The following is a 703390-nucleotide window of genomic DNA, read 5'->3' on the forward strand; positions in this document are numbered from 1 at the left end:
GTACCCCGAAGGGCCTTTCCGCTCGACTTGCATGTGTTAAGCACGCCGCCAGCGTTCGTCCTGAGCCAGGATCAAACTCTCCAACAAAAACTTGTCGAACAGTCATCCCGGCAACAAAAAGTGTTGCCAAAGGAATCCAAGACCAACAAACCTGTAAAGGTTCACCAGTCCGGGGTATAAACAATTTGGCACTGGCTTATCAAGCACCCTGTTGAGTTCTCAAAGAACAACCACACACCGCCCAGAAACCCCACACCGTGGAGCCCCCGACCCGGGGCATTTCGTTCACCATCCCCGCCGCTCTCGCGCCAGGCACTTTTACTACGCTACCCACCGATTTCCGCCGTGTCAAACCGCTCTGCAGCGATCCGCACCACTTCAACCCATTTGCGGGCGCCAAGCGGCAGCGGCTTCCGCCGCTCTCCACAAGGCTTCCGGTAGACCGGCCGCCGCAGTCTCCCGCGAACTCGCCCGGCTCCCTACCAGCGATGAACCATACCCGGTCGGTTCCGCCTCGCCAAATCCGCCTCGCAGCGAATCCGGGGCACCGCCCGGCCCGGAAACCGATGAGCACAACCGCTCCCGGCCCGAAGTCCGTCCGCCGCGCCCGGCCTCCCGGAGCAATCGCCCCGTTCGTCCCTTCCGCGCTGGCAGAGAGAAAGTTACGCCCCCGGCTGATCGGTCGTCAAATCCGCCGGGGGCGTCCCGCGTCACACGGGTTCGTACGCTCAGCCGCGCAGCTCGACCCCGGCGAACGACCGCTTGCCGCGGCGCAGCACCAGGTAGCGGCCGTGCAGCAGATCGTCACGGCCCACCGTGGCGTCGGTCTCGGTGATCCGGGTGTTGTTCACGTAGGCGCCGCCCTCGGCGATCACCCGACGCGCCTCCTTCAGGCTCGGCACCAGCCCGGAGTCGCGCAGCAGCCCTGCGACGTCGGGCAGCTCGTCGACGTGCACGAGACCGGCCTCGCTCAGCGCGGCCCGCAGCGTCGCCGGCGCGAGCTCGTCCAGCGAGCCCCGGCCAAAGAGCGCCTGGCTGGCGGCGACGACCTGCGCCATCTCCCGCTCGCCGTGCACCAGCGTGGTCAGCTCCTCGGCGAGCGCCCGCTGCGCCGCCCGGGCCGCCGGCCGCTCGACGGTCTCCTGCTCCAACGCCTCCAGCTCCTCGCGCGAGCGGAAGCTGAAGTACCGCAGGTAGCGGCCCACGTCCCGGTCGTCGACGTTGACCCAGAACTGGTAGAACGCGTACGGGCTGGTCATCTCGGGGTCCAGCCAGATCGCGCCGCCCTCGGTCTTGCCGAACTTCGTGCCGTCGGACTTGGTCACCAGGGGCGTGGTGAACGCCTGCACCGGGCCGGCGCCGCGGCGACGGATGTAGTCGACGCCGGCGGTGATGTTGCCCCACTGGTCCGAGCCGCCGAACTGGAGCTGGCAGCCGTGGCGGCGGTGCAGCTCGAAGAAGTCGTTCGCCTGGAGCAGCTGGTAGCTGAACTCGGTGAAGCTGATGCCGGTCTCCAGCCGCGCCTTCACCACCTCGCGAGCCAGCATCTTGTTGACCGGGAAGTGCTTGCCGACGTCGCGGAGGAACTCGACCACCGACATCTCGCCGGTCCAGTCCAGGTTGTTGACCAACTGCGCGGCGTTCTCCCCCTCGTACGAGACGAAGGGCGCGAGCTGGTCGCGGATGCGGGCCACCCAGCCGGCGACCACCTCGGGTGAGTTGAGGGTCCGCTCGGCGCTCTCCTTCGGGTCGCCGATCTGCCCGGTGGCGCCGCCGACGAGCAGCACCGGCCGGTGTCCGGCGAGCTGGAGACGACGTGCCGTGGCGACCTGCACGAGGTGGCCGACGTGCAGGCTCGGCGCCGTCGGGTCGAAGCCCACATAGTAGGCGGCGGTTTCGCCGTCGAGCAGCGCGCGCAGCTCGTCGAGGCCGGTGGAGTCCTGGATCAGGCCCCGCCATCGCAGGTCGTCGGTCAGGGAGTACCGCCCGGGCGGCGGGAGGCTGCTGTCGGTCACGGTCACCGATTCTCCCCCATGACCGGGGAAGGACCGTACCGGGTTTGTCGCCTGGTCGGACGCGTAGGCTGGCCGCGCCCTGATCAAGGAGGAGAACGCCGTGGAGATGCCGGATCTGACGGGCGGCTTCGTCGCCCTGCTCGGGCTCAAGCTCGACGAGGTGGGCGAGGACCGGGTGGTCATCCGGTGGCAGGTCCGCCCCGAGCTGCACCAACCGTTCGGGATCCAGCACGGCGGCGTGTACTGCTCGGTGGTCGAGACGGCCGCCAGCATCGGCGGGTCGCTCTGGCTGGCCGGGCGGGGACGCGTCGTGGGCGTGTCGAACCAGACCGACTTCCTCCGCGCGGTACGCGACGGCGAACTGACCGCCGTGGGGACGCCCGTGCACCGGGGGCGCAGTCAGCAGCTCTGGCAGGTCGAGATCACGGACGCCGACGCCCGGCTCGTGGCCCGCGGCCAGGTGCGGTTGCAGAACCTCTACTCGGACTGACGGCCGGCCGGGCGAGGACGGCGACGGGCAGCGCGTTCAGCTCCGGGCCTCGTCCAGCACGGCCTCGGCGTCGTCGGTCTCCGACTCGGCCCGCCGGCGCAGCCGGACCCCGGCGATGGCGCGGTGGGCGATGCGGGTCACCTCGAGCTCCCAGCCGTCCACGACGACGCTCTCGCCCGCCACGGTGGGGATGTGACCGAGGGAGGCGAGCACGAGGCCCGCGATGGTGGTGTAGTCGCCGCCGGGTCGGCCGGGCAGCTCGACGCCGAGGTCGGTGAGGTCGTGCACGGGGAAGGTGCCGGGCAGCAGCAGGGTGCCGTCCGGCTCGGTGCGTACGGAGAGCACGTCCCGGTCGGTCTCGTCGTAGATCTCCCCGACGATCTCCTCGAGGATGTCCTCCAGGGTGACGATCCCGTCGACCGCGCCCCGCTCGTCCACCACCAGGGCGATGTGCTGGCGTTCGGCCTTGAACTGCCGCAGCGCGTCCACCACCGGCAGCGAGTCCGGCAGCAGCATCGGCGGGCGGGCGCACTCGTCGACCGGTCGGTCGTCGGGCACCCCGACGAGGTCACGCAGGTGGATCACGCCGACCGCGTCGTCGAGCCCCCCGTGCCGGACCACCGGCGCCCGGGAGTGGCCGGTCGCGGCCAGCAGCAGCCGCGCGGCCTCCGCCGTGGTGCCGCTGTCGAGCGTGAAGACCTGCAACCGGGGTACGAGCACCGCCCGCAGCTGCCGGTCGGCGATCTCGACGGCGCCCGCGATGATCGTCCGCTGTTCCTTGGTGAAGCCGTGGTTGCCGGAGACGATGTCCCGCAGCTCGTCGGGGCCGATCTCGTCGGGCTCGTGCTTCGGGTTCAGCCCGACGAGGCGTACCACCAGGTCGCTGGTGGCGCCGAGGGCCCAGACGGCCGGTCGGGTCACGGAGGCCAGCAGGTCGAGCGGGCGGGCCACCAGCAGCGCCCACCGTTCCGCGGCCTGCATGGCGATCCGTTTCGGGGCCAGTTCGCCGAAGACCAGGGTGACGAAGGTCAACGCGAGGGTGACCACCACGATCGCGACGGTCTCGGCGGCACCGCCGAGCGGGCTGAGCAGCGGCACGAGCGGCTTGGCCAGCGACACCGCCGCCGCGGCCGAGGCCAGGAAGCCGGCGAGGGTGATCCCGATCTGGATGGTGGCCAGGAAACGGTTCGGGTCCTTGGCGAGACGGGCCAGCACCCGACCGGCCCGGCTGGTGCGTTCCAGCCGCTGGATCTGGCTGTCCCGCAGCGAGACCAGTGCCATCTCGCTGCCGGCGAAGACCGCGTTGAGGATGACCAGGACACCGACCAGGGCCAGTTGGGTCCAGATGCTCTGCACGCCCGGCTCTCCTCACACGGGACAGGTGCCCGCCGGCACGACGGGCACCGCCGGCCGAAGGCTGCGGCCGGCGTAGGCCAGTCTGTGCCCACCGGACCGGCCGGCGAATCCTCAATCGGACCGGGTTGTGATCAGGCCTGCCCGGCGGGCGAGGCGGGCACCTGCCGTAGTACTACGTGGCGACCGGCGAAGCGGGCAGGTCGAGGACGTACGAACGGCCCTCGGGGCGGAAGCCGAGCCGGTGGTAGTACGGGGCGACCATGCCGGGCGGGGTGATCACCCGGCGGAAGCCCCGGTCGGTGAAGAGCGTGCTGCGCCGGTAGACGAACTCACCCGGCGTGAAGTCGCGGAAGCGCCGGGTGACGTAGTCGAGGTCGACCTGCGCCACGCCGTCCGCCTCGGCGTGCGACAGCACCACGCCGACCACCTCGTCGGCGCGGACGACCAGGAACGCGGAGCGTTCGGCAGCGGTGCCGGGGGGCCAGCGGAAGCCGGGGTTGAACCGGGCGATGTCGGCGGCGTGCACATTCAGCGTGTGGGCCAGGAACTGGTCGTCGACCCCGACCTCGACCACCTGGTAGGTGGCCTCGTCGTGGCGGGTGGCGAGCATGGACCGCAGGTACCAGACGTTGATCACGGCGAGCACGACGTTCAGCCCGACCATGGGCCAGACCTGGACGGCCGCGTTGTATCCGATCAGGATCAGGCAGCCGACCAGGTTCAGGGCACGCAGCCGGAGGATGCGCGTCTGCAGCAGCGACCAGACCAGCAGCGCCGAGCCTGTCCAGCCGATCAGTTCCAGCCAGTTCACGCCGCGAGAGTAGTGGTCGCCCGGACGCGACGCCCCGGCGGGCGGCGGCGGTCAGTCTCCGGCGAGCTCCAGCACCCACTCCTCCACCTCGGTGCCCCGGCCGTCGGCGTACCCCTTGTCCTCGCCGGTGACGACGAAGCCGCACTTGCGCAGCACGGCGAGCGAGGCCTTGTTGTCCTTGGCCGCGCGGGCGTGCAGGGGCCGCCGGGGCAGCTCGCGCATCAGCGCGGCGAGCGCCGCGGTGGCGTAGCCCCGGCCCCAGCGTCGCGGGTCCATCCAGTAGCTGACCTCGGTGCGGTCGTCGACGGGGAAGGCGACGACGTGGCCGACGACCTCGCCGTCGACGACCACCGTGCGGGCGACGATGCGCTCGTCGGCGCGCACCCGGCGCCAGTGCGCGTCGAAGCGCTCGCGGTCGGTCGGATCCTTTGGCCCGAAGGCGGCCATCCAGTTGGCCTCCGCGTCCTGCTCGTGGGCGAAGAAGTGGGGCAGGTCGTCGTCGCGCACGGCACGCAGGCGCAGGTCGGCGTTCATGGCCCGAGGATAGGGGCGAGCACCGACAGGTCCGGGTCCCGGGCGGTACGCGAAGTCCCGGGCCGGCGAGCCGTGGTGCGCGGACAATGGCCGGATGGGACGAGACGTACGCATGGCGCGGGTGGCCGGGGCGAGCGCCACCGGCGCGGTGGCGACGGGCGCGCGGGCGGCGGGCGCGGCGTCGATCGGGGCGCTGGCGGTGGGCGCGCTGGCCTGCGGTGCCGTCGCCGTCGGGGCGCTGGCGATCGGGCGGCTGGCGATCCGCCGGGCCGTGATCCGGGAGCTGCGCATCGGCAGGCTGGAGGTCGACGAACTGGTGGTGCGCGGCCGGCCGATCGGCGCCGGCTGACGGCCGGCGTCCACGCGGTCAGCCGGCGGGCGGAGCGGCCACCGGGTAGCCGTAGAGGTCGAGCAGCCGGCCCCGGGCCGCGTGCAGCCGGTCCACCACCACGCTCATGAAGCGGGTGGTGAGCTGCCGGCCGAGCGCGTCGTCGGACTCCATCAGCCGGCGTACGCCCTCGGCGCTGAACTCCACCGCCGTGGTGCGCTGCGCGGCCACCGCCCCGAACTGCCAGCGGTACGGCGGGAACAGCCACGACCAGCCCAGCACCCCGCCCGGGCCGATCGTCTCGATCTCCACGTCGCCCCGGCCCGGCACCGCGAAGTCGAGCGCCACCCGGCCGGTACGCACCAGCCAGAAGCGCTCGGCCGGCCGGTCGGCCCGGAACAGCCGGTACCCGGGATGCCAGACCACCGGCCGGGCGTGACCGGCGAGCCGGGGCAGCCACGGCTCGGGCAGCCCGGCGAGGAACGGATGCGCGCGCAGCACGTCCAGGGTGGTCATGCGGTGCCCCTTTCGTCGGGTCGGGCCGGCGGTGACCGGGTGCCTGCGACGGGTCGTCCCGGCTCCCATCACACCGCACCTCGGGGCGTGGGCGGCAGGGCCGTTGGTCCCTGGTGTCGCGGGCGGAACTGCCCTGGCGGGTGTCCCCGGGTGGGACGAGGGTGGCATCGGGACGTACGCGGCGACGGCGCCACGGCAGGGCGGAGGGTGATGTGGGACGGTCCGCAGAACGGCCACGGGGGCGTACCGGTGTCCACTGACGTCTCGACCAGGCCCCCGGCGGGGCTCCGTTCGGCGGAGGCCGCGGCCCGGTTACGCGCGGACGGGCCGAACGCGGCGGTCGCGCCGGCCCGCCGCCACCTGGGCGGCCGGATCCTGCATCAGCTCACCGACCCGCTGGTGGCGTTGCTGCTGGCCGCCGCCGTGGTCACCGCCGTGCTGCGCGACTACCCGGACACCGCCGTGATCGTGCTGGTGGTGCTGGTGAACACCGCCATCGGCGTGGTGCAGGAGGTCCGTGCCGACCGGGCGATCGCCGCGTTGGACCAGCTCGCCGCGCCCACGGCCCGGGTCGTGCGGGACGGCCGGGACGTCGTCCTGCCCGCCGCCGACCTCGTCCGCGGTGACCTGGTGCGGGTCGAGGCCGGCGACGTGGTCCCCGCCGACCTGCTGCTGGCCGAGACGGCCAGGCTGAGCGTCGACGAGTCGGCGTTGACCGGCGAGTCGGTGCCGGTGGCGAGGGCGGTGGGCGAGGAGGCCAGCGCGGGGACGGTGGTCACCACCGGGCGGGCCACCGGCACCGTGGTACGCACGGGTGCCGCGAGCGCGCTCGGCCGGATCACCGCCCTGGTGGCGGCCACCCGGCCCGCCGCCACCCCGTTGCAGCGCCGCCTCGCCGGGCTCGGCCGGATGCTCGGTTTCGCCGCCGTGGTGCTCTCGGGGTTGGTCTTCGTCATCGGCGTCGTCGGCGGGCGGCCGGTGGTCGACATGGCGGTCACCGCGGTGAGTCTCGTGGTGGCGGCCGTGCCCGAGTCGCTGCCGGCGGTCGTCACCCTCGCCCTCGCCCTGGGTGCCCGGCGGATGGCCGGGGCGCGGGCCATCCCCCGCCGGCTGCACGCGGTGGAGACCCTCGGCTCCGTGACCGTCATCGCCTCGGACAAGACCGGCACGCTGACCGAGGGCCGGATGGCGGTGCAGCACGCCGTCACCGGCGACGGTTCCCGCTACGGCGTCACCGGCAGCGGCTACGCCCCGCACGGCGCGGTGCACCGGCAGGGCGAGCCGGTGGCCGTACCGGAGGAGCTGCGCCGCCTGGCGCGGGCCGGGCTGCTCTGCAACGACGCGGCCCTGGCGCCGCCCACCGGCGAGCGGCCGGAGTGGGGGGCGGTCGGCGACCCGCTGGAGGCGGCGCTGGTGGCCTTCGCCGCGCGGTGCGGGCTCGATCCGGAACGCACCCGCGTGGCGTGGCCGCGGGTCGCGGAGCACCCGTTCGACCAGGAGCTGCGCCGGATGACCACGGTGCACCGCTCCTGCGACCGGCGCTACCTGGTGGTGTGCAAGGGCGCGCCGGAGAGCGTGCTGGCCGCGCCGCTGCTCGACGCCTCCCCTGAGGAGGTCGCGGAGTTGACCGCCGCCGCGCACCGGCTGGCCGGCGAGGGGCTGCGGGTGCTGGCGGTCGCGTCCGCCGTGGTGGACGCCCCGCCGGCCGATCCCGCCCGGCCGGTCGGGCTGCGGCCCGTGGGGCTGGTCGCCGTCGGCGACCCGCTGCGCCCGGGCGCGGCCGACATCGCGGGCAGCTTCGACGACGCCGGGGTCCGGCTGGTGCTGGTCACCGGCGACCACCCCGCGACCGCCGCGTCGATCGGCGGCCAGCTGGGGATCTGGCGCGAGGGCGACCCGGTGGTACGCGGGGACGACGGCGATCCGGCGCGGGCGCATCCGCGGGCGCGGGTGTTCGCGCGTACCCAGCCGGAGCAGAAGCTCGACATCATCGCCGGTCTCCAGTCGCGGGGGCACGTGGTGGCGATGACCGGCGACGGCGTGAACGACGCTCCGGCGCTGCGCCGGGCCGACATCGGGGTGGCGATGGGCGGCGGCACGGAGGTCGCCCGGCAGGCGGCGGACCTGGTGCTCGTCGACGACGACCTGTCCACGGTGGCCGCGGCGATCGGTGAGGGCCGGCGCATCTACGACAACATCCGGCGCTTCCTGCGCTACGCGCTCTCGGGCGGGGCGGCCGAGATCGCCGTGATGCTGCTCGGTCCGCTGTTCGGGCTGGCCGTGCCGCTGCTGCCGGCGCAGATCCTCTGGGTGAACCTGCTCACCCACGGCGTGCCGGGGGTGGCGCTGGGCGCGGAGCCGGCGGAGCCGGGCACGCTGCGTCGGGCGCCCCGTTCCCCGTCCGAGTCGGTGCTCGGGGCCGGCCTGGGCCGGGACGTACTGGTCACCGGCACGTTGATCGCCGCCGTGGTGCTCGGCGCCGGGGTGCTCGCCGCGCACTGGGACCGGCCCTGGCAGTCGGTGGTCTTCGTGGTGCTCGGCCTCGCCCAGCTCGGGGTGGCGCTCGCGGTCCGCGCGCCGCGACCGCCCGGCGCCCGGCGCGGCAACCTGGCGCTGCCGGTCGCGGTGGCGGTCTCCGCGCTGCTCCAGGTCGCCGGGGTGCTGCTGCCCCCGCTGCGGGAGCTGCTCGGCACGGAGCCGCTCGGCGTGGTGGAGCTGCTGGCCTGCGCCGCCGTCAGCGTGCTGCCCGGGCTGGTGCTGCGGTTGGCCCGCCGGCCCGCCCGGCACGAGGCGGGAAGCGCCGGCCCGGCCGGTGACCCGCAGGTCGGCGAGCCGGGACGAAGGTCCCGATGATCAGGACGACCGCCTCTGACCGGTAGCGTTCCGAAGGAGCAGGCTGGAGACGGACAGAAGGAGGATTCGATGGCCATCAACACCGGTGCCCCCGTCGTGGTAGGAGTGGACGGTTCGGCCGCCGCGCTCGACGCGGTCCGGGAGGCGGCGCGGGAGGCGGCCGAGCGGCAGCGCCCGCTGCGGATCGTGCACGCCTTCATCTGGCCCCTGACACGCGCCCCGCTCGGCGCCGCCGAGGGCGCACCGGCCGGCGCCGGCCTGCGCAACCAGGCCGAGCGGTACGTCGCCGAGGCGATCGCCGAGGCCACCAAGATCGCCCCGGACGTGCCGGTGACCGGCGTGGTGGTCGACGGCGCCGCCACCCCCGTCCTGCTCGCGCAGTCCCGGGACGCCGCCCTGCTGGTGCTGGGCCACCGGGGCCTGGGCGGCTTCGCCGGGCTGCTGCTCGGCTCCGTCACCGTGCAGGTCTCCGCCCACGCGCAGGTGCCCGTCCTCGTGGTGCGCGGCGAGCAGCGCGCCGACGGCCCGATCGTGGTGGGCGTCGACGGCTCGGAGTGTTCCCGCGAGGCCGTCGCGTTCGCGTTCGAGGAGGCCAGCCGTCGGGGCGCCCCGCTGGTCGCGGTGCAGGCCTGGCTCTTCCCCGCCCCGGTCGGTCCGGGCGACATCCTGCCCCTGGTGTACGACCTGGACGCGTTCGCCGCCGAGGAGGAGCGTGTCCTGGCGGAGTCCGTCGCCGGCTTCGCCGAGCGCTATCCCGACGTGCCGGTGCAGCACCGGCTGGTCCGGGGCTCGCCCGGCGGGGTGCTGGTCGAGGAGTCGAAGAAGGCCCAGCTGGTGGTCGTGGGGGCGCGCGGTCGGGGCGCGCTCGGCGGGCTGCTGCTCGGCTCGGTCAGCCACGCGGTACTGCACCACGCGCACTGCCCGCTGGTGATCGTGCGGCAGCCGAAGCGGGACGACGCGTCCTGACCCGGTCACCGCACCGCGACGCCGTCGCGCCGGTCGCTCCCCCGACCGACGCGACGGCGTCCGTGTAAATGCCGGCCGGTGGCCGGTGCCGCCTCGACAATGACCGGATCGACGTGAGGGAGGGCTGATGAACCGACCCGTGGTGGTGGGGGTGGACGGATCACCGGCGAGCCTGCTGGCGGCGGAGCACGCCGCCCGGGCCGCCCTGCTGCGATCCCGTCCCCTGCACCTCGTGCACGGCTACCTGCACCCGCTCGGTTACGGCGTGCCGATCAACCCGTACGACCTGGGACTGCCGGCGCCGACCGAGGAGGCGCAGAAGATGTTGGAACGCACGGCCGCCGACCTCGCCGGGCGCTGCCCGGGGCTGACCGTCGAGGCGCGTCAGGTGGCCGGCGGGCCCGGTGCGACGCTGGTCGAGGAGTCCCGGCGGGCCGAGCTGGTGGTGGTGGGCAGCCGGGGGCTGGGCGGCTTCGCCGGGCTGCTGCTCGGCTCGGTCGGCACGCAGGTGGCCGCCCACGCGCACTGCCCGGTCCTGGTGGTGCGTCCCGTCGAGGAGCCGATCCCGGTCGCCGGGCCGGTGCTGGTCGGGGTGGACGGCTCGGAGACCGCCGAACTGGCGGTCGGGTACGCGGCCGACGAGGCGGCCCGTCGCGGCGACGGGCTGGTGCTGGTGCACGTCCAGCCGCCGGACGGGGACGGCACCGCGGCGGGCGAGGTGAACCGGGAGCAGGCCGCCGTGGACGCGGAGTCCGCCGAGCTGCTCGCCACCGCCGCGGCGGCCGTGCGGGGCAGCCACCCGGGGTTGGCCGTCGAGGAGCGGTTGCTCCGGGCGCCGAAGGCCGAGCAGGCGCTCGTCGAGGCCAGCGGGGGCGCGGCGCTGGTGGTGGTCGGCTCCCGGGGCCGGGGCGGGTTCACCGGGCTGCTGCTCGGCTCGGTCAGCCAGACCCTCGTGCAGCACGCGCACTGCCCGGTGCTGGTGGCCCGCCCGTACGGTCACGCCCGCTGACGTGCCCTCGACCCGCCGGCCCCGGAGCGGGGTCGGCGGGTCGGCGGCGCTCAGCGGTCCCGGCCGCCGAGCAGTTCGTCGAAGCTGGTGGTGAGGGCGAACGGGTCGGCGGGGCCGGTGGACGCCGGCCGCCGGTGGATCTGCTCGGCCAGCTCGCGGCCGGCGCGGACGATCCGCGCCCGCAGCGCGCCGTCGGCGGCCCCGGCGGCCCAGTCCTCCGGGGCGGCGAAGACGGCGGTGGGCACCACGATCGACCGCAGGTGGGCGAACATCGGCCGGACGGCGTGTTCCAGCGCCAGCGAGTGCCGTGCCGTTCCGCCGGTGGCGCCGGCCAGCACCGGCCGGTCCGCCAGCGCGCCGGGTTCGACCAGGTCGAAGAACGACTTGAACAGCCCGTTGTACGAGGCGTGGAAGATCGGCGTGACGGCGATCAGCCCGTCCGCGCCGGTGACCGTGTCGAGCACCTCCCGCAGGGCGGGCGACGGGAAGCCGGTCAGCAGGTGGTTGACGACGTCGTGGGCGTGCTCGCGCAGCTCGACGGTGCGTACGTCGACGTCGTCGCCGCGCCGGGCCAGCTCGTCGCGGGTGGCCACGGCGAGCTGGTCGGCGAGCAGCCGGGTCGACGAGGGCTGCCCCAGCCCGGCCGACACCACGGCGAGCGTGCGGCGGGTCATCGGCCCGTCTCCGTCCCGGCCCGGTCCCCGGCGTCCCGGCCGGCGTCCGGGCGTGCGGCGTCGCGCAGGGACGCGTGGGTGGGCGCGGCGGGCACGTGCGCCGGACGCAGCGACTCGAACTCCTTGCGCAGCACGGGCACGACCTCCTCGCCGAGCAGGTCGAGCTGCTCCAGCACGGTCTTCAGCGGCAGGCCGGCGTGGTCCATCAGGAACAGCTGGCGCTGGTAGTCGCCGACGTACTCGCGGAAGCCCAGCGTGCGGTCGATAACCTGCTGCGGGCTGCCCACGGTCAGCGGGGTCTGCGCGGTGAACTCCTCCAGCGACGGGCCGTGCCCGTAGACGGGCGCGTTGTCGAAGTAGGGCCGGAACTCGCGCACCGCGTCCTGCGAGTTGCGCCGCATGAACACCTGCCCGCCGAGGCCCACGATGGCCTGGTCGGCGGAGCCGTGGCCGTAGTGGGCGAAGCGCTGCCGGTAGAGCCCCACCATCCGCTGGGTGTGCTCCTTCGGCCAGAAGATGTGGTTGGCGAAGAAGCCGTCGCCGTAGTAGGCCGCCTGCTCGGCGATCTCGGGGCTGCGGATCGAGCCGTGCCAGACGAACGGCGGCACGCCGTCGAGCGGGCGCGGCGTCGAGGTGAACGACTGCAACGGGGTGCGGAAACGCCCCTTCCAGTCGACGACGTCCTCGCGCCAGAGCCGGTGCAGCAGGTCGTAGTTCTCGATGGCCAGGGGGATGCCGTTGCGGATGTCCTGGCCGAACCACGGGTAGACCGGCCCGGTGTTGCCGCGCCCCATCATCAGGTCCACCCGGCCGTCGGCGAGATGCTGGAGCATCGCGTAGTCCTCGGCGATCTTCACCGGGTCGTTGGTGGTGATCAGCGTGGTGGAGGTGGAGAGCAGCAGGCGCTCGGTACGGGCCGCGATGAAGCCCAGCATGGTGGTGGGCGACGACGGCACGAACGGCGGGTTGTGGTGCTCGCCGGTGGCGAAGACGTCCAGGCCGACCTCCTCGGCCTTCAGCGCGATGGCGACCATCGCCTTGATCCGCTCATGCTCGGTCGGCTCGCGACCGGTGGTCGGGTCGACCGTGACGTCGCCGACGGTGAAGACTCCGAACTGCATGACCAGCTCCTCGCGTTCGTCCCTGGCCGGGGCCGCTGCGGCGCCCGGACGCACGGCACAACATATTTGACGAGTCAACTATTCCGCCATCCGCGGCACCCCCGGTGGCCGCCGTCACGCCGCCCGCGTCGCCCCACGGCGGTCGCCGCCGGGCAGGTCAGCGGCTGCGGGGCACGTGCCGGCGGTAGGCGCTGACCGTCGGCTCGTCGGCGATCCAGAACCGCCACGGCACGTCGTGCGCGCCGGTCACACCGACCCGGGGCCCGGCCACGACCGCCTGTTCGGGCACCGGCACGTCCGCCGGGCGCAGCCGGACCGGACCGTCGCCGAGCAGCCAGCGGCCGTAGGCGCTCCTGTCGATGCCCAGGGCCGCGCAGAGCCGGGCGGGCCCGCGCGCGAGATCGACGTCCCGGCGTACGGCGGGGCGCCTCGCCCGGGCCGTCTCGACGCCGTCGACCACCTCGCCGGCACGCAGCAGCACCGCCGAGGCCTCCCCGTCGACGCCCGTGACCACGTTCATGCACCAGTGCATGCCGTAGGTGAAGTAGACGTAGGCGTGCCCGGCCGGGCCGAACATGACGGCGTTGCGCGGGGTGCGGCCCCGGTGCGCGTGCGACGCGGGGTCGCCGGCCGTCCCGGCGTACGCCTCGACCTCGGTGATCCGGACCGTCACGTCGCCGGCGGTCAGCCGGCAGCCGAGCAGGCCCCGGGCGGCCGGCACCACCGGGCCGGCGAGCAGGTCGGCCAGCCCCGCGAGATCGGCGGGGCGGCGCGGGGAGTACGCCACCACGGCACCGACCCTATCCGCCCCGGACGGCCGACGCCCGTCAGCCCATCAACGTTTCGTTGACAACATATCGTTGATGTGTTGGAGTGGCGGCATGACGGACTCCTTCACCGCCCCCGACGCCGGGGCGTCCCGGGCGCACCGCACCTACGCGGCCCTGCGTCGGATCGCCGACCGGCACGCCGACACCGAGGCCCGCCGTCGCCGGCACACCAACCCCTACCTGCCGGACACGTACGAGGCGGTCGCGCTGGTCACCGCCCTGGCCGCCGGCGGGGCCGAGGTCGAGCCCGGCGAGGAACCCGCCGACGACGCGGACCTCGTCGCGGCGCTCACCCTCGTCCCGCACCTGCGGGCCGAGGTCGACACGATGGAGGCGGGACTGCTGACGCTGGCCCGCGCCCGTGGACTGACCTGGCAGCAGATCGCGTACGGGCTGGGGCTGGGCAGCGCGCAGGCCGCCAAGCAGCGCTACGAACGACTCTCCGCCCGCACCGCCACCACCGACTGACGCCGCCGATGGTCCAGACTGGGCCCGAAAGCGGTGCCGAGGAGGACGCGATGACGCGCGAGGAGATGCTGGCGTACTGCCTGGGGAAGCCGGGCGCCCGGCTGGACCAGCCGTGGGAGGGCGACGAGGTGGTGAAGGTCGGCAGCCGGATCTTCGCCTTCCTGGGCTCCTCCGGCGCCGACGACCCGACGGTCGGCGTGAAGTGCGGGCCGACCCGGGAGATCGCCGACGAGTGGCTGCACCGGCACCCGGGCGACGCGCGGGCATCGCCGTACATCGGGCGCTCCGGCTGGAACACGCTGCGCCTGGCCGGCGGGATCGACGACGAGGAGCTGATCGAGGCGGTCGACGCCTCGTACGACGCGGTGGTGGCCAAGCTGCCGAAGCGGGAGCGCCCGACGGGCTGAACCCCGCGCGGCCTCCGTGGCGGCCGCGCGGGGTCGGCGACTCAGCGGGGAACGACCCGCTCGGCGGCCCACTCCCGCCAGCCGGCGAGCTTGTCGGCGGCGGTGGCGAGCTGGTCGGCGACCGGCCCCGGGCCGGTCGAGCCGGGCGTGGTGCGGGCGGCGAGCGCCGAGCGGACCGAGAGCACGTCACGCACCGACGGGTCGAGATGCTCGCTGACCGCCGCGAGGTCGTCGTCGCTGACCTCGTCGAGGGCGCAGTCGCGGGCCACGCAGAGCGCCACCAGCCGCCCGGTGATCTCGTGGGCGTCGCGGAACGGCACGTTGCGCCGGACCAGCCAGTCGGCGACCTCGGTGGCGAGCGAGAACCCGACCGGGGCGGCGGCCACGAGGCGGTCGGCGCGTACGGTCATCGTGGAGATCATCCCCGCGAGCGCCGGCAGCAGCAGCTCCAGGGTGTCGACCGCGTCGAAGGCCGGCTCCTTGTCCTCCTGCATGTCCCGGTCGTACGTCATCGGCAGGCCCTTGAGCATGGTCAGCACGCTCATCAGCCCGCCGACGAGCCGGCCGGACTTGCCCCGGGCCAGCTCGGCGATGTCCGCGTTCTTCTTCTGCGGCATGATCGACGAGCCGGTGGCGAACGCGTCGTCCAGCTCCACCCAGCCGAACTCCTGCGACGTCCAGAGCACCACCTCCTCGCCGAGGCGGGACAGGTGCACCCCGGTCATCGCGGTGACGAAGAGGAACTCGGCGACGAAGTCCCGGTCGGCGACGGCGTCCATCGAGTTGGCGAAGGACGTGCGGAAGCCCAGCTCCTTCGAGACGGCCACCGGGTCCAGCGGCAGGCCGGAGCCGGCCAGCGCGCCCGCGCCGAGCGGGCTGACCGCCGCCCGGTCGTCCCAGTCACGCAGCCGCTCCAGGTCGCGCAGCAGCGGCTGCACGTGGGCCAGCAGCCAGTGCCCGAAGGTGACCGGCTGGGCGTGCTGCAGGTGCGTCATGCCGGGCGCGGCGGTCTCCACGTGCCGTTCGGCCTGCTCGACGAGGGCCTCGGCCAGCTCGACCAGCCGGCCGGCCACGCCCCGGGCGTGGTCGCGCAGGTAGAGTCGCAGGTCGGTGGCGACCTGGTCGTTGCGCGACCGGCCGGCGCGCAGCTTGCCGCCGAGGCTGCCGAGCCGCTCCAGCAGCCCCCGTTCCAGGGCGGTGTGCACGTCCTCGTCGTCGACCGTGGGACGGAACTGCCCGGAGGCGCAGGCCGCCTCCAGGTCGTCCAGGGCTGCGAGGATGCGGCCCAGTTCGTCCGGGTCGAGCAGGCCGGCCACGGCGAGCACCCGGGCGTGGGCCCGGGACGCCGCGATGTCGTACGGGGCCAGCCGCCAGTCGAACTGCACGCTCACCGACAGCCGGGCCAGTGCCTCGGCGGGGCCGCCGGCGAACCGGCCACCCCACAGGCTGGTGCGGTTGGTCGCGGCGCTGTTCTCGGTCAGGCTCTTGTCGTCCACGTCGCCCATTCTGGTCGTCACGGTCCTCAGCCTCCCAACCGGGCGTCCCGGGCGGCGGCCATCTTGCTGGGCAGGCCCCATAGCTGCACGAAGCCCTTCGCCAGGGACTGGTCGAAGGTGTCGCCGGTGTCGTAGGTGGCCATGCCGAAGTCGTAGAGGCTGGCCTCGGAGCGCCGCCCGGTGACGGTGGCCCGGCCGCCGTGCAGGCTCAGCCGTACCTCGCCGGTGACGTGCCGCTGCGCGTCGTCGATGAACGCGTCCAGCGCGTTCTTCAGCGGGGAGAACCAGAGTCCGTCGTAGACCAGCTCGCCCCAACGTTGGTCGACGCCGCGCTTGAACCGGGCCAGGTCCCGCTCCACGGTCACCGCCTCCAACTCCTGGTGGGCGGTGATCAGCGCGATGGCGCCGGGCGCCTCGTACACCTCGCGGCTCTTGATGCCGACGAGGCGGTCCTCGACCATGTCGAGCCGGCCCACGCCCTGCGCGCCCGCGCGCCGGTTGAGCTCCAGGATCGCCTGGTACGGGGTGACGGTCTCGCCGTCGACCGCCACGGGCACGCCGGCGTCGAAGGTGATGGTGACCTCGTCGGCGTCGCGCTCCTGCGCCGGGTCGGCGGTGTACGAGTAGAGGTCCTCGACGGGGGCGTTCCAGATGTCCTCCAGGAAGCCCGTCTCGACGGCGCGCCCGAACAGGTTCTGGTCGACGGAGTACGGCGACTTCGCCGACACGTCGATCGGCAGCCCCTTCTCCTCGGCGAAGGCGATCGCCTTGTCCCGGGTCCAGGCGTAGTCCCGGGCCGGCGCGACGATCTTCAGGTCGGGCGCGAGCGCGCCCAGGCCGACCTCGAAGCGGACCTGGTCGTTGCCCTTGCCGGTGCAGCCGTGCGACACGATGGTGCCGCCGTGCTTGCGGGCCGCGGCCACCAGGTGCTTGACGATCAGCGGCCGGGACAGCGCGGAGACCAGCGGGTAGCGGTCCATGTAGAGCGCGTTCGCGCGGATGGCCGGCAGGCAGTACCCGGCGGCGAACTCGTCGCGCGCGTCGACCACCTCCGACTCGACCGCGCCGCAGTCCAGGGCGCGCCGCCGGATCGCGTCGAGGTTCTCGCCGCCCTGCCCGACGTCGACCGCCACCGCGATCACCTCGGCGCCGGTCTGCTCGGCCAGGTACGGGATGGCGACGGAGGTGTCGAGCCCTCCGGAGTAGGCGAGTACGACCCGCTCGGTCATGGTGTGGTGTTCCCTTCAGCGTTCTCTTCCCGGCGGGCCCAGGCGGTGAGTTTGTCGCCGAACGCGGCCCCGCCGACGGCCTCGCGGGTCACGACGAGGATGGTGTCGTCGCCGGCGATGGTGCCGACGACCTCGGGCAGACCCGCTCGGTCCAACGCGCTGGCCAGGTAGTGGGCCGCGCCCGGCGGGGTACGCAACACGGCGATGTTGCCGCTGGCGTCGACCCCGTTGAGCAGCTCGCGCAGCAGGCGGATCAGTCGGGCCGGGGCCGTCTCGGCGTCGCGCAGCGGCCGGTGCCCGTCCTCGGGGATCAGGTAGCAGGCCCGCCCGTCGCCGCCGCGCGCCGTGACCGCGCCCAACTCCTTGAGGTCGCGGGAGAGGGTGGCCTGGGTGACCTGGATGCCGTCGCCGGAGAGCAGGTCGGCCAGCTCGGTCTGCGAATGGATCGCCCTGTCGCGGATCAGTTCGACGATGCGGGCGTGCCGGGCGGCGCGGGTCAGCGGGGCGGTCATCATGTCTCCCTGGTCGCGGCGACGCCCGGCGCCGCCGCGTCCGGGACGGCGGGTGCGGCCCCGAGGAGGAACGTCAGCAGCGCCTTCTGGGCGTGCAGCCGATTCTCCGCCTGGTCGAACACGACGCTCTGCGGGCCGTCGAGCACCTCGTCGGTGATCTCCTCGCCCCGGTGCGCGGGCAGGCAGTGCAGCACGACGGCGTCGGGCGCGGCGTGGCCGAGCAGCGCGGCGTTGACCTGGTACGGCAGGAACGGGGTGATCCGGTCCAGCCCGTCCTCCTCGTGCCCCATCGAGGTCCAGGTGTCCGTGGCGACCACGTCGGCGCCGGCCACCGCCGCCACCGGGTCGGTCAACGCCTGCACCGAGCCCCCGGTACCTGCGGCGATCTTGGCGGCCCGGGCGACCACCTCCGGGTCGGGGCCGAAGCCGGCCGGCCCGGCGACCCGTACGTGCAGGCCGGCGGTCGCCCCGGCGAGCAGGTACGAGTGCGCCATGTTGTTCGCGGCGTCGCCGACGTACGCCAGCGTCCGGCCGGCGGTGCCGCCGCAGTGCTCGCGGACGGTGAGCAGGTCGGCCAGGAGCTGGCAGGGGTGGAAGCCGTCGGTGAGCGCGTTGACCACCGGCACGGAGGCGCCGTCGACGACCTCGGCGAGCCGGTCGTCGCCGTGGGTACGCAGCACGATCGCCGCGACGTAGCGGGACAGCACCCGGCCGGCGTCGGCGAGGGTCTCGCCCCGCCCGAAGTGGGTGACCTGGGTGTCCACCACGAGGGGGTGCCCACCCAACTCGGCGATGCCGACGTCGAACGAGAAGCGCGTACGCAGGCTCTGCTTGTCGAACAGCACCGCCACGGACCGGGGTCCGGCCAGCGGCCGGTGGCCGAACCGGTCGGCCTTCATCCGCGCCGCGAGGTCGAGCACGGCCGACTGCTCGGCGGGGGTCAGGTCGTCGTCGCGCAGGAAGTGCCGGATCACGCGCTCGCCTCCGTAACACTCGGCAACGCCCCGCTGGACGCGGACGCGGCGTCCACGGCGGGCGACGTGGAGATCTTGGTAGGTTCCGGCCCCTCCAAGGGCCGTTTCGTACCAGGATCCGGCGCGGCACCGGCGGCACCGGCGGCGGCCGGGGACGTCGCGTCGAGGGCGGCCGAGAGAGCGGCCACGAAGTCGTCGGCCTGGGCGGCGGTGAGGATCAGCGGCGGGGCGAGCCGCACCACGCCCGGCTGCACCGGGTTGACCAGGAAACCGGCCTCCCGCAGCGCCTCGGCGAGGACCTTCGAGACGGGCGCGGCGAGCACCACGCCGAGCAGCAGGCCCGCGCCGCGTACGCCGTCGACCAGCGGATGGCCGAGCCCCTCGATCCCCCGGCGCAGCCGCTCCCCGATCCGCTTGACGTGGTCGAGCAGCCCCTCGCTGGCGATGGTGGACACCACGGCGAGGGCGGCGGCGCAGCTCACCGGGTTGCCGCCGAAGGTGGTGCCGTGCGAACCCGGGGCGAGCAACTCGGCGGCCCGCCCGAAGGCCAGGCAGGCGCCGACGGGCAGCCCACCGCCCAGCCCCTTGGCCAGGGTCACCACATCGGGCTCGACCCCCTCGGCCTGGTGGGCGAACCAGTGCCCGGTACGCCCGACGCCCGTCTGCACCTCGTCGAGCACCAGCAGCGCGCCGTGCCGGGCGGTGATCCGGCGCGCGGCGGCCAGGTAGCCGGCCGGCGGGACCACCACGCCGTTCTCGCCCTGGATCGGCTCGATGATCACCATCGCGGTGGCGTCGGTGACCGCCGCCTCCAGCGCGGCCACGTCGCCGTAGTCGACGTGGGTCACCTCGCCGGGCAGCGGGCGGAACGGATCGGCCTTGGCCGGCTGACCGGTGAGGGCGAGCGCGCCCATCGTGCGCCCGTGGAAGCCGCCCCGGGTGGCGACCACGTGCGTACGGCCGGTGAGCCGGGAGAGCTTGAACGCGGCCTCGTTGGCCTCTGCGCCCGAGTTGGCGAAGAAGACCCGTCCCGGCCGCCCGGCCAGGGCCAGCAGCAGCTCGGCCAGGGCCACCGGGGGTTCGGCGACGTAGAGGTTGGAGACGTGCCCGAGGGTGGCGACCTGCTTCGACACGGCGGCCACCACGGCCGGGTGGGCGTGACCGAGGGCGTTGACGGCGATGCCGCCGACGAAGTCGACGTACTCCCGGCCGGCCTCGTCGACCACGACGGCACCGGAGCCGGAGACGAGAGCGAGCGGCGGCGTGCCGTAATTGTCCATCATGGACTGGGACCAGCGCTCGACGAGCGTACTCATCCGGCGACCGTGCCTTCCTGGTTGACGACTGCGGGGCTCGTGGAGGGGGTTCTCGTGGGGATGACCATGGTGCCGAATCCTTCCGACGTGAAGACCTCCAGCAGCGTGGAGTGGGCGACCCGGCCGTCCACGACGTGCGCGGCCGGCACCCCCTGGCGCACCGCCCGCAGGCAGGCCTCCATCTTGGGCACCATGCCGCTCTCCAGCGACGGCAGCAGCTCCGCCAGCTCGTCGGCGGTGATCTCGCTGACCAGGCTGCTCGTGTCCGGCCAGTCGGCGTACAGGCCCGGCACGTCGGTGAGGACGACCAGCTTGCGGGCGTCGAGGGCGACGGCGAGCGCGGCGGCGGCGGTGTCGGCGTTCAGGTTGTGCAGCACCCCGTCGGCGTCGGGCGCCACGGTGGAGATGACCGGGATGCGGCCGGCCGCGATCAGGTCGGTGACCGCCGAGACGTCGACCGACTCGACGTCGCCGACCTGCCCGACGTCGACCGGCTCCCCGTCCACGTACGCGGGCCGCCGCACGGCGGTGAACAGCCCACCGTCCTCGCCGGACAGGCCCACCGCGAACGGCCCGTGAGCGTTGATCAGGCCGACGAGTTCCCGCCCCACCTGGCCGACCAGGACCATCCGGACCACGTCCATCGCCTCCGGGGTGGTGACCCGCAGGCCGCCCCGGAACTCGCTGGCGATGCCCAGCCGGCCGAGCATGGCGGAGATCTGCGGCCCGCCGCCGTGCACCACGACCGGCTTCAGTCCGGCGTACCGCAGGAAGACCATGTCGGCGGCGAAGGCCCGCTGGAGCTTGGGGTCGACCATGGCGTTGCCGCCGTACTTGACCACGACGGTCGAGCCGGAGAAGCGGGCCAGCCAGGGCAGCGCCTCGATCAGCGTGGCCGCCTTGGCCTGGGCGCGGGCGAGATCGGTGGAGAGGCTCATGTCGAGTAGGCCGAGTTCTCGTGCACGTACGCGTGGGAAAGGTCGTTGGTCCAGACGGTGGCCTCGGCGGCGCCGGCGTGCAGGTCGATCCGGATGGTGACGTCCCGTCCCGTCAGGTCGACCTTCGACCGGTCCTCGGCGGCGGCGCCGGAGCGGCACACCCAGACCCCGTTGACCGCGACGTCGACCCCGTCGGGCTCGAACGCGGCGGCGGTGGTGCCGACGGCGGCGAGGATCCGCCCCCAGTTCGGGTCGTTGCCGAACAGCGCGGTCTTGACCAGGTTGTTGCGGGCCACCGACCGGCCCACCTCGACCGCGTCGTCCTCGCTGGCCGCGCCGACCACGTCGATGGCGATCTGCTTGGTGGCGCCCTCGGCGTCGGCGATGAGCTGCTGGGCCAGGTCGTGGGCGGCGGCGGTGACGGCGGCCGTCAGCTCGGCGGCGGTCGGCGCGATGCCGCTCGCACCGCTGGCCAGCAGCAGCACGGTGTCGTTGGTCGACATGCAGCCGTCGGAGTCGATCCGGTCGAAGGTGACCCGGCACGCCTCCCGCAGGGCGGCGTCGAGCTCCTCCGGCCCGGCCACCGCGTCGGTGGTCAGCACGCAGAGCATGGTGGCCATCGCCGGGGCGAGCATGCCCGCGCCCTTGGCCATGCCGCCGACGGTCCAGCCGCTGCCCCGGGCCACCGTGGTCTTGGGCCGGGTGTCCGTGGTCATGATGGCCTCGGCGGCGGCCGGGCCACCGTCGCGCGACAGCTGACGGATCGCCGACCGTACGCCCGGAAGCAGCTTCTCCATCGGCAGCCGCTCGCCGATCAGGCCGGTCGAGCAGACCGCCACGTCGGCGGCGCCGAGCATCAACCGCGCGCTGGCCGAGCTGAGCGCGGCGGCGGTGTGCTCGGCGGTCGCGTGGGTGTCCTGGAAACCGGCCGGCCCCGTGCACGCGTTGGCGCCACCCGAGTTGAGTACGACGGCGCGGGCGACGCCGGCGCGCACCACCTGCTGGGTCCAGAGCACCGGCGCGGCCTTGACCCGGTTGGCGGTGAACACGCCGGCGACCCCGGCGTCCGGGCCGTCGTTGACGACCAGCGCGACGTCGCTCGCGCCGCTGGCCTTGAGCCCGGCGGCCACCCCGGCCGCCCGGAACCCCCGCGGAGTCGTGACAGTCATGGTGCTACCCCCCAGACGGACAGGCCCGTCGTCTCCGGCAGGCCACACATGATGTTGGCGTTCTGCACGGCCTGGCCGGCGGCGCCCTTGCCGAGGTTGTCCAGTGCGCTGAGCACGATCATCCGCCGGGAGTCGACGTCGACCGTCGCCTGGAGATGACACGAGTTGGAGCCGAGGGTGGCGGCGGTGTGCGGCCAGGCCCCCTCGGGCAGGACGTGCACGAAGGGCGCGTGGGCGTACGCCTCGGCGAGCACCGCGCGCGGGTCCACGCCCCGGGCCGGCACGGCCGTCACGGTGGCGAGGATGCCCCGGGGCATCGGCGCGAGCACCGGCGTGAGCGACAGGCCGGTCGCGCCGGTGGCCTGCTTGATCTCCGGTACGTGCTGGTGGGTGCCGACGCGGTAGGACGACAGGTCGCCCATCACCTCGCTGCCGAGCAGGTGCGCCTTGGCCGCCTTGCCGGCGCCGGAGGTGCCGGACGCGGCGACGACCACCACGTCGGCCGGGGAGGCGGCGCCGGCGGCGACCAGCGGGGCGAGGGCCAGGATGATCGCGGCGGCGTAGCAGCCCGTGTTGGCGACCCGCGTGGCACCGGCGATCAGCTCCCGCTGGCCCGGCAGCTCGGGCAGCCCGTAGGTCCACGGCCCGGCGTGCGTGCCGCCGTAGTAGTTGGCCCAGGCGTACGGGTCGGCGAGGCGGTGGTCCGCGCCGAGGTCGACCACGCGCACCTCGGGCGGCAGCTGGGCGGCCAGGGCCGCCGACTGGCCGTGCGGCAGGGCCAGGAAGACCAGGTCCGCGTCGGCCAGCGTCGCCGCGTCCGTCTCGCCGAGCACCATGTCCAGGCCGGCGAGCTGCGGGTGTACGACGTCGAGGCGGTGCCCGGCCTGGCTGTGTGCGGTGGCGGCGACGAGGTCGAACTCCGGGTGCCCGGCGACCAGGCGGATCAACTCACCCCCCGCGTAGCCGCTCGCACCGGCGACCGCAACCCGGATACTCATTCCCACCTCCGCATGACTATGCAGGGAGCCTAGCAACGATCGACTTCCCTCTGCAAGTTCATGCAGTCGACCGCATGGCGATGAGAGACGTGACCCACGTCACGCGAAGGCCCGCGCCGCAGCACCGCGACACGGGCCTCGAACCGGCGGCAACCGCTCAGAGGCGGCCCTCCTCGACCGCGCGGGTCACCCACGGGATCACCTCGTCGAGCATCTCGTCCAGCGAGGTGCTCGCCGTGAAGCCCAGCACCTCACGGGACTTGGTCACGTCCGGCACCCGCTTCTGCACGTCGTACTGGTAGGGCTCGTCGGAGACGTACCGGAACGGCACGTCCGCGCCCTTGATCTTGCGCCAGATCAGCTCGGCCAGCTCCAGGACCGTGGTCGACTCGGCGGTGGAGAGGTTGAAGTCCTCGTTGTGCGCCGCCGGGTGCTCCATCGCCGTGGCGATGCCCCGGGCCAGGTCGCCGCCGTAGGTGTAGTGGCGCACCTGGTTGCCCTCGCCGAGGATGTGCAGCGGATCCTGCCCCTTCACGATCTTCTGCACCAGGTCGGGCACGACGTGTGACATGGCCAGCTTGACATTGCCGGAGAGCACCTCGGCCTGCCCCAGCGCCCGCCCCTCCCCCACGCCGACGCAGTTGAACGGCCGCACGATCGTGTACGGCAGCTGGTACTGCTCCCAGGCGGCCCGGGCGTAGTACTCCACGGCCAGCTTCTGGAACCCGTACGACGACAGCGGCGGCGGGATGCGGCGCTCGTCGCCCTCCCGGCTGGGCCAGTGCTCGGTGGACTCGAAGACCATCGAGGAGGAGAGGTAGGTGACCTTCGCCAGTCGGCCGTCACGGTGGGCGCGGATCGCCGCGTCGCAGGTGGCCGCCATGATCCGCTCGTTCGTGGCGAGCAGGTCGTAGGCGTACGCGTGGAAGTAGGAGATGCCGCCGATCATCGCCGCACCGGCGACCAGGTGGTCGCAGCCGTCGAGCAGCCCGGTGAGCAGGTCCACGTCCCGGGCGTCGCCCTCGACGAACCGGAACCGGGGGTGCTGGTCGTAGCTGTGGGTGACCGGGCCGTACTTGGAGAAGTCGTCCACACCGACGACCTCGTGGCCCCGGTCCAACAACTCGGAGACGAGGTAGCCGCCGATGAAGCCGGCCGAGCCAGTTACCAGGACCTTCGCCACGTGCGCTCCTATGCGGTCTGTTCGAACTCGGTGCTGTCCTGCGGGTCGCGCTGGGCGGGCACGACCACGGTCGGGGTGCTACGCCCGGCCAGTTTCTCCCGTGCCAGCCGTCGACCGTATGCGAAGAAGTACCAGCGCAGGTAGCCGGGGAGGAAGCGACCCAGGTCGAAGTGGGACTCCCCCAGCGGCCGGTCCAGCCAGATGGTCGGGATCTCGGCCACGGGCAGCCGCAGCCGGGTCGCCTTGGCGGTCAGCTCCAGCCCGATCTCGAAGCCCGTCCGCGACTCGATCCCCACCTCGCGGACGAACTCGGTGTCGTACGCCTTGAAGCTGTTCGTGGCGTCGCGGGTGCCGACGCGGGCGAAGGTGTAGAGGCTACGCCCCGCCCAGCGCGACATCAGCCGCTTCAGCCGGGGCCCGCCGACCTGCTGGCCCCCGGGCATGTAGCGGGAGGCGGCGGCGACCACCACCCCCCGGTCGACCAGCCGGGCCAGCTCGTCGATCTGGCGGGGATCGTCACAGCCGTCGGCCATGGTCACGACCGTGACCGGGGCGAGCGCCGTGTCGATGCCGAACCGGATCGCGTTGGCCGGACCGCGACCGTAGGTGTTGAGCACCGCCCGCACCCGCGGGTCCGTCCGGGCGACCTGCTCGACGTACGGCACGGTGGTGTCCTCGGGCATGTCGTGCACGACCAGCACCTCGGCGGGCAGCAGCATCTCGCGCAGCATCCGCTCCAGGCAGCGCAGGATCGCCTCGCCCTCGTTGTAGACCGGCACGATCACCGAGACCCGGGGCTTCACACCCGCACCCCCTGCCCGGTCAGGCCCCACATGTCGATGACCGGCTTGTCGGTCTCCAGGCGGGCGTACTGCTCGTGCGGGGCGGCGATGACCAGCAGGTCGGCCCGGCGCAGCACCTCGTCGAGGTCGACGAACCGCTCGTCGGTCACGTGGGGATCCGTGCAGAGCGTCTCGCGGGTCTTCAGCGCCAGGATCTTGCGCAGCTTGTACGCCAGGCTCTCCCGGGGGTCGTCGCTGCCGCCCTTGAAGGCCATGCCGAGGATGCCCACGGTCAACTCGGACAGGTCGAAGCGGTCCTCCAGGCGCGACACCAGGTAGAGCGGCAGCCCTTCGTTGATCAACATAGCGGAGTGGCCGAGCACGAAGTTGTTCCGGTTGAACGCCGCCAGCTGCATGGTGTCCTTGAACAGGCACGGCCCGGCCGCGAACCCGGGCATCGGCAGGTCCGCCGCGCGCGGGTAGTCGTACGCCACCGCGTGCCGGATCCGGGCGAAGTCCAGGCCGAAGTCGTTGGCCATCATCCAGAACTGGTTGGCCGTGGCGAACTTGATGTAACGCCACGTGTTGGTGAACAGCTTCGCCAGCTCGGCCTCCTCGGGTTCGAGGGGCACGATCTGCGTGGTGAGGTGCCGGAACAACTTCTCGGCCCGGGCCAGCGCCCCCGGCGTACGGGCGGCGACGATCTGCGGCAGCGTGAACAGCTCCGTCATCGCCCGCCCCTCGGCGATGCGCTCCGGGCAGAACGCCACGTCGGCGCGGATGCCCTTGCCGGCGAGCAGCTTCTCGGTCAGCGCGGTGACCCCGGGGTAGACGGTGCTGCGCAGCACGACGAGCTGTCCGTCGCGCAGGTGCTCGGCGCAGCGTTCCAGGGCCCGGGGCACCGCGCCCAGGTCCGGGTTGAGGTGCTCGTCGACCGGGGTGCCGACGACCACGACGAGATGCTCGGAGGCACTGACGCTGGCCGGGTCGGTGCTGGCCCGCAGCCGGCCGGCGGCCACCGCCTCCGCGAGCGCGTCGGCCGCGCCGGGCTCGGCGAAGGGCAGGGTGGCCGCGTTGACCGTGTCGACCGCGTCGGCGTTGATGTCGTACAGCACGACGGAGAGGCCGCGCGAGGCGAAGGCGATGCCCAGCGGCAGCCCCACCCGCCCGCAGCCGCCCACGATGCAGACATCGACGGTGGTGAACGGCGGATCCTCGGACATGACTCGACTCCCGTGGGGGTGGCGGGGGTGTGACTCCGGCTACACGTGGAATCAAAGCAGGTTAACCGCTCGGATGTGACTGGCGGGTAGCCAAAAATTCCGAGGCCACTGACCTTTCAGCCGATACGTCACGCCCAGTAATACCGGCCCTGCACATTGCATCGACTGGCATAATTGTCTGCGCGCGATGGTGTGGGGCTGGGAAACCTAGCCACGGGGGACACACGGCGGAGGTCGCCATGGAGCTGACGTTCCGGATCCTCGGGCCGGTACGGGTCTGCGGCGACGGCAGGCCGCTGCGCCTGCCCCCCGGGCGGCCCACCGCCATGCTGGTCACCCTCTTGCTGCACGCCGGCGTGGCGGTGCCGGTCGAGCGGCTGCGCGAGGAACTCTGGGCCGGCCCCGCTCCCGTGTCGGCGGTGGCGAACCTGCGCAGCCACGCCAGCCAGCTGCGCCGTCTGCTCACCGCGCCCGGCGAGCCGCCCCGACTGCACGCCCAGCACGGCGGCTACCGGCTCCGGGTCGGGCCCGGCGAACTGGACGCGGCCGAGTTCGAACGGCTGGCCGCCGAGGGGCTCGCCGCCCGCGCCGACGGGGAGCCACGGGTCGCCGCACCGCTGCTGGAGCGGGCGCTGGCGCTCTGGTCGGTGACGGATCCGCCCCCGGCGTACGGGCCGGCGACCGCCGCGGCGTTCGACCGGCTGCGCGAGCGCCGGGCCGGCGTGCGGGAGGCGTACGCCGCCTGCCGGCTCGACCTCGGCGACCGGGGCAGCCCCGAACTGCTGGCCCTGCTGCGCGCCCACCTGACGGAGAACCCGCTGCGGGAGCCCGCCTGGGCGCTGCTGATGACCGCCCAGTGCCGGGCCGGCGACCAGGCCGCCGCCCTGGAGACGTACCGCGCCGCGTGCCGGGCCCTCGCCGGCGAGCTGGGAATCGCCCCGGGCCCTGAGCTGACCGAGTTGTACCGCGCGGTCCGGCGACGCTGGCAGCGCCCGCCGCCGATCGCGGCCCGGCCACCCTCGCGCGACGGGGAGCGTGCCGCCGAGGCCCGACCCGTGCTGGTGCCGCACGAACTCCCCTGCGCCGCCGCGCCCTTCGTCGGGCGGCACGCCGAGCTGGCCCGGCTGCGTACCGCGCTGACGTCCGCCCGGGAGCACCCGGTCACCGTGACCGTGCACGGCACGGCCGGCGTCGGCAAGTCGGCGCTCGGGCTGCGCGCCGCCGTCGCGGCGCTGGAGTCGTTCCCGGACGGCCAGCTCCACCTCGACCTGGGCGGTTCCGTGGCCGGGACCCCGCTGCCCCCGGTCGAGGTGGCCGCCCGGGTGCTCCGGTCGTTCCAGGGCGCCACGGGCGAGCCGGAGCCCACCGGTCTCGCCGAGACGAGGGCCCGCGTCCGGTCGCTGCTGTTCGGCCGGCGGGTGCTGCTGGTGCTCGACAACGCCGCCGATCCGGCGCAGGTCGACGGCCTGCTGCCGGCGCGCGGCGGCTGCGCGCTGCTGGTCACCAGCCGCTGCCCGATGCCCGACGGCGACGTCCGCCCGCTGCGGCTGGACCCGCTGCCGACCGGCGTCGCGCTGGCCCTGTTGCGGGCCGTCGCCGGGGACCGCCGGGTGGACGACGAGCCGGAGGCGGCCCGGGCGGTCGTCGCGCTCTGCGAGGGACTGCCGCTGGCGCTGCGCACCGTCGCCCGCCGGCTGGCCGAGGGGCCGCACTGGTCGATGGCCCGGCTGGCGCGGCTGCTGCGCGACGAGCGGCACCGGCTCGCGGAGACCGGGCTGGGGCCCCGGCTGACCGCGAGCTACCGCCGGCTCGGCTCCGCCGCGCAGGTGTTCCGCCGGCTGGGCGGGACCCGGACGGGACCGCTGACCACGGAGACGGCCGCCGCGCTGACCGGCCTGCCACCGGAGGACGCCGTACGCGCACTGGACCGGCTGGTGACGGCGCAGCTCGCCGAGCCGGCCGGGCCGGGCCGCTACCGGGTGGGCGAGTTGGTCCGGCTCTACGCCGCCGAACTGGCCGCCGTCGAGCAGCCGTCGGGTCACACCGACGAGGAGGCCTCCTCCCGGTAGCCACGGGCCTGGAGGTTGAAGAGCCGGGCGTAGCCGCCACCGGCGGCGAGCAACTCGTCGTGCCGGCCATGCTCGGCGATCCTGCCGTCGGACAGCACCACGATGACGTCCGCGTCCCGCACGGCGTTGAGCCGGTGCGAGATGAGCAGGCTGGTGCGTCCCCGGCGCAGCTCGCGCAGCCGGGTGTGCAGGTCGTGCTCGGCCTCGGCGTCCAGGCCGGAGCTGGGCTCGTCGAGGATCAGCAGGTCGCGGTCGGCGCGCAGGAAGCCGCGGGCCAGCGCCACCCGCTGCCACTGGCCGCCGGAGAGGACCACCCCCGCCTGCGGGTCGTCCCGGTCCGGGCCGTCGAAGAAGATCCGGGTGAGCAGGGTGTCGTAGCCCCGGGGCAGCGCGGTCAGCGCCTCGTCGATGCCCGCCTGCCGCGCGGCGGTACGCAGGCGCTCCGGCTCGTCGCGGGCGCGCAGGTCCCCGACGGCGATGTTCTCCGCCGCCGAGAGGTCGTACGGCATGAAGTCCTGGAAGACCGCGCCCAGCCGCTCCCGCAGCGCCGCCGGGTCGAACTCGCGCAGGTCCACCCCGTCCCACCGGATGCTGCCGCGCTCCGGGTCGTAGAACCGGCACAGCAGCTTGACCAGGGTGCTCTTGCCCGCGCCGTTCAACCCGACCAGCGCGGTCGTCGACCCGGCCGGCAGGAACAGGTCCACCCCGCACAGCACCCACGGATGCCGGGGCGAGTACCGGAACCACACGTCGCGCAACTCGATGCCCTCGCGCAGCGGCGGCGCCGGCCGGGCGTCGGCCGCCACCGGCAGGTCAGGCTCGGCGCGGACGACCTGGTCGTAGTGGTCGAACAGCAGCAGCGCCTGGTGGATCGCGCCGAGCTGGCCGACCAGCCCGCCCAGCGCACCCTGCACCCCGGGCACCGCCACCAGGTAGAGCGCCACGTCGCCGACGGTGAGCCGACCACCGGCGGCAGCCGCGACCGTGTAGACCACGCCCGCCCCCGCCACCGTGGCGCCGAGGAGTCCGAGCAGGCCCTGGGCCCGCAACTCGCGGCGGTCCAGCCGCTGCTCCACCCGGTGCATGCCGTGCAGCTCGCCGAGCATCCGGTCGCCGAAGAACCGGCCGAGGCCGAAGAGCCGCACCTCCTTGGCGGCCGGCACGCCCACCAGCAGCTGGGCGAAGAACAGGTCGCGCCGCTGGAAGTGCTCCAGGTGCAGCACCATCGCCACCCGCGCCCGGTTGAGGCGCAGCTGCATCCAGAGCGTGGGCAGCGCCGCCACCAGCACCAGGAGACCGATCGCCGGGCTGAGCGCCAGCAGCACGCCCAGGAAACCCGTGACGGCGAGCACGCTCTGCACCGCACCGAGCGCGTTCCCGGTGAGCTGGGTCGGTCCCAGGTGACCGGTCTGCTGGGCGGCCTGCAACCGGTCCTGGAACTCCGGGTCCTCCAGCCGGACCAGGCCGACCAGGCGCAGCACGGCGGCGTGCAACCTCCGGCGCACCAGCCGGGACACCGACCGGATGCGCTCCTTCTCCACGTACGTGCGCAGGTGGGGCAGGACGACGCCGGCCGCGGCGGCGACCGCGAGCCCGACGCCGAGCAGGGCCAGCGACGCGTCCGCGGCACGCCCGCCGGCCAGCCGGTCCAGGACGAGCTTGGTCAGTGCGGCGACGAGCACCGGCGTCACCCCGGCGAGGATCGCCAGCAGCAGGTCGACGGCGGTGCCCCCGGGGGCCGCCCGCCAGGTGAGCCCCAGGGCCGCCCGGGCGTGCCGGACGGCCCGCCGGGGCGCCAGCCGGGGCCCGGTCACCGCGCCACCGGCAGGTCCAACCGGGCGATGCCGAAGGCGGACGACGCGACGAGGCCACGCTCGTCGAGCAGGCCGAACGCCGGGTATCCCTTGACGCCGAACGCGAGCGGCAGCGGGCCGCTGCCCGGCTCGATGAAGACCGTCGCGAGTCCGGCGAACTGTGCCGCGTACGCCTCGGTCTCCCCGCCCTTGCCGACCACCACCACCCAGACGTGCTCCGCCCCGCCGGGCATCATCCGCGCCCGGTCGATGAGCAGCGGGACCTGCTCGGCGCAGTGCTCGCAGCTCGGCGTCAGGAACGCCACCAGCGTCATCGGCGGCAGGTCGGCCCGGGTACGCAGCCGACCGTCCACGGTGGTGGAGGCGAAGTCGCCGGGGGCGGCGCCCGCCTCCAGCATCACCGCCGGCGGCTGGGACTGCCGGTCGTTGAGCAGCTCGGTGTGCTCGCGCAGCCGGCGGACCACGCCGAGCGTCAGCACCAGGTTGAGCAGGCCGAGCACGGCGACGAGGACGACGGCGACGGTCAACAGCGCCACGGGAACTCCTTCGGGTTGCCGGGAGGGGTCAGGAGCGGCCGGCCGGACGGGTCGGCCGGGACGACGGGTGCGGGGCGAAGAGGGCGACCAGGTCGTCGAGGCGGACCACCACGGCGGCCAGCGGGACGGCCGCCCCGGCGACGAGCAGCATGGTGGCCGGCGACGGCGGTGCACCGGCGGCGGCCCCGCCGAGCAGGCCGAGCAGCGCCACCCCGGCGAGGGCCAGGTTGCGCGCCACGTGTCGCGGACCGATCGGGGCGTCGGCGGCGCCGAAGCAGCGGCACGCCGGGCGGACGCCGCGCCGCAACGCGGCGGCGATCGCGACGGTGAGCACGCCGAGCAGCCCGGCGGCGAGCAGCAGCCCGGCGGGGACGGTCGCCGGCACGGCGAGCAGCACGACCACGGCCGCCTCGGTGGCGACGGCGACCCGGGCGACCGGGCCGACCCACCTCGCCGGCACGCCGAACTGCCCGACCGACGCCACGAACTCGTCGAAACCCGCCCGGGTGCGCAGCTTGCCGAGCACCGCGGCGAGGAACACCAGGGCCAGCAGGATCCGCGCACCCAGTTCCACCGCTCGCATCCGTCGGCACCTCCTCGTCAGCCGGGGGCCCACGCTAGGAGTGACGGATACATCGCCGATACACCCGTCGCTTACCGGTGGCGGCGCCGGCTGTAGGTCCGGTGTACCGGGCGGCCGTAGCGTGCCCGCAGCTGTCGATCCTGATGAGAGGAGGTGATCGGATGATGCGTCGACTGGAGCGCCTCGGCGAGCGGATGCTCGGCGTGTTCGTCCCGAAGGTGACGGCCGCCGCCGCCTGTCCGCCGGACCCGTGGTGTGCGGCGTGTGGCACCTGCCATCTCAAGCGGTGCAGTTACACCCCCAGCTGCGGCACGACGTGCGGCTCGTGCGGGTACTACTGCAGCGCGGGAGCGGGCACGATGACCGCTCTGTGCTGAGTTCCGGCACCGGCGTGCCGCGCGGCCCCGGGCCGCGCGGCACGCCACCCGCGGGTCACGCGGAGGGCAGCCTCGGCCGGACGACCACCCCGAGCAGGTCCGCCTCGGGTACGTAGCCGCACTCGCGGGAGTCGTAGCTGAACGGCGGGTTGTCGCCGAGCAGCACCAGCTGCCCCGGCGGCACCACCCGCTCCGGACGCTGGCGCAGCAGCGGCACCCGGTCGACGGGCACGGGCTCGCCGGGCACCGCGTACGCCCGCTTGATCATCAGACCCGGGCCGGCCCCGCCCGGCTGGGCCGGGTGGCGGGCGGTCATCGCCGCCGGGGCCGTCACCACGACCACGTCGCCGGGGCGCACGCGGGACAGCGGCACCCGCCGGGCCAGCACCCGGTCGCCGGGACGCAGCGTCGGCTCCATGCTGCGGCCCACGACGGAGACCAGCAGCAGGTGCCGACGGGCCCAGAGCAGGCCGGCGGTGGCCGACGCGAGCACGCCGGCCACCACCAACCATCCGAGCATCGCCGCCGCCTCAGGCGCCGCGCAGGGTGGCGCCGAAGCGTTCCGCGGCGCGGGCGACCGCCGCGTCCCGGGCGGCCACCGCCTCCTCCACGGTCAACGTCCGGTCCGGGGCCCGGAAGGTGAGCTTGTACGCCAGCGACCTGCGGCCCGCCCCGAGCTGCTCCGAGGTGTACACGTCGAACAGACGCACCCCCTCCAGCAGCGCGCCGGCACCCTCGACGAGGGCCTGACGCACCTGCGCCGCCGGTACGGAGGAGTCGACGACCAGCGCCACGTCGATCAGCGCCGGAGGGAAGCCCGACACGACCGGCGCGGACGCCACCGGAGCGGCCGGCAGCGCGTCCAGGTCGAGTTCCATCGCGCTGGTACGCCGGGGCAGCTCCAGCGCCGCCACGACCGCCGGGTGCAGTTCCCCGGCGTGCCCGACCACCGTGCCGTCGACCAGCAGCTCGGCGCAGCGGCCGGGATGCCAGGGGGCGTACTCGGCGGCCCGGACCTCGATCCGCTCGGCGGGGATCTCGGCGGCGGCCAGCACGTCCCGGCCGGCCTCGACGGCGTCCGCCCAGCCGGCCGGGCGACCGGCGCCCCACCAGCCGGCCGGCTCGACGTCGCCGGTCAGCACGACCGCGACGTGCCGGGGCTGGTCGGGCACCACCGCGTCGGCGGCGGCGAACTCCTCGTCGGTGGGTCGCCGGTCCACGCCCATCGCCGGCGGGCGGCCGGCGCCGGGACGCGGGTGGAACACCGCGCCGATCTCGTAGAGGGCCAGGTCGCGCTGGCCCCGGCCGAGGTTGCGCTTGACGATGCCGAGCAGCGGGCCGAGCAGCGTGGTGCGCAGCAGCGGCTCCTCCTCCGACAGCGGGTTGGCCAGCCGTACCGCCCGTCGACGCGGGTCGTCGATGGGCAGGGCGAGCTGGTCGGCCAGGCCGGGGGCGACGAACGGGTGCGCGAGCACCTCCACGTACCCCCGCTCGGCGAGCGACCGGGCCACGGCCCGGCGGCGCCGCTGCTGCCAGGTCAGGCCACGGCCGGGCGGCGCGGTCGGCAGCACCGACGGCACCCGGTCGTACCCGTCGAGGCGGACCACCTCCTCGACCAGGTCGGCCGGGTCGGTCAGGTCGGGTCGCCAGGTCGGCGGGACGACGCTGAACGTGTCGGCCGCGCCGACGGTGACACCGACCTCGCCCGGGTCCTCGGCCAGCCGGTCGGCGCCCCGGGTCACCGTGCAGCCGACCTGCTCCAACACGGTGGCCACCCGCGCCGGCGGGTAGTCCACGCCGACCCGCCGGCCGGGCAGGTCGGCCGGCAGCACGACCGGGGTACGCGGCCGGACGTGGTCGACGTCGAGGATCTCGTCCCCGGCCGTGCCGCCGGCGTGCTCGGTGAGCAGCCGCACGGCGCGCTCGAGGGCGACCAGCGGCAGGGCCGGGTCGACGCCCCGCTCCCACCGCTTCGCCGCCTCACTGAACAGCTTGTGCCGGCGGGCGGTGCGCCCGACCATCACCGGGTCCCAGTGGGCGGCCTCGAGGAGCACGTTGGTGGTCCCGGCGACGACCTCGCTGGTCTCGCCGCCCATCACGGCCGCCAGCGAGATCGGGACGCCGGCGCCCTCGCCCGCGAGGGCGTTCGGCAGCCCGGCGTCGCAGATCACCATGTCCTCGGGCGCGAGGACGCGGCTGACCCCGTCCAGGGTGGTGAGCTTCTCCCCCGCCTCGGCCCGGCGGACCACCAGCGGCCCGGCGATCCGGTCGAGGTCGAAGGCGTGCATCGGCTGGCCCAGCTCGAGCATCACGTAGTTGGTGATGTCGACCGGCAGCGAGATGCTGCGGATGCCGGCGACGGTGAGCCGCCGCTGCATCCAGCCGGGGCTCGGCGCCGTCGGGTCGACGCCGCGCACGACGCGGGCGGCGAACCGGTCGCAGCCGACGGTGTCGCGCACCTCGACCGGGTACGCGGGCGTGCCGGTGCCGCCGGGCGCGGGCGCCAGGCCGGGGTCGCGGAACGGCACCCCGAGGGCGTGCGACAGCTCCCGGGCCAGGCCACGGACGCTCATCGCGTACCCCCGGTCGGGGGTGATCTCCACCTCGACCACGACGTCGTCGAGCCCCACGACGGGGCGCGCGTCGTCGCCCGGCTTGGCGGGGGTGTCCCCCGGCAGCACGACGATGCCGTCGTGGTCGTCGCCCAGGCCCAGCTCCCTCGCCGAGCAGATCATGCCGTTGGAGTTGCGCCCGTACGTCTTGCGGGCGCCGATGGCGAAGCCGCCGGGCAGCACGCCGCCGGGGAGGATCACCACGACCCGGTCGCCGGGGGCGAAGTTGCGCGCCCCGCACACGATCTCCTGCGGATCGCCGGTGCCGTTGGCGTCGCCGACGTCGACCCGGCAGAACCGGATCGGCTTCTTGAAGCCGGTCAGCTCCTCGATCTCGAGCACCTCACCGACGACCAGCGCGCCGGTGACGGTCTCCCGCAGGTCCACCACGGACTCGACCTCGATGCCGAGGCCGACCAGGGCCTGCTCCAGGTCGCCCGTGGACAGGTCGGCGGGGAGGTCGACGTACTCCCGCAGCCAACTGACAGAAACTCGCATGACTCAGACCACCGTCTCCGTGACTCGTACCCGCATCGCCTACGCCCCGACCCCGAACGCGCGGGTGAACCGCACGTCGCCCTCGGCCATGTCCCGCATGTCGCTGACCCCGTGCCGGAACATCACCGTCCGGTCGATGCCCATGCCGAACGCGAATCCCGAGTAGACCTCGGGGTCGATGCCGCAGGCGCGCAGCACCCGCGGGTTGACCATGCCGCAGCCGCCCCACTCGACCCAGCGGGGGCCGTCGCGGTGCTCCGGGAACCACACGTCGAACTCGGCGGACGGCTCGGTGAACGGGAAGTAGTGCGGCCGGAAGCGGGTCCTGGCGCCCTCGCCGAACATCGCCCGGGCGAAGTGGTCCAGGGTGCCGCGCAGGTGCGCCATGGTGATGCCCCTGTCGACCACGAGGCCCTCCACCTGGTGGAAGACCGGCGCGTGGGTGGCGTCCAGCTCGTCGGTGCGGTAGACCCGGCCCGGCACGATCACGTAGATCGGCGGCTTGCGGGTCAGCATGGTGCGCGCCTGCACCGGCGAGGTGTGCGTACGCAGGACCAGGCCGGAGCCCTCCGCGCCCTCCGGCGGCGCGACGTGGAAGGTGTCCATCAGGCCGCGCGCCGGGTGGTCGGCGGGGATGTTGAGGGCGTCGAAGTTGGTCCACTCCAGCTCGACCTCGGGCCCCTCGGCCACCTCGTAGCCCATGCCGACGAACAGGTCGCTGATCTGCTCCATCAGGGTGCTGATCGGGTGCCGGGCGCCCCGGGGCCGCCGGTCGTGGGGCAGCGTCACGTCGACGCGCTCCTCCACCAGCACCCGCTGCGCCTGCTCCCGGTCGAGAATCTCCTGGCGGGCGGCGTACGCGGCCTCCACGGCGCGGCGGGCCTCGTTGACCCGCTTGCCGGCGTCGGACTTCGCGGCCGGCGGCAGCGCACCGATCTCGCGGCGGGCCAGCGAGATCGGGGACCGGTCGCCGAGGTGCGCCGGGCGCAGCGCGGTCAGCGCGTCCGGGTCACCGGCCTCGGCGAACGCCTTCTCGGCGGCGGCGACGGCCTCGGCCAGGGCGGCCGGATCGAGCAGGGCGACCTGCTTCGGGTCGTACGGATCGTTGCGGTAGCTCATGGCGTACGGGCACTCCCTCACGGCGGTGCCGGCCCTCACGGGCGGCGAAGCGAGTCTACGGACGCGCGGCTGTGCCGCAGCCCGCCGGTGGGAGTTGTGCGGAGAGCAGGTCAGGCCCGCCGCCCGCCGACACCGGCGGGCTGGCTAAACGAACGCCGTGGCGCGTTCATGGGCGGACGCTCTCCTCTGTTGGACGGCTGGCGGGACCGGCGCCGGTCACCGCTGCGCTCTCGCTGAAGCGTACAGGCAGACGGCGGCAGCCGCAGCCAGGTTGAGGCTCTCCGCGCGCCCGTGCAGGGGCACCCGGACCCGGGCGTCGGCGGCGGCGGTGAGCGCCTCGGGCAGGCCGTGCGCCTCCGAGCCGAAGAGCCAGGCGGTGGGGGCGGCCAGCCGCCCGGCGTCGGCGAGGTCGTCGAGGTCGTCCTCGCCGTAGCCGGTGGTGGCGAGCACGGTGAGCCCGGCCGCGCGCAGCGCCGCGACGACGTCCACCGGGTCGGGCGCGCGGACCACGTCGACGTGGAAGAGACTGCCGGCGGACGCCCGCACGCACTTGCCGTTGTACGGGTCGACGGCCTCGCCGGCGAAGACCACCGCGCCGGCGCCCGCGGCGTCGGCGGTGCGCAGCACGGTGCCGGCGTTGCCCGGGTCGCGGATCCCGGCGAGCACGGCCACCAGGCGGGGCCCGCCGGCCAGGGCCCGCTCCAGGGGCACGTCGAGGTGTCGGCAGACGGCGACGAGGCCCTGCGGGGCGACGGTCTCGGCCAGCGCGGCGAGCGCCTCGTCGGTCGCCTCGGAGACGGGCACGTCGGCGCGGGCCGCGGCGGCGGCCAGCTCGGCGTACCGGTCCAGGGCGGTGGGCGTACCGAAGAGTTCGGTGACCACCCCGGGGCGGGCCAGGGCCTCGCGGACCGCCTGCGGTCCCTCGGCCAGGAAGCGGCCGGCGGCCTCGCGGTCCCGGCGGCGCTGCAACCGGCGGGCGGCGACCACCCTGGGGGTACGCGGGGTAAACGGGCCGGAGACAGCGTCGAGGCGTCTCCCGCGCGATGGTGACTGCATGGGAGACGCCTCGATCTGCTGGTGCGTGCGGGTCAGGCGGCCTGGGCCGCCGCGCCACCGGTGCCCTCGGCCGCGACCGCGGCCCGGGCCAGCTCGACGATCGCCGCGAAGGCGGCGGCGTCGTTGACGGCCAGGTCGGCCAGGATCTTGCGGTCGACCTCGATGCCGGCCAGGCGCAGGCCCTGGATCAGGCGGTTGTAGGTCATCCCGTTGGCGCGGGCGCCCGCGTTGATCCGCTGGATCCACAGCTGCCGGAAGTCGCCCTTGCGGTCGCGACGGTCCCGGTAGGCGTACTGCATCGAGTGCAGCACCTGCTCCTTGGCCTTGCGGTAGAGGCGGGAGCGCTGACCGCGGTAGCCGCTCGCGGTCTCCAGCAGGGTACGGCGCTTCTTCTGGGCGTTCACAGCCCGCTTGACGCGTGCCATCTCAACTCCTAATTACGTAAAGGTGGCGCGCGTCAGCGGCCGAGCAGCTTCTTGATGCGCTTGACATCGGCCTTGGCCAGCACCACGGTGCCGGTCAGCCGACGGGTCTGGGTGGAGGGCTTCTTCTCCAGGTTGTGCCGGAGGCCGGCCTGCTGGGCAACGATCTTGCCCTTGCCGGTCACCTTGACCCGCTTGCCCATCCCCGTGTGGCTCTTCATCTTCGGCATGTGGAACGTCTCTCCCCTGTTACTCGCCGCTGTTGTCGGCGACGGTGCCGGTGTCACCGGCCGCTGCGGGCTCGCCGGCCGGGGCGCCCTCGGCGTCCCGCTCTTTCGGCCCGCCCCGGGTGGCCGTGGCGGCGACCGCGGCGGCCTTGGTGGCGCGGTGCGGCGCGAGCACCATGATCATGTTTCGACCGTCCTGCTTGGGAGCGGCCTCGACGTACCCCAGCTCCGAGATCTCCGACTCGAGCCGGCGCAGGAGCCGGTAACCCAGCTCCGGGCGGCTCTGCTCGCGACCGCGGAACATGATCGTCACCTTGACCTTGTCGCCGGCCTTCAGGAACCGCACCACGTGACCCTTCTTGGTCTCGTAGTCGTGCGGGTCGATCTTCGGCCGGAGCTTCATCTCCTTGATGACGGTCTGCTGCTGGTTACGCCGCGCTTCGCGCGCCTTGAGTGCGCTCTCGTACTTGAACTTGCCGAAGTCCATGAGCTTGCACACCGGCGGGCGCGCCATCGGCGCAACCTCGACCAGGTCCAGGTCGACGTCCGCGGCCAGCTGAAGGGCGCGCTCCAGCGGGACGATGCCCACCTGCTCGCCCTCGGGGCCGACCAGTCGGACCTCACGTGCCCGGATCTGCTCGTTCACGCGTGGTTCGACGCTGATGGGGCCTCCTCGAGTCAGGATCTCTGCGTGGCCGACCCCGCGGCTCCCGGGTGGGAGCCGACCCGGAAAGCAGAAGGCCCCGGCGCATGCCAGGGCCCGCTCGACCGGTCGGCACGATCACATGATCGCGCATCCGGCGCCGGGACGTGCCCGGAACCGGTGACCGGACCCGGCCACCGTGATGGCGACTCGGGTGGGAGCAGGCGCTCCTCTTTCAAGGCTGCGTGCACGGGCGCGACTGCGCACACGCAAGACAGCCTGGTCGACTCGGTAACACTACACCCTCGCCCGGACGCCCACCCAACCGGGCACCCGGTCAACGGCCGGCGGCGCCCTCGGCGAGCCGCGCCTGGTGGGCCTGGTGCAGCCGGCGCAGGGCGCGGACCCCCTCGACGGCCCGCTCCTTGTCGGCGGCCTGGAGGGCGACCATCGGCAGCAGGTCGTCGTCGTGCAGCTCCAGGCTGGCCCAGGGCGCGCCCCGGTCGAAGCGGACCCCCCGGACGACCTCCCACGGCAGCTCGTACGAACCGACGACGTTGCGTACGCGCACGCCCCGCGCGTTCGCGTCGACCCGGGGCCGGGTGAAGATCAGCAAGGCGAGCGCGCCGAGGACGCCGAGCCCGACCATCGCGATCTGGTCGCCCCGCTGGAAGCTGCCGTAGCCGTTGCCGGTCGCGCCGCTCAACGTGGTCGCCAGCAGGCTGAACACCACGAACAGCACGGCGGCGCAGACCCAGCAGACCAACCGGACACGGTGCGGGCGCAGGTGCACGGACTCGGTTTCGCTCACCCCACCAGTCTGCCACCCGCGCCCGGCCGTTCCCGCGCCACCACACGTTCCACAGGTGCGACGGCCTCCCTGGGACCACGACGGCCGGTCCCCCAGCCGTGACCAGGGCACCCGCTTTAGCCCTCCTCGGCCTCCAACTCGCCCGTCCGCCGCAGGCGGGGAAGATCGCGGACGGTGATCCGGCGGTAGTCCGTGTCGACCAGGCCCTCCGTGCGCAGTTCCCGCAAGGCCTTCTGGATGGAGGTCTCGGCGGCGCCGCAGATGCTGGCGAGCTCGGGCTGCGTGAGCCGCACGTCGATGACGACACCCTCGCGCCCCTGTCTGCCGTGGGTGCGGCAGAGTTCGGCGACGACCCGGGCGACCCTGATCTTCACCGGGTACGAGGTGAAGTCGATGCGTCGCCGGTTGGACCAGCGCAGCTTGTCCGACACCATCGCCGCCAGTTCCAAGGCGGCGTCCGGGTGCTCCTTGAGGAACGCCTTGAACCGGTCGGGCTGGATGACCCGGTAGGTCGCCGGCCCGCAGGTGGTGACGCTCGCCGAGCGGGGCTGGCCGTTGAGTGCCGACATCTCGCCGACGAGGTCGCCGCCGACGCGCAGGGCCAGCAGCGCGGCCCGCCCGTCCGGAAGGCTCGCGGTGACCTTCGTCAGCCCCTCCTCGAGCAGCACCAGGTGCGACTCCCGTACGCCCTCGTGGATGACGATCTGCCCGGGCAGCACCCGCCGGCGCACACCCAGCTCCAGCAGGGCGACACGAACCGGGGAGCCGAGCCGTTGCAGGAACGTGCCGTACGGCCAGGTGGCGGCGAGCGGTTCGGCTGGTCGTCGCATCAGCGCTCTCATCCTCCTCGGCCACAGACAGCCGTCGAAGCGTAGCCGTCCCTGCGCGTTCCGCGACGCCCGCAGACGCAGGGCGGCGACGGCGAGCTGGACGACCACCAACGCCAGCAGGACGCCCGGTGGCCAATCGACCGCGAGCAGTAGCTCCAACAGACTGGTCCTCATGTGACCAGGACACCGGCCCACCACGCGCCGGACACCCGCACAGGAGGGGATGACGCCCCTACGACAGTTTCCGGCGATGCCGTACTTCTACGGGGTTCCGCGGTGCCGACCCCGGTTCGATGTCCCCTGCGGTGCCCGCCTGTGGGGCGGGTCGGGCGAGGAAGGGCGGCACGACGATGCGACATCCCGAACGGCGACTGTTGATCTCCGTGGACATGGAGCGGTACAGCCGGCGCACGAATCTTCAACAGTACGAGGCGCAGAAGGACTTCCGGGACCTGCTGCACGAGGCCGCCCGCGACGTCGGGCTGGACCGGATCGCCTGGACGACCCAGCAGGCCGGCGACGGCGAACTGGCGATCCTTCCCCGGGACGTGGCCGAGTCCCGCGTCATCGGCCGGTTCGTACCGGAGCTGAACCGGCGGCTGCGCGCCTACAACAGCAGCCGGCTGCCCGCCGCCCGGATCCGTCTGCGGGTCGCCGTTCACCAGGGACTCGTCCACCTCGACGGGGCCAACGGCTTCCCCGGCAACGCCGTCGTCTTCGTCTGCCGGCTGTGCGAGGCGGAGCCCGTCAAGCGCGCCCTGGCGGCCTTTCCCGACGCCGGGGTGGCGCTGGTCGTGTCGGCGGAGATCTACCGCGACGTCGTCACCGAGTACCCGGAGGAGATGCGCCCGGAGCGGTTCCGGCGGGTCGAGGTCGTCCATCCCGACAAGGGGTTCCAGGAGGACGCGTGGCTCTGCGTCGTGGACGAGGACATGTCCGCCCCGTCGGCGGCGCAGACCTCGACGCCGCCGCCCGCACCGCGCAGCGTGGGAGCCGCCGCGGAGCACCGGCGGAAGCCGTCGGACTCCCCGACGACCCGGACGCCACCGGACACGGGCGGCATCCGGACGGGCGACGTGCGGGTCGACGGCCAGAACGCGATCGGGCCCGGCGCCACGGCGATCGGCTCCGTCGGGCGCGATGTGACCTTCGGCGGCGGGCGGGAAGGCCGGGCCCGGTGACCGCCCCCGACTTCCCGTACCCGCACGACGACGCCGGCGACCCGAACGGGACCCGGGACGCCTCCGGCGACGAGAGGTACGAGCGCCTCGGGGAGGACCCGGCGGCGGGTCCGGAGCACGGCCCACCGGACGGGCCCGCGGACCCGGTCGAGTCGTCGGACGGCGGCGAGGCGGACGAGCCGGAGGAACCGCTCGACTCCGGCGACGTGCTCCGCCGGCTGGCCGGCCTGCTCGGCGGCCCCACGATCGGCCTCGGCGACGTACGCGTACGGGGGCAGAACGCGACCGGTCACGGCGCCGTGGCGATCGGCACCGTCAACGTGACCACCTCGGGAACCGACGGCACGGGACGGATCTGGTACGAGCGGATGAGCGAGACCGACGTCCGCGAACTGGCGCACGGATACGCGCCGACGTCGAGCGACCAGCAACTCGACCGTCACCTCAAGCGCCGCCACCTGGTGTGCCTGTCCGGCCCGTCCTCGAGCGGCCGGTTCACCTCCGCCGTCCTCGCCGCCGCACGCAGGCACGGACTGGACCGCGCCTGCGTGCTGGGCGCGGAACAGCCCGACGACCTGCTCGGGCCGAGCGAACGGTTGCCCGGCGGCCACGGGTACGTGCTCCGGCTCACGGACACCGCGGCGAACGCCGTCGACGGGTTCACCCTGGTGGCGCTCGCGGCTCGGGCCGAGTCGACCGGCATGACGCTGATCCTGGTGGGCGACTTCTCCCGCCGCGGGCAGGATCTCGCCGGGCACGTGGTGGAGCACCGGGTCCCGCCGGCGGTGGAGGTGTTCAGGGCGCGGCTGCGCCAGCAGTTGACGGGACGGTGCGTCGGCTGGTGCCCGGACGGATGCGACGGCGGCTGTGTGGAGCGGTACCTCGACGACGACTGCGTCACCCATCCGCTGCTCTCGGCGTACCTCGCCGGCGAGCCCCGTCCTGGCGAGGTCGTGCCTGTGGTGGAGCTGATCGCCCGGTCGGTACCGCACGGCCCCGCCCTGACCGAGAGGCTGGAGCAGTTGCTCCCCCGCCAGTTGCGGGAGCGCGCCACGCAGATCCTCGACGTCAACCGGCACGACGGCCCCGACGGGTTCGACGGCTGGGCTGCCGACCAGGCCCGCGCGTTCCGGCTGGCCTGCGCCGTACTCGCCGGGCAGTCGGTGGCGGAGATCCGTCAGGCGGCCCAGCGGCTGGCCGGGGGAGACCTCACCGGGATCGCGTCCACCGGTTCCCGGCTGCGCGCCCCGGACCTCGACACGCTTCTCGGGTCGACGCTGCGCCAGGCCGTCGTCGTGGTCACCGACGAACGCGCCACGGGTGGCCAGCGGATCGAGTTCGGCGCCGGCAGCGAGCAGCTCCGTTCGACGTTGCTGGAGGTCGCCTGGACGGACTGGTGGCTGCCCGGGCAACTGCTCGGTTGGCTGACGGACCTGGCCCGGTCCGACGTGCCGGGTGTCCGGCAGGCCGCCGCGGGAGCCGTCGGCTGGGCGGCCGGGCGGGACGTGCGGGCAGCCCTGGAGACGGTCGGCGACCTGGCCCGGGAACGACGTGCGGGCGTCCGGCAGGCCGCCGCCATCGGGCTGGTCGCGATGGCGATGCAGCCCGGCCTGCGGCAGCGCGTACGAACCGAACTCGACCGGTGGGCGGCCGGGCCGGCGGCGCACCTGCGGGACACGGTCGCCCGGGCGTACGGCCTCGGCCTGGCCCGCCTCTGGCCCGACGCCGCCCTGATGCAACTGCGCCTGGTGGCCCAGGCTCGCATGCAGCGACGGAACAACTCCGTGGTCCGGGGCCTGGTCGAGGTCTACCGGGACGGCCACGCGGCCACCCTCGTGCCGGAGCTGGTCGACTGGACCGAGTCCGAGGACCCGGAGGTACGGCTGCACGCGGCGCGGACGCTGCGCGTCCTCGCCGACCGCTGGGCGGAGCCACCCAGGGAGCACTGGCCGGAGCTGCTTGATCTCGTCCGGCGACGGATCGTCGAGCCGGCCCACGTCGCCGCGCTCTGGGCCGTGGCACTGGGTATGCCGCAGACGGCCTACCGCTCGTGGCGGACGCTCGGCTTCTGGTTGAACCGGGCGGACGGCGACCCCGAGGTCGCGTCCCACTGCCTGGCCCTGATCCGACACGTGATCGCGGGTCGGCCGCCGCTGCGCCACCGCCTCGACCACCAGATCCGCCACGTCTGGCGGCCCATCATGCCGCGCAACGACCTGCTCGACGCCGTACACGCACTCATCGACGAGGACCTGCCATGACCACTCACCCCACCGGGCCTTCCACCACGGGCACGTCCGTGCCGACCCAGCCGGAGCGCCGCCGCTGGTGGCACACCTTCTTCCCGCCGGGCGGGCCGGTCCCCCTCCTCCCGCCTCCGCCGCCGCCGGTCCCCAGCACGGTGACGTTCCGGCACGACGTGCCGCACCCGATCCTGGTCCCGGCGAGGGGCGACGCCTTCGACTTCCGCCTGCACGCCGTCTACACCTGGACCGCGCAGAACATGGCCTACGAGGAGCTGCGGCTGCGAGCCGAGCGGTATCTCACCTGGGCGGCCGGCATCGTCCGGGAGCGGGCGGTGGACCTGGCCCGACAGTACGAGCCGCACCGTTCGCACGACCTGGAGCGGGCGCTGAACGATCGGCTGGCCGGGCAGCGCTGGCCCCGGGAGGGTTCCCAGCCGTACTTCTGGGTGCAGGTGGGGGTCAGCCCGGACGAGCGGGTGCGGGAGCGGCTGCGGCCGTACTGGGAGGCACGGATCAAGCTCGAGTGCGACCACGAGCTGCAGAAGATCAGGGCCCAGCAGGCGGACGAGTTGACGCGCCGGTGGTGCGCCGTGCTGCAGAGTTTGGAGGACGATCCGGTGACCGCACACGCCGCCCGGCTGACCGGAGAGCAGTTCGCCGAGGTCTTCCACCGCTACGTGCAGGAGCGCCGGGAGACGGTGCCGGACCTGCTGGAGCTGCTGCGCGAGGCCGTACGTGGACACGGCGACCTCGGCATGGGGCCGTCGGAGTACACCGAGGCGTGGGACGCGGCCATCCGGACGTACGAGCGACGACACGGGCTCGCCGAGCGGGTGAACTGACCGCCGGACCGACCCCCGTACCGCCGGATCACCGGCGCCTATCCCGGCGTCGCTGATCCGGCGGTCGCGGCGGAAGCCGTCGGAACGCCGGCGGTGGGCGGCACGACGTCGCGCGGGCCACGACGGCCGGTCCCCCAGCCGGCGACCAGGGCCGCCGCCAGGGTGAGCAGCGCCCCGACGAGCACCGGCAGCCGCAGGCCGGGGCCGCCCGGCAGCAGCGCGTCCAGCAACAGGGCGCCGCCCAGCTGTCCGGCGACCAGGGCGAGACCGGTCCGCAGCACCCCGACCGCCGGGACCCCGACCAGCAGGGTCGCCACGATGACGACGCCGAGCAGGCCGCCGGTGTAGAGGTACCAGTCGCCCGGCCAGGTCGGGCCCGGCCCGGTGAGGGCCCCGGCCAGCGCCGCGACCAGGAGCACGACGGGCGTGGCCGTGGCGAAGTTGACCACCATGCCGGCGGCGGCCGAGCTGGCGGCGGAGATCCGCGCGTTCAGCGCGGACTGGAGCGCGACCCCCAGCCCGCCCGCCACGGCCAGCAGGACCAGGCCGAGGGCGAGGTCGCCGACGGGCTGGCCGAGCTGCGCCAGGGTCACGGCGGCCACCCCGAGCAGCGCCCCCGCCACGCGTGGCGGGGTGAGCGCCAGCCGCCCCACCGGAGCCAGCCCGGCCCGGTCGACGGCCAGCCCGCCGAGGCTGCCCCCGGCGACCTGGGCGATGGTGAAGATCGCCACCCCGAGCACCGGCACGATGTACGCGCCGGCCAGCACGATGCCCGCGCCACCGAGCCCGCCCAGGTACGCCCACCAGGGCAGCCGGGCCCGGCGCAGCGCGACCAGACCGGTCCGCGCCGACGGCAGCGCCAGGGCCCCGACGCCGACCAGCAGCGCCCCGCCGAGGTTGTTGACCACCGCCCCCAGGGTCGCGTTGCCGGCCCGCTCGCCCAGCTCGGCGTTGACCGTGCCCTGGGCCGCGGAGGCCACGCCGGCGAGGGCGACCAGGGTCAACGCCGCCCACGGCGGCAGGACCCGCGACGCCGGGGACGGCGCCGGGGCACCGGCCGCCGTGGGCGGGCGGCTCACAGCCGGCAGGCGTGGATGTTGGTGACCAGGATCGCGCGGGCGCCGAGCTCGTACAGCTCGTCCATGATCCGGTGTACGTCGTCACGGAGCACCATCGCCTGCACCGCCACCCAGCCCTCGCGGTGCAGCGGCGAGACGGTCGGCGACTCGATGCCCGGGGTCAGCGAGCTGGCCCGCTCGAGCAGGCCGGCCGGCACGTCGTAGGCGAGCATCACGTAGCGGCGGGCGACCAGCACCCCGTGCAGCCGGCGCAGCAGCTGGGCGGACTGCGGGTGGGCCGGGGCGTCGACGCGGCGGACCAGCACCGCCGACGAGCGCAACAACGGCTCGCCGAAGACCACCAGGCCGGCCTGGCGCAGCGTGGTGCCGGTCTCGACCACGTCGGCGACCACGTCGGCGACGCCGAGCCGGATGGCGTTCTCCACCGCGCCGTCGAGGCGGGTCACCTCGGCCTTGACGCCCAGCTCCGCGAGGTGCCGCTCGACGAGCCCCGGGTACGCGGTGGCGATCCGGTGCCCGCCCAGCTCCCGCACGTCGTCGACGTCCTCCGGGCGGGCGGCGAAGCGGAAGGTGGCCCGGCCGAAGTCGAGATCCATGACCTCCTCGGCCGGCGCGCCGGAGTCGATCAGCAGGTCCCGGCCGGTGATCCCGACGTCGAGGTCGCCGGAGCCGACGTAGGTGGCGATGTCCTTCGGGCGCAGGTAGAAGAATTCGACGTCGTTGGCCTCGTCCCGGCAGACCAGGTCCTTCGGGTCGGTGCGCTGGCGGTAGCCCGCCTCGCGCAGCATCTGGGCGGCCGGCTCGGCCAGGTTGCCCTTGTTCGGAATGGCGACACGCAGCATGACGGAGTGCTCCTTCGATCGAAACTGATCAACGACGGGGCGCACTCACAGATGTCGGTACACGTCCTTGAGGTCGAGACCGCTGGCGAGCATCAGCACCTGGACCTGGTAGAGCAGCTGGGAGATCTCCTCGGCGGTACGTTCCGGCCCCTCGTGCTCGGCGGCCATCCACGACTCGGCCGCCTCCTCGACGACCTTCTTGCCGATGAAGTGCACGCCCCTCTCGAGCGCGGCGACCGTGCCCGAGCCGGGGGTGCCCGCGGCGGCCTTGGCCTGCAGCTCGGCGAACAACTCCTCGAACGTCTTCACGCCGCGATTCTTCCAGCCACCCCGGCGGCCCCGGTGCGCCGGGTCGGGCCCGCTCACCGACCGGGAACGCCGCGCGGCGGCGGTGCGTCCCCGGTCGGCAGCCGCCTGCCTCTCCTGGCCAGCCCGGCCGGACGCACGGCTCGGCCGGGTCCGGCGGGTTCCCCGAGGTGCGGCGGGGGTCAGCCGCCGAAGCCGACCCGGTGGCCGTCGCCGGCGAGGTTGCGGATCGTCAGCGCGGCGTCGAGCGCCGCGACGGTGGCCGACCAGCCCTTGTCCTCCGCCGAGCCGGGCAGCCCGGCCCGGTCCCGGGCCTGCGCGAGGGTGTCGACGGTGAGGACGCCGTGCGCGACCGGCTTGCCCTCGTCCAGCGCCACCCGGGTCAGCCCGTCCGTCACCGACCGGCAGACGTAGTCGAAGTGGGCCGTGGCGCCCCGGACCACGACGCCGAGCGCGACCACCACGTCGCAGCGCCGCGCGAGGGCCTGGGCCACCACCGGCAGCTCGACCGAACCGGCCACCCGGGCGGTGACCGCACGGGCCCCGCACGCCTCGGCGGCGGCGACCGCCCGGTCGAGCATGTGGTCGGTCAGCTCGCCGTGCCAGCGCGCGGCGACCACGCCGACGGTCATCCCGGCGGCGTCGACCGCCGTGACGCCCGGTTCACCGAAACCCGCCATGCCTACGCTCCGATCTCGTCGCCGAGGACCGGGCGACCCATCGGGGCCTCGGTCACCTCGTCCAGCTCGTCCAGCAGGTGTCCCATCCGGTCCCGCTTGGTGCGCAGGTAGCGCACGTTCTCCGGGTGCGGGCGCACCGGCAGCCCTTCACGGCCGGTGACGGTCAGCCCGTAGCCCTCCAGGCCGGCGCGCTTGGCCGGGTTGTTGGTGAGCAGCCGCATCGAGCGCACCCCGATGTCGTAGAGGATCTGCGCGCCGGTGCCGTAGTCGCGGGCGTCGGCCGGCAGGCCCAGGTCGAGGTTGGCGTCGACCGTGTCCCGGCCCTGGTCCTGCAACTGGTACGCCTGGAGCTTGTGCAGCAGCCCGATGCCACGGCCCTCGTGGCCGCGTACGTAGAGCACCACCCCCCGGCCCTCGCGGGCGACCCGGTCCAGCGCGGCGTCGAGCTGCGGGCCGCAGTCGCAGCGCACCGAGCCGAACACGTCACCGGTGAGGCACTCGGAGTGCACCCGCACCAGCACGTCCCGCCCGTCGCCGATCTCGCCCATGACCAGGGCGACGTGCTCGGCCGAGTCGTGCTCGCTGCGGTAGCCCAGGGCCCGGAACACGCCGTGCCGGGTGGGCATCCGGGCGTCGGCGACCCGCTCGACCTGCTTCTCCGTCCGCCGCCGGTACGCGACCAGGTCGGCGATGGTGACGAGGGTCAGCGCGTGCTCGGCGCAGAACTTCTCCAGGTCCGGCACCCGCATCATGGTGCCGTCGTCGTTGACCAGCTCGCAGAGCACGCCGGCGGGGCGCAGCCCGGCCAGCCGGGTCAGGTCGACGGCGGCCTCGGTGTGGCCGGGCCGGCGCAGCACGCCGCCCTCGCGGGCCCGCAGCGGCACCACGTGCCCGGGGCGGGCCAGGTCGGCCGGGCCGGTGCCGGGGTCGGCGAGCAGCCGGATGGTGTGCGCCCGGTCGGCGGCGGAGATGCCGGTGCTGACGCCCTCGCGGGCGTCGACGGTCACCGTGTAGGCGGTGCCCCGCCGGTCCTGGTTGGTGTGGTGCTGCGGCGGCAGGTCCAGCCGGTCGCACTCGCTCTCGGTCAGCGGCGCGCAGATGTAGCCGGACGTGTGGCGCACCATGAACGCGAGCAGCTCCGGCGTCGCCAGCTCGGCGGCGAAGATCAGGTCGCCCTCGTTCTCCCGGTCGGCGTCGTCGACCACGACGACGGGCCGGCCGGCGGCGATGTCCGCCACCGCCTGCTCGATCCTGCCAAAGGTGGTCATGCCGGCACTCCGCTTCGCTCCGTGCCGCCATGAGGCACCACCGCACTGAGCCTGATGATTCGCTCGCTCCGCTCGCTCATGCCGGCACTCCGCTTCGCTCCGTGCCGCCATGAGGCACTACCGCACTGAGCCTGATGATTCGCTCGCTCCGCTCGCTCATGCCACGGCCTCCGAGTAGGTCGACGGGATCGGGGCGGGCGCCGGGCGGGCGACCCGCGAGGTGCGCCACCAGGAGACCAGGCCCCAGGCGCAGAAGGCGCCGTAGACGAGGTACATGGCGGCCGAGGGATAGAACCCGCCGCGCAGCAGCAGCGGCACGCCGACCGCGTCGACGGCGATCCAGATGAGCCAGAAGTCCACCCAGCCGCGCGCCATGCCGTAGGTGGCGAGGAGGCTGCCGGTGAGGATCCAGGCGTCCGGCAGCGGCCCCCAGGAGCCGAGGGCGGCGAGCACCGGGTACGCCGCGGCGGTGCCGATCCCGGCCGCGAGCAGCAGGCCCAGCCGTTCCCGGCCGGTGGCCCAGCGGGGCGCCACCGCCGTCCCGTCGCCGTCGACGCCCCGACGGCGGTGGCGCGACCAGCGCCACCAGCCGTAGACGCTGACCGAGAAGAAGAAGACCTGCCGGCCGGCCTGCCCGTAGAGGTCGTGCGCCTGCGGGGTGGCGAAGACGCCGCCCAGGAAGACGGTGAGCAGCAGCGCGTTGCCGATCATGCCGACGGGCCAGGCCCAGACCAGGCGGCGGAGGCCGAACAGGGCCGATGCCAGCCCGAAGCCGTTGCCGACGATCTCCCGGACCAGCACGGGCGAGCCGGCGATGTCGACCTGCGCGTCGAGCAGCCAGCCGAACGGGCCCATCAGGCCACCTCACCGGCGCCGTTGCGGCCCGCGGCGCCGGGCCGGAGCCCGCCCAGGCCCGCCGCGTCGAGGCCCGCCGCGTCGAGGCCCACGCCGCCGACCGGCCCTCCACCCGGCGGGCCGTCGACGGGGTCGGTCAGCCGGGCGCCGAGCAGCCGCTCGACGTACTTGGCGAGGACGTCCACCTCGAGGTTGACCGGGTCGCCGACGCGGCGGGCGCCGAGCGTGGTCAGCTTCAGCGTGGTCGGGATCAGCCCCACCGAGAACCAGTCCGCACCGACGTCGGCAACGGTCAGCGAGACGCCGTCGACGGTGATCGAGCCCTTCTCCACCACGTACCGGGTCAGGGCGGCCGGCAGCCGGAACCGGACCGTCTCCCACTGCGCGGCCGGCTCCCGGGCGAGCACCTCGCCGACGCCGTCGACGTGCCCCTGCACGAGGTGCCCGCCGAGGCGGCTGCCCAGCGCGGCGGCCCGCTCCAGGTTGACGGTGTCGCCGGCGCGCAGCGCGCCCAGCGCGGAGCGGCGCAGGGTCTCCCCCATGACGTCCGCGGTGAAGATCCCGTCGGAGACGTCGACCACGGTCAGGCAGACGCCGTTGACCGCGATCGAGTCGCCGTGCCGGGCGTCCGAGGTGACCAGCGGGCCGCGCAGCGCGACCAGCGCCGAGTCACCCGCCGTCGGAGTGACCCGGACGACCTCACCCAACTCCTCGACGATGCCGGTGAACATGTCAGCCCTCCCTCTTGCGGGGCAGCGCGGTGATCCGCAGGTCGGGTCCGACCTGCGTGACGTCGACGTACTCCAGGTCGATGGCCTCGGCGATGGTGGTCACCCCGGCGTCGACCAGGGCGGTCGGGCCGGCGCCGAGCAGCCGGGGCGCGACGTAGCCGACGATCTTGTCGACCAGGCCGGCGGCCAGGAAGGCGCCGGCCAGCTTCGGGCCGCCCTCCAGCAGCGCGGCGCGGACCCCGCGCCCGTGCAGCGCGGCGAGCAGCGCCGGCAGGTCGACCCGGCCGTCGGGCCCGGTCCCGACCTCCGCCGCGGTGGCGATCCACGTGCGGGCCGCGGCGTCGCGGACGCGGGCGTCGGCCGGCGTACGTCCCTCGGTGTCCACCACCACCCGCAGCGGCTGCCGGATGGCGAGCGTGCCGTCGCGCAGGTTGCGGGCGGTGAGCCGGGGGTCGTCGGCGAGGACCGTGCCCACCCCGGCGATGACCGCGTCGACCGTGCCGCGCAGCGCGTGCACGTCCATCCGGGCGGCCTCGGAGGTGATCCACATGCTGGTGCCGTCGGCCGCCGCCGACCGGCCGTCCAGCGTCGCGGCGAACTTCCAGATGACGTACGGCCAGCCCCGGCGCATCGAGGTGAGCCAGGCGATGTTGCCGGCCTCGGCCTCGTGGGCGCGTACCCCCGTGTCGACCTGGAGCCCGGCGGCGCGCAGCGTGGCGGCGCCCCCGGTGGCGAGCGGGTTGGGATCGGGCACGGCGATGACGACCCGGGCGACGCCGGCGCGCACGAGCGCGGTGCTGCAGGGGCCGGTGCGGCCGGTGTGGTCGCAGGGTTCCAGGGTGACCACGGCGGTGCCGCCGCGGGCCCGCTCACCCGCCTGGGCGAGCGCGACGATCTCGGCGTGCGGCCCGCCGGCGTAGGCGTGGAACCCCTCGCCGACCACCTGCCCGGCCGCGTCGAGCAGCACGCAGCCCACCACCGGATTGGGGCTGGTGGTGCCGAGACCCCGCGCGGCGAGTTCCACCGCGCGACGCATCGCCTCGTCGACGGAGACGCCGGCCATGCCCTGCCCTCTCACTCGCCGGTCACGCGCGGGCGGTCACGGGAGGCAACGGCATGGGGCCGCAAGCGTGCGGCGGCGGATTCCGGGTACGGCGCGGCCGCCCCGGGGGGCGCGCACGGCACGCTGAACTCAGCGGCCGGGCAGGGCCCGTCCGTCCCGCGCGCTGTCTCCCATCCGGACTGTCTGGGGGCGGGGGTTGCCCGCTCCCAACCGTCGGCCCCGGATTCTCACCAGGTCCACCGGGCGGCACGAGGCCGACCGGGTCGCGGGCTTATCACGGTCACACCGTGGATCACCGCCGGTTCGGAATTACACCGAGTCCCGCCAGCGCGTGGTGGGTACACGGGCAGTCTTACACGCCGGACGGGGGGTCGCGCCACCCGGGCGGCACACTTCACAGCAACAGCGCACGAATCAGGTAACGCCGCGCCGCCGGTCCACCGCCACGTACGAGCCGGGCTGACTCTTGGCCACCGTCTTCATCTCGGAGGCGACCGCGATCGCCTCCAGCGGGTCGGTGAAGCGCTTGCCGGAGTCGGAGAGGCTCACGCCGATCGAGAGGGTGACCAGGGCGGCCCGCCGGATGTTGCCCCGGCGGTCCTTCAGCTCCACGTAACCGCGCGCGGCGTCGACCGGGTCGTAGAGCGAGTCGGCGGCCTTCTCGAAGTCGGCGGAGACCCGGGAGGTGAGCGGCCGGACCTGCTCGGGGGCGCAGACGATCACGAAGTCGTCCCCGCCGACGTGACCCAGGAAGGCCGGGGGCAGCCCCACCGAGACCACCGCCCGGTGCAGGCTGCGGGCCAGGGCGGAGATGAAGTCGTCACCGCGGACGAAGCCGTACCTGTCGTTGACGCTCTTGAACCGGTCGATGTCGATGTAGCCGACGGCGTAGTCGACCCCGCTGCGGACCCGGTCGGAGATCTCCCGGCGGATCCGGCTGTTGCCGGGCAGCCCGGTCAGCGGCGAGACCTCGCGGAACTCCTTGTTGCGGCGCAGCGTGGAGCTGACCCGGGCGACCAGCTCGGCCGTGTCGAAGGGCTTGACCAGGTAGTCGTCGGCGCCGGCGCTGAGCCCGTGCACCTTGTCCACCGTCATGCCCTTGGCGGTCAGCATGATCACCGGCAGGGCCGAGGTCATCGGGTCGGCCCGCAGCCGCCGGGTCAGTTCCAACCCGTCGATGCGGGGCATCATCAGGTCGACCACCGCCAGGTCGGGGCGCTGGCGCTCGATGACCTCGAGCGCCTCCTGCCCGTCGCTGGCGTGGATCACCTCGAAGCCGTGCAGGCGGAGGTTGAACTCGACGAAACGCGCGATGTCCTCGTCGTCGTCGACGACGAGGATCACGTCCTGGCGGTCGCCGGCCGGTTCCACGTCAGGCCCCGGGCGCGGCGCGTTCCGCGAGTGCCCGCAGCTTCCGCACGGCCTCGGCGGGGTCGTCGGCGCCGTAGACGGCCGTGCCGGCGACGAACGCGTCGGCACCCGCCTCGGACGCCTGGGCGATGGTGTCGGCGGCGATGCCACCGTCGACCTCGATGCGCAGTTCGAGGTGCCCGGCGTCGACGTGCCGACGGGCCGTACGGACCTTGTCCAGCAACTGCGGGATGAACCGCTGCCCGCCGAAGCCGGCCTTGATGGTCATGATCAGCAGCGTGTCGAAGCTCGGCAGCAGCTCCAGGTAGGGCTCGATCGGGGTGTCCCGGTCGATCGCCAGCCCGGCCTTGGCCCCCGCCGAGCGCAGGTCCTTGGCCAGGGCCACCGGGTCGTCGCACGCCTCGGCGTGGAACGTGACGTTGTACGCCCCGGCGTCGGCGTACCCGGGCGCCCACCGGCGCGGATCCTCGATCATCAGGTGCACGTCGAAGGGCAGCTCGGTGGCGGCCCGCAGGCTCTGCACCACGGGCAGTCCGATGGTCAGGTTGGGCACGAAGTGGTTGTCCATGACATCCACGTGCAGCCAGTCCGCGGCGTTCTCGACGGCGCGGACCTCTTCGGCGAGACGGGCGAAATCGGCGGCGAGGATGCTGGGCGCGACGATCAGCGGCGGTACGGTCACGGGGCCAGTGTACGAATGCGCCCGACGGTCACCCGCAGCGCGCCACCCGTCGGGACACCCACCGGGACACCTGGTGACCCGGCGGTGACCAGTGGTGCAGAATTGGCCTCCCGGCGCGGTGGAACCGGACGAAGCGCCATCCGGGACTGGCCGAACGACGGAAACGCGGCGAGACTCCATCAGGGACGGTGACGTGCCCCGTACGCCCCGCGCGGTGCCCGGCGGCGGTCGACGCGTCAGCTCCTCCGGAAAGGGCGGACGATGCGACGGTGGCTCGCGGCGCTGGCGCTGGCCGGCACGCTGACGGTCCTGCTGTCCGGCTGCGTACGACCCGGCGGGGCCGACGGTGACCTCACCGACGACTGGCCGGCGCTGCGGGCGCCGCAGTTGTTCGTGCCGGCCACGGACGCCTGCCTGCCCCGGATCGCCGCCGTCGTGCAGGCCCGCACCTACGAGGCGGTGGACTGCTCCCGCAACCACCTGGCCGAGACCGTGCACGTCGGCAGGTTCACCGGCCCCGCCGCCGCCGGCGAGCGACCCGAACCGGGCTCGGCAGCCCTGCGGCCGGCCCGCGCCGAGTGCGACCAGCGCGCCCGCGAGGTGCTCGGCGGCGACTGGCACGCCGGCCGCGTCACCCTCACCATCGCGCTGCCCGCCACCGCGGCGTGGCGCGGCGGCGCCCGCTGGTTCCGCTGCGACCTGAGCGAGACCGGCAGCATCGACAACACGCGGCCGGTGAACCGCACGGGCAGCCTGCGGGGCGCGCTGGTCGGCGACTCCCCGCTGCTGCACCGCTGCTTCGACCCGAAACTGATCGGCGACAACCTGAACTACATGGCGCCGGTGCTGTGCACCGAGCCGCACCGCGCCGAGTTCGTCGGCGTCTACGTGGAGCGGGACATGACCTGGACCGAGTTCGGCCGCTCCCACCGGCAGGCGCACACGCGCTGCATGGCGCTCATCGCCTCCTTCGCCGAGCTGCCCAACAACGCCGACCTGCCGTACCGGGCCGGTTCGATCTTCTATCCCCCGTCGCAGCGGGAGTGGCAGGAGGGCGACCGGGGGGTGCGGTGTTTCCTGTGGAGCGACGACCGGAAGCTGACCCGGTCGATGCGGGGCGCCGGGCCGCGAGGGTTGCCCGCGAGCTGAGCGAGGGTGCCGTATGCTGCCGCACCGTGGCGTGTCCGGCGGCGTCCGCGCGGCCGGGACCGCCGCGCCGGCCGCCGTCGGGTGCGGTCCACGAACGGCGGGAGGTCGGGATGCGACGGTGGTGGACGGCGGCCACGGTGGGCGCGGTGGCGGTCCTGGCGCTCACCGGTTGCGCCGCACCGGCCGGCACCGACCGTGACCTGACCGACGACTGGCCGGCGCCCGCCGCGCCGCAGATGTTCGTTCCCGCTGCCGGGGTCTGCCACTCCGGCGTGCAGGACGTCGGCTACCTCACCGCCTACCACCCCGTCGACTGCGCGCTGTCGCACCGCACGGAGACCGTGCACGTCGGCACGCTGACCGGTGCGGCCGCCGACCGGACCACGCCCCCGCCGGCCGGTTCGGCGGGCATGCGCGCCGCCCGCGCCGAGTGCGACGGGAAGGCCGAGGAGGTGCTCGGCGGCGACTGGCGCTCCGGCCGGCTCGGGCTCAACGTGGTGCTGCCGTCGCCGCAGGCGTGGGGCGGTGGCGCCCGCTGGTTCCGCTGCGACCTGAGCGAGCAGACCAGCCTCGACGAGGCCGGCGTGCAGGACCGGACGGGCAGCCTGCGCGGCGCGCTGACCGGCGCCGCCCCGCTCGCCCACCGCTGCTTCAACCCGACGGTACGGGCCGACGACGTGCGGGAGATGGTGCCGGTGGCCTGCACCAGCAAGCACCGCGCCGAGTTCGTCGGCATCTGGCAGGCCCCCGACACCAGCTACGACGCCTTCACCCGCGACACCCGCAAGGTGCACCGGGCGTGCCGGACGCTGATCGCCAGGTACGCCCGGGTGCCGGACAACGGCGACATGCAGTACCGGGCCGGCACGATCTACTACCACCCCTTCGAGCGGGAGTGGCGCAACGGCAACCGGGGCGTGCAGTGCTTCCTGTGGGTCAGCGACCGCAACCTCACCCGGTCGGTGAAGGGCGCCGGCACGAAGGGCCTGCCGGTCACCTGAGGGGCCGGTCACCTGAGGGGCCGGTCACCTGACAGCCCGGACCGCCTGGAACGCGGGCGCACCGCCCGGCACGACGCGAGTGGGGCGGCCACCGAGGTGACCGCCCCGACCCCTGCCGCCGCTAGCTGGCCTGCAGCGTCACGTCGTCGATGACGAAGCTGGTCTGCAACGAGACGTCCTCGGTGCCGGTGAACTTCAGCGTGACGGTCTGGCCCGCGTAGCCCGCCACGTTGAACGACCGCTGCGTGTATCCGGCCGCCGCGTTCAGGTTCGAGTACGTCGCCAGCGTGGCCGTGCCCACCTGCACCACCAACCGGTCGTACGCGGTGCTCGTCGTCGTCTCGGCCGTGTCGATGTGCAGCCAGAACGACAGCGTGTAGGTCGTGCAGCCCGCCGGGATCGTCACCGACTGCGACAGCGTCTCCGTCCGCGTCGAGCCGTAGCCCAGCAGCCACGCCTTGTACGTACCGGAACGCGCCGGCTGGGCGGCGTCGTTCGTGATCACGCCGGACGACGCCGTCCACGGCGACGACCCGCTCTCGAACCCGCCGTTGCCGATCAGCTGCCCGCCCGCGCAGCTGCCGCCCCCACCGACGGTCAGCGTGTAGCTGGCGGAGCGCGTGGCGCCGGAGCCCGTGCCGGTGACCGTGACGGTGAAGGTGCCGACCGTGGCCGAGGCCGACGCGCTGAGCGTCAGCGTGGCGGAGCCGCCGGAGGTGACCGACGACGGGCTGAACGACGCGGTGACGCCCGTCGGCAGGCCGGTCGCCGACAGGGCGACCGTCTGGGCCGTACCGGCGGTGGTCGCCGTGGAGACCGTCGCCGTGGTCGACGCGCCCCGCTGCACCGAGCCCGACGTCGGGCTCACCGCGACGGAGAAGTCGTTGGTCGCCGAGCCCACGGCGGTCTGCCAGATGGCGTACGCGATCCCGTCGGCGCTGCGGTTGAGCACCGTGGCGCTGACGTTCGAGGTGGTGTCGCAGGAGCGGTGGTAGCACGGGTCGTACGCCGAGCCGGACGTGCCGCCCCACTTGGTGGCCTGCGCCGCGGTCTTGCGGGCGCTGGCGCCCGCGGCGTACCCGGAGGTCTGGATGCCGGCCTGCGCGAACGGGTAGTCGTCGGAACGGCCCTGGCCCTCGACGTTCTCCTCCGGCTGGAGGTTCAGCGAGTCCCAGTACGCCTTCAGCGGCGCGGCGGTGGCGGAGGTGATCCGGTTGATGAAGTAGCCGCCGTTGGTGGAGCCGATCATGTCGAAGTTGTAGTAGCCCTTGATGTAGCCCCGCTGGGTGGCGGTCAGCGAACGGACGTAGAAGTCCGAGCCGTTGAGGCCCTGCTCCTCGTCGGTCCACCAGGCGAACCGGACCCGCTTGGTCATCGGCGGGTTCTGCTGGGCCAGCACCAGCGCGTTCTCCAGCAGCGCCGACGAGCCGGTGGCGTTGTCGTTGATGCCGGGGCCGGCGGAGACGCCGTCGAGGTGCGAGCCGAACATGACGACCTGGTCGGCGGGGCCGCCCGGCCACTCGGCGATCAGGTTGTTCGACCGGTACGTGCAGTCGGTGCAGACCTGCTCGGTGACCGTGTACCCGGCGGCCTGGAGCTTCGCCTTCACGTACGCGACGGAGGCCGTGTAGCCGGCGCTGCCGGCCCGCCGGTTGCCACCGTTCTGGGTGGCGATGGTCTGGAACTGCGTGAGGTGGGCCTGGACGTTGGCCACCGCGATGTCCGGCGCGGCCAGGGCCTGCGCGGCGGGCGCGAGCAGACCTGCGGCCGGGGAGGCCGACGCCGGCCCGACGGCCGGCGCCACCGCGCCGGCGGCGAAGACGGCGAGTGCGGCGCCAACGGTCAGGATTCTTCGTTTCATGGACACTCCTCGATAGGTGACGACTGATGATGTCACCTCGGAGCGTGTTTGGGGAGACAGTGGACGGACGACGGCGCCCGGGCCGCCGGGCGCGGTGCGCCGCTACGGACCCGGGCGTCGCCAAGCCGGCCCGATCAGGGCCGGTACGTCCCGTACGCCCCGCTCAGGTGCGGCGGAGCATCGCGAGGAACATCGCGTCGGTGCCGTGCCGGTGCGGCCACAGCTGCACCGTCGGCCCGTCGCCGAGGCCGGGCATCCCCGCCGGCAGCAACGGCCGGGCGTCGACGAAGTCGACCGGCACCCCCGAGCGGCGGGCCGCCTCGGTCACCGTCACGTGCGTCTCCACGGTGTGCGGGGAGCACGTCACGTAGGCGACCAGCCCGCCCGGCCGGACGGCGCGCAGCGCCGCCGCCAGCAGTTCGCGCTGCAACCGGGTCAGCGGCGGCAGGTCCGAGGGCTGGCGCCGCCAGCGCGACTCCGGCCGGCGGCGCAACGACCCCAGCCCCGTACAGGGCGCGTCGACGAGCACCCGGTCGAAGTGCGCCTCCGGCAGCTTCGGGTCCGCGCCGACGCTGCGGCCGTCGGTGTGCAGCACGGTCACCGGCAGACCCCGGGTGGCCTGCTCGACCAGCCGGGCCCGGTGCTCGGCGACCTCGACCGCCGTCAGCCGCGCGTCCCGCTGGGCGGCCAGGGCGCCCAGCAGGCCGGACTTGCCGCCCGGGCCGGCGCACAGGTCCAGCCAGCGCCCGTCCGGGCCGTCGAGCGGCGCCGCCGCCAGGGCGTTGGCCACCAACTGGGAGCCCTCGTCCTGCACGTGGGCCCGCCCCTGGGCGAGCGCCGGCAGATCGCCGGGCGCCCCGCCGGAGAGATAGACGGCGTACGGGGAGAAGGCCCCCGGTGCGCCACCGACCTCGTCGGCCAGCTCCGCCGGGTCGGCCAGCCCCGGCCGGGCGCACAGGTGCACCGGCGGGCGCTCGTTGTCCTCGATGAGCAGCCGGGTGGTCTCGCCGAGGTCGCCGCCGAGCGCCTCGGCGAAGGCCCGCACGATCCACTGCGGATGGCTGTACGCCAGAGCGAGGTGCCCGATCGGGTCGCTCTCGGCCGACGGGGCCAGCTTGGCCACCCAGGCGTCGGCGTCCCGGCCGGCCACCTCGCGCAGCACCGCGTTGGCGAAGCCCGTCGCGCCGGCGCCCACCGACCTGACCAGGTCGACGGTCGACGAGACCGCGGCGTGCGCCGGCACCCGCGTGTGCAGGAGCTGGTACGCCCCGAGCCGCAGCGCGTCGCGTACCGGCGGGTCGATGCGCTGCACGTCCCGCCCGGCGGCGTCGCTGAGGATCGCGTCGAGGGTGCCGAGGTGGCGCAGCGTGCCGTAGGTCAGCTCGGTGGCGAAGGCGGCGTCCCGGCCGACCAGCCCCGCGTCGCGCAGGAGCGACGGAAGTGCCAGGTTCGCGTACGCGTCGTCGCGGTGCACCGCCGCGACCGCCTCGTAGGCCACCTGGCGGGGCAGGTCCACCGCCGGGCGGGCCGGACGCCGGGCACCGTCGCGGCGGTCACCGCCGGCCCGCGCGCCCCACTGCCCGCCGCGCGCCGGCCGCTCGCCGCGCTGGCCGCCCGAGGGGCGCTCGAAGCGCCCGCCGGAACGCTCGCCGCGTCGTTCCCCGTCGAAGCGCCCGCCGCGTCGTTCACCCTCGGGGCGCCCACCGCGTCGCTCACCGTCGAAGCGCTCGTCGCGCCGTTCCCCTTCGGGGCGCTCGCCGCGTGGCTCGGCGGAGAAGCGGTCGCCCGAGGGCCGTTCCGATGGGCCCGTCACGCGAGTTCCTCCCCCGCGGAGACCCGGACGCCCCGCGCCCAGTCGGTCGCCGGCATCGCCCGCTTGCCCGCCGCCCGGACCTCGCCGAGCCGTACCGGCGTGGTGGCGGTGCCGGCCAGCACCCGGGACTTCTCCACCAGCAGCTCACCCGGCTTCAACTCCGGACCGTCGGGCACCGGCGTGACCGGGCCCAGCTTGACGCGCTCCCCCCGGAACGTCGTCCACGGGCCGGGCGCCGGGGTGCAGGCCCGGATCCGGCGGTCGACGGCGAAGGCGGGATCGGACCAGCGCACCCGGGCGTCCTCCACGGTCAGCTTCGGCGCCAGCGACACCCCGTCGGCGGGCTGCGGCTCGGCCCGGGCGGTGCCGTCGTCGATCGCGTCGAGAACGGCCACCAGCAGGCCGGCGCCGGAGTGGGCCAGCCGCTCCAGCAGGTCGCCGGACGTGTCGGTGGGGCGGATCTCGTCGGTCAGCGTGCCGTAGACCGGGCCGGTGTCCAGCCCTTCCTCCAGCTGGAACACGCTCGCCCCGGTCAGCTCGTCGCCGTGCAGCACGGCGTGCTGCACGGGCGCGGCACCGCGCCAGGCGGGCAGCAGCGAGAAGTGCAGGTTGATCCACCCGTGCCGGGGGATCTCCAGGGCGGCCGGCGGCACCAGCGCGCCGTAGGCCACCACGGGTACGCAGTCGGGAGCCAGTTCGCGCAGCCGCTCCTGGAACTCCGGCTCGCGCGGCCGGGCGGGGGTGAGCACCTCGATCCCGTGCTCGTCGGCCCACGCCCCGACGGGGGAACGGGCCAGCCCGCGCCCGCGCCCCGCCGGAGCGTCCGGCCGGGTGACCACGGCGAGCAGTTCGTGGCGGGAGGCCGCAACGGCGGCCAGGGCGGGTACGGCGACGGCCGGCGTACCGGCGAAGATCACGCGCACGGGCTCACCGCCCCAGACCGAAGGGGCTGCCGGCCGCGTGCGGGCTGAGCTTCACCGTCGGTGGGGCGCCCGCGTCGTACCACTCCGCCTGGCGGATCGCCTTCATCGCCGCCTTGCGCCCGGCCGGGTCCAGCCGGTCCACGAAGAGCACCCCGTCGAGGTGGTCGGTCTCGTGCTGCACGCAGCGCGCCATCAGCCCCGTGCCGACGATCTGCATCGGGTCGCCGTAGCTGTTGAAGCCCTTGGCGATCACGTTCTGCCGGCGCTTGGTGTCGAAGTAGAGCCCGGGGATGGACAGGCAGCCCTCGGGGCCGTCCTGTTCCTCGGCGTCGGGAAACTCCAGCACCGGGTTGACCAGGTGGCCGACCACGTCGTCGACGTCGAAGGTGAACACCCGCAGGCCCACACCGAGCTGCGGCGCGGCGAGGCCGGCGCCGTTCTGCTCACGCATCGTGTCGGTCAGGTCGGCGACGAGCTTGCGCAGCTCGACGTCGAAGTCGACCACCGGATCGGCCGGCGTGCGCAGCACCGGATCCCCGAACAGACGGATGGGCTGGACGGTCACTCGGCATGGCTCCTTCGGCGGGCGGGCTGGGCCGTACCAGTCTACGGAGTGCCGCCGGCCGCCCCGGCCGGCGTACCGGGACGCGGCGCGGGTGGTGGGGTGTCGATGATCACCGGGAGGCTCTCGAAGCCCCGCAGGACCAGCCGGGACCGGTGCCGCGGCGGGGCGGCCACGGCCAGCCCCGGCAGCCGGCGCAGCAGCAGCGGGAAGGCGACCTGCGCCTCCAGCCGGGCGAGGCCGGCGCCCAGGCAGTAGTGCGGGCCGGCGCCGAAGGACAGCGGATGGCTCTGGGCCCGCCACGGGTCGAAGCGCTCCGGCTCGGGGAAGCGCCGGGGGTCCCGGTTGGCGGCGGCGAGCAGGACCAGCACCCAGGCGTCGGCGGGCATCTCGACGCCGGCCACGGTGACCGGCGCCTCGGTCACCCGGGTGGTGAGCTGCACCGGCGGGTCGTAGCGGAGCAGCTCCTCGACGTACGCCGGGGCGAGCTCCGGGTGCCCGCGCAACGCGTCGGCCGCGCGCGGGTGCGCCAGCAGCACGGCGAGGCCGTTGCCGAGCAGGTTGGTGGTCGTCTCGAAGCCGGCGACCAGCAGCACGATCAGGTTGGCCAGCAGTTCGTCGCCGGAGAGCCGCTCGCCGTCGGTGTCGTGCACCCGCACCAGCGCGCTGGTCAGGTCGTCGCCCGGCGCGCGCCGGCGGGCCGCGACCAGCTCGGCGAAGTAGTCGCGCAGCTCGACCGCGCCCCGGTCGGCCACGGCCAGCTCCTGCGGCGTGATCTCCGGCTCCAGCACCCCGGTCAGGTCGGCCGCCCAGCGCCGGAACAGCGGCCGGTCCGCCGCCGGCACGCCGAGCAGCGCGCAGATCACCCCGACCGGCAGCGGGTACGCGAACTCGGCCAGGAAGTCGACGGGCTCGCCGCCGGCGCCCCGCCGCGCCATGGCGTCGATCAGCTCTTCGGCCTGGGTCGCCACCACCTCGCGCATGGCGGCGATCCGGCGCGGGGTGAAGGCGCCCGCCGCGAGTCGGCGCATCCGGCTGTGGTCGGGCGGGTTGGTGCGCAGCATCGACCGGGAGATCGACGCGATGGCGGGGCTCTCCCGCCAGCCCGGCAGGAACCGGTCCCGCAGCCCGTCGTCGAGCACCCCGACCCGGGGGTCGCGGAGCAGCTCGTCGGCCTCGGCGTAACCGGTCACCACGTACATCGCCGGGCCGGTCTGCACCACCGGCCCGAGGGCGCGCAGCCGCTCGTAGGTCGGGTAGGGGTCGATCCGGCCCTGCGGCGACATGAGCAGCGCGACCGCGTCGGCGGCGTCCATGGGCGGCCTCCCGTCCGTTGCCGGAAGACCCATCATGCCCCCGACGACGGCATCCGGCTGCCCCGCGCGGGCGCGGGCGGGCGGCTCAGACGCCGCTGCCCGGCTCCCCGGCCAGGACCGCGTCGCCGCCGAGCAGGGCGTGCTCGGGCAGCGGCAGCTCGATGGAGTGGGCGGCCTCCCAGTCGTGGATCAGGCCGGGTCGCGCCTGGGCGGCGAAGTAGTCCACCGCGCTCATCCCGCCGACCACCGGCTCGTCCACCTCGGCGACGAGCCGCGCCGGCACCAGGCGGAAGCCGCTCTGCAGGGCGGCGCTGAGGCGGCGGTGCCCGTCGACGACGAAGAAGTACTCGCCGGTGTAGCCGATCCGCAGCGGCTCCAGCGCCTCGTCCCCGGCGGCGGCCACCTCGCCGACGAACTCCGAGTCCCACAGGTCGCGCAGGTGGCTGACGTCCTCGGTCGGGTAGACCCGGGCCGGGTCGAGCAGCAGCAGCGGCGGGGCGTCGCGCAGCACGTCCGCGCAGAGCCGGCCCTCGTACGCGTCGATGATGTGCTCGATGACCTCGGCGGCCGAGGCGCGGGTGGTGTCGCAGATCAGGTCGTAGTTGCGCAGCCGGGCCTTGTCCACCCCGTAGCGGACGATGAACCGGCCCCGCTCGCTCTCGCTGCGCTCCCGCAGCTTGACCTTGGCCTCCTCCATGGAGGCGTAGCTCTCCGCCGGGCCGGAGGGGCGGGCCAGCACCCGGCGGGCCGCCTCGCCCGGCTCGGTGATCATGTGCACCTTGAGCGCGTCGGTGAAGAAGTGCCAGGCCAGCCGGGAGTCCATGACCAGCCGCTCGCCCGAGGCCGCGATGTCGCGCTGGAGCTGGTCGACGTAGCCGTCGACGGCCTGGTCCAGCTCCGCGTGCAGGTTGAGCTGGAGCGCGGTCATCTGCCGCTCCTGCGCCATCTGCCGGTAGAGGTCACCGACGCTGACCCGGCGCAGGCCGAGCCGCTCGGCGATCTCCACGGAGACGGTGCTCTTGCCGCTGCCGAGGTCACCATTGAAGACGATCGACTGACGAATGGTCACGACTGGTCCACCCCTGATCACCGGCTGTTTGACATCATCGACATCGCGCCGAACCGACGCGCTCCCGCCATCGTCTCGCGATCCTGCGGCAACTCCAGCTCGGCGTGTCTGACGCCACGCCGTGACCTGGAGCCGTCGTACGCCCGGGCATGACGGGCGATGCTATCACCCGTCCACCGAGGCCCCACCGGACACGGCGTGCGACGGCGGCCCAGGTCGGACGCGCGGGGCAGCGGGCCCGCCGGTCAGAAGAGGGCCAGCGGGTCGACCTGGAGGCGGACCGGATCGGCGGCCTTGCGGGCGGTCCGCACCCCGGCCGCCGAGTGCAGCGCGCCGGCCAGCGCGGCGGCCCGGGCCCGCGGCACCCGCACCAGCATCCGTTCCCGTTCCCCGTCGGCCGGCACCGGCCCGAGCAACTCGGCCTCCGCCGGCAGCCGGGCCTCGGCCAGCAGGTCCGCCACCGCGGCCGGCAGCCCGGTCACGCTGGCCATCCGTACCGCGGGCGGGAAGCCCAACTCCCGCCGCTCGGCCAGCTCCCGCGCGGCGAACCAGCCGGCGTCCCAGCGCAGCAGCGCCTGCACGGGCGCCAGCGCCCCGTCGGCGACCACCACCACCCGGCCGCCGGCCGAGGCGGGGCGGGCCAGCGCGGCGGCCGCCAGCCAGCGGCGCAGCGCCTCCTCCCCCGCCCGCAGGTCGGCCCGGGTGAGCAGGGCCCACGAGTCGAGCAGCAGCACCGCCCCGAAACCCCCCTCGGCGACCGGCTCGGCGCCGGGGGTGGCGATGACCAGGCCGGCGCCGCCCGGCACCGTGGCCAGCACCTCCTCCCGCCCAGAGGTGCGCACCGGCACGCCCGGGAAGGCCCGGCCCAGCTCCTCGGCGGTACGCCGGGCGCCGGTCACGGAGGCGCGCAGCCGCCGCCCGCCGCACTCCGGGCAGGCGTACGCGGCGGCGGCCCGCCCGCACCAGCGGCAGGCGGGGCTGCCCTCGGCCGACGGCAGCGCGAGCGGCCCGGCGCAGTGCGGGCAGCGGGCCGGGGTGCGGCAACCGGCGCAGGCCACCGAGGGCAGGTAGCCGCGGCGGGGCACCTGGACCAGCACCGGCAGGTCGGCCCGCAGCGCCTCCCGGGCGGTGGTCCAGGCGAGGCTGGGCAGCCGGGCGGTGGCCGCCCCCGGGTCGCGGGCCAACTGCGGGTCGTCGCCGGTGGGCGCGATCGCCGGCATCCGCGCCCGCACCGTCGCCCGGTCGGCCACCACCTCGCGGGCCCACCCGGTCTCCACCAGCAGCTGCGCCTCGGCGGTGCGGGTGTACCCGCCCACCAGGGCGCCGGCGTCGTCGAGCTGGGCGCGGGTGAGCAGCACCTCGCGGGCGTGCGGATAGGGAGCGCGGGGCTCGGCGTGCAGGTCGTCGCCGTCGTCCCAGATCGCCACCAGCCCGAGGCGGGCGACCGGGGCGAACATCGCGGCCCTGGTGCCGACGACCACTGCCACGTCGCCGCGCCGGGCGGCGAGGAAGGCGCGGTAGCGCCGGGCGGGGCCGAGCGCGGCGGAGAGGCAGACGTGCCGGCCCGGTCCCAGGGCGTCGCGCAGGGCCGCGTCGAGACGGTCCAGGTCGCGGTTGTCGGCGACGACCACGACCGCGCCCCGGCCGCCGGCCACGGTGGCGGCGACGGCCTCGGCGTAGCGGGCGGGCCAGTCCTCCCCCGGCAGCGCCGACCAGACCGCCCGGGGGGCCCGCCCGTCGGCGAGCGCCCGGAGCAGGGCCGGCCCGGCCGGGTAGTCCCGCCAGGCGTCGGACGCCGGACCGGCCGGCACGGCGGGCTCTCCGCCCAGGGCTGTTCCCGGCGCGGCGGGCTCGCCCGGGTCCGCTGCCGATGCGGCGGGATCACCCGGGTCCGCTCCCGGCGCTGCCGGTCCTTCGTCCGAGGCGGCCGGCGCCGAGCCGGGGGAAGCCAGGCCTTCGGCCGGGCCCGCCGGAGCTGGGCCGGGGTCGGCGGCGCGGGCGCGGACGTCCTTCTCCACCCGGGCGTGCCGGGGCGGGACGGCGAGGCGGAGCACGTCGGCGAGGCCGCCGGCGTAGCGGTCCGCGACCGCCCGGGCCAGCCGGGCGACCTCCGGCGCGAGCACCGGCTCGGGCGAGACGACCTTCTCCAGGTACGCCAGCCGGCCGGTGTGCCCCGAGTCGTCGGCCCGCTCCAGCAGCCAGCCGTCGACGAGCTGCCCCGCGAAGCGGACCTTCACGCGGACGCCGGGGACGGCGTCGGCGTCCAGCTCGGCCGGGACGAGGTAGTCGAACGGGCGGTCCAGGTGGGCCAGGGGAACGTCGACGCAGACACGAGCGACCGGCGACCCGTCCGCGGGTCGCCGGTCGCTGCGCCTGGTGCCGGTCAGGCTCCCGCGGCCGACTTGAGGTCGGCGGCCCGGTCGGTGCTCTCCCAGGTCAGCTCCGGCAGCTCCCGGCCGAAGTGGCCGTAGGCGGCGGTCTGCTGGTAGATCGGGCGGAGCAGGTTGAGGTCCCGGATGATGGCGGCCGGGCGCAGGTCGAAGACCTCCGAGACGGCCTTCTCGATCGAGGCCACCGGCACCGTCTCGGTGCCGAACGTCTCGACGAAGAGGCTGACCGGGTGGGCCTTGCCGATCGCGTACGCGACCTGGACCTCGCACCGCTCGGCCAGGCCGGCGGCGACCACGTTCTTGGCCACCCAACGCGTCGCGTACGCCGCCGAGCGGTCGACCTTCGACGGGTCCTTGCCGGAGAAGGCGCCACCGCCGTGCCGGGCGTAACCGCCGTAGGTGTCCACGATGATCTTGCGGCCGGTCAGGCCCGCGTCACCCATCGGGCCACCGATCTCGAACCGGCCGGTCGGGTTGACCAGCAGCCGGTAGCCGTCGGTGTCGAGGCCGAGGCTCTCCAGCTCCGGGGCGATGACGTGCTCGCGCACGTCCGGGGTGAGCAGCGAGTCCAGCGAGATGTCCGCGGCGTGCTGGCTGGAGACGACCACGGTGTTGAGCCGGACGGGGCGCAGCCCCTCGTACTCGATCGTGACCTGGGTCTTGCCGTCGGGACGCAGGTACGGGATGGTGCCGTCCTTGCGGACCTGCGACAGCCGCCGGGCCAGCCGGTGCGCCAGGGCGATCGGCAGCGGCATCAGCTCCGGGGTCTCGGAGCAGGCGAAGCCGAACATCATGCCCTGGTCGCCGGCGCCCTGCGCGTCCAGTGCGCTCTCCGACGCCCCGGTACGCAGCTCGAAGGCGTTGTCGACGCCCTGCGCGATGTCCTCGGACTGGGCGCCGATGGAGACACTGACACCGCACGAGGCCCCGTCGAAGCCCTTCTTCGACGAGTCGTAGCCGATGTCGAGGATGGTCCGGCGGACGATGGTCGGAATGTCGGCGTACGCCTTGGTGGTCACCTCCCCCGCGATGTGCACCTGGCCGGTGGTGATCAGGGTTTCCACGGCGACGCGGCTGCGCGGGTCCTCGGCGAGCAGGGCGTCGAGGATTCCGTCGCTGATCTGGTCAGCGATCTTGTCCGGATGACCTTCCGTGACCGATTCGGAAGTGAAGAGGCGGCGTGTCACGGCACTCCTAAAGTGTGGAAGTCGTTCCGCGGCAGTGTAGTCATCCGCGGCATGTCCCGGCCCCTTCGGTCGTGCCCGGTTCCAGCCGTCAGGAACGGTTGGGCAACCGGGCCACCACGAGGTCCCAGACGCCGTCGGCGAGGTCCTCCTTGGACCGCTCGGGCATCCGGCTGACCGAGCCGTCCGCGCCGATGACCGTCGCCGCGTTGGTCTCGGCGCCGAAGACCTTGTCGGGCCCGACCTCGTTGATCACGATGAGGTCGGCCCGCTTGCGGGCGAGCTTGGCCCGGCCGTTGGCCTCGGCGTCGCCCGTCTCCGCGGCGAACACCACCAGCACCTGCTCCGGGCGACGGCGCCGGCCCAGCTCGGCCGCGATGTCCGGGTTGGTGACGAGCTCGATGGTGGGCGCACTGCCGTCGTCCGACTTCTTGATTTTGCCAGGCGCGTAGGTCGCCGGACGGAAATCGGCCGGAGCCGCCGCCATCACCACCGCGTCGGCCTCGGCCGCCGCCGCCAGCGTCGCCTCGCGCAGCTCGCCGGTGGTGCCGACGCGGACCAGGTCGACGCCGGCGGGATCGGGCAGCGAGACGTTGGCCGAGATCAGCGTGACCCGGGCGCCCCGGGCCACCGCGCAGCGGGCGAAGGCGTAGCCCTGCTTGCCCGAGGAGCGGTTGCCCAGGAAGCGGACCGGGTCGAGGGGCTCGCGGGTCCCGCCGGCGGTCACCACCACGTGCCGCCCGGCCAGGTCGGCGGGGGCCGCGACGCCCCGGCCCAGCGCCCGGCGGGCGACCGCGAAGATCTCCGCCGGGTCGGGCAGCCGGCCCTTGCCCGTGTCGGCCCCGGTGAGCCGGCCGACGGCGGGCTCGATGACGCGCACGCCCCGCGCGCGCAGCGTCGCGACGTTGGCGACGGTGGCGGGGTGCTCCCACATCTCGGTGTGCATGGCGGGGGCCAGCAGCACGGGGCAGCGGGCGGTCAACAGCGTGTTGGTGAGCAGGTCGTCGGCGAGGCCGTGGGCAGCCTTGGCCAGCAGGTCGGCGGTGGCCGGGGCGACGACCACCAGGTCGGCCTGCTGCCCGAGGCGGACGTGCGGCACCTCGTGCACGTCCGACCAGACGTCGTCGGCGACGGGCTGGCCGGAGAGCGCGGCCCAGGTCGGGGCCCCGACGAAGCGCAACGCCGACGCGGTCGGCACGACCCGGACCTGGTGGCCCGACTCGGTGAAGAGCCGCAGCAGCTCACACGCCTTGTAGGCGGCGATGCCACCGCCGACCCCGAGGACGATCCGGGGGGACATCGGCGCGCGGCGGGTTACGGCTGGTCGGTCGGCTCAGCGGTGAGCAGGCCCGCGTTGATCTCGCGCATGGCGATGGAGAGCGGCTTCTCCTGCGGCGTGGTCTCGACCAGCGGGCCGACGTATTCCAGCAGCCCCTCGCCGAGCTGGCTGTAGTAGGCGTTGACCTGGCGGGCACGCTTGGCGGCGAAGATCACCAGCGCGTACTTCGAGGTCGTCTTCTCGAGAAGCTCGTCGATCGGCGGGTTGGTGATGCCTTCGGGGTTTGCGATGGATCCCACGAATTAACCTCTGCGTCTATCGCACCACGCGCGGCGGTGCTGGCGCTCAACCGCGCGGGGGCGGTGGCGCCGGAGCCAGGAAAGAAGAACCGGACAAGCCTACCAGCTCGTCTACGACGGGCCCGGTGAGGTCGTGCGCGAGGGTGTGTTCGAAGGCGGCCAGCGTGACCTGGCGGGGAACGATCCCCGGCGGGTGCAGCAGCACCAGCCGGGCGTCGGGCAGGACCGCCCGGACCAGCAGCGCCCCGGCGATGTCGAGGCCGATCAGCACCGGCTGACCGGCGGCGAGGCGGGACCGCAGGGGCGCGAGGGGGGTGCCGCGCCGGTGGGGCCCGATCCGGCTCCACTCCAGCAGTTCCCCGGCGGTGACCATCCGGTCGAACTCGGCGGGGGCCAGGAAGAGCCGGTCGACCCCGTCCAGCTCGCGCTCCCGACGGGGGCGCGTGGTGGCCGGTACCGGCACCCAGACGGACGGAGAACGCGCCCGGACGCGCTCGACGACACTCTCCGTGCCGGAGCCCGAAGGCCCCGTCAGGACAGTGAGCCGAGCCGCCGGGCGCGCCTCGTCATCCGTGCTCACTGCTTGTTTCTACACGCAGCCAGGCTCAGTTGGCGGCGAACTCTCCAAGCAGTGCCTTGCGCTGCTGCTCGCCGAGGCCACGCAGGCGACGGCTGTCGGCGATCTTGAGCTTCTCCATGATCTGGGTGGCCCGGATCTTGCCGATACCCGGCATCGCCTGCAGCACGGCGGAGACCTTGAGCTTGCCGACGACGTCGTCGGACTCGGCACGCTCGAGGACGGCTCCGAGGGTGGTCTTGCCCTGCTTGAGCTGCTCCTTCAGCTCAGCACGGGCCTTGCGGATCTCCGCGGCCTTCTCCAGCGCGGCAGCGCGCTGTTCGGGGGTCAGTGACGGGAGCGGCACCAGTTCTCCTCAGGTCCCTATCGCGACGGGCGGGACGCACCGCCGCATCTGTGAAACGTGGTGTCGCTGTGAACCAAGGGGTCCGTGGTTCCCAGCGCGGGGAAAACTAGCGTTAGACGGCGCATTCGGCAACGTGGGCGCGCGATGATCTTCACAAAGTGACCGAGCTGTCAGTCAGTCACCAGCGACGAGGGCGGCCCGGCAGTCGGTCAGCGCACGGTCGGCGGCGGCCCGCAGCGCGTCCGGATCCGGGCCCGCGCCCAGCACCTCACGGGAGTACGAGGGCAGCACCGCCGGCAGCGCGGAGCCGAAGACGACCCGCAGATCCGCCGCGGTGGCGCCCTGCGCCCCGAGCCCCGGGGCGAGCAGCGGACCGTTCACCGCCGAAAGATCGTGACCTGTGTCACCGATGGTCGCGCCGACCACGAGACCGACGCTGCCGAGCGGCTCCGCACCCGCGTTGAGCTGGGAAATCTCGTCGATCACGGTCTGCGCCACGGTCCGGCCGTCGGCGGTGCGGGCACGCTGGACGGCGGCACCCTCGGGGTTGGAGGTCAGCGCCAGCACGAAGACCCCGCCGCCGTGCTCGGCGGCCAGCTCGAACATCGGGGCGAGCGCGCCGACACCGAGGTACGGGCTCGCGGTCACCGCATCCACATGGACCGGGCTGGATGGATCGAGGTACGCCGAGGCGTACGCGGCGACGGTCGAACCGATGTCACCGCGCTTGACGTCCAGCAGAACGAGCGAGCCGGCCTCCCGCAACTGTCGGATAGTTGACTCAAGAATTTGCATACCTTTGGAGCCGAACCGCTCGAAGAAGGCCGACTGCGGCTTCACCACCGCGACCCGGTCACCGAGGGCTTCCGTGACCGTACGGGCGAAGCGGTCGAGCCCCCGGACGTCGTCGTCGAGCCCCCAGCGGGCCAGCAGCCCCGGGTGCGGATCGATGCCGACGCAGAGCGGTCCCCGCTCGCTCACGGCCCGGTGCAGGCGGGCGCCGAAGCTCTCCATCCGGTTCTCTCCCTCTCCTCGGTGCCCGGGGCGTCCGCCGCCGGGGCAAGCTCCTGCCGCGGGCGGCGCGCGCCGCCCGCGTACGACCGCCGGAGCGTGACCGGCGGATCAGCCGGCCCGCACCGCGGCGGCGACCCCGGCGGCGATCCGGGCCAGGTCGGCGTCGTCGGTGACGTACGGCGGCATGGTGTAGACCAGGTCGCGGAACGGCCGCAGCCAGACCCCCTCGGCCACGGCGGCGGCGGTGGCGGCGGGCAGGTCCACCTCGTGGTCGAGCTGCACCACGCCGATCGCGCCGAGCACCCGCACGTCGGCCACCCCCGGCGCCTGGCGCAACGGCTCCAGGCCGGCCCGCAGGCCCGCCTGCACCCTCGCCACCCGCGCCGCCCAGTCCCCCGCCCGCAGCAGCCCGAGGGAGGCGTTGGCGACCGCACAGGCCAACGGGTTGCCCATGAACGTCGGCCCGTGCGCCAGCACGCCCCCGACGGAGATGCCCCGGGCCACCTGAGCCGTGCAGAGCGTGGCGGCCAGCGTCAGGTACCCGCCGGTGAGCGCCTTGCCCACGCACATCACGTCGGGCGCCACCCCGGCGTGCTCGGCGGCGAACATGGCGCCCGTCCGGCCGAAGCCGGTGGCGATCTCGTCGAAGATCAGCAACACCCCGTGCGCCCGGGTCACCTCGCGCAGCACCCGCAGGTAGTGCGGGTGGTGGAAGCGCATCCCCCCGGCGCCCTGCACCACCGGCTCCACGATTACCGCGGCCAGCTCGTGGGCGTGCCGCTCGACCGCCTCCACCAGGGCCGCCTCGTAGGCCGGGTCGGGCGGGGTGTCGAAGCCGCCGGGCGGCACGGGGGCGAAGACCTGCCGGGGCAGCACGTCGCCCCAGAGGTGGTGCATGCCGCCCTCGGGGTCGCAGACGCTCATCGGGTGGAACGTGTCGCCGTGGTAGCCGCCCCGCCAGGTACCCAGCCGGCGACGCTCGGGCCGGCCCGTGGCCCGCTGGTACTGGAGGCACATCTTGATGGCGACCTCGACGCCGACCGAGCCGGAGTCGGCCAGGAAGACGTGCTCCAGCCCGTCCGGCGCCAGCTCCACCAGGGTGGTCGCCAGGCGCACCGCCGGCTCGTGCGTGAGGCCGCCGAACATCACGTGGCTCATCCGGCCGAGCTGGTCGGTCACCGCCGCGTCGAGCACCGGGTGCCGGTAGCCGTGGATCGCCGCCCACCACGACGACATCCCGTCGACCAGCTCCCGGCCGTCGGCCAACCGCAGCCGTACGCCCTCGGCGCCCCGCACCACGTAGGGCGCGCTGGCCGGCGGCAGGGGCGCGTACGGGTGCCAGACGTGCGCCCGGTCCGCGGCCAGGATCTCCTCGGGTGTCACCCGCCGCCCCCGGTGGCGCGCACGGCGGCACGCACCAGGGCCGGGCCCCGGTAGATGAAGCCGGTGTAGAGCTGCACCAGGGCGGCGCCCGCGTCGAACATCCGGGCGGCGGCGTCGGGGTCGACGATGCCGCCGACGCCGATGATCGGTAGCCGTCCGCCGGTCTCCCGGTGCACGAAGGCGACCACCTCGCGGGCCCGGTCGGCGAGCGGGCGCCCCGACAGCCCGCCGGTCTCCGCGCCGCGCGCCCGGTCGGCCGGGGCGAGACCGTCGCGCGCCAGGGTGGTGTTGGTGGCGATCACCCCCGCGGCGCCCCGGGCGACGCAGACCTCCAGCAGCTCGGCGATCGCCGCGTCGGTGAGGTCCGGGGCGATCTTCACCAGCACCGGCTTCTCCCCCACCAGCGCGGCCAGCAGGGCGTCCAGGTGCGCCCGGTCCTGCAGGGCGCGCAGGCCGGGGGTGTTCGGCGAGGAGACGTTGACCGCGAAGTAGTCGCCGTGACCGCGCAGCGCCCGGTAGGAGGCGAGGTAGTCCGCCACCGCGTCCTCCAGCGGAGTCACCTTGGACTTGCCGAGCGAGATGCCCAGCGGCACCCCGAGCGGGCGCGGCAGCGCCGCCAGCCGGGCCGCCAGGGCCTCGGCGCCGGCGTTGTTGAACCCCATCCGGTTCACCACGGCCTCGCTGTCGGGCAGCCGGAACAGCCGGGGGCGGGGATTGCCCGGCTGCGGATGCGCGGTGACCGTGCCGACCTCGACGAAACCGAACCCCAGCGCCGGCCAGGCGGGCAGCGCCGCGCCGTCCTTGTCCATCCCGGCGGCGAGCCCCACCGGATTGGGGAACTCGACGCCGAACACCGTGCGCGGCGCCCGGACGGCGTACCGGGCCCGCAGCACGGCCAGCGCCGCCGGCCGGCGGGACAACTCCGCCAGCCGACGCAGCGTCCACTCGTGCGCCGCCTCGGCGTCCCCGCCCCCGACCCGGAAGAGCACCGGTCGAACGGCCCGCTCGAACATCACGACCGACCACCCCCGTTGATCATGAAGTTGTCGCCACGACACGCCGTGCCGGCCGACGACAACTTCATGATCAACGCGTACGGGCGAGGGTGGGGGCCGGGGCGGTGGGGGCTCCGGGGGGTCATTCGGCGGCTCGGAGGGCGGCGTGCAGCTCCTGGAGCGGGCGGACCTGCATGTCGCCCCGGATCCGCGCCTCGATGCCCATCACCGCCGCCGCCGCGCCCGGCACCGTGGTGATGCACGGGATGTCCGCCGTGACGGCGGCGCTGCGGATCTCGTAGCCGTCCGAGCGGGCGCTCGCGCCCGAGCCCTGCGGAGTGTTGATCACCAGCGCCACGTCGCCGCCGAGGATCAGCGACACCGCGTCCTCGCCCCCGCCGGACTCGTAGTGCTTGCGGATCTGCTCGCAGGCGATGCCGTGCCGGCGCAGCACCTCCGCCGTGCCGGTGGTGGCGACGATCTCGAAGCCGAGGTCTGCCAGGCGCTTGATCGGGAAGATCATGCCGCGCTTGTCCCGGTTGGCGACCGAGACGAAGATCTTCCCGGCCGTCGGCAGCGAGCCGTACGCGGCCGACTGCGACTTGGCGAAGGCGTGCCCGAAGGCGGTGTCGATGCCCATCACCTCGCCCGTGGACTTCATCTCCGGACCGAGCAGCGAGTCCACGCCCTTGCCGGTGGGGGTGCGGAACCGCTTGAACGGCAGCACCGCCTCCTTGACCGCGATCGGGGCGCCGGCCGGCAGCGAACCGCCGTCCCCGGTCGCCGGGAGCAGCCCCTCGGCGCGCAGCTCGGCGATGGTGGCGCCCAGCGCGATCCGGGCCGCCGCCTTCGCCAGCGGCACCGCCGTGGCCTTGGATACGAAGGGCACCGTCCGGGACGCGCGCGGGTTCGCCTCCAGCACGTAGAGCATGTCGTCCTTGAGCGCGTACTGCACGTTGAGCAGGCCGCGCACGCCGATGCCCCGGGCGATCGCCTCGGTGTAGCGGCGCACCTGGGCCACGTGCGAGCCCGCCAGGGTGATCGGCGGCAGCGCGCAGGACGAGTCGCCGGAGTGGATACCGGCCTCCTCGATGTGCTCCATCACGCCGCCGAGGTAGACCTCACCGTCGGCGTCGCACAGCGCGTCCACGTCGATCTCGATGGCGTCGTCGAGGAAGCGGTCGACCAGCACCGGGTGGTCCGGGGAGATCTCGGTGGCCCGCCCGATGTAGTCGTGCAGCGTGGCGTCGTCGTAGACGATCTCCATGCCCCGCCCGCCCAGCACGTACGACGGCCGGACCAGCACCGGGTAGCCGATCTCGTCGGCGATCGCCTTCGCCTCGTCGTACGAGGTCGCCATGCCGTGCGCCGGGGCGCGCAGCCCGGCCCGGTCCAGTACCGCCCCGAACGCGCCCCGCTCCTCGGCCAGGTGGATCGACTCCGGGGAGGTGCCGACGATCGGCACGCCCGCGTCCTTCAGCCGCTGCGCCAGGCCCAGCGGCGTCTGCCCGCCGAGCTGCACGATCACCCCGACCACGCCCGGCCCGCCGGCCGCCCGGCCGGAGGAGTCCTCGGCGTGCCAGACCTCCAGCACGTCCTCGAAGGTGAGCGGCTCGAAGTAGAGCCGGTCGGCGGTGTCGTAGTCGGTGGAGACGGTCTCCGGGTTGCAGTTGACCATCACGGTCTCGAACCCGGTGCCCGCGGCACCGGCCCCGGACGCGGACGCGGCGGCTGCGGCGGTCGGCGCGCCGCGCAGCGCCTGGACCGCGTGGACACAGGAGTAGTCGAACTCGATGCCCTGGCCGATCCGGTTCGGCCCGGAACCCAGGATCATCACCTTCGGCCGGGCCGACGCCGCGACCTCGGTCTCCTGGTCGTACGTCGAGTAGTGGTAGGGCGTGGTCGCCTCGAACTCGGCGGCACAGGTGTCCACCGTCTTGTAGACCGGCCGGACGTCGAGGCGGTGCCGCAGCGTCCGGATGCCGTCCTCGGCGGCCAGCTCCGGGCGCAGCGCGGCCAGCTGCCGGTCCGACAGACCCGCCCGCTTGGCCCGGCGCAGCAGCTCGGCGTCGAGCACCGGGGCGTCCACGATCTCGGCGCGCAACTCGACCAGGGCGGCGATCTGGTCCAGGAACCAGGGGTCGATCCCGCCGGACGCGGCGGAGACCTCGGCGATCGACGCGCCGAGGCGCAGCGCCCGCTCGACGGTGTAGAGCCGGCCGTCGTGCGGCATCCGCAGCGCGGCGAGGGTGCTCTCCTTCGTCACGCCGACCGGATCCGGCACGGTCCAGAATCCGGCGGCCTTCGTCTCCAGCGAGCGCATCGCCTTGTTCAGCGCCTCGCTGAAGTTACGGCCCAGGCTCATCGCCTCGCCCACGGACTTCATCGTGGTCGTCAGCTCCGGGTCGGCGCCCGGGAACTTCTCGAACGCGAACCGGGGGATCTTCACCACCACGTAGTCCAGGGTCGGCTCGAACGCCGCCGGGGTCTTCAGCGTGATGTCGTTGGGGATCTCGTCGAGGGTGTAGCCGATGGCCAGCTTCGCGGCGATCTTCGCGATCGGGAAGCCGGTGGCCTTGGACGCCAGCGCCGACGACCGCGACACCCGGGGGTTCATCTCGATGACCACGATCCGGCCGTCGGCCGGGTTGACGGCGAACTGGATGTTGCAGCCGCCGGTGTCCACGCCGACCTCGCGCAGCACCGCGATGCCCAGGTCGCGCAGCCGCTGGTACTCGCGGTCGGTGAGCGTCATGGCCGGGGCGACGGTGACGCTGTCACCGGTGTGCACGCCCATCGGGTCGACGTTCTCGATCGAGCAGACCACCACGACGTTGTCGTTGCGGTCGCGCATCAGCTCGAGCTCGTACTCCTTCCAGCCGAGCACGCTCTCCTCGATGAGCACCTCGTGCACGGGGCTGGCGGCCAGCCCGTCGCCGGCGATGCGGGCCAGGTCCTCCGGGGTGTGCGCCATGCCGGAGCCGAGGCCACCCATGGTGAACGACGGCCGGATCACCACCGGCAGACCCAGCTCGCCGACGGTCGCCTCGACCTCCGCCATCGAGTGGCAGACCCGGGAGCGGGGCACCAGGCCCGCCGGGTCGTCGATCCCCAGACGTACGCCGGCCTTCGCGACGATGTCCTTGAACAGCTGCCGGTCCTCGCCGCGGTTGATCGCCTCGATGTTGGCGCCGATCAGCTCCACGCCGTACTTCTCCAGCACGCCCGCCTCGTGCAGGGCGACGGCGGTGTTCAGCGCCGTCTGCCCGCCGAGGGTGGGCAGGATCGCGTCGGGGCGCTCCTTGGCGATCACCAGCTCGACGAACTCCGGGGTGATCGGCTCGACGTACGTGGCGTCGGCGAACTCGGGGTCCGTCATGATCGTCGCCGGGTTCGAGTTGACCAGGCTGACCCGGATCCCCTCGCTGCGCAGCACCCGGCAGGCCTGGGTGCCCGAGTAGTCGAACTCGCAGGCCTGCCCGATCACGATCGGCCCGGAGCCGATCACCAGGATGTGCTTGAGATCGGTCCGCTTAGGCATGTGTGCGCCCCTCGCTCTGCATCCGGCCCTCGATGAGTTCGGCGAAACGGTCGAAGAGGTAGTCCGCGTCGTGCGGGCCGGCCGCCGCCTCCGGGTGGTACTGGACGGTGAAGGCGGGCACGTCCTTGGCCCGCAGCCCCTCGACCACGTTGTCATTGAGGCAGACGTGTGACACCTGGACGCCACCGAACTCGGTCTCGATCACCTGGTCGGGGACGACCGCCCCCGCCACGGCGCCCGGCACCCGCACCGCGAAGCCGTGGTTGTGGCTGGTCACCTCGACCTTGCCGGTGACCCGGTCGAGCACCGGCTGGTTGATCCCCCGGTGGCCGTAGCCGAGCTTGTACGTGCCGAAGCCCAACGCCCGGCCGAGGATCTGGCTGCCGAAGCAGATGCCGAACAGCGGGATCCGGCGGCTGAGCACCTCCCGGGCCAGGGCGACCGGCGCGTCCGCGGTGGCCGGGTCGCCCGGGCCAGGCGAGAAGAAGACCGCGTCCGCGCCGGTGGCGAGCAGTTCCTCGATGGTTGAGCCGGCCGGCAGCACGTGGGTGGTGACCCCGCGGGCGGCGAGCCGGCGCGGCACGTTGCGCTTGATGCCCAGATCCAGCGCGGCGACCGTGAACCGGTGCTCGCCCTCGGCCGCCACCACGTACGGCTCGGCGGTGCTGACCTCGGCGGACAGGTCCGCGCCGACCATCTCCGGCGCCTGCCGCACCCGGGCCAGCAGCGCCCGGGGGTCGGTCTCGACGCTGGAGATGCCGACCCGCATCGCGCCGCGCTCGCGCAGGTGCCGGGTCAGCGCCCGGGTGTCCACGCCGCTGATGCCGACCACGCCCTCGGCGGCCAGCCGGTCCTCCAGCCCGCCGGTGGCGCGCCAGTTCGACCCGATCCGGGCCGGGTCGCGCACCACGTAGCCGGCGACCCAGATGCGGCCCGACTCGTCGTCCTCGCCGTTGACACCGGTGTTGCCGATGTGCGGGGCGGTCTGCACCACCACCTGACGGTGGTAGGAGGGGTCGGTCAGCGTCTCCTGGTAGCCGGTCATGCCGGTGTTGAAGACCGCCTCGCCGAAGGTCTCCCCGACGCTGCCGTACGCCTCGCCGTGGAACGTGCGCCCGTCCTCGAGGACGAGGATCGCGGGCCTCCGCTTGGTCATGTTGCGTTCCCTTCGATCCGGACTGCGGGACTCCGCTCCGCTGCATTCCTCGCTCGGATCAGGGCTTCCCCTTCGATCCGGACTGCGGGACTCCGCTCCGCTGCATTCCTCGCTCGGATCACCTGACTGCCTTTCCGTCCAGGACCGTCGGCTCGCCGCGCAGGAAGGTCGCCACGATGCGACCCGGCAGCGTCATCCGGGCGTACGGGGTGTTGCGACTACGGCTGGCCAGCTCCGCCGGCTCGATGGTGCGGCGCGCGGCCGGATCCACCAGGGTCAGGTTCGCCGGCACGCCGGGCGCCGGGTCGAGGCCGTGCCCCTCCAGCCCGGCGATGCGGGCCGGGGCGCGCGACATCCGCTCGGCGATCAGGTCCCACCGCGGGCCGAGCACGTCGAGGACGATCGACAGCGCCGTCTCCAGGCCGAGCATGCCCGGCCGGGCGTACGCCCACTCGCACTCCTTGTCCTCCACGGCGTGCGGGGCGTGGTCCGTGGCGACGATGTCGATCACGCCGTCGGCCAGGGCCGCCCGCAGCGCGGCGATGTCGGTCGCGGTGCGCAGCGGCGGGTTGACCTTGTAGACCGGGTCGTACGTCTCGGCCCGGGAGTCGGTGAGCAGCAGGTGGTGCGGGGTGACCTCCGCGGTGACCCGGATGCCGCGCGCCTTGGCCTGGCGCAGCACCTCGACGCTGCCGGCCGTGGAGACGTGGCACACGTGCAGGCGGCTGCCCACGTGCTCGGTGAGCAGCACGTCCCGGGCGATGATCGCCTCCTCGGCGACCGCCGGCCAGCCGGTCAGGCCGAGGCGGGCCGAGACCTCGCCCTCGTGCATCTGCGCGCCCTCGGTGAGCCGGGGCTCCTCGGCGTGCTGGGCGATGATCCCGTCGAACGCCTTCACGTACTCCAGCGCCCGGCGCATCAGCCTCGGGTCGGCGACGCAGTGCCCGTCGTCGGAGAAGATCCGCACCCGCGCCGCCGAGTCGGCCATCGCGCCCAGCTCGGCGAGGTGCTCGCCGGCCAGACCGACGGTGACCGCGCCGATCGGCTGCACGTCCACCAGCCCGGCCTCCCGGCCGAGCCGCCAGACCTGCTCGACCACGCCGGCGGTGTCGGCCACCGGCGAGGTGTTGGCCATCGCGCAGACCGCAGTGTAGCCGCCGAGGGCCGCAGCCCGGGACCCGGACTCGACGGTCTCGGCGTCCTCCCGGCCGGGCTCGCGCAGGTGGGTGTGCAGGTCGACCAGGCCCGGCAGGGCGACCAGCCCGGTGCCGTCGAGCACGGTCGCGTCCGGCGCGGTCAGCCCGGCGCCGACGGCCGCGACGACGCCGTCGCGGATCAACAGGTCGGTCGGCGCGGCGCCGACGACGCTGACGTTGGAGATCAGGTACGAGCTCACCGGTTGTTCCCCCCGAGCAGCAGGTAGAGGACGGCCATCCGCACGGAGACCCCGTTGGCGACCTGTTCGACGATGGTGGAGCGGGGCGAGTCGGCGACCTCGGGCGTGATCTCCATCCCCCGGTTCATCGGTCCGGGGTGCATGACGATCGCGTGCTCGGGCAGCCGGCGCATCCGCGGGCCGTCCAGGCCGTAGCGGCGGGCGTACTCGCGGGCGGACGGGAAGTAGGAGTCGTTCATCCGCTCCCGCTGCACCCGCAGCATCATCACCACGTCCGACTGCGGCAGCACCGCGTCCAGGTCGTAGGAGACGTCGGTGCCGGGCGCGAGCGCCTGCGCGATGTCGACCGGGATCAGCGTCGGCGGCCCGACCAGCGTCACCTTGGCGCCGAGCGTGGACAGCAGCAGGACGTTGGAGCGGGCCACCCGGCTGTGCAGGACGTCCCCGACCACCGCGACCGACAGGCCGGCCAGCCGTCCCAGCCGGGAACGCATCGTGTACGCGTCGAGCAGCGCCTGGGTGGGGTGCTCGTGGGTGCCGTCGCCGGCGTTGACCACCGAGCCGTCGACCCAGTCGGCGAGCCGGTGCGGGGCGCCCGAGGCGGGGTGCCGGACGACCACGGCGTCCGCGCCCATCGCCTGCAGGGTCAGCGCCGTGTCCTTCAGGCTCTCGCCCTTGGTCACGCTGGAGCCCTTGGCCGAGAAATTGATCACGTCGGCGCTGAGCCGCTTCGCCGCCGCCTCGAACGAGATCCGGGTCCGGGTGGAGTCCTCGTAGAAGAGGTTCACCACGGTGCGCCCGCGCAGCGCGGGCAGCTTCTTGACCTCCCGGCCGGCGACGGTGGCCATCTCGGCGGCCGTGTCCAGGATCTCGGTGGCGGTGGCGGCGTCCAGGTCGGCGCCCGAGAGCAGGTGCCGGATCATGAGTTGGTCACACCCCCGTACAACTTGACCTCGTCTGTGCCGTCTGTCTCCGCGAGGGTGACCTTCACGCTCTCCGTGAGGGCGGTCGGGATGTTCTTGCCGACGTAGTCGGCGCGGATCGGCAGCTCGCGGTGGCCGCGGTCGACCAGGACGGCGAGCTGGACGGACGCCGGCCGCCCGACGTCGTTGAGCGCGTCGAGCGCGGCCCGCACCGTACGGCCGGAGAAGAGCACGTCGTCGACGAGGATGACGCGCCTGCCGTCGATGCCGCCGGGCGGCACCTGGGTCGGCCCGACCGCGCGGGTGGCGTGCCGGCGCAGGTCGTCGCGGTAGAGGGTGATGTCGAGCACGCCGACCGGGATGGTCACGTCCTCGAAGGTGCTGATCCGGGCGGCGAGCCGCTTCGCGAGCGGGGCGCCCCGGGTGGGGATGCCGAGCAGCACCGTGTTCTCGGCGCCCTGGGTCTTCTCCAGGATCTGGTGGGCGATGCGGTCGACCACGCGCTGGACGTCGGCGCTGGCGAGGATCACCTTCACCGAGGGTTGCCGGGACGGCGACGATCGGGCAGCCGGTGGGTAGGCCACGGCGGACCTCCTTCCCCGCCTCACGGGACGGGTCGTTAAAGGACGTCGGATGCCGGCACCGGGACGCGAGCGGCCCGGACCGGGGCTTCACGCCACGTTACCAGTGGTCACCGCGTTGACCCTCGCCGGCCACTGACCCCCTGGTCAGCCCGGCGAAAAACGGACAACTCCCCCAGTGATCCCAACGGTAAGGTCACGACCACTTGACCAGTTGTGCCAATCCCCGTACCGTCACGCTCCGTAGCGATCGCTGGGAGAACCCCGAGCAGCACTGGGAGTGTTTAATGCCCTCTGAATACGCCAAGTCTCTGGGCGCCCGCCTGCGCTCCATCCGCCAGCAGCAGGGCTTGTCCCTGCAGGGTGTGGAGGAGAAGTCGAACGGGCGGTGGAAGGCGGTGGTGGTCGGCTCCTACGAGCGCGGCGACCGCGCCGTCACGGTGTCGCGCCTGGCGGAGCTGGCAGACTTCTACCGCGTTCCCGTCTCGGAGCTCCTGCCCGACGGCAGCGGTGTCCGCCACGAGCCCACCAGCAAGATCGTCCTCGATCTCGAGCGGCTCTACGACGACGCCTCGGAGGACCTGGCCTACGTCGCCCGCTACGCGCGTGCCATCCAGCAGCAGCGCGGCGACTACAACGGCCGCGTGCTGTCCATCCGCGCCGACGACCTGCGCGCGCTCGCGATCGTCTACGACGCCTCGCCGTCCGGCCTGATCGAGCGGCTCACCGAGCACGGTGTGCTGGTCGCGGACCCGCGGGCGTTCTTCGCCAGCTGACCCGCGCCGCGCGAAACGGGGCCCGTGCCGTCCGGCACGGGCCCCGTTTCGTCGTTCGTGTCGCGTCCCCGCCACGGCTCCCGCCGGGTGTGACGCACGCCGGGTGTGACGTGCGCCGCGTCAGCGCGTGGCGTACTCGGCGATGCGGCCGAGGATGCCGTTGAGGAAGCGCGGCGAGTCGTCGGTCGACATCTGCCGGGCCAGCTCGACGGCCTCGCTGATGGCCACCGCGTCGTCGATCTCGTCGACGTAGAGCAGCTCGTAGACCGCGATGCGGGCGAGGTTGCGGTCGACCGTCGGCATCCGGTCCAGCGTCCACCCCTCGGCGTAGCTGGCGATCACCTCGTCGATCCGGTCGAGGTGGGCGGCGACGCCCTCGACGAGGCTCACCGCGTATCCCAGGTGCTCGGGTCGGGGCTTCTCGATCCGCTCGATGTAGCCGGCGAGCACGTCGACCGGCGGACGGTCCCGCAGGTCGGCCTCGAAGAGCACGTCCAGCGCCCGCTTGCGCGCCTTGCGGCGCGCCGGCATCTGCTGCTTGGGCCCCTCGGCCATCAGGCGCGGCCGAGGTAACGGCCGTCGCGGGTGTCGACCTTGATCTTCTCGCCGGTGGTGATGAAGAGCGGCACCTGCACGGTCGCGCCGGTCTCGACGGTGGCCGGCTTGTTGCCGCCGGTCGACCGGTCGCCCTGCAGACCCGGCTCCGTGTAGGTGATCTCCAGCACGACGCTTGTCGGCAGCTCGATGTAGAGCGGGACGCTCTCGTGGGTCGCCACGGTCGCCTCGGCCTCGGGCAGCAGGTAGTTCGCCGCCTCGCCGACCGTGGCGCCCGGCACGGTGATCTGGTCGAACGTCTCCAGATCCATGAAGACGTAGTCCTCGCCGTCGGCATAGAGGTATTGCATGGTGCGCTTGTCCACGGTCGCGGTCTCGACCTTGGTGCCCGCGTTGAAGGTCTTGTCGACCACCTTGCCGGACAGCACGTTCTTCAGCGTGGTACGCACGAACGCACCACCCTTACCGGGCTTGACGTGCTGGAACTCCACGACGGCCCAGAGCTCGCCGTCGAGGTTGAGTACCAGGCCGTTCTTCAGGTCGTTGGTGGTGGCCATTTCCTGCCTTGATCATCAATTGGCGGACAGACCTGGCAAGTCTACAAGTTGGGTCGAGCGCCGCTGTCCGCCGCCGCCCGCGCACCGCGTGCTGCCCCGTGCGCCGGCAGGCGGGACGGCACGTCAGCCGCCGCGAACGGGGGCGGGACGTCAGCCGCTGTACGCGGGGACGGGGTGTCAGCCGGTGCGGGCGGCCAGGTGGTGCAGGGCCAGGCGGTAGCCGTCGACGCCGAGGCCGCAGATCACCCCGGTCGCCACCGCCGACACCACGGAGTGGTGCCGGAACTCCTCGCGGGCGTGGATGTTGGAGATGTGCACCTCGACCAGGGGCCCGCGCAGCATGGCGCAGGCGTCCCGGACCGCGTACGAGTAGTGCGACCAGGCGGCGGGGTTGAGCACCACGGCGGCGCCCTCGTCGGCGGCGGTGTGCAGCCAGCCCAGCAGCTCGTGCTCGGCGTCGGTCTGCCGGACCGTCACGTCCAGGCCGAGTTCCCGCCCGGTCGCCTCGCAGAGCGCCACCAGGTCCGCGTAGCTGGTGGCGCCGTAGACGTCCGGCTGGCGGCTGCCGAGGCGGCCGAGGTTCGGGCCGTTGAGCACGTACACCCTCACGCGGCCACCTGCCGGTACGCCGCCGCCAGCAGTTCCTCGTCCGGGCCCTCCAGGATCGCGGGCCGGGCCAGCCCGTCCAGCACCACGAAACGCAGCTGGCTGCCCCGGGCCTTCTTGTCCACCCGCATCGTGGCCAGCAGCCCCGGCCAGGCCTCGGCCGGATAGCTGGTGGGCAGGCCGAGCGCCGCCATGGCCGTGCGGTGCCGCTCGGCGGTGGGGGCGTCCAGCCGGCCGGCCAGCCGGGCCAGCTCGCCGGCGTACACGATGCCGACCGAGACCGCGTGGCCGTGCCGCCAGCGGTAGTCCTCGGCCTTCTCGATCGCGTGGGCCAGGGTGTGGCCGTAGTTGAGCACCTCGCGCACGCCCGACTCCCGCAGGTCGCCCGAGACCACGTCGGACTTCACCCGGATCGCCCGTTCGATCAGCTCCCGGGTCACCGGCCCCGCCGGATCGGTGGCCGCGTCCCGGTCCCGTTCCACCAGGTCGAGGATCACCGGGTCGGCGATGAAGCCGCACTTGACGACCTCGGCCAGGCCGGCGGCGAGGTCGGCCCGGGGCAGGCTGTCCAGCGTCGCCAGGTCGGCGAGGACGCCGACCGGCGGGTGGAACGCCCCGACCAGGTTCTTGCCGGCGGCGGTGTTGATCCCGGTCTTGCCGCCCACCGCCGCGTCGACCATGCCCAGCAGCGAGGTCGCCACCGGCACCCAGCGCACGCCGCGCAGCCAGCAGGCCGCGACGAAGCCGGCCAGGTCGGTCACCGCGCCGCCGCCGACGCCCACCACCGCGTCGGTACGGGTGAAACCGGCCTCGCCCAGCCGGTCCCAGCAGGTCGCCGCGACGTCGATGCGCTTGCCCGCCTCGGCGTCCGGCACCTCGATCAGCAACGGCGCGACGCCGGCGGCGCCCAGCCTGTCGCCGATCGCCCGGGCCAGGTGCCTGAGCGGATGCGCGTGCAGCACCGCCACCCGGGTCGCGTCCGGCAACAGCCCGGGCAGCGCGTCGAGCAGGTCGCGTCCCACCAGCACGTCGTACGGGCGCTCGCCGCCGACCGGGATCCGGGTCACCTCGTCCATCGCCGGCAGCCTAGTCCAGCCGCCCCGCGCGGGGCGGGAACTGTCCACTTCGTGGCCGGGGCGAGGCGGCGACTCAGCGCCCGAGGAGCGCGGCGATCTCGGCGGCGATCTCCGCCGGGGCCCGCCCGTCGGTCACGACCGTGTCGGTGGCCACCTCGGCGTAGAGCGGGCGACGCTGGTCCAGCAGGTACTTCAGCGTCGCCCGGGGGTTGATCGCCAGCAGCGGCCGGCCCACGCCGAGCCCGACCCGCTTCACCGCGTCGGACAGCTCGACCGAGAGGTACATCACCCGGTGCCCGATCAGGGCGGCGCGGTTCTCCTCGGCGAGGACCGCGCCGCCGCCGAGGGCCAGCACGCCCCCGCACGAGGCCAGCCCCGCCGCCACCGCCGCCCGTTCGAGGGTACGGAAGTGGTCCTCGCCGTCGTCGATGAAGATCTCGGGGATCGGCTTGCCGGCCAGCCGCACGATGTCGAGGTCGGTGTCGCGGAACTCCACGCCGAGCAGCTCCGCCAGGGCCAGCCCGACGGTGGTCTTGCCCGAGCCGGGCGCCCCGACCAGCACGCAGACCGGCGCCATCAGCGGCACCGCCGGGCCGGCGTACGCCGCGGCGCGCTCACCGGATCACCAGCGCGTCGAGGTAGCCGGCGAGGTTGCGGCGGATCTCGGCGACCGAGTCGCCGCCGAACTTCTCGGTGGTGGCCTCGGCGAGCACCAGCGCCACCATCGCCTCGGCGACGACGGCGGCGGCGGGCACGGCGCAGACGTCCGAGCGCTGGTTGATCGCGGTGGCCGGCTCGCCGGTGGTGACGTCCACCGTCGCCAGGGCTCGGTTCAGCGACGAGATCGGCTTCATCGCGGCCTTCACCCGCAGCGGCTCACCGGTGGTGATGCCGCCCTCCAGCCCGCCGGCGCGGTCGGTGACCCGGCGTACGCCGGTGGCGCTGGGGATGATCTCGTCGTGCGCCTCGGAGCCCCGCGAGCGCGCCTGCTGCCAACCGTCGCCGATCTCCACGCCCTTGATCGCCTGGATCGACATCAGAGCCGTGGCGAGCCGGGCGTCGAGCTTGCGGTCCCACTGCACGTGGCTGCCCAGGCCCGGCGGCACCCCGTACGCCAGCACCTCGACCACGCCACCCAGGGTGTCGGCGGCCTTCTTCGCGGCGTCGACCTCGGCGACCATCCGGGCACTGGCCTCGGGGTCGAGGCAGCGCAGCGGGTCGGCGTCGATGCGCTCGGCGTCGGCGGGCGTCGGGCGCAGCCCCGGCTTGGCCGCGACCGGGCCCAGCTCCACCACGTGGGAGACGATCTCGATGCCGAGGGCCTGCCGGACCAGTGCCTTGGCGACCGTGCCGACGGCGACCCGGGCGGCGGTCTCCCGCGCGCTGGCCCGTTCCAGGATCGGCCGGGCGTCGGTGTGGCCGTACTTCTGCATGCCGGCAAGGTCGGCATGGCCGGGACGGGGGCGGGTGAGCGGCGCGTTGCGGGCCTGGCTGGCCAGCTCCTCCTCGTCGACCGGATCGGCGGCCATGACGGTGCGCCACTTGGGCCACTCGGAGTTGCCGACGCGGATCGCGACCGGGCTGCCGAGGGTCACCCCGTGCCGGAGCCCGCCGATGATCTCGACCTCGTCCTGCTCGAACGACATCCGCGCGCCCCGGCCGTAGCCGAGCCGGCGCCGGGCCAACTCGCCGGCGATCTCCCCGGTGGTCACCTCGATGCCGGCGGGTACGCCCTCCAGCATCGCCACGAGGGCGGGACCGTGCGATTCTCCTGCAGTCAACCAGCGCAACACAGCGGTCAGTCTGTCACGCCCGGTGGCCGGCGGCGTGCGGTGCCCGCCGCGTCCCGCCCTACGGACACGGCAGGCGAACCCCGCCGCCACCCCGGCGCTCGCCCCTCGGCGACAAGCCGGCCCTGATCGACCCGGTCGGCCCGATCAGGGGTTGCGGATCGCGATGACCGACTTGGTCAGGCCCAGCAGGCGCTCGTTGCGGATGACGGCGTCCGGGAACAGGTACCGCAGCTCGGCGCGGCCGATGAGCTCGGTCGTCAGGACCTGCCGCATGGCCGCCTCGTAGGACTTGCCCGGGGTGTAGGCGAGCGGCCACTTGCGGGCCACCGCCACCCGCGCCGCGACCGGCAGGAACTGCATTCCCGGCGCCACCCAGTGCGGCTCGATCGGGAAGTACCGGTACGGCGTCTGCACCCAGTACGCGCGCCCCAGCTCGCGGACCGCCTCCGCCATCCGCTGGCGACGCTCGTGGCCGCCCACGTGCTCCAGCACGCTGTTGCTGAAGACCAGGTCGTAGCGGCGGCTGAGGATGCTCTTCGGCAGCTCGCAGGCGTCGGCGTGATCGGCCTCGGCCCAGTCCGGCAGCTCCGTGGGCAGCGGCTCCAGGTTGACCACGTGCACGTGCGCCGGCCGGACGGGGACCCGGGCCCAGCTCTCCACCCGTCCGCCCAGGTCGAGAACGCTCATCTCCGCCAGGTCCGGGAACGTCTCCGACAGCCAGGCCGCCCGCCGCGCCCGCCGTTTGGCGCCGAGCGAGGTCGGCGAGTCGACGAGGCGGAACCTGAGGGAGTGCAGCGCCATGGAGGGGATCCTTCGATCGTTGATGGTGTGGTCGTCGGGGTGGGTGGTGCCGACGTGCTCAGATGCCCCGGCCGCGCTTGTGCAGGGTGCGCAGCACCGCGTCGGCGCGGACCACCCGCCCGGCCACGGCGAGGGCCAGGTACGCCCGTGGCTCCCTCGGGTTGCGCCGGATGGTGTGCCGGGCCCAGCGCATCGCGCCCCGCCGGTCGCCGGAGGCGGCACGGGCGAAGGCGATCTGCCCGGTGACCCGCGCCTCGCCGGCCGGCTGGGTGCCGAACTCGGGGTAGCGCTCCAGCAGCCACTGCAACGCCTCGGAGATGGTGTCCCAGCGCTGCGCGAAGTAGGACCGCTTGTGCCAGCGCACCAGCACGTACGGCGTGCGGAGGTTGACCAGCGGCGCGCTGCGGGCGGCCCGGAGCAGGAACTCGTAGTCCTCCGCGTAGCTGCCCGGGATCTCCTCGTCGACCAGCCCGAAGCCGTCGCGCAGCGCGGCGGCGCGGATCAGGAACGTCGACGGGTGCAGCTCCGTCATCCGGTCGCGCAGCAGGTCGGCCAGGGTGACCGAGTCCTTCGGCAGCACCCGCTCGACGGTGTGCCCGTCGTAGTTGACCCGGATGCCGCAGCTGACGAACTCCGCGTCGGGGTGGGCGGCGAGCGCCTCGACCTGGGCCCGCAGCTTGCCGGGCAGCCACTCGTCGTCGTCGTCGCAGAACGCGACGAGTTCGCCGGTGGCGGCCAGGACACCGCTGTTGCGGGCGCCGGCCAACCCGGGGGCCCGCTCGTTGCGGACGACCCGGACCAGCCGGTCCGGGCGGGACAGCTCGGCCAGCGAGGCGTCCGGTTCGGACTGGTCGTAGACCACCACCACCTCGATCGGGCCGGGGTGGTCCTGGTCGAGGATGGCGCGCACGGCGGCCCGGAGCAACTCCGGGCGGTCCCGGGTGGGCACCACCGCGCTCACGCTCGGGTGTTCGGTCATCGCCGCTCTCCGTTCCGGCCCGGCCGTGCCCACGGCCGCCACCTCGTCCGCTGCCGTCCGGTGGACGCGGCCACCAGGTCCTCCACGATCCGTCCCACCTGCTCGATCGCCGCGCGGCGGGCCTCGGACGCGTCGGGGTCGGCCGCGACGGCGAACCGGGACGGGTCGGCGAGGCCGGCGGCGAGCGCCTCGAACAGCGCCTCCCGGGTCTCGGCCAGCGCCACCATGCCGGCGGCGCCCAGGCGACGGGCGAACAACTGCTGGTGATCGTCGACATGCTCGCCCCGGGTCGGGTCGCGGGGGACGACGATCGGCAGGTGACCGTGCCGGCGGGCCTCCAGGATGGTGGCCGGGCCGCCGTGGCAGACGACGAGGTCCGCCTCGGCCATCGCGGTCTGTAGCTCGTCGTGGCCGAGGAAGGGCGCCGCGCCGGGCAGCCCGGGGGCCCTGGTGTGGCCGTGCTGGACGGTCAGCCCGACGTCCGCGGCGACGGCGGGGTGCCACTCCTCCAGCCAGCCGACCAGGCGGTCGAACGGGTGCTTGTCGGTGCCCACGGCGACCAGCAGCCGGGCCTGGGCGAGGTCGCCGGAGTCGCGCGGGCGGGGCACGCGGCTGGCGGGGGTCGGCCGGGGCCGGCCCGGGGCGACCCGGTGGGCGGGGGCGGGGGCGGTGCTCTCGGCGCTCACAGCAGGGTCCCCACGACGGTCGCCTCCGGGTACTGCCGGCGCTGCTCGTCCCACTGCACGAGCATCGCGGAGAGGAACGGCCGGCAGAGCCGGGCGGTCAGGGTCGGGGTGTCGATGCGGTCGTACACCTCGATGTAGATGGTCGGTACGCGCCGCAGCCGGGCGAGCACCACGAACGGGACGGCCACCCCGGCGCCGGTGGTCACCACGGCGGCGACCCGGCGCGAGCGCAGCACCCGCCAGGCGAGTACGGCGTTGCGCAGCAGGTTCGGCACGTTGCGGGTGGTCGGGTGGTGCGCCGGGACCAGGTCCTCGCCGGCGAGCAGCGAGATCGCCTCGGGTGTGTCGAAGGTGACCCAGCACCGCCGCCAGCGCTCGTACCACGGGCGCAGGGCGAGCAGCTGGGCCAGGTGGCCGCCGCTGGAGCCCACCAGGAGCAGGACTCCGGGCTCGCCGGCATCCTCGGTTGTCGGTTCCACGCGACTCCCCACAAGTTCGCTTGGACGTTCACTGGTCGCCAGGCGACAGCAGATCACACGCCCACCGGCTGGTGAAATAGGGCGACCGGGCGACATGTCGATCTCCGCGGACGACGGGCCGGACGCGCCGCACCGATCGCCGGCATCGACGATCGTCACGACCTGGAGTTTCTTAGTCACCGTCCGGAGTCGACTGCGAACCCGGCACCGGTGATTTCGGCGGATCAGCCGCTATGTCGTTTCTCGATGACGTCCAGCAGGGCGGGATGCAGCGCGGCGTTCCAACCGGCGCCGGCGTCGGCGAGCCGCCAGGTACGCAGCCACATCTCCATTAGATAGGCGTCGGCGACCAACCGCCGGTCCGCCGGCCCGAGCCCCAGCCCGGCGCCGTGGCCGTCGAGCTGGGCGTCGACGGCCCGCGCCGCCGCCGCAGCCGGCTCGCCCCGCAGCACGAGGGCCCGCTGGAACGCGTCGTGCGCCAGGTCGAAGCCGAGGGGCACGTCCGGCCCGCTGTGCTCCCAGTCCCACGCGACGAGGCCGCCGGGGTGCACGCCGAGGTTCCAGGGCACCCAGTCGCCGTGCCAGTGCCCGAACTCGACGGCCGTGCCGCCGTGCCGGTGGCGCAGGGCGGCCACGGCGGCGACCGCCCGGGCCCCGTCCGGCGTACCGGCGGCGGCGCGGTCCGCCTCGGCGGCGAGCCGGGCCAGGAACGCCGACCCGGCCAGCGGGCGCGGTGACGCCGGCGGGCGGCCCCGGCGGGCCACCGCCAGCAGCGCCGCGAGCCGTGGCGGATCGTCGGCCGGCACCCCCCGGACGGCCGGCGGCAGCGGCTCGACCAGCGCCACCACCTGCCCCTCGGCCGCTGTCTCGGCGAGCAGCCGGGGCACCGCCGGATGCTCGGGCGCGCCGGTCACCGTGGGCAGTTCACGCAGGGCCGCCGCCTCGGTGGTCACCAGCGCCCGGGTGGCCCCGTTCCAGCCGATCTTCGCGTAGCCGAGGGCCCGGCCGTCCGGGGCGAACAGTTGCAGGGTGGGCTTGTGGTTCGGATCCGGCGGGCGGACCCCGCAGGCCGCGTACACCGACGGCTCGCCGAGCGCCGCGCCCAGCCGCCCGGCCAGCAGCGCCTCGTCGGCCGCGACGCCCTCGGGCAGCGACACCGTCAGCCGGGGAAACGGCGCCAGGTCGACCACGCCGACCCGCGCCAGCGTGCCGAGCGCGGCCCGCACCGCCCGCACCTTCGGCGGCCGCAACGCGTTGTACGCCAGCAGCGAGGCCGCCGTGGCCCGGGGCGCGCCCAGCGGCAGCAGGAACCGGGCCCGGGCGAGCGACGGGACGACCGCGTACCGGGCGACGACGCGGTGCCCCGGCGGTGGCGCCGCGCCGACGGTCAGGGCGGTCCGCTCGTCGCCGAACACCGCCCGGGTGACCCACCCGAGCCCGTCGGTACGCGAGCGGGGATCGGCGGCGAGCGCGGCCCGCGCCGTCACGGGGCCTGGTCCGGCCAGTCGAGCTCCAACCCCAGCCGCTGCCGCAACGCGTCGTTGTACGGGCGGTAGTACGCGGTCAGCTCGGCGCGTACCGCCGGCTCCAGGGGCGCCGAACGGCGGTCGTTGTAGACCTTGAAGTCGGGCAGGTCGTGCGGGGGCAGCCCCAGGAAGTCCAGTGTCCGGCGGTAGGTCGACCGCGCGTCGCGGTAGAGGTCCTCGCTGGGCAGGAAGAGGATCTGCTCCCGGTCGAAGCGCTCCAGCCACGGCTCGAGGTGCTCCAGGTAGCGGCCCCGGGCCCGGTAGGTGTACCAGTCGTACGGCTCGCTGAAGTACTCCGGCTCGGCGATCAGCCGTTCCCGCTCCCCCGCCGTACGCTCCTGCTCGGCGGCGAGCGCGGCGGCGAAGTCGAGCGGCTCGATGCCGTGCGTGCGCCGCTCCTTCCAGTGCGAGTACGCCCGCTCCACCGGGTCGCGCAGCAGCACGATGAGCCGCACCGACGGCATCAGCCCGGCGACCCGCTGCGCGGCGAGCGGGTGGAACATGTAGAGCGGCGCCGCCTCGCCGACCCGCACCGGCCCGCCGTGCCGCTTCTCCAGCGCCTCCCGCTGGCGCTGCGTCGGGAAGTGCGAGCGGTACCAGGCCTCGCCGCGGTGCCAGTGCTCCTCGAAGTAGTGCGAGGACTTGGTGTTCCACGCCGGGAAGAGCCTCGGCACCAACGGGTGCTGGATGAGGTAGTTCCACAGCGAGGTGGTCCCACCCCGCTTGGTGCCGATGATGAGGAAGTCCGGCAGCGGTCGCCGGTCGCTGGTGCGCACCCCGTACTCGACGAGGGACTCCCTCAGCCGCGCGGTCACCTGGGCCGGCACGAGCTGCTTCACCCGATCACGCAACGCCGACACGGCGGACCTCACCTGCCCTTCTTCTGCGGTCGGACGGACCCGGCGGGAGCCGGGGCCGCCTCCTCCCGCGCACGAATCTGCTTCATGCTCACCCGGACGCGGCGTCGCACCCGGGGCAACGTCAACAAGCCGACGCAGCCGGCGGCCAGCACGGCCACCGCCACCAGCAGGCCGGCGATGCCCCGGCCGCCCACCAGCACGCCGAGCAGGGCGGCGGCGCCCACACCCGCGACGGTGGCGGCCGCGGCCCGCAGCATCGCCGCGTCGACCATCGGCTGGCCCACCACGAACCGGGCGAACGTCACGGCCAGCACGTTCTCCGTGACGATCCCGGCGGACCACGCCACGGCCGCGCCCGTGGCCCCGTGGCCGGGGATCAGCACCAACCCGAGGGACACGGTGACCAGCAGTCCGGCGATGGTGGCGACCAGGTGCAGCCCGCTGCGCCCGCCCATCAGCAGCAGGCTCTGCACGTTGCCCACCCCGGTGCTGACGAGCATGGCCAGGGCGAGCACGGTCATCGCGGTGGCCCCGGCGGTGAAGCCGGACCCGAACAGTTCGAGGAAGGCCAGCCCGAAGACGGCGAGCAGCAGGTACACCGGCCACGACAGCGCGAGACCCCACGCGGCCAACTGCCTGTGCACGGCGGCCGCCGCGTCCGGCCGGCCCTGCCCGAGCAGCCGGGACAGCTGGGGCGACACCGCCACGCGCAGCCCCTGAACGGCGAGCTGGCCGGCGAGGATGTACCGGCCGACGGCGCCGAACACACCGGCCTCGGACTGCCCGGCGAGCACCGAGGTGAGCAGCACCCCGACCCACACGGCACCGGCGTCGATCGCCGCCGACGCGGCACGCGGCAACGCGAACCGCCAGAAGGTCGACCAGTCGTCCCGCCGCGGGCGCAGGGCCGCCGGCCGGCCGAGACCGAGCGGGCCGGCCGCCAGCACCAGGGTGAGCAGCACGGCCACCACGGCCGGCACCAGCCAGCCCGTCAGGCCCGCCAGCAGGCCCCCACCGGCCAGCACCGCGGCGCCGACCAGCACCGGCCGCGCCACGGGCAGCAGGACGGACTGCACCGCCACGTACGCCCGGATCGACCGTACGCAGCGCAGGACCGCGAGCAGCAGCGTCATCGCCACGACGACCGGCACCGCGGCGAAGCTGACCGAGAGCAGGGCCGTGGCGTCGGTCTCCGGCCCGTCCAGCAGCCGGGGCGCGAGCGCGCCGGCGGCGAGCAGGCCACCGACGGCGACGGCGAGCGCGGCGGCCATCGGAGGGACCAGTGCCACCGGGAGGATCCGGGCGGCGTCCCCGTCGGGTCCGAGGCGGCGCCGGGGCAGCGCCCAGATCAGTCCCGTCTCGGCCCCCAGCACGCAGCTGGCGGCGGCAACCGTGACCACGCCGATCGCCGCGAAGAACGCCCCGGAGCCCTCGGTGCCGTAGCTGCGGGTGATCACGACCACCAGCAGGAAGCCGAAGAGCCCGTTGACCGCCGCACCGAGCAGCCCGGCGATCCCACTGCGTACGCCACGCCGGGACTCCGCCGCCGTGGTGGACCCGCCGTGGCCCGGCCCGGTGGGCGACGGTTCCTCCGGCGCGCCGGCCAGCGGGCGGGTGGAGGCGCTCATCCGGCCACCGCCTCGGGATCGGCGGTCCGGCAGGGCGCGGCCGGTGGCGGCGCGGCGGTCTCGCGCTCCACGAGCGCCATCGTGAAGGCGACCGCGAAGAACGCGACGGCGATGTTCGGGCTGGCCATGCCGTAGAACGGAATCTGCACGAAGCACACCACCGGCACCACCGCGAGCCACTGCCCCGCCGCCGAGCGTGCCCTCGCGCACACCACGGCCGCGACCCCGAACCAGGCCAGGAAGAACACCAGCGCGGGCACGCCGTGGCTGAACAGGACCATCCACAGCTGCCCCTGGGTGCCGACCGGCGCCTGGGCGGTGAGGGTGTCCGCGCTGACCGGGGCGCCGTAGCCGAGCCACGGCGACTCCCCGATCCGGCGGATGACCTCCGCGTAGAGCGAGAGCCGGTCGCTGTTCGTGTCGCTGGCCTCGACGCGGTTGCCGATGAGTTCGGCGATCGGGATGAAGAGGGTGGCGAGGCCCCCGATGAGCAGCACCCCGACGACGGAGGCGCCCACCCGGACGTTCCCCCGCCGGGCGGCCCGCACGCCGAGCACCAGCAGTCCGGCCCCGAGGCTCGCGAACATCACCCGGTTCAGGGTGAGGAACGCCGGCGGCAGCGACAGCGGCAGCGACACCAGCACCGCCCAGCGCAGCAGCCCGCGCCGGCGCAGCATGGTGAACGCGACCACGCACGGCAGGGTCATCGCGTAGGCGCTGCCGTAGTTGTTGGTGTACGGGAAGGGCGCCGCCGGCCGGTAGATCGGGTTGAGGGACCGGGCGCTGAACTCGGCGGCGGTGACGTGCACCAGGTCCTGGATGTAGGAGTTGCCCGCGATCCCGCCCGGGAGCAGCATCTCCACCGGGGTCGTCAGCGCGAACCTCGGCACCAGCACACCCAGCCAGCCCAGCGCCACCAGACCGAACCAGAACAGGCAGAGCGGCGCCAGTACGGCGGCCAGGTCGCCGCCGCGCTCCCGCGCGACGACGTACACGTAGGCCCCGACCACCAGGGCGGTCACGTAGTAGCCCAACCGCAGGCCGAACATGAGCAGCGAGCCCAGCGCCGGCAACTGGGTGGCGCTGAGCAGGACCAGGGCGAGGAAGAGCAGCCACACGCCGGTGCCCGGCGGCAGCGGCACCCGGCCCCGTACGAGCAGCAGCGCCAGCAGCACCGCCCCCAGCAGCGACCAGCCCAGGTAGAACGCGCCGGCCGCCCACCAGAGCGGCACCAGTCCGAACATCACCGCCAGCGGCCAGACCGGCAGCCGGGGAGGCGGCGGAGAGGGGGGTGGCGGCGGCCCGATCGCCGGGACCTCGTCGGACGGGTCGGTGACGGACGGGGCCCGGGTGAGGGGCACCGTCACCCCCGCCCACTACGGGTCAGGACGAAGCCCAGCGTGGTCACCCCTGCCGCGCGCAGGCGCTCCGCGAGGCGGCGGAGGTCGTCCTGCCGGGTCCGGTCCTGTTCGACCACCACGACCGCGGTGCCCTGGCGGGCCGCCGCGACGCCGCGCTCGTCGGCCTCGGCCGGCGGCGCGTTGAACAGCACGAGCCCCTTCGCCGCACGCTGCCGCCAGGTGCCGAAGCGGACCCCGCCGGCGCCCACCACCACCTCGTCGGTGGTCTCCTTGACGGTGCTCTTCCCGCTGGCGGCGAGAGCGCCGGATCCCAACCGCGGCAGGGTCAGGGTGGCGTCCGCGTCGGGCGTCGGGCGGGGCGTGGTGGGGTACGGGGAGGGGCGGCGGACGTTGATCTGCTGGGTGATGTCGTCGACGGAGGGCACGGAGCCGCCCGGCCGGGGCTTCGGGACGGCCGGGCGGGCGGGGTTCGCCGCCGCCGGCAGCCGGTCCCGGTCGGCCAGCACCGCGGCCTGCAACCGGTCGAGGCGGCCGCTGTCGTCCGCGACGTAGACGTCCCGGCCGGTCGCGGCGAGGGCCACCGCCAGACCGGCGGCGATCGCCGTCTGGTCCTCCCGGGTCGTCAGCAGCGACACCCGGGCGGGTTCGCGCACCCGCTCGGCGATCGCCATCGCGACGTACCGGATGTCGGCGTCCACGGCCTGGCCCCGGCCCCGGAAGCGCCGGCCCCGCACCGTGCCGAGCAGGGGAAGACCGGTGGCGTCCCGGCCGTCGTCCACGGAGCGGATCCGCCGGTCCATCGACTCCCAGGCGTACGCCAGCACCACGCCGAGCAGGATGCCGCCGAGCAGACCGGCGAGCACGTAGAGCAGGCCCTTGCCTCCGCTGGTGACCAGCGCCCGCTCCGCGGACTGGGTGACCCAGCCCGGGTTGACGTCCACCGCCGCGATCTCCGTACGCGCCGAGTTCAGCTGCGTCAGCTGGTTGTTGACCCCGGCGAGTTCCGCCAGCGCGGCGTCGAGCGCGCCCTCCCGGGCGTTGGCCACCCGCCGTTGCAGCCCCGTGCGCTGCTCGGCGACCTTCTTGATGCTCTCGTCGTACGAGCGCAGCATCTCCTCCCGCTGCTTCTCGTACATCGCCCGCCGCACGTCGAGGTAGGCCTGGGCGGCGAAGTTGACGCTCCACACCGCGTCGTCGGCGGAGCGCGCGGTGTAGGAGAAGCGCAGGATCTGCCCGCCGGCGGGCACCTCCACGTCGAGGGCGTCGCGGATGTCGCGTTGGTCCTGCCCGCTGGCCTGGGCGAGCCGCTGCACGACGTCGGTGCCGGCGGCGATGCCGCTCTCCACGTTCATGTTCACGGCCCGGTCGGCCGCGGCGCCGCTGGGCGTGAAGGCGTCGGTGACCACCGGGCGGACCGCCACCACGGCGCTCGCGGTGACCGTGCCGGGGACGAGGAGGACGTACCCGAGCGCGGCGACCAGGCCGAGCGCGGCGACCCCCGCCACCAGCCGGATCCGGTGCAACGGCACCCGCATCAGATCCGTCAGGGTGACGGTGCGGGCCGGTGTGCCCCCACCACCGGACGCGTCGGCGGGCCAGGAGGCGGGAGGTGCATCAGTCATCGAGCTTCACCGTCTGTCAGGTTCCTGCTACGGGGCGTCGCGGGCGCCGGACACGGACGGGCCCTCTCGACGTCGCGGGCCGGCGACGAGAGATCGCCGCCGGCCCGACGTGGACAATCTACCGACTGCCCTTACGAACGGTAAACCGTCACTGCACGGAAAAGAAGGTACGCGGCGTCGACCAGGCGAGCCCGGGGCTGGCGGGCGCGATCACCGTGCTCCCCGTGCCGTTGACCGCCGGGGCGGCCGTCGGGTCGAAGGGCACGCTGCGCAGCGTACCGTCGGTGCCGCCGTACACCACCTTGCCGCCCACCCAGGCCATGCCGCGCACCGTCGACCACGTGACGCCGGTGGTGGGCAGGGTGAACTCGGTGGCGCCGAGGTAGTTGCCGTCGATCTCGAAGTACCGGTAGTAGAGCGCGTTGGCGCCGCTACGGGTGTAGTAGAGCCGGCCGTCGAGGAAGAAGGCGCCCGTCATCGCGTTGGCGTTGAACCAGTCGTTGTAGCCGGACGACTCCCAGGGCACGCCGATGGTGCCGCCGTTGAACATCGAGATGTCGAGCCGGCTGCCGGTGGGGGTGCCGGCGACGGTGTGCGCCCAGTAGATCCGGTCGCTCACCCGCCAGGTCGCGCCGGCGGCGGTGTAGTTCGGCTGGCTGACCGTGGTCGGAGCGCCGACGCTCGCGCCGTCGAACGGCACCTTCGCCAGCTGCCCCTCGCCCGTGCCGAGGTAGAGGTTCCCGGTGGTCTGCGTCGGCGGGTTCTTCGGCGTGATCGTACGCCCGCCGGCCAGCGGGAACATGCCCAGGCGGCCGTGGTACTCGCCGCCCATCCCGTCGGAGTTGTGCCCGAAGTAGAGGCCGTCGCTGCCCCGCCACAGCACCGGCACCTGTGAGCCCCACGTGCTGGTGCCGGCCGGCATGGACGCGCTGCCCCGGCGACCCGGGTTCCAGGCCACCGGCATGCCGTTGGCCGGGCTGACGGCGGCGATGCCGAGCCGGTCGACCGCCCCGGGGCCAGCCGCGTCGCTGGCGTTGGGGTTGTTCAGCCAGCGGAAGTGCCCGCCGAGGTAGATGACGTTGTCGGCGACCTCGACGGAGGTGATGGTGTCGTTGCCGGTGTAGTCGACCCACGTGCCGAGCTGTCCGGTGCCACGGGCCGCGGTCTCGAACCGCACGAGCGCGTCGCAGTACGCGGCCGGCCAGCCCGCGCCGCCGTTGGTGCCGACGACGAACCAGCTGCCGTCGGCGCCGAACCGGACGTCCTGCACGTAGTGGACGAAGGTCGCCGGCGCCGCGCACGGCGCGACGAACTTGTCGCTGCTCCAGTCGATCACGCTCGGGGTGCCGGTGAGGTCGACCAGCGCCATCTGGTTGCGGGACAGGCCGTTGACCAGCGTGAAGTTGCCGCCGGCGACGAGGGTGTTCCCGTCCGGGGTGACGTCGATGGTCCACGCGTACGAGTTGGTGCCGTGCCGCCCGACCGTGGCGTTGACGTTGAAGGTCGGGTCGATCGCGCCGGTGCTGGCGTTGAGCCGCGCGAGCCCGGAGTGGGCGGCGCCGTTGACCCAGTTGAACGCGCCGGCCAGGTAGAGCCAGTTGTCGTGCAGCACCATGTCGCGGATCATGCCGCCGTCGGAGCGGCCGACCCAGCTGTCGACGATCGCGCCCGTGGTGGGGTTGAGCGCCACCAGGTTCTTGCGCGAGACGCCGTTGACGTTCTTGAAGGCGCCGCCGACGATCAGCGTGCCGCCCGGCCCGGCGAGCAGCGAGTTGACCGCGCCGTCCAGGTCCGGCAGGAAGCTGGTCGAGATCGTGCCGGTGGTGCGGTCGTACGCGAAGAGGTAGCTCTGGGTGGTCCACGCCGCGCTGGCGGTCTGCCGGATCTGGGTGAAGCTGCCGCCGACGTACACCATCGACCCGACCTGCGCGAAGGCCCGGGTCTCGCCGTCCCTGGCGTGCGGTGTGTTGTCGGCCGGGTTGGTCGACACCAGGGTCGCCGGTTCGGGAGCCGGCACCACGGCGGCGGAAGTCCCGGTGGGGACGGCCAGCACGGCGGCGGCGGTCACGAGTGCGACCACCCCCGCCCGGGTGCGGAATCCGGCTGATCGCCGAGAGAGCGGGATGTCGGGCACGCTACGCCTCCATGTCGGGAGAGAACCCGCGTAGCCTGCCTGCTACCCCACGCTCGGCGATATCCGCCGATTGGGCGGTCACTGCATCAGCAACATGACAGCGCGCACAATCAGTCGGATGTACGACTCACCGCGCCACCGTGCGTAGAGATGTGGACGCCGGACGTCACCGGGCGCCCCCGGTGGGTTGCCGCAGGTAGCTGTCGCGCCCGGCCTGGGCGAACCCGGCCACCGACGGGGCGTCGTGGTTCATGGTCATGTCGCAGGTGCTCGACCGGCGGGTGACTCCCGGCGAGTTGAAGTAGATGGCGGCCTTGATCTTCGGGTGCGCCTTCAGCGCCGCCGGGAACTCCTCGAACCAGCGCCGCTTGGCGTCCGGGTCGGCCGCGTCGAAGTTGGTGCCGAACTCCGCGAGCATCCGCGGCTTGCCGGCCCCGAGGCGGTTCTCGTCCAGCCAGCGGTAGAAGCCGCCGATCGTGGTGGCCGGGCTCTTCCAGACCTTGCCGCCCGTGCAGACGTGGAAGTTGTACGGGTCGTAGCCCACCCAGTCGACGTACCGGTCGCCGGGATAGAGCCCGACGTACCGGTCGTAGTGGCCCGACCAGCCCATCATCGTCCACACCCAGACCGCGTTGTGGGCGCCCGCCGCCGCGAAGCGGTCGTGCACGTGCCGCCAGGCGCGTACGAAGTCGGCGTCACTGCCCTTGGCCGGTTCGTCCTCCGGCTCGTGGTCGAAGCCCATGAACACCGGCACGCCGGTGTCGCGGATCCGGCCGGCGACCGCGTCGATCGTGGCGTCGTACCGGCCACTGTAGACGTCCTGCCAGGTCAGCACCGTCCCGGAGGAGAAGATCCGCGACTCCCAGGCGAAGAACATCAGCCGCCCCTCGCGCATCTGCTGCCGCTGGTAGACGTCGGGGAAGGCGCCGTTGCTGCCGGCGTTGGAGAAGTCGTGGTAGCGGTGCACGACGTCGAACTTCCGCCCGACCTGCGCCTCCACCTCGGCGACCGCGGCGCCGTGGTCCCAGCCGTCGCTGGCGCTGGTCGGGGAGTACATCCCCCACCAGGCACCGCAGGAGGGCACCAGCCGGCTCGACACCTCGCCACACCGCTGGGCCCCGGACGAGGCGCTCGCCGTCGGGCTCGGGGTGGCGCGGGTGGGGCTCGGCGTCGGGCTCGGCGACGGACTCGGCGCGACCGTCCGGCTCGGCGACGGCGCGGCGCTGGTCACCACCGGCGTGGGCCGGGCGCCGACGTCGTAGCTGATCTCCAGACGCGGACGCAGGTCGGGGTTGCGGTTCTCCGTCGACGCCCAGTAGATCCTGCTTTCCAGGCCCGCCTGCGCCAGCGAGACCGTCCAGGTGCCGTTGCCCTTCACCAGGGCCGACACGTCCCACTCGTTGAAGCCCTTCGTCACCGTGGAGACGGTGTCCAGCGCCGCGTCCGGAAGCGCCGGCGTCGGGCGGGCCGCGCGGGCGTCCACCGGGGAGGCGTGCGCCGTCACCGTCGCCGGGAACTCCTGCCACGCGTGCATCCGCAGCGTGGCCCGTACGTTGACCGCCGTCGCCGGCAGGGTGGTCACGGCGAACTGCACGATCGCCTCCCGCCCGCCCAGGGGGTTGCCGTCGCAGCGGGCCGCGCAGGTCGCCAGCGTCGTCTTCGCCCCGTTGTCCCCGTCCTGCGGCACCAGGGTCGCCGTGGTGTCGGCGGTCGCCGGGATCGACAGGTCGTCGGCGGCCAGCAGCGGCATCGTGCCGGCCACGATGCCGGCCACCACCGTGGCGGCTGCCACGCCGAGGACGACGGCCTTGCGTCGCGGGCCGGGGTGCCGGGGGATGCGGTGCAGTCCGTGCCGAGCCAAGGTGAACTCCCTGTGTGTCGGGCGGTGACGGTCAGCAGCGTAACCACGGCCATGGCGTGACGTGGGGACGACAGTCGGACCTAAGCGCGTCTTAACCGTCGCCTAAGGATGCACCGGACGACCACAGGGGACGGTCTTCATCCCGTCTGAGCGCTCAGGCGGCACGGGCGGCGGCCAGCGCGGCGGCCATCGCGGCCCGGGGCGCGGCGACGCCCGTGAAGTGCTCGAACTGGCCCACCGCCTGGGCCAGCAGCAGGTCGAGCCCGGAGACGATCCGGCAGCCGGCGGCCTGGGCCGACGCGGCCAGCGGCGTCGGCCAAGGGTCGTAGAGCGCGTCGAAGAGCACCGTCTCCGGCCGCCAGGCCACCGCGCCGGCGAGCGGGTCGGCGACCCCCTTCGGCACGGTCGAGACCACCACGTCGGCCCGGCACCGCTCGGCCGCGTCGTCCCAGGCCGCGCCGGTCATCTCCACGCCGACCGCGCGCGCCACCGGGCGCAGCTGGTCGACCGCCGTCGGCCGGCGGGCCACCACGGTCACCTCCCGGGCGTCGAGCCGGCCCGCCGCTGCCACCGCCGCGCGCGCGGTGCCGCCCGCACCCAGCACGGTCACCGTCGCGCCGGGGCGCACTCCGGCCTCGGTGAGCACCTCGACCATGCCGACCACGTCGGTGTTGTCGGCGTACCAGGAGCCGTCCGGACGGCGTACCAGCGTGTTCGCGGCGCCGACGGCGGCGGCGACCGGCGATACCTCGGCGGCCACCGCGAGCGCCGCCTCCTTGCCCGGCATCGTCACCGACAGCCCGGCCCACTCCGGGCCCAGGCCGGCGACCACGTCCGGCAGCTCCGCCGCCGCGCACTCGATCCGGGTGTACGACCACCCGGTGAGCCCCGCCGCCGCGTAGCCGGCGTGGTGGATCACCGGGGAGAGGGAGTGCGCGATCGGCGTGCCGAGCACCCCCGCCCGCCGTGCGGTCGTCATCAGATGATGCCGTTCTCCCGGGCCTTCGCCATGTTCTTCTCGTGCTGCTGGTAGGTCTCGGCGAACTCGGAGTGCCCCTCCTTGTCGATCGCCACGAAGAAGAGCCACTTGCCGTCCGGCGGGTCCATGGCGCCCTCCATGGCCCGCTTGCCCGGGTTGTTGATCGGGGTGGGCACCAGGCCACGCAGCTTGCGGTTGTACGGGTTCTTCGGGTCGTCCAGTTCCGCCGTGGTCATGTCCGCGGAGCGCTTGGTCTGCTTCCCGATCGACTCCAGGTAGTAGTTGACCGTGACGTCCATCTCCAGGCAGTTGCACGGGAAATCGCCGAAGACGCGGTTGTACGCCACCCGGGCGACCTTGCCCAGGTCGTCGGGGTTGCCCGCTTCGGCCTGCGCCAGCGACGCCACGATCAACGCCTCGTACGGGCTGATCTTGCGCTCCTTCTGCACCCGGTCGGCGAACTGCATCTCGCCGGCCACGGTGAGGAAGTTCTCGACCATCAGCTCGATGATCGTCTCGGCGGTCGCCTTCGGCGGGATCTCGTAGGTGTCCGGGTAGAGGAAGCCCTCGATCGACGGCTTGACCTTCTTGCCATCGGTGCGCTTGAACCACCAGTCCGGCACGCCCCGCGCCAGCGGGTCCTTCGCCGCCGCCTCGAAGTCCTTCACCGGGATGTCGGTCTTCTCCGAGAGCAGCTTGTAGACGTTCTTCGCCGTCCGGCCCTCCGGGATGGTGACCCCGTTGACGATCCGGTTCTTCAGGTCGAGCATCGCCGTGACGGCGTGCTCGCCGCTCATCTGCTTGCGCAGCCTGTAGGTGCCCGGCTGGATGTTCTTGCTGCGGGCGTTGTCCTCGGCCGCCTCGATGAACGCCTTGGCGCTCTTCACCACGCCGGCGGTGACGAGCGCGTTGGCCATGTCGGCGAGCAGCGCGCCCTGCTTGATCTCGACCGTCACCTCGCCGGTGCCCGCGCCGTCGTAGTCCGGGGTCATGAAGTAGCTCTGGACGCGGTCGAAGCCGTAGAAGGCGCCGCCGCCGATCCCGCCCAGCAGCACCAGGGTGAGCAGCAGCGCCAGGACGGTCTTGCCCCGCCCGCCCCCGGAACCGCCCTTGCGCTTGCGCACCGCGCCGCGCCGGTGCTTGCCCTTCTCCCCCCGGTCCTGTTCGTCAAAACCGAGGTCAAGATCGTCCATCATCGCGTCCGCCTCCGCTGCGCGTCCAGCCAGCTCTGCAGAATCTCCACCGCGGCAGCCTGGTCGACCACCGCCCGTTGTCGTCTCCCCCGGACACCACGCTCGGCAAGCCTACGAGACGCCACGACCGTGGACATCCTCTCGTCGGTGAGCGCCACCGGAACGGGCGCTATTACATCAGCCAGTCGGTCAGCGTACGCCTTCACGTGTAGGGCGGCGGGACCGTGCCTGCCGGCGAGATTGACCGGTAGGCCGACGACGACCTCCACCGCCTCGTGCTCGGCCACCAGTGCGGCGAGCGCGGCGACGTCGGACGGCACCGCGTCCGGGGCCGCGGCGAGGTCGCGGGCGAGGGTCACCAGCGGGGTGGCCAGCACGCCGTGCGGGTCCGAGCGGGAAACCCCCACCCGGGCCTGCCCGACGTCGACCCCGAGCCGGACACCCCGGGACAGTTCACTCACGGTCGGTAACTCCCCTGAAACGGCGAACCAGGGCGGACCGCGCGGGTCCGCCCTGGCCGCTGCGAGCACGTGTCACGCCTCGGTGATCGCCTTCTCGACCGTCAGCAGCAGCTTCGGCGCCTCTCCGGCCGGCAGGCCGCCGCCCTGGGCCAGCTCGGGGCTGCCCCCGCCGCGCCCGGAGAAGGCCGCCTTGACCAGGTCGGCGGCGGACAGGCCCTGGCTGCGGGCGGCCGGGTTCACCGCGACCACCAGCGACGCCTTGCCGCCAGCCCGGGCCGCCACCGCGACGACCGCCGGGCGCGCCGGGTCGATCCGGCCCCGGATCTCCTGGGCGAGGGTCCGCACGTCATTGCCGGCCGCGCCCTCCGGCGCCTCGGTGCCGACGTACGCGACCCCGCGCACGTCCTTCGCCTGCGCGGCGAGCGCCGCCGCGCCACCGAGCACCAGCTGGGCCCGCAGCTTCTCCAGCTCCTTCTCGGCGTCGCGCAGCTGCGTCACGGTCTGCTCGACCCGGTCGGCGACCTGGTCGTTGGGCACCCGGTACAGCTCGGCGAGGCGGGACACGAGCAGGTGCTCCCGGGCCAGGAAGTTGAACGCGTCCATGCCGACCAGGGCCTCGACCCGGCGTACCCCCGAGCCGATCGACGACTCGGAAAGGATCTTCACCAGGCCGAGCTGGCCGGAACGGGCGACGTGCGTGCCGCCGCACAGTTCCCGCGCGTAGTCGCCGACCTCGACGACCCGCACCTCCTCGCCGTACTTCTCGCCGAACAGCGCCATCGCGCCGATCCGCCGTGCCTCCTCCAGCGAGGTGATGAAGGCGTGCACCTCCAGGTCGGCCAGGAGCACCTCGTTGACCTGCTGCTCGACGTCGCGCAGCACGCTCGGCGCCACGCCCGTCGGGGTGTTGAAGTCGAAGCGCAGCCGCCCCGGGGCGTTCAGCGAGCCGGCCTGGGTGGCGGACTCGCCGAGGAAGTTGCGCATCGTCTGGTGCACGAGGTGCGTCGCGGTGTGCGACCGGGAGATGGCCCGGCGGCGGGTCGTGTCGATCTCGGCGTAGCCGGTCTCCCCCGCCCGCACCTCGCCCCGCACGACCCGGGCACGGTGCACGATCAGGCCGGGCACCGGCTGCTGCACGTCGAGCACCTCGACCTGGCCGCCGCCCACCGTGATCATGCCCAGGTCGGGCTGCTGCCCACCGCCCTCGGCGTAGAACGGGGTGGCGTCGAGCACCAGCTCGATCGTGTCGCCCTCGACCGCCGCCTGGCGGGGGCCGTCGGCGCCGAGCACCGCCCGCACCGTCGACTCCCGGGACACCTCGCTGTAGCCCGTGAACGTCACCGGCCCGCCCGAGTCGAGCACCGACCGGTACGCCGACAGGTCGGTGTGCCCGGTCTTGCGCGCCTGCGCGTCGGCCTTGGCACGGGCCCGCTGGTCGGCCATCAGCCGGCGGAAGCCCTCGGCGTCGACCGCCAGCCCCTGCTCGGCCGCGATCTCCAGGGTGAGGTCGATCGGGAAGCCGTACGTGTCGTGCAGCTGGAACGCCTTCTCACCCGACAGCGCCTTCTTGCCTGCGGTACGGGTCTCCGCGATCGCCGTGTCCAGGATCGTGGTGCCGGCGCGCAGGGTCGACAGGAAGGCGTCCTCCTCCGCGTACGCGTAGTCGGCGATCCGGTCGAAGTCGGTGGCCAGCTCCGGGTACGACGGGGACATGCAGTCGCGGGCCACCGGCAGCAGCTCGGGCAGCGCCCGCTCCTGCCAGCCCAGCAGCCGCACCGCCCGGATCGCCCGGCGCATGATGCGGCGCAGCACGTAGCCGCGCCCCTCGTTGCTCGGCGTGACGCCGTCGCCGATCAGCATCAGCGCGGTACGCACGTGGTCGGCGATCACCCGCAGCCGCACGTCGTCCGGGTGCGACTCGCTGGCGACCTGGCCGGAGTGCGCGCCGTAGCGCTTGCCGGTCAGCTCGGCGGCCCTGGCGAGGATCGGCCGGACCTCGTCGATCTCGTAGAGGTTGTCGACGCCCTGGAGGATGGACGCCATCCGCTCCAGGCCCATGCCGGTGTCGATGTTCTTGGCCGGCAGTTCGCCGAGGATCGGGTAGTCCTCCTTGCCGGCGCCCGGACCGCGCTCGAACTGCATGAAGACGAGGTTCCAGAACTCCATGTAGCGGTCCTCGTCGACCGCCGGGCCGCCCTCGCGGCCGTACTCGGGGCCACGGTCGTAGAACAGCTCGGAGCACGGGCCGCACGGGCCGGGGATGCCCATCGACCAGAAGTTGTCCGCCTTGCCCCGGCGCACGATCCGCTCGGCCGGCACCCCCACGGAACGCCAGATCTCGTACGCCTCGTCGTCGTCGAGGTAGACCGTCGGCCAGATCCGCTCCGGGTCGAGACCGAAACCGCCCTGCTCCTGGGACTTGGTGACCAGGTCCCAGGCGAGCGGGATCGCCCCGTCCTTGAAGTAGTCGCCGAAGGAGAAGTTGCCGTTCATCTGGAAGAACGTGCCGTGCCGGCTGGTCTTGCCGACCTCGTCGATGTCAGGCGTGCGGATGCACTTCTGCACGCTGACCGCCCGCCGGTACGGCGGCGTCTGCTGCCCCAGGAAGTAGGGGACGAACTGCACCATGCCGGCGTTGACGAACAGCAGGTTCGGATCGCTGATGGCGGGCAGCGGAGCGGACGGCACCACGGTGTGCCCGTTCGCCTCGAAGTGGGCGAGGTACCGCCGCTTGATCTCCGCCGTCTTCATCGCTGGTGTTCCTCCGGAAAGATTGCTCGGTCGCCGATGCGCGGGTCCTCCCGCAGCTCGGCGAACTGGTCGTCGAACGCCTCGCCCTGGGCGAACGCCTCGTGGATCTCCTGCTCGCGTTCGGCCATCGCGATCCGGACGTCCTCCACGAAGCTACGCAGCGACTCCGCCAGCCCGCCAGCGGATTCGGTCACCGTGCTGGCGATGCCGGCCGGGGTGTACGCGTGTGCGGTGCGGGTGGCCTTGCGGACCACCACCACACCGACGGCCAGCCCGATGCCGAGCCAGAACAACCGCCTCATCTCCGACTTCCTCCTGGTCGTACGGGATCAGCGGTTGCCGCGCTTGGCGGCCCGCCGCTGCTGCTTGATGGTGTCGCGCACCTCGCGCTCGGTCTCGGCGTGCCGCCGCGCGGACGCGGCCTTGCGGACGCCGTAACCGAAGGCGGCCACCTTGACCAGCGGATTCGCCGCGGCGGCGGAGACGACGGTCGCGAGGTTCGCGACGTTGGCGGTGACGTTCTGCGCGTGGCTGGTCATGGTGTCGACCTTGGCGAGCTGGAGGTTGACCCCGTCCAGGGAGGTCTGCACCTGCTCCAGGGCGGTGTTGACGTTCTTGACGGTGGTGTTCACGTCACCGAGCAGCGGCGCCGTCCGGTCGTTGAGGTCGTTGATCATGCGGGTGGTGGCGTCCACCGTGTGCCGCAGCCGCAGGATGGGCAGCGTCAGGATCAACACCAGCATCGCGAACGCGATCGCCGCGATCAGCGCCGCGACCTCGAAAAAGCCCACGCCTGTCCTCCTCAAGCAGAGTTCCGGGAACCCGACGTCCCCGGCCGCGCGACCGTCCTGCCCACACCGCCGCGCGGCGACCGCTGGGGGTCGGGCGGGGGCTGGCGGGTCCGCCAGCCCCAGACCCTACCGTCCGTGATGGAAACTGGCTCAGGACGGTGAGGGTGTCGGCGTCGCGAGCGGATCGTCGGTGAGCGTCGGGAAGGGATCCTCGCCGGTGAGCGACGGGTCGGTGCTGGGCTGGGGCCGGATCCGCTCGTCGTCGATCGCGTTGCGGACCTTCACCGACACCAACGAGCCGGAGCACTCCTGCGCCGCGGTCGCCGGGTCGGGCGACGGCACGACGGCCGGCTCCCCGTCCACCGGCGGCGGCACGCAGGCGGGCTCACGTACCCACAGGTCGAGGGTCAGCTCGTCCCGCCGCCAGCACGTGTAGCTCCCCTTCGCCGGTTGCTCGGGGCAGCGGCTCACCTTCCACGGCCGCCAGCCGTCGGCGGCCAGCGCCCGCTCGTAGACCTGGGCCGTCTCCTGGGGCGACCGCTCGGACGTGGCCGTGCGTTCGCGCAGCCGGCAGTCGAGCAGGCACCACCGGCTGCCACTGACGTCGTCGACGATCCGCACGGCCGCCCAGCGCGGCACGTCCAGCTCGTCGAGGGTGTCGAAGACCGGGTCGCGGCTGAGCGTACGGATGCCGAAATAGAGCGGGATCGCGCCGAGCAGCAGCACGCTGACCAGGGCGAGGATGCCCGTTCGCAGCCGCCGCCGCTCGCGCATCTGGCGGCGCAGCTCGGACCGCGCGCCGCGCAGCCCGCCGGGGCCGGTCGCGGCGTCGTCCGACGACTCCGGCTCCGCGGGGCGGCGCAGCGCCGCCGGTTCGGCCGGCTCGGCCGGCGGTACGACCGCCGCGGCGCGCGCCACCACCGGTTCGTCCGCGTCCCTTGGCCCCGGCACCGGCGCCACGCCCGACGGCTCCGGCCGCCCCGGCTCGCGATGGGGCGGGACGGCCCGCCCGGCGGCGCGGTCCTCGGGCCCGGGGCGGGGCACCGGTGCGCCCGCGCGGACCACCCCGGGCGGGCCGACGGGGCCCGGCCGGGGACCCGCGCCGGACGTCGGCTCAGGCTGGTCACGGCCGGCGACCGGTGGCCGGACAGGGCCGGGACCCGCGTCGGTCCGGGCCGGCGGCGGCACGGCGGCGGTGCCGGGTGGTGGCGCGAGGGGCCGCGCGACCCCCTCCGGGCCGGCGTCGGGACGCGCCGCGCCCCGCGCGGGGCCTGCCGGTGCGGCACCGGGGCGCGCCGCACCCCGCACAGGGCCGGCCGGACCGGTGTCGGGACGCGCGGGACCTGGGGCGGCGTCCGGGCGGGCGGCGCCACGCGCGGGACCCGCAGGACCGGCGTCAGGTCGGGCGGCACCCCGCGCGGGACCAGCCGGGGGGACGTCCGGGCGGGCGGCACCCCGCACGGGACCCGCAGGTCCGGACTCCGGACGGGCGGCGCCACGCGCGGGACCCGCAGGACCGGCCTCGGGACGGGCCGCGCCACGCGCGGGACCAGCCGGGGCGGCGCCGGGGTGTGCCCGGCCGGCCGGGTCCGGGGCACCGGTCGACGGTGGCGGACCCGCCGGCGTGGGGCGGGCGGCACCCCTGGCCGGCGCGCCGGGACGGGACGGGTCGGCGGGACGGGGCGGCTCGGCGCCGGGCCACGCCCGGCCGGCCTCGGTGGGGTCGGCGGGTCGCGGCGGCTGTGCGCCGGGCCGCGCCCGGCCCGCGGGGGCGCCGCCGGTCTCGGCCACGCGCTGTTCCGGCCCCGGCGGCACGGGCGACGGTCCACCCGCGACGGGCGGCGCTGCCCGCTTGATCGTCGGCAGCGCATCGGTGTGGTGGGCACGACCGGCCTGCCGCAGCCAGTCGGCTGGGCGCTCCGGTCGGCCGGCGCTGGTGTCGCCGGGCCCGCCCGTCGTGGCGCGTCCGGCCCGTCCGCCAGCCTCGTCGTCGCCGGCCGCACGTCGGCCCCGACCCGCGGCCTCGACGTCGTCGGTCGCGGCGCGTCGGCCCCGGGGGGCGGGACCGGGAGGCGGGGGCGTCCCGACACCGGGGGGCGCGGCGGGCGCACCGGGAACCGGCGGGGCGTTGCCCGAGCGCGGCACCGGTGGGGCGTTACCGGAACGCGGCGGGACCTCCTCCTCGGCGGCGCGGCGTCGGCCCGTCGAGGCGCCGGAGCGCCGGCCGTGGTCGGTCCCGTCGCCACCGGGCGCCGGTGGGGCGGCTGCGGGCACGGGTCCGGTGCCGTCCGTCGGCACGGGTGCGCCGGCGTCGACCGGGCCCCGCCGCATCCGGCCGGACCGGGGGTCACGTCCGTCGGTCGGTGCCGCGCGCAGCTCACCCGTCGGCGGGCCGGCCGGCGGGCGCGGGGCGCCGGGCGGCGGGACGCTCGCCCGCGCGGCGCCCACGGCACCGCCGGGCCGTCCCGCGGCTCCGGGTGGCGGCGGGCCGGCCGGCGCCCGACCGTCGGCTCGCTGCCCGGCCGCCGACCCTGGCGGCTGCGGCGCGTCCGGCACGGCGGGGTGCGGGTGCGCCGGCGCGCCCGGACGCGGTCCGGTCGGCGCGGCGGCCTGCGCGCGGGGAGGCGTCCCGGGCTGCGACCCGGCGCGGGAGCCGGCGGCCGGCCCGGGCTGCGGGCCGGTCCGGAAGGCGGCCTGCGGGTCAGTGGGGAAACCGGCCGGCGGGTTGGGCGGCGGACCCACCGGCGGACCGGCCGGAGGGGCCGCCTGCGGACCCGTCGCGGTGCCGGCCCGCGGGCCTGCCGGAGTGCCGGGACGCGGGCGCGTCTCCACACCGTCCGGACCGGGCTGCGGTCGCCCGGCCGCCGGAGGACGGCGGGCCGGCTGGTGCGGCGGGACGGGGGCGGCGGCCGCGGGGCCGGCCGGCCGGGGCGGTTCCGGCGCGCCGGGCCAGGGCCCGTCCACCGGTCGGGGGCGCGGGGGTTCGGCCTCGCCCCGGCGCACGGGAGGCGCGGCGGCCGGGCCGGGGCCGCGGTGCGGCGGTGGCCCGGCGGGGCCCGGAGGCGGCGTCGGGTCACCCGGGCGCGGCCCGGGAGGCGAGGCGGCCTCCGCCCCGCCCGGCCCCAGCTCGGTCCGCTGCTGCTTGGCCGACCGCAGATCGTCGATCCAGCCGAACTCCTCGCCGCTGATCGGCTCCTCGGGCTCGGCCTCGGCCTTGCCCCGCCCCCAGCGGCGTCCCTTGGCACGGGAGTCGCGCCGCTCGTCGGGGCCGTCCTCCGGTCGCTCCGAACCACGCGATCTCACTGGTGACCCTCCCCGGCGGCGTCGCTGCCGCCCTCTCGCGCCGCCTCGGCGCCGCCCGTGTCCGTCTGCCGGCGGCCGTTGCCCACCGGTCCGCTCCCGACCCTCACCGGCACCTCCGCGGACGCAGCCGGCGCTGATGCCGGTGCCGGTGCCGGTGCCGGTAGCCCCCGGACGATACGGCGCAGCAGCGGCAGCCGCGTGGCGACCGAGCGTTCGGCCCCGTGTTGGCTGGGCCGGTAGTAGTCGGTGCCGGCGAGGTCGTCGGGGGCGTACTGCTGGGTGACCACGCCGCGCTGGTCGTCGTGGGGGTAGCGGTAGCCGGTCCCGTGCCCCAGCCCCTTGGCGCCCGCGTAGTGCGCGTCCCGCAGCCCACGCGGCACCGGCCCGCCCCGACCGGCCCGTACGTCGGCGATGGCCGCGCCGATCGCGGTGGTCGCCGAGTTGGACTTCGGGGCGGTGGCCAGGTGGATGACCGCCTGGGCGAGGTTGAGCTGCACCTCGGGCAGGCCGACGTACTCCACGGCGTGGGCGGCGGCCGTGGCCACACTGAGCGCCGTCGGGTCGGCCATGCCGACGTCCTCGCTGGCGAAGATGACCAGGCGGCGGGCGATGAACCGGGCGTCCTCGCCGGCGACCAGCATCCGGGCCAGCCAGTGCAGCGCGGCGTCCACGTCCGAGCCGCGCATGCTCTTGATGAAGGCGCTGGTGACGTCGTAGTGCGCGTCGCCGGCCCGGTCGTAGCGCACGGCGGCCACGTCCACCGCCTGCTCGGCGGTGGCGAGGTCGATCCGCCCGGCGCCGAGGGCCGTGGCGGAGGCCGCCGCCGCCTCCAGCGCCGTCAGCGCCTTGCGTACGTCACCGCCGGCGAGGCGTACGAGATGGTCCTCGGCCTCGGTCTCCAGGGTGAGCGCGCCGCCGAGGCCGCGCTCGTCGGCCACCGCGCGGCGCAGCAGGCCACGCACCGCCGCGTCGTCGAGCGGCTGGAGGGTGAGCAGCACGCACCGCGACAGCAGGGGCGAGATCACCGAGAAGTACGGGTTCTCGGTGGTCGCCGCGAGCAGCGTGACCGTGCGGTCCTCGACGGCGGCGAGCAGCGAATCCTGCTGGGTCTTGCTGAACCGGTGCACCTCGTCGATGAAGAGCACGGTCTGCGGGCCGCCGGAGCGGCGCTGGCGGCGGGCGGTGTCGATCACCGCGCGCACGTCCTTGACCCCCGCGGTGAGGGCGGACATGGCGACGAACCGGCGGTCCGTGGCCCGGGCCACGAGGTGCGCGATGGTCGTCTTGCCGCTGCCGGGCGGGCCCCAGAGGATGACCGACATCGGCGCGGTGGCCGAGACGAGTTGACGCAGCGGGGCACCGGGCGCGAGCAGGTGATCCTGCCCGACCAGCTCGTCGATGCTGCGCGGGCGCATCCGGACGGGCAGCGGCGAATCCTCCCCCACCGCCGTGAACCCGTCCACCCCGACGGAACCCGCGGGCGCGGGAGGCGCTCCGGCGGGCTGGCCGAGGGAGAAGAGGGCGTCGGACTCCATCACGGGAACAGTACCGGGCCCGGCCGACAGCGCCCGAAGCGCCGTCGGGCCGGGCCCGCGATGATCGCTTACGGTCAGCCGCGGCCCGGACGCCGGCCCCGGTACCAGCGGCCGCCGCCCCCGCCACGCGGACCGCTGCCGACGCCGGCCAGGTAGAGGGAGAGCAACAGGAGGCCGATGAGCACGAGGGTGTTCCAGTTGAACAGGTCCGGCGCACCGAAGTTGGTGTTCAGCAGGTCGATCAGCAGGGCGAATCCGAAAACGATCGCCGCGAGAATGGCGAGCATGTCGTTCCTCCGGTGGGGGTTACCAGTAGGTCGGCGCGGGATGTACCCAATCGGTCCGCTCGCCAATCCCCACAAGGGAGCAGGCCGGGCCGCCCCGGGTGACTCCCGGCGGGCGTCAGGTGCCGGGCATCCCGGCGGTCGCGGGCGTCGCCCCGTCGTGCGACCGCCCGTCCGCCGGCCCGTCGACCGAGCCGTCCCCGCAGCCGCCGAGCGTCGCGACGCGGCGACCTGCCCGCCAGGCGGGCAGGTAGAGCGGGGCGGCGACGGCCAGCACCACGGCTCCCACGAACAGTCCAAGACTGACGCTCGTGCGTTCGGCCAGTGCGGTCAGGACGACGGCGCCGAGCGCTCCGGCTCCTCCGGCCATCATCGAGTTAAGCGAGATGACACTGGTCCGGTAGGGGCCGTCGACCTGACGGTGCAGCAGCCCCATGTGCAGCGGGTTCGACGCGCCGTGCACGGCGTAGCAGGCCAGGTAGGCGATCAGCACCCCGACCGGACCGGCGAAGAGGCCCATTCCGACGACCGTGACGCCCTGCAGGACCCGCAGCAGCGCGGCGCTCGGCGCGGCGCCCAGGTGGCGCAGCATCAGCGGGGTCAGCGCGGCGCCGGCCGCGTTCGCCAGCCACGCCACCGAGGTGGCCGGGCCGAGCAGCGCCGCCGCCCGGTCGGCGTCGCCGACGACCTCCGCGAGCCGGACCGGCAGCAGCCCTTCGAAGGCGACCATGCCGAAGCCCCAGAAAAGCTCCACGGCCACCAGCGCCAACAGCACCCGGGAGCGGCGCAGCAGCCCGAACGCCTGCCCCACCATCCGGGGCGCCTCGGTGATCGAGGCGCGCAGCGCGCCGGCGCCCTTGGCGGAACGGGTCTCCACCAGCAGGATCAGCAGCGCGACCAGCGCCACCGTCTGAAGGGCGATGGCGGCGAGCACCGGCAGGGTCAGCGCGCTCACCGGCCCGATCGGGCCGAGTGCGACCAGGCCGCCGCTGAGCAGCGCACCGGCACCGATGGCGACACCGATCACGGTGCCGGCGTAGCCGAGGCCGCGCTCGTACTCGGCCTCCGGGTCGGCGGCGAGGGTGGCGTCGACGTACCAGGACTCCAGCGGGCCGCTGTCCAGTGCCCGGTAGACGCCCTGCAGCCCCCAGCACAGGACGAAGAGCCAGAACGAGTCGGCCACCACGAAGACGACGAGCGAGATCACGCAGGTCACCCAGGCGGCGACGAGCACGGGTTTGCGGCCGAGCGCGTCGGCGAACCCGCCGGTCGGCAGTTCCAGCGCGAGAACGATCAGACCCTGTGCGGTGACGACAAGACCGATCTGGGAGAGCGACAGGCCGCGTTCCTGCATCAGCAGGATCATCACGGGAATGAGCAGGCCGGCGGGCAGCCAGCGCAGGGCGTAGAGCACGAGGTAGCGACGCCGGATCTGGCGTACGGACAGGGCGCTCACCGGTCCTCCCCCGGCAGCGGGTCCGCGAGCCGCATGTCCGCCAGCATCGGGAAGGCCGCGAGGTAGATCTGCACCTGCTCCGCACCCGGCTCGGCCGGGTCGGCCTCGCTGTGGAACCGCTCCAGGACCCGCCACAGCTCGGCCTTGAGCGCCTCGAGCCGGGCGGGCGGGACGGTCATGAAGATGTCGCCCATGCCGAGGGCGTCACGCCAGGCCGGCGAGTATTTGTGGCGGACGGCGAACCACTGCTCGGCGTGCTCGACGAAGAACCGGACCTGGTCCCCTTCGATCCACTCGATGGCCGCCCGGGCGTCCGGGTCGTCGTCGAAGTCGCTGGGCTCCCAGTTCGTGACGTCGTGTGCCGCACGCCAGAACCGCTGCCGCCCGGTGCCGAGGTCCGGATCCTCCACGACGAGGCCGACCTCGGCGAGCTGCCGCAGGTGGTAGCTGGTGGCCCCGGTGTTGGTGCCGAGCAGCTCGGCGAGGCGGGTGGCGGTCGACGGCCCCTTGATCCGTAGCGCGCCGAGCAGGCGCATCCGCAGCGGGTGCGCCAGCACCCGCACCTGCCGGTGATCGATCCGCACCTCGCGGGACGGCCCACGGGCCGCTGAGGGGTTCTCCATTCCTGCACAATATCTGTGCACACTTTCTCTGCACAAGAGTTGTGCAGAGAAAGTGTGCACCTTCGCCACGGCTACCGGGCCTGCCAGCGAAGTGAGCAGCTCACGCCCCGCGCGGTCAGCGGGGTGAGCAATTGACGCACGTGGTTGGCGAGTGACCAGTTGACGCACGTGGTTGGCGAGTGAGCAGTTCGCGCACGCGGTCAGCGGGGTGAGCAGTTCGCGCCCCAGCGGCACCGGCGACATCGGACCGCGCGGGGAGGAAGGCGCGCTCACCGACGCGCAGGAGTCAGCGGTTGAGCAGTTCGCGCACCCCGCGCAGGCGGGTGCCGAGCAGCCGGGCGGCGCGGGTGGAGTCGAGGCGCACGTCGGTCGGGCGGAGCACGCCGGCGGCGGCGCCGGTGGTGGTCTTCATGCCGGCCGGGTCGATGCCGCTCTGCGCGGCGACCAGCAGACCCAGCTCCGCGCGGCTGACCGCGTCGGGGCCGGCCACGTTGAGCGGGCCGGCGTAGTCCGTGCCGAGGAGTTCCAGCACGGCGGCGGCCAGATCGGTGACGTCGATCGGGCAGCGGAGTTCGTCGGTGAACAGGCTCGCCCGGCCGGCGAGTGCGTCGCGGCAGAGCTGGATCTGCTTGCTCCCCTCCCCGACGATCAGCGAGGTACGCACCAGCGCCGCGCCCGGGTCCAGGACGCGCACCGCCGTCTCGGCCGCCGCCTTGGCCGCCCCGTACGGGAACACGGGGCTGGGCGGCTCGTCGTCGCCGTACGGCTCGGGGCGGCCGGCGTGCAGCGCGTCGCTGGAGATGTGCACCAGCCGGGTTCCCGCCTCGGCGGCGGCGTACGCGACGTGCGCCGCACCGTCGGCGGTGACCGCCCAGTCGCCGTACCGGTAGGGGGTGCCGACGACCGCGTCCGGGCGCACCTCGGCGACCAGCGCGCGGACCGCGTCGCGGTCGGTCACGTCCAGCCGCCGCGCCGCCACCCCCGGCGTCCCGATCGCCCCCGAGTGGTACGTCCCGACCACGCTCCACCCGGCACTGACCGCCTGCCGGCACACCTCCGACCCCAGAAACCCGCTACCCCCCACCACGAGCAGCCTCATCCCACCCACCCCACCCCTAGCGTTGATCATGAAGTTATCGCGTTGCCACCCGGCGTGTCACGACAACAACTTCATGATCAACCGCGAGGACGGGGTGGGTGGGGTGGGGCTACGGGTGGGTCAGGTGGGGTCCGCGACCGGGGCGGCCGGGCCGGCCGTGCCGGTGTGCGGGGCGGCCGCCGGCTTGGGCTTGGCGTCGATGCCGGCCTCGGTGCGCTGCTGGGCGGTGATCGGCGTCGGCGCGCCGGTCAGCGGGTCGAAGCCGCCCCGGGTCTTCGGGAAGGCGATGACCTCGCGGATCGAGTCCGCGCCGGCGAGCAGCATGCAGACCCGGTCCCAGCCGAAGGCGATGCCGCCGTGCGGCGGGGCGCCGTACTTGAACGCCTCCAGCAGGAAGCCGAACTTGTCCTGCGCCTCCTCGGGCGTGATGCCGAGCAGGTCGAAGACCCGCTTCTGCACGTCGCCCCGGTGGATACGGATGGAGCCGCCGCCGATCTCGTTGCCGTTGCAGACGATGTCGTACGCGTAGGCCAGCGCGCGGTCCGGCGCTTCCTCGAACCGGTCGACCCACTCGGCGTTCGGCGAGGTGAACGGGTGGTGCACGGCCGTCCAGCCGCCCTCGTCGGTCTTCTCGAACATCGGCGCGTCGACCACCCAGCAGAACGCCCAGGCGCTCTCGTCGACCAGCCCGGCCCGCTTGGCGATCTCGATGCGCGCCGCGCCGAGCAGCTCCTGCGCCTCGCGGGTGTTCGCGCTCGCGGCGAAGAAGACCGCGTCGCCCGGCTTGGCGCCGACCGCGTCGGCGAGCCCGCCCAGGTGCTCGGCGGAGAGGTTCTTCGCCACCGGCCCGCGCGCCTCGCCGGTCTCGGCGTCGAGCACCACGTACGCCAGGCCACGCGCGCCACGCGCCTTGGCCCAGTCCTGCCAGCCGTCGAGTTCCTTGCGGCTCTGCGAGGCGCCGCCCGGCATGACGACCGCGCCGACGTAACCGCCCGCGTCGATCGCGCCGGCGAAGACCCGGAACTCGGTGCCACGCAGGTAGTCGGTCAGCTCGGTCAGCTCGACGCCGTAGCGCAGGTCGGGCTTGTCGGAGCCGTACCGGGCCATCGCGTCGTGCCAGGTGATGCGCGGGATCGGCCGGGCGATCTCGTGGCCGGCCAGGTCCTTCCACAGCGCCGAGACGATCGCCTCGCCGAGGTCGATCACGTCGTCCTCGGTGACGAAGGACATCTCGATGTCGAGCTGGGTGAACTCCGGCTGCCGGTCGGCGCGGAAGTCCTCGTCGCGGTAGCAGCGGGCGATCTGGTAGTACCGCTCCATGCCGCCGACCATCAGCAGCTGCTTGAACAGCTGCGGCGACTGCGGCAGCGCGTACCAGCTGCCGGGCTGGAGGCGTACCGGCACCAGGAAGTCGCGGGCACCCTCCGGGGTGGACCGGGTCAGCGTCGGGGTCTCGATCTCGAGGAAGTCCCGCTCGTGCAGCACCGTGCGGGCGAGCTGGTTGGCCCGCGAGCGCAGCCGCATCGCCTTGGCCGGGCCGCTGCGACGCAGGTCGAGGTAGCGGTAGCGCAACCGGATGTCGTCGCCGGCCTCGACCTGGTCGTCCACCGGCAGGGGCAGCGGCGCCGCCTCGGAGAGCACCTCCAGCTCGGCGGCGGTCACCTCGATCTCGCCGGTCGGCAGCTCCGGGTTCTCGTTGCCCTCGGGGCGGCGGGTCACCTCGCCGGTCACCCGGACGCAGAACTCGTTGCGCAGCGCGTGCGCGTCCTCCTCGCGGAACACCACCTGGACCACGCCGGAGCCGTCGCGCAGGTCGACGAAGATCACGCCGCCGTGGTCGCGCCGGCGGGCCACCCACCCGGCGAGCGTCACCGTGGTGCCGGCGTCCGTCGCGCGCAGGCTGCCGGCGTCATGGGTACGGATCACGACTTGCGTCTCCTCATCTGCGGTACACCGTTACCCCTGGCATTCTGTCAGCCTTCCCCCGCCACCGGTTGCGGGGTGAGGGAGGCGGGGCTCCGGCCGCCGACGCGGATCCGCTCCCGCCCTACAGCGGGATGTCCCAGGCGCGCGCGGTCAGCACCACCGTCCCGTCGTCGTTGACGTCGCTGACCTGCACCAGAGCCATCTTCCAGGTGTCGCCGCGCTCCCGGGTCCGGGCACGCGAACGGGCCGCCGGGATGACCCGGCGGCCCGCTGAGGTGCGATCGATCAGAAGATGCTGACGCCGTAGCGGCTCAGCGCCTCACCGACCGGCTGGAAGAAGGTCGTGCCGCCGAAGCTGCAGTTGCCGCTGCCGCCCGAGGTCAGACCCAGGGCGATGGTGCCGCTGAACAGCGAGCCGCCGCTGTCGCCCGGCTCGGCGCAGACGTTGGTGCGGATCAGGCCGGAGACCGAGCCCTCGGCGTAGTTCACCGTGGCGTTGAGCGCGGTCACCGAGCCGCTGCGCAGGCCGGTGGTGCTGCCGGAGCGCTGCACCGACTGGCCGACGTAGGCGTTGCCGGCGGCGGTGATGTCCCGGAAGGTGCCGTTGTAGAGGGAGACGTTGCCGGCCGCGTTGGCGGAGTTGCTGTGCCGCACGATGCCGTAGTCGTTGCCCGGGAAGCTGGTGCCGGTACGGGTGCCCAGCAGGCTGGTCTGGCCGGAGTTGCTGTACCAGCTGGAGGCGATGTTGGTGCAGTGCCCGGCGGTCAGGAAGTAGTAGGTGCTGCCGCTGCGGACGTTGAAGCCGAGCGAGCAGCGACCGCCGCCGCCGGCGTAGATGGCCTGGCCGCCGGAGATCCGGGTGCTGAGCACGCCCGAGTCGGCCTCGATCCGGATCGCGCCGTTCATCCGCTCGGCGGCGGCCTTGACGCGCTCCAGCTTGGCGCCGGTGACGGTGCTGTCGACGGAGACGACGACCTGGTTGGTGGCCGGGTCGGTCCACCACGCGGTGCCCGGGATCTTGGCGGAGCGGTCCAGCTCCGAGGTGGCCCGGGCCAGCTCGCTGGCGCCGCGCTTGACGATCTTCGGGACGGCGCCGGCGGCGCTGACCTGCCGGGCGGCGAGCGCGTCGGTCACGGTGACGACCATCTTGCCGTTGGCGTCGGCGTACGTGCCGGCGGACCGGTCGCCGAGGCGCTCGGCCAGGCCGGCGGCGGCGTCGGGCGAGGCGAACGAGGGTGCGGCCTGGGCGGGCGCGCCGATCAGCGAACCGGCGACCATGGCGCCGGCCGCGGCGATGACGGCGGCACGACGGAGCGAGGACCTCGTGGGTCGCATACAACAACCTCCAGGGAGGGGGCGACAGGCCCTCGCCGGGGCGACAAGGGCCAGGACCAGCCCGGCCGATCTGGGGGTACCGGCCGAGCTCACTGAAGTATTCACATACTTAAGTTCGTATGCAAGACCCGGCTTTGTCCTTTTCGCCCCGGCTGCGGCGGCCACCACCCGGAAATGACGTTGATATCGACGCATGGCCATGCGTTGATCGGCGGACGCACTCGGTCGGCGCGGCGGCGCACTCAGTCGGCGCGGCGGCGCGCACCGGGCCCCGGACGCGGCACCACGTCACGCGGCCGGGCGACGTCGTGCCCGCGCTCGCAGCGCAGCGCGACGCGGACCTCGCCGCCGCAGTCGCGGTGCGCGACCGTCAACGACGAGCCCTCCGGGTCGGCCAGGTGGCGGTCCCCCCAGCCGAGGACGGCGACCAGCACCGGCCACAGGTCGAGCCCCATGTCGGTCAGCCGGTACTCGTGGCGTTCCCGGCTGCCGGGCTCCCGGTAGGGCTCGCGCCGCAGGACGCCGCGCTCCACCAGCATCGTCAGCCGGTTGGTGAGCACCTGCCGGGGCACGCCGGTGCGTACCCGCATGTCGTCGAAGCGACGGACGCCATTGAAGACCTCGCGCAGGACGACGAGGGTCCACCGCTCGCCCAGCACCTCCATCGCCCGGGCGATGGTGCAGTTCTCCACCGACCAGTCCAGTGCCGTGGGTCTCATGCGCTCCAGGCTAGGTTCGATTGACAGACTCAGCAACGTACTGCGAGGCTGGGTCCATGACGCAGACGCAGGATCCGGTGCGCAGCCGTACCTTCTCGTGGTCCGACCCGGGGGTCAACGCCGCGCACGTCGGCCGGCGCGACGGCCTGGACCTGCTCCGCGCGATGATCGCCGGCGAGCTGGCGGCGCCGCCCATCATGCACCTGGTCGACATGTCCCGGATGGAGGCCGACAAGGGCTGGGTGGCCGTCGAACTGGTTCCCCAGGAGTTCCACTACAACCCGCTCGGCACCGTGCACGGCGGGGTCATCGCCACCCTGCTGGACACCGCCGCGGCGTGCGCGGTACACACCACCCTGCCGGCCGGGGTCGGCTACACCTCGCTGGACCTGAACGTGAAGTACCTCCGCGCGGTCACCGTCGCGAGCGGCACGCTGCGCTGCGAGGGCACCGTGCTGCAGAGCGGGCGCCGTACCGCCCTCGCCGAGGCCAAGCTGCTCGACGCGAAGTCGCGGCTGGTGGCCCACGCCACCTCGACCTGCCTCCTCTTCCCCCTCGAACACAGCGCCTGACCCGGGGGAAAGAACGCTCCGGGCGCGGCTGTCGTCAGAGAGAGCCAGCGCCAGCCGCGCCCGGAGTCCGGGGCCGCCAGCGGCCGGAGCATCACAGCCGGTATAGGCCGCAGCATCGGAGCCCGCCAGCGGTCGCAGCATCGGAGCCGCCAGCGGCCGCGACAATCGGGGCCGGTGGCGGCCGGAAGCTCAGCGGGCGGCCAGGCGGGCGGCGCGGGCGTCCCGCTTCTCCTCGAAGCGCGACGCGGCGCGCTCCAGGTCGTCGAGGTGCGCGGCGATGGCGTCGCGGGCGGCCTCGCCGTCGGCGTCGAGGCCGGTCACGTTGAAGACGTCCCACTGGCGCAGCACCGGCGCCACCACCTCGTCACGGTGCTGGCGCAGGTCGTAGATGCCGGCGAGGGCGATCGCCACCGACTTGCGGGCGAAGCCCTCGATGCCGTTGCCGGGCATCTGGAAGTCGGCCACCACGTCGGCGACGGCCCGCATCGCCTGGCTCGGCGCCAACTCGAAGGCCCCGGCCAGCAGGTTGCGGTAGAAGACCATGTGCAGGTTCTCGTCCGCCGCGACGCGGGCCAGCAGGGCCTCGCACGCCGGGTCGCCGGTGACCCGCCCGGTGTTGCGGTGCGAGATCCGGGTGGCCAACTCCTGGAACGAGACGTACGCCAGGGAGTGCAGCACCTCGTCGTCGTGCACGTTGGCGTACCCGGCGGACATGTGCGTCATCCGCGCCCGCTCCAGGGCCACCGGGTCCACCGCCCGGGTGACGGTGAGGTAGTCGCGGATGGCGGTGCCGTGCCGCCCCTCCTCGGCGGTCCACCGGTGCACCCACGTGCCCCAGGCGCCGTCCCGACCGAACAGGGTGGCGATCTCGTGGTGGTACGAGGGCAGGTTGTCCTCGGTCAGCAGGTTGACGATCAGGGCGGTGCGGGCCACGTCGGGGATGGTCGAGTCGCCCTCCGACCACGCCTCGCCGCCCAGCGGCCCGTCGAAGGTGCGCCCCTCGCTCCACGGCACGTACTCGTGCGGGAACCACTCCTTGGCGATGGCGAGGTGCCGGTCGAGGTTCTTCTCGACGACGGGTTCCAGCTCGCGGAGCAGGGCGGTCTGGCTGAGTACGGTCACGACGATCTCCCTACGGTGACGTAACTTACGCCACCGTAGGTCCGATCGTCCGTACGCGCCAGTAACGTCTCAGCTGACCAGCGGCCTGAGGTCGGCCCGGGGCGGCGTCCACTCCCCCGCCGCCGCGGCCACCTGCTCACCCGAGCGGATGTCCTTCACCTCGTCGGCGGCGCCGTCGACCCCGGGGAACCAGACGTACGGGATGCCCCGCCGCTCGGCGTACCGGATCTGCTTGCCGAACTTCGCCGCGCTCGGCGACACCTCGGTCGGCACGCCCCGGCTGCGCAGCGCCTCGGCCACCCGGTTGCTCGCCGGCCGCTGCTCCTCGCTGGTCACCGCGACCAGGACACAGGTCGGCACGTCCCGCGACACCGACAGCGCTCCGGCGCCGAAGAGCAGCCCGAGCAGCCGGGTCACCCCGATCGAGATGCCCACCCCCGGGAAGCGGGCGGCGCCGGAGCTGGCCAGGTTGTCGTACCGGCCGCCGGAGCAGATCGAGCCGAACCGCTCGTAGCCGATCATCTGCGTCTCGTAGACGGTGCCGGTGTAGTAGTCCAGGCCACGGGCGATGCGCAGGTCGGCCACGCAGAGCCCCGGCGAGTGCGCGGCGGCGGTCTCGACCACCCGGACCAACTCCTCGACGCCCTCGTCGAGCAGCGGGTCGGTGACGCCCAGGGCGCGTACCGCGTCGGCGAAGGAGGCGTCCGGCGCGGAGATCTCGGCCAGCGCCAGGACGGCCTTGGCCTGCGCCTCGCTCGCCCCGGCGGTCTGCGCCAGCAGCTCGGTCACCTTCGCCGGGCCGATCTTGTCGAGCTTGTCCACCGCGCGCAGGGCCGCCTCGGGGTCGGACAGCCCGATGCCCCGGTAGAAGCCCTCGCAGATCTTGCGGTTGTTGACCTGGATCCGCACCGGCGGGATCGGCAGCGAACGCAGCGCGTCGCCGATGACCAGCGGCATCTCCGCCTCGTGGTGCGGGGCCAGGGTGTCGCGGTCGACGATGTCGATGTCGGCCTGGAGGAACTCGCGGTAGCGCCCCTCCTGCGGCCGCTCGCCCCGCCACACCTTCTGGATCTGGTAGCGGCGGAACGGGAACTGCAACTTGCCGGCGTTCTCGAGCACGTAGCGGGCGAACGGCACGGTCAGGTCGAAGTGCAGACCGAGCGCGTCGTCGCCGGCCGGCCCGTCGGTGTCGGCCTGCAGGCGCCGGATCAGGTAGACCTCCTTGGAGGTCTCGCCCTTGCGCAGCAGCTGGTCCAGCGGCTCCACCGCGCGGGTCTCCAGCGGGGCGAAGCCGTACAGCTCGAAGGTGTCCCGGATCCGCTCCAGGACGTACTGCTCGATCATCCGCTGCGCGGGCGTCCACTCCGGGAAGCCGGAGATGGGCGTGGGCTTGCTCATGATGCTCCGTTCGGCGTCCGCGCGTCGCGCGGGAAAGGTCGTCGGTGCGGCCGTCGGGGCCGGCGCGGGCCGGTCAGAGGCCGCGGGCGGGGGCCGCCGGTCGCGCGCCGCCACCCGCCACCTCGACGAGGTACGGGTTGGTCGCGCGCTCGCGGCCGATGGTGGTCGCGGGGCCGTGGCCGGGCAGTACGACGGTGTCGTCGGCCAGCGGGAGGATCTTGTCCCGGAGGCTGTTGACCATCCTCGTCATGCTGCCGCCCGGCAGGTCGGTGCGGCCGATCGAGCCGGCGAACAGGACGTCACCGGAGAGGCAGAGCTGATCCGCCTCCCACGGCGAGCCGGCGGCCGGCAGCCGGAACAGCACCGACCCGCCGGTATGGCCCGGAGCATGGTCGACGGTGATCTCCAGCCCGGCGAGGGCGAGCGTGGCGCCGTCGGTCAGCTCGGCCACGTCCTCCGGCTCGGTGTACGGCAGCCGCCCGCCGAAGAGCGCGCTGAGGTCCGCCGACAGCCCCTTGGCCGGGTCGGCGAGCATCTCCCGGTCGCCGGGGTGCACGTACGCGGTGATGCCGCGCGCGCCGCAGACCGGCGCGACCGAGAACGTGTGGTCGAGGTGGCCGTGGGTGAGCAGGACGGCGGCCGGGTGCAGCCGGTGCTCGGCCAGCAGGGCGTCGAGCCGGTCGAGCACCCCGATGCCGGGGTCGACCACCACGCACTGCTCCCCCGGCGCGGCGGCGACCACGTAGCAGTTGGTGCCGAAGGCGTCCGCGGGAAAGCCGGCCACGAGCACGTCCGCTCCCCTTCCGTCGATCCTGTCCTCTGTCGCCAGCCTATCGGGCGGCGCGACCCGGTTCCGCGCGTCCGTCCCAGCCGTCCCACGAGGCACACCGCCCGCGCCCCGGCCGGCCCCGGCGCGGGCACAGTGACTCGTTCCGATAACACAGCCCGGACCTCGTACACCACTTTCCCAGCCGGTAGCCGTACACTCTGGCGGGCGTGTGGCGTGGCGCACCGCCATCGAACGGGCGCGGGACGCCCGACCACCGGTGACGACCAGGGTAGAGGAAGGGGAGCACGGGTGGCTTCCAGCAGGGACCGGCAGCGCAAACTGGCGCGCGCCAAGCTCGACCGGCAGCTCGCCCGCCGGGCCGCCGCCGCCAGACGTCGTCGGCAGATCCAGGCCGGCGTCGGCGTCGCCGTCGTCCTCATGCTGATCGTGGCCGGCTCGGCGTGGGCGCTCGGTGCCTTCGACGACGAGCCGAAGGAGAACACGGCCGCCGAGGACGTCTGCCTGTGGACGCCCCAGGACGCCACCGCGAACACCAACCTCAAGGACGTCGGCACCCCGGCCACCAAGGACCTGCCGACCGACGGCGTACGCCCGATGACGATCACCACCAACCAGGGTGCGCCGATCACCGTCGAGCTGGACCTGGCCGGCGCCCCCTGCGCGGCGGCGAGCATCGCCCACCTCGCCAGCCGGTCGTTCTACGACAACACCAAGTGCCACGAGATCACCGCCGAGGGCGCGGTGCGCTGCGGCGACCCGAGCGGCACCGGGCTCGGCGGCCCCACCTACTCGTTCTACGACGAGAACGTCCCCACGGCGCCGTCACCGTCGGCCAGCCCCGCGGCCGGGCAGCCCGCGACCTACCCGAAGGGCACGGTCGCGATGATCGCCAACCCGCCGGGCGTCAACGGCAGCCAGTTCCTGATGTTCTTCAAGGACTTCACCACGGCCGACCCGAAGTACCCGGTCATCGGCCGGGTCACCGGCGGGATCGACGTGGTGGCGAAGATCGGTGCCACGCCGACCGTGGACAATGGGACGGGGGCCAAGGTCAAGCCCAAGGACGACGCCGTGGTCGTGCAGAGCCTGACCGTCGGTGAGCCCGTGGCGCAGGCGACCCCGGCGCCCGCGCCGTCCGCTTCGGGCACTCCGGCGGCCAGCCCGAGCGCCGGCTGACCCGGCCGCCCCACCCACCTCAGCGGCACCGACCGCGCACAGACAGCCCAGGAGGATCCAGGCGTGACGTCCACCAGAGAGCGGCAGCGCGCGGCGGCGCGCGCCCGGCTCGAGAAGGAGATGGCCGAGCGCGCGGCCAGGGCCCGCAAGCGCCGGCAGACCCAGACGATCGTGGGGGCCGCTTCCGTCCTGGTCCTCGTCGTCGCCGGCACGGTCTGGCTCGTCACCACCCTCGGCGGCGACGACGACAAGACCGACACCGCCGGCCCGGGCGCCGGCAACGTGCAGTGCGCCTGGACCGAGATCCCCACCGACCAGCGGACCAAGCAGATCAAGGACGTCGGGCTGCCGGCCGTGCAGCAGTCGGCCACGGGCACCCAGACGATGACGATCGACACCAACCTGGGCCCGATCACCGCCACGATCGACCGGTCGGCGGTGCCCTGCACCGCGGGCAGCTTCACCCACCTGGCGGAGAAGAAGTTCTTCGACAACAGCAAGTGCCACCGGCTGGTGACCGAGGGCATCAAGGTGCTCCAGTGCGGTGACCCGAGCGCGACCGGCAAGGGCTGGCGGGAGACCGACGGCACCGGCGGCCCGAGCTACCGGCTCGCCGAGGAGAACCTGCCCACCGACAAGCGGCCCCCGTACCCGGAGGGCGTCATCGCGATGGCCAAGTCGAGCGAGCCGGGCAGCACGGGCAGCCAGTTCTTCATCGTCTACGGCGACTCGCCGCTGGACCCGAACTACACCGTCCTGGGCACCATCACCGGCGGCATGGACCTCGTGAAGCAGGTCGCGGCGGCGGGCGACGACAAGGCGTTCGCGCAGCAGGCCGGCGGTGGCCACCCGAAGAAGGAAGTCACGATCAAGACGCTCACCATGAGCGCCCCCCAGGGCTGACCCACACCCTGTCGTACGACGAGCGCCCGCCGGCCCCGCCGGCGGGCGCTCCCCTGTCCCACCCCGGCCCACCCACCCCGGCCCGCCCCTCCGGCCCCGCTCTCGGCGATCATGAGGTTGGCGGCGATTTCGATCTACCTGGCTGCCGCCAACCCCATGATCGCCGGGACGACGAGGGTGGGTTGGTGGGTGTAGGGCGGTAGGTGCAGGGTGGCGGGGCGGGGCTCGTGGGAGGGCGGCATGGGCGGCAGAGCGGTGCGCCCCGGCTCGGTCGGTGCCGGGCCGGGGCGAACCGTTGGGCGAAGGATCGGGCGGGGTCAGGCGAGCGCCAAGGGCAAGGGCTACCGCGAGACCGACGGCACCGGCGGCCCATCGTATAGGTAACGCCAACGAGTACCTGCCAACCGACGACCGACCGGCGTACCCGGCCGGCGTGGTCGCGTTAGCCGACAGCGGCCCGGACACCAACGGCAGCCAGTTCTTCCTCATCTACCAGGACGTCCAGCTCGAACCGAACTACACGGTCCTCGGCAAGATGGACGACGCGAGCATCGAGGTCGTGAAGAAGGCCACCGAGGCTGGCCACGACGGCGCGTTCGGTCCGAACCCTGGTGGGGCCACCCGAAGAACGACATCGAGATCAAGGATCTGACGGTGTCTTCCTCCTGAGACAAGCAACTCCAGCATCGGGGCGGCCGTTCGGTGCGCCCCGATGCTGCCTGTACCTAGACGACGACCAATCCAAAGGAAACACAAGAAACCCTGAACTGCCGCTACGGCGTTCAGGGCTTCTTGCGCGGGTATCGCTGAATCTCGTTTGGAGCGGCTTCAGCTACCGGCGTGGTCGCTGGAAACCCGTCTCATTGACGAGCCGGCGAATCATGTCTGACTAAAAAATCGAGACAGACCGGGAATTCTTCCCGGGAAGCGGCCACTGTGCAGTTTGACCCGGCATGAGAAGCGTAGCAGACCCGTCCGCGAACTGCACCGAAGCATCGTTGGCCCCGGATTTGAACACTACGACGTTGGTGGTGAAGGTAGTAGTCCCGAGGCCCGAGAAGCATGTGGTGATGTTGAGAGCGTTGGTGATTTGCACGGTCGAACTAGTGCACGGCACAGCCGAGATGGCGAATGCCGGCGTGCTGGGCAGAGCCAGTGTGGTGAGCCCCATCGCAACTGAAGCAACGAGAGCTCGCTTGACTCCTCTTCGCATTGAATCACCTTTCTCGCGCAGACTGGATTTCGCAGGGTCCAGCGCCCCCGCTCTGAGGATCACTCCCCGAAATCAAGCTATCACGGATTGGCATATGCCGATACCGCTGATCGCGATCTCGCTACGGTGGCCACGATTGCGCAAGGGGTTGCCGTGGTAGGGCGCCGTCGACCACGACCGGCCGCCCGAAATCACCTTCAACCCCGCGGCAACCATCGATGCAACAGAACCAAGGTTCAGGCGCCGGAGGTGACGCGGTAGGCGTCGAAGACGCCGTCGACCTTGCGTACCGCCGCCAGCAGGTGGCCCAGGTGCTTCGGGTCGGCCATCTCGAAGCTGAACCGGCTCACCGCCACCCGGTCGCGGGTGGTGGTGACCGTCGCGGAGAGGATGTTCACCCGCTCCTCGGAGAGCACCCGCGTCACGTCGGCGAGCAGCTTGTGCCGGTCCAGCGCCTCGACCTGGATGGCGACCAGGAACGTCGACGCCGAGGTGAGCTTCCAACTCACCTCGACCACCCGCTCGGCCTGCGCCCGCAGGTCCTCGGCGTTGGCGCAGTCGTCGCGGTGCACGCTGACCCCGCCGGAACGCGTGACGAAGCCGAAGACCGAGTCCGGCGGCACCGGCGTGCAGCAGCGGGCCAGCTTGATCCACACGTCGCTGACCCCGCGTACGACCACGCCGGGGTCGGCGCTGCTCTGCCGGCTGCGCGGGGGCCGGGTGGCGACGGCGGTCTCGGCGATGTCCTCCGCCGCGCCCTCCTCGCCGCCGTACGCGGCCATCAGCTTCTGCACCACCGACTGGGCGGAGACCTGGCTGTCGCCGACGGCGGCGTAGAGGGAGGCCACGTCGGCCAGGTGCAGGTCCCGGGCGATCGCCATCAGCGCGTCGGAGGTGAGCATCCGCTGCAACGGCATGCCCTGCTTGCGCATCGCCTTGACGATCGCGTCCTTGCCGGCCTCGATCGCCTCCTCGCGCCGCTCCTTGTTGAAGTACTGCCGGATCTTCGTCCGCGCCCGCGGGCTCTTGACGAAGCCCAGCCAGTCCTGCGTCGGCCCGGCCGTGTCGGACTTCGAGGTGAAGATCTCGATCACGTCGCCGTTGGACAGCGTCGATTCGAGGGGCACCAGCTTGCCGTTGACCCGCGCCCCGATGCACTTGTGCCCGACCTCGGTGTGCACCGCGTACGCGAAGTCCACCGGCGTCGACCCCGTCGGCAGTGGGATGACGTCACCCTTCGGGGTGAAGACGTACACCTCCTGGCTGGACAGGTCGAAGCGCAGCGCGTCGAGGAACTCGCTCGGGTCGGCCGCCTCCCGCTGCCAGTCCAGCAGCTGACGCAGCCAGGTCATCTCGTCGATGTGCGCGGGCGGGCCGACGATCTGGGTGCCCTTGTGCTCCTTGTACTTCCAGTGCGCGGCGATGCCGAACTCGGCGGTGCGGTGCATGGCGTACGTGCGGATCTGCATCTCCACCGGCTTGCCGGTGGGCCCGATGACCGTCGTGTGCAACGACTGGTACATGTTGAACTTGGGCATCGCGATGTAGTCCTTGAACCGGCCCGGCACCGGCTGCCAGTTGGCGTGGATGACGCCCAGCGCCGCGTAGCAGTCCCGCACCGTGTCGACCAGGATCCGCACCCCGACCAGGTCGTAGATGTCGTTGAAGTCGCGGCCTCGGACGATCATCTTCTGGTAGATCGAGTAGAGGTGCTTCGGCCGCCCGGTGGTCTCCGCCTTGATCTTGGCGGCCTTCAGGTCGGTCTGCACCTTCTGCGTCACCTGGCGCAGCAGCGCCTCCCGCTGCGGCTGGTGCTCCCCGATGAGGCGGTTGATCTCCTCGTAGCGCTTCGGGAAGAGCGTGCCGAAGGCCAGGTCCTCCAGCTCCCACTTGATCGTGTTCATACCCAGCCGGTGGGCCAGCGGGGCCAGGATCTCCAGCGTCTCCTTCGCCTTCTGCTCCTGCTTGGGGCGGGGCAGGAAGGTGAGGGTACGCATGTTGTGCAGCCGGTCGGCCAGCTTGATCACCAGCACCCGCGGGTCCTTGGCCATCGCGACGACCATCTTGCGGATCGTCTCGGCCTTGGCCGCGTCGCCCAGCTTGACCTTGTCGAGCTTGGTCACCCCGTCGACCAGCAGCGCCACCTCGCCGCCGAAGTCGGCGCGCATCTGGTCGAGGGTGTATTCGGTGTCCTCGATGGTGTCGTGCAGCAGCGCGGCGATCAGGGTGGTGGTGTCCATGCCCAGGTTGGCCAGGATCGTGGCCACCGCGAGCGGGTGGGTGATGTAGGGGTCGCCGGACTTGCGGTACTGCCCGGAGTGCCAGCGGGCCGCCGTGTCGAAGGCGCGCTGCAACAGCCGCGCGTCCGCCTTGGGGTGGGCGTCCCGGTGGGTCGAGATCAGCGGCTCCAGCACCTCGCTGACCTGCGAGGACTGCCACGGTGCGTTGAACCGCGCCAGCCGCGCCCGGACCCTGCGGCCGGTGGGCGCGGTGGAGAGCGCGAAACCGGCGCTCGGGACGGGGTCGCCGACGCCGTCGGACGGGAACGGAAGCACGACCCCCTCGGCCGTCGTGGCCGGCGTGTCGGGGCGTACGGACTCGGCCGTGCCGGTCGCGCCGGGGCCCGTCTCCGGGGCCTGTGCGTCACCTGGTGCGGTCACCGAGCCGTCCGCGTCGCCTGTCGGGTACACCGTGCCCTCCACCGGAGGGGCGACATCGTGGGACACCGGCCTCCTCACCGCTCGCCGGGAAAACACCGACCGTGCGCCGGCCGGCCTGGTCTCGCGCCGCCCGGACGGGTCCCGCCCGGTCAGCAAAGGGCAATGCTACCCGCACGCACGGTGCCCCGCCGCTCCGCCGGACGGTCCGCACCGGGTCCGCCCGACGGTCGGCCGGGTCAAACGGTCAGCAGGGCATGCACCGGGCGCGGGGCCAGCCGCTCCCGGCCGCCGAGGAACGCGAGCTCCAGCAGGACTGTGAAGCCGGCCACGCTGCCGCCGGCCCGCTCCACCAGGCCCAGCGTCGCCTCGGCGGTGCCGCCGGTGGCCAGCACGTCGTCGACCACCAGCACCCGACGCCCGGCCGTGAAGGCGTCCTCGTGCACCTCCAGCGTGGCCTCGCCGTACTCCAGCGCGTAGGAGGCCGAGTGGGCCGCTCGGGGCAGCTTGCCGGCCTTGCGCACCGGCACCACGCCGACCCCGGTCGCGTACGCGATGGCCGCCGCGACCACGAACCCGCGCGCCTCGATGCCGACGACCACGTCGAACGAGCCCCGCCCGTGGTACGCGACGATCCCGTCGATCACCTCGCGGAAGACGTCGCCGTCGGCGAACAGCGGCATCAGGTCCTTGAACAGGACACCGGGCTTCGGGAAGTCGGGCACGTCGAGCACCCGGCTCGCGACCAGCGCGGCGGTGTCCGGGCCGCTGTCTCCCCGTGCCACGGTGCTGTGGGTCTCCGTCACGGCAGTTCCGCTTCCCTTCACGACGACGGCGTCCTGCATGCTGCTCGCACAGCATGAAGGACGCCGTCGGATCGGTTCCTACCGGGTCTGCCCGGCCCGGCTCAGCGCCGCTTGCCGCCACCCGGCCGGTTGCCACCGCCGCCGGCCGGTCGGCCGCCCCGGGCCCCGGTCGGCCGCTTTCCGGCCGGTCGGGCACCCACCCGGGGCGCGGCGCCGGCCAGCGCGGCCGACTCCGCGTCGACCGGCTCGTCGTCGGACTCGTCGCTCCGGGGAGCGGCGCCCTTCGGGGTGACCTCGCCCCGGGCGACAGCGCCCCGGCGGGCCAGCACGCGCTTGTTGTGCGCCTGGATGCGCGGCTCGTAGTTCTTGAGCAGCACCAGCAGCGGCGTGGCCAGCAGGATCGAGGTCAGGAACGCCACCGCCATACCGACGAAGAGCACCAGGCCGAGGTCCTTCAGCGTGCCCGCGCCGAGCAGGCCGGCGCCGATGAAGAGCAGACCACCGACCGGCAGCAGCGCGACCACCGACGTGTTCAGCGACCGCATGAGGCTCTGGTTGATCGCCAGGTTGGCCGCCTCGCCGTACGTCTGGTTGTTGTTCGCGGTGATGCCGCGGGTGTTCTCCTGCACCTTGTCGAAGACCACCACCACGTCGTAGAGCGCGAAGCCCAGGATGGTGAGGAAGCCGATGACCGTCGACGGGGTGACCTCGAAGCCGACCAGCGAGTAGATGCCGGCGGTGAGGATCAGGTTCATGATCAGCGAGGAGACGGCCGCGACCGCCATCCGCCACTCGAAGCGCAGAACCAGGTAGATCATCACCACCGCGATGAAGATGACCAGACCGAGCAGCGCCCGGGACGTGACCTGGCTGCCCCACGCCTCGCTGACCTGGTTGCCGCTGATGGTGGCCGCGTCGATGCCGAACTCCTCGGCGATCTCGGCCTTGACGGCGTTGGCCTGCTCGGTGTCGAGCTGGGTGGTGCGCACCTCGTAGAAGTCGCCGCCGGTGCCGCCGACCTTCTGCGTGGTGACCACGTGGGCACCGTCGCCGGCCGTGCCGAGCGCCTCTTCCACCTTCGCCTCGGTCTGCTCCAGCGTGCCGACGCTGGCCGGGATCTGGAACGAGTTGCCGCCGGCGAACTCGATGCCGAGGCTGAAGCCGCGCAGCCCGAAGCTGAGCACCGCCAGCAGGATCAGCCCGAGCGCGACGCCGAACCAGAGCTTGCGCCGGCCGACGATGTCGAGGCCGGCCTCACCGCGGTAGAGGCGGCTCGCGAGACCACTCTTGGCAGCCATCTCAGGCCTCCTTGGCGCGCGGGTTGCGGGACGTGGTCGACTCGACCGTCCGGGGTGGCAGCGCCCGGCCGAGACCGCTGACCCGTGGGGACAGGAACGCGGAGGTGCGGGCGAACATCGTCATGATCGGGTGTCGGAAGAGGAAGACCACGACGAGGTCCAGCACCGTGGCCAGGCCGAGGGCGAAGGCGAAGCCCTTCACCGCGCCGACCGAGACCACGTAGAGCACCACGGCCGACATCAGCGTGATCGCGTTGGCCGAGATGATCGTGCGGCGAGCCCGGATCCAGGCGCGCGGCACGGCGCTGCGCGGGCTGCGTCCCTCGCGGATCTCGTCCTTGAGCCGCTCGAAGTAGATGACGAACGAGTCCGCCGCCACACCGAGTGAGACGATCATGCCGGCGATGCCGGCGAGGGTGAGGGTGAAGCCGATCTGCCGGCCGAGCACCACCAGCGCGCCGAAGACCAACAGCGCCGAGAGGATCAGGCTCAGGAAGATGACGGAGCCGAGCAGGCGGTAGTAGAAGAACGAGTAGATGATGACCAGCGCCATGCCGATGCCCGCCGCGAGCAGACCCGCCCGCAGGTGGCTGGCACCCAGGGTGGCGGTGACGTTCTGCTGCTCCTGCGCCTCGAAGGTCACCGGCAGCGCGCCGTAGCGCAGCTGACCGGCCAGCGTGCTGGCGTCCTTCTGGGTGAAGTTGCCCGTGATCTGCGAGTTGCCCGTCAGCACGCCCTGGATCTCGGGCGAGGAGACGATCTCGTTGTCCAGCACGACGGCGACGCGGCACTTGCCGTCCTGGCCGAGCGCGCTGGCGTCGCAGGCCTGGCCCTCGTTGTTGAACGCCTCGCGGGTCAGGTTGGTCCACTTGGTCTGGCCGTCGCCCGTGAAGTCGAGGCTCACGACCCACTGGCTGGTCTGGTCCAGCACCGCGCTGGCGCCCTTGACGTCGGTGCCCAGCACCTTCGCCTGGTCGAGCAGGTACTTCGCGACGCCGTCCTCACAGGCCACCACCTGCTGGTCGGCGGCCGAGATCGAGGCCGGCGGGCGCTTGTCGAGCTGGGCGCAGCTGATCTGCGGCACGTTGAACTGCATCGCCGCCGGCAGCACCGCGACCTCACGCGCGTCCAGGGCGGCGAACGGCTTCAGCTTCTCGGCCAGCGACGGGTCGGCGGTCAGGTCGGCCGGGGCCTGCAGGCCGCTCGCGGCGGCCCAGGAGGCGGCGCCGACCTTCTGCTCGACGGCCTTGCGCTGCTCCTCGATGCTCTGCGGGGCGGGCTCGCCGCTGGCGCTCGGCGACGGCGCCGCGGCGCTGGGCGAGGCGGACGCGCTGGGCGAGGCCGACGCGCTCGGGGTCGGGGCCGATCCACCCTGACCGCCGCTCGGCGACGGGGTCGCCTTCGCCGCGGCGCTGCCCGACGGGGCGGCGCTGCCGGAGGGCTTCGCGCTGCCCGACGGGGCCGGGGTCGCGCTGCCGGACGGGGCCGGGGTCGCGGTGGGCGCCGGGGCGGCGGTCGCACCGCTGCCGTCGGCGGCCTTGAGCACCTTGCGGAAGCGCAGCTCGGCGGCGCTGCCCACCTCGGTCAGGTCGCGGTTCTCACCGGGCAGGGAGATCACGATGTTGCGGTTGCCCTCGGTGACCACCTCGGCCTCGGCGACGCCGAAGGCGTTGACCCGGCTCTCGATGATCTGGCGGGCCTCTTCGAGGTTCTCCGCCGTCGGGGCCTGGCCGCCGATGCTGTTGGTCGCCTCGAGCGTCAGCCGGGTGCCGCCGACGAGGTCCAGGCCGAGTTTGGGCTCGAGCCGGTCCTTCCACCCGCCGCTGGCGCCGCCCGCGAAGAACACCAAAAGATAGAGGACGACGAAAATGAGCCCGAGCACGGCCAGTTGCCGTCCGGGGCGCATCTGTCCCTGAGGTGGTGCCACGGCTGTCCTGTCTCCCTGTACGGTCGCGCCGCTGGTGGCGGCGGGTGTCGGCCGGTCCGGCCGGCGGTTCCGACGGGCCGGCGTCGGAGGCCGACATCCCGGCTCCGGGACCCGGCGCGGGAGCGTCGAGCGGAACGGGACAAGCCGGCTTCCGGCGTCGGGCCCAACTATCCAGTTTTCACGTCGTCTCCGCTGCCCCGTCGGGCGAAGTCGTCACCGGCGAGCCGGCGACCAGACCCGGGCGGGACGGGAGCGATCGTCACTCCTTGACGACGTCCGCGTCCTCGGTGACCGGCTCGTCGGCCGGGCGCTCCGCCTGGCTGACCACCCGGGCGATGGCCGGACGGGCGTACCGGGTCTGCACACCGGGCGCGACCTCGAGCAGGACGGTGTCGTCGTCCACTCCGGTGACCGTGCCGTAGAGCCCGCCGATCGTGACCACCTCGTCGCCGGGGGCGAGGGCGGACTGCATGGCTTCCGCCTCACGGCGGCGCTTCTGCTGGGGGCGGATCATCATGAAGTACATGACGCCGAAGAGCAGAGCGATCATGAGGATCGGCGTCAGGCTGCCGGCACCCCCGCCGCCCTCTGCTGCGTAAAGCACGGTGAAAGACCTTCCCATTGGCCTCCGGCCCGACGCGGGCGCGCCGGAGCGGAGGCGGATTCTCACGTCCTGTACAGACCGGCGCGAGTCTAATCCCTGCACCTGGGAACGCCGAATGCGGCACAGATCACGTTCACATCACGGATGATCTACATCCGTCGAGAACAGATCGGGCACCGCAGGAGCATTCGCGCCAAATGTACCATTTGGCGGCGTGCGGCCCAGGTGCCGCCAGGCGGCCTCGGTGGCGACCCGGCCGCGCGGCGTACGGGCCAGCAGGCCGGCCCGCACCAGGAACGGCTCGCACACCTCCTCGACCGTGTCCGGCTGCTCGCCCACCGCGACGGCCAGCGTCGACAGGCCGACCGGCCCGCCCCGGAAGGAGTCGACCAGCGCGGTCAGCACCGCCCGGTCCAGCCGGTCCAGCCCCAGCGCGTCGACGTCGTACACCGTCAGGGCGGCCCGGGCCGTCTCCAGGGTGACCACGCCGTCGGCCCGGACCTCGGCGAAGTCGCGGACCCGGCGCAGCAGGCGGTTGGCGATCCGGGGCGTGCCCCGGGACCGGCCGGCCACCTCGGCGGCGCCGTCGTCGGTGATCGGCACCCCGAGGATGCGGGCCGAGCGGCGCAGCAGCACCTCCAGGTCGGCCGGGGAGTAGAAGTCGAGGTGCGCCACGAAGCCGAACCGGTCGCGCATCGGCCCGGTGAGCAGGCCGGCACGGGTGGTCGCGCCGACCAGGGTGAACGGCTCGACGTCCAGCGGGATCGCCGTCGCGCCCGGCCCCTTGCCGACGATCACGTCGACCCGGAAGTCCTCCATCGCGCTGTAGAGCAGCTCCTCGGCCGGCTTGGCGATCCGGTGGATCTCGTCGATGAAGAGCACGTCACCCTCGGCGAGGCTGGTCAGGATCGCCGCCAGGTCGCCCGAGCGCTCGATCGCCGGGCCGCTGGTCACCCGGATGCCCGAGCCCAGCTCGGCGGCGACGATGTTGGCCAGGGTCGTGTTATGGACGACGAGGTCGTTCACGGTGAAGGTGTGGTCGCCATCGACCGTCAGGCATCGGCATTCATGCAGGCCCGCCGGCTCCACGGAAGCGACGCGGTCGGCGGCGAGCTGCTCCTCGAAGCGGTCACGTCGAGGGGCCCACTCCGCGAGCCTCAAGCCCCGCTCGCCGATCACCGTGACGCGTTGCACGAACCTCGCGACGTCGTCCTGACTCGTGATGCTCAGCCGCCACGACTCGTGCGGTCTGCCCTGGTAGCGGCCCCGCTTGAGTTTCAGACGTGACTGGACACCGATGCGCAGCAGCAGGTGCTGGACATCCGCGAGCAGGTCCCGCGAGACGCTGTAGTATTCGACGACCAGGTCGTAGCGGTCGCGGCCGCGTCGGCTGACCGTTCCGTCGCAGGCGAAGTAGGCGCCGAGGAACGCCGCCACCTGCCACGCGTCACCGCGGTAGACGAACTCAGGCACGCGCTTCTGCCAGGCGTTCTTGTCCAACAGACCGTGCTCGGTCAACCAGGGCCGGAGGCCCGAGATACGGATGACCGAGCTCCGGGCGCTGTTGGGCCTGGTGCGGTGGCCCAGGCCCAGCCGCTCACAGGTCGAGCGGAAATCGGCGAGGACATCCTCGTCACCGCCGGTGAAGGTGACCTGGTTGGTCGTGCAGCCGTCCCCGACGAGGTAGCCCGCGAGCTTGTACTCGCTGGTGTCCTCGGCCCCGTCGGCGACCAGGTCGGGACGAAGCACGTTGGCGAGATAGTCGTTCTCGGTGAGGTCGCCGGCCTTCGTCCACCCTTCGGTGGTCCAGAACGGGTGATCCGGCGCGGCGACGACCTCCCGGCCGCTGGTCGTCCGGATCCGGACCGAGTCCAACTGACCCTGCTCGTGGACGGCGGTCACCGTCGCGCCCTCGCCGGTACGGGTGATGACCCGGTCACCGACGACGATGTCGCCCAGACGGCGTCGAGAACCATCCTCCAGCAGCACCAAGGCGTCGACGGACACGGGTTTACCCAGGCCCGGGGGGCCCGAGAGGAGGATGTGGTCGGGCGGGGCGCCGCGCCGCATCGCGCCCTGCAGCAGCAGGTCGAGCTGGTCGCGCACCCGGTGCTGGGCGATGAACTCCTCCAGCCGCTTCGGCCGGACGGTGGCCTCCGCGTCCAGGTCGGCGTCGTGCACGTAGGCGGAGACGAGCCCGCCGTCGGGCCCCGTCACCGGGTGCGGCCCAGCAGCCGGATGGCCTGCTTGAGCAGGACCGGCACCGGCGGAACCTCACCGTCGACGGTCTCCGCCACGGCGGCCACCGCCTGGTCGGCCTGCCCGGCCGTCCAGCCGAGCCCGACCAGCGCCTGCCGGACCTGCTCGGGCCAGGCCCCGCCGGTGACCCCGGCCGCGCCGTCGGCGCCGACCGGCACCGGGCCGACGCGGTCGCGCAACTCCAGGACCAGGCGCTCCGCGCCCTTCTTGCCGATGCCGGGCACCCGGGTCAGCGCGGCCGTGTCGGCGTTGGCGATCGCCTTGCGTACGGCGTCGGGGGTGTGCACTGCCAGCACGGCCTGGGCCAGCCGGGGGCCCACGCCGCTGGCGGTCTGGAGCAGCTCGAACAGCTGCTTGGCGTCGTCGTCGGCGAAGCCGTAGAGGGTGAGCGAGTCCTCGCGCACGACCAGGCTGGTGGCCAGCCGGGCGGGCTGACCGACCCGCAGGTCGGCGAGGGTGCCCGGGGCGCACTGCACCGCCAGCCCCACCCCGCCGACCTCCACCACGGCGTGGTCCGGACCGGTCGCGGTCACCACCCCGCGCACGCTGGCGATCATCTGGCTCCTCCTCGTCGTACCCGGTCGGCCGCGGCGGCCAGCTTGGAGCGCGTCCCGCCGCGCCACACGTGACAGATGGCCAGGGCGAGGGCGTCGGCCGCGTCGGCCGGCCGCGGCGGCTCGGCCAGCCGCAGCAGCCGGGTGACCATGGCGGTCATCTGCGCCTTGTCGGCCTGACCGGAACCGGTCACGGCCGCCTTCACCTCGCTGGGCGTGTAGGTCTGCACGGGCAGCCCGGCGCGGGCGCCGGCGAGCACGGCGATCCCGCTGGCCTGGGCGGTGCCCATCACCGTACGGACGTTGTGCTGGCTGAACACCCGCTCGACGGCGACGCTGTCGGGCCGGTGTTCGGCCACCAGGTCGGTGAGCGAACGGTCCAGGTGCAGCAGGCGCTGCGGCAGCTCGTCGGCCGGGTCCGTGTAGACGACGTAGTAGGCGACCAGCGTGCAGGGCCGCCCCGGCACGCCCTCGACCACGCCGACCCCGCACCGGGTAAGCCCCGGGTCGACGCCCAGCACCCGCACGCCGCCTCCTCCCCCAGCCGCCAGCAGTACGTGTGTTCGACACCCTACCGAGCCGGGCGACACCCCGCCGCCGGGGACACGCCGGGCGCGCCGACACGCCGGCCGGGGCGCGCGGCGGCCACACACCGCGACCGTCGAGTATGTGTCGCCGCCCCATGTGCGCCCGCACACACAGCTCGTAACTTCATGCGCCATGACGGCAGAACCCGTGGCGGTCCCCCACGTCGTACACGTCGACCTCACCGGTCGTACCGCCCTGGTGACCGGGGGCGGCAGCGGCATCGGCCGGGCCTGTGCGCTGCGGCTGGGCGCCGCCGGCGCCCAGGTCCTGGTGGTGGACCGCAACATCGAGGCGGCCATGGCGGTGGCGGCGGAGGCCGGCGGTCGGGCCGAGGGCGTGGACCTGGCCGACCCGGACGCGGTGGACCGGCTCGACGCCGGCGTGGACATCGTGGTGAACAACGCGGGCCTGCAACACGTCGCGCCGGTGCAGGACTTCCCGGCGGAGCGCTTCTCCTACCTGCACCGCGTGATGGTGGAGGCGCCGTTCCTGATCATCCGTCGCGCGCTGCCGCACATGTACGCCCGGGGCTGGGGGCGGATCGTGAACATCTCCTCGGTGCACGGGCTGCGCGCCTCGCCGTACAAGTCGGCGTACGTCTCCGCCAAGCACGCCCTGGAGGGGCTGTCGAAGGTGGTCGCGCTGGAGGGCGCCCCGCACGGCGTCACCGCCAACTGCGTCAACCCGGCGTACGTGCGCACGCCGCTGGTGGAGAGCCAGATCGCCGACCAGGCGGCCAGCCACGGCATCCCGGAGACCGAGGTGATCGAGAAGATCATGCTGGCGCGGGCGGCCATCAAGCGGCTGATCGAGCCGGAGGAGGTGTCCGAGCTGGTGGCCTACCTCTGCTCGCCGCCGGCGGCGTTCATCACGGGCGCGTCCATCGCCCTCGACGGGGGCTGGACGGCGAACTAGTGGCAAGCCGCACAATGTCGGTCATGTCATCACCGGTGGATTTCCTGGAGCTGCTCGCCCGCGAGGCCGCCGCGGTGGAGTTCGAGGGGCCGCTCGTCGCCGCGCGCGCCGCCGGGGTGCCGCCCGAGCGGCTCGCGGAGCTGGAGCAGGCCAGGACGGTGGCGCTGCGGGTCCGCGCGCTGCTGGAGCGCCGCCGCCGCCGGGAGGTCGAGCTCTCCGGGCTGTACGACACGGTCAGCGACCTGGCCGGGCTGCGCGACCTGGACGACGTGCTGCGCGCGATCGTGCACCGGGCACGCAACCTGCTCGGCGCGGACGTGGCCTACATGACCCTCGACGACGAGGAACGCGGCGACACGTACATGCGGGTCACCGACGGCTCGGTCTCCGCCCGCTTCCAGCAGTTGCGGCTGCCCATGGGCGCCGGCCTCGGCGGGCTGGTGGCCCAGTCGGGCGCCCCGTACGTCACCGCCAACTACCCGGAGGACGACCGCTTCCACCACACCGGCGAGATCGACGCCGGCGTACGCGAGGAGGGCCTGGTGGCGATCCTCGGGGTGCCGCTGCGGCTCGGCTCGACGTCGATCGGGGTGCTCTACGCGGCCAACCGCTCGGCCAGACCGTTCGTCCGGGAGGAGGTGGCACTGCTGGTGTCCCTCGCCGCGCACGCGGCGGTGGCGATCGACACCGCACGGCTGCTCGCGGAGACGCGGGCGGCGCTGGACGAGCTGTCGGCGGCGAACACCACCATCCGCGCGCACAGCAGCTCGGTGGAGCGGGCCGCGGCCGCGCACGACCGGATGACCGCGCTGGTGCTGCGCGGCGGCGGGGTGGAGGACGTCGCCTCGGCGGTCACGGACGTGCTCGGCGGGGCGCTGCTGGCGCTCGACGCGGAGGGCCGGCTGCTGGCCCGGGTCGGCGAGATCGAGGAGCCGGACCGGGCGGACATGGTGGAGGCGGTGGCCGCGTCGCGTACGGAGGGCCGCAGCGTGCGCCGGGGGCCGCTCTGGTACGCCGCCGTGGTGGCCGGGGCGGAGAACATGGGCGCGCTGGTGCTGCGCCCCGACGGCGAGATCGTCGACGCCGACCAGCGGATCCTGGAGCGGGCGTCGCTGGTGACGGCCCTGCTGCTGCTGTTCCGGCGTACCGTCGCCGAGGCGGAGGGGCGGGTCCGGGGCGAGCTGCTCGACGACCTGATCGCCCGGCCGCTGCGGGACACGGACGCGCTGCGCAGCCGGGCCCGCCGCCTCGGCGTGGACCTGGACGCGCCGCACGTGCTGGTGGCGGTCGGCGACGACGCGATCGCCACGACCGGCTCGGCCCGGCAGCGGGTGCTCTCCTGGGCCACCACGTACGCCTCGACGCGGGGCGGGCTGGCGGCGGCCCGCGACGGGCGGGTGGTGCTGATGCTGCCCGGACGGGACGCGGGCGGCAGCGCCCGGGCGGTCGCCCGGGACCTGTCACGGGTCACCGGCCGACCGGTGACCGCCGGGGCGAGCGGTCCGTCGACGGGGCCGGCGTCGCTGGCCGCGACGTTCGCCGAGGCGGAGCGGTGCCTGACGGCGCTGGGCGCGCTGGGCCGGTCGGGGCAGGGCGCGAGCACCGCCGAGCTGGGTTTCGTCGGGCTGCTGCTGGGCGCGGTCGGCGACGGTGGCGACAAGGACGTGGACCGGTTCCTGACCGCCACCGTCGGACCCGTGGTCGACTACGACGCCCGGCGGGGTACGGCGTTGGTGAAGACCCTGGAGGCGTACTTCGGGGTCGGCGGCAGCCTGGCGCGGGCCGCCGAGCTGCTGCACGTGCACGTCAACACGGTCACCCAGCGGCTGGAGCGGGTCGGGCAACTGCTCGGCACGGACTGGCAGAAGCCGGAGCGGGCGTTGGAGGTGCAGCTGGCCCTGCGCCTGCACCGCCTGCGTACGCCCACCGCCTGACCGCCCGCCGGCGGCGCCCGGCCACCGGCCGCCCCGCGCCGGACCGCCTATCTGGCTGACCGCCGGCGTGCCCGCATCGCCGCGCGGCGGGTCCGTCAGCGGGTGCGGATGCCGTCCAGGACGCCGTCGACGATGCACCTGGGCAGGGTCTTCTCGTCGAGGTCGGGGTGCCAGCGCAGGATTCGCTGCACCAGCATCGGGCCGGTCAGCATCGCCATGACCGTCTCGATGTCGAGATCCGCGCGGAGTTCGCCGGAGCGTACGCCGCGCCGCAGCACCTCGCGCATCATCTCCCGCCGGGGCTCGATGATGTTCTGGTAGAGCTCGTACTGCTCGGGGCTGCGGTTGACCTCCGGCACCAGGCAGGGCATGATCCGCGCCGCCCGCGGGTCGATGTGGTGACCGACCGCGCCGACCAGCAGGATCAGGTCGTCGCGCACCGAGTGGCCGGCGGGCTCGGGCGGGGTGCCCTTGAGTCTGCGCAGGGCGTCGCGCAGCAGCGCCTCCTTGCCCGGCCAGCGGCGGTAGATGGTGGCCTTGCCGACCCCGGCGCGGGCGGCGATCGCCTCGATCGAGATCGCCTCGATCGTGCTGCCCTCGGCGAGCAGGTCGAGGGCAGCCTCGACGATCGCCTCGTCCGCGCGGACGCTCCTCGGCCGCCCGGGCGGCCGAGGAGCGTCCGCGCTGGAAGTCATGTCGGACATTGTCCCCGAAGCTATGCGGTCCCGGCCAACTCGGGTTCGCCCACCGGCGCCGGCTGCCCCGCCCGGCTGGCGGAACGGCCGGGCATCCAGCGCAGCACCACGAGGATGCCGAGCGCGGCGATCGCCGCGGCGAGCCCCGCCGCCCAGTGCATCGCGGTCACGAAGGCGTCGTCGGCTACCGCGATCAGGCCCGGCGCCGCCGGCCCGAGCTGGCTCGCCGCGGCGTACGCACCGGAGATCGACTCGCCAGCGGTGTCGCGCGCCCCGGCGGGCAGGTCCCGCAGGGCGGACTCGATGTCGGCGCGGTAGACCGCCGAGAGCACCGAGCCGATCACCGCCACGCCGAGGGCGCCGGCCACCTGCCGGACCGTGTTGCTGACCGCCGATCCGACGCCGGCCTTCTCCCGGGGCAGCGCCGACATGATGGACTCCGTGGCCGGCGGCATGATGTTGGCCATCCCGGTGCCCTGGAGGAAAAAGACCACCAGGACCACCCAGATCGGAGTGGCGGCATCGATCAAGGCGAACGCACCGAGCGCGACCACGGACAGCCCCAGCCCGACGACCGCGACCGCTCTGCCGCCGTACCGGCGGACCATCGCCGCGCTGCCCGGCGCGAAGACGAGCTGGGCCGCCGCGAGGGGCAGGAAGAGCAGGCCGGTCTCCAGCGGGCTGTAACCGCGTACCAGTTGCAGGTAGAACGAGGTGAAGAACATGACGCCCATGGCGGCGAAGAAGCAGAGCCCGACGATGGCCACCGGCGCGGCGAAGCGGGGCACCCGGAACAACCGCACGTCCAGCGACGGGTGGTTGCTGCGCCGCTCGTGCGCCACGAACCAGGCCAGCACCGCGATGCCCCCGACGATCGCCACCCAGACCAGCGGGCGGCCGAAGCCGTGCTCGCCGCCGTCGATGATGCCGTACGTCAGCGCGACCAGCCCGACCACCGACAGCAGCACCCCGACGACGTCGACGTGCCCCGGGTCCGGGTCCCGCGACTCGGGCACCAGCAGCGCCACCAGGATCACGCCGAACGCCACCACCGGCACGTTGATCAGGAAGACCGAACCCCACCAGTAGTGCTCCAGCAGCGCGCCGCCGAGGATCGGGCCGATCGCCACCGCCAGCCCGACCGCGCTGGCCCAGACGCCGATCGCCCGGCCCCGCTCCCTGGGGTCGAAGACGTTGGCGATGATCGCGAGCGTGACCGGCATGATCGCCGCGCCGCCCACGCCCATCAGCGCGCGGGCCGCGACGAGCTGCGCCGGGCTCTGCGCGTACGCCGACAGCAGCGACGCCAGCCCGAACAGCACCAGGCCGACCAGCAGGAAGCGCTTGCGCCCGACGCGGTCACCGAGCACGCCGAAGGTGAACAGCAGCCCGGCGAAGACCAGGGTGTAGGAGTTGATGGACCACTCCAGCTCGCCCTGACTCGCGCCGAGGCCGTGCACGGGATCGGCGAGTGTCCGCAGCGCGACGTTGAGGATCGTGTTGTCCAGGACGACCACGAGCAGGCTGATCACCAGCACCCCGAGGATCGCCCACCTCCTCGGGTGTCCCGTGTTCTCGTGCGGTGGCATCTCCGCGTTCTCCCCCAGTCCCCGTTTCGATACGGGTGAGACTCGTAAATCAGGTGTGAGCGTAGGCGGGTGATTATCGATACGGAACCGGTTCGTATCTTATGTGACGGCGGTCACTTCCGCCTCTCCGTGGGTGCGACTTTCGCTTGTCCCTTTCGGCTGGTGGCGCTGCGCCGGTCGGTTTCTGGGCACCCTGGCGTGGCCCGCCGTGCCCGGCTCCGGGCGGTCAGGCCTGATCCCTGCGCCGGGTACGGCGAGCCACACCCCGTCGGTGCCCACTGCTGCGTCCGCCCGCGGCGACTCTCGGTCCCGGTCCGGCCGAGTTCTTGGTCTGGCGAGATCTTGGTAGGAATGCGCCCCTCCAGGGGGCCGTTTTCTACCAAGATCTCGGCGGGCCATCATCTCGGCCCAGATACGTCGACTGTCCAGGTCCGTGGCGAGTGTCGGGTCGGAGTTGGTCGGTTATGTGCCGCCCTGGGTCTGCGCGGGCGGGGATGTCCGGTTCGGGGGTGTGACCGGCCGCATCGTGGGGGCGGAATCGTGGCCGGGGCGGGGTCGTTACACCATGCGTACGACCGAGCAGGGCCAACCCGCTCCGTGCGGGCAGGGGCCATCCGCCTGAGGGAACGAGGCCACCACACCGCCTCGATTCGAGGTGGCGGGCGGGGATCCCCGGGAATGGTGGCGGGCCGGTCGTGGTTACACATGGTCACGGTCGACGAGAGGGCATCCCCCCGCCCCGCGAGACAGCCCGGTTCCGTGGCTGGCGTGACCGATCTGATCTTCCTCCAGTCTCTTGCTGGAGTTTCCCCTGGAGAGTTCGTTGGGCGCCTGACGGTGCTTGCACCCGCGTGTAGCCGATCCCCCTCGGTGCGTGGGTGTCGACCCCCGAATGGAGCATCTGTGATGAACACGATTCTGCGTAAGAGCGTTCTTGGTGTTGCGGGTCTGGCGTTTGCCGGTGGCGTGTTCGCCGGTCCGGCTGCCGCGCATGCCGCGCCGGTGGTGGAGTCGGTGCCGGTGGCGGTGCAGGCTGACAAGCCGTCGGTCGACAAGGGCAAGCTGGTGCCGCATGGTGTGCAGGGCGCGCAGTCGCGGGTCGACCTGTCCGACGAGCAGGTGGCCAATGTGAAGGCGATCATCGCGGCGACGAAGAAGGCCGGTATGGACGAGCGTGCGGCCGTGGTGTCGATCGCGACCGCGTTGCAGGAGTCGAAGCTGGAGAACCTGGGTCACCTGGGTGACCGCAACGACCACGACTCGCAGGGCCTGTTCCAGCAGCGCCCGTCCAGCGGGTGGGGCACGGTCGAGCAGATCACCGACCCCGAGTACTCCACCACCGCGTTCCTGAAGGGCCTCAAGCAGGTCGACGGATGGCAGGACATGCCCCTGACCAAGGCCGCCCAGACCGTGCAGGTGTCGGCGTACCCGGACCACTACGCCCAGTGGGAGCAGATGGCCGCCGACCTGGTCGCCGAGCACTGGAACAGCTGACACAGACCTTCCACCACAAGGGGGATCGCTGGCCGGCACCCGAACCCGGGGTGCCGGCCAGCGGCACATCCACCGCCGGCCGCCGGGAGAGGGCTCGACGTCAGGTTCCTGGCCGGACGGCGACCGAAGCCACGACGGACCGGTGGCAGCCGGAGCCGACGCCCTGGCCGTTCGTCAGGGGGCGGACGGCTGGCTGAGTCCGTAGATCTGGTTGAGGTCGAGTACGTGGTGCCCGGCCACCGATGCCGTCCGAAGATCGAGCACGAGCACCAGGAACACGTTCGGGGTGTCGCAGGCGATGAGGACGTGCTGATGCGCCCTGTCCGGCATCTGCCACACGTGGGTGACTTCCTCGTCGCTGAAGTCGTGGCCTCCGAGGTCCTCACGGGGAATGGCGTCGAAGTAGGACCAGAAGTCGAACGGGGCAGACTCGTCGACGTTCACCGGCGCCGGTGGTGTGCCGATCGTGGCGGTGAACTCCTCGGCGGTAAGTAGTCGCACGGGCTCATGGTGCCTGGTCCGCTGGCGGGGACGTGGTGTCGCCCCCACGTCCCCGTCAGGGCAGGCAGGAGCGGCGCAGCGCAGGCGGTGACGGCGGCGCGGCGCAGGCGGTGACGGCGGCGGGCAGCGTGGACAGTCGGGTCGCCGGTGCCGCGAGCGGCTCGATCCAACCCGGGCCGGCGCCGTACACCTGGATCGTCGGGAAGTCGCGGGCGAACCGCACCAGGCGGTACGCGCGCCCGGTGACCGGCGTCTGGGCCCAGACCACGACGATGCGCGGGCGGACGCGGCGGGTGGCGCTGGCGAGCGCCGTCCACGGCAGCGCCGGGCCGAGCAGCAGACTGCCCCGCGACCGTTCGCGCAGCGCGGCGGCGAGCGCGTGCAGGCCGAGGCAGTGCGTCTCCTGCTCGGCCCCGGCCAGCAGTACGCCGCCGGTGGGCAGCGGCCGGCCCGGTACGCGCCGGAACACGTCCAGGCCGACGCGCACCCCCTCGGCGAGGGCATGCTCGACGGCGACCTCGATCGCGGTACGCCCGGGCAGTTCGGCCAGCATCGGCACGCAGACCTGCTCCCACAGCGCCGCCGCGCCCCACTCCCCGGCGACCTCGACGACGAGCGCGGCGACCCGGTTGGCGTCGAGGTCCTCGGCGGCCAGCGAGAGCTGCTTGCGTGCGGTCTCGACGGCCTCGACCGGCATGGGTTCTGTCGGCATCAGACGTACCCCCGGGTAGACGTTCACTACCAGGGGGTTCGTCGGGAGGGCCGCGGATGGATGCGCCCGGTCGCAACTACCGGTACCGCGACGCCCCACCTGCGCCGCGCCTTGACGGGTGCCCCTATGGTGATGGGCCCCTCCCGCGAAAGGTGCCGAGCGCATGCCCTTCGGCTTCACTGTTGCGATCATCTTCGCCGTCGGTCTGGTGATCTCCGGCCTGCTCGCCCTGACCGCTCGGAACAGATCGACCAAGCAGACCGCCACCCTGGCGGCGCTCGCCTCCCTCGTTGGCGCGGTCGTGTTCATCGTCGGTTCCAGCGCCCACTCCGTGCCGATCCGCTCGGTCGGCATCGTCACCAGCTTCAACAAGCCGACGGGCAAGGTCACCGGCTCCGGCCTCAAGTGGGTCGCCCCCTGGCACAAGGTCGGCGAGTGGGACGCGGGCCGGCAGAAGTACGACCACATCGGCGGCGACCACTGCGTGCGGGTCCGCACCGGCACCCTCGCCGACGCCTGCGTCGAGGTGCTCGTCGAGTGGCAGGTCAAGCCGGAGAACGCGCCGAAGCAGTTCATGGACTACAAGGGCGACTTCGACAGCTTCCGGGGCCAGCGGGTGGGCGTTCAGCTCGACAGCGCCGTCAACGACGCCTTCGCCACGTACAACCCGCTGGAGAAGATCGACTCGGACACCGGCAGCTTGAACGTGGACCTGAAGCCCTTCGCCGAGAGCATCAAGACCAGCGCGGAGACGCGGCTCGCCAACGACGTCGACATCCTGTCGGTCACGATCACCCGGGTCAACCACGACGACAAGACCGAGGGCAACATCAAGGCGTTCCAGGACAAGCTCGCGCAGACCCGCAACCTGGAGCAGGACCGCAAGAACGCCGCCATCCAGAAGCAGATCACCGAGACGAACGCGAAGGTCGACAAGGTGTCTCGGTGCCTGGAGATCGCCGAGCGCAACGGCAGCAACCCCGGTCTCTGCATCAACCCTGGCATCGTCACCGGCGCCAAGTAATCCCGAGCGGCGCTGCCCTCGCCCGAGGACGCGCCCCGGTTCAGCCGGTGAGCGCGTCCAGGGCGAGGTCGACGTCCGCCTCGGTGGAGTAGATGTGGAAGGAGGCCCGCACCCGGCCGGCACGGACCGCCGCCCGTACGCCGGCCCGCTCCAGTCGCTGCGCCGCGTCGGGCACCTCCACGGCGACGATGGCGCTCTCCCCCGGCGGACGGCCCAGCCCGGCGAGGAACCGGTTGGCCAGCGCGACGTCGTGCGCGTACACCGCCGGCACGCCGATCTCGGCGACCAGTTCCAGGGCCGGGGCCGTGCCGATCCAGCTGAACCAGGCCGGTGAGATGTCGAACCGGCGGGCGTCGGCGGCCAGGCGCAGCGGCGGGCCGTAGTAGGAGGCTTGCGGGTCCTCCGCCGCGTACCAGCCGGCGGCGTCGGGGCGCATCCGCTCACGCAGCGCGGGCGCCAGGTAGGCGAAGGCGGAGCCGCGCGGCGACATCAGCCACTTGTACGCCCCGACCGCGACCGCGTCGGCGAGGCCCGCGTCGAACGGCAGCCAGCCGCACGCCTGGGTGGCGTCTACCGCGACGAGGGCGCCGTGCGCCCGGGCCGCCGCGACGATCTCGGCGTACGGGGCGATCGTGCCGTCGGCCGACTGCACCAGGCTGAACGCGACCAGGTCGGTCTCGTCGTCGATCGCGTCGACGAGCCCGGCCAGCGGCACCGTACGCACCCGCACGCCCCGCTCCTCCTGCACGAGCCACGGGAAGAGGTTGGAGGTGAACTCGACCTCCGGCACCACGACGCTCGCGCCCGCGGGCAGGGCGGCGGCGACCGGGGCCAGCAACTGGGAGACCGTGCTGCCGACCGCGACGTCGGCGGTCGGTACCCCGACCAGTCCGGCGAAGGCGGCCCGCGACCGGTCGGTGGCCCTGCCCCAGTCCTCCCACGACGTGCGCCCGACCCGCCAGTCGGCCAGCGCCTCCTGCACCGCGTCCCACGCCGGATCGGGCGGAAGCCCATAAGTGGCGGTGTTCAGCCAGCCCGGCTGCGGCTGCCACAGCTTCTGTGCCTGTGTGATCTCCACGCATCCGACGCTAGCCACCCGCGCCGCGTACCGGGACGGCCAATCCGGCGCGCGCGGCCTCGACACCGGTCCCGCCGGCGTCAGCTGACGTTGGCGGGGCCCAGGACGCTCTTCAGGTCGCCCATCAGCGCGGTGGTGGCCGCCACCCGGAACGGGCCCAGCCGCAGGGTGGTGGTCCGGCCGCCGTTGAGCAGCTTGACGTGCACCTCGGTGTCGCCCGGGTGCAGCACCAGGGTCTCCTTGAGCCGCTCCACCAGCGGTGGGGTGCACCGGTGCACCGGGATGGTCAGGGTGACCGGCTTGTTCGCCGGGTTGCTGCTGACGTCCGGCATGGACATGTCCATCGCCATGATCCGGGGGGTGTCGTCGCGCCGGTCCACCCGCCCCTTGACCACCACGATGGCGTCCTCGGCGATGTACTGCCCGATCACCTCGTAGGTGTTGGGGAAGAAGAGTGCCTCCACGCCGCCGGCGAGGTCCTCCAGGGTGGCCGACGCCCAGGCCCGGCCCTGCTTGGTGACCCGGCGCTGCACCCCGGAGAGGATGCCGGCGAGGGTGACCACGGCGCCGTCCGGGACGGTGCCCTCCTCGGACAGGGAGGCGATGGTGCAGTCCGCCGCCGCGCCGAGGACGTGCTCCAGACCGAAGAGCGGGTGGTCGGAGACGTAGAGGCCGAGCATCTCGCGTTCGAAGGCGAGCTTGTCGCGCTTGTCCCACTCCCCCTCGCCGATCACCGGCATCACCGTGGTGCTGCTGGTGTCGGCGTCGCCGAAGCCGGCGCCGAAGAGGTCGTACTGGCCGACGGCCTCCTTGCGCTTGACGTCGGCGTACGCGTCGATCGCCTCCGCGTGCACCGCGAGCAGCGCCTTGCGGGGGTGCCCGAGCACGTCGAACGCCCCGGCCTTGATCAGCGATTCGATGGTCTTCTTGTTGCAGACGACCGCGTCGACCTTCGACAGGAAGTCGTAGAAGTCGGCGTACTCGCCCTTCTCCTCGCGGCACCGCATGATCGCGGCGACCACGTTCGCGCCGACGTTGCGCACCGCGCCGAGGCCGAACCGGATCTCCTTGCCGACCGGGGTGAACGGCCCGGCGGAGGTGTTCACGTCCGGCGGCAGCACCTGGATGCGCATCCGGCGGCACTCCGAGAGGTAGAGCGCCATCTTGTCCTTGTCGTCGCCGACGGAGGTGAGCAGCGCCGCCATGTACTCGGCCGGGTAGTGCGCCTTGAGGTACGCCGTCCAGTACGACACCAGCCCGTACGCCGCCGAGTGCGCCTTGTTGAAGGCGTAGCCGGCGAAGGGGACCAGCACGTCCCAGACCTTCTGGATCGCCTCGTCGGAGTAGCCCCGCTCCCGGCAGCCGTCGCGGAACGGGATGAACTCCTTGTCGAGGATCTCCTTCTTCTTCTTGCCCATCGCCCGGCGCAGCAGGTCGGCCTGGCCGAGGGTGTAGCCGGCGAGGATCTGCGCGGCGCGCTGCACCTGCTCCTGGTAGACGATCAGGCCGTAGGTGGGCGCGAGGATCTCGCGCAGCGGCTCCTCCAGCTCCGGGTGGATCGGGGTGATCTCCTGGAGGTTGTTCTTGCGCAGCGCGTAGTTGGTGTGCGAGTCGACGCCCATCGGGCCGGGCCGGTAGAGCGCGAGGACGGCGGAGATGTCCTCGAAGTTGTCCGGCTTCATCAACCGCAGCAGCGAGCGCATCGGACCGCCGTCGAGCTGGAACACGCCCAGGGTGTCGCCCCGGGCCAGCAGCTCGTACGCGGGCTTGTCGTCCAGCGGCAACGCCAGCAGGTCCAGCTCCTTGCCGTGGTTGAGCTGGATGTTCTTCACCGCGTCGTCGATAATCGTCAGGTTGCGCAGGCCGAGGAAGTCCATCTTCAACAGCCCGAGCGACTCGCACGTCGGGTAGTCGAACTGGGTGATGATGACCCCGTCGGAGTCCCGGCGCATCAGCGGGATGTGGTCGATGATCGGCTCGGCGGACATGATGACGCCGGCGGCGTGCACGCCGGTCTGCCGGATCAGCCCCTCGATGCCGCGGGCGGTGTCGATGACCTTCTTGACGTCCGCCTCGGCCTCGTACATTCCCCGGATCTCGCCGGCCTCGGCGTACCGGGGGTGCTTGGGGTCGAAGATGCCCTCCAGCGGGATGTCCTTGCCCATCACCGCCGGGGGCATCGCCTTGGTGATCCGGTCGCCCACCGCGTACGGGTAGCCGAGCACCCGAGCCGAGTCCTTGATCGCGGCCTTCGCCTTGATGGTGCCGAAGGTGGCGATCTGGGCGACCTTGTCCTCGCCCCACTTGTCGGTGACGTACTTGATGACCTCGCCGCGCCGACGCTCGTCGAAGTCGATGTCGACATCGGGCATCGAGACGCGCTCGGGGTTGAGGAACCGCTCGAAGATCAGGCCGTGCGGGATCGGGTCGAGGTCGGTGATGCCCAGCGCGTACGCCACGAGCGAGCCGGCGGCCGAGCCACGGCCCGGGCCCACGGCGATGCCCTGGTTCTTGGCCCACTGGATGAAGTCGGCGACCACGAGGAAGTACGACGGGAAGCCCATCTGGATGATGACGCCCAGCTCGTACTCGGCCTGCTTGACGTGCCCCTCGGGGATCCCGTTCGGGTAGCGCCGGGCCAGCCCGGCGAAGGTCTCCTTGCGGAACCAGGATTCCTCGGTCTCCCCCTCGGGGACCGGGAAGCGCGGCATCAGGTTGTGGAACTCGAACATCCCGGCGGGGTCGACCTTCTCGGCCACCAGCAGGGTGTTGCGGCAGCCCTCCAGCCAGAGGTCGGAGTTGTCGACGGCCCGCATCTCGTCGGCGGACTTGATGTAGTAGCCGCTGCCGTCGAACCGGAACCGGTTCGGGTCGGCGACGTTCGCCGCCGTCTGCACGCAGAGCAGCACGTCGTGCGCCTCGGCCTGCGCCTCGTGGGTGTAGTGCGAGTCGTTGGTGACCACCGGCGGGATGTCCAGCTTGCGGGAGATGTCGTGCAGCTCCTGGCGGACCCGGCGCTCGATGCTGATGCCGTGGTCCATGATCTCCAGGAAGTAGTTCTCCTTGCCGAAGATCTCCTGGTATCGCGCGGCGGCCTTGAGCGCCTCGTCGTACTGGCCCAGGCGCAGCCGGGTCTGCACCTCACCGGAGGGGCAGCCGGTGGTGGCCATCAGCCCCTCGGAGTTGTCGGCGAGCAGCTCCGCGTCCATCCGCGGCCACTTGACGAAGAACCCCTCGGTGTACGACCGGCTGGTCAGCTTGAAGAGGTTGTGCAGGCCGGTCTTGTTCTTGGCCCAGATCGTCATGTGGGTGTAGCCACCGCTGCCGGAGACGTCGTCGCTCTTCTGCTCCGGCCGGCCCCAGCGCACCCGCTGCTTGTGGAAGCGCGACTCGGGCGCCACGTACGCCTCGATGCCGAGGATCGGGGTGACGCCGGCGGCCATCGCCTGCTTGTAGAAGTCGTTCGCGCCGTGCATGTTGCCGTGGTCGGTCATCGCCACCGCCGGCATACCCTGCCGCTTGACCTCGGCGAAGAGGTCCTTCAGCCGGGCCGCCCCGTCGAGCATCGAGTATTCCGTGTGCACGTGCAGATGCGCGAACGAATCGCCCATGCGTGGCCCCCCGGGTCGGATCTTGGGACGGTCGAGCTCGGACGGCCTACCCTATCGCCGCCGCGACAGGGCCCTGAAGATGCCGCGCCCGGCGGAGCGGACCGGGTGGCGTGGATCTCTCCGGGCCGCCCGGCGGCGGCCTCCGACAGTCGGCTCGCGGACTCGTGGCACCCCGCCCGCCGGCGGTAGTCGTAGCCTTGACGGACGGTATCCGGCGAGCATTGGACGACCTGATGCCCCTCCCGGACGGTGTCGAGGAGCTGGCCGAGTCGGCGGCGCGCGGCGATCCCGCGGCGCTCGACGCGCTGCTGGTCGCGGTCCGCCCCGAGGTGCTCCGCCTCTGCGCCCGCCTGCTGCCCCACCGGGAGGATGCCGAGGAGGCGTGCCAGGACACGCTGCTCGCGCTGGCCCGGGGCATCGGCCGGTTCGAGGGCCGCTCGTCGTTCCACACCTGGCTGCATCGGCTGGCGGCCAACCGGGCCCGCTCGACGTACCGGGTGCTGCGCCGGCGGTGGCTGGTGGAGGCAGACGGCGTGCCGCTGCCGGACCAGGCGGACCCGCGCCGCACGAGCGTGGTCGCCGGCACCCGGCTGGACCTGCTCGACGCGCTCGACGCGCTCCGCCCCGAACTCGCCGAGGCGGTAGCCCTGCGCGACGTCCTCGGGCTGGGCTACCGGGAGATCGCCGGCCTGCTCGGCGTGCCCGAGGGCACCGTCAAGTCACGCATCCACGAGGCCCGCCGGCAGCTGCGGCACCGGCTCTCCGGCGAACCCGTGACCGGCGAGGGACGGCGGTGACCGTGGCACACCGCCGGCGGGGGACGGCCGGGTCGCGGCTCGCCGTGGCCGTGGTCGCCGTGGCCGTCGCGGGGTGCGGCGGCGGTGACGAGCCCGTCTCCCCCCTGCCCGTGCAGCCGCCGGCCGCGTCCGCCTCCCGTTCCCCGGGCCCGCCGTCGGGCACCCCGCCGTCCGCCCCGCCGTCCGGGCCCGGCACGCCCGGCACGGCGGCCGTCGTCCCCCCGGCCCGCCGGCCCCCGCCGGCTGCTCCCTCGACGAGCACCGCCGGGCGTACGCCGACCGCCACGCCGTCGTCGAGCGGGCCGCCCGGCACCTGCTTCGGGGCGGTACGCCACGACGTGGTGCTGGCCGAGACCGAACTGGCGCTGCTCCCCTCGCTCTGCTTCGCCACCGGCGGGGTGCTGCGGATCATCGGCATCGGGCCGGGCGAGGTGACGGTGGACCGGGAGGACCTGGTGGCCCGCAGCTACGAGGCGGGCGTGGTCGACATCCGGTTCGTCCGCCCCGGCACGGTGGCCGTGCTGATCCCGCAGGGCGGCACGACGCACACGATCACGGTGGTGGTGCGGTAGGCAGCGGCCCGAGGGGCGGCCGTCCCGGGACGCGCGGCTAGCGTTCGAGTCGTCGGACGAGCAGCCTGTCCAGTGCCTCGCCGTACGGGGTCGGGTCGATGTCGCCCTCGAACACGATGGCCAGCTCGCCCGGCTCGAGATCCGGGGACACGCAGTAGTTGACCATGCCGCCGTTGGACGCGACCAGCAGCAGCCGCGTCGAGGCGATCTCCTGCTCCTCGTCCCAGTCGGCGAGGCCGTCGGGCTCGCCGGCCTGCTCGGCGACGGTCTGCATGTGCCGCGGGTGCACCGGCCCGAACGCCGTGTAGCCGCCGGAGGTGAAGCCGGCGTGGACCTCCCGCAGGAACGTCCGCAGCGGCTCGGGAAAGTGTCCCCAGAACTGCGGTTCCACGAAGCCCGCGGGGTCCAGCCCTGTCCAGGACAGCAGGTGGCCGTCGGGGTGCAGGGCCAGATAGAGCAGTGCGGGCTCGCCGTCGGCGAGGCACGGCCGAGCGTCGACGAAGCGCTCGCGCAGCCCCGCCGCGAACCGCGGCAGGGCGTCAAGCAGCGCCGGGTTCCACAGGTTGAGTGCCATCGCGAGTCGGGTCTCCGGGTCGGCCGCCGCGGCGATCGGCCGCCACTGCCCCGGAAGGCGCCCCAGGTCGGCCGAGCCCTCCTCGACGAGCGTCAGGTCCGCGTGCGGCATGGTGCCGGCGATGGCGGTGAGGTCCGGCTGTGACACCACTCGTTCCCCTCACGCCTGGCTACGGAGCAGCTTGTTGATCGTATCCTGCAACACCTTGTAGACGTCGTCCTCGAGCTGCATCTGGGCCGTCCGCCACTGCGGATCGGCACTGCTCATGCCCGCCACACTGCGGGAGGACTTCGACCAGTTGGACTTGAACGACAGCCATTGCAGGTTCACCCGCGCGTTGACCACCTGGTACATGTTCTGCGGGCTCAGTTTCACGAAGCCGGGCATCTGGATGATGCGGGCGAGCGGGATGATGTGGTCGGGCGAGACCGCCGACAGGCCTTCGGCGTTCCTGCCGATGGTGTATCCGGTCGACGGCGGGTACGCGAGGTCGCGGGAGCCGGCCACGGGGCGGGGATCACCGCGCAGGGGGACGTTGCGGAACGTCGGCGGGCTGACCTCGCGCAGCACGTCGTAGAGCGGGCGGACGGGCGAGTTGGGGTCGACGCGCCAGTTCTTGCCGCGCGGCGGCGGGGGCGGCGGGCTCCAGTTCGCCGGCACCCGGTCTGCCGCCGCCTTGATGTCCCTCAGGTCCGCCGGCCTGGGCGGGGTGAGCGCGGGAGAGCCGACCCGGGTGTCCTCGAGCGTCCGCATCGCCTCGACGCAGGCGTTGAGCCGGGTCCGCGCCAGCGTGCGCTCGGCGTTCAACTGCTGGGCCTCGAGGTTGTACGCGTGGTAGGCGGCCTGTTGTCGCGGCAGGACGAACGTGTGCGGCCTCGCGTTGTGCGCCTTGATCTTCGCCTGGACCGCCAGCGCTGTGGCGAGTTGCTCGGCGCACAGGTTGACGCCGCTCGCGTGTGCCGCGGTGCCCGGCACCGCCAGGAACACGGCGGCGAGGAGGATGACGACGAGGCGCGCCCATCGACGTGTCGATGTCGGTCTGAACATCGGCCCGAACCTTCTGTAGGGATTGCGCTACGATACGTATCCGAATATATAGAACAATCGCTAGGTCAGCGTACAGCGACTGACAGTTGATGTCGTTCGGTCGTCGCCGGGTTCCGGGCCTGCCTGGGCGGCGGTGCGTCAAGGGGGTCGCAGGTGCCAGACGAGCCAACCCAGCCGCCGCACCCCGAATCCTCCGCAGCCGGGGGGCCCGCCGACCAGCCGTCGCCACCGCCGCAGACCCCGCCACCGCCGCAGGCTCCGCCGCCGCCGCAGGCCCCGCCGTCGCCACCGGCACAGCCCTGGCCACAGGTGCAGGCACCACCGTCGCCAGCAGCGCAGGCCCAGCCGTCGCCGCAGGGCCAGGCGCCAGTGCAGCCGTCGCCGGAAGCTCCAGCGCAGCCCTGGCCGCAGGCGCAGGCGCCGCAGAACGTCGGGCCGCCCGGCTTCGGGGCGCCCCCGGGCGGAGCCGCCTCCGCGCCCACCGCCGGCACGCCGAAGGCGGTCTGGATCGCCGTCGCGGTGGCCGTCGGCCTGCTGATCCTCGCCGCCTGCGGTGCCGGCCTGTACGCGGTGGCGCGCCTCACCGGCGCGTGGGGGCCGTCCTCGGCCAGTGACGAGACCCGGATCCGCACGCTGGTCGAGGAGTTCGCTGTGGCGGTGGACCGCGACGACCAGCCGGCCATCCTCAACCTGCTCTGCGCCGAGGAGGCCGAGGAGCTCATGGCGGACGACGACTTCGATCCGTCCCAGGCACCCCCGGCCGACGTGCCGTCGCCCAGGCCGGTGACCGTCACCGACATCCGCGTCGACGGCAGCACCGCGAGCGCCACCGTCACCCGCACGTCGCAGCCGGGCGTCACCCTGCACTTCCGCAAGGAGAACGACACCTGGAAGGTCTGCGCCCCCGCGGGTGACACCCCCGAACCGAGCGTCTCCGCCTCCCCGACCAACTGACCTGGGCGACCTGGCCCCGGCGTCCGGAGAACGTCGCGGGCCGGCTCGCCCCGACCAGAACGGCTCACCGACGGTACGGCGGACTGACCCGTACCCCGGCCAGCAGGGTGTCGACGAAGTCGGCCCGACTGTCGACCGGGGGCGTGACCTGCACGTAGATCAGTCCGGCGCCGTCGGGTGCCAGCCCGGCCGCCTCGACGATCTCGGGCCGGCCCCGCTCGCAGGTGAACCGGGCCACCACCCAGTCCACGCCCGCCTGACGGGTGCGCCGTACCGGCGCGGCGACACAGGCCGCGTGCGGACGCTCGGCGACGAATCCTGCCGGGGTGCTCCGCGCGGCGATGCCGGCCGACAACCCGACGAAGGCCCCCGGCACGTTCGGGTCGGCCGCCCACCGGCGCGGGTCGGGTGACATGACCAGGGCCGGTTCGAGCCGGCCGTCGTCGCCGTACCGTCCGGCCCAGCCGGTGCCGGTGGCCCGCCATCCGGGCGGCAGCCGCACCGTCACCGGCCCGCTCGTCCAGCTCTCGGCGTCCCGCCCCTGCGTCGCGCCGTCCCCGGCCGTGGATCCGACCCCGACGAGGGCCAGTACGCCCAGCGCCAACACGCCGAGCCGCCGCCGGGCGACCGGCCGAACCCGTGCGCGCACCCGCCGGAGGGGCGCACCGACCGGACCGGCGGGCCGGTAGGCGGGCGGGCCAGCAGAACGGTTGGCGGGCAGGTCGGCCGGCCGGTCGGGAGACAGGTCGGCGGGCGCGGTGACCGCGTCCCGCAGCGCGGCACGGAAGGCGGCGGCGTCCGGGTACCGGTCGGCGGGTCGGTGCGCGGTGGCCCGACGCAGGACCGCGAGCACCCCGGGCGGCACGCCCCGGCCCGTCCCGGCCTCCGTCTCGCCGTCGACAGCGAAGGCGGGAGCGGCGGCACCGGCAGCACGGTCGACGGCTGCGGCACCGGAGTCAGCGGCACCGGAGCCGGACTCGGTGGCACCGGAGGCAGGGCCGGCGATGGCGGCGGAGCCGGCGACCGGGGCGAGGAGCCGCAGGCCGAGCCGGCCCAGGCCGTACACGTCGGCGCGGGTGTCGACGACGGCGAGCGGGTCGCCCTGCTCCGGGGCCATGTAGCCGGGGGTGCCCGCCCGGGCGGTGAGGCCGGAGGCGGCGGCGAGCGCCTTGGCCAGCCCGAGATCGGCGATCAGCGCCCGCTCACCGTCCGGGCCGGAGCGGAACAGGACGTTGCCCGGGGTCAGGTCGCGGTGCACGACGCCGTGGCGGTGCAGGACGGCGACCCCGGCGGCGATCTCGGCCAGCAGCTCCAGGGCGGCGGGCGCCGGCATCGGGCCGGCCGCCAGGCGATCGCGCAGACTGCCGCCGTCGGCCCAGGCCATGACCGAGTACGGCCGGCCGTCGGGCAGCTCGCCGGCGGCGTGGACCCGGATCAGCCGCTCGTCGTCAAGGCGGCGCAGCAGGCGGGCCTCGTCGAGGAACCGTTCCCGCACCAGCAGGTCGTGGTGCCAGTTCTCGGCCAGCACCTTGATTGCCACCCGGGAGTCGAGCACCGGGTCGTAACCCAGCCAGACCGTCGCGAACGAGCCCACGCCCAGCAGCCGCTCGATCCGGTAGGGCCCGATCTGCTCCGGACCGGTCACCGCACCACCCCCGACACCGGCTGGTCGTCGTAGCCGCCGACGGCGGCGACCAGCGCCGCCGGCCGGCGATGAGCTGGGCCGGCCGCGATGAGGCAGGTCGACGGCGATGAGGCAGGTCGGCCGCCTCGCCGTTCCGCCTCGACAGTAGACGGCGCGTGGCGTCGGCGGCACCCTCCGCGAGGGCCACCGTCCCGTCCGGGCCGCAGTCGTCGGCCGCGCGGCCGGACCGGAGCAGGCCGGAGCAGGCCGGGCCGGAGCGCATCGGTCGGGAACCCGACGAACCGATCCGGTGGGCGGGGAGACCAACAGGACAAGGACACCCGCACTGCCGAGGAGGAGATTCCCGTGCACCGTCTCTCGTACACCGTCGTCACCGCCCTGCTGGCCACGGCCGGGCTCGTGCCGATCGCCCTGGTGGCCCCGGCCGCCGCCGCACCCCCGCCGTCCGTCGCCGCCGGGCAACCGACCGGCGACCCTGGCACGGCGGCACAGGTCGCCGCCGAGCGCGACGAGGTCCGGATCATCAGCGTCCGGGGCGCCGGGCCGTTCCGGATCGGGGCCGACCTGGCGGACCTCACGGCGGCCGGGCTCATCTCCTGGGTCGCCCCCCACTGCGACGGCACGGTCCGCACCGGCGTGACCGGGGCCTGGGCAGGCAAGCTCCTGCTGGCCTTCCGCGACGGGCGGCTCGTGGAGGTCGGCACCGCCACCGCGCCGCCGCGTACGCCCAGGGGTGGGGGTGTGGGCATGTCCTTCGACGCTCTGGAGGAGATCTACGGCCCGCGCGGCTCGATGATCCGCAACGACGCGGGCGACGCCTCGGCGTACCTGGTGCGCGTCGGCTCCCGGGTGGAGCTGTTCACCGGGCATCCGATCCGGCCCGGGGTCGGCTACCTCCAGGTCGGGCCGGCCTCCTTCGTCGAGCGCGGCTTCCGGGAGGGCGGGGCCTGCTGAGCGACGTCCACGGCGGCGGACTCCTCCGAGGGGTCCGCCGCCCCTTTTCGCCCGAACACACTGATGTTGACACACACGATGTTATGCCGCTGGACGATAGTGTGTGCCACACAGTATGGTGTGACACATGGTTAGCGATGAGATCCTGCGAACGCACCTCCAGGAGTTGCGCCGGGGCACCGTGGTGGTGGCGAGCCTCGTCGCGCTGCGCCGGCCCGACTACGGTTACGCGTTGCTGCAACGCCTCTCCGGCCATGGCTTTCCGGTCGACGCCAACACGCTCTACCCGCTGCTGCGGCGGCTGGAGGAGCAGGGGCTGCTGACCAGCGAGTGGAACACCGAGGAGAGCCGGCCACGCAAGTTCTACCGGACCAGCGAGGAGGGCGAGTCGGTGCTGGGCCGACTCCTCGCCGACCTGGCCACAGTGCAGACCTCCCTGAACGGGCTGATCGAAGGAGCCGACCGATGACCACCCTGACCGACCGATACCTCGCCGCGACCCTGCGCTCGGTGCCGGTCGCGCGCCGCGCGGAGATCTCCACCGAGCTGCGCGCCTCGATCGAGGACATGGTCGAGGGCCGTACGGCCGGCGGGCAGGACGCCGCCACCGCCGAGCGGGAGGTGCTCACGGAGCTGGGCGACCCGGACAAGCTCGCCGCCCGCTACGCCGACCGGCGGTTGCAGCTCATCGGCCCGGCCTACTACCTGGCCTGGTCGCGGCTCATGAAGCTGCTGCTCAGCTTCATCCCGGCCCTGGTCGGCGTACTGGCCGGCCTGCTCAAGGTCGCCGACGGCGGCAACGCGGGCGAGGGGATCGGCACGGGCATCTCCACCGCCTTCCAGGTGGCCGTCCAGATCGCCTTCTGGGTGACCGTGGTCTTCGCGGTGCTGGAGCGCACCAAGACGCCCCTGCACCTGCCCGCGTGGAGCGTCGACCAGCTCCCGGAGGACACGACCGACCGGCAGATCACCCTGACCGACATCGCCGCCTCGGTCACCTTCCTGGCGCTGGTCATCGCCTACCTGCCGCTACAGCACTTCCGCTCGTTCGTGCCCACCGACGGCGACGAGAACCTGCCGATCCTCGATCCGGCGCTGTGGAGCTTCTGGCTGCCGTTCCTGATCGCGGTGCTGGTGGCCACCATCGGCCTGGAGTTCGCCAAGTACCGGGTCGGACACTGGACCTGGCCGCTGGTCGTGGTCAACGCGGTGCTCAACCTGGCGTTCGCGGTGCCGGTGGTCTGGCTGATGTCGACCGACCGGCTGCTCAACCCCGATTTCGTGGCCCGCTTCGAGTGGCTCGGCGAGGGCGACAACCTGAACATGGTGGCGACTGCCGTGATCGCCGGCACCGTGCTCGTGACGCTCTGGGACATCCTCGACAGCGCCGTCAAGACGTACCGCAACCGCACCTGATCCACCCCCGCCACGGCCCGGCCCGCCATCGCGAGCCGGGCCGTGGCACGTGTCTGCGTCGGCTACCCGGCGGGACGCAGCGCGCCGGTGGTGGCCGCGGCGAGGAAGCCGGTCCAGGCCGCGGGGCCGAAGGCCAGCACCGCTCCCCCACGGTCCTTGCTGTCGCGTACGCCCACCACGCCGGCCAGGTTCGTCGCCACCTCGACGCAGGTGGACCCGCCGTTGTCGCTGCGGGTGGACTTCCGCCAGAGCGCGCCGGTCAGCTCCATGACTCCGCCACCTCCGCGAGAAGTTCGCGGGACGCCTTGCGGGGCAGTGCCTCGCCCCGCAGGTTCTCCCATCTGCGTTGGAGGCTATCAATGTCCTCCGAGCGATCGCTCACGTGCGCGCGCAGCGGGGTGTCCAGGTGCGCCACCTCGCCGCCCTCGGGTGTTCGGACCACGATGAACGCGCCGGCCAGCCCAGCATGCATGCCGGCGTCGGCGGGCACCACGTGGATGTCGACCTGGGGCAGCTCGGTGACGTGCAGCAGGTGGGCGAACTGCTCGGCCATCACCGCCCGGCTGCCGATGCGGCGACGCAGCACCGCCTCGTCGACGACGAACACCACCTCCGGCGGGGAGTCCCGGGTCAGCACCGCCTGGCGGGCCAGGCGGGAGGTCACCCGCTGCTCGATCTCCGCCTCCCGCAGCATGCCGCCGCCGGCGAGCACCGCCCGGGCGTACGCCTCGGTCTGGAGCAGGCCGGCATGATCGCGTACCCCGGAAGGCTCGGTGCGGCGGCCCGGGCCGGGTGCCGGACCCGCGGCGACCGGCGGGATGAGATCCTGACCTGGATGGACAGCAGCACGGACGAGAACTGGCGGCGGCCGGGGCCCACCCCGGAGCAGCGCCGGCTCGACGTCTACACCGGGGTGGCCACCACCGCCCTGGCGCTGTTCAGCCTGACCCTGGCCCGCAGCACCGGCGCCTTCGTGCTGGGGCCGCCGCCGTCCTGGCCGGAGCAGATCTTCTGGGCCGTCGCGGTGACCCTGCCGCTGGTCCTGCGCCGCCGGCACCCCGTCGCCGTCACGCTGGTGATCTCGATCGCGTTCATCGCCGGGCAGGTACGCTCCGCTCCCGAGGCGCAGATCAGCTCGGGGGCGCTGTTCGCTGCCCTCTACACGCTGGGCGCGTGGGGCCGGAACCGGCGGCTGTCCCGGCGGCTGCGGATCGGCGTCATCGCCACCATGTTCCTGTGGCTCGGGATCTCCTACGCCACCAGTGTCGCCAACATCCCGGCCGACGCGTTCGCCGGCGCGGTCGGACCGGTGCCCCCGATCCTCGCGGCGCTGGTCAACGGGGTCCTGGTCAACGGCCTGTTCTTCGGCTTCGCGTACTTCTTCGGGGAGACCGCGTGGCTGGCCGCCCGGCGTCAGCACGAGGTGCAGGCGCGGGCCGAGGAGCTGCGCCGCTCGCAGGCCGAGATCCGCGAGCACGCCGTGGTCGGCGAGCGGGTCCGCATCGCCCGGGAACTGCACGACGTGGTCGCCCACCACGTGTCGGTGATGGGGGTGCAGGCGTCCGCTGCCCGCCGGGTGTTCGACAAGGACCCGGTGAAGGCCCGCGCCGCGTTGAGCGCCATCGAGGAGACCGCCCGCACCGCCGTCGACGAGCTGCGCCGGATGCTCGGCCTGCTGCGCGCCCGCGACGGCGGCCCGGACCGCGCCGACCAGTCGGGACCCGCCGGGATCGACCAGGTCACGGCCGTGGTCGAGCGCGCCCGCGAGGCCGGGCTGCGGGCCACCGTCGGGACGTACGGGGACCCGGTGCCGCTGCCGGACTCGGTCTCCCAGGCCGCGTACCGGGTGGTGCAGGAGGCCGTGACGAACACGCTCAAACACGCCGTCGGCGCGACCACGCTCGACGTGCGGATCCGATACCTGGCACAGGAGGTGGAGGTCGACGTGACCGACGACGGACACGCCGCCCGCCCGGCGAACGCCGACGGGCTCGGCCTGGTCGGGATGCGCGAGCGGGTCGCCACCCACGGCGGCGCGCTGGAGGTCGGCCCACGGGTCGGTGGCGGCTGGCGGGTGCGGGCGCGGTTCCCGTTGCCGCTGCCGGTGGGGCGGCCCGCGTGAGCGCCTGCCACGAGGCGCCCGGGACCGGCCGACCGATCCGGGTACTACTCGCCGACGACCAGCATCTCGTGCGTACCGGGTTCCGGGTCATCCTTGAGGTGGAGGACGACATCGAGGTCGTCGGCGAGGCCGCCGACGGGGAGCGGGCCGCCGGCATGGCCCGGGCACTGCGCCCGGACGTGGTGCTGATGGACGTGGAGATGCCCGGCGTCGACGGGCTGGAGGCCACCCGCCGGATCACCGCCGAACAGGACGGGCCGGGCGGACCAGCCGTGCTGATCCTCACCACCTTCGACCGGGACGACTACCTGTTCGCCGCGCTGCGCGCCGGGGCCAGCGGCTTCCTGCTCAAGAACGGCACCCCGGAGGCCCTGATCGAGGCGATCCGGGTGCTCGCCCGGGGCGACGGCCTGCTCGCCCCGGAACTCACCCGACGGGTGATCGCGACCTTCGCCCGGCCGGGCGAGCCCGCCAGGCCGGACGGCCGGCAGTCGGCCCCCGAGGCGGCGCTGCGGGACCTCACCCCCCGCGAGCGCGAGGTCCTGGTCCTGGTCGCCGGCGGCGCCAGCAACATCGAGATCGCCACCGAGCTGCACCTGGGCGAGGCGACCGTGAAGACCCACGTCAGCCGGGTGCTGGCCAAGCTGGGACTGCGCGACCGCGTGCAGGCGGTGGTCTTCGCGTACGAGCACGGGGTGGTGCGCCCCGGCGGCTGACCGGCCTCCGCCACGAGGGGGACGTCCCGCTCGGTCCCGGGGCGGACTGCGTACGGCGCCCGCCGATCTAGCGTGGACGCGTGACCAGTGTGCTCCGCCTCGACGGCGTCGACCGCAGCTTCGGCGACCGGCGGGTGCTCCAGAACGTGTCCTTCGACGTGGCCGCCGGCCGGATGACCGGCTTCGTGGGCGGCAACGGCGCCGGCAAGACCACCACCATGCGGATCGTCCTCGGGGTGCTCGCCCCGGACGCCGGCGAGATCACGTGGCAGGGGGCGCCGCTGACCCGCGAGGCCCGCCAGCGCTTCGGCTACATGCCGGAGGAGCGGGGCCTCTACCCGAAGATGAGCGTCCGGGAGCAGGTGGCGTACCTGGGCCGGCTGCACGGCATGACCGCCGCCGCGGCGGGCCGCAGCACCGACGCCCTGCTGGAGCGCGTCGGCCTCGCCGAACGCGGCGACGACCTGCTGGAGACGCTGTCGCTGGGCAACCAGCAGCGCGCGCAGATCGCCGCCGCCCTGGTGCACGACCCCGAGGTGCTGGTGCTCGACGAACCGTTCTCCGGCCTCGACCCGCTGGCCGTCGACACGGTCGTGGCCGTCCTGCGGGAGCGGGCCGCCACGGGCGTGCCGGTGCTCTTCTCCAGCCACCAACTCGACGTCGTCGAGCGGCTCTGCGACGACCTGGTGATCATCGCCGGTGGCGTGATCCGGGCCGCCGGCAGCCGGCAGGAGCTGCGCGCGACGTACACCGTGCCCCGGTACGAGCTGGTGGTGCAGAACGACGCCGGCTGGCTGCGGGACGAGCCCGGGGTGACCCTCGTCGACCTGGACGGCGCGCGCGCCGTGTTCGACCTCGCGCCCGGCGCGGACGAGCAGCCGGTGCTGCACGCGGCGCTGGCCCGCGGGCCGGTACGCGCGTTCCGCCCGGTCAGCCCGTCCCTCACCGAGATCTTCCGAGAGGTCACCCGATGAACACGACCCAGGCCACCCGGCTGGTCGCCGCCCGGGAGATCCGGGTCAAGCTACGCGACCGCACCTTCCTGTTCACCACCCTGTTCTTCCTGCTGATCGCCGCCGCCTCGACCATCCTGCCGCCGTTGCTCTCCGGTGGCCCGTCGAGCGTCGCGGCGACCGCGGCGGCGGCCGGCCCGCTGCGCGAGGCGGGCCTCGAGGTGCGTACGGTCCCCGACGACCGCGCCGCCGAGCGGGCCGTACGCGACGGCGACGTCGACGCGGCGGTGGTCTCCGGGCCTGCGGTGCTGGCCATGGACGAGGCCCCCGACGACGTGGTGACGGCGCTGAGCACCCGGCCCGAGGTGCGGCTGCTGGACCCCGACGCGGTGGACCCGGTGGTGGCCTTCCTGGTGCCGTTCGCCTTCGGGTTCGTCTTCTTCCTCACCTCGCAGACCTTCGGCGTGCAGATCGCGCAGAGCATCGTCGAGGAGAAGCAGACCCGGATCGTGGAGATCCTGGTCGCCGCCGTCCCGGTGCGGGCGTTGCTGGCCGGCAAGATGATCGCCGGCACGGTCCTGGCGCTCGGGCAGATCGCCCTGATCGCCCTGGTCACCCTCGTCGGGGTGCAGTTCGGCGGCAGCGGCGGGCTGCTCTCGCTGCTGGCCCCGGCGATCGGCTGGTTCCTGCCGTTCTTCCTGCTCGGCTTCGTGCTGGTGGCGGCCATGTGGGCGGCGGCCGGGGCCCTGGTCAACCGCCAGGAGGACATCGTCGGCGTGTCGACGCCGGTGCAGCTCGCGATCATGCTGCCGTTCTTCGCGGTGGTCTTCCTGAACGACAATGCGACGGCCATGCGGGTGCTGTCCTACCTGCCGTTCTCCGCGCCGACGGCCATGCCGCTGCGGCTGTTCGACGGGGACGCGGCCGGCTGGGAGCCGCTGGTGTCCCTGGCCCTGCTGCTGGTCGCGGCCGCCGCGTTCGTGGCCGCCGGCGCCCGGGTGTACGAGGGCTCGCTGCTGCGTACCAACGGCCGCACCTCGGTGCGTACGGCCTGGCGCTCGCGCGAGACGGTGGGCTGACCGCGCCGCCCGGCCCCCTCGGGACGGGCCCGCCGGAGGGCCCGAGCACTGGCAGGATGTCGCGTGTGGACCTCGACTCCGGCGCCGGGCTGCTGCACCGGCTGACGTCGTACGTGCCGAACCGCGAGTGGGACGTGCCCGTGGACGACCCACGGGTCCGCCACGACCTCGTCCCCAACGACCCCGCGACCATGCCCCCGCAGTTCAAGGGCTACCCGGACGACCTGCCCGTCCTCGCCCTGCCGCGCGACCTGCCCGACCCGGGCGTGCCCGCGACGGCCGTGCTCGCGGGCGTCGCGGGCGCGGCCCGGCCCCTCGACGCGGCGCAGCTCGGCCGGGTGCTCTTCCTCGGCGCCGGCGTCGTACGCAGCGCCGAACGCCAGGGCCGGCCGTTCCTCTACCGCGCCGCCGGGTCGGCCGGGGCGCGGTTCCCGCTGGAGGTCTACGCGAGCACCCGCGGCGTCGCGGGCGTCCCGGACGGCGTGCACTGGTACGACCCGGCCCGGCACGCGCTCGTCCGCGTCGCTCCCGCCGCCGCCGGGGCGGCCACGACGCTGGTGGTCACGGGCGTGCCGTGGCGGACGGGATGGCGCTACGCCGAGCGCGGGTGGCGGCACCTCTACTGGGACGCGGGGACGCTGCTGTCCCAGCTGTCGGCGGCGGCCGCGAGCGCCGGCCTCGGGCCGCGGCTGCGCACGCTGTTCCCCGACGCCACGGTGCGCGCCCTCGTCGGCGCGGACGGGGTGCACGAGTACCCGCTGGCCCTGCTGACCCTCGGCGACGGCGAGCCCGCCATCGGCCCCACCGGTCCCGCCGCCCCGGGTGAGCTGCCGCCGGTCGAGCTGCCGCTGTGCACCGCCGCGCAGCGCGCGGGCGAACGGGACGCGCTCGGGCAGCCCTGGCCCGACGCGCCGGCGTTGGACGGGTTCCCGCCCTCCGCCACGCTGGACGAGGTGGTGCTCCGGCGCGGTTCGCAGCGCCGGATGGACCGCTCCCGCACGCTGCCGCGCGCCCTGCTGGAGTGGCCGCTGGCCGCGGCCCTCCGGGGCGTACGGGTGCCGCACTGGGTGGCCGTGCACGGCGTCGACGACACCGCGCCCGGCATCTACCGGTGGCCCGACCTGTCGGCGCCGCTGCGGGCGGCGGAGCTGCGCGGCGAGCTGCTGCGGATCTGCCTCGACCAGGCGCTCGCCGGCGACGCGGCGTACGTCGTCGTCGCGGCCACGCCGCTGTCGGCGCTCGACGACCGGGGTTACCGGGACGCCCAGCTCGCCGCCGGGCTGGTCGAGGGCCGCCTGCACCTGGCGGCGTACGCCCTGGGGGCCGGCGCCTCCGGGATGACCTTCATCGACTCCGAGGTTCCCGACCTGCTCGGCGAGCCCGCCGAACTCGCGGCGCTGCTGTTCACCTGCGTCGGCGTCCCCGAGTACGCGTCCCGCGCGGGCGGCCGGCCGGGCAGCCCGGTGGCGGTCCGGCCCGTCCTGCCCCGCCTCGGCGGCGCGTGACGGGGCACCCGGGCCACGGGCGGGCCGGGCGGCGGGGTCAGCGGGACGGCGGGACGGTGTCCCAGCCGGGCGGCAGGGCCGGGGTCGGCCAGCCGGGGTCGGGGCGCCAGGCCGACCACGCCTCGTCCCACCAGCGCTCCCCCGCGTCCAGCAGGGCGGCGATCCGGTCGCCCTCGGCCCGGATGGCGTCGGCCGTCCCCGGGTAGCGCCCCTCCTCGATGCGCTGGGCGAACAGCTCCACGTCCTTCCAGACGTAGCGGTCGTCGCCGGCGCCCCACCAGAGGTCCAGCTCGTGGTCGAGGGTGTCCACCCCGACCGGCGTACGCCGCAGCGGATCCTGGAGGTTGAAGTACCACCCGGCGAACGCCCTCTCCGGGCCGTTCCAGAACACGTCCACGGAGTGTGCCTCACCGGGGCGGTGCAGCATCAGCTTGCCGTGCCCGGTCCACGCCCGGTGCCCGGCGACCTGCCACGGGTGCCGCCCACAGGGAAAGCTGCCGGTCTCGGGGAAGCCGAACCGCGCGCCCGGCGGCAGGTAGAGCGCGAGCAGGTCGGGCGAGTCCTCGACGCAGATCGTCGGGCAGCCGAACCACACCTCGCCGTGCAGGATCTCGCGCCGTACGACGACGTCGCCGGGTGCGAACCGGCCCCCGTCGTACGCCGCACCGCCGCGCTGCGCACGGCCCGGATTGTCCATGCCCGCAGCCTAGCGGTGACCAGCCGCCCGCCATCGGTCTCCGGTGGGGGATCGACGGCGGGCGCGGCGGCGCCGGCTCGCGTACGGGGGCGTCGGGGTCAGCCGACGGCCTCCATCACCTCGTCGCTGACGTCGAAGTTCGCGAAGACGTTCTGCACGTCGTCGCAGTCCTCCAGGACGTCGATCAGCTTGAAGATCTTGCGGGCGCCCTCCTCGTCGAGGGGGACGTTGACGCTCGGGATCAGCGACGACTCGGCCGACTCGTACTCGATGCCGGCGTCCTGGAGCGCGGTGCGGACAGCGATCAGGTCGGTCGGCTCGCAGACCACCTCGAACGCCTCACCCAGGTCGTTGACCTCCTCGGCGCCGGCGTCGAGGACCGCCATCATCACGTCGTCCTCGGTCGTGCCCGCCTTGGGGACGATCACCACGCCCTTGCGGGAGAACATGTACGACACCGAGCCCGCGTCGGCGAGCGAGCCGCCGTTGCGGGTCAGCGCGGTGCGCACCTCGGTGGCGGCGCGGTTGCGGTTGTCGGTGAGGCACTCGATCAGCATCGCCACGCCGTTGGGGCCGTAGCCCTCGTACATGATGGTCTGCCAGTCGGCGCCGCCGGCCTCCAGACCCGACCCGCGCTTGACGGCGCGGTCGATGTTGTCGTTGGGAACCGAGTTCTTCTTCGCCTTCTGGATGGCGTCGTAGAGCGTCGGGTTGCCGGCCGGGTCACCGCCGCCGGTCCGCGCGGCGACCTCGACGTTCTTGATCAGCTTGGCGAACATCTTGCCGCGCTTGGCGTCGATGACCGCCTTCTTGTGCTTGGTCGTCGCCCACTTTGAGTGGCCGGACATCTGCTACCTCCGTTGCTACCCGCCGTCTGCATCGACCGACCGCGCACGCCCCGCCCCCGCCGGCGCACGCGGTGGTGCCGGTCAGCCCTGCGGGAAAGCCGTGACGGGCAGCTGGCCCCGCCGAATCTCGGCAATCCTACCGACGTACGGCGGGGGGATGTCACGCGCGGCACGACGCCGACCCGGCCCACCCGGCTGGAGCTGGGACGACAGGCGGCCTGCGGAGGGCGACGCTCAGCGGGCCGCGCGGACCATCTCGACGAAGTACGCGTGCACCCGCGCGTCGCCGGTCAGCTCCGGATGGAACGAGGTGGCCAGCAGGTTGCCCTGCCGTACCGCCACGATCCGGCCGGCGGCGGGACCCTCGGTCACCGTGCCGAGCACCTCGACGCCGTCGCCGACCCGCTCGACCCACGGTGCCCGGATGAACACCGCGTGGAACGGCCCGCCCTCGACGCCGGTGATCCCCACGGGCGCCTCGAACGAGTCGACCTGCCGGCCGAACGCGTTGCGCCGCACGGTCATCTCGATGCCGGCGAAGCCGCGCTGGTCGGGGCGGCCGTCGAGGACCTCGGTGGCCAGCATGATCATGCCGGCGCAGGAGCCGTAGACCGGCAGCCCGTCGGCGATGCGCTTGTCGATCGGCTCGCGCATCTCGAAGATGTCGGCGAGCTTGCTGATCGTGGTGGACTCGCCGCCGGGGACGACCAGCCCGTCGACCTCGTCCAACTCCCGCGCCCGGCGCACCGGGCGGGCGTCCGCGCCGGCCTCGGCGAGGGCGGCGACGTGCTCGCGTACGTCGCCCTGGAGGGCGAGCACGCCGATGACGGGTGCGTCGCTCATGCCACCGTTCCTCTCCTCAGATGTCGGGAAGGGCACCCGCGGTGCCTCGAAGGGTGCCCTTCCCACCCCTCACCAGCCGCGCTCGGCCAGCCGGTGCGGCTGCGGGATGTCGTCGACGTTGATGCCGACCATCGCCTCGCCCAGGCCCCGGGAGACCTTCGCCAGCACGTCCGGGTCGTCGTGGAAGGTGGTGGCCTTGACGATCGCGGCGGCGCGCTGCGCCGGGTTGCCGGACTTGAAGATGCCGGAGCCGACGAAGACGCCCTCGGCGCCGAGCTGCATCATCATCGCGGCGTCGGCCGGGGTGGCGATCCCACCGGCGGTAAACAGCACCACCGGCAGCTTGCCGCTCTCGGCGACCTCCTTGACCAGCTCGTACGGCGCCTGGAGCTCCTTGGCGGCCACGTACAGCTCGTCGGCCGGCAGCGAGCTCAGCCGGCGGATCTCCTGGCGGATCTTGCGCATGTGGGTGGTGGCGTTGGAGACGTCACCGGTGCCGGCCTCGCCCTTCGAGCGGATCATGGCCGCGCCCTCGGTGATCCGGCGCAGGGCCTCGCCGAGGTTGGTCGCCCCGCAGACGAAGGGCACCGTGAAGGCCCACTTGTCGATGTGGTTGGCGTAGTCGGCGGGGGTCAGCACCTCGGACTCGTCGACGTAGTCCACGCCGAGCGACTGGAGGATCTGGGCCTCCACGAAGTGGCCGATCCGGGCCTTGGCCATGACCGGGATGGAGACCGCGTTGATGATGCCGTCGATCATGTCGGGGTCGCTCATCCGGGACACGCCGCCCTGGGCGCGGATGTCGGCGGGTACCCGCTCGAGCGCCATCACCGCGACGGCACCGGCGTCCTCGGCGATCTTGGCCTGCTCGGCGTTGACCACGTCCATGATCACGCCGCCCTTGAGCATCTCGGCCATGCCGCGCTTGACGCGGGCGGTGCCGGTGACGGGGCTGGCGCTAGCGTTCTGGGCAGTGGTTTCGGGCACGGGTCATCGCTCCTCGGACGTGCTCGGGGGGTGGCTGCGGAAATGCTACGACGGTCCCAACACCGATCCGACAGCCAATCAGGCCCACGGTGGACTGCACTGTGGCAGCCGTCACCGGCCGTCCGGTGGTTCCCACCAGGCCCGCCCCCGCCGTCACCGATGCACGCTTCGTGCCCGGTCGCGCCCGGCGTCCGGTTCCTCCCGCTCAGCCCGCGGGCACGTCGGCCGGGGCCGTGAGCGTGGGGTCGTCGATGTCGAAGTAGCGCGGCCAGGGACGGCGACGCCCCATCCGCAACAGGCGTACCAGCGGGCGGCCACGCGCCGCGCGGGCGTCGCGGACCAGGTCGGTGTGCACCTGGCGGGCCAGGGCGAGCCGTCGGCTGGCGGCGATCACCGCCTCGCAGTCGGGATCCGCCGGGTCCAGCTGCACCGCCCGCAGCTGGCGGGTGAGGTCGTTCTCGGCGGCCTCCCGCTCGTCCGGCTCGGCGTCGAGCGCGATCCGCGCCGCCGCGTACAGCTCGACGCCGTAGCGGCGCTCCGCGAGGACCGCGGCGGCCGCCGCCCGGCGCAGCAGGTGGGCCTCCAGCGCGCGGGCCGCCAGCTCCGCCCGCGCGTGCAACCGGCCGACCCGGCCGGCGGTCCAGACGAGGTACGCCACCACCAGCCCGACGACCAGGGCCGCGAGCACCCACCCGAAGCGCGACATCGTCAGTCCAGCCCCACCCATTCGGTGTCCATGACCCGCCCGTCGGTGGCCTCGATCGCCGCCGCGTACACCTCCAGCACCCGCCGGGCGACCACCGGCCAGTCGAAGGTGGCCACCACCTGGTCGCCGCAGGCGGTCAGCGCGCCCCGGGCGCCCGGATCGTCGAGCAGGTCGGCCAGGACGGTACGCAGCGCCGCCGGGTCCCCGGTCGGGAAGAGCCGGCCGGCCCGCCCGCCGTCGAGCACCCGGCGGAACGCGTCGAGGTCGCTGGCGACGACGGTCGTGCCCGCCGCGAGCGCCTCGGTGAGGATCATGCCGAACGACTCACCGCCGGTGTTCGGCGCCACATAGAGGTGCACGCTGCGCAGCATCCGCGCCTTGTCCTCCTCGGAGACCAGCCCGAGGAAGGTCACCCGATCCCGCAGGTCGGCCGGGAACCGCCCGAACAGGTCGTCGGCGTCACCGGGCCCGGCCACCAGCAGCCGCAGGCCGGGACGCTGCCGGGCCAGCTCCACGAAGGCGTCCCGCAGGATCGGGAAGCCCTTGCGGGCCTCGGTGAACCGGCCGAGGAACCCGATCGCGCCGTCGCGGCCCGGCGGGCACTCCCCCGGCCAGCCCGGCAGCGGCTGGGCGTGGCTGAACTTCGCGACGGCCACCCCGTTGGGGATCTCGACCGCGCCGCCGTCCATGTGCTCGACCTGCACCTTGCGGGCCAGGGCGCTCACCGCGATCCGGGCCGTGATCCGCTCCAGCACGATCTGGAGCACGCCCTGCGCGGCGGCCAGCGCCCGCGACCGGGTCATCGCGGTGTGGAAGGTCGCCACCACCGGGCCACGCGCGGAGAGCACGGCCAGCAACGACAGGCTCAGGGTCAACGGCTCGTGCACGTGCAGCACGTCGAAGTCGCCCCGGGTGATCCAGCGTCGCACCCGCGCGGTGGAGACCGGACCGAAGGCGATCCGGGCCACCGAGCCGTTGTACGGCAGCGGCACGGCCCGCCCCGCCGGCACCACGTACGGCGGCAGCGGGGAGTCCTCGTCGGCCGGGGCGAGCACGCTCACCTCGTGGCCGAGCCCGAGCAGCGCCTCGGCCAGGTCCATGACGTGGTTCTGCACCCCACCGGGCACGTCGAAGGAGTACGGGCACACGATGCCGATACGCACGCGTAGAAGCCTCCCTCACGCCTGTCCGGCGGCCGGGGAGGGCAGGGTCGTGCCGTCACCCGTGCCGTGCTGGTCCAGCCACATCCGCTGCAACATGTGCCAGTCTTCCGGATGCCGGGCGATGCCCGCCGCCAGACCGTCGGCGATCCGCTGGGTCAGCGACCGGACCCGCTGGTCGAGCGGGCCCTCCTCGGGGCCGGGCAGCGGCAGCGGACCCGCGATCGACGCGCACGCCGCGTCCGCTTCGTACCACATCGAGGCGACGTAGAGGGGCGCTCCCGTACGCAACGCGAGCAGGGCCGGGCCCGGGGGCATCCGGGTGCGGTGGCCGAAGAACTCGACCTCCACGCCCCGCGCGGAGAGGTCACGGTCGGCCAGCAGGGGCACCACCGTGCCGGTGCGGACCCGGTCGACCAGCACGTCGAACGCGGGCCGCTCGCCGCCGTGGGTGGGCAGGATCTCCATGCCCAGGCTCCGCCGGAAGGCGAGGAACCGCTGGTAGACGCCCTCGGGTTTGAGCCGCTCCGCGACCGTGGTGATCGGCCAGCCGGTCGCCGCCACCCAGGCGCCGGCGGCGTCCCAGTTGCCGGCGTGCGGCAGCGCCACCACCGCGCCCCGGCCGGCGGCCACGTCGGCGGCGAGCAGCTCCTCGCCGTCGAGGCGGAAGCCGGCCAGGATGTCCGCCCGGCTGAGTGACGGCAGCCGGAACGCCTCCATCCAGTAGCGGGCGTACGAGCGCAGGCCGCGACGGACCAGCTCGTCGAGCTCGGCCTCCGGCAGGTCGGGGCCGACCACCCGGCGCAGGTTCGCGCGCAGTCGGGCCGTACCCCCGCCGCCGCGACGGTGGGCGCGGTCGGCGCCCGCCCGGAACGCCGCCGCCGCGACGGACCGGGGCAGCGCGCGGATCACGCGCCACCCGGCGACGTAGCCGAGCTCGGTGAGGTTCACCGGCGCCAGCCCCCCGGCCACGGCCGACCGGCGGGTGTGGCGCTCATCCCTGCCCGCCCGGGGTGTGCACCCGTTGGGCCTGGCGGTACACGTGCGCCATCCGCTGGCCCACGGTGAAGATCGACACGGCGGCGAGCAGCCACAGCGCGATCTCCAGCGCGGGCTTGACGTTGAAGCCGGTGAGCAGCCCGCCGACACCGACGATGAGCAGCCGCTCGGTGCGCTCGGCGATGCCCACGTTGCAGGTCATGCCGAGGCCCTCGGCGCGGGCCTTCACGTAGGAGACCAGCCCGCCGGCGGCCAGGCAGAGCAGCGCGGCGGCGACACCGGAATAGTTGTGCTGGGTCGCCAGCCAGTACGCGACCGCGCCGAAGACGGCGCTGTCGGCGACGCGGTCCATGCTCGAGTCGAGGAACGCCCCGAACTTCGTGGAGCCCCCGCTCATCCGGGCCATCGTCCCGTCGAGCAGGTCGGTGAGCGCGAAGAAGGTGACTATCAGGGCCCCGGCGACCAGATGACCGCGGGCACCGAAGCCGAGCGCGCCGACGAGCACCCCGAGGGTGCCCGCCACGGTGACCGCGTTGGGAGTTACGCCCGCACGGAGCAGGCGGCGTGCGACCGGCTCGACGACACGGGTCATCCCCGCGCGGGCCGACACTTGGAAGATCTTCGCCATGGCGGTCCCACGATAACGGTCCGCGTAGCGGCAGCGGTACGGCCGGTCAGGCGACCCGCGGGAACGGAGCCTTGTGCCGGCTCCGGATCGGGTGTGAGATCGAGCCAGGGACGTGAGCCAGCTCACCCACCCGCCCGTTGATTACCCGCGATCCTGCACCGCACCGGAGGATGTCGCCGCGGAACCCGACCGGGCCGCTTCCCCGTCGCGCGCGGCGGTCGCCACCAACCACGGCTGAGGGAGGTGCGCCGCATGGCGCAGAAGAGTCAGGAGAAGGGGGCCGCCGGTGGCGCGCCGGTGGTGACCGAGCCCGGCAGGATCCGCAACGTGGTGCTCGTCGGGCACTCGGGAGCGGGCAAGACGACGCTGGTCGAGGCGCTGCTCGCCGCCAGCGGCACCATCGACCGGGCCGGTGCCGTCGCCGACGGCACCACCGTCTGCGACCACGACCCGGCGGCCGTACGCCAGCAGCGCTCGGTGAGCCTGGCCTGCGCGCCGCTGCTGCACGACGGCATCAAGGTCAACCTGCTCGACACCCCCGGCTACGCCGACTTCGTCGGCGAGTTGCGGGCGGGGCTGCGGGCCGCCGACGCGGCGCTGTTCGTGGTCTCCGCCGTCGACGGGATGGACGCCGCCACCGCCGCCCTCTGGGAGGAGTGCGCGGCGGTCGACATGCCCCGGGCGGTGGCCGTGGCCCGGCTGGACCACCCGCGCGCCGACTTCGACGAGGCCGTGGCACTGTGCCAGCGGGTCTTCGGCGACAACGTGCTGCCGCTCTACCTGCCGATGCTCGGCGACGACGGGGTCTCCACCGTCGGCCTGCTCGGCCTGATCACCCGCCGGGTCTTCGACTACACCGCCGGCCTGCCCGCCGACGTACGCGAGCCGGATCCGGAGCACCTGCCCGCCATCGTCGAGTCCCGCAACGAGCTGATCGAGGGGATCATCGCCGAGAGCGAGGACGAGTCCCTGATGGACCGCTACCTCGACGGGGAGGAGATTGGCACCGACGTGCTGGTCGACGACCTGGAGAAGGCGGTCGCCCGCGGCCACTTCTACCCGGTGGTGCCGGTCTGCGCCGAGACCGGCGTGGGGCTGGACGTGCTGCTGGAGGTGCTCACCGCCGGCTTCCCCTCGCCGCTGGAGCACGAGCTGCCCGCCGTCGCGGGGGTGGACGGCTCCCCCCGGCCGCCGCTGACCTGCGACCCGGACGGCCCGCTGGTCGCCGAGGTGGTCAAGACGACCGTGGACCGGCACGTCGGGCGGGTCTCCCTGGTACGCGTCTTCTCCGGCACGCTGCGTCCCGAGCAGACCGTGCACGTCTCCGGGCACGGGATGGCCGAACGGGGCCACCCCGACCACGACGCCGACGAACGGGTCGGCCACATCTACACGCCGCTCGGCGCGGCCCTGCGCGAGGTGGGGGTGTGCGTGGCCGGCGACATCTGCGCGCTCACCAAGTCGGGCAGCGCGGAGACCGGCGACACCATCTCCGCCAAGGACGACCCGCTGCTGATCGCCCCCTGGGAGATGCCCGAGCCGCTGCTGCCGGTGGCCGTCGCCGCCCACAGCCGCGCCGACGAGGACGCCCTCGCGCGCAACCTGGCCCGCCTGGTCGCCGGCGACCCCACGATGCGGCTGGAGCGCAACCCGGAGACCCGCCAGCTGGTGCTCTGGTGCATGGGCGAGGCACACGCCGACGTGGTGCTGGAGCGCCTGCGCGCCGGCGGCGTGCAGCTGGACACCGAGCCGGTCCGGGTCGCGCTGCGCGAGACGCTGACCGTGCCCGCGAAGGGGCACGGCCGGCACGTGAAGCAGTCCGGCGGCCACGGCCAGTACGCCGTCTGCGACATCGAGGTCGAGCCGCTGCCGCCCGGCGCCGGTTTCGAGTTTGCCGACCGGGTGGTCGGCGGGGCGGTGCCGCACAACTACATCCCCTCCGTCGAGAAGGGCGTACGCGCCCAGATGGAGCGCGGCCTGGTCGCCGGCCACCCGGTGGTGGACCTGCGGGTGACCCTCGTCGACGGCAAGGCGCACAGCGTCGACTCCTCCGACGCGGCCTTCCAGACCGCCGGCGCCCTGGCCCTGCGCGACGCCGCCGAGAAGGGCCAGCCGGCGTTGCTGGAGCCGGTGGACGAGGTGGTGATCCGGGTGCCCGACTCCTCCGTGGGCGCGGTGATGGGCGACCTGTCCGGCCGGCGGGGCCGGGTGCTCGGCACCGAGGCCGACCCCGAGGCCGAGGGACGCAGCGTCGTCCGCGCCGAGGTGCCCGCCACGGAACTGCTGCGCTACGCCGTCGAGCTGCGCTCGATGACCTCGGGCACGGGCACGTTCCGCCGCCATTTCGTCCGCTACGACCCGATGCCCACCCACCTGGCCGACCAACTCCGCAATCCCCCGGCCTCCCACCCCTGACCCCACTCCCCCACCCCTGACCCCGTTCCCCGCCCGCCCTCGCCCTGCCCCTCCGCCCCGCCCCCTCCGACCCCGTCGATCATGCAGCTGTGGTGCCCCGCGAAAGGTGCAGGTCAGGGCACATCGGCCACCACAACCGCTTGATCGACCCCTGCGGGGAGGGCGGGCAGGGTGGGAGGGCGGGAGAGGGGGCAGGCGGGCTGGGTGGGTGGGGTGTGGGGCCGGAGGGGCGGCGTCAGGGGCCGGGTCAGGGGCGGGCGGTGGGAGGGCCGGGGGTCGGCCAGTGGGGGCGGTCCGCGTCGCGCAGGGCGGCCGACCGCAGCGCCGCCAACTGGCGTTCCACCTCGGCGAACTGGTCGGCCGACAGCGGGCCCAGGCGCAGCGCGCCGGCGTTCTCCGTCACCTGGGCCACCGTGCGGCAGCCGGGAATCGGGACCGTACGCTCGCTGCGCGCCCAGAGCCACCCCAGCGCGCCCTGCGCGAGGGTACGCCCGTCGGCGGTCAACGCCGCCCGTACGGCGGCGACCCGGCGCAGCCACTCCGGCGCCGGCCGGCCGCCCCGGAACCACTCCAGCCAGCCGGGGGCGACCCCGCGTACGTCGTCGCGGGGCAGCGTGGAGCCGGCCGTGTACTTGCCGGAGAGCAGCCCCATCCCCAGCGGCCCCCGGTTGACGCTGGCCAGGTCGTACTTGTCGCAGACGGCGAGCAGCTCGGGGGCGTCCCGGAGCACCGACAGCGTGTGCTGCACGGCGGTGGCGTGCCGGGCCCCCAGGCCGAACGCGGCGGCCCGGTCGGGGCGGTCGGTGCTCCAGCCGTACGCCCGGATCAGCCCCTCGTCGACCAGCTCCTCCAGGGTGCCCACGAGCGCCTCGGCCCGGGGCACCGGCAGGTCCGCCAGGTGCAGCTGGTAGAGGTCGATCCGGTCGGTGCCCAGCCGGCGCAGCGAGTGCACGACGGCCTGCCGCAGGTACGCCGGGGAGGCGTCCTCGCCGGTGGCCTGGCGGGCGGCCTCGTCGAAGGTGTAGCCCCACTTGGTGGCGATCACGGCCTCGTCGCGCCGGCCGGCGAGGGCCCGCCCGAGGACCCGCTCGCCGTGCCCGGCCCCGTACGTGTCGGCGGTGTCGAAGAGCGTCACCCCGAGGTCGAGCGCGTGCCGGATCGCGCGGACCGACTCGTCGTCGTCGACCGCGCCCCAGCCCAGCGGCTGGCTGCCCTCGGCCCAGGGGCCGCCGATCGCCCAGCACCCCATGCCGAGGGCGCTGACCTCGATGCCGCTGCGGCCCAACGTCCGCGTGGTCACTGCCATCGACAGATCGTGTCACCTCGCGCCCGGAACCGGGCGTGAAGTTCACCGCTGACACGACCGCCCGCACCGCCGATCGCCCCGGGAGCCGGAAGCGGGAGGTCCGGAGGCGGAACCCGGGAGGCGGAGCGGGCGGAGGCGGAAGCCGGAGCGGGCGGGAGGCGGAAGCCGGAGCGGGCGGGAGGCGGAAGCCGGAGCGGGCGGGAGGCGGAAGCCGAAGCGGGCGGGAGGCGGGAGCGGCCCGGTGCGTCAGGTCGGCCAGGCCCGGGTGAACAGGTCACGGGTGTCGGTGAGCAGTTGCGGCAGGACCTTCGTCCGCCCGATCACGGGCATGAAGTTGGCGTCCCCGCCCCAGCGGGGCACCACGTGCTGGTGCAGGTGCGCGGCGATCCCCGCGCCGGCCACGCCGCCCTGGTTCATGCCCAGGTTGAACCCGTGGGCGTTGCTCACCTTGCGCACCACCCGCATGGCGGTCTGGGTGAACGCCGCCAGCTCGGTGGTCTCGGCCAGGTCCAGCTCGGTGTAGTCGGCCACGTGCCGGTAGGGGCAGACCAGCAGGTGACCGGGGTTGTAGGGATAGAGGTTGAGCACCGCGAACACGTGCTCGCCCCGGGCCACCATCAGGCTCCGCTCCGGCGGCAGCCCCGGCGCCTGGCAGAACGGGCAGCCGGCGGGCCGCTCGTAGCCGCCCTCGGGCCGGTCCTCCCCGGAGATGTAGGTCATCCGGTGCGGTGTCCAGAGCCGCTCCAGGCCGTCGGCCATGCCGCTGTCCGCGTGCCGTTCCACCCCTGTCACGCCACCGATCCTACGTTCCCGGCGGATGCGGCTCCCCGACGCCGTACGCCGGCCCGCTCCCGACCCCTGTCGGCCTGCGGGGCATGGCCGGCATTGAGGGGGATAAATAGGGGGTGAAAGTTCTTGACGAAGTCATAGCCACGAATGAAGAATCCATCCAAATATCATCACCCGTCGATGGGAGCCACTGTGAGAACTGCATTCCGTCGGATCGGCCGGGCGCTGGCCGCCTGTACCCTCGCCGCAGTCACCGCCCTCGTCGGGGTGACGGCGACGAGCAGCCCGGCGTACGCCGACGGCTGCTACACCTGGGGACGCGCCCTGACACAGGGAATGACGGGCGAGGACGTCCGGCAGTTGCAGATCCGGCTCGCCGGCTACCCGGGATACGGCGGGATCCTCGCCATCGACGGGTCGTTCGGTCCGGCCACCCGCTCGGCCCTCATCCGCTTCCAGCAGGCGTACGGCCTGAGCGCCGACGGCGCCGCCGGCCCGCAGACCTTCAGCAAGCTGTACGCGCTGCAGGACGACGACTGCACCCCGGTCAACTTCAGCTACGCGGAGCTGAACCGGTGCAACAGCACCTGGTCCGGCGGCGCGGTCTCCGCGAGCACCGCCAAGTTCAACGCGCTGGTGTCCATGTGGAAGCTCCAGGCCATGCGCAAGGCCCTCGGCAGCGTGTCGATCAACATCAGCAGCGGCTTCCGCAGCTACTCCTGCAACAGCGCGGTCGGTGGCGCCTCCAACAGCCGCCACCTCTACGGTGACGGCGTCGACCTGGTCGGGTCGCCCTCGTTCTGCCGGCTCGCCCAGCAGGCCCGCTACCACGGCTTCGGCAACATCCTCGGCCCCGGCTACCCGGGTCACAACGACCACACCCACGTCGGGGCGACCGGCGGCTGGTCCGCGCCGACCTGCGGGATCTGACACCCGACGACCTGTCGACGAAGGCCCCCCGCGTCGCGGGGGGCCTTCGGTGCGTAACGGGTCAGGCGGCGGACGGGCCGGCATTCGTCCGGGAGCGGACCACGTCGAGCACGTGGGCCACGGCGTCGGCGACCGGCACCCCGTTGCGCTGCGAGCCGTCCCGGTAGCGGAACGAGACGGTGCCGGCGGCCACGTCGTCGTCGCCGGCGATCACCATGAACGGGACCTTCTGCTGCTGGGCGGTGCGGATCTTCTTCTGCATCCGGTCGTCGCCCGCGTCGACCTGGGCACGCACACCCTCGGCCCGCAGGGCGGCCACGAAGTCGTGCAGGTAGTCGGTGTGGTCCTCGCGGATCGGGATGCCGACGACCTGCACCGGGGCCAGCCAAGCCGGGAACGCGCCCGCGTAGTGCTCGGTGAGCACGCCCACGAAGCGCTCGATCGAGCCGAACTTCGCGCAGTGGATCATGACCGGCTGCTGCCGGGTGCCGTCGGCCGCCTGGTACTCCAGCCCGAAGCCCTTCGGCTGGTTGAAGTCGTACTGGATGGTGGACATCTGCCAGGTACGGCCGATCGCGTCCTTCGCCTGCACGGAGATCTTCGGGCCGTAGAAGGCCGCGCCGCCCGGGTCCGGCACGAGGTCCAGCCCGGTCTCCCGGGCGCACTCCTCCAGCACGGCGGTCGCCGTCGCCCAGTCCTCCTCCGTGCCGACGAACTTCTCCGGCTTGGACTCGTCGCGGGTCGACAGCTCCAGGTAGAAGTCGTCGATGCCGAAGTCCTTCAGCAGGCCGAGCACGAAGTTCAGCAGGTGCTTCACCTCACCCGGCGCCTGCTCCTTCGTGCAGTACGAGTGCGAGTCGTCCTGCGTGAAGCCGCGAACCCGGGTCAGCCCGTGGATGACGCCGGACTTCTCGTACCGGTACACCGACCCGAACTCGAACAGCCGCATCGGCAGCTCCCGGTAGGAGCGCCCGCGCGAGCGGAAGATCAGGTTGTGCATCGGGCAGTTCATCGCCTTGAGGTAGTAGTCCGCGCCCTCGAACTCGATGGGCGGGAACATCCCGTCGGCGTAGTACGGCAGGTGACCCGAGGTGTGGAAGAGACCTTCCTTCGAGATGTGTGGGGTCCCGACGTACTGGAAGCCCTCCTCGATGTGGCGGGCCCGGACGTAGTCCTCCATCTCCCGCTTGATCACGCCACCCTTGGGGTGGAAGACCGGCAGGCCCGAGCCGATCTCGTCGGGGAAGCTGAACAGGTCCAGGTCCGCGCCGAGCTTGCGGTGGTCGCGCCGGGCGGCCTCCTCCAGCAGCTTCAGGTACGCCTTCAGCTCGTCGCGGGTCGGCCAGGCGGTGCCGTAGACCCGCTGGAGCTGCGGGTTCTTCTCCGAGCCCCGCCAGTACGCGGCGGCCGAACGCATCAGCTTGAACGCGCCGATGAGCCGGGTGTTCGGCAGGTGCGGGCCCCGGCACAGGTCCGACCAGCAGACCTTGTCCTCGTTGGCGGCGAGGTTGTCGTAGATGGTCAGCTCGCCGCCGCCCACCTCCATCACCTCGGAGGTGTCCAGCCCCTCGCCCTTGACGTCGATGAGCTCCAGCTTGAACGGCTCGGCGGCCAGCTCGGCCTTCGCCTCGTCGAGGCTGCCGAAGCGCCGGCGACGGAACCGCTGACCGGACTTGACGATCTCCTGCATCCGCTTCTCGAGCTTGCCGAGGTCGTCGGGCTGGAACGGCTTGTCGACGGCGAAGTCGTAGTAGAAGCCGTTCTCGATGGGCGGGCCGATGCCGAGCTTGGCGTCGGGGAAGACGTCCTGCACGGCCTGGGCGAGCACGTGTGCGGTGGAGTGCCGCAGCACGTCGAGCCCGTCCGGCGAGTCGAGACTGACGGGCTCGACCTCGGTGTCGACCTGCGGGGCCCAGTCCAGGTCGCGCAGCTGGCCCTGCGGGTCGCGGACCACCACGATCGCCTTCGGGCCGGACGCGGGCAGACCGGCTGCGGCCACCGCGTCGGCCGCCGTCGTCCCGGCGGCGACGACGACGGGGTCGGCCACGGCGGGGGTACGGGGTGCGGACACGGTGACTCCTCCAGCAGACGACACGGATGACGCCGAAAGTTCGGCTCCTGCGATGCTATCGGTCGCCGCCGCCGGCACGGTCGCCGACGCCACCGCCCCCGGATCCGTGGGACGGGCCTCGGGCGCGGTTGCGCTGGCCGCCGCGTTGAACCTTTGCGTCGTCGCATCCGAACTACCGGTTGTATGGCCGGAACCGTGCCGGCCCCGTGGAGACGGATGGGACCGACGATGGCGACGATGCACGGTGTGCGCTCCCGGCGCCGGGCCGGGGCGGTGGCCGTCCTGGTGGCGGCCGGGGTGCTGACCTGGCCCGCCCCCGCGTACGCGGCCGACGTGACGACCAGCCCGACGCAGGCACGCCAGGGCGGTGCGGTGAAGCTGGAGTTCGTGGTGCCCGACGAGCTGCCGGGCGCCCGCGCCGAGCGGATCGAGATCCGGCTGCCGACCGACACCCCGATCGCCGAGGTCTATCCGATGTCGGTGACCGGCTGGGCGCCCCGGATCACCTCCCGCGCGCTCGACCAGCCGCTCACCGGCATCCACTCCTCGCGGGTCGACCAGGTCACCAGCGCGGTGACCTGGATCCGGATGCCCGGGACACCCCCCGGCCCGGCCCGGCTCACCCTCTCCATGGGCCCACTGCCACAGGCCGACCGGCTCACCTTCGAGGTGCTGCGGACGTACGCCGACGGCACAATCGTGCGCTGGGCCGGCCCGACCGGAGCCCGCCGGGCCCCCACACTCACCCTGCTGCCAGCGGTCCCCGACGCGGCGGCCGGGCACGCCGGCCACGCCGTACCGGGCGGGGCGGCCGGGCATGCCGGGGTACCGGGCGGGGCGGCCGGTGCGTCGTCGGACGGGGCCGGGCCCGCCGCGGGGCCCCTGACCACGGGCGGCGCAGTCGACGGCGGGAACGCCGACGGGATGCTGGCCGCCGGGCTGCTCGCCGGGCTCGGCGGGGGCGCGGCGATCGGCTGGCTGGTCAGCCGCTGGCGCCGCCGCGACCCGACCGGGCCGGTCGACGGGGTCGCGGGTCAGCCGGCCCAGTCCGGCAGGGGCTCGCGGGCGGCCAGCCAGTCGGTCGGCACCCCGCCCGGGGTGCCGACGCCGGTGTGCGCGGCCACCACCGACCCGACGATCGCGGCGGTGGTGTCGACGTCGCCGCCGGCCGCCACGCAGGCACGGACCGCCGCCGGGTAGTCGTCCAGGTGCACGGCGGCCACCCAGCAGGTGAAGGCGACGGTGTCCTGCGCCGTGACCCGGGAGCCGTTGCCGAGCACCTCGGCGGCCTCGCGGACCGGCCGGTCGAGCAGGCGGGCCGCCCGGCGTACGCCCTGGTGCACCTCGGTGGTCGGGTCCAGCGCGGCGGTCACACCGGCCAGCAGCCGGTCCGGGGCGGGCCGGTGGCCGTCGAGGCGGGCGCGGGCGGCCAGCGAGGCGGCCACCGCCACCGCCACCGCGCCGGCGATGCCCTCCGGGTGCGCGTGGGTCACCTCGGCCGACGCCCTGGCCTGCGCCGCCGCCCGCCCGGTGGAGTCGGCGAACCACGCGCCCAGCGGGCCGACCCGCATCGCCGCGCCGTTGCCGCAGGAGCCCTGCCCGTCGAAGGCCGAGGCGGCCGCCACCGGCCACGGCGTGCCGGTGCGGATCAGCCGCAGGATCGTCACGGCCCCCGGCCCGTACCCCCGGTAGGGCTCGCAGCGCTCGGCGAAGGCCGCGGCGAGGGCGTCCCGCTCGATCCGGCCGGTCTCGGCGAGGGCCGCGACCACCGAACAGGCCATCTCGGTGTCGTCGGTCCACTGCCACGGCGGTGGGGGCAGCTTCCCGGCGGCCAGGTCGGCCGGGTGCCGGCCGGGTACGAAGAACTGCGAACCGAGCGCGTCGCCGACCGACAGGCCGGCGAGCGAGTCCCGGGCCAAGGCGAGACGGGTGTCGGGAAAGAGCGTGAAGGACATCGTTGTGCCAGCTTGCCCTGTTGCCGCGAGTGCCGCAAACGCGATCAACTTGCCACCGCGAGTACGGTCTTGCTGTGGCCACCGTGCTCCTGGTCGAAGACGATCACGTCGTACGCGGCGCGATGCTGCGATCCCTCGCCGACCGGGGGCACGCCGTACACGCCGTCGGTACGGCGCTGGACGCGCTGCGCCGGGTGGCGGCCGAGACCCCCGATCTCGTGGTGCTCGACCTCGGGCTGCCCGACCTCGACGGCTCCGACGCGCTGCGGATGCTGCGCGGCATCACCGACGTGCCGATCATCATCGCCACCGCCCGCGACGACGAGCAGTCCGTGGTGCGGCTGCTGCGCGCCGGCGCCGACGACTACATGGTCAAGCCGTTCACCGGCGCGCACCTCGACGCGCGGATCACCACGGTGCTGCGACGGGCCGGGCGGGCCAGCCGGACCGTGCAGCCGGCCGTGCACAGCGTCGGCGGGCTGCGGGTGGACGTCGGCGAGCGCAGCGCCCACCTCGACGGCGAACCGCTGGCGCTGACCCGCAAGGAATTCGACCTGCTGGCCTATCTCGCCGCGCGGCCGGGCCGGGTAGTGTCCCGCCGGGAACTTCTGGAGGAGGTATGGCGGCAGCCATCGGTCGGCGAGGACCAGACCATCGACGTTCACCTTTACTGGCTGCGCCGCAAAATGGGCGAGTCCGCGGCGAAGCCGCGCTACCTGCGCACCGTGCGGGGGGTCGGCTTCCGGTTGGTGGCGCCGGACTGAGGCCGACGCTGGCCCTGCTCACGGCCGGCATGTGCGCCCTCGTCGCGCTCGCGTTCCTCGTCCCGCTCGCCCTCGGTCTGGCGGACCGGGCGCGCGAGAAGGCCATCGCCGACGCGGCCCGGCGCAGCGCGCTGGTGACCGGCGCGCTCGCCGTCAGCACCGACCCCGCCGTGGTGCAGCGTGCCGTGGCGGCCAGCGGCGACGACCCGGTCACCCGGCCGGTCGTGCACGGGCTGGGCGTGGACGGGTCGGCGGGCCGGGCCGACGCCGGGAGCCTGGAGCGGGCGCGCTCCGAGCGGCGCTCCGTGGTCGTCGACGTCGAGGGCGGCGTGCTCCGGCTCGACCCGGTGGTGCTCGGCGACACCACGGCCGTGGTCGAGGTCTTCGTACCGGACTCGGAACTGGGCGGCAACAGCCGGTGGCCGCTGCTGCTCGGGGTGGCCGCCGCCCTGGTGGGCGCGGCGGTGCTGGTGGTGGACCGGGTCGCCGCCCGCGCGGTCGACTCGGCCCGGGGCCTGGTCCGGGCGGCGCTCGCGATCGGCGACGGCGACCAGGGCGTACGCGTCGATCCGAGCGGCCCGCGCGAACTGGCCGAGGCCGGGTACGCCTTCAACCGGATGGCCGACCGCCTGGACGCCGCCCGGACCGACGAGCGGGAACTGGTCGCCGACCTGTCGCACCGGCTGCGTACCCCGCTGACGGTGCTGCGGCTGGACGCCGAGGCGCTGGAGTCCGACGACACCAGCGTGGGCTCGTTCAGCGAGGCGGAGCTGGACCGCCGCCGTGGCATCCGACGGATCCGGCAGGCGATCGTCACCCTCGAGGGCGAGATCGACGTGCTGATCAAGACCACCCGCAAGGCCGTGGCGCACGAGGCGGGGCCGGCGATGTGCGACGTCAGCGAGGTGGTCCGGGACCGGATGGTGTTCTGGGCCGCCCTGGCCGGCGACCAGAACCGCCCGCACCGGGTGAGCGGCGCGCAGCTGCGCATTCCCGCACCGGTGCCCCGGGCCGAGCTGGCCGCCGCCCTGGACGCGGTCATCGGCAACGTCTTCCGGTACACCCCGCAGGGCACCGCGTTCGAGGTGGCGGTCTCCCGCCGCGACGGGTACGTGGCCATCCGGATCGACGACGCCGGCCCGGGGATCGCCAACCCGGACCGGGCCCTGCGCCGGGGCGCCAGCGACCAGGGCTCGACCGGGCTCGGGCTGGACATCGCCAGGCGGGTGGCGTTGCAGGCGAACGGCTCGGTGAGCATCGACCGGGCCCGGCTGGGCGGGGCGAGCGTGGTGATGCTGCTCGCCGATCCGGAGGCGACGCCCCGGCAGGTCAGCCGCTTCGGCCTGGTCGGCCGGATGGCCCGGGAGCAGAAGACCGGCGGCCGGAAGTGGCCCCGCCAGCGGCCCGTCGACGACTGACCCGCCCGACCCGGCCCCAGCCTGACGCCGCGCGGCACCGCCCGGATCGGCGGCCGGTTGTGCGGTGGCGCAAGTCTTCCTTAGATCGGGATTAACCGCGGTGCCGGAGCGGGCCCACGCTGACAGGATCGGATCCGAACCCATCAGTTCCACCGGTCAATGCCTCGGGGCACCCCACCGGCCGGTGGAGCCGGGCGCGCGGCGGGAGACTCTGGTCCCCCCACACCTCCTCCCGCCGCGCGCCGCTCCTCCTCCGCTCAGCGGGTGGCGGCGGCCAGATGGGCGTCGATCTCGGCGATGATCCGCCGCTTGCCCGCCAGATCCAGGAACGAAGCGGTCACCGCGTCGCGCGCCAGCGCGGCCAGCTCCTGCGGGCCCGCGTCGAGCAGCCGGGCCGCGACGGCGTACTCGTCGTTGAGGGTGGTGCCGAACATCGGCGGGTCGTCGGAGTTGATGGTGACCAGCAGGCCGGCCTCGACCAGTTGCCGCAGCGGGTGCTCCTCGATGCTGGCGACCGCCCGGGTACGCACGTTGGAGGTGGGGCACACCTCCAGGCAGATCCGGTGCTCGGCGAGGTGGGCCAGCAGCTGCGGGTCCCGCGCGGCGGAGATGCCGTGGCCGATCCGCTCCGCGCCGAGGTCGCGCAGCGCGTCCCAGACGGTCTCGGGGCCGGTGGTCTCGCCGGCGTGCGGCACCGAGCGCAGCCCCGCCGCCCGGGCCCGGTCGAAGTACGGCTTGAACTGCGGCCGGGGCACCCCGATCTCGGGCCCGCCCAGGCCGAAGCTGATCAGCCCGTCGGGGCGCTCCTCCAGCGAGATGCGCAGCGTCTCCTCGGCCGCCGCCAGGCCGGCCTCGCCAGGGATGTCGAAGCACCAGCGCAGCTCGATGCCGAAGTCCGCCTCCGCCCGCTTGCGGGCGTCCTCGATGGCCTCGCAGAAGGCGGGCGCGGGGATCCCCCGGTGCACGTGCGAGTAGGGCGTGACGGTCAGCTCGGCGTAGCGGACCTGCTGGCGGGCCAGCTCGCGGGCGACCTCGTGGGTGAGCAGCCAGACGTCCTCCTGGTCGCGGATCAGGTCCACGACGCTCAGGTAGACCTCGATGAAGTGCGCGAAGTCGCGGAAGGCGAAGTAGTCGGCGAGGGCGGCCGGATCCGCGGGCACGGGGCTGCGGCCCTCGTGGCGGGCGGCCAGCTCGGCGACGATGCGGGGCGAGGCGGAGCCGACGTGGTGCACGTGCAGCTCCACCTTGGGCAGTCCGGCGATGAAGGTTTGCAGGTCGGTCAAAGGTTCTCCTCTGCACGGGCGCCGGTACGGGCGACGAAGAAGACGCGGCGGAACGGGAAGTGCACCTGAGCGTGCCGCACCGGGTACGCCTCGGCGAGGCGTACGCCCAGCTCGGCGCGGAAGCCGGACCAGCGATCGGCGTCCAGGGCCGCGCGGACCGGCCGGAGCGCGGTGCCCTCCAGCCAGCTCAGCACGGGATGGTCCGCCTCGGCGCGGGCCGGCAGCAGATGCACGTAGGTAGTCTCCCAGGCGTCCACCACGCAGCCGGCACCGGTCAGCAGCTCGGCGTAACCGACGGCGGTGTCGTCGGCCGGGGGTCGACGCAGCAGCGGGGCGACGTCGGCGCGCCACGCCGGCCGGTCGGCGACCTCACGCAGCGCCCGGTGCGACGGCGCGTCGAAGTTCCCCGGCACCTGCACGGCCAGCCAGGCCCCGGCGGGCAGCTCCCGGGCCCAGCGGGTGAGCAGCTCCCGGTGACCGGGCACCCACTGGAGCACGGCGTTGCTGACCACGACGTCGGTGTCGGGTCCCGGCCGCCAGTGCCGGACGTCGCCGACGGCGAAGGTGACCCCGCGGACGGTGGCGGCCTGCGCGATCATCTCCGGTGAGGAGTCGAGGCCGGCGATCCGGCTGCCCGGCCACCGCGCGGCGAGGGTCGCGGTCAGGTTGCCGGGGCCGCAGCCGAGGTCGACGACGGTACGCGGTCGCTCGGCGGGGACCCGGGCGAGCAGCTCGTGGAAGGGCCGGGAGCGCTCGTCGCCGTAGCGCAGGTACGTCGTCGGATCCCACATCACTGCCTCCCAAACCGTACGTCCGTCTTGTTGACCGTACGGCCCGTCGCGTGACCGGACAAGCCCGATCACTAGGCTCGGTCCCATGCAACAGCGCACCCTCCCGGGCGGAGGTCCACGACCGGCCGGTCCGCCCGGGGGCGTACGACCGGCGGCGACCCGGGCTGCCGGGACGGGAATCGACGGAGGGGGATCGCGATGAAGGGCTGGCTGTCGCTGACCCTCGGCCTGCTAGCCGTGGTCGGCGGTGCGGTGTGGACGGTGCAGGGCCTCGGCTACGTCCAGGGCAGCGTGATGACCGACCGGCGGATCTGGGCCGTGCTGGGGCCCGTCGTCCTCCTGGTCGGGCTGGTCGTGCTCTGGTCCGGGCTGCGCGCCCGCAGGCGCCGCTGACGGCGCGTCCGGAAACGCGGAAAGCCCCGCATCCCGGGCGGGATACGGGGCTTCGCTGTGACCCGGGCGCCGGATCACAGCAGTGGCCGGCGGCTGCCGACCGGCACTGCTCAGATGGGGCGGACCTGCTCGGCCTGCGGACCCTTCTGACCCTGGGCGATCTCGAACTCCACCCGCTGGTTCTCCTCCAGCGTGCGGTAGCCGCTGGTCTGGATGGCCGAGAAGTGGACGAACACGTCAGCACCCCCGCCGTCGACGGTGATGAAGCCGAAGCCCTTGTCTGCGTTGAACCACTTCACGGTTCCCTGCGCCATGTGTATCTCCTTCTAAAACTGGCGGCCGAGCACGCCGTGCGGCCGATTGGCCGTTTTCGAGCAGCGGTGCCTGAGGCGGCCCCCCACGAAGGAGACTTCACTCAACCCACGCCATCTCTCAACAGCGTGGAACAGCAAACCACGTAGCGAAAACTCTGCACAGCCTACCGGACGAATTTCTTCGACATGTGACCTGACGGATGCCGAAGATCCGCTGGGTGGGCCCTTGCCCCCGTGCGAAAAGCCCCCCGCGCCATCGCGGCGGCGCGGGGGGCTTTTCGTCGTCGTCGGCTCAGTCCGGCCAGCTTCCGGTGAACCGGCGTACGCCCACCGCGCCACCCCGGTCGACGGCGGCCCGGACGACCGCGAAGATGGCGCCCTGCAACGCCGCCGCCGCCAGGATCTCGCCCCAGCCGCGGTCCTCGTCGGTGGCGCTGGGCGCCTCGCCGTCGCCCGCCGTCACCTTCCACACCTGCCGGAAGATCGCGCCCGCGACCGCACCGGCGGCGATGCCCATCAGCACGCCCACCGGCTTGTACGCGGCCTTACCGATGCCCCTGCTCACCGCTGCCTCCCCCGAACGATCATCATCACGATCACGGCGGCCACCGCGCCGGCCGCCAGGGCGACGAACGGCGTCGGGTTACGCCGTACGACCGCGCCCTTCTCCTGCGCCTGGCCCCGCGCGAGCTGCGCCCTCTGCGCCGCCTGCCCACGCACCCGGGCCACGGTCTGCGCCGCCTGGTCCCGCATCCGCTCCTTCGCCTGGTCGGCGGAGGACCTCAACCGCGCCTTGACGTCGGCCTTGGCCGCCAACGCCTCCATCGTCTCGCCCAACTCGACCCGGGTCCGCCGGATCTCCTCCCGCAGCGCCTCGGTGTCGCCGCTGCCCCGGCCGTTGCCCGTCGTCATGCCCGTCCCCTGTCCTTCACGGCGGCGGTGACCGTGTCCACGTCCGCCCGGACGCTACGGACCGCGGCCTGCGGCACCGGTGGGACCGCCTGGCTGACCTGCTTCTTGCCCACCAGGGCCAGGACGCCGGCCATCGCGAAGAGCACCACCGCGACGATCAGGGCCGCGGCCCAGGCCGGGAGCACCAGGTCGAGCAGCAGGATCGCAGTGGCGACCAGGGCGCCCAGACCGTAGAGCGCCAGCGCCCCGCCACCGCCGAAGAGGCCGATGCCGATGCCGGCGTGCTTGCCCTTCTGGGTCAGCTCCGCCCGGGCCAGGGCCAGTTCGTCACGGACCAGACGGGAGACCTGCTCCGTGGCCCGCTGCACCAGCTCGGCGGTGGACGGCTCGCTCCCGTTGCGGGATGTGCGGGCGTTCGCCACGTCAGCCATGCTGTCCTCCTTTCATCATCACCGCGCTGTATGCCCGGAGTCGCCGCCCGTCAATCCTTCGCCCAGCGGTCGGTACGCCCGGACCGCCGGGTCCCCGAGCCGCCGCACGGCGCGGAAGAAGGTACAGAAGCGTCGCGCAGCAGGTCCCCACGAAACGCCCGGTCAAACTTCCCGAGCCACCGCACACCGCCCGCCCGCCCCACGCGCCCCACCCTTCCCCGCGGTGCTGGTCTGCGCCCGGGTCGGCCGGTGCGGGTCTCCACCTCTCCCTCCCACCCCTCCAACGCCCCCACCCCTCCCAGGTCACGACCCCACCCCGCGCCCCCACCCCGCCCCGCCCCCACCCCCGCTGGGTCATCATGCAGTTGCGGTGGGCGCTATACGAGCAATGCCCCTTTTGCTGGGCACCGCAACTGCGTGATCGACGCCGGCGTTGAGCGCGGGCTCCGTAGCGCGGGAGTGGGGTGGTTCGGAGACGGTGAAGCCCTCCGGACGCGTAGGACCGGAGGGCTCCACGGGGGGCGTGGGACGCCGGGACGCCTGGGCGCGGGACGCCGGGGCGCTGGGGGCGGGCGCGGGACGCCGGGACGCCGAGGGCGGGGCGCCGGGACGCGGGACGCTGGGGCGTGGGCGCGGGGCGCCGGGGCGCGGGAGGTGGGTGGGTCAGCGGCGGGAGTCGGCGGGCTCGTCGGGGCCGACGAAGGCCTCGCTGCGGGCGTCGCCGTCGTCGCTGCCGCCGAAGACCCGGGCGTCGTCGGGCACCTCGGCGTCGGTGAGCCGACGCACCGGCCGGCGCGGGCGTACCCACTGCCATGCCAGGTTGCTCTCCGCGTCGCCGATCTCGGTACGCATCCGGGGCATCGCCATCGGCCGGTGGTCCCGGATCCAGGCGACCAGGTGCTCACGGACCAGGCAACGCAGATCCCACAGGCTGCCGGCGTCGGCGGCGCTGACCAGGGCGCGCACCTTGATCGTCCCGCCGGTCGCGTCGGTCACCTGGAGTACGCAGACCCGGCCGTCCCACAGCTCGGTGCCCTCGACGAGCCGGCGCAGCTCCTCGCGCATGGCCTGCACCGGGACCGCCCAGTCGACGTCGAACTCGGCGGTACCCAGCACCGCCGCCTCCGTGCGGGTCCAGTTCTGGAACGGCTTGCTGGTGAAGTACGAGGTGGGCAGGATCAGCCGCCGGTCGTCCCAGATCTGCACGACCACGTAGCTGAGCGTCAACTCCTCGATGCGGCCCCACTCCCCCTCGACCACCACCACGTCGTCGAGGCGGACCGCGTCGCTGAACGCGAGTTGGAGGCCGGCGAACACGTTGCCCAGCAGGCTCTGCGCGGCCAGCGCGGCGACCACACCGACCACACCGGCACTGGTCAGCACCCCGGCGCCGATGCCGCGTACGGCCGGGAAGGTCATCAGCATCACGCCGACCGCCAGCACGACGATCACCGCGATCGTCAACCGGCGCAGCATGACCACCTGGGTCCGTACCCGCCGCGCGTGCCGGTTGTCCGGCACGTCCACCCGGAACCGGGCCAGCGCGGTGTCCTCCGCCACCACGAGCAGCGAGGCGACCAGCCAGGCGACGCTGGCGATCACGCCGAGCACCAGCAGGTGCAGCAGCACCTGGCGCCACTGCTCGCCGACCGCGTAGCCGGTGCTGAACCGCACGGCGAACTGGACGGCGACGACGGTGGCGGCGACCTGGATCGACCGGTGCGCGTGATCGGTGAGCTCGGTCAACAGCAGTGAGCGCCGGCCGACCCGCCGGATCAGGCGGTGCGCGACCTCGACCGCGAACAGGGCGATCGCCGCCGCGGCGAGCGCGGCGACGATCGTCCCGAGGTAGCTCTGCACAGGCTCTTTCCTCCTTGGCGCCGGGCACGTGCTTCGGACAAAGGCCCAATGGTGCCCGGCGACGCCGAAATCGACCAGGCTCAGACCTTGCGATACCGGGACTGGAGGAAGCAGAACAGGCCGAAGGCGGCGATACCGAGCGCCACCAGGGTGAGCAGGATCTGGCCGTACGCCTGGTCGCGCAGCGTCCGCAGCGCCGCGTCCAGGCCGCGGGCCTTCTCCGGGTCGTAGTTGACGGCGGCCAGGATGATCAGCAGGCCGGAGATGCCGTACGCGACGCCCTTGGAGATGTAGCCGGCCATGCCGAGCCGGCGGGTGAGCTGCCGCGTCTTGGCGTCCATCTCGCCGGTCTTGAGGTGCTTCTCGAAGCGCTTGATCAGCCCGTAGATCACCAGGCCGACGCCGATCGCGGCGAGGCCGAGCCCGGCGAGGCCGACCAGCCAGCGGCCGCCGGAGGACTCCATGAGCTTGCCGGTCAGCGCCTCCTGCTGGTCGGCGCTGTTGGAGCCGGCGTCCCTGAAGACCTTGACGGCCGTCCAGGCGAAGTAGAGGTAGACGACGGTGCGTCCCACCGAGGCGATCCGCTCCCAGACGCGCTCCTTGCCACGCTCGGCGCGGTGCCCGACGGCCGCCTCCAGCGCCTGCCAGATCGCCATGGCGAACAGGCCGATCGCGATGGTGATGACGAGGAACTTGCCCAGCGGCTGCTGGGCGAGGGTACGCAGCGCGCCGGACTGGTCGCCGTCGTCGCCGGGCTTGCCGAACGCGATCTGCAACGCCAGCCAGGCGAAGAGGAGGTGGACGATGCCGTAGCCGATGAAACCGACTCTTGCCAACAGTTCGAGCCACCTGCTGTTCGCCGTACGGGAGGCGGTGGCTTCAGCGTTCCGGGTGAGTGACATGGCGCCACAATCACCGAATACGAAGATTTCCAAACGTCGGCCACGGGCCCTGCGGGGCACCACACCCGCGCCACGCCCCGCCACCCCCGGCGCAAGCACGATCGTCGACGGTTGACCTGCTCGATCAGCGGCGTGTCGAGCAGCTCAACCGCCAACGTCGGGCGGGGCGGGCGGGGCGGGCGGGCGCGGGAGGGGCGGGGGGGGTGGGTCAGTTGCCGGGGTTGCGGGAGACGCGGATCTTGACCTCCTGGTTGGTGACGCTGTCCAGGGTCACCGCGAAGCCGCCGACCTCGGTGGCCTGCTGGCCCGTCGTCAGCGACAGCTGCTCGCCGGCGATCTCGACGGTCACCTGGTCGTCCTGCGCGCCGATGAGCTTGGCCTCCACGCCGAGGATGTTGGCGCTGGCGTTCACGCCCCGGTCGAAGGTGACCGTGCAGGCGTCCAGGCCGCAGTCGGTGCTGGCGCCCTCGGAGCTGCAACCGGCGAGCACGGCGACGCCGAGCGCCAGGCCGGCCAGCAGGCCGGCGGCCCGGCGGGTGGGGGTCAGCGGGAAGGCAACACGTCGATTCGTCACCCCGCCAAGGGTACGAGACGCCGACCACCGCGGCAGGACGTGAACATCCGCACAGGTGAGCGCCCACAGCGCAGGACTAGGGTCCCGGGCATGCCGTTCGACATCGCCCGCATCCGGGCCGCGTACCCCGCCCTCGCCGAGGGCTTCGTCCACCTCGACGGTGCCGGGGGCACCCAGACCGCCGGCCCGGTCGTCGACGCGACCGCCGCCGCCATGCGCGCGGCGATGGGCAACCGCAGCGCCGCCTTCGCGCCCGGCCGGCGGTCGCTGGAACTGGTGGCCGCCGCCCGCTCGGCCGTGGCGGACCTGCTCGGCGCCGAGGCTGACGGGGTGGTGCTGGGCCCGAGCGCCACGGCGCTGACGTACACCCTGGCCCGGACCCTGGGTGCGCGGTGGCGCCCCGGGGACGAGGTCGTGGTCTCGCGGCTCGACCACGACGCGAACGTACGCCCGTGGGTGCAGGCGGCCGAGGCGGCCGGCGCGACGGTGCGCTGGGCCGAGTTCGACCGGGACACCGCGGAGCTGCCGGCGGAGCGCTACGCGCAGCTGGTCGGCGAGCGGACCCGCGTCGTCGCGGTGACCGCGGGCAGCAACGCCACCGGCACCGTCCCGGACGTGCCGGCGATCGCCGCCATCGCGCACGCCGCCGGGGCGCTGGTCTGCGTCGACGGGGTGCACTCGGTGCCGCACGGCCCCACCGACGTCGCCGCGCTGGGCGCCGACTTCCTGGTCACCAGCGCCTACAAGTGGTCGGGGCCGCACCTGGGCGCGATGGTGGCCGCGCCCGCGACGTGGGAGCGGCTGCGCCCGGCGAAGCTGCTGCCCTCCTCCGACGCGGTGCCGGAACGCTTCGAGTACGGCACCCCGAGCTTCCCCCTGCTGGCCGGGGTGGCCGCCGCCGTAGAGCACCTGGCCGGGCTGGACCCGACGGCCACCGGCAGCCGGCGCGAACGGCTGGTCGCCGGGTTGAGCGCCGCGCGGGCGTACGAGGAGACGCTGTTGGAGCGGCTGCTCGCGGGGCTGGCCGTACTGCCCGGGGTCACGGTGCTCGGCTCCCCCGCCCGGCGCTGCCCGACGGTGTCCTTCCGGCTGGCCGGGCTCTCGCCGCAGCGGACCCAGGAGGAGCTGGGCGCGGCCGGGCTCTGCCTCTCCGCCGGCGACTACTACGCGTACGAGTACTTCCAGGCGATGGGGCTGCGCGACAGCGGCGGGGCGGTGCGCGCCAGCCTCTACCACTACAACACGGTCGAGGAGGTGGACCGGTTGCTCGGCGAACTGGACCGGCTCGCCGCCGGCGGAGGCAGAATGGCCGGGTGAGCACCCTGGTCGAGGACAACCCCGCCAAGCGCCGGTTCGAGATCCTGGTCGACGACGCGCTGGCCGGATTCACCGCGTACCTGCCGCGCGGCGAGGTGCTGGTCTTCACCCACACCGAAGTCGACCCGAAGTTCCAGAACATGGGCGTCGGCGCGGCCCTGGTCCGGGGCACCCTCGACCAGCTCCGCGAGCGGGGCGCGACGGTGGTGCCGCGCTGCCCGTTCATGGCGGCCTTCATCGACCGCCACCTCGAGTACGCCGATCTGGTCACCCCCGAGCCGTGACCCGGGGGCGCCGGGCACTCCGGCGGCCCCCGCGTGGAGATGTCACGGGCAGCCCGGGGGTGGTCAGCGGCCTGCCAGCAGCCCGGCGGCGGCGTGGGCGGCGGCCCGGGTGGCGCCGTGGGTGGCGACGTGGACCGCCCCGGTGACCAGTTCGGGCACGCCCAGCTCGACCACGACCGCGTCCGGCCGGGCGGCCAGCGCGCGGGCCACCGCCGCCCGCATCCAGTCGTGCCGGTGCAGGTCGCGTACCACGAGCACGACACGACGCCCGGCCGCCCCGGCGGTCGGGTCGGCGGGCACGTCGGCCTCGGCGTAGCGGACGCCGGTGGTGCCGGCGAGCACGTCGGCGAGCGGCGCGGCGAGCCCCCACGGGGTCTCCGGACCGATCGCGATGTTGCGGGGCGGCTCGAACTCGACCACGTGCGCGGGGCCGGTCAGCGGCAGCGCGTCGAGTCCGGCGGGCGCTGTGGTGACCCGCAGCGCCCGGCGGGCGGCGGCTAGCCCGACGGCGGAGCCGGCGGCGCTGGGGCGGGGGCGCGGCGGCTGCTCCGCCCGGGCGGCCACCGTCCAGGCGGCGAGCTGGCCCACCCGCTTGGCCGCCTCGGTGAGGCGTTCCTCCGGCAGGTCACCGGCGACGACCGCGGCGACGATGGCGTCGCGCAGCAGCCGGGCCGAGTCCTCGTCGGCGCGTTCCCCGCCGACGCAGATCGCGTCGGCGCCGGCGGCGAGGGCGCGCACCGCCGTGGCGGCGAATCCGTACCGGTCGGCGACCGCCCGCATCTCCACCGCGTCGGTGACGACGACGCCGGAGAAGCCCAGCTCGTCGCGGAGCAGCCCGCCGAGGATCCGACTGCTGAGGGTGGCCGGCAGCGCCGGATCCAGCGCCGGGACCAGCAGGTGGCCGGTCATCACCGCCTGCACGCCGGCCGCGACGGCGGCCCGGAACGGGGCCAGTTCCACGGCGTCGAGGCGGGCCCGGTCGGCGGTGATCAGGGGCAGGTCGTGGTGCGAGTCGACCTTGGTGTCGCCGTGCCCGGGGAAGTGCTTGGCGCAGGCGGCGACCCCGCCGGCCTGGAGGCCGCGTACCCACGCGGCGGTGTGCCGGGCGACCAGCGCCGGTTCGGCGCCGAAGGCGCGTACGCCGATCACGGGGTTGCCCGGGTTGGAGTTGACGTCGGCGTCGGGGGCGTAGTTGAGGGTGACGCCCAGGGCGGCGAGGTCGGCGCCGAGGTCGCGGGCGACCTCCTCGGTCAGCGCCGGGTCGTCGACGGCGCCGAGCGCGAAGTTGCCCGGCCGGGAACTGCCCCGGGCGGACTCGATCCGGGTCACGTCGCCGGCCTCCTCGTCGATGGCGACGACGACGTCGGGGCGCTCGGCGCGCAGGGTGGCGGTGAGGGCGGCCACCTGCTCCGGGTGGACCACGTTGCGGGCGAAGAGCACCACGGAGCCGAGCCCCTCGCCGAGCCACCGGCAGACCCAGGGCGGCGGCGTGGTGCCGACGAATCCCGGCTGCAGAACGGCGGCGGCGAGGGCCGCGAGGCTCCCCCCGGGGGCGCTCATGCCGGCCCGCCCGCGTGGTGGCTGATGTGTCGCTGGCTCATGCGGTCGTCGTACCCCCGTCTTCTCCGCGCCCCGAGGCCCCGCCACCGGCGGCGGTGCTGCCATGGTCACACCGCGCGCTTAAATAGTCAATAAACCTTACAGTTGCCGACCCGCGCGGCACTGGGGACAGTTCGGGGATGGATCACCTGCTGCTGGCCGACGCCACGAGCCCCGCCGACATCCCCGGCGTACGCCTGCTCGGCCTGGTCGTCGGCGCCCTGCTGCTGCTCGCCGCGATCCGCGCGATGTTCCGGCGCTGACCGCGCGCACCGGCCCCCACGGTTCGACGGCGTCCCCCGGGGTACCGCCTGCCTCGTTGCACCCGGTAGGACACCGCGAGGGGGAACGATGAGGATCGGCTACTTTCTGTCCACGGAGGAGTACGCGCCGGCCGAGCTGCTGGAACAGGCGCGCGGCGCGGAGCGGGCCGGCTTCGAGGCGCTCTGGATCTCCGACCACTACCACCCGTGGACGGACGCGCAGGGGCAGAGCCCCTTCGTCTGGTCGGTGATCGGCGCGCTCAGCCAGGTCTGCCGGCTGCCGGTCACCACCGCCGTCACCTGCCCGACCGTACGCATCCACCCGGCCGTCGTGGCGCAGGCGGCGGCCACCAGCGCGGTCCTGCACTCCGGGCGGTTCGTGCTCGGGGTGGGCAGCGGCGAGGCGCTCAACGAGCACATCCTCGGCGACGCCTGGCCGCAGACCGACGTCCGGCTGGAGATGCTCGAAGAGGCCGTCGAGGTGATGCGCGAGCTGTGGCGGGGTGGCTTCGTCAACCACCACGGCCGGCACTACACCGTCGAGCACGCCCGGATCTACACGCTGCCCGACACTCCCCCGCCGGTCTACGTCTCGGGCTTCGGCCCGAAGGCCGTCGACCTGGCCGCGCGCATCGGCGACGGCTTCGTCAACACCTCGCCGGACGCCGAGCTGGTCCGGCGGTTCCGGGAGAACGGCGGCGGCGACAAGCCGTGCCAGGCCGGCTTCAAGGCGGCGTACGCGCAGACCGAGGAGGAGGGGATGCGGATCGCGTACGAGCGCTGGCCGAACGCCGGGGTGCCGGGCGAGCTGTCCCAGGTGCTGCCCTCGCCACGGCACTTCGAGCAGGCCGCCCAGCTGGTCCGGCCGGAGATGATGAAGGACGCCTTCGTCTGCGGGCGGGACGCCGACGCGCACCTGGCGAAGCTCGACGAGTACGCCAAGGCCGGTTTCGACGAGGTCTACGTGGCCAACACCGGCCCGAACTGGCAGGGCCTGCTCGACCTCTACCAGCGCGAGGTGTTCCCCCGCGTCCGCTGAGTCCCGGCCACGGGCATCCGCGCCGTGGGGCGCGGGTGCCCTCGCCCACACCCGCCCGCCCTCTGCCGGGCGCCACGGGCGGGCCCCGGAAGCCCCGCACGCCGGACTCGCCCACGTCAGCCGCCGGTTTCGCCGCTGATCGCCGGGGGTACCTCCGGCCCTCGATGAAACTGTCCACGCACTCGACGACACTGCGCCGCGCGGCCAAGAGCCTCTTCGGCTGGACCGCACTACGGCCCCACCAGTTGGCCGCCATGCGGGCGGTCATGAAGCGCCGCGACGCCCTGGTGGTGCTGCCCACCGGCGCCGGCAAGTCGGCGATCTACCAGATTCCGGCCAGCCTGATCCCCGGCCCGACGGTGGTGATCTCCCCGCTGCTCGCCCTCCAGCAGGACCAGATCGCGGCGCTCAACGAACGCCAGCGGCCGGAGCTGCGCGCGGTGCGGATCAGCTCGAACGAGTCGGCCGCCCAGCAGGCGGAGGCGATCGCCGAGATCCGCGACGGGCGCGCGGAGTTCCTCTTCATCACCCCGGAGCAGCTCGCCAACCCCGACCGGATGGCCGAGGTGAGGTCGCTGAAGCCGGCGCTGGTGGCGATCGACGAGGCGCACTGCATCTCCGCCTGGGGGCACGACTTCCGCCCCGACTACCTGGCGCTGGGTCACCTGATCGACGGCATCGGCCGGCCCCCGGTGGTGGCGCTGACCGCCACGGCCTCCCCGCCCGTACGCGACGACATCATCGCCCGGCTGCGGCTGACCGAGCCCGAGGTGGTGGTCTCCGGGCTGGACCGGCCGAACCTGTTCCTCGAGGTGGCGCACTGCCCCACCGAGGACTACCGGTGGCGGCGGCTGATCGCCCTGCTGAGCGACGACACCCGGCCCGGCATCATCTACGTGCCCACCCGGCGCTCCGCCGAGGAGCTGGCCGCGCGGCTCACCGACGCCGGCTTCCCGGCCCAGTACTACCACGGCGGGATGCCGGCCGGCGCCCGCGCCGAGCTGCACGAGGCGTTCCTCGCCGACCAGGTGCCGATCATGGTGGCCACCTCGGCGTTCGGCATGGGCATCGACAAGCCGAACATCGCGTGGGTGGTCCACATGGCGTTGCCGGACTCGCCCGACAGCTACTTCCAGGAGATCGGGCGGGCCGGCCGCGACGGCGCCCCGGCCCGCGTACTGCTGCTGTGGCAGGCCGAGGACGTCGGGCTGCAACGCTTCTTCAGCGGCGGCCTGCCGGACCCCGACGAGCTGCGCGACCTGTCGGCGCTGCTGCGCAAGAAGGCGCGGGGGAAGAAGGAGCTACGCGAGCTCACCGGCCTGGGCCCACGCAAGCTGGGCCAGTACCTCGCCCTGCTGGAGCAGGTGGGCGCGGCCGAGCCGAGGGCGAAGCAGCGCATCGGCGCGCCCCGCTACTCCCCCGCGCCCGTGGATGCCGCCGCGGCGGCCCTGGCGGAGGCCGAGCGGCAGCAGACCGTCACCCGGTCGCGTACGGACATGATGCGGGCCTTCGCCGAGACCACCGCATGTCGGGGGCAGACGCTGCTGGCCTACTTCGGCGAGCAGATGACCGAGGTCTGCGGGCACTGCGACAACTGCCACGCCGGCACCAGCACCCCCGACCACGGCGCCGTCGGGCCCTTCCCCGTGCACAGCCGCGTCCGGCACCCGGAGTGGGGTCCCGGCATGGTGCTGAGCTACGAGGAGGGACGGATGACGGTTCTCTTCGACGAGGTGGGGTACAAGACGCTGTCCGTCAGCGTGGTGTCCGAACAGCAACTGCTGACCCTCGACTAGCCTGAGCCGGGCACCGCTGGCGGGGCCCGGGACGACGAGCGACATCAGTGCGGAAAGGGGCGTTGCCGTGATCGAGCAGCCGGCGTACACCGGATTCGGTTTCTCCGACGAGGAGTGGGGGCTGCTGGTCGGCCTGCCGCAGTCGGTGCTGACCGCGGCCAGCGCCGCCGAGTCCGACGGCACCCGGCGCACCATGGCGGAGAACGCGGCCGGGCTGGAGACCATCGCCGCCGGCCGGGAGTCGGCCAGCCCGCTGGTCGCGGCCGTGGCCGGCGAGATCATCTCGCGGGTGGGCGACCCGGAGGCCGGCGAGGAGCTGCCGGTCATCGCGCCGTCCGACCCACGCGGCTACCTCGAGGACGTGCTGGGCCGGGCCAAGGAGGCGGCGGCGCTGCTGGCCGCCCGGACCGACGAGGGCGAGGCCGGCGCGTACAAGCACTGGCTGGTGGACATCGCCGAGCAGGTGGTGGGCGCGGCGTCCAGCGGCGGCATCCTGGGCCTCGGCGGCGACGTGGTCAGCGACTCGGAGCGGCGCTTCCGCGACCGGCTCGCCCAGGTGCTCAACGACTGACGCGACGACGACGGCGGCACCGGAAGTCGTCCGGTGCCGCCGTCGCGTGTGCCGGCGGAGGTGGGCGCGCCGTTGTTCCCACCGCCCGGCGGGCGGAACAGCGCCGGTGGGACCGGTGGCCAGCTCTCCGGCGGCGCCGCGATCGGGGCGGGCGCGGCCGGGACGGTGCGGTCAGGCCACGCGGCGGCGGAACAGCACGGCGGTCAGCGGCACCGAGACCGCCAGGATGCCCAGGCACCAGGCCACGGCCAGGGTCGGGGCCGTGCCCGTGGGGGTGCCGAGCAGCAGGGCCCGCAGCGTCTCGATGACGGGCGTGACGGGCTGGTGGTCGGCGAAGCCGTGGATCCAGCTCGGCATCGTCTCCACCGGCACGAACGCGCTGCTCGGGTAGGGCAGGAACATCGCCAGGAAGGTGAAGCCGCTGGCGGCCTCCGGGGTGCGGGCCAGCAGGCCGAACGCCGCCGACAGCCAGGACACGGCGAGCAGGAAGAGCAGCAGCACCCCGAACGCGGCCAGCCAGCGCAGCGGGTCCACGGCCGGGCGGAAGCCGATGCCGACGGCGATGGCCAGCACCAGCACCGTGGAGACGGTGTTGCGGGCGATGCTGGCGGCGACGTGCCCGCCGAGGATCGCGGTGGCGCTGACGTCCATCGTGCGGAACCGCTCGATGACCCCGTTGGTCAGGTCGGTGGTCACGCTGACGGCGGTGGTCGCCGCGCCGAAGCTGGCGCAGAGCAGCAGGACGCCCGGTACGACGTAGGTGACGTACCGGGTGCCGGTGTCGATCGCGCCGCCGAACAGGTAGACGAAGAGCAGCATCAGCAGCACCGGCAGCAGCAGCGACGTGAGCAGCGCGTCGACGTTGCGGCGGGACAGCCGCAGGCAGCGCGCCACCATCACGAGCGCCTCACCGGCGCGGGTCGGGCGCAGGGTCAGCTCAGACATGGGAAACCTCCCGGTGGGCGGCCACCGGGTCGCCGGTGAGGGTGAGGAAGACGTCGTCCAGGGTCGCCTCGCGGACGACGAAGCGGGCGAGGCCCCGCCGGTCGGGGTCGGCCCGGTCGAGCAGGTGGCGGATCTCCGCCGCGTCGCCGCCGGTGGCCACGGCCAGCTCGAGCCGGTCCGGCTCGCGGTGCGTGACCCGGTCGCCGAGGCGCCGCTTCGCCTCGGCGAAGCTCCGCGCGTCGTGCAACGTCAGTTCCAGCCGGTGGGCGCCGAAGCGGCGCTTGAGCTCGCCCGCGCTGCCCTCGGCGGCCAGCCGGCCGCCGTGCAGCACGGCGATCCGGTCGGCGAGCCGGTCGGCCTCCTCCAGGTACTGCGTGGTGAGCAGCACGGTCACCCCTGCGCCGGCCAGCTCGGCGACCACCTCCCACAGGCCCTGCCGGCTGCGCGGGTCGAGGCCGGTCGTCGGCTCGTCGAGGAAGATCACGGAAGGTTCGCCGAGCAGGCTGGCCGCGAGGTCGAGCCGGCGGCGCATCCCGCCGGAGTAGGTCACCACCCGCCGACTGCCCGCGGCCACCAGGTCGAAGCGCTCCAGGAGGTCGGCGCTGCGCCGCCGGGCGGCGGCCGGGGACAGCCCGATCAGCCGGGCCATCATGCGCAGGTTCTCCGCGCCGGTCTGCTGGTCGTCGAGCGCCGCGTGCTGGCCGGCGAGGCTGATCGCCCGCCGTACCCGACGCCGGTCGCGGACGACGTCGTGACCGTCCACCCGGGCCGCGCCCCCGTCGGGCAGGGCGAGCGTGGCCAGGATCCGTACGGTCGTGGTCTTGCCGGCCCCGTTGGGGCCGAGCAGGGCGTACACGCTGCCCCGGGCCACCCGCATGGTCAGTCCGTCGAGCACCGCCACCCCGCCGTAGCGCTTGCACAGGCCGACGGTCTCCACCGCTGCTGTCTCCATCACCCCTCACCCTCTGTCTTCTGCGTATTACATACGCCGTTCTGCGTAGACCATACGCAGAAGTTAGGATGGCCGTCAAGGACACGTACCGGGGGTGGGGATGAGCGACGCCGACGTCGAGCTGCCGGAGAGCATCGAGCTCGCCTGGGGCCTGCGGGAACGCCCCGGCAAGGGCCCCCGGCGCAGCCTCACCATCGAGCAGGTGGTGGCCGCCGGCATCCGGGTGGCCGAGGCCGACGGGCTGGCAGCGGTGTCGATGAGCCGGGTCGCCGGGGAGCTGGGCATGGCCACCATGTCGCTCTACCGCTACGTCTCGGCCAAGAACGACCTGCTGGAACTCATGTCCGACACGGCGTACGGGGAGCCACCCGCGCCACGCGGCCCGGACGAGGGCTGGCGGCCGGCCATCGCCCGCTGGGCGTACGGCACCGTGACGGCGATCCGCCGCCACCCGTGGATCCGGCAGGTGCCGGTCGGCGGCCCGCCGATGGGCCCCAACGGGGTCCGCTGGATGGAGCAGGGGCTCGCCGCCCTGCGCGGCACCGGCCTGCGCGGCACCGAACGGCTCTCGACCATCCTGCTGGTCAACGGGTACGCCCGGTACTGGGCCACGCTCACCGCCGACATGACCGAGGCGGCGGCACGCGAGCAGCTCAGCCCGGACGACGTCGGCGCGCGGTACTGGCAGCAGCTCGCCCGGCTGACCCGGCACGGCCCCTACCCCGCCATCCGCGAGCTGCTGACGGACGCCGAGATCGAGTCGGAGGAGGAGTTCGACGAGGAGTGGCGGTTCGGCCTCGACCGGATCCTCGACGGCGTCGAGGTGCTGATCCGCAGCCGGACGGCCACGGACTGAGCCGCCGGTGGCCACGATGGACAATGGCCACCGGACCGGCGCGAGGACGGGGGGAGCGGATGCTTCGGCGGACCACGGTGGACACCGAGCAGGTGCCGGCGGCCGAACGCTTCGAGATGTGGCTCGACCTGGTGGCGCGTGCGGCGTCGCCGCTGCGGATCAGCACCGAGCACGCGCACGACTTCGCCGCCCGGGCGGAGATCGTCGAACTCGACCCGCTCCGGGTGATCAACTACCGGTATCCGTCCCTGGAGGCAGTGGGTAGCTCCCGGCTGACGCGCGAGTCCGCCCCCGAGATCTACACGCTGGCGCTCACCGTCAACGGTGACGGGGCGGTCAGCCAGGCCGGTCAGCGCAGCGTGCTGGGGCCCCGCGAGTTCATCTTCTACGACGGGTCGCGACCGCACGAGGTGCGGCACCTCGGCGACGACGGCGGCCGCGACCCGGCCCGGTCCATCGTGGTGGTCATCCCGCACGCCGCGCTGCCGCTGTCACCGGACCGGCTGGCGCCGCTGCTCGGCGGCCGGATGTCGGGCACCGAGGGGATCGGCGCGCTGCTGGCCCAGTTCCTCCTCCAGATCGCCCACCATCCCGAGCAGTACCACGCCGCCGACGCCGCCCGCCTCGGCACCGTCGGGCTCGACCTGGTGTCCACGATGCTCGGTCGGCACCTGGTGGCCGAGGACGCGGTGCCGACCGAGGTCCGCCGGCGCGCCCTCGTCACCCAGATGCGGGCGTACATCCAGCGGCATCTCGGGGACGCGACGCTGAGCCCGCAGGTCGTGGCGGACGCGCACCACGTCTCGCTGCGTACCCTGCACCGGCTCTTCGAGGCCGAGGAGTCGACGGTCGCGTCGTACATCCGCGAGCTGCGGCTGGCGCGGTGCCGCCACGACCTCGCCGACCCCGGCCTGCGCGGCCAGCCGATCCAGGCGATCGGGGCCCGCTGGGGCTTCCCCGACAAGGCGCACTTCAGCCGGGTCTTCCGCAAGGCGCACGGCGTCGGGCCGCAGGTCTGGCGAGCCGGCCAGGCGGAGTAGGACGGCACGAAGAGTCAACCCGGCGGCGTCCACGGTCAACCCGGTCGGGGCAGACTGACGGCGGTGGCCGATCCCTCCCCTCCACGGCGGGGGTCGGACCGCCGACGGGGGCCGTGGCGCGCCGCCCGCCGCCACGGGGGAGGCGGGCGGCCGTCCGGTCCCGGCACCCCCGCTGAGCACGGCGCCGGGCCGCCTCAGGCGTCCTCCAGCAGTTCGAGCACGATCAGCTCGGCCTTCTCGCGCGGCGTCGCGGGGTCGACCGGGGCGACCACGCCGTCGTGGAAGAGGTCGACCACGCGCGGGTCGACGTAGGACGTGCGGGCCACGGTGGGGGTGTTGCCGAGCAGCTCCGCGACGTCACGCATCACCGCCGCCACCGCCCGCCTGCCGGCGGTGGCCGAGCGCGGCGGCCCCACCGTCGCCAGCTCGGTCGCCGCCAGCACCGTGGCGTGCCAGGTGCGGAAGTCCTTCGCCGTCATCTCGCCGCCGCTGGCGTCACGCAGGTACTCGTTGACCTCGTCGCTGCGCACGTCGCGCCAGTCCCCGCCGTCGCGGTAGCCGAAGAGCCGGTCCGCCGACCGCCGCCGGCGACGCAGGTTGATCAGCACCCGGCACAGCTCCGGGTCCTCGATGCGACGCACCTGCTCGACGCCGCCCTTCGCGGGGAACTCGAACACCACACAGCCGCCCCGGGAGCGGGCGTGCTCGGGGCGCAGGGTCGCCACGCCGAACGTCGGGTCGTCGCCGGCCGCGTACTGGTCGCTGCCGACGCGGAACGTCCCCATGTCCAGCAGCCGGGTCACCGTCGCCAGCACCCGGTCGCGGTGCAGCCCCCGGCCGGCCAGGTCCCGCCCGACCCGCTCGCGCAGCACCGGCAGCCGGCGGGCCACCTCCAGCACGTGGTCGAACTTCGCCTCGTCGCGCTTCTCGCGCCACGTCGGGTGGTAGAGGTACTGCTTGCGTCCGGCCGCGTCGATGCCGGTGGCCTGGATGTGCCCGTTCGGGTACGGGCAGATCCAGACGTCCCGCCAGGCGGGCGGGATCACCAGCTCGCGCAGCCGGCCCAGCTGGTCGCCCTCGCGCACCGGCTGCCCCGACGGGTCGAGGAAGAGCCAGCCCCGACCGCGCCGGCGCCGCCCGTACCCCGGTCTGCCCGGGTCGCTACGCCGCAACCGCACCGGAGACCCGCACCGCCCGTTCCACCTCGTCCACGGCGGCCACCACCTCGTCGACCCCGATGGCCGCCAACGTCGGATGGCTTCCTACCCCCTCCCACCTGGGCGAACCCTCCACGCCCGCCCAGAGCGCCCGGTGCCGGTCCCGCTCCGGCGGCGGCCCCCACAACGCCGGGGAGACCGGCCCGAAGAGCACCACCGAGGCGGTGCGGTAGCCGGTCGCCAGGTGCGCCACGCCCGTGTCCCCACTGACCACCAACCGGGCGTACGCGACCAGCGCGGCCAGCCGGCCCAGGTCCGTACGGCCGGCCAGCACCGCGTCGGCGGGCAGTCCGGCCGCCTGCGCGATCCGCTGCGCCGTCGCCCGCTCGGCGGGGCTGCCGGTGAGCACCACCCGGTGCCCCCGGGCGGCCAGGGTCCGGGCCAGCGCGGCGAACCGCCCGGGCGGCCAGCGCTTCGCCGGGATCTTGGAACCCGGGTGCAGCACGGTCACCCCGGTCGGGACGTCGCCGGCGGCCGGGCGCCGCAGGTCCAGGTCCGTACGGTCGGCGGGGATGCCGTACCAGTCGAGCAACCGGCACCAGCGGTCGACTTCGTGTTCGTCGGCGCGCCAGGCGGGGCCGTCGTGGTGACCGGCCTCCGGGCTGGCGTACGCGAGCAGCCGGCCGGGGCGGGTGCCGGCGAGCATCCGGTGCGACTCGGGGCCCCGACCGTGCAGGTTGACGGCGGCGTACGGCGACCGCAGGGCCGCGTCGGGGCGGCCGAGCCCGTCGGTGGGCACCAGCCGGTCGACGCCGCCGACCAGGTCGACCAGCGGCGCCAGCCAGCCGGGCGCGGCGAGGACGAGTTCCCGGTCCGGATGGGCGGCGCGCAGGGCGCGCAGGACCGGGGCGGCGGTGGCGAGGTCGCCGACGCCGAGCGCGCGCAGGGCGAGGATCACGGGTAGGAGGTCTCCTGGTCGGCGCAGACGACCATCTCGCGCACGGCGCAGCCGGCGGGTTGCGACAGCGCGAACATGATGGCGGCGGCGGTGTCGGCGGGATCGTTCAGCACGGCGTCGGGCCCGGGCTTGTACGCGGCGTCGCGCTCGTCGAAGAAGGCCGTGCGCATCCCGCCGGGGACGAGCAGGGTGACCCCCACCCTGCCGGCCAGTTCGGCGGCGAGCGCCCGGGTGAAGCCGACGACCCCGAACTTCGCCGCGCAGTACGCGGTCGCGTCGGCGACGGCCTTCACCCCCAGCGTGGAGGCGACGGTGACGATGCTGCCCCGGGATGCCTCCAGGAAGGGCAGCGCGGCCCGTACCACGGCCGCCGTGGCGAGCAGGTCCACGGCCACGATCCGGTCCCAGGTCTCGCCGGGCACGTCCGCCAGCTTCCCCGGCACGTCCATCCCCGCCGCGGTGACCACCGCGTCCAGCCCGCCCGAGCGCTCGGCCAGCTGCCGCGTGGCGGCCTCCGCGGCGCGGGTGTCGGCCAGGTCGCACTCCACCCACGGCACCCCGTCGGCGGGCGCCTGCCGGTCCAGCACCAGCGGCCGTCCGCCGTCCCGGGCCACGGCCGCGACCACGGCGGCGCCCAGGCCGCTCGATCCGCCCGTGACCAGCACGGTGCGCCCCACGCCGGGCGACCCGCCGCTCACCGGTCGCCCTCCGCCGGCGTCGGCCTGGCGAGGCTGGCCCGCGCCCGTCCGGGCTCACCGCCGGGCCTGCCCGACGCGCCGCCGGGGGCGGGGCCGGCCGGCGGCACGGTGTCGGTGAGCGGCGGCCCGCCATCCGGTCCGACGACGCCGGTGGAGCGGGCGGCGGCGATCAGCCCGGTGGTGGAGCGGCCGTCCAGGTACGGCACCACCACCGCGTTCCCGCCCCACCGGCGCAGCACCTCCGCCTCGGGCAGGGCCGGCTCTCCGCCGTCGCCGGCGTAGTCGCCGCCCTTCACCCACACGTCCGGCCGCAGCCACGACAGCGCCGCGTGCGGGGTGGACTCGTCGAAGATCATGACCGCGTCGACGCAGCCCAGCGCCGCGAGCAGCCGGGCCCGGTCGCCCTGCGGGGTCACCGGCCGGTCCGGGCCCTTCAGCCCCGCCACGCTGGCGTCGGAGTTGAGGCAGACCACCAGGCAGTCGCCGAGCTGCCGGGCCGCCTGCAACGTCGCCACGTGCCCGGCGTGCAGCAGGTCGAAGCAGCCACCGGTGGCCACCACCGTGCCGCCGGCCGCGCGTACCGCCGACACCACGCCGGCCGCCGCGGCCACGCCGACGCGCTCGCCGCCCGGGCTGGAGACCGCCGGCGGGAGCGGACGCGCCGGCCTCGGCAGCGCCGTCGCCACTCCCCCACCGGCCACGTACGCCGACGCCTCGGCCACCGCCTCCTGCACCGCCTCGGAGACCAGCGCCCCCCGCGCCAGGGCCAGGCTGGCGGTGGCCGCGAACCGGTCGCCTGCGCCGCAGGTGTCCCCCTCGGCGGTGATCGGGGCGGGCACCACCATCGGCGTCGCGCCCGCGTGGCAGAGCAGCGCGCCGTCCCCGCCCAGGGTCACCGCGACCGCGCCGGCGTGCCAGCGTTGACGCAACCCCTGCGCGCCCCGTGCCGCCGTCGCCAGCCGGCTCGCGCCCGGCGCGACCGTGACCAGCTCCCGCACCTCGGACTCGTTGGGGGTCACGAGGTGCACGCCCGCGACGGCCGCCGGCCCCCGCGGGTGCGGGTCCCAGACCACCGGCGCCCGGGTGGCGGCCAACGCCGCCCGCAGCGCGGGCTGCCGGGCGACGCCCCGCCCGTAGTCGCTGACCAGCACGGCGGAGGCCCGCGCGATCATCCGCAGCACCGCCTCCGACGGCTCGCCCGGTGTGCCGTCCGCGCCGCCCCGGTCGTGGCGCAGCAGCACCCGGCCCCGGGCCCGCAGCCGGACCTTCTCGGGCGTGCCGCCACTGAGCCCGAGGGGATACACCTGCACGCCGGCGTCGGTGAGCAACGAGCTGAGCCGGGCCCCGCCCGCGTCGTCCGCCAGCGCGGTCACCAGCACCACGTCGGCGCCCTGCGCGGCGGCGAAGACGGCGGCGAGCCCGGCGCCGCCGGGCCGGTCGACGTGCGCGGTCTCGTCCAGCACCGGCACCGGCGAGTCCGGGCAGAGCCGGTTCACCACCCCCTCGACGTCCCGGTCCAGCAGGGTGTCACCGACCACCACGACGGGTCCCCTCACGCTTCCCTCCTCATCACGCCCCGGGCCTGCCGACCCGCTCCGCCGTCGAGCACCACCTCGACCCCGGTCCGTACGGGCGCCACCGGCAGCGCCCGCTCGACGTACTCGCAGAGGAGGTGGCTGGTCACGAGGTGGAGTTCCTGGACGACCTGGCTGTCGGGCGAGCCGACGGCGAGGACGTCGTGGCACAGCTCCGCCAGGGGGTTGGGGGTGGGGCCGGTCAGGGCCCAGCAGGTGAGTCCGCCGTCGCGGCCGGCGCGGGCGGCGGCGAGCAGGTTGGCGCTGGCGCCGCTGGTCGACAGCAGCAGCAGGACGTCGCCGGCGCGGCCGTGGGCGCGCACCTGGCGGGCGAAGACCTCGTCGTAGCCGTAGTCGTTGCCGATGGCGGTCATCGCCGAGGTCTCGGCGTGCAGCGCGATGGCGGACAGGGGCTGGCGGTCGTCGTGGAGCTTGCCGACGAGTTCGGCGGTGAGGTGCTGCGCCTCGGCGGCGCTGCCCCCGTTGCCGGCCACCAGCAGCCGGGCGCCGTCGACCAGCCGGCCCGCGAGCTCCGCGCCCCACCGGGCCAGCAGCGTCTCGTGCCGCCGGAAGGGCACCAGCGCCGCCGCCAGGTTGGTCAGGTGCGCGTCCAGCGGGGTGGCCTCCGTCATCCGGCCACCACCCCGGTCGGCCGGCGGACGGATGCGACGTCACCGTAGACCTCCACGAGCCGCTCTGCCGTGGCCGCCCAGGAGTACCGCCGCCGGGCCCGCTCCCGCGCCGCCGTCGCGTACGCGAAGCGGCGGATCCGGTCGTCGAGCAGCCCCTGGATCGCGGCGCCCAGCGCGCGGGGGTCCCGGGCCGGCACCAGGTCGCCGGTGACGCCCTCGACCACGGTGTCCTTGATCCCGCCGACGGCCGTACCGACCACGGGCACGCCGCAGGCCATCGCCTCCAGCGGGGTGAGCCCGAACGGCTCGTACCAGGGCGCGGCCACCAGGACGTCCGCCGAGCGGTACCAGCGGCCCATCTCCTCGCGGGGCACCGCCCCGACCAGCCGCACCCGGTCTGCCACCCCGCAACTGACCGCGAGGGCGCGCAGCCGGCGGGCGTACGGGTCGGTCTCCAGCAGCCCGGCGGGCGGCCCGCCGACCACCACGCACTCGGCCTCCGGCACGTACGCCATGGCCCGCACGACGGTCTGGAAGCCCTTGCGCTCGACCAGCCGGCCCACGGTCAGGATCCGCGGCCGGCCGTCCTGCCGTTCGGCGGTCGGCCCGAGCGGGGCGAACGTGCCCAGGTTGACGCCGGACGGCACGACCGTCATCCGGGACCGGGGCACGCCCATCCGGACCAGTTCGCCGACCTCGTCGCGGCACTGGGCGATGACCCGGTCGACGGCCCGGCCCAGCTCCCGCTCGTAGCCGATCCGGCGGGCCGGGCTGGTGTCCTGCACGCCCTGGTACCGCCGCTTGACCACCCCCAGGGCGTGGTACGTCTGCACGACCGGCACCCCGGTCTGCCGGCCGGCGGCCAGGGCGGCGAGGCCGCTCATCCAGAAGTGCGCGTGGATCACCTCGGGCACCCAGTCGGTGCCCCGCCACCGCTCGACCAGCCAGCGGCTGAACTCCTTCATGTGCGGCAGCAGGGCGTCCTTGGCGACCGGCTCGGCCGGCCCCGCCGGGACGTGCACCACGTCGTAGCCGTCGGGGCTGCGTACCGTGACCGGCAGGTCGACGGCGTCGCGGCGGGTGTAGACCCGCACGTCATGTCCGGCGGCCGCGAGGGCGGCGGAGAGCTCGGCGACATGCGTGTTCTGACCGCCGGCGTCCTCGCCGCCCAGGATGGCGAGCGGGCTGGCGTGCTCCGAGATCATCGCGATGCGCATACTTCCTCCTCCAGCAGCCGGTCCCAGTCGGCGAGGAAACGGTCGAGGCCGTAGCGGTTGCGGGCGGCGGTGCGGGCCTGCTCGCCCGCCCGGCGTGCCGCCGCCGGGTCGTCGACGAACCGGCGGGCGGCGTCGAGCAGGGTGTCGAGCCGGGTGGACAGCGCTCCCGCCCCGGGCGGCACCGCCATCGCCGCCTCGGTGGCGGCGAGCGCGACCACCGGCATCCCGATGGACATCGCCTCGATGAGGCTCAGCCCCAGCGACGTCCACCGGCACAGGTGCAGGTACGCCCGCCGCCGCCCCAACTCGGCGTGCATCCGGTGCTGGGGGATGTCGTCGTGGCTGGCGATCCGGTCGGCCGGCAGGCCCAGGTGCTCGGCCAGCCCGGCGACCTTCATGCCGAAGACGTCCAGCGGGGCGATCTCGGCGAAGCGGGGCAGCAGGTCGGTGCCGGTGACCCGCCAGCGGCGTACCGGTTCGTTGATCACCACGGCGAGCCGGTCGAGTTCACCCGTGTACTCGGCGGCAGGGGTGACGATCCCGTGGTCGACCACTGTGGTACGGGTGGCGCCCGTGTCCCAGAAGAGCTGGTTGAAGCCGGTCACGTGGGCGATGAGCAGGTCGTCGCGGTCGGCCATCGGGTGGCGGCTGTTGGGCACGTCGCCGTCCTTGGGCGTGTTGTGCTCGACGTAGACGGCGGGAACGTCGCGGCCGGGCCGCCGGCCGAGCCACCGCTCGGCGAGGTCGATCTCCTCGGGGCGTTGCAGGACGACCAGGTCCACGTCGGCGGTGCGCAGCTGCTCGGGGGTCACCTCGACGGCCGTGTCGGGCCACGGGTAGGTGCGCGCGCGGCCGAGGCCGTAGGGGCCCCGGTCCGGGGTGACGGGCACCAGGTACCGGTGCTTGCCGTGCACGAACGACGTGGTCCAGGAGCCGTGCACGTGCCAGAGCAGCAGGTTCATCAGCCGCTCCCGCCGGTGTCGGCTGCCGCCAGCGCGCCGGCTTCCCGGCCGCCGGGCGACGCCGGCCGCCCCGCCGGGGTGGGCGGTGGGCGCACCCCGAGCAGCCGCAGCGCGTCGAGGACCTGACCGGGTTCGACGCCGCTGAGGCAGGGGTGTCCGGGCACCGGGCAGCGGGCCGCCCGGGTGTCCCGGCAGGGCGCTTCCGCGTCGCCGAGGCGTACCGTGGGCACCCGCCACGGCCCCCACTGCCCGAACGGGACGGTGGGGGCGAAGAGGCTGACCACCGGCACGCCGTGGGCGGCGGCGAGGTGGGCGGGGCCGGTGTTGCCGACCACGACCGCGCCGGCGCCGGCGATCGTCGCGGCCAGCCCGGCGAGGCCGGTCCGCCCGCCCAGGTCGACGGCGACGTCGCCGGCCACCCGGGCGGTCAGTTCCCGCTCGTCGGGGCCGCCGGTGACCACCACCCGGTGGCCGGCGGCGGTCAGGGCGAGGGCGATCCGCGCCGCCAGCTCGGGTGGGCAGCCCCGGGCCTGCGCCGCCGAGCCGGGGTGCAGCACCACGTATCCCGGCGCGCCGGCCTCCGGCGGCGGGGCCGGCACCGGCCCCAGGCGCAGGGCGGGTCCGTCGTGGTCGGCGAGGGGGAATCCGGCGGCGGCGGCGAGCGACAGCGCGCGTTCCGCTTCGGGTACGCCGGCCGGCACGCGGTGCCGTACGTCGAGCAGGCTGCCCGGGTAGTCGTCGCTGATGGCGCTGACCCGGCGGATGCCGGCCAGGCGCAGCAGCAGCGCCAGGGGCAGGGGCGACTGGTGGAAGCTGGTGAAGACGACGGCCTCGTCGGCGTCCACGGCGGCGAGTCGGTCGACGAGCTGACGCATGTCGGCGGGGTCGACCTGCTCGGGCTCGGGGTCGATCCAGGGCAGCCGGTGCTCGACGATCTCGGCGACGCCGGGCAGGAGTTCCGCCGCGGCGCGTCCCCGTGGCCCGCACAGCAGTACCACCCGCTCGGCGCCGGCGGCGACGGCCCGGATGCCGGGCCCGGTGACCAGCACGTCCCCCGCCGAGTCGGCGCGTACCACCAGCACCGTCCCCGCCCGCCGCCCGCCGCCCGGGTCGACCGCCGCCTGCCGGCGCAGGATCTCCGCCACCGCCGCCGGCAGGTCGGGCGCCACCTGCGGCGCGGCGGCCACCTCCTGCGGTCGGGTCACCGGCGTGGGCACCAGGATCGCGGACGCGCCTGCGGCCGACGCGGCGGTCATGTCCCGCCCGATGTCCCCCACCAGCACGCACCGCGACGGCACCGTGCCCAACTGCCGTGCCGCCGCGTGCACCAGCCCCGGCGCCGGCTTGCGGCACCCGCAACCGTCACCGTCGTCGTGCGGACACACCGCCCAGGCGTCGAACGGCCCCAGCAGCTGCTCGACCCGGGCGTGCACCGCCCGCATCTGCGCCTCGGTGAACAGGCCCCGGGCCAGGCCCGACTGGTTCGTCACCACCGCCAGCCGCAGGCCCGCCGCCCGCAACCGGTCCAGGGCGGCCCGTGCCCCCGGCATCGGCCGTACCTTCTCGGGATCGCCGTTGTACGGCACGTCCTCGATCAGCGTGCCGTCGCGGTCCAGCAGCACCGCGTCGAACAGGACGGGCCCGGACCCCGCCACGCCAGCGCCGGCAAAAACCCGGGCTGACCTGCGCTGATCCGGCTCCACCTGGTCCTGTCGCACAGCCGGCGGGTTCCCTGCGCCCCGGGGAGTAAACGTGCCGATACCCGTCGCCGGGGAGAAGCTAACCCACCGGCGCCGTTAGCCTCGGCCACGCCCGGGGTATGGGAGCTTAGTGGCGATTGTGGAGAAAGTGATCGACGCTTCCCCGCAGCAGGTCTGGGCGGTGCTCGCGGACGGCTGGACGTACAGCGACTGGGTCGTGGGCACGGTGCACGTGCGCGACGTGGACGACGCCTGGCCCCGGGTGGGCAGCCAGCTGCACCACAAGGCCGGGCCGTGGCCGTTCTCGCTGCACGACTCGTCCACGGTGCTGACCTGCGAGCCGCCGCACCGGTTGGTGCTGCGCGCCGGCCTCTGGCCCGCCGGGGAGGCCGTCGTCGTGTTCACCCTCGAGGCGGTGGGCACGGGCGCGACGCGCGTACGCATCGGCGAGGACTTCGCCGCCGGCCCGCTGCGGTGGGTGCGCAACAAGGTCAACGACCTGGTGCTGCACCAGCGCAACAAGGAGACCCTGAGGCGGCTGGCCGACATCGCGATGCGGCAGAAGGGGGACGGGTGACGCAGCGCCGGCCGTCTCCGGCGTCGCGCTGGCCGGGTTGACGGTGGCCCTCACCGCGCTGGTCCGGCGCCTCTGCTGACCCGGATCCGTCCTCGTCGGGGGCGGAAGACGGGGCGGTAGGGGTGGCCTTTTCGACCCGGATGTGGCAACTGGCTACGCTCTCAGGGAGCCCTGTCCGCCGACCGAGGATGTCCGACATGATCGAACCCGTGCAGTTGCCCGTGCCGTGGCGGGACGCACGCCTGACCGTCGTGGTTCCCACCTACAACGAGGCGGGCAACCTCCCGGTGCTGGTCGAGCGACTGCTGGCCCTGCCACTGCCGGGCCTGAAGATCCTGGTCGCCGACGACAACTCGCCGGACGGCACGGGCGAGGTGGCCGACAAGCTGGCCATCGAGCACCCCGACCGGGTCGAGGTCGTGCACCGGGCGGGCAAGGAGGGCCTGGGCCGGGCGTACGTGGACGGCATGGGGCGCGCCCTCGACGGCGGCGCCGAGTACGTGGCGCAGATGGACGCCGACCTGTCGCACCCGCCGGAGGCGCTGCCGGGCATGCTCGGCGCGCTGCTCTCCACCCAGGCCGGCGTGGTGATCGGCTCCCGGTACGTGCCCGGCGGCGAACTGGACGAGAACTGGCCGCTCTACCGGCGGGCGCTCAGCGGCTGGGCCAACCTGTACGTGCACACGCTGCTGCGGGTCCGGATCCGCGACCTCACCGCCGGCTTCAAGATCTGGCGGGCGGACGCGCTGCGCGACATCGGCCTGGAGCGGGTGCAGTCCAACGGCTACAGCTTCCAGGTGGAGATGCACTACCTGGCCACCAAGCTGGGGCACACCATCCTGGAGGTGCCGATCCGCTTCGAGGAGCGGCGCGACGGCGCGTCCAAGATGACCACCGCGACCAAGATCGAGAGCGCGCTGATGCCGTTCAAGCTGCGCAGCAAGCACCGCAACATCGAACGCTGACGCGTCGGGTCCGCCCGGCCTCTCGATCCCCCACCCTCCGCCCTGCCTTCTGCCCGCCGTCGCCGCCCACCCGGGCACTGCCGCCCCACCGCCTTGCCATGCCTCCTGCCGGACCCCGGCGGGTGGGTCGGACGAGCCAACGGCCCGCCCGACTGGCGAGGCGGCAGGCAGCGCAGTCGGGGAACGGCGGGCAGCGCAGTGGAGGACGGCGGGCAAGGCAGCGCGACAGCGGGCGAGGCGGCAGGGCTTGGGCGGGCATGGCGGGGCGGGGCGAGGCGGATCGGCGTAGCCCGGCCTGGCCCCAGCAGGTGGGCGGCTGGCGGGCGCCTGAGAGACCCTCACCCGCCGAGCCGTCCGATCACCGCGCCCCACGACTACCAACCGTCACCTCACTTTGAGTGACCCTCGCGTGAAGGCACCCCAACCTCCCCGTCGGCCCTTTGCTCTGCAGCCACGGACGCACCAGCTCACCGAGCTGGACTTTTGCGATCGGCGACACGGGCGCGGCAGCCAGCAGAGGTCACCTTCAGTAACCGTTGCGTATATGGCTGCAGAGCAAAGGGCGAAGCAATGATCCCCCTCCACCCACAGTGGCCTCACTCTGCGTAACCCAGTCCGGTCCAAGCGTCGCCCGCGTCGGGCCAGGAAGTCGCGCAGGTAGGCCAGGGCTTCCCGGGATCGGGCGGCTGTGTCAGAACCCGGATGCAGTCAGCAGGTCGGGCCAACGGCGGCGGGCACCGGGGGCGGTCAGCGGCACCAGCGGCGGACACCGGCACCAGGGGCGGGCACCGGCACCAGCGGAGGGCACCGACACCAGGGGCAGTCAGCGGCACCAGCGGCGGACACCGACACCAGGGGCAGTCAGCGGCACCAGCGGCGGTCAGCGGCACCAGGGGCGGTCAGCGGTAGACCGCCCGGTGCGCGGCGTCGATTCCGGCCGCGTACAACGGGCCGGTGAGGGCGCGGTCGCGGGCCAGCGCGGCGCGGGCGGCGTTCGCGCCCGGGGCGCCGTGCACGCCGCCGCCCGGGTGCGCCGACGCGCTGGCCAGGAAGAGCCGGTCCACCGGTGTGTCCGCGCGGCCCAGGCCGGGGATCGGGCGCAGGAACAGCTGCTGGTACGCGGCAGCCGTGCCACCGCCCAGCGCGCCGCCGACCAGGCTGGGGTCGCCCGCCTCCAGGTCGGCCGGGCCGGCCACGTGCCGCCCGACGATGAGGCTCCGGAAGCCCGGGGCCGCCTCCTCCAGCACCTGTTCCATCCGCTCGACGTGCGCGGCGATGTCCTCGGCGCGCCAGTGCCGGCGAAACGGCAGGTGGGTGTACGACCACAGCGACTCGGTGCCCGGCGGCGAGTGGCTCGGGTCGGCCACCGTCATCTGTCCCAGCAGCAGGAACGGGTCGCGCGGGATCTCCTTGCGGGCCAGCGCGGCGGCGTAGCTGGTGAGCCCGTCCAGGTCCGCGCCGAGGTGCACCGTGCCGGCGGTGGCGACCGCCCGGTTGGTCCACGGCACCGGAGCCGACAGCGCCCAGTCCACCTTGAGCGTCGAGCCGTCCCAGCGGAAGTGGGCCAGGTCCTCCACCAGCCGGGGCGGCAGCGCCGCCGCGCCGACCAGGTCAAGGTAGAGGGCGGGGGCGGGGACGTCGGCGAGCACCGCGCGGCGGGCCTGCCAGAGGGTGCCGCCGACGGTACGCACGCCCATCGCCCGGCCGCGGGCCGTCAGCACCCGGTCGACGTGTGCGCCGTAGAGGATCCGGCCGCCGCGCTCGGTCAACCGGGCCACCAGCGCGTCGGTGATCTTCTGCGCGCCGCCGTCGGGGACCGGCCAGCCGACCTGCTGACCGAGCATGGCGAGCAGCCAGCCGTACACGCCCGAGCCGGCCTCCTCAGGTGAGAGGTCGGTGTGCAGGGCGCAACCGGCCAGCAACGCCGGGCCGCCCTCGCCATCGAAGAGTTCGTCGCCGAGCTTGCGCACCGGCACCACCAGCCGTCGGGCCAGTCGCAGCGCCCCGGCCACCCGCAGCCGGCGCAGCAGGGTCAGGCCCCCGCGTACCGGCGGGAAGGGCGTGGTGATGGTCTCCAGCATCGGCTCGGCCACCTGACGCCAGTCGTCGTACGCGTGCAGCCAGCGCTTGCCGTCGCCCGGCGCGAACGCCTCCAGCGACGCCGCCGTGGCCTCCGGGTCGCGGTTGAGCACCGCCGCCCGTCCGTCGGGCAGCAGGTGGGCCAGCACGTCCGGGGAGTGCCGCCAGCGCAGCCCGTACCGGTCCAGCCCCAGCCCACGCAGCACGGGCGAGGCGTAGCCGAGCGGGTAGAAGGAGCTGTAGAGGTCGCTCAGGTAGCCGGGGGCGGTCACCTCGGCGGAACGCACGGCACCGCCGGGGGCCGCGGTGGCCTCCAACACGAGAACGTCCCAGCCCGCGTCGGCCATCAGGTTGGCGGCGACCAGGCCGTTGTGGCCGGCTCCGACGACGACGGCGTCCGCGCTCTCCGCGCCGGGGGAACTCATCAGATCCGCCTACCCGGCCGACAACCGGGCGAAACGCGTTTGCCGGGCCGGGGCCGGGGCATGCACTGCCATGTACACGGTTGCGCAGCTCATAGGCGGAGTGTGGGGCGCGGGCGGCGAGGGTGGCGAGTTGGTCGTACACGATCCGGCCGACGGCTCCCCGGTCAGCTCGGCGCCGGTGGCGACGGCCGACGAGGTCGGCAAGGCGGTGGAGGCGACGCGCGGCGTCGCGGCGGAGTGGGCGGCGACCGCCCCGGCGGAACGGGCGGCAGCCCTGCACCGGGCCGCGGACGCCGTGGCGGCGGCGGCCGACGACCTGGCCCGGGCGACGACAGCGGAGATGGGCAAGCCGCTGTCGGACGCGCGGGGCGGCGTGGAGGCGGGGATCGGCACGCTGCGACAGTACGCGGAGCTGGCCCCGGTGCGCGGCGGGCGGACCCTGCACGGCGGCACCCACGCCCTCGACTTCATGGTGCCGCAGCCGCGCGGGGTGGTCGCCGCGATCACGCCGTGGAACGACCCGGTGGCGGTCTCCTGCGGGCTGCTCGGCGCGGCCCTGGTCACCGGCAACGTGGTGGTGCACAAGCCGAGCGAGCGTGCCCCGGCGACCGGGTGGCTGCTGGCGAAGGCGCTGGACTCCGCGCTGCCGCCCGGGGTGTTGTCGCTGCTGACCGGCGGCCCGGAGGTCGGCGCGGCGCTGGCCGCGCAGGAGGTCGACGTCGTCGCCCACGTCGGCTCCACCGCCACCGGGCGGGCCATCGCGGCCGCGGCGGCGCGCACCGGCGCGAAGGTGCTGCTGGAGAACGGCGGCAGCGACCCGCTCGTCGTGGACGGCGACGTCGATCCGGTCTGGGCGGCCGGGCAGGCGGCTGTCGGCGCGTTCGCCAACGCGGGGCAGATCTGCGTCGCGGTGGAGCGGATCTACGTGCACCGGGACGTCGCGGAGGACTTCACGCAGGCGCTGGTGGAGCGGGCCGAACAGTTGCGGACAGGGCCGGGCGGTGACCCGCGTACGGAGCTGGGGCCGCTGGTGGACCGGCGGCACCGCGACCACGTGCACGGGCAGGTGACCGCGGCGGTGGCTCAGGGCGCGCGGATCCGCTGCGGGGGCGTACTGCCCGACGGGCCGGGGGCGTTCTACCCGGCGACCGTGCTGAGCGACTGCCGCCACGACATGACGGTGGTGCGGGAGGAGACGTTCGGGCCGGTCGCGGCGATCGTCGCCGTCGACTCGTACTCCGAGGGGCTGCGGTGCGCCGCCGACTCCCCGTACGGGCTGGCCGCGACGGTGCTGACCGGGTCGATGAGCCACGCCCAGCGCGCCTGGCGGGAGCTGCCCGTCGGCACGGTGAAGGTCAACGCGGTGTTCGGCGGGGCCCCCGGCGGCGCCGCGCACCCGCGTCGGGGCAGCGGCCACGGCTTCGGCTACGGGCCGGAGCTGCTGGACGAGTTCACCGCGACGAAGGCGGTCCACATCGAGGCGCCCGGCGGCGGCCACTGGTGAACCACGGGCAGGCTGTCCCGGGTCGTGGGCCACGGCTGTCCCGAGCCCGACGCAGAGGCTGTCCGCGTGCGGACAGCCTCTGCGTCGCGTACCCGGATGGCGTGCTCAGCGACCGCGGGCCTTGGCGGTCTGGCGGTTGTTCGCCTTCTCGATGGCCTTGACCAGTTCCGGCTTCGTCATCGACGAGCGGCCGGGCACGTCGAGCTTGCGGGCCACCTTCATCAGGTGGTCCTTGGTGGCGTTGGCGTCCACCCCGCCGGCGGTGGGCGCGCGGCGCTCCGGTCCGCCGCCGGCCGCCTGGCGGTCGCTCGGACCCTTGCGGCCCTTGGGCTCCCAGTGGTCGCCCACCTTCTCGAACTCGTGCTTGACGGCGGCGAAGGCGGTGCGGTGCGCCCGCTCCCCCTCGCCGTACGTCTCCACGGCCGAGTCGTGCGTCTTCTCCCAGGTGCGCTGCGCCTTCTTGGGGGAGCGTCGCAGCGTGCTGGGCAGTACCTCGCGCCCGGGCATCTCGTCCTCCTCCGCGTTCGCTGGGTTTCCGTGTTGACCGTTCCCCCACGCCCGGCCGGCAAACGGGTCGGGTTTGTCGATTTCCGGGCGAGGGTACCGGCGGGCCAGGCGACGCCGGAGGCACCGGGTCATCCGGGCCGGGGGCACAGGGAGCGGGCATGACGACGACGGAACCCGGCGCGGCGCTCACCGGGCAGCGGCCACGGCGGCTCCCCCGCCGGGTACGCCAGTTGAGCTGGCGGACGTGGCGCGGGGTACTCGTACGCAGCGGGCGCAACTTCGTGAAGGACAACTGCGCGGACTGGGCCGCCGCGCTGACCTACTACGGGGTGCTCGCGCTCTTCCCGTCCACGATCGTGGTGGTCGCCCTGGTCGGGCTGGTGTCCAACGGCGAGCAGACCGTCGACACCGTGCTGGACCTGGCCCGGGACGTGGGCGCCGGCTCGGTGGTGGCGAACGAGGGCTTCGTCAGCGTGGTCCGGGGCGTGGTCGACCAGAGCGACTCGGCCAGCGTGCTGCTGAGTTTCGGCCTGCTCGGCGCCCTCTGGTCGGCCTCCGGTTTCATCGGGGCGTTCACCCGGGCCTCGAACGCCGTCTACGGGGTCGAGGAGGGGCGCCCGATCTGGAAGCTGCGGCCGATGCAGATCGGGCTGGCGGCGGTCACGCTGGTGCTGCTGGCGGTCGTCGCGACCGGGCTGATCGTCAGCGGTCCCGTCACCGACGCGGTGGGTGACCTGGTCAACGCCGGTGGACTGGCCCGTACGGCGTGGAGCGTCGCCAAGTGGCCCGTGCTCACACTGATCATGATGGTGCTGCTGAGCCTGCTGTTCTGGATCGCGCCCAACGTCCGGCAGCCCCGGTTCCGCTGGCTGACCCCGGGCGGCGCGGTCGCCCTGTTCGCCTGGTTCCTCGCCTCCTTCGGTTTCGGCCTGTACGTCGCCAACTTCGGTTCGTACGACGCCACCTACGGCAGCCTCGGGGCGGTCATCGCGTTCCTGGTCTGGCTCTACCTGTCCAACTCGGCGCTGATGCTCGGTGTGCAGATCAACGCCGAACTCCAGCGCGGCCGGGTGCTCCAGGCCGGCGAGCCGGACGCCGAGGAGCCGGTCCTGCCCCCGAAGACGCCCGCCGGCTGACCCCGCGCGGGTCCACCGGCCGCTGCGCCGGCGCTGCGCGCGCCGCCCGCGCCACGGAGCCGCCCGCGCCACATGGCCGCCCGCGCCCAGGGAGCTGCCCGGACCAGGCCGCCGCCCGCGCCACGGAGCCGCGCCGGTCCGTTTACCGCCTGCGCCACCGGGTAGCGCAGAAGACATGGAACGTGGCAGCAGCAAGCACGGACCGAGGGTCGACGAGCAGATGAGCCGGGAGGTCAGCGGCCTCGTGCAGGGGCCGGGGACCGGCGGCTCGCGGGTCGACGAGGCCCGGGTGCCGGAGCCGGCAGGCGAGGACCAGCCGGAGGCGACCACGGCCCCGGCCGGCGACCTGCGTACGGGGGCGCCCAAGGGAATGAGTTCCGAGGACGTCGAGCGGCGCAGCCGGCTCGGGCGGTTCATCACGATGGCCGCCCTGCCCGGTGACCGGGAGGCGCTGATCGCCAACGCGCGCGACAACGAGGCGCCGGCGGACATCCTCGCCGCCCTGGAGCGGCTGCCCGAGGGCACCAGCTACCAGACGGTCTCCGAGGTCTGGGCGGCGCTCGGCCACAAGAACGAGACGACCCGCTGGTGACCGGATCCCCGCACGATCCGGCCCGTCACCGGCGGACGAAGGAGGATTCCTGATGAGTGGCGTTACCGAACATGTCGACGTCTCCGTCCCGGTGCGCACCGCGTACGACCAGTGGACCCAGTTCGAGGACTTCCCCCACTTCATGGAGGGGGTGCAGGAGGTCCGGCAGCTGACGGACACGATGACCCACTGGACGGTGGAGATCGCCGGGGTGAAGCGCGAGTTCGACGCGGAGATCACCGAGCAGCTCCCCGACGAGCGGGTCGCCTGGCGCTCGACGGGTGGCACGCAGCAGGCCGGTGTGGTGACCTTCCACCGGCTGGACCCGGACACCACCCGGGTCACGCTCCAGCTCGAGTTCGAGCCGCACGGCGTGGTTGAGCAGGCCGGGGACAAGCTCGGCGTCGTCGACCGGCGCGCGAAGGGCGACCTGGAGCGGTTCAAGCAGTTCATCGAGCGGCGCGGTCAGGAGACCGGCGCCTGGCGCGGCAAGGTCGACCGTCCGCAGCCCTGATCCCCCGCCCCCGGGTGACGAACCACCGATGGCCGCCGGCTCCCCCGGCGGCCATCGTCGTTTGCCGACACCCGGTCGGGGTACCGCGATGGACATGACGGACGACGACAAGGTGTGGCGGGACGAGGAACGGACCCCACTGCGGGAACTGGACCGGGCCGTGGCGCGGTCGACGCTGGACGGCCAGAGCGACGACGTGACGGCGAACGACGCCGGCGAGGAGGCGGCCTTCGGGCACGGACCGGAGGCGGCGGACCGCGGCGGGCAGGCCGCCGGGGCGGGGCGGGAGCCGACCGATCCGGAGCGCGCGTACCGGCCCTCGACGACGGGGCGGACCGGGCCCGACACGATGTGAGCCGCGCCGCGCGGGCGGGTCCCCGCCGGGTCCGCCCGCCGCGCGTCCGGTCACCTGACCGCCGCGCCCGGCGGCGCCGTCCGCCCTCCTTCTGAAGGGCAAGGATTACGGTACGGAGGGGCGGGAAAACGGACAGCTCATCCAGAATCGGCCGTTCGGCTGACGGCAAGCCCCCGGTGGCGCGCAAGACTTTCGGGATGCATCAGGGTTCCGGCTTCCTCTCCACGCGTCAACGCCGCCTGGCATGGCTCGGCTTTCTCCTCGCCGCGCTCCAGGCTCCCGTCTCCGCCAAGCTGGCCTCGGACGACTCCTGGTTGTTCAGCCTCTGCGTCGCGCTGATGGTGGCGACCGTGATCATCGCCGACGACGCGGCCCGGCGCCGCCCGGCCGACGCCCGCCCGACCGAGTGACGCGCCCGCCCACGCGCTGACCGTTCAACCCTCGGTACCGCCGGGCCGTGCCTCGTGACCGGGGCGGCCCCGGCTGCGCCGCCGCTCCTTCATCTCCGCCTCGTAGAGATGCCGGCGACCGCCGACCAGCTCCTCGCGGGCCGCCCGGTCCAGGTCGCGGAAGAGGGCGTAGTAGCCGTCGTCGAAGTCCTCGACGATCTGGAACGTCCACCGTCCGGCGATGACGTTGCGGCCCAGCAGGTCGGTGTCGATGCGGTCGGCGATCCGGTCGTGCCCGGCGGCGCGGAACATCGCCACGGCGTCGTCGAGCATCAGGTCGGCGTGCCCCACGAGCTGGTGCAGCGAGTAGAGGTGACCCCGTACCCGCTCGACGCACTCCAGCGCCTCGCTGAGCTTGCCGAGCGCCGCCACCGTCTCGTCGCTGACCCCGGCGGGCCTGCGGTGCCGCTCGTCCGGTCCGTCCTCGTGTCGTCCCATCGAATCCTCCGGGTGTCGGCCGTGCCCGTACGGGCGGTTCTCCTCCTGCCCCGCCCGCGTCGGATCAATCCCCACGCGGCCCGCTGACCGTTCGGGGGAGGGCGAAAAACCCGCGAGTGGCCGAGGTCGACCCCGGTACCGGCCGGATAGCCTCGGTCACCATGCGCGTGCCGTTCAACCAGGTCGAGGCCCGTTCCGTCGTCAGTTCGGCGCGAGCCACCCTCGCCGTCCTGTCGACCTCCGTCGGGGCGGAGGGGCTGGCCGCCGCCGCCGAGCGGCCGAGCCTGCTCGCCCTCGTCGACCAGCACGCCGCGGCGGTACGGGAGAGCCTCGACGGCGACCGCCGGCCGCTGAGCGCCGCCGCGCTCGCCGGCTACGCGGAGGGCGTCCGCGCCGCCGCGCTGGAGCACGGCTGGCAGCCGCCGACCGCGCCGGTGGACTGGTCCGCGCCGGACTGGCTGCTCACCCGGCTGCTCGCGGTCTGCGCGCTGACCCGCACGCTCGGTGCCCCGGCGCCCGCCGCGCTCCCGCAGGTCTGAGCGGCGGCGCGGGCACGCCGGAGGGGCGCCCGCTGGTCCACGGACACCCCTCCCTGTCGCGCCGCACGGCCTGTCAGCGGCGGAACTGCTGGGTCTCGTCGCCCACGTTCCCCGACTGGTACGTGCCGCGCCCGCCAGCCGTCGCGGACTCCTGCCCGCGCGGCATGACCTCGGTGCGCTCGGCCGCCGTCCGGTCGGCCATCTGCCGCCCGACGTCGGTCTGTCCGGCCTCGCGGGCCCGGCGGTGCTCCTGCACCGCCCGCGACTCCTCGGCCATCCGGTTCAGCCAGCTGTCCCAGCGGTTCTGCATCGGTCGCACCAGACCACCGCCGACACCGACGATCAGGATGCCGGCCACCGTGGCGAGCACCGCGATCAGCACCGGCGTCGTCACCGTCGTGGCGATGCCCACCTGGTTCAGCGCGGCGATCACACCCAGCGCGAGGATGAAGACCGCCGTCAGGTCGGCCAGGATCTTGCCGTACGCGAGCCCGCCCAGCGCCCCGGTGACCAGGTCCCGGACGGCGTTGGCGATCGCGGCGGCCACGACGATGATGATGATCGCCACGAAGGCGCGCGGCAGCCAGGCGACCACACCGCCGATCAGGTCACTGATCGCGTTGGGTCCCCACACCCCGAAGGCGAACTGCAGGGTGAACAGCAGCACGGCGTAGTACGCCAGCTTCGCCAGGATGTCGCTGGCGTCGTACTTGGTGCGTTCCAGCGCGCGCTTGATGCCGCCCCGTTCCACCGCCCTGTCGAAGCCGACCCGTTCCAGCGCCGCGTCGACGATCTTGAGGACGGCCCTGGCGATGAGCCATCCGACCACGAGGATCGCGATGAACGCGATGGCCCGCGGTATGAACAGCAGCACCGACCTCCACATGTCGGCCACGGCGTTGCCGATGTCGACCTGCCTGACCGCGAGGCTTTCCGGCATGATGTCCCTCCTGTCGCATGGACTGCGTCGCGCGCTTACCCCGTCGCCGACGCGGCACGCCGTACCGGTCCCCGAGTTTTTCCCGACATGTCACCGCACAACGGTCCTGACCTGCCGTAACGTCCGACCCCGCCGACGCGCGGGGCATGATCGGGAACAGCTGCCGATGCCTCCGGTTAGGCTGCGGGCATGCCAGGAACGGTCGGACGGGTCCCGCACCCACCAGCCCCGGTCTCGGGAACGCCCGCCGCGTCGGGCACGACGGCCACCGTCCTGCGGCACGACTGGGCGGCCACCCCGCTCGGCCCGTGGCGGGCGTGGGACGCGGCCGTCCGCGCCGCCGCCGAACTGCTCCTCGCCTCCCCCGTGCCGATGGCCCTGACCCTGGGCGACGACCACCTGCTCGTCTACAACGACGCGTACGCGGAGCTGATCGGCGACCGGCACCCCGACGCGGTGGGGCGGCCGGCGGCCGAGGTGTTCGCGGAGTCCTGGCCGCTGCCCGGCGTGGGCGACGCCATCGAGCACACCTACCGCTCCGGGCAGCCGTTCCTGGAGAAGGAGACCACCCTCCCGCTGCACCGCCGTCCCGGCCTGGTCGAGCAGTCGGTCTTCACCCGGGGCTACTCCCCCGTGCGCGACAGCGCCGGGCGGATCGTCGGCGTGCTGACGGTGGCCGCGGAGACCACCCAGGTCACCCAGCAGTTGCAGAGCCTCAGCGACTTCGCCGCGGCGCTCGCCGGCACGCTCACCCTGGACGACGTGGCCCGGGTGGCGCTGCGCCACGCGATCGCCGCGTTCGACGCCGACCGGGTCACGTTCGCCGTCGACGAGGGCGGCGGCGGCTGGCGGATGGTCCGGCGCATCCGGGGCGAGCTGATGGACGAGGCCGACGAGCGCCTCCCTCCGCTGTGGCGGCGCATCCCGCCGGACGGGCAGGGGCCGGTGGCGACGGCCGCCCGCAGCGGCAAGCCGCACTTCATCGACGACGGCCAGCCGCTGCGGGACATCGCGGCGGACCGGCACGACCAGAAGGTCCGCTCGCTCGCGGCGGTGCCACTGCGGGGCTCGGTGGTGCGCGGCGCGCTGACGGTCGGCTACCAGGCCCCGCACGTCTGGTCGGCCGCGCGGCGTGCGCTGCTGGCCGCGTCGGCCGAGCTGGTCGGGCAGGCCGCCGAGCGGGCCCGCCGGTTCGAGACCCAGCACGGCACCGCCCAGCTGCTGCAACGCAGCATGCTGCCGGAGCACCTGCCCGACCTGCCCCGGATGCGGATCGCCGCCCGCTACGACCCGGGCGTCGACGGCAACGCCGCCGGCGGGGACTTCTACGACGCCTTTTTGCTGCCCGACGGCGGCCTGGGCATCGTGCTCGGCGACGTCGCCGGCCACGACGTGCAGGCCGCGGCCCGGATGGGGCAGGTCCGCGCGGCGCTGCGGGCGCTGGCGCTGACCGACCCCCGCCCGGACGCCGTGCTGGCCGGGCTCGACCGGCTGGTCACCAGCCTGGGCGCCGAGGGCGACACGCACGAGCTCTTCGTGACGGTGGTCTTCGGGGTCGTCGACGCCGACCGGCAGCGGCTGACCCTGGCCAGCGCCGGCCACCCCGCCCCGCTGATCCGCCGGTGCGCCCCGGACGGCGCGCCGGTCGCCGAGTACCTCGACCTGCCCGCGGGCGCCCCGCTCGGCCTGGGCTGCCGCCCGCCCACCGTCACGGTGCCCTTCGCCCCCGGCGACACCCTGCTGCTGTTCAGCGACGGCGTGGTGGAGCGGCGCTGGCAGGACCTGTCGGCCGGCCTGGAGACCCTCGCCGTCGCCGTGGCCGGCGCGGGCAGCGGCGACCCGCGCGCGCTGTGCGCGGTGGCCACCGCGGCGGTGCCCGGCGCGACCGAGGACGACGTCGCCGTGCTGGCGGTGGAGCACGCGCTGCGCCCGTCCCGGTCGACGAGCATGGAGGTGCCGGCCGAACCGACCGCGCCGAGCCGGGTACGGCACTGGATGACCGGGCAGCTCACGGAGTGGCGGGTGCCCGAGTCGATCATCGGCGCGGCGGTGCTCTGCACCAGCGAGCTGACCACCAACGCCCTGCTGCACGCCGGCACCGCGGCCCGGGTGGAGATCGACCTCAGCCCGGAGCGGCTGCTGGTGTCGGTCGCCGACTCGGGCACCCGGGGCACGGTGACCCGCGCGCAGACCGACACGCTCAGCAGCCGGGGGCGGGGACTCGGTCTGATCGAGGAGCTGAGCGACGCGTGGGGGACGGATCCGACCGTACGCGGCTCGACGGTCTGGTTCGAGATCCTGATCCCGCCCGCGTGAGCGGCGTCAGCCCCGGCCGGAGGGGGTAGGAGGACACCCATGGCCACCGACAAGCCCACCGGCGTCCTCTTCGACGTGGACGGCACCCTGGTCGACACCACCTACCTGCACACCGTGAGCTGGTGGGAGGCGCTGCGCCAGATCGACCGGCCCACGCCCATGGCGACGATCCACCGCGCCATCGGGATGGGCTCGGACAAGCTGCTCGACCACCTGCTCGGCCCGGAGCGCGACCGGAGCGCCGACCAGAAGCTGCGCGACGCGCACGACACCCTCTTCGCCGAGTACTGGGAGCGGCTCGTCCCGCTGCCCGGGGCCGCCGACCTGCTGCGCGCCTGCGCCGAGCGGGGACTACGCGTGGTGCTGGCCACCTCCGCCGCCGAGCACGAGGTGGTCGCGCTGCGTCGGGCACTGGCCGCCGACGACGTGGTCCACACCGTCACGTGCTCGGCGGACGCGCGGGAGAGCAAGCCGGCCCCGGACATCCTGGTCGCCGCGCTGGAGCAGTCCGGGCTCGCGGCCGAACACGTGGTCTTCGTCGGCGACTCGGTGTGGGACGTCGCCGCGGCCGGCGAGCTGGACATCCCCTGCGTCGGGCTGACCTGCGGCGGCACCAGTCGTGGCGAGCTGGCCGGGGCCGGCGCGGTGGCCGTCTACGACGATCCCGCCGCGCTGCTCGCCGCCCTCGACGACTCGCCGGTGTCCCGGGTGCGGTGACCGGTCCCGGTTTCGTGACCGGGAACAGGAATACGAGAAGTCTTCCGGGGGCAAGGACTTGCACCACCTGCCCGCACGCCGTGGGCGAGGCGGAGAGGTGGGGTCGTGGAGCCGGTAGACGTGGCGTTCGCGGTGGTCGGGCTGGGCGCGCTGCTGGCGGGCATTCTGCCCCGGGTGCTCGAACGCCGGCCGCTGTCCATGCCGATCGCCTTCCTCGGGCTGGGCATGCTGGTCTTCCTCCTGCCCGTGGGGTTGCCGGACCCTGATCCGCTCGCGTACCCGGACGTCGCCACCCACCTCACCGAGATCGGTGTCATCGTGGCGCTGATGGGCGCCGGTCTGAAGATCGACCGGCCGTGGAGCTGGGCACGGTGGTCGTCGACCTGGCGGCTGCTGGCCATCGCCATGCCGCTGTGCATCGCGGCGGTGGCGCTGCTCGGCTGGTGGTGGGCCGGCCTGGTGCCGGCCGCCGCGCTGCTGCTGGCGGCGGCCCTCGCCCCGACCGATCCCGTGCTCGCCGCCGACGTGCAGGTCGGCGAGCCCACCGACGTCGAGGACTCCGAGGACGAGGTCCGCTTCGCCCTGACCTCCGAGGCCGGGCTGAACGACGGGTTGGCCTTCCCCTTCGTGTACGCGGCCATCGCCATCGCCACCACCAGCCTGGCGCCCGGCGACTGGCTGGGCCACTGGCTCGGCGTGGACGTGCTCTGGAAGCTGGCGGCCGGGGTGGCGGGCGGATGGTTGATCGGCTGGCTGCTCGGCAAGCTCTTCTTCCGGGCCCCGAGCAAGCTGCGGCTGGCCCGGCACTCCGAGGGCTTCCTCGCGCTGGCCGCGACGTTCCTGGCGTACGGGCTGGTGGAGGTCGTCAGCGGCTACGGCTTCCTGGCGGTCTTCGTGGCCGCGCGGGCGATCCGGGCGGCCGAGCGCACCCACGAGTTCCACTCTGTGCTGCACGACTTCGCCGAGCAGGTCGAGCGGCTGCTCACCGTGCTGCTCCTGCTGCTCTTCGGCGGCGCCGTGGTGGGCGGCCTGCTGGCCCCGCTGACCTGGCCGGCCGCGGCGGTCGGGGTGGCGCTGCTCTTCGTGGTCCGCCCGCTGGTCGGCTGGCTGGCGCTGCGGGGCGCACCCGGCCGGCCGGCCGAGCACTGGGTGATCGCCCTGTTCGGCATCCGGGGCGTCGGCTCGTTCTTCTACGTCGCGTACGCGACGGCGAAGACCAACTTCCCGCAGGCGGACGTGATCTGGGCGACCGTCGGTCTCGTGGTGATCGTGTCGGTGGTGCTGCACGGCATCGCGGCGACCCCGGTGATGCAGTTGCTGGACCGGGCGGGCGAACGCACCGCCGACCCGTCGGAACGCGGGCGCGCCGGCCAGCCCGTTCCCGCCGGCGGCTGACCGCCCAGCGGTACGCGCGGGACTCCCTCAGACGCCGCGTAGGCGGGTGACGAGGGCGCGGCCGAGGTCGCGGCCGGAGCGCCAGGCGCTCTGCACCCGGGGCTTGCCGAAGACGTCGCCGGCCAGCCCGATGCCGTCGGCGTCGAGGTGGTACGCCCCGCCCGGTCCGGCGGTCGGCGTCGCGTACGTCCAGCGGTGCACGTGCACGTGCTCGGCCGGTTCGGGCAGTCCCAGCAGGTCGCGGACGGCCTCCTCGATCGCCGGCCCGGCCCCGGTGGGCTGGGCGAGGTGGCCGGCGGCGAACCCGGGCGTGGTGTGGGCGACCAGCACCGGCGCGCCGTCGCCGCGGCGGTCGCCGTCGTCGCAGACGACGCTCAGCAGCGGGTGGTCGTTGACGAAGGCGCCCCGGAAGGTGGCCCAGTGGCGGGTCGGGAAACGCAGCACCCCGGCCAGCGACGGCGACCAGCGTTGGACCTGGGTGGCCCGGGTGGCGGCGGCGAGGGCCGGGTCGAGCAGCAGGCCCGCCTGCGGCCCGGGCATGGCGAGCACCGCCGCCTCGCAGGGCCGCCCGTCCACGACCGGCCCCGGCTCGACGCCGAGCACGAGCCGGTTCACGGTCACCGGCAGTTCCCGGGCCAGGTGCTCCACCAGCGACCGCAGCCCTCGCGGCGCCGCCCAGCGCATCGGGCCGGGCACCTCGCGCCGGCCGTCGGCGCCGTACGCGACGAAGGTGTCGGTCCACTCGCGGGCCAGGCCGGCCGCGCGCCAACCCGCGACCACCTCGGCGAAGTCCGGATCGTCGACGGTGAAGTACGCGGCGCCGGTGTCGGCCGGCCGGTCGTCGAAGCGGCGGCTGGCCATCCGGCCGCCGACCACCCGGGCGCGTTCCCGGATCTCCACCGGGATGCCGGCGCGGACCAGTTCCGTCGCGCACGCCACGCCGGCGATGCCCGCGCCGACCACCACCACACCCGCCCGGTCCTCCGCAGTCACCCGGAGATCGTATGTGCGCGGGGGTCGCCCGGAGGCCGGGTGGAGGCCGCGACGCGCCCGGCCGGACGACGCGCCGGAGGGCGGCATGGATGGGCGCCGCGCGGGGTATTGGCACGTCTGTTCGAAGGAAGGTGGAGAGCATGACGGACCGCACCCACAGCCAGGCCAACCCGCAGGGCGCCATCAAGGACCCGGACGAGTGGGTCACCGGCGAGGAACCGCCGACCGCCGCCCAGGAGTCCTACCTGGCGACCCTCGCCCGGGAGGCCGGCGAGGAGCCGCCGGAGGGTCTGACCAAGGCCGAGGCCTCGAAGCGGATCGACCAGCTCCAGGAGGAGACCGGCCGCGGTCAGTGACCGGGCGGGTGGCGCGGTGGCAGGCGGTGCAGTTCGACCTCGTCGAGCCGTCCCGCCGCCACCCGCGCCGTCAGGTAGGTGGCGTGGGGCTGGGCGCGGCGGTCGGTGGGCGAGCCGGGGTTGAGCAGCCGCAGGCCGCTCGGGGCGACGGTGTCCCAGGGGATGTGCGAGTGGCCGAAGACCAGCACGTCGGTGTCGGGGAACCGGGCGGCGCAGCGGCGTTCCCGCCCGCCCTTCGGGCCGGTCTCGTGCACGACGGCGATCCGCAGCCCGTCGAGTTCGACCCGGGCGACCTCCGGCAGCCGGGCGCGCAGCGCCGGCCCGTCGTTGTTGCCGTACACCGCGACGAGGCGGCGGGCCCGGGCGCCCAGGGCGTCGAGCAGCGCCTCGTCGACCCAGTCCCCCGCGTGCAGCACCACGTCGGCGGCGTCGACCGCCGTCCAGAGCGGTTCCGGCAGGTCCCTGGCCCGCTTCGGCACGTGGGTGTCGGCGGTGATCACCAGGCGCATCCCGCCATTGTCCCCCACCCGGGCCCGCCGCACGCCGACCGCACCGCTCGAATGAGTCGCCGTTCGTGGCGTCGAACCCCTTCCCATCGCCGTCGTCGGCACGTAGTTTGACGGCGACGCGTGGGAGCGCTTCCAGTGGTGCTCCTCGATGGAAAGGGGAGATTCCGTGAGAAGCAGACCCGCACTGGCCGCGGCGGGCGCCGCCGCGGCGCTCGCCGTCGCCGCGACCGTCGCCGTCGGCGCCGTCCGCGTACCCGCCGCCGTCGCCGCCGACTCGACGTTCTACGTCGACCCGGCCACGGGCGCCGCGACCTGGGTCGCCGCCAACCCCGGCGACCCCCGGGCCGCCGTGATCGCCGACCGGATCGCGGGCGTGCCCCAGGGCCGCTGGTTCACCCGGACCAACACCTCGACCGTACGCGCCGAGGTCGACGCCTTCGTCGGGGCGGCGGCAGCCGCCGGCAAGGTACCGATCCTGGTCGTCTACAACATTCCGAACCGGGACTGCAGCGGCGCGAGCGGCGGCGGGGCCCCCGACCACGCCACCTACCGGCAGTGGGTCGACCAGGTGGCGGCCGGCCTGGCCGGGCGACCGGCGAGCATCGTCCTGGAACCGGACGTGCTGCCGCTGATGACCAGCTGCCAGAACGCGGCCCAGCAGGCCGAGACCAGGGCCTCCATGGCGTACGCCGGCAAGCGGCTCAAGGCGGGCTCGGCCACCGCGCGGGTCTACTTCGACATCGGGCACTCCGCGTGGCTCTCCCCCGGCGAGGCGGCCTCCCGGCTGCTCGGCGCTGACATCGCCAACAGCGCGGACGGCATCTCGCTCAACGTCTCCAACTACCGGCACACCGCCGACGAGGTCGCCTACGCCAAGTCCGTGATCGCGGCGACCGGGGTGTCCCGCCTCAAGGCGGTCGTCGACACCAGCCGCAACGGCAACGGTCCGGCCGGCTCCGAGTGGTGCGACCCGGCCGGGCGGGCCATCGGCACCCCGAGCACCACCGCCACCGGCGACCCGGCGATCGACGCCTACCTGTGGGTGAAGCTGCCCGGCGAGTCCGACGGCTGCATCGCGCCGGCCGGCCAGTTCGTGCCCCAGCGGGCGTACGACCTGGCCATGGCCGCCGGCCCGGTCCCGACCACCGCCCCGCCGACCACCGCGCCGCCCACGACGCCCCCGCCCACCACCGCGCCGCCCACGACGCCGCCGCCCACCACCGCCCCGCCGCCCGGTGGCTGCGCGGTGTCGTACACCCCGAACTCGTGGTCCGGCGGCTTCACGGCGGAACTGCGGGTGACCAACCACGGCGCCCCGCTGACCGGCTGGACGCTCACGTTCGCCCCCGGCGCCGGGGTCCGCCTGACGAACGGCTGGAACGGCGACTGGACCCAGTCGGGCGACCGGATCACCGTCCGCAACGCCACCTGGAACGCCGGGCTGCCGAGCGGCGGCACGGTCTCGGTCGGCTTCCAGGGCACCTGGCCGGGCGGCACCCTGCCCACCCCGACCGGGTTCACCCTCAACGGCACCGCCTGCGCCTGACCCACCGCGCCTCGCCCGCCCTGACGGGGCGGGCGAGGCACGCGCACGCACCCGCCGGGCGGGCCGTGGGCACACGGTTCATCTCCCGCGAGCCACCCGCCGCCTGGCGGCGTACGGCAGCACGAACAGGTACAGACCGCTGAACATGAGCAGGGCGAGGGGAAGCAGCGGCAGGTAGGACACCCAGACCACGGGGTCCTGCTGTGCCAGGGCGACGAAGGCGGCGACGACGGTCACCGTGAAGGCGATGGACAGCCAGCGGTGGACCTGCCGAATCCACTTGTTCCAGCGCAAAGGGACCTCCTCAGGAGACGACCGGACCCGGGCCCCAGGCGGGTGGGATGCCCGTGGCGGCCACGCTAGTTGCGCCCCGACCACCGGAGCTTCTCGATTCCTGACCGGTCTGGACCGTGCCCGCGCGGCGGCGACCACCGCGGCCACCTGCGCCCCCGCACGCCGCCAACCGCGACGCACCGCCCTTGCGGGTATCCGGTCCGGCGGTGGCGTTACCCCGCGACGGCGGCGGGAACGCGGACGGTCGACGAAGGAGGAGCTCATGACCACACCATCGGGTCCCACCTCGGCATGGCGGCCCGGGATGCCGGGCGCCGACACCCTCCCGTCCGGTCCCGCCGGCCGGCCGAGCGCCCCCGGCCACGACGGGCACGGCCCGGAGACCGGCCCACCGACCGTGAGCATCGGGTCGTACCCGGACTATCCGTCCGCCCAGCGGGTCGTCGACTACCTGGCGGACAACCGGTTCCCGGTCGAGCACACCGCCATCGTCGGGACGAACCTCACCCTGGTCGAGACCGTGCTCGGGCGGATGACCACCGGGCGGGCGGCCCTGCTGGGCGCCGGTACGGGCGCCTGGTTCGGACTCTTCATCGGGCTGCTGTTCGGCATCTTCACGACCGGCAACTGGATCGCGGTGATCCTCGTCGGGCTGCTCGTCGGCGCGCTCTGGGGGGCGGCGTTCGGCGCGATCGCGCACGCGATGACCGGCGGGCGGCGCGACTTCACCTCGGCCAGCTCGCTGCGCGCCGGCCAGTACGCCGTCATCGTCGACGCGCAGTTCGCCGAGCAGGCCCGTCAGCTCCTCGGCCGGATCCACATGGCGGCACCCGCCCGCTGAGGAGGTCCGCCGGCAAGCGCCCCGGCCCCGGGCCGGACGCGGCCCGCGAGGCGCCCCGCGCCCGCGGGCCGCAGCGCGTTCAGCCCCGCGGGCTCCGCCGAGCTCTCCGCGTTCCGCCCCGGCCCCGCCCGCGTTCCGCGCCGGCAGTTCAAAGCTGTAGAACGTCTCCCGCGTTGCCAGGTGATCGCAGTCACGAGCACTAGTTAAATTTTGAAATAATGCTACTGTCGGGGCGTGACCGAGAGCCTGGACAGTGCCCGCCTCGCCGCCTGGCGCGCCTACATCGAGGCCAGCCAGCGGCTCTACACCCGGCTGGAGGACGACCTGCGGGCCGACAGCGCGCTCAGCTTCGCCGACTACCACGTGCTCGTCCTGCTCTCCGAGGCGCCGGGCCAGCGGCTGCGGATGGGTGAGCTGGCGAGCCGCCTGGTCTTCTCACCGAGCCGGTTGACGTACCAGATCACCACGATGCAGCGGCGCGGCCTGGTGGCCCGGGAATCCTGTCCGGACGACCGGCGCGGCAGCGAGGCCGTGCTCACCGCCGCCGGGCTGCTGGCCCTGCGCGAGGCCGCCCCGCACCACCTGCGGTCGGTGCGCGCCCACCTCATGGACGACCTCGACGACGCCGAGGTCGCCTGCCTCACCCGGATCTTCGAGCGGCTCGGCCGGCGCCTGCGCGCGGACCGCGACGCGTCGACCGCCCACCCCCACAGCTGAGGAGTACCCCGATGCCCGCCATCACCGTCGACAACGTGCTCGTCCTGCCCCGCCTGCCCCGGCTCGGCGAGTCCACCGCGTTCCGCCCGGTCCGCCGGCTGACCACCGCGCCCAGCGGCTACGAGGGCGAGGGCTTCCCGGTTCGCCGGGCGTTCGCCGGCGTGCCGGTCGGCGAACTGGACCCGTTCATCCACCTGGACCAGATGGGCGAGGTGGACTACGCCCCCGGTCAGCCGAAGGGCACGGCCTGGCATCCGCACCGTGGCTTCGAGACGGTGACCTACATGATCGACGGGATCATGGACCACCAGGACTCGCAGGGCGGCGGCGGCACGATCACCAACGGCGACACCCAGTGGATGACCGCCGCGAGCGGGCTGCTGCACATCGAGGCGCCGCCGGAGCACCTCGTCATGAGCGGCGGGCTGTTCCACGGCACCCAGCTCTGGGTCAACCTGCCCCGGGCCGCGAAGATGAACCCGCCCCGCTACCAGGACATCCGCGGCCGGGAGGCGGCCCTGCTGACCACCCCCGACGGCGGCGCGTTGATCCGGGTGATCGCCGGCGAGATCGCCGGACACCGGGGGCCGGGCTCCACCCACACCCCGATCACCATCAGCCACGTGACCGTGGAGCCGGGCGCCCGCGTCGACCTGCCGTGGCGGACCGACTTCAACGCGCTGGTCTACGTGCTGGGTGGGCGGGGCACGGTGGGCACCGACGGGCGGCCCGTGCACACGGGTCAGCTCGCCGTGCACGGCCCCGGCGACGCGCTGACCTTCACGGCGGACGCCAGCCAGGACGGCCACACGCCGACGCTGGATCTCTACATCATGGGCGGCGAGCCGATCCGGGAGCCCGTGGCGCACTACGGCCCGTTCGTCATGAACACCCGCGACGAGTTGATCCAGGCGTTCGAGGACTTCAAGGCCGGCCGGCTCGGTGTCGTGCCCGCCGAGCGGCTGCCGCACGCCGACGGCCCGGCCCCCAGGTCCTGAGCCACACCGCAGCCGGTGGGCGCCCCGTTCCGGGGGCGCCCACCGGCGGGACGCGGCGTCAGGAGACGGCGAAGATGCCCGCCACGCCGAGGATCACCATGAGCAACACGGTGACCAGCGCCCCCCGCTCGCACTCGACCGCCTGCTCGCGGTACTCGGTCACGGGGTTCGTCGTCTCGCCGGGCATGGTGTGGCCTCCTCGGTGTTCGCGTCGTGATCGGGGCGGGTGTCGGGGATGTCAGACCGGATCACCGGGGCGCCGGTCGGGATGCGCACCCGCGACACGGGTCCTACCGTGAGGACGTTGTCGACCTCGGAGGGCTGGAACGGTGGCACCACGCAACTGGTTCCTGAGCGCAGCCGAACGCGCCAACCCGGTCTCGGAGTTACCCGTTTGGAGCGATGGAAACCTCGCCGAGCCGCTGATTCACGGTGCCGCGTACTTCGACCGGCTGGTCGACGAGGTCACGGCCCTGGAGCCCGGCGACCACCTCTTCTTCACCGACTGGCGGGGCGACCCGGACCAGCGGTTGCGCCCGGACGGACCGACCGTGGCGCAACTGTTCGCGGGCGCCGCCCAGCGGGGCGTGCTGGTCAAGGGCCTGATCTGGCGTTCCCACCTCGACGTCCTGGCCTACAGCGAGGCGGAGAACCGCAACCTGAGCGAGACGGTCTCCGCCGCCGGCGGTGAGGTGCTGCTCGACCAGCGCGTACGCCGGGGCGGCTCGCACCACCAGAAGCTGGTGGTGCTGCGGCATCTCCGGGCGCCGGAGCGGGACATCGCCTTCGCCGGCGGGATCGACCTGTGCCACAGCCGACGCGACGACGCCGCGCACCGGGGCGACCCGCAGGCGGTGCTGATGTCCGCCCGCTACGGCGAGCATCCGCCGTGGCACGACGTGCAGCTCGCGGTGCGGGGGCCGGTGGTGGGCGCGCTGGACACCACCTTCCGGCAGCGGTGGACCGACCCGATGCCGCTGGACTCGGAGAACCCCCTCGCCTTCCTGCGCGACCGGCTGCGCGGGGCGGACCTGCGGCCCGATCCGCTGCCGCCGCAGCCGCCCGATCCGCCGCCCTGCGGCCCGCACCACGTCCAGGTGCTGCGCACCTACCCGGCGGTCCGGCCCCGCTACTCCTTCGCCCCGGACGGCGAGCGCACGGTGGCCCGCGGCTACACCAAGGCGGTCCGGCGGGCCCGGCGACTGATCTACCTGGAGGACCAGTACCTGTGGTCCACGGAGGTCGCCGACCTGTTCGCCCGGGCGCTGCGGGACAACCCGGACCTGCACCTGGTGGCCGTGGTCCCCCGCTTTCCGGACGTGGACGGCCGGCTGGCGCTGCCGCCGAACACGGTCGGCCGCGAGCAGGCGCTGTCGCTCTGCGCACGGGCGGCCCCGGACCGGGTGCACGTCTTCGACGTGGAGAACCACGCCGGCACCCCCGTGTACGTGCACGCGAAGGTCTGCGTGGTCGACGACGTGTGGGCCAGCGTGGGCAGCGACAACTTCAACCGCCGGTCCTGGACGCACGACAGCGAGTTGTCCTGTGCGGTGCTGGACGGGACCCGCGACGAACGGGCGCCGACCGACCCGGCCGGCCTCGGCGACGGCGCCCGGGTCTTCGCCCGGGAACTGCGGCTGCGGCTGTGGCGCGAGCACCTGGACCGCGACCCCGACGGCGGCGAGGACGCCGACCTGGTCGACCCCGCCGACGCCGTGGCGGCGATCACCGCCTCCGCCGACGCGCTGCGACGGTGGTACGACGCCGGGCGGGCCGGGCCCCGGCCGCCCGGCCGGCTGCTGCCCCACCGGGCCGAACGGCTGCCCTGGTACACGCGGATGTGGGCGCTGCCGGCGTACCGGCTCGTCTACGACCCCGACGGCCGGCCGCTGCGGGCCCGGTGGGCCGGCACGTGGTGAGCCGGGTGCGGCCTCAGGCGGGTACGGAGAGCGCGTCGACCCGGCCGTGGGCGGGCCCGGACTCGACGGTGCCGGTGTCCCCCACGTGGGTCGTCAGTCCGCCCGGGTAGGCGAACGAGGCGCGCGGGGAGTAGAAGCCGAACCCGATCGTCAGCGGGTTCTCCGGGCGCAGCGCGTAGATCGGGTGCGTCGGCTCCAGGAACTCCACGGACTCGACCACGAACAGGTCGACCGGTTCGGCGACGAACGGGTACACGGAGCTGAGCAACTGCCCGTCGCGAGCCGTGAAGTAGCGGTGGTGGCCGCTGCTGACCGTCCCGCCCGTCTCGCCGACCTGGCAGCGGGCCCGGATCACCGGCACCCCGTCGATCTCCGTCTCGGCGATGATCTCCCCGCCGTGGCGCTCGATGCGGGTGCGGCCGGCGACTGCGGGCGCGCCCCGCGCCGCCGCGTAGGTGCGGACCCGTTCGCTACAGGTCACGTAATGCGTCCACCAGCCGCCGGCGTGCATCCCGCCCGGCGCGTCCACCCCGGCCAGCGACACGCCGAGGTAGGCCAGCGAGTACGCGCCGAAGCCGGAGGTCTGGCAGGCGTCGTCGACCACGTACTGGTTGAGGAAGACCAACCGGTCGGGGGACGGCCGCAGCCCGAGCGGGACCAGCGCCGCGACCGCGTCCGGGTCCGCCGGCAGCCAGCCGAAGTAGAGCGTGCGGCTGTTGACGACGAGTTGGGGAGCGGCGGGGTCGAGCACGGCACCTCCGGCAGCGGGCTGGTAACCGCACGCTACGGCCCGTCCTGTCGACGGGACAACGACGGAAAGCCGACATTCGACGCCGGTCATCCGGGGCGACGGTGACCGCTCGGCCGGGCGGCCGGGGCCACCCGGATAAGAAACCGTCGATGTCCGGCCGGACCCGTCGGCCGTATGCCCGAGGTTGACAGGCTCACCGCCGGCATCAACTTCGCCCGATTGACCCGGATCCTGGTGATACATCACCTAAGTACATCGTACTTTCGGCTAGATTTCCTCGGACCGATCGGGCTAAGGTGACTTCCGAACGGACATCTGAAGTTAAACCTAAGCGTCACGTCTTTCATCCGCGGACGAGGTGCAGGGAGGACCACCCATGACCGCGCCAACGATCACCGAACAGGCGACGACAACAGCGCCGAGCACCACCCCGAAGCTCGATCCGCGTGCGCTCACCGACAGCGCCGCCGATCTGCTCAACGCGATGGCCGCGCTGCCGGCCAACCACCCGTCCCGCGCCGCACTGCGCGACAAGGCGATCGAGGCCTGGCTGCCGCTCGCCAACCACCTCGCCCACCGCTACAGCGGCCGGGGCGAGCCCACCGACGACCTGGCCCAGACGGCGGCGGTCGGTCTGATCAAGGCGATCGACAAGTTCGACCCGTCCCGTGGCGTCGACTTCGCCGGCTACGCGATCCCCACCATCATCGGCGAGCTCAAGCGGCACTTCCGCGACCGCACCTGGGACATCCGGGTCCCCCGCCGTCTCCAGGAGCTGCGGCTGGCCATCTCCGACGCCAACAGCTCGCTGCTGCAGACCCTCGGCCGTTCGCCGACGGTCGCCGACATCGCCGCCCACCTCAAGCTCACCGAGGAAGAGGTGCTGGAGGGCCTGGAGGGCGCCCGCGCCTACAACGCGGTCTCGCTCTCCACCCCCACCGGCGACGGCGACCGCGCGACGGAGCTGGGCGACATGCTCGGCGGCGAGGACAGCGAGTTCGAGCTGGCCGAGCTGCGCGTCGCCCTCGGCCCGGCGCTCGCCACGCTCGACGAGCGCGAGCAGAAGATCCTCACGCTGCGCTTCTATGGCAACCTGACGCAGTCGCAGATCGCCGAGCAGATCGGCGTCTCGCAGATGCACGTCTCCCGGCTGCTGGCCCGCGCGCTGACCAAGCTGCGGGGGCAGCTCGACGGCACGTACTGACGGTGGGTGGGTGATGGCCGGGTCGGCGGACCCGGCCATCACCGTGTCCGGCGCGCACCGGACGCCGCCCGGGCCGCCTCCCGGCGTCCGCCTGACACGCCGTCGGCACCGACATCGACGGGGTACGCCCCGGCCGGGTGACGCCCGGGGCGGTGCGAGACTGGGCCGTGCTCTCGGACGTGCCCCTCGACCTGCCCGTACGGCCGGTGCTGCCGGAGCTGGTCGCGGCGCTGCGCGGGACCGGCGCCGGGGTGCTGGTCGCCCCGCCGGGGACCGGCAAGACGACCCTCGCCCCACTGGCCGTCGCCGACGAGGTCTCCGGACGCGTGCTGGTCGCCCAGCCACGCCGGGTGGCCGCCCGTGCGGCGGCGCGCCGGATGGCCGCGCTGCTCGGCGAGCCGCTCGGCGAACGGATCGGCTACGCCGTACGCGGCGAGCGCCGTAGCGGGCCCCGGACCCGCGTCGAGGTGGTCACCACCGGGCTCCTGGTACGGCGGCTGCACCGCGATCCCGAGCTGGCCGGCACCGGCGCCGTGCTGCTCGACGAGTGCCACGAGCGGCAGCTCGACGCCGACCTGGCGCTGGCGTTCACCGTGGAGGCCCGGGCCGCGCTGCGTCCCGACCTGTGGCTGCTGGCGATGTCGGCCACCCCGGAGGCGGACCGGTTCGCCGCGCTGCTCGGCGGCGGGGGCGCTCCCGCGCCGATCGTGCGGGCGTCGGCGGCACTGCACCCGGTGACCCGGATCTGGACGCCGCCGTCCCGGCCGGTACCCGCCCCCGGGGCCGGCCCGGTCGACCGGGGCCTGCTCGACCACGTGGCGGCCACGGTGCGCCGGGCGCTGCGCGAGCGCGACGGCGACGTGCTGGTCTTCCTGCCCGGGGCCGGCGAGATCGCCGCCGTCGCCCGCCGGCTGGCCGAGCTGCGCGACACGGTCGCCGTGCTGCCGCTGCACGGCCGGCAGCGCGGCGCCGACCAGGACGCGGCGCTGCGCCCGGCCGACCGGCGACGGGTGGTGCTGGCCACGGCGGTGGCGGAGAGCAGCCTGACGGTGCCGGGCGTCCGCGTGGTGGTGGACGCCGGGCTGTCCCGGGTCGCCCGGATGGACCTGGCCCGCGGCCTGGGCGCGTTGGTCACCGTCACGGTGTCCCGGGCGGCGGCCACGCAGCGGGCCGGCCGCGCCGGCCGGGAGGCGCCCGGACACGTCTACCGCTGCTGGTCGGCGGCCACCCACGAACGGCTGGCCGCGCAACCGGAGCCGGAGATCGCCACCGCCGACCTGACCGGCTTCGCCCTGGAGCTGGCCGCCTGGGGGTCACCGGACGGCACCGGGCTGGCCCTGCCCGACCCGCCCCCGGCGGCGTCGATGGCCGTCGCCCGCGACACCCTCACCACCCTCGGCGCGCTCGACACCGACGGCCGGATCACCGACCGGGGGCGGGCGATCGCCGCCGTCGGGGCACACCCCCGGCTGGCCCGGGCACTGCTCGACGGGGCCGCACGGGTGGGCGCGGACCGGGCGGCGGAGGTCGTGGCGCTGCTCGCCGAGGACACCGTCGCCGGGCCGGGCGACGACCTGACCGCCGCCTGGCGCCGGCTACGCGCGGGCGCGGACCCGGGTGCCACCGCCCGCTGGCGTGCGGAGGTACGCCGGCTGCGCGCCGCCCTGCCCGACGTGCCGACGGGAGGGCCTGACCGCGCCCGCCCGCCCCTCACGTCCGACGCGACGCAGGGCACCGGCCCGGCGGCACGGCCTGACCAGGGCCGCCCGCCCCTCGGTTCCGACGCGGCGGCGGGAGGCACCGGCCGGGCGCGGTCGGCCGGCGACCCCGCGCGGGCCGGCGACGCGGGCCGGGGCCGGTTGACCGACGACCTGGCCGCCGGGCTGCTGGTCGGGCTGGCCCACCCCGAGCGGCTGGCCCGGGTGCGGCGGGCGGGCGGCTCGGCGTACCTGATGAGTGGCGGGACCGCGGCGGAGCTGACGCCCGGGTCGGGGCTGGCCGGAACCGACTGGCTGGCGGTCGCGGTGGCGGACCGCTCCCCCGGCGCGCCGACCGCCCGGGTGCGGCTGGCCACCCCGCTCGACGAGGCGACCGCCCGGGAGGCGGGCGGGCCGCTGCTGCGTACCGGGCAGGAGGTCGGCTGGGCCGGCGAGGACGTGGTGGCCAGGGAGGTGGTGCGGCTGGGCGCGATCGAACTCGTCGAGCGGCCGTTGGTCCGGCCCGACCCGGAGTTGGTGGCGCAGGCCCTGCTGACCGGCCTGCGGCGTACCGGCCTCGGGTTGCTGCCCTGGACCCCGGCGGCGCGGGCCCTGCGCGAACGGCTGGCGTTCTGCCGGCACGCGCTCGGCGGCGACTGGCCCGACGTGGGCGACGAGGCGCTGCTCGCCGACGCGCCCGGCTGGCTGGGCCCGGAGCTGGCCCGCGCGCGCCGCCGCGCCGACCTGGCCAGGGTCGACGTGGCCGGGGCGCTGCGCCGGCTGCTGCCGTGGGCGCTGGCGGCCCGGCTGGACGAGGTGGCGCCGGAGCGGATCACGGTGCCGAGCGGGTCCCGGATCCGGCTCGACTACGCCGACCCGGCGGCGCCGGTGCTCGCGGTCAAGCTCCAGGAGACCTTCGGCTGGCGGGACGCGCCGCGCATCGCCGACGGCCGGGTGCCGGTGCTGCTGCACCTGCTCTCGCCGGCCGGGCGGCCGGTGGCCGTCACCGCCGACCTGGCGTCGTTCTGGCGGACCGGCTATCCGCAGGTACGGGGGGAGCTGCGCGGTCGCTACCCGCGCCACCCCTGGCCGGAGGACCCGACCACCGCCCCGCCGACCCGGCACGCCACGCCACGCCGCCGCTGAGCGGGCCCGCTGCGTCGCTCCCGACGGCGACCGACGGCCGCCCCTGGGACGCCCCGCTCACTCCTCCAGGACGTCGGCGACGACCACCGTGACGTTGTCCGGCCCGCCGGCGCGCAGCGCCAGGTCGATCAGCCGGCGGGCGCAGTCGGCGCGGTCGGGGTGCTCGGCGAGCACCTCGGCGAGGGTGTCCGGGCGGACCACGTTGGACAGCCCGTCGCTGCACAGCAGCCAGCGGTCGCCGGGCCACGGCACCATCGTCGCGTATGCCGGGGAGACCTCCTCGCCCTGCAACGCCTGGGTCACCACCGCCCGGCGGGGGTGGCTGCTGGCCTGGTCGGGGGTGATCACCCCCTGGTCGACGAGCAGCTGCACGAACGTGTCGTCGCGGGTGATCTGCTTGAGCACGCCTTCGCGGAACAGGTAGGCGCGGGAATCGCCGACGTGGGCGAGGGCCAGGCAGCTGCCCGTACGGGCGAAGAGCAGGGCGGTCAGGGTGGTGCCCATGCCCTGCCGCTCCGGATCCTCGGTGACCGCCTGGCGGATCCGCGCGGTGGCCAGCTCGATGCCGCTCTGCAGTGCGGCCACCAGCGCGTGCTCCGGTGTCTCCACGTCCAGCGGAGCGACCGCCTCGATGGCGATCGCGCTGGCCAGGTCGCCGGCCGCCATCCCGCCCATGCCGTCGGCGACGGCGACGAGCCAGGTGCCGGCGTGCACGGCGTCCTGGTTGCCACTGCGGATCAGCCCACGGTCGCTCGTTCCCACGGAACGCAGCTTCAGGGTCATGGGTGGCAGCCTGCCAGGCGAAGGGCTCGGTTGTCTCTAGTTGATCGACACCTCGGCGAGTCGCGCGGTGAATCTCACTGTCCCCCGGGTCCGTACGGCGGCGCGAAACCATCCAGCCGGATCGATTGACACGGTGCCGGGGGCACTGGAACCATCGACACGGTCTGGGAGCGCTCCCAGATGTGTCGACCTTCCCGTCCCCCGCACGTCGTCCGGAAGGAACACCCGTGACGCCATCCCGCCGTCGCCTCGCGCTGCTCGCGACCGCGACCACCCTCGCCCTGACCGCCACCGCCGCCGGCGCGGCCCACGCCGAACCGCCCCCCGACGCCCCGGAACAGATCGACAACGGCGACTTCAGCGCCGGCGTGTCCCCCTGGTTCTCCTACGGCACCGGCCCGCTCGGGGTCACCGACGGCCGGCTCTGCACCACCGTGCCCGGCGGCCTGGCCAACCCGTGGGACGCCGGCATCGGCCAGGACGGCGTGCCGCTGGTCGCCGGGGCCGAGTACACCCTCGGCTTCGACGTCTCCGCCACCCCCGGCACCGCCGTCAAGGCCGTCCTGCAACTCGGCACCGCCCCCTACACCACGTACGCCAGCGTCGACGCCAGCGCCGGCGGCACCGCCCAGCGCTTCGAGAAGACGTTCACGGTCGCCGAGGGCAACCCGGCCGCCCAACTGATCTTCCAGGTGGGCGGCAGCGCGGCCGAGCAGACCGTCTGCCTCGACGACGTCTCGCTGCGCGGCGGCGACCCGCCCGAGCCGTACGTGCCCGACACCGGGCCACGGGTGCGGGTCAACCAGGTCGGCTACCTGCCCGGCGGGCCGAAGAACGCCACCGTGGTGACGACGGCGACCGAGGCCCTGCCCTGGCAGCTCAAGTCGGCCGCCGGCGCGGTCCTGGCCAGCGGCACCACCACCCCGCGCGGCGTCGACGCCGCCTCCGGGCAGAACGTGCAGACCCTCGACTTCTCGACGTACCGGACGCCGGGAGCGGGGCTCACCCTGACCGTCGACGGGGAGACCAGCCACCCGTTCGACATCTCGGGCACCCTCTACGACCGGCTGCGCGCCGACGCCCTCCAGTTCTTCTACGCCCAGCGCAGCGGCATCGCCATCGACGGCGACCTGATCGGCGCGGAGTACGCCCGCCCGGCCGGGCACCTCGACGTGGCGCCCAACCAGGGCGACACCTCCGTGCCCTGCCAGCCGGGGGTCTGCGACTACTCCCTCGACGTGCGCGGCGGCTGGTACGACGCCGGCGACCACGGCAAGTACGTCGTCAACGGCGGCATCGCCACCTACCAGCTGCTGAACACCTTCGAGCGCACCAGGACCGCCGCCACGGCCGGGCACGGCGCGGCCCTCGGCGACAGCACGCTGCGGGTGCCCGAGCGCGGCAACGGCGTGCCGGACGTCCTCGACGAGGCCCGCTGGGAGCTGGAGTTCCTGCTGCGCATGCAGGTGCCGGCCGGCAAGCCGCTCGCCGGGATGGCCCACCACAAGATCCACGACCGGAACTGGACCGGGCTGCCGCTCGCCCCGCACGACGACCCCGAGCTGCGCGAGCTGCACCCGCCGTCCACCGCCGCCACGCTCAACCTGGCCGCCGTCGCCGCCCAGTGCGCGCGGCTGTTCGCCCCCTACGACGCGGCCTTCGCGAAGCGCTGCGGCACGGCGGCGAAGACAGCCTACGCCGCCGCGAAGGCCAACCCGACGCGGTACGCCAGCCCCGCCGACAGCACCGGCGGCGGCGCGTACGACGACACGAACGTCACCGACGAGTTCTACTGGGCCGCCGCCGAGCTCTACCTGAGCACCGGGGAGCAGCCGTACCTGGCGGACCTGACCGCCTCGCCGCACCACACCGGCAACGTGTTCGACCCGCGCGGCTTCGGCTGGCAGGGCGTCGCCGCCCTGGGCCGGCTCGACCTGGCCACCGTGCCGAACGGGCTGCCGGCCGCCGACCTGGCCCGCGTCCGCGCCTCGGTCACCGCCGCCGCCGACGCCCACCTCGCCGAGGCGGCCCGGCAGGCGTACGGGCTGCCGATGCCCGGCGACCCGGACAGCTACTTCTGGGGCGGCAACAGCAACATCATCAACAACGCGGTCGTACTGGCCACCGCCTTCGACCTGACCCGGGACGCGAAGTACCGCGACGGCGCGGTGCGGGCGATGGACTACATCCTCGGGCGCAACGCGCTGAACATCTCGTACGTGACCGGGTGGGGCGAGCACGCCGCCGAGAACCAGCACAGCCGGATCTTCGGCCACCAGCTCGACCCGGACCTGCCGAAGCCGCCCGCCGGCTCGCTGGCCGGCGGCCCGAACGCCGCCCTCCAGGACCCGTTCGCCGCCAAGCTGCTCGCCGGCTGCAAGCCGATGTTCTGCTACGTCGACGACATCAACTCGTACGCGACCAACGAGGTGGCCATCAACTGGAACTCGGCGCTGGCCTGGCTCGCCTCGTTCCTGGCCGACCAGGGTGACTCGGCGGCCGTACCGGCGCCGACCTGCGCGGCCACGTACACCAACTACGGCGCCTGGCAGGGCGGCGCCGGGTTCACCGCCCAGGTGACCATCCGCAACACCGGCGCCAGCGCCGTCGACGGCTGGACGGCCCGCTTCGCCTTCACCGGTGACCAGAAGGTACGCGAGGCGTGGCTGGCCAAGGTGACCCAGGCGGGGGCCACGGTCACCGCGAAGAACGAGTCGTACAACGCCCGGATCGCCCCCGGCGGCACGGTCACGTTCGGCCTCAACGCGCTGACCGGTGGCGGCGCCAACCCGGCACCCGGTCTGATCACCGTCAACGGCGCGGCCTGCACGCTCTCCTGACCGCGACAGCCGCGATACGCCGGGACGTGGTGGCCTCCGCACCAGGGAGGCCACCACGCCGGACGGCGGGGCGCGCGCTGCTGATCGCATCGCGCTCGCCGGGAGCCGGGCGCTGGCCTGAGCACGCCTGGACCGGCTGGCTGCCTGGCGGAGCCCGCCTACCATCACCACCATGGATGCGACGGGGTGGATCCCGGTCGGGATCGTGGTGGCGGCCGTCGCCGTCACCCTGGTCGTGCTGCCGCTGCGGAGGCGGCGGACGTCGCCGCCCGACGGGCGGGACGCGGCGTTGAGGGCGGCGCGCAAGGCCATCCGGGAGTCCCGCCGGGACGGCCGGCGCCGTGGGCGGGGCAGCATCCGCGGCGAGGGGTACGGCGGGGATGCCAGCACGATGGGCACCGCGAGCTCCGGCGACTCGGGCGGGGGGCCGTGACGTCCTGGCGCGGCTGGCGCCCGGAGCGGTGAGTCGTCCACGACATCAGCTCGACAGCACGAGCACGGAGGAGCGCCCTCTGGCTGGGCGGCGTCGAGGGGCCGACGTCCGGTCCGGCCTGCTCGCGCAGGCGTGCGTCGCTGTAGCAGCATGTCCGTCATGACCGACCAGCGAAGCCCGGGTCTGCGTCCCGGGGACCCCACCGACGCGCCCGCCGTGCTGCGGCTGCTCGACGACGCCACCGCCTGGCTGGTGGCGCGGGGGCGCACCGGCCAGTGGGGCACCGGACCGGCCTCGACCGACCCGCGACGGATCGCGCAGGCGGAGGCCTGGGCGACCGGCGGCGGGCTGTGGTTGGCGACGCTCGCCGAGCGTCCCGTCGGCGCGCTGGTGGTGGGGGCGGCCACCGAGTACGTGCCGCCCGCCACCGAACCCGAGCTGTACGTGAACCTGCTGGTCACCGACCGGGCGCACGCCGGCGCGGGCATCGGTGGCCGGCTGCTGGCACACGCGGCGGAGCTGGCCCGGGAGCGCGGGCTCGGTCTGCTGCGGGTGGACTGCTACGCGGGCGGCGACGGCGCGCTGGTCCGGTGGTACGAGCGGCAGGGCTTCACGGCCACCGACCCGTTCACGGTCGAACGCCCGGGGCGCGACCCGTGGCCCGGGCAGGTGCTCGTGCGCCGCCTGCCCTGAGCCGGGTCGCTCCGATCCAGGCCGGGACCGCTCAGCCGGCGCTGCGCAGCTTCGGCAGCACCTCGGCGCCGAACGTGTCGATGAAGTCCCGCTGCTCCTGCCCGACGTGGTGCAGGGCGATCTGGTCGAAGCCCAGCTCCAGGTACTCCTCCAGCCAGCCGACGTGCCGGCCGAGATCGGCGGAGACGTTGACGACCTCGTGGACCTTCTCCATCGGCACGTCCTGCGAGACGACGTCGAAGTGCTCCGGGGTCTCCAGGTCCCAGCAGACCGGCGGGGCGAAGACGTTGCTGCGCCACTGTTCGTACGCGAGCCGCTCGGCCTCGGCCTGCTCCGGCGCCCAGCTCACGTGCACCTGGAGGTGCAGCGGCCCGCGCCCGCCGGCGTCCCGGTACGCGTCGATCATCTGCCGCAGGTGCGCGGTCGGGGCGTTCACGGTGATCAGGCCGTCCGCCCACTCGGCGCACCAGCGGGCGGTCGCCACGCTGACCGCCGCCCCGATCAGCGCCGGCGGCTGCTCCGGCCGGGTCCACAGCTTCGCCCGGTCCACCCGCACCAGGCCGTCGTGGCTGACCTCCTCGCCGGCCAGCAGCGCGCGGATGACGTCCACGCACTCGCGCAGCCGGGCGGCGCGGACGTCCTTGCGCGGCCAGGCGTCGCCGGTGATGTGCTCGTTGCTCGCCTCGCCGGTGCCCAGCGCGGCCCAGAACCGGCCGGGGTACATCGCCCCCAGGGTGCCGATCGCCTGGGCGATGATCGCCGGGTGGTAGCGCTGCCCGGGGGCGTTGACCACCCCGAACGGCAGGTTGGTCGCCTGGAGCGCGGCCCCCAGCCAGGACCAGGCGAAACCGGACTGGCCCTGCCGCTCGCTCCAGGGCGCGAAGTGGTCCGAGGACATGGCGGCGTCGAAGCCGGCCCGCTCGGCGTGGATCACCGCCTCCAGCAGGGCGCGGGGATGGATCTGCTCGTGGGACGCGTGGAAGCCGAACACCGTCATGGCGTCACTCCGTACCCAGCGCGGGCTCCGGCTACGCCGACGGCCCGGACGCGGGGCTACTCGGCGTGCGCCCCGGCCCCGGCCGACGCGGCCCCGTCGCCCACCCAGACGGTCTTGGTGTTGCAGAACTCCCGCATGCCGAGCGCGGACAGTTCGCGGCCGTAGCCGGAGTTCTTCACCCCGCCGAAGGGCAGTTCGGGGTACGACGTGGTCATCCCGTTGACGAAGACGTTCCCGGCGTCCAGGTCGGTGGCGAAGCGCTCCTGCTCCTGGGGGTCACGGGTCCAGGCGTTGGAGCCCAGGCCGAAGGAGGTGCCGTTGGCCACCTCGATCGCCTCCTCGTACGACGACACCCGGTAGAGGCCCGCGACGGGCCCGAAGACCTCCTCGGACCACATCCGCATCTCCGGCCTCAGATCGGTCACCACGGTCGGTGGGTAGAACCAGCCGGGGCCACCGGGCGACTCGCCGCCGCAGAGCACGGTGGCGCCCCGGTCGACGGCATCGCGTACCTGGGCGTGGATCTCGTCGCGCCCGCCCTCGCTGGCCAGCGGGCCGACGTCGGTGTCGGGGTCCATCGGGTCGCCGACCCGCAGGGCCGACATCCGCGCGGCGAACTTCTCGGCGAAGGCGTCGAAGGCGTCGGCGTGCACGATGAACCGCTTGGCGGCGATGCAGGACTGGCCGTTGTTCTGGCAGCGGGCCGTGGTGGCGACCTCGGCGGCCCGGTCCAGGTCCGCCGACGGCATCACCACGAACGGGTCGCTGCCGCCGAGTTCCAGCACGGTCTTCTTCAGCTCCCGGCCGGCGATCTGGGCGATCGAGCGGCCGGCGCGCTCGCTGCCGGTCAGCGTCGCCGCGCGTACCCGGGGGTCGCTGAGCACCCGGTCGACCTCGGCGGAGCCGACGAGCAGGGTGGTGAACGCCCCCTCCGGGAAACCGGCGCGCCGGAACAGGTCCTCCAGCAGCAGCGCGGTCTGCGGCACGTTGGAGGCGTGCTTGAGCAGTCCGGTGTTGCCGGCCATCAGGGCCGGCGCGGCGAAGCGCAGCACCTGCCACAGGGGGAAGTTCCACGGCATCACGGCGAGCACGGGCCCGATCGGCTGGTAGCGGATGAAGGCCCGGGTGGCGTTGACCGCCTGCGCGTCGGCGGGCTCGTCGGCGAGGAAGTCGGCCGCCTTCGCCGCGTAGAAGCGGCAGGCGGCGGCGCACTTGGTGACCTCCGCTCTGGCCGAGGCGTACGTCTTGCCCATCTCGGTGGTCATCAGCCGGGCGGTGTCGTCGCGCTCGGCCTCCAGCAGGTCCGCCACCGCGTTCAGCCAGCGTCCGCGCTGCTCGACGGTGGTGCCGCGCAGCTGGCGGTACGCCAGGTCGGCCCGCTCGATCGCGGCGTCGATCTGCTCCGGCGACATCGGATCGTAGGTCTTGAGCGTCTGTCCCGTGGCGGGATTGGTGGTCGCGATGGGCATCTCGTACTCCTGTCACTCGAAGAGTGAGTGGCGGGCTCCCGGCTCCTCCCGGCGGCGGGCGGCGCGGCGGCGCTGGATGATGATCAGGTCGACCACGGCGATCACCGCGAAGACCACGCAGAGGACACCCAGCCACACCAGGTCGGCGTTGAACGCCAGCACGGCGAAGACGGTCATGGTCACCAGGCCGAACCCGGCGAGCAGGAGCCGCAGGTTGAGCGCGCTGTACGCGTGGCCGACCGTGCCACGGGCACGCCGGGGCTGCGATCTCGTCATTGCACCGACCTACCCCCGATCGTCCCGCTTAACCCGCCCCGGTCCGGGGCGCGCGGGCCGCTGGCCCGCTAGCACGCCGACTCGCGTCGCAGAAGCGCTCTGCCGCATTGCCGACAGCGGCGCGCAGCCCAGCCGCGACCGCGCCTAGAGTTACCGCGCTGTCGCTCTCCGCTGCGGGACTGGGGATGATATGCCTCGACGCTGGGTCACCGTGGCCGCCTGCCTGCTGGCGCTGGTCGCACTCGCCTGCGAGGGCAGCGGGGAGACCGGTTCCCGCCCGCCCCGGGAGACGCCGTCGCCCGGCGCGCCCGGCGGCATCGCGGCTCTCGGCGACTCGATCAGCACCGGCTTCGGCTCCTGCCTGGCGCTCGTCTCGTGCGAGCGCAACTCGTGGTCCACCGGCGACGGGCTGCGCGTCGACAGCTTCTACCGGCGGCTGCTGGATCGGAAGCCGGCGATCCGGGGCCGGGCGTACAACCACGCCAGCCCCGGGGCCCGCGCGGCGGCGCTGGAGGGGCAGGCCCAGCGGGCGGTACGCGACCGCGTCGACCACGTCACCGTGCTGATCGGCGCCAACGACGTGTGCCGGGGCGGCATCGAGGCGATGACCCCGGTCAAGCAGTTCCGCGCCGAGGTGGACCGCGGACTGCGGGTGCTGCGGCAGGGCCGGCCGAAGGCCCGGGTGCTGGTGGTGAGCGTGCCGAACCTGCACCGGCTCTGGGAGGTCGGGCACACCGACGCGCGGGCCGTACGGGCCTGGCGGCGCGGTGTCTGCCCGGCGCTGCTGGCCAACCCCACCTCGACGGATCCGCTGGACCGGGCCCGCCGGGCGGCCGTACGGGAGCGGATCGCCGACTACAACGCCCAACTCGCCGCCGCGTGCAGGGCGTACGGCTCACGCTGCCGGTACGACGGCGGGGCGGTGCACCGGGTGCGGTTCGACCTGGAGCTGGTCAACCCGCTGGACTGGTTCCATCCCAACGCCGCGGGGCAGGACCGCCTGGCCGAGGTGGCGTGGCGCGCCTCGGGCCTCGGTTCCTGACCGCGGCCGGCCGCACCGGCCCTTGACGGACCGGGCGGCGGGGTCGGCGTCCGGTGGCGCGGGTCAGGGCCGGCGGGGTGCGGGGAGGGCGGGCCCGGCCTGCTGGCGGTAGAGGGCGCGGGAACGCACGGCGAGGTCCTTGGTGGCCGACGAGTTGGCCCAGGTGCCGAGGACGATCGCCGCGCCGGGCACCACCTTGGCGAAGATCCGCTTGGCCGCGCGCACCCCGGCCATCTGGGCCAGTCGTACGCCGAGGCGCAGCATCACCCTGCCCAGCGGGTTCTGCCCGCCGCTGCCGAAGAGGGCCCCGGCGCGCTCCCGGCCGGCGGCCACCCCGAGCGCGAGCCGCGCGCTCTCGGCGACCTTGTGCACCTTCTGCAACACCAGCAGGTCGGTGGCCCGGTCGCCGTGCAGCGGGTCGACGCCGTACGCGGCGGCGATGTGCAGCACCATCCGGGCCTGGGTCCAGGCCAGCACGCCGACGTCGATCACGGCTCCGGGCAGCCCGGCGGCGCCCGAGACCGCCCCGGAGAGCCGGGCGTGGTTGACGAACTTGCGTACGGCCTGCTCCGCCAGTGCGTCGGCGGAGGCCCCGGGCTGCTCGGCCCGGACCCGCGCCGCCCACTGCGCCGCCTCCGGCCCCAGCCGGCGTACGGCCTCCAGGGCGAGGTGCTCCGGGGCGTACTGCGGGTCCTCCCGCATCCGGTCCCAGAGCTTCAGCGGCGGCGCCTCGGGGGCGTCCTGCGTGGGTGCCGGAACCACGGCCGGCGGCTGCGGTCCTCCGGCGACGGACTGGTCGTCGGCGGGCGCGGGGTCGGTCACTGGGTCTCCTGGGGGTCGGAGAGGATCGTCGGTGACGGGTCAGCGGCGGTTCTGGAGCTTGGCGGCGAGGCCGCGCAGCTTCTGCTGGGTGCCGGGCTTGGCCAGCTCGCGCCGGCCGCGGTCGATCAGCTGCTGACCCTTGGGCGAACGCAGGAAGGTGCTGATCCGCTGCATCAGAGACATGTCGTCCTCCAGTCGGTGTGCCTGTTCCATGTGTACCTGGAAGTGACAACACCTGTACCCCTGTTGCCCGGACCGCAACCGTCCATTGTGGCCGGAGGCAGCCTACTGCCCGGCCTCCGGGACCCCACGACGACCCGAGTCGTGGTCCCACCCGCGCAGGCGTGCTCGCTGCCTCGGGAGGCCGAGGGCCCCTCGCTGATTGCCATCTTCCGTGGTCCGACGGTGGGCTTGCGGGCATACGCCCGATTACCGGTCATGTGCCGACCCGCGGCGGGGTGCGGCGAGGAATGCACGAGGATGGCGGGTACGTTCCTCGAACCGGGTGCCGCTTCCGCGCGGCGACCCGTACGCACGACCAGGGAGGTCCGCACCGGTGCTCGACCCACACGAGCTCTACGAGCTCACCGACGATCTGCCCGACCTCGGTCAGCCGGTCCTGATCCAGACCCTCACCGGCTTCGTCGACGCCGGAAGCGCCACCCGTCTGGCCAGGGAGCAGCTGCTCACCTCCCTCGACGCCCGCCCGATCGCCCGGTTCGACGTCGACCAGCTGTTCGACTACCGCTCCCGCCGCCCGGTGATGACCTTCGTCGAGGACCACTGGGAGTCGTACGACGCCCCGGCGCTGGAGCTGCACCTGCTCCGCGACGACGACGAGACGCCCTTCCTGCTGCTCACCGGCCCGGAGCCGGACCTGCAGTGGGAGCGCTTCGTGGCCGCGGTCGCCGGGATCTCGACGCGGCTGGACGTCCGGCTCACCGTCGGGCTCAACTCGATCCCGATGGCCGTGCCGCACACCCGGCCCGCCGGGGTGACCGCGCACGCCACCCGCCGCGACCTGATCGCCGGCTACGAGCCGTGGTTGCAGCGGGTGCAGGTGCCGGGCAGCGTCGGGCACCTGCTGGAGTACCGCCTCGGCGAGCTGGGCCGCGACGCCCTCGGCTTCGCCGCCCACGTGCCGCACTACGTGGCGCAGACGGAGTATCCGGCCGCCGCCGAGGTGCTGCTCGCCTCCGTGTCGCGCAGCACCGGGCTGCTGCTGCCCCGCGACGGCCTGCGCTCGGCGGCCGAGGTGGTCCGGGTGGAGATCGACCGGCAGGTCGCCCAGACCGACGACGCGGCCCAGCTGGTGCAGGCCCTGGAGGAGCAGTACGACGCGTTCGCGCGCGGCCGGGGCGAGAAGAACCTGCTCGCCGCCGAGGCCGGGCCGCTGCCCACCGCCGACGAACTGGGCGCCGAGCTGGAGCGGTTCCTGGCCGAGCAGACCCGCCCGGGCGACACCCCGGGCAGCTGACCCGGCGACGCGTGGGGGGATGGGGCAGGCTGGTCACATGCGTCTGGCGACCTGGAACGTGAACTCGGTGAAGGCCCGCCTGCCCCGGCTGCTGGACTGGTTGGCCGGCACCGGGCCGGACGTCGTCTGCCTCCAGGAGACGAAGTGCCCCGACGGCGCCTTTCCCGTGGCCGAGGTGGGCGAGCTGGGCTACACGGTCGCCAGCCACAGCGACGGCCGGTGGAACGGGGTGGCCATCCTGTCGCGGGTCGGCCTGGCCGACGTGACGGTCGGGTTCACCGGCGAGCCGGGCTTCCCCGAGCCCGAGGCCCGCGCCATCTCGGCGACCTGCGACGGGGTCCGGGTCTGGTCGGTGTACGTGCCGAACGGCCGGGCCCCCGACGATCCGCACTACACGTACAAGCTGGACTGGTTCGCGGCGCTGCGCGACGCACTGGAGACGGAGCTGACCGGCGGCCTGCCGCTGGCGGTCTGCGGCGACTTCAACGTGGCGCCCACCGACGCCGACGTCTGGGACCCGGCGGTGTTCGCCTACTCCACGCACGTCACCCCGGCGGAGCGGGCGGCCCTCGCGGCGCTGCGCGACCTCGGGCTCTCCGACGTGGTGCCCACGCCCATGAAGGGCCCGCACCCGTTCACGTACTGGGACTACCGGGCGGGCATGTTCCACCAGAACAAGGGCATGCGGATCGACCTCGTGTACGCCTCGGCGCCGTTCGTCCGGGCGGTGCGCTCCGCGTACGTGGACCGGGAGGCGCGCAAGGGCAAGGGCCCCTCCGACCACGCGCCGATCGTGGTCGACGTCGACCTGGTTCCGGCGGTCGAGTCCTTCTGAGACCCCGGCGTCGTGGCTAGGCTGGAGCCATGGCAGTCGTGAAGATCAACGCGATCGACGTCCCGCCCGGCGCCGGCGAGGAGTTGGAGAAGCGGTTCGCCGCCCGGGCCGGGGCGGTGGAGAACTCCCCCGGCTTCCTCGGCTTCGAGCTGCTGCGCCCGGTCGCCGGGGAGAGCCGTTACTTCGTCTACACCCGCTGGGAGACCGAGGAGGCCTATCAGGCATGGGCCGCCGGCCCTTCCCGCGCCGCCCACGCCGGGACGGGCGAGAAGCGTCCCCCGGTCGCCTCCGGCGCCACCCTCCTGGAGTTCGAGGTCGTCCAGCAGGTCCCACCCCGCCCCTGACCGGTCGCGGCAGGCGGCCCGGTTGCAGGCGGCCCACAAACCAGAACATGCCCCCGGCATTCGCCGGGGGCATGTTCGTGCCCCCACAGTCAGCCGACCGGGCCGATCTCCTTCGCCAATGTCACGAAACCGCGCCACGCGTCTCGGCCGAAAATGAGGGTTGCGCCATCGCGATCCTTCGTGTCGCGAACCAGCACGTGATCGCAAAGGTTGTCCGCGACCTCGACGCACGATCCGCCGTTGTTTCCGCTCTTCGTGCTCTTACGCCACTGCGCGCCGGCCAGATCCATGATGCTCTGCTGCTTTCGTGATGAGGTCTAGTGACTGCGCCCGCGAGAGGGCTTCGCCCCGAATTCGTTCCCACCGGACAACGAGCTTAGCAACGTCCACGCTCTCGGAAATGACCTCTGCTCGCGCCTGGCTGTCGACATGGGCGACCTGTTCGCCCTCGGGCAGCTCGGCGAGAATCAGCGGCCCACCGAGACCCGGATACATCCCCACGGACGAAGGAACCACAAATACCTGCACGGAAGGCAGCCGTGCGCACGCTGCGAGGTGTTCGCACTGTTCGCGCATCAGTTCCCGATCGCCGTCGACGGGTCGCCAGAGAATCGCTTCGTCCATGACTGCGATCAGCAGCGGTGGCCGCTCGCGGTGCAGCACGGCTTGCCGACTCAGACGCGCCTCGACCAGCTCATCCAGTTCGCCGGTGGACAAGGGCTCACCGGCCAACGTCGCTTGCGCGTACGCCTTGGTCTGGAACAGACCCGGCACCCAGGCCAGCTCGAACCACTTCAGCGCGACCGCTGCGCGTTCCCAGTCCACCCACTGCCGGAGCCACACCGGTTCCCGCCGCTTCAAGACGCCTGGCCAGAGATCCAGCACTTCGCGGCCGAGAAGATTAGCGACCTTCGCCCGGTGACGAGACTGCGGAATATGTCCCGGGTTTGCCCACCGGGCCGCCGTCTTCGGATCAACGCCTATCTCGGCTGCGAGGTTGTCGGCTGTGAGGCCCGCCGCAGTCATCGCCTCGATCACCGCATAGTTCATCCAGCGCCCTCTCCGGACATTCCGCTGCACCCTCGCTTCATCCTGCTACACACCGTGATGAGCCGACAACTGCCTGACGGGTGTGTCCGGGCCGAATGGGCACCCGGTCCGGCAGCGAGCGCGAGTGGGAGCCTGCGCTCAGGGGTTGCGGGAGGAGAGCAGGGTGGCGAAGGCGATGATGTTGTCGGCGTAGCCCGTCCGGCCGCCCAGCCAGTCGCCGCCGCAGGTGATCAGGCGCAGGCCCGGCGGCCCCTCGTCGCCGTAGACGCGCTCCGCCGGCAACCGCTCCTTGGGGAAGTGCTCCACGGAGTCGACCCGGAACACCACGACCGAGCCGTCGGCCCGGGTGACGTCGACGGTGTCGCCCGGGCGCAGTTTGTGCAGGTCGTAGAAGACCGCCGGGCCCCGCTTGGTGTCCACGTGCCCGACGATGACCGACGGGCCGGGCTCGCCCGGGGTGGGGCCGCGGTCGTACCAGCCGGTCTCGTCCGCGCGCTCCAGCGGCGGGACCGCGATCGACCCGTCCCGGGCCTGGCCCACGGGAGCGACCGGGGCGGACACCTCGATGGCGGGGACCGACAGGCGCACCGGCCGGCTGGCCGACAGTGCCCCGCTCTCGCTGCGTGCCGGTCGGTCCTGCCCGCCGCCGGCGGCCCAGTCGAACGGCCCGGCCGTACGCCCCAGCCCCGCGCCGGTGGCGAAGACCCCGGCCAGCACCAGCACCACGGCCAGCGGGATCGACCAGGGACGGCGGCCGGGATCCCGGGCCGCTGCGGCGGCCGGCTTCGGGGCGGGCGTGGGGGCCATGACCGGGCTCAGCGTCGGGCGACGCCACGGGCGGTACGCGGGCGGCGGGCCGCCCGCACCGCGAGCACGATGCCGGTCACGGTCAGGGCGAGGCCGCCCGGAAGCAGCAGGCCGCCGGTGAAGCCACCGCCACCGCCACCGAACCCCGTCGCCGGGCCACGGCTGGGCTTCACGGTCTTGACGACCTGGAGCATGGTCGAGGCGGTCTCGCCGTCGCGGCACTCCAGCTTGATCCGGTAGTTGCCGGGGCGGGTGCGCTCGCGCACCATCGGGGCGGCCGTCAACGTGCCGCCCTGTGGCTGCACCTGCACCCGGCCGAAGGCGTCCGAGACCACGGTGGCGGGGACGAAGTTGTCCCGGCAGCTGGCCCGGATCCCCACCAGGAACCCCGGCTCGACCGTGCTCGGGCTGACCTCGACGAAGACGTTCGGCCCCGGCGGCCCCGGCTGGGGCGCCCCGGCCAGGGCCAGCGGGGCGACGCCGGGCGGCAGGGCCACGCTGGGCGGCACAGCGGCGGCGGCTCGCGGGGCGGCCAAAGCCGGCGTGGCCGCGAGCAGAGGGCCGACCAGCACGGTCGCGACCGCCAGCGCCACACCGCCGCGGTGCACCGACATGACGCCCCCTCCCGGCCTGTTCGGGGTAGTGCCGGGCACCACCAGACGCCCGGTTTGCCGTACGGGATGGATCCTCTCATCCCCGGGCGAACATCACATCCGATTCGGCGCGGTCGTCGCGTACGCTCGGGTCGCTGTGACCCACATCGACTCCCCCGCCGCCGTCGCGCCGCCCGCCGCCCGACCGATCCGGACCTTCCATCCGCGCCGAGGCCGGATGAGCAGCCGCCAGACGGAGGCCCTGGAGCGGCTCTGGCCGGTCCTCGGCCTGGACGTGCCGCAGCGGCCCGGCACGCCGGTGGACCTGGCCGCCCTGTTCGGCCGCCGGGCCCCGCTGGTGCTGGAGATCGGTTCCGGGATGGGCGACACCACGGCCGCGATGGCCGCCGCCGACCCCGACCGGGACTACCTGGCGGTCGAGGTGCACACGCCCGGCATCGCCAACCTGCTGGACCTGGTGGACCGGCACGGCCTGCGCAACGTACGGGTGGCGCAGGGCGACGCCCTGGACCTGGTCGCGGGCCTGCCGGAGGCCTCGCTGGACGCCGTGCACGTCTTCTTCCCCGATCCCTGGCCCAAGTCCCGGCACCACAAGCGGCGGATCATCCAGCCGGCCCACGTCGCGCTGCTGCGCTCCCGGCTGGCGCCGGGCGGAACCCTGCACTGCGCCACCGACTGGGCCGAGTACGCCGAGGCGATGCGCCAGACGCTGGACGCCGACCCGGGGCTGGCCGACGTTTTCGACGGCTTCGCTCCCCGCCCGGCCCACCGCCCGGTCACCAAGTTCGAACGCCGGGCCCTGCGGGCGGGTCGCCCGATCTTCGACCTGATCCACCGCCGGTCGTGAAGGTGCTGCTCCACGGGCGGCCGTGCGGGCGCTGATCCCCCGCCGGGAATGAGGGCCCCACCGCACCGGCGGTCGTGAGGGTCGGGATCCTCCGGCGACGGGTTCCGCCGCCGGAGCGGCCCTCGCCCGCCGGGCCGGTTGGCGCTGGAGGGCATGATCCAGGCACCATGGAGGCGCTATGACGCTCACCGCCGCGCTGCCGACAAGCGCCGACCCCGACACCCTCTTCGACGCGTTCGCCGGCTGGGCGAAGGAGCGCGGCCTCGACCTCTACCCCCACCAGGAGGAGGCGGTCATCGAGATCGTCTCCGGCGCCAACGTGATCATGAATACGCCGACCGGCTCCGGCAAGAGCCTGGTCGCCATCGCGGCGCACTTCGCGGCCCTGGCCGACGACCGGACGACGTTCTACACCGCCCCGATCAAGGCGCTGGTGTCGGAGAAGTTCTTCGCCCTCTGCGAGGTCTTCGGCGCCGACAACGTCGGCATGCTGACCGGCGACGCCAGCGTCAACGCCGACGCGCCGATCATCTGCTGCACCGCCGAGATCCTGGCCAACCTGGCGCTGCGCGAGGGCGACCGCGCCGACGTCGGCCAAGTGATCATGGACGAGTTCCACTTCTACGCCGAGCCCGACCGGGGCTGGGCGTGGCAGGTGCCGCTCATCGAGCTGCCGCAGGCGCAGTTCGTCCTGATGTCCGCCACGCTGGGCGACACCACCCGCTTCGTCGACGACCTCACCCGGCGTACCGGCCGGCCCACCGCCGTCGTCCGCTCGGCCGAGCGGCCGGTCCCGCTGATCTTCTCGTACGCGATGACGCCGCTGCACGAGACGCTCGAAGAGCTGCTGGAGACGAAGCAGGCGCCCGTCTACGTCGTGCACTTCACCCAGGCCGCCGCCCTGGAGCGCGCCCAGGCCCTGATGAGCGTCAACGTCTGCACCCGCGCCGAGAAGGACATGATCGCCACCGCGATCGGGAACTTCCGGTTCACCTCCGGATTCGGCAAGACGCTGTCCCGGCTGGTCCGGCACGGCATCGGCGTGCACCACGCCGGGTTGCTGCCCAAGTACCGCCGGCTCGTCGAAACCCTGGCCCAGGCCGGTCTGCTCAAGGTCATCTGCGGCACCGACACCCTCGGCGTCGGGATCAACGTGCCGATCCGCACCGTGCTGTTCACCGGCCTGTCCAAGTACGACGGGGTGCGCACCCGGCTGCTCAAGGCGCGCGAGTTCCACCAGATCGCCGGCCGGGCCGGGCGGGCCGGGTTCGACACCGTCGGCCGGGTCGTCGTGCAGGCCCCCGAGCACGTGATCGACAACGAGAAGGCGCTGGCCAAGGCCGGCGACGACCCGAAGAAGCGGCGCAAGGTGGTGCGCAAGAAGCCGCCGGAGGGGTCCATCGGCTGGGGCCGGCCCACCTTCGACCGCCTGGTCGAGGCGGAGCCGGAGCCGCTCACCTCCAGCTTCCACGTCAGCCACTCGATGCTGCTCAACGTCATCGGCCGCCCCGGCGACGCGTTCGCCGCGATGCGGCACCTGCTCACCGACAACCACGAGGACCGCGCCGCCCAGCGCCGGCACATCCGCCGCGCCATCGCCATCTACCGGGCGCTGCGCGCGGGCGGGGTCGTCGAGCAGCTCGACGAGCCCGACGAGACCGGGCGACGGGTCCGCCTCACCGTCGACCTCCAGCTCGACTTCGCCCTCAACCAGCCGCTCTCCCCGCTGGCGCTGGCCACGATCGAGCTGCTCGACGTCGAGTCCCCCGCGTACGCCCTCGACGTGCTCTCGGTGATCGAGTCGATCCTGGACGACCCGCGCCAGGTGCTCTCCGCGCAGCAGTTCAAGGCCCGCGGCGAGGCGGTCGCCGCGATGAAGGCCGAGGGCATCGAGTACGAGGCCCGCCTCGAACTGCTCGACGGGGTGACCTGGCCGAAGCCCCTGGCGGAGCTGCTGGACTCGGCTTACGAGATGTACCGGCAGGGGCACCCGTGGGTGGCCGACCACCAGCTCTCCCCCAAGTCCGTCGTGCGGGACATGTACGAGCGGGCGATGACCTTCGCCGAGTACGTGCAGTTCTACGGTCTGACCCGGTCGGAGGGCCTGGTCCTGCGCTACCTCGCCGACGCGTACAAGACGCTGCGGCAGACGGTGCCCGAGGACGCCAAGACCGAGGAGCTGGTCGACCTCATCGAGTGGCTCGGCGAGCTGGTCCGCCAGGTCGACTCCAGCCTCATCGACGAGTGGGAGCGGCTGCGCAACCCCACCGACGCCGCCGAGGCCGCCGAGGCGCTGGACGACCGTGTGCCGGCGGTCACCCGCAACGCCCGGGCCTTCCGGGTGCTGGTGCGCAACGCCCTGTTCCGCCGGGTCGAGCTGGCCGCCCTGCGCCGCTGGTACGACCTCGGCGAGCTGGACGCCGCGTCGGGCTGGGACGCGGACGCCTGGGCCGACGCGCTGGAGCCGTACTTCGAGGCGTACGACTCGATCGGGGTGGGCCCGGACGCCCGCGGCCCGGCGCTGCTCATGATCGAGCAGGGCCGGGAACGGTGGACGGTCCGGCAGATCCTCGACGACCCCGAGGGCGACCACGACTGGGGGATCAGCGCGGAGGTCGACCTCGCGGCCTCCGACGAGGCGGGCGCGGCGGTCGTCCGGGTCACCTCGGTCGGCCAGCTCTGAGCGCGCCCGGCGGCGGTCACGTGGTGAGCACGACGAGCTGCTGGGTCGCCCGGGTCATCGCGACGTAGCGGTCGACGGCTCCCTCGACGCCCTCGCCGAACGCCTCCGGGTCGACGAGGACGACCAGGTCGAACTCGAGCCCTTTCGCCAGCTCCGGGGTCAGCGACCGGACCCGGGACGTCGCCGCGAAGGTGGGATCGCCGATGACGCAGGCGGTCCCCTCGGCGTGCGCGGCGAGCCAGGCGTCGAGGATCGCGTCCAGTTCGGCGGCACAGCCGCGGGCGACGGGTACGCCGCCGGTGCGGATGGAGGTCGGCACGTTGGCGTCCGGGAGCACCGCCCGGATGACCGGCTCGGCCTCCGCCATGATCTCCTTCGGCGTCCGGTAGTTGACGGTCAGCGAGGCCAGGGTGACCCGGTCGAGCCCGATGCGGGCGAGCCGTTCGCGCCACGACTCCGTGAAGCCGTGCCGGGCCTGGGCGCGGTCTCCGACGATGGTGAAGCTCCCCGACGGGCAGCGCAGCAGCAGCATCTGCCACTCGGCGTCGGTCAGTTCCTGCGCCTCGTCCACGACGATGTGGGCGAACGGGCCGGCGAGCAGGTCCGGCTCGACGTCGGGCAGGACGGCCTCGTCGACCAGGGCGTCCTGGAGGTCCAGTTGGCGCAGGCTCGACAGCACACCCTCGCCGTCGTCGTAGACGTGGGCCGCGATGAGGTCGTCCACGACGGTCGCCATGCGCGCGCGTTCGACGGCGACGACGGCCTCGTTCCGACGCCTGCGCCCGGACGCCTCCCGGTCGCCGAGGCGCTGCCGCGCCGCGTCGAGGAAGGGCAGGTCGGACACCGTCCAGGCCCGGGCGTCGGGGCGCTGGAGCTTGCGGACCTCGTCGGGGCTGAGCCACGGGGCGCACCTGCGCAGGTAGGCGGGCACCGACCACAGGTCGCCGACGAGGTCGGTCGCCTCGAGCAGCGGCCAGGCCCGGCTGAACGCCGTACGCAGCTCCCGGTTGCGCAGCAGCGCCGCGCGTACCAGGTCGTCCGGCTCGTCGCCGTCGTACTTCTCCGTCAGGATCGTGAGCAGCTCCTCCCAGACCTCGTCGCGCGCCTCGTTGTGCGGCGTGCCGGGGCCCGCCGCCTCGAACGCCTCGGCCCAGTCGTCGGCGCTCACCCGGATGTCGGCCTCGTCGGTCGTGACCGTCATCGGTGCGGTCGGCGGCTCCTCGTAGAACCTGACGGCCGCCTCGATCGCCTTCACCAGGTCGGCGGACGACTTGAGCCGGGCCACCTCCGGGTCGGTCTCGACGCCCGCCGTGGCGCCCTCGGGCACGAGGTCGCGCAGGGTGCAGGTCTGCACGTCGTCCTCCCCGAGACTGGGCAGGACGTCGGCCACGTACGCGAGGTAGGGCTGGTGCGGGCCGACGAACAGCACGCCGCCCCGGCGATGACCGAGGCGCGGGTCGGCGTAGAGGAGGTACGCGGTGCGGTGCAGCGCGACGACGGTCTTGCCCGTGCCGGGGCCGCCGTCGACGACGAGCGCGCCGCTCGATCCCGCGCGGATGATGGCGTCCTGGTCGGCCTGGATCGTGCCGAGCACGTCGCGCATCCGCGCCGACCTGCTGGCGCCCAGGCTGGCGATGAAGGCGGACTGGTCGTCGAGCGCGGCGGCGTGCCCCTCGAACCCGTCGGGGGTGAACACCTCGTCCCAGTAGTCGGTGACCCGGCCGCGGGTCCAGCGGTACCTGCGGCGGCTCGCCAGCCCCATCGGGTTGGCATGGGTCGCCGCGAAGAACGGTTCGGCCGCGGGCGAGCGCCAGTCGACCAGCAGCCGGCCACCCGCGCCGGCCGTGAGGCCGCGTCGTCCGACGTACACGGGCTCGGAGCCGTCCGCGCCCACCATGTGCCCCAGGCACAGGTCCACCCCGTAGCGGTGCAGCGTACGCAGGCGGGCGGTCAGCCGGCGGACCTCCTCGTCGCGGTCCACCGCCTGCCGGCCCTTGCCACCGGGCGCCCGGCGTTCGGCGTCGAGGCGCTCGGAGAGTTCGGCGGTCGACTGCGCGATGCTCTCGGCGATGGCCGCGAAGTGCCGTTCGTCGCCGGCGATCAGCGCCGGGTCGGCCTTGGCGGCGAGGTGCCCGGGAAGGTCGAACGCACTCGTGCCCACAGGATTCACAGAATCAGCTCCGCTCTCGTTCAGGGCCCGGCTCGCGATACCGCGGCGCGCGCGGATCCTGGCCGCCCTTTTCCGGCCGACGATGTGACCCGCGCGTCGACGACACACGGCATTTCGTGAGTCTTGTTTTCGCGGGTCACGGCCTCGGCCGGTGATTCTGCGGCATGCACCGGGTCTTGCCGCAAGCCCCCGGGTGCGCTATATGTTGAGAAGGGAAAGGAGTTGGCTCCTTTCCCTTCATTCTTTCCCGGGCGGAATCGCGTTCTCCGCTTTTCCTCGACAACGCCGGCCCGGACGAGGCACCCCGGCCCGGACGTCCCGCCGGGGCCGTCGCCCGCCACCCGTGCGCGACGCCGGGCAGCGAGGCTGCGCGGGAACCAGCCGAGGCGGCCGCCGGCGCCGCCTCAGTCGGAGCCCTGCCGACCGGAGGTTCCCCGCCGCATCCCGCGTGCACGGGGTGCCCGCACCCCGCGTGAACGGGTGCCCCGAATCCCTGGGAGATGTCACACCGGTCGATTAGAATGTATGTACTAATCGAGGTCCTGACCTGGGAGGACGCCCGTGACCACGCCCGCCTCCGCCCCGCCCACCCCCTACGCCACCCTGCTCGGCTTCACCCGCTACGTCGACCGCACCGGCCCGACGAAGGCCACCTTCGTCGGGGGCCTGCGCAAGCAGCGGGCCAGCCGCTCCGGCTTCAACCCGCACGGCCAGTTCGTCAAGGCGCTCAAGGCCGACATCGCCTTCCACACCGGCGGCACCCACCTCGACCAGGTGGCCGACGTGGTCAAGCCGCGCTGGCGTCCGCTCTACGAGGCCCTCGTCCCGGGCGCGAAGACCTGGCTGTGCTCCCTCGGCGAGCCGAGGACGCTGGACCTCGCCCAGACCCGCGACGCGCTCGCGATGCTCGGCGACCTGCCCGTCAAGGTCAACCCCCAGTTCGGCGTACGCCACGCCGACGGCCGCGTCGAGGCGGTGCGGCTGCACTTCGACGAGGCACCGCCGAGCGAGGAGGCGACGCTCGCCACCCTGCACCTGATGGCCCGGCACATGGACGCGGTGCTGCCGCACGCCGAGCCGGTCCTGGTCGACGTCCGTCGGGGTGTGGCCCACCGCATGCCCGCCGACGCCCGTCCGGAGCAGATCGAACGCTGGCTGGCCGGCGAGGCGGCGGCCTTCCGGGCCATCTGGTCCAGCGCCGCCTGATCCCGCCACCACAGACCCACCGACCGATCCCGCACCCGAGACCCGCTCACGACCCGCCCACCGGCAGCCATCCCGGCCCGGCCGACATTCGGCCGGGCCGGGGCCCGTCACGGCCGCGCTCTCGGAGTGCGTGCCGGCAGCGGCACGGTGAGCGGGCGGTCCCCGTCGACACGACGCGCCCGCGGCCCGTCCTCCGGGCGCAAGTCAGGGGGTCGGCACAGTCCGTAGCCGTACGGTGGATCGACACGATGATTGACATCGTGAATCCTCTATCTTCATGACCACCGGGTCCATGGACGCTCAACCGTCCGCCCAGACCGTCGACCACGAGGACGACCAGGCATCGGTCGTCCGCAGCCCTGGCACCGCCAACCGGTGGCGGTGGCTGTGGCACGAATGGACGCTGGCGGTGCTCGGCGGGCTGCTGCTGGCGGTGGTGCTGACCTGGCCCACGTTGCGGCACCCGGCGAGCACGATCCCCGGCGACATCGGCGACCCCACCCTGCAGACGTGGCAGATGGCCTGGGCCGGGCACGCCCTGCTGACCAACCCCGCCGGCCTGTGGCACTCGAACACGTTCTTCCCCGAGACCTACACGTACGCCTACAGCGACACGCTGCTCGGCTACGCCCCGCTCGGGATGCTCGGCTCGGGCTTCGAGGCCGCCCTGATCCGCTACAACGTGACGTACGTGCTGGTGCACGCGCTGGCCTTCGTCGGGGCGTACGCGCTGGTGCGGCAGCTCGGGGCGGGCCGCCTGGGCGGGGCGGTCGCCGGGGTCGCGTGGGCGTACGCGCCCTGGCGGCTGGCGCACGCCGGGCACCTGAACATCCTGTCCAGCGGCGGGATCGCGCTGTGCCTGGCGATGCTGGCGCGCGGCCACGGCTGGTCGCTGCGGCACGGGTACCGGCCGGAACGGCGGCGACCGGGCTGGGCCCTGGCGGGGTGGCTCGTCGCCGCCTGGCAGATCAGCCTGGGCTTCGGCATCGGGCTGCCGCTGGTGTACTTCCTGCTGGCCGCGGTGCTGGTCGGGGCCGGCGGCTACGGCTGGTCGTGGTGGCGGCGCGGCCGACGGCCCGCGTTCGGCCGGCGGCTGCTGGTGGCCGACCTGGCCGGCGGGGCCGTCTTCGGCACGGTGACGCTGCTGCTGGGCCTGGTCTACCTGCGGGTCGTCGACCTCAACCCGCAGGCCGAACGGTCGCTGGCCTGGACGGAGATGTTCTCGCCGCCGCTGATCGGCCTGGTCACCGCCCCGGCGGACTCGTGGTGGTGGGGCGAGCGGCACGCGGCGGCCCGCGAACAGCTGTCCTGGCCGCCGGAGATGGCGTTGCTGCCCGGGATGGTCCTGCTCGCGTTGGCCGGCGCGGGGTTGTTCCTCTCGGTGTACCCGGCCCGGCACCGGGTCGCCCTGGGGCTCGGGGTGCTCGCCACCGTGCTGCTGGGTCTGGGCGCCACCCTCGGCGGCGACGGCGATCCGGGCTACCTGACGTTGTCGAAGCACCTGCCGGGCTGGGACGCGTTGCGCACGCCGGGCCGGATGATGCACTGGACCAGCCTGCTGCTGGCGGTGCTGGCGGCGGGCACGGTGACGGTGTTCGCCGCCGCGGTACGACGGTGGTCGTCCCGGGGCCGGGCGAGGTTCCTGGCGCCGGTGCTGCTGCTGGTGCCGCTGGCCCTCGTCGGGCTGGAGGGGGTCAACCGGACGGCGCATCCGGAGGTGCCGCCGCCACCGGCCGCGATGCGTACGGCGGCGGAGCCGACGCTGGTGCTGCCCGCTGGCGGCGCGCTCGACCTGATCTTCATGTCGTGGACGACGGACGGGTTCCCCCGGGTGACCAACGGGCTCGCCGGGTTCGAGCCGGTCACCCAGGCGCAGACCAAGGCCGCGACGGCCGCCTTCCCCGACGCGGGCAGTGTGGCGTACCTGCGGGGCATCGGGGTGCGTTCCGTGGTGGCCCTGCCGGGCTGGGCCGGCGGCACGCCGTGGGAGGGCATCGCGGACCGGCCGATCGACGGGCTGGGCATCACCCGGGAGGAGATCGACGGTGTGCTGGTCTACCGCCTCTGAGAGGGCCGGCGCGCGGCGGCGCGGCGCGGGCCGGGCACCCTCGGGCACGGGCCGGGCGTGCTCGGGGACAGGCCGGGCGCCCTCGGGCACGGGCCGGGCGGGGTGACGGACGTGCTCCTGTCGGTGGTGGTGCCCTGCTTCAACGAGGAAGCCTCGGTGGAGCGGCTGCACACGGCGGTGACCGCCGCGGTCGCGGAGCTGTCCGACGTCGAGATCGAGGTGGTGTACATCGACGACGGCAGCTCCGACAACACCCTCGTGGCGCTGCGCCGACTCGCCGCCGCCGATCCCCGCGTGCGGTACACGTCGCTGAGCCGCAACTTCGGCAAGGAGGCGGCGATGCTGGCCGGGCTGGAGCGGGCCACCGGGGACGCCGTGGTGATCATGGACGCCGACCTCCAGCACCCGCCCAGGTTGCTGCCCGAGATGGTGGCGCTGTACCAGCAGGGTTTCGACCAGGTGATCGCCCGCCGGGACCGGCGCGGTGACCGGTTCGTACGGATGCTGGCCTCGCGGTCCTTCTACCGGATCGTGAACTGGTGGATCGACGTGCGGCTGCTGGACGGGGCGGGCGACTTCCGGCTGCTGTCGCGGCTGGCGGTGGACGCGGTGCTCGCGATGCCCGAGTACAACCGCTTCTCGAAGGGGCTGTTCTCGTGGATCGGTTTCCGGACGGTGGTGGTCGCGCACGGCAACCAGACCCGGCAGGCGGGCCGGAGCAGGTGGACGTTCGGCAAGCTGTTCAACTACGCGTTCGACGGGCTGCTGTCGTTCAACAACCGGCCGCTGCGGCTGGCGATCTACGGCGGCCTGTTCCTCACCCTGATCGCGGTGGTCTACATGGCCTGGGTGGTCGCGGACGCCGTCAGCAAGGGCATCGACGTTCCCGGCTACACCACCATCATCGTCAGCGTGATCGGGCTCGGCGGCATCCAGATGACGATCCTGGGCGTCATCGGTGAGTACATCGGCCGGATCTACTACGAGACCAAGCGCCGGCCGCACTACCTGGTCCAGGAGACCGAGCACCTGGTCACGGAGCGCGGGGAGGCGCCCCGGGTGCCGGACCAGCCGGCGGCGAGGCCGGGTGAGCGGGCCCGGCGGGGCGGGCCGGCCCGCGAGGATCTCCCCCGGTACCGCTCGCTGCGGCGCGCCGCCGGCGACTCCGTGACGGGCGACGCGCGGCAGCCGTAGCGGCTGCCGCGCGCGTGCCGGTCAGGCGGTGAGGTACTTCTCCAGGTCGTCGAGGATCTTGTTGGCGGCGCCGATGCCGATGCCGGTCATCCAGATCTCGTCGGAGACGACGTGCGCCTTGCCCGCCTTGACCGCCGACAGCCCCTTCCAGAGCGTCCCGCCGGTGACCTTGGCCTGCTCGGCGGCGGCCTTCTCGCCGTACGCGGTCACGAAGATGACGTCGCCGTCGGCCTCGCCGATGCGCTCCGGGCTGACCCGGTCCATCCGCCGGTCCTCCTTGCCGGTGAGCTGCTGCCGCTCGGGGCGGCCCAGCCCGGTGTCGCCGATGACGATGCCGGAGAAGGAGTCCGGCCCGTACACCCGGATCTCGGTCGGCATGAAGCGGACGATGGAGACCTCGCGGGTGGCGGCGTCGCCGAGCTTGTCGCCGAACTCCCCGGCCCGCTTCTCGTACGCGGCCAGCAGGTCCTTGGCCTGCTGCTCCTTGCCGAGCGCCGCGCCGTCGAAGAGGAAGTTCTCCTTCCAGGTGATGCCGACCTTCTCGGTGAAGACGGTCGGCGCGATCGCGGCCAGCTCGTCGTAGAACTTCTCCTGGCGGAACTTGCTGCCCAGGATCAGGTCCGGCTTGAGGGCGTTGATGGCCTCCAGGTCGGGCTCGGTGAGCACCCCGACCTCCTTGATGCCGGCGAGCTTCTCCTCGCCGAAGTAGGTCGGCCAGCTCCGCGCCTCGCCGGCGGTGGCGGCGCCGACCGGTGTGACGCCGAGTGTCAGGGCTGTGTCGATCTTGTCTGTGTCGAGCACGACGACCCGCTTGGGCTCCACCGGCACCTTGGTGGTGCCCATGGCGTGGGTGATCTCCCGGGTCTGTCCGGTGGTGGTGTCGGCGACCGGGTCGCTCTCACCGCAGGCGGTGAGGCCGACGCCGAGGGCCAGGGCCGCGGTGAGGGTGGCGGCGAGACGACGCATCAGATTCCTTTCGAGGGGTACGAGCCGGTCGGCGGCGTCGCCGCGTCCCCGGCCGAGGGGCGAGTCAGGGTGGGGCTGGTGAGCGCGGGCACCACCAGGGGCGCCCCGGTCACCGGGCAGGGCACGACCACGCAGTCGAGCCCGAAGACGTCGCGGACCAGGTCGGCGGTGAGGATCTCCCGGGGCGGCCCGGCGGCCACCACGGCCCCGGCGCGCATCGCGATCAGGTGGTCGGCGTACCGGGCGGCCTGGTTGAGGTCGTGCAGCACGGCGACGACCGTGCGGCCACGCTCGACGCGCAGCCGGTGCAGCAGGTCCAGCACCTCCACCTGGTGGGCGAGGTCGAGGAAGGTGGTGGGCTCGTCCAGCAGCAGCGCCTCGGTGTCCTGGGCGAGGGCCATGGCGATCCAGACGCGCTGGCGCTGACCGCCGGAGAGGGTGTCCACCGGCCGGTCGGCCAGCCCGGTCACGTCGGCGAGCGCCATGGCCCGGTCGACGGCGAGGCCGTCGGACTCCGACCACTGCCGCCACCACCGCTGGTACGGCTGCCGGCCCCGGCCGACCAGGTCGGCCACGGTGACGCCCTCCGGCACCAGCGGGCTCTGCGGCAGCACGCCGAGGCGGCGGGCGACCTCGCGGGTCGGCAGGTCACGGATGGCGGTGCCGTCCAGCAGCACGGCGCCGCGCCGGGGCGTGAGCAGGCGGGCCATTGTGCGCAGTAGCGTCGACTTGCCGCAGGCGTTCGGGCCGACGATCACCGTGAACGCGTCGCCGGACAGCTCCAGGTCGAGCCCGTCCAGCACGGTCCGCTCGTCGTAGCCGGCGACCAGGTCGCGGGTGGAGAGCATCACGCCTCCTTGCCAGGGTGGGACATCACGAGGACCGTCGCCGGCCGCGGAGCAGCAGGAAGATCAGGTACGGGCCGCCGATGGCGGCGGTCAGCACGCCGGCGGGCAGCTGGGTGGGGGCGAACAACCGCCGGCCACCCAGGTCGGCCAGGACCAGCAGCAGCGCGCCGAGCAACGCGGCGCCGACCAGGGGCGGTCGCTCGGCGCGGACCAGCCGGCGGGCCAGCTGCGGGGCGACCAGGGCGACGAAGTCCACCGCGCCCACCTGGGCGGTGACCATCGCGGCGGCCAGCACGCCGGTGCCGGCGAGGCCGACCCGGCGGGCCACCGGGCGCAGGCCGATCCCCCGGGCGGTGTCGTCGTCCAGGGCGGTGCTGTTCAGCGCCCAGCCGGCCCAGGCCAGCACCGGCAGGAGCGCGGCCAGGGTGAGGGCGATCCACAGGCTCTCGGTCCAGCCCTTGCCGGCGAGCGTGCCGATCAGCCAGATCTGCGCGCGCAGCCCGTCGATCGGGTCGGCGGTGAGCATGACCACCTCGGTCAGGGCCCGCAGCGCGAAGGCGACCGCCACGCCGGCGAGCACGAACCGCTGGGCGGCCAGGCCGTGCCGGGCGCCGAGGGCGAACAGCAGCGCGGCGGCGACCAGCCCGCCGACCAGCGCGGCCGGCGCCACGAGCACGGCGGCGACGCCGCCGGTCAGGGCCACCGTCGCGGCGAGACCGGCGCCCTGGGTGATGCCGACGACGTCGGGGCTGGCGAGCGGGTTGCGCGCCACGCTCTGGATCAGCGTGCCGGCCACCCCGAAGGCCGCGCCGGCCACCGCGGCCAGCACCAGCCGGGGCAGCCGCAGGTCGAGGACCACCAGGTCGTACGGGGTGCCGGCGCCGGAGAGGGCGCGCAGCACGTCGGCCGGGGCGACGTACGGGGTGCCCAGCGAGAGGCTGAGCACTCCTGCGGCGAGCAGCAGCACGACCAGCACGGCGGCGACCAGCACCGAGCGGCGGCGGACCTGCACGTTGAGCGGACCGATCCGCACCAGCGAACGCCCGGGCAGCGCGGTGACGCCCACCCGCCGACGGCCCACCGGCCGCCCTGCCGCCGGGGCGGTGGGGGCGCTCACGCCGTCACGACCTTCGCGCGGCGTACCAGGAAGGCCAGCAGCGGGGCGCCGACCAGTGCGGTGACGATGCCCGCGGGCACCTCCCCGGGCGGCGCGACGAGCCGGCCGACGACGTCGGCGCCCAGCAGCAGCGCGGGCCCGAGCAGGGCGGAGACCGCGAGGGTCCAGCGGTGGTCGGTACCGACCAGGGCGCGGGCCAGGTGCGGCACCGCGAGCCCGACGAAGGCGATCGGCCCGGCGGCGGCGACGGCCGCCCCGGTGAGCAGGACGGCGGCGACGCCGCCGCCGACGCGGACCAGCCCGATGCGGTGCCCGAGGCCCCGGGCCACGTCGTCGCCGAGGGCCAGCGCGTCCAGGCCCCGGGCGACCAGCGCCGCCAGGAACAGCCCGGCGAGCACGAACGGCAGCACCTGGGCGGCCACCGTGACGTCCCGGCCGGTCAGCCCGCCGACCACCCAGAAGCGGTACTCCTCGAAGGTGCGGGCGTCCATGCTGAGCAGCGCGTACACCACGGAGGCGAGGCTGGCGTCGAGGGCCGCGCCGACCAGCGCGAGGGTGACCGGGCTGGCGCCGTCGCGGGCCTTCGCGGCGACGGCGAAGACCAGCACGCCGGCGCCGAGCGCGCCGCCGATGCCGAACCAGACGTACCCGGCCAGCGTGCCCACCCCGAAGACGGAGATGGCCAGCACCACGCCGAACGAGGCGCCGGCGCTGATGCCGAGGATGCGGGGTTCGGCCAACGGGTTGCGGGTGAGGGCCTGGAAGAGGACCCCGGCGACGGCGAGCGCCAGCCCGACGACGAGGCCCAGCGCGGTACGCGGCATCCGCAGCTCCCGCACGATGGTGCTGGCCTCGCCGCCGTCGGGGGCGATCAGCGCCCGCCACACCTCGTCGACGGCCAGCGCCCGGCTGCCGAGCGCGAAGCTCGCCAGCACGGCCAGCAGCAGCACCGACGCGGCGGCGACGAGGACCGCGAGGCGGCGACCGCCACGCGCCCTGGGCCGGGTGCGGGCCGGCGCCGGCCGGGTGGCGAGGGTGGTCACGAAACTCCTGCACGTTTGAGCTTAGGGTCGCCTTACCTTAGCGGAGCACCCTGGCCGCACCTAACTGGCCGTCGTCGATCCGGGCGGCGCTGACCAGGGCGGACAGCTGCGGATCCGGGCGGACGGCGGCCCTGGCCGCCCTAGGGTGTGGGGCATGCGATTCGACCAGCACACCGTGGTGCTCCTGAGCCGGCCGTCGGACGCGCCGCAGCTGCCGCTGGACGCGGCCGACCGGTTGCGGGACGCCCACCTGGCCCACCACGCGGGGTTGGTGGAGCAGGGGCTCGTCCTGGCCGCGGGCCCGTTCGTCGACACCGACGACGAGCGACTGCGCGGGTTCGTGGTGCTGTCCATCTCGCCGGAGGAGGCCCGTGAGCTGTACCACAACGACCCGGCCGTGCGGGCGGGGCGACTGCGCGTACGGGTGATGAGCTGGATGGTGCCGGAGGGCATCCTGCGCTTCGAGAGCGTGCCGTTGCCCCGGTCGATCCTGGAGGCCGCCGCCGGCGACTGACGGCGCGGCGGGCATCGGTCGGCGCCGTCGGCGGGTCGGGGCGCCGCCCGCCGGTGGCGCGCTGGCCGTAGCGGTGCCCGAGGCGCGTCAGTCGGCCGGGCGGGGCGCGGGGAGCGGGCCGGTCGGCCCGTCGAGCTGCTGGTCGGCCCAGACGTACGTCTCGGGCAGCAGCTCGGCGACGTGCACCACGCGCAGCGCGTCCATCGGCCCGACGATGACGCGAACGGTCGGGAAGTAGTCGCGCAGCACCTGGCGGCAGCGCCCGCAGGGCGGGATCACCCCGCGCCCCCGGTCGCCCACCGCGACGATCGTCTCCAGCTCGGTGACGCCCTGGGTGGCGGCGGCGCCGACCGCCACCACCTCGGCGCAGGGCCCACCGGTGAAGTGGTAGACGTTGACCCCGGTGAAGACCCGGCCGTCGGTGGTCCGCGCGGCGGCGGCGACCGTGTGGTTGTCGCTGCGGCAGCGCAGCTTGGCGACCGCCGTGGCGGCCTGCACCAGGGCCCGGTCGGTGTCGCGCATCGTCATCCCCATCCCCCGTGGCCAAGGTCGGTCGGCGCCCCACTCTAGACCGGCGGAGCGCCCCCGCGCGCCCCTCGCCGGACGCCGCCGACGGGCGTGACCACGGGCGGGCGGTGCGGCGGTGCGGCGGTAACCCGGGGGCGGTCCGGCCGGCGGCTGCCTATCCTTGGCGACGACATGCAGAATCCAGCCGCACCCGCCGCGACCGACCCCGTCCGCGAGCTGCACCGCCGCCTCCGTCCGCTGATGTTCCGCGACCAGCGCCGCCTGCAACGGCGCCTGGACGGGGTACGCCGGCTGCGCGACCCGCAGCGCCGGGAGTCGGCACTCGACGAGATCGCCGCCGACGTGGCGCGGGCCGAGGCGGTGCTCGAGCACCGGCGGGCCGCCGTACCGGTGATCACCTATCCGGCCCAGCTGCCGGTCAGCGAGCGCAGGGACGACATCGCCGCCGCGATCCGCGACCACCAGGTGGTGATCGTGGCCGGCGAGACCGGCTCCGGCAAGACCACCCAGCTGCCGAAGATCTGCCTGGAGCTGGGGCGCGGCGTCACCGGCCTGATCGGGCACACCCAGCCGCGCCGGCTGGCCGCGCGTACGGTGGCGGACCGGATCGCCGAGGAGCTCGGCACCGAACTGGGCGACGTGGTCGGCTACAAGGTGCGCTTCGCCGACCAGGTGAGCGACCGCAGCCTGGTGAAGCTGATGACCGACGGCATCCTGCTCGCCGAGTTGCAGACCGACCGGATGCTGCGCCAGTACGACACGCTGATCATCGACGAGGCGCACGAGCGCAGCCTCAACATCGACTTCATCCTCGGTTACCTCCGGCAGCTGCTGCCCCGCCGACCCGACCTGAAGGTCATCATCACCTCGGCGACCATCGAGACCGAGCGCTTCGCCCGGCACTTCGCGGGGCCGCCCACCGCAGACGAGCCGGACGGCGTACCGGCGCCGGTGGTCGAGGTCTCCGGGCGCACGTACCCGGTCGAGGTGCGCTACCGGCCGCTGGTCGAGGTGGCCGAGGGCGACGACGACGGGGAGGACGAGGAGAACGTCCGCGACCAGATCCAGGCCATCGGCGACGCCGTCGAGGAACTGGCCGCCGAGGGGCCCGGCGACATCCTGGTCTTCCTCAGCGGCGAGCGGGAGATCCGCGACACCGCGGACGCGCTGGGCAAGCTGGTGGAGAAGAAGCCGGCGCTGCGCGGCACCGAGATCCTGCCGCTGTACGCCCGGCTCTCCACCGCCGAGCAGCACCGGGTCTTCGCCCCGCACGCCGGGCGCCGGGTGGTGCTGGCGACCAACGTCGCGGAGACCTCGCTCACCGTGCCCGGCATCAAGTACGTGGTGGACCCGGGCACGGCCCGCATCTCCCGCTACAGCAGCCGGCTCAAGGTGCAGCGGCTGCCGATCGAGCCGGTCTCCCAGGCGTCGGCCAACCAGCGCAAGGGCCGCTGCGGGCGCACCTCGGACGGCATCTGCGTCCGCCTCTACGACGAGCAGGACTTCCTGTCCCGGCCCGAGTTCACCGACCCGGAGATCCTGCGTACCAACCTCGCCTCGGTCATCCTCCAGATGACCTCCATCGGGCTGGGCGACGTCGCCGCGTTCCCGTTCATCGACCCGCCGGACCGGCGCAACATCGCCGACGGCGTCAACCTGCTGCACGAGCTGGGCGCGCTGGACCCGGCCGAGACCGACCCGGCGAAGCGGCTCACCGCGCTGGGCCGGCGGTTGGCCCAGCTCCCCGTCGACCCACGGCTGGCCCGGATGGTCGTCGAGGGCGAGCGCAACGGCTGCGCCACCGAGGTGATGGTGATCGCCGCCGCGCTGTCCATCCAGGACCCGCGCGAGCGGCCCGCCGACAGGCAGGCCCAGGCCGACCAGGCGCACGCCCGGTTCACCGACCGGGAGTCGGACTTCGTGTCGCTGCTCAACCTGTGGCGGCACCTGCGCGAGCAGCAGCGCGAACTCTCCTCCAGCGCCTTCCGCCGGATGTGCAGGGCCGAATTCCTCAACTACCTGCGGGTGCGCGAGTGGCAGGACATCGTCAGCCAGCTGCGTCAGGTACTGCGTACCTCCGAGCAGGGTGGCGGGCGACCGGCGCGCAACGCCGACGGCGGACGCCGGGGCGGCGCGGACCTGCCGGAGGAGATCGACACCCCGAAGGTGCACCAGTCGCTGCTGGCCGGCCTGCTGTCGCACGTCGGGCTGAAGGACGCGCAAAAACACGAGTACCTGGGCGCCCGGGGCGCGAAGTTCGCCCTCTTCCCCGGCTCGGCGCTGTTCAAGAAGCCGCCGCGCTGGGTGATGGCCGCCGAGCTGGTGGAGACCTCCCGCCTCTGGGGCCGGGTGGCCGGCCGGGTCGAGCCCGAGTGGGTCGAGCCGCTCGCGCAGCACCTGGTCAAGCGCAGCTACAGCGAGCCGCACTGGGAGAAGAAGCAGGCGGCCGTGATGGCGTACGAGAAGGTGACCCTCTACGGCATCCCGCTGGTCACCTCCCGGAAGGTCAACTTCGGCCGGATCGACCCGGCGCTGTCCCGGGAGCTGTTCATCCGGCACGCCCTCGTCGAGGGCGACTGGCAGACCCACCACCACTTCTGGCGGGACAACCAGCGGCTGCTGGCGGAGATCGAGGAGCTGGAGAACCGGGCCCGCCGCCGCGACATCCTCGTCGACGACCAGAGCGTCTTCGAGTTCTACGACGCGCGGATCCCCGCCGACGTGGTCTCCGGGCGGCACTTCGACGCCTGGTGGAAGAAGACCCGCCGGGAGCAGCCCGACCTGCTCACCTTCACCCGGGAACTGCTGGTCAACGCCGGCCGCACCGGCGTGGACGAGACCGACTACCCCGACGAGTGGTCCGCCGACGGGGTGAGCCTGCCGCTGACCTACCGGTTCGAGCCGGGCACCCCCACCGACGGCGTGACCGTCGACATCCCGCTGCCCCTGCTCAACCAGGTGCCGGCGGAGAGCTTCGACTGGCAGGTCCCCGGGCTGCGCGAGGAGCTGGTGATCGCGCTGATCCGCTCGCTGCCCAAGGCCGTGCGCCGCAACTTCGTCCCGGTGCCGGACTACGCGCGCGCGGCGCTGGCCGCGATGCCCGCCGGGGAGGAGCCGCTGCTGGACGCGCTGACCCGGCAACTGCGCCGGATGACCGGCGTCACCGTGCCCCGCGACGCCTGGGACACCGAGCGGCTCCCCGCGCACCTGCGGGTCAGCTTCCGGGTGCTCGACGAGGAGAACAAGCCGGTCGCCGAGGGCAAGGACCTGCCGGCCCTGCAACGCCAGCTCAAGGCGGAGGTACGCCAGGTGGTGGCTGCCGCCGCCCCGGACGTGGCCCGCACCGGGCTGCGCGAGTGGAGCGTCGGCGCGCTGCCGCGCACCATCGAGCAGGTGCGCGCCGGGTACGCCGTGACCGCGTACCCGGCCCTGGTCGACGAGGGCGACACGGTCGGCGTGAAGGTCTTCGACTCGCCGGCCGAGCAGGAGGCCGCGCACTGGGCGGGCACGCGGCGGCTGCTGCGGCTGACCGTGCCGTCGCCGGCGAAGTTCCTCCAGGGGCGGCTGAGCAACGAGGCGAAGCTCGCCCTGAGCCGCAACCCGCACGGCGGCGTGCAGGAGCTGATCTCCGACGCGGCCGGGGCGGCGATCGACAAGCTGATCGGCGACGCCGGCGGCCCGGCCTGGGACACCGAGGGCTTCGCCGCCCTGCGGGAGAGGGCCCGGGCCGACCTGGTGGACACCGTGGTCGAGGTCATGGATCGGGTGCGCCGGGTGCTCGCCGCCGCGTACGCGGTCGAGCAGCGCCTCGGCGCCACGAGGAACCTGGCGGTGGTGGCCGCGCTGGCCGACATCCGGGCCCAGCTGAACGGCCTGGTGCACAAGGGTTTCGTCACCGAGACCGGGTACGCGCGCCTGCCCGACCTGCTGCGCTACCTGACCGCGATCGAGCGGCGGCTGGACCGGCTGCCGGGCAACCCGCAGCGCGACAAGCAGCAGCAGGACCGGATCGCGGTGGTGCAGAAGGAGTACCAGGACATGCTCGCCGCGCTGCCGCCGAGCCGCCGGCAGTCGACGGCGGTCCGGCAGATCCGCTGGATGATCGAGGAGCTGCGGGTGAACGTGTTCGCCCAGGCGCTGGGCACCCCGTACCCGGTGTCGGAGCAGCGGATCTACCGGGCGATGGACGAGGCCGAGGGCAGGTAGGGCGGCACGCCCGCCCCCGTCGGGCGGCGCGTCGGCGTCGGCACGGTCAGGGCGCGGACGCCGGTGCCCCACGCAGCACCCGCAGCAGCACCGGCGGCGAGAGCAGCCGCGTCGGCGGGTCGACGAGGTTCACCACCCGCAGGAACGCCGCGCCCAGCGCCGGGTCCCGGGTCGCCGCCGCGTGCAGCCGGCCCACGTACGCGTTGACCAGGCGTACCCGCGGCGAGCGCCGGCCGGGCACCTCGGGGAAGCGCAGGTCGGTGCCGACCGCGATGGACCAGGGCCCGTCGATCAGCCGGGCCGCGCCCCGGAAGAACCGCCGGGCGAGCCGTTCGGGCGAGCGGCGCAGCAGCCGGCGCAGCAGCAGGGCCTCCAGCGCCGCCACCGTCATGCCCTGCCCGTAGACCGGGTTGAAGCTGCACACGGCGTCGGCCACCACCAGGTAGCCGGCCGGGAAGCGGCGCAGCCGCTCGTAGCGCCGCCGCACGCTGGCCGGGAACTTCATCGTCGCCGGCGGGCTCTCCGGCTGCGCCGTACGCAGCAGGTCGGCGATCTGCGGGGCGGCGAGGGTCTCGGCGAAGGCGGTCATGCCCTCGTCGTCGGCCGGCGGTTCCTCGCCGAGCATGCCGCTGAGCGCCACGGCGAACCGGCCGTGCTCCTGCACGGCCACGATGCCGCCCCGGGGCTGGCCGGGCACGGCGTTGGTGAGCGCGCCGAGCAGCCCCTCCAGGTGGTGCGGCTCCCGCCGGTAGGTGCGGGTGAGGTAGGTGACGCCGACCTTGACGCGTTCCTCCGGCGCCGGCCGGTAGCCCAGCTCGGCCAGCCACACGGGGCTGCGGGTGCCCCGGCCGCCGGCGTCGACGACGAGGTCGGCCGCGAGGGTGCTCGGCTGCCCGTCGCGGGGGCGCAGCCGTACGCCGGTGACCCGCCCCCGGTCGGCGCTGGTGGTGAGCCCCGCCACCTCGCAGCCCGGCACGATCCGCACCCCGGGCAGGGCGGCCACCCGCTCCCGGACGACCTGTTCCAGCAGCGGCCGGCTGACCCCGATGGCGAACAGCGGGGACGGCGCGCGCCGCATCCGGTGGCCGTTGTTGTACCAGTGGACCTGCTCGTGCAAATCGACAGTGGGTACGCCGCGCGCCGTCAGCTCCGCCGAGATCCCGGGCAGCAGTTCCTCGAGCGCCTGCCGGCCCCGGGTCAGCAGGACGTGCAACTGCCGCCCCTGCGGTACGCCCCGGCGGCTGTCCGCGCCCTCGGGCAGCACGTCCCGGTCCACGAGGGTGACCCGCTCGTACGCCTCGGTGAGTGCGCGGGCGGTCAGCAGTCCGCCCATGCTGGCGCCGATCACCACGGCGCTGCCCGTTGCCATGCGGGCAGCGTAGGCAGGCGGGCGGGGGCCGGTCGTCTTCCGTCGTGCGCAACCTGGCGCGGGCGGGCGGGGACGCCGACCGGGCCCGCGCCGGCGGCCTCAGAGCGGCTCGAAGCCCGGCGGCAGGTCCCCGTCGGCGGTGGCGTCGCGCACGTACTCCAGCAGTATCCGGCGCAGCTCCCGGCCGGCGTGGGTGGGCACCACGTCGCGGCGCCGGGCGACCGCGATGGTCCGCCGGACGCCGGGCGGGGCCAGCCGGGTGACGCGTACGCCCGGCCGGCGGACCACCACGATGCCGGGGACCAGCGCGACGCCCAGCCCGGCCTCGACGAAGCTCAGCACCGCGTCCATCTCGCCGCCGTCGACGGCGATGGTCGGGTCGAAGCCGGCCTCCCGGCAGGCCTGGAGGGTGGCGTCGCGCAGGTCGTAGCCCTCCCGGAACATCACCATCGGCTGGTCACGCAGGTCGGTGACGCGCAGCTGGTCGCTGCCCGGCGCCACCGGCAGTTCCTCGACGGAGGCGACCACCAGGCTCTCCCGCAGGATGGGGTCGGCGCGCAGGCCGGGGTCGATGCCCTGCGCCGGCATGATGATCAGTGCGAGGTCGAGGTCGCCGCGGAGCAGGCCGCGGACGAGGTCCTGCGAGCCGCTCTCCTCGACCCGCAGGTCGATGGTGGGGTGGGCGTCGCGGAAGCGGCGCAGCACCGGCGGGGCGAGCGAGGTGACGAGGCTGGGGGTGGCTCCGAGCCGGACCCGGCCGCGGCGTAGGCCGACGAGTTCCTGCACCTCGCGGGTCGCGGTGTCCACGTCGGCCAGGATCCGCTTGGCCAGCGGCAGCAGCACCTCACCGGCCGCGGTGAGCGCGATGTTGCCCCTTACCCGCTCGAACAGGGGGGCGCCGAGGCCCTCCTCCAGGGCGTGAATTTGCTTACTCAAGGAGGGCTGGGTGATGCCGACGATGTCGGCGGCTTGGGTGAAATGTCGCACTTCCGCCACCGCCACGAAGTACTTCAGCTGATGGAGCTGCATCTACATAGCTTATAGCTATCAAGACTGCGAGTTCGATGCATTGGACGACTGAATCAAGTACTCCTAGCGTCGATCGCGTGGTAGTCACGAGAACCCGGTCGCCCATCCGCTCCAGCGTCGGCCTGAAGGCCGTCATGGCGGTGACGGGCATCATCCTGGTGTCATTCCTGATCGCGCACATGCTCGGCAACCTGAAGATCTTCACGGGGGCGGCCTCGTTCGACCACTACGCGCACTGGCTGCGCGAGATCGGCACCCCGCTGCTGCCGGGCGTGTGGTTCCTGTGGATCATGCGGATCGGCCTGGTGGTGGCGGCGGTCGGCCACATCTGGGCCGCGACCGCCCTCGCCGTACGCGCCCGCGCCGCCCGCCCGGTGCGGTACGCGCACCGCAAGAAGGTGCAGGGCAGCTACGCGGCCCGCACGATGCGCTGGGGCGGGGTGATCATCCTGCTCTTCGTGGTCTACCACATCCTGGACCTCACCACCGGCACGCTGAACCCGGTCGGCGACCCGAACCGGCCCTCCGCCAACGTGGTGGCCGACTTCGCCCCGGAACGCTGGTACGTGACGCTCTTCTACACCCTGGCGGTGGTCGCCCTCGGCTTCCACCTGCGCCACGGCCTGTTCAGCGCGCTGCGCAGCCTCGGCCAGCAGACCCCGAGCGGCGAGCGGCGGGCCCGGGCGGTGGCCCTCGGCTTCTCCGTGGCGCTCTGCGCCGGCTACCTGGCGGTCCCGTTCGCCGTACTCACCGGATTGGTGTCCTGACATGGATCTCTACCGCGAGGGCGACCCGATCGCCGACACCAAGGCTCCCGACGGCCCGATCGAGACCCGCTGGGAACGCCGCCGCTTCGAGGCCAAGCTGGTCAACCCGGCCAACCGCCGCAAGCTGACCGTGATCGTGGTCGGCACCGGCCTGGCCGGCGGCTCGGCCGCCGCCACGCTCGGCGAGCAGGGCTACCGGGTCAAGACCTACTGCTACCAGGACAGCCCGCGCCGGGCACACTCCATCGCGGCGCAGGGCGGCATCAACGCCGCCAAGAACTACCGCAACGACGGCGACTCGGTGCACCGCCTCTTCTACGACACCGTCAAGGGCGGCGACTTCCGCTCCCGGGAGTCGAACGTGCACCGGCTGGCCGAGGTCTCGGTCAACATCATCGACCAGTGCGTCGCCCAGGGCGTCCCGTTCGCCCGCGAGTACGGCGGCCTGCTGGACACCCGCTCCTTCGGCGGCGCGCAGGTGCAGCGCACCTTCTACGCCCGGGGCCAGACTGGCCAGCAGCTGCTGCTCGGCGCGTACCAGGCGCTGGAGCGGCAGATCGGCCTCGGCAACGTGGAGATGAACACCCGCCACGAGATGCTGGAGCTGATCGTCGTCGACGGCAGGGCCCGGGGCATCGTGGTGCGGGACATGGTCACCGGCGAGATCACCACGGAGTTCGCGGACGCCGTCGTGCTCGCCTCCGGCGGCTACGGCAACGTCTTCTACCTCTCCACCAACGCCAAGGGCTGCAACGTCACCGCCACCTGGCGGGCACACCGCAAGGGCGCGTACTTCGCCAACCCCTGCTACACGCAGATCCACCCGACCTGCATCCCCGTCTCCGGCGACCACCAGTCGAAGCTGACGCTGATGAGCGAGTCGCTGCGCAACGACGGCCGGGTCTGGGTGCCCAAGGCCAAGGGCGACACCCGCAGCCCGCGGGACATCCCCGAGGACGAGCGGGACTACTACCTGGAGCGGATCTACCCCTCCTTCGGCAACCTGGTCCCGCGCGACATCGCCTCCCGGGCCGCGAAGAACGTCTGCGACGAGGGACGCGGCGTCGGCCAGACGGGGCTCGGCGTCTACCTCGACTTCTCCGACGCGATCGACCGGCTCGGCCGCAAGGCCATCGAGGCCAAGTACGGCAACCTCTTCGAGATGTACGAGCGGATCACCGGCGAGGACCCGTACGAGGTGCCGATGCGGATCTACCCCGCCGTGCACTACACGATGGGCGGCCTCTGGGTCGACTACGACCTCCAGTCGTCCATCCCGGGCCTGTTCGTGATCGGCGAGGCGAACTTCTCCGACCACGGCGCGAACCGACTCGGCGCCTCGGCGCTGATGCAGGGTCTGGCCGACGGCTACTTCGTGCTGCCGAACACCGTCGCCCATTACCTGGCGTCCGGCCCGTTCGAGAAGGTCGACGCCACGCACCCGGCGGCCGTGCAGGCGCGCGCCGACGTCGAGGACCGGATCCAGCGGCTGCTGGCCGTCGACGGCGACCGGACAGTGGACTCGTTCCACCGCGAGCTGGGCCAGATCATGTGGGAGCACTGCGGCATGGAGCGCAGCGAGGCCGGGCTGCGCAAGGCGATCGACGAGATCCGCGCCCTGCGCGAGCAGTTCTGGCAGCGGGTCCGGGTGCCGGGCACCGGCGAGGGGCTCAACCAGTCGCTGGAGAAGGCCGGCCGGGTGGCCGACTTCTTCGAGCTGGCGGAGTTGATGTGCATCGACGCCCTGCACCGCGAGGAGTCCTGCGGCGGTCACTTCCGGGCCGAGCACCAGACGCCCGACGGTGAGGCGGAGCGCGACGACGACCGCTTCGCGTACGTGGCGGCGTGGGAGTTCACCGCCACCGGCGAGCCCTCGGTGCTGCACAAGGAAGACCTGAACTTCGAATACGTCCACCCCACGCAGCGGAGCTACAAGTGAACCTGACCCTGCGCATCTGGCGCCAGTCCGGCCCCGAGGACAAGGGTCGGATGGTGACCTACAAGGTCGACGACGTCTCCCCGGACATGTCCTTCCTGGAGATGCTCGACGTCCTCAACGAGCGGCTGATCCTCGCCGGCGAGGAGCCGGTGGCGTTCGACCACGACTGCCGCGAGGGCATCTGCGGCATGTGCGGCCTGATGATCAACGGCGACGCGCACGGGCCGCAGCGCGGCACCACCGCCTGCCAGCTGCACATGCGGCAGTTCTCCGACGGCGACACGATCGACATCGAGCCGTGGCGGGCCCGGGCCTTCCCGGTCATCAAGGACCTGGTGGTCAACCGGGGCGCCTTCGACCGGATCATCGCGGCCGGCGGCTACATCACCGCGCCGACCGGCAGCGCCCCCGAGGCCCACTCGACCCCCGTCGCCAAGGCCAACGCCGACGCCGCCTTCGAGGCCGCCGAGTGCATCGGCTGCGGCGCGTGCGTCGCGGCCTGCCCGAACGGCTCCGGCATGCTCTTCACGGCGGCGAAGGTCACCCAGCTCTCGCTGCTGCCGCAGGGCCAGCCGGAGCGCTTCACCCGGGTGATCGGCATGGTCGACGCACATGACGAGGCCGGCTTCGGCGGCTGCACCAACGCCGGCGAGTGCACCGTGGTGTGCCCCAAGGGCATCCCGCTGAACACCATCGGCCGGCTCAACCGCGACTACCTGATGGCCACCTCGAAGCGGGGCGACAACACCCCCGGCTCCTGACCCTCCGCACGTCCCGCCGGCGACGCCGGTGCAGGGCCGCCGCGATCCTTCGAACGCGGCGGCCCTTGCCGTACCACCTGCCCGGCCGCCGGCCCGCCGTCGCACTCCCCTGCCGCGACGCGCGCGCCCCGACTCCGACCGGCCCCGCCGGGGACGAGCCGCTGGTCCGCGCCCGACTCCGACCAGAGTCGCCCCCGCCGGGATTCGGCCCGCTCCCCGCGCCGGCCGGATACGCCTGCTCGCGCCCTGTCGAGCTGAATCGTCTGCGACATCAGCTGAGTCGTCTGTGCCATCAGCTCGACAGGCGTCGACCGGCACTGACCGGACCGCCGGACCGGGACCGCCAGACCCGGACCGCCGGACCGGGACTGCCAGACGGGACCGCCGGGCCGGGGACCGCCGGACCGGAGCCGCTCCGGTGCCGGTTCAAGTCGTCGGGGGCGGGTAGCAACCCCGGGGACGGCACGAGGAGGGACGGCGGAACATGAAGGCACTGACCTGGCAGGGCAAGCGGGACGTACGGGTGGAGGAGGTGCCCGATCCGCGGATCGAGGAGCCGACCGACGCCGTCGTCCGGATCACCTCGACCGCCATCTGCGGCTCCGACCTGCACCTGTACGAGGTGCTCGGGCCGTACCTGAAGCCCGGCGACGTCCTCGGCCACGAGCCGATGGGCATCGTCGAGGAGGTCGGCCCGGGGGTGACCCGGCTCCGGCCGGGCGACCGGGTGGTGATCCCCTTCAACATCTCCTGCGGCTCCTGCTGGATGTGCGACCGGCAGCTGTACGCGCAGTGCGAGACCACCCAGGTCACCGCCGAGGGCAAGGGGGCGGCGCTCTTCGGCTACACCTCGCTGTACGGCTCGGTGCCCGGCGGGCAGGCGGAGTACCTGCGGGTGCCGCACGCCCAGTTCGGCCCGGTCAAGGTGCCCGACACCGGGCCCGACGAGCGCTGGCTCTACCTGTCCGACATCCTGCCGACCGCCTGGCAGGCCGTGAAGTACGCCGACACCCCGCCCGGCGGCACCCTCGCCGTCTTCGGGCTCGGGCCGGTGGGCCAGCTCTGCGCCCGCATCGGCCGGCACCTCGGCGCGGAACGGGTCATCGGGCTGGACCTGGTGCCGGAGCGGTTGGCGATGGCCCGCCGGCACGGCATCGAGGTGCTCGACGTCAGCCAGCTGGACGACGTGCCCGACGCGCTGATCGACCTCGTCGACGGGCGTGGCCCCGACGCGGTCATCGACGCCGTGGGCATGGAGGCGCACGGCGCGCCCCTCGGCAAGCTCGCCCAGACCGCCGCCGGGCTGCTGCCCGACAAGCTCGCGCAGACCATGACCGACAAGGCGGGGGTGGACCGGCTGGTCGTACTCAAGGCCGCGCTCAAGGCCGTCCGGCGGGGCGGCACCGTCTCCATCTCGGGCGTCTACGGCGGCGAGGTCGACCCGCTGCCCCTGATGGAGATGTTCGACCGGGGCGTCCAGCTGCGGATGGGGCAGTGCCACGTACGACGGTGGACCGACGAGATCATCCCGCTGCTCTCGGGCGACGACGACCCGCTGGGCGTGGAGGACCTGCGTACCCACCGGGTGCCGCTGGCGCGGGCGCCGCAGGCGTACGAGATGTTCCAGAAGAAGGAGGACGGCTGCGTCAAGGTCGTGCTGGCGCCATGACCCGTACGGTGGTCGTGACCGGCGCGACCAGCGGGATCGGCCGCGCGGCGGCCCGGTCCTTCGCGGATCGGGGCGACCACCTCGTGCTCGCCGCCCGTTCCCCCGTCACCCTCGCCGCCGTCGGTGACGAGTGTCGGGCCGCGGGCGCGCAGGCCCTGGAGGTGCCCACCGACGTCACCGCCGCCGGCGCGCCCGCGGCGCTCGCCGAGGCGGCCCTGGACCGCTTCGGCGGCCTCGACGTCTGGGTGCACACGGCGGCGGTGATGGCGTACGGCCGGTTCGACGAGACCCCGGAGCGGGTCTTCGAGCAGGTGGTGCGCACCGACCTGCTGGCCGCCGCCGCGGTGGCCCGGGTGGCGCTGCGCCACTTCCGGGTCGACGGCGCGGGGACGCTGATCCTCACCGGGTCGGTGCTCGGGCACATCACGGCGCCCTACATGAGCGGCTACGTGGCGAGCAAGTGGGGGTTGCAGGGGCTGGCCCGCACGTTGCAGCAGGAGGTCCGGGAGACCCCGGGTGTGCACGTCTGCATCGTCAACCCCGGCAGCGTAGACACCCCGGTCTACCAGCGGGCCGCGAACCATCTCGGTCTGATCGGCCGGCCCCCGCCGCCCGTCACCACGCCGGAGCGGGTGGCGCGGGCCATCGTGGAGTGCGCCGACCGGCCCCGCCGGGAGGTGTCGGTGGGCCGGGCCAACGTGGTCATGCGGGTCGGCTTCACCGTGCTGCCGGGCGTCTACGACGCCCTGGTCGGGCCGTTGATGCGGCTGGCCGGGCTGACCGACCGCCCGGTCGCGCCGCACGACGGCGTGTTGTTCGCGCCGGATCCGGCCGCCGCGTCGGTGCGCGGCGGCTGGCTGCCCGACCTCGGGCGGGTGGCGCGGGCCGTGGGCGAACTGCCCGGCCCGGTCGTCGCGGCCGTCCGGCGCCGGCTGCGGTGAGCGCCTCGCGGGGTCACCGGTATCGATCGTTTCGCCTAGGGTGGTGGGTCGACCGACCACGACGGGAGAGACGATTGACTATCCGGCTGAACCGCAGGACCGCGCTGGGTCTGGGCACGGTGGCCACGGCCGGGACGGTGCTCGGCACCGCCGTGCCGGCGTCCGCCGCCCCCGAGGTCACCGAACCGGCCCCGGCGACGCCGCAGCAGGCCGCCCGCCGGGTGGCCGCGAGCTACGAGCGGCAGACGGTGGCGGCGGGCGGCAACTGGCAGGCGTACGTCAGCGTCGCCGACCCGGCGGGCGCGCCCGTGGTGGCGGTGTCCGCCGAGCCGGACCGGCGCATCGAGGCGTACAGCGTCAACAAGGTCGCGGTGGCCGTGGCGGTGCTCGACAAGGTCGACCGGGGGCTGCTGACGCTCGACCAGCGGGTCGAGGTGACGGCGGCGATCGTGGTGCCCGGCGGGGACGGCATGTTCAGCCTCGACGGCGCGTACCCGAGCTTCGTGACGCTGGGACACGCGCTGGCCAACCTGCTGACCGTCTCCGACGACACGGCGGTACGGCTGTGCGGCCTGGTCTGCCCGGCCGCCGAGCTCAACGAGATCCTGCGCGGCAAGGGCTTCCCCAACACGCAGGTGCAGCCGGTGGCCAACCCCAACCGGTTCTTCCTCGGCACCAGCACCCCGCGCGAGACCCACGACCTGCTGCGCGCGCTGGTGGCCGGCACGCTGCTCTCGCCGGCCAGCACGGCGTTCGTGCTGCGGCAGCTGCGCGCCCCCGTGGCGTACACCGACGGGATCCGCCGGGTCATGTCCTCGACCGAGCGGGCCCGGGTCGCCACGAAGGCCGGCTGGTTCGCCGACGCCCGGCACGAGGCGGGGGTCATCTTCGACGCGGCCGGTGCGCCCGTGCTGACGTACGCCCTCTTCGCCGACGGGCAGGCCGGGGCGGACGACTACGGCGCGACGCACCCCGCCGTCGAGGCGCGGGCCCGGATGGGCCGGCGCTTCCTCGCCGCCGTCGACCGTCTGGCCGGCACCGGCATCACCCACCGGCCGAGCGCGCAGCGGCCCAGCAACGGCGGCTGAGCGCCTCTCCACGCACGGGGCCCGCCGGCGCGGCGGGCCCCGCCGACCTTCCGGCGGTCCCCCGGCCGCCGGGCTACCGTGGGACGCGGGACACGGCGGAGGGACGACGATGGGCGCACCAGCGCAACGTGCGGGACTCGACGGCACGCTCGGGCGGCGGCTACGCGGGGCGGCCGGGCTGGCCGCGCTGGCCGGGCTCGCGTGGGTGGCCCGGGACGTGCCGGCGGCGCTCGGCGGCCGGCTGACCGGCGCCCGCGCGGAGCGGGCCGCCCGCTCCCCCCGGTTCCGCGACGGCACCTTCCACAACCCGGGCGGCTCCCGCTCGATGCCCGGCGTTCCCGACCGGCACCTCGTCCGTGAGCTGATCTTCGGCAAGCAGAAGCGCCGGCCGAGCGCCGCCGTGCCGCTGCTGCGCCCGGACGCCGCCCCGGCCGCCGACGCCGGGCGTGAGCTCAACGTCGTCTGGTACGGCCACGCCTCCGCGCTGATCGAGATCGAGGGCCACCGGGTGCTGCTCGACCCGGTGTGGAGCGACCGCTGCTCGCCGTCGACTCTGGTCGGTCCGCGCCGCCTGCACGCCCCGCCGGTACGCCTCGACGAACTGCCCCCGGTGGACGCGATCCTGATCTCGCACGACCACTACGACCACCTCGACATGGCGACCGTGCAGGCGCTGCTGGGCAGCCAGTCGGCGCCGTTCCTGGTGCCGCTGGGGGTGGGCGCGCACCTCGACCGCTGGGGCGTACCGGCGCAGCGCATCGTCGAGCTGGACTGGGAGGAGAGCCACCGGGTGGCGGGGCTGGAGATCACCGCCACCGCCGCCCAGCACTTCTCCGGCCGGGGGTTGCGCCGCGACGGGACGCTCTGGAGCTCCTGGGTGGTCGCTGGCGCGCACCGGAAGGTCTTCTACACCGGCGACTCCGGCTACTTCGACGGCTACGCCGAGATCGGCGAGCGGCACGGGCCGTTCCACGTGACCCTGATGCAGATCGGGGCGTACGACCGGGCCTGGCCGAGCATCCACATGTTCCCCGAGGAGGCCGTCGCCGCCCACCTCGACCTGCGCGGCGGGCTGCTCGTACCCGTGCACTGGGCGACGTTCAACCTCGCCCTGCACGACTGGTCCGAGCCGGTGGACCGGATCTGGGCCGAGACGAAGGCCCGGGACGTGCGGCTGGCGGTGCCCCGCCCCGGGGAGCGGGTGGTGGTGGACGATCCGCCGGCCGTCGACGGCTGGTGGCAGGCCGTCGCCTGAACGGCCTCAGAGGACGAAGGCGTCGGTCCAGAGCGCCCCGGAGCGGCCCGACAGGGCGTCCAGCATGGCGACCGCCTGGCCGTCGGTGAGCTGGGCGACGAAGTCGACGATCGCCCGGCCGCGGGCCTTGCCGATCCGGTCCGGCGTACGCGGGTGCAGCTCCGCCTCGGCCAGCTCCACCAGGTCGTGCAGGCGGCGCGGCAGCCGGGACTCCTCCTCGGGGTCGAGCAGCCACTCCAGCAGCGCCTCCACCAGGGTGCCCAGCAGCCGGGCCTGCCCGCGCTGGTGCAGGGCCAGGTCCGGCCGGGCCAGCACGAACCGGTGGTGGACGAACTTGAGCACCTGCACCTCGTGCCACTGCGCCGGCGGGAGCAGCACGTGCCCGGAGCGCACCGCCGGGTGCGCGACCACGGTGATCGCGTCGACGAAGCGGGTCGTCCAGCGGGCGGAGAACCGGGCCACGTACTGCTCCGCCTCGATGGAGCCGTCGAAGGGCATCGCCAGCAGCCCCTCCACCAGTTCCTCGCGGACGTGCTCGACGGCGGCGGCGAACGCGTCGTCGTCGGCGACCCAGGCGTCCTTGCGGTGCAGTTGCCGGCGCAGCCGCTCGATCGCCGAGCCGGGTCGGCGGGCGGCGGCGGCCAGCGCCGCGTCGGTGATGGCCCGGAAGTGCCCGCTCTCGCGCTGCCAGGCCATCAGCTCGGCGGCCACCGCGCCCTGCTGGAGCACCCCGACCCGGTAGAAGTCCTCCACGTCGTGGATCGCGTACGCGATGTCGTCGGCCGTGTCCATGATCGACGCCTCGGCGGTCTGCTGCCAGTCCGGGATGCGGCCCGCGAACGGTTCCCGGGCCTGCCGCAGGTCGTCGACCTCGGTCCGGTACGCCCCGAACTTCGACGAGCCGCTGCCCGGGTCGTCGGGTGGCGGGGTGGCGCCGCGCGGCGGCGGGTCCAGCAGCCGGGGGTGCGGGTCGGGGTGGTCCAGCCGCGTCCACGGGTACTTCAGCAGGGCCGCCCGCACCGCCGCCGTGAGGTCCAGGCCGGTGGTCGCCGCGCCGCGGATCTCGGTGCTGGTGACGATCCGGTACGACTGGGCGTTGCCCTCGAAGCCGTCGGTCAGCCCGAGCCGCTGCCGGGCCAGCCGGTCCAGCACCCGCTCCCCCAGGTGCCCGAACGGCGGGTGGCCGAGGTCGTGCGCGAGCGCGGCGGCCTCCACCACGTCCGGGTCGCAACCGCCCAGCTTCTCCAGCAGGTCGCGGTACGCCTCGTCGGCGGTGAGCCGTTCGGCGATGGCGCGCGCCACCTGCGCCACCTTGAGGCTGTGGGTCAGCCGGTTGTGCACGAGCAGGCCGGACCCGCCAGGGCTGACCACCTGGGTCACGCCGTTGAGCCGGGCGAAGAACGGCGAGGCGACGATGCGGTCCCGGTCGGCCCGGAACGGGCTGGCGGCGAGGTCGCCGAGTGCCCGGGCGCTGCCGCCGAAGAGCCGCCGGGCGCGCGGGTCCACGGGAGTTTCCATGATCGCCACGCTAGCGCAGCGCGGGCCGCGACGGCGTACGCACGCCGGTCCGGTAGGCGGCGGCACACCGGGGCGGGGGTCGCGACGGCCGTCGGTGGGGGCCGGCAGAATGCACGGCGGAACCCACACCGAAGGCGGATCGAGATCGTGACCCTCTCTGTTCATCAGCGGATCGCCGAGGAGCTCGGCGTCGCCGAGCGTCAGGTAAGTGCGGCCGTGGAGCTGCTCGACGGCGGCGCGACCGTGCCGTTCATCGCCCGCTACCGCAAGGAGGCCACCGGCCTGCTCGACGACACCCAGCTGCGCACCCTGGAGGAGCGGCTGCGCTACCTGCGCGAGCTGGACGAGCGGCGCGCGGCGGTGCTGGAGTCGATCCGTGGCCAGGGCAAGCTCGACGAGGCCCTGGAAGCGCAGATCATGGCGGCCGACTCGAAGTCCCGCCTGGAGGACATCTACCTGCCCTACAAGCCCAAGCGTCGGACCCGGGCGCAGATCGCCCGCGAGGCGGGGCTGGAGCCGCTCGCCGAGTCGCTGCTGACCGACCCGGGCCAGGATCCGCGCCAGGTCGCCGCCGGCTACGTCGACGCGGACAAGGGCGTGGCCGGTGCTGCCGCCGCGCTGGAGGGCGCCCGCGCCATCCTCATCGAGCGCTTCGCCGAGGACGCCGACCTGATCGGCACGCTGCGCGAGCAGATGTGGTCGCGGGGCCGGCTGGTCTCCCGCGTACGCGACGGGCAGGAGTCGGCCGGCGCGAAGTTCGCCGACTACTTCGACTTCGCCGAGCCGTACCCGAAGCTGCCCTCGCACCGGATCCTGGCCATGTTCCGGGGCGAGAAGGAGGGCGTGCTCGACCTGACCATGGAGCCCGAGGAGGCCGGCGACGCCGACGCGGTGGTCACCGGGCCGAGCCGCTACGAGGCGGCGATCGCCGGGCGCTTCGGCGTCACCGACAAGGGCCGGCCCGCGGACCGCTGGCTGGCCGACACGGTGCGCTGGGCCTGGCGTACGCGGATCCTCATCCACCTGGGGGCGGACCTGCGGATGCGCCTGTGGCAGGCGGCCGAGGAGGAGGCGGTGCGGGTCTTCGCCACGAACCTGCGCGACCTGCTGCTCGCCGCGCCGGCCGGCACCCGGCCCACCATGGGGCTGGACCCGGGCCTGCGTACGGGGGTGAAGGTCGCCGTCGTCGACGCCACCGGCAAGGTGGTCGCCACCGACACGATCTACCCGCACGAGCCGCGCCGGCAGTGGGACGCCTCGATCGAGACCCTCGCCCGGCTGGCCGGGGCGCACGGCGTCGAGCTGGTCGCCATCGGCAACGGCACCGCCAGCCGCGAGACCGACAAGCTCGCGGGCGAGCTGATCAAGCGTTACCCGCAGCTCAACCTGACCAAGGTGGTGGTCTCCGAGGCCGGGGCGTCGGTCTACTCCGCCTCCGCGTACGCCTCCCAGGAGCTGCCCGGGCTGGACGTCTCGTTGCGCGGGGCGGTCTCCATCGCCCGGCGGCTCCAGGACCCGCTCGCCGAGCTGGTCAAGATCGACCCCCGCTCGATCGGGGTCGGCCAGTACCAGCACGACCTGTCGGAGGTGAAGCTCTCCCGGTCGCTGGACGCGGTGGTCGAGGACTGCGTCAACGCGGTGGGCGTCGACGTCAACACCGCGTCCGCGCCGCTGCTGACCCGGGTCTCGGGCATCGGCGCCGGGCTGGCGGAGAACATCGTGCTGCACCGCGACGCCAACGGGCCGTTCCGCACCCGCGCGGAGCTGAAGAAGGTGCCCCGGCTCGGGCCGAAGGCCTTCGAGCAGTGCGCCGGCTTCCTGCGTATCCCCGGCGGTGACGACCCGCTGGACTCCTCCAGCGTGCACCCCGAGGCGTACCCGGTGGTGCGTCGGATCCTGTCCACCACGGGGCAGGACCTGCGGTCGCTGATCGGCAGGAGCGCGATCCTGCGGGGGCTGCGGGCCACCGACTTCGTCGACGACACGTTCGGCCTGCCCACCGTCACCGACATCCTCGCCGAGTTGGAGAAGCCGGGTCGCGACCCGCGGCCGGAGTTCCGCACCGCGACCTTCGTCGAGGGGGTCGAGAAGATCAGCGACCTGGTCCCGGGCATGGTGCTGGAGGGCGTGGTGACCAACGTGGCCGCGTTCGGCGCCTTCGTGGACGTCGGCGTGCACCAGGACGGGCTCGTGCACGTCTCGGCCATGTCCCGGACGTTCGTCAAGGACCCGCGCGAGGTGGTCAAGTCCGGCGACGTGGTACGGGTGAAGGTGCTCGACGTCGACGTGCCCCGCAAGCGGATCTCGCTCACCCTCCGGTTGGAGGACGACGCGGAGGCGGGCGCCGGGCGCGGTGGCCCGGACGGCGGGCGCCGCGAGCGCGGCGCACAGGGCGGCCCGCGCGGCGACCGGGGCGCCTCGCGGGGCGCTCCGGGCGGCCAGTCGGGCCAGGGCGGCGGTGCACGCGGTGACCGGGGCGGTCAGGGCGGCGGCGGGCGCGGCGGCCAGGGCGGCGGCCAGGGCGGCGGGCGCGGCGGCGCGCAGCGGCCGGGCCGCGGCGGCTCGGGGCCCGCGCCGACGAACGACGCCATGGCGGAGGCGCTGCGCCGGGCCGGGCTGGCCTGACCGGCGGCGCAGGAGCGCCGTCACGACGGGTCCGCGGGGCGGTGGGCGGCCTCGCGGGCCAACTCCCGGAGCGCGGGGCGGTGGGCCGCCTCGCGGGCCAGCTCCCGGAGCGCGAGGCGGTGGGCGGCCTCGCGGGCCAGCTCCCGGAGCGCGAGGCGGTCGACGGCGCCCGGCGCTGACGCACGTCCAGGGCCGGGCGCAGCGTCGTGGAGACCGCCCAGGCTGGGCACCGACGGGCACCCAGTCCGGGGTCGCACCGACGGGCGCACGCTCGGGCGCCGGGGCGCAGCCGCACGTTCGCGGATGCTCGCGCCTGAGCGGCCGGAAGCAAGCCTCCGCCGGGCCCGGAAGACACCTGCGGGACGCTGTCGAGCTGATGTCGTAGCCGATTCAGGCGACGACGATCCGGGCGACGCCTGATGTCGCAGACGACTCAGCTCGACAGCGACCAGCTAGGCCATCGGCGCCGCTGACGCCGCCCGCCACGACCAGGACGTGCGCCGGGCGCGAGTGGCGACGGCGTCGCGGGCGAGGGCGTCGGTCGCCCGCAGCTCGCCCCGCACGCGTGGACCCGGCAAGTGACCGGCCGTGCCTGCGGGTGGCGACGGGGGTCGGGCGCTGACCGGTGCGGACGGGGGACGACGGATCGCGGTGGGCGGCGGGCGGCGGGGGACGGCGGGCACGGCGGGCGTGGCGGGCGGCGGGCGGCGGGCGGCGGGCGGCGGGCGTACCGTCGCTGTCGTGGATGGGGGCGACGGCCTGGAGTGGCGGGAGCGGCAGCGGCGGGCGGTGCGGGCGCACGCGGCGGCCGACGAGCGCCGGCGGGCGGCGGAGGGTGCCGAGGCGGCGCAGCTCGTCGCCTGGTTCGTCGCCGAGGCGCTCCGGCGCGGGCTGCCCACGGAACGGCTCACGGCCCGGGGCCTGGACGGGCGCGGCAGCTACCGGACGGGTCTGCGCGGCTGGTACGTCGACCGGGCCCGCACCCGGGCCGTCGACGTCGACGGGCGGTTCCACCTGCTGACCGTGGCCGGCGGCCCGCGCGCCCTGCTGTTCGGGGCCGAGCCGCAGCCCAGCCCGCCGCCGCTCGTGGTCGGCGCGGGTGGCCGCGACGGTGAGTCGATCCCCCTGCGCACGCTGCTGGCCCGCCGCCTCGAGGCGGGCGACGAGACGCCCTGAGCGGGCGGCGGCGCCGTGAACCCCGAGGCCCGCTGAGCGGCGAGCCGGCGCCCGTCGACCGGGTGCCGCTGCTGCGTCAGTCGGCGGCCAGCGCCGCCCTCATGCCACCATCCGGACCGCCATCGCGCAGGTCGGGAGGCACCTCTTCGGCAGCGGGCCGCGTCCTGACGGGCCGTTGGGCGGTTGACCTGTCGGGATCAGCGTCGAGTGTCGCGATTTCACGGCGACAGCACGTTCATCCCTGTTAGAACGGGTTTGTTCTGTGGCGCCTGACTCTGCCTGGAGGTCGAGACCTTGCCTGGTTCCGTGAAGACACCGGAGAGCCTCGCGCAACGACCGGAGGCGCTCAAGCGGGCGATCGACGTCCTGGCGGCGGCGGTGCTGCTCGTACTGGCCGCGCCGCTTCTCCTCGTCGTGGCCGTGCTGGTCGCGGCGGGACTCGGCCGGCCGGTGCTGTTCCGGCAGCCGCGCGCGGGACGGCACGGCCGGGTGTTCGAGCTGGTCAAGTTCCGCACCATGCTTCCGCCCGACCCCCGACGGGGACGGGTGCACGACGGGGACCGGCTGACGCCGCTAGGGCGGTTCCTGCGCTCCACCAGCCTGGACGAGCTGCCGACCCTGTGGAACGTGCTGCGCGGCGACATGAGCCTGGTCGGCCCCCGACCCCTGCTCACCGAGTACCTGCCGCGCTACTCCCCCACCCAGGCCCGCCGTCACGAGGTCCGGCCGGGCGTCACCGGGCTGGCGCAGGTGCGTGGCCGCAACAGCCTGGGCTGGGAGGAGAAGCTGGACCTGGACGTCTGGTACGTCGACCACCGCAGCCTGCGGCTGGACCTGTCGATCCTCGCCGCGACCGTCCGCACCGTGCTGCGCCGCGAGGGGATCTCCGCGGCGGGCTCGGCCACGGCGCCCGAGTTCCTCGGCACACCCGCGCGTGTGCCCGCCACACCGGGACCCGCGCCCGCCGCCCCCGGACTCGTGCCCGCCACACCGGGACTCGTGCCCGCCACACCGGGACCGGACGCCGCCCTGACCGTCTCCGCCGGGGGTGGCCGGTGAGTGGAACTATCCACCTGTCCCCGCCCGACGTCGGCCCGCTGGAGGAGTCGTACGTCGTCGCGGCCCTGCGGTCCGGATGGGTCGCGCCTGTCGGGCCGGATCTCGACGCCTTCGAGCGCGAGGTCGCCGCGCGGGTGGGCACCCGGGGGGCCGTCGCCGTGAGTTCCGGCACGGCCGCGCTGCACCTGGCCCTGCTCGGGGTGGGGGTCGGGCCGGGGGACGTGGTCGTCGTGCCGACGCTGACGTTCGTGGCGACCGCGAACGCGGTCCGCTACGTCGGCGCCCGCCCGGTCTTCGTCGACTGCGACCCGCACTCCGGAAACGTGGACGTGGGCCTCGTGGACGAGCTGATCCGGACCCTGACCCTGCGGGGGCAGCGCGTCGGGGCGGTGGTGCCCGTCGACCTCTTCGGCAGCTGCGCCGACCACACCGCGCTGGCCCCGGTCTGCGCGGCGGCGGGCGTACCGGTCGTCGAGGACGCCGCGGAGGCCCTCGGCGCGACCCATCACGGCCGGCCGGCCGGCTCGTTCGGGCAGGTCGGCATCCTCTCCTTCAACGGCAACAAGATCATGACCACGTCGGGCGGCGGGATGCTGGTCTCCGACGACACGGCGCTGCTCGCCCGGGCCCGGTTCCTGTCGACGCAGGCCCGCGAGCCGACGCCGCACTACGAGCACCGCGAGACGGGCTACAACTACCGGCTGAGCAACCTGCTCGCCGCGCTGGGCCGCGCCCAGCTCGTCCGGTTGGACGGGATGATCGCCCGGCGCCGGCGCCTGCGCGACCAGTACGCCAAGCTCTTCGCCCCGATCCCGGGTGTGCGACTGCTCGGCATGGACGATCCGGGCTCCAACTGCTGGCTGACCACCATCGCGGTCGACCCGGAGCGGGCCGGCTGGCGGGCCGCCGACCTGGGCGCCCACCTGGCCGCGCGGGAGATCGAGACCCGTCCGGTCTGGAAGCCGATGCACCTGCAACCGGCGTACGCCGACGCCGAGCACCTCGTCACCGGGGTGGCCGAGCGGCTCTTCGCCGACGGGCTGGCCCTGCCCAGCGGCAGCGCCCTGAACGAGCGCCAGGTCGGCCACGTCCTCACCGCCGTCGACGAGTTCCTGACGGCCCGTACGGGAGCGTCGACGGCGTGACGGTCCCCCTGGTGGTCGTCGGCTGCGGCGGGCACGGCCGGGAGGTGCTCACGATCGCCCGGGCGATGGACGCCGCCGGCAGGCCCCGCTGGCACCTGCTCGGGTTCGTCGACGACCGGCCCGCCGAGGAGAACCTGAAGCGGGTGCAGCGACTGGAGGTGCCCTACCTCGGCGGGGTCGCCTGGCTGCGCGACGCCCCGCCGGAGACGCACCACGTCATCGGCATCGGCGATCCGCGCGTCCGGCGGGCCGTCGCCGCCCGGGTCGACGCGTACGGCACGCCGGCGGCGAGCCTCGTGCATCCGGCGGCGACGATCGGGCCGGACACGGTGCACGGGCCGGGCTTCGTCGCCTTCGCGGGGGCCCGGGTCACCACCAACGTCACGCTCGGCCGGCACGTGCACCTCAACCAGAACGCCACGGTCGGGCACGACTGCGCCCTCGCCGACTTCGTGTCGGTGAACCCGCTGGCCGCCGTGTCCGGCGACTGCCGCCTGGCGGAGGGGGTGCTCGTCGGGACGACGGCGGCGGTGTTGCAGGGCCTGCGGGTCGGCCGCGACGCCACCGTCGGGGCGGGCGCCTGCGTCGTACGGGACGTGCCGGACGGTGTCGTGGTCAAGGGCGTACCCGCCCGTTGACCCGACGAGCCCTCGGCCCCATGGGCGAAAATTCGGTCATCGAACCCGAAAGACGCCAAAAATCATGTTCGGGCATGTATCAACCTAAAGAGCCCTAAAGCTCCTTTCGCCCTGCGCGAAAGCCCTCGGAGACGGACAGGGAGCACAGATGCCGCCCGAAACAGAGGCCACCCGACTCGGTGAACAGAGTTCACACCGGGCCAGGGCGCGTCGCCGCACCATCGGATTCCTCGCCACCGACAGCACCGCCTGGGTCGGCGGATTCGTCGCCGCGGTCTGGTTCCGCTACGAACTCGACCTGGCATCGGACCAGCTCGCGCGCGCCGCCGCCTGCGGCGCCCTCGCCGCCGTCGTGCACGTGGCCGTCGCGGCGGTCCGCCGGATCTACTCCGGACGCCACCCCCTGGGCAGCCTCCAGGAGGTGCAGGGAGTCGCCGGCACGGCGGCCACCACGGCCGGGATCATGCTGATCGGTCTGCTGCCCGCCGGCGTACGGCCGGTGCCGGCGAGCACGCCGCTGGTGGGCGGCGCCCTGGCGCTGCTGTTCATGCTGACCGCCCGGTTCACCTACCGGCACCGTCGAGACCTCGCGATGCGGCCGGACGCCCGCTCCTCCAACCCCGTGCTGCTCTTCGGGCTCGGCGACGCCGGGCAGGGGCTGCTGCGCGCGATGCTCGGCGATCCACGGGGGCGTTACCGGCCCGTGGGCGCCCTCGACGACGACCCCGACAAGCGGGACCTGCGCATCGGCGGGGTACGCGTGCTCGGCGGCCGGCAGGACGTGGCGGCGGCCGTACGACGTACCGGGGCGACGACGGTGATCTTCTCCGTCGCCAACGCCGACGCCGCGCTGATCCGGCAGATCCGCGAGGCCACCCTCCAGACCGGGGCGGCGTTCAAGGTGCTGCCGCCTGTCCGGGACCTCGTCGACCACCGGATCACGGTCACCGACGTACGCGACGTGCAGATCGACGACCTGCTCGGCCGCCGGCAGGTCGTGGCCGACATGGCGCTGAGCGGCGACGGGCTCAGCGGCCGACGGATCCTGGTCACCGGCGCCGGCGGCTCCATCGGCTCCGAGCTGTGCCGGCAGCTGATGAAGACGGACCCGGGCGAGTTGATGATGCTCGACCGCGACGAGTCGGCCCTGCACAGCCTGCAGATGTCGCTGACCGGCCGGGCCATGCTGGACGGTCCCGAGCTGATCCTCGCCGATCTCCGCGACGACGAGGGTGTCCGGCGCATCATCCGGGAGCGCCGGCCGGACGTCATCTTCCACGCCGCCGCCCTCAAGCACCTCACGCTGCTGGAGCGGCACCCCGGCGAGGCGGTGAAGACGAACGTCTGGGGCACCCTCGCCGTGCTCGACGCCTGCCGTGACGTGGCCCGGTTCGTCAACATCAGCACGGACAAGGCGGCCGACCCGATCAGCGTCCTCGGCTACTCGAAGCGGATCACCGAACGGCTGACCGCGCACGCCGCCTCCCGGTTCCCGGGCACCTTCCTCAGCGTCCGCTTCGGCAACGTGCTGAGCAGCCGCGGGTCGGTGCTGACGGCGTTCCAGCGGCAGATCGAGCTGGGCCACCCGCTCACCGTCACCCACCCGGAGGTGACGCGCTACCTGATGACGGTGCAGGAGGCGGTGCACCTGGTGTTGCAGGCCGCCGAGATCGGCCGCGACGGCGAGGCGCTGGTGCTGGACATGGGTGAGCCGGTACGCATCGCCGACCTGGCCCGGCAGATGGCCGAACAGGCCGACAGCAACGTGCCGATCGTCTACACCGGACTACGCCCCGGCGAGAAGCTGCACGAGGACCTGTTCGGCACGGGCGAGACCGACGCCCGGCCGCTGCACCCGCTGGTCTCGCACGTCGCGGTGCCCGCCCTGGACCCGATGGAGGTCAGCGGCCTCGACCCGTACGACGAGCCGGCGAAGATCATCGCGCAGCTCGCCCAACTCTGCGCCCACCCGGTCGGGCCGGTCCCCCGCCCCTCGGTGCAGGTGCCGCTGTCGCGCTGACCCTGCCGCTGCTCTCGGTACGCCGCCGACCCGTCGGGTCGGCGGCGTCCGTGTCGGTGGTGGATTCTGGGAGACCCGGCATCGGGCTGCTGGGCGTCCGACCGCCCTGGCCGTGGGGCCTGGTCACGACCAGCTTCCGGTCGTCGGCCCGGCCGGACGGCCGCACGCGGCGAGGGCCGGCGACCGGAAGCTCCGGTCGCCGGCCCTGGTGGTCGGCGTGACCTGCGGCGCGCGGGATGACGGGCCGATCGGTCCGGCTCAGCGGCGGATGCCCGCCCAGTCGTGGTGCCGGCGGACGGTGGAGAGGATGAAGTCGACCACGCGGCGGGAGGTGTCCGGGACCTGGTAGTCAACGGGGCAGGGCACACCCTGGGCGGCGACCTGGGCCACCGTGACCTCGACCGCCTCGACGACGCCCTGCGGGTCGAGCCCGGTCATGATGATCCCGCCGGCGTCCAGCGCCTCGGGCCGCTCGATCGACTCGCGCAACGTCACGGCGGGGAAGCCGAGGATCGCGGCCTCCTCGCTGATCGTGCCGCTGTCGGAGAGCGTGCAGAAGGCCCGGGTCTGCAGGTGCACGTAGTCGAAGAGGCCGAACGGCTCGTGGAACGCGATGCCGTCGAGGGCGCTCGCGTCCGGCGCCAGCGCCTCCAGCCGCTTGCGGGTACGCGGGTGCGTGGAGACCAGCACCGGGTGCCCCCACCGGTTCCGGACGGCCGTGAGGCAGTCCAGCAGACGCTGGAGGCGGGCCGGCTGGTCCACGTTCTCCTCGCGGTGCGCGCTGACCACGAAGTACCGGCCGGGCGTCAGGTCGAGCTGGCGCAGGACGCCCGACGCCGTGATGTCGGGCCGGTAGTGCTCCAGCACCTCCCGCATGGGCGAGCCGGTGTGCAGGATCCGGCGCGGGTGCAGCCCCTCGGCCAGCAGGTTGCGCCGGGCGTGCTCGGTGTAGACCAGGTTGAAGTCGGCGACGTGGTCGACCAGCCGCCGGTTGGTCTCCTCGGGCACGTTGAGGTCGAAACAGCGGTTGCCGGCCTCCATGTGGTAGACCGGCACCCGCATCCGTCGGGCCATCAGTGCGGCGATGCAGCTGTTGGTATCGCCGAGCACGAGCAGCGCGTCGGGTCGCGTCTCGGCGATCGCCGCCTCCATGCCGACCAGCACCCCGCCCAGCACCCGGCCGAGCGACGACGTGTCCACCCGGAGGAACCGGTCCGGATCGCGCAGCCGCAGCTCCTTGAAGAAGACGTCGGAGAGCGTGCTGTCCCAGTTCTGTCCGGTGTGCACCAGCAGGTGGTCCACCGTGTCGTCGAGCCGGGCGATCACCCGGGACAGTCGGATGATCTCCGGTCGGGTGCCGACCACCGTCATGATCCGGGTCATGCCCGTCCTCTCTCTGCTGCCAGCTTGGTCATGATGTCCTCGAACTGGTCCACGCCCACCCGCAGCGACATGCGCTCCTGGTAGACCCGTCGGGCCCGCCGGCCGAGTTCCGCCCGTACGTCCGCGGACTCGGCCGCCGCGACGGAGAAGCGTGCGGCGAGCGCGCGCCAGTCCCCCGGCGGGCAGACCAGGCCGACCCCGGCCGAGCGGACCAGCGCCGCGGCGTCGCCGCCCAGGGACGCGATCACCGGGCTGCCGCAGGCCAGCGCGGCCTGCAACTTCGACGGGACGCTGCCGCGCAGCGCCGGCAGGTCGCGCAGGCAGATCAGCTGCCAGTCGGCGGCCGCGTACAGCACGGCCATCCGGTCGGCGGGCTGCCGGCCGACGAACCGCACGTTGTCGGCGCCGAGGTCGGCGGCGAGCCGGCGGGCGGCCTCCTCGCCGGCCCCCGAGCCCACGATGACCAGGTCGATCCGGTCGCGCACGGCGGCCGCCGCCCGGATCGCGGTCCCGATCCCCTGCAACAGGCCGATGTTGCCGGCGAACATCACGGTGCAGCGCCCCCGGTGGCCGAGGACCGCGCGGGCCTCGTCGGTGGCCGGCACCGGCCGGAACAGCGCGTCGTCGGTCCAGTTCCACACCACCCGGACCCGGTCCGGGTCCGCGCCCCGGGCCACGACCAGCTCGGCCATCGCCGGCGAGATCACCACGACGGCGCCGGCCAGGCGGTACGTCGCGCGCATCAGCGCGCCGACGCCGCGTTCCAGGGCCCGACCAGCCCGGCCGACGGGCGCCATGCCCGAACCGAGCACCGACTCCGGCCACAGGTCCTGCACGTGCAGGACGATCGGCGTACGCCGGGCCAGGCGGGCGAGCGCCGCCGCGGCGACGGAGGTGGGTGGCGGGTGGTAGACGTAGGTGACGTCGACGCCCGCCAACCAGCCGACGCCGCCCAGCGCGCTGCTGGCCCCGAAGGACAGGTGGCTCAGCGCGCGCCGGGCGGCGGACGTGTCGTGGCTCGGGTAGGCGGGCACCCGCCGCACGGCGACCGGCCCGTCCGTCTCGGTGTGTCGCCAGCGCTGCCGCCAGCCGGGGAAGATCCGGCCGTGCGGATAGCTCGGGAAGGTGGTGAGCACCCGCACGTCGTGGCCCCGTCCGGCCAGTTGACGCGCCAGGTTGCCGGGGACGAACACCCCTTCGGGCGGGTACCACTGGCTGACCAGGCCGATCCTCACGCGGCGGTCACCGCGCGCTCCGGTCGGGCCGGCTCCACCGGCTCGGGCCAGGTGTCCGGCCGGCCCGGGTCGAACAGCTCGTTGGTCCAGAACATGGTGACCAGTTCGTCCGGGCCGGTGTTGACCAGCTTGTGCGCCCACATCGTGGGCATGTCGACGAGCACCGGCTCGTCGCCGGAGACTCCGAAGCGCACCACGTCGGTGTGGCCGACCCTGCGCAGGCTGATCTCCGCCGAACCCCGCAGCACGACGAAGCGCTCCACCTTCGCCAGGTGGAAGTGTTCCCCCCGGGTGATGCCGGGACGGGTCGTGGAGCAGAACGTCTGGCCGCCGCCCCCGTACACCTTCACCGTCTCGACCAGTTCGCCCCGGGCGTCCGCCCGGCGCGGCAGCGCCAGCGGGTAGTGCGCCGGGAAGCAGTGCGAGCGGTAGGTGTTGAACAGCCGTACGTCGTGCCGGTCCAGCAGGGCCGGGAGCTCGCCCGTCCGGTAGGTGGCGGCGACGTGGGCGAGCCGGTCGGCCAGCGCCCGTACGCCGGTCCGCAGCGCCGGCATGGCGGGGTCCCACGAGCCACCGGCCGGGACGCCGACGAGCCGGGACGCCGCGTCGGTGACGTGCACGAGGCTCAGCTCGCGGTCGCCGTGCACCTCCGGCTGCCCGCCCTCGGCGAGCAGCCGGCAGAACGTCGCGACCGCGGAGTTGTAGAACGGTTGGCCGTGTTCGCCGTACAGGTTGGGCAGCAGGACGTCGTCGACGGGCAGGCCCGTGTCGGCCAGGATGCCGGCGGCGGCGGCCTTGGCGTCGCCGTACGGGGTGCCGTTGCCGGCCTGCACCGAGTTGGCGTAGACCACCGCGCCGGGTGGCGTCGGGCAGTGCTTGAGGCCCTGCGCGAGCTGGGCGGCGAGCTGCACGTTGCCGGCGGCCACGTCGGCCGGCTCGCCCCGGTTCACCCCGGCCAGGTGCAGCACCCGGTCGACGCCGTCGAGCTTCGTCGCGACCCGTTCCGGGTCGGTCAGGTCGGCCCGGGTGACGACGACCGGCTCCGGCCAGCCGAGGACGCGCAGCAGCACCCGCGCGTGCCAGCCGAGGAAGCCGCCGGCGCCGGTGACGGCCAGCCTCAGCACGCCAGCACCGGGTCCCGCAGGGCCAGCTCCGCGCGGATCTCCGGCAGCGTCCTCAGCAGCTCGACGATCTCCGGTACGCCCAGCCGGGGCGCGTTGGCGGAGTTGAAGTCCTCCGGCGGCCCCTGGTCGACCTCTCCCTCGGAGACGTAGAGCGCGTAGTTGAGGTCGCGGGCGTCCAGCGGCACCCGGAGGAAGTCGCCGAAGTCGTCCGCCTGGGCCAGTTCCTCACGGCTGGCCAGCGTCTCGTCCTGCTTCTCGCCGTGCCGTACGCCGATCACGTCGAGCTTCGCGGGCGCGTCGAAGAGTTGGCAGACCGCCTCGGCCAGGTCGCCGATGGTGCAGGCGGCGGCCTTGCGGATGAAGATGTCGCCGGGCCGGGCGTGCTGGAAGGCGTGCTCGACCAGCTCGACCGAGTCGGCCAGCGACATCAGGAAGCGGGTCATCCCCGGGTCCGTCACCGTCGGCGCCCGGCCCGCCTTGATCTGCTCGATGAACAGCGGGATCACCGAGCCGCGCGAGTACATGACGTTGCCGTACCGGACGCAGGAGACCGTGGTCGCGCTGTGCGGGTTGTTCCGGGCGTGCGCCTGGGCGACCTTCTCCATCATGGCTTTGCTCATCCCCATCGCGTTGACGGGATGCACGGCCTTGTCGGTGCTCAGTACGACCACGGAGGCGACCCCGTTGCGCTCCGCCGCCTCGACGACGTTGGCGCTGCCCAGGACGTTGGTCCGCACCGCCTCCAGCGGGAAGAACTCGCACGAGGGCACCTGCTTGAGGGCCGCCGCGTGGAAGACGTAGTCGATGCCCCGGCTGGCCCGCAGCACCGAGTCGTAGTCGCGCACGTCCCCGACGTGGTAGCGGACCCGGTCGTCGCCGAGCATGCGGCGCATGTCGTCCTGTTTGGCCTCGTCCCGGCTGAGCACCCGGACCTCGCCGATGCCGTGGTCGAGGAGCCGGCGCACCATCGTCTTGCCGAAGGAACCCGTGCCGCCGGTGATGAGCACCCGCTGGCCGTTGAAATTTCTGGTCACTCCCGCTCCCATGTCGGATCCGACGTGCCCGCCCCCGTCCACCTGGCGGGTTCGTTGTGAGGAACGACCACTCCCGTCCCAGAGAAACGCCTTTCACCTGACAATCACTACGAATGCCCGTTTAGTTTCGATATGGGTGAGATACTGACGGAGCAGTCAATATCCCGCCTGGTCACCGACCCGAAGGGCTTCAGCGTGGGCGACGTACATCCAGGCCTCCTGTCCGGATCCGCCCGTCCGCTCGGTACGCACCGGCGGCGGGCACCCCGGCGCTACGCCACCCTGGCCAGCGTCGCGCTCGTCAGCGGCGTCGCCTTCCTGGCGTGCTGGTCGGTGGACCAGACCTATCTGGGTCCCGCCCTGCTGCTCGCCGTCGTCCTCAGTGGGCGGATGCCCCGCCCGGGACCGGTCGACGTGCTCGCCGTGCTGTTCGGCGCGTGGGTGGTCGCCAGCCTCGGTTGGACGGTCGACACGTCGGCGACCCGCAGCGCCGTCTACCTGTACGGCACCTGCGTACTGCTGCTGATCGCCGTACGGCACGTCGTGACGACCACCCGGGACCTGCTCGCGGTCGGCGGCGCGTTCCTCGCCGGGTGCCTCCTCCGCGCGGTCGAGCTGATCCGGGAGCCCTCGCTCACCGGTCCTACCGGCCGGGCGGGCGCCTTCGACCTCACCATCCGGTACGGCATCGAGGGATTCAACATCAACCTGACCGCCTACACGATGGTCGCCGGGATCCTGCTGGCGCTGTTGATGGGAGCCGTCGGCGGGCTGCCCCGCGCGGCCCGCGTCGTGCTCTACGCGAGCGTGCCGCTGCTGGGCTACGCGGTGCTGCTCAGCGGCACGCGAGGCGCGCTGGCCGCGCTGGTGCTCGGGGCCGCGTACCTGCTGTGCAGCCGGGCGGCGCCCCGCACGTGCTGGCGGGTGGCCGCGTTCGTCGTCCCGGCGGCCCTGATCCTGATACCGCTCGGCATGGGCGAGGCGACGCTGCTGCGCCTCGACGGCCTCGTCGCCGACCGGGCGACCGGTGACCTCGCCGGCCGGATGCTGGTCTGGCCCGAGGCCGTCGCTGTCTGGTGGCAGTCCCCGCTCGCCGGGATCGGGGCGGGCGCGTTCACGGCGGTCAGTTCCTGGGGAATCGGCGCCCACAGCCTGCTGCTCACCCTCGGCGCCGACCTCGGGCTCATCGGCGTGCTGTGCTACGCGGCCGTCCTGACCGCCGCCGTACGGCCCGTCGGGAACGCCTCCCGGCCCGGCGCGCGGCTGGCCGGGCTGTTCCTGGTGACGTTCCTGCCGATCTGGCTCACCGGCCACTGGGAGTCCGCCATGGCCGCCTGGCTGCCGCTGGCGTTGGTCTCGCTCGTGCCCGCCCTCACGGCCAACCCGACGGGCGCCGGTGGCCGGCACCGCCGGGCCGACCGGTCAGGACCGGACGCGGTGCCTCCCCGGCTCGGCGGCCGGCGGTCGGAGGTTCCGCTGGCGGGTCCCGCCCACCCGGCGCCACAGGTCGGCGTACTGGCGCAGCACGCTCTGTAGCCGGTAGAGCCGGTGCACCCGGGCCCGGGCCCGGTCGGTCAGCTCGGCACGACGCACCGGATCGGTCATCAGCCTCCGCAGCGCCGCGGCGAGGCCGGCGGGATCCGAGGGCGCGACGACCACCCCGCTGCCGTCGCCGAGGATCTCGGCGATCGCTCCCACGTCGGTGGCGACGACCGGGCAGCCGAGCGCCATCGCCTCGACCACGACGTTGGGGAACCCCTCGGTGTGGCTGGGCAGGACGAACAGGTCGCAGCGGCCCATCATGGCGAGGACGTCCGCGTGCGGCAGCTCGCCCAGGAAGGACACCGACGCCGGCGGCCGGTGCCGTTCGGTCACCGATCGCAGGTAGGCCGGGTCGACGGGGCCGACGAAGAGCAGCCGCCAGCGCGGTTGCGCCGCCGTCCGCCACGCGGCCAGCAGATCCTCGACGCCCTTGGCGGGCAGGACCCATCCGACGAACAGCACCGTGCGTTCCGCCGGCCCGGGGTCCCGGCGTGGTGCCGGGAGCCGGTCGAGGTCCACACCGTTCGGCAACCGCTGCGCCCACGCCGTGGGGACCCGGCTGCGGACGATGGCCTCGGACGCCCCGTCGAGCACCACGACGGCCGTCGCCAGACGCATCGCCGTGGCCAGCAACCGCCACTCCCGGCTGTCGCGCCCGGCGATCTCGGGAATCCGCCCGAAGTGCAGGTGGTAGATCGCCGGTCGCCGGTACGCCCGGGCGATGGACAGCAGCGCCAGGTCCCGGAGCACGCCGGGGCCACCGGCCGAGTTGAGGTGCACGACGTCGGCCCGGCCGGCGGCCAGAGTGCGGCGCAGCGCCACGGCACCGGCCGTGACCTGGCGCATCCCCGCGACCAGGCGCCGGCCCGGCGTCAACTCGTGCACGCCACGCCAGCGCTGGGCGATATCGATCACCTCGATCCGGAACAGCGGATCGTCACGGAACCGGCTGGCCAGCAACGCCACCCCACGGGCGATGCCCCCCATCGGTGGCGGCAGCGGCCCGACCACGCACACCCGCATCCGCTCCGGCATCTCAGCGTCCCCCGTGTCCGGCGCCCGACGTCTCCCGTACGGTGTCGAGCAGGCGCGCCAGCGGCTGTGCGTACACCCGGACGTCGAAGGAGTCCAGCGCCTGCTCCCGGGCGGCCTTACGGATCAGCAGCCGTTCCTCGGCGGTCAGCCGCACCGCCCGGTGCAGCGTCGCCGCCAGCGCGTTCACGGAGTGGTCGGCGCAGACCAGGGCGTTGACGCCGTCCTCCAGGTAGCGGCCCAGATCGCTGGTCAGGTTGCAGATCACCGGGGTGCCGTTCGCCATCGACTCGCAGACCTTCGTGGGGAATCCGGCGTTGGCGTACCGTGCCGGCGGCCGGAGCAGGACGGTGAAGTCGGCCTCGCGCAGCAGTTGCGGCACAGTCCACTGCGGTACCCGGCCGACGACCTCCACCATCTCCGGCGGCTCGGCGCCGAGCAGGTCCCGCAGCTGTCGGCGGGACGGCCCCACCACCCGCAGTCGCAGCCGCGCGCCGGAGCGCGCCACCGCCTCGACCGCCTGGACGACGGTGCCGAGCAGATCCTTGCGCCCGGGGGTGCCGGCGTAGACCAGGGTGAGCTCGTCGCGCTCGGTGGGCGGGAGCTGTGGTGCGACCGCCAACTGCCGCACGTCGAGGGTCGGCGGCACCCGCACCACCGGGCAGCCCCGCCGCCGGAAGTGCTCCTCGAGCAGGGTGCTGATGGCGATGACGCCGGAGCAGCGCGGATAGTGGTGGCGCAGGGCGAGCTTCGCCGACAGGTGCAGGGGACCCAGCGCCCCGCCGGCCAGCTGCCGGGGGCTGTACCACTCGACCACGTCGACCACCAGCGGCACCCCGTGGCGCCGGCACCACCGGCGCAGGTGGACCATGTACGGCGTCCCGCCCCCGTAGACCACGACGTGCGAGGGCCGGGTCGGTTGCGCCGCCAGCCACGCGACCGTCCTCGCCCCCCAGCGGAGCAGCACCTGGGTCGCCCTGGCCGCCGGGCTCGCCCCGGCGGGCGGCAGCTCGCCCACTCCGACGTGGGTTATCGTGCCCGGCCCCGCCGCGACCTCGACGGGTCGAGGCTCGGCCGGGGTGTGCTCACCGCCGACCACCACCACGTGCCGGCCGGCCAGGGCCAGCGACCGGGCGATCCCGTCGACCCGCCGGGAGCAGGCCTCGCCCCACGGGTAGCGGAACGGTCCCACGTAGGCCACCCAGTCGGATGAATCAGTCACCGCGCCGTCCTTTCCGACACCGGGCCGGGTACGGCCACGGCGGAGACCTCCGTCAGGCGGGCGGCGAAGGCCCGGGCCACCTGACCCCTGCTGTGATGGCGCCGCGCCCAGTCGTGCCCGGCACGGGCCAGTCGGCCGCGCAGGGCACCGTCGCGGCACAGCCGTTCGAGGGCCTGCCGCAGCTGTCTCCGGTCCTCGACGTCCACCCCCACGGCGGCCCCGGCGGCATCGAGGTGCCGCATGGAGGCGAGCTCTCCCGGCCCGTACGCCAGGACGGGTCGCCCGGCGGCCAGGTACTGGGGGATCTTGGTGGAGAGCGAGAAACGGGTGTAGCGCCGCAGCTCCGGCCGGAACGACTCCACATGCACCAGGACGTCCGCCCCGGCCAACGCGCGGGTGACCTCCGCGCCACGCAGGGGCGCGCCGAGCTGGACCTGCGGGCAGTCGGCGAACCGGTCCCGGTAGCGGGCCAGGTCCGCCTCGGGCGCGTGCACCGTCAACCGCGGTGGAGGCAGGTCGCCGGGCAGGTCGCCGAGGGCGAGGCCGACCTGACGCAGCGCCGCCCAGCGGTCGAGGTGCAGGCCCCCCACGTAGCTCAGGCGCAGCGCCCCGGGCTGCGCCGAGCCGTCCACCGGTTCGACGAAGGCGCTCTCGTCGACGCAGTTGGCGAACGCCGCGAACGACCGGTCGTACCGCCGCTCGTACTCGCTGGCCATCGCGTCGCTGATGCACAGGCCGCCGACGCAGCGGTCCATGACCCGGTCCAGGTGGCGCCGGACCGAGCGCTGCCCGTAGCCGAGCAGCTCGCCGGAGGCGTAGAGGGTCGCCGGCCAGTCGTCCATGAAGTGGGGCACCAGGGGTGCGCCACCGCACCGGGCCAGCCGGTCGGCCAGCCGCATGATCCGGACGCTGCCCAGCATCGAATAGATCACGTCGGGTCGGAACGCCCGGACCCACCCGGCCAACCGGCCGGCCACCCGCAGCGGGCTCAGATCGGCCAGGGCCCGCAGTTCGGCGTGCAGCCGGGCCGACGAGGGCGCCCCCGCCGACACCGGTATCGCCCCGATCGCCGGATCGTCCCGCTCCCACAGCCCGCCACCGCGGCCGAGCAGGCGCCGTCCGTAGTGGTCGACGGGGCTGCTGCGCGGGTCGACCCGATGGAACCGGGAGCAGACCTCGGTGGAGGGCTCCACGGCGGCGGTGTAGACCTGCGCGAGCCGGTCCCGGGGCCACCCCTCGAAGAGGTTGGCCAGCGTGACGCCGCTGCCCGTGGTGGCCTGGAAGGGCTCCGCCCCGACGACGAGGACGCGGGGCAGGTCCGGCTGCCCGCTCATACCGTGACCCGCTGCCCGTACGCCGCCGGTCGGGCCCGGCCCACGGCCTGGCGGTAACCCAGCAGCGCCGCCGGGACCACCGTCACCAGCCCGACGGCCGCGCCCAGCCACGGCACCGTGGCCAGCCCCAGCGCCCCGGCGCCCCACCACTTCAGCGGCACCGCCATGACGAGGTGCGCCGTCCAGCCGGCGAGCTGCGGGCGGACCACCCCGGCGGCGTTCTGCACCATGAACCAGGGCGAGGCCACCGCGAGCACCGTCCACCAGGCGCCGAGGCCGGCGAGCAGCCACCGGTCCGGCGCGTGTGCCATCCCCATCAGCGCGGCCAGCGGTTGCCCGCCGACGAGCACCACCACGACGCTGGGCAGCCCGACGGCTGCCGCGGCGGCGAGGGTCATCCGGCCGGTGAGGCGGCGGACCCACGCCACCCGCCCGTGGGCCAGCGCCTCGGCGTGCGCCGGCCACAACGCCGTGGTCGCCATCGACATGAGCAGCCCGAGCTGGGTGAACAGGCGGGCGGCCACGGCGAACACGGCCACGTCGGCCAGGCCGTGGGTCTGGGCGACGATCAGCGGGTCGGTGTTGGTCGCGACCGTCAGCACCGCCGTGAGCAGCAGGAACATCCCGCCCAGCCGGAGCAGCGCCCGGGCTGCGGAGGCCTCCACGCACCGCGGCGACGGGGCCAGCTCCGGCATCCGTCGGGTGTAGAGCCACAGGCTGTTCACCGCGTTGCCCAGCAGCGGACCGCTCACCGCCGCGGCCACCACGGTCACCGGCGCGGCGTCGAGCGCCACGGCGACCAGGGTCAGCGGCAGGCAGAGCAGGGAACCGGCCAGCTGCCACGAGTTGGCCCGGGCGACCTGCTGGACGCCGTACTGCACCCGCACGACCAGCGACATCGGCACGTTGAGGATGAAGACGGTCAGGCAGACCAGCGTCATGGCGCGGGCCGTCGGCACCAGCTCCGCGTCGGGCAGGTTGAACACGGCGGCCCACGGAACGGCGAGCGCTCCGATCCAGAGGGCGGCGCAGGCCGCACCCGCCGCGCCGGCCAGGGTCAGGTAGGCGGTGGAGACGTAGCGTCTGGCCTGCGTGACGTCGCCCCGGGCGTGGGCGTCCGCCAGCTTGGTCATCAGCCCGTTCCCGAGGCCGAGATCGGCGAAGGCCGCCATCGCGGTGAGTGCCGTCACCGCCTGCCACAGGCCGAACAGCTCCGTGCCGAGGTACCGCTGGGTGAGCGGAAGCAGCAGCAGCGGTACGGCGGCGCCGACCGCCCGGCTGCCGACCGACGTCGCGATGCCGGCAACCAGCCTCCGGTCGCGGACCCGGTCGGCCGACGCGGGGTCGACCGCCACGGGATCGGCTGACGCGGGATCAGCCGCCCCGGGATCGACCGGCGCGGGACGAGCGTCGGCCGGCTCCGTGACGGCGCGGTGCATCGTTCCGGCCGCCCTAGACGCGGCTCAGCGCGCGAGCAGCCGCCTGCCACTCGACGGTGGCCCGCAGACCGGTGCGCAGCGAGCGCGGCCGGACGGCGGGGAACAGTTCCCGCAGCCGGGCGCAGTCGGCCTGCGAGTCACGGACGTCGCCCGGCTGCGGCGGGCCGTGCTCCAGCTCGAGCGGCCGGCCGAACACGACCTCCAGCTCGGCGGCCAGTTCGAGCAGCGACGTGCGGGTGCCGAACGCCAGGTTGACCACGTCGGCCGCGCCGACCCGGCGCACCACGGCGTCGGCGATGACGTCGGTGACGTCGGCGACGTAGGTGAAGTCGCGGGTCTGCCGGCCGTCGCCGTGCAGCGTCAGGGGCCGGCCGTCGAGTGCGGCGGCGATGAACCTCGGCACCACGGCGGCGTAGGCGTGCCCGGGATCCTGCCGGGGCCCGTACACGTTGAAGAAGCGGAACGGGAGCACCTGGATGCCGAAGCAGGCAGCGTAGGCGAGGGTGTAGGTCTCGGTGGCGAGCTTGGACACCGCGTAGGGGCTCACCGGCATGGGCCGCAGCGCTTCGTGCCGGGGCAGGCCCGGAGCCGACCCGTACACCGAGGAGGAGGAGGCCACCACCACGTGTGGCACGCCGTGGCGGCGTACCGCCTCCAGCACGCTCACCGTCCCCGTGGCGTTGGCGTGGTGGCTGCGCAGCGGATCCTCGATCGAGGTGGGCACCGACCCGAGGCCGCCGAGGTGCACGACGCTGGCGGCGCCCGGCAGCGCGTCGTCGAGCACGTCCGGGTCGCAGACCGAGCCGGTGAGGACGCGGGCGGGCGCGTCCAGCAGGTTGTCCAGCGAACCGGTCGACAGGTCGTCGACCACCACGAGCTCGCTGATCCGCGGCTGCTCGGCGAGCGCGCGGACCAGGTTCGAGCCGATGAAGCCGGCTCCGCCGGTGACCACGATCTTCAACTGTCTCCCCCGATGTCGCGTGCTGCCCGCCGTACCGGCGCCGGCAGGGTGAAATGCCCGTTTTGCGCTCGCAAACCGGTCAACGACGGGCAGCCCGCGAAGGTCACGGCCGCATGTCAGGGCAGGTGGGTCGCGCGTGGACACCACCTCGGATCAACTTCCTCGTTGACCCTCCCGAGACGGACACGCCCACTCCGGTCGGCCGACGCCGCGTCGTACCGCCGGGCGGCGATCGGTCGGACGGCGGGCGACGACCGGACGCGGCCCCGCGAAGGAGGAGATCCGTGAGCCGACGGAACGGCGCGGGCACGGCCGTGCGGGACCGGTCGGCGACGCGGGCGCCCGGCAGCCGGATGCCCCGCAGCCGCGTGCCCGCACAACGCACGGCCGGCCCCGCACACGCCGCGCCCGCGCCGCCGCGCTGGGGGTTGACCTGGCTCGGCGTGCTGCCGATCGGCCTCGCCGCCGCGCTCGCGCCCGCCGACCCCGCCCCGGTGTACGCGTCAGGGCTGTGGCTGGCCGGGCTCGCGCTGCTCGGCAGTGGACGGGTTCCCCGGCTCGGGCCGGTGGACTACCTGGGGCTGTTGCTCTGCGGCTGGATCACCGCGACCCTGATCTGGACCCGCGACCCGACCGCCAGTCAGACGGCGGTGCGGTCCTGGTGGACGGTCACGCTCCTGCTGATCGCCGCCCGGCACGTGCTGACGACCCGGGGACGGCTGCTGGCCGTGGCCGCCGCCCTGCTCAGCGGTACGACCTGGACGGCGGTCCAGGTCGTTCTCGCGGGCGAGAGCGAAGAACCGGTGCTGCGCGTCGGTCTCGACAACGTGGGGGTCAACTACACCGCCTACGCGTTGACCAGCGGCGCACTCGTCTGCGTCATGCTGCTGGTGGCCCGCGCCGGAAACCGGCTCGTCCGCGCCGTGCTCTGGGCGCTCCTTCCGTTGCTCGTGCACGCGATCGCGCTGACCGGCACCCGGGCCAGCCTCGTCGCGCTCGCCGCCGTCGCCGGCTACCTGCTCCTGGCCCTCTTCCACCGCGACGCCTGGGCCTGGTCGGCGGCGGTGTCGGCCCTCCTGCTGGCGGTCGTGCCCTTCGGCCACCTTGGCCGCCACCGTCCCGAGTTGCTGGACGCCCTCTTCAGCAGACCGTTGGACGACCTCTCCGGGCGGCTGCTCGTCTGGCCGATCGCCGAGGCCACCTTCTGGGAGTCGCCGCTCGTGGGCATCGGCGTCGGCGCCTTCCCGAGCGTGAACCCCTACTTCGGCATCGGTGCGCATTCGTTGCTGCTCACGCTCGGCAACGACGTCGGCCTGGTGGGGATCGTCATCTTCATCGCGCTGATCGCGGGTGTGCTCGCGGGCGCCGCGCCAGGGTCCGGGCGCCGCAACGCGATGCTGGCCGGGGCCCTGATCGTCGGGTGGACCCCCATCTGGCTCAGCGGGCACTGGGAGATCTCGCCGGTCGCCTGGCTGGTGCTCGGCCTCTGGTCCCGGCTGCCCGTGGCACTGGCGACGCCGCGCCGTGGCCGCCGCCGACGTCGGCGGTCCGACGCCTTCCTGCCGGGGCGGCTCCCGACGTACCGGACGGGGCACGCGACGACCCGACGGAGCTGACCGTCGAGCGACGTGGGCAATCGGCTCGGCCCACTGCGGCCACCGAGAGGATCACCGCCGGCAGGGGGCCGGTGGCGTCAGCGCCGACGGGTCAGCGTGCGGCGGCGCGGCGGCGTCCGCCTCGCCTGGACCGGCAGGTCGACCTGCACGGCGGCGGACAGCCCGGCGAGGAAGTCGCGCATGCGCCGGCCCTGCGCCGACGGCCCGCGGGTCTCGCGTACGAAGGCGGCGCCGCCGTGGGCGATCCGGGCGTGTTCCGCCGGGCCGAGTCGCAGCGCCCGGTCCACCGCCTCGCGCAGCCCGTCGGCCGTGTCAGTCTCGGCGAACAGCAACCACGGCCGGTACTCGTCGGGTATGCCCGGCAGGGCGGTCGTCACCACCGGCACGCCGGCGGACAGGTACTCGATGAGTTTCGACGGGAAGGACCAGCGGACGAAGTCCTGGTCGACCGGGCGCGGGTTGACCAGCACGGCGGCCCTGGCCAGCCGGGGCAGCAACGCCTCCCGGGGCAGCAGCTCGGGCGGTGCCACGCGCGGGTCGGCCGCCGCCTGGTCGCGGAGCCAGCCGTCGAGTTCGCCCCGGCCGTACACCCGCAAGCGCAGGTCGGTGCCGGGCAGCGCCCGGAACGCCTCGACCAGCCGGTCGACGCCGTACGCCCGGCTCAGCCCACCGGCGTAGACCACCTCCCGGGTGCCGGTCGCGGTCGGCCGTCCCGTCGCCGCGACGGCGGGGTCCGCCGGGTTGAAGATGCCCTCCATGACGAGCCGGGGCAGGTCGGGAGCGAAGTCCTCGCCCAGCGCGTCGGTCAGCGTGACGGCCCCGGAGCAGCGGGCCAGCGCGGCGCGGACCAGCGCCCGGTCCAGCCGGCGCAGCCGCCGGACCAGCCAGCCGTCCGTGGGCAGGTCGACGCTCGGCGGGTCGGTCAGCACCGGCACCACCCGTACGCCCAGGCGACGCCCGCACAGCGCGGCGAACCAGAGGAAGGGCGAGTGCACCCCGTGCACCAGCAGGACGTCCGCCTTCCCGCCCCGCAGCATCCGCCGTCCGGTCCGCCACACGGACAGGAACCGGGTCAGGTGCTTCAGTCCGAGCAGGTTGACGAAGCCGAGCAGCCGCCCGTCGACGCCCTCCTGCCGGAACGTGCCGGAGCGGAACCGGAGCTGGCGGTTGCCCGGCCAGTTGGAGACCGGAGCCGCCGAGAGCAGCGACACGGGACAGCCTGCGGCGCGCAGACTGCGGACCAGCCCCCAGGCGAAGGTGTGGGTCTGCACCGCCATGATCGTGTCCCGGGCCATGACCTCGGCGAACAGGTCGTCCGGCACGGTGAAGCCGAGCAGGACCACCCGGACGGGGCCGCTCTCCGGCGCGGTCACCGGCGCAGCATCCGCTGGTAGACGCCGTCGAGAGCCCGGAGCATCACGTCGAGGCTGTAGCTCTCGCCGGCCACCTTGTGGCCCAGCTGCCCCAGGTGGCGCCGCTCCCCCGGCTCGTCGAGCAGCCCCGCCAGGGCCGCCGCCAGGGCGTCCGGGTCGCCCGCCGGCACCAGCCGGCCGCCGCCGGAGCGCAGCACCTCGAGGTTGCCGCCCACCGCCGACGCGACCACCGGCAGGCCGTGCGCCATCGCCTCCAGCAACGCGTTGGACATGTTCTCGTGCAGCGTCGGGAAGACGAAGACGTCGGCCGCGGCGAGCAGGTCCGGCACGTCCAGCCGGTTGCCCAGCAGCCGCACCTCGGTGCCGTCCGCGCCGGAGAGCGCCGCGGCGATCCCGGCCCGGTCCGGACCGTCGCCGGCGACGAGCAGCACCCGCCGGGCGCCGCCGACCGGCAGCCGGCGCAGGGCGTCGGCGAGGACGCCGTACCCCTTGTCCCAGGTGAGCCGGGACACCGCGATCATCGCGACGTCACCGGGGCGCAGGTCGAGCTGGGCGCGCATCCGCTCCCGGGCCGCCGTCGGGTCGCGCGGCACCGGGACACCGTTGGGGATCACACCCACGAACTTCCGGGCGTACGGGCGGAGGAAGTCCCGCCCGGCGGCGTACTCGCAGACGGTGGCGACGTGGCTGGCCATCCGCAGCGTGGCCGGCTCCGCGCCGTGCGTCAGCAGCCGCCGTCGCCAACTCCGCCCGTCGTGTCGCAGGTCGCGCACGGTGCCGTGCACGGTGACCAGGATCCGGGGACAGCCGGCCAGCCGGGCGGCGAGTACGCCGTGGAACCCCTCGTTCTGGAGTCCGCGTACGTGCACCAGGTCCGGACGCGTCCGGCGCAGCAGCCGCACCCACTCGCGCAGCAGGGACGCGTCGACGCCCCCGTTGCCGGCGTCCTGGTGCATGCGGACGAACTCGTACCGCTCGGCGAGCGGCGAGGCGAGCACCCGCTGGACGGCGGTCAGCGGCCCGTTGGCTCCGGGGCGACCGGCCGAGTGCTGCACGACGACCGGTCGGGACCGGCCGCCCGGTGGGGGCGCCCGGTCCGGACCGGGCGGCGGGGCGGACAACTCCACGGGCACTCCACTTCGACCTGGGCGGCACCGTCTGACTGCGTGATCGTTGGTGACAGTGGGAGCACGTAAAGTAACACGGACAAGTGATTACAATACGGATGACACTCCACAAAAGCGGATGGATGATATGGGAACACAGGAACCGCCTCACCCCTCAGTGCGGCCACGGGGAGATCGGAGCGACGGCACACCGAAGCTGCTGGTGGTCGGGGCGTACCGGTTCCCGCACGGGGACGCCATGTCGAACCGGCTGCTGCACCTGGCGCGCTCCGCCACTCCCGACGGCGCCACCACGGTGGTCGTCAACGACTGGCCGGCCGACGGCAGCCGTCCCGATCCCGCACCGGACCTGCCCCCCGACGTACGACTCGTCACGCTGGTCGGCGGCGGCGGTGGCCGGCTCGGTCGCTGGCTGCGTCAGCGCACCCGCCCGCTGCGGGTACTGGCCGCGCTGCGGCGGGCGGGGATACGCACCGACCAACTCGTCGGGTGTTACCTGCCACTGGGGCTGTGGACCCTCACCACCTGGGCCGTCCTGCGGGTGGCGCTGCGCTGTCCCCTGACCGTCGACGTGGTGGAGCGGCACGACCCGGAGCAGTTTCCGCACGGCCGGCTGGCTCCGTACTTCATCCGGCACCGGTGGTCCGCCCTCGTCGCCGGCCGCACGGCCGACCGGGTCATCGTCATCTCCGAGACGCTGGAGCGACACTTCCTCCGGCACGGCCGGCAGACCATGGTGGTCCCGCCGCAGGTCGACTGCGCCGGCTACGACAACCCCGCACCCCCGCCGCCACGCGACGGCCTGCGACTCCTCTACGCCGGCTCCGCCGGCCCCAAGGACCTGCTGGGTGTCGTACTCGCGGGGATCCGCCTGCTGCCCCCCGCCGATCGCGCCCGGGTCCGGCTGGTGATCGCCGGCATCAGCCGCGACCAGGCCACCGTCGCCTCCGACCTGGACGAACCCGCCCTGGCCGAACTCGGTGACCAGGTCACTTTCCTGGGCCGGCTGCCACGCCAGCGGGTGCTCGAGGAGCTGGCCCGCGCGCACTTCTCGGTGCTGGTACGACCGACCGCCGGATACGCCCGGGCGGGGTTCCCCTCGAAGGTGCCGGAGAGCCTGGCGGCCGGCTGTCCCGTCCTGCTCAACCACACCAGCGACCTGGCCCGGCACATCGTCGACGGCCGGGAGGGCATCGTCCTGGCCGGCCCCCACGCCGAGGACGTCCGGGACGGGCTGACCCGGGCACTCGCCCTCGACGAGACCCGGTGGTGGCGGATGAGCCAGCACGCCCGGGAGCGGGCCCGGTCCTTCGACTACCGGTCGTGGCGGCCGGCGGTGAGTGGATTCGTCACCGACGCCGGACGTGGGGCCGGGGCCGTGAACTCCGCCAACGCGGCCAGGTCGGCAGCCCGCAGGCGCTGATCCGGCGGATACAACTCCCGCTCGTGCGAGATGATCGTCTCGACCGGCCAGCGGAGTCGGATCACCCGCGCCGGGTTCCCGGCGACGATCGCGTACGGCGGCACCGAACGGGTGACCACGGCTCCCGCGCCGATCACCGCGCCACGACCCACGGTGACACCGTGCAGGATGATCGCCCGCGTACCCACCCAGACGTCGTCGCCGATCGTGACGCCCCGGTCGAGGTCCTCGTCCCCCGGCTGCTTACGCACCGCGATCATCGGCACGCCCACCCGGTCGATGCGGTGGTTGCCACCCCGGATGGTGACCTCCGGCCCGAACATGACGTTGCTGCCGATCCGGATGCGGCTGCGGGCGGCCATCAGCACGGGCCGGTAACCCAGGTCCACGTCCGAGCCGAGCTCGATCGTCCCGTAGGTGTAGACGCCGTCCGGGTCGAACGTCACCCGGTCCCCCCGAGCGGCGAAGCGTCGGGCCGTGGCCCACCCACGCACCGCGCGGCGCAGCCGGGTGCCAGCCGTGAGCAGGCCGTCCGCCATCCCCGCGAGGCGCCCGGCGAGCGGGCCCGGCCGACGGGTGTCGACACGCATACGCCTCACCCCTCCTTACGCGCCGCAGCGCTGTTCACGGCCGGAACGCCCTGGTCAGCGGGTTCCGACACCGTAGATCTCCCGGATCGCGGCTGCCTTCTCCTGGGCCGGCAGATGCCCCACGCGCAGCGACTTCGCCCGCATCGCCGCCAGGTACTCGTCGGTGGTGCGGATGACCCGGGCCGGCACCCCCGCGGCGACGCTGTTGTCGGGAATGTCGCGGGTGACCACGGAGCCGGCACCGATGATGCAGCGGTCGCCGATCCGTACCCCCGGCATGACGATGGTCCGGACGCCGATGTAGACGTCGTCGCCGACGCTGATCGGCGCGGTCCACTCCAGATCGGGGTGCTCCTTGCGCAGGATCAGCGTCCCCCCGTCGTGGGTGACGAACTGGACCCCGGCCGTGACGTAGACGTTGTCGCCCAGGGTCACCAGCCAGGGCTCCGAGCCGAACATGCCCCGGTCGATGCCGTAGAAGCGCACCCGCCCGCGCAGGTCGACCCCGAGCGAACGGGCGAACCCCTCCGGGTCACGGGCCGCCGCTCGCCGGTCCCGCAGGGCGGTGACGATGCCGCGCACTGTACTGAACACTCTGTTCCACCTCGGGATCGTGCGGAATGGGATCGGAAACGACGGTCAGGGCCCGGCGGTAGCCGACGAGGGCCGCCGGCAGGACGGTGGCCGCGTAGGCCACGGCAGCGGCGACGGCCACACCGGTCAGCCCCACCCGGTCGGCCAGCACGACCTTGAGCGGCACGGTGACCGCCAGACACGCCGCCCAGCCGAGGAACTGCGGCCGGAGCAGACCGATGCTGTTCTGCACCATGAACAGCGGAGCCGCCACGGCGACCAGCACCGACCAGACGGCGAGAGCGACGAGCAGCGCCCCCGGCACCGGTGCGAGTTCGGCGGAGCGCACCCAGAGGCGGAGCACCTCGTCGCCGAGGAGGACGAGACCCAGCCCGGGCAGCAGCACGACACCCGCCGACAGCAACACCATCCGCCGCGTACTGCGCCGCACCCAGCTCACGTCGCCACGGGCCAGCGCGTCGCCGTTGGCCGGCCAGAGCGGCAGGTTCACCAGGGTGACGAAGAGCGCGAGCAGGCCGAACATCCGCAGGACGACCGCGTAGTTCGCCGCCGCCTCCAGGCCGATCACCCGCCCGACGAGGAAACCGTCGATGTTGAGCACGACGGAACTCAGCACGGAGAGCGCGAAGAACCTGACCCCGAGCCGCAGCAGGCCGTGTGCCGCCGCCCGGCGTACGTGCCGTGGGCGGGGCCGCAGGGGGCGGTTCTGCCACCCGAAGTAGCAGATCGAGTTGCCCAGGTTCACCAGCGGCACGGCGAGCACGGCGGCACCGACCACCAGCACGGGAGCGGCGTCGGCGGCCACGGCCGCGAAGACCAGCCCGACCGAGACGACACTGCCCCCCGCCTGCCACAGGTTGCTCTGCGCGACCTGCTGGTGCGCGTACTGGACGCGCTGGATCAGACCCAGCGGGATGTTGGCCAGGAACGCGCCGAAGCAGAGCAGCACCACCGCCCGGGTGTCCCGGGCGACCGCCGGATCGGTGACGTTCAACAGCGTGGGCCACGGCACCGCCCGTACGGTGGCCACCAGGACCGCCAGCAGGCCGACGGCCAGCGCGCCGAGCATGGCGTAGGCGCTGGCGATCTCGCGGGCCGCCGCCTGCCGGTCGCCGGTGGCGTGCAGCCGGGCGAGCCGGGTGAGCAGCCCGTTGCCCAGCCCGAAGTCGGCGAAGAGCGCCATGCCGGTCAGCGAGGTGACCGCCATCCACAGGCCGTACCGCTGCGCGCCGAGATCATTGAAGGCGACCGGCGTGATCAGCAGCGGCGCCACGAGGCCCACCGCCTTGCCCCCGAGCGACGACGCGATGCCCGTCACCAGTGCGCGGCTGCGGGACCGGCCGGCTTCCCGGTGCGGGTCGGCGTGGCGCGGCTCCGCCGGTGCGGCGTCCTGTCGCGGTGCCGCACCCGTGGCGGCGTCGACCAGGGCCGCCGGAGCCCGGCTGGCGACCGGTGGCCGGTCGGCCATCAGACCGGCTGCTCCGCGTGCGCCTCGTACCAGCGCACCGTCTCCCGCAGCGCCTCGGCACGCGGCGCCGGCGTCACGTCGGGGAAGAGCCCGCGCAGCACCTCGTTGTCGGCGTCGGAGTGGCGGACGTCGCCGGCGCGGGGCGGGCCGTGCACCACCTCGAGGCGGCGGCCGAGCACCTCCTCCAGTTCCGCGATCAGCTCCAGCAGCGAAATCCGCGCGCCGAAGGCGAGATTCACCACGTCCGGCGCGCAGACGCGGCGCAGGACCGCGTCGACGATGACATCCGTGACGCTGCCGACGTAGGTGAAGTCGCGGGTCTGGGTGCCGTCGCCGTGCACCTGGAGCGGCCGGCCCGCCAGCGCCGCCGAGACGAACCTCGGCACCACGGCGGCGTACGCGTGGTTGGCGGCCTGGCGGGGCCCGTAGACGTTGAAGAAGCGGAACGGCAGCACCCCGATGCCGTAACAGGAGGCGTACGCGAGCGTGTAGGCCTCCGTGGCGAGCTTGGAGACCGCGTACGGGCTGACCGGCATCGGTCGCAGCGACTCCTGCCGGGGCAGGACGGGGTTGGCGCCGTAGACGGAGGACGACGAGGCGACCACGACGTGGGGGACCCGGTGGCGGCGTACGGCCTCCAGCACGCTGAGGGTGCCGGTGGCGTTGGCGTGGTGGCTGCGCAGCGGATCGTCGATGGAGCGGGGCACCGACCCGAGGGCGCCGAGGTGGACGACGCTGGCCGCCCCGCGCACCGCCTCGTCAAGCAGGTCGGGGTCGAGGATCGTCCCGGTGAACAGCCGGACCGGCAGGTCGATCAGGTTGTCCAGCGACCCGGTGGAGAGGTCGTCCACCGCGACGATGTCGGTGACGGCCGGCGCGTCGGCCAGGGCGCGTACCAGGTTGGCGCCGATGAACCCGGCACCACCGGTAACGACGATCTTCAAGATCGGTCCTCCTCGTAGGTCCCGCCCGGTGCGCCACCTGCGCGCGGGCACGGCACGTCGGCCCCTTCGGCCCGCGCCCGCCTCAACCAACGACCGGCGCACCGGCGCGTCACGCACGGTGGCACGGGCGTGACGCGGTGGTGTCTCACGCGCCCACTCCCCGCCCCGCGGTACGCCCGTGCGGAGGCCCCCGGATGTGGTGAGCTGTAGGCATGGACCGGAGCCGGCTCGGGCTGGTGCTGCATCCCACCCGGGACGTCTCCGCGGTGGTCGGCACCATCGTGACCTGGGCCGCCCGGCACCACATCGACCTGGCCGTACGCACGGAGGACCGGGACCGGGTGCCGGCCACGGTCGAGCCGCTGCCGGCGGACGAGGTGGCGGCCGGTTCCGACGCGCTGATCGCCATCGGCGGGGACGGCACGATGCTCGGGGCGCTGCGTTCGGCGGTCCGGGATCCGAAGCCGGTGCTCGGCGTGCACGTCGGCAAGCTCGGTTTCCTGGTCGAGGTGGAGCCGCAGGACCTCTCCACGGCGCTGGACCGGCTGGTCGCGCAGGACTTCACGGTGGAGAGCCACAGCTGCCTGGCCTGCGACGTCTGCGGCGACGACCTCGTCGCGTTCAACGACGTCGCGCTGATCCGCCAACCCGGTGCGGGCTTCGTCAGCGCCTCCCTCGCGGTCGACGGGCAGCAGTACGGCTACTACCGCTGCGACGCGCTGGTGGTCAGCACCCCGACCGGCTCGACCGCCTACAGCTACGCCGCGGGCGGCCCGCTCGTCTCGCCGGCCACCGAGGCGGTGGTGGTGACGCCGTCCGCCCCGATGGCCGGGATCTCCCGTGCACTGGTGCTCTCCCCCCACGAGACGGTCCGCCTGCAACTGCGCGAGGGGTCCGGGCCGGTGGCGGTGGAGGTGGACGGCATCGTCATCCGCGACGCCGCGACCGACGGCGTGGTGCAGATCCGCTACCGGCCCGACGCCGGCCTGGTGGTCCGCCTGGACCCGCGCCGCTACCAGGAACGCAACCAGCTGAAGCTGAGCCTGCTGGACCTGCCGCTGCTTCCCGAGCAGCTCCGCGAACTGCTGCCGGAGAGCCTGCGGGAGCGGCTGAACCGCCGCGAGCTGCCCCCGCCCCGCTGACCGGGCGGGGTGGGGGCGCGACCGGGCTCAGCTGCGCTCGAGCACCTCGGTGACGAGGTCCTTCGCCTCCTGCTGGATCCGGGCCAGGTGCTCCGGGCCCTGGAACGACTCGGCGTAGATCTTGTAGACGTCCTCGGTGCCCGACGGCCGGGCGGCGAACCAGCCGGACTCCGTGGTCACCTTGAGCCCGCCGATGGGCGCGTCGTTGCCCGGGGCGGTGGTGAGGGTCGCGGTGATCGGTTCGCCGGCCAGCTCGGTGGCGGTCACCTGCTCGGGCGAGAGCTTGCCGAGCACAGCCTTCTCCTCCCGGGTCGCGGGCGCGTCGATGCGGGCGTACGCGGGCGCGCCGAAGCGCTCGGCCAACTCCGTCCAGTGCTGGCTGGGGGTGCGGCCGGTGGTGGCGATGATCTCGGCGGCGAGCAGGCAGAGCAGGATGCCGTCCTTGTCGGTGGTCCAGGTGCTCCCGTCGCGGCGCAGGAAGGACGCCCCGGCGCTCTCCTCGCCGCCGAAGCCCACCGCGCCGTCGAGCAGCCCCGGCACGAACCACTTGAAGCCGACCGGCACCTCCAGCAGCGGGCGGCCCAGGTCGGCGGCGACCCGGTCGATCATCGAGGAGGAGACCAGCGTCTTGCCGACCGCCGCGGCCGGTCCCCACTGCGTCCGGGTGCGGAACAGGTGGGCGATCGCCACCGCGAGGTAGTGGTTGGGGTTCATCAGGCCGCCGTCGGGGGTGACGATGCCGTGCCGGTCGGCGTCGGCGTCGTTGCCGGTGGAGACCTGGTAGTCGGCGCGGGCGGCGATCAGGGAGGCCATCGCGTTCGGCGAGGAGCAGTCCATCCGGATCTTGCCGTCGCCGTCCAGCGTCATGAACCGCCAGGTCGGGTCGACCGTCGGGTTGACCACGGTCAGGTCCAGCCGGTGCCGCTCGGCGATCTCGCCCCAGTAGGCCACGCTCGCCCCGCCGAGCGGGTCGGCGCCGATGCGCACCCCGGCGTCGCGGATCGCGTCGACGTCGATCGCCGCCGGCAGGTCGTCGACGTAGCGGGCCAGGAAGTCGTACGACCCGGTGGTGTCGGCGGCGCGGGCCCGGGCGTACGGGACGCGCCGGACCTCCTTCAGGCCGTCGGCGAGGATGGCGTTGGCGCGGTCCTGGATCCACTTCGTGACGTCGGTGTCGGCCGGACCGCCGTGGGTGGGGTTGTACTTGAAGCCGCCGTCGTCGGGCGGGTTGTGCGACGGGGTGATGACGATGCCGTCGGCGAGCCCGCTGGTGCGCCCCCGGTTGTGGGCGAGGATGGCGTGCGACACCGCCGGGGTGGGCGTGTAGCCGTCGCGGCTGTCCAGCAGCACGCTGACCTCGTTGGCGGCGAGCACCTCGAGCGCGTCCACGGCGGCCGGGGCGGAGAGCGCGTGGGTGTCGCGGCCGAGGAAGAGCGGCCCGTCCAGGCCCCGCTCCCGCCGGTAGTCGCAGAGCGCCTGGGTGACCGCGAGGATGTGGTCGGAGTTGAACGCGTGGCGCAGGCTCGACCCCCGGTGCCCGGACGTGCCGAAGGAGACCTGCTGCGCCGGGTCCTGCGGGTCCGGGTGTTCCGCGTAGTAGGCGGTCACCAGTCGCGGCACGTCGACCAGGTCGGCGGGCTGGGCGGGCTTACCGGCCCGGGGGTGACTGCTCACGGTTCCACCTTCTGTCCCTTGCCGATCACCACGATGCCGTTGTCGGAGACGGTGTAGCGCTGCCGGTCCTTCTCCAGGTCGACGCCGATCTCGGCGCCCTCGGGCACGATCACGTTCTTGTCGAGGATGGCCCGACGGACGACCGCGTGCCGGCCGATGTCGACCCCCTCCATGAGCACCGCGCCGTCCACGTGCGCCCAGGAGTGCACCTTCACCTTGGGCGAGACGATCGAGTTCTCCACCAGCGAGCCGGAGATCACCGCGCCGGGCGAGACCATCGAGGCGACCGCCCGGCCGACCCGCTCGCCCCACTGGTGCACGAACTTGGCGGGTGGGTAGGTCAGCTGCCCGGTGTAGATGGGCCAGTCGAAGTTGTAGAGGTTGAACACCGGGTGCACGTTGATCAGGTCCATGTGGGCGTCGTAGAAGGAGTCGAGCGTCCCCACGTCGCGCCAGTAGCCGCGGTCCCGGTCCGTGCTGCCGGGCACCTCGTTGTCGCGGAAGTCGTAGACGTTGGCCTCGCCGCGCTCGACCAGCATCGGGATGATGCTGCCGCCCATGTCGTGCTTGCTGGTCTTGTCCTCCGCGTCGCGTTCGACCGCCTCGCACAGGGCCTTGGTGCTGAACACGTAGTTGCCCATCGAGGCGTAGATCTGGTCGGGCGCGTCGGGCAGGCCCACGGCGTCGGTGGGCTTCTCGCGGAACGCCCGGATCCGCCGGCCGTCCTCACCGACCTCGATGACGCCGAACTGGTCGGCTGTCGACAGCGGCTGGCGGATGCCGGCCACGGTGACGCTGGCGCCGGAGGCGATGTGGTCCTCCACCATCTGCCGGGGGTCCATCCGGTAGATGTGGTCGGCGCCGAAGACGATCACGTGGTCGGGCTGTTCGTCGTGGATGAGGTTGAAGCTCTGGTAGATCGCGTCGGCGGAGCCGGCGAACCACCACGGGCCACGGCGCTGCTGTGCCGGCACGGGGGTGACGTAGTTGCCGAGCAGGGTCGACATCCGCCAGGTCTTGGTGATGTGCCGGTCCAGCGAGTGGGACTTGTACTGGGTCAGCACGACGATCTTGAGATATCCGGCGTTCGCCAGGTTGGACAGGACGAAGTCGACCATGCGGTACATCCCGCCGAACGGGACGGCCGGCTTGGCCCGGTCCGCGGTGAGCGGCATCAGGCGCTTACCTTCTCCGCCGGCCAGGACGATCGCGAGCACCTTGGCAGCCATGTCCAGACGCTATCCATCCCCGTGGGACTTCACCACTCGTACGGGCACACTCCTGCACTAGGGTGCAGGGGATGACGGCATCCGCACCGCTTCGCGTCGATCTGCTGACCCGGGAGTACCCGCCGGAGGTGTACGGCGGCGCCGGCGTGCACGTGGAGTACCTGGCCCGTGAACTGCGTCGACTCGCCGACGTGCGGGTGCACTGCTTCGGCGCGCCGCGCACCGGGCCGGGAGTCACCGCGTACGCCGAACCGGCGGGCCTGACCGGCGCGAACGCCGCGCTGCGGACGATGGGCGTGGACCTGGAGATGGCGGCGGCGTGTGCCGGCGCCGACGTGGTGCACAGCCACACCTGGTACGCCAACTTCGCCGGGCACACCGCGAAGCTGCTGCACGGCGTGCCGCACGTGGTGACCGCGCACAGCCTGGAGCCCCTGCGGCCGTGGAAGGCCGAGCAGCTCGGCGGCGGCTACGCGCTCTCCTCCTGGTGCGAGCGCACGGCGTTCGAGGCCGCCGACGCGGTCATCGCGGTCAGCGAGGGGATGCGCCGCGACGTGCTGGCCGCCTACCCGGCGGTCGACCCGGACCGGGTCCGGGTGGTGCACAACGGCATCGACACGGCCCAGTACGCCCCGGACCACGGCACGGACGTGGTGGACCGGCTCGGCATCGACCCGGCCCGCCCCAGCGTGGTGTACGTGGGGCGGATCACCCGGCAGAAGGGCCTGCCCTACCTGCTGCGCGCGGCGCGCGACCTGCCGGCGGACACCCAGCTGGTGCTGCTCGCCGGGGCCCCCGACACCCCGGACATCGCCGCCGAGGTGGAGGGCCTGGTCGCCGAGCTGCGGGCGAACCGCTCGGGCGTGGTGTGGGTGGCCGAGATGCTGCCCAAGCACGAGGTGATCCAGGTGCTCACCCACGCCACGGTCTTCGTCTGCCCCTCGGTCTACGAGCCGATGGGCATCGTGAACCTGGAGGCGATGGCGTGCGAGACGGCGGTGGTGGCCACCGCCACCGGCGGCATCCCCGAGGTGGTCGCCGACGGCGAGACCGGGCTGCTGGTGCCCATCGCGCAGGCCACCGACGGCAGCGGCCGGCCGCTGGACCCGGACCGCTTCGTGGCCGACCTGGCGGCGGCGATGAACGAGGTGCTGGCCGACCCGGCCCGCACCGCCGACCTCGGCCGGGCCGGGCGCAAGCGCGCCGTCGCCCACTTCTCCTGGGACGCCATCGCCGCCCGCACCCTCGACCTCTACCGCTCGCTGCTGGCGTAACGCCGACCACCGGAGACCCGTGGTGGGTGACGCGGCCACCGTGCTCTACGACCCCGCCGACCCCACCGGGATCGTGCGCGACGTACGCATCGGCGACGACACCGTCATGGCGTGGCTCGGCGTCATCCTCGCTGTGGCGTGGGGTGTGGGCGGCGGCGTCTTCCTGTGGCGTACCTGGTCGATGTGGCGCGAGAACGCCGAGGACTGGCGCTCCGGACGCCACTTCGCCTGACGGCCAACGGGGCTCAGGTGACGCCGAAGGTGGTTCGTGCAGGGCGTCGGCCGGCGGGCCGCGCGGCCTCAGCCCGTCGGGGTGATCAGATCGAGCCTCGGGAAATAGGTGCGGTAACGGGCGCCGTCGCGGGTGAGCAGCCGGTACCCACACACCGCGGCGTGCGCCCCGAGGTAGAAGTCGGCGATCGGCGATCGCTTGGCCCCTCCCTGGGACCGATATCTGGCGTAGGCCTTCCCGGCCAGGAACCCGGCCGGGTAGGGCAGTTCCTCGCGGAGGAAGTCCGCTGCGGGAAGCGCCTCGTCGAACTCCTCGATGGTGTCGAACCGCACGGAGACCTCGGCGTAGACGATCGGATTGATCACCAGGGCGCCGGTGTCCCGAGCAGCGGCGAGGGCGTCACTCGACCAGCCCGCCCAGTTCGGGTCGTCGGTGAAGATGTCGAGCAACACGTTCGTGTCCACCAGCGTCGTGGCGGAGTCGGCGGGCCGCGGTGCCAGCGCGCGGAGACGCTCACTCCCCACGTAGCAGCTCCATCAGCTCGTCGGTGGACATACCGCTGGTCTGCTTCGCACCGCCGCGCCCGCGCATGTGCCGGACCAGGCGCTGGCCCCTGGTCTCCGCGCCACTCACCCGGACGATCCGCAGCGCACCCCCCTCCTCCACGACGTCGACCTCGTCGCCCTCGTGCAGCCCGTGTCGGGCCCGCAACGCGGCCGGGATCGTGACCTGGCCCTTGCTGTTGAGTTTCATGACGCCCCCCTCTACCACGTAATACAAACGATACGTGTCGGAGGTGGATTCGGGCAGGCTGCGAGACGGGCTCAGGTGACGTGCAGGGCGGCTGCGAGACGGGCCAGGCCGGCGGGAGCGGCGGCGTACCGGGCCACGGTGGCGACGAGGTCGCGCGCCGCCGGCCGGTCGTGCACCTCGCTGTGCGCGGTGCGTTCGGCGTCCAGCAGCGCCCGCCCCGCCCGGACCATGTCGCCGGCGAGCGCGTGTACGCGGGCCACGTCCAGCAGGTACGCCGCCCGGTGCTCGGGCGGCAGCCACCGCCACTGCTCACCGGAGACGAGGCGTTCGTGCCGTACCGTCGCCGTCCGCACGTCACCGACGGCGGCCTCGGCCACCACCCGCGCCGCCTCGACCGACGCCCGGCCGGAGCCGCCGCCGACTACTGCCGCCGCCTCGGCCTGGTCCAGCAGGGCGGCCACCCGGCGCTCGTCTCCCCGGCCGGCAGCGGCGAGGGCCGCCTGGAGCAGCAACGTCACGCGCAGCGACGGGACACCGTCACCGCCCGGCGGGAGGGCACCCTCGGCCGACCCACGCGGCGGCGGTTCACCATCGACCGACCCAGGCGAGGGCAGGGCACGCTCGGACGGCTCGGACGGGGGCAGGGCCGGCTCGGTCGACTCGGTCGGCTCGGGCGGCGGGAGACGGCGGGCGGCCACGAGCGCCGTCTCCATCGCGGAGCGCCGCCGGCCGACGGCCCGCAGCGCCTGACTCAGCGGTACGGTGGCGACGGCGGCCAGCAGCGCATCGTCCGTGGCCAGCGCCACGGCCGTCCCCCGGTCGGCGGCCAGCCACGCCAACTCCCCCTGGCCGACCTTGACCAGCACCAGAGCGACGAGCCCGTACACGGACACCAGCAGCTCGTCGGCGACCCGACCGGGGCGGGCGACCCGCGCCTCGCGGGCGGCGTCGAGCAACCCGGGCAGCAGGCCGAGCAGCATCGGGTACCGGGCGTGCCGGTAGCTCTGCCCGGCATGGTCGAGACGGGCCCGCACCTGCGCGACGTCGGGCGGCCGGGACGACGCCTCGACGTGGTAGCGGGCCAGGGCGGCCCGGACCCGCGCCACACCGGCGACGGCGACGTCCGGTTGCCCGATCCGCTCCGCGAGCAGGACCTCCATGTCGATCCGCAGCGCCTCGGCGACCTCCCGCAGGTTGGACATCCGTTCCAGCGGGCGTACCCCGCGCTCGACCTTGTCCACCCAGCTCTTCGACTTGCCGAGGCGGTCGGCGAACTGCTGCTGGGTCATGTTGCGCCGCACCCGCCACTGGGCGACCCGCCGGCCCACCGGCAGGCCGGTCACCGTCGGCCCGTCCCGCTCACCGCAGGATCCCGACCGCGACGAGCACGAGTACGAGCAACGCGACCGTGAGGCCGTAGGCGTACTGGCGACGGGTGAGCGGCGCGCGCCGCGGGCGGGGCGGACAGGGCACCTGATCCCCGTCGGGGTGTCGAGGGCGGGCACCCGGGACGGGGTGCGCCGCCGGCAGCGGCCCGTCAGGCGGACGCTCCTGCATGGTGAGCCTCCTCGCTGGTGAGTGAGGGTCCAGTTCAGGGCGGGGCAGCACGGGGACCACCCCGCCCTGCGGAAGAGGCGCTCCGCTGCTGACGAGAGGACCTCTGGGTCAACTTAGAGTGCAGTGAGTACAGAGTCAACTCTGAGTGCACTGAGTGTCATGTTGGGTGGCATGCTCGATGGGCTGACGAGAGGCGGCCCGCCATGCCCCGACAACCCTTGTACGAGCAGGTCATCGACGACGTGATCCGCTCGATCCGATCCGGCACCCTGCAACCCGGAGACAAGCTGCCGTCCATCGCGGAACTGTGCGAGCAGTACCGCGCCAGCCCGACGCCGATCAGGCTCGCCCTCCGAATCCTCGATGAGCGGGGCTGGATCGAGGTGCACCAGGGCAAGGGCTCGTTCGTGGCGCCCGAACCGCCCGCCTGAACTCCACTCTCCCACCCCCTGGGCATAGCGTTCCGAGTCTCGGGACAGTGGTAGATCTTGGTAGGAAACGGCCCTTGGAGGGGCCATTTCGTACCAAGGTCCAGAGCGGTCGCCACGCCCAATCACCGGGCACCGGCAGTTCGGGTGGAGGGAGCGCGCCGCCTCCCGTACCCGCTTGAGGAAGTCGCCGCCCTCGTTGGCGGCGCAGGGATCGGGGTTGAGCGCCTCCCGCGCGGTCGCCACTCGCGTCGACCCGCAGTCGCGCCGCGGCGGCGATGGCCGTGACATCCGCCCCACCGCCCCCGACCCGCACGCGGCACCTCGCGGACGCCGGCGCCGCACTCCTCGATGGCGCCTGGAGTTGCGCGAGCCAGTCCTTCGCGTCATCGCCCATGTCCTCGTTGCCGGGGTCCGGCCACCACCGGCCGAGGATCCCGGTCGAGGGTCATGACCTGCGGAGAGACCCCGGGAGCGATTATTGACGCTTCCCGCCATAAATGATTCACTGGTCGCATGGTCTCGCCCACCCCTCCCGCGCGCCGACGTGGCCGTCCGACCGTGCTCGACCCCGAAGCCGTCGGCATCGCGGCCCTGCGGCTGTGGGCGGAGCACGGCTACGACGCCACCGGCTGGGACGACATCTCCGCGGCCACCGGCATCAGCGCCCGCACCCTGATGCGGCACTTCCCCTCCAAGGCCGCGCTCGCCTGGGTGGGTGTGCCCGCCGCCACCCGGCGACTCACCGAGGCGTTCCGGGCGCTGCCCCTCGACGCCGGGCTGTCGGACGCCCTGCGCACCGCCGTGGTCGCCTCCGTCTCCGACGATGTGCCCGTGCTCAGCGCCGGCGGGTACTGGATGCGGATCGTCGCGGAGGAAGCCGAGCTGGCCGAAGCTTCCGTGCGAGCCTATGCGCCCTGGACCGAGGCCCTCGCCCGCGAGATCGCCCGGCGCCGGCCGGGCGCACCGGAGGCGATCTACCAGGCCATCGCCACCGCCTACCGCGAGGCGGCCCAGGCGGCGCTGTACGACTGGGCCCGCAACGGCGCTGCCGGTTCACCCGCCCGCGCCGTCGACACGGCGCTGCGATGGCTAGACATCCACATCACCGCACCCGAGGACATCCCGTGACGATCCCGGCCCCTGCCCCTGACCCGCTCGCCCCTGCCACGCTCGGCCCGGTGCGCCTGCGCAACCGCGTCATCAAGTCCGCCACCTTCGAGGGTGCGACACCGGACGCCCTGGTCACCGACCGGCTGATCGAATACCACACCGCCGTCGGCCGGGGCGGCGTCGGCATGACGACGGTCGCCTACATCGCCGTCGCGCCCGAGGGACGCACCGAACGCGGGCAGCTCCACTGGCGGCCCGAGGCGCTACCCGGGCTACGCCGGCTCACCGAAGCCGTGCACGCCACCGGGGCCAAGGTCAGCGCCCAGATCGGGCACGCCGGGCCGGTGGCGAACTCCCGCTCGAACGGGCTGCCGTCGCTCGCGTCGTCGGCACGGTTCAACCCGCTGGCGATGGGCTTCGACCGCGCCGCGACCCACGACGACATCCGCCGCATCGTGCACGCCCACGGTTGGGCTGCCGCGTCCGCCCGCGACGTCGGCTTCGACGCCGTCGAGGTGCACCTGGGCCACACCTACCTGGCGGGGTCCTTCCTGTCGCCGAAGCTCAACCGCCGCCGCGACGAGTTCGGGGGTTCGCTACGTAACCGCGCCGACTTCCCGCGCCGGATCCTGGCCGCCGTCAGGGAGTCCGTGGGCGACGACGTCGCCGTCATCGCGAAGATGAACATGGCCGACGGCGTACGCGGGGGGTTCGACCTCGACGAGTCGATCCCGTTCGCCCAGATGTTGCAGGCCGACGGGCACCTGGACGCCCTCGAACTCACCGGCGGGTCCTCGCTGCTCAACCCGATGTACCTGTTCCGGGGCGACGTTCCGCTCTCCGCGATGGCCGCGGCCCAGCCGCCGCTGCTGCGGCTCGGCATGAAGCTGTTCGGCCGGTTCCTCTTCCACGACTACCCCTTCGAGCCGCTCTACTTCCGCGACCTCGCGCTCCAGTTCCGCCGTGAGCTGTCGATGCCGCTGATCCTCCTTGGCGGCGTGACCGACCTCGACGGGATGCGGACCGCCATGGATGACGGCTTCGAGTACGTCGCGATGGCCCGCGCGCTGCTGCGGGAGCCCGACCTGATCAACAAGATCCAGCGCGACGGCACCGCCCGATCACAATGCACCCACTGCAACCTCTGCGCCGCCAGCATCTTCACCGGCACCCACTGCCCCCTGGACATCGAGGGCAGCACGACGCTCGTCAACGCCGGCACTCGGCCCGTCGCCCAGTAGGAGGACGTCCCCATGTCCGTACCCCGGCAACCCCGGTCGACGACCGTCGACCTCATCGTGATCGGCTCCGGCACCGGCCTGGCCGCCGCGCTCAGCGCCCACGAGGCCGGCCTCTCCGTCGTGGTCGTGGAGAAGTCGCGCTGGGTCGGCGGCTCCACCGCACGCTCCGGCGGCGCCTTCTGGATCCCCGCCAACCCGGTGCTGGCCGCCGAAGGCTCCGGCGACACGCCTGAGCGCGGCGCCGCGTACCTCGAGGCCGTGGTGGGCGGCTCCGCGCCCGAGGAGCGCTGGCGCAGCTTTCTCGACCATGGCACCGCCACGATCGAGATGCTCACGCGCACCACCCCGATGCGGTTCCTCTGGGCCCGGGGCTACGCCGACTACCACCCGGAACTGCCCGGCGGCACCGCCGTCGGGCGCAGCTGCGAGTGCCGCCCACTCGACCTGAAGATCCTCGGCGCCGACCGCGCCCGCCTGCGTCCCGCCGTCCTCTCCGCGCCCGTGCCCATGCCGGTCACCGGCGCGGACTACAAGTGGCTCAACCTGATGGCGAAGACACCCGGCCGCGCGCTTCCCCGCATCATGACCCGCGTCGCCCAGGGAGTCGGGGGCCTGCTGTTGGGACGCGAGTACGCCGCCGGTGGGCAGGCGATCGCCGCGGGCCTGTTCGCCGGGGTCCGCCGCGCCGGCATCCCGGTCTGGACGGAGACGGCGTTGGAGCGTCTCCTGGTCGAGGGGAACCGGGTCGTCGGGGCCGAGCTGCGCCACGGAGAGACGACCTGCACCGTGCGCGCCAGTCGGGGGGTCGTGCTCGCCACCGGCGGCTTCGACCACGACCTGCCGCTGCGGCACGCCCACCACCACCCCGAGCTGCGGGACTGGAGCCTCGGCGCGGACAGCAACACGGGCGACGGGCTACGCGCCGCCCAGCAGGCGGGTGCCGCCACCGACCTGATGGAGCAGGCCTGGTGGTTCCCCGCCGTCGCGCCGGTGGGCGACGGCACGCCGCAGGTGCTCCTCGCCGAACGGTCCCTGCCCGGCTCGCTCATGGTGGACGGCACTGGCCGCCGGTTCGTCAACGAGTCCAGCGACTACATGACCTTCGGCCAGACGGTGCTCGGCATCGCGCGCGACGGCGGGTCGCTACCGACCATGTGGCTGCTCTTCGACCAGCGGTACCGCAACAGCTACGTGTTCGCCGGGGCGCACTTCCCACGGGCCCCGCTGCCGAAGTCCTGGTACGACGCGGGCGTCGCGCACCGCGCCGACAACCCCGGTGACCTCGCCCGGTCGATGGGCGTCGACGCCGACGCGCTGCGCGCCACCCTGGCGCGGTTCAACCAGCTGGCAGCCGCCGGCATCGACGACGACTTCCAGCGCGGGACCAGCGCCTACGACCGCTACTACGGCGACCCGACGGTGACGCCCAACCCCAACCTGAGGCCCTTGTCCGGCACCCTCCACGCCGTCGAGGTCGTCCTGTCCGACCTGGGCACCTGCGGCGGCATCCGGGCCGACGGCTTCGGCCGGGCGCTGTCCGACGCGGGAACCCCCGTGCCCGGCCTGTACGCGATCGGCAACGCCGCCGCCAACGCCTTCGGCCGCACCTACCCCGGGGCCGGCGCCACCATCGGCCAGGGCCTCGTCTACGGCTACATCGCCGGGCGGCACGCGGCAGGCAAGCTTCCCGCCGCCAACACTCGACCGACCAGCTAGCAATTCGTCGCGATCGTCGAGCCCGGGGGCCACGTCGTGTCAGCATCCGACGAGACGGAGCAGCCAGGTCCCACCGGCCGATGGCGAAGTGGAAGGGAACGACATGGGTACGTACGCGGTGACGGGCGCCGCCTCGGGCATGGGCAGGGCCTCGGCCGATCGGCTGCGCGCCGACGGCCACACCGTCATCGGCGTGGACCTGCGCGACGTCGAGGTCGTCGCCGACCTGTCCACCCCGCAGGGACGCGCGGCGGCGGCGGCCGACGTCCTGGAGCGCGCCGGCGGCCGGCTCGACGGCGCGGTCTGCGCCGCCGGGCTCGGCGGCATCCCGGGACGCGACGGCCTCGTGCAGCAGGTCAACTACTTCGGCGTCGTGGACCTGCTGGAGGCGTGGCGGCCCGCGCTGGCCCTCGCCGGCAACAGCAAGGTCGTGGTCTTCGGGTCGAACTCCACCACCCTCACCCCGATGGTCCCCGAAAGCGCTGTGCGAGCCCTGCTCGCCCGCGACGCCGCCAAGGCGCTGCGCGTGGTGGGCCGCTTCCGCAGCCGCTCCGCGCCCTTCGCGTACGCCAGCTCGAAGATGGCCGTGACGCGGTGGGCGCGGCGCAGCGCGATCTCATCGCAGTGGGCCGGCGCCGGCATCCGGGTCAACGTCCTCGCCCCCGGCATCATCGCCACCCCGCTACTCGATGAGCAGATCGCCCGCGGCGAGAAGGACGCCGTCGAAGGGCTGGCGGTGCCGATCGGCGGACGCGGCAACCCGAAAGACGTCGGCGACTGGGTGGCATTCATGCTCTCGCCGGCCGCAGACTTCCTCTGCGGCTCGGTGATCTTCCTCGACGGCGGATCCGACGCCTGGTTCCGCACCGACGACTGGCCCGCCTCCACCGGCCCCGCCGGAGTGCTCCGCTACCTGCGGCGGGCCAAGGAATGGCGCAACCGGCGCTGACCCGGCCACCCACCGGCTCACGTGGGAATCAGGCGACGCACCGCCGGCCGGGACGGCGGTGGACCGGGTCGTCAGGGTGATGGGGTGCTTGGCCGCGCGCGAAAGGATCTCGCGCAGTAGGTTGAATCGGTGACTGGACGGTTTCCGATCGAAGACGTCTCCCCCGTCGTCTCCTGCGGTCGCTACCCGGCCAAGGCGGTGGTCGACGAGCCGGTGCCGGTGTCCGCCCGCGCCTACCGGGAGGGGCACGACGCCCTCGGCTGCAACGTCGCCTGGCGCGGTCCCGACGGGCAGGACCGGCCGTTCACCCGGATGCGTCCCGGCGAACCCGGGCAGGACCGTTGGCACGCCGTGATCCGCCCCGACGCGATCGGCGAGTGGGTCTTCGCCGTCGAGGCGTTCCAGGATCCGTACCTGACCTGGCAGAACGCGGTCACCAAGAAGATCGCCGCCGGGCAGGGGCCGGAGGACCTGGCCAACGATCTCGCCGAGGGCGTACGCGTGCTGAGCGCGGCCGTGGAGCTGGTGCCGGCCGGCGACGCGGGTCGGGTCCGCGCGGCGGTGGCGGCGCTGGGCGATGCCGGCAAGGAGCTGCCCCGGCGGGTCGCCCCGGCGCTCGCGCTGGCCGACCTGCTCTGGGAGCACCCCGTCCGCGAACTGGTCACCACGGGCGACGAGCGCCGCATCTGGGTGGACCGCAAGCGCGCGCTCTTCTCCGCCTGGTACGAGTTCTTCCCCCGCTCCGAGGGCGCCGTCCCGGCCACCGTCGACGCCCCGGCGCGCTCCGGCACGTTCGCGACCGCCGTCGAGCGCCTGCCGGGCGTCGCCGCGATGGGCTTCGACGTGCTCTACCTGCCGCCGATCCACCCGATCGGCCGGGTCAACCGCAAGGGCCGCAACAACTCGCTCACCGCCGGGCCGGACGACGTCGGCTCACCGTGGGCGATCGGCGCCGCCGAGGGCGGCCACGACGCCATCCACCCCGACCTGGGTACGCCGGAGGACTTCCGGGACTTCGTCGGCGCCGCCGCCGAGCAGGGCATCGAGGTGGCGATGGACCTGGCGTTGCAGTGCGCGCCGGACCACCCGTGGGTGACCGAGCACCCGGAGTGGTTCACCACCCAGGCCGACGGCAGCATCGCGTACGCGGAGAATCCGCCGAAGAAGTACCAGGACATCTACCCGCTGAACTTCGACAACGACCCCGACGGCATCCGGGCGGAGATCCTGCGGGTGGTGCTGCACTGGGTCGGCGAGGGCATCCGGATCTTCCGGGTGGACAACCCGCACACCAAGCCGTTCGACTTCTGGCACTGGCTGATCGCCGAGGTGAAGAAGGTCGACCCGGACGTGCTCTTCCTCGCCGAGGCGTTCACCCGGCCGGCGATCATGCACGGGCTCGGCAAGATCGGGTTCACCCAGTCGTACACGTACTTCACCTGGCGCACCTCGGCCGCCGAGATGCGGGCGTACTGCGAGGAGCTGGTGGCGGCGGCCGACTACATGCGGCCGAACTTCTGGCCCAACACGCCGGACATCCTGCATGAGTCGTTGCAGCACGGCGGCCCGCCGATGTTCAAGATCCGGGCGGTGCTGGCCGCGCTGCTCTCCCCCTCGTGGGGCATGTACGCCGGCTACGAGCTGTTCGAGCACACCGCCCGCCCCGGCGCGGAGGAGTACCTCGACAACGAGAAGTACGAGCTGCGCCCCCGCGCCTGGGCCGACGCGCAGGCGCAGGGCCGTTCCCTCGCCCCGTTCATCGCCGTGCTCAACCGCGTACGCCGGGAGAACCCGGCGCTGCACCACCTGCGCAACCTGCGCTTCCACGACATCGACAACCCGGCGCTGCTCTGCTGGTCCAAGCACGACCCGGAGACGGGCAACACGGTGCTCGTGGTCTGCTCGTTCGACCCGCAGGCCGTGCAGTGGGGCAACACCACGCTCGACATGCCCGCGCTCGGGCTCGACTGGCACGACCGGTTCACGGTGCACGACGAGCTGACCGGCACCAGCTACGACTGGGGCCAGCGCAACGCCGTACGCCTCGACCCGTACCTGCAACCGGCGCACGTGCTGACGGTGCGCCGCCCGGCCGCCGATCCCGACGCCGGCCCGGCAGCGGCGACCGGGGCGCCGGACCTGACCGTCGCCGACGTCCCCGACGATCTCTCGGGCGGCACCGCCCCCACCGCTCCCGCCCAGGAGGACGACGCCCGATGGACCAGCTGATCGCCGGCGCCACGCACGACCCGCACGCCATCCTCGGCGCGCATCCGGCCGACGGGCGGACGGTCGTCCGGACGCTGCGCCGGGGCGCCGCCGACGTCGCCGTCGTGGTGGACGGCGTACGGCAGCCCATGCGGCGGGTGCACGACGTCGGGGTGTTCGAGGCGGAGGTGCCGGGCGAGGTGCTCGACTACCGCGTCGAGGTCGACGGCCGCCTCCACGACGACCCGTACCGCTACCCGCCCACCGTGGGCGAGCTGGACCTGCACCTGATCGGCGAGGGCCGCCACGAGCGGCTCTGGGAGGCCCTCGGCGCCCGGGTCTTCGACGAGGGCGTGGCGTTCACCGTCTGGGCGCCGAACGCGCGCGGGGTCCGGGTGATCGGCGACTTCGCGGGCTGGGCGCCCGACGACGGCTGGCCGATGCGCTCGCTCGGCGGCAGCGGGGTGTGGGAGCTGTTCGTGCCGGGCGTCGGCGCCGGCGACCGCTACAAGTACCGCGTCCTGGGCGCCGACGGGCAGTGGCGGGACAAGGCCGACCCCATGGCGGCGTACGCGGAGGTGCCGCCGGCGACCGCGTCGGTGGTGCACCGCTCGACGTACGAGTGGGGCGACGCCGACTGGCTGGAGCGGCGTGGCCGTCGGCAGCCGCACCAGGAGCCGATGAGCGTCTACGAGGTGCACCTCGGCTCGTGGCGCCCCGGCCTGAGCTACCGGGAGTTGGCCGAGCAGCTGACCGCGTACGTGACGGGGCTGGGCTTCACCCACGTGGAGTTCCTGCCCGTCATGGAGCACCCGTTCGGTGGATCCTGGGGCTACCAGGTCACCGGCTACTACGCGCCGACGTCCCGCTTCGGCGACCCCGACGAGTTCCGCCACCTCGTCGACGCCCTGCACGCCGCCGGGATCGGCGTCATCCTGGACTGGGTGCCCGCGCACTTCCCCAAGGACGAGTGGGCGCTGGCGCGCTTCGACGGCACCGCCCTCTACGAGCACCCCGACCCGCGCCGGGGCGAGCACCCCGACTGGGGCACGTACGTCTTCGACTTCGGTCGCCCCGAGGTGCGCAACTTCCTGGTCGCCAACGCGCTCTACTGGTGCGAGCAGTTCCACGTCGACGGGCTGCGGGTGGACGCGGTGGCCTCGATGCTCTACCTGGACTACTCCCGGCAGGAGGGGCAGTGGCTGCCCAACCGGTACGGCGGCCGGGAGAATCTGGAGGCCATCGCGTTCATGCAGGAGGTGAACGCGACGGTCTACAAGCACCACGCCGGGGTGGTGCTAATCGCCGAGGAGTCCACCGCCTGGCCGGGGGTCACCCGCGCCACGGCCGACGGCGGGCTCGGCTTCGGGTTCAAGTGGAACATGGGCTGGATGCACGACACCCTGCTCTACACCTCGAAGGACCCGGTCTACCGGCAGCACCACCACCATCAGCTCACGTTCTCCCTGGCGTACGCCTGGAGCGAGAACTACGTGCTGCCGATCAGCCACGACGAGGTGGTGCACGGCAAGGGCTCCCTGGCCGGGAAGATGCCCGGCGACACCTGGCAGCGGCTGGCCAACGTACGCGCCCTGCTGGCGTACATGTGGGCGCACCCGGGCAAGCAGTTGCTCTTCATGGGCTGCGAGCTGGCCGACGACCGGGAGTGGAGCGAGGAGCGGGGCCTCGACTGGTACCTGCTGCACGACCCGGCTCGCGCCGGCGTGCAACGCCTCGTCGGCGACCTGAACCGCGTCTACCGGGACACCCCGGCGCTGTGGGCGCAGGACACCGAGCCGGCCGGCTTCCGCTGGATCGCCGGCGACGACGTCGCCAACAACACGGTCTCGTTCGTCCGGATCGCCCCCGACGGCGCGACCCTGGTCTGCGTGGCGAACTTCTCCGCCCGGCCGCTGGAGGACTACCGGATCGGGCTGCCGGCCGGCGGCACCTGGACGGAGGTGCTCAACACCGACGCCCACCACTACGGCGGCTCGGGGGTGGGCAACCTGGGCGAGGTGCACGCCGAGGACGTGCCGTGGCACGGGATGCCGGCCTCCGCGGCGATGCGGGTGCCGCCGCTCGGCGTCCTCTGGCTGCGCCGCGACCAGACCTGACCGACGCGGGAGATCCTGGCAGGGAGTCCGCCCCCGGAGGGACGCCCGCCTACCAGGATCTCCCGCTGTCGGTGCGGCTCAGAGTCGGGTGATCCGGACGGCGTCGGCGACGACGTACCCCGTCGTGCTCGTCCAGCGGCTGACCCCGACGACCTGGCGCGTCCCCGCTGCGAGGTCGTAGGTGCCCAGCACCTGCCACTGCCCACCGCCGGTGCGCTGGTCGACCTTGGCCGTCACGGTCCCGTTCGCCGTCGCCACCAGGTGCGGCGTGGCGCTGTTGTAGCCGGGGTCGGCCGGGTACCAGACCTCGATCCGGTACGAGCCGGCGGCGGGCAGCGTGGCGGTGAACCAGGCCGGGTCGCTGACCGCCTCGGGGTTCGCGAACCGGTAGTTGGCCCCGTAGCGCGTCGCGAGGTACGACGACGTGCCCCAGGTGCTGGCAGCGGTGAAGCCGCCGGCGGTGGCGTTGTCCACGATCACGCTGAACGTCGCGCCGGTGCCGGTGACGGTCCGCGCGTTGCTGGCCACGCTCTCGTGGTGCAGCCGGTCCAGCGCGGTCACCAGGTAGCGGTACGTCGAGCCGGCCGCGGCGGTGGCGTCGACGAACGTCCCGGTCGTGCCCGAGGCGCGGACCGTGCCGAGCAGGTTCCGCGCGTCGGCCAGGTCGCAGGCGTCGACCGCGCCGTCGCCGGGCAGCCGGTACACCGCGTACGCGGCGGTGCTGCCGGTGGCGCCGCGCTGCCAGGTGAGGGTCACGCCGCCGGTGCCGCGTACCGCCGAGGTGAGGTTCGGTGCGGCGGGCGCGGCACCGCCCACCCCGGCCGGCACCAGCGCGGGCCGGCGGTAGTGGTCGGTCGCCACCCGGGAGACGGCGCCGATTCGGTCGGCGCGGACGTCCTTGGCGCTGAAGTGGATGTCGCCGAGGATCCGGGGGTAGGTGCGGTTCAGCGTCAGGTGGTCGGTCAGCTCGGCCGGGTCCTGCCAGGCGGCGTCCTGCCCGGACGCCCCGGCCCGGTAGGTGGCCTGCCCGACGAACAGCTGCACGTCGGTGCCGGTCACGGTCTCGGACCACCAGCGGACCAGCTCCGCGTAGTCGGCCGCCGTGTGGCCGATGTGCCAGTAGATCTGCGGGGCGATGTAGTCGATCCAGCCCTGCCGCACCCAGCGGCGGGTGTCGGCGTAGATCGCGTCGTACGACTGGAGGCCGGTGGTACGCGAGCCGAGCGGGTCGGTGCCGGCGTTGCGCCAGATGCCGAACGGGCTGACGCCGAGCCGCACCCACGGCTTGACCGCCTGGATCCGGTTGTGCATCTCCTGGACCAGCAGGTTGACGTTGTTGCGCCGCCAGTCGCCGATGTTGCTGAACCCGGCGCCGTACTGGGCGTAGGTCGCGGCGTCGGGGAAGCCCCCGCCGCTGCCCGGGTACGGGTAGAAGTAGTCGTCCCAGTGCACCGCGTCGATGTCGTAGCGGCGGACGGCGTCCATCATGGCGTCCTGCACGAAGGCGCGGACGGCCGGGATGCCGGGGTTGTAGTAGAGCTGACCGTTGTAGGCGACGGCCCAGCCCGCGTTCTTGCGGGCCGGGTGGCTGGCCGCCAGCTTGGTGAGGTCGGTGTGGTTGGCCACCCGGTACGGGTTGAACCAGGCGTGGAACTCCAGGTTGCGGGCGTGCGCCTCGGCGACCATGAAGGCCAGCGGGTCGTAGCCGGGGTTGGTGCCCTGGGTGCCGGTGAGCCACTGCGACCACGGCTCGTACGTCGACGGCCAGAACGCGTCGGCGGTGGGGCGGATCTGCACGACGACCGCGTTCATCCGCCGTTGCTGGGCCAGGTCGAGCCAGCCCCGGTACTCCGCCTGCTGGGCGGCCGGGGTGAGCCCGGTGCGGCTGGGCCAGTCGATGTTGGCCACGCTGGCGATCCACATGCCGCGGAACTGCCGCTTCGGGGTGGCCGGGTCGGTCACGCAGGCCGCCTGGGCGGCGACGGGGACGGTGTCCGGCGTGGCGGGACGGGAGACGGGGGCGGCCGTGGGGACGGCCGCGCCGAGCGCCAGCGCCGCCACCAGCGCCAGCCCGGGAAGGAATCGACCATAGTCTCTACGCACGAAAAGATGTTCAACGTTGTCGCGCAGTTTCGCAAGTATTCTTCACATGATTCACCGACCGGGGTCACTGGATGACCGACGGTGAGAGGCCAACCGGACGCGGGCCGGCCGGGACGGGGCGGGGCGACGGACGGCAGTGCCTGAGACCGGCCGCCCACTGCCGCCCTTCCCACCGCCGCGGGCCTCAGGAGGCCGGAGACCCCCTCAGGCGCCTGCGCTCGACAGCGCTCGTCGCCGTCACCACGCTCAGCGACGGCACGTCCTTCGCGACGACGGCGCCCGCGCCGACGACCGAGCCGCGGCCGATCGTCACGCCGGGAGTGATCGTGGCCGCGGCGCCGATCCACACGTCGTCCTCGATGACGATGGGCGCGTGGGTGATGAAGTCGTACCGTTCGGCGGGCTCGACCGGGTGCCCGGACGTGCTCAGGGTCACCCGGGGACCGATCATGACGCGGTCACCGATGGTGATTCCCCCGTAGTCGAGGAAGAAGCATCCCTGATTGATGAACACCCGCTCTCCGAACGACGCTCCAAGCCCGTAGTCGCAGTAGAACGGGGGCAGGATGGACAGCGAGTCGGGGACCGGCCCACCGAAGATCTCGGTCAGCACCGTCCGGCGCGCGTCGAGGTCGTCGAACGGCAGCGCGTTGAGGCGCGCGGTCAGGTTCATGACGAGCCGTACGCGCTCCGCGAAGGCTCGTGTCTCCGGCGTCCGGGTCCGTAGGCGTCGCTCGTTGCGCACGAGGCGATGCTGGCACAGCGGGCCAGCCACCCGGTGACGACCCCGGCCGGGAACGCGTCACCGCTCGACGCCGTCGGCGCTGGTCGGCGGACGACTCGACGCGGCGTGGGGGCACTATCGTTCTGGCGTGCACATCCGTTTCGACGTCCCCGCCGATCCCGCCTACCCGGGCCGGGTCGCTGCCGCACTCAGCAGCGTGCGGCTGCGCAAGTTCGGTTACATCGGCGCCGTGCTGGTGGCGGTCGGGGTGATCGGTTTCGCCGTCTCGCGGGGGTTCGCGTGGGGCGAGAAGATCTCGCCGCTGTCCCTGACGCTGGTCCTGGGCGGCCTGCTGTCGATGCTGTACTCGCCGTGGGTGCGGCTACGCGCCCGGCGCCGCTCCGGGCGCTACGCCGTCGAGGGCGCCTACGACATCACCGACGACAACATCATGATGCGTAGCGGCTCGGAGTCCGGCGGCATCGCCTGGGACGGGGTGACCCAGGTGAGGGACACCCCCGAGTTCTGGATCGTGTACGTCGGCCGGATGCCGGCGACCGTGATCCCACGCCACCTGATGTCCCCCGAGGACGCCGAGACGCTGCGCGCCCACATGGCCGGACGCGGGCTGCTCCAGCCCCGGTGAACCCCGCCTGGCGTCAGACCAGGCCGGCGTCGCGCAGCAGCTTCCACAGGCCCGCGCCGTCGGGCGCGGAGAGCCACTTCTGCCCCACCGGCCCCGCCGAGGACTCGCCGGGCGCAGCCGGCAGGCCACCGGCCAGCACCGCCTGCGTCGGCGACAGCCGGCGGATCGCCACCCCGGCCACGTTCTGCGGGTGGGCGGCGGCGAACTCGCGGTAGATCTCCTGGTCGTGCTGCCCGTCGTCGCCGACCAGCAGCCACTTCACGTCGGGGAACTCCCGCGCCAGCCGGGCCAGGGTGACCCGCTTGTGCTCCCGGCCGCTGCGGAACCAGCGGTCGGCCGTCGGCCCCCAGTCGGTCAGCAGCAGCGGCCCGGCCGGGTAGAGGTGCCGGGACAGGAACCGGGTCAGTGTCGGCGCCACGTTCCAGGCGCCGGTGGAGAGGTAGAAGACCGGGGCGCCGGGGTGGGCGGTGACCAGCCGCTCGTAGAGCACCGCCATGCCGGGCACGGCGGTGCGGGCGTGCTCGTCGAGGACGAACGTGTTCCAGGCGGCGAGCAGCGGGCGGGGCAGCGCGGTGACCATGACCGTGTCGTCGATGTCGGAGAGGATGCCGAAGCGCACGTCCGGATCGAGGATGCGCACCGGCGCCTCGACCGGCTCGGCGTCCGGCATGCTGATCCGCACCGAGCCCCAGCCGGGCGGCAGGTCCGCCTCGACCACGGCGTCGACGAACCCGCTGCGGTCGGCCTGCGCCTCGTGCCGTCCCCCGCCGGCCTCGATGGTGACCGTGACGTGCTTGGCCGGGAGCGTGGTGAAGCTGCGCCACCCGCGTACCTTCTCCAGCCGGCCCCGCTGGCGGGTGTCCGGCCGGCCCAGCAGCACCCGGCACATCACCCGCACCCAGCCGGGCGCGCCGTAGCCGGTGTACGCGATGATGTTCGTCCGCCAGCCGGTGCGCCGCAGCCGGCGCTCGACCAGCGAGTGGACGGCGTCCTCGATCCGCGCGGCCCGGTGCAGGGTGGGTACGGCCAACTGGCCGGCGGCAGTGGGTGGCACGCCAGCAACCCTGCCACAACCTGGCCACCTCGGCCACGCGAGGCGATCTTCCCGGCCGCTGGCTGCGCCGATCCGCCCCGCCCGGCCCCGGCGGCGTGAAACACTCCGGTCGGGACGACGACGGGGGCGTTGGTCGTGTCGCAACCTGTGCGCAAGCCGTGGCGGTGGCGGGGGCGGTGGCAGCTCGACCGGCCGGCGCTCGTCGCACTGCTGCTCGGGCTGGCCGGGGTCGGCTACCGGCTGGTCCTGACCCTGCACACGGTGCCCGTCTCCAACAGCGACGAGGCGACGTTCGGGCTGGCCGCGCTGCACATCGCGCAGGGCCGCGGGCTGCCCGTCTTCCTCTACGGGCAGCGCTACATGGGGGTGTTGGAGTCCTACCTGGCCGCGCCGCTGGTCGCGGTGGCCGGGCCGAGCTGGCCGCTGCTGCGCCTGCCGCTGCTGCTGCTCTACGCCCTTTTCCTGTGGCTGATGTACCGGCTGACCCGGCGGATCTGCTCGCCCTGGTTCGCCACGGGGGTCGTCGGGCTGCTGGCGCTCGGCGGGGAACGGGTGGTCCGGGACCAGCTCACCGTGGTCGGCGGCCGTCCCGAGGTCAAGGTCGCGGTGCTGCTGATGCTGCTGGTCACGGTGGGACTCGCCCGGGGGACGGTACGGCACCGCCGGCTGGCCGTCGGGCTCTTCGGCCTGCTCGCCGGGGTCTCCGTCTGGTCGGACTGGCTGATCCTGCCCTACCTGGCGGTGGCCGCGCTGGCGCTGGTGTGGGTGGCCCGCCGGGAACTGCTCGGCGTGGCCGGGGTGCTGCTCCTGGCCGGGTTCGTCGTCGGGATCGCACCGATGATCCGGGACAACCTCCTCGCCCCGCCGGGCGAGGACTCGCTGTCGGTGTTCCGGGAGATCAGCACCCGGGCCGGGCCGACGCCGCCGTGGTCGCGGCGGCTCGACGGCGGGCTGCTGGAAGGGGTGCCGCTCGCCACCGGCCTCTGCCCCGTGGACGGCTGCGCGCGCTGGCAGGGGTGGTTCGGGCTGCTCTACCCGGTGCTGCTGGCGGTCGCCGCCGGGTTCGCCGTCCTCGCGTACCGCCGGGCCGCGGGTGCGTCGCGCGGCGGGCGGGTCGCCCCGGTGGTGCACCTCGCGCTGGTCGTCGGCGCGGCGCTGACCCTGCTGTCGTACGTGCGCAGCCCGCTGGCCGCCACCAGCCCGCTGGACAACGCCCGGTACCTGTCGGTGCTGCAACTCTCCCTGCCGGCGGTGCTCTGGCCGCTCTGGGTGGCGGCGGTCGCCTGCTGGCGGGGCACGGTCGGGGCGCTCGGCCGGCTGGCCGGGGCGCTGGCCACCGCCGCGCTCGCCGCGCTGGCCGCGACCATGCTGGTGGTCACCGTGCTGTTCGCCGGCGCCGGCGTCGCGGCGTCCCGCGTCGAGGAGCGGCAGGCCCGCGAGCTGGCCGACCGGCTGCGCGCCAGCGGCCCCCGCGAGGTGTACGGGGACTACTGGACCTGCAACCGGCTGATCTTCAACACGGCCGAGGGGGTGGTGTGCGCGGTGCTCGACGGCGAGCTCACCCCCGGGCAGAACCGCTACCGGCCGTACTGGCGGCAGGTGGGACGAGCCGACCGGCCCGGGTACGTGCTGGAGGCAGGATCGGCGGCGGAGCGGCGGCTGCGCGGTCTGTTGGGCGACCGGGCCGACGCCGCGCTGGTGGCCGAGGTGGGCGGGTATCGCGTGTACCACCCGCAGACGCCGGTACGACCGTGGCGGTAGGACCGGCCCGTACGCTGGCCGCACCGGTGCGCGCACGCCGCGCCGGACGAGGAGTCCACCGATGCTCATCCTGTTGCCGCCCTCCGAGGGAAAGGCCGACGCCGGCACCGGCCGGCGGCTGGACCTCGCCCGGCTCTCCCTGCCGGAGCTGACCGGCGCCCGGGAGGAGGTGCTGACGGCGCTGGTCGCGCTCTGCGCCGACGGCGACGAGGAGGCGGCCCGGGCGGCGCTGGGGCTCAGCGAGGGCCAACGCGGCGAGCTGCGCCGCAACGCCCGGCTGCGGGCGGCGGCCACCGCGCCCGCCGGCCGCGTCTACACCGGGGTGCTCTACGAGGCGCTCGACCTCGCCACGCTGCCGGCGACCGCGCAGCGGGCGGCCCGCCGGTCGGTGCTGATCAGCTCGGGACTCTGGGGCGCGGTACGCCTCACCGACCGCATCCCGCCCTACCGGTGCCCGATCGGGGCGCGGCTGCCGGGGCCCGGCGCGCTGTCGGCGTACTGGCGGCGGGCGCTCGCGCCCGCGATGGCCGAGGCGGCCGGCGACGGGCCCGTGCTCGACCTGCGCTCCGGCGCGTACGCGGCCACCTGGGCGCCGCGCGGCGAGGTGGCCGAGCGCACGGTGACCGTCCGGGTGCTGCACGAGCGGGAGGTCGACGGCGTGCCCGTCCAGACGGTGGTGAGCCACTTCAACAAGGCGACCAAGGGCCGGCTGGTCCGTGACCTGCTGACCGCGGGTGCCCGGCCGCGTACGGTCGACGGGCTGCTGACCGCGTTGCGCGACCTGAAGTACCAGGTGCGGGAGCAGCCCGGCCCGCCGAACCGGTCACGCCAGGTCGACGTGATCGTCACCGAGCTGTAAATCAGTCGCAAGATTTCCTCAAGGCTGGGGCCGATCGGTTTCCCCGTCGGCGTCGAGGGACCACGGTAGGAGGGACCCCGACGCCGACAAGGAGTGCCTGAGTTGGCTCTTGAACAGATCGTGCTCGATCGGCCGCGCCTGCCCTCGAGCCCGCCGCCGCTGGACTGGTCGACCCTGGCCGACGCGTTCGAGGCCGCCTGCCTGCTGCGCTGCACGCCCCCGCCGACGGTCGCCGGCACCCGTCGGCCGGTGGCGGAGCACCGCCCCCCGTCCGTGGAGTTCAACCGGGAGGAGGCGGCGCACCGGATGGGGCAGCTGCTCGGCCGGCTGGACGTCCCCATCGAGCACGAGGTGACCGTCGGCGGTCTGCGCCGCCGCTACGAGCTGCACCGGCTCTCCGTGCCACGCCAGCACCGGCCCGCGTACGCGCGGGTGCTGGAGGCCGGCTGGCGGCAGGGCCGGCGCGAACTGCTGGGCGGGCCGGTCCCGGGCGCGTCGACCGTACGCCGGGCGTGGCGGCCCCGGCTGGCCGCGGCGGCCTGGCGGGCGGCCCTGCTCGCCGGGGGTCGCCACGTCCGCCGGCACATCCTCGGCGTCCGCATCACCGACCGGGAGCTGGCCGCCGTCCTGGTGCGCGGGGCCGCCCTGCTGGACGTTCCGGCGCTGCTGCGCCCCGGCACCGGGTGTTACCTGGTGTGTGTCGCCGACGGCCCGCACCGCGAGCGGATCCTGCACCGCACGGCGCTGGATCCCGTTTCCGCCCGGTCCTGACCGCCCGGCGGGCACGGTCCGCGCGACGCGCGGCACATCGACGGCCACCGTGGGGGCACCGTCCGGTGCCTGCCCGAGCGGTGGACGGAGGGTTGCGGCCACGGCCCGCACGGCGCAGAGTGCAGCGCGTGAGTCCCACCAGGTTCCGCCGTGCCCGCCTGCGCCCGCTCCGCCCGCCGGCGCTGTTGGCGCTGCTGCTGCTGGTCACGTCGCCCGGCCTGGTCGGCTGCCGGAACGCCCCCGATCCACCGGTGCAGATCCGGATCGCGACCGGCAGCCCGACGGCCGTCTACCACGCCTTCGGGCAGTCGCTGGCCGCCCTGCTCAACCGGGAGCTGCCGGACGTACGGGCCAGTGTGGTGGTGACCGCCGCGTCGGCGGAGAACGTCCAGCTGGTCGGTGCCGGCAAGGCCGAGCTGGGCTTCACCCAGGCCGACGTGCTGCCGGCGGCGCCCGCGGCGCACCCGTCCGTGGTCGCGGTCGCCCGGGTCTACGACGACCTGCTGCACCTGATCACGACCGCCGGTGGTTCCATCCGCACCCTGGCCGACCTGCGCGGCCGGCGGGTGTCCGTGGGGGCGCCCGGGTCCGGCACCGAGATCACCGCCGTCCGGCTGCTGGAGGTGGCGCGGCTGGGCGGTGACCGGGTGCACCAGGAGCGGCTCGGCCTCGACGACTCGGTCGCGGCGCTGCGGGCCGGCACGATCGACGCCTTCTTCTTCTCCGGCGGGCTGCCGGTCCGGGCGGTGGAGCAGCTCACCGACGTCAGCGCGACGCGGATCGTCGACCTCGGCGAATGGACCGGGCCGCTGCGCGAGAGCAACCCGGAGGTCTACGTCTCCCGGGACATCCCCCGCTCCGTCTACGGCACGGACCCGGTGACCACGGTGGCCAACCCGAACTTCCTGATCGTCCGGGCCGACCTGCCGGCGCCGCTGATCCGGGAGGTGACCCGGCTGCTCATGGAGCGCCGCCAGGAGTTGGCCGCCGCGCATCCGGCCGCCGGGCGGATGAGTCCCCGGTCGGCGATCGCCACCGCCCCGTTGCCGTTGCACCCGGGCGCCGCCGACTGGTACCGCGCCGCCAAACCCTGACCGCAGGTCTCCGGCGTCACCGGCCGGCGTCCCGCCCGGCCCTCAACTCGCCGAAGTGGAGTCGCCGGAACCGACGTCGGCGAGAGCCGGGTCGCCGGGAGCGGGGGCTCCGGGAGCCGGATCGGCGCGGTCCGGGCCGTCGGCACCGGGGTCGGCGGGAGCGGCGTCGGCGGGAGCGGGGAACCAGAGGCCCGCGACGAGGCCGCGCGGCTCGCCCCCGTGCATGGTGAGCCGCCCGTCCGAGGCGTCCACCAGCACGGCGACGATGGTGAGGCCCAGGCCGGCCCCGTCGACGTTCTGCACCTCCGGCGCCCGCCAGAACCGCTCGGTCGCCTGCCCGAGCTGGCTCGCCGTCATGCCCGGGCCGGTGTCGCGGACCTCCAGCGCGATCCCGTCGTCGTGACGCCGGACGGTCACCGTCACCACCCCACCGGCGTCGCTGAACTTCACCGCGTTGTCGATCAGCGCGTCGAGTGCCTGGTCGATGGCGGTGGGCACGGTCCGCGCGTACGCCGGGGCGGCCTCGGTCACGAGCCGGAGAGTGATCCGGTGGTGCCGGGCGAGCGGCTCCCAGGCGGCGACCCGGGACATGGCGACGGCCGCCGCGTCGACGGTGACCCGCTGGTTCTCCCGCCGCTCGGCGCGGGCCAGGGTCAGCAACGCGTCCAGCACGAGGGCCAGCCGGTCGGTCTCCTCCAGGGCCAGCTGGTGCTCGGCGCGCCCGTCGGCGTCGGTCAGGCTCGGTCCCAGCTCCTCCACCCGCAGCCGCAGCGCGGTCAGTGGATTGCGCAGCTGGTGGCTGGCGTGCGCGACGAACGCCCGCTGCCGGTCCATCACGTCGGAGACGACGTCGGCCATGTGGTTGAAGCTCGTCGCCAGGCGGCGCAGCTCCGGCGGGCCGAGGCGGTGCTGCACCCGCGCGCCACGGTCCCCCTCGGCGATCTCGTGGGTGACCGCGTCCAGCTCGGTGACCGGGCGCAGCACCCAGCCGGCCAGCCCGAACGCGGTCAGCACGCAGGCCAGTACGGCGAGCAGGCCCGTGCCGGCCAGCACCAGCCACCACACGGTCACGGTCCGCCGGACCGAATCCGCGGGGGTGGTGATGACCACCGCGCCGAGCACCTCGCCGCCGTCGTTGATGGGCACCGCCACCACGATCGGCCCGTCGACCCACGGCCAGACCGAGTCCGGCCCGCTGGCCTGCTGGCCGGAGAGCGCCATGTCCAACGCCTCCCGGGAGCCCGGGGCCAGGCGCCAGGTCCCGGAGGCCGCCACCGTCCCCCGCTCACGGTCGACCACCGCCGCGCCGATGCCGTACAGGGCGTCGTAGCTGCGCAGCTCGTTGGCGAGCGGGCCGGGGGGACCGCCGCGCAGCGCCGGGCCGGCCAGCGAGGCGAACCGGGTGGCGTCGGCGAGCCGGTCGGCGCGTACCCGGTCGGTCTCGCGGGTGGCCAGGGTGATCGCCAGCGGGGTCTCCAGCGCCATCAGGACCAGCACCATCAGCAGCAGGTAACTGATCACCAACCGACGTCGCACGGCGTCCCTCTCACTCGCCGCGCAGCCGGTAGCCGACCCCGCGTACGGTCTCCACCAGACCGGAGTCGCCCAGCTTGCCACGCAGCGATCCGACGTGCACCTCGACCATGTGCCCGTCTCCCCAGGTGGTACCCCAGGCGTCGAGCAGGATCCGCTCCCGGGCGACCGCCACGCCGGGCTGCCGGGCCAGGGAGAGCAGGACGTCGAACTCCTTGCGGGTCAGCGCCACCGGCCGGCCGTCGACGGTGACCGTCCGCGCGGTCACGTCGACGCGTACGGGCCCCACCTCGATCAGGCTGCGCTCCGGCGCCGTGTGCGCCGCCCGGCGCAGCACCGCCTCGATGCGCGCCTGGAGCTCGGTCATCGAGAAGGGCTTGACCACGTAGTCGTCCGCGCCGAGCCGCAGGCCGAGCACCCGGTCGCGTTCCTCGCCACGGGCGGTCACCGCGATGATGCCGAGCTGGCTGCTGCGCCGCCGCAGCTCCCGGCACAGGTCGGTGCCGTCCCCGTCGGGCAGGGTCAGGTCCAGCAGCACCAGATCGCAGGGGGCGGCGCTGAGGGCGGCGGCGACCGTCGCGGCGTGCTCCACGTCGTACCCCCGCCGGGTGAGGGCGGAGGAGAGCGCGGCGGCCACCCGGCGGTCGTCCTCGACCAGCAGGATGCGCACCCTGGCCCCCCGTTCGTCGTGTGTCGACCAGAATCGTGGCAGAAGTACGCCCGCAGCGGGAGGCCCGTCCCGCGCCGACCGGCCGTCACCGCGCGTAGGCTGCCGGAGTGATCTACAAGCTGCTCGCCACCGTCGAGTGGGACGACGCGCTGGCCGCCGGCCACTTCGACGGCACGGCGATGGACCGGCAGTCCGGGTTCGTCCACCTCTCCGGCGCCGACCAGGTGGTCGAGACGGCCCGGCGGTACTTCGCCGGCGCCACCGGGCTGACCCTGCTGACTGTGGACCCGCAGCGGCTGGGCGACGCGCTGCGCTGGGAACCGTCGCGCGACGGGGCGCTCTTCCCGCACCTGTACGGGCCGCTGCCGGTGCCGGCCGTGGTGGCCGCCCACGCGCTGCCGGCGGACGTGCCGGCCGCCGACGCGGTGGCGGCGTTGCTCGACTGAGCGGCTGGCTATGCTACCCGCCGAGCCCATCCCTCCCCGAACCGAACGAGTTGACACATGACTGACAGCAGTTCCACGCCCGCCTCCGTCTTCGTCCACCCGACGGCCGACGTCGAGGAGGGTGCCCGCGTCGGCGACGGCACCAAGGTCTGGCACCTGGCCCACGTCCGGTCCTCGGCGCAGATCGGCGCCGGCTGCGTCATCGGCCGCAACGTGTACGTCGACGCCGGCGTGACGGTCGGTGACCTGGTCAAGATCCAGAACAACGTCTCGGTCTACCAGGGCGTCACCATCGAGGACGAGGTCTTCGTCGGCCCGTGTGCGGTCTTCACCAACGACTTCCGGCCCCGGGCGCAGAATCCGGACTGGACGATCACCCCGACCCTGGTCCGCCGGGGGGCCTCGATCGGCGCCAACGCCACCCTGGTCTGCGGCATCGAGGTCGGCGAGTACGCGATGATCGCCGCCGGTTCCGTGGTGACCCGGGACGTGGCGCCGTACCAGCTCGTCGCCGGCAACCCGGCGCGCCCGAAGGGCTGGGTCGACGAGCGCGGCGAGGTCGTCTCGCGGGACGTCGACAACCCGCCGCAGCGGGGCTGAACGCACGCGGGGGCGGCGCCCGGCACCGACCGGACACCGCCCCCGCCCCGACGCCTCAGCCGCAGAGCCGGTCGATCTCCGCCCGGAACCGGTCCATCGGGTTCGGCTCGTCCGGGCCCAGCAGGTACGTCTTCAGCTCCCGACGTGCCTCGGTCATCGGGTCGCCACCGGCCCGGGTGACCGCGACGATCTTCGCCAGCTCGCCGCAGTCGACACCGAGCAGGTACGCGGCCCGGGCGGTCGGGTACCGGTGGCGGAACTCGTCCTCGGGCAGCCCGGCCGGGTTGGCCACGACGTACGGCCGCTGGCTCTGCATGAAGTCCGAGACCACGCTGGAGATGTCGCTGACCAGCAGGTCGGTCTGGTTGAAGCAGTCGAACAGCCCCGGCGCGCGGCCGGTGACCACGAGGTGCGCGTCGCCGGTCAGCGAGGTCGCGTCGGTGTGCCCGCCGGCGGCGCGGATCCGGCGGACGATCCGGTCGTTGGCCGCCCGCGCCTTGGCCGACCGGCTGCCGGTGAGCGGGTGCGGCTTGTAGATCACCCGCACCCCGGGGGTGGCCAGCAGACCGGCGACGATCCGCTCGCCCATCAGCACCACGGAGGTGTGGTAGACCTCCTCCTCCAGCCAGCCCTCCCAGGTCGGGGCGTACAGCACGGTGAACGGCCGGCCGGTGGCCTCGGCGCCGAAGGTGTGCACGCCGGCCAGCTGCGGCCGGCCGACCTCGACGATGTCGCGGTCGAGCACGCCGACGCCGCTCAGGGCGTAGCGTTCCCGCCCCGCCGGACCGGCCACCCAGACCTCGTCGTACACCTTGCTGTAGGGGTTGACGCTGGCCTGCTTGTCGCTGTCGCCGTGGCCGACGAAGACGTGCTTCACGCCCGGCTCGCGCAGCAGGTGGATGTTGGCGCCCACGTTCGCCACGTAGAGGGCGGCCCGGAGGCTGCCCAGTTCGAGGTTCATGAAGTCGGTGCCGGCGGGTACGCAGATCACCGGCAGGCGGGTGTCGGCGAGCGCCCGGAACGCCTCCTCCTGGCGCATCAGCACCACGGCCCGGCGGCCGGTCGCCTCGACCGGGGCGAGCCACATGTTGGCCTGGTAGACGTCCTTGACCGGGCCGGCGAAGTAGAGCGCGAGGTCCGGCTGCTCCCGGGCCAGCCAGCTCTGCACCACCGGCAGCGCCGAGGTGGCCCGGCCACGCCCGCGCAGCCAGGTCAGCGCGAGCACGGCGGCGACGACCGCGCCCGCCAGCAGGGTGAGCGCCGCGGTGAGCACCACCGGCATCACCTCGTCGATCAGCGCGGCGACCACGGCCGCGGGCACCAGCAGCAGGTTGAGCAGGGGCAGCCGGTCGCCCTCGACGGCGACGGCCCAGGCCGGCGGTCGCGGCGCCCCGGAGGACCGCTTGAGGTCGATGTTGCGGACGAAGGCGACGGCGCCGCGGCGCTCGCCGAGCCGCGCCAGCACCCCCGTGCCGAGGGCGAGCGCCAGCAGCGCCGCGGGCAGCAGCAGGACCAGGACCAGGCCCGTCGGGCCGGGACGGACCACCGTGACGATCAGCAGGACGACCGCCAGGTCCCGGGCCAGGTGCCGGTAGAGCTGCCCGACACCGGCCTTCTCCAGCAGCTCCGCGCCGGCCGGGCGGCGCAGCAGGGTGAGTTCACCGGCGGCGACGGCCAGGCCGGCGACCGCGAAGGGGATCGTCCAGCCGAGGGCCCCGGCCAGCACCATGACGGCGTACGACAGCAGTAGCGCGCCGATGAGTCCGACGTCCGGCTGCCTGCGCAGTTTGCTGAACAAAGACACACTCCCCTATCGATCACCGGCGAATCCGGGCAGGTGCGACCTTAACGTGGCATGTCCTTCGAGTATTGCCGGGGTGTCGCGCAGCCCACAGTCAGGCGGCGGGCGGCGCGTTCAGCCACGGGAGCCGTACCGCCCGACGCGACGGGGCCCCGGCCGTTGTCGACCGGAGCCCCGTGACACGCGACGGCGGGTCAGCCGCCGATGACCACCCGCCGCACGCCGGTCCAGCGGGCCGGGTCGGTGACCCGCCGGCCGTCCACCAGGACGGTCACGCCGGGCAGGTCGGCCGGGCTGAGGGTGCGGTACTCCGCGTGGTCCGCCTGCACCACGGCCGCGCCGAGCGGCTCACCGTCGTACGGCGGCAGGCCGTGCGCGGCGAGTTCCTCGGCCGTGTACATCGGGTCCGAGACGTAGGGCCGGGCGCCCCGCCGCCGCAGCGCCTCCACCGTCGGGAAGACACCGGAGAAGGCGGTCTCCTTGACCCCGCCCCGGTAGGCGGCGCCCAGCACCAGCACCCCGACGTCGGTCAGGTCGCCGTACGCGGCGGCGAGCAGGTCCACCGCGTACTCCGGCATGGCCGCGTTGGCCTCCCGGGCGGAGCGGACGACGGTGGCCGCCGGGTCGTTCCACAGGTACATCCGGGGGTAGATCGGGATGCAGTGCCCGCCGACGGCGATGCCCGGCTGGTGGATGTGGCTGTACGGCTGGGTGTTGCACGCCGCGATGACCTTGGTGACGTCCACGCCGACGGTGTCGGCGAACCGGGCGAACTGGTTGGCCAGCCCGATGTTGACGTCCCGGTAGGTCGTCTCGGCCAGCTTGGCCAGCTCGGACGCCTCGGCGGAGCCGAGGTCCCAGACGCCGTTGGGACGGTCGAGGTCGGGCCGCTCGTCGAAGTCCAGCACCGCCTCGTAGAAGCGCACGCCGTGCGCCGCCGACGCCTCGTCGATGCCGCCGACGAGCTTCGGGTAGCGGCGCAGGTCGGCGAAGACCCGGCCGGTGAGCACCCGCTCGGGGCTGAACACCAGGTGGAAGTCCTTGCCCGCGGTCAGCCCCGAGCCCTGCTCGAGCATCGGCGCCCAGCGGTTGCGGGTGGTGCCGACCGGCAGCGTGGTCTCGTAGCTGACCAGGGTGCCCGGCTTGAGCCCGGCGGCGATGGCGCGGGTCGCGTCGTCCATCCAGCCGAAGTCCGGCACGCCCTCGGCGTCCACGAAGAGCGGCACGACCACCACGACCGCCTCCGACTCGGCGACCGCGGCGGCGGTGTCGGTGGTGGCGCTCAGCAGCCCGGCGGCGACGGTCTCCTTGAGCTTGACGTCCAGGTCGGTCTCCCCCGGGAAGGGCACCGCCCCGTCGTTGACCAGCCCGACGACCCGCTCGGAGACGTCGGCACCGATCACCCGGTGGCCCTTCGTGGCGAACTGCACGGCGAGCGGCAGTCCGATCTTCCCGAGCGCGACGACGCAGATGTTCATGGAAACTACTTTCCTCCTAGTGGAAGCCTGCGCCGCAGGCGGGCCACCACCCGGCGCAGCGTCACCGGCGAGACGGCGATCACCAGGTGGCCCTTGTGGTTCGTGGTCGTGGTGAAGACGTACAGCTGTCCGCCCTGTCGGTGGAGCACCCGCTGCCGCACCGGCGGACGTGGCCCGCGCAGCGGGGTGGAACCGCTGTTCCCGGCCACCACGGCGGTGACCCGGACGGTCCGGGTCCGCCCGCCCGACGGCAGGCCCGCGAGCAGGTCCGCGGCCCGGAACGAGACCCGGACGGTCGTGCCCAGCGGATCTTCCGTCAGGCCGGTGACCGTGCCGTCGGCCGAACCCACCTTGAAGGTGAGGCCGCCGTCGGCGAGCTCGGCCAGCTCCGGCCACGGGCTGCGCGCGGCGACCGTCAACGTCCTCTCCCCGCCCCGGTCGGGAGACCAGGTCGCGGAGACCGCCTCCAGCCGGGCGAGCCACCTGGCCTCGGACCGGCTGACCTCGAACCATTCCTCCGACAGGGCGGAACGGGGGTCACCGAAGCCAGGGTACAGGGCGTACCAGCGCTCGTCCTGCACCACCGTGGGCGGCAGACCCTCCTCGGCGTCCTGCCTGATCACCGCGCGCAGGTCGGCGAGCGACCCGAGCCAGGCGGCGCCGATGCGGACCCGGGCGGTGACGCCCAGCTGGTCCCGGATCCGGTCGGTGAGGTGCTTGCGGGCCAGGTTCGCCACCCCCGCGCGGACCTGCTCCTGGACGTCGGGCTCCAGCGTGAGGAAGTCGTCCTGGAGCAGCTTGGCGATCTCCCAGGTGAAGTGCCGGTACAGGATCGCGTCGCGGCGCTCGCCGGGCTCGATCAGCTCCGCCACCACGTCGACGATGCGCTCGACGCCCCGCAGCCGCGCGAGGTGGTTGCTGCGGTAGGTGATGTTGCCGGCGTTCAGCCGCTTGACCGCGTAGTAGTAGTCGTAGTCGGCGAGCACCGAGATCCGCCCGGCCCGCAGGCAGGCCTCCAGGGTGAACGGCTGGTCGCTGCCGACCGGCATGTCCTCCGGGAAGCGCAGCGCGTGCTTCTCGATCAGGTCGCGCCGGAACAGCTTGGTGTTCGACAGTGCGAACGGCAGCGCGGAGGCGAAGAGGTCCACCTCGGCCCGGGTGCTCTCGAAGATCGCCTGGTGGACGTAGCGCTCGTTGACCCCGACCATCCGGCCCAGCAGCACGTCGGAGCCCCACTCGTCGGCCGCGGCCACCATCCGGGCCAGCGCCTCCGGCCCGAGGTGGTCGTCGGCGCCGATGAACAGGACGTAGCGGCCGGTGGCGTGGTCGAGCGCGCGGTTGCTGGGGGCCGCGGGGCCGCCCGAGTTCGCCTGGTGCAGCACCTTCACGGTGCCCGGGTACGCCGCCGCGAAGCGGTCGAGCTCCGCGCCGCTGCCGTCGGTGGAGCCGTCGTCGACCGCGACGACCTCCAGCCGGTCCAGCCCGATGGTCTGCTCCACGAGGGAGGTCAGGCACCGGGTCAGGTCCGGCATCGTGTTGTAGACGGCGGTCACCACCGTCACGTCGGGCGTGCTCACGCGCCGACCCGCAGGGCCGGTGGTTCCGCGCCCGGCGTGGTGTCGTCACCGCCGGCACCGGAACCGGCGGGCAGCAGTCGGGAGTAGACGCCGTCGAGCACCCGCGCCTGCGCCTCCCACGTCCACGACTCCAACAACCCCGGACGCCCGTACACCTCCCGATAACGCCCCGGATCCGCCAACACCCCCCGCACCACCCGCACGAAGTCCCCCACATCCTCCGCCCGGAACACCTCACCCTGACCCGTCGACCGCACCGTCTCCGCCATCGTCCGCACATCACTCACCACCAACGGCAACCGCGCATGCGAATACTCGAAGAACTTCGTAATCAACGCGATCTCATGATTCGGCCAGTGATGAATCGGAATGACCCCCACCGAAGCCCCCGACAGGAACGGCACCACCTGATGATGCGGCACATACGGCAACACATGCACCCGCCCGGCCACCCCCAACTCCCCCGCCCGCACCACCAGCCCCTGCACGTACGCGGAGTCGGGCTTGTTGACCACGAAGGCGGCGTGCGCCCCGGGCAGTTGCGGCAGCGCCTCGACCATGACGTCGAGGCCCCGCCGCGCGGCGGCGACACCGCTGTAGACCAGCAGCGGCACGTCCGGCCCGATCCCGCACAGCTGGCGGATGTCCGGCGCGGGCTCGTCGCCGGGACCGGGCAGCTCGGCCAGCGAGGGGGCGTTGAGCACGACCTCGGGCCGTTCGGCCAGGCCGTGCTCCTGCTGCAACAGGTCGGCCAGCCCGCCGGAGACGGTCGTCGCCGCGTCGGCGTACGGCACGAACTCCCGCTCGTGGGCCATGTTGCCGGGCAGCCACCGGACGTTGTCGCGCCACGCCTGCACGCCGGGCAGGTACTCGTGGGCGTCCCAGACGACCGCGATCCGGCGACCCTTGGCGGCGGCCCGCAGCTTGGCCCGCGCGGCCACCCCCAGCATCCGGAAGTCGTTGGCGTGGATCAGGTCCGGCCGGAGTTCGTCGATCGTCGCGCCGTAGGCCAGCTCGTAGTCCCACAGCCCCGGCTCCAGCCGGCGCCAGGCGCCGTCGCCCTGCACGGCCTGCCAGAACTTCGTGTACGCCCGGTCCAGCGGCCCGTCCAGCCGCTTGCGGCCGCGCCGGGACCGGGTGAGCTGCCGGTGGCGGAGCGAGACCCAGCGACGGGTCACTCCGGCGGCCAGTTCCTCCGCGCGCAGCGCGTGCCACCGCAGCGGTGACGGGCGGCCGGCCCCACCGTCGCGGGCGGCCACCGTCAGCTCCGCCCGGCGGAAGGTCAGGTCCGCCCGCCAGGCCTTCATCGCCTGGCTGCGGTGCGCGGCGATTCCGGTGGGCGGGTACGCCAGCGGCCAGCGCAGCCAGGAACGGCGGAACTCGTGCCGGCGCTTGGCGAGCGGCTCGGGCATCGGCAGCAGGCGTACCTCGGCGTCGCCGAGCTGCCAGCTCTGGGACTTCCCGGCGGCTGTCCGGCCGAGCAGGACGACCTCCCAGCCGGCGTCGGCGGCCGAGCGGGCGGCCTTCTGTACCCGGGAGTCGCCGATGACCCCGTTGTCGACCAGCATGACAACACGCCCCCGGGCGCCGGCGCCGCCGTTCAGCCCCATCGTCTGCTTCTCCGCCTCTGCCCGGTGCCGTCCGGCCGGGTCCATCCGGCCCGGATCCCGAGCGATTGTACGAGACCGCCGACCGGCGCCCCCGCACCATGGATTGTGGGAAAGCGCGGGTCGGCATCGCCTCCGCGCGCCCCGGAGCGTACCCTCCCCGCTGTCCGTCCCGGCGCCCGCCGCGTCGTTGCGCGCTGTGCACGAGGAAACTGTCAGCCGGATACGTTCCGCCGGAAGTAGGGCGAGATGTCGAGTAACCAAACATTCGGTGCCCCGTCGGCGGACACGGCTCCGGCCACCCGCGACGCCCGCCGTGCCCGCGTCCGGCTGGTGCTCGGCCTGCTCGCCGCCGCCGCGCTCGGCAGCGTGCTGTGGTGGGGCCGCTGGGAGACCGCGCCGAGGCACGCCTACCCGGACACCTACTGGTACGCCCGGCAGGCGGCCACCGTGACCGGCACGCCGTCCGCCGAGGCGGACCGGTTCGCCGCCCGGCTGGTCTGCCGCCAGGGCATGCCGAGCCCTCGGCCGGGCGTCTCCTGCGTCACCGCCACCCGGCAGTGGGCGGCCAGCATGCCCCCGCGTTACCAGCGGATCTTCACCACCCGCCCCGGGTACTCGCTGATGGCGGCGCCGTTCGTGCTGGCCTTCGGGGAACGGGGCATGGTGCTGGTCACCGCCGCGCTCGCCGTACTGGCCGGCGTGTTGGCGGCCCTGGCGGTCCGGCTGCTCGGCGGCGGTCTGCTCAGCTCGCTCGCGGCCACCGCGCTGCTCTTCCTGCTGCCCACCGGTTTCTGGTTGAGCCGGCTGCTGGCCGAGGCCGGCGCGACGATGTTCGCGTTGGCCGCGCTCTGCGCCGCGCTGCCCCTGCTCCGGCCGGGCGGATCGACCCGCAGGCGGCTGCTGCTCGGCGGTGTGGTGGCGGCGGGGCTGCTCGCCTCGACCGTCACCCGGCCGGCCACCGGCCTGCTGCTGTCGGCGGCGCTGACGGGGGTGTTCGGCGTGCTGACCCTGCTGCGCCGCCGCGCCGGTCGGGAGCCGGGACTGCTCGTGCTCACCGCCGCCTGCGGCGTGGCCACGGCGGTCTGGCTCGGCCTCAGCGCCGCGCTGGACATCCCCGGCGCGGCGGAGACGCTCCAGGACAAGTTCACCGTGCACTTCACCCGGCCGGACGTCCCCGACCCGTGGCCGCGCCTGGTGGAGCTGAACCGGGAGTTCTGGCCCGCCCAGCTCAACGCCTGGTGGAACGGGGGTGCGCCGCTGGCCGCCTCGCCGTTCCTGGCCCTGCTGCTGATCGGCTTCGCCGCCCTGTTCCGGGCGCTGCCCGGCCGGGCCGCGCTGCTCTTCGCCACGGCCGGAGCGACCGGACTGCTCACGCTGGTGGCCCACCCGAAGCCGTCCGAGGCCGACCGGCTGATCCTGGTCATCTGGCTGCCGGTGGTGGTGGGCCTCGCCATGCTGCTGGGGAGGCCGGCCCGACCCGCTCCGGCGCCCGCGTCGGACACCACGGTCGCGCCGGGCCAGCCCCGGGAGTAGGAACCGCCCAGGCGGTCAGCGGGTCAACGGACGGACGTCCCAGAGCCAGACGTCCTCGACGCGCCGGCCCGGGCCGAAGCACGCGTCCAGCGCCGAACGGAGCGCCTCGGCGCGGGGATGCCGCGGCAGCACCACGGCGTCCGCGCGCCAGTGCCGGACGTCCAGCGCCGCCTGCGCGCGTTCGGCGGGGGTCAGGGTGACCGGCGCCGGGCGGTCACCCGTGGCCACCTCCGTCAGCAGGACGGCGGTGGGTCGGGGGTCCACCCCCCACCGGCCGGTGTCGTCGGTGGGCGAGGTCGGGCCGAGGAAGTAGCCCTGCGGCACGGCGAAGCCGACGCCCGCGGCGGCGCCCCAGCGCACCGAGGTCATGTTCTCCACGGGCACCGGCACCAGCGTCCGCCCGGGCGCGACGTGGTCCCGCCATCCGCCGGCGGTGACGAACCGGGGCACCTCCGGGCGCCCCACGGCCGGCAGCGGGGTCGGCAGCAGCGGCACCAGGGCCACGGCGAGCACCACCGCGGCCACCGGCCGGACGGGGACCACGCCCACCCGGGTCGGCATCCGGTCGGAGAGCAACCGGTCCACCACCACCGCGACGAGCACCCCGAGGGCGGCCGTGGTGATCAGTGCGAACCGGGCCACCACCATCGCGTCGACCACCGGCAGGCCGTTCAACAGGCGGAACGGGCCGGGGACACCGGGCCCGCGGACCGCCCAGTTGATCGTGTTGCCCAGCGAGAAGAGCGCGGCCAGCACCGCCGTGAACCCCAGCACCCGCACCAGGTGCTCCCGGCGCAGCCAGACCAGCGCGGCGACGGCCACCAGCACCAACGGCCAGCCGTAGAAGCTGGCCTCCTCGGTCACGTTGGCGGCCAGCCGGCGGTCGCCCTGCGGGCCGCCGGCGAGCGACTCGGTCGCGTAGCTGAAGTAGGAGGCGAGCCGTAGCGCGTACTTGTCGGGATCGGTGGGGTGCCCGCTGCGGTGCTGCGGGCCGAGGAACTGCATCCAGAGCGGGTACGCCGTCACCAGCAGGGTCAGTACGCCGGCCACACCCAGCACCGCCAGCGCCCGGGGAGCCGCGGCCCACGCCGCCCGGGGCCGGAACAGCACGTGGCCCAGCAGCGCCATCACGCAGGCCAGGGCGAGGATGAAGAGGATCTCGACGCTGACGAAGAACTGCGCGGAGATCAGCGCGCCGAGGATGAGCCCGTCCCGCAGCGGGCGCCCGCCACGCGTCAGTCGGGCCACCCGCCACACGATGAACGGGATCAGCCACTGCGCGGTGATGTGCGGGTGACCGTTGCTGTGCGAGACCAGGGCCGGCGCGAAGGCGCAGCAGGCGGCGCCGACCAGCGCCGCCGCACGGTTGCCGACCACGTGCCGGGAGAGCACCCAGTACCAGGCGAGCCCGGTGCCGGCCAGGTTGAGGGTCATCAGCACCAGGTACGACAGCGCCGCGCCGCCGAGCAGGGTGACCGGCGCGAGCAGGACGCCGGGCAGCTGGATGCCCACGTTCGTCATCAGGTTCACCCCGTCGGGGGCGTTCTGCAACCTCGTGAAGAACGGGTTCTCCAGGTTGGCCACGGCGTGCGCCGCGTGGGCCAGCATCCACTCGTTGAAGTCCTGGTCCGCCGGCTGCGCGCCCAGCACCCGGCCGTACACGTCACGCCAGCCCCGGGCGGTCACCCAGAGCGCGCCGGCGAGCAGGACGAGCACGGCGACGAGGTCGGGCCGGCGCCGGCGGGTCTCCCGGGGCGGAGCAGCCGGGGCGCCCTCCTCGGCGGTGTCGGTGGACAGGTCGTTCGCCGGGGGGTGCGCTGCGGTCACGGTGCCCGATCCTACTCATCGCGACACGCTCCACGGCGCCATCGCGCCGGGGCGCGTCGCCGCCCGGTCCGGGCCTCGTCACCGCCCCGGTCCGGGCCTCGTCACCGCCCCGGTCCGAGCCTCGTCACCGCCCGTTCCGAGCCGCTCCCGGGCCCGTCGCCGCCGGCTCCAGCGGGTTCGCCGCCGCGAATCCGACGCGTCGGTCAGACCGGAAGCTGCCGCGGGGAATCAGGTGCGGGCCCGGCCACCGGTCCCCGCGTCGGGGCGGGCGGGTGGTCCGGCAGCAGTCGGGAGTAGACGCCGTCGAGCACCCGCGCCTGCGCCTCCCACGTCCACGACTCCAACAACCCCGGACGCCCGTACACCTCCCGATAACGCCCCGGATCCGCCAACACCCCCCGCACCACCCGCACGAAGTCCCCCACATCCTCCGCCCGGAACACCTCACCCTGACCCGTCGACCGCACCGTCTCCGCCATCGTCCGCACATCACTCACCACCAACGGCAACCGCGCATGCGAATACTCGAAGAACTTCGTAATCAACGCGATCTCATGATTCGGCCAGTGATGAATCGGAATGACCCCCACCGAAGCCCCCGACAGGAACGGCACCACCTGATGATGCGGCACATACGGCAACACATGCACCCGCCCGGCCACCCCCAACTCCCCCGCCCGCACCACCAGGCCCTTCACGTACGGGGCGGCCGGTCGGGGCACCACCAGCGCCACGTGGGCGTCGGGTAGTTCGGTGAGCGCCTCGACCATGATGCCGAGACCCCGCTGTTCGGCGGCGGCTCCGCTGTAGACCAGCAGCGGGACGTCCGGCCCGATCCCGCACAGCTCGCGGATGTCGGGCACCCCGTCGCCGCCGCCCGCCGCGTCCGCGCTGCTCGGGGTGTTCAGCACGACGGTGGGCTGCTCGGGCAGCCCGTGCCGCTCGCGCAGCAGATCGGCCAGTCCGTCGGAGACGGTGAGGACCGCGTCGGCGTACGGGGCGTACTCCCGCTCGTGCGCAGTGTTGGCCGGCAGCCACCGGGGGCTGTCGTTCCAGCGCCGGATGCCGGGCAGGAACTCGTGGGCGTCCCAGACCAACGCGACGCGCCGGCCCTTGGCGGCGGCCCGCAGCTTGGCCCGCGCGCCGACCCCCAGCATCCGGAAGTCGTTGGCGTGGATCAGATCCGGCCGCAGCTTGTCGACCACCGGCCCGAAGGCCAGCTCGAAGTCCCACAGCGCCGGGTCGAGCCGCCGCCAGGCGCGGTCGCCGGCGACCGTCTGCCAGAACCGCGTGTAGAGCAGGTCGACCGGGGTGGCCAGGCCCTTGCGTACCTCCTGGGCCCGGCTGAGCTGGCGGCGCCGCAGCGACACCCAGCGACGCGTCACCTTCGTCGCCAGCAGTTCGCCGCGCAGCAGCTGCCGGCTCAGTGCCAGCCCGGCGGAGGAGCGCCGCTCGCCGTGGGCCTCGCTCAGCGCGCCGAGGCGCGCCTCCAGGTCGGCGCGGCGGGCGCGCACCTCCTGCTCGCGGCGGGCCGCGATCCCGGTGGGCGGGTAGGCCAGCGGGCCGCGCACCCAGTGGCGGCGGAACTCGTGCGGCGGCCGGGCGAGCGAGGTGGTCATCGGCAGCAGCCGGACCTCGGCCCCGCCGAGCTGCCACTTCTGCGCCTTGCCGGTGGCCGAGCGGCCCAGCAGGACCACCTCCCAGCCGGCCTCGGCGGCCGAGGCGGCGGTCTTCTGCACCCGGGAGTCGCCCTCGACGCCGTTGTCCACGAGCATGACCACCCGGCCCCGGGTGGCGGGGGCGGCCGGTCCGGCGGCGCCGTCGGTCATGGTGCCTCCTCGTTCTGTACGGCCCGTCGGGCCCCGGCGAGTGTACGGCTTCGACGGCGCCCCCACCGAGGACCCGAACACCGCCCCGCACCGAGGACCCGGACGGCGCCCGCGTCGGAGCTGCCCGGTCCGCCACGGCGGCACCGCAGGGGCGCCTCGCTCCGGCCGCGGCGGGGCGGTCGACGGGGCGGCCCGGGGCACTAGCATGGCCCGGTGACCGCCTCCCACCCTGTCAACGTCGCGCCGGCCGCCGAGGCCGGCCCCGCATCGTCACCGACCCCGCACCGGTCGGACGCCGCCGCCACCACGGTCCCGGAGAGCCGGGCCGGCGGACCGCCGCCACGCGAGTACGGGCTGGACGCGCTGCGGGTCGTGGCGATCTGCGGCGTGGTGGCCATCCACGTCTTCGGCGTCATCGTCGGCCAGGACGACCTGCGCGGCAACCTCGGCTGGTGGGTGGCCACGGCGATCGACATCGGGGCGATCTGGACCGTGCCCGCGTTCATCATGATCAGCGGGGCGTTCGTGCTCGATCCGCGGGCACACCGGGCCGGCCCGGCCGCGTTCTACCGCAAGCGCTTCGCCCGGATCCTCCCTGCCATGATCGTCTGGCACGTGGTGTACGTGGTCGTGGTACGGATGGCGATGCGGGGCGAGGAGGTGAGCCTCACCCTGCTGACCCGCCTGCTGATCGACGGCAAGGTCTTCACCGCGCTGTACTTCCTGTGGCTGATCGCCGGGCTCTACGTGCTCGCGCCCGTCATCGCGCCGTTCCTGCACGCCGGCGGGCGGCACCGGGCGCTGATCACCGCCGGGGTCGCGCTGGGCTGGACCATGGTCGCCTACATGATCCCGGGCATCGCCCTCATGCTCGGCGACTCCCGTCCGAACATCCTGACCAGCTGGAACCGCTGGTGGCCGTACGTCGGCTTCTTCATCGCCGGCTGGGCCCTGCGCCGGGTGGTGCTCAACCGGCTCTGGACGGTGCTCGCCCTGATCGGCGCCGGCCTGCTGCTGGCCGAGGCGATCTGGCAGTTCGGGGTGGCGCCCCAGCACCGCCTGCTCCAGGCCACCTTCCCGGTGATGGCGACCGGCACGCTGGTCGCCGCCGCCACCCTGCTGATCTTCATGGCCTCGGTGAGCATCGGGTCCCGGATCACCTGGCGCCCCGCGGTGGGCCGCCTGGTGACCCGCCTCTCCGACGCCTCGTTCGGGGTGTTCCTGATCCACCTGCTCGTCTTCGAGGTCTTCCGGCAGCTGATTCCGGAGGTGAAGGCCGGGCGGTCGCTGGAGGCCATCGGGTTGACCTACCCGGCCGTGCTGGTGATCTCCTTCGCCGTCTCGATGGTGGCGGCCCGGATCCCGTACGTGCGGGCGGTCTTCTGACCGCTGGCACCGACGGCGCCCGGCGTCGAGGGCCCCCGCCTTCGACGGCCCGGCCGACGGCGACGGCCCGGACGATTCCGATCGTCCGGGCCGTCGCCGTCGGTCGGGCAGTGCCACCACGGCCGACGGCCGCCCGCCTCCATCCGCCGAAGCGGGAGGCGGGCGGCCGTCGGACCGCGTCGGCTCAGCCGAGGAACGAGGTGAGCTGGCGGGCCGTCCAGGTGCCGTCGTGGTAGGTGCGGGCGTACTGGGCGGAGGCGAGGCCGATCTTGGCGGTCGCGTCCCGGTCGTCGAGCAGGGACTCGACGACCCCGGTGAGGCTGGTCGGGGTGGCGTTGACGATCGGCAGGTCACCACCGACGGTCTTCGTGACCTGCTCGCTGAGGTAGGCCACCACCGGCTTGCCGGCCGCCATCGCCTCGACGGCGAAGGTGCCGAAGCTGCCCGTGGTGAACTGGTCGAGCACCAGGTCGCAGTCGCGGACCAACTCCCGCATCTCCGCCCAGGCGACCCCCTCGGCCAGCCGCAGCTCGATGACGCCCCGGTCGTGCAGGGCCTGCATCGCCGGCAGGATCCGGTCGGTGCCCTTGGTCCACCGCTTGGACGGCGCGTGCAGCACCAGCGGTCGGGGCCGCTGCATCACCGGCCGGTCGCAGGCCCAGGCGTCGACGTCCACCACCAGCGGGGCCCACGTCGCCCACGGCAGGTCCTCGAGCAGGTCCGGCGTGGTCACGAAGGCCGGCAGCCCGCACTCCTCGGCCACCCGGCGGTTGCGCTCGGCCTTCTTCCGCAGCTTCGCCGCGATCCCGTCGGGCGCGTCCCGGAACAGGGAGAACTCGTGCCGCTGCTGGTGCCGGTCCGGGTGCCGGATCTCGCTGCCGTGCGCCAGCAGCGCGACCTTGATCCCGGCCTTGCGCAGCGCCGGCAGGTCACCTTCGATGTTGTCGCCGTTGAGCTGGCCGAACAGCGGCATGAACGCGTCGACCAGCACGTGGGTGTACTGGCTGAGCACCCGGTTGAGCTGCTCCATCTGGAAGTCGAGTTCCGGCTGGCGCAGGGAGTCGAGGTAGATGTCCGCCGGGTAGTCGAACGAGCCGGGCAGCTTGTTCATCACCACCTGCACCGACACGTCGGCGTTGTCCCGGCAGATGGCCCTGGCGAAGGCGGCGGCCTGGCCGGCGTAGTTGGCCGGGCCGAGACCGAGGCGGATCGGCGTGTCGCCGAGTTCACGCCAGCCTTCCAGGGGCCGCCGCTCGGCGGTGCCCGTCGACGGCGCGGCGACCGGACGCTCCTGCACCGTCCACGGCACCTCGCGCGGACCGGCCGGTGCGACGCCCGAGAGGTCCCGGTAGAGCTGGAGCAGCTTGCTGCTCTGCCGCTCCCAGGACAGGTCGTCGAGGATCGGCTCGGTGATGTGCGCGGCCAGCTCGGCCCGGCGGGCGGTGGCCCGGCGTACCGCCTCCACGAAGCCCGCCACGTCGCCCGAGGTGAACGTCTCGCCGATGTCGTGCCCCTCGACGAACGCCCGGACCACCTGCACGTCGCTCGTCACCAGGGGAAGGCCAGCGTGCAGGTACTCGGAGACCTTGGTCGGCAGGGACAACTCGCAGTTCGGGGTGCGCTGGAACGGGATCAGGCCGAGATCGGCGGAGCTGAGGTAGTCGGCGACCTCGTACGGCGCGACGTAGGGGACCACGTGCACCCGGCCCCGCGTGCCGGTCGCCTCGGCCCGGGCGAGCAGTTCCTCCAGCAGCGGGGTCATCCGCCCGCTGACCAGGGCCAGGTGGTGCTCCGGCAGCTGGGGCAGGGCCGCGATCACGGTGTCCAGCCCGCGTTCCTTGCCGATCCAGCCCGCGTACACCATCAGCGGCACGCCCTCGGCGACGCCGGCGCGCTCCCGTACCGAGGCGGTCACGGCACCGCTGCGGATGCCGTCGCGCACCGGCGAGTTGCCCACCACCAGCGGGGTCTTCGGCAGCCCGTACTCGGTCTGCAGCTTCTCCGCGATCTGTTCGGAGACGGTGACCACCGCGTCCGCCCGGCCGATGAACTCCCGCTCGGCGGCCCGTACGCCGCTGGCCTGCTGCGGCTTGGGCCAGGCGACGCCCTGCACGTACTCGTGGGCGTCGTAGAGCCAGACGCAGCCGCGCCCGCGCGCCCGCAGCCGCGCGGCACTCATCGCCGCGGTCGGGATCGTGTTGATGTCGTTGGCGTGGATGACGTCCGGCGCCAGTTCCTCCAGCACCGGCCCGAACGCCAGGTCGATGTCGAGCAGCGTCGGCCAGTCGGTCCGCCAGTCGCCGGTCGGCGGCAGCGGCTGGGTGCTGTGGAACTGTTCCCAACCCCAGGCCCGCAGCCGGAACTGGTGGACCGCCTCGTGCGCCCGCAGCCAGGCACGCGGCGGAGGCTTGCGCTTCGCCGTCTGCGACCGGAGCCAGGCCTGGTGCGAGGCGCGGTAGCGGGCCAGCGCGGACTTGTCCGGAATGCCGAACTGCGTCAGCGTACGGCGGATCTTGTGCTCCCGGGCGGGCCGGCGGGCCAGGGTCTGCGGCACCGGAACCCGGATGACCTGGATCGGCCCCATGGCGGAGCGCTCCGGCTCGCCCTTCTTACGGCTGCTCCGGCCCACCAGGACCACGTCCCAGCCGTCGCGGGCCGCGGCGATGGCGGTCTTCTGGACGCGGGAGTCGCCGGTGATGCCGTTGGCGACCAGTACGACGAGCCGCGGCGCTCGGCGGGGCGTTGACATTCGCTGTCCTTCGGTGGGGAGGAGGGCTGGCGGTCGAGGCTGCCGACCGCGGTCCGCCGCACGCGGACCGCGGTCGCCCGTGCTCAGCGGGTGGGGACGGTGTCCCCCGCCGGGGAGGCGGTGCTCGTCCCCACGGTGATCGTGCTGCCGTCGGTCGCGGAACGCAGGACGGCGCCGGCCACCTCGACCGTACGCAGACCCTGGCGCAGGGTCACGATGTCGCTCGCCTTGCCCTCGACGGCGTCCCGGAAGCGCTCGTGCTCGACCAGCAGCGGCTCACGCTTGGGGATCGCGTAGCGCACCATGTCGCCCTCGGCGACGCCCCGGAACGCGCGCAGCGCCTCCCACTCGGTGCCGATGGCGCCGTTGGCGTAGAAGGTGAGGTCGGCGGTCAGGGTGTCGGCGACGAAGCAGCCCCGCTCACCGGTGATCACCGTGGACCGCTCCTTGAGCGGGCTCAGCCAGTTGACCAGGTGGTTGACCATGGTGCCGTCGGCGAGCTGCCCCACCACGGCGACCATGTCCTCGTGCAGCCGCCCGCTGCGGGAGACCGTGCGGGCCGACACCGAGGTGTATTCCTGGCCGGTCACCCAGCTGGTCAGGTCGATGTCGTGGGTGGCCAGGTCCATCACCACGCCGACGTCGGCGATGCGGTGCGGGAAGGGGCCCTGCCGGCGGGTGACGACCTGGTAGACCTCGCCCAGCTCGCCCGCCTCCAGCCGGGTGCGCAGGTTCTGCAGGGCGGGGTTGTACCGCTCGATGTGCCCGACGCCGGCCACCAGGCCGGCGGCCTCGAAGGCCTCCACCAGCCGCAGCGCCGCGTCCACGCTCTGCGCGAGGGGCTTCTCGATCAGGGCGCTGACGCCGTTGGCGGCCAGTTCCAGGCCGACCTGCTCGTGCAGCGCCGTCGGGCAGGCCACCACCGCGTAGTCGACGCCGAGGGCGAGCAGGTCACCGAGCTCGGGCACGACCGGCGCCCGCAGCGTGCCGGTCGTGTCGCCGGCCGGGTCGACGATGCCGATCAGCTCGACGCCGTCCAGACCCGCGAGGATGCGGGCGTGGTTGCGGCCCATCGCGCCGAGGCCGATCAGGCCGGCGCGCAGCTTGCGGCCCTCGCTCACCGGGCACCCCCGGCCAGGTTCGCGCCCTCGGCGATGCGCTCCAGGTCGGCCTCGGTCAGCGAGGGGTGCACCGGCAGGGAGACGACCTCGGCGGCGGCGCGCTCGGTCTCCGGCAGGTCCCAGGGGCCGGGCTTGCCGTCCTCGGTCAGGTAGGGCTTGAGCCGGTGGATCGGGGTCGGGTAGTAGACGGCGTTGCCGATGCCCAGCTCGGTGAGGCGCTGCTGGGCGGCGTCCCGGTCGCCCTGCACCCGCACCGTGTACTGGTGGTAGACGTGCCGGGCGGCGTCGGCCACCGGCGGGGTCACCATGCTGGTGATCTTCGAGTCGAGGAACTTGGCGTTCGCCCGGCGCTGCTCGGTCCACCCGTCGAGCTGGCCCAGCTGGACCCGGCCGATGGCCGCGGCGACGTCGGTCATCCGCATGTTCGCGCCGACGATCTCGTTGGCGTACCGCTGCTCCATGCCCTGGTTGCGCAGCAGCCGCAGCGTGCGGGCCAGCCCGGCGTCGCCGGTGCTGACCATGCCGCCCTCCAGGGCGTGCATGTTCTTGGTGGGGTAGAAGCTGAAGCAGCCGGCGGTGCCGAACGCCCCCACCGGGGTGCCGTGCAGCGCGGCGCCGTGCGCCTGGGCGGCGTCCTCGACGACGGCCAGGCCGTGCCGCTCCGCGATCGCCATGATCCGGTCCATCGCGGCGGGGTGGCCGTAGAGGTGGACCGGCATGATCGCCACGGTGCGCGGGGTGACCGCGGCGGCGACCGCCTCCGGGTCGAGGCAGAAGCTGCCCGGCTCGATGTCCGCGAAGACCGGCTCGGCACCGACCAGCCGGACGGCGTTCGCGCTGGCCGCGAAGGAGAACGACGGCACGATGACCTCGTCACCCGGGCCGAAGCCGAGGGCCATGAGGGTGAGTTGCAGGGCGGAGGTGCCCGAGTTCACCGCGACGCAGTGCCGCCCGGCGACCAGCTGGCCGAACTCCTCCTCGAAGGCCGCGACCTCGGGACCCTGCACCACCCGGCCGCTCCGGAGCACCCGAACAGCCGCCTCGATCTCGGCTTCCCCGATGATCGGCCGTGCCGGGGGAATGAACTCTGGGTGGGGCCCAGCCATGGGGCGTCCTCCTGTGTCAGATGGTGTTCGGGTGGGGGTTCGGGGTGCGATACTAGCCCGTTGCGAAGTGGGCCGAGACCGACGAGGTCAACGTTCACGCACCGGCCGGGTGGGGTTCAGACGTGGTCATGGACCGCGAATTCCACTCGTCGAGGGACGGACCGGTACATGCTACCCGCAGGGCCGCGACGATCGCGGCGGCCATGCGGGCGATCTCCGGCGTGTCAAGAGGCGCCCGGGAGATGGCCAGTCGCCAGTAGACCGGCCCGACGATCAGGTCTGCCACGCCGCGCCGGTCGGCTCCCGCCGGCAGTTCACCCCGCTCGACCGCCCGGCCGACGACGAGCTCGCCGACGCGGTCCTGGTAGCCGGTCAGGGTCCGCTGGAGGGTCTCGGCGATCTGCGGGTTGCGCGCCGCCTCGGCGAGCAGGTCCGGGATGATCTGCGAGGCCAGCGGGTGGCGCAGCGCCCGGGCGGCGACGAGCAGCAGCAGCTCCACGTCCCCGTGCAGGCTCCCGGCGTCCACCACGGGCAGCTTGCGGCCGGCGACCGCGGAGACCATGTCCACCACCAGCTCGAGCTTGGAGCGCCACCGGCGGTAGATCGCCGTCTTGCTGACCCCGGCCCGCCGGGCCACCGCCTCGATCGACAACCGGCCGTAGCCGACCTCCGCCAGCTCCTGCGTGACCGCGCGGCGGATGGCCGTGGTGATGTCGTCACGGAGCACCGCCGCACCGGCCGGCACCCGCCTCTTATCGGTCTTCACGTGCAACAATGTAGCGCAGCGACGGTACGGTTGCGTCCCGACGTGTTTTCCACTACGGTTCGCCCGGCGACGAGGGCGGCGCTCCGCACCGGCCACGTTCTCCCGTCGTCGCCCGCATCCCGTTGGCACGAATGAGATCGGAGTGCCCAACCATGGCCAACACCACGGTGGCCGACCCGGATTCCGGGCTCACCGGGGCCCAGCTCGCCCAGCGGTACGGTCTCCGGTTCGCCGGTGAGCGGCCGGCCCTGGGCGAATACGCGGGGCAGCTCTGGCACTACCGGCACTTCATCGCCGCGTACGCCAACGCCAAGCTGGTGGCGTCGTTCAGCAACGCCCGGCTGGGGCAGCTGTGGCAGGTACTCACCCCGCTGACCAACGCGGCGGTCTACTACCTGATCTTCGGCGTGGTGCTGGCGCAGAACAGGACCCCGAACTTCATCGCCTACCTCTGCACCGGCCTGTTCATCTTCAACTTCACCCAGACCGCGGTGCAGAACGGCACGCAGTCGATCACCAGCAACCTGGGCCTGATCCGGGCGCTGCACTTCCCCCGGGCCTGCCTGCCGCTGGCCGTGACGATCACCCAGTTCCAGCAGCTCCTCGGCTCGATGGTGGTACTCCTCGCCATCGTGCTGGTGACCGGCGAGCCGATCACCCTGGCCTGGCTGATGCTGCCGCCGGCGATCCTGCTCCAGACGGTCTTCAACGCCGGGCTCACCATGGCGATGGCCCGGATGGGCTCGAAGCTGGCGGACCTCAAGCAGGTCATGCCCTTCGTGATGCGCACCTGGATGTACGGCTCCGGCGTGCTCTACAGCGTGGCGCTCTTCGAGCAGCACCTGCCGTCCTGGGCCTCGGGGCTGGTCGAGCTCAACCCGGCGCTGGTCTACATCGAGCTGGCCCGGGTCTCGCTGCTGGAGAGCACGCCGCTGCTCAGCTCCTCCCTGCTCCAACTCTGGGTGACGGCGCTGGGTTGGGCGATCGTGATGGGCGTCGGGGGTTTCATCTACTTCTGGCGGGGCGAACAGGAGTACGGCCGTGGTTGAGCAGCAGTTCGATTCGTCCAACGACGTGACGGTGACGCTGCCCCAGGTGCGGGAGCGCATCCCCACCGTGGTGGTGGAGGACGCGCACGTCATCTACCGGGTGCACAAGGGCGCCGGCGGGGGCGGCGGCCCGGTCGGCGCGCTCAAGCGGCTCGTGAGCCGCACCTCGGCGCCGAACATCCGGGAGGTGCACGCGGTCAAGGGGGTCAGCTTCACCGCGTACCGGGGCGAGGCGATCGGGCTGATCGGCAGCAACGGCTCGGGCAAGTCGACCATGCTGCGTGCCATCGCCGGCCTGCTCCCGGTCAACCGCGGCGCGGTCTACACGCAGGGGCAGCCCTCGCTGCTCGGGGTCAACGCGGCCCTGCTCAACGACCTCTCCGGCGAGCGCAACGTCGTGCTGGGCTGCCTGGCCATGGGCATGTCGCCCGAGGAGGTGCAGCGGCAGACGCCCGAGATCATCGAGTTCTCCGGCATCAACCAGCGGGGCGACTTCGCCTCGCTGCCGATGCGCACCTACTCCTCCGGCATGGCGGCCCGGCTGCGCTTCTCCATCTCGTCGGCCAAGAAGCACGACGTGCTGCTCATCGACGAGGCCCTCGCGACCGGCGACAAGATCTTCCGCAAGCGCAGCGAGCGGCGGGTACGGGAGCTGCGGGAGGGCGCCGGCACGGTGTTCCTCGTCAGCCACCAGCTCTCCTCCATCCGGGACACCTGTGACCGGACGATCTGGCTGGAATCGGGCGTCCTGCGCATGGACGGCCCGACCGACGAGGTCGTCCGGGAGTACGAGGCGTTCACCGGCAAGTAGCGCGCCCCGGCGCACGTACGGCATCCGCCCGGTGCCGGCCGACCGCGTCGCCCCGTGAGGGCGGCGCGGTTCGCGCGTTAAGGTTCATCCGGTCGCCGCGCGGGCGGAACCTTCTGTTCACGCACCCTGAGAGTGAGGCTTCGGCAATGACGCAGGACCACACCGCTGGCCCGGACGCCGCACCGGAGAACCCGGTACCGTGGCGGCCCTCGCGGACGGTGGCGGTGGTGCTGGCCGGCGGCACGGGCACCCGGCTGGGCCTCGGCATCCCGAAGCAGCTGCTGAAGATCGCCGGCAAGCCGATCATCGAGCACACCCTGGCGGTCTTCGAGGCGGCGCCCGAGATCGACGAGATCATCGTGCTGATGGCCACCGGCCACGTCGCCGACGCGCAGCAGATCGTCGACAAGGCCGGCTTCCGCAAGGTCACCAGGGTCATCGAGGGCGGCGACACCCGCAACGCCACCACCCGGATCGCGCTCGACGCCGTCGGCGAGGGCGACTGCAACATCCTCTTCCACGACGCGGTACGGCCCCTGGTCAGCGGCCGGATCGTCCGGGAGTGCGTGAACGCGCTCTGGACGTACGCGGCGGTCGACGTGGCCATCCCGTCGGCCGACACGATCATCCAGGTCGACGGGGACGACTGCATCACCGACATCCCGGTGCGCTCCTCGCTGCGCCGGGGCCAGACCCCGCAGGCGTTCCGTTCGGGCACCATCCGCGAGGCCTACCGGCTCGCCGAGGGCGACCCGCACTTCGCCGCGACCGACGACTGCGGGGTGGTGCTGCGCTACCTGCCCGGCACCCCGATCAAGGTCATCGACGGTTCCGACGAGAACATCAAGGTCACCCACCCGGTCGACGTGCACCTGGCGGACAAGCTGTTCCAGCTCGCCGCCGCGCAGGCGCCCCGGGTGACCGACGAGCGCAGCTACACCGAGGAGCTGACCGGCCGGACCATCGTGATCTTCGGCGGCAGCTACGGCATCGGCCACGACCTCGCCGAGCTGGCCCGCCGCTACGGCGCGCAGGTCTTCCCGTTCAGCCGCTCCAGCACCGGCACCCACGTCGAGCGCGCCGAGGACGTCGAGGCGGCGCTGAAGACCGCCTTCGAGGCCACCGGGCGGATCGACCACGTGGTGGTCACCGCCGGCATCCTGGAGAAGGGTCCCCTCTCGGAGATGGACCAGGAGACCATGGACCGGGTGCTCCAGGTCAACTTCGTGGGGCCGGTCATCGTGGCCCGCCAGTCGCTGCCCTACCTCCAGCAGACCAAGGGCCAGCTGCTGCTCTACACCTCCAGCTCCTACACCCGCGGCCGGGCCGACTACGCGCTCTACTCCTCCACCAAGGCGGCCCTGGTCAACCTCACCCAGGCGCTGTCGGACGAGTGGGCGGAGTTCGGCGTACGGGTCAACTGCGTCAACCCCGAGCGGACCGCGACCCCGATGCGCACCAAGGCGTTCGGCGAGGAACCGGAGCACACCCTGCTCGCCGCCGAGACCGTCGCCCAGGCGTCGCTGGACGTGCTGATCTCGGACCTGACCGGCCAGGTCATCGACGTGCGCCGCGCGCCGGGCGAGGTGCCGGCCCAGCCGGGCCCGCCGCGCGCCGAGCGGGACGCCAGCCCGGCCGGCCTCGGCTGACGGCGGATTTTCGGGCCACGGCGGGAAACGGAGCCGACATGCGTGGTGACCTGGTTCGGAAGCTGCTCGCCCGCGCGCTGGCCACCGGCCTGGCGGTGCTGGCGTTCCTCGTCGTCGCGCTGACCGGCGCGACCGGCTGGGGGCTGGGGCTGGCCGTGGCCGCCCTCGCGGCCGCCACCTGGGAGCGGCGGGTACGGCCGGGCGCCGACAACGCGGCGGAGACCGCGCTGGTCGCGGCGGCGATCCTGGTCGGCTACGCCCGCCGCCTCGACGCCGGGTTCGATCCGGCGCTGGCCGCGACCGCCCTGGTCCTGCTGGGACTGGTACTGCTGGTCAATCCGCTGCGGGACGCCGGTGGACTGGAGGTACGCGCCGCGAACCTGCCGGTGCGCACCTGGACGCCGCTGGTCGCCGCCCGCCTCGGCGACGCGCTGTCAGGGCTGCTCGCCCTGCTGGCGCTGGCCGCCGTCGCGGCGCTGCCGGCCGGGGTCGCGCTGGCGGCCGTGCTGCTGGTGGCCGCCGGTGCCGGGGCGGTCGGGCTGGACCTGGCCCGACGCCGGTTCCGCCCGGGGGCCGGCGGCTCGGCGGTGTCCCGCGCGCTGCGCCGGCACCAGCCCGAGTTCCTGCTCCATTTCTCCGCCCCGCCGGGCTCGGAGTACCAGGTCACCATGTGGCTGCCGTACCTGGAGCGGATCGGGCGGCCGTTCCTGGTGATGGTGCGCGAGCCGGAGTTCCTGCCCGTGATCGCGGCGGCCACCAGCGCGCCCGTGGTCTACTGCCCCACCACGAGGGCGATGGACGAGGCGCTGGTGCCGAGCCTGCGGGTGGCGTTCTACGTCAACCACGGCGCGAAGAACAGCCACTGCATCCGCTTTACCCAGCTGACCCACGTCCAGCTGCACCACGGCGACAGCGACAAGGCCCCGAGCGCCAACCCGGTCTCGGCGATCTTCGACCGGATCTTCGTCGCCGGTCAGGCCGCCATCGACCGGTACGCCCGCGCCGGGGTCGACATCCCGGCGGAGAAGTTCGTCGTCGTCGGCCGCCCGCAGGTCGAGGCGATCGAGGTACGCCCCGAGGCGGCGTCCGGGCGGGCCAACCCGACGGTGCTCTACACGCCGACCTGGACGGGGCACAACGCCGACGCCAACTACTGCTCCCTGCCGGTGGCCGAGAAGCTGCTCCGCCGGCTGCTCGACCGGGGCGCGACGGTGATCCTGCGGGCCCACCCGTACACCTCGCAGAACCCGGCCTCCGCCCGCCAGCTGGGCCGGCTCACCGAGCTGCTGGCCGCGGACCGGGCCCGCAGCGGCCGGCAGCACGTCTTCGGCGCCGCCGCCAGCCGGGAGCTGACCCTGACCGAGTGCGTGAACCGCTCGGACGCGCTCATCTCCGACGTCTCCGGGGTGATCTCCGACTACCTCTACTCGGGCAAGCCGTACGCGGTGACCGACATGGTGGGCTCCGGCGACCGGTTCGGCGAGCAGTTCCCCCTCGCCGGGTCGGGCTACGTGCTGCGGCCCGACATGTCCAACGTCGACGAGGTGCTGACCGCGCTGCTGGACACCGATCCGCTGGCCTCGGCGCGGTGGACCACCCGGAGCCGCTACCTGGGCGACTTCCCGGCCGAGTCGTACGCCGAGGCGTTCCTGGCGGCGGCGCGGCGGCAGCTCGACGAGGGCTGGAACCCGCCGGCCCCGCGTACCGCCGGCGGGCCCGGCGTGCCGGTCGACCCGGACGAGGCGACGCTCTCCCCCACCACCTGACGCCTCCGGTCAGCGGTAGGGGTCGACGAGGGCCAGGACCGCCTCGGGGGCCTCGACGTGGGCGTTGTGCCCGAGGCCGGGCAGGGTGGCGACCGGCACGCCCAACTCCTTGAGCTGGGCGTCGGTGACCATGGGGTCGTGCTCGCCGCGGGCCAGCAGCACCGGCACGTCGGTGGCCGCCAGCAGGGCGGGTAGGCCCGGCTCGCCCACGCCGAACGCGGCGGGGTCCATCGCCAGCCGCCAGCGGCCGTTGACCTGGCGCAGCCCGGCCGCCACGATCGGATGCTCCGGGGCGACGAGCCCGGTCAGCCCGGCCACCCGCAGGTAGCGGCGGGCCGCCTCGTCCCGGCTGGCGAACCAGGTCACCGGCCGGGTCGCCAACTCGCCTGCCTTCGCCAGCTCCGCCGGTGACCAGACCGCCTTGATGCCGACCCCGACCACGGCGTCGACCGGCAGGCCGGCGCCGCGGGCGGCCAGCGCCAGCCCGACCACCCCGCCGAGGGAGTGGCCCAGCACGACGAGCCGTTCCCCCGCCGGCAGGGCGGCGGCGATCCGCGCGGCCAGCCCCGCGAACGAGTACTCCGGCAGCGGCGGCGACCAGCCGTGGCCGGCGAGGTCCGGCGCCAGCCACCGCCCCGCCCACCGGCGTTCCAGCAGCGGCGCCCACGGCAGCCACACCTCGCCGGTGGCGCCCATGCCGTGCAGCAGCAGGAGCACGCGCCGGCCGTCCTCCCGGTCACCCGTTCCGTCGACCATGCAGCGCAGTCTGTCACCCGGGCGGGCCGAGGGCGAGGGCCGTGACCCGGACACGACATCGGGCGCCGGCCCCCGGGTGGGAGCCGACGCCCGACGGTGTCGCTCAGGCGGAGTAGCCGCGGGTGGCGGCCCAGTTCGCCAGGGCGATGGTGCTCATCCAGTACGAGGCGGTCGCGGGGTTCGCCGAGTCGGCGATCTTCACCAGCCGGCCCTCGTCCTGGTAGCCGACGACGGCGACGTAGTGACCGCCGGGGAACGAGTGCCAGCCGCCGTTGGTGTCCGTGGCGCTGCCGGCCACGTTCACCACGACGCCCCGCCCGTCGCCGATGGCCGCGACGACGTCGGCCTGGAGCCGGTCCATCTGGGCCGGGGTGGCGGCGCCGCCGGGAATCATCCGGGTCCGGTACGGCGCACCCTTCACCGTCGCGTTCAGCACGCGGGTGGTGTCCTCGGCGGAGTCGGTGCCCATCTGGTCGGTACCAAGCTGGGCGCCGAGGGTGTCCTGGCTGCGCGCGATGCCGGCGGCGCTGAGGGCGTGCCGGACGGCCGCCGGGCCGCAGTTGTAGAAGGTGGTCTGGGCCTGGTAGTCGTAGTTCAGGCTCTTGGCCGCCGGGGGCTTCGGCCGCTCCGGCTCACGGGTCACATCCGGGTTGGCGGCGGCGCTGGAGGCGCTGGCCGAGGGGGCTGCGCTGGAGGCCGCCGGAGCGGCGCTGGACGGGGCGGTCGTGACCCGGGCCGCTCCGCGCGAGGCGGCGTCGTCGTCGCGCGATTCGGTCGCGGCGACCGGGGCCTGCGCGGCGGCGGGGGCCTCGTCGGTGCTGGCCAGCAGCGCGCCCGTGCCCGACGCCAGCACGAGCGCGGCGGCGGACGCGGCGGCCAGCTGGTACGGACGTTCGGACGTGAGGCGACGCAGCTGTCGCTTGAGGTGGTGCTTCACGGTTTCCTCCACGGGCTCGGGGTGGGCAGCCCGCGATCCGTGCCGAGGGCAGGGCGGACCGACCGCGCGGACGGGCGTCCGTGCGGGGTGCTGGGCTGCTCAGGGGGTGCGCCCGGGATGCCGGGCGACGAACGACGGTGACCGGTCGGTCAGCTCACGACCTGCTGGCCGAGGAGCGCGGGCACCGCGACGCCGTGGAGACGGCGGAACAACCGAGGGGCGGATGGGTGCTGCACGAGGATGGAACTCCTTCCGACACCGCCGACCGGGTTAGCTGACGGATTCGGGCGGGAAGAACGCCCTACCAAGGGCCTACGGCCCTCGGATTCACCCCATGAAGCAGTGGGTCCCCGGTTCGTCGTTCACGATTAGGCGGGTCGGCGCGGCGTCGCCCTCTGGCGATCGGGTACCGCACCGGACGCGCCGACATTACTGGCCGGTTCGCGCCCTGCCAACCCCACCCCACCTGCCTAAACCTGGATCCTGGGCCCGATTTTGCGGGCATCGAGCCACTGTCGTGACTCAATGGGACGACCGTTTCTGGGAGCCCTCCGGGGGACGAGGGGTCAAGCAGGCGGACATCGGCACCCCGAATTCGCGGCGTGAATCGACCCGCGCACGTTGGTTGACCGATTCGGCGCCATGGTGACCGGCGTCACCGAAACCGTGGGATTACCGTCCGTGCGCGGGCCGGCCCCGGCGGGAACGTCCCGCCCGCCGGGACGGTCAGCGTGAGTCGACGTACGCCGGTCGGTCCCCGGTCCGTGGCTCGGCGGACCGGGGGCGCGGCACGGCGCTGTCCCGCTTCCCCGACGCCTCCGCCGGCCCGGTACCGCCGGAGGTGCTCCCGGCGTCGTCCCCGCCGGGCGGCGTCGGCCGGGCGGGCCGGCGCGGGGTGAGCAGCCGCATCATCGGCTTCTCCACGAAGCGGTGCAGCAGGCCGGCCAGGGCCAGGTTCACCAGCAGGAAGCCGAGCACCACCGCCAGTCCCCACCAGCCGCGGAAGCCCACGCCCCAGTCGCCGGTGAGCCGCAGGACGGTGATCATCACCAGGACGTGCACCAGGTAGAAGGCGAAGGAGACCTCGCCGAGCCAGATCATCGGACGGGACCGCCACGGCGAGCGCCGCCCGCGCACGTCCGCGTCGGCCGCCGCGGTGATGACCAGGATGTACGCCACCGAGAGCAGGGCCGCCCACAGTTCGGCGCGGACCCACTGCGCGGCGACCAGCCAGGTCGCCACGAAGACGAGGCTGGCGACGGGCAGGCGCGGGCCCCGCCAGCGGCCCCGCCGCATCAGCTCGGCGGCGGCGACGCCCATCCAGAACTCCAGCGACCGTACGGGCGGAAAGACCTGGGTGAACCACCAGCGGCTCTCCTCCGGCACCAGGGCCTGGCCCGGCCAGAGCGCCAGGATCAGCAGCGGCACCGCGACCACGACGGCCCACAGCGCCCACGGCCGGGCCCGACGGATCAGCGGCAGCGCCAGCGGCAGGCAGAGGTAGAAGAAGAACTCGCAGGACAGCGACCAGCTGACCGTGTTGATGCTGTAGAAGTGGCCCGGCCGGGGGTCCCAGGCCTGGAGGAGGAACAGGTTCTCCACGGCGACGAACCGGTCCACCGGGTCGGCGAACCAGGCCGCGACCGCCAGGGCCGCCCCCCACAGCACCACGTGGCTCGGCCAGATCTTGGCCACCCGGCGGCGCCAGAACGCCCGGCGGGTGTCGGTGGGCCGCGCCGACCAGACCAGCACGAAGCCGCTGAGGATGAAGAAGAACTGCACGCCGGACAGGCCGAGGGTGAAGATCCAGTCCACGACGGCCTTGTGGCCGGGCTCGGCGATGATGCCCATCGTCGCGGCGTGGAACCCGAAGACGAGCAGGGCGGCGACCCAGCGCAGCCCCGTCAGCGACGGCAGGCGGTTGGCCGAGGACGCGGGCCGTTCGGCCGGCGCGACGGTCGCGGCGTCCGTCATGCCGACATCCCGGCGCTCCGCAGGCTCACCAGCACGTACGTCTCCTCCTCGGCCCTCCGCGGGCAGGCGCCCCGCGGGGCCTGCTGGCGGCCCACCGGTCGGTACCGCCCGTCGGGCACCCTACCTGCCGAACGTGAGGCTCTGTTCCGTACCGTCCGCGAGTGTCCGTTATGCCCCGACAGGCGTGGACGCCCTCCCCGGTTCCCGATGGTCGAGGCGTTTTGTCCCGAGACGGCAGCGCAGGGCGTCCGGGTCCGCGCCGGATGCCTGGCTAGTATTCCGGGACCCGAAGGTGACGAGAGGCGGGACGAATGCACCGGCGCATCCTGATGCGGGCGAAGAAGGGTCCGTTCGACGTCTACTCCCCCGAGGAGACGTTCGAGCGGAACTGGATCGGCGAGAACAACGGCAACCTCGTCTTCAGCCACGCCGCCCACAAGCTGCTGCGCACCGCCACCGCCGAGATCACCTCGACCGAGTTCAGGGTCAACCTGCGCGAGGCCGACATGATCAACGAGCGGTACGACGTCTACGTCGTACCGCTCGCCAACGCCTTCCGGCGCAGCTACGCCCACCGCATCGAGACCATGACGAAGCTGATCGAGCAGCTGAAGATCCCGGTGGTGGTGCTCGGGGTCGGCGTGCAGACCGACATCCACGGCGACCGGGAGTACCTGCGCCCGATCGACGACGTCGTCACCCGGTTCGTACGGGCCGTCCTCGACCGCTCGCACAGCATCGGCGTCCGGGGCGAGATCACCCACGACTACCTGCGCACCCTGGGCTTCTCGGCCGTCGACGTGATCGGCTGCCCGTCGATGTTCCTGCACGGCGACAGCCTGCGGGTGCAGAAGCGCAAGGCGGCGCTGGCCCCGGAGGACAGGCTCGCGCTCACCGTCTCGCCGTACGTCTCGTCGATGGCAGAGATCATCGCCCGGCACCACGAGCGGTACCCGAACCTGCGCTACCTGCCGCAGGACCTCAAGACGCTCGGCACCCTGCTCTACGGCGACGCCCCCGCGGACCGGGGCAAGTCCAGCAAGATCCCGATCCACACCTCGCACCCGCTGTTCACCGAGGACAAGGTGCGGATGTTCGTCGACCCCTGGACCTGGATGGACTACCTCTCCGGGTTCGAGTTCGCGTTCGGCACCCGCATCCACGGCACCATCACCGCGCTGGTCGCCGGCACGCCCGGCTACCTGTTCGCCCACGACTCGCGCACCCTGGAACTCGCCCGGTACTTCGACATCCCGCACCGGGTGATGAAGGAGGTGCCGGCCGACATCGACGCCGCCGAACTCTACGAGGAGGCGAACTACACGGCGCTCAACGCCGGACACCGGTCGCGCTACGAGACCATGCTGGCCTTCCTCGCCAAGCACGACCTCGGCAACTCCTTCGCCGACGGCGACAGCGCGGCCCGGTTCGACGCGCAGGTGCGCTCCACCACCTTCCCGCCCGCCGTACGCCCGGCCGCCGCGACCGCCCCCGAGGCGCTGCTGACGCGGATCCAGTGGCTGCACGACCGCAACGTCGAACTGCGCAGGGAGGCGGAGACGCTGCGCGGGCAGCGCCTGCAGGCCCGGGTGAAGCAGGTGCTCGGGGGCCAGGTGCGCCGGATGCTCAAACGCTGACGCGGCGGTACGGCGCCGGTCCCGGTCACGGTCACGGGACCGGAGACGTGGTCATGGTGACGACCTTCGCCGACGGCGAGGCCACCGCCGAGGTCGACCGGCCACCGAAGGCGACACGTCGTACACCTGTACCAACATGGCGGGTATGCTGCGCGGATGACCGGGCCCGCCTACCAACCGTCGATGCTCGACCTCGCCGCCGCCGGCCCGTCGCTGAGCCCGCTGGCCGGGCGGCTGCGCCGGCACCCGCTCACCCGCGGCGCCTGGGTCGACCACCTCCCCGGCTGGGTCAGCGGCTCCGACGAGATCTTCGACGTCCTGTTGCGGGACGTCCCCTGGCGGGCCGAGCGCCGCACGATGTACGACGCCGAGGTCGACGTGCCCCGGCTGCTCTGCTGGTACGCCGGCGACCGTACGCTGCCGCACCCGCTGCTCACCGAGGCGCGCACCGCCCTCACCCGGCACTACGCCCCCGAACTCGGCGAGCCCTTCGTCACCGCCGGCATGTGCCTCTACCGCTCCGGCCGGGACAGCGTCGCCTGGCACGGCGACACCCAGGGCCGCTCCGCGCACACCGACACCATGGTCGCCATCGTCTCGTTCGGCTCGCCCCGCCCGCTGCTGCTCCGGCCCCGCGGCGGCGGCGACAGCCTGCGCTTCCCGCTCGGTCACGGCGACCTCGTGGTGATGGGCGGTTCCTGCCAGCGCACCTGGGAGCACGCCGTGCCCAAGACCACCCGCCCGGTCGGGCCCCGGGTCAGCGTCCAGTTCCGCCCGGCCGGCGTCGCCTGACCCGCCCGACCAGGCCGCGACCGGCGGTGAGCGGGGCCGCTTGCGCCCAGGCCACCGGCCGGGCCGTACCGGGCCTCTGCTAGAAACGACTCCTGGGTCTCACCTGCGCCCCCGTCACCTCGTCACGACGCGAAGGGCGTTTCATGACCCAGTCCTCCACCGAGCCGCGCTCCCGTTGGTCCGCGTGGGCGGTCCACGGCGACGGCCGGTCCATCCGCCCCGGCGACGTGGTCCACCCCGGCGAGCGCCTCTCCTGGCCCCGCACCCTCGGCGTCGGCGTGCAGCACGTCGTGGCGATGTTCGGCGCCACCTTCACGGTGCCGCTGATCACCGGCTTCCCGCCCGCCACCACGCTCTTCTTCTCCGGGCTCGGCACCCTGCTGTTCCTGCTGATCACCGGCAACCGGCTGCCCTCGTACCTCGGCTCGTCCTTCGCCTTCATCGCGCCGGTGCTGGCGGCCAAGGCCGGCGGCGACATCGGCCCGGCGCTCGGCGGCATCGTCGTCGCCGGCGCGGCGCTGGCCGCCGTCGGGCTGGTCGTCCAGCTCGCCGGGTCACGCTGGATCGACGCGCTGATGCCACCCGTGGTCACCGGGGCGATCGTCGCGCTGATCGGCCTGAACCTCGCCCCGGTCGCCTGGGACGGCGACGGCAGCGGCACCGGCGTGAAGGCCCAGCCGCTGATCGCCGTGGTGACCCTGGCCGCCATCCTGCTCGCCACGGTGGCGTTCCGGGGCTTCCTGGCCCGGCTGTCCATCCTGCTGGGGGTGGGGGTCGGTTGGGGCCTCGCCGCCGTGCTCGGCGACCTGGACCCGGCAGCGGTCGACGGCCTGCGCGACGCGGCCTGGGTCGGCCTGCCCGAGTTCCACGCGCCGAGCTTCAGCCTGCGCGCGGTCGTACTGGTGATCCCCGTGATCCTGGTGCTGATCGCCGAGAACGCCGGGCACGTGAAGGCGGTCGCCGCGATGACCGGCCGGAACCTGGACCGGGACATGGGTCGGGCGTTCATGGGCGACGGGTTGGCCACGATGCTCGCCGGGTCCGGCGGCGGGTCCGGCACCACCACCTACGCGGAGAACATCGGTGTGATGGCGGCGACGCGGGTCTACTCCACCGCCGCGTACTGGATCGCCGGCCTGACGGCGGTGCTGCTAGGGCTCAGCCCGAAGTTCGGCGCGTTGATCCTCACCGTGCCGGCCGGCGTGCTCGGCGGCGCCACCACCGCCCTGTACGGCCTGATCGCCATCCTCGGCGCGCGGATCTGGATCGAGAGCCGGGTGGACTTCCACGACCCGGTGAACCTGATGACCGCCGCCGTCGCGGTGATCGTCGGCGCCGCCAACTACACCCTCACCGCCGGGGACCTCTCGTTCAACGGCATCGCCCTGGGCACCGCCGCCGCCCTCGCCGTCTACCACGGCATGCGCCTGGTGGCCCACCTACGCGGCACCACCCCCACCACCCCGAAACCCTGACGAACCCGCCCCGCCCGTCCCACCCCGCCCGCCTCGCCCCGCCCGACCGTCTCGCCCCGTTGATCATGAAGTTGTTGCCTGTCGCAGCGGCGTGTCGCGACAACAACTTCATGATCAACGGGGCGGGTTGGGGTGGGGTGCGGCGCGAGGGTGGGGCGGGGGCGGGCAGCGTCAGGGGCCGGCCGCGTAGGCAGCCGGCCCCTGACAGGGTGGTCAGTCGCGTTCGATCTGGTGGCCGACGACGGTGGGGCCCAGCATCACGGCGAAGCCGGAGCCGTCGCGGCGCGGGTCCGCCGCCGGCAGCTCCACCGGCTCGCCGGTGGCGGTGGCGGCCACCGGACGCGACCCGACCCAGGCGACGGCCACGTCGGTCTCACCCTTGAGGAAGCGATGGGCGCGCACTCCGCCGGTCGCCCGCCCCTTCGCCGGGTACGCCTGGAACGGCGTCACCTTCACCGTGGCGCCCGTGGAGGTGACCACCATCGGCTCGCCGTGACCCGGGTCGTCGGTGCGGACCGCCCCGAAGAACACCACCCGGGCGCCGGCGGGCAGGTTGATGCCCGACATGCCGCCGCCCTTGGTCCCCTGCGGCCGGACCAGCCCGGCGGCGAACCGCAGCAGCGACGCCTCCGACGTGACGAAGGTGAGCGTCTCCGCGCCGTCGGTGAGCCAGGTCGCCCCGACCACCTCGTCGCCCTCCCGCAGGCCGATCACCTCGAACTCGTCCGAGCGCACGGGCCACTCCGGTGCGCAGACCTTGACCACGCCCTGCCGGGTGCCCAGGGCGAGGCCCGGGGAGCCCTCGGCCGTCGGCCCGAGCGGGGCCAGCCCGACCACGGTCTCCCCCGATTCCAGCGGCACCAGCTCGGCGGCGGCCATCCCGCCGCGCAGCGACACCGTCCCCGCCTGCTCGGGCAGGACCGGCAACGGCAGCACGTCGACCTTGAACGCCCGGCCGGCGCTGGTCACCAGCAGCACCTTCCCCCGGGCGGTCGAGTGCACGACGGCGCGTACGGCATCGTGCTTGGTCCGGCCGTGCCGCCGGCGGCCCTCGGACGCCTCCTCCGACTCCGCCGCCGTCCGGGCGACCAGCCCGGTCGCGGAGAGGATCACCTGGCAGGGGTCGTCGGCGACCTCCAGCGGGCCGGCCGGCGCGGACGCGGCCAGCACCTCCTTGAGGTCCCCGTCGACGAGCGTGGTGCGACGCGCCGCGCCGAACTGCTTCACCACCGCCGCCAGCTCGTCGGAGACGACCTTCTTCAGCACCTTCGGGTCGTCGAGGATCGTGGAGAGCTCGGCGATCTCCTTGCGGAGCTTCTCCTGCTCGGCCTCCAGCTCGATCCGGTCGTACTTGGTCAGCCGGCGCAGCGGGGTGTCCAGGATGTAGGTGGCCTGGATCTCGGAGAGCCTGAACTTCTGCATCAGGCCGTCCTTGGCGGCCTGGGCGTCCTCGCTGGCCCGGATCAGCTTGACCACCTTGTCGATGTCGAGCAGGGCGATCAGCAGGCCGTCGACCAGGTGCAGCCGCTCCTCGCGCTTGCGGCGGCGGTACGAGCTGCGCCGGGTCACCACCTCGTAGCGGTGGGCCAGGAAGACCTCCAGCAGCGCCTTCAGCCCGAGGGTCTGCGGCTGCCCGTCGACCAGCACCAGGTTGTTGACGCCGAACGACTGCTCCAGCGGGGTGAGCCGGTAGAGGTCGGCGAGCAGCGCCTGCGGGTTGACGCCGACCTTGCACTCGACGACCAGGCGGGTGCCGCTCTCCCGGTCGGTGAGGTCCTTGACGTCGGCGATGCCGGTGAGCCGCTTGGTCTTGTTGACCTCGTTGGTGATGGCCGCGATGACCTTCTCGGCACCGACGCCGTACGGCAGCTCCACGACGGTGATCGCCTGCCGGCCCCGGCTGCCCTCCAGCGGGCCGATCTCGACCTTGCCCCGCATCCGCACGACGCCGCGCCCGGTCTCGTAGGCCCGACGCACCTCGTCGAGCCCGAGCAGCAGCCCACCGGTGGGCAGGTCGGGGCCCGGGACGAACTCCATGAGCTTGTCGAGGGTGGCGTCCGGATGGTTGATCAGCCAGCGGGCGGCGGAGACCACCTCGCCGAGGTTGTGCGGGATCATGTTGGTCGCCATGCCGACCGCGATCCCCGACGCGCCGTTGACCAGCAGGTTGGGGAACGCGGCGGGCAGTACGGTGGGCTGGGTCAGCGAGCCGTCGTAGTTGGGCTCGACGTCGACCGTGTCCTCGCCCAGCTCGCCGACGAGCAGCATCGCCTCCCGCGACATCCGGGCCTCGGTGTATCTCGAGGCCGCCGGTCCATCGTCCGGACTACCAAAATTTCCATGCCCGTCGATGAGGGGAACGTTCAACGAGAAGCTCTGCGCCAGCCGCACCATCGCGTCGTAGATCGCGGTGTCGCCGTGCGGGTGGTACTTGCCCATGCAGTTGTGGACCACGTAGCCCTCAGCTACGAAGGCGTGCTCGTCGGAGTCGACCTGGATGTCGTAGGTGGTAGCGGACGCCACGGCTTCGACGGAGACAACCCGCAGGAACGACCGCCCAGCCAACGACTCGAGTCGGCTGGCGAGGGGCGAACCGATACGCCGGAGTTTGCGAACCCAACCGTCCCGCTCCGCGCGCCAAAGCGGAAACGACCGCTCCGACAAGGGCAGACCGTTGCGGTCCTTGCCGTACCGCACCTTGCTCCCAGGGCCTGACAGGGACGCCCGGAAGGCGTTGCCGTCCTCGTCGCGGAACCATCCACCGCCCTGATGGGCGCTGGTGAACTCCTGCATCACCGGCCGGCACGGCAGGCGGTCGTTGCCCTGTTTGCCCCCGTATCGATAGCCCAGCTCGACCACCCGCCGGAGGCCGTCGCTCTTGTAACCGATGCGTACCCAGGGCAGGAGCAACTCGGCGACCACAGCAGCATCCCGGCCGGTGACGGAGAGGCCGAGAAGCGGGCGGTGTCCGTCGCGTCCGCTGCTCCAGTGGTGACCGTGCACCCCCAGGTCGGCGAGCATGGAGTAGATCTGACGCACCAACACCTCGCTGGTGCTCACGAAGACGAGTTCGCGGTAACGCTTGCGGATGTAGCCGTCACCGTCGAAGAAGCCGGCGAGGAACGGCGACCACGCGGAACGATTTGCGAGCACGTCGTCGGGCACGCGCTTCGCGTGACTGAGTGGCGTGCCGGCCTCGAGCAGCCCCTCGTGCCTGGCGAACGTGAGGATGTGCTGGTCACGATGGCGCGGATCGCTTGCTTCGCGCTTGCCTCGGGAGGCGTTCAATCCGTTCGCGATGGCCCACCCGTGGGCCACGTCGAGCGGTTCTACGTCGCACATGTGCAGCCGTACGCGGCCGTCAGCGTCGCGAGACCGATCGACGGCGAAGCCTTCGGCCACCACGAGCCCACGGACATAGTCGTACGGGTCGCCGCCGGATGCGGGTGCCGGAGCCGCCCCGCGGCGCGTCCCGTACGCGACAGTGAGATGCCCAGTCAGGTCTCGGGCTTCCACCCACCGGACAGCCAGGTCCTCATCCACCACACGGAAACGCTGTCCGGGCGTCACGACCATGGTGTGGCCGTTGCTCCACGTGACCCGGACCAGCTCCGAATCCGGATTCCGATAAGCAGCGGCCACCGGGATGGCAGCCCCGTCGCCGTCCAACACGAGGTCACCGACGTCGACATCCTCGATCGGCCGCAGGCCCTCGGGCGTCGAGACCAGGGTCCCGGCGACGAAGCAGTCCCCGACGATGCGGGCGGACTTCACGTGCCCCCGGTCGGGGCGGTGGCCCTGCTCGTACATCGACCAGAGGATGCGCCGGTGCACCGGCTTGAGGCCGTCGCGGGCGTCGGGCAGGGCCCGGGAGTGGATCACCGAGAAGGCGTACTCCAGGTAGGAGTCGGAGACCTCGGTGACCAGCGGGTTGTCGAAGACCCGCGCGCCGGCCTGGTCGAAGGCGGACAGGTCCACCTTGGCGCGGTCGTCCTTACGGCGTGCCATCGTTCAGCTTCCCTCTCGGCGGGCGGTGCTCATGCGTCGATCGCCTCGCGGTCGACCCGGTCGGCGGAGTCGATGAGCCAGTTGCGGCGCGGCTCGACCTTCTCCCCCATCAGCAGTTCGAGGATCCGCTCGGCGGCGTCGACGTCGTCGATGGTGATCCGGCGCACGGCCCGGGTGGCCGGGTTCATCGTCGTCTCCCACAACTCGTCGGCGTCCATCTCGCCGAGACCCTTGAACCGCGGGATCGGGGTGACGATCTGCTTGCCGGCCTTCTCCAGCTTGCGGACCGTCGCCTCCATCTCCGCCTGGGTGTAGGTGTAGATCGTCTGCGGGTTGCGCCCCCTGGTGGTGATCTTGTGCAGGGGCGGCATCGCCGCGTAGAGGCGGCCGGCCTCAATCAGCGGACGCATGTAGCGGGCGAAGAGCGTGATCAGCAGGGTGCGGATGTGCGCGCCGTCCACGTCGGCGTCCGCCATGATCAGCACTCGGCCGTAGCGCATGGCGGACAGGTCGAACGTGCGGCCGGAGCCGGCGCCGAGCACCTGCACGATCGCGGCGCACTCGGCGTTGTCCAGCACCTGCTGGAGGTTGGCCTTCTGCACGTTGAGGATCTTGCCCCGAATCGGAAGAAGCGCCTGATATTCGGCAGATCGGGCAAGTCGCCCCGTCCCGAGTGCGCTGTCCCCCTCCACGATGAACAGCTCACTGCGCTCGATGCCCGCCGCGCGGCAGTCGACCAGCTTGGGCGGCATCGACGCGCCCTCCAGGGCGGTCTTGCGCCGGGCGGCGTCCTTCTGCTGCTTCTGGGTCAGCCGTACGCGCGCCGCGTCGACGATCTTCTGCAGGACCGTACGCGCCTCGGCCTTGGTCCGGCGGTCCTCCAGCCATGCCTTCAGGTGCTGCTCCACCAGCGTCTGAATCACCTTGGTGATGCCCGCGGTGGAGAGCTCGTCCTTGGTCTGCGAGGTGAACTGCGGCTCCGGGATCCGCACGTGCACGACCGCGGTCATGCCCTCCAGGACGTCGTCGAGGGTGGGCGGGTCCTCCTTGGCCTTGAGCAGGCCACGGGTGTTGCGGATGGCGTCGGCGAGGGTACGCGCCAGGCCCCGCTCGAAGCCCTTGCGGTGGGTGCCGCCGTGGGCGTTGCGGATGGTGTTGGTGAAGCACTCGACGGTGCGTTCGTAGCCCGTGCCCCAGCGGAAGGCCACCTCGACCTCGGCCCGTCGCTGCACGTTGGACTGCATGACGCCGTTGGCGTCGGCCGCGTTCTCCCGGTAGGTGCCCTCGCCGGTGACCATCAGCATGCCGGAGACGGGCCGGTCGCCGGCCGGAGCGAGGAACTCCACCATGTCGGTCAGACCGTTGGGGTAGTGGAAGCGCTCCTCGGTGGGCTCCTCGCCGGTGTGGTCGCGCAGCGTGTAGCTGACGCCCGGCACGAGGAACGCGGTGTTGCGCAGCTTCATCCGCACGGCGTCGGCGTCGAGCGTGGCGCCGGTCTCGAAGTAGCGCGCGTCGTGCCACCAGCGGATCGAGGTGCCGGTGCGCTGGCCGCGCTTCATCGCGCCGATGATCTGGAGGCCGGGGCCCGGGGTGAACGCCGCGTCGGGGCCGTCGCCGTCGAAGATCCCCGGCACGCCGTGCCGGAACGACATCGCGTGGACCTTGCCGCCCCGACGGACGGTGACGTCGAACCGGCGGGACAGCGCGTTGACCGCCGAGGCGCCCACGCCGTGCAGGCCACCGGAGGTCTTGTAGCCGGAGCCGCCGAACTTGCCGCCGGCGTGCAGCCGGGTGAGCACCAGCTCGACGCCGGAGATGCCGGACTTGGCGTGCACGTCGGTGGGGATGCCCCGCCCGTCGTCGTCGACCTGGACCGAGCCGTCGGCGTGCAGCGTCACCTCGACCTTGGTGGCGTGGCCGGCTACGCCCTCGTCCGTGGAGTTGTCGAGGATCTCGTTGACGAGGTGACCCACGCCACGACTGTCGGTGGAGCCGATGTACATGCCGGGCCGTTTGCGGACGGCGTCCAGCCCCTCGAGGTGCGTGAGGTCGTCGGCCCCGTACAGGGTCTCAGGCTCTGCGGTCAACTGGTCGTACTCCCAGGTCTCGGCGATGTGTGTGCCGCGTCCGACGTCGCGGGTCGGCCGGCGCGCCGCAGCGAGCCTAACCGGGAGTTGCGACAGGACGACGGCGCCCCGCAGCGAGGCACGTGCCCGTGGGGCGCGGGCCGGGGCGGGACCGGGCCCGGGATCGGCCCGGATGCGGCGTACGGAACCCCGTGACCGGTTTGCCGGCGAGCCGGCGGCGGGCGGCTCCGACCGGGACAACAACGACGCGGCGGCGGGCCTTCCCGAGCGGCGGGGTCGACGTCGGCCCCGCCCTCCGCGGTGCCCCCGCTCGGCGCCGAGGTCGGCCGTGTCGAGCGAGAGCGGCCCACCGGCGGGGCCTGGCCACGGCGGGGACGAGTGTGTCCTTCCTGGAGCGATTTTGTTACGGGCCATTGACGTCCGTCGCATCGGGGTGATGTGATCTTGCCCTCAGAGGATCTTTCACGTTTCGATGGACAGATGGAGGACGTCATGTCCAGGTTCCGTCGTACCGCACTGGCGGCGGCGCTCGCCGTCGCCACCGCCACCCTGTCGACCGCCGTCGGGCTGTCCGCCCAGGCCTCGGCAGCCCTACCCACCTCCCCGGTGCGCACCGCCGCGCTGCCCACCGCCGCGGTGGCGCTCGGCGACAGCTTCATCAGCGGCGAGGGCGCCGGGGCGTACACCCCGGTGACCGACGCCAACGGGGTCGCCCAGGGCTTCCCGGGCTGGACCGCCGCGAACAGCAACGCGTTCTTCTGCCACCGCTCGGCGAACGCCTCACTGCACCGGGCCAGCCTGCCGGGCATCCAGGCCCGGTTCAACCTCGCCTGCTCCGGCGGCCAGCCGCACGACATCGCCGCCGCCTCCTCGGCCCGCACCAACGGCCGTCAGGTGGCCGCCCAGCTCGACCAGCTCCGCGCGGTAGGCCAGACCCACGACATCGACCTGGTGCTGCTCGGTCTCGGCTCGAACAACAGCTCGTTCACCTTCGGCGACGTCGCGGTGAAGTGCGCCAACCGGTTCATCGCCGACGCCTGGACGGGCTGGTGGGAGTTCTGGGCCTACCTCGGCGGGCCGGTCCCGCAGGAGCCGTGCACGGACGCCGACCTGGCCACGGCCGCCCAGTGGAGCGCCGCGACCGCGGAGACCGTCTCGGCCGTCCGCCAGATCCTCGCCACGCTGCGCGAGATCGACGCCGACGGCCAGCACCGCATCGTCTTCCAGGACTACACCAACCCGCTGCCGCTCGACCTCGAGGCGCGCTTCCACGAGGAGGACAGCCGCGACGACACCCGGGACAAGTTCCGCGCGCTGGGCGCCGAGCGGTACGCGGCCGGCTGCCCGATCCACCGGGCCAGCCTGCTGCCGGGGCACCGCTTCTCGCAGGGCCTCGGCACCCTGGTGAAGTCCACCCGGGACACCGTGGCCGCCGAGTTCCCCGGCGCCGACCTGGTCTACCTGAACGTGCAGCGGGCCTTCGACGGCGCCCGGCTCTGCGAGTCCGGCACCAGCCCCACCGGAGCCCTGGCCACCCCGATCCGGCTCCAGGACAACCCGCCGAACGGCGTCTTCGTCACCAGCCTCTCCGGCAAGGACAAGATCGCCATCCAGCGGATCGCGAACACCTGCGTGAGCTACTTCCAGACCTGCCAGGAGTCGTGGCACCCGAACGCCGCCGGCCACCAGGTGCTCGGGCAGTGCCTGACGGGCGCGGCCACCACCAGTGCGCGTTCCGTGGCCTGCGTGCGCGCTGCGAACGGCTCGATCTCGGTCTCCTGACCGCGTCGGCGGAACCCCGTGCCGTCCCGGCGCGGGGTTCCGCCATGTCCGGGGCCAGACCGGCCAGCGCCAGGGGCAGACGGGCCAGGGCCGGGAGCAGACGGGCCAGGGCCGGGAGCAGACGGGCCGGGGGCCGGCGCGGTCGGAGGCCGGCGACGGGGCTGGCCGACGGGGGTCAGTCGCGGGTGGCCACGCCGAGCACGTGCGGGGCGGCCGGGCCGGTGAGCCGGCTGTCGGGAAAGCGGAAACGGTCCAGCTCGGTGACGGAGAAACCGGCGGCCCGGATCGCGGCCACCGTGTCGCGGCCCGTGTGGCAGCCGCCGCAGAGCAGCGGCCAGAGGGTCGCGTCGACCAGCCGCTGCGCGCGGCGCAGGCCGGGAGTCTGCGCGCGTACGTGCTCGAAGAAGCGCAACTGCCCGCCGGGCCGCAGCACCCGACGGGCCTCGCGCAGCGCGGCGGCCTGGTCGGCTACCGAGCAGAGCACCAGGGACAGCACCACCGCGTCGGCGTCGCCGTCCGGCGCCGGCAGCGCCTCGGCGAGGCCGTCGACCACCTCCACGGGTACGGGCGCACCGGCCGCCGCCCGGCGGGCAGCCGCCCGGAGCCGGGGTTCCGGCTCGACCGCCAGCACCCGCCCGACGGTGTCCGGGTAGTGCGCGAAGGTACGGCCGTTGCCGGCGCCGACCTCGATCACGCGACCCGCGAGGCCGGCGACGAGCCGCCGCCGATGGGTGGCCGCCCCGGCGCGGTCCATCGCCACGCTCGCCCGCTCGAACACCCGGGCGAACACCGGGTGGGAGACCGTACCGTCGGACATCGTCCCTCCTCAGACGAGATCGGGAACGGCCCGCCGGGCCACCGGGGACGGCGGCGCGGCGGATGCCGGCCGGGCGTGGGACAGACCGAGGGCGAGCAGCGCCGGACCGGTCGGGCCGTCGACGAGCCCGCCGAGGGTCACGCCGTCCAGCACGGCGAGGAAGGCGTCGCGGGCGCGCCGTAGCTCGCCCCGCAGCCGGCACGACGCGCGCAGCGAGCAGACCGGCTCGTCGCAGGACACCACCTCGTCGTCGCCCTCGAAGGCCCGCACCACGTGCCCGACCGTGACGTCCCCGCCGCCCTCGGCGAAGGCCACCCCGCCGGAGCGGCCCCGGATGGTGACCAGCACCCCGAGCCGCTGCAACCGCTGCACCACCTTGGCGACGTGGTTGCGGGGCAGGCCGAGCTGGTCGGACAGTTCGTCCACGGTCATCCGTCGCGGGCTCGCGGCGGCGAGCATGGCGATGCGCAGCGCCATGTCGGTGGACCGGTTGAGCTTCACGTCCCGACCCTAGCCAGCGCGGTCGAGCGTCCACCACGGCCGACCGACCCCCGGATGTGATCCGGACGACCTTCGACCCGGGACTTTCGACCCTGAAGAGGTATTTCCGTTACCTGTTTTGCTGTTGGGGCCCGAGTGTTCAGCCCAGAAGGAGGCAGTCGTGCTCTCGGAGTCCTCAGCAGCAGTGGTGACGGCGACCCTGCCCGCCGTGCAGGCGCACGGCGAGGCGATCACCGGCCGGTTCTACCAGCGGATGTTCGACGCGCACCCCGAACTGCTCGACATCTTCAACCGCGGCAACCAGGCCACCGGCACCCAGAAGGCCGCCCTCGCCGCCGCCGTGGTCGCGTACGCGGAACACCTGACCGGGGGCAGCCATGCGCCGTGGGGGCCGATCCTGGACCGCATCGCGCACAAGCACGCCTCACTGGGCATCACCGCCACCCAGTACACGATCGTCGGTCGGCACCTGCTCGCCGCCGTCGGCGAGGTGCTCGGCGACGCCGTCACCAGCGAGGTCGCGGCTGCCTGGGACGAGGTCTACTGGCTGCTGGCCTGTGAGCTGATCGCCCGGGAGGCCCGCCTCTACACCGAGGCCGGGCTGGCGGAGGGCGAGCCCGTCTGGCGGGACTGGCGGGTCGTCGACCGGGCCACCGAGGCGGTCGACGTCGTGTCGTTCACCCTGGTCCCGGCCGACGGCGGGCCGGCGCCCACCTTCGTCCCGGGCCAGTACACCTCGGTCGCCGTGGACCTGGGCGGCGGGCGCGGTCAGCAGATCCGCCAGTACAGCCTCTCCGGGCGGCCCGGTGCCGACCACTGGCGGATCACCGTCAAGCGCGTACGCGCCACCGGCGACGGTCCCGACGGCATGGTCTCCACCTTCCTGCACGAGCAGGTGGGCGTCGACGACACCCTCCGGCTCAGCCCGGCGTTCGGCGAGGTCAGCGTGGTCTCCGGGGAGGGGCCCCTGCTGCTGGTCAGCGCGGGCATCGGCCTGACGCCGGCGATGGCCGCGCTGGAGCACCTGGCCGCCACCGAGCCCCAGCGCCCGGTGGTGCTGGTGCACGCCGACCGGGCCGGCGCGGCGCACGCGTTCCGCGGCGAACTGCCGCGCCTGCACGCCGCGCTGCCCAACCTGCGCACCGCGCTCTGGTACGAGGACCCCACCGACGGCGAGCTGGCCGGGGTCACCGCCGAGTTGGCCAGCGGCTGGGTCGATCCGGCGCTGATCCCGCTCGTCCCCGACGCCCACGTGCACCTCTGCGGGCCGCTGCCGTTCATGAACACGGTCCGGGGCGGCCTGCTGCGCCGGGGGGTGCCGGTGGAGCGGATCGCCTACGAGGTCTTCGGGCCGGGCATGCTCCGCGACGACCGACCCTGACCGGCTGTCGTCGGCCGATCACGGGCGGTGGGGCGGTTCGCCCCGCCGCCCGCCGGTGTCTGCACACCCGACCGACGGCCCGCCAGGACGAACCGGGCAGGTGGCGGTTAGGAGGGGAGGGCGGGGGTAGGGACTCCTGCGGCGGGGTCCGCCAGGCGGCGACGAGACGCCCCGGGGCTCGACCGGGTCCCCGCCGACGGGCCGGCCGATGGAGGAAGTAGATGCGCATCGCGATGATCTCGGAGCACGCCAGTCCGCTCGCCGTCGGAGGGGCGGAGGAGACCGGCGGTCAGCACACGCACGTGGCGGGGCTGGCCGCCGCCCTGGCCGGCGAGGGCCACGACGTGCGCGTCTACACCCGTCGGGACTCCACCGTCCCGCCCGACTCCGTGCTCACCGCCGACGGCTACCAGGTGTGCCACGTGCCCGCCGGGCCGGCGCTGCGCGTACCGAGGGACGAACTGCTGCCGCACCTGGGCGAGTTCGGACGCTGGCTGGCCGGCCAGTGGCGCGAGGGCGACTGGGTGCCGGACGTGGCGCACGCCCACCACTGGACGAGCGGGCTGGCCACCCTGCACGCCGGCCGGCGCACCGGAGTGCCGGTGGTGCTGACCTACCACGGCCTCGGCTCCGTGAAGCGACGGACACAGGGCGCCCGGGACACCAGTCCACCGGGCCGGATGGGCTACGAGCGGGCCCTGGGACGGGCCGCCGACCGGGTCATCGCGCAGTGCCAGGACGAGGTCGGCGAGTTGGTCCGCCTCGGCGTACCCCGGTCCCGGATGACGCTGGTCCCCGGCGGCGTGGACCAGGAACTGTTCCGCCCCGAGGGGCCCGTCGCCCCCCGCGGTCCGGCCCGCCCGCGCATCATCACCGTGGGCCGGATGGTCGAGCGCAAGGGCCTCCAGGACGTCGTCCGGGCCCTGCCGGCCGTGCCGGACGCCGAGTGCGTGGTGGTGGGCGGCCCGCCGGCCACGCTGCTCCCCGCCGACGGTTTCGCCCGCCGGCTCCGCGCGCTCGCCGAGTCCTGCGGCGTCGCCGACCGGGTTAAGCTGCTGGGCAGGCTGCCCCGGGAGGAGCTCGCCGCCTGGTACCGCTCGTCCGACCTGCTGGTCGCCGCCCCCTGGTACGAGCCGTTCGGGCTCACCCCGCTGGAGAGCATGGCGTGCGGGGTGCCGGTGGTGGGCACGAACGTCGGCGGGATCGCCGACAGCGTGGTCGACGGGCTGACCGGCGACCTCGTGCCGCCCCGGGACACCCGCGCCCTCGGCACCGCGGTGCGCCGGCTGCTCGCCGACAAGGTCCGGCGCTTCGCGTACGCCACGGCGGCGCTGGACCGCATCCGCAACCGGTACTCGTGGAAGCGCTGCGCCGAGCAGCTCAGCACGGTCTACGCCACGGTCAGCACCATCGGCCGCCCCGCTCCGGCGGTGGCGTGACGCCCACCACCCCACGGTTACCCGCCGGTAGTGAAGGGCCGTAGCCTGGGGCGGTGAACGCGACGGGGGAATACCGGCAGGAATTCGTCGAGGTCGACGGGGCCCGCCTCGGGCTACAGGTGTATCCCGAGCCGGACGGCGTCACCGACGCCCCGCTGGTGCTGATCATGCCCGCCATGGGCGTCCGGGCCCGCTACTACCGGCCGTTCGCCGCCGCGCTCCGCGCCGCCGGCCTGGCCGTGGCGGTGGCCGACCTGCGCGGCACCGGGGAGAGCACCCCGGCGCCGAGCCGCGCCTGCCGGTACGGCTACCCGGAACTGGCCGCCGACGTGGGCGCCGCGCTGGCCGCGCTCAAGACCCGGCGGGACGGACGCCGGACGCTGCTGCTCGGGCACTCCCTCGGCGGGCAGGCCGCCCTGCTACGGCTCGCCGTGCACGGCGAGCCCGACGTCGACGGGCTGGCCCTGGTCGCCGTCGGCGTGCCCTGGTGGCGCAGCTTCCCGGGCCTGCGCGGGTACGGCGTCCTGCCGTACACCCAGACGATCGCGGCGACGGCCCGGCTGCTCGGCGTCTGGCCCGGCTGGGGCTTCGGCGGCCGGCAGGCGCGCGGGGTCATCCGGGACTGGGCGTACACGGCGCGCACCGGGCGCTTCCCGGACCTGGACGGGGTGGACGCCGAGGCGGCCGTACGTGCGCTGCGCACACCGGTGCTCGCGGTCAGCGTCGACGACGACCAGTACACCCCGCATCCGACGGTCGACCACCTCTGCGCGAAGCTGTCGGCGGCGCCCGTCGTCCGCGAGCGCTACACGCCGGCGCAGTCCGGCACCCGGATGGACCACTTCACCTGGGTACGCGCCAGCGGGCCGCTGGCGGCGCGGGTGGCCGACTTCGCCGCCGGCCTGCCGGCCCGCTGACGGGCTGATCACTCGTCGGTGTCGACGGGCACCATCTCGCCGTCGCGCTCCACGCGGGTCTCGCCGCGTTCCGCGGGCGGCGGCACCTGGGCCGTGGTCTTGCGCGGATCGTTGTCCGGGTGCATCAGCACCGCGTCGGTCGACGCCGTCTTCTCCCGGCTCTCTTCCGGCTGCGACATCGCTACCCCTCTCGTCGGTCGTCCGACGACCTACCCGCCACCGGCCCGCCGACTCCTCCCGGCCCCGTCCGGTCGTCGGCCGGCACGAACGCCGGGCCCGGTATCTGCGCTGCCGGGGCGTATCAGCAGGTGACGGGCGGGATTAGCGGACCGGGCGGCGGGTATGCCGCACCGCCCGACACGGTGGAAGGGGATCAGATGTCCGAACGGCACACCGCACTGCGCTCGATGCACGATCTGGGCCTGGCGGCCTGGTTCGGAGGCTCCCTGATGGGAGCGTTCGGCGTCAACGGCGCGGCGGCACAGATGAACGACTCAACCCAGCGGCTGCCGATGGCCTCGGCCGGCTGGGCGCGGTGGACCCCGGTGAACGCCGCGGCGATCGGCGCCCACCTCGCGGGGGCCGTCGGGGAACTGGTGACGGAGAGCCCTCGGGTGGCCGCCCAGTCGGGGGTGGGCCGGGCCAGCACGCTGAAGACGGCGTTGACGGTCGGCGCGCTGGCGGTGACCGGCTACAGCCGGCTGCTCGGCATGCGGTTGGAGAAGGCCGGCGGGCCGCCGGTCGAGGGGGTAACCGAACCGAACTCGCACACGCCGTCGAACGTGGCGTCAACCCAGCGGCAGATGCGGATGCTCCAGTGGGCGGTCCCGGCGATGACCGGGGCGCTCATCGTGGTCACGGCGTACATGGGCGAGCAGCAGAAGCCCGGCGAGGTGTTGCGGGGCATGTTCAGGCGCGCCGGCGGGATGCGGAACGCCCCGTGGGGGATGGGCGGGCTCATGGCGATGGGCAATCCCATGCAGAAGCGGATGGCGAGGTCCGGTCGCTGCTGACCGGCGTACCGCCGATGGCGTCCCGCCGACTCCTCGGCGGCGGGGCGCCGCTTCGCGTTCCCCCGCCCGCGCCGGAACCGCCGGCGAGGCATGACGGCCCCGGTCTCGGGGATTCGGAGCCGGTACCGACGGACCGACCAGCGAGGTGGCCATGACGGCAGGAGACGGACGCGGCGGGGACCGACGCCCACCGGAGGCGACCACCGCCTGGGTGACCAGGGACGGGCTGGACGCGGAGCCGCCGTGGGGCACCGGTGGGCACGACCCCATGGACGAGGGCAGCGAGGAGACCGCCGTACCGGAGGGGCGGCGCGGGGAGCGGCGGGCCGGCGAGCCGGCGGGCGCGTCCGGCCCCACCGGGCGGCACCACTTCGGCCCGGTCGAACCGACCCCCACCCGGCCGGCGGGCCCCGGCGCGCCACCGGACCCGGCGCCGGCACGGCGGTCCTTCCCGGACGCCGCCGACGTCGAACCCCGGACGGAGGACGCGCTGCGGACCAGGGGTCGACGCACCTGACCGGCCCACGGGTCGCCCGGGCCGCGAACGGCGGCAGCGTGCCCTGGTGGTCAGGCGCGTTCGGCGGCGCGCAGCAGGCGGAGTTGACCGATCTCGGCGGCGTTCTTCATCAGCTCGGCGTTGACCCAGCCGAGCGTGTGCGCCACGGTGTGCTCGTCGTCCTGCCACGGGAACGTGGCGGTGCGGTCGAGGTCGGCGTCGGTGAGACGGTCGAGGTGACCGAGCCACTCGGCGCGCAGGGCCCGCAGCCAGGCGACCGTCGGCTCGCCCGCGCCCGGCCATCCGACGTCGGCACGTCCCCGTGGTGGCCGTCCCCCGAGGTGGTCCATGGCCACCGTCCACCACCAGCCGATGTGCCACGACAGCCAGCCGATCGTCGGCACCGGCACGGGGTCGGGTTCGGTGTCGGCCCAGTCGGGCGTCCACCCGCCGGAGGGGCCGGGACGCATCGTCCAGCAGTGTGCGGTCGGCTCCCAGAGGAAGTCCGCCGCCTCGATGCGTTCGAGGTGGTATTCGAACAGCGACCACGTCAGGTCGAACTGCCAGCGCAGAAGCGCACGGGAGGTTGCCGCCATGCGGGCGATCATGCCCGAGGCGGGCGGTCCGGTCGACGGGATATGGCCGGTGGCCGCGCTTCTCCCCACGCCCGCGCGTGGATCGCCACTCAACCGCCGTCGGTATCCTCCCCGGCGACCTCGGTGGGGTCGTCTGCCACCGGGTGACCGGTGTCGTCCACCAGGGCGGGCGCCATGCTCCCGCCGTGGGCGTCCTGCGCCTCCCGGGTCTCGCGCGCCGCCGCGTCCTGCGGTACGCCTGGCGCAGCCTCCCCGGTGTGCCCCTGCCGCTGCTCACCCATCACCGTGTCCCCTTCCGTCGCGCACGGCACCGGCGGTACCCGTGCGGCTGGCGGATAACCCTCCCGGCGTGGCCGATCCGGCCCCGACCGCCGGGTGGGATCCGTGGTCAGGCCGGCGAGCCGGCGCCCGCCCGGTCCCGACCCACCGGCCGTACGCCCAGCAGTTCCGCGAGCCGGGCGGCGTCACGCTGGGCCTGGTCGTCGCAGCAGTTGTTGAACAGCGCGTGCAGCTCCCCCGCCTGCCCGGCCAGCTCGACGAGCAGCTCCGACCAGCGGCGCAGTTCCTCGTCGCCGTACGCGTAGCGGAACTTCTCCTGCTTGTCCCCCGTCTCCCAGGCGGTGCTGTGTCCGTGGAACCGGACGACCGCCAGCTCCGCCGTGGCGTACAGGATCGGCGGCACCGACGAGGGATGCCCCTGCGGCATGTCGACGCAGACGAACGACAGCCCGTGGTCCCGCAGGAACGCGAGCGTGTCCAGCGCCGCCGTACCGTCGAACCAGGACCCGTGGCGCAGCTCGACGGCGACCCGCCACGGCCGGCACCGCTCCGCCAGTTCGGCGATGCGCCGCTCGGCGGCGGCCCCGCGGGCCAGCCAGGGCGGAAACTGGAGCAGGACCGCGCCGAGCCGGTCGGCCGCCGCGATCGGCTCCAGCGCCGCCCGGAACCGGTTCCACAGCTCGTCGTACGCGTCCGCCGGAAGGTCCCGACGTCGGATCCGGCCCGGGCCATCGGCGGGCCGCAGGTCGCGCGGCAGCGCCGCCACCGGTGTCGGGTGGCCGGTGAAGAGGCTGAACGCCTTGACGTCGAAGGTGAAGCCTTCGGGGGTCGCGTCGACCCAGCCCCGCGTCGTCTCCGGTACGGGGACGGCGTAGTAGGAGGTGTCCACCTCGACCAGCGGGAAGCGCCCGGCGTAGAAGTCGAGCCGACCGGACGGGGTGTTGGCCGTGCGGGGATACCAGCCCGAGCGCAGCAGCATCCGGTCCGCCCAGGACGACGTGCCCACCTTGATCACACCCATGTGATTCAGTGCACCCCGGACCGGACGAATCGGCAACTCGTGGCGGAAAGCCGGCAGCCCGGCCCTTCCCCGGGCCTGCGGATCGTCGGAGGTCACCGCCGACCGTGTGACGGCCCGGCGGCCGGTGGCGCTGAGGAACACGAGATGAAAGCACACCGGATGGACCAGGAGACCGCCGAGCGACTGCTCGCCGGTCCCGTCGCCGACCCCAGCGACGGGGCACGGCCCGTCGCGGGGCTGTTGGCGGCGGTGCGTGCCGCGCCGCGCGCCAGCGAGCTGGCCGGGGAGGAGTCCGTCGTACGGGCCTACCGGCTGGTCCGGGCCGGGACCCCGCCCGTCCTGCCGGGGCGCGGCCGGCCCGCCCTCGCGGGGTTCGGCGTCCGCGCCGGCTTGGCCGGTGCCGCCCTCGCCCTCACCAGCGGCGTGGCCATCGCCGCCACCGTGGGCGCGCCGTCCCACCCGCTGCGGGCTCCCGCGCCCACCACTCCCGTGCCCGCCCCCACCGCGGATGCCTTCCGCACCGCGACTCCCGACCGGCCGTCCACCCCGGCGGGCGGCGTCGACGGCCGGGTCGAGCCGGACGTGACGGTCACCCCCGGCCCGCACGACAGCCCGGCCGGCCGGGCCGGCGTCGACCCGACGGGACGGCCGGGTGCCGGCGCTACCGGACAGCCACCGGGCCCCGGCGTGACGGGACAGCCACCGGGTGCCGGCGCGACGGAGAAGCCGCCGGGCTCCGGCGCGACCGGACGGCCCGGAGCCGACCCGACCGGCCGCCCCGGTGCCGGAGCCACCGACCGGCGGCCGTCGGCGTCGCCGTCCGCGTCGGAGACGCCCACCCGACCGTCCCGCCCCGGCCCCGCCGACGTCCCGCCGGTGCTGAGGCCACCCACCGAGACGCCGCCCGGCGTCGACGCCGGTTGACCGCGCGGCCCACCGTGAGCCCGTCACCACCGACGGCTCCCGCCCGGGGCTACGCTGCCGGCGACCCGACCCGGACGGGGTGAAGCCGGGTCGTTTGGCCGGTCGCCGAACGGGCAGCCGGCAGGTGGACCCGAGGCCGGCTGAGAACAGGAGGCGTCCCATGCGCGCACTACGGTTGCCGAGCTGGAAGTCGGAGCCCGAGCTGGTCGAGGTCGACGAGCCGACCCCGGGCCCGGGTCAGGTGGTCGTGAAGATCGGTGGCGCCGGCGCCTGCCACTCCGACCTGCACCTGATGCACGATTTCGAGGCCGGCGCGGTGCCCTGGAACCCGCCGTTCACCCTCGGCCACGAGAACGCCGGCTGGGTGCACGCTCTCGGTGCCGGGGTGAGCGGGCTGACGGTGGGCCAGCCGGTGGCCGTGTACGGGCCGTGGGGCTGCGGCACCTGCGCCCGCTGCCGGGTGGGCATCGACCCGTACTGCGAGAACGTGGCCGAGGCACCGGTGCCCGGCGGGGGCGGCGGCCTCGGCCTGGACGGCGGCATGGCCGACTACATGCTGGTGCCGCAGGCCCGGCAGGTCGTGCCGCTGCCCGACGGGCTCGACCCCGTGCTGGCGGCGCCGCTGACCGACGCGGGGCTCACCCCGTACCACGCGATCCGCCGTTCGTGGCCCAAGCTGGGCCCCACCAGCACCGCCGTGGTCATCGGCGTGGGCGGGCTCGGGCACGTCGGCGTGCAGATCCTCAAGGCCACCACCTCGGCCCGGGTGATCGCGGTGGACACCCGCGAGGACGCGCTGAAGCTCGGCGAGGAGTGCGGCGCCGACCTCACCCTGCTCTCCGGCGCGGACACCGCCCAGGAGATCCGCCAGGCCACCGGCGGCCGGGGCGCCGACGTGGTCCTGGACTTCGTCGGCGCCGGCCCCACGCTCGCGCTCGGCGCCGCTGCCGCCCGCACCGTCGGGGACCTCACCATCGTCGGCATCGGCGGCGGCACCCTGCCGGTGGGCTTCTTCACGGTGCCGTACGAGGTGAGCATCCAGACCACCTACTGGGGCAGCCGGCCGGAGCTCATCGAGGTGCTCGAACTGGGCGCCCGGGGCCTCGTGAAGCCGAAGACCAGCACCTTCTCGCTGGAGGAGGCGGTCGTCGCGTACGAGAAGATGCGCGACGGCACGCTCGAGGGCCGAGCCGTCATCGTGCCGTGACCGCCGCGGCCCTAGAATGATCATGTGGTCGCGGCGCTGGAGCTCTACCTCGACACCGACGCCACCCGCCGGATCCGGGTGCTCTGGGACGCGCTGGAGTCCGAGGGTGTGCAGAGCATGCGATCGCTGCTGGAGCAGCGGCACCGGCCGCACGTCTCGCTCGCCGTCGCGCCCCGCTTCGACCCGGAGCGGGTCGCGGCGGCGCTGCACGGGACGGTGGTGGCGGCGCCGCTGCGGCTGAGCTTCGCGCACGCCGGGCAGTTCGTCGGCCGGGTGCTGTGGCTGGGTCCGACGCCCACCGCCGACCTGCTCGCGCACCACGCGCGGGTGCACGGCCGGCTGGCCGAGGCGGGGATCCCGCTGGTCGAGCACTACCGGCCGGGGCGCTGGGTGCCGCACTGCACGCTGTCGATGCGGGTGCCGAACGCCCTGATGGCCGCCGCCGTACGCCGCTGCCTGGAGGTGCTGCCGCTGGAGGCGACCGTGGTCGGCGCGGCCCTCACCGACCACGCGCGGGGCATCTCCCACCCGCTGCCGTAGCCCGACCGCCCCGACGACGTCGGTGGCACCCGCACGGGCCGGACCGAACCGCCGCTTGTCCGTGTCCCACCCGGGGGTGGATCCTGTAGGGAATCGACAGAAACGAATCCATGGAGGTTCGATGCGTCGTCTCCCGCTCGCCCTGCTCCCCCTCGTCGCGTTGCTGCTCGGCCTGCCGGCGCCCGCCCACGCCGACGCCGCCCCCGTCGCGGCCACGTTGGCGGAGGTCCGCACCGCCGGCACCGCCTGGGGCCTCGACCCCGCCACCGGCCGGATGACCCTGACCGTCGACGACACCGTCTCCGCCCGGGACGTGGCCGCGCTGCGGGCCACCGCCGCCCGGGCCGGCGCGCTGCTCCGGCACGAGCCCGGTGAGCTGCGCCTGCTCATCGCCGGCGGGCAGGCGGTCTACGGCGGCGGCGGGCGGTGCTCCCTCGGCGCCAACGTCCGCAGCGGCAGCACCTACTACTTCGTCACCGCCGGGCACTGCACCGCCGCCGGCGCGACCTGGTACGCCAACAGCGCGCAGACCACCGTGCTCGGCAGCCGGGCGGGCAGCAGCTTCCCCGGCAACGACTACGGGCTGGTCCGTTACACGAGCCTCGTGGCCCACCCGAGCGCCGTCTACACCTACCCCGGCCTGGTCACGATCAACAGCGCCGGCAACGCCTACGTCGGCCAGGCGGTCTGCCGCAGCGGGTCCACGACCGGCGTACGCTGCGGCATGGTCACCGCGCTCAACGCGACCGTCAACTACGCCGAGGGCAGCGTCACCGGGCTGATCCGGACCAACATCTGCGCCGAGCCCGGCGACAGCGGCGGGCCGCTCTACGTCGCCGCCACCGGTGTCGTCCTCGGCATCCTCTCCGGGGGCAGCGGCAACTGCACCTCCGGGGGCACCACCTACTACCAGCCGATCATCGAGATCCTGGCCGCGTACGGCGTCACCGTCCCCTGAGCCGGCACGTGCCCGGCCCGGCCCGGACGAGGGGCGGGCCGGGCACGGCGGCTCAGCCCTTGCGGCCGGTGGTGGCGATGCCCTCGACGAAGTGCCGCTGGGCGAGGAAGAACAGCACCAGCATCGGCACGGTCGCGATGACGCTGCCCGCCAGCACGACCTCCCACTGCTGCTCGCCGCCGTAGCCGAAGCGGTCGAGCACCACCTTGAGCCCGCGCGGGAGGGTGTACAGCTGCTCGTCGCGCAGGTAGATCAGCGGCTTCATCAGGTCCGTCCAGCTCGCCTTGAACTCGAAGACGAAGGCCACCAGCAGTGCGGGACGGATCAGCGGGAAGGCCAGCTTCCAGAACAGCTGCGGATAGCTCGCCCCGTCCATCCGGGCCGCCTCGAAGTACTCGCGCGGCAGCGAGAGCAGGAACTGCCGCAGCAGGAAGACGTAGAACGCCGAGCCGAACAGGTTGCCCGCCCACAGCGGCACCTGGGTGCCGGTCAGCCGCAGCTCCGACCAGATCAGGTACGTGGGGATCATGGTCACCGCGAACGGCAGCATCATCGTCGCGAGCACCAGCCCGAACAGCAGATCGCGGCCCGGGAACCGGAAGTACGCGAACCCGAACGCCACCCACGCGCTGGACAGCGTCACCGCGAGGGCCGCCGCCGTGCCGACCACCACGCTGTTGAGCAGCCAGGTGACCATCGGCACCGCCTGCCACGCGTCGGCATAGTTCTCCGGCGCGAACGGGGTGGGCAGGAACCCGCCGGAGAAGACGTACTCGCGGGGCCGTAGCGAGGCGCCGATCAGCCAGCCGAACGGCAGCATGAACACCACGGCGACGCCGACGAGCGCGACCACGAACAGCACCCGCTGCCACAGCGGGCGCCCGCCCTCCTCAGCCGCCGCCCGACGGCCGGCGTCCCCGGGTGCGGTCGCGGGTACGGGGGCGGCGACGGCCCGCTCGACCGTGGCCGTCACGACCGGCCTCCCACGCTCCGCCGCGCGCCGCGCCGGCTCAGGTCACTCGTCACGGCTGGTCCCCCTCGTAGTAGACGAACCTGTTGCCGAGCTTCACCTGCACCAGCGTCACGATCAGGATGATCACGAAGAGCAGCCAGGCCATCGCCGAGGCGAAGCCCATGTGCAGGAACTGGAACGCCTCCTGGAACAGGTGGATCACGTAGAACGACGCCGCGTCGCTGTTGAACGACCCCTGTGTCTGGCGGTTGCCGAAGTACATGGTGTAGACCTCGGTGAACATCTGCAGCGACGAGATGGTGTTGACGATCAGCGTGAAGAACAGCGCGCCCGAGATCATCGGCAGCGTCACGTGCCGGAACCGCGCCCAGCCGCCGGCGCCGTCGATGCTCGCCGCCTCGTACAGGTCGCGCGGCACGTTCTGCAGCGCGGCCAGGTAGATGATCACCGTGGAGCCGAGACTCCAGAGACTCATCAGGACGATGCCGGGCAGCACCCAGTCCGGGTCGGTGGTCCAGCTCGGGCCCTCGACCCCGACCAGGGCGAGGCCGCGGTTGATCAGGCCGTCCTGGGTGTTGAGCAGGAGCAGGAACAGGATGCCCACGGCCACCGCCGGGGTCATGACCGGCAGGTAGAAGACGGTACGGAAGAAGCCCTGCAACCGCCCCACCCGCTTGAGCAGCAGCGCCAGCCCCAGCGAGATGGCCATCACCAGCGGCACGTGCAGCAGCGTGTAGTACACGGTGTTGCCGAGGCTGCGCGCCACCGCCGGGTCGGCCATCAGCTCCCGGTAGTTGTCCAGGCCGATGTACCGGGGTTCGTTGATCGCGTCGTACTCGGTGAGGCTGAGCCAGGCGCTGGCGATCATCGGCCCGGCGTTGAAGACCAGGAACCCGACGATCCACGGCGCCAGGAAGAGGTACGCCCAGCGCGCCTCCCGCCGGGCCAGCGGCGTACGGCGCCGCCGGCCCGTGGGAGCGGGGACGGTGGTGACGGCCATCCCCCGGGGCCTACTTCGCGGCCTTGTCGAGGGCTGCGGTCGCCTCCTGCTGGGCGCGGGCGAGCGCCTCGGCCGGTTGCGCCTGGCCCGAGAGGACGCGGTTGACGGCGTCCGTCCAGGCCTTGTCGAACTCGGCGCCGGCCGGCGAGGCCGGCATCGCGAAGGCGGCGTCCTGCACCGAGCGGATGGTGGCCACCGCGTCGTCGAAGCGCTTGTTGCCGGTGGGCTGGTAGATCTCGTCGAAGATCTTCTGGTCGGCGGCGACGTTGCCCGTGTAGACGCCGGTGAACGGCTGGCCGGCGGCCCTGCGGGCGTCGGCGCGGGCCTTGGCGGCGGCGACCCAGGTGTCGGCGGCGGTCATCTTCTTCATGAACGCGCAGGCGGCGTCCGGGTTCTTCGCGCCCTTGGGGACCACCCAGGACTGCCCCGAGGAGAGGGTGACCGGCTTGCCCTGCCGGTCGACGAACGGCTTGACGACCAGTTCGGCCTTCGGGGTGTTCTTGGCGGCCTGGTTGAGGAACCACTCCTCCATCGGCCAGGCGACGATCTGGTTCTTCGCGAGCGGGCTCTGCGCGCCGAAGAAGTCGAAGGTGTCCCGGAAGGACTTGAACCTGCCCCAGCCGCCCTGGTCCTGGATCAGCCTGACCCCGGTGGTGAGCGCCTCGACCGCCTTCGGGTCGTCGAGGTTGGCCTTCGTGCCGTCGGCGGAGATGAGGTCGACGCCGTTGGCCTTGGCCCACATCGGCAGGAACTCGGGGATCTTCGGGTCGATGCCGATGCGGGAGAGCCGGCCGCCGGAGACGGTGGCCAGCTTGGCGTTGAGCGCCGGCAGGCCGGCCCAGTCCGAGAGGTCGACGTCGTCCGGGGTCAGGCCCGCCTGGCGCAGCAGCGCCTCGTTGAGATAGACCACTCGGACCGAGGAGAACTCGGGGATGCCGTAGACGGTGCCGTCGAGGGTGACCTGGTCCTTCGCGGCCGGCCGGTACTGTCCCATGTCGATGTCCTGCGTGTCGACGCAGTCGCTCAGCGGCTGGATGGACCCCCGCCTGGCGTACGTGCCGATCAGCTTGCGGTCCATGTAGACCAGGTCGGGCGGGTTGCCGGAGGCGACGGCGGAGAGGAACTGCTGCTCGTCGAAGGCTCCCTCGACAATCTTCAGGTCGACGCCCGGGTTGTCGCGCTTGAACGCGTCGACGCGCGTGCTGGCGATCTCGTCGGAGAGGCCGAAGCCCATGGTGGACAGGGTGCCCTCGGTGGCGGTGCCGCCGCCCCCGTCGCCGGCTCCGCCAACACCACCGCATCCGCTCACCGCCAGGGCGAGCACCCCCACGAGCGCGGCGGTACGGACCATCCGAGTCATTGGTTTCTCCTCCGGAGACTGACGGGCGCCGATGCCCGCTCGCCCGGCACCTTTCCGCTGCACGGCGGCGCTAAACGTCACCGGAGGAATTGACGTCCGTGGGAAGTGCCCGCCGGCTCCGGAGGGCGCGCGACGACGGCCTACCTGATCGACCTGACCGTGCCCAGGGAGGGGCCGCGCGACGGCGCCCGGGTGGTCAGGCGCTCCGGGGGGTGAGCAGGTAGTCGTCGGCCTCCGGATTCCACCGCAGCTCGACGACTCCGCTGGTGGCGGCCGCCTTGCAGAACTGCAGGAAGCTGCGGTAACCCAGCTTCTTCTCGCTGAAGTCGGGCCGGGCCCGGCGCAGCTGGTTCTTCAGCCCGGAGAGGGCCACCGCCCCCTCGTCGCCGGCGAGGTCCGCCACCACCGAGCCGAGCAGGCCGAACGCCACCTCCCGGTCGCCGTGCTCGGGCAGGGAGACCTCGGGATCGCCCTTGGCCGGCCCCTCCGCCAACTCGACCACGTTGTGCCCGGCGAGGTGCCGCAGGAGTTCCCCGAAGGTGCGGAACCCGTAGTCGGACTCGCTGAACGTCGGGTCCTTGCGCAGCAGGGTGCGCTTCAACGTCGAGGCGGTCACCTCGCCGCTGGAGCTGCCCTGGAGGCCGGCGACGGTCTGGGCGACGAGCACGGCGAGGGTGTCGACGTCCCGGGCGGCCTCCTCGGCCGCCGGCTGCGCCTCGGGCTCGGGCTCCACCCGTGGCACGTCGGGGCTGGGCAGGCGGGCCGGGCGGCCCCGACGACCCCGGGCGGGCGGGATGTCGACGCCCTCCAGCCGGTCGTAGTAGAGGAACTCGTCGCACGCGGGCGGCAGCAGCGCCGAGGTCGACTTCTCCACCCCGACGCCGATGACGCGCTTGTTCAGCTCGCGGAGCTTGTGGACCAGCGGGGTGAAGTCGCTGTCGCCGGTGCAGATCACGAAGGTCGAGATGTACCCGCGCTCGAAGGCCAGCTCCACCGCGTCCACGGCCATCTTGATGTCGGCGGCGTTCTTCCGCGAGGCGCCCATCCGCTGGGGGATCTCGATGAGCTCGACGTGCGAGCGGGTGAGCATCCGTCGGTCCTCGTCGAAGTAGGACCAGTCCGCGTACGCCCGGCGGACCACCACCCGGCCACGCTCGGCGAGGGCGTCGGCGATGGGACGGAAGTCGAAGGCCGCGCCGTCGAGGTGGTCGCGGGCACCCAGCGCGAGGTTCTCGTAGTCGAGGAAGAGGGCGATGCGGTCTTCGTGATCCACGCAGGTCACCCTACCCTCGGCGAGGTGCCGCGACGCGCGGGCGCGCACCGGGGTGGCGCCGGCCCTACCCGGGAACCGCCGGGTGCTGGCGGCGCTCACCTGCCTGCGCGCCGGCCCGTCGCCCCGCGGGCCCGCTGCCGGTGCCGCGCGTACGCCCGGAAGATCGAAAGTTACGTTCCCGATCTCCCGGTGTACACCCCCGCACCGCTAGCATCGCTGCTCATGAATACGAGGAGCAGTACCCGCTCGGGGCCCAGAAAGCTGGCGTTGGCGTTCGCGCTCGCCGCCGTTCTGGTGGCGCCCGTGGCGGTGACGGCGGCGGCGTCGGCCGCCACGACATTGACCGTAGCCGAGGCGCTCGCCGCGCAGGACGGTCGGACGGCCACCGTGACCGGCTACGTCATCGGCCAGCCAACCAGCAACACGACGGTGCTCAGGTCCGGCTTCAACTCGGACACCGCGATCGCGATCGCCGACACGGCGGCCGAGACCGGGGCGAGCAGGATGCTCTACATCCAGGTCACCACCGCCTACCGCAGCACGTTCGGGCTGCTCACCAACCCGGGCCTGCGGGGCCAACGGATCACCACCACCGGCACGCTCACCGCCTACTTCAGCCACGGCGGCCTGAAGAGCCCGACGGCGATGACCCTCGCCGGCACCACGCCCTCGCCGAGCCAGTCGCCGACCCCGTCGCCGACGCCGGTCCCGACGACCACCCCGGTGCCCGGCGGCGACTACGACTCCACCTACTACGCCAACGCGATCGGCAAGTCCGGCACGGCGCTGCGCGGCGCGCTGCACTCGATCATCAAGGTCCAGACGAAGATCTCCTACGACCAGGTGTGGGAGGCGCTGCGCGACACCGACCAGGACCCGGCCAACAGCAACAACGTCATCCTGCTCTACACCGGCCGGTCGCAGAGCAAGACCAGCAACGGCGGCGGCGTCAACGACTGGAACCGCGAGCACGTCTGGGCCAAGTCCCACGGTGACTTCGGCACCTCGACCGGCCCGGGCACCGACGTGCACCACCTGCGGCCGACCGACGTCTCGGTCAACTCCACGCGCGGCAACAAGGACTTCGACCTCGGCGGCAGCGCCGTCGCCGAGGCGCCGGGCTGCTACACCGACGCCGACTCGTGGGAGCCGCGCAACGCCGTCAAGGGCGACGTGGCACGCATGATCATGTACATGGCGATCCGGTACGAAGGCAACGACGGCTGGCCCAACCTGGAGATCAACCAGGCGGTCAACAACGGCAGCGCGCCGTACCACGGCAAGCTGTCGGTGCTGCTCCAGTGGAACCAGGCCGACCCGCCGGACGCCTTCGAGAAGCGCCGCAACCAGCGGATCTACGAGCGCTGGCAGGGCAACCGCAACCCGTTCATCGACCACCCGGAGTGGGCGAGCGCCATCTGGGGCTGATCCGCGATCCCGGTGCGCCGCGGCCGGTCCTCAAGGAGGGAGGACCGGCCAGCGGGCAGGCCGCCCCGGCAGGTGTACGAGCGCCTTCAGCGGGTATCCCGCGCGGCCAGGTTCCGTCAGCCAGGAGGTCACGGTGGAGAGTCGAGCCAAGGCGTTGGGGCACGCGATCCATCCCATGATGATCGTTTTCCCGCTGGGGCTGCTCGCCACGGCGGTCATCTTCGACATCCTGTACCTGATCACGGACCGCGCCGGATTCCAGATCTCCGCCGCGTACACCATGGGCGCCGGCGTCATCGGCGGTCTGATCGCCGCGGTCTTCGGCTTCACCGACTGGCGGGCCATCCCGTCCGGCACCCGCGCCAAGCGGGTGGGGGCGATCCACGGCCTCGGCAACGTCGTCGTCGTGCTGCTGTTCGCGGTGAGCTGGTTGCTGCGGGCGTCCGCGACGAACTGGGAGCCGAGCGCCCTGGCCCTGATCTGCAGCTTCGCGGGCGTCATCCTGTCCGGGATGACGGCCTGGCTCGGCGGCGAACTGGTCGAGCGGCTGGGTGTCGGCGTCAGCGACGGTGCCGGCGTCAACGCCCCGAGTTCCCTGTCCCGGCGTTCCACGGGCCGCGCCCGCGCCTGACCGGCCCCCTGCGGGCGGGCAGGCGGTGGGCGGCCGGCCCGGGTGGTCCGCGGACGACCAGCGGGCCGGGCCGGCCAGGGCATCGGGTCGTTACCGGGCACCGGCGGGTGTCGGGACGAACGGCAGGGTCTTCGGCTCCACCGGCCGGGTGCCGCCGGCCGGGTGCCGCCACAGCCCACGCGCGCGCAGGATCGGCAGTACGCCCTCGCCGAACCAGTACGCCTCCTCCAGGTGCGGGTGCCCGGAGAGGATGAACTCGTCCAGGCCCAGCGCGTGGTACTCGGCGATCCGGTCGGCGACCTCCGTGTGGCTGCCCACGAGGGCCGTGCCCGCGCCGCCCCGGACCAGCCCGAAGCCGGCCCAGAGGTTGGGCGACACCTCCAGCCCGTCGCGCGAGCCGCCGTGCAGGTCCAGCATCCGGCGCTGCCCCTCGGACTCGCTGCCGCGCAGCCCCTCCTGGGCTGCCCGCAGGTCGTCCTCGGCGATGCCGTCGAGCAGGCGGCGGGCCTGCGCCCAGGCCTCCTCGGCGGTGTCCCGGGTGATGACGTGCAGCCGGATGCCGAAGCGCAGCTCACGGCCGGCCGCAGCGGCCAGCGTACGGACCCGGTCGAGCTTGCCGGCCACCTGGGCCGGCGGCTCGCCCCAGGTCAGGTAGACGTCGCTGTGCCGCACCGCCACGGGCAGCGCGGCGGCGGAGGAGCCACCGAAGTAGATCGGCGGGACCGGGTCGGGCAGCCGGGTCAGCCGGCCCTGCTCGATCCGCAGGTGCTCGCCGGCGTGGTCGACGGTCTCGCCGCGCCACAGCGCCCGCACGATGTGCAGGAACTCGTCGGTGCGCGCGTACCGGGCGTCCTTGTCCAGGAAGTCGCCGTAGGCGCGCTGTTCCCGCGACTCGCCGCCGGTGACGATGTTGACCATCAGCCGCCCGCCGGAGAGCCGCTGGAACGTCGAGGCCATCTGCGCCGCCAGCGCGGGCGTGAGCAGGCCGGGTCGGAAGGCGACCAGGAACTTCAGCCGCTCGGTCACCTCGGTGAGCATGGCGGTGCTCAGCCAGGCGTCCTCGCACCAGGCGCCGGTGGGGGTGAGCGCGCCCTCGAAGCCGAGCTGCTCGGCGGTCCGCGCGATCTGGCCGAGGTAGGCGACGCTCGCCGGACGGGCGCCGCCGGCCGTGCCGACCGGAACGCCGTGGCCGCCGCCGACGATGTCCCGGCTGTCGCCGTAGGTGGGCAGGAACCAGTGGAAGGTGAGGGCCATCTCGGATCTTTCCTCCAGTACGCGGGGGCGAGCGGTGGCGGCGAGATGCCCGACCGCGGCCGGACGCCTCCTGAGGGGTGGGACGAATCCGCGTACAGACTACCCATAAAACCTACCAAGTTAGTAGGGTTATAGCTTCGCCGCCTCGGCGTTCCCGGCGGGCTGAGCGGGGCGGCGACGCCGCCTCGAAGTGGTGCCGGCCTGCCGTGGCCCCTCAGCGCAGGCGGGCGTACGCCAGCGGCAGCGGATCCGGCTGGCCGCTCCACGTGCCGGTCAGCACGGCGCCGTCCGAGGCGGTGCCGGCGCCGGGGCGGCGGACGACGGCCAGCTCCACGGAATCGGTGACGATGAGGGTGAGGTCGTCCTCCACCACGCTGCGTACGGCGCCGACCGGCGGGACATCGGCGCCCCGGGTGCCGCTGCCGGCGATGGCCATCGACAGCCCCCGGTACTCCCGCCGGCCGTCGACCTCGAAGAACTCCTCCGACTGCCCGGCGTCGGCCAGCACGGCGGCGGCCAGCGTCGCGGCGTAGACCGGGTCCCCACAGGCGTCGTACACCCAGCGGCGGCCGAGCACGGAGTGCTCGGTGGTGCCGACGAGCCAGTCGTCGCCGCCGTCGAGAGGCGCGCCACGGTAGGTCAGCGGAACCTGGTGGACCGGCCCGTCGCCGGCCCTGACGAGCAGCGTCTCGACGCCGACCTCGCCGGCCGGATCGTCGAACCGGTACGCGGCCACGCGCTCGACGTCGGCGTCGACCGACCCCTGGTACCACGGCCGGCCGGGCAGCCACGCCGCCAGCAGTGCGAGCTTCGTGGGGTGCATCTCCGCCCGGTACAACAGCGCCATACGCCGCATCGTAGGGGCAGCGCCGGATCCCGGCTGACCCGACCGGCACCCGACGCGCGCCCCCGACAGCGGGCCCGCCGGATCACGCGGGAGCGTAGCGGCGCAGCCCGTCGACGTCGGAGCAGGTCAGCCGGCCCTGCGCGACGAGGAGTTCCAGGTGTGCCCCGGTCTCGGTGACGGCGAGCATCGCGTTGAACACGTCGAGGTCGCCCAGCCGGTGCTCCCGCCGGGTCCAGCGCAGCTGCCCGGCGACCTCGTACGCCGTACTCGCCCCACGGGCGACGGCGGCCTCCGTCTCGTCGAGCCGCGCCCCGTGGTGCGCGACGAGTTCGTCGACCCGCGCGTGCACGCTGGCGGTCACCGGCCCGTGCGCCGGGAGCAGCAGCGCGTCCGGTCGCCGCCGCACCACCGCGAGCGAGTCCAGGAAGTCGCCGAGCGGGTTCGGCGCGAGCACGGCCTCGAACCCGATCGAGGGCGTGATGCTGGGCAGCACGTGGTCCCCGGCGAACAGCAGGCGGGAGTCCGTGTCGTGGAAGACCACGTGCCCACGCGTGTGGCCCGGCGTCTCGACGACGTCCAGGGTGCGGTCGCCGTGCCTGATCTGCTGGCCGTCGTGGAACCAGTCGTCCGGCATCTCCCAGTCCGTGATGCTCCGCCGCCGGCCGACCAACCTCGTCGCCGTGTCGGCCAGCTCACCCGCGCCCAGCAGCCGTAGCCGGTCGAACTGCTCGGTGAGCGGGCTCTGGTCCGGCGCCATGGAGACCGCCAGGCTCTCGCGTTCGCCGGCGCCCAGGCTGACCTTCATGCCGTACTCGCGGCGCAGGTGCACCGCCTGCGTGTAGTGGTCCCGGTGGACGTGCGTGACGAGGAACCGGCGCACGTCCGCGAGCGAGCAGTCCAGCTCCTTGAGGGCCGCCTCGAGCGCGGAGCGCGCCTCGGTCCTCGCCCATCCGGAGTCGACCAGGACGAGACCGTCGTCGTCGCGCAGGACGTACACGTTCACCGCGCGCAGGCCGTCGTTGGGCAGGGGCAGCGGCACACGATGGACGCCGGGGGCGACCTCGTACGTTCCGGGCGTGGTCCAGTCGTCGCGATTGCCGCTGTCCGAGGTCATGGCCACGACCCTAGTTCGCCCCTGGTCGGCGGTCCGGCTGTCGATAGGGTGGCCCGTGCCACACGTGGCGACGGGAGGAGACGTCAGGTGGGTCCGCCGGGCACCTCGCACTTCGTGGGCATGCGGCAGCTCGACGACGACCTGGACACCGTGGTCGTCGTCGACACCATCCGGGCGTTCACCGTGGCGGCGTGGGCGTTCGCGCGGGGCGCCGAGAAGATCGTGCTGGCGGCCGATCCCGACCAGGCCCTGGCCCTCACGGCGCGCTACCCGGGTGCGCTCACGGTGAAGGACGGCCCCCCGGCCGCGGGATTCGACACGGTCAACTCGCCGGGTCTCGTGTCGAGGCTCGACCTCGCCGGGCGCACCGTGATCCAGACGACGACCTCCGGCACCGTGGGCGCGCTCGCCGCGCGGCACGCCACACGGGTTGTCTGTGCCAGCTTCGTCGTGGCCGGGGCCACGGCCCGTGAGCTCCGACGTCACCGGCCCGCCGACGTCACGTACCTCGTCACCGGCGACGACGGGCAGGCCGACGAGGATCGCGCCTGTGCCGAGTACATCGCCGCCCTGACGCGGGACCCGTCGGTGGCCGCCACCCCGTTCGTCGACCGGGCCGCGCGGTCCGCGGCCGCGGCCGAGCTGGTGGCGGGCGTACGGCGTGGCTACCAGGGCACCCACGCCGACGACCTCCCGCTGTGCCTGGAGCACGACCGGTTCGCCTTCGCCATGCTCGTGGACGACCGGGACGGCGACGCCGTCGTCAGGCCGGTGGCTGCGAGCGGCTGACCCGGTGGCCCCGCCACCTGCCGTCCCGCACGGCCGGGTGCCCGGCGCGCCGTATCAGCTCGGCGGCCTGGACGAGCGTCGGGCGGCATGGACGACGACCGGCGACTCCGCCGGCCAGCCGTCGCGCACCCCCGCCTTGCCGGCGGGACGGGCGTGTGGTTGGTTTCGGGGCAGGCCGAATCAGCAGCACACGGAGGAGACGCGCGTGGACGACCCGGTTCTCGTCGAGCGGGACGGTCCCGTGGAAACGTGGACGATCAACCTGCCGGAGGCCCGCAACCCCATCTCCGGTGACGACGTGATCGACGCGTTGGTGGCCCGGGTCGACGCGGTCAACGCCGACCGGACGGTCCGGGCGGTCATCCTCACCGGCGCGGGCAGCGCCTTCTCCGCCGGCGGCAACGTCAAGGACATGGCGGACCGGGTCGGCCTCTTCGGCGGCGCCCCGCACGAGTTGCGCGACGGCTACCGCCGCGGCATCCAGCGGATCCCCCGGGCCATGTACGCGTGCGACGTGCCGCTGATCGCGGCGGTGAACGGAGCGGCGGTCGGCGCCGGCTGCGACCTGGCGCTCATGTGCGACCTGCGGATCGCCTCGGAGCGGGCGTTCTTCGCGGAGAGCTTCGTCAAGCTCGGCATCATCCCCGGCGACGGCGGCGCCTGGCTGCTGCCCCGGGCCGTCGGCGCCGCCCGGGCCGCAGAGATGACGCTGACCGGGGACCGGGTCGACGCGGCGACCGCCCTGGAGTGGGGGCTGGTCTCCCGGGTCGTGCCGCACGAGGACCTGCTCACCGAGGCGCGCCGGCTGGCGGACCGGGTGGCGGCGAACCCTCCGCACGCCGTACGGATGGCCAAGAAGCTGCTACGCGAGGCGCAGCACCAGAGCCTCGACAGCATCCTGGAACTCTCCGCCGCGATGCAGGCGCTGGCGCACCAGACCCGCGACCACGACGAGGCGGTCCGGGCCTTCCTCGACCGGCGCGACCCGCACTTCACCGGGGAGTGAGCCGGCCGCCGGGTGCCGCTGACGCGCCGGCGCGAGTTCAGCGCTGGACGCGCGCGCCGGCGCCCCGGACGAGCGCCTCGACCTCCCGGAGGCTGGCCATCGAGGTGTCACCGGGGGTGGTCATCGCCAGCGCGCCGTGCGCCGCACCGTACTCGACGGCCGTGGCCAGGTCGCCCTTCTCCAGCAGGCCGTAGATCAGGCCGGAGGCGAAGCTGTCGCCGCCGCCGACCCGGTCCATGATCTCCAGGGCGGGCCGGTGGGTCGCCTCGACGAAGCCGCCGTCGGCCCAGGCGATCGCGCCCCAGTCGTTGACGGTGGCGGTACGCACCGCGCGCAGGGTGGTGGCGACGACCTTGAAGTTGTCGTACTCCTTGGTGGCCGCCTCGATCATCCGCTGGAAGTTGGCCACCTCCAGCTCGGACAGCGAGGCGTCGGTGCCGGGCACCTCGAAGCCGAGCGAGGCGGTGAAGTCCTCCTCGTTGCCGATCATCACGTCGACGTAGCGGGCCAACCGGCGGTTGACCTCCCGCGCGCGGGCCTGGCCGCCGATCGCCTTCCAGAGGCTGGGCCGGTAGTTCAGGTCGTACGAGACGACGGTGCCGTGCCGGGCGGCGGCGGCCATCGCCGCCTCCATGGTCTGCGGGGTGGTCTCGGACAGGGCCGCGTAGATGCCGCCGGTGTGCAGCCACCGCACCCCGAGCGTGCCGAACAGGTGGTCCCAGTCCACCTGTTCGGGCCGGAGTTGGCTGGCGGCGCTGTGGCCACGGTCGGAGGTGCCGACGGCGCCTCGGACGCCGAAGCCGCGCTCGGTGAAGTTGAGCCCGTTGCGCACGGCGCGGCCGACCCCGTCGTAGGGCAGCCAGGTGACCAGGGACGTGTCCACCCCGCCCTGGAGCACGAGGTCCTCCAGCAGCCGCCCCACCTCGTTGTCGGCGAACGCGGTGACCACGGCGGTACGCAGCCCGAAGCAGCGGCGCAGGCCCCGGGCCACGTTGTACTCGCCGCCGCCCTCGAAGGCGCGGAAGGTACGGGCCGTGCGCACCCGGCCCTCGCCCGGGTCGAGCCGCAGCATCACCTCGCCGAGGGAGACCAGGTCGTACCGGCACTCCCCGGCCGGCCGGATCGACAGCACGGCTCAGTCCTCCACGGCGGGTCGGGCGGCGTCGACGGCCGCGGCGGTGCGGGCGGCGACCTCGTCCCAACGCCCGGCGGCGAGCAGGTCCGGGGCGACCATCCAGGTGCCACCGACCGCCAGCACGGCGGGCAGGGCCAGGTAGTCGGAGAGGTTGCCGGTGTTGACCCCGCCGGTCGGAATGAACCGCACGGCACGGTACGGCGCGGCGAGCGCCTTGATCATCGCGACGCCGCCGAGCTGCTCGGCGGGAAAGAACTTGACCGTGTCCAGCCCGGCGTCGAGGGCCATCTGGATCTCGGTGCCGGTGGCGACACCGGGGAACACGGGCACGCCCGCCTCCTGGCAGCGCCGGACGACCGCCGGGGAGAACCCGGGGGTGACGACGAACCGGGCGCCGGCCTCGACGGCGCGGTCGACCTGGGCCGGGGTCAGCACCGTGCCGGCGCCGACGAGCAGGTCGGGTCGCTCGGACATGACGCGGATCGCCTCGGCGGCGGCGTCGGTGCGGAAGGTCACCTCGGCCGAACGCAGCCCGCCCCGGACGAGCGCGTCGGCAAGTGGGGCGCCGTCGCGGGCGTCGTCGAGCACGACGACCGGCAGGATCCGGGTCGCGCCGACGGCCGCGACGACCGCCCGCCTCTGTTCATCATTCTGTACGCCAGTCACATATGTGACCCTAGCGCTGCCGTCCGGCCTGTCAACCCCGCTAGAGTGGCGCCCATGACGCTGCCCGGCGGGTTCCAACCCGTGAAGTCCTCCACCCGCACGCTGGAGGTGCTGGAGGCACTGGCCGCCTCGCCGCAGCGACGTTCCCTGGTCGACCTGGCCCGCGCGCTGGAGATCCCGAAGAGCAGCCTGCACGGCATCCTGCGCACGATGGCCCAGCGCGGCTGGGTGGAGAGCGACCCGACCGGCACCCGGTTCGGGCTCGGGGTGCGCGCCCTCCAGGTCGGTGCCGCGTACCTCACCAGCGACGACACGGTGGGCCTGCTCGGCGGGGTACTCGACGACCTGTCGCGGCAGTTCGGCGAGACCGTCCACCTCGGACGGCTGGACGGCGCGCACATCGTGTACCTCGCGAAGCGCGAGTCCGTGCACCCGCTGCGGCTCTACAGCGCGATCGGCCGGCAACTGCCCGCCCACGCCACCGCCCTGGGCAAGGCGCTGCTGGCCGAGCGCCCGGACGAGGCGCTCGACGGGCTGCTGGACTGGCCGCTGCCCGCGCTCACCCCGCACACCGTCACCGACCCCGACGCGCTGCGTGCCGAGTTGGCCGCCGTCCGGGAGCGGGGGTACGCGGTGGACCGCGAGGAGAACACCGAGGGCATCGTCTGCTTCGCGACCGCCGTACCCCTGGCGGCGCCGGCGACCGACGCGATCAGCCTGTCGGTGCCGGTGGCCCGGCTGGGTGCCGCCGGCGAGGAGCGCATCGTGGCCGCCCTGCGCCGGGCCGTCGACCAGGTCCGGGCGGCGCGCGGCCTGGTCTCCACCGCCTGATCGACGCCGGCATCAGGCAACGTTCTTGACAGATGTGTCGAAATATCGACAGACTTCTCTGGGAGAGCGCTCTCTGACCGCGTCCGCCGCCGCCGTGCCCAGGAGGTCCGCCATGTTCAGAGTCCGTACCCGTCGACGGCCGTGGGCGCTCGCCCTCGCCGCGACCGCGATCATCGGCGCCACGGCGGCCCTCGCCGTGCCGGTCGACCCCGAACCGGCCCAGGCCGCCATCGGGGGAATCACCTGGCAGGACGAGTTCAACGCCGCCGCCGGCACGCCCGTCGACCAGAGCAAGTGGCGCTTCGACATCGGCGGTGGCGGCTGGGGCAACAACGAGCGGCAGTACTACACGAACAGCACGAGCAACGCCGTGCACGACGGCCAGGGCAACCTGGTCATCACCGCCCGCCGGGAGAACCCCGCCAACTACCAGTGCCACTACGGTCGGTGCGAGTACACCTCGGCCCGGCTGCTGACGGCGGCGACGTTCACCCAGGCGTACGGCCGCTTCGAGGCCCGCATCAAGATCCCGCGCGGCCAGGGCATCTGGCCGGCGTTCTGGATGCTGGGCAACGACATGGGCAGCGTGGGCTGGCCGAACGCGGGCGAGATCGACATCATGGAGAACATCGGCCGGGAGCCCAACACCGTCTACGGCACCATCCACGGCCCCGGCTACTCGGGTGGCGGCGGCATCACCGGCAGCCGCACCATCGGCGCCCCGCTCGCCGACGCCTTCCACACCTACCGGGTGGACTGGGAACCGAACTCCATCATCTGGTACCTCGACGGCGTCGAGTACCACCGGGTCGACCCGGGTCGGCTCGGCGGCAACCGGTGGGTGTTCGACCACCCGTTCTTCATGCTCCTCAACGTGGCGGTGGGCGGGAACTGGCCCGGCTACCCCGACGCCTCCACGCAGTTCCCGCAGCAGATGCTCGTCGACTACGTACGCGTCTCGGGCTACACCTCGGGCGGCAACCCGCCGGGCACCACCGCGATCAGGGGCGCGCTCAGCGGGCGCTGCATCGACATCCCCAGCGCCGACCCGGTCGACGGGGCCAAGCTGCAGATCTGGGACTGCAACGGCACCGTCGCGCAGGCCTGGACGTTCGCCGCCGACGGCACCGTCCGCGCGATGGGCAAGTGCATGGACCCGGCCTGGGCCGGCACGGCGAACGGCACCGAGGTCAACCTCGTCACCTGCAACGGCAACCCGGCGCAACGCTTCACGCTCAACGCCGCCGGCGACCTGGTCAACCTGAGCGCGAACCGCTGCGTCGACGTACGGGACCGCAACCCCAACAACGGGGGCAAGCTCCAGCTGTGGGACTGCACCGGCGACGCCAACCAGAAGTGGTCGCGCGTCTGACGAAGACCTCTGCCCGGGGTGACGACACCTCGCCGCCGCCCCGCCCCGCCCGGCCCCGGCACGACCGGCCGGGCGGGGCGGCGGCGACAGCCGGGCCCGCAGCGCCCCGAAGCAGGCCGGGCGGACACCGGGCCGGCGCGGCGCGCACGAAAGTGGCTTGCCGGCGTACGCGAGGACCGCTTACCGTCGTCGCGCACCTCCCGGTGCGTAGGCAACGGCTACTTCCGCTTCCCACGGGGAGACGCGGGTGCAAATCCCGCCGCCGCCGGCTGGCGGTGTCGACCAGCAGCCCAGGTCACCTTGGCCCGCGAGGGCCAGTCTCCGTTGCCGCTCTGATCTCGGGAGGCGCGACCGCACCGGCACTCGGTGCGCAGGCGACGGTTGCTTCCCGGGTCCCCCATGGGGTCTCACCGCCGGCCACCCACGGGGGGTGCGCACGGCGGACATCCGCCGCCGGCTCGGTCTCGGGTGCCGGGGTGGGTCGTGTCCGCCCGCCTGTTGCGTGGGGGACGCGATGGCCAGGTTCAACCTCAAGGTACGCAACAGCCAGGCGGGGGCCGGTCGGGTCCTGACCGCCGAGGGCGCGCCCGGTTTCGTCCGCGAGCCGCGCGCCGAGCTGTTCCTGTTGGGCGTGTCGCACATGGTCGGCGAGGACACCTTCTACGAGGGCGCCGCCGAGCGGGAAGCGCGGTTCCGCGAGTTGGTCACCGCCGTCGCCGTCGCCGATCCCGACTGGTTCGCCCGGTTCGTACGCTGGCTGCGCACCGGCGCGATGGTGCGTACGGCGTCCGTCGTGGCCGCCCTGGAGGGTGCCCGCGCACAGGTCGCGGCCGGTGTCCCGGGCTCCCGGGCGGTGGTGGACTCGGCGTTGCAGCGGGCCGACGAGCCGGGCGAGGCCGTCGCGTACTGGCTGGGGCGGCACGGCCGGACGATGCCCAAGCCGGTCAAGCGGGGCATCGCCGACGCGGCGGTGCGGCTGTACCACGAGCGCAGCCTGCTCAGGTACGACGCCGACGGCAGCGCGGTGCGCTTCGGCGACGTCATCGACCTGACCCATCCGAGGGCCAGGGACGAGCGGCAGGGCGACCTGTTCCGGCACGCGTTGGACCGCCGGCACCGGCGCGACAACCCGCTGCCCGCGTCCCTGACGGTGCTGGCCGCGCGGGCCGAACTGATGGGGTTGCCGGTCGAGCGCCGCGGGGCGGTCACCGATCCGGCGGTGCTGGACGCGGCGGGCATGACCTGGGAGTCCCTCGCGGGCTGGCGGCAGAGCGCGATGGACGCCACGGCGTGGGAGGCGGTCATCCCGACCATGGGCTACCTGGCGCTGCTGCGCAACCTGCGCAACTTCGACCGGGCGGGCGTCGGCGACGACGTCGCGGCGACGGTGGCGGCGAGGCTGGCCGATCCCGGCGAGGTCGCCCGGTCACGCGTGCTGCCGATGAGGTACCTGTCGGCGTACAACGCGGCGCCGAGCCTGCGGTGGGCGTACCCGTTGGAGCAGGCGCTGCAGCACGCGCTGGCGAACGTCCCCGCCCTGGACGCGCGGACCCTGATCCTGATCGACACCTCGGGATCGATGGCCGCCTCGTTCAGCCGGGACGGCACGCTGCTCCGCTGGGACGCCGCCGCCGTGTTCGGCCTCGCGCTGGCCGCCCGGGCGCAGGACGCGACCGTGGTCTCCTTCTCCCACCACACCACGGTGTTCCCGACCGTCGCAGGCGAGTCGGTGCTGGGGGCGGTACGGCGGTTCAAGGACGACGGCCACTTCCATGGTGGCGGGACCGATACCGAGGGCGCGATCCGCCGGCACTACGACCGGCACGACCGGGTGGTCGTCCTGACCGACGAGCAGGCGTACGCGCACGGCGCGGGGGACGTCGCGGCCGCCGTGCCAGCGCGGGTCCCCGTGTACACGTGGAACCTGGCCGGCTACCGGGTCGGGCACACGCCGACGACCGGTGACCGGCACACGTACGGCGGGCTGTCCGACGCCGCGTTCGCGATGATTTCGCTCGTCGAGGCGGGTACGCGCGGCCGCTGGCCCTTCTGACCCGCCCCGCACGCGCCGGCCCTGCCACCCCCGGCCGGCGCGTGCGGGGCGGGCGAACGGCCCATTGACGGTGGTCTTCGCACATTGCAAGATGCGAGCGCACCGTCATGGTGTGAGGATCCGGTGATCCCTGGCGTACCGCGATCAGGAGGCCCCGCACCGTGAGTACCGGTCTGTCGCTCGTGCTTTTCCCGGTCGCGCTGGGCATCGTGATGCTCGGCCTCGGCCTCACCCTCACCGTGGCCGACTTCCGCCGCGTCGTCGCCTACCCCCGGGCCGTCGTCGTCTCCCTGGTCTGCCAGATGCTGGTCCTGCCGGCCGTCTGTCTGGGCCTGGTGCTCGCCGCCGACCTGCGCCCGGAGCTGGCGGTCGGCATGATGCTGCTCGCCGCCTCCCCCGGCGGCAGCACCGCCAGCCTCTACAGCCACCTGTTCAAGGGCAACGTCGCGCTCAACGTCACCCTGACCGCCATCAACTCGGTGCTCGCCCTGTTCACGCTGCCCCTGATCGTCAACCTCTCCGTCGCCGCGTTCATGGGCTCGGACAGCTCGCTCGGCCTCCAGTTCGACAAGGTGCTCCAGGTCTTCGCCCTGGTGCTCATCCCGATCGTGATCGGCATGGTCATCCGCCAGCGACGGCCCGGGTTCGCCGAACGCATGCAGCGACCGGTGAAGATCCTCTCCATCGTGGTCCTCGTCGTCGTGATCATCGGCGCGGTGCTCGGCGTCAAGGACGAACTCGCCGCCACCATCGGCGCGGTCGGCCTCATCGCCCTGCTGTTCAACCTGCTCAGCCTGGCCATCGGGTACGCGGCGCCCCGCCTGCTGCGCGTCGGGCACCGGGATTCCGTCGCGTCGTCGTTCGAGATCGGCGTCCACAACGCCACCCTGGCCATCACGATCGCGCTCAGCCCGGCCCTGCTCGACAACACCGACATCGGCATGCCGGCGGCCATCTACGGCATCCTGATGTTCTTCACCGCCGCCGCCTTCGGCTTCGTCGCCGCACGCCGTGGCAGCGCCTCGGACGAGCCGACGCGCGAGCAGACCAGGGCGGCGTGAACGGGGGCGTACCCCTCCGGCGCTGGGCGGCCAGCCGGGAACCGCACCATCTTCCCTGCAACGGGGGATGGACCGGCGGGCCACCGACGGTGACTATTGGTAGTTGGTCGAACGCTGCGGGTTGACGGCGTGGTGGCGGAGGTGTTCCCGCCGCCCGCCTGTCACACCCCGGTCGCGACCGACGACCACGTCACCGCGCAGCGAGGAGACCGCCCGTGACCGGAGCCGCCACCCGCACCGAACGGGACACCACGCCGCAACCGCAGACACCGGCGGAGCCGGTCCTGCCGGAGCTGCGGACCATGTTCTGGGAGACAGGAATGCTGGCCCGGGCGGAGGCCGGGCTGTTCGCCGTGTTCGCCGAACTGCCCCGGCTCGTCTGGACGGCGGTGCGGACCAGTTGGCGGGCCGATCGGCTCCGCACCTCGGTGGTGGCCGCCGCGACGCTCGGCGGCGGGATCATGGCCGCCTTCGGGCTGCTGGCCACCCAGCGGGTGCTCGTGGAGCTGTTCGCCGGGGGCCCGACGGCGGACAAGGTGATCGCCGCGATGCCCGCGCTCGCCGTGCTGGCGGGGGCGACCGCGCTACGCGCCGGCATGGGCATCGCCACCGGGTACGCGCAGAACGGCCTCACGCCGCGGGTGAGCCGGGAGGTGGAGCGCGGTCTGTTCGAGGTCTCCACGGCGGTACGGCTGGAGGCGTTCGACGCCGACGCGTTCGCCGACGACATGGAGCGGGCCTCGCGCGGCACCGAGTCGACGGTCGCCCTCGTGGAGTCGTCGATGAACCTGCTCGCCGGGCTGGCCGGCCTGCTCGCCGTGGCGGTCGCCGTCGTCGTCATCCACCCGTTGCTGCTGCTGGCGCTGCTGGTCGCGACGCTGCCCAAGGCCTGGGCGTCGCTGCGGGCCGGGCACCTGCGGTACCGCACCTACACGGCCGGCTCGGTGCGGCGACGGCGGCTGTGGCTGCTGCACCGGCTGATGGCCGAGCGGGCCTCGGCGCCGGAGCTGCGCTCCTACGGGCTGCGCCGGTTCCTGCTGGACCAGTACGACCGGGTGATGGAGGTGGAGACCGACATCGAGCTGGCCCTCGCCCGCCGGGTCACCACGACCACCACGGTCGGGGCGATGATCGGCGGGATCGCCACCGCCGTGGTCTACGTCCTGCTCGGGTTGCTGCTCATCGACGGTCAGATCCCGCTCGCGGCGGCGGCGACCTGCGTGGTCGCGGTGCAGTCCGCGCAACGCTCGCTGGCCATCGTCACCTTCCAGATGGACCGCGTCTACACCGAGGGCCAGCACTTCAGCGACTACACCGGGTTCATGACCCGCGCCGCCGCCTACCTGCCCGGCCCCGTCGCGGAGGCCGATCCCGGCCCCCTGCACGAGCTGGCGGTGCGCAAGGTCAGCCTGTGCTATCCCGACCGGCACACCCCCGCCGTCGACGGCGTGACGCTGACGATCACGGCGGGCCAGACGGTGGCCTTCGTGGGCGAGAACGGTTCCGGCAAGTCGACCCTCGCCGCGATGATCGCCACCCTCCGCGCCCCCACCGACGGCGTCATCTGCTGGAACGGTCGTCCCCTGTCGGAGTGCAACCTGAACGGTCTGCGGGCCCGCATCGCCGTGGTCACGCAGGAATACCACAAGTGGCCGTTCACGGCCGCGACGAACATCGCCGTCGGCGACGTCGAGAGCGAGGCCCGGCAGGACCGGATCGAGGCCGCCGCCGCCCGCGCCGTCGCCCACGACATGATCCAGGAGCTGCCCCACGGGTACGAGACGCTGCTCGACCGGACGTTCGCGAAGGGCCAGGACCTCTCCGGCGGCCAGTGGCAGCGCATCACGGCCGCCCGGGGCTTCCTCCGTGACGCCGAACTGCTGGTCATGGACGAGCCGTCCTCCGCCCTCGACCCACGCGCCGAGGACGCCCTGTTCCAGGCCATCCGGGACCGGCAGGGCCGGGCGACCACCATCCTCATCACCCACCGGCTGGCCAACGTCCGGCACGCCGACCGGATCTTCGTCCTGCACGACGGCGCGCTGGTGGAGGCGGGCAGCCACGCCGAACTCGTCGCCGCCGGCGGCCGGTACGCCGAACTGTTCGCCCTCCAGGCCGCCGGCTACGACGGCAGCCACGACGAGCAGACCCGAGCACCACGGCAGCGCTGACTGCCCCGTCCCGCCCGGCGGCGTCGCCGCGGCTCGCGGGAGGCTCGCCGGGCCGGTTCGTCACGGGGCAGCCCAGCCCACCGGGTGCCACCCGGGCCCTCGGTTGCGCTGCCGGGGCCCGGGTGCCGCCTCAGTGGATGATGACGGGAGGCTTCGCCTGCCCCGCCTGCTGGTCGTCGAGCAGGTGCGACGGCTCGCGCCGGCGGGGCAGGAACGCGGCCGGGATGAACGTGACCAGCACCAACGCGAACGCCACCCAGAACGTGGTGGCGAAGGAGCCGGCGGCGAAGTCGAGGCCGCGCTCGATGAGCGACGGATCGACCGGGAACTGCCTGGTGAGCTCCGGCTGCTGCTGGACGGCGATCGCGAGGCCGGCCTCGGTCACCGGTGCACCGCTCGGACCGGTCGCCCCGGGGATCGGCCGCGAGCCGTTCAGCTCGCTGGTGAGGATCACCGACATCGTCGCGGCGCCGACGGATCCGCCGATCTGCTGGAGGATGTTCACCAGCGTGGAGCCGCGTGCCACGTCGTGGGCCTTCAGGGTCTTCAGCGCCGAGGTCATGATCGGCATCATGGTGCCGCCCATGCCCAGGCCCATGACGAACAGCGACCCGCAGAGCAGCACGTACGACGTCTGCGGGTCGATCTGGGTGAAGGTGAAGAACCCGAGGGCGATGAGCGCCAGCGCGAACGGCACGGTACGGCCGACGGGGACCCGGTCGGCCAGCATCCCGGCCACCGGCATGGTCATCATCGCGCCGATGCCCTGCGGCGCCATCAGCAGGCCGGCGGCCAGCGTCGTCTCGCCGCGGATCTGGAGGAAGTAGCTGGGGAACAGCAGACCGGCACCCATGAACGCGATGATGAACACGAACATGGTCACCGTCGCGATGGTGAGGTTGCGGTTGGCGAACAGCCGCAGGTCGAGCAGGGGGTGCCGGGTGGTGAAGGAGTACCGGACGAAGGCGACCAGGAGCAGGCCGCCGACCAGCATGGGCGCCCACACCTCGGCGTCGGCGAACGTGCCGGTCTCGGGCAGCGAGGAGACGCCGTAGAGGAAGAGGGCGAGTCCCGGCGAGAGCATCAGCATGCCGAGGAAGTCGAACGACTCGGAGGGCTCGGGGTTGTCCTTCGGCAGTGCCAGGGCGGCGTAGACGAGCGCCACGGCGCCGATCGGCAGGTTGATCAGGAAGATCCAGTGCCAGCTCGCGACGTCGATGAGCCAGCCTCCGAGGATCGGCCCTCCGATGGGGCCGAGCAGCATCGGGATGCCGAGGACGGCCATCAGCCGGCCGATGCGGTGCGGCCCGGCCGCCCGGGTCATGATCGTCATGCCCAGCGGCAGGAGCATGCCGCCGCCGAGGCCCTGGAGCACGCGGAAGCCGATGAGCTGCCCGATCGTGTCGGCGCTGGCGCACAGCCCCGACCCGATCGTGAACAGCGCCAGGGCGATCATGTAGAGCCGCTTGGTGCCGAACCGGTCGGCGGCCCAGCCGCTGAGCGGGATCACCGTGGCCAGTGCGAGCGTGTAGGCGGTCATCGTCCAGGCGACCTCGGCGTACGAGGCGTCGAACTCGCGCTGGAACGTCGGCAGGGCGACGGTGACGACCGTCACGTCGAGGATGGACATGATCGCGCCGAGGACGACGACCCCGGCCACCTTGAGTACCGACGCGTCGAGCTTGTCTGAGGTCGCGATGGATTGCTGTGTCACGAATTCTCCTGAAGTCCCCGTTGTCGGCCGGCGCGCGGCCGTGCCTGGACCTGACCGTGGCGAGCAGTGTCCGCAGGGAGACTAACGACCGGCACCGACGTTCGGCCTACGGATTTCCGGCCGGCAGCAGACGGATTTGCGACCGGCGAAGCATCGGGAGACGCGCGACGCGTCCGGTCAGCCCACCTTCGGTACGGCACGGGAGATGATCGCGGCGAAGTCGACGCCGCGCGGCAGCGTGCCGTACGCCTGGCCGTGGTCGCCGCCGAGGCGCGAGGCGCAGAAGGCGTCGGCGACGGCGGGGTGGCCGTGCCGCACCAGCAGCGAGCCCTGCAGGACCAGGGCGAGCCGCTCGACGACGCGGCGGGCCCGCAGTTCGACGTCGTCGGGGTCGGACAGGTCGGCCTGCACCTGGCGCACGGCGGCGTCGAGCCGGGCGTCGGCGCCGGCGGCGGCGCCCACCTCGGCGCGGAACGCCTCCAGCACCTCGGGTTCCCTGGCGAGGGCGCGCAACACGTCCAGCGCGGCGACGTTGCCGGAGCCCTCCCAGATCGAGTTCAGCGGGGACTCGCGGAACAGCCTCGGCATGCCCGACTCCTCGACGTAGCCGTTGCCGCCCAGGCATTCGAGGGCCTCGGCGGCGTGCCCCGGCCAGCGCTTGCAGACCCAGTACTTGCCGACGGCGAGGGCGAGTCGCTTGAACGCGCTCTCGCCCTTGTCGCCGCGCGCGGACCGGTCGGTCGCCCCGGCGAGCCGCATCATCAGGACGGTGGCGGCCTCGGACTCGACCGCGAGGTCGGCGAGCACGTTGCGCATCAGGGGCTGATCGGCGAGGTACCGGCCGAAGGCCTGCCGGTGGGCGGCGTGGTGGGCGGCCGTGATCACGCCCTGGCGCATGCCGGCCGCCGCGCCGATGACGCAGTCGAGTCGGGTGAGGTTGACCATGTCGATGATGGTGCGTACGCCGCGGCCCTCGTCACCGACCCGCCAGGCGACCGCGTGCTCGTACTCGATCTCGGCCGAGGCGTTGGAGCGGTTGCCGAGCTTGTCCTTGAGGCGCATCAGCCGCATCGGGTTGCGCGTGCCGTCGGGCAGGACGCGCGGGACGAGGAAGCAGGTGAGCCCGCCCGGGGCCTGGGCGAGGGTGAGGAAGAGGTCGCACATCGGCGCCGACGTGAACCACTTGTGCCCGAGCAGCCGGTAGGTGCCGTCGGGCTCGGGGCGGGCGGTGGTGGTGTTGGCGCGTACGTCCGAGCCGCCCTGCTTCTCCGTCATCGACATGCCGGCCAGCAGCCCTCGCTTGCCCAGCGGCGCACGCAGCCCGAAGTCGTACGACGTGGCGGTGAGCAGCGGCTCGTAGCGCGCGGCCAGCTCCGGGGCGTGCCGCAGCGCCGGCACCGCGGCGTAGGTCATCGAGATCGGGCAGCCGTGCCCGGCGTCGGGACGCCAGGTGTAGAACTTGGCGGCCCGCGCCACGTGCGCGCCGGGCCGGTCGTCCGCCCACGGTGCGGCGTGCAGGCCGTGCGTGACCGCGGTACGCATCAGCTCGTGCCAGGCCGGGTGGAGCTCCACCTCGTCGACGCGGTGACCGTGCCGGTCGTGGGTCCGCAGGATCGGCGGGTGCTCGTTGGCCAGCCGCCCCTGCTCGATCGCCTGCTCGCCCCCGCCGAGGCGGCCCAGCTCGTGCAGCTCGGCGGCGGCCCAGCCGGCGCCCTCGCGGTCGAGCCCGTCGAGCAGCGCCGCGTCGTCGGCCGTGTCGTGACCGACCAGCGGCGGAACCTGGTTGAGGACCTCGTGCGTCGTCACGGCGACACTCCCAGCGCGCGGTGGAGGAACGTGATCAGGTGCGGAATGGTGCGGGGGCCGGCGACCCCGGCGGCCAGGGGGCCGACCATCGCCTCGGCCAGGGCGCCGACCAACGCGGTGGCGGTCAGCTCGGGATCCTGCGGGGGAAGCTCGCCGCTCGCCACCCCCTGCGCGACGTGGCCGGCGATCAGCTCGGCGTACGCGCGACGGAAGACGAGCCGCTCGGCGTCGACCGCCGGGTCGGCCGGCTCGGCGAGCAGCGCGTACGCCAACCGGGGCGAGCGCAGCGCCCGGCCGGAGAACGTCTCGATGACGGCGGTGACCCGCTCGGCGACGGTGCCCTCCAGCGCCGCCGCGCGCGCCACCGCGTCGACCTCCCGCTGCGAGGCCGTGCGGAACACCTCGGCGACCAGGTCGGCCTTGGTGGGAAAGTGCCGGTAGACGCTGCCCGTGGCCATCCCGGCCCGCTCGGCGACGGCGGCGACGGAGCAGCCGGCGTAGCCGTGCTCGGCCATGAGCTCCAGCGCGGCGGTGACGATCCGTTCCCGGGACGCGCTCAGCCGGGCCTTCACGCGCTCGGTGCTCCGGTAGACCACGCAAGGATTGAACCACCATTCAATCCTTGACGGCAAGGGCCCGCCAGGCTGGCGGACGACCCGCCCGCGACGCGGTCTAGGATCCCTCTCTTCGGCAGGCGTACGCCCCGGAGTCCTCGAAGGCGGCCCCGCCGTGACCCCTGATCCGACCGACGTGAGCCGCCGCCTGGACGCGGCGCTGGCCGGCGTGGCCGCCACCTTCCAGGGCATGACCGCCCACCAGCGGGAGTCCAACTGCGCGTGCCACTGGGGCAGCGCCGAGGAGTTGGCGCTGCTCAAGACCCCGGACGCGCCGCTCGACGAGGACCTTCTCCGCCGCACGTACTGGACGACGGACTGGCAGTACCCGGGGCCTCTGCTGCGCCGCATCCTGCCCCCGGTGACCCGACGCCTCGCGGCAGGCGAGGAGGACTCCGCCTCCGGAATGGACCCCCTGGCCCGCCTGTTCGTCAAGGGCCGCTGGCAGGACTGGCCCGCCGCGCAACGCGACGCCGTGCGGGAGTTCCTGACGGCCTGGTGGCAGCACACCCTGGTCGTTCCCGGGGCGAAGGTCCCCGCCCACGAGGCACTGGCCTTCGTCGCCGAGGTCACCGGGCAGCTCGCCCCGTGGCTGGACACGTGGGCGCGCCTGCTGGCCGATCCGACTGCGCGTCGGCGGCTGGCCGCGGCGGCCGACGAGTGGATGTACGACCTGGTCGTCAACCGGCTGCCCTGGTCGAGCTGGCGGGACGGGGAGGACACGGCGTGCCTCGCGCTGTCGATGTGGGTGCTGCGGCACGCGCCGGCCGTGCTGCGGGAACACGGCGCGTCCGCCGAGCTGCGCGACCTCGTACAGCTGCTGGCCCTCCCCGACGCCGACCGGTGGGACAAGCGCGGCTAGCCGCGCGCGGCTGCCGGGAACGGCGAAGGGGCACTCCCGTCTCGGAAGTGCCCCTTGGGCCGCAGCCGGCGCCCGGCCCCGTGGGCCGGGCGGTGCGTCAGCAGCCCTGCCGACGGCTGTAGATCTGGTGGCGCTGGCCGGCCCACCCGATGTAGCCGACCGCCTCGACGCAGTAGGAGTCCGTGCCGGTGACGCCGACCGGGCCGGCGTGGTAGCTGAAGTCGCCCGAATCGGTGTCCGCGCTGCCCGAGCGGGTGCAGTGCGCGCCCTCGCCCGAGCGCTCGGCGCAGCGGTAGATCTGCACGAAGGTGGGCGCCGACTTCCCGTAGGCCGCGCCGCGATGGTAGAAGCAGGCGCTGTTGGTGCCCCCGTTGCTGCTGTTGTAGTAGATCACCAGTCCGCCGTAGCCCGAGGACTGCACCTGGCTGTAGATGATCGTGCCCGAGCAGGAGCCGGCCGCCTGGGCGGCGGGTGCGCCGATCACCAGGACCGACGCGACGGTCACCAGCGCCATCAGGGTTGAGAACACTCTCTTCATGATCACCAAATCCAATCCACAGTCGACTGTCGGCTGTTGTGGATCATGGTGGCACGGAACGTCCCGCGTCCGCCCGCGAGTTTCGGCCGGCCTGCACCGTTGACGCGGGTCGACACGGCCGGCGTCAGGCCGCGCGAGGACGCGGTCGGCGGCGGACGGGACGAGTGCGGCAATGCTCGACGCCGGCTACGGGGCGTGGGGCCACCAGAAGCGTTCGACGACGAGTTCCTCGAGGTCACGGATGTTCTCGGCGATCACCCGTGCGGGGGTGCCCGGGCGTTCGAGCGCGACGCGGAGGTCCGACGCGAGGTAGCTCGCCTCGCGCACCTCGCACTCGCGGCGCAGGGTGGTCGGCGAGATGCTCGTCGCGCCGGCGACGACGTCGAGGACGGCCTCCGTGTGCGGCCCGCTGAACCGGATCAGGAAGAACCAGTCGTCCATCGGCTCGCCGAAGCGCGCCCACTCGAAGTCCAGCAGCGCCGTCACCTGCCGGTCGTGGGCGAGCCAGTTCCCCCAGTGACAGTCCGCGTGCACCGGGACGTCCGCGCGCGCGTGCGACGGTGCGCGCTCCGCGATCGCCGTCAGGCCGTCGAGCACCTGGCGAGGGACGATGCCGTCGCGGTCCAGGGCGGCGAGGTTCTCCAGCTCGGCGAGGAGCGCGGCCTGGCTGACGAGCCCGCCGTGGTCGAGGGTCTCCCCCAGCGTCGTCCGGGCCTGGGCCGCGGGCGTCCAGGCGTGCAGCCGGTGCAGCCGCTCGACGGCCTGCTCCGCCAACCGGCGCGCGGTCGACTCGTCCACGCCGGGCATGCCCATGCCGGGAGTCGCCCCCGGTACGCGGGCGTAGCAGGCGTACCGGACCTTCCTGGCCTCCAGTTCGTGCAGCCCGCTGTCGAGCAGCGGGGCCGTGATGCCGGCGGGCAGGTGGAGCGCGAGGGCTATCTCCCGGTCCAGCCGCGAGTGGCCGGCCGCGTCGATGATCTTCAACACGACGTCCGCGCCGACGAAGACGTGGTGCGAGAGGCTGCCGACGGCGGTCATGGGGCCGACGTCGCGACCCAGGGCCGCTGAGGCGATCGCGTGGGCGACGTCGTCGGCGTGTCGCAGGTCGGTCATCGGCGGCCACCGGACGGCATGGCCGGTGTCCAGTCCGGACTCATCCGCGTGTCCGTTCGCGAGGGCACGACGCGAACCCTATCCCGGACGGCCGGAGGGGTCAGTCCCCGCGCGCGTTGGTGACCTCCAGGGCGGCCAGGGTGGGCGCCGCCCGGCTGGCGAGTTCGGCGGCGGGGACGTCTCGTCGGTGAGTGGCCGGTGCCGCCCGCCGTCGGCGACCATGTCCCCGAACACCGCCAACGCGCCCTCGGAAGTGGGCGGTCGACGCCGGTCAGCCCCGCACCGCCGTCCCGGTCGCCCTCGCGCCGCGCTACGAGTCGCGGGGTGACGGTACGAGCTTCCAGGCGATCACGCCGGCCGCGACCAGCAGGACCGCGGCGATGAGCGAGGTCGACTGCATGGCGTGGACGAACGCGTCCCGGGCGGCGGCCAGGATGGCGGCACCCTGCTGCCCGCCGCCGGCCAGGGCGTGCCCGGCGGTGGCCAGTGACTCGTGCACGGCGTCGCCCGTCGGGCCGGGCAGGGCCGACAGGTCGGGCAGGGCCGACCGGTACAGGACGGTGTGCAGGGTGCCGAGCAGCGCGATGCCCAGGGCGACGCCGAGTTCGTACGCCATCTCGGAGATGGCGGAGGCGGAGCCGGCCCGGTCCTTCGGCACCGCGCCGAGCACCGCGTCGGTGGCGGCGGTGAAGGCGAGGCCGACACCCAGGCCGATGACGACCAGGCCCAAGGCCAGCGGCGCGTAGCCGGCGTAGCCCTCGCCGATCGTCAAGATGATCATGCCGGCGCCGGCGGTCAGCAGCGCGACGCTGAGTGCGCGGCCGACGCCGAGGCGGGTGAGTACGGCGGCGGCGATGGCGACGACCGCGATGGACGCCAGCGTCAGCGGCAACTCCCGGAGACCGGCCTGCAGCGGCGAGTAGCCACGGACGAGCTGGAGGTACTGGGAGAAGAAGAACAGCAGGCCGCTGAAGGCGAAGATGGCGATCAGGCTGGCGACGACGGTGCCGGTGAAGACCGGACGGGCGAACAGCGTGACGTCCACGAGGGGGGCGGCCAGGCGGCGCTGGCGGCGTACGAACAGCACCCCGCCGACGAGGCCGGCCAGGACCGCGCTGACGCCGGCCGGATCGACGCCGGCCTTGGCGGTGTGCTTGACGGCCCAGACCAGGGCCACGATCGCCGCCACGGACAGCAGCGCGCTGAGCAGGTCGAAGCGCCCGGGACGTGGGTCGCGCGACTCGGGCACCAGAACGGCGACGCCGATCAGCACCAGCAGCATGATCGGAACATTGATCACGAAGACGGAGCCCCACCAGTAGTGCTCCAGCAGGGCGCCGCCGACCAGCGGGCCGAGTGCGGCGCCACCGGAGGCGCCGGCCGACCAGACGGCGATGGCGCGGGTGCGCTGGCGTGCCTCCGTGAAGATGTTGCGCACGAGCGACAGCGTCGAGGGCATGAGCGTCGCGCCCGCCACACCGAGCAGGACCCGGGCGGCGATCAGCCAGCCGGCGCTGGGCGCGAAGGCCGCCAGCAGCGATGCGGCACCGAAGCCGGTGACGCCGATCAGCAGGAGCCGCCGGCGCCCGATGCGGTCGGCCAGGGTGCCCATGCTGATCAGCAGGCCGGCCAGGGCGAACGAGTAGGCGTCGCCGATCCAGAGCAACTGCGTGGCGGTGGGTTGCAGCTCCACGACCAGCGCGGGCACGGCCAGTGCCAGCACGGTGCCGTCGACGGCCAGCAGCGTGACGGCCAGGGTCAACGCGGCCAGGGCGGCCCACTGCCGGAATCCGGCACGCCCGTCGGCGGCGCCGACGGGTTCGGGTGCCACGTGCGCCATGCTCATGCCGCCACGCTACGAACCAAATGGTCGGCTGTGCAAGCCGTCTGGTCGGCTAAGGTGGTGATGCGCCCGACACCCCTCCGGCGCGTCGCCAGCCCAGAACGGGAGGACACCGGCATGCCGGCTCGCGAGCGGGACACCGCCAGGACGCGCCGGGTGGTGCTGGACGCCGCCGCCCGCGCCGTCGTCACACACGGTGCGGGCGTCAGTCTGGAGCTCATCGCCCGTACCGCCGGGGTTTCCAAGGGCGGGCTGCTGCACCACTTCCGCAGCAGGGAGCAGCTCCTGCTGGAACTGGCCCGCGACCTGGCGGAGCAGTTCACCGCAGCCGTGCACGCCGCTGTCGATCCGCGCGACCACGCCCGGGGCCGGCTGGTGCGTGCCTACGTCAGGGCGAGCCTCGACGGTCTGGGCGACGGGTCGACCGTTTCGGAGCACGTCGTCCTGGCCGCCTCGCTGGCCGGCGTACCGGGCGTGGCCGAGCTTCTCCGGGAGGACAACCGGAGCTGGAACGAGGCCCTGGAGGCCGACGGCCTGGACCCGGAACGCGCGCGGCTCATCACCCTGGCCGCCGACGGCGCCGCCGTGGCCAGCCTCTACGACGGCGGTACGGACCCGGCTGACGCGGCGCGCCTGCGCGAGCTGCTCATCCGGCTGTCCCGCGACGAGGGCCCTCTCGTCGACCCCACCCCGTGACCGGATCCGGGAAGGGGCGAGCCCCGGTCGACCGCGACGGATCGACCGGGGCTCGTCGGTTGGTGCCGGCTCAGGCGAGGTCGAACCGGTCCAGTTCCATGACCTTGGTCCAGGCGGCGACGAAGTCGGTGACGAACTTGTCGCGCGCGTCCTGGCTGGCGTAGACCTCGGAGAGGGCCCGCAGCTGGGAGTTGGAGCCGAAGACGAGGTCGACCGCGGTGGCGGTCCACTTGACCTCGTCGGTGGCCAGGTCCCGGATCTCGTACACGTGCTCGTCGGACTCCGACGCCTTCCACCGGGTGCCCGGGGAGAGCAGGTTGGCGAAGAAGTCGTTGGTGAGCACGCCCGGCTTGTCGGTGAGGACGCCGTGCCGCGTGCCGCCGACGTTGGCCCCGAGGGAACGCAGACCGCCGACGAGGACGGTCATCTCGGGCGCGGTCAGGTTGAGCATGTAGGCACGGTCGAGCAGCAGCACCTCGGGCTGGGTCTTCTCGCCGGCGCGCAGGTAGTTGCGGAACCCGTCGGCACGCGGCTCGAGGACCCGGAAGGACTCGACGTCGGTCTGCTCCTGGCTGGCGTCGGTGCGGCCCGGGTGGAACGGCACGGTCACGTCGACGCCGGCGTCACGCGCCGCCTTCTCGACGGCGGCCGAGCCGGCCAGCACGATCAGGTCGGCGAGCGAGATCTTCGCACCGCCGGCGGAGTTGAACTCCTGCTGGATGCCCTCCAAGGTCTTCAGCACCGTCGCGAGCTGCTCGGGCTGGTTGACCTCCCAGCTGCGCTGCGGCTCGAGCCGGATCCGGGCGCCGTTGGCGCCACCGCGCTTGTCCGTGGAGCGGAAGCTGGCGGCCGAGGCCCAGGCGGTGGAGACGAGCTGGGCGGTCGTGAGGCCGGACTCCAGGACCTTCGCCTTGAGGGCGGCGACGTCGGCGTCACCCACGAGCTCGTGGTCGACGGCCGGCACCGGGTCCTGCCACAGCTGGGCCTCGGGAACCCACGGCCCGAGGAAGCGGCTGACCGGGCCCATGTCGCGGTGCAGCAGCTTGTACCAGGCCTTGGCGAACGCCAGCGCGAACTCGTCCGGGTTCTCCAGGAAACGGCGGGAGACCTTCTCGTACGCCGGGTCGAAGCGCAGCGACAGGTCGGTCGTGAGCATCGTCGGCTTGTGCTTCTTCGACGGGTCGTGGGCGTCCGGGATGATCGCCTCGGCGTCCTTGGCGACCCACTGCTTCGCGCCGCCGGGGCTGGTGGTCAGCTCCCACTCGTAGCCGAAGAGGATCTCGAAGAACCGGTTGCTCCACTGCGTCGGCACGTCGGTCCACGTCACCTCGAGACCGCTGGTGATCGTGTCCCCGCCCTTGCCGCTGCCGTAGGTGCTCAGCCAGCCCAGGCCCTGCGCCTCCAGCGGGGCGGCCTCGGGCTCAGGCCCCACGTGGTCGTCGGCGACGCCGGCGCCGTGGGTCTTGCCGAAGGTGTGGCCGCCGGCGATGAGGGCGACGGTCTCCTCGTCGTTCATCGCCATCCGGGCGAAGGTCTCGCGGATGAAGTGGGCCGCCGCCAGCGGGTCCGCGTTACCGTTCGGCCCCTCCGGGTTGACGTAGATCAGACCCATCTCGGTCGCCCCGACCTCCGGCGCCATCTCCTTCTCGGAGACGTAGCGCTCGTCGCCGAGCCAGGTGTCCTCCGGGCCCCAGAAGATCTCCTCCGGCTCCCAGACGTCCTCCCGGCCGAAGGCGAAGCCGAAGGTCTTGAAGCCCATCGACTCCAGCGCGACGTTGCCGGCGAGCACGAGCAGGTCGGCCCACGAGATCTGCTGGCCGTACTTCTGCTTGACCGGCCACAGCAGACGGCGGGCCTTGTCGAGGTTGGCGTTGTCCGGCCAGCTGTTGAGCGGGGCGAACCGCTGCCCACCGTCGCCGGCGCCGCCGCGACCGTCGTGGATGCGGTAGGTGCCCGCGGCGTGCCAGCTCATCCGGATCATCAGGCCGCCGTAGTGGCCGAAGTCGGCCGGCCACCAGTCCTGCGAGGTGGTCAGGACCTCGACGATGTCCCGCTTCAGGGCCTCGACGTCGAGCTTGGCGAACTCCCGGGCGTAGCTGAAGTCCGCGCCCAGCGGGTTCGCCTTGGACGAGTGGGCGTGCAGCACCGAGAGGTCGATCTGGTTGGGCCACCAGTCGCGGTTGGTACGCGGACGACCTCCGGTCTTCGGCGTCGGCGAGTCGATAGCAGGGTTCTCGCTCTCGCTGCCGTGCGCGGTGACCGAGTCGTGCGCGACCGGGCAGCCGGCTGCCGCCTTCTTGTCCACGCCCTGCGCGCTCGAGGGACGGTTGTCCTGGGTGTCGCTCATCTGTTTCCTTCCAACCTGGCGGACCACTGGGAGGTGCGTTCGGTCGCGCAGTCGGGGCACGTGCCCCAGTACACGACCTCCGCCTCGTCGACCACGAAGCCGTGGCAGTCGGAGGCGGTGAGACAGGGAGCATCGCCGACGGCGCAGTCGACATCGGCGATCGCGCCGCAGGAGCGGCACACGACATGGTGGTGGTTGTCCCCCACCCGGGACTCGTAGCGGGCGGTCGCACCGGCCGGCTGGATGCGGCGCACCAGACCGGCGTCGGTGAGCGCACGCAGCACATCGTAGATCGCCTGGTGGGAGACGGTGGGTTGTTCCGCCCGCACCAGCGCGATCACGGTCTCGGTGTCGACGTGCGGGTGGTCGCGCAGCGCGGCGAGCACCGCCAACCGGGGCCGGGTCACGCGCAACGAGACCGCCCGCAACTGAGTCTCGAAGTCGGGCGCCACGCGACCAACATAGTCCACTCTTCTGGAATCATTCAAGTTTTCTTCGCGGGTACTTCGCGACCGGCGTCACTGGTCCGATTCACGGCCTGACCGGCGACGATGTCCTGTTCAGGCCCCGTCGGCCGGTTCCGGGAGAGCCCTCGCGCCCCGCCGATGGGCACAGGCATCGCCCGGCTGCGCGCGCTCGACTCAGCGCGTAGCCGGACAGGCGTGCCGAGGCCCGGACCCGACCGGTCGGGTCCGGGCCTCGGGAGCCTGAGCCGCCGGAGGTGTTCGCCGCCGCGGCTCGTCGACGCGGGCCCGGTTACCGGTGGCGACGGTGACCTGCGCGCGGCCCGGAAGCCGGACGATCTTCGAGTGCATCGGGCAAACCCGGTGAACGTCCGCGGCCACGGCGCTAGATTCGAATCACGGGCACAGCTTGCGATCCGGACCACCCGCGCAGGTGCCCGCAGCGGCGGCTTCGGCTTCGTCGCCCGGCCAGTCCGCCAGTTGTCGAACGATCACCAGGACAGTTTCCTCTCCGGACGGGAGATCGAGCGTGCGTGGACTGACAGACAAGGTCGTGCTCGTGACGGGCGGCGGATACAGCCCCGATCAGATCGGTTCCGGTCTCGGCCAATCCATGTGCGTGGAGCTCGCGAAGGAAGGCGCCAAGGTCGTCGTCTCCGACCTCTCCCTGGAACGCGCCGACGCGACCGTCAACCGGATCCGTGACGCCGGAGGCGACGCGACCGGGGTGGCGGCAGACGTCACCGACGAGGACTCCGTCAACGGCATGGTGAGCGCCGCCCTCGACGCGTACGGCCACATCGACGTGCTGGTGAACAACGCCGGCGTCTTCGGGGCCTACCTCCCGCTGCTCGAGATCGAGACCAACCAGTGGGAACGCGTCATGGAGGTCGACCTCAAGGGCGTCTTCCTCGCGACGAAGGCCACGCTTCCGCACATGCTGGAGCGCGGGAGCGGCGTCGTGATCAACGTTTCGTCGGCCTCCGGTCTGGTCGCCAGCGAGGTCGGGGCCGAATACACCACGGCCAAGCACGGCGTCATCGGGCTGACCAAGCAGATCGCCTACGACTACGGCCACCGGGGCATCCGCGCGGTGGGCATCGGGCCGGGCGTCATCAAGACCGCGGCGTTCGAGGGCGCGGAGATCACCAGCGACTTCCCGTTCTACGACCTGACCATGCAGGCCCCCGCGGGTCGATACGGTGAACCCCACGAGGTGGCCCGGACGGTCTGCTTCCTCGCGAGCGACGACGCGTCCTTCATCCACGGCCACACCATCCCGGTCGACGGCGGGTCCCCCGTCAGGTGACCTCGTCGGTGCCCGGGTAATCGCCTTGTCGCCCCACCGGCCCCTGCCTACTGTGAAGCGGTGATCTCTCGCCTGCTCACCGCGACATCCGATGCGCACGACGTGGCCCGCCTGGCGCGGTTCTGGGCCGACATGCTCGGTCGGCAGGTCGTCGAGGGCACCGGCGACGCTCTCCTCCCCGGCGAAGACGGCCAGCTCAGCCTCCGGTTCGTCCCGGACCGCCCCGCGCAGCCGGGGCCGTACCGCCGGATGCACCTTCACCTGACCAGCGCCAGCCACGACGACCAACGGCACACGGTCGCCACGGCGCTGAGGCTGGGCGGCAGCCACCTCGACGTCGGGCAGCGCCCCGAGGAGGGGCACGTCGTCCTGGCCGACCCCGAGGGCAACGAGTTCTGCGTGATCGAGGCGGGCAACGCGTACCTCGCCGGGTGCGGCCCGCTCGGGGAACTCGCCTGCGACGGCACCCGGGAGGTCGGCCTCTTCTGGAGCGAGGCGCTGGGCTGGCCGCTGGTGTGGGACCAGGACCAGGAGACCGCGATCCAGTCACCGCGCGGCGGGACGAAGGTCGCGTGGGGAGGCCCACCCCTGGCCCCGAAAGAGGCACGGAACCGGCAGCGCCTCGAACTCACCCCGGTCGGCGTCGACCAGCGGTCCGAAGTCGACCGGCTGCTCTCCCTCGGGGCCACCCGGATCGAGGTCGACGCGGACGGCACCGTCGTGCTGGCCGACCCCGACGGCAACGAGTTCTGCGTGCGCGGCAGCTGACGCCGCACGGGCGAGGGAGACGGCACGGTGCTGGCGCCGGAGATCGCGCGGATGACACGTTCGGTCACCCCACAGCAGGAACCGCAAGGCCATCGCCGGGACCGGCCGTTTCCTCGCCGGCGCCCAAGGCTACGGCGCGTTCTCCAGCACCCTGTACGACCGCGACGGCCAGGCGACACAGACGTGGCCCAGCCATGGCCAGATGCTCGTCGACCAGCACGGCGTGATCCGCGGTCCCGAATCTGAGAACGTGACGCCGTCCCGGTCGAGATTCCGGATCCTCAACCCTGACGGATCGATGCGCGGCGGGCCCGCCCTCCCCGGCTACCACACGAGCTATCCCGCCCTCGACGCCCACGGGACGGCGGTGTTCTGGCGCGACGGCTCACTCCGCTCCGTCGACGTGGACCTTCACCAGCGCGACCTGTTCCACATCCCCGACGACGACCGGGCCGTCCTGAGCAGAGTCCGTCTCCTCGACGACGGCACCATCGCGTTCGCGATCGACAACGATCTGCTCGTCTTCCGCGACGTCGGGTTGGCACCGCTCGCCGCCGGGCCCTGGCCCTGCGCGGACGGCGGCATCCGCGGCAACCCGGTCATCTCCTGAGGGTGCTGCCGGCCCGCCCCGGCACCGCCTGACCCGCCGCCGAAGTGGCGCGCGCAAGCGTGTCGATTCGGCTCTGTCCCCCCGGTCAACGCCGTCCCGTCAGTGGGGAGCGCTGCCGAAGGCGCTGGAGAGGTACGCCCGGGAGTCGGCGATGGCGCCCTCGATGATCCGGGCCGCCTCGCGGGCCTCCTCGGGCCGGTGCCCGGCCTGCACCTGGAGCCGGAACCGGGACGAGCCGGTCGGGGTCACCGGGAACTCGACCATGAACGCCAGCACCCCCCGGTCGAAGAGCAGGCGGTTGGCCGTACGCGCCAGCTTCTCGTTGCCGATCAGCAGCGGCACGATCGGTGACGGCTCGCCCATGCAGGTCAGGCCCCGGCCGGTCAGCTCGTCGCGCAGGGCGTGGATCGCGGTGAAGAGGCGGGCCCGCAGCTCGTCCCCCTCGGCCGACCGGATGATCCTGGCGGCCTCCCGCACCACGGCGGTCTGCACCGGTGACAGCGCGTTGGAGAAGAAGTGCGAGCCGCCGAACATCTTGATGTACTGCTTCAGCGCCGGCGAGTTGGACGCCACGAAGCCACCGTTGGAGCAGAACGTCTTGGAGAAGGCGCCCATCACGATGTCGACGCTGCCGAGCAGGTTCTGCATCCCCAGCACGCCCGTGCCGCCGGGCCCCATCGAGCCCAGGTCGTGCGCCACGTCGACCAGCAGCGTGGCGTCGTGTTCCCGGCAGGCGCGTTGCAGGGCGACGAGGTCCGGCCAGTCCGCGTCCACCGAGAAGAGCCCGTCGGTGACCACCAGGATGCCGTTGCGGGTGTCCGTGGCCCGGATCTCGCTCAGGTGCCGGCGTACCGCCTCGACGTTGAGGTGCTCGTAGCGGACCACGTTCCGGGTGGCCGCCCGTGCCCCCTGCTGGAGGCAGGAGTGGGCCAACCGGTCGATCAGGACGTGGTCGGACTGCCGGACCAGACCGACGACCGCGCCGAAGCCGGCCGCCCAGCCGGTCGGAAAGAGCGTCACGTGGTCGAGCCCGACCAGGTCGCCGAGGGCCGCCTCCAGGTCGTCGGAGATACGGGTGTTGCCCAGCACCATCGGCGAGCCGGCGCTGTGCGGCCCGTAGTCGTGCATCGCCCTGGCCGCCGCCTCCCGGATCGCCGGGTGGGTGTTGAACGACAGGTAGTCCTGGGAGTTGAAGTTGATGCCCCGGGCCCGCCGGCCCAGGTCGTTGGTGATCTGGGCGACGCTGTCCGGTGCCGCCTCCAGCACCCGGGAGTACTGCCACGTCTCCGTGCGGCGGCGGGCCTGCACCCAGCCGTAGAAGTCCTCGGTGCGGGTCAGCAGGTTGCGGCCGGCGGGTCGGTAGAAGTCGTACGCGTTCTTGTCCAGCGCGTACTCCTCGTCGGGGTCGACGGGGTTGCGCAGGTGGGCCGGCTCCCACATCTCGGTGAGGTCGGCGACCACCTGGGCCAGCTCGTCGTCGGCGCCGTCGAGGGACGCGAGGTCGTCCCACGGGATGTGGGTGGCCCAGTTGCGGGTCATCTCGGAGACCTCGGTCGCGGTACGCGCCATGGTCTCGAAGTCCCGGCAGTGCGCCGCCTTGAGGATGATCCCGATCAGTTCGCCGTCTTCACGCTGGTCCAGCTCGGTGGTCGTCACGGTGTCGTCTCCCTGGTGGATCATCAGGCGAAGAGGTTCTGCTGGTAGCTGCGGGAGGTCTCCGCGAAGTCCTCGAAGACCGCGTGGTCGGCGGAGGACTCCTTCGCGGCGTCGTTGAGCAGGAAGAGGTTGGAGGCCTGGAAGAACTCCGACACCGGCGCGACGTCGGCGTGGGTGGCGATGAACCGGTCGGTCTCCTGCTGGTTGCCCCGGAGCGCGACGAACAGTTGCAACTCGTCGTGCCGATACGGACGCATCTCGGCAAGGGTGCAGACGTAGTCGTGGTAGGCGGCGGCGTTCTGGCTCCGGCGGCGGTCCCCGTAGGCGGTCATCGCCTCGTCGATCGACGCGTCGCCGCGGAGCCACCGGTCCAGTGCGGCACTGACCAGCTCGGCGTCCCGGAAGGCGTGGGTGATGCCGATCGCGGTGCACTGGTCCTTGGCCGACTCGGCGTCACCGACGAGCACCCAGCCGGGCCCGTGCAGCGGCCGGAGGAAGGCCGACTGGTCCAGGGTGCCGTAGATGCGCTCCTCCCTGGTCCCCTTGGTACGCACCACGTCGCCCAGCTCCGGACTGACGAAGTCCAACGCCTTCTGGTAGTTGCCCGGCACGTCGGCGCGGAACTCCCGCGCCCACTCACTCGGCCCCCAGACCAGGACCATGTTCTGGTCGAAGTTGGTCGGCGCCACCGCGCAGGCCAGCCGGCCGCGCCGGTGCAGTTGGGCCGGGCCGAGGTCGAAGCCGGACCAGTAGCTCCAGTAGGCGAACGTGCAGCGGGGCCGCTCGTCGTACTTCGGCAGCGCGAGGGTACGGGCGACGAACGAGTTCCGGCCGTCGGCGCCGACCACGATCCGGGCCCGCTCCTCGACCAGCTCCCCGTCGACCGCGCGCCCCCGGATGCCGACGACCTGCCCGTCCTCGACGATCAGCTCACGAACCGTGAAGTTGGTACGCACCTCGGCACCGGCCTTGGCGGCCGCGCTTACCAGGATCTCGTCGAGCACCCGGCGCCGCACGGAGGCGTAGCTCTGCACCACGCCCGAGTCGTCGCCGTGCAGGTCCCGGAAGTACTCGCGCAGCAGCTCGGCCGGCACCGAGCCGGTCAGCGAGATGCCGTCGTTGACCACCTCGACCGTGGTGTGCGCCGGAGTGACCGCCAGGACCTCGTCCAGCAGGCCCCACCGGTTGAGGTAGGACATCCCGTGCGGCCAGAGGAAGTGCGTCGAGATGACGTCGCTGGGAAACGACGAGCGGTCCACCAACAGCACCCGGTGTCCACGCCGGGCGAGCAACAGGGCGGTGGACGCACCCGAACAGCGGGCGCCGATGACGATCGCGTCGTACAACTGTATCGGTCCTTCGTTGTCGTGGCGGTGGGGGCGCAGGCAGCCGCGGCGTGAGGACCCACCCGAGCGCGGCCCCGAGGTTTCCGGATCGCCGCAGGTCACCCGCATTGCGTTCGACGTCGGCCACGTTGTGGTGGCTGTCTCCGCCGCCCGCACTGGTCGAGTCGGCAGGCCCGGCGGAGAGCCTAGCGTATGTCCACAGTGGATAAAAACCGTCGGCCTGGTGCGGCTGCCGCGGTCGCTGCGCTTCGCCGCTGTACCGCTGGCATCGAATGCGGCGCTGGACGCGGACCATGGGCTGCTCGTTCCAGAGGTGGCCCCGCTTGTGCTGACGGCCCTGCTCGTCCCGGACCTGCTCCTCCGGAACCTCCTGGTCGCAGGTCGGGCCGACTCTCCTCGCGCTGATCGCCCGGGCTACGAAGTCCGGCACGATTCCGCCCCAACCGGGTCGCAGCGAGTCGCGTGCTTCCATGTGGTTGGCGCTGGTCAGCCGCAGCCGAGCCTGATGATCTAGTATCGCGGCCGTTGCGGGTGGCGGGTCGGTCCAGGACTGCGCGCGGCGTACGACATGGGGGTTGGGTTTCATGTGGCCGTTCACGAAACGATCCAAGGGTCCGTTCCTGGACCCGTCCTATGGCGACCCGCACCGGAAGGCCCTGATCCGGGCGTTGGAGAAACGCAGGTGGAAGTTCGCCCGGGAACTGCTCGACATGGCGGCCGATCCGGACGAGATGGCCTTCCTGATGGAGGCGGTCGGCACGGTCGACGGGATCCAGGACTGGATCGGCGAGTGGATCGACGCCGAGCCTGAATCGACGCTGCCCGTGCTGGTTGCCGGCTGTCACGCCGTGCACTGGGCGTGGGAGGCGCGCGGCGGCAAGCGGGCGAAGTACACCACTGCCGCCCAGTTCAAGGGCTTCCACGAGCGCTTGCGCTACGCCGAGGCCACGTTGCAGAGGGTGCTCGAGCGCGAACCCGACAACGTGACAGCGCGGGCGTGGTTGGTCACCAGTTCCCGGGGCCTGGGCGGCGGGGCGGCGGAGGCCCGGCAGCGCTTCGAGGCGGTGACTCGGCTTCACCCGGGACACCTGGTCGCACACGAGCAGCGGCTGCAGTATCTGTGCGCCAAATGGTCCGGCAGCCACGAGGAGATGCTCGACTTCGCCCGGGGCGCCGCAGCGGCGGCCGGACCGAACAGCCTCCTGCACGAACTGGTGGCCGTCGCCCACATCGAGAAGTGGCACGACAGTGAGCGGGAAGAGGGCAACAAGTACATCGTTTCCGACGAGGTCCGTGCCGAACTTCTCGCAGCAGCGGATCAGTCGATATTCCACCCGGACTACGTACCCGCCGGCCCCGGCTGGGCGCCCCGGGTGGCGACGTTCGCGATGGCCTTCGAGCTGGCCGACGAGTTCGACGCGGCAGCGCACGCGTTCGCGCTGTTGGACGGACTGGTTACCGAGTGGCCGTGGCAGATGCTCGGCGACCCGGTCGAGAAGTTCACCGCCTCACTCGACTATGTGACCGAGAACCGCCGGTAACGGATCGGGGCCGCGAGCATCCATCCCAACACGCCTACATGGACAAGTCGCACACCACGTCCACGGACGCAACCGGCAGATGGTGACGCAGGGACGTCAACGACGGTGACAGTCCGGCACTCCAGCGCTCAACGACACATGCGTCACATTACAGGCCACGAAGAACATGCAGGGTTTCATCGTTTCCCACAAGCCCTTCAGCGAGGTGCCCAGAAAAGCTGTCACCACTTGACGCCAGGCGGTCAAATACGCCCTTGGTGATTACTTTGGTGCCCGCGGCAAGCTTTCCCAGAATGCTGAAAGCACCACTGACGAGAGGCCCAGCAACCCCGAAGTCGGGCACGAACAAGTCGCCGCGACAGGTGATGGAGCTGAAAGTCAGCGCACGCCCGGGCTCAACCCTGGCATTATATGCGTCGACTGCCGACTGCAAGCGCACCAAAAAGTCGACGGCTTCCTCTGCGGTGACGTGCGTCGAGATCACATTATCTCCGGCAACCGCACGAAGTCGACCCGACGTCTCTCGCAGGCAGTCCCGATGAGAACCGACCCAGCCCTGCAACGTCCGGTTGAGTTCCGTCAATGACAGCTCGGCGGCCGCTTTCGACATTCCGATCAGATCCGTCACCGTCAGATAGACGTCACGCTCCACACCCCGGTACGATTCGGTCAGAAGTCGATAAACAACGACCGGCGAGGGGATTCCACTGAGGATGAGGTCGTCGACTTTTTCGAACTGAAACTCTCCCATTTTGGCAACATCCCGCACAGCTGATGTCACGTAGACGGAATTCAGGGGCACGTACTTCTCCATGCGGGCAGCGACCACGACACCCTCGCCCAGTATGTCGTTCTCGTAAGAGGTGACGTCGCAAATGTTGAGCGAGACTCGACAACCCTTTATGCTCCCACCCACAACAGACTTCGCTTGCGAGCTGAACAGCCCGACGACCTGCGTCGCGGCATGCAAGGCGCTGGTGGCGCTGCGAAAGGTCGTCAAGTAACCGTCCCCCGTGAACTTGATGACCGTGCCGCCGAGCCTCTCGACCAGCGAGCGGATCGGCTCAGCAGCGTCGCGCATGATTTCGGTCATCCGAACGCTGGGAACTGCCGCGATAGTAGCCGTCGAATCCACGAGATCGACGATCATTACCGTAACAGTCCGAGTGTCCATTCGAAGCCCTCACATCCACGATCGTCGTCAAGCTGAGAGCACTGACAGCTTGCGCGCAAGCCAGAGCAATGTGTGACGTTAACGGCAGACACTTACACGGCGCAAGAGGTACAGCTTTTCAATATCTGTCAGAATTTCGACCGACGAGCTTGGACTAGCATTCACACGCTTTGCCGCCGGCGGAGAGGCTGGGCCGTCCGCCGGCAACCAGCCGAACGGGCCATCTTGGTAGCTGGCCAGCTCAGCCACCCACTACGGTCCAAAACGTTTTACGTGGCTGGAACCAGGGCTGACGCGAGCGCGCGCAGCACTGCGATGGCTGCGATCAGGTAGCGCTCGTGCGAGCCGTCCTCATCTGGCGGGGGAGGCCGCAACTCGCGCGCGACCTCGAAGGCTTCCCAAGCGTCACCAGTGAGGACGGGACCGGACAGTCCGGCGATTTCTGCCGCTACGACGTTTGGCGCTCCGGTTGTTCTGCCGCCCGACAAGAGATGACGATAGCGACAAGCGTCGACAATAAACTTCTGGGCGAGATATGCCACGTATACCGGATCGGCCGGCTCTGCCAGCGGCGCGGTTAGTTGGTGCCAGATCAATGGAAGTGACTGCCAGGTCCAGGTGAGCGCATCCCGTCGCAGTGCCTCGCGGTCCGGCCACCCAGTCAATGCGAGCGGCATCTCCCCCAGCACCAGCAATCGTTCCTGTTGCATGCGCGCGACGACCAGGGGCGAGCGGGCCGCTAGTCCCGCCGGGTGTTCGACGTTCACACGCAGGCGGGGCAATTGCGCGCGTAGGTTACGGATCCGCTCGGCCCAGGTCGTAGTCTGCACGGGCGCTGACACGAGGATGGTGACGTCGATGTCGCTGAACCGGGTACCTCGCGTGGAGTCGAGGAAGCTTCCCGTGATCACCGCAGCGTCAATCTCGTCAGCTGCAGGTGCTAACGCCTCCCGCAACCAGACCGCTACGTCGCCCGGCGCGTCCGGCAGCGGCTCGGCGCGTGCGGGAACGACCCTGGCGACACCAGGGCTGTCCGGCTGAGCGCGAGGTGCCGGGTCAGATCTCCATGTGACAGTGATCGATTTCTGCCTGCCGAGGGCAGACTTCAAGGACCCGACGACAACGGCTTGCTGGCCTTCCGTCAGCGGCCCCCGCGCCCAGTACTGCGCCTCGACGCTACCGTCCGGCGCTTGGTGGAGGTGGGCCCGCGAAACCTGTAAAGTCCGCCACAGCTTCGCGAATCGAACCGTGTGAACAGCGGCCCCACCGTCGGTGACCAACCATCTGGCCGGGCGCACACCGGCTAAACGCACCCGTACGCCGCGCTCCTGGCAGCCGCAGCGAGGCATGCGGGCCACCCGATCTCCGGTGCGGTACCGGACGAGTGGCATGGCCCGGTTGTTCAGCGTCGTTACGGTGAGTTCCCCGATGTCTTCGTCGCGGACTGAGTCGCCGCGATCGTCGAGAACCTCCACTACGGCGACGTCAGGCTCGATGTGGTAGCCACCGTCCGGGCATTCGGTGCCGAGGATCCCAACCTCGCCCATTGCATAGACGCTTGTAACCGGGCAGTTCATCGCGTCAGTGACCTTGTGACGCACGTCTGTCGACACAGGCTCGCCCGACAGCACCACGAGCGCTGGCCGCGACACCGTGCCGACGGTGGTGTCGAGAATCCGGTCTGCGACGAGTTCGAGGGTCGACGGGCTGCCTGTGACGATCATTCCTGCCAGCGCGTCCAGTCGGGACAGAAAGTCCTCGTCATCCAGCTGCCAGGCGCGGATGAGATTCCACTTGGTCGCTGTGGCTTCCGGTGACCATCCGCTACGCGCACCACGCGACCGTCCGCCCGGATGGAGTACGACGTGTATGAGGCCACGCTTGTGCCATGCTTCACCTCCGCCATGGCGCGCTACCAGTTGCGACAGCACCTGCTCTTCCAGTGCCCGAGACGTAGCGTCGTGGGCGACGGACACCGGCTCACCAGTGCTGCCGGTGGTTGCGGTACGCACCCAGCTGCGGCGATCACCAGCAGGGGACAGTAAGCCGTCGCGGTATGCCAGCACGTCCTTACGGGACATCGGTGGCGTTTGCGCGAGGGCGTCCCAGGGGTCACTCGTCAGCGATGGCGGGGGAAGTCGGTCGCGGTGAAAAGGTACGGTCCGCGCGTGCTGGAGCGCAGCCCGCAAAAGGGCACTCTGCTCCGCGTTCCGGTCACCCACTGATGAGCTCGATCGTCCGTGTGTCGACGTCGTGGAAGATTGACTCCACTGCCTCGCGGTCAGCCCCGGTGCCTAGGGCGAAGGCGACGAAGTCACCGCGCAATCTGGTGACATGGTCAGTGCGCTGTTCCAGGTCCGTCAACGACCGATCCTGCCACTCGTAGAGCTGACGCACATCGTCCTCGTAGCTCTTGGCTGCTATGGGCAGGGCATTCGCCGCGCCCGCCGCCCGAATCCCCCGCAGGAGGTCGGACGGAGTGGCGAGAGCGGTGATCACCTGCCGCCACCAAGGCCGCTGCCAACGGCGCAGCAACTCGTATGCCGTGACCCGAAGCCTCGGGTCGGTAGCAGTCACCGTCAGCGCCATCCGCACCGAGGTCAGGGCGGTCCGCCGTTCCCGTCGACGCCACGCGATCACGGCAAGTGCGAGTAGCGCCCGGCAGAGCCCGGCCGGATACTCCTGCGGCAGCCCACGGATCTCGTCGAGGACCGCACGGATCTTCTCGTTAGCCTCGTCCAGTGAACGGCGCCGGGAGGAGGCAAGCGCCAGGTCGATTCGCGCCTCCAAAGCATGTCGGTCGTCGGGTGCACCCTCCGCTGCGGCCACCTCGTAGTGGAGCAATGCTCGGTCCGAGTCCCCGAGCATCTCGTACACGTGCCCCAACTGCTTGTGGGCCACACACCGGGCAGCCGCATCGTCAGCCAGTTCGATGGCGGCCAGGTAGGAGCGCAGCGCCTGCTCGGGGGCACCGCGGTACAACTGAAGAAGGCCCCGCTGACTCGCCAGCCGACTGCGCAGCAGTGGTGCAGGCAGCTGGCCGACCAGCGGCTCTGCCCGCTGTAGCGCCTCCTCGCCACCAGCAACATCGCCTCGCTGCGGCAGCTTGCCGGAAAGCCGCAGCCACATCTCGGCGGCGAGTGCGAGATCGCCGACCGACTCCGCCGCGCGGGCGCCTATCCGCACAAGCGCGAGATAATCATCCCAACGGCCTGTGTGGTTGAGCCGGTCGAGCAGTGAGCGCTTCTGGCAGATCCGCACCACCAGCCTCGAAAACCCTAGCTTCTCGAGCCGGTATGCAAGCGCCGCCGCTATCGATTCCGCAGACGCTGCCTCGTCTGGCCCCGCCTCCAACACTGCGTGAACCATGTCTTGCGCGAGAAGGGCGACAGTGTCAGAGGCAACGGCCAGAGCGGCCTCCTGCACGAGTTCGGAGATCCGAATCTCGGGCTCCAACATTTCGACCATCGCGCTGCGCAGCAGTTCGAAACCGGCGTCGGCTACCTCGGGCCCACTGAATACGGGTGACCATCCGATCAGGCGCGAGGGTGCGATCCCGACGACCGGCAGCAAGCGGAACAACAGGACTCGGTCCGCCTCGGGCAAAGCCTTGATCATTTCCTGCACAGTCGTGGTCTGCGCCTTCATCGCGGCCAGTTGCCGCCGTGCGACGGCCGATGGCAGCCGGTCACACCGAGCCAGAGCGAACAACAGCGACCTTGGATGGCGCCTCACCGCCGCCGGTGCGGCGGCTAGCACGTCTGCAGAGTCGACTGCGAGTCTCAGGTATCCGACGGCCCTCTCCGCCAGCGCCGCCGCCTCCTCGTCGCTGAGCGCCTCGACATGTACGACGACCGCCGGATCTCCAGGCGGTGGCCGCCGCCGCGCGGTCGCGAGGACCCTCAAGCGCGGGAGGTCGGTGAAGGTGCGGAGCAGGACTGAACGGCGCTGGTCGTCGAGCCAGTCCAAGCCGTCGAGCACGAGGAGGACCGGTAGATCCGCCGCCACCGCCGCCAGCTTCTTCAGGGCTACCTCGTCGGGCAGGCGCTGCAGTAGCTCCGCGTCAAGGTTGATCCCGTGCGAGCGCAGGAACCGGTTCAGTTCGGTATGCAGGTACCCAGGCTCCACCGCTGCCGGGCCGTCGAAGCTGATCACGACTGCCTCGGGAAGGCGATCCGCCACCAGTGCGGTGACCTGCGCTAGGAGTACCGTCTTGCCGCTGCCGGGCAGCCCGACCAACACGACCGGTGGACCGCCGGCGAGCAGCTTGTCGATGGTGGACCTGACCACCGCTTCGCGGGTCCACGGAATCCCTCGGTCGAGTCCGACGACTGCCTTCTCGGTGCCGAAGGGAATGGGATCGCGGTGTGGGACGGGTGCCTCGCCGGTGCCGTCCGGGCGTGAGCCGATCGGCCGCTCCGACAACCAGGCCACAAGGACGCTAAGAACGACAACGATTACCAGCAGGATGCCGGCCCACCGGAACGGGTGGCGCCGGATCATCTCCAAGCCGTACGGCCACGTTGCGTCGACGTTGCTGGCCGCGTTAACCGAGATGGCGAGGAGTCCTCCGGCCAGGAATACGGACAGGGCAGTCAGGAGCGACGCCACCACCCACCGTCGCCGACTCGGCACCCTCGACCTCCAGACTGGTTGGCTTCATGGTAGGCGGTCTGCACTCCTCGCCGATGTGGCCGAAGGACCGAGGACGGTAGGTACGCGGCGCAGGCACAGACTCTCGCTGCCCTGCCGACGAATCAGTGGGCGGCAACCGAAGGTGGCACGGTCGCCGCCATCGGCGAGGCAGGTAGATCATCGAGTCGGCGACTGCCGGCGCAGGGTCAGCCGGTGACCGTACCGGTATGGGCCTTATTCGGGAGGGGCGCGCTCGGGCCGGTGTCACCCTTGGCGCACGGTGTCCCACAGATCCGGGTGGCGGTGATGATTGCGGGCACCGGTCTCCCGGACCGCGCGCAGCGGGGAGAGATGCTCGGTGTCCGCGGGTAGGTGGAGGCGGTTCAACAGGGCGAGCGCCGGCCCCGGTTCGAGGTCGCCGTAGACGTCGTGGTAGCTGGTCAGCAAACCTCTGAACAATGCGGGGTGCAGCTCGGGCACGGCCGTGGCGATCTCATAGACATCGTGTTTGCAGGTCCAGCGCACCGGCCCCGAGTGCTCCAGGACCCGGGCGATTCGGCGGTGCACAGGGTCCGTCGCCAGATCGCGAAGACGCTGTCGGGCGAGCATGTCGCGCACGTCGTCGCCGGCCACCTTCGAGAACGCCTCCTCGACGGTGTCGAGGTCCTCGAACCAGTCGACCCACAGCGAGTACAACACCTGCCTGGCCGGCTCGGTGGCTTCCAGGCGCTGTCGGTATCCCGCCCAGAAGACGTCGGTGACCACCGGGTCCGCCTGTTCGGCGATGAAGAGACGCAGCTCGACGGTCACCCAGTACTCGTCGAGCAGATCGAGCAGGCCAAGGCCCGTACGTAGCCGCCGCACCGGGGTCAGCCGGTCGTCTCCCAGCGCCACGGCCGTCCACTCATGGGCGAGATCGTTGTCGGATCGCTCGATGTGACCCGACGGGCTGGACTCCTGCCAGCGTCCCTCACCGAGCGGCGTCACGCCCTGTTCGGCCAGCCAGCTCAGCGCTTCGTCCGCCTCGGGTCCGTGCACCCCAGGATTGTCGGCGATGCGGGACCAGCACCGCCACCACCTGCCACCGGGCATCGACCGACCTGCGGACATGGCGTACGGCGCCGATCGAGGGGCCCGATCTGCGTGCACCGTTCTCGGCGGTTCCGGACGGCCGCCCACCCGGATACCACGAGTGATTGCCTCGCCAGAAGGAACAATGAGACGCACCGCCCGGCCCGTACTGCGTACTGAAAGGCGGCTCCCGTGAAGGGCACACCGGTCACCCTCAGCCCGTACGACCCGCAATGGGCTGTGCTGTTCGAGCAGGAGCGGGTCAGCCTCGAAACCGCTCTGGCGCAATGGTTGGTCGGGCCAGTCGAGCACATCGGCTCCACATCGGTTCCCGGGCTGGCGGCGAAGCCGATCATCGACATGATGGCGCCGGTGGGCAGTCTGCCAGAGGCGGCAGCCGCCATCGAGGTCGTGACCGCTCTCGGCTACCGCAAGGGCGTTCACCGTCCGAAGGAGGCGCACTACTTCTTCAAGCCGGAGACCGACAACTGGTGGGAACGCACCCACCAACTTCATCTCACCGAGCCGACCTCTCTGCTCTGGCGGCGACGAGTCGCCTTCCGCGATGCGCTCCGGTGCCGGGCGGACTACAGGTCCCGGTACGAGCAACTGAAGCGCGATCTCGCGCAAGCTCACGGCGCCGACCTCATGGCCTACGCACGCGACAAGGACGACTTCGTCAACGAGGTCCTCGGCGTACGCGACAAGACGGCGGCTCCGCCCGTCAGCGCGCCTCGGAGACCGTGGCGGTCTCCCTCAGCCGACGGATGAGGCCGAGCGGTCGCCGATCCGCGCAGGGACGTCGTGGCCATCGGCTACCCGATCGCCAGATTCAACAATCCAGGATTTCCCTTCACCGGTTTCTCGTCACCAGTGCCGCGCCTCGGTTACCGCAAGCAGTCGTCGCCGCAGGAGTGGGCGGAGTAGAGCGGTAATGGTCACAAGTTCCGCCATGGGCGCACCGTGGCAGGGCCAACGCGAGTTTCGAGATCTCCTTCCGCTGACCTGATCCCCCTGAAGTGCCTGGTCAGCTGAGGTGCTCTGCGTCCGATCATGACCGCGCCCAGCGGGATCAGGCTAACGATTTCGTACGCGATTGGCGGATGTGGACCCGACCTCGGCGGCAACGCTACTCGTCAGCGGGTCTCGGCATGTCAAGGCGAGGGCGGGGATACCCTGCCTGCGGTGCCTCGCACCGCATGACGGAGGAGTCGATGCTGGGATGACGGCAGGGCGACTGATGCCCACACAGGACGACGTGCTCGGGTACTTCGACGCGCTGTCGAACTGGGGACGGTGGGGCGACGACGACGAGATCGGGACTCTGAACCACATTACCGACGACGTCCGGGTGGCCGCGGCGCGAGCCGTGCGGCACGGCAGGAGCGTGTCGTGCGCATGGGAGATTGCCGTACCGGACGAGATGGAGCGGTCGACGACGACATGCCCGTGCGCGGCCGACATGCCGGGTGCCGAGAACATGCCGTTGCCGGGATTCCGCGCCGATCGGCTCTGGGGCTTTTCGTCCGAGCGGCTGGGCATCACGTTCCACGGCAATACCGTCACCCATGTCGACTCACCGTGCCACGTTTTCTGGGACGGCATGATGTACAACGGGCGGTCGCACTCTTTGGTCGACGCCGCGACGGGATCGGGGTGGGCGGCCGTCACGGCGGCGGCGAACGGAATCGTCACGCGTGGTGTCCTGCTGGACATCGCGAGGGTCCGTGGCGTGCCGTGGTTGGAACCGGGGCAGGCCGTGTTCCCCGACGATCTGGAGGAGGCCGAGCGTCTCCAGGGTGTGCGGGTGCGATCCGGCGATGCGGTACTGCTGCGGACCGGCTATGGCCGCGTCCGGCACGAGGTCGGTGCGGCAGGTGGCGTCACGCAGTCCGGCTGGCACGCGTCCTGCCTGCCGTGGCTGCACGAACGGGAGGTCGCGCTGATCGGTGCCGACACCCCCCAGGACGTTCAACCGTCGGGGTACGAAAAGGTGTTGATGCCGGTTCACGCCGTGAGCCTCGTCGCGATGGGTCTGTGGCTGCTCGACAACTGCGACCTGGAGGAATGCGCGACGACGGCTGCCGAGTTCGGCCAGTGGGACTTCCACCTCGCGGTCGCGCCGGTCCGCTTCGCCGGCACGTCCGGCAGCCCGGTCAACCCGATCGCCACCTTCTGAACCTGAGCACCCCAGCTCGGCGGGCCTGGATCGAACCGCCCTCTCGTGTCCCGGCCGGTACCCGCGATCGCGTCAGGATGCGGTGACGGAGGCATCGCCCTCTACTTTCGTGTGGTGTTGCGGGCAACGTACGGGCTTTCCCCGGTGACACCGGAAGTGCACGCTGACGCAAGAGGTGTGCACCCTCCGTTAAGGACAGCCGTGCGTGTGGCAGGCATCCTCGTTGCAGAACGTCCGCAACAGACAGGGGAAAACCAATGCTAGCTATACGGAAGACCCGGGTCCTGGCGGCCGCCGCCGCAGTCGCCACGCTGCTCACCATCGCCGCTTCTCCGGCGCGGGCGGAAACCACGCTGGAGGTGAGACCGGGACTCAGCCCGTTCTATGCCAACGGCAAGAACAACGGACCCCGGGAGTACGTGACCCGCAACCTCAGCACGGAGGCCCGGAACCAGTACCTGCGCAGCTGCAAGTTGCGCTACTCCTGCTACGCCGTGGGAGAGGGCGACGGCCAGCACACCTTCTTCGAGCTCTACTACTGCGACAAACGGACCCTCGCGAACTTCCTGGGCCGTGGCGCCGCCGTCAACCACCAGGAAGGCGGCGCGGTCGTGGAACTCCTCTGGCTGAACGATGTCGTGGAACAGCGGATCAAGCCGGACAACGTGCCGGTCTCCGTCGAAACCTGGGACCCGATCTGGTACATCGATCCGTGCTGACCCATGAACAGGCCCGCGCCATCGTGGTCCGGGGGCCACGGCGCAGGCGCACAGTCGGCTCGGAGAGGCCGCCGCCGGCACGGGGGTGCAGGAGACCATCCTGCCGCCGACGGCAGACCCGCACGGGCCGTAGCGCGTACAGGTGGTGGAACGATCAGCCACCGTACGCCTCGACGCAGTGACAGGCCGGCCCTCCCGATCTGAGGGGCGGACCGGCCTGTCACTGCGGTCGCCATTAAGCGCCAACGGCACGCTGGACAGGAGCGTCACCGACACCGACACCGCGCAGTCGACCAGAGTCACCACCGAGCCGTCGGCAACGACCGCTCCCAGAGTCGCGGCCAGAGGAGTATCCACTTCTCGGCAAGCCAGCTACGACGAGTGCGGAGGCTTGGCCTTCTGCGGGTAGATCGTCTCGTGGCGGGCCAGCATGGCGACGAACTCGCCGATCTTCCGCTCGCGGGTCTGTGCCCGTTTGACCGCGTTGACGCGGTGGATGAGAGCGAACCGGTTGGTCTTGGTGAGTACGTCGAACATGGCCTGGGCGGCGGGGTTGGCAGCGATAGCGGCGAGGAGGTCGGCTGGCACCTCGGCTTCCGACGGCGGGGCGTAGGCGGCCGCCCACCGCCCGTCCGCCTTCGCGGCTTCCACCGCGACGCGGCCGGGGGGGCAGCATCCGCCCCTGCGCCTCCAGCCGGGTCACTTGGGCGACGTTGCGTTGTGACCAGGAACTGCGAGGCCGGCGAGGGGTGAACCGGATCCAGGAGCTTTCCTGATCCCGCTTACGGGCCTGCCCGTCGATCCAGCCAAAACACAGCGCCTCGTCGACCGCCTGCTGCCAGGTCAGGGTCGTGACCGTGTCTCACGAGGCATTAGCCCACCCGCGTACAGCATCATCAATCCGACGAACCCGAGGACCACGGCAGGGAGCATCACGAGCGCCACGCAGGCGGCCAACACCGCCGTTAGCAGCGGAACCTGGACAAGTGTCGACGCCGCTGCCGACACCAAGACCCAGGCGTCCGACGCCACCCTCCCCCTGCCCGACATCTGCCTGACCGCTCTCAAGCTCCGACAGCAACAACGCGACGAGGCAAGAGCAGCCGCTGGCAAAGCGTGGCACGAGAACGACCTCGTATTTACCATCCGCTACGGCACACCCATCGAGCCACGCAACTTCCAGCGTTCCTGAGACAAGGTGTGAGAAGGCGAAGGTCACGCCGATCACCGTCCACGACGCAAGAAGAACCTGTGCCACGCTCCTTGCCGACCTCGACGTCCACCCCAGAGTCGCCATGCAGGTGCTGAGGCACGCCCGCTTCTCCGTGACGATGGAGATCTACACGCAGGTATCGACCAAGGCGACCAGAGACGCACTCAAGCGCCTCGGTGACTCACTCGGCCGCTGACGGAACTGCTGTACTTCACTGCTGTACGGGTAGCAGAAAGGCCACCTCCCGAACCCGGGAAGTGGCCTTTGACCTGCGTGGGCGATACTGGGATCGAACCAGTGACCTCTTCGGTGTGAAGCAGGACGCTGCACCGATCCTGACCTGCGCAAACGCAGAACAGCAGGTGGGCGCGGGTGCCGTTGAGCGTCGCTGCGTGCGGTTGGGTGCAGTTCAACGCCGTTCAGGACACCCGGCTGCTCCCACCGCGCTCCCTGATCCCCCGACCCCCGCGGCCCACGCCCGCGGGGCTTGTCGGCGTGCCACCCCGCAACATCAGGGGTGCATCCACTCCCAGTCGCTTTCACAGTCATGGGTGGTGAAGATGGCACCCTTCGGCACCGTTACCTGCATGTAGCTGGTCGCGTAGCCGCGGCTTCGTCGGCCTTGTCCGGGCGGTTGGGGCTCAGACGCTGGCGTCGGCGCCGGCACGCCTACCGGGTTACCGCCGACGTCGATCGCGCTGCGACGCCGACGATGGGTCCCGCTGCGGGTGCCCACCTACTATCGTCAACGCGTGCTCGATCCCGTGACGGTCTTCGGCACCTCCGGCCCGCTGGAAGACCCGCTCACCGACGAGGTTCTGCAGGCGGTGCAGGTGCGCCTCGGACGCACGCTGCCCAGGGCGTACGTGGACCTGGCCCGTCGACACAACGGCGGCTTGCTGGCCCGGGACGCCCATCCCGCGCCCCGGCGAACCTCTTGGGCTCCGGACCACGTCGGTGTGCAAACACTGGCGGCGATCGGCCACACCGCTTCCTTCAGCCTGTGCGGCGAACTCGGCAGCGCGTTATGGATAGCCGAATGGGGCTACCCTGACATCGGCGTTTACATCGTCGACTGCCCGTCAGCGGGCCACGACATGATCGCCCTCGACTACCGCTGCCTCGGGGAGCCGACAGTAGTGCACGTCGATCAGGAGTGGAACTACCAGATCACCGTCCTCGCTCCCGACTTCGAGACCTTCCTCAAGGGCGTCGTCGACGGATCCGAGTACCGCGACTGATCACGGATCTGGAAATGAGGCCGTACCGCCGGGCTGGTGCAGGCACCTTTCTGGCTCGGATGGGTAGTAGCGATGTCAGCGAGGCGTCAAGTCCGCGTGCCACAGGATGAGTACGGCAGCTCATGCGCCGACTGTGGCAGGCCCGACATGCTGGTGATTGTGGCTTCCTCGCTCCCGGTCAAGCTGGCGACTGTTCTGCTCGTGGCGCTCGCCCTGACGGGATGCGGGTCCGACGCCCCCACCCCGGAGGGTGCCACCCGGGAGGCCAACTCCGGCGCGGTCCGGCAGGCAAGCGCGTCCGTTGCATCCCAGCTCAACAAGATCCTGACAGGTGTCGCCGAGCGGACACCGGGGATGCGGCCGGTGGCGGCATCGACATCCGACAGCTGCCTAGCCGGCGACACGCACGGCGTCTTCCCGCATGACTCCTACCGCCTGCAGTGCAGCTGGGGTGAGACGAGGTACTTCGCCGTCCGGGGAGACCTGCCCGATGTACGGCGCCAGTTGGATGCGGCGGCGAAGCAGACTGGGTTGACGGCGGTCAACGGCGAGTCGCTGCAGGACGTGGAGGCCAACCTCGCGGCCGGCGGCACGACTGATAATGGGCAGCTCCTGTCGCCGCCGACGTGGACCTACGTCGCGCCGGGGTACGACGGTCCGCTCCACGTCAGCTGGTCGCAGGCGACTGACTCCAGAGCCAGACAATATCCCGTGGAACCCCGCTGGCCCCTGGTATTTCAGGACGACCACCCGGTCGACCTGGACTCGCTATGGAACGGTCCGCTGCGGGGGCAGAAGTACCTCATCTCGATCACTTCGTCGGTGACCTACCACGAGGTTGCCTGGCCCTCCTGACGCTGACGAGGGCGGCGAAGTCCTCACGATCTTGTTCGTAATTGCCGCGGGGCACCGCCGCCTCCTGTCTTGGTTGGCCGCCTACACGGTCACCTCGGCCGCTTCAGGGCGTACGGCTGTCGGCTCCGCCTGAAAACTGGCTCTGGCACACATTTTGTGAGTCGCGCTCGTCGGTAGTTCGGGTTGGGTGCCGGGATGGAGATCATTGCGGCGTTGCTGCCGCACCTGACGGGCCTGCGGCTGGAAGCGGTGGTGGTCCGGGCCGTCGGGGTCAGGATCAACGCGGCGACACAGACGGTGCGGGCACGGTGTGGCGCCTGCAGCGCTTGGTCGACCACCGTGCATGGTCGCTATGTGCGGCGGCTGGCAGATGTCAGTTGGGTGGCCATGAGGCGCTGGTCGCGTTGACGGTCCGCCGATTCACCTGCGTGAACGCCGGGTGCTGTCGGCTCCGCCTGAAAACCTCAGCCGGCGTTGACAGCCTCCCAGCTACCGGGGACCTCACCTCAGAACAATAGAAGCGCGTCGAACTGCGGCCCGTCGTCCTTGCTGGCGATGACGCTCCGCCTGCCGGTCCTCAGGCCGCGGCACCTTCCGCAGCCCTGCCGCTGGATTCGGGCTGAGACCGTTGTCACCCATTCCGTCGATCCACAGCAGGGGCAGTGCCACCGGCAGCGGTCGTGGGATCCGGGGCGGAGCCGATCTGGCCCCCGATCAGGATGGTCCAGGTTCGCCAGGAAGGTACGCGAGATCTCGGGATGTAGGTCGGTCAGCGATCCACCGGGCGGCGGCTCTCGGCGGGACGCGGTACGCCGGCGGATGCCGCACGGCTGGCAACCGCGCCCGGAGGTGCGGCTTACGACCGGGGCCACCCACTCGTGTCCACAGTCGGGGCATCGCCAGAGCACGCGGATGGTCGACCCGCGGGCCAGGTCGAGCAGCTCAATGTCGCGGGCCTTTTCGACGTCGAGGATGCGCACGGCCTGGGTGAGCAGTTCGGGAGCGACGTCACGGACCCGGAGTTTGGCCCGGCTCAGGCGAGCCTGGTAGGAGTGTTCCCGCCGGGAGCATTTCGGGCAGCCGGTTTTGTTGCGGGTCCGGCTGACCACCTGGGTGCGCCAGACGTGCTGGCAGGTTCCGCACCGCCAGACGCACCGGTCCGCGGAGCCGGGAAGCAGCCACTGCGCGCCCATCTCCGGACGAGTCAGGTTCTCGACCAGTTCACTCGCCAGCTCGGGAAGCACGGCGGCCAGACTCTCGCTGGGTGGGGTGATCTGGAAAGCCTTCCACTCCCCGCGCGCTGCGGCGAGACATGCGGCGATCCGGTCGGCGGACAGGGGCGGGCACGGAACGGACTGCGTCTGCAGCCATTTTGCGAGGACCAGAAACCATTCCGTTGCGTCCTTGGTGCCCGCGACCACGGTCTCCCCTGGAACCGGCGGAGTGCCAGGCTGCCGAACCCGCACATAGCGCACGCCCAGCTTGGCCATGACCTCCGTTTTGCGCAGGTCCCGGGCGTGAGCGGCAGTGCCGGCGTGCCACTGGGCCGGGTCCAGGTCGATGTAGATCTCGGCTGAGGGCAGGAATAGGTCAAGCCGCTCCGCCGAGCGCCGGCCGCCGTCGATGCGGACGTCAACTTCCACCTCCTCGCCCGTAGCGGCCGCCAGCAGGTGGGCGAGCTCCAGTTCGAGGAGGCTTCGGCCACGGCGGCGGCACCGGCCGCAGCCGTAGTCGGGCGATTTCGCGCGATCGCGCACGCGCGCCTCGAAGAGCGCACCGCACCGACAGCGCCAAGAGCAGAGGGCGCCAGCTCGCGGGTACAGCGTCGCCGGCCCCTCCCCGGGCCAGGAGAGGTTCGCCACGAAGGACGAGGCAACCTCCGGCATGAGCGTGGCGAGCGACTTCTTCTCAGGGGCGATCCGCTTGGCGGCGCCCAGAGCCAGGTACGCGCATGTGGCGCAGAGCAGCCGGGTTGCATGGGTGACGACCGAGCGTTCGAAGTGCCGGGAACACTCTGGGCAGCGCCAGACGCAGATGTCGTTGGTCCCTGCGGTGAAGCTCTGCGGCCCCCGGCCAGGATGGGACTTGTTGGCGACGAACGTGGCGGCCTGCTCCGGATGCGTGCTGCTGAACAAAGCGGCTTCACCAGGATCCCGCAGCAGCTCACCCGCGCGTCGGCGCCCGCAGGGCGGGCAGCCACGGCCAGCGGTCCGATTCGTCACGGTGGACACCCACTCGTGCGCACAGTCGCCGCAGCGCCATAAGCACCGGTCGACCGAGTTCGGACGCAGAAGGGCCGGGCCGCGCTCGGGACGCCGCTGGTTGGCGACGAACTGGGCCGCGATCTCGGGGGACAGGTCAGCGAGCGATCGGCCGGGCTGCGGCGCGCCGACCATCAAAACAGCGCATCGAGGGCAGGGCCGGCCGGCGCCGACCACGTTAAGCACCGTTTGCTCCCACTCATGATCGCAAGCGCTGCACCGCCATCGGCACCGATCAGTCGCAGATTTCGGCATGGAGTCGGGGGTGCGTTGCGGATGGGTGAGATTGCGGACAAACATGTCGGCGACCCTGGGGTGGGTGCTGCGCAATGGCGCTGTGGTACGCGGCCGCCGGTTCGCGGCCCGGCATCGTGGGCAGACGCTTCCGGCGACCCGGAGCCGGACTCTCGTGTGCCAGGTGTTGCCGCAGGCACAACGCCACCACGCCACCTTGTCGGAGCGGACGCTCACCTCGGCCACCGGCGCCTGCTCGGCCGGGTCCTCCCAGCGCAGGAAGAACTCGACGATCTCCGGGCACACGTCGCCGACCCGGTTGACCACCCGCCGGGAGTTGGCGTCGGACCGGCGCTTGCCCGCGCACGGCTTGCAACCGCCGCCCCCAGACCCGGTCCGCCGCGAGATTGGGCCCACCCAGGAGTGGCCGCATGCCGAGCAGCGCCACCGCACCTCGGCCGCAGACTGGGCGCTGATCGTGTCGGGTGTGGCGGTGGGGTAGGTGATGCACTCCAGCCACTCGGGGGCCAGCTCCGGCATTACTTCCCTTAGGCTACGGCCCGGCCCCGGCGTGTCAGCCTTGCGCCGCAGACGGCTCCGGCAACCCTTGCAACCGGGTGCCGCTCGCACCCGCACCGCGACCGCCTGCCACCACTCGTGCCCACAGGCCTCGCACCTCCACCGGGCCTCGCGCTTCGAGCCGCGGGGAAGGTCTCCCAAAGTCCCCGTCCAACCTTTCACCTCAAGCAGTTCCAGCAGGAGTTCCGGATGGGCGCTCGCCACCGTCTCCCGGGTCTTGGCAGCCACACCCGCATCATGGCAACCGAGTACGACACCTTCGAATCCTTCCGCTCATGGCGGTGGTGCGGGGACGCAGGTCAAGGCCGCAAGCGTGTCGACCTTCCGTGTCCTCTCGTGGCTGTTCATGGAAGCGGTTACTGAAAGTAAACGACACGGTGATCCACGCGTGCCTGAGGTCGTCCGGCCTCACGATGGGTTGACAAATGGCTCCGTCGTGAGGAGCAGCTCCTCGGCGATGGCCCTCAGGGCCTCGGGTGCGGTGGCTGGAAGGATGTGCGCAGGCCTCAGCGGCAGATCGTTTTGCAGCTCGGACGGTTGGGTCAAGCAGCGACCGGCTGGGGTGCCAGATTGGCGACCAGTCCGTGACCCGCGTAGGGCGGAGGCGACCGCAGCACGCCGCAGAGCGGGATCTTGGGTGGATCCAGCGATTGCCCACACCCGGTCGTGGAGACTGCGGATCGTGGTGGCGAGGTCGGCGTCCCGAGTAAGTTCACCCAGGCAAAGCATCGCGCCGACGAGTAGGACGAGCGCCAGGTCATGCCACAGTTCAATATCCGTGGCGACGACTTGGGCCGCCGCGAGGGCGAGTCCGAGGACTCGCGGAGCTCTTCGCATCCGCCGAAGAGGTCACCGCTCACGAAGCCCTGCTCAGAGGTTTGCCGGGTGGGATTCGGGTCTCAACTCGCGGGATTCATATCGCCGCCGCCACGGCGGCGCCCAGAGCCGTACGTCGATGCGGTATGGCCCTCGTGATCGGCGCTGGCAGGCCCTAGGCCGACAGCCGGCACCAGCCAGGCGGGGAGCAGCGAACCCTGACCACTTCGAGGTTCTCAGGGTGGTCACGCCGGGTTGCTCGCCGGCATCGTCGCAGGTCACAGCGCTTCCCTATGCGCGGCGCCGATGAGCGCTTCGGACGCGGTGACCACTTCGCCCATTCTGCACCCATTCTGCACCCACCCGTAAGGCCCGCTCAGCCAGCAGACCTTACCGCTCTGACCTGCGGATACTCGCCTACCAGGCGATATAGAGTGCCGTTGAACGCCGTTCGTTGCCGTTGAGTGCAGTTGTGTGAAGCAGGACGCCGCACCGACTCTGACCTGCAGAAACGAGAACCCGCAGGTGGGCGCGGTTGTAGTTGAGCGCCGTTGCGTGCTGTTGGATGCAGTTCAACGCCGTTCTGCGCACCCGGCTGCTCCCTACGTGCTCCCCGATCCCGGCGGGCGACCGCGGCGTCGCCCGGCACTTCGGCACTTCGGAGGTCTAGGAGACAGCACCGCGGCGCGCGCACGGTCAGCGGCATGAGAGTGAAGGCAATCGAGGATCACTGCTCCGAGCAGCGGACAGGCACGACGGGCGACAGAGCTCTGCTCTGGCGATAGACTCACCTGTGACCTTGCCTGTCTTCTATGCGCGCCCAGAGTCCATGGGAAGCGCACTGAGCGTTCCGCCTGCCCTGGCCAGTTGGGACACGGCTGGGTCACCTGGCCAGGTTCGCTCCGCCGCGTTTGTCGCCGAGGTTCAGGCGGCCGTCGCCGTGCAGTCACGCGTCACACCGGATCCGCTCGCGCTACGCGTGGACATCGGGCTGCCGGACAACGTGTCCCTGCTCGCGCTCAACGACCTCGACAACTACCTGTTTCCGCTCGTTCCGAAGCTGACCAAGGGCATCGGGCGGCAGTTCGCCTCAGTGTGGGCGACCAAGCGGCATGCAACGAGGTCCTCGGTCGCGGTATGCCAGACGCACACTGTCCAGGATCCCGGCGGACTGTACTCGCTGCAGGTGCGCACGACTGCGTCAGCCAGTACCACCGCCTACAAGCGGCAGATCCGCGACCAGATCACCGCCGCGCAACCACTTCCCGGAGGCGGTATCGCCCTCCAGCTTGCGTTCGTGGTCGGGCCCCGCCGCGCCTGGCCGAACCTCTGGAAGGCCACGATCGACTCGCTCGGTCCAATCTTGGGACGTGACGCCGGTGCCCGCGAGTGGGACGCACGCGACGGCCGCATCACAGACCTCGGCCTGCACTGCGTCATCGACCCCGCCGCGGGCGACCAGGTCACCATCGCGATCCGAGCCTGCACAGTGGGCAAGCAAGCGGCCCACTAACGAGACGCCGATGCCGCCACAGCGGCGCACAGGTGATTCGGTAACGCAGGAGGACTCCCCTATCTCGGCGCGACGGATCCTACGACCCCTCGTCACGCCTCCTAACGCTCGGACGGCGGCAGATCCGGATGTTCAGTCGCGAGGCCAGCCGGGCTTGTGCTGCTGTTGGCTTGGGGAAATTACGACGGCAGCTCGTACTCCTCCGCGAGCTGCTCGGCGTAACGGCGTACCAGGACTTTACCGGTGGCGCGTACCCGCCGGACCAGCTCAGCTGCTTCACCGGTCGCACCTCGGTCCAACAGCAGCGCAGCGAGCAGGCATCGGCAACGGTTCTCCAACAGCGCGGCACCCTGACGCAGTATGGCCTCCGCTTCGACCTGTCGGTGCGGCACCTTCAGCAACAGCGCGCCGAGGATCGGCAGGGAATCGGTGTCACCGGCCGTCACCTGGCGACGGCGATGATCGATCGCTTCACCGAGCTCGTCGGGCTCGCCGTGGTTGTGCAGGAAGGTCGCATACATCGTCAACGCGTTGACGCTGCCGGACTCGGCGGCGGCCGTGAACAACACGCGAGCTTCGGCCGTGTCGCCCTGCCGGGCGCGCAGCGCCGCCAATGACGGCAACGATTGAACGTCACCGGCTGTGATCGCCGCTCGATACACGGCCTCCATCGCAGCCTGGTCCTCCCGGATAGCCGGCCAGTTGACCAGCTTGACCACGGCCCGGTGGTCTCCGGCTCCTACCGCCTTGCGGTACAGGGCCTCTGCCACTGCGTGTTCGCCCTTGGCCGACATCTCATCCGCAGCCTGAACCAGCGCAGCGCTCGCCCGTGACCGACTCGAACTGCGAAACGCTGCACGCGCGTACCCTGCGGCAAACGCTTCGGCGTAGGAGGACGACAAGCGATCCACGATGGTTGTCCATCGCGCCCGTAAACCCATACCGCCGATTCTGGCAACATCACGCACGTCGCAGTTATCCACAATCTTGCATTCCAGATGGATGTGGACGATCCCCGATGCGTCCAGCGGCTCGGGTCCTCGACACACTCATCTCGGCCATGAGCGTGTGTCACGCGACTGACAGGCGGAAGCCTGCACGGCTCACGCCTTCGGATCCGTCGAGAGGTCACCGTGACGGAGGCCCTGTTCAGGACGCTGCGCTTGGGATCCGAGCCTCAACGCGCGGGATCTGCACAACGCCGGCGCGGCAGACTCCAAAGTTCTACATCGATGCGGGAAGTGCCAGCCCTTCCGGACCCTGACCGTCGCCCACCCGGCAGCAAGACCACCCTTGGTAGCCATAAAAGCATCTCAATACTTTACACCTCCTCTCCCCATCCGCGCTTCGCGACAAAGCTGAGAAAGTCCGACGCATCGAAATGAATACTGCCATCTTCATGGTCGCGGAGGCTCACAGCAATTTCGCACTCCCCGTTACTGGAAGCGAAGCCCCACCAGTCTCCCGTACCAACGGGGGCAACGGCTACGAAGTTCTCGAACGCTCCACTAAGGTTAACGTTTACCAGGTCGTCACGAGCGTCCGCTGATCCGACGGCAAGCAACTCGAGCCTGAAGATGGAGCCGCCACCGTAGGCCTTCATAAATCTTCTATATGATGCAGGCAAAATAACGCCAAGTGTCCGCTCTGCGTGGGACAGGTCACGCTCGGCGACAGGCTCGAGATCCACTAGGTCGAACTGGGATACCATGTCTGCGCCTTGCTGATCGATATATCTCTGCAAGCGAGCCTGAAACTCTTCCAGATCCATATTTTCCACCTATCTACGCTGGCCAGTTATCGTACCAAAGTCGAGGATTATAGTGGCCCCAGCCTCGCTCCTGAGATCGATACCACCAGTGTAGTTGGGTGTCCTCCAGTCTCATTGCAGGACTTACGCCCTGGTTCCTGTAATTACGATGCAGCGTGGTCCCGGCGCCGCGATGCACCACCTCGTCCAGTTCGTGGATGGCTGAGCCCGGCATCTGGTCGGCATGGTGGATCTCAATCCGATCCCCTAGATGCTTAGGACGTTTACCATGTGCGCCCTTGCCAATGTCGCCTAGCGTCCAGGGCCCTTCGACTCTAATGGGATCAACTGAAGGTCCGGCTCCTGTTTCGTCCCGCCAGTCTACATCCCGCACGCCAGCCTTCCCCTTCGAAGGCTTACCTCCTCCTGACTTTGCCTTCGGCTTTTGGCTGGACTTGGAGCTCCGCTTACTAGCACCGCCGCTGCTGGATTTGGCAGGCTTGCTCGGCTTGGCCGCTTTGCTCGGCTTGCTCGGCTTAGGGGGAGGGGCAGGCTTAGGCTTCTTGTTCTTGTTGGGGTTCCTGCGGATCTCGTCTTTGATCTGCCGCATTTCGTCGCGCTCAGTAAGGCGCTTGGGGGTACTTTTGCGTCTTTGTGCTCGACGTTCGTCGAGGTCGTCGTTGCGGGTCTTGGTAGGCTTCTTGACCTTTTTCAGGATGGCGCTGGTGGACTTTTTGACTGCTGTCTTGCCGACGATGTTGCCTGTGCTGGCGTTGCGTGCGGCTCCTCCGGCGGCACCGCCGCCTCCTGCGCCGCAGTCTGCGCAGACCATGAGGCCGTCGGGGTCGGTGTAGGTGATGGGGCTGTTGTTGGCGTAGGCGTAGCCGTGCAGGGTTTGTGGGTCGCTGTAGTTGATGAGGGGGTCGACGGAGGTGAAGCGGCCGGTGGTGGGGTCGTATTGGCGGGCGCCGAGGTGGGTGTATCCGGTGGGGTCGTTGGTGCCGCCGACGAGGCCTTTGTTGTCGGGCCAGGTGGCTGGTGGTGCGCCGCGGTCTTCGCCGAAGGGGGTGAGGCGTCGGCGGGTGGTGGTGAGGGTGGTGGCGTTGATGGCGAGTTGGTTGGTGCCGTGGTGGTTGGCGGCCATCCAGGTGAGGCCGTCGGTGGTGGTGCGTACGGCGTTGGGGTAGTAGCGGGTGGCGGTGACTTGGCCGGTGGCGTGGCTGAGGTGGTATTCGGTGTCGCCGAGGTAGAGGGTCTTTTCGGTGCCGGGGTTGTCGGCGATGAGGCGGTTGCCGGTGGTGTCGTAGATGTAGGTGTGAATGGTGGTGCCGTTGGCGAGTGCGGTGAGGTTGCCTTCGGCGTCGAAGGTGAGGGTTTGGTTGGGCTTGCCGGTGCTGGTGCGGGTGCTTAGATAGCCGCCGTTGTCGTAGGTGTAGGTGCTGCTGGGTCCGCCGCCTCGGGTGGTGGTGCCGGTGAGGGTGTGGGGGCGGGTAGTTCCAGCGGTGGGGTAGGTGTAGTCGCGGGTGGTGTCGCCGGTGGCGGTGTGGCGGGTGTCGGTGAGTCGGTTGCCGGTCTTGTCGTAGGTGTAGGAGTGCCAGTAGGCGTCGGCGCCGCCGACGATGGACTGTGTGGGTGTGGTTTGGCAGGTGGCGGCGCTGGTGGTCCAGGCTTCGGTGAGTCGTTGGAGGTAGTCGTAGCCGAAGCACTGGTTGGCGACGGTGGTGGTGCCGTTGGTTTCGGTGATGCTGGTGACGTTGCCGGCGGGGTCGTGGGTGTATTGCTCGGTGAGTTTCTCGACCCACGTGTCCGGGGTGGTCTGGTTCTCGGTGTGGACTTCCGACTTGGTGAGTCGGCCGGTGGCATCGTCCAGGGTGGTGGTGAGGCGGGCGCGGGTGGTGCCGGAGCCCAGGGTTTGTTGCTTGATGGCGCCGTGCCAGTAGTACTGGGCGCTGGCGAGGTAGGTGTCCAGGCCGGTGACGCCGGCGAGGTATCCCTGGTCGGTGAAGTTGTATGTCACCGTTTCGGCGGGCAGTCCGCCCTTGGCGGGCAGTTCGGTGGTGGCGGGGGTGCCGTTGGGGTGGTAGCCGAAGCCGGTGCTGTAGGTGCCGCCGAGGAGTCCCTGGCTGGCGGGGATGGTGTCGGTGTTGCCGGTCGGCTGGTAGAGGTCGGTGTATGCGGTGACCTGCTGGACGTAGGCGCCACTGGTGTGGTGGCGGGTCGCGGAGGTGGGGTAGCCCTTGGCGAGGGTGTCGTAGACCCAGGAGGCGCGTAGGGCGCCGCTCGCGTTGTCGTCGCGCAGCTCGGTGGGTCGGCCGAGTGAGTCGTAGGCGTGGTGCAGGACTTCACCGCGGCCGTCGGTGGTGGTGGTCAGCTGGTCGTTGTTGTCGTAGCCGAAGGTGCTCGTGCCGGCGTCCGGGTCGGTGCTCTGAGTTTGGCGGTTGAGGCGGTCGTAGGTGTGGGTCCAGGTGTTGCCGGCGGAGTCGGTGACGGAGGTGAGCCGGTCGAGGCGGTCGTAGGCGTAGGTGGTCTCGTCGTAGTCGCCGGCTGGACTGGTGCCCTTGTACTGGCGTTGGGCGATGGTGCGGCCGGAGGCGTCTTCGATGGTGGTGGTGGGGATACCGCCGGTGGGTGGGTCGACGTTGACGCGGTCGCCGTCGTAGGTGATGGCGGTGTGCCACTTCTCGACGTTGAGTGACCACAGGGCGTCGTGGGTGAGGTCTTCGGTGCCGTCGTAGGTGTAGCGGCGTTGCGTGGGAACGGTGGCGTCGGTGAAGGTCACCAGGGCGCTGGTGGGGGCGCTGGCGCTGTTGTAGAACGCTGATTCCTTGACGACGAGGCCGCGGGAGTCGTAGCGGATATCCGAGATGACGCGTTTGCCGTCGGGGGCGGTGGCCTGTGTCTGCCGAAGCCGCAGGTGTCCGTCGTAGATCTCGAAGCTACTGATCTGGTTGCCGTTGGGCCCCAGCTGCTTGCTGTGTAGGTAGTTGGCGACCGCGCGGCTGTCGGTGCCGTAGACGTACTCCTCGTTGGCAGTGCCACTGGTGGGGCGGCCGGGCAGCCAGAGCTTCAACTGCCGTCCGAGGGGGTCGTAGCTGGCGGTGGTGGTTTTGCCGTTGGCGTCAACGACGGTGGTTGGTGCGCCTCTCAGGTTGAGATTCGCGGTGGTGGTGTGTGATTTCGGGTTGGTCTCTGTGACCTGGGTTACCGGGCCGCCCGCCGCGGGCGTGTAGGCGATGGTGGTGATCTGGTCCAGGCCATCGGCGGAGGTCAGGATACGGCCGAGGGCGTCGTAAGTGGCGGTCGACCGCTTCAGGTATGTGGGGGTCGTGCCGGTGAAACCCGACAGCGCTTCCGTACGGGTGGGCAGGCCCCGGCTACCGATGGTGCCGAGCGGGTTGTTGTCGTAGTAGGTGCGGCTGCCTGACAGGGTGTCGTCGGGGCCCGGCGTGGCGGCGCAGGTCGTCGTAGTGGCCTGTGACGGGAACTCGATCAACCAGGCCGTCGTGTTGCGGGCGTACTCGTAGGTGGTGCAGGTGTCGTCGGTGGCGACGTTGATGTCGCCGTGGTCGGCGACGCCAGTGATGGTGCCGTAGGTGGTCTCGTAGGTGTTGACCGTTCTGGTTGTCCGCCACGTCGACGACGCGGCCAGCCAGGTCATGGACCTGGTGGTGCCGGCGTCGGTGTAGTAGGCGTAGGCGCTGGACGGCTGTGCGAGTGCGGCGGCGGACTGGCGGTGCGCGGTTTGATGCTGCCACGGTGCGGTGATCGACTTGCTGCGGGCCGCACCGGCGGCGCCGTCGTATTCGATCTCCTCGTGCAGGATGCCGGCGAGGTGCGAGTGGTCCTCGGTCACCTCACCCAACGAGTTCGTGATCTTCGCGTCTCGGGTGCCCTCGCCGTTGTCGGTTCGGTCGCCGTCCATCCCGCGGAAGTACAGAGACTTGGTCTGTGACTGGGGCTGACCGGTGGCACCGGCGGTGACGGTCACGGTGGACCAGCCACGAAAGTCCGACCAGGTCCGCTTGTCCAGCGGGCTGGCCCAGGTGGCGGCGCCGTCGCTGTGATGCCACAGCACCGTGGTGGAGGATCCGTCGGTCGAGTAACTGTAGGTTTCCTCGAGGTCCGGGTTGCCGCCGACGAGGTCCTTGTCGACGACCTTCGTGACGCGGTACTTGTTCCACCAGGACCAGCCGGGGGCCGGCGCGAGCGGCGGGTAGTAGTACTGGGGGAAGCAGCGCTTGGAGTTGACGTCGGGGTCTGCCTGCGAGGTGACGGTGCAGTCGGACCCTTCGTAGGTCACGACGGTTTCGCCACCGTGCTCGTCGCTGACGCGGGTGATGCGGTAGCGGTTGACCATCGGCACGCCGGCGGACAAGTTGTAGTCGGTGCGGTTGGCGTAGCGGGTACCACCGAAGTCGATCATCGGTAGGGCTTTGCTGCCACCGTCCTTACCGGTCTTGACGATGTTCGCCAACCACAGTGCCGGGCTGACCGACGCCTCACCCGTGGCGGGGAACTGGTGGGTCAGAGTCCACTCGTCGATCGGAGCGTGGGTGGAACCGTCCCACACCTGGGTGGTGACCTTCGCCAGCCGCCTCGTCGTCCAGAACGACGGGCTGAGGTTGCTGGCGCACGACGTGGCGGTGATCGCACAGTTGAGATCCCATGGCGTGTCCGGCCAGTTCGCCACCGTGGGCGTCGTCCCGGACCAGCAGGACGTCAGACACCGGTCACCTGGCGAGAACACCACCCGCATACCCGGCGTGCCGGTGGTTTCCTGGCCGACGCGGGTGCCGTACTCGATGCGCTCCAACCTGCCGCCGCGCTCGTAGACCGCGGTGGTGTTGGCGTTGTTCGCCAACCCTGTGCGGGCCTGCTCCCGGCTGTACCAGTAGGACATCGAGTTTTGGTGCGGATCCACAACGTGGTCGAGGTTCCACCGCCACCCCTGCGAACAATAGGAAGATGCGAAGCCGCCATTGCGCCAGCAGGGCTCAGCCGCGCTGTTGCCGAACACCGGGGCGGTCCACACCGATGCGGTTTCTCGCTGGTTCGCGGTCCACCCCGGCAGGCGGGTGCGGCCGAAGTAGTACTGCACCCCGTCGGTGGTGGTCAGCCGCCAGTGCTCGCCGTTGTCGTCGCCGTTCTTGAGACGGACCGGATCTGTGATGTTGACCGACACGCCGGTCTTCCATCCTCCGGTGCCGTTGCCCGTGAGCAGGTAGACGTCCTTGCTGCTGGCTTGGCGCCACATCACGTCGGGCTTAGCGTCGCCGTCGTGGTCACCACCGGAGAAGACGATGTCGGCGCTGCCCGGGCCGGAAGCGATCTGCGTACCAACGCCCGAGATCCACCCGCCGGTGCCGTTGCCGGTAAACAACATCAAGTTCTTGGTCGTGCCGTCACGGGTGATCACGTCGACCTTGTTGTCACCGTTGAAGTCACCCGGCGAGAGCATCAGGTCCTGGCTGTTGAAGCCCGTACCGATCTGCTCGCTTTGGGCGGTCACCCAGCCGCCGGTGCCGTTGCCGCGCATCATGAACAGCACGCCGTCAGAGGCCCGGCGCCACAGCACATCGACCTTGCCGTCACCGCTGAAGTCACCGCGGCCGAACATCACATTCGCGGTGCTGAACGTGCCGATCTGCTCGCTGGTGCCTGAGAGAAAGCCTCCAGCGCCGTTACCACGTAGCAGCCACAATGTGCCATCCGACGCCTTGCGCCACAGCACATCCGGGTTTCCGTCGCCCGTGAAGTCTCCCGGAGAGAAGACGATATTCGCGGAGTCGAACGAGCCGATCTTCGTCGCCGCGCCGTTGTTCAGCCAACCGCCGGCTCCGTCACCGCGTACCAGGTAGAGATCCGCGTCGGCGGCCCGACGCAGAAGCACATCCGTCTTGCCGTCGCCGTCGAAGTCGCCGGGTGAAAACATGTCGGTGGCGGCGTTCCAGTCCGCGCCATCCTGCAACAGCTCGACACGACTGCCATCGTCGTCGGCCAACCGCCACGAACCGCTGGCGGTGTCGCGCACCAACTCCGTGGAGCGGCCCTGCCACACCAGCGTCGCGTTGTCCTGCCTCCAGCACAGATCCCCGGTCGCGTTGGTGTAGGTCGGGGCCGGCAGCTGGTCGTCCTTGCACGAGCGGTACGACCGCTCGACATAGCCCGGCTCGAAGCCCCAGCCCTCCCCCAGCCACGACGTCTGCCCATTCTCACCGTTCGTGCGGCCGTCCACCGCCCCGGACGAGTAGCTGAACTCCACCTCCGGCTCCACGCCAGCCGGAGCCGCCGGAACGTCCACCTCATACGAATAGCTGAAGTCGCCCGATGGCTTGCCTGCCTGCCACCCCGACGATCCGGCCAACGAAGTCTTGGCAAACGACCCAGTCTCGCCATCCGTGCCGGCCACCAACGCCACCACCGCATCGGCAGCGATCTCACTATCGGCCGAGTTCAGGGAGTTGAAGTCGCTGCCAGTACTGGCAGCGAGATCCACGCCTGCTGACAGCACACCGGAGGTCGGGTCATTCGTCGACGGAAGCACTTCCTCAACACCGCAACCCGCAGCCGTGCCCGCCCGCGCACCGGAGCACGGCGTCAACCGCGCCAACCGCAGCCGTGAAGCCCAATCCGCCCCGTACGCATCCCGAAAACCTGAGTAGTCCACCTCAAGACGCACACGCGCACGACTCTCGCCGTCGTCCACCCGGTCCAACCGCAACAACACCGGCACACCCGACGCCGTCGACTCCGCCCGATCAGCCACCTGCACCCGCATCTGCGCAGGCGCCGGCAACGGCACAGCCGCATCCGCCGTAAACCGAAGCGGAAGATCCCCCACCAGCTCACGCTCGCCCCCGCCAGGATCGGGCGAAGCCGGCTCAACATCCAACACCGCAGACGCAGGCCCCGGCAAAGAAGCAGGCTCCGTCTCCCACTGCTGCCCGTCAGACGCAGACACTCCACGCTCCCGCGCAGCCAGCCTCTGCACCGGCACCGAACGATCCTTCACCGCCCCCGGCGAAGACGGACGCGCCACCGCAGGCACAGCCGGCAACAACGTCACCACCAGCAACGACGCCACCGCCAGAGACCCCCAGCGAACCGCCTTCTCCAGACGGACAAACACAGACGACGCACCAACGCCATCAACCACTCGGGGCCTCCCCAGCCACACAACACGTGATCGCGAACGCTAGGGAGATCGACACACATGGTCAATATCGATCACAAACTGCAACCACAAATGATGCCAAAGTCACCCCAACGATCCATCAACAGCACACTGCGTAATCACTAAAGCCTGGTCAAGACCGACTTGCGACTGATGTTCACAAGCAATAGCAAATCGGATGCCGCCGCGGTCCAGACCGAACAGAGTTGCCACTGGCGCAGACGGCAGTCCGCGAGCTGTCGGCATGGCCGCCGGCAGACGAGGCCGAGTCAGCGGGATCGCCCGCGACGTCGCAGCAGAGGCATGCTGTTACGAACAGCGGCACTGTCCCATGCTCGATACAGCTACCCCGCAGGACGGGCAGATGTCCGCGCGAGATTGCGGCGAAGCAGTTGCACCCTTGGCTCTGTGCCCCGACTTCGCAGCCCTGCCCTTCCAAGCTGCCGTTCGAGAGGGTTTGCGGTCCGGGCTTGGCGCGGACATGAACGATTGCAGCACCTTGCGGACGTCGTCCTCGGTGAACATGGTCCACCCGCGTCCGTGCAAGAGCCTCGTCATCGCCTGAACGCTGAGATCTGGCGCCTTGATCCAGCGATTGCGCACTGCGACTACGAAGTCGCTCATTCGGCCGCTTGTAGCGGGTTGGTCTACGGGTACGGGGAGGTTGCCGGCTCGCCTGGCCTGATTTCCTCTGTTGTGACGCTGGCTGGGTGTCGGGGCAGGATCCCGTCGCAGGGCCTTGCGCACATCGGATTGCTTGACGCTCGTATACCCTAAGGGACGTCTCGTAACCCTGGTGTCTGTCTGTTGAGGATGGCCGGGCAGGATGCCGGGGTGCAGGTGATCACCGCTGCCCACTCTGAGTGGATTTTCCCGTTCACCGGGTTGCAGCCCGCTCAGTTCCGCAAGCTGGTCCGGCTGGTCGCCGAGCGTGGCGGTGACGGCATCGCTGACGGCCGGCCGGGCCGGCAGTGGGCCCTCGACCTGCCGGATCGGGTGTTGCTGGTCGCCGCGTACTGGCGGACGAACCTGACGATGCGGCAGATCGGCCCGCTGTTCGGGGTGTCGCACTCCGCGGCGCACCGGGTCATCGACACCCTCGCGCCGCTGCTGGCCTTGGCGCCGGTGCGTAAGCGGCCGGTTGAGCAGATCGCGATCGTCGACGGGACTCTGGTCCCCACCCGCGATCACCGCCTGGCCGCTCGGAGCAAGAACTATCGGTACTCGACGAACCTGCAGGTCGCCATCGACGCCTCCACCCGCCTGGTCATCGCCGTCGGCGACCCGCAGCCGGGCAACCGCAACGACACCATCGTCTACCGCACCTCGGGCATCCAGGAGAAGCTCGACGGGCGGCCGGTGATGGCCGACGGCGGCTACCGCGGCAACCCCGAGGTGATCATGCCGTACCGCAAGCCCTCCGACGGCACCGACCTGCCCGCCTGGAAGGAGGCCCTCAACGTCGAACACCGCACCGTCCGAGCAGGGATCGAACACGCCCTGGCCAGGATGAAGTGCTTCAAAATCCTGCGTGACTACCGCCGCGCCGCCCACACATTGGCCGACGCCGCTTCCGGCATCGCCAACCTCCACAACATCATCCTCGCTGGCTGACCGCCGGCCGATGCCGGACAACGCCTTCACTGAGTTACGAGACGTCCCTTAGTGAAGGCGAGCAGGTCGTCGCGGGCGGTGTCGAGGTGCTCGGCCGCGGCGGGGAACTTCGCTTCGATCGTGGTCACGACACGCTGGAACTGGGCTCGGACGGCGTCGGCGTCGGGCTGGTCGAAGATTGTGCGCACCAGGGTCGCGATCCAGGGCTGTGCGGACTTCGGGACTTTGGTGAGCAGGTTGCGCAGGTAGTGGGTGCGGCAGCGTTGCCAGGAGGCGCCGGGCAGGGCGGCGCCGATCGCCTGCACGAGGCCGGCGTGGGCGTCGGAGATGACCAGACGGACGTCGGACAGGCCGCGGGCGGTCAACGACCGCAGGAATGCCAGCCAGCCGGCGCCGTCCTCGTCGGAGGCGACGTCGAGGCCCAACACTTCGCGTTGGCCATCGGCGTTGACGCCGACCGCGATCAGGGCATGGACATTGACGGTGCGCCCGTGCTCACGGACTTTCATCGTCAGCGCGTCCATCCACACGAAGGTGTAGTGGGCGGCGTCGAGGGGTCGGTTGCGGAACGCCTCGACTTGGGCGTCGAGGTGGGTGGCCATCTCCGACACCTGCGACTTCGACAGCTGCCGGATGCCCAACTGTTCGACCAGCTTCTCCACCCGCCGCGTCGACACCCCGAGCAGGTAGCTCGTGGCCACCACCGAGACCAGGGCCTGTTCCGCCCGCCGGCGATGGGTCAGCAACCAGTCCGGGAAGTAGCTGCCGTGGCGCAGCTTCGGAACCGCCAGATCGATCGTGCCGGCGCGGGTGTCCCACTCTCTCGGCCGGTAGCCGTTACGAGAGTTGACCCGCTCGTCGCTGCGCTGCCCGTAACCGGCGCCGCAGATCGCGTCCGCCTCGGCGGACATCACCGCCTGCGCGAACGTCTTGATCATCGCCTGCAACACATCCGGCGACGCGCCCGCGATCTGCTCGCACAGCAGGTCAACAGGGTTCACACTCTCAGATGCGGCCATCGCGCATCACTCTCCTTCGTTCGACTTAGCCGTCTCGAAGGATCGCGCGGTGGCCGTCTCTCATCTACGCAACACGCCCATCACGGGCAAGTCGTACACCACTTCCATGGACGCAGCCCTGCAGTCTGGGTCGTTGGTCCGCTGCTTCCCTGGCGCGTCAGCGCTGTCGCTTTGCCACATAGGCCCGAAGTCGTCTGACATCAGCAGAAACCGCCTCAGTTGGCCTTCGGTCTCTGGATCGTGGCGCGTCGGAGGCGACGCCGGCGGTGGCGTGGGGCTCGCCCACGACTCGGCGACAGTTGGCGACGCGCTAGTTGCAACAGGCGACGAGCCGCTCTCAGCCGTGGGCTTGCTCTCGCCGCACGCCGCCATCGCGAGTGCAACGACGGCGACGGCCACGGCCACGCGGGTGAAGCTTCGGGTCATGCCTACGATCATGCGAGCCAAGTCAAGCCGGTATACGCCGCCAATCCGGAACGGCGCCGCCCCGACCGCCTACTCCGGTGGTCCCGAAGCAACGTTGATGCCGGCCCTGGCCAGTAGGGTCAGTGCGTCCGGGAAGGGGCGGTTGAGCGGGCCGTGGTTGATGCGGACGCGGCTAGCAAGTTCAGTGTCCCGGGCGATGCGGGTGGCGTCGCCGAGCACCGTGAGCCGGTAGTGCCACCATCGCACCGCTCCGTCGTGCTGCTCTACCCGGATTAGGTCATCTGCGGCCCGGGCGGCGATCGCCCATCTACCGTTCGCGCCGGTGGCCCACACGGCGACGACGTCGGCGCCGTCGATGGCGTCGAGAGCCTCGGCCGCCACGTGGAACGGGTTGGTGAAGGTGCCGCCGACGTGGAGTGCGGTGTCAGCGTGCCGGCTCACCCGCCAGGCCGGCCGGCGGTTCTCCAGTCTGTCGATGGCGGTAGCGAGCGGGTCGTCGTCGACGATCATCGCCACGGTGCGCATGACGTCGTCCGGGTCGATGGGGAAGCCGCGGCTGTTGCTTATGGCCTCCGCGTGGTCGGCCACGATGGTGACATCGGCGGCGACCACGAGGTGCGCGGCCCGTTGGGCGGCCTCCTCGTAGCGCAGGTACTCGGCGGGGCGGCCCGCCGTGGGTAGGTGGTCGCGAATGAGGTAGAGAGCGACAGCGGCCACGCTCGCGACGTTGGCCTCGATGGCCGGTGGTATGTCGTCCAGGTCGAGCGTCTCGACCACCTGGGCGAGCACGGTGATCCACCCTTGCTCGCCATGCGGCGTCTCCCAGGCGCCCAGTTCGACGCCGACGAGCACGAGCGTCCCGACCGCCAACCGGTCGATGGCGGGCAGGTGGGCGAGGTCGACGCGAACGGCGCGGGTGAGTGCGCGGCCGATGCGGCGCAGCTCGCGCAGCGCTCGCTCGTCGTTGTCGTCGTTCGGGTCGCTCTCGTCGTCCGCGTTAAGGGAACCACCGAGGTCGGCGTTCTGCCCGGTCGAGGGGTCGATGTCGTCGTTGACGGTGTTCGCGTCGTCTCCGTCGAGTCCGGCGGCGCGTTCGTCGCTGAGGAGGTCGGTCGGCTGCAGCAGGTCGCTGCCGTAGCTCGTGCTGGCGGCGGAGAGGGCCGCAAACCCGCCGAGTGAGAAGTGGAACATGGCTGTGCCGAGCCGGCTTTTGGCGTCGTCGCTGTAGCGCAGCCAGTCCTCGGGGTCGGTATCGAGCCTCGGCGTGCCGGTGGCTGCCTCCGACTTGCCGGTGTGCCCGCTGGTGCCGCCCGCGGGAGGTAGGGCGATGCTGGCGCGGGCGGCGGTGAGCTGCCGGACCCCGTGGAGCCACCGTTCGGCCAGGCGCGCGTCGGCGAGGATCTCGATCGGCCCCTGGGATCCTCCCTGCGGCTCGTCGCTCACCCGGAACATGGTCCGTGCGGGATCGGTGACGAACACCAGGTTTCCCTCGCGCGTGACGCCGTGTTCGGTCCATGCCGTCCGCACCCGGGATCCGCCGGGCAGGTCGACGCCGGCGATGAGGTGTTGGACGGCGCCTTTGGGGACGGCGCCGACGTCGGCCCAGGTGTCGAAGTCGGTGTTGGCGGAGGCCACGATCCATACCGGGCAGGGTGTGGGGTGCGCGAAGGTGATGTGCAGTCCGCCGGCGACGCGGGTCGCCGCAAGGAGCGTGGCCCCGGTGGCCCTGTCGACGTGGTTGGTCGTGCTGATCCGGACGGCGGGCACCTCGTCGAGGCGGATCGGCACGCCTCCGGGAAACAGCGGTGTGGCGGGCTGGGCGAGGACGCCGAGCTCGACGTTTCCGCCGTCGGGGACGGGCTTGAGCAGGGCCGCCGAGGATAGGTTGGGGCTGCCGGTGAGCGTCCAGCATGCGCCGTCGTAGCCGATGGCTTCGACGAGCTTGCCGTGCCGGTAGGAGCGGTGCCGGTCCTCCACCACCTCGAGGTCGATGCCGAGGTCGCCGATCACACGGGCTATCGCCTCGGGTTGCACGACGGTCCGGTGCCCGGATTGCACGGCGAGCGTGACACGTGCGGGGGCCAGACGTAGTGCCAGCTCCTGGATTGCCTCGGCGCGCGCGTCGTGAAACGGCGCGTAGAGCCGCAGGCACTCCACGGGCGTGACCGGGAGCTGGTCGATGATGGGGGCGTCGGAGCTGTGCACCAGCCGGTGGCCCGTCTCAACGACCTGGCCGCCGCTCAAGGCCTCGAGGGCGGCGGCGGTGCGACCCATCGCGTCGGCGGCGGGCGGGCTGATCGCGCAGAGCCGGGCGACGCTCCGCAGCCATTCCGCCGCGTCGACGACCAGCCGGGGACACCGGTCCCGATCTGCGGCGGCGATCGTCCAGATCTCGGCGTTGAGGTGCCAGCCGCCGACCGAAAGGTTGCCCGAGCCGACGGCCACCAGCGCCCGGGCGGGCCCCACGATGACGGTGAGCTTGGGGTGGAAGGCCCTCCCCGCGGTTGGGGGTGCGGCGAGGCCGTGCACGTAGCGGGTGCCGGCGTTTCGGGCGGCGCGCGGGTCCGGATTGGACATGCGCAGGTCGCCGACGACCGTAACGCGGGCACCGGTCGCCTGGGTGACGCCCAGCACGGCGCGCTCGAAGAAGCCTAGGTCGGCGTTGAAGGTGCAGAACAACGCCTCACGGGCCTGCCGGTCGGCGTGTTTCTCCTCGGCAAAGATGTACGGAAGAGGCGACGGCACTGTCACGACGTCGCCGGCGTTCTGGTCGTCACCGCCGTCGATGTCGAAGGCCTGGTCAGGCAATGAGGTCACCCCGGTCACCGATCCCCCACACGTCGTCGGTGCGGACGAGCAGGCCCATGCCGGCGAGGATGCCGGCCAGTTGGTCCCACCGCAGCGAGGCGGAACCCGCGGTCTCGTGGGAGTCGCGGAACAGCAGGTCATCGCGAAGATGCACCCGGGTGGGAATCTTCAGAACGCCCTTTCGGGGATCGAGGCGTGCCTTGGCCAGCGCGAGCCGCTGCGACCGGTCGACCATCGTGTCGGTGAGCCATCGGGCGAAGTCGCGTAGCGACCTGTCGTGCCATCGGTCAAGCTGGTCGGCTAACCACCGCGGCGCCAGCTCCTCGTAGCGGTCCTGTGCCTCGTGTCCCTCGAAGCCGTGCAGCTCCCGACCGGCCAACTCACGCACACGGCGGGCGCCGAGGGCCAGCACGCCGAGGTCGCGCACGGGAGTCTCCAGGCCCCACAGGCCCGGATCGTGCTCGGCGGGCACCGGCCGTCCCGTGCTGTCCATGGTTCGTGGCAGCCCGTCCCGGAACGCTCCCACGGTGCTGTCGGGTAGCAGGTCCGCGAGGTGTGCGGCCAGCTCCGCGCGGGGCGTGAGCCCTTGGATGCCGTTGACAAGCCAAGCCCAGAGGCTCCGCCACGCCGTGACGGAGTAGTTGCGCAGAATGAGGCCCCGCCACTCATCGGACAGTTCCAATGCGGACAGCACCGGGTCGTTCATCGCCTCCGGCTCGTATGCAAGAAATCGCGACACGTCACGGGTTACCCGGCGGACCTCCGTCAGCTGAATAACGCGGGCGATCATGCGCAGCGTTTGCCGGCGGACACCGGCACGCGTCGCGGGCGTCTCGACGTCCGAGGCGGCGAACAGTCGGGCGAGCCAAGCGCCGTCCGCGCTGGTGGCCGAATGGCAGATGCACAGCGACTCGTAGGCGTCGAGCGTCGCGTCGTCCAGCGTCCGCCTGCTGACCAGGTCGAGCACGTCGCCGAGCCCCTGAGCGACAGCGCCGGTATCCATCTGGTCACCGGGACCGATGTTGTCGGCTCTGGTCACGATTCGAAGCAGAACCTCGGAGCCCCGGTACGCCGGCCAGAAACCCCAATTCGGCTTTGCGTAGACACCCGGCGCGGCCAACTCCGCCACATCCACGCCGCCGTCGGACGCCCGCCTCAGGATCTCGTCGTATCCGTGCGGTCGGGACAGCGCCTCGTGGGCGAAGCTGGCGGCGCGGTAGTGACGCGCCGACACCGCCCCAACGACGACCTCAGCCCGGCGCAACAAGCCCTGTGCCGCGCTGCGGGACAAGCCCCGCCTCTGCGCCTCCGCGGAGATCAGGCCGTGAAGCGCGTAGTAGCGGGCGTTGAGAGTAACCGTCGTGACCCCGGGGACAAGCCGATCTACAACGTTCATGGTGAACCGCTCCACCGACAGCGGAAACCGGCCCGCGTAAGTCCTTGATCCTGAAGACGACCACCCAGGACCAGTCACCACGGCCGCCAGTCTGCCGCCGGCTCCGACTCGGCGCAAGCACGGACGAGCATCGAGGCGATAGCCAGGGTGACGACGTTGGAGACAGCCTCTCCGGCTGGCCGCCGCCGACGCCGTCTATCCCGCGGGCCAGCTCGTCGGGTGGCCTCGGCACCGGCCCTCGTCATCGCGCCACGGACTGCGGGAGGTATCCACCCTGGAGACATCTCAGTCAAAAGCGGCAAGCCGCCTGTGGCTTCGTCCTCCGGCACTCCAAATCACTGATCTTTCGGCAGGTGACACGAACACCGGGGCGGAACGCGCGATAGGTGCATGGGACCATGGGGCGCCGCGCTCTTGTCCTAACGGCACAAGAGGGTCGTTGAGCGCCATACTCGCTGCAGAGACGACTGCCTCTTAGCCCCAGATCGCTATGGCCGACGGGTGGTGGGTGGTGGGTGGTGGTCCGCGTGCGGATGCGGCGTCTGGTGTGCCCCACGCGCGGCTGCCGCCACACCTTCCGGGAACAGGTTCCCGGAATGTTCAGGCGATACCAGCGCCGCACGGCCCGTCTGAACAGGCAGGCGCGTCCCATACTGGCGGACTGGACGCGGCTGACCGGGCGGGCAGAGCCGGTGAGCGTCGACACGATCCCCGACCCGCCCGCCCGCGATGATCTACCTAGCCAGCGTGCGTGCGGAACAGAATGAACCGAGCGACACCGAACTGACTCAGGATGTCACCAGCCAACTCCCGCGCAACATCGCGCAGCACCTCAGTGTCGGCAACCACCGGCACCTCACCGAACACCGGCACGAACCGACGCACCCGCCCGGATCCCGGAACCTGCTCGTACCGTCCGCTAGTGAACCCCCCATGCCGACCCAGGTCGATGGCAACCAGCGGCTTGCCGGGATCATCCCGCCGTATCTCCGCCCGGTACATCAACGGTGCCTGCCCGCCGAGGCTGCGTGCGTACACGTCGACCAGCGCCACGAAGTCCGACGCGAAACCCTCCACCATCGTGCACACAACCTGATGTTGATCGTCGGGAAGTGCGCGCGTGCCCCAGCCTTCCGCCTCGAAGGCCATCACAAGCGAGCCGTCGTGGTGAAACTCGACGTGCACGTACACCGACAGGTCGGGGTCCCCCTTGACGGGGGCCACACGCATCACCCAGCGACGCAGTCCCACCCTCGGATTGTGGACCGAGTCCCCCAACTCGTGGGACGGGATCCAACGGTCGCCGGTCATCTCATACGGCAGCACGTGCAGGGTTCGCCCCAACGCGTCTTGCATGAGCTTCTGCACGTCCTGTCGGGTAGGTGGCGCGCTGATCGCAGCTAGCGGTGCGGTGGGACGCGCCGCCGCCACCACCCACGCCTTCGACAGGTCAAGCTGTTCGGTGGTCTCGTCCACCAGTTCGGCGAGCCGCTTCGACTCCGCCGACCTCCGACCGAAGCGGTCCGCATAGGCCCGCTCTATGTCCCGTTCCCGCATCCAGTCAGTCTCAGCACCCGACCGGTACGGCACCCCAACTCGATCCTGCTGGCCAATTAGGTGCGGCGCGTCCGCGCTCCGCGGCACCGACAACACCAGCACCGACAAGGCTCCGTCAGGGCTCGTCAATGGCAGCAGGTCGAGGCCGGCAACGATCGGGTGAACCCGGTTCGCCGCCAGCTTCCTGAGTCGCCGCTGTGCACCCTCCGAGGCGTCGACGCCGAGAATGCCTGCCGCGCGGCCCTTGCCGCGTTCCTCGGCGACCCCGTAGACGATCAAACCGCCGCGGGTGTTCGCCATGGCTGCCACGTCTTTGGCGAACTCCTCAAGCTGCTTCTCTTCCTTGCCAGGCAGGGTTTGCTTCCAGTCCAGGCTTTCTGTCTCAACCACACCATGCTTGACGGCTGCTTCGATGAGGTCGTAGTTCAGGTCGCGGGGCTGCTCGCCGAGCTGTTCGTGTATGGATGACCATCTGACTGCCACGGTGGCAGGCTACTCGCCGCGTACACGCGTGCCTGGGCTTGAAACAGGATGTGGTGCGGTCGCGCCGAATAGACTGCCGACGGTCGCCCCGTCGGGGGGCGGCGTTCAGCAGGACCCCTGTCGGAGGGATGAAATTACCATGGCATTGAGCCGCTTAGCGCAGCAGTTCGCCGACGAGATCCGCCAACACGACTGGTCCGACGCCCCCTACCGGGCGGACCGGGCCGGGCACCGCCGCCAGGACGACAAGCAGCCGTCCCAGCAGCTTGAACCAGCCGAAACGAACCGCATCCGCATGAACGTGATGTGGGTGACTGCGCAGGTTGTCGGCTACAACGACCCCAACTTTGATGTGTACGAGTTCGCGGAGGCGTGCGGGGTGAAGACCACCACCCGCAGCGGCAGCCGCGACGGCGGTATCGCTGCCGGACTGCGACGGTTCCAGGACGGCGGCTACGTTAAGCCGGGTACGTGGGCGGAGCGCTAACGTCGGTTGCCGCCGCAGGCGATCTGTGACCCTGCGGACGAGTGAAGCCCCGACGCCCATCCTGTGCCGGGGCTTCCTTGCGCTGCCGGTTCTACCTACTCGCAGGCCATGCCGTCGCCGTCTCGGTCCAGCCGCCGCGAGTAGCCCGGGTCGCCACGTCTGATCGGATCCTTGCTGGCAGCCCGCACCGCATCACACTTGGCGTAGTAGACGCCGCCGTCGTTGTTGTTGCCGAGCTCGCCGCAGTCGCCGTTGCCGCCGTCAGGTTCGCACGCCGCCCCGTCGCCGGCGGGGCTATACCGGCTGGTTGCCAGAGCCGCGGGATGCCCCGCCCTGCCGAGTCGGGGCATCCCGATCCCCGATCAGAGGCCAGCCACGGCTGCCTCGATCTTCTTCGCCTGCGACGGCTTCACCTTGCCCGACACCCGCACCAACACCCGGCCCTCGTCGGCGCGGTAGTGGTACTCGGTGCCGAGAATCGGCACCGACTTCAACGACTCCTGGATGTACTGCGACCGCCGGTCCACGTCAGCCGCCGCCGGAAACACCTCGATCACCAGCCCCCGGTCGACGCCGTACTTCTCCGATTCCAGGTCACCGCCAGGTAGGTCGGCTGATGCCCGCGACAGGTAGCCGTTCGGGCGGCCGAGGAGATTGTTCGGGTCGGTGTCTTCGTCCTGCACTGCCCCGGCGGTGACGCCGACCTTTGCCGCGGTGAGCTTCGTGAGGACCGTCTTCGCGTCCAAGGGGGCGGCGGGCGCTGGTGCAGGGCTGCTCGGGGCGGACGCCGGAGCTGCCGGGGCGGTGGGGCTGCTGGTGGTATCGCCGCCGCAGCCCGCCAGGGTGAGGGCGGCTATGGCGATGACAATGATGCTGTGTCGAGTGCGCATCCGATCGATGGTGCCGCCCGCGGGGTGCGTCCGGGTCCGGCGTGACTGTCGAGTCCCTGACAGATCCACGCCGTGGGCGCGCTACCTCCGGCTGCGGGGCAAAGCTGCTGCCCGAGGGCGAGGTGGTGCAGTGCCTCGTCGACGCCGGCACCGAATCGTGGGCTCGGGTGCTGTGTCGAGACGAGGTGGTGACGGTGATACCGGACGGCCTGCGCCGGATATTCAACCGGGCGCGGAATTCGCCTTCGGGTCGGCGTGGGCCGGTTCCGTTCGGCAGACGGTTGGATCAAGCACAAAGGACTCAGGCGAGAAGACCCGATGACCATGGAAGCCGCGTCCGGATCCAGTTGGCCGCCGTACAGCCCTCAGGGGTGTCAGGCGACCGGGCGCAGTTGCCGGACGGTGCTGTCGGGGTGGTCGGGCTGGGTGGTTTCCCAGCGGCGCTGCAGGGCGTCGACGAGGTTGATGATCATCGGTTCCGTGACGTGGCTGTAGATGCCCCTTACGCCGCCGAGGCGGTGTCCGAGGCGGCGCGCTTGGGCGATCTCGGGGATGCCGTCTTCGATGAGCCAGGTCTTGTGGGTGTGGCGCAGGTCGTGGAAGTGCATGCCGGGCAGGATCGGCGGGGTGCCGCGTTGGGGGTTGCCTGCGACGGCGGGGGTCCAGGCGCGGCGGTTGAAGTTGGAGCGGCGTTGGTGGTAGCCGCGTGCGCCGGGGAAGACGATGTCGTGCGGGCTGTCGCTGAGGTGTATGGCGAGGAGATTGGTCAGGAAGCGGGGTAGGCGGATGTGACGGACGGAGTCGTTGGTCTTGGGTGGGCCGAGGAACAGTTTGCCGTCGACTTCGTGCAGTGCGCCGATGTCGGGGTGGATGTAGATGCTGCCGGTGGTGAGGTCAAGGTTGCTGCTGGCGAGGCCGGCGAGTTCTCCCCATCGCATGCCGGTGTAGGCGGCGGTGAGGATCATGAGTCCGTCGGAGAGGCGGGCTTGGCGGGCGGCGATGGTGGCGACCTGTTCGGCGGTGGCGTGGGGTCGTTCGGCGCGGATGCCTTTGGGGATGCGGATTCCTCGGCAGGGGTTGAAGGGGAGTCGGCGGTCTTCGACGGCTTCTTGCAGGACCATCGACAGCACCACGATCACGTCTGCGACGGATCGGGGTGCCAGGCGCTTGCCGAGGGTGACGGCGAGGGTCTTGATGTGTTGGCGACGGATGTCGACCAGGGGTAGGTGGCCGAGGGCGGGCAGGATATGCAGGCGTAGGTGGCTGCGGTAGGCCGACCAGGTGGCTGGGGCTGCTTGATGTGTTGACTCCCAGATTGGTACCCATTCGGTGAGGGGGATTCGGCCGCCGCGGGGGTCGATGAAGGTGTCACGGGCGAGTTCGACGTCGATTTCTTTGGCGCGGATGACGGCGTCGGCGCGCAGGTCGTGCACCGAGTCGGTGGTGACGGTGCCGTCGGTCGTGCGGAGGCGGACGCGGAAGCGGGTGCCGCGCTTTTCCACCCAGGCCATCGGGTTACTCCGTTCGGTGTGGCGGTGATGCGTCGCTGATTGACGCGTGACTCTTGGGGTGCGGCAAGTCGGTGATGGCGGGGCGTGGGGCACGGCGGGTTCGCCGTCGTCCGGTGGCGGGTTCGGCGGCGGCGGCGATGATGGCGGTCAGGTCGGCGGCAGAGAAGCGCAGGTGTTTTCCGAGGAAGGTGCGGGGGATCTGGCGGCGGCTGGCACGGCGGCGCAGCCAGGATTCAGGGACGCGCAGCAGCGCTGCGGCTTCGGCGGGGGTGTAGAGGCGAGGCTGCTGGTCCTCGGTGGGGATGTTTCGGTGGGTTGGGCTTGCGGGTGGCGGTAGCCGGTGCCGGAATCGGGGCGGGTTGGAGGGCATGAGGGCTCCGGGTGGTTGGGGTGGCGATGGCCTGCGGGGTTCTTCGCGGGCAGCGGTGTTGGCTGCCCGCGAAGAACCCCGGGTGGCCGGGATCAGTGATGCCGGCAGAGCAGCAGACGGAGTGCGGTCGCCGCTTGGGCGGGGACGACGCCGTTGCCGAGCACGCGCAGCGCGGCGGTGCGGGGCAGTGCGAGGGTGGGGTCGGTGACCCAGCGCGGGGGTAGTCCCATGAGCCTTAGGGTTTTCGATCGTCCGGGTGAGATCATCTGGACTACCCAGAGGGGCCGGGTGTGGCTTGGCCCATGACGCCGTCTGGTGGCCTGAGTGGCATGGCCGCCCGGCTCCTTCTGGACGCCCTGGCCGCTGGATTGAGAGCCGCGAGCCGTCGCTATCTAAGGCTGTGCAGGCGGGGTGGTCCGTTGGGAGATTCGTGACGTCGAGTTGAGGAGGACGGGTGGAGAGGGCCTGGATCGGCATCGATGCAGGGAAATCGGCGCATCACGCGACGGCGGTCGACGACGGCGGCCAGGTGATCTGGTCGCAGCGGGTGGCCAACGACCAGGCCGCAATCGAGGAGCTGATCGGCAAGGGTCTGCGTACCGCAGAGAACGTGACCTGGGCGATCGATCTCGCGGGCAGTCCGGCTGCGCTGGCGATCGCGCTGCTGTTGTCCGCCGGTCAGCGTCTGGTGTACGTGCCCGGCCGGACGGTGCACCGGATGTCCGGTGCGTTCCGCGGCGAGGGCAAAACCGACGCCAAGGATGCCTGGGTCATCGCCGAGACCGCCCGCTTGCGCAGGGACCTCACCGCCTTGAGCATCAAGCCGGAGTTGATCGCGGAACTGGCCGTGCTGACCGCCCACCGCGCCGATCTGACGACCGACTGGACCCGCACGATCACCCGCCTGCGGGACTACCTGACCGGCATGTTCCCTGCCCTGGAGAAGGCGTTCAACTTCGCCAAACGCGGTCCGCTGATCCTGCTGGAGCTCTTCCAGACTCCGCAGGCAATCCGCGACGCCGGACGCGAAGAGATCACCGCTCAGCTCAAGGCCCGGCAAGCCCGCAAGGCCACGATCCTGGCGAATAAGGCCTTGGCCGCCGCCCAAGCCCAGACGGTCACACTTCCCGGCCAGAACGCGACCGCTCGGTTGATCCAGCAGATGGCCAGCTACCTGCTGGCCCTGCACCGCAGGATTCAGGAGCTCGACAACGAGATCGCTGAGCTGTTCGAGCAGCACCCGCAGGCACCGATCATCTTGAGCATGCCGGGGATGGGACCCGTGCTGGGTGCGGAATTCCTTGCCGCCATCGGAGACACCGGCAACTTCCGCGACGCCGACCACCTCGCCGCGTTCGCAGGACTGGCGCCGGTACCGCGCGAATCGGGTCGGCGGGTCGGCGTCATGCGCAGACCGAAGCACTACAGCCGTACGCTGCGCCGGGTCTTCTACATGTCGGCGCTGACCAGCCTCAAGTTCGCCGGGCCCAATCGTGAATACTTCGACCGCAAGCGGGCCGAGGGCCACAAGCCGCGTCAGGCGCTGATAGCACTGGCACGCAGACGCGTCGACGTGCTCTGGGCGCTGCTGCGCGACCATCGCTGCTTCCAACCAGTCGCCCCGACTCCAGCGACCTGACCGTCTGCGCTGGGCCAACCCGAGCATAACGGCTCAAGCCCACCACATCGACCCCACCGACCGTCGGTGCCGCGAGGTTACCGATGGCTCAGTTGGTCCTCCTCGACGCGCCGCCGGCCGATCCGTCGTAAGGTGCGGCGGTGGACCTGCGCGGCGTGTTGCTGGACCTGGATGGAACGCTCATCGACCACGAGGGTGCCGTGGCCGACGCACTGCATAGCTGGCTGCCCACTCTTGGTGTGTCGGCCACGGCTGAGGTTCTCCAGCTCTGGTCAGCTGCACAGGAGCGTCATCTGATCGGCTGGCGTGAACGACGAATCAGCTTCCAGGAGCAGCGACGTCGCCGACTTCGGGACTTCCTACCCGCGGTCGGTGTGCCCTTCGTCGACGACGAAGCACACCTGGACGACGTCTTCGCGGGCTACCTGCGCTGGTACGAGAAGTCCTGGCGCGTTTTCAACGACGTCGAAGAGACCTTGACGGCGATCCACCGCGCAGGTCTGCAGACCGCGGTGCTGACCAACGGAACGATTGAGCAGCAGAACGACAAGCTGGCCAGGGTGGGACTCGCCGGCCGTGTCGGCCCGGTGTACACCGCGGAGGAACTGGGCGCCGCGAAGCCGGCCTCCGAGGCATACCTGGCCGCATGCCAGCGGTGGGGGCTGCTATCGGCGGCGGTGCTACACGTCGGTGACCGCTACGACCTCGACGTCGAGGCAGCGCGCAGCGCCGGCCTACGCGCGGTTCACCTGGACCGCACGAACGAGCGCCCCAGCGACACGCCTGACCGCATCGTGTCGCTAAGCGAACTCATCCGTCTGCTCTCGGCCCCCTGTTGACAGCAGACGAGCCGATGCCAGCGTGCCGCGCAAGAGAGCAACCACCTTGACTTCGTCATTGAGATGCCATTCCACGAACGGCGGGGCCAGCACTGGCTTGCCGTGCCGACCGGTTTGGGTCGGGTGGGGTGCGGGCCGGTCCAGCAGCAGTTCCCAGCGGGCGACGGCGGCAGCGTAGGCGCCCCACCGCTGCTCGTCGGGTTGCCCGAGGCAGGCGATGGTGGTGCGCAGGTCCGCTCCCCCGTCGCCGTGTCTGCCGGGTCCTCGCGCGTCGGATGCGCGGGGTGTGGGCAGGACCCGCACCGCCGCTGAGGGCAGGGTGAGGTCGCCGTGAGAGCCCCGTTGCCCGGGGCAGCCTTTCGCCCCGTCGGTGGCTCGTGGTGTCGGTAGTAACACTTGTGACAGCGGCGGCCGGAAGCCCGTGCCGGCGCGTCGCCCTGACGTGCCGGTGTCGCTGGCGCGTGGGGTGGGCAGAAGCCGGGCGGCGTCGGTCACCGTTCGCCCGTGGTGATCTCTCGGGTTCGTGTGGGCGGTGGTGTTGGTGCGGGTGCGGCTGTCGGTCATCGTTGGTGTGGGTAGCAGGTTGTGGCGGGTGCCGCCGGGTTCGACGAGGTCGGGCAGTCCGTGCTGGTGGCCGGGGCCTTTGCCGTCACGGGCGCACGGCGTTGGCAACGTCCGCACCTCGCTGCCGGGTGATTGGGGGGTGTGGCCAGCAGGAACAGGCGGTCGCGTCGGTGGGCGGCGCCGATGTCGGATGCGCGTAGGCATATCCAGCTCGTGTCGTACCCGAACGCGGCCAGGTCGGCGTGGACGACGTCGAGTCCTCGTCTGAGGAGGGCGGCCACGTTCTCCACGAAGACGAGCGGCGGTCGAAGTACGCGAATGGCGTCGGCGACGCTGGTCCACAGGCTGGAGTGTTGTCCACTGATGCCGGTGCGTTTGCCGGCGTTGGAGATGTCTTGTCGCTCCAATGTCAAGCTTCGCCTTCTGGCTACCCCGGCCGACTCTGAGGGCAGTGCTGCCGGTAGCGTCGTTTGCGCAGCTGGTGACGGAGGCGGTGCGGTGGCGCGGACATGGTTGTCGATCCGGGTCGAGTTGGTGTCCGGCCGTGGCGAGGACTTCTGGCCACGCCCAGGGCGGATCTTCGCCGTAGCAAGAACCCATACGTTTGAGCAGCTCGGCGCGGCGATCGACGACGCTTTCGCCCGATGGGACCTGGCCCACTTGCGGCTGTTCACCCTCGCCGACGAGACACAGGTCTGCTCGTTCCAGATGTGGGAAGAGCCCCCGGACGGTGCGGTCGACAGCGACAAGACCAAGCTGAGCCGGCTTACCCCGGGTGATCAGTTTGCCTACGTCTTCGACATGGGTGACGACTGGGCGCACCTGTGCACGGTCGACAAGCAGCGGATCGATCCGCTGGAACAGCTCGGGTTCATCCCGACGGAGCCGACGCCGTACTGGGGCTGGGGGAACCTTCCCGACCAGTACGGCCGACGGTGGGACGGCGACGATGGCGAGTCGCCGATGCCGAAGCCTGCCAAGAACCTGCTGCGGGATCTTCCACCGATCCTGCCCTGGTGGGGACCGCGGCGCCGCGGATAGCACTGCCGCCAATCACACGGGCGTTCAGGCCACGGCTGGCAGGCTGTCCTGCCGCGGGACGGCGATCTCGCCGGGCAGTCGCTTGGCGGTGATCAGAAGTCCGTAGACGTGTCGGGCGAGGTGGCGCTTGAGAGCGCGGATCGCCTCTGTGCGGCTGTTACCCATCGCCTTGCGGTTGTCTAGGTAGCGGCGGGCCCTGTCGTCGACGCGGGCCTGGGTGATCGCGATGCGGTGCACTGCGGCGTTGAGACGCCGGTTGCCGCCCCGGTTGAGCCGATGCCGGTGCGTTGCCCCGGACGATGCCGGAATCGGTGCGGTTCCGGTGTGCATGGCGAACGCGGCGCTGGAGTGGAACCGGCGCACGTCGCCGGTCTCCGCCACGATTCTGGCCGCGGACAGCGGCCCGCACCCAGGCAGCGCCAGCAACTGCGGCGCCTGGTCCTTCATCAACTCGTGAAGTTCACGTTCGAGCTGATCGGCTCGCCGGGCCAGCTCCTCGACCCGGTCGAGCAGTTCCGCAGCGATGGACAGACCCACACTTCCCGCCTGCGCGGCGAGGTAGTCGCGCACATGCGTCACCCAGCGGCGCTTGTGCAGCTTGCGAGCCGGAATCGTCTCGGCAAAGTCCGGGTCCAGGTCGTGCAGCAGCCACCGCAGCCGCGAGCACATACGCACCATCTCACCCACAAGGTCCTCGCGATGGTCAAGCAGCATCTTCACCACGCGTGACTCGTCCTCCGGCAAGGCCGCCGGCAGGTCCTCCCGCAGCGCGGCGCGGGCGACGGCGAGAGCGTCGATAGGGTCGCTCTTGCCCTGGCCCCGACCGAGCCGCCGGTAGCGGGCCGTCAACTGCGTCGGCACCCACACCGCCGGCTCGCCGGCCGCGAGCAGACCCCGCATCAGGCCGCCGGCGACATGCCGGACGTCCTCGACGGCCCACAGCCGTTCGCCGTACTGCCGAGCCCACCGCAGCAGGGACTTCACCCCGCGTGGCCGGGCCGGGGCGGACGTCACGTCGAGCTGACGGCCGTTGCTGTCCACCGCGACAACGACCAGCAGGTCCTTGTGGGGGTCGACACCAAGAACGATCACTTCTGCTGAACTCCCAGGTCGTGACGGCCAAAGGTGAACCAACCGGCGGACATGCCTCAATCGGGGATAGGGACCAAGCTCCAATCAAGTCACGCCGGCAGGTCGACACGGCGGCGGACGACATGACAAGACCTCGTCAGCCCACAGGGCGACAACACGGAAACGAGTCAGTCCGCCACCGTGGCGTATCTACCACGGCGACGGACCAACCCACTCCGCGCCCCCAACGGGCGACAACACGGGAATGAGTCAGCCCGCTACCGCGTCGGCACCGCCCAAAGACGGCCCACCCAGCGTGTCATTGAGGCAGGGGAAACCTGCGGTGAGGATGTCGACGGGCTCGATCTGGGTCCAGTTGATGGTGCGAATGTCGCCGAGGTTGGGCACGTCGGGCCAGTGGTGGGCGAGGACGGTGCGGGCGTGGCGGTCGGTTTCGGCGTACCAGGCGAGCCGACCACCGAGCACCAGCTCGACGGCCATGTCGAGGCCGCCGTACCCGCTGCACACCGATCCGATGCGTGGCCCGGGAGACTCACTCACGCCCCCACCCTGGGCGGAACTGGGGGTCACTCATTGGCCGCCGCCATCGGTTGGGACTCTGGGGGACGGCGGAAGATCAGCACGTCCTCGTGCGTGATCAGGTGCAGGGGTGTGCCTCCGGCGCGGGCCTTGCGCACGGCTTGAAGTTGGAAGAAGGACGGTCGGGCGACGAGGTGTCCGTCGCGAACTGCCGCGAGCAGCGCCACGCACCGCTCGGTCGGGATCAGGCCGGCGCGCACGCCGGCGGCGATGACCGCCGACGGCAGGTCGACCAGTTGGCCGTTCTTGCGCCATGGCCGGGCGGTGACCACCACGGTGCCGCCGGGGCGCAGCAGGGCCGCACAGCCGGTGAGGATCTGCGCGAAGCCGTCGGCGAGGCCAGTGAGGTCGCGGTAGGCGAGGTTGCCGCGGTCGGCGCCGTCGTTGTAGGCGTTGTCGAACTTCGCCACCCCGTCGGCTCCGGGCCGGACCAGGCCGTGCACGGTCGGCCCATACGGCGGCGAGGTGACCACGAGGGCCACCTGCCCGGTGAGGGCGGCGGGCAGCAGGGACCGCAGGCGGGTGGCGTCGCCGCGAACCACGGAGGCCCGCCCGGTGGCGCCTAGGTGATGGGCGTGGGTGATGTTGGCGTCGGCGATGTTCGACCAGCGGGACTCGTACTCCACGCCGACGGCGTCGCGGCCGGCGTGGATGGCCTCGACCAGGGTGGTGCCGATCCCGCACATCGGATCCAGCACGAGGTCTCCCGGCTGGGTGTAGGCGTGCACGGCGTGCGCCGCGATCGCGGGGAGCATCCGGGCGGGGTGTCTGACCGACTCGGGCACGTAGCGGCCGCGGCGTTGCACCGGCCCGGTCTGCTGGGCGGTCGCCCATACCGACAGGCCCTGCGGCTCGTCGGGCGTGCGGTGGTGTGTGTCGGTATCGCGGTGACGGGCCCCGTCGCCGCGGATGTCGGCCGCGCTGACCGGCTGGGTGGGCTCGGTGGGCGATGGGGTGTGCTCAACCACGGCGCTCACCGCCGTTGCGCTGCCGCGGCGCCGGCATCGTGGCCGGGCTGAATACGAGAAGGTCCGCGTGAACTTTGAGGTGCGCGGCCGACCGCTGCTGGTCGCTCTGATGGGTGAGGGTGAGTAGCTCCTCGTCGGTGACGTGGTAGACGAACGTGTCGCCGTCGGTGTCGGCGCTAACGGCGACGATGTGCTGCAGGTAGCCCAGGCCGACGGCTGCGGCGGCGGTGGCTACCGGGGTGAAGTCCTCTGGCCCGACCGTGGCGGCGGGGGCGGTGACGACGAGGACGAGGCAGCCGCCGGGGCGTAGCAGCCGCGCGCAGGCGGTCAGTAGCCACGCCAGCCGGGTCCGGTTGGTCGCGTCGGTGGCGTCGAGGGGCCAGCAGGCCACGACCAAGCTGGTCGCCTCCGCCAAGGACGTTCCCTGCGGTGTGGAGTCGGGGGACGGGCGCAGGTTGGGGTCGGTGAGGTCGTCGCCGAACCAGGCGCTCATCTCCGGCAGGCCGCTGTCGTCGGACAGAGCAGTCGGGGCGGGACGGATCGGCGGGGTGGCCGCTTCGATGATCAGGCTGGAGGCGTCGGTGAACCAAGCGGGGTGGTGGCGGCGCCCGCCTGCGGCGCAGAAGGTGGCCAGGGTGTGGCCGGCGGTGAGGTCGACGACCGCCTCTCCGGGGCGGCTGTAGGCGGCGACGAGGCGGTATGCCAGTCGGGCACCGATGCTGCGGCCGGTATCGGCCTCGGTGCGGGAGGTACGCCACACGGTGACCGGCACCGGCGGATCGCCGGCGACCATGTCGATCAGGGTCGGGTCGACGCCGTGCGGGTCGACGAGGTGGGCAGGGGCGGGGTGGTGCTGCGGCATGTGCTCGCTCATCTGGATGTGGGCTCCGCGCCGCGCCGTGATGCGCTGACACCCTCAAACCGGCGTTTGTCAGCTCTGGCGGACACCCCCGTTCCTGACAGGCATCTGACGGCACCGCCCGCTGGTCCCGCCGTCCGGCTCGCGACGCGGCTGGGACGAAGTGTCAGGAGCAACGCCAACCGCCGCTGTCATCACGATCAGTAACGAACCAGCCAAGCCGCGTCAATGATGGTGGTCGATGACATGGGTGCTGCGGCCAGCGCTGTCAGCCCACGGCACACTGTGACACGGTGCGCGTGTCAGAACCGCGAGTGCCACCGGTGACAGTGCCGGCGCCCCGTCGCGCCGGCCGACCGGAGCCGCTGTAGATCCGTTTTTACCGCCGAGGGCGTCGCCCTGAAGGCGGTGTCGCCGTGGCGTTGTCAGGCCGGCCGTGTGTCTGACAGAGCCCGCGCTGGCAGCCGTCCCCGTGCGGCACGGCGAATGGCACCGGCCTGTTGTCAGAGCCTTGTTGGACGACTTTCGTGGGCTCCGGCACCGCGGTAGGCGGGTAGCAGAGGCGTGTCATCCGCGACGTCCCGGGCGTCAACGCGCAGGCCAAGGCCGGTTTGTCAGACCGCTGTCAGAGTCGACCCGAGGCCGCCATGGCGCGGAGGCGATGGACGGGCCCACAGTCATCGCCGGTGCTGGCCTGGGCTGTCGGAGGCCTGCAAGGCGGCCGTGGCGCAATCGAGGCTCCCCACGCCGGGATGGCACCACCCCGGCACGCCATCGATGATCGCCTCTGACAAGGAGTGTGCGGACATGACCGTGTCCGACCCGGACTGGCCCGACTCACCGCTGGACGCCGTCGACGCCGCCTTCACGGCGCTGACCACCGGTCCCGCCCCGATGACACTCGACCTGGACACCCTCGAACCTGACACCGGCCTGCCGCCAGGTGTCATGACACTGCCCGCGCTACGGAACTGGCTCCTGTCCCACCCCCGCGCCTACACGGCCCGTGACGCGGTGTGGCGTGACCTCATCCGCCGCGCCCGCCTTGACGGCTCCTCCTGGGTCATCGCGGCGGTGGCGATGGCCATGCCGGCACTGCGCCGCCACGCCGGACAGCTGCACGCCGGTTGGTCCGGCGACGCCATCGACCTCGACGCGGAAATCCTCACCGGCTTCCTCACCGCCCTACGCGACCGCGTCGACCTGGCCAAGCCTGCCCCGTACGCGTCGTTGTGCATGGCCGCCTGGCGTGCCGGACACGAACTGCTGCGCCGCACCGGCACCGCGGTGCCGGTGGAGGACGTCGAGCATGTCACCGGCCCCCGCACACCGCACGTCCCCTACGGCCACCCCGACCTGCTCGTCCGCCGCGCCGCCCGCCTGGGCCTGCTCGAGGACACCGACCTCGACCCCTACATCGACCTGCGGCTGGGGCACCGGGCGATCGAACCCATCGCCGCGCGAATGGGCATCACCGTCGACGCCCTACGGAAGCGAATGAACGGCATCGACGAACGCCTCGCTGACGCCCTCGCCAAGGGACTACTCACCGGCGTGGTGTCTCCGCAGGCCCGCGAGTACCTGCAGAACCAGTCCGTGCTCCGCACACGGACTCGCCTCGGCCGCGCCACCACCCTGCCCAGACGGATGACGCACCCGGCAGTTGCCGCTGCCTGACCTGCGTGACATTGCCGTAGCGGGGTTCGACCATGACGGTCGGACCCCGCACGGATGATCGGTCCTCATGGCAGCCAGTCTCTGTGTGACGGCATGACCGGGGTCAGGGCCGATCGGACACCACGCGGTCCAGGGCGGGGCGGCTGAACACCACCGTCCCGGCGATCCTCCAGAGCCTGTGCAGCAGAGATGGGGCGTTCCGGATGACCTCGACGCGACGGGCAATCGTCTTAAATTCGCGCCAGCCGAGACGGTTCACGTCCAGATGCCAGCTGAGGAAGATTTTGAGCAGCAGGAACCATATAAGTGGATTGGGAAGGTCGCGGTTGCGCACGACTGCGGAGAGGGAGCGGCGCCCCCAATCCGGGCTTGACCCTACGAGGGCATTGATCGCCTCGAAGCGGACCAGGAAACTCATCGCCGGATTGTCCGCAATACGGGCGAGCCGGTCGGCCGAGTCGCCGAATGGCAGAAGGAGCGTCAGCGCGGCGCGCAGCGAGCGGGGCGTGTCCGGGTCAGCAGCCAAGGCGGCGCAAAGGTCGAACGAACGCTCCGGCACGGTCGGAATGGAGGAGGTGTATTGGATCGGCGTCGCGGGGATCCCGCAGACGGTTTCGTAATGCAGCTCGCCAAGACGTTCGAGCTGCCGTAAGGGCTCATCCGTGGCGGAGCCGAACAGCATCGCTAGGGAGGTCGCGGCCGCCACCCGGAAGCGGGCCGGCACCCCGGGATCGGCCACGACGCGTTCAAGCTCCTCCGGGTCGCTGAAGTGTCGGCCGAGCCAGGTCGCCGCCTGTAGCCGCGGCTTCGGCCTCCCCCGTACCGCGAGATCGTGCAGCGCGTCTCGGCCCTTCGCTGCTGCGGCCCGCACGTGCGCCCAGGCTCCCGTCTCATAGCCCCAGCGCTTGGCCAAGCGCGGCTCACCGGCGAGACGCCGAGCAGCGGCCCGAGAGAGATTCGCCCCGACCGTAGGCGACTGGAGCCAGGGTAGTTGGGAGACCGGCTCCCGCCAGAACTCCGTAGCATCCGCTGCCGCCAAACTCGCCAGCTCGGTGATGCTCCCCGCCTCGGCAAGACGGACGGCGCAGCCATATGTCCGAGGCAACGGCTCGTGCCGGTCAAAGACCGCCCGCAGGATCGGCACGCCACGGGCCGGGTCGCGGGCGCACACCTCGGCCGCCGCGAGGTATTGGAGCCAGTCACTCCCAGTGTCCGCGGTTCTTTCCTGCCTCGCGGTCATCGTCACCAGCGGTTCCAGGTCACCTAGGTCGGCCAGAATCTTCCCGCCTGCGAGCTGGACGAGCCGGCCCATACCGGCTTCCTCAACCAAGGCCCGTAACGGGATGAGGTCACCGTCATGGGCCAAGCGCTCAGCGGCCCCCAAGCGCTGCATGTCGCTGAAGTCGGGGTTACCGGCCTGCTGGGAGAGTGCCTGCCGACCCAGGCCGCCGAGCGCTCCGCGGTCCCGGCCGGAGGGGGGGCCAAAGAGGTTCTTCGTACGCGGGTCGACCTGCAAGCCCCGGGCTCGCAGAGCGTCCGCGGCCCAGGTGGCCGGTTCGGACGCGAAGTGTTCGCCAGCGTGCCGGAGCTGAGCGACGCCGACCGGGCGGTCGACGTCGATGACCACGTCGGCCAGCACCACCCGCGTCCACTCCGGCACGTCATTGTCCCCTGCCATGGTGGTCAGCCGCCGCAGTACGTCCTGTTCGACGCTCAGCTCGCGCAGCACGCGCAGAGCTTCCGGCGCGGTGGGGGTGTCGTCGCCCAAGTGAGCGAAGAGACCGTCCAGCACTGTGGCCCGTGTCGGGTCATCTACCGGGACGCCGTCGGCAATCATGTCGGCGGCCGTGATGATGCCCTTGTCAGCGACGAGAGAGCGGACCATCGTGTCGGCGTCGGGGCGGCGGGCCGCAGCGAAGGCGGCCAGGCTGCGGGCCGCGGGGTTGGCGGCCATGACACGCCAGCGCGCGGCGTCGAAGCTGTCGGCCATAGCCCGCGCGCAGAGGAACTCAGCGAAACTCTGGTGCAGAAACGCGAGCTGCCCGTGCCGCATCCCGAAGAGCCCGGTGCTACGTAGTAGGTCCTCAATCTGCCTGCGGGCGTCGGGAACGGTGTCGGTCAGACGGTGGGGCGCGTTTGAGTCAAGACAGGCGAGGGCGGCGGCGCACAGGTCGGCGTTCGGCCGGGCGATGCGGGCCACGCCGACGGCGTCGAGCATGCGAGCGATCACGTCGTAGAACTCGTCTTTCAACCATGTGGCGATCGCCAGGCCGGCACGGCCCCGTCCCTGCAGCGCGTCCACCAGGGACGCTTTCGCCTCCGAAAGTTCGTGGCGGCCGTCGAGGAGGTGCTCGACGAACCTCGCGTAGAGATGAGCGCGACTGGCCGGCAGGGCACCCCCGTCGGCCTGCTCGTAGACCATCGCCGCAATCGTGGCAAGCAGCGGAACGCGGGCCACCGGGCCGAGCCGGGCGCCCGTCACCCGGGTGAGGAAGAGGGCGGCCTCGCGCGCGGCGGCCTCCGGGTCGTGCGGCAGGCGAGCGGTGAACCAGCGCCGCGCGAAGTCGGCGAGGTCAGCCCGGTCGAAGGGACGCAGCTCGTACTCGGTGACCCGCGTACTCCTCAGCGTGGCGAGTTCGGCGTCGGGCAGAGGGCGGGACGTCACCAGGAAACGATGAGTGACGTCGCCCTCGCGGAGGAGGCTGCGCAGTTCCCAGAGCAGTCGTGAACGATCGTGGGCGTTCACCACCTCGTCGACGCCGTCGACGATCACGTGCCAGCGTCCGCCGGGCACCGGCGGCTCCGCGAACAGTTCGGCATCCGCGGTGATACCGAGGTCGCGGGCGCAACTTAGCGAGAGCGCCTCGGGCAGCGACCGCCCCACCAGGTCGGCGGCGGTGACCGAGATCGCGAGCGCCCCGAAGTCCCCGGCGGTCAGGGCCCGGCTGGCGATCGCGGCCGTAACGGTCGCGGCGAGGGTGGATTTTCCCGATCCGGCTCCGCCGAGCAACAGCCCGTGACCGTCCCTGGTAAGCAAGTCGTCAACGCTCACGAGCGCCCGGTGCTGCCCCCCACTCACACCGCCGACCGCGGGACGCTGCCGGACGTACACGTCGGACAATGCAGGCGCCGACCAGCCGACGAAGAAGCGGTATCGATGCCGGGCAGCGTCGTCCTTGAGACGCCGCATCAGCCCCATGATCTGCGGATTGACTACCAGAGTGGGACCCGAAGGGCCACGCCGCACGGCAACCATCAGCGCCGCCGCACCCACCGCCGAGGCCGCCCACGCCGACGGCTCGACCAACCAGGCCGGCATGGCCGGAACGAAACGAAGGGCGAACAGGGCGACGCAAAGCGTCAACAACGACCAGGGCATCCGGCGCCGACGACCGGTAGCGCCACGGGCACGGAGCTCAGCGCGTATTGCCACGAGCAGCGCGGTGACTCCTGCGGCAGCGCCCACCATGGATGCGATCTGGTCGCCGGTTTCCAGCCAAGCGGCCGCGCGATCCATGACACGGATGGTAGCCGCGCAACAACGCGTAGGCTTCCGCCGCTTGGCGGGCTCTCCGCCGAGGACAATGACAGCAAGTCAATGACGGCCAACTCCGCTCAAGATCGAGGGCGCGCTTCTCCGCCGAGGCGCATGGGTTGTCGTTGAAACCGAAGGCTGGATCGAAGACAGGGCACCCCGGTCCTCCGTTCCCACCGATGAAGGTCGTTACGTACCTGTGCACGTTCGGCTCGACCCGATTGGGCCCGTTGACCCATACGTCGACACCCCTCGGGAGCAGCACCGGGCTGGGCCCGCGCGTCACGGTCCACTTGTAGGACACGGTGTGCCGGTTTGCCAGAACTCGATAACCGGCGATCCGCGCTGTCAGCACCACGCGCCCGGCCCGTGAGGTTCCTACTGCGCCACCGTCTCATCTGCGCTGTCAGATGCGGGGTTTCGCTGTCAGACCCGTGTCAGGTCGAAGGGTGTCCGTCAGAGCTGACAAACGCCGGTTTGAGGGTGCGGAACTTTTCCCGCGACGCTGATCGAGGCGTTGCGGGGGTTCCGCCCGCCGCCGGGCCCCAAGGTTGGGGTCGCATGCGAGCCGAGCGCCTCGGGTGCCGCGTCGTCTTGGTGCGCTGACACCTCACCGATACCCGCCACACCCGACAGGGAGGACGTGCTCCTCCCGAGGACCTGTCGCGGCTCGAAGACGTCCCTCGCCTCCCGCCCGGCGGCGGACCACACCCGTTGCGACGCTCCACCCCTGGCAAGGGGTGGGGCCGGAGGTGACACCGCCCATGTTCCGTATCCCGGCACGTCTTCGTGCCCTTACCCGATCCCGCACCGCCCGCCGCGTGGGCCGCGTCGCCGCGGTCGCCGGCGAAGTATTGATGTTGCTGTTGGTACCCACCGCCGCGCATGCCGACTCCGGCGGTGCGGTGCTGGTGGCGCACTCGCTGCCGGTGGTCATCAACAACCTGCAGCTGTGGCTGATCGGCATCCTCGCCGCGTTGGCCACCCTGTATCTCGTCGTGGCCGGCGTCTACTGGGCCACAGCCGGCGGTGACCCGACGCAGGTCGAAAAGGCCAAGGGCGCGTTGAAGAGCGCCCTGGTCGGCTACGCCCTGGCCATCCTCGCACCTGTCCTGCTGCAGGTCGTCCGAGGCATTGTCGGGGGCTGAGCATGGGGTGGCTGTTCGACCAGATCCTGGACTGGTTGGCGGCGGCGATCCTTGCGACCCTGGACGCGCTGATCGGGGTGATCAGCAGCGCGCTGCTGATCACCCCGAACGTCACCGCCCTGCCGCAGGTGCAGGCCCTGACCGGCCGTTCGGTGCTCGTCGTGGACACCGTCTTCGTCCTGGCCTTCGTCGCCGCCGGCGTGCTCACCGTGACCGCCGGTGGCGACGAACGCTCCCGCTACACGATCAAGGACCTTCTACCGCGCCTGATCGTGGGGTTCGTCGCCGCGCATTTCTCCCAGCTGTGGTGCGGCATGCTCATCGACCTCGCCAACGCCCTCACCGCCGCCCTGACCACCGGCGAGGGTGACAGCGACGGCACGTTGCGGGCGCTCAAGACGCACACCGCCGCTGGGCAGGACAAAACTGCGGTGCTGCTGTTCGTGGTCTGTGTGGCGATCATCGCCGTGTTGCTGGCTGGTACCGCGTTCAGCGTGATCGTCCGTTTTGCTGTGGTGCTCGTCCTGACCGCTTTCGCCCCGCTGGCCTTGGCGTGTCACGCGCTGCCGCAGACCGATGCGGTGGCCCGACTGTGGTGGCGCTCCTACGCCGGCATTCTGGCGGTGCCGGTGGTGCAGGGCTTCACCCTCTACGCCGGGCAGTGGATGCTCACCGACCCCGACAACCTGCTGCCCGCACTCGGCCTGCCGGCCGATCCGGGCGGGGTGATCAACCTGTTCGTGGTGATGGTCCTGCTGTGGACGACCCTGCGGGTGCCCGCCCTGATGAGCCGCATCGTCTCCGCTTCAGGCGGCGGTGGCTCGAACATGATCGGCGCCGCGGTGCGGGTGATCCTGGTGCAGCAGGTCACCCGTACGGTCCCCGGCCTCGGCCGGGGCCTGCGGGCGGTGGGCCGATGAACGAGCGCACTGACACCGGCCGGGCGCGGATGCCCGCCGACGTCGACGCCCCCGACAAGATCGCATACGGGCTGACCTTCCGGCAGCTCGCGATCCTCGCCGTGGCTGCCCTCGCCTTCTACGGCGCCTGGCAGGCCCTGCACACCCTCGTGCCGATGCCGGCGCTCATCGCCGTCGCGGTTGTCGTCGGCGGGCTGGCCTTCGGTGTCGCGGTCGGCCGCCGCGACGGACTGTCCCTGGACCTGTGGCTCCTCGCCGCCGTGCGCCACGCACGGGCGCCGCGGGCGCTGTCGACCACCGACACGATGTCGAAGACCCCCGACTGGGTCCAGGCACCGAAGACGCCGGTGATGCTGCCGGCGCCACTGAAGTTGCCCGCCGACGCCATCGACGACGGCGGAGAGATCCGCCTCGGCGGTGCCCGGGCGGCGATGGTCGCCGCCACCAACGTCAACCTCGCCCTGCGCACTCCCGACGAACAGGCCGCCCTGGTCGACACCTTCGGCCGCTGGCTCAACAGCCTGTCCACGCCGACGCAGATCGTCGTGTCGGCCCAGCCGGTCGACCTGCACTCGGCCGCCCGCACCCTCGCCGCCGCCGCCGACGCCCTGGCGCACCCCGCCCTGGCTGACGCCGCCGCCGATCACGCCCGTTTCCTCGACGACCTCGCCACCCGCAGGGACCCGCTGCGCCGGCAGGTCCTCATCGTCACCCGCACCAGCACCGGCGAGCGGGGCGAACACGCCGCGCGCCGCCGCGCCGACGACACCGTCCGCGCCTTGTCTGGCCTCGGGGTGAGCACCCGCGCTCTCGACGGGGCGGCGGTCACGGCCGCCATCGCCGCCGCCGCCGACCCCTACCGCCCGCCCCGACCCGGCGGCCTCGCTGCCCCCGACACCGTCATCACCGGCCCGGACACCCCCACCAGCAGAAAGAGGCGCCTGCGATGAAAGCCCGCATTCGTCCCCGCACGTTCACCGGTGGTGGCCGCCAGCCCTCTGCGCTGGCGGCTACCGTCGCTCCCGCCTCGGTCGAGGTCACCCCGCGGATGCTGCGCGTCGGCGACGGATACGCCGCGACGCTCGTCGTCACCGGCTACCCGGCCGAGGTCGGCCCCGCCTGGCTGGAACCGTTGTTGTCCTGGCCGGGGCGCCTCGACCTGGCGTTGCACATCGACCCGCTGCCCGCTGCGGTCGCCGCGTCCCGGTTACGGAGCCAGCGCGCCCGCTTCGAGTCCTCGCGGCGCGCCGACGCCACGTCCGGCAAGCTGTCCGACCCCAACGTGGAAGCCGCCGCGGACGACGCCGCCGACCTCGCCCAACGGCTCGCGCGTGGCGCGGCCAAGCTGTTCCGTGTCGGCCTGTACCTGACCGTGCACGCCCGCACCGAAGACGAACTGCTCGATGCGTGCGCGCAGGTGAAAGCCGCCGCCGCGTCGACGCTGATCGAGGTGCAGCCGGCCACCTGGCGGCACCTCGCCGGCTGGACCACCACCCTGCCCCTAGCCACCGATCTGCTGCAGATGCGCCGCACCATGGACACCCAAGCCCTCGCCGCCGCGTTCCCCCTCGCCAGCGCCGATCTGCCCGCCCCGCTGCCCGGCGACCCGCCCGCCGAAGGCGGCATCCTCTACGGCGTCAACCCCGACTCCGGCGGCATCGTCTGGTGGGACCGCTGGGCGCAGGAGAACCACAACTCCGTGGTCCTGGCCCGCTCCGGCGCAGGCAAGTCGTACTTCGTGAAGTTGGAGATCCTGCGCAACCTCTACCGGCGGGTGCAGGTCGCCGTCATCGACCCCGAAGACGAATACCTGCGCCTCGCCGACGCCGTCGGTGGAACGGTAGTCCAGCTGGGCATGGCCGGGGTGAAGGTCAACCCGTTCGACCTGCCCACCGGCGACACCCGCCCCGACGTGCTCACCCGCCGCGGCCTGTTCCTGCACACCCTCATCGCGGTGCTGCTCGGCCAGCAGCCCCCGCCAGCGGAACGGGCGGCCCTGGACCGGGCGATCCTCGCCGTCTACCGGGACGCGGGCATCACCGCCGACCCCGCCACCCACCACCGGCCCGCCCCGCTGCTGCGCGACCTCGCCGACCGACTGCGCGCCGACCCCGACCCCGCCGCCGGTCAGCTCGCCGCCCGCCTCGCCCCGTGGGTGCAAGGCTCGTTCTCCGACCTGTTCGACGGGCCGAGCACCACCCGCCCCGACGGGCACCTGGTGGTGTGGTCGCTGCGGCACCTGCCCGACGAGCTGCGCACCGTCGGCACCCTCCTCGCCCTCGACGCGATCTGGCGGCAGGTCGACGCCCCCGACCGGCTGTCCGCCCGCCGGCTCGTCGTGGTGGACGAGGCGTGGCTGCTGATGCGCGACGGCGAGGGCGCCCGGTTCCTGTTCCGCATGTCCAAAGCCGCCCGTAAACGCCACGCCGGCTTGACCGTCATCACCCAGGACGTCGCCGACGTCCTCGGTACCGACCTCGGCCACGCTGTCGTCGCGAACGCCGCCACGCAGGTGCTGCTCAAGCAGGCCCCGCAGGCTATCGACGCCATCGGCGACGCGTTTGGCCTGACTGCCGGTGAACGACGTCTCCTGCTCGCCGCCCGCGTCGGTACCGGCCTGCTGATCTGCGGTACCAACCGGAGCAGCTTCGAGGCCATCGCCTCCCACACCGAGCACCAGCTGTGCACCACACGCCCGGCCGAACTCGCCGATCTCGACGAGGAGGCAGACCTGTGACCCTGTCCACCACCACCGCCGCCGCTATCGCGGCTGTCCTTCCGCCCACGCCCACGTCGGTGCCTGGTCCTTCGGGGCCGGGCGCTCGCGTTGTCGTACCCCCGACCGGGTCGACCCGCTGGATTCTCGACGCCGCCGCGTGGGTGGGGCAGCGGCCATGGCTGTTCGCCGTCGCCGCCGCCGTGCTGGTCTCCGTTGTTGCCGGGCGCAATCTGCTCGGCCTGTGGCGGCACAGCCGGCACGCCGACGGTGCCCGTCTCGTCACGATCGCCCCGCCACCAGAGGTCGACCCGCGCAGTGCGGCAGCGTTGTGGGCGAACCTCGCCGGCACCCTCACCCCGTCGCGCTGCAGGCGCCTGCTCTACGGCAGCCCACATGTCGTGTGGCAATACACCTGGACCGGACGGCGGCTGCTCATCTGCGTGTGGGTGCCCGGCACCGTCCCACCCGGCGCCGTCGAAGCCGCCGTCCGCGCCGCCTGGCCGGGTGCTGCCTGCACCACCGACGACACACCCCCACCGCCGATCCCGAAAGGCGCGGCGGCGGTGGGCGGGCACCTGCTGCTCACCGCCGCCGAATGGCTACCCTTGCGCACCGACCACGACAACGATCCGCTGCGGGCGCTGATGTCCGCCGGCTCCCAACTACGCGCCGACGAGTACGCCTGCGTGCAGGTCCTCGCCCGCCCCGCCGCACCACGGCGTGCCCTGCGTGCCCGGCGGGCCGCCGCCAGGTTGCGCGACGGCAAGGTCGCCTTCCCCAGCATCAACCCGGCCACGCCACTGCTCTTCCTCGTCGGCCTGTTCCTGCCCGAGCGCACCTCCAGCACTGCCCGACCCGCCGCAGGCCGACGGGACCCAGGAGTGGAACGCGACGTGCGGGCGATCCTCGACAAGACCGCCCATCCGCTGTGGGAAACCGCTGTGCGCTACGCCATCGGCAAGAACAGCCGGCGCGCCAACAGCGACCAGCGGCCCCGCCTACGAGGCATCGCCGACCCAGTCGCCTCGTCCTTCGCCGTCTACTCCGGCCGCAACCGCCTCACCCACCGCACCCGCATGCCCCACCCCACCGTCGTGCTCACCCAGCGGCGCCTCAGCGGCGGGTTCCTCACCTGCACCCCCGAACTGGCCGCCCTCGCCGCCCTGCCCCAAGATTTGGCCGTGCCGGGCCTGGACCGGGCCCGCGCCAAGTCCATGCCCGCCCCGGTCGCCGTTGCCACCGGCGGGCGCGGCACGAAGATGATCGGTGACGCGCAGGTCGGCGGCCACAGCGTCGCCCTGGCCGTGCCTGACGCCCGCTACCACCTGCACGTCGTCGGTTCCACCGGCAGCGGAAAGACCACACTGTTGGTGAACATGGCCGTCGACGACATCAAAGCCGGTCGCGGCACCGTCGTCATCGACCCCCACGGCGACATGGTCCTGGACATCCTCGACCGGCTTCCCGCCTCCGTCGCGGACCGGGTGGTGCTGTTCGACCCCGACCAACCCAACCCGCCGACGATCAACCCGCTCTCCGGCGACGACCCCGACCTGGTCGTCGACAACCTCGTGTCGATCTTCGGGAACATCTTCGCCAAAGCGTGGGGACCTCGAATGGACGACGTCATGCGCGTCGCCTGCCTGACGCTGCTGCGGCACGCCAACGTCACCCTGCAGCACATCCCACCCCTGCTTAACAGCGCCCAGTTCCGCTCGGCGATGACCGTCGATCTCGACGACCCGGCCGGCTTGAGTGGCTTCTGGCAGTGGTACGACGACCTCAACCCCGCCCTACGCTCCCAGGTCATCGGCCCCGTCCTCGCCCGCCTACGAGCCTTCCTGCTGCGTGACTTCGTCAAACGCACCATGCGCTACCCGAAGTCCAGCTTCGACATGGGCAAGGTCCTCGACGGCGGCGCCCTGCTCGTCCGGATCCCCAAGGGACAACTCGGCGAGGACACCAGCAAACTGCTCGGTTCCCTGATCCTCGCCCAGGTGTGGCAGGCCGCCACCGCCCGCGCCAAGATCGCCCACGACAAGCGCCGCGACGCCATGCTGATCATCGACGAGGCGCAGAACTTCCTCACCCTCGCCAACAGCCTCGACACGATGCTCGCTGAGGCCCGTAAGTACCGCCTGTCGTTGGTCCTGTCACACCAGGACCTCGCCCAGTTCCCCAAGGACCTCCTCGCTGCGGCGTCAGCGAACGCCCGCAACAAGATCTACTTCTCGTGTGCGCCCGAGGACGCTCGCGTCCTCGCCCGCCACACCCTGCCCGAACTCGACGAGCACGACCTCACGCACCTCGACGCCTATACCGCCGCGACCCGCCTCGTCGTTGACGGCCGACAGACACCAGCGTTCACGTTACGCACCCGACCACCCCAGCCAGTCGTGGGAGAGGCCACCGCGATCCGGGAAACCGTCGCGCGCACCGTCGAGGCACAGAACACCAGCGCCATCGACGCACTCGTCGACCGGTGGTCGTCTCACAGCCGCGACGGCAGAAGCACAAGGACCCGAAGCGACAACAGCCGCTCCTGACAGCCCGACCCCGACGGCGAGAACACGGCGGCGATGCCAGCGCCTCAGCGTCTGTCAGCGCCATCAGAGCGAGCCCTGATCGCCCCTTCCGCCGGCCCTTCACCACCTCTTCACCAGCGGTCAGCTCCGCCCGCCGACACCACGGCGCGCACGGGCCTGTCAACGCCGCGCACCGCCCCTGACCACCCACGGTCACGGCCCTCGCACATCCCAGACACCCCTCCCTCAGAGGGGATCCTCCTTTCCCCTGAAGGAACCCACCATGACTGCCGACCACTCCGCCCCACAGTCACTCGCGCTCTCCACACCGAACCCATCCGCTCGCCCCTCACCGCTTCGATCCCGGTCGGCTCGCCGCCCATCCCGCCAGGAACGCCTCGACCTGCTAAGACGGCTGACCCTGCGCGACCGCCAACTGCTCAACTGGCTTGCCGAGCACTACCTGCTATCCACCGACCAGATCGCCCACGCGCTGTTCCCGTCCCGACGAGCGGCCCTGCTACGGCTGGCGACGCTGCACTGCATCGAGGCCGTCACCCGCTTCGTCGACGTCACCACCGGCACCAGCCAGTACCTCTACGCCCTCGGCCCTCTCGGCGCAGTCCTCCACCCCAGCGCCTACACCGACCCCGACCGGCCCTCCGCCCGCCCACCACGCAGCAACATCGAACGCACCGAACGCATCGTCGGCAGCACCAAGCTGCGCCACCTGCTCGGCGTCAACCAACTCTTCGTCGACCTACACGCCCACACCCGCACCAACCCGAACGCCAAGCTGGCGCGGTGGTGGTCCGAGCAGCACGCCACCGCCGCCTACGCCGCCGCCGACATCCGCCCCGACGCCCACGGCATCTGGACCGTCGGCGACCACAGCGTCGGGTTTTTCCTCGAACACGACAACAACACCGAGAACCTCAACCGTGTGCTGCGCAAGCTGCGCGCCTACGGACGTCTCGCCGAGTTCGGCCCCCGCTACCCCGTCCTGCTGCGCGTACGCAGCCGCCGCCGCGAGGCGAACCTCCTACGCGCCCTCGCCGGGCTGCCCACCACCATGCCCGTGGCCACCGGCATCCACGGTGAACACCCCGCCAGCCGGACCTGGACCCTCACCACCGACCCCACGCCGCGCCGCTGGCTGCACGAACTGCCCAGCGACCACGGCCCCGACAACCCCGCCACCAACCCGCACCGCTTCACCCACCCCGACGCCGACGACCACCCCGACCCCTCACCAGCCCGCCCATCCGCCTGACCGGCTCAGGCCACCACCCGTCACCACCGGCACCCGCACCGATGGCCGCCTTAACCCGTCTGTCAGGACAGCGAGTCGCCTGTCAGACCCACCAGGCTCTGACAGGCGGTGATCCTCAATCACCCCGCAGGCCAGCGCGAGCGTCTGACAGTGCTGGTCAACGGCAACTTTCGTCCATCGCGCGGACGTGAGGCGCTGACAGACCACGCCGCTACCGTTTCCGGCAACACCACACCCCACATTCGCTCCACCCCGGTTCGGTCCCACCTCAGAATCCCCGCCGCATCCAGCGGTACGCGACGCCCACCCGCTTCGGCCGGTCGGCACGCACTCCGCGCATCGGGCCCCTCGAGGTCGCACCCACCACCCGCGCCACCTCCGCTTCCCTTCCGCACTGACCCGACCCACACCCGGTGGGCCGGGCACCCCCGCGTGCCCGCACACACCCAACGCAAGGAGGACCCACATGTCCACCCTCAATGGCACCCCACTGACCCGACACGGCAGCCGAGTGCCCGCTGTTACCTCCCGGCCGGCCCCCACCCGGGCTGCCACCGTCACGGCCACACCGGCTCCCATACGGGCCACCACCACGCGGCCGGCCGTCACGCCGGCGCCGACCATCGCCACGATGGTTATCTGCCTGCCCGACGACCTGCCCGCCGACGCGCTCACCGCACACCACCTCGACAAGCACTTCGGTGTCACCGGCACACTCACGCCCCTGTTCTGGGCAATCCCGCAGCTACGGCTGTGGCAGCGCCACCACATGATCGGCCTGCGCAAGGGCCGCCCCGCCCCCTGCGCGGGCGGACCAGTGACGCTGCTCGACCTGGTCGGCATGCGCCACGCCGCCGCCGTCGGCGCCGGCATCCGCCACCAGATCTGGCAGCAGGTCGTGCACGGCACCCGACCGGCCATCCCCTGGCCGGTGTTCGAAACCCGCCACCTCACCGACCCCGACCGATACCCCTACGACACCGCGACCGCGGACTTCCACGCCCAGCCCCGTGTCCACGCGATTCGCCTACACGCCGCCGCCACCCCCGGCACCGGACAACCTGGCGTCGGAGAGCTGGAGATGTACCAGGCAGGGCAGATGGCCTACCAGCACTACCGCGCCGGCAGCGCCGTCGCCGGCGACGCCATGCTCACCGCCGACGGGCGCAAACTCGCCCCGGCCAGCGACGCCCTCGCCCACCGCATCACCTACCTCGAGCAGGCCCTGGCCCACCTCGACACCCTCGATACGAACCAGCGGCTCCTCGCCGTCGCTCTCTAACCACCGCCAACTACCAGCCGGACGGCGCGCCCCTGCACCCGCCGAGCAGATCAGGCGCGCCGTCCGGCATGCACGCGTGCCCGCAGAGCAGGGCCGGCTCCTCGGCCCCCACAACTTCACCCCCAATGCGAGGAGGCACCACTGATGAGATCCCGCCACCGCGCCGCCGCCATCGCCGCAGCGCTCACAGCCGTCGAACACGCCGCCAACGCTCAAGGCTGGGACGCCCTGCCCGTCCTGCTCGGCCTGTTCGACACCACCATCCATCGCCACCAACCCCGCATCAACGCCGACGAGCTCGGCATCGACCCGGCCCTCTGGTGGCTGCACTCCCAAACCGTTCCCGGTATGCGGCTGCCCTACTGGGTGGGCCTGAAAACCCTCACCGCCCACCTCACCGCCCCCGACACCCCGCCGTGGCTGACCCGACGGGCACCCTTCGGGCATCGGCGCCTTGCCGGACTGGCGTTCCTCGCCGAGGGCCTCGACACCAGCGAGACCGGCCGCCGCGACGCCGCCGCCCACGGCCTACCCGCCAACCCCGACGGGACACCAGTACGGGCTCTGACGGCCTGCGACATCGACGGCCGGCACTACCAGATCCTCCGCATCCGCGGCAGCGCCACCACCACGACCGTCGTCCTCGACGACCCGCCCGCCCTGGTGCGGGCCACCGTCATCCCCACCTGCCTACGCCGCCTGCTCACCGCCGCACGCGATTGAGCTCGAGCCGGCCACCTCGCCACCAGCACCGCGCCTGAGGCAGGCGAATAGCGGCCAACCGCACCCACCAGCAGCGGCACCGACGCTGCCCGCACCACCGGCCATCCACCGCCGCACGACATCTGTGCAGCACGCCGGCCTCCGACCGCCGGTTGCCAATTCCCGGCGGCAGCCCTGCGTTGGGGACGCGTCCACCGTCGCCGGGTCCCTCGGGCCGAGGCGCCCCGCCAAGCCCGGCCAGCAACAGGCCGCCCTTTACCTCTTCCTCCATCCAAGCCCCTGCGGAGATCCGACGCAGCAGGCAGCAGGAACCCTGCCGTCCCGAGATGCGGTCCCTGCACTTGATCAATGCCGCTGTCGAAGCGTGGATCAGTGCGTGGACCTCGCTCCGCACCAACCCCTACGACGAAAGGACACCAGCATGACCGACCCGCACGAAGGCGCCGCACCGGTGCACAGCGCGTTCAAGGTCCTCGCCGCGCTGGCCGAACTTGGCGAGACCACCGCCGCCGCGATCGCCGAGCACGCCGGCCTCGGCTACTCCACCACCACCCCGAAGCTGCGTGCGTGGGAGGGATCCGGACAGGCCGAGCGGTTCCGTACCGATGACGGCCGCACCCTGTGGCGGCTCACCGACTCCGGCCGCGCCGCCACCGCCACCCCACACCCCACGACGGCGCCCGAGAAGCTCCAGGCACCCGCCGACCCTGGCACCAACAAGCAGAACCCAGCCAATGACGGACCCTCGCCGACCGCCGCAGCCGACGATCCGCAACAGCCCAACGACAGCGCATCGCCGCTGCCGCACCCTGACCAGCAACCGCAGGCCGCCCCGGAGCCCACCAAGCCCAATGAGCGGAGTGAGGAGAAGGCCGAGGCGCCAGCCGTTGCCACCTCTACTCCCATCGCCCCCACCGACCAGGACGTGCCGGGGAAGCCGACGTCCGCGCACGGGCAACCCGACGCCGAGACGACGGACGTACCAGCGCAAGACAGCCACCCAGGCACAGCGCGCCGGACCGGAGGTTCGCTGCGCGGGGCGGTGCTGGACATCCTCGAAGCCCACCCCGACCGGGCCTACAAGACCAGTGAGCTGTGCAAGCTCATCGACGCCGCGAACGCCGGCACCGGCGCGGCCAAGGCCAGCCCCGGTGCGGTCGCCAACGCCGCGACCAAACTCGCCGCCGCCGGCACGGCCGTGCAGACCGTGGAGCGCCCCGCCACCTTCCAACTCGCCCCCGCCACCGTCGGCCAGTAGCCCATTGCCAGGCAGCCCGAGGGCGGGCGTCGAAGTTGGCGCCTCACGCCCGCCCCCGGTGCTCCTTCACGTCCAAGGAGCGTGTCCGATTGTCTTCCATCCTGTACACGATCACTATTGCCGTCGGCGGGATCCTCGCCGGCCTCGCCCTTGCCGGCGCCCTGCTCTGGCGGCAGCAGCAGGCCCTGCGCGTGGCCCGCTACCAGGCCACCCACGACGAGGTCACCGGCCTGCCCAACCGGCGGCTGTTCCTCGCCCGTCTGCGCGCCGCCCTCGCCGACAACGCGCCGGTCGGGGTGGTGCTGCTCGACCTCGACCGGTTCAAAACCGTCAACGACACCCTCGGCCACGACTCCGGCAACGTCCTGCTCGACCAGGTCGGCCGGATCCTGACCCGCCTGCCCACCCCGGTGCGGATCGCGGCCAGGCTCTCCGGCGACGAGTTCGCCCTGCTCGTCGACGGCGACGCAGACGACACCGCCGCCGTAGCCCACGCCGCATGGCATCTGATCGCCGCCGGCCCGATGCGCGTGATCAACGGCGACATCGGCGTGACCGCCTCGGTCGGCTACACCCACACCCACGACCCGCACGCCAGCCCCCGGCAACTGCTCGCCGAAGCCGACACCGCCATGTACCAGGCCAAACGCTCCACCATCGGCGTGTGCGACTACCGCCCCCACAGCACGCCGTCCCCGCGCCGCAGCCGCGACCGCCACCACCGCTGACCACAACCCCTCGCATGAGCAGAAGGACCCCGCAGCCGCCGGCTGCGGGGTCCTTCCCTCTTTCCCCTTTGCCTGACAAGGGAGCCTCTGTGTTGTCCTTCCGCACCGTCCACACCCTCGCCCGTTGCCTCCTGACCACCGACGCCGACGCCGAAACGTTGGGCTGGGGCCAGCCCGTGACGCTGCTACTCATCCACGACCAGCCCCAAACCCCCGCAGGGTCGCAGCGGATGTGCGAGACACGCAGCCTGGAGTTCCCGCCGCACCGCGACGACCTGCTCACCGATGCGGCCGGTCTGCCCGCCCTGCTGCACCGCCTCGCCGCCGCCCTCGACAACCCAGATGCGTCGACGCCCTACCAGGCCACCCTCGACACCATCATCGGCCTGATCAGGGAAACCGAGCCTGACGCGCGGCTGCTGGCTTGGGCTGCCTGCTACGACACCATCGTCACCACAGTTGGGCAGCCGCGGCAGGCCCGCCGCGTCGACGCCGTCGACGCCGTCGACACCGACGGACGCCGGTACGAGGTCACCCACCTGCACGGCGAGGAGCATGCGCTGCTGCTCGTTGACGACACCCCCGCCTCGGGCGACATCCCCGCCACCTACCCGGGACTGGCCGCCGTGTTGGCCGCCACCGCCCGCTACAGCCACCCGAGCACGAGCGCGGGCACGGCATGAGCGGCCCTCAGACGCGGCCCCACACCGACCCCGACGAGCCGATCTTCGGCATGGGCGGGGCTGACGGGGCGTCTCTGCGCTGCCTGGTCTGCGACGCGGTCGACGAGATCGTCCAGGACGAGATGCCGTCGATGGCCGGTTACGGCGAGGACACCTACATGCGATGCACCCGCTGCGGGTCGGCGGAGATCACCGACCCGATCTTCGGCTGGCGCGCCAAGCCCGCCACCTGGCCGCCCCACCCAGAGCACGAGCAGCCGTAACAGCGCGCTGCCGGTGCCATCAGCCCCGGCCCGTCACGCACCGGCGCGCACACGGGCAACGGCCATCGCGATCGTGTCGGGCAGCCGACGGCCACGTGCCGCTCAGGCCATCAGCCCCACGGGGCGTCGCGTCCCGCGGATTGCATGCGCCCGCCCGCCTGGACGCGGGCGGGCGCACGAACCAACCACCTGAAGGAGCCCTGTCTCGTGAGCATCCACTGCTACGTCGGCGCCACCAACCCACGCCAGCCGCACCTGGTGAACGCCCGGTTCGTCCTCTTCGACGGCCACCCGAACGCCGCCCTACCCACTCTGGCGGTGATCTGGGCCGGCCACGCCCACTACGACACGCAGACGCTGGTCACCACCATTCTCGCCGACGACTGGGCGTACCTCGACCCGGACATCACCGCCACCACCCCCGGGTTCGCCGGCCAACCTCCGGTGCCCGGCGTCGGCATGACCCTGGCGGCCACCACCGACGGCACGGCCGGCCCGGAACCGATCACCGTGTTCCCGCTGCGCCAGGCCCAGCACCTCGACGTCGACTGGATCTACCTCATCGACTCGGCCACCGCCACGATCGCTGTGCACACCGACGACGGCAGCCGCACGGCCCGCTACCCACCCACCGCGTTCCTGCCCCCACCCGCCGCCGGCAACCGCCTGCCACAGCACGACAGGCCGTATGTGGCGGGAGCGCCGCGATGACGGCCCGTGCTCTCGCTGCCCTCAGCACTGCGGTGATCGCCGTGCTGGTGCTGTGCGCAGGTGGGACCGGTGTCCTGTTCACCGGCGGCGGCACCGCCTCCGCCGCCTGCCACCAGACGGGCGGCTCCAACGGGCAACCGCTGCTACCCACCCCCGTGTCTCCGCCCCAGGGCGGCGCCAGCGGGTGGAACAGCGAGCAGACGGCCAACGCCGCCGCGATCGTCGCCGTCGGTGCCGAGCTCAAGGTTGCGCCGCGAGGGTGGGTCATCGCCCTGGCCACCGCCATGCAGGAGTCCACCCTGCGCAACCTCGCCGGCGGCGACCGCGACTCGATCGGGTTGTTCCAGCAGCGCCCCTCCCAAGGCTGGGGCACACCCGCACAACTGCGGGATCCGCGTTACGCGGCCGGGAAGTTCTACACGGCGCTGCTGGCCGTCGACGGCTGGCAGGCCATGGCGCTGACCGACGCCGCCCAGGCCGTGCAGCGATCCGCCTACCCCGGCGCCTACGCCAAGTGGGAGGACGACGCGATCGCCCTGGTCCGCGTCCTGGTCGGCGGCACCCCCGCCGGGCCCGTCGCCGGTGACCTGGAACAGGCCATGAGCAACCCGCTGTGCCTGTTCGACGGCGGCGACGGCCAGCCCGGCAGTCAACAGGTCCCCCTACCGGCCGGGTTCACCCTCCCACCGGGAACCCCGCTGCCGGTCGTCACCGCGATCGGCTGGGCCCTGGCGCAGCGCGGATCCCCGTACACCTTCGGTGGGGACTGCACCGCACCCCACTCCGGCATCCCCGCACGCCAGTGCGACTGCTCGTCGCTGATGCAGCAGGCATACCGGGCCGCTGGCATCACCATCGCGCGCACCACCAGCGAACAGGTCCACGCCGGCACCGCGGTCGGCGACTACTCGAACCTGCGGCCCGGGGACCTGCTGTTCATCCCGGGCAGCCGCGGCAGCACCAGCCGCCCCGGCCACGTCGGCATGTACCTCGGACAGGGACTCATCGTGCAGGCCCCGCACAGCGGTGACGTCGTCAAGACCAGCCGCCTGTCCGCGTGGGCCAATCAACTCGCCGCCGTACGCCGCATCGTCCACTAACCACCAATCCCGTGAAGGAGAACAAGTCGTGACCCCACGATCGCGAGACGACATCGCCGCCCGGGGGCGGGCAGTCCGCGCCTGCGGCGGGGGCCCGTTCGGCTTCCGCGAGCAGGTGCAGCTGCAGACGCTCGAGATCGGCGTCAATGTGCCCGACTGGCAATGGTGGCTGCTGCCCGCCCCGAGCGAAGGAGCCGACCTGTGACCTACCAGCCCGGTGATCGCGTCGCTCTGGAACACACCAACGACCCGCACACCCGGCTGCGCCCGGGTGACGAGGGCACCGTGCGCCGCTACGACCCGCTGCTCCAGGTCCTCGACGTGACCTGGGACAGCGGCTCACAGCTGTCGCTGCTGCTCGACGAGGGCGACCGCGTCTGCCGCGTCCCCGCTCCACTAAGTGACGCCAGTTGGGAGCGGGTGCTCGACGCGCTACGTACGGCCGGGGAGACAGCCGGGAGGGACGCCGCCGGGTGGTGGGCGCAGCATGTCCTGGGCGGTCGGGCACCTGGTGATGTCACTGCGGCGGCTCGGCTGGTCCTGGCCGGCCTCAACGACGTCGACCCGCTGGCGCTCGACGGGCTTCCCACCGCCGACCGGTTCGGCCTGGCCGACGACTCGGACCGGTACGCCGAGCACGCTCCACCCGACGCCCCGCCGTGGGAGGAGTTGACCGCGCGGCAGTGCGACCAGTCGCGGTGGGCGTGGTGCGACGGCTACGACGACGCCGTCGAGGCTGAGGCGGCCCGCCAGTGCCGCATCATCTTGCACCCCGACGGCGACGACCGGGACCTCAGCCACGTGCACCCCGACCGGGTGCGCCTCGGCGGGCCGGGGGTGTTCGCCGGCGACTGGGCGTGGACGCCCAACCCGGAAGGTGAGCTGCGCGTCTCGGTCGGGTTCGTCGGCATCCTGGTCGACACCTGGAACGGGTGGGCGGTGTTCACCTGTACCCGTGAGGTGGCGGAGGCGATCGTCGCCGACCAGGCCGACGCCCGCGACCGCTACCGGCAGCGCCTCGCCGCCGACCACATCGCCAGCGAGCGGCTTGAGCAGGTGGTCGACGAGTCCATGGCACGCCTGTGGTTCGACGGTGATGTCCTCGTCGCCGACTCCTCCCGGGTGCACGGCGACCCGGACGCCATCGACCGGATCACTCCCGACCCGCAGGGCCGGTACACCGTGATGGGCCGGGCCTGGACCTGGACCGCCGTGCACCCCTACGACTGCGACCGCATTGCCGGCCACATCCCCGGCCCGCCAGTTCTGACCGCACCCGAGGCCTAACCCCCGCCCCACACCACGCCCAGCTCTGAAAGGGACCCACAGCCATGCTCGACAACGGCCTCGACGAGTACGCCCACGAGGAGATCCTGCAGGCCCTCGTGACACGCCTGCTCACCACCGCTGACCTGGACCAGCTCTGCGACGACGCCGACCTACCCCATCTCGTGCACGACGACGGCACCCCAGTAACCATCACCTGCGCGCGCGTCTACCGCGACGCCGGTGTCATGACCCTCGACCGCGGCGTGTGGTGGAACTGTCCGACGGCAGCGTGTTTGGCCTGACCGTGCACATCTCCCGCCGCCCCCGCCACGACATCACCCTGCACCGCCGATAGCCCCAACCCGGGCAGCGACTTGATCAATGGGTCGGTCGGTGCGTTCCTTGTCGTCGCCCACCGGCCGGTGACGGCGACACCAACCGGCAGCCCCCTGCCGGGCTGACGTTTGTCGCACAACCCTCACGGAGGTCGTAGGCCGCCCCTGTCGCAGGGCCGCGCCCGCCACCGCCGTCTCCGCCGCGCGGACACCGCACCACGTCTGCCCGCGCACCCGGAGACCGGTGCGCGGGCCCAACCCCTGATGACAGGAGATCCCGCATGCACACCGCAACCCCGCCCACCAGCACCGGACCCACCGATCCGGGCGACGGGCGACGGCCCGGCTACCTGTACCGGCTGGTCGCCGCCCACCTCGCCGCACACCCCGACCAGGTGTTCAAGGTCGGCGAGATCACCACCGCCATCGGCGCCCCCTCCACCGGAGCAGTGTTCGAGGCGTTGAAGAAGATGACCGCCGCCGGCTACGCCACCCACCACACCGGCCCGCACCGCTTCCAGATCACCCAGGCCGGCATCGACGCCGCCGGCACCATGCCACCACCGGCCCCTCGCGCGCCCGGCAACCCCGTCCGGTCCACCCGGCGGCAGCCGGTGATGCGACCCAACGGCGAGCTGTACTTCCCGCGCAAGCTTGCCGGCGCCACCGACGTGGACGTGCTGCGCCGGCTACGCGACAAGCGCATCCCGGTGCTGCTCTACGGCCCACCCGGCACCGGCAAAACCGCCCTCGTCGAAGCCGCCTACCCGGACCTGCTCACCGTCGCCGGCACCGGCGACACCGTCGTGGAGGACTTCCTCGGCAACTTCATCCCGCTGCCCGACGGCGGCTTCGAGTTCGTGTTCGGACCCCTCGTCACCGCGATGCGCGAGGGCCGGGCGCTGCTGATCGACGACGCCACCCTCATCGCCCCGAAGGTCCTCGCCGTGCTCTACCCGGCAATGGACGGCCGACAAGTCATCACGATCCCCGGCTACCGCAACGAACGCGTCGAAGCCGTGGACGGGTTCTACGTCATCGCCGGGCACAACCCCGGCGTGCACGGCGCCATCCTCACCGAAGCGTTGGCGTCCCGCTTCGACGTGCACATCGAGGTCACCACCGACTGGGACCTCGCCCGCCACCTCGGCGTTCCCTCCCCCGCAGTGCAAGCGGCGATCATCTTGAACGACGACCTGACGGCCGGACGCGTCAGCTGGGCGCCGCAGCTACGCGAACTGCTCGGCTTCGCCCGCGTCCGCAAGACCCTCGGCTTGCCCGCCGCTGTGGCGAACCTCGCCGGCCGCACCCCAGAGCAGGACCGCGAGGCGGTCACCGCCGTCCTGCGACAGCAGTTCGGCGCCGATGTTGTCGCGCTGACCCTCGGCAAGCAGCGCTGAACCCAGGCGCGCCCGATCAGCCGCGCCTGAGGACTCACACCAGCCCTGACGGGAGACACCATGACTAACCCGAACCACCCTCTATCGATCAGCTCACCTGCCGACCTGCTCACCGCCGTGCCATACCTGCTCGGCTTTCACCCCGCCGACAGCCTCGTGATCGTCGGTCTCACCCATACCCGGGTAGCCGTCGCGGGCCGCGCTGATCTGCCCCCGCCCGCCGACACCCCCGGCTGGGCCATCGACATTGCCGCCCCGCAGATCCGGATGCTGCGCAACGCCGCGGCCACCCGCGCCATTGCCGTCGGCTACGGACCGGCCGCCACGGTCACCCCGGTCATGGACATCATGATCCCGCAGTTGGCTGCCGCCGGATTTACAGTGTTCGACGCTCTTCGGGTCACCGACGGCCGCTACTTCTCCTACCTGTGCGACGAACCTGCCTGCTGCCCCGTCAACGGCATGCCCTTCGATCCGCACCACAGTGATCTGACGATGCACGCCATCGTCGCCGGCTGGCATGCCCTACCTGACCGAGCCGCGCTCGTAGCCAGCATCGCCCCCACCGGCGGGGCTACCCGCGCGGCCGTCGCCCGCGCCACCGCGAAGGCCCGCGCACATCGGCGCGCCCTGATCAGTGAGGCCGGGCAGGCAGGGCTCATCCGCGCCGGCGACGACATAGTGCGCACCACGTTCGCCCGCTACGCCGACGGTCACGTGCTCACCGACGACGAATTGGCGTGGCTCACCGTCCTGCTGAGCACCCCTGCGATCAGGGACGCCGCCTGGCGGGCCACCGACAACCTGCCCTGGCACGTCGACCTGTGGGCCGACGTCACCCGCCGCGCCCACCCGCCGCTCGTCGCCCCACCCGCCAGCCTGCTCGCCTTCGCCGCCTGGCGCTGCGGCGACGGCGCACTCGCCTGCGTCGCTGTCGACCGCGCCCTCGCCGCCGACCCGGGCTACACCCTCGCGCAACTCATCGACGAGGCCCTGCGCGCAGGGCTGCCCCCATCCGTGCTCGACGACTGGCCCAATCCCGGCAAGCAGCGATAACCCTTCAAGGAGAACCGATGCCCAATCCTCACCACCTCCAACACGGCCCCGCCGCCTCGGCCGCATACGCTCCCGCCTGGCAGGAATGGAGCGACGCCTGGACCCGGCACATCCCGGTCCTGACCGGCCGCACCGACCTGACCGTCACCGTCGCCCCCGGCGCCGGCGGCGGTGCACCGGCCTGTTTCTACCCCGCGGCCCGCCGTATCGAGGTCGATGCCATCCACATCGGCGCCCCCAACATCACCGACCCCCGCCGCGCCGGCCACAAGAAACTGGTCCCCACCGCCTATGGGCTGCTCGTGCATGAAGCCGCACACGCCGCCCACAGCCAGTGGACACCCCCGCCCGACACCCCACCGGTCGTCGCCACCGTCGCTGACCTACTCGAGGAGTCTCGCGCCGAGAACCGGCAGCGCGGCAGACGACGCGGCGACCGCCGGTGGCTACGCCACACCGTCACCACCCTGCTCAACCCTGCCGACGCACCCGTCGACGACGCGTGGCACGCCGCGTACCTCGCCGGGCTCCTCCTGGCCCGCGTCGACGCCCGCATCATCACCACCAAGGACATCAAGGGCGTACGCGCCGCCATCACCGCTGTCCTCGGCCGCAAACGGCTCCTGCAGCTACGCGACGTGTGGCGACAAGCGCACACGACCGACGACACCGACGCCGAACAGATGATCAACCTGGCATGGCGGTGGTGCCGCATCCTCGGCATCGACCCTCACCAGCAACCGCAGGCACCGGCCGCTGACCCTGGGGTGTTCCCCGGCCTGCTCGCCCAAGCCCTCACCGACTACCTCGCCCACACCACCGGCCTGACCCCCGCCCAATACCGCGACCAGCAGATCACCACCCGGCACTCGGCACCCGCGACGTGGACGCGCCGTAACCCGACCGACGACGAACGCGCCGCCGCCCGCACCCTCGCCACACGGCTACGCCGCGCCCGCACCCACACACCCGAACCCGACACCCGCCCCAGCACTGTCCCGCCAGGGCGGCTACGCACCCGCCACGCCATTACCGCGAAGGCACAGATCGCCGCTGGCGCCATGCCCACCGCCACACCCTGGCAACGCCACCACCACCTGCCCCCACCCAAGCCGACCCTGCACCTCGGCGTCATCGTTGACGCCTCCTTCTCCATGCACCCCTGGGCGGCACCGATGTCCTCTGCCGGGTGGATCCTCGCCCACGCCGCAGCCACCAACCAGGCCGTCACCGCCACCATCGCCTTCGGCAACAACGCCACCCTGCTCATCGGACCCCGACAGCACCCCACCCACGTGCGGGAACTGCGCACCAGCGGCGGCAGCACCGCGTTCACCGACGCGGTGAAACTCGCCGACGAACTGCTGCAGCTACGCCAACCCGGCCGGCTGCGGATGCTCGCCGTCGTCTCCGACGGCGACCTACCCGACATCGACCCCTCGCAACGGCTCATCGCCACCCTGCACCGCGCCGGCTGCCCGGTGCTGTGGTTACGCCCCGCCGACCTCGACGGGCACACCTTCACCGACACCACCACCCTGCTGGTAGCCGACCCAGTGCACGCCATCGGCCACATCGCCGACGCCGCCACCATCGCCCTCGAACAGGCCTAACCAACACCCGGAACCTCGGCGACGACGACTTCGCCGAGCACCGGACCTGCGCGACCAGCCCGCCCGCAGCGACCCATCCCACGCGGGCTGCGGCTGCCGGCCACCGTGGCCCACGCCTGTGTAACGCGGCCCTCCACGCTTCCGCGTCAGCCGCACCTGGCACCACCAGCCCTGACTCCGCCCTCACGGCCCCGCCGCATGCCAAGGCGGCGGGGCCGCTCTGACTCGAGGAGCAATCCGTGATGACCACGCCTGAGGCGACCAGCCCGCACCCGCCAACCCTGGAATCCGTCCTGCGCGACGCCTGGGACACGTTCCACCCGGCCCAGCCCGCACCGCTGGGATGGCTCACCCACACCACCGCCCAGATTCACGCTCACCTGCACGACCAGCACACCCCGCCATCCCCGTCATCCGTCGACGGCACCGACTCGCTGACCCGCCTGCGCCGCGAGGTGTGGCGAGCGCTGCGCGAAGCCGCCAGCACCCACGACATCGACGCCGACGCCGCCGATGAGATCCTGCGCGCGCTGGACCTGCCGACCCTGCCCCGCCGCTGGCGGGTCCGCCTCACCCTGGCCCTCCTCATCGAAGTCACCGCCACCAGCCGCGAGGACGCCTTCGACACCGCCGAAACAGCCGCCGAGACCGCCCTCACCGCCGCAAACGTCCAAGCGGAGGTGGAGTGGGACGGCAGCGAACGCGACGAAGCCGACCCCGGCGACCTCGACTCTGCCGCCGGCGAACCGACCGACCTGAGCTGACCCGCACTCCAGGCACCGCACACCCCGCAACGGGCGCAAACGGCCGCGCAGTCACCCACGGCGCAGCGCCCAGCCGCGCGACTGCGACTTGATCTATCCGGAAAGTCGAGCGTCACTGCACCCGGTCGCCGCCCCGGGCGAACCCGACAGCGGCATCCCCACACCGCTGGTCTGGGGCGGCGACTACCCCGTGCCGACATCAACCCCGAAAGGACGCCCCCGACATGCCGCACCGCCACGCCGTACCGCGCACCGTCAACGACGTCCCGCTGTGGCTGCTCGCCGCCGACGTCGCCGACGCCCACCCACCGCACCCCACCAAAGCCAGACGCTGCGCGAACCTACGCTGCACCGACGAGACGTACCCGTGCCCACCGGCACGTGACGCCCAGCGGGCCCGCCACGCTGCCAACCGGCCCACCCTGCTGGCCCGCGGCCGCGCACGGGTTACCGCACCGGCCACCACCGCAGCCACCCGATTCGCCGGCTGGTTCCACTCCACGACACACCAATCGGCACGACCACCGCGGCAGCGGTCGACGCCGTCACCGCGTGCCGCGTGACAGGAGCCTGCGCGGCCGACCGCCGGGCCCACACCGGCCACGACGCCCCCGGCGCGTCGCCGGGGCTACTCGCGCCACCGGACGCACCCCCGCGGGCCGCCATTACGCCAGCCGCCGCGGCGCCTGCGGCTAGGCGCGCGTGTTGCCGGCTCGCACCGCGCCATCATCCGATCGAGGTCCGTCCACGCGCAACCGAAACCAGCCCTCCCTCGCGCTACGGGCAGTGCCCGTGGCGACGTCCGCACCAGGGGTGCCGCTGTCTCGGCGGCACTCCCGGTGACCAGTAGCAGGAGCAACTCATGGAACATATGCCTAACTTCAACCAGGGCAGCGCACACGGAGGCGGCGAAACTAACCTCAGCGTCGGCGACCAGGCCCTCGGCAAATCCCGGCTGCTCTCGCGACAGTGCAGCACCTGCATCTTCGCTCCCGGCAACAGGATGCACCTCTCAGCCGGCCGGCTGCGTGACCTCGTCACCGAAGCCCGCCACAGGGAGTCCTTCATCGTCTGTCACGACACGCTCCCGCACTACCTGTATCCCGAGGCCAGTCCGGCAATCTGCCGCGGCTTCGCCGACCGCTACCGCACCCAGGCGCTGCAACTCATCGAGCGGCTTTTCGGCTTTGTCGAGGTCGACCCACCGCAGCCACCTCACGGCGACACCGCACCTCCGGAAGGAGCTGACCGGTGACCAGCCTGCAGGACTTCATGCGCCGCCAGAGTGAAATGATCGACCGCGTCGGTTGGTCCGTCACCCTCGTCCACCCTGCCGACGACGGCCACGGCCACGACGTCCCGTTCGCCTACACCGTCGGCTTCACCGCCCACGATCACCCGGAGTTGCTGATCGCCGGGCTCGACGCCGCGACGGCGCAGGCGCTGCTTAACGAACTCGCCGGCCGCGTCTACGACAAGGCCGAACGGTTCAGCCACGGCCAGCGTGTAAGCGACCTCATCGCCGACTACGACGCTGTCATTGTCGACGGTCCCGCCTGCGATGCGCTCTACCCGGGTGCCGCGTTCGCCCGCTACGGCGACACGCGAGTACGCCTGCAGCAGATCGTGTGGCCCGACCCTCGGGGATGCTATCCCTGGGACGCGGACTACACCTACGACGCGGACGTCCAACCGGTGATAGGTCACCCGTAGCAGCGCATCACCGCCGCTACTGCCCTGCCCTGAATCGTGTCAGGCCGGACGCCGGTGGTGGCCGGCCCTGGTCAGGGCAGCCGACCCCTTGACGTCACGTGACCCCTGTTCGGGGGTCAGCCGCCCGTCGAGACTGTCACGGCTGAACACCCGGTGTCGATCACGCTTCGCAACCGGCGACACTCACGCGAGTGACCACCTATCCAGCGAAGAAGCGCGTCGGCAAAGTCGGCGCCGCTGGCATCAGCCTCGCCGTCGTCCTGCTGTTGTGCTGCGGCGTCGGCGCGGTCGGCGCCCTCGTAGACGGCGGCGGCACCAAGCCGCGTCCTGCGGTGAGCGCGTCTCAACAAAATGTCGCCGACGGACTCGAAGGCACTGCGGATGCGGCTCCAACTGCAGCCGATGCCACAGCCGCGCCGTCGACTACGACCACAGGCACGCCGCCATCTGGGGCAAACTCGCCCGCACCAGCACCTAGTCGGTCGGTGAAGCCGTCACCGACTCGCACCGTCAAACCCTCGCCGCGTCCAGAGGCTAAACCCACCACCGCGAAGCCAAGGCCGGCGCCGACCACCACGAAACCGAAGCCGCCCGCCCTACCGGTGGTGCACCCTGGATCGTTTTGCTCGAAGCAGGGTGCACGGGGTGTGAGCAAGACGGGCAAGCCGATGGTGTGCACCACCACGGCCACGGACGACAGGAAGCGGTGGCGGGCAGCCTAGCCGAGAAGTTCCGCCTGCCCGCCCGCCTGACGGGCGGGCAGGCGGGCGGGCCTGTCGACGCCATGAAGGTAGGCCATCGCCTCGTCGCCCTCGTCCGGGCCGAACACCACCATCTGCCTCAGTCCGATGGCGTCCGCCAGCATGGGATACCGCGGCGCAATCTTCATGCTGGGGTAACGAGGAAGTGGTGCGAGGGCCGATCGGCCCTCGCACCGTCCGGTCAGCGGGCTTCCACGAAGATCTTGGTGACGTGGCTCCACGACGGGCAAGACGAGTACTGGGTGTGTGTGCCGCTGGGCCAGCTGTACCAACCCGAATTGGTTGATCCCGTGGCGTAGCACCAGGTCACGACTCGCCACTCGCCCGGTCCGGTGCATGTGCCCCAGGCCGTGTTCGCATTGTTGTAGCCCCGGGGGCAGCTTGCCGGGTCGACGGCGAAGGCGGGTCCGGCGAGCGCCACGGCACCCATCGTCGTGCCGAGGGTCGCGGTGGCGATCAGCGATCCCATCTGTAGCAGACGCCGGCTGGCGCGGGCGGCGGGTCTGGCAGTTGTGTTCACGGCTGCTCCTCGGTGTCCCTTGGTGGCCGCCCTCTGGACCGAGGGCGTGCGAGAAGAATGGACTCTGGTGTCTGATGGTGGCGGGTGTGTTGCACTCGGTTATGGGGCCTGCAATAAATAGCGGCGTGGGATCCGGGATTAGCGCCTCCGGTCGCCGCGGTCGGCCGTACCAGGCAGGTGCCGGAACGACAGACCGTCCGCACCTGCCCTCCCAACAGCACAGGGTGGGCTGGCTGCTGAGGGTGAACCGCCTATACGGGCCGAACGAGCGGTGGACACGGTCGGCAACCTTCGCCGAGGCATTCCAGGGCGGATGCCTGGCTGAGCCGACCAGCATCTACCAGATCTCTCGCTGGGAGACGGCGTCGGTGCGCGCTCCGTACCTGGCCATCCGCAGGTACGAGGAGTTGCTAGACCTGCCACCGCACGCCCTCGTCGCGCTCGTCGACACCATCTACCGCTACGACAACTCCACCGGGAACGCTCTGCCGCTGCTGACACGAGCAGTGGACCGTGCTGCCGCAACGGCCCGCCTTGACGAACTAGTGGACAAGGCAAGTTCCTCGACCGCTCAGATGACCGGCGTCGAGTGGGACGAGCTGACCCGACGATTGGCCGCCGCACCAGAGATCGTGATCAGCCCGCAGCGCGCATGGAGCGACGTCGCCGAGCGGCTGCTCAGTGAAACGATCGTTGCCGACGGGATCGCTTGGATGCAGCGGTACGAGGCTTTGAGTCGGCTGCTCGCTCACCCCATCGGTCAGCGGGCGGCAATCGCCGCGTGCGCCAGCCTGGCGGAGGATCGCACGAACCAGGTGTTCGTCGAGACAGTAAGCCTGTTGGATGCCAGCAACCACTCCGACGCCAACCGGCACGTGCTCCATCAGCTGAAGCATCCGACTAATGAACGCGCGCAGTACGGCGCCCTGCTGGCGAGCGTCCGCAAAATCCGCTTCGGACACTTTGTCGCCGCCGAGATGCCCCAGTTGGTGGCGATCATTGACGAGCTGGCCTCAGACCCGAACCGGCAGGACGACGTCCAGCCCTTGGCTGCCGAACTGCTGCGCCGCCTGCCAAACACCGTCTCGGCGCCCGCCCGCAAGCGGATGCGCGCGATAGCCGGCGACCTGACGGTGCAACAGGTCCTCCGCGTAGGCCGGTTAGCCGATCAGGAGACCAGCCAGCGGTTGGTCGCCCGGCTCGCCGACATCGTAGTGTCCATGATGCCCCGCGACATTCCGAACTTCCGCGACCATGCGCTACCGGTCCTACTGGACGAGATGTTGTTCAGCCCCGTGTTCGACATCCGGATGCAGGCAGCCATAACAGTCAGCGGCACACCGTACCGACGACCCCTTGCCGCCGGGCTGGCCGCCGAACTCACCCGCCCGACGGTGCTGGGCGCTACGGTGGCGCCCTACCTGATCGAGGCGCTGCGTCTGGTTGGAGGAGCGGAACAACGACCGGTCATCGAGCGGCTCATCATCGCGCGCGGTTTGCCAGCACCGGTCACGATCGCCTCGGCACAGGCGATCGGGCACATAGGCGGGCGCAGTGAAAACCTGTTCTGGCGGCAGGCCCTCGCGCACCACGCCCAACTGTGGCTGCATACGCGCCGGCCGGCCAACGCCGCAGCTCTGAACGGGCTGACCTACGGCCTCGGCATGGCGCGCAATCGCGCCGTGCTGCACGAGTTGCGGGCCGACAACCGGATGCCCGAACAGGTTCGGGCGGCAGCCACATGGTGGCTCAGTCTGCCGCTAGCGATGTACGAAAGTGCCAACCAGTAGAGACCTGGGTGCCGTGCCGGCTTCGCGTGCCGAGGCCCACGCTTGCTGCGGGGCCGGGCCGACAACCTCGTCCGGGCCCACTGGCGACCTTGGGAGGGTCAGGGACTTTGCCCTCACTCAATACACGAACACGGCCTTTTCGTCGTTGGGGCCACCGGACCGGTTAGCGGTGGTGCCGATTTGAGTGTTGCCTGCTGCACGCCTGGACCGTCACGCGGTACGGCACCCTTGGCCGGGTAATCACCGCTAGGCAGTGTCTCGAAGTCGGGTGCGGCGTGTCGGTGATCGATAGACGGCGAGGTCTCCGGTAGAGGGTTTTTCGACCAAGAAGAACCTGAATACCGGAGACCTCGTGGCCACCGTAGCGGTGACGAGGCGGCACGACCTGACCGACGCGCAGTGGGCGGTGCTGGCGCCGCTGCTGCCTGCGGGCAAGCGGCCAGGTCGGCCGTCGCAGTGGAGCAAGCGGCAGCTTATGGACGGCATCCGGTGGCGGTTCGGGTCGGTGCGCCGTGGCGGGATGTGCCGGCGTGTTACGGCTCCTGGCAAGGCGTGTACGCGCTGCTTCGACGGTGGCAGCGGGCCGGGGTCTGGCAGCAGATCGTGACTGGATTGCAGGCTTGCGCCGACGCGGCTGGGTTGATCACGTGGGAGGTCAGCGTCGGCTCCACCATCGCTCGGGCCCACCAGCACGCCGCCGGCCACGTCGGTGCCCGCAGCAGCAGGCCGAGCCGCCGGGCGGGGTGGTGACGGAGCCAGTCGACCACGCCCTCGGGCGTTCGCGCGGCGGGTGGACCACGAAGCTGCACCTGGCGTGTGAGCAGGGCGGCAAGCCGCTGTCGATGCTGCTGACCGTCGGGCATCGCGGTGACAGCCCGCAGTTCGCCGCGGTGCTGGCCGGTATCCGCGTACCTCGGCTTGGTACTGGCCGCCCCGGGGTGCGACCGGACCGAGTCATCGCCGACCGCGCCTACACCTCCCGCGCCAACCGCGCCCACCTACGCCGCCGTGGGATCAAGGCATGCATCCCCAGCAAGGTCGACCTAGACGCGCACCGCCGTGCCAAAGGCTCCGCCGGCGGCCGGCCACCCGCCTTCGACCCCGAGGTCTACCGGCAGCGCCACGCCGTCGAGTGCGGCATCAACCGACTCAAATGCCACCGCGGCCTGGCCACCCGATACGACTGTGAGGATGATCGGGTGCTGCCCGGTGCTCGGGTCTGACCCGCGTTACGACCGGCCCTTTGGTGCCTTGAGTTTGATCTGTCGGCTCGGGTCCCGGGTGGTGCTTGCTGCCGCCGAACCGGCGGGACGTGTCCCGATAGGGGCCTTGCCGTTAACAAGGCGCCCTCACAGTCCTGACCACCCTTGCCGGCCCGGCGATGGCCATCCGTTCCCGAGCCGTCAGGAGCCGAACAACCGTGTCCAGCATGTCGCACCCGCCAGTGGCCCAACAGCGTGACACCGCCGATGAGGTGATCCTTGGCGTCGACACGCACAAGGACGTCCACGTCGCGGCGGCCGTCAACATCCACGGTGTCCTGCTCGGCACCCGTAGTTTCCCCACCACCGCCGAGGGCTACCAGGCGATGTTGGACTGGGCCATCGCGCTGGGCCCGCTTCGGCGAGCTGGGGTGGAGGGCACGCATTCCTACGGCGCGGCGCTGACTCGCCACCTACTGACCGCAGGAGTCGGCGTCATCGAGGTCAACCAGCCGGACAAGGCCCACCGGCGCCGCCGCGGCAAGACCGACGCTATCGACGCCGAAGCAGCAGCTCGAGCGGTCCTTTCCGGCAGGGCTACCGCCCTCGCCAAGGCGGGCAACGGACATGTCGAGCGGATACGGCTGTTCAAGCTGGCCAAAGCCTCGGCAACCAAATCGCGAGCGCAGGCGATCAACCAGCTCAAAGCCGTCCTCGTCGGCGCCGACCCGGCGCTGCGCGACTCGATGACCGGGCTCAGCAACCCCAAACTCATCCGCCGATGCGCCGACCTGGACCCGGGCCAGCCGGACACCCCCGCAGCAGCCGCCGCATACACCCTGCGCCTACTGGCTCGCCGGATCATCGAACTCACCATCGAGGTCGACGACCTCAACCAGCGGATCACCGAGGCCATCAACGCCCACACACCCGAGCTGCTCCAGCGCTACGGCGTCGGCCCCGACACCGCAGCAGCTCTGCTCCTGGCCGCTGGCGACAACCCGCAGCGCCTCACCAGCGAAGCGTCCTTCGCGGCCCTCTGCGGAGTCAGCCCCATCGAGATGTCCTCCGGCAAGACCCAACGACGCCGGCTCAACCGCGGCGGCGACCGCCAAGCCAACTCAGCCCTCTACATGATCGTCATCGCGCGACTTCGCTGGGACCTGCGCACCCGCGCCTACATCGACCGACGCGTCAGCGAAGGCAAGACCAGACGCGAAGCGATCCGCTGCTTGAAACGCTACGTCGCACGCGAGCTCCACGACCTCATCGCCCGGACGCCGCAGCCCGGCAGCCTGACATCGACCGCTTGACATCCATAGGGGCATCAAGCTGGCCGTCCGCTACGAAGCCACCATCCACGTCAAGGCCGTCAACGAGTGGCTACATGCACTTCGAGACACGACCTAGGTGGACCATCCTTCGTGGTCCGGCTGGAGGCATGTCGTTGAGACCTACCTCTTCCTGCCGCCGGCAGGACCTCGGCCAGGGTGGGGGCGTCGGCCAGCCCGACGTCGGTGATGCCGTCCCACCTCGCGTCGGCGGCCTGGACCAAATCGGGCTCTACTGTTAGTAATAGAGCAGTGACTATTGGCTGCCTGTTGGGGTAGGAACTACATGCCAAAGATCGACATCCATGACACCGTAAAGCGGAAGCCGGTCCCCGCATCGTTGGTCCTGCTCGGCTGGCATCTGCTGGTAATCGTCGCCTACATCGTCGTACTCAGTCGGCAATCTCGCGAACGAGTGCACTATGTCGACTCACTGTGGGACAGGATGTTGGTCTTCGGAATTAACGTCGGTGCGCCGTGGCTGCTCGTCACCCTGATCGCCGGTTTGATCCTGCTCTGGCTCTTTCCGAGCAAGAGGGGCCAGATCGGCTGGCCCTTCCTCCGCGGGAGCCTCGCCGCCGTACCGCTACTCCTGTTGGTGGTGGCGATCATCCGCTTCGTGCCGCGCTGAGTGCACGTCGCGGTCGCTGGACCTGTCCCTGGGGTGCCGCCACCCATCACCCGAGCCTGATCGGCCCAACGAGCGCCCATACCCAGGCATCACCGACCTGACGGCCGCCAACACCCGCAGCCTGGACGGCGACCTCAGCCTGCCCCAGGTACGCACGCGATGGCCCGAGGCCTAGGTCGTGTCGGAGACCTCGCCGTCTATCGATTGCCGACACGCCGTACCCGACTTCGAGACACTGCCTAGAGGCTGGCGAGCAGCCTCAACGGCGTCGGGCGTTAGGTAGGTTGCCGTTGGCGCGGGGGGAGTCGCCGTCGGGTGGCGGCCAGTGGCGACGCACGGTGCGTTCGGACCTGCCGATCCGCGCGGCGATCTGCGCTGGATGCATGCGGGGGTCGCGGCGGTGCCAGTACGCCACTGCGGCGGCGGTGCCTGGGGGCACCACGTCACGGTCGCTGCCGGTACCGCTGTGTGGGTGTTTCCTATCCGCGGGGTGGCCATCAGGTCGAGGCGGTGCCTGGTCGGCAGGACCGGTGGCGGGCGCTGCAGCGAGTTGTCGGTCCTGAGTGTTTGCCTCGGCGTATGTGCAGCGGTGCGCGTCGGCCTGGCTGCCTTCGGGCCGGTCACCTGCACGAGCGGGGGTGGCCTGGTCAACGGACGCCGGTTCCGGCTGTCCGGCACCATCGACCCGTTTGTGGTCGCCGGCCAACGGCGGGTCCTGCATAAGCTTGGACGCCTTTTGCGCGGCCGGAACGCGTGGCGGCGAGGCTGCGGGTGACATTGCGGGTTGGAGCTCTCCGTCCGGCTCGTCCGTGAAGGAGGGCCTCGCCGCAGGATTCGTGACCGGTGACGCTGCGGAGGTGGTGGTCAGGACGGTACAACTCGGATGGTCGGGCTGCGGACGCCGGCCGGGGCCTGGGACCGGTTCGCTAGTTACGCGGGGTGTGGTGGTGCGGAGGCGGCCGGTGATCTCGACGAGGCTGACGCTGGCGACTACAACCAGCCCGTCGACGGACAGGGGCAGAAGGTACGCGGCGGCGGCTTCGGTTTCCCCGTAGCGGGCGGCGACGCCGACCAGGTGCCAGTACGAGACCCACGTGGCGATGCCGGCGATGACCGCCGTTGCCGTGATCCGGATGGTGCCGAGGGCACGGCGGTGGTGGGGGACGCGGGAGATCAACTCGACGGTGAGCAGCAGGGCCAGAGGCGGCCACGCGGCGATGATCTGGCTGATCGGGTTTGGGCGGGCGTGTAGGACGTTCGCGGCCACCGACGCGGCGACGCCGAGGGTGAGGGTGGCCCGCACGGCCCACCGCAGCCGCCGCAGCTGTGCGACAGCGTCACCAGACAGCGGGCCGGGAGCGGTCGCCGCGTTGCTGGTGTTGCTGGTTGGCGTGGTCATGTGAGGGCTCCGTCGGTCTCGTGCGGGCGGGGTGCACCGGAGGCGCGGCCGGGGTGACGCAGGTCGGTGACGAGCCGGTCGGCGAGCGCGAGGGTGTCGTCACTGGGTTCGGCGTCGATCTCGGCGAGACGGCGGGTCACGGTTCGACGTAGCGCGCGGATGCCGTTGATGTCGCCGAGCTGCGCGCGGGCGCGCATGGCCGCCTGGTAGAGCGGCTCGTGATGTGGGTTGTGGGCGATGGCGGCGTCTAGAACGCGCAGCTGCTGCGCGGGTTGTCCGATGAGGGCGTCGGTGAGGGCGAGGTAAGCGTCGAGGGCTTCCTGGCGTACCGCTTCGCGGTAGGGCTCGACCCATTCGTAGTCGCAGCCGTCGGCGAGGGGACCGTTGTAGGCGTCTACCGCGCGGCGTAGCGCGGCGGTTCGGGCCCGCGGGTCGGTGGCCTGCGCGGCGTCGCGGATCTCCTTGCGCATGCGCCACAGGTCCACGTCGAGCAGGTCCTGGTTGAGTTGGTAGCGGTGGTCGGGGTGGGTGACGTAGTTGCCGGGCCCGCCGTTGTGGCGCAGCAGCGCCCGCAGTCCGGACACGTAGGTGTAGAGCCGACCGGCGGCTTTGCTTCTCGGCGCGTCGGGCAGTAGGTCGTCAAGGATGGCCTCGGCCGGGGCTGTGGCGTTGTGGACTGCGAGGTAGACCAGCAGTTCCAGGGACTTGGCGCGTGGGGTGCGGTGCGGGTCGCCGTCAACGACGCCGGGTGGGCCGAGCACCCGCACCGGTAGTGGGTTTGCGCCTTTCGCGTCGCGTGCTGTCTGTTTCGCCGCTGCGGCTTGTTCACCGCTCGATGCGGCAACGACGGGTGACGGGTGTTCCTCGGTGGCCGAGTGCGAAGCGGTGCCGGCGGTGCCGGCTGTCCGGTCCGCTGGTGCCGAGGGGACGTGCCTGTCATCGGCACCGTTGGCGGTCGTGCGGGTGGCGGGCAGTTCGGCGGCGGTGGTGGGGTGCGGCGGGACGCTGTCTGCGGTGTCACCGGTCAGGGGTGAGCGGGGCATCGTGGCGGTTGTTCGGGGCGTGGGTTCGGTCGCCGCGCGCTGGCCGGTGTGGGCTTCGGCCAGCGTGGTGAGCAGGTCGGTGGTCTCGGTGGGGTTGAGTACGGTGAGGCGGCCGACGTCGGCGGGGTGGGAGCCGTGCCGGTTGTCGCTGTCGGCGGGGGTGGTGGTGCCGTCGGCGGCGACGTCGATGGTGTGGCCGTCGGGCCACGGGCCGAGGAGCACGCCGTGGATGTCCAGGCGTTGGCCTTGGGTGAGCAGGGCGGCGATGCGGGCGCGGTCGGGGTGGCCGGTGGTGTCGGTCAGCAGCATGACCGGTGCGAGGGGTTCCTCGTGGGGGTCGGTGGCGCGCAGTTCGGTGATGGTGTCGACCTCGTGGCGGTCGACCAGCCGAGTGCGGTGAAGTGTCTGCTCTTCGAGGATCCGCAGGGCGTCGTCGAGGCCGGCGGTGACGGTCAGCCTCGGGGTGTGGGGCAGGTCGACGGCGGCGCCGAGCAGGGTCGCCGCGGTCGCCGATGGCATGACTACCTGGGTGCGCGCGTGGGGGTGGTCCGCGCCGTCGGCGGCGAGGGCGGCGGTGAGGAACCCGCGGGCGGCGGCGTGCGCGCCGGGTCCGGTCAAACCCAGCCCCGCAGGTGGCCACACCGCCGACAGCGGGTGCGCCATGGCCGGTGCCACCGGCAACGCGGCAGTGTCCGTGATGTTCTCGTCGAAGGCGGCCGAGTGGGCAGCGTCGCCGCCGCCGCAGGCTCCGTTTTCGTCGTCGACCTCGTCGTCGCCCGGGTTGCGGCTGTCGTGGGCTGCCGTGTCGGCTTGGAGGGCGGCGCGGCGTAGGGCGCGGCGGATCTGTCCCACCGCGCGTGGCATGGGAGCCAGGTCCGGGTCGTCCAGGCGAGGTGTGGTGAACGGTTTGCGGGGCATGTGCCGGCGTTGCCGGTGTGCCCAGACCAGCGCCACCGCGGCGGCGATGGCCAGTGCGAGGCTGACGTCGACCCAGCTGCCGCTGGGCAAGGAGACACCTCGTGCGGGCCGCTGCCCAGTGGTGTCGCTGTCTGGGACTGCACCGGTGGTGTTGGCGTCGCTGGCAGCCGGCGCGCCCGTCGTGCTCGAGGGCGACTGACTGGAAGCGGGCGCCCCCGAGGTGGGGGCATGCGATGTGGTGGCTGACGGTCTCGCGCTCGGCGGGGCGTCGGTGCTCGGCGGTACGGGGTTGGTCTGCGTGGAGGTGGAGGGTCCCGGCGGTGCGGGACGGGGTTGCCGGCCTGCGGGTGCGGTGGCGTCAGCGGGCAGGTCGAGGGTCCACCCGGGATGAATCACGTCGGGGTCGCGCAGTGTTCCGCCGACGTCGGCGAAGTGGGTGCCGCGGTTGAGGGCGAAGATCTCCGGCCAGCGGCCGTCGTCGCCGAGGCAGCGCTGGGCGATCGCGGACAGGGTGTCGCCGCGGGCGACGGTGTAGGTGCTGGGCGAGTCGCCGGTGCGGGTAGTCGTGGGCGCGTCGCTGGTGCGGGTAGCGGCCTGTGTCGCGGCGGGCGCGCTCTGGTCGGCTGATCGCGTGGATGGGTGGGGTGTGTCGCTGGTCGTGGCGGGGGCAGGTGCGGCGTGCGCGGGTAGACCGCCGGTGGCGGTGACGGCGGTGGCGCCCAGCAGCACTGCGGCCAGGTGTTGCAGCGGTCCGGGTAGGCGTAGCGCCGGTAGCCACCGCAGCGCGCGGGTGAGCCGGTGGTAGCCGCGTATGGCGGTGGTGGCGGCGAGTAGCGCCCAGATCAGCCACGCGCCGCCGTGGGCGAAAGCCAGGATGAAGCCGCGAGTCAGGGGTTGCCGAATGAAGGCCTGTACCGCGTCGGCGGATGGCAGACCCACGTCCGGCGGGCCGGCTTGGTGAATCAGCGTGGTCGGCACGGCGGCGAGGAAAGCGCCGTAGGTCAGCGTGGTGGCGATCGACGCTACGCGGGATCTCATCGCCTGCCTCCTGTCTCCCCGCCCGCCACGCCTCGTCTGGTCGCGTGGTGGCGAGTTGACGGTATGGGCGGGCGACGTCGGCGACGGTGCGGTAAGGGCTGACAGGACCTCACACCACCTCACACCACCTCACAACCGCAGGTCACCCGCCTAACGGCAGCAACACAGACGCCTGACACGAGACGCGGCCCGTGCGGTGGTACCGGCGACGGAATGCGGCGGTGTGGCGCTATCGGCCGGAGACCGGCTTCACGCCGGCGTGTAGCGCGGCATGGTGGGCGTCGGTGGGTCGGAGTCCCGCGGCGGTGAGACGACGGTGGTAGGTGTCGGTCAGTTCGGTGGCGGTGTCGTGTTCGCCGAGTGCGGTGAGGATCTTGCTCGCCTGCTGGTGTAGGGCCTGGTTGTAGGGGTCGACGCGGATACCGGCCTGGAGGAAGTCGAGGGCGCGTCGTGGGTCCGGCTCGGCGGCGGCGAGGGCGGCGTAGGCGTCCAGGACGTGGCGGCGGGTGGCCTCCCGGGCCGGGTCCAGCCACGGCCACTGGTGGCCGGCGGCGAGGTCACCGCTGTAGGCGTCAGCGATCGCTTGCCAGATGGTGGCTGGGCTGGTGACGGCGGTGGCGGCGTGCGCGGCCAGGGTACGCAGCCGCCACAGGTCGACATCGCAGAAGCCGGGGTTGAGGCGGTAGCGGTTGTCGATGTGGTCGATGACGACCAGTCCGCAGGCCGCCCGCACCGTTGTTCGCAGGTCGCTGAGGGTGGTGTAGAGGCGGCCGGTGAGCCGATGGGCGGGCAGGCCCGGCCAGATGGCCTCGACGAGCTGCTGGCTGCTGCCTCCGTCGGGGTGCACGGCGAGGAAGACCAGAAGCTGCAGGGCGGCGCTGCGTCGGATCGGCACGGGGGTGCCGTCGGCGATCAGGGTCGGCTCACCGAGAACCCGCAGATCAAGCTGTCCGGCAGCGGCGCGGTCGGGTGGGTGGTCGAGACGCTCACCGGTCGCTTGGCGGGGGATGCGTGGTCGCTTGGGTGTAGTCACGGTCGCGGCCGTGGACCCGGCGCCGGGGTGTACGTCAGGCGGGTGCGCCTGGGTGATCACGGTGAGCAGGTCGGTGGCCGCCACCGGGTCGAGCACGCACAGCCGAGGCCCTACCCAGTCGGGTCGCTGCGGATCGTGAGTGTGGCCGGCCGCGTCGACGTGCAAGATCACCTCGGCCGTACCAGCGTCAAGGAACACAGCGGTTGCGGCGCACGCCGCTAACGCCACCGCAAGCGGTTCGCTGCGTGGTGCGGACTCGCAGATCAGCACCGGCCGGCCGGTGTCTTCTCGCTCGGAGCTGTACCGGGCTGCGGCCGATGACGCGAGTAGCACCCCGGCGTCATCGGCGCTGCCTGCCACCTCCACGCCGGGCCACGGCCGCGCCACAATGTCAGCGTCGAGCAGCATGCGCGTCGCGGCACGGGTGATCACAAAGGGTGCCGACACCGTCGGCTGGCGCAGACCGACGAGAGCAGCGGTGACCAGCATGCCTCTGGCTGCGGCGAGGGCACCCGGGCCAGTCAATGCGATGCGGCCCGACGGAAGCGACGCGATCGACCCTGCGGGCCCGTCCGGTACGGTGCCGGTGGCCGGGGCCGGTCGTGTGGGGGCGGCGAGGGCAGCCTGGACCGTGGCGACGGTCTCCGGCAGCGGCGCCAGGTCCGTATCGTCGCGTGCATCTCGTGGTTTGTGGGGTTGGTAGGTGCGTCGGCGGCGCAGCCACACCAACCCGGCGGCGGCAGCGACCTGCTCAGCGACATCCCAGGGCAGCCAGCCTTCCCGCAGCACCACCCCACCGGCGTTGTCGACCTCCGACACCCCGTCGAGACGCTCGACGCCGTTTGCATCGGGATCGGTTGACTGGTAGAGAGTCCCGGCGGCCACAGGCAGCGCAACCTGCGGCCCGACAGCGGTAGCTCCGGTGTGGGCGCCAGCCCCGAACGCGGCGGCGCCAGCCAAGCCGGTGGCGGTGGCCTGCAACGGGGTGGGCAACGGAACCCTGCGCAGCCACCGTGCACCTACCCAGGCCCGCGCAGCCACTCTAACGGCGACCGTGGCGGCGAGCATCAGCCACACCGCCCACGCCGCTACGGTCAACGCCACGGCCAGGGTCTGCGCGGTCAGCGGCTGCGACACCCACTGCCGCAGGTCCGGCCCACCGTTCGCGGGCCAGCCGACAACCCTGACCAGCACCACCGGCGGACCGACAAGCAGCAACGCAAGAACCAGCAGGTACGCCACCTGCCGCGGCCAGCGCACCTCACCCACCCCCACGACACGCCGCCACCCTCAGGAGCATGGTGGTGGTCACGGTGTGCGCACCGGCGGCCGGGCAGGCCGGATGACGCGCGCCCACACCTGGCGGGCCCACCACACAGCGACCGCAGTCGCGTAGATGATCCCGAGGATCCCGGATGCGGCCTGGCTAACGATCGCCGCGCTGATAACCCCCAGCGGAGCGGCAAGGATCAGCCGCAGCAGCGGCGTGGACACGACCGCCATAACCACCCCGACACCGAGCAACAGCCCACCAACGCGGCCAGCGGCATCGATCCACAACACCAGATCCGGCCACCGGTCCGCCGTCAGCGAGTACTGAATCAGCGCCATCCCCACCGCCGCGCACACCACCGAGCCGATCGGAAACGCCAGCACCTGCGACCAGCCGCCCACGGGCTGGCGCCACTGCCGGGCGGCAACCACGGCCATCACCGCAGCGACCACGACCACCGGTGCGATCGGCAGCAACGCCCACCGGAGGAACGAACCCACCTCCTGGCCGATGTAGACGCTACCCACCACCGCGTACAGCCCGGCCACCGCCACACCCAACGACATCGACGCCAGAATGCCCGTGCCGACCTGCCCACCCGCAGACGCCGGTGCCTCGCCAGGGCGGGCGGCGAGCGCGGACGCGATCACCGTGCCCGCCCCAAGAGCAGCGACCAGCGCGAACACCGCCGCCATCGCCAGCTCACCCCAGTTGAGCAGCGCCCACCGGTGCAAGTACCAGCCATTCCACTGCGCCGTGAGCAGGAACTGCGCCACTAAAACCAGCGACGCGAAGCCCGGCACCGCGATCGCCACCGCCCGCCGCACCGGCGGCACCGGCGACTCCACCACATCCGCCCCGACCCCGACGCTCGCCGCGCCCGCGTCCGCCGCTCCGCAGACGGCGGCCAGCGCTGGATCGGCGAGCACGACCGGCGCCACACCCACACCCTCGGCGAGAGCCTCGGCCACCGACGGCATACCAGCCATACCGCCCACGACGTACAGGCCGGCGACCTCAGCCGGATCCACCTCCGCCGCGGCGACCGCCTTGACGGCCAACTGGGCGACGCGCTGCGCGATCGGCCGCGCGGCCTGCTCCAGCACGCTGCCGTTCACCACCACCGCAGGCCCACCCGGCAGCGGCACCGTCACCGCCGGATGCTCCCCCAGAGCATGCTTCGCCGCGCGGACACTGGCCAGCAGCACCCACCGCGCACCGTCCGACGCCGGCCCGTCCGGAACAGGCGCGTTCGGCTCACCGACGCAGAGCGCGCCGATCAACGCGTCATCGACAGCGGACCCGCCAGCGGACGCATCGGACAGGGTGGCGAGGACCTCGAACCCGGCCGGCCCGCGCCGCAGGACGCTCACCTCCGCGCCGCCACCCACATCACACACCACGACATAAGACCCGACCGGCAACTGCACACCTGATGCCAGCAACCGGGTCGCCACGGCCACCGGCGCCTCCACCAGACGAGGCTGCGGCAAGCCCGCCCGATGCGCCGCGTGCCGCAACCAGGTACGCCGCCGTGGCCCCCAGCCAGCCGGCACCACCAGGCGCACATCCTCGACCTCGCCACCGGCGACGGCGCCAGCCCGCTCAGCCACCTGCCGCAACGTCGCCGCGACCAGGTCCACCGCGTCGGCCTCGCCACCGGGCAGCGCCACCTGCTGCTCGATCGAGCGGCGCGGAGCCGGAATGAAACGCTCCGGGCACCCGGCCGCAGCCTGCCAGGCCAACTGCCCCGTGATGACACCGCCGTCCTCGGACAGGAACACCGCGCTGGACAGCGCCGATTCGACCCCGAACGTCAACGGCGACCATGTCCCGTCAGGCCACGCCAACACCGCCGTGGTGCTGGCACTGCCCCAGTCAATCGCCAGCCGCGCTTCCCCCGACCGCATAGGCCCCAGTCAAGCACGATGATCACGGGGCTGTCACCCACACGTCACTGCCCGCGACTGCCATGAGGTGAGGGTGGCCCTCGGTCAGCGGATCAGCGGAACCTCAACCGAACCACCACGGCATCTCCCCCAACGAACGACTCTTTCTAGGCTGGGCTGCCTCACACTTCCGCATGCTCGGTTACCGGTCACCGCAGTACCGCCGCTGCGGATGCTCGACAAACCAGGCCCGCTCGCCCTCGTCTGCCACCCGATCAGGGCCTCCGGTCTGCAGCAGGCAACTACCGTCGAACTCGATCTTCATGTGATTCACCGTGGTCCGCCTCCGCGACCCGCGCCGCGAGGTGCGCGAGTAGATGTACCGCAGCCGAACTCGTCGTGATGTCGGTGGATCCAGTCAAACCCTGGTCACTGCGCCGGAGGTTCCGGCTCCATGAACTTCTCCACAGGATGCTGCGTTATCCACAAATTGCCCCTTCGGGGCAGCGTGCCCGCGCCGGTTGCTGGTGAGGTACGGCAGGGCCATCACCACGGCGTCGGCCCGCAGAAGTCGAGAGGACACGAACATGACCAGCGTTGACGGACTGCGGGCACGTCGAGCGCGAAGATGGACAGCGCCGGACCACCCTGCCCGGGTGGCCGGTGTGACCGCAGCCAGAGGCCCCATCACGGCGGTCGTGGGACTCATGACCGTGATCGTCAACATGGCGGGCAGTCGCTGATGTCCGCTGTCGAGGCCTGGTTTCTGGGTGGTCCGGCCGACGGACGCCTCGCACCGGTCGAGGTGGGTGAGGCGGGATCACTGCCACAGGTGGTGCTGCTCCTCCAGGTCGGCTTCTACTTCGGCGCTGCCGATCACCCGAGTCAGCCGGTCGAGCACCGATACGTCCGCGACGACGCGGAGGACCACCCACCGGTGTACCGCTATGCCGGGCCCGCTGAGGACTGACGAGGGCAATGCGCATGACGTTGCGGGCAGGTGCGGGCACGACGATCGTGTGTGACGCCATCGGTGCGGGAGCCGACACCAATCCGGTCCCCGCACCGTTCCCGCGCACAGACGACAGTCACCTCAACGCCTGTCGACCTTCTGCCGCAGGAGGGGTTCGTGTCACGACGAGCAGGTGTTGAGCATGCTCTGCAGCGCGGACTTCTCCGACGACTGCAAAGCCAAACCCCAGCTGTACTTCACGGTGATCCACATCTTGCTGTAGGTGCACCGGTAGGTCGACTGCGGCGGCTGCCAGGTCGACGGGTCCTGATCGCCCTTGGCCTGGTTGACGTTGTCGGTGACCGCGATCAACTGCGGACCGGTCAGGTCGTTGGCGAAGCTCTGCCGCCGGCTGGTCGTCCACCCGCTCGCCCCGGAACGCCATGCCTCGGCCAACGGCACAACGTGGTCGATGTCGACGTCGGAGGCGGCGGACCAGGTAGCTCCGTCGTACGGGCTGTACCAGCGCCCGGACACCGCCGCGCAGGAACTGTCCACGACAACGGAGGTGCCGTCGCGCTTGAGAACCTGCTCCCGGGTGTTGCAGGGGCCACTGATGGTGATCCAGTGCGGGAACTTGTCCCGCGAGTACCCGGTCATCGAGCCCTCGGCCCTGACATTGAGAGCGTTGAGCCGCGACTGCGCGGTTGACTTCGTCGGGATACCCGGCGGGGTCGCCGACGCCGGCGCAGCACTCACGACAACCACACTTGCGCTGACGCCCACCGCCATCATGATCCCCGCGGCACAACGCACGACGCGGCCAGGCTGGGAAAGGTATCGGGAGATTCGCACGGTAGGTCTCCTCGGCGTCAAGGGTTGAGACGATGACCGTCTCCTACGAGCATGTCCATCGAACGCCATCCACGTAAAGAGGCGACGGCGCGCCTCAGCCGATCCAGCCACAAAGGTCCGGATTCCCACGCACGCCGCCCGTTCCGGATGCCGGTCGAGAGCTTGCGGACCGTGCGGCACGCGTGCCGAGCAAGGTTTACGACAACGGGGTCTGCCTGAAACGGTGCGTAGACTTTGACCACCAGGAGGGATCCCGCCATGACTGAAGTCTTCGAGGTCCACGTCCCGCAGCACGCTTCGATCGATCTCGTCTTCCTGCACGGGCTCGACGGTGATGCCCGTCAATCCTGGTCGACCGGGGCGCCCGGCACCTTCTGGCCCCAGTGGTTGGCCGAAGACATCGATGGCGTTGCGGCATGGACAGCCGACTACGACGCCTGGTCGAGCCGCTGGCGTGGCCACTCGATGAGCATCCCGGACCGGGCGATCAACCTGATGGCGCTGCTGCGGAACCACGGTATCGGCGACCGGCCGTTATGTTTTGTCACGCACAGCATGGGCGGCCTGCTAGCCAAGGAGATGCTCATGCACGCATCGGAGGGCCGGGATGACTTCGCCGTCTTCGCCCGAGCCGTGCGGGGCGTGGTGTTCCTAGCGACGCCGCACACGGGCGCCGGGATCACCAAGGCAGTCGACGCCCTCGGCAAGGTCTACCGCGGCACGCCGGCCGTAGCCGACTTGCGCCGCAACGCACCCCACCTGCGCCAGCTCAATGATCGCTATCGCGACTGGGCGAACGAGGCCGGACTGCGCCACCTGGTGTTCTTCGAGACGCGGCCCACATTCGGAGTCCGGATCGTCGACGAGACCTCCGCCAACCCGGGCTTGCCCCGCGTGCGGCCGGTCCCGGTTGACGCCGACCACATCTCGATCGTCAAGCCGGTTAGCCGCCGTGACCTCGTTTACGGCCAAGTACGTCACTTCGTGGCCGATCTGCTGCGGAGCCCGGAAACCCGGGCCGCACCGAAGGGCGTCGAGGTGCACGGACCAAACCACGGGACGATCATTCTGGGCAGCGGAAACACCGTCGATGGCTGACCCGCGCGTCGAGGTCCATGGCCCTAACTACGGCGTCATCATCGCCGGCGACGGCAACACGGTGCGCAGCGCGGCATCCGAGATCCGGCTGAGCCCACTGGCTCCTGCGCCGCCGCTGCCCGACGGCGCGGGACCAGCCGCGTGCCTCAACCCGATCTTCGAACTGGTCCCGTTCGTCTCCTCACCGGACTACACAACACTGCTTGGTTGGCTCGACGATGACGCACCACGAGGCGCCCTCCTGCTGGCCGGCCCGGCCGGTGCCGGGAAGACCCGGCTAGCGCTGCAGACCTGCCGCGTTGCTGCCGGGAGAAACTGGCGGGTCCTCGTTGCCGGCAGCGCCATCGAGCTGGACGACCACGAGCACGTGTCAGAGCCGTCCGCACCAGCGGGCACGCTGGTGCTTGTTGACTACGCGGACCGATGGACCCGCTCCGGTCTGCAGGAGCTAACTCAGCGGGCCCTCACCAGCCCGGCGCCGGTCCGCCTGCTCCTGGTGGCACGGTCAGAGGCGTTCTGGCCGGTCATGTCATCTGGCTTGCGCCGGGCAGGGTTCACCTTAGTGCGGGTACGGGTCGGCGACGGCGACGGCGACGCCACGGTCATGTACCGGGCTGCCCACCAAGCTTTCGTCGCGCACCTCGGCGCGCCGGTCGGTTTGGCCCCCGGCTCGCCGCCGGAGACCGGTCACCCGCTGAGCGTCCACACCAAGGCCCTGCTCGACGTGTTGGGGGTCATCGAGCCTTCGCACTCGACATCGTCGGGCTCGACTTGGCCGCAGCTGTCGGCGAGCCTTCTCGACCGCGAGCTCGACCACTGGTCCCGGATGGCCGCCGATGCCGTGCCGCGCTTCGAAACGCCGTTGGAGCGAATGTTCCGCTGCGTTTTGCTGGCGACCATGCTCGGCGGCACCAGCCATCAGTTTGCTGAGTCTGTTCTGACCCATCTGAACTTCTCCGATCGCGACACTCTGCTGGCCGACCACGCCCGGCTGTACCCGGCGCCGAGGCGAGACCGGATGCTGTGGCCGCTGCTTCCCGACCGACTGGGTGAAGACGCGCTGGCCCGTGCCCTGACGACCGCTCCGGACGCTGATCACCTGGGCGGCTGGGGCGGCCCGGCCTGCGATCACCTCGTCCGGACGCTGCTGGCCTGGGAACTCCGGTTTGAGGTCGAGGGCACCATGCGGCCGGTCCCGCATGTGCTCCTGCGCACGGTCTTGACGGTCCTGACCGACACCGGTGAGCGTTGGCCGCACGTGCGCCGGATGCTCGTCGAGGCGCTCGACCGGCAACCGCTACTCAGCTGGGTCAGCGCTCCGGGCGTCGTTGAGCGGCTGGCTCCGGACCTGACCTTCGATCTCATGCGCCGGCTCGCCGACGTGATGGATCAGGTCACCGGCTACGGAGCCAACCTCGATATGCACGACGGCCTGGTCGCGGTTCTGCGGCGGGTCTGCGCGGACCCGCAGTTCTTGGACCTTCCCCCCGACAACCAGATAAGTCACCTGATGGCTCTCGGGCGCAGCCTCGGTGCGGCTGGTGATCGGCGGGAAGCGGCGGAGTTCACGGGACGGGCCGTCGCGCTGCTGAGGCCACAGATTCTCGTCACCGAGGACGAGGTGACGACCGTTCCGGGCGTCGACAAGTCCGCCGTCGGCGTCATCTTCGCCACCCACGCTCAGCAGTTGTCGGCGCTCGGGCAGGCCGACGACGCCCTGGCCTTCAGTCATGTCGCGGTGATCCTCCTCCGGCAGTGGATTGACGAGGGCGGGGACGAGACGGCAAGTGCACATATCGCCGCACTGAGCACATATGCCACCGCCCTCGCCGACAACGGCCACATCGAGGAGTCCGTGGAGCTGGAGAGACGCCTGCTGGCCGTGCAGACGCGCGACTTCAAGGCATTGGACCCCGAGCAGCAGGCCGACGCCAGCATCACGATGAACAACCTCGGCCTTCGGCTGCGGGAGATCGGCCGGCTCGAGGAGGGACGACATCTGCTGGCTCAGACGGTGGCCATCCGCATGCCTCTCGCCCGGGACCTGTCGCCGGTCTACGCGCCGCTACTCGCCGAGGCGCTCAACAACCTGGCTTACGCCGAGCTGAAGGACGGGCTGGTTGAGGACGCCGTGGAAACCGCCGAGATCGCCGTCGACCTTAGGCGGAAGTTCGTGGAGCACGTCCGCAGCGGCTACCGGCCGCAGCTGTCCCGCTCGCTTCGGCTCCTAACCGCAGCCTACATCGAGCTCAAACGATGGCTCGACGCCGCCGCTACCGCCGTTGAACACCTAAGCACTCTCGAGTATGACCTCGTCACACTCGACCGGGAGCAGGCAAAGGAGATCCGGGACGTCCTGCGCACGCACGCGTTCAGCCTGTCCCGCGCCGGCCGGCCCGACGAGGTGCCCGCGACGATCGGTCGCCTCCTACCAGCGCAGCTACCGCCCGCGCCGTCATCTGCCGCGGACCTGGTCGGCTGGCTAGCGATTCAGCACGCCGCTCGACTGCTCGACACCGACGACGGCACCGCGACGGCGACCATCGCGAAGTACGGCCCGTTGCTGAAGCACGCGGCAGACGACTTCCGTGAGCCCCAGCTAGCCTTCAACCTCGCGTACGGCCTGGTGACGAAAAACCGCGACTTCGCCGCCTCCGGACACGCGGTCAACGCCCTTCTCCTGGCAGCCCAGGACGACACCGCGCTCGAGCAGAAGCATCGCGAGTCGGCGACCATCATCGCCCGCACCTGGGTTGACCAAGCCGACACCGGCAAGCCCGAACATCTGCGCCTGGTGGTCGAAATCGTTCGGGATTGTCTGCCGACGCTTGAGACGCTGTCAGAGCTCGGCGCAGATCCGGCAGCTCAAGTCGCCGCACTCTGCAGCAACGCGGTGGCGTACGGCCAGATTGCAGGCGATCACGCCGGCAATCTCGGCACGGCACGGCTCGCAGTCCGGGCGGCGACGGCACTCTGCCGTGCCGCGCCGGACGGCAGGCCGCCCGCGGCATACAACGAAATCGCACTAAACGCACACAATGGTTTGGCACTGACGATTGCGATGACTGGCTCCTCCGAACTTGTGGAGGCGAGGTACTCGGCCATGGAGGCCGCTCGGATCACCGGAGCCCGCATGCGGGAGCAACGCCCCACCGTGCGCGCCGCCTCCGACGACGCCATGTGTCTGAGCACGCTGGCCGAGGTGCAGTCACAATCAGGCAACCCCGAGGTTGCATTCACGCTCGCGCTCGGCGCACTCAACTACGCCGTGCAGTGCGCCCGCGTCGGCGGTACCTCGAACGTGCAGCATCTATGGACGATGTGGCAGGTCTTCGAGCGGCACGCCAAAAAAACCGACCAAAAGCGGATTTTGCCCACGGTGATCGCCGAGGTGCGCGCGACGCTGCCCGTCGAGCGCCGCAGAGAGTTTGATGGAATAGCAGGACGCATTAGCCCATCCGAGGATTCGCAGTGAGATGGATCTGCAGGTGGCAAGATTCGCTGACAGCTGGGTGTGCACTGACCGGCAGCGCCTGACCACCGCTCCATAGTGGCGGGAGGAAGTCGACCTGACGCCTGCCGGCCTTCAAGAGGAATGAGATTCTCGGCCGGGAGCCGATCAGCCATTGGTTGTGTTCCACCGATACTCGTCCCTACACTGCCACGGTTCGGTATGGACTCGGAGCCGGAAAGTGGTGCGATGTCGCTGATCGACACCATTGGCGCAGGTTTGCAGGCGATGGCGGCAGGTGTAGACCGAGCGCAGCACGAGGCCGCAGCTGTCGACCAAGCGATCGAGCAGATCAGCGCCCGGGCGGTGGCCTCCGGCTTCGCCGGCATCGCTGTGGGGTTGGCTCGCGCCCGAGAAGCGCTCCGGCCGGCTCGGTCTCGCCTGGCGGAGGCCGACGGGGCTCTGGGTGAGGCGTTGCGGGCGTTGAGCGCCGTAGCGCAGCAGCCATCGCCGCAGGAAACAATCGCCGCGCTCACGCCGGTGGTGGCCGCGCTCACCGCCACCGACGGTTACATCACGGCGGCAGCATCCGCGTTAAACGACACGCGACGACTGGTCACAGCGGCGTTGCAGGGAGGACAGCCCGGTCCGACGCTGTCGCGCCTACAGCAGATGCTGCAGGTCCTGGCGGCTGTCCGGATACGTGGGACCGAGGCTCGGCAGCACGTCGAGGCGGCGCTGGCGCAGGCTAGGCAGGTGGGTGACCTGGGACTATTGATCACGGACGGTGGTAGCGACATCGGCCGGCCATCCGCCGCACGCGACTCTTCTGCGAATGCAACGAAGGCGCCTGCTCCAGCCGATCCGTTGCCCGAAGGGTTGACGGATGCCGCTCGGGACCTGCCCCGACGGCAGGCCAAGGATCCTACCTCCGGTGTGGCGTTGATCGGTGGTAAGTGGATACCCATGAGGTCTGGCCGTGACCCGGCCGCCGCCGCAGATCTGAAGCCGGCCTACAAGCTCATCGCCACCACGACCGACCATCTGGAGGCCAAGCTTGCCGCCCGGATGCGCCGCGACCACGTCACCGAGGCGGCTGTCGTGACGAACAATCCGCCGTGTGACTACACCCCCTATGGCTGCGAGAAGATCCTCTCCCGGCTGCTGCCGGCCGGCGCACAGTTGGCTGTCTACGTACGCGACGATGACGGGCAGGTACGCCATTGGCGTACCTACACCGGCAACGGAAAGGCGATCGCATGAAGGTGACCTGGACCTACGACCGGGGCGACCAGCGCGACAACCACGAGGTCGAGCTGACCGACCCCCACGCCCTGGAAACGCTCCTTCGCGAGATCCAGCAGGCCGGCGAGCCCGTCGTGCTGACCATCTTCAGCGAAACCAACGACGACCCCGACGACCTGCCACCTGGCATCCAGATCGGGCTCGGTCACCCCACCCACGCCTTCGCGGTACACATCGCCGACGACGGCGGCTACCTCAACGACCCCACAGCGGAAACCCCAACCGAGGGACTCCAATACGATTTCGGCGGAGTGCCCACCGAGTACCCGGCCGAGTACCTACAACTTCGGCCTGAAACGGCTATCCAGCTGGCAGTTGCCTTTCTCATGACTGGCGGCGAACCGCCGCGCCTGTCGGCCGTCAGCGAGTGATCGCGTGGCGAGGGGCAGGTCCCGGGCCCTGGCGCCACCGCCCGTGACGCCGAAGGTCCCCTGTGCTCGCTTGCGGATCCCGCTCAGCCCGGGACTGCAGTGTTACGCCGCGCACTTGCACTGTCAGGGAGAGCACAGGCGAGGCTCCCGGCAGGATCAAAACAGTCCGGGTTGTTGCTGTGGCGGGGGGCCACCGGCTGTTCGCATGTCCATCGGTACGCCGGCGGTGGTAACGAGTTCAACCAGCGTAGGTGCGTGATTCCATCGCTGCTTGATCAGTGCAGGTAGCAGCACTGCGGTGGCGATGGTGTCCCATAGTGCCCGGTGCGGCTGGCTGTCTGGGGCGGCGGCGTTGACAGCCGCGGTGAGTTTCAGTCCGTCGACAAGGGCGCTGAGGCTGTGTCGGTGGCCGTGGGTGAGTGCGCGGGATAGACGCAGTGTGTCGATGAGGCCGGCTGGGCGCAGCTCGGGAAGGCGTCGGTGCAGCAGCCGCCAGTCGACGGTGACGTTGTGGCCGACGAGGTAGTTGCCGTTAATCCGGGTGGCAAGGGCCGGTGCGATGTCGGCGAGGGCCGGTGCGGTGCGCAGTGCGGTGTCGGTGATGCCGGGTGACAGCCAGGGCCGGCGGCCGATGGGTCGGCCGGGGCTGATGAGGGTGTTCAGTGCGGCGGGCAGATGCGGCAGCCCGGCGACGATGGGAACGACCGCGATCTCCACAATCGCCTCGTTGCCGCCGTCCTGGGGGCCGGTGCCTTCCAGGTCGATCGCGACAAGGTGTGCGAGGGTCCAGGGGTCGCTCGGGCTGCCGCTCATGCTCGTCTTCCTTGGTCAGTCGTCTTCGTACTGCGCGCTGTGTGCGAACGCTGCCCGCACGTTCTCGAACTTCTGTGCTTGCTGCGGGTCGATCTCGTGGCCGAGGAGTTGACGGCCGTGGGCGTGCAGGAAGTGGGGCTGGTCGAGTTCCCAGATTTGGTGGCGCATGGCGTGCTGGACGGCGTAGCGGCGTTGCTCGCCCAGGCCGTGGGTCCAGACGTGGCCTGGCTCGACGAGGACGGTGCTGTCGTAGCCGAGTTGGGCGAGGACCTGGAGCACCTCCTGTTCGGTGGGTTCCTTGTAGTCGGCGATGCACAGGTCTTTCTGCTTCTGCGGGCAGATGTCGCAGATTTCGCGGACGCCCCAGTGGCCGTTGTAGTCGGCGACGCCGTGGGCGTAGGCGACGCCGCAGGAGGTCTTGCGGAACAGCGGGGTGCTGATCCCGGATGCCTGCCAGGCGTTGACGATCAGCTCGTCGATGTCGGCGGGCATGGTCTTGCGCCGGGCGTAGTCGTCACCGTACGGCACGTCTACGCCGAGGGAGCGCAGGTACTCGGCGTTCTCCGGCTTGTGGTAGTAGCCGGTGAACACGATCGCGTCGACGTCGCCGCCGACTTCCAGGACGTGGTCGATGTTCTCTGGGGCGGTGTTCCAGCCCGGGACGATGGGCCGCCAGTACAAGACCACGCCGGTGCGCTGCTTGTTCGCGATCGCGGTGTAGATCGAGTTGATCGTGATGGCGCTCTTGGTGATGGGCTCCACCCGGTCGTCCTGGATGCCGGAGTACGTGAACAGCAGGGTGACCTTCAGATACTTCAGGTCTTCCAGCGCTGCCATGTCGGAGGCGGTGACCTTGAAGCAGGTGATGATCAGGACGTGGTTGGTGTACTCGCGGTCGTCGAGGGCTTGGAGTACCTGGAAGAGGTGGGGTTTGACGCCGGGCAGGAACGGGTCGGTGGCCTTGTTGAAGAGCTGGATTGGGGTGATGTGCGGCCGGAATGCCTCGTGGGTGATCAGTCCGAGGATGGCCTCGTCGGTGGGTACCAGCAGGTGCGGTTTCTTCACCTCGAAGTTGCCCCAGAAGTGCCTGACGCAGTAGCCGCAGTCCAGTGGGCAGCCGATGATGTGGTTCAGTGACAGGCCGGACTTGCGGTAGCCCACCCACTGGGCCATGTACGGGTCGAGCGTGGCCTGTTTCTCCGCAGCCAGCAGCGGGAGGTGGCGGGGGCCGCCGGTGAGGTCGGCGGGCGTGGGGGTCATCGGGTGCCTCCTTGGGTGGGCTCGCGCAGCAGGTGTACGTGCTCGGGGCCGTACCAGATGTGGAAGTCACGCTCGACGACGTCGGTGGTGTCGGACGTGTGGATCAGGTTGTCGACGAGGCGGCCGTCGGCGATGGCCTTGTCGAGGGTGTCCTTGGCGTACCGGCCTCGGACGGTGGTGGCAGCGGCGCTGGCAGGGTCGGTGGGGCCGACGATGCGCCGCAGTCTCGGCGCCGCGTCTTGGCCGTAGCCGAGCGCGACGCCGACCCGGTTGCCGACGAAGATGCGGCGTAGCTCGGCGGGCACGTCGCGGCCGAGCTGATCGGACAGCGGCAGCATGTCGTCGTAGTGGGCGAAGACCTGGTCTTCGGTGGGGATGACGATGCGCCGGTCGACGATGGCGACGAGTTGGCTGCACCAGTTGAGGACCTCGTTGGTGAGGCCCCGCCGGATACAGTCGGGCTTGAGCAGGATGACGGTCCACCGAGACCAGTCGACGTTCTCGAGGTTGCCCATCACGGCCGCCGGGTGGACACGAACGGTGGCACGCGGCCGGGCCAGCGTGCGGCGGCCAGCCACCAATGCCCGGGGTGCAGCTCGGCGACGGCTTCCTGGGTCACCGCCGTGCCGGGCCGGTGCACGATCTGCCGGTACACCTCGAACAGCGCGAGGATGCGCCGCCAATACGGTGCGATGGGCAGGCTGGCGAGCTTGTCGGGGGTGAGCTGATCGTGGTCGGTGCGCAGGAGCTCTTCCCAGCGAGCGACCTCGCGGATGTCGTCCCAGCTGGTGGGAGGCATCGGGTCGACGTGGAAGTGGCGGCGGGGCGCGGGTCGGGCGGCTTCGTCGATGATCGCGTGGACCTTGTCGACGTCGAGTTTGTTGACGTGCATCGACCCGACGTGGTGAGCGTAGGTGCCGACGGGCACGCCGAGGCGGGTAGCGGTGAATTCCTGGATGAAGGTGAAGGCGAAGGTGTCGCCGAGCAGGCCGATGACGGCGTCGTTGCCTCGCATGTAGGCCGACATGTGCAGCTCGCCGCCGCGCAGGAGGAACTGCAGGCCGAGGGTGCATGCGACGTCGGGGTTGGCCGGGTCGACCAGTTCGTCCGGGCGCATGATGGGCATGGCGGCCCGTTTGGTGTCCGGGTCGTTGCGCAGCAGTTCCTCGATGCGGTCGAACTGGCTGCGGGTGTCGGGGCGGGTGGGGCGGAACAGTCTCGGCCCGTACGCGGTGCCGGTGAGGCGGATGCCGTCGGCGGACAGGGCGTGCAGCTTCGGTGCGTAGTAGCCAATGAAGTCGACGTCGTCGCGGCCGGTCAGGTACCACAGGGCTTCGGCGTGGTTGAACACAATGTTCGCCTTGCGGGCAGCGAGGTACAGGATCCGGTCGGTCGGGTTGGTGATGGTGAAGCTGCTGTTGATCACCTCCAAGGCGTCTTTGCCGCGGCCGGCGGTATCGAACTGATGCCGGTTGACCACCTCGTTCAGCACGGCGAGGTACGCCTGCTCGACGTTGGTGTACGTGGGCCCGGAAACCATGGGCGTCTCCCCTACTCGGCGATGAGGTCGGACATGACCTGTTGGAGTACGGCTGCCTGGCGGGACAGCCGCATCGGATGGAGGTACTGCAGAGCGCGCCACAGCTGACCGGCGTGCTCCAACGTGCCGGCAATGCGCTGCAGGTGCTCGACGCGCTTCACGACGTCGCGGCTGTCGGCGACGATGAGTTCGCGGGGCACGAAGTCCTCACCGTCGACGACGTCGGCGGGCATCAGCGGCAGGCACCCTGCCACGAGAGCCTCGAACAGGCGTTGCGTGATGTGCCCGGCTCGGGCGTACCGGTGTGGCAGCAGCATGACCGTGGCGAGGGCCCGGCGGTGGATGGCGTCGACCTCGCTGAAGGCGCACCGGCCGGTGAAGTTGACGTGTGGCCACGCGTCGACTCGCGTCCACTTCCCCGCGACCTGGTGGCCGAGGTGTGCGGCGGCCTTGGCGAAGTAGCGGTCGAACGCGTCGTCGCGGTCGTACTGGTTGCCGATGTACACCAGTGACAGCGGGCGGTGCATCCTGGCCAGTTCGTACGCGTCGGCCTTGTCGAGTAGCTGGTCGGGTACCGGGCACAGCATGGTGGTGGCGCCGGGTGTGGGCCGGACAGCGAACTCCAACACGCGAACGTTCGGTAGTCTGCGCAGTGGGTCATCGGCGCGGAGTTGCCGGTCCAGGTCCCAGATGACGGTGGGTACGCCGGCGAGTGTGTAGCGCTCGATCAGCTCGGTCTGCCGGTGCAGATCGCAGGTGTGCCCAGGCGACCCGCACGCGGTGGTGTTGCGCCCGGGCAGGGGCCACCGCCATTCGAACATCACCACGTCGAGGTCGGGCGCCGCGTCGCTGAAATCGTAGTAGTTACGAAGGTCCAGGCCAGCCTCGGTGAGGTCGCGGTTGGCCTGCAGCAAGGTGACCCGGTGGCCGGCGGCTTGCAGCTCGTCGAGCAGCGGCCGGCGATATGACCGCGAGCCGTCGGGCGTATCCACCACGCCGTCGCCCAGAAAGCCCCAGCAGCTGTAGCCGATACGTAGCCGCTTCATCAGACCAGCCCTGCGGTCCTGGCAGCGTTCTGGGCAGTGCTTGGCAGGACGTCGCCCACCTGGTTTCCGGGCAGGTCAGCGTCGGTGGTGGTGTGGCCGCGTTCGAGGATGAGCACGTACGAGAACAGGCCCGGTCGTTTGCCGGTCACACGTTCGTGGGCGGCCAGGAGTTCGCCCGTGCGGCCGTCGAAGATCAGTTGCCAGGTTGACCCGTCGCCGGTCACTGCGAAGCCCAGGCCTGTGCGGCCGGCGATGTCGGTGGTCTTGCCCTGGTAGGTGATGGTGGGGATGCCGGCCAGGAGTCGCAGGGTCGCGGTCCGCTGTTCCTGGTTGAGGTATTGGCTGGTAACGAGTCCGACGATGCCGGAGGCGAGCAGGAGGGGGTACGCGGGTTCCTTGGCCAGTATCGGTGGCGCGAGCGCGTGGGCCAGCGCGGTGGGGTCGGTGGGCGACGGCTCGGGCAGGTAGTGGCGCAGCGTGCCCCGCCCGTACTGGGTGGTCTTCTGTGGGGCGTGTGCGAACAGTTTCCGCTCGTCGGGGTCGGGGTGGTGGTCGACGCCGAGCAGGTCCGGTAGGCGGCGGGTGGTCTCGCGTCCGGAGCTATCCGCGCCGCGCCGCCAGCGTCGCACGTCGGTGCGGGTGATCGCGTTGGTGGCGCGGTTCCACATCTGCAGGTGTAGGTAGGTGTAGGGCCGGTCGGTGGTGTCGTCGGCGGGGGTGGCGGCGATGCTGGCGGCCAAGGCGGTCAGGCGTTGCTGCGCGGTGAGACTCGGTCCGGCGTCGACCGAGGGCGGCAAGAGGGTGGGCGGTTGCGGTTGCGGTTGCGACGGCGATGCTGGTGTTGACGTCGACCGGCCGGTTGGCGGGCCCGACTGGCAGGCGGTGAGCAGGACGCTGCCGAGAAGACCCACCACAAGGCGGGTAGGAGCGTTTCGTCGGGGCATGAGCATGCCGTGTGGTTCCTCCCTGGGTGGCGGCGATACGGCGCTGGATCGGCGCCGGAGCATGTCGGCGGCCTGGCGCCGATCGGCGGGACGCGTTGATCAGCAGTGGCGGCAAGCGGCTATCGGGCGGACCGGGCGGACCCTTCTGCTCAGGGGCCAGAGCTTCGGTCCGCGGGGCAGGTTCAGCGGCATGGCGGCCTGGTATCCCTGCTGGCTGAGCGAGTCCCGAGCCGCTTCGGTGGTTACCACGGTGTAGACCGGCCATCCGGTACCGTCGACGACGGGGTGGTGTCGGCGCAGCAGTTCACCGGCGAGGCCCTGTCGCTGGTAGGCGGGGTGCACGGCGAGCCACGACAGCCAGTGGTGTGGCGCCCAGGACTTGTAGCTGTCGATGGCGGAGTTCAGCGTGTCCAGGCGGTGGGCTGCGGTGCCGGCGAAGGTTGCCAGGTGGTGGTCCCCGAGCGGCCATCGCGGGGCGTCCGGGTCGTGGCTGCGCCATACCGCGACCGCCGAGAGGTTCAGCGTCACGTCGACGGTCCCGGTCTCAATCGCGTGATCGACGTTGACGGCGAGCAGGCGGTGCAGGACGGTGATGCGCTCGGTGGGGTCGGGCAGTAGCCACTGGATGACGGGATCGCCGTCGAGTGTGCCGGCCAGCAGTACCGTGATCGCGGCGACGTCCTGGGGTGTCGCCGGGCGGATGGTCGTGCCCAGGGCGGGGCCGTTCACAGTGGCCGCCTGCGTGGCAGGAGGTCCGTCGGGAACGGCGCGGGGCTGCCGTCGGTCGGTTGGCCGCGCCACATTCGCCAGATGAGCGGTCCTTGGGTTGGTAGGTGGATCGGGGCGCCTTGGCGGTAGCCGAGGCGCAGGTACAGGTCCCGGCTGCGGGTGTTACTGGCCTCCAGGTACGCCGCCCGGTTAGCTGCGTCCAGCGTTTGGTGTGCGGTGGTGAGCAGCGCAGAGCCGACGCCACGGCTCTGGCGGCGTGGGTCGACGGCGACGTAGGCGAGGTAGTCGTGTGGGGCGTGTGGGTGGTGTGTTTCGAAGATGGCGTCGAGCAGCAGGAACTTCGGCGCGTACTTGCCGGTCGCCTTTTCCACCACGTAGTAGTGGTCGGTTGACGCCAACAGGGGGACCTCGTCGCGGGTGTACCAGATCGCGACCGCCGACAGGTCGGAGGTGGTGTCTACGCGCCCGTACCGGAGCCCGTGGTGGAGAACGTGCTTGAAGTAGCGGAAGTAGACCGTGCGGCGGTCGTTCAGGTCGGGAACGAGCCAGTCGGCGACAGGCCCGTCGAGGAACGCCTCCACCAGCACGGTGATGAGCGGGCCGGCGTCGTCGGGTGTGGCCCGGCGGACAGTGAGGGTGCTGTTCGATTGCATGGTCGCTCCTGGTCAGGCCGGCTGGCGGGTGGCGTCGGGGGTGCGTACCGGTGCGGTGGCGCTGTCCGCGCCGAGGCCGATCGCGGTAAACACGTCGGGACGGGTGGCGCGCACGATCACCGCCCATACGGTGCCGAGGACGGCGGCGATGCCGTAGGCGGCGGGGAACCACCAGCGCAGCGGCGACGTCGCGGAGACACCGAGCAGGACGTCGAACTCCTGGATGGTGACGACGAGAATGGCGCCCAGCGCGCCAGCAGCGGCCAGCGGCGCGATCGCGGTACGCCACAGGCCGTCACGGTGCGGGGTGCGGGCGAAGAATCCGACCACCGCGGCGGAGGTGACGGTCATCAGAATCAGGACGCCGAGGCCGCCGGTGACGGTGATCCAGAAGAACAGATGCACGATCGGGTCGGCGCCGGCCACCGCGTAGCCTGCGAGGACGGCTACCGCGATGACGCTCTGGACGATTGAGCCGGCCTTCGGTGCGCCGGTGCGGCGGCTCGTGCGGCCAAGCCACGCGGGTAGGACCCGCTCGCGGCCGAGTGCGAACAGGTACCGGGCGACGGTGTGGTGAAACGCCAGCAGCGCGGCGAACAGGCTGGTGATGAACAGGACCCGGCCGACGGTGACGATGCTGGCGCCGAGGTGCGGGGACACCAGGTTGAACATGAGGTTGGTGCCGTCGGCGCGGGCGGCGTCGACGATCTTGTCGGGGCCGGTGGCGACGGACATCGCCCACGCGGACAGCCCGTAGAGCAGGCCGATGACCGCCACCGCGATGTATGTGGCTCGCGGCACGGTGCGGCGCGGGTCCTTCGTCTCCTCAGAGAACACGACGGTGCCTTCGAAGCCCACGAAACCCGTGATCGCGGTGACCAGCGCCGCGCCGATACCGGCGGCGAAGATGTGCGACGGGGCGAGCGTGTCGAAACTGACGCCGGCGGCCGGGTTGCTGACCATGACGACGTCGAAGACAACCGCGACGGCGCACTCGGCGACGAGCACCACGGCCAGCACCTTGCCGTTGAGGTCGATGCGCAACAGCCCGAGAACGGTCACGGCAGCCCACGCGGCCAGGGCACACAGCCACCAGGTGGTGTTCCAGCCGTAGCGGCCCTGAAGGAACTGGGCCAGTACCGCGCCGAACCCGCCGTAAAGGCCGATCTGCATCGCGTTGTACGCCAGGAGCGCGACGAAGGCGGTGGCGACACCGGCCGGCTTGCCGAGGCCGTGCGTCACGTAGGTGTAGAACGCGCCGGCGTTGACGATGCGCCGGGACATGGCCACGTAGCCGACAGCGAACAGCGCCAGGATCGCGGCAACGACAAGGTAGGACACGGGGATGCCGACGACGCCGGTGACGGCGTACCCGGTGGTCGCGCCACCAGCGACAACGGTCAGCGGCGCCGCCGCGGCGATGACGAAGAACACTACGGACGGGATCCCGAGACGGCCGCGTGCCAGCACAGCCGAGACGGTGTCGGGTTTCGATGTACGCATCGGGTCTCTTTCAGCAAAGGGTGGTGGGGATTGACCGCGCTCAGGTGCGGTGACTCAGGACGCTTCCGCCGACCGCGCTGCTGAGGTCGGCAAGCAGGTCGCGCACCGGTTGTGGGGTCTGCGCGACCACCTGACGCAAGTGGGTACGGACGGCCAGCGACGCACCGTCGAGCAGGGCCCTGTCCAGCTGGGTGTGCAAGGCCAGGCCCGCGAGCACCACGTCGAAGGAGTTGAGGCGGCGGGTGAAACGCAGGTCGACCGACAGCCGCGCCCACGACGACGCAGCGACGTTCACGTCGGTCGGCACATGGATGGTGCGTTGACGCCACAGCCGGCCAACCTGTTCCTGCCGCAGCAGCCCGACCTGCCACATGCGGTCGATGACCTGCTCGCCGGCGGTGGCGGCCAGGAACGCCAACCACGTCCGGGTGTCGCTGTGCTGCGGCTGTGCGATCAGCCGGTCAAGCACGACGTGTTGCAACCAGTTCCTCGGCGGCCAGGGCTGGAGCAATTCGATCTGCCCCTGCTTGAAGGTGATCCGGCCTTCGCCGTACAGCTCGGCGAGTAACGCGGCGGCTAGGCCGTGGTTCAGCGCGGACTCGAACAGGCGTGGCCGGCCGGTCTGGTCGTCGTGGGCCATGAACCAGAACTCGTCAGCGAGCAACGTGGGTCGAGCGGGGACGGTGCCTACCGCCCGCACGAGACGCTGCGGCTCGGCGGGCTGGATGTCGACGGGCCTGGCAGCGTCATCGGGGGCACCGGGGTGTGTGTGCACGGCGGCGGGCCTTCCTGCGTCAGGTGCTTTCAGCGGGTGCGGGGTTGCCGCCGGGTCGCGGCGGGCATGCTGGGTGAGCTCCTGTTGGGCCCACAGGTTCTGGTCGCAGCCGCTGGGTTTGCAGTGAAAGCAGGTGCCGCCGTCGGCGTGTTGCCGGGCGGTCATCCGCGCGGATTCGAGCCTCTCCGCGAGCCCGCAGCCTTCGTTGTTACGGCTCATGCCGGACCCTCCCGTAGCGGCGCAGCGTAGCCAGCCGAACGCGCAACTCCAGGCACGGCACGTGCTCGTCGACATGCGGGTAGGAGCACCCGGGGCGGTGACCGGTCACCCACACCCACTGGTCGCTGCCGTCGGTGTGCAGGCCGGTGACGACGACCTCGACCCGGCCGCCGGGAGCCAGGTCACGGCTCTCGGACCAGTCGTCACCGTCAAGCGTCAGCAGGACGCCCGGTTCGACCTGCGGGATCGACGCGGTCGCGTTCACTCTGACCGCCCCTTCGCCCGGACCGGGAGCAGCCGCCGCCAAAGAGCCGGCTTCGTCGTAGTCGTGACCCGATCGGCCGCCATCCAGAAACCAGGGTTGCGCTGGGCGAGATCATCGGTCTCCTGGTCGGCTCGACCTGGCCCGGGGAAATTGCAGCCGCCGCGGTCGCCGTACAGCGTGGCCGCGCCTTCCCAATCGAGGCCGAAAAGGCTGTAGGGTTCGCCGTCGCAGGCGGGAGCGAACCGCTTGCGCCGCATCGGCGCTACCTCCTCCAACGACGGTGCACTGCCCGGTCCTCCCCTCGGCACGCACCACTTCATCCGGCGCATTTACCCTTCCTCGCGCATCTCTGAAGGTTGACGAATAGCTCGCTGCAGATCAACGATCGCGGAGTCGGGCGGAGCTGGGAATGCCGACCTTCCGTCCGACTTCACGTACCGACTTTCGGTCCGACCGGTGTGTGACCTGCGAAAAGGGTCAATCCGCCTACTCCCCTGAAGAACATCTGCCGGGCTGGCGGGGGTTACATTGGCCACTCCCCGGCCAACCGACCGTCGACCGGGTCCGAGTAATCCTTGGAGGCTGCCGATGAACCGCTTCAGTCCGTGCTTGTCCAGCACCCGTTACGCCGAGATCGGCTTCCCCGTCTCGGCAACCACGCCTGATGCTTCCTTGACTGGGGTGTGCACCTCGCCACGATGACGGCAGTGGCTGGGCAAGCGTCGCGGCTCGAATGGAGACCGTCGGGCTAGATACGCCGTACCGTCCTGCCTCGGTGACGCCAGCGAGGAATCCCTTGACCTCACGTGTGCCTACCGCAACGATGGCGGTAGTGGGTGGCGCGAGGCCAATACCGCCGTAGTGGCGCGCCCGCGCATCCATCCAACAGCCTGGCCTACCCGGGGGTATGCGACGGTGCCTCGTCATCCGGAGACGTTGATCAGGCCGAACACGTTGCTCGCCGAGAGACGTGTGGGTTTGCCGTCGCCGCGTCGGCCCGGGCAGCGGATGTCCCGAGCCGAGCTGGCGGATGCTGTTAACGCTGCCTTGCATCGGCTCTACCCGAACCGAGACCTCGCCGCCGACTATGTCGGCCACCGCTGGGTCGGCAAACTCGAACGAGGGGAACACCGATGGCCAAGCCGCAAGCGCCGAGCCGCTCTACGCCAGGCGCTAGAGGTCAATACCGACGCCGAACTGGACCTTTATAGCCCACGGCGCACCCCTGACACCGCCCCTCCCGGGCTGCTACAGGACTATCTAGCTGCAGACCGAACGACCCGCGCTCCTCTCAACGATGAACTAGTTCACGGCGATCCCGACGCTTGGCTACGCGAACTTGGTCGCCTCACCGCACAACCCACCTGCACATGGCCTCAACTCAGAATCCGCGTTCGCGAATACCTCGATGTCCTCGACCATCTCCAACGCGACCGTGCCCAGCCGCACCTCGCGCGCATTGACGCCCGCTTGTCGGAGTTCATGAGCTGGATCGCCGACAACACCACTTCGCCCGATGGTGCGATTTGGCTGGACCGCTCACACCGCCGCGCGACCGAGGCCGACGACCAGTCGTTGAGCGCCTACGCCCTCATGCGACAGAGTCAGCGCGCTATCGACAACGGGGACATTCGCATGGCGATCGCCCTCTCACGTCGCTCCTTGGCACCCGGCCCAGTATCCGCCCGCACCCGCGCATTGTGCCTGACCCGCATGGCCGAAGCACTGGCCGCCAGCGGCAGCGATGATGACGCCTCCACAGCAATCGCCGCTGCCCGCCGTGAACTAAAGGGCGCCGCGAACAACGTCAGCGATCAAGACGACTTTGCGGCGCACTGCGATCTGCGCTACGTAGCCGCTGCGGACGCCCGCTGCCGGCATTTGCTCGGCGACTCGACCTCCGCCACCCTGATCTTCGAGGAACTCCTCAAGGACTTAAGCAACATTACGCGAGTCGATGGCGGGCTGTGGTATACCCACCTTGCCGAGTGCTACCTACAGCACGATCCGGAACGCGCTGCCCATTACGGCATGGCTGCGCTGCAATTCGCAGACGAAGGATCTTACCGTGTCGTCCGCGCTACCCAGCCACTCGCGATAGCGCTGCGCCGGCACAGCGCCATGCCTTCGGCGCGCGCCTTCGCAGACAGGCATCGAGCCGAGGTGACAACCCAGTGACACAATGGCCGCGTGGACCTGCTGCCAATCATCACCAGCACCGACGTCGCCACCCACGCTCCTGACGTAGCGATCCTACCCGTCGGTAGCTACGAGCAGCATGGATCCTTCCTGCCGCTTACCACGGACACGATCGTCGCTACCGCAATCACCGCAGCCATCGCGCAACGGCACAACCTTCTAGTCCTGCCACCGGTCACGGTGTCTTGCTCGCACGAGCACGCCCGCTGGCCCGGCACCGTCAGCATCAGCCACCAAACCCTCTCAGCGATCATCGAGGACATCCGAGCCTCGCTCGCCGCGAACGGAATTACGCGACTGGCCATCGTCAACGGCCACGGCGGCAACTACGTGCTGTCGAACATCGTGCAGACCGCCAACGCCACGGCACTGGGCTCAATGACGCTGTTCCCCACACATGCCGACTGGCGCAAGGCCCGACAGGACGCGGGCCTGAACAGCGACGCACACCGCGACATGCACGCCGGTGAGCTGGAAGTATCCATCCTGCTGCACGTACAGCCTCACGTGGTCGGCGGGCACTTTGTGGACGAAGACCACGTCGCTGATGAGCGACCGATGTTGCTGGTCCACGGGATGGGCGCGTACACGAAAACCGGAGTCATCGGCCGTCCCTCGGCTGGCACCGCAGCCAAAGGCCGAGCTCTACTGGCAAGCCTGGCCAAGTCGTTCGATGACCACCTCACCATCCTGCAAGCCAGACAGTGACCCGAGAGCAGCAGCCCTGACCGCAATACGGCAGAGACGAACACGCATGCCCGCACTCCCCAGCGAGCTCTCGGTCGACTCGAAATCCGACGGCATGAAGTTTGCGGTGGCGGCCGCAAGACCGCTTGCGGAAGGATCTTCGCACGGCGACCACGAGCTCATCGACGCAGTCCGCTGGTGTCGTAGGAGCGCCCTCGCCCTTTGGTTTACCAGGGCAGCGGTCTGCTAACGCTCGCTGGACCAGCGGTACCGCTATACCTCAGCGCACCGGCTGAACGGCAGCCGCGCGTAGTGGTCGCGGACTTCGCGGACTGGGAATCTGGCGAGTTCCGCGTTGACTACCTCGGCCTACTCGCTACGGGACATGCGCGGCCCGATGCTCGTCGATCAGATCACCACGACCCACCGCAAGACCATCGACTGTAACGAGCTCGTGTCTCCAGCCGTTCTTCGAACCTATCAAGCGGTCCTCGGCGAGCAGGTGCTGCGCGTCGGGCCCGGCCTGGACCGCATCAACCCCCTGGATGCCGGCCCGTGGCGGCAGGTCCTCGACCGCGTCAACGAGCGCACCGGCGCCGTCGTGCGCGCCGCGGTGACCGACCGGCGGCTGAACATGCTCGTCGCCCTGGCCACCCTCGTGCGGCGCAGGCCCGTCACCTCGGATGAGACCACCGTCCTGGCTGCCGCGCTGCGCTACCTCGCCGAGCGGGAGACCGACACCCGGCCGGTGCTCTCCGATGTCCTGCGCGTCATCCGTGACGCCCCCGCCGAGGTCCGTGCGGTCACGCTCTGGCAGGAGGATGGGGACGTCCCCCGGTTCCGTGAGGATGTCGCCAACCTGCACCGCACCCTGCTGGCGCTGCTGCACGGACCGCTCGGCGACACCTTCGAGGGGCAGACCACCACGCCGATCCGCCTCGACACCCCGGCGGTGTGTGTCGACATCTTCAGCATCGACGACACCGACGAGCTGCGCACGGCCGCGACCCTGCTGTCGACCTGGTCCTACGGCTTCGCCCAGGTGGAGGCCGCGCACCTGATGGCCGACCTCGGCCTGGCTCCGCCGAGAACGTTCTTCACCGTCCTCGACGAGTTGTGGCGGGCCCTGCGCGTCGGGCACGGCCTGATCGCCCACACCGTCGCCGGCGGAATGCCACTACGCCAGTCCTGGGAGGACATGGCCGTCGACATCTGGGGCCCCCGAACCGGCATGACCACCTGCCGGGCGATCCCCGCCATCGTCGCCGCCCCCGGCCCGACCCTGGTCACCAGCGTCAAAGGCGACATCGTCGACGCCACCCGCGACATCCGCGCCGCACGCGGCACCGTGTGGGCGTTCGACCCGCAGCACATCCTCGGACCCAAGCAGGGCATGTGATGGAACCCGCTGCGCGCCGTGGCCACCATCACCGACGCCTGGCGCCTGGCCGAGCATTTCGCCTCCGCCGAACGCGAGCCTGGTGTCAGCCGCGACGCCTTCTATGACCCGAGCTCCGAGGAGCTGGTGGCGAACCTGCTCCTCGCGGCCGCCGTGTCCGGCCGGGACATCCTCGCCGCGTACCGGTGGGCCGTCAGCCCTCGCGACGACGAACCCGCGATGCTGCTGCGCGAGCACGGCTTCGACCTGCCCGCCGACACGGTCGCCGGGGTGGTCAACATGCCCGACAAGACCCGCGGCGGCATCTACGCAGGCGCGCAGAAGATGCTCATGTGCCTCACCGAACCCGCCGTCACCGCCTGGATCACCCCACCCACGCGCGGCGGGGTCCTCGAGTTCGACCCGGCCGCGTTCGCGGCTAGCACCGACGTGCTGTACCTGCTGTCCCAGGGCGGCCCCGGATCCCCCGCCCCACTGGTCGCCGCCCTCACCGACGCCGTCCTACGCGCCGGCGAACTACGCGCCCGCACCTGCCCCGGCCGACGCCTCGACCCGCCACTGCTGAGCATCCTCGACGAGGCCGCCAACATCTGCCGCCTCCGGCAGTTGCCCAACCTCTACTCGTACTACGGCTCTCACGGGCTGCCCATCATCACGATCCTGCAGTCCTACCCCCAGGGCGTCGACGTGTGGGGACGCGAGGGCATGCGCAAACTCTGGTCCGCGGCGAACGTCCGCACCTACGGCGGCGGCGTCGCCGACCCCGACTGGCTGGAAGAACTGTCCAAGCTCATTGGCGAGCACGACGTCACGACCAGGTCGACCAGCAGCAGCGGATCCGGGTGGGGCCAGCGGTCCGTCTCCCACGCCACCCGACGGCAGCGAATCCTCGACGTGTCCGACCTGCACGCCCTGCCCCGCGGCCGGATGGTCGTCTACGCCTCCGGCGCCCCGCCCGCACTCGCCCGCACCGCCCCCTGGCAGAACGGCCCACACGCCGAAGCGATCCGCGCCTCGATCGCCCGCTGGGACCCCCACGGCCGCACCGACTGGACCCTCACCCCCGACGACGCCCCGCCGGAGCCGACCCCATGACCCTGCCCCAGCCCGGACCGGCCAGCGACCCGATCGCCGACCTCAGCGCCCTGCTCGGCCAACTCGCCGGCGACCCGGACGTGACGCCGCCGGCCGCCACACCGCCAGCCGGCAACGACGACGCCCCAGAGCCGGCCTACCGCAACATCGAGGCATTCGTCGGGGACTACCTCGCCCACGTCGTCGAGCGGCGCCTCGCCACTGGGCCGACCTCTGGGGTGAACTGGTGCCCCCGCTGGTGGGCGCACCCGGAGGCGATCTCCCGCCTGTACGCGCTGTGGCGAGCCTGGGAAACACTACGCATCAGCGACCCACAGACCGGCATGAGCATCTGGTGGCGCGACCACCTCGACCCACACCTCACCGCACTCGCCGCCGAGTACGGGCCGTTCAGCCGATGCAGCCCAGACAAGCACACCGATCCCCGGCCGCTGCCCGTCGAGCCAGCGCCACCGGAGGTGCTTGCGCAGCTCCCCGACGCCGATAGCCTCTGATCCCGTTCAGGCCGTGGCGTGAGTCGCAGTCCTTAGTTGTTTCGGGCCGCCGGGGCAGGTACGCGACGGTGGCCGCCCCGGTGTTGCGATCCTCGCCCGGCACGGAGCCCGGGCGCAGCCTCGGCGCTCGTGCTCAGCTCGTACTCCCTCGATAGGTGTTGCGATCCTCGCCCGGCACGGAGGCCGGGCGCAGCGTCCGAGCGCAGGCGCGCGGCCCAACGCTGGTTTGTGCCGTTGCGATCCTCGCCCGGCGCGGAGGCCGGGCGCAGCGCCGCGTCGATCGCGGTGGCTGTGTTCGCTCTGCTGGGGTTGCGATCCTCGCCCGGCGCGGAGGCCGGGCGCAGCGCGCCAAGCCCGGGTGCGTGGACGACGACCCACTCGTTGCGATCCTCGCCCGGCGCGGAGGCCGGGCGCAGCCGGCTGGTCGGAAATCAAGCTCGGGCCCCGCCTCAACGTTGCGATCCTCGCCCGGCGCGGAGGCCGGGCGCAGCTGGATCATCACTTGGGCCAGGGGCGTCACCTTCCCCATGTTGCGATCCTCGCCCGGCGCGGAGGCCGGGCGCAGCGCGTACGAACAGCCCTATCACCCGTCGACCTGGTCGGCGTTGCGATCCTCGCCCGGCGCGGAAGCCGGGCGCAGCGCCAGCTCCGAGCCGGTGCCGGTCGCGGCCGTCGGGAGTTGCGATCCTCGCCCGGCGCGGAGGCCGGGCGCAGCGGACGCGCCGGTCGTCCAGGTCCGCCGTGACTTCCACGTTGCGATCCTCGCCCGGCGCGGAGGCCGGGCGCAGCTTGTCGACCGCCTCCAGGCCGATGTTGCCGGAGGCGGGGTTGCGATCCTCGCCCGGCGCGGAGGCCGGCGCAGCTGCAGAACCGTGACGCCCTGACCCTCGCGGATGTAGCGGTTGCGATCCTCGCCCGGCGCGGAGGCCGGGCGCAGCGTCCCGTCCCTGTTCACGCGACTGCGCGGCATGTTGCAGTTGCGATCCTCGCCCGGCGCGGAGGCCGGGCGCAGCCAGCCAGGGCGCGAACACCGAGTACAGCCCGTGGACGTTGCGATCCTCGCCCGGCGCGGAGGCCGGGCGCAGCGTGTTACACGCCATCGCGCAGCGCGACCCGGCGGAAGTGTTGCGATCCTCGCCCGGCGCGGAGGCCGGGCGCAGCGCGAGCGGATCACGTTCGCCGACGCGTACGCGGCCGTGTTGCGATCCTCGCCCGGCACGGAGGCCGGGCGCAGCCTGTGAGCACCACGATCGAGTGGACCGAGGAGACCTGGTTGCGATCCTCGCCCGGCACGGAGGCCGGGCGCAGCGTGTGACCCCGCCGACGTGCGCGAGTTGGCCGCGGGGTTGCGATCCTCGCCCGGCACGGAGGCCGGGCGCAGCGAACCGCCACGACATGTTCCTCCCCATCGCCGGCTCGTTGCGATCCTCGCCCGGCACGGAGGCCGGGCGCAGCATGCCGGCGGCGGGGTTGCGCGCGGGCGCGTCGTCGTTGCGATCCTCGCCCGGCACGGAGGCCGGGCGCAGCTGGCCCGGGTCACCTCGCGGCGCCGGTCGAACGCGCGTTGCGATCCTCGCCCGGCACGGAGGCCGGGCGCAGCCAGCCACCCCGAACAGACCGCACCACCGCATAGATCAGGTTGCGATCCTCGCCCGGCACGGAGGCCGGGCGCAGCGGGCCACGTTGTCGGTGAGGGAGTCGGCGGCGGCGAAGTTGCGATCCTCGCCCGGCACGGAGGCCGGGCGCAGCGAGCGGGACGCGTTCATCGCGCACCTAGACCGCCTGTTGCGATCCTCGCCCGGCACGGAGGCCGGGCGCAGCGCTGCTCGACGTGGGCGATGAAGTCGCCGAGGGCGCGGTTGCGATCCTCGCCCGGCACGGAGGCCGGGCGCAGCCTTCCTGATGGGACCATAGTGTGGTCCTGCCCGGATGTGTTGCGATCCTCGCCCGGCACGGAGGCCGGGCGCAGCTTGGACATGCTCAGACCTCCGGTCGGGGCGAGAAACGGGTTGCGATCCTCGCCCGGCACGGAGGCCGGGCGCAGCTCTCGGCGCCGTTCGCCTGGTCCTCGTACCCGACGTAGTTGCGATCCTCGCCCGGCACGGAGGCCGGGCGCAGCGCCGCCGACGTGTACGGGCTCGCCGCGCATTTGGCGGTGTTGCGATCCTCGCCCGGCACGGAGGCCGGGCGCAGCGCGACGCGGTCGCCGCGAAGTTCGACGGCTTCCACGAGTTGCGATCCTCGCCCGGCACGGAGGCCGGGCGCAGCACGCAACGTCTACCTGGAGAACCGCAACCAGGAGCTGGTTGCGATCCTCGCCCGGCACGGAGGCCGGGCGCAGCCGCGGTACCGGCGGCTGCGGCGCGCGTTCACGATGACGTTGCGATCCTCGCCCGGCACGGAGGCCGGGCGCAGCCACCAGCGCCGCCAGCAGGAGCGCCGCGAGCGCCAGGTTGCGATCCTCGCCCGGCACGGAGGCCGGGCGCAGCCATTGAAACTCGTCCCCTTTCAGGTCGAGGCATGAAAGTTGCGATCCTCGCCCGGCACGGAGGCCGGGCGCAGCCCCAGGCGCGCAGCACCAGGACGATGACGCCGAACTCGTTGCGATCCTCGCCCGGCACGGAGGCCGGGCGCAGCTTCGACAGGTCCGCCCGCTCGGGCTGACCCATCTGCAGGTTGCGATCCTCGCCCGGCACGGAGGCCGGGCGCAGCTGAACAGCACCTGCCACATGCCGGCGGCGGTGAGCTGTTGCGATCCTCGCCCGGCACGGAGGCCGGGCGCAGCCGGCGGGCCACCGGAGGCGGCGTCGGCGGCGAGCGGCAGTTGCGATCCTCGCCCGGCACGGAGGCCGGGCGCAGCCGCCGCGCACCTGGTGCGCGGCACCGTCGATCAGGTGTTGCGATCCTCGCCCGGCACGGAGGCCGGGCGCAGCGGCCCTCGCGCTACGCGGGCTGCCCTTGGCCGTCCTGTTGCGATCCTCGCCCGGCACGGAGGCCGGGCGCAGCACCCCCGGGCGACTGGTGATCATCCCGTGCGGCGGTAAGTTGCGATCCTCGCCCGGCACGGAGGCCGGGCGCAGCAGGGCGCGCTGGGCAACATCCTGGAGTACGGGACGGTGTTGCGATCCTCGCCCGGCACGGAGGCCGGGCGCAGCGAGCATCCGCACGACGCCCTAGGCGTCGCGGTTCGGGTTGCGATCCTCGCCCGGCACGGAGGCCGGGCGCAGCGGGGCCGTTCCCTCGAGGGCGCCTTCGCTTGGTACCGGTTGCGATCCTCGCCCGGCACGGAGGCCGGGCGCAGCGCAGCACCTTCTCCTCGCGCTCCAGCAGCATCCTGACGTTGCGATCCTCGCCCGGCACGGAGGCCGGGCGCAGCCGCCTTCGACCCGCCGACGTCCTTGCCGATGACGTTGTTGCGATCCTCGCCCGGCACGGAGGCCGGGCGCAGCCGGCCCGGGGCATGGCCGATCGGGCGTACCGGCAGTGGTTGCGATCCTCGCCCGGCACGGAGGCCGGGCGCAGCCCGCCCGCGTACAGGCGGGCCGGCTCCCCACACCCGGGTTGCGATCCTCGCCCGGCACGGAGGCCGGGCGCAGCCCAGCTCGGCGGGCTCGTACCACCCGGCGAACCGGGGGTTGCGATCCTCGCCCGGCACGGAGGCCGGGCGCAGCTGTGATGGCCAAGGACATCATCGACCGGCTGATCAAGATGTTGCGATCCTCGCCCGGCACGGAGGCCGGGCGCAGCGACCGGACTCCCGGTCCGAAACCGGTCACCGGTCGATGTTGCGATCCTCGCCCGGCACGGAGGCCGGGCGCAGCCCTGCGCCATCGTCTGCGCGAAGCCCCACCACGCAGTGTTGCGATCCTCGCCCGGCACGGAGGCCGGGCGCAGCGGCCGTCACCGACCCGGCGTTTCTGCGCGTCGACGCGGTTGCGATCCTCGCCCGGCACGGAGGCCGGGCGCAGCTCGCGGTTCTCTCGCTCTCCAGCGGCGATCCTGACGGGTTGCGATCCTCGCCCGGCACGGAGGCCGGGCGCAGCGTGACCCCTCCTGAGAGAGTGAGAGTGCAGAGCATGTTGCGATCCTCGCCCGGCACGGAGGCCGGGCGCAGCGGCTCGCGAGCAGCAAATATGGCGATCTGACGATGCGCATTTGCTTCATCTGCGGTCCGTTTTGTTCATCTGTTCCGGATTTCTTGACTCCGAACCCCCTGGGGTTTCCGCGTCTACTTGGGGTTCCTAGATCACCAACACTCCCCGTGGGTCGATCAGCCGTGGCTTGCCGAGGTGTTCGACATCGTCGAGCGCGTGGGTCGGCAGTCGGTAGATCCGGATGCTGTCCTGGGTTGGGTCGATGGCTTCCTGGAGCGCGGCGACCATGCGCACTTTGTCAGTTTCGCGGCAGACGACCTCGAACACCGATTTCTGCACGCGGTGGCCGTATGCTTCACAGATCTTGGCGACCTTGCGCAGTCGGCGTTGCCCCTGTGGGGTGACGGTCTCGACGTCGTACGTGACGAGCAGGTCCATGGGTCAGTTCACCGTCCATGGCTGGTATGCGGTCAGGTCTCCGCGGAGGTGGCGGGCGAGCACCCGGGCCTGCACTAGCGGAAGCAGCGCGGCGGGCACCTCCCGCCCGAGCTGCACGTGGGGCCAGTTTCGCTGTCTGCTCTGCTGCCAGGCGGCCAGCACGGTCTTGCGTCCGCTGTCTGTGAGCCGGTACGCCTTGTTTGGTAGTTCCTCGAAGTCGGTGGGGGTTAGCTCGCGCCGGTTGAGCATGGTGAGGGCGAGCCGGTCGGCCAGTAGTGGCCGGAACTCTTCCATCATGTCTAGGGCGAGGGCGGGTTTGCCTGGCCGGACGGCGTGCAGGAAGCCGATGTACGGGTCGAGTCCGACTTGGTCGAGTGCGCCTTGCACGGCGACGCGGAGCATGCCGTACAGGAAGGAGAGCAGGCAGTTCAGCGGATCGGTGGGTGGCCGTTTGTTCCGTCCCGAGGCTTTCCAGTCTTTGCTTTCGCTGAGCAGGTACGGCATGGCGGCGAAGTAGTCGCGTGCGGCGATGCCCTCGACGCCGAGTACTTCGTTGGTGGTGGCTGCGGTGGTGAGCAGTTCAAGCCGACTGGCCAGTAGTTCGGCGCTCGCCCGCAGCGCGGTCTGCCGGTGTCCTTTGGTGTCTCTGGCGGTGCGTAGGAGCACTTGTCGCGCGTTGTGTATCTTGCCGGCGACGACGGCGGTCGCGATTGGCAGTTGTCGGTCTGGGGAGTCGGCGGCCCGGTGCTGGGCTTGGCGGAGCAGTGGATTGCCGTGGGTGGGGCCGACCAGGCCGGCCCGGAACCGTCCGCTGCCGGTGAGCCAGCTGACCGAGCGGCCGTCGTCGGCGCATCGCAACAGCAGGTCGTCGCTGGGTGTCACACCGCCGAACAGGACCAAGTGGTCGAGCCGGACGAGCGGCAGCAGCCGGCGTCCGGGCTGGTCGGGGTGGTACACCCGGACGGTGTCGCCGTCGAGGTGCAGGCTGGTGCCGGGGGTTTGCACGTAGAGGGTGTTGAGCAGCTCAGTCACGCCACTGTCCCAATGGTCGTGGGGTCAACAGGTCGGGTGTGGCCTGCCGCCGGCCGTCGGTCAGCTCGGGCAGGCAGTCCTCGCGCAGCGAGCATCGCCGGCAGCGGGCGTCGTTGCGTGCCGCCGGCAACGCCGGGGTGTCCAGCAGCCGGCGTACGGCCGCGGCCGCGGCCACGACCCGGTCGAGCAGGTCGGCGTCGATGGGTATGGCGTGACGGCGCCGTTCGGCGACCGAGTAGATGTAGCCGGTCGGCACGTCGAAGCCGGCTTCGAGGAGGCAGAGTGCCTGGCCGCCGAGTTGCAGCTCGGCGGGCCCGCCGGTTCTATACCGTCCGACCTTGTATTCGACAGGTGTGGCGGTGCCCTTGTCGAACTCGACGATGTCGCAGATGCCACGAAGGCCGTGGATGTGGCTCCACACGGGTAGTGACCGGATCACGGTCAGGCCCCGGCGGCGTTGGATGCCGGGCAGGTCGACGGTGGTGTGGCTGAGGTCGCCGCGTACTGTCTCGGCGCTTTCCGACCAGACGCCCTCGACGTGGATCAGCGCGGTCTGCCGGTGGCAGTAGGCGTAGTGCTCCAGCGCGGACAGCGGCACCTCCCGCAGGTCGGTGCCGCTGTCCGTCGGGTGGCCCTCGGTCACGTCCAGAGGTCGACCAGCTTGGTCAGCTCGATGCCGTCGGGTAGTCCCGACTCGTCGATGGTGCGGGTGTAGTCGGTGTGTGCCCGCGCTGCCTTGTCCTCGTTCTTGCGCTTGAGCGCGATGCGCTGGGTGAGTGCGGCCGACGGGGCCACCCCGAACGCGTCGGGGTGGCTGAACACGTAGAGCCCGCACAGCTTCATCTCGCCCCGGGTGGCGGCTCGGTCGTGATCGAACATGACCGTGATGGCCTGCCACAGAGCGGCCAGGTCGTCGCTGGTCACGCCAGTCTTCGTGGCGCGGGGCGCGGAGTAGAACGCGTGCGCCCGGTACAGGCCGTACGGGACGGTCCACTTGGAGCCGATTTCCGTGCGCTCCCCCTTGTCGATGTCCTCCTGTCGGGTTTGCGTGACCCGGGTGATGGTGTGGTCGGTGGGCAGGATCGCATCGATGCTGCGGGCGAAAGTGAGCTGGAGCGGGCCGCGGACCTGCCCGGCGCCGCCGCTCTTGCCGGTGCTGAGGACGCCACCGAACATCCGAATGTCGAAGTAGTGCTCGCACATCCACCGTTGCGCCTCGTCGGCCTTGCCCGGATTGGCCTTCAACGCCGCCTCGATCCGGGTGTTCAGGGCGAAGCCGGCCTCCACGAAGATGCCGTAGCGCGGGTCGTCGCCGCGCAGCAGCGACACCGTGTCGCGGATCTTGCGCTTGATCGCCACGTCGGTGACCAGGCCCTGTCCGGTTTCGTCGTCGGTACGTGGCTGGTTGCCGGCGTCCGGGTCACCGTTGGGGTTTCCGTCGCTGACGTCGAACAGCAGGACGGCGTCGTGGCGACGGGCGGGGTCCAGGTGTGCGGCGGTCATACGTCGTCTCCTTCGTCATCGGTGGCCGGCGCCGCGTCGTCGGGCTCCGGGGGCAGATCGGTCTTCTTCTTGTTCGCGGCTGCCGCGAGTCGCTCGGCCCGCATCTCGGCCCGCTGCTGGTGGTAGCCGAGGATGAACTGGGCCTTGTCGGTCAGCACCGCACCGCGGGGAATCGCGACGCCGAGCTGGACGAAGAGGTCGTCGAGTCGACGTTCGTACGCCTCGGACCAGTTCGGCCGGCGCAAGGGCCCGCGTAGCCGTTTGAGCCACGCCTGCACGTTGCGGCGGCCAGAAACGATGACGACCTGCGGGTTGTCGATGGCCCGGCCGAAGTAGCGTTCGGCGAAGGTGGTGTTCAGCTTCTGGTCGGCGACCCGGAACACGGTCCGTTGCAGGTCGTCCATCACGGCGAAGATGCGACCGGACACGTAAGCCGGCGGCTTGTGTTCCACACTCAAGGTCGGGGTCAGCCTCTCTCGTTCATGCTCGGGCAGGTTCGGGTAGCGGCGCAGGGCAAGCCGGATCAGTGCGGCTCGGGCCGCGTCGAGCCGGCCGTCGATGCGGATCCGGTTGATGACGTGGTTGAGCAGTTTCGGCGGCAGCGGTCGCTTGAGCAGCGCGGCGCCGAGTAGCCGGTGGAACAGGTCGGGTGGTCGGTGCTCGCCGGGCGCCCCGAACTTGGTCCAGGTCCCAGGGCCTCCGTTGCGTCCTGCCTCGAACCGCCCGGCCGCCCGGGCCAGCTGGGACACCTTGATCTCCACCACCTCACCGGTCCAGGCGTCGACGATCCTGTGGTCGTCGAACCAGGCCCGGATGTTGTCCTTCACCTGGTGAACCGGTTGCTCGACCCAGTCCCGTACGACTACCCGGGCGACATTGCCGCCCACGGTCACCGAGCAGTACCGGGACAGATCCTCGACCGCGGATCGCTTGCCGCCGGCGGGACCCGCGATCAGGCCTTGAATCTGGGTTGGGTCCAGCTGCTCGACGGTTGCCCACGGGTCGAACGTCGAGCCGCCCAGCACCCACCAGGCGAGCCGAGCGTTCTGACCAGACAAGGCAGTGCTGTGCAGCGGGTTGGAGAGCAGACCAGTCAGCGCGGTCATGAACTTCAGACCACAGGCGGCGCAGATCGGGGTGTTGGTGAGTTGCTTCTGCAGCTCGTAGCCGTGCGCGGCCTCGTTCATGCTGACCAGCGACGCGCTTTGGGTGGCGCCGGGCAGCCACCGCCGAGGAATCTGCTGCGGCACAGTCTTGAGCAACGGCTGCACCTGCCCGCAGACCAGGCACAGGCCCGAGCGCCCCGAACCCTTCCGGTCGCCGGCCACCCCGGCCCAGAACCGTCGCGCCGTGCCGGTGTCCGCCGCGTAGACCCCGTCGACCCAGAAGCCGATCAGGTCACCCCTGCTCCAATCGGCTGGCGGTTGGAGCGCACCGGCGTGCCCATCCCGGTAGAAGGCAGCAACGGCCGGGCCGAGGCCGTCAGGTTCGGCGGCGGCCCAGTCGGCGATCAGGGCGCGGAAGGCGGCGTACTGCTTCGCAACCCGCTCCGGCTTGGCACCCTCCGACAGCCAGCCGAAGACGTACTCACCGTTGTCGACAGCGAGCACCGGCGAGATTCCCACGGTACGAGTCACCGCTGGCACCAGCCGCTGCTCGCCGAACCGGCGCTGCGGGTCGTCCTTGTCGGCGGTGTCGACGAGGTTTCCCCGGGGTATGCCGTTCGCGTCGATCTCCAGGCTCCACCGCACCGGTTTGTGGGCGTAGAACGCCGGGACGGCGCTTCCCGGGTTGGCGTCCGCGATGGTGTCGGCGTACTCCACCAGCCGTTGCAGCAGCACTAGGCCACCTGGCCTTCCACCGGGAGCGCCAGCTCGATCCCACGCTCGGGCACGTAGAGCACCCCGTCCACGACCCGAGCCGCGAACCACTCCATCCTCGGCTGGGCGGATGTTCCGTCCCGATGGATGGAGTGCAGCATGACGCCGATCTCCTCGTTGACCTCCGCACGTCGGGTGTCATCCGGCCAACCGAACTCCGCACTGAACTCGCGAGTGCCGAGGTACGGCTGCTGGAAGCACGCTCCCCGGCGAACCCGGCGACGAAGCTGATCCCGGTACGCCGCGACCGGCTTGTTTGCGTGCGCGGCCACCTCGATGTGGGCATGGATCCGGTACGCCACGTCCCGCAAGCAGACAGCGTTGCGTTGATCGCGGTGAGCGGCCGTGTCCACCCGGCGGCTGCCCTTGATCGCCTCGGCCAACGGCGCGACATCGGAGGTCTCATTACGCCGGAGCGAGAACTGCTTCACCGGCTTGAGGACCTCGATCGCGACAACCTGGTACCGCATCTCCGGCTTCCAGAAGATCGATTCGAGTACGCCCACCGCAGCCGACGGAGTCATCACGGGATAGCTGACCCGCTCCACTTTCAACTCCGGGCGAGAGAACAGCGCCGCCTCACCACTGACCTGCACAACCACCGGCAGATCGCCCTCCGCGCTCCGCCGCAGAGTTAACCCGTTGACCACATCCGTCGTCACAGCGCAAATCCCTCCACCTCAAAAACCATAGGTGCGATCGAACATACGATCGAATATTTCTGAACCATGGGTCGACAGAACCCTCACCAGCAGGTGGGAGCATTCACGATCGGTACGACAAAATCGGCTGATGGATCAACGAGATGATGCTCGTCGCCAACCAGTGCCCGGGCATGCGCTGGAACTCGCCCAGCTCATGCCCGGGGCGGCGGCGCATGCCTTCCGGTCACCATCCAAGGTTGCGATCCTCAGCGCCACAAGGGGCTGCAGATGCTCAGGCTCACTTGGTGCCGGCTCAATGTATCTGACTTCCTTGGATGCTGACCGGACGGAACACCAGTCAGTATTTTGTCATTGACAGCATGTCAACAGGTGAAGTAGAAGGCCACGCGCCCCGGCTCCGAGTGATGGCGCCGCCTCTCGCAATAGGTGACGACTGCTGCGTCAACTGCGGGCCACCCCAGATCTCCCTACTCGTCAGGTCGAAGGCAGGTCGATGTACCAGGGAAGCGCGATTCGCGTTTGCGCTTTCCTGGCGCCCTCGGCCAGTCGTCAGAGAAGAAACTGCTCCAGATTCGGGTCGAGATTGATGCCGGTGGCGTCGTCGTACTCGCCAACCCACTCGACCAGCACGCCCCGCCGTACCTCGTTGCCTCCGAGGATCGGCCGCATCAGCGCCATCACGCCAGGCTGACGCAGTGCGCTGGGGTGAAGGTTCGTCGTGTACGCCTGCAACCGCCGCAGCTTCGCCAAGTCCGGAACCGGCGCCTGGCGCAGTTCCTCAACCAGTTGCTCCACTTCACGCCGCAGCTCAGGTGTCTCGGCGCCCTGGGGGGTGACCACGCTGATCCCGTCATCGTTGATCATCCGGAACGCGAGCTTCCGATCGCGCCGCCTGGTGCTCGCGTCCATGGGCCCCTCGGCCACGGTCTCGAACTCCCACCGCCGGCGGGCCTGCTGGATGCGCTGCCCAACATGCTGGCTGTCAGCGAGATTGAGCAGGTCGTACACGTTGCGGTAGTAGCGTCCGAGCGCCGCCAGGTCGTCCGGGTCGGCCTTGTCCGGTCCGAACTGGCGCCCGGTGCAGCCGACCAGTGTCTTGTAGGTGGGCGGCTGCCCGCCGTCCTCCGGCGCGAACACGACCACTCGGCCGCCCTCCGTCATCTGCCCCTCGCGGTTGGCTCGCCCGGCTGCCTGAAGCAGCGAGTCGGCCGGCGCCAACGCTCGGAACACCACTGGGAAATCGACGTCCACCCCAGCCTCAATCAGTTGGGTAGCCACGAGCAGGACGCGCTCGCCTCGACTGAGGCGTGCCCGCACCTTCTCCAGCACCCTCCGCCGGTGGTCCGGGCACATGCGGGTCGACAGGTGCCAAGCCACACCATCCGGGGCGGCAGCCCGCCACTGGTCAAACACCGCCTTGGCGTCCGCGGTCGTGTTGACCACGACCAGCGCCGCCGGCTCCGACGCGGCCTGGTCTGCGATGCCAGCCAGCGTCGGCTTCGGGTCGACCTGCCACTCGTACCGCACTCGTCGCAGATCACTGACCAGCTTCGGCGTGTCGTGGATCAAGTCGGTACAGGGCACGTCCTTGAACTCGTCGAGCGCCCAGAAGCTCGGCTGTGTTGCCGAGGAGAGCAGCACGGACGCGCCGAAGTGCCGCACGAGCAGCCGGAGTCCGTCGAGTATCGGCGCGAGCATCGCGTGCGGCAACGCCTGCACCTCGTCCAGCACAATCACCGAGTTGGCCAGCCGGTGCACTCGGCGCATCGCCGACGGCTTGCGGGCATACAGCGACTCGAAGAGCCGGACGAAGGTGGTGACGACGAACGGCGCGTCCCAGTTCTCGGCCGCCAGCCGCGCCCACCGGCCGGCTTCCGGGTCGTCGAAGTCAGCCTGGCTGTGGTGTTCAAGGACGACCGGCTCGGCCCCATCCTCGTTGAGCAACCGGCGGTAGACGGCGGCGTTCTGCTCGGTGATGGTGAGGAACGGGACCGCGACGATCACCCGCTGCAGGCCATGCGTCTCTGCGTGCCGCAGCGCGAAGCCACCGCTCGCGAGGGTCTTCCCGGCCCCGGTCGGCGCACCGAGGCGAAACACTCCACGATCCCGCTCAGCCGCCGCGAGGCAGTCCGCATATACCTGCTCCCGCAGACGGCCTATCGAAGTACCGCCGCGCCCAGCGAGTGCGTCAGAACGCCGCTGCTCGAACAGCTTGTACAGGTGCCCGAAGTCGACGTCCGAACCCACCCGTGGATTGGCCAGTCCCTGAAAATGCGCGCTGGTGTCCAGGCTGTCCGCGTCGACCAGAGCGCTGTAGCACAGACGCAGCGCCATCTCCCCCACCAGTGGATCTGCCCGCCAGTCCGCGGGCACCAAATGGTCGAGCCGCTCTGGCAGGTCCGGCAACAGCCCGGGCAGTTCCCGCTCAGCAGACGCCACGTTGCCGGGTGCGTCAGCAAGTCTTTTCCGGAACGCGTCGCGCAGGCTAGGCGTATCGATCAGTCCGCCATGGTGGCCGAAGATCGCACCGGCGAACCCGCCGAGTCCACGATCGTACGCGGCCCGGGTACCGAGGGACTTGTGGTCGATGCCGACTGGACCGCCAGTGGGCGCGACAGCAGCAAGCTTGTCCTGCCAGGCGCAGGACGCCTTGCCCACGTCATGCAGCGCACCAAGCCAGTACGCCACGTCGCCCCCACCGAACGAAACGGTGAACCGTCGCGCCAACTCCGCGGTGCTTCGAAGATGCTCGGCAAGAGAATGCCATTGGGTACGGCCAGGAGCAGGGCTGTGTGCCCAGAGAGACCTCACATCAGCCACGAAGACTCCTCACCAACGTCGTAGAGGCTCGTACCTCACTACAGATCTTCAATGATTCGGCCGGCTCACCGGCCTCTGAGGGCGACCTGTTCGCGTTGGGCCGGGATGAGGCCAGGCAGCGCGCTGTACAGGGTGCTGCGCGAGACGCCAAGCAGCTTGGCGATCGAGGTCATCGTGCGGTTCGGCTCGGCGAGCAGCTGCAGCGCGTACGCGACCTTCTCCGGCGTCATCACCGGCGGCCGGCCGAGGCGTTGCCCGCGGGCGCGAGCGGCGGCCAGGCCCTCTTTGGTGTTGGCCACGATGATGGTCCGGAGGAACTCGGCCAGCGCGGCGAAGACATGGAAAACGAACATCCCGCCTGCGGTGGTGGTGTCCAGCTTCTCGTGCAGGGACTGGAAACCGACGCCATGGCGCTTGAGCCGACCGACGATGCCGATCAGGTCCTCCAGCGAGCGGCCGAGTCGGTCGAGCGAGACGACGGTGAGCACGTCGCCGGGGCGGATGTACTCGAACACCTTGGCCAGCTCGGGCCGGTCAGTGTTCTTACCGGAGGCCTTGTCGAAGAAGCACTTGGCGCAGCCGGCCGCATACAGTGCGGCTTGCTGGCGGGCGAGATTCTGCTCGCGGGTGGAGACTCGCCCGTAGCCGACGAGCACGCCTGCAAGCGGAGTCGGGGCGAGCAGGTCGCCCTCGGCGGGCATGGGGGTGACGGTCACGCGTCCAGAGTGCCCAACAAACCCGTCGTCGCATTGTTGGACACGCCGACTTTCCGGACGGGTTTTTCGGACGTGATCTACCCAACCCGGCGACCTGTCTTGATCTTGTCCGGAAAACGATCGTTTCCTGCACAGCCGCCCGGCATCCCCGGCGCTAGATCAACTCCTTAGCGTTTCTAACTGAAAGCTACGGGCGGGCCCCACGGTGTACGCCGTCGTCCGGGGCATCGACCCCGCGACTGCGGACCTGGCCCTCTTGGTCGTCCTCTATCCGGCAGACGAAAGATCATTTCGCTGGGGAACAATGCCAATCCAGCAAACGAGGTAGATGTCTTCTGCGCTAATCGGCGGTAGGGGCGTTACGGGTGGCGGCGGAGTCAGGCCGAGCCTGGTGGCTACGTCCCGCAGAGCTCCGACCTTCTCGCGGATCGAGACGTCCGGGGTGTTCAGGACGTGGCGGACTTCCCGTTGGACGCGTAGTGCGTACGGCGCATTAAGACGCGTGGCGAGCCAGTCTTGGGCCTCACCCAGGAAGCCGCCATGCTCGGCGACGAGCGCTGCAGCATCACGCATGACCCGCGGAATTGGTGGGGCGAGGTTAGCTGGGTCCGTTTGCGCTGTCCATTTCGCGTAGATATCGGCCTGGGCCGCGGCCCAGGCGTCGAACGCCGCCTGGTAGGCGGTCTCAGGCAGGTCGGCCGGGATTTCGGGGCTACGCGGGTCAGCATGAGCGAGGCAGGCCAGGGTGTCGTCCACGACGTACGGAACCCGGGTGCCGTCGCCAGCGGGAAGCAGTTGGATGGTGAGGTCGGGGTTGAGCGGGACATAGCGGTACCACGGTTTGGGGTGGTCGCCGATGCGGGCGCAGAAAACAAATCCAGGCTCGGCCCCGTCGCGGATCATCCCGGTACCGCTGCCCCATGGCAAAGCAAGGACTCGGTCACGGGTGGTTCGTTGCTGGAAGGCGTTGGCCAGCTTGCGCCGGTATTCCTCGCCCGAGAGAGCAGCGTTGCCACCATCGTCAAACAGCACCGATTCCTCGCGGCGGATCTGCTCGATTCGTTCTCGGGTTTCCGTGATAACCCGCTCAACCGGATCCACGCCGGGTAGGACATGCCCAATCCCAACCGCCGCAGCCGCCGCCTTCAGCTTGCGCTGAAGGCGCTCTTCAAGGCCCAGCAGCCGGTCGAGATCCTCGTCTGGGAAGAAGCAGCGCATGAACACTTCGCCGTGCGGTGAACCGATTCGGTCGATCCGGCCGTGCCGTTGGACGAGCCGCATCGGGTTCCACGGGAGGTCGTAGTTGATGATGTGCCGGGCCTGCTGGAGGTTAACACCTTCGGCGAGGACATCGGTGGTGATGATCAGGTCATACTTGTCCTCTTCGGCGCCGGTGCCGGCGGTCATCGGCGCGAAACCGATAATCACGTCGGCCCTGTTTGCCTTATCCGAGCCGGCGACCATCGCCAGACGGTCACGGTAGGCGGCGAGCCGCGGGGCGGTGGTCACCAAGTTGTGCAGCGCCCGGTGGAGGTAGTCGGCAGTGTCCGCGAAGTAGGTGAAGACCAAGACTTTGCGTTTGTTGCGGGTGTCCTTGTCACCAACCCCTTCCTGTTCGGCGTCGCGGCTAATTACTGCCAGCTCCTTGACGAGCGCATCGACCTTCGGGTCACGGTCCCAGCGGAGGTCGCGGACCTGCTCGTGGAATCGCGTAAGGAGGTCTCGGTCGGCCTCGACCGCCTCTTGAAGCCGCGTGACGTCGTAGTCGGCCGCGTCGGCCACGCCATCTATGTCGTCGAGCGAGTCGATAAAATCGTCGATGTCGTCGCTGTCCGTCGCGGCCCACTCCCGTAGCGCGTCGCCAGTAAGGACGAGCCCGGAGTCGAGCGCGGAGAGAAACCGGTCGTGGGAGGTAATCATTTTAGCGACGGTGCGCTCGAAGGCGTACGACGAAGACTCGAATCGCTTGAGCAGGTTTGATCGAAGCAGGCCAGCGTTCTGTGCCTCGTACTGTTCGGTCTCACCGCCGATGCGGAACCGCGATGGCACATAGCGTGCCATCGTAAGCACCGAACCGGGGTCGGCGAGGATCACCCCGGCAGCGAGTGACTCGCTGAGAGTCTCGTCGGACACGTCCGCGCCAAGCGCCGTTGCAAGATCGTCGAACACGCCGGGCAGGACCTCGTCAAGGTCATAGTCAACGCGGACAACGCGCGGCGTCGGAAACCTGATAATCTGCTCGGCCCCGTTGATAACGACCTTGTCGCCGACGTAGTGATTCTTGACGAACCGGCGCGTGCGCCGTACCGCCACCTCGTCGAGCACGTCGAACAGGTGCTCCGGAGACAGGTCATCCGGATTCAGTGCCATCGCCCGCTGGAAGTACCGGCGCAGCGACGGGACGCCCACGTCCGCGAACGCCGCGTCGGACGGGGCGAAATAGGAGATCAGGTTGTACAGGTCTTCCAGGCTGTTGTTTACCGGCGTCGCCGTCATCATCACGACGTCCTTCGGCACCGCCCCAGAAAGCACCTTTCGCAGCGCCTCCGCCCGCTGCGTTGCCGCGTTGCGCAGCGCATGCGCCTCGTCCACGATAACCATCGCGTACTCGTCCGACGCCTGAAGCTGGCTCGTACGTGACCCCGCCACGTCGATATCGGCGACCAACTGCTCGAACGACAACACGTCAGCACGCAGGTTCTTCTCCTGCAAGAACGGGCGCCAGGTTGAGTCGCGCAACGTTGCCGGCGCAATCACAAGCACCTTCTGGCGGCGGTCGAACACCGCCTCATGGATGAGCTCGCCAGCGATGAACGTCTTCCCGAGACCCACCTCATCAGCGACGATAACGCCCTTACGCCGGGCCAGGATTCGCTTAGCACGCCACACACCGTCAGCCTGGAACCCAGTCAATCCCATCCGAGAGGATGCCGCCGTATCAGTGTCCAGGTCTGTGCCGTAGGACTCCCACAGCATCCGCAAGAAAACGTCCCACGGCTGATGTGCGGTCCACCGTGCCTCGTACAGGGCAGCCAGGTCGTAAGGGCGCGAGGCTTCCCACTGCTCGTTGAACCAGTCAATCACCAACTGCACGGCGCTCGGCTGGTACTGGCCAAGGTTCAGCTCATTGTTCCGAGCGAGCCCAGCGTAGGTGAAGTTACTCGACCCGGCGATCACTCCGGTCGCATCCGTCTCGACGATGAACGCCTTGCCGTGTAGGAATCCCGCCTCGTAACGGCGAACCCACACGTTCGGGTTGCTCCGCAGCCACGTCACGAGCCGCCGGGCTTGGGCGTCAGCCTCACGAGTGAACCCGAGCAAATTCCGGTCCTCCTCCAACGAGCGGGCATGCCCCGCGAGCGCCCGCTGGACCTCCGGTGACGGACCCCGCCGTCGCCGCGGTATCGCAAGAGACCGCACCCTCGGCCGGTCATCGGCCTCCAGTGGTTCCGCACCAAGCAGCAAGCGCACTCCACCAGCCTGCTCCAACTCGTCAGCGAGCAACTTGAACCCGCCCGGGTTGAAGTAGGCCGTCGCGATAGCCACCGTCGGGGGCCGAATCAGCCGCTCTCGCAGACCGCCTAGCAAACTATTGATCGCTCCGGCAACTGTCTCGCTCGTCGTTGGCCGGTTCGTCGCAAACTCGACGCGAAAGCTGTCGTTGGCGATAGTCATTCTCGGTTGTCCGATTGCGTACCGTCGGTGAGGAGCTGTCGAATCCCGTCTCGTTGTTCGTCCGGCAACGCATCCGGCGTATTCTCAAAGTCCAAGAACATCGTCTCAGCTTGGTCCGACGACAACCCCAGGCCCCGAATCGAAAGCGCGTCAATCTGAGCCTTGATCAGAATCGCGCTTTGGGAATTGCCCGACGAGGGAGGCAGCATTCGGCTGCCCGCTAGATTTACATACCCATTGGACCGCAGGAGAGCGGCGACAAGCCCAGCCACCTTCTCGCGGTCACTGATGGACCAATCCGGAAGAGGCAGCCCGTCGATGATGCGTTTGCCCAAATGCCGGTCTACGAACCGCCGCGCCCACCAATCGGCAGCGATGCTGTTGAGATATCCGAGAAGCGCTAGGATGTCCATCGCCGTGACTGCTGGATCCATGCGCACACCATGCGCGTACCCCTTACTGAAGAGCCAGCCAAACTCTGGAAGCGCGGTCGCTATAAGTGTGCGGCTGTCATCATTGCGCACGGGAAATCGGAACACGAGCGGCGGGTGGGTCTTGTCGAGAAGAACTTGACCATTCAAAACAGATATTCCGCTAGCTGTCGAGACAAGATCGGCTGGCCTCGGAATGTACTTTCCCTCCACGTCATCCGTGAGGTCGTAGGCGTCGACATGACGCGTCATAGTTACGCGCCACTCACCGCCGGTTGTTACCTCGGTAGCGAAGCTCTTGTGTTTTCCGCTCCCTGAGAAGTCCCAACGTGTGCTGTCGGCCGTTCCCCTCACCCAGCCACGACCGCTCCCAAGGCGTGGATGACGCGACATCGCGGTGAAAGTTGCGGGATCGTCAGGGTTTTCGAACCAGGGAACATTCAACTCGTCACTGAGGTCGGCCAGGTCCAGGACCGACAGGTGCAGGCCCTCGATCTGCCGCTCGGCCTGAAATCGGGGAAGGGAGTCGGCAGCAGCGTGAACGGTAACTCCCTCGCCCCGGGTCAGCGCCAGTAGGCAGATGGTCATGCGGACATCTACGCCATCAAACAACCACTCTGCCCGGTTACGCAGCGGGAATACGACGACTCTGTGCCGACGAATCATGTGTTCTCGGATCGGCGCCCATCCGCCAAGCATGAGGAGCGCCTGCGGAAGTACAACTCCGACTGACCCGTGGGTTCGGACCAATCTTAGGTTGCGCTCAGCAAATATCTTTGCAAGGTCGTAATGCTGAGACTTCTGCAAGCGATAGCTGCGAGCAAGTAGATCCTTCATAGCGTTACGGTAGGCGCTCTCGCGCTCTTCCTCCGCGGCGTCAATTGGCCGGTTTCGTCGAAGCCATGCGATCCGCTCCTCACGCCTTTTTCCTTTAAGGGCGACAAGTCCTGGATCGCGTATCACCCAAAACTGATGTGGTTCATGCCGCACCTTCTCCCACGGCGGGTTTCCAATAAGAACATCAAACCCCGGGTTATCGCGGAGGAATACCTCAGGAAATAAATAGGGAAGCTGTGCCACTTGGAACTGCTGCACCTTGTCCTGCAGCTCAGACTTTTGTCCGGCGGATAGGGCCTCGTCCGCGCTCGATGGCAGCCCGATAATGCCCAAGCGGACGCCAACCGCAGCGTCCATAAGGGCCTTCGCCCCCTTGGCTTCCTCCATAGCCTTGAGGTGCGCTCTTGCGGCCTCCCGGACCTCCGCTTTGGTTGCCTCCGCAGTCTGAGCCACACGCAACAGCCGATCCCTCGATAAGGCCAGCGCGGTTTCGATCTGCGAAAGGAACAGGCTGTACTGGCCAGGTACGCGTTGCGGTTCGAGAATATCGAGGACCTCGTCGATAGTGCCGATGCCGGTGAGGCTGTTGCCGACCACGAGGCCGTGGTCGAGTGCGCTCATCGGGAGGCCCGGTACAAACGTATGGATCCAGATGCCGAGCCGGGCAAGCTCTACGGCCATCAAGTTGAGGTCGAGGCCGTAGATGCAGCGACGGGCGATTTGTCTGCGTAGGAGCGCGGAGGGTTCGATCTCGATGTCTGGGGCGCTATCGCCGAGCGCGTCATGGGCGGCGGTGGCGAGCCGATGAAGCTCGTTCGCGACGGCCGGGATCGGATGGGTAACTAGGAAGGCGGAGAACCGGTTTTCGATCCGGTCGATGGCGGCGACAAGGAAGTGGCCTGATCCCATCGCCAGGTCGGCGACCCGGAAGTCGAAGAACACGTCGGCGGCCTTGGCGTCGTCGCCAGCGTCGAGTGCGGCTTTGACGCGGTTGAGATGGTCGATGAGGGCCGGTTCGAGGGCAGTGTCCAGAAGGTGCTCGACCGCGAACTGTTTGGTGAAATACGACCCGGTCGATTTTCGTGCCCCGGAGGCGTTGTGGAAGTACACCTCACCCGCGCGAACCTCAATTGCCTCAGCCCGCTTGGCGGGCAGGTACGCCTTGGTCCTTGGATCGACGGCCAGGTCGGATGAAGCGACGGACAGCGACGACTCGAGTAGACCTTCGTAGATGGTGCCGAACTCACGGACGGACAGCGCCCGGAAGTCGACTGGGCCACGGGTACCGTCGGGTCCGGTGTCGACGAGTAGGGCGCGCAGCGCCCGGCCGATCTGTGCGTTCGTCAGGCGCATCGCGGCGATGGCCTTCCCGGAAGGATGCGCCTCGTCGGCGGCGAACAGGCCGCCGTTGTAAGCGGGCACACCCCACTCACGGTTGCCGTCGTCAACGGCGCGCCACACACCGAGTAGGTCTTCCCACCGGTCCGTGGCGTCCGGATCGAACTCTAGGTCTGGGTTGTCGGCGAACTCGCGGGCGAGTGTCTTGAGTGCCTTCTTCGTATACCGCGGGTTACGTAGGTAAGGCAGCAGCCCACGGTCTTCGGCGTAGGCGATGAACAGCAACCGGAAGAGGATGATGAGGGTGCGGTGGTAGGCCTCCGCCAGATTCGCTTCGCTCGTAGCACCCATGTACCCGGCGACCGCCTTGGCAAGATCGGGTACGACGTCGACGTAAACCCGTTCCCGCAGGCGCTCGCCGAGCGCGGCCGCGTGATCAGCCGAGGCGCGCAGAATCTCCGCGACCGTGCCGTTTGGAGCTAGGGCGTCGACAGAGAACAACAGCGCCAGGTAGGCAGCGTCGTCGGCGGACAGCAGCGCCAGGTCGAGCTCGAGGAAGGTCTCGGTCTGTCCCTTGCGACCGACGCCGACATCCGGTTTTGCCGAATAAAGCCGGATCTGGGCGCCGCGAAGTACGACTAGCCAGGGCACGTCGTTTGCCTGGGCCGCTGCGATTCCATGCGCCACCGGGCTGACCGCCCCGAATCGGGCGGCTGGCCGATCGAATACGTCCTGTTCGTCAAGGAGGACGGCGACCGCCTGCTGCGCGCCGTGAGCGCTGAGGAGCAGTGCGGTGGATCCGTAGGCGGTGGCGGTGAAACCGAGTCCGTGGATGAGATCGGTGCCCCGCAGCCTTAGCAGCGACTCGGCAGGCTTCCTCTTCGTTGTCCAGTCACTCCGAGTGGGAACACCGGTCCGAAGTTCGTGAGATGCGAACAGGCCAGAGTTGGTCAGGCCAGGAACTAGCTGATCTTTCTGACCGACCAGCAACCGGTGCAGCGTGCGATCAGCGGTAGCCGGGTCGGGGGCGGCAAGTGCGGCGGCGCAGATCCGTTCAACCTGGCCCAGATCTAGATTGGTAAGCACTGCCGGGTCATCCCGCGTGCCGCAGATCGCCGCCTTCCACTGGCCACCCGCGGCATAAGCGACGACCAGCACGACAGGAGCCGCTCGACGGTTCCACCGTAGGCTCCACAGCCGCCGAACATCCTCGGTTTTAGGAGCAGCTTGCGCGGTGGCCAGCAGGACCTCGAACGCGTCAGGCCCTTCGGCGATAAGGACGCGGTCAACCGTGAGCGCACCGGGCGCTCCGGCTGGTTTGGGCCAGATGATCTCCCGTGCATCCGCATCGTCAAGGAAAGTGTCTGCGGTTACAGCAGTCAACGCCGCCCCCTTATCCCCCACTGGCGCCGGTGCCACTCACTCCTGCGAGGTACAGGGTGGGCCGGCGGAGGATGAGCCTAGTCGTGGTCGCCGCGCCGATCGAGGGGATGGCTCGGGGCATCAGAAGGCAGCGCGCCGGATAAACCCCCCGCCCGCATGCGAGGACGACGGGGCGATGCCGTGGACCCCCCGGCCATCCGCGAGCAGCGCGTCGCCGCCGGACTGGCCGACATGGACGGCCGGGCGTGCGTCCGGGGGTCGGTCGGGTCGTGCCCGACGCCGGCCGGGACGCCAGCCTCGTGGGCCAGAGCGAGCGGCGTCCAGACCAGCTGGTTGCGGTGGACGGGCGGTGATCTCCGGGGTGTCCGGGCCGATGTGCCGTGCCATGCCGGGACGGGTCGGTGGTGGCGATGTCCGCCAGGATGGAGGGCGAGCTGAATTCGGACGGCGGGCGGGGCCTGCGGTTCCGCGGTCATCTCGGCGGCTCCTCACCAGCACCCGCAGCGCGTCGTCGCCCCCGATCGCCGAGTTCCCACCGCAGCGCGTCGACAACCCGGACGGATCGGCGACCTGGTGGCGGATCAACGAGTCGTGTCTTCGCCCTGCTCTTCGTCGCGCTGGCTGATCAGCCGTTCGGGCAGGCGAACCGCCGCTTTGACGCCCTGAGTTCGCAGCAATTGACGCGTCAAAGTGGTCAGCCAAGGCCCGCCAGAGCACCGAGAAGTGGGTACACGACCTAGCCCGGTGGACCGGCGTGTGGGCGGCCCACCGGACCAGCAGCCGTCGGCCAGGCTGCTGGCCCGTAGCCGGGGAGCCTTGTCCTAACCTGGGGCTGTCAGCGGCATGTCCAGCTCCTTGATCAGGTGAGGAGCGACGATTAAGCCGTTGCCCCGGTAGTAGTGGCCGCCGGCACGCCTGCCTCGGTCAGCCACCAGACGAACGCCTGCTCCCAATCTGCTCCCAAACTAAGGGCCGAACGCCACGAGGCCCGTTACCGGAGTTCCGGTAACGGGCCTCGTGACCTGCACATACTTACGGTGGGCGATACTGGGATCGAACCAGTGACCTCTTCGGTGTGAACGAAGCGCTCTCCCGCTGAGCTAATCGCCCTCAGCGCCGATGACTCTACCTGATCGTGGGACCGGACCGGAAATCCGGGGTCCGCGTGCCGCGGGCGGTCGGTCGACCAGGCCGAGCCGCCATGTCGGACCGGTCAGTGCGTCGCCAGGTAGTGCAGCGCCTCGGCGACCACGTCGATGCCGAAGCTGTACTTGAGCGACAGCCAGACCACCGAGCCGACGAAGACCAGGCCGACGGAGCCGAGCAGGAACCGTACGGTCAGCGATCGCTCCTTCACCCACTGCGTCCAGTTGTGCACGTGTCGGCGGGTGAAGCCGAGCAGTCGGCGGGCCCAGTGGAACTCGACGGCCCACACGCCGAGGCCGGCGATCACCAGCAGCCAGCCGGGGCCGGGCAGCGGGATGAGGGCGATGCCGATGGTGACGACGAGGGCGCCGGCGATGGCGATGAAGATCTTGAGGGTGACCCGTCCGGTCGGGTTGGCCCGGATCAGGGCGAGGGTGGTGCTCAACCGCTGCCGCCAGCGCGGTCGCTGCCGCCGCTCGGCCAGCGCCGTACGGCCCGCGCCGCCCTGGTCGGCTCCCGGCCGACCGGGCCGCTCGTGCTGTTCCATCGGCACTCCGTACCCCCGCTTTTCGGCTGTCCGGGCCGCGACTTTCGGCGGGTCCGGCACTGCCATCGGATCCACTGAGGATCGTTTCGTAACCATTTCCTCCCCCAGTGTGGCTCGCGCCCGTCACTGGAACGGACGACTGGACGTTACCGGAGTAAGTCGACGACTGAACCACCCGATGCCGGGCGGGATCACGCACTGGGCAGAACCGGAAATCCTACATGAATCTTCACATTCACGCGGCCTTTCCGACCCCCTTCCCACCACTGGGTGAAGTCAGCGTATGGCGGAGCGTAGCCAGGAGTAGCACCTGAGTATGGGAAAAGCGGGACACGCGCGTTCCGCAGCGGTGCCGGGGGGAGATCGTCCATGAGTGTCATCCGACCGACGACCGTAGAGGTCGAGACGTCGCTAAGGCTCGTCGCACCTGACGCCACCGCCTTGCCGGTGCGTGCCAGTCTGCGTTACGACCCTGCTGATCCGTATGCGGTCCATGTCCTGTTCCACGCCGAATCTGCCGGCGGCGAGGCGGTCAGCTGGTCGTTCGCCCGGGAGTTGCTGGTCACGGGTCTTGACGAGCCGGCCGGCATCGGGGACGTGCGGGTCTGGCCCTGGGCCACCCCGCGCGGGGACTTCGTCGCGCTGGCGCTGTCGTCGCCCGACGGCAACGCCCTGTTCGAGGTGCCGCGCAGCGTCCTGGTGCGCTTCCTGCGGCGGACCTACGTCGTCGTCCCGCGCGGTCGCGAGGCCGAGCACCTAGACGTCGACACGGCGGTGACCCGGCTGCTCGCCGGCCGCTGAACCACCGGCCACACCGGCCGTCCGGGGCCGCGCGGATCTGCCGAGTCCGCGCGGCTCCGGCCCACCAGGGGGTACGCGCACCGTCTCCCGCCCTTCGTCAGGCTCAGCCGTGGGTGGTGATGCCGCCGTCGACCGGGATCACCGCACCGGTGAGGTACGCCCCGGCGCGCGACGACAGGTAGATCGCGGTGCCGGCCATGTCCTCCGGCCGGCCGATCCGGCCCAGCGGCACCTGCCCCTCGATGGCGGCCCGGGACGCGGGGTCGTCCAGCGCGAACGCCATCATCCTGCTCTCGAACGGCCCGGGCGCGATCGCGTTGACGGTGATCCGCTCGCCGGCGAGCTGGTGGGCCAGGCTGCGGGTGAGCATGTGCACGGCGGCCTTCGTCGCCGAGTACGCGTACACCTCCATCATCGGCACCCGGATGCCGTCGATGGAGCCGATGTTGATCACGCGGGCCGGGTCGTCGGCGCTGGCTGACGCGCGCAGCGCGGGCAGCAGCGCGGTGGTGAGCCGGAAGAGCGCCTTGACGTTGACGGCCCACAGCTTGTCGAACGCACTCTCCGGGTACGACTCCAGCGGCGCGCCCCACGTGGCGCCCGCGTTGTTGACCAGCACGTCGAGCCGGTCGAACCGCTCCCGTACGGCGGCGGCCAGCCCTTCGGCGCCGGCGTCGTGGCCGAGGTCGGCGGGGATGGCCTCGCAGCGCCCCTCGGCGGCGAGTTCCTTGGCGACGGCCTCGCAGACGTCCGCCTTGCGCGACGAGATGATCACGTGAGCGCCGGCCCGGACGAAGCCCTGGGCGATCATCAGGCCGATCCCTCGCGAGCCACCGGTGACCAGGACCGTCTTGCCTTCGACCGAGAACAGATCCGTCATGCCCATCCCATCGCGAGTCGGCCCGGGGCCGCCGGGCGGGGCGACCTGACCGGCGTGGGACCGGCTCCGGCCGTGCCTGGACCGGACGGCGCTACCGTTCGGTAACGTAGCCCGGCCCGCAGGACCTCGACAACCCCCGACCGCCGAGCTGGGAAGCCTTCCCGGGATGCGTTGATCGTCGCTGCGGGCTACCGTCGCAGGCGATGGTCTCTTCCGGTCAGCTCTCCCCCGCCCCGCCCGACAACCCGGCGACCGCCCCCGCCGAGATCGACACCGTGGCCCTCGGTGACCTCGCCTCCGAGCCGCGCTGGCGGCGCCCGGTGCTGCTGGAGAGGGACCTGCTCGTGCTGACCACGGGCGGACACGGCACCGCCGAGCTGGATTTCCGCGCGCTGCCCTGCCGCCCCGGCACGTTGCTGCGGGTACGCGCCGGGCAGGTGCTGCGCTGCGCCGGCCCGCAGCTCGACGCGACGGTCGTGCGCTGGGAGCCGGCGGCGCTGCGCGGGCTCGACGTCGACCCGGACGCCGTCACGTCCTGGCTCCAGCTCGCGGGCGAGGACGAGGACGCGGTGATCAACGAGGTGAGCCAACTGGCCGTGGACTGCCTGCGGCACCGGGGCGTGGCCGCCGCACGCGGACTGCTCCGTCACCAGCTGGCCGTGCTGCTGCTCCGGCTGTCGCTGCTGCCCGCTGGCGCCCAGCGGGCGACCCGGGCGGAGGCGGCCACGTTCCACCGGCTCTGCCGGGAGGTCGAGCGCGGCTACCAGCACACCCGCCGCGTCGAGGACTACGCCGCCCGGCTGGGCTGCTCGGTGCGTACGCTCACCCGGGCCTGCCTGGCGGTGACCGGGCGCAGCGCCAAGCAGGTGGTCGACGAGCGGGTGGCCCTGCAGGCGAGCCGGCTGCTGGCGGCCACCGACGAGCCGATCGCCCGGATCGGCCGGCGGCTGGGTTTCTCCGAGCCGACGAACTTCGGCCGGTTCTTCACCCGCGAGGTCGGGATGAGCCCGGGCGCGTTCCGCGCGGCCCGCGAGCAGCCGGTACCCGGGGCGCCCGTCCGGCCGCGCCCGCCCGCCGACATGGCCGGTCGCCCCCGCGGGGCATGATGTCAGGGTGCAGATCTCCGCACGCGGCGACTACGCGGTACGGGCGGCGCTGAGCCTCGCCACCGCGTACCCTCAGCTGCTCTCCACCCAGGCCATCGCGGCGGAGCAGGACATGCCGCGCAAGTTCCTGGAGGCGGTCCTGGCCGACCTGCGGCGGGCCGGCATCGTCCGGGCGCAGCGCGGCGCCGAGGGCGGCTACACGCTGGCCCGCCCTCCACGCGAGGTGACCGTCGGCGCGGTGCTGCGCGCCGTGGAGGGCCCGCTGGCGGGGGTACGCGGGCTGCGCCCGGAGGAGACCAGCTACGAGGGCGCGGCGGAGAACCTGCCGGGGCTCTGGGTCGCGGTGCGGGCCGCCGTGCGGCGGGTCGTCGACGAGGTGAGCCTCGCGGAAATAGTCAGTGGCCGGCTGCCGGCCCACGTGCGTAGGTTGACCGCGTTGCCCGACGCCTGGGAGCCGCGCTGATGCCCACCCCCGTCCTGCGTACCGACCGGTTGCTGCTGGAGCCCTACCGGCCGGACGACGCCGAGGACTCCATCGCCCTGCTCACCGACCCCGAGGTGGGCCGGTTCATGGGCGACGGCCCGCTGAGCGCCGAGGAGGCCGGCGCCCTCTTCGGGCGCGTGTTCACGAAGGTCTACGCCGAGGAGCTCTTCGACGTCTGGGCGGTGCGCCGGGACGGTCGCTTCGTCGGGCACGCCGAGATCAAGCGGACGGACCAGGTCGACGGCCACGAGATCATCTACGCGCTGGCGAAGCGGGCCTGGGGTGCGGGCCTGGGCACCGAGCTGGCCGGGGCCCTGGTCCGCTACGGCTTCGACACCCTCGGCCTGCCCCGTGTGTACGCGACGGTCGCCGACGCCAATCACACCTCGCTGGCGCTGCTCGGCAAGCTCGGCTTCGTCCACGAGCGCGACATCGCCGAGGACGACGGCAGCGTCACCCGCGTGCTCGTCGTCGACCGCGCCGGCGCCTGACACCCGCCCGCCCTCGCCGGAGCGTCACAGCGTGGTGATCACCTCGGCGGCGTCCAGCCGGGGCAGTCGGTCGTGCCACGCGTGCGGCCCCGGGCGGCCGATGTTCATGAGCAGCAGCACCTCGTGCCGGCCGTCCGGGAAGAACTCCTGCCGTACGCCGACGGGATCGAAGCCGGCCATCGGACCGGCGGCCAGCCCCGCCGCCCGTACGCCGACCACCACGTAGCCGATCTGGAGGGTGGCGTTGAACCGGGCCTGCGCGACCCGCTCCGCCCGGTCACCGAGCCAGTCACGTGCCCGCGGCTGGTGCGGGAACAGCTCCGGCAGCCGGTCGTGGAAGTCCACGTCGGCGGCGAGCACCGCCACCAGCGGCGCGGCGGCGGTCTTCGCCCGGTTGCCGCGGGACACGTGCGGCAGCAGCCGGGCCCGGGCGGCCGGCGAGCGCAGCAGCAGGATCCGCAGCGGCTGGGCGTTGAGCGCCGTCGGCCCGTACCGGACCAGGTCGTGGATCGCCCTGACCTGGGCGTCGGTGACGGGCTCGTCGGTGAAGGTGTTGGCCGTGCGGGCCGCCCGGAACAGCAGGTCCTGGGCGGCCGGTTCCAGCGCGAGCAGATCCTGGGCGGCGGGATCCAGCGCGAGCAGGTCCCCGGCGCCGGTCGGACCGCCCGTGGGGGCCGCCTGCGGCTGATCGGCCGCCGGGCGGGTGGCCGTCCCGGTCATGACGGCATCGCCGCGCCCGTCGTGGTGTAGTCGCCCCGGTGCCGGACCAGCGGGTCGACGTCCTCGCCGCCGCCGAGGGCGAGCGGCTCGGCGATGAAGAGGGTGTGGTCGCCGGCCGGCACCCGGTGCGCGATCCGGCAGAGCAGCCGGGCCGGCACCCCGGTCAGCAGCGGCACCCCGAACGGCCCCGGCGTCCAGTGCGGATACGCGGCGAACCGGTCGATCCCGCTGGTCGCGAAGACCTGGGCGGCCTCCCGCTGGTGCGCGCCGAGCAGGTGCACGGCGACGTACTCGGCGCGGTCGAGCACGGGCCAGCTCGACGAGGCGACCCCGAGGCAGAACGAGACGAGCGGCGGGTCCAGCGAGACCGAGGTGAACGACGTGGCGGTGAAGCCGACCCGGACGGGCTCGCCCAGGCCGCCGAGGCAGGCCGGATCGACGGTGCCCGGTGCCACGGCGGTCACCACGGTGACGGTCGCGGCCTGTCGGCGCAGCAACGCGCGGAACAGGTCACCGTCCACCGGAAGCAGGTCGGTGGCGTCCGCCCGGGGGCGCGGCACGGTGGTCACGCCGGCACCGGGGGCGGGCAGGGGCCGGTGCGCCAGCGGGTGCCGGCCATCGGCGGTCGGGGCGGTGGCGGCGACGGGCGCCGTCCGGGGTGAGGCCATGAGGGCTCCTGCGGTGTCGACGAGGGGGGACGGCCCACTGCGGGGGCGCGGCACGCGGCCGGGCGGTGCAGGGGTGCGGCCGGGCGGGGACCGCGACTCGGGAGGACCGGGTCGGATCAACAGAGGGCGCTCGCGTGGCGGACCAGGTCGACGTGCACGCGGGCCGTGAGGAGATGCTCGTCCCGGTGCGTCATGATCCCATGCTGCCGGGGCCGACCGCCGAGGTCAATGCCCTACCGAGGGATGGGACCCGCGCCCGCGGGGCCCACCGGAATGCCCACGTCACCTGCGAAAAGTCCTCCGACATCACCTATCTGGTTGATAGGACTTCACGTCGTGTTCGGCCGCATCGTCCACTGGGGAGAGGGCGGGTTTCGCAATTCGTCGTTCCGGGCATGTTCGGGTTCGACAGGGCAGGGAAGGGAATCGAAAGGAGCCCCGCGATGGGTCTGATGTTCCGCAAGCGCAAGAAGTACGGCCCGATCATCCTGAACTTCACCGAGAACGGCTTCTCGTCCTGGAGCATCAAGATCGGTCGCTGGTCCTGGAACTCCCGCGCCAAGGCGCACCGGGTCGACCTGCCGGGTCCGCTGTCCTGGAAGCAGGACAAGTCCCGGGCCTGACGCCCCGAGGTCGAGCGGGGTGCCGGTGATTCACCGGCACCCCGCTCGACGTGTGTGCGGGTGGGCGTCGGTCAGGTGAGCGGGCGTGTCCCCAGGACGGAGATGAGCACGTCGCCGCCGAGCCGACCGTCTTCGGGCTCGCGGGCAACCTCCCCGGCGGCGAGCAGCCCGGTCAGCGCCCGGACGGCGTCGGACGACCGGTAGGCGGTCGCGGTGAGGGCGTGCCGGCGCAGCTCGGTGACCGTACGCGGGCCGGAGCGCGTCAGCTCGGCCAGCAGCTCGTGGCCCAGTGGGCCGGTTTCCGGGGCCGGTACGACGTCGAGGAGCCGCCCCGCCGCGTCGCGGTAGCGCACGCCGGCGGCACCGTCGACGGCCCAGAGCGCCTCCTTGAACGCCTCCAGGCTCTTGTCCGACCCGCTCGCGAAGGCGACCAGCCGCGCCGGGGCGCCGTCGGCGGGCACCAGCTCCACCTCGGTCGTCAGCCGGAACCCGGCGTCGGCGAGGGCGGCGCGTGCGGGGGCCCCGGCGGCGGTGGCGAACAGCACGTCCGCCGGCTTGCCGGTCGCCGCGGCGGTCAGCACGGCGGGATCGGCGGCGTCGGCGTCCACGACGGACAGCAGGGGCGCGCCGGCCGCGCCGGCCGCCTTCACCGCCACCGGCAGCCGGGCGGGACCGCCGGGCACGAGGTGCACGGCGACGCCCGCCGGCAGTCCCGCCTCCACGGCACCGAGCCGGGCCGGCAGCTCCTCCGAGCCGTCGGCGAGCACCAGCACGGTGAGCTGACGGCCCCGCAGCCGCTCGGCGTGCCCGGCGACCACCCGCAGCGCGGCCTCCGCGCGGCCGGCGTCGCCACCGGCGTACGCCAGGGCGAGGGTGGCCCGGCGGGCGCGGTGCAGCGCCCCCGGCAGCCAGGTCTCCAGGTGTCGGACGAGCAGCTCGCGCAGGACGGCGTCGGTCGGCATGCTGCCGTTCTACCGCACCCCCGCCCCGGGCCGGGCACAGCTCCCCCGACCGGCCGGCCATCGGGGCGTCGCCGGCCCCCGATGGCCTGGCTGTCGGCGGGGCGGCGCCGCGCCCAGGGGCGGGTCAGGCCGGTACGGAGACGCCCACGCCGCCGCGGGTCTGGCCGCCGTAGCGCCGCCGCTCGGCGTCCAGGTCGAGCCGGCCGATCCGCTTGCGGGCGGCCAGGGCGGCGTCGTCGAGCCGGTCCGCCGGCACCAGCCAGACGATCTCGAACTCCAGCCCGTCCGGGTCCTGCCCGTAGAGGCTCTTGGTGGTGCCGTGGTCGGACGCGCCGACCAGGGCTCCGGCGGCGGCGAGCCGCTGCGCGGTGGCCTCCATCTCGTCGAGGGTGTCGACCTCCCAGGCCAGGTGGTAGAGCCCCACGGTGGCGCGGCCGGCGGTGGAGCGGCCGGCGCCCGCGCCGATCTCGAACAGGCCCAGGTCGTGGTCGTTGGTGGAGCCGGGCGCCTGGAGGAAGGCGGCGCCCTGGAAACCGTCCGGCGTCATCGGGATCGGCCGGAAGCCCAGCACGTCGCGGTAGAAGTCGACGCTGCGGGCGAGGTCACTGACGTAGAGCACGGCGTGGTTGAGGCGGTGGATTCCCATGCCACCGACGCTAGCGCGGTTTTGTTGAACGTTCAACTATCTGCCGTATGATGGCCGTCATGACCCGCTGGCTGGATCCCGACGAGCAGCGCACCTGGCGCGCGTACCTGACCGCCTCCCGGGCGCTGATGGAGGCGCTCGACCGGGAGCTGCAACGCGACGCCGGGATGCCGCACGCGTACTACGAGATCCTGGTCCGGCTCTCCGAGTCGCCCCGACGCCAGCTGCGGATGAGCGACCTGGCCGAGGCCAGCGGCTCCTCGCGCAGCCGGCTCTCGCACGCCGTCGCGCGACTCGAAGCGGCCGGCTGGGTCCGCCGTGACGAGTGCCCCACCGACCGGCGCGGGCAGATCGCCGTCCTCACCGACGAGGGATTCGCCGCCCTCGCCGCCGCCGCGCCCGGCCACGTCGAGGGGGTACGCCGCCACCTGTTCGACGCGTTGACCCCCGCCCAGGTGGACCAGTTGCGCCGGATCAGCGAGACGCTCGCCGCCCACCTGACCGGTTCCTGACCAATACACTCCCATTCGGGTCTTGTACTTACCGTCGTCGGATGAGCACGATGGGGCGTGCCTTCCGGCTTCGGGGATCTGACTGACCACGCACACCACCTGGTGTCCTCCGGCGACCTCGCCGGCGCCCAACGGCTGCTCGCCGACGCGCTGACCGACGCCGACCCGCGTCCGGCCAACGCCACACCAGAGCTGGCCGAGGCCGCCAGCCTCCAGGCCCGTGTGCTGGTCGCCCTCGGCGAGCCGCACTCGGCCCGGGGCTGGGCCGCGTTCGCGTACGCGGCCACGACCCGGTTGCACGGGCGCTCCGACCAGCGCACAGTGGCCGCCGCGGCCACCCTCGCGGCGGTGCTGCACCGGGTCGGCAGCTGGTCTCGCGCCGCCCGCCTCTACCAGGAAGTGATCATCGAGCTGACCGCGCTCGACGGCCCCGAGTCGCTGCGGGTGCTCGCCGCCCACGCCGACCTGGCCACCGTGGAGTACGCGCGCGGCCAGTGCCAGGTTGCCCGCGACCGGTTGCAGGACGCCTGGGAGCTGCACCGCGAGGTCTACGGCGACGGGCACCCCAGCGGCATCAAGATGCTGGCCCGGCTCGGCGCGATGCAACGCGACTGCGGGCAGTTCACCGAGGCGCACGACAACCTGGCGCTGGCCAGGGAGCTGTGCCGCCAGCACCTGCCGGCGGACGATCCGCTGGCCGCGCAGGTGGCGGGGCTCGCCCGGGCGGCGGCCAACCCGGACCACGTCTGCGCCGACGCCGCACCCGTGGGCCGGGACGGCCCGATCGTGCCGTCCGCGCGCACCCCACCCCCGGGCGACGGACCGTCGACGGCGCAGCACCCCTCGCAGCCGGGTTACCGCCCGACGGATCCGGACCCGTACGCCGCGCCGCCGCACGCCGACCCGTACACGGACCCGTACGCCGGAGCGCCGCACGCCGACCGGTATGCCGGAGCACCGCACACGGTGCCGACGCCCCGGCAGCCGACGGAGGACCCGCCGCCCGGTTGGTGGCCGCCCGAGGGCGACGCCGGGGACGGGCCGGCCGACAGCGCCGTGCCGCCAGCGGTCGTGCCGCTGGCCGGCGGTGGCGGCGAGGAGGCCGACGGGGTGCACCGCGTCCGCCGGCCCGACGCACCCGAGGAGCCGTACCAGCCGTCGCGGCTGCTGCCGGTGCCGGTCCACCGGGCACCGTCGCGGCGCGACACCCGGCTGCTGACGCTCGTCGTCGGTGGCGTCGTGGTGGCGCTGCTGGGCACGGCGGCGGTGATCGCCGGGGTGGCGGCGGTCGACGGTGGGTCCGATCCGGCGCCCCCGGCCGCGACCGGCGCACCGGCCTCCACGCCGGCCGGCGGCCCGACCGGCACGGGCGCCCCGCCCGCCGCCGGCCCGACGACCGGGGGCGCGGCCTCCCCCGGCAGCCCGCCCAGCGCGGTGACGCTGCGGGACAACCGGGACAACGTGGCGTTGCGCTGGACGTACCCGGCCGGCGGGGAGGGCCCGGTCGTGATCTCGGGCGGCCGGTCCGGCCAGGCACAGACGGCCTTCGCCAACCTGCCCGCCGGCACCACCGCCTTCGTCGTCTACGGCCTGAACCGCAGCACCGACTACTGCTTCACCGTCGCGGTCGTGTGGTCGACCGACATGATCGCCCGCGCGCCGGAGGTCTGCACCCGCCGGAGCTGACGGACCGGCAAGGACGCCGAGAGCCCGGTGCCGCCGCGCCGGACCACCCGCGCCTCTGCCGGACCACCTTGCCGGACCGCCCGTGCCTTTGCCTGCCGGACCGCCTCTGTCGGACCGCCTCCGCCCTGCCGGACCGCCTTGACCCTGCCGGTCGGGCCCGGCGCGCGTCAGGGATGTTCCGGATCGTGCAGGGCCGGCAGCAACAGCCGTACCCGCAGCCCCGGCCCGCCGGCCCGGTCGGGGTGGGCGTCGGCCAGGTCGACGCTCCCGCCGGCCCGACGGACCAGCTCACGCACGATGGCCAGGCCGAGGCCGGCGCCGCCGTCGTCCCGGGCCCGCGCGTCGTCGAGCCGGGTGAACCGGCCGAAGACCCGCTCCCGGTCCGCGGCGGGGATCCCCGGCCCGTCGTCGGTCACCGTCACCAGGTGGTACGCCGCCGCGCCAGCGCCGCTGCCGCCCCCTCCCCGGCCGATGGTCCCGCCGCCCGCTCTCCCGCCGCCGTTTCCGCCGCTGCCCACCCCCGCGCTCCCGCCGCCGCCCGTTCTTCCGCCCTCGGTCCCGCCGCCGCCCGCTCTCCCGCCCGCGCTCCCGCCGCCGCCCGTTCTCCCGTCCGCTCTCCCGCCGGCGTCCCGGCCCCCGCCGTCGGCGGGGCCCTCCCGGCCGGTGGCCGGAGCGGCGGTCAGCACCACCTCGCCGCGGGCGTGCCGGACCGCGTTGTCGACGACGTTGGTCAGGATTCGCCGTAGCTCGTCGGGGTCGCCCTCGGTCCACAGCGGCGCCGCCGGCGGGTCGAGGCGCACCGGCGGCGACGGGTACCGGGCGGCCACCGCCGACAGCAGGGCACCCAGCTCGACCGGCCCGGTGGCCCGCGCCGGCGGGCGCTCGTCGAGCCGGGCCAGCAGCAGCAGGTCGTCGACGAGCCGGCCGAGCCGCTCGGCGTCGGCGAGCAGGTTCGCCGACACGGCCGTCCAGTCCGTCCGGTCGGCCAGCCGCCGGGCTACCTCCAGCTCGGTACGGATGTTCGTCAGTGGGCTGCGCAGCTCGTGCGCGGCGTCGGCGACGAACGCCCGTTGCCGGTCCCGGGCGGACTCCAGCCGGCCCAGCATCCCGTTGAGCGTGACCGCCAGTCGGTGGATCTCGTCCCGCGACGCCGGTACGGGCAGCCGCCCGCCCCCGTCGCGCCCGGTGATCTCCTCGGCGCCCCGGCGCAGCGCCTCGACGGGGCGCAGGGTCGCGCCGACCACCCGCCACGCCACGGCGGCGAGCACCGCCACCAGCAGCGGGAGGCTCACCAGCAGGATCGTGCGTACGACGTGCGCGCTGTGCCGCACGTCCGCCAGCGACCGGGCCACCAGGACGGTACGCGGGTCGGCGTCGGTGCCCGCCGGTACGGCCACCACCCGTACCGGCCCGGCCAGGCCGACCCGCTCCCCCGACACCGTCAACCGCTGCCGGACGCCGACGTCGATCCGCTCCGGCGACACCATCGGCACCAGCCGGTCGGCGTCGATCGAGGCGGCCCGTACCCGCCCCTCGGCGTCGATCACCTGCACCCGGACCTGACCGCCGGCCACCGGCAGCGGGTCGGGCAGGACCTCCTCGGCGGCGAGCAGCGCGACCGCGTCGGCGGTCCGGAACGCCTCGGTGTCGACGGCGCGTTGCAGGGCCCACCCCAGTACGGCGAGCAGGACGAGCCCGCCGACGGCCAGTCCCCCCGACACGCCGAGCACCCCGACCGCCATCAGCCGCCCGCGCAGCCCCGGCCCGGCGCGCAGGCGCCCGCGCAGCCCGGGCCTCATGTGGTGAGCCGGTAGCCGGCGCCCCGGACCGTCTCCAGCCGCTCCCTGCCGATCTTGCGCCGCAGGTAGCCGATGTAGACCTCGACGGCGTTGGGTGCGGTCTCGAGGCTGGCGTCCCACACGTGGTCGAGCAGCTCGGTCTTGGAGACCACCTCGCCGGGGCGGCGCATCAGGTAGTCCAGCAGCGCGAACTCGCGGCTGGTGAGCGCGACCTCGGCGTCGGCCCGGGTCACCCGCCGCCGGGCCGGGTCGAGCCGGAGATCGCCGACCGCGAGCACCGTGGGGCGTTCGGGGGCGCCCCGGCGCAGCAGGGCCCGCAGCCGGGCCAGCAGCACCACGTACGAGAAGGGCTTGGTGAGGTAGTCGTCGGCCCCGCAGTCCAGCCCGTCGGCCTGGTCGTACTCGCCGTCCTTGGCCGAGAGCATGAGCACCGGGAGCCAGTGCTCCTCGGCGCGCAGCCGGCGGACCAGCTCGTAGCCGGAGAGGCCGGGCAGCATCACGTCGAGGATCATCGCGTCGTAGCCGCCGTGGCGTGCCGCGTCCAGTCCCTCGGGGCCGGTCGCGGCCACGTCCACCGCGAACCCCTCGGCCTGCAAGCCCCGTTGCAGGGCGGACGCCAGCCGCGACTCGTCCTCCACCACCAGCAACCGCACACCCCAAGGGTGCCACCGGCGCGCCCGGGGCCGTACGGCCGTCCTCAGCGCCCTCACAGCGTCGAGGGGGCAGGATGTCGGCAGGAGGTGTCACATGTCCGTCCTGAAGAGCCGTCCCGTCCTGCGCTGGCTGGTCCCGGTGACCGCCGTCGCGACCGTCATCGGCGGCGGCGCCGCGCTCGGCACGTTCGCCGCCCAGGCCGAGCCGAGCCTGCCGCCGCGTACCGCCGCCCAACTCCTGGTCGACCTGCAGACCTCCCGGCTGGAGGGGCTCTCCGGCACGGTCGTGCAGCGCGCCGACCTGGGCCTGCCGCCGCTGGCCGGACTGGTCGGCGGCGACGGCCTGACCGGCCTGCTCACCGGCACCCACACGCTGCGGGTCTGGCACTCCGGGCCCGACCGGCAGCGCGTCGCGCTCATGGACACGCTCGGCGAGCGGGACATCCTGCGCAACGGCCGGGACGTGTGGGTCTGGAACAGCCGGTCCAACACCGCCACCCACCGCACGCTCCCCGAGGGCGCCGCCGGCGCCGAGACCCCGGAGCTGCCGGTCACTCCCGGGGAGGCCGCCGACCGGGCCCTGGCCGCGATCGACCCGAGCACCGAGGTGAGCGTCGGCCGGTCCGCCACGGTCGCCGGTCGCGACGCGTACGAGCTGGTGCTCGCCCCGCGCGACGCCGCCTCGCTGGTGCACCAGGTGCGCATCGCCATCGACGCGCGGCAGCACGTGCCGCTGCGCTTCGAGGTCTTCGCCGACGGCAGCGACAAGCCGGCCTTCGAGATGGCCTTCACCCAGGTGTCGTACGCCCGGCCGGACGCCGACCAGTTCACCTTCAATCCGCCGCCCGGTGTCAAGGTGACCGAGGAGACCGCCGGCAGACAGCACGCCGACGTGCCCGGGAAGCGGCCCATGGCCGGCGCGCGGCCGGACGTGCGTACCGTCGGCGAGAGCTGGACCACCGTGGTGGTCGCGCGGCTCGACGGCGCCGGCGCGCCCGCGGACCGACCGGCCGCCCCCGGCCGCGCCGGGAACGGACCGACCGGCGACCCGGCGGCGTTGCTCGGCGCGCTGCCGAAGGTCAGCGGCGACTGGGGCAGCGGCCGGCTGCTGACCGGGAAGGTGTTCAGCGTGCTGCTCACCGACGACGGCCGGCTCATCGCGGGCGCGGTGACGCCGGAGCGGCTCTACGAGGTGGCGAAGGGCTGAGCATCGGCAGTCCGACGGGGTCCGCCGTTTCGGCGGGCCCCGTCGTCTGCGTGGGGTGGCCGGCGGCATGTGCCCGGCGCGCTTGGTCACGGCGACCGGCGCACGGTATCTTTCTCAGTTCAGGCAACAAAAAAGAACGGCCATTCATAGCCGTTCCGAGAGAGATTATAGGCAAATGGGAGACGGCTTGTCAAGGCATTCCGCCGATTCCACGGAATTGCAGCCGAACGACGAAATCGGTCGCGAACAGGAATACGTCTCGATGCTCTACCGCCGGCTGGACGAGCTGCGTGAGCAGGCCGCCCGTCGGCTGACCGAGGAGTTGCGGGCGACCGGTGGCACCCGTCAGGCACTCTCCCAGCGCGACAGCGCCGTGCGGATGTACGCCGACCAGGTCGAGCAGTTCTCCGCCGTCGAGAGCGGCCTCTGCTTCGGTCGGCTCGACACGGACGAAGGCGGCCCCCACTACATCGGCCGGATCGGGATCTTCGACACCGACGGCGACTACGACCCGCTGCTGATGGACTGGCGCGCCCCGGCGGCCCGCGCCTTCTACCTCGCCACCGCCGCCAACCCCCAGGGCGTACGCCGCCGCCGGCACCTGCGTACCCGCGAGCGCAAGGTGGTCGCGCTCAACGACGAGGTGCTGGACCTCGCCACCGCCTCCCCCACCGCCCACGAGGAACTGACCGGCGAGGCGTCGCTGCTCGCCGCGCTCAACGCCGGGCGCACCGGCCGGATGCGCGACATCGTCGAGACCATCCAGGCCGAGCAGGACCGCATCATCCGCGCCAACCTGCCGGGCGTACTCGTGGTGCAGGGCGGCCCCGGCACCGGCAAGACCGCGGTCGCGCTGCACCGCGCGGCGTACCTGCTCTACACCCACCGGGAACAGCTCTCCACCCGGGGCGTGCTCATGGTCGGCCCGAACGCCACGTTCCTGCGCTACATCTCCCAGGTGCTCCCGGCGCTGGCGGAGACGGGCGTGCTGCTGCGGACGCAGGGCGATCTCTTCCCGGGCGTCAGCGCCCGCCGTGCCGAGCCCGCCGAGACCGCCGCCCTCAAGGGCCGCGCGGTGCTGGCCGAGGTGCTGGCCGCCGCCGTCCGGGACCGGCAGTGGGTGCCCGAGGAGCCGCTGGAGATCGAGCTGCCGCAGCAGGAGGTGCTGCGGCTCGACCCGGAGACCGTACGCGCCGCCCGGGAGCGGGCCCGCCGCTCCGACCGGCCACACAACCTGGCCCGGGCGCTCTTCGACGTCGAGATCGTCCACGCCCTCGCCGCGCAGGTCGCCGAGCGGATCGGCGCCGACCCGCTGGGCGGGGAGAACCTGCTCGACGAGGCCGACGTGGCGGAGATCCGCCGCGAGCTGCGCGAGGAGCCCGAGGTGCGGGCCGCGCTGGACCAGCTCTGGCCGGTGCTCACCCCGCAGCGCCTGCTCACCGACCTGTACGCCTCGCCCGACCGGATCGCCGCCGCCGCGCCCATGCTCACCGACGACGAGCGGGCCATGCTGCACCGCGAGCCGGGCGGCTGGACGCCGGCCGACGTACCGCTGCTCGACGAGGCGGCCGAGCTGCTCGGCGAGGACGAGCGGGCCTCCGCCGCCCGCCGGGAACGAATCCGGGCCATGCAGCGGGAGTACGCCGAGGGCGTGCTGGAGATCGCCAGGGGCTCCCGCTCCATCGACGTGGAGGACGAGGCCGAGGGCGGCGAGATCCTCGGCGTGACCGACCTGCTCGACGCCGACCGGCTGCTGGAGCGGCAGGAGGAGGCGGACCGGCTGACCACCGCGCAGCGGGCCGCCGCCGACCGGCGCTGGGCGTTCGGGCACGTGATCGTCGACGAGGCGCAGGAGTTGTCGCCGATGGCCTGGCGGCTGCTGATGCGCCGCTGTCCGAGTCGCTCGATGACCATCGTGGGCGACGTGGCGCAGACCGGGGCGCTGGCCGGCACGCCGTCCTGGGCCGACGCGCTGGAGCCGTACGTGGCGCAGCGCTGGCGGCTGGAGGAGCTGACCGTCAGCTACCGCACCCCGGCCGAGATCATGGCGGTCGCCGCCGAGGTGCTCACCGAGATCGACCCGGCGCTACGCCCGCCCCGCTCCGTACGCTCCAGCGGGGTGCCGCCGTGGGACCGCGCGGTGGCCCCCCAGCGGCTGGCGACGGAGCTGGTGGTCGCCGCCACCCGGGAGGCGGCCGGCCTGGACGACGGCCGGCTCGGGGTGATCGTGCCGGCCGGCCGGGTCGACGAGCTGGGCCCGGCGCTCACCGCCGCCCTGCCCGAGGCGGCCGTCGGCGAGGACCCGGAGCTGGAGAGCCGGGTGGTGGTGCTCACCGTCGGCCAGGCGAAGGGCCTCGAATTCGACTCCGTCCTCCTGGTCGACCCCGACCGCATCGTGGCGGAGTCGCCCCGGGGCCGCAGCGATCTCTACGTCGCCCTCACCCGCGCCACCCAACGCCTGGGCATCCTCCGCCCCACCTGACCCGGCAGGCGACGGGGTGGGCCACTTCGGGGTGAACCACCTGACCCGGCAGGCGACGGGACGGGTCACTCCGGGGCGAACCAGCTGACCCGACAGACGACGGACGGGTCACTCCGGGGTGAAGTCGCCGACCTGGCTGGCGGGGCCGGACTGGTCGCTGGTGGAGCCGCCCGCCGGGGTGCTCAGCCCGCCGGTGGTGGCGTCGCCCGTGGTGGTCGGCGCCACCTTGCCGGGGTGCCGCTCCGGCTGCCGCGCCAGCCGGCGGACGGACGCCGGGCCGGCGGTGCCGCCGGTCGTGGTGACGGCGCCCTGCCCCCGGGTGGGTCCGCCGTCCCGCAACACCTCAGGATCGACCGGAACGTGCGCCGGGTCGTCCGGGTCCTCGTCCTGGATGACCCGCTGCACGTCCGTCTGGGGCACGGTGACCTCGTCGAGGGCGCCCTCGCCGTACGCGCCGCCGGCGATGCGCTCCTCGGCCCGCCGGGCGGCGTCCTGCCGCATGTCGTCCTCACGCATGTCCATCACCTCGCAGGAGTGTCGTTGCGGGATGCGTGCCCGACGTCCGGACCGACAAACCCGCCGCCCGAGCCCTCCCACCTCGGTCGATCATGCAATCGTGGTGCCCGTTAGATCCGTGTTCAGGCGTTTTGCGCCTCACCACGGCTGCATGATCGACGCCGGCCCTCGGGGGCGGGACGGCGGGCGACTTTTTTGGCCGCCGTCGGCGTTACTGCCTCCGCCGGGTCGGGTAGACGGCGGTTGTCCCCGCCATGAACGCGAACCGTGCCGTGGCCGACACGCGGTAGCGGGGCGAGGGAACGCAGGTACGACTCATCGCATCCTGAGGAGGACAAGATGAGCACGCAGGCTGCTTCCACCAGGCCGACCAACCGGCCGACCCAGGACATGCCCAACCGGGCGATGCAGGACAGGGCCATGCAGGAACGGGCCATGCAGGAGACGCCCACCCGTCCGATGCCGATGATGCACGACGGGCACCGGGAGGCCATGCAGGCGCCCGGCACGGAGACCAAGCCGGCGCTGCGGACCACCGAGTTCTGGGTCTACATCGCCGCCGTGATCGGCGTGCTGGCCGCCTCGCAGCTCGTCGGCCGGAACTCGGCCGGGGTGGACATCTTCCGGGCCGACAACGCCTGGTTCATGATCACCCTGCTGACCCTCGGATACCTGGGTAGCCGTGGTCTGGCCAAGGCCGGCAGCAACTGGCGCAGCGGTGAGGAGCGCAAGGCCCGGCACTGACCGGGAGACGCGCACCACGGCAGACGGCCCCCGGGACCACGGTCCCGGGGGCCACTGTCGTGTGTGCTGCTATTTTTCGAAGCCGCGCTGCTACTCCTCGAAGCCCCAGTCCTCGGCGAAGTCGCCCTCGATCGCGTCCTCGATCATCTCTCCGGCGACCATCCCGCCGACGACCCCGAGCGCGGCACCGGCGACCACGCCGCCCATGCCGACACCCCGGCCGTGCCCGTGCCCGTGCCCGTGCCCGCCGAAGCCGTGCGCGCTACGCAGGCTGCCGTAGCGGGACGTGGTCTCCCGCAGCCAGCCGTCGACCAGCTGGACCCAGTCGGTCCGGTCGGCCTCGGTGTGCGCGACCCGGTAGTGACCGAAGGCGTCGTGCCCGGCGGTCAGGAAGCCGCCGCGCTTGTCGCACTCGAGGATGACCTCGACGCCGTGCGGGCTGGTGACGAAGGTCAGCTCGACCTCGTTGATCGTGCCCGCGTACTGCGGCGCGGCGAAGAACTCGATCTCCTGGTAGAACGGCAGCGTCTGCTGCGTGCCCCGGATGTGGCCGCGCTCCAGGTCGGCGTGCTTGAACCGGAAACCGAGCTGCTGGAACGCCTCGAGGATCCGCTCGTGCACCGGCAGCGGGTGCACGTTGACCTGGTCCAGGTCGCCCTTGTCCACCGCCCGCGCGATCGCCAGCTCGGTGCGCAGCCCCATCGTCATGCCGCGTAGCCGCTGACCGTAGACGTCGGTGATCGGGGTCTCCCACGGCATCGGGAGCTGGAACGGGATGGCGAGCTGCTGCTTCGCGGCGAGCTGGAGCGGGCCGCTGACCGGCAGCCGGTGGAACTCCATGACGCCCGCGTACTCCGTGTCGTGGCCCTCGATCTCGACCCGGGTGACCAGGCCGACGACGATCTGCTCGATGTTGGCCGGCGCGTCGCCGCCGAGCAGGTTCACCTGGCCCTCAAGGGTCAGGCCGGGCCGGGTGTTCGGGTTGGTCAGGACGGTGTCGACGCTCGGCCCGCCCACGCCGAGCGCGCTCAACATCTTCTTGAAGACCATCGGAACTCCCGTGCAAAGACACCCTGCTCCACCTTGGAGCCGGTCGCTGACTTGCCCGGACCCTATCGAGAACCGCTGTGAAGTGCCTGTGAGGGCACGCCGGGGCCGGCGGACACCGGGGGACAGCCGCCGGGCGTACGCCCGTGGGCTCCCCTACCCGCCCGGAGAACAGCCCGTGGGCCGACGCCGCGGCCCTCGTCGCCCGACACCGTGGAGACACGTTGTCGATACGGCAGGAGGGCACATGACAGCACCAGTCACGGCGCGCATCGACCGGGTACGGATGACGCGACGACGCCTGATCGGCACGGCGCTCGCAGTCGGGGGCGCCGTGCCGATCGGCGTCGCGGGCCGCGCGTCGGCGGCCCGGAGCACCCCGGTACGGCTCACCCTGCCCGCGCCCACCGGCCCGTACCCGGTGGGCACGGTGCGACTGCACCTCGTCGACCGGGCGCGCCCGGATCCCGTTGCCGGCCCCGGGCGTCACCGCGAGTTGATGGCCAGCGTCTGGTACCCGGCCCGCGACGTCGGGCAGTACCCGCGGACGCGGTGGACGGCCCCGGCCGTCCTGCGTGCGTACCTCACGTCCGGGGGATTCCCGGCCGACGTCGCGCTCGCGCCCCTCACGGTCGGCCACGAGGGCGCACCGGTACGGCGAACGGGCGCACGGTTGCCCGTCGTCGTGTTCTCGCACGGCGCGCACGATCACCGCGCCAGCAACATGATCATCGTCCAGGAACTCGCCAGCCACGGGTACGTGGTGGTCACGGTGGATCACACGTACGACGCGTTCACCGAGTTCCCCGACGGCCGGCTCCTCGTCCCGCTCGACGACGTGGCGCTGTTCCCGGCGGACTTCGCCACGGACATCCGGTTCGTCCTCGACCGCCTTGAGGACGTCGCCGCCGGACGCAATCCCGACGTACGACACCGGCCGCTGCCGACCGGCCTGTCGGGTGCCCTCGACCTGCGACGCATCGGCATGTTCGGCTGGTCGAAGGGCGCGACGGCGACGGCCCTCGTCATGAACGACGACCAGCGCGTACGGGCCGGGCTGGGCCTCGACGGCCCGATGCAGTCGCGACCGCCGCTCACCACTGACCTGGATCGGCCGTTCATGCTGATGACCGCACGGTTCACGCGGGCCGCGGAGCCGAGCGTCGCCCAGTTCTGGTCACACCTGCGCGGATGGCGGCGCGACGTCCAGGCCGACGGCGCGGTCCACTCGTCGTACGGCGACAACCAGGTGCTGATCCCGCAACTGGCGAAAGCCGTGGGGATGAGCGACGAGGAGCTACCGGGCTGGATCGGCACGCTGGATCCGGCCCGGGCGCAGCGGATCCAGCAGGCGTACCCCCTCGCGTTCTTCGACCTGCACCTGCGGGGGCGGCGTGGGCGCCTGCTCGACGGCCCCAGCGCGGCCTTCCCGGAGGTGAAGTTCATTCCGTGAGGGCGACGGACCGCGGCGCGGCACCAGGCCCGCGCCGTGGTCCGCGCCGGTCACCGGCGCGCCCAGGTCCGGCTCCTGCCACGAGGGTGCCGGCCGGCACCGCCCGGATCAGCCGTCGCCGGGACGGCTCGGTTCCGCGCAGGTCGGCACGACGATCAGCTCGCCGACCTGGTCGGCGAGCTGACCGCGCGCCTGCGCGGGCAGCCCCGCGTCGGTGACGAGCACGTCGGCCGCGGAGAGCGGGGCGATCGTGGCCATTCCGATGGTCTCCCACTTGGTGTGGTCGGCCAGCACGACCAGCCGCCGCGCCGCGTCGATCAGGAACCGGTTCGTCCCGGCCTCCAGCAGGTTCGGGGTGGTGAACCCCGTGCGCGGGCTCATCCCGTGCACGCCGAGGAAGAGCACGTCGACGTTGAGGGAGCCGATCGCCGCCTCCGCCACCGGCCCGGTCAGGGCGTCCGACGGGGTACGGATGCCGCCGGTGAGCACGACCGTCCGGTCGGCGCGGGGGCGCTGGTGCAGGGCGTCGGCGACGGGGACCGAGTTGGTCACCACCGTCAGGCCGCGTACGTCGGCCAGTAGGGCGGCCAGCGCGGCGGTCGTGGTGCCGGCGGAGAGCGCGACGGCCATGCCGGGCTCCACCAGGGCGGCGGCCCGCTCGGCGATGGCCCGCTTCTCGGCCCGCTGCCGGACCGACTTCGCGTCGAAGCCGGGCTCGTCGGTGGAACCGGGGCCGGGCAGGGTCGCGCCGCCGTGGACCTTGTCGATGAGCCCGCGCTCGGCCAGCGCCTCCAGGTCCCGCCGGATCGTCATGTCGGAGACGCCGAATCGGCTCACGAGGTGGCTGACCCGCACGCCGCCGTGCTGGCGGATCAGTTCGAGGATCGCGGTCTGCCGCTGTCGGGCCAGCATCCGGATGTCCTCCCTCGGGCCGTCCGCGTCAGCGGGTCGCGTCGGCGGCCGGGTCCTCGCGGACCACGGCCACCTCGCCGGCCGGCACGACCAGGTGGCCGGTGCAACGTGCGCCGGTCAGCAGCTCCACGCCGGCGACGTCGAGCCGGGCGTCGGTGTCGGTGTGGTTGATGACGAAGAGCCAGCTGCGCTCTCCGGCCCGGCGCCGGACCACCTCCACCTCGGCGGGCACCCGCGCCGCCGGGCGTACCCCCGAGTCGGCCACCAGCCGGGCGACCAGCCGGTCGGTCGCGGCCGGGTCCAGCCGGGTGCCGACGTACCAGGCCGCGCCCGCGCCGACGGGGTGCCGGGTGAGCGCCGGCACGCCCGGCAGGGGCCCGTCGGCGTACGCGGCGAGCACCTGCGCGCCCTCGGGGTGCAGCCACTCCGTCCACACGTCGGCGGCGGAACCGTCGTCCAGGGTGACCCGCTCCCCCGCTCGCAGCGGGAAGAACTCCTCGACGCGTACGCCCAGCAGGTCCCGGAACGCGCCGGGGTAGCCGCCGAGGCGGACGTGGTCGTGCTCGTCGACGATGCCGCTGAAGTACGTGACCAGGGCCGTGCCGCCCGCCTCCACGTACGCGCCCAGCGCCGCGGCGTGCGCGTCGCGCACCAGGTAGAGGGTGGGCACCAGCACCAGCCGGTAAGGGGAGAGGTCGGCCGACGGGTGCACGACGTCGGCGGTGATGCCGGCCCGCCACAGCGAGTCGTGCAGCGCGCCGAGCCGGTCGGCGTACGCGACGTCCACGGTGGGGTGCGAGTCCAGCTCGGCGCCCCACCACGCCTCGTAGTCGAAGAGGATCGCCACCTCCGCCTCGACCCGGCTGCCGCGTACCTCGGCGAGGGCTCGCAGGTCCGCGCCGAGCCGGCACACCTCGCGGAACACCTTGGTCTCGACGCCGGCGTGCGGGACGAGCGCCGAGTGGAACTTCTCCGCCCCGGCGCGGGAGGCCCGCCACTGGAAGAAGAGCACGCCGTCCGCGCCGCGCGCCACGTGCGCCAGGCTGTTGCGGCGCAGCTGGCCGGGGAGCTTGGCGACGTTGCGCGGCTGCCAGTTGACGGCGCTGGTGGAGTGCTCCATCAGCAGCCATGGCGCGCCCCCGGCCACGCCCCGGGTGTGGTCGGCCGCGAGGGCGAGGCCGACGTGCGGGCGCGGGTCGGCGGCGGTGAGGTAGTGGTCGTTGGCGACGAGGTCCACGTCGGACGCCCAGGAGTGGTAGTCGAGGTGTTTGACGCCGGTGCCGATCATGAAGTTCGTGGTGACCGGCTGGCGCACGAGCCGGCGCAGCACCTCGCGTTCGGCGCGCAGCTGGGCGCGCTGCTCGTCGGAGGAGAAGCGCAGGAAGTCCAGTTGCTGGGTGGGATTGGCGAAGGTCGGTGCGGCGCGCGGCGGGTTGATTTCGGCCCAGTCGCCGTAGCGCTGGCTCCAGAATGCGGTGCCCCAGGCGTCGTTGAGCCCGTCCAGGTCGCCGTGGCGCTCGCGTAGCCAGCGGCGGAACGCCTCGGCGCTGACGTCGCAGTAGCAGTGCACGTTGTGGCAGCCCAGCTCGTTGGAGACGTGCCACATGACCACGGCGGGGTGGTCGGCGTACCGGGTGGCGAGGGCCTCGACCAGGGCCAGCGACCGTTCCCGGAACACCGGCGAGCTGGGGCAGTACGCCTGCCGTCCGCCCGGCCACAGGATCGTGCCGTCGGCCCGCCGGGGCAGCGTCTGCGGGTGCCGGTGCGCCAGCCACGGGGGCGGGCTGGCGGTGGCGGTGGCCAGGTCGACCGAGATCCCGCCGTCGTGCAGCACGTCGAGCACCCGGTCCAGCCAGCCGAACTCGTACTCGCCGGGGGCGGGCTCCAGCAGCGCCCAGGAGAAGATGCCCACCGACACCAGGTTGACCCCGGCCCGGCGCATCAGCTCGACGTCCTCGGCCCACGTCGCCTCGGGCCACTGCTCGGGGTTGTAGTCGGCGCCGAACCAGATCCGCTCACCCTGCCATCGCCGCATGCACACAGAGAGTGCCCGGCCGGGCCAGCCAAGTCAACACGTTCCAACATCGATCATCGTTACGACGCCAACGTCCGATGCGCTTGCCGCAGCTGGGGATGTCGGGCCTCGGCGGCCCTCTTGACAGCGCCCGGAGGACGAGTAGCTTGAGGCGCCACTGGCAAATCGTGTTCGCCAATGTGGATTCGCGATGGATCCGGGTGTGTGTTCACGGTTGCCGGGGCACCGCCACCGACGGCCCTCGGGCACCTCTTCATCCGCAGGAGGCACCATGTCCCGTCCCCGCACCCGAGCCGAATACCTCGCCCGCCTCGTACCCCCCTCCGTGGCCGGCCTCGACCGTCGCTCGCTGCTGGCCGGCGCCGCCGGCACCACCGCGCTGCTCGGCACGGGCCTGCTCGCCGGCTGCGGTTCCGACTCCGGAGGGTCCGACGCCAAGACGGTGTCGCTGGGCTCCAACCAGTCCGATCCGAAGCCCAAGGAGGTGGTCGCGAAGGTCGTGGAGGGGTTCCAGGCCTCGTCCGGCCTCCAGGTGGCCGTCAACACCGTCGACCACAACACGTTCCAGGAGAACATCAACAACTATCTCCAGGGCAGGCCGGACGACGTGTTCATGTGGTTCGCCGGCTACCGGATGCGGTTCTTCGCCGCCCGGGGCCTCGCCGGTGACCTCAGCGACGTCTGGGGCAGGCTCTCCGGGTTCTCCGACGCGTTCCGCAAGGCGTCGACGGGGGACGACGGCAAGCAGTACTTCGTGCCGTCGTCGTACTACCCGTGGGCCGTCTTCTACCGCAGGTCCGTCTGGCAGCAGAACGGCTACCAGGTCCCGAAGACCCTCGACGACCTGACCGCGCTCGCCGGCCAGATGAAGAAGGACGGCCTCACCCCGATCGCCTTCGCCGACAAGGACGGCTGGCCGGCGATGGGCACCTTCGACATCCTCGACCTGCGGATCAACGGCTACCAGTTCCACATCGACCTGATGGCCGGCCGGGAGGCCTGGACCTCCGAGAAGGTGAAGAAGGTCTTCGACACCTGGCGCGGCCTGCTGCCGCTGCACCAGCCGGACAGCCTCGGCCGGACCTGGCAGGAGGCCGCCCAGTCGTTGCAGCAGAAGAAGAGCGGCATGTACCTGCTCGGCCTCTTCGTCGGCCAGCAGTTCGACGGCAAGGACCTGGAAGACCTCGACTTCTTCACCTTCCCCGAGATCGACCCGGCGATCGGGGCCAAGGCCCTGGACGCGCCCATCGACGGCTACATGCTGGCCCGCAGGCCGAAGCAGGAGGCCAACGCCAGGAAGCTGCTGGAGTACGTCGGCTCGAAGGCCGCCGCGGACATCACCGTCAAGAACGACCCGAGCACGCTGGTCGCCAACGGCGAGGCCGACACCAGCGGCTACAGCGCCCTGCAACGCAAGGCCGCCGAGCTGGTCGGCTCGGCCACGGAGATCGCCCAGTTCCTGGACCGCGACACCCGCCCCGACTTCGCCTCGACGGTGATCATCCCGGCGTTCCAGCAGTTCATCAAGGACCCGAAGGACATCGACGGGCTGACGTCCAGCATCGAGAACCAGAAGAAGTCGATCTTCACCGACTGACGGCGAGAGGGTGAGGGCACCGTGTCCGACCTGCCCCTGATCCAAGCGGATCGCGCCGCGCCGCCGCCGGCGGCGGCCCCCCGCGGGGGTGGCCGCCGCCGGCGCGTACGGCTGCTGTCCCGTACCGACCGCGTGGTCGTCGCGCTCATGGTGGCCGTACCGCTGCTGCTCGTCGTCGGCCTGGTCTGGCTGCCGGCGGGCGCCACCGTACTGCTCTCCGGCACCGACTGGGACGGCATCGGCCCGGTCTCCGACATCGAGTGGGTCGGCGGGCGCAACTACGCCGACGTGGTGCGGAACTATCCGCCGTTCGTGCCGGCCGTGCAGAACAACCTGCTCTGGCTGGCGGCGCTGTTCGTGGTGGCCACCCCGTTCGGCATGTTCCTGGCCGTCCTGCTGGACAAGGAGCTGCGCGGCACCCGGTTCTACCAGACGGCGCTCTACCTGCCGGTGGTGCTCTCGCTGGCGCTGATCGGCTTCGTCTGGCAGCTGCTCTACTCCCGCGACCAGGGCCTGCTCAACGCCCTGTTCGGCACCGACGTCGACTGGTACGGCGACCCCGGCGTCAACATCTGGGCCGTGCTGGTGGCCGCCGGCTGGCGGCACGTCGGCTACATCATGCTGCTCTACCTGGCCGGGCTGAAGGGCGTCGACCCGTCGCTGCGGGAGGCCGCCGCCGTGGACGGCGCGTCGGAGGGCCGGACGTTCTTCGCGGTGATCTTCCCGGTGCTGCGGCCCATCAACATCATCGTGCTGGTGGTGACGGTGATCGAGTCGCTGCGCGCGTTCGACCTGGTCTGGGTCATCAACAAGGGCCGCAACGGCCTGGAGCTGCTCTCGGCGCTGGTCACCCAGAACGTGGTGGGCGAGGCGAGCCGGATCGGCTTCGGCTCGGCGCTGGCGACGATCATGCTGGTCGTCTCGCTCCTCTTCATCACCGTCTACCTGGCGACCGTGCTGCGGGAGGGCCGCCGATGAGCACCGCGACCGTGCCCCGGGAAGTCGAGACCACTCCCGCGCCCCGGCGCCGCCCACCGCCGCGCCCCGCCCGGGTGGTGCTGCACGTCTTCCTCGCCGCGGTGGCGGTCGGTTGGCTCTTCCCGATCCTCTGGGCCGTGCTGACCTCGCTGCGCTCCTACGAGTACACGGCCGTCCACGGCTACGTCTCGCTCGGCGGGTGGACCCTCGACAACTACGTCACCGCCTGGCGGACCGCCGAGTTCGGCAAGCACTTCCTCAACTCCGTCTACATCACCGTGCCGGCGGTGCTGCTGACCCTCTTCCTCGCCTCGTGCGTGGCGTTCGTCATCGCCCGGTTCAGCTGGAAGACCAACATCGTCCTGCTCGGCCTGTTCACCGCCGCGAACCTGCTGCCCCAGCAGGCTCTGCTCATCCCGCTGTTCCGGCTCTTCACCCAGGTGCCGCTGCCGGCGTTCATGAGCGACTCGGAGGTGCTCTACGACAGCTACTGGGGGCTGATCCTGGTCAACGTCGCCTTCCAGTGCGGCTTCTGCGTCTTCGTGCTCAGCAACTACATGAAGGCCCTGCCGCACGACCTCTACGAGGCGGCGATGATCGACGGGGCGAGCGTCTGGCGCCAGTACTGGCAGGTGACCCTGCCGCTGTGCCGGCCGGCCCTCGCCGCGCTGGCCACCTTGGAGGTGACCTGGATCTACAACGAGTTCTTTTGGGCCACCGTGCTCATGCGTACCGGCGACAAGTTCCCGGTCACCAGCTCGCTGAACAACCTGCGCGGCGAGTTCTTCACCGACAACAACCTCGTCTCGGCCGGCTCGGTGCTGGTCGCCATCCCGACCCTGGTGGTGTTCTTCCTGCTCCAGAGGCAGTTCGTCCGGGGCCTGACCCTGGGAGCGTCAAAAGGATGAGCATCGTCCACCTGCGCCGTGCCCGGACCAGCCTGGTGCTCGACGCGCGCGGCCCGGGGCTGCCCCGCGTCGCGCACTGGGGCGCCGACCTCGGCCCGGTCCCGGCCGGCGACCTGCCCGCCCTGGTCGACGCCACCGTCGCGCCGGTCGTACCGAGCAGCTTCGACGCGCCCACGGTGCTGTCCCTGCTGCCGGAGGCGTCGGCCGGCTGGGGCGGCCGGCCCGCGCTGGCCGGGCACCGCGAACGCCGGGACTGGTCCACCGCCTTCCGCCTCGACTCCCTCGACGTCGGCGACGACGAGCAGGCCGCGCCGGCCCGGGTCACCGTCCGGGCCTCGGACGCCGCCGCCGGGCTGTCGCTGACCGTCGAGCTCACCCTCGACCCGACCGGGCTGGTGCTGCTGCGGCACTGGCTGCACAACGACGGCGACCGCCCGTACGAGCTGCGGGAGCTGACCCCCGTCCTGCCGGTGCCGGCGGTCGCCACCGAACTGCTCGACCTGACGGGCCGGTGGTGCCGGGAGCGGTCCCCGCAGCGGCACCCGTGGCCGATGGGCACCTGGGTACGCGAGGGACGGCACGGCCGCACCGGGCACGACGCGACCCTGCTGCTGGTCGCCGGCACGGCCGGGTTCGGCTTCGGCCACGGTGAGGTGTGGGCGGTGCACACCGCCTGGAGCGGCGACCACGTGACCTTCGCCGAGCGGCGGCCGACGGGCGAGTCCATTCTCGGCGGCGGTGAGCTGCTCGCCCCCGGCGAGGTGGTGCTCGACCCGGGCGCGGAGTACGCCACCCCCCTGCTGTACGCGGTCTTCTCCGCCGCCGGGCTGGACGGGCTCAGCGACGTCCTGCACACCCACCTGCGCGCCCGCCCGCGGCACCCGACCACGCCCCGCCCGGTCACCCTCAACGTCTGGGAGGCCGTCTACTTCGACCACGACCTGGACCGGCTGCGGGCGCTGGCCGACCACGCCGCCGAGGTTGGGGTGGAGCGGTTCGTGCTCGACGACGGGTGGTTCCGGGGCCGCCGCCACGACCTCGCCGGCCTCGGCGACTGGTACGTCGACGACACCGTCTGGCCCGACGGCCTGCACCCGCTCGTCGACCACGTACGCGGGCACGGGATGCAGTTCGGGCTCTGGGTCGAGCCGGAGATGGTCAACCCCGACTCCGAGCTGTTCCGCGCCCACCCGGAGTGGGTGCTGTCGGTGCCCGGCCGGCTGCCCCCGTCGTGGCGGCACCAGCAGGTGCTCGACCTGGCCCACCCACCGGTCTACGACCACCTGCTGCACCGGCTGGACGACCTGCTCACCGCCTACCCCGGCATCGGCTACCTCAAGTGGGACCACAACCGGGACCTGACCGAGGCCGGCCACCACGGCCGCCCGGGGGTGCACGGGCAGACCCTCGCGGTGTACCGGCTCCTCGACGAGCTGCGCCGCCGCCACCCCGGGGTGGAGATCGAGAGCTGCGCGTCCGGGGGTGCCCGGGTGGACCTGGAGATCCTGCGGCGCACCGACCGCGTCTGGGCCAGCGACTGCAACGACGCCCTGGAGCGGCTGGCCATCCAACGCTGGACGGGGCTGCTCCTGCCGCCCGAGCTGGTCGGCACCCACATCGGCCCGGAACGCTCGCACACCACCCACCGCGTGCACGACCTGGGCTTCCGGGCGGCGACCGCGCTCTTCGGCCACCACGGCATCGAGTGGGACATCGGCGCGATCGGTTTCATCCAGCGCCGCGAGCTGGCCGCCTGGGTCGCGCTGCACAAGCGGCTGCGCCCGCTGCTGCACGCCGGCCGGGTGGTCCGGGTCGACCATCCCGACCCGGCCGTCTGGGCGCACGGCGTCGTCGCCCACGACCGGTCCCACGCGGTGTACGCCGTGACCCGGCTGACCACCTCGACGGCCCAGGCGCCCGGGCCGGTCCGGCTTCCCGGCCTGGACCCCCACCGGCGGTACGCGGTGCGCCCCGTCGCCGGAGTGCCGGAGCCCGCCACCCTCCAGCTCACCGAGCCGGGCTGGCTGGCCGACGGCGACGGCGTGACGCTCGGCGGCGCGGTGCTGGCGACCGTCGGGCTCCAACTGCCGGCGCTGCACCCCGAGCAGACCGTGCTGCTGGAGGTCACCGCCGTCGACGGGTGACGGCCGGCGCCGGGGCGGCTGTCGGGCAACGGCACCGGTGGCTGGGTGCGGCTACTCTCGCCGGCATGCCGCGCTTCCGCCCCGGACCGCGTTATGTGGTCCTCCTCGCGCTTGCCGTTACAGCAGCCTTTTGCTGGAACATGGCAGCGGACGCCGACGAGCCGGACCTGCCGGCAGAGCTGTTCGTGGTGACGGGCACGGTCGACTCGGTCGGGACCGCCCAGGAGAGGTCGGGATCAGGCAATAGCAGGACCTTCGTCGTGCGTAATCTGGTGACGCTCCGCGAGCACCCCGGGGTCGAGTTCAGGGTGCGGAGTCTGCCGGGCAGGGAGCTGCTGCCCGGCACGCCGGTCCGATTCGAGTTGCGCGAAGACCCCGAGTCGAAGCTGGAGAACGCAGGCTCCTACCACGTGCACCACCGGATCACCGCCGACGGCTTCGTCGCCGACGGCACTGTGGTCTACACGGCGACCGAGGCCCAGGCACGCCGCGACGCGGCAGTCATGCGGTTCCGCAGCGTCTCTCTGTTGCTGTGGGCTGTGGTGGTCTTCTGGATCGCGCTACTGGCCTGGCGGCACCGGGTGTTTCTGCAGTCTTTGCTGCAGCCCGACGGCGCGTCAGCCATGGTCGACAGGTTTCGGAGGTGGGTGTACAGGGAGTAAGGCGACCTCACCGTCATGCGCGCCGACTCCCGCGGCGGCACAGCCGGCGGTATCCGTCGTTCGACCGGCAGGTGGCAGTCGGTGCGGCACTGTGGACACGTCCTCATGAGGTTGTCCTCCCACCGGTGGCCGGGGACGTGTGGACCGGCCACCGGTGGGCGGGGATGCTCAGCTCGCGGTGCAGGTCACCGCGGGCGTGGCGTTGGTGCCGTTCCAGCTGGCGATGAAGCCGAAGCTGGTGCTCGCCCCGGCGCCCAGCCGGCCGTTCCAGTCGGCGTTGCGGGCCGTGACGGTCGACCCGCTGCTGCTCAGGACGGTGCTCCAGGACTGGCTGACGGTCTGGCCGTTGGCGAACGTCCACCTCGTCGTCCAGCCGGTGATCGCCGCCGAGCCGGCGGTCACCTTCACCTCGCCCTGGAAGCCGCCCTGCCACTGGTTGGTCACCGTGTACGTCGCGGTGCAGCCGCCCGGCGGCGGGGTCGTCGGCGGCGGGGTGGTGGGCGGAGGCGTGGTGGGGGGCGGCGTGGTGGGGGGCGGGCTCGTCGGCGGCGGGGTGCTGGCGTAGACCGTCGCCTCCCGGGCGGTGGCCTTGATCCCGTTCGCGCCGTTGAAGATGCGCTGGCCCCAGGTGGTCAGTGCGGCGGGGTTGAAGTTCGTGACCATGTCGAGGTACTCGACGCCACCGCCGTTGCCGCTCCACGACCAGCCCAGGTAGCCGATCCCGTTGGCCTGGGTGTAGGAGAGGATGGCGTCCTCGTCCGGGTTGCCGTCGGAGTGGTCGAAGCCGAACTCACCCACGACGATCGGCAGCTTGGCCGTACGGAACCGACCGAGGTAGTCGCTGATCTCGGCGGCGGTGTCGAAGACGCCGTACATGTGGATGGAGAAGACGGTGTTCTTCTGCGGGTCCGCCGCGAAGACCGACGCGGCGTTGTCGCGCATGGTGAACGTCCAGTCCTGGCCCCAGTTGGGGGCGTCGACCATGATCGTGTGCGTCAGGCCGCCCGCCCGCAGCCGCTTGATCGCGTTGGCGGTGTCGGTCGCCCAGGTGCCGTAGCCCTGGTTGCCGTACGGCTCGTTGCCGATGTTGACGATGACGTACTTCTCCTGGCCGGCGAGGGCGCTGGAGATGCTCAGCCAGTAGTCGACCGCCTGGTCCAGGGTGGCCGCCCCGCTCTGCTCGCCGTAGCCGGTGGTGTCGTGCACCTCCAGTACGCAGATCAGCCGGTTGGCCTTGCACAGCGAGATGACGTTGGCGACGTCGGCGGTGTCGTTCTTCGTCCACCGCTGGCCGCTGGCCAGGACCACCCGCACCGTGTTCGCCCCGAGCGCCTTGATGGCGGCGAAGGAGCTGGTCTGCTGCTGGTACCAGGTGTGCGCGTGGTTCACGCCGCGCATGATGAACTCGCTGCCGTTGGCGTCGTAGAGCTTGCCGTCGGCGACGGTGAAGCCGGTGGCGGCCCGCGCGGGCTGACCGAACGCCAGCACGGCGACCAGCAACGCGAGCAGGGCCGCACCGGCGGCGGAGAGTCTCTTCTTCATGGCCTTCCTCAAAGGGAGGACCCCCGCTGCCCAGGTGGGGGTGGGGCGTACAGGGGATGGCGGCTGTAGCCCGACAGCCGCCGCCCGGCTCCCGGCGGCGCAGGGATCAGCGTAGGCGGGTCGGGGCGGTCACGCAATGAACCGGTTAAGCGGCGGCAGACTCGGCACCGGACGCGGGGGTTGACCCGGGCTGGTGGGGGTATCCGGGGATGATCCGCCCCGGGTCGGAAGGAGACAGCCATGGTCAACGTCGGCTACACCCTGCTGTGCGAGCAGGCCGGTCCCAAGCAACTGGTCGACTACGCGGTACGGGCGGAGGCGGCCGGCTTCGACCAGCTCGTCATCTCCGACCACTACTACCCCTGGCTGGACTCCCAGGGCCACTCCCCGTACGCCTGGTCGGTGCTCGGCGCGGTCGCGCACGCCACCAGCCGGGCGCAGCTGATGTCCTTCGTCACCTGCCCGATCCGCCGCTACCACCCGGCGGTCGTGGCGCAGAAGGCCAGCACGGTCGGGGTGCTCTCCGACGGCCGGTTCACCCTCGGCCTCGGCGCGGGCGAGAACCTCAACGAGCACGTGGTGGGCGGCTGGCCGCACGTGCAGCAGCGCCACGAGATGTTCGAGGAGGCGCTCCAGGTCATCCGGCCGCTGCTCAACGGCGAGACGCTGACCTTCTCGGGCAACCACTACGACGTGCCCGACGCCTACGTGTGGGACCGCCCGGAGCGGCCGGTGCCGATGGCCGTCGCCGCCTCCGGCCGCCAGTCGGTGACCCTCGCCGCCGAGTACGGCAACGGCCTCGTCGCCACGGAACCGGACCCGCACATCATCGAGATGTACGACGACGCCGGCGGCGCCGGGCAGCCCCGCTACGGCCAGGTGGCCATCTGCTACGGCCCCGACGAGGCCGAGTGCCGCAAGATCGTGCACGACCAGTTCCGCTGGTTCGGGATGGGCTGGAAGGTCAACACGGACCTGCCCGGGCCGAATTCGTTCGCCGCCGCCACCCAGTTCGTCCGCGAGGAGGACGTGGCCGAGGGGATCGCCTGCGGACCGGACGTGGACCGGCACGTCGAGGCGTTCAAGAAGTTCGTCGACGCGGGCTTCACCCACGTGGCGATCGTGCAGGTGGGCGGCGAGACGCAGCCGATGTTCCTGGACTGGGCGCAGGAGCAGCTCCTGCCGAGGCTGCGCGAGCTGTGAGGGCGTCGCCGCTCCGGCCGCCCCGGACGACCCCGCCGGGCCGGTTCGGTCCGGCGGAGCTGCGCGTCGCGCTGGCCGCCCCGAAGCCGGCCGCCGGACTGAGCAGCGAGTGGCGGCTGGTCGACGGACTCCGTACGCACACCCGCCGCGCGGGCGACCCCGGCGCCGCAGCCACCCCGGTCGTGCTGGTGCACGGGCTGGCCGTGTCCCACCGCTACCTGACCCCGCTCGCCCTGGCGCTGGCCGACACCCGTCCGGTGTACGTGCCCGACCTGCCCGGCTTCGGGCTGACCGAGCACCCCGGCAGCGCCTACGACGTACGCCAGCACGCCGCGCACCTGGCCGCCTGGCTGGCCGCGTACCGGCTGCCGCCCGTCTGCCTGCTCGGGCACTCGTTCGGCGCGGAGGTCGTCGCGGCGCTGGCCGCCCGGCACCCCGAGGCGGTCCGGGCCGTGGTGCTCGCCGGCCCGACCAGCGACCCGGCCGGCCGGTCCCGCCGGAGGCAGTTCGGACGCTGGCTCGTGGACACCGTGCGGGAGGCGCCGTTACAGGCGCCCATCCTGCTGCGGGACGTCCTCGACGCCCGCCCCTGGCGGGTCCACGCGACGCTGTCGCACTCGGTGCGCAACGACATCGAGGCGGACCTGGTCCGCATCGCCGCGCCCACCCTGGTGGTCGCCGGCTCCCGGGACCCGCTCGTGCCGCCCTCCTGGCGTACGCAGGTGGGCCGACTGCTGCCGCACGCCCGTACGGTCACCGTGCCGGGTGCCGCGCACAACGTCGCCACCACCGCCCCGGCGCAGCTCGCCGACGCGATCCGCGCCCTCCTCGCCCCCTCGCTGACGAACAGGTGATCGCATGCGTATCGGCAACACGGAGATCCGGCCGGCCGGCGGCGGTCTCGGCTGCCTACTGATGATCCTCTTCTCGATCGTCGCCTCGGTGGTCCTGACCGTGGTGCTAAACCTGCTCCTGTAACCCTGCTCGGGCTCGGGCTTCGGCTTCGGCTTCGGCTTCGGCTTCGGCTTCGAGATCTTGGTACGGAAGTGCCCCTGGGGCGGGCTCAACTGGTGGTTGCAACGCCTCCTTCATGATCTTCGTTGGGGTGGTTGTGGCGTCGAGGTTGAGTGCGTTGGAGCGGGAGCAGATCGGGTTGGGTCGGGCTGAGGGTGAGTCGGTGCGGTCGATCGCGCGGAGGTTGGGACGGGCGCCGTCGACGATTTCGCGGGAGGTGGGCCGGTTCGAACGGTACGGGCAGCGGTATCAGCCGTCGGTGGCGCAGTGGGCGTCGTTTTTGCGGCATGGCCGTGCCAAGCGGGTGCCGCGGTTGGCTGTGGATGGGCCGTTGCGTCGGGCGGTGCTGGATATGCTGCGGCGACGCCGATCGCCGCAGCAGATCGCCGCTCGGTTGCGGTGGGAGTTTCCGCTGCGGCCGGAGATGCAGGTGTCACACGAGACGATCTATCAGGCGATCTATCTGCAGGCGCGTGGGAACCTTCGTGCCGAGTTGAGCCGTCAGGTGGCGCTGCGGTCGGGGCGGGCGGCGCGTCGGCGTCGGCCGGTGGCGGCGGCAGCGCTTCGGTCGAGTCGGCCCTGGCTCGGGTTGAACATCAGCGCCCGCCCCGCCGAGGTCACCGATCGGGCGGTGCCCGGGCATTGGGAGGGTGACCTCCTTGAGGGGATACGCCGTGGTGGGCGTGGTGGTTCCGCGATCGCCACTCTGGTGGAACGCGCTACCCGCTTCGTGATCCTGGTCGGGCTCCCCCAAGGGAAGATGTCCGATTACGTCGTGTCGCAGCTGGCCGCCGCGATGACCTGGCTACCGCAGCGGCTACGGGCCTCTCTGACGTGGGACCAGGGCCCCGAGATGGCCCGGCACCGTGACTTCACCATCGCCACCGACTGCCCGGTCTACTTCTGCGACCCGCACAGTCCCTGGCAACGCGGCAGCAACGAGAACACCAACGGCCTGCTACGCCAGTATTTCCCGAAAGGCCGCTTCGACTTCACCACCATCGACCAAGCCCACCTCAACGCCGTCGCCGACGAACTCAACGACCGTCCACGGATGACCCTGGGCTGGGCCACCCCCGGTGAGAAAATGGCTGAGTTACTCGGTGTTGCAACCACCGATTGAACCCGCCTGGAGGGGCCGTTTCTTGCCAAGATCTCGCTCGGGTACCGCTCGTCGGGTGCCCTCCGCCGTCGTCGCGGCGTCCGCGGGTCAGCTCCGCAGGCCGAGGGCGGTCAGCGCCTCATGGGTCGCCTGGCGAACCGGGTCCACGACGGCGCGGCGCACCCAGCGGACGGCCGGCGACACGGTCGCCCGCCACGCGGCGGCCACCGCCCGACCCACCGGGCGGACGGCGTGCCGCCACAGCCAGGCCGCCCCGAGCACGAACGGCCGCAGCGTGAGCGCGTAACACCACCAGAGCAGCCGGCCGGCTGCCCACCACGCCCAGCCAAGCGCACCGAGCAGCACCCGCCCCACCGCCGCCAGCCACCGCCCGACCGCCACGAGCCCCGCCACCAGCAGGCGTCCGAGCGGCGCGAGGAGCCGGGCCAGCCAGCGCAGCGGCACCCAGATCAGGTGGTACGCCAACCAGGCCAGCGGTATCCACACCACCGTCCGGGCCAGCCAGGCCAGCCCCCGTGCGAGCCACACCAACGGCACCCAGACCAGCGTGCGCAGCAGCCAGGACAGGCCAAGGCCGAACCAGCGCAGCAGCCAGGCCACGCTACGGCCGAGCCAGCTCAGCGGCACCCACACCAGGATCCGCAGTAGCCAGCCCAACGGGCGCAGCAGCCAGCGGTCCAGGAACCGGCCGAGCGGCGCGAGCAGCCAGCGGTGCAGCCACCGGCCGACGGCGGCGACCACCTCCCACGCCAGCCGGAAGGGCAGCACCACTACCAGCGCGATTCCCCGGACGACGGCGACCAGCAGCGGGGTAGGTGGGGACCCGGCGTTCCCCGAGTCCGCGCTCGGCGAGTCGATCACCGGCTCACGGTAGTCAGCACCGGCAACGCGCCGCCCTCCCGCCCCCTGGGAAGGACCGGGGTCGCCCGGCCAGGCCGGGCAGGGCGGGCGGTCAGCCGGGCAGAGCGGGCGGTCAAGCCGGGCAGAGCGGGCGGTCAAGCCGGGCAGAGCGGGCGGTGAGGGCGGGCGGTCAGGGCGGGCAAGCAGGGCAGGCGCGGGCAGAGCGGGCGGGCACGCGCGGGCAAGGCGGTCAGGGCGGGCATAAGCGCGGGCAGGGGCGGGCGGGCAGGCGGGGGCGGGGCGCTCAGGACGGGTCGAGGTCCAGGTCCGCGACGACCGGGTAGTGGTCGGAGGCGTACTCGGTGTCGCCGCCGCGCAGCACCCGGCAGTCCCGCACCCGCTCGGCGAGCGCCGCCGTGCCGAACAGGTAGTCCAGCCGCATCCCCGAGAACTCGGCCCCGCCGCCGTGCCGGGTCGGCGCGGTCAGCCCGGCGTCCGCCGTGCCGTCGTCCGGCGGGCTGATCGCCGCGTACAGGTCGATCAGGCCGGCGGCGAGCAGCCGGGCCACCGCCCGGGTCTCCACCGTCCGCCCGTCGCGGCGCAGGTGACGTCGGCGGTACGCGGCCGGCAGCCGGGCGATGCGGTCGGTGTGCTCGGCCACCGGGTCGAGGGTGTTCAGGTCCCCGGCCAGCATTCCCAGCTCCCCCGGCGCGCGGCGCAGCGCGGCGGCGGCCCAGCCCGCCTCGACGCGGCGGCGCAGCCCCGAGTACGGGTCGAGGTGCACGCTCAGCACCGTGAGCGCTCCGGCGGTGGTCGCCACGGTGACGCGCTGCGCGGCGTGGTGGAACGGCCGGCGCACCCGGGTCGCGGCGAGCGCCCGCAGCGGCGGTCGCAGCAGCACCGCCACCGGCTGTCCGAAGCAGGACCGGGCCAGGTGGGGGCGCATCCCCACCCGGCCCGCGAAGTCGGCGAGCGCCCCGCCGGCAGCTGCGCGGCGACCACCACCGGGGGCGGGCGCAGCGGCCGGCCGGTCGTCGAAGCCCCGCAACTCCTGCAACGCCAGCACGTCCGGCCGCTCGGCGGCGACGACCCGGACCAGCAGGTCCCGGCGGTCGGCGCCGCCGCGATCGCGCCCGCCCGTGCGGATGTTCCAGGTCATCGCCCGCAGCATGGGCGGCGTCAGTCCGCCCGGCCGGCCTTGGCCAGCTCGTCGTCGAGGGTGTGCACATCCTCGGACTCGATGCTCGGCTGGTTGCCCTCGCGCACGTCCTCGTTGGGGCGGATCACCCAGTAGAGCAGCCCGATCCAGAGGGTCGTGAGGATGATCGCGCCCATGAAGTCGGTGGGGTGGTGCATCCCCCGGTACATCCGGCTGATCGCCACGCCGACCGGCATCACGACCGCCAGCGCCACGAAGATCCACCGCCACCACCGGTCGGTACGCGGAAAGACGATCACCGCGATCGCCACCCAGACGCAGAGCGTGGCCGCGATGTGGCCGGACGGGAAGGAGGAGGTCGGCATCGGCCCGTCGAGGTTGCCGACCGGCGGGCGCGGCCGGTCGACCGCGGCGGCGGAGGCGAGGAAGAGGCTCAGCTCGCCGAACATGGTCAGCGCCACGAACAGCACCGGCCGCCAGCGCCGCCACACGGCGAGCACGATCGGGCAGAAGACCAGCGAGATGAGCAGGATGGCGTGGGTGTCGCCGACCTTGCTCCACCAGTAGCTGACGTCGTCCCGGCCGGGGGTGCGGTGCTCGGCGAACCACCTCGGCACGTCGGTGTCCAGGGTGGCGAAGAAGGTGCCCCCGGCGTGGTAGCTGACGAACATGCCGAAGCCGTAGAGCGCGCCGAGGACCAGCACCCAGCCGACGATCAGCTCGAACACGGCGGCCCGGGGGTGCGGCAGCAGGTGCGCCTCGTCGGGAGCGGGTGCCACGTCGTGCGCGGCCTCCGGCTCCAGCCCGTCGGTCAACGCCGGGACCGGCCGGCCGCGCTCGAGCCGCCAGAGCCGGAAGGCGTACGCGGTGACGCCGAGCCAGGCGGCGCCGAGCAGCCAGGCGCCGAGGACGTCCGAGACGAAGTGCACGCCCAACGCGATCCGGGTCAGGCCGATGAGGAACACGATGACGGCGACCAGGGCGATCGCCGGCTTGCGCCAGCGGCGCGACATGGCCGGCAGGAAGACGAGCAGCAGCGCCCCGTAGGCGACCATCGAGCCGAGTGCGTGCCCGCTGGGGAAGCTGTCCCCGGCGTACGTGCCGATGGGCACCTCCACCTCGGGGCGCAGCCGGTCCACCAGTGTCTTGAGCGCCGGGTCGAGGACGAGGGCGCCGACGCCGGTGACGATCAGGAACACCGCGAGCCGGCCCTGCTTGCGGATCAGCAGGCCGACCACGGCGACCGAGACCAGCCAGACGATCACCGCCCGCCCGCCGAGGTCGGTGAGCGCGTTGAGCACGGTCACCAGCGGCCCGTGCGGGGCGACCAGGTCGTTGAGCCAGGCGGCCACGCCGTGGTCGACGTCGTAGAGCGGGGTCCACCGGGTCCGGACCAGCACGAGGAGCACCCCGAACCCGACCCCGGCGCCGAGCACGATCGCCAGGCCGGCGAGCGTACGCTCGGTGAAGTGACCCAAGGGTCGTCGCAACGCCTCTTTGACCGCGCCCACGGCAGCCTCCCTCTCGCTTCTGGCGTGCCGCTTTACCCGATCGGCGTCGCGCGTACACCGGGAGGTGTCCGAATCAGAGCTAGAGCGCGGTCATCTCGCCGGTGTCGTGGGTCTCCACGCGCTCGGTCTCGGGCTCCCAGAGGTCCGGCTGGGCGGGCTCCCGCACGCCGATGCGCAGCGCCTCCAACTGGGCGGCGAAGGAGAGCCCCCCGAAGAGCGCCATGCCGGTCAGGTTGGCCCAGAGCAGCAGCGCCATCATCCCGGTCAGCGCCCCGTACGTCTGGCCGAAGCCGCCGCTGAACCGCACGTACGCGGCGAGCAGCAGGCTGGCCACCCACCACAGCACGGTGGCGATGCCGGCGCCCAGGAAGAGCCACGACAGGCCGGGCTGCTTACGGCGGGGCGCGTGCCGGAAGATCACCGCGACGGCGAGGACGGTCAGGCCCAGGCTGAGCGGCCAGCGCACCACGTCCCAGAGGCCGTTGGCGAGTTCGCCCCAGGCGTAGTGCCGCTGCACGGAGTCGCCCATCGGGCCGCCGCCGACGAGGATCAGGAACCCGGTGAGCGCCGGTACGCCGGCGATCAGGGCGAGGACGGTGGCGCGGACGTACTTCCACAGCGCGGGCCGGTCCCGCTCCACGCCGTAGATCCGGTTGGCGCCGCGCTCGATCTGCGCCATGGTGCTGGTCAGCGCGACCAGCCCGGTGACCAGGCCGAGGCTGAGCGCCAGCTCGCCGGCCCGTTCGGTGCGGTCCCCCTCCCCCAGCAGTTCGGCCACCATCGGCTCGCTCGCCCCGGGGGTGAGCGCGAGCACCGTGTCGGCGACCACCCGGCCGCCCTCCGCCACGCCGAGTTCGCTGATCAGGCCGGTCAGCGCGATCAGGAACGGCACCACGGCGAGACAGAGTTGCAGCGCGAAGGCCCGGGAGTGGCTGAACCCGTCGCCGTAGCGGAACCGGATGAACGCGTCCCGCAGCAGGTGCCAGCCGCCCTGCCTGCGCAGTGTGTGCCAGGCGTCGTCGGCGTTGAGTTCCTCGTCGGACATCAGCCGGGTCTCCGGCACCATGCGGGTGCTACTCACGGCGGGCTTCCTCGACGAGCCGCTCACCGCGTTCGCCGGCCGCCTCGGCGTCCTCGGCCAGGTCGGGATCCTGCGCCGGCTGCGGCACGCAGAGCCACAGCGCCCGCCGCCGGATCTCGGCCCTGAGGGTGCGCCCCGGCTCGATGAGATCACCGTCGAGTTCCCGGGGCTGGGGCCGGTTGCTGGTGATCTCCACCCGCCTGGCCCGGAAGACCTCCATCCGGGGGACGCGGTCCTGCCGGCGTACGACCGCCCAGCCGAGCGCCAGCCAGTGCCGCAGCGTACGCGGGGTGAGCACCGCGACGTCGAGGTAGCCGTCGTCCGGTTCCGCGTCGGTGAGCAGGCGTACGCCGCCCTGGAGGCGGCCCACGTTGGCGACGAGGACCGAGCGGGCCCGGCGCCGGATCGGCTGCTGGTCGTCGATGCGGATGGAGACCCTCATCGGCCGGTCGCGCAGGTGCCGGGCGGCCCCCACGACGTACGCCGGCCAGCCGATCCGCTTCTTGGTGGTCTCCGAGGTGTCGGCGAGCATCTGGGCGTCGAAGCCCATGCCGGCCATCACCGTGAAGTAGTGGTCCTCGACCGCGCCGACGTCGAGCAGCCGGCGGCCACGCTCGACGGCGACCTCCAGCCCGGCGGCCAGGTCACCCGAGAGCCCCAGGTTGGCCGCGAGCAGGTTGCCGGTGCCCTGGGGCAGCACGGCGAGCGCCACGTCGGTGCCGACCAGGCCGCTGACGCAGGCCATCACGGTGCCGTCGCCGCCGCAGGCGAAGACGACGTCGACGCCGGCCTCGACCGCCTCCCGCGTCTGGCCCCGGCCCGGGTCCTCGACCGTGGTCTCGAACCACAGCGGCTCGGGCCAGCCGGCCGCGGCGAGGGCGTCGGTGACCGTACGACGCAGTTCGTCGAGGTCGGCCACCTTCGCCGGGTTGACCACCACCGCGGAGCGCAGACCGCCGTGGTGCGCCGCGCGCTCCCTGTCCTGTCGAGCATCCACGGCGCCAGTGTGCAGCAGATCCGGTACGGCAGCGACCCGGCGACGTGGTGACGTTACGCGCAACGAAAACGCGTTTATCCTCGCTCTCCCCCGTTTCCCGCCCGTCGTCGGCAACCTCGTGATCGGCGGGCGGGGTGGGGTCGGGGGACCGTCAGGCGGGGGTGTGCAGGGCGGACTCCACCCGGCGGCGCAGGTCGTCGAGGTCGGCCCCGGCCTCGGTGAGCACCAACGCACCCAGCCCGTGCCCCTCGCGGAGCACGCCGAGCAGGATGTGCTCGGTGCCGATGTGCCGGTGGCGCAGTCGCAGCGCCTCCCGCAGCGCCAACTCCAGCACCTTCCTGGCACGCGGGGAGAAGGGGCCGCCCGCGTACCGCCGGCGACCCCAGCGGCGGCGCGGGGCCGGCGCGGCCTCGCGCAGCGCGTCGGGGCCGAAGGACTCCTCGATCCGGGCCACGATGGCGGCCAGGTCGATGCCGATCTCACGCAGGGCGGCGGCGTCGGCGTCGGCGAGGCCGGTGGCGCTCCGCTCGGTGTGCCGGCGGACGCGGGCCCGCAGGTCGTCGGCGCGCAGGCCGGCCTCGGCGAGCACCCGGGCGGCGAGGCTGTCGCCGTCGGAGAGCAGGGCGAGCAGCAGGTGCTCGGTGCCGACGGGCCGCTGGCCCTCGGTCCGGGCCTCGTCCCGGGCGTCCCGCACGACGGTGCGGGCCCGGTCGGTGAACCGTTCGAACATCACGCCTCCCAGGAGGATCCGACCGCCGGACGACCGGCGTGCTTCTTGTGGACCGCCTGCCGGCTGACCTCGAGTTCGTCGGCGATCTCCTGCCAGGACCAGCCCTGTCGACGGGCGTTGTCCACCTGGACCACCTCGAGCCGCTCGAGCAACCGGCGCAGCGCGCGGACGGCACGGAGCCCGACCCGGGGGTCGGTGCTGCCGGCTGCCGCCGCGAGTTCCGTCGCCTGACTCATGTCGTCAACTTACGTTGACACGGGCCGGATGTCAACCCATGTTGACACCCGACCAGGGCGACCCCGCGCGGACGATGGCAGGCCCCGCCTCTACAGTGGATCGATGGCGTCGGTCAAGCAGATCCAGGTCACCTTCGACTGCGCGGAACCGGAGCGCGTCGCTCGCTTCTGGTGCGAGGCGCTGGGGTACGTCGTACCGCCTCCGCCGGAGGGGTTCGCCACCTGGGACGATTTCGACCGCTCACTGCCGCCCGGGAAACAGGGTGCCGCGTTCGCGTGCGTCGACCCCTCAGGCGTTGGCCCGCGGCTGTACTTCCAGCGTGTCCCCGAAGGCAAGGTCGTCAAGAACCGGCTGCACCTCGACGTACGGGTCGGCACCGGCCTCGTGGGTGAGGAGCGCGTGGCCGTACTCGAGGCCGAGTGCGCACGGCTGGTCGCGCTCGGCGCGGTACGCGTGCAACTCCTGCTCGCCGACGACGACAACGAGTCGTGCCTCGTGATGCAGGACGTCGAGGGCAACGAGTTCTGCCTCGACTAGCGCGCCCGCGAACCGGCCCCTTCGCCCAGGTACGCGGTCAGCCGGTCGGCGAGCTGCTCCGGATGGCTGAGCGCCACGCTGTGGCAACCGTCCATCTCATCCGGTGCGACGCCCAGCCGGTCGGCGGCCACCCGACGCTGGAAGTCCGCCGGGAAGAACCGGTCCTCGCGGGCGATGAGCACCTTCGTCGGCACGGCCGGCCATGACTCCAGCGGCCACGGCTCTTTCCACTCCGCGCTGACCTGCGCCCGGCCATGAGCCGCAGCCTCCGCCACGATCTCGGCCGGTACGCCGTTGTGGAACTGCTGCTCCTCGGTCAGCCCCTCCGCTTCGCGGTGACCGGTGTTGCCCCACCAGTCCCCGGGCTTCTCGCCGGGCTTCGGCACCATCGGAGTGAGCAGGACGATCAGCCGCACCGGCAGCCTGTCGGCGATCAGCGGCGCGGTGAGCGCCCCGTACGAGTGCCCGACGACCACGAGGTCACGCCGGTCGCCGATCGCGTCGACGACCGCTTCGCGGAACTCGGCGAACCCCGCCGAACTGTCCTCGATCGGCAGCTCCGGCACCGCCACGTCGTGGCCGCGACCGGTCAACTCGGGCACCAACAGGTGCCAGCCCCAGGCGCTGCCTCCGCCGCCGTGGATCAGAACGAAAGTCGCCATGCCCCGAAGCCTCACACAAGGCACCGACAGCCGACCGGAGAGTCCGGTTCGCCACGGTTAGGTCGACCGCCTCACCGGCACTGGCCCACCCGCGCCCTCAGCGCTGCCGCCGGACCGACCGGACCCACCGCCGGCCACACGTGCTACCGATGTCGCGGTAGAGCGGGCGGCGTCGACTCCAGTTCGTCGAGCAGCGCCTGCAACCGGCCTCGGCACCGCAGGATGAGGTTGGCGATCTCGTCGAAGGTCGCCGCGTCGACGGAGCCGCTCTCGAACCACATCGCGCACACGGCCGTACGACTCTGCACCAGGTACGTCGCGGCGGCTTCGACCAGCCCGAAAAACTCGTCCCGGCGGTCCGCGGAGACGCGCTGCGCGACATGTCGTGCCGCACGCAACGGCTCGCCGGAAGCGGTGAAGATCGCGGCAAGGCCGCCGTCGACCTGACCGGCTCCGATGTGCGCGAGAAGGTACTCCAACTCGGTCGCGGCCAGCGTCAGCCTGCCGACGGCCAGGACCGTCTCGTCGGTGAGTCGCCGCATCAGCCAACCGTAGTGGACCCGGCCCCGATTGGGCTTCCTCACATGCCGCCGGCGGAGCCCGGGCTGCCGCCAGGACTCCTCGCGCGCGTCCCGGGCGCCGCCGCCGTGGGCGTACGCGGCTGGGCTTGACGGCCGTAGGTGACGGCTTCCCGGACGAGCCGGGGTGCCTTCTCCGCAAGCTGCGGATCCGGCCGTGCTCCCAGCGCGTCGTTGACGGTGGAGAACGCCAGCCGGAACGCGATCAAGGCCGTCGCCTCGAAGATCTCCTGGTCGTCGAGACCCGCGTCGCGCAACCGCTCCACGTGCGCCCCGGTCGTGGCATTCGGATCCCCGACGACCTGACGGGACCAACCGGCGAGTGCGGCCTCCCGTTCGGACAGGTCGCCGTCAACGCCCCGCAGCACCCCGGCGGCGGTGGCCTCGTCACTGAGTTCGGCCAGTCGGGAGCCCCACGCCAGCGCGCAGTAGGCGTCACCGCGGGCGGCGGCGGTGGCCGCGACCATGACGGCCACCTCCCTCGACGACAGGCCTGAATCGGCCAGGAGATCGGCACGCAGGGCCTGGAAGGACGCCAGCACGTCCGGACGCCAGGACCAGACACGGGTGAGGTTGTTGACGTATCCGTCGGAGGCGAGATCGGCCTCGTAGGCGGCGGTCACCGCTGGGCTCTGCGGCGGATCGGCGAGGAAGGCGTCCGGATGGTTCATAGGGTCAGTGTGCGGCACCCCGCGACCGCCCAGAGACCGATAATCGACAGCTCGGGAGTCACGTTCCCACCCGGGTCCGCCGCTCACCGCCGCGAGTCCGCCGGCTCACCGCAGCGCCGCCGCGACTTCGACGGCTCACCGAAGTGCCGGCAGCGAGTCCGGCGGCTCACCGTAGTGCCGCAGCGAGTTCGGCGGCGTTCTCGAACGCAGGCGCCGCCCGTTCGATCTCGTCCTCACCGAGCACGACGCGTTCCGCGCGCGCCAGCATGTCGGTTGCCGTCTCCGGGTCGTGCAGCACCATCGCCAGTTCGGCGCGGTAGATCAGAACCTCCACCTGCGTGACCGGGTCGTCGTCGGCCCTCGGGTGGGTCAACGCGCCGTCGAGGATCCGGACGGCCTGCCGGACGTCACCCCTGGAGTCGGCCTGCACGACAGCGTTCGCCAGAGCCCTGGCCAGCCGCCCCTCGGGCGCGGTCGCCGGCTCAGCAGGAGAGCTGGCGTGCCGAACGACGCGAATCCAGTTGCCACCGGGGTCGATGACGCTGAACCCGCCCAACCCGTCGTAGTTCTTCCGCGCTCGGGGTCGGGTCATTCGCGGTGTGCCAGACACCAACACCTTGCCGTACGCGGCCCGCATGCCAGCGGCGAACGCCCGGTGCAGTCCCTCGATGTCCGAGGTGAGTACGAGGCAGGAGCCGTATGACTGCTCCGGGTCGAAGCCGGCGATCTCGAAGAAGTGCAGGTTCAGATCCTCGCGTTGCAGCGCCACGTACGGGTTGGGCTTGCGTTGCTTGTACGTCGTACGGAACCCGAGGACTTCGTAGAAGGCGGCGATGTCGTCGATGGATGCGCACGGCAGCAGGGGAACGGTCACCTCGTTGGCCATGCCTCATTCCTAGGTACCGAAGAACCTCCGTCGCACATGGAAATGACCGATCGTCCGGCCGGCTCACCCGATCGGACCGTCGGCACAGACGCCGCTGGCCGGCAACCCCGGGTGGGGTACCGGCCAGCGGCATCACTCATGCACGTGCGCGGGTCAGCTGTTCCAGTGCTCGGCGACCAGGTCGGCGGCCATCTGCTCCCACTGGGCGTAGTGGTCGGGGTACGCCGACACCTGCACCGTCTGCGCGGCCTTGGTCAGGGGCATGTCCTGCCATCCGTCGACCTGCTTGAGGCCCTTCAGGAAGGCGGTGGTGGAGTATTCGGGGTTGGTGATCTGCTCGACCGTGCCCCACCCGCTGGACGGGCGCTGCTGGAACAGGCCCTGCGAGTCGTGGTCGTTGCGGTCACCCAGGTGACCCAGGTTCTCCAGCTTCGACTCCTGCAACGCGGTCGCGATCGACACCACGGCCGCACGCTCGTCCATGCCGGCCTTCTTCGTCGCCGCGATGATCGCCTTCACATTGGCCACCTGCTCGTCGGACAGGTCGACACGCGACTGCGCGCCCTGCACACCATGCGGCACCAACTTGCCCTTATCGACCGACGGCTTGTCAGCCTGCACCGCGACGGCGGTGATCGGGGCGGTGGCCTCGACGGGGGCGGTGGAGTCGGCGTGGTTGAGCGGACCGGCGGCCAGACCACCGGCAACAGCCAGACCAGCGATACCCAGAACGCTCTTACGCATGAACGTGTTCATCACAGATGCTCCATTCGGGGGTCGACACCCACGCACCGAGGAGGATCGGCTACACGCGGGTGCAAGCACCGTCAGGCGCCCAATGAACTTCGAAAGGGGAAACTCCAGTAAGGGACTGGAGGAAGATCAGATCGGTCACGTCAGCCACGGAACCGGGCTGTCTCGCGGGGCGGGGGATGCCCTCACGTCGACCGTGACCATGTGTAACCACGACCGGCCCGCCACCATTCCCGGGGATCCCAGCCCGCCGGCTCAAAGCGAGGCGGTGTGGCCTCGTTCCCTTCGGGCGGATGGCCCTCCCCGCACGGAGCGGGTTGGCCCTGCTCGGTCGTACGCACGGTGTAACGACCCCGCCCCGGCCACGATTCCGCCCCCACGATGCGGCCGGTCACACCCCGAACCGGATATCCCGCCCTGACAGACCGACGGTGGAACATAACCGACCAACTCCAACCCGACACCCGCCCACAGACCGGATAGTCGACGTATCTGGGCCGAGATGACGGCTCGCCGAGATGTTGTTAGAAAACGGCCCCTGGAGGGGCACATTCCTACCAAGATCTCGCCAGACCGAGAACTCGGCCGGACCGGGACCGAAAGTCGCCGCGGGCGGACGCAGCAGTGGGGACCGACGCGGTGTGGCCCGCGTGCCCGGGCGCAGGGATCAAGCCTGACCGCCCGGAGCCGGGCACGGCGGGCCACCCCCACCACGACGCCCCGTAACAGACCCCCACGCACGAGCATCGCGACGCCCGCAATCCCGCCCGCAGTGGTACCGACGCGACTAGCCTCGACGGAAGGGCCGGGCGCGACGCCTGCGGAGGTGATTCGGATGGCCGCACCCACCGACGCGGCGGTGCTGGTCGGGCTCGGCACGGAGCGCAACCTGCCCGTGGTCAGGCTGGCGGCACAGGAGGCCGCCGCACACGGCCGCTCGCTGTGCCTGCTGCACGCGTTCAACTGGACGGCCGCGCTGGAAGCGCCGTCGGTCGCGGGGCCACGCGCGGACGCCGAGGAGCTGATGTCCCGGGCCGCGGAGATCGCCAACGAGGTCGCGCCGGCGCTGCCGGTGGGCGGCGAGATCATCGAGGGTGCCCTCGTCGAGACCCTGCTCCGCCGGTCGGAAACGGCGTTCCTGCTCGCCGTCGGGGACGGCGGCATGGCGACCTGCGGCGAGTGCGTGCCGGCCGACGCGCCGGCGGTGCAGCTCGCCGCCCGGGCCGGCTGCCCGGTGCTGGTGGTCCGCCGGGAGCCGCCGCCGCAGGGGCCGGTGCTGGTCGGGGTGGACGGGTCCGTCAGCTCGCAGGCCGCGCTGGAGTGGGCGTTCGAGTGCGCGGCCGGGCGGGAGTCGCGTCTGCTGGCGGTGCGCGTCGTCGAGCCGGAGGAGGACGGCGAGGATCCCGGGCTGCTCGCCGACATGGTGGAGCGCTCGGCGCAGCGGTTTCCGTCGGTGGCCACGGAGTGCCACACGATCCGGGGCGACCCCGGCACCGTACTGGTGGAGCAGTCCCGCTCGGCGCAGGTGGCGCTGGTCGCCGCCCGGGGCGACGAGCCGGGGCGGGGCATGCTCGGGGCGGTGAGTCAGGCGCTGCTCTACCACTCCCCCGCGCCGCTGATCGTGGTGCGCGGGCTGACGGGGTTTCCGGTGGACTGACGCGAACGCCCGCCGCCCACGGGACCAACGGCCCTGATCCGCACCGGTGTCGACCGGAGATGCTGAGACCGGCCCGGACGAATCCGCGCGCTGAGGATGCAGTATCGCCCTACCCGCGAGAGGCTCATGCAGTATGGACACCGCTCTCGACCTGCACAGCCCCCTGACCGAAGACGAGCTGCGCCGGCTGGACGCCTACTGGCGGGCGGCGAACTACCTGACCGTCGGGCAGATCTACCTGCTGGACAACCCGCTGCTGCGCGAGCCGCTGGCCCCCGAGCACGTCAAGCCGCGCCTGCTCGGCCACTGGGGCACCAGCCCCGGACTCAACCTGCTCTACGCCCACCTCAACCGGGTCATCGTCGCCCGTGACCTGTCCGCCCTGTTCGTCACCGGCCCCGGTCACGGCGGTCCGGCGATCGTCGCCAACACCTGGCTGGAGGGCACCTGGAGCGAGTTGTACCACCACATCGGCCGCGACGAGGTCGGCATGGCCCGGCTGTTCCGCCAGTTCTCGTTCCCCGGCGGCATTCCCAGCCATGTGGCGGCGGAGGTGCCGGGTTCGATCCACGAGGGCGGCGAGCTGGGGTACGCGCTCAGCCACGCCTACGGCGCGGCGTTCGACAACCCGGACCTGCTGGTGGCCTGCGTCATCGGCGACGGGGAGGCGGAGACCGGCCCGCTGGCGGGAAGCTGGCTCTCCAATGTCTTCCTCAACCCGGCGCGCGACGGCGCGGTGCTGCCGATCCTGCACCTGAACGGCTACAAGATCGCCAACCCGACGGTGCTCGACCGGATCGGTGAGGACGACCTGCTCGCCATGATGCGCGGCTTCGGCTACGAGCCGTACGTGGTCGCGGGCGACGATCCGGCGACGGTGCACCAGGCGCTCGCCGGCACGCTGGACCGGGCGCTGGACGAGATCGCCGCCATCCAGCGACGGGCCCGCTCGGGCGGCGCCGCCGAGCGCCCCCGCTGGCCGATGATCGTCCTGCGTACGCCGAAGGGCTGGACCGGCCCCCGCGACGTCGACGGCAAGCAGGTCGAGGGCACCTACCGCGCGCACCAGGTGCCGCTGTCGGAGGTACGCCGGAACCCGGAGCACCTGGCGGAGCTGGAGCGCTGGCTGCGCAGCTACCGGCCGGAGGAGCTCTTCGACGCCATGGGCGCGCCGGTCGCCGAGCTGGCGGCGCTGCCGCCCCGGGGCGAGCGGCGGATGAGCGCCAACCCGGTCACCAACGGCGGGCTGGTGCTGCGTGACCTGGTGCTGCCGGACTTCCGCGAGTACGCCGTCGACGTGCAGCGGCCCGGCGCGACGGTGGCCGGCGCGACGGGTGCCCTCGGCCCGTGGGTTCGCGACGTGATCACCGCCAACCCGCAGACGTTCCGCCTCTTCGGTCCGGACGAGGTCGCCTCGAACCGGCTCGGCGCCGCGTTCGAGGTCACCGGTCGGGCCTGGATGGCCGGCATCGTGCCCGACGACGACCACCTCTCGCCCGACGGGCGGGTGATGGAGGTCCTCTCCGAGCACCTCTGCCAGGGCTGGCTGGAGGGCTACCTGCTGACCGGCCGGCACGGCATCTTCACCAGCTACGAGGCGTTCATCCACATCGTCGACTCGATGGTCAACCAGCACGCCAAGTGGCTGAAGGTGACCCGGGGCATCCCGTGGCGGGCGCCGCTGCCGTCGTTGAACTACCTGCTCTCCAGCCACGTCTGGCGGCAGGACCACAACGGCTTCTCCCACCAGGACCCGGGCTTCATCGACCACGTGATGAACAAGAAGGCCGAGGTGGTCCGCGTCTACCTGCCGCCGGACGCGAACACACTGCTCTCCACGATGGACCACTGCCTGCGCAGCCGGCATTACATCAACGTGGTGGTGGCCGGCAAGCAGCCCGCCCCGAACTGGCTGTCGATGGACGAGGCGATCCAGCACTGCCGGCGCGGCATCGGCATCTGGGACTGGGCCAGCACGGACGCCGGCAGCGAGCCGGACGTGGTGCTCGCCTGCGCCGGGGACGTGCCGACCCTGGAGACGCTGGCCGCCGCCGACCTGCTGCACCGGCACCTGCCGGAGCTGAAGGTACGGGTCGTCAACGTGGTCGACCTGATGCGGCTGCAACCGCCGACCGAGCACCCGCACGGGCTGTCGGACAAGGAGTTCGACACGATCTTCACGCGGGACAGGCAGGTCATCTTCGCGTACCACGGCTATCCGTGGCTCATCCACCGGCTCACCTACCGTCGGACCAACCACGAGAACCTGCACGTGCGCGGCTACAAGGAGGAGGGCACCACCACCACGCCGTTCGACATGGTGATGCTCAACGACCTGGACCGCTTCCACCTGGTCATCGACGTGATCGACCGGGTGCCGGGCCTGGCCGACCGGGCCGCCCACCTGCGGCAGGAGATGGTCGACGCGCGGCAGTCCTGCCGGGACTACACCCGCGAGCACGGCGAGGACGACCCGCGGGTCGCGGAGTGGCGCTGGGTACGCGAGACGGACCCCGGCCTGCGCGGTGACCAGTGAACGCGAGGAGTGAGCTTGCGAGCCCCGCAGTCGTTCACGAAAGGCCAGCCCAGTGAACGCGAGGAGTGAGCTTACGAGCCCCGAGGCAACGGACGAGAGGTGGACGCGATGAGCGGCAACGAGATCCTGGTCGGCTACGACGGTTCCGCCGACGCCGACGCCGCCCTGGGGTGGGCGCTGGAGGAGGCCGGGCGCAGCGGGCGGCCGGTGCGGCTGGCGTACGTCTTCGAGTGGCTCACCGTGGCCGGCTGGATCGGTCCCGGCGTCGCCCCCGGCGTCTGGCCGGACGAGACGGCCCGCCGGCAGGTCGAGGAGCTGGTACGCAAGGCGGCGGCGGACGCGTCCGCCGCGCACCCGGAGCTGACCGTCACGGGTGAGGTGTTCGACGGGCCGCCCGCGCTGGTGCTCCAGGAACGTTCGGCGCAGGCCGACCTGCTGGTGCTGGGCACGCGCGGGCACGGCGGCTTCGGCGGGCTGCTCGTCGGCTCGACCGCGGTGGCCGTGACCGCCCACGCGCACTGCCCGGTCGTGGTCGTGCGCGGCGAGTCGGTCGCCGGCGGGCGCACCGGGCACGTGGCGGTCGGCGTGGACGGCTCCGACTGTTCCCTGCTGGCCCTGGGCTTCGCGTTCGAGCAGGCCGAGGCGCGGCGGGTACCGCTGCACGTGGTCCGGGCCTGGCAACCGCCCGCCGGCCAGCGTCCGCCGTCGGGCCCCGAGGCGCGGGAGGCCACGGCGGCCGACCGGGCCGAGCTGGACGAGCCGCTGGCCCGGTGGGGCACCACGTTCCCCGACGTGCCGGTGACCGTCGAGGTGGCGGAGGGCCGCCCGGCGTCCCTGCTGGTCGACGGGAGCCGCAACGCCTGCCTGGTGGTGGTGGGCACCCGGGGCCGGGGCGGCCTGAAGGGGATGCTGCTCGGTTCGGTGAGCCAGCAGCTCATCCAGCACGCGCACTGCCCGGTGGCGGTGGTCCGGGAACGCTGAGCGGTGAGGAGGGGTCCCCTGCGCATCGGAAACGCGATGGCAGGGGACCCCTCCTTGCCGGCCTACCGGCCGTCGGCCGGTTCCGCCGGGCTGAGCGAGAAGTAGTCCTCCTCCTCCTGCGCGAGGTGCAGCCGCAGGATCGCCGCCAGCCCGTAGAGGGCGGCGAGCAGGTCGGTGAGCTGGTCGCGGCGCAGCGGGCCGTCGCCGGCCTGCGCGAGGTGCGCGCCGATCCGGTCCACCAGCCGCCGGATCTCCACGTGACCGCGGCTCATCGTCGAGGTCGCCTCGGCGCTGCCCAGCGGGTCGGCCAGCGCCGGATAGAGCTGACGTTCCTCGGCCGCCTCGTGCGGCAGCACCTGGTCGACGAGCCGGCGGTGCGTCTCGCGCAACGCCGGCAGGCACTGGGGCGCGTCCGGCGCGGTGGCGACCAGGTCGGCGGTGTCCCCCAGCGCGGCGAGCACGTCGCGGATCCCGCTGTGTTCGGCCGCGTACCGGTCGAGCAGTTCCCGGGTGCCCGCCGGCACGTCGCGGCGGCGCAGCCCGCCCCCGAGGGCGCGCAACGCGTTGAGGATCACCAGCACGTCGATGCCCTCCTGGAGGAACGCCCCGGCGACCGGTGGCAGCCGACCCAGGGCCGCCACCAGCATCGCCAGCACCGCGAGACCCATCCCGACGGTGGCGCTCTGCACGGCGATCCGGCGGGCGTACCGGGCGATCTCCACCGCGTCGGCGAGCCGGTCCAGCCGGTCGATGGTGAGCACCGCGTCGGCCACGTCGGCCGAGGCGGTCGCCCCGGTGGCGCCCATCGCCACGCCCACGTGCGCCTCGGCGAGGGCGGGGGCGTCGTTCACCCCGTCGCCGACCATGACGGTGACGGCCCGGCGCGCCTCCTCGCGTACGCGGGTGGCCTTCTCCGGGGGCGAGCAGCGGGCCACCACGTCGTCCACGCCCACCACCCCCGCCACCTGAGCGGCGACGTCGGGCCGGTCCCCGGTGACCATCACGATGCGCCGCAGCCCCGCCTCGCGCAGCCGGCGCACGGTGCGGCGGGCGTCGGGGCGTACCGGGTCCTCCAGCAGGATCGCCCCGATCGGGCCCCGCTCGTCGCTGACCCAGACCACCGAACGACCGGCCAGCTCGGCCCGGGACCGGGCCCGCCCCGCCCAGTCGGGCAGGTCGACGTCGAGCTGACCGACCCTGATCTGCCGGCCGTCGACCGACCCGCGTACGCCCCGGCCCGGCTCCTCGGTCACCCCCGCCGGCTCGGTCAGCGGCAGGCCCCGCTCGCGCGCCTGCGCCACCAACGCGCGGGCCAGCACGTGCGGGGAGAGCTGCTCGACCGAGGCGGCGAGCCGCAGCACGTCGTCGCGGTCGCCGTCGGGGGCGGCCACGACCTCGGCGGCGCGGGGGCGGCCGGCGGTCAACGTGCCGGTCTTGTCGACCAGCAGGGTGGCGGCCCTGCCCAGCAGCTCCAGTGAGCCGCCGTCGCGGACCAGCACCCCGCGCCGGGCGGTGCGGGAGAGCCCGGAGACGATCGCGATCGGGGTGGCCAGCAGCAGCGGGCACGGGGTGGCGACCACCAGCACGGCCACCGCCCGCACGAACTCGCCGGAGAACAGCCAGCCCAACCCCGCCAGGACCAGGGTGAACGGCACGAACGCGGCGGCGTAGCGGTCGGCGAGCCGCACCATCGGCGCCTTGTGGGCGGTCGCCTCCTCGGCGAGCCGGACGATCCCCGCGTACGTGCTGTCCGCCGCGTTGCGCGTCGCGCGCATCCCGAAGCCGGCGCCGGCGTTGACCACGCCGCTGGCGACCTCCTCGCCGGCCGCGCGCCGCACCAGCTGAGACTCGCCCGTCACCACCGACTCGTCGAGGGTCACCGGCTCGTCGACCTGCCCGTCGACCGGCACCACGTCGCCCGGGCCGACCAGCAGCCGGTCCCCCGCCGCCACCCGGTCCAGCGGCACCTCCTCGACCTCCCCGCCCGGGCCGCGCCGGCGGGCGGTGCGGGGGGCGCGGGCGAGCAGCGCGCGCAGGTCCCGGGTCGCCCGCCGCTGGGCGTACGCCTCCAGGGCCCGGCCGGTGGCCAGCATGACCGCGATCACCGCCCCGGCCAGGTACTCCCGGATGATCAGCGCGCCGACCAGGGCCAGCACGGCGATCACGTCCACCCCGAACTGCCGGCGCCACAGCTGCCGCAGCACCGACCAGGCGGCGGGCACCAGGGCGGCCACGGTGGCCGAGGCCCACACCACGTCGGCCGCGTCCCGGCGGCCGGCGAGCCGCAGCGCCGCTCCGGCCAGCACCAGCGCCGTCACCCCGGCCAGGGGTGCCCAGAGCAGCAGGCGCGACCGGTCCCGCCGTACCGGCTGCTCCGGCACGCACTCCGACGGTTCGGTTCCCACCTGCGGATCGTCCCAGCGCCCACCGCGCCCCGGAGGGCATCCGCGCGAACCGGCCGGGGCGGAACGCCCTGCCGCGCCGGGACCTGCGTACCGTGCGTCGGCAGGGGCGATGGCGCAGGATGAAGCGGCAACCCTGCCCGGGGCACCGTCGGGCTGGGGCACGATGGGGAAAAACGAAAGGTCGTGACCATGAGCCACGAGACGCCGGCGACGGACCGCCCGCTGACCACCGCACTCGCGGAGGCCGCCGCGACGGCCGGGCACGCCCCGTCGGTGCACAACAGCCAACCGTGGCGGTGGCGGGTCCTGCCGGACGCGCTGGAGCTGCGGCTGGTCCGCGATCCCCGGCTGACGGCCACCGACCCCGAGGGCCGGCTGGTGGCGTACAGCTGCGGGGCGGCCCTGCACCACGCGCGGGTGGCGCTGGCCGCGGAGGGCTGGACGGCCGTGGTGCAGCGGACGCCTGACCCGGCCGACGCGGATCTGCTGGCCCGGCTGACCGGGCTGACCCGCGCGCAGGCCGACCCGGAGGCCATGCGCCTGGTGCAGTGCATGCAGGTCCGGCACACCGACCGGCGTCCGGTCAGCGACGAGCCGGTGCCGACCGCCGCCCTCGGCGAGATCGCCTCGGCCGTCGCCGCCGAGGGCTGCCAGCTCCAGTTCCTCGACCGCGACAACGTCCTGGAGCTGGCCGCCGTCGCCAGCCGCGCCGCCTCGGTCGAGGCGGAGGACCCGCAACTGCGCGAGGAGCTGGAGTACTGGACCGACCGGGCCGGCACCGGCACCGGCCTGCCGCCGGAGGTGCTGCCCACGGAGGCGCCCCGGACCACCGTGCCGGCCCGCGACTTCGGTCGCCCCGGCACCCTGCCGGTCGGTCCCGGGCACGACCGGGCCGCCGTGTACGGGGTGCTCTACGGCGACGAGGACGAGCCGGACAGCTGGCTGCGCGCCGGCGAGGCGCTCTCGGCCGCCTGGCTGACCGCCACCCGGCTCGGCGTGTCCGTGGTGCCGCTCAGCGGGGTGGTGGAGGTCGCGGGCACCCGGCAGACGCTGCGCGGGCTGCTGGCCGGCCTCGGCTACCCGTACCTCGTGCTGCGCCTGGGGCTCGCGGACCCGGCGCACGCGGGCCCGCCGCGCACCCCGCGCCTCGACGTCGCGCAGGTGGTCGACACCTCGGCGGTGCGTTCCCCCGACGCGTAGCGCGGGCCGGGCCGACGGCTGCCGGGCGATACCATCGCCCGGTGGCCGCCAGCGAACCGTACCCCCGCCCCGAACCGCACGTGACCCCCTCGCTGGGGCTCAGCCCGCTGTCCCGGGTACGCCTCGACGAGCTGCTCCAGGAGATGCTGGACCGCGTCGGCGAGGTGGTGACCAGCCGCGAGCGGCTGCGCGCCCTGCTCGACGCGGTGGTCGGCATCGGCACCGACCTCGACCTGCGCAGCACCCTGCAACGGATCGTCGAGTCCGCCTGCGAGCTGGTCGGCGCCCGCTACGGCGCGCTCGGCGTCATCGGCCACGACCGTCTGCTGCACGACTTCATCACCCACGGCATCGGCCCGGAGCTGCACGCGAAGATCGGCGACCTGCCGCACGGGCGGGGCGTGCTCGGCCTGCTCATCGACGACCCGCGCCCGCTGCGGATGCCCGACATCACCGAGCACCCGAGGTCCTACGGTTTCCCGCCGTACCACCCGCCGATGCACAGCTTCCTCGGTGTGCCCGTACGCATCCGGGACCAGGTGTTCGGCAACCTCTACCTGGCCGAGAAGCAGGGCAGCGCGGAGTTCACCGAGGACGACGAGGAGATCGTCGTCGCGCTCGCCGCCGCGGCGGGCGTGGCGATCGAGAACGCCCGCCTCTACGCGCTGGCCCACCGCCGGGAGCGCTGGCTGGCCGCGACCGCCGAGATCACCGGCGTACTGCTGGGTGAGGTGCGCCGCACCGACGCGCTGGCGCTGGTGGCGCGGCGGGCCCGCGAGGTCGCCGAGGCGGAGATCGCCGTGGTCCTGCTCTACGACCCGGACGCCGAGGAGTTCACCGTCGAGGTGGTCGACGGCGCCTCCGAGCAGGCCGGGGCGCTGGTCGGCACGGTGCTGCCCGCCGCCGAGACGAGCTTCGCGGCGGCCGTCGCGGAGGGCCGGCACGACCAGGTGGCGGATCTGGCCCACGCCGCGCCCTGGCCCGCCCTGCTGAGTACCGGGCCCGCGGTGATCTCCCCGCTGGCCACCGCCGACGTCCTGCACGGCGTGCTGGTGATCGCCCACCGTCCCGACCGGTCGCCCGCCGCCAGCGACGACGACATGGCCCTGCTGGGCAGCTTCGCCGGGCAGGCCGCGCTGGCCATGGAACGGGCCCGCGGGCAGGAGGAGCGCGAACTGCTGGTGGTCCTGGAGGACCGCGAGCGCATCGCCCGGGACCTGCACGACGTGGTCATCCAGCGGCTCTTCGCCACCGGCCTGCAGTTGCAGAGCGCCGCCCCGATGACGACGAAGCCGGAGGTCGCCAAGCGGATCAACGCGGCGGTCGACGACCTCGACGCCACGATCAAGGACATCCGCCGCACCATCTTCGAGCTGCGCACCCCGATGAGCGCCGCGTTGCGCACCGAGATCCGGGACGCGATCGAGATGGCCGCCGAGTCACTTGGGCACCGGCCCCGCCTGGAGCTGAGCGGGCCGATCGACAGCGCCGTCCCCGACGCCGTACGCCCCGACCTCACCGCCGTGCTGCGGGAGGCGCTCTCCAACGCCGTACGGCACGCGCAGGCCGAACACGTGACGGTGGCGGTACGGGTCGACGCCGGCCGGGTGAGCGTGACCGTCACCGACGACGGGGTGGGCTGCGACCCGGCCGCCGCGCGGGGCGGTCTGGTGAACCTGCGCGAGCGCGCCGAGCGCCACGGCGGCGAGTTCGACGTACGCCGGGCCGAGCCCCGCGGCACCGAACTGCACTGGTCCGTCCCCCTGCGGGACTGACCAGCGGGCGTCAGTGGCTCTTGCCGAGCAGGCGGGTGGCGAGGACGGCCGCCTGGGTGCGGCGTTCCAGGCCCAGCTTCGCCAGCACGCTGGAGACGTAGTTCTTCACCGTCTTCTCGGCCAGGAACATCTTCCCGGCGATCTCCCGGTTGGTGAGGCCCTCGGCCACGTACTCCAGGATCCGCCGCTCCTGCTCGGTGAGCGACTTCAGCTCGCGCGGCTGCTCCACGCCGCTGCGGATGCGCTCCAGCACCCGCGTGGTGATCGCCGGGTCGAGCAGTGACTGCCCGGCCGCCACCCGCCGCACCGCGTCGACCAGGTCGGTGCCGCGGATCTGCTTGAGCACGTAGCCCGACGCGCCGGCCATGATCGCCGCGAAGAGTGCCTCGTCGTCCTCGTACGACGTCAGGATCAGGCCCTTGATCGAGGAGTCCACCGCCCGCACGTCCCGGCACACGTCGATGCCGTTGCCGTCGGGCAGCCGGGCGTCGAGGATCGCCACGTCCGGCCGCAGGGCCGGAATCCGCCGGGCCGCCTCCTGGGCGAGACCCGACTCGCCGACGACCTCTATGTCCCCGCTGCTCTGCAGCAGGTCGGCCAGGCCACGACGGACGACCTCGTGGTCGTCGAGCAGGAACACGCGGATCATCCCTCGTTTCTACCCGCTTCCCACCGGCTTCGGCACGGGTCGAAGGTCCCGAACCGACAACAGGTCGCGGCAAGCGACGGCCGCGCCGGGCGGCGGCCCGGGGCGGGACAGGGCGGTCGGGTCGAGGCCCCTGACCAGCGACGGGGGCCGCTCGGGCTCCCGGAGCAGCGACGGGACCGGGTCGGGCCGAAGTTCCTGGACGGCGACGGGGCCGGTAGGGCCCGGCGGGACGGGACGTTGGGCCCTGCCCGGGCGACACCCCGGTGACGCACCGTGGATACGTACCACCCCCGCCGGCGCACGACCTGCCACGGAAGGAGCACGACCATGGACACCGGCTTCACCGTCGAGCAGCTACGGGCCGCCGCCACCGACGCCGTCCGCGCGCCGTCGCTGCACAACACCCAGCCGTGGCGGTTCCGGCTGCGCGACGGCGGCATCGAGGTGCTCGTCGATCCGGCCCGCCGGCTGCCGGCCACCGACCCGAACGGCTGGGGCGTCCGGATCGCCTGCGGGGCGGCGCTGTTCAACCTGCGGCTCGCCCTGGCCGTGGCCGGCACCCCCGCGAAGGTACGGCTGCGCCCCTGCCCGGCCGAGCCGGACGTGGTGGCCCGGCTGGTCCCGGACGTGCCGCGCCGCCCCACCCCCGCCGAGCAGGCGTTGCACTCGGCCATCCCCCGCCGGTTCAGCAACCGCGCGCCGTTCTGGCCCGACCCGGTGCCCGCCGACGCCCGCTGGCGCCTCGCCGAGGCGGCCCGCGCCGAGCAGTGCTGGCTGGAGATGCTGGTCGGGGTCAGCGCCGTGAACGCGTTCGCCGAGATCGCCCACAGCGCCCACCGGGTGCTGGAGCGCAGCCCGGAGTACCGCACCGAACGCCAGGAGTGGGTACGCGCCACGCCCGCCCCGGACGGGATCCCGGCCGCGTCGGGCGGCCCGCAGGGCGAGCCGCAGGACCTGCTGCCGTCGCGGGGCTTCGGCGGCCTGGACCGGCCGCCGGGGCGGGACTTCGAGCCGGAGCCGCTGGTCGCGGTGCTCGGCTCGCCCGGCAACACGGCGGTCGACCAGGTCGTGGCCGGGCAGGCGTTGCAGCGGGTGCTGCTGACCGCCACGGACTCAGGGCTGTCGGTGTCGATGCTGTCCCAGCCGATCGAGGTGCCGTCGGCGCGGGAGCAGCTGCGGCTGTCGCTGGGCCGGTTCGGCCCGCCGCAGATGGTGATGCGCATCGGCTACGGCCAGCCGGGCCGACCGACCCCGCGCCGCGACGTGGACGAGGTGCTCGACGTGTTCGCCAAGGCGGTCGCGAAGACCGCCAGCTGAGCGGTACGGCGCACCGGGGCCGGTGACGGGCACCCGCCACCGGCCCCGGGGGGCGTGACTACCGGTAGCTCCAGACCACCGGCCGGGCCTTGTAGATCGCCGCCCCGGAGAGGTAGCGGTTGCCGACGTAGGAACCGTTCAGCACGAACCTTCCCGTTGACGGGCCCCGTCGGGACGTTGGCGGGTGCGGCCCGCACCACACTTACAGCGTTCGAACATATGCGTTCGGTGACCGAATGGCATCGACGGCGTCGGATGGGCGACGGCACGTCAGGGCGCGCTTCTGCCGCGTCGAGGCCGCCTCAGCAGTCGGCCGTGGAGAGCAGTGCCGCCTCCCGGTCGGGGTCGAGCCCGACCGGGGCGCGCTGCGGGCGCCCGGCCCGCAGCGGGACCGTACCCACCTCCCGCAGCCATGCCCAGGTGTCCGCGACCGTCTCGGCCACCGGGCGGCAGGTCAACCCGGCCGCGTACGCCCGCTCGACGGCGCGCTCCTGCACCCAGCGGTACTCGTGCCCGGCCGGGACCCAGATCGGCAGCTCGTTCCACGGCTCCACGCCGGCGGCCAGGATCGGCCCCGGGTCGGTCCAGCGCAGCCGGGCGTCGGCGCCGGTGGCCGCGACGCAGGCGTCGAGCAGTTCCCCCATCGTCGCGTGCCCGGGGCGGCTCACCGCGTTGAACGTCCCGCCCGGGCCCGCCGCGCCCAGGTCCAGCATCCAGCCCGCCAGGTCCCGCACGTCGACGTACTGCACCGGCAGGTCGACCGGGCCCGGCGCCAGCACGTCCCCGCCCCGCGCAATGCGCGTCAGCCACCAGGGCAGCCGGCCGATGTCCTCCCCCGGCCCGAGGATCAGCCCGGCCCGCGCGATCAGCGCCCGCTCGCCGAACGTCTCCCGCACGGCCCGCTCGGCGCCGGCCTTGTTGGTCGGGTAGCCGCCCTCGTCGGCGTCCGGCTCCGCGTCCACCACCGGAGCGTCCTCGTCCACCCCGGCTGCGACGGGCCGCGCGTAGACGGATCCGCTGGAGACGTAGACGTACCGGCCGACCCGGTCGACCAGCGCGCGGGCGGCGTCGCGCGCCGCGCGGGGCGCGCCGTCCCAGGTGTCGACCACCAGGTCCCACTCGCCGTCCGCGAGCGCCGCCAGGCCGCCGGGCGCGCTCCGGTCACCCCGCAACCGGTGTACGCCCTCCGGCGTCGCCCCGTGCAGCCCCCGGTTGAACACGGTCACCGTCCAGCCCCGACGTACCGCCTCGGCGACCGTCGCGCCGCCCACGAATCCCGTCCCGCCCAGCACCAGCAGTCTCATGCACTCCACTGTGCCCGCTCCGGGCGACGCTCCGGTCCCGTGTTCACGGTCAGCGGATCTGCCCACGGCAGAGCCCGGCCGGACAACATTGGTCCGAAGTGGACGGCGGACGCCGCTGGCCGGGTGCGGGAAGAGATGTCTCACAGCGCGCATCCGGCTCGCCCGACAGGGCAGGACCGCCCACGGCGCTCGTCGGGAACCCGACACGTCCGCCCTCGGCGCGCCGTCATTCCGTAGCGTTCCGGGTGCTTTCGGTTGGGTCTGGGGGAGGCACGGGTGTCCGAGGTCGTCGTTGAGGTCAGTTTCACGCCGCTGCCGGAGGACGACGACTTCGTCCTCGACCAGCTGACTGACGAACTCGTGGAGGACCTGGGCGACATCGGCGAGGTGCGGCGGCTCGAGGTGCCCACCGGCCCTGACAGCAAGGGCGTCGGCGAGGTCGTGCTGGCCACCGTGGCCGCGGTCGCCGGTGCCGACCCGGGCTACGCGCAGGCACTCGTGGACCTGGTGGTGGGCTTCCTCAACCGCAACCAGGGTCGCCGGGCACACCTGAAGATCGGTGCCGTCGAGCTGACCATCGACCAGGCGACCAAGGCGGAGACCGCCCAGCTGATCGACCTCGTCCGTGATGCGATCGAGCATTCCCGCTGATGGGTCGGCACGCCCTGGTGCTCGGCACGGCGACCTACCACGCCGCCCCGAAGCTCACCGCGCTGCCCGGCGTCCGGCAGGACGTCGAACAGGTGCGGACCGTGCTGGACAGCGACGGCGACTTCGACAGCGTCGACGCCCACGTCGACCTGCCCGCGGCGCGGATGAAGCAGGTCGTCGAGGAGTTCTACGGCGCCCGGCGCACCGGTGATCTCGCGCTCTTCTACTACTCCGGCCACGGCATCCAGCACGACGACCGGCAGTCCCTCTTCTTCGGCACCATCGACACCGATACGACGCTGCTGCACACCACGGCGTTCGATGTCGAGGGCGTCCTGCGGCACATGCTCAACCACACGAAGGCCAGCCAGAAGGTGGTCCTGCTGGACTGCTGCTTCTCGGGCTCGTTCACCGCCCGTCACCGGTTCAGCGCCGGCGTGCGGCAGGAGCCCCGGCGTCTCAAGCGCGAGCGTGGCACGTTCATGCTCCAGTCGAGCAGCCATCTGAAGGCGTCGAAGGCGCAGGGCCCGGACCGGCCCTCGGTCTTCACCGAGGTCCTGCTCACCGGCCTCCGCGGTGCGGCTCGAGCGACCGCTGAGGACGGCTGGCTCACCGCGAGCGACCTCTCCCGGTACGCGATGACTGAGATGTCACGTCGCCGGGAGGAGAAGCCGGTCGAGTCGAGCGAAGGTGTCACCGACCCGATCCCGCTGGTCGCGGGGTCGGACGAACGGCCACAGCGGAGCCCGGGTGTACGGAGCGACGAGCCGGAGGACGCACCTTTCGACACCGAGCGGTGGCGTCGTCTGCTCAACTACCACGTCGCCTGCCTGCAACGCTCCGCCGTCCTTCAGTTCTTCGTGAACCCGGCGAACAAGGACTCGTACCTCGCTGCGCCCGCGGGCCGGGAGATCATGCTCTCGGCCACCGAGCCGGTCGCGCTGAAGGAGCGCGGCCAGCGGCTGGCCGGGCTGGCCGAGGCGGGTGGCCGCTGCCTGCAGTACGGCTACCCGATCGTGGCGTTGCAGCAGAAGGGCACCCAGCACGTACGACTGGCGCCCCTGCTCGTCTCAGACCTGATCGTGGGGGACGACGGGTTGGCACACCCGGCGCCGCCGCAGCCCAGTCCGGCCCTGATCGACCATTTCCAGCTGGCTGCGGTCGAGGCGGACGAACTGCGGCAGGCAGTGGCCGAACGACTCGTCCCCGGCGAGCACAAGTCCCTCGCCGAGGTGGCCGATCTGGTGGCGAACACGTTCGGGCTGAAGCCGGTGTCCGCCCTCGACCCGGAGAACCTCGTCGGGACCGTCAACCGCGGACCCGTCAACCGGGTGCAGAACGCCGGAATGCTGTTCGCCGCAGGCAGCGCGGAGTCCCCTGAGCGACAGCTCATTGAGGACCTGCAGGACATCGTCAAGAACGCGGGGAAGATCGCATCGACCGCACTCGGTACGTTATCGAGCGGTGTCGTGGTCGGGGCGGATGCGCAGGATGCCGACGTCCTGACGGTGGCGTTGAGTGCGGTCAACGAGACTCAGGAGGACGTCATCCGGGCGGCGATGAGCCGACCCCTGACTGTCGCGCAGGGGCCGCCCGGCACCGGCAAGAGCCAACTGGTGACCGCCTTGCTGGCGACCGCCACGGCCGCCGGGCAGAGCGTGCTGATCGGCTCGACCAACAACCGGGCTGTCGACGAGGTCGTCGAGCGGGTCACCGGCATGGTCGGCCCGGGCCTGGTGCTGCGTACCGGGAACAAGGAGTACCGGCAGCAGGAGCCGCAGTACCTCGCCGAGGTGATGCAGGCATGGCCGCCGCCGGTGCCGGCGGCCGGCGGACCGGCCAACGAGCTACGACTCGTGGCGCAGGAGATCACGCGGTTACGCGAGGATCTCGACGAGCGTCGCCGCCTCGAACGGGATCTCGCCGACCTCGCCTTCGAACGGGACCGTTCACTCGCCGACACCGACGACGCCGTCCTGGCCAAGCTGGTCGACCTCACCGACCGGGCACTGACAAGCCGATGGTTCGGGTGGTGGTATCGCAGGCGACTGCGGTCGCGAGGCGTGTTCGACCGGGATGCGATCACCGCCCTCGGCGAACAGGCGGTCATCGAGCAGTGCTGGCGCGAGCGACGCCGACGACTCCGGTCCCGGCCGGGCACCGCCGAAGAAGTCTGGAGGCGGCTACGGACGCTGCAACGCGACACCAGACCCGAGCACAGCGACCAACTGGTGCGGGCCCAGATCGCCGCCCGGGTGGCCGGCAACACGACCCTGCTGCGCAACCGCGCCGACGAGATGGCCAAGCCGGAAGCAAGAAGCTGGGCCTACATGAGCGAGCTTCTCGCCGCGCTACCGGGTTGGGCGGTCACCGCGATGTCGGCCCGCCGGCTGCTGCCCAGGGCGGGGCTGTTCGACCTGGTGATCATCGACGAGGCCGCCCAGTGCACCGTCGCTGCCATCCTCCCGATGCTCTACCGGGCGAAACGCGCCCTGATCATCGGCGACCCGCGGCAGCTCACACCGGTCGTCGAGCTCTCCGACAGCGACGACCGGGGCGAGCAGGCCCGCGCCGGGCTCGGACACGAGTGGCTGACCAGCCGGCGGCTCACCCACCGGAACCACTCGGCGTACGAGGCGTTCGCGACCGCGGCGGGCAGCACCATCCTGCTCGACGAGCACTACCGCTGCCACCCGGAGATCATCGACGCCCCGAACCGGGTCGTCTACCAGAACCGGCTGACGGTTCTCACCGACCCGGCCCGGCTGGCCGCGCCGGCCGAGTCCGCCACCCGCTGGGTGGACGTGTCCGGCCGCTTCACCCGAGGCGCCACAGGTTCCGGCCGCAACGCTGACGAGGTTCACGCCGTGGTGGGCGAGGTCCAGCGGCTGCGCAAGGAGTACCCGGGCGTCACGATCGGCGTGGTGACGCCCCTGGCCGAGCAGCAGCGGATCCTCGACCGCGCGCTCCAGGACGCCGGCCTCGCCGACGACCTGCGGTGCGCGACCATCCACAAGTTTCAGGGCAGCGAGGAGGACATCATGGTCGTCTCGCCCGTCGGCGCTCACGGCATCAGCGAGCGCACCCGTGGCTGGCTCGTCGAGCAGACGAACCTGTGGAACGTGGCGATCACCCGCGCCAGGTCCCAGCTGATCGTCGTGGGTGACCGTTCGTGGTGGTCCGGGCAACGCGGACTGCTGGCCGATCTCGCCAGCCCGCCCGCGCCGACGGCCACGGACGCCGGCCTCGACGCGCGGCCCGTCGACCAACTGATCGCCGGCCTACGCGACGCCGGACTGACAGTGCGTTGGGGCACGCCACTGCCGGGTTATCCGGTCGACCTCACGCTCAGCCTTCGCGACAGGAGCCTCGCGGTGCTTGTCGACGATCCCGAGGGTGACCCGGACGGAAGACCGCTACGGCGGATCCTGAGCAGGCTCGACATCGTCGCCGCAGCCACGGAGGTCAGGCGGGTACCGGCCTGGCGCTGTCTCGCCGAACCGGAGCAGGTGGTGAAGGAACTGCGTGACGCAGTCGAGGGAGGCACTCGCAAGGGCGACGTCTGATCACCGTTCGGCAGGGAAGACAGCTGGTGGGCGATACTGGGTTTGAACCAGTGACCTCTTCCGTGTCAAGGAAGCGCGCTCCCACTGCGCCAATCGCCCGGGGTGACCGCCCGACCCGGCAGGCCGGATCACGAGGGGCGGATCGCGAGCGGACGACGGGATTCGAACCCGCGACCCTCACCTTGGCAAGGTGATGCGCTACCAGCTGCGCTACGTCCGCGTGTCACCGGTGTTCCTCGGCGACGGGGGCAACTCTACCCGACGGCAAGATCGCTTGGCACGCCACCCCGCCCGTCCGGCCCACGTCCCCCGCCGCCGGCCCGGCATCGCGGTGGTTGCGCTGGCCACCCACGGGGTAATGAGGTCCATCGACAGCACACCACATCCCTGACGAAGGAGGCTGTCGTGGGTATCGGCACCAGCATCTTCCTGATCGCGCTCGGCGCGATCCTCACCTTCGCGCTCGATGCGAGCCTCGGCGGCCTCAACCTCGACGTCGTCGGCTGGATCCTGATGGCGGCCGGCGTGCTCGGCCTCATCATGACCACGCTCATCTGGGGCCGCCGCCGCCAGGTGGTCAGCACGACCGAGCCCGTCGAGTACCGGCGGGTCGAGGAGCGCCGGGACGTCGCCCCGCCCCTCTGACGCTCATCCACGCGGCCGCCGGAGCTGAACGGTCGCGCAATGCACTGCCGACGTGCCGGTCGCCCGGAGCAGGGTGGCCGGCACATCGCGTCCGCCAGCCGTACGACCAGCCCCGGCGCCCGACAGACGAACGGCGGACGGCGGACGGCGAACGGCGGATGGCGGACGGCGGACGGCGAACGGCGAACGGCGGACGGCGGACGGCGAGGCATGCTGCCGTATCGACGCTGTCGAGCTGATGTCACAGACGACTCAAGCCCCGACCGGTGACCTCCGCGGAGCCGCCCCCGGCCCCGGGCCGAAGCAGTCGCCTGCCAGCGCCGGCGGTGATGTCGCAGGTGGTGGGCACGGACCCTGCTCGCCGCCGTGATCGCCCGGGCGATGATGTCGTAGACGACTCACCTCGACAGGCACACCCACGAGGCACCGCCCGGCCCATCTCAAGCCAGGGCCACGAGGCACCGCCCGTCCTCGGCGAACTGGCCCACCGGTCCGCCGCCGGTGGCCGCGGGTGCACCCCGCCGTGGCCGTCGGCGTTGGCGCAGTCACGAGAGCTCGGCACAGGCGGGAAACGACGAAGGCCCGTCACCGAATGGTGACGGGCCTTCGTGTTGGTGGGCGATACTGGGTTTGAACCAGTGACCTCTTCCGTGTCAAGGAAGCGCGCTCCCACTGCGCCAATCGCCCTCGCTTCTTGCCGAGGTGGGGACGGGATTTGAACCCGCGTACACGGCTTTGCAGGCCGTTGCCTCGCCTCTCGGCCACCCCACCGAGGTTGCCCCCGTCATGCGTGGCGGCAGCTCCGAGCGGACGACGGGATTCGAACCCGCGACCCTCACCTTGGCAAGGTGATGCGCTACCAGCTGCGCTACGTCCGCTTGTCTCCGGCGTTAACCGGTGACGGGTGAGAACTTTAGCCGAGCCGGCGAGCGGTTGCCAAATCGGGGTGACGCCCGGCGCGTCAGGCAGGTAGCCACCGGGCGCCAGCGGTGGCGGAACGGGTGAGGGGCCTCCCTCGGCCTAGGCTTCCTAGGAGGATGAGCCGGCTTCGCCCGCAGGGTCTGGGCGATCCACCCGGATGCGGGCCCGAACTGTCCGGCTTCCGACTGTCGTGAGCGCAAACGGGCCGTCATCCGTAACTGCTCGTGTTCGTCCGAATGGGCTACGGTAACGGCGTGACGAGACGTGCGGCCGAGATCCGCCTGGATGCCCTGCTGCGCACGGCCTGTGACGTGATCGTGGAGCGTGGTCTGGCCAACACCCGCACGGCCGACGTGGCGCAGGCCGCAGGCGTGAGCCAGGCACTGGTCTTCTACCACTTCGCCACCAAGGATCGGCTGCTCGCGCAGGCCTTCGCGTACGCGGTCGAGCAGGATCTGGCCCGGCTGGACGCGGTGATGCGGTCCAGCGCCCCGCCCCTGACCAAGCTCCGCCGGATCGTGCGGCTCTACACACCGGCGGGCCGGGCGACGTCCTGGGCCATGTGGATCGACGGCTGGGCGGAGTCGCTGCGTACCCCGGAGCTGGAGAAGGTCTCCCGCCGGCTCGACCTGCGCTGGCGCGAGGACCTGGCGAAGGTCATCTCGGACGGGGTCCGCGAGGGCACCTTCGAGTGCGCCGACCCCGCAGGGGCGGCGTGGCGGATCAGCGCGGTGATGGACGGGTTGGCGGTGCAGCTCGCGGTGCACGAGCGGGTCATCTCCCGCCGGCAGTTCGCCGAGTGGGTACGCCTGCTCACCGCCCGCGAGCTGGGGCTGGACCCGGCACAGCTGGACTGACCGGGGCGACGGCCACGCCTGGGCCGTCGCTGACGGCCGAGGTCGCCGCTGACCGGGTCGCCGCTGAAGGCCCGGATCGCCGCTGACGGCTGGGCAGCGGGGAGGCCGACCGGGCGAGACCCGCGAGCACGACCGCGAAGCGGGGCAAAACAGCTCGGCTCTCGGGGGCAGCCGGAACAATCGTCGGCATGGACCCGCTGGAGACGTACCGCCGCAGCCTGGCCGACTTCACCGACCGCGTGGAGCAGGTCGGCCCCGGCCAGTGGTCGGACCCGACCCCCTGTCCCGACTGGGACGTGCGGACGCTGGTCAACCACGTGGTGGGCGAGGACCGCTGGAGCGTCGCGTTGCTCGCGGGGCGAACGATCGAAGAGGTGGGCGACCGCTACGACGGCGACGTGCTCGGCCCGGACCCGGCCGGCGCGGCCCGGGAGGCGGCGGGGCAGGCCGAGCTGGCCTTCACCCACCCCGGGGCGCTGGAGCGTACCGTCGCGCTCTCCTCCGGCGAGACGCCCGCCGACGAGTACCTGCACCAGCTGATCGCGGAGCACCTCATCCACGGCTGGGACCTCGCCGTGGCGATCGGCGCGGACCCCCGGCTGGACGCCGACGCGGTCGCCGAGTGCGCGCGGTGGTTCAGCCGGCGAATCGGTGAGTACCAGCGGGGTCGGCTGGTCCGGCCGGAGGTCGACGTGCCGGCGCGGGCGGACGAGCAGGACCGCCTGCTCGCCGCGTTCGGCCGCGACCCCGGCTGGACGCCCTGAGCCACCACTGCGCGACCCCGGCCGGGACGCGGCGACGCGTGGAACCGACCTCCGGCACGGCCGTCCGGTGAGCCGGCGCGCGGGCCCGCGGCCGTCCGACGGGCGGAGGCCCCGGCCCGGCCGTCAGACGGCCGGGTGCCCCTTGGGCGTCAGGCGGCTGCCTGGCCCTGGCGCCAGCGCCGCAGCAGCCGGCGCCGGGCCGGCGGATGGACGTTGGCGAGCGTCAGGTCCCCGCCGTAGTGGGCAAGCACCCGGTGGTCCATCAACCGGCGCCACACCGGCGGCACCAGGGCGGCCACCACCATCGTGGCGTAGCCGGCGGGCAGTTGCGGGGAGGACTCGAAGGTCCGCAGGGTCTGGTAGCGGCGCAGCGGGTTGGCGTGGTGGTCGCTGTGCCGCTGGAGCTGGAACAGGAAGATGTTGGTCACGCTGCGGTCGCTGTTCCAGCTGTGCCGGGGGTCGACCTTCTCGTAGCGGCCGGCGGAGGTGCGCTGCCGGGCCAGCCCGTAGTGCTCCAGGTAGTTGACCACCTCGAGCAGGGAGAACCCGACCACCGCCTGGAGCGCCAGGAACGGCAGCACGCCCGGGCCGAAGGCGACGGCGAGCGCCGCGTAGAGCACGAGGGTCATCGCGAACGCGTTGAGGACGTCGTTGCGCCAGGTCCACGGGCTGCGGCCCCGGACGCGGAACCGGCTGGTCTCCAGCCGCCACGCCGAGCGCAGCCCGCCTGAGACCGTACGCGGCCAGAACGCCCAGAAGCTCTCCCCCAGCCGCGCGCTGGCCGGGTCCTCGGGCGTGGCGACGCGCGTGTGGTGGCCCCGGTTGTGCTCGACGTAGAAGTGCCCGTACGCCGCCGGCGCGAGGGCGATCTTGGACAGCCAGCGCTCCACGGTCTCCCGTTTGTGGCCGAGTTCGTGGGCCGTGTTGATGGCGATGCCGTCGACCACCCCGATCGTGACGATCAGGCCGACCGCGCCGGCCACCGTCAGGTCGCCCCGGGCCCAGACCGCGCAGCAGAGCACCAGGGCCGCGTACTGGGCGGGCAGGTAGAGGTAGGTCAGCCAGCGGTAGTAGCGGTCGGCGGCCAGCCGGGGCACCGCCTCGTCGGGCGGGTTGCACCGGTCCTCGCCGACCAGCATGTCGACCACCGGGATCAGGACGAACACGGCGGCGGGGGTGAGCCACCAGGCCCAGGCGTCGCCGGTGGCCCGCCAGACCAGCCAGGCGTCGAAGGGCAGTGCCGGGACGACCAGCGCCAGCGGCCACCAGGGGCGGCGCACGTCCCGCCAGTCGGCGGTGGCGCCCGTGGTTGCGGGGTCGACGGCCATGGACAGTCTCCGATCTGTCGCAGCCTTCCTCCGACTGTGACAGCCGCCACGACTCTGTACAAGAGACTGTTTTTGTCGATATTGGCGCGGGGCGGACCGCAGGCGCCCGATTCCGGGAGTCACGGCAGGCCGGGCGGCCTCGCGCTCGCCGGACGGCTTGAGTAGGCGCGACCCTTGTTCCCCGCCGGGGCGGGCTGATATCCACAGATGCGCATGCGTAACGCGCTGCGCGGGCCGGCGGAGGGCCGGCCACCCCGCTCCCACGAGGAGGTTCCGTGGCACAACCGGAATGGACACCCTGGATGAGCCGGCGCCGACGCCGGCTCATCCCCGTCCTGGCGGCGACCGCGGTGGCGGCCGCGCTGCTGCCCACCGGCCCCACCGCCGCCGCACCGACCGGCGGCGCCTCCGCCGAGCGGCGCTCCGGCCCGTTCGCCGAGGGGCAGCACCAGCACGCCGACGTCGACAACCGCCCCGGCACCGCCGCCCCCGACGCGCGGCAGCGGGGCCTGGCGCGCAAGGCCGACCCGGACACCCGCTGGAACCGGCTCGGCACCCCGCACGCGCTCGGCCCCGGCAGCGCGCCACTCGCCACCGGCCTGCCCGCCGCGCCGGAAGCGGCCGCCCGCGCGTACCTGGCCGGCCACCGCGACCTCTTCGGGCTGGACGCCACGGCGGTCGACGCGATGGACCGGGTACTGGTCCGGCCCATCGGCGCCGGCGCGGTCGTCACCCTCCGGCAGCGCTTCGGCGACCTGCCGGCCGGACACGACGGCCTGGTCACCGTCGCGGTCGCCGACGGCAAGGTCCTCGCGGTCAGCTCCTCGCTGTCCCGGGACACCGCCGCGCCGGCACCGGCCACCCTCACCGAGGAGCAGGCGTACGCGGCGGCGCGCGCCGACGCCGGCCTGACCGCCGAGGCGGTACGCAGCCACAGCGTCCGCGCCGTCGCCGTGCCCACCCCGCTCGACGGGCCCCGGGCCGCGTACGAGGTGACCCTGATCGGCGCCGACGCCGACCACCTGGCGGCGTTCACCACGTACGTCGACGGGATCACCGGGCAGGTGCTGGTCCGCGAGGACCTCGTCGACTTCGACTCGGACAACCCGAGTTGGGCGGTCTTCCCGGCCACCCCGCCGCGCGACCTCGGCCCCGGGCAGGATCCCCGGGTGCGCTGGTGCGGCGACCCCGCGCCGGGCTGCCAGGCGGCCTTCCGCGACCCGGCCACCGGGCAGCCGTGGGACGTCGACGCGGCCACCGGCACGCCGACCGGCACCGCTCGGGGCAACTCCGCCAACACCGTGCTCTCCTGGGGCGGCGGCACGCCGGCCGTACCGGCCACGCCCAGCCCGGAGCGCCGCTACGAGTACCCGTTCACCGACCAGTGGCACCAGGCCCGCTGCAACCCCGAGGTGTTCACCTCGGCGCAGCGCAACGACGGTGACGCCGCGATCGCCAACCTGTTCGCCATGCACAACCGGATGCACGACTGGGCCTGGCACCTGGGCTTCACCGAGGCGACCTGGAACCTCCAGGCCGTGAACCTGACCCCGGAGGGCCTGGGCGGCGACGCCGAGCAGGGCCGCGCCCAGCAGGGCGCGCTCAGCGGCAACCGGAACAACGCCAACCAGGGCACGCCGCGCGACGGCCTGCCGCCCACCACCAACATGTACCTGTGGCAGCCGCAGGCCGGCGGGCCGTACCCGCCCTGCGTCGACGGCGACTACGACATGACGGTGATCGGGCACGAGTACACCCACGCCATCACCAACCGCATGATCGCCGGCCCGGACAGCGGCATCAGCGGCCACCAGGGCGGCTCGATGGGCGAGTCGTGGAGCGACCTGCTCGCCGCCGAGTACCTCTTCCAGCACGGGCTGCGCGCCCCCGGCGAGACGCCCTACGTCACCGGCGGCTACGTCACCGGCAACCTGGTCAGCGGAATCCGCAACCACGACTTCAGCCGCAGCCCCCTGAACTACTCCGACGTCGGCTACAACACCGGCGGTCCGGCCGTGCACGCCGACGGCGAGATCTGGAGCGCCACCAACTTCCGGGTACGCGCCGCGCTGATGAAGCGCTACGGCGCCGGCACCCCGCGGCTACAGCTCGACTGCGCGCGCGGGCTGGTGGCGGTCGACGAGTGCCCGGGCAACCGGCGCTGGTCGCAGCTGGTCTTCGACTCGTTCCTGCTCCAGGCCGCCAGCCAGGTGAGCATGCTCGACATGCGGGACAACATGCTCACCGCCGACCTGCTGCGCTTCGGCGGCGCCAACCAGGACCTGCTCTGGGCCGAGTTCGCCCGCTCCGGGATGGGCCGCGACGCCGCCACCAACGGCGCCGCCGACACCGACCCGACGCCGAGCTTCGCCGCCCCCGGCGCCGACAACGCGGTGCTCACCCTGCGCCCGAAGGGCGACAGCGCCGAGGCCCCGATCCGGGTGTACGTCGGCGCGTACGAGGCGCGGGCGGTGCCGGTGGCCGACACCGACCCGGCCACCGCGCTGCCGGACACCGTCGAGCTGGTGCCCGGCACGTACCAACTGCTCGCCGTCGCACCCGGCTTCGGCCACCAGCGGCTCACCGTGGTCGCCAGGCCCGGCAAGCAGGGGTACGTCGACCTGCGGATGAGCCGGAACCTGGCGTCCACGGCATCCGGCGCGACGGTCACCGGTGACGGGGTCAACCTGGACCGGATCGCCGACGACACCGAGGCCACCAACTGGGCCTCCCTGGACGGAGTGGCCGGCCGGCGGGTCACCGTGGCGCTGCCCGGGGACGCCCCGCAGGTCGTGAAGCGGGTGAACGTCAGCGCCATGCTGCGCCCGACGATCTCCGGCGACGCCGACCCGGGCAGCCAGAACGCGCTCAGCGCGCTGCGCTCGTTCGCGGTGTCGGCGTGCAACGCGAAGAAGGCCGACTGCACGGATCCGGCGAACTGGCGTCGGATCCACACCAGCGCGCCCGACGCGTTCCCGGGCGGGGCGTACCGGGCGTACGTGCCGGACATCAACCTGCGCGAGTTCCGGGTGCCGACCACGCTGGCCACGCATCTGCGGCTGGAGGTGCTGGCCAGCCAGTGCACCGGCGGCCCCGCCTACGCCGGTGAGCAGGACGACGACCCGGCGACCACCACCGACTGCGCGACCGCCAGCCCGGCGCGTACCCAGGTGCGCATCGCCGAGTTCCAGGCGTTCTCGAAGTGACCGCCCGTCGGGGCCGGTCGGCGTACCGGCCGGCCCCGACGGACCACCACGAGACCTGACCATCGCCGACCTGAGCACCGCCGGCCTGATTACGACCGGCCTGACGACCACCAGCCTGAGCACCCGCCAGCCCGACCGTCGTCGGCACGAGCGGTGTGGGTCACCGGCGTCGGCGGTCCCCGCGCAGCGGCGCGGCCCGCCACCGACCGGCCCCGGCAGGGCGGTCCCCACGCCGGTCCGGCCCGGCGTCGCCGTCGGAACGGCCTGCCGGTGCGCGACGCGATGGTTGCGGCCCGGCATCGGCGCCGGCCGCCGTCAGGTGCCGCAACCGCAGCAGCAGGCCGAGGCCGAGCGAGAGCAGCAGCCCGCCGAGCAGGAACGCCGCCTGCACCGCCCCGAAGCCGCCGCTCCCGGCCAGCGGCCGTCCCGCGCCGGCCGCGGTGGGCGCCTCGTCGGACACCGGCTCGTCGGTGGCGGGCTCGTCGGTGGCGGGCACCTCCCCGGCCTCCACCGCCCCGGTCTCCTCGGCCGCCGGGTCGGTCGGCTCGGCGGTGGTGGCATCGGGCTCCGGCTCCTCGCTCGGGGCAGTCCGCGCATTCGGGCCGATCACCGACCGCGTCGCCGTCTGCCGCGACAGCAGCCGCAGGTTCGCGTCGTACGCCTCCGCCGCCAGGGTGATCCGCCCCCGGGTGACGTCCCCGGCGAAGGCCACCCGGTAGCGGGCGGTGACCGTCCGTCCGGGGCAGAGCGTGCCCGGGTCGAGCCGGCGGTCCGTCAGCCGGGCCACGTTCCCGTCGGCGCGGATGTCCAGCGGGAACGAGCCGGTCTCCTCGATCCGGTCCATCCTGACCTGGTCGAGCCGGAGCCCGCGTACCCGCAGCACCATGGACCAGCGCACCTTGACGCAGCCCCCGTCGTCGCGGGAGACCACGGCGGAGAGGGTCTCGACCCGGTCCCCCGCGGTGAACTCGTCCGGCAGGCCGCTCAGTTCCGTGGCGAAGGCCGCCTGCGCGGGCGCGGGCAGAGGCGCCCCGGCCAGGCAGGCGAGCACCACCGCGACCCGTTGCGCGTACCGCCACACCGTCGCCACCTCCCGTCGGTCGCCGCCTCCCCCGCCACGCTGCCAGCGCCGCCAACCGGCCGGTAGACGGGCGTGTTCGCACCGGTCGCCAAGCACGGCGGCCACTTTCACCGAGAGTGGTGAACCGGTCACCCCTCCCCCGCGACACGCCGAGGCAGCCGCCAGCGCGGCGGAGGCGGTCGGCCGGTGGCAGCGATCGGCGCGGTCCGGCGACCGAGACGGTTCAGATGGCGGTCGTCGGCGCGGTCGGGCGGCGGAGACGCTGGGATGGCGGCCGGCGCGGCCAGGCGGCGTGGCGGGCCCGGGGTGGCGGCGGTCGGCGGGTTCGGGCGGCGGGAGAGAATCGTCGGCGTGTCCGAGCTCTCCGCCGCCTTCGTCCGGCTGCACGCCAGCCTCACCCCGGTCGCCTTCGTGCCCGAGGTGCGGCTGCACCAGGCCCACGACGCCATCGGGCTGTGGGAGTTGACCGAGGGCGAGTTCCGCAGCGCCCAGCCGCCGCCGTTCTGGGCCTTCGCCTGGGCCGGCGGGCAGGCGCTCGCCCGGTACGTCACCGACCACCCGGAGCTGGTCGCCGGCCGCCGGGTGCTCGACCTCGCCGCGGGCTCCGGCCTGGTCGCCATCGCCGCCGCGCGGGTCGGCGCCGCCACCGTGCGCGCGGCGGAGATCGACGAGCTGGCCGTCGCGGCCGTCGCGGTCAACGCCGACGCCAACGGGGTACGTGTCGACGCCGAACTCGGCGACATCCTCGACGGTGACGCCGCCGGGGCCGAGGTGGTGCTCGCCGGCGACGTCTTCTACAGCCAGGCGATGGCCAACCGGGTGCTGCGCTTCCTGCTGCGGGCCGCCCGCGCCGGGGCCCGGGTGCTGGTCGGCGATCCCGGTCGGGCCTTCCTGCCCCGCGAGCGCTTCGACGAGCTGGCCGTCTACGACGTGCCGGTGCCCGAGACGCTGGAGAGCGTACGGGTGAAGCGCACCACCGTGTGGCAGTTGCGGGCGGGGCTGCCGGGGGCCGGCCGCTAACGTGTCGGCGTGCTGTTCCGGAGCTGGGCGCAGACCGCCGACGCGCACTGGCCGGACCTGGCCCGGGTGCGCGACCACGTGGGCGTCACGCACCTGGTGGTGACCCGGCACGCCCTGGTCCGCCAAGTGCTCACCGACGCGGCGACGTACCGGCCCGACAACGCGCTGGACGCGGTGACCCCGGTTCCCGTGGCCGCGCTGCGGGTGCTGGCCGGGCACCGGTTCCGGCTGCCGCCGACCCTGGCGAACAACGGCGGCGCCAGCCACCCGGCGATCCGGGCGATCGTCGCCGACGCCCTGCACCCGACGCGGATCGCGGCACAGCGGCCCTGGCTGACCAGCCTGGTCCGGGAGCGCGTCGGCAGGATCGACGCCACCCTGGACGCGGGCGCGCCGGTGGACCTCTACGCCGAACTCGCCGCCGACCTGCCGCTGCTGGTGCTGGCCCGGCTGGTCGAGCTGCCGGACGCGCCGGTCGGCGCGGTGAAGGAGTTCGCCCGCGCCGCGCTGGAACTGTTCTGGGCGCCGCTGGACGCCGAGCGGCAGCAGGCCCTCGCCGCCGAGGTGGGCCGCTTCCACCGGGTACTGCGGGAGTTCGCGGCGACCGGGGGCGGGCTGGCCGGGTCGCTGCGGGCCGCCGGGCACCCGCCCGACGTGGTGGTCGGCGCGCTGTTCTTCCTGCTGGTGGCCGGCCAGGAGACCACCTCGCAGTTCCTCACCCTGCTGCTGCACCGGCTGACCGGCGAGCCGGCCGTACTGACCGGCCTGCGCGACGGCACCGTCGCGGTCACCGACGTGGTCGAGGAGGGGCTGCGGCTGGAGCCGCCCATCGTGACGTGGCGACGGGTGGCGGCGGTGGACACCACGCTGGGCGGTACGGCGGTGCCGGCGGGCACCAGCATCGTGCTCTGGCTGGCCCGCGCCGGCCGGGACCCGGCCGCCGTCGACGCGCCGGGCGAGTTCCGTCCCGGGCAGCGCGGCTCCCGCCGGCACCTGGCCTTCGGCGCGGGCGCACACCGCTGCGTCGGCGACCAGTTGGCCCGGATGGAGGCGGCCGTGGTGGTCGCCGAGACCGCCGGGCTGCTGGACGGGGTCACCGTGCTCCGTGAGCCCTGGTGCCCGGACAACCTGACCTTCCGGATGCCCGACGCCCTCGTCGTCCGCCGGCGCTGACCGGGCTGCCGCGCACTCACGCGAGCGTTGCCCGCGCAGTGGCACGAGGCTCGGTGATCAGGACGCCTCGGACCCTTCCCGGCGGTTTCAAGGCCCATGGCGTCCTGATCACCACTGGTGGGGCCGGGTGCCCAGAGGCTGCGGTGGCGAGCGGTGAGCCGGACGGGTGGCCCGCGGGACCCGACGAAAGTCAGTGCCGGGTGATGTCGTTCGGGCGCGGTCGGCCCGGGGGCCACGAACCTAGCGTCGACGCATGATCACACTACGCGGGTTGACGAAGCGGTACGGGGACACGACCGCCGTCGACGCCCTGACCGTCGACATCGGGCCGGGGCAGGTCACCGGCTTCCTCGGCCCGAATGGCGCGGGCAAGTCCACCACCATGCGGATGATCCTCGGGCTGGACCGCCCCACCGCCGGACAGGCACTCGTCGGCGGGCGGGCGTACCGGGAGCTGCGGCGCCCGCTGCACGAGGTTGGCGCGCTGCTCGACGCCCGGGCGGTGCACCCCGCCCGGTCGGGTCGGGCGCATCTGCTCGCGATGGCCCGCAGCAACGGGATACCGGACCGACGCGTGGACGAGGTGCTCGCCACCGTGGGGCTGGACGCCCGCGCCGCCGCCAAGCCGGGGCGCACCCTCTCCCTGGGCATGGGCCAGCGGCTCGGCATCGCCGGGGCGCTGCTCGGCGACCCGCCGGTGCTGATGTTCGACGAGCCGGTCAACGGCCTCGACCCGGACGGCGTGCGCTGGGTACGACAGCTGATGCGCTCGCTGGCCGACGAGGGCCGGACGGTCTTCGTCTCCAGCCACCTGATGACCGAGATGCAGCTCACCGCCGACCGGCTGGTGGTGATCGGCCGGGGTCGCCTGCTCGCCGACGCCCCGATCGACGAGGTGATCGCCGGCAGCGCGGTGGCCGTGCGCGTACGCAGTCCGCAGCCGGCCGGCCTCGCCGCGCTCGCCGAGCGGCTCACCGCCACCGGGGCCACCGTCGAACCGGCCGGCCCGGGCGAGCTGACCGTCACGGGCGCCACCGTCGAACGGATCGGCGACCTGGCGTACGAGACGGGGGTGCGGCTGCACGGGCTCAGCCCGTACGGGGCGTCCCTGGAACAGGCCTTCATGGAACTGACCGCCGACAGCGTCGAGTACGCCGGCACCCCGACCCGGAGCGAGGCACGATGAACGCGATCACCGCCGAGTGGACCAAGCTGTGGTCCGTACGTTCCACCTGGTGGTCGCTGCTGGCCGGGGTGCTCCTGATGGCCGCCACCGCCGGTCAGCTCGCCATCTACGCGGCCAACGCGAACACCAACGACGACCCGGCCGACGACGCCGGGATCGTCACCGTCGGCAGCGTCGTGATCGGCTCGGTCGAGCTGACCCAGTACGCCGTGCTGGCCCTGGGCCTGCTCGTGGTCACCAGCGAGTTCACCAGCGGCACGATCCGTACGACCCTCCAGTGCACGCCGTCGCGCGGCCGGGTGCTGCTGGCCAAGGCCGCGGTGACCGGGGCGGTGACGTTCGCGCTCGGGCTGCTGCTGGGCACGGTCGGCGCGCTGGTGGCCCGGCCGGTGCTCGGCCGCTGGGGCAGCGCTCCGACGGGCGGCACCGTCGGTGACGTGGTGGCGGTGGCGACCTACCTGGCGCTGGTCGGCGTGCTGGCCCTCGGGCTCGGCGCGGCCCTGCGCAGCGCGGTGCTCGCCCTGATCGTGCTCGTCGCCACGCTGATGATCGTGCCGCTGTCGTTGCAGGAGCCGGACATCGCCGTGCTCAACCGGATCGCCGACGCCTTCCCCGGCGTCGCCGGCGGGCATTTCCTGGCCGGGGACACCGGCCCGTACCCGGCACCGGTCGGGTTGCTGCTGCTGGCCGGCTGGGCCGGCGCGGCGCTGCTGCTGGGCCGCGCCGCGCTGCGCCGCCGGGACGCGTGACGCCCACGCCGCGCTGAGCCGCACGGACGCGTGGGACGGGGCGGGGCGGGTCAGCCGGTCGGCTCGACCAGCCCCGCCTCGTACGCGAGGATGGCCGCCTGCACCCGGTTGCGCACCTCCAACCGGGTGAAGACGCTCGTCAGGTAGCTCTTCACGGTCCCCTCGACCAGATGCAGCCGGCGGGCGATCTCGGCGTTGGACAACCCCGCCCCGACCAGCGCGAGCACCTCCCGCTCCCGCTCGGTCAGCCCCGCCAGCCTGTCCCGGGCCACCGGCCGGCGGGCCATCCGGTCACCGCCCAGCTCGATGACCCGGCGGGCCACCGGCGGTGACAGGTACGCGCCACCGTCGGCGACGGCGTGCACCCCGGCGATCAGTTCGCGCGGGTCGCCGGCCTTGAGCAGGAATCCGCTCGCGCCGTGCCCGAGTGCCCGGGCCACGTGGTCGTCCTCGCCGAAGGTGGTCAGCATGAGAGTCGCCGTCTCCGGCACCAGCCGGCGGATCTCGGCGGCGGCGGTGAGCCCGTCCAACCTCGGCATCCGGATGTCCAGCAGCGCCACTCGGGGCCGGTGCGCCCGGACCAGTTCCACCGCGACCCGGCCGTCACCGGCCTCGGCCACCACCTCGATGCCCGGGTCGGTCTCCAGGATGGCCCGGACGCCGGCCCGGATCGTCGCCTCGTCGTCGGCGAGGACGACCCGCACCGGGCCGGCCGTGTCGGCGTTCATCCGTCGATCCGCTCCTTGGTGATCAGCCGGCCCTCGACGAAGCAGAGCCGCCACGTCGGTTGGGCCAGCGGGAAGTTGCCGTCGGTGTAGTACTCGCAGCCGGGACGTGCCGCCCCGGCGGGCGGGGCGAGCTGCCGTCGGGGCAGCCCGGTCAGTTCGGCGCGCTGCGCACCGACGGACATCCGCGCGAACGCCCCGTCGTCGAGGACCGTTCCGGCGGTAGCGACCGGGTAGTAGACCAGCGAGAGGACGAGCGCGAGGCCCACCGGGGCGCCGAGCGCTGTCAACAGGCTGAGCCGAACCCGACGGTGGGCGTCGCGCAGCCGCCGCTCGGCCTCACCCGACCGGTCCCCGGACGGCCCGCTGTCCGCCGGTTCGCCGTCGGGCCAGGGTGCCACGGGCGGGAGGGCGTCGGCGCCGCCCGGCCCAGCTACCGGCAGGTGGGCGCGGACGACGAAACCGCCGTCGTCCCGGTGGCCGGCCGCCAGGGCACCGCCGCCGAGCCGGACCCGCTCGGCGAGGGCGAGCAGGCCGGAACCGGTGGACGGCGGGCCCGGCAGCGGCCCGGCCGGTGGCGGTGCGTTGACGACGGCCACCTCGACCTGTTCGTCGTCGCGGCTGAGGACGACGGTGACCGCCGCGCCGGGGGCGTACCGGGCGGCGTTGGTGAGCGCCTCGCGGACCACCCGGTGCACGGCGTGCGCGGCCATCGGGGGCAGCTGCGCCAGCGCGTCCACACCGGTCAGGCGCACCGCCATGCCGGCCTCCCGGGCCCCGTCGACCAGCTCGCCGACGCTCTCGTCGGCCGGCCGGGTGCTCGCCGTGCCATCCGGCTCCCGGAGCACCCCGATGATCCCGTGCAGCCGCTCCGTGGCCGCGGCGACGCTGGCCCGCAGCTCACCGGCCGCGGCACGGTGCCGGGGCGCGAGGTCGCCGGCGACCTCCAACGCGGCGGCGCGCAGGGCGATCAGGCTCAGGTCGTGCCCGAGCGAGTCGTGCATCTCCTGGGCGATGCGGGCCCGCTCCCGCAGTCGGATCCGCTCGGCGGCGCCCCGCCGCTCCCGGTCCCGCGCCTCGGCATGCCGCCGGCCGGCGTCGGCCAGCACGGCCTGCTGGCGCCGGTACCGCCCGACGAGCCACGGGAACACCCCGGCGAAGAGCAGTACGGAGGCGAGCAGGAACCAGGTGGCCGCGCCGGTGCCGAGCAGCCCGAGGTTGAGCGCGGTGCCACCGGCCGCGAGTAGGACGAAGGCGACGACGGCCGGGACGGCGGTGACGCCGCGACGACCGGTCAGGTAGCTGAACACCGGGATCGCGAAGAGGAAGTTGCCGTCCAGTAGTGACCCGAGCACCACGGCGACCAGGGCGGCCACCGGCCATCGCCGGCTGACCGCGACCGCCGCGGCGAGCAGCAGCAGCGCGCCGACCGTCAGGGCGATGGCCCGCCCCGAGTGCGGCGGAGTGACGCCCGCGTACCCGATCGGGGCGGCGGTGGCCGCCCACAGGACCAGGTCGGCGGTTCGTCGTCGGGCTGCGGACCCCCAACTTTCCACGGCGGCCAGGCTACCCACGCCCGACCTGCGTCGACACCGACGAAAGTCAGGTGCTCAGCTGATCTCCTCGGCCCAGGCGCGCCAGTCGTCGAGCACGCCGTACAGGGCCGGAGTGAGCCAGCCGGACGCGGACCGGCGGAAGACCCCCGGATCCATCGCCCCGGTACCGGCCGGCAGGGCACCCAGCAGCTTCGGCACCATGTCGGTCAGGTTGGCCCAGTGCACCAGCTCCGGCGCGGCCGGCCAGGCCCCGACCACGACACCCGCCGGTATCGCCCGGCGCTCCAACGCCTCCAGCGTCAGCGCCGTGTGGTTCAGGGTGCCCAGGCCCGCCCGGGTGACCACCACGGCCCGGCAGTCCAGCGCCACCGCCAGGTCCGCGACCGTCCAGGGCGTCCCCTCCGGCCGCAACCCCATCGGTACGAGCAGGCCGCCCGCGCCCTCGACGAGCACCAGGTCGTGCTTGTCGGTCTCCTCGCGGATCGCGTCGACGGCGGTCTGGAGTTCCAGCGGCTCCAGCTCGGCGACCCGGGCCGCCGCCAGCGGGGCGAGCGGGTCGGGGAAGCTGGCCAGGGTCCGGCCGGTCAGCGGGGCGGCCAGCCGGTTGACCGCGTCGACGTCGCCGGGCTCACCGCCGGCCGTACCCGTCTGGGCGGGTTTGACCACCGCGACCCGCAGGCCGGCCGCCTGCGCGGCGGCGGCGATCGCCGCGGTGACGACCGTCTTGCCGACGTCGGTGTCGGTGCCCGTCACCAGCACCGGCCCCCGCCACGGCCCGGTCACGACACCACCCCGACTCGCAAAACCGGCTCACTCCTCGCGCTCACGGGGCCACCTTTGTTCGCGACTGCGGGGCTCGCAAACCCCGCTCACTCCTCGCGCTCACGGGGCACACTCCACTATGGCCTCCAGGGCCCGCTCGAAGTCCGCCCGGGGGACGCCCGCGCTGATCGTCAACCGCAGTCGCGACCGGCTGTCCGGCGTGGACGGCGGCCGGAAGCAGCCGACGGCGACGCCCCGGTCGCGACAGTCGGCCGCCCAGGCGGTCGCCGCCTCGGGGCCGGGAGCGGCGACCGAGACGACCGCGCCGTCGGGCGCCGAGACCGTCAGCCCGGCGGCGCCGAGCCGGCGCACGGCCAGGGCGGCGCGGTCCGCCAACTCGGCGCGCAGGTGGTCACCGTCCCGGGCCAGCCCCACGGCGACGTGCACACCGGCGGCGACGGCCGGGGGCAGGGCGGTGTCGAAGATGAAGGTACGGCCGGTCTCGATCACGTGCCGGACGAACTCCTCCGGCCCCGCCACCAGCCCGCCCGCGCCGCCGAGGGCCTTGGAGAGGGTGGCCGTGACCACCACGTCGGGCTGGCCGGCGAGGCCGGTGGCGGCGACACCCCCGGCGCCGGCCGGGCCGGTCACGCCGAGGGCGTGCGCGTCGTCGACCAGCAGCAGCGCGCCGTGCTCCCGGGCGACGGCGTGCAGCCGGGCCAGCGGGGCGAGGTCGCCGTCGACGGAGAAGACCGACTCGGTGACGACCACCGCCGGCCGGCCCGGCGCGGCAGCCAGCGCGGCGGCCACCGCCGCGACGTCGGCGTGCGGAGTCACCACGGTCTCCGCGCCCGAGATCCGGCAGCCGTCGATCAGCGACGCGTGGTTGTGGGCGTCGGAGACGAGCAGCGTACGGGGCCGCACCAGCGCCCGTACGGCGGCGAGGTTGGCCAGGTAGCCGGAGGAGAAGACGAGTGCCCGGGCGGCGCCGAGCCAGTCGGCGAGGGCGTCCTCGAGCGCGTGGTGGGCGTCGGTGGAGCCCCGCACCAGCCGCGACCCGGTGGCCCCCAGCCCGTACGCCGACAGGGCCCGCGCCGCGGCGGCGGTGACCTCGGGGTGGGTGGCCAGGCCGAGGTAGTCGTTGCCGGCCAGGTCGATCATGGCATCGCCGGCGGCCCGGGGTCGCAGCCGGCGGGTGAGTCCCGCCTTCGCGCGCAGTACGGCGCGGCGGTCGAGCGCCGCCAGCCAGTCCGCCACCGTCACCCCCACACGCCCGCGCCGGCCGCCGTCGGCCGTTTCCGCCGGGCGAAATTACCACCCGCCGGCCACCGCCCGGCGTGTCCACCCGGCGTCCCCGGCCCCGACACGCGGGCCATTCTCCCCGCTGGGGCGGCCTTGTAGGGTACGAGCCATGCCAGAGATCCTCGACCAGGCCCGTACCCAGGTGCTGGAGAACGGCGTCGGTCTCGACGAGGCCGGCGTCCTCGCCGTGCTGAACCTGCCCGACGAGCACCTTCCCGCCGCCCTCCAGCTCGCCCACGAGGTGCGGATGCGCTGGTGCGGGCCGGAGGTGGAGGTCGAGGGGATCGTCTCGCTGAAGACCGGCGGGTGCCCGGAGGACTGCCACTTCTGCTCGCAGTCCGGCCTGTTCACCTCGCCGGTGCGCGCGGTCTGGCTGGACATCCCCTCGCTGGTCGAGGCGGCGAAGCAGACCGCGGCGACCGGCGCGACGGAGTTCTGCATCGTGGCGGCCGTGCGCGGCCCGGACGCCCGGCTGATGAAGCAGATGCGCGAGGGCGTCGCCGCGATCAAGGCCGAGGTCGACATCCAGGTGGCGGCGTCGCTGGGCATGCTCAGCCAGGAGCAGGTCGACGAGCTGGTCGACATGGGCGTGCACCGCTACAACCACAACCTGGAGACCTGCCGCTCCTACTTCCCCAACGTGGTCACCACGCACTCCTGGGAGGAGCGCTGGGAGACGCTGCGGATGGTCCGCGAGTCGGGCATGGAGGTCTGCTGCGGTGGCATCCTCGGCCTCGGCGAGACGGTGGAGCAGCGGGCCGAGTTCGCCGCGCAGCTCGCCGAGCTGGACCCGCACGAGGTCCCCCTGAACTTCCTCAACCCCCGTCCCGGCACGCCGCTGGGCGACCGGCCGGTGGTGGAGGGCAAGGACGCGCTGCGCGCCATCGCCGCCTTCCGGCTGGCCATGCCGCGCACCATCCTGCGGTACGCGGGCGGCCGGGAGATCACCCTCGGTGACCTGGGCACCCGCGACGGCCTGCTCGGCGGCATCAACGCGGTCATCGTCGGCAACTACCTGACGACCCTGGGTCGACCGGCGACGGCCGACCTGGAGCTGCTCGACGACCTGAAGATGCCGGTCAAGGCGCTCTCCGCGACGCTGTGACCACCCCGGTGACGAGCAGCGACACGGTGCCGGCGGCCGACGGGGCGTCGGCCGCCTGGTGCGACCGCTGCGGCGAGGCCGTGGCGGCCGGGTCGCACGACGCGTGCGCGGCGGCCCGCATGCTGGAGCCGCCGCGCTTCTGCGCGTACTGCCGGCGGCGGATGAAGGTGCAGGTGCTGCCGGTCGGCTGGGCGGCGGTCTGCGTCGAGCACGGCGAGATCCGGGGCTGAGGCGGATGCTGCGGGGCCGGATGGTGACCCTGCGGCCGGCGACGGCCGCGGACGTGCCGGCGCTCACCGCGATCCGGGCAACCCCCGAGGTCCGACGCTGGTGGCGCGGCGGCGACGACCTCGCCGCCGCCGTCCGGGCCGACCTCGCCGACGAGGCCCTGACGGTGTACGCGGTCGAACACGACGGCCGGGTCGTCGGCGCGATCCAGTGGTACGCCGAGGACGACCCGGACTACCGGCACGCCAGCATGGACGTCTTCCTCGACCCGGCGGTACGCGGCGCGGGGCTGGGCGGGGACGCCATCCGCACCCTGGCCCGGCACCTGATCGACGCGCACGGGCACCACCGGTTCACCATCGACCCGGCGGCGGCGAACACGGCGGCCGTGCGGGCGTACGCGAAGGTCGGCTTCCGTCCCGTCGGGGTGCTGCGCCGATACGAGCGCGGCGAGGACGGGCGCTGGCACGACGGGCTGCTGATGGACCTGCTCGCCGACGAACTGGTCGACTGACCCGGACGCGCCGGCCGAGAGCCCGACCGCCGGACGCGCCCGCCCCGCCGTCGGCCACCTGCCCGCCCGCCGGTCAGCCGCCCGCCCGCCGGTCAGCCGTCCCAGACGAGGTCGCCGTCGGGTAGCCGGCGGGCACCCTCGGCGGGGCGGTGCGGGGTGAGCCGACCGTCGGGCATCAGGTGGCGTACCGGCACGCCGCGCCCCAGCACGGCGACGTCGGCGATCAGCCGCCGGTGACAGCGCCACCAGACGCTCTCGCTGCACATCACCGCCGTGCTCCGGGCCGCCGCGTCGGCCAGCACCGCGTCCAGCGCCGCCTGGAAGTCGGCGGTACGGGTGTACGCCGCGTACGCCCGGAAGGCCGCGACGGTCCACCAGGTGTCCGGCTCGTCGACCCCGGCCGGGGTGTGTCGCCGGCCGCCGAGGCGCTGCTCCCAGCGGTAGTCCACGCCGGCCGCCGGCAGCCAGCGGGCCAGCTCCTCCCGGCGTACGTCCGGGTTGGTCCGGCTGGCCGGGAACCGCCGCACGTCCACGACGAGCGCGACCCGGGCGCCGGTCAGCAGCTCGCCCAGCCGCTCCCGGTCCGCCGCCCCGTGCCCCACCGTCACCAGTTCCACGGGGAGGGAATGCCCCGAATCGCGGCCGGCTACCGCCCGGATCTCCGCGCGGGGCGGCGGGCGGCGCGGCCGGCCGCGAGGGTGGGACGGGTTCCCCGTGAACGGCAACTGTCCGAGATTCCGCCGGTGGCGCGGACGGTGACGTCCGCGCCACCCACGGTGGTGTGCGTCAGGAGGCGGTGCAGGGGGTGCCGTTGAGGGTGAAGGCGGTGGGTTTCGGGTTCGAGCCGGTGTGGGTGCCGTTGAAGCCGAAGCTCGTCGACGCCCCCGGCGCGAGCCTGCCGTTGTAGGCGATGTTGGTGGCGGTGACCGCGGTGCCGGTCTGGGTCCAGGTCGCCGACCAGCCCTGGCCCACCTTCTGCCCGGCGCTCGGGAAGGCGAAGGCGAGGGTCCAGCCGTCGATCGCGGTCGTGCCGGTGTTGGTGACCGTCAGGTTCGCGGTGAAGCCGGTGTCCCAGCTGTTGGCCGTCCAGGTGACGGCGCAGCCGCCGGACGCGGGCGGGTCGGCGGTGGTGACGGCGACCGGCGCGGACGCCGTCGAGACGTTGCCGGCCGCGTCCACGGCCACCACGTGGAACTGGTACGCGGTGCCGGCGGTCAGCCCGGTCACCGCCAGCGTGGTGCCGGTGGGCGAGCCGACCAGTGTGTCCCCGCCGGTGGCCGACCGGTAGACCCGGTAGCCGGTGACGCCGACGTTGTCGGTCGACGCCGCCCAGCTCAGGGTGAGCCCGGTGGCGGTGACCGCCGAGGCGACGGGGGTGCCGGGGCGGGTCGGGGCGACCGTGTCGGGGGCCGGCGCGGCGGGCGTGGTCACCTCGGCCACGGGCGAGGCGGCCGAGCGGTTGCCGGCGCCGTCGCGGGCCCGCACCGTGAACCGGTACGTCCGCTCCGGCAGCAGCCCGGTCACCGCCAGGGTGTTGGTGGCCGTGTTGAGCAGGACGAGCGCGTCGCTGCCCACCTGCGCCTGGGTGATCTCGTAGCCGGCCAGCCCGCTGCCGCCGGCGTCGGTGGACGCGGGCCAGGTGAGGGTCAGCCCGGTGGCGGTGACGGCCGAGGCGACGGGGGTGCCGGGGGTGGTCGGCGCGGTGGTGTCCGGGGTGGCCGGCCCGGGTTCCTCGCCCCAGATCCGGGTGCCGCCGGCATAGAGCGTGACCTTCCGGTTCGGCCCCGCCGTCGCCTGGTACGACGGGTCGTTCGTCGGGTCCCAGGTGCCGCCCTCGGGCACACCGATCTTGAACTGCACCTCCATCCGGTGCTGCGACTGTCCGGCGGGCGCGATGGTGTGCCCGGTGCAGTCCACCTCGACGTACCAGATGTCGCCGGAGAACTGCCTGGCCGTGGTCGGCGACGGGCAGCCCTGGGTGTAGCCGGGGGTGACCGTGACGGGGCCGGTGCCGTCGGGGCGGAAGTAGTAGCGGAACTTCCCGTCGGTCAGGGCGCGGGCCGGGAAGGCCGACTTGTTGTAGATCATGGTCTTCAGGCCGGTGGCGCGCGGCTCGGCCTGCATGACCGTGGTCTCGACGGTCAGCTCGTCGATGTCGGGGGTCTCGGCGCGGGGGAAGCCGGCGAGCGGGGTGCCGCCGTACTCCTGGGTGAGCCGGGCCAGCGCGGAGGTGAAGCCCGCGTTGTAGTCGGTGGCGACCTCGTTCATCACGTAGTCCGACCGGCTGTCGGTGTACGCGTCGTTGGCCGCCGACGGGCCGCCGACGAGCGCGCCGTAGAGGGTGTGCCGGGTCTCGACGGGCACGGTCTGGCTGTCCCACCAGGAGCCGTGCGCGGTGCGGTGGTGCGGGTTCTTCGGCGGGTTGGCGCCGAACCCGATGACGTAGCTGGAGGCGCGCGGGTTGTCGCCGAGCGCGTAGTCGATCTGCCGGACGGCGAAGTCCTTGTAGCGGGCCTTACGGGTGGCGTCGGTGGTCTTGTCGCTGTAGACGAGGGCCGCGAAGGCGGTGTTCGCGGCGTAGCGCAGGGCGCCCCACGAGTCGAGCACGGCCATCCCGCCGGGCGAGTACGGCACCCGCTGCCCGTTGACGCCGACGGTCCAGTAGTCCAGCCAGCGGTTGGCGTCGTCGACGTACTTCTGCTTGCCGGTCAGGTTGGCCAGCAGCACGTACGCCCCGAACTGCTTGTTGTCCCAGGCGATGGTCCACTTGTAGGACCGGGTGGTGCTCTGGTTCTCGGTGCCGAGCCTGTCGTACTCGCTCTCGGCCTTGGCGAGGTAGGCGGCGTCGCCGGTGGCCCGGTACAGCCAGATGGCGGACCACACCAGCTCGTCCTGCCAGCCGCTCCAGGAGCGGTAGAAGCTGGTCGCGTCGGTGATGCACTCGTGGTAGCTCTTCCGCACGGTGTCGGCGAAGGTGTGGAGCTGCTTGGCGTGCCCGAGCAGCCGGTCGGCGTAGGCGGCGTCGGTGGGCCGGAAGACCATCGACGACGCGGCCATCGCCGCCGCCGTCTCCCCCGCCAGGTCCGCGCCGCCACAGCTCGCGTCGATCTTGTACGCGGGCCGCGCCATCGGCAGCACCTCGGCCGGGCCCCACCACTTGTGGTCGTCGTCGCCCTTGCCGACCTGCCCGTAGAGCACGTTCGGCGCGGGGTGCGCCTTGACGAAGTAGTCGTTGACGAAACGCAGGTTGTTGAGCAGGTGCGGCAGCTGGCCGCTGGCGACGTAGCCGTCGCGGTACTCGACGGCGCCCCAGGCGAGCATGGTGGCGCTGAACGCCATCGGGAAGCCGAACTTCACGTGGTCGCCGGCGTCGTACCAGCCGCCCGTGAGGTCCGCCCCGACGTCGGCCCCGTCGGTGAGCGCGGAGTCGCCGCGCCAGGAGACCCGGTTCCAGCTCGGCAGCGGGCCGGACTGCTGCGCCTCGTAGAACAGGAGCGACTTCTGCAACGCCTCGGCGTAGTTGAACGCGCCGGCCGCGGCGGGCGCGACCCGCGTCGTGCCGCCGGCGGACGCAGCGCTGGTGGCCGCGGCGGTCCGCGGCCCGTCCCCGGCCGCGGAGGCGGTCGCCGGACCGGCGCCGGCGAGGGCGAGGCCGGCGGCGAGGGCGGCGCCGGCGGCCAGCAGGCGGCGCGACCGGGGCTGGCCGCCCGGCGGGCGTGGACGTCTCGGATGGCGCATGGCGGTGCTCCTGTCGGTGGTGTCGCCGTCGGCACCGGAAGGGCGCGGTACTGCGGGCGGTGCCGGTCCGCGTGGCGACGAGGTGGTGTGGACGGTGGGGTACGGCCACGGGGCGCGGGAGCGCTCCCATGGATAGTCGACAATGTAAGGCGGGCACGGCTGATTTGTGAAGGACCGTCGCGCCGGACGGGGCGATCCGCAGCGCCTCCGGGACCGAAATCGTTACATCGAAACGCCCACCGAGCGTGATGGACTCACGGCCGAGCCGAGGAAGGGTGACGCGTATCGGCAGCTCGGGCCGATCAGCCGATGCCCAGGACCGTCACTCACCGTGCGATCATGAGCCACCCCCCTCGATCAACTCCGAAGGAATCCTCATGGCACACCGTCGGCGCGTGGCGCGCGCGGCCGTTTCCACCGCCGCCGCCACCGTCTGCCTGGCCCTCGCCACCCCCGCCTGGGCGTCGAGCACCATCCAGATCAACCCGGACCACAAGGACGAGACGGCCGGCGAATTCTCCACGGAGGACTGCGCCGATCCGCGATTCGCGGACCGCCCGGCGGACCACGACGGCTGGCACTTCGTCCTGCCGGGCGGCAAAGCCTCGGGCAGCTTCGAGACCCTCACGCTGACCTTCGAGACCGGCACCGGCCAGGTCACCGTCACGGTGCCGGACGCCGACGACGCCCACCCCGACGCCCTGTACCCGGCCGAGAACCGGCTGATGCACGCCTACCTCTTCACCCCGGCCGGCTGGACCCTGCTGGACGGCAGCGCCGTCATCACCGGCACCGCCAGCAAGTTCAACCTGAGCCACACCTGCGCGGGCACCGCGCCGTCGCAGTCGCCGAGCCCGACCCCGTCGCCGAGCGCCTCGGAGTCGCCGGAGCCGTCGGCGTCCCCGTCGGAGTCGGCCTCCCCGAGCGAGTCCCCCTCGCCGTCGGAGTCGGAGTCGCCATCGGAATCGCCGTCGGAATCGGACTCGCCGTCGACCCCGCCCACCGCCTCGCCGTCCGCGAGCACCGGTGGCGGCGGCGGTGAGGGCGGCCTGCCGCTGACCGGCGTGGCCACGACCAGCATCGCGCTGGGCGGCCTCGCCCTGATCGGCGGCGGTGCGCTGCTGATGCTGCGTCGCCGTCGCGACAACGTGACGTTCACCAGCTGACCCCACCCGGCGCCGGGCCACCTGCTCGGCGATCCCCGTGGCGCAGCCGACCGGCCGCCGGACACCCCGTCCGGCGGCCGATCTCTTCTCCCACCCCGACGACCCGCCGGACGGACGCACAGCGCGCCCGCCACGCCCACCGGACATTCGTCACACCATTCAAGCATGTCGATACGTCAACGACGTAGGCGCAGTTCAGGGACCCGAGAGACACTCAGCGACACGCGGTGGGGCCGGCGCGACGCGGGGCGGGCGTTCCGGCATACGAACGTACTGTTGCCGCACCGCTTTCCGGCGCGCGACAGTACGCCACACCAGCGGTGCCATCGACGCCGCCGCTCCCCCGGTCAACCCTGAGGAGATCTCGATGGCTCTACGACTCGCCGACGGTACCGCCTGGTCCGACACCCTCGCCCGCGCGGTGGCCGCCGCACCGGAGGCGTTCGGCGCCCCGGTCGACGGCGTCACCACGCTGCACAACCTCGTCCGCGGCGGCTGGCACGCCGTGGGCTCGCCCAGCCCGGTACGCACGCCCGTGGACAACACCGTGCTGGTCAACCTGGCCCGCCTCGACGCCGACTCCGCCCGTACCGCGGTCGCGCACGCCGCCGCCGCGCACCGGGCGTGGGCCGACACCCCGCTCGCCGACCGCAAGGCCCGCGTCACCGACGCCCTGGACGCGCTCACCGCCCACCGCGACCTGCTCGCCCTGCTCCTGGTCTGGGAGATCGGCAAGCCGTGGCGGCTGGCCTGCGCCGACGTGGACCGCGCGCTGGACGGCGTCCGGTGGTACGTCGGCGAGATCGACCGGATGCTCGCCGACGGCCGGGAGCCGCTGCCGGGACTGGTCAGCAACATCGCGTCCTGGAACTACCCGATGAGCGTGCTCGTGCACGCCGAACTGGTGCAACTGCTCGCCGGCAACGCGGTGATCGCCAAGACCCCGTCGCAGGGCGGGGCGGTCTGCCTCACCGTCGCCCACGCGCTGATGTACCGGGCCGGGCTGCCCGCCACCCTGGTCTCCGGCGGCGGCGAGGAGCTGTCCGAGGTGCTCGTCCGGGCGCCGGAGATCGGCGCGGTGGCGTTCGTCGGCGGGCGCTCCAACGGCGGCAAGGTCGCCGCCGCGCTGCTCGACTCCGACAAGCGGCACTTCATCGAGCAGGAGGGCCTCAACGCGTGGGGCATCTGGGACTTCTCCCAGTGGGACCTGCTCGCCGGGCACCTCAAGAAGGGCTTCGAGTACGGCAAGCAGCGCTGCACCGCGTACCCGCGTTTCGTGGTCCAGCGGGACCTCGTCGACGAGTTCCTCGACATGTACCTGCCGGTCGTGCGCTCCGTCCGGTTCGGACACCCGCTCGCGGTCGACGCTGACTGGAGCGCCGGTGACCCGCTGCCCGAGCTGGACTTCGGCCCGCTGATCAGCGCCGCCAAGGCCGACGAGCTGCGCCGCAAGGTCGACGAGGCGGTACGCGGCGGCGCGGTGCCGTTGCACCGGGGCAAGCTGCACGGCGCTCCGTTCCTCGACGGGCAGGACACCTCCGCGTACGTGGCCCCGTCGGTGCTGCTGGCCCCGCCCGGCCGGTCCCGGCTGATGCACGCCGAGCCGTTCGGCCCGGTCGACACCATCGTCGTGGTGGACACCACCGACGAGCTGCTGGCCGCCATGAACGCCTCCAACGGCGCGCTGGTCGCCTCGCTGGCCTGCGACGACGAGGAGCTGGCCGGCAAGCTCGCGGTCGACCTCCAGGCGTTCAAGGTGGGCATCAACAAGCCGCGCTCCCGGGGCGACCGGGACGAGCCGTTCGGCGGCCGGGGCGCCTCCTGGAAGGGCGCGTTCGTCGGCGGCGACCTGCTGGTGCACGCGGTGACCCAGGGCGGCGACGGCCGCCTCTACGGCAACTTCCCCGACTACAGCAGCTACCCGGCGACCTGAGTCGCGAGAAAGGGCACCCTGTTGACGCACGGCGGTTGCAGGGTGTCCTTCCTCGCGTCAGCGGCGACCCACCTGACCCGCTAGCCTCGACCGGTGTCCGCACTGGCGCAGATCTCCCTCGGGGTGAACGACTGCGACCGGGCCGGTGCCCTACCTCGTGCCGTCGGGCGACGGCTCAACCGTGTCGCGTGGACGCGCCCTCGACGAGCGCGACGGTGACGGTCACCAGGGCGCCGTCGCGCTCGGTCGGGGTCGGCCGGCCGAGCCGCCGCACCGTACGCAGCATGGCGGCGTTCTCCGCGTGCACGTGCAGCACCAGGGCCGCGTAGCCGATCTGCTCGGCGTGGCGCACCAGCCGGCGCAGCAGGGCCGAGCCGAGGCCGCGCCGCTGCCAGTCGTCGCGCACCAGCAGGGCCACCTCGGCCTCGTCGCCCTCGGCGATCAGGTTCGCCATCGCCACCACCGGTTCCGGCTGTCCGGCGTCGCCGCCGGCGGTGGCGAGCAGGGTCACGCCCCCGGCCGGCTCCAGCAGCCGGCGCAGCCGGGCCGCCGACGGCACGGTCGCGCCGCCCAGGTAGCGGCGGTGCCGGCTGCGCGCCGAGCACCCCTCGTGCAGCTCGAGCACGCCGGGCAGGTCGTCGACGGTCGCGGGTCGTACGGCCGCCTCGGCGCCGTCGGGCAGCACCAGCGTGACCTGCTCGGCGGCCCGGCGCGCGACGGCGGCCGACAGTTCGACCAGGGCCTGCGCGCGGGCGTACTCGGCCGGGGTGAAGCCCGGCACGGCGCGGCGCAGCGCGTACGACCCCCCGAGCGGGTCGTCCAGCCGCATGAGGGTGTCGGCGAGCCCGTTCCCCGCGCCGGCCGGCGCGGGCCGCCAGGTGACCGCGTCCGCGCCGAGCAGGGTGCGCAACGCCTCCCCGGTCGAGTCCGGGTCCCGCACCAGCCGGGTGGCCAGGGCGAGCGCCCGGGTCGGCTGGTCGGCGAGACCACGCGCCTCGCTGCGGGCCACCCAGCAGTCCCGCCCCCGCCCCCGCTCCACGGCGGCGACGAGGCCGGCCTCGTCGAGCGTGTCGGGCGCGTCGACCAGGAAGTCGTCGACGGCGCCCCGCTCGGTGGTGTGCACCTGCACGGCGAGGATGTTGACCCCGCGCAACGCCAGGCTCGTCGTCAGCACCGACAGGTAGCCCGGCCGGTCGTCCACGGTCGCCCGGATCCGCCACAGCGTCATGTTCGCTCCCTTCCCCCTGACGAGGCTCGCCGGTCGCTGTTGCGGGCCGGTTGCCCCCGGGTGACGGCTCCGGTTCGCCACGGCGAGCTGCGCCACACCGCCCGCCACCCCGGGCGCTCCGGCTCAGGGGTTCGCGGCCACCGGCCGCGCCCCGACCAGGTCGAGCCGGTCGCCGAGGATCACCGCGGCGGCCCGGACGAGCTGCGCCAGCCGGTCCACCTCCGTGCCGTGGAACGCCGCCGCGGCGGGCGTCCCGGCGCACTGCCGGGCCACCACCAGCACCAGGCCGGCCCGGCCGAACGGCGCGACCGCGAAGTGCGTGCCGTCCGAGACGCTGATCGCCCGGGCGCGCAGCGGGGTCACCTCCGGCAGCGGCGGCGGTACGGGCGCGCGCCAGCTCGCGTACCCGACGGTGGCCTCCCCGGCGGCGCCGGTCCGCAGCGCCCAGTCCAGCGGTACGACCGCGGCGACCGCCCAGTCGGCGGCGAGCAGCCCGGGCACGGCGTCGACCAGGGTGGCGACGCCGTCGACCGGGTTGGCCGCGACCTGGGCCAGCAGTTCGGCGTCCTGCCCCGAGGTGGTGGGCGTCCCGATCGCCCGCCACACCCCGTCCACCCGGACCCCGGGGATCGCCGCCAGCCCCGCCAGCAGCCGTTCGACCCGTGCCGCGCCCGGCCAGAGCACGGTGAAGTCGTCCACCGCCCGTCCGCCGAGGCGCTCCAGGACGACCACCTGGACGATGTCCGCACCGGACACGCCCATGGTGCGCGCTATCTGGCCGAGCGTGCCGGGACGGTCCGGCAGGGTGACCCGAACTCGCAGCAACATCTCCGTACCCTCCGCTCGGCGGGCCGGCGCCGGTGGCCGGCAGGCTGGGTCCCAGCGTCGCCGGTGGCCGTTTCGCCCCTGTTGCCGCGGCATGTCCCCACGGTCAAAATCCCCGACCTTGACAACATGGCGGAGCTGCCATCAACTAATCGGATGACCGAGCCGGCCGTCGACACGCACGGGCCGGGCAGTTCGCCTGCCTCCGCCACCTCCCCCCGTGGGCTGGATCTCGACCGGCTCGCCGGTCACCTCGCCCGGCACCGGCCCGACCTGGCCGACGGTCCGCTGCGGGCCCGGCTGATCGCGGGCGGCAAGTCCAACCTGACCTACCTGCTCGGAGTCGGCGAGCGGGAGGTGGTGCTCCGCCGTCCGCCGCTCGGGCACGTGCTGGCCACCGCGCACGACATGGCCCGGGAGTACCGGGTGATCTCCGCGCTGGCGCCGACCGACGTGCCGGTGCCCGCCGCACTGCTGCTCTGCGAGGACGCCGAGGTGATCGGCGCGCCCTTCTACATCATGGAACGGGTGCCCGGCGAGGTGCTCCGCACCCGCGCCCAGACCGATCCGCTCACCGACGGGCAGCGGCGGGAGCTGGCGCTGGCCATGATGGACACCCTGGCCGCCCTGCACGCGGTCGAGCCCGCCTCGGTCGGGTTGGCCGACTTCGGCCGGCCGGAGGGCTACCTCGCGCGGCAGGTCCGCCGCTGGGCCGGCCAGCTCGACCGGTCCCGCAGCCGGCCGCTGCCCGGCATCGAGGAGCTGCGCGACCTGCTCGCCGGCACCGTGCCGGAGGGCGCCAACGCCGGCCGGATCGTGCACGGCGACTACCGGCTGGACAACCTGCTCGCCTCCGTCGACCCGGTGGCCGTACGGGCCGTGCTCGACTGGGAGATGGCCACCCTCGGCGACCCGCTGGCCGACCTCGGGCTGCTGCTGACCTACTGGGACGTGCTCGGCGGCAGCGAGTCGGCCGTCGGCAACCCCGTCGCCGACGGGCTCGGCCCGCTCGCCGGGTTCCCCACCGGGTCGGAGCTGATCGAGCGGTACGCCGGGCGTGGCGACATCGACGTCGGGCCGCTGCACTGGCACGTCGCGCTCGGTTGTTTCAAGCTCGCGGTGATCTGCGAGGGCATCCACTACCGGCACACGCTCGGGCAGACGCTCGGCGAGGGCTTCGACCGGATCGGCGACATGGTGGCACCGCTGGTCGAACATGGGCTGACCGCCGCCAGGGAGCGTTGATGGACTTCACCTACGACACCCGCACCGAGCAGCTGCGGGCCGAGCTGACCGCTTTCCTGGACGAGCACGTGTACCCGGCCGAGTCCGTGCACGCCGCGCAGGTGGCCGACGCCGGCGACCCGTGGGCCCGGCCCCCGGTGATGGCCGAGCTGAAGGCCGAGGCGCGCAAGCGTGGCCTGTGGAACCTCTTCCTGCCCAACCCGCGCCACGGCGCCGGCCTGACCAACCTCCAGTACGCCCCGCTGGCCGAGCTGACCGGGCGCAGCCCGCACCTGGCCCCGGAGGCGCTCAACTGCGCCGCCCCGGACACGGGCAACATGGAACTGCTCACCGATTTCGGCTCGCCGGAGCAGCAGGAGCGCTGGCTGCGTCCGCTGCTGGAGGGCGAGATCCGCTCCGCGTTCTGCATGACCGAGCCGGAGGTGGCGTCCTCCGACGCGACCAACATCGCGACCCGGATCACCCGCGACGGCGACCACTACGTGATCAACGGGCGCAAGTGGTGGTCGTCGGGGGCGATGGACCCGCGCTGCGAGATCTTCATCGTGATGGGCAAGACCGACCCGGGGGCCGACCGGCACCGCCAGCAGAGCATGGTCCTGGTGCCCCGCGACACCCCCGGTGTCGAGGTGCGCCGGGGCATGACGTTGTTCGGCTACAGCGACGCCTCGCACGGCGGCCACGCCGAGATCGACTTCACCGACGTACGCGTACCGGTGGAGAACCTGGTCGGGGCGGAGGGCGACGGTTTCGCGATCGCCCAGGCCCGGCTCGGCCCGGGGCGGATCCACCACTGCATGCGGCTGATCGGCATGGCCGAGCGGGCTCTGGAGCTGCTCTGCCGGCGGGCGCTCGCGCGGGTCGCGTTCGGCCGGCCGCTCGCCGAGCAGGGCGTGATCCGCGAGTGGATCGCCGAGTCCCGGGTACGCATCGAGCAGGCCCGGCTGCTCGTGCTCAAGACCGCCTGGCTGATGGACACGGTCGGCAACAAGGGCGCGCACACCGAGATCCAGGCCATCAAGATCGGCACTCCCGCGATGGCCGAGTGGGTGATCGACAAGGCCATCCAGGGGCACGGCGGGGCCGGCGTCAGCCAGGACACCCCGCTGGCCACCCTCTGGGCGCAGGCCCGCATGCTGCGCCTGGCCGACGGCCCCGACGAGGTCCACCGCTCCTCGCTGGCCAAGCGCGAACTCCGCCGCTGGTCGAACTAACCCCACCCACCCCGCTCCCACCCCACCCGGCTCGTCGATCATGAAGTTGTTGTCACCTCGCCCGGCGTGTCGCGGCAACAACTTCATGATCAACCCAGGAAAGGCCCGGGGAGGCGGGTGGGGGGTGGGTCAGGCGGAGGCGCGTTCTATCAGTTGGGTGTCGAGGAGGATGTGGGGGGACGGGAGTTCGTCGCCGCGGATGCGGGAGACCAGCAGGCGGGCCATCTGCCGGCCCATCTCCTCCACCGGCTGGAAGACCGTGGTCAGCGGCGGATCGGCCTGCCGGGCGATCGGCGCGTCGTCGAAGCCGATCACCGCGACGTCCTCCGGCACCCGCCGGCCCGCCTCGCGCAGCGCCCGCAGCGCCCCGAACGCCATCAGGTCGGAGGCGACGAAGACGGCGTCCAGGTCGGGGCAGAGCTCCAGCAGGCGGCGCATGCCGGCCGCCCCGCTGCCCTCGCTGAAGTCGCCGTACGCGATCAGGTCGGGGTCGACCCCGCCCCCGGCGGCCTTGACGGCCTCCTTGTAGCCGGTCAACCGGCCCAGGCCGGCGCCCATGTCCTGCGGGCCGGCGATGGTGGCGATCCGCCGCCGCCCCCGGCCGGCCAGGTGTTGCACCGCCCGCCGGGCGCCGCCGACGTTGTCCACGTCGACGTAGTACGCCGGCTGCGCACCGGGTTGCAGCATCCGGGCCGGACGGCCGCCGAGCACGGTGGGCAGGCCGCGCTCCTCCAGCAGGGTGGGCAGCGGGTCGGAGTCGTGCAGCGACAGCAGCAGGACCCCGTCGACGTGCTGGTTGGTCAGGTGGTGCTCGACCCGCTCCCGCTCGATCGGCGACTGCACCATCGCCAGCCAGAGCTGCAACGGGGTCTCCAGCAGCCCCGAGCTGACGCCCCGGACGATGCCGGCGAAGAAGGGCTCGGTGAAGACCCGGTCACCGGATTCGGAGACCACCAGGGCGATCGAGTCGGTGCGCTGCGTGACCAGGGCGCGGGCGGCCCGGTTCGGCACGTACCCCAGCTCGGCGATGGCCTGCTGCACCGCGGCGCGCGCCTCGGGGCTCACCTGGGGCGAGCCGTTGACCACCCGGGAAACCGTCCCGCGACCGACGCCGGCGCGGGCGGCGACGGCGTCGAGGGTCGGGCGCCCGAGCGACCGGGTGCGCTGCGTTGTCATTGTCTGCTCCTCCGACGGCGGACCGGCCCCGGCGCCACCCGGTGCGGGGTGGCGCCGGGGCCGACCGTTGATGGCTGGCCCTGGCCTATTGTGCGGCCAGACCGTTGCGTCGGATCACCTCGGCGTACCACCTGGCGCTGGACTTGGGGATGCGGACCTGGGTGTCGTAGTCGACGTGGATCATCCCGAACCGCTTGGTGTAGCCCCAGGCCCACTCGAAATTATCCATCAGCGACCAGGCGAAGTATCCGCGCAGGGGCACCCCGGCCTCGATCGCCTCGTGCGCGGCGCGCAGGTGGGCGTCGAAGTACGCCAGCCGGTCGAGGTCGTCCACCTGCCCGTCGACCACCTCGTCGACGAAGGCGGAGCCGTTCTCGGTGACGTAGAGCGGCAGGTCGGTGTATTCCTCGTGCACCCGACGCAGCGTCTCCACCAGACCGGGGGCGTCGATCTCCCAGTTCATGTCGGTGACGGGGACGCCCCGGGTGACGAACCGGACGTCCTCGCTGCCCGGCCAGCACGACGGCGCCCGCCAGTACGGCTCGGGCTCGGCGCCGGGCACCGGCGCGGCGACGACGTGACGGCTGTAGTAGTTGACGCCCACCACGTCCAGCGGGGTGGCGATGGTCGCCAGGTCGCCGTCGCGCACGTGCCCGAAGTCGGTCACGCCGGCGAGGTCGGCCATCAGGTCCGCCGGGTAGGACCCGCGCAGCAGCGGGTCCAGGAAGAAGCGGTTGGCCAGCCCGTCGATGCGTCGCGCGGCGTCGACGTCGGCGGGGGCGTCGCTGGCCGGGGTGACCGGGTAGAGGTTGACCGTCACCCCGACCTCGGCGCCCGGCCGGGCCGCGCGCAGCGCCCGTACGGCGAGACCGTGCCCGAGCATCAGGTGGTGCCCGGCGCGTACGGCGTCGGCACCGTCCGAGCGGCCCGGCGCGTGCACCCCCGAGCCGTAGCCGAGGAACGCCGAGCACCACGGCTCGTTCAGCGTGGTCCAGTAGCGCACCCGGTCGCCGAGCGCGTCGGCGACCAGCGTGGCGTAGTCGGCGAACCGCGCGGCGGTGTCCCGGGCCGGCCAGCCGCCGGCGTCCTCCAGCGGCTGCGGCAGGTCCCAGTGGTAGAGGGTGAGCCACGGCTCGATCCCGTGCGCGAGCAGCTCGTCGACGAGGCGTGAGTAGAAGTCGAGCCCCTCGGCGTTCGCGGGGCCCCTGCCACCCGGCTGCACGCGGGGCCAGGAGACCGAGAAACGGTACGACTTCAGCCCCAGCTCGGCCATGAGCGCGACGTCGGAGCTGAGGCGGTGGTAGTGGTCGCAGGCCACGTCGCCGGTGTGCCCCTCGACGACCCGCCCGGGGGTGTGGCTGAAGGTGTCCCAGATCGACGGGGTCCGGCCGCCCTCGGCCGCCGCGCCCTCGATCTGGTACGCGGCGGTGGCCGCGCCCCAGAGGAAGCCGGGCGGGAAGGTCAGCGGCGGACGGTCGTCGACGACGCTGGCGGCGGGCGGGCTGGCGGGGTTGCTCACGACTTGACGGCACCTTCCATGATGCCGCCCACGATCTGGCGGCCGAACAGGATGAACACGATCACCAACGGTAGGGTGCCGACCGCCGTGGCGGCGAACACCTGCGAGTAGTCGGTGTAGTAGGCGTACGACAGGAACGCCAGCGAAACCTGGAGGGTGGGGTTCTCGGAGGTCAGCACCGCGTACGGCCACAGGAACGAGTTCCAGGTCTCCATGAAGGTGAGCAGGCCGAGCACGGCGGCGGCCGGGCGCAGCGCGGGCAGCACGATGTTCCAGTAGATCCGGAAGGTGCTCGCCCCGTCGACCCGGCCCGCCTCGATCAGCTCGTCGGAGATGGCCTGGGTGGCGTACTGCCGCATCATGAACACGCCGAACGCGCTGACCAGGAACGGCACGGTCACCGCGTAGAGGGTGTCGAACCAGTTCAGGTCCTGGATCATGCCCCAGAGCGGGATGAGCCCGAGCTGCGTCGGGATCATCATGGTGACGATGATCGTCAGCAGCAGGGCGTTGCGGCCCCGGAAGCGCAGCTTGGCGAAGGCGAAGCCGGCCAGCGATCCGGTGATCACCACGGAGACCGTCACGATGCCGGAGACGATCACCGAGTTGAGCAGGCCGGTGAGGAAGTTCGCCGCCTCGTTGTCGAGCACACGGCCGAAGTTGTCGCCGAACGAGCCGGCCGGCGTGACCGGCGGCGGGACGTCGTTGATCGAGTCCAGGCTGCGGGTGGCGATGACCACCATGTAGTAGAACGGGTAGATCGAGAAGAGCGTCGCCAGGACGAGCGCGACGTAGGTCAGCGGGCTGGTGCGCCACAGGCGCCGGGATGCCGAGTTCATCTGGGCGTTCCTCACTTCACCGTGCGGCGGACGAGCAGGAAGTTGATCCCCGAGACGAGGGCGATCATCAGGAACATCGCCCAGGCGACCGCGGCGCCGTAGCCGGCGGTGTTGAGGTTCTCGATGCCCAGCTCGTACATGTACATGGCCAGGGTCTGGAACTCGCGCTGGTCACCGCCGATGATGTTGCCGTTGGCGAAGACGAGCGGCTCGGTGAAGAGCTGGAGCCCGCCGATCGTGGAGAGGATCACCACGAAGACGAAGGTCGGCGTGAGCATCGGCAGGGTGATGCGCCAGAACTGCTTCCACTGGCTGGCCCCGTCGAGCGCCGCCGCCTCGTACAGGTCGCGCGGGATGGCCTGCATGCCGGCGAGCAGGATCAGGGTGTTGTAGCCGGTCCACCGCCAGTTGACCATCGAGGCGATGGCGGTCCAGGAGCTCCAGCGCTCGGCGTCCCAGTCGACCGCGTCGATCCCGACGAAGCTCAGCAGCCAGTTGATCACGCCGAAGTCGCGCTGGAAGAGCATGCCGAAGACGATCGCCACGGCGGCCACCGAGACCACGTTCGGCATGAAGATCGCCATCCGGAACAGCGTGCGCGCGCGCAGGAAGGTGCGGTTGAGCAGGTTCGCCAGGAACAGGGCGAGCAGCAGCTGCGGGATGGTCGAGAGCAGGAAGATGCCGAAGGTGTTGAGGGTGGCGTTCCAGAAGTACTCGTCCTTGACCAGGGCGGCGTAGTTGTCGAGCCCGATGAAGCTGTGGTCGCCGATCAGGTTCCAGTCGTGCAGGGACATCCAGGCGGTCCGCAGCATCGGGTAGAGCCCGAAGATGCCGAAGACGACGAAGAACGGCGCGATGTAGAGGTACGGCGAGTACTTCAGGTCCAGCCGGGTCAGCGAGTGCGACCTGGACCGGCGCCGCGCGGGCGGGCGGGGTGGCTTTGCGGCGGGCGACGGCGGCGCCGTCGTGGCCGAGAGGCTCATGCCGTCGCCTCCCTGCGGTCGGCGCCGGCACGAGGCTCATCGGTGCTGGGCTGGCTGGTTCGCTCGCTGTGCTCGCTCATGTGGGGTCCTTTCCCGGCGTCGGTACGGGCGCGCGCCGACGCCCAGGCGCTCTTACGCGAAAACGGGACGGCGCCGATGGCGTCCGGGGACGGAACGGGGACGGCGCCGGTGGCGCCCGGGTGTGTGAGGACCCGGGCGCCACCTGGCGACGAGGTGGGTCAGAAGGCGCCCTGCGTCTTGGCGTCCTTGGCGAACTGCTCCCAGGCCTTGTCCTTCGTGGCCTGTCCCTGTTCGTACGAGCGAAGCGCCGGCTCGAACGCGTTCTCCTTCACCGCCTGGTGCTTCGGACCGAGGTGCAGCGGCTGGATCTTGGCGACGCTCTCACCGAAGATCTTGCCGGTCGGCGCGTTGTTGAAGTACTCGTTGGTGTAGCCGAGGAACTCCGGGTTCTTCAGCGCCTCGAGGTTGGTCGGCAGCGGGCCCTTGAGCTTGAACGCGGCCACCTGGCTCTGCGCGTTGGTCAGGTACTCGGCGAGCTTCGCCGCCTCCTTGGGGTACTTGCTCTGGGTCGGGACGCCGAGCCAGGAGCCACCCCAGTTGCCGGCGCCGCCGGGCACCGGGGCGACGTCCCACTTGCCCTTGTTCTGCGGGCCGGAGTTGTCCGCGACGATGCCGAGCATCCAGGACGGGCAGAAGGTCGCCGCGAAGGTGCCCTGCTTGAAGCCGGCCGACCACTCCGGGGACCAGGTGGCCGTCTCGGCGGTGATGTTGGCGTCGGCCATCGCCACCGCGGTGTCCCAGGACGCCTTCACCGCCGCGCTCTTGTCGGCGACGACGTTGTCGTCCTTGTCGTAGAACAGGTCGCCGCCCTGCTGGAACATGACGGCGCTGGCGGCGGTGGTGACCGAGTCGAGCAGGCCCTTGCCGGTGGCGGTGCGGTACTTCTTACCGGTCTCGATGAAGGCGTTCCAGTCGGGCCAGAGGGCCGCGACCTGGTCCCGCTCGACCGGCAGCTTGGCCGCCTCGAAGAGGTCCCGGCGGTAGCAGACGGCGAGGCTGCCGACGTCGGTCGGCAGGCCGATCAGCCGGCCGTCGGGCGCCTTGCCCAGCTCCCACTTCCAGGGCAGGTAGTCCTTGCTGTGGTCGGCGACCAGCGGGGCGAGGTCGGCCCAGTTGGCCGGGTTGGCCTTGAACTCGTTGAGGATGCCCTCTTCGAGGGCGACCACGTCGGCCGCGCCCTTGCCGGTGGCCAGCGCCCGGACGATCTTCGGCCGGTACTCGTTGAGCTGGGCGGTCTTGCGCAGCTCGACCTTGATGCCGGTGTCCTTCTCGTACTGCTTGATGATCTCGTCGTACCCGAACTCGCCGAACGTGTCGACGACCAGCTTGGCGGGCTTCTCGCCGGCCGCGGGCGCGTCGTCGTCCTTGCCGCAGGCCGCGAGACCGCCGATGGCGGTGATCGCGGCGAGGGCGGCAGCCGCCATGCGGGTGCGCCGCGTGGTGAGGCTCATCGGAGACCCCTCTTTCGGTGGTGAGGCTGACTGGGTGTGGTGGGGGGTGCCGTGCGCGCTGTCGTCACCGGCGGGCCGGAGGTCGACGACCGGGAACGGGGCGCGGGTGAGTCGTGCCACGTTCGCGGGAGCGCTCCCATGAGGTTGCCGGCAGGTGTCGGGAGTGTCAATAGGCCTATGGGAGCGTTCCCAGATCGTTACCGCATGTGCGGTCCGCCACACCGCCGGACAGCGGCGAACGGGGGGTGAGGAGACGAGTGCCGGATGGCCGGCCTGCGCGACCAGCCCGCCGGAAGGCGACGGGCCGGGAGGCGACCGGCCGGGAGGCGCCGGGGCGGCAGGCAGCGGGCCGGCCGGCTACGGGACGGAGCGGGTCAGCAGAAGCGGCGCAGCAGGGTGCCGGCGCGGCGCGCGTCGAAGGCGGCCGGGTCGAAGAAGTCGCCCACCCAGCCCCTCGACTCGTGGTGGTCGGGATGCCCCGGGTCGGCCAGCACGGCCAGCAGCGCCTGGTAGCCGGCCGGGCCGCCGACGCCCTCCGGCGGGCACGCCCGCTCGCCGTCGGAGCAGGACGGGTAGCGCTCGTCCGGATCGGCCGTGAAGGCGTCCTCCACCACGAGGTCGTGCTCCCACCAGTCGCCGAAGTCGTACGTGTAGTGGAAGCGGCTGCCCTTGCCGACGACCGCGTCGAGCCGGACGTCCAGCTCGTCGTGCAGGGCCAGCTCGCCGTCGGGGTCCGGCTCGCCGTACTGGCGGCCGTCGATCTCGAACGAGTGCAGGTGGCAGTCCCGCCAGCCCATGGCGTGCTGCACCACCCGGTGCAGGCGGTCCAGGGTGTAGCCGCCCGGGACGAGCACCCGACGCCAGACGGCCGGCCGGACCCCGGCCAGGGAAATCTTCAGCTGGAAGATCTGACGCGGCATGTTGTCCCATCCTTCCTCGGCATAGGCTGCGGGCATGATCTGCCGAGCGTGCCGGGCCAGGCGGCACGACGACTGTCCGGGGCGCAACTGGTGCGACTGCCAGCACCGTACCCCCCGACCCACCCCTCCGGTCACCGGTCCGGCCGGCGAATGAGCGTCGGAATCCCGATTTCGGCGCTCTGGCCGCAACCCTCGGCGCACCCGCTCGACGACGCCGCGCTCACCGCGCGCTACGGCCGCGCCGACCGCCCCCACCTGCGGATGAACTTCGTGACCAGCATCGACGGCGGCGTCTCCGTCGACGGCTACTCGGCGGGCCTCTCGGGCGAGCCCGACAAGCGCGTGTTCGGGCTGCTGCGCATGCTCTGCGACGCCCTGGTCGTCGCCGCCGGCACGCTGCGGCACGAGGGCTACCGGGCGGTGCGCCTCGACGCGCGGCGCCGGGCGTGGCGCCGCGAGCACGGCCTGTCCGAGTACCCGACGCTGGTCGTCGTCTCCGGCTCGCTGGGGCTCGACCCGGCGCAGGCCGCGTTCGCCGACGCGCCGGTGCGGCCCGTGGTGCTCACCCGGGCCGACGCCGTGGCGCCGCCCGGCCTGGCGGAGGTCGCCGACGTGGTGCGCTGCGGCGGCGACGGGGTCGACCTCGCGGCGGGCCTGGCCGAGTTGCGCCGCCGCGGTCTCGGCCAGCTGCTCTGCGAGGGCGGCCCGCTGCTGTTCGGCGCGCTCACCGCCGCCGACCTGGTGGACGAGGTCTGCCTCACCGTCGCCCCGCTGCTCGCCGGGGCGGGCCCGGGGCGGATCACCGCCGGCGCCGCCAGCGAGGTGCGCCACCTGCCGTTACGGCACGTGCTCGCCGCCGCCGACGGCACGCTCATGCTCCGTTACGCGCGCGACTGACGACGCGACCGACCGTGGCCGGCCGGACACCCTGCGGCTGAGGGCCGCGGCGGCGGCGTGGCTTCCGCCGCGTCGCGTGGCGACCTGTCGTACTCCTCGGGCAGGATGCAGGGCGTGTGCCCCGACCGTGACGACCAGCCGACCGGAGTTGCCCGATGACTGACGACGGGTTCGACGGCCCGGGCGAGGTGGTCGGCCGGGTGCTGGGCACCGCCGACGCCACCCCCCTGCAGTTCTGGACGGCGGTCTCCCCCGACAGCTACCTCCAGCTCGACGACGTCGTGGTGACCCGGCGGGAGCTGCCGGACCGCGAGCCGGTGACGATCGCCGGGGTGGTCACCCAGGTCCGCGCCCGGCACGAGGGCGCCCAGTTCGACTCCGACGTCTTCGCCATCGCCGACGGCACGCTGCCCGCGCAGGTGCAGGAGGCGGCCGAGGTCACCACGACCCGCGTCGACCCGGAGCTCTACGTACCGCCGTCGCCCGGCGCCGTGGTGCACCGCGCCGAGGGCGACGCCCGGGCCCGCGCGCTGCACTTCGACCGGATGGAGCGGCGCATCCCGATGGGCATGGGCCGCGACGGCGTGCCGGTCTACCTCAACGCCGACTTCCTCGACGGCAGCCGGGGCGCGCACGTGTCGATCTCCGGCATCTCCGGGGTCGCCACGAAGACGAGCTTCGCCACCTTCCTGCTCTACTCGGTCTTCCGCTCGGGGGTGCTGGGCGGCGACGCCGTCAACGCCAAGGCGCTCATCTTCAACGTCAAGGGCGAGGACCTGCTCTTCCTCGACCATCCCAACACCCGGCTGGACGACCCCACCCGCGCCGCGTACGCGAAGCTCGGCCTGGCCGCCGGGGCGTTCCCGGACGTGCGGGTCTACGCCCCGCCCCGGGTGGGCGACTCCTCCGGCACGCCCGACGTGAGCAGCCGCCTCACCGGGGTGGACAGCTTCTACTGGACGCTGAGCGAGTTCTGCGCCGACCGCCTGCTGCCCTACGTGTTCGCCGACGCCGACGACGAACGCCAGCAGTACACGATGGTGGTGCACTCGGTCACCGCCCACCTGGCCCGGCACGCGCAGGCCGCCGACGGCGGCATCAGCATCGACGGGGTGCGGCTCGGCTCGTACGCCGACCTGGTCGACCACGTCGTCGAGCAGCTCAACGACGACGAGACCCGCTCCGACTGGGCCGGCAGCGCCGTCGGCCTGGGCACGGTCAACGCGTTCGCCCGGCGGTTGATCGGCAGCAAGAAGGATCTGTCCCGGCTGATCCGGGGCGACCTGGCCACCCGCCGCCCGCACAGCATCAACACCGCCGAGAGCGCCCAGGTCACCGTCGTCGACCTGCACAACCTCCCCGACCGCGCGCAGCGGTTCGTGGTCGGCGTGACGCTCAAGAGCGAGTTCGAGCGCAAGGAGAAGGCCGGCACCGCCAAGCCGCTGCTCTTCGTGGTGCTCGACGAGCTCAACAAGTACGCCCCCCGCGAGGGCTCCTCCCCCATCAAGGAGGTGCTGCTCGACATCGCCGAGCGGGGCCGCTCGCTCGGGGTGATCCTGGTCGGCGCCCAGCAGACGGCGAGCGAGGTGGAACGGCGCATCGTCACCAACTCGGCGATCCGGGTGGTGGGCCGGCTCGACCCGGCCGAGGCGTCCCGCCCCGAATACGGCTTCCTGCCGCCCGCCCAGCGGCAGCGCGCGCTGCTGGCCAAGCCGGGCACGATGTTCGTCAACCAGCCCGACATCCCGGTGCCGCTCTGCCTGGAGTTCCCGTTCCCCGCCTGGGCCACCCGGGTCTCCGAGGCCGGCCGCGCCCCGTCCGAGACGCTCCGGTCGCTCACCCAGTCCGTCGACCCGTTCGCGGTCGTCGGCTCCGGTGGCGGCGCCAGCGACGACGACATCCCGTTCTAGGGGCAGGAGGCAACCCGTGAAGATCCTGCACACCTCCGACTGGCACGTCGGCAAGGTCCTCAAGGGGCAGTCGCGGGCCGAGGAGCACAAGCGGGTCCTGGCCGGCGTGATCGACGTCGCCCGCGCCGAGGCGCCCGACCTGGTCATCGTCGCCGGTGACCTCTACGACACCGCCGCCCCGACGCCGGAGGCCACCCGGCTGGTCACCCGGGCGCTGACGGCGTTGCGCCGCACGGGCGCCGACGTGGTGGCCATCGGCGGCAACCACGACAACGGCCAGGCTCTCGACGCGCTGCGGCCGTGGGCCGAGGCCGCCGGGATCACCCTGCGCGGCGGGGTCCGGGACAACCCCGACGAGCACGTCATCGACGGCACCACCGCCGGCGGCGAGCGCTGGCGGCTGGCCGCGCTGCCGTTCCTCTCCCAGCGCTACGCCATCCGCGCGGTGGAGATGTACGAGCTGACCGCCGCCGAGACCACCCAGACCTACGCCGACCACCTGGGCCGGGTGCTGGGCCGGCTCACCGAGAGCTTCACCGAGCCCGGCCGGGTGCACCTCGTCACCGCCCACCTGACCGTGGTCGGCGCTACGACCGGCGGCGGGGAGCGCGACGCGCACACCGTACTGGGCTACGCGGTGCCCGCGACCGTCTTCCCGGGCACGGCGCACTACGTGGCGCTGGGCCACCTGCACCGCTCGCAGCGGGTCCAGGGCCCCTGCCCGATCCGCTACAGCGGCAGCCCGCTCGCGGTCGACTTCGGCGAGCAGGAGAACGTGCCGTCGGTGACCGTCGTCGAGGTCACCGCGACCACGGCGGCGCAGGTACGCGAGGTGCCGGTGACCGCCGCCACCACGCTGCGTACGGTCCGGGGCACCCTGGCCCAGCTCGCCGAGATGCAGGTGCCGGACGCCTGGCTGCGCGTGTACGTGCGCGAGCAGCCGCGCGCGGGCCTGCGCGAGGAGGTGCAGGAGCTGCTCCCGCAGGCCCTGGAGATCCGGATCGACCCGGAGCTGGTGCCCGCCCCGGGCAGCGGCGCCCGGGTGGCGCAGCGGGCCGGCCGTTCGCCCCGGCAGCTCTTCGCCGACTACCTCGACAGCCGGGGGCACACCGACGACGGGGTGCGGGAGCTCTTCGACGAGCTCTTCGAGGAGGTCGAGCACTGATGCGGCCGATGCGGCTGGACATGGCGGGCTTCACCGTCTTCCGCGACGAGACCACCGTCGACTTCACCGACGCCGACTTCTTCGCGCTGGTGGGGCCGACCGGCTCCGGCAAGTCGACGGTGCTCGACGCCATCTGTTTCGCCCTCTACGGCACGGTGCCCCGCTGGGGTGGGGCCCGGGGCCTGGCCAACGCCCTGGCGCCGTCGGCCGCCGAGGCGCGGGTCCGGCTGGTCTTCGAGTCCGCCGGGTCCCGTTACGTGGCGACCCGGGTGGTCCGCCGCGACGGCCGGGGCAACGTCAAGACGGCGAACGCCGGGTTGCAGCTGATGCCGGCCGGCTTCGACGTGACCAAACTCGACACCGGGCTGAGCCCCGACGACCTCGGCGAGGTGGTGGCCGGCACCCCCGCCGAGATGGAGCAGGCGGTGCTGGAGGCGGTCGGGCTGCCGTACGAGCAGTTCACCAGCTGCGTGGTGCTGCCGCAGGGGCAGTTCGCGGACTTCCTGCACGCCAAGCCGGCCACCCGGCAGCAGATCCTGGTCAACCTGCTGGGCCTCGGCGTCTACGAGGACGTGCAGAAGAAGGCGACCGCGCGGGCCGTGCAGGCCGAGGCGAAGCTGGAGGCGGTCGACCAGGCGCTCGCCGGGCTCACCGGCGTCGACGACGACGCGCTGGCGGCGGCGACCGGGCGGGTCGACCGGATGCGGGAGCTGGCCGAGGCGGTGGCGGGCGCCGTACCGGAGCTGGAGGCGGCCCGGGCGACGGCGCGGGAGGCGGGCGCGGCGCTGGCGGCGCTCGACGCCGACCTGGCGGTGCTGGCCGCCGTGCGGGCCCCGGACGGGGTGGCGGAGGTGGCCCGGGCGGTCGCGTCGGCGCGGGCCGGCGCGGACGAGGCGGCGACGGCGGTGTCGCTGGCCGAGGAGCGGGAGGAGAAGCTGCGCGGCGAGCTGGCCGCCGCCGGTGACGAGAGCGCGCTGCGGCTGCTGTTGCGGGCGTACACCGACCGGGAGAAGCTGGCCGGCGAGGCGGCGGCGGTCCGCGCGGCGGTGACCGGGGCGCAGGCCGAGCACGGCGCGGCCGTGGCGGCGCTGGCCGAGTCGCGGGCGGCGGCCGACCGGGCCGAGGCGGAGCTGGAGGCGGCCTTCCGCGCCCACGAGGAGGCGAAGGCGACCGACCAGGCGGTGGCGTTGCGCGCGCACCTGCGCGACGGGGCGACCTGCCCGGTCTGCGAGCAGACCGTCGCGACGGTGCCGGCGGTGCCGGCCGACTCGGCGGTGGCCGCCGCGACGGCGGCGGGACGGGCGGCGCGGGCCGCCAGCAAGGCCGCCCAGTCGGTGGTGCAGGAGCGCGACGGCGCGGCCCGGGAGCTGGAACGGGTGCTGCTGCGCGCGCGGGCCCGGCAGGACCAGGTGCAGGCCCGGCTGGCGGAGCTGGACGACCAGCTGGCCGGGGCGGCCGAGCCGGCGGTGCTGCGCCGCGAGCTGGACGACCACGCGCGGCTGCGCCGGGCGCTGGAGGAGTCGGCCGCGGCGGTGCGGGCCGGCCGGGACGCCGCCCGGCGGGCCCGGGCGGCGGTGGACGCCGCCGAGGAGCGACTGCGGGCGACCTGGCGGGCGTTCGACGCCACGCGCGACGGGCTGGCCCGGTTCGGGCCGCCGACGGCCGACCGGGAGGACCTGGGGGCGGCGTGGGCCGCCCTGACCGGATGGGCCGGGGAGGAGGCGCAGCGCCGCCGCGCGGAGCGGGCCGGGCGGGCCGAGGCGGTCGCGCAGGCCGAGGCGGTCGCCGCCGGCGTCGGCGAGCGCATCGCGGGCGTCCTGGCCGCCGCCGGGCTACCGCCCACCGACGATCCGCTGCGCGTCACCGACCGCGCCCTCCAGCGGGCCGAGGCCGACCTGCGCGAGCTTGAGCGGCGCCGGGAACAGGCCGGTGGCCTACGCGACCAGCGGGCCGGCTACGAGCGCGAGGCGCAGGTGGCGCGGTCGCTCGCGAGCCACCTGCGGGCCAACAACTTCGAGCGGTGGCTGCTCGCCGAGGCGCTTGACCTGCTGGTCGACGGCGCCTCGGGCATCCTGCGGGAACTCTCCGGCGGGCAGTACGACCTGGTGCACGACAAGGGCGAGTTCTTCGTGGTCGACCACCACGACGCGGGGCTGCGCCGGGGCGTGCGGACCCTGTCGGGCGGCGAGACCTTCCAGGCGTCGCTGGCGCTGGCGCTGGCGCTGTCCGAACAGCTCGCCGGGATGTCCACCACGGCGGCGAGCCTGGAGTCGATCGTGCTCGACGAGGGCTTCGGCACGCTCGACGCGGCCACCCTCGACACGGTGGCCGCCACGCTGGAGAGCCTGGCCGCCCGGGGCGACCGGATGGTCGGGGTGGTCACCCACGTGCCGGCCCTGGCCGAACGCATCCCGGTCCGCTACGAGGTCAGCAAGGACGCCCGGTCGGCCCGCGTCGAGCGGACCGGCCGGTGAGCGGGGCCCGCCGCGGCGCCCCGGCGCCCGCGACGGAAGGATCGCTGCGGTGACCGACCCCCGGTTCTTCGTCGACGCCTGGGATCCGGCGTACGGCGCCTCGCTCGAGGCGGCCGGCGACGGTCCCGCCGCGCAGAGCAGCGCCCAGGTCGACCCGGACGCCGAGCTGCCGGCGGTCGACTGGCGGGCGATCGGGCCCCGCGCGGGCGTCCGCGCCCCCGACGTGGTGCTGCTCGTCGACGGCGTACGCCGCATCGACGCGAGCGTGTGGACGGCCGAGGAGGACGGCGCGTCCTTCCCCGGCCTCGCCGCGTCGTACGCCGCCGGGGTGGTCCGCTGCGACCTGGAGCGCGGCGCGGCGCAGCTGGCCGGCGCGCGGGTGGGTCGGGGGCTGTTCACCGCCAGTCCCTCCGCCGTGGACGTGGTGGCGGGCAGCGTCCGCTACCCGGTGCACCGGGTCAGCGGCACGGGCGAACTGAACAAGCTCCCCGCCGCCGTGCAGGGGCCGCTGACGGCGCTGGAGGTGGAGGTCTCGGGGGCGGCCCGCACGGACGGCGACCTGCTGGTGGTGGACGGCCCGCTGCGCAACCGGCGGCAGCTGCCGCGCACCCTCGGCTACGTCAAGGCGCAGCATCGCCACTACCTCGACGCCCGGCTCACCGCCGTGGTCACCGGCTTGGCCGCCGGCGAGCGTTCCCCGGTGTTCAAGCTCGGCACGGCCTGGGGCGGCTGGTCGTGGTACCTGCGGCTGCCGGTGGCCCTCGGCGCGCCGTGGGCGGGCATCGTCCGGGTGGAGTGCTCCGCCGAGCTGAGCGTCGACGAGGCGGTCAGCCTGGCCGACCTGTCGCTGGTCACGCTGCCCCGGTTCGCCTCCACCCCCTACAAGGACCCGCGCGCGCCACAGAACCTGATCCCGATCGCCGGCCTGGAACGCCGGCTGCGCGCGCTGCTCGGCGACGCGCGGCTGCTGCACCGGGTGCTCACCACCGCCGCCCGGGCCCGGCGCTGATGGGCCGCAGACGGGCGGCCGACACGGTGGCCGCGCAGGTGGACACCGGCCAGGCCGAGCTGGTGCCCGATCCGGACCGGCCGGGGTCGTGGACGCTGCTGCTCGACGGCGCCCCGCAGTCGCACGTGGACCTGACCGATCCCACGCACCTGGAGTTCGAGTACGTCCGGCGCCTCGCCGCCGCGATCGACCTGCTGGCCCCGGCCGGCGCGCCGCTGCGGGTGCTGCACCTCGGCGGGGGCGCGTTGACCCTGCCCCGCTACGTGGCGGCCAGCCGGCCCGGCTCCACACAGCGGGTGGTCGAGGTGGACGGCGCGCTGGTGGAGCTGGTCCGCCGTGCCCTGCCGTGGCCGTCGGACCCACGGCTCAAGGTGCGGGTGGCCGACGCCCGCGCGGTGCTCGCCGCCAGCCGGGACGCCAGCTACGACGTCGTGGTCGCCGACGTCTTCGCCGGTGCCCGGACGCCGGCCCACCTGACCTCGGTGGAGTACGCCGCCGAGGTGGCCCGCGTGCTGCGTCCCGCCGGCTTCCACCTGGCGAACGTCGCCGACGGCCCGCCGCTGCGCCACGCCCGGGCGCAGGTCGCCACCCTCCGGTCGGTGCTGCCCCGGGCCTGCCTCGTCGGCGACGCGGCGGTGCTGCGCGGGCGTCGTTACGGCAACCTGGTGCTGGTGGCCGGCCGGATCGAGCCGCCGGTGCCGGAGCTGACCCGGCGGGCCGCCGGGGACTGGTTTCCCGGGCGCGTGCTGGCCGGCGAGGAACTCGACCGCTTCGCGGGCGGCGCGGCGGTGGTCCACGACGCGGACGCCACCGACTCCACCCCGCCGCCGCCCGGAATCTTCTCCGTCCGCCGTTGACCGGAATCTTTTCCGTCCACCGTTGATCCGTTGGCCCGGGCACCGCGTACCACCGGGCGGCCGTGCCCGCGCGGGGGGACGGCCGATGTCATCGGACACGCGGAGGTCTGCATGCATGCGGTGGCGGCGGCCGGTTGGCCCGGCGACAGGGCGCGACCGGACTGGATGTCCGCGCGGTCCCAGTCCCGGCCGGGGGCGTCGACCGGCGGGGTCGACGCCCGCGAGGTGCCTCGCCAGAATGGGCCGGTGACGCCGAAATCCGCTCCCGGGCGCCACCAGGCGGCACCGTCCACCGAGGCGGGTCACTCGGACCGGCTGATCCGGCTGCTCTACGCCGAGCACGCGGGGGCGCTGCTGGCGTTCGTCATGCGGCTCACCGGCGGCGACCGGCAGCGGGCGGAGGACATCGTCCAGGAGACGCTGCTGCGGGCGTGGCGCAACGCGCACCGGCTCGGCGCGCAGGGGCAGGGTTCGCTACGGCCGTGGCTGGTCACGGTGGCCCGCCGCATCGCCATCGACGAGCACCGCAGCGGGCAGGCCCGCCCGGCCGAGACGTACGACCGGGACCTGACGGCGTTCGCCGAGGCGGACAGCACCGACCGGGTGCTGCGCACGATGACGGTGGCGGACGCGCTGCGTACGCTGAGCCAGTCGCACCGGGAGATCCTGGTGGCCACGTACTTCCGGGGTCGGACGGTGCCGGAGGCGGCCGAGGAGCTGGGACTTCCGCTCGGCACGGCCAAGTCGCGGGTCTACTACGCGCTGCGCGCGCTGCGCACCGCTCTGCAGGAACGGGGGGTGACGGAATGAGCCGGGCGGACCACATGGACGTCGCGGCGTACGCGCTCGGCGTGCTGGACGAGCGCGACACGGAACGGTTCGAGGAGCACCTCGCCACCTGCTGGGCGTGCGCCGCCGAGCTGGAGACGATGGTGCCGGTCGTCGGCCTGCTCTCCGACATCGACGGCGAGACGATGGCCGCGCTGGAGCAGACCCGTACCGACCCGGCCCTGCTGGACCGGACGCTGGTCGCGGTCCGCGCCCACCGGCGGCGCAACCGCATCCGGCACCTGCTCGCCACGGCCGCCGCGGTGCTGGTCCTCGGTGGGCTGACCGGGCTCGGCCTCGTCAGCGTCGTCGGCGGCGACGCGCCTGAGGTGGTGGCCGAGCCGACCGCCACCACACGGGTTCCGCCACCCACGGCCAGCAGGTCCAGCGACCCGAACGACCCGAACATCGGCGGGACGCTGCCCGAGGGCGACCCGGTCAACGTCGTCGACCCGACCACCGGGGTCGAGGCGACCTTCTTCGTCGCGTCGAAGGAGTTCGGCACGGGCGTGGACTTCATCCTCGCCAAGCTGCCCGGGCCCCGGACGTGCCGGCTCGTCGTGGTGCGGCGCAACAACAGCACCGAGGTGGTCTCGACCTGGTCGGTGCCGGGCACCGGGTACGGCACCAACGCGCGTCCCGACAAGCTGAGCCTGTCGGCGTCGACGTCGACGCGGCTCGTCGACATCAAGCAGTTCCAGGTGCAGTCGGTGGACGCCGGCGGGGTGGCGAGCCCGCTGGTCACCGTGCAGATGTAGCACTCCGTCGCGGAACCGGCGCCGGCCAGCACCACGGCCGGCGCCGACAACGCGTCGCCGTTTCTCCGGCAGTGCGTCCTCATTTCCCGGCGGCGCCGTCGCCGTTTCTCCGGCAAGCGACGTGGCGGAACCGCCTCGTCGCGGGAAACGGATTTCCGGCCCGTTCGGTTCAACCATTCTGCGTGACATCGACCACGCTTTCGCATTCAACGTCGGCAGGGCTCTCTCCGTATTGACCGGTGAACCGCCATCACCGAGGAGGGCACGTGGCACAGATGAAGCGAACCGTCGTCGTGGCGAGCGCGCTGGTCGCGTTGACGGCCTGCGCTCCCGCGGGTTACGACGGGGCGAACCCGGATGCGGCCAACCCGGTCGCCGTGACCGCCGCCGAACCCACCGCGGCGGCCGAGCCCTCGGTCTCGCCGTCCCCCGTCGCCGACGCGCCACCCGCCGACGCGGACCTGACCGAGGAGCTCAACGGCAAGAAGGTCACCCGGATGGGCAGCGTCGTCACCGACCAGGACGGCTGGATCCTCTACCGCTTCGACAAGGACACCAACGACCCGCCCTCGTCGAACTGCGTCGACACGTGCGCCCAGGTGTGGCCGCCGGCGCTGACCGACGGCAACCCCGAGCTCAACGGTGTCTCCGACGACAAGGTCGGCACCGTCACCCGCCAGGACGGCACCCGGCAGATCACCCTCGGCGGCTGGCCGCTCTACCGCTACGTCGGCGACAAGAAGCCCGGCCAGTGGAAGGGCCAGGGCGTCGGGGGCACCTGGTTCGTGGTCGCCCCGGACGGCAGGAAGAACCTCAGCTGCCTGCCGAAGGGCACCCCGAAGCCGGTCGCCCCGCCGGCCGACCAGCAGTCCGGCCAGGGCGACTCGAACTACTCGTACTGACCGCACCGGACCGGTGGCCGGTCGCCGCCGGGGAGGGCGCGGCCGGTCACCGCGCCGGGCTCCTCGTCGAACGGCGGCGACGGCAACCACCCGCGCTACGCGGGCCCGGCGGTGGTGTCGCCGGTCACGGGGCCGGGACGTGGCAGCATGTGCGGGTGACCGGGACCGAACCCACCGCGCGTCGGGAGCTGCGCCCGCCCACCGGGTACCGGCTGGCCGCGTCGGTCCGGGCGCTGACCTTCAGCCCGTACGACCCCTGCGCGCGCGTGGCGGCCGGCACCTTCTGGTGGGCCACCCGCACCCCGGACGGGCCGGCGACCCTCGCCCTGCGGCCGTCCGGCGGCGTCCTGCTGGCCGAGGGCTACGGTCCGGGCGCCGAGCGGGTGGTGCAGCGGGCGGACGCGATCGCGGGGCTGCGCGACGACGTCACCGGGTTCGCGGCGCTCGCCGCCGCCCACCCGGTGGTGGCGCGGCTCGCGGCCCAGCACCGGGGGCTGCGGCTGCCGGCCACCGGGCAGGTCTTCCGCCATCTGCTGCGGGCGGTCTTCGAGCAGAAGGTCACCGGCAAGGAGGCCTACCGGGCGTACGCGGCGACGGTGCGGCACTTCGCCGAGCCGGCGCCCGGTCCGATGCAGCCGCTGCTGCTGCCGCCGGACCCGGCCGCGGTGGCCGCCACCGGGTACTGGGTGTTCCACCCGTTCGGCGTGGAGCAGCGCCGCGCCGAGACGCTGCGCCGGGTGGCGGCCGTCGCGGACCGGCTGGAGCGCTGCGCTGACTCCGCCGAGGCCACCCGCCGGCTCACGGCCATCGCCGGCATCGGCCCGTGGACCGCCGCCGAGGTGGTACGCGTCGCCTACGGGGACCCGGACGCGGTCAGCGTCGGCGACTTCCACGTGCCGAACACGGTGGCCTGGGCGCTGGCGGGCGAGCCGCGCGGCGACGACGCCCGGATGCTGGCGCTGCTGGAGCCGTTCCGGGGGCACCGGGGGCGGGTCTGCGTGCTGCTGGCGGCCGGCGGTGTCCAGGCGCCGAAGTACGGCCCGCGGATGCCGATCCGCTCCTTCGCCCGGTTCTGAGGCGGGACGTCGGTCCGGGGCGGCGCGGTGTCCTGCTCGGGCGCACCCGGCGCGAGGTGAGCGCCGGGCCGGGCGGTGGGAGGTGAGCGCCGAGGGCCGGGGCGGCGCGAGGTGAGCGCCGGGCTCGGGTCAGCGGCGGGCGCAGAGCCGGCGCAGGGTGCGCCCGAGCCACCAGGCGTACGCCCGCTGGAAGGCCCGACCGGCCGGCCCCGCGACGCGCATGACCCAGCGGTCCGGGCGGCTGAACGCGACCACCTCGAACCAGACGTGGCCGGCGGGGTCGCGGCTGACCACGAACGCCTCCTCGCCGCGCGCCGGGTGCCCGGGCAGCGTGCCGTACCCGAAGCCGGCCCGCCGCCCGTCGTCGACGACCCAGACCACCTCGCAGGGCGCGGCCAGCCGCAGCGGGCCGACGCCCAGGCCGGAGACGACCCGGACCCCGGGCGCGGCCCGCCCGGCGTCGGCGTCGATCCGGATGCCGGCCGCCCGGTGCAGGCGCCAGCCGAGCACGGCGTCCCCGGCCGTTCGGAAGCAGGAGTCGGGCAGCCGCACCCGGTGCCGCACGTGCCGCCAGCCGGCCGGCAGCTCGCCGGTCTCGGTGGCGCCGACGTGCGGATAGGTCAGTGCCGGCACGGCGCACCCCCACGGCTCGACGGGACACCGCCAGCGTACGGGCGGCACTGGCGGCCCGCCCGACGGCCTGTGGTTGTCTGTCGGGGTGATCATCGAGCCGCGGATCGCCCCCGCCGACGTCTCCGACGCCGGCGAGATCCTCACCGTGCAGCGCGCCGCGTACCTCACCGAGGCACAGCGCTACGCCGATCCCTTCCTGCCCCCGCTGACCGAGACCCTGGACGAGGTACGGGCCGCGCTGGCGGGCCCGGCGACGGTGCTCACCGCCCGGCTCGGCGACCGCCTGGTCGGTTCCGTCCGGGCACACGTCGACGGCGACACCGCGCACGTCGGCCGGCTCTCCGTCGCGCCGGACCAGCAGGGCCGGGGCGTCGGCGGGCGGCTGCTGCGCGCCGTGGAGGCGGCCTGCGCCGCCCGGGTACGCCGCTTCGCGCTCTTCACGGGCGCCGACAGCGAGCAGAACCTGCGGTTGTACCACCGGCACGGCTACCGGGTGGTCGGGCACCGGCCGGACCCGAACGGCATCCGGCTCGCCCTGCTGGAGAAGGCGGTGGTCAGTCCCGCTCGCAGCGACGCCTGAGCCCGTCGGCCTCCAGCCGCAGGTAGCGGCGCGTCAGGTCGCCGTAGAGCCAGCCGACGGGCCCGGCCAGCGGCCCGGACTGCGTGAGGGCCAGCTCCACGCGGCTGCGCCCGCCGGGTAGCGGCAGCACCCGGTGCTCGCCGAGGGTGCGCACCCCCGGGGCGTTCGACACCCAGGAGAACGACCGCCCCTCGGTCAGCTCGGTGACCCGCCACACCGCCGGCCGCAGCTTCGGCTGCTCCAGCCGGGCGGTGGCGCCCACCACGAGTGGCCCCGCCTCACCCCGTAGCGCCCGGCGCACCGAGGGCGTCCACTCCGGCCACCGCTCGACGTCCACCAGCGCCGCCCAGACCCGTCCCGCCTCGGCGGCCACCTCCGTACCGGCCTCGAACCGCATCGCGCCCCCTCCCCGTGGCGACGCCCGGCGGCGCCGCTGCCCGTCTCGACGACGCTGCCGCACGGATCGTGACCGCGGCAAGCACCCGGGCTCCACCCGTCGGCCGGCGCACTCCACGTCGCCGACCGCCGCGTCGCCGCCGGCGGGTCGCTTCCCGCCGGCCGGCCGGTCCCCACCGCCGCCTGGTCGCGCCGCGGGTCCGTGGTGACGGGGGGCGCCCGCCGGGGTCGGCCGCCGCCGGGTCAGGCGACCTCGCGCAGGTCGGCCAGCCCGAGGGGGGTACGCCGGCGCAGCAGCTCCTCCAGCTCCGCCACCGAGCCGACCTCGCCGAGCACGTCCTTGCCCCCGCCGAACTGGCGCGGATAGCGGCGCACCAGGCGGTACCGGTAGCGCCCGCGAATCAGCTCGACGCTCACCCGCCACCGCCCGCAGCACCCGCAGACCCACTCCGACACCCCGCGAAAGTAGCTCTGACCTGGGGTTTTCCGATTCGCCCGGTACGGCACGAGCGGCGCTCGGCGGGACACGCCGCCCGTTCACCGGCAGTGATCCGCCTCACCACTGTCGGTGCGGTCTGGTTGACTGGTCGCCGTGAAGCTGCCGATCAGTCCGCCGGTCGAGCCGATGCTGGCGAAGAGCGTCCCGCGGGTCCCCACCGCGCCCGGGATGACCTACGAGCCGAAGTGGGACGGCTTCCGGTGCATCGTGTTCCGCGACGGCGACGAGGTGGAGCTGGCCAGCCGGGGCGGCAAGTCGATGACGCGCTACTTCCCGGAGGTGGTCGAGCAGGCCCGCCGCCAGCTGCCCGAGCGGTGCGCGGTCGACGGCGAGCTGATCGTCATCCGGCGCGACGGTCCGGGCGGGCAGCCCCGGCTCGACTTCGAGCTGCTGGCCCAGCGCGTCCACCCGGCCGCGTCGCGGGTGAAGCTGCTGGCCGAGACCACGCCGGCCGACTTCGTCGCCTTCGACCTGCTCGCCCTCGACGACGAGACGTTGCTCGGCGAGCCCTACCCCCGGCGTCGGGCCCGGCTGGAGTCGGCGCTGGCCGGGGTCCGCCCGCCGGTGCACGTCACGCAGGTCACGACCGACGTCGACACCGCGCACCGCTGGTTCGACGTCTTCGAGGGCGCCGGCCTGGACGGTCTGATCGCCAAGCCGGCCGACCTGCCCTACGAGCCGGGCAAGCGGCTCATGTTCAAGGTCAAGCACGCCCGCACGGCCGACGTGGTGGTGGCCGGCTTCCGCTGGCACAAGTCCGGCCCGGTGGTCGGCTCGCTCCTGCTCGGCCTCTACGACGACGGCGGGGTCCTGCACCACGTCGGGGTGAGCGCGTCGTTCACCATGGCCCGCCGCGCCGAGCTGCTGGAGGAGCTGGAGCCCTACCGCGACGTCGGCGCCGACCACCCGTGGGTGCACGGCGACCACGAACGCGGTCAGCGCCTGCCCGGCGGGGTGAGCCGTTGGACGGGCACGCGCAACCTCGAGTGGGAGCCGCTGCGCCCCGAACTGGTGGTCGAGGTCGGCTACGACGCCATGGAGGGCGACCGGTTCCGGCACACCGCCCGGTTCGTCCGCTGGCGGCCCGACCGCAAACCGCAATCCTGCCGCTACGACCAGCTCGAGCGACCCGTACGGTTCGATGTGGACCAGGTGCTGCGCGGCGATCCCACGGTGACCACGGGCTCCGCCGCCGGTCCGGCGTAACCTGGCCGTCGACCCGATCACGGAGGCTCGCTCGTGACCCGCACCCCCGACCGGATCCGCCGGTTCCGGCTCACCCTCGCCGGGCTGACCGCCGCCGCGCTGGTCGCCGCCGGCTGCACCCTCCCGGCGATCGCGCCCCGCACCGAGACAGGTGGTGCGGCCGCCGAACTCGGGGCGGCGCCCACGTGGCGGGCCTGCCCCGGGGTGGCCGAGGAGTTGGTCGGGCGCCAGGCGCCGGACATGCGCTACGAGTGCGCGCGGATCAAGGTGCCGCGCAACTGGGGCACGGGTGCGACTGGCGGCGCCGCGACCGGTCCGGGTGCCGGGCAGACCTTCGAGATCGCGCTGCTGCGGGCCCGGTCGACCAAGCAGCGCGACCGGATCGGCTCGCTGGTCGTCAACCCGGGCGGGCCCGGCGGCTCCGGCGTGGACACGGCCGTCTACCTCTCCTTCGGCCCGGCGTTCGGCGGCCTGCCGACCTCGATCACCGACCGGTTCGACATCGTCGGCTTCGACCCGCGCGGGGTGTCCCGGTCCAGCCCGGTCAAGTGCATCCCCGACGCCGACCTGGACGCCAGCTTCGGCTACGACCCCGATCCGCAGAGCCAGGAGTCGTTCGACGGCTTCGTCACGCTCAGCCAGCGGATCGGGCGCGGCTGCGGCGACCGCTACGGCGACCAGTTGCCGCTCTACGGCACCGAGCAGGCCGCCCGGGACATGGACGCGGTCCGCGCCGCCGTCGGCGACGACAAGCTGACCTACCTCGGCTACTCCTACGGCACCCTGCTCGGCGCCACCTACGCCCAGCTCTATCCGCAGCGCGTGCGGGCGCTGGTGCTCGACGGCGCGGTCGACCCCCGGCAGGGCCTGGTCGCCGCCTCGGAGGGCCAGGCCAAGGGCTTCGAGCGGGCCTTCGGCAACTTCACCACGTGGTGCGCGGCCAACGCCGGGCGCTGCCCCATCGCCCCGGACGCCCGGGCCGCGGTCACCTCGGCGATCGACAAGGCCCGGGTGTCGCCGGTACGCGGGGACGACGGCCGGGAGGCCACCCCGGGTTGGGTCTTCTACGCGATCATCTCGTCGCTCTACACCGAGTCGGGGTGGCAGGAGTTGGCGCGCGCCATCGACGAGTTGGAGGGCGGCGACCCGGAGGAGGTGTTCCGCCTCGCCGACGCGTACGCCGACCGGGACGCCGACGGGCACTACTCGAACATGTTCGACGCCAACCTGGCGGTCAACTGCGCCGACGAGGACGAGAAGCCGAGCCGGGAGCGGATCCGGCAGCTCCAGTCGCAGTGGCGGGCGCAGTACCCGCTGTTCGGTCCGTCCCTGGCCGTCGGCATGCTCTCCTGCACCGAGTGGCCCGGGGGTCGCGACCCGTACCCGACGGGCCGCGCCGACGGGGCGCCGCCGATCCTGGTGGTGGGCACCACCGGCGACCCGGCGACCCCGTACGAGCAGACGGGCGCGTTGGCCGCGATGCTCGGCGTGGGCCGGGTGCTCACCTGGGAGGGCGAGGGGCACACCGCCTACCCGCAGACCTCCTGCATCACCGAGGCCGTCGACGGCTACCTGATCGACCTGACCGTGCCCAGGGAGGGGCTGCGCTGCCCGGCCCGCTGACCGGCCGCCGCGGCGGCGCCCGTCCGGCGGCCCGGACCGCTGTGCCACGCTGGGCGGCATGAGTGACGTGATCTTCCGCGAGGCCGTCCGGGCCGACCTGCCCGCCGTCGTCGCCCTGCTCGCCGACGACGTGCTCGGCAGGACCCGCGACCTCACCGAGGTCGACGCCGCCTACGAGAAGGCGTTCGCCGACATCGACGCCGACCCGCGCAACCAGCTCATCGTCGCCGAGGGCGACGACGGGGTGCTCGGCTGCATGCAGCTGACCTACATCCCGGGTCTGGGCCGGCACGGCGCCGAGCGGCAGCTGATCGAGGCAGTCCGGGTCCGCTCCGACCTGCGCGGGCGCGGCGTCGGCCGGCAGATGATCACCTGGGCGATCGACCAGGCCAAGCGGCGTGGCTGCGCCCTGGTCCAGCTCACCACCGACAAGACCCGGCACGACGCCCACCGCTTCTACCTCAACCTGGGCTTCCTCCCCAGCCACGAGGGCATGAAGCTCCCCCTCTGAGCCCTCTTCCAAGGTCCTCCGAACCACCCGCCCCTCGCCCCTCGCCCCTCGCCCCGGCGATCATGCAGTTGTGGTGCCTAACAGATAGGAACAAAGGCCGGATAACTCCCACCACAAATGCATGATCGACGCGAACGGGGGCCGGGGCGGGGCGAGGCGGCGCGGGGTGGAGGGGTGGGCGGTCAGGTGGGGATGAGGTGGCCGTCGCGGAGGGTGAGGACGCGGTCGGCCAGGTCGATCAGGGCCGGATCGTGGGTGGCGACCAGCGCGGTCATGCCACGGGCGTGCACGACTGCCCGGAGCAGGTCCATGATCGAGCGGCCGGTCTCGGAGTCGAGCTGGCCCGTGGGCTCGTCGGCGATCAGTAGGTCCGGCTCGTTGGCCAGGGCCCGCGCCACCGCCACCCGCTGCTGCTGTCCGCCCGAGAGCTCGTAGGGGCGCTGGCCCGCGTGCCCGCCGAGGCCCACCAGCTCCAGCAGCACCGCCACCCGCTCCTCCCGTTCGGCCGCCGGGACCCGCGCCAACCGCAGCGGTACGCCGACGTTCTCGGCGGCGGACAGGATCGGCACCAGCCCGAAGGTCTGGAACACGAAGCCGACCGTGCCGCGCCGGAGCTCCAGCAGTTCCTTCTCACCGGCGCCGGTGACGTCGTGCCCGGCGACCACCACGCGGCCCGAGTCCGGCCGGTCCAGCCCGCCGACCAGGTTCAGCAGGGTCGTCTTGCCCGCCCCGGAGCGCCCCCGCACGGCGACCAGTTCGCCCCGCCCGGCCGAGAACGACACGTCCCGTACGGCGTGCACGGCGTGCTCGCCGCGACCGAACGTGCGGTTGATCCCCTCCACCCGGACCACCTCGTCGACGACCGTGGCACCCGCCGCCCCGCCGGTGGTCCGCGCGCCCGCCGCCGTCCCGGCCGGCCGGCCGTCCGACGTCACGTCCAACTCGCTCACTGCTTGGCCTCCCGCTCGTCCTGCGCCCGGTCGCCCGGCCGCACCTCCACGTGGTCCGGTTCCAGGTTGAGCCGCACCCGGTCGCGCAGCGACAACGCGTCCACGAACGGCGCCGGCAGCTGCAACCGGCCACTGCGGTCCAGCACGGCGTACTCCTCACTGACCAGTTCGGTGCTGCCGTCGGCGCCGATCCGCGCGGTCCGGCGTACCTCCGAGGCCGTCCGGCCGTCGCGGATCGCGACGGTCCGGCGGACCTGGGTGGCCACGGCGTGGTCGTGGGTGACCACCACGACGGTGACGCCCAGCTCGGCGTTGATGGTGCGCAGCGCCCCGAAGACGTCGGCGCCGGTCGCCTCGTCCAGCTCACCGGTCGGCTCGTCGGCGAAGAGCACCTCGGGATCGTTGGCCACCGCCACCGCGACCGCGCAGCGCTGCTGCTCGCCGCCGCTGAGCTGGGCGGGCCGCCGGTCGGCGAGGTGCCCCACCCCGACCATGTCGAGCAGCTCGCGGGCCCGCTCGCGGTGGGACCGCCGGCCGCCCCGCCGCCCGGCGAGGCGCATCGGCAGCTCGACGTTCTCCAGCGCCGACAGGTACGGCAGCAGGTTGCGGCCGGTCTGCTGCCAGACGAAGCCGACCATCTTCCGCCGGTAGCTCAGCCGCCGCCGCGCGGAGAGGTTGAGCAGGTCGTAGTCCCCGACGCGGGCGATGCCGGCGGTGGGTGTGTCGAGCCCGGAGAGGATGTTCAGCAGCGTCGACTTGCCGGAACCGGAGGCCCCCACGATCGCCACCAGCTCGCCCCGGTCGATGACCAGGTCGAGCCCCTGCAGGGCGACCGCCTCCACCCCCTCGGTCTTGAAGATCCGGACCAGCCCGTCGCAGACGATGTGCCCGCGCAACCGGTCCCGGCCACCGGCCCGCTCCGCCGCACGCTCGGCGGCGCGCTGTTGCAGGGCGGCCAGATCCGGCACGGCGGTGGTCTCCGCGGTAGCGGTCATTGTCAGTTCTCCTCTCCGAGCCGGAGCACCTCACCGAGGCGCATCCGGCGGTTGTTCAGGGCCTCGACGGTGACCGCGAAGGCGAGGGCGAGCGCACCGAGCGCGACGACGGCGGCCACCAGGGAAGGCTCGAACGCCACCCGGACCGCCACGCCGTCGGTGAAGGCGGACAGGCCGAGCACCGGGGTGAGCAGCAGCGGCAGGGCCGTGCCGACCAGCGCGCCGGTCACCACCGAGGCGCCCACCAGCGGAGCCAGCTCCACCAGCAGCAGCCCGCGCCACTGGCGTCGGGACAGGCCGAGGGTGCGCAGCCGGGACAGCACCTGGCCCCGCTCCCGGGCGCCGGCCAGCACCGTGAAGGCGATCGCGAGCAGGCCGAGCGCCGTCCCGCCGCCGGCACCGGCGGCGAAGCCGAAGGCGAGGACCCCGTTCGCGCCGCCCTCGCCCACCTGCCGGCGGGTCTCCGCGTAGGTCAGCACCTCCACGCCGCGCGGGGGCGCCTTCCCGGTCACCGTCCCGCCGGTCTGGAAGCGGGACTGCCCCGCGTCGCCGGCCCGGCGCAGGGCCTCGGCGTCCAGCCCGTCGCCGGCCACCAGGAAGCCGGTCGGCACGGCGGCGTAGTCGCGGCGGGGCAGGGACTGCCAGGGCAGGACGACGAAGCGGCCACCGTCCGCGCGCCGCAGCGGGAAGCTCTCCGCCCGCTCGGCGACCCGGAACTCGTACCGCTGGCCCTGGGCGCTGACGAAGGCGGAGTCGGCCAGGCCGGCGGCGGCCAGCTCGGCGGCGACGGTCGGGGAGACCACGGCGGGCAGCGGCCCGGTTCCCCCGGCGGGGGCGAGCAGCGCCGCCGGCACCGTCACGTCGACGTCGGCCTGCCGCGCCATCCGGGCCAGGGCGGGGCCGTCCACCATGAGCACCGTCACCCCGCCGAGCCGGGTGTCGGTGCCGTCCGCGTCCTTCGCCAGGCGCTGGCCCGCCTCGTGCAGCACGGGGCTCGCGGCGCGCACCCCCGGCAGCCGCTCCAGCTCGGCGCCCGTGTCCGGGGCGATCCGCTCCCCCAGGATCAGGGCGTCGGCGGGGACCGTCCGGCTGGCGGCCCGGTCCCGGCTCGCCTCGATCCCGGCGGCCGTCACCGCGCAGAACGCCGCCGTCGCGATGGCCAGCACCACGACCACCAGCGGTACGGCGACGACCGACCGGCCGGCCCGCGCGGTGCCCAGGAAGGCGACGCTGCCCCGGGCCCGGGCGGCGAGCCGGCTGACCAGCCGCAGCGGCCACGGGTACAGCCGCATCGCGACGACCGCCGCGGCGACGGCCAGCAGCACCGGGACCGACACCAGCAGCGGGTCGACCTCGCCGGGGGTGAGGCCGCGGCGGCGCAGCAGCACGACCGCCAGCGCGGCGAGGACCAGCAGGCCCGCCTCCACCGTAAGTCGACGCGCGGTGGGGCGCGAGCGGACCAGGTCGCGCCGCCCGACGCCGCCGGTGGACGCGACGAGGGTGGCCACCGGCGGCGCCGCCGCCACCAGCACGGTCGCGACGACGGCGAGCCACAGGGTCTGACCGGACGCCCCGGGGGCGAGACCGCCGAGCAGCCAGCCGAGTACGGCGGCGGGCAGCACCACCAGCAGCGTCTCGGCGAGGCTGCGGCCCGCGCTCGTGGTGCTCGCCCCGCCCCGGGCCCGCAGCAGGGTGAACTCCGCCCGGCGCCGGCGCACCAGCAGCCCGGCGGCCAGCACGACGAGCCCGGCCAGCGTGGCCAGTACGCCGGCGGCGATCACCCCGAGCACCGTCCGGGCGCTGTCCACCTCGGCGGCGAACTGGCGCAGCGGGATGTCCAGCCCCTGGACGAGGTTGCGTCCAACCGCCTCCCGGGTCAGCTGCTGGAGGCCGTCGATCACCTTGTCCAGCTCGCGGGCGTCGATCCCGTCGGCGCCCAGCCGGTAACGCCAGCCGAACGTCAGCGGCCAGCCGGCGGCGGCCTGGCGGTTCAGCGCGGCGGCGTCGACGACCCCGACGCCGATGAAGGGTTGGGCGTCCCCGGGCGGCTCCACGACACGCAGCAGCGGCGGCAGGCCGTCCCAGAACCCGTCGGCGCCGTCGCGGGGTTGGAAGAGACCGACCACGGTGAGCGGCACGCGGGGCGGGGCATCGGGCGAGACCGGTCCCGGCGGGGCGAGGGTGAGCCGGCTGCCGACCCGCAGGTTCAGCTTGCCGGCGACCTCCGCGGCGATTGCCACCTGCACCGGCTGGTCCTTCGGCGCGTCGGCCGGCCAGCGCCCCTCGACGATCGTGCCGGCCTCCTCGATGCCGGGCACCGCCCGCAGCCCGAGATCGACCAGGAGGTTCTCCGCCGCCAGGTCCGGGCCCCGCACCCTGCCGGCGGGGGTCTCGGCGGAGAACCACCGCTGCTCGACCATCCGCCGGACGACCGGTGGCATCCGGCTCTCCAGCGCCGCCAGGTCGGCCTGGTGGGCGGGCACCAGGGCGCCGCCGTCCGTCGCCATGACCGGTCCGGTCGAGTACGCCACGTCCCGCTGCTGCGGCGCCACGGTGTCCAGGTGCGCCCGCAGGCCCTGCTGGGTGTGCCCGTTGACGACCCTGGGCACCCCGCTGATCACCAGCGTGATGACCAGTGCCAGCGCCGCGAGCAGCAGGAACTGCCCGCCGTACGCCCGCACCCGGCGCGCGACCGACCCGATGCTCACCACGCCGTGTCTCCGTTCCCGCTCGTCCGTACGCTCCACCCGGTCACCGGTCTCCCCCGATCCGCAGCTGTGCCACGGCCACCCGCTGCCGGATGCCGAGGGCGATGAACGCGCTGAAGGCGAGGGCCGCCAGCAGCAGGCCGACCGCGGTCAGGCCGATGGGCAGCCAGGGCAGCACGAAGGCCGCCTCGGGCACCGGCCGGCCGGCGGACGGCGTGAGGATGACCAGCGGGGCCATGGTCGCGCCGACGGCGGCGCCCAGCAGCAGACCCACGCCGACGCCGATCCCGGCCAGGAAGGTCTGCTCGGCCAGCAGGGCGCGGGCCAGCAGCCGAGGGCTGGCACCGAGCGTGTGCAGTACGGCGAACTCCCCCAGCCGGTGCCGGGCGGTCGCCCAGACGTCGACGATCAGACCGACCAGGGCCAGCAGTACCGAGCCGAGCGCGGCGGCGAGCAGCCCCGTGCGGGCCCCCTGCCAGTACGGGTCGTCGGCGGAGCGCTCGGCCACCGCCCGCCGGTCGAGCAGCGTGGTGTCGGACAACCCGGCCGCCGCGCCGGCCGCCTCGGCGTGCCTGTCACCGTCGGTGCTCAGCCACCACTCCGCGACGGGCCGGACGCCGCCCCGGTCCCGGATCAGCCACTGCGCCGCCGCCGGCAGGTCCAGCAGCACGCCGGCGCCGGCGGTGGACGGCACCGCGGCCAGCTCGCCGACCAGGGTGACCGGCAGCGTCGCGCCGGACAGCACGAGGTCGACCGTGTCGCCGGTGCGCAGGCTCAACGCGTCGCGCACGGCCGGGGTCATCAGCGCGGGTACCGGCCGGTCCTCGCCGGCCGGCACCACGGCGAACCGGCTGGGCGGCTGGAACGCGAACCGGCCACCCGCCCGGAAGTCGATCGGCCACTCCGCCCGCAGGCCGGCGGCCGTGACCGCCACGCCGACCGGATCGCGCTGGCCGTCGACGGCCACCCACTGACCGTCCAGCGCCGTCGGTGCGGCCGCGCCGTCGGCGCCGACCAGCCGCAGGTCCGACACCTCCATGCGGTACTCCCGCCCCCGCGCGCTCCCGCTGTCGAGCTCGAAACCGGACAGTCGCAGGGGGCCCTCCCCGGCGGGGACGGCCACCGTGAACGGCGTGGACCGGCCGTCGCTGTCGCCGCTGCCCGCCGGCAGCCGGAAGGCCAGCCCGTCCGCCCGGGTCAGCAGCACCCAGAAGCCGATCCGGTGCGGCGTGACGGCGTCGCGCACGGGGGTGCGTACCGTGCCGGTGAGCGACCGGGTGCCGGCGGGCAGCTCCAGGCCGGTCGGCGCGACGCGCGCCCGGGCCAGCCGGTCGAGCAGCGCCGGGGCCGGCTCGTCGGTCAGCCGCTCGTTGAGGCGCAGCACGTCGGCCGCGGCCGCGGCGTCGAGGCTCACCACCGTCGTCGGCAGGTCGGCGCGGCCGAGGCGGATCTCGTCCCGCCAGGCCGGCAGCGCCGCGCCGACGCCGGGCAGCGCGGCGAGCTGACCGGCCCGCTCGTCGGGCGCCACGCCGCTGCGCTCGACCACCCGCAGGTCGGCGCCGACGGTGTGGTCGGCCTGGTCGGCCTGCGACAGCTCGCCCGTCGTCACCAGCGACCAGGCCAGGGTGCTGCCGCCGACGGCGAGGGCGAGCAGCAGCACCGGGCCGGCGTGCGGGCGCCGCCCCGCCTGCCACATGCCGAACATGGTCGCGGTCCACGGTCTGCGGTCGACGAACCGCTCGGCGAACCGGGTCGCGGGCGGCAGCAGCCGCAGCGCCACGACAGCTCCGGCCAGCACGCCCAGCGTCGGCGCGGCGACCAACAGCGGGTCCACCCCGAGCCGGCCGGCCGCCCCGGCGACCGGCGACGAGTACTGGCGCAGCTGGGTCCAGGCCAGCACCGCGAAGCCGACCAGCACCAGGTCGAGGCTGGCGCGTTGGACGCTCGCGGCGCGGGTGGGGCGGGACCGGGCCGCCATGTCGGCGACGTATGTGCCGGCCCCCCGCAACGTGGGGACGACCATCGCGACGAGGCAGCCGGCGGCGGTGGCGGCAGCGGCGGCCCAGACCAGCGTGGTGTCGCCGGGCTGGAGCGTCAGCGGGGCCGCGGCGTTGACGTGCCGCAGCGCCTCGGCGGCGATCAGGGGGCCCAGCACCCCGGCGGGCAGGACGACCAGGGCCGCCTCGCGGGCCGCCAGCCCGGCCAGTTGCCGCCGCGCGGCGCCCCGGGCCCGGAGCAGTGCGGTCTGGCTGCGCCGGTCCTCGTGCAGCAGGGCGGCGACCAGCACCAGCGCGTACCCGCCGAGGACGACGATCAGCAGCAGCGGGGTGGCCAGCGAGGAGCGGCCCACCAGGTCGGCCCGGGTGACCCGGTCGAGGAGCCGGTCGATCGCCGTGACGGTCTGGCCGGAGGAGCCCAGCCCGGCCGCCTCGGGCACCTCGGCGAGGGCCGCGGCCACCTCCTGCCGCACGTCGGGCAGCCGATTCGCGCCGGCCGCCGCGACGAGGTCGGGGGCGACGACCCAGGACACCGACACCGAGCCCGGGTAGGTGGCGACGAAGTCCGCCGGGTCCAGCACGAACGGCCCGTACGACGTGCCGGACTCCGCGGCGCTGCCGGCCCCGATCCCGGGCGCCAGCCACCAGTACGGGTCGGCCGGGTCGCGGGGCTGCCAGGTGCCGACGAGCACCACCGTGCTCCGCTCGCCGGAGCGGCGGTCCAGCATGGGCACCTGGTCGCCGGTGGCCATCCCGAGCGCGCCGGCGACCTTCCCGGGCAGCGTGACCTGAAGCGGCGCGGCGCCCGGGGTGGGCCAGGCGCCGCTGGTCAGCTCGGCGTGGCGGGGCAGGTCGTCGAGGGTCGCCAGGTTGGCGAAGACGGGGTCGTCGCCGTCGCGGACGACGGGGCCGAGGTCACCGGTCAGCTCACGGCCACCGCCGTACCGGGCGGCGTCGACGGTGACCGGCGTGCCGCCGAGGCGGGCGACGAACCCGTCGCGGATCGCCCGGTCCCGGGTGGCGAACTCGGCCGCGTCGCGACCGCTCGTGCCGCTCACCAGGAGGCTGCGCTCCTCGACCGGCGCCCCGCCGAGCAGGGCACGCTGGCCCGCCTCGACGGCCCGCCGGTTGTAGTCGGACAGCCCGGTGACCAGCGCGACCGCCACCAGGGCCGCGACCACCGCGGCGAGCAACAGCCCACGCGCCTCGCGGGCCCGCCTCCACACCAGCTTCATCCGACGCCCTCCCATGGCCCGTGGTCGGGCCGACGACCAGGGAGAGCGGCGACGGTCCGGGAAAGGTTCGCGCCCGTTACTTGATCGTTATCCGGCGATGCCGGTGCGGCCAACGACGACGACCGGGCTGTCGCCGGCCCGTCCGTCGCCCCACACGACGCGGGCGGCGACGGCGGGATGGCATGGATGTGCTTCCATCACCGGATGGAGATTGCCCTCACCGTCCTGATGGTGGCCCTCGTCGCCCTGCTCGCCGCCCAGCTGCCGGGCAGGGCCGAGCAGGTGCGGACCGCGTACCGGCTCGGCGAGATCGAGCGCCGGCTCCGCCTGGTGATGGACCAGTTGGGAGTGGTGGACACCTCGCCCCTGCCGTCGGAGGTGCGGGAGCACCTGGCCCGGGGCGACAAGATCAAGGCGATCGCCGCGTACCGGAAGGCGACCGGTGCGGACCTGCGCTCGGCCAAGGAGGCCGTGGAGACGTACGGGGGCCAGCACTGACGCTCCCCTGCCGCCGGCGCAGGGCGTGACAGGCCACAGTGGCCGCGAGGCGGGACGGTGCTTGCGAGGTGGGACGGTCAGCGGGGCCGGTCGCGGTCCTTGGAGGGCTGCACGCGCTTCGGCTCGCCGGGCATCTTCGGATGGTCCGGCGGGTAGGGCATGTCGCCCTGACCGCCCGCGTCGTCGCGGTCGGCCCACTCCAGCAACGGGGTGATGTCCCACGCGGTGTCGTCGATGCCGGCGTGCGGGTCACCGCGCTCGGCCAGCCGCGCCGGGACCGTACGCAGGTCGAAGTCGTCCGGGTCGACGTCGGGCAGCTCGTCCCAGGTGACCGGGGTGGACACGGTGGCCCGGGCGTTGGCCCGCAGCGAGTACGCGCAGGCGATCGTGCGGTCGCGGGCCATCTGGTTGTAGTCGACGAAGACGCGCTCGCCCCGCTGCTCCTTCCACCAGGCGGTGGTCACCAGCTCCGGCCGGCGCCGCTCCAGCTCGCGGGCCAGCGCGATGGTGGCCCGGCGCACCTCGGTGAACGTCCAACGTGGCGCGATCCGCAGGTAGACGTGCAGGCCACGGCCGCCGGAGGTCTTCGGCCAGCCGGTGACGCCCAGCTCGTCGAGCAGCCCGCGCAGCTCGGTCGCGGCGGATACGGCATCGGCGAAGTCGGTGCCGGGCTGCGGATCGAGGTCGATGCGCAGCTCGTCGGGGCGGTCGACGTCGGCGGCACGCACCGGCCACGGGTGGAGGACGATGGTGCCCATCTGGGCGGCCCACGCCACGTGGGCCAGGTCGGCCGGGCAGAGTTCGGCCGCGCTGCGGCCGCTCGGGAAGCTGATGGTGGCCGTCCGCACCCACGGCGGCACGCCTCGGGCGGGCACCCGTTTCTGGAAGAACGCCTCCCCCTCGACGCCCTCCGGGAAGCGCTGCAACGTGGTGGGACGGTCCCGCAGGGCGCGCATGATGCCGTCGCCCACCGCGAGGTAGTAGTGGAAGACGTCCGCCTTGGTGAAGCCGCGCTGCGGGAAGATCACCCGGTCGGGGCTGGTCAGCCGGACGTCGTGCCCGGCCACCTCGATCTGTTCGGCCGCGGCCTTCGTGCCACCCATTGCGCGACCATATGCCACACCCCCGACGTCCGGCGTACCGTTGGCGGGTGAGTCTTGACGAGAGTGAACTGCCCCGTACCGAGGAAGAGTGGCGGGTCCGGCTCAGCCCCGAGGAGTTCCGGGTGCTGCGGGAGGCCGGCACCGAACGCCCGTGGACCGGCGAGTACGTCGACACGAAGACGCCGGGGATGTACCGCTGCCGGGCCTGCGGCGCGCAGCTCTATCCCAGCGACACCAAGTTCGACTCGCACTGCGGGTGGCCCAGCTTCGACGACGCCATCCCGGGCGCGGTCAAGGAGGTCGAGGACAACAGCCTCGGCATGTCCCGCACCGAGATCCGCTGCGCCCGGTGCGACAGCCACCTCGGTCACGTCTTCCGGGGCGAGGGCTTCACCCCGAAGGACACCCGGCACTGCGTCAACTCCGTCTCCATCCGGCTGGAGCCGCGCGCCGACGCCTAGCCCCGGCCGCGTCACCGCGCGGGGCCAGGCGTCGGGCGTGCCCGTCGGCACCGGCGGTCGACGTGGTCAGGGCGCACGCCGCGCCGGCGCCAACCCCGCCAGCAGCGACACCTGGGCCGTACGGGAGCGCTCGACGCGCCCGGCGAAGTCGCGTACGCGCGGATCGGCGCCGACCGCCTGGTGTGCCCGGGCCAGGTCGGCCGCCGCCTCCTGGTGCGCGGCGAGCAGGTCGAGCAGGAGACCGTCGACCGCCGCGTCCGGGGCGCTCCGCAGGCGTGCCATGTCCTCGGCGCCGGTCCCGTGTGATCCGTGGTCGTGCCGTCGGGCGGCCTCGGCTGCGGCCGGCCCCGCGTCGCGCAGCCAGCCGCGCATGGTGGCGAGTTCGTCGGTCTCGGTGACCTCGATGGCGGCGACGAGGGTGCGCAGCTTCGGCTCGGCCACCCGGTCCCGGGTCAGGCGCACCATCTCCAGCGTCTGCTCGGTGTGCGCTCCCAACATGGCCAGGAAGACCACGTCGAGGCCGTTCATCTCGGTCCCGGCGGTCGCCGCCGCCCCCGGCGGCGCGGGGGCGGGCGGCGCCGGGGCGGTCTGCGCGGCGCAGGCGGGGACCACCAGCAGCGCGGTGAGCAGGACGACCGTGGGCAGCCGTCGCATGGGGGACTCCATCCGCCGAAGGGGTGACGGGTGCGGCGGGGCCGCACCCGTCACGGTCAGACCTGGGCCCAGAGCGCCGGCACGTACGGCGGTTCCCAGCCGGGGATCGCGGTGTGGGCCTGCCGGCAGCGGTACGTCAGACCGCCGTAGGTGACCTGGTCACCGACCTGGTAGGCCCGGCCCGCCGTCCAGCTGCCGCCCGGGGCGGGCGGGCTGGTCGGGGCGGCGGTGGGGGTCGGGGTCGGCGACGGGGCCGGCGACGTCGGGCTCGGCGTGGGCGACGGGGTGCCGCCCCCGCCGACCTGAAGGTCGACGCAGGAGTAGAAGGCGTTGGCGGTGTCCGCGATGTTCCAGATGGCGAGGACCTTCTGCCGTCCCGCGTAGCCGCCCAGGTTGACGGTGTGCGAGACCGTGGCCCCGGGCTGCTGCCCGCCGCCGTTGAAGACGGCCACCCGGGTGCCGCCGATGAAGTACTCCCAGTTGCTGGTGGCGTGCCGGGCGGTGTTGGTCCAGGTGAAGGTGACCGAACTGCCGACCGAGGTGGCGGGCCAGCCGCGGCTGTCGTCGTTCAGCACGGCGAACTGGGCGATTCCCGCGTGGCAGCTGCGCAGCCCCTTCGGCCCCTCGACGCTCTGCGGCTCGTACTTGATCTGTCCGCAGTCGGGGACCCGCCCCTGTGCGCAGAGCGCCTGGCGGCTCGGCGGGCCGGACACGTAGCCGTGCGCCTGGGCCGGCGCCGCGACTGCCAGTGCGGAGACGACGGCACCCGTCGCCACGAGCGGGATCGTGATTCTTCGGCGCATGGTGGCAGCTCCTTCGAACTTCGGGCTGGTGAGGTGCCCTCAAAGATAAATTGAAGTTTGTTAACAGTAAAGACTCTTGTCGATAAAATTGAACCCAGCACGAGTACGCAGAGTGACCAACTCGGAGCAGTAGCAGACCGCCCCGGTCGTCCACCCAGGTCGGCGGACCCGTCGCCCGGCCACCCGCCGCCGGTGGGGCAGCGCAAGCGGTGCCCTGCGGGGGCGCGCGCGGCCAGCCGGGCACCCGCCGCCGTCGACACCTAGCGGGTGCACGCCCGACACGCCGGGGGCGACACGCCGCCCGGCCGGAGGGACCTGGGCGGATTCCGCCCGCCAGACGCCGGCGGGTGCCGCAGGCTGTGGGGAAACGTGTCGACGGTCGGGGGTTCAGTCGTGAAGGCGTGCGAGGTCTGCGGTAACGACTACTGGATGGCGTTCGAGGTGCGGACCGTCAGCGGCGACGTGCACACCTTCGACTCGTTCGAGTGCGCGGCGCACAAGCTGGCGCCCATCTGCGAGCACTGCCAGGTCAAGATCGTCGGGCACGGGGTGGAGGTGTCCGGCCGGTTCTTCTGCTGCGCCCACTGCGCCCGCGCGGAGGAGGGCACCCAGGGCGCCGAGATCCGCGACGCGGTCGGCGCCCGGCCCGCCTGACGTCGGCGAGACCGGCGCCAGCTGCCGGCGCGGGCCGGCCGTCGGCGCGGGCCGGCCGTCGGCGCGGGCCGGCCGTCGGCGTGGAGCCCGGGTCAGCAACCCGCTCACCAGCGAGCCGCCTACCATCGCGGGGTGCCGCAAACCCCCGTGACGAGGGCCGCCTCGTTCGCCGAACTCGACGCCCGCACCTTCCACGACCTGCTCCGGCTCCGGATCGACGTGTTCGTGGTGGAGCAGGCGTGCCCGTACCCCGAACTCGACGGGCGCGACGTCGAGCCGGGCACCCGACACCTCTGGCTGGACGACGGCGGCGTGCCCCTGGCGTACCTGCGGATCCTCGCCGACCCGGGCGGCGTGGCGCGCATCGGACGGGTGGTGGTGGCGCCGGCGGCGCGCGGCGGCGGGCACGCGGGCCGGCTCATGGAAGCGGCGCTGGAGCTGGTCGGCGACCGCCCCTGCGTGCTGGAGGCGCAGTCCCACCTGGTCGGCCTCTACGCCCGCCACGGCTTCACCGTCGCCGGCCCCGGGTACGTCGAGGACGGCATCCCGCACACCCCGATGCGGCGGGAAGGAATTGACCGAGGCCGATAAATGTGGCAGCCTCCGGGCAGAGCCGTCGCGCAAGCCACGCAGCGTGCACGGGAGGGGCAACTCCCGCGCCGTCCGGGCGTCGTCGTCCGACCTCTCCCCCGGGGGCTTGAATGTCCGCTCAACTTCGATCATCCCGCCTGGCGTGGCTGCTCGCCGTCGCGGCGACCGCCGTGCTGCTGCTGACCACCGCCCTGGCCAACCCCGTATCGGCGCACGGCTCCGTGGTGGACCCGGCGTCACGCAACTACGGCTGCTGGCAGCGCTGGGGCAGCGACTTCCAGAATCCCCGGATGGCCACCGAGGACCCGATGTGCTGGCAGGCCTGGCAGGCCAACCCGAACGCCATGTGGAACTGGAACGGCCTGTTCCGCGAGGGTGTCGCCGGCAACCACCAGGCCGCCATCCCCGACGGCCAACTCTGCTCTGGCGGCCGGACCGAGGGTGGCCGCTACAACGCCCTCGACACGATCGGCGCCTGGAAGACCGCCCCGGTCTCCAGCAACTTCCGGGTCCGCCTCTACGACCAGGCCAGTCACGGCGCCGACTACATCCGGGTGTACGTGACCAGGCAGGGCTTCAACGCGCTCACCGAGCCGCTGGGCTGGGACGACCTGGAACTGGTCGGCCAGATCGGCAACACCCCGGCGTCCGGGTGGAAGCCGGAGCCCACCGGCGTGTCCATCGAGATCCCGGCCAACGCGCCGGGACGGACCGGGCGGCACATCGTCTACACCATCTGGCAGGCCAGCCACCTGGACCAGTCGTACTACCTGTGCAGCGACGTCGACTTCTCCGGCGGGCCGACCACCCCGCCGCCGACGACCCCGCCGCCCACCACTCCCCCGCCCACCACTCCCCCGCCCACCACGGCGCCGCCCACCACCCCACCCCCGACGACCCCGCCGCCGGCCGGGGCCTGCACGGCGACGTACCGGGTGACCGGGCAGTGGTCCGGCGGATTCCAGGGCGAGGTGCAGGTGACCGCCGGGGGCGCGGCGATCACGGGCTGGTCCGTGACCTGGACGTACGCCGACGGCCAGCAGATCAGCTCGGCGTGGAACGCGACGGTCACCACCAGCGGCACGCGGGTCACCGCGCGCAACGCCGCCCACAACGGGTCACTGGCCGCCGGAGCGAGCACCACGTTCGGCTTCGTCGGCTCGTCGAGCGGCAGCAACACCGCGCCGGTACCCACCTGCACCACCGCCGTCTGACCGCACCGAGCCCCGGCCGGGGGGGGGGGGCCCCCCCCCCGGGGCCCCCCCCCCCCCCCCGCCCCGCCCCCCCCCCCCCCCGCCCCGGCG

General features: G+C 72.7%; 607 protein-coding genes, 6 tRNA genes, 1 rRNA gene, 10 pseudogenes, 1 CRISPR repeat array and 1 riboswitch. Of the genes and pseudogenes, 262 read left to right on the forward strand and 362 right to left on the reverse strand.

Annotated features, from left to right (window positions below; translation table 11 throughout):
• Together ACGFIR_RS07285 and tyrS are read right to left on the reverse strand one after the other, a co-directional pair.
• Nucleotides 1–87, reverse strand: a 16S ribosomal RNA gene (locus ACGFIR_RS07285); the annotation flags it as partial.
• A 641-nt stretch (nt 88–728) separates the two neighbouring features.
• Nucleotides 729–2015, reverse strand: a complete 1287-nt coding sequence (tyrS, locus tag ACGFIR_RS07290) for a tyrosine--tRNA ligase (protein ID WP_393006292.1) — start codon at nt 2013–2015, stop codon at nt 729–731.
• Nucleotides 2016–2121: 106 nt separating this feature from the next.
• Between tyrS and ACGFIR_RS07295 the strand changes: the two genes are divergently transcribed.
• The gene (locus ACGFIR_RS07295; protein WP_393006294.1) at nt 2122–2505 is read left to right on the forward strand and encodes a PaaI family thioesterase; all 384 of its coding nucleotides are present in this window, start codon (nt 2122–2124) and stop codon (nt 2503–2505) included.
• Between the two features lie 36 nt (nt 2506–2541).
• Here ACGFIR_RS07295 and ACGFIR_RS07300 read toward each other — a convergent pair whose 3' ends face one another.
• The 3 genes from ACGFIR_RS07300 to ACGFIR_RS07310 form a co-directional block, all read right to left on the reverse strand.
• Entirely contained in the window at nt 2542–3861 is a 1320-nt protein-coding gene (locus ACGFIR_RS07300) for a hemolysin family protein (RefSeq protein ID WP_393005625.1), read from the reverse strand.
• 172 nt (nt 3862–4033) lie between these two features.
• Nucleotides 4034–4672 (reverse strand): hypothetical protein, encoded by a 639-nt coding sequence (locus ACGFIR_RS07305; RefSeq protein WP_393143791.1) that lies wholly within the window; start codon nt 4670–4672, stop codon nt 4034–4036.
• Nucleotides 4673–4723: 51 nt separating this feature from the next.
• Complete coding sequence (locus ACGFIR_RS07310; RefSeq protein ID WP_393005629.1) at nt 4724–5206, reverse strand: GNAT family N-acetyltransferase; 483 nt, start codon at nt 5204–5206, stop codon at nt 4724–4726.
• A 94-nt stretch (nt 5207–5300) separates the two neighbouring features.
• Between ACGFIR_RS07310 and ACGFIR_RS07315 the strand changes: the two genes are divergently transcribed.
• Complete coding sequence (locus tag ACGFIR_RS07315; protein ID WP_393143793.1) at nt 5301–5555, forward strand: hypothetical protein; 255 nt, start codon at nt 5301–5303, stop codon at nt 5553–5555.
• An 18-nt stretch (nt 5556–5573) separates the two neighbouring features.
• On the opposite strand, the gene ACGFIR_RS07320 is transcribed toward ACGFIR_RS07315, so the two are convergent.
• Nucleotides 5574–6050, reverse strand: coding sequence for a cyclic nucleotide-binding domain-containing protein (locus ACGFIR_RS07320; RefSeq protein ID WP_393005633.1), 477 nt, complete (start codon nt 6048–6050; stop codon nt 5574–5576).
• 210 nt (nt 6051–6260) lie between these two features.
• On the opposite strand from ACGFIR_RS07320, the gene ACGFIR_RS07325 reads away from it, so the two are divergent.
• From ACGFIR_RS07325 to ACGFIR_RS07335, 3 genes are all read left to right on the forward strand, one after another.
• Complete coding sequence (locus ACGFIR_RS07325) at nt 6261–8903, forward strand: cation-translocating P-type ATPase (protein ID WP_393143795.1); 2643 nt, start codon at nt 6261–6263, stop codon at nt 8901–8903.
• A gap of 69 nt (nt 8904–8972) precedes the next feature.
• Nucleotides 8973–9869, forward strand: a complete 897-nt coding sequence (locus ACGFIR_RS07330; protein WP_393143797.1) for a universal stress protein — start codon at nt 8973–8975, stop codon at nt 9867–9869.
• A 127-nt stretch (nt 9870–9996) separates the two neighbouring features.
• Nucleotides 9997–10878 (forward strand): universal stress protein, encoded by an 882-nt coding sequence (locus ACGFIR_RS07335; RefSeq protein ID WP_393005639.1) that lies wholly within the window; start codon nt 9997–9999, stop codon nt 10876–10878.
• A 50-nt stretch (nt 10879–10928) separates the two neighbouring features.
• Here the strand turns inward: ACGFIR_RS07335 and ACGFIR_RS07340 are convergent, their stop codons facing one another.
• From ACGFIR_RS07340 to ACGFIR_RS07350, 3 genes are all read right to left on the reverse strand, one after another.
• Nucleotides 10929–11552 (reverse strand): FMN reductase, encoded by a 624-nt coding sequence (locus tag ACGFIR_RS07340; RefSeq protein ID WP_393005641.1) that lies wholly within the window; start codon nt 11550–11552, stop codon nt 10929–10931.
• Complete coding sequence (locus ACGFIR_RS07345; protein ID WP_393005643.1) at nt 11549–12673, reverse strand: LLM class flavin-dependent oxidoreductase; 1125 nt, start codon at nt 12671–12673, stop codon at nt 11549–11551. Before ACGFIR_RS07345 ends, ACGFIR_RS07340 begins: the two co-directional genes overlap by 4 nt.
• Nucleotides 12674–12830: 157 nt before the next feature.
• Complete coding sequence (locus tag ACGFIR_RS07350) at nt 12831–13463, reverse strand: DNA-3-methyladenine glycosylase (protein WP_393005645.1); 633 nt, start codon at nt 13461–13463, stop codon at nt 12831–12833.
• Between the two features lie 91 nt (nt 13464–13554).
• On the opposite strand from ACGFIR_RS07350, the gene ACGFIR_RS07355 reads away from it, so the two are divergent.
• Together ACGFIR_RS07355 and ACGFIR_RS07360 are read left to right on the forward strand one after the other, a co-directional pair.
• On the forward strand, nt 13555–13971 hold the full coding sequence (locus ACGFIR_RS07355; protein ID WP_393005647.1) for a DNA-binding protein: 417 nt from the start codon (nt 13555–13557) through the stop codon (nt 13969–13971).
• Nucleotides 13972–14021: 50 nt separating this feature from the next.
• The gene (locus ACGFIR_RS07360) at nt 14022–14378 is read left to right on the forward strand and encodes an MmcQ/YjbR family DNA-binding protein (RefSeq protein WP_393005649.1); all 357 of its coding nucleotides are present in this window, start codon (nt 14022–14024) and stop codon (nt 14376–14378) included.
• Nucleotides 14379–14419: 41 nt separating this feature from the next.
• Here the strand turns inward: ACGFIR_RS07360 and argH are convergent, their stop codons facing one another.
• The 11 genes from argH to ACGFIR_RS07415 all read right to left on the reverse strand — a co-directional run bounded on the left by argH (nt 14420) and on the right by ACGFIR_RS07415 (nt 26198).
• The gene (gene argH / locus ACGFIR_RS07365) at nt 14420–15883 is read right to left on the reverse strand and encodes an argininosuccinate lyase (protein ID WP_393144686.1); all 1464 of its coding nucleotides are present in this window, start codon (nt 15881–15883) and stop codon (nt 14420–14422) included.
• Nucleotides 15884–15900: 17 nt separating this feature from the next.
• Nucleotides 15901–17103 carry an argininosuccinate synthase gene (locus ACGFIR_RS07370; protein WP_393005651.1) on the reverse strand — a complete coding sequence of 401 codons (1203 nt, stop codon included), beginning with the start codon at nt 17101–17103 and terminating at the stop codon, nt 15901–15903.
• On the reverse strand, nt 17100–17615 hold the full coding sequence (locus tag ACGFIR_RS07375) for an arginine repressor (RefSeq protein WP_393005653.1): 516 nt from the start codon (nt 17613–17615) through the stop codon (nt 17100–17102). Before ACGFIR_RS07375 ends, ACGFIR_RS07370 begins: the two co-directional genes overlap by 4 nt.
• Nucleotides 17615–18589 carry an ornithine carbamoyltransferase gene (argF, locus tag ACGFIR_RS07380; RefSeq protein WP_393005655.1) on the reverse strand — a complete coding sequence of 325 codons (975 nt, stop codon included), beginning with the start codon at nt 18587–18589 and terminating at the stop codon, nt 17615–17617. Before argF ends, ACGFIR_RS07375 begins: the two co-directional genes overlap by 1 nt.
• Entirely contained in the window at nt 18586–19905 is a 1320-nt protein-coding gene (locus ACGFIR_RS07385) for an acetylornithine transaminase (protein ID WP_393005657.1), read from the reverse strand. Before ACGFIR_RS07385 ends, argF begins: the two co-directional genes overlap by 4 nt.
• On the reverse strand, nt 19902–20843 hold the full coding sequence (gene argB / locus ACGFIR_RS07390; RefSeq protein ID WP_393005659.1) for an acetylglutamate kinase: 942 nt from the start codon (nt 20841–20843) through the stop codon (nt 19902–19904). The genes ACGFIR_RS07385 and argB overlap by 4 nt, the downstream gene beginning before the upstream one ends.
• Nucleotides 20840–22012, reverse strand: a complete 1173-nt coding sequence (gene argJ / locus ACGFIR_RS07395; protein WP_393005661.1) for a bifunctional glutamate N-acetyltransferase/amino-acid acetyltransferase ArgJ — start codon at nt 22010–22012, stop codon at nt 20840–20842. Before argJ ends, argB begins: the two co-directional genes overlap by 4 nt.
• Entirely contained in the window at nt 22009–23010 is a 1002-nt protein-coding gene (gene argC, locus ACGFIR_RS07400) for an N-acetyl-gamma-glutamyl-phosphate reductase (RefSeq protein WP_393005663.1), read from the reverse strand. Before argC ends, argJ begins: the two co-directional genes overlap by 4 nt.
• Nucleotides 23011–23167: 157 nt before the next feature.
• A complete protein-coding gene (locus ACGFIR_RS07405) occupies nt 23168–24193 on the reverse strand; it encodes an NAD-dependent epimerase/dehydratase family protein (RefSeq protein ID WP_393005665.1) in 1026 nt (341 codons plus the stop codon).
• 8 nt (nt 24194–24201) lie between these two features.
• On the reverse strand, nt 24202–24996 hold the full coding sequence (locus tag ACGFIR_RS07410) for a glycosyltransferase family 2 protein (protein ID WP_393143799.1): 795 nt from the start codon (nt 24994–24996) through the stop codon (nt 24202–24204).
• Complete coding sequence (locus ACGFIR_RS07415; RefSeq protein WP_393005669.1) at nt 24993–26198, reverse strand: nucleotide sugar dehydrogenase; 1206 nt, start codon at nt 26196–26198, stop codon at nt 24993–24995. Before ACGFIR_RS07415 ends, ACGFIR_RS07410 begins: the two co-directional genes overlap by 4 nt.
• 239 nt (nt 26199–26437) lie before the next feature.
• Between ACGFIR_RS07415 and ACGFIR_RS07420 the strand changes: the two genes are divergently transcribed.
• The gene (locus ACGFIR_RS07420) at nt 26438–28267 is read left to right on the forward strand and encodes a BTAD domain-containing putative transcriptional regulator (protein ID WP_393143801.1); all 1830 of its coding nucleotides are present in this window, start codon (nt 26438–26440) and stop codon (nt 28265–28267) included.
• Here ACGFIR_RS07420 and ACGFIR_RS07425 read toward each other — a convergent pair.
• The 12 genes from ACGFIR_RS07425 to ACGFIR_RS07480 all read right to left on the reverse strand — a co-directional run bounded on the left by ACGFIR_RS07425 (nt 28237) and on the right by ACGFIR_RS07480 (nt 39969).
• Nucleotides 28237–30081 carry an ABC transporter ATP-binding protein gene (locus ACGFIR_RS07425; protein WP_393005673.1) on the reverse strand — a complete coding sequence of 615 codons (1845 nt, stop codon included), beginning with the start codon at nt 30079–30081 and terminating at the stop codon, nt 28237–28239. The genes ACGFIR_RS07420 and ACGFIR_RS07425 overlap by 31 nt on opposite strands.
• Complete coding sequence (locus ACGFIR_RS07430; RefSeq protein WP_393005675.1) at nt 30078–30617, reverse strand: TlpA family protein disulfide reductase; 540 nt, start codon at nt 30615–30617, stop codon at nt 30078–30080. The genes ACGFIR_RS07425 and ACGFIR_RS07430 overlap by 4 nt, the downstream gene beginning before the upstream one ends.
• Before the next feature lie 28 nt (nt 30618–30645).
• Complete coding sequence (locus ACGFIR_RS07435) at nt 30646–31200, reverse strand: MauE/DoxX family redox-associated membrane protein (protein WP_393005677.1); 555 nt, start codon at nt 31198–31200, stop codon at nt 30646–30648.
• A gap of 432 nt (nt 31201–31632) precedes the next feature.
• The gene (locus ACGFIR_RS07440) at nt 31633–32097 is read right to left on the reverse strand and encodes a S26 family signal peptidase (RefSeq protein ID WP_393005679.1); all 465 of its coding nucleotides are present in this window, start codon (nt 32095–32097) and stop codon (nt 31633–31635) included.
• 10 nt (nt 32098–32107) lie between these two features.
• Nucleotides 32108–34687 (reverse strand): phenylalanine--tRNA ligase subunit beta, encoded by a 2580-nt coding sequence (gene pheT / locus ACGFIR_RS07445; protein WP_393005681.1) that lies wholly within the window; start codon nt 34685–34687, stop codon nt 32108–32110.
• 39 nt (nt 34688–34726) lie between these two features.
• Complete coding sequence (gene pheS / locus ACGFIR_RS07450) at nt 34727–35806, reverse strand: phenylalanine--tRNA ligase subunit alpha (RefSeq protein ID WP_393143803.1); 1080 nt, start codon at nt 35804–35806, stop codon at nt 34727–34729.
• A 216-nt stretch (nt 35807–36022) separates the two neighbouring features.
• On the reverse strand, nt 36023–36862 hold the full coding sequence (locus ACGFIR_RS07455; protein WP_393005685.1) for a TrmH family RNA methyltransferase: 840 nt from the start codon (nt 36860–36862) through the stop codon (nt 36023–36025).
• A 32-nt stretch (nt 36863–36894) separates the two neighbouring features.
• Nucleotides 36895–37287, reverse strand: coding sequence for a 50S ribosomal protein L20 (gene rplT, locus ACGFIR_RS07460; protein ID WP_030335718.1), 393 nt, complete (start codon nt 37285–37287; stop codon nt 36895–36897).
• A 32-nt stretch (nt 37288–37319) separates the two neighbouring features.
• Nucleotides 37320–37514, reverse strand: coding sequence for a 50S ribosomal protein L35 (rpmI, locus tag ACGFIR_RS07465; protein WP_007458415.1), 195 nt, complete (start codon nt 37512–37514; stop codon nt 37320–37322).
• 19 nt (nt 37515–37533) lie between these two features.
• Nucleotides 37534–38157, reverse strand: coding sequence for a translation initiation factor IF-3 (gene infC, locus ACGFIR_RS07470; RefSeq protein ID WP_393005687.1), 624 nt, complete (start codon nt 38155–38157; stop codon nt 37534–37536).
• A 334-nt stretch (nt 38158–38491) separates the two neighbouring features.
• Nucleotides 38492–38965, reverse strand: a complete 474-nt coding sequence (locus tag ACGFIR_RS07475) for a PH domain-containing protein (RefSeq protein WP_393005688.1) — start codon at nt 38963–38965, stop codon at nt 38492–38494.
• Nucleotides 38966–39081: 116 nt separating this feature from the next.
• A complete protein-coding gene (locus tag ACGFIR_RS07480) occupies nt 39082–39969 on the reverse strand; it encodes a Crp/Fnr family transcriptional regulator (protein WP_393143805.1) in 888 nt (295 codons plus the stop codon).
• A 176-nt stretch (nt 39970–40145) separates the two neighbouring features.
• Between ACGFIR_RS07480 and ACGFIR_RS07485 the strand changes: the two genes are divergently transcribed.
• From ACGFIR_RS07485 to ACGFIR_RS07495, 3 genes are read left to right on the forward strand one after another with little or no spacing between them, the layout of a single operon-like run.
• Nucleotides 40146–40976, forward strand: a complete 831-nt coding sequence (locus ACGFIR_RS07485) for a hypothetical protein (RefSeq protein ID WP_393143807.1) — start codon at nt 40146–40148, stop codon at nt 40974–40976.
• Nucleotides 40973–43237 carry a hypothetical protein gene (locus ACGFIR_RS07490; RefSeq protein WP_393143809.1) on the forward strand — a complete coding sequence of 755 codons (2265 nt, stop codon included), beginning with the start codon at nt 40973–40975 and terminating at the stop codon, nt 43235–43237. Before ACGFIR_RS07485 ends, ACGFIR_RS07490 begins: the two co-directional genes overlap by 4 nt.
• Complete coding sequence (locus tag ACGFIR_RS07495) at nt 43234–44064, forward strand: hypothetical protein (protein ID WP_393143811.1); 831 nt, start codon at nt 43234–43236, stop codon at nt 44062–44064. Before ACGFIR_RS07490 ends, ACGFIR_RS07495 begins: the two co-directional genes overlap by 4 nt.
• 38 nt (nt 44065–44102) lie before the next feature.
• Here ACGFIR_RS07495 and ACGFIR_RS07500 read toward each other — a convergent pair whose 3' ends face one another.
• The 10 genes from ACGFIR_RS07500 to rpe all read right to left on the reverse strand — a co-directional run bounded on the left by ACGFIR_RS07500 (nt 44103) and on the right by rpe (nt 52941).
• Complete coding sequence (locus ACGFIR_RS07500; protein ID WP_393143813.1) at nt 44103–45143, reverse strand: DMT family transporter; 1041 nt, start codon at nt 45141–45143, stop codon at nt 44103–44105.
• Complete coding sequence (gene hisG, locus ACGFIR_RS07505; RefSeq protein WP_393005690.1) at nt 45140–45985, reverse strand: ATP phosphoribosyltransferase; 846 nt, start codon at nt 45983–45985, stop codon at nt 45140–45142. The genes ACGFIR_RS07500 and hisG overlap by 4 nt, the downstream gene beginning before the upstream one ends.
• Nucleotides 45986–46030: 45 nt before the next feature.
• Nucleotides 46031–46294, reverse strand: coding sequence for a phosphoribosyl-ATP diphosphatase (locus ACGFIR_RS07510; RefSeq protein WP_357069382.1), 264 nt, complete (start codon nt 46292–46294; stop codon nt 46031–46033).
• 179 nt (nt 46295–46473) lie between these two features.
• On the reverse strand, nt 46474–46971 hold the full coding sequence (gene ribH / locus ACGFIR_RS07515; RefSeq protein ID WP_393005691.1) for a 6,7-dimethyl-8-ribityllumazine synthase: 498 nt from the start codon (nt 46969–46971) through the stop codon (nt 46474–46476).
• A gap of 2 nt (nt 46972–46973) precedes the next feature.
• Complete coding sequence (locus tag ACGFIR_RS07520; protein ID WP_393005692.1) at nt 46974–48239, reverse strand: bifunctional 3,4-dihydroxy-2-butanone-4-phosphate synthase/GTP cyclohydrolase II; 1266 nt, start codon at nt 48237–48239, stop codon at nt 46974–46976.
• 156 nt (nt 48240–48395) lie between these two features.
• Entirely contained in the window at nt 48396–49094 is a 699-nt protein-coding gene (locus tag ACGFIR_RS07525; protein ID WP_393005693.1) for a nicotinamide riboside transporter PnuC, read from the reverse strand.
• On the reverse strand, nt 49094–49825 hold the full coding sequence (locus ACGFIR_RS07530; RefSeq protein ID WP_393005694.1) for a riboflavin synthase: 732 nt from the start codon (nt 49823–49825) through the stop codon (nt 49094–49096). The genes ACGFIR_RS07525 and ACGFIR_RS07530 overlap by 1 nt, the downstream gene beginning before the upstream one ends.
• Before the next feature lies 1 nt (nt 49826).
• On the reverse strand, nt 49827–50888 hold the full coding sequence (ribD, locus tag ACGFIR_RS07535) for a bifunctional diaminohydroxyphosphoribosylaminopyrimidine deaminase/5-amino-6-(5-phosphoribosylamino)uracil reductase RibD (RefSeq protein WP_393005695.1): 1062 nt from the start codon (nt 50886–50888) through the stop codon (nt 49827–49829).
• Nucleotides 50889–51302: 414 nt separating this feature from the next.
• A complete protein-coding gene (locus ACGFIR_RS07540; protein WP_210834620.1) occupies nt 51303–52259 on the reverse strand; it encodes a response regulator in 957 nt (318 codons plus the stop codon).
• 1 nt (nt 52260) lies between these two features.
• Nucleotides 52261–52941, reverse strand: a complete 681-nt coding sequence (gene rpe / locus ACGFIR_RS07545; protein ID WP_393005696.1) for a ribulose-phosphate 3-epimerase — start codon at nt 52939–52941, stop codon at nt 52261–52263.
• Nucleotides 52942–53202: 261 nt separating this feature from the next.
• Here rpe and ACGFIR_RS07550 point away from each other — a divergent pair, with 261 nt between their 5' ends.
• On the forward strand, nt 53203–54090 hold the full coding sequence (locus tag ACGFIR_RS07550; protein WP_393143815.1) for a septum formation family protein: 888 nt from the start codon (nt 53203–53205) through the stop codon (nt 54088–54090).
• A 110-nt stretch (nt 54091–54200) separates the two neighbouring features.
• Nucleotides 54201–55091 (forward strand): septum formation family protein, encoded by an 891-nt coding sequence (locus tag ACGFIR_RS07555; protein ID WP_393143817.1) that lies wholly within the window; start codon nt 54201–54203, stop codon nt 55089–55091.
• A gap of 121 nt (nt 55092–55212) precedes the next feature.
• Here the strand turns inward: ACGFIR_RS07555 and ACGFIR_RS07560 are convergent, their stop codons facing one another.
• The 20 genes from ACGFIR_RS07560 to pyrR form a co-directional block, all read right to left on the reverse strand.
• Nucleotides 55213–56952: a M28 family peptidase gene (locus ACGFIR_RS07560; protein WP_393143819.1), complete on the reverse strand. Its 1740-nt coding sequence runs from the start codon at nt 56950–56952 to the stop codon at nt 55213–55215.
• Between the two features lie 163 nt (nt 56953–57115).
• Nucleotides 57116–58765 (reverse strand): transcription antitermination factor NusB, encoded by a 1650-nt coding sequence (locus ACGFIR_RS07565; RefSeq protein WP_393005704.1) that lies wholly within the window; start codon nt 58763–58765, stop codon nt 57116–57118.
• Nucleotides 58762–59688, reverse strand: a complete 927-nt coding sequence (gene fmt, locus ACGFIR_RS07570) for a methionyl-tRNA formyltransferase (RefSeq protein WP_393143821.1) — start codon at nt 59686–59688, stop codon at nt 58762–58764. The genes ACGFIR_RS07565 and fmt overlap by 4 nt, the downstream gene beginning before the upstream one ends.
• Nucleotides 59689–59692: 4 nt before the next feature.
• Nucleotides 59693–60253, reverse strand: a complete 561-nt coding sequence (def, locus tag ACGFIR_RS07575) for a peptide deformylase (protein ID WP_393005708.1) — start codon at nt 60251–60253, stop codon at nt 59693–59695.
• A 41-nt stretch (nt 60254–60294) separates the two neighbouring features.
• Complete coding sequence (locus ACGFIR_RS07580) at nt 60295–61566, reverse strand: cytochrome P450 (RefSeq protein ID WP_393005710.1); 1272 nt, start codon at nt 61564–61566, stop codon at nt 60295–60297.
• An 85-nt stretch (nt 61567–61651) separates the two neighbouring features.
• On the reverse strand, nt 61652–62635 hold the full coding sequence (locus tag ACGFIR_RS07585) for an AAA family ATPase (protein WP_393005712.1): 984 nt from the start codon (nt 62633–62635) through the stop codon (nt 61652–61654).
• Between the two features lie 245 nt (nt 62636–62880).
• Nucleotides 62881–64947 (reverse strand): primosome assembly protein PriA, encoded by a 2067-nt coding sequence (locus ACGFIR_RS07590; RefSeq protein WP_393006298.1) that lies wholly within the window; start codon nt 64945–64947, stop codon nt 62881–62883.
• A 71-nt stretch (nt 64948–65018) separates the two neighbouring features.
• Nucleotides 65019–66212, reverse strand: coding sequence for a methionine adenosyltransferase (gene metK / locus ACGFIR_RS07595; protein ID WP_393005714.1), 1194 nt, complete (start codon nt 66210–66212; stop codon nt 65019–65021).
• Between the two features lie 88 nt (nt 66213–66300).
• A complete protein-coding gene (gene coaBC, locus ACGFIR_RS07600) occupies nt 66301–67509 on the reverse strand; it encodes a bifunctional phosphopantothenoylcysteine decarboxylase/phosphopantothenate--cysteine ligase CoaBC (RefSeq protein ID WP_393005716.1) in 1209 nt (402 codons plus the stop codon).
• A 14-nt stretch (nt 67510–67523) separates the two neighbouring features.
• Nucleotides 67524–67787, reverse strand: coding sequence for a DNA-directed RNA polymerase subunit omega (gene rpoZ / locus ACGFIR_RS07605; RefSeq protein ID WP_007075826.1), 264 nt, complete (start codon nt 67785–67787; stop codon nt 67524–67526).
• 46 nt (nt 67788–67833) lie between these two features.
• Nucleotides 67834–68367 (reverse strand): guanylate kinase, encoded by a 534-nt coding sequence (locus tag ACGFIR_RS07610; protein ID WP_393005718.1) that lies wholly within the window; start codon nt 68365–68367, stop codon nt 67834–67836.
• 25 nt (nt 68368–68392) lie between these two features.
• Complete coding sequence (mihF, locus tag ACGFIR_RS07615) at nt 68393–68710, reverse strand: integration host factor, actinobacterial type (RefSeq protein WP_007458370.1); 318 nt, start codon at nt 68708–68710, stop codon at nt 68393–68395.
• 174 nt (nt 68711–68884) lie between these two features.
• Nucleotides 68885–69724 (reverse strand): orotidine-5'-phosphate decarboxylase, encoded by an 840-nt coding sequence (gene pyrF, locus ACGFIR_RS07620; RefSeq protein ID WP_393005720.1) that lies wholly within the window; start codon nt 69722–69724, stop codon nt 68885–68887.
• A gap of 108 nt (nt 69725–69832) precedes the next feature.
• Nucleotides 69833–71107, reverse strand: a complete 1275-nt coding sequence (locus ACGFIR_RS07625) for an adenosylmethionine--8-amino-7-oxononanoate transaminase (RefSeq protein ID WP_393143823.1) — start codon at nt 71105–71107, stop codon at nt 69833–69835.
• Nucleotides 71104–72123: a quinone-dependent dihydroorotate dehydrogenase gene (locus ACGFIR_RS07630; protein ID WP_393005724.1), complete on the reverse strand. Its 1020-nt coding sequence runs from the start codon at nt 72121–72123 to the stop codon at nt 71104–71106. The genes ACGFIR_RS07625 and ACGFIR_RS07630 overlap by 4 nt, the downstream gene beginning before the upstream one ends.
• Before the next feature lie 121 nt (nt 72124–72244).
• Nucleotides 72245–75643: a carbamoyl-phosphate synthase large subunit gene (gene carB, locus ACGFIR_RS07635; RefSeq protein ID WP_393005726.1), complete on the reverse strand. Its 3399-nt coding sequence runs from the start codon at nt 75641–75643 to the stop codon at nt 72245–72247.
• The gene (gene carA, locus ACGFIR_RS07640) at nt 75636–76799 is read right to left on the reverse strand and encodes a glutamine-hydrolyzing carbamoyl-phosphate synthase small subunit (RefSeq protein WP_393143825.1); all 1164 of its coding nucleotides are present in this window, start codon (nt 76797–76799) and stop codon (nt 75636–75638) included. Before carA ends, carB begins: the two co-directional genes overlap by 8 nt.
• A gap of 118 nt (nt 76800–76917) precedes the next feature.
• Nucleotides 76918–78195, reverse strand: coding sequence for a dihydroorotase (locus ACGFIR_RS07645; protein ID WP_393143827.1), 1278 nt, complete (start codon nt 78193–78195; stop codon nt 76918–76920).
• Entirely contained in the window at nt 78192–79118 is a 927-nt protein-coding gene (locus ACGFIR_RS07650) for an aspartate carbamoyltransferase catalytic subunit (RefSeq protein WP_393005732.1), read from the reverse strand. The genes ACGFIR_RS07645 and ACGFIR_RS07650 overlap by 4 nt, the downstream gene beginning before the upstream one ends.
• Complete coding sequence (gene pyrR, locus ACGFIR_RS07655; protein WP_393005734.1) at nt 79115–79702, reverse strand: bifunctional pyr operon transcriptional regulator/uracil phosphoribosyltransferase PyrR; 588 nt, start codon at nt 79700–79702, stop codon at nt 79115–79117. The genes ACGFIR_RS07650 and pyrR overlap by 4 nt, the downstream gene beginning before the upstream one ends.
• 284 nt (nt 79703–79986) lie before the next feature.
• Between pyrR and ACGFIR_RS07660 the strand changes: the two genes are divergently transcribed.
• Nucleotides 79987–80475: a transcriptional regulator gene (locus ACGFIR_RS07660; RefSeq protein WP_007075816.1), complete on the forward strand. Its 489-nt coding sequence runs from the start codon at nt 79987–79989 to the stop codon at nt 80473–80475.
• Nucleotides 80476–80595: 120 nt separating this feature from the next.
• On the opposite strand, the gene nusB is transcribed toward ACGFIR_RS07660, so the two are convergent.
• From nusB to ACGFIR_RS07820, 32 genes are all read right to left on the reverse strand, one after another.
• Nucleotides 80596–81006 carry a transcription antitermination factor NusB gene (gene nusB / locus ACGFIR_RS07665; RefSeq protein ID WP_357095297.1) on the reverse strand — a complete coding sequence of 137 codons (411 nt, stop codon included), beginning with the start codon at nt 81004–81006 and terminating at the stop codon, nt 80596–80598.
• Nucleotides 81007–81029: 23 nt separating this feature from the next.
• The gene (gene efp, locus ACGFIR_RS07670; protein ID WP_091424312.1) at nt 81030–81587 is read right to left on the reverse strand and encodes an elongation factor P; all 558 of its coding nucleotides are present in this window, start codon (nt 81585–81587) and stop codon (nt 81030–81032) included.
• A 177-nt stretch (nt 81588–81764) separates the two neighbouring features.
• Nucleotides 81765–82196: a type II 3-dehydroquinate dehydratase gene (gene aroQ, locus ACGFIR_RS07675; protein ID WP_393143829.1), complete on the reverse strand. Its 432-nt coding sequence runs from the start codon at nt 82194–82196 to the stop codon at nt 81765–81767.
• Nucleotides 82193–83269 (reverse strand): 3-dehydroquinate synthase, encoded by a 1077-nt coding sequence (gene aroB, locus ACGFIR_RS07680; protein ID WP_393005738.1) that lies wholly within the window; start codon nt 83267–83269, stop codon nt 82193–82195. The genes aroQ and aroB overlap by 4 nt, the downstream gene beginning before the upstream one ends.
• A 73-nt stretch (nt 83270–83342) precedes the next feature.
• The gene (locus ACGFIR_RS07685) at nt 83343–83846 is read right to left on the reverse strand and encodes a shikimate kinase (RefSeq protein ID WP_393005740.1); all 504 of its coding nucleotides are present in this window, start codon (nt 83844–83846) and stop codon (nt 83343–83345) included.
• 37 nt (nt 83847–83883) lie between these two features.
• The gene (gene aroC / locus ACGFIR_RS07690; RefSeq protein WP_393143831.1) at nt 83884–85062 is read right to left on the reverse strand and encodes a chorismate synthase; all 1179 of its coding nucleotides are present in this window, start codon (nt 85060–85062) and stop codon (nt 83884–83886) included.
• Nucleotides 85063–85206: 144 nt separating this feature from the next.
• The gene (locus tag ACGFIR_RS07695; RefSeq protein ID WP_393005744.1) at nt 85207–85863 is read right to left on the reverse strand and encodes a class I SAM-dependent methyltransferase; all 657 of its coding nucleotides are present in this window, start codon (nt 85861–85863) and stop codon (nt 85207–85209) included.
• 58 nt (nt 85864–85921) lie between these two features.
• Entirely contained in the window at nt 85922–86842 is a 921-nt protein-coding gene (locus ACGFIR_RS07700) for a glycosyltransferase family 2 protein (protein ID WP_393005746.1), read from the reverse strand.
• Nucleotides 86839–87450, reverse strand: coding sequence for a glycosyltransferase (locus tag ACGFIR_RS07705; protein ID WP_393144688.1), 612 nt, complete (start codon nt 87448–87450; stop codon nt 86839–86841). Before ACGFIR_RS07705 ends, ACGFIR_RS07700 begins: the two co-directional genes overlap by 4 nt.
• A 74-nt stretch (nt 87451–87524) precedes the next feature.
• Nucleotides 87525–88007, reverse strand: coding sequence for a UDP-N-acetylglucosamine--LPS N-acetylglucosamine transferase (locus ACGFIR_RS07710; protein WP_393143833.1), 483 nt, complete (start codon nt 88005–88007; stop codon nt 87525–87527).
• A gap of 224 nt (nt 88008–88231) precedes the next feature.
• Nucleotides 88232–89494 (reverse strand): hypothetical protein, encoded by a 1263-nt coding sequence (locus tag ACGFIR_RS07715; RefSeq protein WP_393143835.1) that lies wholly within the window; start codon nt 89492–89494, stop codon nt 88232–88234.
• Nucleotides 89491–90393, reverse strand: coding sequence for a sulfotransferase domain-containing protein (locus ACGFIR_RS07720; protein ID WP_393006302.1), 903 nt, complete (start codon nt 90391–90393; stop codon nt 89491–89493). Before ACGFIR_RS07720 ends, ACGFIR_RS07715 begins: the two co-directional genes overlap by 4 nt.
• A gap of 8 nt (nt 90394–90401) precedes the next feature.
• Nucleotides 90402–92021: a lipopolysaccharide biosynthesis protein gene (locus tag ACGFIR_RS07725; RefSeq protein ID WP_393143837.1), complete on the reverse strand. Its 1620-nt coding sequence runs from the start codon at nt 92019–92021 to the stop codon at nt 90402–90404.
• Entirely contained in the window at nt 92018–93382 is a 1365-nt protein-coding gene (locus ACGFIR_RS07730; RefSeq protein ID WP_393006304.1) for an O-antigen ligase family protein, read from the reverse strand. The genes ACGFIR_RS07725 and ACGFIR_RS07730 overlap by 4 nt, the downstream gene beginning before the upstream one ends.
• Before the next feature lie 2 nt (nt 93383–93384).
• Nucleotides 93385–95004, reverse strand: coding sequence for a lipopolysaccharide biosynthesis protein (locus tag ACGFIR_RS07735; protein ID WP_393005753.1), 1620 nt, complete (start codon nt 95002–95004; stop codon nt 93385–93387).
• Nucleotides 95005–95152: 148 nt separating this feature from the next.
• Entirely contained in the window at nt 95153–97084 is a 1932-nt protein-coding gene (locus tag ACGFIR_RS07740; RefSeq protein ID WP_393005755.1) for a hypothetical protein, read from the reverse strand.
• A gap of 220 nt (nt 97085–97304) precedes the next feature.
• Complete coding sequence (locus tag ACGFIR_RS07745) at nt 97305–98999, reverse strand: glycosyl hydrolase (protein ID WP_393005757.1); 1695 nt, start codon at nt 98997–98999, stop codon at nt 97305–97307.
• Between the two features lie 154 nt (nt 99000–99153).
• Nucleotides 99154–99978 (reverse strand): shikimate dehydrogenase, encoded by an 825-nt coding sequence (locus tag ACGFIR_RS07750; protein WP_393005759.1) that lies wholly within the window; start codon nt 99976–99978, stop codon nt 99154–99156.
• Entirely contained in the window at nt 99978–101174 is a 1197-nt protein-coding gene (mltG, locus tag ACGFIR_RS07755) for an endolytic transglycosylase MltG (protein WP_393005761.1), read from the reverse strand. The genes ACGFIR_RS07750 and mltG overlap by 1 nt, the downstream gene beginning before the upstream one ends.
• Entirely contained in the window at nt 101171–101632 is a 462-nt protein-coding gene (gene ruvX, locus ACGFIR_RS07760) for a Holliday junction resolvase RuvX (RefSeq protein WP_393005763.1), read from the reverse strand. Before ruvX ends, mltG begins: the two co-directional genes overlap by 4 nt.
• 72 nt (nt 101633–101704) lie before the next feature.
• Nucleotides 101705–104383 (reverse strand): alanine--tRNA ligase, encoded by a 2679-nt coding sequence (gene alaS, locus ACGFIR_RS07765; protein ID WP_393143839.1) that lies wholly within the window; start codon nt 104381–104383, stop codon nt 101705–101707.
• Nucleotides 104380–104685, reverse strand: coding sequence for a hypothetical protein (locus ACGFIR_RS07770; RefSeq protein ID WP_393005767.1), 306 nt, complete (start codon nt 104683–104685; stop codon nt 104380–104382). The genes alaS and ACGFIR_RS07770 overlap by 4 nt, the downstream gene beginning before the upstream one ends.
• Nucleotides 104686–104712: 27 nt before the next feature.
• Nucleotides 104713–105174 (reverse strand): DUF948 domain-containing protein, encoded by a 462-nt coding sequence (locus tag ACGFIR_RS07775; RefSeq protein WP_089000990.1) that lies wholly within the window; start codon nt 105172–105174, stop codon nt 104713–104715.
• 150 nt (nt 105175–105324) lie between these two features.
• Complete coding sequence (locus ACGFIR_RS07780) at nt 105325–105948, reverse strand: hypothetical protein (protein WP_393006306.1); 624 nt, start codon at nt 105946–105948, stop codon at nt 105325–105327.
• Nucleotides 105949–108473: 2525 nt separating this feature from the next.
• Nucleotides 108474–110012: a replication-associated recombination protein A gene (locus ACGFIR_RS07785; RefSeq protein WP_393143841.1), complete on the reverse strand. Its 1539-nt coding sequence runs from the start codon at nt 110010–110012 to the stop codon at nt 108474–108476.
• Between the two features lie 74 nt (nt 110013–110086).
• The gene (locus ACGFIR_RS07790) at nt 110087–110299 is read right to left on the reverse strand and encodes a hypothetical protein (RefSeq protein ID WP_074318554.1); all 213 of its coding nucleotides are present in this window, start codon (nt 110297–110299) and stop codon (nt 110087–110089) included.
• A gap of 115 nt (nt 110300–110414) precedes the next feature.
• Nucleotides 110415–111752: an MFS transporter gene (locus ACGFIR_RS07795; RefSeq protein ID WP_393143843.1), complete on the reverse strand. Its 1338-nt coding sequence runs from the start codon at nt 111750–111752 to the stop codon at nt 110415–110417.
• Entirely contained in the window at nt 111749–112375 is a 627-nt protein-coding gene (locus ACGFIR_RS07800) for a helix-turn-helix domain-containing protein (protein WP_393143845.1), read from the reverse strand. Before ACGFIR_RS07800 ends, ACGFIR_RS07795 begins: the two co-directional genes overlap by 4 nt.
• Nucleotides 112376–112661: 286 nt before the next feature.
• Nucleotides 112662–113474 carry an SDR family oxidoreductase gene (locus ACGFIR_RS07805; protein ID WP_393143847.1) on the reverse strand — a complete coding sequence of 271 codons (813 nt, stop codon included), beginning with the start codon at nt 113472–113474 and terminating at the stop codon, nt 112662–112664.
• 120 nt (nt 113475–113594) lie between these two features.
• On the reverse strand, nt 113595–115400 hold the full coding sequence (gene aspS / locus ACGFIR_RS07810) for an aspartate--tRNA ligase (RefSeq protein ID WP_393005778.1): 1806 nt from the start codon (nt 115398–115400) through the stop codon (nt 113595–113597).
• Nucleotides 115401–115685: 285 nt separating this feature from the next.
• Nucleotides 115686–116735, reverse strand: coding sequence for a S1 family peptidase (locus ACGFIR_RS07815; RefSeq protein ID WP_393143849.1), 1050 nt, complete (start codon nt 116733–116735; stop codon nt 115686–115688).
• Between the two features lie 242 nt (nt 116736–116977).
• Complete coding sequence (locus tag ACGFIR_RS07820; RefSeq protein ID WP_393143851.1) at nt 116978–117454, reverse strand: winged helix-turn-helix transcriptional regulator; 477 nt, start codon at nt 117452–117454, stop codon at nt 116978–116980.
• A 56-nt stretch (nt 117455–117510) separates the two neighbouring features.
• Between ACGFIR_RS07820 and ACGFIR_RS07825 the strand changes: the two genes are divergently transcribed.
• Nucleotides 117511–118026: a PaaI family thioesterase gene (locus tag ACGFIR_RS07825; protein ID WP_393143853.1), complete on the forward strand. Its 516-nt coding sequence runs from the start codon at nt 117511–117513 to the stop codon at nt 118024–118026.
• A gap of 189 nt (nt 118027–118215) precedes the next feature.
• Here ACGFIR_RS07825 and ACGFIR_RS07830 read toward each other — a convergent pair whose 3' ends face one another.
• From ACGFIR_RS07830 to ACGFIR_RS07840, 3 genes are all read right to left on the reverse strand, one after another.
• Nucleotides 118216–119148 carry an acyl-ACP desaturase gene (locus tag ACGFIR_RS07830; RefSeq protein ID WP_393005786.1) on the reverse strand — a complete coding sequence of 311 codons (933 nt, stop codon included), beginning with the start codon at nt 119146–119148 and terminating at the stop codon, nt 118216–118218.
• Nucleotides 119149–119217: 69 nt separating this feature from the next.
• Nucleotides 119218–120546, reverse strand: coding sequence for a histidine--tRNA ligase (gene hisS, locus ACGFIR_RS07835; RefSeq protein WP_393005788.1), 1329 nt, complete (start codon nt 120544–120546; stop codon nt 119218–119220).
• Between the two features lie 73 nt (nt 120547–120619).
• Nucleotides 120620–121336: an MBL fold metallo-hydrolase gene (locus tag ACGFIR_RS07840; protein WP_393005790.1), complete on the reverse strand. Its 717-nt coding sequence runs from the start codon at nt 121334–121336 to the stop codon at nt 120620–120622.
• 288 nt (nt 121337–121624) lie between these two features.
• Here ACGFIR_RS07840 and ACGFIR_RS07845 point away from each other — a divergent pair, with 288 nt between their 5' ends.
• The 3 genes from ACGFIR_RS07845 to ACGFIR_RS07855 all read left to right on the forward strand — a co-directional run bounded on the left by ACGFIR_RS07845 (nt 121625) and on the right by ACGFIR_RS07855 (nt 124067).
• Complete coding sequence (locus tag ACGFIR_RS07845; protein ID WP_393005792.1) at nt 121625–122512, forward strand: peptidylprolyl isomerase; 888 nt, start codon at nt 121625–121627, stop codon at nt 122510–122512.
• 120 nt (nt 122513–122632) lie between these two features.
• A complete protein-coding gene (locus tag ACGFIR_RS07850) occupies nt 122633–123415 on the forward strand; it encodes a peptidylprolyl isomerase (RefSeq protein WP_393144690.1) in 783 nt (260 codons plus the stop codon).
• 274 nt (nt 123416–123689) lie between these two features.
• Nucleotides 123690–124067 carry a peptidylprolyl isomerase gene (locus ACGFIR_RS07855; protein WP_393143855.1) on the forward strand — a complete coding sequence of 126 codons (378 nt, stop codon included), beginning with the start codon at nt 123690–123692 and terminating at the stop codon, nt 124065–124067.
• 797 nt (nt 124068–124864) lie between these two features.
• On the opposite strand, the gene ACGFIR_RS07860 is transcribed toward ACGFIR_RS07855, so the two are convergent.
• The 9 genes and pseudogenes from ACGFIR_RS07860 to ruvC form a co-directional block, all read right to left on the reverse strand.
• Nucleotides 124865–127354, reverse strand: coding sequence for a RelA/SpoT family protein (locus ACGFIR_RS07860; RefSeq protein WP_393005796.1), 2490 nt, complete (start codon nt 127352–127354; stop codon nt 124865–124867).
• Nucleotides 127355–127524: 170 nt separating this feature from the next.
• Entirely contained in the window at nt 127525–128091 is a 567-nt protein-coding gene (locus ACGFIR_RS07865; protein WP_393005797.1) for an adenine phosphoribosyltransferase, read from the reverse strand.
• A gap of 101 nt (nt 128092–128192) precedes the next feature.
• Nucleotides 128193–129389 (reverse strand): protein translocase subunit SecF, encoded by a 1197-nt coding sequence (gene secF, locus ACGFIR_RS07870; RefSeq protein ID WP_393005799.1) that lies wholly within the window; start codon nt 129387–129389, stop codon nt 128193–128195.
• Nucleotide 129390: 1 nt separating this feature from the next.
• Complete coding sequence (gene secD / locus ACGFIR_RS07875; protein ID WP_393143857.1) at nt 129391–131316, reverse strand: protein translocase subunit SecD; 1926 nt, start codon at nt 131314–131316, stop codon at nt 129391–129393.
• A gap of 259 nt (nt 131317–131575) precedes the next feature.
• The gene (yajC, locus tag ACGFIR_RS07880; protein WP_393005803.1) at nt 131576–131920 is read right to left on the reverse strand and encodes a preprotein translocase subunit YajC; all 345 of its coding nucleotides are present in this window, start codon (nt 131918–131920) and stop codon (nt 131576–131578) included.
• Between the two features lie 138 nt (nt 131921–132058).
• On the reverse strand, nt 132059–133927 hold the full coding sequence (gene ruvB, locus ACGFIR_RS07885; RefSeq protein ID WP_393144692.1) for a Holliday junction branch migration DNA helicase RuvB: 1869 nt from the start codon (nt 133925–133927) through the stop codon (nt 132059–132061).
• Nucleotides 133921–134137: pseudogene (locus tag ACGFIR_RS07890) on the reverse strand (Holliday junction branch migration DNA helicase RuvB); the annotation flags it as partial. The gene ruvB and the pseudogene ACGFIR_RS07890, both read right to left, overlap by 7 nt.
• Nucleotides 134134–134736 (reverse strand): Holliday junction branch migration protein RuvA, encoded by a 603-nt coding sequence (gene ruvA / locus ACGFIR_RS07895; protein WP_393005805.1) that lies wholly within the window; start codon nt 134734–134736, stop codon nt 134134–134136. The pseudogene ACGFIR_RS07890 and the gene ruvA, both read right to left, overlap by 4 nt.
• A complete protein-coding gene (ruvC, locus tag ACGFIR_RS07900) occupies nt 134733–135260 on the reverse strand; it encodes a crossover junction endodeoxyribonuclease RuvC (protein ID WP_393143859.1) in 528 nt (175 codons plus the stop codon). Before ruvC ends, ruvA begins: the two co-directional genes overlap by 4 nt.
• A gap of 193 nt (nt 135261–135453) precedes the next feature.
• On the opposite strand from ruvC, the gene ACGFIR_RS07905 reads away from it, so the two are divergent.
• Nucleotides 135454–136236, forward strand: a complete 783-nt coding sequence (locus ACGFIR_RS07905; protein ID WP_393005809.1) for a 3-hydroxybutyrate dehydrogenase — start codon at nt 135454–135456, stop codon at nt 136234–136236.
• Nucleotides 136237–136250: 14 nt separating this feature from the next.
• Nucleotides 136251–138170: a helix-turn-helix domain-containing protein gene (locus ACGFIR_RS07910; protein WP_393143861.1), complete on the forward strand. Its 1920-nt coding sequence runs from the start codon at nt 136251–136253 to the stop codon at nt 138168–138170.
• 95 nt (nt 138171–138265) lie between these two features.
• On the opposite strand, the gene ACGFIR_RS07915 is transcribed toward ACGFIR_RS07910, so the two are convergent.
• Nucleotides 138266–138874, reverse strand: coding sequence for a TetR/AcrR family transcriptional regulator (locus tag ACGFIR_RS07915; RefSeq protein WP_393005813.1), 609 nt, complete (start codon nt 138872–138874; stop codon nt 138266–138268).
• A gap of 11 nt (nt 138875–138885) precedes the next feature.
• On the reverse strand, nt 138886–140454 hold the full coding sequence (locus ACGFIR_RS07920; protein ID WP_393143863.1) for an MFS transporter: 1569 nt from the start codon (nt 140452–140454) through the stop codon (nt 138886–138888).
• Between the two features lie 906 nt (nt 140455–141360).
• On the opposite strand from ACGFIR_RS07920, the gene ACGFIR_RS07925 reads away from it, so the two are divergent.
• Nucleotides 141361–141948 (forward strand): hypothetical protein, encoded by a 588-nt coding sequence (locus ACGFIR_RS07925; protein WP_393003612.1) that lies wholly within the window; start codon nt 141361–141363, stop codon nt 141946–141948.
• A 174-nt stretch (nt 141949–142122) separates the two neighbouring features.
• Here ACGFIR_RS07925 and ACGFIR_RS07930 read toward each other — a convergent pair whose 3' ends face one another.
• Nucleotides 142123–142449, reverse strand: a complete 327-nt coding sequence (locus ACGFIR_RS07930; protein WP_393005817.1) for a hypothetical protein — start codon at nt 142447–142449, stop codon at nt 142123–142125.
• A gap of 55 nt (nt 142450–142504) precedes the next feature.
• Nucleotides 142505–143161, reverse strand: coding sequence for a transcriptional regulator (locus ACGFIR_RS07935; RefSeq protein WP_393143865.1), 657 nt, complete (start codon nt 143159–143161; stop codon nt 142505–142507).
• Between the two features lie 163 nt (nt 143162–143324).
• Here ACGFIR_RS07935 and ACGFIR_RS07940 point away from each other — a divergent pair, with 163 nt between their 5' ends.
• Nucleotides 143325–144185, forward strand: coding sequence for an SPFH domain-containing protein (locus ACGFIR_RS07940; protein WP_393005821.1), 861 nt, complete (start codon nt 143325–143327; stop codon nt 144183–144185).
• Nucleotides 144186–144225: 40 nt separating this feature from the next.
• Here ACGFIR_RS07940 and ACGFIR_RS07945 read toward each other — a convergent pair whose 3' ends face one another.
• Entirely contained in the window at nt 144226–145263 is a 1038-nt protein-coding gene (locus tag ACGFIR_RS07945; protein WP_393143867.1) for an aminotransferase class V-fold PLP-dependent enzyme, read from the reverse strand.
• Between the two features lie 80 nt (nt 145264–145343).
• Nucleotides 145344–148874, reverse strand: coding sequence for a DNA polymerase III subunit alpha (gene dnaE / locus ACGFIR_RS07950; RefSeq protein WP_393005824.1), 3531 nt, complete (start codon nt 148872–148874; stop codon nt 145344–145346).
• Between the two features lie 233 nt (nt 148875–149107).
• On the opposite strand from dnaE, the gene ACGFIR_RS07955 reads away from it, so the two are divergent.
• The gene (locus tag ACGFIR_RS07955; RefSeq protein ID WP_393143869.1) at nt 149108–149671 is read left to right on the forward strand and encodes an RNA polymerase sigma factor; all 564 of its coding nucleotides are present in this window, start codon (nt 149108–149110) and stop codon (nt 149669–149671) included.
• Nucleotides 149668–150243: a hypothetical protein gene (locus ACGFIR_RS07960; RefSeq protein WP_393143871.1), complete on the forward strand. Its 576-nt coding sequence runs from the start codon at nt 149668–149670 to the stop codon at nt 150241–150243. Before ACGFIR_RS07955 ends, ACGFIR_RS07960 begins: the two co-directional genes overlap by 4 nt.
• 37 nt (nt 150244–150280) lie before the next feature.
• On the opposite strand, the gene ACGFIR_RS07965 is transcribed toward ACGFIR_RS07960, so the two are convergent.
• Both ACGFIR_RS07965 and ACGFIR_RS07970 read right to left on the reverse strand, forming a co-directional pair.
• Nucleotides 150281–150964, reverse strand: coding sequence for a hypothetical protein (locus ACGFIR_RS07965; protein WP_393143873.1), 684 nt, complete (start codon nt 150962–150964; stop codon nt 150281–150283).
• A 12-nt stretch (nt 150965–150976) separates the two neighbouring features.
• Complete coding sequence (locus ACGFIR_RS07970) at nt 150977–151804, reverse strand: hypothetical protein (RefSeq protein WP_393143875.1); 828 nt, start codon at nt 151802–151804, stop codon at nt 150977–150979.
• Nucleotides 151805–152233: 429 nt separating this feature from the next.
• Here ACGFIR_RS07970 and ACGFIR_RS07975 point away from each other — a divergent pair, with 429 nt between their 5' ends.
• On the forward strand, nt 152234–152818 hold the full coding sequence (locus tag ACGFIR_RS07975) for a hypothetical protein (RefSeq protein WP_393143877.1): 585 nt from the start codon (nt 152234–152236) through the stop codon (nt 152816–152818).
• 64 nt (nt 152819–152882) lie between these two features.
• On the opposite strand, the gene ACGFIR_RS07980 is transcribed toward ACGFIR_RS07975, so the two are convergent.
• Nucleotides 152883–154463 carry a serine/threonine-protein kinase gene (locus tag ACGFIR_RS07980; RefSeq protein ID WP_393143879.1) on the reverse strand — a complete coding sequence of 527 codons (1581 nt, stop codon included), beginning with the start codon at nt 154461–154463 and terminating at the stop codon, nt 152883–152885.
• A gap of 345 nt (nt 154464–154808) precedes the next feature.
• Here ACGFIR_RS07980 and ACGFIR_RS07985 point away from each other — a divergent pair, with 345 nt between their 5' ends.
• The 3 genes from ACGFIR_RS07985 to ACGFIR_RS07995 all read left to right on the forward strand — a co-directional run bounded on the left by ACGFIR_RS07985 (nt 154809) and on the right by ACGFIR_RS07995 (nt 156833).
• Nucleotides 154809–155417 carry a hypothetical protein gene (locus tag ACGFIR_RS07985; protein ID WP_393005838.1) on the forward strand — a complete coding sequence of 203 codons (609 nt, stop codon included), beginning with the start codon at nt 154809–154811 and terminating at the stop codon, nt 155415–155417.
• A 127-nt stretch (nt 155418–155544) separates the two neighbouring features.
• Nucleotides 155545–155886 (forward strand): PadR family transcriptional regulator, encoded by a 342-nt coding sequence (locus ACGFIR_RS07990; protein WP_393005840.1) that lies wholly within the window; start codon nt 155545–155547, stop codon nt 155884–155886.
• Nucleotides 155883–156833 carry a permease prefix domain 1-containing protein gene (locus ACGFIR_RS07995; protein WP_393005842.1) on the forward strand — a complete coding sequence of 317 codons (951 nt, stop codon included), beginning with the start codon at nt 155883–155885 and terminating at the stop codon, nt 156831–156833. The genes ACGFIR_RS07990 and ACGFIR_RS07995 overlap by 4 nt, the downstream gene beginning before the upstream one ends.
• Before the next feature lie 62 nt (nt 156834–156895).
• Here ACGFIR_RS07995 and ACGFIR_RS08000 read toward each other — a convergent pair whose 3' ends face one another.
• Nucleotides 156896–157102: a DUF397 domain-containing protein gene (locus ACGFIR_RS08000; protein ID WP_393005844.1), complete on the reverse strand. Its 207-nt coding sequence runs from the start codon at nt 157100–157102 to the stop codon at nt 156896–156898.
• Complete coding sequence (locus ACGFIR_RS08005; RefSeq protein WP_393006310.1) at nt 157093–157722, reverse strand: DUF5753 domain-containing protein; 630 nt, start codon at nt 157720–157722, stop codon at nt 157093–157095. The genes ACGFIR_RS08000 and ACGFIR_RS08005 overlap by 10 nt, the downstream gene beginning before the upstream one ends.
• Here ACGFIR_RS08005 and ACGFIR_RS08010 point away from each other — a divergent pair.
• The 5 genes from ACGFIR_RS08010 (at nt 157669) to ACGFIR_RS08030 (ending at nt 163208) form a co-directional block, all read left to right on the forward strand.
• On the forward strand, nt 157669–158955 hold the full coding sequence (locus ACGFIR_RS08010; RefSeq protein ID WP_393143881.1) for a sensor histidine kinase: 1287 nt from the start codon (nt 157669–157671) through the stop codon (nt 158953–158955). The genes ACGFIR_RS08005 and ACGFIR_RS08010 overlap by 54 nt on opposite strands.
• Nucleotides 158952–159671 carry a response regulator gene (locus tag ACGFIR_RS08015; protein WP_393005848.1) on the forward strand — a complete coding sequence of 240 codons (720 nt, stop codon included), beginning with the start codon at nt 158952–158954 and terminating at the stop codon, nt 159669–159671. The genes ACGFIR_RS08010 and ACGFIR_RS08015 overlap by 4 nt, the downstream gene beginning before the upstream one ends.
• A gap of 80 nt (nt 159672–159751) precedes the next feature.
• Complete coding sequence (locus ACGFIR_RS08020) at nt 159752–160645, forward strand: ABC transporter ATP-binding protein (protein WP_393005850.1); 894 nt, start codon at nt 159752–159754, stop codon at nt 160643–160645.
• Complete coding sequence (locus ACGFIR_RS08025) at nt 160642–161703, forward strand: ABC transporter permease (protein ID WP_393143883.1); 1062 nt, start codon at nt 160642–160644, stop codon at nt 161701–161703. Before ACGFIR_RS08020 ends, ACGFIR_RS08025 begins: the two co-directional genes overlap by 4 nt.
• Before the next feature lie 65 nt (nt 161704–161768).
• A complete protein-coding gene (locus ACGFIR_RS08030) occupies nt 161769–163208 on the forward strand; it encodes a nitroreductase family protein (protein ID WP_393143885.1) in 1440 nt (479 codons plus the stop codon).
• Nucleotides 163209–163245: 37 nt separating this feature from the next.
• On the opposite strand, the gene ACGFIR_RS08035 is transcribed toward ACGFIR_RS08030, so the two are convergent.
• From ACGFIR_RS08035 to pgsA, 8 genes are all read right to left on the reverse strand, one after another.
• Entirely contained in the window at nt 163246–163905 is a 660-nt protein-coding gene (locus ACGFIR_RS08035; RefSeq protein ID WP_393005856.1) for a DUF402 domain-containing protein, read from the reverse strand.
• A gap of 98 nt (nt 163906–164003) precedes the next feature.
• Nucleotides 164004–164753, reverse strand: a complete 750-nt coding sequence (locus tag ACGFIR_RS08040; RefSeq protein WP_393005858.1) for a YebC/PmpR family DNA-binding transcriptional regulator — start codon at nt 164751–164753, stop codon at nt 164004–164006.
• Nucleotides 164754–164987: 234 nt separating this feature from the next.
• Entirely contained in the window at nt 164988–165596 is a 609-nt protein-coding gene (gene pdxT, locus ACGFIR_RS08045) for a pyridoxal 5'-phosphate synthase glutaminase subunit PdxT (RefSeq protein WP_393005860.1), read from the reverse strand.
• 69 nt (nt 165597–165665) lie between these two features.
• A complete protein-coding gene (pdxS, locus tag ACGFIR_RS08050) occupies nt 165666–166583 on the reverse strand; it encodes a pyridoxal 5'-phosphate synthase lyase subunit PdxS (RefSeq protein ID WP_393005862.1) in 918 nt (305 codons plus the stop codon).
• 205 nt (nt 166584–166788) lie between these two features.
• The gene (locus tag ACGFIR_RS08055; protein WP_393005864.1) at nt 166789–167289 is read right to left on the reverse strand and encodes a hypothetical protein; all 501 of its coding nucleotides are present in this window, start codon (nt 167287–167289) and stop codon (nt 166789–166791) included.
• Nucleotides 167290–167291: 2 nt separating this feature from the next.
• A complete protein-coding gene (locus ACGFIR_RS08060) occupies nt 167292–168452 on the reverse strand; it encodes a glycosyltransferase family 4 protein (RefSeq protein ID WP_393005866.1) in 1161 nt (386 codons plus the stop codon).
• Nucleotides 168453–168467: 15 nt separating this feature from the next.
• A complete protein-coding gene (locus ACGFIR_RS08065; RefSeq protein WP_393005868.1) occupies nt 168468–169400 on the reverse strand; it encodes a phosphatidylinositol mannoside acyltransferase in 933 nt (310 codons plus the stop codon).
• A gap of 43 nt (nt 169401–169443) precedes the next feature.
• Entirely contained in the window at nt 169444–170076 is a 633-nt protein-coding gene (gene pgsA / locus ACGFIR_RS08070) for a phosphatidylinositol phosphate synthase (protein ID WP_393005870.1), read from the reverse strand.
• A gap of 252 nt (nt 170077–170328) precedes the next feature.
• Here pgsA and ACGFIR_RS08075 point away from each other — a divergent pair, with 252 nt between their 5' ends.
• Nucleotides 170329–172491: an elongation factor G-like protein EF-G2 gene (locus ACGFIR_RS08075; RefSeq protein ID WP_393005872.1), complete on the forward strand. Its 2163-nt coding sequence runs from the start codon at nt 170329–170331 to the stop codon at nt 172489–172491.
• A 247-nt stretch (nt 172492–172738) separates the two neighbouring features.
• Here the strand turns inward: ACGFIR_RS08075 and ACGFIR_RS08080 are convergent, their stop codons facing one another.
• Together ACGFIR_RS08080 and ACGFIR_RS08085 are read right to left on the reverse strand one after the other, a co-directional pair.
• Nucleotides 172739–173797, reverse strand: coding sequence for an aldo/keto reductase (locus tag ACGFIR_RS08080; protein ID WP_393005874.1), 1059 nt, complete (start codon nt 173795–173797; stop codon nt 172739–172741).
• 246 nt (nt 173798–174043) lie between these two features.
• Nucleotides 174044–174556, reverse strand: coding sequence for an HIT family protein (locus ACGFIR_RS08085; RefSeq protein WP_393006312.1), 513 nt, complete (start codon nt 174554–174556; stop codon nt 174044–174046).
• A gap of 222 nt (nt 174557–174778) precedes the next feature.
• Between ACGFIR_RS08085 and ACGFIR_RS08090 the strand changes: the two genes are divergently transcribed.
• Nucleotides 174779–175516, forward strand: a complete 738-nt coding sequence (locus tag ACGFIR_RS08090) for a D-Ala-D-Ala carboxypeptidase family metallohydrolase (protein ID WP_393005876.1) — start codon at nt 174779–174781, stop codon at nt 175514–175516.
• 61 nt (nt 175517–175577) lie between these two features.
• On the opposite strand, the gene thrS is transcribed toward ACGFIR_RS08090, so the two are convergent.
• Nucleotides 175578–177587, reverse strand: a complete 2010-nt coding sequence (gene thrS, locus ACGFIR_RS08095) for a threonine--tRNA ligase (protein ID WP_393005878.1) — start codon at nt 177585–177587, stop codon at nt 175578–175580.
• Nucleotides 177588–177824: 237 nt separating this feature from the next.
• Here thrS and ACGFIR_RS08100 point away from each other — a divergent pair.
• Nucleotides 177825–178295 (forward strand): annotated as a pseudogene (locus tag ACGFIR_RS08100) (DUF1775 domain-containing protein); the annotation flags it as partial.
• A gap of 326 nt (nt 178296–178621) precedes the next feature.
• Here the strand turns inward: ACGFIR_RS08100 and ACGFIR_RS08105 are convergent.
• Entirely contained in the window at nt 178622–179542 is a 921-nt protein-coding gene (locus tag ACGFIR_RS08105) for an ADP-ribosylglycohydrolase family protein (RefSeq protein WP_393005880.1), read from the reverse strand.
• Nucleotides 179543–179616: 74 nt separating this feature from the next.
• On the opposite strand from ACGFIR_RS08105, the gene ACGFIR_RS08110 reads away from it, so the two are divergent.
• Both ACGFIR_RS08110 and ACGFIR_RS08115 read left to right on the forward strand, forming a co-directional pair.
• Nucleotides 179617–180306, forward strand: a complete 690-nt coding sequence (locus ACGFIR_RS08110) for a response regulator transcription factor (RefSeq protein WP_089001050.1) — start codon at nt 179617–179619, stop codon at nt 180304–180306.
• A 29-nt stretch (nt 180307–180335) separates the two neighbouring features.
• A complete protein-coding gene (locus ACGFIR_RS08115) occupies nt 180336–181724 on the forward strand; it encodes an ATP-binding protein (RefSeq protein ID WP_393143887.1) in 1389 nt (462 codons plus the stop codon).
• 257 nt (nt 181725–181981) lie between these two features.
• Here the strand turns inward: ACGFIR_RS08115 and ACGFIR_RS08120 are convergent, their stop codons facing one another.
• Together ACGFIR_RS08120 and ACGFIR_RS08125 are read right to left on the reverse strand one after the other, a co-directional pair.
• Nucleotides 181982–183007, reverse strand: coding sequence for an adenosine deaminase (locus tag ACGFIR_RS08120; RefSeq protein WP_393143889.1), 1026 nt, complete (start codon nt 183005–183007; stop codon nt 181982–181984).
• Entirely contained in the window at nt 183004–183798 is a 795-nt protein-coding gene (locus ACGFIR_RS08125; RefSeq protein WP_393143891.1) for a trans-aconitate 2-methyltransferase, read from the reverse strand. Before ACGFIR_RS08125 ends, ACGFIR_RS08120 begins: the two co-directional genes overlap by 4 nt.
• A gap of 198 nt (nt 183799–183996) precedes the next feature.
• On the opposite strand from ACGFIR_RS08125, the gene ACGFIR_RS08130 reads away from it, so the two are divergent.
• Nucleotides 183997–184191, forward strand: coding sequence for a hypothetical protein (locus ACGFIR_RS08130; RefSeq protein WP_393005888.1), 195 nt, complete (start codon nt 183997–183999; stop codon nt 184189–184191).
• Between the two features lie 110 nt (nt 184192–184301).
• Here ACGFIR_RS08130 and ACGFIR_RS08135 read toward each other — a convergent pair whose 3' ends face one another.
• The 7 genes from ACGFIR_RS08135 to ACGFIR_RS08165 form a co-directional block, all read right to left on the reverse strand.
• A complete protein-coding gene (locus tag ACGFIR_RS08135) occupies nt 184302–184505 on the reverse strand; it encodes a cold-shock protein (RefSeq protein WP_007075740.1) in 204 nt (67 codons plus the stop codon).
• Between the two features lie 292 nt (nt 184506–184797).
• On the reverse strand, nt 184798–185070 hold the full coding sequence (locus ACGFIR_RS08140; RefSeq protein ID WP_393005890.1) for a DUF4235 domain-containing protein: 273 nt from the start codon (nt 185068–185070) through the stop codon (nt 184798–184800).
• On the reverse strand, nt 185067–185417 hold the full coding sequence (locus ACGFIR_RS08145; RefSeq protein ID WP_393005892.1) for a DUF3618 domain-containing protein: 351 nt from the start codon (nt 185415–185417) through the stop codon (nt 185067–185069). The genes ACGFIR_RS08140 and ACGFIR_RS08145 overlap by 4 nt, the downstream gene beginning before the upstream one ends.
• Nucleotides 185414–185848 carry a phage holin family protein gene (locus ACGFIR_RS08150; protein ID WP_393005894.1) on the reverse strand — a complete coding sequence of 145 codons (435 nt, stop codon included), beginning with the start codon at nt 185846–185848 and terminating at the stop codon, nt 185414–185416. The genes ACGFIR_RS08145 and ACGFIR_RS08150 overlap by 4 nt, the downstream gene beginning before the upstream one ends.
• A 663-nt stretch (nt 185849–186511) precedes the next feature.
• The gene (locus ACGFIR_RS08155) at nt 186512–187708 is read right to left on the reverse strand and encodes a mechanosensitive ion channel family protein (protein WP_393143893.1); all 1197 of its coding nucleotides are present in this window, start codon (nt 187706–187708) and stop codon (nt 186512–186514) included.
• Between the two features lie 80 nt (nt 187709–187788).
• Entirely contained in the window at nt 187789–188610 is an 822-nt protein-coding gene (locus tag ACGFIR_RS08160; protein ID WP_393005898.1) for a DUF1206 domain-containing protein, read from the reverse strand.
• A 208-nt stretch (nt 188611–188818) separates the two neighbouring features.
• A complete protein-coding gene (locus tag ACGFIR_RS08165) occupies nt 188819–189184 on the reverse strand; it encodes a hypothetical protein (RefSeq protein ID WP_393005900.1) in 366 nt (121 codons plus the stop codon).
• Between the two features lie 90 nt (nt 189185–189274).
• Here ACGFIR_RS08165 and ACGFIR_RS08170 point away from each other — a divergent pair, with 90 nt between their 5' ends.
• Together ACGFIR_RS08170 and ACGFIR_RS08175 are read left to right on the forward strand one after the other, a co-directional pair.
• Nucleotides 189275–190501, forward strand: a complete 1227-nt coding sequence (locus ACGFIR_RS08170) for a cysteine desulfurase-like protein (protein ID WP_393143895.1) — start codon at nt 189275–189277, stop codon at nt 190499–190501.
• Entirely contained in the window at nt 190498–190785 is a 288-nt protein-coding gene (locus ACGFIR_RS08175) for a GNAT family N-acetyltransferase (RefSeq protein WP_393005904.1), read from the forward strand. Before ACGFIR_RS08170 ends, ACGFIR_RS08175 begins: the two co-directional genes overlap by 4 nt.
• Before the next feature lie 63 nt (nt 190786–190848).
• Here ACGFIR_RS08175 and ACGFIR_RS08180 read toward each other — a convergent pair whose 3' ends face one another.
• The gene (locus ACGFIR_RS08180) at nt 190849–192345 is read right to left on the reverse strand and encodes a glycoside hydrolase family 3 protein (protein WP_393143897.1); all 1497 of its coding nucleotides are present in this window, start codon (nt 192343–192345) and stop codon (nt 190849–190851) included.
• 179 nt (nt 192346–192524) lie between these two features.
• On the opposite strand from ACGFIR_RS08180, the gene ACGFIR_RS08185 reads away from it, so the two are divergent.
• The 4 genes from ACGFIR_RS08185 to ACGFIR_RS08200 all read left to right on the forward strand — a co-directional run bounded on the left by ACGFIR_RS08185 (nt 192525) and on the right by ACGFIR_RS08200 (nt 196053).
• Nucleotides 192525–192647, forward strand: coding sequence for a hypothetical protein (locus tag ACGFIR_RS08185; protein WP_393005908.1), 123 nt, complete (start codon nt 192525–192527; stop codon nt 192645–192647).
• Nucleotides 192648–192735: 88 nt separating this feature from the next.
• The gene (locus ACGFIR_RS08190; RefSeq protein WP_393143899.1) at nt 192736–193686 is read left to right on the forward strand and encodes a TIGR03557 family F420-dependent LLM class oxidoreductase; all 951 of its coding nucleotides are present in this window, start codon (nt 192736–192738) and stop codon (nt 193684–193686) included.
• A gap of 164 nt (nt 193687–193850) precedes the next feature.
• Nucleotides 193851–195482 carry a RecQ family ATP-dependent DNA helicase gene (locus ACGFIR_RS08195; RefSeq protein WP_393005912.1) on the forward strand — a complete coding sequence of 544 codons (1632 nt, stop codon included), beginning with the start codon at nt 193851–193853 and terminating at the stop codon, nt 195480–195482.
• Between the two features lie 67 nt (nt 195483–195549).
• On the forward strand, nt 195550–196053 hold the full coding sequence (locus ACGFIR_RS08200) for a hypothetical protein (protein ID WP_393005914.1): 504 nt from the start codon (nt 195550–195552) through the stop codon (nt 196051–196053).
• Between the two features lie 171 nt (nt 196054–196224).
• On the opposite strand, the gene ACGFIR_RS08205 is transcribed toward ACGFIR_RS08200, so the two are convergent.
• Nucleotides 196225–196998 (reverse strand): ABC transporter permease, encoded by a 774-nt coding sequence (locus ACGFIR_RS08205; protein WP_393005916.1) that lies wholly within the window; start codon nt 196996–196998, stop codon nt 196225–196227.
• Nucleotides 196991–197950 (reverse strand): ATP-binding cassette domain-containing protein, encoded by a 960-nt coding sequence (locus tag ACGFIR_RS08210; RefSeq protein ID WP_393143901.1) that lies wholly within the window; start codon nt 197948–197950, stop codon nt 196991–196993. The genes ACGFIR_RS08205 and ACGFIR_RS08210 overlap by 8 nt, the downstream gene beginning before the upstream one ends.
• Before the next feature lie 100 nt (nt 197951–198050).
• Between ACGFIR_RS08210 and ACGFIR_RS08215 the strand changes: the two genes are divergently transcribed.
• Together ACGFIR_RS08215 and ACGFIR_RS08220 are read left to right on the forward strand one after the other, a co-directional pair.
• Entirely contained in the window at nt 198051–198806 is a 756-nt protein-coding gene (locus tag ACGFIR_RS08215; RefSeq protein WP_393005920.1) for a TetR/AcrR family transcriptional regulator, read from the forward strand.
• 59 nt (nt 198807–198865) lie between these two features.
• Nucleotides 198866–199846, forward strand: a complete 981-nt coding sequence (locus ACGFIR_RS08220) for a helix-turn-helix domain-containing protein (RefSeq protein WP_393143903.1) — start codon at nt 198866–198868, stop codon at nt 199844–199846.
• A 194-nt stretch (nt 199847–200040) separates the two neighbouring features.
• Here ACGFIR_RS08220 and ACGFIR_RS08225 read toward each other — a convergent pair whose 3' ends face one another.
• Genes ACGFIR_RS08225 through ACGFIR_RS08260 form a run of 8 tightly spaced genes read right to left on the reverse strand, consistent with a single transcriptional unit; the run spans nt 200041 to nt 208699 of the window.
• Nucleotides 200041–201024: a DNA topoisomerase IB gene (locus tag ACGFIR_RS08225; RefSeq protein WP_393143905.1), complete on the reverse strand. Its 984-nt coding sequence runs from the start codon at nt 201022–201024 to the stop codon at nt 200041–200043.
• Nucleotides 201008–201961, reverse strand: coding sequence for a glycosyltransferase family 9 protein (locus ACGFIR_RS08230; RefSeq protein WP_393143907.1), 954 nt, complete (start codon nt 201959–201961; stop codon nt 201008–201010). The genes ACGFIR_RS08225 and ACGFIR_RS08230 overlap by 17 nt, the downstream gene beginning before the upstream one ends.
• Nucleotides 201958–202659 (reverse strand): SDR family oxidoreductase, encoded by a 702-nt coding sequence (locus ACGFIR_RS08235; RefSeq protein ID WP_393005928.1) that lies wholly within the window; start codon nt 202657–202659, stop codon nt 201958–201960. The genes ACGFIR_RS08230 and ACGFIR_RS08235 overlap by 4 nt, the downstream gene beginning before the upstream one ends.
• Nucleotides 202656–204215 (reverse strand): PfkB family carbohydrate kinase, encoded by a 1560-nt coding sequence (locus ACGFIR_RS08240; protein ID WP_393143909.1) that lies wholly within the window; start codon nt 204213–204215, stop codon nt 202656–202658. Before ACGFIR_RS08240 ends, ACGFIR_RS08235 begins: the two co-directional genes overlap by 4 nt.
• Nucleotides 204212–204865: an SIS domain-containing protein gene (locus tag ACGFIR_RS08245; RefSeq protein ID WP_393005932.1), complete on the reverse strand. Its 654-nt coding sequence runs from the start codon at nt 204863–204865 to the stop codon at nt 204212–204214. The genes ACGFIR_RS08240 and ACGFIR_RS08245 overlap by 4 nt, the downstream gene beginning before the upstream one ends.
• A complete protein-coding gene (locus ACGFIR_RS08250; protein ID WP_393143911.1) occupies nt 204862–206082 on the reverse strand; it encodes a glycosyltransferase in 1221 nt (406 codons plus the stop codon). The genes ACGFIR_RS08245 and ACGFIR_RS08250 overlap by 4 nt, the downstream gene beginning before the upstream one ends.
• Complete coding sequence (locus ACGFIR_RS08255) at nt 206067–207044, reverse strand: glycosyltransferase (RefSeq protein WP_393005936.1); 978 nt, start codon at nt 207042–207044, stop codon at nt 206067–206069. The genes ACGFIR_RS08250 and ACGFIR_RS08255 overlap by 16 nt, the downstream gene beginning before the upstream one ends.
• Complete coding sequence (locus ACGFIR_RS08260; RefSeq protein WP_393005938.1) at nt 207044–208699, reverse strand: HAD-IIIA family hydrolase; 1656 nt, start codon at nt 208697–208699, stop codon at nt 207044–207046. Before ACGFIR_RS08260 ends, ACGFIR_RS08255 begins: the two co-directional genes overlap by 1 nt.
• Nucleotides 208700–208892: 193 nt before the next feature.
• Between ACGFIR_RS08260 and ACGFIR_RS08265 the strand changes: the two genes are divergently transcribed.
• Both ACGFIR_RS08265 and ACGFIR_RS08270 read left to right on the forward strand, forming a co-directional pair.
• The gene (locus tag ACGFIR_RS08265) at nt 208893–209321 is read left to right on the forward strand and encodes an SRPBCC family protein (RefSeq protein ID WP_393005940.1); all 429 of its coding nucleotides are present in this window, start codon (nt 208893–208895) and stop codon (nt 209319–209321) included.
• A gap of 197 nt (nt 209322–209518) precedes the next feature.
• Entirely contained in the window at nt 209519–210286 is a 768-nt protein-coding gene (locus ACGFIR_RS08270; protein WP_357564546.1) for a polyprenol monophosphomannose synthase, read from the forward strand.
• An 899-nt stretch (nt 210287–211185) separates the two neighbouring features.
• Here ACGFIR_RS08270 and ACGFIR_RS08275 read toward each other — a convergent pair.
• Nucleotides 211186–212790 carry a phytoene desaturase family protein gene (locus tag ACGFIR_RS08275; protein WP_393005942.1) on the reverse strand — a complete coding sequence of 535 codons (1605 nt, stop codon included), beginning with the start codon at nt 212788–212790 and terminating at the stop codon, nt 211186–211188.
• A 70-nt stretch (nt 212791–212860) separates the two neighbouring features.
• On the opposite strand from ACGFIR_RS08275, the gene ACGFIR_RS08280 reads away from it, so the two are divergent.
• Nucleotides 212861–214294, forward strand: a complete 1434-nt coding sequence (locus ACGFIR_RS08280) for an aldehyde dehydrogenase family protein (RefSeq protein ID WP_393005944.1) — start codon at nt 212861–212863, stop codon at nt 214292–214294.
• 105 nt (nt 214295–214399) lie between these two features.
• Here the strand turns inward: ACGFIR_RS08280 and ACGFIR_RS08285 are convergent, their stop codons facing one another.
• Nucleotides 214400–214801 (reverse strand): ChaB family protein, encoded by a 402-nt coding sequence (locus ACGFIR_RS08285; protein WP_091095813.1) that lies wholly within the window; start codon nt 214799–214801, stop codon nt 214400–214402.
• Between the two features lie 158 nt (nt 214802–214959).
• On the opposite strand from ACGFIR_RS08285, the gene ACGFIR_RS08290 reads away from it, so the two are divergent.
• From ACGFIR_RS08290 to ACGFIR_RS08310, 5 genes are all read left to right on the forward strand, one after another.
• Nucleotides 214960–215937 carry a YihY/virulence factor BrkB family protein gene (locus tag ACGFIR_RS08290; protein WP_393005946.1) on the forward strand — a complete coding sequence of 326 codons (978 nt, stop codon included), beginning with the start codon at nt 214960–214962 and terminating at the stop codon, nt 215935–215937.
• Between the two features lie 175 nt (nt 215938–216112).
• Nucleotides 216113–216529 (forward strand): DUF2795 domain-containing protein, encoded by a 417-nt coding sequence (locus ACGFIR_RS08295; protein ID WP_393143913.1) that lies wholly within the window; start codon nt 216113–216115, stop codon nt 216527–216529.
• 52 nt (nt 216530–216581) lie between these two features.
• On the forward strand, nt 216582–217043 hold the full coding sequence (locus ACGFIR_RS08300) for an SRPBCC family protein (RefSeq protein WP_151455771.1): 462 nt from the start codon (nt 216582–216584) through the stop codon (nt 217041–217043).
• A gap of 94 nt (nt 217044–217137) precedes the next feature.
• Nucleotides 217138–217398 carry a hypothetical protein gene (locus tag ACGFIR_RS08305; RefSeq protein WP_393143915.1) on the forward strand — a complete coding sequence of 87 codons (261 nt, stop codon included), beginning with the start codon at nt 217138–217140 and terminating at the stop codon, nt 217396–217398.
• A 197-nt stretch (nt 217399–217595) separates the two neighbouring features.
• The gene (locus ACGFIR_RS08310; protein ID WP_393143917.1) at nt 217596–217808 is read left to right on the forward strand and encodes a hypothetical protein; all 213 of its coding nucleotides are present in this window, start codon (nt 217596–217598) and stop codon (nt 217806–217808) included.
• Nucleotides 217809–217832: 24 nt separating this feature from the next.
• On the opposite strand, the gene ACGFIR_RS08315 is transcribed toward ACGFIR_RS08310, so the two are convergent.
• Nucleotides 217833–218285, reverse strand: coding sequence for a hypothetical protein (locus ACGFIR_RS08315; RefSeq protein ID WP_393143919.1), 453 nt, complete (start codon nt 218283–218285; stop codon nt 217833–217835).
• Nucleotides 218286–218446: 161 nt separating this feature from the next.
• Between ACGFIR_RS08315 and ACGFIR_RS08320 the strand changes: the two genes are divergently transcribed.
• Nucleotides 218447–218824 (forward strand): DUF6401 family natural product biosynthesis protein, encoded by a 378-nt coding sequence (locus ACGFIR_RS08320; protein ID WP_393143921.1) that lies wholly within the window; start codon nt 218447–218449, stop codon nt 218822–218824.
• A gap of 73 nt (nt 218825–218897) precedes the next feature.
• Here the strand turns inward: ACGFIR_RS08320 and ACGFIR_RS08325 are convergent, their stop codons facing one another.
• Complete coding sequence (locus tag ACGFIR_RS08325) at nt 218898–219764, reverse strand: hypothetical protein (protein ID WP_393005958.1); 867 nt, start codon at nt 219762–219764, stop codon at nt 218898–218900.
• 189 nt (nt 219765–219953) lie between these two features.
• On the opposite strand from ACGFIR_RS08325, the gene ACGFIR_RS08330 reads away from it, so the two are divergent.
• The 3 genes from ACGFIR_RS08330 to ACGFIR_RS08340 all read left to right on the forward strand — a co-directional run bounded on the left by ACGFIR_RS08330 (nt 219954) and on the right by ACGFIR_RS08340 (nt 224192).
• Nucleotides 219954–222080 (forward strand): SpoIIE family protein phosphatase, encoded by a 2127-nt coding sequence (locus tag ACGFIR_RS08330; RefSeq protein WP_393005960.1) that lies wholly within the window; start codon nt 219954–219956, stop codon nt 222078–222080.
• 39 nt (nt 222081–222119) lie between these two features.
• Nucleotides 222120–222797, forward strand: a complete 678-nt coding sequence (locus ACGFIR_RS08335) for an HAD family hydrolase (RefSeq protein WP_393005962.1) — start codon at nt 222120–222122, stop codon at nt 222795–222797.
• Nucleotides 222798–222902: 105 nt separating this feature from the next.
• Complete coding sequence (locus tag ACGFIR_RS08340) at nt 222903–224192, forward strand: cation:proton antiporter (protein WP_393005964.1); 1290 nt, start codon at nt 222903–222905, stop codon at nt 224190–224192.
• Nucleotides 224193–224219: 27 nt separating this feature from the next.
• On the opposite strand, the gene ACGFIR_RS08345 is transcribed toward ACGFIR_RS08340, so the two are convergent.
• Entirely contained in the window at nt 224220–225161 is a 942-nt protein-coding gene (locus ACGFIR_RS08345; RefSeq protein WP_393144694.1) for an NAD(P)/FAD-dependent oxidoreductase, read from the reverse strand.
• Between the two features lie 164 nt (nt 225162–225325).
• On the opposite strand from ACGFIR_RS08345, the gene ACGFIR_RS08350 reads away from it, so the two are divergent.
• Entirely contained in the window at nt 225326–225541 is a 216-nt protein-coding gene (locus ACGFIR_RS08350) for a DUF3072 domain-containing protein (RefSeq protein WP_393005966.1), read from the forward strand.
• Here the strand turns inward: ACGFIR_RS08350 and ACGFIR_RS08355 are convergent.
• Nucleotides 225535–226050: a metallophosphoesterase family protein gene (locus ACGFIR_RS08355; RefSeq protein WP_393143923.1), complete on the reverse strand. Its 516-nt coding sequence runs from the start codon at nt 226048–226050 to the stop codon at nt 225535–225537. The genes ACGFIR_RS08350 and ACGFIR_RS08355 overlap by 7 nt on opposite strands.
• A gap of 166 nt (nt 226051–226216) precedes the next feature.
• Here ACGFIR_RS08355 and ACGFIR_RS08360 point away from each other — a divergent pair, with 166 nt between their 5' ends.
• Nucleotides 226217–227596, forward strand: coding sequence for a glycoside hydrolase family 6 protein (locus tag ACGFIR_RS08360; protein ID WP_393143925.1), 1380 nt, complete (start codon nt 226217–226219; stop codon nt 227594–227596).
• Nucleotides 227597–227674: 78 nt separating this feature from the next.
• Here ACGFIR_RS08360 and ACGFIR_RS08365 read toward each other — a convergent pair whose 3' ends face one another.
• Nucleotides 227675–227890 carry a hypothetical protein gene (locus ACGFIR_RS08365; RefSeq protein WP_393005972.1) on the reverse strand — a complete coding sequence of 72 codons (216 nt, stop codon included), beginning with the start codon at nt 227888–227890 and terminating at the stop codon, nt 227675–227677.
• Between the two features lie 262 nt (nt 227891–228152).
• On the opposite strand from ACGFIR_RS08365, the gene ACGFIR_RS08370 reads away from it, so the two are divergent.
• The 3 genes from ACGFIR_RS08370 to ACGFIR_RS08380 all read left to right on the forward strand — a co-directional run bounded on the left by ACGFIR_RS08370 (nt 228153) and on the right by ACGFIR_RS08380 (nt 230446).
• Nucleotides 228153–228731 (forward strand): general stress protein, encoded by a 579-nt coding sequence (locus ACGFIR_RS08370; protein WP_393143926.1) that lies wholly within the window; start codon nt 228153–228155, stop codon nt 228729–228731.
• A gap of 234 nt (nt 228732–228965) precedes the next feature.
• On the forward strand, nt 228966–229448 hold the full coding sequence (locus ACGFIR_RS08375) for a MarR family winged helix-turn-helix transcriptional regulator (protein ID WP_121395498.1): 483 nt from the start codon (nt 228966–228968) through the stop codon (nt 229446–229448).
• Between the two features lie 11 nt (nt 229449–229459).
• Nucleotides 229460–230446, forward strand: a complete 987-nt coding sequence (locus ACGFIR_RS08380) for a pirin family protein (protein ID WP_393005976.1) — start codon at nt 229460–229462, stop codon at nt 230444–230446.
• A gap of 58 nt (nt 230447–230504) precedes the next feature.
• Here the strand turns inward: ACGFIR_RS08380 and ACGFIR_RS08385 are convergent, their stop codons facing one another.
• The gene (locus ACGFIR_RS08385; RefSeq protein ID WP_393005978.1) at nt 230505–230633 is read right to left on the reverse strand and encodes a hypothetical protein; all 129 of its coding nucleotides are present in this window, start codon (nt 230631–230633) and stop codon (nt 230505–230507) included.
• Nucleotides 230634–230775: 142 nt separating this feature from the next.
• Here ACGFIR_RS08385 and ACGFIR_RS08390 point away from each other — a divergent pair, with 142 nt between their 5' ends.
• Entirely contained in the window at nt 230776–232365 is a 1590-nt protein-coding gene (locus ACGFIR_RS08390; RefSeq protein WP_393005980.1) for a phospholipase D family protein, read from the forward strand.
• A 13-nt stretch (nt 232366–232378) separates the two neighbouring features.
• On the opposite strand, the gene ACGFIR_RS08395 is transcribed toward ACGFIR_RS08390, so the two are convergent.
• Nucleotides 232379–233116 carry a hypothetical protein gene (locus tag ACGFIR_RS08395; protein ID WP_393005982.1) on the reverse strand — a complete coding sequence of 246 codons (738 nt, stop codon included), beginning with the start codon at nt 233114–233116 and terminating at the stop codon, nt 232379–232381.
• Nucleotides 233117–233492: 376 nt separating this feature from the next.
• Between ACGFIR_RS08395 and ACGFIR_RS08400 the strand changes: the two genes are divergently transcribed.
• Nucleotides 233493–234320, forward strand: coding sequence for a SigB/SigF/SigG family RNA polymerase sigma factor (locus ACGFIR_RS08400; protein WP_393005984.1), 828 nt, complete (start codon nt 233493–233495; stop codon nt 234318–234320).
• Between the two features lie 167 nt (nt 234321–234487).
• Nucleotides 234488–237163 (forward strand): ATP-dependent RNA helicase, encoded by a 2676-nt coding sequence (locus ACGFIR_RS08405; RefSeq protein ID WP_393144696.1) that lies wholly within the window; start codon nt 234488–234490, stop codon nt 237161–237163.
• Between the two features lie 57 nt (nt 237164–237220).
• On the opposite strand, the gene ACGFIR_RS08410 is transcribed toward ACGFIR_RS08405, so the two are convergent.
• Nucleotides 237221–237946, reverse strand: coding sequence for a PP2C family protein-serine/threonine phosphatase (locus ACGFIR_RS08410; RefSeq protein WP_393005986.1), 726 nt, complete (start codon nt 237944–237946; stop codon nt 237221–237223).
• A gap of 227 nt (nt 237947–238173) precedes the next feature.
• Between ACGFIR_RS08410 and ACGFIR_RS08415 the strand changes: the two genes are divergently transcribed.
• From ACGFIR_RS08415 to ACGFIR_RS08425, 3 genes are all read left to right on the forward strand, one after another.
• Nucleotides 238174–240786: a glycoside hydrolase family 9 protein gene (locus ACGFIR_RS08415; protein ID WP_393143927.1), complete on the forward strand. Its 2613-nt coding sequence runs from the start codon at nt 238174–238176 to the stop codon at nt 240784–240786.
• Nucleotides 240787–240958: 172 nt separating this feature from the next.
• Nucleotides 240959–241219, forward strand: coding sequence for a hypothetical protein (locus ACGFIR_RS08420; RefSeq protein ID WP_393143928.1), 261 nt, complete (start codon nt 240959–240961; stop codon nt 241217–241219).
• A gap of 159 nt (nt 241220–241378) precedes the next feature.
• Complete coding sequence (locus ACGFIR_RS08425; protein ID WP_393143930.1) at nt 241379–241912, forward strand: GNAT family N-acetyltransferase; 534 nt, start codon at nt 241379–241381, stop codon at nt 241910–241912.
• A 31-nt stretch (nt 241913–241943) separates the two neighbouring features.
• On the opposite strand, the gene ACGFIR_RS08430 is transcribed toward ACGFIR_RS08425, so the two are convergent.
• Genes ACGFIR_RS08430 through ACGFIR_RS08440 form a run of 3 tightly spaced genes read right to left on the reverse strand, consistent with a single transcriptional unit; the run spans nt 241944 to nt 244654 of the window.
• A complete protein-coding gene (locus ACGFIR_RS08430) occupies nt 241944–242909 on the reverse strand; it encodes a TIGR03885 family FMN-dependent LLM class oxidoreductase (RefSeq protein ID WP_393005996.1) in 966 nt (321 codons plus the stop codon).
• Nucleotides 242910–242965: 56 nt separating this feature from the next.
• Nucleotides 242966–244378 (reverse strand): NADP-dependent succinic semialdehyde dehydrogenase, encoded by a 1413-nt coding sequence (locus ACGFIR_RS08435; RefSeq protein WP_393143932.1) that lies wholly within the window; start codon nt 244376–244378, stop codon nt 242966–242968.
• A gap of 12 nt (nt 244379–244390) precedes the next feature.
• Complete coding sequence (locus tag ACGFIR_RS08440; protein ID WP_393006000.1) at nt 244391–244654, reverse strand: DUF6343 family protein; 264 nt, start codon at nt 244652–244654, stop codon at nt 244391–244393.
• Between the two features lie 190 nt (nt 244655–244844).
• Between ACGFIR_RS08440 and ACGFIR_RS08445 the strand changes: the two genes are divergently transcribed.
• Nucleotides 244845–245696: a GDSL-type esterase/lipase family protein gene (locus ACGFIR_RS08445; RefSeq protein ID WP_393006002.1), complete on the forward strand. Its 852-nt coding sequence runs from the start codon at nt 244845–244847 to the stop codon at nt 245694–245696.
• A gap of 63 nt (nt 245697–245759) precedes the next feature.
• Here the strand turns inward: ACGFIR_RS08445 and ACGFIR_RS08450 are convergent, their stop codons facing one another.
• Nucleotides 245760–246518, reverse strand: a complete 759-nt coding sequence (locus ACGFIR_RS08450; protein ID WP_393006004.1) for an EcsC family protein — start codon at nt 246516–246518, stop codon at nt 245760–245762.
• A gap of 39 nt (nt 246519–246557) precedes the next feature.
• On the reverse strand, nt 246558–246701 hold the full coding sequence (locus tag ACGFIR_RS08455; RefSeq protein WP_393006006.1) for a hypothetical protein: 144 nt from the start codon (nt 246699–246701) through the stop codon (nt 246558–246560).
• Between the two features lie 373 nt (nt 246702–247074).
• On the opposite strand from ACGFIR_RS08455, the gene ACGFIR_RS08460 reads away from it, so the two are divergent.
• The 3 genes from ACGFIR_RS08460 to ACGFIR_RS08470 are packed head-to-tail and all read left to right on the forward strand — an operon-like array spanning nt 247075 to nt 249174.
• On the forward strand, nt 247075–247995 hold the full coding sequence (locus ACGFIR_RS08460) for a proteasome assembly chaperone family protein (RefSeq protein WP_393006008.1): 921 nt from the start codon (nt 247075–247077) through the stop codon (nt 247993–247995).
• A 37-nt stretch (nt 247996–248032) separates the two neighbouring features.
• Complete coding sequence (locus ACGFIR_RS08465; protein WP_393143934.1) at nt 248033–248830, forward strand: exodeoxyribonuclease III; 798 nt, start codon at nt 248033–248035, stop codon at nt 248828–248830.
• Nucleotides 248831–248859: 29 nt separating this feature from the next.
• On the forward strand, nt 248860–249174 hold the full coding sequence (locus tag ACGFIR_RS08470) for an antibiotic biosynthesis monooxygenase family protein (protein WP_393143936.1): 315 nt from the start codon (nt 248860–248862) through the stop codon (nt 249172–249174).
• Between the two features lie 89 nt (nt 249175–249263).
• Here ACGFIR_RS08470 and ACGFIR_RS08475 read toward each other — a convergent pair whose 3' ends face one another.
• From ACGFIR_RS08475 to ACGFIR_RS08490, 4 genes are all read right to left on the reverse strand, one after another.
• Nucleotides 249264–249464 carry a DUF397 domain-containing protein gene (locus ACGFIR_RS08475; protein WP_393143938.1) on the reverse strand — a complete coding sequence of 67 codons (201 nt, stop codon included), beginning with the start codon at nt 249462–249464 and terminating at the stop codon, nt 249264–249266.
• Nucleotides 249436–250224, reverse strand: a complete 789-nt coding sequence (locus tag ACGFIR_RS08480) for a Scr1 family TA system antitoxin-like transcriptional regulator (protein WP_393143940.1) — start codon at nt 250222–250224, stop codon at nt 249436–249438. The genes ACGFIR_RS08475 and ACGFIR_RS08480 overlap by 29 nt, the downstream gene beginning before the upstream one ends.
• Nucleotides 250225–250362: 138 nt before the next feature.
• Nucleotides 250363–251031: a class F sortase gene (locus ACGFIR_RS08485; RefSeq protein WP_393143942.1), complete on the reverse strand. Its 669-nt coding sequence runs from the start codon at nt 251029–251031 to the stop codon at nt 250363–250365.
• 8 nt (nt 251032–251039) lie between these two features.
• Complete coding sequence (locus tag ACGFIR_RS08490) at nt 251040–251645, reverse strand: hypothetical protein (RefSeq protein ID WP_393006016.1); 606 nt, start codon at nt 251643–251645, stop codon at nt 251040–251042.
• Between the two features lie 217 nt (nt 251646–251862).
• On the opposite strand from ACGFIR_RS08490, the gene trmB reads away from it, so the two are divergent.
• Nucleotides 251863–252492 (forward strand): tRNA (guanosine(46)-N7)-methyltransferase TrmB, encoded by a 630-nt coding sequence (trmB, locus tag ACGFIR_RS08495; protein WP_393144698.1) that lies wholly within the window; start codon nt 251863–251865, stop codon nt 252490–252492.
• 178 nt (nt 252493–252670) lie between these two features.
• Complete coding sequence (locus ACGFIR_RS08500; RefSeq protein ID WP_393143944.1) at nt 252671–255175, forward strand: DEAD/DEAH box helicase; 2505 nt, start codon at nt 252671–252673, stop codon at nt 255173–255175.
• Between the two features lie 16 nt (nt 255176–255191).
• Here ACGFIR_RS08500 and helR read toward each other — a convergent pair whose 3' ends face one another.
• The gene (gene helR, locus ACGFIR_RS08505) at nt 255192–257336 is read right to left on the reverse strand and encodes an RNA polymerase recycling motor ATPase HelR (protein WP_393143946.1); all 2145 of its coding nucleotides are present in this window, start codon (nt 257334–257336) and stop codon (nt 255192–255194) included.
• 570 nt (nt 257337–257906) lie between these two features.
• Between helR and ACGFIR_RS08510 the strand changes: the two genes are divergently transcribed.
• The 3 genes from ACGFIR_RS08510 (at nt 257907) to ACGFIR_RS08520 (ending at nt 261813) form a co-directional block, all read left to right on the forward strand.
• Nucleotides 257907–258551: a hypothetical protein gene (locus ACGFIR_RS08510; RefSeq protein ID WP_393006022.1), complete on the forward strand. Its 645-nt coding sequence runs from the start codon at nt 257907–257909 to the stop codon at nt 258549–258551.
• Nucleotides 258552–258828: 277 nt separating this feature from the next.
• The gene (locus ACGFIR_RS08515; RefSeq protein ID WP_393143948.1) at nt 258829–260619 is read left to right on the forward strand and encodes a hypothetical protein; all 1791 of its coding nucleotides are present in this window, start codon (nt 258829–258831) and stop codon (nt 260617–260619) included.
• A 102-nt stretch (nt 260620–260721) separates the two neighbouring features.
• Nucleotides 260722–261813, forward strand: a complete 1092-nt coding sequence (locus ACGFIR_RS08520; RefSeq protein ID WP_393144700.1) for a glycosyltransferase family 2 protein — start codon at nt 260722–260724, stop codon at nt 261811–261813.
• Nucleotides 261814–261834: 21 nt separating this feature from the next.
• Here ACGFIR_RS08520 and ACGFIR_RS08525 read toward each other — a convergent pair whose 3' ends face one another.
• Genes ACGFIR_RS08525 through ACGFIR_RS08540 form a run of 4 tightly spaced genes read right to left on the reverse strand, consistent with a single transcriptional unit; the run spans nt 261835 to nt 265787 of the window.
• Complete coding sequence (locus ACGFIR_RS08525) at nt 261835–262779, reverse strand: ABC transporter substrate-binding protein (protein ID WP_393006026.1); 945 nt, start codon at nt 262777–262779, stop codon at nt 261835–261837.
• A complete protein-coding gene (locus ACGFIR_RS08530) occupies nt 262779–263627 on the reverse strand; it encodes an ABC transporter ATP-binding protein (RefSeq protein ID WP_393143950.1) in 849 nt (282 codons plus the stop codon). Before ACGFIR_RS08530 ends, ACGFIR_RS08525 begins: the two co-directional genes overlap by 1 nt.
• Nucleotides 263628–263652: 25 nt before the next feature.
• Nucleotides 263653–264744, reverse strand: coding sequence for a FecCD family ABC transporter permease (locus ACGFIR_RS08535; protein ID WP_393006030.1), 1092 nt, complete (start codon nt 264742–264744; stop codon nt 263653–263655).
• Nucleotides 264741–265787 carry a FecCD family ABC transporter permease gene (locus ACGFIR_RS08540; protein WP_393143952.1) on the reverse strand — a complete coding sequence of 349 codons (1047 nt, stop codon included), beginning with the start codon at nt 265785–265787 and terminating at the stop codon, nt 264741–264743. The genes ACGFIR_RS08535 and ACGFIR_RS08540 overlap by 4 nt, the downstream gene beginning before the upstream one ends.
• Nucleotides 265788–265941: 154 nt before the next feature.
• On the opposite strand from ACGFIR_RS08540, the gene ACGFIR_RS08545 reads away from it, so the two are divergent.
• Entirely contained in the window at nt 265942–266301 is a 360-nt protein-coding gene (locus tag ACGFIR_RS08545; protein ID WP_393006034.1) for a YciI family protein, read from the forward strand.
• Nucleotides 266302–266388: 87 nt separating this feature from the next.
• On the opposite strand, the gene ACGFIR_RS08550 is transcribed toward ACGFIR_RS08545, so the two are convergent.
• Nucleotides 266389–266829, reverse strand: coding sequence for a cytidine deaminase (locus tag ACGFIR_RS08550; RefSeq protein WP_393006036.1), 441 nt, complete (start codon nt 266827–266829; stop codon nt 266389–266391).
• A 171-nt stretch (nt 266830–267000) separates the two neighbouring features.
• Here ACGFIR_RS08550 and hrpA point away from each other — a divergent pair, with 171 nt between their 5' ends.
• The gene (hrpA, locus tag ACGFIR_RS08555; RefSeq protein WP_393143954.1) at nt 267001–271035 is read left to right on the forward strand and encodes an ATP-dependent RNA helicase HrpA; all 4035 of its coding nucleotides are present in this window, start codon (nt 267001–267003) and stop codon (nt 271033–271035) included.
• Between the two features lie 46 nt (nt 271036–271081).
• On the opposite strand, the gene ACGFIR_RS08560 is transcribed toward hrpA, so the two are convergent.
• Both ACGFIR_RS08560 and ACGFIR_RS08565 read right to left on the reverse strand, forming a co-directional pair.
• Nucleotides 271082–272404: an FAD-dependent oxidoreductase gene (locus ACGFIR_RS08560; RefSeq protein WP_393006040.1), complete on the reverse strand. Its 1323-nt coding sequence runs from the start codon at nt 272402–272404 to the stop codon at nt 271082–271084.
• A gap of 99 nt (nt 272405–272503) precedes the next feature.
• Entirely contained in the window at nt 272504–273433 is a 930-nt protein-coding gene (locus ACGFIR_RS08565; protein WP_393006042.1) for a LysR family transcriptional regulator, read from the reverse strand.
• Between the two features lie 35 nt (nt 273434–273468).
• Between ACGFIR_RS08565 and ACGFIR_RS08570 the strand changes: the two genes are divergently transcribed.
• The 7 genes from ACGFIR_RS08570 (at nt 273469) to ACGFIR_RS08600 (ending at nt 281853) form a co-directional block, all read left to right on the forward strand.
• Nucleotides 273469–274200 carry a succinate dehydrogenase cytochrome b subunit gene (locus ACGFIR_RS08570; RefSeq protein WP_393143956.1) on the forward strand — a complete coding sequence of 244 codons (732 nt, stop codon included), beginning with the start codon at nt 273469–273471 and terminating at the stop codon, nt 274198–274200.
• A 1-nt stretch (nt 274201) separates the two neighbouring features.
• Nucleotides 274202–276139 (forward strand): fumarate reductase/succinate dehydrogenase flavoprotein subunit, encoded by a 1938-nt coding sequence (locus ACGFIR_RS08575; RefSeq protein WP_393006046.1) that lies wholly within the window; start codon nt 274202–274204, stop codon nt 276137–276139.
• The gene (locus ACGFIR_RS08580; RefSeq protein WP_393143958.1) at nt 276136–276900 is read left to right on the forward strand and encodes a succinate dehydrogenase/fumarate reductase iron-sulfur subunit; all 765 of its coding nucleotides are present in this window, start codon (nt 276136–276138) and stop codon (nt 276898–276900) included. The genes ACGFIR_RS08575 and ACGFIR_RS08580 overlap by 4 nt, the downstream gene beginning before the upstream one ends.
• Nucleotides 276901–277384: 484 nt before the next feature.
• Complete coding sequence (locus ACGFIR_RS08585) at nt 277385–278569, forward strand: zinc-dependent alcohol dehydrogenase (RefSeq protein ID WP_393143960.1); 1185 nt, start codon at nt 277385–277387, stop codon at nt 278567–278569.
• Complete coding sequence (locus tag ACGFIR_RS08590) at nt 278566–279510, forward strand: SDR family NAD(P)-dependent oxidoreductase (protein ID WP_393143962.1); 945 nt, start codon at nt 278566–278568, stop codon at nt 279508–279510. Before ACGFIR_RS08585 ends, ACGFIR_RS08590 begins: the two co-directional genes overlap by 4 nt.
• 74 nt (nt 279511–279584) lie before the next feature.
• The gene (locus ACGFIR_RS08595; protein ID WP_393143964.1) at nt 279585–280598 is read left to right on the forward strand and encodes a serine hydrolase; all 1014 of its coding nucleotides are present in this window, start codon (nt 279585–279587) and stop codon (nt 280596–280598) included.
• Nucleotides 280599–280707: 109 nt separating this feature from the next.
• The gene (locus ACGFIR_RS08600; protein ID WP_393143966.1) at nt 280708–281853 is read left to right on the forward strand and encodes an MBL fold metallo-hydrolase; all 1146 of its coding nucleotides are present in this window, start codon (nt 280708–280710) and stop codon (nt 281851–281853) included.
• Nucleotides 281854–281859: 6 nt separating this feature from the next.
• Here ACGFIR_RS08600 and ACGFIR_RS08605 read toward each other — a convergent pair whose 3' ends face one another.
• The gene (locus ACGFIR_RS08605; protein ID WP_393143968.1) at nt 281860–283371 is read right to left on the reverse strand and encodes a deoxyguanosinetriphosphate triphosphohydrolase family protein; all 1512 of its coding nucleotides are present in this window, start codon (nt 283369–283371) and stop codon (nt 281860–281862) included.
• 147 nt (nt 283372–283518) lie between these two features.
• Between ACGFIR_RS08605 and ACGFIR_RS08610 the strand changes: the two genes are divergently transcribed.
• Nucleotides 283519–285996: a Tex family protein gene (locus ACGFIR_RS08610; RefSeq protein ID WP_393006060.1), complete on the forward strand. Its 2478-nt coding sequence runs from the start codon at nt 283519–283521 to the stop codon at nt 285994–285996.
• Nucleotides 285997–286016: 20 nt separating this feature from the next.
• Here the strand turns inward: ACGFIR_RS08610 and ACGFIR_RS08615 are convergent, their stop codons facing one another.
• The gene (locus ACGFIR_RS08615; protein WP_393143970.1) at nt 286017–286226 is read right to left on the reverse strand and encodes a hypothetical protein; all 210 of its coding nucleotides are present in this window, start codon (nt 286224–286226) and stop codon (nt 286017–286019) included.
• A gap of 511 nt (nt 286227–286737) precedes the next feature.
• Here ACGFIR_RS08615 and ACGFIR_RS08620 point away from each other — a divergent pair.
• From ACGFIR_RS08620 to ACGFIR_RS08640, 5 genes are all read left to right on the forward strand, one after another.
• Complete coding sequence (locus ACGFIR_RS08620) at nt 286738–287172, forward strand: hypothetical protein (RefSeq protein ID WP_393006322.1); 435 nt, start codon at nt 286738–286740, stop codon at nt 287170–287172.
• A gap of 306 nt (nt 287173–287478) precedes the next feature.
• Nucleotides 287479–288231 carry a sugar transferase gene (locus ACGFIR_RS08625; RefSeq protein ID WP_393143972.1) on the forward strand — a complete coding sequence of 251 codons (753 nt, stop codon included), beginning with the start codon at nt 287479–287481 and terminating at the stop codon, nt 288229–288231.
• Entirely contained in the window at nt 288228–289376 is a 1149-nt protein-coding gene (locus tag ACGFIR_RS08630; protein WP_393143974.1) for a DegT/DnrJ/EryC1/StrS family aminotransferase, read from the forward strand. The genes ACGFIR_RS08625 and ACGFIR_RS08630 overlap by 4 nt, the downstream gene beginning before the upstream one ends.
• Nucleotides 289373–290014 carry an acetyltransferase gene (locus tag ACGFIR_RS08635; protein ID WP_393143976.1) on the forward strand — a complete coding sequence of 214 codons (642 nt, stop codon included), beginning with the start codon at nt 289373–289375 and terminating at the stop codon, nt 290012–290014. The genes ACGFIR_RS08630 and ACGFIR_RS08635 overlap by 4 nt, the downstream gene beginning before the upstream one ends.
• A 148-nt stretch (nt 290015–290162) precedes the next feature.
• Nucleotides 290163–292034 (forward strand): polysaccharide biosynthesis protein, encoded by a 1872-nt coding sequence (locus ACGFIR_RS08640; RefSeq protein ID WP_393143978.1) that lies wholly within the window; start codon nt 290163–290165, stop codon nt 292032–292034.
• 258 nt (nt 292035–292292) lie between these two features.
• Here the strand turns inward: ACGFIR_RS08640 and wecB are convergent, their stop codons facing one another.
• From wecB to ACGFIR_RS08660, 4 genes are read right to left on the reverse strand one after another with little or no spacing between them, the layout of a single operon-like run.
• Nucleotides 292293–293417 carry a non-hydrolyzing UDP-N-acetylglucosamine 2-epimerase gene (wecB, locus tag ACGFIR_RS08645; protein ID WP_393143980.1) on the reverse strand — a complete coding sequence of 375 codons (1125 nt, stop codon included), beginning with the start codon at nt 293415–293417 and terminating at the stop codon, nt 292293–292295.
• Nucleotides 293414–294652 carry a glycosyltransferase family 4 protein gene (locus ACGFIR_RS08650; protein WP_393143982.1) on the reverse strand — a complete coding sequence of 413 codons (1239 nt, stop codon included), beginning with the start codon at nt 294650–294652 and terminating at the stop codon, nt 293414–293416. The genes wecB and ACGFIR_RS08650 overlap by 4 nt, the downstream gene beginning before the upstream one ends.
• Nucleotides 294649–295776, reverse strand: a complete 1128-nt coding sequence (locus ACGFIR_RS08655) for an NAD-dependent epimerase/dehydratase family protein (protein WP_393143984.1) — start codon at nt 295774–295776, stop codon at nt 294649–294651. The genes ACGFIR_RS08650 and ACGFIR_RS08655 overlap by 4 nt, the downstream gene beginning before the upstream one ends.
• On the reverse strand, nt 295770–296810 hold the full coding sequence (locus ACGFIR_RS08660) for a polysaccharide biosynthesis protein (protein ID WP_393006075.1): 1041 nt from the start codon (nt 296808–296810) through the stop codon (nt 295770–295772). Before ACGFIR_RS08660 ends, ACGFIR_RS08655 begins: the two co-directional genes overlap by 7 nt.
• Nucleotides 296811–296942: 132 nt before the next feature.
• On the opposite strand from ACGFIR_RS08660, the gene ACGFIR_RS08665 reads away from it, so the two are divergent.
• Complete coding sequence (locus tag ACGFIR_RS08665; protein WP_393143986.1) at nt 296943–298346, forward strand: O-antigen ligase family protein; 1404 nt, start codon at nt 296943–296945, stop codon at nt 298344–298346.
• Here the strand turns inward: ACGFIR_RS08665 and ACGFIR_RS08670 are convergent.
• The 5 genes from ACGFIR_RS08670 to ACGFIR_RS08690 all read right to left on the reverse strand — a co-directional run bounded on the left by ACGFIR_RS08670 (nt 298233) and on the right by ACGFIR_RS08690 (nt 304331).
• A complete protein-coding gene (locus ACGFIR_RS08670) occupies nt 298233–299387 on the reverse strand; it encodes a glycosyltransferase family 4 protein (RefSeq protein ID WP_393143988.1) in 1155 nt (384 codons plus the stop codon). The two genes, ACGFIR_RS08665 and ACGFIR_RS08670, sit on opposite strands and share 114 nt — an antisense overlap.
• 1 nt (nt 299388) lies before the next feature.
• Entirely contained in the window at nt 299389–300606 is a 1218-nt protein-coding gene (locus ACGFIR_RS08675; RefSeq protein WP_393143990.1) for a glycosyltransferase, read from the reverse strand.
• The gene (locus tag ACGFIR_RS08680; protein WP_393143992.1) at nt 300603–301940 is read right to left on the reverse strand and encodes a glycosyl transferase family 1; all 1338 of its coding nucleotides are present in this window, start codon (nt 301938–301940) and stop codon (nt 300603–300605) included. The genes ACGFIR_RS08675 and ACGFIR_RS08680 overlap by 4 nt, the downstream gene beginning before the upstream one ends.
• A complete protein-coding gene (locus ACGFIR_RS08685; RefSeq protein WP_393143994.1) occupies nt 301937–303295 on the reverse strand; it encodes a lipopolysaccharide biosynthesis protein in 1359 nt (452 codons plus the stop codon). Before ACGFIR_RS08685 ends, ACGFIR_RS08680 begins: the two co-directional genes overlap by 4 nt.
• Before the next feature lie 97 nt (nt 303296–303392).
• Nucleotides 303393–304331, reverse strand: a complete 939-nt coding sequence (locus ACGFIR_RS08690; RefSeq protein WP_393144702.1) for an NAD-dependent epimerase/dehydratase family protein — start codon at nt 304329–304331, stop codon at nt 303393–303395.
• Between the two features lie 293 nt (nt 304332–304624).
• Between ACGFIR_RS08690 and ACGFIR_RS08695 the strand changes: the two genes are divergently transcribed.
• A complete protein-coding gene (locus tag ACGFIR_RS08695; RefSeq protein WP_393143996.1) occupies nt 304625–305956 on the forward strand; it encodes an O-antigen ligase family protein in 1332 nt (443 codons plus the stop codon).
• Nucleotides 305957–306033: 77 nt separating this feature from the next.
• On the opposite strand, the gene ACGFIR_RS08700 is transcribed toward ACGFIR_RS08695, so the two are convergent.
• Nucleotides 306034–307329 (reverse strand): glycosyltransferase family 4 protein, encoded by a 1296-nt coding sequence (locus tag ACGFIR_RS08700; RefSeq protein WP_393143998.1) that lies wholly within the window; start codon nt 307327–307329, stop codon nt 306034–306036.
• Nucleotides 307326–308456, reverse strand: coding sequence for a glycosyltransferase family 4 protein (locus ACGFIR_RS08705; protein WP_393144000.1), 1131 nt, complete (start codon nt 308454–308456; stop codon nt 307326–307328). Before ACGFIR_RS08705 ends, ACGFIR_RS08700 begins: the two co-directional genes overlap by 4 nt.
• 238 nt (nt 308457–308694) lie before the next feature.
• Between ACGFIR_RS08705 and ACGFIR_RS08710 the strand changes: the two genes are divergently transcribed.
• Complete coding sequence (locus tag ACGFIR_RS08710; protein WP_393144002.1) at nt 308695–309879, forward strand: glycosyltransferase; 1185 nt, start codon at nt 308695–308697, stop codon at nt 309877–309879.
• Here ACGFIR_RS08710 and ACGFIR_RS08715 read toward each other — a convergent pair.
• The 4 genes from ACGFIR_RS08715 to ACGFIR_RS08730 are packed head-to-tail and all read right to left on the reverse strand — an operon-like array spanning nt 309771 to nt 313475.
• Nucleotides 309771–310469 (reverse strand): acyltransferase, encoded by a 699-nt coding sequence (locus ACGFIR_RS08715; RefSeq protein ID WP_393144004.1) that lies wholly within the window; start codon nt 310467–310469, stop codon nt 309771–309773. The two genes, ACGFIR_RS08710 and ACGFIR_RS08715, sit on opposite strands and share 109 nt — an antisense overlap.
• A gap of 54 nt (nt 310470–310523) precedes the next feature.
• The gene (locus tag ACGFIR_RS08720; protein ID WP_393144006.1) at nt 310524–311063 is read right to left on the reverse strand and encodes a DapH/DapD/GlmU-related protein; all 540 of its coding nucleotides are present in this window, start codon (nt 311061–311063) and stop codon (nt 310524–310526) included.
• A complete protein-coding gene (locus tag ACGFIR_RS08725) occupies nt 311002–312531 on the reverse strand; it encodes a lipopolysaccharide biosynthesis protein (protein WP_393006099.1) in 1530 nt (509 codons plus the stop codon). Before ACGFIR_RS08725 ends, ACGFIR_RS08720 begins: the two co-directional genes overlap by 62 nt.
• Entirely contained in the window at nt 312531–313475 is a 945-nt protein-coding gene (locus ACGFIR_RS08730) for an NAD-dependent epimerase/dehydratase family protein (RefSeq protein WP_393144008.1), read from the reverse strand. Before ACGFIR_RS08730 ends, ACGFIR_RS08725 begins: the two co-directional genes overlap by 1 nt.
• Before the next feature lie 212 nt (nt 313476–313687).
• Between ACGFIR_RS08730 and ACGFIR_RS08735 the strand changes: the two genes are divergently transcribed.
• Nucleotides 313688–314617, forward strand: a complete 930-nt coding sequence (locus tag ACGFIR_RS08735; RefSeq protein WP_393006103.1) for an NAD(+)/NADH kinase — start codon at nt 313688–313690, stop codon at nt 314615–314617.
• 27 nt (nt 314618–314644) lie between these two features.
• On the opposite strand, the gene pgm is transcribed toward ACGFIR_RS08735, so the two are convergent.
• Complete coding sequence (pgm, locus tag ACGFIR_RS08740; protein WP_393144010.1) at nt 314645–316291, reverse strand: phosphoglucomutase (alpha-D-glucose-1,6-bisphosphate-dependent); 1647 nt, start codon at nt 316289–316291, stop codon at nt 314645–314647.
• Nucleotides 316288–317520, reverse strand: coding sequence for a glucose-1-phosphate adenylyltransferase (glgC, locus tag ACGFIR_RS08745; RefSeq protein WP_393006107.1), 1233 nt, complete (start codon nt 317518–317520; stop codon nt 316288–316290). The genes pgm and glgC overlap by 4 nt, the downstream gene beginning before the upstream one ends.
• Before the next feature lie 71 nt (nt 317521–317591).
• On the opposite strand from glgC, the gene glgA reads away from it, so the two are divergent.
• Together glgA and ACGFIR_RS08755 are read left to right on the forward strand one after the other, a co-directional pair.
• Nucleotides 317592–318794 (forward strand): glycogen synthase, encoded by a 1203-nt coding sequence (glgA, locus tag ACGFIR_RS08750; RefSeq protein ID WP_393144012.1) that lies wholly within the window; start codon nt 317592–317594, stop codon nt 318792–318794.
• Nucleotides 318795–318816: 22 nt separating this feature from the next.
• Complete coding sequence (locus tag ACGFIR_RS08755; RefSeq protein WP_393144014.1) at nt 318817–319026, forward strand: hypothetical protein; 210 nt, start codon at nt 318817–318819, stop codon at nt 319024–319026.
• 68 nt (nt 319027–319094) lie between these two features.
• Here ACGFIR_RS08755 and ACGFIR_RS08760 read toward each other — a convergent pair whose 3' ends face one another.
• The 4 genes from ACGFIR_RS08760 to ACGFIR_RS08775 form a co-directional block, all read right to left on the reverse strand.
• Complete coding sequence (locus tag ACGFIR_RS08760; RefSeq protein WP_393144016.1) at nt 319095–319550, reverse strand: type II toxin-antitoxin system VapC family toxin; 456 nt, start codon at nt 319548–319550, stop codon at nt 319095–319097.
• Nucleotides 319540–319779 (reverse strand): AbrB/MazE/SpoVT family DNA-binding domain-containing protein, encoded by a 240-nt coding sequence (locus ACGFIR_RS08765; RefSeq protein ID WP_327027552.1) that lies wholly within the window; start codon nt 319777–319779, stop codon nt 319540–319542. Before ACGFIR_RS08765 ends, ACGFIR_RS08760 begins: the two co-directional genes overlap by 11 nt.
• 71 nt (nt 319780–319850) lie before the next feature.
• Nucleotides 319851–321122: a helix-turn-helix domain-containing protein gene (locus tag ACGFIR_RS08770; protein WP_393144018.1), complete on the reverse strand. Its 1272-nt coding sequence runs from the start codon at nt 321120–321122 to the stop codon at nt 319851–319853.
• A gap of 16 nt (nt 321123–321138) precedes the next feature.
• Nucleotides 321139–321336: a hypothetical protein gene (locus tag ACGFIR_RS08775; protein WP_393144019.1), complete on the reverse strand. Its 198-nt coding sequence runs from the start codon at nt 321334–321336 to the stop codon at nt 321139–321141.
• 203 nt (nt 321337–321539) lie between these two features.
• On the opposite strand from ACGFIR_RS08775, the gene ACGFIR_RS08780 reads away from it, so the two are divergent.
• The 7 genes from ACGFIR_RS08780 (at nt 321540) to glgB (ending at nt 331108) form a co-directional block, all read left to right on the forward strand.
• Nucleotides 321540–321767, forward strand: coding sequence for a winged helix-turn-helix domain-containing protein (locus tag ACGFIR_RS08780; RefSeq protein ID WP_393006119.1), 228 nt, complete (start codon nt 321540–321542; stop codon nt 321765–321767).
• A 558-nt stretch (nt 321768–322325) separates the two neighbouring features.
• Entirely contained in the window at nt 322326–322895 is a 570-nt protein-coding gene (locus ACGFIR_RS08785) for a helix-turn-helix domain-containing protein (protein ID WP_393144021.1), read from the forward strand.
• Complete coding sequence (locus ACGFIR_RS08790) at nt 322853–324118, forward strand: NADH:flavin oxidoreductase (protein ID WP_393144023.1); 1266 nt, start codon at nt 322853–322855, stop codon at nt 324116–324118. Before ACGFIR_RS08785 ends, ACGFIR_RS08790 begins: the two co-directional genes overlap by 43 nt.
• 12 nt (nt 324119–324130) lie before the next feature.
• Nucleotides 324131–325834: a 3-ketosteroid-delta-1-dehydrogenase gene (locus ACGFIR_RS08795; protein WP_393144025.1), complete on the forward strand. Its 1704-nt coding sequence runs from the start codon at nt 324131–324133 to the stop codon at nt 325832–325834.
• A gap of 103 nt (nt 325835–325937) precedes the next feature.
• A complete protein-coding gene (locus tag ACGFIR_RS08800) occupies nt 325938–326783 on the forward strand; it encodes an SDR family oxidoreductase (protein ID WP_393144027.1) in 846 nt (281 codons plus the stop codon).
• A gap of 129 nt (nt 326784–326912) precedes the next feature.
• The gene (locus ACGFIR_RS08805; protein ID WP_393144029.1) at nt 326913–329012 is read left to right on the forward strand and encodes a maltotransferase domain-containing protein; all 2100 of its coding nucleotides are present in this window, start codon (nt 326913–326915) and stop codon (nt 329010–329012) included.
• Complete coding sequence (glgB, locus tag ACGFIR_RS08810; protein ID WP_393144031.1) at nt 329000–331108, forward strand: 1,4-alpha-glucan branching protein GlgB; 2109 nt, start codon at nt 329000–329002, stop codon at nt 331106–331108. Before ACGFIR_RS08805 ends, glgB begins: the two co-directional genes overlap by 13 nt.
• Before the next feature lie 78 nt (nt 331109–331186).
• Here the strand turns inward: glgB and ACGFIR_RS08815 are convergent, their stop codons facing one another.
• Both ACGFIR_RS08815 and ACGFIR_RS08820 read right to left on the reverse strand, forming a co-directional pair.
• The gene (locus ACGFIR_RS08815; protein WP_393006133.1) at nt 331187–333211 is read right to left on the reverse strand and encodes a family 10 glycosylhydrolase; all 2025 of its coding nucleotides are present in this window, start codon (nt 333209–333211) and stop codon (nt 331187–331189) included.
• 184 nt (nt 333212–333395) lie between these two features.
• Nucleotides 333396–333956: a sugar O-acetyltransferase gene (locus ACGFIR_RS08820; RefSeq protein ID WP_393144033.1), complete on the reverse strand. Its 561-nt coding sequence runs from the start codon at nt 333954–333956 to the stop codon at nt 333396–333398.
• A 127-nt stretch (nt 333957–334083) separates the two neighbouring features.
• Here ACGFIR_RS08820 and ACGFIR_RS08825 point away from each other — a divergent pair, with 127 nt between their 5' ends.
• Nucleotides 334084–334581: a YcxB family protein gene (locus tag ACGFIR_RS08825; RefSeq protein WP_393144035.1), complete on the forward strand. Its 498-nt coding sequence runs from the start codon at nt 334084–334086 to the stop codon at nt 334579–334581.
• Between the two features lie 13 nt (nt 334582–334594).
• On the opposite strand, the gene ACGFIR_RS08830 is transcribed toward ACGFIR_RS08825, so the two are convergent.
• Nucleotides 334595–335635, reverse strand: a complete 1041-nt coding sequence (locus ACGFIR_RS08830; RefSeq protein ID WP_393144037.1) for an App1 family protein — start codon at nt 335633–335635, stop codon at nt 334595–334597.
• A 135-nt stretch (nt 335636–335770) separates the two neighbouring features.
• Between ACGFIR_RS08830 and ACGFIR_RS08835 the strand changes: the two genes are divergently transcribed.
• The 4 genes from ACGFIR_RS08835 to ACGFIR_RS08850 all read left to right on the forward strand — a co-directional run bounded on the left by ACGFIR_RS08835 (nt 335771) and on the right by ACGFIR_RS08850 (nt 340120).
• The gene (locus ACGFIR_RS08835) at nt 335771–337396 is read left to right on the forward strand and encodes a hypothetical protein (protein WP_393006141.1); all 1626 of its coding nucleotides are present in this window, start codon (nt 335771–335773) and stop codon (nt 337394–337396) included.
• 61 nt (nt 337397–337457) lie between these two features.
• A complete protein-coding gene (yaaA, locus tag ACGFIR_RS08840; protein WP_393006143.1) occupies nt 337458–338255 on the forward strand; it encodes a peroxide stress protein YaaA in 798 nt (265 codons plus the stop codon).
• Nucleotides 338256–338357: 102 nt separating this feature from the next.
• Nucleotides 338358–339026, forward strand: a complete 669-nt coding sequence (locus tag ACGFIR_RS08845) for a hypothetical protein (RefSeq protein ID WP_393006145.1) — start codon at nt 338358–338360, stop codon at nt 339024–339026.
• Nucleotides 339027–339145: 119 nt separating this feature from the next.
• Nucleotides 339146–340120, forward strand: a complete 975-nt coding sequence (locus ACGFIR_RS08850; protein ID WP_393144039.1) for a TAXI family TRAP transporter solute-binding subunit — start codon at nt 339146–339148, stop codon at nt 340118–340120.
• Nucleotides 340121–340162: 42 nt separating this feature from the next.
• Here ACGFIR_RS08850 and ACGFIR_RS08855 read toward each other — a convergent pair whose 3' ends face one another.
• The gene (locus ACGFIR_RS08855; RefSeq protein ID WP_393006149.1) at nt 340163–341656 is read right to left on the reverse strand and encodes a sensor histidine kinase; all 1494 of its coding nucleotides are present in this window, start codon (nt 341654–341656) and stop codon (nt 340163–340165) included.
• Between the two features lie 10 nt (nt 341657–341666).
• On the reverse strand, nt 341667–342323 hold the full coding sequence (locus ACGFIR_RS08860) for a response regulator transcription factor (protein WP_393006151.1): 657 nt from the start codon (nt 342321–342323) through the stop codon (nt 341667–341669).
• A gap of 107 nt (nt 342324–342430) precedes the next feature.
• Here ACGFIR_RS08860 and ACGFIR_RS08865 point away from each other — a divergent pair, with 107 nt between their 5' ends.
• Both ACGFIR_RS08865 and ACGFIR_RS08870 read left to right on the forward strand, forming a co-directional pair.
• A complete protein-coding gene (locus ACGFIR_RS08865; RefSeq protein ID WP_393006153.1) occupies nt 342431–342769 on the forward strand; it encodes a DUF952 domain-containing protein in 339 nt (112 codons plus the stop codon).
• A gap of 57 nt (nt 342770–342826) precedes the next feature.
• Nucleotides 342827–343369 (forward strand): acyltransferase, encoded by a 543-nt coding sequence (locus tag ACGFIR_RS08870; protein WP_393006155.1) that lies wholly within the window; start codon nt 342827–342829, stop codon nt 343367–343369.
• Between the two features lie 55 nt (nt 343370–343424).
• Here the strand turns inward: ACGFIR_RS08870 and ACGFIR_RS08875 are convergent, their stop codons facing one another.
• From ACGFIR_RS08875 to ACGFIR_RS08890, 4 genes are all read right to left on the reverse strand, one after another.
• Nucleotides 343425–345167, reverse strand: a complete 1743-nt coding sequence (locus tag ACGFIR_RS08875) for a CDP-glycerol glycerophosphotransferase family protein (protein WP_393006157.1) — start codon at nt 345165–345167, stop codon at nt 343425–343427.
• 197 nt (nt 345168–345364) lie between these two features.
• The gene (locus ACGFIR_RS08880) at nt 345365–346648 is read right to left on the reverse strand and encodes a nucleotide sugar dehydrogenase (RefSeq protein ID WP_393006159.1); all 1284 of its coding nucleotides are present in this window, start codon (nt 346646–346648) and stop codon (nt 345365–345367) included.
• Nucleotides 346649–346653: 5 nt separating this feature from the next.
• A complete protein-coding gene (locus ACGFIR_RS08885) occupies nt 346654–348225 on the reverse strand; it encodes a glycosyltransferase family 2 protein (RefSeq protein ID WP_393006161.1) in 1572 nt (523 codons plus the stop codon).
• Entirely contained in the window at nt 348222–349793 is a 1572-nt protein-coding gene (locus ACGFIR_RS08890; protein ID WP_393144704.1) for a glycosyltransferase family 4 protein, read from the reverse strand. Before ACGFIR_RS08890 ends, ACGFIR_RS08885 begins: the two co-directional genes overlap by 4 nt.
• A gap of 288 nt (nt 349794–350081) precedes the next feature.
• Here ACGFIR_RS08890 and ACGFIR_RS08895 point away from each other — a divergent pair, with 288 nt between their 5' ends.
• Nucleotides 350082–351368, forward strand: a complete 1287-nt coding sequence (locus tag ACGFIR_RS08895) for a hypothetical protein (RefSeq protein ID WP_393144041.1) — start codon at nt 350082–350084, stop codon at nt 351366–351368.
• 15 nt (nt 351369–351383) lie between these two features.
• On the opposite strand, the gene ACGFIR_RS08900 is transcribed toward ACGFIR_RS08895, so the two are convergent.
• Nucleotides 351384–353195 (reverse strand): hypothetical protein, encoded by a 1812-nt coding sequence (locus ACGFIR_RS08900; protein ID WP_393144043.1) that lies wholly within the window; start codon nt 353193–353195, stop codon nt 351384–351386.
• 203 nt (nt 353196–353398) lie between these two features.
• Nucleotides 353399–354970 (reverse strand): glycosyltransferase family 4 protein, encoded by a 1572-nt coding sequence (locus ACGFIR_RS08905; RefSeq protein WP_393144706.1) that lies wholly within the window; start codon nt 354968–354970, stop codon nt 353399–353401.
• Nucleotides 354971–355237: 267 nt separating this feature from the next.
• On the opposite strand from ACGFIR_RS08905, the gene ACGFIR_RS08910 reads away from it, so the two are divergent.
• Nucleotides 355238–356410 carry an acyltransferase gene (locus ACGFIR_RS08910; protein WP_393144045.1) on the forward strand — a complete coding sequence of 391 codons (1173 nt, stop codon included), beginning with the start codon at nt 355238–355240 and terminating at the stop codon, nt 356408–356410.
• A 184-nt stretch (nt 356411–356594) separates the two neighbouring features.
• On the opposite strand, the gene ACGFIR_RS08915 is transcribed toward ACGFIR_RS08910, so the two are convergent.
• From ACGFIR_RS08915 to ACGFIR_RS08930, 4 genes are all read right to left on the reverse strand, one after another.
• Nucleotides 356595–359159, reverse strand: a complete 2565-nt coding sequence (locus tag ACGFIR_RS08915) for a glycosyltransferase (protein ID WP_393006169.1) — start codon at nt 359157–359159, stop codon at nt 356595–356597.
• An 83-nt stretch (nt 359160–359242) separates the two neighbouring features.
• Complete coding sequence (locus tag ACGFIR_RS08920; RefSeq protein ID WP_393006171.1) at nt 359243–360280, reverse strand: Gfo/Idh/MocA family protein; 1038 nt, start codon at nt 360278–360280, stop codon at nt 359243–359245.
• Nucleotides 360277–361386, reverse strand: coding sequence for a DegT/DnrJ/EryC1/StrS family aminotransferase (locus ACGFIR_RS08925; RefSeq protein ID WP_393006173.1), 1110 nt, complete (start codon nt 361384–361386; stop codon nt 360277–360279). Before ACGFIR_RS08925 ends, ACGFIR_RS08920 begins: the two co-directional genes overlap by 4 nt.
• 94 nt (nt 361387–361480) lie before the next feature.
• Nucleotides 361481–362152, reverse strand: coding sequence for a TetR/AcrR family transcriptional regulator (locus ACGFIR_RS08930; RefSeq protein ID WP_393006175.1), 672 nt, complete (start codon nt 362150–362152; stop codon nt 361481–361483).
• 152 nt (nt 362153–362304) lie between these two features.
• Here ACGFIR_RS08930 and ACGFIR_RS08935 point away from each other — a divergent pair, with 152 nt between their 5' ends.
• From ACGFIR_RS08935 to ACGFIR_RS08950, 4 genes are all read left to right on the forward strand, one after another.
• Nucleotides 362305–363201 (forward strand): ABC transporter permease, encoded by an 897-nt coding sequence (locus ACGFIR_RS08935; protein ID WP_393006177.1) that lies wholly within the window; start codon nt 362305–362307, stop codon nt 363199–363201.
• Nucleotides 363202–363226: 25 nt separating this feature from the next.
• Nucleotides 363227–364012, forward strand: coding sequence for an ABC transporter ATP-binding protein (locus ACGFIR_RS08940; protein ID WP_393006328.1), 786 nt, complete (start codon nt 363227–363229; stop codon nt 364010–364012).
• A 146-nt stretch (nt 364013–364158) separates the two neighbouring features.
• Nucleotides 364159–365661, forward strand: a complete 1503-nt coding sequence (locus tag ACGFIR_RS08945) for an SDR family NAD(P)-dependent oxidoreductase (RefSeq protein WP_393144047.1) — start codon at nt 364159–364161, stop codon at nt 365659–365661.
• A 38-nt stretch (nt 365662–365699) separates the two neighbouring features.
• Nucleotides 365700–367427, forward strand: a complete 1728-nt coding sequence (locus ACGFIR_RS08950; RefSeq protein ID WP_393144049.1) for a CDP-glycerol glycerophosphotransferase family protein — start codon at nt 365700–365702, stop codon at nt 367425–367427.
• Nucleotides 367428–367436: 9 nt separating this feature from the next.
• On the opposite strand, the gene ACGFIR_RS08955 is transcribed toward ACGFIR_RS08950, so the two are convergent.
• From ACGFIR_RS08955 to ACGFIR_RS08965, 3 genes are all read right to left on the reverse strand, one after another.
• Nucleotides 367437–368183: an alpha/beta fold hydrolase gene (locus tag ACGFIR_RS08955; RefSeq protein WP_393144051.1), complete on the reverse strand. Its 747-nt coding sequence runs from the start codon at nt 368181–368183 to the stop codon at nt 367437–367439.
• Between the two features lie 103 nt (nt 368184–368286).
• Nucleotides 368287–369132 (reverse strand): C39 family peptidase, encoded by an 846-nt coding sequence (locus tag ACGFIR_RS08960; RefSeq protein WP_393144053.1) that lies wholly within the window; start codon nt 369130–369132, stop codon nt 368287–368289.
• Between the two features lie 232 nt (nt 369133–369364).
• Nucleotides 369365–369505, reverse strand: a riboswitch (cyclic di-AMP (ydaO/yuaA leader).
• Nucleotides 369506–369846: 341 nt separating this feature from the next.
• Nucleotides 369847–371094: an acyltransferase family protein gene (locus ACGFIR_RS08965; protein WP_393144055.1), complete on the reverse strand. Its 1248-nt coding sequence runs from the start codon at nt 371092–371094 to the stop codon at nt 369847–369849.
• A gap of 311 nt (nt 371095–371405) precedes the next feature.
• Between ACGFIR_RS08965 and ACGFIR_RS08970 the strand changes: the two genes are divergently transcribed.
• From ACGFIR_RS08970 to ACGFIR_RS08980, 3 genes are all read left to right on the forward strand, one after another.
• Nucleotides 371406–372731, forward strand: coding sequence for a polysaccharide pyruvyl transferase family protein (locus ACGFIR_RS08970; RefSeq protein ID WP_393144057.1), 1326 nt, complete (start codon nt 371406–371408; stop codon nt 372729–372731).
• Between the two features lie 156 nt (nt 372732–372887).
• Nucleotides 372888–373523, forward strand: coding sequence for an alpha-ketoglutarate-dependent dioxygenase AlkB (locus ACGFIR_RS08975; RefSeq protein WP_393006191.1), 636 nt, complete (start codon nt 372888–372890; stop codon nt 373521–373523).
• A 143-nt stretch (nt 373524–373666) separates the two neighbouring features.
• Nucleotides 373667–374998 carry a uracil-xanthine permease family protein gene (locus ACGFIR_RS08980; RefSeq protein ID WP_393006193.1) on the forward strand — a complete coding sequence of 444 codons (1332 nt, stop codon included), beginning with the start codon at nt 373667–373669 and terminating at the stop codon, nt 374996–374998.
• A gap of 213 nt (nt 374999–375211) precedes the next feature.
• Here the strand turns inward: ACGFIR_RS08980 and ACGFIR_RS08985 are convergent, their stop codons facing one another.
• From ACGFIR_RS08985 to ACGFIR_RS09000, 4 genes and pseudogenes are all read right to left on the reverse strand, one after another.
• Complete coding sequence (locus ACGFIR_RS08985; RefSeq protein ID WP_393144708.1) at nt 375212–377791, reverse strand: DNA topoisomerase (ATP-hydrolyzing); 2580 nt, start codon at nt 377789–377791, stop codon at nt 375212–375214.
• Between the two features lie 150 nt (nt 377792–377941).
• Nucleotides 377942–378772, reverse strand: a pseudogene (locus ACGFIR_RS08990) (LAGLIDADG family homing endonuclease); the annotation flags it as partial.
• Nucleotides 378746–379006: pseudogene (locus tag ACGFIR_RS08995) on the reverse strand (DNA gyrase subunit A); the annotation flags it as partial. The pseudogenes ACGFIR_RS08990 and ACGFIR_RS08995, both read right to left, overlap by 27 nt.
• Before the next feature lie 29 nt (nt 379007–379035).
• Nucleotides 379036–381093 (reverse strand): type IIA DNA topoisomerase subunit B, encoded by a 2058-nt coding sequence (locus ACGFIR_RS09000; protein WP_393006194.1) that lies wholly within the window; start codon nt 381091–381093, stop codon nt 379036–379038.
• Between the two features lie 492 nt (nt 381094–381585).
• On the opposite strand from ACGFIR_RS09000, the gene ACGFIR_RS09005 reads away from it, so the two are divergent.
• Nucleotides 381586–382875, forward strand: a complete 1290-nt coding sequence (locus ACGFIR_RS09005) for a hypothetical protein (RefSeq protein WP_393006196.1) — start codon at nt 381586–381588, stop codon at nt 382873–382875.
• A 175-nt stretch (nt 382876–383050) separates the two neighbouring features.
• On the opposite strand, the gene ACGFIR_RS09010 is transcribed toward ACGFIR_RS09005, so the two are convergent.
• Nucleotides 383051–383692, reverse strand: coding sequence for a class I SAM-dependent methyltransferase (locus tag ACGFIR_RS09010; protein WP_393006198.1), 642 nt, complete (start codon nt 383690–383692; stop codon nt 383051–383053).
• A gap of 9 nt (nt 383693–383701) precedes the next feature.
• Nucleotides 383702–384193: an RrF2 family transcriptional regulator gene (locus ACGFIR_RS09015; protein ID WP_393006200.1), complete on the reverse strand. Its 492-nt coding sequence runs from the start codon at nt 384191–384193 to the stop codon at nt 383702–383704.
• Nucleotides 384194–384317: 124 nt separating this feature from the next.
• Between ACGFIR_RS09015 and ACGFIR_RS09020 the strand changes: the two genes are divergently transcribed.
• From ACGFIR_RS09020 to ACGFIR_RS09030, 3 genes are all read left to right on the forward strand, one after another.
• Nucleotides 384318–385574: a globin domain-containing protein gene (locus tag ACGFIR_RS09020; protein WP_393006332.1), complete on the forward strand. Its 1257-nt coding sequence runs from the start codon at nt 384318–384320 to the stop codon at nt 385572–385574.
• A 221-nt stretch (nt 385575–385795) separates the two neighbouring features.
• On the forward strand, nt 385796–387013 hold the full coding sequence (locus ACGFIR_RS09025; protein WP_393006202.1) for a glycosyltransferase: 1218 nt from the start codon (nt 385796–385798) through the stop codon (nt 387011–387013).
• 53 nt (nt 387014–387066) lie between these two features.
• Nucleotides 387067–387930 carry an alpha/beta fold hydrolase gene (locus ACGFIR_RS09030; RefSeq protein WP_393144059.1) on the forward strand — a complete coding sequence of 288 codons (864 nt, stop codon included), beginning with the start codon at nt 387067–387069 and terminating at the stop codon, nt 387928–387930.
• An 8-nt stretch (nt 387931–387938) separates the two neighbouring features.
• Here the strand turns inward: ACGFIR_RS09030 and ACGFIR_RS09035 are convergent, their stop codons facing one another.
• Entirely contained in the window at nt 387939–388109 is a 171-nt protein-coding gene (locus ACGFIR_RS09035; RefSeq protein WP_172896549.1) for a hypothetical protein, read from the reverse strand.
• A 198-nt stretch (nt 388110–388307) separates the two neighbouring features.
• Between ACGFIR_RS09035 and ACGFIR_RS09040 the strand changes: the two genes are divergently transcribed.
• The gene (locus ACGFIR_RS09040; RefSeq protein WP_393144061.1) at nt 388308–388943 is read left to right on the forward strand and encodes a hypothetical protein; all 636 of its coding nucleotides are present in this window, start codon (nt 388308–388310) and stop codon (nt 388941–388943) included.
• A 151-nt stretch (nt 388944–389094) separates the two neighbouring features.
• Entirely contained in the window at nt 389095–389460 is a 366-nt protein-coding gene (locus ACGFIR_RS09045) for a hypothetical protein (RefSeq protein ID WP_393144063.1), read from the forward strand.
• A 50-nt stretch (nt 389461–389510) separates the two neighbouring features.
• Here the strand turns inward: ACGFIR_RS09045 and ACGFIR_RS09050 are convergent, their stop codons facing one another.
• From ACGFIR_RS09050 to ACGFIR_RS09060, 3 genes are all read right to left on the reverse strand, one after another.
• On the reverse strand, nt 389511–390035 hold the full coding sequence (locus tag ACGFIR_RS09050; RefSeq protein WP_393144065.1) for a DinB family protein: 525 nt from the start codon (nt 390033–390035) through the stop codon (nt 389511–389513).
• An 89-nt stretch (nt 390036–390124) separates the two neighbouring features.
• Nucleotides 390125–390316: a hypothetical protein gene (locus ACGFIR_RS09055; RefSeq protein ID WP_393006212.1), complete on the reverse strand. Its 192-nt coding sequence runs from the start codon at nt 390314–390316 to the stop codon at nt 390125–390127.
• 107 nt (nt 390317–390423) lie between these two features.
• The gene (locus ACGFIR_RS09060; protein ID WP_393144067.1) at nt 390424–391335 is read right to left on the reverse strand and encodes a DUF72 domain-containing protein; all 912 of its coding nucleotides are present in this window, start codon (nt 391333–391335) and stop codon (nt 390424–390426) included.
• A 144-nt stretch (nt 391336–391479) separates the two neighbouring features.
• On the opposite strand from ACGFIR_RS09060, the gene ACGFIR_RS09065 reads away from it, so the two are divergent.
• The 4 genes from ACGFIR_RS09065 (at nt 391480) to ACGFIR_RS09080 (ending at nt 394964) form a co-directional block, all read left to right on the forward strand.
• Nucleotides 391480–392259: a hypothetical protein gene (locus ACGFIR_RS09065; RefSeq protein WP_393144069.1), complete on the forward strand. Its 780-nt coding sequence runs from the start codon at nt 391480–391482 to the stop codon at nt 392257–392259.
• Between the two features lie 160 nt (nt 392260–392419).
• On the forward strand, nt 392420–393466 hold the full coding sequence (locus ACGFIR_RS09070; protein ID WP_393006218.1) for an NAD(P)-dependent alcohol dehydrogenase: 1047 nt from the start codon (nt 392420–392422) through the stop codon (nt 393464–393466).
• A gap of 24 nt (nt 393467–393490) precedes the next feature.
• Nucleotides 393491–394006, forward strand: coding sequence for a 2'-5' RNA ligase family protein (locus ACGFIR_RS09075; RefSeq protein ID WP_393006220.1), 516 nt, complete (start codon nt 393491–393493; stop codon nt 394004–394006).
• Between the two features lie 121 nt (nt 394007–394127).
• A complete protein-coding gene (locus ACGFIR_RS09080) occupies nt 394128–394964 on the forward strand; it encodes a S1 family peptidase (protein WP_393144071.1) in 837 nt (278 codons plus the stop codon).
• Nucleotides 394965–395016: 52 nt separating this feature from the next.
• Here the strand turns inward: ACGFIR_RS09080 and ACGFIR_RS09085 are convergent, their stop codons facing one another.
• The 4 genes from ACGFIR_RS09085 to ACGFIR_RS09100 all read right to left on the reverse strand — a co-directional run bounded on the left by ACGFIR_RS09085 (nt 395017) and on the right by ACGFIR_RS09100 (nt 399570).
• On the reverse strand, nt 395017–395937 hold the full coding sequence (locus tag ACGFIR_RS09085; protein WP_393144073.1) for a carbohydrate ABC transporter permease: 921 nt from the start codon (nt 395935–395937) through the stop codon (nt 395017–395019).
• Between the two features lie 49 nt (nt 395938–395986).
• The gene (locus ACGFIR_RS09090) at nt 395987–396937 is read right to left on the reverse strand and encodes a carbohydrate ABC transporter permease (RefSeq protein ID WP_393144075.1); all 951 of its coding nucleotides are present in this window, start codon (nt 396935–396937) and stop codon (nt 395987–395989) included.
• 10 nt (nt 396938–396947) lie between these two features.
• Nucleotides 396948–398297, reverse strand: a complete 1350-nt coding sequence (locus tag ACGFIR_RS09095; RefSeq protein ID WP_393006228.1) for an extracellular solute-binding protein — start codon at nt 398295–398297, stop codon at nt 396948–396950.
• A 196-nt stretch (nt 398298–398493) separates the two neighbouring features.
• A complete protein-coding gene (locus ACGFIR_RS09100) occupies nt 398494–399570 on the reverse strand; it encodes an NYN domain-containing protein (protein WP_393006230.1) in 1077 nt (358 codons plus the stop codon).
• Between the two features lie 222 nt (nt 399571–399792).
• On the opposite strand from ACGFIR_RS09100, the gene ACGFIR_RS09105 reads away from it, so the two are divergent.
• Together ACGFIR_RS09105 and ACGFIR_RS09110 are read left to right on the forward strand one after the other, a co-directional pair.
• Nucleotides 399793–400998 carry an endonuclease gene (locus ACGFIR_RS09105; protein WP_393006232.1) on the forward strand — a complete coding sequence of 402 codons (1206 nt, stop codon included), beginning with the start codon at nt 399793–399795 and terminating at the stop codon, nt 400996–400998.
• 133 nt (nt 400999–401131) lie between these two features.
• Nucleotides 401132–401629 (forward strand): DUF2231 domain-containing protein, encoded by a 498-nt coding sequence (locus tag ACGFIR_RS09110; protein WP_393144077.1) that lies wholly within the window; start codon nt 401132–401134, stop codon nt 401627–401629.
• Nucleotides 401630–401719: 90 nt separating this feature from the next.
• Here ACGFIR_RS09110 and ACGFIR_RS09115 read toward each other — a convergent pair whose 3' ends face one another.
• From ACGFIR_RS09115 to ACGFIR_RS09125, 3 genes are all read right to left on the reverse strand, one after another.
• Entirely contained in the window at nt 401720–402883 is a 1164-nt protein-coding gene (locus ACGFIR_RS09115) for an LLM class flavin-dependent oxidoreductase (protein ID WP_393144079.1), read from the reverse strand.
• Nucleotides 402884–403097: 214 nt separating this feature from the next.
• The gene (locus tag ACGFIR_RS09120) at nt 403098–403730 is read right to left on the reverse strand and encodes a hypothetical protein (RefSeq protein ID WP_393006238.1); all 633 of its coding nucleotides are present in this window, start codon (nt 403728–403730) and stop codon (nt 403098–403100) included.
• Nucleotides 403731–403812: 82 nt separating this feature from the next.
• A complete protein-coding gene (locus ACGFIR_RS09125) occupies nt 403813–404844 on the reverse strand; it encodes an MBL fold metallo-hydrolase (protein WP_393006240.1) in 1032 nt (343 codons plus the stop codon).
• A gap of 87 nt (nt 404845–404931) precedes the next feature.
• Here ACGFIR_RS09125 and ACGFIR_RS09130 point away from each other — a divergent pair, with 87 nt between their 5' ends.
• On the forward strand, nt 404932–405633 hold the full coding sequence (locus ACGFIR_RS09130) for a 2-phosphosulfolactate phosphatase (protein ID WP_393006242.1): 702 nt from the start codon (nt 404932–404934) through the stop codon (nt 405631–405633).
• A gap of 205 nt (nt 405634–405838) precedes the next feature.
• Nucleotides 405839–406639 carry a crotonase/enoyl-CoA hydratase family protein gene (locus ACGFIR_RS09135; RefSeq protein WP_393006244.1) on the forward strand — a complete coding sequence of 267 codons (801 nt, stop codon included), beginning with the start codon at nt 405839–405841 and terminating at the stop codon, nt 406637–406639.
• Between the two features lie 37 nt (nt 406640–406676).
• On the opposite strand, the gene ACGFIR_RS09140 is transcribed toward ACGFIR_RS09135, so the two are convergent.
• A complete protein-coding gene (locus ACGFIR_RS09140) occupies nt 406677–407771 on the reverse strand; it encodes a sugar kinase (RefSeq protein WP_393006246.1) in 1095 nt (364 codons plus the stop codon).
• 3 nt (nt 407772–407774) lie between these two features.
• Entirely contained in the window at nt 407775–408440 is a 666-nt protein-coding gene (gene eda, locus ACGFIR_RS09145; protein WP_393006248.1) for a bifunctional 4-hydroxy-2-oxoglutarate aldolase/2-dehydro-3-deoxy-phosphogluconate aldolase, read from the reverse strand.
• A 54-nt stretch (nt 408441–408494) separates the two neighbouring features.
• On the opposite strand from eda, the gene ACGFIR_RS09150 reads away from it, so the two are divergent.
• The 5 genes from ACGFIR_RS09150 (at nt 408495) to ACGFIR_RS09170 (ending at nt 415928) form a co-directional block, all read left to right on the forward strand.
• Nucleotides 408495–409271, forward strand: a complete 777-nt coding sequence (locus ACGFIR_RS09150; protein WP_393006250.1) for an IclR family transcriptional regulator — start codon at nt 408495–408497, stop codon at nt 409269–409271.
• Between the two features lie 112 nt (nt 409272–409383).
• Nucleotides 409384–410643: a family 16 glycosylhydrolase gene (locus ACGFIR_RS09155; protein ID WP_393006252.1), complete on the forward strand. Its 1260-nt coding sequence runs from the start codon at nt 409384–409386 to the stop codon at nt 410641–410643.
• A gap of 514 nt (nt 410644–411157) precedes the next feature.
• Complete coding sequence (locus ACGFIR_RS09160; protein WP_393144081.1) at nt 411158–412696, forward strand: TROVE domain-containing protein; 1539 nt, start codon at nt 411158–411160, stop codon at nt 412694–412696.
• A gap of 161 nt (nt 412697–412857) precedes the next feature.
• Nucleotides 412858–413757 carry a bile acid:sodium symporter family protein gene (locus ACGFIR_RS09165; protein WP_393006256.1) on the forward strand — a complete coding sequence of 300 codons (900 nt, stop codon included), beginning with the start codon at nt 412858–412860 and terminating at the stop codon, nt 413755–413757.
• A gap of 284 nt (nt 413758–414041) precedes the next feature.
• On the forward strand, nt 414042–415928 hold the full coding sequence (locus ACGFIR_RS09170) for an ATP-binding cassette domain-containing protein (RefSeq protein ID WP_393006334.1): 1887 nt from the start codon (nt 414042–414044) through the stop codon (nt 415926–415928).
• Between the two features lie 130 nt (nt 415929–416058).
• On the opposite strand, the gene ACGFIR_RS09175 is transcribed toward ACGFIR_RS09170, so the two are convergent.
• From ACGFIR_RS09175 to ACGFIR_RS09185, 3 genes are all read right to left on the reverse strand, one after another.
• Complete coding sequence (locus tag ACGFIR_RS09175; RefSeq protein WP_393144083.1) at nt 416059–417642, reverse strand: DHA2 family efflux MFS transporter permease subunit; 1584 nt, start codon at nt 417640–417642, stop codon at nt 416059–416061.
• Between the two features lie 177 nt (nt 417643–417819).
• Nucleotides 417820–419448, reverse strand: a complete 1629-nt coding sequence (locus ACGFIR_RS09180; protein WP_393144085.1) for an acyl-CoA dehydrogenase family protein — start codon at nt 419446–419448, stop codon at nt 417820–417822.
• The gene (locus ACGFIR_RS09185; protein ID WP_393144087.1) at nt 419445–420044 is read right to left on the reverse strand and encodes a TetR/AcrR family transcriptional regulator; all 600 of its coding nucleotides are present in this window, start codon (nt 420042–420044) and stop codon (nt 419445–419447) included. The genes ACGFIR_RS09180 and ACGFIR_RS09185 overlap by 4 nt, the downstream gene beginning before the upstream one ends.
• 133 nt (nt 420045–420177) lie before the next feature.
• On the opposite strand from ACGFIR_RS09185, the gene ACGFIR_RS09190 reads away from it, so the two are divergent.
• Complete coding sequence (locus tag ACGFIR_RS09190; RefSeq protein WP_393144089.1) at nt 420178–420924, forward strand: hypothetical protein; 747 nt, start codon at nt 420178–420180, stop codon at nt 420922–420924.
• Between the two features lie 97 nt (nt 420925–421021).
• Here ACGFIR_RS09190 and ACGFIR_RS09195 read toward each other — a convergent pair whose 3' ends face one another.
• The 3 genes from ACGFIR_RS09195 to ACGFIR_RS09205 form a co-directional block, all read right to left on the reverse strand.
• Complete coding sequence (locus ACGFIR_RS09195; RefSeq protein ID WP_393144091.1) at nt 421022–421462, reverse strand: hypothetical protein; 441 nt, start codon at nt 421460–421462, stop codon at nt 421022–421024.
• A 186-nt stretch (nt 421463–421648) separates the two neighbouring features.
• Nucleotides 421649–422575 (reverse strand): phosphotransferase family protein, encoded by a 927-nt coding sequence (locus ACGFIR_RS09200; protein ID WP_393144093.1) that lies wholly within the window; start codon nt 422573–422575, stop codon nt 421649–421651.
• Between the two features lie 310 nt (nt 422576–422885).
• The gene (locus ACGFIR_RS09205; RefSeq protein ID WP_393144095.1) at nt 422886–424421 is read right to left on the reverse strand and encodes an MFS transporter; all 1536 of its coding nucleotides are present in this window, start codon (nt 424419–424421) and stop codon (nt 422886–422888) included.
• Between the two features lie 114 nt (nt 424422–424535).
• On the opposite strand from ACGFIR_RS09205, the gene ACGFIR_RS09210 reads away from it, so the two are divergent.
• Complete coding sequence (locus ACGFIR_RS09210) at nt 424536–425114, forward strand: TetR family transcriptional regulator (RefSeq protein WP_393144097.1); 579 nt, start codon at nt 424536–424538, stop codon at nt 425112–425114.
• A gap of 70 nt (nt 425115–425184) precedes the next feature.
• Here ACGFIR_RS09210 and katG read toward each other — a convergent pair whose 3' ends face one another.
• Together katG and ACGFIR_RS09220 are read right to left on the reverse strand one after the other, a co-directional pair.
• Complete coding sequence (gene katG, locus ACGFIR_RS09215; protein WP_393144099.1) at nt 425185–427461, reverse strand: catalase/peroxidase HPI; 2277 nt, start codon at nt 427459–427461, stop codon at nt 425185–425187.
• Entirely contained in the window at nt 427458–427913 is a 456-nt protein-coding gene (locus ACGFIR_RS09220) for a Fur family transcriptional regulator (RefSeq protein ID WP_393006276.1), read from the reverse strand. The genes katG and ACGFIR_RS09220 overlap by 4 nt, the downstream gene beginning before the upstream one ends.
• A gap of 541 nt (nt 427914–428454) precedes the next feature.
• On the opposite strand from ACGFIR_RS09220, the gene ACGFIR_RS09225 reads away from it, so the two are divergent.
• From ACGFIR_RS09225 to ACGFIR_RS09235, 3 genes are all read left to right on the forward strand, one after another.
• Entirely contained in the window at nt 428455–429234 is a 780-nt protein-coding gene (locus ACGFIR_RS09225) for an SDR family NAD(P)-dependent oxidoreductase (protein ID WP_393006278.1), read from the forward strand.
• 60 nt (nt 429235–429294) lie between these two features.
• Entirely contained in the window at nt 429295–430002 is a 708-nt protein-coding gene (locus ACGFIR_RS09230) for a VOC family protein (RefSeq protein WP_393144101.1), read from the forward strand.
• A 202-nt stretch (nt 430003–430204) separates the two neighbouring features.
• A complete protein-coding gene (locus ACGFIR_RS09235) occupies nt 430205–430612 on the forward strand; it encodes a hypothetical protein (protein ID WP_393144103.1) in 408 nt (135 codons plus the stop codon).
• A gap of 99 nt (nt 430613–430711) precedes the next feature.
• On the opposite strand, the gene ACGFIR_RS09240 is transcribed toward ACGFIR_RS09235, so the two are convergent.
• Both ACGFIR_RS09240 and ACGFIR_RS09245 read right to left on the reverse strand, forming a co-directional pair.
• Nucleotides 430712–432268, reverse strand: a complete 1557-nt coding sequence (locus ACGFIR_RS09240; protein WP_393144105.1) for an aminotransferase class I/II-fold pyridoxal phosphate-dependent enzyme — start codon at nt 432266–432268, stop codon at nt 430712–430714.
• Nucleotides 432269–432291: 23 nt separating this feature from the next.
• A complete protein-coding gene (locus ACGFIR_RS09245) occupies nt 432292–433620 on the reverse strand; it encodes an NAD(P)/FAD-dependent oxidoreductase (RefSeq protein WP_393144710.1) in 1329 nt (442 codons plus the stop codon).
• Nucleotides 433621–434198: 578 nt separating this feature from the next.
• On the opposite strand from ACGFIR_RS09245, the gene ACGFIR_RS09250 reads away from it, so the two are divergent.
• Complete coding sequence (locus ACGFIR_RS09250) at nt 434199–435155, forward strand: DUF4034 domain-containing protein (protein ID WP_393144107.1); 957 nt, start codon at nt 434199–434201, stop codon at nt 435153–435155.
• 148 nt (nt 435156–435303) lie between these two features.
• Here ACGFIR_RS09250 and ACGFIR_RS09255 read toward each other — a convergent pair whose 3' ends face one another.
• From ACGFIR_RS09255 to ACGFIR_RS09270, 4 genes are all read right to left on the reverse strand, one after another.
• The gene (locus ACGFIR_RS09255; protein WP_393144109.1) at nt 435304–436329 is read right to left on the reverse strand and encodes an adenylate/guanylate cyclase domain-containing protein; all 1026 of its coding nucleotides are present in this window, start codon (nt 436327–436329) and stop codon (nt 435304–435306) included.
• 269 nt (nt 436330–436598) lie between these two features.
• Nucleotides 436599–438410, reverse strand: a complete 1812-nt coding sequence (locus ACGFIR_RS09260) for a hypothetical protein (protein ID WP_393144111.1) — start codon at nt 438408–438410, stop codon at nt 436599–436601.
• Between the two features lie 133 nt (nt 438411–438543).
• Nucleotides 438544–440940, reverse strand: coding sequence for an AAA family ATPase (locus ACGFIR_RS09265; protein ID WP_393144113.1), 2397 nt, complete (start codon nt 440938–440940; stop codon nt 438544–438546).
• 288 nt (nt 440941–441228) lie between these two features.
• Nucleotides 441229–442002, reverse strand: coding sequence for a hypothetical protein (locus tag ACGFIR_RS09270; protein ID WP_393144115.1), 774 nt, complete (start codon nt 442000–442002; stop codon nt 441229–441231).
• A 225-nt stretch (nt 442003–442227) separates the two neighbouring features.
• On the opposite strand from ACGFIR_RS09270, the gene ACGFIR_RS09275 reads away from it, so the two are divergent.
• The 3 genes from ACGFIR_RS09275 (at nt 442228) to ACGFIR_RS09285 (ending at nt 444933) form a co-directional block, all read left to right on the forward strand.
• Nucleotides 442228–442806, forward strand: a complete 579-nt coding sequence (locus tag ACGFIR_RS09275) for a GrpB family protein (protein ID WP_393144117.1) — start codon at nt 442228–442230, stop codon at nt 442804–442806.
• A gap of 469 nt (nt 442807–443275) precedes the next feature.
• A complete protein-coding gene (locus tag ACGFIR_RS09280; RefSeq protein ID WP_393144119.1) occupies nt 443276–444214 on the forward strand; it encodes a cyclase family protein in 939 nt (312 codons plus the stop codon).
• Nucleotides 444215–444471: 257 nt separating this feature from the next.
• Nucleotides 444472–444933, forward strand: a complete 462-nt coding sequence (locus tag ACGFIR_RS09285) for a hypothetical protein (protein ID WP_393003811.1) — start codon at nt 444472–444474, stop codon at nt 444931–444933.
• A gap of 372 nt (nt 444934–445305) precedes the next feature.
• On the opposite strand, the pseudogene ACGFIR_RS09290 reads toward ACGFIR_RS09285, so the two are convergent.
• A pseudogene (locus tag ACGFIR_RS09290) lies at nt 445306–445792 on the reverse strand (YdeI family protein); the annotation flags it as partial.
• A gap of 144 nt (nt 445793–445936) precedes the next feature.
• Between ACGFIR_RS09290 and ACGFIR_RS09295 the strand changes: the two are divergent.
• The 4 genes and pseudogenes from ACGFIR_RS09295 to ACGFIR_RS09310 all read left to right on the forward strand — a co-directional run.
• Nucleotides 445937–446342 (forward strand): annotated as a pseudogene (locus tag ACGFIR_RS09295) (tyrosine-type recombinase/integrase); the annotation flags it as partial.
• A gap of 556 nt (nt 446343–446898) precedes the next feature.
• On the forward strand, nt 446899–447387 hold the full coding sequence (locus ACGFIR_RS09300) for an SMI1/KNR4 family protein (RefSeq protein WP_393144121.1): 489 nt from the start codon (nt 446899–446901) through the stop codon (nt 447385–447387).
• Nucleotides 447388–447534: 147 nt separating this feature from the next.
• A complete protein-coding gene (locus tag ACGFIR_RS09305) occupies nt 447535–448242 on the forward strand; it encodes a hypothetical protein (protein ID WP_393144123.1) in 708 nt (235 codons plus the stop codon).
• A gap of 195 nt (nt 448243–448437) precedes the next feature.
• Nucleotides 448438–448650 (forward strand): hypothetical protein, encoded by a 213-nt coding sequence (locus tag ACGFIR_RS09310; protein WP_393144125.1) that lies wholly within the window; start codon nt 448438–448440, stop codon nt 448648–448650.
• 98 nt (nt 448651–448748) lie between these two features.
• On the opposite strand, the gene ACGFIR_RS09315 is transcribed toward ACGFIR_RS09310, so the two are convergent.
• Both ACGFIR_RS09315 and ACGFIR_RS09320 read right to left on the reverse strand, forming a co-directional pair.
• Entirely contained in the window at nt 448749–451277 is a 2529-nt protein-coding gene (locus ACGFIR_RS09315) for a zinc-ribbon domain-containing protein (protein WP_393144712.1), read from the reverse strand.
• A 72-nt stretch (nt 451278–451349) separates the two neighbouring features.
• Nucleotides 451350–451544: pseudogene (locus tag ACGFIR_RS09320) on the reverse strand (zinc-ribbon domain-containing protein); the annotation flags it as partial.
• Nucleotides 451545–452925: 1381 nt separating this feature from the next.
• On the opposite strand from ACGFIR_RS09320, the gene ACGFIR_RS09325 reads away from it, so the two are divergent.
• Entirely contained in the window at nt 452926–453645 is a 720-nt protein-coding gene (locus tag ACGFIR_RS09325; RefSeq protein WP_393144127.1) for a hypothetical protein, read from the forward strand.
• A 179-nt stretch (nt 453646–453824) separates the two neighbouring features.
• Here the strand turns inward: ACGFIR_RS09325 and ACGFIR_RS09330 are convergent, their stop codons facing one another.
• The 3 genes from ACGFIR_RS09330 to ACGFIR_RS09340 form a co-directional block, all read right to left on the reverse strand.
• Nucleotides 453825–454613 carry a hypothetical protein gene (locus ACGFIR_RS09330; protein WP_393144129.1) on the reverse strand — a complete coding sequence of 263 codons (789 nt, stop codon included), beginning with the start codon at nt 454611–454613 and terminating at the stop codon, nt 453825–453827.
• A 353-nt stretch (nt 454614–454966) separates the two neighbouring features.
• The gene (locus tag ACGFIR_RS09335) at nt 454967–455416 is read right to left on the reverse strand and encodes an SMI1/KNR4 family protein (protein WP_393144131.1); all 450 of its coding nucleotides are present in this window, start codon (nt 455414–455416) and stop codon (nt 454967–454969) included.
• A 13-nt stretch (nt 455417–455429) separates the two neighbouring features.
• Nucleotides 455430–462551 carry an FG-GAP-like repeat-containing protein gene (locus ACGFIR_RS09340; RefSeq protein WP_393144133.1) on the reverse strand — a complete coding sequence of 2374 codons (7122 nt, stop codon included), beginning with the start codon at nt 462549–462551 and terminating at the stop codon, nt 455430–455432.
• 852 nt (nt 462552–463403) lie between these two features.
• On the opposite strand from ACGFIR_RS09340, the gene ACGFIR_RS09345 reads away from it, so the two are divergent.
• Nucleotides 463404–464183 (forward strand): transposase family protein, encoded by a 780-nt coding sequence (locus ACGFIR_RS09345; protein WP_393144714.1) that lies wholly within the window; start codon nt 463404–463406, stop codon nt 464181–464183.
• Nucleotides 464184–464233: 50 nt separating this feature from the next.
• Here the strand turns inward: ACGFIR_RS09345 and ACGFIR_RS09350 are convergent.
• The 3 genes and pseudogenes from ACGFIR_RS09350 to ACGFIR_RS09360 all read right to left on the reverse strand — a co-directional run.
• Nucleotides 464234–465202 (reverse strand): annotated as a pseudogene (locus ACGFIR_RS09350) (IS256 family transposase); the annotation flags it as partial.
• Nucleotides 465203–465697: 495 nt separating this feature from the next.
• Nucleotides 465698–468436, reverse strand: coding sequence for a hypothetical protein (locus tag ACGFIR_RS09355; protein WP_393144135.1), 2739 nt, complete (start codon nt 468434–468436; stop codon nt 465698–465700).
• Nucleotides 468429–469847, reverse strand: coding sequence for a hypothetical protein (locus tag ACGFIR_RS09360; protein WP_393144137.1), 1419 nt, complete (start codon nt 469845–469847; stop codon nt 468429–468431). The genes ACGFIR_RS09355 and ACGFIR_RS09360 overlap by 8 nt, the downstream gene beginning before the upstream one ends.
• Nucleotides 469848–470347: 500 nt before the next feature.
• On the opposite strand from ACGFIR_RS09360, the pseudogene ACGFIR_RS09365 reads away from it, so the two are divergent.
• A pseudogene (locus ACGFIR_RS09365) lies at nt 470348–470518 on the forward strand (ISL3 family transposase); the annotation flags it as partial.
• Nucleotides 470519–470570: 52 nt separating this feature from the next.
• Here the strand turns inward: ACGFIR_RS09365 and ACGFIR_RS09370 are convergent.
• Complete coding sequence (locus tag ACGFIR_RS09370) at nt 470571–471872, reverse strand: helix-turn-helix domain-containing protein (RefSeq protein WP_393144139.1); 1302 nt, start codon at nt 471870–471872, stop codon at nt 470571–470573.
• Nucleotides 471873–472011: 139 nt separating this feature from the next.
• Between ACGFIR_RS09370 and ACGFIR_RS09375 the strand changes: the two genes are divergently transcribed.
• Complete coding sequence (locus ACGFIR_RS09375) at nt 472012–472359, forward strand: hypothetical protein (RefSeq protein WP_393144141.1); 348 nt, start codon at nt 472012–472014, stop codon at nt 472357–472359.
• Nucleotides 472360–472454: 95 nt separating this feature from the next.
• Here the strand turns inward: ACGFIR_RS09375 and ACGFIR_RS09380 are convergent, their stop codons facing one another.
• The 5 genes from ACGFIR_RS09380 to ACGFIR_RS09400 form a co-directional block, all read right to left on the reverse strand.
• Nucleotides 472455–472709, reverse strand: a complete 255-nt coding sequence (locus tag ACGFIR_RS09380) for an excalibur calcium-binding domain-containing protein (protein WP_393144143.1) — start codon at nt 472707–472709, stop codon at nt 472455–472457.
• A 12-nt stretch (nt 472710–472721) separates the two neighbouring features.
• Nucleotides 472722–473249 (reverse strand): hypothetical protein, encoded by a 528-nt coding sequence (locus ACGFIR_RS09385; RefSeq protein WP_393144145.1) that lies wholly within the window; start codon nt 473247–473249, stop codon nt 472722–472724.
• A gap of 374 nt (nt 473250–473623) precedes the next feature.
• Entirely contained in the window at nt 473624–474760 is a 1137-nt protein-coding gene (locus tag ACGFIR_RS09390) for a tyrosine-type recombinase/integrase (RefSeq protein WP_393144147.1), read from the reverse strand.
• A gap of 4 nt (nt 474761–474764) precedes the next feature.
• On the reverse strand, nt 474765–475130 hold the full coding sequence (locus tag ACGFIR_RS09395) for a helix-turn-helix domain-containing protein (protein WP_393144149.1): 366 nt from the start codon (nt 475128–475130) through the stop codon (nt 474765–474767).
• Nucleotides 475131–475222: 92 nt separating this feature from the next.
• Nucleotides 475223–475360: a hypothetical protein gene (locus ACGFIR_RS09400; protein WP_393144151.1), complete on the reverse strand. Its 138-nt coding sequence runs from the start codon at nt 475358–475360 to the stop codon at nt 475223–475225.
• A 224-nt stretch (nt 475361–475584) separates the two neighbouring features.
• Between ACGFIR_RS09400 and ACGFIR_RS09405 the strand changes: the two genes are divergently transcribed.
• Both ACGFIR_RS09405 and ACGFIR_RS09410 read left to right on the forward strand, forming a co-directional pair.
• On the forward strand, nt 475585–476769 hold the full coding sequence (locus tag ACGFIR_RS09405) for an IS110 family transposase (RefSeq protein WP_393144153.1): 1185 nt from the start codon (nt 475585–475587) through the stop codon (nt 476767–476769).
• Nucleotides 476770–476909: 140 nt separating this feature from the next.
• Nucleotides 476910–477608 carry an HAD family hydrolase gene (locus ACGFIR_RS09410; protein WP_393144155.1) on the forward strand — a complete coding sequence of 233 codons (699 nt, stop codon included), beginning with the start codon at nt 476910–476912 and terminating at the stop codon, nt 477606–477608.
• Between the two features lie 560 nt (nt 477609–478168).
• Here the strand turns inward: ACGFIR_RS09410 and ACGFIR_RS09415 are convergent.
• Entirely contained in the window at nt 478169–478585 is a 417-nt protein-coding gene (locus ACGFIR_RS09415; RefSeq protein WP_393144157.1) for a DNA cytosine methyltransferase, read from the reverse strand.
• An 85-nt stretch (nt 478586–478670) separates the two neighbouring features.
• Between ACGFIR_RS09415 and ACGFIR_RS09420 the strand changes: the two genes are divergently transcribed.
• Nucleotides 478671–479213: a hypothetical protein gene (locus tag ACGFIR_RS09420; protein WP_393144159.1), complete on the forward strand. Its 543-nt coding sequence runs from the start codon at nt 478671–478673 to the stop codon at nt 479211–479213.
• A gap of 24 nt (nt 479214–479237) precedes the next feature.
• On the opposite strand, the gene ACGFIR_RS09425 is transcribed toward ACGFIR_RS09420, so the two are convergent.
• The 4 genes from ACGFIR_RS09425 to ACGFIR_RS09440 form a co-directional block, all read right to left on the reverse strand.
• On the reverse strand, nt 479238–480305 hold the full coding sequence (locus ACGFIR_RS09425; protein WP_393144161.1) for an IS110 family transposase: 1068 nt from the start codon (nt 480303–480305) through the stop codon (nt 479238–479240).
• A 249-nt stretch (nt 480306–480554) separates the two neighbouring features.
• Complete coding sequence (locus ACGFIR_RS09430) at nt 480555–480845, reverse strand: DNA cytosine methyltransferase (protein WP_393144163.1); 291 nt, start codon at nt 480843–480845, stop codon at nt 480555–480557.
• A gap of 26 nt (nt 480846–480871) precedes the next feature.
• Nucleotides 480872–481861, reverse strand: a complete 990-nt coding sequence (locus ACGFIR_RS09435) for a TRM11 family SAM-dependent methyltransferase (RefSeq protein ID WP_393144165.1) — start codon at nt 481859–481861, stop codon at nt 480872–480874.
• Nucleotides 481845–482726, reverse strand: coding sequence for a hypothetical protein (locus ACGFIR_RS09440; RefSeq protein ID WP_393144167.1), 882 nt, complete (start codon nt 482724–482726; stop codon nt 481845–481847). Before ACGFIR_RS09440 ends, ACGFIR_RS09435 begins: the two co-directional genes overlap by 17 nt.
• 792 nt (nt 482727–483518) lie before the next feature.
• Between ACGFIR_RS09440 and ACGFIR_RS09445 the strand changes: the two genes are divergently transcribed.
• Nucleotides 483519–484388, forward strand: coding sequence for a hypothetical protein (locus ACGFIR_RS09445; protein WP_393144168.1), 870 nt, complete (start codon nt 483519–483521; stop codon nt 484386–484388).
• Between the two features lie 103 nt (nt 484389–484491).
• On the opposite strand, the gene ACGFIR_RS09450 is transcribed toward ACGFIR_RS09445, so the two are convergent.
• Nucleotides 484492–487905 carry an NACHT domain-containing protein gene (locus tag ACGFIR_RS09450; protein WP_393144170.1) on the reverse strand — a complete coding sequence of 1138 codons (3414 nt, stop codon included), beginning with the start codon at nt 487903–487905 and terminating at the stop codon, nt 484492–484494.
• 782 nt (nt 487906–488687) lie between these two features.
• On the opposite strand from ACGFIR_RS09450, the gene ACGFIR_RS09455 reads away from it, so the two are divergent.
• The 23 genes from ACGFIR_RS09455 to ACGFIR_RS09565 all read left to right on the forward strand — a co-directional run bounded on the left by ACGFIR_RS09455 (nt 488688) and on the right by ACGFIR_RS09565 (nt 511406).
• Nucleotides 488688–489071: a pilin gene (locus ACGFIR_RS09455; protein ID WP_393144172.1), complete on the forward strand. Its 384-nt coding sequence runs from the start codon at nt 488688–488690 to the stop codon at nt 489069–489071.
• 2 nt (nt 489072–489073) lie between these two features.
• A complete protein-coding gene (locus tag ACGFIR_RS09460; RefSeq protein ID WP_393144174.1) occupies nt 489074–489991 on the forward strand; it encodes a conjugal transfer protein TrbL family protein in 918 nt (305 codons plus the stop codon).
• A gap of 29 nt (nt 489992–490020) precedes the next feature.
• Nucleotides 490021–490941 carry a PrgI family protein gene (locus ACGFIR_RS09465; RefSeq protein WP_393144716.1) on the forward strand — a complete coding sequence of 307 codons (921 nt, stop codon included), beginning with the start codon at nt 490021–490023 and terminating at the stop codon, nt 490939–490941.
• The gene (locus tag ACGFIR_RS09470; protein WP_393144176.1) at nt 490938–492728 is read left to right on the forward strand and encodes a VirB4 family type IV secretion system protein; all 1791 of its coding nucleotides are present in this window, start codon (nt 490938–490940) and stop codon (nt 492726–492728) included. The genes ACGFIR_RS09465 and ACGFIR_RS09470 overlap by 4 nt, the downstream gene beginning before the upstream one ends.
• A gap of 59 nt (nt 492729–492787) precedes the next feature.
• On the forward strand, nt 492788–495256 hold the full coding sequence (locus ACGFIR_RS09475) for a type IV secretory system conjugative DNA transfer family protein (protein WP_393144718.1): 2469 nt from the start codon (nt 492788–492790) through the stop codon (nt 495254–495256).
• A 262-nt stretch (nt 495257–495518) separates the two neighbouring features.
• Nucleotides 495519–496508: a replication-relaxation family protein gene (locus ACGFIR_RS09480; protein WP_393144177.1), complete on the forward strand. Its 990-nt coding sequence runs from the start codon at nt 495519–495521 to the stop codon at nt 496506–496508.
• Nucleotides 496509–497139: 631 nt separating this feature from the next.
• Complete coding sequence (locus ACGFIR_RS09485; protein ID WP_393144179.1) at nt 497140–497790, forward strand: hypothetical protein; 651 nt, start codon at nt 497140–497142, stop codon at nt 497788–497790.
• A 144-nt stretch (nt 497791–497934) separates the two neighbouring features.
• On the forward strand, nt 497935–498513 hold the full coding sequence (locus ACGFIR_RS09490) for a hypothetical protein (protein ID WP_393144181.1): 579 nt from the start codon (nt 497935–497937) through the stop codon (nt 498511–498513).
• A 421-nt stretch (nt 498514–498934) separates the two neighbouring features.
• The gene (locus ACGFIR_RS09495; protein WP_393144183.1) at nt 498935–499771 is read left to right on the forward strand and encodes a MarR family transcriptional regulator; all 837 of its coding nucleotides are present in this window, start codon (nt 498935–498937) and stop codon (nt 499769–499771) included.
• An 89-nt stretch (nt 499772–499860) separates the two neighbouring features.
• A complete protein-coding gene (locus tag ACGFIR_RS09500) occupies nt 499861–500499 on the forward strand; it encodes a diguanylate cyclase domain-containing protein (protein WP_393144185.1) in 639 nt (212 codons plus the stop codon).
• Between the two features lie 89 nt (nt 500500–500588).
• A complete protein-coding gene (locus ACGFIR_RS09505; RefSeq protein ID WP_393144187.1) occupies nt 500589–501182 on the forward strand; it encodes a hypothetical protein in 594 nt (197 codons plus the stop codon).
• Nucleotides 501179–501445: a hypothetical protein gene (locus tag ACGFIR_RS09510; protein ID WP_393144189.1), complete on the forward strand. Its 267-nt coding sequence runs from the start codon at nt 501179–501181 to the stop codon at nt 501443–501445. Before ACGFIR_RS09505 ends, ACGFIR_RS09510 begins: the two co-directional genes overlap by 4 nt.
• A 207-nt stretch (nt 501446–501652) precedes the next feature.
• Nucleotides 501653–502156 carry a hypothetical protein gene (locus ACGFIR_RS09515; RefSeq protein ID WP_393144191.1) on the forward strand — a complete coding sequence of 168 codons (504 nt, stop codon included), beginning with the start codon at nt 501653–501655 and terminating at the stop codon, nt 502154–502156.
• Nucleotides 502153–503256, forward strand: a complete 1104-nt coding sequence (locus tag ACGFIR_RS09520) for a C40 family peptidase (RefSeq protein WP_393144193.1) — start codon at nt 502153–502155, stop codon at nt 503254–503256. The genes ACGFIR_RS09515 and ACGFIR_RS09520 overlap by 4 nt, the downstream gene beginning before the upstream one ends.
• Before the next feature lie 28 nt (nt 503257–503284).
• Nucleotides 503285–503461 carry a hypothetical protein gene (locus tag ACGFIR_RS09525; protein WP_393144195.1) on the forward strand — a complete coding sequence of 59 codons (177 nt, stop codon included), beginning with the start codon at nt 503285–503287 and terminating at the stop codon, nt 503459–503461.
• The gene (locus ACGFIR_RS09530) at nt 503458–504543 is read left to right on the forward strand and encodes a DUF4314 domain-containing protein (RefSeq protein WP_393144197.1); all 1086 of its coding nucleotides are present in this window, start codon (nt 503458–503460) and stop codon (nt 504541–504543) included. Before ACGFIR_RS09525 ends, ACGFIR_RS09530 begins: the two co-directional genes overlap by 4 nt.
• A 44-nt stretch (nt 504544–504587) precedes the next feature.
• Entirely contained in the window at nt 504588–504827 is a 240-nt protein-coding gene (locus ACGFIR_RS09535; RefSeq protein ID WP_393144199.1) for a hypothetical protein, read from the forward strand.
• A gap of 314 nt (nt 504828–505141) precedes the next feature.
• Complete coding sequence (locus tag ACGFIR_RS09540) at nt 505142–506260, forward strand: AAA family ATPase (RefSeq protein ID WP_393144201.1); 1119 nt, start codon at nt 505142–505144, stop codon at nt 506258–506260.
• Nucleotides 506261–506320: 60 nt separating this feature from the next.
• A complete protein-coding gene (locus ACGFIR_RS09545; RefSeq protein ID WP_393144203.1) occupies nt 506321–507316 on the forward strand; it encodes a DUF4192 domain-containing protein in 996 nt (331 codons plus the stop codon).
• A 17-nt stretch (nt 507317–507333) separates the two neighbouring features.
• Entirely contained in the window at nt 507334–508929 is a 1596-nt protein-coding gene (locus ACGFIR_RS09550; RefSeq protein WP_393144205.1) for a VWA domain-containing protein, read from the forward strand.
• A 242-nt stretch (nt 508930–509171) separates the two neighbouring features.
• On the forward strand, nt 509172–509693 hold the full coding sequence (locus ACGFIR_RS09555) for a hypothetical protein (RefSeq protein WP_393144207.1): 522 nt from the start codon (nt 509172–509174) through the stop codon (nt 509691–509693).
• 862 nt (nt 509694–510555) lie between these two features.
• The gene (locus ACGFIR_RS09560) at nt 510556–510948 is read left to right on the forward strand and encodes a hypothetical protein (RefSeq protein WP_393144209.1); all 393 of its coding nucleotides are present in this window, start codon (nt 510556–510558) and stop codon (nt 510946–510948) included.
• A complete protein-coding gene (locus ACGFIR_RS09565; protein ID WP_393144211.1) occupies nt 510945–511406 on the forward strand; it encodes a DUF4262 domain-containing protein in 462 nt (153 codons plus the stop codon). The genes ACGFIR_RS09560 and ACGFIR_RS09565 overlap by 4 nt, the downstream gene beginning before the upstream one ends.
• 718 nt (nt 511407–512124) lie before the next feature.
• Here ACGFIR_RS09565 and ACGFIR_RS09570 read toward each other — a convergent pair.
• Both ACGFIR_RS09570 and ACGFIR_RS09575 read right to left on the reverse strand, forming a co-directional pair.
• Entirely contained in the window at nt 512125–512295 is a 171-nt protein-coding gene (locus ACGFIR_RS09570) for a hypothetical protein (RefSeq protein WP_393144213.1), read from the reverse strand.
• Between the two features lie 53 nt (nt 512296–512348).
• Nucleotides 512349–512687, reverse strand: coding sequence for a hypothetical protein (locus tag ACGFIR_RS09575; RefSeq protein WP_393144215.1), 339 nt, complete (start codon nt 512685–512687; stop codon nt 512349–512351).
• 224 nt (nt 512688–512911) lie between these two features.
• On the opposite strand from ACGFIR_RS09575, the gene ACGFIR_RS09580 reads away from it, so the two are divergent.
• The 4 genes and pseudogenes from ACGFIR_RS09580 to ACGFIR_RS09595 all read left to right on the forward strand — a co-directional run bounded on the left by ACGFIR_RS09580 (nt 512912) and on the right by ACGFIR_RS09595 (nt 517641).
• Nucleotides 512912–514477, forward strand: coding sequence for a hypothetical protein (locus ACGFIR_RS09580; protein WP_393144217.1), 1566 nt, complete (start codon nt 512912–512914; stop codon nt 514475–514477).
• Nucleotides 514478–514829: 352 nt separating this feature from the next.
• Nucleotides 514830–515700, forward strand: a pseudogene (locus tag ACGFIR_RS09585) (IS5 family transposase).
• Nucleotides 515701–515906: 206 nt separating this feature from the next.
• The gene (locus ACGFIR_RS09590) at nt 515907–516992 is read left to right on the forward strand and encodes an IS110 family transposase (RefSeq protein ID WP_393144720.1); all 1086 of its coding nucleotides are present in this window, start codon (nt 515907–515909) and stop codon (nt 516990–516992) included.
• A 304-nt stretch (nt 516993–517296) separates the two neighbouring features.
• Nucleotides 517297–517641: a hypothetical protein gene (locus tag ACGFIR_RS09595; RefSeq protein ID WP_393144219.1), complete on the forward strand. Its 345-nt coding sequence runs from the start codon at nt 517297–517299 to the stop codon at nt 517639–517641.
• Between the two features lie 259 nt (nt 517642–517900).
• Here ACGFIR_RS09595 and ACGFIR_RS09600 read toward each other — a convergent pair whose 3' ends face one another.
• From ACGFIR_RS09600 to ACGFIR_RS09620, 5 genes are all read right to left on the reverse strand, one after another.
• Nucleotides 517901–519040, reverse strand: a complete 1140-nt coding sequence (locus tag ACGFIR_RS09600; protein ID WP_393144221.1) for a DUF2637 domain-containing protein — start codon at nt 519038–519040, stop codon at nt 517901–517903.
• Entirely contained in the window at nt 519037–522039 is a 3003-nt protein-coding gene (locus ACGFIR_RS09605) for a BTAD domain-containing putative transcriptional regulator (protein WP_393144223.1), read from the reverse strand. Before ACGFIR_RS09605 ends, ACGFIR_RS09600 begins: the two co-directional genes overlap by 4 nt.
• Before the next feature lie 229 nt (nt 522040–522268).
• The gene (locus tag ACGFIR_RS09610) at nt 522269–524332 is read right to left on the reverse strand and encodes a hypothetical protein (RefSeq protein WP_393144225.1); all 2064 of its coding nucleotides are present in this window, start codon (nt 524330–524332) and stop codon (nt 522269–522271) included.
• Between the two features lie 48 nt (nt 524333–524380).
• On the reverse strand, nt 524381–526165 hold the full coding sequence (locus ACGFIR_RS09615; RefSeq protein WP_393144227.1) for an Hsp70 family protein: 1785 nt from the start codon (nt 526163–526165) through the stop codon (nt 524381–524383).
• Between the two features lie 271 nt (nt 526166–526436).
• Nucleotides 526437–526559, reverse strand: a complete 123-nt coding sequence (locus tag ACGFIR_RS09620; protein ID WP_393144229.1) for a hypothetical protein — start codon at nt 526557–526559, stop codon at nt 526437–526439.
• 417 nt (nt 526560–526976) lie between these two features.
• Between ACGFIR_RS09620 and ACGFIR_RS09625 the strand changes: the two genes are divergently transcribed.
• Nucleotides 526977–527204 carry a hypothetical protein gene (locus ACGFIR_RS09625; protein ID WP_393144231.1) on the forward strand — a complete coding sequence of 76 codons (228 nt, stop codon included), beginning with the start codon at nt 526977–526979 and terminating at the stop codon, nt 527202–527204.
• A gap of 162 nt (nt 527205–527366) precedes the next feature.
• Here ACGFIR_RS09625 and ACGFIR_RS09630 read toward each other — a convergent pair whose 3' ends face one another.
• Nucleotides 527367–527981: an HNH endonuclease family protein gene (locus ACGFIR_RS09630; protein WP_393144722.1), complete on the reverse strand. Its 615-nt coding sequence runs from the start codon at nt 527979–527981 to the stop codon at nt 527367–527369.
• Between the two features lie 318 nt (nt 527982–528299).
• Between ACGFIR_RS09630 and ACGFIR_RS09635 the strand changes: the two genes are divergently transcribed.
• The 4 genes from ACGFIR_RS09635 (at nt 528300) to ACGFIR_RS09650 (ending at nt 534266) form a co-directional block, all read left to right on the forward strand.
• The gene (locus ACGFIR_RS09635; protein ID WP_393144233.1) at nt 528300–529139 is read left to right on the forward strand and encodes an esterase/lipase family protein; all 840 of its coding nucleotides are present in this window, start codon (nt 528300–528302) and stop codon (nt 529137–529139) included.
• Nucleotides 529132–532614, forward strand: coding sequence for a hypothetical protein (locus ACGFIR_RS09640; RefSeq protein ID WP_393144235.1), 3483 nt, complete (start codon nt 529132–529134; stop codon nt 532612–532614). Before ACGFIR_RS09635 ends, ACGFIR_RS09640 begins: the two co-directional genes overlap by 8 nt.
• 225 nt (nt 532615–532839) lie before the next feature.
• On the forward strand, nt 532840–533853 hold the full coding sequence (locus tag ACGFIR_RS09645) for a DUF6244 family protein (RefSeq protein ID WP_393144237.1): 1014 nt from the start codon (nt 532840–532842) through the stop codon (nt 533851–533853).
• Nucleotides 533850–534266 (forward strand): Imm1 family immunity protein, encoded by a 417-nt coding sequence (locus ACGFIR_RS09650; protein WP_393144239.1) that lies wholly within the window; start codon nt 533850–533852, stop codon nt 534264–534266. Before ACGFIR_RS09645 ends, ACGFIR_RS09650 begins: the two co-directional genes overlap by 4 nt.
• 156 nt (nt 534267–534422) lie before the next feature.
• On the opposite strand, the gene ACGFIR_RS09655 is transcribed toward ACGFIR_RS09650, so the two are convergent.
• The 12 genes from ACGFIR_RS09655 to ACGFIR_RS09710 all read right to left on the reverse strand — a co-directional run bounded on the left by ACGFIR_RS09655 (nt 534423) and on the right by ACGFIR_RS09710 (nt 544270).
• The gene (locus tag ACGFIR_RS09655) at nt 534423–535079 is read right to left on the reverse strand and encodes a 3'-5' exonuclease (protein ID WP_393144241.1); all 657 of its coding nucleotides are present in this window, start codon (nt 535077–535079) and stop codon (nt 534423–534425) included.
• A 15-nt stretch (nt 535080–535094) separates the two neighbouring features.
• Nucleotides 535095–536339 carry a hypothetical protein gene (locus ACGFIR_RS09660; RefSeq protein WP_393144243.1) on the reverse strand — a complete coding sequence of 415 codons (1245 nt, stop codon included), beginning with the start codon at nt 536337–536339 and terminating at the stop codon, nt 535095–535097.
• Nucleotides 536336–536854: a nucleoside-diphosphate kinase gene (locus ACGFIR_RS09665; RefSeq protein WP_393144724.1), complete on the reverse strand. Its 519-nt coding sequence runs from the start codon at nt 536852–536854 to the stop codon at nt 536336–536338. Before ACGFIR_RS09665 ends, ACGFIR_RS09660 begins: the two co-directional genes overlap by 4 nt.
• Nucleotides 536854–537879: a thymidylate synthase gene (locus tag ACGFIR_RS09670; RefSeq protein ID WP_393144245.1), complete on the reverse strand. Its 1026-nt coding sequence runs from the start codon at nt 537877–537879 to the stop codon at nt 536854–536856. The genes ACGFIR_RS09665 and ACGFIR_RS09670 overlap by 1 nt, the downstream gene beginning before the upstream one ends.
• An 11-nt stretch (nt 537880–537890) precedes the next feature.
• The gene (locus ACGFIR_RS09675) at nt 537891–538925 is read right to left on the reverse strand and encodes a hypothetical protein (RefSeq protein WP_393144247.1); all 1035 of its coding nucleotides are present in this window, start codon (nt 538923–538925) and stop codon (nt 537891–537893) included.
• Complete coding sequence (locus tag ACGFIR_RS09680) at nt 538925–539665, reverse strand: hypothetical protein (RefSeq protein ID WP_393144249.1); 741 nt, start codon at nt 539663–539665, stop codon at nt 538925–538927. The genes ACGFIR_RS09675 and ACGFIR_RS09680 overlap by 1 nt, the downstream gene beginning before the upstream one ends.
• A 303-nt stretch (nt 539666–539968) precedes the next feature.
• Nucleotides 539969–540598 carry a GNAT family N-acetyltransferase gene (locus ACGFIR_RS09685; RefSeq protein WP_393144251.1) on the reverse strand — a complete coding sequence of 210 codons (630 nt, stop codon included), beginning with the start codon at nt 540596–540598 and terminating at the stop codon, nt 539969–539971.
• Nucleotides 540595–541251: a GNAT family N-acetyltransferase gene (locus ACGFIR_RS09690; protein WP_393144253.1), complete on the reverse strand. Its 657-nt coding sequence runs from the start codon at nt 541249–541251 to the stop codon at nt 540595–540597. The genes ACGFIR_RS09685 and ACGFIR_RS09690 overlap by 4 nt, the downstream gene beginning before the upstream one ends.
• Before the next feature lie 12 nt (nt 541252–541263).
• Nucleotides 541264–542754 carry an APC family permease gene (locus ACGFIR_RS09695; protein WP_393144255.1) on the reverse strand — a complete coding sequence of 497 codons (1491 nt, stop codon included), beginning with the start codon at nt 542752–542754 and terminating at the stop codon, nt 541264–541266.
• Between the two features lie 40 nt (nt 542755–542794).
• Nucleotides 542795–543748 carry a GPP34 family phosphoprotein gene (locus ACGFIR_RS09700; RefSeq protein ID WP_393144257.1) on the reverse strand — a complete coding sequence of 318 codons (954 nt, stop codon included), beginning with the start codon at nt 543746–543748 and terminating at the stop codon, nt 542795–542797.
• Nucleotides 543738–544013, reverse strand: a complete 276-nt coding sequence (locus tag ACGFIR_RS09705; RefSeq protein ID WP_393144259.1) for a hypothetical protein — start codon at nt 544011–544013, stop codon at nt 543738–543740. Before ACGFIR_RS09705 ends, ACGFIR_RS09700 begins: the two co-directional genes overlap by 11 nt.
• Entirely contained in the window at nt 544010–544270 is a 261-nt protein-coding gene (locus ACGFIR_RS09710) for a hypothetical protein (protein WP_393144261.1), read from the reverse strand. The genes ACGFIR_RS09705 and ACGFIR_RS09710 overlap by 4 nt, the downstream gene beginning before the upstream one ends.
• A 751-nt stretch (nt 544271–545021) precedes the next feature.
• Here ACGFIR_RS09710 and ACGFIR_RS09715 point away from each other — a divergent pair.
• From ACGFIR_RS09715 to ACGFIR_RS09735, 5 genes are all read left to right on the forward strand, one after another.
• Complete coding sequence (locus ACGFIR_RS09715) at nt 545022–546191, forward strand: hypothetical protein (RefSeq protein ID WP_393144263.1); 1170 nt, start codon at nt 545022–545024, stop codon at nt 546189–546191.
• Nucleotides 546192–546203: 12 nt separating this feature from the next.
• A complete protein-coding gene (locus tag ACGFIR_RS09720; RefSeq protein ID WP_393144265.1) occupies nt 546204–546920 on the forward strand; it encodes a creatininase family protein in 717 nt (238 codons plus the stop codon).
• Between the two features lie 334 nt (nt 546921–547254).
• Entirely contained in the window at nt 547255–548298 is a 1044-nt protein-coding gene (locus ACGFIR_RS09725) for a hypothetical protein (RefSeq protein WP_393144267.1), read from the forward strand.
• A gap of 18 nt (nt 548299–548316) precedes the next feature.
• Entirely contained in the window at nt 548317–549393 is a 1077-nt protein-coding gene (locus ACGFIR_RS09730; protein ID WP_393144269.1) for a type IV secretory system conjugative DNA transfer family protein, read from the forward strand.
• Nucleotides 549390–549887, forward strand: coding sequence for a DUF4913 domain-containing protein (locus ACGFIR_RS09735; protein WP_393144271.1), 498 nt, complete (start codon nt 549390–549392; stop codon nt 549885–549887). Before ACGFIR_RS09730 ends, ACGFIR_RS09735 begins: the two co-directional genes overlap by 4 nt.
• A gap of 82 nt (nt 549888–549969) precedes the next feature.
• Nucleotides 549970–554002: direct repeats of the CRISPR family, unit length 37 nt; unit sequence GTTGCGATCCTCGCCCGGCACGGAGGCCGGGCGCAGC.
• A 126-nt stretch (nt 554003–554128) separates the two neighbouring features.
• Here ACGFIR_RS09735 and cas2 read toward each other — a convergent pair.
• The 12 genes from cas2 to ACGFIR_RS09795 form a co-directional block, all read right to left on the reverse strand.
• Complete coding sequence (cas2, locus tag ACGFIR_RS09740; protein ID WP_393144273.1) at nt 554129–554419, reverse strand: CRISPR-associated endonuclease Cas2; 291 nt, start codon at nt 554417–554419, stop codon at nt 554129–554131.
• Between the two features lie 3 nt (nt 554420–554422).
• Nucleotides 554423–555451, reverse strand: coding sequence for a type I-C CRISPR-associated endonuclease Cas1c (gene cas1c / locus ACGFIR_RS09745; RefSeq protein ID WP_393144275.1), 1029 nt, complete (start codon nt 555449–555451; stop codon nt 554423–554425).
• Nucleotides 555444–556094 (reverse strand): CRISPR-associated protein Cas4, encoded by a 651-nt coding sequence (cas4, locus tag ACGFIR_RS09750; RefSeq protein WP_393144277.1) that lies wholly within the window; start codon nt 556092–556094, stop codon nt 555444–555446. Before cas4 ends, cas1c begins: the two co-directional genes overlap by 8 nt.
• The gene (gene cas7c, locus ACGFIR_RS09755; protein ID WP_393144279.1) at nt 556091–556954 is read right to left on the reverse strand and encodes a type I-C CRISPR-associated protein Cas7/Csd2; all 864 of its coding nucleotides are present in this window, start codon (nt 556952–556954) and stop codon (nt 556091–556093) included. The genes cas4 and cas7c overlap by 4 nt, the downstream gene beginning before the upstream one ends.
• A complete protein-coding gene (gene cas8c, locus ACGFIR_RS09760; RefSeq protein ID WP_393144281.1) occupies nt 556951–558795 on the reverse strand; it encodes a type I-C CRISPR-associated protein Cas8c/Csd1 in 1845 nt (614 codons plus the stop codon). Before cas8c ends, cas7c begins: the two co-directional genes overlap by 4 nt.
• The gene (cas5c, locus tag ACGFIR_RS09765; protein WP_393144726.1) at nt 558795–559484 is read right to left on the reverse strand and encodes a type I-C CRISPR-associated protein Cas5c; all 690 of its coding nucleotides are present in this window, start codon (nt 559482–559484) and stop codon (nt 558795–558797) included. Before cas5c ends, cas8c begins: the two co-directional genes overlap by 1 nt.
• A 564-nt stretch (nt 559485–560048) precedes the next feature.
• Nucleotides 560049–562310: a CRISPR-associated helicase Cas3' gene (gene cas3 / locus ACGFIR_RS09770; RefSeq protein ID WP_393144728.1), complete on the reverse strand. Its 2262-nt coding sequence runs from the start codon at nt 562308–562310 to the stop codon at nt 560049–560051.
• A gap of 74 nt (nt 562311–562384) precedes the next feature.
• Nucleotides 562385–563035 carry a recombinase family protein gene (locus ACGFIR_RS09775; protein WP_393144283.1) on the reverse strand — a complete coding sequence of 217 codons (651 nt, stop codon included), beginning with the start codon at nt 563033–563035 and terminating at the stop codon, nt 562385–562387.
• A gap of 267 nt (nt 563036–563302) precedes the next feature.
• Nucleotides 563303–566710 (reverse strand): helicase-related protein, encoded by a 3408-nt coding sequence (locus ACGFIR_RS09780; protein ID WP_393144285.1) that lies wholly within the window; start codon nt 566708–566710, stop codon nt 563303–563305.
• Complete coding sequence (locus ACGFIR_RS09785) at nt 566707–570699, reverse strand: Eco57I restriction-modification methylase domain-containing protein (protein WP_393144287.1); 3993 nt, start codon at nt 570697–570699, stop codon at nt 566707–566709. Before ACGFIR_RS09785 ends, ACGFIR_RS09780 begins: the two co-directional genes overlap by 4 nt.
• A gap of 1038 nt (nt 570700–571737) precedes the next feature.
• Nucleotides 571738–571809: transfer RNA gene (locus ACGFIR_RS09790), tRNA-Val, on the reverse strand.
• 103 nt (nt 571810–571912) lie between these two features.
• Entirely contained in the window at nt 571913–572488 is a 576-nt protein-coding gene (locus tag ACGFIR_RS09795) for a TIGR02611 family protein (RefSeq protein WP_393003825.1), read from the reverse strand.
• A gap of 273 nt (nt 572489–572761) precedes the next feature.
• On the opposite strand from ACGFIR_RS09795, the gene ACGFIR_RS09800 reads away from it, so the two are divergent.
• A complete protein-coding gene (locus ACGFIR_RS09800) occupies nt 572762–573193 on the forward strand; it encodes an SsgA family sporulation/cell division regulator (RefSeq protein WP_053653619.1) in 432 nt (143 codons plus the stop codon).
• A 103-nt stretch (nt 573194–573296) separates the two neighbouring features.
• On the opposite strand, the gene ACGFIR_RS09805 is transcribed toward ACGFIR_RS09800, so the two are convergent.
• The gene (locus ACGFIR_RS09805) at nt 573297–574073 is read right to left on the reverse strand and encodes a glucose 1-dehydrogenase (protein ID WP_393003827.1); all 777 of its coding nucleotides are present in this window, start codon (nt 574071–574073) and stop codon (nt 573297–573299) included.
• A 203-nt stretch (nt 574074–574276) separates the two neighbouring features.
• Here ACGFIR_RS09805 and ACGFIR_RS09810 point away from each other — a divergent pair, with 203 nt between their 5' ends.
• Genes ACGFIR_RS09810 through ACGFIR_RS09820 form a run of 3 tightly spaced genes read left to right on the forward strand, consistent with a single transcriptional unit; the run spans nt 574277 to nt 576154 of the window.
• Nucleotides 574277–575179, forward strand: a complete 903-nt coding sequence (locus tag ACGFIR_RS09810; protein ID WP_393003829.1) for a helix-turn-helix transcriptional regulator — start codon at nt 574277–574279, stop codon at nt 575177–575179.
• Between the two features lie 7 nt (nt 575180–575186).
• Nucleotides 575187–575642 (forward strand): RrF2 family transcriptional regulator, encoded by a 456-nt coding sequence (locus tag ACGFIR_RS09815; protein WP_393003831.1) that lies wholly within the window; start codon nt 575187–575189, stop codon nt 575640–575642.
• Nucleotides 575642–576154, forward strand: a complete 513-nt coding sequence (locus tag ACGFIR_RS09820; protein WP_393003833.1) for a GNAT family N-acetyltransferase — start codon at nt 575642–575644, stop codon at nt 576152–576154. Before ACGFIR_RS09815 ends, ACGFIR_RS09820 begins: the two co-directional genes overlap by 1 nt.
• 24 nt (nt 576155–576178) lie before the next feature.
• On the opposite strand, the gene ACGFIR_RS09825 is transcribed toward ACGFIR_RS09820, so the two are convergent.
• From ACGFIR_RS09825 to ACGFIR_RS09835, 3 genes are all read right to left on the reverse strand, one after another.
• Nucleotides 576179–576874 (reverse strand): malonic semialdehyde reductase, encoded by a 696-nt coding sequence (locus tag ACGFIR_RS09825; protein WP_393144289.1) that lies wholly within the window; start codon nt 576872–576874, stop codon nt 576179–576181.
• Nucleotides 576871–577443, reverse strand: a complete 573-nt coding sequence (locus ACGFIR_RS09830; RefSeq protein ID WP_393004683.1) for a flavin reductase family protein — start codon at nt 577441–577443, stop codon at nt 576871–576873. The genes ACGFIR_RS09825 and ACGFIR_RS09830 overlap by 4 nt, the downstream gene beginning before the upstream one ends.
• Nucleotides 577444–577658: 215 nt before the next feature.
• Nucleotides 577659–577736: a putative leader peptide gene (locus tag ACGFIR_RS09835; RefSeq protein WP_393004685.1), complete on the reverse strand. Its 78-nt coding sequence runs from the start codon at nt 577734–577736 to the stop codon at nt 577659–577661.
• Nucleotides 577737–577985: 249 nt separating this feature from the next.
• Between ACGFIR_RS09835 and ACGFIR_RS09840 the strand changes: the two genes are divergently transcribed.
• Nucleotides 577986–578165 (forward strand): DUF4236 domain-containing protein, encoded by a 180-nt coding sequence (locus ACGFIR_RS09840; RefSeq protein ID WP_007075522.1) that lies wholly within the window; start codon nt 577986–577988, stop codon nt 578163–578165.
• Between the two features lie 71 nt (nt 578166–578236).
• Here the strand turns inward: ACGFIR_RS09840 and ACGFIR_RS09845 are convergent, their stop codons facing one another.
• Nucleotides 578237–579127 (reverse strand): hypothetical protein, encoded by an 891-nt coding sequence (locus ACGFIR_RS09845; protein WP_393144291.1) that lies wholly within the window; start codon nt 579125–579127, stop codon nt 578237–578239.
• 124 nt (nt 579128–579251) lie between these two features.
• On the reverse strand, nt 579252–579773 hold the full coding sequence (locus ACGFIR_RS09850) for a VOC family protein (RefSeq protein WP_393144293.1): 522 nt from the start codon (nt 579771–579773) through the stop codon (nt 579252–579254).
• Nucleotides 579774–579823: 50 nt separating this feature from the next.
• On the opposite strand from ACGFIR_RS09850, the gene ACGFIR_RS09855 reads away from it, so the two are divergent.
• Both ACGFIR_RS09855 and ACGFIR_RS09860 read left to right on the forward strand, forming a co-directional pair.
• Nucleotides 579824–580285, forward strand: a complete 462-nt coding sequence (locus ACGFIR_RS09855) for a MarR family winged helix-turn-helix transcriptional regulator (RefSeq protein WP_393144730.1) — start codon at nt 579824–579826, stop codon at nt 580283–580285.
• A gap of 57 nt (nt 580286–580342) precedes the next feature.
• Complete coding sequence (locus tag ACGFIR_RS09860) at nt 580343–581971, forward strand: tetratricopeptide repeat protein (protein ID WP_393144295.1); 1629 nt, start codon at nt 580343–580345, stop codon at nt 581969–581971.
• Between the two features lie 167 nt (nt 581972–582138).
• Here the strand turns inward: ACGFIR_RS09860 and ACGFIR_RS09865 are convergent, their stop codons facing one another.
• Both ACGFIR_RS09865 and ACGFIR_RS09870 read right to left on the reverse strand, forming a co-directional pair.
• Nucleotides 582139–583713 carry a sensor histidine kinase gene (locus ACGFIR_RS09865; protein ID WP_393144732.1) on the reverse strand — a complete coding sequence of 525 codons (1575 nt, stop codon included), beginning with the start codon at nt 583711–583713 and terminating at the stop codon, nt 582139–582141.
• Nucleotides 583714–583766: 53 nt separating this feature from the next.
• Nucleotides 583767–584423 carry a response regulator transcription factor gene (locus ACGFIR_RS09870; protein WP_393144297.1) on the reverse strand — a complete coding sequence of 219 codons (657 nt, stop codon included), beginning with the start codon at nt 584421–584423 and terminating at the stop codon, nt 583767–583769.
• A 94-nt stretch (nt 584424–584517) separates the two neighbouring features.
• Here ACGFIR_RS09870 and ACGFIR_RS09875 point away from each other — a divergent pair, with 94 nt between their 5' ends.
• Nucleotides 584518–585630: an outer membrane lipoprotein carrier protein LolA gene (locus tag ACGFIR_RS09875; RefSeq protein ID WP_393144299.1), complete on the forward strand. Its 1113-nt coding sequence runs from the start codon at nt 584518–584520 to the stop codon at nt 585628–585630.
• A 175-nt stretch (nt 585631–585805) separates the two neighbouring features.
• Nucleotides 585806–588112 (forward strand): HelD family protein, encoded by a 2307-nt coding sequence (locus ACGFIR_RS09880; protein WP_393144301.1) that lies wholly within the window; start codon nt 585806–585808, stop codon nt 588110–588112.
• 108 nt (nt 588113–588220) lie between these two features.
• On the opposite strand, the gene ACGFIR_RS09885 is transcribed toward ACGFIR_RS09880, so the two are convergent.
• Nucleotides 588221–588628 (reverse strand): hypothetical protein, encoded by a 408-nt coding sequence (locus ACGFIR_RS09885; protein WP_393003851.1) that lies wholly within the window; start codon nt 588626–588628, stop codon nt 588221–588223.
• 339 nt (nt 588629–588967) lie between these two features.
• On the opposite strand from ACGFIR_RS09885, the gene ACGFIR_RS09890 reads away from it, so the two are divergent.
• Nucleotides 588968–589372, forward strand: a complete 405-nt coding sequence (locus tag ACGFIR_RS09890) for a hypothetical protein (protein WP_393003853.1) — start codon at nt 588968–588970, stop codon at nt 589370–589372.
• A 90-nt stretch (nt 589373–589462) separates the two neighbouring features.
• Here the strand turns inward: ACGFIR_RS09890 and ACGFIR_RS09895 are convergent, their stop codons facing one another.
• Nucleotides 589463–590422 carry a sporulation protein gene (locus ACGFIR_RS09895; RefSeq protein WP_393144303.1) on the reverse strand — a complete coding sequence of 320 codons (960 nt, stop codon included), beginning with the start codon at nt 590420–590422 and terminating at the stop codon, nt 589463–589465.
• Nucleotides 590423–590666: 244 nt separating this feature from the next.
• On the opposite strand from ACGFIR_RS09895, the gene ACGFIR_RS09900 reads away from it, so the two are divergent.
• A complete protein-coding gene (locus tag ACGFIR_RS09900; RefSeq protein ID WP_393144305.1) occupies nt 590667–591872 on the forward strand; it encodes an alpha/beta hydrolase family protein in 1206 nt (401 codons plus the stop codon).
• Nucleotides 591873–591980: 108 nt separating this feature from the next.
• Here ACGFIR_RS09900 and ACGFIR_RS09905 read toward each other — a convergent pair whose 3' ends face one another.
• Together ACGFIR_RS09905 and ACGFIR_RS09910 are read right to left on the reverse strand one after the other, a co-directional pair.
• The gene (locus ACGFIR_RS09905) at nt 591981–592784 is read right to left on the reverse strand and encodes a DeoR/GlpR family DNA-binding transcription regulator (protein ID WP_393144307.1); all 804 of its coding nucleotides are present in this window, start codon (nt 592782–592784) and stop codon (nt 591981–591983) included.
• Between the two features lie 28 nt (nt 592785–592812).
• Nucleotides 592813–594819: a beta-galactosidase gene (locus tag ACGFIR_RS09910; RefSeq protein ID WP_393144308.1), complete on the reverse strand. Its 2007-nt coding sequence runs from the start codon at nt 594817–594819 to the stop codon at nt 592813–592815.
• Nucleotides 594820–595090: 271 nt separating this feature from the next.
• On the opposite strand from ACGFIR_RS09910, the gene ACGFIR_RS09915 reads away from it, so the two are divergent.
• From ACGFIR_RS09915 to ACGFIR_RS09935, 5 genes are all read left to right on the forward strand, one after another.
• On the forward strand, nt 595091–596416 hold the full coding sequence (locus tag ACGFIR_RS09915) for an ABC transporter substrate-binding protein (RefSeq protein ID WP_393003863.1): 1326 nt from the start codon (nt 595091–595093) through the stop codon (nt 596414–596416).
• A 21-nt stretch (nt 596417–596437) separates the two neighbouring features.
• The gene (locus tag ACGFIR_RS09920) at nt 596438–597394 is read left to right on the forward strand and encodes a carbohydrate ABC transporter permease (protein ID WP_393144310.1); all 957 of its coding nucleotides are present in this window, start codon (nt 596438–596440) and stop codon (nt 597392–597394) included.
• Nucleotides 597391–598302 carry a carbohydrate ABC transporter permease gene (locus ACGFIR_RS09925; protein WP_393144312.1) on the forward strand — a complete coding sequence of 304 codons (912 nt, stop codon included), beginning with the start codon at nt 597391–597393 and terminating at the stop codon, nt 598300–598302. Before ACGFIR_RS09920 ends, ACGFIR_RS09925 begins: the two co-directional genes overlap by 4 nt.
• Nucleotides 598299–600446, forward strand: coding sequence for an alpha-galactosidase (locus tag ACGFIR_RS09930; protein WP_393144314.1), 2148 nt, complete (start codon nt 598299–598301; stop codon nt 600444–600446). Before ACGFIR_RS09925 ends, ACGFIR_RS09930 begins: the two co-directional genes overlap by 4 nt.
• Before the next feature lie 65 nt (nt 600447–600511).
• A complete protein-coding gene (locus ACGFIR_RS09935; RefSeq protein ID WP_393144316.1) occupies nt 600512–601108 on the forward strand; it encodes a hypothetical protein in 597 nt (198 codons plus the stop codon).
• Nucleotides 601109–601276: 168 nt separating this feature from the next.
• On the opposite strand, the gene ACGFIR_RS09940 is transcribed toward ACGFIR_RS09935, so the two are convergent.
• Nucleotides 601277–602650, reverse strand: a complete 1374-nt coding sequence (locus ACGFIR_RS09940) for a cellulase family glycosylhydrolase (RefSeq protein WP_393144318.1) — start codon at nt 602648–602650, stop codon at nt 601277–601279.
• A gap of 240 nt (nt 602651–602890) precedes the next feature.
• Between ACGFIR_RS09940 and ACGFIR_RS09945 the strand changes: the two genes are divergently transcribed.
• From ACGFIR_RS09945 to ACGFIR_RS09955, 3 genes are all read left to right on the forward strand, one after another.
• The gene (locus ACGFIR_RS09945; protein WP_393003875.1) at nt 602891–603853 is read left to right on the forward strand and encodes a TIGR03557 family F420-dependent LLM class oxidoreductase; all 963 of its coding nucleotides are present in this window, start codon (nt 602891–602893) and stop codon (nt 603851–603853) included.
• Nucleotides 603850–604707, forward strand: a complete 858-nt coding sequence (locus ACGFIR_RS09950) for an alpha/beta fold hydrolase (protein WP_393144320.1) — start codon at nt 603850–603852, stop codon at nt 604705–604707. Before ACGFIR_RS09945 ends, ACGFIR_RS09950 begins: the two co-directional genes overlap by 4 nt.
• A gap of 236 nt (nt 604708–604943) precedes the next feature.
• Nucleotides 604944–605990 carry an IS30 family transposase gene (locus tag ACGFIR_RS09955; protein ID WP_393144322.1) on the forward strand — a complete coding sequence of 349 codons (1047 nt, stop codon included), beginning with the start codon at nt 604944–604946 and terminating at the stop codon, nt 605988–605990.
• An 87-nt stretch (nt 605991–606077) separates the two neighbouring features.
• On the opposite strand, the gene ACGFIR_RS09960 is transcribed toward ACGFIR_RS09955, so the two are convergent.
• From ACGFIR_RS09960 to ACGFIR_RS09990, 7 genes are all read right to left on the reverse strand, one after another.
• The gene (locus ACGFIR_RS09960) at nt 606078–606851 is read right to left on the reverse strand and encodes a hypothetical protein (protein WP_393144324.1); all 774 of its coding nucleotides are present in this window, start codon (nt 606849–606851) and stop codon (nt 606078–606080) included.
• A gap of 283 nt (nt 606852–607134) precedes the next feature.
• Nucleotides 607135–608001, reverse strand: a complete 867-nt coding sequence (locus ACGFIR_RS09965; RefSeq protein WP_393144326.1) for an endonuclease/exonuclease/phosphatase family protein — start codon at nt 607999–608001, stop codon at nt 607135–607137.
• Between the two features lie 8 nt (nt 608002–608009).
• On the reverse strand, nt 608010–609500 hold the full coding sequence (locus tag ACGFIR_RS09970) for a phosphatase PAP2 family protein (RefSeq protein WP_393003882.1): 1491 nt from the start codon (nt 609498–609500) through the stop codon (nt 608010–608012).
• Between the two features lie 79 nt (nt 609501–609579).
• Nucleotides 609580–610581, reverse strand: a complete 1002-nt coding sequence (locus ACGFIR_RS09975) for a YihY/virulence factor BrkB family protein (RefSeq protein ID WP_393003884.1) — start codon at nt 610579–610581, stop codon at nt 609580–609582.
• Nucleotides 610574–611578 (reverse strand): diacylglycerol/lipid kinase family protein, encoded by a 1005-nt coding sequence (locus ACGFIR_RS09980; RefSeq protein WP_393003886.1) that lies wholly within the window; start codon nt 611576–611578, stop codon nt 610574–610576. Before ACGFIR_RS09980 ends, ACGFIR_RS09975 begins: the two co-directional genes overlap by 8 nt.
• Before the next feature lie 151 nt (nt 611579–611729).
• The gene (locus tag ACGFIR_RS09985) at nt 611730–612308 is read right to left on the reverse strand and encodes a Clp protease N-terminal domain-containing protein (protein WP_393003888.1); all 579 of its coding nucleotides are present in this window, start codon (nt 612306–612308) and stop codon (nt 611730–611732) included.
• Nucleotides 612308–612544, reverse strand: coding sequence for an HTH domain-containing protein (locus ACGFIR_RS09990; RefSeq protein ID WP_089001290.1), 237 nt, complete (start codon nt 612542–612544; stop codon nt 612308–612310). Before ACGFIR_RS09990 ends, ACGFIR_RS09985 begins: the two co-directional genes overlap by 1 nt.
• Nucleotides 612545–612647: 103 nt before the next feature.
• Between ACGFIR_RS09990 and ACGFIR_RS09995 the strand changes: the two genes are divergently transcribed.
• Complete coding sequence (locus tag ACGFIR_RS09995; protein WP_393003890.1) at nt 612648–613082, forward strand: VOC family protein; 435 nt, start codon at nt 612648–612650, stop codon at nt 613080–613082.
• Here the strand turns inward: ACGFIR_RS09995 and ACGFIR_RS10000 are convergent.
• From ACGFIR_RS10000 to ACGFIR_RS10020, 5 genes are all read right to left on the reverse strand, one after another.
• Nucleotides 613079–613744: an alpha/beta fold hydrolase gene (locus ACGFIR_RS10000; protein ID WP_393144328.1), complete on the reverse strand. Its 666-nt coding sequence runs from the start codon at nt 613742–613744 to the stop codon at nt 613079–613081. The genes ACGFIR_RS09995 and ACGFIR_RS10000 overlap by 4 nt on opposite strands.
• Nucleotides 613745–613887: 143 nt before the next feature.
• Complete coding sequence (locus ACGFIR_RS10005) at nt 613888–614286, reverse strand: hypothetical protein (protein ID WP_393144330.1); 399 nt, start codon at nt 614284–614286, stop codon at nt 613888–613890.
• Nucleotides 614287–614324: 38 nt separating this feature from the next.
• Nucleotides 614325–614993 carry a carboxymuconolactone decarboxylase family protein gene (locus ACGFIR_RS10010; protein ID WP_393144332.1) on the reverse strand — a complete coding sequence of 223 codons (669 nt, stop codon included), beginning with the start codon at nt 614991–614993 and terminating at the stop codon, nt 614325–614327.
• 166 nt (nt 614994–615159) lie between these two features.
• Nucleotides 615160–615879 carry a VOC family protein gene (locus tag ACGFIR_RS10015; protein WP_393144334.1) on the reverse strand — a complete coding sequence of 240 codons (720 nt, stop codon included), beginning with the start codon at nt 615877–615879 and terminating at the stop codon, nt 615160–615162.
• A 153-nt stretch (nt 615880–616032) separates the two neighbouring features.
• Complete coding sequence (locus ACGFIR_RS10020) at nt 616033–616635, reverse strand: hypothetical protein (protein WP_393144336.1); 603 nt, start codon at nt 616633–616635, stop codon at nt 616033–616035.
• An 832-nt stretch (nt 616636–617467) separates the two neighbouring features.
• On the opposite strand from ACGFIR_RS10020, the gene ACGFIR_RS10025 reads away from it, so the two are divergent.
• From ACGFIR_RS10025 to ACGFIR_RS10035, 3 genes are all read left to right on the forward strand, one after another.
• Entirely contained in the window at nt 617468–618289 is an 822-nt protein-coding gene (locus tag ACGFIR_RS10025) for a universal stress protein (protein ID WP_393144338.1), read from the forward strand.
• Between the two features lie 133 nt (nt 618290–618422).
• Complete coding sequence (locus tag ACGFIR_RS10030) at nt 618423–620825, forward strand: phosphoketolase (protein WP_393144340.1); 2403 nt, start codon at nt 618423–618425, stop codon at nt 620823–620825.
• Between the two features lie 108 nt (nt 620826–620933).
• Nucleotides 620934–621806 (forward strand): universal stress protein, encoded by an 873-nt coding sequence (locus ACGFIR_RS10035; protein ID WP_393003906.1) that lies wholly within the window; start codon nt 620934–620936, stop codon nt 621804–621806.
• A 62-nt stretch (nt 621807–621868) separates the two neighbouring features.
• Here ACGFIR_RS10035 and ACGFIR_RS10040 read toward each other — a convergent pair whose 3' ends face one another.
• Nucleotides 621869–624211, reverse strand: coding sequence for a heavy metal translocating P-type ATPase (locus ACGFIR_RS10040; protein ID WP_393003908.1), 2343 nt, complete (start codon nt 624209–624211; stop codon nt 621869–621871).
• 189 nt (nt 624212–624400) lie between these two features.
• Between ACGFIR_RS10040 and ACGFIR_RS10045 the strand changes: the two genes are divergently transcribed.
• Together ACGFIR_RS10045 and ACGFIR_RS10050 are read left to right on the forward strand one after the other, a co-directional pair.
• Nucleotides 624401–625411 carry an Acg family FMN-binding oxidoreductase gene (locus ACGFIR_RS10045; protein WP_393144342.1) on the forward strand — a complete coding sequence of 337 codons (1011 nt, stop codon included), beginning with the start codon at nt 624401–624403 and terminating at the stop codon, nt 625409–625411.
• A 143-nt stretch (nt 625412–625554) separates the two neighbouring features.
• A complete protein-coding gene (locus ACGFIR_RS10050; protein ID WP_393144734.1) occupies nt 625555–627186 on the forward strand; it encodes a GAF domain-containing protein in 1632 nt (543 codons plus the stop codon).
• A 10-nt stretch (nt 627187–627196) separates the two neighbouring features.
• Here the strand turns inward: ACGFIR_RS10050 and ACGFIR_RS10055 are convergent, their stop codons facing one another.
• Nucleotides 627197–627835: a response regulator gene (locus tag ACGFIR_RS10055; RefSeq protein WP_393003912.1), complete on the reverse strand. Its 639-nt coding sequence runs from the start codon at nt 627833–627835 to the stop codon at nt 627197–627199.
• A 327-nt stretch (nt 627836–628162) separates the two neighbouring features.
• On the opposite strand from ACGFIR_RS10055, the gene ACGFIR_RS10060 reads away from it, so the two are divergent.
• Nucleotides 628163–629152 carry an Acg family FMN-binding oxidoreductase gene (locus ACGFIR_RS10060; RefSeq protein ID WP_393144344.1) on the forward strand — a complete coding sequence of 330 codons (990 nt, stop codon included), beginning with the start codon at nt 628163–628165 and terminating at the stop codon, nt 629150–629152.
• A gap of 302 nt (nt 629153–629454) precedes the next feature.
• Here ACGFIR_RS10060 and ACGFIR_RS10065 read toward each other — a convergent pair whose 3' ends face one another.
• Nucleotides 629455–630456, reverse strand: a complete 1002-nt coding sequence (locus ACGFIR_RS10065; RefSeq protein WP_393144346.1) for an NAD-dependent epimerase/dehydratase family protein — start codon at nt 630454–630456, stop codon at nt 629455–629457.
• 276 nt (nt 630457–630732) lie between these two features.
• Between ACGFIR_RS10065 and ACGFIR_RS10070 the strand changes: the two genes are divergently transcribed.
• Both ACGFIR_RS10070 and ACGFIR_RS10075 read left to right on the forward strand, forming a co-directional pair.
• Nucleotides 630733–631107, forward strand: a complete 375-nt coding sequence (locus ACGFIR_RS10070) for a hypothetical protein (protein WP_393144348.1) — start codon at nt 630733–630735, stop codon at nt 631105–631107.
• The gene (locus ACGFIR_RS10075) at nt 631107–634673 is read left to right on the forward strand and encodes an AAA domain-containing protein (protein ID WP_393144350.1); all 3567 of its coding nucleotides are present in this window, start codon (nt 631107–631109) and stop codon (nt 634671–634673) included. The genes ACGFIR_RS10070 and ACGFIR_RS10075 overlap by 1 nt, the downstream gene beginning before the upstream one ends.
• Before the next feature lie 24 nt (nt 634674–634697).
• On the opposite strand, the gene ACGFIR_RS10080 is transcribed toward ACGFIR_RS10075, so the two are convergent.
• Nucleotides 634698–634772 (reverse strand) — tRNA-Val (locus tag ACGFIR_RS10080).
• Nucleotides 634773–634820: 48 nt separating this feature from the next.
• Nucleotides 634821–634893: transfer RNA gene (locus tag ACGFIR_RS10085), tRNA-Gly, on the reverse strand.
• A gap of 185 nt (nt 634894–635078) precedes the next feature.
• On the opposite strand from ACGFIR_RS10085, the gene ACGFIR_RS10090 reads away from it, so the two are divergent.
• Nucleotides 635079–635318 carry a DUF6458 family protein gene (locus ACGFIR_RS10090; RefSeq protein WP_393003922.1) on the forward strand — a complete coding sequence of 80 codons (240 nt, stop codon included), beginning with the start codon at nt 635079–635081 and terminating at the stop codon, nt 635316–635318.
• A 612-nt stretch (nt 635319–635930) separates the two neighbouring features.
• On the opposite strand, the gene ACGFIR_RS10095 is transcribed toward ACGFIR_RS10090, so the two are convergent.
• The 3 genes from ACGFIR_RS10095 to ACGFIR_RS10105 form a co-directional block, all read right to left on the reverse strand.
• Nucleotides 635931–636005, reverse strand: a tRNA-Val gene (locus ACGFIR_RS10095).
• Nucleotides 636006–636018: 13 nt separating this feature from the next.
• Nucleotides 636019–636089 (reverse strand) — tRNA-Cys (locus ACGFIR_RS10100).
• Between the two features lie 34 nt (nt 636090–636123).
• A tRNA-Gly gene (locus tag ACGFIR_RS10105) sits at nt 636124–636196 on the reverse strand.
• 297 nt (nt 636197–636493) lie between these two features.
• Here ACGFIR_RS10105 and ACGFIR_RS10110 point away from each other — a divergent pair.
• Complete coding sequence (locus ACGFIR_RS10110; RefSeq protein ID WP_393003924.1) at nt 636494–637096, forward strand: TetR/AcrR family transcriptional regulator; 603 nt, start codon at nt 636494–636496, stop codon at nt 637094–637096.
• A 188-nt stretch (nt 637097–637284) separates the two neighbouring features.
• Nucleotides 637285–637860 carry a TIGR03086 family metal-binding protein gene (locus ACGFIR_RS10115; RefSeq protein ID WP_393003926.1) on the forward strand — a complete coding sequence of 192 codons (576 nt, stop codon included), beginning with the start codon at nt 637285–637287 and terminating at the stop codon, nt 637858–637860.
• Between the two features lie 149 nt (nt 637861–638009).
• Here the strand turns inward: ACGFIR_RS10115 and ACGFIR_RS10120 are convergent, their stop codons facing one another.
• Nucleotides 638010–639188: an alkane 1-monooxygenase gene (locus ACGFIR_RS10120; protein ID WP_393144352.1), complete on the reverse strand. Its 1179-nt coding sequence runs from the start codon at nt 639186–639188 to the stop codon at nt 638010–638012.
• A gap of 275 nt (nt 639189–639463) precedes the next feature.
• On the opposite strand from ACGFIR_RS10120, the gene ACGFIR_RS10125 reads away from it, so the two are divergent.
• A complete protein-coding gene (locus ACGFIR_RS10125; RefSeq protein WP_393144354.1) occupies nt 639464–642394 on the forward strand; it encodes a M36 family metallopeptidase in 2931 nt (976 codons plus the stop codon).
• A 160-nt stretch (nt 642395–642554) separates the two neighbouring features.
• On the opposite strand, the gene ACGFIR_RS10130 is transcribed toward ACGFIR_RS10125, so the two are convergent.
• Nucleotides 642555–643580 (reverse strand): hypothetical protein, encoded by a 1026-nt coding sequence (locus ACGFIR_RS10130; protein WP_393144356.1) that lies wholly within the window; start codon nt 643578–643580, stop codon nt 642555–642557.
• 246 nt (nt 643581–643826) lie between these two features.
• Here ACGFIR_RS10130 and ACGFIR_RS10135 point away from each other — a divergent pair, with 246 nt between their 5' ends.
• The 4 genes from ACGFIR_RS10135 to ACGFIR_RS10150 all read left to right on the forward strand — a co-directional run bounded on the left by ACGFIR_RS10135 (nt 643827) and on the right by ACGFIR_RS10150 (nt 647603).
• A complete protein-coding gene (locus ACGFIR_RS10135) occupies nt 643827–644495 on the forward strand; it encodes a class I SAM-dependent methyltransferase (RefSeq protein WP_393144358.1) in 669 nt (222 codons plus the stop codon).
• 9 nt (nt 644496–644504) lie between these two features.
• Entirely contained in the window at nt 644505–645668 is a 1164-nt protein-coding gene (locus tag ACGFIR_RS10140; RefSeq protein ID WP_393144360.1) for a cytochrome P450, read from the forward strand.
• Between the two features lie 253 nt (nt 645669–645921).
• Nucleotides 645922–646854: an ABC transporter ATP-binding protein gene (locus tag ACGFIR_RS10145; RefSeq protein WP_393144362.1), complete on the forward strand. Its 933-nt coding sequence runs from the start codon at nt 645922–645924 to the stop codon at nt 646852–646854.
• Nucleotides 646851–647603: an ABC transporter permease subunit gene (locus ACGFIR_RS10150; RefSeq protein ID WP_393144364.1), complete on the forward strand. Its 753-nt coding sequence runs from the start codon at nt 646851–646853 to the stop codon at nt 647601–647603. The genes ACGFIR_RS10145 and ACGFIR_RS10150 overlap by 4 nt, the downstream gene beginning before the upstream one ends.
• 50 nt (nt 647604–647653) lie before the next feature.
• Here the strand turns inward: ACGFIR_RS10150 and ACGFIR_RS10155 are convergent, their stop codons facing one another.
• The 4 genes from ACGFIR_RS10155 to ACGFIR_RS10170 all read right to left on the reverse strand — a co-directional run bounded on the left by ACGFIR_RS10155 (nt 647654) and on the right by ACGFIR_RS10170 (nt 651903).
• Nucleotides 647654–648331 carry a response regulator gene (locus ACGFIR_RS10155; RefSeq protein ID WP_393144366.1) on the reverse strand — a complete coding sequence of 226 codons (678 nt, stop codon included), beginning with the start codon at nt 648329–648331 and terminating at the stop codon, nt 647654–647656.
• Entirely contained in the window at nt 648328–649884 is a 1557-nt protein-coding gene (locus tag ACGFIR_RS10160) for a sensor histidine kinase (protein WP_393144368.1), read from the reverse strand. Before ACGFIR_RS10160 ends, ACGFIR_RS10155 begins: the two co-directional genes overlap by 4 nt.
• A gap of 54 nt (nt 649885–649938) precedes the next feature.
• The gene (bioD, locus tag ACGFIR_RS10165; RefSeq protein WP_393144736.1) at nt 649939–650643 is read right to left on the reverse strand and encodes a dethiobiotin synthase; all 705 of its coding nucleotides are present in this window, start codon (nt 650641–650643) and stop codon (nt 649939–649941) included.
• Between the two features lie 123 nt (nt 650644–650766).
• Nucleotides 650767–651903: an 8-amino-7-oxononanoate synthase gene (locus tag ACGFIR_RS10170; protein WP_393144370.1), complete on the reverse strand. Its 1137-nt coding sequence runs from the start codon at nt 651901–651903 to the stop codon at nt 650767–650769.
• A gap of 154 nt (nt 651904–652057) precedes the next feature.
• Here ACGFIR_RS10170 and bioB point away from each other — a divergent pair, with 154 nt between their 5' ends.
• From bioB to ACGFIR_RS10185, 3 genes are read left to right on the forward strand one after another with little or no spacing between them, the layout of a single operon-like run.
• Complete coding sequence (gene bioB, locus ACGFIR_RS10175; protein WP_393003944.1) at nt 652058–653053, forward strand: biotin synthase BioB; 996 nt, start codon at nt 652058–652060, stop codon at nt 653051–653053.
• Between the two features lie 8 nt (nt 653054–653061).
• Nucleotides 653062–653283: a hypothetical protein gene (locus ACGFIR_RS10180; protein WP_393003946.1), complete on the forward strand. Its 222-nt coding sequence runs from the start codon at nt 653062–653064 to the stop codon at nt 653281–653283.
• Nucleotides 653284–653288: 5 nt separating this feature from the next.
• Complete coding sequence (locus tag ACGFIR_RS10185) at nt 653289–653795, forward strand: GNAT family N-acetyltransferase (RefSeq protein ID WP_393144372.1); 507 nt, start codon at nt 653289–653291, stop codon at nt 653793–653795.
• Nucleotides 653796–653887: 92 nt separating this feature from the next.
• On the opposite strand, the gene ACGFIR_RS10190 is transcribed toward ACGFIR_RS10185, so the two are convergent.
• Nucleotides 653888–654412, reverse strand: a complete 525-nt coding sequence (locus tag ACGFIR_RS10190) for a DUF488 family protein (RefSeq protein WP_393144374.1) — start codon at nt 654410–654412, stop codon at nt 653888–653890.
• A gap of 169 nt (nt 654413–654581) precedes the next feature.
• Entirely contained in the window at nt 654582–657533 is a 2952-nt protein-coding gene (locus tag ACGFIR_RS10195; RefSeq protein ID WP_393144376.1) for a glycoside hydrolase family 9 protein, read from the reverse strand.
• A gap of 377 nt (nt 657534–657910) precedes the next feature.
• Here ACGFIR_RS10195 and ACGFIR_RS10200 point away from each other — a divergent pair, with 377 nt between their 5' ends.
• Nucleotides 657911–658699, forward strand: coding sequence for an LPXTG cell wall anchor domain-containing protein (locus ACGFIR_RS10200; protein WP_393144378.1), 789 nt, complete (start codon nt 657911–657913; stop codon nt 658697–658699).
• 367 nt (nt 658700–659066) lie between these two features.
• Entirely contained in the window at nt 659067–660632 is a 1566-nt protein-coding gene (locus ACGFIR_RS10205; protein ID WP_393144380.1) for an aldehyde dehydrogenase family protein, read from the forward strand.
• Nucleotides 660633–660807: 175 nt separating this feature from the next.
• Here ACGFIR_RS10205 and ACGFIR_RS10210 read toward each other — a convergent pair whose 3' ends face one another.
• Together ACGFIR_RS10210 and ACGFIR_RS10215 are read right to left on the reverse strand one after the other, a co-directional pair.
• Complete coding sequence (locus tag ACGFIR_RS10210; RefSeq protein ID WP_393144382.1) at nt 660808–661860, reverse strand: GNAT family N-acetyltransferase; 1053 nt, start codon at nt 661858–661860, stop codon at nt 660808–660810.
• Between the two features lie 123 nt (nt 661861–661983).
• Complete coding sequence (locus ACGFIR_RS10215) at nt 661984–662688, reverse strand: amino acid-binding protein (protein WP_393144384.1); 705 nt, start codon at nt 662686–662688, stop codon at nt 661984–661986.
• A gap of 153 nt (nt 662689–662841) precedes the next feature.
• On the opposite strand from ACGFIR_RS10215, the gene ACGFIR_RS10220 reads away from it, so the two are divergent.
• Both ACGFIR_RS10220 and ACGFIR_RS10225 read left to right on the forward strand, forming a co-directional pair.
• Entirely contained in the window at nt 662842–663930 is a 1089-nt protein-coding gene (locus ACGFIR_RS10220; RefSeq protein ID WP_393144386.1) for a phosphotransferase family protein, read from the forward strand.
• Nucleotides 663930–665144: an acyl-CoA dehydrogenase family protein gene (locus ACGFIR_RS10225; protein WP_393003964.1), complete on the forward strand. Its 1215-nt coding sequence runs from the start codon at nt 663930–663932 to the stop codon at nt 665142–665144. The genes ACGFIR_RS10220 and ACGFIR_RS10225 overlap by 1 nt, the downstream gene beginning before the upstream one ends.
• A 129-nt stretch (nt 665145–665273) precedes the next feature.
• Here ACGFIR_RS10225 and ACGFIR_RS10230 read toward each other — a convergent pair whose 3' ends face one another.
• The 6 genes from ACGFIR_RS10230 to ACGFIR_RS10255 all read right to left on the reverse strand — a co-directional run bounded on the left by ACGFIR_RS10230 (nt 665274) and on the right by ACGFIR_RS10255 (nt 672113).
• On the reverse strand, nt 665274–666320 hold the full coding sequence (locus ACGFIR_RS10230; RefSeq protein WP_393003966.1) for a LacI family DNA-binding transcriptional regulator: 1047 nt from the start codon (nt 666318–666320) through the stop codon (nt 665274–665276).
• Between the two features lie 85 nt (nt 666321–666405).
• The gene (locus ACGFIR_RS10235) at nt 666406–667839 is read right to left on the reverse strand and encodes a GH1 family beta-glucosidase (protein WP_393003968.1); all 1434 of its coding nucleotides are present in this window, start codon (nt 667837–667839) and stop codon (nt 666406–666408) included.
• Complete coding sequence (locus tag ACGFIR_RS10240; RefSeq protein WP_393003970.1) at nt 667836–668678, reverse strand: carbohydrate ABC transporter permease; 843 nt, start codon at nt 668676–668678, stop codon at nt 667836–667838. The genes ACGFIR_RS10235 and ACGFIR_RS10240 overlap by 4 nt, the downstream gene beginning before the upstream one ends.
• Nucleotides 668679–668689: 11 nt before the next feature.
• Nucleotides 668690–669661 (reverse strand): carbohydrate ABC transporter permease, encoded by a 972-nt coding sequence (locus tag ACGFIR_RS10245; RefSeq protein WP_393003972.1) that lies wholly within the window; start codon nt 669659–669661, stop codon nt 668690–668692.
• Nucleotides 669662–669900: 239 nt separating this feature from the next.
• Nucleotides 669901–671193, reverse strand: coding sequence for an ABC transporter substrate-binding protein (locus ACGFIR_RS10250; RefSeq protein ID WP_393003974.1), 1293 nt, complete (start codon nt 671191–671193; stop codon nt 669901–669903).
• Between the two features lie 374 nt (nt 671194–671567).
• The gene (locus tag ACGFIR_RS10255; RefSeq protein WP_393004691.1) at nt 671568–672113 is read right to left on the reverse strand and encodes a plasmid pRiA4b ORF-3 family protein; all 546 of its coding nucleotides are present in this window, start codon (nt 672111–672113) and stop codon (nt 671568–671570) included.
• Nucleotides 672114–672263: 150 nt separating this feature from the next.
• Between ACGFIR_RS10255 and ACGFIR_RS10260 the strand changes: the two genes are divergently transcribed.
• From ACGFIR_RS10260 to ACGFIR_RS10305, 10 genes are all read left to right on the forward strand, one after another.
• Nucleotides 672264–673010 (forward strand): pyrimidine reductase family protein, encoded by a 747-nt coding sequence (locus ACGFIR_RS10260; protein WP_393144388.1) that lies wholly within the window; start codon nt 672264–672266, stop codon nt 673008–673010.
• Between the two features lie 155 nt (nt 673011–673165).
• Nucleotides 673166–674920 (forward strand): ATP-binding protein, encoded by a 1755-nt coding sequence (locus ACGFIR_RS10265; RefSeq protein WP_393144390.1) that lies wholly within the window; start codon nt 673166–673168, stop codon nt 674918–674920.
• A gap of 16 nt (nt 674921–674936) precedes the next feature.
• The gene (locus tag ACGFIR_RS10270; protein WP_393144392.1) at nt 674937–676085 is read left to right on the forward strand and encodes an exonuclease SbcCD subunit D; all 1149 of its coding nucleotides are present in this window, start codon (nt 674937–674939) and stop codon (nt 676083–676085) included.
• Nucleotides 676085–678559: an AAA family ATPase gene (locus ACGFIR_RS10275; RefSeq protein WP_393003982.1), complete on the forward strand. Its 2475-nt coding sequence runs from the start codon at nt 676085–676087 to the stop codon at nt 678557–678559. The genes ACGFIR_RS10270 and ACGFIR_RS10275 overlap by 1 nt, the downstream gene beginning before the upstream one ends.
• Before the next feature lie 49 nt (nt 678560–678608).
• Nucleotides 678609–679568 carry a hypothetical protein gene (locus tag ACGFIR_RS10280; RefSeq protein WP_393003984.1) on the forward strand — a complete coding sequence of 320 codons (960 nt, stop codon included), beginning with the start codon at nt 678609–678611 and terminating at the stop codon, nt 679566–679568.
• Nucleotides 679568–680425 carry a spermidine synthase gene (locus ACGFIR_RS10285; protein WP_393003986.1) on the forward strand — a complete coding sequence of 286 codons (858 nt, stop codon included), beginning with the start codon at nt 679568–679570 and terminating at the stop codon, nt 680423–680425. The genes ACGFIR_RS10280 and ACGFIR_RS10285 overlap by 1 nt, the downstream gene beginning before the upstream one ends.
• Before the next feature lie 111 nt (nt 680426–680536).
• A complete protein-coding gene (locus ACGFIR_RS10290; RefSeq protein ID WP_393003988.1) occupies nt 680537–681235 on the forward strand; it encodes a sigma-70 family RNA polymerase sigma factor in 699 nt (232 codons plus the stop codon).
• Nucleotides 681232–682011, forward strand: a complete 780-nt coding sequence (locus ACGFIR_RS10295; protein ID WP_393003990.1) for an anti-sigma factor family protein — start codon at nt 681232–681234, stop codon at nt 682009–682011. Before ACGFIR_RS10290 ends, ACGFIR_RS10295 begins: the two co-directional genes overlap by 4 nt.
• Before the next feature lie 266 nt (nt 682012–682277).
• Nucleotides 682278–682913, forward strand: coding sequence for a hypothetical protein (locus ACGFIR_RS10300; RefSeq protein WP_393003992.1), 636 nt, complete (start codon nt 682278–682280; stop codon nt 682911–682913).
• Between the two features lie 155 nt (nt 682914–683068).
• Entirely contained in the window at nt 683069–683989 is a 921-nt protein-coding gene (locus tag ACGFIR_RS10305) for a DNA-3-methyladenine glycosylase family protein (protein ID WP_393003994.1), read from the forward strand.
• A 129-nt stretch (nt 683990–684118) separates the two neighbouring features.
• Here the strand turns inward: ACGFIR_RS10305 and ACGFIR_RS10310 are convergent, their stop codons facing one another.
• Entirely contained in the window at nt 684119–684622 is a 504-nt protein-coding gene (locus tag ACGFIR_RS10310) for a DUF1990 family protein (RefSeq protein WP_393003996.1), read from the reverse strand.
• A gap of 85 nt (nt 684623–684707) precedes the next feature.
• Between ACGFIR_RS10310 and ACGFIR_RS10315 the strand changes: the two genes are divergently transcribed.
• Complete coding sequence (locus ACGFIR_RS10315) at nt 684708–685202, forward strand: GNAT family N-acetyltransferase (RefSeq protein ID WP_393003998.1); 495 nt, start codon at nt 684708–684710, stop codon at nt 685200–685202.
• On the opposite strand, the gene ACGFIR_RS10320 is transcribed toward ACGFIR_RS10315, so the two are convergent.
• Both ACGFIR_RS10320 and ACGFIR_RS10325 read right to left on the reverse strand, forming a co-directional pair.
• Complete coding sequence (locus ACGFIR_RS10320; RefSeq protein ID WP_393004000.1) at nt 685177–685599, reverse strand: SRPBCC family protein; 423 nt, start codon at nt 685597–685599, stop codon at nt 685177–685179. The two genes, ACGFIR_RS10315 and ACGFIR_RS10320, sit on opposite strands and share 26 nt — an antisense overlap.
• A 242-nt stretch (nt 685600–685841) precedes the next feature.
• A complete protein-coding gene (locus tag ACGFIR_RS10325; RefSeq protein ID WP_393004002.1) occupies nt 685842–686054 on the reverse strand; it encodes a hypothetical protein in 213 nt (70 codons plus the stop codon).
• Nucleotides 686055–686190: 136 nt separating this feature from the next.
• Between ACGFIR_RS10325 and ACGFIR_RS10330 the strand changes: the two genes are divergently transcribed.
• The 3 genes from ACGFIR_RS10330 to ACGFIR_RS10340 are packed head-to-tail and all read left to right on the forward strand — an operon-like array spanning nt 686191 to nt 689437.
• Nucleotides 686191–687303 (forward strand): ATP-dependent DNA ligase, encoded by a 1113-nt coding sequence (locus ACGFIR_RS10330; protein WP_393004004.1) that lies wholly within the window; start codon nt 686191–686193, stop codon nt 687301–687303.
• Between the two features lie 33 nt (nt 687304–687336).
• Entirely contained in the window at nt 687337–688926 is a 1590-nt protein-coding gene (locus ACGFIR_RS10335) for an alpha/beta hydrolase (RefSeq protein ID WP_393144394.1), read from the forward strand.
• A 58-nt stretch (nt 688927–688984) separates the two neighbouring features.
• Nucleotides 688985–689437, forward strand: coding sequence for a GNAT family N-acetyltransferase (locus ACGFIR_RS10340; protein ID WP_393004008.1), 453 nt, complete (start codon nt 688985–688987; stop codon nt 689435–689437).
• 182 nt (nt 689438–689619) lie between these two features.
• Here ACGFIR_RS10340 and ACGFIR_RS10345 read toward each other — a convergent pair whose 3' ends face one another.
• The 4 genes from ACGFIR_RS10345 to ACGFIR_RS10360 form a co-directional block, all read right to left on the reverse strand.
• Nucleotides 689620–690288 carry an ABC transporter ATP-binding protein gene (locus ACGFIR_RS10345; protein WP_393144738.1) on the reverse strand — a complete coding sequence of 223 codons (669 nt, stop codon included), beginning with the start codon at nt 690286–690288 and terminating at the stop codon, nt 689620–689622.
• Nucleotides 690289–690383: 95 nt separating this feature from the next.
• Nucleotides 690384–691382, reverse strand: a complete 999-nt coding sequence (locus ACGFIR_RS10350) for an ABC transporter ATP-binding protein (protein ID WP_393144396.1) — start codon at nt 691380–691382, stop codon at nt 690384–690386.
• Between the two features lie 2 nt (nt 691383–691384).
• On the reverse strand, nt 691385–694093 hold the full coding sequence (locus tag ACGFIR_RS10355; protein ID WP_393144398.1) for an FtsX-like permease family protein: 2709 nt from the start codon (nt 694091–694093) through the stop codon (nt 691385–691387).
• 40 nt (nt 694094–694133) lie between these two features.
• On the reverse strand, nt 694134–697322 hold the full coding sequence (locus ACGFIR_RS10360) for an FtsX-like permease family protein (RefSeq protein WP_393144400.1): 3189 nt from the start codon (nt 697320–697322) through the stop codon (nt 694134–694136).
• Nucleotides 697323–697526: 204 nt separating this feature from the next.
• Between ACGFIR_RS10360 and ACGFIR_RS10365 the strand changes: the two genes are divergently transcribed.
• Entirely contained in the window at nt 697527–697820 is a 294-nt protein-coding gene (locus tag ACGFIR_RS10365; protein WP_393144402.1) for a hypothetical protein, read from the forward strand.
• A 77-nt stretch (nt 697821–697897) separates the two neighbouring features.
• Here ACGFIR_RS10365 and ligD read toward each other — a convergent pair whose 3' ends face one another.
• Nucleotides 697898–698923, reverse strand: a complete 1026-nt coding sequence (ligD, locus tag ACGFIR_RS10370) for a non-homologous end-joining DNA ligase (RefSeq protein WP_393144404.1) — start codon at nt 698921–698923, stop codon at nt 697898–697900.
• 47 nt (nt 698924–698970) lie between these two features.
• Here ligD and msrB point away from each other — a divergent pair, with 47 nt between their 5' ends.
• On the forward strand, nt 698971–699384 hold the full coding sequence (gene msrB / locus ACGFIR_RS10375) for a peptide-methionine (R)-S-oxide reductase MsrB (protein WP_393004020.1): 414 nt from the start codon (nt 698971–698973) through the stop codon (nt 699382–699384).
• 66 nt (nt 699385–699450) lie between these two features.
• Here msrB and ACGFIR_RS10380 read toward each other — a convergent pair whose 3' ends face one another.
• Nucleotides 699451–700038 carry a DUF305 domain-containing protein gene (locus tag ACGFIR_RS10380; RefSeq protein ID WP_393004022.1) on the reverse strand — a complete coding sequence of 196 codons (588 nt, stop codon included), beginning with the start codon at nt 700036–700038 and terminating at the stop codon, nt 699451–699453.
• Nucleotides 700039–700094: 56 nt separating this feature from the next.
• On the reverse strand, nt 700095–700841 hold the full coding sequence (locus ACGFIR_RS10385; protein WP_393004024.1) for a lytic polysaccharide monooxygenase: 747 nt from the start codon (nt 700839–700841) through the stop codon (nt 700095–700097).
• A gap of 393 nt (nt 700842–701234) precedes the next feature.
• Here ACGFIR_RS10385 and ACGFIR_RS10390 point away from each other — a divergent pair, with 393 nt between their 5' ends.
• From ACGFIR_RS10390 to ACGFIR_RS10400, 3 genes are all read left to right on the forward strand, one after another.
• On the forward strand, nt 701235–701495 hold the full coding sequence (locus tag ACGFIR_RS10390) for a Prokaryotic metallothionein (RefSeq protein WP_393004026.1): 261 nt from the start codon (nt 701235–701237) through the stop codon (nt 701493–701495).
• Nucleotides 701496–701627: 132 nt separating this feature from the next.
• Entirely contained in the window at nt 701628–702086 is a 459-nt protein-coding gene (locus ACGFIR_RS10395; protein ID WP_393144406.1) for a GNAT family N-acetyltransferase, read from the forward strand.
• A gap of 110 nt (nt 702087–702196) precedes the next feature.
• Nucleotides 702197–703300 (forward strand): lytic polysaccharide monooxygenase, encoded by a 1104-nt coding sequence (locus tag ACGFIR_RS10400; RefSeq protein ID WP_393144408.1) that lies wholly within the window; start codon nt 702197–702199, stop codon nt 703298–703300.
• Nucleotides 703301–703390 lie beyond the last annotated feature (90 nt).

The sequence above is a fragment of the Micromonospora sp. NPDC049051 genome, assembly GCF_043197575.1.
Taxonomy (GTDB): Bacteria; Actinomycetota; Actinomycetes; order Mycobacteriales; family Micromonosporaceae; genus Micromonospora.

Bases quoted from the DNA above. Each gene is read 5' to 3' on its own strand.
- ACGFIR_RS07295 (WP_393006294.1), top strand. From the start codon at position 2,122: ATGCCGGATCTGACGGGCGGCTTCGTCGCCCTGCTCGGGCTCAAGCTC.
- ACGFIR_RS07310 (WP_393005629.1), bottom strand. From the start codon at position 5,206: ATGAACGCCGACCTGCGCCTGCGTGCCGTGCGCGACGACGACCTGCCC.
- ACGFIR_RS07315 (WP_393143793.1), top strand. From the start codon at position 5,301: ATGGGACGAGACGTACGCATGGCGCGGGTGGCCGGGGCGAGCGCCACC.
- ACGFIR_RS07320 (WP_393005633.1), bottom strand. From the start codon at position 6,050: ATGACCACCCTGGACGTGCTGCGCGCGCATCCGTTCCTCGCCGGGCTG.
- ACGFIR_RS07325 (WP_393143795.1), top strand. From the start codon at position 6,261: ATGTGGGACGGTCCGCAGAACGGCCACGGGGGCGTACCGGTGTCCACT.
- ACGFIR_RS07330 (WP_393143797.1), top strand. From the start codon at position 8,973: ATGGCCATCAACACCGGTGCCCCCGTCGTGGTAGGAGTGGACGGTTCG.
- ACGFIR_RS07335 (WP_393005639.1), top strand. From the start codon at position 9,997: ATGAACCGACCCGTGGTGGTGGGGGTGGACGGATCACCGGCGAGCCTG.
- ACGFIR_RS07340 (WP_393005641.1), bottom strand. From the start codon at position 11,552: ATGACCCGCCGCACGCTCGCCGTGGTGTCGGCCGGGCTGGGGCAGCCC.
- ACGFIR_RS07345 (WP_393005643.1), bottom strand. From the start codon at position 12,673: ATGCAGTTCGGAGTCTTCACCGTCGGCGACGTCACGGTCGACCCGACC.
- ACGFIR_RS07355 (WP_393005647.1), top strand. From the start codon at position 13,555: ATGACGGACTCCTTCACCGCCCCCGACGCCGGGGCGTCCCGGGCGCAC.
- ACGFIR_RS07360 (WP_393005649.1), top strand. From the start codon at position 14,022: ATGACGCGCGAGGAGATGCTGGCGTACTGCCTGGGGAAGCCGGGCGCC.
- argH (WP_393144686.1), bottom strand. From the start codon at position 15,883: ATGGGCGACGTGGACGACAAGAGCCTGACCGAGAACAGCGCCGCGACC.
- ACGFIR_RS07370 (WP_393005651.1), bottom strand. From the start codon at position 17,103: ATGACCGAGCGGGTCGTACTCGCCTACTCCGGAGGGCTCGACACCTCC.
- ACGFIR_RS07375 (WP_393005653.1), bottom strand. From the start codon at position 17,615: ATGACCGCCCCGCTGACCCGCGCCGCCCGGCACGCCCGCATCGTCGAA.
- ACGFIR_RS07385 (WP_393005657.1), bottom strand. From the start codon at position 19,905: ATGAGTACGCTCGTCGAGCGCTGGTCCCAGTCCATGATGGACAATTAC.
- argB (WP_393005659.1), bottom strand. From the start codon at position 20,843: ATGAGCCTCTCCACCGATCTCGCCCGCGCCCAGGCCAAGGCGGCCACG.
- argJ (WP_393005661.1), bottom strand. From the start codon at position 22,012: ATGACTGTCACGACTCCGCGGGGGTTCCGGGCGGCCGGGGTGGCCGCC.
- argC (WP_393005663.1), bottom strand. From the start codon at position 23,010: ATGAGTATCCGGGTTGCGGTCGCCGGTGCGAGCGGCTACGCGGGGGGT.
- ACGFIR_RS07415 (WP_393005669.1), bottom strand. From the start codon at position 26,198: ATGTCCGAGGATCCGCCGTTCACCACCGTCGATGTCTGCATCGTGGGC.
- ACGFIR_RS07420 (WP_393143801.1), top strand. From the start codon at position 26,438: ATGGAGCTGACGTTCCGGATCCTCGGGCCGGTACGGGTCTGCGGCGAC.
- ACGFIR_RS07435 (WP_393005677.1), bottom strand. From the start codon at position 31,200: ATGCGAGCGGTGGAACTGGGTGCGCGGATCCTGCTGGCCCTGGTGTTC.
- ACGFIR_RS07440 (WP_393005679.1), bottom strand. From the start codon at position 32,097: ATGCTCGGATGGTTGGTGGTGGCCGGCGTGCTCGCGTCGGCCACCGCC.
- pheT (WP_393005681.1), bottom strand. From the start codon at position 34,687: ATGCGAGTTTCTGTCAGTTGGCTGCGGGAGTACGTCGACCTCCCCGCC.
- pheS (WP_393143803.1), bottom strand. From the start codon at position 35,806: ATGAGCTACCGCAACGATCCGTACGACCCGAAGCAGGTCGCCCTGCTC.
- ACGFIR_RS07455 (WP_393005685.1), bottom strand. From the start codon at position 36,862: ATGCAGTCACCATCGCGCGGGAGACGCCTCGACGCTGTCTCCGGCCCG.
- rplT (WP_030335718.1), bottom strand. From the start codon at position 37,287: ATGGCACGCGTCAAGCGGGCTGTGAACGCCCAGAAGAAGCGCCGTACC.
- rpmI (WP_007458415.1), bottom strand. From the start codon at position 37,514: ATGCCGAAGATGAAGAGCCACACGGGGATGGGCAAGCGGGTCAAGGTG.
- ACGFIR_RS07480 (WP_393143805.1), bottom strand. From the start codon at position 39,969: ATGAGGACCAGTCTGTTGGAGCTACTGCTCGCGGTCGATTGGCCACCG.
- ACGFIR_RS07485 (WP_393143807.1), top strand. From the start codon at position 40,146: ATGCGACATCCCGAACGGCGACTGTTGATCTCCGTGGACATGGAGCGG.
- ACGFIR_RS07495 (WP_393143811.1), top strand. From the start codon at position 43,234: ATGACCACTCACCCCACCGGGCCTTCCACCACGGGCACGTCCGTGCCG.
- hisG (WP_393005690.1), bottom strand. From the start codon at position 45,985: ATGCTGCGTGTCGCCATTCCGAACAAGGGCAACCTGGCCGAGCCGGCC.
- ribH (WP_393005691.1), bottom strand. From the start codon at position 46,971: ATGGCGGGTTTCGGTGAACCGGGCGTCACGGCGGTCGACGCCGCCGGG.
- ACGFIR_RS07520 (WP_393005692.1), bottom strand. From the start codon at position 48,239: ATGACCACCTTTGGCAGGATCGAGCAGGCGGTGGCGGACATCGCCGCC.
- ACGFIR_RS07525 (WP_393005693.1), bottom strand. From the start codon at position 49,094: ATGGGCCCGTTCGGCTGGCTGCTCGACGCGCAGGTCGACATCGCCGGC.
- ACGFIR_RS07530 (WP_393005694.1), bottom strand. From the start codon at position 49,825: ATGTTCACCGGCATCGTCGAGGAGTTGGGTGAGGTCGTCCGGGTCACT.
- ribD (WP_393005695.1), bottom strand. From the start codon at position 50,888: ATGGCCGGCGTCTCCGTCGACGAGGCGATGCGTCGCGCGGTGGAACTC.
- ACGFIR_RS07550 (WP_393143815.1), top strand. From the start codon at position 53,203: ATGCGACGGTGGCTCGCGGCGCTGGCGCTGGCCGGCACGCTGACGGTC.
- ACGFIR_RS07555 (WP_393143817.1), top strand. From the start codon at position 54,201: ATGCGACGGTGGTGGACGGCGGCCACGGTGGGCGCGGTGGCGGTCCTG.
- ACGFIR_RS07560 (WP_393143819.1), bottom strand. From the start codon at position 56,952: ATGAAACGAAGAATCCTGACCGTTGGCGCCGCACTCGCCGTCTTCGCC.
- ACGFIR_RS07580 (WP_393005710.1), bottom strand. From the start codon at position 61,566: ATGGACGCCGCCGACGCGGTCGCGCTGCTCATGTCGCCGCAGGGCCGG.
- coaBC (WP_393005716.1), bottom strand. From the start codon at position 67,509: ATGTCCCCCCGGATCGTCCTCGGGGTCGGCGGTGGCATCGCCGCCTAC.
- pyrF (WP_393005720.1), bottom strand. From the start codon at position 69,724: ATGGAGAGCTTCGGCGCCCGCCTGCACCGGGCCGTGAGCGAGCGGGGA.
- carB (WP_393005726.1), bottom strand. From the start codon at position 75,643: ATGCCTAAGCGGACCGATCTCAAGCACATCCTGGTGATCGGCTCCGGG.
- carA (WP_393143825.1), bottom strand. From the start codon at position 76,799: ATGACCAAGCGGAGGCCCGCGATCCTCGTCCTCGAGGACGGGCGCACG.
- ACGFIR_RS07650 (WP_393005732.1), bottom strand. From the start codon at position 79,118: ATGATCCGGCACCTGCTCTCGGGCGCCGACCTGGACGCCGCCACCGCC.
- ACGFIR_RS07660 (WP_007075816.1), top strand. From the start codon at position 79,987: ATGCCCTCTGAATACGCCAAGTCTCTGGGCGCCCGCCTGCGCTCCATC.
- nusB (WP_357095297.1), bottom strand. From the start codon at position 81,006: ATGCCGGCGCGCCGCAAGGCGCGCAAGCGGGCGCTGGACGTGCTCTTC.
- efp (WP_091424312.1), bottom strand. From the start codon at position 81,587: ATGGCCACCACCAACGACCTGAAGAACGGCCTGGTACTCAACCTCGAC.
- aroB (WP_393005738.1), bottom strand. From the start codon at position 83,269: ATGGACGAGGTGACCCGGATCCCGGTCGGCGGCGAGCGCCCGTACGAC.
- ACGFIR_RS07685 (WP_393005740.1), bottom strand. From the start codon at position 83,846: ATGGCGCCGGTCTGCGTGCTGGTCGGGGCGCCCGGCTCGGGCAAGACC.
- ACGFIR_RS07695 (WP_393005744.1), bottom strand. From the start codon at position 85,863: ATGGCGCTGCACTCCCTCAGGTTCCGCCTCGTCGACTCGCCGACCTCG.
- ACGFIR_RS07700 (WP_393005746.1), bottom strand. From the start codon at position 86,842: ATGACCGAACACCCGAGCGTGAGCGCGGTGGTGCCCACCCGGGACCGC.
- ACGFIR_RS07725 (WP_393143837.1), bottom strand. From the start codon at position 92,021: ATGAGCGCCTCCACCCGCCCGCTGGCCGGCGCGCCGGAGGAACCGTCG.
- ACGFIR_RS07735 (WP_393005753.1), bottom strand. From the start codon at position 95,004: ATGACTGATGCACCTCCCGCCTCCTGGCCCGCCGACGCGTCCGGTGGT.
- ACGFIR_RS07750 (WP_393005759.1), bottom strand. From the start codon at position 99,978: ATGACGACCGCACGGCGGGCGGGGGTGCTCGGCACGCCGATCGCGCAC.
- mltG (WP_393005761.1), bottom strand. From the start codon at position 101,174: ATGATGGACGATCTTGACCTCGGTTTTGACGAACAGGACCGGGGGGAG.
- alaS (WP_393143839.1), bottom strand. From the start codon at position 104,383: ATGAAGACGGCGGAGATCAAGCGGCGGTACCTCGCCCACTTCGAGGCG.
- ACGFIR_RS07770 (WP_393005767.1), bottom strand. From the start codon at position 104,685: ATGAGGCGGTTGTTCTGGCTCGGCATCGGGCTGGCCGTCGGTGTGGTG.
- ACGFIR_RS07780 (WP_393006306.1), bottom strand. From the start codon at position 105,948: ATGCGCGAGCGGCGGCGGCTGCGAACGGGCATCCTCGCCCTGGTCAGC.
- ACGFIR_RS07785 (WP_393143841.1), bottom strand. From the start codon at position 110,012: ATGGAGTCCGACGCCCTCTTCTCCCTCGGCCAGCCCGCCGGAGCGCCT.
- ACGFIR_RS07790 (WP_074318554.1), bottom strand. From the start codon at position 110,299: ATGCTCGCCATTCTCGCGGCGATCGTTTTCGGATTCGCCCTGCTGATC.
- ACGFIR_RS07800 (WP_393143845.1), bottom strand. From the start codon at position 112,375: ATGGAGAACCCCTCAGCGGCCCGTGGGCCGTCCCGCGAGGTGCGGATC.
- ACGFIR_RS07805 (WP_393143847.1), bottom strand. From the start codon at position 113,474: ATGAGGCTGCTCGTGGTGGGGGGTAGCGGGTTTCTGGGGTCGGAGGTG.
- ACGFIR_RS07815 (WP_393143849.1), bottom strand. From the start codon at position 116,735: ATGCGACCCACGAGGTCCTCGCTCCGTCGTGCCGCCGTCATCGCCGCG.
- ACGFIR_RS07820 (WP_393143851.1), bottom strand. From the start codon at position 117,454: ATGAGACCCACGGCACTGGACTGGTCGGTGGAGAACTGCACCATCGCC.
- ACGFIR_RS07825 (WP_393143853.1), top strand. From the start codon at position 117,511: ATGACGCAGACGCAGGATCCGGTGCGCAGCCGTACCTTCTCGTGGTCC.
- hisS (WP_393005788.1), bottom strand. From the start codon at position 120,546: ATGAGCAAGCCCACGCCCATCTCCGGCTTCCCGGAGTGGACGCCCGCG.
- ACGFIR_RS07850 (WP_393144690.1), top strand. From the start codon at position 122,633: ATGGCCGAGCGCGCGGCCAGGGCCCGCAAGCGCCGGCAGACCCAGACG.
- secF (WP_393005799.1), bottom strand. From the start codon at position 129,389: ATGGCTGCCAAGAGTGGTCTCGCGAGCCGCCTCTACCGCGGTGAGGCC.
- ruvA (WP_393005805.1), bottom strand. From the start codon at position 134,736: ATGATCGCCAGCGTGCGCGGGGTGGTGACCGCGACCGGTCCGGACCAC.
- ACGFIR_RS07905 (WP_393005809.1), top strand. From the start codon at position 135,454: ATGACGGCAGAACCCGTGGCGGTCCCCCACGTCGTACACGTCGACCTC.
- ACGFIR_RS07910 (WP_393143861.1), top strand. From the start codon at position 136,251: ATGTCGGTCATGTCATCACCGGTGGATTTCCTGGAGCTGCTCGCCCGC.
- ACGFIR_RS07915 (WP_393005813.1), bottom strand. From the start codon at position 138,874: ATGTCCGACATGACTTCCAGCGCGGACGCTCCTCGGCCGCCCGGGCGG.
- ACGFIR_RS07920 (WP_393143863.1), bottom strand. From the start codon at position 140,454: ATGCCACCGCACGAGAACACGGGACACCCGAGGAGGTGGGCGATCCTC.
- ACGFIR_RS07925 (WP_393003612.1), top strand. From the start codon at position 141,361: ATGAACACGATTCTGCGTAAGAGCGTTCTTGGTGTTGCGGGTCTGGCG.
- ACGFIR_RS07935 (WP_393143865.1), bottom strand. From the start codon at position 143,161: ATGCCGACAGAACCCATGCCGGTCGAGGCCGTCGAGACCGCACGCAAG.
- ACGFIR_RS07940 (WP_393005821.1), top strand. From the start codon at position 143,325: ATGCCCTTCGGCTTCACTGTTGCGATCATCTTCGCCGTCGGTCTGGTG.
- dnaE (WP_393005824.1), bottom strand. From the start codon at position 148,874: ATGGGCGATTCGTTCGCGCATCTGCACGTGCACACGGAATACTCGATG.
- ACGFIR_RS07955 (WP_393143869.1), top strand. From the start codon at position 149,108: ATGCCCCTCCCGGACGGTGTCGAGGAGCTGGCCGAGTCGGCGGCGCGC.
- ACGFIR_RS07990 (WP_393005840.1), top strand. From the start codon at position 155,545: ATGGTTAGCGATGAGATCCTGCGAACGCACCTCCAGGAGTTGCGCCGG.
- ACGFIR_RS07995 (WP_393005842.1), top strand. From the start codon at position 155,883: ATGACCACCCTGACCGACCGATACCTCGCCGCGACCCTGCGCTCGGTG.
- ACGFIR_RS08000 (WP_393005844.1), bottom strand. From the start codon at position 157,102: ATGGAGCTGACCGGCGCGCTCTGGCGGAAGTCCACCCGCAGCGACAAC.
- ACGFIR_RS08010 (WP_393143881.1), top strand. From the start codon at position 157,669: ATGGACAGCAGCACGGACGAGAACTGGCGGCGGCCGGGGCCCACCCCG.
- ACGFIR_RS08025 (WP_393143883.1), top strand. From the start codon at position 160,642: ATGAACACGACCCAGGCCACCCGGCTGGTCGCCGCCCGGGAGATCCGG.
- ACGFIR_RS08035 (WP_393005856.1), bottom strand. From the start codon at position 163,905: ATGGACAATCCGGGCCGTGCGCAGCGCGGCGGTGCGGCGTACGACGGG.
- ACGFIR_RS08040 (WP_393005858.1), bottom strand. From the start codon at position 164,753: ATGTCCGGCCACTCAAAGTGGGCGACGACCAAGCACAAGAAGGCGGTC.
- pdxT (WP_393005860.1), bottom strand. From the start codon at position 165,596: ATGAGCGACGCACCCGTCATCGGCGTGCTCGCCCTCCAGGGCGACGTA.
- ACGFIR_RS08055 (WP_393005864.1), bottom strand. From the start codon at position 167,289: ATGTCGCGCTTCGGGTGGGTGCTCGCGGCCCTGGTCGTCGGGCTGGTG.
- pgsA (WP_393005870.1), bottom strand. From the start codon at position 170,076: ATGGCGAAGATCTTCCAAGTGTCGGCCCGCGCGGGGATGACCCGTGTC.
- ACGFIR_RS08075 (WP_393005872.1), top strand. From the start codon at position 170,329: ATGGCGCAGAAGAGTCAGGAGAAGGGGGCCGCCGGTGGCGCGCCGGTG.
- ACGFIR_RS08080 (WP_393005874.1), bottom strand. From the start codon at position 173,797: ATGGCAGTGACCACGCGGACGTTGGGCCGCAGCGGCATCGAGGTCAGC.
- ACGFIR_RS08085 (WP_393006312.1), bottom strand. From the start codon at position 174,556: ATGGCCGACGGCCTGGAGCGGCTCTGGACACCGCACCGGATGACCTAC.
- ACGFIR_RS08105 (WP_393005880.1), bottom strand. From the start codon at position 179,542: ATGTCCTTCACGCTCTTTCCCGACACCCGTCTCGCCTTGGCCCGGGAC.
- ACGFIR_RS08115 (WP_393143887.1), top strand. From the start codon at position 180,336: ATGTGCGCCCTCGTCGCGCTCGCGTTCCTCGTCCCGCTCGCCCTCGGT.
- ACGFIR_RS08125 (WP_393143891.1), bottom strand. From the start codon at position 183,798: ATGTGGGATCCGACGACGTACCTGCGCTACGGCGACGAGCGCTCCCGG.
- ACGFIR_RS08130 (WP_393005888.1), top strand. From the start codon at position 183,997: ATGAAGGGCTGGCTGTCGCTGACCCTCGGCCTGCTAGCCGTGGTCGGC.
- ACGFIR_RS08135 (WP_007075740.1), bottom strand. From the start codon at position 184,505: ATGGCGCAGGGAACCGTGAAGTGGTTCAACGCAGACAAGGGCTTCGGC.
- ACGFIR_RS08145 (WP_393005892.1), bottom strand. From the start codon at position 185,417: ATGACGACGGGCAACGGCCGGGGCAGCGGCGACACCGAGGCGCTGCGG.
- ACGFIR_RS08150 (WP_393005894.1), bottom strand. From the start codon at position 185,848: ATGGCTGACGTGGCGAACGCCCGCACATCCCGCAACGGGAGCGAGCCG.
- ACGFIR_RS08160 (WP_393005898.1), bottom strand. From the start codon at position 188,610: ATGTCACTCACCCGGAACGCTGAAGCCACCGCCTCCCGTACGGCGAAC.
- ACGFIR_RS08170 (WP_393143895.1), top strand. From the start codon at position 189,275: ATGCCGTTCGACATCGCCCGCATCCGGGCCGCGTACCCCGCCCTCGCC.
- ACGFIR_RS08180 (WP_393143897.1), bottom strand. From the start codon at position 192,345: ATGAGCGCCCCCGGGGGGAGCCTCGCGGCCCTCGCCGCCGCCGTTCTG.
- ACGFIR_RS08185 (WP_393005908.1), top strand. From the start codon at position 192,525: ATGGATCACCTGCTGCTGGCCGACGCCACGAGCCCCGCCGACATCCCC.
- ACGFIR_RS08190 (WP_393143899.1), top strand. From the start codon at position 192,736: ATGAGGATCGGCTACTTTCTGTCCACGGAGGAGTACGCGCCGGCCGAG.
- ACGFIR_RS08195 (WP_393005912.1), top strand. From the start codon at position 193,851: ATGAAACTGTCCACGCACTCGACGACACTGCGCCGCGCGGCCAAGAGC.
- ACGFIR_RS08205 (WP_393005916.1), bottom strand. From the start codon at position 196,998: ATGTCTGAGCTGACCCTGCGCCCGACCCGCGCCGGTGAGGCGCTCGTG.
- ACGFIR_RS08210 (WP_393143901.1), bottom strand. From the start codon at position 197,950: ATGGAGACAGCAGCGGTGGAGACCGTCGGCCTGTGCAAGCGCTACGGC.
- ACGFIR_RS08215 (WP_393005920.1), top strand. From the start codon at position 198,051: ATGAGCGACGCCGACGTCGAGCTGCCGGAGAGCATCGAGCTCGCCTGG.
- ACGFIR_RS08220 (WP_393143903.1), top strand. From the start codon at position 198,866: ATGCTTCGGCGGACCACGGTGGACACCGAGCAGGTGCCGGCGGCCGAA.
- ACGFIR_RS08245 (WP_393005932.1), bottom strand. From the start codon at position 204,865: ATGACGGAGGCCACCCCGCTGGACGCGCACCTGACCAACCTGGCGGCG.
- ACGFIR_RS08250 (WP_393143911.1), bottom strand. From the start codon at position 206,082: ATGCGCATCGCGATGATCTCGGAGCACGCCAGCCCGCTCGCCATCCTG.
- ACGFIR_RS08255 (WP_393005936.1), bottom strand. From the start codon at position 207,044: ATGAACCTGCTGCTCTGGCACGTGCACGGCTCCTGGACCACGTCGTTC.
- ACGFIR_RS08270 (WP_357564546.1), top strand. From the start codon at position 209,519: ATGATCGAACCCGTGCAGTTGCCCGTGCCGTGGCGGGACGCACGCCTG.
- ACGFIR_RS08275 (WP_393005942.1), bottom strand. From the start codon at position 212,790: ATGAGTTCCCCCGGCGCGGAGAGCGCGGACGCCGTCGTCGTCGGAGCC.
- ACGFIR_RS08280 (WP_393005944.1), top strand. From the start codon at position 212,861: ATGTACACGGTTGCGCAGCTCATAGGCGGAGTGTGGGGCGCGGGCGGC.
- ACGFIR_RS08285 (WP_091095813.1), bottom strand. From the start codon at position 214,801: ATGCCCGGGCGCGAGGTACTGCCCAGCACGCTGCGACGCTCCCCCAAG.
- ACGFIR_RS08290 (WP_393005946.1), top strand. From the start codon at position 214,960: ATGACGACGACGGAACCCGGCGCGGCGCTCACCGGGCAGCGGCCACGG.
- ACGFIR_RS08295 (WP_393143913.1), top strand. From the start codon at position 216,113: ATGGAACGTGGCAGCAGCAAGCACGGACCGAGGGTCGACGAGCAGATG.
- ACGFIR_RS08300 (WP_151455771.1), top strand. From the start codon at position 216,582: ATGAGTGGCGTTACCGAACATGTCGACGTCTCCGTCCCGGTGCGCACC.
- ACGFIR_RS08305 (WP_393143915.1), top strand. From the start codon at position 217,138: ATGACGGACGACGACAAGGTGTGGCGGGACGAGGAACGGACCCCACTG.
- ACGFIR_RS08310 (WP_393143917.1), top strand. From the start codon at position 217,596: ATGCATCAGGGTTCCGGCTTCCTCTCCACGCGTCAACGCCGCCTGGCA.
- ACGFIR_RS08315 (WP_393143919.1), bottom strand. From the start codon at position 218,285: ATGGGACGACACGAGGACGGACCGGACGAGCGGCACCGCAGGCCCGCC.
- ACGFIR_RS08320 (WP_393143921.1), top strand. From the start codon at position 218,447: ATGCGCGTGCCGTTCAACCAGGTCGAGGCCCGTTCCGTCGTCAGTTCG.
- ACGFIR_RS08325 (WP_393005958.1), bottom strand. From the start codon at position 219,764: ATGCCGGAAAGCCTCGCGGTCAGGCAGGTCGACATCGGCAACGCCGTG.
- ACGFIR_RS08330 (WP_393005960.1), top strand. From the start codon at position 219,954: ATGCCAGGAACGGTCGGACGGGTCCCGCACCCACCAGCCCCGGTCTCG.
- ACGFIR_RS08335 (WP_393005962.1), top strand. From the start codon at position 222,120: ATGGCCACCGACAAGCCCACCGGCGTCCTCTTCGACGTGGACGGCACC.
- ACGFIR_RS08350 (WP_393005966.1), top strand. From the start codon at position 225,326: ATGACGGACCGCACCCACAGCCAGGCCAACCCGCAGGGCGCCATCAAG.
- ACGFIR_RS08355 (WP_393143923.1), bottom strand. From the start codon at position 226,050: ATGCGCCTGGTGATCACCGCCGACACCCACGTGCCGAAGCGGGCCAGG.
- ACGFIR_RS08370 (WP_393143926.1), top strand. From the start codon at position 228,153: ATGACCACACCATCGGGTCCCACCTCGGCATGGCGGCCCGGGATGCCG.
- ACGFIR_RS08380 (WP_393005976.1), top strand. From the start codon at position 229,460: ATGCCCGCCATCACCGTCGACAACGTGCTCGTCCTGCCCCGCCTGCCC.
- ACGFIR_RS08385 (WP_393005978.1), bottom strand. From the start codon at position 230,633: ATGCCCGGCGAGACGACGAACCCCGTGACCGAGTACCGCGAGCAGGCG.
- ACGFIR_RS08400 (WP_393005984.1), top strand. From the start codon at position 233,493: ATGACCGCGCCAACGATCACCGAACAGGCGACGACAACAGCGCCGAGC.
- ACGFIR_RS08410 (WP_393005986.1), bottom strand. From the start codon at position 237,946: ATGACCCTGAAGCTGCGTTCCGTGGGAACGAGCGACCGTGGGCTGATC.
- ACGFIR_RS08420 (WP_393143928.1), top strand. From the start codon at position 240,959: ATGGATGCGACGGGGTGGATCCCGGTCGGGATCGTGGTGGCGGCCGTC.
- ACGFIR_RS08425 (WP_393143930.1), top strand. From the start codon at position 241,379: ATGACCGACCAGCGAAGCCCGGGTCTGCGTCCCGGGGACCCCACCGAC.
- ACGFIR_RS08430 (WP_393005996.1), bottom strand. From the start codon at position 242,909: ATGACGGTGTTCGGCTTCCACGCGTCCCACGAGCAGATCCATCCCCGC.
- ACGFIR_RS08435 (WP_393143932.1), bottom strand. From the start codon at position 244,378: ATGCCCATCGCGACCACCAATCCCGCCACGGGACAGACGCTCAAGACC.
- ACGFIR_RS08440 (WP_393006000.1), bottom strand. From the start codon at position 244,654: ATGACGAGATCGCAGCCCCGGCGTGCCCGTGGCACGGTCGGCCACGCG.
- ACGFIR_RS08445 (WP_393006002.1), top strand. From the start codon at position 244,845: ATGCCTCGACGCTGGGTCACCGTGGCCGCCTGCCTGCTGGCGCTGGTC.
- ACGFIR_RS08455 (WP_393006006.1), bottom strand. From the start codon at position 246,701: ATGTCTCTGATGCAGCGGATCAGCACCTTCCTGCGTTCGCCCAAGGGT.
- ACGFIR_RS08465 (WP_393143934.1), top strand. From the start codon at position 248,033: ATGCGTCTGGCGACCTGGAACGTGAACTCGGTGAAGGCCCGCCTGCCC.
- ACGFIR_RS08470 (WP_393143936.1), top strand. From the start codon at position 248,860: ATGGCAGTCGTGAAGATCAACGCGATCGACGTCCCGCCCGGCGCCGGC.
- ACGFIR_RS08475 (WP_393143938.1), bottom strand. From the start codon at position 249,464: ATGGATCTGGCCGGCGCGCAGTGGCGTAAGAGCACGAAGAGCGGAAAC.
- ACGFIR_RS08480 (WP_393143940.1), bottom strand. From the start codon at position 250,224: ATGAACTATGCGGTGATCGAGGCGATGACTGCGGCGGGCCTCACAGCC.
- ACGFIR_RS08485 (WP_393143942.1), bottom strand. From the start codon at position 251,031: ATGGCCCCCACGCCCGCCCCGAAGCCGGCCGCCGCAGCGGCCCGGGAT.
- ACGFIR_RS08490 (WP_393006016.1), bottom strand. From the start codon at position 251,645: ATGTCGGTGCACCGCGGCGGTGTGGCGCTGGCGGTCGCGACCGTGCTG.
- trmB (WP_393144698.1), top strand. From the start codon at position 251,863: ATGAGCAGCCGCCAGACGGAGGCCCTGGAGCGGCTCTGGCCGGTCCTC.
- ACGFIR_RS08500 (WP_393143944.1), top strand. From the start codon at position 252,671: ATGACGCTCACCGCCGCGCTGCCGACAAGCGCCGACCCCGACACCCTC.
- ACGFIR_RS08515 (WP_393143948.1), top strand. From the start codon at position 258,829: ATGACCACCGGGTCCATGGACGCTCAACCGTCCGCCCAGACCGTCGAC.
- ACGFIR_RS08525 (WP_393006026.1), bottom strand. From the start codon at position 262,779: ATGCGTCGTCTCGCCGCCACCCTCACCGCGGCCCTGGCCCTCGGCGTC.
- ACGFIR_RS08530 (WP_393143950.1), bottom strand. From the start codon at position 263,627: ATGCTCTCCACCCGCGACCTGGTCGCCGGCTACGACGAGCGGACCGTG.
- ACGFIR_RS08545 (WP_393006034.1), top strand. From the start codon at position 265,942: ATGCGATTCGACCAGCACACCGTGGTGCTCCTGAGCCGGCCGTCGGAC.
- ACGFIR_RS08550 (WP_393006036.1), bottom strand. From the start codon at position 266,829: ATGACGATGCGCGACACCGACCGGGCCCTGGTGCAGGCCGCCACGGCG.
- hrpA (WP_393143954.1), top strand. From the start codon at position 267,001: ATGCAGAATCCAGCCGCACCCGCCGCGACCGACCCCGTCCGCGAGCTG.
- ACGFIR_RS08560 (WP_393006040.1), bottom strand. From the start codon at position 272,404: ATGGCAACGGGCAGCGCCGTGGTGATCGGCGCCAGCATGGGCGGACTG.
- ACGFIR_RS08565 (WP_393006042.1), bottom strand. From the start codon at position 273,433: ATGCAGCTCCATCAGCTGAAGTACTTCGTGGCGGTGGCGGAAGTGCGA.
- ACGFIR_RS08570 (WP_393143956.1), top strand. From the start codon at position 273,469: ATGCATTGGACGACTGAATCAAGTACTCCTAGCGTCGATCGCGTGGTA.
- ACGFIR_RS08575 (WP_393006046.1), top strand. From the start codon at position 274,202: ATGGATCTCTACCGCGAGGGCGACCCGATCGCCGACACCAAGGCTCCC.
- ACGFIR_RS08585 (WP_393143960.1), top strand. From the start codon at position 277,385: ATGAAGGCACTGACCTGGCAGGGCAAGCGGGACGTACGGGTGGAGGAG.
- ACGFIR_RS08590 (WP_393143962.1), top strand. From the start codon at position 278,566: ATGACCCGTACGGTGGTCGTGACCGGCGCGACCAGCGGGATCGGCCGC.
- ACGFIR_RS08600 (WP_393143966.1), top strand. From the start codon at position 280,708: ATGGGCGCACCAGCGCAACGTGCGGGACTCGACGGCACGCTCGGGCGG.
- ACGFIR_RS08605 (WP_393143968.1), bottom strand. From the start codon at position 283,371: ATGGAAACTCCCGTGGACCCGCGCGCCCGGCGGCTCTTCGGCGGCAGC.
- ACGFIR_RS08640 (WP_393143978.1), top strand. From the start codon at position 290,163: ATGCCGCCCGAAACAGAGGCCACCCGACTCGGTGAACAGAGTTCACAC.
- wecB (WP_393143980.1), bottom strand. From the start codon at position 293,417: ATGACCCGGATCATGACGGTGGTCGGCACCCGACCGGAGATCATCCGA.
- ACGFIR_RS08665 (WP_393143986.1), top strand. From the start codon at position 296,943: ATGGGTGAGATACTGACGGAGCAGTCAATATCCCGCCTGGTCACCGAC.
- ACGFIR_RS08670 (WP_393143988.1), bottom strand. From the start codon at position 299,387: ATGCCGGAGCGGATGCGGGTGTGCGTGGTCGGGCCGCTGCCGCCACCG.
- ACGFIR_RS08680 (WP_393143992.1), bottom strand. From the start codon at position 301,940: ATGAGCGGGCAGCCGGACCTGCCCCGCGTCCTCGTCGTCGGGGCGGAG.
- ACGFIR_RS08710 (WP_393144002.1), top strand. From the start codon at position 308,695: ATGTCGAACCGGCTGCTGCACCTGGCGCGCTCCGCCACTCCCGACGGC.
- ACGFIR_RS08715 (WP_393144004.1), bottom strand. From the start codon at position 310,469: ATGCGTGTCGACACCCGTCGGCCGGGCCCGCTCGCCGGGCGCCTCGCG.
- ACGFIR_RS08725 (WP_393006099.1), bottom strand. From the start codon at position 312,531: ATGGCCGACCGGCCACCGGTCGCCAGCCGGGCTCCGGCGGCCCTGGTC.
- ACGFIR_RS08735 (WP_393006103.1), top strand. From the start codon at position 313,688: ATGGACCGGAGCCGGCTCGGGCTGGTGCTGCATCCCACCCGGGACGTC.
- glgC (WP_393006107.1), bottom strand. From the start codon at position 317,520: ATGGCTGCCAAGGTGCTCGCGATCGTCCTGGCCGGCGGAGAAGGTAAG.
- glgA (WP_393144012.1), top strand. From the start codon at position 317,592: ATGACGGCATCCGCACCGCTTCGCGTCGATCTGCTGACCCGGGAGTAC.
- ACGFIR_RS08765 (WP_327027552.1), bottom strand. From the start codon at position 319,779: ATGAAACTCAACAGCAAGGGCCAGGTCACGATCCCGGCCGCGTTGCGG.
- ACGFIR_RS08775 (WP_393144019.1), bottom strand. From the start codon at position 321,336: ATGCAGGAGCGTCCGCCTGACGGGCCGCTGCCGGCGGCGCACCCCGTC.
- ACGFIR_RS08780 (WP_393006119.1), top strand. From the start codon at position 321,540: ATGCCCCGACAACCCTTGTACGAGCAGGTCATCGACGACGTGATCCGC.
- ACGFIR_RS08790 (WP_393144023.1), top strand. From the start codon at position 322,853: ATGGCTAGACATCCACATCACCGCACCCGAGGACATCCCGTGACGATC.
- ACGFIR_RS08795 (WP_393144025.1), top strand. From the start codon at position 324,131: ATGTCCGTACCCCGGCAACCCCGGTCGACGACCGTCGACCTCATCGTG.
- ACGFIR_RS08800 (WP_393144027.1), top strand. From the start codon at position 325,938: ATGGGTACGTACGCGGTGACGGGCGCCGCCTCGGGCATGGGCAGGGCC.
- glgB (WP_393144031.1), top strand. From the start codon at position 329,000: ATGGACCAGCTGATCGCCGGCGCCACGCACGACCCGCACGCCATCCTC.
- yaaA (WP_393006143.1), top strand. From the start codon at position 337,458: ATGCTCATCCTGTTGCCGCCCTCCGAGGGAAAGGCCGACGCCGGCACC.
- ACGFIR_RS08870 (WP_393006155.1), top strand. From the start codon at position 342,827: ATGACTGACAGCAGTTCCACGCCCGCCTCCGTCTTCGTCCACCCGACG.
- ACGFIR_RS08880 (WP_393006159.1), bottom strand. From the start codon at position 346,648: ATGAACATCTGCGTCGTCGCGCTCGGGAAGATCGGACTGCCGCTCGCC.
- ACGFIR_RS08890 (WP_393144704.1), bottom strand. From the start codon at position 349,793: ATGCTGGTCGACAACGGGGTCATCGGCGACTCCCGGGTACAGAAGGCC.
- ACGFIR_RS08895 (WP_393144041.1), top strand. From the start codon at position 350,082: ATGTCGAGTAACCAAACATTCGGTGCCCCGTCGGCGGACACGGCTCCG.
- ACGFIR_RS08905 (WP_393144706.1), bottom strand. From the start codon at position 354,970: ATGCTCGTGGACAACGGCGTCGAGGGCGACTCCCGGGTGCAGAAGACC.
- ACGFIR_RS08915 (WP_393006169.1), bottom strand. From the start codon at position 359,159: ATGTCAACGCCCCGCCGAGCGCCGCGGCTCGTCGTACTGGTCGCCAAC.
- ACGFIR_RS08925 (WP_393006173.1), bottom strand. From the start codon at position 361,386: ATGGCTGGGCCCCACCCAGAGTTCATTCCCCCGGCACGGCCGATCATC.
- ACGFIR_RS08935 (WP_393006177.1), top strand. From the start codon at position 362,305: ATGGCCAACACCACGGTGGCCGACCCGGATTCCGGGCTCACCGGGGCC.
- ACGFIR_RS08945 (WP_393144047.1), top strand. From the start codon at position 364,159: ATGACGCAGGACCACACCGCTGGCCCGGACGCCGCACCGGAGAACCCG.
- ACGFIR_RS08950 (WP_393144049.1), top strand. From the start codon at position 365,700: ATGCGTGGTGACCTGGTTCGGAAGCTGCTCGCCCGCGCGCTGGCCACC.
- ACGFIR_RS08955 (WP_393144051.1), bottom strand. From the start codon at position 368,183: ATGGTCGACGGAACGGGTGACCGGGAGGACGGCCGGCGCGTGCTCCTG.
- ACGFIR_RS08965 (WP_393144055.1), bottom strand. From the start codon at position 371,094: ATGACGGACGCCGCGACCGTCGCGCCGGCCGAACGGCCCGCGTCCTCG.
- ACGFIR_RS08970 (WP_393144057.1), top strand. From the start codon at position 371,406: ATGCACCGGCGCATCCTGATGCGGGCGAAGAAGGGTCCGTTCGACGTC.
- ACGFIR_RS08975 (WP_393006191.1), top strand. From the start codon at position 372,888: ATGACCGGGCCCGCCTACCAACCGTCGATGCTCGACCTCGCCGCCGCC.
- ACGFIR_RS08980 (WP_393006193.1), top strand. From the start codon at position 373,667: ATGACCCAGTCCTCCACCGAGCCGCGCTCCCGTTGGTCCGCGTGGGCG.
- ACGFIR_RS08985 (WP_393144708.1), bottom strand. From the start codon at position 377,791: ATGCAGGAGTTCACCAGCGCCCATCAGGGCGGTGGATGGTTCCGCGAC.
- ACGFIR_RS09005 (WP_393006196.1), top strand. From the start codon at position 381,586: ATGTCCAGGTTCCGTCGTACCGCACTGGCGGCGGCGCTCGCCGTCGCC.
- ACGFIR_RS09010 (WP_393006198.1), bottom strand. From the start codon at position 383,692: ATGTCCGACGGTACGGTCTCCCACCCGGTGTTCGCCCGGGTGTTCGAG.
- ACGFIR_RS09025 (WP_393006202.1), top strand. From the start codon at position 385,796: ATGCGCATCGCGATGATCTCGGAGCACGCCAGTCCGCTCGCCGTCGGA.
- ACGFIR_RS09035 (WP_172896549.1), bottom strand. From the start codon at position 388,109: ATGTCGCAGCCGGAAGAGAGCCGGGAGAAGACGGCGTCGACCGACGCG.
- ACGFIR_RS09040 (WP_393144061.1), top strand. From the start codon at position 388,308: ATGTCCGAACGGCACACCGCACTGCGCTCGATGCACGATCTGGGCCTG.
- ACGFIR_RS09045 (WP_393144063.1), top strand. From the start codon at position 389,095: ATGACGGCAGGAGACGGACGCGGCGGGGACCGACGCCCACCGGAGGCG.
- ACGFIR_RS09050 (WP_393144065.1), bottom strand. From the start codon at position 390,035: ATGGCGGCAACCTCCCGTGCGCTTCTGCGCTGGCAGTTCGACCTGACG.
- ACGFIR_RS09055 (WP_393006212.1), bottom strand. From the start codon at position 390,316: ATGGGTGAGCAGCGGCAGGGGCACACCGGGGAGGCTGCGCCAGGCGTA.
- ACGFIR_RS09060 (WP_393144067.1), bottom strand. From the start codon at position 391,335: ATGGGTGTGATCAAGGTGGGCACGTCGTCCTGGGCGGACCGGATGCTG.
- ACGFIR_RS09065 (WP_393144069.1), top strand. From the start codon at position 391,480: ATGAAAGCACACCGGATGGACCAGGAGACCGCCGAGCGACTGCTCGCC.
- ACGFIR_RS09070 (WP_393006218.1), top strand. From the start codon at position 392,420: ATGCGCGCACTACGGTTGCCGAGCTGGAAGTCGGAGCCCGAGCTGGTC.
- ACGFIR_RS09080 (WP_393144071.1), top strand. From the start codon at position 394,128: ATGCGTCGTCTCCCGCTCGCCCTGCTCCCCCTCGTCGCGTTGCTGCTC.
- ACGFIR_RS09090 (WP_393144075.1), bottom strand. From the start codon at position 396,937: ATGGCCGTCACCACCGTCCCCGCTCCCACGGGCCGGCGGCGCCGTACG.
- ACGFIR_RS09095 (WP_393006228.1), bottom strand. From the start codon at position 398,297: ATGACTCGGATGGTCCGTACCGCCGCGCTCGTGGGGGTGCTCGCCCTG.
- ACGFIR_RS09105 (WP_393006232.1), top strand. From the start codon at position 399,793: ATGAATACGAGGAGCAGTACCCGCTCGGGGCCCAGAAAGCTGGCGTTG.
- ACGFIR_RS09115 (WP_393144079.1), bottom strand. From the start codon at position 402,883: ATGGCCCTCACCTTCCACTGGTTCCTGCCCACCTACGGCGACAGCCGG.
- ACGFIR_RS09120 (WP_393006238.1), bottom strand. From the start codon at position 403,730: ATGGCGCTGTTGTACCGGGCGGAGATGCACCCCACGAAGCTCGCACTG.
- ACGFIR_RS09125 (WP_393006240.1), bottom strand. From the start codon at position 404,844: ATGACCTCGGACAGCGGCAATCGCGACGACTGGACCACGCCCGGAACG.
- ACGFIR_RS09150 (WP_393006250.1), top strand. From the start codon at position 408,495: ATGACGCTGCCCGGCGGGTTCCAACCCGTGAAGTCCTCCACCCGCACG.
- ACGFIR_RS09155 (WP_393006252.1), top strand. From the start codon at position 409,384: ATGTTCAGAGTCCGTACCCGTCGACGGCCGTGGGCGCTCGCCCTCGCC.
- ACGFIR_RS09160 (WP_393144081.1), top strand. From the start codon at position 411,158: ATGGCCAGGTTCAACCTCAAGGTACGCAACAGCCAGGCGGGGGCCGGT.
- ACGFIR_RS09195 (WP_393144091.1), bottom strand. From the start codon at position 421,462: ATGAAGAGAGTGTTCTCAACCCTGATGGCGCTGGTGACCGTCGCGTCG.
- ACGFIR_RS09200 (WP_393144093.1), bottom strand. From the start codon at position 422,575: ATGACCGACCTGCGACACGCCGACGACGTCGCCCACGCGATCGCCTCA.
- ACGFIR_RS09205 (WP_393144095.1), bottom strand. From the start codon at position 424,421: ATGAGCATGGCGCACGTGGCACCCGAACCCGTCGGCGCCGCCGACGGG.
- ACGFIR_RS09210 (WP_393144097.1), top strand. From the start codon at position 424,536: ATGCCGGCTCGCGAGCGGGACACCGCCAGGACGCGCCGGGTGGTGCTG.
- katG (WP_393144099.1), bottom strand. From the start codon at position 427,461: ATGAGCGACACCCAGGACAACCGTCCCTCGAGCGCGCAGGGCGTGGAC.
- ACGFIR_RS09235 (WP_393144103.1), top strand. From the start codon at position 430,205: ATGCTCGTCGACCAGCACGGCGTGATCCGCGGTCCCGAATCTGAGAAC.
- ACGFIR_RS09250 (WP_393144107.1), top strand. From the start codon at position 434,199: ATGTGGCCGTTCACGAAACGATCCAAGGGTCCGTTCCTGGACCCGTCC.
- ACGFIR_RS09255 (WP_393144109.1), bottom strand. From the start codon at position 436,329: ATGGACACTCGGACTGTTACGGTAATGATCGTCGATCTCGTGGATTCG.
- ACGFIR_RS09260 (WP_393144111.1), bottom strand. From the start codon at position 438,410: ATGTCCCGTAAGGACGTGCTGGCATACCGCGACGGCTTACTGTCCCCT.
- ACGFIR_RS09280 (WP_393144119.1), top strand. From the start codon at position 443,276: ATGCCCACACAGGACGACGTGCTCGGGTACTTCGACGCGCTGTCGAAC.
- ACGFIR_RS09285 (WP_393003811.1), top strand. From the start codon at position 444,472: ATGCTAGCTATACGGAAGACCCGGGTCCTGGCGGCCGCCGCCGCAGTC.
- ACGFIR_RS09305 (WP_393144123.1), top strand. From the start codon at position 447,535: ATGCTGGTGATTGTGGCTTCCTCGCTCCCGGTCAAGCTGGCGACTGTT.
- ACGFIR_RS09310 (WP_393144125.1), top strand. From the start codon at position 448,438: ATGGAGATCATTGCGGCGTTGCTGCCGCACCTGACGGGCCTGCGGCTG.
- ACGFIR_RS09315 (WP_393144712.1), bottom strand. From the start codon at position 451,277: ATGCCGGAGCTGGCCCCCGAGTGGCTGGAGTGCATCACCTACCCCACC.
- ACGFIR_RS09335 (WP_393144131.1), bottom strand. From the start codon at position 455,416: ATGGATCTGGAAGAGTTTCAGGCTCGCTTGCAGAGATATATCGATCAG.
- ACGFIR_RS09375 (WP_393144141.1), top strand. From the start codon at position 472,012: ATGGCATTGAGCCGCTTAGCGCAGCAGTTCGCCGACGAGATCCGCCAA.
- ACGFIR_RS09380 (WP_393144143.1), bottom strand. From the start codon at position 472,709: ATGCCCCGACTCGGCAGGGCGGGGCATCCCGCGGCTCTGGCAACCAGC.
- ACGFIR_RS09385 (WP_393144145.1), bottom strand. From the start codon at position 473,249: ATGCGCACTCGACACAGCATCATTGTCATCGCCATAGCCGCCCTCACC.
- ACGFIR_RS09390 (WP_393144147.1), bottom strand. From the start codon at position 474,760: ATGGCCTGGGTGGAAAAGCGCGGCACCCGCTTCCGCGTCCGCCTCCGC.
- ACGFIR_RS09395 (WP_393144149.1), bottom strand. From the start codon at position 475,130: ATGCCCTCCAACCCGCCCCGATTCCGGCACCGGCTACCGCCACCCGCA.
- ACGFIR_RS09400 (WP_393144151.1), bottom strand. From the start codon at position 475,360: ATGGGACTACCCCCGCGCTGGGTCACCGACCCCACCCTCGCACTGCCC.
- ACGFIR_RS09440 (WP_393144167.1), bottom strand. From the start codon at position 482,726: ATGAGCGAGCACATGCCGCAGCACCACCCCGCCCCTGCCCACCTCGTC.
- ACGFIR_RS09445 (WP_393144168.1), top strand. From the start codon at position 483,519: ATGACCGTGTCCGACCCGGACTGGCCCGACTCACCGCTGGACGCCGTC.
- ACGFIR_RS09450 (WP_393144170.1), bottom strand. From the start codon at position 487,905: ATGGATCGCGCGGCCGCTTGGCTGGAAACCGGCGACCAGATCGCATCC.
- ACGFIR_RS09455 (WP_393144172.1), top strand. From the start codon at position 488,688: ATGTTCCGTATCCCGGCACGTCTTCGTGCCCTTACCCGATCCCGCACC.
- ACGFIR_RS09460 (WP_393144174.1), top strand. From the start codon at position 489,074: ATGGGGTGGCTGTTCGACCAGATCCTGGACTGGTTGGCGGCGGCGATC.
- ACGFIR_RS09465 (WP_393144716.1), top strand. From the start codon at position 490,021: ATGCCCGCCGACGTCGACGCCCCCGACAAGATCGCATACGGGCTGACC.
- ACGFIR_RS09470 (WP_393144176.1), top strand. From the start codon at position 490,938: ATGAAAGCCCGCATTCGTCCCCGCACGTTCACCGGTGGTGGCCGCCAG.
- ACGFIR_RS09480 (WP_393144177.1), top strand. From the start codon at position 495,519: ATGACTGCCGACCACTCCGCCCCACAGTCACTCGCGCTCTCCACACCG.
- ACGFIR_RS09485 (WP_393144179.1), top strand. From the start codon at position 497,140: ATGGTTATCTGCCTGCCCGACGACCTGCCCGCCGACGCGCTCACCGCA.
- ACGFIR_RS09490 (WP_393144181.1), top strand. From the start codon at position 497,935: ATGAGATCCCGCCACCGCGCCGCCGCCATCGCCGCAGCGCTCACAGCC.
- ACGFIR_RS09495 (WP_393144183.1), top strand. From the start codon at position 498,935: ATGACCGACCCGCACGAAGGCGCCGCACCGGTGCACAGCGCGTTCAAG.
- ACGFIR_RS09510 (WP_393144189.1), top strand. From the start codon at position 501,179: ATGAGCGGCCCTCAGACGCGGCCCCACACCGACCCCGACGAGCCGATC.
- ACGFIR_RS09520 (WP_393144193.1), top strand. From the start codon at position 502,153: ATGACGGCCCGTGCTCTCGCTGCCCTCAGCACTGCGGTGATCGCCGTG.
- ACGFIR_RS09535 (WP_393144199.1), top strand. From the start codon at position 504,588: ATGCTCGACAACGGCCTCGACGAGTACGCCCACGAGGAGATCCTGCAG.
- ACGFIR_RS09540 (WP_393144201.1), top strand. From the start codon at position 505,142: ATGCACACCGCAACCCCGCCCACCAGCACCGGACCCACCGATCCGGGC.
- ACGFIR_RS09545 (WP_393144203.1), top strand. From the start codon at position 506,321: ATGACTAACCCGAACCACCCTCTATCGATCAGCTCACCTGCCGACCTG.
- ACGFIR_RS09550 (WP_393144205.1), top strand. From the start codon at position 507,334: ATGCCCAATCCTCACCACCTCCAACACGGCCCCGCCGCCTCGGCCGCA.
- ACGFIR_RS09555 (WP_393144207.1), top strand. From the start codon at position 509,172: ATGACCACGCCTGAGGCGACCAGCCCGCACCCGCCAACCCTGGAATCC.
- ACGFIR_RS09560 (WP_393144209.1), top strand. From the start codon at position 510,556: ATGGAACATATGCCTAACTTCAACCAGGGCAGCGCACACGGAGGCGGC.
- ACGFIR_RS09570 (WP_393144213.1), bottom strand. From the start codon at position 512,295: ATGAAGATTGCGCCGCGGTATCCCATGCTGGCGGACGCCATCGGACTG.
- ACGFIR_RS09590 (WP_393144720.1), top strand. From the start codon at position 515,907: ATGTCGCACCCGCCAGTGGCCCAACAGCGTGACACCGCCGATGAGGTG.
- ACGFIR_RS09595 (WP_393144219.1), top strand. From the start codon at position 517,297: ATGCCAAAGATCGACATCCATGACACCGTAAAGCGGAAGCCGGTCCCC.
- ACGFIR_RS09600 (WP_393144221.1), bottom strand. From the start codon at position 519,040: ATGACCACGCCAACCAGCAACACCAGCAACGCGGCGACCGCTCCCGGC.
- ACGFIR_RS09605 (WP_393144223.1), bottom strand. From the start codon at position 522,039: ATGAGATCCCGCGTAGCGTCGATCGCCACCACGCTGACCTACGGCGCT.
- ACGFIR_RS09620 (WP_393144229.1), bottom strand. From the start codon at position 526,559: ATGAAGATCGAGTTCGACGGTAGTTGCCTGCTGCAGACCGGAGGCCCT.
- ACGFIR_RS09625 (WP_393144231.1), top strand. From the start codon at position 526,977: ATGTCCGCTGTCGAGGCCTGGTTTCTGGGTGGTCCGGCCGACGGACGC.
- ACGFIR_RS09630 (WP_393144722.1), bottom strand. From the start codon at position 527,981: ATGATGGCGGTGGGCGTCAGCGCAAGTGTGGTTGTCGTGAGTGCTGCG.
- ACGFIR_RS09635 (WP_393144233.1), top strand. From the start codon at position 528,300: ATGACTGAAGTCTTCGAGGTCCACGTCCCGCAGCACGCTTCGATCGAT.
- ACGFIR_RS09640 (WP_393144235.1), top strand. From the start codon at position 529,132: ATGGCTGACCCGCGCGTCGAGGTCCATGGCCCTAACTACGGCGTCATC.
- ACGFIR_RS09645 (WP_393144237.1), top strand. From the start codon at position 532,840: ATGTCGCTGATCGACACCATTGGCGCAGGTTTGCAGGCGATGGCGGCA.
- ACGFIR_RS09650 (WP_393144239.1), top strand. From the start codon at position 533,850: ATGAAGGTGACCTGGACCTACGACCGGGGCGACCAGCGCGACAACCAC.
- ACGFIR_RS09655 (WP_393144241.1), bottom strand. From the start codon at position 535,079: ATGAGCGGCAGCCCGAGCGACCCCTGGACCCTCGCACACCTTGTCGCG.
- ACGFIR_RS09660 (WP_393144243.1), bottom strand. From the start codon at position 536,339: ATGACCCCCACGCCCGCCGACCTCACCGGCGGCCCCCGCCACCTCCCG.
- ACGFIR_RS09665 (WP_393144724.1), bottom strand. From the start codon at position 536,854: ATGGGCAACCTCGAGAACGTCGACTGGTCTCGGTGGACCGTCATCCTG.
- ACGFIR_RS09670 (WP_393144245.1), bottom strand. From the start codon at position 537,879: ATGGTTTCCGGGCCCACGTACACCAACGTCGAGCAGGCGTACCTCGCC.
- ACGFIR_RS09675 (WP_393144247.1), bottom strand. From the start codon at position 538,925: ATGAAGCGGCTACGTATCGGCTACAGCTGCTGGGGCTTTCTGGGCGAC.
- ACGFIR_RS09690 (WP_393144253.1), bottom strand. From the start codon at position 541,251: ATGCAATCGAACAGCACCCTCACTGTCCGCCGGGCCACACCCGACGAC.
- ACGFIR_RS09695 (WP_393144255.1), bottom strand. From the start codon at position 542,754: ATGCGTACATCGAAACCCGACACCGTCTCGGCTGTGCTGGCACGCGGC.
- ACGFIR_RS09700 (WP_393144257.1), bottom strand. From the start codon at position 543,748: ATGAGCCGTAACAACGAAGGCTGCGGGCTCGCGGAGAGGCTCGAATCC.
- ACGFIR_RS09710 (WP_393144261.1), bottom strand. From the start codon at position 544,270: ATGCGGCGCAAGCGGTTCGCTCCCGCCTGCGACGGCGAACCCTACAGC.
- ACGFIR_RS09715 (WP_393144263.1), top strand. From the start codon at position 545,022: ATGTCCCGAGCCGAGCTGGCGGATGCTGTTAACGCTGCCTTGCATCGG.
- ACGFIR_RS09735 (WP_393144271.1), top strand. From the start codon at position 549,390: ATGACCCTGCCCCAGCCCGGACCGGCCAGCGACCCGATCGCCGACCTC.
- cas2 (WP_393144273.1), bottom strand. From the start codon at position 554,419: ATGGACCTGCTCGTCACGTACGACGTCGAGACCGTCACCCCACAGGGG.
- cas7c (WP_393144279.1), bottom strand. From the start codon at position 556,954: ATGACCGCCGCACACCTGGACCCCGCCCGTCGCCACGACGCCGTCCTG.
- ACGFIR_RS09780 (WP_393144285.1), bottom strand. From the start codon at position 566,710: ATGACTATCGCCAACGACAGCTTTCGCGTCGAGTTTGCGACGAACCGG.
- ACGFIR_RS09795 (WP_393003825.1), bottom strand. From the start codon at position 572,488: ATGGTTACGAAACGATCCTCAGTGGATCCGATGGCAGTGCCGGACCCG.
- ACGFIR_RS09800 (WP_053653619.1), top strand. From the start codon at position 572,762: ATGAGTGTCATCCGACCGACGACCGTAGAGGTCGAGACGTCGCTAAGG.
- ACGFIR_RS09805 (WP_393003827.1), bottom strand. From the start codon at position 574,073: ATGACGGATCTGTTCTCGGTCGAAGGCAAGACGGTCCTGGTCACCGGT.
- ACGFIR_RS09810 (WP_393003829.1), top strand. From the start codon at position 574,277: ATGGTCTCTTCCGGTCAGCTCTCCCCCGCCCCGCCCGACAACCCGGCG.
- ACGFIR_RS09820 (WP_393003833.1), top strand. From the start codon at position 575,642: ATGCCCACCCCCGTCCTGCGTACCGACCGGTTGCTGCTGGAGCCCTAC.
- ACGFIR_RS09825 (WP_393144289.1), bottom strand. From the start codon at position 576,874: ATGACCGGGACGGCCACCCGCCCGGCGGCCGATCAGCCGCAGGCGGCC.
- ACGFIR_RS09835 (WP_393004685.1), bottom strand. From the start codon at position 577,736: ATGACGCACCGGGACGAGCATCTCCTCACGGCCCGCGTGCACGTCGAC.
- ACGFIR_RS09840 (WP_007075522.1), top strand. From the start codon at position 577,986: ATGGGTCTGATGTTCCGCAAGCGCAAGAAGTACGGCCCGATCATCCTG.
- ACGFIR_RS09845 (WP_393144291.1), bottom strand. From the start codon at position 579,127: ATGCCGACCGACGCCGTCCTGCGCGAGCTGCTCGTCCGACACCTGGAG.
- ACGFIR_RS09850 (WP_393144293.1), bottom strand. From the start codon at position 579,773: ATGGGAATCCACCGCCTCAACCACGCCGTGCTCTACGTCAGTGACCTC.
- ACGFIR_RS09855 (WP_393144730.1), top strand. From the start codon at position 579,824: ATGGCCGTCATGACCCGCTGGCTGGATCCCGACGAGCAGCGCACCTGG.
- ACGFIR_RS09865 (WP_393144732.1), bottom strand. From the start codon at position 583,713: ATGGCGGTCGGGGTGCTCGGCGTGTCGGGGGGACTGGCCGTCGGCGGG.
- ACGFIR_RS09875 (WP_393144299.1), top strand. From the start codon at position 584,518: ATGTCCGTCCTGAAGAGCCGTCCCGTCCTGCGCTGGCTGGTCCCGGTG.
- ACGFIR_RS09880 (WP_393144301.1), top strand. From the start codon at position 585,806: ATGGGAGACGGCTTGTCAAGGCATTCCGCCGATTCCACGGAATTGCAG.
- ACGFIR_RS09885 (WP_393003851.1), bottom strand. From the start codon at position 588,628: ATGCGTGAGGACGACATGCGGCAGGACGCCGCCCGGCGGGCCGAGGAG.
- ACGFIR_RS09890 (WP_393003853.1), top strand. From the start codon at position 588,968: ATGAGCACGCAGGCTGCTTCCACCAGGCCGACCAACCGGCCGACCCAG.
- ACGFIR_RS09895 (WP_393144303.1), bottom strand. From the start codon at position 590,422: ATGGTCTTCAAGAAGATGTTGAGCGCGCTCGGCGTGGGCGGGCCGAGC.
- ACGFIR_RS09900 (WP_393144305.1), top strand. From the start codon at position 590,667: ATGACAGCACCAGTCACGGCGCGCATCGACCGGGTACGGATGACGCGA.
- ACGFIR_RS09905 (WP_393144307.1), bottom strand. From the start codon at position 592,784: ATGCTGGCCCGACAGCGGCAGACCGCGATCCTCGAACTGATCCGCCAG.
- ACGFIR_RS09910 (WP_393144308.1), bottom strand. From the start codon at position 594,819: ATGCGGCGATGGCAGGGTGAGCGGATCTGGTTCGGCGCCGACTACAAC.
- ACGFIR_RS09915 (WP_393003863.1), top strand. From the start codon at position 595,091: ATGTCCCGTCCCCGCACCCGAGCCGAATACCTCGCCCGCCTCGTACCC.
- ACGFIR_RS09925 (WP_393144312.1), top strand. From the start codon at position 597,391: ATGAGCACCGCGACCGTGCCCCGGGAAGTCGAGACCACTCCCGCGCCC.
- ACGFIR_RS09930 (WP_393144314.1), top strand. From the start codon at position 598,299: ATGAGCATCGTCCACCTGCGCCGTGCCCGGACCAGCCTGGTGCTCGAC.
- ACGFIR_RS09935 (WP_393144316.1), top strand. From the start codon at position 600,512: ATGCCGCGCTTCCGCCCCGGACCGCGTTATGTGGTCCTCCTCGCGCTT.
- ACGFIR_RS09940 (WP_393144318.1), bottom strand. From the start codon at position 602,650: ATGAAGAAGAGACTCTCCGCCGCCGGTGCGGCCCTGCTCGCGTTGCTG.
- ACGFIR_RS09945 (WP_393003875.1), top strand. From the start codon at position 602,891: ATGGTCAACGTCGGCTACACCCTGCTGTGCGAGCAGGCCGGTCCCAAG.
- ACGFIR_RS09955 (WP_393144322.1), top strand. From the start codon at position 604,944: ATGATCTTCGTTGGGGTGGTTGTGGCGTCGAGGTTGAGTGCGTTGGAG.
- ACGFIR_RS09965 (WP_393144326.1), bottom strand. From the start codon at position 608,001: ATGCTGCGGGCGATGACCTGGAACATCCGCACGGGCGGGCGCGATCGC.
- ACGFIR_RS09985 (WP_393003888.1), bottom strand. From the start codon at position 612,308: ATGTTCGAACGGTTCACCGACCGGGCCCGCACCGTCGTGCGGGACGCC.
- ACGFIR_RS09990 (WP_089001290.1), bottom strand. From the start codon at position 612,544: ATGAGTCAGGCGACGGAACTCGCGGCGGCAGCCGGCAGCACCGACCCC.
- ACGFIR_RS09995 (WP_393003890.1), top strand. From the start codon at position 612,648: ATGGCGTCGGTCAAGCAGATCCAGGTCACCTTCGACTGCGCGGAACCG.
- ACGFIR_RS10000 (WP_393144328.1), bottom strand. From the start codon at position 613,744: ATGGCGACTTTCGTTCTGATCCACGGCGGCGGAGGCAGCGCCTGGGGC.
- ACGFIR_RS10005 (WP_393144330.1), bottom strand. From the start codon at position 614,286: ATGCGGCGACTCACCGACGAGACGGTCCTGGCCGTCGGCAGGCTGACG.
- ACGFIR_RS10010 (WP_393144332.1), bottom strand. From the start codon at position 614,993: ATGAACCATCCGGACGCCTTCCTCGCCGATCCGCCGCAGAGCCCAGCG.
- ACGFIR_RS10015 (WP_393144334.1), bottom strand. From the start codon at position 615,879: ATGGCCAACGAGGTGACCGTTCCCCTGCTGCCGTGCGCATCCATCGAC.
- ACGFIR_RS10020 (WP_393144336.1), bottom strand. From the start codon at position 616,635: ATGAACACGTTCATGCGTAAGAGCGTTCTGGGTATCGCTGGTCTGGCT.
- ACGFIR_RS10025 (WP_393144338.1), top strand. From the start codon at position 617,468: ATGGCCGCACCCACCGACGCGGCGGTGCTGGTCGGGCTCGGCACGGAG.
- ACGFIR_RS10030 (WP_393144340.1), top strand. From the start codon at position 618,423: ATGGACACCGCTCTCGACCTGCACAGCCCCCTGACCGAAGACGAGCTG.
- ACGFIR_RS10035 (WP_393003906.1), top strand. From the start codon at position 620,934: ATGAGCGGCAACGAGATCCTGGTCGGCTACGACGGTTCCGCCGACGCC.
- ACGFIR_RS10045 (WP_393144342.1), top strand. From the start codon at position 624,401: ATGAGCCACGAGACGCCGGCGACGGACCGCCCGCTGACCACCGCACTC.
- ACGFIR_RS10050 (WP_393144734.1), top strand. From the start codon at position 625,555: ATGCTGGACCGCGTCGGCGAGGTGGTGACCAGCCGCGAGCGGCTGCGC.
- ACGFIR_RS10055 (WP_393003912.1), bottom strand. From the start codon at position 627,835: ATGATCCGCGTGTTCCTGCTCGACGACCACGAGGTCGTCCGTCGTGGC.
- ACGFIR_RS10060 (WP_393144344.1), top strand. From the start codon at position 628,163: ATGGACACCGGCTTCACCGTCGAGCAGCTACGGGCCGCCGCCACCGAC.
- ACGFIR_RS10065 (WP_393144346.1), bottom strand. From the start codon at position 630,456: ATGAGACTGCTGGTGCTGGGCGGGACGGGATTCGTGGGCGGCGCGACG.
- ACGFIR_RS10075 (WP_393144350.1), top strand. From the start codon at position 631,107: ATGGGTCGGCACGCCCTGGTGCTCGGCACGGCGACCTACCACGCCGCC.
- ACGFIR_RS10115 (WP_393003926.1), top strand. From the start codon at position 637,285: ATGGACCCGCTGGAGACGTACCGCCGCAGCCTGGCCGACTTCACCGAC.
- ACGFIR_RS10120 (WP_393144352.1), bottom strand. From the start codon at position 639,188: ATGGCCGTCGACCCCGCAACCACGGGCGCCACCGCCGACTGGCGGGAC.
- ACGFIR_RS10145 (WP_393144362.1), top strand. From the start codon at position 645,922: ATGATCACACTACGCGGGTTGACGAAGCGGTACGGGGACACGACCGCC.
- ACGFIR_RS10150 (WP_393144364.1), top strand. From the start codon at position 646,851: ATGAACGCGATCACCGCCGAGTGGACCAAGCTGTGGTCCGTACGTTCC.
- ACGFIR_RS10155 (WP_393144366.1), bottom strand. From the start codon at position 648,331: ATGAACGCCGACACGGCCGGCCCGGTGCGGGTCGTCCTCGCCGACGAC.
- bioB (WP_393003944.1), top strand. From the start codon at position 652,058: ATGCCAGAGATCCTCGACCAGGCCCGTACCCAGGTGCTGGAGAACGGC.
- ACGFIR_RS10185 (WP_393144372.1), top strand. From the start codon at position 653,289: ATGCTGCGGGGCCGGATGGTGACCCTGCGGCCGGCGACGGCCGCGGAC.
- ACGFIR_RS10195 (WP_393144376.1), bottom strand. From the start codon at position 657,533: ATGCGCCATCCGAGACGTCCACGCCCGCCGGGCGGCCAGCCCCGGTCG.
- ACGFIR_RS10200 (WP_393144378.1), top strand. From the start codon at position 657,911: ATGGCACACCGTCGGCGCGTGGCGCGCGCGGCCGTTTCCACCGCCGCC.
- ACGFIR_RS10205 (WP_393144380.1), top strand. From the start codon at position 659,067: ATGGCTCTACGACTCGCCGACGGTACCGCCTGGTCCGACACCCTCGCC.
- ACGFIR_RS10210 (WP_393144382.1), bottom strand. From the start codon at position 661,860: ATGACGCTGTGGCGGATCCGGGCGACCGTGGACGACCGGCCGGGCTAC.
- ACGFIR_RS10215 (WP_393144384.1), bottom strand. From the start codon at position 662,688: ATGTTGCTGCGAGTTCGGGTCACCCTGCCGGACCGTCCCGGCACGCTC.
- ACGFIR_RS10220 (WP_393144386.1), top strand. From the start codon at position 662,842: ATGACCGAGCCGGCCGTCGACACGCACGGGCCGGGCAGTTCGCCTGCC.
- ACGFIR_RS10225 (WP_393003964.1), top strand. From the start codon at position 663,930: ATGGACTTCACCTACGACACCCGCACCGAGCAGCTGCGGGCCGAGCTG.
- ACGFIR_RS10230 (WP_393003966.1), bottom strand. From the start codon at position 666,320: ATGACAACGCAGCGCACCCGGTCGCTCGGGCGCCCGACCCTCGACGCC.
- ACGFIR_RS10240 (WP_393003970.1), bottom strand. From the start codon at position 668,678: ATGAACTCGGCATCCCGGCGCCTGTGGCGCACCAGCCCGCTGACCTAC.
- ACGFIR_RS10245 (WP_393003972.1), bottom strand. From the start codon at position 669,661: ATGAGCCTCTCGGCCACGACGGCGCCGCCGTCGCCCGCCGCAAAGCCA.
- ACGFIR_RS10250 (WP_393003974.1), bottom strand. From the start codon at position 671,193: ATGAGCCTCACCACGCGGCGCACCCGCATGGCGGCTGCCGCCCTCGCC.
- ACGFIR_RS10255 (WP_393004691.1), bottom strand. From the start codon at position 672,113: ATGCCGCGTCAGATCTTCCAGCTGAAGATTTCCCTGGCCGGGGTCCGG.
- ACGFIR_RS10260 (WP_393144388.1), top strand. From the start codon at position 672,264: ATGAGCGTCGGAATCCCGATTTCGGCGCTCTGGCCGCAACCCTCGGCG.
- ACGFIR_RS10265 (WP_393144390.1), top strand. From the start codon at position 673,166: ATGACTGACGACGGGTTCGACGGCCCGGGCGAGGTGGTCGGCCGGGTG.
- ACGFIR_RS10275 (WP_393003982.1), top strand. From the start codon at position 676,085: ATGCGGCCGATGCGGCTGGACATGGCGGGCTTCACCGTCTTCCGCGAC.
- ACGFIR_RS10285 (WP_393003986.1), top strand. From the start codon at position 679,568: ATGGGCCGCAGACGGGCGGCCGACACGGTGGCCGCGCAGGTGGACACC.
- ACGFIR_RS10290 (WP_393003988.1), top strand. From the start codon at position 680,537: ATGCATGCGGTGGCGGCGGCCGGTTGGCCCGGCGACAGGGCGCGACCG.
- ACGFIR_RS10295 (WP_393003990.1), top strand. From the start codon at position 681,232: ATGAGCCGGGCGGACCACATGGACGTCGCGGCGTACGCGCTCGGCGTG.
- ACGFIR_RS10320 (WP_393004000.1), bottom strand. From the start codon at position 685,599: ATGCGGTTCGAGGCCGGTACGGAGGTGGCCGCCGAGGCGGGACGGGTC.
- ACGFIR_RS10340 (WP_393004008.1), top strand. From the start codon at position 688,985: ATGAGTGACGTGATCTTCCGCGAGGCCGTCCGGGCCGACCTGCCCGCC.
- ACGFIR_RS10350 (WP_393144396.1), bottom strand. From the start codon at position 691,382: ATGACCGCTACCGCGGAGACCACCGCCGTGCCGGATCTGGCCGCCCTG.
- ACGFIR_RS10360 (WP_393144400.1), bottom strand. From the start codon at position 697,322: ATGAAGCTGGTGTGGAGGCGGGCCCGCGAGGCGCGTGGGCTGTTGCTC.
- ACGFIR_RS10365 (WP_393144402.1), top strand. From the start codon at position 697,527: ATGGAGATTGCCCTCACCGTCCTGATGGTGGCCCTCGTCGCCCTGCTC.
- ligD (WP_393144404.1), bottom strand. From the start codon at position 698,923: ATGGGTGGCACGAAGGCCGCGGCCGAACAGATCGAGGTGGCCGGGCAC.
- ACGFIR_RS10380 (WP_393004022.1), bottom strand. From the start codon at position 700,038: ATGCGACGGCTGCCCACGGTCGTCCTGCTCACCGCGCTGCTGGTGGTC.
- ACGFIR_RS10385 (WP_393004024.1), bottom strand. From the start codon at position 700,841: ATGCGCCGAAGAATCACGATCCCGCTCGTGGCGACGGGTGCCGTCGTC.
- ACGFIR_RS10400 (WP_393144408.1), top strand. From the start codon at position 702,197: ATGTCCGCTCAACTTCGATCATCCCGCCTGGCGTGGCTGCTCGCCGTC.